Below are 687,015 nucleotides of genomic sequence, written 5' to 3' on the forward strand. Positions count from 1 at the left end.
TTTATGGATTAATCTCATTACTGATTCGTTCCCTGCTATTGCGCTGGGCGTCGATACGCCTGATAAAGAAGTGATGAATGACAAACCGCGTGATCCTAGTGAGAGCTTCTTTGCAGGCGGCGTGGCGTTTAGAGCGATTATAGGCGGGGTGCTGATTGGGGCGTTATCATTACTGGCTTTTTATATTGGACTGAGCGAAGAGGGTTATCATCTGGGGCAACGAGATATCCCTGAAAGTGTATTGGCTCATGCTAGAACCATGACCTTTGTGGTGCTGGCAGGCTCGCAGTTGTTTTACTCGTTGGCGCTGCGTCATGAATCCAAGTCTATTTTTCAATTGGGACTGTTCTCCAATCCTTATTTGGTCGCTGCGGTGGTATTTGGTTTTGCACTGCAAGTTGTGGTTATTAGCGTGCCATTTTTGGCCGATGCTTTTAAGCTGCAAGCGCTAGAGATGCAAGACTGGCTCATTGTGCTGGGGCTATCACTTATTCCGTTTGTGCTCAAAGAGTTGTCTAAGTTGTTTATCAAGTATGAGAAGATGTAGGATAGTTAATATTAAATAAAAACCATCCCTAAGGAGCAGCCCATGGCATACAATTTTGATGAGATAATCGACAGAAGCAATACAGGGTCAATTAAATGGCACTATAGCGATGACACGATTCCGCTATGGGTGGCGGATATGGATTTTAAGGCGGCTCAGCCTATCTTGGATAGCCTGCAGCGTGTGGTGAATCACGGTATTTTAGGTTATACCAAGCCTACCAAGGCTTTGTTTGAGGCGATTATTAATTGGCATAGCAGTCGTTATGATTTGCAGCTTATTGAAGAGAATATTTTATTCTCGCCGGGCGTGGTGCCAAGCCTAGCGCTGATGATGCACATATTTACCGAGGCAGGCGAGGCGGTACTGGTCAATGATCCTATTTATACGCCGTTTATGACCAAGGTTGAGCAAAATAATCGCACGCTGGTGACATCGCCCCTAAAGGAAGTTGACGGTAAATATCAGCTAGATTTGGACGACATCGAAGCCAAGATAGTTGAGCATAAGGTAAAACTGTATTTATTATGCAATCCGCACAATCCGGGCGGGCGTGTGTGGACGGTAGGCGAGCTTGAAGCGCTGCTTTTGCTTTGCAAAAAGCATGAGGTAGCGATTGTCAGTGATGAGATTCATCAAGACTTAACTTTGAGTGGTCATAAATTTGTGCCCTTTTTAAAGCTAGCAGCAGCAGAAAATTACGCACATAAAGTGGTCAGCCTGACCTCCATGACCAAAACCTTTAACGTAGCCGGTATTAAAGGCTCGATGATCTTTGCTAAAGATCAGGCGTTACTCAAAAAAATCAGCCAACAGCAGCAGTTAAATGATGAGTATGAGCTGAATTTATTTGCTTATATGGTGATGCAAAGCGCTTATGAAGAGGGCGAAGAGTGGCTCACACAGGCGCTGGCTTATATTGAAAAAAATATCGAGTTGACGCTAGATTTTTTGGCAGGGCATCTGCCTGATATTAAGGTGATGCGCCCAGAGGCGTCGTATTTGATTTGGCTGGATTGTTCTGCCTATGGCGATGATGATCAGGCGCTCTATGACAAACTGCGAGAGGCGAAAGTTGAGCTCAATGCAGGGATTAAATACGGTAACGAGGGACATCTAAAAATGCGCCTGAACGTGGCTTGTCCTGAGGCGCTATTGCGAGAGGGATTAAATCGGGTTTATGCGGCTTTTGGTGATTAATAAGGCTTTATAAAGCGAGACAAGATTTACTGCTCTCAAGGCTTTATTTGACCTAAATCCTCTAAATCTACAAACTCCTTTTTGCCATGGATAGTATACATTTTGCGTTTGATGTCTGGATAATTACAGATATCAAACGCTGGTCTGCTGCCACCCATTAAATAGGTAGCATCCATATCGCTATTATTACGCATAGAATGCGCCGCCCCCTGTGCGGGAAAACCGACAAAATCTCCTGCATTTAGCTGATAAGTTTCATCACCATAACGCAGCGACAGCTCACCAGATAGCATATAAATGAACTCGTCTGACTCTTCATGATAGTGATGCTGCGTGGTTTCATCACCCGACTCAACGCGCACAAGATGCAAACCGAATTTGGTAAGGCCAACGATATCACTCAATGAAACCGTATGACGAATAGCATTTTCGTTAAACTGATGGATGTGCTTGGTTTCAGGGGTGTTTTCAATATTGGACTTAGTTAGGACGTAATGCTGAGTGTTTTTGAGTGTGGACTTTGGTGTAGTCATAGCTTAGTCTCCGTTATTATTATCTTAAACTTGAGTCTATAGAGGCAATAAAGGTTTAACTCAGAAGTGTAATTCACTTAGTAGGATAACCGGTGATGTCTTGAATGCTCCGATATAAAGGCTTTAAGCGCTCGTACATCTTAAGATAGACTTGGTTATAAAGACGCTTATAGAGTTGCACATTGGCTTCAATAGGTAAGAACTCATCGCCTAAATGGGTCATGGCTGCGCTAGCCGTAGCGTGGTCGGGATAGACGCCGAGCCCCACCGCGCAGTTGATAGCAGCGCCTAGCCCTGCGGCTTCATAAGTGTGCGGGCGGTAAGCGGGCATGGCAAAGATATCGGCGGTGAGCTGCATGGCGGCGTCGCTTTGGGAGCCGCCGCCTGAGACCCGCAGGTGTTTGATGGGCTTTCCGGTACGCTTCTCGATAGTATCAAAGCCGAGTTTGAGCTCGTAAGCCAGCCCCTCCAAGATCGCACGGTACACGTGCGCCCGTGTGTGTACATCGCCAAAGCCAATAAGTGCACCTTTGCCCTCAAGCCCCGGATGACGGACGCCGGGCGACCAATAGGGCTGCATTATAAGTCCCATAGAGCCCGCCGGAATGTCTTTGACGGCCTTATCGAGGAGCTTTTCGGTGTCGATGCCTTGGGTCTTTGCCAGCTGCTGCTCATAATGGGCGAATTGTTCTTTGAACCAGCTGACCATCCAAAAGCCGCGATAGATCATATATTCGTGATTGTAGTAATTAGGCGCAGCGGCGGTGTAGGCGGGCATGTGCTTGAGGATCTCGATGTAATCGGGGGAGATGGTATTGATAGTGGCGGTAGTGCCAAAGCTTAAGCAGGCGGTATCGGCTGCCAGACCGGCTGCACCCAGCGCTTCGCAGGCCTTATCACTGGCGGCGGCAATCATCGGTGTGCCTTGAGGGATACCTGTGGCCTCGGCGGCTTTGACGGTTATCTCACCAAGCCTTTGCCCCGGTGGGACGATTTTGGGCATTTGCTCAGGCGTACAGCTGAACAGTCGCCATTTAAGATCTTTGGGCTTTAGCCATGTTTGTGCCTTGTAGTCGTAAGGTAGATAGCCTACCGAATGACCGTTAGAGTCGATAAGCTCGCCAGTAAGCTGATAGGTCAGGTAAGCGGAGAGGTTGACATAGTGGGCGGTCTTGTCCCAAATCTCTGGCTCATGATGCGCCAGCCAATTACAGCGCGCTTTTTGCTGCGCCTCTTGCACCAATTCGCCCATGCCGATGATTTTAGTGAGCGGGCTTAAAAAACCAATGTCATTAGTCTTACCGCGGCGCAAATCCATCCAAACGATAGCGGGACGTAGCGGCTGTTTGTCTTTATCAAGGCAGATCATGGTATAGCGCTGGGTGGCGAGACTGACGCCAGCGATTTGTTCAGGTTGAATCTCACAGCATTGCCAGAGTTGCTGACAAGCCTCAGTTAGCTTTTGCCAATAGTAGTCGGCGTGCTGCTCGGCAAAGCTTGGCTGCTCGGAGAAATACGGCTCAATAGGGATGCGGGCTTTGGCGATCTCGGTACCAAATTGATCAAAGATAAGCGCTCTGACGCTTTGGGTACCATTGTCGATAGCAAGGAGGTAAATAGGGTCATTGGTATTATTAGTCATAGTCGTCCTTAACTATGTAGAAATAAAGGTTGAAACTAACTTAGAAAACCTTAAGCCGCAGGCAAATGATAATAGCGCTGCCATAAGTCTTGATAGCGAGCGACTTCCTGTTGCCATTTTTGTTCATCCCAGCCCAGCTCCTCTTGAAAGATTTTCTGGATTCTAGCGCTGATAAGCGGCGTCAAAGCGCCATTAGGCAGTATTAACCCCAAGCGCGTACGCCGTAGCAATAAATCATCTAAATGCATGACCTGCTCGCAACGTACAGCAAAGCGAATTTCCGCCCAAATGGTGTTGCTATCGGTCACATAAGCCAAATCGTCGTCATGCGCCAGCTCAAGTAAGGTATCAAGCTGGAGACCATAGAATCCTTGCAAGCGTTGTTGTAAGTCAATTGGCAAAGTCGTAAATTTGGGATGAGTTGGTGCTGTATTGCTAAAGACTTGGTCGTTAAATGGGGCACTTTGCTCAGTAGCCGATTCATCAAACGCCAGCACCTTTTGGCAAATCTTTAATACATCAAGGGCTATCAAGCGAAAGGTAGTGAGCTTGCCGCCGCTGACAGTCACTAAATTATTATCTAACCAAACGCTATGATCGCGCTTCTCTTTACTCGGGCTAACCCGTTTACCATCACCGCTCTCTGAGATTAGCGGACGTACGCCTGCCCAAGTGCTAATCACATCCTCTCGGCTCAGGTTGATGTTATTAAAAAGACCGTTAGTCGCAGCCAATAAATAATCCACCTCTTCGCTAGTAATGCCGACCTCTTCATCATTTAAAGGGGGATGGTCCAAGTCGGTAGTACCAAGAACAGTACGGTTCTCCCAAGGAAAGACAAATACCGCTCTTTTATCAACAGGATGCAAAAAAGTATAGGCTTGCTTAATCGGTAAACGCTGCTGACTAACAACTAGATGACTGCCGCGCGACGGACGAATTTGCTTATGAAAACTTTGCTCGGTCTGAGCGCGGGCTTGCATACGTAGGGTATCTGCCCAAGCGCCGGTGGCACTGACCACCACTTTGGCATAAACTTCATAGGTTTGACCGTTATTAGCAGCTATAGAATCTGCGTCAGACGTATCTTTGAGCGTTGCACCCACGACTAAACCCTGCTCATTAGTGAGTAACGACTCGGCTTTAAGATAGTTAATCGCCTGCGCACCGTCATGAATGGCTTCATCAAGTACGCGCATCACTAGCCGGGAATCATCGGTCACCGCATCACTAAATTGACTGGCACCCAAGAATTTATCTTGCTTGATATACGGATTAACACCAAGAAAGGCGTCTTTTTTAAAGTATTTAAAATAGCGCCTGCCCGCCAGTTTATCGTAGACTCGCAGCAAAGTATTAAAGATCCAAGGCGGTGGAAACTTGCCTTTATAGTGCGGCATGACGAAATGCATCTCGTTGACCAGACCGCCCGCTTCATTGAGCATACGTTCACGCTCACGCACGCTAAGCAGTGTGGTTTTGTAATCGCCGGAAGCAATGTAGCGTAGTCCGCCATGCACCATCTTGCTAGAGCGGCTTGAGGTGCCCCAAGCGAAGTCTTTTTGCTCAATGAGTAACACTTTTAGACCGCGCCTTGCCGCTTCACGAGCAATACCCGCACCAGTAATACCACCACCGATAATGAGCATATCCCAAGGTTTAGATTGAGATAAGGGTTGAGATAGGGGCGCTAGGGCTTGCTGGCGCTGCGTACTTTCAGTCATAAATTACTCTTGTTAATTTGTTTTTTAATCTTCAAGCAATACACCCGGATTCATACGCTGCTCAGGATCTAAGCTCTTGAACATAGCACTGGTGACTTGTAGCCCAAGCTCGCCTTTTTCTGCCGCAAGGTAAGGGGCATGATCGCGTCCAACGCCGTGCTGATGCGATATCGTCGCTTTGCCATTAGCCACGCTTAGACTGGCGGCATGTTTGATTTTTTGCCAACGCTTCAACGTAGTAGTATGGTCTTTAGCGGCTCTGAAGAAATAAGTCGTATAAAGGCTAGCACCTTGCTTATAGACATGTGAGATATGAGTAAAAGCCATGACGTTTTCATCTTCGTCAGCTAAAGCGTTTTGCGCCGCATTTTGCATCTGCGCCATTTGCTCGTCGATATTATTCCAGTTGGTCGCCGTCTCAAAGGTATCGACCATGATGCCTTTATCCCATAAGGTGCCACGTAGATAAGGGAATTTAAAGCGTCCATGCGCCCATACGCTACCCATAATATCGGTAATTTTGCCGGTGACACTACCGTGCTGTTTTAATAGTTTATTGAACTGGGTCAGTGCCAGTTTATTTTGCGCTTGGTCCCCTGATACCCCATAAGTGAGCATGACTTTATTTGAGCTCAGTCCGCGCGCTTTAAGATAGGTACTAATGGCTAAAAACTGACTGGGCGTAGTACCCAAATGCAAATGCGCATCGGTCTCAACCGCATTACTTAGACGCAGCATAGAAAGACCAACATTATTTTGCACTGCTTGCTTGAGCACCGCTTTACCCGCTTCCCAATGAGGGAGAAAAGCCACTTTGAATAGCTCTTCCTCAGGCTGTGGTTGCACACGCATTTTTACTTCGGTAAAGATACCGGCGCGGCCCTCAGAGCCCATCATCATCTCACGCAGATCAGGCCCTGCCGAAGAGGCGGGAATATCGGCAATATTTAATACTCCTTGCGGAGTGACTAAGGTACCGCCGGCGAACATCTGCTCGATACGACCATAACCCAACGACTGCTGACCGCTAGAACGCGCCGCAATCCAGCCGCCAAGCGTTGATAGCTCCCACGACTGCGGATAATGTCCCAAACGGTAACCGTGCTCGCCCAATTGCGCTTCGACCGCAGGCCCTTGCGTACCCGCACCAAAAGTAGCAATCTGGCTCTCGGTATCTAAATCTATAAGTTGATCCATCTTACTCATAGCAATGGTCAATACCGGACGTGAGCCCTTTTGCGGATTGATGTGACCGACTACAGAAGTGCCACCGCCAAACGGAATGACGATGAGATCATGCTCTTGGGCGCGCTTGAGTAGTTCTTCAACATCATTGGTCGTTTCAGGAAAAGCCACGCCATCAGGGAAGGTCTCAAAATCGCCGCTATGCATCGCTATCCAATCAGGGAAGCTTTGTCCGCGGGCGTGTCTAAGCCGAATTTCTTGATCGATAGATACTATATCAAGACTGCTGATAGCCGTAGGCAAACGTGTTTTAGGGACGGTTTTAAGGACTTGTTGTAAGTTGACAGACGGTAGGTTTTTGGTTTTGCCAATGTGCGATTTGATCAGTTTGGCACCGTGCGGTGAGACTTTTTTATTGATGTCAACATTGCCCCAACCATTCCAACGTGTCTGCTCGATTGGAGTGTTGAGAGCTGGATTGCTTTTTGAAGCTGTATCTAAGCTAGTATTATTGATTTTTTCGCTGTAAGCCTTTACCGCAGTAGGACTGGACTTAGGGCATTTACGGATAAGAGAGTTGATTTTGCTCATAGGGACATACCTGTCGATTGATGATAACCCTATTTAAATAAGCGACTAAATTAGTGTTTAGATAGGGTTTGAATAATGTAGGACCATCCAATGGTTGACCATTAACAATAAAAGCAATGTCTAATTTTTATTAGAGAGACCCCTTCTTTAATCAACTCTAAATAAACCCCACACGTGTTCTACCACCTGCTCTGTACTGACTTTAAATTGACTTAATAATATCTCAAAATATCTCAAAGCTTTAGATTTATGCGGGGTGATAAGGGGTTGATTATAAAGTTAATATACTGATTGTTTGTGAATAACACCTTAAAAGCAACTATCTTTTATAGACTTGCTATTCATAAGGTAAAACTTATCCCAGTTTTGAGTCATAAGATAAGGTATTTATGTTACTTAATACCCTATATTATTTAGTATAAAGGTGGTTTACATATCGTTGATATAAAAGGCTGAACTACCTGAGTAGCTCAGCCTTTTGTGAGTTTTTTAGATCAAATATGCTTGAGTTAATCTTTGTTCTCACTATCCTCGCGCATTTGCTCCCATTCGTCTTGTTGCTGCAATACCGAACCTTCAGGCGCTTCTGATGTCATCCCTTCTTCCCATGGAGAGTTGTCAGGCAACTCTTCAATGTGAATGGTTTTGACATAGTAATCAGGCTGATAAGCTAAGTCATAACGAGCTGCTTTAATGACCGATACCATCATCATCGATAAGATAATAATTAGTGGGGCACCGGCGATAATAGAAGCGGTTTGCAGCGTTTGCAAATCCCCTAAGAACATTAGAATTGCGGGTAATAAGCATAAGGTAAAGGCCCAAAATAGACGGTTCCAACGATGCGGCTCATCATCGACCTCTTTTTGTACCACCGAGGCTAATATATAAGAGATGGAGTCAAAGGTAGTAGCGGTAAAAATAGTCGCCAAAAAGGTAAATACGGCAACGACCAAATAAGACATCGGTAAGCTATTTAGAATAGAGAAGATAGCGGCAGTAGGCGACTCGTTATTCAAAATACTAATGACATCAACGGTGCCAGTCATCTGTAGATATAACCCGTAATTACCCAAGATAATCATAAACATCGCACAACCAAGCGATCCGTAGAACATCGAGCCTACTACCATATTGCGAATAGTGCGTCCTCTGGAGATTTTGGCGATAAACAGTCCGATAGTCGGCGCAAATACCAGCCACCATGCCCAATAGAATACTGTCCAGTCCTGCGAGAATGTCGTGTGCTCAAAGCCGAATTGTTGAAAGTCTTTGAAAGGCTCAACATAGGTCATCATCCGCGGCATCTCAGTAATAGAGCGCCCTATAGCCTCCAGACCGGTGTTTAAGATAAATACCGTAGGCCCGACAATTAATACAAATAGTAGGAAAACCACTGCTAAATAAAAGTTAATGTTGGAGAGCTTTTGAATACCGCCTTTGAGACCCTGATAGGCACTATAAGCAAAAATCATGGTGGTAATTAACAGCACCACAATTTGCATCGTAATGTTACGCGGTAGACCAAATAGGTTATATAAACCCTCATTAATAAGTGGGGAGGCCAGACCTAAAGTCGTCGCACCACCGCCAACCATACCAAAGACAAATAGCACATCGAGCATTTTCGCCCAGTTACTGCCTGCTAATTTTTCACCTAATAATGGCATCAAAGTTTGACTAACTTTAAGTACTGGTGTTTGACGCACATAATAAAAATAAGCAATGGGAATGGCCGGTACTAAATAGATCGCCCACGCCACCGGCCCCCAATGGAACATACCGTAAGTGGTTGCCCAGCGAATAGCATCCGGCGTTCCGCCTGCTATTCCAAATGGTGGACTTTGATAATAATAAGCCCATTCAATGAGGCCCCAATAGAGAATGCTGGCCCCAATACCACCGCAAAACAACATCGCCGCCCATGAACCATTAGCGAACTCTGCTGTCTCCTCGGGTCGGCCCAGTTTTATTTTACCAATGTCAGAAAACACAATATAAATCACAAACAGCATAGCAAGCACGCCAAAAGCTAAGTAGGCAAAACCAAAGTTATCCCCTACGAAGTTTCGAGCTATCCCCACCCACTCTTTGCCTTGCTCAGGAAAAAGTATCAAAGGTATGGCGATACCCAAAAGGATGATTAGCACCATACCAAAGGTAAACTTGTCAATGCGCGTATCAGGTACGTGGTCAGGGCGCCACTGTGGAATGGACATACCCACGTCAAATGTACCTAGATGGGGCGGCTTATAATACTTTGATCGAGCTTTTACATAATCCGGAAGATATTGTTTTGACACTCCAGTCTGGTCTTGATTGGGTTTTTTACTGTTTTTTTGATCTTTGGAGTTACCCATTTAGTTCTCCTTTTCAAAGTTAAAATGACAAAAATAGCAGTGTCACCGATTAAAAGATAAGTGTTTACTTGAGTTATAGTTATCCTTTTAATAATTTAGTTGATGACGCGCTTTAAGTTATATATACCTCTCATTTATTTGCTTTGTTTTAAAAGACGTCTAATATCGCCGATAGATACTGTCTTTAAACGATATCGTTAAACCCTACTTTCAACATAGCTTATTAATTAATGAGTTAATGAGAGTAGCATAAACTTGGAAGTCATTTATGCTATATACCTTAAAGACGTTTCAGCGATGCTGTACAAAGCTTATTCTCTTAGCATTATCTATTTTTCGATGTCCCTCAACTATAGTAGCTGAATAATCATGAGTTTTATTTGTTTAATTGAGCATCTAATAACCAATCCTTTGCTTAAACTTGTTAAAATAGGCCACCAATTTATCTATCGATGGATATCTATTTATGAGCACTGCCACCACGCCAACCGCTACTAATTCTAAAATTCCGACTATTAAAGAAGATCGCATCCTCATTCTCGATTTCGGCTCGCAGTACAGCCAGCTGATCGCCCGCCGTGTACGTGATTCGGGGGTTTTTTGTGAGATGTTCCCTTATGATATTGACACTCAGCGCATTAAAGATTTTGGTGCTAAAGGGGTTATCTTATCGGGCGGCCCCGAAAGCGTGCATGCAGATGATAGTCCACGCATTAATGAGGCGGTGTTTGACTTGGGTGTGCCTGTACTTGGTATCTGCTACGGTATGCAAGCGATGGCGGATCGTTTTGGCGGCAAGGTACATGCCAGCGACGTACACGAGTTTGGTGCGGCAACAATCAATGTTAACGGGCATTCAAAGCTTACTGATGGCATAGAAGACAGCACTACGGAAAACAGCACTGCCAAACTAAATGTCTGGATGAGTCATGGCGATAAAGTCATCGAAGCGCCAAAAGGTTTTGAGGTGATTGCTAGCACGCCCAGCTGCCCGATTGCGATTATGGCTGATGATAATAAGCAGTATTATGGTCTGCAGTTTCATCCCGAAGTCACTCATACCTTGCAAGGTCAAGCGCTGCTCGGTCGTTTTGTGCATCAAATCTGCGACTGCGCAGGCGAGTGGACGCCAGATAATATCGTCGATATGCGGGTGGCCCAATTAAAAGAGCAAATCGGTGATAAGCAAGTGCTGCTTGGGCTGTCAGGCGGGGTTGATAGCTCAGTCGTCGCGGCATTACTGCATAAAGCGATTGGCGATCAGCTGACTTGTGTGTTTGTCGATAATGGGCTGTTGCGTTTGCATGAAGGCGATCAAGTCATGCAAGTATTTGCCGAAAACATGGGCGTAAAAGTCATCCGTGTTGATGCTGAAGATTTATTCTTAAATGCCCTAGCAGGCGAGTCTGATCCCGAAGCCAAACGTAAAATCATCGGCAAAACCTTTATTGATGTGTTTGCCGATAGTGCCCGTAAAGTCAGCGAGCAAAGTGACGGTAAAGAAGTTGAGTTCTTGGCACAAGGGACGATTTATCCCGATGTGATTGAATCAGCGAAGTCGCATCAAGGCAAAGCGCATGTGATCAAGAGCCATCATAACGTCGGCGGTCTGCCCGATGATTTAGCCTTTAAACTTATCGAGCCCTTACGAGATCTGTTTAAAGATGAAGTACGTAAGCTCGGTATTACTTTAGGTCTGCCTGAGAAAATGATCTATCGTCATCCGTTCCCAGGGCCGGGGTTAGGTGTGCGTATCTTAGGCGAAGTCAAAAAAGAATACGCCGATATCCTGCGTCAAGCCGATGCCATCTTTATGCAAGAGCTGGAGCGTTCAGGTTGGTACGATAAAACCGCGCAGGCCTTTGCGGTATTCCAGCCGATTAAATCGGTGGGCGTGGTCGGTGACGGTCGCCGCTATGCGTGGGTGATTGCGCTACGTGCTGTCGAAACTGTGGACTTTATGACCGCGCGCTTTGCCCATCTGCCTTATGATTTGATTGAGACGGTGAGTAATCGCATCATGAATGAGATAAAAGACGTGTCGAGAGTGACGTATGATGTGTCGAGTAAGCCACCGGCTACTATTGAGTGGGAGTAATCTCTACTTAATCTTTAGCTAAAATAAAAAAACACTCAAATTGTTGGGTGTTTTTTTTGGTTTAAATTTCTGTGTCAGGTGGTAACGGGTTATTTTCTTCGTATGAAAGATAGTCAAAATTAATACGTTGATACTGACGTAGGGTACCTACAGAAACTTGAAATTCAGTAGCTATTTTAGGAGTAGAGACGTTCATTCCAGCATCTGTCAATATATCAGCATAGCTATTAAGTGCATCAGTAGCGGGAGTAATAGACTGTTCGTCAGAAGCTATACCTAACAAATTCACTGAATAAGTCTCATCATCGTCAATATCCCGATTTGGGTAAATCTCAACATATATGCCAGCTAAATAATCATTAGCTCGCTTAGCAATCTTTTTTCTTTTATCTTTCTTATCAGAAATCGCTATAAGTTGATCAAATTTAGTAGGTAATGCAGGTCTTTTATAACGACCTGCTAACCAATCAATATACTGATTTAAGTTTTCTTCTAAAAATTTGATTGAAGTATCAGGCTTAAATTCTTCGAGAAGTGACTTCTTTATTTGAATTTTTTCATGGGCTCTTAGTTCTAAAATAATCTTCTCATCAGAGCTGTTTGAGTTTGCTTCTATATGCAGCACTCTAGGGTGACGGTTATGGCTATACTGTTTCTTAAACTCTTCAGCTGATAAAAGCCGAACAATAGAGAGCTCGATATATTCTTCTTGCGAGGATGCAACGTCGCATGATTGTGAGGCAACAATCAACAAGTCGTTAGCAGATATAGTGAACGTACTATCTATATCACCTATGAGCTTTGCCACTGATTCAGGTTTAACAAAACTGCCTTGTCGCCATCCTAATGCTTCGAGTATACGTTGCATTTATACCTCTAAATCAAACCTACTTCAGGCGTCAATGATTGATGAGCAAGACGTCGACCTGCAAAAATTATTTTTTCTCTATCAAGCTCTTTATTTGTCAACATTTGCATAACGCTAGTGGAACCTAGGACAGGGGTAAACAGCTTTTCTTTATCAGTTGGAAGCTTGTTATAATTCCAGTCTTCTGCGATAACACTTAATTCAAACACTCTTTGTCTATCTTTTTGCTTACTAATACCTTGCTTTTCCCAGTTATAGAGAGTCTTTCTTGAAACGCCAACAAGGTTCGCAAGCTTTTCATCACTCAAATCAAAATACTTTTTTATTGTCGAAAGTTGAGACTGGCGAGTGTTGTACTTAACATTAATACTTGATCCACTTGCTTGGCTCATTTTATCAATTATGTAACGAGTATTATCGTAACTGGTTGATTTTTTAGAAGCATAAGTTGGAGTAGTTATAAGGAAAGAAGCGCCTATAATAGCTGGAGTTATACTTTTATTTAACCAGCTGTTAGATTTATAATTGTTTTGTTTCATTTCCATGCCTCCTTGGCTTGTTCTGTTGTTACATTCCAAAACGCTTTTCGACTAATTTTATGCATGCTTGAGAGCTTACTAAGTATTAATCCTTTATCAAAATCTAGTGGCTCAGACTCTTCTTCTTGTGCATTCCATACATGGTCAATGTCCAATAGTAGTCTTTTAACAGGCTTATCAGAAATTTTTTCTATTGCAATAGGCAGGTTCTCTGCATCAGGCCAAACTAAAACTTTATCCTCACCATATATCGAACGGATAAAAATAGCCCCTTCTGTCGTTCTCCATAAGGTTTCATTAGTCTGTCTTAGTAAGCTTCCTGATAGTTTTAAATCATCGTTGTTGTATAGTCTAGGCTGAACAAAGTCTTCTATTGAGCCTTTGCCTTCAATGATAAAAATGGTATCGCTATAACGTAACCCAAGACCTAAACAAAGACTTGGGCTAATAATATCTATAATAGTTTGTAGTAGAAAATCGCAGTTCTCTTCGAACCCATTAAAGCGTTCATATTCACTGGTCATAAACAACAAACGATTCTGATTAATAGAAGCTGCTGTATGACTGTTTTTAGAGATAAAATCCCAGTTAGCTTGAGCCTCTAGGCTTATACCGTTAGGTGACACTGTAATTTCCTGGGTCTCAGTGTTTCTTAGAATTGGTAGCTTATTTCTTAAAGCATCTTGAATCTTAGGTATATATTCCTTTATATCGAGTATAGGAGAAAATCTAAACTCTGCTAATACAAAGACTAAAGGTTGATTCGATAGCTTTCTATATTTACACATAACGAACTCTCAGTAAGCTGATAAGTCTATTTAAAGTCATTATATAATACACACTATGTGTAATTAGTTGTGTAATTTTTGGAAAATAATCGGAAATTCAAAAAAAAGCAGCACCCCAAAAGAGCACTGCCATTATCTACAAAACTTGAATGCCTAAACCAAAACCAAAACCTAACCCCGCACATTGACCACATAACGCCCCGTCACCTTATTCGCCATAAAGCGATCTAAATACTCAGGCGTTTGCTCAAGGGTAATCTCTTCACAGTACTGCTCAAGATTAGGTAGTTTCATGTCGGTAGCGACACGCTTCCAAATCGCAAACTTAATGAATGGCGCGAGGAGTGTTAGGTTTGCCTAGAGCACATTCCAGCGCCTCCCGATCCCAATCACCGAGATTGGCAGCAGCCTCATAAGTTGATTGTAAAAACGCTATAAGCGTGGCATCTGGATCGTCGCTCGTTCTCACAGCATCATAAGGTAGCAAAAACTCTCCAAGGTCTTTATCAAACCTTGCCTCTACGGGTTCTACTTTTTGATCAGCAAAACCGTCTAGTCCTGGATAGGCGTAAGAATAGAACATCGCCTCATCCACACCGCTACCACCTGGCCAGAATCCTGCAGACGATACCTCATGGCTATAAGCCTCTTGCGCAACTTCATCTGGCAAATTCGGAATACCTGCCGGATGCAGAGGTGCAAGACGACCCGAAAACCGTGTGACAGCCAGATCGAACGAGCCCCAGAACAGATGCGATGGTGACACCTTTCCGATAAATCCAGAGCGAAAATGAGTAAATACTCGGTCAATCTGCAGTAAGGCAGTGTGGAAGTCGGCAACGGCATTAGATTTATAAGGTCGAGTCTTAGTATCTTGAGCAAAAGGCGTCGCATCTTCCAGCTCGTTCGGCTGTTCATGAATATTAAAAGTCCCACCTACAGCTTCGACAATCGTTTTGGTTTGGGCATAGAAGTCGGCAACGCTCATGTCTTTGAGAGCAAATGCCTCTGAGCGTCCATCATCAGATATAGCCTGCAATGTATGATCACAAAAGTCGAGTGTCAGAGTGACATAGCGATCACCATCTGGAACGGTTCCTGTCGATAAACCTCGCGGTGTGACATACAAGGTCGTATGCCAGGCATGATTAATCCACGGGGTATGCGATAATCGGTATTTACCAACGATTTGGCAGCATAGATGCAATAGTGTACAGGTCTCTTTCCAATCTTGATAAGGAATATCAGGCCAACTATCAGCTGTCTGTTTCATAAAGTGCTCCATCATTTAATATAGGACGTAACATTAAGCTTAATGTATACCGTAAAATGATCTTTAACTGGCTTTATTCCAAAGTAGGATTAAATTTAGCTGATTAATCCTTACCTATCTTCTAAACCAAAAACCTAACCCCGCACATTCACCACATAACGCCCCGTCACCTTATTCGCCATAAAGCGATCTAGGTACTCTGGCGTTTGCTCGAGGGTAATCTCTTCACAGTACTGCTCAAGATTTGGCAGTTTCATGTCGGTAGCGACACGCTCCCAAATAGCTTTTTTATCTGCTAATGGAATGAATACCGAATCGATACCCAGTAGCGACACCGCACGGGTGATAAAGGGCAATACCGTCATCGAAAACTCAGTTGAGGCTGCCAGACCACAGTTGGTCACTGCGCCGCCCGGCTGGGTTTGTTTAAGCAAATTAGCCAAGAAGTCGCCGCCCAAAGTGTCAATAGCATGTGCCCACTGCGGACGACCGACGGGTCTATCACCGACTTCATTGATAGTATCAGGGTTGCGCACTTCTTTAGCACCTAACGATTTTAGATGATCAGCTTGCTCGCTCTTGCCGGAGAAGGCGATAACCTCAAAGCCTAAGTGATCTAAAATAGCGATGCTCATACTACCCACCCCGCCCGATGCACCGGTCACAGCTACTGGGCCATCTTCAGGTTTTGCGCCCATTTTCTCAAGCTTTTGCACGCTTAAAGCTGCAGTTAGCCCGCCTGTACCATAAATCATCGCCTCTTTTAGGCTTAAAGCCTCAGGACGAGCTACTGCCCAGTCGGCTGGGATTGAGATCATTTGACCCAAACCACCATCGGTATCCATACCCAAATCATAGCCAAAGATCACCACTTCTTGGCCTGCTTTAAAAGTACCAGACTTATCACTTACCACTACGCCTGCAGCATCGATACCGGGGGTGTGTGGGAAATTTTTGCTAATCATTTTATTACCTGATGCCGACATCGCATCTTTGTAATTCAGCGAAGAGTAATGCACTTCAACCAGCAGATCGTTATCAGGTAAATCGCTGACACGGCGCTCCTGAATGCTTTTTTTAAACTCGCCCTCGCTAGTCTCTTCAACGACTAGCGCTTTAAAAGTTTTATCCTTATTATTTTCTGGACTGGACATTGTATTATTCCTTTTTTATTGCTGCTTTAATAAATTGGTTTTACATAAATAGTTTAAGGTTTAAGCAATATCTTACCTTTTTTGTCGGACTGTACATCGTCAGAGACCGCTTTTTGGATATCGTCTAAATTATAAACGTCGCCAGTAGGCAGTTTTAGAGTGCCATTAGCTGCATTTTTAATCAGCTCTTTGGTTAAGCGCTGCATATCATCGCCGCTGATCTGTTGCATCATATCGCTGGCCCAAAAGCCCTTTACTTTGGTCAGATTAAAAATCAGGTGACTGGGATTTAACATAAGCGGCTGACCTGACACCGCACCCAACGAGGCCATCGAGCCGTATTTACCCAATAGCGACACCAGCTCGCCACCAGATTTACCGCCTACCGCATCGACTGCGCCGCTGATTTCAGCGTCACCAACGATTTTCTTCACTTGCTCTTTCCAATCGTCATTATCGGTGACCACATTATTTTCAGTAATACCTAAATCGATCAGCTCTTGTTCCGACTCTTTACTGCGCACTAAATTAATGGTGTTAATATTACGAGTGGGAGCGAGCATTGCCATAGATTCACCAACCGCACCGTTGGCAGCGTTTTGAATGATCCATTGACCGGGTTCAATGTTTAAAAACTCCATCAGCAGCAGAGCACTCATGGGCATAGCGATCAATTGGGCCGCCATTTCATCATCGATAGTATCTGGTATTGGAATAAGTTTTGAAGCGGGTGCAATAAAATAATCCGCCCACGTGCCTTGTACGCCTGAGACTACGACACGCTGACCTTTTTCAAAACCTTCTACGTCTTTTCCAAGCGTATCAATCACACCTACCGCTTCAGAGCCGCCAGTAGCGGGCAAGTCAGGTTTATTGCCGTATTCACCTTTGATGGTCACCAGGTCGTGGTTATGAATAGAAGATAGAATGGTTTTGATACGGACTTCATGATCTTTAGGTTCTGGAGTCGCGCTGTCGCTGATGCTTAAGACTTCTGAGGGGGTGCCAAAAGTGTTATAAGTTGCAGTACGCATGAGAATTTCCTTTATTTATTTTTTAGGTGGATAGATAAAAGTGAGAGATTATGTCTGATGGTTAGGGTTATTCTGATAGTTATTGTTATTTTGCTATCATTATTATTGTTATTAAATGAATAAACTCATCAATCAATAGCCTTTCACCATAACAAGCCAACCTTAGCCACTGCAAGATTACTTTGGTTACCTAAAGTTGTTGCTTACTTAGAATTGTAAAGGGATTATGATTTACTTACACATGCTTAGCGGTTTTATCTTTGAGGTTAAGAGGGTTGTTTTGGGCCATAAAAAAGCAATGATAGCGTGCCTTTATGGAGGGCTATCACTGCTTAGTAAGCTAAACTAGAATTAGGCTACCACATCAAGTCATCAGGGATCACGTAAGCGGCGTAAGGATCGTCTTCTGCCAGCTCGGTCTCTGACTTGTTCTTCGATTCGACGATAAAACCTTCTTGCTTTTCATTAATACGATCCGCCAAAGGGTAAGGGAGTAGAGCATAACCGTCTTCTAAACGGGCAATAACCACATGACCGGCGACGATTTGATCGTAGAGCTTTTGGGTGATATAAATTTTCTTGATTTTGGAGTCATCAACAAACTGGTAGGTGATATCACCTGCGGTATCAGTAATCTGATGCTGCTTAATCATTTGAATGATATTGGCTTTTAAAGTCTTTTCTTCCAGCAGTCGCTGCTTTTCTTGATTAAGCTGTTGATCTTTTTCTACTCTTTTTGCTTGCGCTTCTGCCAAGGCTTTTTTGGCTTCTATATCTTCAGAGTCGCCAACACGCTTGGCATGCTTCGCTTGCTTGTTTATTTTTTTAGCTTTTTTACTGTCCACCAGTCCTGCTTTTAGCAGCTGCGCTTGTAGGGCGTTTTTGGCCATAATGAAATCACCTATATTGATAACATCTATATTAATATTAAACTAAGGCTTTAATAATACCTTGCCTCTCTTACCTGCTTGTAGTTTACCATCGACCGCTTCAACAATATCAGCCAAATCAAAAACCCCTTCCACAGGTAGTTTAAGCTTGCCGCTAGTGGCGCAGTCAACCAGCTCATCAATCAGACGCTGCTTATTCTCCACGCTCATCTCTTGGCTAAGCTTACTGCCCCAAAAGCCTTTCATCACCGCTTGCTTAAAGATCATGTGGGTGGGGTTGACCACCATCGGCTTGCCTGACATTGCGCCAAAGACTGCAAGCATGCCGCCATGGCCAAGCAGTGATAGCAGATCACCGCCATTCTCGCCGCCTACTGAATCAACGGCGGCGCTGATTTTATCCTCACCTAAGATCGCTTTAACCTGATCTTTCCAGTCCTCATCCGAGCTATCGACATTGTTTTTAATGCCCAAATCTTCTAGCTCTTTTAGAGCGTCCTGACTGCGTACTACATTGATGGTATTAACGCCACGCGCTGCTGCCAGCATAGCCAGCGACTTACCAACTGCGCCGTTAGCAGCGTTATGAATAATCCATTGACCGCTCTCGACTTCTAAGAATTCAAGCAGCATTAGAGCGCTGAGCGGCATAGCGATAAGCTGGGCTGCCAATTCATCATCTAAACTCTCTGGAATCGGAAAAATCATGTGAGCAGGAGCAGTAAAATACTCCGCCCATGTCGCCTGTACGCTAGCGGCTGCCACTCGTTGACCAACTTTTAGGTCTTTGACCTCACTACCGACCGCATCGACAACGCCGAACGCCTCACTACCGGCTATCGCTGGCAGTTCAGGCTTAAAGCCGTATTTGCCGCGAATGGTTAATAGGTCATGGTTATGAATAGAAGCGAGTACGGTTTTGACTCGGACTTCATCAGCCTGGGGTTCGGGGATAGGACGATCGCCTAAGCTTAACACTTCTGTGGGTCGACCAAAATGATCATAAGTGGCGCTGCGCATAATGTATTCCTTTATCTATTGTTCGAAATAACTTTGATTGTTATTGAATATCGGCATCTAAAGTAGCATTGTCGATGCATCATTGACAATGCTACTTTGGCTAAACAGTTTTGACTAAGCCCTGTTACACAATTCTTAAGCTAGGATTTTATAATCGTAGCTTTTTATAGTTCAAGACTAATAACCATGTTTTAACTACACTTTAACTATAGCTTTACCCACTGTCCGATTGGACTCAACTTGACGATGAGCGTCTGCTAAGTTTGCAAAAACAAAGGTTTTGGAAACGTGTGGTTTTAGCGTACCATTCTCTAACATTTTCTTTAGAGTCTGCATATCATCGCCGCTTGAGGTCACATTAAAAAATGAGACAGCGATATCATGTTGCTTGGCATAGTCTTTAGCTTTGTCAGAGAATTCAGGGGTAGGCAAAGAGATGATGGATTTGCCATCTTTAGTCACTCGCAATGATTTCTCCAGCACTTCGCCGCCAATGGCATCCAACACGAAGTCAAGATTGGAGACCATCTCCTCAAAGTCTTGGGTTTTATAGTCAATGTGTTCATCTGCGCCCAAGGACAGCACAAAGTCTCTATTATCAGCAGAGGAAGTGGAGATCACATAAGCGCCAAGCTCTTTGGCAATCTGTACAGCGAAATGACCAACCCCGCCCGAGCCTGCATGTATCAGTACTTTGTCGCCCGCTTTGATTCTAGGCTCTAGCACTTGTAGAGCAGTCAATGCGGCAAGCGTCGTCGCGCCCGCTTCTTCAAAAGAGATATTAGCAGGAATCTTGGCCAGCTGCGCCGCTGGGGCGGTTAAATACTCAGCGTAAGCATTACCATGGCCTGGGAAGTTAATCAGTCCGAATACTTTATCACCTTCTGCAAAGTCAGTGACCTCTTGACCAACCTTAGTAACCACGCCGGCAATATCCCAGCCTAAGATCAGCGGCCTGTCGGTACCATAAACTTGATCTAGCAGTTTGGGGAGCTCACGTATCTTGACGTCGACAGGGTTGATGCTAATGGCTTTGGTTTCAATGAGCACTTCATCGGCTTTGGGCGTAGGTTTATCAATCTCCGTTAAAATAAGATGATCAACGCCACCTGCTTTATGGAGTAAATAGGCTTGCATAAAGGTCTCCTTTATTCTTAATTATAAAATAACTAAGGATTACTTTACCAAGTCGCTTTGAGTGCTCGCAAGGCGACTTTAGTTACCTCATGTTGTTAATTGCTTTGGTTGTTAATTACTTTTGCTAAGGCAATGGTTAATATTGAACGCTTTTTCTTTTAAGGTTAATTATTTAGCTTCAATCATTATAAAATTACCATCAACCATAGCAGTCAATAACGGCTCACCTTTATCATTAACCCGAAACCGTCCATATTCTGCTGCTTCGAAAGCCTCGGCTTGTCCTTCTTGAAAGAAAAAAGCATTGGTGGCCAGCCTCATCGAGCCATTACGAATACGGTAATAGAGTGCCATTTGGTTAATGGCTAAGGTATCCGGTTTGTCATCGGCCAAAGCTACAAATTGTCCGATACTATTATCGTCTAAAACGATGATGATGTAACCTTCGCTATTGATGGGATAGCTGCCAGGATCTTTATTTAAAGCGGCAAACACCTCATCTTCTAGCGCATAGCGTAGCGCCATATAATCACCTTGTATAAATCCACGTGGATCCACCGGAGCAAGCGCTAATAATACTGTCTCACCGGTCGCTAAATGGGTTTCGTATTTTGCGACATTGACGGTCATTACTGCTATTACCAATAGTAATCCTAGTAAGGCAATGCTGATGTTGACCGTACGCTTTTGCCACCACCGTAAGGACTTATCGGATGGTTTTTGTACGTTTGGTCTATAATTTTTATTATTCATAGCACTCATAATAGGCGCTCCTGAATATCGCTAGTCGCTTTGTCAAAATAGGATTTAATCACTAACCAGCGTATCAATAGCAGGCAGCTACCAATGATCATCATAGAAGCGGATTTAACCAGCAACGAAGTATCGAGCTGATAGTAATACCAAAAGATGTAGCTGACCAAAGCAAAAATACCGAGACCTAGCAACACCCGCTGACTGTTGGCCGTTGCAATAATAATCACGAGGCTGGTGGCCAATAATCCCGAGACATACACTGACATAAATCCCAGTAGGGTTATGGCGCAGACGATGATAATACCGACCTGCGATAGTAATTTGACCGAGTAGCGTTGCATAATAATCGACATAGCAAAGAGGCTGGCGAGAGTGAGCAGTCCTTGGGCTAGATAGTAATTATAATCAAAATTTTGCTCATAGCCATCAAAGCTGCGCCCGTATTCGGCGGCTATGAAATAGACCGAAACGCCCAGCAACACAATGGCACTAGCATAAGCTACAGCCTTAGTAATATCGCTCGCCTGTGGCAACCAACGAGCAGGCAAGCGCTGCAATAACTGATAACGTCGCAAGTTGGCGACGATAGTGATCAGTGCTAGCAGTCCCAAACTAACCTCGGACAGCTGATAATAACTGAGCAAATAAACGACAGCGCTCAGCACTATTACGCCGTTTAATAGTCGATACATAAAGTTGGGTACGATGAGTAGCATATAGCTTTGAATCAGCAAAAACACCCAAACCCCTAAAGGCGGCTCAATCTCACTACTAAGCAAAGCAAACATGATATATAGCTGGCCGGTAACACTTATAGTAAAAGCTAAGCTGCTTAAAAATATCCTGCGCTGAGTATGGAGGTTGTAAAATAGCCAAAAGCCACTAGCGCTTAATAATAATCCAATGCTAAATAGTGCCGTAGCACTATCTAGAGCGCCTGTTTGCTCTAATACTAAGGTTAGAAACCCAACAAACAATAGGCTGGCAAGTAAGCCACTAAAGCCAAAAAATAAAGTGATAAACCAAGGGCTATCTTCATCGAAATTATTATCTATAGTGCTGGCATCTATAGTGCTGTTATCTATAAAACCTAGACGTTGAAGGGTAGCAAATGTGTGCTTACGATCATGATTAGTCGTTATATCATTCATAATCAGCACCTCGATGGCTAGGGCAATCAGCGCTTATCCGATCTGAATTTGCCACTTTACGCAACCAAACGACAGCTACCGAACTCATCGCCAACAATAATAAGGTAAGCGCTAAAAACCCACCTGCTTGCCAATCTTCTAGCAGCAGCCTACTGGCCCAAAACATCACCACCGTGATGATAGAAAAACATAAATAGGTCAGCATCAGCACATCAACTTGCTGTAAATAAAAGCACCAATATATAAATCCGCACCAACTCGCCCATAATGCAAGGGAGAGCAGGGTGGTTAATAAATAACCGTTGTCAAAGACAGTAACGATCGCTAAATGGGTAGCAAAATAAGTGCTTAGCAGGCCAACAATATAGGTGCTCCAGTGCAAGCTGGTTTTTGTATCAATGAGGGGTTTTTTATGAGGCTTCTCTAGGGTAATGAGCCATAAATTAAGCGCCGCAAAATTTGCTAAGGCGAGGATGGCTACCCGAAAGAGGTCTTGATAAGGATAGCTGATAAAGGAGAGGTCAGCGACAGCTAAGTACAGTAGCAAGCTGGCGTTAACAAGTCCCAGCCACAGTAGCCACAGTGCGGAAAAGCGGGCAATCAATACCCAAGGAATAATCAATAACGCCCAGCTAAAGAATAGCTGCCAAGTATCTGCACCAGTCTGATAGACTTGCCCGAATAGTGCCAGCAAGCTACCGGTAATCACACTGGAAATCAGTAGTAATAACTGTCTGATAAACTTAAAACGTCGCCGAAAAGACAGCGCTACATAGAGCGCAAGAGTCAAAACTAACGCCACTTCGACCAAGGCAAACTTACCCATTTTACCTAGATATTGCCAGTTATAAGCGACAAAGAAAACCAGGGACAATAACAGCGTTACCGTACCAATAATCAGCAGTAATCGGTCAAAAAATATCAGCCAAGTCTGCTTGGTAGGATAAACCTCTAGATGAGTCGCTGCCGCCTCTGCGTGCTCAAGGGGAAGGCTGCCTTGATCGAGTAATTGCTCGATAGTACGCCGTGCTTGGGTCATTTTGACCTCTACATAAAAACAGTCTGTAGCTTATCTTAGCGGTTTTTAGGTAGAGACGATACTAAAGTTTGTAGGACTAGGATTGCTCACATTGGTTGTTTATCAGTAAAATTCAATCCGGCTAAGGACATGCTCTTGTATCAGGTAGGCGCAAATAAAAGCACTGGGCCAAGCAAAGATAAATGCTAAGCCCCATGAGCTTAGTAAATCTACAAAAAAATGATCGCTGTATCCTGCTTTAACCAATATCAGAGCCGCCGAGATAATAAATGACATCAGTAGTGCCATCAAAAAGGTAAAAACCAGCCGGTAGTACTTACGCCGCAAGCGTATTCTAAGTTTAGGTAGAGCCATAATATGATTTAGTCCTGCAAAATTACTTTTATAGATGATTATCAGTTTTTATTAAGGGTTTTTGTTAAAATTATCTTAGCGTATAAAAACAAATTGGAAAATTAGTTATTATTGGTTTGATATTATCTATAAACCACACCACTACAGATTATCCTGGTTCCTGTACTTGCTTCCATGAAGTCGTCGGTGCCATATCACGACAAGATGAGCAGGTACCTCCATGGGCACGGTAACCCTCGGCTGTTTGCGCAGCTTCCTCTGAGGGCAAAATTTTGCCTTTACGCCATCCACCGTACATATATAGTCCTGCTCCCATCACCGCGGTGGCTACCATGCCCGCTGGAAAAGATAGCCAAAGCGCATCAGCGCCAAGCGTGGGATAAAGGCCGAAAGCAAAGCCTAGCCGCACCGGATACATAGAGATAACCATGACGATTAGCGGCCAAACCACATAACCGTTGGCACGCATGGCACCGAACAGCACTTGCGCTACCCCAAAAAACAGATAGCCCCAGGTCGCCATCAACTGAATATGGCGCCCAATCGGCACCGCTGGACTGTCACTACCCAGAAAGAGAGCCAAAACGCTTTCATCAAAAATAGTCAGCACGCTGATCATAGTTCCAGTCAATATTAGGTTAAAAATAAGTCCCCAACGCGTGATCCCTGACACCCGATTCCATTGATTGGCACCGATATTTTGTGCAACCATAGCACTGGCCGCAGCACTTAGCGCCATTGCCGGCATCTGCACGTAAGTCCAAAGCTGCTGGGTCGCACTATAAGCGGCGGTCGTCTGTACCCCCTCACGGTTGATCAAGGAAAGCATAGTGAGTGCTGCCGTAGAGATAACGATCATCTGTAGACCCATCGGTAGCCCCTTTGAAAACATCGATTTTAGTATGCTTAAGTCGGCACGCAAAAAGCGCAGCTCTGGCATACTTAGGGTTAACACAGAGCCTCGCCAGTACAGAGTGACGATCATACCAATGAGCGCTAGCGTATTGGCGACGGCGGTTGCAAAGGCTGAACCAAATATACCCCATTCAGGAAAGGGCCCTAGACCCAAAATAAGTATCGGCGTCAAAATCAGGTCTATAACCACCGACATAGCGATAAACCAAAGCGGCGTCGTAGAATCGCCCGTCCCGCGCAGTGCCATCATCATTAGGGTAAAGGTTAGGGTAACGGGCATTGCAATAAAAATCATCCGCAGATAAGTCAAAGCAAGCTCAAAAGCACTTGGGGGCGTACCCAGCAGCTCAAGTAGCGCCGGCGCAAATATCCACCCGCCTGTCGCCAGCAATACACTTATTGGAATAATACTACCTAGCGCCGTTCCCATGGTTTTTTTGACCATAGTATCGTTGCGGCGACCCATTGCTTGGCCAATCAAAATAGTAGCCGCCATACCGAAACCGAAAACAAAGGAGATCATGATAAACATCAAGATGTTACCGTTCGTCGTTGCGGCAAGCGCTTCTTCGCCTAAAAACCGGCCTACCCAAACCGCATTGATTGAGCCATTCAATGACTGTAGTACCGATGACCCAAGGGTTGGTAAGGCAAACAGCAGCATGGTTTTGGCAATGGACCCTTCGGTGAGGTCACGGCCTTTATTCGCAGGAGTACTGGTATCGCTCAATGTCTTTCCTTCCTCGTCATCCAAATGGGCTTCGGCTAATTAAATAAAAATACTTATTATAAATGACAATGCTGATGCCATCTTGATGAAAATGGTAATCAAATCAGTACTAACCAAACTCTAGCACTTATTATCTTTGCACTTACTACCTTTACACTTATTAATAATCAACGACATTACTTTCTCAGTCGCACTCTTTTGAGCTTATTTCAGATAGATGTTATATTAGAATAGAAAAACATAACATGGAGACGATTATATGTTTGATTTAACAGGGAATATAGCTTTAGTCACTGGCGGTTCCAACGGCATTGGTAAAGGTATTGTAAAAAGCCTATCAGACGCCGGCGCCAAAGTCATCATTGCTGATATTGACGTGAAAGCAGGAAAAGCAGTTGCCAAAGAATTCAATGGTGAGTTTTATGAATTAGATGTCGCAGATGTCAAAAGAGCAGATGAAGTCGTCACTGAGATATTAAATAAGCATGAGCGCATTGATATCTTAGCGGCAAATACCGGTATCTATCCTGAAGTCACTATTGAAGATATGACCGAAGAAGACTGGGATCATATTCAGAGTATTAACCTAAAAGGCATGTTCTTTGTCGCAAAGCCCGTAATAAAAGCCATGAAAGAACAAGAGTATGGCAGAGTTATTTTAACCTCATCGATTACAGGCGATATTACAGGTTATCCGGGTGGTGGATTGTACGGTGCCACCAAAGCTGCTAATTTAGGTTTTATGAGAAACGTCGCCGTTGAATATGCCCAATATGGAATCACTGTGAACTCCGTCCAACCCGGAATGATTGGGACAGAAAGTCTGAAGAGAGAATTGGGCGTACTGGCTGAAACAGGGGCAAAATCTATTCCGATGAAGAGATTAGGAGAGCCTGAAGATATTGGCGCAGCGGTGGTCTTTTTTGCATCAAAAGAAGCCAATTACATCACAGGACAAGGTTTAGTCATTGATGGCGGCGCTATCTTACCGGAAACGCCAGATGTCATTTAAATAATGAATTTTATGTTCACAACCTTTACGAAGAGTAGGTAGGGTGCGCCCAGCGCACCAAAAACTTAGCTTTAACACACATCAAGCACTATCGAAACAAGCAATTGGTGCGCAAGGCGGCACCCTACCTAAAATCTTAAGCTGTTCAAAAAATATTGGCTTTAAACTAAAAAAGAAACATCAGATAGTCTGGTGTTTCTTTTTTTTGACTACAAGTTTGTAGTTAAGATAGTTGGCTATAAAACTGTAGTTAAGTCATAAGTCAAAACCTGTCATTATAAATTGGTTTGTTCGAGCATTTATAATGTAATATAAGAATATCAACTGCTAGTGACAACCTATTCAATGAGTTATAAGATGAATTCAATATTGAAAGAATATGACAAAAAGAGAGAGATACTAGAGAATCTGGATAAATCTCTCGAGACGCTTATAAATTCTTTGCTTAAACAAAAAGGTATTAAGGCTCATCAAATACAAACCAGAGTCAAGGATAGGGATAGTTTAGAAAAGAAAATTTTAGCAAAACAGAAATACGAGTCTTTAGACGATATTACAGATATAGTCGGTATCCGTATAATCACATACTTTGAAGATGAGGTAGATAAAGTAGCTAATGTAGTCGAAGATGAGTTTGATATAGATCGAGAGAGTTCAGTCGATAAACGTGAGATAGATACTGATAGATTTGGCTATAGGAGTCTACATTATGTAGCTAGTTTGAAGAAAAATAGGACTATCCTTTCAGAATACTCAGATTTTGAAACTTTCAAGTTTGAGTTTCAAATCAGAAGTATCTTACAACATTCATGGGCAGAGATTGAACATGATTTGGGCTATAAAGGTGCTTCGGAAATTCCATCTTCTGCAAAACGTACTTTTTATAGAGTTGCAGCGCTTTTGGAGCAGGCAGATATTGAGTTTGTAAAATTAAAGTCTACTATAATGGAGTTTGAATATAGTATGCATGAAAAAATTAAAACTAAACCGGATGAAGTTAAAATCAATAAAGCTTCGCTCTTATCTTTTATGACTACAAACGAAAACTTAACTAGAATTGAAAATGAAATAGCTAGTTGTAACTGTAGTGTATCAGTAGTGGAAAATAATACGCAAAGTCTCATTAGTAATTCATTGATTGATAGGATAAAAGCTTTGGGCATAGAAAACATAAAAGATCTTGAAGAAACGTATCTAATTCATGAAAAAAGATTTATACCAGATGCACAAATAGATTTCAAAAGTACTATTAATACTACTTTTGAAAGAGGTACTTCAGTTCTTTGGCTATTAGTTTTTTTAGAGAACATGCACAATAATAATCAACCTTGGTCATTCAATGAATAGCTGTAGGGTGCGCCCAGCGCACCAAAAACTTAGCCTTAAGCCACATCAAGCACTATCGAACAAGCAATCGGTGCGCAAGGCGGTACCCTACCCAAAACTTTAGCCTATCTAAAAACACCCCAAAACCAAACTTTCAACACAAAAAAATAGGTCAGCTCCCAAATCATCAAAACGATGACCAGAAAGCTAACCCATTTATATTACTTTATTAGGGTCTGTTGAACATTCAAATATTAGGTCAGCTGCAACGAACCCTTCGCATTCATTACCAGCTCGACCACATCATCAGCACTAATCATCTCAAAGCGCGAGTCGATTTTTGATTCATCGATATTATTGTGTTTAACACAAGCGCCGCAGACCAAGATTTGTCCGTCTTTCTCCAAAAACGCTTTCAATAATTTAGCAGCAGGCTCAAACGGTGCGCCAATATCGATACTATCAAAAGCGTCAGATACCCCTAAATGCACCGCATCTACCATCAAGATAATCGAGGCAGAATGCCCTTTTTCAAGTGCTTTTACCGCCATCGTAAGCGCAACGGTAACCTTGTTTGGATCGGTATCATTATCGAATAAAGTACCTACATAATCTGTTGTTTTAACCATGTCGTTCTCCTTGTACATTCTAGTTAAGTATATGTGACATACCTTGTTATCCTAACACTTAATATATTTATCTGTATAATGTATTGTTATGAAAGAGTAGTACTAAGGTTAATAGGGGTTAATCGGCTGTGACAGCCCACCCATATATACGGCACAAAGCTAACTATTCGGTGGCCACGGACGATCATCATCACTCTCAATCCATTCTGCCACGTACCCTGTCGGTGGCAACTCCCAATCTGCTTGCCCCAAAGCTTCTAGCACCCGCGCGGTTTCTATAACTTTGCCGCCTTCGGTAACGCCAGTGCGCAGTAGCGCAGAGGAGCAAGGCTTACCTTTAACCCACATCGACTGCTCAATATATATCCAGCGTGCGTCAAATCCTGCAATATGGGTTTTCATAGTCACCTTGTCAAAGGCGCGAATACGTTTACGATACTGTACGGTGCTACCGGCAACGACCAAGCCCCAGCGTTGTTTAAGCAATTGCATGCCCAGTCCCGTACGTACGGCAAAGTCGGTGCGCCCCATATCATAAAGGGTCAACACCCGACCATTATTCATCTCAAGGAAGTTATCGATGTCGGATAAACGGCAGTAAAAGCTAATCTCGCCAGTATCTCTAAAGGTGAGGGTGTTGCCTTTTTTAGCTTGCACAGCAGCTTTGACGATGGTGGCGGTATAACGAATGAAGGGATACATAAAAGGCTCTCAAAAATAGGGCTCTCAAAAATAGGGCTCATAAAAGTAAGTGGGACTAAAATGGGCTTAGTTATTTATTATTATTGGCAGTCACACCAATAGATTGAAAAAATGCGCTAGCAGTTTCAGGTATCCAATTGATATCGAATTTTGAAGACTTGGTGTTGTTATCTTTAGGGACAGCTTGATTATTAGAGCCGTAGCGGATATAACCTACATGCCCGCCATGATCAGTCTCCAAAATAGTGACGCTGCTCGAGACATCGTTTGGGGTGGCAGTAAAGCCAAGGAACGGGTCATCTTTGGCGCTAATCAATAACAGCGGATGGGTTACATTTATTAGGTAAGGTAGGGCAGAGGAGGAGTGATAGTAGTCATTTTTGGAGCGATAACCGTGACGCGGCGCGGTAAAGATATTGTCAAAATCACTGATACGATTGACGGATTTAATAGAATCAATCTCCTCTGCGCTGATGTCATTTGCAAGTGCCTTTTTGATGATAGGATTAAGCAGATAGGGGGTATAAATGCGATGGCTTAAAAAGCTATGCATACTAATCGCTGCTGACGACATATCGACAGGAGCAGAGATTACTACCGCCGCTTTACATAATGCCTGATCGCCATATTCGCCCATATATTTGGCGAGCGCATTACCGCCAAGAGAAACCCCAACCGCATAAATATTGGCAAATTTTTGACTTAAGTTTTGCAGCATGTGCTGTACTTCTTCGGTGTCACCAGCATTATAAAAGACGCGACCATTAGCCGGAATACCGCCGCAGCTACGAAAGTGCGCCACCACGAAGTGCCAGCCTTGCGCGTGCATTTGATAAGCTAAAGCGCGTGCATAGTGGCTATCACTACTGCCTTCCATGCCATGAAACAGCACTACTAATGGGGTCTGCTCAAGCGTCGCATCCGCCGTACTTTCTATAGGATGCGCATCATAAAAATCGTAAGCAATATCGGTCTCATCCAAGGAGTCTTTTATCACTTCTCGGCGATAAGTAGGGGTCTCTGGCGCAAAAAACTTGGGCAAGATACTTTGCAAGTGCGGATTGCTAAGCCAAAAAGGCGGTTTAAAAGGAGCAGGGGAAAATGATTTTGGTGGATTTGAGAGTAGCATATAATTATCTTATTAGTCAGTCACTTAGTAGTGATTGTAAACGAATTAAAAAACAGTGCCTTATCATACTCATAGCTATTGCCAAAACCAATAACTTTCAGTGAACGGATGGTTACTAAATAGCAAAGGGGTTGCCGCAAAGGGAGTTATTTACGCAGACGCTGCAGTGTTAAAAAACTGTAGCGCTGTTTCAGGTACCCAATTGGTATCTAATCCTTTGTCTTTCCAACGTACAAAGCCAATGTGACCGCCATGCACCGGCTCGTACAATATTACGCTGCTTGAGACATCGCCTGCTGTAGCGCTAATACCCAAAAAAGGGTCGTCTTTAGCGGTGATAATCAGAGTTGGTTTGCTGATTTTATGCAAATGCGGCATCGCCGAGGCTTGGCGATAGTAATCATAAGGCGAGCGGTAACCCAAGCGCGGCGCGGTAAAGGCTTCGTCAAACTCTTGAATACGCTCGCTGGCGGTAATTTTACTCAGCTCTGTAACATCTAACTGCTGATTCAAAACCTTGGTCAGCATGGGGTTTAATAAATAGGGTGTATATAGCCTGCGACCTATCAGGTTTTCCATCGCCGTTGTTGCTGATGCCAAATCCAGCGGCGCTGATAGCACCGTCGCAGCGGCACAAATGGCATTATCACCATAATCTGCCATATAACGCGCCAATAAGTTGCCTCCCAGCGACACTCCCACCGCATAAATGGTTTCGTAGCGCTCAGCCAGTACTGCCAGCGTATGATGGGTCTCTGCACTATCACCAGCATGATAGACCACCTCATTGGACATTGGAACACCGCCGCAGCCACGAAAATGTCCCACCACAAAGTGCCAGCCTTGCTGCTCGACATAAGTGGCTAACGTCCGAGCATAATGGCTGGCACTACTGCCCTCCATCCCATGAAATAAGACTACCAATGGCGTTTTGTAACGTTGATGGTGCTGCGGTTGTGGCTCACTATTATCGATGAAGTCATAAGCCACCTCGCTAATTTGATGAGAGTCTAGTATCAGCTCGCGGCGATAACTAGGATCCTGTTTGACAAGCACAGTAGGCAGGATGGTTTGTAAATGGGCATTGCTGAGCCAAAAAGGCGGCTCAAAGGGCTCAAAGTTAAAGGTATTACCATTGATAATAGGCGGGGTTTTCAGTTCTGCTAGGTTAAGTACTGGCATGGCAACTCTCTTGGTTTGATTTATTATTTTATTGCTATTTATTCTGAAAAGTAGCGGTGATTATTCATTCTCTAACACCTGCCCATCCATCGCCAAACGTTCTTTTAAAGCCTCAATATCTTGCTCAGCAATGGTTACGGTTAGCGTAACTTGTTTGCTATACTCAACATCATCAATATGGCCGTTTAAGTCCTCGACCACGTAGCGACATTGGGCTTCGGTCGCAAAATCCGCCAGTATCTTTATCTGTTCCATGGGTACAAAGGGCTGCAATGTCATTTTATCAACGGCTGCTTGTGCAGAACCGGCGTAGGCACGGGTCAGGCCGCCAGCACCCAATTTAATACCGCCAAAATAACGCACCACAATGATAATTATATTGCCAATAGACTTATGTTGCAGCACATTTAATATCGGTCGTCCAGCAGTACCGTTCGGCTCACCATCGTCATCGAAGCCCGCACTGGTGGTATTCTCGGGATCACCAATGATATACGCCCAACACCAATGACGCGCATCAGGGTACTTTTTACGCAATTGTTCCACGTGAAACATGGCTTGTTCCCGTGAAGTAACGGGATAAGCGTAAGCGATAAATTCAGACTTTCTAATCTCCAGCCTGGCAGTGACAGCTTTTTGCAAGGTTTGATAACTCATGTAATTAATCCAATCTGAAAAATATCCCAATAGCACGTTTGACCTATATCCTAGTTTTGTTTGGGGCTAACTATATTGTTTTGATGATACACCTAGGTTTAGATGGGATATGTTAAACTTGCCTCATAAATAATATAGTCGTTATTCGACCTGGTTTTCATTTATTCCACTATAACAAAACTGATGGTAGCAAATAGTATGCGTTTAGATAAATTTATTAGTAAAGCCACTGAGCTGTCGCGTAAAGAGTCCAAAAAAATCCTCCATGCCGGAGAAATAACTGTCAATGATGAGGTCATAAAAGACCCAGGACTACACGTCGATATCGTTGATGATGAGGTCATGTGGGCAGGCGAGCCGTTATCGGTGGCAACCGGCAATCGTTATATCTTATTGCATAAGCCTGAAGGTTTCGAGTGTACCCTCAAGGCTAAAGAGTATCCTATCGTCACCGAGCTTATCGCCGTGCCCGAGCTGGACAGCTTACGCATTGCTGGGCGTTTGGACGTCGATACCACAGGTGCGCTGCTGCTTAGTGATGATGGCAAATGGCTACACCGAGTCACCAGTCCCAAGCATGCTAATGCCAAAGTCTATGAGCTGACTTTGGCGGATCCCATGGATGAGGATGCACAGGCGCACGCTGTGAAAAAGGTGAGCGAGGGTATATTGCTAGAAGGCGATTATGAACCTACCAAACCAGCTAACCTTGAGTTTATCGATGAAACTCATGCCCGTTTGACCTTAGAGCAAGGCAAATACCATCAAGTCAAACGCATGATGGGTTACTTTGGCAATAAAGTTGTTGAGCTGCACCGTGCTAGCATTGGTCATATTACTTTGGAAGGGCTGGATAAAGGGGATAGCCGTTTCTTGACCAGCGATGAAGTAGAGAGGTTTTAAATCCGTTTAGCGTTTATTGATAATTTTATCTTCATCTACTCTAAAACTATTGGTGTAGGCTGGGTTTTTAACCCAGCTTTTTACTTCCGAAAAGCTTCATAGAGGTTTTATTTAAAAAAATTCTATCGCAGTGCCGTTTTCTATCGCTTCTTTTGTTTGAGTGATCTGTGCTCATTTATTGCTTGTCTCTTAAAGCTGGGTAGCAGTTTTGCAAAATCAGTTATCGATTACTTATCAAAATAGCCTAATGTGCTAAAGTCTCCAAATGCTTTTAATCTACTTTTTTACATAATGTAATCAGTCGTTATTAGAATTTGAGAGGATGCTGTTTGTGAAACTACTTCTACCTAAATCTGTCGGTATTGTCAGCGCTATTTTATTAGCGACCACGGCTTGTGCCCAACCTACCGCCAATAATCCAGCCAGCCCAACGGCCAACCAAGAAGCTCAAAATATATCAGCTGCTGGCAAGGTAGATAGCGCTATCGACAGCCATCTACGCCAAGTATTGAGTCAGGCGGGTATCAAAACCCAAATCACCTCCATTGTGCCCTCTAATTTACCCAATATGTATCAAGTTGACCTTGTCGGTCAGCCCCCGCTACACATGACTGCTGACGGTAAGTATGTCATTCAAGGTGAGCTACAAAAGAATCCTAGTAAACGGGTGGTCAATACCACACCTACACGTAGCAATAGTGCTCAGATAGGTATGCCAGTCCATGCTGATGTCAAATCATCTATGCTGGCGAATATGGATGCGCTTAAAAATATGAGCAGCAAAACGCCGTTTTTTTATACAGCGGTACCGGGGGTGGTTTGGGGAGCCACACTTGAGGGCGTACCATTCTTAATATCTGACAATGCTCAGTACGTTACTGATGGCGAGATCTCAGTCATTGAAAATGGTCAATTTACGGGATTGGATGAAGACTTTGAGGCTAAAAAAAACCAATCGGTATTTAAAGGCTTGGATGAGTCGCAGCTGATTACTTATCCGGCGACCACTACCGAGAGAGCGGTTATCTACGTAGCGACGGATGTCAATTGTCCCTATTGCCGCCAGTTACACAAGCAGATGGATAGCCTGAATCAAAAAGGCGTGACGGTGAAGACCATCGGTTATCCCATTTATCCAAAGTCTCCTGAGCAGATGCACGGTATTTGGTGTCAAACGCAAGATAGCGGTCGCCGTAAAGCTTTAGATAAAGCGATGTTGAAGGGAGAGATGACGCCCGCACCCGCTGGATGCAGCTCCGATTATGTTACCCCTAATCGTGAAAAAGCAGCTGGGCTTGCCGTAATCGCTACGCCTGCCATTTATCGTGAGGACGGGGTGCTCTATCAAGCCAGCTTTGAGAGTCCTGAATTTTTAGAATTTTTGGGAGTACAGTAGTGCTTAGTAGTTAGTAATAACAAAATATAATGAGCGAAAGTGCCGCATAAATTACCCATTTATGCGGCACTTTTCTACATTTTAGGGACATATCAGTTTAGATGATTTTTTAAAGGCCTTATTTTAAGCTATAAATATTAAAACTTTATTTATGGCAAGGTCACATCAACAATTTTCCAATTAACCAAACCTTCACGCTGCATCTCAACTATCAGCGGATAACCTTTAACTTGACCACTAATGGTAAAGCAATCGATTCCGCAGTAGCTAAGAGTAGGTTTATTGCTGTCTATGCCTTGCGCCGCTTGTTGTTCGAGCTCGACAGCTTGTTTTTCCATAACTTGCTGTATCTGGTTCTTTATAACCGCATTGATATCGCCGCGCTGAGCAATCATATCTTGAATCAAAAGGCGCAAATCCACTTGATTGCTAGCAATAGCCCAAGCAGCAGCCAACTCTTTGGTCGCCGTGTTAGCCTGACCTTGAGTATTAATCAGCCGCTCTATATTTTGCGACGTGATTGCTTCATCTACCGCTCCTGTAATAAACTCATTAGCCGCTTGCTGTAGTGGTTCACCTCCAAGCTCTGCTACTAATGGATACCTGGTCATAGTATTAGCGAATTTACCTGTTAATTGGCTCTGAACACTAGGGCGAACCTGCTCAAAATCAATGGCCGCTGCGATAGTAGCTCCATCATTAGCATCGTAAGCATTCTTAAGCTGATAGGCCGTGTAATAAGGTGAGCCGCCATATACCGCTACAGCAATGACGACCAGTAACATAACTAATGCAAGCAGCTTTTTCATAGAGATTTATACCTTATACAGAGTTTACGAGCTTCTTTCTGATGAAAGTTACAATAATAAATGCGGCGATAAATACTAGCACGACTTACCTTGGTAAAGGTATAGAAAAAGTTTATCCTTCTATCTCTACTTTTCATTTATAAATATTAATCAATAAATAATAAATATCTTACGCAATAATTTGCCCGTTCAAAAGCTTGATAAATTGAACGAGCATCTCCATAAATAGCGCAAACTTTTATTAATTGATGTGGTTAAACAGTATTTCGCTTTTTAGCCTATATTTCTAATCTTATGGTCTTTATATAGTCGTTACTATATAGTCACTGCGCTCTTACGATTTCGCTTTCGATGTTTCATGTGAAACATTGAGATGGGTTTAGTTGCGAAAATTAGTAGGTAGCTATTAATAAGTCAGTCGTCAAGATTAAAAGATTTTAGGCCAGCGTCACTGTGATAACGATAGGAGAACCCATGAGCAAGCGCGATTTTTATGAAGTATTAGGGGTTAGCAAGACTGCAGATACTAAAGAGATTAAACGAGCCTACCGTAAGCTCGCTATGAAATACCATCCAGACCGTAACTCTGATGACCCTGATGCTGAGGAAAAATTTAAAGAAGCGTCAATGGCCTATGAAGTGCTTAGCAATGAAGAAAAACGCTCAGCCTATGATCGTATGGGTCACTCTGCCTTTGAAAGTGGTATGGGCGGTGGCGGTTTTGGCGGCGCAGGGGGAGGTAACTTCCAAGATATCTTTGGTGATATCTTCGGTAACTTCGGTGATATCTTTGGTCAAGCCCGTGGCGGTGGTGGACGCGCCCGCCGTGGCTCAGACTTGCGTTATGTGATTGAATTAACCCTTGAAGAGGCGGTACGGGGCTGCAAAAAAGAAATTAGTTTTACCGCTCCTGCTCCTTGTGACACTTGTGATGGTAAAGGCGCCAAAGATGCCTCGGATATAGTTACTTGTCAGACTTGTCATGGTCAAGGTCAAATCCGTATGCAGCAAGGATTTTTTGCGGTACAACAGACCTGCCCACAGTGCGGCGGTAATGGTAAACAAATCAAAAATCCGTGCCCTACTTGTCATGGTAGCGGCGTAAAAGACAAATCACGCACACTTGAGGTTTCTATTCCTGCAGGCGTTGATGATGGTGACCGAGTACGTTTAGCGGGCGAAGGTGAAGCTGGCGGGGCAGGCGTGCAAAATGGTGATTTGTATGTCGAAGTTCGGGTCAAACCGCACGATGTCTTTACCCGCCAAGGCGCCGATCTTTATATGGATGTACCAGTCAGTATTACCGATGCTGCGCTTGGTAAAGAAGTGGAGATTCCTACTTTAGACGGCAAAGTAAATATCAAAATTGCTGAAGGGACCCAAAGCGGTAAGCTCCTGCGCGTACGTGGTAAAGGCGTGACGCCCGTACGGACTACTATGAAAGGTGATTTGATCTGCCGTGTGGTTATCGAAACGCCGGTAAACCTAACCCGTGAGCAAAAAGACTTACTGCGTCAGTTCCAAGATACCCTTGATGGTGACAGTAACCACAAGCAGTCACCGCATAAAAAATCTTTCTTTAAAAAGATTGGTGAGCTGTTTGATTAAGGTTAAGTTTATTTAGAGCAATTATCATCTCAAAGCTCAATAGTTTCACGTGAAACTATTGAGCTTTTTATTGCCTCTTTATTAATAGCGGCAAAAATAATTCATGGTATGATATTCCTATCATTAAATAATCATGACCACTTTGCAAAAGTAGATTTTAGGAAAAAATATGAGCAAACAAACAGATAATAAAACTATAAATGTTGGCGTGATTGGCGCTGGCGGGCGTATGGGGCGGATGCTGATTGAAGCGGTACAGGACAATCCAAACACCACTTTGAGCGCAGCGATTGAGCGCCAGGGCTCAAGCCTTGTCGGTGCTGATGCTGGAGAAGTCGCTGCCATAGGGATTCTAGAGGTAAAAGTGGTCGATGATTTGGTCGCTGTCATTGATAATATTGACGTATTGATTGATTTTAGCCTACCCGATGCCACTGAACAAAACATGCAAACCTGTGCCGAGCATAAAGTCGCAATGGTTATTGGCACTACCGGTTTTAATGAGCAGCAAGAGCAAGTGCTGTTTGAAGCGAGCAAGCACATTCCTATCGTTTACGCTGGCAATTATTCTACTGGGGTAAATTTATCCCTAAAGCTATTAGCTATGGCCGCCAAAGCTTTTGGCAACGAAGCTGATGTCGAAATCATTGAAGCGCATCATAAGCATAAAATTGATGCCCCTTCAGGTACCGCTTATATGATGGCTGAAGCGGTTGCCGAAGCTCGCGGACAAAACCTAAAAGAGGTGGCGATATATGGCCGCGAAGGACAAACGGGCGAGCGCAAAAAAGGTACTATCGGTATCCATGCGGTACGTGGCGGTGAGATCGTCGGTGATCACACAGTGATGTTTATCGCTGACGGTGAAGTGGTCGAAATTACCCACAGAGCACGAGCACGCATGACGTTTGCCGCTGGAGCGGTACGGGCAGCAACATGGATTATTCAGCAAGATAAAGGGCAGTATAATATGCAGGATGTATTGGGTTTGAGTGAGTAGGACTATAAATAATAGGGGTGCTAAAAAGATGAGTATAAACCATGCTGTTATACGCTCATTAATTTTGACTATAAGTCTAAGCTCATCTTTTGCAGTCCAAGCCGCTACTTATCAAACCTACGTCATCGATACCTATGGCGGCGACTCGCTGCTGCCAGCCGTACGTCAGCAGTTGAATACTAGCCCGAATGGCGGAACTGTGACCCCTTATCAAGGAAAGTTGATACTACAAACGACCGCAGCTAACTACCAAGCGGTGCAGAAATTATTAACCCAGATTGATACGCAGCCGCAAGCGCTAACTATAGCGGTACGTGTAGGCAATGTAAGTCAGACTCAAAGCAATATCCAACAAGGTCGAGTGGTTATTAGCAATCATGGTATTCGAGGTGCAGGGGTAATCAATCAAAGCCATAATCAGCAGCACAGCAACAACTTATACCAAGTGCAAACCTTGTCCGGTAGCGCTGCTAGTATTAGTACGGGGACACTTTATGCGCTCAGGCAAAGCTATCAAGCTAATATTTATCCTAACTATAACCGCCCTACAGGACAGATAATTATTCAGCAGCAACGGTTACTACCCACCACTCAAGGTATCAAAGTGACTCCTAGATTGTTGCCTAATGGACAAGTAGAGGTCCAACTAAACCAAGTTGAAGAAGCGCTAGTAAATGCTAATTCTTCCTACCAGCAGAAACCTACTGTCCAAGCTCAACGACTTAACAGCACTATTACTGTGCCACGTGGGCAGTGGATCACTATCGGAGAAATAGCACAAAGTAGCCAAAATCAAAGCTCAAATTATGGCAGTAATCGAAGCGGTGTAAGTAGTAATAGGGCACCAATCTCACTGTTGGTTAAATAGCTTTTATCAGACAAAAAAACGCGGCATAGTTACTAACGATGCCGCATTTTTCGATTTTATTATGTTGCAGTGAAACTCTAATCTATATAGACCACTTCAAGCGGTGGAAAACCGTTAAACTCAACAGACGAGTAGGAGTTGGTATAAGCGCCTGTAGTTAGCCAGTAAATTTTGTCGCCAATCTCAAGCTCATTGGGCAACTGATAACCGGCTTCTTCATACATAATATCAGTCGAATCACAGGTTGGCCCCGCCAATACTACCGTGCCCTCGCTGGTTGAGGTCTCCATCTTTGGGGTATAAACCGGATATTTAATAGCCTCGCCCAAAGTTTCGATTAAGCCTTGGAACAAGCCCACATCGGTATAAACCCAGCGAGTCAAATCAGTATCTGATTTACGTGATATCAGTACCACATCACTGACTAAGACGCCAGAGCCGCCTACTAATGAGCGCCCAGGCTCTAAGATAATCTCTGGCATATCCTCATCGCTATAATCATCGCTCAGATAGCTGTTAATCTCAGAAGCATAGACCGATAGCGGATTGACTTCACTGATATAGTTGGTTGGGAAGCCGCCACCTAAGTTGATCATTTGCAGCTTAATATCTTCTTCATTTTGCATCCAGTCAAACATATATTTAACTTTAGCGAGCGCATCATCCCATGCCGCCACATCTTTTTGTTGGCTACCCACATGAAAAGAGATGCCATAAGGTACTAAACCCAAATCGCGCGCTTGTACCAATAGATCAATCGCCATATTGGGATGACAACCAAACTTACGTGATAGTGGCCATTCAGCGGTTTCAGAGCCTTGGACTAGAATACGCACAAATACGTTGGAACCGGGTGCATGCTCGGCAATGTTCTTTAGATCTGCCTCTGAATCAGTAGCATATAACCTAACGCCTTTATCATAAGCGTACTTAACGTGTTGCGCCTTTTTGATGGTATTACCATAGGAGATACGCTCAGCATCAACACCGCAATCCAGTACCCGATCCAATTCATAAATAGAGGCACAGTCAAAGTTAGAGCCTAAGTCTGCCAATAGCTCAATAACTTCAACGGCTGGGCTGGCTTTCATTGCATAATGAATTTTAGCTTTAGGAAAGTGTCCAATCATTTCGTGATATTTGGTTTTGATACGACTTAGATCAACGATCAAAAAAGGGGTCTCACGACCCTCAGCAACTTTAGTAAATTTTTGCCAGTCAGCAGGGTTAAAATATTGATCAATTTTGATCATAGTCATAATGGTAAACCTTTAATAGATATGATGATAAGCCCGATAATTGGATGATTAAACACTGAGCCATCAAGCCTCTAAGTATTGCTAGGTTGGGCTTGTTTTTCAGCCTGCTTTTCGCGTATTTTAAGCACTTTTTTGACTTTATCGCGAGCACGGGTTTGTTTAAGCCGTGATAGATAGTCCACAAAGATAACGCCGTTTAGGTGATCCATTTCATGCTGAATACAGACGGCAAGTAGCCCTTCTACTTCTTTATCAATGGTTTCTCCGTTCTCATCCAAAGCTTCAATACGTACTCTAGTAGGACGTTCGACCTTATCATAGACGTCAGGTACAGATAAACAGCCTTCTTCATACGGCTGTTTTTCTTCAACCAAAGGGGTAACTTTGGGGTTAATAAATACCATTGGCGTGTCTTTGTTTTCAGACAAATCCATAACAATAAGCTGAATATGACGATCTACTTGTGTAGCAGCAAGACCAATACCGTCTGCGGCATACATAGTTTCAATCATATCAGCGATTAAGGTTTTGATTTCATCATTGACCTCTTTTACTGGCGCTGCAACGGTACGCAAGCGCGGGTCGGGATAGCTCAAGATTGGGAGTAATGCCATAATGCGCACCTCGTAATAGCGAAAAAATTGACAGTATTATAAGTTAAATGAGGGCAAAAGAAACATTTATCAATAGTATTTAAGATTGTTCACTCAACATGTCTGATATAAAGCAATAGCCATGAAAAAAGACCTTATATACATAAGGTCTTTTATGGAGCGAAATTTAATAGGTCAGTTATACGCGGCGCTTGTTCATGATCATCTCATAGAGGAACAGTAAGATGATGGCACCGATTACTGAGAAGATAAGACCAACGAAGCCGCCGTCAGCACTAATACCTATCAAGCTGGCAATAAATCCACCTAGCATCGCACCAACGATACCCAAAATAATGGTCATAATCCAACCCATAGGATCGCTACCAGGCTTGATGGCACGGGCCAATAAACCAGCCACTAAACCTACGATAATCATCCAAATAAAACCCATTTTTATTCTCCTAAATCCATGAATATTAATTTTTAGTATTTATTTAATAACTTGTTTGTACAGCAATCTTTTGCTGCAAATTGCTTCAAATATTACGTCTATATTAAAGATAACCTAGCGGCCTCTTTGATATTGATGAACCCATTGTAAACACTCAAGGATATGAAGAATAAGCAAAAAATGTTACCAGTGTATGGGCTATGTGAGAAATAAAGTTGATTTGCTATATTGCAGGGCGGTTAGGTAAATAAAGAGTTACAAAGATGCAGAACCATTAATAAATGGATAGTTATTCATAAAAGTAAAAGAAAGTATTGGAGCAGCTTTAATAGAGGCGAACTAAAAATCGAATTAAAAGGACCACCATAAGCTCTAACGCTAACGGCCTGCGAAAGCAGGCCGTTATTTGAATACCGTCTTCCTTCCTAAGACAGTATTCAGTTACTATGAATTAGTTTCAGTAGGCAGATGATTCAAGGCGGTCAGTAAGCGCTGATGAATGCCTTCGAAACTACCGTTAGACATAATAATAATGGCATCTCCTGATGAGGCATTGACGCTGATATAGTCAATGATGGCCTCAATACTGCTCAATACTTGCTGTTTATTCTTCTCAATATTAGCGTTACCTTCGATAGCTTCTCTTAACCCCCATTCAAGACCAGCGGGCTCGTACCATAAGGTATGGTCAGCAAGCGCTGCTGACTGCGCAAGACTGTCTTGATGCACACCCATTTTCATGGTGTTGCTGCGTGGTTCAATAATCGCCCAAACTCTTCTATCGGTCAGCTTCTTTTTAGCGCCATCTAAAGTGGTAGTAATGGCGGTAGGATGGTGCGCAAAATCATCAAAGATTAAAATATCATTAACATTACCTATCAGCTCCATACGGCGTTTGATACCAGCAAAGTCTGATAGTGCCTCACAAGCCGTAACGATATCAACGCCGACATTATAGGCAGCAGCCACTGCTACCAAAGCATTATTGACGTTATGAATGCCGCTCATTGCCCAATCAACCACCGCACTAGCGGCTACATCCTCATTGAAGCTTACTTTGAACTGGCTGCCATCTTCATTAATCAGCTCAGCTTGCCAGTCACTATTTATATTCTGATCGCTATCTTCAACGGAAGGCGACGGTTGATGGGTGACAGCTGTGCGCCAGATAGGCGTCCATACCCCTTTGGCAAGGGTATCTTCCAAGCTGATGGTAGCGGCTGGCATGATGATTTTACCTGTACTGGGGATCATACGTACCATGTGGTGAAATTGAGTCTGAATGGCATTTAGGTCAGTGAAAATATCTGCATGATCAAATTCAAGGTTATTCAAGATAGCTGTACGAGGACGATAATGGACAAACTTCGAACGCTTATCAAAAAATGCAGAATCATATTCGTCAGCTTCAATCACAAAATAGCCCATGGATTCTGAATCTGATTCAGCGCCGAGATAGCTACTGTGAGCAAAGACCTTTTGCAAATGCTCATCAGTGGTATCAACTAAGGGTACACCGCCGATCAAAAACCCAGCATCCATACCGGCGCGGTGTAATATCCATGCCAGCATCGTCGTCGTCGTGGTTTTGCCATGAGTCCCTGCTACCGCAATAACGTGACGAGATTGCAGGATTTGCTCGGACAGGAACTGCGGCCCTGAGGTATAACGCAAACCTTGATCCAGCATATATTCGACAACGTCCATGCCACGTTTCATGGCATTACCGACTACTACTAAGTCCGGAGCAGGCTGCAAATGCTCTATCAAGTAGCCATCGCCAATGGTCACACCTGCCTGCTCAAGCTGAGTAGACATAGGCGGATAAATATTGGCATCAGAGCCAGTAACGGTATGACCAAGGGCTCGAGCAAGTAAAGCAAGCGACCCCATAAAAGTGCCACAAATGCCAAGAATATGAATATGCATAGACGTTCCGAACTAAAAGTTATAATAAAAATGGGAAAAAAAACTTATTTGTGAGCAGCGCTTATTGTAACTCATTAACAGCAGAGCTAATAGATTACCCATAAAAAACGCCTAATGAATAGGCGTTAAAATAAAAGTCGAGCATAACAAGCTATTTGAGCGCTAACATATAATCATCATCAGGCTGGTTGTTTTTATCCATCATTAACAAATGATTATTTTGGATACGATAGCTCTCAATATTTTGTTTGTCATAAACAATGGTAATCATATCGCTGTCTTGCCGATATACGCCCGGCTCAACTAAAGGAACTTTTGGGGTTTCTGAGTTGCGGTAAATACTGGTCTTTAATACAGTGCCATCAGCGAATAAGTTCAAGGTTACGTCAATACTATCGCAGAATACGCAAGGAAACATACCAAAATAATCACCGATGAGGGTCGCTTGTAAGGCATTGCTATGATCAATATTAGCATCGGTTAATGAATGGCTTTGTTCTTTAGGTTGGGCGGCGGCTATCAAAGACTCTGATTGAGATGCAGTGCTAGTAGCCATTTCGTTGGAGCCTGTAGTGCTATAATTATCCAGTAACGCTTGTTTTTTCCCCCTATCTGCCTGTAGTTGGGACTGAGCAGAAGTAGTGGGGTTTATGAGGGATTTTTCTGTGGTTGACGTTGAAGAGGGTTGCTCATTACAGCCCATTAATAATAGACAGCATGGCAGGGACCACAGCAGTGGCGTCAATAGACGACGTGATTTTTTACAGAAATTACTAATAATAAAATGTTTAATGGATAAGTACATATAATTATACCAACAGCAGACGAATGCCGCCTGAGTAGCAGCTTTATTGCCTATTTACTATACACTTATTATGCAGTATAGGTTAACAGTTTTTAAAAAATATTAGGGTGGTATAAGATAACAAACCATAAATACCGCACGGCCACTGTTATGTGCCTTTTTTGTTATATCAATATGAGAAGATGTTAAAAAATTACGATTAGTAATTTTGATAGCCGCTAACTCATCAAAGTTATAGCTGGAAAGCACAAGTCAAAGGCAGTTCAATGCCTTAATTGGACTTGCCTTCTATCTCTATGGCCGCAGAATACGCCAAAGGATTAATAGATGCACTACTATCAATGCACTAAAGAAAATTAAAGATTGCTCAGGAATGCTCAGCCCCCAGAATTGCCAATCAATGGTGGCGCACTCTCCAGAGCCGGATAACACTTCACTTAGCACTTGCTTCATGGGTAAGGTGTCGACCCAATAATCCAAACCTGGGCCACACGATGGCACCTGATCAGGTGGCAAGCCTTGTAGCCAAACATGACGTCCGGCTACCCCAGTCGCCCAGCCAATACCTATCAAACTACCCAGCCACAAGACTAGCTTCACAGCCTTTGATTTAGGGTTAGTCAATGCCGCAATCAGAGCAAAACCGCCCATAATCATCAGGCCTATACGCTGGAAAACACATAAAGGACAAGGTGATAGACCCAGGTAGCGTTGCAAAAAGAACAGCGCATACCCCATGCCAAGCACAGTCATAAGGACTAAAAAAACTTGTAGGCTACGATAAGTAGTCAGTCGTTGCATCTAGTAGATACTCTTTATTAAGTAGTCTTATTAGCAGCTACACTTATGCCATCATTTATCAGTAGCACGGTATCTGTTTTTGAATCAGTCAACTATAAACGTAATTTTAGCGGTACTGCTGTACAAAGTCTATAAACTCTTCGGTCTCCGTTTCTTCCAGCTCTGTCTGTTGCAATATAGATTTTTCGGCTAGCACTTCATATTTAGCTTGAGTATTAGGGCTTAAGGTCTGCTGCAATAGGGTATCACGATGCTGCTGTGCTAGGGTGTAGCCAAGTTGCCACATACCGCCCAAGCGCTCACTATCGGCATTAACTTGCGCTGAAATCGTTGATTCGGACTGAATGGCTTTACCATGCATGAGAGCCAAGGCTGCACGGTAGTCATTACCGCCATAATGCGCATCAAGTAAGGCCGCTAACGGTAGCATATTGCTCAAATGACTAACCATCCAGCTCTCTAACGGTATCTCTTTACCTTTATCGACGATGTGTAAATTATCACGGCGGCCTTCGTTAACCACGCGCTCAATATTAATAGCCAGCTCTTCATCCTCTTCAGGGAGTAGATCAGGAGAGGAATTTAGTAAACAATATAAAGCTAGAATCTCTAAGAAACAGGCGCTTGATAACCGAATACCAATATCGCTATAAGGGTCAAGGTCAATGGCGCGAAACTCAACATAGGCAATACCGCGGCGCTCTAGAGCTTCGGTTGGGGTTTCGCCGCGTTCGGCGATTTGCTTAGGACGAATAGGACTGTAGTATTCATTTTCTATTTGCAAAATGTGATTGTTTATTTGTATCGGATTGCCATCAGCATCATCCACCCCTAAGCTTTTAAAGCCTTCGTGCGGGGTTTGAATAGCACGGCGTAGACCAGCGATATATTCAGGTAAATTATTATAGCGGATATCAAGATTCTCTTGCACGCTATTGGTATAACCCAGTCTACCCATCCGTAAGCTAGTAGCCGTAGGCTTATAATAAGTTGAGTCATTTTGCAGGATTAAGTCATGCTCACGCCCTGCCAAAAAGCAGGGAGAAACGTTAGGACTGGCGCCTAGTAAATAGAGCACTAGCCCGGTCATACGCTTAAAGTTACGAATTAGGCCCAGATACTTGTCATTTCTAAACTCAGTTAGGGTTTGACCTTGGGCTTCTGGCAGCTGTGCTTGCCATGATTTGAACAGCTCATCACCAAAGGATAAGTTATAGTGCAAACCGGCGATGGCCTGCATTCTGCGACCATAGCGCACGCCAAGTCCACTACGATAAAGGGTCTTAAGCCTACCCGTATTAGAGCTACCAAAGTCCGCTAAAGGGATGTCTTCATCTTCTGCTGAGCGCATATAAGGCATAGACAATGGCCACATGAGCTCCTCTTCAGGTAAGGCTTGATACACCAGCACATGAAGTTGACGTAGTATGACTAGAGTGTCTTTAGGAGTGGTTCTGGGGTCAGTGACCAGCTCTAATAGATTCTCTGAGTAATCAGTAGTAATGAAAGGATGGGTTAGTTTAGAGCCTAACTTTTTGGGATGAGGTGCTCGGCTTAGATAGCCATCAGGTTTAACACGTAAGCCTTCTTTTTCGATACCACGTAGCATTCCGGTTAAATGCTGGCTACTCATCCAGCTTGGGATTTCAAAATCGGCAAAATTACTCATAATAGTCATCTATTGTTATTCGTTATGGCAGAGCAATGGTCAGCTAAGCATTGCTCAAAGTTAGGATTCAAAGTTAAGATAAAAAAGTTAGGATAAATTTGAGGTCAATAATTAAGTCAGTTTAGCCCAAAGCTTTATTAAAAACTACGTACGATTACAAATTCAGTAACCTTTGCATGCGTTTCTATGACTAATGATTTGAGGTTGAATACTCAAAAAACTTATAGAAGTAAATTAAAAACCAGCTTAATATAAACTTATTATATAGTGCTTATAGTTAAGCAAAAAAGCATCTAACGCTAAGCTAGATGCTTTTTTCGCTATTTGGATTATTGCTTAATATCCGCTGATCACTCGCATTCTAAGGTATTTGCGCCTAGGTTATTTACTAGCGCTACATGGATACCGCCAAAAGGCTGTCAGAACATTTATAGTTTTAAATCGAAAACGACGAGCCACAGCCACAAGAGGTTTTAGCGTTAGGGTTTTGTACCACAAAACGCGCACCTTCTAGCCCTTCGGTATAGTCAACGGTAGAGCCTTGTAGATACTGATAGCTCAAAGAGTCAATAACCAAGGTCACATCTCCATTATCGAAGTTAGCATCATCCTCATTCAGATCACTATCAAATCTAAAACCGTAAGAAAAACCTGAGCAGCCGCCGCCAGTAACATAGACGCGTAGCATAAGCTCGGCGTCACCCTCTTCTTCACGTAGTCGACGTACTTTTTGCGCAGCATTGTCGGTCAAACTTAAGACTGTAGGATCTACCGGCTGGCTTGCGCTTGGATTATATTGATTGGCTTGTTCGTTCATATCTACCTCAGTTACTAAAACAGTTACTAAAATCAAATAGCGTGGTTTATCAATTTACGCTTAATCAGGCTAAACATCAATGAGTTTTAAAAGGTGCTTTAACGTTTAACTGCCTGATGTCAATAGTATTTTGTCAGTATATCATAATTGGGGTGACGATGAATTTGTCAAGGGTGAGTGTTTGTCAAAATAACATTTATCAAAACAAAATAAAGTCGGCCTGCAGGCACTCTAAAACTTCTCTTGCGGTTGTATTAGCTGTCCTGCGACTCAATTATATAAGAAATTGAAATTAAATTAGTTGTTTAATCGTTTGCCTATCGAGTAGGCGTTTGAAATAATAGTCGGCAAATTAGCGCCTCATTTAACCTGTTAATCTATACCAATCCCTGTAGTTATATTTTGAGATAAAAAAACCTATGATCGAATTTAAAGACGTTAGTGTCCGCCGCGATGGCCGTATATTATTTAGCGGCGCAAGCTTCCAGTTGCATCCAGGCCATAAAGTGGGTCTGACGGGCAATAACGGCACCGGCAAATCTACCTTGTTTGCGCTATTACTGACTCAAATGGGAACCGGTGATACTGAAGTGACGCTTGATAAAGGTGAGATCAGTATTCCAGATAGCTGGCAAGTGGCGCATATGGCGCAGGAAGTAGAGGCAAGTAGTCAAACGGCGATCGATTATGTGCTAAGCGGTGATGAACAGTGGTATGAGATTAATGCAGCGCTGAATGACTTGAGTAGCGTTAGCGATGAGCAAATTGGAGTGCTGCATCAGCAGTTTGATGAAATTGATGGTTATCGTACGCCGACTAAAGCGGCGCAAATTATGGCCGGTCTTGGTTTCAATACTAATCAACATGAATTGCCTGTAGAAGGTTTCTCTGGCGGCTGGCGTATGCGCCTGAATCTTGCTAAAACCTTGATGAGCCGAGCTGATTTGATGCTGCTTGATGAGCCTACCAACCATTTGGATTTAGATGCCATTTTATGGCTTGAGACTTGGATCAATCAATTTGCAGGTCTCGTGATTGTGATCTCGCATGACCAAGCATTTTTGGATGCGACGGTTGGGCATATCTTGCACGTCGAACAGCAAAAAATCACCCTTTATACTGGTAACTACCAGCAGTTTATTCGCACTCGCCATGAACGTATGGCGCAGCAGCAGCAAGCGTATGAGAAACAGCAAGAAACTCGTGCGCATTTGGACGACTTTATTCGCCGTTTTCGTGCCAAAGCCAGTAAAGCTAAGCAGGCACAAAGCCGAATCAAGCAGCTTGAACGCATGGCTGATTTATCACCTATGATGGCTGATAATCCGTTTTCGTTTAAGTTCTATGAGCCTGCGCACATGAGCTCCCCGCTTATTGAGATGACCAAAGCTAATATTGGTTATAGCGATACGCCTCTATTATATAATGCCAATGTGCAAGTCACGCCTGATACACGGCTGGGTCTGCTCGGTATGAATGGTGCCGGTAAATCAACTCTGATTAAGGCCTTGGTTGGCGAGCTCAAAGTCCTATCGGGGACCTATACGGTGTCAGATACGCTCAAGCTTGGCTACTTTAACCAGCATCAAATGGATGCGCTAGACGCCGAAGCGACCCCAATGGAGATGCTACGCCGCTTAGCAGACAAAACCTCAGATGCGCTATTACGCTCATTTCTAGGTAGTTTTGACTTTCGTGGTGAGCGCATTGATACCCCAAGCGCGCTATTCTCAGGTGGAGAGCGCGCCCGTTTGACCCTAGCTTTAATTGTCTGGCAGCGCCCAAATGTCTTGGTGCTTGATGAGCCGACCAACCATTTGGATTTGCAAATGCGCCAAGCGCTGACCTTAGCTTTGCAAGGGTTTGAAGGCGCAGTGGTGTTGGTTTCACATGATCGAGAGCTGATTGCTAACGTTTGTGATGAGCTATATCTGGTCCATGATGGGCAGATCGATGAGTTTGACGGCGATATCCATGACTATGGTAAATGGTTGAGCGATAAACGCAAACAAGAGAATAGCCAAGACAAAAGTACAGATAAGAAAGTTAAGAATAAAAAGGCTAATAAGCAGTTCGTTTCACGTGAAACAAAAGTTCCTGACTCCCAGGCTACTAACGCCAAGGATATCAGTAAAGAAGAGCTGCGCAAGCGAGCTGCTGAACAGCGTAAGTTGACCGCACCTATTCGCCGTGAGATTGAAAATACCGAGAAAGCTTTGGCGAAGATTGAAAGCCAATTGGCTGCTGTTGAAGAAAAGCTGGCTGATACTGACCTTTATGAAGAAAGTCGCAAGTCTGATCTGCTTAAACTGCTTGAAGAGCAAGCGTCATTACAACAGCAGCATAGTGATCACGAAGAAGGTCTATTGACGGCGATGACTAGCCTAGAAGAGATGGAAGCAGATGTGAGTTAAAGTCTTAATTCATTACAGTTAAATCATAAAAAAGGGAGAACGCCTTTAACGTTCTCCCTTTTTATTACATTATTCTTTACGATATTTGCCGTCACCGTACGATAGTATTTCCATAGTGGTCGTACAAAGTTGACAGTTAATCTTACCAGCAGCCGCTTTAGAGAGGTCGAGAATACGTCCCGGTGTGAAAGGCCCTCTATCAGTAATTTTTACGATTACACTCTGCTTGGTTTTTCTATTAGTCACCTGTACCTCGGTACCAAACGGCAGCGTTTTATGCGCAGCGGTTAGGGCGTTCATATTGAAGATACTACCACTTGCAGTACGCTTACCATGGAATTTATTACCATAATAACTGGTATTAGCCGCAAAGGTTGCGGTGCTTAACAGGAGTGATAAAGTAATGACTAAAGATTTGATTAAATAAGACATTCAATACCTATTAACAATGGATGAAATAGACAGATACTCTTGCCTATGCTATCTATACTGCTTATTAGTACAAATAATGAAAGGTATTTTACAAGAAAAAGCTTGTTATATTCTTACAGTCGTGTAAAGAATGTTCAAGTTCAAACCTACTTGCGCTAGTTTTACGAGTCAATATGGTATGGCTTTGTCAAATAATATGAAGTATGTAGGTAAAATTGTTCCTATGAACCCATTATATTATCGATAATATAGAAAATGCTTAACGCAAGATAAAAGCTAAGCTAATAAGAATATAAGGAAAACAACATGGCAGAAAAAAATTACTATGACATTTTAGGGGTTAAAAAAGACGCTTCAGATGCCGATATCAAAAAAAGATATCGTAAGTTAGTACGTCAGTATCATCCTGATGTTAGCGATGATCCAGACGCTGACAATAAAATTGCGGAGATTAATAATGCTTACGAGACCCTAAGAGATAAGGATAAACGTAGTGAGTACGACGCCATGCTCGATAATCCATTTGCTGGTGGGACTGGCAGGGCAGGGTTTGGTTCGCAAGCAGGTGCTGGTCAGCAGGGCGGTTTTCGCTGGGAGGATATCAAAGATCAATTCGGCGACGGTGAAGCTTTTGGCGGTGGTGGTTTTCGCTTCGATGATATTTTCTCCGCTTTCGGCCGCGGCGCGCGCGGCGCTAATGGACGGGCAGGCAGTCAAAGCCAGCAGGGCGGCTTTGATCAATTTGGAGCTGGTTTTGGTGCGCAAGATGCTAAAGGTCAAGACCAGCATGCGGAGATTAGCGTTGATTTGGCATCGGTCTATAGCGGCGATGATTATAATATCAAGCTCAATGTTCCCGTCCGTCAGGCTGATGGCAGCGTCAGCTACGATAATAAAACCCTCAAGATTAAGATTCCAAAAGGGATTACCGACGGTAAGCAAATTCGGTTAGCGGCGCAAGGGGCAGCTGGTATTGGTAGCGGTAAGAATGGAGATTTATTTTTAAAAGTTAAAATTACCCATCCCAATAATATCCGCCTAGAAGGCTCTGACGTTTATCAAACGGTAAATATCACCCCGTGGGAGGCGGCACTGGGCGAAAAGATTAACGTCAGTACCCCAGCGGGAACCTTAGGTGTGACTATTCCCAATAACAGCAAGTCGGGTAGTAATCTGCGTCTAAGAGGTAAAGGTATCCCTGACAAACAGGCTGGCGATTTATATTTAACCTTAAATATCGTCAATCCAGAGGTCACTACTGATACCGAAAAACAAGCTTACGAGAATCTAAAACAAGTTTTTGCTGATACCACTATTAACCGTTAAAACTAGCACGAGAATAGTGATATAAAGTGTAAATGAGGATGATAACGATGAAACATTCACCGGAAGTAAATGATCTGATTATGAGTTTTGATGAGCTAGTATCTGCTTGTGGACAAGAGCGTCAGTGGGTAATAGCGTTAATTGAAGAAAATATTATTGAGTATGATGTCCCCGAAAGCCAGCATTTCTCTGGCTATCAGCTGACTACCGTGCGCCGGGCCTCACGCCTTAGCCGTGACTTTGATGCCAGTGTGCCAGCTATTGGTTTGATACTGGAATTATTAGATGAAGTGGAGCAGCTGCGCCAATTCAAGCGTCAGTGGGAGAGTGATACCTCAATGATAGAAGTAGAAGTAAACAGTATAAAGAACCAGTAGGTTTAATTAGCAAAAAGGGCACTCATTCATTTGAACTGGGTGCCCTTTTTTATGGCTATCTTTTATAGATACTAATGATTTACTAACGCTTGCAATGATTTACTGATGCTTATCTATTACTAGCGTGCGTACTTTTAGCGGGCATACTTGGGATCAGCTGCGGCGGTAAACAGCACGTCCGTTGAGGAGTTCAAAGCCGTTTCAGCGGAGTCTTGCACCACGCCGATAATAAAGCCAATAGCCACCACTTGCATAGCGATATCGTTTGGAATACTAAACAGACTAGCGGCAAGCGGAATAAGTAGTAACGAACCGCCAGCTACCCCTGAAGCACCGCAGGCACTGATGGTCGCTACTAGACTTAATAATAATGCTGAAGCAAAGCTGACTTCAATACCCAAAGTATGGGCAGCAGCAAGGGTTAAAACGTTGATGGTAATAGCAGCGCCAGCCATATTAATGGTGGCGCCAAGCGGAATAGTGACAGAGTAGGTATCTTCATGCAGACCCAGTTTTCGGGCAAGGTTCATATTCACCGGAATATTGGCCGCAGAGCTACGCGTAAAGAAAGCGGTAATCCCTGACTCACGCAGGCAGGTAAATACTAGCGGATAAGGGTTTTTACCGGTTTTCACAAACACAATTAAGGGGTTGGCGATTAGAGCGATAAATAGCATACATCCAACCAATACTATCAAGATACGTGCATAACCCGCTAATACTGAGAAGCCAGTTTCAGCAACGGTATTGGCAACCAAGCCTAAGATACCAAAGGGCGCGAGCGCAATAACCCATTTAACGACCTGTGAGACTGCATCGGCAAAAGCGCTCACTACCGTACGCGCCGTGTCATTGGTTCGGCGTAGAGCAAAACCGAGAATAATGGCCCATGCCAAAATACCGATATAATTAGCATTAGCAATAGCATTGACAGGGTTAGCGACTAGGCTCAATAGTAGATTGGTCAACACCTCTTTTAAATTGGCGGGCGGTACTTGCTCGATAACGTCGCTGACCAATACCAGCTCAGTAGGAAATAAGAAGCTTGCCACTACCGCAGTTAGGGCGGCCAAAAAAGTGCCAAAAATATACATAATCAGCACGGGCTTGACATAGACCTCGTTATTACTGCTATGCTGGCTAATCGCTGCCATCACTAGAGTGAATACCAGTACGGGTGCCACCGCTTTTAAGGCGCCAACAAACAAGGTACCAAGCAGCCCGAGAGCAATACCAGCGCTGGGTGCCAGCCAGCCAATTAATACTCCCAATACCAGCCCTATAATGATTAGTGGTACTAGCCCTATACGTTGGTACGTCGCTATCAGTGAGCGCATTGTTGTCCCCTTAAAATAATTAATATTGAATGCGGTCAATAAAAATGAGCCCATCCTAGATTGAATGTTTATCTAAGATAGCCTTATAAAAATTTATTTATTGCTCCACTCTCAACCTAGCCTATACCTATAATCTTAGGTGGTTAAGTGCGGAGTATTCATTATAGAATTTCTAGATACTACAGCTGATTCACTTTAAAAGTGTTACAACTCAGTGCTACTGGTATTCATTTTACTTGCGTGCTGTGTCTACGCTGACAGAGGCTGCGCAAAATTAATACCAGTAGCACGTGGCTAAATATGTCAGTTTTATTCAGGATTGACTATAGCGTGCATACTTTTAGCGCGCATATTTGGGATCAGCAGCGGCGGTAAATAGCACGTCCGTTGAGGAGTTCAGCGCTGTTTCAGCAGAGTCCTGCACCACGCTAATAATAAAGCCGATAGCCACTATTTGCATAGCTATTTCGTTTGGAATATTGAACAAGCTGGCAGCCAAAGGAATAAGGAGTAGTGAACCACCCGCTACTCCAGAGGTACCACCGGCACTGATAGTAGCGACTAGACTTAACACCAAAGCAGAGCCAAAACTAACCTCGATCCCTAAAGTATGAGCAGCGGCCAGAGTCAGGACATTAATAGTGATAGCCGCCCCAGCCATATTGATAGTAGCGCCAAGCGGAATAGTTACCGAGTAGGTATCTTCATGCAGACCCAGTTTACGGGCAAGGTTCATATTCACCGGAATATTAGCCGCAGAGCTGCGCGTAAAAAAGGCGGTGATACCGGATTCACGCAGGCAAGTAAATACTAGCGGATAAGGGTTTTTGCCGGTTTTAAAAAATACTAGCAGAGGGTTGGTAATTAAGGCAATAAAAAGCATACAGCCGACTAGCACCAGAAGAATACGGGCGTAACCTGCTAAGGCACTAAAGCCGGTATCAGCGACGGTATTCGCCACCAAGCCTAAGATACCAAAGGGCGCTAAAGCTATCACCCATTTTACTACTTCTGAGATGGCGTCGGAGAGATCAGAGATCATGGTGCGTGTGGTGGCGCTAGCTTGGCGCAGAGCAAAGCCGATGATGATAGCCCAAGCTAATATACCGATATAGTTGGCATTGGCTATAGCTTCAATAGGATTATCGACTAGATTAAGAAGAAGAGTATTCAAAACTTCTTTTAAATCAGCTGGCGGCGCTTGCTCAATAGTTGCATTTATTAAAGTGAGCTCCGTGGGGAATAAGAAGCTAGCGCCTACAGCAACTAAAGCGGCTATAAAGGTGCCGAATAGATAAAGAATGAGTACTGGTTTGACATAAACTTTACCGCCGCTACGATGCTGGCAAATGGCTGACATCACTAGGATAAATACCAATATAGGTGCTACGGCCTTGAGCGCCCCGACAAACAATGTACCCAATATACCTAGAGCAATACCGGCGCTGGGTGCCAGCCAGCCTATCAACACGCCCAGTACTAAACCTATAACTATCAGCGGCACTAGCCCTATACGTTGGTACATCGCTATTAGTGAGCGCATCACTACCCCCTCAATCTAAACAATAAAAGTAAACTAAAATCAATATGATAATCGCCGAATAGTAGCATCTTTTTAGGCAATCACCTACTGCTCTATAGTCTAGTGGCCTTGAGATAATTTTAAGAGGGAGAAAAAATGACGATCAATGTAGGTGCTTTAAATGAAGTTAACCTAAGGAAAAGTGAGAGTTTCTGGGAGTAATTGAGGAATATAAAAAGAAGGAATAAACAAAAATAGCAGGTTTTATAGAAGGAGGGTTAAAAAATAACTATTATAAAAAGTAACTCTTATAAAAAAATAAAGACGATAAAAATGAGCTAGACTTTAAAGTGAGTCAGCTCATAATCTAGATTTTTATAATATTTATATTTATCGCGGCCCTGCTGCACACTGGTGTTATCGGGCTTGATAATCTCAAGAATACGGGTAAGTTGTATATTGCTAGTCGGCTTTATAAACTCATTGACGATGTGCTTGGTAGTATTAATAACCATACCGTTGAAATCTGCTGGCAAATAAGTACTTAATAATACTGGCGCGCTCATAGCACTAGGATCAATATCATTGTCGTTCTCAGCACTGTCATCCACGTCTAAATGGTCTAAACGCTGATGCGGAATAAAGCTAGTAGCATCGTGTGACCACAGCCCTTTATCAAGCTCGTCAAGCAAAGCTTGATCTTCAGTGAGGATCAGTAGCGAGTGAGTGCTCTTATTGAGCGCCGTTTGGGTCAACTGACAAATAAAGCCCAAGAAATCTTGGGCCTTATTCTCGCTTAATATATAAAAGCTAACGTTTAGTTTTTGCATAATAGAGGTCAGTATTTATGCCATATCTACGTGATTTTTTAGGTATTGCATAAATAAGGGTACTGGACGACCAGTAGCTGCCTTATCTTTTCCTGAGCTCCAAGCGGTACCAGCGATGTCTAGATGTGCCCATGCTTGACCTTCCTCAACGAAGCGCGATAAGAAACAAGCAGCAGTTACTGCGCCTGCACCTTTACCACCTATATTCTGCATATCAGCGATAGGGGAGTCGAGCTGCGACTGGTAAGCATCATCCATCGGCATATGCCAGATGAGATCGCCTGATTGATTACTGGCATTTTCTAAACCGAATAACAGATCTTCATCGTTACTAAATACGGCTGAGCGCACATGACCTAGAGCCACCACGCAAGCACCCGTTAAGGTGGCGACATCAATGATCGCTTTGGGCTCATAGCGCTGCACGTAGCACAAGGTATCAGCTAATACTAAGCGGCCTTCAGCATCGGTGTTCAAAATCTCCACTGATTTGCCATTCATCGCTTTGATGATATCGCCAGGACGGGTTGCTTCGCCTGATGGCATATTCTCTGCACAAGCTAAAGCACCTACGACGTTGATTGGCAGACGTGCTTCACACAGGGCCTTAATTGTACCGAGTACAGAAGCTGAACCACCCATATCAAACTTCATCTCATCCATGGCTGCACCGGGCTTAATAGAGATACCGCCTGAATCAAAAGTGATACCTTTACCGACTAATACGATAGGCGCATCGTCGTTGCTCTGATCTTGCTGCTTAGCAGACTTTTTACCCGCTAGTTTGTTAGTAGGCAATTTATCTGCTAAAGCTTTTAGACCACCGCTAACTTTGGCGCTGCTAGTTTCTTTATCGGTTGATACAGCTTTGGCGCTAAATTTAGACTTGCCTTGATATTCCATAATAACCAGTTTGCCCTCGCGAGCTGAGCCTTTAGCCACCGCTAAGAAGCACTCCATACCCAGCGCTGCCATCTCTTTTTCATCAAGGACAGTGACTTTTAATAAATCAGGATAAGTCTTTGCCAGCTCCTGAGCTTGTTCTGCCATATAGGCTGGAAAACAGATATTACCCGGCTCATTGGCCACGTCACGGGTCAAGCTTTGACCGCTAAAGACCGACTGAGTAAACGCTAAAGCCGCTTGTAAGGAGTCATCAGCAAGTAAATAGATATCGGTCAATACTGGCGTCTGCTGTTCAGATTTATACTTATCAAAACGATAGCTTGAGGCCAACAGATTAAGTGCGAACTGGCTAAACTGGGTTTCTTCTAAAGCGTCGCCTAAAGCCACGGTGATAGAAGCTACCCGCTTTTGGGTATTATCATAAATAGTTTTGGCGATCTTTTTTAGGACAGTTTCATTGAGCTTGTCGCAATCACCGACACCTACTAATAATAGCTGTACAGGATTTTGCTTAGTGGTTTTTTTGTCCCCTGCCAATGCATAATCAGCTACGGTTTCGCAAGCCTTGCCATTGAAGTGCGAGACTTCGATTAATTGTTCAATGCGTGAGTGGTATTCGGTTAATTCCGATTCAGCCAAAATGTTTTTATTATCATCGACCAAGACTACTAAACAGGCCGCGTCTTTATCTTTGGCTTCTTTTTTTAGAATTTTTTGGGTATGAGTTTTCGGTAATTGCTGAGTTAACTTAATATTCATATATTATCCTTATTAGAGTGAAAGCTTAGAATGTTATAAGCAGTATAAAGGTTATGAGGGCAAAAATAGCCCATCAGAAGGTTAAGATAGGGTTTGCTAATATAGTATAGTTATAATCATCTTGCTTCGTTAGATCCTGAGGCATAGTGTAGCATATTAGCCGCTAAGGCTAAGTACACAGTCCGTAAAGGTTAGGTAATACTCTTAATAGAGTTTATTAGGCAACCTTACAGATTTTATCGAATGTGTTTATTCAGTGAAGAGTAAAAACTATTTATCTTCTAACTATATCAGCTATTAAATGACTTATCAGCGGAGATTAGAAGAGGTGTTGATAATGTTTGCAAACACATTTCGCAGCCATTTTCTATCAAATTATGCTAGGATTAGCGCTTATCTAACTTGCCTATATTGATATCGTTATTGATGTCGTTTAGCTTATAAGTTGTTCATCTATATTTATGGCTACTTAAGTATAAGTTAAATGAAACGCTATTGATGAAGATTGGTTTATATTAGCCGATTATCGGTTGCAAAACTGTCAACAATCTATGCTCACTGCTAAGAGTGCCTACTGTGATATTACGCCGCTACATGACCCGTCAGGTTGCCTCAACTACTGCTTTGGTGTTGGGGTTTTTGGTAGTGATGATGCTTGGTGGGCGTCTGATTCGCTATTTTGGTATTGCAGCTGAAGGGCGTCTAGATATTAGCCTGCTGTTCACTATTATTGGTTATAACTTACCGTATTTTTTAGAGCTGATCTTACCTTTGGCATTTTTTATCGCCCTAATGTTGGTATTTGGACGCTTATACGTCGATCAAGAAATGGCGGTTATTAATGCTAGCGGAGTTTCTCGTGGTAAGCTGGCGCGGTTAATGACCCCGTTGATTCTAGCTTTGTTCGTTGGAGAGGCAGCGTTATCCATAGTTGGTAAACCTTGGGGCGTACGCTCATCAGAGACTATCTGGCAACAGCAAGCTCTAACCAGCGCCTTTGATTTGATTCGGCCTAATGAATTCATTAATAGTGGCAATTATCATTTATATGTGGGCAGTTTAAGCGATGATAATAAACAGCTGCAAGACGTGGTTTTGATTCAGACCGAACCTCAGAATAAGCCCGCAGCAGTGAATCAAGCTCCGCCTGAGCTAGAAGCACAGCTACCCATCGCTGATTTACCCAAAGACATAGTAGCGCCTACTACTCGTAATAACTCCTCGATTAGTACCGACACTATTACTCTCGCCAAACGCGCTGAGCAAGTAGAGACCGGTGATAGCGGCATAACCCAATTAGATCTGTTTCAAGGGCGGCGTTACGAGGTAGGCGCTGGCAGTCTGGTATATAACCAAGTGAGTTTTGAGCGTTATCGCATTACTTTAACTGAAGCGCCTCAAGAGGTGGTGACCGAGGATAATATCGAGACTCAGGCTGTCGGGCCGCTATGGCAGGTAGCAACGGGCAATACTCAAGCGGGTAGCGTTGATGCGCTGCGGGCTGCACAAGGTGAGCTGGGCTATCGCTTTGCCTTGCCATGGCTGATGATTATTGCGCCTATGCTCGCTGTCCCATTGGCTCAAGTTCGTCCTCGTCAAGGGCGCTGGCTACGATTGTTTCCAGCGATACTGTTATTCGTTAGCTGCGCTTTAGGGATTATTTCACTCAAAAACGCCGTCAGCAAAGGCAACGTTAGCGTATGGTCTTATGTGTGGTTAATCTTAGGGTTTATGGTGTTGGCATTGTATCTAAACTGGGGTACGCGTATTCAACATCGACTGCGAGTACGCGCAAAAAGCAAAGCGCTGGCGGATAATAGTTCCACAGGAGGGCAACTCTAATGCGTATTTCTCCTGCAGAACGGCTCGCCAATCATAAATCAACCAAGCTGCCCGTGCTGGGTCGTTACGTTAAAGTCAATGCGCTACTAGCGATTATCGCAGCTGTATTAGGCTTATGGGCGCTGCAGATTATATTTTCTTATTTGTCAGAGCTGGATTCACTAAGCGATAGTTATACTTTCTCTGAGGCTTTAAAGTACATTTTTTATCGCTCGCCTTACTTTTTAGAACAGTTCATTCCCACAGGGGCACTGCTGGGTGCAGTCGTTGGCTTAGGTCTACTGGCTAATAAAAGCGAGCTGGTAGTTATGCGTGCCTCAGGCGTGAGCATTTATCGCATCGTAGGCTGGGTATTGCAGCCCGCTTTTGCTCTAGTCATACTGGCGCTCGTTATCAATCAATTTGTACTACCGCATAGTAACCAGTTGGCCAAGAATATCAATAACGATGACAGCAGCGCTCTGATTACTTCGGTACGGGGCTACTGGATGGTACAGCCACGTTTTGAGAACACAGCCGACGGTGATACCAAGCCTGATGGTAGTGATGTCCTCTACATTGACTATGCCGATGTGCAAGGTAATATCGGTGAGGTAAAACGTTGGCATTTGGATAACAATGGCAACCTGCAAACTGCTATTCATGCTGAAGGCGGACAATATACAGGGCGTACGCTGATTGATACGACCGATAGGAGCTTACGCGAGCAGTATCGTTATGAGTGGCAGCTTAATAATATGACTAAGCTCACCATCAATCAAGGTCTTGATAGCAGTCAAGCCAAAGCGCCATCTGATACCCTAACGCTGCCTTTTGCACCCGAATCGGTTTATCTGTTAACCCGTGATGCCGAGGATTTATCACTGACCCAGCTATACGACCATCGCCAGTTTATGCGTCAGCAGAGTAATCGCTCGCTGGAGCATGAATTAGCTTTTTGGCAAAAGCTATTGTCGCCTTTGTCTATCTTATCGCTGGTTATTGTCGCCTGCTCCTTTGTCTTTGGCTCTTTACGTACTCATAGTTTAGGGCTACGTATCGTAGTGGCACTATTATTTGGTCTCCTATTTAGCTATGTTCAGGATTTGGTTGGATTCGTCTCGCTCGCTACCGGATTCTCGCCGCTACTGATGGTGTTATTGCCGATTATCGCCAGTGCGCTATTAGGGCTTTATTTACTTAAACGCCAGATGTAGACAAATACAGTCAGTTCTAAAAAGCCCGCCAAAACATTATAGTTTTGACGGGCTTTTTGCTTGTTTGGCAATGAAACCTGGACTTTTAAAACCTAATCTTTTAAAAGCTAGTCTTTAACCGCCATGGTAATGGTATAAGTTTTGCCTTGCTTCACCTTTTCACTATTGCCAAATACTTCGGTAAAGGAGCGTTTCATAAACTGGCGTAAACCATTGATGGTGACCACATAAAAACGTCCACCTTGACGCATCCGTGCATAAGCATCGAGGAAATATAGATAATGCTGCTCTTTGCCTACTTTGGCGGGCAGGTTCGACATTACTAAGCTAAAGTCTTTGTCTTTATCCACGTGATTAAAGCCGTTTGATAAATGCACATCGACATTTTTTAGACCGTTTTTTTCACAATTTAGGCGTGCATATTCTACTGCCATAAAGTCTTTATCGATTAATGTATGTAGACCATTCGGACACTCTCGCGCCGCTGTCATACCCAGCACGCCGTAGCCACAGCCTAGATCTATTGAATCGTCATCCGCTTGAAAGTCCACATAATCGAGTAGCATGAGGCTACCATCATCCAGCTTTTGCGGAGAAAAAATCCCCCAAGTGGTGGTGAAGTCAAAAGGCTTGCCTAATACGTCTTGGCGAAAGGTAATATCCTTGCGCCATTGTTCGGCACTTTTTAACAGGTCAGCAGGCGGTCTATGGCTCATAGGATTCTCGGGGTTTTATAAGTAAATGGTTAATAAGTTATGGCAGGTATTGTAGCGACAAAAGAGCAGGTTTGCAGCATCCTATTAATAGAAATGTATGGTGTGGAGTTGTATTATCACCATTGTAATGGGAACCAATCTTGCTTTCTGCTTGTATCTGCCTTGCCATTGGACAAAGCCATGCTTCGTTATTTCCTCGCTCACTACTAAAGTGTATCTCAAGCCGACTATTATATGATGGTGAGGTTTTAGAAGTGAGGTAGAGTGCACTCTATCCTAGAGCTTAATAAAACCAACCTCACTTATACTCTCAAACTCTTCTTTAATAAATGATCAAATACAAACGGACCAAATGGCAAAAACGAGCCAATGACACCTGCGGGTATGGCCCACAGCGGCATCTTTATTTTGCTAGCTGCGAATAATAAAGTCAGAATATAGACTATAAAAAGTGCTCCATGCGCCATACCGATATATTTCACCACTTCTGGAATGCCCATCATATATTTTAGCGGCATAGCGATACCTAGCAGTAGTAAAAAAGAAGTCCCTTCTAAGTAACCCATGATAGTCAGAGTATTGAGTACAGAGTTTTGTCTATATGTTAGATTAGACAGGGTAGATGAATGGGATTGTGACAATTTATATTCCTCTTACGATCTTCTAAATTCAAAAACAACTTTGTCAAAAAGTGTGTTTTATGTCTTAACGGCTCTCACCCTCTAGGATGATGCTCAGCATGCAACTTTTGCAATCTCGCCGTCGCCACATGAGTATAAATTTGCGTGGTAGACAAATCACTATGCCCTAGCAATAACTGTACGCTACGCAAATCTGCGCCATGATTGAGCAGATGGGTAGCAAAGGCGTGGCGCAAAGTGTGCGGAGAGAGTTCTTTATCGATACTGGCGACTTTGGCGTACTTTTTAAGTAAGTACCAAAAGTTCTGCCGAGTCATATAGCCGCCTTGTGCGGTCAGAAACACCGCTTGGCAATTGCCAGATTTCAGATGTGCAATCAAATCGCCGCGCCCATGAGTTAGGTAATCTTCTAGTGCATCTGCCGCGTATTCTCCTAGTGGCACTAGCCTCGTTTTATTGCCTTTACCGGTGATTTGTAGCCAGCCTGCATTGAGATTGACTTGTTCTAATGACAAATTAATCAGCTCACTGACCCGCAAACCGCAAGCGTAAAGCACCTCGAGCATGGCTTTATCACGTAATCCAAGTGCGGTGCTGGTATCGGGCGCAGCGAGGAGGTTATCGATGTCCGACTCGCTTAAGTCTTTTGGCAAAGGACGACCCAGCTTGGGAGTTTTGACACGCTCACAAGGATTGTCTTCACGCAGGTTGCTGGCAATCATCCACAAGTAGAACTGCCGCAAGCTTGAGAGCATGCGTGCTTGAGTACGTGGGGTTTTGTGTTGTTGGGCGAGAGTAGAGAGGCAGTGCAGCACGTCATCCGCTTGCCATTTGGTCAGCGCCGTAGGACTGGTGAGTTCACAAAAGCGCAAATCACGCACGTAAGCGTTACGCGTCCGAGTTGCTAGCCCTCGCGCTAGCATCGCTTGACGGAACTCAGTGATATAGCTTGGTTCATCGTCAACGGCTAGCGCTTTGGGTTGGCGTTGTTGTACGGCGCGGTCACGGCTCATAGGATGTACTCACTAAACACCATAAAGAAGTGACCTCGCTACTCCTCGCTGCAAATAATGGGTCATTTTCATCTTGGCTGCGACCATGTTTTGGCTTGGTATCAAGACGGTATTTTACGGTTAGCCCGGCATCTACAAACCAGCCCAATAATTCTTCACGAGTGCGCAGCTGTAAATGCTCAGCCAAATCCGACAGAATCAACCAGACTTCGCCTTTCTCGCTTAAATGCTGTCTTGCGCCTTGCAAAAATCCACGCAGCATAGTGCTATTAGCATCATAAACAGCGTATTCGAGCGGGGAGCTGGGCTTAGCGGGTAACCAAGGCGGGTTACAGATAATGAGATTCGCAGGCGGCGCATCAGTCGGAAACAAATCGGTTTGCTGCAACTGAATATTAGATAGCTCTTGGCGCTCAAAGTTGTCACGAGCGCAGGCGATAGCACGTGGATTTAAGTCCGTGGCAATCACTTGCCCTACGCCACGCTGCGCTAAGATTATTGCCAGCAGGCCTGTGCCCGTACCGATATCATAAGCGACATCGCAAGCTTTAGGCAAAGGCGCATCAAGTAGTAGCTGCACATACTCATTACGAGTAGGGGCAAAAACCCCGTAATGCGGGTAAATGGATAGCCCTAAATTCTCAATCGTTACGCCTTTTTTGCGCCACTGTGCTGCGCCAAGTGCTCCTTGCAGGTCACGCAGCGATAGCAAGCACGGTTCATCATTTAGTTCACCGAAAGCTGCCATGCAAGCTGCGTTGACATCAGGCGCACGGCGCAGCTTACTCACATAATCAGCATCGAGCTCTAATAATAAACGGCTCAATAGACGCGAGCGTTGGGCTTGCATTTGCCGCTGCTGATGAAATAAGTTAGGTAGCTGATTATGGTCAGATTCAGACTTATTTTTATTGGCCGCTTTTTTCCTTTTGCGCTGCTCGGAGCGCTCATTGGTACGCTCAATGCGCCGATTAATAGCTTGGAGCAATTGTCGCCCATTATGAAAATCACCACGCCACAGCATCGAGGTACCAGCGCAAGCTAAGCGGTAAGCCTCATCTGCCGTGGTCGTATCATCGACCACCACAATACGCTCAGGCGGCTGATGATTGTTTGCCGACAACCAGCGAGCATGGCGCAAGGTCTCTTTGCCGTTTTCCTTTTCGAGCCACTGCACATACTGCTTTTCGGTTACTAACACGCGGTCTACCTTTTATAAATAATAAGCTTCTTAAAAAACGCTTAAGCGTTTTTCTTTTTCACCAAGTAACGATAAAGCGTGGCGTTTGCTGGCGTTTCATTATCGCTATCTATAGTTATTTCATCAGGGTCAATAGCTACGCTTACTTGCTCAGCCAGCGTTTCTTGATGGATAAGCTCGTGACCTAGATGGCGACAAAAATTAGGAATATCGCGGGTGGTCGCCGGATCAGTAGCTAGAATTTCGATAGTTTCACCGCTATCGGCTTTACGAATGGCTTTATGCAACATCATCACCGGCTCAGGACAAATCAAACCTTTAGTATCCAAATGATGATGAACAGCGGTATCAGTTATTGAAGTGGTCATAGTCGTCATATTATAAAATGAGTAAATGGGTTAAGAGTGGCTATCAGTTGGCGAGTTTATAGTATTCTCTGATGCATCTTGAGCAGGGACAGACTTATCCGCTGCCTCTAAACTTTCTGCCTCTAGATTTTCTGCCTCTAAAAAGGTAAAGAAGCGTTTAAAGTTTGACTTAAATAAAAACGCCACCCCCAGCCATGAGGCTAAGCCTAACCAAGCGGTATCAGCAAATAGTAAGCCGCCAATAAGTACGATAGTTGAAATCCCAATACTTAGCGCAATCATCGAGGGTTGGCTCAAACGATAGCGATAGATGACTAGCGCATCATAAATAGTAATGGGAATGGTTAGTGTAATCAGCGTATAAGGGAGATTAAAATATAACCAATAAAGCAGCTGATTATCATGAAATGTTTTTATACTGGCGATGGTACCAAAGACCATAAACGCAATAATCGCCGCATAAATGAGATAAATAGCGACTTTATTGGCATTCTGCGCCCCTTTAATTCGGGCAATAGCCAGCGGTGCAAAACCGTGTCGGCTGGTTTGGTCTGAAGCAGAGGTCATAGTAATCAGTCATTTATTGGTAAAGGGTTATCATGCTTTAATTAAGCTCTTTATATTGGCGCAATCATATTGATTTTAAATTATCATTATCATTGTTATTATTTTCAAGCGTGCCTTAATCCTTTTTAATAGTATCAATGGCCATGGCGCTACTAGGGTCTGAGAAGTAAGTTGACAGCAAAATACAAGCAGAGATATCGTCAATCGGATCACGGGGATTATCAATCCAGCCCTGCTCCCAAGCAATCTCTCTAGCTGCCACCGAAGTCAGGCGCTCATCACACAGTTGCACAGTGGCTGGTATATGTTGCTCCATTAAGCGGTGCGCCAAACGACGCGCGAATTTATGCGCGCGTTTTGAGAGCATAGAGCTGCTGCCATCCATATTAAGCGGCAGTCCGACGATAACTTGAGTCACGCCCCACACCTTTATAATACCTAACAGGTTATCCCAATCGGGTTGACCATTATTCATCGCTAGGATATCAAAGGCGCGTGCGGTTTCAGTGATGCTGTTGCCCAGCGCCATGCCCATTTTTTTGACCCCATAATCCAATGCTAGGATAAGGTGGTCCTTTGGGGTAGGAGCCAAGCCAGCATAGTCGTTATATAAGTCATCATCCGTATTTTCAGTGGTGTCAACGTTCACTGTAAGCGTGCTGTCTACCATAGTAGCTAATTTTCCTATCTTACTTATCTTATGGAGGTCTATAGTATTTTAGATTTATCTAATGGGATGATTAAGCATGACCAATATCACTACTTAAATAATCAAAATTGACCCCGATCTTTTCAGCAGCCGATTGCCAACGCTCCTCAAAAGGCGTATCAAACAATAAAGTCAGGTCAGCTGGACAGACTAACCAGTCGCCGCTGCCAAGTTCATCTTCCAGCTGTTTTTTACCCCAGCTGGCATGACCTAAGCATAGGTGGTAGTGCCCAACCCCTTGACCGGCAGCAATACGCTTTAAGACATCCTGACTGGTGGTAACGCAGACGTTCTCTGAGATAGCAAATGAAGAAGCCCATTGTGGCTGCCCAGTATGCAGAACAAACCCTACTTCAGGATACATCGGTCCGCCTTCTAGCGCCAAATCCTCCATAACCTGCGGGTCAGTGACTTCAATATCTAAATCTTCTAATAGCTTGCCCACTCGTGCCTGTTCTATCGGTCGGTTAACCATTAAACCTAACGCCCCTTGTTTATCATGGCGACAAATATAGATCAGCGCCCGCTCAAAGCGTGGGTCTGCTAGATCAGGTGCTGCAATCAAGAAATGATGAGTCAAATTAGCTTTAGGCATAGAGGCAAATATTACATAAAATAAGAGGGAAGACTACTATATGGCGTTATTTACCCAAAAATCAACACAGGGCAGGCGCCAAGGGCTATGAAAAGGTATTCTAAGGCTTACCTTGTATCCGTTTTTACAGCGGTTAGTAAACTGCGCGCATGATCACGAGTAACCTCAGTTATCGTTACCCCGCCTGACATCCGTGCCAGCTCATCGATTTGGTCATCTTGAGTTAAAATAACTAGCTCACTTTGAGTCTGTTCATGATGGTACTTTTGAACCAAAATATGCTGATGAGCCTGCGCCGCTACTTGTGCTTGATGGGTAATTGCTAATAACTGCTGGGTGTGACCAAGTGTGCGCAGTAGCTCACCAACCACTTGCGCCGTACCGCCACTAATACCCACATCGACTTCATCAAAGACCAGCAGAGGCTTGGCGGCGTTATTATCAGCATTGGTCGCTTGCAGTACTTGCATAACTAAAGCCATACGGGAGAGCTCGCCGCCCGAAGCTATCTTATGCAAAGGCTGCATGGGCATGCCTACGTTGGCGCTAAATAACAGATCGATATCAAAGCAGCCTTGGGCGTTATAAAGGCTAAGGTCGCTCTTTTTGGTAAAGACAAACTCACAACGGGCGTTAGGCAAGGCTAGAGGTTGCAGCTGCGCAATTAGTTGTTCGCTAATAATAGGCGCCGCCTGCATACGTTTATCATTAAGCTCATTAGCCAACTGTAGATAATCCTGCCATGCTTGCTCAATTTGAGCCGCCAATACATCGCTACTCGGCTGGTTTTGTAATTGTTCTAATTGTTGTTGCCAAGCCTGCGCTTCAACAATTAGATCACCTGCCGGCAGGCTGTGCTTACGTGATAAGCGGTGACCCAAACTAATCAGGCTATCAAGCTCTTGTAGACGCTGAGGGTCAGGCAGTTGTTGTTCAGCGTAATCGGAGAGTAGAGCCGTCGCCTCAGTAATTTGCTGCTGTGCTAGATGCAGTTGCTCAGAAGCTTGCCCAAAGGTTTGACTAACACTCACTTGTTGATCACACAGCTTAATCGCTTGACCGAGTAAGCTCATTACATCAGGCTCATCAGTATCGTTATCGAGCAAATGCAAACTATGGCTGGCCTCTTGCATCAAGGCTTCAATATTGGACAGCTCCTGGTGTTCAGCTTCAATATCGTGATAATCCACTTCTAATAAAGGTGCAATATCGGCCAGCTGGCTTTGTAACAGCTCAATCCGATCTTGGCGTTGGGCTTCACGGCTCGCCATTTCATCTGCTTGACGTCTGAGCTGCTGATACTGCTGATAATGGCTGGCTGTTTGGGTCGCTAGTGACGTTATCTGCGCCATTTCATCTAACCATTGCACCACGAACTGCGGTTTTAATAGCGCTTGCTGAGCATGCTGGCTATGAATATTAACCAGTAGGCTACCTAAACTTTTGAGCTCGGCTAAGCTGACGGGGGTGCCATTGAGCCACGCTTTTGAGCGGCCGCTACTACTTAGCTGACGGCGGATGAGGACTTCGGGCTCTTCCAAATCGCGCTCATGCTCAGCAAACCAATCTTGCACTACTATATTATCGGTGACATCAAACTGCGCATAGATATCCGCATGATCAGAGCCGTGTCTGACCATAGCGCTGTCAGCTCGTTCTCCTGCGCACAGGGATAGCGCATCAAGGAGTAGCGATTTGCCCGCACCGGTCTCGCCAGTAATAACGTTAAAGCCTTCAGCAAAGCTCAGCTCATGCTGATCAATAAGGGCAAATTGGTATAAGGTTAATGATAACAGCATCAAAGCCTCTCATGGCATATAGTTTATGTCAGACAGATATTATCTATATAATGGTTCATAATAGACTAGGTTAGATTGCAAATGAAATAAAGATATGTTGTAGACTACATTTTTTTTGGCGGTAACGGTTTAATATGATTTTCAGTGTCGCTGTAACAAACTTTATAGATATAATGTGGTAGCATAATCTTACCTAATTCTAATAACCTGCCATGATAACTACACATTTTAGCTTATAATTTGATGAACAAATGTTATCATAGACTAAGGTTTCTTAGTGAAATAGGTCGTTAATTCAAGCATTTAAATGCAGTCGTTAAGATGACAGATGTTTCAAAAAAACCTAATAAAATAGGTCAAACATCACATAAAATAGAAGAGTCTCTTATTTTTTAGTTTAGCAGTAATTATTTGATAAGGAAGCCACTATGCCAGCGGCACAATTTAACAATGTAACCGTTAATGCTCAAGCGACAATATCTTATGATGGACGCTGTTCAAGTCATACCATCATGTTCGAAGATGGTCGTCATAAAACTTTGGGCATTATCTTACCGTGTGATAGTACTATCGAGCAATATCATTTTAGTACTAATACCTCTGAGCGTATTGAGATTATCAGCGGCGATTGTGAGGTCAAAATAAACGGTGACGAAGAGTTTAGCTATTACCGTACGGGTCAGTCGTTTGTAGTCGAGGGCAATAGTAGCTTCAATCTGCGTACTGAAGAGATTGTGCAATATATCTGCCATTTGGAAGGCTAATATCTTCCATGCTTATGTTAAAGTCATCAACATACATAGCATTAAGTATTCAGATCATTAAGAAACAAATAATATCGTACTGATTTTATTTGTTTCTTTTTTTATTTAGATATCCTTTGAGAAATACTATTCCATACTCTTCATCTTAGATAGGCAGTACTATTATGGCAAAGCCCAGCTACTTTTATGGCATTCATGCCATCGACGCATTACTAAAGTATCGTCCCCTTGATGCTCTGAGCTTATTTGTACAGCAGGGCCGTGAAGGCGATAGTCACGTAAAAGATATTATCGATCAAGCTCAGCAAAACGGGATAAGTATCCAGCCTACCCAAAAAGATAAGCTGACCCAACTGTGTGGCAGTCCGCAGCATCAAGGAGTAGTGGTACACGGCAGACCTTTAAGCTTCGCTGATGAAGCTCTATTAGATACTTTAAGTGCGCAAGATCACTGTTTATTATTAGTTTTAGACCAAATCACCGATGCCCATAACTTTGGCGCTTGTTTACGCACGGCAGTAGCTATGGGGGTAGATGCCGTCATTTGCCCTAAACACCACGCTGCCAGCCTGACTCCAACCGTCGCTAAGGTCTCAGTAGGTGCCGCTGAGATGATGCCTATTATTAGCGTGACTAATTTAGCGCGCACTTTAGCGCAGATCAAAAGTGCAGGAGTGTTTGTGTTTGGCACGGCATTGGACGCGACGGCAAAGCCGATACATGCCGCTGACTTGACTGGCAAAACAGCCATTATCATGGGCTCTGAGGGTGAAGGTATGCGCCGCTTGACGCTTGAGAGCTGTGATGAGCTGGTTTATATTCCCATGTCTGGTAATGAACATGGGAACTTACAGAGCTTAAATGTCAGTGTTGCTACCGGTATGGCACTATATGAAGTTAATCGGCAGCGTACTTTAGCTGCTGGGCAAGTGTAAGGTAGTTTTGATGCAGTGGCTCTAACTGTTTATGTAGAGCCGCCAAATCATCCTCATTGACTACCACATCATCAGCATGACGATTACGCTCAGCGCGAGCAAGCTGGTTGACCATAATAGCCTTAATCTTTGTCACACTTTGATCATCTCGGCGGCTGGCGCGCTCAAGTTGGGTTTTTTCACTGGCGTCAATGACTAAGATGCGCTGACACAGATTAGCCAAACCCGCTTCGGCAGCTTCAATCAATAAAGGCGCTGATAAGACAGCATAGGAGGATGTGCTTGCGGCCAATTGATTCTTTGCCGCTTCACGAATAGCAGGATGGGTAATCGCTTCAAGCTCGATAAGAGCTTCTGGATGGGTAAAGACATGCTGCCTTACCGCCGCACGGTCCATATTGCCTGCCGAGTTAACCGCCCAATCACCAAATTTCTTTTGAATCTTACGTAGAGTGGCACTACCTTTTGCTACCACCTCATGAGCAATTACATCGGCATCTATAATATCTATCCCTTGTTCAGCGAACCATTCAGTAGCAGCAGACTTACCGCTACCGATTCCGCCTGTCAGTCCTACTACCAGCCGTTTGCTTTTACGAATGTTTATTTTTTGCGGCGGCTGCATGTGGTCATATCCTGGCTGAGAATTAGACTGGGGATTAGACTGAATAACTGATTGATCTTTTTTTGATGAATGATTTATAGACATAAGAGCGACTTATTTAGCTGATAAAGTAACAAGGATATAAAGAGTATAAAGGTTAATAGCTGATTCAATAATTAGTAAACCACAAACTAGCTAATCAGTAACTAGCTTAGACCACTACTTAGTAGGAATGGCGAATAAAGAAATACCTTTTTATAGGAAGAAGCAGCATAAAAGGCAGTATCTTAAACGCAGTATTTCGAAATCAGCCCTCTACGGCCACTAATTTTAACATTTAATAGTAGACTTTAGGCTGATTGTTTAGCTTAATACTTGGGATAGATATTATTGTGGTCATTGCTTTACTAGATTGTAAATTAACCTTGGCGGGATTAAGTTGAGAGCTGGCTGTTAATTTTTACACGTTTATTTTAATATTACTGAGATTGATTTGATCCAGTAGCTCAGCAGCAATATTAGTCTATACATACATTCCTAAATACCAATCGATAATAGAAGGACCATATAGCAAAGCAATGATACCCGCTATAGCGATATAAGGGCCAAAGGCAAAAGGTTTGCTCTCGCCTTGTCTTTTCAACAAAAAAATACCGACTATAGAACCAAGTAAAGAAGATAGTAAAATAATTAAAGGTAGCATCATAGGGCCAAGCCAAGCGCCTAGCACCGCTAACAGCTTAAAGTCGCCTTGTCCCATACCGTGCTTTTTGGTGATGAGATAAAAAATTTTCACCACTACCCATAGCGATAAAAATCCGAGTAATAATCCCCAAATGGACTGGGTTGGCGATACAAACCAGCCTTGTGAGTTCACTGCTAACCCTAAACCTGCTAGTGGAAAAGTGAGTTTATCAGGTAGCAGCTGGGTATCAAAATCGATGCCAGTCAGCGCAATCAATGTCCATACTAGTACTAGCGCAGATAATCCAGCAGCGCTCACCCCAAAGTGATAAATGACCAGCGCCGAGAGCAGCGCCGTTACCAATTCAACCATAGGGTAGCGCATACTAATAGCCGCTTTACAATCTGAGCAGCGGCCACGCAAAATAAACCAGCTGAGCAAGGGAATATTCTCGTACCAGTTAATTTTATGAGCGCAGTGCGGACAGCGTGAGGCCGGCTTACTTAAAGTAATAGGTCTATCTTTGGCAACACTAGCCGTCAAGATCTTAGTATGCTCGCCAGCTATATCTGGCTGTGCTGCTAAAAACTGACTACACTCTTGCCGCCAAGCATAGTGCATCATCAGCGGCAGACGGTGAATGACAACGTTCAAAAAACTACCTATACACAGCCCCAATAACGCAAATACCACTAGCGCTACTGTCAGGTTGCTTTGTAATAACTCTATAAATTGCATCAAGTGACTGCCCTAAATTGCTTATCTCTAAAGACTTGTTTCTAAAGTGCTTATTTAAGATGATTGCTCTAAAACTTTTGGATTAAACAGCTTACCCTACAACAGAGCCCATTTGGAAAATAGGTAGATACATGGCGATTACTAAGCCACCAACGAGTACCCCGAGTACGGCCATAATCAACGGTTCCATCAAGCTCGTCAAGCCATCGACCGCATTATCAACCTCGTTCTCATAATAGACCGCTACCTTATCTAGCATCTCCTCCAAGCTTCCTGATTCTTCGCCGATACCCACCATTTGAATAGCCATGCTTGGGAACAGATTGGTTGAGCGCATCGAAAACTGTAATTGTTGACCGGTTGATACATCGTTTTTAATTTGCTGGGTAGCATTATAGAACACTACGTTGTTGGTCGCACCGGCAGTAGAGTCTAGTGCGTCAATCAGCGGTACACCGGCGGCAAAGGTAGTAGACAGCGTACGCGAGAAGCGTGCAACTACTGCCTGATAAGCTATCTTGCCGAATATCGGAGTTTTTAACACCGCACGATCTAAAAAGTCCCGAAACTTTTTGGAGCGCTTTTTTGCTTCAGAGAAGCCAATAACCGCCGCTCCAATCGCAATAATTAAAATAAACCACCAAGACTGCATCCACTCGGACATTCCTACGACCATTTGAGTAAAGGCGGGCAGCTCGGCACCAAATGACTCAAACAAGTCAGAGAATACAGGCACGACCTTAATTAACAGAATAATAGTCACGATAATTGCCACAACGATAACTGCTATCGGATATTTCATTGCTTTTTTAATTTTAGCTTTGAGTAACTCGCTTTTCTCTTTATAAGTCGCTACCCGCTCAAGCATGACTTCAAGCGCTCCTGATTGCTCACCAGAGTCGACTAGCGAGCAGAATAAATCATCAAAATAACGCGGATGTTTACGCAGGGCAGAGGCAAAGGTGCCGCCCGCTTCGATGTCGGCTTTGATCTGTAGCACCAGCTCTTTCATACTTGGATTGTCTAAAGAGTCAGCGACAATCTCAAAGGACTGGGTAAGAGGGACGCCAGCCTTCATCATGGTTGCCAATTGACGAGAAAAAATAGCAATATCTATAGGTTTAATAGGTTTTTTAAAGGTAAATAACGGTTTGGGCTTTTTCTTAATGCTTTTGACCGTAATACCTTGTTTGCGCAAAGTTGCTTTTGCTAGCTCTAAACTGCGGCTAGTGGTTTCGCCCTTAATCTTCTGTCCACGTCGATTGACCCCGTCGTAAACAAAGTCTAGTAGCATATCAGTCTTGGTTTTAGCTCTTGCCATTTTTTTACCCTCAAAGTAGGTGTTACAAACCTAGTAAAACTCATTAGGATGGATATAAAGTTAAGTGATTAATTACCGTGTTTTCTTAGATAGATTATCAGTCGTTATAGTTAACATCCTTTAAAATTGGTATAGTGCTGCTGGTATCAATTTTGCGTAGCCTCTGTCGGCGTAGGCACAGCACGCAAGTAAAATTAATACCAGTAGCACAGATCACAAAGTGTGCCGACTTTATTTAGGATTGACTATATATGCATACTTTTGAAGCTATTCTGAGGTGACGCGCATCATCTCCTGAATGCTGGTAACGCCTTGTAATACTTTTATAATTCCCGAGCGCCGCAAATCTCGAAAACCGTTTTTCACAGCGGCATCTTTAATATCCATAGCATTACCATCTTCCATAATGATCCGTGAGATATCTTGATTAACTTTCATGACTTCATAGACCCCAACTCGACCTTTGTAGCCTTCACGGCATTCATTACAACCTACGGGCTCATAGATCGTACTCTCTGGATGGTCCAAATCTTCATCGGTAAAACCCAGCTCAATGAGGCTTTGACGCGGCACATCAATAGTTTTTTTGCAGTTTTTGCACAGGCGTCTAGCCAAGCGTTGAGCGATAACCAGATTTACAGAAGTGGCAATATTAAAAGAGGCGACCCCCATATTACGCAGACGAGTTAGGGTCTCAGGAGCAGAGTTGGTGTGCAAGGTTGAGAGTACCATGTGACCGGTTTGCGCCGCCTTGATGGCGATCTCTGCGGTTTCAAGATCACGAATCTCACCGACCATCACAATATCAGGGTCTTGGCGCAGGAACGATTTCAGCGCATTGGCAAAGGTGAGACCGACCTTTTGATTGACATTAACTTGATTGATACCTTCAAGGTTAATCTCGACCGGGTCTTCAGCAGTCGAGATATTGGTCTGCCCGGTGTTAAGAATATTAACCCCAGTATAGAGTGACACGGTTTTACCTGAGCCCGTAGGGCCGGTGATCAGCAGCATACCTTGCGGCTTGTGCAGCGCCTCTAAGAACATCTCGCGTTGATCAGGCTCATACCCAAGCGCGTCAATCCCTAGCATGGCTGAAGAGGGGTCTAAAATACGCAGTACAATCTTTTCGCCAAATAATGTCGGCAGCGAGTTGACTCGAAAGTCGATGGCTTTATTTTTAGAGAGCTTGAGTTTGATGCGACCATCTTGCGGGACACGGCGCTCAGATATATCCATTTGGGACATGACTTTAAGGCGGGCTGCTATTTTGCTGGCAAGCTGCACAGGCGGGCTAGCCATTTTTTCCATGACCCCATCCACCCGAAAGCGTACTCGATAAGACTTTTCATAAGGCTCAAAATGCAGATCTGAGGCGCCCATACGAATGGCGTCAACCAGCATTTTATTGACAAACTTGACCACGGGCGCCTCATCCACACTAGTGGTCAGAGTAGTTTCGCCATCTTCTTCATCACTGTCTTCAAATTCAATATTTAAATCATTGTCAGCGAAACCACCGAAGCTTTGCATGGTATCGGCATATACACTATCAATGCGTCTTTTAAGTTTGCTTTCTTCTACCACTACTGTTTCGACAGAGAGCCTAGAATTAAAAGCTATAGCATCAATAGCATCGATACGGGTAGGATCACTCAGCGCCACAAATAGGCGCTGACCACGCTTAAAGATGGGTAGGGCATTAAACTTACGTACGATTTTTTCGTCAACCAATTCTTTAGGAATAACCTCACTATTAAGAACATCAAGATCAAAGAAGGGATCACCAAAGGATTGCGATAGTAGTTTTGCTAATGCATAGGCATCGGCCATTTTATTACTGATTAAATAACTCACCAGTCCTATTTGTTGCTGCTGCGATTCCGCTTGCGCCGTTTGCATATTTGCTTCACTAACGATACCTGCAGTAATCAGCTGCTGCGCTAGACTACCAAACTTATTGACTGCGGTAGGCATAAACCCTTCTCCTTGCTGCTCGCTATGCTAGTAGATAGTTGATATATAAAGGATTTTTGCAAAATTTTTAGGCAAAAACTTTGATTTATCTACCAAAAATATACCTGTCTAGAGTAATTAAAATCTTAAAATTATGCTAAAAACATGCAAGAATCATGACAGTTTGAGGGAGTGAGAGGGTGATATAGAGGTATTAAGTTTATTAAAGTAAACTTATTGGGCTTTTTTTGCGTCAAATAGATTTGGATAATGATTTAGCTCTGAATTAGCATTATTTATAATGAAGGGTTGCGTATTATCCCTACTATAGCAGTGGCTAAATATTTGCTATACTTGCGCCGATATTAGCCAAAATGGCACTGATCAAAGACAAAAGGTAGATGAGAATGCAAGCTTGGGTAATTGGAAATTGGAAACAGAATCCAGCCACTACTAATGAAGTTAATGAGTTGATAGACTCGTTATTGTCCGCAATAGATGAGCGTAGTAATGATCTTAATCCTGATATCTGCCAATTAATGGTAGCGCCAACCGCTATTCATTTAGCAGCAGTCAGTGCGCGCTTGCAGCAGACCCCGCTACTTTGTGCAGCGCAAGATATCAGCGCTCATAGTGGGACTACGGGTGCTTATACTGGTGATTGTTCAGCTCAGCAAATGGCTGATGCGGGCGCCTCTTGGACGCTGCTTGGTCACTCAGAGCGCCGGCAGTATCATCAAGAGTCAGCTGATGAGTTACTACAAAAGCTCACTCATGCGCAGGCGCAACAACTGGGCGTGATATTTTGTATCGGCGAAACCCAAGCTCAATACGATGCCAAGCAAACTCTTGAGGTGTTGAACGAACAATTAGCAGTGATAAAAGAGCTATTAACTCAACAACCAAAGCTTGTAAAGACTATAGCTGAGCGCCTTATTATTGCTTATGAACCCGTTTGGGCAATCGGCACCGGTAAAGTTCCTACGGTTAGCGAGGTAAGCGCCACTCACGAGCATATCAAGCAAACTGTTGCAAGTTTTGCTGATGAATTGCCCGAGATTACCGTATTATATGGCGGTAGCGTCAATACTGATAATGCCGATAGCTTTGCAGCAAGCCCTATGATCGACGGCGCATTGGTAGGCGGCGCTTCTCTAAAAGCAGAGAGTTTTTTGACTATTGCTTCAGCTTTTAGCCGCGCTAAAGCTTAAAACCTAACGATAGCTGTGCTATAACAAGCACTTAGATCTATCGTCAGTAGATTTAACACTGCACTTGTAATCGTGTACAATGCGCCTTATTTAATAGCATTGTTTTATATAATCGATCAGCCGTTGTTCATTGGCGACTACATTTATATTCTATCAGTAAGACCTATCTTCAGATTATGTTAGTCGTATTATGCGGCAAAAGAGGACACCATGTTTACCTTTGTATTAGCCTTACACATTATCGTGGCGATTGCCATGATTGGCCTGATTTTGATTCAGCATGGTAAAGGGGCAGACGCCGGAGCATCATTTGGCGCAGGCTCTTCTGGCACTGTATTTGGCGCTGCAGGCACCGCTAACTTTTTGACCCGTGCGACGGCGGTACTAACAGTGATATTTTTTATCACCAGTATGACCTTGGCTGTAAACGCTCGTGAGCAAGCAGAAAGCCAGTTTCGCTTAGACGCACCCGTATCAGCACCTCAAAACCCACGCCCACTGACGGATAATCCGCAGCAATAGTTTTTGGTAGCAGTTTTTAGTATCCGGGTCTTGCTATTTTGATGGGTTAGTTTTACAATGCTTGCCTGTTTTCGCTGGTCATTATCCATGGGCAATTACCTCAAAAGCCCTACATATAAAATAATGTAGTGATAAAGGTCGAACAAACAGAGTGCAAAAGTCGCATTTTATAATGCTGACAAGCGATTGTGGTGGAATTGGTAGACACGCCATCTTGAGGGGGTGGTGGCGCAAGCTGTGGGGGTTCAAGTCCCCCCAATCGCACCAAATTTTATAAAGTATCTTTTATAAATGAAGCACTACTGCAGTTATAGCAATTTTGATTTAAAGTTTATTTTAAAGAAAGGTTGACAGGTCGATAAAACCTCCCTATAATGTGCATTCTAAATTGATGCGGGGTGGAGCAGTCTGGTAGCTCGTCGGGCTCATAACCCGAAGGTCGTTGGTTCAAATCCAGCCCCCGCTACCACTTTTTAATACTGATTTTTGTACACTAAATTTTCAGTGTAAATTAGCCCACCATTATGTTTGTGGGTTTTTTTGTATCTGATAGTCAGTGTCACCGCGGTATCTATCCTACTTATGCTAAGCTCTATGATCATAGAGTACGATAATATCAGCCACTTGCGTGATGAATTCGTAAGCGACATTGTCCTTAATATTACCCTACGTTTTAAAACATTTTTTAGAACCTTATACCGGCTTTGATTCCAATTTTAGCTATAGCTATCATTTATTATTGATAGATCATTACAAATTTGGACTAATTGAGGTGTTGTTAAAGGTGCTATTCATAAGATGTGAATGTGTGAAATATTGTATGGTTATTATAAAATATGACCTAGAGTGCTGGTTTTCAGCGAATACAATAGAGTAGTATTAAGCCGTATAAATAGTATTTAATAGTATAAATAACGATTAAAAAGTTAAGCGAACAGGAAATAATAACTGGCTTATGAAACTTTCGAACAAAGTTGAAGAATTGACTAATATCATTGCTCCAGCAGTTGCTGCTTGCGATGTGTCCCTGTGGGGCGTTGAATTTGTTCCCCAAGGTCGCCGCTCTTTATTACGTATTTATATTGAGTCTTTGCCAGAAGAGCAAGCGCAAGATAAACACGTAACGATTGAAGACTGCGCAGCGGTTAATCATCAAGTGAGTGGTGTACTTGAGGTGCATGATCCTATTGCAGGTGAATATATTTTAGAAGTATCATCACCGGGTTTTGATCGCTCATTTTTCTCAGACACCCAGATGCTTGATTATGTGGGTCAAACTGTGAGTTTGCGCCTAATTCAAGCTATCGGTCAAGGGGATAAAAAGCGCCGCAAAGTTACCGGTACGTTAGATAGTATGGATAATACTTCATTACAGCTGACGGCGACTGATGGCGAAGCGTTTGAAATTGCTTTGAGTAATATTGACAAAGCCAATTTAATTTATGAGGATGTTTAAGCCCATTATATTTGCAATGATTAGCAGAGCGATCAGAGTAAGCAAGGGTTTTCACCGTTTTTTATTAACCATGCGTGGTTGATAGGGGCAATATAAAGTCAAAAACCAATTATGAAATTTAAGCCAATTATAAAATGATAGGACAGGTATAGCATGAGTCGTGAAATTTTAACGGTCGTTGAAACCGTAAGTAATGAAAAGGGCTTAAATCCTGAAGATATTTTTGAAGCCATAGAAGATGCCTTAGTGGTATCGACTAAGAAAAAAGTATATACCGACCAACCAGAGGTAGCGGTACGTGTGGCTATCGATCGTGATACTGGCGACTACGACACTTATCGTTACTGGACAGTAGTAGCCGATGAAGATCATGAGATGCCAGCTTGTCAGCTAGCTATTACCGACTTGGACCAAGATGAATGGTCAATTGGTGATATCAAAGAAGAGCAGATCGAATCGATTGAATTTGGTCGTATTGCTGCTACTCAGGCCAAACAAGTTATTATCCAAAAAATCCGTGAAGCTGAACGTGCGCTAGTCGCTGATGCTTTTGAATCGCGTATTGGCGAGATGATGTACGGTGAAGTCAAAAAGCAAACTCGTGATGGCTATATTATTGATCTTGGCGATAATGCCGAAGGCTATCTATCGCGCGATCAGATGCTGCCCCGTGAACAGCTGCGAGTAAAATCACGTATCAATGCGATTTTATACCATGTAAACCGTGAAAACCGCGGTGCACAGTTGTTGTTGTCACGTACACATCCTGAAATGCTTAGCGCATTGATGCAAAAAGAAGTGCCTGAAATTGCCGAGCAAATCATTGAGATTCGTAATGTCGCTCGTCTGCCAGGTACCCGTGCTAAAATAGCCGTCAAGACTAATGATCATCGTATCGACCCAGTCGGTGCTTGTATCGGTATGCGCGGTACTAGAATTCAAGCAGTACAGCAAGAGCTAGATGGCGAACGTATTGACGTAGTGGTATGGTCGGATGATCCGGCGCAGTTCATTATCAGCTCGCTTGAGCCTGCAGATGTCAGCAGTATTATTCTTGATGAAGATACCAAGACAGCAGATATTGTTTTTAGTACCAACGATCAGTTGGCGCGTGCGATTGGCTCACAAGGTCAAAACGTACGTTTGGCTTCAGAGCTGACCGGTTATAAGCTTAATATGATGCTAGAAGAAGAGTATCAACAGCGTCAAGAAAATGAATCAAAAGCTTTTATCGAGCTATTTTATGAGCGCTTAGAAGTGGATCAAGATTTAGCGGAAGCTTTAGTTGATATCGGTTTTACTAGTATCGAAGAAGTGGCTTATGTACCGGTGGAAACTTTTTATGATATCGAAGGTTTGGATGATGAAGCCATCGATATGATTCAAGAACGTGCTAAAGAAGTCGTCATCGCCGATGAGCTGATGAAGCAACAAAACATGAAGCAGCCTAGCCAAGAATTACAAGATCTTGAAGGTATGACGGTAAGCTGGGCCTATAAAATGGCACAAAAAGACATCATTACCGTTGATGATTTAGCAGAGCAGGCGGTGTTTGACCTAGAAGATATTGAAGGGTTGGATAGTGAAACTGCAGGGAAACTTATCATGAAAGCTCGGGAATCTTGGTTCGATGAATAGGCGTTAACGGCATATCGCTGTCTTTTAGTGGTATGCTATCGACAATTAAAGGCTAATTAAACTTATATAGAACGGCCGGTATTTATACAGAACGGATAACATATAAAATTAATATTAGCTCAACGCAATCATTTGTAGCCAACAATTGAATTGAACATATAGCAAATAATAGACAGTAGGTGATAATCAATGGCAGATAAGACCGTCAAAGAACTGGCAGAAATGGTAGGCAAAACCGCAAGTGCTGTAACTCAGCAACTGCAGGATGCTGGACTGCCTGCTCGCGGGGAGGATGACTTAGTCACCGAACTTGAGCAAGAGAAGTTAGTGGCGTATTTAAAACAAACTCATGGCCAGCAAGAAAAGCGCCGTATTAGCCTAAAATCTAAGACGACTAGTACTGCTCGCGTGACCGGCTCTTCAGGAAAGTCTAAGAGTGTTAACGTTGAAGTACGCAAAAAGAAAGTTTTCGATAAGCCAGATCCAGAGAAAATGGCTAAAGAATTAGCAGAGCGTGAACAAGCGATGATTGAAGCACAAGCTCGTGCTGCAAAAGAAGCTGAAGAGCGCCAAGCGGCTAAGAAAGAAGCTGAAGAGCGCCAAGCGGCGACTTTAGCGGCTATGCGTGCAAGTCTCGGCTCTAAGAAAAGTTCTGATGGCAAAAACGAAGACGTCGCAGCCTCAGTGGTAGTCAAAAAAGGTGGTAAAAACAAAACTACCACAGAAGTTAAGCCTCAAGAGAAGAAAAAAGTAGAAGCGACCAAACCGAAAACTGAAACGGCAGCTGAACGTAAAGCACGCGTGGCACGTGAAGAAGAAGAAAATCGTTTACGTGAAATCGAAGCTGAAACTCGTCGTCAGCAAGCAGAAGAAGCGCAGAAACGTACGCTTGAGCAAATGCGTAAAATGGCTGGTAAATATACTGACCGTGAACCAGTTGCTGAAGTCCGTAAAGATGAACCTTTAGCCGAAGGCTTAGTAGGTGACGCTTTAGAAGAATCGTTTGAAAAAGAGCGCCGTGAGATTAAGCGTGGTTCTGGTAGCACGGGCGCACGTGGCCGTCGCCGCAAAAATCAAGATGAGCGTGAGATTAAAAACCGCAAGAATGGTTTACGCTCAACTCAGTCGTCACAGCATAAGTTTGAAAAACCAGTCGAAAAGATTGTTTATGATGTGGAGATCAGCGAGCAAATAACCGTATCAGATTTGGCTCAGCGTATGGCGGTTAAAGCTCGCGAAGTGACCAAACTATTGATGAAAATGGGTGAAATGGCTCGTGAATCAGACACTATTGATCAAGCAACTGCCAGTTTAGTCGTTGAAGAGATGGGTCATAATCCCGTACCTATTAGCGATACCAAGGTCGAAGATGATCTTCATGAAGCGGTTGATGAGCGTAGTAGTAACGTTCAAGCACGTCCACCAGTAGTTACTATCATGGGTCACGTTGATCATGGTAAGACCTCATTGCTTGATAAGATCCGCGAAACAAAAGTAGCCACTGGCGAAGCTGGTGGTATTACTCAGCATATCGGTGCTTACCATGTAAAAACCGATCGTGGAGTCATTACTTTCCTTGATACCCCAGGTCACGCTGCCTTTAGTGCTATGCGTTCACGTGGTGCTCAAGCGACAGATATTGTAATTTTGGTGGTTGCAGCCGATGATGGCATGATGCCGCAAACTGAAGAAGCGATAGATCATGCTCGTGCTGCGGGTACGCCACTTATCGTTGCTATCAATAAAATGGATAAGCCTAGTGCAGATCCAGATCGCGTCTTAAACGAATTGACTGCTAAAGAAGTGGTCTCTGAAGAGTGGGGCGGCGATACGCCAATGGCTCGTATTTCAGCCAAGACCGGCGAAGGTATCGATGATCTGTTAGAGCTTATTAGCTTACAAGCTGAGCTCATGGAGCTAGAAGCACCGTTAGATGGTGCTGCTCAAGGTGTGGTTATTGAATCGAAGCTTGAAAAGGGCCGTGGTCCTGTAGTGAGCTTACTGGTCAAAAAAGGTACCTTGAAACAAGGCGATTTAGTATTAGCGGGTGAGCACTATGGTAAAGTTCGTGCGATGACTGATGAAACGGGTCAGCGAGTTAAATCCGCAGGTCCTTCTATTCCGGTTGAGATCTTAGGTTTACCTGAGACTCCAGCGGCGGGTAGTACATTCTTAGTCGTTACTGATGAGAAAAAAGCTCGCGAAGTAGCAGACTTTAGAACCAACCGTGAGCGTGAGCAACAGCTTGAGCGTCAAAATAAAATGCGCTTAGAGAGCATGTTCGAGCAAATGGAACAAGGCGATGTGTCATTCTTGAATATTGTCCTGAAAACTGACGTTCGTGGTTCATTAGAAGCGCTATTATCAGCATTGAATGAATTATCGACTGACGAAGTTAAAGTCAGAGTGATTAGCTCAGGCGTGGGTCCTATCTCTGAGTCTGATGTTACTTTGGCAGAGTCTAGCGAAGCAGTACTACTAGGTTTCAACGTTCGTGCTGATAGCACAGCGCGCCGCAAAGCGGATGCCGCCAATATGGACATTCGTTACTATAGTGTCATTTATGGTCTAATTGATGATGTTAAAGCGGCGATGAGCGGTATGCTAGCTCCAGAGCATCGTGAGAAAATCTTAGGTGTTGCAGATGTTCGTGAAGTCTTCCGTTCTAGTAAGTTCGGTGCTGCTGCTGGTTGTATGGTGGTTGAAGGAACTATCTATCGTAACAAACCTATCCGGGTCTTACGTGATGATCAAGTTATCTTTACCGGTCAACTACAGTCGCTACGTCGTTATAAAGAAGACGTCAACGAAGTACGTACCGGCATGGAGTGTGGTTTAGCAGTCCGTGGTTATGATGTTGAAGTGGGCGACAAAATCGAAGTCTTTGAAATCCAAGAGTTCGAACGTACTATCTAAATAAAAGGCTTTAGATAGATAACTATCAATAAGCCTTTAGCCTAATCAAATGAGCAGTAATTCATGAACAACAATTACTGTTCAATAACCTTAGATGGTATTAAATCAAAATTAGGCCTAACAGGTTTACCCTGCTAGGCCTTTTTTATTGTATATTTGGGTCATTAATTATGGCTCGTAACTCATTTTAATTATAGGATAATAATATGAACCAGCGTCTACAACGTCTAGGAGATCAGATTCAGCGCGAGCTTGCTGTTCTCATTAGAGATGAAGTTAATGATCCACGCCTAACCGGTTTTGTGACTATCTCAAGTGTCAAGGTGAGCTCGGACTTGGGCTATGCCGATATCTATGTCACCATTATGGAGCCTGAGCTCAATGATGCGATGACAAAGTCTAGCCATGAACAAAGTATTGGCGTCCTCAATAAAGCGGCTGGATTTTTGCGTACTCAGCTCAGTCATATATTGAATACTCGTACCACTCCGCGTCTACGCTTTCATTACGATGAAGTCACGGCTCGCGGTAATTATATGATGGATCTTATCAATCAAGCTGTGACCAAAACTGAGCAAAATGACGATGATGAGAATGACAATAATGAAGGTGCGATCTAAGCTGAAGAGTAAGTAATTATTATGTCCATAGCGTCTAAATCATCTCGTAATAAAGCAGATAAAACTAGAGTCTCAGGGGTCATATTGATTGATAAACCTATGGGTATGACCTCACAGCAGGTGGTATCGAAGGTAAAATATCTATTCAAGTCGCCCCTACACGATAGCAAAAAGGCAGGGCACACCGGGACGCTAGATCCTATGGCTACTGGTCTATTGCCGATATGTTTGGGTGAAGCTACCAAGTTTAGTCACTATCAGCTGGATGCCGACAAGTCCTATCAGACGACCATTCTACTAGGACAGCAGACCGATACTGGCGATGCGGATGGACAAGTTATTGACCAAACTGCAATACCTAGTCTCAATAAAACCCTTTTAGATGAAGTTACAAAGCAGTTTTTAGGGGCTCAGCAGCAAATTCCGCCGATGTACTCTGCTCTAAAAAAGGAGGGTAAAAAGCTCTATGAGTATGCGCGAGCGGGCATAGAGATTGAGCGTGAGCCTAGGTTTATTAACATCAAATTTCTTGAGCTGACTTTGATAAATGCTCAACAACTACAATTGACCGTCACTTGTACCAAAGGGACTTATGTCCGGGTTTTGGCAGAAGATATTGCTAAGGCACTAGGGACACTGGGTCATTTGATATCTTTGCGCCGTATAAAAGTGGGTGATTTTATAGTCGATAATGCGCTCACTTTAGAGCAATTAGAATCTTTAGAGCATGAGCAGAGGCTTGCTCAGTTGATGCCGGTAGATGCTTGTATCGATATAGAAGCTGAGTTGGTGTTGTCGGCTGAACAGGGTATTCGAGTACGTCAAGGTCAACGCTTGAATGTTTTTGAGCAGATTACTGAACCCTTGAAAGATTATATGGTGCAAACTTTAATAGTAGAGGATGCAAAAAGTAAAGCCGCTGAGGATGATAGCTCGGTTGATACTAATAATCTGCTTGATAGCCGTAAAGAAAACACTGATTCAAATAGACCTGAGTATGAAAGAACCGTTGATATTCGTTTAGTAGATGAGTGCGGAGCGTTTATTGGTCTTGGGGCAATAAGCCTCAACGGGCGCTTACAACCCAAAAAGCTAGTACACTTATAGACTATTGATTATAGGATTACGTCAGCATAGCTAATAGGGTAATAAAACTGATGAAAACTAGACTTAACCGCTCAAGCGATTGGATAACGCTAATAAGACTTACTAGCCTCTTACATTAATCACATATCGTCACATTTAATTGCAGGTTTCGCCTATGGTGAAACCTGCTTTTTTTGTACACTGATTAAGTCAGCTAGGGAAAGCACTATTAATCAACTGCTATCAACAATCACACTAATTATTAAAATGAAATAGCCAGTATTAATAATAAAATAACTATTTATAAAGTAACGGACATAATAATAACAACATTAATAATTAAAACTAATAAAGTTAAAAACAATAATTATAAATGGCAAGGTTAAGCCGATATATTAATAATAAAATATGACTTTGTTTTTAAGTTAAAAAGTAAATTGAAGGATAAATTCATTTAGCTAATAATATATAACAATTAAAGAGGTAATACTATGAAGACTATCGCTTTTTTATTACACAATTATTTTGAACAAGTAGAATATGAAGAGGTCAATAACCTTCTCAAAGATAAAGGTTATAAAACAGTCCTGATAACTACTAATAAGAACAAAGAAGTTCAAGGTATGAATCAAGACGTCAATAAAGGGGACACCTTCACGGCAGACTTATTTGCAAAAGACGTTGATATTGCCGATTATGATGCTCTAGTGTTGCCAGGTGGTACTGTTAATGCAGACAATATACGTGGTAACGAACAAGCTCATAAACTTATCAATGCTGTAGATAAAGCTGGTAAGCCCTTGGCGCTAATTTGTCATGCCCCTTGGATATTGGCTGATACTGAAATAGCAAAAGGCAAAACTCTTACTGCTTATCATACCTTGCAAACCGATCTTGAAAATGCTGGTGCGACTTTTGTCGATGAGACCGTGCAAACTGATGGTCATTTAATTACCTCACGTAATCCTGATGACATCGAGAATTTCGTTAATGCTATCGATAAAGCACTATCAGCATAAACTTATTAGATGCTAAAGAGGTTTAGAATATACTTAGATTCTGAACAATGACGCTATAAGCTATAAAGTTATAAATAAGTACAATTATCACCCCTAACATTTTATAATAACAAGGAAATTACCATGACACAGCCTAATCCAAATGATACTAAGCTTGAGCAACAGAAATCTGAATCAGAAGTTTCTTCTTTGAAGAATCAAACTGAAAACAATTATGAAAATGATACGGAAGCAGCGGCGGATCGTATTGCTGATAATTTAGAAGAAGCTAAGAAAGATAAGTAATAAGCTTCAGAGTTTTTCAGTATAAAAATATAGGAAGGAAACTATGAATAAATCAGAAAAAGATATGGATAAGCAAGAAAAAAAGATAAATAAGCTAGCGGAAGATATCAATCCTAGTGAAGACGTCACTCCAGATAGCTTAGCAGAAGCAACGACAGTACCCTTAGAAGATGGTGCTCTTGGTGGTAATGCTACACAAAAGGACGCTAAAGATAACAAATAAAGTATTATCTAATCTTATTCTTCGAACTTAAAAGACTATTTTCTAGACTTGTCGTTTAAATAGTTCTGTAATAAAACTGCCTGAATTAGCGCAAAAAACTGCTGCTAGTTCGGCAGTTTTTTGTTATACTTGCGGCCACCAATCGCGTTTATTCTTCAATAGGTCAACTCTAGTAATGCAGGGTTGTCCTGAATGTCGAGTAAGCTATCTTTTATATTTTAAGCTCTTATTCTTTTAATAGTTTTAGAGCTGCTAGCATTGCTGGAGAAAATTATGCTAACTAACATCGATCGTCAAAATATCATCGCCCAATATCAACGCGGCGAAAATGACACAGGCTCACCTGAAGTACAGGTTGCGTTACTAAGCGCCCGTATTAACGATCTGCAAGACCATTTTAAACTACATAAAGCGGATCATCATAGCCGTCGTGGTCTTATTCGTATGGTTAACCAGCGTCGTAAACTACTTGATTACCTAAAAGGTAAGGATCTTGGTCGTTATTCAACTTTGATCACCCAATTAGGCCTACGTCGTTAATTTTAGGTTATTAAAAGCTGCTGAGTAAAAATGTATTATAGAGCTATATAATGGGCTCGAAGTATAAAGGCTTACGGCTTATTATGAATATAAGAATGATGAAAACGGTGTGGAATAGCTTCACGCCGTTTTTTTATGGGTCTCGAATAATCTATAAATGTCTGTCAACAGCGAGTTATAAAGCCTTACAAGTGGCACTGTCCATTTTAAAAAGTAGGCGTTCTTTTAAGCTTTGCAATTAATTGGTCAATAGCTATAAATCCCTGTAAAATGGTGCACGGCAATTTTTTATAGCGCTTTATGATAAGCCGCCTAATAATTGGAAGTATTGGCTGAGACAGCCTTATAATCAAGGCTGGCACTAAATAACGGAGCTAGAGCCATAGGCTTCTATCATTTATATACAAACGTAATTATTAATGATTACCAAAGAATTTAGAGTTTTATAAAGACAAGAGTAGTAACAGTGATAACTGAGCAAGAGACTAAAATGCTGTCATGCAATACTAGTAGGTTTAGTCAGATACACCACAGAAATTTTAACGACCGATATCAGGCTCCATAGAGCTGATATTATTTTCGTCATTTAACATTAGGGAAACTATATGACAATGTTCAACACTATTAAGCGCGAATTTCAGTATGGCGACCAGCAAGTCGTCTTAGAGACCGGCCGTATTGCCCGTCAAGCTAATTCTATTATGGTACACATGGGCGGCGTTTCGGTACTAGTCGCAGCCGTAGTCAAATCTGAAGCCAAAGAAGGCCAAAACTTTTTTCCATTGACCGTAAACTATCAAGAAAAAATGTACGCTTCTGGTAAGATTCCAGGCGCTTATGGCAAACGTGAAGGCCGTGCTAGTGAGTTTGAAACTTTAACTTCGCGTCTTATTGACCGTCCCATCCGTCCACTATTTCCTGAAGGCTATGTTAACGAGATTCAAGTCACAGCGACAGTAGTCTCATCTGACAAAACTCGTCATGCTGATATCGCCGCTATGATCGGTGCTTCAGCGGCATTGGCTATCTCTGATGCACCATTTAACGGTCCTGTTGCTGGTGCGCGTGTTGGTTTTATCGACGGCGAATATGTGCTAAACCCAACGCTTGAGCAGTTAGAAAGCAGTGATCTTGATTTGGTAGTGGCAGGGACTAAGTCTGCAGTATTGATGGTTGAGTCAGAAGCCAAAGAGCTATCAGAAGATCAGATGTTAGGCGCGGTACTATATGGTCATGAGCAGCAGCAAATCGTGATTGATAATATTATCTCATTAGCCGAAGAAGTGGGCACCGCCAAGCAGCAGTTTGAAGCGCCAAAGCATGATGAAACCCTAGAGAGTAGCATGAAAGAGCAGTTCGGCTCTCAGGTTGCAGATGCTTATACTATCACCGACAAGCAAGAACGTTACGCTAAGCTTGACGAAATTAAAGACGCCGCTATCGAAGCTCTCGCAGGTGATAACGAAGCAGAAGGTTATGACGCTAAAGTTTCTGAGCTCAAAGATATTTATAATGATCTGAAATATCGTACCGTACGCGACAATATCTTATCTGGTAAGCCGCGTATCGATGGTCGTGACCTTGAGACCGTGCGTGCGCTAGATATCCAAGTGGGCGTACTCCCTTATACCCATGGTTCAGCGCTATTTACTCGCGGTGAAACTCAAGCCTTGGTAACCACTACGCTAGGCAACAGCCGTGATGTCAATATGATCGACTCGCTAGCGGGTACGATTCGTGACCATTTCATGCTGCATTATAACTTCCCGCACTTCTCAGTGGGTGAGACTGGCCGCGAAGGTATTCCAAAGCGTCGTGAAATCGGTCATGGCCGCTTAGCACGCCGCGGTGTAGAAGCTATGCTGCCAGATAGCGAACGCTTCCCGTATGTCATTCGTGTGGTATCAGAGATTACTGAGTCAAACGGTTCATCTTCGATGGCCTCTGTTTGTGGTGCCAGCTTGGCATTGATGGATGCAGGCGTACCAATGAAAGCACCGGTAGCTGGTATTGCTATGGGTCTGGTAAAAGAAGGCGAGCGCTTTGCGGTTTTATCAGATATCTTGGGTGATGAAGATCATCTAGGCGATATGGACTTTAAAGTAGCGGGCTCTAAAGACGGTATTACTGCCTTGCAGATGGATATCAAAATCGAAGGTATTACGCCTGACATCATGGAGCAAGCACTGAAGCAAGCCCATGCCGGTCGTATTCACATTTTGGATGCGATGAACAAAGTATTACCTGAGAGCCGCACTGAAATTAATGCTCATGCGCCAAATTACGCGGTTATCGAAATTAACTCTGATAAAATCCGTGACGTTATCGGTAAAGGCGGCGCTATGATCCGTCAATTGACTGAAGAGACGGGTGCGGTTATCGATATTGATGATAACGGTACGATTCGTATCTTTGGTGAAAATAAAGCAGCGACTAAATCTGCTATCAGCAAGATCGAAGCTTTGACTGCTGAAGTTGAAGTGGGTAAAACCTACGAAGGTACGGTTGCTCGTATCGTTGACTTTGGTGCCTTTGTAAACGTCCTACCAAATACTGACGGTTTAGTACATATCTCCCAAATCGCAGAAGAGCGCGTCGAGAATGTATCTGATTATCTAAAAGAAGGTCAGACGGTTAATGTATTTGTTCAAGACGTTGATAATCGTGGTCGTATCAAATTGACTATGAAAGGTATTGAGCAAGGTTCAACTGCTGAATAAATCATTTGGCTTGATATGAAAAACCGCTCTGATTTCGGTCAGGGCGGTTTTTTTATTGTCTGCTATTTAATTAATGGTTTATGACAATGAAATATGTGTGGCAAAATGGATTACAAATGCTACATTAGATAGGTATAGTTATAAGATAAAGATTAATGACAAAACCTTTAGTTTTTATACAGAGGAGTTTAAGTACCTATGAGTAAATCTAAGCAGGCGTCTATTCATATCCGTTGCGACGCAAAATTAGCAAACGAATTCAAGCAAGCCGTTGAAAACAACGGATATACAAAATCACTAGTCATCCGTGAATTGATGCAAGAGTATATCGATAACTCTAATAAGCTCAATTTGCCTACTGAACAGGACACGGTGAAACAGGCCATAAGAAAAAATGATATAGATAAATCATTAGAAGAGATGGCATCTGACGATTTATTGAGGTTAGCTATAAGAATGGCACAGAAACATATATAACTTAGATTTTGGAATAGAAAGTAGGTTTGCTTAAACCTACTACACGTCAATCTATGATTTTGAGGAGCGCTTGGCACCTCGACCTTTTGAAGGGCGCTTGCCATTTGCAGCAGGTTTACCTTTGCCTCCAGACTTGTTGCTATCACCAAAAGGACGCCGATTTTTGCCTTTAGAACTCGCTGGGTTTCTAGCATTATCTTTGGAGCGTTTATTACTTCCCTTTGCTGCACCCGCTGATTTTGAAGACGTTTTTGTTTTTGACGAAGTATTATTACTAGATTTCTTCCGTGGCGCATTACGAGATTTCTTGGCAGGAGTGCTGTCTTGTGAAGAAGAGCCCTCTATAGATTTAAGTAAAACGGACAACTCTTTTGGGGTTAAATCTCGCCAATCTCCAACGGGAATACCTTTAAGATTGACATTCATAATCCGCGTACGCTCAAGCTTTACCACTTCATAGCCAAAATACTCACACATACGGCGGATTTGACGGTTCAGCCCTTGCACTAGGGTGATGTTAAACACGGTAGGCGCTACCTTTGTCACCGGGCATTTTTTGGTCATCCTTCCCAAAATAGGCACGCCGCCCGCTAAACCCTCCATAAAACTATCGGTTATCGGCTTATTGACTGTTACCAAATACTCTTTTTCATGGTTATTGCCCGCCCGCAATACTTTATTGACCAGATCGCCATTGCTGGTCAAAAAGATTAAACCTTGAGAGTCTTTATCCAAACGGCCAATCGGGAAAATACGCACACTATGCCGAACAAAATCAACGATATTGTTTTTCTCGGAGCTCTCGGTGGTGCTCACAATGCCCACTGGTTTATTCAATACAATAAATACAAAGTCATCAGGCTCTCGCGGCTCAATAAGTTGTCCGTTAACTTTTACTCTATCTCCAGCGACTACTTGCTGACCCACCGAGGCACGCTTGTCATTGATGAATACATTACCTTGTTCGATAAAGCGGTCAGCGTCCCTGCGAGAACACATACCGCTTTCGCTAATGTATTTATTTAAACGAGTTGTGGAAGCGTTAAACATAAAGCACCGTTTTACCTAAGAAAAAAGCATAAATTGAAGGAGTTATCGTAAACGAGATGCTTTACATTATATAGGAAATACAGTGCGCATTTTGGAGAGATGGTCAAAACCTAGAAACACATCCTCAATCTATACATCAGGATGATGTCAAAAGAGCTTCTTTATGATGTCAAAAGCTCAAGACTGACCAATCAAAATATAATTCTCTCTAATTTATCATCTGTTATTCAGTTAAAATCTCTATCACTATATAATGCAGTAAAAATACGGTTACCCCATTATGATGCAACAGATTGTAGATGATATTGCCGCCCAGATGTCTATTGAGACCGAGCGTGGAAGAGTAGCAGATTATATCCCGCAATTGGCCCATGTCGATCCATACCAGTTTGGCATTGCTATTGCAACACCTGATGGGCAACTGTATTCAGCAGGTGACGCGGTAATCCCCCCAATAAATAAGAACACTTACAAATAGAGATTAACTGCTAAAATACACCAGCAGGAGAATCCTATGAAAAAGACACGCTTTAGCGACAACCAAATCGTCAACATCCTAAAACAAGCCGAACAAGGCGTCCCTATTACCGAGCTATGCCGTGAGCATAACATCAGCCAAAGCACCTTCTACAACTGGCGATCTAAATATGGTGGTATGGACGCCACACTTATCAGCCGTCTTAAAGAGCTTGAAGTTGAAAATGCCCGCTTAAAGAAGATGTACGCTGATGAATGTCTTAAATCCGACATCCTACAGGATGCTATGTCAAAAAAGTGGTAGCGCCCCAAGGGCGCAAAGCGTTGGTTTGTCACTACATTGAAGATCGTAGCATTAGCATACGCCGTGCTTGCCGTATCTTTAACATCAGCGTCACCTGTTATTATCACAAGTCGGTGGTAACAGATGAGAACCAGCAAATAGCGGACTTACTTATCAAACTGACTGATGAGAACAAGAACTGGGGCTTTGGCTTGTGCTTTTTAACCTTGCGTAATGTGCTAGGACTGCCGTACAACCATAAGCGGGTATATCGCATCTACTGCGAGCTTGAACTCAACCTTAGAATCAAGCCTAAGCGTCGCATTAAACGTGCTAAACCAATACCATTAGCAGTACCTGATAGGATTAACCAAAGCTGGAGCATGGACTTTATGCACGACAGCTTAACTGATGGCCGCGGCTTTAGACTGTTCAATGTCATTGATGATTACAACCGTGAGGCACTCACCGTTGAAGTTGACTTCTCGCTACCGGCCGGGAGGGTCATACGCAGTCTTAATCAGCTTATTGAGTACCGAGGCAAACCTGTGCAGATAAGATGCGATAACGGCCCTGAATACATCAGCAATGCGCTCAAAGACTGGGCTGAGCAGCAAGGCATCATCTTAAGCTATATTGAACCTGGCAATCCACAGCAAAATGCGTATGTAGAGCGCTTTAACAGAACCATGAGATATGATTGGTTAAATCAGGAGCTGTTTGATAATCTAGAGCAGGTACGCGCACAAGCAGAAAACTGGTTATACCATTATAATCATAAGCGCCCAAACATGGGCAATGGCGGTTTTACACCGATACAGAAACTCAATCAGGCAGCTTAATTCTATTTATTAGGTGTCTTAAGTTTGGGAGGGTTACCACGCCGGCACACTGTTTTCCATCCAAAGTATCTCTAAGGTATTTACTTTGACGCTTGGTCTTAGCAAATTAGGAAGTGCGCTATGGAATCATGTGGGTCGTGAGCCTTCTGGTGATCCCTTTAACTCTATTACCATACTGGAATATGAGTCAGGTCGGCCACGTAATCCTTTTATTAATGCAGGCGCAATTGCGGTGGTAGATGCTATAACGATGGGCCGTGAGCCCACAGAAATATTAGATGAGATTTTACAGTTTGTTCACTTTGTCGCGGATGATGATTCAATTGGTTTTGACTATAAAGTGGCAAAGTCTGAGATTGACCACGAAGATCGCAACGCCGCACTAGCTCATTTTATGAAGTCCTTTGGCCATCTAAAGCATGATGTGGATAAAATACTCAATACTTACTTTCATCAATGCTCGATTGCGATGAGTTGCGAGCAATTAGCCCGTGCCGGTTTGTTTTTAGTTTCTAATGGTGTTAACCAACCCACAGGGATAGATGTCATTAATCCGCAGCAGTCTCGGCGGATCAATTCCTTGATGATGATGTGCGGTCACTACGATGGCTCAGGTGAATTTGCTTATCGCGTGGGCTTACCAGGTAAGAGCGGTGTTGGTGGCGGTATTTTGACCATAGCACCCGGTAAAGGCTCGATTGCGGTTTGGTCACCAGGCCTTAATCCTGTAGGAAACTCTAAACTAGGATCGAAGGCATTAGAGATACTAGTAGAGAAAACAGGTTGGTCAGTTTTTTCAAAATAGAACCCACCATAAAAAATCCAATGTTAAACGCTTACTTTAAACGTTTAACATTGGATTAATAAAGCTCTAAAATCACTGATCAGCGCATTTATTCCTGATCTAGCTTATCTATCATACCTTGATACTTCTCTTTTCTGCTTTCAATCTTTTTACGTTCTTCTTCGGCATTTTTTATGAGCTTTTTGGCAGTTTCAACACTCTTATCAAAAGCGGTAAGCTCTAGGTCTACACCATCTTTTAACTTATTCAACACTGCCGCAGCCGCTTTTTCAGTAACTCCATGAGTGATATCGACGGCCTCAGAGGTAAACTCATCTTTTAATTTTGATGCCCATTGATAGATACCCGCCATAGTTATACCGCTTTTATCATCTTGCTCGGACTTATCTTTTTTACCAGACTGGTCTTTTTTATCCGACTTACTGGCTTTATCCTTTTCATCGGCCTGGTCACTTTTTTCAGATGATTTATCTTTGTCATTATTTTTATCGTTATCCCCGGACTTATCATCTTTAGCTGTCTTATCCGACTTAGCAGAATCATCGTCTGTATCAACTTCATAATCATTTTCAGCGTTATAGTCTTCAAAGTCGCCGTCTTCATAAACTACGGTATCGTCTTTTACTACTTCTACGCCCGTCAAAGCTTTATTATCGGCAGATTTTTTATCATCTTTGACATTACTATTGTTCGAGTTATTATTTGACATGATTTATAGTCCTTGTATAGTTTTGAATAAAATATTAGTTTGAAATATTACTTATAATTCATACTAGGCCAAGGCATTCTTTTAAGCAATGGATAGATATAAATCTACCCTGTAAGCTCTACAGAATAAAACATTGTAGTAATTAGATTTTCTCAAATGTTATTTAAGATAAAACTAGTTTCATCTATTATTCTATTGAGCCAAGTGCGCTGCTTCTAATTGAGCAACCTGTTGTTCAAGCAGTTGAATTTGTTCTGCCTTCATCTCAGTTAATTGTTTATTCATCTGTATTCGCTCAGTGACCAACATCTCTTGTTCGCTTAAACGCAGCGACTCATCTTTTAGACGATCAATTTCTTCTTTCGCCAAGCTATCTGTTAGGGGTAAAGGGGAGTTGATGATTGCAGTAGGGTCGAGAGCGTTATCACCTATGCTAGCGATATTAGGGCTAATTTCGTCAGCCCTTTGTGTTTGGTCTGCTGGTGTAGGCGCTGTTTGTGTAGAAGTTGTCTGAGTCGTTATTGACGGAGAAGAAGGAGGAGTTTGGGATAATGGACGCAGCCAAATCCAATAACTGATAATGATTAAAACTAATAATAGTACTAATAGAATCAAAGTTTTTTGCCCTTTATTGCTGTTAGGGACGGGATTCGAGGCTCTGGTCATATCAGAGCTAGGGTTGGCTTTAGTATTTTTCATGCAGGGTCAGTTTATATTAGAATAAAGTCTTTCTACTATAGCAAACCCAAAAACAAAAGCCTATCTTAAAGATAGGCTTTTGATTAATAAAATTAAAGATTATTTCAAGCTAAGATTGGTTGCTTTTAATGCTTAAACTTGACCGTGCCACTAGTACCGGTAGTCATGGCATCACGAGCTAATTGATCCTCGAGATGATTTTTTGCACTAATAGCGTCAGGATCGGGGCGATGCTCATAATGTCCGCACTGAGTACATTCGATATATTCATCAGGCTCAGGCTTCACAATATTGACTTGTACTACAGCATCTATAGCCTGACATTTAGGACAGCTTACCCCCGCAAGGAACCGTCTTTTTGGTCGCTCAGATTGATAACGCATTAGCCAACCTCTTGTGTGTTTTGATCATTAGCGGCCCTATGGTCTGCAGCGTTGTCAAAGCCGCTATGACGTAGTAGTGCATCGATGCTGGCACTGCGACCACGGAATCTCTCAAAGTTAGTCTTAGCAGGCAGGCTACCACCAACTGATAAGATAGTCTCTCGAAACGCTTTACCTGTTACTGGGTTAAAGATACCTTCTTCCTCAAATTTACTAAAGGCATCGGCGGATAATAACTCCGCCCATTTATATGAATAATATCCTGCAGCATAACCGCCGGCAAAGATATGACTAAAGCCATTAGCAAAGCGATTATAGTCGGGCGTTGGCATCAGGGCGACATCTTGGCGGACTTCATCCAAAGTAGCTAGGATGCCCTGATAGTCAAGCGCTGGGGTATGCGCATGAATAAGCAGATCAAATAAAGCAAACTCGATTTGACGTAAAGTCTGCATACCGCTTTGGAAGTTTTTGGCGGCAAGTAAAGCATCAAGCTTGTCTTTAGGTAAAGGCTCACCGGTTTCGACATGGCTACTTATAAGCGCAATGCCTTCAGCATCCCACGCCCAGTTTTCCATAAATTGGCTGGGCAGCTCAACGGCGTCCCATTCAACGCCATTAACGCCAGCGACGTCACCAACGCTCACTTGGGTTAGCAGATGATGCAGACCGTGCCCAAACTCATGAAACAAGGTTAATACTTCGTTATGAGTGAGTAAGCTGGGTTTACCGTCTAAGGCTGGGGTGAAGTTGCCCACCATAAAGCAGACGGGTAACTGCTCATAGCCTTCTGTATCATGGCGATAGCGTGCCTGAAAGCCGCTCATCCAAGCGCCGCCGCGTTTACCACTGCGCGCAAATAAGTCAAAGTAAAAACCACCGATTAGACTGTCATCGCTATCAAATAATTGATAAAAGCGTACGTCGTCATGCCAGCTTGAAACTGAATTATCATTAGCCTCTTTACTAGAAGTCTTTTGCTCTTTGACCTTGATATCGTATAAACGCTCAACAATGGCAAATAGCCCATCGATAACTTTTGGCAATGGAAAATAAGGACGGATTTCTTCTTGTGATAAGCTGAATTTGCTTTGTTTTATTTTTTCAGCAAGATAAGCATTATCCCAAGGTTGCAGCTCAGCTATATCATAGTCTTTTGCGCATTGTTGCAGCTGCGCTAAGTCTTCTTTCGCTGTTGGCGTAGCTTGTTCAGCCAGATTACGTAAAAAGCTTTCAACCTCCGAGACACTGTCCGCCATCTTGGTAGATAACGATACCTCAGCATAATTCTCAAAACCTAATAGCTGGGCTTTTTGTTCACGCAGCTCTAAGATAGCGCTCATGATTTCAGCGTTGTTCAACGGCTCACCTTTACTATTGGTATGAGCATCAAACTCTGATGCTCGAGTGACAAAAGCGCGGTATAAGGTTTCTCGTAGCTCACGATTATCAGCGTAAGTCATCACGGCTAGATAGACTGGAATATTTAAGGTTGCGACGTAATAAGGCGTAGGCAAGGCATCAACCTGGTCTTGGGTAAGCTTAGCGTCTTTAAGCTGACACTCTTTATATTGCTCACCGGCGTCTGCTAGTAATGCTAAGCCACTTTCAGTCAAACCAGCCAACTGTTCTGGCTTTAGAGGTAAGTTAAAAGCTTGAGTGGCATCCAATATATTGTCTGAAAAAGTCGCTGACAAGGTCGATAGTTGACTCTGAATAGCAGCAAACTTATCTTGTTCAGATTTTGGCAAGGCGACGCCAGAGAGCTCAAAGCTCTGTATAGCCAGCTCAATCGCTCGCGCTCGTGCAGGCTCAAGCTGAGCAAAAAAGTCCTCATTATTCACAATCGCTTGATAACGACTAAAGAGCGGCTGATGTTGACCGACACGAGTGCTATAGGCAGACAATGTAGGCAATAGCTCGTGATGAACATGGCGAATATCATCATTGTTCATTACACTATTGAGGTGTGAAATAATGCCCCAACTGCGATCAAGCGCTAAATTAATATGATCAAATGCCATTATATCTGCCAGCGCTTGCTCAGCATCTATAGAGCCATCATTAGTATCTGTAGATGAAGACATTTTATCTAAAAAGGTGCTGGCTTGCTCGATAGCCGTAAGCACTTGAGTTTGTAAGTCACTAGGATTTGCAGCTGCAAAATCAACCAGATGTAGATTTGATTCAAGAGTAGTCATAAAGATATCCATAGTCGTGAATGGCAAATTATTATGTATTAAATTATTGTCCAAGAATAAAGGCAGACAAAGTCTCAATGTTAAGCACAAGGTTAGGCACAATGAAAAACTCAAGCTTAACGAATTTGCTGCAAGTTCTATAAAAGATGGGTCTGCTTTGATACAAATACAAGCCAAGTTCCGTTAGTAATACTCAATAATAGAGATTAGTAATTATATTCTGTAGACTATCAGCAGCGGGTTATTATTATAGATAGAATCAAAAATCCCACTCACTATCTTCTTTTGCTACGCTTACAAAGCGCTATCATTTGCTTGCAAAGCAACCATACAGCTTTTGGAGTATAACTGTTATTATAATAATAATAAGAACAGTCATGCAGGTCTTAATAAGCATGGCGATTAATAAAGGCTTTTTTTATTATATTATTTTTGTATTATATTAAAAGTCAGTTAGAGTAAAACAAATTAAGGAGAATTATATGAAAGCAACGCTTAAGAGTTTACGTGAGACCAAAGCTAATCCAGCGGTAAGTATCTTTGTTAAAACTCATCGTGAGCATCCTGCCAACGATCAAGATCCAATCGCTTTAAAAAACCAATTAAAAGTAGCTGAAGAGCGTATAACCAACGAGTATGATAAGCGTACCGCTACTACTATTTTAGAAAGTATCCATGAAAAAACTAAAGATTTAGATCATAACTATAATCTGGATACATTGGCTATTTTTGCTAGTACTGATGATGTAAAAGTCGTGCGTATGCCAATTGATACTACTGAGCGCGTAGTCATTTCAGATCGTTTTGCTACTCGTGACTTGGTACGTGATATGGCAAGTGCTGTCCACTACTATACCGTAGTGCTAACTCGCGATATGGCTCGCCTGATTGAAGCTTCTAATGATCGCGTTATTAAAGAGTATGATCAGCACGATGATGCGCAGAATAATATGGAAAATATCGCTTTTCCTATTGAAAATAATAGCTTATATACTACCGGTGATGCAGGTTCTGACCGCTCAGCCAATAAAGAGGACAGTTACTTAAATGAATTCTTTAACCAAGTAGATAAAAGCGTTCAAGAGTTGTGGGGTGAGCATAGATTGCCGCTGGTTGTCGTTGGTGATGCTCGTAATATCAGTTATTACCAAGCCGTTTGTGACCGTCCAGACAATATCATAGCTACCGTTTCAAACTTAACTTATTTAGAAGATGGTAGTGCCCAGCATATCATTGATGGGGTGCAAGAAGCGGTAGAAGGTTATCGTACTTCACTACATGAGTCTGCACTTAGTGAAATCGAAAAAGCACGTGGTACAGATATGTTACGTACTGACTTGCAAGAAGTATATCGTGCTGCTTTCCAAGGTGCCGGTGAAACACTCTATGTTCGCCGTGGTTATATGCAGCCTGCTAAGATCGATGAAAAAGCGCAAACGTTGGCTTTTGCTGATGATCCAGCCGCTGACGGTGTAACCGATGATGCGATTGGCGAGATCATTGAGCATGTCATGCACAATGGTGGTGAAGTTGTCTTTATGCCACAAGAGATTATGAGTGAAGATCAACCAATTGCTCTAGTTACTCGCTATTAATTATTAGCATAACCACAGTGACACATGAGTAGACAATAAGAGCATTGGTTCGTCATGAGCCAATGCTTTTTTTATCAGCCAAACCCTATTATAGTTGCCAATCATACATCAAGATCATTACGATACTGGCTATCAATAGCGACTATCATGTGTTTAGATAGCTTTTATATTGACTCTTTCTAACCCTCAGTGAATTACTAAATTTATGACTAATACCACCTCTTTTGTTTTAACCAGCTATAACATTCATAAGGGCATGTCGCCTATGAATCGCCGAGTAAAGATGCAAGGTATTGCAGAAGCGCTTGAAACTGTTGGCTCGGATGTGTTGTGTCTACAAGAAGTGCAAGGGCAACACCTAAGGCGCAATGTGCAATATAACGAGTATCCCGACCAATCGCAGCATGAGTGGTTTGGAGAATATTTGCAGCTCCAAGACAGTTATGGCAAAAATTCAGAATATGAGAATGGTCATCATGGTAATGCTGTTTTGAGTCGTTTTCCACTAGATCCCAAGCACAATGTAAATATCACCGTGAATAGGCTGGAGCAGCGGGGGGTTTTACATTGTGAAGTGCAGCCCATTGGCTGGGATGTGCCGGTGGTGATTCTATGTGCACATTTAAATCTGTTTGAACGCGATCGTATTAAACAGTATCAGGCGATTACTGATTATGTAGAGAATGAAATTACACCTGATCAGCCACTAATACTCGCGGGTGATTTTAATGATTGGAAAAAGATGTCTTGTGACAAACTAGCAGACAATTTAGATATGATAGAAGCTTTTAAACACTGTCACGGTAAGCTGTTACCCACTTTTCCAGCTAAACTGCCGGTATTGAGCTTAGATCGAATTTATGTGCGTAATTTAGTGGTCGAAGACGCTTGGGTGCATAACGGCAAGCCCTGGTCAACACTCTCAGATCATCTGCCTCTCAGTGCGAAGCTGGCTTTGGCTTAATATCTAAAGTGAAGGAAAGGTGCGCAAAAATATAATAATGCAGCTACTGGATAGGCTGCAAGATAATTCTATAAAGCAGAACTATAAAAAATCCATAGAAGTAGTAAGTAAAAAAGTATAAGGAGATCAAACCATGACTAATAATACTAATGAACAACTACCAACCACTCAGCACGCTGTAGTCATCCGTGAATTCGGCGGGCCGGAGGTTATGAGTTATGAAGGCGAGGTCGAAATGCCAACGCTTGATCAGGATCAAGTATTGGTAAAAGTAGCTTATGCTGGCATCAATCCTGTCGAATATAAAACCCGCCAAGGAAAAGGCTGGGGCGCTGATTTGATCCAGAAAAACAACTTTGATCAAAATAAACCCGCTATTTTAGGCTTTGATGTGGCAGGCACGGTGGTCAAAAGTAATAGTAATAAGTTTAAAACTGATGACCAAGTGGCAGCGCTTAGCTTTGATGGTGGCAGTTATGCTGAGTATGTGGCGGTCGATGCCAAGCTATTAGCAAAAGTACCCGAAAATCTCACGTTAGAACAAGCAGGTGCCCTTCCTTGTGTGGGTCAAACGGCACTCCAGTTTGTAGATTTTGCAGCTATTGAAAAAGGCGATCACGTAGTTATGAACGCTCCAGCAGGCGGTGTTGGTCAATTGGTGATTCAATTGCTGATGGAAAAAGTAGCCATAGACGATATCAAAGTCAGCGTTATTTGCTCGCCTGATAAGTACGATAAGCTAGACAAATTTATAGATAAAAGTAAGTTATCAGGTTGGATTGATTATACTAAAGATGAAGAATTCCCTGATTTGCAAGCGGATGTGCTACTGGATTTGGTCGGCGACGATGCCGGTGTACGTGCGCTTAGCCTGTTAAAGTCAAATGGTCGTGTATTGGTGCTACCCTCAATTTGGGTGGATAAGCTCAAAGAGGCGGGCGCTAATAAGGATCTTAAAGTAGAAGGCTTTAGGGTTGAGCGTAGTGGTCAATCTATGGCAGAGGTTTTACGGAAAGTCGCTGATGGCAAACTTAAATTGCATATCCAGCAAACCTTTCCTTTAGCCGAAGCCGCTGCTGCCCATACCGAACTGCAAAAAGGCAGCACGTTTGGCAAGATAGTTTTAAAAGTTAGCTAAGGTAAATGGGATTAGACAGTTAGCATCTGCCGAAAGGTAAGGCTGATTCGGCCTTGGTTGACTTTAGCGGTCTTGGTGATGGTGTGTTTCCAAAAACTTTGGGTCACGCCATGCATGACGATAAGTTGACCTGACTCAAGATAAAGCTCGACTTTATCTTGAGTTTTTTTATGCTTAAAGACAAATTTACGGGTAGCACCCAGAGATAAAGAGGCGATAATCGGCTGTTCGCCTAATTCCTTTTCATCATCGGCATGATAGCCCATGCCTTCGCTTCCTGAAGGATAATAATTCAATAAACAGGAATTAAAATCAGCAGTAATACCGATATTTGAGAGTTTTTGCTCGACAACCTGTTTCACGTGAAACACAGTATCTGACCATGGAATGGCTTGGCGTGAATGACCCGAGTAATAATAGCTAAGGTCATCAGCACCCATCCATACGATTTGACGTTTGGTCACATGAGTTTTGCCAAATAAGGTGACGATATCAGGCTGCCAAGGAAGCTGACATAGCAAAGCTTGATAAAGGTTTGTAGAGTCATCGATGATAACTCCTAAATCATTTACTTCGCCGTCATAGGGCATTAAATTGTCAGTCGGCTTAGGAGCAAAAAGGTCAGTCATAATAAAGTTCACAGGCTGTGGTGATACAGCTTATGAATAATATTAGCGCATTGTTTGGGTGCTTCCATCGGTAGTAAATGACCATAGTCGGACAAGGTTATGAGACGATTACTCGGTACAACCCCTTGCCAGCTACGGCGTACTTTAACGCTATTGAACACCGAGGGCTTACCCAGTACTAGCGTATAAGGCAGGTTAGTTTTATTAAGCTGTTTTAGAGCATTAGTGATATAAGGGGTGCCAAAATAGCTGGCTAACTCAAATTCAGGTTCAAATAACAGGGAGTAGCGACCCTCATCTTTTTTAACTAAGCTGTTGTTTGCAAAGGTATATAAATGCTCATCACTGATACGCCTAAAAGCACGCAGTTTGCGCAAATACTTATAATAATCGTCAACACTATCCCAATTGATTTGTTTGTTGCGTGTACTTTTAAAAGGTTCTTGGGTCATCAACAGGCTCCGCGGTGTATTACCATATACAAATGCTTGGGCTTTGGTAAAGGTGACAGGATCAATTAGATACAGCTGCGAAAACAAATCAGGACGTTTAGCCGCTGCTATAGCTGTAGCACTTGCGCCTTGAGAATGACCAATACCAATGACGGGTTTGTCTTGCGTCTGCTCTAAAAATTCAATCAGCGTATCTGCATCTTGCTTGCGGGTCATGATTTTATCGGTTGGCTTGTCATACCAGTAGCCGCGCATAGCTAGAGAGCTAAGCTGCATCTCCGCTGCCAACTCCTTTAATAAAGGCTCGTAAGTACCGACGGTAAAACCGTTACCGCCATAAAAATGTGCAGGCGGATTTTTGCTCTCGCTACCAGTATCAGTATCTTCAATTAAGCTTGATAAGTCATAATAACGGGCTTGTTTGTCATTAATAATGATACTTTTTGCCAAGTCTTCCATGATAATAGAACCTTCCTTTTCTAATGTTATAGAACTATTCAGAATCCCCTAAGAATCCACCACTTTGACGCCGCCACAAGCCAGCATAAACCCCTTTTAGTGCTAGCAGCTCTTCATGACTGCCTTGCTCAATAATTCGACCTTGATCCATAACTACCAGTCTATCAAGGGCGGCAATGGTTGAGAGCCGGTGAGCGATAGCAATGACCGTTTTGCCAGTCATAATATCATTTAGGCTCTCGGTAATAGCGTATTCAATTTCAGAGTCCAGCGCACTGGTGGCTTCGTCCAATAGTAGAATAGGGGCGTTTTTTAGCATAACTCTTGAGATGGCTATACGTTGACGTTGACCACCAGATAGCTTGACTCCGCGCTCACCCACTTGGGTATCAAGCCCAGTATTACCCTTATCGTCATATAAATCTTTGATAAAGTCCCAAGCCTGCGCTTGCTTGGTGGCATGGATAATCTCCTCATCAGTGGCATCAGGACGACCATAAGCAATATTTTCACGCACGGTGCGATGTAGCAGTGAAGTGTCTTGGGTCACCATACCAATTTGCTGACGTAGAGAGTCTTGAGTGACCTCGTCAATGGCTTGACCATCGATATATATTTTACCTTTATCGACATCAAAGAAACGCAGCAATAGATTTACCAAAGTTGATTTGCCAGCGCCTGAGCGTCCAACTAAACCAATCTTTTCACCCGGTTTGATATCTAGATAAAAGTTATCTAATAGCTTGACGGATAAAGGATTAAGCGCCGTTTGATCAATATTAACCTCATCGATTTTCTCGCCCTCTAAACTATCCGCATCCTGTTCGTTCTCGTAGCTAAAATCAACGTGGTCAAAGACGATATGCCCATCGGTAACTTCTAACGCAGACGCATTGGGCTTATCAACGATAGTTTGCGGTGCCGATAGTGTACGCATACCATCTTGAACGGTCCCGATGCTCTCGAATAGGCTAGCGGTTTGCCACATAATCCAGCGAGTCAGACCATTTAAACGCAGCGCCATAGCAGTGGCAGCAGCAATAGCACCCACGCCTACAGCGCCTTGTTGCCATAGATACAGACCAATACCCGCTGTACCACTGACTAAGATAACGCTAATCATATGCGTACAAATCTCAAGGCGGCTGACCCAGCGCATTTGCGCATGCACGGTTCCCAAAAACTGTCCCATGGCATTTTTGGCATAACCGAGCTCGCGGCGTGAATGACTAAATAATTTAACCGTCATAATATTGGCGTAGGCATCCGTGATACGCCCGACCATTAGCGCACGAGCATCGGCTTGTACAATAGCGGTACGTTTTAATTTAGGGATAAAAAACCATATTGCAAAAGCGACCAACACAAACCAAACCACAAAGGGAATGAGCAATAAGCTGTCTAAATTAAATAAAATAATACCAGTGGTTAAAAAGTAAACCGTCACATACATGAACATATCAGTGACGGTCATTACGGTATCTCGTACCGCTAAGGCGGTTTGCATGACCTTGGCGGATACCCGCCCGGAGAATTCATCTTGGTAAAACTGCATGGATTGTCCTAGCATGCGTTGATGAAAACGCCAGCGCATCTGCATAGGAAACACCCCTTGCAGGGTTTGGAAATGAATAAACGAAGATAAAGCAATCCAAAATGGACTCAAGATCATTACCGCTAGCATCAGTAGCAGCATATCGCCTTTTTCGGCCCAAAGGGTTTCGGGAGTATAAATGCCCAGCCAGTCGACTATATTACCAATCCAAGCAAACAGCATGGCCTCATAAATGCCTATACCGGCTGACAAAATCATGAACAACAGTAACCAGCCACGTAAGCCCTTAGTACATGCCCACAAAAACCTTAGCAAGCCATCACGAGGTGAGGGTAGCGGCATAGGGGTGCTGGGAAAAGCGGGCAGGCGGTTTTCAAAAAAACGAAATAGAGCATTCATAGGCAAAGATAAAATATAATAGTAGTACGTTCTGATAATCGAAACCAATCGTTATCTTGGACTTTTACTTTTGTTATTAGGATGGCTGACTATTTTAACAAACTTCCTAATTATGGCTGCAGGCTAATTGTAATTTAACTATAGCCTAATCTTACTCCTAGCAGTGAGTAATCTAAATAATGCTCACGATACGCTTTAGTCGAAAGATATAGATTGCTGCTAACGAAATACTTTGTTACATTCCATAGTTTGTTTCATTTAATGATTGGATCTTGCTGGCTGTACTGCACTTATATTCAAGGATAGAAAACCATGCTGTATTTAACATTAGCTGTATTATGTAGTGTCGCTGTTTCTGTATTACTCAAAGTATTACGGCAAAAAAATATCGATATTCGTCAGACTATTGTCGCCGGTTATCCAGTCGCCTTTTTGCTCACTTGGATTTTGTTACAGCCTGATATAAGTGGGATAAGCACTCTTGGCAATGTTTGGGTTATCATCATTGCGCTTGGGCTATTACTGCCTGCCGTGTTTGTTGTGCTTGGACGAGCGATTGCTGCCGTAGGTATGGTCGCAACCGATGCCGCTCAGCGTTTATCATTGATTATACCTATCATCGCCGCATTTTTACTATTTGGCGAGGTGCTGACAGCTACGCGTACGTTTGGCTTATTATTAGGGTTTTTAGCTTTAGGCGCACTGGTTTATCGCCCGCAGTCAAATATTACCAACCATAGCAGTAAAAAAACCTTGCAAACTCCGCTTTGGCTGTTTGGAGTCTGGGTAGGATATGGCATTATCGATATTTTATTTAAACAAGTGGCCAAACAAGGTGCCACTTTTCCGCTTACGCTATTTGTCAGTTTCGGGCTAGCGGGTTTATTGTTGTTTATCTACTTGCTCATTACCGGTGTACGCTGGCAGAGTAAGGCGTTGGTAGCAGGCTTGTTACTAGGTGCACTTAATATGGGCAATATTTATGCTTATGTGCGTGCTCATCAAGTGCTTTCTGAATCGCCAAGTATTGTATTTACGGGGATGAACGTGGGGGTTATTACCGTAGCGACTTTGATTGGGGTTGGAGTGTTTAAAGAATCGCTTAATCGGATTAATCTGTTAGGGATAATATTGGCAATTAGCTGTGTGGCAGTATTGTTTTTAGCATAAAGTTCTTGTTACAGTTAACCTGTTATAAAAATAAATAACAATATAACTCTTTTTAACTCGCCTGCCTAGTTTGTTAACTGACTAAGTACAGGTAAACTCGGTATCTTATGCTAGAGTAAACAACAACTAACTTAGCGTATTATTTTAACAGCATATTTTGTATAGGACTACTGTCAGCTACTCTTTTATGAAGAGAGCATGTTATTAAGAAAAGCATAAATTTTATTTACCAATAGAGGATATTTCGATGTCATACGAACAACAACTACAACAAATAAAAAAGGGTTCAGGATTCATTGCTGCGCTTGATCAAAGTGGCGGCAGTACGCCAAAAGCACTAGAGAATTACGGTGTAATGAGCGATGAGTATGATAATGATGAAGCTATGTTTGATTTAGTGCATGAAATGCGCGCCCGTATTATGACTTGTGATGCCTTTGATAACGAGCGTGTTCTGGGCGCTATTTTATTCGAAGATACTATGGATCGTGAAGTTAATGGTAAACCAACCGCCAATTATCTCTGGGAAGATAAGCATATTGTGCCTTTTTTAAAGGTAGATAAAGGCTTAGCTGAGCAAATGAGCGGTGTACAAGTTATGCGTCCTATGCCAGATTTAGATGCATTATTGGATAAAGCTAAAAAGTATCCGGTGTTTGGTACTAAGATGCGCTCAGTTATCTATGAGCCTAGTGTTGATGGTATTGAGCTAGTTGTCCAGCAGCAATTCGATGTGGCAAAACAAATTATCTCCAAAGGTTTTATGCCAATCGTAGAGCCTGAAGTCAATATTGATAGCGCTAAAAAACATGATTGTGAGCTGCTATTAAAAGCAGATATTTTACGTAACTTAGATCGTCTAAATGAGGGTCATCAAGTTATGCTAAAGCTGACTTTGCCAGAGGAAGGCGGCTTTTACCAAGAGCTGATTGATCACCCTAAAGTGCTTAAAGTAGTCGCATTATCAGGCGGCTATAGCCGTCAGGATGCTTGTGCGAAGCTTGAAGAAAACCCAGGTATGATTGCCAGCTTCTCACGCGCCTTTACCGAAGGTTTGAGTAAAAAACAAAGTGATAAAGAGTTTGCTGATACTATCGATACCTCAATTAACGAGATTTATCAGGCTTCTAAGGTTTAAGTTCATCGTTTAAATCATAAATTGATCTATATAATGGTTACTCAATTAAATAGATACACTAGATTATAATGCGAGACTGGAGACAAATTTTACTTGCGTGCTGTGTCTACGCTGACAGAGGCTGCGCAAAAAATGTCCCCAGCCTCGCTGTAGCCTTTTTATATTGACCTGACTCTATTGAACTCATAAAAAAAGCTTTGCCACCATCCAATGGTGGCAAAGCTTTTTAAGTATTTAAATAATAGACTAAAACTTAGCTTTTAGCTAAACGTCTAACCTGTTACTTCTCAGGCGTCCAACCTTGCGCGCGCTCATAGTCTTCGTTGTCCAAAAACTTCTCACGCTGTTCAGTCAAGAACTTCTTGGCTTCAGGATCCATCATGCTTAGATGGTTCTCATTGATCAGCATAGTTTGCTGCTCGAGCCATTCTTGCCATGCTTTATCAGACACCGTATCTTGGATTTCTTTTCCTTTTTTATTGGGGAAAGGTGGGTTGGCCATCTTAGGCAGGTTTTGCTGATATTTACGGCAAAATACGGTATTAGCTTGCGGATTAAAAGTCTCAGTCATGACGTGCTCCTTATTAATAAGGTTAAGTAAATTACAAAGTTAGATAGTAGTATCACTCTATGATAACGGTCTTTGTCCATTTAGCAAAGCTTATCAAGTGTATCAAAAGTAACCACTAACTTAGCGAATAAAATTAAAAACACCCGCAGCAATGGCGGGTGTTCTAAGAGGCTGTATAATACAATTTAACACCAAACTTATCGTTAAAAGCGTAAAGAAGGTAATAGCCTTTAAGCGAACGCTTTCAAACGCGCACGACCATTTACAACCGCTTGTTTAACTTGGTTAGGCGCCGTACCACCTAGATGATCACGGGCTGCTAACGAGCCTTCTAAAGTTAAGAAATCAAAGACGTCATCACCAATAACACTGCTAAATTGCTGCAATTGTGCCAAAGTTAAGTCACTAAGATCTACGCCTTCTTTGATACCCAAAGCAACCGCATTACCGACCACCTCGTGAGCATCACGGAAAGCGACGCCTTTACGCACCAAATAATCCGCTAAATCAGTCGCTGTTGCATAGCCTTTCATGGTGGCAGCACGCATAGCCTCGATATTCGGAGTGATATTAGGCAGCATATCAGCAAAGGCTAATAGCGAGCCGGTTAAAGTATCGACGCAATCAAACAGTGGTTCTTTATCTTCTTGGTTGTCTTTATTGTAGGCAAGGGGCTGACTTTTCATCAGGCTAAGTAGGGTCATCAATTGTCCAAACACCCGCGCTGCTTTGCCGCGTACCAGTTCTGGCACATCGGGGTTTTTCTTTTGCGGCATAATCGATGAGCCAGTACAAAAGCGATCGGGTATCTGCACAAAGTTAAACTGCGCTGACATCCACAGGATAATCTCTTCGCTCATACGTGACAGATGCATCATTAAAATAGAAGCGTTTGAGGTAAATTCAATAGCAAAGTCACGATCTGACACCGCATCGAGTGAGTTCTGACAAATCCCTTCAAAGCCAAGTAGTTCAGCGGTAATGGTTCGATCTATCGGGAAGGTAGTACCCGCCAGTGCAGCGCTACCGAGTGGCATCTGATTGATACGGCGACGTGTATCGACCAGACGTTCAGTATCACGATAGAGCATCTCAAACCAGGCCAGTACATGATGACCGAAGCTGACGGGCTGTGCGGTTTGCAGATGGGTAAAGCCGGGCATGATGGTAGCGGTATGCTGTTCAGCCAAATCAAGCAAGCCGCTTTGTAGGCGTACTAAAAGGGCGATGATATTGTCGGTCTCCTCACGTAGCCACAGACGAATATCGGTGGCGACCTGATCGTTACGACTGCGACCTGTGTGTAGTTTTTTACCCACAGCGCCAATGATATCGGTTAGGCGCGACTCGACGTTCATGTGCACATCTTCGAGGGTGATCGACCAGTTAAAGTCTCCGGCCTCAATCTCGCTTAAAACTTGCTTGAGACCGTCGATAATAGTCGCCACTTCCTCAGCGCTTAGAATGTCGCACTGGCCCAGCATCGTCGCATGGGCAATTGAACCTTCGATATCATGACGAGCAAAGCGCTGATCAAAACCAACGGAGGCGGTAAAGGCGGCGACAAAGCTATCGGTCGCTTCACTAAAGCGTCCACCCCACATCTGCTGCCCTTGAGCACTATCAGTGAGGTTGTCGGTGGTGGCTGCATTTGTGCTAGAATCATAGTCATTTGCAGTGTTATTTTGGTCGGGAATACTAGAGTTTGAAGAATTGGCGTTCATATTGGTCTAAGACAAGTCAAAAGAATAAGAGCTCAAGTATAGCAAATGATAAGGTTGCCTTACTAGCTGAGCGCTTAGACTTTTTTATTCCAAGGCTCATGAAGATGATGCCACCTTGGCAATGGCTGGTATATATCGTTTTTTGGTCATTATTCGTTACTATTATAGACCGTCATGACTTAGCGACATGGATTGATTTTTTAATTAAGTTTTTGGGGAGGGTTACTCAAAACGTTTTAACTATTATTCCAGCGCTATATTTAATTGATTACTTACGGCCCATACTTAAACGTCTCACTATTATGAGTGCCAGTTTCTATATTTTGCTACTGTTTGTTTTTACTTCTGTAGTCTCAGCCATGTTGGTATCTCTGGTACTGATTAATTTAGGTTGGCAAACCTATAATCCTCAAACGTTCAGCCTAAATATAATCTTTAACACCGTATTAGCGAGTGGCTTTACCATAGTATTTTTATTATATTTCTTGCAGCGTTATCGGGAGTTGATAGCACTTAATCAATCCTTTGAGCATAAACTTACCGTGCAGAATGATCTGATAAAAGCTCGTTTGGCTCCGCATTTCTTTTTTAATACCATCAATACTTTGCTCTCACTTATAGAGTCGGACCCTCCACGTGCTGCTCAATTATTACAACATGCCTCAGCTTTGTATCGAGCCAGTTTTAGCGGGACCCGTGAAATTAGCTTTGAGGAAGAAGTGGCTTTGTGTGAGCATTACTTAGCGATTGAGTCGAGCCGATTAGCGGATAAGTTGGTGGTTAATTGGCACCTTCCTGATGAAGACATTATGTATGATATGGTAATCACGGCATTGACTTTGCAAAGTGTCATCGAGAAGATGCTGTTGAATGTAGTTGAGATGACTACTGAGACTATTTATATTGATGTTGATGTCAAATGGGAAGATCATATAGTTATCATCACGGTTACCGTACAGTTGCCGAGCAAGACTTTGATGGTACTCTACGATTTACGCCAACAAGTCGATTTTTATATGCAAGCCAATCGGCTGAAGATCTATTTTGGCGACAGCGCTGATATTCAAAGCACGGTAAATACAACCCAAATTGAAACTGTAATTACTTATCCGTTACAAGATGTAGGCATTTAATAATCGCAGCATAACCTTATCGCTATAAAACACCTACATCGCCTCTACTAGCCACCGTGGTAAGATATTACTATTAGTTTAACAGCCTACCTGAATAAACAAACCTTTATAAACATAACAAATAATGGGTGAAAATTTGACTCGGAATTCTGCTGGCATGAATTTTGCTCAATTAAATTTGCTTAACTAAATATATATCTGAGCTAGCGTAAATAAGTAATTACTTAGCTTATGAAATATTTTTACCTTTGACTTATGTTTAATATGGATAAGTGAATATTTATAAGATATAGTGAACTAATGTTGCAAATTATTGTTTGTTTTCAAGAAAATAATACAATGTGGCTGGGCATAAAGAGTCTGTAATAGTTGAAGATATTGAAAATTATGCTCTCACTATGGAGCGATAATGGAGTTTACATGCGGATTGTAGTTTGTGATGATGAGCCGCTTGCTCGCGAGCGTTTGGCTAGAATTGTACAAGAGTCGGGTCATGAGGTGGTAGCGCAAGCGACAACCGGAGATGAAGCCATTGCAGCGGTAACAGCGAAACAACCTGACGTTATCTTGCTTGATATCCGTATGCCTGAGATGGATGGGGTACGCTGTGCGCAAGCTCTTAATGAACTTGAGCACCCGCCAGCAATTATTTTTGTGACTGCCTACGATAATTACGCTATTGCTGCTTTTAAAGCCAATGCCATCGGTTATTTGTTGAAACCGGCTAATAAAGATGAGTTGCTAGAGGCTTTAAATAAAGCTAAGAGTTTAAACGCCGCTCAGCTGAATGAGATTCGCAAACTTGAAGATCCCACTGCTCGTCCGGTACGTGAGCATATTACAGCCCGCACCCATCGTGGGGTTGAGCTAGTAAAGCTCAAAGATATTTATTATTTTACCGCTGATCAAAAGTACGTAAAGGTACGCCACAAAGACGGTATTGTACTGATCGACGATACTCTAAAAGAGCTAGAGCAGGAATTTGGTGAGCGCTTGTTCCGTGTTCATCGCAATGCTATGATTAACCTCAGTTTTTTAGATTATTTAGAAACGGTTGATTCTGGGCAGTATCTAGTACGTTTTAAAGGTATCGATGAGGCTTTAGCGGTTAGTCGCCGTCACTTACCTGCTCTACGTGATAAAATTCAAAGTATGTAAACCAGCCGTCAAAGCACTTACGAATAAATACCCCATATCATCATCCCCTTATTTATGCTTAAATAGGGGTATTTTTTTGCGTCGTATGCAGGCTATTACTGCTGCTGCGCCCTTATTTAATAACGAGCTCTCAAAAATTAGAGGCACTGTTAAAACACCTATTATATTTAATATAAATTACCAATAACACTATAATCCTAATCGAGGCCATTTATGAGCAACACTAACTCTCTTGCTGTAGATACGCTTAATATTGCTACTCGCCAAAGTCCATTAGCACTATGGCAAGCTGAGCATATTCGTGATCGTCTAAAAGCACTGTATCCAGAATTAACTGTAAATTTACTAAAAATTGTCACTAAGGGTGACAAAATTTTGGATACACCACTAGCAAAAATTGGCGGTAAAGGTTTATTTGTCAAAGAGCTTGAACAAGCTTTGTATGATAGGCAAGCTGATATTGCAGTCCATTCGCTAAAAGACGTGCCGATGCAGCTGCCTGAGGGTCTGACACTGGGGGTTTACTGTAAACGCGCCGCGCCAACTGATGCTTTTGTTTCAAACACCTATAATAGTATTGATGAATTGCCGCAAGGAGCGGTAGTCGGTACGGCCAGTTTGCGCCGTCAATGTCAAATCAAAGCTTATCGCCCTGACTTACAAATCAAAACCCTGCGCGGTAATGTCGGAACTCGTTTGAGTAAGCTTGATGCAGGTGATTATGATGCCATTATTTTGGCAACCAGTGGTCTACAGCGTATTGAACTGGATGAGCGTATCCGTAGTGAGCTTGATATCGATATTTGTCTGCCAGCAGTAGGACAGGGCGCTTTAGCTATCGAATGCCGTGAGGGTGACGAAGATATATTGGCACTATTAGCGCCGCTTAATCATGACAAGGCTCGTATTCGTTTGATCGCTGAACGTGCGCTCAATCGTCATTTAGAGGGCGGTTGTCAAGTACCTATTGCTGCTTATGCGGTCTTGCAACTGGATGATGATAGCGCGGCAAATAATAATGACGCTAATAATGATAATGGCAACAATGATCAAGGCAACGTCTTATGGCTACGTGGGCGCGTGGGCGAAGAGGATGGTAGTAAGCTGCTCAAAGCAGACAAGCGTATCACTTTAACCGGTACCCAACAGCAGCAAGAAGCGCAAGCGAACCAATTAGGTATTGATGTTGCAAAGCTATTGTTAGAGAAGGGTGCGGGCGCTATTCTAGCAGCGATTTATAACCCTAAAGCCTAAGCTGATAGCTCAATGTCGATAACAATTATTTAAAGTTAATTGTTTTTATATAAATGGCTTAGGATTGGCTGTTATTGGCCTGACTTACCTGAGCCTTATGTAGTGGTATCTCTATGACTAGTTCCTCTTATTTATCATCGGCACTACCTACTGTGATTAATACGCGGCCTACCGAGCGTGCTGAGCCTTTAACGAACCATTTGCAAGCAGCGGGCTTTCCAGTGGTTGAAATTCCTATGTTGAGCTTGCAGTTACTGCCGACTACCACAAGTGATGTCGATATTATGCGCCAATGGCTGGCTGGTGATTATCAGGCGCTAGTCATCGTTAGCCCTACGGCTGCCGCTTCAGGATTAGCGGTTTGGCAAAAGCTAGAAAAAGAGAGGCGAAATGACAGTCAAATAACGACTGCTCATAATGAAAATAAATCAGCAGCCGTAAAAACAATGGAACCCAATAGTCATGTAAATGAGCAAGCGCCGAGCCATATCATTGCTGTTGGTGCAGCGACCGCTGCGGTCTTACAAGATCCTAACTTACAGCTGGACTGCCAAGTATTAAAGCCTGTTTTGGCTAATAATGAAGGCATGCTGGCTATGCCAGAGATTGAAAGTTTACAAGCGGGTGATAAATTATTGGTATGGCGTGGTCTTGGCGGTCGGAGACTGTTGGTCGATACTTTACAAGCGCGTGGTGTGCATATTGATAGTATTGCTTGGTATGAGCGTACCATGCCAGATACAGCACACACTGAGTATCAGCAGTGGTTAAGCGGTTTTATTCAGCAAAAAATATCTACAGATTTGATAAAACCTGTGGTTATTATTAGCAGTGGTACTGCCTTTGAGCATTGGCTATCGGTAGTCGAGAACGCTCAAAAAAGAGGCTCAAACCCTAGTGTTTCTATTACTAATGATAGGAGTCATAAAAACTCTGTGCAGTTGGCAGACTTTAGCTATGTAGTATTAGGAGAGCGTTTGGCTAATATAGTAGCCGAGCGGCAGTTAAGTCATTGCCAAGTAGAAGATTTAGATCCTGAAACTATCCTAACGGCTATCAAATCTAACTTTATTAATAGGTAGCCACTCTAAACATCTAAGTGGTTGCTTTTTTAAGTGATTAGTTTAAGTTAAGTAGTTTTTCAAGTTAAGTGGTTATTTCGATTTATTACTTATCTTAATTGCAGTTATATTCAATCATTACGGTACTGCTTTATGTCAACCAAGCCTAAGTCCTCATCTAAAAACCCTTCTGTAGGGCAGCAGCGCCGGAAAGCCAGTATTCTATTGTTAAGATTACAATGGTTGTTTTTTCTGCTATTTATCATCGCATTAGTTGGGCTGTACGTCAGTCAACAACGCTTTCAAAATCAAGTTAAGTTACGTCTGCAGAATAATGAGCAAGTTATCAGCCGTCTAAATGAGATGGATGATCGGCTATTTGCTATCAGTCAACAAGCGCCAGCTGCAACAGATATAGTGGTGGGTAGTCAGGCACAAAATCAACTAGACTTGCTACGTATTCAGATGCAAGCTGTAAATAGCTTGCTCATGGATGACAATTATAAAGCCGCAATTGATTTGTTACGCGGATTACAATGGCAACTGTCGCAAAGTAGCAACGAGATTGCGCCTGCCCTAACGATTATTATCAAACAAAGCTTGGAGCAAGATATCGAGCGGCTGCAAGCGCAAAGTGCACAACCAAGCTCGTGGCAATTGCAAAATCTGGCTATCCAAAACATCCAAACGTTTTTGCACAGCCATAAGATTATTAGCAGCCCTAAGCTTAGTAACAGCCCTGAGCTTAATAACAGTTCTGAGCGTAACAACAGTTATAAAACTGGTAATAGCACTCAACAGCTTCCTCCAAAAAGTACAAATGGAGTTCTGACTCACCAGCAGCTTACGGTTCATGAAGTCATCATGACTTTGAATCTAGCTATGCAAGCCAGTAATATGCGTGAGCAAGACCAGCTCAGCGCTTATCTACGCCAAGCCCGAAAACAATTGCAAACCTTGAACAATAACAATTCGAGCGCCAGCGATACCAATACTACAACTTCACAGCAGCGTAGTTCGGACAATACTATAACTGCTGAAACCAAGCGAGAGCTCAGTACTAGGCTCAGTAATCAGCAACAACTGCCAAACGATATCCCAGAGGTCATTACTTGGCTGGATGAGTTGATTGCTTATGCGCCAACCCCAACTTCATTATTAACTACGCAGGTTTTAGAGCAGCCTCAACCTGAATAGGACGCATTGCGGTGATCTTGATGATCCCAAAGATAACTGGTAACAATCTTCTAGTACCGCAAAATATACTAATTATAATATAGAGGACATTTATGAATGATAATATTATAAATAACACTGATACTGACGATAGTAACCAACAATTAACCTCAGAAGTGCTTAGATTAAATAATGGTTGTCATGAGATACCTGCAGCGTTGGCTCACTATCCTGTGATCCACGAGCAACCCATTCAATGGGGGGAGATGGACGCATTTAACCATCTGAATAATGTAGTGTATTATCGCTATGCTGAGTCGGCTCGTATTGGCTATTTGCAAGCTTTGGGTATGTTCGACGGTAGTATGGTAATGATGCTGGCACATTCAAGCTGCCAGTATTTACTACCAGTTGCTTATCCAGATACCTTGTTATTAGGGGTGCGCTGTCAGCGTTTGGGGACGACCAGTATGGTCATTGAATATAGTTATTATAGCTGCGACCAGCAAACCGTGGTAGCGACTGCCGAGGCAGTGATAGTACGTTTAGATAGCGCAGGTAAAGAGAAGCTACCTTGGAGCACAGAAGAGCGTATGCGCTTATTTGAATTAGAGAAAAAGGTAGGTCATACGCCTGAGAGCTGATTTTTATTAACATTATTTGATATAAAAATTTTCTTATATAAAAGCAGCATAAGTGTCAACAATAGAAAAGCCGGCTAAAATAGCCGGCTTTTTTACTGCTTACTTTATTAAAAAATCAATATATCCTAGTCTTGAATAGGCGAATGAATAAATTCTACGACGTTCAGATCAAAGCCCGATAAGGCATAGAATTTCATTGGTGAAGATAATAAACGCATATCACGCACGCCTAAATGACGCAAAATCTGGGCGCCAACCCCAATGCTACGATACGGCTGTTGAGTGATAGTAGAGACCGATTGATTGGCTGATGCTTTATCTAGTGCATCACCTAAATCAATCGGCTGATGGTTGCCAATCCAGACCAATACCCCGCGCTCAGAAGTACTAATTTCTTTTAACGCTGAACGCACGCTCCAGCCACTGCGTCCTGTCATATCGCTTTTGGCAGCAAACAAATCCCGTAAGGGATGGAAACCATGTACTCGAACCGTACTAACCCCAGCAGCAACATCACCTTTAACTAACGCTATATGGGTTTCATCTGCCCCAAATTCACGGAAACGGTATAGGGTAAAAGTACCGTACTCAGTCTCAAACGGACGTGATTCGATTTCTTCAACAGTTTGCTCGTTAGCAATCCGGTAGTTAATAAGATCAGCGATGGTACCGATTTTAATACCGTGCTCTTGCGCAAAAACCTCTAGATCATCACGGCGAGCCATAGTGCCATCATCATTGATAATCTCAACGATCACGGCGGCGGGCTCAAGTCCTGCTAGACGAGCTAAATCACAACCGGCTTCAGTATGACCAGCACGATGCAGGACTCCGCCATTTTGAGCCATAATTGGGAAAATGTGCCCAGGCTGAACAATGTCTTCAGGTTTAGCTGCAGGAGCGACGGCGGCTTGTACGGTACGAGCACGGTCAGCAGCAGAGATGCCTGTAGTTACCCCTTCAGCGGCTTCGATGGATACAGTAAAGTTGGTACTGAATTTTGCTTCGTTACGATCTGACATCAAAGGTAACGCCAGTTGTTGACAACGGGCTTGAGAAAGGGTCAAGCACACCAATCCGCGTGCATGGGTAATCATAAAGTTGATATCTTCAGGACGCACATGAGTGGCGGCCATGATTAGATCGCCTTCGTTTTCGCGGTCTTCGTCATCCATCAAGATGACCATTTTACCTGCACGAATGTCTTCAATAATTTCAGGGATTGTATTTAAATTCATAAAAGTCTCTTATATTATTATCTATAACAGTGGGAAGTATAAAAATGAATGACATAGGTCACATTTATCATGAATTGAGCCGTAAGCGCTAAGTCAGTCATTACTAGCGGCCTGATTCTTTAGCCAATCCATAAACTGTTTACTATGCTGTTCGCGTTGATTATCAGCAAACTCATAAAAGCGCGTACCGATAAGGTTATCAGGTAAATAGGTTTGCGCATAATAATGATTGGGATAATTGTGTGGATAAGTATATCCGGCTCCATAACCCTGATCTCGCATCAGTTTAGTCACCCCATTACGCAAATGTAGAGGGACTGGTGAAGCATCTTTTTCTGCTAAGCTCATTGCTGCATTAATGGCTTTGTAGGTACTATTACTTTTGGCGCTGGTAGCGAGATAAACCACCACTTGACCTAAGATAATACGCGCCTCGGGCATGCCAATAGATTGTACACTACGCAGGGCTGCATCGGCGAGTAGTAGTGCATTAGGGTTGGCATTACCAATGTCTTCACTGGCCAAAATAACCAGTCGACGGGCGATAAAGTCAGCGGGCTCACCGCCAACTAGCATCCTTGCCATCCAGTATAAAGCAGCATCAGGATCCGAGCCGCGAACCGATTTAATCAACGCTGAGACTATATCATAATGCTGCTCGCCGTCTTTGTCATAACGAACCAGCGCTGTTTGTGCCACCCGGGCTACCAGCTCATCATCTATAATAATCGGAGACTGTTTCGGGTTAGCCGTTTGCACGGCAAGCTCTAATAAGTTAAGCGCTTTACGAGCATCACCATGTGCCAATTGATTGATGAAGTTTTGAGCCTGTAGATCGATAGCAAGGGTTTTAAGTAGAGTATCCTCAGTAATGGCGCGCTGCAGTACCGCATTTATTTGCTCGCTACTAAGTGGCTCTAATCGATAGACTTGACAGCGCGATAATAAAGCATTATTAACACTAAAAGAAGGGTTTTCGGTAGTAGCGCCTATCAAAGTAATATCGCCGGCCTCTACGGCACCCAATAAGGCATCTTGCTGCGCTTTATTAAAACGGTGAATCTCATCGATAAACACCACTGGCGACTCAAAGCTTAACGAGTCTTTACTGTCTAATACTTCGCGCAATTGTTTCACACCAGTATTCAGTGCTGATAACGCATGAAAAGGACGCCCAACCGCATCGGCTAGCAGCATCGCAATGGTGGTTTTACCAATACCAGCCTCCCCATGCAATATAATGGAGGGCAGATGATTCTGTTCAACCAAACGACGCAGAGGAGCGCCTTCGCCTAACAGATGCGCTTGACCTATAATGTCATCAAGTAACAGCGGGCGCATACGCTGGGCCAGCGGTGTATCTGCATGAAAAGTAGGGGGCATATAATACTCTCAACTTAAAATAAAAAATAAGCTAATAATTTGCTTATATATAATTTACTTTGGTAAACCAATCATTTATAAAACAGCTAGTATTAGCCCAGTAAGCTAATGGCGCTCTGCCTTGAAAAACTCAGCTAAATGTAGCATTTATGTCTTAGGCGCTTTTATTTGGCAACAATAAGCCTTATTAATGAATAACTTAGCCTAAATAAACCATTTAAGATACAGCGGAGATAGCAAGGTCATGATAAAGCAAAGCATACAGCAGTTATTGAGCTACCCGCGGCATTTATCAAGTCGCCATCAACAACAATCTCGTCCACTAAGCAGCGGCGAGGTCGCTCTAGCACGTTCAATATTTGGAGACAGCTTAGATATTAGTAACATACGGCTAAAAACCGCTTGGTGGGTGCTCAAAAACTATGCTGTCAGCCCTAATGGTCATATTTATTTTCATCCGGCTGATTGGATTGCTGATTTTAGTCAGGCAACAATGGGTAAGCAAAGCTGGCTTATTCATGAGTTGACCCATGTCTGGCAATTACAACAAGGTCTAAAAGTTGTGCGTGGCGCCCTTATCAATCGTCGCTATCGTTATGAGCTCGAAGTAGGGAAGTCGTTCTTCAAATATGGGATTGAGCAGCAAGCCAGTATGGTACAGGACTACTTTTTGCATCGCCAAGCCGGTTACGACTGCCAAGCTTTTGAGACATGTATTCCGTTTTTAGCGCTACAGCATAATGATAAAGTAGAACCTATCGACAGCTCGTTCACAGTTTAATCTTCGGATTATGGCAAATAAACGCTATGATAAAAAATGAGGATAAAAGTTCGTCTCCAAATAACGCTCTAAAATAATATAGCTGAGCTTAATCTAATTAAGCCGATAGAATCAAAGTTAAAATAAAACGAGAACCAAAATAAGTTTAAACACCTACTTTAGTTTTAAAAGGATTTTTACTGTGATATTTGACATTTTGCGTGCAGCGCTTGTTTCAATGCTAAGTGCTAGTTTGCTCCTAGCTGGTTGTCAGCCAGCGCCTACTCCCTCTGAGGATTCTACTGATCAGCAAGCTGAATCAATCGACGATAAGGTCGCAAAATCGCTCTCTATCAGTGATTCAGCTTTGGCGCACATAGAGCAGTTCCAGCCATTATATGTTGAACAAGTACAAAACCTACAAAGACGTTTACAAGCAGAGTATGAGTCCCTAAAAGCCGCTGACGCCGCCGATAATGATAGCTTATCTGATAGCGCTATTGAAAACGTTCCGACAACTGATACTGATAATGCTGTAAGTCCGCCTGGAATTAGTAATACCACCACTTTAGCTGATGAGCAGACCAAGACTGATGTAGGCTCGAATACTAGCAGTGAGGCGACCGCAGTAGATACCAATGAATCTAAAGATACAGAAATAAATACCAGTACCGAGATAGGTGAACGTGATTTAGAAGTATTAAAGCGCATTAGCTTTGAGCCAAAAGAGCCTGAGATACTAGATGGAAAACAAATTATCGACTCTTATCAAAAGGCTACTCGGGCTTTATATCAAACGGGATTACCCAGTGCCGAGGAAACGGATACCCTGCTCAATATCGCCACTTTGATACCGCAGTTTTTTGAGCATCCTGAGATCGCTGAACGGCTAGACAGTAAAAGTCCTACGTTGGCACGTTTGATTGTTCAGCAGCAAATTTGGGAGCAGATAGAGGCGCAGCAAGTGGCCGATATACAACAGATGAAGCAGTCGCAACAGGCGGAGTTTGAAACCTTGATGGCAAAATTTGATGAAACTATTAAAGGTTATGATGAGCAAATCGCTAAATATGAACAGCAGCTAGAGAGCTTTCAATAAGGCTTGGATAAGAGTATAAAGTTTAGTTGAAGATCTGAGATCTAGAGTAAACCTCATAAACGATTACATAAAAAAATCCCGCACATTGGCGGGATTTTTTCTGATCTATAAACTACTTGAGGGTTTAGGCGCTTAACCTAGACTCTTATTTACGGTCTTCAACTTTTACGAAATCACGCTTAGTCTCACCCGTGTATAATTGACGTGGGCGACCAATTTTGAACGGGGCGCTATGCATCTCTAACCAATGGCTGATCCAGCCTGAGGTACGAGCTAGAGAGAAAATAACGGTGAACATTGAAGTTGGAATGCCGATGGCTTTTAAGATAATGCCAGAATAAAAGTCAACGTTAGGATATAAGTTACGATCAATAAAGAACGGGTCTTCTAACGCAATTCTTTCAAGCTCCATCGCCAATTCAAGCTTAGGATCGTTGATACCTAGCGCTTCCAATACTTCATCACAAGTCTCTTTCATGACTTTTGCGCGAGGATCGAAGTTTTTGTAAACACGGTGACCAAAGCCCATTAGCTTAACTTCACGGCTTTTCACTTTTTCCATGAACTCAGGTACATTTTCAACAGAACCAATTTCATCTAGCATTTCAAGCACAGCTTCGTTGGCGCCACCATGTGATGGACCCCAAAGTGCGACGATACCCGCAGCGATACAAGCGTAAGGGTTAGCGCCAGTAGAGCCAGCTAAACGAACGGTAGAGGTCGAAGCGTTTTGCTCATGGTCAGCGTGCAAGGTAAAGATTTTGTCCATTGCTCTAGTAATGACGTCATTTGGCTGGTAATCCACATCAGCCGGTGTAGCAAACATCATGTATAAGAAGTTTTCAGCATAGCTAAAGTCATTACGAGGATACATAAACGGTTCGCCCTGTGAGTATTTATAACTCATAGCGGCAAGGGTTGGCATTTTAGCAATCAGGCGAATGGCTGTAATTTCACGATGGTACTCATCACTAATATCTAAGTCTTCATGATAAAAAGCTGATAATGCACCAACAACACCGACCATAATAGCCATTGGGTGGGCGTCGCGACGGAAGCCTTCAAAGAACTTGCGCAGTTGATCATGAACCCCAGAGTGCTTACGGATTTTTTCAAAGAAGTCTTCTTTTTGCTCGCTATTAGGTAGATCACCGTGAATAAGAGCGTAGGCTACTTCTAAATATTCTGCATGGTTGGCCAATTGATCGATAGGGTAACCGCGATGTAGCAGCTCACCCTTGCCACCATTGATGAAAGTGATTTTTGATTCAACTGGGGCCGTTACTTTAAAACCTGGGTCATAAGCCCAAAAGCCTGAATCTTGTAAAGCAGCAACATCAATAACTGGGCGTCCTAGAGTACCCTTGATAATAGGTAGTTGGTATTCCTTACCTTCTGCTGTTAGTGTGGCATTTTGATCAGCCATGGTTTCTTCTCCATTTCCATTGATTTTAACTTGTTAGCATAAATAAAAGTGCTACCGGCGCTTACTTGTGCGCCGTTTTCGCGATTTTAGTGGTCAAACATACATACAAACACGAATTCAGTTCATTTAGTAATCCAGCTATGTTACCAGCAATTCAATACAATTTGAAAAGACTTTTAGCAGTATTTGCTCCAATTAGTATAGTTTTAGGGTGTTTCTCTATCGTAAATTTTGTATCAAAATATGTCTAATAACTTATTTCTAGATAAAATAGCTGTTTTACCGCAAGGGGGTAGTTTGCGCCAGTCGGCAGTAAAATAGCGCTGCTTAATATTATAATAACAATAGTCATTAGTATTTTTTATCAATAAAAGTCGGCAGAAACTGATAGAGTATGACTAACAGATAATTAAGATAATGATAATCAAATTAAAACACTAAGAAAGGTCGCAGTAGCAATATCACAAAAGTCTATATTTCTGCAAAAATAAGAGTCATAGTTATTATTTAGGGGATAAATTTGTAATTAACGTTCAGTCATTTTATAATTAGCACAATTTAACTGATACAAGCTTTGTTTAGGTCGAGGCATGTGAGCAGAGAACCCCTCCTTTAACATGCTGCTGATTTATATTTTGTTACGATTGAAGAGCTGTTTTAAAAGCTTAACAATACTTTGTGGCTTGAATGTTTTTGTTATTTGTTCTATTTTTAAATTGGTTCTTATGAAGTCAGACTTAATAAAGATAACGCTGTGGTAGTTTTGATACGTTATCTTTTTTGCGTTAAGGCTACAATTAAAATAGACCAGTTAACATGGATAGCTTGATAGCGTTTGACAACATGGTGCCGTACAAAATTAGCAAGGTCAGCTAGCTCTTCCTTACTATTTTATTCGTCTCGTGTGTGGCTATTGGCTTAGTAGGAGCAGATTCTATTTAGCTTTGATAGCAAATACAGGAGTATAACCGCAAAAGGATGCCCGCTGTGAAAAGCAACAGACCCATTAACTTGCCTTTGAGCCAAGTGATTAGCGTTAATAGCTCACCGATAGCTAGAGCCTCGATTTTACATCGTATCTCAGGAATTATCTTATTCTTACTTATCCCTATCATGCTTTGGTTATTACAGAATTCTTTGGCGTCGCCTGAGAGTTTTGAAACTGTGTTTGATAACGTTTTGGTACGCTTCGTAGCATGGATATTCGTCGCTGCGACTGCTTATCATTTCGTGATGGGGATAAAGCATTTATTTGCTGATATGGGCATGCACGAAGAGCTAAAAACAGGTCGGACTGCGGCCGTGGTAAGCTTTGTAATTGCAGCCATTCTAATTGTCGCGTCGTTTGTATGGGTGATGTTCTAATGATTAAAAATAATTCAGGAATCAAAAGTGCTACCGGCTTAACCGGATCAGGCTCACGTGATTGGGTGGTGCAGCGTTTTAGTGCAGTGATCCTAGCTATTTATAGTGTGGTGCTGGTTGGCTTCTTTTTAACCCATGGCAACATGGATTTCTATGAGTGGTCAGCATTTATGAATAGCCTACCTATGCGTTTATTTAGCTTGCTTGCTATTATCGCTTTGGCTGGACACGCTTGGGTTGGTATCTGGACCGTTTTGACTGACTATATCAAGTCAGGTGGTCTTCGTTTAATCCTGCAAGCCCTAATGATCGCTGCTATTTTGGTCTATTTGTTCTGGGGTATTATGATTTTTTGGGGTAATGGCTTTGGTGTCGTTGCCGTTTAACTTTTAAGCATTTAGATGGAACGTTATGGCTAATGAAGGACTATAAGCTTAATTTTTAGTACTCATTGTTAGTATTGACCAGTCCCTAAAGGCAGTCCTCAAATTAGCCATGAAATAATTTATGTTATTATGTCACGCAGGCTCACCATCTAAGAGCTTTGCCCTATATAACATAATGACAAGTATGCAAATTTTAGTAAGTGCTAAAAGATTGTTTGCATCATTCTAGGTAATTCGCTTTTTTATTTAACAAGATTTGACAATTACTCAGATCAAGATTTATCAGCCTTCTATCTATAGTTAGTTCTAGATGATTAGCTGATAATTTATTGTTCAAACAGTCTTTTAATTTACTCCGCAAGCATCATCAGGCATTAGGAAAACCGTAATGGCAACTAGACAAGACAACACCATTAGTAATATTAAGACCCTAAATTATGACGCGGTCATCGTTGGTGGCGGTGGGTCAGGTATGCGTGCTTCGCTACAACTGGCTGAATCCGGCATGAACGTCGCAGTCCTCACCAAAGTATTCCCAACACGCTCGCACACTGTAGCCGCTCAAGGCGGTATTGGTGCAAGTTTAGGTAATATGAGTAATGATAACTGGCATTTTCACTTCTATGATACGGTAAAGGGCTCAGACTGGTTAGGCGATCAGGACGCCATTGAGTTTATGTGCCGAGAAGCACCAAAAGTAGTCTATGAGCTTGAGCACATGGGCATGCCTTTTGACCGTAACGAAGATGGCACTATTTATCAGCGTCCTTTTGGTGGTCATACTTCAAACTATGGCGAAAAAGCAGTCCAGCGTGCTTGTGCTGCGGCTGACCGTACGGGCCATGCATTATTACATACGCTATATCAAAAAAACCTTGAGCAAGGTACCGAGTTCTTTATCGAATGGATTGCTCTTGACTTAATTAAAGATGAAGCTGGTAATATCAATGGCGTTATTGCTATTGAGCAAGAAACTGGAACGGTTGCAGTATTCCAGTCGCCGGTCACTGTACTAGCTACTGGCGGTGCAGGCCGTATCTTTGCTGCTTCAACTAACGCATACATCAACACTGGTGATGGTATTGGAATGGCGGTGCGTGCCGGTGTACCACTACAAGACATGGAATTCTGGCAATTCCACCCCACGGGTGTACATGGTGCTGGGGTACTATTAACCGAAGGGTGCCGCGGTGAAGGCGCAATCTTACGTAATAAAGATGGCGAAGCTTTCATGGAGCGTTATGCACCAACCGTAAAAGACTTAGCCCCACGTGATTTGGTTTCACGGTCAATGGACCAAGAGATCAAAGAAGGCCGTGGTTGTGGCCCCAATGCGGATCATATCGTCATGGACATGACCCATTTAGGGGTAGACACCATTATGAAGCGTTTACCATCGGTATTTGAGATTGGTAAAAACTTTGCTAACGTTGATATTACTAAAGAGCCTATTCCTGTTATTCCAACCATCCATTATATGATGGGTGGTATTCCAACGACTATTAATGGTCAAGTTATCGTACCTGACTTAGAAGCGGGTACTGATGAGGAAGGTCTATATACTGAAGGTAAAGTAGTTAAAGGCCTTTATGCTATCGGTGAGTGTGCTTGTGTAAGTGTTCATGGTGCTAACCGTTTAGGGACCAACTCACTGCTTGATTTAGTGGTCTTTGGCCGTGCGGCCGGTAAACATATCGTTGATGAATATCATCATAACGATCATAATTACAAGCCATTAGATACCCATGTACTTGACTTTACGATTGGCCGTTTAAACAAACTACAACAGTCAACTGAAGGTTACAATGCTCAAGATGTGGCTGATGAGATACGTGCTACTATGCAGAAGCATGCTAGTGTATTCCGCACTCAAGCCCTTATGGACGAAGGTGTTGAACAGATATTAGCATTAGGTGAAAAAGTTGAGAACATCCATCTAGCGGATAAATCTCAAGTATTCAATACCGCACGTATCGAAGCTTTTGAAGTCATTAACCTGTACGAAGTAGCAAAAGCAACCATGATTTCAGCAGCTAATCGTCACGAGAGCCGTGGTGCCCATAGTGTTTCAGACTATGATCGTCCAGAAGATGATGATTATGCACCAAATGGCCGTAATGATAATGATTGGATGAAACATACTTTGTGGTATTCTGAAGGTAATCGTATTATCTATAAGCCCGTTCGTAAAATCCCGCTGACTGTAGATTATATTGAGCCAAAAGTTCGAGTTTATTAATCTTAAAAGTTTTATCCTTTATTAATTTATTAAAAAGGTGACCGCCAGCTACATGCATATATCAATGTTATGATAAATAACCAGTAACACCTCAATAGCATTGATATACTGCAGCCTTTGTACGCCCGCCATCACCTATGTGTGGAGTTTAGCATTATGAGCCGAGGTACTCGCACCATCGAAATTTACCGCTACGATCCTGATAAGGACGCAGCACCACGTATGGAGAGTTATACGATTGAGCTTCTAGAGTCAGATCGTATGCTACTCGACGTACTTTTACGTTTAAAGAAGCAAGACGAAACCATTACGTTCCGTCGTTCATGCCGTGAAGGTATTTGCGGATCTGACGGCGTGAATATCAATGGTAAAAATGGTTTGGCATGTCTAATCAACATGAACACCTTACCTGAGAAGATTACTGTTCGTCCGCTACCAGGTTTGCCAGTAGTTCGTGATCTGGTCGTTGATATGAACCAGTTCTACGAGCAATACGAAAAAGTACATCCTTACTTGATCAACGATCAGCCAGCACCGCCAACGGAGCGTTTACAATCGCCTGAACAGCGTGAGCAGCTAAACGGTTTGTATGAGTGTATTTTGTGCGCTTGCTGCTCAACCAGTTGCCCATCATTTTGGTGGAATCCTGATAAGTTCTTAGGTCCATCAGCTTTATTACATGCGTATCGTTTTGTTGCTGACAGCCGTGACAGTGATACTCAAGCTCGTTTGGCTCGTTTGGATGATCCATTTAGTTTATTCCGCTGCCGTGGTATCATGAACTGTGTATCGGTCTGTCCTAAAGGCTTAAATCCAACCAAAGCTATCGGTCATTTACGTAACATGCTTATCGATCAGGCCGGTTAAGTTTAAAGTAAACTTGTTATTGTAGCCTTATATTTATTATGTAAAGAACACCGCTTATTAATAGGCGGTGTTCTTTTGTTAAATGCTTTTGCTCTGCATTTAGAAGTAGCTTGTAACCAAAAGTTGGCTTGATGTAATTCTATGATAATGAGACGTTGATAAGCTGTAAAAAAATGCGGTTTGTTACTTATTATTGTGGCTAGTGCAGTATAGTAGGATTTAGTATAAGCCTATAAACCAGTTTTGTTGTTTAATAAAATCCCTATAAAGGGTTATAATACTAGTGGAATGATTCCTTAGCTTATAATGGTTATTCATTAGGTAAATACCTAGTATTAAACAAACAAACTATGTCAGGTAATTTTGACATGTTACGCTAGATGGCAATGTATGTCTGGTACTGAGCGTTAGGATTAGTACTCAAAGATAAACCAAGGAAGTGTTGCTACAACTGAGATAACCGCACGATTAGTTAATTAAATTGAGCAGCTGGGTATTGATATTTTTAGTAAAAGCTCCATGCTAATTGATAATAGTTCATATTATTAATCTAAATTAGCTTTTTTATGAGAGTATAAATGGTATTAGCCATTTGCCAAGATTATGCAGAAGCAAGATTAAGCAAAAGTAGAATTACGCAAAAGATAGTAGCTAAATAGCTATTTTTTACAACTTATTATCAACTAGATGCTTAGTAGAGGTTTTTCTATTGTAGGCCAGTTTTTGTCGGTCTAGCTTAAGAAATCCTATACATCAATAAGCACAATTCCATTCATTTATCTATCAAATAGACGATTATTATGAATAGTACAATTAAAAAAACAGCTGACGTAGGACACACTGAACTCGCTGCTGACAACGCCCATTATATAGAGTCTCTTTACGAGCAGTATTTAGACGATCCTAGTAGCGTCGATAAAGATTGGCAAGATTACTTTAAACAGTACCAGTCTCCTAATGACGTTAAGCACAATGATATTAAAGATCAGTTTTTGCTGCTTGCTCGTAATCAAACTGCGAACAGAGGCAGTGCTCCTGCTGCTACTTCAGGCGGGACTACAGAAGCCAATGCAGCAAACTGCGTAGACCCTAAGCAGATGAGCGTGCAACAGCTTATCTCCGCTTATCGTCGTCGTGGTCATCGCCGTGCTCAACTCGACCCATTAGACTTGCATCCTCGTGCTGAAGTCGAAGATTTGACTCTAGCTTACCACGGCCTTTCAGAGGCTGATTTGGATACAGTATATCCGACCAATGACCTTAATATCGGTAAGTCAGAAGCGCCGCTGCGTGAGATTATTGAAATCATGGAGCGAGTCTATTGTCGTTATATTGGCGTAGAATATATGCATGTCACCACCAGTACTGAAAAGCGCTGGATGGAAAAATATCTTGAAAGCAATTTAGGCCATATTGAGTTTGACAAAGAAAAGCGTTTGTCTATTCTTGAGCGCCTAACCGCTGCTGAAGGTTTAGAAAAATATTTAGCTCGTAAATATACGGGTGTAAAACGTTTTGGTCTAGAAGGCGGTGAGAGCTTTATCCCAGCCGTCAATGAGATTATTCAGCGTGCTGGTGGCTATGGAACCAAAGAGATGGTTATTGGTATGGCTCACCGTGGACGTTTGAACTTATTGGTAAACATACTAGGCAAAAATCCATCTGATTTATTTGATGAGTTCGATGGTAAAATCCAGCCAGAAAAAGGTTCGGGCGACGTAAAATACCATAATGGTTATTCTTCAAACGTTATGACACCAGGTGGTGAGGCACATTTAGCATTAGCCTTTAACCCCTCACATCTTGAGATTGTTGCTCCTGTACTTCAAGGCTCAGTACGTGCGCGCCAAGTTCGTCGTAATGATCAGCCGGGTCACAGCGATAAAGATGGTAATACCGTATTACCTATTGTTGTCCACGGTGATGCCGCATTTTCAGGACAAGGTGTAGTACAAGAAACCTTCCAGATGTCACAAACTCGTGCTTACACGACAGGTGGCACGCTACATATCGTTATTAATAACCAGGTAGGTTTCACCACTAGTCGTCAAGAAGATTTGCGTTCAACTGAATACTGTACTGATGTAGCAAAAATGGTCCATGCGCCTATTTTGCATGTGAACGGTGACGATCCTGAATCGGTAATATTTGCTGCGCAACTGGCGCTTGATTACCGTCATGAGTTTGATAAAGATATCGTTATTGATCTATTTTGCTATCGCCGTAACGGTCATAATGAGGCGGATGAGCCTTCAGCTACCCAGCCACTAATGTACTCAGTTATCAAAAAGCTGCCAACCACTCGTACGATTTATGCCCAGCAATTAGTTGATGCAGGTGTGATTAGTGATGAAGAAGCTAAAAACTATGAAGATGATTATCGTGAATCCTTAGATCGTGGTGATTACGTAGTGAACTCATTAGTACGTGAGCCTGATGAGGACCTGTTTGTGGATTGGACCCCTTATCTAGGTCATGACTTAGTAGATGACTGGGATACCAGCGTCGATATAGAAAAGCTAAAAAAGTATGGTCGCAAAATGGCAGAGATGCCAGAAGGCTATAAGCTACAGCGTCAAGTCCAAAAAGTCGTCGAGCAGCGTTTAGCTATGCAGACGGGTGAAGAGCCGCTGAACTGGGGTGCCGCTGAAACCCTAGCTTATGCAAGTCTAGTTGACAATGATGAAGTCTTGGTTCGCATCACAGGTGAAGATGTCGGCCGTGGTACCTTCTCCCATCGTCATAGCGAAATATACAACGTTAACGACGGTAGCATGTATGTACCGCTCGCTCATATTAGCGAGAAACAAGCCCGCTTTGCTACTTACAACTCACTATTGTCAGAAGAAGCGGTTTTAGCCTTTGAATACGGTTATGCGACTACGGTGCCTAATGCATTAATCGTTTGGGAAGCCCAGTTTGGTGACTTTGTAAACGGTGCGCAAGTGGTTATTGACCAGTTTATATCAAGTGGTGAGACCAAATGGCAGCGTGTCTGTGGTTTGACTATGCTGTTGCCACACGGCTATGAAGGTCAAGGTCCTGAGCATTCATCAGCCCGCCTTGAGCGCTTCTTACAACTGTGTGCTGAAGACAATATGCAAGTGATTACCCCAACGACACCAGCACAGATATTCCATGCGCTCCGTCGTCAAGCGATACGCCCTATACGTAAACCATTGGTAGTAATGTCACCAAAGAGTTTACTGCGTCATAAGCTTGCGACCTCTACGCTAGAAGAGCTGGCCAACGGTAAGTTTGAAACCGTATTACCAGAGGTTGATGAGCGTAACAATGACAAAGTAACTCGTCTGCTTTTATGTGGTGGTAAAGTTTACTATGATTTACTTGAACAGCGTCGTGAGCTAGGTTTAGAACATATAGCCATTGTCCGTATAGAGCAGCTCTATCCTTTACCCGAAGAGCGTTTGATTGCAGAAATTGAGAAATATAGCAATCTAAAAGAGATTGTCTGGACACAAGAAGAACCACTAAACCAAGGTGCTTGGTATTATTTAGCGCCGCATATGTTCCGTATTGTGGTACCACATCCAACCAAAGCAAAAGTAATGGAACCCGTAGCTCGTCCTGCTAGTGCAGCACCAGCAACAGGCTCACCTAAATTACATGCTCAGCAGCAGCAAGCTTTAGTTGCAGAGGCTCTTGGTGTCAGTGTTGATGAGCTGGCTAAATAAGTAAATTAAAAATCGTTTAAGTTAATGAATCAGTGATAGCAGTCAATACTTATTGCCCAAGTTGATTGCTTGTCGCTTTATAATAAATAGTAAAATCTAAATCTAAGGAGTATTTCGATGGCTGATATTAATGCCCCCGCGTTTCCAGAGTCGGTTGCCGACGGTACAATCGTTGAATGGCATGTTTCTGAAGGTCAGCAAGTTAGTCGTGATGATCTATTGGCTGAAATTGAAACCGATAAAGTAGTACTAGAAGTAGTTGCACCTGATGACGGTGTAGTGACCAAGATTGTTAAGCAAGTTGATGATACCGTCGAATCAAATGATTTGATTGCAGAGTTTGAAGCAGGTGCAAGCGGTACTACAGGTGACAGTGAAGACTCAGCACCAGCCGTAGATCCAGATCAGCCAGCCGCTCCTGTACAGAAAAAACAGGCTGCAGATGGCGGTGAGCCAGTACAAGCGACTGACAAAAAGGGTGATGCCGATCATAAAGATCAAAGCCCAGCGGTACGTAAAGCGGCCAAAGAGAGCGGTGTCGATCCTAAAGAAGTTGAAGGTAGCGGCCGCGGCGGACGAGTAACTAAGTCTGATATGGCTAATCCTACTCTAAAAGCTGATAGCTCTATTAAGTCTGATAGTGGTCGTCCAGTTGCTGAGTCAACGGGTGAGCGTACTGAAAAGCGTGTAGCAATGACACGTTTGCGTAAAACAGTAGCTAATCGTCTATTGGCAGCGACTCAAGAAACAGCGATGCTGACTACCTTTAATGAAGTCAACATGAAGCCGCTTATGGATATGCGTACTAAGTACAAAGAGCAGTTTGAAAAGCGTCATGGTGTACGCCTAGGCTTTATGTCACTGTTCGTAAAAGCAGCTACTGAGGCTCTAAAGCGCTTCCCATCAGTTAATGCGTCATTAGATGGTGATGACATTGTTTATCATGGCTTTTATGATATCGGGGTTGCTGTATCATCAGACCGCGGTCTAGTAGTGCCTGTATTACGTGATACTGATCAGATGAGCATGGCGGATGTTGAGAGTAAAATTCGTGAGCTTGGCGGTAAAGCGCAAGACGGTAAATTGGGTCTAGACGAAATAACAGGCGGTACCTTTACGATCTCTAATGGTGGTGTATTTGGTTCGCTAATGTCTACGCCGATTTTGAACCCACCACAAACCGCTATTTTAGGTATGCATGCGATTAATGAGCGTCCTATGGCTGTCGATGGTAAAGTAGAGATTTTACCAATGATGTACCTCGCTCTTTCTTATGACCACCGTATGATTGATGGTAAAGAAGCCGTATTATTCTTATCAACTATCAAAGAGTTGGTTGAAGACCCAGCGATGCTACTACTAGATCTATAAGCTTCTAAGCTTGTATTGGCAACCGCTGATACAAGCTTTTTACCTTTTAGACTGAACCAATATTCTGCAATTCCTATAAGAAACTTATAAAGCATCTGTATAAAGTAGCGTATTGGCTACAGAGTCAGCAGCTGATTTTCAGTTTTTTACTTATCAATAAACAATTTAATGTTTTAAATCCTAATTAAAACTAAAAAATAGAAAAGGAACGTACTATGAAAGACAATTATGATCTAGTCGTCATTGGCGGCGGTCCTGGTGGTTATGAAGCCGCTATTCGCGCAGGCCAGCTTGGTATGAGCGTTGCTTGTATCGAAAAACGTACTTATAAAGGTGAGCCTGCACTTGGCGGTACTTGCTTGAACGTCGGCTGTATTCCATCAAAAGCTTTGCTAGATAGCTCGCATCGTTTCGAGGCCACCAAGCATGAGCTTGAGGAGCACGGCATCAGTACTGGCGACGTCTCTATCGATGTAGAAAAAATGATCGAGCGTAAAGAAGGTATTGTTAAGCAGTTGACCGGCGGTGTTGCTGCCCTATTGAAAGGCAATGGCGTTGATTGGTTGCAAGGCTGGGGTACCTTGGTAGATGGTAAGGGCGACGATAAAAAAGTCAAATTTACCGCTCTTGAAGATGAAGCCGAAAGCACTATCACCGCTAAAAATGTCATCCTAGCGGCGGGTTCAGTGCCTATTGATATTCCAGTTGCCAAAACTGATGGTGAGCGTATTGTTGATTCAACAGGCGCACTTGATTTCACCGAAGTACCAAAGCGTCTAGGTGTCATTGGTGCCGGCGTTATTGGACTTGAGCTGGGTTCAGTATGGCGTCGTCTCGGTAGCGAAGTGGTCATTTATGAAGCATTACCTGAGTTTTTAGCGGCCGCTGATAAAGACATGGCTAAAGAAGCCGGTAAGTTGCTCAAAAAGCAAGGCCTTGATATCCGCGTTGATACCAAAGTAACCAACGCTGAAGTTAAGGGTGATGAAGTTGTAGTCACTAGCGAGAAAAAAGGCGAGTCAGCAGAAGAAACTTTTGACAAGCTCATTGTTTGTGTAGGACGTCGTGCTTATTCTGAGAAGCTCTTGGGTGAGGACAGTGGTCTACAGCTTACTGAGCGTGGTCTAATTGAAGTTAATGATCAGTGCAAAACCAATCTAGACGGCGTTTATGCTATCGGTGACTTAGTACGTGGTCCAATGTTAGCGCATAAAGCGATGGAAGAAGGCATGATGGCCGTAGAGCGTATTCACGGTGAAAAAGCTCAGGTCAATTATGACACTATCATCAACGTTATCTATACTCATCCAGAGATTGCTTGGGTCGGCTTAAACGAACAAGAAGCGAAGGAAGCGGGTTATGAAGTCAAAACCGGCTCATTTAACCTAGCTGCTAATGGTCGTGCTTTGGCACAAAGTGAAGCGCAAGGCTCTATAAAAGTCGTTGCCGATGCCAAAACTGACCGCTTACTGGGTATGCATGCTATCAGCGCTGGCGCCGGCGACATTGTCCATCAGGGTATGATTGCGATGGAGTTTGTCTCTAGCATCGAAGACTTGCAACTAATGACCTTTGCTCATCCCACCATCTCAGAAGCGGTGCATGAAGCGGCTTTATCTGCAGATGGCCGTGCTATTCACGCTATTCAGCGTAAAAAACGCAAATAACAATAGTTATTGAACCCGTTATTGCACTTACTGCTAGCCTAATTAATGGTCTAATAAGTTAGTAAGTGCAATAGTAAGGATCTCTAAGGTGCTAAACATATATTGTCAGGCACCTGTTTTTACTTTTATTAATGATAAAAAATAAAGGATACAATCAATGAATTTACATGAGTATCAAGCAAAAGAGCTATTAAAAAGCTACGGGCTGCCCATTCAAGAAGGCATTACCGCTTATAGTGGTGAAGAAGCCGCTGCTGCTTTTGATAAAACGCCTACAGATATGGCAGTAATTAAAGCCCAGGTTCATGCTGGTGGCCGTGGTAAAGCAGGTGGGGTAAAAGTCGTTAAAACTCGTGAAGAAGCTAAGCAAGTGGCTGACGAGCTTATCGGTACCAATCTAGTAACTTTCCAAACCGATGCTGACGGCCAGCCTGTCAACTTCGTATTGGTCGCAGAAGATATGTATCCAGTGCAAACTGAGTTATATCTTGGTGCGGTTGTTGATCGCTCTACACGCCGAGTTACCTTTATGGCGTCAACCGAAGGTGGTGTTGATATTGAAGAAGTGGCTAGCTCAACGCCAGAAAAAATCTTTAAAGTAACCGTTGATCCATTAGTTGGTCTTATGCCTTATCAAGCGCGCGAAGTAGCGTTTAAATTGGGTTTAGAAGGCAAGCAGATCAATCAGTTTGTAAAAATAATGTCAGGTGCTTATCAAGCATTTATTGAAAATGATTTTGCTTTACTTGAAGTGAATCCACTTGCCGTACGTGAGAATGGCGAGATCGTTTGTGTGGATGGCAAAATTGGTATCGATTCAAACGCCTTATATCGTCTACCTAAAATTGCAGCGCTGCAAGATAAAACCCAAGAAAACGAGCGTGAGCTAAAAGCAGCTGAGTTTGACCTAAACTATGTGGCTTTAGAAGGTAATATTGGCTGTATGGTAAACGGTGCAGGCCTTGCTATGGCTACTATGGACATCATCAAGCTGTATGGCGGCAAACCAGCTAACTTCCTAGACGTTGGCGGCGGCGCTACTAAAGACCGCGTAGTTGAAGCGTTCAAAATTATCCTAGAAGATAGTAGTGTTGAAGGCGTCCTAATCAATATCTTTGGTGGTATCGTACGCTGTGACATGATTGCAGAAGCTATCATTGCCGCAGTTAAAGAAGTTGACGTACAAGTACCGGTTGTGGTGCGTTTAGAAGGTAATAACGCTGAAAAAGGTATTGAGCTCCTAGAGCAGTCTGATGTAAAAATTATCTCGGCCCAAGGCCTAGCAGGCGCGGCTCAAAAAATCGTCGATGCTGTAAAAGCTTAATCTTTTAACGTCAAGTTTTAAGTAGATAAGTGCAGCAGTCAAAGCGTAATAGTGTCTCTTTTAGCCTAAAAATAACTTGGTTATGATTTAATAAACTATAAGCTGACGAGCGCTATTACAAGACAACCGAATACAAGGAAAAAATAATGAGTGTATTAATTGATAAAAATACCAAAGTCTTGGTACAAGGTTTTACCGGTAAAAACGGTACATTCCACTCTGAGCAAGCTATCGAATATGGCACCAAAATTGTCGGCGGTGTTACCCCTGGTAAAGGCGGTCAGACGCATTTAGGTCTGCCGGTATTTAATACGATGGCAGAAGCGATGAATGAGACTCAAGCCGATGCTTCAGTCATTTATGTTCCTGCCCCATTCGTTTTAGATTCAATTGTTGAAGCTATCGATGCTGGCGTTAAGCTGATTGTAGTGATCACTGAAGGCGTACCAACTATCGATATGCTAAAAGCCAAACGCTACTTAGAAGAAGCAGGTGATGTACGTTTGGTAGGTCCAAACTGCCCAGGCGTTATTACTCCAGGCGAATGTAAAATTGGTATTATGCCAGGCCATATTCACTTGCCGGGCAAAGTAGGTATCATCTCACGCTCGGGTACGTTAACTTATGAAGCAGTAGCCCAAACGACTAAGCTGGGCTTTGGTCAGTCAACCTGTATCGGTATCGGTGGTGACCCTATTCCTGGTATGAACCAAATCGATGCGCTAAAACTGTTCCAGGATGATCCACAAACCGAAGCGATCGTGCTTATTGGCGAGATTGGTGGTACCGCTGAAGAAGAAGCAGCAGCTTATATCAAAGAAAACGTTACCAAGCCTGTAGTCGGCTATATCGCTGGGGTTACCGCTCCTGCTGGTAAGCGTATGGGTCACGCTGGTGCCATTATCTCTGGCGGCCAGGGTACGGCTGAAGAGAAGTTTAAAGCCTTTGAAGATGCTGGTATCGCTTATACTCGCGATCCATCAAAAATCGGTGATAAATTGAAAGAAGTTACTGGTTGGTAAGCTATTCAATCCTTTGACTATATATAAGTTTGGTAAGAAACTAGCCAAGCCGTATTGATATACTTTAAAGACACTCCTACAATGGGGTGTCTTTTTTTTGTTTAGTATTAACTTGGATGATTGTATGAAGCACAAAATATTAGTGACTGGCGGTGCCGGTTATATTGGCTCGCATACCTGTATTGCTCTACATGAAGCAGGTTATGATATCGTTATTTATGATAATTTGTCTAATAGTAGTCCTGAAGCTATCAATAGAGTCGCTCATATTATCGGCAAGCCTGTTGAGTTTATTAAAGGTGATATCCTTGATAGTGAGCTATTGCGCCAAGTATTTGACGCTCATCAATTCTTTGGGGTGATTCACTTTGCAGGGCTAAAAGCAGTAGGCGAGTCGGTCGCCAAGCCGCTACTGTATTATAATAATAATGTCAGCGGCACTATCAATCTACTCCAAGTCATGAGCGCTCATAACGTCAAGAACTTCGTATTCTCCTCCTCAGCAACCGTCTATGGTGATCCTGAAACCCTTCCCATTGACGAAAGCTCTCCGCGTTCTGCCACCAATCCTTATGGCCAAAGTAAACTCATGGTTGAGCACATTTTCGAGGATTTAGTGGTAGCGGATAAAGATTGGAGTCTAGTCACCCTGAGATATTTCAACCCAGTAGGCGCTCATGCTTCAGGTCAGATTGGTGAAGATCCCAATGATATTCCGAATAATTTAATGCCTTATATCTCCCAAGTAGCGGTGGGCAAGCTGGCTAAGCTTAGTGTTTTTGGTAATGATTATCCTACGGTCGATGGCACCGGTGTGCGCGACTTTATTCATGTGACGGATTTGGCTCAAGGTCACGTTGCCGCTTTGGATTATTTGCAGAGTCAGGATAATCCAGTGCGCTTTTTGCCCATTAATTTGGGAACAGGAAAAGGCAGCTCAGTATTAGAGCTGGTGGATGCGTTTAGCCAAGTGAGTGGGCAAGATATTCCTTATCAGTTTGCGCCGCGCCGGGCTGGGGATATAGCCAGCTGTTACGCCAGTGCCGACAGAGCTAAGGCGCTTTTGGGCTGGGAAGCTAAGCACTCTATTAGGGACATGTGCGCCGATACGTGGCGCTGGCAGAGCAATAACCCTAATGGCTATAGCACGTCATAGATTGATAGTCTCTTTAATAATAGACTGCTATCTAACATTGAAATTACTAAACATTTTAAATTAATCCATCTTAAATATGTGACTTAAATCTATGAAAAAAATTACTCATGCGGTTATTCCGGTGGCAGGCTTTGGTACTCGTATGCTGCCCTTATCGAAATCGGTGCCCAAAGAGCTGTTACCGCTGGGCAATCGTCCAGCGATTCATTATGTGGTCGAAGAAGCAATTGCTGCGGGTATCAAACATATCGTTTTGGTCGGACATGCACAAAAAAGCGCTATTGAAAACTATTTCGATATCAATGCTGAATTAGATGACCAACTGCGCCGTAAAGGTAAAGAAGCGCTGGCGGATAGCTTAAACTGGCTACCCGATGACGTCACTGTATCGATGATACGTCAGGGCAGGGCGTTAGGGTTGGGTCATGCGGTATTGGCCGCGCGTCCGATTATTGGTGAGCATGATTTTGCGGTGCTGCTACCGGATGTGGTACTTGATCCCTTTACTACCGACAGCCAAACTGATAATTTGGCTTTTATGATTAAGCGCTTTGAAGCAGATCGACACTCACAGATATTAGTAGATCAAGTTGCCGATGAAGACGTGCATAAATACGGTATTGCAAAGCTTAGCGCCGATAATGGGCAAATTAATAGCGATGATACCCCGATCAACGCCAGCTTTAAGGTCGCAGGTTTTGTGGAAAAACCTAACTTAGCAGAAGCGCCCTCTAATTTAGCCGTCGTTGGGCGTTATGTATTTAGCAATCAAATTTTTGACTATTTAGCTGACACTACAGCGTCAGTTGGCGGTGAGATTCAACTGACCGATGCTATCGATGCCTTGATTAGCGAACATGGCGTCAATGTCACTACCATGTGCGGCGCCAGCTATGATGCTGGTGATATGAAATCCTATATGCAAGCATTTATTTATTTTGCAAAGCAGCAACTGGCTAACGATGACTAATAAATGAGTATGATAATGGACGCTAAAGCTTTTAATAATGCACGTGATTCTAGCCACTGGGCGGATCTACAGGCGCTTGCCAAGCAGTCGTGGTCACTGACCGAACTGTTCTCTCAAGATGATGAGCGTACCACACGTTTTAGTACGCAGTTTGGTGCGCTATATATGGACTATAGCAAACAATGTATCGACGATAAGGTGTTAGCAAGTTTATTAAACCTTGCTGATAGCTGTGACTTGCAAGGTCGTATTAAGGCGTTATTAAAAGGCGCAATGGTCAATAGCAGTGAGCAGCGAGCGGCGCTGCATACCGCGCTGCGTTTGCCCGAAAATGCCGAGCTACAGTTAGCAGAACAGAATGTCGTTGCTGATGTGCACCACAGTTTGATGCAAGTAGAGCGTTTATCAGCACGTATCAGGAATGGTACTTGGCGTGGGTTTTCGGGTAAGGCTATTACCGATGTGGTCAATATTGGGGTCGGTGGTTCTGACTTAGGACCGTTGATGGCTACTACTGCCCTGGATGAATGGGCTGATACTGACATTATGGTGCACTTTGTCTCAAACATGGATGGATCGCAGCTTGATAATCTGCTTAAACGCTTAAATGCTGAGACTACGCTTTTTATCATTTCTTCTAAATCTTTTGGTACCGTTGATACCTTATCTAATGCTAAGACCGCGCTGTCATGGCTGCTGGCTACGGCAAAACTGCGAGCAGGTACTGAAGACAGCGTGCTACGTCGGCATTTTATTGGCATATCAGCCAATAGCGAAAAAATGAGTGCATGGGGAATTCACTCTGAGCATCAACTGCAGCTGTGGGAATGGGTTGGTGGTCGCTTTTCTTTATGGTCGGCAATTGGGCTAGCTATTGCTGTGCGTATTGGGATGAGCCAATTTCGGGAACTGCTGGCAGGCGCGCATAGTATGGACGAGCATTTTGCTCATGCTGAATTTGCGCATAATCTACCGGTATTATTAGGGCTGCTTGCCGTTTGGAACAGTACCTTTTTGCACATTCATGGACATACGGTGTTGCCTTACGATGGCAGACTCAAATATCTGCCTAGTTATTTGACTCAGTTGGAGATGGAGAGTAATGGTAAGTCAGTGACGCATGAAGGCACTCGTATCGATTATGATACCTGTCCTATTCTGTGGGGCGAGATTGGCTCCGATGCCCAGCATGCATTTTATCAGCTCTTGCATCAAGGAACCCAGCACGTCTCTTGCGATTTTATTGCCTGCGTGCGCCATTATAATGATGACTCACAAAATGCATCGCTACAACAACAGCATCAATTATCACTGGCAAATTGCTTGGCTCAAAGTCGAGTTTTAGCTTTTGGTAATGCTGCTATCGTCGATGATGCTACTACAGCGTGCGCAGCCGACAAGTATAAGCGTTACCGGGGTAATCAGCCGTCAACCACGGTCTTACTTGATAAGTTGACGCCGCATAGTTTGGGGTCGCTCATTGCGCTATATGAGCATAAAGTCTATGTGATGGCCAGTATTTGGAACATCAACCCCTTTGATCAATGGGGCGTTGAGATGGGTAAGCAGATGGCAGAGACGGTTTATAATGCTTTGCAGCAAGAAAGTAGCGGTCAATTTGATAGCTCAACCAATCAGCTGCTCGCGCATATCAATCAGCTGTCTTAGAGGCTCTAGAGTGCATAGTCAGCTGCAAGTAAAACGGCTACATAGATTTGAGTGCGCACTGGTATAAATTTTACCCAGCTTCTGTCAGTGTAGATACAGCACGCCAGTAAAATTTATACCAGTTTGAGCGCTATGTTATTTTAAAATGTATCGACTATATGCTAATAGCATTATCTCTTATAAAAAAACAAAAGGTAAAGGTATGAGCTCTGATTTCGTCACTGGTTCTAACACATCTAAAATTTGTGTCCTTATTGGCCATGGTATTGAAGCCATTACCAGCGCCGTAGTGTTGGCAAGTTTGGGACAAAAAGTTCATATTTACGCTGATGAAGATAAGCTTGCAAAACGTTTGCAGCAGTATAGTTTTGAGCATCACTTGCAAGCATTATGGCAGCTCTATATTCAGCAGCAACAAATTACTAGTCAACCCTTACCCGTTAGCGCTGAAGCTTTAATAACCACCTATGAGACGGCTAATGAGCATGACAACTCACAAATTGCCCTTTATTGGTTGTTTTTGGATGATATAAAGTCGCAGTGGCAAAATGCTAGCTGGATTAATGCCTTTAACCAAAGCCAACAGCAGAGCCAGCCGATTATCATGAGCGGTATTGAGCCTCTAGGTAAGCTTGCAGCGCTGGCCGAGCGTTTGAAACGGGCGTGGGTATACTATATTCCTTTTGTTTTTTTACAAGACGGTGAAGCTTATAGCTCAATGCTAGCGCCCTCAATATGGTTACTAGGTGAGAAAACCCCCGATAGTAGCCAACATCTAACGGCACTCCAGCCTTTAATGCAGCAGGCTCGTGCTTATCATAACGCTGATATTGCGACGATAGAGTTTGCGCGTAGTAGTATCATGGCGATGCTAGCTACTCGCGTAAGCTTTATGAATGAGATGTCGCGCTTAGCGGATAGCCAAAATATTGATATCCAGCGAGTCAGCCAAATTATGGGACTTGATGCGCGTGTTGGCGGCAGTTATTTACAAGCAGGTTGGGGCTTTGGAGGTAATACATTACCGACTGAGCTGACTAAGCTCAAGCAATCTGCGCAAGATAAACGTGTGGGCATGCCGTTGTTAGAGTCAGTTATGCATATCAACGAAGATCAAAAAGAGCTGATATTCCGTAAGTTTTGGCAGTATTTTGATGGCTTTATCGATAATAAAACCGTGATGATTTGGGGTGGCAGCTATAAGCCAGGATCAGGACGTACTGCAGGATCCGCTATTCATCCTTTGCTTGAATTATTGTGGTCGTATAATATTCATACGCTGGTTTATAGCGATAAAGCCAAGCCTGAATTGGCTGAACGTTATGGACAGCAGCCGCTGTTGCAACTGATTGAAAGCCCTTATCAAGCGCTTGATAAGGCACAGGCTATTTTCATCATTAGTTGGTCTGCGAAAGATAGGTTAGATATTGCCAGACTTAACCAGCAAGCAATACCTATATTTGATGCCCAAAATGCACTAACTCGCTCGCAAATAGGCGACTTGGTAGGAGATTATAGAGGTATTGGTCGTACTAAATAAGCACTGTACCTATTTTAAAACGTGTTAACTATATAATTAATTTAAAAGTACCTAAATAAAAAGAGTGTTGATTTAATAACCAACACTCTTTTTATTTAGGTTAGGCTTAATTTAAGCGGCTACCGCTCCTTGAGACTCAAGCCATTGCTCAATCTCTTCAATCTTAGTCGCCAGCAGCTGTTCATCGCCACGGGCTTCAATGTTTAGGCGAATCAGTGGCTCAGTATTAGAGGCTCGTAAATTAAAGCGCCATTCGCCAAAGTTTAGACTTAAACCATCCAAAGTTGATTTTTCAGGGTTTTGGGCGCTGTATTTATCTTCAATGCTGGCGATGATGGTGTTAGCATCATGGTCAGTTAGACGGAAATTAAGCTCACCTGAGCTCGGATAATCGCTGATATAACCGGTAACCAATTCTGACAAGGTTTTGCCGGTAATGGATAACAGCTCAATGGTTAATAACCACGGAATCATGCCGCTATCGCAATAAAAGAAGTCACGGAAATAATGATGAGCGGACATCTCGCCGCCATAGATAGCGCCAGATTCACGCATTACTTGCTTGATAAAGGAGTGTCCAGATTTACTAATCACACCTTTGCCATGGTGCGCGGCAATCACGGCTTCGGTGTTGTAGATGACACGAGGGTCATAGACGATAGATTCGCCCGGATACTTATTCAAAAACGCTTGCGCCAGCATGCCCACTACGTAACTGCCATCGATAAATTCGCCCTTTTCATCGAATAAAAAACAGCGATCAAAGTCGCCATCAAAGGCAATGCCTAAGTCCGCTTGATGTTGGGTAACCGTTTGCTGGGTAGCGGTTCTATTGGCTAGAATCATGGGATTGGGGATGCCATTGGGGAAGCTACCATCAGGCTCATGATACAGTTTAATGACCTCAATCGGTGACTCTGCCTGCTCAAGTTTATCAATCAATAAATCGACCACAGGGCCTGCGCTACCATTGCCTGAGTTGATAACCAATTTTAATGGTTTTAGTTTAGCGGTATCGATAAAGCTCATGATATGGTCAACGTAAGCGCTTTTATCGGTCAATAGCTTTAACTCGCCTGCTTTATTATTAGTAGTAAATTGTCCTGACTCGGCTAGAGCCTGAATCTCAGCCAAACCATCATCGCCGCTAATGGGTTTTGAGTGTTCTTTGACCAGCTTTAGCCCGTTGTAGTTAATAGGATTATGGCTTGCCGTGACTTCGATACCGCCAAGTGCTTGATAATGACTGGTGGCAAAATAAACCTCTTCAGTACCGGTCATACCCAAATCAATCGCATCGACGCCAGCATCGATAATGCCTTTGATGGTTGCTTGTTTGAGAGCTTCGCTTGAGTGGCGAATATCGCTACCGATAATGATGGCAGGCTGTAAATCTGCCGTATCATCAGCTTGCTCATTTTTATAACGCTGATATAGTATTTGCGCAAAGGCACGCCCAATACGATAAGCAATCGCTTCATCGAGATCAGTCCCAAGCTCACCACGAATATCATAAGCTTTAAAGGAGTCTATAGTAATAGGCGTAAATTCAGCCGCGGGCTCATAGCTTGTAGTTGTAGGGCTTGTGATTGAAGGGCTTTTCGCTGCAGAAATAGACATCAGCTTAATATTCCTTATACTTGATTATAATTAACAATGGGTTAGAAATAGTTTGACGATAAGGACAATGATACACTAACCGCTAATTGGATTCATTGCCGTCATGTGTTTTTGCTGCGAGCTGATCAGAATAAATAAAAAAATATAAGAGTATCTATAATGATGAAAGACAAACAAATTTTACCGCCTCAGCCCGTAAAAGGCACGCCTGCTGCTACCGGAGAGCTTGATGACCTTTTAGCATTAATGGCGCGCTTGCGAGTAGACTGTCCGTGGGATAAAAAACAGACCAATCATAGTTTAATTCCTTATGCTATCGAAGAAGCTTATGAGCTCGGCGAGGCGGTACAAACAGACGATGATGAGGATATCAAAGGCGAGCTTGGCGATGTGTTGTTACAAGTCATTTTTCATTGCCAGCTTTATGCTGAGCAGGGCCGCTTTGATCTCAGCGATGTCATCACCACCTTGCAACAAAAGCTGATTCGCCGGCATCCCCATGTGTTTGAACGTGAAACTCTAAAAGATGAAATGGCGGTAAAAGCCCGTTGGGACGAGATTAAAGCGGAAGAAAATGAAGCACGAGCAGCTCGCGGCAAGCCCCGTCGGCGTTTAGATGCAACCAAAGCGGGGAGCGCTTTAATGCAAGCGCAGTCCTTACAAAAACAAGCTTCAAAACTGGGCTTTGACTGGCAAAATGTCAGCGGCGCATTTGCTAAGCTTGATGAAGAAATAAGTGAATTAAAGAGCGAACTATTGGATAAATCCCAAGCTGAGATAGAAGCTAATATCGCTGATATCGAAAAAGAATTAGGCGATTGTATGTTTGCCTTAGTCAATGTGGCACGTAAACTGGATCTAGATGCGGAAGCGGCATTGCTTACTTGTGTTCATAAATTCAAATCACGTTTTGGCTACATTGAAACGCAACTAGAGACTAGAGGTAAACGCCTTGAAGATAGTCATTTAAGCGAGATGGATGCGTTATGGGAGTCAGCCAAACAGCATGAACGCTAAAAATAAGCGTAAGCGCACGGATTTTTATCTTTACCTTATCATTGGCGCATTTATGTCAATAGCTTATAGTCATAATGCTCAAGCAGAGCCATGTTTTGATAATGTACAAAGTGCCTATAACTATCTATTGCAACAAGAAAAACTAGAGCTGCAAGCTCGTACCCAAATGGGGGTAAATATAAATCGGGCTAATGAGGGCGAGCTGACCTCTTTAAATGGAATTGGCAGCAGTAAGGCTCAGGCTATTATCTTATATCGTGAGATGTTTGGGCCGTTTAAGACGATTGATGAATTAGCAAAGGTCAAAGGTATCGGCGCTAAAACTATAGAAAAAAATAGAGCACGCTTACAAGTGCAAGACTAACTAGCCTATGTTTGCTTATTAATGGTTGATTATTTTTTTTTAAATAGCATATAGTCATTATCATAACCCACCTAGCAAGCCCAAAATTTGTTAGACTATCCTATACATCCGCCTGTTGAACGCTGGGTTCATCAAGGGTGGTTAAGAATACCGGCGAGGAGTAGATGCATGGCCGAGCGTGCCGCCAAGCAGTTAGAACTGAATAAATCTGAATTACCCAATTCTATTACCGAAGTGATTGCCACTTTATCCCGTGCAGGCTTTGAGGCCTATATCGTAGGCGGCGGTGTGCGTGACACTTTGTTAGGCCTGCAGCCCAAAGACTTCGATGCCGTTACTGATGCCAAGCCGCATGAAATCAAAGACGTCTTTGGTAAACGTTGCCGCATCATTGGTCGGCGCTTCCAGTTGGCACATGTATACTCAGGCCGTGAATTGATTGAGGTGGCGACTTTTCGTGGTCCGCCCAATAATAATGCCAATACCAATCAAGATGGCATGATTCTGCGTGACAATGTTTGGGGCGATATCAAGCAAGATTTTGCTCGTCGTGATTTTTCTATCAATGCGCTTTATTATCAGCCATTAAAAGGCGTGGTGCATGATTTTTGTGGCGCGCTGAAAGATATTAAAAATAAGACCATTCGCCTGTTAGGTCATGCGCCAGTCCGTATCGAAGAAGATCCGGTACGCTTATTACGCGCGCTACGTTTCAAGGCGAAATTGGGTTTTGAGTTTGATAAAGAGCTCTCCGAGCAGTTCCACGATGATAATTGGGCGCTGCTCGAACAAATATCGCCGCATCGTCTCTATGATGAGACCCAAAAGATGTTTACTGGCGGTTATTTAGTGCCTTTACTGCCCCTGTTATTTGAATCGGGTGCGATTGATAGTTTGATTATTTACCCGCCCTCTGAGCCGAGCGCTTTGGTTCAACAAGTAGCTATCAATACCGATAAACGTATTGCTGCTGGCAAGAGTATCAACCCTGCTTTCTTTTATGCTGCACTACTGTGGGAGAATTACCTGCACCAATTAGAAAAGGCCAAGAAGCGCAATATGCCCTTTGCCGAAGCACAACTGCATGCTGCTCATAAAGTGGTTGATCGCCAGCGTATTAAGACCGCTATTCCTAAATTTGCCGAGCAGTTTATCCGTGATATCTGGATTTTACAGCCTAAGCTATCTGCTCCGCGTAGTAAACAGATTGAACAGCTCGCCGAGCATCCGCGCTTTCGAGCTGGTTTTGACTTTTTATTACTGCGCGAGCAATGCGGTGATGCCGAGCATCCTTTGTCTGAATCGACTAATGGGATGGGCGAGTGGTGGCAGACTTATCAAACCTTGTCTGAAAAAGAGCAGCAACAAGCTATTGAAGATTTTGATGAGAATATTCGCCGCGGTGCTTATAAACAAGGGAAGCGTGGTCGCGGACGTAACCGTCAACAGCAACCTGATCATCAGGCTATGGACAGTCATGCAAAGCAAGATGACGCCAAAACTTATCAGGATTCCAAACAAAGCCGTGCTAAATCAACTATTGAGCAAGCGATGAATGATACTGCAAGCATCCCATCAAAGCGCCGTCGCCGTCCTGAAGATAGTGCGGTGCCAACAGAATCGCCAGTCAAATCCAAGCAAGCTACTAGCAAAAAATCTGCTAATAATCAGTACCCTAGTAATGAACAGGTTAAGCAGGATAATGCTGAGCTTGCGCAGCTGCAAGCGCTATCGCTGGTTAATAGCCAGCATCAAAGCTCAGACCAGCAGCGCACCTCGAAGCCCGAGCCTTTGTTTGTCATTGAGCAAGAACGGGTAGTGCCGCCGCTAAATAAGCAGTCATCTAGTGAGAACAAGACTCATACTAAGGGCGACCGCAAAGCCGTTAGTAATGTAAAGACGGCAGATACCCAGTCTGAGACTAGAGCCGCTCAAGTAGTTCAAGACCAACAAAGTAGCGATAAGCCAGTTCAGTCGCAACCGTCTGATAAACAACAAGCTGCTGACAAAGCTGCTGATAGAATTACCAAAGTGGCGCAAACACCGCAATTGGTGAGCTTGAGTAATGAGCCGATACCTCATAAGCGTCGTCGTCGCCAACCTAGTGCTACGCCGGACAGTAATAGCCATAACTCAGTTAAAGCCAAAACTAAGTATCAAAAAAAAGCCCCAAAAGTTGTAGAGCCGCCTAAAACTAGTGCTAATAAGACTGATAATAGCAAGGCAACCTCGCAGCCGGTTAGTCAGACACTATCTGTCAATAAAAAGGGGCCTGTACCAGCGAAGCGCCGCCGCCGTCAGCCCAGTAGCAATGCTTAGTGACAGTGCTTAGTAACAGTATTTAATACGCATCACCACAAATTGAATAGAATAAAGCTATAACTATGAATAATTCCAGCGATAATAGAGATCGCTCTAGCGATAGTGTGGATTCTAACGATTGTGCTGTCGTTGCTGAAAAGGGTAATAATCAGCACCAGCCTAAGTGGGTCGTTGGTTATGTAGGGTTAGGTAGCAACTTAGCCAATGAGCTGGGCTCACCTGTAGAGCATTTGCAACAAGCACTCGCAGGTTTGGCTGCTCATGAGCAAGTGCGCGAGGTGAGGGTCTCTTCTTTTTATGCCTCAGCCCCCATGGGCCCGCAAGATCAGCCTGACTTTGTCAATGCAGTAGCAGGATTTGAGACCACTTTAACGCCATTTGAGCTTTTGGCTTTTTGTCAGCAGTTAGAGCAGCAAGCCAAGCGTGCCCGTCTGCGCCGTTGGGGGGAACGCAGTCTCGATGTTGATATTTTGCTTTATGGTGATAAGCAGATTGCTACGCCGCAACTGACGGTTCCTCATGCTGGCTTGCCCGAACGCAATTTTGTATTGGTACCATTACGAGAGCTGGCGCCAGCGCTGACTATCGCTGGTAAACCAATAAATGACTATGCAGCAAGTGCAGACTGGACAGGGCTAAAGCTACTAACAGAGTGCTGATTAAGTTGCTAGTGAGCATAGACTAGCTGATATAGAGATATTGAGGGTTATATGACAACGCTATCTACTTTAAATAAGTTCAAAAAAGAAGGGGTCAAATTTACTTGTTTGACCTGCTATGACGCTATGTTTGCTCGCTTGATGGATAAAGCGCAGATTGATACTATCTTGATCGGTGATAGTCTGGGCATGGTAGTACAAGGGCACAGCTCAACCTTGCCCGTAACTATCGAGGATATGGTTTATCATACGGCGAATATCGCTCGTAGCAATGAGCATGCGCTAATTTTAGCTGACCTGCCTTTTATGAGTTATGTCACCCTCCCAGAAGCCATAACTAATAGCCGAAAACTAATGCAAGCGGGCGCCCAAGTTATCAAGATTGAGGGTGGTAGCGAGCTTTGTGATCTGGTGACAACTTTAGCGCAGGCAGGTACGCCAACTTGTGTGCATTTAGGACTGACTCCGCAGCTGGTCAATGTGTTCGGTGGTTATAAAATCCAAGGCCGTAGTGATGAAGCTGCCGATAAACTCCTCAATGATGCTCAAGCGGTAGTAGGTGCGGGCGCAGCATTGTTGGTATTAGAATGTGTACCAGCTGAACTGGCTAAAAAGGTCACCGAGTCTGTTGAGGTGCCAGTCATTGGTATTGGTGCCGGCGCAGATACTGATGGTCAAGTATTAGTCATGCATGACATGCTGGGAATGGTACATGGCCGCGTACCGCGTTTTGTTCATGACTTCTTAACTGATGAGCGCAACACCGAACATAGTATCGAAGGGGCGTTCGCACTTTATAAACAAGCGGTGCAAGAAGGCAGCTTTCCCACCAAACAGCATCAGTTTGACTAACATGCCCCAATAAACCCTAAATTTTTACCTAAGATAAGACCTTTTTGAGATAAAAAGAGTGATTAATGCCTATTATTTATCATGATATTTTAGCCCTGCAAGCGGCTTTACGCCCTTATCGTAGTGAACAACAAATCGCTTTAGTGCCGACGATGGGCAATCTACATGAAGGCCATCTTGAGCTGGTCAAAATAGCGAAACAGCATGCCGATATTGTAGTGGTTAGTATTTTCGTCAATCCCACTCAATTTGGGGCTGGCGAAGACTTTGATAGTTATCCACGTACGCTTGATGCCGATGTGGCAAAGTTGGCTAGCGTTGATACCGATTATGTGTTTGCGCCGAGCGTTGCTGAGATGTACGAGTTATTACCGCCGCCGACTATTATCAGTGCAGGCGCTATTACCACCGAGTTATGCGGAAAATCACGTCCGACGCACTTTGATGGTGTCGGCATTGTAGTCTCCAAACTATTCAATATTGTCCAGCCTGATGCGGCCATATTTGGTCAAAAAGACTATCAGCAACTGGCTATTATTAAACAGTTGGTTCGTGATCTAAGTTATCCGATTGACATTATTGCTGCGCCTATTGTGCGTGCGCCTGATGGTTTGGCTTTATCTTCGCGTAATCAGTATTTAAGCCCCTCAGAGCGAGAGATAGCCCCGATTTTGCATCAAGAATTACAATCTTTAGCTCAACAGATAATAGCTGAAAGTTATAGCGAAAAAGGCTTGAGCGTCCTTGTTGCGCAATCTCGTGAACGTCTTAGCAAGGCTGGTTTTATCATTGATTATTTGGAAGTAAAGACCACTCAGTTAGATAAGGTATCTGCTAATAACAAACAAGATTTAATTATTTTGGCAGCAGCATGGTTGGGCCGAGCACGCTTATTAGATAATCAGCTGGTAGTAGCCGGTTAATGATGTTTTGAGTAGTTATTTGTCGTCGATAATAAATTAGGATAATGGGACATGGAAGCAAAAGATACTAACCAAGAGCTTATAGCAGCGCCGCCAAGCGACAACGATGAAGTGAGTATTTTAGTCATATCAGGACGCTCAGGATCTGGAAAAACTTCAGTATTAAATATCTTAGAAGACTTAGGATATTATTCTATTGATAATCTACCTTTATCATTAGTCCCTGAAGCGGCTAACAAGCTGGTCAATGAGAGTGCTATAAGGCGTATTGCGTTGGGAGTGGATATAAGAACACCGCGCGCCGATTTATCCAAATTTGGAGCAACCTATAATGCTTTAAAACAAGCTTACGGCTCCAAAAATGTAAAGGTACTCTACGTAACTGCGCAGGATAGTATTTTGGTCGCCCGCTTTCATGCCACTAGACGTGTTCATCCACTAATGGCACAAGACAAGCAGGAAGCCACTGGTGAGAAATATGTGGCGCACAATTTACCTGCTGCGATCAAAAGAGAAGTGGCTCTGTTAGAGCCAATAGTCAGTTGTGCCGATATTATTATTGACACCAGCGAGCTTAACATTCATCAGCTAAAAGAGCGTCTACGTGATCATATTGGGGCAGATAATAAAATTGTAATTAACTTGCTATCTTTTGGCTTTAAATATGGCAGCCCCATTGATGCTGATTTTTTGTTTGATGTGAGAATTTTACCTAACCCTCACTGGAATCCTAAACTACGTAGCTCAACCGGTCTTGATGAAGAGGTTGGCGAATTCTTTGCTGACTATCCAGAAGTGGCTGAGATGACCGATGATATCTCTACCTTTCTAAGTCGTTGGTTGCCTAATTTTCTACATAACAATCGTCATACGGTAACGGTTGGTATTGGCTGTACAGGCGGCAAACATCGCTCAGTATTCATAGCTGATAAGCTACAAAGTGTTTTGACTAATAGCCTGCCAGAGGCGCTAATAGTGACTGCGAAACACCGTGAAAAGAATCGTTGGTCAGTGTAATAATGTTTGTTAAAAATAAAAGTAGCTGGTCACTACTAAAATGAAAATCTACTTAATTTTTATCTATAACTTTGGAAACTTGTATGATTGATTGGTCGGAACAGGATATGCGCGTCTCGCGCACAGAGCTCAAGAAAGCCCATGAGCGCTTGCAGGATTTATCGATACCGCTTGCTAGCTTATCAAAAAAGCAGCTAAAGAATCTGCCCGCCAGTGATTATTTTATGGCGGAATTAATGGCACTTGCTGATATTACTAGCGCCAACGCTCGCAACCGACAAACCAAGCGGGTAGGTAAGCTAATTAGTGAAGAAAATCGCCACGAATTGGTCCAAGCTTTATTCGAAGCTTACTTTCCCAATGAGCAAGTTGCCAAAATAGAAAGCTGGCAAGATAGATTAAATATCAACGATGAAGGGACGATCAAACAATTCGTAAAACAATATAAAGCATCGGAGCGCAATAGTTTGTATCAACTGCTACTTTGGATTGAGTATGCCAAGCATATGCAAGACGATGAGTTAATGGCGGAGTCTAAAGAGGATTTGGCCAGCTATATCCGTGAAGTCTCGATATTGTCGCATTTAAAATAGCTATTTAACTATATTGCTTAACGATCTTTATTGCTTAACGATCTTTGCTTAACTACAGTTGCCTAAATGCAGGGGCTGAACTGCATATTTAGTTAACGATTGAATGGTTGTTAGCATCTATTTAGAACCAAAAAAAGCCAATCACTATTGATTGGCTTTTTGGTATCTGTTAGTTCAAGTTCATGATAATTTAAACTGGCTTTTTGATGAGATAAAATAGCTGTACTATTTTTTGCTTTACTACTTTTGTTCAGTACGGACTTTATCAACTAAAAAGTCGACTACTTTGGGTACTTGAGCATCTTCACCTGTTACCACGTATTTGCCATGTACTACTACTGCAGGTACACCTGAAAGCTGATAACGTTTAGCACCTGCCTGCGAGCGTCCTACTTTAGTACCTACTGCAAATGAGTTATAAAGGCTATTAAATTTCTTTTGGTCAACACCTTTTGAGCCATACCATTTAGCAAGTGAGGCTTGATCAAACAACTTTTTGCCTTCTTTATGGACAGCATCAAAAAGGGCATCATGAGTCTTATCTTCATAACCAAGTAACTGCGCCGCATAGAATCCGCGAGCACTAGCTTCCCAAACTGGGTTAAGCGCCGCTGGAGTTTTAAAGAAGGCCACATCTTTATCTTTATTTTTGGCCCATTTTTCCATATGCGGGTTTAGAGTGTAGCAATGCGGGCAACCATACCAAAAGAACTCACGAACGATAATAGCATCACCGCTGATGTTTTCTGGATTATCTAATACACGATAGTCCTTTCCTGCGACATAGTCGGCTGCTTGTGCGCTCATATTTGCAAGCCCAATAGCGCAAGCGAGACCGGTCAGTGCGATAACACGTTTCATACTTTTTCCTTGAGATAAGAAGACTGAAGTTTTTAGTTTGTCTACAATAACAAACCATAGCGCACAGAATGCATTTATGTGCCTATGATAACGTAAAAACACTAAAGTTGTGAACCGTATTCTTAATTAACCGTTGTAAAGCTGTGAGCTATTATTAATCTTAGTTTACAAAGTTGGTTATAAAGATATTGAGAAGATAAATAGACGATAAATAGATCGAGATTACATCCATTAATAAGTGGCTAAGCTGAATAGCTAAGGGCAGCCACAATCAACCACATATGCGCTCACGACAAAGTATAGGCGGTCATGCTAACATTAGTCTTATATAACCCCATCAATTACTGTATAAATATTATAGTATCATACAGGTAAGCGAATACTGGCTTTAGCATGCCCTTATAGATACTAAATAGAGATTAATATCGATAATGACAATAAAGGATAAATATTATGAGTTTAGAGGATTCTGCTTCACAAAACACCAATCCAAAAACCCCTGATAATAAGGCAGATGTTATGAATAATGAGATGACTATTGCTACCAATGTTGATCCTAGTGAAGTCGACAAGTTCAATAAACTGGCTAGCGAATGGTGGGATAACTCTGGTGCCTTTGCTACCTTGCACGAGATCAATCCATTACGTTTGAACTGGATAGAAGAAAACGTCAAACGTGGCTATCAAAGTAATACTACTGAAAATACTAATACTGAAAGCCTTGATGCTGAGAACAGCACAGGATCCGAACTTGCCGGCAAAAAGATAGTTGATATAGGCTGCGGCGGTGGCATCTTAGCAGAATCAATGGCGCGCCGCGGTGCTGATGTAACCGGTATCGATCTAGGCACAGAAAACCTAAAAGCGGCCACGGTTCATGCCCAGCAAAGTGGATTAGAGCACACTTTACGTTACCAACATATTGCAGTCGAAGCGCTAGCAAAAACTCACGCCGGTCAATTCGACGTAGTGACTTGTATGGAGATGCTTGAGCATGTGCCTGATCCTAGTGCGATTGTGCAAGCGTGTTTTGATTTGCTCGCACCGGGCGGTGTCTGTGTCCTGTCTACCATCAACCGTAACCCCAAGTCTTATTTATTTGCGATCATTGGAGCAGAATACGTGCTACGTTTGCTAGATCGCGGAACGCATGATTACGCTAAGTTTATCACTCCAGCTGAGCTCGATAAAATGGCGATTAATGCTGGTTTTACTCGCCAAGACATCATTGGACTGCATTATAATCCAGTCACTAAACGCTACTGGTTAGCGCAAAATGTCGATGTCAATTATATGATGGCAGTGCAAAAACCGCTGGTTTAAATTCACCCTTTTTAATATGAGAGAAGAGTCTCTACTATGACCCAATTTGTAAAAGCAGTTCTGTTTGACCTTGATGGTACTCTCGTAGATACTGCCGCTGATTTTGTACGCATTATTGGCAAGATGAGTAGTGAGAATAACTGGCAAGCGCCTAGCGCTGCTGATATTCGTGAGCAGGTCTCAGCTGGAGCATCAGCGATGGTCAAAATGATGCTCCAGCAAAATGGACAATCGGAGATAAGCGAAGAACAACTTCTTGATTTTCGTCAACAGTTTTTGGACGATTATGAAACTGATATTTGTGTCGATAGCTGTTTGTTCGATGGGCTCGATGAGTTACTCACTGTGCTCGAAGAAAAGGGAGTACCTTGGGGTATTGTCACCAATAAACCACGTTATCTAACCGAGCAGTTATTAGAGATAATGGCATTAGATGAGCGCTGCTCAGTATTAGTCTGTCCTGATGATGTTTCACGAACCAAGCCTGACCCTGAACCCATGTATATGGCGTTAGAAAAGCTCAGTATACCGCGCGGTGCGGCCGGCTGCGTGCTCTATGTTGGCGATCATAGACGTGATATTGATGCTGGTAATGCAGCAGGTATGCAAACGGTGCTGGCAGCTTATGGTTATATTCCGCCAGAGGATCAACGCAATCTCAAAAAGTGGGGTGCTGATTATATCGTTGATGAGCCACAACAGTTAGGAAAGCTGCTGTTATCCTCCGGTAATTTTGAATATATATAGATAATAAAATCTGTAAAACGAAGCATTTAAATAGTCCTAAAACACATTTTTATTAAAAAGTAGTGAGTAATACTATGCATAATAATACTGAACACCTCGCTAGCTCAGCGGCCAATCAGCCTTTAACCCATGATGATATTCGTAACTTCACAATGCCGGATAATAGCCTAGAAGATAAAATAATATTAATTACTGGTGCAGGGGCGGGGATTGGGCGAGTAGCGGCCTTGACCTATGCACGTTATGGCGCCACAGTCCTATTATTAGGGCGCACCAGTAGCAAGCTTGAAGCAGTGTATGATGAGATTGAAGGCTTAGGTGGTAAGCAGCCAGCTATTCTACCCATGGATTTAGAACATGCCAATTATAGCGAGATGCAACAATTAGAAGGCTTGATTAGAAAAGAATTTGGTCGCTTAGACGGTATACTACATAACGCTGGTATCTTAGGTGAGCTGACTCCACTTGAGATGTACGATGTTGATCTTTTCGCCAAGGTTATGAAAATCAATACTACCGCTACCTTTATGCTAACCCAAGCATTGTTGCCGCTAGTAAAAGAGGCGCCAAATGGCTCTATTGTCTTTACTTCCAGCTCTGTTGGTACACATCCTCGTGCATTTTGGGGAGCGTACGCGCTGTCCAAACAAGCGGTTGAGGGCATGAGTGATATCTTTACCCAAGAGACTGAAAAAACCACCAATTTGCGCTTTAACTGTATCAATCCAGGGGGTACACGTACTAATATGCGCGCCCATGCTTTTCCAGGCGAAGATCCTAAAAGTTTGAAAACACCTGAAGATATTATGCCAGGTTACGTCTGTTTAATGAGCGATGATAGTATCGGCGTACGTGGGCAAGTAGTAGCGTTACAACCCAAGGTTTAACCTAAGTTTTTAACTATTGAAGTTATGATCCACTAGCCCCATCTATTTGTTATTAAAGACTTTTATAGTATTGAAGATAAGTAATAATAAATAAACAGAAGGATAAGATTATGGCAGGTGGATGGTCAAGAGATGGCGCTGAACATGAGCAAATGGATGCCACTGTAAATGATGCTTTAGACCGCGTGCGCAGCGCGATACCCAAAGGTGAGAGTAGTGAGTATTGTGATGAGTGCGGTGAGCGTATTCCAGAAGCTCGCCGAATAGCGCTACCAGGGGTGCAGCACTGCGTTGGCTGTCAGACTGAGCTTGAGCAAACGGCAAAGGCAACCGAGCTTTTTAATCGCCGTGGTAGTAAAGACAGCCAGTTACGCTAGTTAGGTTAACTAGCGAGTAGCTAACCTATAAAGAAAAGCCCTGTACGATATCGTACAGGGCTTTTCTTTATAGGTTAGTTGTAATTAATAAAAAGATTGTAAGTTAAACACCAATCGGACCAAGTGGCATCGTAGCATTTTATGGCTATTTATCACTAGTCTCGTTAGTATCAGCTTCTGGCTCAGCTTCGTCGGGAACGAAAACATAACCCACACCCCACACGGTCTGAATATAACGTGCTTGTGAAGGATTGTCTTCAATTAAACGGCGTAAACGTGATACTTGAACATCAATTGAGCGCTCCATAGCTCCCCATTCACGGCCACGGGCTAGATTCATCAATTTGTCACGGGTTAAAGGCTCGCGTGGGTGCTGTACCAATGCTTTTAATACTGAAAATTCACCAGTAGTCAAAGTCACCACATTACCATCACGTTTGAGGGTGCGGGTAGATAAATCAAGGGTCCAAGGTCCAAACTCAACCACTTCTAACTGATAGCTTGGCGCCCCAGGAAGCTCACGGTTTTGGCGACGCAAGACCGCTTTAATACGTGCCAGTAGCTCTTTTGGATTAAAGGGCTTAGGTAGATAATCATCGGCACCTGCCTCAAGACCAGCGATACGATCAGCATCTCCCCCTTTCGCAGTTAGCATAATAATAGGAATATCAGCATTATCCTCACGTAAGCGCTTACAAATGCTGATACCATCCTCGCCCGGAAGCATTAAGTCTAACACTACTAAAGAAAAGAGCTCTCGCTGCATCAATTTGTCCATCTGACTGCCATCGTGAGCAGTACGCACTACAAAACCATCGTCTTCTAGAAAACGTTGTAGCAAAGAGCGCAAGCGCGCGTCGTCGTCAACGACTAAAATACGCTGAGTCATCGTATCGGGGCTTTTATTATCAGTCATATCGATCTCCTTAATAAGCATTATTATTGTAAAAAGCGTTGTAATTATTAGTACATCTATTTAATAAAGTATCCATTAATAATAATTTGATTACAGAAGTTAAGCACAACTTTTGTGCATTAACTAATTATTAATTGATTTTTTTAATATTATTGCTTTAGTGTATAAGATTGCACTACTAATTGCATCATTTGTCGGCATAAATGCTGTATGCGTTTGTTTAACAGGGGCTTACTATAGCTGCTCTGAGCTGATTTGCCTGATAAAAACCTTTATTTTGTTAATAAATAGTAGGTTTTAAGCCATAAAAAAGAGAATGAATAATGAAAGTATAAAAAGGATTTTTATTCATGCAGCTTTTGCTATAATGCCAAACTACATTTCTCAATGATTGATACGGATATGAGTAGCACTGATACCTTAACGTCATCACAGAGCCAAACGAAAGTTCAGGCTTTAGATGCAACCACACACGCGAATATTCACGATAAACTTGCTCGCGCGCTTGGCATTAAGACTGCTCAAGTTAACGCGTTTGTCAAACTGTACGATGAAGGAGCAACGGTTCCGTTTATTGCCCGTTATCGTAAAGAAAAGACCCAAAGTCTTGATGACGCCCAGTTGCGTGCGCTAGAAAAGTCGCTCAACTATGAGCGCGATATGGCTGCACGCCGACTCAAGATTACTGAGCTGCTAAGTACGCAAGGCAATCTAACTGACGAGCTTCAGACCCGTATCAATAATGCGACGTCTAAGCTTGAGCTTGAAGACATCTATTTGCCTTATCGCCCGCGCCGCCGTTCACCGGCAGCTAAAGCCCGTGCTGCAGGTTTGGATAGCGCTGCGCAGGCAGTATTGACGCAGGAGATTACGCCGACAGCGGCGCTAGCAGATTATCAAGCGCCTACAAGTATTACTGATGATAGCGGCAATGAAATCGAAGTCGACTTTAGCGATATTGAGAAGCAGCTGGCAGGTGTACAAGCTATTATCGTCGATGAGTGGACACAAGCACTAGGTCTGCTCGATAGTGTGCGTAATGGTTTTGCCAAGACTGCCAGTATCGTATCCACTGTCGCTAGTGACGAAAAACGTGAGGTCGGTGAGAAATTTAAAGATTATTTTGAGCATAGCGAGAGCTTAGCCCGTCTGCCCAATCATCGCCTGTTAGCTATGCTGCGTGGCCGCCAAGAAAATGTTCTGGGCCTAAAAATTGAAGGCGAAGATACGCCTTTTATCGAAAAAATTATTAATCAGTTTGATATTGATGCCAAAGCGCCTAGTGAGCGTCGTGAGTTCTTAACCGAAGCGGCGACTAGTCTATGGAAAGATAAATGGCGTCCTCATATTGAACACCGTTTATTAACTGAAAAACGTTTGGCTGCCGAAGCGGATGCCATTGAGGTGTTTGCTAATAACTTGCAGCATCTATTGATGGCGGCTCCCGCTGGGCGCAAAGTTATCTTAGGCGTTGATCCTGGCATTCGTCATGGAGTCAAAATGGCGATTATTGATGGCCAAGGTCATGTCATGCTGGATAAGGATGAGCAACCGGTCATCGCTACGGTCTACCCCTTTGCGCCTGACAATAAAATGGATGAGGCCAAAAGCATTATTGATGGCTTACTAAGCACTTATGACGTAGATTTGGTAGCGATCGGTAATGGTACCGCCAGCCGCGAAACTGATGCGATGATAAAAGAGATCTTAGCTGCTAATGACCTCTTAAAAGCCAAAGCAGTTATCGTTAATGAATCTGGCGCTTCGGTTTATTCAGCCAGCGAGCTTGCTAGTGAAGAGCTTGCTAATTTAGATGTATCTGTACGCGGTGCCGTTTCTATTGCTCGCCGTTTACAAGATCCGCTATCAGAGCTGGTTAAGGTCGATCCCAAAGCTATTGGTGTTGGTCAGTATCAACATGATGTCAACCAAAATCAGTTGGCTGATAGCCTTGACAAAGTCACCCAAGACAGCGTAAATGCCGTAGGTGTCGATGTGAATACGGCTAGCCCCGCTATCTTGGCACATATCGCTGGTCTGAATCGTAACGTTGCCCAGCAAATCGTGACTTATCGTAAAGAGCATGGAGCGTTTGATAGCCGTGAAGCGCTAAAGAATGTACCACGCTTAGGCGCAAAAACTTTTGAGCAAGCCGCAGGGTTTTTACGTATTCATGACGGTAGCAACCCGCTTGATGCTACGGGCGTACATCCAGAGAGCTATGCGCTAGTTGATAATATACTTACGCAAACCGGTAAAGACTTAGCCGAATTGTTAGGTAATGACAGTGTCTTGAATACTATTGATACCGATGCGGTAGCGGCTAACGATGATAATATCAGTGTCAAAGCTATTATCGACGAGCTGGCAAAACCTGCTCGTGATCCCCGTCCTGAGTTTAAAACGGCAAATTTCCGTGAAGATGTTAATAGCATCAAAGACTTAGAAGAGGGCATGCAGCTTGAAGGTGTCGTTACTAATGTGACTGCTTTTGGCTGCTTTGTAGATGTCGGCGTGCATCAGGATGGTTTAGTGCACATCTCCCAAATGGCTAATGATTTTGTCGCTGATCCTATGAATCGGGTAAAACCGGGCGATATCATCTCTGTACGGGTTATCTCTATTGATGAGCAGCGTGGACGTATTGGCTTTAGTATGAAGCCTGAAGGGGAGAAGCCAGCACGTAGTAAGCCCGCTGTAGATAATGCTAACAGCGACAAGTCTACTGCTACGCGGGGTAATCAGCGTCCAGTAGCAGATAATAAGCGACAATCAAAGCCTCGTGGTAAGCGTCCTGACAGCGATAAAGCTGGCAAAAATACTACTAACAATCGTAGTAAAGCTTCAAAGTCTAACCAATCAGAGTCTCCAAGCAAGATGGGTACGCTGGGTGCGCTATTGCAAGAAGCTGGAGTGACCAAATCTAAAAAATGATGGTCTAAAAATGGGCACTCTAAAAAATCATGATTTTACAAACATTAAAAAGGCAGCCTAATTAGGCTGCCTTTTTAATAGCTTAGACTGTGCTATCTCTCTGTTTAGAATAGGTTCAGACTATAATACTCTTAGCGTGCAACCACACGGCGACTTTCATTCGCTTCAATTTCAGCTGGTTGAGTCGCTAGTAGTTCACCACGATTGTCTTTCTTTTTCTCTTGTAGGGTAATAGGAGCCGCACTAGTACGCTCATCAGCAGGAGTGACACTGCCACTAGTAGCTTCACCGAGCAACATTGGCTGATAGTTTGCACTACTGTGCTGCTGGTTCAGCGTGATTGGAGCAGCAGTATTATCAATAGCCACATTTTCTTCTTCAGTTTCAGTCAGTTCAACCTCACCGGGCTGGGTCGCTAACAGCTCACCATCAGGACCCTCTACTTCAGCTTGTAGGGTGTTATCTACAGCAGCGCCGTTCATATCTGCTGGGGTGATATCGTCAGAGTTCGCTGGAGCAGCAACGACTAGGGTTGGGATAGCTAGAGCAGCGCCCATTAGCAGCGACAAAGAAACATTCTTTTTCATTAATTGACTCCTTAAAAGTTAATATTAATATTTTTCTATAATGATTAACGAAGCATGTTAAGAGTTAATAAAAACCTCGTAACATCTTAAGGTAAGAAAATACCAGCTATGAAGCTGGTATTTCAGTAGTAAACTAATTAACAATCTAACAGCTTGATGTTTTTACGTAGAGTTATGCAACTGTAAAACGCAGGATTTTACGCCCTACGATTTGAGCTATCCATTTGTATTTCATTACATAATCGTACTGATTAGACTTATTATCTATACTTATATCTATACTTATCAGATTACTCAACGATTACATATCTACCTGTGTTTGGATCAACTAGACGCTGCTGAGGTTGAGTATTGTCAGGAACACGAATAACAGGAATCGTTTCATCAAACTGGGTATTATCTATAATTTCAGCATCAGCTTCTTGGCCAACAACTACTGCTCGATTACGACCTTCGATAGCAATGGCATCATTACCACCTGCAGTATCGACACGACGCACTTGGTCTTGCGGCGCTACAATAACTTCTTTCACCCGATATTTAGCAGGACGGATGACTCGAGTAGTTTGCACTACTACTGGCTCTACCACGCGCTCTTCAGCAATAGCGACCTCAGCTTCAGGCGCTTTGGCTTCACTAATCACCGGCGTCGGGAAGCTATCACCAAAATGGTTATCACACTGCTGCATAGTTAGGCGTACCGGATTGCCATTACCGTCCATATAGACGTTTACTGGCATATCTGCTGCAAAGGGTACATATTTGCCTACTAAAGCTCCAGAAACACCATAACGCCCATCTGATTGGCCAACTCCTAGATCACACGCACCAGCTTCATAATCTGAGGTGCGTAGATTCTGGCTATTCACTACACTTTGAGGAATCATAACTTCAGAAAGGCGCATTTTTTTTACGCTTGCTTCACCAGCACGGCGCTTTGGATTCTGATAGGTATAAGGAGTATAAAACTTGGCTGAGCCATCTTTTACGGCTGCTACACATTCATCATAACTGTCATAGCCTACGTTACCATGGCTATCAGTGATTACAGCTGCGTTAGCAGAGGTTGCAAACATAGCTATACCTGAAGTTAGCATAGCGGCGGTCAATACATTGAATTTCATAATTTATTCCTCTCAATAGTTATAGTTAGTCTTAAATATTCAACTAGAACACCATCAATTTGAGAATATCAAGTGTGCTTCTTCGGGTAGTCGTTAACTTTCCATCTGTAGTTTCATCTTATTAAAGCCAAGTTTTTATTAACTTTGATTCAGCTGTTATTGAACTCAACTAGCACTTATCGAGCTCAATTAACCATGAAATTATCAATGCGACCACTCAAATGATGTCAATATTAATGTTACGCATTCAATGTTACGACAGTCACTTTATGATGGCTGTTTCATTGCGCTAATAATGTGTAGCGTAATGTGTTGAAAAGCAGAAAAGGGGCAACATCGTTCACTAAAGCCGTACGTTGTTAGCATCCGTTAACATTATTTCAGAATGAAAAGTAGCAGCGGATAATGAGATTATGGAAAGTAGAGTGCCCATAGCTATTGTTCATAAAGCTATTAAAAGATATAAGGCAGGACAAAAAAACCGCACTCTATTCAATAGAGTGCGGTCATTATTATAATGAATCCTTAGATGGATTTACTCACCGATTTTTAATAACGCTGTTATAAAACCTTGAGCGCTGCTACTTATCTAACGTTGTAAATTCAATACCAGAATGCGCTTCGAGGCGAGTTATCAAGCTGTCACCCATAGCAGAGGCTGGGGTCCAAAATCCGCCTGCAACATCATCCTTACTGATATCTTGTGCTAGACACAAGGCTGATTGCGCTAACATACGAGAGGTGCTGCCATAACCGGGGTCTTTATCGCCTGTAACTTTGGTGCTAATGCTATTACCGTCAGCCGTTTCACCAAAGAAGCGGATATCAAAGAAGCCATTCTCTTGCTCGGATTTAGAAGGGCCATCACCCGCTTTCGTTAAGACGTGTTTGGATAAAAACTCACGACTGGTCTTAAAGGTCATGGCAGTAGCAAAGCCTAATAGACCGACGCTCATGCCATAACTCATCAGTTGGCCTTTAACACCATCTTTCATCCACATCGCTTCATCATATTTAAAGTCGCGACCATAATCATAATCCAGTAGCTGGTTAGTGCGATGAACGATACGAGTGTTGATACTAGCCATTACAAAGGGAGCCAGCCAGCGATCATGCTTATCGTCATATATAGGCTTACTGACATTGTCTTGGCGCACGTTTGGAGAGTTACTATCATCATTTAGCAAATAAGGGTTCGCTACTTGCTTGCGACGAGACTTGTCTTTGCCGACTTCTTCAAATATAGTCGCCATCGAGGCGATAGTACCGCCTGACAACCCGCCTTTTGCTGCCTTTACGCGCATGTGGATGACTTCGCAGGCTTCATCGAATTGGGACTCGGCTTGTTGCTGAGTAAAGTACACTCCCAAATCTGAAGGAATAGAGTCAAAACCACAAGAATTGACGATACGTGCACCAGTTTTCTGTGCATTATCTTGATATTTATCCATCATATCTTTGATAAATATAGCTTCACCAGTCAAATCGACGTAATCAGTACCATGGTCAGTACAGGACTTGATAAGCGGTTCGCCATACTTAAGATAAGGGCCTACAGTTGAGATAATAACTTGAGTTTGCTGGGTCATCTCATCAAGACTGGCAGGATCATTACTGTTAGCAATAATGATATCTACCTTTTCATCATTAGTCTCGCCAAGCTCGGATTGTAGTTTTTTGAGCTTGTCTTCATCACGACCTGCTATCGCCCAATGAGTATCTTGGGTATCTTCTTCGGCTAAAAATTTGTTTAAATAATGAGCGGTAATTTGCCCAACAAAACTGGTAGCGCCGTAGAGGACGACAGCGTAAGGACGTTTTTTATTGTCATTATCGTCAACCTGTTTAGACAGATTAGTCTCACTTGTCGATGTGGTGTTATCCGTATTATTCATATAAATTTTCCTTAGTGTTTTTCTTTAGTATTGAGGGCTTGAGTAGTTAGAGCTGCGCCCAGTTTATAATGCTTACAATGGATAAAGGGTATAAAGAGGTGAATAGTTATGACTGCAGAACGGTAAAGAACGACCATGACCTATCAGTATAATCATTTGTACTTAAATAGCGTATTAAAATTCGTTACTTAAAAGTCTTATTCAAAAGAGCAGTTGTAAATGGATAGTGGTACTTCAGTGGTATAAAGCCAATAGTAAAGGTTTTAGCGGAAAGCGGATAAATATCTGAGCACAACTAGCTAAAAAAGCCAAGTCTAAATTATATTAATCATCAAATACGTTACAAATCAGTCGATAATATGACATATGTTACAAAATGTGGGATGAAGATTACCAAAGTGAACGTTATTTACCTAAATTTTATTGTTAATCTAAGGCCATAAGCTTGAGTAGTAATGCTTAAGTGGTATTATTTTTAAGTAATACTTTCTATCAGCATTAAATATCAAGGTTTATAAAAAAGAAAATAAACGAGTAGGCAGTTGATTGAGATACTACAGCTTTTTGCTAAAAAAGCTTCGTAGAAATTAATGAACTCAATAAGGCCAATGAGTGTTTTAATACTTTAAGGAGAATAATTATGTTTCGCTGGGCTATTATTTTTGCAGTTATCGCACTGTTAGCAAGTTTACTGGGTTTTGGCGGTGTTGCAGGTTTATCCTCTAACCTAGCCTATATCTTCCTAGTAGTTGCTGTTATTTTATTCATTGTGGCTTTTGTTGGCCGCAAGATGTAATTAAAGCAGATAAATTAGTTATCTGAATAGTTATTCAAAAAAACGTCCTCAATGAGGACGTTTTTTACTATAGTCTAATTCAACACAGAATAAGTCTAATTCAATCCAGAGTAAGTTTGATTCAATATAGATAATCTATCATAGGCGTTTAGGCTGGATAATATGTTCCATACGTTTAGCGAGACGAATATCTAAGCTACTAATGCCGCCAGTATCTTCGTTGGTTAAGCGCACCTCTACCACATTATAAAAGTTACGCCACTCGGGATGATGCTCAAGTGCTTCAGCGTAAAAAGCAGCCTGATTCATAAAGCTCATGGCTTCAATAAAATCACTAAAATGATAGGTTTTAACGATACTATTACCATCACGATGCCAGCCAGCTAAATCCTGTAGTTGTAAATCAATTTGTTTGTCAGATAAACTACTCATAAAAATATCCTCAATTATGATAGAAAAGTCAGTTGACGCTTCAAGTAATACTTGCGACTAGACTAAATCCTTATATTCAGGATTTTTGTCAATATAAGTGGCTACAAATGAGCACTGCGGCACTACCTTTTTATCGTTTTCGCGCGCATAGTCCAAAGCATGTTTGACCAGTGCTGAGCCGATACCCCGACCTCCTAGCTCTTGAGGAACGATAGTGTGATCATAAACCAGAGTATCGCCGCGCTGTTGGTAACTGATAAAACCAGTATGATCATTAACAGTGGTTTCGAAACGTTGAGCTTGGGTATTATGAGTAATATTTATATCTTGTTTTGAGTTCTGATTCATGGAGAGCTCCTTTTATTAATAATAATTATTATATAGGGTGTACTACTAATACTATATTACCTGAAAGTAAAATTATATCTATTGTTTATAAAGAGCGCAGACTATTGCTGTAAGAAAATCTGTTTAAAATTAAGATTATGACAAAAATGCGCTTACTTTGTGCCTAAAGGTGTAAAACCAGTCTGAAAGCGCCTTGCTAGCTTGCAGGGTCTGCCCCACAATGCGATAATAGTGAACAATTTATACCCTTATTTTGGGCAGGGTGAGGAGGTTGCTGAACTACTTTTAAAGTAGCGTAGTTGTACGCACATTCTCTATCACTGACCCTTTTATGTAGTCCATCGGAGTGTTAATGGCTCAATATATTTACACGATGAACAACGTGTCAAAACTTGTTCCCCCCAAGCGCGAAATTTTGAAAAACATTAGTCTATCCTTTTTCCCAGGTGCCAAAATTGGTGTTTTAGGTATCAACGGCTCGGGCAAATCAACCTTGCTACGCATTATGGCTGGGGTCGATACTGAGTTCAGTGGTGAAGCACGTGCGCAGCCCGGTACTAAAATTGGTTATCTACCGCAGGAGCCCCAATTAGATGATAGTAAGGATGTGCGTGGTAACGTCGAAGATGGTATGCGTGAAGCTTTGGACGCTCTTGCTCGTCTAGATCAAATTTATGCCGAATACGCTGAGCCTGATGCTGACTTTGATAAGCTAGCTGAAGAGCAAGGCAAAATGGAAGACATCATCCAAACGTGGGATGCGCACAACCTAGAGCCGCAATTAGAAAAGGCAGCTGATGCGCTACGCCTGCCGCCATGGGATGCTGATGTTAGCAAACTATCAGGCGGTGAAAAACGCCGGGTAGCCTTATGCCGGTTGTTACTATCACGTCCTGATATGTTATTACTCGATGAGCCTACTAACCATTTGGATGCTGAATCAGTAGCTTGGCTTGAGCAGTTCTTGCAGAACTATAGCGGTACTATTGTGGCGATTACCCATGACCGTTATTTCTTGGATAACGTAGCTCAGTGGATATTGGAGCTTGACCGTGGTTATGGTTATCCTTATGAGGGCAACTATACTGAATGGCTCGAACAAAAGAATAAACGTTTAGAAGAACAGCAAAAGCAAGAAGAGGGCTTTGCTAAAGCACTTAAAAAAGAGCTTGAGTGGATTCGTAAAAATCAAAAAGGCCAGCAGGCCAAGTCTAAATCTCGTGTACAACGTTTTGAAGAGCTGAACTCAAAAGAATTCCAGCAGCGTAATGAAACCTCTGAGATTTATATCCCGCCCGGCCCACGGCTAGGCAATAAGGTTATTGAGGTCAACGATATCTCTAAATCTTTTGGTGACCGCTTACTATATAAAGATCTTAGCTTCAATGTACCACCGGGTGCTATCGTCGGTATCATTGGGCCAAACGGAGCTGGTAAAACCACCCTGTTTAATATGATTACTGGCCGTGATGAACCTGATACGGGTTCAGTTGAGCTGGGTGAAAGTGTCAAAGTGGCCTATGTAGGTCAGGTCCGTGATAATCTTGATGATAAAAAAACCGTTTGGGAAGAAGTTTCAGATGGTTTAGACGTGATTAAAGTTGGCGACTATGAAACGCCTAGCCGAGCCTATATTGGACGTTTTAACTTCAAAGGTTCAGATCAACAAAAGCATGTTGGTCAATTATCGGGTGGTGAGCGTAACCGTTTACAACTGGCAAAAACCTTGAAACAAGGAGCGAACGTCCTATTATTGGATGAGCCCTCTAACGATTTGGATATCGAAACTTTACGTGCGCTAGAAGATGCGATTCAGGTCTTCCCGGGTACGGTAATGGTAGTCTCGCATGACCGTTGGTTCCTTGACCGTATTGCGACCCATATCTTAGCATTCGAAGAAGAAGGTCCGATCTGGTACGACGGTAACTATTCTGAGTTTGAAGCTTATCGTAAAAAGACTATGGGTGACGATGCAGGTCCTAAGCGCATGAAGTATAAGAAAATCACTAGTTAGTCTAAAAATCGTAAGCATAAAAAAAGACCTCTAACCAATTAGAGGTCTTTTTTTATGCGGCTAATAAGAGGTGTTGAATAAGCTAATTTAATTAACGCTTAATGCTAAATTTACGCTGTTTTTTATTACTAATCTCAGTAATAGCATGGGCGATCTCTTCTTCACTCAAACTTGCCACTTGCTGCAAAATCTGCATGATATCAGGGTTAAGAATATATTTAGCATGTTGCGCAATATCATTGATGCGATGATCAAAGGTTAGTATCCCTGTTTCATCGTCTTTTTGCACATAATCAAGACGGATAAGCGCAGCGACAAAACTAGTAAAGAGCGCCCGATCAAAGAAGTCAGGAATATCATCTGCATAAAGAACCGACAAGCGCTGGCCCAGCAAATGGCATAGATCAACCACTTCATCTTCAGTTAGGTTGCCTGAGCCCTGCTGGGCGAGTAAGGCAAGGGTCATAAAATAACGCTCAAGGCTCTGCTCAACAGGGGCCGCCAATACTTCTAGTTGCTGATATTTGTTACTGTTAGCCTCAGGTACACTAAGAATATCATTCCCTAACTCAACAATAAGACCATGAGTAATCATATTTTCAATTTTATGATTGAGGGTATCGGCTAAACCATGAGCAGGATAATATAAGAACAGCTCACTTTGTAGGAAAGGGTAGAGCTGCGCCACAATGCCATCTAAACGGCTGCGCTCGATACGCCCATTGCGTGCGACCAAAGCAGCTAAGAATGACAATAAAATAAACACATGCAGGATGTTATTACGGAAGTAACTGAGTAGAGCCGCCTGTTTGCCAGCGACTTGGATAATGTCGCCTAAGATATGGGGAATGCGCTCAATCAATTTAAGCTTGATACCATAATCGATAATTTGCTGCGGACTCATATCCGTGACCACAGTGTCATCAGAGTAGGGCAGTTGCCGAGCAATGTTTTGATAAAGGGCGATTTGCTCACGGCAAATCTCTTCATCAAGCGCAGCTTTTGGTGCTGATAATAATACTAAAGATAATAAGGATACCGGATTGACTACAGCTGCTTTATTAATATGCTGCATGATTTTTACGCCCAGATTATCCACCATAGCACTGGCGTTATCACTGAGTGGGGTGTCGGTGCGGTTGGCTGGTAAACTGTCAGCAGGGACATCGAACTTTTGCATAAAGTCATTGAAGTGTAAAGGCGTACCAAAGCTCAGATGGACTGTACCGAAGATTCGCTCAATTTTACGACCTACTTTGAGTAGTCCAATTATTGATTCTGATTCTTTTGGCTTTCCTTTAAGCTCACCCACATAGGTACCCCCTTCCATAATACGCTCATAGCCGATATAAGTGGGTATAAAGACCACCGGCTTATTAGTGTGACGCAATTGGCTATGTGCTGTCATAGCAAGCATACCCATCTTCGGTGGTAATAGGCGTCCTGAGCGTGAGCGACCGCCTTCGATAAAGTATTCAATGGGGGTGTTGCGGGTGATGAGCGTATGCATATATTCGCGTAATACGGCGGTATAAAGCGCATTACCACGGAAGCTACGACGGATATAGAACGCCACCGCACCACGTAATAATGGGCCTAATATCGGCACATCTAAATTATCACCTGCTGCAACATAAGGAATGCTTAAGCCGCGCTTATAAATAACATAGGACAACAGCAGGTAATCGACATGGCTACGATGACAAGGAACATAAATAATCTCATGATCAGCGGCCAGCGCCCGTACCCGCTCAAAGTGGTGCACTTCTACACCATCGTAAAGCTGCGTCCATAACCAAGTCAAAAACCGATCAAAGACTCGAATGATAGGGTGCGAGTAGTCATTGACCATCTCATTAGCGTAGCCTCTAGCAAGACTGCGCGCTTCTCTTACCGTTATGCCTTCAGCTTCGGCTTCCTTTTCTATCGCATGCTTAATCGCTGGCGAGTAGATAAGCTTATCTACCAAGTTGCGCCGATCTGATAAATCAGGCCCCAGCATACTGGAGCGCTGTTTATCTAAATAAATATTTAGCTGCTGTTGTAAACTTTTTACTAGCTCACGGTTGGCATCAGTAGTAGGAACTAAAGCCTTAGATACGTTTTTAGTAGAAGCGTCCTGCACCTTGTTATCATTATTATCATTATTTACTACATAATTAGGAGCTAAGGTCTCATCTAAGTTATCTTGGAGAGTGCTATCAATGAGTGCTCGTAGTTGCTGCGGCGGATGAAACTGGACAAAGGTATCACGTCCCATTACGCCAATATTAAATAGCTGCTTGGTAATACCGGGGTCTTCCCAGTTATCGGTCATCAATAGTTTGAATAAAGAATCCTCTTTTTCAGGCGCTCGGCCCCATAAGATTGATACCGGTATTAAGCGAATCTGCAGCTCTGGGTGTTGCAAAGTGGCCGCAATCAGCCGTGACAAACGTGGGGATAGCTGATGATCCTTAGCTCGGGGATGACGTAAAAAGATAATAGCAGCGCTTTCATCAATATCATGAATACTATCTTTGACCCCAACCAATGCCGGAGGAAGGTTATACTCTTTGGTTTGGAGGTCAATCAGAATGCTATTAGAACGAGAGTAGTCTTGCAGCACATAAAAAGTCAAAGTCTGCTGGTCCCCAGCAAGCTCTGGTATCTCGCCTAACAGTTTAGGTTTGACGGCGACATCCAGCGCTTGTCCTGACACCTTCCGGTATAGCTGGCTAATAGGTGCTTTTGGCGACAGCGCTACTACTTTTTTATTGGCTGTATCCTCAGTTAGAGGTGCTTTAAACAGACGTTTTTTTAAAAACTTCGGTATCATAATAGAAAACCAAACAGGTAGAATATAGTATGCTTATGATGCCATAAAAGCAGCTAAAACGATATATCGAGTCCGTATTCATAATTATTATCTTATAATTAGTACGGTCTCTTTACCTACTATGAGCCTATTATAGAGACTTATCTATACTGCTTTTTATACTCTACTATTGCTACGGCTCGACATACCCTAATCTAATAAGTATCAAATTTTAAGGTGAGCACTTATGACTCCAGCTGTTAATATTGCCCAACAACACAACCTTGATTATCAATTGCACGAATATACTCATGATAGTAGCGCCGCTTCTTTTGGTTTAGAGGCGGTTGAAAAGCTCGGAGTTGCTGCCGCCCAGGTTTTTAAAACTTTAGTAGTAGAAACCGATACCGGAGGACTAGCAGTAGCTGTTTTACCGGTAGATACTAGTCTTAATCTCAAAAAAACGGCCAAAGCTTTAGGTTGCAAAAAGGTAAAAATGGCGGAACCTAAACAGGTTGAGCGCAGTACGGGCTACGTCCTTGGCGGAGTCAGTCCGCTGGGACAAAAAAAGTCATTACCGACGTTAATAGATGACTCTGCAAAGAAACAGTTAACGATATATGTCAGTGCAGGCAGGCGTGGGTTAGAAATTGAGCTACCCCCCAACGCCTTGGCTACAATCCTCAATGCTACTTTTAAGAGTATTGTGGACAATAGATAGTGTACAAAAAACAGTGATAAGATTGATTTGAATGTTCAACAGACCCTAATTAGCTAGTACTTCATCAGCATATACAGCTTTTATAAAAGGATATATTCTATGCCGCACCTCACCATCCAAGCATCCCCTAATGTGAACATCACTCACGAAGAATCATTGCTTAAGGCTTTGAATCAAGCATTATGGCAGAGTGGGCACTTTGGTAAACCTACGGATATCAAAGCGCGAATATTACCTATTAATACCTTTTTAGTTGGGATTGAAGATGATCAGCAACAACGGGGCTTTATTTACGCCCATCTCAAATTGATGGCAGGGCGTGAAGTTGAAGTACGTAATCAATTAGCTAAATTACTAGTTACTACCATAGAAAACCAGCTAGGTGCCCAGCAGACGGGACGTACAGTATTACAAATAGCAGTTGAGGTAGAGGAAATTAGCGATATCTATCACAAAAAGATTTTGGGCAGCTGATATTTGCTAGAGGCGGCTGAGAATAGTATTTACTAATCTCTGTTCTATTACGCTCTAGCTTACTAATTTTTAGTTCACTGATATTTAGGTTGTTGTTAGTTATTTTATTGGCATAATGCTTGACTAGCGTACTGTGGCAAAATGATAATCTCAGCAATATATCCGGCCGTTTTTCCTTGGGTTGCCATCAGATTGCGCGCAATGCGTAATCGATACTTACCAGATTCAGGCAAACAGTCTTGGTAGATAATACCGCCTTTAGTGCCATCTTGTTGCCCATTTGGCATATGTAACACTCCAACATTGGCGGTTTCTGTGGTATCAGCGCGTGGTGCAATGTTAATAATCGCGTATTGTCCACTTGCCGCTTTAAACTGATACCAGCGTTCGCTCTGTTTAGGACTTAGCTTGCCGGTGATAGTAGTGCTCAGTTGCTTATTGGCGAAGCGGATAGGGGTGTCGTTAGTTTTAGCTGCAGCGCTGTTTACACTTAAGCCTACCAGTAGCGTAGCGAATAAAGTGCAAGGTAGGCCATAGCGTAAAGACCGATGGCTCATAGTAGGCAGTGCCTTTATAAATAAATGATTCAGTAACTTAAAGGACGACATAGATTACTCCGTTAATGAGCAAAAGTAGTGGTGAGCGCTATACTAAGAATATAGATCAACGGCAAGTAAAGAGCGATGACCTACCTTATCAATATCAATTCTATAATTATCAGCCCTATTATTTTAAATAAAAAAAGCGCCCAATTAATAGGCGCTTTTGTAACGAAAATGGTAATAGGTCTAGACTAAATTAATCTAGGAAAGCAAAGTTCTCGATATCCATTGAAGTCATACTCTCGCTTGGCGCAACCATACCTTCAGCATGACCTGAGGTACGTGGCAAGATTTTATCAAAGTAAAACTCTGCTGTTTGAATTTTTGCGGTGTAGAACTCTGGTGCTTCAGCGCCACCGTTTTCAAGCTTATCATAAGCGACTGCCGCCATACGAGCCCAATGATAACCCATCATCACATAGCCTGAATACATCAAGAAGTCCTCAGAAGCGGCTGAGATGATTTCACGATCTTTACGTGCCATCAGCATCAAGCGTACAGTTAAAGTATTCCATTCAGCACACAGCTTGGTTAGCGCCCAAACGAATTTGCGCATGTCTTTATCAAGAGCATACTCGCCGCACCACTTCATGATACTTGAAGTATAATCACGGATGATTTTACCTTTAGATTGCAGAATAACTTTACGACCTAATAAATCAAGCGCTTGTACGCCAGTAGTACCTTCGTACATAGTGGCAATGCGAGCATCACGAGCGATCAGCTCCATACCCCACTCTTTGATATAACCGTGACCACCATAAACTTGCTGACCGTGTTTGGCCGCTTCGATGCCAAGCTCAGTTAAGAAGCCTTTGAGAATAGGAGTGTAAAAGCCAAGTTTGTCATCCCATTTTTCAAACTCTTCATCATTACCGTTAGCGATACCCTGAGCCATCTTGTCAGCATAACGTGCTGAGTGGTAAATCATTGAGCGACCGCCTTCAGCAAATGCTTTTTGGGTCAACAGCATACGGCGAACATCGGCGTGATGAATGATCGCATCGGCTACTTTTTCAGGATCTTTAGTCCCTGATAGGGCGCGCATAGAGCGGCGGTCTTTGGCATAAGGAAGGGCGTTTTGGAAGGATAGCTCCGTATGGGCTAAGCCTTGAATACCAGTACCAATACGGGCGGTGTTCATAAAAGTGAACATCGCTTTTAGGCCTTTATTCGGTTCACCAATCAGATAACCAACCGCATCATCAAAGTTCAATACACAAGTTGAGGAAGAGCTAATACCCATCTTGTGCTCGATAGAACCACAAGTGACGCCATTACGCTCACCTGATTCACCTTCTTCACTTGGTAAGAATTTTGGTACGATAAATAAAGAGATACCGCGGGTGCCTTCAGGGGCATCTGGCAGGCGTGCCAGTACGATATGAATAATATTATCGGTTAAGTCGTGCTCACCGCTTGAGATAAAGATTTTAGTACCACTTAGCTTATAAGTACCATCTTCTTGCGGAATAGCTTTTGACTTGACTTGTCCTAAGTCGGTACCACACTGAGGTTCGGTTAGACACATAGTGCCTGACCATGAGCCTTCAACCAGTTTAGGCAGATAAACCTCTTTTTGCTCATCAGTACCATACTGCAATAAAGTATTGATACAACCCGTAGATAGACCAGGGTACATCGCCCAAGGCCAGTTAGCGGTACCGATCATCTCAGATTTAATCAGGTTAATCGACATCGGCAAGTTCATACCGCCGTATTCTTCAGGATAAGAGATACCTTGCCAGCCACCTTCTACGAACTGGTTATAAGCTTCTTTAAAACCTTTTGGCGTAGTGACAACGCCATCTTTAAAGTGACAACCTTCTTCATCCGCAGGCTGATAGATAGGCGCAAGAACATTTTCGGCAAAGTCAGCCATACCTTGCAAGATCATATCGATGGTTTCTGGATCAGCGTTTTCGCCATTATCCAAGTCTTTGTAATGCGTTTGATAATCAAAAACGTCGTTAATCAGAAATTTGATATCACGTAAAGGGGCTTTATAAGTTAACATAGTTGCTCTCTTTAATGGGCTGTAGTGGATTCGCCTACTTTATATTATATATAGAAAGATAAGGTCAGTGATTTATAAGACTATAGCAAAACGTTATTAATAATCGTAGCTAGTAATCATATACGATCAGTAAGTAGCAAGGTTTTCACAAACCAATAGATAACAAATCCTCTTAATATAAAAGCTAAGCTCTACTGGTCTATAGTATTAACTAGCAGTATAAGTCTTCTGCAATAACAAATATAGTATTAATAATTAAAATTCATGTCTTTTGAGTTCATATATTACTTTAATTTATGTATATTAATCCCTTTTAATGATTAAGACAAATTATGACATCGAAGGCTGTTCATAAGCGTATTATCTGAAGACTGCTTTAAGCTTGCTTCTACCTATGGTTATATGGCGCTTAGATATGCTCGTTAAACGTAGCTTTAAGAGACAGCTGTTATTTCTTCTAAATTTAAAAATCAATGGTTATTTATGACTATAAAACAATTAGTCAGTGGCGAGGTTGCGCATTTACTAACTATCAACAAAAGCCGCCGACCGTGGCACATGCCAATTATTGCGGCTATCGCTATCAGCTTTCCGGTCTTTGTTGGGGCCCACTTTGATGCTTTATCTTCAGGTATCAAAGCGTCTTTGGGAGCGATGATTATTTTGAACCTGCCCCTTGCAGGCTCTCTGCCTTATCGTTTAGTAACGGTAATGGCATGGGGGTTCGCAATGTCGCTGTGCTTCTCGCTTGGGCTTATTGCCCAGCAGGTTCCGCTGCTTATCATTCCTGTATTTGCGTTCATGGCTTTCGGTATCGTTATCTTTGGGCGTTATTATCGCCAGCCACCACCAGCAGGATTGTTTGTGATGATGGCAGGAGCCATTGCCTTATTCATTCCTGTGTCGCCTGATGAACTGCTATCGGCAACCGGGCTGGTACTGTTAGGAAGTAGCTTTTCTATGATTATGGCGCTGCTTTATACGCTGTTTCTGCTGCTAACCCGTCCTTCTGCCCCGACGCCTACTTACCATTATGAACCAGATACTATTAGCGAAAGTATTATAGTAGCGGTTTTTGTCAGTCTATCGCTATTGATAGCTTTAATGCTAAAGGTACCAAATCCTTACTGGGCAGCGGTGAGTTGTTTTCTTATTATCCAAGGAATCCACTTGCGAACTATGTGGATTAAGCAGTTTCATCGTTTATTAGGGACGCTGTTAGGGATTGGTCTAGCCAGTTGGCTGCTGTCTTGGGAGTTGTCAATGTGGGGCGTTGCTACTGCTATACTCATCATGATGATTTCCATCGAGTCGCTGGTAGATCGTCATTATGGGCTGGCGGTGATATTTATTACTCCGCTTACTATATTTATCGCTGAATATGGTAGCAATTTGCCCCTATCGCCGCAGTACTATCAGCAAGTGGTGAATGCGCGCTTATTAGATACTACTATCGGTTGTGTGGTGGGCTTTGGTGGCGGTGTGGTTATGCATATCGACCGTTTACGCTTACCCCTACGCCGCTTTGAGCAAGGGATATTAGCAAAAATAGGCCAAAAGTCAGATTAAGGTGTAGAGTGGAGCTTTAACCCCACCTCTTAACTATTTATTTGTTGTGAGATTCGCTTGTTGCAAAGCTTGAGTAGCCTGAGTGACATCAATAGCTTGACCTGTCCAGCGCTTAAAACTTAAAGCTGCTTGGCCAATGAGCATCCCATAACCATCCGAAGCCTGAGCACCGCGCTCCTTAAAGTGTTGTAAAAACGGTAGAGGGCGGCCATACATCATATCGTAAGCATGCTGAGCTTGTAGATTATCAGCAAGTGGTAAGGTTGCGTCGGTCAGTCCAATAGAAGTAGCATTTATAATCAAATCAAAGTCGCCCGTCAGATCAGCAGTGGCACAAGTTGTGATAGAGTGCTGATTTATCTCATTGCTAGCAGCGCTGAGCTCGGCGACCAAGGTATCGGCTTTGCTCAAAGTACGATTGGCTATAGTTAGCGCTCCGATACCCGCTTGAATAAGTGGTAACACTACGCCGCGCGCAGCTCCGCCGGCACCGATAAGCGCTACCCGAGCGTTTTTTAAAGGCCAGCCCAAGCTGACGATATGATTGACCAAACCTTGACCATCAGTGTTATCTCCATATAAGACCCCATCTTTTACTAGTAAAGTGTTGACGGCTCCAGCCACGCTGGCATGTTCGGATAGCGCGCCGCGCTCTTGACACAAGTCATAAGCTACTTGCTTAAAGGGTACGGTCACATTAGCACCTATGCCGCCGCCACCGAAGAAAGCTTCAACCACAGCAGTAAAGCTAGCCGCATCATTAGGGCAGTACTGGCGCTGATAACGAATATCTAGCCCGATCTGATCAGCGAAAACTTGATGAATTTGGGGCGATTTACTATGAGCAATAGGGTTGCCAATTACGATGAAATGCTGAGTCATAGACGATCCGGTTGCTAGAAGATTAGAGAAAAAGTAAGGGGTAAGGATAGAAAAAATAATCAAAACTTACTCATCATAGGGGATAACAATATTTTTAACAAATTTGTACTGTCGGTGATTGTTATCCGTAACGTAAAGGGTGGTCAATTGCTAGGCAGTTGGGTAAACTGTTAAGCTAATTATTTGATAAAACTTTTGGTGCAAAAGGAGTTAATAATGGGTTTACCAAGCCTGTTTAACTTTATATTGTTCAATCCTATATTGCATTTAATATCAATTGACTAGTCGCTCAAAGTTGCGCCCGTTTTCGTAATTATTTTAATGACTATTTTCGTATCTTTTTTCATAACTATAATGACTACAAAATTACGGAACAGTTATTGCAGGTACGGGGCATATTGTAAACACTAAGTATAAAGTCCCAAATACGAAAAATGTGCATCAAGCGATGGATTAGAGCTTAGAAGCCTGCTTGCTAATAACCAAGTGTGGACACGCAGAGAGGCTCAGTAATCCTGACAGTACCAGTATTAAACACAGAGTGGTAAAAGCCATCTGTTATAGTTATTCACCTTATCGATAAATGCTGTATTAATGATGCAGCGTTTTCAAGCCCTATTATTTATAGCCCATTTCTTATAAGCGGTCTATGAGTAAATAGCTGATTAATATAATTCTAAGACCTTAAGAGTGTGAGTAAATTGCCCATGTTGAATGATAATCTACAGACCTTCGTAGTCGGTATAATAATGGCAGCTGGTGTATCGTTAAGTGCCTGTAACGGTTCAGAGTCGGAGGTAGTAAAAGATACTGCTGTTGAGACGGTTACCGAACAAACCTCTACCGCAGAAGTGCAGGCTAAGTCTGATTCGGACATGGATGGCGCTACGGTTGAAGGGGTGCCAGTCAAGTATGATTTGGCTTCATGGCCTAATGATGCGGTTGAAGCAGTCGATATCAATGAGCTCGACGGTATTGTTTCAACCTTTGGCAAGGTTGTTAGTAAGGACGAAAGCAGTCTGGACTATGCCAGTAATCCTGCGACCAAATATCGTTTTATGCAAAATGATAAGCCTTATTTGGATGTCATTGATTCGCAAAAGTATCTAGAGTTCGGTTGGTATTATGCCAATCCTACCGATTCTGATAGCGAAAAAGAGCTGAGCCAAAAGCACGCCAAAAAAGTCTATCAGATGTCGCGCCAGCTTATGGGCGATGAAGGCGGCAAAGTGCTCAACCGGATGCTCAATGGACAGATTATCAAGAATGAAACGGTCGGTGGTCAAAAAATCGAACTGGCAAAGTGCGAGTTTTATAGCTGTATGCTGGTGTTAAATAAGTCTGCCGCCTCGCCCGCAGGAACAGATATCAGCTAACGAGGTGCCAAAATGCTCGATAACTGGCATCGTTTGCATCCAGTGCCTGATATTATAAATATGAGCGCTATAGATACATGCGCTGCAAATAAAGGCACTGTAGAGCCAAAGCTGACACTAACACCAGATAATCGCGGCGTGAGCTATGGTGATGGTTTCTTTAGCACCATGGGGGTTATAAACGGCGAGATACTGTGGCAAAGCTATCATGCGCAGCGTCTTAACTCCCACGCTCAAGCCCTACAATTAAATATCGATAACCAAAAGCTGCTCGCAATGTTAGCCAGTCATGCTAAGCAACTAGAGCAAGGGGTAATGAAGGTTGTCATTACTCGTGCTCAGCAAGCAGTGCGCGGTTATGGATTTACCGCCAATAAACTAGGTAGCGATTGCGAGATTTGGCTCAAGTCAACGGCTATGTCTATCGAGACTACTGCGTGTACATCTCTATCCCATGGGTGCTCCGTCTTACTCCAGCCTTCCATCTCTGCTATCTGTCTGTCTGCAAAATTGGCTTGTCTACCGCCGCCATTAGCGGGTCTCAAAAGTCTAAATCGGCTGGATAGTGTACTAGCCAGTGGCGAGCTCCAAAGAGTTAAAGGAGCTAATCCCAATATCGGTGAAGGCTTGGTACGTGATATGACTGGCTGCTGGGTCGAGGGCACGATGAGTAATGTCTTTTACCAATTATCTAGCGCCCAATCGACTGAGGCTAGCTATAAAGCCAATCACCATCTATCAGACCACTATCTATTATCAGGTCAGTGGTTTACGCCGCCTATAGTGGAGTCGGGTGTCGCTGGCGTGATGCGCCAAGTCATCATAGATAACCTCATTAATACGGATAAACCTGTTATTGAACGAGCTTTATTAGATAAAGATTTGGCTCATATCAGTAAACTATTCTTTTGCAATGCCCTACGCGGAGTAATGCCAGTAAGCTCGCTGACTTTGTTAAATGGAGAGCTACTGGAGTTTGGTTAGTGCTTACTCTACGCCAAATATAATAAATTTAGTATCAATAAAGTTATCAGCTTCTAACACAATATCCTCATTTCTATATCTCTCTTGCGCTTCTAACATCGCGGTTCCTGCATCTTTAGCGACCACCTCAATGAGGGCACTCATGGTTTCGATTATTTCTATTTGATAGGTTTTTAAGCCTGTTTTTTCTGTCATAACGGTTCTCACTTTTGCTACGGCGGGTTTCATTGATCGTAGCGAAAAGATTCTAGAGAAGTGATCGTCTTTTGTTAACAATGCTTGTGTCATGCATTAGATTGATCAATGATCCTTTTAAATCAATATTATTAAAGTTTAAAAGGAAAAATTATGCGTCCAATCTATGAAGAAAGTAGAATCCCGCTACAAATACGGCGATTGATGATTTTTGACGAAATCTGTCAATTAGCACAAAAAAAGCCTGACGAAATTGTCCATTTATCTCGCTATACACAACTGGCATTAGGCGTCATGTATCTGCGAGACTTCAATAAATATATTGCCTTTGGTGGAGTATTTGAATATGCGCATACACGTGAGGAGGTTATTGAACAAGGTATCAATGTCTTTCCTAATGATGAGCTAGTGAGGTGTGCGATAACAGTGAATCTCAAACCGTTTACTAAACCTGCTCGAACACCTATTCAGTTGCTTTGGCACTGGAATAGTTATGTGAAGAATAGGCAGCATGCGTATATAGATTATTGTGAAGAGAGCTTTTTTCGAATCAATGATGAAATTGATTGGGAATATCCACCGCATAAATTTCATGACCGTTTAGTTGCAACAGCACGATTACCATTATGGGATGATAGGGATGAATTGATTGCAGATGTTTATCGGGATAAGAAAGGACAACCAAGACCTAAGCGCTACAATGAAAAGCGTTTAGGATAATTTCCGATAACGACCACGGCCTAAAAACTCAATAATACCTTTATCACGTAATACTTGTAACTGCTGGCGAATTTTATCTTTAACATGGTTGTTTTCAGGATACTTAAGCTGTAATTCATCCGCAAAAGCATAGACTTGTTGCAAAGTAAATTTGTCATCAAGTCTATCAATACATTGCCAAACATCTAACGTCCAGCCTCGTGCTTGCGGCGTTTGCTCTCGTAAAAATAACGTTTTTTGAAATTGCTGAGTGACTTTCTCACGTGCTATGACCTGCTGATTTTTAACCAAAAACACCTTTCCTGAATCTGGAACTTGGCGCAAATCAATATTACAGCCCACCCAACCTGCACGCCTTGCTGTAGGAGGTAAAGGCTTGCGTTTAATAATCATTGCTGATTTAAAAAAATGCTTGGGAATAATAAGAAAATTATTAACTCTAAGCTTAGGCGAGTAAGTCAAAAAGAAAAAACTGGGATTATTCTCACTATTGATACGTTCAATCATAGTGTCATAGGCACCATCGTTAACAATGTTACTTAATTTTGCCTTTTTACTTTTGAGCTCGTATTGTTCTTTACAGGTGGCACAATAAAAGTCAGCGACAGGTTGGTTATTGACAAATTCAGCTAAAGGCTGGGTACTACAGTTGGGACAATAAGCATTATCTTTGACCCAAGCTTCACTGAGGACCCGAATGATTTGGGGCGTTGAGTTATAATTGGCAGCTAAGCTTTGATTGAAGTCTAAAAACATAATTGTGAATCTATAAAATGGATGGTTGAGTAAGACATAGGATATCTTATAAGTTATAGCACGATAAACCTTGATTTGATGAGCAATTTGTTGAAAGCTAAGTAAATCTCATTGAAATGCGTTCCGTTCAGTGCTAAATTCTAGCAAACCTCTGCCCTGTGAGTTGCCATGAGCAAGCTAACCCCTGAAAACCCTGATGATAAACCTAATAACAGCTTGCCTACCGAAGAGTCTAATCAGACCGAGGATGAGGCAATTGTTACGGACATCTCGCTTATTAGTAGAGAGGGTAAACCACGGCGTTATAAAAAGGACAACCAGTCTTTTTTTATGCAGCGTGGCTATCAGATTTTATTAGTACTGGGACTGATTGCCGCTTTTTTATTAGTAATGGTTTATCAAACGTTATTTGGGCGGATAGAGCAGCCTGAGCAAAAAGTAACTATTGAAAAGGGCGATACTTATTACGGGTTGTTACCACAGTGGCAACAAGAAATCCCGCTGTTTTCTGCCAGTATTGCTAAGATGTATATTAAATCACAGGTTGATGCGCCCTTGCATGCTGGTATTTATCAATTACCTGCCAATCCGACCATTGCCGAAGCACTACAAATATTGGGGCAAGGCGCAAAAGTGGCTATGGTAAAAGTACAGATTATCGAAGGCAAAACGGCCAATGACTTGTATCAGAATTTGCTTGAAAATGAAGGCATTAAAAAAGAAGCATTAACTGCCAATGCGGATAATGCTAGCATTGCTCAAGCACTCGACTTGGTAGGCGTACTACCCGACTCGGTAATCAATAGCGATGATCCTATTGTCAGCTATAACCTTGAGGGCTGGTTTGCGCCTGATACTTATTATTATGGAGAAGGTGCTACCGATACCACGGTGTTGACCGACCTGTATAAGCGTCAGCAGCAAGCCTTGACCAGTGCATGGGAGAGTCGAGCGCCAGACTTGCCTTATGAGACTCCTTATGAAGCGCTGATTATGGCTTCTATTATCGAAAAAGAAACCAGTGTGCCAGAAGAGCGTCCGCTAGTAGCTGCAGTATTTACCAATCGTATGAAAAAAGGCATGCGCATGCAGACCGATCCGACCATTATTTATGGCATGGGTAGCCGCTACGATGGTAATATTCGCCGAGCAGATATCGATGAAAAAACGGCCTATAACACTTATCAAATCGACGGCTTACCGCCAACCCCTATTGCTTTGCCTTCTGCCAGCTCGATAGAAGCCACTTTGCATCCGGCTGATAGTGAAGCATTATATTTTGTCGCTACTGGTAATGGCGGTCATAAATTTACCAATAATTTAGCAGACCATAATCAAGCGGTAAAAGAATATCTAAAGGTAATGCGTGAAAAAAAGTCACAAACGCCGCCACCATAACTCATAACTAGCTACACTCAATCCAACCTAGTGTTGGCGATATAAGGTTTCATTATGCCCTCTGCTTTAAGTGCTCAGTCTAATAACGTTCAAACTCCTCATGTAAAGCCTGATAGTATAGATTCTAGTTCAGAAAAACTTGACAAGGCACGTGGGCATTTTATTAGCTTTGAGGGTACAGAAGGCGTAGGTAAGACCACGGCTATCGACCAGCTCTGTAGCCATCTACAAACGGTTGGTATCGATTATCTACGCACACGCGAGCCGGGTGGTAGCCCTTTTGCTGAGCGGCTGCGGGCTATTCTTTTAGATCCTGCCACTGATATCAATGATGATACCGAGCTGTTACTGCTGTTTGCAGCACGCTGTGACCATTTACAACAAGTTATCTTACCTGCTTTGAACAGCGGTACTTGGGTGATTTGCGACCGTTTTACTGATTCGACCATCGCCTATCAAGGTTTTGGACGGGCATATGGGGATAGTGAAGTGGTGGCAAAGATTGAATTACTGATTGCGCAGTTTGTGCCACTATTACCTGATATGACCTTATGGCTGGATTTACCGGTCACTGAAGGTATGAATCGAGCTGGTAAGCGCAGTGCGGCTGACCGTTTTGAACAACAAGCTACCGAGTTTTTTACCCGAGTATATGAAGGTTTTAGCGCTCTTGCTACCCTACATCCTGAGCGTATTCAGCGTATTGATGCCTCGGGAAGTAGCGACGAAGTTAGCGAGCGTATTTGGCAGCTAATACAAACTCAGTTTGGTATCGATAGATTTGGTATGGATAGTTGATAAAAGTGGCACTGATTAACTAATAGAAAAATCCCCAGCTATGAGCTGGGGATTTTTTGTTTAAAGGCTTACTTATAAAGCCAGCGATTATTTATCAGCGCTGGTTGAGTCGTTATCGGTAGTACCTTTTTTGCCGTCGTCAGCCTTTTTTAATTCAGGACTCTTGGTATCAGGAAGACGGTTGGGATCAAGCGATCCTTTTTTGGTCTTAGGCGCACTGCCACTACCTTTAGCGTTAGCTTTTAAGGTCGCTACCGAATAACCCGCTTCAGTATTTTCTTGCTTTGCTACTGCTGGCTTGGCGGGCTCCTGCTGGGCGGGCTTTTGCTTTGCAGGTTTGGCGGCTGTACTTTTGGCGTCAGTACCAGTGCTATTGTCCTTAGAAATAGATGATGAGGGCTCATTATCCTTATCAGCATCTGCGGCTGGCGCTGTATTTTGCTCGAGCTCATTTTTCGCCGTCTCGCTCAGCTCCTTTTCTTTACGCTTATCAGGCGCTTTAGACTTGGCTTCAAAGCTGGCATCGGCAATGGCACGAGCTTGTTCTTGCTTAGCAGTGACATCTACTGGCTTGGGTTGAACTTCATCCTCAACGACGAGAGCGACCAGCTTACGATCACGAGGCACCACGCCATCGAACTTATCAGTGATGACTTTTAGATTGCCTTCTTGATCCAAAGTATAAAGTGGAACAAATTGTTTATTGTCAGCCTTATACTGCTCAAAGCTATAGCTGTCCGTGATATTGGTAATCTTAATTTTAGCCTTTTTGGAGAGCATACTAGCCAGCTTGGTATACGTGACATCTTTACCGAATAACCACTGCGAATGGAAGTTTGCTTGCTTGTCATCGCGCTCACTTTTGACTTTTTCATCACTGAACTTTAGGCGAAATAGCTTTTGCTCACCGAACTCATGACGGTAATGAATCTCGGATAAAGTGTTCAACTCCTTGTCCGTACTCATAGCAAATAAGTGACCAATACCGATAAGATCAAGATGATGATCAGCATGATCAGAGACCGGATTACCAAAGTAGGTACGCAGCCCACTCATGCGGGCACGGGCGATATTGGTATAGTTATTATGAGCGACAATCACATCAAAGCCTTGCTCTTTTAGCGAAGTCGCTACCATCAAGGCTACGGGGTTAGAGCCAACAACCAGGATTCCGTTGGTCTCAGGCTCACGAACCCCTAGCAGATTCCCCACCATTTTTGCGCCCAAGCCTTGAATCATTACCGTACCGATAATGACCATAAAGACTAGAGGTACTAGCAGTTCGACCCCTTGAATATCATACTCTTGCAAGCGAATAGCAAATAAAGAGGAGATAGCGGCGGCGACGATACCACGAGGGCCAATCCAGCTAATCATCATCTTTTCATTGGTTTTTAGATTAGAGCCAATAGAGGATACCCAAACCGATAGTGGACGCGCAACGAACATCACAATTGCCAGCAAGACAATACCGGCAAAGCCAACGCTCATCAAGTTGGCAAGCTCCACCCGTGCGGCCAGAATGATAAACAGTACTGAGATCAGTAATATCGTTAAGGATTCATTGAATTCAAGAATAGTATCGCGTGGGAATTTAGGCCAGTTAGCTAGTGCAACCCCCATTACCGTCACGGTCAGTAGACCAGACTCATGCTCCAAATGATTCGATATCGAAAATAGCACGAGTACAAAAGCAAGCGTAAAGACATTACGCAAAAACTCTGGAATCATATGCCGGCGTATCAAAAATGCCAACGCCCATGCGCCAGCCATGCCAATGGCTGTTGCCAACACTACAATTTTGGCAAATAGAAAGATACTACTGGCCTCACCGCCCGAGATGATATATTCATAGATCAGAACCACCGCAATAGCGCCGATAGGATCGATGATGATACCTTCCCATTTTAGAATATTGGCAATGGTTTTATTAGGCCGGACACTGCGCAGTAGCGGCATAATTACCGTCGGACCTGTTACACAGACCAGCGCACCGAACAACAAGGCAATCAGCGGATCAACATCGAAGAGTAAGTAGGTGGACAAGGCCACGATAACGATGGTGATGACCACCCCAACCGAGACTAGCATCTGTACCACGCTACCATGCTGCTTGATCTCGTCGAACTCTAGGGTTAAAGAGCCCTCGAATAAAATAATCGCTACACCCAAAGAGATAAAGGGAAACATTAGCTCCCCCAAGATCAAGTCAGGATCGAAAATACCCAAGACTGGGCCAATAATGATGCCAATCAATAATAAAAACAAAATGGACGGTTGCTTTAAATACCAAGCCAACCATTGGGCGGCGATGCCGATCCCAACCACGCCGGATAACAATAGGGCGGTATCCATAAATTAATCCTTTTATAAGCTTTATAGACGTCTTCTATATTAAGTTTTGCCTAGAGTTTTATAGACAATTTTGATTATAAGTAAATAATCACTAATCGTTTGACGATAGCTGTTAATTTGAAATCGTCAGTCATAACAAAATAAATAGCTGTTTATAGAGCAGTGATTTCTTATGATAAGTTAAGGTTAATAGAGCGGTTTGAAGATAATAGTTAAGTAATAGACAATCAAGCTTCTAACGCTTTTCTATTTCATTTAACTTGCATTGATAGACTTTTGTTTGCTATATAAGGTGTTGAGTTTGTCATCATAGCATGATTTTATTTTACCTGTATTCGCACCCTTTAAACAGAACATAGCCATAATGGGCGTTATCCTGCATAATATATAGCTATATAATTAGCTTCAGCATTATATTAGAAGCGATACCGGGTTATATGCCTTGTTATATATAATAACCATTAATATTATAAAGAATAGCATAAGAGGATAATATGCAGAATCATTCGACCATCTATAAGTTTCAGCGCCGCTCGAAACGCTGGTTAAAACACAGTGCGCTCAACAGTGCCTTGGCTATCGCCTTAGGCAGTGTAGCGATAACCGGTGCTAGCGTCGTCTTAAGTCCAAGCGCACAGGCGGCAGTGTCTACTACAGATTTTTCTAATCTGGTGCAGCAAGTCACTCCAGGGGTTGCCAGAGTTAACGTTACCAAAACCGTCAGTCAGGCCGAGCTGGCGCAAGCGCAAACCGCAGAACTGCTGCGTCAGTTCTTTGGTGATCGCTTACGCATTCCTAACCAGCCAGCGGTTCCAGCGATTGAGCACGCTTACGGTACTGCTTTTTTTATAACCAGTAATGGTTATATGCTAACCAATCATCACGTGGTTGAAGGCGCTGATAAAATCACAGTGACGCTGAATGATAGAACGGAGCTTGATGCGACCTTAGTGGGCAGTGACGAGCGCTCAGATGTGGCAGTATTAAAGGTAGTGGGTAGCCAGTTTCCTGCTCTGCCTATCGGTGACTCTAACAATATAAAGGTCGGTGAGCCGGTATTGGCTATTGGCTCGCCTTTTGGTTTTGATTACTCTGCCTCAGCGGGTATCGTCAGTGCCAAATCGCGTAGTTTCTCCCGTGAGACCAGTGTGCCTTTTATTCAAACCGATGTGGCATTGAACCCCGGTAATTCTGGCGGTCCATTATTTAATCAGCGCGGAGAAGTGGTGGGGATTAACTCGCGTATCTTTAGTGGTACGGGGGGCTATATGGGCTTGTCGTTCTCTATTCCTATTGATGCGGCGATGGATATTTATGAGCAGCTCAAAAACAATGGCGAGGTCATGCGTGCTTATTTAGGCATTTATCCACAAGATATAGATCGCAACTTGGCAGAAGCTTATAATTTATCGCGGCCACAAGGTGCGCTGCTCACCCGAGTATCACCCGATTCGCCAGCACAAAAAGCCGGTCTTAGAGCTGGTGATATTATTTTAAAATACAATGAGACGCAAATTGTACGCGCCTCCGATCTATTGAACCTAATTAACCGTGCGCGGCCCAATGATACGTTTCAGGCGCAAGTACAGCGTAGTGGTAAACCGCTTATCGTAACCGGTAAACTGACTCGTGCGCCGAGCGATGTCCAATCAGAGGGGCGCAATCAGCAAGACAATGACGTGCGCTTGGGCTTGCGTTTACGTAACCTAACCCCTGATGAGCAAGCGGAGCTATCAGTAGATAAAAAGTCAGGTATCTTGGTCACCGCTGTTGATCCGACTGGACTTGCGGCACGCTCAGGACTGATGGCTGGCGACATTATTACTAATTTGCATCAAAAATCGATTGGTGATGTGACTGACTTTACCAGTGCGTTATCTTCATTGCCTAAGAGTGGGGTGGTGACTATCGAAGTGATACGCCAAGGTATACCCGCTATTATTGGGCTGAGAATAGAGTAATTTCTATCAGTGCGTATCAGCGGACTATCACACTGTTGATAATTCGTTACTTTCTTTTAAAAGGTTTTAGCAGCGCTGTTCTATTAAGTTAGACTGGTATTACACCAAAATAGTAGGTTAATAAGCGCTGCTTTAAGTTGAGGGCGTGTTTGATGATTTGGCCGCCAATCAACAACTGGTAGCACCATAAAAATATGCTACACTAGCAGGCATTTATTGCGCTAAAGTAAGACCATAACGCAAAACAAACCCAGTAAAACCTGCGTTTATTTGTAACATTATACAGTGAGCAAGGTTTTATCTTTGCTCTCGACTATCATGACAGCTTTGAGAAAAGCTAGGATAATACAGTAAGGCACAGTTATGAGCACAGCATACGACGATATTAAGACCCGATTACAAGGCTCGATGGTAGCCTTGGTAACGCCCATGCACCCTGACGGTCAAGTTGATTATAAGCGTCTGGCAGACCTCATAGACTGGCAAATTGAGCAAGGTACTCATTGCTTAGTAGCGGTGGGGACGACTGGCGAGTCGGCAACCCTATCTATGCAAGAGCATAGCGAGGTGATTCGCTATTTTGTCCATCATGTCAAAGGCCGTATACCTGTTATTGCCGGTACGGGCGCTAACAATACTATGGAAGCGATTAAGCTGACCCAAGATGCCAAAGATGCAGGTGCGGACTGCGCTTTATTGGTAGCCCCTTATTATAATAAGCCGCCGCAAGAAGGTTTATATCAGCACTATAAAGCCATTGCTGAAGCGGTTGATATGCCGCAAATGCTCTATAACGTCCCAGGCCGTACAGTGGTCGATATCGCCCAAGAAACCGTCGAGCGTTTAGCTGATATCGATAATATCGTAGCCATTAAAGACGCTACTGGTTCAGTGGGCCGTGGAGAGCAGCTCATTAAAGCGCTAGGGTCACGTTTAGTCGTATTATCAGGGGATGATGGTACAGCGCTGGATCTAATGAAAGTGGGCGCAAAAGGTAATATCTCCGTAACCGCAAACGTCGCCCCAAAAGCGATGAGTGCCACCTTTACCGCTGCTCTTAATAACGATTTTGAGATCGCTAATGCCGCACATGATGTCATCAAGCACTTACACCGTGATTTATTCATCGAATCAAGTCCTATTCCCGCTAAGTATGCTCTTTATAAAATGGGCATGATAGATAAAGGGATTCGTCTGCCTTTAGTTTGGTTGGCTGATCAGCATCATGCCACGATTGATGAAGCTTTAGTACGAGCAGACTTAATACGAGCAAATAGCGTCTAAAACTGGCTTTTATTTTGCTAGCGCATTCAACAACTATTGTAAAATAACGGGCAAGCCTAGCATTATCCTTTAGGAAATACCGGTTGCCCATTTTGCGAGATAATACAGAGATACTATGATGAAGCAATCCTTCACCACTTCAAAACCATTTGCTGCTCTACTTACCATCGTATTAGGCAGCACAGTCGTATTAAGCGGTTGCCAAACCGTCAAAGGTTGGATGGGTCAGCGTGATAATGGCAGCCTAGATTATCAAAACAGTGGAAAGTTGGCGCCATTGGAGTTGCCAGCAGCTCAACAAGCAGCTCCGTTTGTGCCGTTATATCCAACGCCTAGTTTGGGTGCTAATACGCTAACGTTAGAAAATGAGTCTGGTAAGCAGTATCAGCTACCAAAACCTGAGCGTACCATAGCCATAACCTCTGCTCCTACAGAATAAACTTTCTAAATCCTACTTATGCCGTCATATTTTTATTGTTATTAAAATAAACGGCAGCGTTATCAGTGAATTACGCTGTCATCAAAATGGCAATCTAAATCTTAGCGGTAGTGCTATATTTTTCCCCTAAGCTTGAACGAACAGGAATCCCTGCAATGCAAAAACAACAATTGCTTTATAAAGGTAAAGCCAAATCCGTTTATGAAACCGATGATAACGATTATTTGATTCTGCACTTTCGTGACGATACTTCAGCTCTTGATGGCGCGCGTATTGAACAATTGGCACGAAAAGGGCAGGTGAATAACCGCTTTAATAGCTTTATTATGCAAAAACTAGCAGATGCAGGTATCGAAACCCATTTTGTCGAGCAACTGTCACATGACGAAGTGCTGGTTAAGCGTTTGCATATGATTCCAGTTGAGTGTGTAGTCCGTAACTTTGCTGCTGGTAGCCTGGTGCGTCGTTTGGGATTAGAGGAAGGTCAGGCGCTGACACCACCGACTTTTGAGCTATTCTATAAAGATGATGCACTTGGCGACCCTATGGTTAACGAGTCGATTTCTGTAGCTCTTGACTGGGCAACCGAAGCGCAATTAGCACAAATGAAAAAGCTAACTTATCAAGTCAATGAGGTCCTCAAAGCGCTGTTTGATGCCGGTGATTTGATGTTAGTAGATTTCAAGTTAGAGTTTGGCGTGTTTCATGATCGGATCATTTTGGGTGATGAATTCTCACCTGATGGTTGCCGTATTTGGGATAAAGCTACTAAGAAAAAATTGGATAAAGACCGCTTCCGTCAGTCATTAGGTGATGTCATCGAAGGTTATGAAGAGGTTGCTAAACGTATTGGCGTACCTTTAGATTAGATGCTTACGCAGGTGCTTAATAATCAATAGAAAAAACTGAGCTTGATGCTCAGTTTTTTTATGCCATATGCAAAAGGCTTAACCCGCTCTAATATTAATACTCGGTTCATTATCATTTAAACTTGAAAAGGCTTAATCAATGTCAGCCGTTATAACTACTCCTTCTAAACCTCAACTATTAAAACCGATATGGTTTACTCGGCCAACCTGTGTGGTCGCCGCTGACCTGATAGGTAAAGTATTATGTCGGCAGCTGGTTGATAGCGACGGCGTTACTAAGATATTACGGATGCGTATCTCCGAGACTGAGGCTTATATTGGTGAACAAGATGCCGCTTGTCATACTCATGCTGGCTCACGCACGCAAAGAACGCAGATTATGTACCATGAAGGCGGGGTCTTTTATGTTTATCTTACCTACGGCGTCCATCATATGCTCAATCTAGTGAGCGGCTTAGCTGAATCGCCTGAATCAGTATTGATTCGTGCCGGATTTTTGAGTGAGAGCAGCGATAGATTGGTCACTGAACAGTCTTTAAAGCCTGATCAGCAGTTAACTCATCCCAAGCAATTCGCAGGCCCTGGTAAGCTGACTCAACGCTTGCAGATAGATCGCAAGTTATATGGTAAGCCCATTGAGCCGGCAGCAGGGGTTTGGATTGAAGATGATGGCTGCAAGCCGCCTATCTCATTGCGACCCAGAATTGGTATTGATTATGCGGGCGAGGCTAAAGACTGGTTACTACGCTACATTTGGACAGATCATCCCTCACTCTCTAAAAGATAGTAAGCAAAAATATAGTAAGCAAAAAGAATATGCGAGGATGGTAAGCGCTTATAAGGACTGTTATTGTTTGAGAGATATCCGTTTTCTGTTAAGTTATAAATATCAAACTTATGGATAGTGATTTTATAAGGTGAAATTATGTATAAGTTAACCGTGTTCATTCCTGAAACGGCACTAGAATCTGTCAAAACCGCATTATTTGCGGCAGGCGCTGGTAGCATCGGTAATTACCAACAGTGCTGCTGGCAGGTCAAAGGAGAAGGGCAGTTCACCCCGGTAGCTGGTAGCACGCCCCATATTGGTGAGCAGGATAAGCCTGAAAAGGTTGACGAGTGGCGAGTAGAAATGGTGGTTGATGAGCATGTTATCAACGAGGTAATTAGCGCATTAAAGCAGGCGCACCCTTATGAGACCCCTGCTTATGATGTGCTTCAAGTCTTAGACTTTTAAAGGTTTCAGATTGAGGACACGGCCTAATCAATACTGCTGTTAGCTGAGCCCGCACGTTTTAATCTTCTTTGATTTTAATCACATTATAGCCCGGGTAGCCAAGCTCGATCTTGTAATCTTTGTTGCCACGAATGGCTTTGACTTTGATAGTACTACTGCCTTTCTTATATTTGACATCTCGAACGCGGTATCCCATACCGGCCACTTTATTAGCCGCTTGCTGCTCAATCGCTGGCAGGTAAATATCCTTTTCGAGTGTCTTGATGGTCTTTTTATGCTTTTTATAGACAGATGAATCTTTATAAATGTCTTCATAGACATCGCCATAGGCGTTATAGCCCGGGGTAGCGCAGCCGGTAGTCACGGCTAGAAGGGCGGCGACTATGCTGGTAGCAGTGAGGGTTTTTAATGCAGATAAGGTGCTCATAATCCATTCTCATTGTGGTTAAGGGTGGTTAAAATCAAAATAACTTTTGATCATTATAGTCAAAAATAGAATAAAAAACGGTCAAACAAGACCAGAGCGGCTTGTTTGACCGGCGGTACCAAAGGTGGGGTACCAAAACTAAAATTATGCTATAAGAAATCACTTCATCCTATCCTCAACTATTTAGCTTTACAGAAGTAGGTTAATGCTATTAGCTATGTGGGCTAATGCTAATGTCACTTAACACATCACATCAATAGGTCCGATATTCTTTAGTCACGCTCAAGTTTAATAACCCTTAAATCAGGATAGCTCAGTTCAATCTCATACTCTTGTCCGCCTCGTTTGGCTTCAATCTCAAAAATACCGCGATTATTTTTTTCATCCAGCTCGATATCAGTAACTTGATAGCCCATCCCATTAACTTTTCTAATAGCACGCTGTCTGATCGCCGGATAACGTGCTTCTTGTTTTATTCTATCTTCAATATCGTCATCTTTGTGGCGCTGGTATTGACCTTTGTTTTTATAGCTTTTGTTTTTATAAATGTTACCTGTATCATGATAAATAGGTCTATCGTCGTATCTTGGGCTGACAGTAGTCGTACAGCCAATAGTAGCCGCTAGCAAGGGAATAGTTACACCAGCGGTCAACACTGTTTTTATCTTTGAATGAGATAAGAATGCCATGATATTTTATTCCTACAATGGGTGAGTGGCAAAAATGCTTATAATAGTATTGAATAGTCTCTTGAAATAATTTATTACATTTGCATCATAGGGGCAATAGCTTGGAGATAGATGTCGTTTACGTTTATAAAATGTAAAAACTAATAAGCTTAGGTAAATATCAAATATTATAAATAATAATAGGTTCTATAAATAATAGTGGTCAGACCTTCAAAAATAAGCGTTCTAGACTGGATGTAAGCATATGCTTACAAGCAATGACGCTCACGCTACTTAACAGAAGCCTAACATTTTGGCATTATAGTCACACGGTACAGGGGATTGTAGCTCAAGGATTGAGTTGACCGCATTAGGGATAATGATTCATAAGCTGGCATCAGGATGATAAAAGCTTATGGAGTAAGGATACAGCCTGTACGGACCGATAGTCGTAAGACTATTATGATGTAAAGTAAGTCACGGGCAGGATGCCTGACTATCACCCCATACTAACTATAGTTCAAGGATGGATTATAATAGTCGTGATAGCTAACATGGATAGTTAACAATAAAACCGCATAATCATTAATGGCTATGCGGTTTTATCGTGTCTAGAGTTTGTCTATAATTCATTTGGCTATGTTAGCTAAAAGGGGTAGCTAAAATCTAGACCCTTAAATACCTACTTACGCTCAAATAGAAATAGCACTGATTGATCAGTGCTATTTCTATTTGTAAAGCTATTTAGGAAAGAAAATTATAGCTATAAATTGTATTCTAATCAGAATTAGTAATTATGTTCACGGCGCCAGTCATCTACTTGACGCTCAGCTTCATCTTTACTATGGCCATAACGCTCTTGCACGCGGCCAACCAACTTGTCACGGCTGCCTTCAACGTGTAGTAAATCGTCATCCGTTAAATCTGCCCATTTTTGTTTTGCTGAGCCTTTGAGTTGATTCCAATCACCTTTAAAAGTATGTTTATTCATAAAGCTTCTCCTTGTTATGATTATTAATTTATTAATTACTGCTGTATTCAGCTAACAGGTTATCCAGCTGATAAATTTTAGTATAGGTGCTCACAGTTTTACCGTCTATATAATCATTGTTTATAGTGTTGCTTAATAATAGCAGAATAAGCTTTTATGTTATGAGCACACCGGTTATGTAGAGAGCTATGTAAATTACATATCCAGTATGTAATAGCAGAATTAAATAATGGGTTTGTTTTATGAGATTACACTGATGCAGCTAGTAGATTTTGCAATTTGTTAAGTCTCAGAACCTACAAAATCAAAGTCGACTTTTGGTGTTTCGCCTTGCATCATCAAGCTAATAGCTTTAGCTGAACCGCAAGCAAAAGTCCAGCCAAGAGTGCCATGTCCAGTATTAAGCCAGAGATTATCGAAGGTCGCTTCGGTATTGTGACTGCCGTGATAGTTTCTACCTTTATGTGCCCGCCCAATTAGAGGCACGCTTGAGGGGGTCATCGGATGCAAGCTTGCCCAAAACTGCGCTGAATTAGCAACAATGCCTTTGGGGAAAAGCTGCCGTATGCGTTCAGTGATTTCATCGCAGCGAGCTTGATTCAAATCTAGACTGTAACCATTAAATTCAATGGCGCTTGCCACTCGTAGAGTATCACCAAGGCGCGATATAACCAGTTTATACTCGTCATCAATTAGGCTAATAAAGGGCGCTAGGTGCGGCGCACGTGGATTGACTTTATAAGTGGCAGTATAGCTTTTTGCCGCAAAGATAGGCAGCTCAACCTCCAAAGGCTTTAATAGTGGCATGCTATCATGACCTAGTGCTAGTACATGGCTATCAGCGCTAAAGGTTTGGGCGTTTTCATCAATAGGTTGAATGGTAATACTATGGATATGCGGCTGTTCGGAGTGTGCATCAACATTGAGGGCTAAAACCTCAGTATCGTACATAAAGCGTACGCCTGCCTGCTGACAACGTTCAGCCAAACGTTTGGTAAATAAGTAAGGGTTGCCTGACTCATCAAGACTGGTATAGGTGGCACCAATAAGCTTATGAGCAATAGGATAAAGGGCTGGCTCTAGACTAGCTGTGTTATTAATATCAATAAACTGTCGATTGCAGCCCAGCTCTTGTATGCGTTTAGTAGCAGCGTTTGCAGCTTCAAAATCCACTTTATTAGTATAAAAATGCATAACCCCACGAGTTTTATGCTCGTACTTTATGTTCATGTCAGCACGTAAGTATTTTAGCGCTTGTTGTGAATACAGCCCTAAACGTACCATCTGTACCAGATTGGCATCAGACTTTTCAGCTCGGCATTCGCGCAAGAATTGCATGGCCCATTGACGCTGTGATTTATCAGCACGCAGGCGATAGAGTAGCGGTGCATCCTCGCTAAAAAATCCTTTGAGCGCCTCAAACGGGGTTTTGGGATCTGCCCAAGGTTTGGCATTGGCCACTGATAAGCTGCCACTGGCGAATAAAGTCTGTATCCCTGCCGCTGACTCGCGCTCAATGACAGTAACGTCAAAACCAGCTTGGCGCAAATACCATGCGGTAGTTATGCCCACCACACCGGCCCCAAGTACTGCAATATGTGCCATAGATAACAATCTCGAGAGTAGGGTTATGGTTGAATGCGAGCAGCTGGCTAGTTCAGAATAAGATAGTAGGCCATGGGAGATCGCTCAACCTGGCCTACGCTTGCTGTATTTATTGCGGACGCGCAATATCTGCTTGCAGCGCTGGTGGTAAGTCAAGAATAGTTAAATCACTGTCTTCTAGCTGCTGCGGGCGGGCTACGACCAACGCTTCAAAGCCTGTTTCAGCCGCAATCGCATTGACCACTTGGATTTTACCTAGCTTCTCGCCTGCTGCAGGAGTGTCCCCTGACCCTTCTACCAAATGCAAAAACGCTTTTGGCGCCGCTTTAAAATAGATACGGGCGATAACTTCTTGGCCTAAATAGCAGCCTTTATCATAGTCCATACCACCACGTTGATGCAGACGCAGCTCTTGCGGTTGAAACTGTCCTTGGGTGTCTGCGACTATCCAATAGTTACCGGTTGCAATACTGCGCTGCATCCATGCTTGAATATCCTCTGGGGTATTATGCTCTTCTTTATGGCTAAAAGTAGGCTCATCATCTAACACACAAGGATGAATGGGAGTAGGCGGGCTGGTTTCGAACTTTGAAAAAGCGCCATACTTCTTCAAATGAGCTTGGAATGATTCGACACAGTCGGCGCTGATAACCACATCGTATTGCTTCTCATCCTGCTTTTTTATCCAAAGGCCGAAATCAATACGCCCTTTTAAGTTACTAAGTGCCGTAGGCTGATAGCTGAGTCCGATTTTAGTTACGTCGGTAGTAATTTGACCTTGTAAAAACTTTTCAGCCTCCTCACCTTCGATAGTCAGTTGTACGAACTGGGGTAGGCTTGAGGCGTTTAGAGAATCACTCATTGTTATTATTCCTCTATAAATGGGCGCAATAGTGCACAATGTTCTATATTCATTTAACAGTCATTAATAAATGCTTTATAGCAAATATCATAAACTCGTCAAAAGCAAAATGGATGTCAATAAGAGTAGCATAAAAAAAAGATGAGAAAAATGCTCAGCTTAAAGAATAGATTGGGCGCAAAGCTTGGTTTTCAACCGTGCTGATTGGTCAAAGGGTACGACTTGGGCTACAATGCTGAGACGAGAACTAACCTAGTAACTTTATTAAAAGCTATAGGATCAAAAGCTATAGGCTAACGAGGATATTATGAGCTTACCCAATTGCCCAAAATGTGATGCTGAATACACTTATGAAGATGGTGCATTGTTAGTCTGCCCGATGTGTGCCCATGAATGGACGGCCGCTGAAGCTGATGCTGCAGAGGCTCAGGCTGAAGAAGAGGGTATCGTTCGCGATGCTGTCGGTAACGAGCTGCAAGACGGCGATGCGGTAACGGTCATTCGCGACTTAAAAGTAAAAGGGTCTTCAACTTCCATCAAAGTTGGTACCAAAGTTAGAAGTATCCGCCTGCTCGATGATCCGGTAGACGGACACGATATCGACTGTAAGGTAGATGGCTTTGGACAAATGAAGCTTAAGTCTTCGGTAGTAAAAAAGGCTTAATCAACCATTTTACCGAACTTTAGCAGCCGTGAAGAGATTGAGCCTTTAGTACGTTGATGAGCTTCGACCAAAGCAGCAATAGAGCTGCCTTCATCAAAAGCGGCCAGCAGCTGTTGATCTTCCTCATCATTCCAAGGTTTGCCAGCGTTGGCAGGGAGCTTGGATCTGCGAAGATCATATCTGATTCTGCTTTCAAGCGCTGGAATAGCGGTTTGCAACGCCCTTTGAATATCGCTATTAAGACATAAGCTATTCTCGGCTAAAGGTTCGTCCGATAATGGATTGAAACCATCGCTAAGGGTCTGAATAATATTGAGAGCTTCTTGATTGTTCATGGTGACATTTATAGCACTATTAATAGTGCTATTTATAGGGTCAGTGGCTGCGGTATTTGTGCTTTGATCGAGAGCCTGACTATTATCGTCCATGATAATTTGATCCTTTTTGATTGGGCTTGATTGGTTTTATAGTTAACACACTTTAAAATAGGTACTGTGCTACTGGTACTAATTTCCCTTGCGTGCTGTGTCTACGCTGACAGAGGCTGCGCGAAATTAATACCAGTAGCACGTGGCATAGTATGTGCCAGTTTTATTTAGGATTGACTATAATTATGCCACTTCACTATATTCTAATTTAAGTAAAGTTAATAGCTAAAACTTATTTACTAAATACAAGCTTTTAAGCTTTATTGGTAAATATATTTTCCTCAAGCGTGAGCGTTTGACAGTGCCCCATGTCCCATTGGTGGTGACTGACGATAATCAATAAGTCGTCTTTTTGCTGTTCGCGTACATTTTGCCAAACCTGCGCACGTGTCGCACTATCCAAACCAGCGAATGGCTCATCGAGCAATAACACCCGCCGAGGTTTGAGCAGGAGCCTTGCCAGCGCAACCCGCCTTGCTTGCCCACCAGAAACAGCAGCGCCGTATTCACCAAGAGGAGTAGCAAGCCCTTCAGGCTGCGCTTGCAGCCAAGGTGATAAACCGACTTTGTCCAAAGCGCTGAGCAGTTCAGCATCACTGGCATCTGCTTTACCTAAACGCAGATTGGCAGCCAAGCTTTGGTCAAAGATATCAAGCTGTTGACCTAAATAGCCCAGCTGATCGCGCCAGTCGTAATCATGCCAAGGCGCACCATTTAGCGTCACATCTCCTTTTAATAGCGGCAGCTCGCCAGCCAGCATCTGCAATAAGGTTGATTTACCACAGCCTGATGGCCCTCGGATAATAAGCGGCGTACCTGATTCTATGGTGACGCTTACATCTTGAGCGCCTACTAGTGCCTTGGGTATTTTGGCATAAACGTTATTAAGTTCTGCAGTTAGAGCCTCTGTTGGTAGCACCAAATGAGATTTGGGCTTATTTAGTTCTTTAGCCATTGTCGATGATTGAGCGGGTTGAGACGTTTTGGACGGCGTTGCCAATAGCGCATTGAGACGATGCTTTGCCGCCACGCTACTGCCAAGCGAGAGATAATGCTGACCCAAAGGCACCACAATCTCTTGAATACCTAGCAAACCTAAAACCACCGCCAACACTAAAGGCACGCTTATAGCTGTACTGTCTGCTATTGGGTTTTGTGATAACTGCGATATTGCCACTAATACCACTAGGATACTGGCATAAAACAACCACTGCATAACGAGCATATAAGCTGAACGGCGCTTTTGTGCTTGCCACTCCAAATCCTGTAGAGCGTTATCTTGGGCGATGTAGTCTGTGGTTTGCGTGCGCCATTGCTGCCACAATAACAGCTGGGTGATAATCGCTAGCGGCGCTAATAGTTTATGTCGGCGTGCCTCAGCGCTCTCAGCCAGTTGTCTCGCTTGATTAATACCCAAATAAGTACCCAAAAACGGCACTAGCAAGGCCAAAGCAAGCAGAGCATAAATGATAAGCTTGAGCACAGGGTCAATAGGCAATACCAAGCCTATAAACACCGCTAAGAGCATGATGACTATGGTGCTGATCAACCAAGGAGAGACCACGCGCAAGATGAACTCATCGAGCTTATCAATATCACTGACCAGCCTATGCATATATTGTGAGGCGTGCAAGGCACTGCGCTGCTGCACTAAAGGCAGAGCTGCCAGACGATTAAAGAACCGCAGTCTCAAGGTTTTTAGTAAGTCAAAGACCGCATGGTGTGAGACCATAAGCTCGCCATAGCGACTGGCGGTGCGCGCTATTGCCAGCATCCGGATAATACCTGCTGGCATCATATAGTTAAAGGCGTGCGATCCAACAGCCAGCATGCCAGCCAGCGCCGCACTGGTAATAAACCAACCCGATATCATTAGTAGCGCAATGATAGAGATGGCAAATATCAGTCCTAGTAGCCAAGAGATCACCCATAAGTCAAACGAGGGTTTGAACATATCACGCAGAAGAAAGGCAGGAGCGTGCTCATTATTATGATTACTGTAGTCATTGCTTGATGGGGGCGAGTTAGGCGATAAGTTTTTATTCATTTTATCCCTCCTAACGGCTCTATTTTACGATTATTAATATCGCTATCTATTGATTGATTAACGGACTGGTTATCTGGTTGATTAATAGATTGATTGTTTATAGCACTGGTTTTATGAGTAGTAGGCGGTAAAGATAATCGTATCACGCCATCTAACCACTCTAATTGCTCATGAGCATGGGTTATCCAGATTACAGTTTTGTGGCGGCTCACTTGTTCAAGCAGCTCATGAATACGCTGAGCGGTATCGGGGTCTAAATGTTCGGTGGGTTCATCGAGCAGCCACAGACTATCATCACGCAGTAGCAACTGCGCAATACCCAAACGCTGCTGTTGACCGCCCGATAGGCCTTGACCACGATCACCAAGCTGCGTATGCAGACCATCCGGCAAGCGATTAATCAGATCCCATAGCGCTACTACCTCAAGCACCTCTATCAGCTCCTTTTCGCTCGCTTTAGGGTTGGCAAGACGTAAGTTTTGTGCAATGGTCAGAGGCATTAAGGCGACTTGCTGCGCTAAATAGCCGATATTTTGTCGCAAGTTTTCAAGATTAGCATCAGTAAGTTCGACTTGCTGTTGAGCATTTTTACTAACCAGCTTGATACTACCTTCATAACTTACAAAACCCATCAGTGCTTGCAGTAGACTGGATTTGCCACTGCCGCTATCACCAATCAAGGCAATGCGCGCCCCCGCTGGTACTTCAAAGCTCACTGATGCTAAGCGTGTGCGATAAATAGGCTGTTCGGCTGTCGTTACTGAATTTGTACTTAAAGCGTTGGTTGGCTGTTGTGTCGCTAATGCTGTTGAAGTTGCTATCGGGCTACGAATACTTAGATTCGATAATTGCAGACCAAAGGCTTGCGAGACGTCCACTTGCTCGGTGTTAGCTTTTGCAGCAGGAATGTGGGTTAAATCGGTATCGATATGAGAGTCAGAAACGGTATCCTCAAGGTGCTCAGTGGCGTTATCAGCGATATCGTCAGCAGCATTGATAATAGGTAGCAAGCTTTGTACGGCGCCCTCAGCTTCTGCTTTGGCATGATAATCAGCGCCCAGTTGGCGCAGAGGTACATAAAATTCTGGCGCTAATAGTAAGATAAATAAAGCACCAAAATAAGCCACCGGCACCTCGCCTTTAGCCCATGGCAAGATACCCATTAAGCCAAAACCCAGATAGACCGCTACTAGAGCGATACTTAGAGCAGCCAGTAGCTCTAGGACAGCACCATTTAAAAAGGCGATTTTAAGCACATCCATAGTACGGCGGCGATAGTCTTCACTACTAATAGCCAAGTCGCGCGCCGCCATATCAGTCGCTTGCAAACGCTTCAATGTAGGCATACCGCGTACCCAGTCCAAAAACCGTCCACTTAGCTGAGCGAGCGCGCTGAATTGCTCGGCGCTTTTACGTGCGGTTAAATGTCCAATTAGGATCATAAATATAGGCACTAAAGGCGCAGTCAGCAGCAGCAGTGCCGCTGCAACCCAGCTTTGCCAAGCAACAGCGATCAGCAGGATAATAGGGGTACTGGCAGCGACTTTTTGCTGCACGCTAAAGCTACTGATATAGCCATCTAGCGCATCGGTTTGGTCAATAATTTGACTTGATAAACTGCCATCGCTACCGAAATAACGCAGATTGGGCCCAAGCGTTGCCATGGTAGTGAGCAGCGACTCACGCAGCTCGCTACGCACTTGTAGACTGGCACGCTGACTTATGAGCTCACGGCCACTATTAAGGAGTGGCCGTAGTAAAAAACAGACCACTAATCCGATGAACCAAGAGCTTGCGACCCCAGTGGCTAATGGCAACTCATTAAAGTAATTGCTCAGCCAAGCGCTAAACAGGCTGGCAAGCAGCCAGGCCTGCCAGACAAATAGCAGCGCACTAATAACGGTGAGCGTCCAAGCCAAATTCAGCGGCCGCTTTACCGATGCAATAAGTTGCTCTAGAAAACGCTTTTCAGCATTCGAGAGGGTTGCCATGGTGAGATTGGTCACAGAAATTTAAGGGTTAATAGGTAACAGTCAATAAACTTTTAAATACAAGCTTATCCATTACATTTGTGGGCATGTTCAGGCTGTTTCAATAAGAGGATTGTAAGCGCTAAATAGGTTAAAAGCCAATTAACTAGCTTGTGGATGGTTGATCTATCAAGACAAACTTAGGTTTGATAGAGAGAATATAGGTAAGTGACTGATTAGTATTTATATTAAATAAAGAATGGGAAAATTAAAATTTGTTGAGTAAATCAAGCCATGTAAGTTAGTAGCTAAAACATTTGGAGTGAGTTTTAGGCTGCTATTTGATAGTTCGATAGGCAACAATTTATCGCTAATCCCTTATAGTTTATAAGGATTTAATCCTTGAGTTGAGTTAGCGTAAACACTATACTGATAGTAATATTATTACTAAAGAAAATTGTTATTTTTAAACATCTCATTAATATAGATGAGGTGTCATGGTTTACTTACGAGCTTCTTTGATGCCGATATGGTTGTGTTCAATGCGCAAATCGGATGCAGTTATTTATATAAACGGACGTATATCAATAAAGAGGCAAAATCCTGTGAGTTATAAGAAATAGAAAGGGAGCAGCTGGTTTTATCGAAGAATGGCAGAAAGAACCATTACCAATAAAGGAAAGTAATGGTTTTTTAAGTGCGTCGATCTATGGACTGTCATTGTGAAATAATCCAGCTACGTAGCCCTTATTGTTAGGAGTTTAGTATGATTACTGAACATCTAGTAGATATGTCGCGCTTACAATTTGCGGTAGTAGCACTTTACCACTTTTTGTTTGTACCGCTGACACTAGGATTAGTTTGGTTTTTGGTCATCATGGAAGCTGTCTATGTGACCACTGGAAAACAAATTTGGAAAGATATGACCCGTTATTGGGGCAAACTATTTGGTATTAACTTTGCTCTCGGGGTGACGACTGGTATCACTATGGAGTTCCAGTTTGGTACCAACTGGTCTTATTATTCACAATATGTGGGTGATATTTTTGGGGCTCCGCTAGCCATTGAAGGGCTAATGGCCTTTTTCTTAGAGTCGACTATGGTGGGCTTATTCTTCTTTGGGTGGAATAGACTGTCCCGAGTGCAGCATTTAGTGGTTACTTTTTTGATGGCGGTAGCGACTAACTTTTCCGCATTGTGGATTTTGATTGCCAACGGCTGGATGCAAAATCCTGTCGGTGCAGAGTTTAATTATCAAACCATGCGGATGGAGATGACTGACTTTGCCGCTGTACTTTTGAACCCGGATGCCCAAAATAAGTTCGTGCATACGGTCTCGGCAGGTTATGTGGTCGGTTCGGTATTTGTGCTCGCTATCTCTGCCTTATATTTGCTGCGTAAGCGTGATGTTGAATTTGCCAAGCGCAGCTTTCAGGTCGCCGCAGCTTTTGGTTTTGCGTCGATTTGCAGCGTTATTGTACTAGGTGATGAGTCAGGTTACTCGATAGGTAAAGCTCAGCAAACCAAAATGGCTACTATAGAGGCAATGTGGCATACCGAACCAGCTCCAGCCTCTTTTAATTTGATTGCCAGTATCAATGAAGAAGAAGAGAAAAATAACTGGGAGCTACAAATACCTTATGCCATGGGTATCATCGGTACCCGCTCTTTTGATGAAGAAATACCAGGCATTCACGAAATCAAAGAGACCAACCGTGAGCGTATTATTACAGGTATAACGGCGGTGACGCTATTAGAGCAGCTACGTCAAACTCCTGACGATATGGCACTTAGGAATCAGTTTGATGAGGTTAAAGACGATTTAGGTTTTGGTCTATTACTCAGAAAATATACCACTGACGTCTCGCAAGCGACGCCTGAGATGGTACAAAAGGCAGTAGATGATACTATTCCTAAAGTAACACCGATGTTTTGGTCATTCCGTATTATGGTCGGTTTGGGCTTCTTGATGTTAGCGTTATTTGCCATCAGCTTATGGTATAGCCTTAAGGGAACTTTCCCCGAAAAGAAATGGTTGCTCAAATGGGCGGTCATTATGTTGCCAGCGCCTTGGATAGCCGCTGAGCTTGGTTGGATTGTATCTGAGTATGGTCGTCAGCCGTGGAGTATTTATGGCGTCCTACCCACGCATATCTCAACGTCAAATATTGGCGTAGCGAATGTGTATTGGTCGCTTGCTGGGTTTGTTGGGTTTTATACCGTGCTGTTGATTATTGAAGTCTATCTGATGGTCAAGTATGTCAAGTTAGGGCCAGGTAGTCTGGGCACTGGACGTTACTACGGTGAAGAGGGTAACGATAAGATGCGTAATGTGACCCCAGCTTCAGATCAGGAGGTGAATCATGTTGTTTGATTATGAAACCCTAAAAATCATCTGGTGGTTGTTGGTCGGCGTGCTGCTTATTGGCTTCGCTATTATGGATGGTCACGATATAGGCGTTTGTACGTTATTACCGTTTGTCGGTAAAAATGATGAAGAGCGCCGAATTATTGTCACGACCGTCGGCGCGCACTGGGAAGGCAACCAGGTTTGGTTTATCACCGCAGGCGGGGCATTATTTGCCGCTTGGCCTATGGTTTATGCTACTGCCTTTAGTGGATTTTATTGGGCCATGATGGCGGTATTGTGGGCGATGTTCTTTCGTCCAGTTGGTTTTAAATACCGCAATATGATCAAAGACCAACGCTGGCGCAACTCTTGGGATTGGGGGCTGTTTATCGGCTCATTTGTCCCTGCAGTGGTCTTCGGTGTGGCCTTTGGTAATCTATTTTTAGGCGTACCTTTCAATTTCGATAGTAATCTACTGTCCACTTATACTGGTACTTTTTGGCAACTGCTGAATCCATTTGCTCTGCTTTGTGGTTTGGTTAGCGCTGCGCTGCTTACTATGCAAGGGGGGACATTTTTAGCCCACCGTACTGTAGGTGTGATCCAAGAGCGTACTATTCGCTATACCATGTTTGCTGCAGTAGCGCTGGTGGTATTGTTTGTTGCTGCTGGTCTTTGGATACAGAATATCGACGGCTACGTTATTACTTCAGTGGTTGATACTGGCGGTTTGCCCAATGTGCTCGGTAAAGAAGTCGCCACGCAAACTGGGGGCTGGATGACTAACTTTGCCACCTATCCATGGGCATGGGCTTTTCCAGTATTAGGAGTGTTGATGCCTTTAGTAACAGTAGCTTTATTAAAGATGGGTAAGACGTTAACGTCATTTGTCACCTCAAGTATTACGGTCTTAAGTGTGATTATGACTGCAGGGGTGGCGTTATTCCCCTTTGTCATACCGTCATCAACCTATCCAAATGCAAGTCTAACTGCTTGGGATAGTGTCTCAAGTCATCTAACGCTTATGGTTATGCTCTACGCGGTGATTATCTTTATACCGCTCATTGTGATGTATACCAGCTGGGCTTATAGCATTATGCGTGGCAAAGTGACAGCGGCCTATATGCGTGAAAATAGCTAGACAAATTACTGAAATATACAATAATTTGGAGAGAGAAATATGTGGTATTTTGCTTGGGTATTAGGACTAGGGTTTGCTGTATTACTGTCCATTGTCAATGCGGTTTGGTTAGAGAACGAACAAGGTCGTATCGATGCCTTTTCATCTGACAATAAAAAACCGAAAACATCTGACGATGAGTAACTGCTTACACAAACCTAAGTAAGCCTAAAATAGTTTGCTAATATAGTTATTAGCACAAGCCTTATCAGCATTATTTATAACATAGATACAAAGTGAGCTCATAGGAGCTCACTTTTTTTTGATAAGATAGACGGACTAAATATAACCTTTTAGATAGACCCTTCCCATTACTAACTATTGTCGTGATAAAGAGTGATTATTATGAGTACTAAGAACGAACAGCTTTTTGCCCAAGCCCGTAAACATATTCCGGGCGGGGTGAACTCCCCAGTACGTGCTTTTGCTGGAGTTGGTGGCACACCAGTCTTTATGCATCGTGCTGAAGGTAGCAAGATTTATGACACCGAAGATAATGCTTATATTGACTATATCGGTTCTTGGGGACCGATGATTTTGGGTCATGCGCATCCAAAAGTGATTGATGCGGTCAAAAAGGCGGCGGACGATGGCTTAAGCTTTGGTACGCCAACACCTTTTGAAACCACGGTTGCGGACAAAATATGTGAGATCGTTCCTAGCGTTGAGATGATCCGTATGACCAGTTCCGGTACTGAGGCGACCATGAGTGCCATTCGTTTGGCGCGCGGCTACACTCAGCGCGATAAAATCGTTAAGTTTGAAGGCTGTTATCACGGTCATTCAGATAGCTTATTGGTAAAGGCCGGCTCGGGCATGCTCGATATCGGTGAACCGACCTCAAAAGGGGTACCAGCAGATTTTGCCAAGCACACCATTACCATTCCTTTTAACGATCCACAAGCGATAAAGGATTGCTTTGAAAAATGGGGAGAGCAGATCGCTTGCGTTATCGTTGAGCCTATTGCCGGTAATATGAATATGATCATCCCTGAGCAGGCTTTTCATGACACTTTACGTGAGCAGTGTACCAAGCATGGTGCGGTACTGATCTTTGATGAAGTGATGACCGGTTTTCGCATAGGCTTAGATGGCGCTCAAGGTCACTTTGGCATTGAGCCTGATCTAACTTGTTTTGGTAAGATCATCGGCGCAGGTCTGCCAGTGGGCGCTTTTGGTGGCAAGCAGGCTATTATGGAACATATCGCCCCGATGGGCGGCGTTTATCAAGCGGGTACACTGTCAGGTAATCCGCTAGCAATGCGTGCTGGTATTGCGATGTTTGAAGACTTAACCGTCGATGGCTTTTATGATGAGCTATCTGCTAAAGTAGACAAGCTGGTAGATGGGTTTCAAGCGGCAGCTGACAAACACGGTATCAATCTGCGCACCAATAAACTGGGCGGCATGTTTGGTTTGTTCTTTGTCAAAGACAGCGAGACCAAGACGCCACGTAACTTTGATGACGTAACGGCCTGCGATATGGATGCGTTTAACACCTTTTTCCACGGTATGCTAGAGCGTGGCATTCATCTGGCACCTTCTGCTTACGAGGCAGGCTTTATGTCGATTAAGCACAGTGATGAAGATCTAGAGGCTTCTATTAAAGCTGCTGATGAGATTTTTGCCCAAATGGCCAAGGCTTAGTTGGTGTAGGCTGGATTTTTAATCTAGCTTACAATCGTTTGTACTAAGTTAAGAGCTAGGTATAAATAAAAACAGCATCATATATATGATGCTGTTTTTTTATGAGTAAATAATAGGGCTGACGGCTATTACTTCTGTCTTACTTTATCGAGCTTAGCGTCTTTTAGGCTGACCTTGCCACGCCATATATCACCGTACATCCGTATATCGCTGGCAAAGCTCTGTAGCGGATATTTAAAAGTGGCAGGTTTATTTTTTTCAAAGAAAAAGTGACCCACCCAAGCGCAAGCATAACCGGCGGCAATCCCTTTAATTAGTGGTTTGGGTGAGCGATCTTTGATTGATTTGGTCAGTCCCAATAGTCCAAAAGTGCTACCAGCGAAATGCAGACGACGGCAGGCAATATTTTGATGCTCTTCTAAATAGAAGTCGTAAAACTTTTGCTTGGCAGGCTTATCTGTTTTGGCAACATTATTAGTAGTGCTGGCATTGATAGGGCTATCAGTAGCAGTGTTGGTGTCAGTGTTTGTCTTAGACGTATCTTGTGTTTGGGTATCTGAGCTTTTCATACTTGCTTCCTTGCTAGTGAGTGGATTGTCTTTTATTTACTATATTTCAAGCATACATTAAAGAAGATCAGCTAAACAATGATTGTTTATGAACTACTGAGTTAAAAACATTAAGCGTTATCGTAGCTTTAACTCTCAAGTAATGACTTAAAAGTTCTCGTAAAATTCCCTTATTAGTCCTACTATTGAATGCAATATCATCCTTGTCAGGGTTTGGCATAAATGCTTTAATGACGCTGATTATTGGGGTTATAAGCGACCTAACAAGCAAGGCGTATCTCCTTGTAGTCAAACCCCTTATCTTTTTATTTATCCCTATATAGTGGTTGTCTTTTTATGCTCAATAAATACCTTGAAAACCCACCGCTCGCTGATGACGAACTTATGGCTGCAATCGATATTGGCTCTAATAGCTTTCATCTAGCCATTGCTCGTCTCGATCATGGAGAAGTGCGAAAAGTCGTATCGATGTCTGAAAAGGTACAACTAGCGGCAGGCTTAGATGAGCATAATGTATTAAGCGCGGCGGCTGAAAAGCGTGGTCTGGATTGCTTAAGCCGTTTCGTTGCTCGTCTTGACTCAGTATCGCCTGAGCGCATACGGGTGGTGGCTACCAATGCTTTACGTCAAGCCAAAAATGCTGATGATTTTATTGAACGAGCTAATGAAATATTGCCAAAGCCTATCGAGATTATCGCTGGACGAGAAGAGGCTCGGCTCATCTATTTAGGGGTTTCTCATACTAATGGTAGTAGTGATAAGCGCCTGGTTCTTGATATTGGCGGCGGTTCAACAGAGTTCATCATCGGCGAAGGGTTTGAACCTTTATTGACTGAAAGTTTGCAGATGGGCTGTGTGGCTTATACCAAAAAGTTTTTTGCCGATGGACAGATTACCAAAGAAGCCTTCAATAAAGCCATGACGTCTGCACGAAAAGAGATACTCGCTATTAATGGTCAGTATCAAAAGGTAGGTTGGAGTAGCGTTATTGGCTCTAGCGGAACCATTAAAGCGGTGCGTAATGTGCTGGTCTCCAAAGGCTGGTCTGATGATCAAGAGCGCGTGACTTATCAAGGTGTCAAAAAACTAGAAAAGTTATTGATCAAAATTGGTAATGTTGAGGGTATTGAATTAGAAGGGGTCAAAGAACACCGTAAGGCTGTTTTTCCAGCAGGAGTGGCGGTACTGCGGGCAGCGATGAAAGTGCTCGGTATTGATACCATTACCTACTCAGATGGTGCCCTACGTGAAGGGGTTTTGTATGACATGCTGGGACGTTTAGCTAGTGAAGATGTCCGTGATCGTAGTGTATTGGCATTAATAAAACGTTATTCAGTGGATAAAAAACAAGCCAGACAAGTGGTCAGAACCAGCAAGCATCTGTTTAAACAAGTTAAAGGCGAATTGCAATTGAGCAGTGATGATGCTGATGTATTGAGACGGGCAGCTTATTTGCACGAGATTGGTTTGGCGATTAGTCACAGTAGCTATCATAAGCACAGCGCCTATTTGCTTGAGCACTCAGACATTCCAGGGTTTTCGCAGGTTGATCAAAAACGCCTGGCGCAGTTGATGCTCAGTCATAGACGTAAGCTAAAAACTGAAGTGCTTGAGCAAGTATGTCATATCGGCGGTAATCAATTAGTCTATCTATGTTTGCTGCTACGCTTGGCGGTGCTTGCTCATCATAGCCGCAGTGAGTATGAATTACCTTTATTACAGCTAGAAATTACCGATAGCCATTGCTGGCAGATTACGGCGGCGACGGATAAAGAGCATTATGCGTTTTTGTTAACAGACTTACAGGCTGAGATAGAGCAATTTGCGAAATGGAACATTAAACTTAGTGTGGTTGAAAAAGTGTGATAAAAGTGGATGCTTCACCTATAAGTATTACAAAATGTACAGAGAGCAGTAATGCTATAAGCCTATAATTTGTGCTACTATAAGTTTTATTGAGTTTACAGGTGTACTTATTTATACTTGTTTGCTACTTAAATTTATCATTATAGCTAATAGCACACCACCATATAAAACGACCAAAAGGATCTGTCTATGAGTACTGTTTGGGACAGCGTACAGCTTGCACGGCATGCCAAACGTCCATTATTTATGGACTATGTTAATCAGATGTTTACTGAATTTGATGAGCTGCACGGCGACCGAGCTTATGCTGATGATAAAGCCATTATTGGCGGTCTGGCACGTTTTGCAGGTAAGCCTGTGATGGTTATCGGTCAACACCGTGGCCGGAGTACTCGTGAGCGAATTGCCCATAACTTTGGCATGGCGAACCCTGAAGGTTACCGTAAAGTTATCCGCTTAGTAAAAATGGCTGAGCGTTTTAATATTCCAGTTATGACCTTTGTCGATACCCAAGGTGCTTATCCGGGAATTGGCGCTGAGGAGCGTGGACAGGCGCAAGCCATTGCTGAAAGTATTGCGGTGTTCTCCAGCCTTAAAACACCTATTATCGTCACTATTATTGGCGAGGGTGGTTCAGGCGGGGCACTTGCTATTGGCGTTGGTGACAAAGTTAATATGCTGCAAAACAGCATTTATTCAGTGATTTCTCCTGAAGGCTGTGCTTCTATCTTATGGAAAACCGCTGAAAAAGCCCAAGACGCCAGTGAGGCTTTAAAATTAAATGCGTTTAACTTGTATCAAATGGGCCTCATTGATGCGGTTATCGAAGAGGGTGAAGGTGCTCATCTGCAGCCGCAGCCGGTGATGAATTCATTAAAGGCGCTACTGACTGAGCAATTGAATGAAATCGTAGATATGGATGCTCACGAGCGCTGTGAGAAGCGTTATGAAAGGCTTAAGAGCTTTAATTCAGAAGTTATGCTCCCAGCCTAACGTTCAATTGGTTTTTAATGCTAAGATAAAAGCGTGCTATTTTGTAGCACGCTTTTTTATACCTTTTTTATCTCACAAAGCCAATAGGAATAAATAAGATTGACCTATGACTAGCCTCTCTATTAAACCGTACCCAATCGAGCCTATAGCAGAGCATTTACTGCCAGATCAAGGGCTTGCTGATGCTTTATTAGCCAGTATAGATGAATATCGGGATCAGTTACGGGGTCGCCGTATTTGGCTGGCTTGTAGTGGTGGTCGAGACTCTCTCGCCTTAGCGGCGCTGTGTTCACAGCTTTATCGTCAAGGGAGTTTGCCATTTTTGCCGCAGCTCTTGCATGTCGATCACGGCTGGCAAGCAGATAGCAAGTATTGGGCCGCGCATGTTGCCAAGTGGGCACAAACTCAGCAGCTACCTTGTCAGGTGTTGCAGGTAACGGTGCAAGGAACGGATGAGCAAGCTGCAAGGCAGGCACGCTATCAAGCTATGCTTTCTCATATCAATCAACAGGATGTTTTGCTGTTAGCTCATCATGCCGACGACCAAGCGGAGACGGTACTTATGCGCCTTATTCAAGGTGCAGGGGTCAAAGGTCTCTCCGGTATGCAGCCGTGGCGGGTACAAGTGCGAGGGGCGCAGCACCATATATTATGGCGACCTTGGTTGTCCGTGCGCCGCACAAAGATTACTGCTTATGCTGAGCGCCTACAGCTGCCTTATATTGATGATCCTACCAATGACAGCGGCGATAATGTACGTAGCGGTTTACGGATTGCAGTGCTGCCGGTATTAGGTGGTTATAACTCCAATGCTATTGAAAATATCGCCCGTAGTGCGCAGCTATTAAGCGAGGCACAAGCTATTGTGAGCGAACAAGCGGCGCAAGATTTACAGCAAAGCGCTATCGATCAGCTTAGATTTGGATCGGCGCAGCAAGTGTTAGATATTGATGCTTTGAGTAATCTACCGATTTATCGCCAGCGCCAGCTACTGCATTTTTGGTTGTCGCAGGATGAGCCGCTGCCGCCCTCAAAGCAGCTGGTGGATGAGGTGTTGACTCTCACCCAGCGTGATGACCACGATCATCAAACTCAGCTTGATTGGCATGCTAGAAAACAGTCTTACAGCATCTTTCGTTACCGCCAGCAGCTTTATCGGCTCAGTCATGGTTTACTCAATTGGCTAACATTGCCGATTGATGAACAAACGCAGCTATTGGCTGACTTTACCTTATCCGCTGATAAAGAGTTAATCATTAATGTACGTAAAAGTGTAGATTATCATTGGCAATTCACCTTAGCGCTAGATGATGTATTGCCCTTTATTGATAGTAATGAGCACAATAGCGACAACCAAAAGTTAACCTTAAACGTAGCAGCACTGAGTCGGCGACAACGTATTCATACTAAGCTGGCGAATCGTCCACAAGCAGGCAAAAAACTCTATCAAACCTTAGGCATCCCGGTATGGCTACGTGACAGCCTAGTGGTCATTAGCCTCAAACTTGCCGACAGTAATTATGAATATCCGCTATTATTGCTTTCTCCTTTTGAGAGTTGGGTCTTGGTTAATGATAGCTCAAAGGAAAATACAGCGATGATTAGAGGCGATAATTGGTTTAATAATAAGCTGAGAGTTCATGAATAAAGTCTATAAAAAGACTTTTTAATAAATGAACTTCAATCATTTTAGTGCTGATTTTAAGCTTTTTAATTTAATAAACGAGAGCAATAGCAGTATGTTAAACTAAGCATCATTTTAGCAAGTGTCGTTTTAGATAGCTTTCAGCTTGAATATCTTAGAATGTTGCCAGTATGGGACGGTAGTTAGGAGATTAGCATGTCAGTATTAGATAATAAGAAGATAAGTTTTATCGGTGGCGGAAATATGGCGCAAGCTTTAATCAGTGGGCTGATTGGTTGCGGGGTCAAACCTGAGCAGATTACCGTTGCCGATCCTAGTGCCGATATACGTCAGCAGTTATCTACTCAAGGGTTGAATGCCGTTGATCCGAGCACTGATGCAAAAGCAGCTATTACTGATGCGGATGTGGTGGTGCTGGCGGTAAAGCCGCAAGTGATGAAAGCAGTGGTCAGCGCCTTTGCTGATGGGTTGGACAATCAGCTGGTTATCTCAGTAGCAGCGGGTTTATCGACAGATCTTCTATCTAATATGCTTGGCGGCTATCGTAATATAGTACGCGCTATGCCGAACACACCAGCGATGATTCAACAGGGTGCCACCGGTCTTTATGGCACTGACGATATCACTCAGGAGCAAAAGCTGCTGGCAAGCGCTGTGATGGAAGCCTCAGGTATTATTATGTGGGTCGAGGATGAAGAGCAGATGCATGCGGTTACCGCAGTTTCAGGCTCAGCGCCTGCTTATGTATTTTATTTTATTGAGTCGATGATTGACGGCGGCGTAGCATTAGGTCTCGATAAAGAACAAGCTTCAGCATTAGCTATGCAAACGGTATTGGGCGCGGCAAAAATGGCTATCGATAGCGATGACAGCCCAAGCGATCTGCGCCGCAAAGTCACCTCTCCTAATGGTACGACTCAAGCAGCCATCGAATCTATGCAAGCTGACGAGGTAGGTCGCCAAATCAGCGACGCCATGCAGGCCTGCTTTGATCGAAGCCAAGCGCTTAGTGAAGAGATGAGATAAATGTATAATGTAGCTCGCTGTTATGATCGTCACGATCCCCTCAGAGTCTCGGTACGGACTCTTATTCATCTAAGCTCTTACCAATCTAGTACATCGAGTAGCGTTTCATGAACAATATGTTATTACAAATTTTTGATCTGGTCACCACTTTTGCCATGCTGCTGGTCTTCATCCGCTTCATGCTGCAATTTGCGGGTATGGATGCACGTGACCCTATGATTGCGCCGGCTTACAAAGCGACTCATATCGTGGATGTATTTGGGCGTATTTTTCCAACGGTTGCTCAAGGCCGAATCAGTATCGCTGCCATTGTGTTGATGCTGCTCATTCGTCTGATTGATATCTCTGGTAAAGCGGCATTAACCCACCAAGGGATTGCTCCGGTTCCGCTGTTTTTCACCGGAACCATTAGTTTGGTGTTAGACTTTTTGCGGATGTGCCGTTACTTAGTAATTGGCTCTATCATTGTCAGCTGGATTGTGGTGTTTACTAACTCCATGCATCCTATTATCGGTATTATCATGCGCTTAGCAGAACCGATTTTGGCACCATTTCGCCGCATCACCCCGAATTTAGGGATGCTAGATCTGTCACCGATGGTTGCTTTTTTTGCTTTTTATCTGATAGAGATGATTATCGGGGCGGTAGCTCAAAGCTTTATGCCTATGCTAGGCTAAGAAAAGATTAGGGTAAGAATAGGACAAGTCAGCATTGGTTTAAGCTAGGCGAGGCGTTAATAGGAGCTAATCGCTATAAATGTGTAAAATTATTGCAAAAGCCCGATGAAAAACGTTTACAACGCTTGCAATTCGGTTTGGCTTTGTTATAATACTCGCCCACGACATAAGGCGTATCGTTAGCATCGATACTTTCTTTTATTGTTATTATACTAAATGATATAAAAGGTCTTAATTCGTTCGGTGAAGTGGGTGAGTGGCTGAAACCAGTTCCCTGCTAAGGAACCATACGTGTAAGCGTATCGAGGGTTCGAATCCCTCCTTCACCGCCATTTATTCGGTTAATATTAGATATAATCTTCTGTCTAAGCATTAAAGTAACAGTTTTTCGAATTAAAAATATTTTAATTAAGAAAGATGTTGACAGTTGCTAAATTATCTATATAATAGCCAACCTAATTTGCTGTAATTGTTATCATCAATACAGTAGATGATGTGTAAAATGCAATACGCGCCTGTAGCTCAGTTGGATAGAGCACTTGGCTACGAACTAAGGGGTCGGGAGTTCGAATCTCTCCAGGCGCACCATTTGCATAACACCGCTTTAAGTTTAATGAAATTCTAAATCAATCGCCTGTCTTCTGACATTTTGGCGATTTTTTTATGTCTGCTTTTTTGTATTCCACATAATCCTATACTGTTACTGCTGCACAAGTTTTCCGCCTTACTCTAATTTACGGTACAATAGAGCCACTATTCACTGCTTGCTATGAGCCTGCATCATGTCAAAGAGTATGTCTAAAAGTAAATCCAAAGCTAGCGTCAAACCCAAGCGCCAACGAGAAGTTTCGCCTAACCGCGTCCCTGAAGTCGAAGAACCAACGATTGCTAAGCCTGGCACTCGGCTGGTTGCTATTGTCTACGATGGCATGCTGATATTAGCCCTGCTGTTCTTAGTAGGTACAGTACTGACCGTCATTGGTACCTTGCTTACCATGCAGACGGGTACCGATTCTGCGCAGGCACAATCATTGCCGACGTGGTATCAAAACTTTATTATGACGCCGTCTTTTATTCTGACCTTAGTAGGGTTCTACGGTTTATTTTGGCGGCGGGGCGGACAGACTTTAGGTATGCAAACTTGGCGGTTAAAGACGGTTAATGATACCGGTCATCTATTGACCTGGGGACAGTCTTTTAAACGTATTTTAGCGGCTTGTTTAATGCCGCTTATTTTTGGGATTATTGGGAGTTTAGTCGGCGGTTCACGCGCTATTGTTCTGACTAGCGCATTTTTAGGCTTGATGTTTAACTATATTTTTTGCGTGTTTAACCCTCGCGGTTTAGCAGTGCAAGATATGCTATCGAATACCATCACCTTAAAGATGCCCAAACAAGAGCATGAAGGCTTGTGGCGCGGCTTTAAAAATCGTAAAAACAACAAGTAGCAAGTAAGTACGCTATACATTGGCGGTTTGTATGAGCCATATCGTATAACCAGTAAAGCCTGCCAGCAAGGTAAAGCCAGAAGCGCGGCCAAATTTGCGATTGGAGACAAAAGCGAATAGACACATCACAAAAAGAGCGAGAGTAATCAGCCCCATTACCAAAACGTCACGGGACAAAATGATAGGATTGGCAGTAATAGGAGTGATAATAGCTGCCAATCCGACCACTGCTAAAGTGTTAAATAGGTTAGAGCCAATGATATTGCCCAGTGCCATATCGTGTTCGCCCTTACGTGCAGCGGATAGGCTAGAAACCAGCTCTGGTAGGGAAGTGCCAATAGCGACGACGGTTAAACCAATAACCAGCTCACTGACGCCCCATAGAGTTGCCAACTCGATTGCGCCCCAAACGATAGCTCGTGAGCTAATGACTAGCATCAGCATACCGATGAATAAGCTACTCAGGCCGCGCACTAAGCTTGGCTCTACATAGCCTGTATCCTTGTTGTCCACACTACCTATACTAAAACTGGGCTCAGATGGGTTCTCAGGGCTGATCTTAAGGCTATTTTGATCCTTAACCGCTAGTTTATTCTTTGAGCGGCTTTCACCTAGGCTCTGTACAATTTGAATGGTTAACACGATTACCAGCGCTACTAATAGTATCAGGCCATCAGCCAAGCTCAAGACTCCGTCGCGTAGTTGCCAAGCTGCTAAAGCCGTTATTAGTAATAACAGCGGCAAGTCGCGCTTGACGATGTCTTTACGAATGACAATAGGGCTTATTAGTACAGTGGCACCAAGTACTAACGCAATATTGATAATGTTAGAGCCATAAGCGTTACCCAGTGCCAAATCAGGGCTGCCTTCTAACGCCGCCAATACCGATACCACCATTTCTGGTGCTGAGGTACCTATACCCAAGATTAGAACGCCAATCAAAAACCCAGGAACGTTAAACTTGGTGGCTAATGCGGTAGCACCATCAATGAAAACATCGGCACTCCAAACCAAGATTGCCAATCCAATTAATACTGCAATGACTGCCAACCACATCAGGGTGATTTCCTATAAATAAGTAAAATTAGCGACCATCGCAACATTATGGGTGAGCATTGTTAGTGGACATAAAAAAAGCTGAAGCGTGTCCCAAATTCAGCAATTATATTAACATAGGTTTTCTATCTCAATGGAAAAGGTATAACCAAACAAGATATTTACTTTATCTTATTAAACAACAGATGGGCTTGCTTTATTGACAAGCTACATATTGATAGTTTTGAGTAGCCAAATTGTATAGGCAATGAAGCTCAAAACTAAGGTAGCGCCTGAGAAACGGCCAAGTTTCCTATTGGTAATAAAGGCAGCGGTTGATAGCGTGAATAACAACAAGGTCAATATACCTACCATCACTATATCGCGCGATAAAATGACCGGATTGGCAGCAATAGGAGTGATAAAAGCAGCTAAGCCTACGACTCCTAAAGTGTTAAATATATTGGAGCCAATGATACTGCCTAGTGCCATATCGTGCTCGCCTTTACCAGCCGCTGATAAGCTTGCTACTAGCTCAGGTAATGAGGTGCCGATAGCGACTACGGTCAAGCCGATGACTAGCTCGCTAAGTCCCCAAAATGTTGCTAATTCAACCGCACCCCAAACTACAGCACGTGAGCTCAAAACTAACAATAGCATACCTATAAATAAGCTACTCATACCACGAGCTATACTGGGGGGAGGGGAGCTGTTTTTTGAAGTACTATTAGCATCTTTACTACTGATTATCTGCACACTATCTTTATGCTTGTTTTTTGGATTTCCCTCACGAATACTAAGAAAGATTTGAAAACCCAGAACAGCCGCTAGCGATATCAGTAATAGGGCGCCATCAGCACGACTCAGTTGGCCATCACGCAATTGCCAAGCCGCTAAAGCTGTCATAACGAGTAACAGCGGTAAATCTTGCGTAACTACGCTTCTACGAATGACAATAGGGCTAATGGTTGCGGTGATCCCCAAAACCAGTGCAATATTCATGATATTGGAGCCGTAAGCATTACCCAAAGCCAGCTCGGGGTTTCCTTGCAGGGCAGATAATGCCGACACAACCATTTCTGGAGCTGACGTTCCAAATCCTAAGATTACCACCCCAATCAAAAATCCGGGAACCCTTAGTTTTTCCGCTAATAAAGTCGCTCCATCAATGAAGACATCGGCGCTCCAAGTCAGAACTATCAAACCAATGAGCACGGCAACGATGGCTAATCCCATTAGTGTTATTCCTTATTAGAATTGAATAATTTAGTGCCCGAATGGTCATCATTTTCGCTTAAATGATCAGAGTTTTTGCCTAAACTGCCATAAAAAAAGCTGAATCGCAACTGGGATTCAGCTTTTATTAGAGATGAGCAAGGTCAATAATGACCATGAGCGTTAAGCCACTTGTACTGGGATAATATTAGCCGTATCTTTGACGCTATTGTCTTCATTACAATAGACCAGCTTGGGCTGATAGGTTGAGGCTTCGACTTCATCAAAATGTGCGTAAGCACAGATGATAACGATATCCCCTAGATCGGCCATGTGAGCAGCAGCCCCATTGAGCGAGATGATGCCAGAACCGGCTTCAGCACGGATAGCGTAAGTGCGAAAGCGTTTGCCGTTGGTGACATTGTAAATGTCGATAGATTCGTTTTCACGAATACCAGCAAGATCCAACAAATCACCATCGATACCGCATGAGCCTTCATAATGAAGCTCAGCATGAGTAACTCGAGCACGATGTAATTTGCATTTAAGCATATTAAGTAGCATGAATTGCTTCCTTAGTAACTGATATAAAGTACTGATATAAAATAACTAAAATAGAATACTGATAATAACGACCTGAATCAATTAATGAGGGCAAAAAGTCTCAATTAAAAGGGCAGGTTGCCTAAACCCAAAATATCATACCTGTCAGTCAGGCAATTTAAAACTATTAATTTGCGAACGCGCCCGTTCAATATCACCACTCAATAATAGCGGTAAGGCCTCAAAAGCCACTGTCAGTGCACTATCAATAGCGATTTGTTCATCAGGGGCGGCCTTGGAAAGGACATGACCGGTGACTTTAGACTTATGACCAGGATGACCAATACCTACTCGCAGACGATGAAAGTCGTTGCCAATATGCGGGGTAATATCACGCAGGCCGTTATGCCCACCATGACCACCGCCAGTTTTGAGCTTGATACTACCAGCAGGAATATCGAGCTCATCATGAGCGATGAGCAGCTCGTCATTATCGATATTATAATAATTAACCATCGGCACTACAGACTGCCCCGACTTATTCATAAAGGTTAAAGGCAACAATAGGCGCACATCAGAACCGTGAATTTGTCCACGTCCGGTAACCCCGTGAAACTTTTTATCAGGACTCAGCTCAATATTGAATTGATGCGCTATATGCTGCACGAACCAAAATCCTGCATTATGACGGGTATACATATACTGCTGACCCGGATTACCAAGACCGACGATAAGCTTGATGGGCATGAGAATACTCTATATATATTTGAAAATTTGTATTTAAAAGAAAAATAATAATAAAATGAGCTTTGAAAAGCTAAGATTAAAATACAGGCTTACTTTTTCAAAACTAACTTACAAAAACAGCAGGAGACATCCATCCCCTGCTGTAATTTTAATCTAAAGTTTTACTTAAAGCGCTAGGCGTTTATAAAGTAAAGTATGGTGTATTATTCACCATCTTTATCTTCGTTATCCGCTTGGTCTTCACCTGCTTTATCGCTTTGCTCAGTAGCAGGAACTTCATCAGCATCAACTTCGTCGTCTTCATCAACTTCTTCAAGCGTTGGTGGCAACAAGTTAACGATGGTGCGGTCAACCGCATCTTCCATATCAAGATCAAAGAGGATAACGCCTTCAGGCAATTCGATATCTGATAAACGGAACAGATCACCGATTTCCATACCAGAAACGTCTACTTCTAGATACTCAGGTAACTGTGAAGGTAGAGCAACGATTTCAACATCAGAAACTAGTGTTGATAAAATACCACCTGCTTTAATACCAGGCGCTTCTTCACGACCTGAGAAATGTACTGGGATATTCATGTTGATCTTCTGACCTTTTACAATGCGCTGAAAATCAGCATGCATTGGGAAGCCTTTAGCAGGATGGCGCTGCAAGTCTTTAATAACGACTTGATGCTCATCACCTTTGTCGGTAGTAATGGTCAGAATCTGAGAGAAGAAAGCTTCATACTCAAGTGATTTTACCATCTCATTAAGTTTAATTGAGATAGCGGTAGGCTCTTCGTTACCACCATAAATAATAGCAGGAACTAAGTTCTGCTTACGTAGGCGGCGGCTCGCACCTTTACCTTGTTCGTCTACAGAGCGCTCAACTGCGTTTATTGCAAAATGATCAATACTCATGGATATAATCCTATAAAAAAATAAATGAAGTGGTGGGTCTAAAAGCGGATTTGCGACCAATCCACTAATGGATTCAACACTTTTCGTAGTGCTCAACCTATCTACTAAGTCTAAATACAAAATATTAATATAAAGACAATAAGTAAACAGTCAACACAGGCGCGCATTATACGTGGTTTTATAACAATAATAAAGACTTATACACAATAACAAGCGCCAAGCAGCATTTCTTAAAACCCTGTTGACGCTTTGTAGAAACTAGAAAGTCTATCGAATTTGCAATTTATGCATCAAACATGGCGCTGATAGATTCTTCGTTATTAATACGGCGTAAGCTCTCAGCAAGCATAGGAGCAATAGAAACTTGGCGAATTTTGCTACAAGCTTTTGCTGCTTCAGATAAAGGAATGGTATCGGTCACTACGATCTCATCCAACTCTGAGCCACTGATGTTTTTCAGGGCGTTACCAGATAAAACCGGGTGCGTGATATAAGCCACTACTCGGCGTGCGCCGTTTTCTTTTAAGGCTGCTGCGGCTTGACATAGTGTACCTGCGGTATCAACCATATCATCAACGATAACGCAATCACGATCGCTTACATCACCGATAATATTCATCACTTGTGATTCATTGGCACGCGCGCGGCGTTTATCGATAATGGCTAGGTCGGCGTCGCCTAATTGCTTGGCCATCGCTCGTGCACGCACAACGCCGCCAACATCAGGTGAGACTACCATGATATTATCGTAATCTTGCTTGATCAAATCATTGAATAAAACGGGGGTACCATAGATATTATCTACTGGAATAGCAAAGAAGCCCTGAATCTGATCCGAGTGTAAGTCAACGGTCATAACCCGATCAATACTAACGATATTGAGCATATCCGCCACCACTTTAGCAGAGATAGGCACCCGCGCTGAGCGTGGACGACGATCCTGACGAGCATAGCCAAAGTAGGGTATTACAGCGGTGATACGGCCTGCGCTTGAACGACGTAGAGCGTCGGCCATCATCATGATTTCCATCAAGTTCTTATCAGTCGGTGCACAGGTAGGCTGCATGATAAAGACGTCTTTACCGCGCACGTGCTCTTTAATTTCAACAGCGATTTCGCCATCAGAGAAACGGGTGATATCGGCTTTACCAAGAGGGATATGAAGATGGTCGGCTACAGTTTTCGCTAATTCAGGGTGGGCATTACCCGTAAAAATTGCCAAATAAGGCATGACTAAGTCCTATTGATTGACTCAAGCAGCGACCGCTAAGCAGTGGCTAACTGCTCAAATTAAGAAGAAAAGTATAAAGAACGTTGATGATATTGTTGCAGTAGAAAATGGCAGGGGTAGCTGGACTCGAACCAACGGATGTCAGGATCAAAACCTGATGCCTTACCAACTTGGCTATACCCCTGTAATATTTAGCTTATGTCAGTGTCAAACTTGATAGTTAAGATAAATCATAACCATCAATATGAAGCTAGAACTTCTAACAAAACCTAAAAAACAGTAAGACTGTCTAAAAGTGATTTCCCCAGCAGCGTTCGTTGCGAACTATACCGAAATTGGGAAGGTGTTGTCAATTGCTAAACTATAAATGACTGATTAGCAATGGCAACTAGAAAATGGCAGGGGTAGCTGGACTCGAACCAACGGATGTCAGGATCAAAACCTGATGCCTTACCAACTTGGCTATACCCCTATTGTGGCGACCTATTATAAATAAATATTTAGATTTTGCAAGGCATTTAGCCCTTTTTCTTATTTTTATTGATAATGAATCGATACTGGCGCTATTTTAGCAAATTAATAACATTAAGCCTACTACTGTTATTTTATTTAAGCTTGTGGAGGCCAAAGACAGGTCATACTATAATGCGCTGGATGCCCTATCGCTCTTTTCAACTCACAAACTCTCCACCACATAAGCTGGACAGGGCGCCTCGTCAATCCATTTACTCATAAGATTCTTATCGTTAACGATACTCGCATCCAGTGGCAAAAATACTGCGCTACCAGAGCCAGTCATCCGTGCAGTGCCCAACGCTTTTATCTCTAATCCTTGCAAATAATTTAGCGCTTGATCAACGGCAGGAGCAAGCTGAGTGACTACTGGGGTAAATACATTATGATAAGGCGGCCTCAAGTTCTGCCCATAACTATCGGACTGGTTTCGAATAGTTTGAACGCTTAAAGCTGCAATATCTCGGCGCAGCTTGGGATGCGCAAACAGCTTGGCGGTATTGACATGAGCATCTGGGGTCAACACTAGATAGTGTTGGTCAGGCAACTCAATAGCGGTAAGCTGCTCACCGATTCCCATGGCGATAGCGTCCCTACCAAAGATAAAAATCGGCACATCAGCACCAATGGCTGCGCCTATAGTTATCAGTTTATTTTGCTCAAAATTAAATTGCCAAAGCTCATTTAATGCTAACAAGGTAGTAGCGGCATTAGAAGAGCCGCCGCCTAAGCCTGCGCCCATAGGTATATTTTTGTCTAAAATAATGCTGACCTTTGGTAACGATTCGGGCAAACTTCCTATTGAAATAGCATAATATAGAAGGGTTTTAGCCGCTTTAAAAATAAGGTTTTCTGCTACATTTTCAGTAATGCCATTAGCACCATCAAGAGTAATTAGGCTCTTGCAAATAGTATTCGCTTGTTGATCTATATCAGCTGTGCTAAATACGTTAAAGGCTATGGATTCAGTCAGCGAAAAATGCAAGTAATCACCCCAATCGAGTAGGCGAAATACCGTTTGCAGATCATGATACCCATCATCCCGTTTACCGGTGATATGCAAGAATAGATTGATTTTTGCCGGCGATAAACGAGTAATAGCTGCACTAGTGAGGCTTTGGCTCATAAATTTGGGCCTATAAATAACAAATGGCTAATTATTAATGATAGTTTATCGCTTATTGATGATTAATAGTCATGATGACTTTTTGGCCTGTCGGCTGGGAGGCGCTGATTTTATTCGGCAGTTTGTCTGTGCCTTTATAGCTAAAGCTGGCAGACCAACTGCCGTTGACTGAACTGATTAACCGTCCTTGAGCATCCGTTTGTGGAGCGCTGTCTGAGGGAGCGGCACGCCCTGATATCCAATAAGGCATTTGTGAAATAGGCGCTTGCCAGCCGGTAGCCTTTTGTAGCAAGGTTTCAGGATTATCTGCGGTCAAAGTGCCGGTTTTTTCACTGACTAAGGTGGCGGTTTGCCCATCATATTCGATATTGGTTTTGCCGATACCCAAAGCGCCAATGAGCTCAATAGCGAAGCGCTCGTTTTGCTGACCCCAAGCATAAAACGCACTACCGCCTTCTGCATTAGGATTGGAGGTATTACTATTAGGCGCACTCACGCCTATTTTACCATTGATATTGAAGCTATTAAGTTTTTGTGCTTCAAGGGTAGGGGAAGTAGTAGGCGTGGCTTTCGCACTGGGTAGTGACTGGCAACCAGAAGTGATTAGCACGGCAGCAGCAACAGCACCAATAGTGAGCAAAGGCGTAGGACTTTGTTTTTTTACCAAAACAGTCGACATTCTTATTCCTCAAAATTAAAAAACTGACTTATTATATTTTATATAGCTTAACGTTATTTTGTTACCCAGTTATTAGCCTTCTTTCAATAGCCTGTAGTCATATAGCTTCAGTAAGCTACAGCAATTAATAAAGCTGTACACGATCATTGACATTGCGCTGGCCGAAGGAGAAACGTTGCTGCAAATCAGCTAACAAGGACTCAACCTTTTGGTCTTCACCCAAACCTTGGTAAGCACGTAGTAGAAGCACACCAGAGCGTAGAGTAGGTAGGACGTCATAAGGCGTTTGTAAATAATTGACTACCTGAGTATAGTCCTTATTCGCTAAAGCATTGCTGGCCAGGACGTTCAATGCTTGCAGATGTAGCTCATTATCATAACGCGGGTCATCGTAACGAATCTGGATAACAGCTCTAGCAAGCGCCAAACCTTGCTCAGAATTTTGATCATTAGCAAGTAGCAGTTGAGCATAGCTAAGCTGATACGATATATTGCTCGGATCTAAGCTTTGTAAATGATTGAGAAGGGTACGCTTGACCACGTAATCGTTACGATCATCAAGCAGTTGTACCCGCGCAAAAAGTATGGTTTCGCTATTGGGATATTGACGACTGGCGCTGGTCAATAAACCTAGCGCCGCATCAAACTCGCCGTACTGGCGTAAAATATCGGCTTGGAGTACGTAGCTGTCGGGGGCAAAGACCTCAAACTGGCTACGAAGCTTTTCTAATACCGATATCGCCACAGCAGCGTTGTCTTCAAGAAGCTCCAGATCGACTACCTTTTTACGTGCCGCCAAAACCAAATCTTCTTGCATAACCCGATTTAGATAAGACTTTGCTTGCTCAAAGCGTTGCTGACGCTCAGCACTGATCCCTAAATAGTAATAGGCTTGATCGAGATAAGATGGGTCTCTTGCTAATATATTCAACAGCCTATCAGCGCTTGGGTAGGCTTCGATGTCTAAGCTCACCAACGCCGCTAATAGGGTAATTTCAGCATCTTCATTGAAACGTTCATGAGCTTCGAGTAGTAACTCCCAGGCTGCCTGACTTTGTTTGAGATCAAGTAAATAACGAATCTCATACAGGTATAAGCTTTTGCTATTAGGATTACGTAGACGTGCTTGGTTGATGTAATCAAGCGGAGCCACGGTTGGGGGTGTTATTACCGCTGTTGAATCGGTCGCCGCTCGCAATTCAAGCTTACGTAAGATATCCGTTTTTAGGGTAATAAAGGGTACGTAATTAGGCTGATTGGCTAAAGCGCGATTGATATGGACAAGGGCAGCTTGCGGCTCATCGAACTGATAGAGTAAGCCCGCTTTAAGCACTGACAATGAGGCGTTTTGTTCGCTATCAATAGGCTGTAAGGCAGATAAAAGCTCACGCTGGTCGCTGTCAGTATTGGGATAAATACCAATCAGTATCTCGCTCAGGTCTGCACGAGGATCATAACGTAAGATACGATCTAGGGTCTCACCTGCCAAGCTGTAGTTATGCGCTTTTAACGCCAAATGGGCCATGTAGAACCAAGCTGGTACGTGATCCGGATTTCTATTCTGCCAAGCTTTGGCAAACTCTAACGACGATTCAACGTTCTCATTACGCAAGGATAAGCTCAATGCACGCTCGAAGACCGCAGTCGCATCCTCTTTAAAGGCTTGCTGCTTATATATAGTCAATGCTCGTTCAATATCCCCACGGTCGGCAGCAAATTCTGCATCAAGTAGAGCGTATAGGTTAGGTTCAAGCAATTGATTCTGGAGCACGCGAGCTGGCGGTAGCTCGGCAATCGAGCGCTTATTACTATCTTCAGCTATAGTCACTTCCGACTGAGCAAAATTAGCACTAATAGTGGTATCGATATTTGAAGGATTAGGATTGGTGCTGGACGACCAAGAAGTGGCCCTAGTGCCACTATCAGCATAAGCAGGCGTATAAGTATTCAGATACAGACAAGCGGCCAACATCAAAGTCAGCTTCGGCGGTGGGCACAGACGAGCAATAATGGCATTTAGTATAGCGCGAAGGCTAATCTGGCTACCATGCCGACTACTATAATGTCCCATCAAAGAGGTTGGCGCTTGAAAAAAAGACCCGAAAAAAATCATAAATAGCGATATTCACTAATAAAGTCAATTCATTATAAAAGTGGCGGGCCATATTAAACAATAGCACTCATGTTACCAGCAGCAAACGATTGTTTTTGTTTGCTTAAACCTGCCTACTTCATTTAATATGGGGTTACGCTTAACAATTTAAAAGCCATCTTAACAGTTGATTTGTCATCGGCTTGCCCAGATAGAGTTTATAAACAACCTTTAATTGCCGTGGTGCTTAGCAGCACTCAAACAGTAGCTATTAAATAAAATCATTAATAATGATATAATAAGCGGTTTTATATATGCTGAATCTGTTTACGCGGCTTTTTTCACCTATTCAAATGAATAACGTACCATCATTGATGCGCAGTCTGATGCACAACTTGAGACCGCCTGGTTCTATCGCAGCATTGCTTTAGAGCGGTTTTTTTGTCGCAATTAGGCTGCCTTTCATCAATGAACGTTATGCTTATGGTATATCAATAATGAGATTAGTGGTCATTGGGGTCAATCATAAAACCGCACCAGTCGCTTTACGTGAGCGCTTGGCGTTTGGTAATGACGACTTGACGGCTGCGCATTCGCAATTGAAGCGCTTTACCGATGGCAGCGTGATTGTCTCCACTTGTAATCGTACCGAAATATATGCTTTAGTGCCACAAAGTTATAGCACGCCAGCGTCTGTTAATCATTTAGCTACGGCTGCCAATGAGCAGCGTTATCGTAAAGTCAATGATAGCAATACGGCTAGAGTTGGCATTACGCCAGCAGTCATGAATGAGCATATTAATAAAATCAAATCATGGTTAGCTGCCTTCAAACAATTGCCGCTGGCGGAGATTGAGTCTTATCTATATATCCACCGTGATACGCAAGCGATTACCCACTGGCTGCGAGTCGCTGCTGGCCTTGATTCGATGATATTAGGCGAGCCCCAAATCCTCGGTCAAATCAAAAGATCGGTACATCTGGCGCAAGATGAGCATGCTCTTAGTAGTCAGCTAAGCTGGGTCGTTGATCAAGTGTTTGCCGCAGCCAAACGAGTACGCAATGAAACTCAAGTTGGTGCCCAAGCGGTATCACTTGGCTTTGCTGCGGCTAAACTTGCCACCCAAATTTTTGATGATCTAGCCAATCGTACCTTGTTAATAGTTGCAGCGGGCGAGATGAATCGTTTGGTTGCTACTCATATTGCCGGGCTTGGCGTTGGACGCATCATTATCTGTAATAGAAGTCCTGAGCGCGCTGAGAGTTTGGCTGCTGAACTACGTCAACCGGGACGGAGTGTTGAGATTAGGTCTTTGCAAGCATTGCCAGAAGTACTGGGCGAGGCCGATATTGTCAGTAGTTGTAGTGGCAGCATGGATATATTAATCGATAAAACCATGACCGTACAAGCGCTGAAACGTCGCCGTTACCAGCCTATACTATTGATAGATTTAGCAGTGCCACGTGATATTGATGCCAACATCAGCCGTATGGATGATGTGTACCTGTATTCAGTGGATGACTTGCAGCACGTTATCGCTGGCAACCTTGAGCAGCGCCGGCAAGCAGCCGTTGATGCTGAGCTTTTGGTGAGCCAGCTGGTGGTTGAGATGGAACGCAACTTCCAAGTGCGCCAAGTTGGCCGTGATATCGAGCAGTATCGTACCCGCACCCATGACCAAGTCGATAAACTCTTACATGAATCTATTGCAAGACTCCAGCATGATGATGCGGACCCTGAAGACATTATCATTGAGCTCTCGAGGCGTTTGACCCAGACCTTAACCCATGCACCATCGAAACTTATGCGTAAGGCCGCTCGGGAGGGTGATAGTGAGTTGCTAGATTTTGTGGTATCAGGGTTACATGATGCCTATCGTAGACGCTGACAAATTAGTGACATAATGAACAGAATAGACAGAGGTCTAAGCTAGATCTTATAAAATCAATCTTATTTGAATCATTTAATAGTAAACAAGGAGTGTCCCATGACCGCATTACGTCAAGATGTTGATCCCAATGGCTTATTAGAGTATTCAGTGGTCTATACTGACCGCGCGCTTAACCATATGTCAAAAGTCTTCCAGCAAGTGATGAATGACTTATCTAGCGATTTAAAATCAGTTTACAACGCTGAAGCTGTAGTCATCGTTCCAGGCTCTGGTACTTATGGTATGGAAGCGGTTGCTCGTCAGTTGGCCCGTGATCAAGATTGCCTGATTATCCGTAATGGTTGGTTTAGTTATCGCTGGACACAGATTTTAGAAAAAGGCAATATCGCCAAATCCTCTACCGTTTTGACTGCCAATCGTGAAGATAGCGCAGCGCCAAAGCCTTTTGCTCCAGTAGATATCGATGAAGCAGTAGCTAAGATAAAAGAGCAAAAACCTGCCGTTGTATTTGCGCCGCATGTCGAAACCTCAGCCGGTATTATTCTACCTGATGATTATATCAAAGCGCTGAGCGATGCCACCCATAGCGTTGGAGGTTTATTGGTTATCGACTGTATCGCCTCAGGCTGCGTTTGGCTTGATATGAAAGACTTAGGCATTGACGTCCTTATCAGCGCTCCACAAAAAGGCTGGAGCAGTACGCCATGTGCAGGTTTGGTTATGTTAAGCGAAGCGGCGGTCAATAAGGTTGAAAACACTGAATCTGACAGCTTCAGTCTTGATTTAAAACAGTGGTTGACCATTATGCGGGCCTATGAAAATGGTGGTCATGCTTATCACGCAACCATGCCTACAGATGGCCTACGTCAATTCCGTGATACTATTAATGAGGCCAAAAAAGTTGGCTTTGATAAGTTATGTGAAGCACAGTGGGAATTGGGGCAGCGTATCCGTAAAGTACTTGACGATAAAGGTATTGAGAGTGTGGCTGCCGAAGGATTCAAAGCCCCAGGCGTGGTAGTCGCTTATACCGATCGTGATGATATGCATAAAGGCAGTGCCTTCGCTGAAGCTGGTATGCAAATAGCCTCTGGCGTACCTTTAAAAGTAGGTGAGCCTGAGAGTTTTAAGACTTTCCGTTTAGGGCTATTCGGTCTGGATAAACTAACTGATATTGATGGTGCGGTACAGCGTTTCGAAGATACTCTTGAAAAGGTATTGGCTAAATAGTTGATACTTTTGTCAGTTAAATAGAAATACTGGGTCATTGTTATAATGGGCTCAGTATTTTTTTGGCTATTTATTATGTTTTATTATATAATGTGTTTTTATAAATAGAATATAAGTAAATACTTAGCAAAAATTAATGGGTAATCGGTTATGAGTATACAAATAGACTGGCAAGCATTCACGCCCATCTCTTTAGTCGGTGGGCTGATGATAGGGGTGGCGACCATGGTTTTGCTACTCGGTATTGGGCGTATCGCTGGTATTAGTGGTATTGCCTCAAGTCTGCTAAAGCCCAAACGCGTTGAGATGTGGCAAGTGTTATTTATACTGGGTTTGGTGGTGTCGCCATTACTATATCGGTTAGTAGCGCCACTGCCTGTAATGCAAATTACAGCGTCATTACCATTATTAATCGTCGCCGGATTGTTGGTTGGTTTTGGTACGCGCTTAGGTTCTGGCTGTACTAGTGGACACGGAATCTGCGGTAATGCGCGACTGTCTCCGCGCTCCATGGCGGCTACAGTGACTTTTATGGTGTTCGGAGTAGCTACCGTCTATATTGGCCGGCAGGTCTTGGGTTTGATTTAGACGAGACCAGTTAAAACTGACAATCAATAGAAAAAAAGATGCAATAAAAGATAACGATAGCGAGAATGAACATGCTAAAAAATATAATTGGATTACTGGCAGGGCTAATATTCGGCTTCGGGCTGCTGATATCAGGTATGACCGATCCGGTCAAAGTACAAGGGTTCTTGGACGTGTTTGGGGCGTGGGATATTTCTTTAGCGCTGGTGATGGGTGGCGGTTTAGCAGTGGCACTGGTGGGCGTGCAATTGATAGCTAAACGTCAAAAAACCAGCTGGATTGGTACCGAGATTGAGATGCCTACCAAAACCGTTATTACTAAACCACTGATTATCGGGGCGATGCTGTTTGGTATTGGTTGGGGCTTGGTTGGTATCTGCCCAGGACCGGGGGTGGTGCTACTTGGCACCGGACAATGGCAAGCTTATGTTTTTGTCCCCGCAATGATAGTAGGCATGCTGCTATATCAATGGTTTGAGCCCAAGCTCGGTTAGTATAAGCAGCCCTGAGCTCATATATAAGCAGCCCTGAGCTCATATAAAAGAGGGTCCAGCTACACTAACGTAGCTGGACTCTCTTTTTAACGCCTATTTTTTAACGCTCAGTTTTTATTTACTTTGCACTGGGCAAAACTTTTGGGGTTTCATGCGCTAGTGATTTGGCCGCCTGACGCAGCTCAAATTTTTGTATCTTCCCCGTGCTGGTCTTTGGTACTTCAGCAAATAAAATATATTTGGGCACTTTAAAACCGGCCAAGTGCTGCTTGCAGTGCTCAATCACCGTATCGCGTTGTAAAGTACTGCCTTCATGAATTTCAATAAAGGCCACAGGTACCTCACCCCATTTATCATGGGGAGCAGCGACTACCGCACAGCTTTGAATAGCGGGGATTTTATATAGGACGTTTTCAATCTCGATACTGGAGATATTCTCGCCACCTGAGATGATAATGTCTTTGAGCCTATCCATGATCTTGATATAACCATCAGGATATTTCACTCCCAAATCACCGGTTCTAAACCAACCATCAGCAAAGGCGGCTTCGGTCGATTTACGGCTTTTGAGATAACCTTTCATGATCATATTGCCACGTAGTGCCAGCTCGCCCATCTCCTCGCCGTTGGCTTCCACAGACTCCGTAGTTCCTTGTCGCAAGACATCAAAACCATTCATCAGATGCGATCTGACTCCTTGACGAGATTTCTTTTGGGCGCGTCCAGCAACATCCAGCTCATCCCATTCAGCTTGCTCAGCACAAACCGTTACCGGCCCATAAACTTCGGTAAGCCCATAAACGTGGGAGATATCAAAGCCCATATCTTCCATCTGCGCCAGCATAGTCTCTGACGGCGGCGCACCAGCTACCCAACCTTTAACCTTGTGAGCGATCGCTTTTTTGTATTCGGTTTTGCCACCAGCAATCATATTATGTACCACCGGCGCCGCACAATAATGAGTCACTTGATGCTTAGCAATTAGTTGTAAAATCAGATTGCCATCAATCTTACGCAGGCAAATATTAGCCCCAGCCCGCTCAGCAATCGTCCATGGAAAGCACCAGCCATTACAATGGAACATAGGTAGCGTCCAAAGGTACTGCGGATGTTTGGGCATATCCCAATCTAGAATGTTGGAGACCGCATTCAGTGCGGCGCCGCGGTGGTGATAGACCACGCCTTTGGGCGTACCCGTGGTACCCGAAGTATAGTTTAGTGAAATGGCATCCCACTCATCTAAAGGTTTTTCCCAATTATCTAGACTATTTGAGCTGGCAATTAAATCTTCATAAGTCATCTTGCCAAAAAGTTCCACATCAATAGCAGCATCGGTAGCATGAATGACGATTAAATTAGGAAAAGTCTCATCGATAATTTCAGCAAGATCGGCAAACTCACTGTCCATGATTAATACTTTGGCTTCAGAGTGCTGGATACAAAAGGTCAGGGCATTGATATCGAGCCGTGTATTTAGGGTACAAAGTACACCACCTGACATCGGTATACCAAAAGCGGCTTCTACCATCGCTGGGGTATTGGGCAACATAACGGCGACGGTATCGTTCTTATCAATACCAAGCTTACGTAAACCATCAGATAATTGACGACAACGGGTATAAGTCTGTTGCCAAGTTTGGCTTAGATTGTTGTGTGTAAGATCGTCATAGATGATAGCGGTTTGGTTCGGATAAACTTGAGCACTGCGAATAATAAAGTCAATAGGGGTCAGCGGTTGATAATTGGCAGGAGTTTTGCCAAGACCTGTGTGGAAATCGGTCATAAAGATAGTCCTTTATCATGTTTTAATACTGTTCTTTAAGTTATTAGATTATAAAGTAATCAATAGCTTATTCATTATAGACAAAGACATGGCAAAAGTAAGCTTAATTTATATCGTAGGCGTAATTGAACCGCAAGCTCTGCTCAATTCAACAGCAACAATACTAAATGAGTATGAGATAGTGTTCACTCGTCAGTCGTTTGTCTGCATAGCTGATAATAATGAGCTTGTGTTAGGATAGAACGAATATTGAGCTTCAAATAGCTTTATTCTAATCTATCGATTCATTCATAAGGACAATGATATGAGCGCCAGCACCACTGACACTAGCAATGCCAGCAACGATAACAGCATCGACGTTGCCAATACTACCGATCACTATCCGCATTTGTTTGAGCCATTAGATTTGGGCTTTACTACGCTCAAAAATCGCTTGGTTATGGGCTCCATGCATACCGGGCTTGAGGACCGTTTTTATAACTACGGCAAGCTTGCTGCTTATTTTGCTGAGCGCGCCAAAGGCGGCGTAGCGATGATGATTACCGGCGGTATCTCACCCAACCGTGAAGGCTGGCTGTTACCTGCTGGCGGTACCATGAATACCAGAATGGACGTCATCAACCATCAGCGTGTCACTCGTGCTGCGCATAAATATGACAGCAAAATCATTATGCAAATTTTGCACAGTGGTCGTTATGGTTATCATCCGTTTATCGTTTCCTCAAGTCCGATTAAGTCGCCTATTACACCGTTTAAACCCCGTAAAATGAGCATCAAAAACATTGAGCAAACGGTCGAAGATTACGCGCGCTCAGCCAAACTTGCTAAGCAAGCCGGTTATGACGGCGTGGAGATCATGGGCTCAGAAGGCTATCTGCTCAATCAGTTTTTGTCCAACCACGTTAACAAGCGCAGTGATCAGTACGGCGGCGATATCCATGCGCGTATGAAGTTCGCCGTCGATGTGGTCAAAGCGGTGCGTAAGGCAGTTGGTGAGGATTTTATTATTGTATTCCGCTTATCTGTGATTGATCTGGTCAAAGACGGCAATACGATGGAGGAAGTTATCATCGTCGCCAAAGCTTTAGAAGAGGCAGGCGTTACCATCATGAATACCGGTATTGGCTGGCATGAAGCGCGGGTACCGACCATCGTTACTAGCGTTCCCCGTGCCGCCTTTGTTGATTATACAAGCGAGGTCAAAAAGCACATCAACATCCCGATGATGGCCGCCAACCGTATCAATATGCCCGATACCGCAGAGGATATCGTCGCCAGTGGTCAGGCCGATATGATTCAGATGGCGCGTCCCTTCCTTGCCGATCCTAACTGGGTTAATAAAGCCAAAAAAGGTCAAGCGGATCGTATCAACACCTGTATCGCCTGTAACCAAGCTTGTCTGGATCACACCTTTGAGAATAAACGCTCAACTTGTCTGGTCAATCCACAAGCCTGCTATGAGACTGAGCTGGTTTATAAGAAAACCAAAAACCCGAAAAAAGTTGCAGTAGTCGGCGGCGGCGTGGCTGGTATGTCAGCGGCGCATGTCGCTGCGCTGCGTGGTCATGAGGTAACGTTATTTGAAGCCAAAGATATCTTGGGCGGGCAGTTTAACTACGCCAAAGTTATCCCGGGCAAAGAAGAGTTCTTTGAAACTATTCGCTACTATATCAACGAGCTGAATCACTTAGGTGTCACCATCAAACGTAATACTAAAGTCGATAAAGCCATGTTAGAGAAAGCTAAATTCCAGCATGTTATTGTTGCCACTGGCGTGGTGCCGAGAAGTTTAGAAGGCAAGTTGGAAGGAGCTGAGCTACCACAAGTGATCAGCTATGCTGAACTGCTCTCTGGCGAGAAGTCTGTAGGCGATACCGTCGCCATCATTGGCGCAGGCGGTATTGGCTTTGACGTTAGCGAATACCTCACCGCCCGTCATGGACAGCCTCTTGATGAGCTTGGCCCTGAGACTCTAAAAGATCCCACTTACCGCCCAGAGCCACAGTCTGTTGACGAATGGCGTGAAGAGTGGGGTGTCAGTAATGATCCTGATTACCAAACTGAGGGTGGTCTTATCAAACCCGATGACATCACTCCAGTGCGCCAAGTTTATCTCATGCAGCGTACTAAAGGCCGCTTAGGCCGTGGACTTAACAAAACCACTGGCTGGGTACACCGTGCGCATGTTAGGTCACACGGCGTTATCCAAGTATCGGGAGCACAGTACGAAAAAATCACGAATGAAGGTGTTTGGATAACCAACAATCAAGGTCAAAGCCAGCTATTACGTGTCGATAGCGTGGTGGTCTGCGCCGGTCAAGAGTCGGTGAGTGATCTGATGCCAAACGTTGGCGATGCGCCAGATGCCCAGTATCATCTGATCGGTGGTGCAAAATTAGCGGCAGAGCTGGATGCTAAACGTGCCATTCGTGAAGGGGCAGAGGTCGCGGTTGGGATTTAGGTTTTAATTTTAAATCTTAGTTTGAATTTCTTAGACGGTAGGGGAGCAATTCCCTGCCGTTTTTTTATATTTACGCCTACTTCCCCTTTAACATATCCTTAATTGATAATTTAAATATGTGAGCTATGATAATACTAGTACCTGTAAATATCTACAGCCCTTATCTTTAATTAATTATCATTAATGAAGGAGAATTATCATGGGTAAAGAAACCAGATTATTTAAAAGTAAAGAAAGAAAATCTAGAGAAGAGGTGGTTACCTTTTTACATGAATTGGCGGACAAAATCTCAACCGGAGCAGTGACCCTAAGCCAAGGCACAGAAGAGCTGCAGTTAGAGTTGCCAGAGAATCTTGTCTTGGAAGTTCAGGTCGAGGACGAAGAGAAAAAAACCAAGGGTACTGAGCACAGCCTTGAGGTTGAGCTAAAATGGTATGACAACGACCAATCAGCAGCTGCTTTAAAACTTAAGTAATTTCAATAGCTTAAGCAGCCCAACTGGTTAGTTATTTAAGAGTAGTAATAGACTCAAATGAAATAGGATGGCCGTCATGAACAACACGCTTTTACTTTATTCCACCACCGATGGTCATACCATCAAGATTATCGAGCGGATGGCGGCCAGATTAAAACAGCAAGCATTTGATGTGCAAATGATGCCTATTGCGCAGGCTACCCAAGCGCAAATCGCGCGCGCGGACAAAATTGTGGTGGGCGCCAGCGTGCGCTATGGGAAGCATAAAAAAGAGGTAAATCAATTTATTGATACGTATATTGCGTCATTAAATAGCAAGCCGAGTGCGTTTTTTAGCGTCAATGTAGTAGCCCGTAAAGCCGAAAAAAACACCTCCGAGACCAATCCGTATCTACAAAAGTTCTTGAGTAAAATTGAATGGCAACCAGCGCTGCTTGGGGTGTTTGGAGGGATGCTGGCTTATCCAGAATATGGGTTGGTGGATAAAACCATGATTCGCCTGATTATGAAAATGACCGACGGCCCAACTGATCCCGATACTGTCATTGACTATACCGATTGGGAAAAAGTCGATAAGTTCGCGGATAAGGTCGCAGCTTTATCTTTATAGTTCAGTAGTTCAGTTTTGTATTGGATGAGCTAGAGTCGATTAACGGCTCTAGCTCAAACTTTGCTTTATAAATATTAATCTAAGTTTCCATCTCGCCAAGTAGCCAGTTAGAGACCTCATCAACCGGCGCCGCCAAATCAGGATGTGCTTTGCTTAATTCAGCAAGCTTGGCTTTTACCTCATTACGATTATATTTAATCCCCGTCAAAGTTTCTTTTAACAAGTCAATCAACTCGACGTTTAGTGCGTCAGAGAAGATAACAACTTCCTGAATGACGGCTTGCTTGACATCCATATGTAAATCAATAATGCCCCAATCAAAGCGGGTCTCGACGTGATGCGAGAAGTCAGGGGTTTTACCAAAGCGCCAATTCCAATCGGCCATTTGCTCATAGTACGCCTTTAAACTGGGCTGTTTGGCAAGGCTGGCTTCGTCCAACTCTTGTACCGGCGCGGTGTCGCCATAATATTCGCAAAATGCTTCGATAATCGCATCGGACAAGACTTCGTGATTGATGTCCTCATTAAACTCAACTAAGTTAGCAACGCGAGAACGTACGGATTTGATACCTTTGGCTTGCAGCTTGAGCGGATGCGGATTGAGATAATCACCCAGCTTTTGCATATTGGCATTGACCAACAATGTCCCGTGATGAAAGCTGCGGTCGGTCGCATGTTTAAAAGCACTGCCTGATATTTTCTTATCGCCAACTTGCATATCGTTACGTCCGGACTGTTCAGCGTCTATACCGAGCTTCTTTAGGGCATTAACGATAATAGTAAAGTTCGCTTCTTGGTCGTAGTCGTCTTTGGGCGATAAAAAGGTAAAGTTGGTATTGCCCAAGTCATGAAACACTGCGCCGCCGCCGCTCTGCCGCCGCGCCAAAAACACCTCGTCTTCTTCCATCTTATCGATTTTGCATTCCACCCACGGGTTTTGCGAGCGGCCAATAACCACGGTCTCAGAATTGCGCCATAAAAAAAGTGTGTGCGAATCCGGGTCGAGGGTATTAAATATCCAGTCCTCGGTTGCAAGGTTAAACCACGGGTTGGTCACAGCAGATTTTAGGATGCGTAGTTTCATTTTTTGTCCTTTTTAATATAAGTTATAGGCTTCATATATAATATTCTACATAACCTTTCTTATCTACAAGAAGTCTAACATGAGCGACTTAGATAAATTAGTAAGATTAGCCAACCTTTTTAATCAAATACGAGATATTTTAATTCAAGAGAATGAAGACAATTGGATAAGAGGTATTAGTTCAATTTTGAATCGAATAAACTATTCACTAGAGAACAATGAAAATGCAAAAGATACGATTAAAAGTATAGGGAACACCTACAGCTTTATGAATAACGGTAATGGTAGTTTTTCGGACTTTTATATTTGGAGAGAAGATTTTGATGAAAGAGTTCTAGAGAATAAAAATTTTATGAAGATAAAAAATGAAATAAGTAGAATAATAGCTAATCAATGAGTTTGAAGTGTAGCGCGTAGGGTGGGTTAGCGAATGCGTAACCCACCGAATTATTGCCTAATTTTAACGGTGGGTTACGCTTTGACCTCATTCTCTACGAGAAATCGACAAGTCTAACGCCACCCTACGGCGAACATTTTATGTGATTCGAGATTTCATTAGCGCTCGCCAAAACGACTGTCCTCATAATCGATACCTGCCCAATTAAAGTCATAGCGACCCCTTTTGACTTCACGCATAAACGTTGAATGCTTCCAATCAGCAGGATTTTCAGCGTAGCCGTGTTTGACAGCGTTATAATGAATGTAATCCATATGGCAATTGTAGTCTATCTCATTTTGAATGGTGTGTTCCCAATAACGTCTTTGCCAAATGCCAGTTTCATTCTTTCTCTGACGGCTTTGATGGTTGGTTTGCTTGACGTGTGCTGGTAATTGCCTACTAAAATGGCTTTTAAATAGTCTGATACGGGTAGGGTAGTCATTGTCGTTTTCAGGAAGCGTCCACATGGTATGGATATGGTCTGGCAAGATTATGATAGCATCAGTAGTGAATGGCATTTTCTTTTGTGTTTTTTGATAGGATAGACGTAGTTCATTGATATACGTTGTGAGCAATTGGCTTTGACGATCGCATAAATTGATAGTGAAAAAGTAAGTCGCCCCTGCTTGATAGTTTCTCACGTAGTTTGGCATAGTTTTAGGGCTTATATTATTCGGTGGGTTACGCCTTGTTTTCATTCTCTGCGAGAACTCGACAAGTCTAACCCAACCTACGCCAAAATACATAAGCTAAGTAAACTTTGCGAAAAAATTTTTAAGTATGCGTGGGGTGGGCGAATGCGTAACCCACCTTCTAACTAATTTTTAAGAACGTTTTCCATCTAACCAAACCCTAAACCCCAACTTCTTAACCAAAATCTTCCCTCAAAATCGTCGCCATATTACGCTCAGCAAGTCCAGTAATAAACACGTACGGATTGACGCCAGCACTGCCGGGTATTAACGCGCCATCTTGCACGTAGATATTGCTATGCCCCTTGACGCGACCAACTTCATCAGTCGCTAAGCCTAAGACGCAGCCACCAAGCGGATGATAACAAAAGTCATCGCCAAAACCATTATTGAATAACAGGCGCGCCTTAGTGCCACCGCTGGCTTCGCTAAGCTTGTCTAGTAACTCTTGGGCGGCGTTTACCGAATACTGATTTTGCTCACGTTTCCAGTTGAGTTTGACCGTTTGCGAGTCCTTATCGTAGTAATAGTTGCCACGCTCGGGGTTATCCGTGATGGCAAGATACAGTGTTGTCCACGTTTCAAGACCGAGCGGCAAAGGTGCAAGTTCGGCAAAGATTTTATACTTGGAGCCATCTCTATCACCGTCCCACATATTGATGCCTTTGACTGGAATGGTAGATTGGGTGGTGCCAGCGGCGTGGACAAAATTACGACCCGTCATGATATTGCCGTTCGGCCCCCAATATTGGCCGATATGCTCGTTTAGATTATTCAGCTTGCCTTCGGCTTGGCTTTTGAGTAGTAGCTCTGAGGTGCCCGTGCTGCCAGCATTAAGGAATAATTTATCGCAGGTGTAATGCTCAATTTTATCGACACCGCCTGTAGTGTTTAAAACGTGGACTTCTAATCTGAGTTGGTCGTTATCGAGCGCTTGGATACTGTTAACTTTGCGTAGCGTTCTGACCGAGACGTTGCCCGTGGCTTCGGCATCTTTTAGGTAAGTTAAATCGAGTGAGAATTTGCCAGCGTTATTACCGTAGATGACTTCACCGCCCAATCCCGATTGATAGACCTCACCGCGTGCTTCCTTTTGCATATAATCAAAGTCGTAGCTGTTGCCAAAGAATTCTGTTTTTAGTCCGGCTCTTTCGGCTTGGCGTTCAGCAGCACGGGTGAATTCGTAATGCTCGGATTGGTTGAAAAACGACTCAGGAATTTGGCTGACTTTTAGCTCTTTCATCGCACGGGGAAAGTAAGTGTCGTACATCTCGCCAGAATTAATCCACGGAAAGACGGCTTCGAAATGCGAGCGTCTGGGCTGAATGGCAATCGCGCCATTGACGATAGAGCCGCCGCCATAAGCACGTCCGGCGAAGACTTTCATCTCGTCGTATTCAATTAAATCTAACACGCCGGGGTATTTTCTAATAGGGATGGGAATGGGGATAGGGGCGTTGGGCCTATTGCTAAACCAGCTGGAGCGTTTATCGGCGCTAATCATTTTGCAAAAGGTGTCGTGCTCAGGCGTTCTATCCCAGCGCATACCCATCTCAAGGATGAGTACTTTATGACCCTGTTCGCTCAAGCGTAGTGCGGATACCGCGCCGCCGTAGCCGCTACCGACGATGATATTATCAAAGTGTCCCGCTTGAGTGACAGTGCTGGGAAGTTTTTGTTGTTTGGCGAGAGTTTGGCAGCCGCTCATTGCAGCCGTAGCGCTGACCGTGGCGACCCCTAAGCCCATAGATTTTATAAATTTGCGTCTTTGCATGCTCGCCCCTTTAATTATGACAAATTTTGATAGGCAAGAGTCTAGCAAACAAAAATCTCTTTATTATTACGTTAATAGTATTTCACGATACTTATTAGTCATTTTTCAAACACTTAAACCTTAATCTTCTTGCCAATATCAGGTAATAATTCATCAATCTGATGCTGATTAAAGACTTTAGCACCACGTGAGACAGTAGCAATACCGACACCAAGCTGGGCGCTGATTTCTCTTTGAGTAACGCCTTGTTGGAGTAGCGCAAAGATGGTTAAACGATTGGCAAGCTCCACCTGCTCTTTGTCGGTAAGTAGGGCATCGAATAGTGCGGCTAGGTGCGCTTGATCATCGGTTTTACTTAATAAATTTATTAAGTAAGCGTAAGCGTTGTAGGTATTGTTGTCCTGTTTTTCTTCTGGCATCTTGCTGACCTTTTAATTAAAAAGTGAATCGACTATATAAACCAATCCTAATACTTGACCTAAAATAGGACTTAGCTTAAAATCTGTTTCAACGTACTAGAACATGATAATAATAGTGTTATTATAACGTACATAAAATTTATTTGAACATTCTAAAGGGCTAAATATGATAACGGATAGTAGCAGCGCAAATAACAGTACAGAAACCTATGAGCTGCATCACTCGATACTGCCTAATAATGATGGTTTATATGGGGAGTTTGGCGGTAAAATCGCCCATCCTGAGCTGGCCAAAGCCATGGATGAGATAGAAAAAGGCTTTCGAGAAATTATCAAAGATGCTGATTTTATCGAAGAAATGACTCGCCTGCGTAAGACCTATATCGGCAGACCTAGCCCGATATTTCATGCCAGACGCTTAAGCGAACATTGCGGCGGGGCGCAGATTTACTTTAAGCGTGAGGATTTAAACCACACGGGTGCTCACAAAATCAATCACTGCTTGGGCGAAGTATTACTAGCAAAAAAGCTGGGTAAAACCAAAGTCATCGCCGAGACTGGAGCCGGGCAACACGGCGTAGCATTAGCCACCGCCGCCGCCTTAATGGGCGTTGAGTGTGAGATACACATGGGCGTGGTCGATATCGAAAAAGAGCATCCTAATGTCAGCCGCATGAAAATATTAGGCGCCAATATCGTACCGGTATCGCGCGGTGCTGGGACGTTAAAAGAAGCGGTCGATAGTGCCTTTGAGGCTTATCTTGATGATTTGGATAATTGCATGTTTGCGATTGGCTCAGCACTTGGGCCAGCCCCTTATCCTGAGATTGTCAGCTATTTTCAATCGGTGGTAGGACGCGAAGCAAGAGCGCAGTTTTTAGAAACCACGGGCAAACTGCCCAATAAAGTGGTTGCTTGTGTCGGCGGCGGCTCTAATGCTATTGGTATTTTTAGTGGCTTTTTAGGGGATGCGGAAGTTGAAAAAGTAGGGGTAGAACCTGCGGGTGAAGGTCTGGATACGCCTAAGCATGCGGCGACGATGTCGCTAGGGGTTAAAGGAGAGATTCATGGCTTCAAGTGCTATGTCCTACTTGATGAAAATGGCGAGCCCGCTCCTGTGCATTCGATTGCCTCTGGTCTTGATTATCCCGGTATTGGTCCGCAGCATTCATTGCTAAGGGATCAAAAGTTAGCCACCTATGACTCAGCAACCGATAGTGAATGTCTGGACGCCTTTATGGCACTATCACGGCTAGAAGGAATTATCCCGGCGTTAGAATCCGCCCATGCCATTGCTTATGCGATGAGAGTCGCCAAAGATATGTCATCTGATGAGACTATTTTGGTTAATTTATCAGGGCGTGGTGATAAGGATATCGACTTTATTTTGGATAAAGTGGATTTGTAATCATTAGCAGCTATTAATGAAAAAAGAGTGGATTAGTAACAGCTAAGTCAATCTTAAGCCACTCTTTTTCCGCTTTACTACTTGGGTTTTTAGTTAACATCATAATCTATGCAAGTAATGCTACTCAAGCAGTCTTTATTATTATGGGAGTCCCAAGGTGACGGTATTGTCAGCGCCTCTTTTAGCTGATAATAAGCGATATCTGATTGCTCTATTGCGTTTTCTTTCTTACTGTCATCGGCATTCACATTACCACTAATACTGCCATCTTCGTCGGCTAATGGATACTTTTCTAGACGTTCTTTATCAGACAACTCCATAAATGCTAAAAAGGCTTGGGCGGTCTTAGCCAGACTACTGTTTTGGCGCTTGGACAACTGCACTAGTAGAAATTTATATTCAGGCCCGAGAAATTCACGGATAGCATCGTCCGTCCACCGAGTATTGTCTGAACCAAAAAATAGCGTATAACGATAGATATTAAATAAATTTTCAGCGTCTTTAATAAAATAGCTATCTGGATACTGCTTGATGTAATCCTCCCAAAATATAGCCCGTTTAATCAACTGATAATATGAAATAGTAATCGCAGCGTCGTTCCAAAAAATATCTTGATTGTCTTTTGCCATCCGCTCAATGAATACCGCTTGATCTTCGGGCAGGTAAGGAGCGAATAGATCTGCCATTGCTTGTAGGTCATGATGAAAAGCATATACCCCTTCACCTAAGTACTGTACACTCACGTCCGCATTACTTCTTACCAAACTAACCAGGTAACGAATACGAGGATTTACCAGCCTCAGCTGTGCCACCGTTATCGTTTTACCTTGATCGAGAGTGCTCATAACGTCGTAAAATGCCCCATTGTCCCAATCTCTATCAGCTCCTAAGAAGCGTCTATACATTGCTTGATAGTCTGCTAACCATTGTAATGTCTGAGCATTATCCGCTGTTGGCAAGCAAGCTCTTAGCTGATGCTGAAGCGCTTGAACATCATTAATTTCACTTTTACTACCTACCGCCCTTATAGTCGTCGTCAATTTAGAGCATATCAGCTGGTCTTTTAGCTTTTTTTCAGAAATATCGACTAAGGCGCTAGTGAGTTGCCTAGGAGTTTTTGCGTCTCTGAGGGACTGAGTACTGGATGGTTCTTCGACTTGTTCAGGTTGCTCAGGCTTAGGCTCAGGCGCTGAGGAAACAGATTTTTCTGGTGGTGGCTGGCAAGAACTTAGCACCAACAATACGCTGGTCATCATAAGTGCTAAGGTAGTTTTTTGCATGAATTCTATCCTCTATGCTGGTGTTTTCGTTTGTAATGAGCGCTTGAATAATGCCCGACATCCCCTATAAAGAGAAACACTTATTTAATTATAAATAGATTTTATAATAATAAATTGGTAGCAATAAAACATACTAATCACCTTAATAATTAACTTAACAACTAAACTATAAGGCACATCATGGCATACGACAACTTATTTGAACCCATTAAAATGGGCAACCAGACTCTAAAAAACCGCATTATTATGGCACCGCTTACTCGCCTGCGGGCTGTTGAGCCGGGTGACGTCCCAACTGCATTAGCAGGAGAATACTACTCACAGCGTGCGGCTGGAGCAGGACTGGTCATCGCTGAGGCCACCCAAGTTTCGTTTCAGGCCAAAGGTTATGCTGGCGCGCCCGGTATCCATACGCAAGACCAAACTACGGCGTGGAAAGCGATTGTCGATAACGTTCATGCCAAAGGCGGTAAGATCGTTGTACAATTATGGCACACTGGCTTGGTGGCGCACGAAAGTGTCCAGCCTGATGGCAAAGCACCTATTTCAGCCTCCGATGTCAAAGTAGGGGCTCGCACTTCTCTTCGTGATAGCAATAATCAAGCCATTCGGGTTGAAGCAACACCGCCGCGTGCAGCAACTATAGATGAGATTCAGCAAGTGATCGCAGACTTTGCTCATGCGACCAAATGCGCCAAAGAAGCTGGTTTTGATGGCGTTGAGATTCATGGTGCGCATGGCTATCTATTGCATCAGTTTTGGGTTGAACAAACCAACAAACGTGATGATGAGTATGGCGGTAGCCGTGAAAACCGTGCACGCTTGACGCTGGATGTTATTGATGCTTGCGTTGATGCTTGGGATAACGATCATGTCGGTATTCGCATTTCTCCTCAAGGCACGTTTAATGCGGTGGAAGCGGGCTACGATGAAGACGACAACATTTGGCTTATCGAGCAAATTAATAAACGCGATTTGATGTATCTGCATTTATCTGAACCTGATTGGGCAGGCGGCACGCCCTATAACGATGGTTTCCGTCAGCGTATCCGTGACGCTTTTGATAATACAATTATCTCAGCTGGCGGCTATACGGCCGAAAAAGCAGAGAGAAATATCAAAGCCGGCTATATCGATGCCGTCGCTTTTGGTCGTGACTTTATTGCCAATCCTGATTTAGCAGAACGTATCCGTCAAGATGCGCCGCTTAATGAGCAGCATCCACAAACCTTTTATGGTGGCGGTGCAGAAGGTTATACCGACTATCCTTATTTAGAGCAAAAACAGGCTTAGTCTGTAACCTTCAACCTAGCCTACGCAAAAACTCTAGCTAGTATCATTTTGAAGATTCAAAAGCCCCGATAGTGTAATGCTATTGGGGCTTTTTACTTTCCATTAGTTCTAGTCGGCAAAAAATAAAATTGATATGTTGATATCGACGTGCTGCTGGGATGAGTTTTACTGGCGTGCTGTGTCTACGCTGACAGAGGCTGCGCAAAATTCATCCCAGCAGCACTACACTGTACCGATTTTAAAAGGTCTTAACTATATAAAATGCTCTTCTATACCACCTCTCCGCAAACAAAGCCGCTCGCCCACGCCCACTGAAAATTATAACCGCCAAGCCAGCCCGTTACATCGAGCACTTCGCCGATAAAGTACAGCCCCTCCTGTAATTTACTTTGCATGTTTTTCGAGGACACTTCATCGGTTTTAATACCGCCGCGGGTGACCTCAGCAGTACGATAACCTTCGGTGCCAGAGGGTTTGAGCTGCCAGCCGTTAATGGTTTGTCCAATCTCGGTTAAGCGCTCATCTTTAATATTCGACAGCTCCGTATCTTTAATATCCGCCCAAAGCATGGTTTGCAGAGTGGCAAGAAGTTTTTTAGGTAAAGCGTTACTGGTATTTTCGCTCAACACCGTGCGAATCAGCTGCTTTGGATGCGCCTTTTTATGGGTTAGTAATAGCTCAGTGATATCAGTTTCGGGCAATAGATTAATCTCAATGGTTTCGCCTGCATACCAATAATTTGACAGCTGCAGCATGGCAGGACCAGACAGACCGCGATGGGTAAAGAGCAGGGGCAACTTAAATGCAGTACGGCTATTACTGGCAACGACTGGTAAGCTAATACCCGCTAGCGCTTTTAGCAGCTCACCGGTTTTATCGGTAAAGGTAAAGGGCACAAGACTGGCATCAATAGGCGTAAGCGTATGTCCAAATTGCTGCGCGAGCTCATAACCAAAGCCGCTTGCGCCTAAAGTAGGGATAGATAAGCCGCCGGTGGCAACTACTAAGGACTCGCAGCTATAAAGGGTTTGTGTAGGTTTTAGATCATTGAGCTGCTCTTTTTGTTCTCTCTTACCTAGCTTTTTAGTCGTCACTATTTTAAAGCGTTTATTTTCCTTACCTTCATTGTTAGCTTTATTGTTAGTTTCATTAACTGTCACTTGATCAATTTGGGTGTTAATACGTACTTGCACACCGACAGCAGCACATTCAGCGAGTAGCATAGTAACGATGTCTTTAGCCGAATCATCACAAAATAGCTGACCGTGTTCACGCTCATGATAGGCAATATGGTGTGCCTCAACCATGGCGATAAATTCCCAGCTGGAATAACGGCTCAGCGCTGATTTACAAAAGTGAGGATTGTCACCAATAAAATGCTCAGCCTCAACGAAGTAATTGGTAAAGTTGCAGCGACCACCACCTGACATCAGGATTTTTTTGCCAACTTTATTGGCATGATCGAGTACCAGCACCCGGCGACCACGGCGACCGGCGGTAAGCGCGCAATATAAACCTGACGCGCCAGCACCGATGATGATGACGTCATAATGAGTAGTATTGTTATCCATAAAGCATCCGATTGTAAAATTCAGTCATTATAAAAGATATTAGGGCGGCTTACCTGCTCACAAGACAAAAGAGATTTAAAGATAGTTTGCAAGTCATGGCAAAGCAGATAAAAAATCAAAATAAATGAGCGCTCTAACCCATAAGTGCACAGCTGTGCAGCCAAATTGTTGTCATTGATGGTTGATGTCTTGCATCAGTGAGGCTTATTTGTCAAACTATAGTCAAGTGTCATGCATTAAGGAAGATGACCTTTATTACCAGTATTAAGACTATCGGCAATGATAGTTGGTACCGGTCATAATAACTAAAAAGGATACTATCATGACTCAGAAATCATTTCCCCTTACGGCTGAATTTATCGCCGCCGCCAATACTACTGCCGAGCAATACGCTAATAATTATCAGCAGTCTATTGCTTCATCTAAAGCCAGTGATAACTTTTGGGCTGAGCGTGCTGAATGGATCGATTGGTTTAAAAAACCAACCAAAATCAGCGATGTTAGCTATGACTTAGACGACTTTCGGATTAAATGGTTTGAGGATGGTGAGCTCAATATCTCTGTCAATTGTTTGGATCGCCATCTAAGAAACAACCCCTATAAACCGGCCATTATTTGGGAGGGGGACCACCCTTCACAGCACAAGATTGTCTCCTTTAAAGAGCTACATGCCGAAGTTTGCCGCCTAGGTAACGCTATGCGCAAGTTGGGTATCAAAAAGGGTGACCGTGTGACTCTTTATATGCCTATGATACCTGAAGCGATGGTTGCTATGCTTGCCTGTGCGCGTATTGGAGCCGTACATTCGGTGGTGTTTGGTGGCTTTTCAGCAGACAGCTTGGGCAACCGTATTATTGATAGCCAATCGAAGCTAGTCATTACCGCTGATGAAGGCTTGCGTGGTAATAAGCATACGCCGCTCAAGGTTAATGTTGATCGGGCGCTGGATATGGATGGGACTCAAAGTGTAGACAAAGTCATCGTCGTGCATCGGACGGGTAACTCAATCCCGATGAGTGGCCGCCGCGATGTTTGGTATCATACCCTAATTGGCGGTGAGAGTGAGCACTGTGAGCCTGAAGTTATGAATGCCGAAGATCCGTTATTTTTGCTTTATACTTCCGGCTCAACCGGTAAACCTAAAGGTGTGCTCCATACTACTGGCGGCTATATCACTTATGCGCTCTCAACTTTTCGGGATGTGTTTGATATAAAAGACGATGACGTCTACTGGTGTACCGCTGATGTGGGCTGGATTACCGGTCATACTTATTCCACCTATGGACCACTTGCTAATGGCACCACGACGGTAATGTTCGAAGGCGTGCCCGAATATCCTACGTGGGCACGGGTGGGGCATATTATTGATAAGCATAAAATCAGTGTGCTATATACCGCACCTACCGCTATTCGTTCTATGATGAAAGAGGGCGATACCTTTGTCCGCGAGTCGGATCGCTCGAGTTTACGCCTGCTCGGCACGGTTGGCGAGCCCATTAATCCAGAAGCGTGGGATTGGTATTATCATGTGGTGGGCGGCGGCCGATGTCCGATTGTTGATACGTGGTGGCAGACCGAAACCGGTGGTATTTTGCTGGCACCTATTCCAGGTACGGTAGCGCTTAAACCAGGGGCAGCGATGAATCCTCTGTATGGTATCAAGCCTGAAGTAGTGGATAGTGACGGCGAAGTGCTTGAAGGTCCGGCCGAAGGTAATTTAGCCATCAGTAATAGCTGGCCTGGGCAGATGCGTACTATCTATAATGATCATCAGCGTTTTTTGCAGACCTATTTTACTGAATATCCAGGTTACTATTTTACTGGGGATGGTGCCCACCGTGATGAAGATGGACATTACTGGATCACTGGCCGAGTTGACGATGTATTAAATGTCTCGGGGCATCGTTTAGGCACAGCAGAGGTTGAAAGCGCAGTAGACGCTCATCCGGCTACCGTTGAAGCTGCGGTAGTGGGTATGCCGCACGATATTCGGGGTGTAGGTATAGCTGCTTTTATTATACTAAGATCAGGTGAGGTCGCAAACGAATATCTAAAGTCTGAAATCAATCGTCATGTCCGTAATGAGATTGGTCCGATTGCTAATTTAAACGCCATTTATATCGTTGACGCTTTACCTAAAACCCGCTCGGGCAAAATCATGCGCCGCATATTACGTAACCTTGCGGCTGGGCAGTATGTCGGGCTTGGCGATTTATCTACGCTTGCAGATAGCTCAGTGATTAACCAAATTATTGAGGTAGTTAAAGTTGAGCGTGAGCAAAACCGAAATCAATGTTAATGCTCAAGATATACTAATGCTAAGCGTTTAAAACTAAATATCTAAAACTAAGCAATTAGAACCATCATAAAATAACTATTAAAAGGTCATGTTGTCATAAGCAACGTGGCTTTTTGTTTATGTATCTCGTTTATGATATTTACGGACGCCAATCTGTTATAAACTGTACCTCACTATTTAATCGACACTTTAAAAGGCTCCTCATAATCATGACTGATCTATCTTCTCCTGCCACTGATATTATTGACTTTAATAATAAAGCCACGCCTAAGATTGCTATTATTGGTGGCGGTCTTACCGGTTTGTTTACCGCTACTTTATTGGAGCGCAGTTTTAGTCAACGAGGAGGTCGTTCGTCATCAGATTCTAAGTCGATTTTGAGCTTGCCAGAGATTCATATTTTTGAAAAATCTCGTAGTGTTGGCCGTCTAGCCACACGCTATCGCACGGATAATAAGACGAATAGAAATTGGCAATGGGCCTTCGGAGCCCAGTTTTTCACTGCCAAATCAACGCCTTTTTCACAATTTATTAAGCCGTGGTTAGAGACGGGTTTATTGCAACCTTGGTGGGCAAAAGTAGTTGATTTAACACCTATTGATGAGCTTACTGAGCATAGCAATCAAACACCTGTTATAGATTATAAAGAGCAGTGGGACGCCATTCACGCCCGTTATATTAGCACCCCAAAGATGACCAGTTGGGGGCGGGAGCTGGCAGGTCAGTTGCAGCATACCATTATTAATTATAAAACTCGGGTAGCACCATTAAGCCAACACTCTTTTATAGAAAGTAGCGCCAAAAAGACCGAACTTTTTGATGAGAAAGGCGCTAGTTTAGGCCAATTTGATTGGGTGATTTGTACTGCGCCTAATATTCAGGCCATGGAATTGATGGTGGATAGCGGTTTTAATGAACAAGCTAAAATAACGCAACCAAAAATGCTCGCCTGCTACACGCTGATGCTGGGTTGGGAAGATTTGCAAACGCTACCGAATACTTTACAAAGTACAAGCCAGCAGCTATGGGATGTGGCTTATGTGCAAGATTCAATACTGGGTAGAGTATTTGTTGAGCATCAAAAGCCTGCTCATGATAATCTGCTGCCAAGCGTTACGATTCATGCGCGTAATGATTGGTCAGAGCAACATGTTGATGAAGATATCGAATCTATACAAGCGCAGTTGCTAGCAGCTGCCAAGCAAGCATTGAACTGGAATGACAATACCGCGCCGAGCCAAGTGGATTGTCACCGCTGGCGTTATGCTGCAACCGCCGCTGATGCTAAAAACGATGCACTCGGAATACTAGTCGATAATGAACATCAGTGGATCGTCAGTGGCGACTGGTGCGGGCAGGGGAATATCGAAAGTTGCTATCAAATGGCGGAGGAAACCGTTCAAACTATGACAGCTACTATTAACTATATGGCCACTAACCACCAGGACATATAGATTCGCAAGGTACGCCGTCTTTATCACGATCCAATTTAGTGTTGCCGCATTTCAATGCTTGTTTGGCTTGCTCACAACTTACCATCTCTTTACAAGTGCGCGGGAGGTTTTTGCACTGTGCGCCGCCTTTACCTTTGACAAATAAAGGATGGTCGATTTCGACATCATTGTAAAATGGGCTTTGCGTCCCATTGTTGACATTGACAGCAGCATTTGAAGTGCCGGAAAGGATAGACAATGCAGCGGCAAGAATGAGTTTCTTCATAATAGAAGTCCTGTGCTAAGGTTCAACTAGAGCTAAAAAGGCAGAGATTAGAGTCGACTACACCTTTGTTTAATTAAATAAAAGGTTACTATAGCCAAAAGGTGTTATTTGGGCAATAGTGACTCCTCATTAACCTTCAATATGCTTCTTCTAAGGGTTTAAACAAAAAAAGACCCACAGAGGAGAACCTGTGGGCTGAGGAAAACGAGATAAATCAAAAAGTATAATGACAATTACTTAAATTACTGTTTTCATTAAAACTAAAAGCTTAAAAGCAGTCATAAAATTAAATAATCCGTAGGCTCATTTAATATTAAACTAGTGATATCAAACTAGATCGAGTATACATATGTTTCCTACTATGTTCATCATAACGGATATAGTAGGAGTTATACCAGCTTTATTACATGAGATTACGTTTAAAAAAAATAACATACATTGTCATAATTTGAAACATATCTTTATATTCGTAAGGATATGCTACAGGCATTGGTACATATGGCTTTAAGTCTCGTTGATGAAGAAATATCAGTACTATAAGTATGGTTTTGAGGTCTGAAACCGTCTAATCTGCCATTATATTAATATCGATGCGCCCACACAGACGGCATGACGGCTGCCACGAAAAATGCTAAGCTAGCGTTCATCATTATGTCGATATCAAATTGGTTTTGTCATGACCGAAAGTACACGTCTAAATACGCAGCAAGCGCCAAGCGAAAAGAGCATTTTCAACTTACCGAACAATCTTACGATTGCCCGTATTTTGATGATTCCGTTGTTTGTGGCGATCGCTTATTGGCCCCCAGCTATGGGCATTGGTATGCCTGCCATTTCTGACAACGTCATCGCTCGAGTGGGTATGAGTGAGTTTAGTGATAGCTTACTGCGTCATTTATTGCTGACAGGGGTGTTTATTATCGCAGCGATTACCGATTGGCTTGACGGCTACTTTGCGCGTAAGCTCAATGTGATGTCGGCTTTTGGACGCTTTTTGGATCCAGTCGCGGACAAATTGATGGTAGCAGCGGCACTTATTATTCTGGTGCAATGGCACCCTAATATTATTATGGCGATTGCGGCGATTGTGATTATCTCCCGTGAGATTGCGGTATCGGCATTAAGGGAATGGATGGCAGAGCTGGGCAATCGAACCAGTGTTGCGGTTTCTTATGTCGGTAAGCTCAAAACGACTTTTCAGATGATTGCTATTACGGTGTTGTTATTGAACTGGGAGTCGCTTGAATTAATAGGCTATGGTTTAATGGTCGCTGCAGTGATTTTGACCTTGTGGTCGATGATGATCTACCTAAAAGCCGCTTGGCCTTATCTCAAACAAAGTGGTTAGGATGAAAAGTGGGTAGGATAAAAAGTAGTTAAGTCTATAAGATTAAACCTCCAGTATTTGAACAAAGAAACGCCAGTGGCATTAAGCCACTGGCGTTTTTTATCAGATGAGACAAAGGATCAATATTTATAGACTTTTATAGCTCTACTGAAAAGGTTTCGCCCATATCTTTAGCCGTTTCGCCTTCTTGTACTGCTGCTGCAGCCATCTTAAACATATTTACTGTAGAGCTACCACTAATCCAGCACTCTGCGCCTTTTGGTACGATTTTAATGAGTTGTACGTTTGGATCTTCTTTACCTTTAGCAAAAAAGGCATTGTAAACGGGTGACCAGAGCTCTTCTAACTTGTCCTTATCATCCGATAATTCGGCGTCACCAGTGATGGATACAAAGTCTTTATCATCTTGGCTGGCATAAGTTAAACCAATGTTGGAGTTATCCTCAATGTCTTTTACCACGTCTGAGGTTTTATCACCAATAAACCAAATCTCACGTCCAGCGATGCTAGCTTCGTTGGTGGTCATCGGCCAAGCATGAAGATCACCTTTTTTATTGACCGTGCTCATCATAGCGAATTTTATATCTTTAATAATCTCTTGAATTTTATCGATATGGTCTTGTTTACTCATGGTATATCCCTTTATTTTATTAAGTTTAATTTAACGTTTATTTGATATTTTAAAATTAAAAGTTTGAAAATTAATATATTAGAACCAGCGATAGGCATTTATTATTATTTTTATAGTGAGGTTTTTAGTTATTATTTTGCCTATTTGCTAAGTAAAGAATAACGATATCAATGCTGTTAAAGTATAGGCTGCCCGTAATGCGATGTGAGAGTTTGTAAAAAGCACAAGGATTAAGTAAAAAAAACGATGGTTTTGTGCCTTTTTAAAAGACCAGGTTTCGTGACTTTGACTAATGAGCGGTTTCTTCTATCCTAAATGCAGAGCCACCAACACTGCAATGATAAATTTATCACGCTTTATACCTGCTTATTATGGGGCTTCTTGTTATAATGCGCAGACCATTTATTTTGCATGGCAGTGATGCCTATCTTTGCCACTCCTTGCTTATATCCTAGGGAATATGTCTTTATGATGACTATCGCCGGACAGCCGTTTTTGACCGATTTTCAGACCCAGCAGCTTATCAATCAATTTGCGCAGAAGACTGAGCTCAACGTGACTCAGATCAGTACCCAACAGGTCTATGTCTTATCACGTGAGCTTGTCGGTGATGAGCATAAAAAGGCGCTGGATTTATTTGGCATTGATAATAATATTGAGTTGGTAACGCCCAAAGACGATCAAATTCAAATGATTGTTAGCCCGCGCTTTGGCACTATCTCACCTTGGGCGAGTAAAGCGACGGATATCTTTAATAATTGCGAGATTCAGATTCATCGCGTTGAGCGTGTCATTGTTTATACATTGACGATAGAGGGTGCGGTTCAGGAGACACTGCCAACAGCGGCGGAGCGTTTATTGTTTGATCGTATGACCCAAAGCTTGGTTTATGATTTAGCAAAGGTTAGTAAATTGTTCGATGATGAACCGCCAGCAGGGCTCAATCATATCGATGTAATGGGTGCAGGAAGAGAAGCGTTAGAATCTGCCAATATCGAATTTGGTTTTGCCTTATCGAGCGAAGATATCGACTATCTGATAAATGCTTACGTCAATGATTTGCAGCGCAATCCAACCGACGTTGAGCTGATGATGTTTGCGCAGGCCAACTCTGAGCATTGCCGTCATAAAATCTTTAATGCTCAGTGGACGGTCGATGGCAAAGTGCAGCCCAAGTCTCTGTTTCAGATGATTAAGAATACTTATCAAGCCAATCCGCAAGGCATCTTATCCGCTTATAAAGATAATGCGGCGGTCAGAACGGGCTCAGAAGGTCAGCGTTATTATCCGATTCCTGTTGCTAATGGTGAGGACCCTCAAGATGCCAATTCAGCTCATATTTATGACTTTCATCAACAAGCTATCGACATTTTAATGAAAGTCGAAACCCATAACCATCCCACGGCGATTGCCCCTTATGCGGGCGCGGCAACGGGGGCGGGCGGTGAGATTCGTGACGAAGGCGCAACCGGTCGTGGCGGTAAGCCAAAAGCAGGTTTGACTGGCTTTCATGTCTCGCACTTACATATTCCTGAAATGCCGGAGAAATGGGAGCAGTCAGGACAAGTCAGCACCCAAGATTACGGTACGCCGGAGCGTATGGCGACCAGCTTGGAGATTATGACCGAAGCCCCATTAGGTTCAGCTAATTTCTCTAACGAGTTTGGTCGTCCAAACTTGTGTGGTTATTTCCGTAGTTTTCAATTAGACACCTCAGCCGCCAAAGACGGTAGCGAGATGCGTGGCTATCATAAGCCCATCATGCTGGCGGGTGGTTACGGTAATATCAAACGCAACCTCATTGAGAAAAACCCGATTCGTGAAGGTGATTTACTTATCGTCCTTGGCGGCCCTGCGATGCAAATCGGTCTGGGCGGCGGCGCGGCGTCTTCGGTCGATAGCGGTTCGCTGGATGAAGGTTTAGACTTTGCTTCGGTACAGCGTGATAACGCCGAAATGGAGCGCCGCTGTCAAGAAGTCATTGACCGCTGCTGGGCGCTTGCCGGTAACGATATCGAAGTCAGCAACAACAGTAAAGACGGTAACCCTATCGTCTCTATCCACGATGTCGGTGCAGGCGGTCTGTCCAATGCGATGCCAGAATTGGTTGACGACCATGATATGGGCGCGCACTTAAATCTGCGTAAAATCCCATCATTAGAGGCGGGCATGTCACCAATGGCGATTTGGTCAAATGAGGCGCAGGAGCGTTATGTCCTCGCAATTCGCCCTGAAAGTAAAGATCAGTTCGATGCCATCTGTGCACGCGAGCGTTGTCCGTATGCCATTTTGGGCAGCGCCACGGAAGTCCGTCAGCTGGTGGTCGATGATGATTTATTAGACGCGCAGCCTGTCGATATGCCGATGCAAGTATTATTGGGTGGGACGCCGCAAATGCAGCGTAGTTTTGAGCGTCAAGCAAACGAGCTGGCTCCCTTAGTGTTGAATGACTTTGATTTAACCGAGTCAGTTAAAGACGTGCTGCGTCATCCTACCGTTGCCAGCAAATCATTCCTGATTAGTATTGGTGACCGCTCTATCACCGGTATGGTGGTGCGCGATCAGTATGTCGGGCGTTATCAAGTGCCGGTCGCTGACTGCGCCATTACCGCATCCGGCTTGCTCAATCTTGACGGTCAACCGATGACGGGTGAGGCGATGAGCATTGGCGAGCGTACGCCGGTGGCCTTGATTGATCCCAAAGCCTCAGCACGTTTGGCGGTCGGCGAAGCGATTACTAATATCGCTGGTGCGCGCATTGCCCAGTTATCAGACATCACCATGTCGGCGAACTGGATGGCAGCGTGCGGCAATGACATGGAAGATGCGGCGCTATTTGACGCCGTACACGCTATCGGTGAAGAGTTATGTCCAGCACTTGGCATCGCTATTCCTGTTGGTAAAGACTCGCTATCGATGCGTGCTAATTGGACAGACGACAATGCTGAGCAGGACAACCAAGATAAATCCGTGGTCTCACCCATGAGTCTGGTAATCACTGCTTTTGCACCGGTTGTCAATGTCGCCAAAACCTTAACACCAGAATTAATCAACGGTGATAGCGCTTTTTACCGGATTGACTTATCCAAAGGTAAACTGCGCCTTGGTGGCTCAATCCTTGCGCAAACGGCAAGCCAACTCGGTAACCAATGCCCCGACCTTGATAAACCTAGCGATCTAGTCGACTTCTTTAACTTTATCCAAGCCGGTAACGAACAAGGCGTTGTCGCTGCCTATCACGATATCGGTGATGGCGGGCTGCTAGCGACTATCGCTGAGATGCAATTCACCAGCCGTCAAGGTATCAAGCTGTCACTGGCTGATGACAACTTGCTTGGTCAGCTGTTCAGCGAAGAGCTGGGCGCAGTCATCCAAGTCTTGCCCGAAAACGTCGCTAAGTTAATCGAGCTGGCAGACGAATATAACGTCAGCGATATGCTGAGTCTCGTCGGTCAAAGCACGGAAGAGGACAGTCTTATCATCCAAACGCCTTTGCATCAAGGCGAGGATACTCTGCGCTTTAGCCGTAGCGAGCTGCAACAAGAGTGGAGTCAGGTCAGCTATCAAATCGCCCGCCGCCGTGACAATCCGGCCTGCGTGCAGCAAGAGTATGATTTAATCAGCGATAGCACTCATAAAGGCCTCATCGCTGCGCCAAACTTTGACCTCAATCAAAAGGTTGAAGCGCCGTACTTAAACAGCCGCGACACAAAGCCTAAAGTTGCTATACTCCGTGAGCAAGGGGTCAACGGTCAGACCGAGATGGCAGCTGGCTTTACTCAAGCGGGTTTTGAGGCACTTGATGTACATATGAGTGATTTGCTTGAGGGTCGTATTGATTTGCGCGACTTTGAAGGCCTTGTTGCTTGTGGCGGCTTTAGCTACGGCGACGTACTCGGCGCAGGATCGGGCTGGGCAAATTCCATCTTGTTCCATGACGAGCTGCGCATGCAGTTTGTACGCTTCTTTGCCCGTCCCAATACGTTTTCCTTGGGTGTCTGTAACGGCTGTCAGATGATGGCGCAATTGAAAGACCTCATCCCCGGTGCAGAAAACTTCCCTCGCTTCATCGCCAATCAGTCGGCACGCTTTGAAGCCCGTACCGTCAACGTCAAGGTCGAGCGTACCAAATCCATCCTGTTTAAAGGCATGCAAGACAGCATCCTACCCATTGCCGTTGCCCACGGTGAAGGTTATGCCACGCTCAACGCGATAGAAATAGACGGTATGGAAAAACACGGTCAGCTCGCCATGCGCTACGTCGATAGCCAAGGTCATCCGACCGAGACTTATCCATTGAATCCTAACGGTTCGGTAGGTGGCGTCACCGGACTGTGTAGCACCGACGGCCGCGTCACTATCATGATGCCGCACCCTGAGCGTAACCTGCGTGCATACAATCACAGCTGGAAACCCGAGCAGTGGGATGAGGACGGCGCGTGGATGCGGATGTTCCGTAATGCAAGGGCTTGGCTAAGATAGGCTAAGCTAAGCTTGTTTAAATCATTATTTTGGACATAAAAAAAGGTGGGCTTCGGCTCACCTTTTTTTGTTTGGGGTTTTCAAGATAGCGAGAATATTGACTTAACTTTGACATCAAGTGATGTGGCGTAGGTTGGCGTGGAGCTTGCGACACCCAACGTTTTATTAAAGATACTATTAGCCATATACTTCAATGGAGTATATAATAAGAAATACCTAAAAAGGATTTTAGATGCTACATTTCATAGAAACCCCGTTATTTACCAAGCAAGTGCTTAAATTGTTAGACGATGATAGCTATAAAGAGCTACAAGTAAATTTAATTAATAATCCAGACCAAGGGGATTTAATTCAGGGTACGGGCGGTGTTAGAAAAACCAGATGGGCGCTGAATCAAGGTAAAAGCGGTGGCGTACGTATCATCTATTATTTTGTTGATAGTCACGGCGTATTTTTTATGTTGCTTGCCTATCCAAAAAACAAAAAAGTTAGCTTATCAAATCAAGAAAAGTCTAGCTTGTATAAGCTAACCCAACAAATCAAAGAGGTCTATAACCATGAATAATGAATTTTACGATGACCTATCTATGTCACTAAATCAAGCATTAGCAATAGCCAAAGGAGAGACTGAGCCCAGCCGCAAGTTTAGTCATGAGATGCCTGATATCAAATCAATTCGAGCCAAAACTGGACTGTCACAACAGCAGTTTGCTGATAAGCTTAATATTAGCCCGCGTACCTTACAAAACTGGGAACAAGGTACTAGAAATCCAACAGGAGCGGCGATTACGCTTATGCGATTGTTAGATAAGCAGCCTGACTTGATTGCTGAAGCTTGATGTTTTATGGGAGCTAATCCTGAGAAGCGTTAAAAAATTGCACTGCAATTTTAGCTTCGCAAGTGAAAGTTCCTTGAATGGAATTTTCTGTTCCGCTTGTATCTACCAGTCTGGGCAAGGCGCTGGCTAAGGGAGAGGCGTTCCAACATTCGAGCGATCACCTCTAGCCAAGCCCCCGCAGCCCAATTACCAACCAAGGATATCCGCTGCAATCAGGGCTAGCGGTGATATCGTGTTCTTGCTACCATCAACTATAATGTTAACTTAAGATGAAAAAATCCTTTCTCTCATACGAAAGTATAAACTTCTAATCTAAATCGTAGTGATTATAAGAATGTCGAAACAGAAAAATACGGCTGGCGGTAGTGCCACTGAAAGAGGAATTGATTTTCAGGCTCGCGTAAGTGCTATCGTACTTACTTGCCTGATTACTGAGCAACCTCTGAGTTGGATTGAAGATAATTCCACTATTATACCTATTAATTGCCAAGCGGAGACTGGTGGTTCTGGCGATGATATCGCCTTTACAAGTTCCAATGGAAAATGCTTTGAAATTCAAGTTAAAAGAGGATTTAGAAAGGGAGATGACTTATGGGATGCTTTAATAAAACTTGCCAAAGCAATTGTTTCAAATGACATTGATTATGGGGTTTTAGTTGTCTGTCCTGATTCATCTGGAACGATAAGGAAAGACTTAGCTCAAGATATTATTAGGATGGGTCAGGGTAGATTTGACGGAATTAAAGATATATCAGTTGAGTTTAAGGGTAAACTGGAAGATCAAGGACTTAATGTTTTGAGAGTCTGTTCTTCACTATATATACAAACTGTAAATGCGGTTGAAGGAAACAATGACGCTGAATCTCTTGCAAAGAATATGTTAGAGCGTGTGTCAGATGATACTGAAAAGGCGTGGAAAATTCTAGTCGAGAACTCTAGAAGAATAATAAAAATTAAAGGAAACCTAACACTTCAAAGTTGTAATGAGCTTTTTAAAAATAATGGTATAACTGTAAAATCAGGAAATAAAACAAATATTCAGCTATTTAATAAAGCTTACCAATACAATAAAAATGCTTATTCTGCAATATCAATTCTGAGTGTACCAAAACCTATCGACCTACAAAGTATATGGATTCCTTTAGAAGCAGCTATTGTTAGTGATGAAGAGAATGAAGATTTAAACTTAGACTCAACTGTCGAACGGTATCAAAACTGGTATAAAGAAAAACGTCATTATGACACTATCATTGACTCCTTCACCTTTGGAAGATTTATAAAAAAGTGTGTTGTCATAGGTGGCGCTGGTATAGGAAAAACAACGCTACTCCGTAAACTAGCTTTAGATTATAGTGACAAAGGATATTTTGTTCTATTCGTTAAATTGTCAAAACTAACGGATATTCTATCAGATAGTAGCAAAGGTTTCGAAGAATGCTTGCTAGATTGTGCGTTCGATAGAACGATTCAAACTAATAATACTAGTTCCTTATTAAAAAATGCAGTGATATTAGCTGATGGCTTAGATGAATGTTTTCAAAACCAACCAAAGATAATTGAATACTTTGCAAAATTGGCGAAAGACTATCCTGAATCACGAATCTTGATATCAACTCGTCCAATAGGCTATAAGCTAGGTTTAATAAGTGATTGGCGACGTTACGAACTCAATCCCATTGACGATGACGAATTTAAAAATGCAGTAAAGCAACTCACTTCGGTTATTTCTCCAGAGGTACAAATCGACGAAGCTGTTTTAGAGCAAATAGAAACCGCCAAAATCAGTGATCTAGTTAAGAGAAACCCACTAATTTTGAGTCTGGTTGTTGTTCTCGTAAAAAAAGGAGTAGAGGCAAATACTAACTATGCATCATTGTATAGGCAATTATTTTCTTTAATTGAAAGAGAGAGTTCTAGTAGAGAGGTATCAATAGAGCTATCGAAAATTCAATTACAAGAATTTTTGTATTTGTTAGGATGGATAATATTAAGAAACGGATATAAGCCCCTAAAGGAATTAGTGATTCTATGTTACGAAGAGTGGAAGGAAGAGCTACAACTTTCAAGATTTCAAGCAATCGAACTAATAGAAGATTGTATTAAATATTGGGTAGCTAAAGGAATTATTGAGAAGGTTAATGACCTAACAGATGAGACTGTCTTATTTATACACAAGACTCTAGGAGAATATGCGGCAGCTGAATTTCTAAAGAATCAAAATATTAGTATTAAACAACAGTTTATTTTAGAAGCTTTTTCGAACTCACAATATAGTGAAACTTTAACTTTTCTTAGCCACTTAGGCCTAAGCTCTAAGATTTTAGCATTATGGAATGAGAAATACTCTGCTGATAATAAGCCAAAAAATATCAATATATACGATTTTATACTGCACGCAGGTATTGACTATAATTCAGGTGAAATAGAAAGCTTTATAAGTTTATGTTGGGAAATAACAGAGGATTCCTTTTCTACAAATCGTTATGTAAGCGGAGCAATTTTATGTCATATTGCTAAAAATACATGGAGTAGAATTAAACCTAGTGTTGAAGAAAGGCTTAATTCTATTGACGACTGGGTTTCATTTACTGCACTAAATTGTGAACTGATTAATAAAAGAGAGATAACTTCGAATTATATTGATATCTGCATTAGAAGAATAGAAAATAATTTTAATCCTATTAAGGTTGATAGGCTGCTTAAAAGTGGAAACAATATAAAGATAGAAATAAAGAATAACTTTATAAAATTGTTGCTGACTAAGTCGTTGCAAGGAAAAAATAAAAAAGTTTTAGAAACTATTGAAAATTATATTAGAAACGAGAGTAGTAGTTTTAGTATAGGTCTAATATCAGACATTATAAAGGAATACTCTAAACACGAAAAGTCAATACCCAGCTATAGTTTTCTAGAAAGTAGCTTGTTTTCTAAAATGATGAAAAAAGAAATAGCTCCAGTTGTTCATGTTTTTAATAGTGAAGATTTTGAAAAGAATGAAAAAATTAAAATTAAAAACTTCTTTAAAGCTTTCATTGGTACAAAGAGTAGACTCGATAATGAAATTTTAGAGTTTAAAGATATGATAGAGTTAAGTGCTTTGATTAGGTTGTCTAGCATAATGGAGATGTATGTACAGGACTTTAAAGTATTTTACTCTAACGTTGTAGAAAATGATGATAGAACATTCATTTTTTTATCAATAGCTAGACTGAATGACTTAAATTATGAAAGTGTACTGAACCAAGCAAGTTCAGTAGTTAATGAGATTGAAAAAATACCAGATGATGAATCTTTCATGTACCCAATAAATAATTTACCTCGGGTAGATATTGAGTTCGAAGTAATAAATCCATTAAATGTACAGTTATTGACTCGTATTAAACAACTTATTTTAACTAATGAAAGGTTCTTTATAGCGAATGCTTGCCGTCTGTTCTTATCATATCCTAAATCAGAAAGCTTTGAGACATACTCAGAACTCATAAAATATGGAGAAGGTCTATCGCTTTTATATGTAGGCGCTATGAATGAGCATTATCAGGGTTTAGATAATGATGACACGATTCAAAAAGTAGTTGTAGAAAAGTTGTTGAGCAATAATTTAGTAAGTGGCTGTGAGCATTTATACCAATATGTTAGAGAACCATATAACGAGCGCCACATTCAAATAATTGAAAAAGGTCTTAATTCAATAAGTCCTATTGTCGCAATTGAAGCAACAAAACTACTTGATAGAATGTCACCTAATTTAATAAGCCTAGATAAGGTGAAAGATTTTTATTTATTATGGCAAGATAAAGAGGAGCCATATCCAGTCAAAGGTGGAACTGTTCCACATACGCCAAGAGAAAGTTTAGCGAAAATACTAATTGAACATCATTATCATGATGAAAGTTTTATACAACAAATGATTTTAGATACTAGACCCAATATTAGGAAGCAAGCGACACAACCTTTCGTTGATTATTGTAAGGATTCAAGCCAGTTAAGACACTGGCTTATAGATAAAATTAAAAGCGAAGAGGTAGAAGCAGATTTATTAAAGAAATGTATTGCTGAAGACGTTTTTTTGAAGGATAGCTATCTTGTCTTAGAGCTATTAAACAGTGAAAGTATTGATATTAGGGAAAGTGCTTTAAAAATATTAGACGCAAAATATTTTCCTGAAATAGAGATAAAAGCTCATGCAAAAAAGCTATTAAATGATGAAGTGATAGAAATTAGACAATCTGCTAAAAAAATATTAGACACATAGTTATATTATTATTTGTGAAAAGGTACGTTTCACATAACTACTCATCGTCTGAACCATCTCGAGCCTTTTTTTGAGCCTCATCAATCAACTCCTTCACCCTAGCACTCTCTCTCAACACACAAGCCTCATATTCAGAAAGCGACTCAGCCTCCTGTTGCTGCTGACTTTCCTGCTCCTCTTTAGCCTTTTTTCTTAAATACTCTTCAAGTCTTTGTTGCTCATCTGATTGTGAATGACTCATGATTGACTCCTTATATTATTTATTTCCCGATGCTGCTATCCGACTGAGCATAGCGGCTAATCGTTCATTATTTTCTTCAATATATTTATCACCCAACGCTAATATTTCATCCGGCGATTGTACCGTTTCAGGATACTCTTTAAGACCATTTTGAATAGTGGCATTACCATTGGAGACCATTTTGGACAGGCTTTCTTTAGTCACTTCAAAGTGACATTGCCAAGCCAATACCCAAGTGCCACGCCGTTTATGTTTTGCCGTCTGATAAATAAAGCCTTGATTTGCCCAAGCTTCCGTCTCTGCAATAATACTCGCGCCTTTTGGACAGTCAAAACCATCACCATGGAAGTGAAATACCATAAACGGCTGTTTGGGTAAGTCCTGTAATAAAGGATGCGCTTGTCCTGCTTGCGTCAGCCACATCGGCAACCAACCAATTTCTCTTACTCCAGAGGGCTTAACCTCAGCACCCAAACAATGGGCGACAAGCTGCGCACCTAAGCAAACTCCGATAACAGTTTTGCCTGCATCGATACTTTGTTTAATGAGACGTTTTTCAGCGATTAACCACGTATGCTGGTCTTCATCATGGACGCTCATTGGCCCGCCCATGACGATCAGCCAATCAAAGCTATCAAGCGCTGGCAATGAGTGGTTATCGTAAGAACGACTGACCGTAATAGGGTGGTTATGAGCGTTTGCCCACTGTTTGATAAAGCTTAAATCCGCATAATCTGTGTGAAATAAAGCGTGAATACGTAGGGTCATGGGACACCTCATGAGCAAATATCGATTAGTAAATTAAATATAGTTTTGCGAAGGTTCTGAAAACTAAAGTCTAATATCAATAAAAGTTATCTTGACCCGCATACTTTTTATTCAATGCCTTTAGGATAGCATAGGTTTCCAAATCCATCTCACCCGTGGGCTGCTGCGGATGAAAATGCAGTTGAAACGCATAGACTACATCGCGACTGGCTTTGTCCCACTCGTCACTATCATTGATATGATAGCCGTACTCTCTTAATTCCTTTTTAATCTCGGGTATGGTTACCGTTGCAAACTTATTGATATTCATAAAAAACTGTTTATCGGCTTCATCGTACCAAGCGCCGATACCATACTCTTTATATAAGCGTTGCCAAGGGAACTTGGCACCCGGATCGATTTTACGTGACGGGGCAAGATCAGAATGGCCGATGATATATTTAGGTGAGATGTCATAACGCTTAGCGATATCTTGCACCAGCTCAGCGACTTTTTTAATCTGTAATTCATCAAATGCCACATAGTGCTCATACGGACGATATTCCAAATTATCGTCTTTGAGTGCGCCTCGAAACTGCGGCTGAATCCCAGCATTGACGATCTCGATACCGATAGAAGTGTCGTTGAGAATTTTTCTACCTGCAAATCCGCCATCGCCAGCGTGCCAAGCACGTTCATTTTCTGATACCAAATTATAGATTTTATTATCCTCTTTATCTAAAACCAGATAGTGCGAGCTGACTTTGCCTTGGGTCAGTAGTTTTATTGATCTGTCATTATCACTGACCGTATAGTGTAGGACGATGAATTTGACTCGCTCACTTTTGCCTTGGGATTGGTAGGTTTCGCTATCGACAATGTAACTTTCGGTGGTGGCAACTGGAGAAGTGGTCGTCACGCAGCCGATTAAGGGTAATGTCAGTAAGGATGTTAATGCTAAAGCAGTGATGTTTTTTGCCATGAAATGCTAATCTCTCTTAATCTTCTTTGCCAATACAGTCTTCCAACTGTCCTCCAAACACTCAATCGCCAGCCACGGCTCAATCACGTCTGCCGCAAACTTCTCTTTGGCATTAGACAACTGCCATAATTTTTCAAGAGTAGCAAACGGATAGGGGCGCTTAATTAAATATACCGGTAAACCGGCGTCAATCATCCCGTCGCGCACGACTTCGAAATACCAGCCAGCGATGCCTTGTTTACTGACCCATGAGGCGATATTGGGGAGCTGGCTGACTTTGAACTGACCGATTTGGTCATTGATTTTGTAGCACGGGCGGCGCGGTTGCACGATGCGTAGTTGTACGTTATTGCTCTGACCATGATTGGTATTGTCAATATTGCCATATTGCTGCCCGTATTCAAAGACGTCACCAATACACACTGTAGATTCATCCATCTCTGGCATGCCATTTACTGCTTCGGTGGTGAGGTTCTCGCCCAAAGTACCGATACGCACTTTTAGATTAAACTCCTCATTTATCTTTTTATAAGTCGCTGTTGGTAATTGATGTACCGCTTTTAGCGGGCCGCCATGATGACGGCGATCGGCTTGCTCGTCGGTGGTTAAGCCCATAAAGTTGACCGTGACCGGCGCTTTGATTGGTGCTTTATCAATAGCGCTCATCTGCTCACGGGCAAAAGGCATAGCTTTGCCAGCACGTACACAAGTTAAGTTGGCGATATGCAAAGGTAGGGAATGGTTAAAGTCAGGTTGCGATTGCTGAGGTGATTGCGTTGGAGAATTGCTTGATTCTGCGCTCATAACATGTCCTGATAAGAAGCTTGTTAATAAAAGTCGCTTGGATAATTAAAACGATATAGGATGTTTATAGTAGCGCAAACCTTGTCTGCTTTCAGCTTATTTGAGCTTTTAATTCTGAGGTATCACCTAAATCCCAAGCATAAAAAAAGACCAGATAAGTTATCCAGCCTCTTTAGTTTCAAGCTTTAATTTTAATAAAGTGTTAAACACAATCAGTTACGACGACCGGCTTTCTTTTCACGTGGGGTCGCCACTAGCTCGGCTAGGCTTTCAGGCGATGACCATAGACCTTCTAAGTCGTAGAACTCGCGTGCTGCTGGCATCATCATGTGCACCACTACTGCACCTAAATCAATGAGTGTCCAGTCAGAATCCGTACCGCCTTCACGTCCTAATGGTGTAAAGCCGGCTGCTTTTGCATCTGCGCCTAGACTGTCGGCCATGGCACGGACGTGACGCTTGGAAGTACCGTCAGCGATGACCATGCGCTCCATCACGTCGGTTAAATCTTCTACATTTAACACGGTTATATTTTTGGCTTTTAGGCCTTCTAAAGACGTTTTAACTAAATCTAAGCATTCTTCTAAACGTTCGTTAGTCATGGTTTTAATCATAAATTTTAATCTCTTCAATCATCATTAAATATAAAGGTATAAGGAGTCATTAGCTTTATTAAAAGCAAAATGACATTAATAAGGTGATTTTAACGGAATTGAGCCGCAGAATATAGCTCATGCTCGATAATATATTGATAAACCGCAGGATTTAGGCATTTAGCCTGATAATGGTGCTCGGCAGTATCACTTTGGTTAAGTGAGAGGGATACAGATAACTGTTTACGGATCTCGGTACTGGATACAGATATTATAGGATGCTGATCTATGTAAATGTGTCCTTGAGTGCTGGTTTTCAAGGGCGAGTTAGTTTGAATAACTGAGTCTGATAAAGGCGCTGATATTGGTAAAAGCGTTAAGTCTGATAAATTCTCGGTCACTTTTGCGGCTAAGGCGTTAGGTAATTCATCCCGTAAAGTGGCTATATTTTTCTCTGCTAAAATGCTATCGATATGAGGGTTTTGATTGTCCTTATGAGGACGGCTAAATATCCATAAATGCACATAATCAGTCAACTGCAAACCGTCTTTCCATTTATCCAAACTACGAGCGCTGTCCATCCCCATGATAAAGATGAGACTATCATTGGGATAGCACAGTCTTAAGGTACGTACCGTATCGATGCTATAAACTGGTGGTTGTTGCCACAGCTCAAGCTCGCAGATCTGTAATGGTGTAGCTTGTATCGCTAGCTTGAGCATCGCTAATCTATGCTCAGGAGCGATGGTTTTTTGCTTAAAGGGCGAGCGTGCATTGGGCAACAAGCATACTTGTAGCGAGCATTGTTGCTGCTCAGCGAGAGGTAGAAGCTGGTTATAAACCTGCATCGCCATCTGTATATGAGCGTTATGCACAGGATTAAACGAGCCACCAAGATAAGCACGGATAGCAGGAGCTGATTTTATATTGGCGTGAGTGCGCGTATCTGTCATAAGTCAGGTTAAATAATAACAAGTACGCGCTATTGTAGAGGGTGAAGCGAGGATTGTCATCAATTGTATTATCGCACAACTATCAACTTAATATGGCTGCTGTAGGCTGCGGCTTTAGCCCTGAGAAACGTTAAAAAGTTGCACTGCAATTTTAGTTTCGCAACAGAAATTCTTTAAATAGAATTTCTGTAGAGTAATTTGCAAAATATAGCGCATTGCTTCGCTAAAGCCACAGCCTACATCAAAAAAGCCGATTATCATTGTGATAATCGGCTCAATAGAGTGATAGGCTTAAACTAAATATTTAAACCTTAAACTATTAAATCGCATCGCTATAAGCCTGAATAGCGGTCAAAGCGATGGTATAAACAATATCATCGACCAGTGCGCCACGTGATAAATCATTAACTGGCTTATTCAAACCTTGCAGCATCGGACCGACGCTAATGACGTTAGCGCTACGCTGCACCGCTTTATAAGTGGTATTACCGGTGTTTAGATCGGGGAAGATAAACACGTTAGCTTGACCAGCAACCTTTGAATCTGGCGCTTTTTGCTTACCGACACTCATCACTGATGCCGCATCATATTGTAGCGGGCCATCGACGGCAAGGGTAGGCTCACGCTCACGCACAATCTCGGTCGCACGAATGACTTTTTCGACATCAGCGCCCGTACCTGAAGCGCCTGTTGAATAGCTGATCATCGCTACTTTTGGATCGATATCAAAAGCCGCTGCTGACTGCGCTGACTGAATGGCAATCTCCGCCAACTCTTCAGCGGTGGGGTCAGGGTTGATCGCACAGTCGCCATAGACCACCACTTGCTCAGGTAATAGCATAAAGAAGATCGATGAGACTAGAGAGTACTGCGGAGCAGTCTTAATCAGCTGAAAGGCGGGACGTACGGTATTGGCCGTAGTATGGATAGCGCCAGATACCAAGCCATCTACCTCGTCCATTTGTAGCATGATGGTGCCCAAAAAGACGGTGTCTTCTAACTGCTCAGCTGCGACCTCTGCGCTTGTTTTGCCTTGGCGGCGCTCAACCACAGCGTCAATATACTTACTCATATCGAGGCTAGCAGGGTCGATAATCTCCAGCCCTTCTGGCAAGATAAGATCGCGGTTTTTGGCGACTTGTTCAACGTCGCTACGTTTAGCGAGTAGCACACAATTAGCGATGCCGCGGCTTTGACATATACAAGCCGCCTCGACGGTACGTGGCTCAGAGCCTTCTGGTAGAACGATGCGTTTTTGGGCTTGTTGCGCTTTTTTGACCACTTGATGACGGAACGCTGCTGGTGACAAACGGGGTTTATAATCGCCGCTGAACTGCTCTTTAATCCAGCCTAGATCTAAATGTGCTGCCACATAACGGGTAACGTCTTTGGCACGCTCAACGTCATCACTTGGAATCTCAGCACTCATATGCAGTAGATTCTGTACGGTCTCAAAGCTATCAGTTTCAACGCTCATGACCGGAATGCCGGTTTTGAGCGCTGATTGCCACAATTCTGCAACGGTTTCGTTAGGCTTGACGCCTCCGGTCAATACCAGCCCTGCTAATGGTACCCCATTAATACAAGCTAAAGCAGCTGCTAAAAGTAGGTCATCACGATCGCCGGGCACTACGATAAGCGTACCACGTTTAAGGACTTCATCAACTCGGGCAATAGAGCGTGCGGTCAAGCTAATATCGGTGATACGGCGAGTTTTGGCATCCCCAACATTGAGCCAAGTGGCGTCCAATTCAGCGGCGATATCCCAAGTACGGGGTACCGATAAAGTGTCGCTAAAGGGTACTACACCGATCAGGCGAAACTGCTCAGAATCAAAATGGGGTGATAGACGTTGTACTTCTTGAATGAAGCTATCATCGAGCTTAAATACCGCTTCACCCGGTGCTACGGGTTGGTTGTCAAAGGTATTGGGTACATTGACTCGCATCAAAATGCAGCCTAGAGTACGGTCGCTGGCGATACCGCCAAACTCACGTGCATGCATGTCAAGCTTGTCAGCAAGATGGGCTGGGTTATTGGTATCAGCGGTACTGACAAAAATAATTTTGGCATCGAGAGCATGAGCAATAGCCCGGTTAATTTGCGCCGCATAAGAAGCTTCTGTGGTTGAGACTAGACCTTCACAAATGACGACGTCATAGTCGTCACCGATGCTTTGATGATTGACAACCACTTCATCCATCAAGTCATCAAAATTGTCATCGCCAAGCATGCGCTCCACCCGTTGACGATTGATAGATTGGGGCGGCTTTAGACCAAAAGCATGCATAGTAAGAGCACTTGAGCTGTCTAAGCTGTTTTGCTTATCTAAAGTATCATCTTGCAAGAACGGCTTCATAAAGCCTGCTTTGATACCGTTATAATCCAGCGCACGAATCAGACCCAGTGCCGCTGAAGTGACACCGATTCCACGGCTAATAGGGACGAGTAAAATGGTTTGCATAGCGTATCCTACGGTTGGTTATATCCTTGAAACAGGTCTGGTCTTGATAAAATGAAGCCTTCATAAAGCCCTCTCTTGTTTTATCAAGACCGATAAGCTGATATTAAATATAGCTTATCATTGCAGTTGCTAGACCCCGTTATTTATAAACCTTATCGCTTATAAACCTTTTCATTTATAAACCCAAAGTTTGGCGTGTTTCTTTAGCAATCTGACACTCTTCATCAGTTGGAATGACCCACAGCTCAATGCTGCTATCATCGCTGTGGAAACTGCCTTCAGCGCCGCCAGCGAGTGATTTGTTTTTATCGGCGTCAAACTTGATGCCAAAATGACGCATCACATCTAAAATACGTGCCCGCGTGGTTGCAGAGTTTTCACCGATACCGCCAGTAAAGACGATACCAGTAAATTCAGGCAGCGCACAGCTTAGGCTGGCTAAGTACTTACCGACGCGGTAACAGAACATCTCAATAGCCAGCATAGCGTCTTTATGGCCATCGTTAGCGGCTTGCTCAACGGTACGCAAATCATTTGATAGCCCTGAAATACCCAGTAAGCCGCTTTCACTATTAAGGATTTTGTCAATTTCTTCTAGACTCAAACCGAGCAAGCGTTTTAAATGAATATGTAGACCAGGGTCGATATCACCACTACGGGTGCCCATCATTAGACCCTCAAGCGGCGTGAGCCCCATACTAGTGTCTAAGCTCTTGCCATCATAAACGGCAGTGGCCGAGCAGCCGTTACCCAAATGCGCGGTCAGCCAGCCATGAGGACCTTTAGCTTTAGTTACTTGGCCGGCACGTTCTGATACATAGGCATGAGAAGTACCGTGGAAGCCATAGCGACGGATTTTCTCTTCTTCGTATAAGGCCTTTGGAATCGGATAACGATAAGCTACTGGTGGCATAGTTTGGTGAAAAGCGGTATCAAAAACCACCACTTGCGGAATCTCAGGATAGATAGCTTGTACCGCTTCGATGCCCAAAGCGTTGGCAGGGTTATGTAGCGGGGCAAGAATCTTTAGGCGTTTGACTTCTGATAACACGTGCTCATCGACACGGACGGCTTCAGAGTATTCACGGCCACCATGAACACCGCGGTGACCAACAGCTATGAAATGATACTGTTCAAGTAGTCCAAGGATTTTCTGCAGCGCCAATTCATGACGACCACCAGCAATACTGATTTCTAACTTCTCACCGTTCAAAGCGGTATGCTTAATGCGCGCCGTATCAAGACCTAAGTTCTCAGCCAGTCCTGTGATACGGGTAGATTCATCTTCACTGATTAAGGCGTATTTGATGGAAGAGGATCCGCAGTTTAAAACTAAAGTAGGGTTGGTTAAGTTTGAATCGCCAGTATTCTGATCGCTAAAGGTGGGGGTGGTTATGCTGTCGCTCATGCTCTATCCTTAGATGTTTTTGACAAGTAGTTAATCATAGCGGATTAACAGTGATTGAACAAACAAAAATCAATACTATCGCTGCCAGTCTTACAAAGATAGGCGCAAAGAAAATATCGCTAAATGTCTGTTTCACTATAGCCTCAGCAATTGGTTTTGCAAAGGCTGCTAGCTTACACCGCCGCTATTAAATGGTTTTAGGTGTAGATATTCAGTCTAATTGTAATGTAACATATTTTGCTAGTTATACCATGATAACTATAAGGTTTAATATCCGTATTCGTCAAGCGGTAGTTACAACTGTTCTCTGAGTAGCTCAGTAAAGATCAAGTGTATTGCCAAATAAAGTCGGCACTGCTAAAAGCAAAAGCTAAGCTGCCAAAGCCAGAAGAAAATTTATTAAAATGACGTCTAAATCAAGCTGCGGTACGCACAGCTTTACTGAATAATGCTATGATTGATTGCTGTACCCTATTCAAGCTTTTTCAGCTAAGTTTCTAGAGTGATCTAACTTAGAGGGTGTTTCAATTTAGATTGTTTTACTTACAGCAATTTATTGTGGTCGTTTTTAAATTTTGTCATCTTTACCTTAATAAGGTTGTTCCTTCTATGTTCATTTTACGTCGTCCTTTAAACACCGAGTTTACTCATAAGCTAACGGTTAATCGTAGCAGTCATAGGGCTGGTAGCTTAATTATAATGGGTGTAATTATGTTGGGATTGACAGGCTGTGGTCAAAAAGGCGACTTATATTTAACAGAAAAACCTGGCCAAAATAGCAGCCAGACCATAGTTACCGAAACCGCTTCAGAGGCGTTAGATAGCACCAGCCATCCACAAGATGCTGCTTTTGCATCGATTGATGATGCCGACTATCAAAAACAGCGCTATCTAGAACAAAAGCAAGTCCTGCCCGCGGTAAGTGACGATCCTAACGATTATTAGACTGTATTGAACCTTTATTAGATAGTATTAATATTAGATGGTATTGAGTCATTCTCAACCTTTCTCAACCTTGATAAGCGGATTAAATTAGAGATTTATTTATGAGTAATTCTGAGTCGCAAGCTAGTATAAATGACACCGTCACGGTGCAAACAGAACAAGGGCTATATATTGATCCTGCTGCCTTAACTGCCCATTTCTCCGCCTTAGAGTACCATGATGAGGCTTTATATATAGAAGGAGCCAGCGTCGATGAGCTAGCACAGCACTACGATACCCCGTGCTATGTCTATTCAAAGCAGGCGATACTTGACGTTTATCAGGCATATAGTGATAGCTTTGCAGCCCTTGAGCATCAGATTTGTTATGCCGTAAAAGCCAACTCTAATCTGGCAGTGCTAGGCGTACTTGCCAAAGCGGGAGCAGGCTTTGATATTGTTTCACGTGGCGAGCTTATGCGGGTATTGGCGGCAGGTGGCGAGGCTAGCAAGGTAGTGTTTTCAGGGGTTGGCAAAACTCGCGGTGATATTGAGTTTGCTTTGAATCAAGGTATTGCTTGCTTCAATGTTGAATCTGTTGCTGAGCTGACTTTAATCAATGAAGTGGCGCAGCAGCTTGATAAATTGGCACCGATTTCGCTACGGGTCAATCCAGATGTTGACGCCAAGACTCATCCTTACATATCGACCGGTCTAAAAGACAATAAATTTGGCATCGCTCATGAGCTGGCGCTAGAGGTTTATACCCAAGCGGCCAGCTTAGCCCATATCGATATCATCGGCATTGACTGTCATATTGGCTCGCAATTGACCGAGGTTGAGCCCTTTGTTGCCGCATTGGATAAAGTGATAGAGCTTATTCAGGGACTGTCTGCAAAAGGTATTGAGCTCCAGCATGTTGACTTGGGCGGCGGTTTAGGCGTGCGCTATATTGATGAGTCGCCGGTGTCGATTGAGGAGTTTGCACAAGCTTTATTGCCAAAACTGACTGAGCTTGGCTTAACGGTATTCTTTGAGCCCGGTCGTAGTGTGGTTGCCAATGCCGGGGTGTTGCTAACGGGCGTTAAGGTACTAAAACCGACACAGCATAAGAACTTTGCTATTGTAGATGCGGCGATGAATGACTTGATTCGTCCTGCGCTGTATCAAGCTGAGATGGCAGTCATTCCTAGTAAATTGCCCAGTCGCGGCATCGATACTGAAGGCACGCAGCCATGGGATATCGTTGGCGCTATCTGTGAAACCGGTGACTTTTTGGCCAAAGATCGTCTATTAACGCTGGCCACAGACGATATCTTGGCGATAACGGGCGCAGGTGCTTATGGCTTTGTAATGAGCAGCAATTATAATTCACGCCCACGTGCTGCCGAGGTTATGGTGGCCGGAGAGCAGCATCAACTGATACGTAAGCGTGAAACGATCGAAGACTTATATGCCAATGAGACCTTATGGCAAAATGAAGATTAAGGTTAAATTTATAAGCTTATAAAGGCTTGAGAATTATTGCTGTATAGAGACCCCATTGTTTTTAGGACAATGGGTTTTTTCTCGCCAGCTTTTATTAGCCACAACGGTCAGCTTTTATTAGCCATAAACGGGCGCTGGTAGTAGTGATAATTATCATTGTGACAGACAGCATGCTAATATAACAGGTACATAAAAATAGAATAGGACACAAGGATATGTTGATAGAATTTACAAAAATGCATGGCTTGGGCAATGATTTCATGGTCATCGATTTGGTAACTCAGCGCTTAGATCTAACCAAAGAATTAATACAATTATTAGGCGATCGGCACTTAGGCATCGGCTTCGATCAGCTGTTGGTCGTTGAGCCGCCGATGCGTCCTGATGTTGATTTTAGTTATCGCATTTTTAATACCGATGGCAATGAAGTTGAGCAATGCGGCAATGGGGCGCGCTGTTTTGCTCGTTTTGTGCAAGCGCGGAAGCTGTCATTTAAGCAGCGCCTGCGGGTAGAGACCGCTGGTGGCATTATCTCTTTGACCACCGATCGTTATGGCTGGGTCGAGGTTAATATGGGCAAACCTAAATTCGAGCCGGATGAGATTCCATTTACTCCCAAAGCTACGACCAAAATACAGAATGCTTATCATCTGAGCGTCGATGGCACGCCAGTACAATTATACGTTGCCAATATGGGCAATCCTCATGCAGTTATTAGAGTTGACGATGTACTGGATGCGGATGTCGAAAACTTAGGCAAAGCGCTGGAGTCGCATCCTGCATTTCCTGAGCGCGTCAACGTTGGCTTTATGCAGGTCATTAACCAGCGTCATATTCGCTTACGAGTCTATGAGCGCGGGGTTGGTGAAACCCAAGCTTGCGGTACAGGTGCCTGCGCTGCGGTTGCTATTGGCATCCGTGAAGGCTGGCTCGATGAAGGTGAAGATATTCGCGCTCAGCTTTATGGCGGCAGCATGATTGTAAGCTGGCAGCCGGGGTATGCGGTGATGATGACTGGGCCTACCGCCTTTGTTTATGAAGGGGTGTTTAGTCCCGATGGGTTGATGGCGCAGGCGGGTATCAAGCCTAAGCCGACTGCTTAATGCCGCAGTGTGTTAACTAAGCAGTTTGTTAACTAACAAGGCGTCTTTCATTTTCATGGCGCAGGTTTTTAGGGTTAAAGGTTATCTATGTCTATTGCAAAGTACCACCGCCGACTGGCACACTCGATCGAATTAGATGAGCCATTGCTCGAGCTGCTGGTGCCTGTAGAACGCTGGCTCGATACTTTGGCAGTGCGTAACCACTCCGAGCATACCCTAAGTGCTTATTTTGCTGGAGTAAGTCAGTTAGCGCTATATTTACGTGGCAAAAAACTGACATGGACACGCTGTGATAAGCGTCAATTGGCACAGCATATTAGTCAGCGTTTAGATGAAGATAAGCTGGCGCTGGCAAGCGTACAACAAGAGTTGTCGGCCATTCGTCATTTTTATGGTTGGCTGATTGAAGAGGGGTTGGCACGTATCAATCCAGCGACTGGTTATCAGCTCAAACGTAGCCCTAGACCGCTGCCTTCTATTGCTGATATAGATTTGCTAACGCAATTGTTAGATCAGCCTATACCTGATACCCCAGAACAAGCACGGTTGTGGCTGCGTGATAAAGCGATGTTTGAGCTGCTCTATAGCAGCGGCTTACGGGTAGGCGAGCTGGTAGCGCTCGATATGATGGATATAGATTTAACCGACTTACGAGTGCGCGTTACTGGCAAGGGTAACAAAACTCGCCTAGTGCCTATCGGTGAAAAGGCAGCGACTGCTATCAAACGTTATTTGCCGCATCGTCATTTATGGGTAGAGCAGCAGGATAATGCGTTATTTATTAGTGAAAAGCTCGGGACCCGGCTGTCGACACGAGCGGTACAGCAGCGCCTAAAAGTAGCCGCAGCCCGTGCCGGCATTGCCCAAAATATGTATCCGCATCTACTGCGCCACTGCTTTGCCTCGCATCTCTTATCAGGCAGTGGTGATCTGCGTGCCGTACAGGAAATGCTAGGGCACAGTGATATTGGCACCACCCAGATCTATACTCATGTCGATTTTGCTAAGCTAACCCAAGTCTATGACCGTGCTCACCCTCGAGCTATTCACATTCAAAATGAAGCAGAATGAGCAGGAGGTGTTTTATGCTAAACGATGGCATTGAAAAATAGGCATTTTCTCTCTACCTTGCTGCTGGGCTTGTCTATCTAAAGTACCCCATACCAAAGCATAATTATCAGTGTTATTGCCAGCCGCTAGCGGTTCATGTCCAAGACTACTATGCCCATAGCGGTCTATAAGGTTGCCACTAAAATCAGTAATCGCCGTATGCCCCCAAGTTTGACGCACCTTACCGCCTTTATAATGATGATTCCCGCCTTGTGCAGCACCAATCACCATGCATTGACTATCTAAAGCGCGTGCTTGCAGCAATAGCGACCAGTGGGCTTGACCGGTCATATAAGTAAAAGCCGAGGGCGCACTAAGCATATCAGCGCCTGCTTGCCGCAAACGCTGGGCCAATGCTGGAAAACGTAAATCAAAGCAAACCATCATGCCCAATTGATAAATCACGTCCTTGGCTTCAATAGCAGCCACTACCGTTTGCGTCCCCGGCTCAAAAGTCGCCGCCTCATTATAGCTGCCTTGCTTATCAGCAACGGTCGCAGTAAATAGGTGAATCTTGTCATAACGGGCTACTTGAGTAGCATCTGGTGCAAACAATTGACTGACTTGACGTAAACGCCCATCAGGAACAATGACGCCATCAGGACGATAGGGACAAGGTAATGAGCCTGCTAACAGGTAGACGCCATATGTTTTTGCATAATCAGCCAGTACGGCTGACAATGCCTCAAAACGCTCGGCAGTTTCAGTTTGCCGGCCCATACTACAGCAGTTCTCAGGCAGCACGATCAGTTGTGCGCCTTTAGAGCTTGCGTCATCGATAGCGGCCTTAATAGTTACTAGGTTAGCTTCAATATCTTGTTGGCTATTCATTTGTACCGCAGCTATTTTTAGTGAATGGCTGTCATTATGCATCGTGAGGTCTCAGTTATTTAGCAATATTTATTTTTGATAGTTGGGGTTTATATCAAACAGGGCGGGAAATTATTAACACTAAGATGTAAATTATCATGGTAACCAGGGTACAAAAAATGCTATCGTCACGACTTAACAAAATTAACACAATAAATAATAATTTAACTACCTTTGGTTTTGGAGTGTAAAAGCTACTCATGAGTATGTCGTTCGGACTGGCGACCACGCTAACTACTTCGCAAAAACTTACCCCGCAAATGCAGCAGGCGATTAAGCTGTTGCAACTCTCTAGCCTTGAGCTGGCACAAGAGGTGCAAGCAAAGCTGGATAGTAATCCGCTGCTTGAAAGAGTAGAGGAGGATGAAGTAGAGATGAGCAATGATGAGCAATTAGGACTAGATACTGCTGAAGCATTAACGCTTGAGATGTGGAATAGCGGCACTGCGCATGAGACCTCTGAAACAGAATCGGATGATTACCATGATTATGATACTACGGTTAGCGATAGCTTGGATAAATTGACTCAAGCGGGTATTGATGACAGCGCTATCGATAATCATGCGCTAGAAGATAGCGTTAACCTTGACGATAGCTTCGGTATCAGCAATTTTGATAACAGCCACTTTGATACCGGCAACTATACCTCCAAAACTAGCAGCAAGGCTACTAGCACAGACTATGAGGAGTTTGACAGCTATCAAGGTACTACGCACAGCTCTATTCAGGATTATGTACGTTGGCAGATGAATTTTAAACATTTATCTGATACCGATATGCTGATTGCTGATTATCTTATCGAGTCGATGGATGATAGAGGCTTTATTCAGCTCGATATTAATGAGCTATTACAAAGCTTCAATACGATGGCGAGCTTTTATCAATGGGATAATCAGATTGAGCGCAATGAGATAAAAGCGGTACTGCGCATTATCCAGTCCTGTGATCCGTTAGGGGTAGGGGCAGCTAATCTTAGTGAGTGTTTGGCGCTACAACTGGCTAAGCTTGATTCGACTATCGAATACTTCCAGCAGGCAAAAAAACTACTCTCCGCTAGTGAGTATTTGGTCAGCAATAATATTAAAAAGCTAACAGACGTCACCGGTCTGTCGGCGGCAGATATCGCTCCAGCCCTGCAGCTATTACGAACTTTAGATCCCGCACCTGGGCAATCATTCCAGAGTAAGCAACCTAATCATAATCAACTGCCAGAGAGTTATGATATTCCAGATGTCTTAGTCAGCCCTGCACCACATGATGAAGAGAGCTGGCAGGTTCGCCTTAACCCTGAAACCTTGCCAAAATTACGAGTCAATCAAGAGTACGCCAATCTGGTCAAACGCGGTGATGACAGCCCTGATAATCAATATCTACGTGAAAACCTGACCGATGCCAGACTGTTTATTCGTAGTATAGAAGAGCGTAACTATAACTTGTTAAAAGTCGCCACCAGTATTATACGTCGTCAGCAGGACTTTTTGCTGCATGGTGCAACTGCTATGCAGCCACTTATCTTAAAAGATATCGCTGAGGAAGTAGGTCTGCATGAATCCACGGTTTCTCGATTAACGACTAGTAAGACGATTCTAACTCCGCAAGGACTATTCTCACTCAAACACTTTTTCTCATCGCATGTCAGTAGTAATGAGGGCGATATATCGTCAACCGCCATTAGCGCCATGATAAAACAGCTCATCGTTAATGAAGATCCCAAGAAGCCACTATCCGATAGCCGAATACAAGCGTACTTGGGAGAAGAGGGAATTGATATTGCAAGGCGTACCGTTGCCAAGTATCGAGAAGCGATGAATATCGTCTCATCTACTCAGCGCAAACAAAAATACTAGCAATAGCTTTGGAAATAAAAATAAAAAGTCTCGATTATATATAATTCTGTAAACAACAACAGTGCTATTTACATTTAATTACAATATGCTGTCTTGCTACTATCCGGTTTTCATGACAAATTAGAAGCATATCAATAGCGAAGATTATAAGCTTATTTATATCAGCAAAAGGTAATGATCAGGGATGCGCAGCCAATGTTGATCAATCAGTATCTGCCTGAAATGGGTAATACGGTAAGCTAATAATAAATATTGATAAGGTAAGATGAGAATAGCAAGGCTGCTAGATCATCTGTAGTTATAAGTGATAAATATAAGGACAATAATATGAATGTTTCGATTAGTGGTCACCATATCAGCGTTACTGAAGCCATGGATAAAGCAGTTCGCGACAAACTTAGCAAAATTGAACGTCATTTTGATCAAATTCAGAGTATCCAAGTGATTTTGTCGCAGCAACATAGTCCTACAAGAGGTGATGGCAGTCAAAAGAATAATAAAGCTGAAGCTATTATGCGAGTTTCAGGTCAAGAAATGTTCGTCCAAGCGCATGAAGATGATATGTATAAAGCTATTAACGAAATGGCAGATAAACTTGATAGACAAGTTCGCAAATATAAAACTCGTCAAGAGCGCAGGAAAACTCAAAGTACTGGGCTTGGTGAGCTTTATGTAGATAATGAGATTGATGAGAGCTTACCAACCACCTAATAAAGTTGGTAGATCAATAGTAGTATAGACTCGTTTAACAGTAGCTATAACTTCTCAAATCTAGTTCAATAAGAACCAGTAGCAGTCTAAATCACAAGTGTTAAGCTTTGACTGGTTTGGTAGTGGTGGTGATTAATAACAATTATGATAATAAAATTAATTTTCACTATACTGAACCAGTCAAACTATCTCGATTTTACTTGAGGGGTCATTAACTGCAGAATCTAGCTTCAACAATGGAAAAAAGCCCTTAACGTAGCTAACGTTAAGGGCTTTTTAGTAAGTAAGTGTTTAAAATACTCACTCATTTATCAATCAACAAGCCTATCTTTGGTGTCCTGTACCACTTCTATTCTCATGCCCTCAACGATCTGTAATTGGCGCAGATCATCTTTAGCAATAACCTTACCATCAACCTCAACAGCATAGCGGCCTTGACTTAAGCCCAACTCATTAACGACTAATTGCACGGTTTGATGAGTGGTTTGCATGTGCTTGCCGTTGACACTAATCATACTCATAAAACGACTCCTTGTTAGTTATGATACTTCTGTCCATCCTCTAATCTATCTCTACATTAATCAGTGGGAGCCTAGCCGAAAAGCGGTTATAGCTAGCCACAACCAACCTGCTATCATTAGCACGCCACCGATAGGAGTTATCGCCCCAAACCAGCGCGGTGCGCCTAAGGTCATTGCGTATAAGCTGCCTGCAAAGATAAGTATTCCTATTTGCAATAACCAAGCACTGGTCTGAGCTATAAGATTGAAACGAATTAATAATCCAACCAATAATAACCCAAGGCCATGCACAAACAGATATAGGGTTGCTGTCTGCCACCATTCAAGCTGTTGGGCGCTAGCGACATTTTTGAGGCCGTGAGCTCCAAAAGCCCCTAATGCAACGGCTATAGCCATATTAATAGCGGCAATACCTATCCAGTTCACCATCATTTTATAACCTTGGTTAATGACTTTTAATAAAATAGCAGCAAATGAGATCTATTTTCTAAAGCGCTCCTTTAAATGGAGCTATGTTTTTTAAATCAAGCTACATCCTAAAGTGTGCTCTTTAGCAACTATTGAATATCATCCGGTAACACCACACTGTCAATAGTCATGGCATCACGGATTTTATCCATAGCGTTTTTCTCGATTTGACGTACCCGCTCTGCAGAAATAGAATAAACCGCTGCCAACTCATGTAAGGTAGATTTTTGCTCAGTTAACCAGCGCTGCTCAACGATATCACGCGAACGATCATCCAAGGTATCCATTGCTGCTATTAGGGCAGAGGAATTGCTCTCCTCCCAGTCAGACTCTTCTACCATCTCAGCAGGATCGATACCGTCTTCTAAGAATAACTGCGGCGCATAACGGCCATCATCATCATCGCTTGATTGTGCTTCAAAAGAGGCATCATAAGAGGTCAAACGTGATTCCATCTCAAGCACTTGCTTACGAGTGACATTGAGGTCTTTAGCAATAGCATCAGCCTCTTCTAAAGTCAGCTGGTTATTGGTCTTTTTTAGGCTGCGTAAATTAAAGAATAGTTTACGGTGCGCTTTAGTGGTGGCGACCTTAACAATGCGCCAGTTACGAATAACAAACTCATGAATTTCAGCTTTAATCCAATGTACCGCAAACGATACTAAACGTACGCCTTTATTAGGATCAAAGCGTTTGACCGCTTTCATTAGTCCCAAATTACCTTCTTGGATAAGATCGGCTTGCGGCAATCCATAACCTGAATAGCTACGGGCAATATGAATCACAAAGCGCAGATGCGACATAACCAGCAAGCGTGCAGCCTCTACATCGCCTTCATCATAGTATCGATGCGCTAATTCCTGCTCTTGAGTCGGAGTCAAAATCGGAATCTGATGCACCGTATTGATATAAGCACCAACGTTAACCCCAGGCGCAGACAAATGCGTAGGCATTGCGGGTACTAAATCACGCGTACTGGTCTCTTCAAGTAAACTGGCATCATAAGGCGGGCGCTTAGATGCAGCTTCAAGTGCTGCTTCGCGAGCGGCGTTCTTTTCAGTATTAGCGCTATTTTTCGGTGTTTTTCTCGCTTTCGGCGAGTCACTAGAAGTAGCCATATCCTTGACCTTAATCAAATAATTAAACAAATTTTAAGTTAACAAATAGGAAATCAAATATTTTCATTACTCTAATTGTAAAGGATAGCAGCGTTTAGTTGCTATCAGTTTTAGTAATGATGAAGTGAAATATTGTATCAGTAGCGCTTTGGCTATTATCACTTATAGAAGTGCTATCGGTTGCTTGATTGACTAATAATAGCAGGGTTTCAGCATTAGGATTTTGCCTAGTTTGGGCACAAAATGCAGTGATATCCGCTTGCGAGTTAGGATCAGTTGCCACTACGTATAAAGCTTCATTTGCATTTACCTCTCGCAAGGCTACCTTAGTCTTTAATAATGGCATCGGACAGGCCAAGCCTCGTCCATCCACAATCTTTTTAATCATTACCTGAGCTTTATAGTCAGCTTTGGTGCTGCTGATCTGCGCTGCACTTACTTGTAAATTATCAATAGCGTGCACTGGCAACAAATTTAATAAAGTAGAAATGGTTTGTTGTTCAGTATTCGATAAAGCTGGTGATAAATAAAAGGGATAAGGCATATCTGTACTAGCCGTTAAATGGTTATCATTAGACATAAATAACACCTTAATATATGGACTCTTAACCTTTAATAGCATCATAAATAGTAGACAGATGAGTATTTAGGATAGAAGCGTTACTGACCTGATATTATAACAAATCAATGCTTAGCAATTGCAGCTGTTTGTGAGGAGCGTTAAGAAGACTGTCTTTAGTTTAATTAATGGTAAAAACATGTGTTGCACAAAAGTGACGCCAGTCTAGATATTAGTAGCCTATACGACACTAGAATTGACCTTAAGTAGACAAGCTCGTATAGTCGATATGACGTTATGATTAATCATATAGGATATGCTCTTGCATCAGTCTAATAGAAAATCAGTAGCCAAATACTTAGTCAATAATCAGCTTAATTATGAGCTAAGCAAGCCCAAATCGTATCTATGCTATCAGCAAAACAGGCCGCTAGCTAGGCGGCTGGGCGCTGGATTTATGATAGCTATAATGATGAGTAGCAGCTATGCAGAAACTGCAGCCAACTTGTCAAAAACAAACTTATCACAGCCGGCAGCGCTGATGTCAAACCCAACCTCTACTAATTATAGTTCATGGGGTGGATCAAGTTTACAGGGCTCATGGCAGCCGTCAACAGACTTAAATGAGCTGGATCTTCCTAATCTACGAGGACAAGGACTGAGCTTTGATGAGCAATATCAAAATAAGTTACTGGGGGCCTGGTCTTTACAAAATATAAATAAGAGCGCCAAGATGGAGCATGACCCTTGGATTCAAGAAACCCTGAAAAATATGACTTGGCGATTGAATGCCCAAGCACGGCAACAGGCTCCTTTGGCGCTGGTTATTATTGACAATCCTAGTATTAACGCTTTTGCGGCACCGGGCGGAGTAATTGGCTTGAACACCGGTACGATATTGGCTGCTAATAGTATGGATGAGCTGGCAAGCGTAGTAGCTCACGAAGTGGCGCATATCAGTCAGCGTCATTATGAAAGCGGTGCTGATGAGCGTAAAAAAGCCTTACTAATGCAAATAGGCGGGATGCTAGCTGCTATCGCCGCTTCTGCTGTCGATGGTGACGCCGCCGCTGCAGTGATGGCAGGTAGCCAAACGGCAACCATGAATAGCAGTATGGCTTTTAGTCGGAGTAACGAGCGTGAAGCTGATCGGGTAGGGATGCAAATTATGAATCAAGCGGGCTATAATCCGCGCGCTATGCCCAGCTTCTTTGCGACCATGGATCAAAAAACTCAGCTTAACCAAGTTGAAAATCGGTTTCTACCTAGTTTTGTGCGCTCGCATCCGCTTAGTAATGAGCGTTTGAGTGAATCTCAAAGCCGCGCCCAGCGTTATCCAGCGCTCTCACTTGCACAGCAGCAGCGTCATCAAGCATTGTTCGATTTACTGTATTGGCGAGTACAGAGCACCGGTAAACATGCCTCGCAGACCGCATTAACTAGCGCTGCTAAGCGAAGCTTGGGCGCAAAAATTGCACTCATGCATTGGTACGGCGAACAGCAACGCTTCGATGAGGCGAATGCGCTCATGTCTGAGCTGTCGGCGTTAGCGCCGGCACAGGTACAAGCGTTAGAACCTTTATTGTCTATTACTTATAGTCAGATACTTAGTGAGCAAAACAAATGGCAACAGGCCGCTGAAATACTAGCTCGTCAGCAGCGCTTATACCCCGAGCGCCGTGACTTGCGTCTTTATCTTGCCGAAGCATTAACCAATAACAATCAGCCCACTCAAGCACAAGCACTGCTAAAACCTTTGACCGAGCAGCAGCCTAGCGATCGCTATGCATGGCAAAGTTTGCAACTGGCGAATGAGAAAATAGCTAAGACTACCACTTCAGCTACGCTGGCAAATATCGCTACTATCAATGCGCTGCGTTACCGTAGTCATGACCAGTTATGGAGTGGACGTTACGATAGTGCGCTGACTTCATTAGCCCAGGCTAAGCAGCTTATTAACAACCTGCCAGCGTCACAGGGCAGTAGTACTACGCCACTATTGGCGAGTGTAAACCAAGAAATCAACGCTGTAAAAACCGCCAAAGACTTCAAGCCCTAGGCGGTGGTTTTATAGGTTAATAAATGAGATCCATTAACTGCTATTTAACCTTGTAAAGCCTCTTTTACCAGCTTGGAGATTACCGCAGGATCAGCACGTCCCGCTGTTTTGCTCTTAAGCGCGCCCATCACACTACCCATATCACGCATGGAGGTTGCTCCTTGTTCAGCAACCTCAGCATTGACCAAAGCTGCCAGCTCATCATCATCCATCTGCTTGGGCATGAATTCATTGATGATATCAATCTCGAACTGCTCTTTGGTTGCTAAATCTTCACGGCCATTTTCGGTAAAGATAGCCAAAGACTCTTGACGCTGTTTGAGCTGCTTTTGTAATACGTCTAATACACCAGCATCATCTAGCTCAACTTTACGATCAAGCTCAATTTGTTTGATAACGGATTGCACGTTGCGCAGGACTTTCACACGCTCAAGCTCACGTGCTTTCATAGATGTTTTGATACTATCGGCTAGATTTTGTTTGAGGTTACTCATAGCTTTTATTATTCCTTATAAAATTAGAGGGTTGTGGCAAAGTTGATATAGTAAATAATATTGAAAAGTGTAGCATAAAAAACGCCACTGATATCATTAGATAGCAGTGGCGCTGGTATATCAGGCGTAGAATAGTTTTACAGTAATTCTAAATAACGACTTTCAGCAGTAACGTTTAAAAGTAGTAACCTTAAATACTTAAATTATGAATGGATACAGTAATCATTCATTCAAGGCCAGTCATTTATTTATCTGTGTATCACAGCTACTAAAGCACATATAACAAAATTAGATTATATGCTGAAGCTTACTGAGAAATATATTAGTACTTACGCGTAGTACGGATAGTATCGCGTTGTAGTTTTTTCTTATAACGCTTAACGGCAGCTGCTTTTTTGCGCTTACGCTCTTGCGTTGGCTTTTCATAAAATTCACGCTTACGCACGTCTGATAGGACGCCGGCTTTTTCACAAGCACGCTTAAAACGGCGGATAGCAATATCAACTGGTTCGTTCTCTTTAACCTTAACTGAAGGCATGAAGACTCCTTAATGAGGATGAGATTAAAAGACATTAGTTTGGCTGTATAGTAGTATTTAGCCGTAATATCTCAAGATTACAGGCATCAGCTCAAACTAGGATAAGCTTGCGCTATAGCACAAGGGCGAGTATTCTACTAAAAAATGTGAGTAAAGTCAAGGTCTTTAGCTGAGTGGCTTTACATTATTCGTGCTATACATTTATAGCTCTTATACTAAAATTTGTACTAAGATAGTCACTATTACCGTCAATAAAAATGTAATAACAGGGTACAAAAAAGCCATACGGCTTGTACGTATTAATATGGGTTTATGCTATTATAATTTCAATACGGCCCTACTCTATAACCATAAGTTTTCGATGTTTTTATACCGACTTTACTAAGCAAGAAATAAGGATGAAATATGAAAAAAGCGATAGCAACAACTTCATACCGTACTGCATTAGGACTAGCAATAGCTGTTAGTTTAAGTATGGGAATCAGTGGTTGTAGTAGTGATGAGAGTAAGTCAGACGAAGTGAAGGCAGTAGATCGGGTTGACGATGCTAGTGAGCAAGCACGGGCGAATGCTCCTGAGCCTGAAGACCAAGGGTTTGCAGAAACCACACCGGTACCAACCGCTGAAACCGCCAATATGGATGAAGCCGTTAATGTAACGGACAATAGCGTAGAAGCAGAAAGTGCAGCGGTTGATACGGCTGAAACTGAAGCTATTAGTGCCAATACAGGCGTACAAATCTATGAGCAAAAATGTAAAATGTGTCATGATAGCGGTTTATTAAATGCGCCAATATACGGTGATAAAGCCTCTTGGGAACCACGTCTTGGTAAAGGTTTAGACACTTTGACTATGCATTCAGCTGAAGGCTTTAATCAAATGCCAGCCCAAGCGTTTGGTGGCACCACCGAAGCAGAAGTCCGCGCAGCAGTCGAATATATGGTTGATGCCGTTAGTTAATGATAGTGATTGAAATTTGTTAGACTAACCGCCATTGTAATGAGCAGTGGCGGTTTTTTTTGCTTGAAAATTTTCAAAAATTATCAACTAACGCCAATTAGTGTTTATAACTTATTCTAAAGAGCATCGTACGACTGACGATGTAAAGGCGAATGCATGAAAGTATTGGGTTTAGAAACGTCTTGTGATGAAACAGGACTGGCAATTTTTGATAGCGAGCTGATAGATAGCGAGCATAATGGCTTGCTGGGGCAAGTACTGTATTCGCAAATAGAGCTGCATGCGCTGTATGGCGGTGTGGTGCCTGAGCTTGCCAGCCGTGACCATATTCGTAAATTAGTGCCATTGTTAAATGAGCTACTAGAGCAGTGCGATATCTCAAAGGATGAAATTGATGCCATTGCTTATACCAAGGGCCCAGGGCTTATTGGCGCTTTGATGACAGGTGCGCTGTTCGGGCGTAGTTTGGCTTATGGTTTGGATATTCCAGCGATTGGCATTCACCATATGGAAGGGCATCTGCTGGCACCTTTAATGGGTGCCAATCCGCCGGCTTTTCCTTTTGTCTCTCTCCTCGTATCAGGTGGTCATACGCAATTGATTGCCGCGCAAGGTGTCGGTCAGTATGAGATATTGGGCGAATCGATAGATGATGCTGCTGGCGAGTGCTTTGATAAAGCGGCAAAGATGCTCAATTTGCCCTATCCGGGTGGGCCTAATATTGCAAAATTGGCGGAATCGGGTAATCCAAACGCTTATGAGCTGCCTCGTCCGATGCTGCATCGAGGGCTAGATTTTTCTTTTAGCGGTATGAAAACGGCAGTACATAACCTGATTAAAGATACGCCTGATTCTGATAGCGACCCACAAGTACGCGCCGATATTGCAGCGAGTTTCCAACATGCGATGGTCGATACTTTGGTAAAAAAATGCGTCAAAGCATTAAAGCAAACAGGCATGAGCCGTTTGGTTATCGCCGGCGGCGTCAGTGCTAATACGCATCTACGTGAGACTTTGGAGACTGAGCTGGCGAAAATAAATGCCACGGTTCATTATGCACCGCCTGAATTGTGTACTGATAATGGGGCGATGATTGCTTACGCAGGCTTTGAGCGTCTGCAAGCTGGGCAGTCCGATGATTTGGCGGTCAGCTGCGTACCACGTTGGCCGATGACGGAATTGCCGGCGCTGTAAGTTTGACCAAAAAGCTGATTCTTAACGGTTATTACGGATAGCCTTAATCTCTTTGTAGCTTTGATTAAAAAAGGATAACCCTATGCAGTGGTTGGCTATCGGTTTGGGTGCGGCAATCGGCGCATGCTTGCGAGCGTGGCTGACACGCTTTAATCCGCTGCACAGTTGGATACCGCTTGGCACGCTTGGCGCTAATATTTTAGGCGGATTATTAATTGGTTTGGCGCTGGTGTGGTTTGAACGTACGGGTAGTGGATTATCCGATAACGTCCGTGTGTTTGTGATTACTGGATTTTGCGGCGGGCTGACCACTTTTAGTACCTTTAGTGCTGAGGTATTTGGTTTTATGCATGACGGGCGCGTGCTGGCGGGTTTAATTCTTGTGGGTTTGCATGTGGGGCTGACTTTATTGGCTACCGCTGCTGGGTTTTATTTGTTTAAGCTGGTTTTATAAACTGCGATTGATATTACTCACTCGATAGTCTGCTTTATATTAGACTATTCTGAATAGGCTGTTTATTGCTTATCATGTCAGTTTTGGTGGTTCTAGTGGGGTTGTATTCAATATGCTGTTAAGTGATTACTTAACAGTTCTTAATATAAACCGTCTTTCTGAGCTTTTGAGAGGTAGGCTAGCTTTAGGTTTTTATCTGCTGGTCTAAATGTCTGAGTTGAATTACTACTTACTTTTATAGTGGCAGACACAATACTACCAAGTGTTCCTGCAGGTATTATAGAGCTACCTGTTAAAGCAGCTAGAGTTATATCCATAATTATACCTTCACCTATCTTTTCTTTATAAAGATTGAATATTGTTGATAAATTATGTTTTATATATTCTTTGAAGCCTTCTTTGGTTACTTTATCTAAATCCGCTATAGATTTTGTAAGGTTGGAAATAGCTTTTTTTGACGCTAAAGTTTGGTCAGGAGACAATAGTGCTTGTTCGTAAACTTCATCTAAATATTCATGAAGAGATATAAACTCATTTTTTCTCAGTTCTTTAAACTCTAAAATATCGTGAATATTAACTTCGCCTGTAGGAACAGGAAGACAAGAAGCAAGATCAATACGTAAAGTGTTTCTTTCTTCAATATAATCGTCGAACATGGTAAGTTCATCACTAAACTGTTGAATAACCCAATCTGTTTCTTTATCCTTTACTAACTCCTTAGCAACTAGACCTTGGCATGAAAGCATAGCATTTGTAACTTGATCTCCTTCGTAAGACCCATGGAAAGCAATTCTGGGACGTTCTATAGCTCCAGCTGATATGAAAGCTTCTTCTTGAGGCACACCAATATGTACTAAGTTATTGGTTGGAATAACTACTTTATCCCAGTAAAGAGCATAGTAACGCATCTCGTCTAAAGAAATACTCCCATTCATTTGAAAGCCTTTCGGTAATCTATTTATAATACCTGGTGTAGCTATTATCCCTCTGTTCAAGAGTCCCTCCTTTTAATTTTTTATCTAAACTGTGCTTATTGATTCGTGAAACTTACATTTAAAGCCCATAATATAGAATTATGGTTTTAGTTTGGAGTAGTTAGCACGTAGGTTGGGTAAAGCTTGCGACACCCAACACGATAGATTAAGATTAACTAAACCCTATTACTCGTAGAATACCATGCAATATCGCAGACACTACGTTCAAGGCGCTAGCTATTTTTTAACCGCTAACCTTACTAATAGATCAAGTGATTTGCTAATTAAATAGATTGAGACACTACGCTACGCTTTCAAAGTCGTAAAACAAAAACATCCTTTTTATATCGATGCTATCGTTATTCTACACGATCACTTGCACATGCTATGCACGATGCCAAGCGATGATACTAATTATTCTGAGCGTATTAAGCTGATTAAATACTATTTCTCTTATCGTATTGCCAAAACCGAGCATATCTCAAAGAGCCGTCGCACAAAAGGCGAGCGTGGTATTTGGCAAAGACGATTTTGGGAGCATTGCATTCGTAATGAAGCGGATTATCGTATGCACATAGATTATATCCATCTGAATCCAGTCAAACATGGGTATGTTAAACGGGTTCAAGATTGGCAATATTCATCGTTCCATCGTTCCATCGATTCGTAGCGGATGGTTTATTACCTATAGACTGGGGTGGTTGAATAACTCTCCAATATATAAATGTTGGGTGTCGTAAACTCCACCCAACCTACGTACTACAAATAATCAAATGTAACTCATTGAACAGTTTATCAATGTCCTCGTCATATATACCTATTTCCTGTACTCGTCTGAATGCAAAGCCAAAAATTCTTTCAATATTGGAGTTTTCATAATTCTTGTTTTTTGTGATATTTTCTAGTTTATCTAACTCTGGAATTATTACATTATGATTAAGTTTGAAAAGAAATTTGAGTTCGCCTAATATTTTAATTACTTCTAATTCATTAAGTTCTGCCTTACTCATAACTATCTCCAGCTTATTAAAAGTATATCTCATCTACTTATCATATAAAAAATTGTTCCCATAACGGACGTTATGACAAATAGCACCTACAACGGCTTAACTATCCCCGCCAAAAGACCAGCAAACCCCTGCATATAAGCCATGTTTTCGCTTGCAGTGCGCGTTGCTGCATAAAGCTGGCAATGCACCCCATCCCCCAAAGGTCTTGAGACCACCCAACCTTTTTTCTCATATTCTGCCACCACCCAATCGGGGAGGGCAGCGACTCCGCGCTCGCTTGCGACCAATTGAATCAGCATAGCGGTCAGCTCGGTGCTGCGTATCTTATTAAAGCTAACCTCGCTTGGCGTCATAAAATTGGCGATAATATCAAGGCGCTTAGCCTCGACCGGATAAGCAATCAAGGTCTCATTCGTTAAGTCATCAGGACAGATAAAATCTTGCTCAGCGAGCGTATGAGTTGGTGACAGTACCAAGCGGCTCTCGTACTCAAATAACGGCTGGTAGCTGATACCTTCTAACGGCAAATTGCTGGTAGTAATGAGCAGGTCAATATCACCTTCCATCAGTAAATGATGGGGCTCCGGCTCAAAGCCAGTTGCAAAGTCGAGCTCCACATCCGACCATTCGCGGCGATATTGATTGAGTATCGGCATCAGCCAATCAAAGCAGCTATGACACTCAGACGCTAAGCGCAGTCTGCCCGCTTGACCATGAGCTAAGCGTTTAAGATTGGTCTTGGTTCGGGTGACTTGCGGCAGAATACTATCCGCCAGCGCCAGTAATGTCTTGCCAGCAGGGGTAAAGGTTAGTGGGCGAGTACGGCGATTGACGAGGCTGATATCGTAGTAGTTTTCCAGCTCTTTTAACTGGTGCGAGACCGCAGAGGCGGTAACGTGCAGCTCATCAGCAGCGGCAGCGAGTGAACCATGTGCCCGTAGCGCGGTTAAGGTATTTAGATGACGAAGCTCTAGCATAAGACAATCGGATAATTATAATGAGGGAAATTCATTATACTTAATAGAGCAATTAATTTCACTCATAAATTATTATTGATATTTACGATTTAACGCTTACGTAATAATAACTGCGAGATAATGACCAATATTAAGGATGCAGCGAGCAGTAAAGTACCAATTGCATTTACCTCAGGCTTAAGACCGACACGCACCATCGAATAAATACGTAACGGCAAAATCTCATAACTGGGTCCGGTCACAAAGGTTGAAACCACCACATCATCAAGAGATAAAGTAAAGGCGAGCAGCCAGCCTGCCATCACTGCGGGGAAAATAACGGGAATCAAAACCGTGCGCACCATGGTTGACTCAGACGCGCCCAAATCCCTTGCCGCCTCCATCAAGCGCTCATCCAAGCTGCTCAACCGTGCAAAGACAGTAATTACTACAAACGGCAGGCAAAAAGTAATGTGCGCCAGTAATAAAGAGACAAAACCTAACTGCAAACCAATTAATAAAAATAGCGCGAGCAAAGATATCGCCAAGACAATCTCAGGTGACATCATCAGCACAAATAATAAGCCATTAAGTAAGCCTTTACCGCGAAAATCGTAGCGATGTAGGGCGAGGGCAGTCAAAGTGCCAATCAAGGTAGACACAGTAGCTGCCACTAATCCTAAAACGATAGAATGCCAAAAGGCATCAAGCATGGCTTGGTTATTAAACAGGGACTTATACCATTTAAGACTAAAACCACCCCAATTGTAGCCAATTTTTGACTCGTTAAAGGACATCACCACGAGTACGATAATAGGCAAATAAAGCAGCGCGTATATCAGTCCCAAGTAGCCTTTTGCGGCGATACTGCCGATGCGTTTGGTTTTGATAGGGTTTGAGTTGGACATCAGGCCACCTCATTAAAGTCAGTCTTGCCAATGCGGCGGCTACTGGCACGATAAGCCAGCAATAATACTGCCATTGCTAAGGTTAATAACACGCTAGCAGCAGCGCCAAATGGCCAGTCTCTAGCATCTAAGAACTGGTTTTTAATAATATTACCCACCAGCAGATTACGTGAGCCGCCTAAAATATCAGCCACATAGAACATCCCCATAGCGGGTAGCAATACTAATAACACCCCGGAGATGATCCCTGGTGTGGTGAGCGGCAGTACCACATGCCAAAAGGTTTGTGGTTTTGAAGCGCCTAAGTCCTGTGAGGCCAGTAGCATATCATCACGCAAGTCAGTAAAGACGGCATAAAGTGGCAGTACCATAAAAGGAAATAACAAATAAGTTAGACCAGCGATTACCGCGCCTTGGGTGTATAAGATATCGATAGGTTTATCAATGATACCTATGGCTAGCAGCGCTTTATTAATCAGACCGTTATTAGCAAACAGCAACTTTAGCGCATAAGTGCGCACTAGTGAGTTGGTCCAAAAGGGTAGGATAAGCAACATCATCAGTAGCGGCTGCCAACGTCTTTGAGCTTTGGACACCAGCCAAGCAAAAGGGTAGCCTAGTAGTAAGCAAATAACTGTGGTGATACCCGCCATCCATAATGAGTGCATAAACACCTCAAAATAAAGCGGGTCGACCAAACGGATATAGCTATCAAGATTGACAGGCAGACTGATAAAGTCGCTAGTGTCACGTGACAAAAAGCTGACCGCTATGACTAATATATTCGGCAATAACGCAAATATAAGCAGCCAGCCCCAGATCAACCAAAGCGTTGCAGTGCGAAACGGACTCTTATTGCTAAGCTTGCTCATCAGTTTATGACTGTTACGGGTACGCGCCATTAATTGTCATCCTTTTGAACAGCCTCTTGGATAATAGCGGCTTGAGTATCGATAGCTGAGTCAAAATCAGCGGCCTTCTCATCAGGCAGTACCCATTCCCAACCATCGACCCACGAGACTTTGACCGCTTCACCCAGCTTGTAATCAAAGCTTGGGTCATCTTCATCAAAGAACTCTGAGGCTTTAATAATATGACCATTATCTAATTTGATAATAGAATCCAGCGTACTACCTTTATAATTACTCTCAATCACTTGTCCAAGTAAACCACTATGTTCACTGTCGTTGGGGGCATAAATGCGCAAGTCCTCAGGACGCAGCAATAAGCTGACCATGTCACCGACTTTGACGTCGCTGGCAAAGTCAGGGCGGCGTAGATTACGCAGCGGCGTCACGCCGTCTTGTACTTGCGCCTCGCACACCTCAACCTCAATGCGTCCATTGGTGACTTGACCATCACGGTCAGGCTGCTCAGGATAGACGCCTTTGACTTCAGCTTTGAATAGATTGGTCTCACCGATAAACTTGGCGGTGAACAGGTTAGCCGGGGTTTCATAAATCTCAATAGGGGTGCCAATTTGCTGAAACCGGCCATCTTTCATCACCGCAATCCGATCCGACATCGATAGCGCCTCTTCTTGGTCATGAGTGACGAAGACAAAGGTAATGCCAAGCTCGCGCTGCAAGCGTTTTAGCTCCGATTGCATCTGTAAACGCAGCTTATGATCGAGAGCCGATAACGGCTCATCGAGTAGTAATAGCTTAGGGCGGTTAATGACCGCACGCGCAATAGCGACTCGTTGCTGCTGTCCGCCAGACAAGTCTTGGGGTCGGCGATTGGCCAAGTGCCCCAATTGCACCATATCTAGTGCCTCTTGTACCCGCTTTTGAATCTCGTTTTTGGGAACTTTTTTGAGCTTGAGCCCATAAGCGACATTTTGTGCGACACTCATGTGCGGAAATAGAGCATATTGTTGAAAAACGGTATTGACCGGGCGTTTATCGGCTGGCAGTCCCGCCATCTGCACGCCGTCTAAATAGATAGCCCCAGCGCTGGGCTGCTCAAAACCAGCAATAAGGCGTAGCAAAGTAGTCTTACCACAGCCCGAAGGACCAAGCAAAGTAATAAACTCGCCGTGCTTGATATCAAGATTAATATCGGTCAAGACCTCGGTTTGGTCGTAAGACTTTTTAATACCGGTAAGCTGCAAGAGCGTATCAGTAGGCGTAGCTTGTTTGGCAAGCAGATCGGTCATGATATTGTCCATAAAACAACAGATTCCTAAAATACCAAAAGCTCAATATAGTAGCTTGAGTCAATGATTTTGATGGGAAAGGATAGATATGAGTTTGGATAAAAGTAAAGCGCGGGCTATGACTATAATCTGTTTTAAATACAAAAGTTGACCATTATAACCTGCTACTGATATTTATTTTATAGTGGATCGACTACACGTATTATAACAAACCAAAGGTTTAAATTAAGGCAATCTCTTTATCAATTGTGTGAGTGCCTCTTCTGCTTGTATAAAACAGATAAAATAGGTAAAACAGCTTTAATTAACCGAAGAAATTTTTATTATTTATGCTTATATTGCTATACAATTATTAAAATTGCTCATTTAGCTGACGCTGATTACTGTGCGGATTACGGACAATCTAGCTTTTTTTATTACTTACCCTGAAGTCATTACTTTTAAAATCAAGGATATCTTATGATTAGCCCCACTCGTCCAAAAACAGGTGCCGAAGCGCTTGCTCTCCTAAAAGAAGGCAATATCCGTTATATGGATAGCTTGACTAACCCCGATCCTATGACTCGCAAGCGTCCAGCACTAGTAAAAGATCAAAACCCTTTAGCTATTATTTTGGGCTGCTCGGACGCTCGTGTACCCGTAGAGATTGTCTTTGATCAAGGTTTGGGCGAGTTATTTGTCATTCGTGTAGCAGGCAATGTGGTAGCCCCTTCACAAATCGGCTCTATAGAGTTTGCTGCCGAAAAGTTCGATACTCAATTGGTGGTGGTACTTGGACATTCGCACTGCGGGGCGGTAACCGCTTGTGTGGAGGCGATGATAGATCCCGATAAATATTATTCGCCTAACCTGCAATCTATCGTCGACCGCATTCGTCCCAGTGTTTATAACTTACATGAGCTTGCTACTGCCAATGGGCACGATGTTGATGCCGATGAGCTAATTAACCGCTCTATACGAGCCAATGTACGGATGTCAGTGAGTCAGCTTAAGCATGGCTCGCGTGCGCTTGAGGATTTGACCAGTAGTGGTCAGTTGCTCATTGTCGGCGCTGAATACGATTTAGAGACCGGTAAAGTCAGCTTTTTAGACACTTGATAGTCAGTACCTTATATTTGAATAGGTTAATTTTAAATGTTTCAATTAGAGCGACTAATATTGGTGTGCCTTGATTTTTAGGCGCTACGCTCCTATAACTACTAGAGCCGTAGCTTTTGAGAAACTACTCTAAATTTAACTTAAATATAAGGATAAACCATGTCTAATTCGGATAACGCTAAACATAAGCATGCAACGATTGATCAGCCTAGTAATAGCGTCAAGGCGGATGGTGTTCAGCCTATCGCCATGACCACTGAAGGTTTTACTTTTAACCATACAATGCTACGGGTTAAAGATCCTGCTAAGTCGTTGGCTTTTTATACTGGCGTGCTCGGTATGACCTTGCTGGCTATCAAAAAATTCCCTGAAATGGAGTTTGATCTGTATTTCTTAGCCAAGCTCACTGAGGATGAACGTAACAATCTACCGGCAGGCGAGGATTTGGCGATTTACACCTTCCGTCAGCGCGGTATTTTGGAGCTAACCCACAATTACGGTACCGAAGACCAAGCTGACTTTAGCTACCATGATGGTAATGAGCAACCGCAAGGTTTTGGGCATATTTGCTTTACGGTGCCCAATTTAGATGAGGCTATTGCTTGGTTCGATGACAATAACGTGGAATTTAAAAAACGTCCAGAAGAGGGCAGTATGAAAGATATCGCCTTTATCAAAGACGTTGATGGCTACTGGATTGAGATTGTCCAAGCGGACTTGATGGGTTGATGGCTGATTAACCCATCTTGTAAATAAAAACTTTTTAATAAAAAGTAAAGGAGAAATGGGTATATGCCTACCCCTGAGGCACAGGCCGCTAGTGCCACGACAGACTCAGTAGCTAGCCAATCAACTCATTCAGTAACTGAGATAACGGGTGATGCCCTAACTTATCGAAATATAGCTGATACGGCCAATGATTTAGTCATGAGCTTCGTCGAGCGTATCCCTTACTTGCTAGCTGCGATAGTGGTGCTGATTATTTTTTGGCTGCTATCGATAGTCTTCAAAAAAGTGGTATACAAGCTACTAGGTAGTCGCATTCATCATCAAAACCTAGTCAAAGTCTTTCAGCGGGTAGGCGGGGCATTGATTGTTTTTATTGGTTTTATGATTGCCATGGTCATTGCTCTGCCCGGTTTTACGCCTGCCAAACTCATTGGTGCGCTGGGTATTGGCTCGGTAGCGATTGGCTTTGCATTTAAAGATATTTTTCAGAATTTATTATCTGGGATTTTATTACTAATCTCAGAGCCGTTTCGTATCGGCGACCAGATTATTTCGGGTGATTACGAAGGTACGGTTGAGGATATCAAGATTCGGGCGACTACCATCAGAACTTATGATGGTCGGCAAGTGGTTATTCCTAATTCCGACTTGTATACCTCAGTGCTGACAGTCAATACCGCTTACAAACAGCGCCGCTTGCAAGTAGCAGTCGGCATAGGTTACGAAGACGACATCGAGGCGGCAAAGGCGGAGATTCTGCAAGCGTTAAATCAAGCCGATACGGTATCGACTAAAGCGGACCCTAGCGTGATTGCGACTGGATTTGGTGATTCAACTATTGATTTGATGGTACGTTGGTTCATCGAAGATGGCACGCAGGCCAACAAGGTAGCGTCGATTCATCAAGTAATCGTTGAGATTAAAAAAGCGCTAGATAATGCCGGAGTCAATATTCCTTTCCCTATACGTACCTTAGATCTAAGCGATCCTTCGGTTAAAGCTATAGTACAAAAGGCTAAAGATCAGAATAATGGTGCTAATGATAGCAATCTAAATCAGACAAGCTTAAATAAATAAACCCTAGTATTTATACAAAAAAACCGTCATTTAAATGACGGTTTTTTAATAGTTTTAAAAAATAAAACTAGTCTTTTTTCACTTTAAAATCAGTATGGCAGGATTTACAGCTTTCACCCACTTGACCGAACGCTGGCATAACCTCATCAATACTGGTCGCGTTCTGGGCGACGGTATTTAATTCAGCAGTAGCTTGCTGGAAGTTATCCGCTTCTGCACGGAAACCGTCAACGTCAACCCAGACTGCTTCAGTAGCATTACCCACAGCTTCTTGATTGGTAAAATGACTCCATGGCGTGGCAGAATCCTCTGCTAAAAATGCGGCTTGCTCTTTGAATACCGCTGCATCAAAGGTTTCTGGCGCTTCGGCCATATCACCCATGATACCCATTGCATCACCCCAGCTTTTCATGCTGTCTTGGCGAGCTTTGACATCGGGATCGACAGCACCGCTACAGGCACTTAGGCCTAATGCGGCTGCGACGAGTGTTATACCAAATACGGATTTTAAAGTGTTATTGCTGTGAGTTTTTACCATTTGTGTGACTCCTCTAAGTATGGCTACCAAAACGTCTGGCTATCAAAAAGGTACAATTACAATCCTTGTCCCTTATTAAGTGGCTAATAAAGCACTTAATCTAAAAATAAACAAAATTTCACTATAACGTGGATATAGTGTTTTGAATATACTCAAATGAGCTTTACTAAGATAGGCCGTTTATAGGGACTTTTGTAAGAAAAAATTAATATGCTTGGTTATCAATAGGTTATTAGATATAAAAAAACCAACTATAAAAGCTGGTTTGTTTAATAAAATCTATTTATTTATAAATGAGCGTCAAAAATACATTGGCGCTATAGGCTCAACCAATCACGTGGTTGGAGATAGTAATCGGTCAATTCAAATTCTGGAGTGCCAGGCTCAGGCTCAAAGCGGTAATGCCAGCTGGCAAGCGGCGGCATACTAACTAGGATAGATTCGATACGCCCATTACTTTGAAGTCCAAATAAGGTGCCACGATCATAGACCAAGTTAAATTCGACATAACGACCCCGGCGATACAACTGAAACTGGCGCTGCTTATCGGTATAAGGGGTTTCTCTACGCTGCTCAAAGATAGGAATAATGCCTTCTAAATAGCCGTTGCCTACTGCTTTCATAAAATCAAAGCAGGTTTCAAAGTCCCAGCCGCGGCTCTCGGTATTGACATCATCATAGAATAGACCGCCTATGCCCCGCTGCTCATCACGGTGACGCAGATGGAAGTACTCATCACACCACTGCTTAAAATCCGGATAAACGCTATCACCAAACGGCGCACACAGATCATGGCAAACTTGGTGCCAATGCACACAATCAGCCAATACTGGATAAAAAGGCGTCAAATCAAAACCACCACCGAACCACCAAATAGGGGCTTCACCCTCAGCTTCGGCTACAAATAAGCGCACGTTGGCGTGACTGGTAGGGACGTTTGGGTTTTTGGGGTGTACGACTAACGACACCCCCATGGCTTGCGCTTTGCGACCAGCGATATTGGGATGACGAGCGGTCGCTGAGGCGGGTAAGTTATGCACATGGATATGACTGAACATAACGCCAGCCTTTTCGATAACCTCACCATCAGCTAGGATACATGAACGACCACCGCCGCCTTCAGGGCGCTCCCAATCATCAGGGACAAAGGTAGCACTCCCGCCGCCTGCGCGCTCTTGTGCTTCCAATGCTCGACAGATACGGTCTTGTAAATCGACTAAAAACTCGCGTACACGTCCGATATCATTTTCGGTTGGCACGGTAGGGGCTAGTGTATTACTGTCTGAAACAGAAGGGTTAAGGTCGTTTTTATTAGAAATACTCATAAAAATATCTATTATAATAATGGGCTTTAATAAACAATCATGAAGGATGTATCATGATAGTTATTTATTCAAATGGGCCGCTGTATAAATCTCTTTATCGAGTAGATGGCCCATACGGTCACGTTTAGTTGCCAAATAATCGGCATTCATATCATTGACTCCTACCACTAGAGGCACCCGCTCAACGACATTGATGCCATGATCCATCAGATAAGCGACCTTATCAGGATTATTGGTAATGAGCCGCACTTCTTTAACCCCAACATGGGCAAGCATTGGCCCGCACATATCATAAATACGTGCATCAGCAGGCAGGCCCAGCATGAGGTTGGCATCGAGGGTATCGTGCCCTTGATCTTGTAGCGCATAAGCACGAATCTTATTGGTCAGACCGATACCTCGGCCTTCTTGGCGCAGATATAAAATAGCGCCGCAGCCATTATCTTGTATCGCTTGCATGGCGGCATTGAGCTGCGGACCGCAGTCGCATTTGAGCGAGCCAAAAGCATCACCGGTCAGGCATTCAGAATGGATACGTACCAAAGGAATAGCACACTGGGATGAGGCTTGCTTCCCATCTTCGGTAGATATAACATCACTATCGACCACGGGTAAGCCAAGGGTTAGCATCACATGCTCTTGACCGTCTTTGTTTTCGAACACATGAATATCAAACTCGCCGTGACGGGTAGGTAAAGTTGCATTAGTGATAAATTGATATGACATTAGTGTCCTGCATAAGCCGATTATGGTGGCAGTAGAGGGAGTGAATAAGAGGTTAAGGCTATAAGCTTGAGCTTATAAATAGTAATAGTATTGCGCTGTACTTACCGAATATTCGGTTTAGTACTTGAATAGGATATAGGGACTATTAACTATAAAACAACTATATGCCCGGTTTATAAGTAGGATTATGCCAAAGCGTGTTTTTATAAACTGCAAGATTTATATATCTGCAAGAATACACACAAAGTTCACATACTGCCTACGATGATTAAAGCGATGAGTCAAAAAAAATGCTATTATGCCATACTATTTTAACCGATACAGTGACAAGTTTTAACCCTAGCATTACTACATCGTCACCAATGAACAACCACTAGCCTATGGCTTTAATTTATAGTGGCAGCATAACAAACATATTGTTATCTATTATTGGTAGATTATCATTGTATAATTGGCGCGATTTTATATAAAGTAGCGCGTAGCGGTGTAACCGTTAATATTTTGATTATTATTCTGATAATAATAGAGCAGCGCTATTAATAATGCATTTAGCACGCTTGGCGCATTGTGATGTGGTAAATAAGATATGGTAATTACGATTGATTCAGTAGTGACAATATCTTAAAGGAGCCACTTGTCTTGTCAGCAGATTGGTAGGTACAGTACGATTTATGCAGCAATCATCTCATTCCTCACAGTCTTGTTCATTAGCGGTGGCGACATCTTCGTCGTCATCTACACTATCGTCTGCTGATTCTGTAGCGTCTTCATCGAGCTTGCAGCAGATATATACCCAGATACCGCGCGTACGTCCAAATACGCCGCTGCTTGATGCTATCGATACGCCAGCAGATCTTAAAACTCTAACCACCAAACAGCTTATTACTTTAGCTGATGAGCTGCGCCTGTTCCTATTATATTCCGCTGGTCAAAGTGGTGGTCATTTTGGCGCAAACCTTGGTGTCATTGAGTTGACCATTATATTGCATCACTTATTAGATGCGCCTAATGATCAGATCGTTTGGGACGTGGGTCATCAAGCCTATGCCCATAAGGTATTGACAGGGCGGCGTGAACGCTTGAGTAGTATTCGGGCCAAAGATGGTCTGACTGCTTTTCCTGAGCGTGCAGAATCCGTATATGACACCTTTGGGGTCGGGCACTCTTCCACCTCAATCTCAGCTGGCCTCGGAATGAGTTTAGCCTTACGTTATCAAGGACGTCCGCAAACCGTTGCCTGCATTATTGGTGATGGAGCAATGACTGGTGGTATGGCGTTTGAGGCGATGAATGATGCCGTACAACAAGATGCTGATTTGCTAGTCATTTTAAATGATAACGATATGTCGATATCGTGTTCTATTGGCGGGTTTTCGCGCCATTTAGCGATGCTGTGGGAGTCCGGTTATCAGGTCGATATTAGTGATACTGGTGAACCTATACTGTGCCATCGTCCTGATATGCAAGCCTTTAGTCGTCGTAAACGCCATAAACAGCAGCGTGATGTTCCAAAGATAGAAGATAATTTATTTAAAGCTATTGGTTTTACTTATTTTGGTCCGTTCGATGGACATAATATCCCTGAGCTTTTGCGCGTATTGACGCTAGCCAAACAGGTTCGTGGTCCCGTGCTGGTACATATCTATACCACTAAAGGTAAAGGTTTTGCGCCTGCAGAAGCTGATCCTGTTGGTTACCATGCTATAAGTAAATTAGCTGACGAAGATAGTGATTCAGCTAATAGTTTAGAGAGTAATAAAGTCTCACAGAATCTGCCGTTACCTTTAAAATACTCACAGGTATTTGGCCAGTTCTTGTGTGATAAAGCGGCACAGGATGACAAGTTGCTAGCGATTACCCCGGCTATGGAAGCGGGTTCTGGGATGGTTGACTTTGCTCGACATTTTCCAGAGCGTTTCTTTGATGTGGCAATTGCCGAGCAGCATGCGGTTACCTTAGCGGGCGGCATGGCTACCCAAGGCGTTAAGCCCATTGTCGCCATTTACTCTACGTTTTTGCAGCGCGGTTATGATCAGCTGATTCATGATATCGCCTTACAAAATCTCGACGTCACCTTTGCTATAGATCGAGCGGGTTTCGTTGGTGAAGATGGCGCTACCCATGCTGGCGTGTTTGATTTTGCCTTTTTGCGCTGCGTCCCTAATATGGTTGTCGCTGCGCCAAAAGATGAGAATGAATGCTACCAGCTGCTCAATACTTGCTATGAATATCAGGGCAGTACTGCCGTGCGCTATCCGCGAGGCATGGGTACTGGGGCTGTGATTCAGCAACCACCGCAATGTTACAGTGTCGGTAAGGCCGTGGTAGAAACCGTATTAGGTGACGATAATGCAGTTATTAAATTAGCTTTATTAGCCTTCGGTACTATGGTGGCAACCGCCGAGCAGGCCGCTGAAAACATACTGTCTGAGCACCCTAATTGTCAGATTCAGGTGGTCAATATGCGCTGGGTCAAGCCTTTAGACGCGGATTTAATCGAAGATTTATTAATTCAAGGCGTTACTCATATTGCCACTTTAGAAGAGCATATGATTATGGGCGGTGCGGGTAGTGCGGTAAATGAGCATCTGCTAAATTCGTCAGCCGCTTATAAAAATAATCGCCCCGCTATTCGTAATATCGGTATTCCTGATCATTTTGCGCCTCATGGCTCGCAAGCTGAACAATTGGCTGATAGTGGTTTGGATGTCAATGGGGTAGTTGGTCAACTTAAGCAACTGCTGTCATAAGACAAATTAGTTATTTATCGCCAAAAATTTTATCTAGAATTAGGATAAAATAGCGCCTACTTTGCCGTAGGCGTTTACTGTTTTACAACTTGCGCATTAGCTGATGGTGGTCCGGTTTCGGTCTGCCCGATGATAATTGTGGTGTCTTTTAGAAAGCAGTCATCATGGATAGCAAGTTCTTTAGTTATTAGTTGTTACTCACATATAAATTTTCACTTACTATTCATTAATTTTATTCACAAGTTTTACTCACCAATAAGATAGGTTATTTATGGAACCCATGGTCGTCATCGCAGCGCGTGCTGCTGAAAAAGTTGGTGCGGAGATTTTAAATGCGCATCAAAATCGTCATAAAATTGAGCTAGATATTGAATCTAAAGGGCTAGACGGTCTAGTTACCCGTATAGATCGCTTTAGTGAAGAGCTTACTATCGCTACTCTAAAAAGCAGCTATCCAAACCACTCGTTTTTAGGGGAAGAGTTTGGTATGCAAGAAGGCCGCGGTGAAGATGCGGACTGGTGCTGGATTATTGATCCACTTGATGGTACCAAAAACTTTGTGCATGGTGTACCGCAGTTCTGCGTATCTATTGCTGTGCAGCATAAAGGCGTCACCCAGCACGGAGTAATTTACGATCCGGTACGTGACGAGATGTTTTCAGCCAGCCGCGGTAAGGGTGCGCGTCTAAATCAGCGCCGTATCAGTGTTAGTGAGCGTAAAACCATTGATGGTGGCTTATTTACCACTGGTCATCCGCTTGAGCGTAAGCGTAATGGCGAAGTTATTTCTTATGCCAAAGAGCATTTTGAAAGCTTACAAAAGGTTAGTGAAGCCGGTGGCCAAATCCGCCGTCTAGGTTCTGCTGCGCTAGATTTATGCTATGTAGCGGCTGGTCGTTTTGATGGTTATTTCGAGATGTCTATCAAGCCTTGGGATATCGCCGCAGGTGAATTAATCGTTACTGAGGCACGCGGAGTAGTGGTTGATCATAAAGGCGCGCATGATTCCATGACCACCGGCTCTATTTTTGCTTGTAATGTAAAGCTGTTAAAACCTTTAATGCAAATAGTAGTCCCAACATGGCGGGATGTTATTTAGTAGGTTATTGTAGTAGATTACATTAATATAAAAAATATTTTTAGCCACAAAAAAAGCTGATTTCTTAAAGAAATCAGCTTTTTATTTTGCTTATCTTTTAGGTTACTCACGCAAGCCTAGAGTTTTTTCTTCACTGATATTCTCTAATACGCCAATCTCTGCCTCGATCAGCTCCAACATATCTTGCACGTGAGGCAGCGCCTTACTACAAGCGGTAATGCAGAATTCTATTTTATCTAAATAAGTAGCAAGGGTAATATTCATCGCTTGCCCATCTACTAGTATAGAAGCTGGATATAAAGCTTTGAGAGGTGCGCCATTCCAATATAAAGGTTTTTTAGCGCCAGGAACATTAGAGATAATGAGGTTAAAGGCTTGTTTTTTAGGAAATAAACCGGTCAAAACATTAATACCTTCCCAAGCATAAGCGATGGCGCTGTAATTGATGACTTGCGCTTGATTCATACGCCGAAAACGGCGTTTACCGCTGCTCATAGTGCTATGAATAATATTTACTCGATGCATAGGATCATTCAAATGGGTGCCTAGATTGGCTAGCAAAAATGAGAGTTGATTGCCGGTTGCACTGTTATCGTTACGTAGCGATATCGGCACAAAGGCAATCAAGGGTTTGCTAGGTAGAGCATCAAGGGTTAGTAGGTAATTACGCATCGCCCCTGAACAGACCGCCAATACCACATCATTCATACTAACATTGAGATTATCAGCAATACTGCGAAAGCGTGACAAATCATAAGACTGGGCTGCAATCCGGCGCGAAGCAGAAATACGCCGATTTAGAATACTCATGGGCGCATCAAAAGTGCCGACATAATCCTCATCGCCATGATGTTTAATATTGTCTATTAGCTCAGTAAATACCGGTTTGATAGTAGAGAGCTGCTCTTTAATGATACGCCTGATAGAACGATCAGCGGGAATTATAGCGTCAATTCGAGTACGATGACGAGCCATTAGCGACCATACTGGCAGGGTCATAGGCTCATTAGCTGACTGCGATAGCGACTTCTGCACTAAACGCATAGCAGCGATACCATCAACCAAGGAATGATGGATTTTAAAATATAAAGCAAAGCGCTCCGGGCTGCTTTCAGTCTCAGGAGCTATGCCTTCGATAACGTGACACTCCCATAAGGGCATCGCACGATCAAGCAAGCGCCCATGTTCTTTTGAGACATACATCAATAGCTCACGGACCCGTGCTGGTCTGGGTAACGCCACATGACGAAAATGATGCTCGATATCGAAATCTTCGTCTTGCTTCCAAAATAGCAGATGTTCAAGTACTTGGTTAAAAGGAAAGCTCGGAGGTACTTTAGACGTTTGCATTTGCTGTACTAGCTGATAGACAAAATCACTATCTTCACCTTGAGCATCTGCAGGTAACTCAAATAAGAATAAGCCGCCAACATGCATGGGCTGTTTACGGGATTCAAGAAGTAGAAATAATTGATCGACTGCCGTCAACAAGCGCATGGTCTGTCCTTTTAAGATAGGCTTTCATTGCTTCTAACACTGAGGATCATGACCTTTATTGTCATTAATAACCTGCGAATATTAATAAATAAGCGTTATGAAAGGCTTGTTAATCATATGAAACAAAATGTTATTATAACAAACTCATAAGCGTATAATTATAATCTTTACCCAGTTTAACCATTTAGTCATTAGCGACTTAACGCCCTATAAGTGATACTAAATGAAATAGGTTATAACGCCAGACTGGAAAAACTTTACTTGGTGCTGTGTCGTTGCAGCCAAAGACTGCGCAAAATTGGTCCCAGTCTGACTGTACCTTTTTTATATTGACCAAACCATACTAAAGCTGCACTAGATTTTTATAATTCTAACTACCTACGATTTAATTCAACTCCAATCAGGTGCCCATTATGATGCCATTGCCATACAGTTTTGCAAAACGCCATCAGGTTTTGGTCATTATGGCTATCGATCCTGGACTGCCACCGACGCTGGTATTGACCAAAGCTACCCCATTGTCTGCTATCAATGAGGCGGTACGGTTTTTACAGCAGCAAGGGGTGCACAGCGTACCGCATTATGAAAGTGTCAGTAGCGATGACTTTGAGAAGCGTTTGAACGCCGCTTATGCCGGTAATACTGGCGAATCCCAACATATCGCAGCGGGCCTTGAGGATCATCCTGATTTGGATAGTTTGGCCGATAGCGTGCCCAAGACCGAGGATTTGATGGACAGCCAAGACGATGCGCCTATTATCCGGCTGATAAACGCATTATTGTCCGAAGCCATTCGCCTGAACGCCTCAGACATCCATATTGAAACCTTTGAGAAGCGCTTAGTTGTGCGCTTTCGGGTAGATGGTGAGCTTAAAGAAATCATTACTCCCAAGCGTCAATTAGCGCCTTTATTAGTCTCCCGTATCAAGGTTATGGCCAAGCTCGATATCGCTGAAAAACGGGTACCGCAAGATGGGCGGATTAGTCTGCGTTTGGCTGGTCGTGAGGTGGATGTGCGGGTATCTACCTTGCCATCAAGCTTTGGTGAGAGGGTAGTAATGCGCCTGCTGGATAAGCAAGCGGGGCGTTTAAACATGACCTATTTAGGATTAGCAGATAAAGATTATAATGGGCTTAAGCGTTTGATTCATCAACCGCATGGGATTATTTTGGTGACGGGCCCGACCGGCTCTGGTAAAACCACCACTCTTTATGCTGCTTTAACCGATCTAAATGATCAGACCCGTAATATCTTAACCGCTGAGGATCCTATTGAGTTTCAGCTGGATGGTATCGGGCAAACTCAAGTTAATAATAAGGTTGATATGACCTTTGCCAAAAGCCTGCGTGCCATGCTGCGTCAAGACCCAGATGTGGTGATGGTTGGTGAGATTCGAGATATTGAAACCGCTGAGATTGCCGTTCAAGCATCGTTGACTGGGCATTTGGTATTATCAACACTACATACCAATACTGCTATTGGGGCGGTGACGCGCTTACAAGATATGGGCGTTGAGCCGTTTTTATTATCCTCCTCACTTATTGGGGTTGTGGCGCAGCGCTTGGTACGTACGTTATGTATTCATTGCCATAGCTGGCAAGTAGCGGATAGTGAACAAGCTAAGTTGTTTGCTGAGATTGGTATGGATAGCCATACTGCGATTAATTTACCGCAAGCGGCCGGCTGTGATAAATGCAATCAGTCTGGTTTTATAGGGCGGACGGCTATATATGAGGTGGTACCTATTGATGATACTTTGCGGCGGATGATTCATAGCAATGCGGCAGAGTATGAGTTGGAGGCTTATGCACGGCAACAAACGTCTTCTATTCGTGCAGATGGTTTGCATAAAGTTATCGCCGGACAGACGACTTTAGAAGAAGTGCTAAGAGTAACCAAACAAAGCGCCCTAACTGAGGACGCTTTGATTGTCTAAAGGTTCATTTAAATGGACATTTAGGCTTAGACATTTAAATTTAGATATTAACTATTTTGCTGCCATACATTCGATCTCTACGCTAGAGTTAATGGCTAAATCCGCCACGCCAAAAGCTGAGCGTACCGGATAAGGCTTAGCAAGCTCGGTTTTATAAACTTCATTAAAGTCGCCAAAATCATCCATGTCCTTGAGCATAGCCATACATTTGACGATATCAGACTTTTGATAGCCATATTGCAGTAATACGCTATTGATATTGTCCAGTGCTTGCTTGGTTTCAGCTTTGACACCGCCTCTAACTAATTTACCGTCTTTAGTGCCGATTTGTCCTGACATATATAGTGTATCACCAACGCGTACCGCACTAGAAAAAGGATATTCGCCGCCATCACCATAAAAGATAGGCGCTGATTTACTGACGTTAGCTTTAGCAGGAGCTGCGTTAGCCGTGGTAGCCAGCCCTAATGAGCAAGCAGCCATTAATACTGCTGATGATAAGGTAGTGATAACTTTATTATTGTAAAAAGCCATGTTAGTTTCCTTTTTTATCTTGTTTATAATACTGAATTTATTTCTCTTAAAAACTTTGCTTTTAAATGTTTAGGCATCAAAACCTAATCCTAACTAGCTGATTCTAAATAAGCTTTGCTAAACATTTATCAACAAGTCTTCTATTTTGCCTACATTCAGACTTAATTTCAGTATCAATATCTTTACCGGTTTCATTGTCAGTATTAGTAATAGGAGCTTATTCGCCAGTGCCTTCTTCTTTTTCAAAGCTCTGTTCTTCAGATTTATTGTCATTTGCAGAGTCCGTTGTTTCGAGGGTCTCATCAGTATCGCTATGGTTCTTACCTTGGCGACGTGCTTCTAACTCAGACTTAGGAATCCATGCCCAGGTCATCTCAACCGTGATAGGGTCGCGTACGCTATCTGACTGGCGATCATGAATGACACAAGGAATGACCATCTCACCTTTAGGGGTGTTTAAAATATCTAAGCGCTGCTCATCAGATAAGGTAGCGACTGCGGCTACTTGTCCCTTTCTAAGGGGGCGATAAAAGTTAACCGAGTAAGATTTGATCAGTAATATACGATCAGAAGGCAAGTTTAAACCTAATATAAATCCTGTAGCTGTTTCTGCTAGTAAAGTAACAGCGACCGCGTGGATGGAGCCGATATGATTCTGTACCGGCTTGTCGTTGTTCAAGCTGACCACTACTTGATTGGGCTCTACGGTCTCATAGCAAATGCCGGTAGTGCCTACGTAAGGAACTACTTTGCCAAATGCTTTGGACAAAACCTTTGTACGCGCTCCGGCTGGCAGGTATTTGGTGATAGATAGCAGTTTGGTAAATTGGTTATTAACCGGTTTTAGCTTACTAGTAGGCTGCTCTGTTTTTACGCTCGACGGTGTGCTGAGGGCGTCAGATATTTTGGTGGGTAATTTGGTCGGTAATTTATTTAAAAATCCTGACATGATCTATTCCTCAAATTGAGCGATTAATATAGAGTTTTTGTATTACGTTTTAAGAGCAAAGATTAGGCTGAAAAATTAAGGCAAAACGATTAAATATACATAAGGCAGCTGACCTATTAGCATGACTTATTATTTACAAGTTTAGCTATTTACTATTCTGATTGTAGCTATGATAACATCAACGCAGCTATAGATTATCACAGTTATAAAATGGCCGTAAAGCAATGCTTATGTTGTTGACTCTGTTGGGTCATGTAAATCCAAGCTATTGTTTATTATTATATTTATTTACTTATACCGCTGTTATATTTGCCCCTAAAGTCGCTAAATGCTGAGTCGAATTATGAATAATAATCCAAAAAATATTATCTATACTGGGGTGGCAGGAACGGGCAAGACCTATCAATTATTACAAATCGCCAAGCGATATACAGACTATTTACCTCCAGTAGATAATAGCGAGTTACTAAAGCAGCTGCTGGAGCAATTAGGCTGGCGGGACGTCATTTGTCTAATCTTTCTAGACTTAAAACAACAGCAGCAGGAGTTGATAAAAGTACCGGAGATTTTAGCGCATGAGTTTTTTGTCGAAAAGGCGGCGCAAAACGCTCGCGATAAGAACCTAAGCAATACCGCCTGGTCAGTGCTACAAATGCATAGCCCAGCAAATTCGCAGACCGTTACCTACAAGAATCGTGCCAGCCAAGCTTATTTTGACAAAGATTATAGTGGAGCGTGGTATCTACTGCCTGAGAGTCTGCCATTATTGACTGAGCTCTCAGAGCAGCTGGCTGAGTTCCGTCAGGCGCAACTAACTAATCAAGCTAAAACTACCCAGCGTTTTAGTATGGTGAGCTTTCATCAAGCCTATGGGTACGAGGAGTTTGTCGAAGGGATTCGTCCGGTGATAGCTAGCAACCGTCAAAGCAATCATCATGAACAAAGCAATCATCACGAAGCAGCCAATCAGATGCATTACGCTATTCAAGACGGTGCTTTTTTGCAGCTATGCCAGCGAGCCGCTAACGATCCTGAACAGCGTTACGCCATACTTATCGATGAGATTAACCGGGGTAATGTCGCTCGGGTATTCGGCGAGCTCTTGAGTTTGATAGAGCCGGATAAGCGTGTAGGTCAGAGTAATGCTATGCAGGTGAGTTTAGCTTATTCAGGACGAGCTTTTGGCGTGCCTGCCAACGTCGATATTTATGCCACTATGAATACTCAGGATCACTCTTTGGCGCCGCTCGATGTGGCATTACGACGGCGCTTTCGCTTTATCGATTGCCAGCCAAGGCCTGAGTTATTACCTACTATCGAGGTGTCTACTATCAATAGCGATAGCGCCGCTTCTGCTTACGATGCTACCGAGAACCTTAATACTAAAAACACTATTGATTTAGGCAAAATTTTGGCAGGATTGAATCAGCGTATTACTCAAACTTTAGGTCAAGAAGCTCAGCTTGGTCATGCCTTTTTATTTAATATAAAAAATTTGGTACAGCTACAAACGGTATTAGTCGAACAAATTATTCCGCAATTGGTACAAGTGACTGGCGGACAGTTGCCGCTATTGCAGTATCTGTTTAATGATGAGCAGCAACCTATTAATGCGCAGTTTATCCAAAACCCTCAAGCATTTATAAACAATACCTTAAACAATCCGTCCGATAGTCAAAGGTTTGGGGGACAAAATGACTTTGTAGGTCAAGCACTATTAGGTCAAACATTAGCGAATGCAGGTTTTATTATTAATCCGGAGCTTGTTGCCCACACTGGTGAGTTTGCTAAACCCTATGTTTATCAGCGTTTGTATTGATATTAATGATTAATAATAGAGACAGTGCTACGGACAAAGTTACTTTGAGTATATCTTCCCAATCCGTGATGAGCGTATTTGAACATCAGCGCTTAGTAGTGCAGGATTTTGCTTATGCTACAGATTTCGACTGGTTATTAACCCAAGAGTTTGCCGTATTTTCGATTAAGCGTCAGCAGGGACACTGGCAGCTTAAAGTGGGGCATTATATTGGGATTGTTATGCTACCTAGCGGTATTACCCTTGAGATATTACCCAAACCTATTGCCGCAGAGCCTAATGAGCCTGTCTTACGAGGTGCTAAAGACGCTGCCAGCTTCACAAATCGTTTATCACCATCAAATATCAGCAAAAGCAACGATGATATTGCGCTGACTCGGCAATGGGTGCAGCAAATGTTAAGTGATCTACTATTTATTAATAATGGTAAACCGCCCTCCGGCAAGCACTTAGAGCAGCTGAGTAATCAGCTCTTAGCGCTATCTAATCAGGCGCCACTGCCTTTATCAGAGTGGCTGGTTGCGCAGTTTTTGCAGCTATTAGCTGGTTATCAGCCCCTACGGCACTACCAAGTAGAGATGCGTAATCAGCCTATGCTTCAGGGCAAGTTAGTCATTAAAGAACAATTGCGCCGTAACCCCCATCAGCCGCATAAGTTTGTAAGTGAGGTTAGTCATTTAAGTAAAGATATGCTGGCTAATCGACTGATCAAAACGGCGCTGCACTGGCTGCAACCGTGGCGCACTAGCTTAGAATTATCGGCATGGCGATCGATAACTGCTCTGAATCAACATGAGTTACGCCAGCTTGAGAAGATCTACCTACAAGCTAAGCGAGAGCTGACAGTACAGCCGATAACTCAGCAGTTATTGCGAGCTGCGCAAAAGATATTAGATTTGGCTTACTGGTTATTACGACAAGCAAATATCAATACCGGTAGCAGCCTGAACCCAGCAAGGATGCACTCACAAGTGCCGTCCCAGCCGCGTCTGTGTCTACTGATCAATATGAATCAAGCCTTTGAGCAGTGGGCGAGTCAGCGTGTAGCTAGTACGCTTAATCAGCAGAATAATAACTACCAACCGCTATACCAGTCGCAGCATAGTTGGCTACAAGACAAATCAGGACAGACTCGCTTGTCTATCCGGCCTGATTTACTAATTTACCATACGATTGACCCGTCCTTGAACAAAGAGGGCGCTATTGATAGTCGTACTGATAATGCTTATTCTAAGCGGGTCTATAGCCATGTTATCGATATAAAATGGAAATATTTAGCGCCATCATCGATAAGTACCAGTGACGCTTACCAGCTGAGTAGTTATGCGCAGGCTTATCAAGCAGAGCAAGTCTGGTTGATATATCCGGTCATAGGTAATACAATACAGCCGGTAGCATTGCAACAGACGCTGCATGATAAAACCATAACCAATGAGCTATGGTTGATGCCTTTTAATGTTTTAACCGCTGAGTTGAATAATTAAAAAGGTAGAAAATAAGCTATTAAAGAAGTATTTTAGATAAAAACGTGTTTTTATAAAAATATTTAGAAATAGCAGTTGACATAACAGGCTTTACCCCTTAATATATGCACCTCGATAGCGATGATAGTTAAGCAGTTAACGACGTAGTCAGCAATTGATTAACGATTATCCTAGAGTAGCAAAGATAGAATATATCGGAGTGTGGCGCAGTTTGGTAGCGCATCTGGTTTGGGACCAGAGGGTCGTAGGTTCGAATCCTATCACTCCGACCATCTATTTTAAGAGCCTTACAGGCTTTTTTTTATGTATAATAGTTTTGTTCTAGATATTTTACATGATATCCTTAACAAGCTTGATATATAAAAGGCCCTTAAGAGCGCCTGTAGCTCAGCTGGATAGAGCATCTCCCTTCTAAGGAGGTGGCCGCAGGTTCGAATCCTGCCAGGCGCACCATTTAGCCTGCAAATCTTGCTTATTGTTGGCAACAGTTATGGCGGTTGTAGCTCAGTTGGTAGAGCCCCGGGTTGTGATCTCGGTTGTCGTGGGTTCGAGTCCCATCAGTCGCCCCATTATTTATTCTATACTCCCTTCTAGTTTGTCTTACTATAAAACCTTCATTTAACATAAAATTAACGCTTGCCTCTTTTGGCAAATTTTTGTGTTTGTACTGCTGTGTTTGACTGCTTATAAGTATTCGACTTATAAAAGCCGATCTCTTATCTACACCTCTTACTTACTCTCCTCCAAACCTCTTTTTTACTCTTCTTCCTGCTTTTAAACTTGCTTAGAGCGTATCGAAATAACTATCAAAAATATAATTATTTCAAAGACTTAAATGTTTCAGTCTTTATCGTCCTTTTTTTATCATATATCGTATTTATTCTAGATTATTTAAGCTTTTAAAGGCTTTAAAACTTATTTAACCGTATAAGTGTAAGTTTTTAAGTGTACACTAGTAATTGTTAAATAATTTTAACTTAAAGTTTAGATTGTTTAATTAATATAGTTAGTCACTAGCGTTTAGCAGCCATAAAATAAGTTCAATTATAGTTTATTTTAAGCCTATAACCGCTCTATATATGGCTAATTATGGATATATTTGCGGTTGACAAGACTGCGTTGATTTTACTAATCTTAGAGTAGGATGTGTTTAGCGTACGTATATTCTTATCCATAGTCCACGATGAAATATTTAGCTTGTTAAATATCTGTCAGGTGGTTACTTTGCTAAGTTTGGTTGATTGCCAATAACTTTTTCAAAGCGGTTGATTGCCAATAAGTTAAGGATGTGAGGGATGGACGCACTCAGCATGTTATTAGAGAACGTGCATTTATGCGAAACAAAATACTATAGTCTAAAAGGTTCGGGTAATTGGTCATACTCCATTACTCGAAAAGATACTATTTTATTTTACTTAGTCATGTCAGGTAGTTTTTGTATTGACGTAGGTGATAACTCACGTAAAGCTCATACTGGCGATATGATTATGATTCCGAATGCATATCAGCATGTCTGTTATGCTCTTGATTATGATGGCAGTAATGCTAAGCCGCTTGATGATATGCTGCTAAAATGCGAAGAGCATATGATTGAGTTGAACGCTGATAACTATAATTCTGCTGAAAAACCTGATTCTTCTTTGATCCTAATTCAATGTCAGTATGATAAAGAGATGATTAGACCCTTGTTATCAGTATTACCGCAAATACTTCCAGATCATGAAGATCAGCCTGAGAGTCGCTTTGAGATACTTGATGTGGGTATTAAGCTTCTGTCTTTAGAGTCTGAACATGAACGTATGGGTAAGACTGCGGTGATCAATCATTGGGCGAGCATAATGATGATTGAGTGTTTGCGCACTCATATTGAGAGCTTACCCGAGGCTACTGATTGCTGGCTACAAGCGATGAAAGATCCTTATTTAACCAAAGCACTGGCAGTGATGCATAATGCGCCCAATCAAAACTGGACGATTCATAAGCTCGCTGAGGTCGCTGGTATGTCGCGCTCAAGCTTTGCCCAGCGCTTTAAAGATGTGGTTGGGATGCCGCCTCTGACTTATTTGATCGACTATCGCTTACGTTTAGCCGCTCGTTATTTGCGCTTACAGCAAAATAGTATCAGCCGTATCAGCGAGATGGTTGGTTACGCTTCAGACTCAACCTTTAGTCAAGCCTTTAAACGGGTCCACGGAATATCACCCAAAGCCTATCGCCAGATGCATCAAAAAAAAATAACGACTTAACTGGTTTTCAAAGTAAGAAATATTTAGATGAAGCGCTAAGGTAAAGTATTCACCTTAGCGCTTTTTTTTAGCCAGTTTTTGGACTGGCTTTTGGTATAAATAGCTATGATGCTGTAAGCTAGAGCTTAGAGGAAGGTAAGATATAATACAAAATGTATTAATTAAAATGTAACGAAAAATATTAAACCCTTCCTATGACCATGCTAGTCAAATGATCAGAATTATTTCACTATCATCAAGGCTGACAATCAGCTTGGCTTCAGGTACTATGGTTTTTATAGATATTTATTTTTACTGGTAATGAGATATTATGACTCAACCGATCTTTGAGCAAAACATGGCCATTAAAGCTACAGACGATAGTATCAACAGTAATAATGCCGATAAAAATAGCAGTAATAGCACGGTAAACCATAATGCTGAGGATAAGGAGCTACCCTTTACTAAGCATCAGGTCTCTGCATTTACTAAGGCAGATTTATTGGCATTATTTACCTTGCCAGCATCTTTATCTGCTGAAAATCCTTGTGCTCAAAGCACCTCTCCTGCGCATACAGATGCGAGTCTCACGGCAGATGTGGCTGCACAGCGCTTGCTGCTCTACCGCCGTCAGCATCAACGGACTCGATTACTCTATCAGGCACCCGCCAGTATAAAACCTACCTATTTGGTACAGTCATTAAAGTTTCAATTTGCTGAATATCAGCATTATATCCTAGCGCAGCAGCTCGATAAGCGTGGCCTTATGGATACCGATAGTCTTGAGCGTCTATGGCAACAGCTGCATGTGGTCGATGATATTATCGCCGATATTGTTCGTCATATGCCAGCACAGCAACCAGCCGGTTGGCAGCTTACCGCACAAGATGGCCACAATCCATTACGTTTACCTACTATTGGCAAATTAAAACATCCTAAACCTATCGCTGATCAAGCGAGTCTTAACAGCTACGTTTTGAGTCATTTTGGGGTCAGCAGTTTCACCTATGATCGTGGTTATTATATCGGTCACGTGATTGGCTATCTATTCAGTTGCTATTATTTCGCTCATCTTTCTATCAGTTACGGGGTTACCGCTCTTGGTGAGCAGGTGGTGGACGGCTATGATTATGCCAGTTTGGAAACCCCGTATATGGTGCGCTTGTTGCAAGGATTAGATGGATATTGTAAAAAGCGTGTGTATCAATTGGCGGTTATCTGTGCACGCTTGAGTGTCTATGCTAGTGACAAGCGCATTGAGAAAATGCTGATAGCCGAGGTCAATGACTTTGATAAAAAACTGCAACAACAGCACCTAGATGTTCTATTACTACAAGGTATGATGCCTGATAGTAGTGACTCTACGCCATTATTTTAGACTCTTCCTATAAATAGCGCTTACCATAGCTTATATATTTACCTTTAGGATATTGCGGTTATGCCTGCTTATCATTATAAAGCGCTTGATGACCAAGGCAGTATCCAAAAAGGACTGTTAGAGGGCGACTCTGCTCGCCAAGTGCGTCAGCAGCTACGAGATAAAGACTGGACACCAGTAGAGATCAGCGCCGTCAGTGATAGGCAAAGCCAGCCTAAAAGCCGTTATAAAAACCCATCTGCCTATGAGCTGGCACTGCTCACCCGGCAGCTATCGGTACTGCTCGCTGCGGGTATTCCACTTGAGGAAACGCTTGCTGCGGTTGCTAAACAATCTCCCAAAACTCATATCAAATCCTTGATGCTAGGTGTACGCTCGCACGTATTAGAGGGCCTCAGTCTAGCCCGTGCTTTGCAGCAAGCCGCCAGCTTTCCGCCTCTATACATCGCTACCATTGCCGCAGGGGAGAAGTCTGGTCATTTGGACTTGATCTTAAGCCAGTTGGCCGACTACACCGAAAACCGCTATGCCCTACAAAAGAAAATACAGGGAGCCATGGTCTATCCGATGGTACTGATGGTGATGGCGATTGGGGTAGTAATGGGGCTAATGAGCTTTGTGGTGCCCAAGATCGTCAAGGTGTTTGAGCAATCCGAGCAGGCGCTACCGCTGATTACGCAAGTGGTGCTTGCTTTATCTAATGTCATCACGCAGTGGTGGTGGCTGATGCTGTTAGTAATCAGCGCTACGGTTTGGTTATTATACCGCTTTGCCAAGACCCAAGCGGGCAAACTGACCATCGATAGCATAGTACTTAGATTACCTATATTGGCACGCTTGTCCAAAGGTCTCAATGCCGCTCGCTTTGCTAGTACGCTGGCGATACTGGTGCGCTCTGGTGTGCCGCTGATTGAGGCACTGCATATTGGCGCTGCGGTAACCACCAATCTACATATTCAGCAAACTATTATCAGCGCCGCTGATCGGGTCACCGAGGGGGCAAGTCTATCAAGCCAGCTGGAAAAATCGAGCTATTTTCCGCCGATGATGGTGCAAATGATCAAAAGCGGCGAGAACTCAGGCGGGCTTGAGAATATGCTTAGCCGTGCCGCTACTATGCAAGAGGCTGAGGCTACTAACTTTATTAGCACTTTATTATCGTTACTAGAGCCGCTTATGCTGGTATTGATGGGGGTAGTCGTGATGATCATTGTCATGGCGGTCATGTTACCTATCGTAAATATGAATGATTTGGCAGGCTAGTCTTAGCTCTATATATAGCCAATTCTTTATAAAAAGATAGTTAAGACCCTAGCTTCATAAGACCCTTTTAATCACTGGTATATCTCCTTATTTCACCACTAATATTACACTTATCTTGCTTAATTTCACTTTAGTTTTCTTAAGCTTTACTTACGTGTTGCATATTATTAATGAAGCCATGCTTTTACTAGGGCTGGGTGCATAATTGGGCTATAGTGACAGCTATGGTTTATCGATAAAATCTTCATTATCATGATGGCCTAATTATTAGTTATCAGCGCACAATAAGGCAAGGCTAGTGCTAGATAAATATGAAATCATAGTCTATAGTAATAATATCTGTGTATAACTGTGATGATAAACTTGATGACTATGAATGACCGCACAACGGGTAAAGAAACTAACCACTCAGTAATTGAGAAAAAGCTGGCGACAGTAGGTTATAGAAGCATAAGTTATAGAAGCCATAGCCAGTCAGGATTTACCCTGATTGAAATTATGGTAGTGATTGTCATTTTGGCGATTTTAGCAGGTTTAGTGGTGCCAAGGGTGGTGGGTCAAAGTGATAAAGCACGGGTCAAGACGACGGAAACTGCATTGGCGACTGTCTCTAATACGCTTGATATGTATAAGATAGATAATGCGCGTTATCCGACCACCGCACAAGGTTTGGATGCGCTGTCCACCCCGCCAGCAGATGCAAAGAACTACCCTGAAGGGGGTTATATCAAAGGCGGCTATCCAACTGATGGCTGGGAAAATGAGCTGCAATATGTTGTTCCCGGCAGTGACAATCGTCCTTATGATTTGTTCTCTTTAGGTGCTGATGGTGAGCAGGGCGGTGAAGGGCTAGACAGTGATATTTATGCTCAACTCTAGAATGCTTAGATTGAGGTCAAGATTATAGTCAATCCCAAATAAATGACATACTTAGCCATACACTGAACGCTAATATTTTTAAAGTGAATCAACTGTCTAGTAAAGTATTCACTGCTAACGATCAATCAATAAAGGGTTATTGGTTGATTTTTTATTGCTAAGTTATTTAGGGCAAGCCCTATAAATAATCACGATATGTAAACTAGTCAATTTTATAAAACAGTACCTAATTATTAACTCACGATTTTCATTTTATATGGGCTCTATCAGCCTGAGCTCTTCAAGAAAGTTCAATACGCTTTAACACTCAAAGGTAGCCCGTTATGTCCATCAAGACTTTAATAACTATGCCCATCTCCACCATAAAACCTACTGCCAAAAGCGCTTTATTCGCTCTGTTGGTAGCCAGTGCTGGTTTGAGCGCTATTCCTAGCCATGCCGCTGGATTAAGCGACTTGTTTGGTAGTAGCGCTAATAAATCGAAGTTTTTGCCAGTAGATGAAGCCTTTAACGTCAATACTAGTACCAAAGCTGGGGCTAAAGGAACGCGCTTAACCATCAAGTTCGATATTACCCCTGAGCACTATGTTTATAAAGACCAGCTGACTGTCACCTTTCCTAAAGGGGTGAGCGCTACACCTTTTACCTTTAGCCAGTCGCCGGTTTCCATTGATGATCCTACCTTTGGACGGGTACCTGTATTTACGCAAAAAACCGTGGTAGCGACCACCACTTTAACTACTAATAATGGTAAGGGTGCCAAGAATGCACCCATCGTTATCGGTTGGCAAGGCTGTGCCAAAGCAGGGTTATGCTATCCGCCTGAGAAAATCAAAACGAAAGTCAACATTGCTACGCCGCGTTAATAATTGCGGAGTAAGTAGTAATAAGTGATAAAGCGCCGCTCGTAAGTCCGCCCAAACTTTAGTAATAAATTAGTAATAAAAAGGTAGCTCTTCATGTCTAGCATGGTGTCAAAAAAAGCCGCTAAAAAGCAGCCTTTCAAAAAAAGGTCGTCTATGTGGGCATTAGCTTTGGTCAGTACCTCATTAATGATAGGACTGCCAACCACTGCTACGACCACCCAAGCTGCAAGCTTAGGGGATCTATTTAGTAGTAAAGGTAGCGCCCAACCTAAATTTCTACCCGTCGATGAAGCTTTTCAGGTCAGTCACAGCGCTCAGCCTACTGCTAAAGGGACGCGCTTAGCGATTAACTTTGACATCACCCCTGAACATTACGTTTATAAAGATCAAATCAAGCTCACCTTGCCAGAAGGCATGAGCGCTAGCCCTTTTACTTTTAATCAGACAGCGGTAACTATCGATGACCCCACCTTTGGGCGGGTGCCGGTATTTGATCAGGCTAATATGGTGGCGACCACCACTTTGACCAATAATAGTGGCAAAAGGGTGGATAATGCCGCGCTTACTATTGGTTGGCAAGGCTGCGCCAAGGCAGGACTGTGCTATCCGCCTGAAAAAATTAAAACCAATATTAGTATTGCAGCGACGCCTCAAGCAGCAGCGGCAACCGCCACCAATGCTAACGCTCAGTCTCAGAACAGTACTTCTACGAGTGCTGCAACTTCACCTGCAGCTGCCGATGCTGCAACCTCTACATCACAACAAGCACTATTAGAAGACGATGCAAATGATGTCATAAATTACGATGCGCTGGAGAGCGACTCTGAAAATAGTGAGGCGGACGATGAAGTTATAGATTATGATGCGCTGGAGGGTAGTGCGGCTACTAATAGCATCTCTGGGGCAGATACCAATACTATCGGCGGGGCGACTGAGAACGCTACGGTCAGCAATAATAATGCAGACGCTAATGGGTTAGAGAATAGTGATCCCTTTGGTTTAGCCCAGCATCCTTGGTTGGCGCTAGGGCTATTGTTCTTAGCTGGCTTGGGTTTGGCATTAACTCCCTGCGTGTTACCGATGCTGCCTATTGTAGCTAACATTGTCGCTCGTCAGGAGAATCCAACGGTTAAAAAGGGCGTGATACTGACTACCAGTTATGCCGTTGGGGTGGCTACAGCCTACGGCATCTTAGGGGCGCTGATTGCCGTATTTGGCGAGTCGTTAGGCATTATCGGTTGGCTGCAAAATCCGATTATCCTGATTAGCTTTGCGATAGTTTTTGTTTTGTTGGCGCTATATATGCTGGGCGTGTTCAGCATTCGTTTGCCTTATGCCATCAGCAGCAAAATGCAAGGGCTAAGCCAAGCGGGCGATAGCAAGCTTGGTAGTGCCGGTGGCAGTTTGGTAGCAGGATTTTTGTCAGCTCTAGTCGTATCGCCCTGTGTTTCAGCGCCATTATTTGGTGCGCTGCTGGCGGTCTCAACCATTGGAAGTCCGCTGCTGGGCTTTGCCGCTTTATTTATGCTCGGTTTTGGGCTATCGGTGCCGCTTATCTTAATTGGCGCCACCCAAGGCAAGATCATGCCCAAGGCCGGCGAGTGGATGAACTGGGTTAAGCAAGGCTTTGCATTATTACTGTTCGCAGTAGCTTTATTGCTGATTGAGCGAGTCTTTATCTCTCCAGTGATGCTGATCGTATGGGCGCTATGGTTCATGGTAGTAGCGACTTGGGCATGGAGCTGGCTGGGTAAAGGGCGTTTATTTACTCAAGCTGTTGGTTTGGTTGCCGGTATTTGGGCGGCGATGCTCATTATTGGGGCAGCGTTAGGTAACGATGACAGTTTGCATCCGCTAGCCTCCTTGAGTGCGCCCGCCGCTATGATGCAGACTACGGGTCAAGTGTCAGCCAATGCCAGTACTTCGGATGAGCACATTACTACCTTAGCAGAGCTGGATGCTATTACGGCCTCTAATCCTAAAGTATTGGTTGATCTGACCGCTGATTGGTGTGTTGAGTGCCGTATTATGGATAAAAACTTATTTCATAATCGTCCTGCGCAAATGCAAGACTGGCAATTGGTTAGACTAGATATCACTGACACTACCGAGGATTCAAAAGCCATCTTAGCCCGTTATCAGCTCTTTGGGCCGCCAACACTACTCTATTATAAGGATGGTGAGTTAGTCCAAAAACAAGTAGGCGAGATTGGTCGACCGGAGTTTGAAAAGACTTTGACTGCATTGAACCAATAACCTAAATCAGCTGTTTTACGCTTAAAGTCATAAACGAGTCAGTAGAAAGTTATTATAACGTTATTGGCTCGTTTTCTTGAATTCAGTTAAGTTGAATTAAATAATGGCTTGCTTGAAGAGAATTCGACGGGTCTTGTATTTGCTAGCGAAAATGCTAGTATAACTCGAAAAATTTCATTACAATAATGTAACAATATCTAACTAACGCCTTAGTGACATTGAAAGTAATGCAAAAATTATCTTTTAATACACTAAGCCTATATGAGTTTCATCCTCACCACTTCTGTTTTTTTATATCTCAGCCAATCCTTTGACACCTTGGTACTATACCAACATAGGGTTATAGCATGCTAATGAGATCAAGGACACTTATGTTTGCCCCCATCAATTCCCAGTACCAGGTACAGCATAATCACGCTTCTAGTCAGCCTAAAAAATTGAGCCGTAAAAAACTGCAGACTCATTTAAGCCTAGCGGTTGGCATTATCTTAGGCGGCATGACTGTGCAAGTAAATGCTGCTAATAATTCTCAAATAGTTTATAAAGAGCTACCAGTAACGGATGCCGCAGTTAATGCTGAGATGGAAGACACCTCGCAGATGGTTTATGAGCGTTTAAAATCGTCCAATGTACCGGTAAAAGATAAAGAGTATGTCGCTAAGCAGACCGAGCTGTTTTTTGAATGTAGAGAAGTTCAGACCAGTGCCGCACGCTTAGCTTGTTATGACAAGGTGGTTGAGCAGGGTAAAACCCCAGGCTTTACGATGAGTAAAAAACCACTAGATTTGGCAAAAACCTTTAGAACAACGATAAATGGTAACCCACAAGTCATACTGGCAGAAGAAGATGCCGCTATCGATGATAGCAATGCTCAAATCGTCCAGAATGAACCTGCTGAAGAGGCTGCTAACGAGCGCCTAGATACCCTTTGGCTAACGGAGCGTGAAGCACAAGTTTTAGAGGATGCGGGCGTTTCGCAAACAGATATTGAAAAATATACCGCACTAAGCTTAGCTTACGACCTTGACCAAAATAGCGAGCGCGGCACTTGGACTTTAAGACCGCATAATCCCAACTATATATTGCCACTATTTTATAGCTTTGATCCCAACCTCACTCCCTCGTCCAGTCGTGTAGGGGAAGCAGGCCGAGAATACACTTCTAATGAGATGCGTAATACTGAGCTGAAGTTTCAGATATCTCTTAAAGCTAAAGTTGCTGAGGATTTGTTTGATACCCGATCTGACTTATGGTTTGGTTACACTCAGCAGTCGCATTGGCAGGTTTATAACGAAGACAACTCCAGACCGTTCCGTGCAACCGACTATCAGCCCGAGATTTTCTTAACTCAGCCAGTGACGGCAAATTTACCCTTTGGTGGTCGCCTGCGGATGTTAGGAGTGGGAGCGGTGCACCATTCAAATGGTCAGTCTGATCCTATATCACGTTCATGGAACCGAGCTTATTTAATCGGCGGTGCAGAATGGGGTAAGCTCACAGTGATACCGCGTATTTGGACTCGTATAAATAATGAGAGCAAAAACACCGATGATAACCCAGATATCACCGATTACATGGGTCATGGTGATTTAACCTTATTGTATGATTTGCCCAATCAGCAAAGCATCAGTAGCACCTTACGTTACAACACCAAAACCAATAAAGGCGCGGCGCAGATTGACTACGTTTATCCCTTAACTAAGAACGTCAATGGTTTTGTGCAGCTATTCCAAGGTTATGGTGAATCTATCATTGATTATAATCACGAAAATACCGCTATCGGTGTCGGCATCGTCCTCAACGATTGGAAAGGGTTCTAAATATAATCAACAAAGGATAAGCGAATAATGCACGATGATCGATGCAGCGTTTAGCCCCTTATCAAATCGGCTTATGGCTGGCAGAGTATCTTAACCTACGCTGTCAGCTTTGCCGTATTTACAAGTCTGAGCCTCAAATTAAACTAGATAGCCTCGCTATTTTTAACTCTTCACGGTTTGCCCATCAGTTTTTTCGGAAAGGCGCTACCGGCTTACTGTGCTCGCACTGTCATAATAGTATCCCTTGGCTTCCGCCTACCTTTCATGTGGATATTGCTGCAGCATCTGCCCTATCTATTCAAGCATCGACTTATTATGATTATCCCATTCGCCAAGCTTTTCGTGCTTTTAAGCATCATGAGGATATGACTAAGCTGCCGCTGTTAGTACATATCTTACGTCAACTACCTAGACCCTATGGCTGTCATGGCGGTAATAGTGTTATTGTTTCTATGCCCACCACCGCTGATCGTTTACTTAAACGTGGGTTTGATCCTGTTACTATACTATCCGCTTATTTATCCAAGCATTGGCAAATACCGTTATGGCACGGGGTTCAGCGTATCGATAGCACCATCAGCCAACAAGGCTTAACCCGTGCTGAAAGGCTGGCGAATCTTGACGTCGCCTTTATAGTGACTGAATCTCCACCGGTCAAACGCTTATTGTTATTCGATGATATAGCGACGACTGGAGCAAGTTTGCAAGCATTGGCTCAAGCCTTATACTCTTCTTCTGCACCAAGCCCAAATCTATCATCAATGCCAGCCTCCTCAAACCTATCCCATCCTCAATTGCAAAAAACTACCGCTGATAGCTATTTTATCTCTGCTTATGCGCTCGCTCACGGTAGTGATAAGTCTAAGTAATAGCTTACAGAGCACGTACGTTGCCACCCTTTATCATCCACATATTTATAACCTCGTCTCTATACTCAGTTTTATCTGTAAGCACTTATCGGTCTGTCCTATCTATCTATTTTACTCATAGCCTGCCAACCGCTCATATCTTAAAGCCGCTGTTATAAACATCATGCCAACCTCTAAATTCGTGGAATGATTATTGCAGCGAATAAAGTATTAATTTTCACAGCTTTAGTGAATTAGCTAAGCTGCGATATACCCAGCATTGACTAGGATTTAGATGTGAGCGTGTTTAACCCCGATAATTCAGCCAAGCGCTATAGTAGTGCAGGATTCACTCTGATTGAGCTGATGGTAACCATCGCTGTGTTGGCTATTATTGTGAGTATAGCCACCCCTAATATCAGTACTCAGTTGGCTAATCAAAGGTTGAGGTCTACCACTGCTACGCTGGCTAATGCGCTAAAAGAGGCGAAAGCGGAGAGTATTATTCGCCGGCAAACGATGACAGTAGGCTATAACAATAATGGTACTGCCTCAGGGACTATCAATATTACAGATCCAAGCTCAAATGTAGTAGCTGCTTATCAGTACGATGCCAGTAGTACCATAAAAATAGGTAGCAGCAGTATTGATTTTAAACCTAGTAAAACCGCCGATGCAACGATTTATACCATTTGCGACAGTAATTTAGCTGCTAGCCCAAGGCAGATTGAGGTCACTAAAATTGCCAGTATCACTAATCAGATGGGAGGAACCTGTCCATGAAAAAATTGAGCTCCCAAAGTGGCGTTGGTCTAATAGAGGTATTGGTTGCGGTCTTATTATTATCTGTTGCTGTATTGGGATTTAGTGCGCTACAGATGCGTGCTATTAGTGCGACTGATGAAAGCTTAGTTCGTACCAAGTCATTAACCATAGTCCGTAATCTTGCTGAGGTTATGCGCGCTTATCCAGAGGCCTATGTAAAAGACGGTAGCGCCCCTCCTTTTGAAAGCATACTCTCTACAGAGTTTATTAATTTAACCCCAGCTGAGCGTGCCAAAGTAATGCCAACTATTCAGGCCGTAATGAATAGTTCGGCTACCAATACCGTAACTATCTCGCACGTCAAAACTGATAATTATGGTACTGAAACCACTGTCAATAAGACGGTAAGTATTCTATCAACGGGTGAGAACTGTTTATCTACCACGACCGACACTGTAAATAGCAAAGTTGTACCTAAGCAGTCTTGTACTATTAACGAGCTGGCTGCCCGTGATGCGCTTATGATCAAAAAAATGGCTACCAATGAAGCTATAACTGTCGGTATCGCCACCTGTCCAGGTAGTGCTGCCAATGCTATCCAGCAACAGATGTGTGTCATTACCGCATGGGATAACACTAAAGCGATATTAAATGACACTGATAATGAAGCTTGTGCAAAAGTCGATGGCACTTATAAGACCGGTAGTCACTGTCTAATCTCGGAGACATACTGATGAATAATGACCGAGTGAATCCTTATGGCGCTGAATCTTCAGGTTTTACCCTTATTGAGCTAATGATTGCTTTGGTATTAGGTTTATTGATATCAGCAGCTGTGATACAGGTTTATATCATTAGTGCTCGTACAAGTACGGTGCAGCAGAGCGCCTCTGAAGTACAAGATACTACAATATTTGCGCTACAAGTGCTGGAAGATCACATTCGTTTAGCGAACCTAGGAAATCCTATAAGCAACATCAACGATACGACTCCTCACGGTGGTATTGTGCTGACTGCGAATAATCTAGGCAATAGCAATGCTACCGATGCCAAGTACTTAACAGTAAGTGCTGATAGTAGTAGCTGGACAGGATTATCCAACATTGACGGGGTCGAAAGCGACCAATTGACCCTTCAATATAAGAATATAACCTCAGCACCGTTATATGACTGCGAAGGAGAGGAGATAGCTTCAGGGAGTACGGACTGGGTAGTTGAGCGCTACTTTGTGCGTTTAGCCACAGCGGGATCTGCTACTGATTTAGTGTTGGCTTGTGCTGCTGGTCGGGTTAATGAAGAGGGACAAATAGTCACGGCATTTACTGGCAACGGCGAAGTTATCATACCTGCGGTAGATCAATTCAAAGTATTGTTGGGAACGATCACGGATGTGACGCAGTTGAGCTACTTGCCTGCGAGTACCTACTTAGAGCTCACAGATAAACCAGCAATTACCACAGTTAAGCTTGGCGTTATTGTTCGTAGTACTACCCCGTTGCTAGAAGATCCTGAAAGTGGCTTGGCAGCAGCAGATAAGGGTAAATTCTTGGTGTTAGGGGCTGAACAAAAGTTAAATACCAGTAGCTTGAGCAAAAAACACTATCGACGCAGTTATGAGTCCACTATCGTACTACGAAGTGCCCGTGTCATGTCTGTGACTGGTCTAAAATCTAATGTCACATCACAATAAGAGAGGCGATATGTCAAATTATCAGCGACATCAGCATTCCCCAGTGCCGCCATCTAATCAACAAGGTGCCGTGCTGATAGTAGTGCTGTTATTCTTGATTTTGATCATATTAGGGGGCGTCATTGCAGTCAAGCAAAGTACCACTGATCTGAAACTAGCCACTAGTGATCAAATCAATGCGCTACTCTTACAGTCAGCAGATAATGCCAACCAAAATATAGAACAAAGTATCAATGGAAGTAGTGATGCAGACGCTTATGACGCCATGATATCTCGCGGTGGACCTTTTGGTCATTTCATTTTGACTGACTTTAGTATTGAAAATGAATATGTCTTTTGCTTCCGTCCGCGTGACCAGTTATTTAATATCAACAAAACCTCAATCATAACGCCCGACGGTTCACTGACGAGCTCCGGATACTGTAGCCCGAGCAAATCAGATGATTATGTCAGTAGTCGAAATACTAGTATGACTCAGGTCAATGTAGCGCTAACACCCCCAAATGCTGAGAATGAAGCATTCGGTAGCTATACCATAGGACAAGGAAGTGACTTGATATCAAGTAAAGCATTTATGTTCGATATCAATAGTACGGCCGTACTTCCAGCTTATGGAGATACTGAAGTAGGGGGGCAGGATTGTTTTGAGCAGACCAGTAGGTTACACACGGCTACTACGGCTGACTACACCGATACCATTGGGGGATGCATGGCAAAAGCGGGTGCGCCTAGTAAGGTTGTTTATGAAATGGCTGATGTTCAAAACCAGTCACTACGCACTAAGTGTGTCGATTTTGGTAAAGGCGCAGGCTTACTTTGTACCTTGCCAGCAAGCTAATAAGTATTATTTTGCTTTTATTAAATGAAATAGCGTTATTGCTACTTTGCGAGTGTCCATATAAGGAATAGGTCATGAAACAGCTAACAAATAACAGGTCTGACGCACCATCATGGCCTGTCAAAGCACTAACAGCAGCAGTGGCAATAGGGATCATGGGTACTTTGATACCGGCAAATAGTGCTACTAGCAATTCAGTTAGAAAGCCGATCGGTGATCTTGAGATTTATAAAGCGGCCAAACCTGGCTCAGCCTCTATTTTTATGATGCTAGATACTTCAGGTAGTATGGATAAACGCAGTATCAGAAACGATTATGGCAATAGCTACAGTTCTGATTGTAATGAAAACTCAGTAAATTCAGCCAAGATAAAGGCAGTCGTATATGAGCGCAAGAATAAACTCACCGCATCAGGCGACCTATTTAAAGATAGTGATGGCAATCTGGTCAAAATTATAGACTTTGATAATCCTGAAGAAACTATTACATTTACCCCCGAAGGATGCACTGCTAATAATAAAACTCGCTACTCACGATTGACCCGATTAAAGGTAGCGCTTATAGAGCTATTGGCAGACCGAGTGTATGATAAAGATAATAATCCCAAAGATATTGGCTCGCTACCAGATGATTATGCCATAGGCTTAGGTAACTACAGCTATAAAGGAGATGGTAAAGCTGGAGTAGTATTGGAGACTACCGGAGAGTTGACGGCTGAAAAGCGGATAAACCTGATTAAAAAGATTGAATCTCTAGAGGCCAATGGCGGCACGCCAACAGCGCAAGCCTTAGCAGAGTCCGGCGCCTATATGATGGGTACCACGACACTTTCTGATGTGACCGTGGTGGCGGAGCGCGAAAGAAGAGGTGGAGATCTTGAGTGGCGTAGGTGTTATGGCAATGAAAGTTCGTTGTCATACGATGATGAATTAGGTATCGCCGTCTATGATTGTAATAATTGGGGTGGATGGTCAGATGAGTCTGACGTATTACCTAATTATGATTCAGACTCTAATATTGACCATAAAGATGATGATGGTCGCACTTACTTTCGTACGGATAACTCACGCAGTGGTTTCATAAATTCAGTAGACTCCTCAAAAGCAAGTGGTGATGTAAACAAATATATCTCTCCTTTAAGCGACAAAGAGTGTAGCGGCAACGGTATCTATCTACTGACAGATGGTCAGCCTAATGGGAGTAGTTACTCTACATCTAAAGCACTTATGAACACTTCTTTGTCAGGCTCTAATCCAGCGTTGTCAATCAACAGCTGTACTAGCTTGACAGGAGACAGTAGTGGTAGGTCATGGGGCTGTATGGCAAGCTATGCGGCTTTGCTGCGTAATTCTGCTAACAACCCTCTTGGGCTACCTATCAAGACCGCAACGGTAGGCTTTGGTAAATCTTTTGCTGGATTAACGGGCAAAAAAACAATCATAGTGAATGGCGAAACAAAAGAGATCGTAGACTGCGATACAGGTTCAGCTGACGATGATACTCGTAACCTATGTAAGCTAGGTGAGCGTAAAGGCGATAGTGAAACCAAGACTTTTGGTGATGGTGGTTTCTATTACACTGAAGAGTCAGAAGATATCGCCAAAAGCATCGTTGACTTCTCAGCTAGCCTGGTACAGATTATTAACACAGCACCCTCAGGTACGATCACTGTCCCAGAAGATCCTTATCGCGCCGCCAATCAGCTCCCCTACGCTTATCTACCGATGCTAGATCCTGACATTGTTTCTGCAGCAAGTATATGGAGAGGCAATCTTAAAAAATACAATTTAGATCAAGGTACGCTGTTTGGAAAAGGTAACAGTAAACTCTATAGAGATATCGCTGGCAATCTAGAAGAAAACACTCAGGATGAGTGGCAAGATGGTAATTTTGAGGTAGACGGTTCTATAGCCAATAACGACATTGCCGCGGGCGGTGTGTATGCTCAACTGCAAGCGCCTAGTTCAGGTTTGGGCAGTGTGCGCACCTTGTATGTTGAAGACTACACCTCTGCTAGCAATAAAACTCCAGTTCTACGCAAGATTGGGGTCAATGGTAGCGGTAAGCCGGTAGGGTTTGATGCCCTTAAAGATACCGTAGCTTATAGCCAGTTAAACCAACGTCGGCTGTTGAGTTTCTTAGGTTTTGGGAGCGTGCTAACCAATGATGGACAACCGACCACACCTCTTACCACTGCTACTAAAGACTTAACTCTAGCTCAACCAACCAAAGAGATAAAACTTCTAGGTGGGGTGGTGCATTCTAAGCCTGAAGCGCTATCTTATGGCTCCGTATTAGATGATAACGGTAATATCATCGGCCCTCGAGAAGACTATCTGCTCTTTGGCTCTATGGACGGTGCTTTGCATTTGGTAGATGCAGAAGAGGGTCAAGAAGAAGTCGCTATTATCCCTAGACAAATGCTAATCAATCAACCAGAAGCTTTAGTGGAAGGTTCAAAAAAAGCCGTTATAGGTGAGCCTTATTTTGGTGTTGACGCTCCATGGTTAGTCAAGACTGATTATGCTTACGACTTAATAGGGAAAAAGGTTACTGTTGATACAACCTCAGGCAAAGGTATGTTTGCTTACGGGGGCCTGCGCATGGGTGGTGAAGCCTTCTATGGGATGGATATCACCAAAAAGTCAGTCCCTAAAATATTATTTACGATTACGCCGCAAGGCATAAGCTCTACTACTTCTGGAGTCTCTTCGACTGCAGGTTTTGGACGTTTAGGTCAGATCTGGAGCAAGCCAGTTGCTGCAAAAATTCGCCTGACGAGAGGTACTGACCCTACAAAGAATAATGCTCCTACCGATGTCCTTATATTCGGTGGAGGTTACGATTTGAAGTATGAAGCAGATGACTATGTACCTACGACAAGCGCACCTGCCAAAGGTAATGCTATCTACATGATTAACGCAAAAACAGGCAAGCTGATATGGTCAACCAGTAGTGAAGGGACTACAGGTGCTAATCTCAATACAACGACGATGATCAATAGTATTACCGGTGGAATTACTGTACTAGATAGAGATAACGATGGTCTGATGGATCACCTCTATGCTGCCGATTTGGGCGGGCAAGTATTTCGGGCTGATTTTGAAAATGCACGCATTGCTCAGTTTGGCTTTACAGCGGTAGATAGCTTTTCGAATAAAGGTGTGACCCGCATACTAGATGCCGCTCCTACAGATAAGAAACTGGCTTATCGATTCTATCAAAGTCCTATCGTGAGCTTTTATCGTAGAGACAGTGGGCCGGATAACGGTAAGCTCTTTGCCATGGTTAATATTATCTCAGGTAACCGCAGCGCTCCTTTATCAACACTGCGTAATAACAACGATTATGCCAACCGTGTTTATGGCATCATTGATGATGATATAACTAATAAAAATCTATATGACACTGGCTTTACGAAGACCATTAAAGATCTAAAAGAGAATAAATTGGTTAATTTGGGTGCTGCGATACCTACCATATCGGCTTCAGGCACCCCTGCTATCCGTGAGACCAATAAAGAAGACGCTATAAAATTAATGATAGGGACGGCAAAGAAGGGTACAACTCCAGCAGTTCAGGCAACCAAGCATGGCTGGTATTATCCACTAACTCGCTTTGATGGCTACAGTAACGTCAGATATAACAAGGGTGTTGGCGAAAGTACGGTCATTAATAATCTACTCTATACCACGGTATATAACCCGGATAAAATCTATGGCAACGCTGCAAGCTGTGCCGCAAAGATAACCGGTGGTTCTGAGCGTCAAGTGTATTGTCTGCCTTATGGGGTATGTATGGATAAAGCTTCAATAAGTGGTACTGGCGGCTTTACACCTGCAGGTCAAGGCATTCAAGAGTTGGCTATTGGTGCTTTTAATAAAGACTTCACTGATATAAAAGTGTTGATTGGTACGACAACGCTCACCGATAGAATCGATGCGGCTAAACGTGCAAAGTATGGCACAGATGGATTCAAGGATGGCAGTAATATCAAAGATCTGTACCCTGGTGAGAATAACGGCACCTCACAAGTCAATAGTGATGGCTCTGCGGTTGAGTACTTATTCAATGAGCGCTATACCTTGCAGCCAAAGGCATGGTATGAGCAAAAGCTTATGAAGCCTACACCCACGCCTACGCCGTAGCCAATCCTTAGTTACCCCTTATAATGCAGTTCTATTATGAGGGGTTAATTATTCACAATTTTATAATAGGATGCCGTAAATGAAGACGATAATAAATACGCCCATGCGTAACGGCATCCGAGGCTTTACGCTTTTAGAGCTGATGATCATCGTTATGATCATAGGCATCCTCGCCGCCATTGCTATACCGAGTTATCGACGCTATGCAGTCATGAATGCTGAGCGTGAAGCACAGGCAAAGATGCTGCAATTGCAGCTTCAACTGGAGCGCTGGCGTGCAAAGTCTTTGAGTTACCAAGGGTTTGAACCACAAAAGATTAGTGGCTCTAATGTGGTTACTTATGGTTATGAGGATACGGATAATACCGTTATTTACGTCCCTGATAACGCTACTGCTAGCAACTATCGTTACAAGGTTACGCTCGTTGATAGTGGTTTTACCACGGATCCAAATGACGGCTCCCTTAGCACTAACTCCTTAGTCACTTCTGGAACAACTGTCAATACGGTTACTGGTAGAGCATGGAAGATGCTAGCTGAACCGAATAATACTGGCATCACCAAACACGCCCATTATATGGTGTTAACTAGCGCCGGTTTGCGCTGCCAAAATGGTAGTAGCATTAATATAACCAAAGCGGATTGCGGCATCGGGCAGGAGGATTGGTGATGACTTTCAATACAAATACTAGCACCCTGCCAGCTGGTTTCACCCTCATTGAGCTGATGATTGTGGTTGCCATCATCGCTATCTTGGCTGCCATTGCCTACCCTAACTATCAGCAATACGTTATTAAGACTAAACGTTTAGACATGATGAACGAGATGCAAAATATTGCTTCGCAGATTCAAAGCCGCAAACTGGCGCAAGGTAGCTATAGTAACGCTCTGACCACAGGGCTAGGTGGCAATCATCCAACCCAAGGTAATGCGCTCTATACGGTTAGCTTTACACCTAATCCACTGACATCTGAATGGACGATTATCGCCACCCCAATTACGGCCACACAAATGGCAAGTGACGGCACCCTGACTCTCAACTATCAAGATATCAAATGCCGAGGCAGTGTCTGTAGTACGGACGATGACTGGAATAAGTAGTCTAAACTGATGTTTATAAATTTATATCATTCGGTTTTACTATAATTTGGCTTCGTAGGGTTATAAGTAAAACCACTCCTCTGATTATAAAATCTACCAAAACAAAAATTGTCAGTCGGTGACAATAAATTACCAAAAACCTCTTATTATCAACTCAAAAAAGTTCATTAACTAAATAAATTAAGCGTATTTGACAAAAAATGTCAGATATAGTTACATTCTACGCCTTATAATTACATAAACTGACAATTATTGGCAATATAGCAGTAACATTAATTCAAGAGAGAATGCTAGTTGATGATAATGATTCATTACTACTATCTCCAAATAATTGTTAAGCCATGTCACATAATTACTTCAACATAACGATATAAATTCAGCAAAATAATCTACGTTATTTATAACCTGCCAAAGCATTCCTTACTAAATTTAAAAATAATAATCCCACAAAAAGTTGGCACGCTACCTGCAACATTCCTATCAAGACCATTAAGTGAATGACGTTATAAGTCTTTTTAAAAAGTTTTATCAAAAGTACTTATAAATAAATGAGCTTAATCAACACCCATAATATTAATAGTTGATGACCGCTACTAACGCTAACAGCCGTTACTACTTTCATTAGCTCATCTAAAGGAATGTTTATGAACACTCAAAAAGGTTTTACCTTAATCGAACTAATGATCGTTATTGCTATTATCGGTATTTTAGCGGCGGTAGCTCTACCTGCTTATCAAGATTATACGACTAAAGCACGTGTATCAGAAGGTTTTAACCTAGCTGATTCTGCTAAAACTACGCTTGCTACAGATGGCACCACTGTAGCTGATATCACTGCACTCAAAGATACTTGGAACGCTCAAGTAAGTGGTGCTGGCGCAGTATCTAAATATGTAAACTCTGTTTTATTTGCTGACGTGGATGGTAATGCTGCTACTGCTGGTGAGATTACTATTACCTATAATCCAGCTTCGGTTGGTGTTGCTGCTGGTGAAGATACATTAGTATTAACGCCTTGGATAAAAACTGCTGCTGGGAATACTGCTGCTAGTTCAACCGCCTTAGGTACAGCAAGAGCTGCGGGCACTCCTGGTACTTTGGATTGGACTTGTCAGTCAGCAACCAATGCAACTGCCACTGCACAAATGGGTAATGCAGGTACACAGGGTTCGTTACTAGCTCGCTTTGCACCTGCACAGTGTCGTTAATGGATAAATACTAGTTGATTTTTTACTTTAAAAAAGCAGCCAATTGGCTGCTTTTTTGTAATTATAAGTATCTTGAAGGCTGTCTATCAACTCCTCAAAGTAGTCACGATATGATAGTCGAAAAATTTATATTTTAACTATTACTAGAGTATTTACTTGATGTTTAAATACAGATTTAAAGCTTCCAGCGTACATTTTTTAGCAAGCTTACCTATTGCTCTAATAAGCTTAATTATTGTTTTTTTTGTTTGGTATCCCCAGCCTTTATATGCAGCTACTGGTGTTACTAAGATATTTCTGATGGTATTAGGAATTGATATTGTATTAGGACCTTTATTAACATTTATTATTTACAAACCTAAGAAGAAGACTCTAAAGTTTGATTTGTTAGTTATTGTTTTATTACAACTATCAGCATTTATCTATGGCTTTTATCATGTCTATGATGGTCGCCCAACTTGGATTGCTTATAATATAGACCGCTTTGAATTAATTAAAAATAACGAGATTGACACTCGTAAATTACTAGAGGCTCTTCCACAGTATCAAAAAGTAAGTAACTCAGGAGTGCAATATGTAGCCGCTATTATCCCTACGGATGATAGAGAAATCAGCCAACAAATATTATTCGATGAGATTAGCTATGGGATTGCGCCATCGCAGCGTCCAGAGTTATATCAACCGCTTAACGTAGCTGATACAGAGATTATAAGTCGAGCAAAGGATTTTGAGGATTTATATGAATATAATAATAAAGCAGAGGTAGATAACATATTTTCTAAATATCCTCACGCTGACAGCTTTTTACCCTTAAAAGCCAATGCTATCGATATGACAGTACTTATTGACAAAGAGAGTGGAGAAGTGATTGAGATCGTAGATTTGCGCCCTTGGTAATAAAACCATATTTTACTTCCCAACTCCTAGTAGTAAGCCATCTATCTTAAAAATATTTGGCTATAACTGTTTCTAAATCCTCAAAACTCTCAAAAGCTACCAACCATCCCACCCAACCAAGAATAGTGTAAAATCATTTTATTAATACCAATAACGTGATGAGTGCTTATGCAAAAAAAGGTCTTAGGGATATGTTTGGTCATTGCGCTACTTGAAGGCTTTGCTGGTCTCGGTATCGAGATTTATGCCATTCGGATATCGGCGACTTATATCGGTGCATCGATCTCCATTACTGGGGTAATATTAGCGATGGTACTTATCGCTATTGCGGTGGGCTACTGGTATGGCGGGCGCTTATCTCAAAGTATCAACACCCCAAGGGAGGCGTTATTAAAAGCAGGGCACGTCTTATCCTTATCTGCCATCTCCCATGCGATTGCCTGTATTATTCAATTGCCGCTATTGGCATTTATGACATCAACTACCGATAGTTTGATCTTAGCGGCTATGGGGGTGGGACTGCTGTTCGGGGTGGGCTTGGCATTTGGCTCGACCGCTATTCCGCTAATTACTCAATTTTTATCCCTTAAATATAAGAATGCTGATGGCGTGGATGCGGGCAAGAACGCCGGAATGATGGTAGCGATTACCACTGTCGGTAGTGTGCTGGGCTCGACCATAACGCCGATATTGTTATTACCTTATATAGGTCTTATGAGCAGCTTGGCATTATTTATCGTCTCCTTGGCGATCAGTAGCTATTTATGCACCAAGCTTGCCGTACAGCTATATAGTGATGATTATGTCAGTCAGCTGTCACCCAAACAAAACAATATGTTAGCGGTATCAGCTGTTATCATAACCGCCGCCTTTATATACTTAAGTAAAGTCGATACCGGCTATCAGACCGCAACCGGCGCTTGGTTTATTGATTACGTCCTCTATGATGGGCAGATGGCAGTGACTATCACTGACAAACCGGGCAAATCAACCAGTAGCTGCTGGATATATGTGGCTCAAAAGAATTGCCATTGGTATGGGGAGATCACCGTAGACGCGATTGACCAGCTCCAGCCTGAGAGTCTGGTGTTCCTCGGCGGCGCGGGTATGGGCACCCCTAGTGAAGTGGCGCATCATAATCCTGATATGAGCTTGACGGTGATTGATATTGATAAAGACTTACCGAAAATTGTAGAGCGCTATTTTTTACAAGCACCCATAGCGCCCAACATTGAGTTTATCGGCGATGATGCTAGAGGCTATTTGACTCGTAACAGCGCTGCTCGTTATGACTTTATGCTGATTGATGCCTTTCAGGGACGATATGTGGCGAGCAACTTATATACCCTTGAGGCGCTTAGCCAGTTTAAGACTAACAGCAAATATATTATGGCGAACATCATCGGCATACCTATAAAGGAGCATGGCTATACTCAAATGCTGTTCAAAAACTGGCATGAAGTGTTTGGCGATTCAGCCTATGTGCGCACTAGGACTGACAGTCCCAATTTGCAAAATATCATGTTATGTAATTTTGCTTGTCCCGGCAGTCAAAAGCTGAGCCAAACGGGTTTTATGTATGATAATCAAAAAGTGCATACCGATGACGTGCCACGATTGGATAGATATCTGTATCGCTCGATTGAGAGTTTGTGAAGGTTGAGAGCAATGACTAACTGGAGAAAAGGGTGGGCTAAGTTCGTGTAGGGTGCGCCCCGCGCACCTGAAAATTGTTAAATGGTGCGCTGGGCGCACGCTACCAATCTACCAATACTTTAAAAGCCCTTATTTATGACTTACTTTTCTAAATACTGAATCTTGCCCTCAACACCGTCCCACTTTTCGGCATCGGGCAGGGGTTCTTTCTTCTCAGTAATGTTTGGCCATTTTTGTGCCAGCTCTTCGTTAAGCTGGGTAAAGTGCTCTTGTCCTTTGGGCACTTCGTCATCTGCATATATCGCATTGGCAGGACATTCAGGCACGCATAAGGCGCAGTCGATACATTCATCGGGATCGATGGCTAAGAAGTTAGGCCCTTCATAGAAGCAGTCCACCGGGCAGACTTCCACACAGTCGGTGTATTTACAAAGAATACAGTTCTCAGTCACGACAAAGGTCATAGCGAGGCCTACATTTTAAAAGCTAACTAATAAAAAACCATCTAACCGCATAACGCTATTAGATGGTTTTCATGTTTAACAGCATTTATTTATGCTCTACTTTTCAAGATACTGAATCTTGCCCTCGACGCCGTCCCATTTTTCAGCGTCGGGTAGGGGTGGTTTCATCTCCGTGATGTTCGGCCACACCTGCGAAAGCTCGGCGTTCAGCTCGATGAAGATCTCTTGTCCCTTTGGCACTTCGTCTTCGGAAAATATCGCATTGGCTGGACATTCAGGTTCGCATAAGGCGCAGTCGATGCACTCGTCAGGGTCGATGACTAGGAAGTTTGGGCCTTCATAGAAGCAGTCCACTGGGCAGACTTCCACACAGTCAGTATGTTTACACAGGATGCAGTTATCTGCAACGATAAAGGTCATATTGAGGTCTACCTATTATTGGTTTAGCTAAATAAATAAAATAAGGCATATTTTAGCGCTTTTATGCCAGTTTCACAAACCCCTTTAACGACTAATAAGTTGTTTTAGCTTATAAAGCATATCATGCGCTTGCTTGGGCGTTAGACTATCAGGATCTATCGTGTCGAGCTGCCGCTGCAAGCTAAGTAATTGGTTTTGTTGCCTATTGTCTACGGATATCAGTGCTTGCGAGTGGGTTGCTTGCTGCTTTTCTGTGCCTTGATGATCGTAGCTTTGCTGGCCTTTATCCTTTACTGACTTAGCTAATTCGGTTTTGTTATCAGTTGTTTTTATCGATTCAGTAGCGAGATTATCGATTAAGTAACGCTTCGCATCTTCTAATACCTTAGTGGGAATACCTGCCATCTTGGCGACATGTAGCCCAAAGCTGGAGCTGGCAGCACCTTCTTTTATTTGATGCAATAGTAATAGTTGCCCATCAATTTCGCTTGCCGCCACGTGGACGTTACGAATGCCTTTATGCTGCTCGGCCAATTGAGTTAACTCAAAATAGTGGGTGGCAAATAAAGTCAGGCAGCCAATCTCCAGCAATCGATTGACGCAAGCATGAGCGATAGCCAGCCCATCGGTGGTGGCGGTGCCACGGCCAACCTCATCCATTAATACCAATGATCTATCAGTAGCCTGATTGAGAATATTGGCGGTTTCTATCATCTCCACCATAAAGGTCGATTTGCCGCCAGCCAAGTCATCGGCTGAGCCAATACGAGTAAAAATGCGGTCGATATCGCCAATATAAGCGTGCTCTGCTGGGACGAAACTACCGCAATGCGCCAGCAAAATGATGAGCGCAGTTTGGCGCATATAGGTTGATTTGCCGCCCATATTGGGGCCGGTGATCATTAATAAGCGTTCAGGATGATCGACACTACCGAGGGCGCAGTCATTGGCAACGAAGTGGCGATGGTGTTCAATATTGTTATTATCCGCACGGTTTAGAGCGGCTTCTACCACCACATGACGTCCTTGTTTGATATCGATACAGGTTTGGTTTTGCGATTTTAAATCATAATCTGGCAAGTTAAGCTGATGTTGCTGTAAATTCTGTTGCTGATTTTGTGGCTGATTTGGTGATGAGCTTTTTTGAAAGTTTTGTCGATTGTCATTTTCCAGCTCAACATGGTTTAGCTTACCCGTCATAACTGGACGTTGCCAATGATAACTGACCGCCAGCTGCGCCCAATTGCTAAGCACATCTATCTGAGCAACTGCGGCACTTAGTTGCTGAAGCTCGCTTAAATGCTCACCAAGTGTCATTAGTAGCTGCTGATAAAGCTGCTTTTCACGGGCTAACGCTAAGGTTTGCGCACTTAGATAGTCAGTTTCGAGCGTTTTTAATTCATCAGTGATAAAACGCTCGCTGTTTTTAAGAGTTTGCCGGCGGATAAAGTGAGCAGGAGCGTTTTTAGCTTGCATTTTAGGTAGCTCAAAATAAAAGCCACTGACCTTATTAAAGCCAACCTTTAGGCTGGGTAATTGATTATCTTGGCGGGCGCGTTCTACCATCTCATCGAGGGTGACTTGGATATTATCATGCAGGTGGGTGAGGCGATCAAACTCGGCATCAAACCCTGCCGCTAGCATGCCGCCATCACGGATATGAGCGGGCGGCTCCGAGATAATAGCATTCTCAATCAAGTCGGCGACAGCTTGTACGCTGGGCAACTGCGCAGGCAGTGACTGCATCAGCATCGGCAATAGACCGCTTTGATCCGGATTAATCCCAGCTTCTATTAATAAGTCGTTGAGCTGCTTACTACTGACAATACCCTCAGCCAATTTGCGTAGGTCGCGTGGCTTGGCGCTCATCAGACCGATACGGCTACTAATACGTTCGATATCGCCAATAGCATTGAGCGTCTCACGCAACTGCTCGATTACAGCGTTATGTGAGAGCGCTTGATTAAAAGAGTGATTAAGGGAATGATTAAGCTGATTTACCTTTAATAAATTACTAATCGCTGCTAAACGCTGATTGATGCGGCTGTGTTGACGTAAGGGACGCTTCATTTGTTGAATTAATAAACGTCTACCCATGGGCGTTTTACAATGATTGAGTACTGATATCAGCGCCGTACCGTTACTACTGACGGGGGTAAAGAGCTCAAGGTTTTGTTGACTGCCCGCATCGATAATCAGATAGTCGTCACTATGCTCTTTGATGAGCCGATTGACCTGGGGCACGTGACGCTGCTGGGTTTGTCTGGCGTAATGGATTAATGCCGCACAGCTCGATTGAGCCAGCGGCGCTTCACTAATACCCAAACCATCAAGGCGCTGTACTTCAAACTGTTTACAAAGTGTCGATGCAGCATGATCGGGATGGAAGTCGTTAGCTGCCACCTCGATGATAGGACAGTCGAGATGACGGCGTAGCCATATCAGCCAGTCCTCGCCGATGTCGTCACTGAGGCCTTCGCTAACGATACATTCGCTAGGGGCAAAGCGCGCCAATACTGTCAGCATTTGCGCTTGCAGGCTTTCGGTAGCGTCATTATCATTATGCTTATCGGTAGCAGCCATCAGGGTTTGGGTGGTTAAAGTCCCTGCTGCCAAGTCCAGTTGGCTAATAGCTGCTTGTAGCGGCTGCTTGCTAAAAGCTTTAGGAATATGAATATCGATAGCAACGACGGTCGGAGTTTGGTTTGGCGCAATTAATGCATCATCAGTGATGGTGCCAGCGGTCAAAGTTTTGACCACTTCACGGCGCATGATACCGCTTTTATTACTGTCCTTTTTTTGCTTATCGGCCATCAGTGGCAAGTTAGCCGTTTGTTTAGTGGTGTCAGCTGATTCATCGATTTGCTCACAGACGACTACGGTTTCGCCCGCCGCAATCAGCCGTGCCATATAACTGTCAGCGGCATGAAAAGGCACCCCAGCCATAGCGATGGTATTGCCCGCTTTATCGGTGCCACGGCGGGTGAGAGTAATATCTAATATTTGCGCGGCGCGTTTGGCATCATCAAAGAACAGCTCATAAAAGTCGCCCATCCGGTATAACAACAAAGCGTTCGGATAGTTGGCTTTCATAGTTAGGTATTGCACCATCATCGGCGTATGGTGCGCCAAGTCATAAACGCTATTACCTACCTTTAAAGGTTCGGTCGCTGTATTAGTGGATAAATCAGGGTTTTCAGTAACTTGCTTAACAGTCATGCAGGCTCTCATAGGATACAGAATAGGGGATAGCTAATAGCAGTATAAGCCCTATTTTAACAGACACACCCTTATATTACGTCGCCAAATATCTGACTATTACCCTTGTATCCATCGGCGCCATAACCATATATAATAACGGCACACTTAATTGGGTGATAATAAAACGTCAGGTTAAATGTTGGCTTACACGCTTTAATTATCGAATATTTCCATAGGTTAAAAAATTATGTTATCAAAGATTGTAGGCAGTGTGGTTGGCACCAAAAATGACCGTGAACTCAAACGTATGCGCAGAGTGGTCACCAAGATCAATGCCCAAGAGGCTGGTATACAAGCGCTGTCTGACGAACAATTACAACAAAAAACTCCAGAGTTTAAAGAGCGTTTCCAAAAGGGCGAGAGCTTAGATGCCTTGTTGCCCGAAGCTTTTGCGGTCTGTCGTGAGGCGTCATTACGGATTACTGGTATGCGTCATTATGACGTGCAGCTGATCGGTGGTATCACCTTGCACGAAGGCAAAATCGCCGAGATGAAAACCGGTGAGGGTAAAACCTTGATGGCGACTTTGGCGATTTACCTTAACGCCATTAGCGCCAAGGGTGTGCACGTCGTTACCGTCAACGACTATCTAGCTGCCCGTGATGCCGATTTAAACCGTCCGCTGTTTAACTTCTTGGGCTTGACGGTTGGGGTGATCTACTCACAGCAGCCGCCGCAAGAAAAGGTCGATGCTTATCAAGCGGACATCACTTACGGTACCAACAACGAATACGGCTTTGATTATCTACGCGATAATATGGTGTTTAGCCTGAGCGAAAAAAAGCAGCGTCCGCTGAACTTTTGTATTATTGATGAGATTGACTCTATTCTTATCGATGAGGCGCGGACACCGCTTATTATCTCAGGTCAAGCTGAAGACTCGTCGCGGATGTATGCGCTGATTAATACTATTATTCCGCTGCTCAAACGCTCAAAAGACGAAGAAGCCAATAAAGAAAACGAAGATGAAGACTTTTGGATCGATGAGAAGAACCGTCAAATTGAGATTAGCGAAAAGGGCTATGAGAAGATTGAACGCTTCTTAATTAAAGTCGGTGAATTGGGTGAAAACGAGAGTTTATATAGTCCTACCCGCCTGCCACTATTAGCCCACGTCCAAGCGGCTATTCGAGCGCATCATATTTTTGTCAAAAACGTCCACTATATCGTCGATGACGGTGAAGTGGTTATCGTTGATGAAAACACCGGCCGTACCATGCCGGGTCGTCGTTGGTCTGAAGGTCTACATCAGGCAGTAGAGGCCAAAGAGGGTGTTGAGATTCAAGCAGAGAACCAGACGCTAGCGACTACCACTTTCCAGAACTTTTTCCGCCTTTATGACAAGCTTTCAGGTATGACTGGTACTGCCGATACCGAAGCGGCAGAATTTAAGTCAACCTATGATTTGGACGTGATTGTCATTCCTACTCATATGCCGATTGCTCGGGTTGACTTGGATGATCAGATTTTCTTAACTAAACTGGGCAAATACAAAGGTATTATCCGCGAGATTAAAGAGATTCAGGCCAAAGGAGCGCCGGTACTGGTAGGTACAGCGACGATTGAAGCCAGTGAAGAGTTGTCGTATTTGCTTGATCAAGAAGGCATTAAGCACAATGTGTTAAACGCCAAACAGCATGAGCGTGAAGCGGAGATTATCGCTCAAGCGGGTAGTCCAAAAGCGGTTACCATCGCTACCAACATGGCGGGCCGTGGTACCGATATTATCTTGGGCGGTAACTGGCAGTCGTTTATCGAGGACATCGACAATGTCAGCCCTGAGGAGATGCAGCGCTTAAAAGCTGAATGGCAAATTAAGCATGATCAAGTGGTTGATGCTGGTGGCCTGCATATTATTGGTTCTGAGCGCCATGAATCACGCCGTATCGATAATCAGCTGCGCGGCCGTGCCGGTCGTCAAGGTGACCCCGGAATGTCACGCTTCTTTTTATCTCTCGAAGATGATTTGATGCGTATCTTCGCCGGCGACCGTGTGGTCAATATGATGCGCGCTATGGGTCTCAAAGAAGATGAAGCTATTGAGCATAAAATGGTCTCAAAATCGATTGAAAACGCTCAAGGTAAAGTTGAGAGCCGCGATTTTGATGCTCGTAAGAATCTATTGAAATATGATGACGTGGCGAACGAGCAGCGTAAAGTTATCTATAGCCAACGTGATGATTTGCTTGCCGAGACCGATCTGCTAGAGGCGATCGAGGTTATGCATGGTGAGGTCTATAACGCCATGATCGATCAGTTCATTCCACCAGGCTCTATCGATGACCAATGGAATATCGATGGACTAGAGGATGAGCTTGAGGAAGAGTTTAAGCTTTATATGCCGATTAATGATTGGCTTGATGAAGACCGTCGTCTCGACGAAGAAGGTTTGCGTGCAAAAATTATTGATACGGCTTTAGCTCGTTATCATGAACGCCGTGAACAAATGGGCGAGCAAGATGGAGCTCAGCTTGAGCGTCACTTTATGCTGCAAAGTTTGGATAAGCACTGGAAAGAGCATTTAACCCAGATGGATCAGCTGCGTAAAGGTATTCATCTACGTGGTTACGCCCAAAAGAACCCTGAGCAAGAGTATAAACGTGAATCGTTTGAGCTGTTTCAGATGATGCTGGGCGCCATTAAGTCAGAAACCGTGCAGGATCTATCACGTGTGCATATTCCAACCAAAGAAGAGCTGGAAGCCTTAGAGGCGCAGCAGCGGGCAGATCGTGAGCGCATGCAAATGCAGTTTGAGCACAATGAAGTGGCTAATTTGGCTGGCGAGACCCAGCCAACACCGCGCAATCAAAACCCGGGCACACGTACCAATGGGCAGATGCAAGTCAATCTCGCCGGCGGAGTAGCAGCAGCGGGAGCGGGCGGTGCTCAAGAAGGCGAGCCTGATCCTTATGCGGGCATGAATATTAGCCGTAATGCTCCTTGTCCCTGTGGCTCAGGCCTTAAATATAAACAGTGCCACGGTAAAATATAGCTATAAGGTATCAATTACTAATACATAATGCCTATAATTGCTTGCAGTTATGGGCATTATGGTGTTTAGTATATGAGTTAGCGGTTATTATCATTATTTACAAATTCAGCATAGGCGTAAATAAATGCACCAGCTATAGTATTTTATTCTGAATAAAGCAGTTAATATTTGAATTTAGGAGAGTAGCATGAGCTTAGGGTCACTAAAAAAATTACAAAAATCGATGGTTATTACTAGCCTATTAGCGGGTGCTATGACAATCAGCGCCTGTCAGCAACAAGAGCCAGAGGCTAGCGTAGACGATAGTATCAATAGCGAGGAATCAGTACCGATGTCAGCAGAGCCGGCAGAGCCTACTGATACAGCTATAGCGGTTGATGATACAACATTCAATGAAGTAGGAGAGGATACCGTAGCTTCGGTGAATACAAGCATCAATCAAGTAACTTATCTATGTTCACCTGAATTTAAAGTTGAAGCGACCTATAACGACGATAGTAATGAAGTTATTTTGGGCACCACAGATGGTACAGTTACCTTGGTCCAGACCAACGACGGTACTAACCCTGAAGTGTTTGAGGTTCAAACCGCTCTTGATGGCGGCGAGGGCTTTACCCAGTGGCGAGTTGCCCATGAACGGCGTGAAACTGGAGTAATGCGTACGGCCGGCGCAGGTGCTGCTGATCCCGATGTCTATGAGTGTAAGAAGACTCAATAGATTTTATGAAAAATAAAAAAGCAACGTAATGTTGCTTTTTTTATGGCTAATTTTTATGATTTAAGCATTATAAAAAATTCTTATTTCTGTTGAACGCGCGTTGCTTCATGCTCCAAAAAGCCTTCTTCTTTTACATCTAACTCTTCGTGCTTGAGCTCAACCTGAATGGTATCCGTGTGAGTATGGGTGGTTTTATTGATCTCGACTTCTTGAATAGCATAAGTATCTTTAGTGACGGTTGCTACTTGTCTTGAAATGACGATTTCAACCGGCTCATCACTAATCTCTACTTGCTGACCGTTGATGGTTACTACTGCTTTGCTATCTAATGAGGGTTCAACGTGACGTAATATATCTTTATCATCATAGTTACCTGACAGCAAATCTTGACTTTCAGCATCATTATAAGCGGTAGCTATTGTGACATATTCTTCAACCAGCTCAATGGGAACATCAATGGTTTTGGTACGTGTATGCTTAGTAACAGTCACTTTTCCTATATCTAAGCGCTCTTTATTGATTACTGGGCGCTCTTCTAATAGCTCTAAATAGCCGCCGTCTTTACGTTTAGAGGCTGTTTGATTTCCAGTTTTATTTTGCTCAGTTCGGAGGGTGTCTTTTTGATCATGAGTGTTACCGGTGGTCAAGCTATCAGGCGCTGGCAATTTGTTATCAGCAGTGTGGTCAGCGATTTTTTTAGCACTATCACCATTATTATTTAGAGGATTATTATTCATTGGATTTTTGGAGTTATCGATACTCATAATTAAATTCCTTATTATATGCATGGGTATAAGACAGGTAAAAGAAGTTACACCTATCAAAATCAATAGGTTATATTCTTCTGACAAAAAAAGACCAGAGACGAGCTCTGGCCTTAATTTGCTGAGTAATATCACTCAACTGCTTATTACTATTATCTTAATATCTATTAACTATAGCTAGTTATAAAAGATATTAGTCAATAATAAACGGGCTTCTTACATACCACGAGCGCGGCGTACATCTTCTGCAGTGATACCATCACGGTCAACAATATTACCTTCACGGTCAACTACATTACCGTCGCGGTCCACGTCCAATTCTTCACGCTGAATAGTTTCAACAATAGTTTCAGTATGACGTTCGGTAGTTTTACCTACGTTAACTTCTTCAGTAACATAAGTTTCTTTGCCGACACGAGCGCGTTCTGCTTCAAGCTCAACTTCAACCGTTTCAGTAGCATCAACATCACCAATACGACGATCTGTCGGACGGTCTACGTTAGTACGTTCGATATGAGCATGTTCTTCTTCAAGCTCAACATCTACGTTACGCTCTTCGGTCACCACATGCTTACCTACTTTTACTAGACCAGCTACAATGCGGTCTTTATTCACAGTTAGACGCTCTTCTAGTAACTCAAGAGTATTTGGCGCATCATAAGCGGTGTCAGTGATTTCCATACGCTCTTCTGTAGGAACGGTATCAGCAACAAAGGCTTGGCGATCTTTTTCATACTGCTCTTTATAGCTGTACTGATAGTCGTGGTCATACTCTTCCATAGCTTCTACTTGTGACTTAGTTAAGCTATCAAAGAACACATCATCACCAACGATACGAGCTAGACCTGCTGGAACTAGAACTTCTTTTGAGCTGAACCAACCACCTGCATCTACAATCAGATAGCGAATACGACCTGTAGTATCTTCTACTAAAGCTCCTTCGATCTTACCGATTTTTTCTTCATTAACACCGTAAGCAACCTTGTCTGTTGGATCATAGTAATCATCACCAATTAGGTCACGGTGGGTAGCTTGAATATCTCTTAAACGGATTAGTTGGCTCATTATTGTCTTCCTTTTATATGAGTAAGTGAATGTTATTAATTAGAATTTAAACTCAAAACAATAGCATCAAATAAGAATGCTAATTATAAATATGTCGTCAAATGTAACTCGATGCCAATATTAACTAATATGAAATAGTATATTAATATTGGTTGTCCTTTAGTTAGTCTAACTAGCCAAAGGTTCAAATGATTTAGCAAAATATTATTCGTTGGACTGCATTTGATTCATCTGCTATTACATTAACTTGTATTTATAGTAGCATCCGTTTTTTGACTAGGATATATAAACGAGGTAGCAAAGTGTTCGGCTGAGGTAAATCCGTGTAATGGGCTGTAAGTGCTATAACATCGCATGCGCATAAGTTAACGCTTTTTTACACAGGTAAAGGTATTGTTAGTTTTCCTAGAGCACAAAATGAAAAACCGCATTATCCAAAGATAATGCGGTTTATTGGTTTATTAACAATCTACAGTATTAAAGGTTTAGCTAAGCAAGTTCAATAGCTACTGCCACTGCTTCGCCGCCGCCAATACATAAGGTAGCGATACCTTTTTTGCCGCCAGTACGTTTTAGCGAATTAATCAAAGTCACCAAGATACGGGCGCCAGAGCAACCAACGGGATGACCAAGCGCACAAGCGCCGCCTTCGATGTTGACCTTAGCATGATCCAACTTGAATTCATCCATTGCAGCCATGGTAACCATTGCAAAAGCTTCGTTAATCTCCCAAAGATCTACATCTTCGACTGACCAACCGGCATTAGCCAGCACCTTTTCGATAGCACCAATAGGAGCAATAGTGAACTCACTGGGGTGACGCGAATTAGAAGCCGTTGCTACTATACGTGCTTGGTAATCAAGACCTTCAGATTTAGCTTGTGACTCTTTCATCACGACTACAGCGGCAGCGCCGTCGGAGATGGAGCTGGCATTAGCGGCAGTGATAGTACCGTCTTTTGCAAAGGCTGGACGTAAAGTAGGAATACGCTCAGCATTAGCTAGTCCTGGCTGCTCATCAGTATCAACAGTCTTCTCACCCTTACGAGTTTCAAAAGTAACCGGGGTGATCTCATCTTTAAAGTGATCGTCTTTGATAGCGGTAAGCGCACGGTTGAGGGATTCAATTGCAAATTCATCCATCTGCTCACGAGTATAGCCTTTCTCATCGGCCATTTCTTGAGCGAACTGACCCATTAGCTTACCCGTTTCGGCATCTTCCAGACCATCTAAGAACATATGATCTTTGACTTCTTTATGGCCCATACGGTAACCACCGCGTGCACCGGGCAAGATGTAGGGGGCATTGGTCATAGATTCCATACCGCCTGCTACGGCAACATCAAAGCTACCTGCTTTGATACCGTCGTGGGCTTGCATGACCGCTTTTAGACCAGAGCCGCATAGCTTATTAATAGTGACAGCACCGGTTGCATCAGGCAAACCTGCTTTACGCATAGCTTGACGAGCAGGGCCTTGACCTAAGCCTGCAGATAAAATACAGCCCATGATGACTTCGTCGACTTTCTCAGCATTAATACCTGAGCGCTCAACAGCCGCTTTGATAGCTGCTGCGCCTAAATCAGCGGCATTAACGTCTTTTAAAACACCTTGGAAGCCGCCCATCGGAGTACGAGCACCATTAAGTATTACAATTGCATCTTTTGACATCGTTATTTTTCCTTATTCATCTGTTTTGATTAAAAGCTTAGCACTTAATAAATTGAATCTTGAACACATAAGGAACTAAGTTAAGTATAGGTACGAGTATATGATTAGCAAAGTATTATTATAATGCGCACCCATTAGCCAAAAATCAAGTGACTACTCGGTGGTGATGGCTGTTACAAAGCACAGGCTGAACTAAGCTAGCTCATCTAAACGAATACGCACTACTTTATCGGTAATGGTTTTAAGTTGCTCAATTTTCTCAATCGCTAAATTCATCTGACTCTCCACCACTGGTAAAGTCAAGATAATCACTGGCACTTGCCCCACTTTATGGGCAGGTTTTTGCAAAATAGCATCAATATTGATACCTGCATCACTCAGAATTCGAGTGATATCCGCTAATACGCCAGGATTGTCATAAGCATGAACGCGCAGATAGTAACCAGTAATCATTTGTTCGGCACGTAATATTGGAGTATTGGAGAGCTGCTCAGGAACGAAAGCTAAATGTGGCACATGATGACCATGATAATCATGATCGTTACTACCCAAAACGCGAACTAGGTCCATTACATCAGCCATTACCGCAGAGGCAGTAGCACCAGCGCCGGCACCATCACCATAATATAGGGTTTGTCCCAGCGGATGAGAGTTGACCAATACAGCGTTTTTGACGCCATTAACATTAGCCAATAGCGTATCTTGTGGAATCAAGGTGGGATGGACACGTAGCTCGATACCAGTGCTAGCGTCTTGCTCATTACTACCTTCACGGCGGACAGCAAAGCCTACGTGTTTGATGCGATAGCCAAGCTCTTCGGCATAATTGACATCTTGCAAAGTAATACCCGTAATGCCTTCGCAGTAGACCTTGTCAAACTGTAACGGAATACCAAAGGCGATAGAGGCGAGCAGCGCTAATTTATGAGCCGCATCAATACCTTCGACATCAAAGGTGGGATCAGCTTCTGCATAACCCAGCTCTTGCGCCTCGCTTAGTACATCCGCAAAAGGACGACCTTTGTCACGCATCTCAGTCATGATGAAGTTGCCCGTACCGTTGATGATACCCGCCAACCAATCGATCTTATTAGCCGCCAAGGCTTCACGCATAACTTTGATAATAGGAATACCGCCAGCTACTGCCGCTTCATAAGCTACGTGAACATTATTAGCTTCAGCGGCCGCAAAAATCTCATTACCATGTTCAGCTAGCAAGGCTTTGTTAGCGGTCACCACGTGTTTGCCATTTTTAATAGCGTGCATAATGACATCTTTAGCGAGGGTAGTGCCACCGATGACTTCGATGACAATATCGACATTATCGCTGGCAGCAGTGGCCATCAAGTCATGGTTTTGGATAATAGCAGGATCGATATCATCGCGCTGACGGCGGGTACCCACCTCAGTAATCACAATGTCACGTCCGCTTCGACGCTTAAGTTCATCTAGATTGTCGTTGATTAAGTTGACGACGCCAGTACCGACAGTACCTAGGCCAAGTATCGCTAGTTTGATGGTTTTACTCACAGTATCCTCAGGAGGTTAAATAGTTGAATAAAAGTAAACAGATATAAAAAATGGCTATGCTGCTGATCGCCTATAACGCTCTATCGTATCATACCGACAAGCGTTAGTGCCGTCTACTCAATATGGCAACGGATCAGTATTTATAGTTATTGAATAATACCCACGGCTTGAGCCAATTGTTCTGCAGGAAGATAACCACCCACTTGTTGCCCTGATTCGGTAAAGATAGCTGGGGTGCCACGTACGCCTAGTCTGGCGCCCAAGGCCATTTGTTCTATAACTGGATCGTTACAGCTCGGCGCTTGAACATTAGCGCCGCCTTTGGCTTGATCCATGGCAGCGCTACGGTCTTCACTACACCAGATCGCTTGCATTTTTGGCACACTGGCTTCGCTACGAGGCCAAGCCAAATAACGCACTTCAATGCCTAAAGCGTTGATTTCATCCATCTCTTTATGAAGCTGGGTACAATACGGGCAATCTGCATCCGTAAAAGAATAGATGACTGATTTTGTCTCACCCTTGGCGGGGTAGATAATCATATCTTTTTTATCCACTGCTTTTAAAGCATCTTTCGCCTTACGCGCTACCAGTTGAGCACTGATATCGACAGGTTCATCTGATCCAATAGCTACTATTTGTCCTTGAATAATGTGCTTACCAGACTTGTCCGTAAAGAACGAAGGCAGGCCTTCAGCTGTCACCCAGTAGATATCTTCCATCTCAGTAGGTACTGCAGAGACAATGTTTTCCTCAATACCAGAAGCACTTAAGTTTGCTTGCAAAGCTTGGACCACCGCTTGATCGCTGTCAGCAGTAGTGACGCTTGGTGCGCTGGCTTTCTGTGAATCACTCACAATATCAGTACTACTATTAATAGCGTCAGCATCATTATTTGAACACCCTGCGGCTACTATAACCAACAGCGCACTCATTAGCCCTCGAGTTAGCTTTTTATGAGAAGCATTCGAGCTTATAAGTTGGGTTGCAGGAGTTTTGGGTTTAAACAAATGCGATAAGGACATATGACTTTTCCTATGGGTAAGCGCGTCTATAATAGTATATCTGCTAGATAATGCTAGAGAGTTACGCATGCGATAATATAACTATTATTGCAATAAAGGTTTGGATAATGAGGGTAATAAATCACTATCTTATGAGTAACTGTTTGATAAGTAATTATTTGATGAATAACTATCTATTAACTTACTATCTATAATGAGAGCGCTATAAAAAGAGCTAATGAATAAAAATAAATCCTCCTATATTAGCATGTTTTATAAATCACGGGTAAAACCTAGATTATAATAAACCACCCTAAGCTGCACATTAAGATGATGATTGAGCAATACTTAGTGTTCAAAGTTTATAGTAAAGGCCTATAGTAAATCAGATACATTTATACTATGTCATATCATCATTTGTCTAGGTACGCTAAGGCTAATAAGCGAATAAAACACATAGTAATATAGCCGTTATAATAAGGTTATCTACCTAAATCCATGCTAAGGAGCGAAAATGGCAAGTGGCAGTTTATTACTATTGCTCGATGACATAAGCCTATTAATGGATGATGTCTCGGTCATGACCAAAGTAGCAGCAAAAAAAACAGCAGGACTAGTAGGCGATGACTTAGCATTGAATGCTGAGCAAGTGACAGGGGTTAAACCAAGCCGAGAGCTGCCAGTCATCTGGGCGGTTACCAAAGGCTCATTTGTAAATAAGCTCATCTTGGTGCCAGCTGCGTTATTAATCAGCTATTTTATACCTTGGCTTATCACCCCTTTACTCATGATCGGTGGTCTGTTTTTAAGTTATGAAGGTGCTGAAAAGGTAGTCCACAAGTTTTGGCCAACTTTACTTCCAGATGACGAGGAGCATGAAGCACGGCGTACCGCCAATGCTGAAGATGAAGATAGGGTAGCGTTTGAAAAGAGTAAGATTAAAGGCGCTATTCGTACGGACTTTATCTTATCCGCTGAAATTTTAGTTATCTCTTTAGGAGCAGTAACGGCAACCGGCGGAACAGTATTAGAAAAAGGGATTGTGCTATCTATTATTGCTTTAGTTGTGACAGTCGGTATTTATGGTCTAGTGGCGGGTATTGTAAAAATCGATGATGCAGGGCTGCATTTGATTAAAGAATCAGAAGCAGGAGAGAGTAAGCGTAAGCTTGGCGAGTTTATGCTCGCTGCTGCTCCAAAACTCATGAAGTTCTTATCCATCGCTGGTACCATCGCTATGTTTTTAGTGGGCGGCGGTATTATTGCTCACGGTATTGGTTATTTGGATAATATTGTAAAAAGCATTGCCAATCAGATTGGATTGCTAGAAGGGTTAGTAACGATGTTATTACAGGGTATCGTTGGTCTAATCGTTGGGGTGATTGTTTTGTCTATTATTAACCTCATTAGTAAAGTCCGCAGCGGTGATGAATCCGTAGCTCATTAGTAGCTTACTAGTTACTCATTATTTTCCATAACAATGCCTTATATCCAATTAAAAGCCCCGCATATCAACTGATATGCGGGGCTTTCTTTAGTTTGAAGCATAAGAGTAGCGTTACTAATCAGCTCCGCTATCACTGTCTGAGCTATCTACCTCGGCTTGTTCAGCTTGCGTTGGTTTTTTATGCTCAGCTTTAGGCTTGCGGCTCCGCGCCTTTGGTACCTTTGACTGTACTTTCGGTGTAGTTAGATTAAACATACTGGTCTGTGGTAGCAATTGCTCAGCCACATTTTCGATCATGTTTTTATAACTAGCGATAGTGGTTTTCGATTTCGCTGATTGACTATCATCCTTTGTAGGCTCGTCATCTTGCGCACTTTGGTCATCGCTGGTATTGGCTTGATCAGCCTCTAGCAGCTCCTCACTTTCAGTACTGATATCACTCGCCTGTTCTGCACTAGTCAGAGCGTCAGCTTGGGTTTCATCAGCATCAATCTCGCTAGCGTTCTGCTTGCCGTCATTTTGCTGCTCATACCCTTGATCTTCGGTGCTCACCTCGGCGGTTTCGGCTACAGTAGTAGTCTCTTCTACCTCTTGCTGAGCATCCTTTAGACCGGGCTGCACCTCAGGAAGGGTCAACGTGGCTTGCTGCTGCGGCTCATCCGTATCATAATCAGGATGCTGACCACGTGGATCATTGCTAGCACGTTTGCCTATAGCTGTTGGTGTCACCTCAGTTTTGCCCTGCGGCGCCGCATATTGGCTGACCGCTTGAGTCATTGCGCTAAAGCGTGCTAGATAATCAGCGCTAAGGGGCTGATAACCATAGTTGCTAAAATCAAAGACATCAGCGTCGGCCTGCTTAGGCGCTTCTACTGGCTGAGAATAGCTCGTCATTGCGGCAATAAAGCTACCAATGACGCCATTATCTGCTAATTGGTTTTCCGCATCCTGAAGCGTAGCACGAATAAACTCGCCGACCGTACCACGGAGAGTAGAAATACCGGCCGTAGCTGGTACTACATCAGCTTTATTGGCATCGTTCGTTTGAACGCCCTGCTGTTGCTGATGACGTACTACGCGTGGGTCATTACTGGCTTGCCCATATTTATCGGCAGTAATATAGCGTGCCGCAAATAATGCCTCATGAGTAAGCTCAACTGCAGGCTTGCCACTTTCGCTGCTCCCTTTATCTTCTTTATCATCGCTATCTTTACTGGCGTTTTCCTTAGAAGTAACGTCAGTAACAGTCGGACTAGTAACAGTCGTTTCCTGCTTTTGCTCCTCGCTGACCTGCTGGGTTTCAGACGATGTTGTAGACATAGGTGCTGACTTAGCAGTTGCTGAAGCATCCTCCTTTTGGTCCTTAGTAGCCGTTGTAGAGACAGGCTGCTCAGCACTAGACGTTTTATCATCTGTAGGTGAACGAGCGCCGCTGTTATCATCTTGAGTATCAGACGGTGTTTTATTGGCAGCTTCATCTGTACTCACCTCTGCCTGCTTTGCAGTAGTAGGCTGGTTCTCAGACTTGCTATCATCCAAAGACAAATGGACCACTTCTGGAGATTTGAGCTTAACGGGAGACTCATTAACTTGCAGCGTTACCTCATTAGGGTCTTGCTGACTACGCGTGCTGGCTTTAGCTTTGCTACTATCAGCAGTAGTCTGGGTTTCACCTTGTTTAGCAGTGCTGTCTAAAGTTTCGCCGCGCTCCAGAGTACCACGTGAAGGACGCTTGCTGTGCGGCTTACGTTTGTTACGAGTATGCTCATCAGCGTCGCTACTATCTTGACCATTGGTATCAGTGGCGCCAGAGTCCTGACGCTTATTGTCATAACGGTTGTTACGCTGGCGATCATTACTGCGTTTATTATCGTCGCGTTTGTGCTGACTATCGTCTTGGCTATCAGTTTTACCCGTATTTTTGGAGTCATTAGTGCCATTGGTTCCATTATCAGCACTGCTGCTATCAGCTACTCGATGACTGTCATCACGCTGATCTTTTCTTTGACGTGGTTTTGATGATCTGGTTTTACGGGGTTTACGCTTTCTCTTATCGTCATTTTTATCTTCGTCTTTGTCTTCACTAGTGCCTTGAGTCGTATGTTGGCGTGCTTGTTGAGCATCATCTTGCTGCGCCGCTGTGCTATGGCTACTAGTTAAAGGGCTACTAGTTAAAGCACTATTATCGACTTGGCCAAATGAGCCTAGACTTTGAGCGCCAGTGTTTACAATAGCCTCGATAGCTTCAGCAGCTTCACGGCTACTTACGCTGTGAGCGGTCTGCGCTTGTGGGGCTTGAGCAAATAAATTAGACAACCAAGCTACGGCTTGTGGCTGGGCTGCAGCCGGAGCAGCTGCGCTCACAGCTTGAGCGTTTTGTTGCACTTTTGGTGATGGCGTCTGAGCGCTATGCTGCTGTTGATTTTGAGTGGCTTGCACGGTCGCACGCACTGAAGTTACGGCGCTACTATTTTCAAGACGCTGGTTTTGTTGTCCCCCGCTAGGCTCGTGGTTTGAGTGGCTATTTGACTGACTGTCCTGCTTCGTAGAGGATGCTCGTGGTTGGCGGGTAGGCTGCTGCTCTGGACGCTCTTTTTCAGCGGTTTGCCAGTCAACATCATAACCCAAATCGCTATACTCTTGCTGCTGGGTATCGGTAATACGCTCATAGCTTGAGGGCGCAAAACCATCACGATTAAAGTGCAATTTAAAATTAGGCGACTCAAGATGAGCGTGTGGCAAAATAGTAATACGGGTGCCACTATCTTGCTCTAGATAAACCAGGCTATCACGCTTCTCGTTCAGCAAAAAGGCAGCAATATCGGTCGGTACTTCGGCTTGAACCTCACCCTGACGCTCTTTTAGGGCGATCTGCTCGATTTGGCGCATAATCGACAACGATAATGAGCGCAAATCACGAATCATACCGTTACCATGACAGCGTGGGCAGATATAGCCTGTTGATTCCTCTAATGAGGGGCGTAGACGCTGACGACTCATTTCCATCAACCCAAACTTGGAGATATCGCCAAACTGGACGCGGGCACGGTCGTATTTAGTGGCATCAATCAGACGTTTTTCGACTTCTTTTTGATTCTTATTGTCATTCATATCAATGAAGTCGATGACAATTAGGCCGCCCATATCACGCAGGCGTAGCTGGCGTGCAATCTCGTCAGCCGCCTCTAAGTTGGTATGATAAGCGGTTTCAGCAACATCTGAGCCTTTGGTCGACTTAGCTGAGTTGATGTCGATAGAGACCAAAGCTTCGGTTTGGTCAATCACAATAGAGCCGCCTGAAGGCAAACGGACTTCACGCTGATAAGCGGTCTCGATTTGCTTCTCGATATTAAAGCGAGAAAACATCGGCTCATAATCGGTATATTTACGCAGCTTTTCAGCCTGGGTCGGCATTACCGCATCAATAAAACCTGCCGCTTCAATATAAGCGTTTTCGTTATCGATCCAAATCTCACTGATATCATCACGCAGATAATCACGTACCGCACGCGTAACCACGCCCGCTTCTTGGTGCACCAAGCGCGGTGAAGGATATTTTTTATTTTGTTCTTGAATGGCTTGCCAGATATTGAGCAGGTGATTTAGATCATGCTGTAAGTCTTCTTGAGTCTTACCAATACCAGCGGTACGAATGATGACGCTCATGCCTTTAGGCAAATCAAGGTTACTGAGCATGCGCTTCATATCTTCACGCAGCTTGCCTGATATCTGACGTGAGATACCGCCGCCACGCGGATTGTTGGGCATCAGTACAAGGTAGCGACCAGCGAGCGACACATAAGTAGATAGCGCTGCACCTTTATTACCACGCTCTTCTTTTTCGACCTGCACGATAAGCTCGTCGCCTTCTTTAATGAGCTTTTTGATGTTTTCATCACGTGGATTACCGCTCAAGTATTCGGTTGAAATCTCACGGATAGGCAAAAAACCCTGACGCTGTGAGCCATATTCAACGAATACTGCTTCAAGCGAGGGTTCGACACGGGTCACGTGACCTTTATAAATGTTGGATTTTTTTTGTTCACGGGTACGATTTTCAAGATCGAAATCATACAGATGGTTGCCTTTACATAAGGCGACACGAATTTCTTCGTTTTGAGTAGCGTTGATTAAAATGCGCTTCATATTTGTATCCTATGAGTACGCATAATCACGACAAAATGGGTGCTATGACACAGTGGCAAGTAAGGCTAATATGAGTATTAGCACTGAAATGTTATTACATAGAGGATAATAAAGCGCTCAAGCCATTATAAATTGTGCTTGAGGACCTGCATTTTTATAACATCTAGCGCATGGCTACTCTTAAATTTTAATCCTAAATATCAGTATTTATAGTTGCTGTTTATGGCGGTTATCTTTGATAGTTCAGCTCTCGTCGTTATACGTGGTAAGCGTGGCGATAGAGTCATACTATTTGAAGATACTGATGCTCGGTACTGATTGTCAGTACTGGTTGGTACTAAAATTTCCTAAAAGTGGGTCATGCTGTCACAGCTAAATTATAAAAATCTATCAACAACGTTACTATAATCGTAAGTCTAACTATAATGGTTGTAAGACATTATTAGGTTATGCAAATTACTTGTAGCATTTATAGATAGAGTATTATTTATTATTCCAAAAGGTACAACATTCATTATAGGGTTAGTCGTTTCGGTTTTTATCACTACACTGTTCATTAGCGGGGCGTACTTGGCAAACAGAATAAAAGGCCGGCTCATTAGCACGGTATTATGCTCTCATTGTTCACATCAACTGTATTAGAAGATAGGTAAGCTTCACTATCCTCTGTCAAATCTGTTTGACCGCCAATACTTATATAGCACATAGGCTGTATTTAGGCAGCTATTAAAGTGACCCTAAACGACTCCTACTTGCTCAACTGCACTGACCTAAATGACGATTAACCAAATAGTTATACAAACCAAAGGGTTAAACAAATCAAGTCGTTATTATGCGTATGCTGAGTAAATGGGTCTGGTTATTAGCAAATATCTTGCTTTATAGTCGGATGAGACGCGTAACATTATCGTCATCGGCGCTCAACATGCTAAACTATAACAAATCTTTGACTAAATACCTAACTAAAAATGACGAATTCAACAACCAACGATAAACCTATTCATGAAGCTCCGGCTATCTTCAATAGTAAAACCCGCCCTCAAAGCGCTGATGACGAGATTAGTAACTTTGAAAAAGTTAATTATTTAGAAGTGACTCGCCATCAACATGATCAGCGTTTGGATAACTTTTTACTTAATCGCCTCAAAGGCTTGCCAAAAGCGCATGTCTATAAAATGATTCGCTCGGATGAAATTCGAGTCAATAATAAACGCTGTAAAGCCCACGATAGAGTGCAGCGTGAGGATGTGGTACGCATTGCACCAGTACAGCTAGCGACTCGCGATAAGCCTATTATTAGTAACGACTTTGCTAAGAGTTTGCTGGCGCGCGTGGTTTATGAAGATGATGGTTTAATAGTGCTCAATAAACCTTCAGGTATAGCCGTCCATGGCGGCAGTGGGCTTGATTTTGGGGTGATAGAAGCCATGCGCGAGGTTACTGGCAAAAAGTATCTTGAGCTTATTCACCGTATCGACAAAGATACCTCTGGGCTACTGATGATCTCCAAAAAACGCTCGGCACTAAAAGACTTGCAGCAACATCTGGTTGATAAGACCATTCAAAAGCATTACTTATGTATAGCAAAAGGTCAGCCTGCGATGGGTGAGCAGCGTATCGATGCGCCGTTGCTGCGCTTCACCCTAGCGAGCGGCGAGCGCCGGGTTAAGGTAGATGCGCAAGACCCGCAAAGTAAAGACAGCCAAACCGACATTGTGGTACACAGCCGCTTTACCGTTGGTAATCAGCCGGTAAGCTTAATAGAAGCCAAACCCTTGACCGGACGCACGCATCAGATTCGGGTGCATCTGGCGCATATCGGTCATCCGATATTAGGCGATGATAAATATAATCCGCAAGATAAATCGGGCGCGCACCGCTTGTGCTTGCATGCTTGGCGCTTAGATATCCCTGGTTATGAAGTGATTACTGCGCCATTACCTGAGGATATAGCGGCAATGCTACCTGAAAACACTGAACTGCCAGAGGTTACCAAAAGTAATAATGACTAAAAGCAATATCACTCAGCCCCAATCGTCGATTATCCCTACCAATTATCCAAAGACTCATAGCTCGGATTCTCATAGCTTAAGCTCTCATTGTTTGGCTGACAAAAAGCTGATTATCTTTGATTGGGATGGTACCTTAATGGATTCTATAGGCTTGATTGTTGAGTCTATGCACATTGCTGGCGAGCAGCATGGCTTCCAGACCACCGACGAGGCAGTAAAAGGTATTATCGGGTTAAGCTTAATCAAAGGGATTAAAATCCTTTATCCTGTAGCAACTCCTGAGCAAGAACAGAAAATCCAACAAAGTTATGCCGATTATTATATTGCCAATAGTCATCGAACTCCATTTTTTGCACCTATAGATACTATGCTGAAAACGCTAAAAAATGAGGATAAACTATTGGCAGTGGCTACCGGCAAAAAGCGTATGGGACTGGATCGAGTCATAGAAGCTTCCAATAGTCAGCACTACTTTGCCATAACCCGCTGTGCTGATGAATCGGGCTCCAAGCCTGATCCGCAGATGCTACTCGATATCTTAGACTATACTCAGCAGTCTATTGCTGATGCGGTCTTTATTGGTGATAGTATTTATGATATTCAAATGGCGACAGCGCTCGGTATGACCAGTATTGCCGTGAACTACGGCACCGCTAGTAGCACCGAGCTGGGTGCCCAGCAGCCGACTTATCAAGTCGATACGCCAGCTGAGCTAGCTGACTTATTAACTGCCTAGAGTAGTACCTATAGTTGAGTCACTTTAAAAATGTTACAACTCAGTGCTACTGGTGTTAATTTTGCGCAGCCTCTGGCTGCAACGACACAGCACGCAAGTAAAATGAATACCAGTGGCACGTGGCTGAATATGTCATTTTTATTTGGCATTGACTATATATTAAAGTGTGTTAACTATAATAATATAGCGTTAAAAAAGGGTTTATCACGATTAGCGATAAACCCTGTTTGCTTCAATGCACTCTAATATTACAGTTAGTCTTTCAGCTCAGTATTTTCTAGTTTAGTACTTTCTAGCTTAGTATCGGCGTCGTCAGGCGCTTGTTCACCAAGTTTATAATCATACCAGCGGCCCATAACTCCGGCCAGCTCGTCAATACCTTCTTTTCTAAGCGCTGAGAACAGCTGGATAGTGCAAGGTAGATCTAGCTTTTTGAGCTGTTGACGGGTGTTGAGTAGCGCATTTTTAGCCGCACCATATTTAAACTTATCTGCTTTGGTAAGTAGGATATGTACCGGTAGCTCACCGTCTTTTGCCCAATGCAGCATCTGCTCATCAAAGAATTTTAGCGGATGGCGGATGTCAGTAAGGAGTACTAGGCCCGCTAAGCTTGAGCGTGATACCAAATATTCTTCTAACTCAACCTGCCACTCCTTTTTCATCTCCAGCGGTACCGCTGCGTAGCCGTAACCGGGTAAATCAACCAAACGGGTATCAGTATCGCCAATGCTAAAAAAGTTAATCATCTGAGTGCGCCCCGGTGTTTTGGAGGAGCGTGCCAGTTGACGCTGGTTGGTTAGCGCATTAATAGCAGAGGACTTACCTGCATTTGAGCGGCCAGCAAAAGCCACTTCTAAGCCCTCATCAGGAGGACAGAGACGAAAAGTGGGTGCTGAGGTCATAAATTCGGTTTGTTGAATGCGCTGACGGGCTTTGGTGTTGAATTCGGCCTGTTCAGCGCTGGTGTTTTTAGGTGGGGTACTCATAAATAACTCATTAACATTCAAATATAGGGAGAGATGGGTTGAGATTTAGGCAGTATTTATAACTACAAAAGCTTTGAGAGCAAATGTCGATATTTATATGGACTATTGAAAAAACCGTCCTTAACATCATATAGATAACAGCATAACATTAAAACGAGTGTCCGCTTAGTGAAAGTTATTAGTGAAGGTAAGATGGTCAATTATTGATCGATATCAACTATTTTTAATCTATAAGCTGCAATAGATGACATAAATTGTTACAATAATACTTTGAAGAGCTCGCTATGCTAATAATAGCTAACTATTGATCACTTAGTAGATCTTAAGTTGATTAATAAAGCGACTAATTGATGGTAAAACTGAAATAACTTTATAACAAGCTGACCAAAGGAGGTACATTATGCGCTCTGTAAAGAATTTTTTAGCTAAAACTAGCCGCGCTTTGGTTAGCACTACTGCCGCGCTTGTATTTAGCACCGCTATGGTTAATAGTGCCCTAGCAGCTGATATTGCAATTACTTACGATAATTCCTGCGCTGCTTGTCATGATAGTGGCGCCTTGAACGCCATTAAAAAAGGCGATAGCGCTAAATGGCAACAACTGATACAGCAAAAAGGTATGCCAGCGCTGGTTGAGTCTGTTAAAGGCGGTATGATTCAAATGCCAGCAGGCGGGCTGTGTGATAACTGTAGCGATGAAGACTATCGTAAATTGATTGAATATATGAGCAAATAGTAAGTAAAATAAGTGGCAACAGTCTGTTTAAATTTACCAAAGCGCAAGTTTAATCAACTTTATGCGCTTTTTGCTTTTTTTTACATCCGCCTAAAAGCAATGTAAATAGCCCTATTTAGATATAAAAACCGTTAGATGCTACGATTAAGTAGGCAAATTCTATAAAGTCTTGCTATAATAATTGCAAATAAACCCTGATGTCAGTAAGTGCTTTTGGACTCTACGAGATTGAGACCTTTAAATACATTAATCACCTTGCTAAATAGTAGGCTGACGTAGCGCATGCTGTGGGTACTCATTAGTACTATTACTCTAAGTCAATATCACTTTAAACAATACTTACGTCGAGTTAGTAGGATTCATATCAATGAAAAAGTTAATCGCTGCCGCCAGCTTATGTGTTGCAAGTTTTAGCACGCATGCTGTTATTACTGTTCCTGAATATGATGTCAATGCTGGTAAACAGATCGTTGAAACCGTCTGTGCCGCCTGTCATGGTGTAGATGGAGTGAGTGCTATTCCCGCTCAAGCCAACTTGGGTGGACAGAACGTTAGATATCTCTATAAGCAATTGGTAAACTTTAAAACTGGACTGCGCAAAAACGGTATTATGCAGTCACAAGTTGCTAACTTGTCCCAGCAAGATATGGCCAATGTGGCAGGATACTATTCTGAGCAGCCCATTTGGAGTGTAGGTCTAGGTAATCCTGCTACTGCTGAAGCGGCAACTAAACTGTATTTGGGTGGTGATAAATCTCGTGGTGTGATCGGTTGTGCTGGTTGCCATGGTCCAGATGCTGCTGGTAATGAGTGGGCGGCTTTTCCACGTCTAGGTGGGCAACATGCTGAATATGTTGCTAATCAGTTGAAACTATTCCGTGCTGCTGGCCGTGAAGACGATATTGCTAGTGATGACCAAAAGCGGGTTAATGACACGGATAGTGAAGGCGAAAAAGGCATGATGCAGACCGTAGCGGCAAGACTGTCAGATCGTGATATTCGTATTTTATCAGACTATATAAGCGCCCTTCATTAAGCCGATTGACCGGCTTTATTACGTCGCTGGCTTTCTGATGTCATTTACTAGATATTAGCTACTACAGCCAATTAATAAACTCTAGTCATTAAACCCCGTTATCGGGGTTTTTTTATAGCTGTATATCCTCTAGGAATGGTTTTGTTGTACCATAATACGGTAACACTATAAGAAATTATGATAACCTGCGCTCAATCTATTTGCTTTTTATTGTTTTGACTAAACAGCCCCTATTATAAACTTTAGACCGTTTGGATTAAGATTATGATGATCCGCTATGCTTCTTATTTTATGGCGGCTTTATTGCCGCTATTACTATTTCGCTGGTTTGCACCGGCTTCTATTGGTGAGATTGATTTTTGGTTACTCTGGCTTTTAGCGATGGTGTTGGTTTCATTGCCAGTCGTCTATGCCGAGATTGCCCTTGCTTATCGTAGTGTCGATGAGCCGCTAGCAGGTATGCAAAAGCTGACTCGAGAGGCTGATACCAGTCCCTTATGGCGTAGCTTTGGTTGGCTGGCAGCGCTGGTCTCTATTATCATCGCAGCGCTAGTTATATCGGGTGCAGGCGTTGGTATATTGTCAGCATTGAACGAGCTTAATAGTGCTCCTGCGGTGCCAAGCTTTGCGATAGCAGGTGGTTTGATGGTCATTGCTGTGTTACTCAGCTTATTGGGTGTAACACCACTTCCTATCGGCCTTGGCTTGATGGTTATTGGTCTATTAGTAGGACTGCTAGGCGGTTTACCGCAGATTAGCTTCGCTATGACCGCCATTAGCTTGAGTGAATGGGCACGGGCCGTAGCTCTAGCACTAGTTAGCGTTGGCGCTGGTACAGGGCTATATTGGTTCAGTCAGCATCTGGTAACCAAGCAAACCGTTACGGCCGTAGAAGGTGAGCGTTATAATGCTACGTCTAGATTGCCAGCTTCTGCTAAGTCTAGGACGTATCGTGCGTCCAAGCTGGTGCTTCCTATTTGGATATTACAGTTGGTAGTGGGTGTTATAGCGCTACTTATTAGTGGTTTAACTTTGACGCCTATTAGCCAGTTATTGTACTGGGTAGGCGTGGTATTCGTCGCTAGCTATTTGCTCCATTATAGCGTCCAGCAGTTATCACATAAGTTCGGGCTACTGGTCAGCTTAATCATAACTTTTATATTAGCTATTATATTAGTCATCGCTATACCCACTAACTGGCTGGTTGGGTTATTGGTTGTCATTAGCACTATAGCGGTATTACTACTATCGGTATTTGCTGGTTGGAAAATGAAGATTAGCCATTTACGTAAGTCTTTGAACTTTGGCAATGAAGCATTTTACAATCTATGGCGCATAGCTATTCGTCTGATCGTGCCGTTAGCATTGATATTAGCGTTGATAGGTTGGGTGATGCAGTGGTTAGCTTAGCAGCAGAATTAACGCAAACAGATCATTCAGCTAATGAGCATGAGCGCTCATCAACCTCTATCACGGTATATCTTGCTTATGCTGAAACTGCAACTAAGCAGCATTATAAGTCGCTACAAGTTAGTAAGGGAGCTACCTTGTACCAAGCGCTTGCCCAAGCAGGCTGGCTAATACGGTTTCCAGATCTGGCATCGTGGTGTGAGCAAGTAGCAAGCATCGAGACGCCAGCAGCGAAACGCTGGCATGTGGGTATCTATGCCAAAAAGCAACCGCTCAGTTATCAGCTGCAGGCACAAGATCGTATTGAAGTCTATCGCAGTTTAAGCGCTGATCCAATGGCTCAGCGCTTAACTAAAAGTAAGGCCAAATAACCTATTCGCTAAAAGCATTTCTTTATTATTAGCCAATAGAAGATGCTAACTTAAGAAACCGGTAGAGTTTCAATACCTTCAATACGGTTGACCAAGCCATTATTATCAAAATAAATAACTAAATGTTGGCTGGCATTTTTGACATCAGCGATACCCTTACGCTCGCCTTCTGTTCCTGCTTTATAATCATAAATATAGTCCCAGCGGTTAGGCGCGAGGGTATCTCTAATAGCAGGGCTGCCTAGTAGGTACAACACTTGGTTTTGATTCATGCCCACTTGTAATTTTTGGGCTTGAGTTTGGGTTATAGGAGTTCCTTGTGGCAGATCTATCTTATAGACACTCAATAAAGAGCAGCCAGATAGTCCAAGGGTAGCGCCTAAAGCAGTGGTGAGCAAAAGCTTACGCATGGAAGAGAGTGATAATAGGCTTGAGGTACGAGATGTTGACGGCTTTATCATGATAAAGTGACTCATAAATAATGGGTTAAGCACAGCGAGTAGCAATTAGTGCCAGCCTCACCGGCAATCTTGAACAAATGATACGTCATTTACTTGCAATTGCCTACCACTTACGACATTATTTATAAAACGCTATTCGAGGGTATGGTTAGCAGCTCAGATAAATATTATGTTTCAAATTCATAGACTTGCACTATCTTTATCAGATAATGTTAAGCTATAGTCTATAGAAAGTAACATCAATCTAACACTAAGGTTTAATGAGCTAAGGTTGCTTTCCTATAATAATTATACTTTTATCTATTTTATTTATTTGCTAAGACTTTATAGTCAGAAGGGATATTATGGCTTCTATTACCAATCAAGACTTACGTAAAGCGGGATTAAAAGTCACCTTACCGCGAATCAAAATTTTAGAACTGCTCGAAAGTGCTGAGCGTCATCATATGAGTGCTGAAGAGGTCTATAAAGCGCTGATTGAACAAGGTGAAGATGTGGGATTGGCTACTGTATATCGAGTGCTTACTCAGTTTGAACAAGCAGGTATCGTTGAGCGTCACAACTTTGAGAACAATCTATCGGTGTTCGAGATTACCCAGGAGGAGCATCATGATCATCTGGTATGCGATATCTGTGGCAAAATTATTGAATTTCATAATGAAATCATTGAAGCTGAACAACTTAAAGTGGCTGATGAGCATGGTTTTAAGTTGTCAGGTCATTCATTAGTGCTCTACGGTATCTGTAACAATCAGGCTTGTCAGGATAGTGCAAAATAGCCTTAAGCTTCTCAAAATAAAACACTATAAAAAACAGCGCTCATATTGAGGGCTGTTTTTTATGCCGATGGTTTTATACTAATAGATCGGGGTCGCTATTCAATGAGCTGCTCTTAGTTTAGGTTCAAAGATAAACTATCTGCGCCTTCATCAAGGTTATTATCTGCATTTTTACTACTGAGTTTGATTTTTAGACGTAAATCATTAGGGGAGTCAGCATGCTTAATGGCATCGCTATAGGTAATCTCTCCATTTTCATAAAGGTCGAACAATGCCTGATCAAAGGTTTGCATACCGCTATCTCGTGAGCGCGTCATAACTTCCTTGAGCTCATGCACTTCACCTTTACGAATATAATCACTTATTAGTTGTGAATTAAGCAAGATCTCGATAGCTACTCTACGTCCTTTGCCATCAGGAGTTGGAATCAATTGCTGAGCGATAATAGCTCTTAGATTCAATGATAAATCCATAAATAACTGACTATGACGCTCGCTTTCAAAGAAGTGAATAATACGGTCAATAGCTTGGTTGGCATTGTTGGCGTGCAAGGTTGCAAATACTAAGTGTCCGGTCTCCGCATATTGAATAGCATAGCTCATGACTTCACGGTTACGAATCTCGCCGATCAAAATAACGTCGGGCGCTTGACGTAAGGTGTTCTTGAGACCCGCTTCAAACGAATGCGTATCGATACCCACTTCGCGCTGGGTAATGATACAGCCCTGATGCTGATGGACAAATTCGATGGGGTCCTCAATAGTAATGATATGACCATGCGAATGCTGGTTACGGTGCCCTACCATAGCAGCGAGCGTTGTCGATTTACCAGTACCAGTAGCACCTACTAATAGAATAATGCCACGTTTTTGCATAGCAAGCTCGGTCAACGAAGCAGGCAGTCTGAGCTCTTCAACCGTCGGAATTTTATTTTCAATCTTCCGTAATACCATGCCGGCCATATCGCGCTGCATAAAAGCACTGACTCGAAACCGTGCTTGTTGCGCCTTATCGGTAATAGCAAACTGACATTCGTTAGTTTTATCAAACTCCTCTTGTTGGCTGATGGTCATGATGCTCTTAACCAGCGCCATAGTCTGTTCAGCAGTCAAAGGCAGCTTACCAATCGGACGGATAGCACCATTGATTTTCATTGATGGAGCAACATTGGCAGTAATAAAGAGATCGGAGCCGTTATTTTTGACCATTAAATGTAGTAGCTTATCAAATTCCATAGCACGTACCTGTTATCCTTAAAAATGCATTTAAATAAATGCTTCTGGCTGTTTAGCATAGGGACGAGCAACGTCTTTGGTGATGACCCCTTTTGACACTAAGTTCTTTAGGGTTTGATCAAGGGTAATCATACCGTCACCAGCGCCGGTTTGGATAGAAGAGTACATTTGCGCAATTTTATTTTCACGGATGAGATTACGGATGGCGGGGGTGCCAAGCATAATCTCATGGGCAGCCACTCGGCCACCGGCGCTACGTCTTAATAAGGTTTGGGAAATTACCGCTTGTAAAGATTCAGATATCATTGCTCGAATCATGTCTTTTTCAGCAGCAGGGAAGACGTCAATTACTCGGTCAATGGTTTTAGCAGCTGAACTGGTATGCAAGGTGCCAAAGACCAGATGGCCAGTTTCAGCAGCGGTCAAGGCTAAACGAATAGTTTCCAGATCACGAAGCTCACCAACTAGGATAACATCCGGATCTTCCCGCAAAGCTGAGCGTAATGCAGGCTCAAAGCCTAAGGTGTCACGGTGAACTTCACGCTGATTGATCAGGCTTTTTTTGGATTCATGGACAAATTCTATAGGATCCTCGATGGTCAAGATATGCTCTTTTCGAGTCTCATTGATATAATCAATCATGGCGGCAAGGGTGGTTGACTTACCAGAGCCGGTAGGGCCTGTAACCAATACTATGCCGCGTTTGAAGTCTGAGACACGCTTGAAGACATCGCCCATTCCTAAGTCATCTAAGGTAAGTACTTTTGATGGAATGGTACGAAATACGGCACCTGCGCCCCGATTTTGATTGAAAGCGTTAACCCGGAATCGTGCAAGCTTTGGAATCTCAAAAGAAAAATCTGTTTCAAAAAACTCCTCGAAATCTGCACGCTGTTTGTCATTCATGATGTCATAAATGAGCTGATGCACGACTTGATGGGTCATCGGCGGCATATTAATACGGGTCATTTCACCATCGACACGTATCATAGCCGGCATTCCAGCGGAGATATGCAAATCTGATGCTTGATGCTTAACCGTAAAGCGCAGCAGATCTTCGATACTTAAGTTACTTTTTTCAGTCATAACCGCACAATCCCATTAATTTATAAGCGTCAAACAAAGAAAACGTAGCAACAAATAAAACGGTAGCCTTAATTACAATTTCTTCTATTTACAGCATTATTAGTTAGATAATGTAACAATATGATAACAAAATCAAGTTACATTAACCATCTACTACCATAAATAAATGCAAAAATATTGAAGTTTTAGACGATACTCAATTTTGTTAGCTATTATTTGTTATGCTCTCCTATGTATGATTAACCTATAAATATTAGAAGGTAAGCATCTTTATGAATACCCAACCAAGCCTAAACCAAAAGTTTGATCCGCATGCTGATTTTGACAAAAATAATTCTAATAGTATTGATAAGCCGCTGCTGATCGATAATTGGCAACAAGTGCGAGGGCAGCTTGAGCAAGCTTGCAGTCAAGCACATATTAGCGACATGGATAAGGTAAAGCTCCTTGCGGTGTCAAAAACTAAACCTGCTGAGATGATTGCCTCTTTGGCTCAAGAAGGACAACGTGATTTTGGTGAGAACTATCTACAAGAAGCTATCGAAAAGATAAAAGCACTGCAAGGCCATCAGGAGAGTGAGAATGTAGTATGGCACTACATCGGTCATATTCAGCGTAATAAAACTCGTGATATCGCCGAGCATTTTGATTGGGTACAGACCATTGAGCGAGACATTATTGCTAAACGCCTAAACGAGCAGCGTCCGCAGGATATGTCGCCTCTTAAGGTATTGATTCAAGTTAATATTGATGATGAAGAAAGTAAATCAGGCTGTCGTCCTGAAGAGCTCCAGAAATTGATTGAGACTATCAAGGATTATGAACGCCTGCAGCTACGGGGGTTAATGATTATCCCAGCTGTCGATGATACCGATGCGTTTATGCGCACTAAACAGTTGTTCGATGAGGTCAAACAGACTCATCCAGAGCTGGATAATTGGGATACTTTGAGCATGGGAATGAGTGGTGATATGACCGAAGCTATTGCCCAGGGTTCTACTATGGTACGAGTGGGCACCGCCATATTTGGTGCACGCGACTAAATTATTTTTGCACTATAACCATGCGCATTCAACATGCTCATTTAAGCAATTGCTTAATTAAATGTTAAGGTAGGTCATCAAGTTTGGTCACCAATAACTGATTAATTTTCAGGTTATTGGTCGCCAATACTTCAAAGCGATAGTTGCCATATTCAAGACTATCGGTCTTTTTGGGGATTTTACGCAGCATATAAGTCATAAAGCCGCTAATGGTTTCGTAGTTTTCACTATAAGGCAGGCTGATGATACCGAGCGCACGCACCACATCCTCAATAGGGGTCATACCATCGATGAGCCAAGAGTCATCAGCGCGCTGCACAATAGGCTGCTCCTCCACAGTCACCAGTTCGCCCATAACGATACTCATCACATCTCTTAAGGTGATAACACCAACTACTAAAGCGTACTCATTAATGATAACAGCGAAATCTGCGCCAGTAGACTTAAAAGTCTCTAACACTTCAAATAAAGATAAGTTATTGGGAATAAATAGTGCGGGTTTTAACAGCGCTTTATCGTTGAGGCTGACCTCTTGCTGCTCCAGCACTAACGCTAAGAATTGTCTAGATTCTACGTAACCTATGATATGTTCTAGATCATCATCATTGCAAACTAAAAATTTATTGTGGGGTTGGCGAATCATAGTCTCGACCACCTCCTCAGAGGAAGCGTTGCTATCAAAATAGACGATATGTTCGCGTGGATTCATAACTGATGTGACAGTACGTGCTTGCATCTCAAAGATATTTTCGATCAGATGGTGTTCTTGTTGTTTGATGACTCCAGCTTCAGCACCAGCATCCATCACCGCATAAATATCCTCTGAGGTCATATCATCTTGACGAACTGTTGACACCCCAAAGGCTTTGAATAGCAAGTTAGCTGCGCCATCGAAAACCCAAATAATAGGCTTAAAGATAAAGATTAAAACCATCATCGGTCTGACTAACTTTACCGCAATATTGTCAGCGTTCGACATCGCCAGGCGTCTAGGCATCAAATCAGCAAGTAGAGAAAACACACTAGTGATTATGACGAAAGAGATAACCGAAGCTAATGCTTCATGGTCGAATATGCTTAGTAAATACGGACTGATTGCAGACTCGCCAATCGCCCCAGCGGAGATGGCGACCGCATTGAGCACCACTTGAACTACAGTAATGAAGCTACCAGAATGCTCTTGCATGTAGAGGACGTGAAGCGCACGCTTATCCCCCTCTTTTGCCATAACTTGAAGTTTAATTTTGCGACTGGCGGCGATAGCAATTTCGGCACCAGAGACAAAGGCACTGAGCGCCAGTAATAAAAGAAGAAACACACTAGCAGTTAGCAAGCTCATGAAATACTCGGATAAAAATAAATGGGGTCGTTGATAACAAAAAAAAGCTGGGCAAAAACCCAGCTAATTATAAAGTAAAGCAATAAGATAGAGTTAAGTTTAAAACACTTAATAAAGCTTAGCCATTTATGGACCACTTATTAACCAGTGGATAACGACGCTCGCGCCCAAAGGCTTTATGGCTAATTTTAGTACCAATAGGGGCTTGACGGCGTTTATACTCACTATTATCTACCATTTTGATGATTTTAGCGACTATATTAGCATCAAAGCCTTTGTCGATAATATCTTGATAGCCCATATCTTCATCGATATATAAGGTTAAAATACCATCTAATACGTCATAGTCAGGCAGACTATCTTGGTCTTTTTGATCTGGTCGCAGCTCAGCTGACGGCGGGCGAGTAATCACTCTTTCCGGGATAACCGGTGTATCTTCAAGACGGTTACGATAGTTGGCAAGGTCATAAACTTTTGACTTATAAACATCTTTTAAGACATCAAATCCGCCCGCCATATCCCCATATAGAGTCGAGTAGCCCACCGCCAATTCGGATTTGTTACCGGTGGTCAGCACTAAGTGTCCAAACTTATTCGACAGCGCCATTAAGACAACTCCGCGTGCGCGGGCTTGAATATTCTCTTCGGTAGTGTCTGCTGGCGACTGGTTGAATAAGGGGGCAAGGGTATGGCGGATACCTTCGACCGCATCGAAGATAGGGCAGACGGTATAAGAGACATTCAATCGACGCGCTTGAGCCTGTGCGTCCTCCAAACTGATCTTGGAAGTATATTCATAAGGCATCATAACCGCATAAACTTTATCCGCACCCAAAGCGTCAACGGCGATACATAAGGTTAACGCCGAATCTATGCCACCTGATAGACCAATCAAGACGCCAGAAAACCCAGAATGATAGACGTAATCACGCAAGCCTACCACTAACGCCTGATAAATCTCTGACTCACGGCTGAGGGTCAACGGAGCTTTGGCTTGGGCATCAAACTTAGAGCTACCGACCTCTAAAGTAGTTAATAGCAACTGCTCGACAAAACGTGAGGCCTCGTGGGCGACCGTGCCATCGGCTTGTACCGCCATCGAACCACCGTCGAATACTAAGTCATCTTGACCACCCACTGCATTAATATAAACAATAGGCAAGTTATGTTCACGACTACGTTTGGTTAGCATGGCCTTGCGATTGTCTTGTTTCTCCATCTCAAAAGGTGAAGCGTTTAGACTGACGACAATATCAGCGCCTTGCTTTTTTAGCTCAGCAATGGGCCCTTTTTCCCATAGGTCTTCACAAATGAGCAAGCCAATGGTGATACCTTTATAGTCGAATAGTACTTGATTACGGCCTCTATCGAAATAACGACGTTCATCGAATACTCCATAATTAGGCAAGAATTGCTTATGGTAAAACCCTTTTTGATGACCGTTATGTAGAATAGCAGCGGAGTTAAAAGTACCATGGTGGTCTACATGCGGGTAGCCCACGATCATGACAATATCTTCGATATCACTCAGTGCTGACAAGGCGCTTTTGACCCGTCCGGAGAGACTAGGACGTAATAGTAAGTCCTGCGGTGGATAACCTATCAAAGCCAGCTCGGGGAAAACGATGACATCAGCGCCTTGATCTCGTGCTTGCAATGCTAAAGTACGCATTTTTTCAGCGTTAGCGGTAATATCGCCGACTAAAAAATGTGACTGCGCTAAAGCAAAAGTGACCGTATTTGGAGGCGGTGTCAGGTTGGGATTATCAGTGTCTTTTGACATTGTTATTGTTCCTATCTATATATTATTTAGAATTTAAGGGGTGTTAAAAGATTTAAATATTGCACTCAAGTTATAAATATTAAAAATTAACTAAAAAAATTATGCCGTCAGCAATGCGCTGTCTGCATAGATAACGCTTAGCTATAAGCGCTGCTAAAGCCAGTTATCAACTGTAGTATTTTAAAGGTGTTGATAGAATAGACTAAGTGCTAGAATGACATTTAAATGCTGTTAAATAGTTAAAACAACATTAATTAATCACTTTAGTATAACATCAATTGTTAATGCTACGAAAACGTAGCAGTATTTTGTCCGCTTTAATCGATAACTTTTTGTATAAAAAAATGATAAATAAAACAGATTAAATAATAGCCATTTAGTTATTATCTTATTGATAATCCTACTGTTGACTAGCTATTTACTATGGATGAAATTGTAAGTAAAAATTACAACTCAACATTATTTATTTATAATATCTTATTGCATAATGAACTTTAACAGCTAAGTTTATTCGTTTATAACTATCAATCGCTATCAAATTTATATTATTTTGCCAATTGCCAATAGATATCGTTTATAAAAATACTTTGTAAACTAATGTCTGGGTGTTTATATGTTTTTCAGTGGAATCATATTAGATTTTACTGTCAATTTTTGGTTTATTTTCTATGATTGAAAACTGGACAAAAGAGGTGGTGATTCAGCGTTTACTAGCAATAACTTTGCTGGTAGCGCTGTTTATTTTATGCTTTCAGGTGGTACAGTTTTTTATTGTGCCGGCATTGTGGGCGGCGATTTTGGCCTACGTAACTTTTCCTATTTATAAGTTCTTTCACAAAAAGGCAAAGTTTGGTCCCAGTTTTAGCGCTGGCATCATGACCGTTAGCATCTCCTTAATTATCGGGGTGCCTCTGGTTATAGGGGTATTCATCTTACAGCAGGAGGCGCTTAGCCTTTATAGCAACTTTATCTACCGAATTAAAGCGGGCTATCTTGACGTCCCTGAATCTATCAAAGATTTACCAGTGATTGGTCAACAAATTAAAGATACCTTATGGCGCATCAATCAAAACCCTGAAGGGACATTGGAAGCCTTTAGAAACTGGATCCAGTCGCATCTCTATTATGGCAAGGTGGCGCTTGATGTGGTTCTAAGTAGCCTGACCAAGCTTGGCATGGCATTGATGACCCTATTCTTTTTTTATCGTGATGGTATTAGTCTGGTGCGGCAAATTCGTCAAGCGCTACGCAACATCATTGGCAATCGTATCGATGGTTATATCGACTCGGTTGGTATGACTACGCGGGCGGTGGTGTATGGCATCGGTCTGACGGCGCTAGCTCAGGCTTTACTCGCTGGTGTGGGCTACTACTTTGCTGATGCTCCGAGTCCTATTTTATTAACTATTCTTACTTTTGTGATTGCTTTAATCCCATTTGGTACGCCATTCGTTTGGGGCGCAGTGTCAGTTTGGTTACTGAGTCAAGGGCAGACTTTAGAAGGTATTGGGCTGGGCTTATGGGGTATGTTAGTAGTCAGCTGGGTGGATAATTTGATTCGGCCTATTGTCATCAGCGGCGCTACCAAGATTCCATTTATCATTATCTTTATTGGGGTCTTAGGGGGACTGACCGCTTTTGGTTTTGTCGGTCTATTTATTGGCCCAGTCGTATTGGCTATTGGACTTGCCGTCTGGCGTGAATGGATATCTCAACATGAAAATGAGATATTTGCACCAAAAGAGCGCACCCTTACTAATAATCAAATGTTATTAAAATTTGATGAGTACGACCAAGACAATAAAAATGATAAGCCTAATAAATCATAATGATTTAAAGCTGAAAGTTAAGACCTTATAAACAAACAATTATAAAGGAGCTTATTTATGACTAATAAGCTTACTATCCTCGCTGATAGTAATATTGCCAGTCTTGATGATTTTTTTAATACTGAGGCGCTGGCAGCAACCCATCTTCAAGAAGTGGACGTCATCAAAGTAGCTGGGCGTGATATCAATGCGGCACTACTCGCGCAGATAGAACCTGAGGTACTACTGGTGCGCTCGGTAACGCCGGTAAATGAGGCTTTGTTAGCAAACAATCAAAGCGTTCACTTTGTGGGCTCTGCCACCTTAGGCACTGATCATGTCGATCAGCCGTATTTAGCGGCGCGTAATATCACCTTTGCCAATGCCGCTGGCAGTAGTAAGCATTCGGTCGCCCAGTATGTGCTGAGCGCTATAATGACCCTGCATCCCGAGTATTGGCAGCAGTCCATGACACTAGGTATTATCGGCTTAGGTAACATCGGTAGCACTCTTGCGCAGTACGCTGACGATTTAGGCTGGCAAGTATTAGGCTATGATCCTTTATTGCCGGTGTCAAACCTGAATAACGCCAGCTTTGAGCAGGTCATTAACCAAAGTGATGTCATCAGTTTACATGTACCGCTCACCGATAAAAAACATAATGATAATCAAGATAATCAAATCAGTAGTGATTACCCCACGCGCCATTTAATAGATCAAAGCGCATTAAATATGATGCCAGCTCAAACGCTGTTGATTAATAGCGCCCGTGGACCAGTCATTGATAACGCTGCGCTTGTAGCGGATATCCAAAAAAGTAATAGGCAAGTCGTACTCGACGTATTTGAAGATGAACCACAAATAGCCGAACAGCTACTTTCTAAGCTAGCTCTTGCTACTCCGCATATTGCTGGCTATAGCTTGGAGGGTAAGCTGCGCGGCACTCAAATGATTTATGAGGCTTTCTGCGCACATATGGATATACTGCCCAAGCAGTCTATGCATCATCTGCTCCCTGTTAATATGTACCTTTGGTCGGAGTTAAAATCGCATCCAGATAAATTGCCCAAGTTCTATGACATCAGGCAAGATGATCAGCAGCTACGTGCCCAGTGTAAGGAAGGTCAGGTAAATGGGCAGGACTTTGATAATCTGCGCCGTGACTATCATTTGCGCCGTGAATGGCAGTTTGGTAATTGAGCACAAATAGGACAGGAATAAATGAGCAATGAGCGTAAATCCCTTTAACGTAGACGCTGTTGAAAACAATATTAATCATAAGCCTAATAACAATATTAATAGTAATGAGGCTAAAAGTTATGCTCCGACTATGACTTTAGCCATGGCAAAAAAACGCGCGCAGCTGTTAGCGGATATTCGTAAGTTCTTCGCGCAGCGGCAAGTATTAGAGGTGCAAACGCCGATGCTTTCGCAAGCGGGCAATACCGATACCTTTTTGCAATCCGTAGCGGCTAATGTCACTTATCAAGATAAGGCGCAGATGTTTTATTTGCATACCTCGCCTGAATTTGCCATGAAGCGTTTGCTGGCCAGCTGGCAAGTGGCTATTTATCAGATTTGCCCCGTGTTTCGTGATAACGAGATAGGAACACAGCATAATATTGAATTTACTATGCTGGAGTGGTATCAACCGGGTTATAGTTTGACGGATTTAGCGGAGGAGTTGGGTCAACTGCTAGAAGTGTTATATGGTTATCCTATCGTTATGAGTCATTATCGCTATGTCGATGCTTTTATGGACTATGTAGGTATCCATCCGCTGACCGCTAGTATTGAAGCACTACAAGCTGTTGCCGAAGATAAAGGCTTAGCAGGTTTAAATTTTGAGATAACGCCCATTAATAATGAGACGAATGAGCAAGAAGACTTGATAGATATCCGCCAAAGCTGGCTGGATCTGTTATTTAGTCATATTGTTGAGCCTAATTTAGGCCATAATCTGCCCACTTTGATTATTGATTATCCGCCAGCTACTGCAGCTTTGGCAAAGACTGCTATAGATAAAGAGGGTAATCTAGTCGCCAAGCGTTTTGAGCTGTATATCAAAGGCATTGAGATTGCCAACGCTTATGATGAATTAGCTGATGGGCAAGCTTTGCGTCAGCGTTTTGAGCAGGATAATATCTTACGCCGCCATCACGGTTTGCCGTCGATGCCTATAGATGAGCATTTATTGAAGGCAAGTGATGATTTGCCTGCTTGTAGCGGCATAGCGGTTGGTTTAGATCGATTGCTGATGGTGATTAGTTCGGCTGATAGTCTACAAGAGGTCATTCCTTTCCCTAGTGGTTTGGCTTAGGTTGATGGTATTAGGTTTATTACTCAGTAAATCCTACTTTAATCCCAGCACAAGTAAAAGCGGGCAAACCAAAAGGTTCGCCCGCTTTATTACTATTTATTACCATGCTATTTTTGACTTACTAAGCTAAGCGCTTATAGGTTTGCAATAGCTTGTTTAATCTCAGTATCGCCATTTTGCATGTGGAATACTTTTTTGCTGGCATTATCGGCATTAAGTACGGCAGCTAGAGTCGCAGCTACGTCTTCAATCGAGTTTTCGCCAGCCTCATTCGTGTTTATAGCAATTTTACCAGTACCAGCACGTTCTTTTAGGGCACCGGGTTGGACGATGGTGTAATCCAAAGTGCTGTCGTTAACCAACCAGTTATCGGCATAGTGCTTACCGATGTAATATTCTTTTAATTCAGCAATGGCAGGATTATCCCATTTGCTGGTATCCATTGAGTATACTGAGCTCAGCATAATATAACGCTGAATGCCTTTATCCTGAGCAGCTTGCATGGTTTTGACGGCACCATGCAGATCGACTTCTAGTATATCTTTGCCACCAGAGCCGGCTACAAAATAAACGGCTTCGATATCATCGTCCATTTGTTTTTGAATCTCATCTTTATTAGCGGTAAGATCCAAGTCTAATTGGCTGTAGTTGCTGTTATCGAATAGTTGTTTATCTTGGCGAGTCGTACCGATGACTTGGTGGTTATCGTCTAATAATTGCTCGACTAATTTACCGCCAACACGGCCACTAGCACCTATAACTAAAATTTTCATATTATTTCCTATTATTGTTAATGTATTTTAAGAAGTTAGCAAAAGTTATTCATTTTTAATTTTGATTTATTGCTAATAACTAGGTATACAATAACAAAAAAAGTTGACGCACTCAGTTATGATAAGTGGCTATTAAATTATGTTTGGTTGCAGAATGTAAGGGTTTGCAAGATATAAAAGAGGATAAGCTATAAAAGAAAATAGTGAGCCTTAAATGTTGGCAGATTAACGAATTAACAGATATTAACGAACCAAACGATTAAGGCCATCAGCAAAGGCTTTTTTATCACGATCGCCATAAGGCTTTTGCCCGCTCATCTCTTGGAGTTCTAACACCCCAGTACCGCGCATGGTGTCCATAAAGTCGCGCATGTTGAGCTTTTGCTTGATGTTATTCTTATCGTAAACCACCCCGCGCGCCGTGAGTACTTTACCGCCTTTATCGAGAATGTCATTAGCTAAAGGAATGTCGCTAGTAATCGCCAAATCGCCGGCTTGAATATTTTCGGCGATATAATCATCGGCTTTATCAAACCCTTGCGGCACCACGGTCATCACTAATAATGGCGATTTACGTAGTTTAATCGGCTGATTGGCGACGAATATCGCCACCGTCTTGGTACGCTCAGCAGTTTTTATAATCAAGTCTTTGGCGATCAGAGGTACTGAGTCCGCATCTACCCAAATTTGCATTATTTTTTAGCCTCTTTACGCTCATTATCCGTTTGCTTTTTAGTATTAGCTTTTTGATTATCCATATCTCTGTCTTTTTGAAGTTGCTCAGCTTCAGCGTCGCTAACAGTGGTATCACTAACAATAGCGTCGGTATCAGCAACTTCAACTTTATCATCAGCTTCACTTTGAGCATTGCTATTGGTATTGAGATTCTTTTCCAGACCCACTTTATTGGGTAATACCGCAATCAGCTGATCTAATGCCGTGTCTAAGTCCGCAACGTCATTAGGCATTAAGGTAATATGGGCGATTTTACGCTCTTCACGTTCCTGTTTATGATAGCTGTGATAATGAGCGCCATCGATAGCGGCGACAGCACTGATATCAGGATATTGTCCCAATACGTTGACCATAATGGCGGGATGAATATTATCCGTATCCCCCAAAGGCAGGCCTACAACGGCACGGATATGGTTCTCAAATTGACTGGTAATGGCGCCCTCAATACTCCAGTGTCCAGAATTATGTACCCGCGGGGCAATCTCATTAGCCAGCAAATAGTCATGTCCACGCTCATCTTTACTGACGAATAATTCAAGTGCCATTACGCCGACATAATTTAAATGATTCATCAGGGTAGTCATAGAAGCTTTTGCTTGTGCAAATAAATGACTGGTACCTACGGCTGGTGCTTGTGTCTTGGCTAAAATCCCGTGATGATGATGGTTTTCTACCAGATCGTAACAGCGTACGCTGCCATCTTGTCCACGGGCGGCTATAATAGAAACTTCACGGCTAAAATGAATAAAGCCTTCTGCAATTAAAGGAGCAGGCGTTGGGGTTAAGCTGCCTTTACCACTAACCGCATCTTTTAACGCATGCCACGCCTCATTAATATCTTCTTGCTGTTTTATGACGTACTGACCTTTGCCATCATAACCGCCACGACTGGTCTTGAGCACAATAGGTAGACCCAATTGCTCACAGGCTTGCTTAAGCTCCTTTAGTGAGCTGACCGCCATAAAAGGCACGGTAGCGATATCTAAATCGTTAAATAGCTGTTTTTCTTTTAAACGGTCTTGAGCGATATCAAGGGCAATGGGGGGCGGAAACATACCTTGCTTGTGCTTATCAGCGGACAGTTTTGCGAGCTTTTCAACCGTTGCAGTCGGCGTATTTTCAAACTCTAAAGTAAAAACATCCGCCGCCGTAATAAAATCTTCTAATTGCTCGCTACTATAAACTTGTCCATATAGGCTAGCGGGGCAATCTGCATTGTTTTCTAGAAACACGCAGCGATAACCAAGGGGTAGCGCTGCCTGTGCCAGCATCATGCCGAGCTGACCACCACCTAAAATACCGATGGTATGAATGGTTTGAGTAACGGGATAAGCAGATGCTGTAATCATGATGGGCTCTTTGAATCAAAAATGGGTGATTATTAATTTTGGATACTTGTTAATCATTAAATAATAGACGATTATCAAAATAATAAATGGTGATCAGTAAATAGAAATAGGAAAAGGTGCACTTTATGCACCTTATCTCTAGTAAAACCTATTTGAAAATAAATATCAAGTCAAGGAAAACGCTATTCATTTTGTGATCAGTTATAAGCGTTAAGTATTTATAATACCGGGTGTAGGACTGTTTAAGATAGTCTCAGTTTGTGCCTGACGAAGGCTATGGAGCTTGGCGGCGATACTTTCGTCATGTAATGCTAGAATTTGAATAGTGAGTAGGGCTGCATTATAAGCACCCGCTGTACCGATAGCTAAAGTACCTACCGCCACGCCTTTTGGCATCTGGACGATAGATAATAAACTATCCCAGCCGCTCAGCATAGAGGATTTCACAGGGACTCCTAATACCGGTAAAGGAGTTTGGCTGGCACACATACCGGGCAGATGAGCTGCGCCGCCGGCACCAGCGATAATAACCTGCAAGCCTTTATCTTTTGCGCCTTTAGCATAATCAAATAGACGATCAGGCGTCCGGTGAGCTGAAACTACTTCACACTCAAAAGCGATATCAAAGTCGGCTAATAACTGCGCCGCACTATGCATGGTCGCCCAATCAGATTGTGAGCCCATAATGATACCGACTTTGGCTTGACCAGCAGGCGAGTCGATAGGGGCAAGTTGCTCAGCAGCGGAGCTAGTATTCGATGTGGCGCTCATAGTGCACTATCCTCAAAAGGACCATCATACAAAAATTTGGGGTCAACCGTAAAGCCCCGTTTAACTTTTGTTCTAAAATGCAGTCTCATTACTTTGACTAAGCCGTCTGATCGTGACGATATTGGACAAAATTATCAGCCAATAAAGGCAGCGGATTATCAGTATCTAATTGATAGCAAGTCAGATAGCCACTATCTATGGCGGCCGAATAGTCGGTACAAACCACTTGCAGGCTTAGCGGTTCAGGCTTGCCCGTTAACCAGTAATGACCGACAAACACCGGCTTATCAGTCTTGATGGCAAAGTTGATATTTTCGGCTAAAGCATCTATCGGGATTTGCGCCAAAGCTGACATCGGCGCGCGCGCAATCTCATGGATAGTACGTGAGTTTAGGTTATCAAGCCACCAGCGCACCCGCACCCGCGTGCGTTTGGTTCCTTCTTTATCGACCATCACTATGCCGTCTGGTAGTGGCGTTTCTACGCCTTTGAGCACTCGCTCCAAAGCATCAAAAGGCACGCTATGCTCTTTTGAGGTCACGACCAGTCCTTGCGGCGTCAAGCGGTTATCATCGGTAAGCAGTGGTTGCAGAATAGCCATGCTATCCACATCCCAGCAAGCATGGACAAAGCAGGCATAATCAGTTTCAAGCCATAATGGAATCTCATAAAGCCGTTTGAGCCAGTATTGATGCAGCTCTGAGCCAAAAGGCACTTCTGCCAAAAACGCTTGATGTTGGCGTGTATGAATCTCACTATGTGAGCGCAGATAGCGTTTTTTGCTCTTGGAGCTATCAGGATCCAGAGTAGCAAAGGCTAGTGCATTGTACTCATGATTGCCCATCACTACATCAGCAACACCGGCGTCAATCATCGCAAACACAATCTCAAGGGTCGCCAACTGCTGAGGGCCACGATCAATCAAGTCACCAATGAACAAAGCTCGATGATTCGCTGGCGGGACAAAATATTGTCCATTATGGACATAACCCAACTGCTCAAGCAGGCCGATAAGCTTGTCAGCATAACCGTGAATATCACCAATAACATCTATAATCATAAAATCTATCTAATCTCAAATAATCAAAGCTAAAGTTTTTAGGCTAAAAGCTGGTAGCTCAAAAGCTTGGCGATAATAGCGCATTAATAAAGTGAGGTAAGACCCGAGGCTCCAAGGCAATAGTTGCTACTACACCGAACGCACCGCCCCACAGGTGGGCCATATGGTTGATATTAGAGCCGCCCCGTTTATTCGCATTGATACTATAAACCACATAAGCCACGGCAAATAAAATGGCAGGAATCGGAATAACTGCAAACAAATAAATCATATCCCACGGCGCTAGTAAGATAAAGGCGAACAATACCGCCGACACCCCACCGGATGCGCCCAAACTTAGGTAGCTGGCATTGCCTTTATTTTTCAAATAACTGGGTATCATCGCTACAATAATAGCCAATAAATAAAAGACGATAAAACCATAACCGCCTAAGAAAGGCTCGTATAATCCTTCAATAGCTCGCCCAAAGAAGTATAAGGTAAACATGTTGAATAGCAAATGCATACTATCGGCGTGAATAAAACCATGAGTGATAAAACGATACCATTGGCCATCTTCGATAGCTGGTGGGTAGAATATCAACCGATTAAGTACCGCTTTATTTTGCCAAGCTATCAAGCTGACAATAACAGTAACTATAATTATAAGCGTAGTATGATTGAACAAAAAAAATATCCTTAGGTTAGGCTTCATTAGAACGTATTTTTAAATATTCGATATGCCCTAGTGGAACCTAAGCATGATAATAGCTACAGTAATTGAGGTCGTTTGTCTGAAAATATCTTCAAAAAAATAAGCAGTTTTGGTACATAGATTGCATAGAATACATTATGAATGGCGGCTATTGATAAAAGTAAGCTGGCAGCATCTATAGTTTTAGCCGCTAGCTAAGCTTATTCATAAAGTACCAAACACGCATTATATAGAATTTATAATCTTACTGAGACTATATATTAAGCTTAAAGGGTAAGTGTCGGTCAACCCCTTTTACATAGCTATACAAATAAGTCCGAATTTGTCATGAACATAACATCGATACTCTATAACTTGTACTTTAAAGTGTTGTTTATACTAATTGAGGCTATGTTTTATGCGCTCAGATAACTGTTTAGATAATCGCTTATATAGTTCGTTTTACGATTTAGCCACTTCTATAATTTAGCAAAAATTACCACCCAACTGACGATTCATAGCATCTATTTACGATCTATAGTATTTATCCTATGGTATTTATCGTTATTTAAAAGTAACGCCAAAAGGCAGCATTCATGACTATCCTTGCTCAACTTGAAGATACAGTTACTACTGCCTTACTAGCTCGAATCAATCAAGAAAATAGTATCGCCTATATCAGTTTATTGGAGATATTTTATGCTTTGCTGATAGTGCGTCTGCTGTCCTCGGACATTGATATAAAAGCACTACCTGCTGAAAAGCTAATGGCAGAAGTGCAGATAGGCCAACTAAATAGCGCCCATCCGTTATTTGAGTGTTTATGGCCACTTTCAAGTCAGCGTAGGTTGATGGTTGCAGAGTTAGCCGCCACTTATCATATAGATGAGAGACAAGTCACTGACTTATTGATTTGGGCTGCACCACTGGCTTATCGTGAGCTTAGAGTATTGTCTGAGGGTAAGTTTTTGCCTGTATTCTTGCAGCAGCAGCAAGCAGTAGTGCGCCCGTATTTACCAGTTTGGGCGGAGTCAGTAGTTGCTACTGAATCAGCAGCGCTAATGAGCAGTCAAGACGATAAGCTTAACCCTGACCAATTAATTGAGCAAACTCAAGATACAGCGGTTATAAACCGATTAGAAAATGAGCAAGTATCGACAAATAAAGATTCGTCAACTTATGAGTCAATAACTAAACCAGAATTATCTGCAGTAGAATTGGATCCAGCATCGATGGCTAATGATGCCTTCTATGACAACCCATCAAATAGACAATACTCTAAGCACACTCCTTTAACCCATAAAAATAGACGACTAGGCATAAAAGCACTAGTAGTTTTTAGTACTTTAATGGCCATTGCAGGGTTGTGGGTATTGTTCATACAACCCAATAGCATAATAGTTAATGAAGCAGTAGTAGCAGAGTCAACCACTACGTCAGCTGCTGATGTGTTAACTCCTATCCAGCTCCTGGTTGGGGTAGACGATAGTGGGAGCCTTTACACTTGTAGCGCAAGTGTGGGAGGTGCTCATTTGCAGAGTGAACTGATGCAAGCGCTTACTACTAGCTTTGGCGCTCAAGCTAGTATTTGTGAGCTAACGATAAAATCAGGTGTGGCTGAGCATTTAGATGACCTTCGTATTGATATAAATACTTTATCAAAAATATTTGATTTGCTTAAATCCGTCCCTTTTTCCCGCTTACAGCTGCATGACAATAGCCTTGAATTGCAAGCTCCTGACGAGGCCATGCTAACGAATTTATTGATGGAGATGCGAGCAGTGTCTCCAACATTAACCATTACTGTAGAATCCTCTTCATTATCATCAACGAATAAGACTGGCGATAATTATGAAAACGATACTATAGATAATAGTACTGAAGATAATAGTACTGAAGATAATAATACTGAGGATAATAGCTCTGACAATGAGCTTGGTGGTAGCGAGGGCAGTAGCTTCAGAGCTAATACCGATATCAGTCCCAATTTAGATTATCAACCCGCAGATGAAGATGACCTCACAGGCAATAATATAGAGCCTGCTCCTTTTACCAGTGGTAATAGTCAGCGCAGTAGAAACTTAAATAATCAGCCAACGAACGCTATCTCAAGGTCAGAGGTTGAGGACTTAGCGGGGACCATTATTGTGGCAGAGCAGTTATCTAATGAAAGTCGAGTTGAGTAAAATAGTAAATTTTAAGGCTCTAATTGCTCATAGAGCTTCATCTACTTATAGGATTTTTAAGGTATAAGGAGATTCTAGCTACTGTATGCTCACTATAGTTACGTGTCCTCACTGAAAAATTACCTATTGTATCATTTGTACAACAGCCCATTTATTGTGAACAAGGGGTTATCATCCTATCATTATATTTATAGTGAGATTGAGATTTACTTAATTGGAAATTAATAAAAACTTTGCTATAGCTGCTATGAACTAGTTAAAGCTACATACTTTAGAGGCATGCAAGGTAAAACTCTCAAAAGATATAAAACAATGATAATTGGAGGATGAAATATTATGGATATTATTAGTCATTTAACCCGAACCGTCACCCCAGCAGTACTCGGTGACGATAACAACCCAGCGAAAAAGAGCTTGCTTGAGCAGTTCTATGCCATTTTTGCTGCACGTTTAGCGGACCAAGAAACTTATAATCGTTTTGCTAACGAGAATGTTGCTCGTGATGATCAAGGTTTTTATGATCGTGTGTGGACTGACGGTGCGCATCGTGACCAGATTTCGCGTGAGCTTGCAGGGGCACATAATGTTGATGCAACAGCCTCTCGTGGCTTGGTTGCTATGGCAGCACCACTTGCCTATCATGAAATCAAAAATCTAGCCGGAACTACTCCTGTACCACAGTTTTTAAATGACAATTTATCCAGCTATCAAAAGCATATTCCTGCATGGGCGGGTGCGGTTGTTCCTGCTGGTATGGTAGCAGCGGCTCCAGCGGGTGCACGTATTTCTGATACTACTAGTACAGCGCCTTTACAGCGTCAAGAAGAACCAAAAGATGGCAGCTTTATGAAAGCTTTATTGCCAATTATTGGTTTGATTATTCTAGGTGCTCTAGCCTGGGCGTTACTACGTGGTTGCCAAGATAATCCAGAGCCGGTAGCAACACCAGTAGTCACTGAAGAGCAGCCTGTAGAGCAAGAGCAAGTAGTGGTAGTAGCTGATGTTGAGCCTGCTTCGATTCGTCTTGCGACTGGTGAAGCGAACACTTTATATGCTTGCCGCATGAACGTTGGTGATGAAGCTTTGCAAAATACAGTTATGGGCGCTCTATCTAATACCTTTGGCGGTGAAGCTGATAAATGCCGAGCTGATGTAGATGATAATTTCGCTACTGATATGCCTGCTGCGGATCAGCTTGCTACCATCTTACCCATATTCAGCAATGTTCCTAATGCGAGCATGGTTATAAAAGGTGACGAGATTACAGTTAACGCGCCAGATGAAGGAGTGCTAAATAAGCTAGTTAGTGACTTACAAGCTGCTGTTCCGGCAATGACAGTAGTTGCTGAAGGTCCACTAGATATTCAGAATGAAATTGAACAGAGTGTGACCGCTGCACAAACTGCTGTGGACAATCTAGGTGAAAATCCAGATCCACGTGATGTAGCTCGTGCACTAAGCCTGCAAGTGATTAACTTTGAGCTAGATAAAGCGTTTATCCCAGAAGTTAATAAACCTCTGCTTGATCGTGCTGCTCAACTTATGAAAGAAGTTCCTGATATGGAGCTAATGATTATTGGTCATACGGATAATCAAGCTTCTAATGCCTATAATATGGATTTATCACGTGATCGTGCTGAGTCTGTAAAAGAATATCTTATCGCTCAAGGCGTTGATGCGAATAAATTAACTACTAAAGGCATGGGCGAGACCGATCCAATTGCAGATAACTCAACAGAACAAGGCCGCTTCCGTAACCGCCGTATTGAATTTACCGTATATGATGAAGCGACTATGAGTGGCGATGGTATCTCAGTACGTGATATGGATACTGACCCCGACTTAAATCCGCTAGATAGTAACAATGATGATATGATGCCTGATGCGGATGATCGTACTAGAACTACTGGCACAGCTAATGTAAATATGCCAGACCCTGACTTGAATCCACTAGATGATAATAATGACGACGTATTGCCAGATAGTGATGATCCAAGCCGTGGTACAGCGCTAGATCCAAATGCTCAGTAAGTCAGTAATAAAGAAAGGTATTTAAATTTTAGTTAATAAAACCGCATCTTTTAAAGATGCGGTTTTTTAATGGGAGTAAAGGTTAAGTCAATTATAAAAGTTACTTGTAAACAGTAGGATCATTGGTTCTATGACTATTTTTTTCTACTGTCTGGTTAGCATTATCAGAGTCTGAGACAAAAAACGTCTGCATAACGGCTTGCCGAGCCTGCGACCAATAGCTAAATTGCTGACAGGTAGCCTCAAGACTGCCTTGCCACTGCGGTATCTGTCCACGCATAGTTTTAATGCGCTCTTGGTCGGGATAAGGGAGTTCTTGAGCGGCTTCAGCGGCTTCATGGGCAGCTACTCTATCGTTGCAAACCAAAGCGATATCACAGCCTGCCTCAATAGCGGCTTTTACCCGAGCGCTGACATCGCCTGCAGCTTGTGCGCCAGCCATAGATAGATCATCAGAGAATAATACCCCATCAAACTTCAGCTGCTTACGAATAATATCTTTCAGCCAAACCTTAGAAAAACCGGCAGGCTTATTATCGACTTGCGAAAAGATTACGTGGGCCGGCATCAAAGCATCTAGCCAAGGCAGAGTTTGAGCAAAGGGCTGCATATCGCTTGCCATAATCTCATCCAAGCTACGATCATCAATCGCTTCTGCCACATGCGAATCGGGCGCAACCGCTCCGTGCCCCGGGAAATGCTTACCGGTGGTTGCCATACCCGCCTCTTTCATACCGCGCATAAACTGGGTAGCAAGTGCTGTAATGATATTGGGATCTTGATGAAAGCTACGGTCACCAATGACCTGACTGACGCCGTCTCGATCCAGCACTGGCGCAAAGCTTATATCGATACCTACAGCCAGTACTTCAGTAGCCATCAAATAACCACAGTCGTAGGCTCTATTTAGGGCGAGGGTAGGGTTTTGATCAAATAGCTGACCCAACTTGCCCATCGCCGGCAGCGGTGTAAAACCATCACGCAATCTAGCTACGCGCCCTCCTTCTTGATCCACTCCTATTAATATATCAGGATTATGGTAGCGGATATCATCACATAATTGCCTTACCTGTACGGCATCCACCACATTACGTGCGAATAAAATAATGCCGCCAACTTGTGCTTGTTTGATTAAACTCACATCTTCTGCGGTCAAAGAAATATTGTCAATATCGATCATTAGTACGCCATACATGGTGCGCTCTCCAAAGTGCTATACAGAATTATTTACCGCGTTAAAAAATTTCTATTACCAGTTAGCTAATTATGCCAGTTATTATCTTCTAGTCCCATGTCGCTACTTTATAGTCTTTATATTATGATGGGTTCAACAATTGCTATTATTAATTGAAAATAACCATTTTATCTTTAACTAAAGTATTTGAAATGGAAAACTAAGATAAAAGATTAAAATAAAAGATGACAACTTTAAATAAAGAAAGTAGCGAAGCGTTCGTGCATAAGCATTAGGTGTAAGATTGTTTATACAGTTTGAGACAGTGCTTTATATATAATTGTGATAATATTAGTCGATTTTTGATAAAAATAAATAATGAATTAGTGGTAAGGTAAGCTTAATAATTAGGGTTGATAATAGATGGGTACTAGGGGATGTGTTGGTTGCTAGTCTATAGCATATCTCGATGTTTCATTGTTCAGATTAACAACATGCCTTAGTATAGTTAGAGCTATTTATTATCCAAATATAAACAATATCGACAGCACAAAAAACTCAATGCTCTAATGTCCGAGGGCGCTACTAAAAGCAACTACGACTTATCACTTTCAAACATTTTAATTGCAGAACAACTAGGTAGATATGATGAAAAAACAACCCGCTCAGTGGTTACTCAGTATGGCATCAATTGGCGTGGTTGGCGCTATTTTGACCCAAAGTTATGGCACAGCAGTAGCAGAAACCAATACTGATGGCTTTGTACAAACGCCAGAACAACAAGTGACTACTCGACAAGTTGCTGCGTTATTAGATCGCAGTCACTATCTTAATCAGCCACTTGATAGTGAAATGGGCAAAGAGATCTTGTCTATGTATATCGATAATCTTGATCCTAATCATAGTCTGTTTTTACAGTCTGATGTTGATGAGTTTACAGAAAAATATGCTAGCGAATTTGCCAACCGCCTTAAGCGTGGAGATCTTTCGGCGGGAGTGGATATCTTTGAGCGTTACCGTAAACGCTCTAAAGAGTACTTTGAGCTGGCCAAAAAAATGCTTAAAACGGATATTGATCTAACCACAGATCGGACTATCGTTCTCGACCGTGAAAAACTACCCCATTTCAAAACCAAAAAAGAGCAACGTAACTATTGGGAAAACCAGATAAAGTTTCAGCTGCTGAGTATTACTTTAGGTCAAGAGGATGAAAAAGCCAAAGAAGAAGTTTTCTTAGCTAACCCCGATATTACCGGTGGTCGAGATTTGGTACGCAATGATCAGCGTACGCCTAGTGAGATATTGCTTAACCGCTTAGAAAGACAAAAAGGGCAGATCGAACGCATTAAAGATAACGAGATCATGGAAACCATCTTAAATACGGCCATGCTCACTTACGACCCTCACAGTAATTACTATGCTCCTATCCAGGCGAATGAATTACAGATTCAATCAAGCCTTCAGCTTGAGGGTATTGGGGTTTCTATCCGCCCTGATCGCAAAAATCCTAATTACACACGTATTGTGACTTTAGTTGATGGCGGACCGGCGGCTAAGACCGGACAAATCAAACCTAATGATTTGATTATTGGTATCGCTGAAGATGGCAAAACTATGACTGACGTAGTGGGTTGGTCCACACGTGAGATTGTAGGTCTAATTCGTGGTAAGCGCGGTACTTCGGTGACCCTGAAATTGCGTCAACCTAATACACCTGATGCTAGTGCCCGAACGGTATCGGTGGTGCGCGATATTATCGAGCAAGAAGAGTCTGGCGTTACCCATAGAATAGTAGATATACAGCGTCCCAATATAGACGATACGCCAAAACGCATTGGGGTACTTGAGATTCCAAGTTTTTATCTTAACTATCAAGCACGCCGTAAAGGAGAGGAATATCGTAGTGTCAGTATTGATACTGAACGTGCATTAAAAGAATTAAATAAAGAGAATATTGATGGATTAGTGGTGGACCTACGCAACAATCCAGGGGGCTCATTAGATGAAGTAGCTAAAATGTTAGGGTTATTCATTAAGAGTGGCCCACTAGTTCAGATTCGTGATAATCGTGGAAATGTTCAAGTGTACCGTGATAATGACGGTGGCAAGCAATTATACGATGGCAAAATGGTGGTATTAATCAACCTAGCCTCAGCCTCGGCGAGCGAGATATTTGCAGCTGCTATTCAGGATTATGGACGCGGACTGGTTGTCGGCAATACCACTACCGGTAAAGGTTCTGCCCAGATTCAATTGGATAATTTGGCATTAGGATCTGCTACTTTAACCCAGCGTAAGTTCTATCGTATTACCGGTGGTAGTACACAGAACAAAGGCGTGGTACCAGATGTGGAGCTGGTCAACATTTATGATGACGCTACCTTTGGTGAGCGAGCACAGAAAAAGGCGCTTCCTTGGGATACTATCAAAACCGCTGCTTATAAGCCGGAAGGTAGGTTTACTGCTGATACGCTAACGACTTTGAATCAGCAATCAAAAATTCGCCAAGAGCAAAATCCACAGTTTGTATACCTATCAACGCTCAATGATATTCGTGATATGGACGATGAGAAGAAACCTATTAGTCTGAATATTAATAAGCGCCGCGCCAAGATGCAGCTCATTGAAGAGCGTTCATTGGCCGCTGAAAATAAGCGTCTGATAGCTACAGGAGAAAAGCCTTATGCTAATTGGAATACCTATCAAGCGGCGATGGATGCCAAGTTTGAGGAGCGTAGTGAGATGAAGGCTAATGAGCGTCCTGACTTGCCAGAGAATGAAGCTTATATCAATGAAGCCGCTTATTTAATGCTTAGTGCGGATCCTCACATACCCGTTAGCCCTGAAGAAGAGTTACAAGCGGTTATAGTCAATCCTAAATAAAATCGCTACACTTTGCGATCTGTGCTACTGGTATTAATTTTACTTGCGTGCTGTGCCTACGCCGACAGAGGCTGCGCAAAATTGATACCAGCAGCACTGCACATATTTTAAAGTGTATTAGCTATATAGAATAGATTGGGTTTTCCTCAAAAGTGAATGTAAGCATATGCTTACATTCAATGACGCTTAAACGTCTTACTATCAATAGGTCAATCTGCGATTATAACTACACAGCGCAATTGAACGATACTGTTGTTAATACTAGGGATTGGTATTCATAGTTTGTTTATAGATTGAGTCAAGGATGGCTTGCTGATTATGGATGATAAGGCTGGATGCCTGTCAGTTACTAAGTATCTCGGGATTAGGTATGAAGTGACGTTAACAAGGATGGTTGGTAATGGAAACCGTGTAATCTAATGATTATGCGGTTTTATTACGTTTGGCAGAGTAGGCTTTTCACCTTTACGCTATGCTTTTACCTTCGGAGATAGCAAGCCCTACAATATAAACAGCATAATTCTTATCAATAATTTAATCTTAAACAATACCCATAAAAAAGCCAGTAGTTATTGATAACTACTGGCTTTTTCTATTTTAGCTTATAAGGCTATATTAATGAAATTAACAGCATTAATAATTAATAAGCCCTATATCTTCGGCAGAAAGCTCTTAGCTTAGTGCTCAACGCCGCCTGCACCATGCACATGACCATGGTTTAATTCATCTTCAGTTGCTGCACGTACTTCTTGAATTTCAACCTCAAAAGTCAGACGTTTGCCTGCTAAAGGATGGTTAGCATCAACGGTAACTTCGTCGTCATTAACATCAGTTACAGTTACCAGCATCACTTGATCGCCAGCTTGTGACTGAAACTGCATACCTGGCTGGATATCTTCAACACCTTGGAAGTTATCGCGAGGTACTTTTTGTACGGCTTGGTCTTGATATTCGCCATAACCATCCGCAGGTTCAACAACTGCATTAACGTTTTCGCCTGCAGATTTACCTTCTAGTTGCTGCTCTAGGCCTGGAATAATATTCTGGTGGCCATGCAGATAAGCAAGGGGTTGACCCTCTGGTGATTGATCAAGAATGTTGCCTTCATCATCTTTTAGGGTGTAGTTAAATTTGACGGCGGTGTCTTTTGCAATAGTAGTCATAAATTATCCTAAATATATAGATATAAATTTAAATTCGGTTGTAATAAACCTAAAAAAGCCAATTTGCTGGCCAAAAGCCATATTATTAGTTAATTATCATCAGTTTATTAGGGTAACTGTAGCAGTTAGCCTCTTTAATTGAGATGGATATAATAACTTTCAAGGTAAAAAACACAAAAAATAGCAATTAATAGATGGATATGCTTTTTATAGCCCTTATTTAACTAGGATATATAGCGGATTGACGGTTTAGCCGTTGCGTTTTTCACTTAGGGCTTCTACCATAAGGACAAACTCCACAATAAGAATAGATTATGACTACCGTTTTTAGTACTTCTAGCATTGATTACAAATTCGATTTTAAACGTTTTAACGAACATTTAGTTGATGCAAGCTTGAGCTTCATTGCAACTAATGACGCACCGAGCTTATGGTTGCCTGCTTGGATTCCGGGCAGTTACTTGATGCGCGAGTTTGCCCGTCATATTACTGCGGTTCACTATCAGATTATAGAAAATGATAATAATAAGCCTGTTGAGTCCTACCGTGCTATTAAGCTTGATAAAAATACTTGGCAACTGCCTTATGCAACAGCGGGACAAACACTTAGGGTTGAATATGAAGTGTACTGCTATGATTTATCAGTACGCACCGCTTATGTCGATCAGCAGCGCCTTTATGGTAACTTTACTTCATTAGCTTTGGCCGTCGAAGGAGAAGAAACGCTACCTGTGCAAGTCAGCTTAATTGTTCCTGCTGAATTCTTAGCAGATAAAGATAGTGAACAGGTGAAACTGGCTTGTGGTCTTCAATCGACCCATCTTAGCGATGTACAGCAAGGTAATAGCAAGCACTTGTATGGATTGCAGGCGCAGAGCTATTATGAGCTGATCGATCATCCGTTCGAGATTGCGGTACAAGATAAATTTGATTTCATTATTCAAGACAAGCAGCGTCAAGCTTTAAGTCATCATTTTTATCTCTCAGGCAAACATAATGCAAACTTAGGCCGTCTCCAGCAGGATATTACTCAGATTTGTCAGACTTATTTGGACTGGCTAGGCGATGCCCCATTTAGCGACTATACTTTTATGACCTATGCTAGTGGTCAGGATTATGGCGGGCTTGAGCATATTAATTCGACCAGCTTGATTACGCCGCGTAGCGACTTGCCTGCTATTGATGAGCCTAAAATACCTAGCGCTGCTTATCAGCGGTTCTTAGGCTTATGTAGCCATGAATATTTTCATGCGTGGTGGGTCAAAACCGTACGCCCTGATGTCATGCTCGATGTAGATCTGCGTAAAGAAGCTTTTACACCACTACTTTGGGTGTTCGAAGGCTTTACCTCTTACATTGATGACTTTATGCTGCAAGCTGCAGGGGTAATTGATAAAAACAGCTATCTAACCCTATTAGCAACACAAATTAATCGCTATTATCAAACGCACGGACGTGCTACCCAAAGTGTGGCTGAGTCAAGCTTTGATGCGTGGATTAAGCTGTATCGTAGTGACGAAAATACCGGCAATGCTGGCATTAGTTATTATAACAAAGGGGCGTTGGTGGCTTTGTGTCTGGATTTAACTTTACAACAAAAGAGCGCCGGTCGTTATCGTTTATTCGATGTGATTAAGGCGTTTTATGAGCGTGCAAAACAGTTGGACAATAAGCGTATCGGTATCAGTAGCGCTGATATGAGCGCTGTGATTAGTGAATTTATGCCCAAGGCAGATTGGGAAGATTTTGAGCGCCGTTACGTTGATGGAGTAGAGGAGTTGCCTATTGAGCAGTTACTAAGCGCCAATGGGATCAAGAGCTATGAAGATATCAAAGAAACGGCAAACAAAAATACGCCTTGGGGTATGAGCTGTACAGAAACTGTGGCTGGTTTAAAAGTCAACCGAGTACAGCGCGAAAGCCCTGCCGCCCTTGCTGGCATCTCGGCTCATGATGTTATCGTCGCTATCGATGGTATCAAGGCAGATAGTAAGCAGCTAGCAACTTTGAGCACGGCTGAGCATAAAGTGGACTGTCATTTATTCCGCCGCGATGAGCTAATGATCGTAACGGTAGTGCCTAAAGTGCAAGATAGTAAAGAACAGGGTTTTCCGTACAAAGTAAACTTAAAGCTGGCAACGGCCGCTAGTTCATCAGAGCCTAGTAATGGTGATAAACAAACTCCACCAGCTTGGCAAGACTGGCTGGAGATTATGGAGCGTTATCAGTAATAAATCAGTACTAGGATAAATGGTCAACATTTAAAAGCCATGATCCATAATGGCATAAATATAGCCTAAAATAATAAAACCCTTGCTGAGCACAGTGCGCAGCAAGGGTGGGGTGGGATTTATATTGTCACTATCGATTATAACGACTGGCTTTCAATTCATTCATATAAACGATCCAGCTATTAGAGCGCTGGCTCTTCTACTGATTCTTCAGCTGTAACTGTCTCTTCTGTACTTTCAGTCATATTGTTATTCGCTTCGTGCATTGCGATCCATTGCTGTAGCCAATTGGTTTTTGGCTGCTGATCATCGATAATTCTTTGTGCCAGCTTAACTACTGCTTGATCTTCACCATGTTTCAGCTCAATTTTTGCTAAATCTACTACACCTGAATGATGGGCCAGTATGGCACGAGCAAAGGCCACATCTACGTTAGGGTCTGCGATGCCTATCATCATGTCGTCGTACATTGCTTCTATAGTTCTGGCATACGCTTGCTGCATAGTTTGAGTATGGTGGGTAGGATTGACGGTATCAGGATAGTTTGCGAGCCGTTTATTCAAAGTGTCGCTCTTGATTTGCTGCGAATCAATCAGATCTTGGGCGAACTTACGCATATCTACATCAGTTCCATATTTCAGCTCAATTTTTGCCATTTCTAATGAGCCCCGATGTTGACCCAGCATAATTTTAGTAAAGGCAGTATCAGGGTCGTTATAATTCATACCAATCATCATCTCATCAACCATCCTGCTGATGGCTCTGGTATATTCTCTGAGCATGTCACTGTTTATCACTTCAGCATCGCTTAAGACTTTGTCTTCCATAATATTGTCACTAGCCCTGACCTCAGGCTCAATAATCGTTTCAGATGCCTCTATAGGTGGTGGCATAGCATTATCTGCTGCGGAAGTCTCTTCAGTAGAAGGCTGACAAGCGCTAAGCATCAGCGCAGTGGTTATCCCAACAGTGATAATAGTAGAACGATAACAAAAAGCCATGAGATATCCTTAATTAAACCATTGAAACTGGCCAACATACTGGCAGACGAAGCCTAGTAATTATAAAAAGTAAGTATCAAGACCGTACTAATAAATGATATGCCTTCGTCATGCTTCTACGCACATAATATAACTGCTTAAAGATACTAGCAGATAAGTCTTACTCATTCGAGACACTATGTTTAATTTATGGTAATAATAACTGCTAAAATCCTTAGAATTAACAACTCTCAATAATAGGATTAATCAGTAATTCCCAACTGCTGACAACGCTCGCTATTCAAATGTATGCGTACAAATTCGCCAACACCAAGCGATCCCAGCTCAAAGCCAGCCACTGACCAGCGGATAAGTCGCAGGCAAGGCAGGCCAACGTGAGCCGTCATGCGCCGAACTTGACGGTTTTTGCCCTCATAAATGGTCAGTATCAGCCATGAAGTAGGGACATTTTTGCGCTCGCGAATAGGCGGATTACGTGGCCATAGCTCAATAGGCAAATCGATTTCTGCCACTTGCTTGACCTTAGCAGGTAAGGTTTTACCGTCTTTGAGCACCACTCCTTTTTCGAGCTGAATAAGCTGCTCAGGGGTAGCGATGCCTTCAACTTGCACTAAATAAGTCTTACCTTGCTTTTGTCCATGATTGGCTTTTGGCGGGTGGGTAATGGCCTTGTTTACTCGTCCATCGCTGGTCAAGATTAGTAACCCTTCAGAGGTGGCATCCAGTCTGCCAGCAACCCGTAGAGATTTATCAGTGAAATACTGCGATAGGGTAGTATGGTCGTTGTTACTATCATCACGAAACTGACTTTGTACGCCATAAGGCTTATTAAATAAAATGAGACTAGAGGTTGCCATAAAATAGAGGTTCCTAAAGCGATATAAATGATAGGTATTGTGCTGGTAGATTGCGATTTTAAAGTTTGAACATTGATAGTTGATGATATTAAACGAGTCGTATCATACTGATGCTGTCAAATATATGCTGATATTAGTTTACTTGTTTTATAAAAATTAGCTTAGTATAAGGAGTTTTTATACCTAAAATAAAACCATAATTTAATAATGGTATTTATATTTTTGATACTTAAATACGAGTTATATATAAGAAAAATTAACAGCTAAACCTTTATTTTAGTAGTATAAACAGCATGCTATGTCATATTTGCTATATTTAATACACCTTTAATTAACCAACTATTGTAATTTTTATAATTATAAGTTCTATAAATAATAGCAGCTGGGTTTATCGCTATTTTACTTTAGTAGGTGCTATTAAGGTGTGCATATTCTAATAACTATAACCATGCTGTCGAGCAAACTATTTAATATTTTTTTTAATAGTGCTTTTAATTATATAAAGGCATACAGTCCTTTCAAAATAATAGCGTAACTAGCATAACAAAGGATAACGTATGCTGGCGACAGTTAACAGACAACCAAGGAGTTCTAATCATGTCCTATGATAAGGTTATCGTCCCAAGAGACGGCGAAAAAATTACTGTAAATGCTGATTTGTCTTTAAATGTACCCAATCATCCTATCATTCCATTCATCGAAGGCGATGGCATTGGAGTGGATATCACCCCTGTAATGATGAAAGTAGTCGATGCGGCGATAGAAAAAGCTTATAAAGGCAAAAAATCAATCGTTTGGATGGAAGCTTACTTAGGTGAAAAAGCGTCTAAGATTTACGAGGGTGACTATCTACCAGAAGAGACCCTAGAGATTCTGAGAGATTATGTTATCAGCATAAAAGGCCCATTAACTACGCCAGTGGGTGGCGGCTTTCGCTCATTAAATGTGGCGGTACGTCAAGAGCTTGATCTTTATGTTTGTCAGCGTCCGGTGCGCTGGTTTGAGGGAGTGCCAAGCCCTGTTCAGCATCCAGAGCTTACCGATATGGTCATTTTCCGTGAAAACTCAGAAGATATCTATGCAGGTATCGAGTGGAAAGCCGGTAGCGATGACGCCAAAAAAGTTATCGACTTCCTACAAAATGAGATGGGCGTTGATAAAATTCGCTTCCCTGAAGAGTGCGGAATCGGTATCAAACCAGTATCAAAAGAGGGCTCACAACGTTTGGTGCGTAAAGCTATCCAGCACGCTATCGATAATGATCTGCCCAGTGTCACCTTAGTGCACAAAGGTAATATCATGAAGTTTACCGAAGGCGCGTTTAAAGACTGGGGTTATGAGCTCGCTGCTGAACGTTTTGGTGCAGAGCCATTGGACGGTGGCCCTTGGATGACTATCAAGAATCCAAAAACAGGCAATGAGATTATTATCAAAGACGTGATTGCTGATGCGTTCTTACAGCAAATATTGATGCGTCCAGCTGATTACTCAGTGGTTGCCACACTTAATCTAAATGGTGATTATATCTCTGACGCTCTAGCGGCTGAAGTTGGCGGTATTGGTATTGCCCCGGGTGCTAATAAAGGCGGCGCCGTATCTGTCTATGAGGCAACGCATGGTACCGCTCCTAAGTATGCCGGTCAAAATAAAGTCAATCCAGGCTCACTAATTCTATCTGCTGAGATGATGCTACGTGACATGGGCTGGACTGAGGCCGCCGACCTTATTATAGAGGGTATTCAAGGCGCTATCGCTAACAAGACCGTTACTTATGATTTTGAGCGTTTAATGCCCGATGCTATTCTTTTGAGCACCTCTGAATTTGGTAAAGCCGTGATTAAGCACATGAACGCTTAATGGCTTGGGTAGGATTAGCTAAGAAGTTTAGATAATAACGCTTATAGCTTTTCGTAAAAACCATCTGCCCTTTAGTGTAGATGGTTTTTTTTGTGGCGGTTTAACGCCCATTTTTATATATTTTGAACATAAAAAAACACCCCAATGATTTTAATCATTGGAGTGCCTTAAGCTCAAAAGTTCAATTAATCAAGCTGCATAATTACAATGAAGCTATAGTATCATTAAAGGTTTTGCTTGGACGCATGACTTGCTCAGCTAGTGATTCATCAGCTAAATAGTAGCCTTTGATATCTACTGATTTGCCTTGAACCTCATTTAACTCTTTAATAATAGTGTCTTCATTATCTTTAAGCTCTTGCGCCAGTGGTGCAAATTGCGCTTTTAGATCGGCATCTTTATCTTGCTGTGCTAGCTCTTCTGCCCAGTACATGGCTAGATAGAAGTGACTACCACGGTTATCTAACTCGCCAGTCTTGCGTGAGGGTGATTTATCATTTAACAACAGCTTTTCAGTGGCTTCATCAAGCGTATCTGCCAATACCTGAGCTTTAGCATTATCTTTATTCTTGGCCAAGTGCTCTAAAGATTCGGTCAAGGCTAAGAACTCACCTAACGAATCCCAACGTAAATGGTTTTCTTCTAATAGCTGCTGCACATGTTTTGGCGCTGAACCACCAGCGCCAGTTTCAAACAAACCACCACCTTTCATTAGCGGCACTACTGATAGCATTTTAGCACTGGTACCTAATTCTAGAATAGGGAACAAGTCCGTTAGGTAGTCTCTTAGAATGTTACCGGTAGCAGAGATAGTATCAAGACCACGGGCGACACGCTCCAAGGTATAACGCATGGCGCGAACCTGTGACATGATTTCGATATGTAGACCTTCGGTATCATGATCTTTTAGGTACATCTCAACCTTTTTGATCAGCTCGTTTTCATGCGGTCTGTAAGGGTCTAACCAAAAGATAACTGGCGTATCCGATTCGCGAGCACGGCGTACGGCAAGCTTGACCCAGTCTTGAATCGGCTCATCTTTAACCTGACACATGCGCCAGATGTCGCCTTTCTCAACCCGCTGCTCCATCAACACCTCATCAGTGTCAACGTCAACGATACGAGCTATACCAGCTTCGCTTGACTCAAAAGTTTTGTCATGCGAGCCATATTCTTCAGCTTTTTTGGCCATAAGACCCACGTTCGGGACAGTACCCATAGTGGTTGGGTCAAAGTTACCGTGCCATTTACAGAAGTTGATCATCTCTTGATAGATACGCGCAAAGGTAGACTCAGGCATCACCGCTTTACAGTCATATAGTTTGCCATCAGCGCCCCACATTTTACCACCTGAGCGAATCATAGCCGGCATAGAAGCATCAACAATTACGTCGCTTGGCGAATGGAAGTTAGTAATTCCTTTTGCAGAGTCCACCATAGCTAAGCGAGGGCGGTGTTCTTGGCAGGCATGCAGGTCTTGCTCAATCTCTTCGCGCTCGCTCGCCGGCAGCTCAGCAATTTTATCGTATAAGCTGGCCATACCGTTATTAACGTTGACCCCTAATTTATCAAAGAGCTCGCCATGCTTCTCAAAAGCATCTTTATAGTAGATTCTAACCGCATGTCCGAACACGATAGGATGCGATACTTTCATCATAGTGGCTTTTACGTGCAAGGAGAATAGAATACCGGCTTCGCGGCAATCTTCCATCTCTTGCTCATAGAACTCAAGGAGCGCCTTTTTGCTCATGAACATAAGATCGATAACTTCTTTGTCCAGTAGAGCGATTTCAGGCTTTAAAACCTCAGTCTTACCATTATCAGCTAACAGCTCCATACGCACGGTACGCGCTTTGTCTAGAGTCATAGACTGCTCGCCATCATAGAAGTCGCCAGTGTGCATATGTGATACGTGCGTACTTGACCACTGCTTCCACTCACCCATAGAGTGAGGATGCTTACGAGCATAGTTTTTAACCGCTTTTGGTGCACGGCGATCTGAGTTACCTTCACGCAGTACTGGGTTAACTGAGCTGCCTAATGCTTTGCCGTAACGCTGACGGATCTCTTTTTCTTCGTCCGTTTTTGGCTCATCTGGAAAATCAGGTAGAGCGTAGCCTTTGCTTTTCAGCTCTTTAATAGCAGCTTTAAGCTGCTGTACAGAGGCACTGATATTAGGTAGTTTAATAATATTAGCATCTGGGTCTTGGGTAAGACGGCCAAGGGCAGCTAGATTATTAGGTACTTGCTGCTCTTCAGTTAAATAATCAGAGAATTCAGCTAATACTCGGGCAGCCACCGAGATATCGCTAGTTTCAACATCGATTCCTGCAGTTTGAGTAAAAGCTTTGACAATAGGCAAGAATGATAAGGTGGCAAGCGCTGGGGCTTCGTCAGTTTTTGTATAAATAATTTTTGACATTGTAGTAGACTATTCCTTTTGGTTGTCGTTAATACTAAGGCTCAAATGTAGTCTAATGATTCTTTACAGCCTCTGTAAATGTTTCGAGACTCATTAGAATTTTCTTTCGTTAGTTTTTATTAAAATGGCAATTTGACTATAGCATCTTAATTACATAAAAGTGAACTATTGAGGGCCTATTATAACTGACTCAATATAAATTCGATACGATGTCAATCCCGTATAATGAACTAAGTGAACTATTTTCGCTCATATCTTAGATCACTGAATTATATTAAGCTAATAGAACCCTTATTCTACCAGTGATGAGCACTAATAGCATCTTTGTGATTGAAACACGGTTTTTCAATAGCTATTGTCATTTTAGCAACAGATTTTTTATCTAAAGTTCTTTACCTAAAGACAGCACAGTCCGTTAAGCCACCTGTATCTTGCAGGTGGCTTTTTCTATAATGAATCCATCACGGTTTATAACTATCTATAGTCTATCTACCTTCTATGTTATTAGTTAATCTATAAATTTTGCAAATTGTGACAGCAACTTATTAAAAATTTGCTAGGCTAACTAAGGTGTATCGTAAAAGTTAAAATATATAGTGATAATGAATAATATGAGTATAAATCTGCAGTATGCGCTAGTAAGTGATATGAACTGGCAAACCCAGGTGCCGTGGCAGACGCCCAATACCCCTTTTATGTCTTTTGACTTTTGGCAGGCGCTGACTAGCACTGGCGCTATTGGTGAGGATGCGGGTTGGCTGCCTATTTTTATTTTAGTGCACCGAGTAGAGACGCCTGTAGATGGCGAGTTAGTAACCGATATTACCCAGCCTGTGGCGGTGATGCCAGTGTTTATTAAAGGTCATCACCAAGGCGAGTTTGTATTTGATTATGCGTGGGCTCAAGCTTATGCCAACTATGGTCTTGATTATTATCCGCGGTTAGTGACCAGCGTGCCTTATACCCCAATCACTGGCGAGCGTTTTTGGTTGGCGGTAGGCGAAAGTCTGAATAGCGATATAGTAACAACGGCCATAGCAGGGATTGATGATATCGCGACACAAGTGGGAGCATCGAGCTGGCATGGACTGTTTGTAAGTCCAGAGCTGGCAACGCTTGCAACCACTGTCATGCCAGCTGATACAGCCGTGGCTATGATAGAGGACCGAGCGGTTGACCTAGAGGATATCAACGCCAATTTGCCGGTGTTTGAGCGTCAAGGCTGTCAGTTCTTGTGGCAAAATAATAACTTGGCTAACGATAACTCGTTATTCACAGATTTTGATGATTTTTTGGCAACGCTAAGAGCAAAAAAGCGCAAAACGATTCGTGCTGAGCGCCGTAAGGTCAATGAGCAAAATATCAAATGCTACCGTAAATGTGGTGATGAGATTACCGATGAAGACTGGAAAGCGTTTTATCATTGCTACGTAATGACTTATGCCATCCGCGGGCAGCAGCCTTATTTGAGTATCGATTTTTTTATGGCGTTAGCGCAAAGCATGCCAGAGCATCTAATGCTAGCGCAAGCGCTCGATAGTAATGATGAGATTATTGCTAGTAGTTTGTTTTTGTACGATAAGCCTGAAAGTGAAAACGCCACTTTATACGGCCGTTACTGGGGCGCATTAGGCGATTACGATAGCTTGCATTTTGAGCTGTGTTATTATCAAGGGATTGAATTTGCTATTGAGCAAGGGCTGATATACTTTGACCCCGGTACGCAAGGGGAGCATAAGCTGATTCGAGGCTTTATTCCGACCACCACTCACTCTTTGCACCGAATTTATGATCCACGTTTTGTACCAGCGATTAGTAATTTTTGTACGCAAGATCGGCTACGTATGGCACAATATCGTCAGCAAGCTCATGAGGCATTGCCATTTAATGCGGACAATATGCCGGAGTTTGATGCGGATAAATAATCCTAAATCTTTGCTTAATTTCATGCGGTTACAGACTTATTGTGTGGCCGCTATCTTTATATGATTAGTTATTAATTATGCCCAGTTCTTATGTTCATACTGCCCATTCTAAGATACGTCCACCAATAGCACTTATACCTTGGCTAAACGCTGAGGGGTCACTAACAGCAGTGTTAGAGAAAAAGGCCGGACAACCATTACGGGTAGAGCGTAGCTTTGAAGGTTATCGTTTACTAACTTTAGCTCAAAAGCAGCAGTTAGATATTAAAGGGGCACAGCTCAATCGCCCAATGTTAGCTTGGGTGCGGGAGTCCTTACTATACGGTAACGATGAGCAGGCTTGGGTACAGGCCCAAAGCATCTTTCCGCTCCCTAGTCTGCAAGGGCAGGCGCGTCGTCTGCAACATCTAAAAGCCACGCCTATCGGTTATGTACTCTTTAAGCGCAGGCGCACGTTGCCAAGTCAGCGTTTTATCGCTCATACTGATAGCGGCTGGCAGCGACAAACTCGCTATAACTGGTATGGGCGAAAAATATTAATTAGTGAAGCGTTTTTGCCAGCGTTTTTGTTAAGGCTATAAATTGAGGCTTTAAAGGAACATTTATTATAGAATAATGAAGGCTTAAACCCGTTAGAGTATATTGAACTCGGCCTGAGATAAGTAATTTTGCATTGGTTAAATAAAGTTTCAAATTTTCATGGTACACTTGATTTACAGCAAGCTTAGGTGGTGATACGGCATCTGAGATTGCGCTGCTCAACCCGCTGAGTAACAATCAGTAACCGCTAAATCAATTTCACGCTATTTTAAATAGCTTATAGATCAATCTCCTCTCATAACCCCTTATATATATAGGACACTTTTATGTTTAAAGATATCTCTATTAAAGATTTCGATCCAGCACTTGCCGAAGCAATGGCTGCTGAAAGCAAACGTCAAGAAAATCATATTGAGCTTATCGCTTCTGAAAACTACTGCTCACAGGCGGTTATGGAAGCGCAAGGGTCAGATTTGACCAATAAGTACGCTGAAGGCTATCCGGGTAAGCGTTATTATGGGGGTTGTGAGCATGTAGACGTGGTTGAGCAGTTGGCTATCGACCGCGCCAAAGAGCTGTTCGGTGCAGAGTACGTCAACGTCCAGCCGCATTCAGGCTCTCAAGCGAACTCAGCGGTATTTTTAGCGCTGCTTGAAGCCAACGACACCGTTCTTGGTATGAGTCTTGATGCAGGTGGTCACTTGACGCATGGCGCTCACGTGAACTTTTCAGGTATCAATTATAATGCGGTTCAGTATGGCCTAAATGAGGCGGGCGAGATTGATTATGATGAAGTTGATCGTCTGGCCCGTGAGCACAAACCTAAGATGATTATCGCTGGATTCTCAGCCTACTCACAAGTGATTGATTGGCAGCGTTTCCGTGATATCTCCGACGAAGTAGGCGCTTATTTGTTGGTCGATATGGCACACGTAGCTGGTTTGGCGGCAGCCGGGGTTTATCCCAACCCAGTACCGTTTGCTGACGTGGTGACTAGTACCACGCATAAGACCCTACGGGGCCCGCGCTCAGGTATTATCCTTGCTCGTGATGAGAAGCTGGCCAAAAAGCTTAATTCTGCGGTATTCCCGGGCAACCAAGGTGGCCCATTGATGCATGTTATTGCGGCAAAAGCGGTAGCCTTTAAAGAAGCGTTAGAAGACGATTTTAAAACCTATCAGCAGCAAGTAGTGAAAAACGCCAAGGCGATGGCAAAAGTAATCATGGAGCGCGGCTACGACATTATCTCGGGCGGCACTGAAAACCATTTGATGCTTATTAGTCTCGTTAAGCAAGAAATGACCGGTAAAGAGGCGGATAAATGGTTAGGTGATGCTCATATCACCGTCAATAAAAACGCTGTGCCTAACGATCCAAAATCGCCATTTGTAACCTCCGGTGTCCGTATTGGTACGCCAGCGATTACTACGCGCGGCTTCAATGAAGAGCAAGCGGCCGAGCTAGCAGGTTGGATCTGTGATGTACTAGATAGCCGCGGCGATGAAAAAGTGCTGGCTGAAGTACGCAGTAAAGTAGAGGCTATCTGTAAAGAGCTACCCGTTTATGCAAAAAACCAGTAATTTTGGATAAATGCTAAAACTGGATAAAATAAAAACCGCTTGGCTTTTGCCAGGCGGTTTTTGCATTAATTTATGCCAATTTCGCTACCCAAATCACATAAACGGTAGGTTAACGAATATCTGCAAGATAGTAGCGTTAACGATATCGACAAAGAAAGCGCCTACCATAGGGACGATCAAAAAGGCCTTTGGCGAAGGTAAGTAGCGATCCGTTACCGCCTGCATATTCGCAATAGCAGTCGGCGTTGCTCCCATACCGAAGCCGCAATGTCCTCCTGACAACACCGCTGCATCGTAGTCCTTGCCCATTATTCTAAAGGTTATAAGGTAGACGTAGCCAATCATAAGAACGGTCTGGACTAGCAAGATAATTATTACAGGGCCCGCTAGGTCAGTCAGCTGCCACAGCTTCAATGATAATAATGCCATCGCTAAGAACAGGCTTAAAGAAGCGTTACCGAATACATCAATAGAGCGATCGAACATATCAAAGTTAAAGACGATCGTTAACACATTACGGATAATAACTCCGCCTCCCAGTGCCCAAACGAAGGTAGGCAGCTCAAACCAAGTGTCCGCTGCTACTAAGGTCATGGTCTCTGCAAAAGCTAAAGCACCCGCAAACAACGCCAAGGTCTCAATAGTAGAGGAGGCGGTAATAAAGCGCATACTATCGGGTCTCTCAAAGATCTCTTTATTGCTATGAGCTTTATCCTCATCATGCTTGGTGCTATATAATGACTGTTTTCCCGCTAGCTTTTCAATATCACTCGGATTAGGGTTGGCAGGCGTAGGCTGCAAACCAAGTCTGTTAATCAAACGACGAGCTACTGGGCCACCAATAAGGCCACCAGCTACTAGTCCATAGGTGGCAACTGCGATACCTAAGGTCGTCGCCCCGATTACTCCGTAGTCCTCTTCTAAGGTAATGCCCCAAGCCCCTGCTGTGCCGTGTCCACCAGTTAGCGCAATAGAGCCAGTTACCAGCCCAAGCAAAGGGTCAAGTCCAAGGGCGCTTGCCATGGCGACCCCAACAATATCTTGTAAAACGATAAAGACGGAAACCACAACTGTGAAAATTAATAAAGGTGAACCCCCTGCTTTAAGTCGTCCAAAGTCGGCACTGAGGCCAATGGAGGCGAAGAACATCAACATAGTAGCGGTCTGTAACCCTTGATGAAAGTTAAAACTATACCCCCAAAATATATTGAGCAAATAAACAATAATCGCAGCAACCAAACCACCTGCAACAGGTTCTGGAATATTAAAGTCTTCTAAGAACTTAATCTTCTTCACCAAAAAACGGCCAAGCAAAAGCACTAGGGTGGCTAATATCAGCGTGTAATAGCCATTTAAAGTAACTTCCATAAATTTTTCCTTCTTTTATACATAAATTAATCTGAGCTCAGAATTAGACTCGCTAATTCTAATCTCAGATCTTCGTAGTAAGAAGCTGAAATTATTCGCCCTTACCTGACACCACAATCCATAACTGCGGCTTGCCAAAATCTCTTTTTTTATTGAGTACATTACCAATAGGAATATTAACAGCCTGTTGAGAATTATGGTCATTAAGTTCAGTGCTATTTTGGTTAAGATAATAGACGGCTGCGCTTATACACCTCCAAAAAAGTTTATAGTCAAAACCATCAGCAAACTTATAACAATAAACACGCTGCTTTTTTATGGCTCTAAGCGTGCTCGCTATGACTGCATAACGGCAGCTACCTTGAAGCTCAAATATAAAAAACGCCAGCTCAGCGCTGACGTTGTTATAAATTATACTTTAAAATAAAATGCTTATGAATTCATTTTAAGCTCGGGTTTCGCCCTGTCCATAAACGATCCATTTTTGTGAAGTCAGACCCTCTAGCCCAACTGGACCACGAGCATGAATTTTGTCCGTTGAGATACCAATCTCTGCGCCCAGTCCATACTCAAAACCATCAGCAAATCGGCTAGAGGCATTAATCATCACACTGGCGGAATCGACTTCGCGGATAAAGCGCTGCGATTTGCTATAGTTGTCAGTGATAATAACATCGGTATGGTGACTACCGTGAGTATTGATATGTTCGATGGCTTCGTCGAGGCCATCAACTATTTTGACGGCTAGTATCGGCGCTAGGTATTCAGTATCCCAATCCTCTTCAGTAGCGGCTGATAAGTGACCTTCAAGTTTACTGTTGTCATTCAATATTGCTTGCGATTGCTCATCGAGGCGCAATTGCATAGCATTATCAGCCTCTATAATAGCTTCAGCGATTGGTGGCAGCATTTTATCAGCAATAGCCTTATCCACCAATAGGGTTTCCATGGTATTGCACGTGCCGTAACGATGGGTTTTGGCGTTAACGCTCACTTTTACTGCAGTCTCAAGCTCAGCGTCGCTATCAATATAGGTATGACAATTGCCATCTAAATGCTTGATAACGGGTACTTTGGCATCATTGCTAATGCGTGCAATCAGCCCTTTTCCGCCGCGAGGGACGATGACATCGACATACTCTGTCATAGTGATGAGCTCGCCAACTGCCGCTCGGTCGGTAGTTTGCAGAACTTGTACGCTATGCTCAGATAGCCCGACCTTTTTAAGTCCTTTGTGGACACACTTAGCGATTGCTTGATTGGATTCAAAAGCTTCAGAGCCCCCGCGCAGTATAATGGCATTGCCAGACTTCAACGCCAATGAGGCCGCCTCTAAAGTCACGTTGGGACGCGACTCATAAATCATACCCACCACGCCGAGTGGCACGCGCATTTTACCTAAATGAATGCCTGAGGGCTGATAAGTCATATCGGTAACTTCGCCGATGGGATCCGGTAGTGCTGCCACGTCTTTGAGGCCTTGTAACATACCATCAAAGCGGGAGTCGTTGAGCTCTAGGCGATCTAATAGGGCGGCGTCAAGGTCGTTTTTTTGACCGTTATCCATATCTATTTTGTTAGCTGATAAAATGTCTGATTTGGCATTAACCAATTCATCGTGAATGGCTAATAGCGCTGCATTTTTCTCTCCCGTATTAGCAGCCGCAAGAGCGCGTGAAGCAGCACGGGCTTGTTTGCCAACTTGTTGCATATAGTCAGTAATATCGGTGGTGTTCGATGGACTCATAGATTTATTTCCTTATATCTGTGAATAGAGTGTTTATAAATAAATTCATATAGGTAAGCAGGTGGTTTTATTAAATCAATTTGAAAGTAGTTTAAATAACAAAAGTTAATTCAAATATCACTAATAACCTGTAATAAAGTTCTATCTTATCGTCTTTGCGACATATGCCATTTAACATAGAGCAGATTAAGCCGATAGTAAAGACCAATTTGTGAACAAACCTTATTTTTAGGGCGTTCTCAAAGTAGATTATGGTTTGAAAGTTACTCTTAAATATATCAAACACATCTCGTATTAGCCCAATAGTTGCTCCAATAGAAAGTTACGTACTTTGAACATAACTCTGCCGTAACTACTAAGGTAGTCAAGATACGTTATTGTTATAGTAGCAACGTTACTGAAGCCTTAATTATCGATACGAGGAAGGGTTGAGACAATTATGAATACTATAGAAAATGCCATAACTGCTGATAGCTTGAACCATGAGGTTATAGCGACCGCTCATAAGAAAGCAGCGCCTAATAACCATAAAAAATGGTTAATGGTTACACTAACGGCTGCGGCATTGACCTTAAGTGCTTGTAGCAAACAAGAAGAAGAAAAACCAATGGAGAGCTCAGTGCATGAGTTTGATGCTCAAACCTCAGAAGAGGAGGCTGCTGCCGAGATAGCCGAATCAAATGCTCCAATGATTAGCGATCGTGAAGACAGTCCAGTACTACCAAGTAGCGACGAACCTGCGGGAACAGGAGCTATAACTGGAGCGGGAGCTGAGCCTGATAAGGATATAACGGGTGGTGTAGGTAGTACCGTAAATTCAGAAGTATTAAATGATGAAAGTGCTGTCGATCCAAATCGTTCTGAGGTTTCGAATGATAATCAACTGGAGTCGAACGAGACTGCTTATTAGAAGGATGCTATTTATTAAAATGCTACTTATTGTGTCGGCTATTAAATAATCTATTAAGCAAATAGGTTGCTAAACAGATATCAAAATCAAGGACTATAATTATGCAAAACTACAATCACAAAAAATGGCTGTTTGGCATCTTTGCCGCCGCCGCACTAACTCTTAGCGCCTGTGCTGACAAAGAGCCTGTTACTCCTGAGCCAGACCCTAGTATTGATGCTCAAACCGAAGTTGAGCAGCAAGCTACAGGTGTGGCCACTGCTGACACAGCTAATGCTTCAGTAGCAAACGACGATGTTGCCGTTGCTACTGCCACAGATGATGTAACCAATGACGATATAGGCATCGCTACTGCGGATGACTCTGAAGTGCTAGATGGTACTGAGTCGCAAGAGCATGTATCGACGTATTAAGATGAATAGCTATTATCTATCTAAGACTAAAAGCTTATTAACTATATCGGTCTGATAAAAATATTAGACTAATGAACAAAAGGCGCTCAAACTTGCTACAGCAGTTTGGGCGCCTTTTTATATGAGCCTTTTACATAAGACCAGTGTACAACCAGTCACTAGAAAAAGTCTGGAAAATTTGCCTTTTTGCCCCTTTCTAAGAGACAATGGCGAGCTATTTATTTATCGACCGTATTGTAACGGCAAATAAGTATTTGATTACAAAACCTCATTTAAAATTAGTGAATAAACTTTATATTCATAACCACTTTATTTATAAATACCTTGATAGCCAACTATAAGATTGCTATAGGTAGTCTTAATATCATTTATAATATTCTTTTTTATTCATATTCATTGGAAATCTGCCAAGCCATGCTAGATACTGCTAAAGATTCGACACGTCCTATCGCCTTAGAACTACAAGACATCTATAAAAGTTACGGCTCCTTAGAAGTATTGAAAGGGGTCTCGCTTACTGCTTATGATGGTGATGTTATCTCTATATTAGGATCTTCAGGCTCAGGCAAGTCCACTTTGCTACGCTGTATCAACTTGCTCGAAAAGCCTAATAAAGGTCGTATTATCATTGGTAATGATGAGCTGATGCTAAAGCCAGCTAAATCTGGTGAGCTACAAGCGGCTGATATCAAACAACTTGAAGATCTGCGGGCACGTGTGGGCTTTGTATTTCAGAACTTTAATCTGTGGCCGCATAAGACCATTCTGCAAAATATTATTGAGGGGCCAACCCAAGTATTAAAAATCAAAAAAGATCAGGCTATTAGTGATGCTGAAAGGCTGCTTAATAAAGTAGGGTTACTTGATAAAAAAGACGCTTATCCTGCTAATTTATCTGGTGGACAACGGCAGCGTGTGGCGATTGCACGGGCGCTTGCTATGCAGCCACGGGTGCTATTATTTGACGAGCCTACTTCAGCGCTTGATCCGGAGCTGGTCAATGAAGTGCTTGCGGTAATGCGAGAGCTGGCAGAAGAGGGGCGCACGATGTTGATTGTTACTCATGAGATGCGCTTTGCTCGTGATGTTTCTAGTCAAGTAGTGTTCTTGCATCAAGGGGTAGTTGAGGAGATGGGTACGCCTGAGCAAGTATTCGATAATCCGACTTCAGAGCGGGTCAAGGACTTTATGGCTTCTCATCGTCAAGTCTAAGCGCTGGTTACCTAATAATGTCAGTCAATACCTAAAATGTTTGTTTTTGATATTTTACTAAGGTATTATCAGTGGGTTTATAACCCTTACATTTATCACTGTTTTAAGATCTGATTTTGTTATCTGGCAAGGACGTCAGAGGGTGAATTATTAGACCCATTTATTAACATCCCTAGCAAAAATAAGGAACGTATGATGTCGACTTCTCGTTTATTGTGGTCATCGATGACCATTACCGCAGCGCTAGCATTGAGTGCCTGTAGTCCCTCTGCTGAAGACAACACCGCAGCCAATGCTGATGCGCCTGCTGCAGATGTCGCGGGTAAAACCATCCGTATCGCTACTGAAGGTGCGTATCCTCCATTTAACTATACCAATGCTGATGGTAGCTTGGCAGGTTATGATGTCGATGTCGCCAATGCTTTATGCGAGCAGATGCAAGTGCAATGCGAGATTGTCGCTCAAGATTGGGATGGTATTATTCCTGGATTATTAACTCAAAAATATGATGCCGTTATTGCAGGCATGTCAATCACTCCTGAGCGTCAAGAAAAAGTAGACTTTACTGAGCCTTACTTCGCTAACACTATGGTTTGGTTAACAGACACCAATAGCGACTTTGATCCTTTAGCTATTGAAGGCTTGACGCTAGGCGGACAGCGCTCAACCACACCAGGCGTTTATCTACAAGATAACTACGAAGGCAAAAACGGTAATACCATCCAGTTATATGATAACTACGATAATGCCTATTTAGACCTAAAGTCAGGTCGTAGTGATGCGGTATTGGCTGAAAAAGTCTCTGCTATTTCTTGGTTAAAAGACAATCCAGAAGGCTTTGGTATCGTTGGTAATGAGATTGATAATGATGACAATATTGCCATTGCGGTTCGTAAGGGCGATGCATTAAGAGATGATTTGAATACTGCTCTCAATGAGATCCGAAATAACGGTGAGCTGGCTCGTCTTGAACAAGCGAACTTTGGTCAATAAATTGTGAGTCACCCTCTATTAAGGAATAGCAACTATGACAACTTTAAAGACAACTAAAGCGCTGTGGTTGGCACCGCTTAGTGCGGCTATATTAATGCTAGCCGGCTGTAATAATAGCTCTACGCCAGCCGAAGGTACGGCGGTAGATCCAGCAGCCAATGATAATACTCCTGTTAGCGTAAAGATTGCGACTGAGTCAAGCTATAAACCCTTTAGTTATACTGATGCTGATGGTAAGTTAATTGGTTATGAAATTGAGTTGGTTGACGCTTTGTGCGCCCAAATGAAGGCGGATTGCGAAATCATCTCGCAGGATTGGGATGGTCTCATTCCGGGTCTAAATGCCCAAAAATTCGACGCCATTATTGCAGGTATGTCCATTACCCCTGAGCGTCAAGAAGTGGTTGAATTTACTGATCCGTATTTCCATACTGGTATTATCCTTATCGGTAAAAAAGGCGATAACATTAGTGTCAATGAATTAGCTACTCAGCCTATCGCTTCACAGCGCTCAACCGTTGCCGCACAGTATCTACAAGATGAGCATCCTGATGCTGATATCAAGCTTTATGATACTCAGGACAACGCTTACCTTGATTTGACCTCAGGCCGTGTCCGCGCCATGATGTCAGATAAAGTGACAGGTATCGACTGGCTACAAACAGAAGCAGGTCAAGGCTATGAAGTTAAAGGGGCTGAGATTAGCACGGATGAAGATGCTATGGGTATCGCTTTTCGTAAAGGCGATCCTTTAGTCGCAAAATTCAATGCTGCGCTAGCTGAACTAAAAGCTAATGGTACTTATGATCAGATTACCGGTAGCTATTTTGGCACCAGCTCGACCGCTGCAGCCCAAAAAGCTGGAACAACAGGCGGTGTGGATAAGGTATTAGTTATTGAAGGCGAAGATGCGAATCTCGATGCCAATGCTATTATCGCCACAGAAGAGCAGGCCGAAGCCGCAACCAACTAATTGATAGCTTAGGACGTATTTAATAATATGTCCTAATATGATCGCTATGATTAATAAGTTTTTATTAACAGGCATTGACTAAAGAGGGAAATCAAGGATGAGCATCAGTAGCAACTCCACTCAAGCACATACAGTAGTTCAGACCACGCTTAATATATTTAATAAGCCTGGTCTAGCGAAAATGCTATGTGCAGTTACAGCTATAGCGGCGCTTACAGGCTGTAGTAACGGACAGGATGAAACCCTTACCGACAATCCTGAAGCGACAAATGTGGCAAATGGCGAAGTGCTGCGTATTGGTACTGAAGGAGCCTATGCGCCTTTTAATTATACCAGTGCTGATGGAACGCTTAGCGGCTTTGATGTGGATTTAGCCAATGCTATTTGTGCAGATATGAAGGTCACTTGTGAGATTACAGCGCAAGATTGGGACGGTATCATTCCTGGTCTTAAAGCTGGGAAATACGATGCCATTGTGGCGGCTATGTCAATAACGCCAGAACGTGCGCAGCAGGTCAGCTTTACCGATCCTTACTTTAGCAATGCTTTGGTGTTTTTAGCCAAAAAAGATAGCAGTTTTAATCCCAATAATAGCGACGATATCGATACCCATTCTATTGCAGCGCAGCGCTCGACCATATCTTCACAGTGGCTAGAAGGTGAGTATCCGCAAGCTGATATGAAGTTATATGATACTTTGAGTAATGCGTTTTTAGATCTAGAGTCTGAGCGTGTTGATGCTATGATCTCTGATAAGCTGCCAGCCATCCAGTGGCTCAGCTCGCCTACGGGTAGTGATTACGTTATTAAAGGCGATGAGATTGACATCAATGATAACTTTGCTATTGCGGTACGTCCCGGTGATGAGCTGCAAGCGAAAATCAATCAATCATTAGCCAATTTGCGTGCTAATGGTACTTATGATGAGATCAGTCAAAAGTATTTTGCCGTACCTGCTGCCAGTAACTAGTTGTCAGTAACCAATCAGCCAGTCAGGGCGCATAATAACGCGCCCTAATCAAATTATCCTAGCTCTAACCTAAATAACTTCTATTTAGGTAGCGCTTTTGCGTGTCAGTAGTAACATAAAAAGCCATGAATATGATAAAATCAGCGCTCATTTCTATCGGATCAATTACCCAGTCAATGAAAATGCCTGAATGTGGGTTATAAATATGGGTTTCGTGACCTTCATGAGTCCATCGCTATAATAGGTAGTACAAGGCTATGGATAATGATACTTGTAACTATATTTCGTCAATATGAAGAGACTAGATAAATAGATTAGGTGAGCTACTGTGTTTGATTTGCAAGGATTTGGCGCGCTATTATTGAGCGGCGCTACCGTCACTATAAAGCTTGCCGTGACCAGCCTAATTATAGGTATGATCTTAGGGCTGATGGGTGCTACGGCCAAACTATCTAATGTTTGGCTGCTACGCAAAATAGCGACCTTATATACGGCGACGATGCGCGGTATTCCTGAGTTACTATTGGTCCTATTCATCTATTATGGTGGCTCAATCTTACTGATGAGTCTCCTCAAAAAATTCGGCTATAACGAATACGTCGAAATCAGTGCGTTTTGGGGCGGGGTGATGGCATTGTCTATTGCTTTTGGGGCTTATGCTACTGAGATTCTACGGATGTCTATTCAAGAGATACCAGTAGGGCAAAAGGAAGCCGCCGAAGCTATTGGTATGCGTCCCTTGCAGATTTTTTATCGTATCACTTTACCTCAAGTATGGCAGATAGCTTTGCCAGGGCTTGGCAATCTATTTTTAGTACTGCTCAAAGATACCGCCTTGGTCTCCGTTGTTGGTCTCAAAGATATCATGTATCAATCTTCGCGTGCAGCGCAGTCAACCCAGCAGCCCTTTACCTTTTATATGGCAGCAGCGATTATCTATCTAGGTCTGACGATGCTGATTACTGGCTTTATGATGTGGCTTGAATGGCGAGCCAATCCAGCGGCTCGTTATGCCAAAAAGCTTAACCGTCAATCAATTCCCGAACAATCGGTCACCAGGTAGAGGAGAGCACAGTCATGGATTGGAATTGGCAAGTTATCTTCGATCATATCCCAGACCTACTGGGCGGTGCAGTGTTGACCGTACAATTGGTAGTTATCTCAGGTATTATCGGCTTATTCTTTGGTTTAATCTTAGCTCTGTTACGATTGTCCAAAAGCTGGGCCGTACAGATTCTCCCGTTTCTATATATATTCTTCTTTCGCGGTACCCCGCTATTGGTACAGATATTCTTAATCTACTATGGTTTGGGTCAGTTCGAATGGGTGCGTGATTCTTTTCTTTGGGATCCGGTACTAAGCCAAGCTTATTGGTGCGCCATCATCGCTTTTACCCTAAATACCAGTGCTTATTTGGCGGAGATTATTCGCGGCGCTATCCAAACTATACCTGTTGGCGAGCTCGAAGCTGCTGATGCTATTGGAATGTCAAAATGGCAGAAGCTTACGCGAATTACTTTACCGCGCGCCTTTGGTATCGTCATTCCTGCCTACAGTAATGAAGTTATCTTTATGCTTAAAGGTAGTGCTCTCGCATCGACTATTGCCCTGATGGATATTACTGGGGTGGCTCGTACTATTAGCGCCCGAACTTATACTTTGATGGAGCTGTTCTTTGCCGCCGGTATTATCTATCTGTTATTGTCATGGGTAGTGTTATATAGCTTTGGGCTTTTTGAAAAACGAATGAACCGTCATATGAGTTATGTTCCACCTGACGTGACTACCAATACCATTCCTTAATTATAGTTAAGACACTTTACAAACCAAACGGGAAGGTGTCGAATGTTTTGTCCCTTCGCTGTTTTGGCAAAGCTGCAACTGCGCGAGTTTTATCGAACCAGATATACTCATCAAACTGAGCGGGCAAAGAGGCATAGAAATAATGACTTTGTAGCTCAGTCTCAGGTCTATAAATGACGCCTATTGCGCGCTCTAAACGCTCTGGGAGCAATTCTTTCCGGATGTCTTCATGCAGTGGATAACGCAGTGGTAAAAGAAAGTTATCAGTAGCTACCTCATGAAAAATACGCTCATAACTGTCAACGTGTGAGGGCTGTACTGGTTTTATCTCCATTGGCCCTCCCCATTCAGAAGCTGCAGCAACGGTACCATGATCAGTGCCAAAACCTATATTATAGGCTTTGTCGCCATATTCTTGCCGTGCTAATTGACCTATATTTAATTCGCCACGTTTGCTCATTTGCGTTGCTCGAGCATCACCAATGTGGGAGTTATGTGCCCAAACGACCGCCTTTGATTCAGAGCCTCTAAACTCAAGCACCGCTTGCAGTGCTGCAAACATGTGTTGGTCACGCTGATTCCATGAGTTGTACTCAGCAGAAGACCCTTCAGTATAATATAAGGTACGATAATAACGTTCGGCATTGACGATCAGCTTGGCATTTTGTTTGGCGTCAAAAAATTGCTCTTCATTGGCTACAGAATACTCTAAACGTTTTTTGAGTAAATCTTGTAGATTTTTCAGTACTTCTGTCTCACAGCTATTATGTTGCTGAGCTGCAACAGCACGACCGTACAAAACAGGGTCATCTGCCCAAGGCATCAGACAGCCATAACGGTCGCGAGCAACTTCTGCAGCCTTAGGATCCACTTGCTGTAAATAGTCCAATACGGCTTCAATAGAGCTATATAAGCTGTATAAATCCAGACCATAAAATCCTATCTTTTGCTGTGAAGATTCAGCTTTAGCGTTGTCAATTTTAGCATTATAAGCACGAAGCCAATAGGTAAATTCAAGCATGGATTGATTGGCCCACATCCAAGTAGGGAATCTGGAAAAAGGGGCGTTTTGCAGCAAAGCATCCTGTTCTCGTCCATGAATATAATGGTGGATATGAGCGGCATCCGGCCAGTCCGCTTCAGCCGCAATAATGGTAAAACCCTTCTTTTCTATCAGCTCTTTAGTGATACGTGCCCGCATCTCATAAAATTCAGCCGTTCCATGTGATGCCTCGCCAAGCAATACGACCCGGCTGTCTCCGATACGCTCCATGAGATCATCTAAATTAACGTCATCGATATTTGCAAAATGCTCACTTGATTGAGCGATTAATTCAGGCAAATTTCTGTAAGCTTGCATTATTTTACTCCTTCCAACCTGCTGCGCCCACCAAAGGTACAAAACGAACGCTTCCTAAATCTTCGGTCTCATATTCATTTTCACTGAGGCGGCGCACCCGTACCAGTTTTTGTAAACTTAGTGAGCTACCAACGGGAATGACCATACGCCCGCCAATCGCTAATTGTTCTTTAAGTGTTTGCGGTACTTCAGGTCCTCCTGCTGCCACTATGATGGCATCAAAAGGTGCCTGATCTACCCAGCCAAGGGTACCATCGCCATGCTTGACCTGAACATTGGTATAGCCCGTCTCATTAAGCCTAGCCTGAGCGGTATCTGCCAAAGTTTTATAGCGCTCAATGGTATAGACATGCTCACAGATCTCGCCAAGTACGGCGGCAGCATAGCCGGACCCTGTACCGACTTCGAGTACGCGGTCATCTGCTTTTAATTCAAGTGCTGCCGTCATCAATGCCACAATATAAGGCTGCGAGATAGTCTGATTTTCTTCAATAGGTAAGGGCGAGTCTCTATAAGCCGATTCGATAAGATCTGTAGGCGTAAAGGCTTCACGCGGTACTGAATTTAGGGCATCAAGTACCGTTTGATCCTGCAAGCCCCGAGCTACGAGTTGGTCATCTATCATTTGCTGTCTTAATTTTTTAAAATGACTCATTATGATGTCCTTAATTTTCATTTTGGAAAATACAATTCGTTAGCCTGTACTTTTCAGAGTTAACCGATTATATTTATTATTTTAGCTTACGAAAAATATATAGCTTAGTATCATAACCATGATGCTAAAGATGATATAGTTCTAGGTTATGGCTAATACTTCTTGAATTCAAGGTGTTTTCGTCTGACATTTGTCATATTAATATAATAATATCAACAGTTTATAGTGAGAAACCAGCATGGCTCAATCGCCACATCTGTCTTTAGTTCAGACCATCACTGCTAATACCGATACTAGTGCTGCTAAAAATCAGCTCAACGAGACTTTGCAAGCGACTATCGGCAAAGTAGTTTGCGTAGGTCGTAACTATGCGGCGCATGCGCAGGAGTTGGGTAATGAAGTCCCAAGCTCGCCTCTATTATTTATGAAACCGGCTTCCTCAGTAGTGGCGGTTCGTAATGATATTATACGCTTAGACCCTACTCGCTATGGTGACACCCATTATGAAGCAGAGTTATGTATTCAACTGTCGGCTGACTTGAGTAGGGCAAGTGTAGAGCAAGCACAGCAGGCGATTGGCGGTGTTACTCTAGGTCTAGATTTGACCTTGCGTGAGCTGCAAAGTGAGCTTAAGGAAAAAGGTCATCCTTGGGAGCGTGCTAAGTGTTTTGATGGCGCTTGTGTGCTCACTGATTGGCTTGATCCGCAAGCGTTTGGCGACTTTACGCAAGTAAAATATCAGCTGTATATTAATAATGAGCTTAAGCAAGATGGTGATACGGGACTCATGTTATTTCCGGTTTATGAGCTGTTAGCTGAGATTAGTCATGCCTTTAGTCTACAAGCTGGCGATGTAATCATGACCGGTACGCCAAGCGGTGTTGGGGTACTACAAGCCGGTGATAAGTTGACCTTAAAGCTTGGTGCTCATGAGTGGCAAACGCAGGTTCGTTAAATTAATGAGGCTTTTCAAGGGAGGCTGGTCATAACAATCTGTCATAAGGACTTGTCATAAAAGCCTGGCGTTTATCAGTATTTCTGAAATAAATCCCATAGTCATTTATTCGCTATCAAAAACACTTATCAACCAAATTCCTATATCGTTTAGCGTATTTAGAGGATAGTATATAGCTGTCCTTTCGCTAAATCTGTCAATATTATGCCCAGTCCTAAGCCCAAACCCTTTGATGTGATTCATGATCTTTTTGCCAATACTCGGCTTGAATCCTTATCTCCTGCTCACTCTGACTCCCAAGCCCCCTTTCAAGGTGATGTCTATGAACAACTGGCGCAGCTTGAGTATATCTATGTCGATGATTTGGCTGAATTCGTCACCGATAATGCCGATGACATTGTGACTAATCCTGAGCCTATCTCTTTGAGTGACTTTTTCGAAGGTTTGGCGCAACTGGCAACCATGGGGGTGGTTGAGGTTACTGATATCGTAGAAGCTATCCACCGTGAAATTATCTTGCGACCTTTAGGGCGTTTTAATAAAGGCAATCTAACGAAGTGGCCACGGGGTATTACCGGACGCATCTATAGGACAGTGCGCTACATCACCTTGCTAGTGGGTAATAATCTGGCATCTGCATTAAGGCTGTATAAAAAAACGCTCAATCATAATGATCGCCCGTTACCCAAAGCTATCAAGCAGCTCATTAATATCTTGAATGGAGTGATGGGCGATCATTTGGTCAATCATGATAATCCCATCGCTATTCAGACGGTTTTATACGATAAGTATGGACGACCACAGAGTAATATTGATAAGTTATCAGGGCGGGTCATTATCTTGTGTCACGGTCTTTGTATGAGTCATCTTAGCTGGCAACCGGGTAACGCCGATAGTTTGGGTACGCACATTAATCGCAGTCTGCCTGACTCTACGGTCCTGTATCTCAATTATAATACTGGACAGCGCATCTCCAGTAATGGTCGCCGTTTTGCTAAGGTGCTGCAGAGCTTGGTGGATAATCATCCGAACATTACTCAGATAGATTTGATTGGGCATAGTATGGGCGGACTGGTCGCTCGTAGCGCTTTATTTTATGGTAAACAAGCTGGGATGGACTGGATGATGCGGGTTGGTAATTTGATGACTTTGGGCTCGCCGCATCATGGAGCGAGCTTGGAGCGTATTGGTTATTTTATCCAAGATATGATTGGTAAACTGCCTTTTGCAGGTTCACTTGCCAAGCTGGGCGATTTAAGAAGCGCCGGTATCATCGATCTGCGTTATGGCAGTATTCGTGATGCGGACTGGAAGTCATTGGAAGGTCGTAATGTACTGCCACAAGAGTTTCGTCATCCTACGCGTTTGCCTCGTTATGTCCACAGCTATTTTATAGCGGCGACCTTAGCCGAAGCGCATTATGACTCAAAGGCGACCAAGCTGCTGGGCGATGGTTTGGTTACCATAGAGTCTGCATTAGGGGAGGATGCTGGCGAGCATACCTTGCAGGTGCCAGAGGCTCATAAAGCGGTATTTTATGGGGTGAGTCACATGAACTTAATTAATAGTAGAAGGGTGCGTAAGCAAGTGATTAAGTGGCTACTCGATAATGGACGAAGTGATTATTCCCTTAGTACTCGCATTTATTCTTATCCTGAGAAGGTAGAAGTGGTAATTTAGCGCTTGAGAATACAGTTTAGTAGGGTGGATTGTCACTCTACAAGACCATACTTTTAAAAGTTAAATAATAAAACCCCTACAAATCTAAAGATTTAAAGGGGTTCTAGTAAGTAAAATCAAACTATAAGCTACTCAGCAAATATCGCCTGCACATCGTCTTTATCAAATTTATACACTTCAGCGCAAAAGCCGCAATCCATCTCAAAGATACCGCCTTGCTCTTCAACGATGTCTAATGCTTCCTCTTCACCAATTTGTTCGATAGCCATTTCGCACTTCTCGCGTGAGCAGGTGCAACCAAAGGTTAGCTCAACTGGGTCAGGAGCGACTACGTTTTCCTCATTGTATAAACGATAAATAATTTCGTTAGCATCAAGGGTTGTCAGCTCACTTGCTTTAACCGTACGGGTTAAAATTGTCAGGCGCGTCCACAAATCATCATCGATACCCGCGTCTTGATTTTGCTCAGCTTCCATAGTCTCCTCAAAGGTACGTGGTAGCATTTGCACCAATATACCGCCTGCTTGCAGACCATCGGAGGCCAAATTAATCAGCGTTGGAATTTGCGCCGATTGTTTTTGGTAGTGAGCGAGACAATCCGCCAAGTTATCGTGGCTGCGCTCAACAATCCCTTGGTACGGCTCGCCGCCATCGGGCTGAATATTGATAAACAATACGCCTTGTCCTTGGGCGCCAAGCTCAGCGAAAGCTTCATTAGCTTGGGTCATGTTATCCCACGCCTCTATTTGCTCATCATTATCGGCCTTCCAGCTGGCAAGGGCACGGATAATACCGTCTTGATCACACTCTGCCATTGCCCAATTCAGTAGACTATCGCTATCTGCCGATTGCAGCTGAATAGATAGACGACCATCAATTTTAACCGTACCAATAATCAAGCTGGCAGCGGTCAACATCTCACCCAATAAGCGTTTAATCGCTTCAGGATAAGGTTTTTGCGCAATAGTCTTAGCATAGCTGCGTGATAAGCGTACCACGTCACCACGTACGGGCGAATCTTGAATAAAGAAACGCTGACGCACATCGCAATCTGCAGTGTTATGCAGCTGAGTATTATCGGTATTTTTGTTGTGAGTATCTTGAGTCATAAGTCATTAATTCTATTAAAAAGGTGTTAGCTTTATGGGGATTATTGCTGATTTATCAATCATCTTGATGTAATGCTATGCTTTCATGGAACGATTATTTATAGCCTTGAAGCCCTATCGACGGCTAAATACGGACAAAAATTGATTAATTAAGCTAATAATAATAAAAGTGTTGTAAAGTAACACAAAGTTGCACTATTATGAATGTAAGTAACTGCATGGATGCAAGGCGCTAGTTTAAGTAACGCCGAAGTGTCCTCTCAAACTTATAACGATGTGATAAAAGGATGTATCTCATGGCTTATGCACTTTCAAAACCTTTAACATTCGCCGCTCTCATGGCATTAGGATTATCTGGTTGTAACAACAGTAGCCAAACCGCGACTGATGATATGCCAGCAGACGATGCAACGACGACGGAAGCCGCAGCAAATGCTAATGGCACCCTACAAAAAATAAAAGACTCCGGCACTATCGTGGTCGGTTATCGTGACTCCTCTATTCCATTCTCCTACATTGCCGATGACCCCAATCAGCCGATGGGTTATGCACACGATTTAGAGATGAAAGTGGTTGAAGCCGTCAAGCAAAAGCTCAATATGCCTGATCTAAACGTGCGTTATAATCTTATTACTTCACAAACCCGAATTCCTTTAGTGCAAAACGGTACCGTTGATTTTGAGTGCGGCTCCACCACCAACAATGAAGAGCGCCAAAAGCAAGTGGCTTTTTCAAACGGTTTCTTTGAGATTGGCACCCGCTTACTAACAGCTACAGACTCTGGTATTAATGACTTTGAAGACTTAAAAGGTCAGACTTTGGTCACCACTGCAGGCACGACGTCAGAGCGTTATATCCGTCAATATGTTGATGAAAACCAGATGGATACTGACATCATCTCTGCCAAAGATCACGGTGAGGGGTTTTTGATGCTAGAAAATGGTCGTGCTGACGCCTTTATGATGGACGATGTATTGCTTGCTGGTGAGCAAGCCAAAGCCAAAAATCCTAGTGATTGGGTTATTGTCGGCGAGCCGCAGTCGTTTGAAATCTATGGCTGTATGATGCGTAAAGACGATCCTGAGTTCAAAGCGGTGGTCGATGAAGCACTTGCTAATGTCTTTAGTTCAGGCGAGATTAATGCGATTTATGATAAATGGTTCCTAAATCCAATTCCACCAAAGAACGTCAATCTCAACTTTGAGATGTCAGATAACCTCAAAGCGCTAATCGCCAATCCACATGATAGTGCTCAACCAAAAGTAGCTACTGCGCAGTAACGGCTTTTGTCCCTCAATCTCGTTTACTTCTGCCTTTAGATTAGATGAATCAAAGTTTTAATCTAAAGGGTAGGGGTTTATCAATCGCAGTTCGGAGAGACAATATGAACTATAGCTGGAACTGGGATGTGCTGTTTGAGCAGACGGGCATCGGCAATGAATTATATATTCATTGGATGATTACCGGTCTGGGCTGGCTACTGTTGATTGGTAGTATCGCTTGGGCAATCGCAATGGTGATTGGTACTATTCTTGGTATCATGCGCACTTTGCCAAGCAAAACAGCCCGCAGCATCGGCACCGCTTACGTGACTTTTTTTCGTAATATTCCTTTGTTAGTGCAGCTGTTTTTTTGGTTTTATGTCGCTCCGGGCTGGTTGACACCGACGTTACAAGAGTGGTGGTATAAAGACTTATCCCCCAATACTTCAGCGATGCTCTCAGCGAGTATCGGTTTGGGTTTGTTTACCGCCGCCCGTATTATCGAACAAGTACGTACCGGTATTGAGTCTTTGCCAAAAGGTCAAGTCAATGCCGCCTACGCACTGGGCTTTACTATTCCGCAAGCTTATAAAGAAGTACTACTGCCGCAAGCCTTTCGTATTATTTTGCCGCCGCTGAGCTCCGAGCTGACCAACTGTTTCAAGAACGCTTCAGTCGCCTCTTTAGTAGGCGTCATGGAGCTTATCAGTCAAACCAAAACCATCAGCGAATATACTCAAAACAGTATCGAGATATATACTTACGCCACGGTTATTTATTTAGTATTTAACTTATCCTTGATCACTATTATGGGGCTGATTGAACGTAAACTGCGAGTACCTGGCCTTATTGCAGGAGGTCAAAAATGAATATGACCGAACTTGTAACGGCTTATCCAGGTTTAATGGGCGGGATGCTGACCACCCTCAAGGTACTGTTTTTAGCTATTCTTGGTGGTATCAGTCTAGGAACTATATTGGCGTTGATGCGCCTATCTGGGATAAAGGTTTTAGAGATTCCCGCTAAGCTATATGTCAATTATTTTCGTTCTGTGCCTTTGCTGCTGGTGCTGCTGTGGTTCTATTTTGCGGTACCGATGATCTACTTTTGGGTAGCCGGCAAGTATCTGCAACTTGATGCTGCTTTTGCCTCCTGTGTGGTGGCCTTTATGATGTTTGAGGCTGCTTATTTTTCAGAAGTCGTGCGTGCCGGTATTCAATCTATCGGTAGCGGGCAGGTCAATGCCGCCAAAGCTCTAGGGATGACCTATGGACAGAGCATGCGTTTGGTTATTTTGCCGCAAGCCTTTCGCAAAATGCTGCCACTTATTTTGCAGCAGTGTATTATCTTATTCCAAGATACCACGTTAGTATTTGCTATCGGTCTAACCGACTTCTTCCGCGCCGCTTATGTGCGTGGCGAGCTAATGGGATTGTTGACGCCTTATATATTAGGCGCTGGTGCGGTTTACTTTATCATCAGTGTAAGCGCTTCAATTGGAGTACAGCAGGTACAAAAACGGCTAAGATTTTAATATAACTATTTAACAACCGTTTTTCGTAATAATTAACCAAGTAAAACGGCTAGGAGCCAGTAATGAGCAAAGCTGATACTTATATAAACGACTTTGGCGGACTGGTCACAGACAATGGCCATGCCAGTAATGAGATGGTCATTGAGATAGATAGCGTTAACAAATGGTATGGCGACTTTCAGGTGCTCACCGACTGTACTGCTCATGTCCATAGAGGCGATGTGGTGGTGGTTTGTGGCCCATCAGGTAGTGGTAAATCGACTTTAATCAAAACCGTTAACGGTCTAGAGCCTTTTCAAAAAGGTCAGATTATCGTCAATGGTATCTCCGTTGGTGCCCCAAAAACCAATTTGCCCAAACTGCGTAGTAGTGTCGGTATGGTATTTCAGCATTTTGAGCTGTTTCCGCATTTAACCATTATTGATAATCTAACCGTCGCCCAAATCAAAGTATTAGGCCGTAAAGAAGATGAAGCTAAACGCAAGGCGATGATTTATTTAGACCGAGTGGGACTCACAGTGCAAGCGGCAAAGTATCCGGCTGAGTTATCTGGTGGTCAACAGCAGCGGGTAGCGATTGCTCGGGCTTTGGCAATGGATCCGGTAGCGATGCTGTTTGATGAGCCCACTTCTGCGCTTGATCCTGAGATGATTCAAGAAGTGCTCGATGTCATGGTGGAGCTCACACGTGACGGCATGACAATGATGTGCGTAACCCATGAGATGGGCTTTGCCAGTCAAGTTGCCAACCGTATTATCTTTATGGATGAAGGTTTTATCGTGGAGAATTGTAGTAAAGAGGAGTTCTTTGAAGGGGCGAAAAGTGAGCGCGCGCAGCTGTTCTTATCGAAGATTTTGAATCATTAATTATAATCAGCTTGTAACTTGAAATATGAGCAATCGATATCAAGCGTCTTTATTAGGCGCTTTTTTGTGGCACTTAGCCTGTATATTTTTAGCTCAGTTTCTTCTTATAAAACCCTATTGTAACGACTATAAAAGCGCTTGAGTTTTCAGCTTACAAGTGTTCCTTATTTACTGCTACAATAGCTTGGATAATTCCTTAAAAGTAAAATACCGGATTGACCTTGGAGCTAATATGAGCGAAGAAAATCTCTCAGCGCAAGCAGGCGTTGTTATTATCGGTGCAGGCCTCGCAGGCTGGCATGTCATCGATGCCATTCGTAGTAAAGACAAAGATATTCCTATCACTTTAGTGACCGCCGACGATGGTGATCGTTATCATAAGCCGATGCTAACTATGGCGATTAGTCAGAATAAACGTCCTGAGGATTTAGTACGTGCGACTGGAGTTGATGCTGCAAAAGCGGCTAATATTACGCTGCTTGCCAATACGCAGGTTAGTGATATTGATGCAACCAACCAGCAATTACATTTGATCTCCGCTCTACGCTCAGACCCAGTTTATACCAATTACGCCACTATCGGCTATGATAAGCTAGTATTAGCGATGGGCGCGCATCCCATTTTCCCCAAAAGCTTACCGCAAGATTTGGTTTGGGATGTTAATCATATTGAGCGCTTTGGACAGCTGCAAGAACAGCTGGCAGCGGGCAGTCAAAGTGTTGCTATCGTCGGTGCAGGTATGGTGGGGACTGAGATTGCAGAAGATTTACTCAAAGCAGGTCATAAAGTTACCTTGATTGATTTAAATGAAGCACCGTTATCACAAATGCTACCGGCAAAAGCCACTGCCCGTATCGCTAAAGCTATTGAGTCTCAAGGTATTCAGTTTTTAGGGGGCTATCAGGTGACTGGCGTTACTCGTGATGATGACCACAAATTGCAAGTCAGCTATGCGCCATTAGACTCAGATAACGAAAGTGATGAACCCTCTGAAACTATTACCGTTGATCACGTGATTGCCAGTGCTGGATTATTGGTCGATGCGAAGTTACCTACAGCGGCTGGTATTGATTTTGATCGCCGTACTGGTATTGTGGTGGACGCTGCAACCTTACGTACGCAGTCTGAGCATTCAAAGTCGGCTTATATTTATGCTATCGGTGATTGTATGTCGATAGATGGTGTAGCTTGTCGTTATGTAGCGCCACTGCGAGCACAAGCAGCAACTATTGCTGATGATATCTTAGGTCACGAGCATGAGGGTTATGAGCACAAACCGCCTATGATTCGTCTCAAGAATAAAGCGATATCGGTAATGGTTACTGGCGTGCCGCAAGCACAGGGCAACTGGCAGGTAAAAACTGAAAGCGCAGATGAGCTCATTATGGATTTGCTTAATGAGAGTAATAAAGTGCAAGCAACGCTGACTATCAAAGCGCCTGCAACCCCTAGCGCCTAATTAAGGTGATTTATTGAGGGGCTTTGGTTTATTCAACTAGGACATCGATGAAGCCTATTCGTAAATACTGAATGCGAGTTATAGAAAAGTTAAGTTTTTAAGAGTTAAATCAGCCATAATTAAAGGTATGGCTGATTTTTTTATGCTAGTTTATATTATTAATACTGTATTCCTTAATGTTATGATTTATTATTCTCTTATAAATGATACATATTGTATCGCTATTATTGACAGCGCTTCGTTTGAGGCGGTATAGTAGTTATTATTCAAGGAAGAATAACGGCTAAAAGACTATTAAAACGAAAAGTAAAACGAAAGACGAAAGACGAAAGGACTCGTTATGACTCAATCTATTGATTACGATATCATTTATAATGATATTCTAGATGAAGTACCAACTATCAACATGGGCGCCAAATCTGCTAATGCGCCGCTCACGCAAAGCTATGACAAAGGGCCTGACGTGCCGCTTATTGAAGCGACTATCGGTGATTTCTTTGATGCTATTGTGCATAAGTATCCAGAGCGCATGGCACTCATCTCTCGCCATCAGAGTATTCGCTGGACTTATAAACAACTACAGCAAAAGGTCAATCAGCTGGCCAGCGCTATCATTGAGATGGGGCTGGAGATTGGCGATCGTATCGGTATTTGGTCGCATAACAACACTGAGTGGTTGCTCATGCAATTGGCGACCGCCAAAGTCGGTATTATCTTAGTCAATATCAATCCCGCTTACCGCACCTTTGAGCTGCAATATTCTCTTAATAAGCTCGGCTGCTCAGCGCTGGTTCTAATGCGTCATTTTAAGACCAGCGACTATACGCAAATGGTGCGCGAGCTCTGTCCGGAGATTTATCATAAAACTTATAATCAGCTCGATTTGGTTGAGATACCGACCATTGAGCGTATTATTTGGATTGATGAGCCGGGTAATGATGAAACCTTTGACTATATGCAAAAGTTCTCTGAGTGGATGAGCGAAGGTGATACCAATGATCCAAGGGTTGCTGAACGTCAAGCACAGCTCAAAAACACCGACCCTATCAATGTGCAATTTACCAGCGGTACGACCGGTACCCCCAAAGGTGCGACCTTAACCCATCGCAATATTTTAAATAACGGCTACTTTATCGGGGAGGCGATGAACCTCACCGAGGAAGATATCTTGTGCATTCCGGTCCCGCTTTACCACTGCTTTGGTATGGTGCTGGGTAATCTAGCTATCTTAACCCACGGCGGTTGTATCGTTTATCCCAACGATGGTTTTGAGCCCCTTAGCGTTTTGCAAGCGGTCGAAGAGGAAAAATGTACCGGTCTGCACGGCGTACCGACGATGTTTATCGCGATGCTCGACCATCCAGACTTTGACCAGTACGACTTATCGAGCCTGCGTACCGGCATTATGGCAGGCTCCAGCTGCCCGATTGAAGTCATGCGCCGCGTCATTGACAAGATGCACATGCAGGAAGTCACTATTGCTTATGGCATGACCGAGACCAGTCCGGTGTCTTGCCAGACCAATAAGCACACACCGCTTGACAAGCAAGTCTCTACCGTAGGACTGGTACAGCCGGCGCTGGAAGTCAAAATCGTCGATACCGAAACCGGCGAGATTGTACCGATCGGTGAGACCGGCGAGCTCCTTACCCGTGGTTATTCAGTGATGAAAGGTTATTGGGGCGATCGCTTTAAAACCCGCGAAGCCATTCAGGATAATTGGATGCATACTGGCGACTTGGCAACCATGGACGAGAACGGCTATGTCAAAGTGGTCGGTCGTAGCAAAGATATGGTCATTCGCGGCGGCGAAAATGTCTATCCAGTGGAGATTGAAAACTATCTGTATCGCCACCCCAAAATTCGTGATGTACAAATCGTCGGTATACCTGATGACAAGTACGGTGAAGTATTGGCAGCGTGGATTATTCCCAAAGAGCCTGATTGCTTAACTGAAGATGAGGTTAAAGAGTTCTGCCGCAATAATATTGCCCACTATAAAATACCGACTTACTATCGTTTCGTTGAAGAATATCCAATGACTATTACTGGCAAGATTCAAAAGTATAAAATTGTCGAAATGATGGTAACTGAGCTGGGCTTAGAATAATGGGTAATGAATGTTCAATGTCGGTACTAAGTCGGTATTAAGAGAGTATTAAAAAAGCGACTCTCAACTTAGTACAAGTGGTTGTAGGCTGTGGCTTTAGCCCAGCATTTTGATTTTAAAAAGTTAAGAGCTGGGCTAAAGTCATAGTCTACGCTAACCTATTCAAATAGTCATAAAATTGAAGTAAAAGGGATATCATGAGCGCCATAATAAAAAGTAAACTCAGTCCAAATTCCGCTGATTTTCAGCAAAATAGTGCGGCTATGCAACAAATCGTCGATGATCTGTATAAGCATTTGCATAAGGTTGCCCAAGGGGGTTCGGAGCGGGCGCGAGCTAGGCATCTAGCCCGTGGCAAATTATTGCCGCGCGAGCGCGTCGAGCGTTTGCTTGATGTCGGCACGCCGTTCTTAGAAGTAGCTCCAATGGCGGCGCACGATATGTATGGCGAGGATGATATTCCAGCGGCTGGCATGATTGCGGGTATTGGGCGTATCAACGGCGTTGACTGCATGATTGTCTGTAATGATGCGACGGTAAAGGGCGGTACTTACTACCCAATAACGGTCAAAAAGCATCTACGCGCACAAGAAATCGCCCAGCAAAACCACCTGCCTTGCGTTTATTTGGTCGATTCAGGCGGCGCTAATTTGCCCAATCAAGATGAAGTATTCCCTGATAAAGACGACTTTGGACGTATCTTTTTTAACCAAGCCAATTTAAGTGCGGCAGGTATTCCGCAAATCGCGGTGGTTATGGGTAGCTGCACGGCAGGCGGTGCTTATGTGCCCGCCATGAGTGATGAATCCATCATTGTCAAAGAGCAGGGGACGATATTTTTGGGCGGGCCGCCACTGGTGAAAGCGGCGACTGGTGAAGAGGTTACGGCCGAAGACTTAGGCGGCGGTGATGTCCATACCCGTTTGTCAGGGGTAGTTGATTATTTGGCCGACAACGATACCCACGCGCTATCTATCGCCCGCGATATTGTCTCTCATTTAAATCGTCGTCCTAAATTTATTCCCAATCAAATCACGCCGCGTCCACCACGCTATGATGTCAAAGAGCTGTACGGCGTAATTCCAACCGATAAGCGTCAACCGTTTGATATTAGAGAAATTATTACTCGTATTGTCGATGACAGTGCTTTTGATGAATTCAAGGCGCGTTTTGGCACTACCTTGGTTTGCGGTTTTGCCCATATCGAAGGTATGCCGGTCGGTATTATCGCCAATAATGGGATTCTTTTTAGTGAGTCAGCACAAAAAGGCACCCATTTTATTGAGCTGTGCTGTAAGCGCAAAATCCCATTGGTATTTTTGCAAAATATTACTGGCTTTATGGTCGGGCGCAAGTACGAGAACGAAGGGATTGCGCGTCACGGTGCCAAAATGGTGATGGCGGTTGCCAACGCCAAAGTGCCCAAATTTACCGTTATCGTCGGTGGTTCGTTCGGTGCGGGTAACTACGGCATGTGTGGTCGCGCTTATGACCCACGCTTTTTATGGATGTGGCCGAACGCGCGTATCTCGGTAATGGGCGGTGAGCAAGCCGCGTCAGTGTTAGCAACGGTGAAGCGCGATAACTTTGACCGCAAAGGAGAGGCGTGGAGTGAGGAAGACGAAGCCGAGTTTAAAGCGCCAATTTTAGAAATGTATGAGGAGCAAGGTCATCCCTATTACTCAACCGCGCGGCTGTGGGATGATGGCGTCATCGACCCTGCTGACACCCGCAATGTGTTAGCACTAGGGCTTAGCGCCGCCCATAATGCGCCGATTGAAGAGACCACGTTTGGGGTGTTTAGGATGTAGGTTGGTAGCAAAACGGCGGGTTACGTTTTATCGGCACTCTTTGCAAGAGTTTGAAAAACTAACCCACGCTACAATTTTTCCAAAATATAATGAAGACCTTAAAAGATAAACCATGCAAAAGTTACCGCCAACACAAAGACAGCATAGAGATAACCGGATATGAATAATTATAAAAGCCTACTAGTCGATATCGAACAGCACGTAGCGACAGTGACCCTAAACCGTCCCGAAATACGCAACGCCTTTAATGATGAAACCATCAGCGAGCTTACCAGCGTATTTAGCGATTTAGGTAAAGATGATAAGGTACGGGTTATCGTGTTAGCGGCTGCAGGCAAAGCTTTTTGCGCAGGCGCAGATTTAAATTGGATGCGCGCGATGGCGGATTTCAGCTATGAGGAAAATCTAGCCGATGCTGATAAACTCGCGCAAATGCTCAAAACCATATATGAATGTCCCAAGCCTACCATCGCTGCCATTCAAGGCGATGTCTATGCTGGTGGCATGGGTTTGGTCGCGGTATGTGATATCGCCATTGCCGTGAAATTGGCTAATTTTTGCTTAAGTGAGGTGCGTTTAGGGTTGGCGCCAGCTACTATCAGCCCTTACGTTATCCGTGCATTAGGTGCGCGCGCAGCGCAGCGTTATTTTTTGAGCGCGGAGGTGTTCGATGCCAAAAAAGCCCGTCAGCTAGGCTTTATTCATGAGCGCGTGAGTGAAGATGTGCTTGAGGATACGGTTGCCGCATTATGTGCCAAAATAGTCAATAATAGCCCCAATGCGGTCAAAACCTGCAAACATTTACTACATGAAGTCGCAGGCGCAGCGATTACCGATGAGCTGATTGCCGATACCGTGAAGGGTATCGCTGATATTCGCGCCTCCGAGCAAGGCCGCGAGGGCGTACAAGCGTTTTTACAAAAGCGTAAACCTGATTGGTTAACAACAAATTAGTCATAAAAAATACCAGATACAACACAAGGATAGTCATGTTTTCTAAAATACTAATTGCCAACCGTGGCGAGATTGCTTGCCGAGTTGCCGCTACTGCCAAGCGTATGGGTGTTCGTACCGTCGCCGTTTATTCTGATGCTGACCGTGAAGCGAAGCATGTCGCTGTCTGTGATGAAGCGGTTTATTTGGGCGGTTCTGCACCCAAAGACAGCTACCTTAAAGGTGATGCCATTATTGCGATTGCCCTCGATGTCGGCGCTGAGGCGATTCACCCCGGCTACGGATTCTTAAGTGAAAATGCCGATTTTGCGCAGGCCTGTCAAGATGCTGGTTTAGCTTTTATTGGCCCATCAGCAGATGCCATCCGTGCGATGGGTGGTAAGTCTGAATCCAAGCGTTTGATGGAAGCCGCTGGCGTACCGTTAATCCCCGGTTATCATGGCGATAATCAAGATGGCGAGTTTTTAAAAGCGCAAGCGGACGATATCGGCTATCCAGTACTAATTAAAGCCAGTGCCGGCGGCGGTGGTAAGGGTATGCGTATTGTCGAAAAAAGCGACGATTTTATCAATCTACTAGATTCCTGCCGCCGTGAAGCGATTACTAGCTTTGGCAATGACCAAGTACTCATCGAAAAATACGCGCTAAAACCGCGCCATATCGAAATTCAAGTTTTCGGTGATAGCCATGGCAATTATGTGCATCTGTTTGAGCGTGATTGCTCGGTGCAGCGTCGCCACCAAAAGGTGTTAGAAGAATCACCAGCGCCCGGCGTCGATGAGGCGATGCGTGAGGCAATGGGCACGGCGGCCATAGAAGCGGCGCGTGCGGTCAATTACGTTAATGCAGGCACGGTTGAGTTCATCGTTGAGCAGCGCGAAGGCAAAATGAGCTTCTACTTTATGGAGATGAACACCCGTCTGCAAGTTGAGCATCCGGTTACCGAGGCCATTACTGGCTTGGACTTGGTTGAGTGGCAACTTTTGGTGGCGGCAGGTAAGTCATTACCAAAATCTCAAGATGAGCTTAAGATAAACGGTCATGCGATTGAGGCGCGTATTTGTGCTGAAAACCCTGACAATGACTTTTTGCCTGCGACGGGGACATTATTTACTTATCAAAAACCTAAGCACAGCACCTTTGTCATTGAAGACGTGCGTATCGATGATGGCATACGTGAAGGTGATACCATCAGTCCGTTTTACGACTCTATGATTGCCAAGCTCATCGTCCATGCGCCCACTCGCGAGCAAGCGTTGGCGAAGATGGATAGAAGTTTGGCATTAACTCGTATCGTTGGGCTGCCTACTAACGTCGCATTTCTACGTCATATTATCAATACGGATGCTTTTAGTCAGGCCAATCTTGATACCGCCCTCATTGAGCGTGAAGCAGACAACCTTTTTAATCAGCATCCGCTTGAGCTATCAACGCTAGTGACTACCGCGATTGTACAGCAGCTGGCGAGTGAGTCTATAGCGTCTAATGCCAATAGTCATTATAAATATGACCCCTTTAACCAGCCTTCAGGGTTTCGCGCTTATACCGATTATACGCGACCTTTTAGCTTGATTTATAACGAGCAGCCTTACGTGGCGCATATTAGCGAATGGCACAATGCAGCAGCTGCGGATAAAAAAGCAGCGGATGGCTTGAGCCGTTTTTTTCTTACGATTAGACCAGACGCAAGCGATAATGAGCAAACCGAGACCCCAGCCATGGTCTTTGAAGGTCAAATCAGCTATAGCAGTGATGATGCGCACAATCATACGTTATGGCTCGATGGCGCGCGTATTAATGCGCAAAGCTGGGAGCACAAAGAGAGCGTTTATGTATTCACCGATAAGGGTCGTGACGAGATTAAGCTCATCGATTTGATGCTGCATGTGGGTGAAGATAGCGCCGCGGTTGGCAGCTTAAAGTCGCCCATGCCCGGACAAGTGGTTGCCTTTAAAGTCGCCGTCGGGGATAGCGTCAAACAAGGCGACCCACTGGCGGTTATCGAAGCAATGAAAATTGAGCATACCATTACAGCGCCTGCCGATGGGGTGGTGGCTGAGCTACTATTTGCCGCTGGTGATTTGGTCGCCGATGGCGATGAATTGCTGCGTATTGACACAGAAGCTAGTGAAGCTTAATGTTAGAAAGAGCTTCGTATAAATTACTTCAATTCTAACTTAGCATGAACTATTGTAGGCTGGGTTTTTAACCCAGCATTTTAATTTTATAAAGTTTCAAAGCTGTGTTAAAAACCTAGTCTACGGCAACTAAAGAGAGTTTTGTATAATTTCTACAAAAGTAAAAAGGACGGTAACTATGAGCCATTCGTATCCAGAACACGTCACCATCGTCGATGTCAGTCCGCGTGATGGCTTGCAAAATGAGTCCATGACCGTACCGACAGCAATCAAGCAAGCTTTGATTGAAGACTTAATCGCCGCCGGTATCAAAAAGTTAGAGGCGACCAGTTTTGTCTCGCCCAAATGGGTGCCGCAAATGGGCGATAACAGTGAGCTGATGACCGCGCTTGCAGATACGCGGCGTGATGACGTCATTTATTCGGTGCTAGTGCCTAATATGCGCGGTTTTGATAATGCTATTGTGCATAATCCTGACGAGATTGTAATATTTGGCTCAGCGAGTGAAACTTTTAGTCAAAAAAATATCAATTGCAGCATTGATGAAAGCATTGAGCGTTTTGCACCCGTTGCCGCTGCTGCTCTTGATGCTGGCATAAAAGTGCGCGGCGTTATCTCTTGCACGGTCGGCTGTCCTTATGAAGGCGAGATTGACCCCAGCCAAGTGGCTTATGTCACCAAACGCATGGTCGAGATTGGCGCAGAGCAAATCGGCATTGCTGACACTATTGGCGTGGGTACGCCCATTAAGGTTCAACGTGCGCTACAAGCGGCGCTAGAACATATCGCTATAGAATCGATAACAGGTCACTTTCACGATACTTATGGGCAGGCGTTAAGCAATACCTTAGCCGCATTGCAACTAGGCGTGAGCGAGTTTGACACATCGGTCGCTGGCCTCGGTGGTTGTCCGTATGCCAAAGGCGCAACGGGTAACGTCGCGACCGAAGACGTGGTCTATATGCTGCATGGCATGGGTATTAGCACTGGCATTGATTTGGATAAATTGGTCGTTGCTGGTGAGCGTATTAGTGAATTTTTAGGACGGCGTAATGACTCTAATGTCGCGCGAGCCATCATTAATAAGCGCCAGTCTTGAGCTTTTTTTATCAAAAAAATATGAATATCATCTAAAAATATCAAAAATTTAAACACAGTATTTAAACACAAGGAATAGCTATGAATTTACCCGGATTAGATTTTCAGCTTGGCGAAGATATCGATGCATTGCGTGATGTTATCCAGCAGTTTGCGGCCAATGAGATTGCTCCGCGTGCTGGCGAGATTGACAGTAGCGATGAATTCCCAATGGACTTATGGGAAAAGATGGGCGATTTAGGCCTACATGGCATTACCGTACCCGAAGAATACGGCGGCTCGGATATGGGCTATGTCGCGCACATGGTGGCGCTTGAAGAGATTAGCCGCGCCTCGGCATCTGTTGGGCTAAGCTATGGTGCTCACTCTAACTTATGTATTAATCAGATTAAACGTAACGGGAATGATGAGCAAAAGCAAAAGTTCTTACCCAAACTTATCAGCGGTGAGTTTATCGGCGCTTTGGCAATGAGTGAAACGGGCGCGGGTTCTGATGTCGTTAGTATGAAGCTTAAAGCCGAAGAAAAAGACGGTCATTATATTTTAAATGGCAGTAAAATGTGGATTACCAACGGTCCTGATGCCGATGTGATGGTAGTTTATGCCAAGACCAATCCTGAGCTGGGCGCCAAAGGGATGACTGCCTTCATCGTTGAAAAGGGCATGGAAGGCTTTGGCACGGCGCAAAAGCTCGATAAACTCGGCATGCGTGGTAGCCATACGGGTGAGATGACTTTTAACAACGTTGCTGTACCAAAAGAAAATATCTTAGGCGGATTAAACCAAGGCGTCAAAGTGCTCATGAGTGGACTTGATTATGAGCGTGCGGTATTGGCCGCTGGGCCTACTGGTATCATGCAAGCAGTGATGGATAACGTTGTGCCTTATATCCATGATCGTAAACAATTCGGGCAAGCTATTGGTGAGTTTCAGCTGATTCAAGGTAAAGTTGCTGATATGTATACCATTTTGCAAGCAGGGCGTAGCTTCTTATATACCGTTGGCAAAAATCTCGATATGCTTGATCAACGGGGTGAAGGTCACAGCCGGCAAGTACGTAAAGATTGTGCCAGTGTCATTTTATGGTGCGCTGAAAAAGCCACTTGGATGGCAGGCGAAGGTATTCAAATCTTTGGCGGTAATGGCTATACCAATGAGTATCCGCTAGGACGTTTATGGCGTGACGCCAAATTGTATGAAATTGGCGCAGGCACCAGTGAAATTCGCCGGATGCTGATTGGACGTGAGTTGTTTAATGAGACTAAGTAAGTCTGTGTTTTAAACTTACAAAAATGGTGTAGGGTGTGGTTAGTGCAGCATAACCCACCATTTAAAGTAAGTTAATATTAAAAATGGTGGGTTACGTTTTATTGGCATTCTCTACGAGAATTTAATAAAACTAACCACACCCTACAATACTACCATTCTGACTTTATTTAACCTTTAACCCACCAGCTTGTTTTGACTATTATCAAAATAACGCGCCAAACCATTGAGCATCAAATCATCACGCAATCTGACTGGGCGGTTGACATGTTGGGCGATGATTTCGGCATCGCCACCTGTCATAATCAGCTCAAAGTTGGGATGGCGATGGGTGATCTCATTTATCGCCCCAACGATAGATAATAAGATTCCGTGATGTACCGCATCCTGTGTCGTTGTGCCCTGAGTAATGCTATCAAAAGCGCCGTTCGAGATGGTGATTTGCTTGGTGCCTGAAAATAGCGACTCGCGCTGCAAATAAATGCTAGGAAATATATAGCCGCCCAAATGCTGAGCATGGTCAATCAAGTCAATGGTCACCGCGGTCCCGCAGCCGACTACACACTGGCGCTTCTTCTTATCGACCGCGCCAAGCATCTGTAACCAGCGGTCACAGCCCAACTGATTGGCATCATAATTACTGTGCATCAAAGGGTGTGCGGCATCCACATGGACGAAGTCAAAAGGGATGTTTAAGCGTCCCAAGGTTTCTGCTACTTTTAGATTTAGCTCTTCACCGAGTACCGATGAGATACCGATAAAGTCAGGAGCATAGCGCTCAAAACGATCCGTTAAACCCATAAGCAGTTCAGCTGGCGCTTGCAAATGTTGCTTGGCATGGTGGGCGACTATTTGTCCCACATCGTCAGTAAGCCAGTATTTAAGGCGTGTATTTCCAAGGTCTAACCAGAGCATAAAAATCCCTTTAAATAGTGCTAGTGGTATAGGTTGTTTGAGCCTTATCAATCACATCAATGCGGCCGGTAAAAAGTGCAGAAATCTTACCGTTATCTTGGCGTAATTGCAAACATCCGTTTGTATCAATACCACAAGCCTCTCCTTTAACGACAAGTGTTTTTTCACCATGATTTTGGGTCACTTGTAGTGTTAACTCAGATAACGCATCCAATCTGTCAAACTGGTGTAAAAATTTATCAGTAGCATCGTTTTGTTCGGTTGTTCTTTGAGCGTGTTGTTTTTCTAGCATTATTTTTTCAAAACAATCCATAGCAGCTATCAAAGCCTGACTGACTTGTTGATAGAGATTGTCCAGACTTGGCAGTTCAAGACCTTGTTGGTCTAAATTAAGGGGCTCATAAATATCTTGCAAACTAATGGCTTGATAGCTCATTCCTTCCAAGGTTTGTGCGGTAAGCTTTGGCGTGGCTTTTACGTTAAGACCGACGCCCATAACCACCCCTAGCAGTTTTCCTGCTTGCCAAACCGGCTCAATTAAAATACCCGCTAGCTTATTAAAGGGAATAATCTTATTTTCTTCAGCCAAGTCGTTAGAGATTTTTTGCACTTGATAAAAACCCAAATCATTGGCCCATTTGACCCCGATTGGTGCTAGTTGTTGTGCGCTTAGTTGCTTATTTAGAGTTTCGATAATTGGCATTTTTGCCAGTTCCACCCCGATAATTAACGATAATAAACCGCTAACTGGCATCTGTATTGGATGATAAAGAGATAAATAAACATTACCAAGTGGCGATTGCCATGAGCGCTGCCGTTGGCCGCGTCCCGCTGTTTGGGTATCAGCGGTCAATAAATGGCGTTGATTGCGGTCAAGCTCGCCAGTGTTTAGTTGTTCTAGCAGTTCACTATTGGTCGATACGCTGCTGGTAACGTGTCGATGGTTAAGCTTAAATAAAGAGCTGGATAATGGGCCAGACAAACTGGTAAATGAAGACATGTGCTTCTCATTTTAAATAATAGGACTTAAGTAACGTTTGATGAAGTCTTTGCTATAATGTTTCGATTGGTCGCAGGACGTCTGCCATTATGATATAAAAGCAAGCTTGATAAAAGTTAAGTAAAATAAAAAGGATTCGATAATGCTCTATGTGTGGTTTGTGATAGCTGGTGCGTTTGCTGGAGTCAGTGCAGGTTTGTTCGGCGTTGGTGGCGGCATGATTATCGTCCCGGCTTTGGTATGGATTTTTACCGCCTACGATTTTTCCCCTGAAGTCGTCACACATATGGCCATTGGCACGTCCTTAGCAACTATCGTGGTAACTTCTATCAGCTCATTAACGGCACATAATAAACGCGGCGGTGTACGCTGGGAAGTGTGGCGCAAGATGTCTATTGGCCTCGTTATCGGTAGCTTGGTTGGTGCAGGGGTGGCCGATATGATCGATGGTAAAGCTTTGCAAGCTATCATCGGTATCGGTGCACTATTGGTGGCGCTCAAGATGCTGTTTTTCTCTAACAAAGAGCAAGTCGGTAAGCCTTTACCGTCAACTGGCGTACAGTTTGGGGCAGGGACGGGCATTGGGATGGCGTCATCGATCTTTGGTATTGGCGGCGGCAGCTTAACCGTACCGTTTTTAAACTGGGCAGGGCTGCCGATGAAGCAATCGGTAGGTACTTCAGCGGCTTGCGGCTTGCCCATTGCTTTAGCTGGCGCAGCAGGGTTTGCTTGGTTTGGACAAAATGTAGAAAACCTACCTACCGGCACGCTAGGGTTTGTCCATGTGACAGGGTTTTTATGTATCTCGGTTGCCAGCTTTATGATGGCAAAAGTTGGCGCAAGGCTTGCGCATCAATTGCCCGCGCTGATGCTCAAACGTGCTTTTGGTGTGCTACTGATATTTGCAGGTGGCCAGTTGTTTTTAAGCGGGATTGGAGTGATTTAGTTCACTCCTCATCAATAGCATCTAGCCCCAAACGTATCCATTTGCGTGCCAGCTCGCTGCGATCTGTGAGCGAGTTCCACAGCCCATCTTCACTAAAGATGGAATACGCTTCACCTGAGTGCTCAATCGGTAGATCTGCCTCACGATCTGTCATCCATTGTGGGCTAAAGTAATAATCTTTAAGCTCACGCAGTAGCGCTTCAGCTTGCACAAACTGCTGTTGCGCCTCCAATTGCTGGCGATACAATTTGCACCATTCTTCATATTTTTTTTGTAGTTCTTGTGGGTTATGTTGGCTCATAGGGTTGCTCGCAATTTTTAATTATTTAGATTCTCAGTCATATTATACTATTATCAACAAATTCCAAAATTCAGCACAATTTCAGGTAAAATAGCTCCCTGTTTTTATTAACCTAAAAGTTAGTCATGCGCTTAAAATCTCTAAAACTGGCGGGCTTTAAATCCTTTGCCAACTCAACCACTTTTACCTTTCCTCACGGCATTACTGCTATTGTCGGGCCAAATGGTTGTGGCAAATCAAACGTCATTGATGCCATTCGCTGGGTGCTGGGCGAGACCTCCGCCAAGCAGCTACGTGGCGGGGCGATGAGTGATGTTATCTTTGCTGGCACCCAAGATAAAGCGGCCAAAAGTGTCGCCAGTGTCGAGCTGACTTTTGAACATACCCAAGATGAGCAAACCGGCATTCGCCATGAGTTTAATCTGTATCATGAGCTGTCTGTACGCCGCCAAGTCAATATGGAGGGGCGCTCGGATTATTTTATCAATGGCACGCGGGCGCGTCGCCGTGATGTGGTTGATGTGTTCTTGGGAACGGGACTTGGGGCACGCAGTTATGCGGTGATTGAGCAGGGCATGATTGGGCGGATTGTCGATTCAAGTCCCTTGCAGCTACGGGAGTTTATCGAAGAAGCTGCGGGGGTGTCGCGCTACCAAGCCCGCCGGGACGAGACCCAAAAAAAGCTTGAGATGACTCGTGATAATTTGGTGCGGCTGCAAGATATGCAAAGCGAACTGACACGCCAACAAAAGAGCCTATCAAAGCAAGCGGCTAGCGCTGAGCGTTATCAAGCGCTGAACGAAAGCCATGCTGATATCAACCAACAACTGGCAATCCAGCAGCTTTATCAAGCCAAAGAGACGCAGCTGCAACTGAAAAAGGCGCATGAGAACAGCAGTGCTGAGGTGGCAGTGCTCCAAACCGATTATGATGCGCTCAAAACCAAGCAAGACCAGCTTACTGATCATATCAATCAAGAGCAATGGCTCAAAGATGACGCCCAAAGTGCTTATCATAAACAGCAGCTGAGCTACCAGCAAGCGGAGCATCAAGTCAACGATGTGCAAGCTAAAGTGGCGCAGACAAAGCAGCAGCTTGCAGATTTGGCCCAGCAAAAAACTCAGGTGCGTGCCCAAATTGAGCAATTAAAAAAGGAGCAGGACGAGCAGCAGACGGAGCTGGCTAGCATGCAGCCACAGCTGATTGAGCTGACCGCAAAACGTGAATCGTATAAACACAATGAGCAGCCCCTACAACACGCTTGGGCTAAAGCGCAAACTGAGCTGACAACACTAGAGGACAGCCAACGCACGCTTGAACAGCAGCAGGCGCTGAATAATCAATCCAAACAACGTCAGCAGCAAAGCTATAATAAATGGCAAAAACGTCAGCAAAATTGGCAAATATTGTGGGAGCAGTTGCAGCAGCCAGACATTGTCCAGAAAAATAAAGCTGAATCAATAGCCGAGCCAGCAGGGACACAGATTGCAGCGTTAAAGCACAAGTTACAACAAATCGAACGCCAGCAGGATAGTGTTGATGAGCGCCTGTCCGAGTTGCAACCACAAGCGCATATATTTCAGCAGCGTTTGACAGATGAGCAGCGTAACTTAGCAGAGCTTGAAAAGCGGCACGCGCTATTGGCGGGTGAATTCGATACACTTCATAATGTGCTGCATCCAAAACCTATAAATAAAGCGAGTGGCAAAACCAGTGCCAGCGCAGCTATTAAAAAGGCAAATAACGACGCAGACAATAGAGCGGCTAATCATAATGCTCAGTCGTTGCCGATTAGCACTTTACGGGAGCAAGTTGAGCTAAGCCCTCAAGGCCAGAAGTATGCCAATGAGCTCGATAAATTATTGTCGCTATGGCTCGATAGCCATGTGTTGATAAGCGATAAATTAACCCAAGATGCCTTAAGAAATGACCGACAATCAGCTGATAATTTAGGGCAAGCACTGAAAGGTTTTTTACCTGATTTGCTGACTTATCAAAGCAGTCAAACTGAGCCAGGCGCTCAAAATGCCCAAAATAACTCTGAAGCTCATCATAGTTTATGGTTGCCAGCTTTTACCAATAGTAACCAGCGACATAAAGTTTTAGAGGAGTTGCCAAACGAGCTTGTCGATAAAGTGTTACCTTTATCACAGATGATCACCCAGCCCGCTTTAGCGCTTTGGCAACGGTGCTATTTGTATATCGAAGAGGACGATAATTATGTGGATAAAGCTCAGCCCTTAGTACAGATTTTAAAAGTATTGCCAGCATCCGCTTTGTTATTAACCACTGACGGCTGGATTATGAGTGGTCAAGGCAGCTTGAATCTAAATAAGCTTTTAGGAGCAAAAGATAGCACTAATAATCAATTTTTGACCCAGCGCTTGCAGCAGCGCACCCGGCTTGAGCAATTAGAGGATTTGCTCAATGATAGTGACGATGCGATACAAATGCAGCAAAAGGCAATTAAAAAAAGCCAATATGAATACGATGCGCTACGTATTAGCCTAGAAGAAACCCGTGCCCAAAGTGAGCGATTGACCCGTGAAAAGTATCAATATACGCAGCAATTGAGTACCGAGCAAGCAGAGTACGCGCGCTTGCATGCCGATATCAAGCGCCTAAATAGTGATAAAGCCGCCCTTGAGCAAGAACAGCAGGAGCTAGTCAGCGAGCAGCAAGCCATAGAGGATGAACAGCAGCGTATTCAGGTGGCGATAGACGAGCTGATACCTAAACTTGTAGCCGCCAAAGAAAATCGCCAGCGGCTACAAGAAGAGCGCCGTAAGCTCAGCTACAATCGCCAAGCCGATGATGATAAGTGGCAAGCGCTACAATTAAGTCTGCAAAAAGCTCAAATGGGTCTTGAGCATCACACTCATAATCTAGAGCGTGCGACCAGTGCATACGATAAGGCGCTACAAAATGAACAAACGCTAACTACCGAGCTTAAACGTATTGAGCAGCAACTGCCAGACTTGCAAGCAGCATTGCAAAGCGCCCAATTGGCAAGGGACGAACAGCAGGCGCTATTAAATGAGCGTGAAAGCACACTAAATAATCTAAAGCACGATTATACTCAGCAGCAAAGCGAGCTTAATAATCTAGAAAATGAGCGCCAACAGCAGCAAAGCCGGCTTGCCCATCAAGCTACCGAGCTTGCGCTTAGCGAAGCAAAGTTGACTGATGCCAGCATCAAGACGCAGGAGGCTTTGGATAACTATTATCAAATGATGAATAAAGATGGAGCGCATTTAGCAACCCAAACAACGCAAAAAATGAGCGTCTCAAGTTTACTAACCGATTTTATTGTGCACGAGCGCCGTGTGCGCCCCGATAAAATCGCTGAACTCCAGACCGAGCTTCGCCAGCTTGAGCAGCAAATAAGTAAAATAGGCGCGGTCAATTTAGCTGCCATCAAAGAGCTTGATGAGGTTAATGAGCGTTTGGAGCCCTTAACACAGCAGATTGATGATATCAGCGCCAGTATGCAAACCTTACTTGATGCAATTGCGGCGATTGATGAGACCACCAAGACCCTATTTATGGAAACGCTGGACGCAGTCAATGATGAGCTTGCCAAATTGTTTGCCAAGGTGTTCGGCGGCGGTAAGGCCAGCTTGACCCTTAATACAGACGCTATGCCAGACGACATACCTGAAAATCGTTACCAATTAGATTCTAAGTCAGAGCCTAAATCAGAGCAATGGCGAGCCGGGCTAACGCTAATGGCGCAGCCCAAAGGCAAGCGCAATAGTCGTCTTGCGGTGTTGTCAGGCGGAGAGAAAACTCTGACGGCACTTAGCCTCATTTTTGCCATATTTAAGCAGCATCCCGCGCCTTTTTGTGTACTCGATGAGGTCGATGCCCCGCTTGATGATGCTAACGTAGCGCGCTTTACCAGTCTTATTCATGAGTTAGCGGATGATTTACAATTCATTTTTATCAGTCACAATAAACTGTCGATGCAGATTGCTGATGAGCTAAAAGGGATTACTATGCCAACCGCCGGCATCTCAACCTTAGTGAGCGTATCACTTGACGAGGCGGCACACTATATTGAAAGTTAGGATTGGGTTACAAGGTACAACTAGATTTATCAATTTGAGGTATAGAGCGTGTTGGTTAAAAATTAACCACCGTTTATAACTAAAAGCCAGTGATTAAGATTATAGCGCTAAAACTTACTCAGCTTTAACTTTATAAAGACAAATTTAGCTACCACTGACCAGCCGTCAAACTATACAATATGGTGACGACATCGTTTAGCCATGCTAGACTATTGCCATTTATGCCTTCTTGTGTATTCCCACTTGTCATATAGATTAGGATGTATTTCTCATGACTGTTATTCAGTTTATTTTGGTCGCTATTGCTGCATTTATCGTATTTGCAGGGCTATTTATAGTCATTCGGAGTGTCAAGCGTCGTCAAAATGCTGAAACACCCCTAGTGAGATATGACAAAAATGGTATTCCAATTATCCCACGTCATGAGCGTAATATTGTCGATCAACCTGATCTTGACGATACCGTCGCTGGCGAGACTACTATAGGTCCGAATCGTGATTATCTTAATGCAATCATTGAGGATGAGCCTTCAGCTGAAGTGCCAGCCAGTAATAATGAGACGCTAGCGCCTTCTCATCCTAAAAATGCTAATGATGAAAGCGGTGCTGACTACGCCCGCTGGCAAACTGAGCAACGTCGTGCTGATGATACGGAGTTTGCTTCTTTAGCAGATGAGATGCGTGGCGATGAACAGGTTAATGATGAGCAAGAATTGGATGCTTTTTCAAGTTTGGTATCGGCTACTGACAGTCTGATGCCAGTGATTGATACCGCTGAAGAGCCAAGCTTCGATGATAATAGCCCTATCCTCGACCAGCATTTATTAGAGCCAGTCGATGAAGCGCAAAATGCTCCTCTGCTCAATGCGAAGGATAATATTAATATCACCATTTTACCGAATCAGTACCGTGATCGACCCTATAATATCATTCGGGGGCGCGACTTATTAGCATTGATTGATAAGTACGGACTACGTTTTGGGGCGATGAATATGTTCCATCGTTATGAGCAAAAAGACGGCACCGGCATGCTATGGTTTAGCATGATGGGGATTACTGATAGCGGTATCGCTCCTTTTGATCCGCATAGCGTGGCGACCAATACTTATAACGGTATTGTCGTGTTTTTATCGCTGCCGCATCCGCAAGCGCTACGTAGCTTCGATAGTATGATGAGCATAGCTTATATGATGGCGAATGATCTAGATGCCGTGATGCTCGATGAAAATAACGAACCGATTACCCCTGAATATAAACAGCAACTGCGTAACCAAGTGCGTGATTATGACCTTTAACTAGCACGCTTAAATCTATAACCGTTTTACTTTCAACTGACTATACAAACGGGCAATTTTTGAAGGGCAAATAAGCTAAGTCATATATAGCTAAGTCACTTTAAAAGTGTTACAACTCAGTAGCACGTAGCTAAATATGTCAGTTTTATTTGGGATTGACTATAGCTTATTTGCCCTTACTGATTTTTAAACTGCTATCCTAATATCCTGCAAACTTGTTATCATATCGGCATCTTGAACTGTAAAGACGCCGATTATGACTGACTCACTATTACCGACCCCTTCTTCAAAATCCACTCTGATTGATGACACCATTATTACGCAAATGCGTACGCTTATTGGTGCTATCAAAAAACACAACTATGCTTACTATGTACTGGATAATCCAATCTTAGAGGATAGTGAATACGATCAGCTGCGTCTGTCTTTAGTGGAGCTTGAAGAGCAATATCCCGATCTGGTTCAGCCCGATAGTCCGATCAATCAAGTGGGCGATACGCCGCTATCGGCATTTAATCAAGTCACTCACGATGTGCCGATGTTATCTTTGGGCAATGTGTTTGATTATGACGATTTGCATAACTTTATGCGCCGTGTCAACGATCGTTTAAGTGACGCGCAGCAAAACCCAGAGTACGAGATTGAGCTCAAGCTTGATGGCCTGGCGGTATCGCTGAAATACGAGTACGGCCAATTTGTGCAAGCGGTCACCCGTGGCGATGGCAGAGTCGGCGAGGACATTACCCAAAATACCAAAACCATTCGCAATTTGCCCTTATGGCTTAGCGATGCCAAAGATATTGAATTATTAGAAGTGCGCGGCGAAGTATTGATGCCCAAAGCAGGATTCGAGCGTTTGAACCGCCTAGCTGAAGAGAACGAAGACAAGACCTTTGCCAATCCACGTAACGCTGCTGCTGGGAGCTTACGTCAATTAGACCCTGCCGTTGCTGCCAGTCGCCCATTGGCGTTCTATGCTTATTCAGTCAATCAAGGCTTGCCCGACATTATTGAAACCCAATCGGCGGCGCTGGCATGGCTCAAAGATATCGGTTTTACCGTCAGCGCCGTTGAAGTGGTGTCAAACCCACGTGCGGCGCAAGTCTATTACGAATCGGTGATTGAAACCCGTGATGACTTGCCTTTTGAGATTGATGGCACGGTGATTAAAGTCAATAGCTTGGCGTTGCAACAACAGCTTGGCTACCTATCACGCGAGCCGCGCTGGGCGACCGCTTATAAGTTCCCCGCCGAAACCGTGATAACTCGTCTAAATAATATCGAATGGCAAGTGGGGCGCACGGGACAATTAACACCTGTGGGTAAACTTGAGCCGGTCAAAGTCGGCGGCGTCACCGTAAGTAATGTCACCTTGCATAACTTTGGTGAGATTCAGCGGCTGGATGTTAGAGCTGGCGACATGGTCAGCGTGCACCGCGCTGGTGATGTGATTCCTAAAGTCACCCGCGTTTGGCACGAGCAACGTCCAGATAACTCCGAGCCCGTCACTTTACCCTCTAACTGTCCGGTGTGCGACTCGCCAGTGATATTACCGGAAGGTGAAGCGCTAGCAAGATGTACTGGTGGTCTGTTTTGTCCAGCGCAGCAGCAAGAGGCGCTCATTCACTTTGTCTCACGCCGAGCGATGGATATCGATGGTCTGGGCGAGCGCTGGCTGATTAGCTTCTTTGAGCATGGTTTGGTCAAAACCGTCGCTGATATCTATCAATTGCATAACCATCAAGACGATCTCATCACTTATGAAAAATTGGGCGAAAAGTCGGTCAACAATATAATAAGCGCTATTGAAGATAGCAAGCATACGACTTTAGCGCGCTTTATTTATGCCCTTGGTATCCGCGGTGTCGGTGAGACTACGGCGCAGAACCTTGCACAGCAATTTGGCGAGCTTGATAGTTTGATGGCCGCTGATATAGACACCCTACTGCAAACCCCTGATGTCGGCGCTATCACTGCCGAGCTGATCTATGAGTTCTTCCGTGCGCCGCATAATATCGAAGTCATTGATGAATTAATAAAGGCTGGCGTCCATTGGGACGCCGTCGAGCAAACCGTCGCTGAAGGGCTACCGCTTGACGGTCAAACTTGGGTTATTACCGGCGCCCTTGATAGCATGGCACGCGACGAAGCCAAAGCCAAGTTGCAAGCCTTAGGTGCAAAGGTGGTTGGTAGTGTTTCGGCGAAAACTACGGCGTTATTGGCAGGAGAGAAAGCAGGCTCGAAGCTGACCAAAGCAGAGAAATTGGGCGTTAAGGTTGTCGGCGAGGATGAGTTTTTGGCATTGGTTGGGGATTGAATGTTGGCGGTAGGGTGCGCCCAGCGCATCATTTGAAAGCTGATTTTGATGAAAAGCAAAAGATAAAAAAGCATGGCCTCAACATCGCTTGCTTTAAGAGTGGGTAAATATGCAGGTCATGAGCCGTCTTTCTTTAAGGGTTTATTCGGCGCTCGTCCCTCGCGCAAGAGCCAAGAGTAGTCATTGTATACTCGGTAAAATAGTGATCTAAGTAGGGTGCGCCCAGCGCACCATTAAGAAATGGATTCTTGAATTTATACATATTATTTTATAAATAATTCGACGTGGAATATTTTTTATAGATAGGTGTTTTTAATCTATTATTTCGTGTGAATGCGTTGGTGCGCTGGGCGCACCCTACTGCTACTACGCGCTAGACTAAACCACAACTTTGATTAATTGGTAGCTATCAGCAGTGCTAATTTGTGAATGTTCAACACGCCTTAATGTCTAATAGATTATAAGCTATAATATTTTCGGCCTAATTTTTCGAACTCATACATTTTTTCCAGAAAAGGTTTACTCCAATCACTATCTACTTCCAGATAAGCTCTCGATAAAGACTCAATTCTAGTAAACTTTTGCTTAGAATATATTGCGTTATTATTTTCTAATGAATTAATAAAATTTAAATATAGTACTGCGTAATCTTTAAGAACATCCGAATTTTGATAGTCTTTATCAGATTTCATTGATTCAATAACTATAAATGCATAATCTTTTAACATTTCTAAAGTAACGTGATTATAATTCAAGGTTTCACCTTTCTAGTCGATTTAATCCATGATGAAGGCCAGTCCTTAGGCATGAGGATCTGATCAACATCTCCTTTTAAAACAGTGCCAAATTCTCTAATAATTTGCTCTTCCACTCTTCCAACATTAATGGTTGTACCCTTAGGAATAATAATGTCTGCTTCAAATTGTCTTGTATTTTTCCATTCTGGCAATAAAGCCGCATCGATTTTTGCTTGAATCTTATTCTTTGCTGGTGAAGTAGTCACGAAACCGCCTTCAGCTTTAGCACTTCCACCATATACTCGATAAACCACAATATCTTCATCCGTGACTACAGTTCTATAATTACCATCTTTAAAACTATCTTTTACGAATGAAGGTAAACTCTCATCTTTTTGAACTATTTTAACTTTATTATCAATTTTAGTTCTATATTCTTGAGGAATGATATCTCTGCTTGCTTTAGCAGCTCCTTTAGCAGCACGGCTCTTAGCAATATTGCCAACTGTTTTAGCAGCTCCATATCCTAAGAGTGCATAGTCCTCAGGATGTACTGGTGTTATAGCACCAGAACCTACATTAGCCACCTGACTAGCAGCAGGCGAGTAGGGTGCGCCCAGCGCACCAGATAAAATAAACTACTCTAATATATCCGAAAAACTCTCTGAAAAACCCATCAAACTACTACCCCAATCTTCCGCATAAAAACCTTGTCTCACACAGCGATGAAAGCTTGAGTACGGCCAATCTAAAACCCTTGTAACCAAACCGTGTTTAACCGGATTATAATGCAGATAATCCATGTGCTTTATAAAGTCTGCTTCATCTTTTATTTGATGCTCAAAAAATCGACGTTGCCAGACACCACGTTCATGTCTTTTTGCCTTTGAATGGCTTAACTCATTTAGTGATAACTGATATTGCGGACAGGTTTGGGTAGTTAAGCGTTTTATCTGCGACCAGCGCATACTGTAATTAGCATCGTTTTCAGGCATTTTCCAAATGCAGTGCAAATGGTCGGGTAGTTGTACCCATGCGATAATCTCAAAATGATATTGCTGCTGGATTTGTTTTATACTGTTTTTAAAAGCCTGTAAAAAGTCTTCATTACAAAATATGTCTCTTCGATCATACGAAACTAATGTAAAGAAGTAAGTAGCACCTTGCGTATAGGATCGAATGTACTCTGACATTTTTGATTATCCGTATGGAGTTTTTATGACCTTATTTGGTGCGCTATGCGGCACCCTACAGCAACATTTCGTTTTAGTTTAAACTCTCAATCCCTACATACCCTCATGCGGATTAGCATCAACTTCACCCTTCACTCCATCAGGCATAATTACAATCGGTAAGGTTAACCCTTTAGCAAAGTCCTCTGCAAACACGTAATCATAGCTACTGGCAGCAATATCAGGAGTCGTATGAATGATAAGCTGCATAGCTTCGCCATCGGTCAGCTCATGTGAGGTATAGCTGGTACCCAGCTGTTCTAATACCTTTGATAACGGCTCGTTACTCGCCATACCTACCGTTAGATTATGTTGGGCAGTAGCGTTATCAATACTGAAATAGTCAGCATAATCGCGGACATTTTGGCTGTCTATAGCAAATGGATAATCAAAGTCAGCTCGAGCCACCGGTGTTTGCTCTGTTGCTACCGCATTCCAATCGATATTAGTAATTGATTCACTACCAACCCCAGTCGCAGTACCTTGCTCAGTAGCCATAGCGGTATCTGAGGTATTGTCACAACCCGTTAATGCCAGCATAGCCGCTGTAGAGATGATAATCGTACTTATAAGACGCTTTGCCATGAGTATTTCTCTTTTGAGGTTTACAATGAGTAGGGGTTCATTTAATCAGGAATATAAACTTAATCAGGAATATAAACTTATACTGCAATATTATAGCGGCTGGCCATAAAAAAACAGCCATCATTTGATGACTGTTTACAATGAAAAAAGAAGTTTAGAAAAAGCTATTATTATAGTTTTTTACAAGCTACTTGATACTCTTCGCCATTTGCCCATTTCATAGCTAGCAAACCGGTATCGTTGTCCTGCATGTACCATGCATAGATAATCTCTGGGTTAGAGTCATTGACGTAGCTTGCGGTACTACCTTTTACGCCACCAGCTAAAGTAATGGGCTGCTGTGACCAATTGAGCTTAGGTAGAGTCACAGTAAGCTGAGCTTGCTGCTTATTGATAGACTGCTTGGCCATAATTTGACCATCGTCAGCACAAGTATAGCGCTCTGGCATCATGCGGTCATAGGCGGCATCAGGCATTTGATTGCCAGAAGCGCTAGGTGGCGGCGTAGTTGGAGCAGTAGTAGCACAAGCAGTGATTAGAGCGATAGCTGGGGCAGCAGCGGCTAGTTTAATTAAATTATTCATAATATATTCTCCAAAAGTCAGGGGGTAATCTTTTATGATTTATTTCATTATATTGAGAATGCAATAAGTGCATGAGGTTCATGGTAACCAAAACTTAATATTTATAATGTTAGAAATTGTTCCTTACCTGTTAGCGACGTTACTTAACAACTTACTAATGTAATCATGTAGTTTAGCTAATAAAAACGCACATCAACCTTTAGATTGATGTGCGTTTTTTTGGATGAATTTAATTTATAAACCCTTTTTTATCAGAGTTATTTAGTTTTACGCGGCGGTAGCCCAGTATGTTGGGTTTGGAAGTTGCCTTTGCTAACTCTCTTTTTGGTGTTTTTACTCGCTTTACTATTGGTCGCAGTGTTGTTGCTATTGTTGTTACCTTGACGTTTAACAGAGTCGTTACCAACACGGCTGTTCTTTTTACGAGCGGACTGATAGCTGTCCTTATTGGCATCGCGCCCTTCTAGATGGGCATTAAATGGCGGTATGAGGCAACCACGGTTTTTACCGATTAAGTCGCTACGCCCCATACTTTTTAGAGCGTCCCGTAATAGAGCCCAGTTTTTGGGGTCATGGTAACGCAGAAATGCTTTGTGCAATTTACGCTGCTTCCCTGACTTGACGATATCCATATCGCCATTATGACGATTGACCTTATGTAGCGGGTCTTTATGGGTGTGATACATGGTGGTCGCGGTTGCCATGGGACTGGGGTAAAACGCTTGCACTTGATCGGCGCGGTAGTCATTACGCTTGAGCCACAGGGCGAGGTTCATCATATCTTCATCTTTGGTACCCGGATGGGCAGCGATAAAATAAGGAATTAGGTACTGCTCTTTACCTGCCTCTTGACTGAATTGCTCGAACATCGCTTTGAACTGATCGTAAGAACCCATACCCGGCTTCATCATCTTTGACAATACGCCTTCTTCTGAGTGCTCAGGGGCGATTTTTAGATAGCCGCCAACGTGATGGCTGACCAACTCTTTGACGTATTCAGGGTCTTTTACTGCTAAATCATAACGTAGACCAGAGGCGATCAGGATTTTCTTCACACCTTTGATATCACGGGCTTTACGGTATAATTTGGTTAAATTACTGTGATCAGTAATTAGGTTCTCGCAGACATCAGGGTACACGCAAGAGGGCTTGCGGCAATGCTTTTCGATGGTTTCATCTTTACAGTTCAAGCGATACATATTCGCTGTCGGCCCGCCCAAATCTGATATCACGCCGGTAAAGGCAGGCGCGGTATCACGTATCGCTTCGACTTCGCGTAGGATAGACTCCTCCGAGCGATTTTGGATGATACGCCCTTCGTGCTCAGTGATGGAGCAAAAGGTACAACCGCCAAAACAGCCGCGCATAATATTGACCGAGAATTTAATCATATCAAAGGCAGGAATGCGCGCGTCGCCATAGCTTGGATGCGGCAAACGGGCGTAAGGCAGATCAAACACGTAATCCATCTCTTCAGTAGATAGCGGAATCGGCGGCGGATTGAGCCAAACATCGATAGCGGTGTGCGAGTTACCCGCGCCGCTACCGTGACGTTGCACTAGGGCACGAGCATTGCCCGGATTGGTCTCGAGATGCAGGATACGACTGGCATGAGCGTAAAGTACGGGGTCAGATTTAACTTGCTCATAGTCGGGTAGACGGATGACCGTTTGCTCGCGCGCTGGCATTTTTAACTTGTGTTTGCGTGCGGTTTTGGGTTTGTCTACCTGACTGTCTTTGTCTAGATGGTCAAAGCCGCGCATTTGTACGACTTGGGTTTCGGTATCGACCTGATCGGCATTTAGGACTTTATTGGTAACTGGTTCAGCAACAAAACCCGCATATTGCGCGGACATTCCCGTCATCGCTTGTCCCACTGGCGAATCGCTAGGTTTTTCTTGCTCAATCTTGCAGCTATCAACGTCTTCGGTCATGACGTACGGATTGATAATAGGATCTACCCGGCCTATCGTATCGACGTCATTACTGACAATCTCGGTCATATCCGCTTGCCAGTGGCGACGGCTTGGCGTTAATAAGTAAGCGGTGCCGCGCAGTTTACTCATCTGCTCAAAGGTGTAGCCTTTAGATAATCCATGCACCACATCGACGATGGCTCGCTCGGCATTACCGTACAATAAAACGTCAGCGCGCGAGTCCAGCAAAATACTACGGCGTACCTTATCTGACCAATAATCATAATGCGCGATACGGCGTAGACTACCTTCAATACCGCCTAAGATAATCGGCACGTCAGGATAGGCTTCACGGCAGCGCTGGCTATAAACGATGGCCGCACGGTCGGGGCGTTTGTCCGCGACATTACCCGGTGAGTACGCATCATCGCTACGAATTTTACGATCCGCGGTATAGCGATTGATCATGCTATCCATGTTGCCGGCGGTCACGCCATAAGCGTAGACTGGTTTACCAAGCTCCATAAAGGCGTCTTTACTCTTCCAGTCCGGCTGCGCGATGATACCGACACGAAAGCCTTGCGCTTCAAGCAAACGTCCGATAATCGCCATGCCAAAGCTGGGATGATCCACATAAGCATCGCCAGATATAATAATGACATCGCAGGCATCCCAGCCCAAATCGTCCATCTCTTTACGGCTCATTGGCAAGTAAGGGGCAGGCTCGTAGCAGCTTGCCCAATGTTTATCGTAGTCATAGAGTGGTTTGGTGCCTTGTTTAAAGGCAGTGCGGGCGATGGTATCGGCAGACATGGGCAGACCTATTAATTAGAAAAAGAGCACTTAAAGTAGAGCCGTTATCAGCAATCAGTACTGAGGACTAAATTAAGGGCGCTCATTTTAGCATGAATTACATTCATGATGTGAAAAAGCAGCTTAGCTACTGCCTATTAAGTTATTGATAGTGTAAGGAAAGTACTGGTATAGGATGAATGGGGAAAGCTATTGTTTTAATAATTTAAGAGTGCCTTGGACAACTGGCTTTTAATTTAATTCTAGCCACATTACGCTAATAGTTCTTTGAATTATTGCCAGCTAGTATTTTCCTGAGGTATGTTTTCTGACTGCTGTTGCCAATAACCTGCTTTTCGTTCATAACGCTTATCAAATAAGGATAACTCAGTATAAATCTTCTCTAATCCTTCTATTGCTTTATAGCTACCTTGCTCAGCATAGCTTACTAATGCTGGCAAAATGGGCTGTAAATACTGTTCAAGTTCTGTTTGGCTTGGAGGAGTAGGTACAGAACGCCAATAATCAAATGTTTCAAGTAATAGCCCAGCTTTACTATCTAAATGTCCAGCTTTAGATAACAGTGCAGTACTTACAATACCTAACCCAGTCTCAGTTTTATGTTGCAAGGTAATGGGATTGTTTCGACTCAAGCGCCTGTTTTTTCGCACCAGTCCTGTACTCACCATATAGTCTAGCCAAATTATAGATTCCGCTTTATTTTGTTGAAAGTAGTCTACTACTTTGCTCATATACTGTATGGTTTTCTCATCGTTTTTGGGAACAAATTCACCTAGATAGTAATTTAGAGCCATTTGAAAATAAAGCTCGACTACTTGCTCTTGATAATAAATACCATCAGATTTAAATTGTTTTATTTGCTCGCGGCTTAAGCTGTCTTTGTTAGGAAAGTCGATAATAGCCCTGTCTGCAAGCCTAGATAAGGTTTGCTCATATTTAGCATATTGGCTAATGGCATCTTCATTGTTACTAAAGGGGTGAGTTGCTTGGCACAGCTGAAAGTTTGCTACTTGCAAGGTAAGATTATCTGAATAGACATTGATACCGTTTGGCGTTTGCTTAAATTCGCTCAATTCTAGAGGCTTCTCTGCTTGTTCGATAATCTTATAAATATCACAACTATTTACAGCAGTCTGACTTCCTTGGGCATAAAGTGGTAAAGCGGTTAATGTAAGTAAACTTGCGATGCATAGCTGATTTAATGATAATTTTGCAAGAACTGAGGTCTTGAGTTTCGAGGTTAAAAGCGTATTCAGCGTTTGCATAGGTAGCACCCTTAAAATGATTATTGGTTGCCAGATAAATAACACAACGTGGTCAAGTTATTTTATAGTACCTTTACAGGATGTGATTAGACAGCCCCTAACTAAATAAATTAGGAATACAAATGCCAAACCAAGTGCTAGCTTTAGTGTTGAGTGCGTCGAATCCTACTCTTGCGCATACGGCTGGCACAGCGGGGCAGCTCACCTTTTATTATGTGTTTTATGTGATACCTATCGTCCTTTTGCTGCATCTTATAGCTATGATTTACTTTCAAAAAAGAGAGCGCTATCGCTCCAAGCGTTTTATGAACAAGCACCTAAGTATGGTCATGCTGTTTTTATTGTTAGGTGTCGCGCTAACAACTTTTGAGTATTTAATGAACCTAAGTAAAAGCGGTATGCATATAGGCACTTTTTTATCTATTTTATTTGTCTATGGTTTTGTGTCGTTCATTTTTGCTATTCCTTATGTGCTCCATCTGACCACATCATCCAAAACTCCTTAGTCTAGTAAAATTTTTGTCCCACTTTTAGTAAAGTTCATCACAAACTGACTTTTAAAGCTGCGTACATTATTCTCATAAGTGAGCAGGCTACGGGTAAATTCGTGATAATCATGCATGTTTTTGGCATTGACCATCAGCATAAAATCGGCGTCCCCCGACACCTCATAACAACTCATCACTCTAGGCTGGTTATGCATCAAGCGCTCAAAACGGTGCTGCATAGAAGTGTTGGAGCGTGACATCTCTATCATGACTACCGCAGTCAGACCATAACCGACTTTATCAGGATCAACGATCGCCACTTGCTTGGTAATCACGCCATTATCTATCAAGGCTTGCACCCGGCGCTGAGCGGTTGCAGTAGAGACATGGACGTGTTCAGCAACTTTTTTTAGTGGTAGCGTTGCATCATCTTGGAGTAGATTTAAGATGGCTTTATCAGTCTTATCTAAGATTTGATTCATGACTTAACGCTCCTTTTTGGGAAGATAAATCTTCTTTATTTGAATAAAAACAACATACTTAAAAATAATTAATCTCACTATAAATCAATTAAGTAATAAATAATTGAATTTCAGTCGTTAATTAAGATAAATATAATCAGTAATAGATTTATATAGAGATAATTTATTATAGCGCTTCATTAAAATAGTAGCTATCAACCTTAAGCTTCAAAAAAATAGCTGATAGCCACGCCAAGGAGCCTTTAATGTCCACCTCTATACGCTCGAATACTCTAACTACAACCTTAGATCGCTTACCTTTGCCAGCGCTGTGGACAGCAGGTAGCGCTCAGCAGCGTACCTTGATAGTAGGCGTGATGCTGGCGGTGTTGTCTAACATTTTGTTTGGGGTGCTTTATGCGTACAGCAGCTTTTTGGCACCTTTATCAGGCACGCAAGTCTTTATTTGGCGTATGCTAGCGATGTGGGCAGCGTTGGTAGGGTATTTGCTAGTCAGTGGACGTTTGGGGGTCCATATTAATAAGATAACCGCGCTACGCTCAATAAAGCAGTGGGCGTGGCTACTATTACCGACACCGATATTTTTAAGTCAGTTTTGGCTATTTATGTGGGCACCCGTTAATGGGCAGGGTGTGCAAACTGCCATGGGTTATTTTTTATTCCCCCTAATGATGGTGGTATTTGGCTGTGTGTTATTCGGTGAGAAACTCAGCCGTTTACAATGGTTGGCGGTAGGCTTTGCAGCACTAGGAGTAGGAAGCGAGATTATTCGCACCCAAAGCGTGTCATGGGCCACTGTTTGGGTGTGCGGCACCTATCCACTGTATTACATTTTACGCCGTAAGCAAGGAGTCAGCGCCATCACAGGATTACTAGTGGACTTGACGGTCTTTGTCCCTTTTGCGCTGGCTTATTTATTTTTGTTAGCACCCAGCAGTTTAGGGTTAGTTAGCGGCTCTTCTTTTTTTATCCTAATGCTTGCAGGGCTGGGCGTGCTTAGCGTACTGGCTATGAAAACTAACGTCGATGCCAGTCAGATGCTACCGGTAAATGTATATGGCATGATGAGCTATCTGGAGCCAGCACTATTGTTCATCTTAGCTATAACTATACTTGGCAATCCCTTTGAATCAGCGATGGTCTATAGTTATGGATTGATTTGGCTAGGAATTGCTTGTTTGATTGCTCATGGTATTCGCCAACTGCGCCGAGCTGGTAAAAATATGCCACCTGCGATAACAGAACAAGCAGTATAAAAAGTAATCAAAAAAGTTTGTAAAGCACAGTAGAAATAAAAAAGGAGGACTCAGCTCTAAGCTGAATCCTCCTTTGGTCATAGATTGAATGAGCTTATTTAAATGATTTAATTTATTCCATATGCTGCTTAAAACCACGCTGCTTATCACGCTCCCAATCACGCTCTTTTATGGTTTTGCGTTTATCATGTTGCTTTTTACCGACCGCAAGGGCAATCTGACATTTTACCATTGAGCGTTTCCAATAGCAGGATAATGGCACGCAAGCATAGCCTTTTTGATTGACAGCGCCGTAGAGCTTGTCGATTTCACGGCGATTGAGCAGCAATTTACGAGTACGGGTACTATCAGGGCTGATATGGGTTGAGCTCGATATCAGTGGCTGAATATGGGCACCAAATAAAAACGCCTCACCGTTACGGAAGATAATGTAAGCTTCGGTAATCGACATTTTGCCGGCGCGAATGGATTTGACCTCCCAGCCTTGTAATGACAGTCCGGCCTCAAAGGTTTCCTCGATAAAATACTCATGACGTGCCTTTTTATTACTGGCAATTTGATTGTCTGGCTTTCTCGATTTTTTTGACATAATACTCTCCTAAGGACTTTTTAATTATAATTGTCCTTGCCTTACTAATTCCTCATCCCAGCTTGCTAATATCAAGGTTTCAATACCAAGATCAAGCCTTACTGTTATTACGGATGAGTCGAACCAACTATTATATCAAAGGATTGGGTTTAAATGTAAATCGGCGTTTATGACAAATGTAGCAGATAAGTATTAAATCCAGTCAAAATTTGCTAGCATACGCAGTATTATTAACGACTAAATTAGCCTTGTTATGAACTCAGTGACTTCTCCTAAATCTTCAAAGCTACACACCAAGATATTGTATCCAGGAACTTTTGATCCCATTACCAATGGTCATGTGGATTTGGTTAAACGTGCGACCAAATTATTTGATGAAGTAGTCATTGCGGTGGCCTCAGGTCATCACAAAACGCCTTTATTTAACTTCGAGGAACGCGTAGCTTTAGTAGAGACGGTGTTTGAGGATTTACCGCAAGTATCGGTAGTCGGCTTTGAAGGGTTGCTGGTTGACTTTATGCGTGAAAAGAACGCTACGGCGGTGTTGCGTGGTTTACGAGCGATGTCAGATTTTGAGTATGAGTTTCAGCTAGCCAATATGAACCGCGAGCTTGATGAAAGGTTCGAAGCGGTGTTTCTGACCCCGTCACAACACTACTCTTTTATCTCATCGACTATGATTCGTGAAATTGCTAAACTCAATGGCGATGTTAGTAAATTTGTGCCTAATGTAGTCTCTCAGGCTTTTGCAAAAAAATTAGGCACCTCTAAATTAGACACCTCTAATAGTTAAAAGCTCGACAGCTATTTAAAATAAATCAGATTTATAAGGAGCAGGTCATGGCATTATTAATCACTGATGAATGTATCAATTGTGATGTTTGCGAGCCTGCTTGCCCAAACGAAGCAATCTCAGAGGGCGAGGATATTTATGTTATCGATCCTGATTTATGTACCGAATGTGTCGGACATTTTGATGAACCGCAGTGTGTAGTTATCTGTCCCGTTGATTGCATTCCTCATGATCCTGACCATGTCGAGAGTGACAGCGACTTATTAGCGAAATACAAGCGTCTTACGGGTAAATGAATAGCTTTTTGGTAGAAATAATCTAAAAACCCAGTCTATAGTCAATCTCAAATAAAACTGATATATTTAGCCACGTGCTGCTGGTATTCATTTTACTTGCGTGCTGTGTCTACGCTGACAAAGGCTGCGCAAAACAAATACTAGCAGCACTGAGTTGTAACATTTTTAAAGTGACTCAGCTATACGCCAATGAATTTAGATGTTGAAAGGGCATAATATTGGCACACTAAATAAGATGAAAATAGATAACTAATTTGGCACAAAATTTGCTATAATACGGCGCTTGGTAGACTAGGCAATCGCCGCTGCCTCTGGTAACAGAGCGCAGGGGAGGAAAGTCCGGGCTACATAGGGCAGCGTGCCAGCTAACGGCTGGGCAGGGTAACCTGACGACCAGTGCAGCAGAGAGTAGACCGCCTTTAATGCCGTAAGGCACTATCGGTAAGGGTGAAAGGGTGCGGTAAGAGCGCACCGCGTGGATGGCAACATCTCACGGCACGGTAAACTCCACGCGTAGCAAGACCAAATAGGCATCGGCATGGCGCGGCCCGCGTTCGATGCGGGTAGGTTGCTTGAGCGTATTAGCGATGATACGCCTAGAGGAATGATTGTCCACGACAGAACCCGGCTTATCGGTCTACCAAACCTTTTAATTTAGTTTTTTAAGTGAAAAAATTATGCTTTAGGGGTTGACGACCGACCTCCTCTTGGGCATAATACCGAGCCTTAAATGGCGATGTAGCTCAGCTGGTTAGAGCGCACGACTCATAATCGTGAGGTCAAGAGTTCAAGTCTCTTCATCGCCACCATATATAACTGAGCAATCAGTTTAAAATGCCAATCCTCTGCGATTGGTTTTTTTTTGCCCAAAGCCTGCCTAGATTCTATAAGGCGCTTTGGCGCTGATTGACTTTAAGTACGGGTTATAAGCTTCTATCAAACCAACTGGTTCACCTATCTTTTGTAAGCGCTCTTATCTTCATTATAAAATCAAGCGCTTGCTGACAAAATCGCCTTACTTTAGCGCAGAAAACTGCTAGAATACGTGCATATGCCTGTGCGTAACAACAGTGTTACCAGTATCTGATTTTATTCTACCAAGCTTAAGCTCTACTTTAAGTTTAGGCTTAGAATTAAAATAAGGGCGACTGACCTGTAGATGTAAGTTTGGCATATTCAAATTTTTTCGATTATTATTCAATCATCCATTATTTAGTAGGCGCTTTGTGACTGCATTAGCCAATATTCGTAACTTTTCTATTATTGCCCATATTGATCATGGCAAATCGACCCTTGCTGATCGTTTTATTCAGATGTGCGGGGCGCTACAAGACCGTGAGATGCAGGCACAAGTCCTCGATTCCATGGATATTGAGCGTGAACGCGGTATCACTATTAAAGCGCAATCGGTGACGCTTTATTATGACCATCCTAATGGTGAGCGCTATCAGCTGAATTTTATTGATACCCCCGGCCACGTTGATTTTTCTTATGAAGTATCACGCTCATTAGCCGCTTGTGAAGGTGCGCTGTTAGTTGTGGATGCGGCGCAAGGTGTCGAAGCACAGTCGGTGGCTAACTGTTATACCGCCGTCGATCAGGGTCTAGAAGTCATGGCTGTGCTCAATAAAATAGATTTGCCACAAGTCGAGCCTGAGCGGGTTATTCAAGAGATTGAAGATATTATCGGTATTGATGCTGTCGATGCGCCAAGAGTCTCTGCCAAATCAGGTTTGGGCGTGGATAAGCTCCTAGAAGCCTTAGTTGAGTTTATTCCAGCGCCGACCGGCGATCGTGAGGCCCCATTACAGGCGCTTATTATTGATTCATGGTTTGATAGCTATTTGGGCGTAGTCTCTTTAGTCCGTGTGCGTCAAGGCACGGTTAAAAAAGGCGATAAAATCTATATAAAATCAACCCAAGAGGCGCATCCGGTCAGCTCAATTGGTATTTTTACTCCCAAGCCGGTAGATACCGGGATTTTGGAAGCGGGCGAAGTGGGCTTTATCATCGCCGGTATCAAAGATATTGCTGGCGCGCCGGTTGGTGATACTATTACCCATGCTAAAACTCCTGATGTTGAGCGTATCCCCGGTTTTAAACAGATTACACCGCAGGTTTATGCGGGTCTATTTCCGGTAGATGCTAATGATTTTGAAAAGTTTCGTGAAGCGCTACAAAAGCTGCAAATTAACGATGCTTCATTGTTTTTTGAGCCTGATACTTCTGATGCCTTAGGTTTTGGTTTTCGCTGCGGCTTTTTAGGTATGCTGCACATGGAGATTATCCAAGAGCGCCTAGAGCGTGAGTACGACTTGGATTTGATTACCACTGCGCCTTCAGTGATTTACGAGATTGAAAAAAAGGATGGCGAAGTTATTCATGTTGATAACCCCTCAAAGCTGCCTGAGCCGAATAATATTGAAGAGTTCCGTGAGCCTATTGCTCGCTGTCAGATTTTAGTGCCGCAAGACTATGTAGGTAACGTGATGACCCTATGTATGGAGCGCCGCGGTGTGCAAGTTGACATGCGCTTTATGGGCAAACAAGTGCAGATGGTATTTGATATTCCGATGGGCGAGGTGGTCATGGACTTCTTCGATCGTCTAAAATCAGTATCACGTGGATTTGCTTCATTAGATTATAATTTTGAGCGTTATCAAGCGGACAAACTGGTCAGAGTAGATGTTCTTATTAATGGCGATAGAGTCGATGCACTAGCGATGATTTGTCACCAAGATCAAGCGCGTTATCGTGGTAATCAGCTAGTAACTAAGATGAAAGAGCTGATTCCGCGGCAGATGTTTGATGTGGCGATTCAAGCGGCTATTGGCGCCCAAATTATTGGTCGTAGTACGGTTAAGGCCATGCGTAAAGACGTTCTTGCCAAGTGTTATGGTGGTGACGTATCACGTAAGAAAAAGCTGCTGTCTAAGCAAAAAGAAGGTAAAAAACGCATGAAGCAAGTGGGTAACGTTGAGATTCCACAAGAAGCTTTCTTAGCGGTATTACAAGTTGATAATCAGTAACACCTCAATTATAAATAACGACTGATGTACTGATGTATAGCTATTTATTAGTTGTTATTTAAATAACATTGAAAATAATACCAGTACTGCCATTATTAAAAAGCAATACTAAGCAAAACGGTCAAATACGCGTAAGTTAATAGGCAATTAAGTATGGATTTTGATTTTAATTTGATTTTGGTGCCATTAACCTTAGGCTTAGGGCTGGTTTGGTTAATAGACAAATTTGCATTAAAGCAAAGTAAAACGCAAGGTCGTGGCAAAGAAAGTTTATTGGTACGCTGGGCTTATGACTTTTTCCCAGTATTGGCGGTGGTACTTATCGTACGCTCCTTCCTGATTGAACCTTTTAACATACCTTCATCCTCTATGGTGCCGACCTTATATACTGGCGATTTTATTGCCGTAAATAAATACGCTTATGGGGTAAGACTGCCGCTGACCTACAATAAAGTATTAGATACCGGCAGTCCAGAACATGGCGATGTAGCTGTATTTCGCTATCCTGAAAATCCTAGTATTTATTATATCAAGCGGGTTATTGGTCTCCCAGGCGATACGGTAAGTTACAGTCAAGGTCAGCTGGCTATTAATGACGTGCCTGTCAAAACTGAATCAATAAACTTTGATGCCAATCCTGAGCTTACAGCGCAGTTGTATGCAGCAGGTCAAATCGCGCCTGGACAAGTTATTACTGAATCTGAAGCGGAACAGATAGGGCAACAAGAAGAAAACGAAGCACAGTATTTCCGAGAAACTCAGGGTGATAATCAACATCTAGTACGCTATGTAGGGGAGACTAATAGCTCACAATATGCGCCATTTTTGCAGCAACAATCCCCCGAAGTTGTCACCTCGGCTGGGACTGAGTGGCGTATCAAAGTTCCTGAGGAGCAGTATTTTGTAATGGGCGACAACCGTGACCGTAGTGCGGATGGACGCTTCTGGGGGTTTGTACCTGATGGCAATCTAGCAGGTAAAGCGGTTTATATATGGATGCATAAGCCGCCCGGCTTAAACCTACCCAACTTTGCCCGTAATGGCTCTATTGAGTAGTCGTCGTTTTAGACTTAAATATTGTGCTACTATCAATAAAGAAAATGACTAAAGTAAGCTAAGCGTTATAGGATCAAGCTCTAATAAGTTTAATAAGTAAAGCGAATAAGTAACTATTATTTCACTGAAGGATCAGAATAAATGATGTCACCTCAGCTTACGAGTTTATCCTCGCAGCGCGGCGCTAGCGTGACCAGTGTGGTTTTACTGCTCATCATAATTGTAGTTGCAGGCAAGCTGCTGGTCGCCATCGTACCAGCACAGATTAACGACTATCAGCTGACAAAAATGCTTAGTGATAAGCTAAAAGCAGCTAATAATGAAGGTGATAGCGCAAAACAGTTTATAGAAAGTGTGAATCAGCAGTTATCTATCAACGCTTACTATGACACTACGGCTGAGGATTTGTTTGTTTTTACCGATAAAAAAGCTGGCCAGCTCGCCATTCGTAAGGATTATAATAAGACCAATAACTTATTTGGGAATGTTGACATCGTCAATCGCTTTGAAGGTGATATAAATAGCACTTCAGCAGAGTAGGGCCTCAACATTCGCTAATATAATTGTATTAATAGGATAATAAAAACCCGCGCATGAAATCAAACCCGCAACAACACTTAGCGACAAAAGAGACCAAAAAACGCAGTACCGCTGCAGAGGCTGCATCATCTAGCTCGGCTTTTCTTCAACGCTTAGAGGTCTTGACCCGTAAACTAGGTTACGAATTTAACGATTTAAGTTACCCAAAGCTGGCATTAACCCATCGCTCTTTTGATAGCAAAAAGAACTATGAGCGTCTGGAGTTTTTGGGTGACGCTTTGTTAGGGATGATAGTCGGGGAGGCATTATACCACCGTTATCCTACTCAAAACGAAGGGCGGTTGACGCGTATGCGTGCCACTTTGGTGCGTCAAGAATCGCTGGTTATTATTGCGCAAAATTTAGAGTTATCCAATCATTTAATACTAGGTATTGGTGAGCGTAAAGGTGGTGGGCGTAATCGTGCTTCAATTTTAGCAGATGCGGTCGAATCGCTGATAGGGGCCATTTATTTAGACAGCCAAGATATAAATATCACTCGCAAATGTGTATTGGCTTGGTACGGCGATTTGATTGATAATGTGAGCGAACAAAAGCTGCTAAAAGATGCCAAGAGCCGTCTACAAGAATGGCTGCAATCTAAGCAGTTTGATTTGCCGCATTACGAGTTGGTAGAAACTCAGGGTAACGCTCCTCATCAGATTTTTGTGGTGCGCTGTCATGTTAATATTAAAAACTGTCCCGATATTATAGAATCGGGTGAAAGCCGCCGAATTGCAGAGCAAAAAGCCGCTGAGCTCATGATCAACCAATTATCCAAATTGCCGAGCCTACATAAAAAACACGTTTGAGTTTTGTTCTAATACTTAAAAAGTTTTGAAATTTCAAGGTGCGCCATAGGACTTCAAGTGGTACTTCAAAAATAAAACAACGATTTCATATTTTAAAACTATTACATTTATAAAAGCATACTTATCCTGGATAAAGTTCTGTTAAAGCTATGACCAATAAATGCAATAGTTATAGGATTATTCTATGAGCAATCAACAAGATTCGCCAACTAACTATACCAATGATGCAGATAATATGACCGATAATACCCAAATAGATAATGACAACCTTAAAGATAATATCCCAGCTGAGCAGCAAACCACTGTGCCGCCTACTGATGAGCATAATGATACTGCCATTACCGATTTTTTTGCGTCGAGTACTGAGTCAGGAGTTGCAGAAGACTTTAAAGCCGGCTATGTAGCCATCATTGGTCGGCCAAATGTGGGTAAATCGACTTTGATGAACCATTTGCTAGGTCAAAAGCTGTCCATCACTTCACGCAAACCGCAAACCACGCGTCATCGTATTCACGGTATTTTGAGTAATGATGAGATGCAAGCGGTGTTTGTTGATACCCCAGGTATTCACCGTAATGAAGTTCGTGCTATTAATGAGCGTATGAATAAAGCGGCGCTATCAGCCCTAGTTGATGTTGATCTAGTTTTGTTTGTGGTGGACTCAGACCAGTGGCGTGACGATGATTTGTTGACGCTACAAAAGCTTGGCGAAACTGATTTAACCGTAGTATTGGTGATTAATAAAGCGGATACCTTAAAGGATAAGGGTAGTATTTTGCCGCTTATAGAAACCTTTAATGAAAGCTTTGACTTTGCTGATATTGTGCCAGTCTCGGCTTTAAAGAGTCAGAACTTAGATCGCTTACAACAAGTGATTGCTTCGCATTTACCGCAAGCGGCACCGATATACGATACCGAGCAAATCACTGATCGCTCTGAGCGTTTTTTAGCTAGCGAAATTATCCGCGAAAAAATAATGCGTAGCGCTGGTGACGAAGTTCCTTACGACTTAACTGTACAGATTGATGAGTTTAAAGATGAAGCGGCGCATACCGATCCCAAGACCGGTCGTCCGCGCAAAGCCTGTACCTTCATTGATGCGACTATTTATGTTGAACGTAGTGGCCAAAAAGCCATTGTTATTGGTGAAAAAGGTCAGCGTATCAAACAAGTGGGCATTGATGCTCGTAAAGACATGGAACAACTGTTTGACAAAAAAGTCATGTTAACTTTATGGGTAAAAGTTAAGCGTGGTTGGTCGGATGACGAGCGAGCTTTGACTAGTTTGGGTTATTAACCTAATCTAAGGTTAGACTTGAGGTAATAAAATGCGTAATGAGGCATTAACGGGTTACTTATTGCATCAGCGACCTTATCAAGAAAAGCGGGCTTTATATTATCTATTCTCTCAGCAGCACGGAGTGATTCACGGTATCGGTAAAAAAGGCGCGCCATTGTTCGAACCTTTGCAATTATTTGCTACAGGTAAGCGTGAATTAAAGACTTTTACTCAGATAAATCTAGCCCCGCTAGCATTTAATACTAATAATACTAACAATGAAAATGCTACAGAAGTTGATAAGGATAGTATCCAGCCGCAGCGTTATGAGCAGATTACTGGTCAACAGCAGTATGCCGCGCTTTATCTAAATGAGATATTGTGGAAGCTACTGCCAACCGAAGACCCAATGCCGGCATTATGGCAACATTACCAAAATAGTTTGCTCATCCTTAAACAGCCTTTAACAGCAATTGATCTACGCTTATGCTTGCGTCAGTTTGAGCATCAATTATTCCAAGAGTTAGGATTTGAGTTAATCTTAACGCATGATAATAGCCGTGATGCTATTGACGCCAACTGCGATTATCGCTTTTTAGCCGATGTGGGTTTGGTACCGGTTTTCCATCGAGATAATGGTAACGCCGTTGATAATAATAGCAATGAGCGCTCTATTACTCAGGCTTTGTTTAGCGGCAGCGAAATATTGACCATGGTCGAGTCTGCTATTAGCGCAGATACCCTGAACTTGTGGTCGCGGTTACATCGTCATCTCATAGATAATTTATTGGACTATCAGCCGCTGCAGAGCCGACTATTATGGCAACAGCAGCAGCGCTATCAGTGATAAGGATTTTTTATGAACCATTCTACTCAAAAACCATTACTTGGGGTCAACATTGACCACGTAGCTACTTTGCGTCAAGCGCGCGGCGTTGATTATCCCAGCCCAGTAGCGGCAGCGCTGCTTTGTGAGCAGGCAGGCGCTGACGGCATCACGATTCATTTACGTGAAGATCGTCGTCATATTCAAGATGCAGATGTGTATGAGATTGCCAAGCAGCTGACTACGAGGCTGAATTTAGAAATAGCCGCTACTACTGAAATGTTAGAAATTGCTCGGAAGGTCAAACCATTTTGGGTATGTTTAGTACCTGAAAAGCGTGCCGAGCTAACAACCGAAGGTGGCCTTGATGTGGCCAATCAAATAGACTATTTGAGCGACTATATCAGTCAGCTACAAAAAGTAGGCATTAAAGTCTCCCTATTCATTGACCCTGATGAGACTCAGGTTAAGGCCGCTATTACTTGTGGAGCTGATGCTATTGAGCTCCATACTGGGTCTTATGCAGAGCAAGGATTAGCGGGCAATGTTGAGAGTCAAAATGCTGAGCTTGAGCGAATCAAAGCAGCCGTTGCCATTGCTCAACAAACGGACAGCGAATTATTAATCAACGCTGGTCACGGTCTAACTCGAGATAATGTGAATGCTATTGCCCAGATTGAAGGTATCTATGAGCTTAATATCGGACACGCCTTGATAGCTGATGCTGTATTTTCAGGTTTAGCGCAAGCTGTAGCAATGATGAAAGCAGCTATGTACCATCAAGGTTAGGAGTCAACACCCTGTATCGTGAGCACTATTGGGTTTGTACTTAACGATCCCGCCTTGGTTAAATGAGATCTGATACATATTATGATTATAGGTGGAGGTTGGACAATACTTGATGTGGCCAAAATGACCGCGAGGTTTGCCACTATCACCCCAGAATTTAGTATAATGGCGGTTACCTGCTCGTAGACTAAGCGTACTATATTTGGGATTTAATGACTGCTCACTTAACAATTGATCAGTGTTACTATCAAAGTGTTGATTGTCATTACTATCTATAAATAATAGTAGCTTTTTTTCACTATCTCTATGGCAGCGTCCGCCAGTATTCGATAAACAAACCAGCAAGTTTTGTCGCCGAATATAACTTTCAGCTTTTGCAGTAGCAAGGGTGGTGGTTAATTGACTTCTTATACGCTTAGCTTCCATATGAGCCAATTGGGTTAAAATTGAAGGTGTGGCAATAGTCGCTATGATAGCTAGAACCGCTATAGTAACTATTAGCTCTACTAGTGTAAAACCGTTTTTAGACTTTATAGATGAAGGATAAAAGTAAATAGAAGATTTGGCTTTAATACAGCGCTCAAGTTTTGCTAAGCCTTTTATATTATAAGTCTTTCTCTTATAAAATCTGATAGTGAGTTTGCTCAAAAAGAGAAGATTAAAGTATTTAAAGCGGCAATTTTTAGGCTGAACCCCTAGACTGAATAGATACAAAGTATGAATTTGTTTTAGGATAACACTAGTCACTCTGGGCTTGGTCATGTTTAGTTGACACCTATATTGAGTAACAGTTAGACACATAAATGATGGTCTATTGTTTTTCAGATTCTTTACGGTGAGGTATAAGCAACTTAATCTATTTAAAAGCTTTGCAGATGGATTAGGTATTAACATTGCCAATGAAATTAAGTAAGCTATTACAATATATACTAAATATAAAGGCTATGTCAGAAAATGTTTCAATTAGTGAACATACGATTTTAACAATAGAGAAAATAATTTATTTGTATTAAACTATTAATAGAAGACAGAAAAAGCGCTTACAGTTAGCTGATATCTGTGTTTGTTTATGAGATAATAAACAATACAAGTGTAAATAGCTCGTAAACTAAACCTGTTATTGTGTTTGTGTTACAACATTATCGTGTAATAATGTGTAGCTGGTTAACAAAAAAAGTTGTAAACTCAATCGATAGTCGATAAGCTACTCCCTAATTGGTTTTGTTGCAAAATGACACATTTATAAAAATGTCAGTCTTTAGCAGATCTTAGGAAGTGATATTGCTTAACGCATCACTCAAATCATCCTTTGGAGGAAGTCCATGAAATTGAATAAAATTGCTTTAGCTTTAGTTGCCGTGACTGCTGCCCCACTAGCAGCAAACGCTGGCGTAACTATTAGCCCATTATTACTTGGTTATCATTTCAGTGAAACTGCTGATGACGATCAAAGTGATCTAATGAAAACTGGTCAAGGTGCTGATGGCGTTTATAAAGAAGACGGTCTTTACACTGGTGCAGCGCTAGGTATCGAGCTAACTCCTTCTACTCAGTTCCAAGTAGAGTATGGTGTATCGAATACTGATGGTAAGGTTGAAGGCATTAACCGTAATCGTGGTCTTGATGTTGAACAAGAAATGATCACTGGTAACTTCTTAATCGGTACCGAAGAGTTCACTGGCTACACTAACAACCCATTGAAGCCATACGTACTAATTGGTGCGGGTCGCTCTAAAATCGAAGTAGAAGCACAAGAAGCTTATATTAATAATACTGGAACTAATGCTAACCCGATAGCACCTGGTGTTGTACCAGCAGGCGCTAAAGTATCAGGTACTAAAGATACTATCGGTAACCTAGGTTTAGGTGCTATGTATCGTATCAATGATGCGTTGAGCCTACGTGGTGAAGCCCGTGCTATCCACAACTTTGATAACAACTGGTGGGAAGCGATGGCTCTAGCTGGTTTGGAAGTAGTACTGGGTGGTCATTTAACACCTACAGTAGCTGTTCCACCACAAGCTCAGCCTTATGCTCCAGAAGTGGTTGAAACTCCTGTAATCGTAGTAGACGAAGTTGAAGTTGATTCTGACGGTGATGGTGTACCTGACAGTATCGATGAGTGCCCAGGTACTCCAATGAACGTCGTAGTAGACGAGCGCGGTTGCCCAGTAGAAGTAGACATCACTGATGAGCTAAAAATGGAGCTACGTGTATTCTTTGATAATGACAAATCAAATATCAAAAACCAATACATGAGCGAAATTGCTAAAGTAGCAGAGAAGATGCGCGAGTATCCTAACTCTACAGCCCGTGTTGAAGGTCATGCTTCTAAGACTGGCCCATCAGCAGCTTATAACCAACGTCTATCTGAAGCTCGTGCTGTAGCGGTTAAATCAGCATTGACTAACGAATTCGGTATTGCACCAAATCGTCTATCAACTGTTGGTTACGGTTATGACCGTCCAATCGCTCCAAACGACACTGAAGAAGGTCGCGCTATGAACCGTCGTGTTTATGCCATCATCACTGGTGACAAAACAATGACTGTTGAACAAACTAAAGATATGGTTGTTCAATAAGTAATAGCTAATAGTTATATTGCATATAATTACAAAAAAAGCTGCCCAATGGGTGGCTTTTTTTATTTATGGCCTTATATAACAGAAGTTATTTGGTAAATTCATACTACAATAATGTTATACTAGCCGCCCAAACACTTTGTAAATTGAAAAAGTGTCAATTAGCATGGCTATCTGAACGATGGATTTGTCAGTATAGGTACCTTTGGCTGCTACCTTTTCTATCTCACTGAGTTTATCTTTTAGTGAATATCTATATTTAAAAGCCTAAATATCTATCTAATTAACTATTAAGGCTTATCCAGCGGCGCTTACTGCTACTGCATTTTATTAAGACGAAACGAGCATTTTATATGGCGAACGACATCAAACACCTGCGTAACATTGCAATTATTGCCCACGTTGATCACGGTAAAACAACTTTGGTTGATAAACTACTCCATCAATCTGGTACTTTTGACGACCGTGCAAACATTGCCGAACGTGCAATGGATTCAGGTGCTATTGAGCAAGAACGTGGTATTACGATTCTTGCCAAAAACACTGCTATCAAATGGCAGCATCCTAAAAAAGATATTGAATATCGTATTAACATCGTAGATACCCCAGGTCACGCAGACTTTGGTGGTGAAGTTGAGCGTGTTATGTCAATGGTAGACTGCGTATTGCTAGTGGTTGATGCCGTTGATGGACCAATGCCACAAACACGCTTTGTAACTCAAAAGGCATTTGAGCAAGGCTTGAAGCCCATTGTTGTTATCAACAAAATTGACCGTCCTGGCGCCCGTCCTGATTGGGTAATGGATCAGATTTTTGATTTGTTCGATAATCTAGGTGCCTCTGATGAACAGTTGGATTTTCCAGTAGTTTATGCTTCTGCACTAAATGGTATTGCTGGCATGGAAGCAGATAATCTTGCTGATGATATGACTCCTTTGTTCGAAACTATTGTAGACGTTGTACAACCTCCACAGGTTGATGCCGATGCGCCTTTCCGTATGCAAATATCAAGCCTTGACTACAATAGCTTTGTAGGGGTTATCGGTATTGGTCGTATTCAACGTGGTAAAATCAAAACCAATACCCCAGTTACGGTTATTGATAAAAATGGTAAAACCCGTAATGGTCGTATTTTAAAGATTATGGGCTATCATGGTCTTGATCGTATTGAGGTAGATGATGCACAAGCGGGTGATATTATTTGTATTACCGGTATTGATGCTTTAAATATCTCTGATACTATTTGTGACCCTAATCATGTTGAAGCTCTGCCAGCGTTAACGGTTGATGAGCCCACAGTATCTATGAACTTTCAAGTGAACAACTCACCGTTCGCCGGTCGCGATGGTAAGTTCGTAACCTCACGTAATATTCGTGAGCGTTTAGAGCGTGAGCTTATTCATAACGTAGCTTTACGAGTAGAAGATACAGAGTCTCCTGATAAATTCAAAGTTTCAGGCCGCGGCGAGCTACATCTTTCGGTACTGATTGAAAATATGCGCCGTGAAGGTTTTGAGCTGGGCGTTTCAGGTCCAGAAGTTATTGTTAAAGAAGTCGACGGTAAGCTACAAGAACCGTATGAAAACGTCATCTTTGATATCGAAGAAGAGCATCAAGGTCCTATCATGGAGCAAATTGGTCTTCGTAAAGGCGAGATGACTAATATGCAGCTTGATGGTAAGGGTCGTATGCGTATCGAGGCTACTATGCCCGCTCGTGGCCTTATTGGTTTCCGTTCGGAATTTCTGACTTTGACTTCAGGTACTGGTATCTTAACTTCTAGCTTCTCGCATTATGGTCCACAAAAAGTGGGTGATGTAGGGGGACGTAGCAACGGTGTGCTGGTTTCTATGGCCAATGGCACTTGCTTAGGTTTTGCTTTGTTTAACCTACAAAAGCGTGGTAAGTTATTTGCTGAGCCACAACTTGAAGTATATGAAGGTATGATCGTTGGTCTGAACTCACGTAATGACGATATGGCGGTTAACCCTACTACGGCTAAGCAGTTAACTAACGTTCGTGCTAGTGGTACTGACGAAGCATTGACGCTAACCCCAGCTGTGAAGTTTACGTTAGAGCAAGCGCTTGAATTTATTGAAGATGATGAATTGGTCGAAGTAACGCCAAAAGCTATCCGTCTGCGTAAGCGTTATTTGACTGAAAGTGAGCGTAAACGTCATGGCCGTAAGAAAGGTGCTTAATACCTCTCTTTAACTATGAGAAATCAATTATATTAAACAAATAAAAAGGCTAACTTTACGTTAGCCTTTTTTGTGCCTGCAATTTTTAAGCTAAGCTTTTTGTTCGACTAGTTTATTTGATGAAGCGGTGGAATAGTGAAGTTAAATAGTACCTGCTCAAAATTAAGGAGTTACGACCACATAATCGTTCGTATTAATGAGGATCTCTGAAGGCTGGTCAACCACAATGCGAATAACATGATTATTAACCGCTTGCGACTTATAATAATTATCTTCAGCTACTGTGCAGCCCAAACAGCGTCCCATAGCATCCCAAGGTTCAACAAATAGTTTTTGCTGCGCCTGATCAGCGTTGCCACCTATCAATGAAAAAGGCAGACTAACCAGATAAGCGGCGGTACCAGCGACAGCCGTAACCAACTGCAATGGTTTACCAACGATAGTATCTACTGCCATAGTTTCGTAAGAGGGACCGAAATCGTCTTCGTCGATCTCTATAGCTGCTACCGCTGGCTGTATAATAGCCAAACAAAGCCCAATGCTGACAGCAGTGGTGGCAAGCTTACGCTTTAAATAACGCTGAGTCTTAGTATTAATAGCCATGAAAATATCCTAAAGAGAATCGGTATAACGATAACTTTGTATTGACTAGTGTTACTATTATGTTGCTACAAAGTATCTATGAGTATTATTACTATTAAAGCAAGATGTGCAGTAATAAGCAACATAAATACTTATCTAGGACTCAATATATTATTAAGCAAGTGACCATCACACAACTTGCAACTAAGTAATCGATAACTACAGCGTTTGGCAGTTAGGACAATAAATACTAGCACGGCCATTTAGTTTAATATTGTCTAACGGCGTCGCACAATGAGGGCAAGGCTCATCTTTTTTACCGTAAACATTTAAGGTTTGTTGAAAGTAACCTGTTTGGCCGCTCGCTACCGTGAAGTCCCGTAAAGTAGAACCACCCAGTTCAATAGCTTTCTTTAAAATAGTTTTGATATGCTTAACCAAAGTTATCAGTTGTTCGTAAGTAAGCTCATTCGCTGGAGTTGCAGGATGAATGCCTGCTAAATAAAGACTTTCAGTAGCGTAAATATTACCAACGCCAACCACCACTTTTTGCTCCATAATCACGGATTTAATAGCTCGGGTTATGGGACGTTGCTTATTTGGCTTAGTACTAGACTCTTGCTCATTATCAGCGCTGGTACGCTGAATCAAGTGGTATAAGTAATCGGTAGTAAATGCTGTCGATAAGGGCTCAGGGCCTAGATGATCAAACAGTTTGGCACTGTAATCCTCATACCATAACACCGCACCAAAACGCCTAGGGTCATGATAATGTAGTTGGGTGCGTGTACCTTTATCATTGATAAAGGTAATGATCAAATGATCGTGTTTGCGCTTATCAGCACTGATAGGATGTTGTTGCAAACTCCCAGACATGCCTAAATGGATAATGAGTTGACACTGGGCGGGTAGTGTCTGATGGTTATCATCGTTTTGATTATTAACCTTAAGCGTGCTTTTAGAAGATAACAGAAAGTTCAATATTAGGTATTTGGCACGGCGCTCGATACCTGCTAAATCATAACCGATAAGCTCAGTTAGATTATCAGGCATCGGCCAACGTAGTTTGGGCTGAAATACCTTTACATCGGCTACCTGCTGTCCCATTAATGGTTTTAGACTGGTTTTCGTGGTTTCAACTTCAGGTAATTCAGGCATAACAACTCTTTTGTAATTTTTGATATATAGTTTGGTGTTTTGTTAGGCCGCTATTAGGCAATGGCACGCCGAGCATGCAAGATACCAGGCTGCTGCTCAAGCTTGGCCAATAGTTTAGATAAATGAGCCAACCCTGAAACCTCAACATGAAACTTCAGAAAAGCAATATTATCATCGGTGCTTAAGGTTTCAACTTTACGAATATTGACATTTTCTTTATCAATAATCTGGGTTAAATCACGTAATAAACCCCGGCGATCATAAGCTTCGATATGGATATCAACCGGCTGATAGCGCCCACTCTTAGATTTCCAAGAGGCGTTAATCTGGCGCTCAGGCTCACGTTCAATCAGACGTATATACTCAGGGCAACCGCGATTATGAATGCTAACCCCGCGCGATAAAGTAATATATCCAGCAATAGGCTCACCATGTACCGGGTGGCAACAGCCCGCTAAGTTGATCTCGATGTTATCGAGACCATCAATGCTAATCTTGAAAGCATCCAGTTTGTCAGCGTTTTTGCTATCTACATTGGGAACAAACTCTTCTTCTTGCTTTTCAGGTTCTAAATGCAGCTCGCGGGAGATACGACCTGTCAGCTGATGCAAGCTAATATCACCGGTCACCAAGCCCACTACAATATCATCGGCGTTATTGACATGGAAAAACTGGGTGTAATCATTCAGATCAATGCTGTTAGGATGCACAGATAAGCGCTCAAGCTCTTTGGTGAGCATCTGGCGACCAATTTGGATATTCTTATCACGGTCTTGCTTATTGAACCATTGACGCAGCTTTGAGCGCGCTCGATTGGTATGAATATAACCCAGTGATGGAACTAGCCAATCACGGTTGGGTTCTCGCGAGGCTTTGGTGATGATTTCAACTTGCTCGCCAGTTTTTAGCTGATAAGTCAGCGGCACATAGCGCTGGTTTACTCGCGCCGCTTGAGCACTATTACCGACTTGCGTATGTACGTAATAAGCAAAATCGAGCACGGTGGCGCCTTTTGGCAGCTCAGTAATATCACCATCACGGCTAAAGATATAAATACGTTCAAGCTCATCAAAGTCTGCAATTTGTTCTTCGTCTTCAAAATCGGCTTCGTCTAACTCTTCACCATCAGCTAGGGCTGAGCTTAGCTGGTTACGAGCTTCATTATTAACTGATAATAAATGACGTAACGAGCTTATTCTTTGATTGAGGTAATTATCTTTTTTCTTTTTTAGACCTTCTTTATAATTAACATGAGCACACATACCAAGCTCAGCTTCAAAGTGCATATCATGGGTGCGAATCTGCACCTCAAGCGACTTATTTTCAGCGATAACGGCAGTATGTAAAGAGCGATAACCATTCGATTTGGGGTTGGTGATATAGTCATCAAACTGTTCAGGAATATAGCGCCATAGGCCGTGTACCAAGCCTAGAGCGTGATAGCAATCGGAAGGATTATCAACCAGCACTCGCAGAGCACGAATATCGTATAACTGATCAAAGGATAATCCTTTGAGTTTCATTTTACGATAAATAGAATAGATATGTTTGACCCGGCCAGAGACCTCTCCTGCGATACCTGCATCAGTCAGCGCTTTACTGAGCTTGTCTTGTACCCGCTGAATATACTCTTCGCGCTCACTGCGCTTCTCTGATAACAGCTTGGCAATCTCTTTATAACGATCAGGAGCCAGATAACGGAAAGCTAAATCCTCAAGCTCCCATTTGAGTTGCGCGATACCTAAACGGTGCGCTAAAGGGGCGTAGATAGTCATGACTTCACGAGCAACCCGCTGCTGACGCTCTGCACTAGAAAAGGAGAGCTCACGCATAGCAAAGGTACGCTCCGCAAGCTTTATGAGCACGACACGCACATCATTAGTGACCGAAATCAGCATACTATAGATATTAGAAAGCTGATCACGTTGATTATTAACAAAGTGGTCTTCTAAGCGCTTATTACTTTCAATAATCTCTGATAGCTTACCCATAGCCAAAGTGTCTTTGACCAAAATACTAATATCAGTGCCAAAGTTTTTTTCTATATCTGCCAAGCTCACTAAAGACATACGCGCGCTGCGATAGAGCATGGCGGCGACTAGAGCATCTTCATCTTGATAAAGGTAGGTCAAAATATCAGCCATACCAATACCAGTGACGTAAGCGCCAGAACGCTCAGACTCACTGGTATTCATACGACTGCGGATGAATTCACAAGCGGCTGCAAGATGAGGTACCGACTCTTGACCAATGCGTTTTGCGACATTAGTAAGCCAAGCAGGGACATCAATATTGGCATGATCCAACTCACTGCTCTCAAGTGTTCGTGATAAGCTTTGATTGCTGTCTAACGCAGTATTATCAACCTCTTTTTTATTTGGGTTTTCGAGTTGATAATAACTATCTTGAGTGGAGCGATCAAAAGTAGTATGCAGCTTGTGGGTAGACAGCTGCTGTTTGATTTCTAGTGGGATTTGGGCATAGCTATTTGCTGACTGATGAGAGCGCTGACTGGCTACCAGTTGTGCAGCCGATGTGGCGCTATCGGTTTGCGTGGTCTGTCCATCTACCAGCGGCAACCCTTCTCGAATCTTTACCATAGCCGACTCCTCTTAGCTATTTTCAAATTAATTACAACCTCCTAAGTTATGTGAAGCCTTTAATGTAACCGTTAAAAGGTAGTGTAAAGCTAACCATTTTAAATCAGTAAAGCTGCCAAAAAGTCCATTTTAGCAGCTATCATCACGGTCAAAAAAAGTTAAAATCTGATATCTAATGATATATAATCTCATATAAAGTATATTATACAGGTAAACTTAATATACGGGTCAAACACACATAACTGGTATGGGTATTATTATCCCATTTTTATAAAGCAATTCAAGCTGGCCTCTGTAATAATCATCATCACAAGCGTAACATAGTTTGATAAGCTGCTTGTGATTAATAAGAAGCCACCTTCATAGCCTAGATGAGCTAGTCTATTATAAAGTGGGAAAATTAAGCCGATACTTTCTCAAAACGAGCAATCGATTCGACATGTCCGGTATGACAGAACATATCCATGACTCCAGCGTGTGTCAAGCGATAACCTTGCTCTAACAGGGCTTTGGTATCGCGGGCGAGAGTAGCGGGGTTGCATGAAACGTAGACAATACGCTCGGCATTAAATTTTGGCAAATATTGCATAATCTCCCAAGCTCCAGAGCGCGGCGGATCAATTAATAACGCATCAAAACCTTGGTTTGCCCAAGGCTCATTAGTGCAGTCCTGCGTTAAATCTTGGCTATAAAATTCAGTATTATTGATACCATTACGCCGTGCATTGTCAGCCGCGCGCAGGGTCATTGCCTCACTACCTTCAACGCCAATAACAGCACCGGTTTCACCGACTAATCTAGCAAGTGGTAAACTAAAATTACCCAAACCGCTGAATAGATCAAGGACGCGCTCACCAGCTTTGAGATCCAATAAGTCACAAGCTAATTGAGTCATTTGACGATTAACGGACAAATTAACTTGGGTAAAGTCAGTCGGGATAAACTCGTAAGTGAGATCGTATTCTGGCAATTGATAATAAAGGCGACCAAATTGTGCGCTTATATCATCATTAGGATGAAGCGCAATGCGCTTGATAGTATCGACCCCTTTTGATTGCAAGTACAGTTGCCAGTTACGGGCGGCAAAAAAGTCTTTTAGCTTATCTAAATCAGCATCAGATAAGGGCGATAGGTGACGGACAATTAGCGCTACTGGCTGGTCGCCATCAGGCAATTCTGGTAAGTGCTCGCCCATGGCCAGCTCAAGCTGAGCGATTTGATCGCGGGCTTCAAGGGTACTAATCAGCGTCTTTAAGTTTTCAATCTCAAAGCCAATACGCGGGTCTAAAATATGACACTCATTCAATTCGGCTAAGAAATTGCTGGAGCGCTCCCGAAAGCCCACCAGTGCCGTTTCTTTTTTAGCCACATAACGTACACCCAATCGCGCTTTGGTGCGGTAACCCAAGCGATCACCGACTACCGGAGCCAGCCATGTATCTGGCTCTACGTTCGCTTGATGGATTAACATCTCAGCCAGTACCGATTGCTTAAAGCGAATCTGCCCATCGGGTTGCCAGTGTTGTAAGCTGCAGCCACCACAAACCCCAAAATGCGGGCAGGGCGGGACGGCACGTTCAGGATTGGGATTAGCGGTGATGCTAATGGCGTCGCCTTCTTCAAAACTATTGCGGCTATTGGTGAGCTTTACTAAAGCGCTCTCACCCGGCAAGGCAAAGCTGACAAAAACTTTTTTGCCATGCTTGTCCTCAATATGACCGTCCTCTGCACCAAATTTATTACCGTATACTGCAACCCCACGGCCATCGTGCGATAAGCCATCGATAGCAAAAGGCAAAGGTTCAGCATCCTTGAGACGGCGACGGGTCTTTGATGAGGGTTTAGATTTCTTTTTATTTGGGGGGATAGAGATTTGAGTATTACCAGATTTGGGGGTAGTACTCGGCACCGCATCAGGTACGGTAGTGCTTTTAGGATCGGTGGGCTGCATAAACCTGCCTTAACAATAAATGAAAATAAATAAAAAAGTGTCAAATATTAATAGCTGACTCTACATCTGATTCTGAAATGATGACCAATCAGCGAGGAATTCTCGATGACGTACCTGACCATCAGGCTCGGTGAGCTGTGCTAGATATTGGTGAGTTTGTTGTTGCCAATAATGAAAGCCGTCTGAGGTTAATTTACCCGTCAAGCGTAACCAGCGCAGGTAGATAAGCCAAGTATTCATTACGTCAGATTCACAATAATTGGTGAGCGTTTGCCAATCCTCGTTGATGACTAAGTCGCCCACCATACTGCCATCGACATCGGTTTTACCCGGTAGACCATACAAGCTTGCGACCACATCCATGGCTTCGCGGCGACTGGCGCCATATTGGCTAAATCTGTCCATCAAATCAAGGTGGCGGCTATGAAAGCGATTGACGTAATTATCAAAGCGCATATTTTTAATACGCTCGCCTTCTTCAAACAGCCAAGGCGCGGATAAATCGTACTGCATAGCGCGATAAATTAGCACTGGAATATCGAAACCTGAACCGTTCCAACTGATAAGTTGCGGCAAGCTTTCGACATCGCTAAAGGCTCTAAAAAACTTACGTAGAATTTCTTGTTCAGGCAAATTCTCAGCGCTGAGTGAAAACAAAGTGGTGCTCTCACCTTGCACATAGAATGCAGAGATACAGACGATACGCTGTAACGGCAAACGCATAAAATCGTGACCAGCCTCTTGTAGGCGAATGGCGGTTAATGCGCTCAAGGTATCCGCCTGATTTAGTTGCGCCAACTGCGGATAAATTCGCCGAGCGGCTGCGGTATCAGCAACGGTTTCGATATCAAAAACCAACAGCGGATTTGAGGGTAGGGCGTAAGTCATCATGTATCCTGCATCCTAATGTTTTTATAACGAGTTGCTATCATCAACTTCGCTTTCATCAACGTTACTATCGTCAACATTGTATAAACCTGTCGATAAATAACGATCACCGCGATCACAGACAATAAAGGCAATAACGGCATTAGGATTGGCTTTGGCAACTTGCAGGGCGGCCCAAGCGGCGGCTCCTGAGGAAACTCCGGCAAAAATACCTTCGGACTTGGCAAGCTTACGCATATATACTTCAGCTAAGTTTTGATCAATGTCCATCACTTCATCGACCACATCTTTATTATAGATACCGGGCATATAAGCGGCAGGCCAGCGGCGAATACCGGCGATAGAAGCTTCTTCGTCCGGCTGTAAGCCAATAATTTGCACGTCTGGGTTTTGCTCTTTTAGATATTGCGCTACACCAGTAATAGTACCAGTAGTGCCCATCGAGCTGATGAAGTGGGTAATCTTGCCATCTGTCTGCGCCCATAGCTCAGGACCAGTAGTCAGATAGTGCGCTTGGCTATTATCGGGGTTATTAAACTGATCAAGGACAATACCTTTACCCTCTGCTTGCATTTGTAGCGCCATATCACGCGCGGCTTCCATGCCTTCGTCGACTTCGATCAAGGTAGCGCCATAAGCCGCCATAGCGTCCTTGCGCTCTTGGGTTGAGTTGGTCGGCATCAGCAGAATAATAGGATAACCACGCATGGCGGCAACCATCGCTAAAGCAATCCCGGTATTACCGCTGGTCGCTTCAATTAAGGTATCACCGGGCTTGATATCACCGCGCTGCTCGGCTTGATAAATCATATTAAAGGCAGGACGGTCTTTGACTGAGCCGGCTGGATTGTTGCCTTCAAGCTTAGCTAAAAGCTGCGCCCCGTTAGTGATGTTTTCTTGCTCTGGCAAACGCTTTAATCGGACTAATGGCGTCTGACCGACACAATCGGCAAGCTCAGTGATTTGAGTGATAAAGTTATTATTCGATAGGCTGGTAGACGACATAAGGCATCCTTTACTGAAGTTTGTTTTTAATTCTTGAATAATCGGGTGTAAAAATTGCCTTCATTATATCATCTTGTTTTTGGCTGCGCTTAGCGCATAGAAGGTTATTCGTAAATGCTTTGTAGCTAGCTTATTTGACTTTGTTCATTTAGTAGGACAAATTAGGCAACAGCGATATAAGGGCATGTTAAAATGTTTAAGTGAGCAATATATGATGGTTATAAAGGTACAGGCAAAGCATGGCATATAAAAAACGCTTTAATACCAGTAGCGCCTATGGTCAGCTGATCATATTGGTGTTTTTACCCATCTCTATATTGGCTATTGTAGGCGGTATTTTGGTGTTTTATGAGACCATGCGCGCCAGTAATTCAGAGCAAGAAGCATTGGCAGAAGCGGTACTGATACGCTATGCCCCTATGGTGACTGAGCTGGTGCCAGACTTACTTGAACAACAGCGTGCAAAGCTAGAAGCTAACGAGCAACGTGCTGAGCAAGTTAATAGCTCATCTACTAACCCAGCCGCTACAGAAACAGGCACACAACCAACCCGCTTGCCATTGTCTCAAGTGCATTCAGACCATTATATCGGCGCCCAAAGAGGCAGTCGAGATAGCGCATTATCAGAACAAGCGCTTGGTAATGAGAGTGACGCCTCTAATGCAGCCATTATTGATGAAAGCCACATTAGTAGTAACGTTGCACCGCAAGGCGCCATGGCAACTTTGGTAAACATTCGTGATAAGCTCAGTCGCATGCAGTCTGACCAGCATGTCCAGCGTATTGCTATTATCAATGACAGCAATCAAGTACTGGCTACTGTTGGTTACGGGGTCAATGAGAGCTGGCCGCTTATAGACAGCTCTCAACCCTTTTTGACCCAGCAGCCGACACCTATTGGCACCGCTTATGGTAGCGTACTGGGAGATTTTGACGGTCAGCAATTGTGGCTGTTGGTCGATATGGACAATGAGCCCCTGCATATAGCTCGTTACCGGGTTGCCATGGCTTTAGCGATTACCGGCTTATTTACTATTCTAATTTTGCTACTCAGTCTAAATATCTATGCCAAACGCTGGATTGCGCCCATTTATGAGCTGCGTTTAAAGCTACAGCGTACTAACGCTGAGAACTTATATCAGCCTATCCTCGTTGAGTCTGATGGCGAGCTCAATTTATTGCAACAAGATTTGGTCAAAACTTTACGCCGTCTACACTCAAGCTTTCAAGAGCTCAAAGATCATGCCGAGCAAACCGAAGATGATCTGCGTTTAGCTTTTGATGAGATGGAGATGCAAAATATTTCTATTCGTAATGCTCGTGATGCGGCGATCTCAACCAGCCAAGCCAAATCCGCCTTTTTGGCTAACATCAGTCATGAGCTGCGCACCCCGCTAAATAGTATTGATGGTTTTATCAACCTGCTAGCGCGTCATGGTGAGCTCAACGCCGAGCAAGATTTGTATGTACAAACCATTCGTAAATCTTCAGCGCACCTGCTGGCTTTAGTTAATGACGTGCTGGATTTCTCCAAAATAGAAGCGGGAAAATTGGTTCTAGATCGTCATGAGTTTGATCTTTATGAAACCATTTATGATGTGGTTGACATGCTCTCGCCGGTTGCGGCGGAAAAAGGTCTGCGCATGGCGGTGCTGTTTTATAACGATGTACCGATGCGTATCAATGGTGATGCACTGCGCCTCAAGCAAATATTGACCAATATCGTTGGCAACGCTATCAAGTTCACCGATAGCGGCGATGTGGTAGTTCGAGTCAGTTTGGATGACCACAGAGATAACTATCTTATGATCAGCGTCCAAGATAGTGGTAAGGGCATCTCAATGACTGATCAAAAAATGCTATTTCAAAGCTTCAGTCAGGGCGATCCTTCAGTGACTCGTCAATATGGAGGTACCGGTTTGGGTCTGGTCATCTCCAAGCAGCTGGTACGCTTAATGGGCGGTGATATTGGCTTTTATGATAATGTACAAGAGAATATTGCCAATCAAGGCGCCACTTTTTGGTTTCGGATGCCGGCGCATGTTGATGTGTTAGAGGTAGCAACGGGTCAGACTATTGAGCCGCCAGTTCTAGCGCCGTTAACCAGTGCCAATGATGAATTTAATGTACTGGTCTGGATAAACCATGTCGCCTCAAGACAAGTACTTAAAGCGAGCCTGCAAAATCTACCCATTAAACTGACTGAAGCCAACTCTTTACCTGGAGTGCTTGAGTCGCTAAAAGAGCAGGGTAATTATTGGGACTGGGTCATCGTTGATGATGATACCAAAGACGATATGATGGCACTACTCAAACAGATTCGTCTGCATTATCAAGGCAAGCTGGCCGTATTTGGCTATCAAGTCGCTGCCGATCAAGCGCTACTCAATCGTTATCATGCTAGTATTTTATACGAACCTCTAGATAAGCGTCAGCTCTACGCTATGCTCGATACTCGTCAGAAAAACACCCCTATAAAGTCACAAACGCCCATATGGCAGGGCATAACGGTACTGGCGGTTGATGATCACTTGCCGAACTTATTGGTGTTGGATGCGCTACTTAGCGAGCTTGGTATTCATGTTATTACGGCCAGTAGCGGCTTTGATGCCATCGAGCTTATCAGTAAGCAGCAAGCTAAAAATATAAAACCTCCTAAATCTGCTCAGCAAAGCTTGTCAAATAAGACCCAAGTTTCTAAAGCTGAAACTAGGACCTCCGATAGCCCTATAGCCAGTGCGGTTTCGAATATCAATACCGATGAAAAAGCGCAGAATAGTATAGATGAAAGCAGTATAGACCTGATTTTTATGGATATTCAGATGCCACGCATGTCTGGACGAGAAGCTGCTGCCCAAATTCGTAAAATAGAAGCGCCAGAGCATCGTATCCCCATTATTGCCTTGACGGCTCATGGATTATTCGATGAACGGGATAAACTTATCGCTAGCGGTATTGATGATTATGTCGGTAAGCCTATTAGTCAGCCGCAGCTATTACAAGTGCTACAAAAATGGTTGGGCCGTAGCGGTAGTGTATCTACACAAAGTCACGATTTAACCGATTCTTCGCACTTACCTTTTAGTAATCTCCAAGACTTGTCTACTCAAGTGTATGAGTCACAAACTACCCTTAGTGAGTCTGCAGAAGCTCAGCGCCAGGACGCTGATAATACCTCTAGTCTCACGGCTCAAGCAGCAAGACAAGGTATAAAACGGCCTAGCAAAAAGCTCCCTCGACCTTTGTCACTTAAGAAAATTCGTGATGACTATCTGCGTGATAGCCAACCACGTGATGAGTACTTACGTGAGCCGCAGCGACCCACTCGGCCACGCTATTCAGAACCATCATTAGTATCGGCAACCCCTTTATTAGAAATGAAAGAAGACCATCAGACAGTTAATACTCTAGCGGCTTATGACCAAGATTCTGTTAACAAAGATGATTTAGACATTCTAAACTGGGAAGATGCCCTGACACGTTCAGCCAACAAGCCAGAATTGGCTGCCAAGCTCATTATTATGATGCTAGATACTATTGCTGATGAAAAGCAAGCCTTGGCTCAGGCTTGGCAAGCCCGCGATCGAAGCGAGCTTGCGCAAATTGCTCACCGGATATTGGGTGCCAGTCGCTATACTGGCGTACCGCAGCTACGCCGAGCCAGTCAAGACTTTGAGGATAAATGTTTGCTGAACGTTCAGCATACCACTCCTGCTCAAATTGCGATGTTAAAACCTTATTACGAAAACTTGATGTTAGCGTTAGATAATCTGCAAAATCTTGATTTGTCCTCCTATTCGCAGCTCAATTATTATCGTTTACAAGAAGATGATATGACTTGGAAAATGATATAAATTTTTATAAGCTATCAGCAGTGCCTGCTTGTGAATGTTCAACACGCCCTAATGAGCTTGCCAGTTATAACAACGTGACGGTCAGTTATTAATGCGGTGCAATGGCTATTAGCCTGCTACTATTATTGTCCGCTTTATTTATCATTTTTCATTATAAAGGATTTATAACTATGCACGCTATCGCCGCCTATCAATATAAGACGTTGCAAGTCAGTATTACCGAAGGAGTTTTAACGCTTACTTTAAATCGTCCCCAGAAAAAGAATGCTTTGAGTTTTGAGCTGGTAAATGAGCTTATAAAAGCGGCAGCGCTCATTAGTAAAGATAAGGCACTACGAGCGGTTATTATCAATGGGGCAGAAGGGACTTTTTGTGCCGGTATTGATTTGGGCGACTTAAATAACCCGAAGAATCAAGCTTATGCCTTTTGGGAGCTGATTAAACCTTGGCAAAGCCAGTTTCAGCAGGTTTGTTTGGTTTGGCGAGAGCTACCGATTCCAGTAATTGCCGTATTAGAAGGCCATTGTATCGGTGCAGGTTTGCAGTTGGCATTGGCTTGTGATGTACGTATCAGTCGCCCTGATTGTAAGCTGTCGGTGATGGAGGCGAAGTGGGGGCTAGTACCTGATATGGGCTTGACTCAATCAGCGTTAGGCGTAGTACGAGCCGATGTATTGAAGGAGCTGGCAATGACTGCACGGATTGTTGATGGCGAAGAAGGCAAGCGATTAGGACTGGTGAGCCATTGCAGCGATTCACCATTACAGGATGCCCAAACGCTTGCTACTGAATTTGCCCAGCACTCTCCTGATGCAGTACTTGCTAGTAAGCGGGTGATTAACGCCATGTATCAGCAATCGACTCTGACTTTATATAAAGAAAAAATGTGGCAATTGAAAATGATGCTGGGCCGCAATCGTAAGCTTGCTCTAAAGAAAGCAAAAGACGCCAGTGTTGAGTTTGCTAAGCGTCAGTTTAGTTGAAATAGATTAAGTATATCTTAATTATATAATTTATATAGTTAAGGTTTTTTTATTAGTTTTTGTTTTATTTATGTCAGCTAACTATTGAAATTCGAGCAAGTAGTACGATATAACGACTGTTGGCTGGCTTCTATCAGCTCATTTAAGCGTCTATATGGCGCTACTTTTTTGTCTATAGAAAGTTATCTATAGAAACCTGATTCTCGACTTAACGTGAACGTTTGTAGGCTGGGTTTCTAACCCAGCATTTTGCTTTTTAAGGTTCTAAAGCTGAAATAAAACTCAGCCTACGCCAAAAAAGCTAGACAGTTGTAAATGGGTTCTATAGCAATATTAATAAATAAAATCAATATCACCTTTGATGAAATGGTCTAAGCTATGTCTGCTCCAAAACCTACCCCAAATAATCGACCTATTGCGAGTGATAGAGTGCGCTCAGCAGAGCTACCCGTGGCATGGATTTTGATGCTGGGACTCATTGTAGCAATAGGACCATTATCTATTGATATGTATCTGCCCGCATTGCCTGAGATGGGTGATGATTTTGGGGTATCGACGGCATTTATGGCCAACTCAGTACCAGCTTATTTTGTCGGTTTGGTATTTGGTCAGCTGTTCTACGGGCCATTTAGTGACCGCGTCGGTCGGGTCAAGCCTTTATATATAGGTATGAGCTTGTATGTGGTTGCTTCTATAATCTGTGCGACTACCAGTAACGAATATGTGTTATTTGCAGGGCGTGTACTGCAAGCACTTGGCGCTTGTGTAGGGGCGGTAGTGACTCGCGCTGCGATTCGAGATCGCCTGACAGCGAGACAGACCGCCAAAGCATTCTCTATCATGATTTTGGTCATGGGCTTAGCGCCAATATTAGCGCCATCACTTGGTGCGCTGTTCTTGCAATTCTTTGACTGGCGCTCTATCTTTTGGTTTTTGACCGCCTTTGGGGTGCTCAATTTATTATTAACCAAATTCTTCTTCTTTGAAACCTTGACTGAAGAAAATCGTAATTTACGCCCAGCGAAAGAAGTATTAAGCCAGTATTGGGACTTATTAAAAGACCCTACTTTTAATTATCCAGCGATTGGTGGTGGCCTACTTATGGGGGCGATGTTTGTCTACATCAGCTCGGCCTCTGAGCTGATCATGGATACCTATGGGGTTTCAGCGACCCATTTTGGTTGGCTTTTTGGGATGAATGCTGCAGGTTTTGTGGGCTTAACTCAGCTCAATCAATGGCTCACCAACCGTTTTCGGATTCTTAGTATATTGCGTTTTGGGGCGATGATGCAGGTAATCTCTGCTGCCGCGCTGTTTATTACTGGTCTGATTTTGGGAACAGACGCTTGGTTACCATTAGTACTGGCTTGTATTTTCTTCTGTATTGCAGGCTTGGGGTTAACTCAGCCAAACGCTTCTGCTATTGCGCTGGCTTTTCAAAAGCGTCGTGCGGGTATGGCTAGTGCGCTACAAGGCTCATTGATGTTTTCAGTTGGTATTTTTGGTGGACTATTATTGAACTTATTCCCGGTTAACCCCGTACTGAAGATTGGTATTGCTATGTTTGCATTGATGAGTCTTGGTTGCTATCTCATTTGGCAGATTGACCGTAATCTAAGTCTGGATGACGTCTAACAAATAACCGTAGACCACTTAATTTTAGACTACTAAGTATTTAGCTATTAAATAAAAAAGCACTCAATATCTTCAATAGATATTGAGTGCTTTTTTATGCTTATTTTTTAGTTATAGCTTAGTAAGTGGCTAAAAATGGAAGATTAATTTATCTAAACGGCAATGACTAAAATTTATAGGCCGCTAAAAGTGGCATGGATATTGCTTAACTTAGTTTATATTTATTCTTTTGCCATAAATTTTAAGACACTCAGAGTCTGCTGATTATCTATTAGCGGCACTATGAGGTTTGCAGATCCTAGTTTGTAGGCGAGGGGTCTGATAATTAAATAAAAGGAATAGCTAATGTAGTGATGTTTATTGATTGGCTCTGATATCACTATCTAATGAATACTAACTTTTAAATATCAAGGATTGATTATGAAACTACTATATAGAATGCTGCCTATCCTAGTGAGTGTCGGTTTATTCGGCTGTGGTAATACTACCACTTCTGCTACTCAAGAAGTGGCGGCTGGGAGCAATGAAACCATTACTGAAAAAGAAGAGGCTTTTGTGAGTAAGTTGCCTGACAATGCCCCGGTAGTCAAAGTGGCCTCTGACTCAGACTTTGCTCCTTATGAGTTTAAGGATGAGTATGGCAATCTGACTGGATTTGACATAGAGCTTATGCGTTATATCGGTGAGGATCAAGGCTTTAAGGTTGAGAATTATACCGATCGTTGGGAGGATATGTTTAATAATTTAGATGATAAAAATCGCGATATGCTCGCTGCTGCCATTCCGTATAGTGCTGAGCGTAATAAAAAATATCTGCTTTCAGATCCTTATGCACCCCTTCCTTCTACGCTTCTATATCTAGATAGTAACCTAAATATCAACTCACTTGCTGATCTGAGTAATGTGAGTATTGGGGTTTTGGGTGAGACGGTACAACATGAATATTTCTCTAGTGACCAAGTACAGGTCAAGTCTGTAGAGCCTTATCTAACTACATTTGCTGCGGTCCAAGCGATGGTTCAGGGCAAAGTTGATGCGGTCGCCGAAGACTCTGGAGCCCTTCGATATATCATGAACGATATACCCAACTTACAACCGAAGTATTTTGAATATGAAGATATTAATGCAGAGGCTGCTCGTAAAGTTTTAGTGATTGATAAAGACCAACCTGAACTACTCGAAAAAGTAAACGCCGGTTTAAAGAACCTAAAAGAAGATGGCACTTATGCAAAATTAACCGAAAAATGGTTTGGTACAGACTTGACCAAAGCTGTGCTCGAACAAGAAAAAGCGTTGGCCAAACGATAGTTCCTTTAAAAAATAAATAGTACTTTTAAGTCATCAGCTCACGCAATAAAAATATTCGTACCATAACTGAGTATGAATGCTTTTGGCTGCCTGCTTCAAAACCCTCTTGGTTTATTAAGTTTAATTTATTTATTGCTATTTAAAAAACAACTGATTAATATGTAATCAAATGTTAATTATATTACTGAAAAGTTTCTATAATGTTATATATATTAAAATGAATATATCTAGATTTGAGGAAAGTTATGAAATACCTGTATAGAGTATTACCGTTAGCCCTAAGCGTAGGATTGTTTGGTTGTGGTAGTCCTTCTACTCAAGATAACGCTACAGGTTCAGCTACTACAGCCCCTACTGAAAACAAGGAGGATTTTGTTAGTCAGCTACCAGCTAGTGCACCAGTAGTGAAACTGTCCGCTGATGCTAACTATGCACCTTATGGTTTTAAAGATGAGTATGGAAACGTTACTGGTTTTGACATAGAGCTCATGCGCCATTTAGGCGAAGATCAAGGCTTTAGAGTGGAAGTTTATAGCGATCTTTGGAAGGATGCATTCGACAATATAGATAATAAAAGTCGAGATCTAATTGCAGCAGGGGCTTCTTATAGTGATGCACGTGCTAGTAAATATCTAACCTCTGACTCTTACTTACCGCTACCTACCAGTATTGTCTATCTAGATGAAGCACTGAATATTGGCTCACTGAGCGACCTAAGTAATGTGAGCGTAGGGGTATTAGGAGAGTCGGTGCAGTACAACTATTTTACTCAAGGTGATTTCAATGTGCAGTCGGTGGAGCCCTATCCAACGATTTTTCTGGCAGTACAAGCAATGGCACAAGGAAAAATCGATGCAGTCGCAGGTGATTTGGGAGTAATGCGCTATATTATGAATGACTTACCGACTCTAGAGCCAAAGTTTTTCGATTATGAAAGCCTGGATGCAGATAATGCACGTAAGGTCATCTATATTGATAAAGACCAGCCAGAGCTCCTTGAAAAAGTTAATTCAGGACTAAAAAGTCTAAAAGAAAACGGAACCTATGCCACCTTAACTACGAAATGGTTCGGCGAAGACTTGACCCAGAAATCTTTAGAGCAACAGGAAATGCTAAAGAGTGCGTCAGGGTTATAAGCCACTCTTTTAATTAAGTCAGCATAAAGATAGTCAGTCTGGATTTATATAAATACTAAAAGGAATTAGCTATGGCTATTTCAACGAGAAATGATAACTCGCGTTACCGTGGTTTGATCTTATCAATTGCAGCTTTTTTAGCACTGATTGGGGCGCTACTTGCTTTTACCTTCTATACCTCAAGCCTTATTGAGCGTAATACTGCCTTGGTAGATATATCGAACAAAACAGCTAACCATGCACAATCCGTTATTAAAGATCTGTTTGATTTACAAAGTAGCGTTGGTGAACATATTAACTCGCCGCACCAACGGGAGGTAAGAGAAAGGCTACAAACTGAAACTCAAGATATCGAACAGCTATTGAATGGTATGCGCAGTGGTTCAAGCTATGTTGATGCTGCTGGCAACAATATCAAGATCCCTCAGCTGACTACAGCTAGTGAAGAAAACGCACTTAATGCAGCTCAACAAGAGTGGAACAAACTCAAGCCACTAATTGAAAACTATTTGGATGGCGCTGATGATATTTTAATCGATTCTTCAAACGAGCTGGCTTTGGCTTATGAGCAAGCAAAAACCTCTAGTCTTAGAATGAATGATTCTCTTAATGATCTTACTAATGAGGTCTTTGAAGAATCTGAGAGTCAAGCCAGTGCTATCCGTTTAGTTCAGTTGCTCGGTGTTGTGGCGATTTTTGCCTACTTCCTAATCTTCGTCTTCTTCTTTGTACGTCGCCTGCGTGAGACTGATGCAGAAGCATTGGCTGCTCGCCGAGAGACCCAAGAGATTATGGCAACCGTGAATACCGGTCTATTCTTATTAGATAAAGACTTGAAGATTGGTCAACAACACTCACGAGCACTTACTGATATTATCGGTGCTGAGAGCTTAGCAGGTGAGAACTTTACCAATATCTTACGCGGCCGTATCTCTGATAAAGATCTGAATACTACTAAGCAATTTATTGAGCAGCTCTATAATCCAAGGGTTAAAGAAAAGCTAGTCGACTCTCTTAATCCGCTACATAAAGTAATGCTACACAATACTTCAGGTGATCAGAGCTCAGATAGACGGTTTTTAGACTTTAAGTTTTCACGAGTTTACGAAGATAAGGATATTGCACGAATTTTGGTCAACGTTGATGATGTCTCAGATGCGGTTTATTTAGAGCAACGCTTAGAAAAAGAGCGGGCTCAAAATGATATGCAGATTGAGATGCTGACTACTATTTTGAATGTTAATCCTAAGATTGTTCATGAGTTTATCAGCAACACTAAAAACCATATCGAAAAAATGAATAATATTCTAAAAAATCCTGGCAGCTCACAACATGAGCTGGAGCGTAAACTAAATGCTATTTATCGCGATATGCACAGCTTAAAAGGCGAAGCTTCGGCCTTAAAGCTGCATAGCTTTACCAAAATTGCTTCGGATGCAGAGGATAAGCTAAGCGCCATGCAAAACCAAGGCAAATTATCTGGTAACGACTTTTTGCAATTGGCTGTGCATCTGGATGATCTACTGAGTCTGTCTAATACTATTGAGATATTAGGTGAGCGTATCAATCAAGCTGCACCCGTCAATGCTGCTAACCCCGCGCCTTCGATAGCGTCCAATAAGGCCGCCAGTATAGATAAAGTTGATTCTGACACTGTAACGATAGCAGATAGTAATAGTCATATTGATCTAGGTGATGATATTGATGTAGATGATGCATCAGACAGTCATTTATTGCCCTACTATCAGGATTTTGTGGCCCACATTGCTGCTAGACAAGATAAACAAGTACAGTTGCATAGCGATAGTGTGCCCACTGTTGATATACCGAAGCGTCTGGATAAGGTAGTTAAAGAGATTAGTATTCAGCTATTACGTAATGCGGTTGTTCACGGCATCGAATCTGCTGCTGTACGTCAGTCTAGAGGAAAGCCAGCAATAGGCTTTATTGATTTAACTATGCAAAATAATGATTCCACCTTTACCATTAAGATAGAAGATGATGGTCAAGGTATTAACTATGACAATATCCGTGAAAAGCTAGTATCAATGGGCCGTTTCAGCATCGCTGAAGTGCAGCGGCTGCAGCCTAAAGATCTGCTAAAGCATCTGTTCTCCTCAGGCTTTTCTACTAAAGAAGATGCTGATGAAGATGGCGGCCGTGGAGTGGGTCTAGATATTGTCAAAGCTCAGGTCAAAGAATATAACGGCAAAATCAATGTTCATAGTGAGCTTGGCAAAATGACCTGTTTTGTTATCACCTTACCGAACGCTTAATAAAGGATAATAAATAAGTTATGTATAAGTTAATGATCGTTGATGACTCCAATATTATTCGAAACCGTATTCAAAGAGCTTATGATTCAGGGCAGTTCATGTTGGTTGCTACGGCAACCAGCGGCGTCGGCGCTATTGAAAAGTTTAATATTCATCGTCCTAATGTCATCACTATGGATTTGACCATGCCGCAAATGGACGGACTTGAGTGTATCGAAAAGATTATCGCTATTGATCCAGAGGTTCGTATTCTGGTAGTTTCGGCGTTATCTGACAAAGCTACAGGCATTGAAGCATTATCATTAGGTGCCAATGGTTTTTTGTGCAAGCCATTTTCTGAAGAAGAACTGGTCGAGTCTTTATTCGAATTGATGCAAGACTAACTACAAGCAATAAGCTGAGTAAATAACCTTATGAAAGAACAAAAGCTACAAGTCTTTTTGGATATTATTAGTCATTATTTTCAACAGTTTGCTAACGATGAGCTTATCATTGATACGCCATATCTTTTAGAAAATAAACAGCCCAAACTAGATGATTATACTGGCATCATTGGTATATCAGGTATCAAAAAAGGAGTGGTGTGCTTCACTGCCACCCATGAGTTATTGTCATGCATGCTGGATGGCATGGAAGAAAAAGATAAAAGTGATGATAATCTAGTAGATTTAGTGGGTGAGGTTGCTAATACAGTCGCTGGTAATGCTCGTAATGAGTTTGGTACAAAATTCCATATTTCTGTACCGCTAGTATTCAAGGGAGCACCGCAAAGTATGGTATTACCTAAAGATGAACGTTCTTTTATCATTCCTATTATGTGGCGAGCAAAAACAGGTCAAGTTATAATCTGTTTGCAAGATTAGCAAATAAGCTGCATAGAATAAATATGGACATAAATATATTATGGTTAAAATAGAGAAGTTAGGAGTATTTTTAAGCTCAATCGAAGCTTTTTTTAGGCAAATTGATGATACTTTGGTTGAGGTTGATACCCCTTACTTGAATAATAATAAAAGCGCAGTCGGCTATGACTATAGCGGTATCATCAATATCTCAGGACCGCTTGAAGGCTGCGTCTATGTTAGTGCGCCTAGTACTATGCTGCGTGAGATTATTAAAATTATGCAAGAGCCCGATTCGTCACTGGCTATGATGAAGGACTTATTGGGCGAAATGGCCAATACTATTTCAGGTAACGCTCGGACTGAGTTTGGTTCAGAGTTTATTATTTCGCCGCCAAAGATCGTAGAAGGGGTGCCAAGTGTTTCCTATTTAGCAAAAGATCGTAATACTTACGTCACTCCTTTTAGCTGGAGAGGCTATACAGCGGTAATAGGTATTTGTATTGCTTAGTTGAATTCATCTTACGCCTTGAATGGCAGCATAAGAAGACGACCTATACGGGTCGTCTTTTTTATGGAGTAGATCTAATGGTTTTTTAAACGAGAGTTTATGCTGGAAGCCGTATTTTTAATTGAATTGAGCCAATAACCATAGTTTGTAATAGTAAAGACATAAATAGATAAATTGCTAGAGGTTGTCAGCCATTATATGTTAAAATACAGCGCAGCTATTTCTATAGCTCAACTCTATATTGAAGCTAAGTATTTAAGTTTAAATCAAAATAATAGCTCAATTTTTCAAACCAACCAATGACACACACATCATGGTAAAGAATTACTGGGTGTTTGGCGACTTGATTAATTTGCAATAGTGGTTTTTTTCATAACGGTTTTTATAATTATGAATGATCAGCAAATGCGTGTCGCCAGATAGGTAGTTTTTGTGATGTGGAGGCATAACCCAACCAACAGGACATTTAACATGGCTACAGAAAATACCAATCCAACAGAAATCGCAATGCGCGACTTATTACAAGCCGGCGCTCACTTTGGTCACCAAACTCGTTTTTGGAATCCAAAAATGGGTCCATATATCTTTGGTGCGCGTAACAAAATTCATATTATTAACCTAGAGCACACGGTTAAGTCTTTTAACGAAGCACTAAACTACGTTAATAACCTAGCCAGCAAAAAGAATAAAGTTCTTTTTGTAGGTACTAAGCGTGCCGCTAGCGACGTCATCCGTGAGCAAGCGACTCGTGCTGGCATGCCGTATGTCGACCATCGCTGGTTAGGCGGTATGTTGACCAACTGGAAAACGCTACGTCAGTCAATCAATCGTCTAAAAGAGCTTGAAAAACAAAGCGAAGACGGTACATTTGCTAAATTGACTAAGCGTGAAGCGCTAGAGCGTACTCGCGATATGGAAAAACTAGAGCGCTCACTAGGTGGTATTAAAGACATGGGCGGCCTGCCTGATGCTATTTTCGTGGTAGACGTTGATCACGAAGCAATCGCTATTAAAGAAGCTAAAAACCTAGGCATCCCAGTAATCGGTATCGTTGATACTAACTCTAACCCAGATAACGTTGATTATGTTATTCCAGCTAATGACGATGCTATCCGTGCTGTGACCTTATACGTTACTGCTATTGCTGATGCTATCATCGCTGGTAAAGAATATGCTCAGACTCAAGCTAGTGGTCAAGCTGACCAAGAGCAAAATGCAGAGCCAGCAGCTACTGCTAATAATGCAGACGCTACTGCTCAACCAGCAGAAGCGCCAGCGGTAGAAAACCCAGCAGAAGCTCAAACTGATTTGTAAGATTCAATAGGTGAGAATAAATAGGTAATCTATTTACTAGCCTATTTATACTCTTAGCAAATTCATAACAGGCATGATGTAGTGTTACTCGTCATGCCTTGTTATTGTTACGCTAGTTATTGAAACTTTGAAAGGTTATTTATTCTTACTTTAAAATTGATTCTTTAAAGATTAATACCCTAAAAAGGATCAATTAAGTATATTTATACCGTAAATACAGTCGCAACTATAAATTAAAGTATAGAGCCGCTAAGCGTAAAGGGTTTAAAAACGACCTTGCTGCTGCCATCTACTTTTATAAGTTCAGCTGTACTCCCTAATATTTAATAATATCGAGGTAATTCCTATGGCACAGATATCCGCCAAAATGGTAAAAGAATTGCGCGACCGTACTGGTCTTGGCATGATGGAATGTAAAAAAGCACTAGAAGCCGCAAATGGTGATGTGGAAGTAGCTATCGACAATCTACGTAAGTCAGGTCAAGCAAAAGCGGCTAAGAAAGCTGGTAATATCGCTGCTGACGGCGCTATCGTTATCGCTCAAAAAGACAATAAAGCATTCTTGTTAGAAGTAAACTGCCAGACTGACTTTGTTGCTAAAGATGATAACTTTACTGCTTTTGCAGAAAAAGTAGCTAATATCGCTCTAGAAAACAACGCTACTGATGTAGCCGCTATCGCTGAACTTCCTTATGGTGATGGTCAAACGGTTGAAGAAGCTCGTGTATCTTTGGTACAAAAGATCGGCGAAAACATCCAAGTACGCCGTGTTGAAACGATCGAAGGTGATAACCTTGCATCATATCGTCACGGTCTACGTATCGGTGTAGTGGTATCTTTTGAAGGCGGCACTGCAGAAACAGGTAAAAACCTAGCTATGCACATTGCTGCATTCAACCCAGTAGCGGTTGATGATGAAGACGTAGCTGCTGATGTATTAGCACGCGAAAAAGATATCATCGAAGCCAAAGCTAAAGAATCTGGCAAGCCTGATAACATCGTTGAAAAAATGATTGAAGGTGGTCTACGTAAATACCTAGACGAAGTGACTTTACTACGTCAGCCTTATGTTATGGACAACGATAAAAAAGTTGGTGACGTTCTAAAAAGCGAGGGCGTGAAAGTTCTTGGTTTCAAACGTTTAGAAGTAGGCGAAGGCATCGAGAAGAAGCAAGAAGACTTTGCTGCTGAAGTTGCTGCTGCTCAAGCATCAGCCAATCAGTAAATAAAACCTAGCACTTATAGTAAACCTAAAAAAGCCCGTTATTATTAACGGGCTTTTTTAGGTTTATCGAAACTTAGATCTATCGAAACTATAATGCTTACTAAATAAAAGGGATACGCTAGATTATAACGCAAGACTGGGACAAGTTTTTCTTGCGTGCTGTGTCTACGCTGACAGAGGCTGCGCAAAACCTATCCCAGTCTTGCTATATCCTTTTTACATCGACCTGATTGTATTATCAATTATAGTATTAACTTAGCGTAAGGCGGCAAAAGCTGAATTGGCGTAGCTAGCGTTATTATTGCTGGTACCATAGCTGACGGTCTGCATGCCATTATCGAGCGGGCTACCGGCATTATTCACATTTATGCCACCACTCGTTAACCCAGCATCGTTTTTGTATAAGCTATGATAGCGGCTCATTACTTTTTTGACATAATTACGGGTTTCTTTAAAGGGTGGGATACCATTATATTTATCAACGTTACCTTCGCCAGCGTTGTAGCCAGCGATGGCAAACTCAATATTGTTATTGAATCGGCGCATGAGCCAAGCAATATATTTGGCTGAGCCTTCTATATTTTCGGCAGGGCTCCATGGATTATTGACCTTAAAGCGGCGGGCAGTAGCAGGCATTAACTGCATCAAGCCTTGAGCACCAACTGGTGAGCGAGCGTTAGGGTTGAAGGCTGATTCAGTATGCATCATTGCTTTCATTAAAGCAGGATCAACACCGTGACGTAATGCTGAAGCGCTAATATAGGTATCGTAAGCATTACGGCTAGCGCTTCTACTAGCGCTACTATTACCATAATTGCTGTTATTAGAGTCATTAGCACTATTGTAGTTACTAGAATCTTTATAATAGGTAGATTTTACTTTTTTGGTAAATTTATCAAAATTGCCGGTTGGATTAATATTAGTAAGGAGTACTTGGCCCGTTTGATCTTTATAAATATACATGTTGCCTGCTTGAGCACTTACCGCCAAGCTAGAGAGAACAAGAGTACTTAAGAGCATAGAAGGGATAAAGCGGCTAAATAGAGGGTTAATATTTATCATAAAGAAATCACTTATCATCAAATAATAGCAATTTAATTTGCTAGTAGGCGGCTTACAGTCGTCACGGTCTATCGATATGAATAAAATATTTAACAATGGCTATTTTTCCTCCTTTTTTCACTAAGGAGGTGGTCATTTTAGCCATTATTCAGGGATACAAAAGATAACAGTTACTTACTATAGCATAAAATAAGTGCTTTACTTCAAGTCATTTAAATCAATCGGCAGGTGGGTTTTTTGATCATAACTTCTATCTTGCAGTAGATTTTGTGTGATATGAGTAAGCAGCTATGGGGTTTTGTCTAACGATTAACTCATCAAAGCACTAATAAAGATAGGCACCCAAACAGCGGTAATGAGTCCATTGACTGCTAGACCAAAGGCAGCATAGCGACCTGCTGTGGGACTTATTTGCCAAGCTTCAACAGTACCAAAAGCATGAGCCGCCAGTCCCAAAGCCAAGCCTTTAGCACGGTCATCATTAATACCACGAAATAAAAACCGCCCCATAGCGCCGCCTATCAAGCCCGATACGATAATAATCAAATTGGCCATAGCGAGCGGCGCTTGAATCAGGTCAGCGACACTAAGACCAATAGGGGTGGTGACAGAGCGAGTAGCAAAGGCAAGGATAGTGTCTTGGCTCAAGGAGAATAAATAGGCCAGTGACATGGGCAACAGCGCTCCAACCACGCTAGCTATCAGTACAATGATAGATAAGCGTTTAACGGGTAAGCCTTTAAAGTTCATAGCCGCCAAAGGAATAGCTAATAAGACGGTGACATAGCCCAGTAAACGATCAAACACTGGCTTAGCAACACTATAATAGTGCTCATAATCCCACTGTAGAATAAATAAAAATACGATGACCAACACTAGAGCAGTGATAACCATCGGCAATCCCACTAGCTTCTTTGCTAATATTCTGGCAATGACGTGGGCGGCTAGGGTCAATAAAATGGCGGCAAAAGTAGCCATTATTACACTATCAAAATGCATGGCTATCCCTTCTGCTCAGTGATGTTGTTGGTATTTTGAGTTTTATCTTTATCATCGGTATCGTTTAACCAACGATTAGCAAGTATGGCTAGCCCCCACAGCGGTATCAAGGTACTAATGAGCATAGTTATCATGATGCCCCAGAACTCATCACCTAACGCAAATAACAATAATCCTGCGCCCGCAGAGACTGGTAAAAATGCAAAACCACTATCTACGAGCAAAGTGTTACTGGCTCTAGTTAGCCAAGCTGGTAACCCTATAAGCATTCGCCATGCCATTAAAATAAAGAACATCGCTACTAAGCCCACGATATTAGCTGCCTTTTCAATACCTGCCCATTGACAGATAATGAGTGCTGATTCGCGCACCACAACGATCATTATGAGTGTCAAGACTAGCGCCACCCAAAGAGGCAAGTCAGAGTGAGAGGTGGATTTCATAAGCGATCCCTGCCGGATAGTAATCAGTAAACTTAATCAATAAAGCGTAACGGAAAGTAATGTATTTTATATAGTCAACTCAAATAAAACTGACATATTTAGCCACGTGCTACTGGTATTGATTTTACTTGCGTGCTGTGTTGTTGCAGCCAGAGGCTGCGCAAAATTAATACCAGTAGCACTGAGTTGTAACACTTTTAAAGTGAATCAGCTATAGAGACCCATAGCAAATAGGGTTTGATTATATACATAATAAACAAACTTCGATACCCTGCTCGATAGTCAGAGCTGACCGCAGGGTAACGAAGTTTGCGATTAGGCAGGGGAGTATTACTATCGAGGCTTAATAGAATGATAAAGAAAATGGCTTATACCAGCTAGGAGCAGCGTGTATAAACCATATTCAATTTAACTTATTCGATTTGACTTATTGGCGGTAAATTGACAACCACTATAGTGCGATTGATTAGATATAAGCAGATAAGTAATTAATCATATGATTCGATATCAGAATCGAGTTCTTGGTGCTGATCATCGAAGATTTCTGTACTCTCAGTGTCAACAGCATCATCACTATCTAGCATATTATCCTGAACTTGACCCTCTTCGCTAGACTCTTCAAAAGGCTCTAATACTGGCATTAAAAGGGTCGCTTGCGCCAAAGGTAATACCTCCATCGGTGATAAGTTGGCTTGACCCAATAACTGCTTTAACCGATCACTTGGCAAACGAATCGTTAGAATTTCATGACCGGTATCATCATAGCTCTCCTCGAGTATAACCTCCAGCTCATATAAAGTGTTTTTGAGTTGACCCGCATCATAGGGCAGGGTTAGATCAAAAGTCGTTAAAGTACCAGTAAGCAGCTGCTGGACGGCGAGTGATAACTCTTCCATACCTAGATTGTCTCTAGAGGAAACATAGACCCGATTGGGCTCGCTTTCACTAGCATAACCGATATGCGGAGGTTCACCGGTAAGATCTATCTTGTTATAGACGTTGAGCACTGGTACATCATTATCAATCTCTGCCAGTACGTCTTTTACCGCTTGGATTTGCTCATGCATATCTTCACTTGAGGAATCAATGACATGTAATAGCAAGTCCGCCTCCAAGGTCTCTTCTAAAGTCGCATGGAAAGACTCAACTAATTCGTGCGGCAAATGACGGACAAAACCTACGGTATCAACCAGTACTACCCGCCCAACACCTTGCCAGTCTAAGCGGCGTAATGTCGGATCTAGGGTCGCAAATAGCTTATCAGCGGCATAGATATTTTCATCGACTAAGCGATTGAACAAGGTGGACTTGCCAGCGTTGGTATACCCTACTAAAGAAACAGTAGGAACATCGGATTTGCGCCGGCGGGCTCGACCTTGTGCTCGAGTTTGTTTGACCTTATCCAGTCGAGTTTTGAGTTGGGTAACTCTCGTTTGTAATAAACGGCGATCTGTTTCAAGCTGGGTCTCACCAGGACCACGCAGACCGATACCACCTTTTTGACGTTCCAAATGCGTCCAACCTCTTACCAGTCGGGTCGATAAGTGATTCAACTGGGCCAGCTCAACTTGTAGCTTACCTTCATAAGTACGTGCACGCTGGGCAAAGATATCTAAAATCAAACCAGTACGATCAAGGACACGGCACTGCACCAATCTCTCAAGGTTACGCTCTTGTGAGGGCGATAAGCTGTGATTGAACAGCACGATATCAGCGTCGTGCATCCGTACTAATTCTGCGATTTCTTCTGCTTTACCGCTACCGACAAAGTATTTGGCATCAGGTTTTAAACGTGAGCCACTAACTAGTGCCAATTGATTGGCACCTGCTGATGCTGCTAACAATTCAAATTCGCCTAAATCATCAGGATCTTGGATTTGGCGGATGTCTAAATGGACTAAAATGGCGCGCTCGCCACCTTCGTGTCTTTCAAAATATTCCAAAGATTATCACCTATAAATAATGTAAATAAATCGCTACTATTTATGTCATGTTATGTCATGAGATATTAAAATTATCATCAGGGTAGCGTTAAGATGTCTATCTATATGCAGGCTTATGACTTGATATTAAAGCGTATAAAGCCAATTAACGCTAGTTTTATGTTACAGAGAGGTCTGTTTGACCTATAAAAGCCATTGAGTGAACAAATCGTCACTGAATTGCAGAATTTTGCTATACTTATTTCATTTTTATAGCTATATCATTAATAGCTGTCTCAACCAATAATGCATCTAATTAAAAACATCTAAGGTCAAAAAAGGAGTACTAATGCGCCAAATTAAGTCACGCTTTTCACTTAAACGTCAGTTAGGTCGTGGTAAGCAAATTGCTGGTATGACCACTACTATCGCTGGGGGTCTACGTACTGCTCAGCGTATAGGCGCTTTTCAAGAGCCTCCGCGCGAGACGTTGCCACGTTATATTCAGACCTTTTGCCGTAAAATGACAGGCTCTTTTGGTATTAAAGTTATACCAGTAGAGCCTGTACCGCAGCATCATGGTTTGTGGGTATCCAATCATGTGTCATGGATGGATATTCCAGTAGTCGGCAGCGTGAGTCCGGCGTTCTTTTTGTCTAAAGCAGAAATTGGCGATTGGCCTATATTTGGTAAGCTTGCTCATGCTGCAGGTACGGTGTTTATCCAGCGGGGGTCGGGTGATGCAGGGTCAGTAGCTTCACAGATTGCTAACTTTTTAACGGAAGGGTTTTCAGTAGTATTCTTTCCTGAAGCAACCACTACAGATGGTAAAAAGATGAAGCGCATTCACGGTACTTTATTGCAAGCAGCTATAGATGCTGACGTACCTATTCAGCCTATGGTATTGGCTTATGTGAATAAAGACGGCACGCTAAGTGACAAGTTACCGTACTATGGCAAATTGACGATGAAAGAGAGCCTGAAAAAGGTGCTCGATAGCAAGGATGTCACCGCTTATGTGCTACCTCTTGAGCCGATAGATCCAAAGGATCGTAGCAAGAGCGAGCTGACTGATTTACTACAAAAGCGTATGCAAGAAGGTCTAGCAGAGCTACATGCGCGAGTATTAACGCCATCATCCTAAGTTAGAAAAACAAGTTACCTTTATCAATAGGTATGAAATCAAATAAAAATAAAGGGGCGCAAATTTTTAATTTGCGCCCCTTTCATATCAGTTAAGTTACTTATATAAATGAGCTAACCTTAAGGAGACGGATTGGGCTGGCAGGTATGCACAGCTTCTATAGCGTCAAGGACGTCGGTGCTCAGGGTTAAGTTGATGCTGTCTATATTGGACTTGAGCTGCTCGGTATTGGTAGCACCAATGATATTGCTGGTGACAAATGAGCGTGAATTCACAAAGGCTAAGGCCATCTGCGCCATATCCAGTCCGGCATTAGCGGCAATCTTGGCGTACTCAGCAGTCGCTGCTTTGGCTTGCTCATTAACATAACGCTGGAAACGATCATACATGGTCAAACGCGCACCAGCCGGACGTTTTCCATCGAGATATTTACCCGATAATACTCCAAAGCCGAGCGGTGAGTAGGCGAGTAGACCGACGTTTTCACGATGGGCAATCTCCGCCATGCCCACTTCATATAAACGATTAAGCAGGCTATAAGGATTTTGCACCGTGATGGGCGCTAGCAGACCATTTTTGTCCGCCTCCCAAAGATAACGCATCAGTCCCCAAGCGGTATCGTTTGAGAGCCCATAAGCACGTATGCGCCCTTTTTTAATCTCATCATTGAGCGCTTGGATGGTTTCTAAAAAGGGCGTTAAATCGTCCAACGACTGCGCTGCCATCTCTTCATTATAACCCCGCTGACTAAAAAAGTTTGCTTGGCGCTCAGGCCAATGTAATTGATAAACATCAATATAATCGGTTTGCAGACGCTCGAGGTTACCATCGATAGCGCTACTTATCTGCTCAGCGCTATAGCGACTTTGTCCATCACGCAAAAAGCTCATCGGCGACATTTTACTGGCAAGAATGACTTTGTCACGCTGCTTGGTCTTGGCAAACCACGTACCGATATGACGCTCGGTATCGCCTTGTTTATCTGCCGCTGGCGGTGAGGGGTACATCTCCGCAGTATCCCAAAAGTTAACCCCTTCCGCTAACGCCATATCCATCTGGGCGTGGGCTTCGCTCTCGTCATTCTGCTGTCCCCAAGTCATCGTTCCTAAGCAAATTTTGGAAACCTTTTCATTAATTTGTGGCAAAGTTGCATATTGCATGTCTTTATCCTTTTATTTTTGGTTTTATTCTAATCGAGCCACTATCTACATGAGCTGCACGCCAGTAACGCCGGGCGGGGTCACTTTAAAGATTTTTACTTTAAATAATACCGCTTGACCGGCTAAAGGATGGTTAAAATCCACTTCAATTTCGTCATCATCAATGGCGCTGATGGTGCCCGGTAGCGTGTTTTTACCTTTATCTTCAAATTCAACCAACATGCCCACCTCAGGATTGTCAGCGACGAGCGCAAATTGAGGGCGGCTAAAATGCTGCACATTTTCAGGATTCCACTCACCAAAAGCTTGTTCAGGATCAAGGTGCGCCGTACGAGTGTCGCCTGCCCGCAAATTCATTAAAACTTGTTCAAAACCGGGCAACAAGCTTTCATCACCGATGGTTAAAGTCACAGGATTATCACGGCTAAAGGTTGAATCAATCACCGTACCATTTTCTAGTGACACTTCAAAATGTAGTTTTACCAGACTGCCATAAGCGATACGTGTATCTTCATTGGGATTGATAAATTCGGGTGAGTTTTTAGATGAAGTCATAGTTAACAGCCATTCGTTGATAGAGGAAGAAGATGTTATTAAATTTATATCAGCTAAGAAATGATAAGCCAAATAATCAGTGCTGTAAGCGTCAATAATGTAACCTAAATAGTGTACTATATTTAGTGAATCTAGATAAGGTAAGCGTAGTATGGCTACTAAACACCAAGCAACGGCTCAACCCGCCTTGCAACAAGGGACAATTGAAAAATGGCGAGATGATAAAGGCTTTGGCTTTATTGAAACTCAAAGCGGCGAGTCAGTTTTTTTTCATATCAGCGAATTTAAAGCGCGGCGGCGTCCAGAGGTAGGTGAGCCCGTGGTTTTCTCATTTGGGCAAGACAATCAAGGCCGGATGCAAGCTCAAAGGGTACAAGAGCTGAGTTTTGTACAACAGCAGATGGCCCAAAAGAACCAACAAATTCGCCAGCGTAATAAAAAAAGAAACGCTCAAGCGGACTTTGAATCCGGTCAAAAGAAACGATTGTTTCTCGGCGCAGGCTTTTACGCGGTATTAGCACTACTGGCGTTTATGGGTGATATTAGCTGGCTGGTGGTCGCTTGGTATGCAGCGTTAGGACTTATCACTTATGCCATGTATGCCAAAGATAAGGCTGCTGCACAAAATAACGATTGGCGCACTCCTGAATCGACATTGCATCTATTAAGTGCGCTTGGCGGTTGGGTGGGGGCGCTGACCGCTCAGACCTATCTGCGTCATAAATCGCAAAAGCCTGAGTTTCGGATGGCTTATTATTTGACCGTTATTATTAATTTAGCAGGATTGCTATTTATAATAGCGGGCGGCGGCTTAGATGTTTTGGAGAGTTTATTGTAGGTGGTCATTTATTCAATGGGTCTCTAAAATCTGCTTATAAATCGCAGCATCATCAGCCGAAAAACAGCAAAAGACAACTTCACGAATTGAGAAGTCGGCTGTTTTTTCTAAACTCTTTTGGATGTATTCTTGAACCGTATCGATAGCAACTTTAGTAGCTTTATCCATTGGATAACCATAGACGCCGGTGCTAATAGCTGGGAAAGCAATGCTGGAGATGGCATTTTCCACGGCTAAATCTAACGAGCTTCGATAACAGCTAGCCAGCAATGCTTGTTCATTATCATTGCCACCATGCCAAACCGGACCTACGGTATGAATCACATATTTTGAGGGTAGGTTGAACGCTGGACTTATCTTGGCATCGCCAGTCGCGCAGCCGTTTAAGCCACGGCAGTATTCAAGCAATTCAGGACCTGCTGCCCGATGAATTGCGCCATCGACACCGCCGCCGCCAAGCAGGCTTGAATTGGCAGCATTGACAATCGCATCGACTTCTAAGGTGGTAATATCCTCCTGTAATACTGATAAGGTAACTTCTGCTTTACTCTGATTGCTAGAAGCTGAAATTTGCTTTTGAGCAATGGGTTTTTTTTGAAGTGATGGCATAGAGATGTTCTCCTTATTATTCAACCGTATTTTTCTTAATAACATTCTTTCATTACTTATTTTAGATTATTTTCTCTCTGTGCTTGTATGTTGTATGGTGATAATAAGTTTCACTTTATAAATGCCATTACTAACACCTTTATTCAATTCGTAAACGCTTCTTTTAAAATAATATATTATTACATATAATATTATTGTATATCCTATAATATAGGTATAGATAGTTTAAAGGTAGACAGGGCTAATAGTTCTACTATTGACGCTAAAAGCAGTTAAGTAAAGAGTTGGAGGTAACTATGACCAAGCGAATTGAAGTTGATGTAGCGATTATTGGGGCTGGTACAGGGGGTATGTATGCTTTAAGAGAAGTACGCCGAGCTAATAAAAGTTTTGTATTAATTGATAAAGGACCACTTGGAACGACTTGTGCACGTGTGGGCTGCATGCCCTCAAAAGTGGCATTACATATTGCTGAATACTGGAGCTCAAAAAAAGAGTTCCCACGTTATGGAATAAGCGGTGCAGAGCATTTACGGTTAGATAGTGCTAAGGCTTGGCAGGCATTACGCGAGCAGCGGGATCAGTTTGCAGATAGTGCCGCTGGGAATGCCAAGAAAGGCGCAGGCAAGCATTTAATAATGGGAGAGGCACGCTTTTTAGAGCCAACTTTGCTAGAAGTTGAACAGGCCTCAGGTACTCAGCAAGTCAAAGCTAAGTCAGTGATTATTGCCAACGGTTCGCGTCCTGTGATGCCTAGGTTCTTAGAGCCATTTAGCGAGCATTGTATTACCACGGATGAGTTTTTTGAGATGGAGAAGCTACCTAAATCTATTGGCATTTTAGGGTTAGGGGCGATTGGTTTAGAGATGGGTTTAGCGCTGGCGCGTTTAGGGGTAGAAGTGCACGGTGCTGATATGGCGCAGACCGTTGCTGGCATTAGTGACCCTGAGGTAAGCGATATAGCTTTGGCAGAGTTTGCCAAAGAAATACACTTGTATTTGGGAGCGCCAGCAGAATTGGTCGAAGCTGAACAAGGGGTTGTACTCAAAGCAGGAGATAAGCAGGTTCAAGTAGACAAAGTGCTGGTAGCTCTAGGGCGTCGTCCTAATACTGATCAGCTCAACTTAGCTGAAGCAGGTTTTGAGCTGGATGCGCTTGGTCAACCGCTATTCAATGTAAACACCTTACAACTAGGTACACATCCAGTATTTATAGTAGGAGATGTGAATGGCTATCGTCCTTTAATGCATGAGGCTGCTGATGAAGGCGCTATGGCGGGTTACAATGCGGTACAAAATGAACCCATTGCCTTCAAGCGTAAAACGCCATTTGCTATAGCTTTTACTAATCCAGATGTGATTAGCGTTGGTACACGTTTTGATGAGTTGAATAAGGATGAGGTTTTAATTGGTACAGCCTTAAGTCAAGCTAACGGTCGCAGCCGAGTGCTAACTGATCGCGAGGGTATCCTACGTCTCTATGCTGACAAAAGCAGTGGCAAACTATTAGGTGCAAGTATGATCGGTGTGCGTGGCGAACATGTGGCGCAGCTATTAGTTTTGGCAATTGAACGCGGAGAAACAGCACATTCTTTATTACAAATGCCGTTTTATCATCCAGTAGTAGAAGAGATTATTCAAAGTGCTTTACAGGATATCGTCCGTAAAATCCCTGATGCAGCGGGCTTGCCCTTTGGTTTGGCTTTGGCTGAATAATGAATGTTTAATCAACAGCTTTAACGAAACAGTAGCCCGTTGTTAACTGATAGTTGACAATGGGCTTTTTTAATCCTGCTATCATAGTAGGGTATTTGATAGAACTATTTAAATAACTAAAGTGAATTTATAAAACAGGAGAAGATTATGAGTAATGAAACTGACGTTAATCTAAAACAAGATATCTTTACCGCGTTAATTGAAAAACATGAAATTCAGCGTGACTTGTGCGATAAGCTCGAAAAAGCAGAGAGCGATGCACAGCGTAAAGCGGTTTATGAAGATCTAAAACTAGAGCTGCAAGCACATGCCGCCGCTGAAGAGCGTCATCTCTATATTCCGGTCATGCAGCACGATGATGGGCTTGATTTATCTCGTCATGCTATCACTGAGCATCACGAAATGGATGAGATGATGGAGACTCTAGATGATGGTCGTATTGGCAAAGAGAAGTGGGATCAAACTTGCGCCGATCTGATTCATAAAGTACGTCACCATCTAAAAGAAGAGGAAAATGAGTTCTTCAAGCAGGCTAGAAAGATTTTAGACGAAGATCTACAGCAGCGTCTTGGTGCTCTTTATCAAGTTGAACATGCTGAGTTTGAGCAGACCCATGCAGATAAATAATTATTGAATCAAAAGGTTTACCCATAAAAATAGCCACTACGAATAGTGGCTATTTTTATGGGTAATGCTCAGTAACTCATTGGCTAAAAATGCTGGGCTTTGAATTGCCTGAGCAGGTTAAAAGTTATTTGAAAAGATTAATGTTTATCTTAATTTAATATCTCCGCCATCTGCCATAAGCGTTTGTCCGGTCATATACTGACTGTCTTCACTCAAAAGAAAGGCCACGACTGGTGCGACATCTGTTTGAGGATCGCCAAAACGGTGCATCGGATGCTTATCAGCAATTTCTTGGTACTGCTCTGGATAGGCCTCTTTCCATTTTTCAACGCCTTCGGTTAACGCAAGTGGACAAAGAATGTTGACCCGAATACCATCTTCCGCCCATTCATTGGCGGCCACTCGCGATAGGCCGCGAATCGCTTCCTTGGCAGCGGCATAACTCGCTTGGTTTTTTTGACCCGTTAAGGCGGCACCAGAACCAAAATTAACGATAGCCCCTTTTGTTTTCTTAAGCTCCGGATAGGCCGCTTTCATAAAGTTTAAAGTTCCGTTAAAGCCGGTACCCATAGATAAAGACCAATCGTCTTCGGTAAGCTCCATTAAGGGCTTTTGTTTGGAGGCGTGGGCATTATTGACGACGCCAGTCAGTTTGCCAAATTTTGAGACAGCCATTTTGACCGCTTCTTCAGCGACTTCAGGTTTGGAGATATCGCCTTTCAGAAATGCAATTTGCTCAGGATTGCTATCCACTTTCTCTTTACCAGCAGCCTCGTCAATATCTACTGCTACTACCGATGCGCCCCTTTCGGTTAACACCGTGGTTATCGCGCCGCCAATGCCTGCAGCGCCGCCCGTGACGATGATGACTTGATCTTGTAAATTTTTCATAATAATCCTTTTTTTTAATTTTAAATCACTAATTTTAAATCACTAATTCTAAATAACGAATTTTAAATGACATGTGCCATGCTCATTATTATTTTATGATAGCCTAGTTATCGCTATGACTTAGTATAGGTTTTGAGTGGCAATGTTGCGCATAAATACGCTTTTAGTGAATGGTAACCCCGTAAATCTAACCTGTTTAATAAATAAAACAGCTAACAAAAAAGGGTCATGCTTATGCAGACCCTTGTTTGTTTTTATGCGAGATACTAGCTGCTACCCATTACGCTTACCTTCCAAAAATATCATATCGATCACGATTAGCGCAACGCCAATGCTAATACCCATGTCGGCCACGTTAAAGATAGGATAATGCCAGACATCAGCGTTATGCACATGGATGAAGTCGATGACATGACCATGTAATAACCGATCGATTAAGTTACCAACGGCACCGCCAAGCACCAGAGCTAGACCAAAGGAGAGCAATTTGGCAGGGCGTGGCGCCTTAACCAAATAAACAATCAAAAATAGCGACATCACCAGCGCCAGTCCTGCAAAAAACCACTTTTGCCAACCGCCAGCATCGGCCAAAAAGCTAAACGCTGCGCCATAGTTATAAGCGAGTGTCCAGTTAAGAAAAGGCTCAATCACAGGAACGGGCTCATGAAAAGTCAGCTTAGTTTCGGCCAGCCATTTGGTCCACTGGTCTATAACCAATACCACTAGCGATAGCAGATACCACATAAAAGCACGGCTGCCATTGGCAAGCATCTTGGGCTTCTTATGCAAGCGACTTCTAGGCGTGTCTGAACTGCCGGTAGTCACATGCGCAGGTTTGGGGTTAGTGTCAACCCCAACAGTGGGCTGCTCATGCTGGGATGAGTCAGGTGGGTTAGGCATAGTGGCGTACCTCGCCCAAGCCTGCGACGTTGGTTACGCAGCGTGCGCACAATTCTGGATGCGCCGGATCGACTCCGATATCATCACGGATATGCCAGCAGCGTACGCACTTGGTGCCGGTTGCTGCCTTCACATCAACTTTTAGGTCGGCTTCTTCTTCTGTGCCATTTCCACTAGTTGAGTTCTCAAAATCCTCATTGATATCGGCAGGTGCTTCACTTAGCGCTGCAAGCGTGGCATTACTGGTGATAAGCACAAATCGTAGCTCCTCGCCAAGCTTAGCCAAACTATCATGCATCGCACCATCTGCATAAAGGGTAACGTCAGCGGATAAGTTAGCGTTAATAATCTTATTACCACGGGCTGTCTCGATATGCTTATTAACCCTATCTTTAGCACGCATGATGTTATGCCAGTCATCAGTGCTGATTGCGCTGAGTTCAAAGTCCGGGAACTGATACCAAGTTTGAGTAAAGACGTAGCTATCTGTAACTTCACTATCGGCACTTTGTAATACTTCCCACGCCTCTTGAGCAGTAAAGGATAATATTGGTGCGATCCAGCGGATCAGCGCATGAGCGATATGATAGATAGCCGTTTGTGCTGAGCGGCGTGGTTTACCGTCGGTTTGCGTAGTATATTGACGGTCTTTAATAATATCTAAATAAAAGCTGCCTAAATCTTGCGAGCAAAACGCTGTAACATGCTGGGTGACTTGGTGAAAGTCCATTGCATCGTACGCACTCAAAATTTGTGCTTGCACGCTTTGCGCACGCTCAATAATAAACTTATCAAGGCTCACCAGCTCATTGATATCGACACTATCGGCTGCAGGGTCAAAATCATCAGTATTGGCGAGTAAGAAACGCAAGGTGTTACGGATACGGCGATACATATCAATCGCCCCTTTAAATACTGTTTTACCGGCACTCATCTCATAACGATAGTCGCTGGAGGCAATCCACAAGCGCAGCATATCGGCACCAGTTTTATTGATCTCATCTTGCGGCGTGATGATGTTGCCGAGTGATTTGCTCATCTTACGGCCATTTTCATCGACTACGAAACCATGAGTCAATACTTGCTTAAAGGGTGGGCGCTGATACATCGCTTCTGAGGTCAGTAAGGACGTTTGGAACCAGCCACGATGTTGGTCCGAGCCCTCCAAGTACATATCAGCGGGATTAGTCAGTTCCGCACGCTGCTCAAGGACGGCAAAATGAGTGGTTCCTGAATCAAACCAAACGTCTAAGGTATCGGTTGCTTTATCATAGTCAGCCGCTTCCTCGCCTAGATAGTCTTCACAGCTGGCATCAAACCAAGCTTCTACGCCGCCTTCATTGATCTTTTGCGCCGCTGTTTCCATCAGCTCTAAAGTATTGGGATGGAGCTCGCCGGTTTCTTTATGCATGAAGAAAGGAATAGGCACGCCCCAAGTGCGCTGACGTGAGATACACCAGTCAGGGCGACCGTTCATCATAGCCTCAATTCGGTTTTGTCCCCAAGCTGGCGTCCAATTGACCGATGGAATATCAGCCAAAGCACGCTCGCGTAACCCTTCTTTTTCCATATTAATGAACCACTGCGGGGTGGCACGAAAAATAATAGGCGACTTATGACGCCAGCAGTGCGGATAGCTGTGTTCAATCTTGGTATGGCTGATTAGGTGTCCATTATCATGCAAGGTCTCTATAATCTTGGGATTGGCTTTATAGATATGCTCACCGGCGAATACCGCGGCACTATCCAAATAAACGCCCGTAGCGCCAACTGGATTTTCTACTGGCAGATCATATTTTAAGGCGACAATATAATCGTCGAGACCGTGTCCGGGTGCTGTGTGTACCAGACCCGTACCACTATCGGTAGTCACGTGCTCGCCTAAAATCAGCGGCACTTGACGATCTTCGATTAAAGGATGCTGGGCTTGCAGACCTTCAAGCTCCCGGCCCGATACCGTCGCCAAGATACCTTTATTGCTTAAATTCGTTGATTCCAAAACCGTATCGACCAGCTCTGCTGCCAGCAGTAAGTTACCCCTTTCAGTGGCAACCACACTATAGTCATGCTCAGGGTGTACTGAAATTGCTTGGTTAGCAGGCAAGGTCCAAGGTGTTGTCGTCCAAATGACGGCAGCGATTGTCTCTTTGATATCCGTAAATGCGCTAAGCTTATCGGTATCTAAAACATCAAAGCTAACATAAATAGCATCAGACACTTTGTCTTGGTATTCCACTTCGGCTTCTGCTAGTGCTGAGGTACAGTCCAAGCACCAATTAACCGGCTTCATACCACGGGTGACATGACCATTTTCATAAATTTTCGCCAGTGCGCGCACGATATTGGCTTCTTGATGAAAATTCATGGTCAAATAGGGATTGTCCCAGTCACCGAAGATGCCTAGGCGTTTAAAGTCCGCTTTTTGTAGCTCAATCTGGGTGCTGGCATACTCGCGGCACAGACCACGAAACTCAGTGGCCGATACTTTTTGGCCAACTTTACCCACTTTAGCTTCGACTTTTTGCTCAATCGGCAGACCGTGACAGTCCCAGCCCGGCACATAAGGCGCATCAAATCCTGACAAGGTTTTGGACTTGACGATAATATCTTTTAAGACCTTATTTACCGCATGACCTAAGTGAATCTGACCGTTGGCGTAAGGAGGGCCATCGTGCAAAATATATTTAGGTGCACCAACCCGAGCTTCACGAATCTGGTCATAAATACCATCTGCCTCCCATGCCGCCAGCCAATCCGGCTCACGTTTGGCAAGGTTTGCACGCATCGGAAAAGGGGTGTCAGCAAGGTTCAGGGTGTCTTTATAATCTTGGCTTGGGGTGTAAGTAGCTTTGTCAGTCATAAAAGTTGTCTTATATTAGAGGGCGTTTTAGAGAGCTTTTTAAAGTACGTTTTAAGAAGTTATTTAGTAGCAACTATTAGTACAAATGAATGAGTTGTCGGTCAAATTATAAGCGAATGGCAGCTATTATATGTCAAAATGGATAGGGTAAAAAGGGCTAGCAAGTTTAGGGCCTACTTTGGCAAAAAATAATAACCAATCTGCATCAACTATTGATTGCGAGTTATTCTATTTCTGCTAGGCTAAAGATATAAGGGTATAGTTAATCCTAACCAAATCGTCAGATCCACTAAATTTGATACTAATAAATAACCATCATAGCATTGTCGTCAAATAATCCATACTTTAAGCCATTTATCAAGGCCGCTATAAATTTTTCAGTCTATAGATATTGGGTTTATATAACATTATACAAGGAATAATTATGAAAATAGGTATCCCTAAAGAGATTAAAAATAATGAAAATCGAGTGGGACTAACTCCCAATGGTGTGCGTGTCCTAGTCGAGGAAGGCCATGATGTTATTGTTGAAGAGGGTGCAGGCACAGGCTCACAATTTACCGATGATGATTATCAGGAAGCGGGCGCTACTGTCGTTGACAATGCTTCAGAAGCGTGGAATGTAGAGTTGGTTATCAAAGTCAAAGAACCGCAACAAGATGAACATCAATATTTGACTGAAGATTTAATCTTATTTACCTACCTACATCTGGCCAACGAGCCTGAGCTGGCTAAAGTGCTCATCGATAATAAAGTTATCGCTATTGGTTATGAGACCGTTCAGCTTGATGATGATTCTCTACCATTACTGACCCCCATGAGTGAAATTGCTGGGCGCATGAGTACCCAAATTGGGGCGCAGTTTTTGCAGACCTTTTATGGCGGTAAGGGGATTCTACTCGGCGGGGTTCCCGGGGTGCAAAAGGGTAGAGTAACTATCATTGGCGGCGGAACCTCGGGTACTGAAGCGGCGAAAATCGCCGTAGGTCTACGAGCTGATGTGACTATCTTGGACTTAGATCCTCAGCGTCTAAAAGAGTTGTCCGAGATGTTCGGTAATAACGTCCAAACCTTAATATCTAACAAAGTTAATATTGCTAAGAGCGTGAAAGATAGTGACTTGGTGATTGGAGCCGTATTAATTCCGGGCGCCTCAACGCCAAAGCTAGTCACCGAAGAGATGGTTGAGTCGATGGACGATGGCGGCGTTATTATCGATATCGCCATTGACCAAGGCGGCGCTTTTGAAACTACCGATCACGTTACTACCCACGATGATCCGACTTATACCAAACATGGTATTATTCATTATGCAGTGGCCAACATTCCAGGTGCAGTACCACGCACGGCAACGATGGCACTCTCTAATGTAACCTTGCCTTATATACAAGAATTAGCTAAAAAAGGTTTTAAAAAGGCCTGTGATGATAACCCAGCCTTGGCAAAAGGTGTTAATACTGCCCAAGGTCATATGACTTATGAAGCGGTTGCAGAGGCACTAAATTATGAGTATAAAGATTTGGGTGAGCTAGTTAATTGATTTTTACTGTTATACCCGCTAAAAAACGAAAGTCTGCTAAATATTTATTAAATTAACGACTATTTAGCAGGCTTTTTATCGTTTACCCTAACGAGCTCAACCACAACCTAAGCTTAAGCGACCAAAGCGGCTGAATACCGGTTAATCCTTGGGTCATCTCCCCATCTTTTAACACCACATAAGAAGGGGTAACTTGTCCCTGCCAATCGGCGAAGATTTCTCCTTGTTGATCATTAATAGTAGTAAAGCTAAAGTTATTCTCAGTCAGGTAATTATCCAACTCTTGATTGCTACCCGATTGAATAGCGATGGTGACTACTGGATAATTGCTGGTGTTGCTAAGCTTATCTATAGTCGGAGAAGTGACACTACATATTGGACACCAAGTCCCCCAAAAATAAACCAGCGTGGGCTGATCAGCGCTCATAGCTGCCAAATCAACCGCTTGTCCTTTATAATCGGTCAATTGCAACTGTGGATTGGCTGGCATCACTGGCTGTCGCCACCAATTAACAGCGCTATAAATCGCTATAAAAACCAAACCATAAATTACAACAGTTTTGAGGATGGAAAGTAGTTTTTGCTGCGGTGTTTTTTTGGTTTTAATCTTTTCTTTATTTCGTTTTGCATCAGTGGCCATAGCATCTACCTTTTTGGGGTTAAGGGGATAGCACTTGCTTTTAGCTTATAAAAATAAACGGCTGAAGTATCAGCCGTTTATCAAAATATTTTATGAAATGTTACCCAAAAGCTTAAGACTTTTGGGCGCGGTTTTGTAAGGGGTCGCCATGTAGAACGCTGCCGGTATTTTCACGGCGTTCCTCGTCAGTTAACTTACTAGCTGAGACTTTGGCTTTCTTTTTCCATTTTAGACTAAATAAGTCGTCACGGCGATCTAGTAGATTGTGTACCGAGCCTTCGTTACGCACATGAATTAGCTTATCCAAGTTAACGTCGGAGAAAAACACCATTTCCGTATTAGGCGTAGTCTCTGCCATGATAGCATCATGCGGAAAAGCAAAGTCGGATGGCGAAAATATGGTTGACTGAGCGTACTGAATGTCGAGACTTTCAACTTGAGGTAAGTTACCAACCGAGCCGCAAATCATCACATAACACTCGTTTTCAATTGCCCGTGCCTGTGCACAATGACGGACACGTAGATAACCGTTTTGGGTATCTGTCCAGAAGGGCACGAACAAAATATCCATATCCTCAAGTGCCATCAAGCGTGCCAACTCAGGAAACTCAACGTCATAACAAATCAAAATACCGACCCGGCCTGCATCAGTGTCGAATACTTTGACCTCATCACCACCTTCGATAACCCAAGCGCTGCGCTCATGGGGCGTGATATGGATTTTTCGCTGCTCTTCAACCGTACCGTCGCGGCGACATAAATAGCTGACATTATATAAAGTATCATTTTCATCGATCAGAGGCATGGAGCCAGTAATGACGTTGACGTTATAGGTGACGGCTAAATGTGAAATCTCATTTTTGAACCATTCGGTATAGTCCGCCAAAAAACGTATGGCAATATTCTGATCGGTTGATTCGCATAAGCCCATCAACGGAGCGTTAAAGAACTCCGGCAAGCAAGCAAAGTCAGAGTTGTAATCAGCCATGATATCGACGAAGAATTCGACTTGTTGGAGTAGCTCTTCAGGTGATTCCACTTCACGCATCTGCCACTGAATACCGCCAATACGCACTTCAGATTTACGCGTATTGGGCTTATAATCTTTGGGCTCATAATAGATATTCGCCCACTCAAGTAAAGTAGCAAAGCCTTTAGACTGCTTATCATCAGGCAAATAACCGGTCAAAATACGTTTAACGATAAAACCATTCGATAACTGGAATGATAACGCTGGATCATGAATCTCACGGGATTCAACCGCATCGATATATTCGCCGGGGGTGAGGTCTTGATGATCCTGATATTTAGGAATACGACCGCCAGCTAAAATAGCGCGGAAGTTCAATTGACGGCACAGCTCTTTACGGGCGTCATAAAGTCTACGACCGAGGCGATAACCACGATATTCAGGATCTATTAAAGCGTCAAGGCCGTAGATAGTATCGCCTTCAGGGTTATCTATAATAATCTCTCTATGACCAATCAAGTCGTCATAAGTGTGCGGATTGGAGAATTTAGTGTAATCAACCCGCACCGATAGCACCATGCCGATCAATTGGTCATGGTCAAATAAGGCGATTTGACCTTCCGGAAAGGTATCGATCAGGTTGTTGATAGTGGCTTTTGACCAAGAACCACCTAAGTTGACATAGACTTTATCCATTAATGCTTTTAGCTGAGGGTAATCTTTTTTCTTAATCTCAGCAATAGTGAGATGAAAGTCATCTAATTTTTCTATTTTACTCATAACAATCCTATACTAACGGTTGGCTGCAATTAGCCATTAAATTTAATATTACTTTTGGTCGAAAAATAGTTAGCCGATCATAGCGCAGCAAAACTTTAGACCATCTAAAAAATGATATTAATAAAGCAACAATAGTGTTACAATAATCAACGATAACAATAACTTGCTACATAATGGCGTTGCATTTTTATCTTTATTGCAAATTTATCGGTGTGGATATTTATGTTCGCCATCATACCATCCCAACAGCCCATTACTAGTTAATTGGCATAGTCTTGATGGTCATTTACTGTTTTTTTGCAAGATCTCTAGCTCCTACCTTATGCACCTGAATCGCTTTTAGGGTTTTTCTAGCATAAATGCCTGCAAATATATTGTGAGCTTCTAAACATTACTTTTGAAAATCACTGGGCTTTTAGTCCCTCATCTTTATTTATGATATACGCGATTACTTAGGATAGTTTTGTCATGACCTCACCTTTAGACCATATTGACAAGGTCAAAATGCTGGATAAAATACCAGAAAACGCTTTAATCCAAATGGTCTATGTCAGTAGTCTTACCATGACCGCGCGCCTGAACACCTCAATGTTCGATGAGGTCAAAGTCAGCGCTCGTGAGTACAATCAGCAGCATAATATTACTGGGGTTTTATGTTATGGCAATGGGCGTTTTTTACAATGTATTGAAGGTGAAAAAGCACAAGTACTAACATTACAACAACGTATTTTCGCTGATAAGCGTCATAAAGATATAAAGATATTATTACTACAAGCTATTGATCAACGTGATTTTATAGATTGGCGCATGCGTTTATTGTTTCTTGAGCGCTGGTTGTGGTCACCGACTACTAAGAAACAAGTGACTCAACTCTCACCTTTTTTGCCTTTTGCCCCGCATAGCTGGGATTCTGAGCGGGCAGAACGGTTTTTGCAAGTAATCAGAACCTTTGATACCCCGCCGCATATTAAGAGTGCTGGCATTACTTATAATGCCGTGGGTAACATGTTTCGTCATATTATTGCCCCGCACCAAGCATTTTTGGTGGTTCAAGGCGTTTTAGCGCTGCTATTATTCATTGCCTTGATATTGCTCTATTACCAATTCTAAAGTTTAATCCTTTATAAAAAATGACGGTAATCTCTCAATAAAAACCACAATAAAAATGACGCTAACCTATCGGGTATAGCGTCATTTTTTATGCTATCTATTTTTATGTTATCAAGCTCTTTTATCATCAAGCTTAAGTAGGTTCTATAAGCGCTGATAACTTTTAAAATTACATATCAAAGATTTTGCCCCGGTTCATAATATTATTCGGGTCAAAGACCTTTTTGATCTCGCGCAAGTAATCAATCTCAGTTTCGCTACGACTATATTGCAAATAAGGCTTTTTAGTCATGCCAACACCATGTTCAGCAGAGACTGAGCCGCCATATTTTTGTACGGTTTCAAACACGTGTTTATTAACTATCTGACACTCGTGAAAGAAATCATCCTTGCTCATATCCTCAGGTTTTAGAATATTTAAATGCAAGTTGCCATCGCCAATATGTCCAAACCAGCAAACCTCAAAGTCAGGATAGTTGCTACTAACGATATGGTCAATCTCACTGATAAATTCAGGCACGTAACTGATGAGTACTGACACATCGTTTTTATAAGGGGTGAATACTGAGATGGTCTCAGAGATATATTCGCGCAGCTTCCACAACTCTTCAGCCTGAGCAAGACTTTGACTCATAACGCCATCAACGACCCAGCCTTGCTCCATACAATGCTCAAATATCGCCATGGCTTTATCCATGATCGGCTCATAGGGCGCTTCAAACTCTAGTAGGGTATAGAACTTGGTACGCGATTCAAACGGCTCTTGCACTTGTCCATGCGCCATGAGTTTATCAATCGCCACCTCATCAAAGAACTCAAAAGCAGTCAGATCTATCTTTGCCTGAAAGGCCGATAGGACATTCATGACATCATTAAAGCTCTCCATACCCAGCACCATGACGTTCAAGTCTTGCGGACGACGCTCGAGCTTGATTTGCGCATGAGTAACCAAACCCAGGGTGCCTTCGCTACCGATAAATAGTTGACGCAAATCATAGCCGGTAGCGTTTTTAATCATCCCGCGGTTAAGCTGTAAGATATCGCCTTTCCCGGTTACCACGGTCAGTCCCATGATCCATTGACGAGTCATACCATAACGAATGACCTTAATGCCGCCAGCATTAGTACCGATATTACCGCCGATTTGGCTTGAGCCTGCGGAGGCAAAATCAACCGGATAATATAAGTCTTGAGACTCAGCGAATTGCTGTAACTGCTCGGTGACTACGCCAGCTTCAATCTCGACCATGCGATCGGCGGGATAGAACTGACCTATCTTGTTCATTTTATCCATGCTCACTACAATCTCGCCATTAGCAGCGACTGCGCCTGCCGATAGACCTGTACGACCACCGCTTGGCGTTAGTACGACCTTATACTCATTGGCAAGTAGTACAATAGCTTGCACTTGCTCAGTCGATTTTGGAAACACCACCGCAGCTGGTGCAGGTGCAAAGTGCTTGGTCCAGTCTTTGCCCCAATGCTCTAAGCTCTCGTTATCAGTTTTGATTTGAGTACTATCAAAATTATAGGTGCTAATAAGAGCCGCTAGGATGGTCTGTACAGCATCAGCAGCTGCCACAGGTTTGAGTGCTGGCTCATTAATATTGGCTTGGTCTGCAGCATGAGTACGCTCATGAGCAAGTTGGTCTTTAATTTGTGATGCGGTCATAGTGGTCTCGGTAGTTTGAAAAGCACAATATCTAAAAATAATGATATTCAACATAGATTAGGTCAATATTATCACATTGCTAGCCCATAGCTAAAGCTATGCAAACAACCGCCAGCTTACTACAAATCAAAATAGCTACTATTTATTCATACAATCCTCTAACATCATGCCGTGATTTTGTGTAAGATAAGCAAATTGTTTTTTATTCATCATAAACTACTTATCAGACCGCTAAATGTGCTACTGGCTATGGTTGTCAGATAAATAGAATATTAAAGTTATGGGGCAGGTTGTATATGACGCTATCACTACAAAAAGATAAAATCCGCTTTTTATTACTAGAAGGTGTGCACGATAACGCTCTAAAGGTACTAAAAAGTGCAGGCTATAACAATATTGAATACCTTAGTCAGGCATTAGATCAAGATGAGCTGATCGAAAAAATTAAAGACGCTCATTTTGTGGGTATTCGCTCACGTACTCAATTGACACGCGAAGTATTGTCAGAGGCCAAAAAACTTATCGGTATCGGCTGCTTCTGCATTGGCACCAACCAAGTAGATTTGGATGCGGCGCGTGAGATGGGTATTCCAGTTTTTAATGCCCCTTACTCAAATACCCGCTCAGTAGCTGAATTGGTACTGGCGGAAGCGATTATGCTCTATCGTGGTATTCCAGAAAAGAATGCTACTGTACATCGCGGCGGCTGGGGTAAGTCGGCTAAAAACTCCCATGAAGTACGTGGTAAAACCATCGGTATCGTTGGTTATGGCTCTATCGGCTCCCAGTTGTCAGTGTTGGCTGAAAGCTTTGGTATGAAAGTTATTTATCATGATGTGGTTACCAAGTTACCGCTGGGTAATGCAGTGCAAGTAGGTAGCCTAAAAGAGTTGCTGTCTACTGCTGATATCGTGACTTTACATGTTCCTGACGTCCCAAGTACGCGCTATATGATGAAAGCTGAGCAGTTTGAGCAGATGAAAGAGGGCAGCTACTTTATCAATGCGGCGCGCGGTACTTGCGTTGAGATTGATGATTTAGCAGCGGTACTGGAGTCTGGTAAGCTGTTGGGCGCTGCTATTGATGTGTTCCCCAAAGAGCCAAAATCAGCTGACGAAGAGTTTGAATCGCCACTGCGTAAGTTTGATAATGTTATCTTGACCCCGCATATCGGCGGCTCTACTCAAGAAGCGCAAGAAAATATTGGGCTTGAAGTCGCTGAAAAATTTGTTAAGTATTCAGACCAAGGTGATACGGCGACAGCGGTGAACTTCCCTGAAGTTTCTATTCCGTTCAAGGAAGGCTCGCATCGTTTGCTGCATATTCATAGAAACGTGCCGGGTGTACTCTCGCAAATTAACCGTCTGTTTGCTGAAGCGCATATCAATATCTTAGCGCAGAGCTTGATGACCGAAGGCGATGTAGGGTATTTGGTAATGGATGTGGACTACCATGACTCAACAGCCGCTTTGGATCAACTAAAAGACGTTGAAGAAACTATTCGAGTGCGTATCTTGTTCTAAAATTGATGTTTATATTTTAATTTTACTGGTATAAAAAAAGAGAGGCTCAATTAAATTGGGCCTCTCTTTTTTATGGTTAATTTTACTAGTAATAAATCTAGCCTACTTAAGCCTTGTTAGCCACGTCTGCTTGACGTCGTGCTTCCATTTTAGCGGCTTTACGTTTTTCTATAACCTCATTAACTTCACTACCGATATGCGCTTCACCGCGTTTTTTTGCTAATTGCATTTGATGCTCACGTTCACGAAAGCGTGCTTTTTGCTCCTCGGTAGCATTGTCTATGCAGTGCGGGCAAGATTCACCTTTGATGTAAGCACTACTTTGCATGTCCTCTTGAGTGATAGGCATCCGGCAGGCAAAACACTGGTCATACTCGCCTTTCTCTAAATCGTGATTGACCGATACTCGATTATCAAAAACAAAGCATTCGCCTTGCCACATAGATTCGCTGGCAGGCACTTCTTCTAAATACTTGAGAATACCGCCTTCTAAATGATAAACCTCTTCAAAACCTTGCTCACGCATAAAGGCGGTTGATTTCTCACAGCGAATACCGCCAGTGCAGAACATCGCTACTTTTTTATGCTTATTAGGATCAAGCTCATTGGCCACATATTCTGGAAACTCGCGGAAAGTTTCTGTATTGGGATTAACTGCATTTTGAAAAGTGCCGATCTGTACTTCATAATCATTACGCGTATCAATCAATAACACTTCAGGATCAGAGATCAGCGCATTCCAATCCGTTGGTTTTACATAGCGGCCAACCGATTGCAGCGGGTCGATATCTTCCACGCCCATAGTAACGATCTCTTTTTTGAGTTTCACTTTGGTGCGATAGAAGGGCTGCTCATCGGTATAAGACTCTTTGAATTCAAAACTACCAATAGCTTCGATGCTCCTCAGGTAATCAAGGACATTATCTATGCCTTCGCGGCTACCAGAGATAGTACCGTTGATACCTTCTGAAGCTAATAAAAGCGTGCCTTTAACTTCATTGTCTAACATAGTATTCAAGATAGGCTCACGGTACTGCTCAAAATCGCTAAAGCGGGTAAATTTATAAAGGGCAGCGACGACGATGTTATTAGTTACGCTGTCGTATTCGGTGGATTTTTTGGTAGAGCTTATATTATCTAGGGTGTTACTCATGGGATTCTCCTGCGGGCTAGGTCGCAAACCTAGTGCAATGATTAAGAAATTATTTTGATAAAACTATCACCAGGGCAAAAACATGTGTTTAAGCCGACGCAGGCGCAGTGTAACAAATTTTACTTGGTTTTTGAATGAGTTGCGTTATTAAAGGATTTGGCGTGGGTTATTTTTAGAGCTGTTTTATCTTTATACTTTAACTATCTTTCAGCTATAGTTGAGTCACTTTTAAAGTGTTATCGTTTAGTGCTGCTGGTATTTATTTTACGCAGCCTCTGTCAGCGTAGACACAGCACGCAAGTAAAATAAATACCAGCAGCACGTTATGAATCTACATACACGTTATGAATCTACATACACGTTATGAATCTACATACACGTTATGAATCTACATACACGTTATGAATCTACATACACGTTATGAATCTACATAACAGCTTTAATTTTTCGATTTATGAGCGCTTATAAAGATGTAAAAAGTGATAAATATTATCTTTCAACTAACTATTAGTCGGCTATAAAGGTAAACTAAGCGTATATCACAAAGTCAATGGAGATGACACATGAGTAACCCCGCAATTAATTCCTCTACCAAGCCGACCATTAGCCAATATCCGGTACCTGCTTTAGATAGCTTACCTGCAGATATTCTTGAACGCATTCTCGCAGTACAAGAAAAAGCTAAATTTATACCGAATGTATTTTTAGCATTAGCGTATCGTCCAGCGGAGTTTCGAGCTTTTTTTGCCTACTATGATGCTGTTATGGAGCGAGAGGGCAGTACACTTAGCCCAGCTGAAAAGGAGATGATCATCGTCGCCACTAGCGCCGCCAATGGTTGTCAATATTGTGTCATTGCTCATGGGGCGCTGCTACGTGTATTCTCTAAAGAGCCGCTGCTCGCGGATCAAATAGCGATCAATTATCTACATGCGCCTCTTAGTGCTAAGCAAAAAGAGATGCTAGCGCGTTTTCTGTAAAGCTGTGCCGAACACCGGAGGCTATCGAAGAGGCAGATTATGCAGCACTTAGAGAGCACGGTTATGATGAAGAGGATATTTTAGATATTGCTGGTATCACGGCGTTCTTTGGATTGTCTAATAGAATGGCAATCGTGATGGGTATGCAATCGAATGTAGAGTTCTATACCATGGCACGTGCGCCGAGGGAGTAAGGGCTTTGAGTAACTTGCCATTGCATTGAAGCATTGAGGAATGGGTACATTGAAAAGATAAGTTACCGCTCAGTTTTGTTTTTCATAAAAAAATCCAGCTCAAAGGCTGGATTTTTTATAAGCTTAACATCAAAACTCATTTATTCTGGAACCAGCTATCCGCTTGGCTGCGAGCGCTAGCAATATCTGTGCTAGATAAGTTCAAAGCCAATTGACCAATTTTGCCGCGGGCTTTATTGCGTACTTTTTCATCAAGCATGCCATCACGGGCAGCAAGGTCATACCATTTGTACGCATCTACTAGATTCTTTTGTTTTTCATCTAGCAAAGCAAGTGTGTAGCTGGCACGGTTATCACCACGCATCGCCGCTTTTTCTAACCATTTACGAGCTTGGTTAATATTTGGCTGCACGCCTTCGCCGCGTAAATACATAATAGCCAAATTAAGCTGAGCAGGAGCAACCCCTTGTTCTGCTGCACGGGTATACCACTGAATCGCTTGCTGAGTATTTTGAGCAATACCTTGACCTTTTTGCAAACGCTTAGCTAAATAGAACTGCGCATGATCGTTACCTTGAGAGGCGCGTGAAGACAATTCATTCACTGGCATCAGCTCAAAGCGTGAGACATCAAGTGGCACATTCGATATCAATTCAGCGTTGGCTAGGCCGGCACAAGAGAATAGGGCAGTAAACAACGCGGCTTTTAATAATTTCATAGCAGCTCCAAAATGAGATAATCAATAAAGGTATGGCTGAGAGCCAAATCTCAAGCAACATCCATATTTAAAAATAGAATGCACCGTTATGCTATTTCACCTACCTGTATTAGCTAAAAAATTAGCTGTAAAAACAAAAAATAGGTTTAGTTAACAGATAAACGGTTGAAATAGGGGTGTCATTGACACTATTTTGTTAGCTTACCACTCAAAGTTACGAAACTCAAATACTAATTACTTAATTTAACCCCGATCTCTTTACTATTGAATGTAACAAAATCATACAGTTACTGTTCTGTAAGACTGCTTAGACCTAATTTACCTTTCTGTATAATGATCGTCAAATGTTTATTGGTAATAATATTAGTATGGATCTCCTCAAACCATCTTATGTTAAACCGTAGCTAGTTTTAACCTTTAGTCACACGATAGATAGCAACATCAGCCAAAAGGTTGGGAGCTTGGCGAATCAAAGTAGTCATCAGAGGATTATGACCTTTGTCAGAATCGCTAACCGCAAAGCGATTAATAATATGAATATTATGATCGCGACATAACGCTTCAAAGTCTTTAAAGGTACATAGATGGATATTGGGGGTGTTGTACCACTCATAAGGCAGCGCCTCTGAAACTGGCATCAAACCTTTAAATCCTAAGTGAATACGGTTTTGCCAATGGGCGAAATTGGGGAAGGTAATAACCGCTTCGCGTGCGACTCGTAGCATATCAAGCAGCAAGATATCAGGCGCTTTGACGGCTTGTAACGCCCGTGCCATGACCACGGTATCAAAACTATTATCTGCAAATCGAGCTAAACCGTCATTGAGGTCTTGCTCAATAATAGATAAGCCTTTGCCAATGGCATCATTGATTTTATCCTCGTCAATCTCGAGTCCATAACCGGTTACGCCAAGCTGGGTTTGTAGGTGCGCCAGTAGTTCACCATTGCCACAACCTAAGTCTAATATGTGGGACTGTGGAGCAATCCAGCGCTCGGCCAATTGATGATCCATTCTCATGAGCGTGCTCCTTTAGTTGTCAGACTATTAGTGATAAAGGGGGCAGTTAAGAAGCCTTTGACGGCGCCGATATAGCGTGGGATTTTAAATAAAAATGAATCATGGCCATGCGGAGCATCGACATTGATATAGCTGACCGGTTTGCCGGTTGCCATTAGGGCATCGACAATCTCTTGTGAGCGCTCTGGTGCAAAACGCCAATCAGTGGTGAAAGATACTACTAAATATTGGCATTGAGTATGGGCAAAGGCGACTTTTAAATCGGATAATTCATGCTGATGATGGTCGCTATCATCGTCATTATTATAGTCGTCAGTATCATCCTTTGCAGCAGTAGGGCTGTCATCTTTATTTATACTGTTCTCTTCGTCTTCATTATTATCTTCGTCTATATAACCACGTGTTGGATCAAAATAATCTAAGGCTTTGGTCATCAAAAGATAAGTATTCGCATCGAAGTTTTCACTAAAGCGCTCGCCTTGATAACGTAAGTAGCTCTCGACCTGAAACTCCACATCGTAGCCGTACATAAATTTGCCAGATTTTAGATCTCGCCCAAACTTGGCCTTCATCGCATCATCGGTTAGATAGGTAATATGCCCAACCATTCTTGCTAGAATTAGACCACGGCGCGGATAAGTACCGGCTTGTATATAACGGCCATCTTTGAAGTCAGGATCAGATAAAATAGACTGCCGAGCGACTTCATTAAAGCCAATATTTTGCGCCGAGAGCTTAGGCGTACTGGCAATTACTACGCAGCGTTTTAGCCTGTCAGGGTAATCAACCGACCACTGTAGCGCCTGCATCCCGCCCATCGAACCGCCAACGATGGCGTGCCACACATCAATACCGAGACGGTCTGAAAATAAAGCTTGGGTTTTTACCCAGTCTTTAATGGTAATTAACGGGAAATCAGGCCCATAAACTTGCGGTTCACCATCATTATCGATGCTATCTGGATTGATAGAGGTTGGGCCGGTTGAACCAAAACAACTGCCAATATTATTGACGCAAACCACAAAGAACTCATTGGTATCGATCGCCTTATTAGGGCCAATCATATTGTCCCACCAACCCGGCTTTTTATCCTCGCTACTGTGATAACCTGCGGCATGATGACTGCCGGACAGGGCATGACAAATTAATATAGCGTTTGACTTATCCTCATTGAGGGTGCCATAAGTTTCAAAAACCAAGTCAAATGAGGGGAGAATGCGATTGCATTCAAGGGTTAGCGGCTCGTCGAAATGAAAGATCTGTGGTGTGATAATGCCCACTGAGCCATTTAAGCCAGCCGAGTCAATTGAGCTCATGGATTCAGAGCGGTCGCTATTAGAATTATGGTTGGTAATATCGGGACGTGTGCTCAAGGCTACCTCGCAGGACAACAGTCAATGAAATAAGAGCGATAAAATAGGCGATGTTATCGATATAACTGTCTATTGTATGGTGATGTGCGAATGAGTACAACCTTCATCCTGAGTGTTTGTTTGCTTTAAGTACAGATTAATAATGATAAGTTAATAATTACAGATAAATGCATAGTCGTTGCCTTTGTGATGCGTTTTTGAGCTATAAAATGCTACACTAAGCACCCAAACGAATTTACCCTAAACCTTTAATAGATGTGCCGCCATGAAACCTGAATTGCCTCCCCGTATTGCTGTCTTGCTAGTTAATCTTGGTACGCCAGACGAGCCGACTGCGCCAGCGGTACGCCGTTATTTGCGTCAGTTTTTATCAGACCCACGTGTGATTGAGATTCCACAGTTTTTGTGGGCTATTATCCTTAATTTATTTGTATTGCCCAACCGTCCCAAGCGAGTGGCCAAGGCTTATGCCAGTATTTGGGAAGGCGATTCACCTATTCGCAAAATACTCAAAAGTCAGGTGGAGATGCTAGAGCCACGCTTGGCTAATAGCGCTGGCCCGTTTCGGGTTTCTGTGCATCCAGCGATGAGCTATGGTAATCCTGGCCTGCCAGATGTGATGGATACGCTACGTAATGAGGGCGTGGATCATTTTGTCATTTTGCCATTATTTCCGCAGTATTCTGCAACTTCAGGCGGTGCGGTATATGACGCGCTGACTAAGTGGACGCTCAAGCAACGCAACTTGCCCAACTATACCATCGTCAAAGACTACTTTGCCCATCCGCTATATATCAAAGCGCTAGCCGATTCGATCCGCCGCTTTCAAGCCGTCCATGGCAAGCCTGAGAAACTAATGTTTAGCTTCCACGGTATTCCGCAGCCTTATGCTGATAAAGGCGATCCGTACCCTAAGCGCTGCAAATGTACCGCGGCTCAGGTTGCGCACGAGCTTGGACTGGGCGAGGATGAATGGATTATCAGTTTTCAGTCACGCTTTGGGAAGCAAGAATGGGTCAAGCCTTATACCGATGTGGTATTAGAGGACTGGGGCAAGTCAGGCGTACGCTCGGTACAAATCATCAGCCCAGCATTTTCTGCCGATTGTTTAGAAACCTTGGAAGAATTAGCGATAGAAAACCGTGACAACTTCCTTGAGGCAGGCGGGCAAGAATATCACTATATCCCTGCGCTCAACCTTGATGAAGCGCATATTGATTTATTAGAAGCGTTAAGCGCGCCGCTGGTTAAAGGCTGGGCGGGTACGCTTGATGGTTGGGCATAATAAAGGTTGCTATTAGCCCGTTACTAACATTAGCTAGCTGTTAAAGCTCATAAAAAGCACCTTTGTCTATTAATGACAAAGGTGCTTTTTTATACGCTTAGATATAAATGAGTCTGAGGCGGTAATTTTACAGTAAAAAGCTGGCAATAAAGCGATTAGAGACTAAAAGTCATCGTCATTAGTACGCTCAGCTGCCTTTCTATCGGCGATATCGACAATGTTAGGATAGTTGTCATCATCAAGATTGCCTTCTACCAATAACTCATTCACTTGGGCTTCATCAACATTTTGGCGATGCATAGGTGTAAGACCTTGAGTGGCGCCAGTACCCGCTTCTGTATTATCAAATCCTGCGGTATTATCAATGACGTCATCATTATCAAAAGTATGTAGCATCGGGTTGTCTAAATCGACCCTTTGACTGCCTTGATCTTCGTCATCAGTCAGGCGGTTATCACCTTCGATATGATCCATCTCTTCAGGAAGGGGTGTTTTTGGATTGTCCATAATAATTCCTTAGTTATAGGTTTATAATAATTGTCTGTAATAGCTATTTGTTATTAATAAATGCTAGTTTGCAATTTTGTGGCGCTTAACGCTAGTATCAAGGTGTCACAGGTTGTTCAAAAAGTGTAATAGTTGAATCACTTTAAAAGTGTTACCAGCAGCACATTTGCATCTACATAACAGTTTTACTTTTAACTGACTATAGTTGAGATATTAAAAAGGAACCATCACAAAAAAGGCTACTCACATTGGGTAGCCTTTTTTGTATGTAGCTCATTTACTTTAACCAATTATTATATATAAACAATCCAGCCGCTACTTTGAGCCAATTTTACTGTTTACCAAGCGGATAATAGGATCGGGCGTAACCTGTGAAAGCTTATGGAATACTTTGGCAGGCAAGCCAATAGGATAATGAGTACGTGATAATTTGCGATTAGCGCTAGTACTTAATTTGCATAAGCTTTTGGCAACATCGTTGACGGTTAAGTTAATACCCAAGCGATCAATACTAGTGACTTCAAGGTCTTTAGTCATATCTGATTTGACCCATAGCGGCATCACATCGATGACTTTGATACCCAAACTAGCATATTCAATGTTTAAGCCTTCGGTTAGACCACGCACGAAGAACTTACTGGCAGAGTAGTTAGCAACCTCAGGCTGACCATAAATGGCGGAGGCAGAGGAGACGTTGATTATTTTACCATTTTTGCTATCGGCCAAATAAGGCGCGAGCTTATGACAGCCAATCAGTACGCCTTTACAGTTAACGTCAATCAAAGCCAGCTGCTCATCTAAATTGGTAGTTGGCAAAGTGCCGCTGACCAGTACGCCAGCGTTATTGATGAGCACATCAATCCCACCAAAATTATCGATCATCTCTTCAATAGCATCATCCCACGAGTCCGGCTGGGTTACATCAAGCTGACCAGTGATAATGCGGTTTTTCTTATTGGGCTTCTTAAAGGTTTTATCTTTTATAGCTTGCTCAAGGGTGTCGGTATTGGTCGCAAATAGGCCGACGCTATGCCCTTTTGCCGCTAACTGTTTGGCAGTGGCTAAACCAATACCACGCGATGCACCAGTGATTAAAATATTCATAATGATTCACTTTATAGTTGTTGGTAAGAGGTAATATAGTTTTGATACTTTTTAGTATAGCAAGTTAGCAAGCTTTTACTATAAGCTCTCGGTAATTACTATAGGGAGGGGTTGAAAATATCATATTGAGTAAAGCTATGAAAAAATGTGGTAAAAGCGCTTAGCTGTTATGAGCTTCTAATTCAAAGCCCTGTCTATTTGACAGTCGACCTTCAAAGTCAGATAGATCAAAACTTAATAAGTAAAGTAAGGCAATAGTGTAAATGATATTTTCACTCAACTCTTCTACGGCTACACCTATTTCTGGAGAAAATCCAATAGCATTTTCTCCCATGTATTGTAAAAGCGCTAAGGCTGCGACAATGATATACAATGCGATAGCGGTATCTTTTAATAAAACCCAAAAATAACGCCATGAATAAATTAACAAACCTGCAGTGATAATATAAATGAGCAAAAGGACACTGTCCTCCCACCAGTCATAAGAGTGACTCCAGATTGAAAAGCCACTAGGTATAAATACATCTGCTAGATAGTTGAGCTCTCTACGAATCACAATAAAGAAGACTAAAATCGCTGCTATCCAAAAATAATGCCCCTGTTTAATGTGACTCTTTAGGGAATACTGGAGGCATCGTAGCAAGCACAGAACTAGGATAATATTACCGACGATCTCAATGACGCCATTCTCGTTAAAAATGGTAAGCTCCAGTATTATCAGGTTAAAAACAAAAAAGTGAGCCGATAGGCTCACCTTGAGTACTAAATTAGTGCACTATAAACAAAAAATTCTGATGCAATGCTATTATAACGCCAACTTTGATAACTTTCCATTGTTGAGCTTAATTAAATAAAACCTTGATTAAGTTAAGGTTTTATTTGTTTTACGAAATACTCTTCTTAATTTTATGCTACTTCTTGCCTAACCACGGATAGACTAGACTGTGCTAAAGCGATCTAAAAAAAGGCTTCCATCCGTAATAAGGCAGAAGGGAAGTGATCTTTATCTTCTGTTTTGTCATTATAGTAGCCAAGCTCAGTTTGTACATAAAGCCACTCGCGCCAAATGGGTTGACGGTAGCTGATAGCAGGGCCGTAACTGTTTAGGGTGGATTTATCATGATCAAAGTAACCACTAGTTGAGATACCGTAGGCCAGCTGTTTTTCATTACCAAAATAATGCACCTGCCGTAGATCGTTACTCCAGTCTGTGCTTTCTTTATGATCTCGGTTACGATAGCGAATAGTGGTGCGATTGTGGATAAACTTATCATCTCGTATGCCGTACTGCATACTCAACCCGCCTCTGACATAGTGCTCACTATCAAGACCATAACGATAAAAGTTATCATTGCTTATTTTGAGTCTCTCATCTTGATACCAATCTTTATCTATGCTGACTTTGAGATATAGATCATCCACCGAGCGCACACCGAGATCCACATCGGTTTTTAGACCCAATTGATCTTCAATCTGCTCATTAAAACGAGACCAACGTAAGGCAATGGAAGCGTTTTGCTCTCGAGTTCGTTTGCCATCTATCAGTCCGTCTCGATCATCAGCAGTGTCTTTATCGGTCTCTCTAGTAGTCCCTTGCTTCAAAAAGGTATCATCATCTAACTCTTCATCACCTATTATTAAGCTTAGTCTTCTTTCTAACACCGGTAAGCGCAAACGACCACGAATTCTAGGTTTGACCGTAACATCACTACCAGTGATTGGATCATTGGCCCAGCGTGTATCCATGACTATTCGTAAGCTGGCTCTAGCCGGCTCTTTTGGATCAGGCTCACCGAACCAATCATCCATCTCATTGGCCCATTCGTTCAGTTTTTCTTTGACTTCCTGACGGGTCTCGTCCGTCCAGCCCCATTCTTCACTATCGGGCTCAGGAGACAGATCAGCAGTTTTATAATCGAAATCACTAGGTGCTACAGAGGTCTCTGTTTTTGCTGTCGCTTCTTCAGATAGAGTATTGGAGGCTGCTTGTATTGATGGCTTGGTTTTGGCTTCAGCTTCTACTGCTGCATCAGTATTGACAGCAGTATCAGCGATTGCAGGTGTCAGTAGACCAATGCTTAAAAAGCACAGAATACTGATATGGAGTGGTTTGGTCATAGTGCGGTTCGTTTACTTTTTTTATGTCGGTTTCTTGCAGACTGGTATGGATAAATAAGACGGGATTATGGCATATATTGACGGGGATTTGAGGGTGGTGATGATATTTTGATGGGTGATTAAAGCAAAATTTGAGAGATGTTTATCTTATTGGTGCGCTGGGAGCACCCTACAAAATTTTAGAAGTCTACCCTAACAGCTCTTAAGTCTATCACCCGATGACAAAGCCGCTTAACCAAAGCGGCGTCATGACTCACGACCAGTATGCCGACGTCACTATGCTCAAACTTTTGCAGCACCGCCTGCCAAATCTGCGCTTGTGTAATCGCATCAAGCATAGTAGTCATCTCATCAGCAATAAGAAACTTGGTCTTTGGCCCAAGCGCCCTTGCCACGCAAAACCGTTGCAGCTCTCCTCCTGATACCTCACTGGGAAAGCGGGTGAACCACTGTTTTTCAATCCCTAATAAATCTAACAACTGCTGATCAGGCTCCCAGCCCTCATTCAGCACTTTTTGCATTTTCCAGCGCGGGTTCACCGCTTTTTCAGGATGTTGAAAAACCAATTGTACCGGATGATAGGTTTGTTTAGAGATAGCTGATCCATTTAGCGTAATGCTTCCCTCTACAGGCTTTTGATAACCGGATAAAATACGACAAAGGGTGGTCTTGCCTGAGCCACTAGGCCCTACGAGCCCAACGATTTCGCCTGACTCTATCGTTATATCGACCCCGCGAAATAACCAAGGGCCGTTCCCGTAGCGAAAGCCAATATTTTTAGCTTCAAGTCGCATGAAGACAACTCACTTTTCCTGTACGAAGCTCGCGCATATCTGGTTGTGCTTCATTGCAAGCAGGCAGCATAAGCGCACAGCGAGGCGCAAATAAACAACCGGGTGGCAGGTCAGCTGCCTTCGGCTGCGAGCCCGGAATAGGAATAAAATCGTTCTGTGGCAAGGCACGCCATAGAGCTCGGCTATAAGGGTGGCGCAGCCTGCCGCCGTCTCCGCTAAAATCTTCTACTGAGGCGACTTCAAGCGTCGTCCCTGCGTAAAAGACCGCGATTCGATCGGCGATTTGTAAAGCCGCTTCAATATCGTGGGTAATGAACATAATGGTGCGCCCCTCATTAGCCAGATCTCGAAAGCTTTGCAGCGCCTCCTTGATGACCACAGGATCAAGTCCGGGCGTCGGTTCATCGGCTATAATAAGCTTGGCATCTCTGACAATAGCAGTCGAGAGCAAGGTTCTGCGTGCCATACCGCCAGAAAGCTCAAAAGGATACATGTTTTCAACCTCTGGGCCTAAATGCAGGCGCTCGAACGCTGCTCTTTGCGCCTTGATAGTTGCTTTATCGTTTGCAGGCGATCGGACTTGCTTAGCTATGCGCATAAGCGGGTTAAGAAAATTAACGGACTGCGGAATCAAGGCAATCTCGCTGGCGCGTAATAATGCTTGACGCTCAGCCGTTAATGTCTGCCCTTTATATTTAATACTGCCACTTACATTGGCATTCTCTGGCAAAATACCTAGAATAGAGTGGGCGAGCAAACTCTTTCCTGAGCCACTCGCTCCCACAATGGCTAGTATCTCACCTTTTTTTAGGCTTAGATCTAGACCTGAGACCACATTTAATTCTCTTTGTTTTAACCCACCTGTATATTGGTTAAACGATATCGATAAATCGCTTACTTCTAAAATCGACATCTATTTTCTCCCTTTTTTAGTGGTTTTACTGGTTTGCTTGTGTAGGATCGATAAGCTTTCTTATATTTTCGCCAATGGTTTCAAACGTGCGCACCACGATAAGTAAAGCCACCCCAGGGAAAAAGGCCAACCACCAAAGACCGGAGGATAAATATCTCATCGATTCTGACAAAATAATACCGATCGCCGGTTCATGAGGCGATAACCCTAATCCCAAAAACGTCACCGCCGCTTCGTGTAAGATAACGTGCGGGAACATCAGCATAAATCCCACTAACAGCTGCGGAATAAGATGCGGGAAGATATGATTACTCGCAATCCACCACCGCGATTTGCCCATTTGCTGCGAAACTTGCACATAATCTGCAGAGCGTATTTGCATCACCTCCGCTCTAATCACTCGTGCTAAGCTTGGCCAGTGGGTCAGCATTAGTCCAACTACAATGCCTTTAAAACCGCCGCCTAGCATAAAGGAGATGAGAATCAGCGTCACCAGATGCGGCACACTCAAAAACAGATCGATAATCCAAGTAATAACGCGATCACCCATCTTACCCATAGTCGCGGCCGCCATACCTAACACCAGAGCTATAAAAGCGCTGCCGACCGCGCCCAGTAATCCTACCCCGATACTTAGCCTTAGACCCTTAATCGTGCGCGCAAACATATCGCGGCCTAGCCAATCGGTGCCAAACAGATGCTCGAATGAAGGGGACAGGTTACGAGCCGTTAAATTGGTGGCAATTTTGCCTTCATCTATAAAGATGCCGCCAAGTATGACACTGGCTAGGAATATACTGGCAACTATAATAGTCAGCAACGTGCGCTGTCTGAGATTGAGTCCAAAGCGTTTAAAGCCCTTAGTGTTTTTATTGGCTATGTTGCTTGATTTACTTTGGCTATTGGGGCTACTTGGCATCATAGCATTCTACTTTCCCTCGTCCTCGGGTCGACGATATAGTAAATCAGATCAGCCATTAAATTACCCGCAAAGACAAAGATCGTACTAAATAACACGATGCCCAATAACAACGGCACATCTCCCCGCAGGCCAGCGTCTATGGTTGCTTTACCCAGTCCCGGATAAGAAAAAACTTGCTCAGCAAGAATAGCGCCGCCAAACAATTCACTAAACGCCGCAAACTGCAAGGTGACTGCGGGTAGCGCAATATTGCGCAGGCCATGCCGCCAAAACAAAGAAAACCCTTTCTCACCGCGCGCCCTTGCAAATAAGACATAGTCGCTTGATAACACCTCAATAAGCTTTTGACGGGTATGCAGTGCCACATTGGCAACCCCTAAAATACTGAGGGTTAATGCTGGCAATACCAGGTGTTTCGCTCGATCTAAAAACACCACATCCTCCGCTAAAACCCCTGCTGGCACTCCTAAACCGATCGGGAACCAGCCAAGCCATACCGCAAAGATAATAAGCACGAGCAGCCCCATCCAAAAAGTAGGGGTGGAGGCAAGGGTATAGCAGTACCACTGAATCATGCGATCAATCCACGTGCCATTTTTCATAGCGGCAACGACACCAAGCACAAAGCCCATTATCCCCGATAATGTCCACGCCACTAACATGAGGGCTAAGGAGCTCATAAAGCGTTCACCGATAATCTCACTAACAGGACGACGATAAATCATTGAAGTGCCTAAATCGCCTTGTAGGACAGCCGCCGCCCAATTCGCATACTGAACTAAAACCGGTTCATTAAGTCCCCAATATTCTGCTATCTGTTCACGCTGCTCGGGCCCGACATTTAACATATCGGCGCCGATGTAAGCTTGCACGGGATCAATAGGCGAGTTCTTCATTAAAATAAAGGAAATAAAGCTAATGGCAACTAACAACGACGCCATTCTTAGCCCTTTAAATATAAAAAAGCGTGAGATGCTGCCCCTGTTTTTTTGCACGTTGCTTATTTTCATGTTGCTTGCTTTCACGTCGCTGGTTTGCACCTTGCTAGTCTGCACTTACTCAGTCCATTTCCAGTCTGCAATATTGTCGGTCGCAGGCCAGCCGTGTCCATGGACATGGATTCTTTGGGTGCCCATATCGAGATTGTCTTTCATCAGATATAAGTGATCAATATTAACCAGCCAAACCCAAGCTGCGTCACCTTTGCCGCTTAAACCAGTCGTGCCGTCCCACTGCGCTTTTTTCCAGTACTCAAGCGCCTCTTCTTCACTATTGGCTTGCAGCGCTTGTGTAAAATATTTATCTACCGTTTTATTGCTGTAATAGCCGGTATTATTGTAATCAATGCCCGCGTTTTCACTGCCATAAATATTGACCATCTCATAAGGATTATGGCTACCCCAACCCATTAAGACAGCGTCAGAATGCATTTTTTTGCCGATACTATCCCAGCTGCCGCCTTCAATATTAACTTTAATGCCTAAGGGTTTCACCATGTCAGCAACGGCAATGGCAAGAGATTGTCTAATCACGTCATTGGCTAAATAATGCAGGGTAAATTCGGCTTTTAGTCCGTCTTTTTCCAGCACGCCGTCGCCATTGGTATCCTTCCAGCCCGCATCGGCTAATATTTTACGAGCGCCGTCCATATCGGCATCATCAATCACCGTTTCTGGATTCCACCATGGCAGACCATCGACTGAGGTATAGGCGGGGGAGCCATAGCCTTCTAACACGCCGTCGATTAATGCTTTACGGTCTACCGCAACGTCAATGGCATGACGAATCGCCGGGTCTGCGGTGACGTCGTTGCCAATGGGCAAACCGGCTTCTGTCACCTCACCTGACTTAACATAAGGAAAAGCGATACCGCGGTTATCTACCGTTTGCACTGATTCAAGTTTCATACCAGCCACTTTTTGGTTACTAAAAGCGGCGGGGAGATAAGTGATATCAACGCTTCCTGCTTGCGCTGCGGCAAAGGCGGCGTCTTCGCTTAAGAACACAAACGTTAACTTTTTAAAATACGGGTGCTGGTCATAGTATTCAGGATTGGCCTCTACAATAAGTTGTTGCCCTTTATCCCACTGCACTAATTTAAAAGGCCCTGAACCTAAAGGGTTCTCAGCGTAATTCTCATCATAGGCATGCTCAGGCACAATCCCGATAGCCACTAAATCATTAACAAAGGTTGATTGCGGGTTTTTTAAGGTGAACTCAACCGTAGTCTCATCAAGCGCTTCCACTTTTTCTAGGATATTTAAATCAACTACTGAAGCACTTTGTGATGCTTTTTCAAAGGTAAATCTAACATCTTCAGCTGTTAATGGTTCACCGTCAGCAAATCTCACGTCATCACGTAAATTCACCGTCCAAAATTTGCCGTCATCACTCACTGCATAATCTGTTGCTAAGTCATTGACAATATTAAGGTCATCATCTCTTTTAAGTAAGGTGCTTTGAAATAATGGCGAACCATAACGTCCCCAACCTGTGATGGGGTCAAACCCTGCTTCTGGCTCTGATGCAAACGCTAAGATCAACTCGTCTTTTGTCTCTTCAGCGGCATTACTATTTCCAGCGTTATTATCAGCTGTGTTATTCGTCGGTGATGAACAGCCTATTATCAACACCAGTAATAACGATAATAGCCCAAACATGCCAATAGACTTTTTATTCATGTGAGTACGCCTTTACTTAAAAAATGGTATTTGAGAAATGCTTATTATCCTAAAAACAATTAAAAATTATTCAGCAGGGGCGATTGAAAAATCGCCATGACTCACACCTTTTAGCGTGGTTAATTCATGGCTCAGCTTCTGCACCGCTTTAACTTTCCCTTTAACGACGATAAGCTCAAGGCAATTTTCTGCACTAATATGAAAATGAGTGGTCGCTAGAATCAAATCATGGTGTTCATGTTGAATTCTAGTCATCTCCTCGACCAATTTTCGCTGATCGTGATTGTAAAACAACAAAATACTGCCAGCGATGACTTGTTCGCCATCTTCATAAATGTGCTGCATGATTGACTTGCGTACTAAATCACGGAAGGCTTCAGAGCGGTTGCTATAGCCCTTTAGGGCAACTAACTTATCAAAATTCTTGAGTAAGCCTTCCTCCATAGAGACGCCGAATCTTTTTAAATTTGAATCCTGCATAAACACGCTTCCTATTTGACTAGTACTTGCTGGATGGTACTTTCTATCTATTATTTATTATCTTTTGTCTAGTACTTAGATAGTAACACGTTATGTAAAAAACGTGTCACGAGGTAGTTTAAAAAAAGCGCCACACACAAAATATGACGCTACGAACCTTTAAGTTTATTATAAAAAGTAAATTCCCTACAAAAAATAGGTATTTTGATTATACATTTTCCTCGAGCTTTTCCCAACTTTATTTTAGAACGAGATGGACTAAAGAAACAATACACCTAAACTTGGTGGGCTAAGCATAATAACAGAAGGTGGGTAGGGTGCGCCCAGTGCACCAGATTTGATAGATATTTATTTTATCGGTGCGCTGGGCGCACCCTACGCCAAAATCCAAAATTTAACTCAAATCAGCATCTAATGCGCTTCATCCCAATTCTCGCCACTATCGGTTTCAACCAATAACGGCACGGCAAAATCTACATGCCAGCCTTTATCAACTGCTGTAGCCGTCAATACATCTTGCATGGCATCAGTGATGAGCTTAGCAATCTCATCCACCTTGTCGCTGTCTACTTCAAACACCAGCTCATCATGGACTTGCAGCAGCATTTTAGCTTGATCTTTGGGCAATACTTTATCGACAGCAATCATCGCCAGCTTAATTAGATCAGCGGCTGAGCCTTGTAGTGGCGCGTTAATGGCGGCGCGTTCAGCGCCTTGTTTGACCATGCGGTTGCTATGATTAATATCAGGAGTGTAAAGCTTACGACCTAAGATGGTCTCGACGTAGCCCTTTTCATGGGCGCTGGCACGGGTATCGATCATATATTGTTTGACCCCAGGATAGCGCTCAAAATACATGTCGATATAGTCTTGCGCCTCGCCACGGCTCATTTGTAGCTGCTTAGCCAGCCCAAAAGCACTCATGCCATAAAGCAGCCCAAAGTTAATAGCTTTGGCATTACGGCGCTCGGTCGGTGTGACATCATCAACATCTTTACCTAACACTTCAGCGGCAGTAGCGGCATGAATATCCAGTCCTTCTTTAAAAGCACGAGTTAGGTTAGCGTCCCCTGAAAAATGCGCCATTAACCGTAGCTCAATTTGTGAGTAATCCGCTGCCAAAATAATTCGGCCTTCAGGGGCGATGAAAGCTTGACGAATCAGACGACCGGTTACCGTGCGAATCGGAATGTTCTGCAAGTTAGGATCAGTCGATGATAAGCGTCCGGTGCTAGTCAGCGCTTGATGATAGCTGGTATGCACGCGGTCAGTATCGACGTCAGCCACGGCATCGAGAGAGTCGGTATAAGTGTTTTTTAGCTTCGCAAGGCTGCGGTATTCCAGAACAATATCAGCTAAAGGATGATCAATTTTTGATAATATTGCCTCGCCTGTAGAGTATTGACCGGACTTGGTTTTTTTACCACCGATGACGCCAAGTTTATCAAAAAGCATCTCACCGAGCTGCTTGGGTGAACCTAAATTAAATTCTTCACCAGCGATGTCATAAGCCTGTTTTTCAAGCGCAATGATCTCTTCATCAAAGCGTTTGGATAATTCATTTAGGAACGAGCGTTTGATTAAAATACCACTAGCTTCCATTTGGCAAAGAATTTGGGCCGTTGGAATCTCAAGCTCAGTAAGCAATTTGATATTATTTTCATCATCGGCAAGGGTCTTACTAAAGACTTCAAACAACTGATAAGTAATGTCCGCATCTTCACAAGCGTAATCACTAGCGATATCAATAGCCACTTGATCGAAGCTCACTTGTTTAGCGCCTTTACCAGCAATATCTTCGAAACTGATGGTTTGGGTTTGCAGATAATGACGTGCTAGATCGTCCATGCCATGACGGGTAATCGCCGCATTGATCACGTAGCTGGCGAGCATAGTATCCATCGCCCAATTATTAGGGGTTTCATGGATAGCGCCAATTAAATCAATATCGTAACGACTGAGAATATGGGCATCATATTTTAAATGCTGACCGATTTTACCAATTTTGGGATTTTCTAAAATAGGTTTTAGTTTGGCAAGGACCGTATCACGATCCAGTTGCTTGGCGATTAGCTCATCGTCCTCTAGCTTATGAGTGAGTGGTACATAATAAGCTTCATGCGCTCGCACGGCAAAAGACAGCCCAACCAGCTCTGCCTCACGCCAATACATACTGGTGGTTTCGGTGTCGATAACGAAATGCGGCGCTGATTCCAACTGCGCTATTAAACTATCAAAAGCGGGCATATCGAGGATGGTATGCCACGCTTTATCGTGATTTTTGCTGTCTTTGATGTTTTCAATTTTAGTTGATTGTAATGATTTAGCAATCTGCGCTTGCGATTCGCTATCGGCTTTGGCATCGGCGACACTTTGGCTGCCATTAGCCGGATGATTGGGATGGTCAAGAGATGCCAGTTCGTTCTTAAATTCAAGCTCAGTGTAAAGCGTGCGCAGTTTATCTATATGAGCGCAAGGATCGGTATTTATTTTGAGGTCGTCCCAGTCTTGTCCAATCTCTAAGTCGGTAACGATGGTGGCTAACTTGGCATTGAACGGGATATCATCGGCGTATTCAACCAAGTTTTTGCCAGCCCGTCCTTTGATTTCAGCGACGTTTTCAAGCATGGTTTCAATATTGCCGTATTTATTGAGCAAGTCTTTAGCGGTCTTTTTTCCAATACCGGGCACGCCTTTGATACCGTCAGATGAATCACCCATCAGGGTTAAGAAGTCGATCATCTGACTGGGCTCAATACCGAACTTATCTACCACCGCTTGGCTATCGGTAACTTTTCCAGTGAAGCTGTCTTCTAATATTACGCTGTCATTGACCAGCTGCATCATGTCCTTGTCGCCAGTTGAGATCACCACATGATGACCTTTTTCAACCGCACGATAGGCGAGGGTGCCAATGATATCATCCGCTTCTGCGCCTTCGATACGCAATAATGGAATACCTAAAGCCGCCACCAGATGATGAATATAAGGGATCTGTTCTATTAGCTCAGGATCAATAGGTGGGCGTGCTGCTTTATAATCAGCCGACATTGCATGACGAAAAGTAGGGGATTTGGTATCGAAGCACACCGCCATATGTGTTGGATGATAACGGCGCATCACTTTTAGCAGCGCATTTAGGGTGCCACGTATCGCATTGGTGGTCAGCCCTTGAGTGTTTTGCATGGTTTTAGGCAACGCATGATAAGTGCGAAACAGATAATAGGAACCATCAACTAGGATAAACGGCGGCTGGTCTTTATCCACATGACTGGTGTCCATGGTCGCCACATTGGGCATGGTGTCAAAGTTTGGCAGGGTTTCAGGATTAATCGGTGAGTGCGAGTTGTGATCGTTATCGGTCATAGAGGTCTCTTGTTATATTTTGAATAAAAAAGATAACCCATTATAACGTTAAAAGTGACTCGTGCCGAATGGCTAAAAATATTTGAGTTAAAACATAACCCATAAAAAAAGAACCTAGCAACGGCTAGGCTCTTTGCTTTGTTTTATTTGACTTTTAAAAGCTTACTTAACCTCAGAGGTCAGTTCAACATCAATGTTGCCACGGGTAGCTTTAGAATAAGGACAGACCTGATGCGCCTTTTCAACCAGTTTTTGAAACTCATCAGCTGATAAATCAGTATTTTCACCAATCACATGAATTTTTGCCGCCAGCTTATAATCATGACCTTCACCTTGCAGCAAATCCACTTCTATTTCAGTTGTCGAATCAAATTTTACTTTTTCCATTTGTTGGACAGCGCCGAGTGCCCCACCGAAGCAAGCACCATAGCCCATAGCAAAAAGCTGTTCTGGATTATTGCCTTCTTTTCCTGAACCTGGTGGTACCATATTGATGCTAAGATCATTATCGCTCAAGCTAGCTGAACCTGCACGGCCACCGGTTACCGTTGCTTTGGTTGAATATAATGTCTTCATAAAAGATCCTTTTATCATTAATTGTTGGAGTTAAATATCTAGTACGTCATTTAGCATAACAAACTCTCTTTCTCACTCTATAGGACGGTAGTAAATCTGTACTACTAATTTGTAAGTCAATCTTATCTATGGTTTATAAAAAAGCTACCCGTTTTAGATGGCCAAATGACTTTTATAGTGGGTTAACCAGAGTTATGAGTTTCAGGCTGTTTATGCTTTGCTTAAATTTGCTGTGGTCATATTAACGCTATGATGCTTAACATCATCCAAAGTGGTTGCGCCTGCCCGTAGGCGAGCTGCATTAGTGATAACCATTAGCGAGCTTGCTGCCATTGCCGCCGCCGCCGCTAACGGTGGCACCGTACCAAAAACTGCTAAACCAAGGGCTAAAACATTATAAGTTACCGAAAATACTAGATTTTGGCGTAGGACACGGCGAGCCTTTTGTGAGATAGCTATCGCTTCACCTACCGCCGTCATGCCTCCTTTGGCGATGACCACATCTGCCAAGGCAATGGTTGCTGGCGAGGCATTGGTAGCCGCTATACCGACATCAGCACGTACAATAGCCAGGGTATCGTTGACGCCATCTCCGACAAAAGCGGTAGGCCCAGGCCCTTTGTCGACTAATTCAGCCTTTTCTTCTGGGGTGCAGGCAGAGCGAATCTCATCTGGCTTTAATCCTGCAATAGCACCGACATGATTACAAGGGGCGGGCGCATCACCACTTGCCATACCAAGGATAAGACCTGAACCTCTAAGCTGCGAGATCGTAGCTGCGGCATCAGAACGTAGGGTGTCTCCTAGTAAAAAGGTAGCCGCCCATACGTCATCTGTTGCCATATGAACCGCAGTCAAACCTGAATTCTGCTGTCCTTCATCAGGCAGTGACACGTTATGACGCAATAGAAAACCGCGGCTACCAACCAAGACTTCTGTAGCCTCTATAGTAGCTTTGACCCCATCGTCAAAGCGCTCGGTCTTTGTCGCCTTTAATGGTTTGCTGTCTTTCGCCGCTTGCCGTAGCGCTTTGGCCACTGGATGTACCACTTCGTTCTCAGCGGCTGCTACCAGCGCTAATATCTGCGTCCGCTCTAAATCTTGACGTACTTGTAGCTCTTGAAGTACTGGTCGCCCTTCAGTTAAGGTGCCTGTCTTATCAAAAAGCACCCGTCGTACAGCACCAAGAGTTTCAGAGGCGGCATGGGTGCGAAAGTGAATCCCTGAAGCAGCTGCCGCTCCGGTTGCCGCCAAATGTGAAACCGGTGCAGCGATAGCTACTGCACAAGGGCAGGCGATAATGAGTACAGATAACGCACGCAGGCTAGCATCTTCTCCAGACAAACCCATAAATAGCCCAATAAATAGAGTCAGCGTAGCTAGGGTAATGGCCAGCGGCACTATCACTCGTGCCAGTTTATCCGCTAACCGATGAATCTCTGGACGGGCGTGCAGAGCATTTGCAATATCAACGCCCATAATATCGATACGGCGTTTGCCCACCTCGGCACTAACATCGATCTCAATCATGCGTGAAAGATTAATAAAGCCCGCTTCAACGCTGTCACCTTGGGCAATAGTACGCGGTACAGATTCACCGGTCATGATGCTGGTATCAAAGCTGCTATCATTATTAGTCAATTGACCATCAAGGGGCACGCGCTCGCCTGCTGCAACACGAATACGCTCACCTGTGTGGATATCTGAGGCCAATACTTCATGCGCGTCTCCATTATCATCAATGCGGCGAGCCGTTTCAGGCAAGGCAGTGCGTAGTGCAGCGATAGCACGGCTAGACTGCCGCAGTGTGCTCATCTCGACCAAACGAGCTAAGGTCAAAAGTATCACCAGCATCACGGCGGTATCAAACCAGACCTCTGAGTGACCCAAAGCAAGCGACCAAATTGATGCTACCAAGGCACCGGTAACGCCCAAGCCGACTAGGCTGTCCATTCCTGGTACGCCTACGCGCGCCGTCCGCCAGCCCGCTAGTATAATGGGAGCACCGGCCCAAATGACAACCGGTAAAGCTGTCGCACCAGCCGCTATCGCCAGCGCACGCCCCGTTGCCCCAGCGGCTATATTATCAGGGTTTAAGTAGAGGAGGATGGATAGCACCATCGTCCACATACCAAAAACTATGGCTACCATCAAACGGATGGAGACTCGGCGCATTTCTGCGACGATTCGCTCTTCCATACCATCGCCCATATCTGGCGTGGTCAAGCGGTAACCCATAGCTGAGACCTTGCGTGCTACCGCGCTCAGATCGGCACCTTGCTCCCATGCAAGCGCCACAGAAGCACCCGCATAAGAAACTTCGGCACTGGTTACCCCAGGCACCTTGGTCATTGCACGGCTTGCCGCAGCGGCGCAACTTGGGCACCAAAGTCCATCTATACCGACTATGCCGCGCTCAAGGCCATCGAGGGTAGCTGGATCAAACTCTGGCGCAGCATTTGACGCAGCATTCATAGTTATTGCTCCGGTACTATAGTGCCAGTGGAAGATGGGGCGTTAGTTTGATTGGCATCTACGCCTGCACCAATGACTTGACCTCGTACCTTGTGACCATAATAACCTTTATGATCGTGATATTTTTCTGCGGCTTCGGCGATGCTTAATCCTTCATCAGGTTGACGGGGGTCAGCTGGACGTTCGTGACTATTAATATAAGCGGCGACGTCCCAAGCTTGTTGCTCACTCAGCGAGTAGGGTAATCCCAACGGCATGTTGGCATAAATAAACCCTGCAGCGGTATTTACCCGGTGCATCCCAGCACCCCAATTATAAGAGTTTGGTCCCCAAAGCGGCGGGAAAACATAACGATTATTCATATCCTTTCGTCCTTCACCCTCATCACCGTGACAAACAGCACAGCGGGCTTCGAACACCTTTGCGCCGCGTACTGGGTCATAACCGGCTTCGGGTTCATCCAGTGCTGGATAACCAGAGCCCGGTAAATCTACTCGGTTGGGTGCACCAGTCGCTAACCAATGAAAGTAACTTTCCAAATCCTTATAGACTTGATGGCCTTTTGGTGGTGGGCCGCCAGAGGGGCTATTAGGCGCATTCATCGAATAGGTAAAGCAGCCATTTACCCGATCCTCCATGGTATTAATCATCTTGTTCTTACCACGATAAGTCGGGTACATACCCGCTGCTGCCCACATCGGCGCCGAATTAGCTTGTTGTCCTGCATTTAGATGGCAATTGGCGCATGCCAGTGAGTTACCTACAAACTCAGTTGCATTTGCCCCAGGATTAAGGAATATCTCACGCCCGCGTATAATCGACTCGCCAAACTCGTTATCTGGAATCTCACTGTCGCTAGGCGGAGCAAAGAAGCCATCTGAATCGGTAGGAATGTTTAAACCAGAGACGCTATGGTCCGCACTCAGCTTCTCACTGGTGTTGATAAAGTTCTCGCGCGCCTCTTGCCTCTCTTCGCTAGCTTGTTGAGCTTCACCTACTTCATCGGCAGTACCTAAAAACCTTGCTACCGCATCCATTCGAGCCAGATAAGTACCTATCAGAATAAGCACTAAGGCACCGAGGCCGGCGTAGAGCCAGCGCTTGACAGAGTTACCGCTTCGTGTTTCTTGGTTATACTGTTTATTAGACATCTTTGATCCTCCTAATCAGCACTGGGATTGCTGGACTGAGGTGGGGGCAGCGTCGCAAGATAATCAGATACCGCACGCATATCTTCTTTTGAGAGCGACCCAGCTACAGAATGCATAAGACCCAGCGGCGAGTTGGCTCGGCGTCCATCTTTCCAAGCGGCAAGTTGAGTATGGGTATAAGCAGGATGCTGACCGGCGATAGCAGGGAAGGTGTCTCCAACACCCCATCCAAGCGGGCCATGACATGAAAAGCAAGAGGGCAGATCAACCGTCCAGTCGCCCGCTAGTGCCAACTGTCGTCCACGCTCTAGATCGCCACCAAAAGAAGGCTTGGCCGAAGGAGCAGTTTCTATGGAAGCATAATAAGCACCGAGCGCTGCCATTTCATCATCAGTTAGCATGGAGACCACATATTGCATATTATCGTTAATACGAGCACCGCTTCGGTAATCATGTAGCTGTTTTACTAAATAGCCTGCTGATACCCCCGCTAAGCGCGGAATATCCTGAGTACCTTGACCTTTATCGCCATGACAAGAAGCACAAGCCCAAGGGTCATCAGTAGACTCTTCGCGTCCTGCAATTAAAGGCATGACACTCTGTGGATCAGCTTTGGTAGCAACAGCGGCATAATTCTCCGCTGCCCGCCAGTCAGTCTCTGCGCCATCTACGCTTTTGGAAGCCTCGCTGCAAGCCGTTAAAAGCGCTAACGACAGCGCAATTGGGACTATTGATATCATCACTTTCATTGGCTGTCCTCCTGATATTCTCCTTGCTGAGTAGACACCGCTACTTGAGTTTGTACCTGCTCGTTGAGGCTCGGTGTATAATCAATGCCAAAGGCGCTTTGCAGCTCAAATCCACCTTGCCACGGGCGATCAAGCTTACTATCTAGAGTCTCACGAATAGCAGCAACTTGCTCTGCTGTCACTGCACCTGCTGTATTTGACCAGCTGCTACGTACATGCGTTAAAATTAAAGCAATCTCATGATTCTCAAGAGTGGCATGAAAAGTAGGCATCCTGCCGTTATAGATATTACCCTTAACTTCAATAGGGCCGGCGATACCGCGTAGCAAGATGGCAATCGGAACCTGAGCGTCAGCCATGATATAACGGGAGCCATCAAGCGGCGGTATTGAGCCACGTACGCCAGCGCCGTTGGTTTGATGGCAAGTGGCGCAGTTGGTGGCAAAGAGGGCAGCGCCCTGTGCCGCTAAAAGATCACCTTCAGCTTCATCTATATCAGCAGCACTCACATCAGCGGGTGCCACACCTTTGTCTTCTGCAGTTCGCGCTAACTGTGCATCCTCGCCGTCTTCAGTCGCCTGTGCATCAAAATAAAGGGTCAATCCGCCGTATATAGCAAGCGCTATGGCTATCGCAATAAACGGCCAAGGTACTGGGTTTTGCAGCTCGGAGGGCTCAAAATTATCATCAATATTACGTACCGCTGAGCTAAAGTCTTTCGTAAATTTATGCTTACGTCGTTTCATTGGTCGGTCCCCCTATCTGGAGAATATCCACTGTCACGCAGTTCCGGATTGGCAGCAGGATAGGTTCGATCAAGGCTAATTAAGTAGTCTACGAGATCAAGAGCTTCAGCGCTTGCCACTACTACTTTACCTGAGGGTTGGTATTCAGTAGGAAGTCGCACTACTACATCGTCCGGAGCTGCCTCAGCTTTGGTTTCAAATAAGAAAGGATAGCTTGGCATAATCGACGTTGAATGGATGGCACGCGGCTGATAAAGGTGGGTTAAGTGCCAAGCACGACTGGGCATCCGAGCGCCAATGTTAAGAAGATCAGGTCCAGTGCGCATAGTACCTAACAGATGAGGCTCATCATAAGCGTAGTCGGGCGCTGTAGAAGGGCGACCCCAGCCGCGCTGGACATCAGGTGCCTGCTCAGGCGCACGCGGCTGCTGGCTGTGACAATAAACACAGCCAAGATCTACATATTTGGCACGTCCGCGCAGCTCACTGGCAGTATAGGGCTCCAGCCCCGGCGCCGCAGCAGCGGTACGGATCTCATCACCGGGTAAAATAACCAAAAATACCGTTGCAAATGCCAAAATAGCAGCTGAAAGTAACATTAATGGGATAAAGCGATTCATCTTAGTCTCCTTACTTTTCTGGCTGCGTTGTAGATTGGGTGTCAAGTAGGCCCGGTCCCGCTGCACGTTTCTTGCCTCGACCTGCCAGCATAGCAACCATGTTGGCCGCAAACACAAAATGACCTAACACCATCAAAGATCCGCCAACTGAGCGGCCAGTAAGATAAGGCACCGTCAACTCCATACTCTCCATAAATTCGCGGGCAGGATCAAGCATCGCTTTACCTTGTAGCCAGCCGCCAAGAGTGAGCGCAACGAAATAAATAGTGAAGCCTATAGCGACCAGCCACCAATGGACTGCAATGAGCTTTGGGTAGGGCCAAATTCGTCCCATCAGCCGCGGTACGACATAATAAATAGCGCCAAACAATACAAAGGTGACAAAGGCATAAGTACCCAAATGCGCATGTCCAACCGTATAATGGGTGAAATGGGTCACCGAGTTGACCGAGCGCAGGGCTTCAAGCGAACCTTGGAATGAGGCCGCGGTATACATAAGCGCCCCAATCGCTACGAATCTTAAAGGAATACTGGCACGGAACACATCAAGATTACCAAGCCACAAAGGATGCTGGTTAATGGCAACTGCAATGACGGGAACGAACATCATTAGAGATTGGACGATAGAAAGCGTTACCACCCAAGTCGGCACTGGACCACCAATTAGGTGATGAATACCGACTTGGCTATAAAATAGCGCTAGTGCCCAAAAGCCCACTAAGGAAAGGCTATAAGAATAAATGGGTTTACCGATAATACGCGGTAGTAAATAATAAGCAGCGCCTACGCCAATGGGTGTCAACCACAGCCCTAAAACGTTATGGGCAAACCACCAGTTTACAGTTGCTTGCTGAGCGCCAACATGAATGCCAGGGAAGTTGGCCACAATGAATAAAATGGGGAACCAAACCATCGCCCCCAGGTAATACCAGCCGGTGACGTAGATATGGCGTACTTCTCGATGCCATGCGGTCACTAAGAGAGGGATGACAAATAAAAATACCGCAAGCGCAATAAATATATCGATTTGCCATGGAATCTCTAACCACTCAAGCCCATCGGTCCAACCCGTTCCTATCGCCCATGCGCCTGCACCGACCGCTAAGTTCATTAGCACCGCCCCAGCAAATGCTAGTGTTGGCAAGCGTAGGTGGGTGGAAAAAATAGTTGGGATGAGCCATAGCGATAGACCAAGTCCACCAAGGGACAGCCAGCCATAGATGACCAGGTTAAGGTGCATCGGTCTGATGCGACCAAAAGTTAACATCTCCATACCATTTAGCCAATCAGGCAGATGCATCTTAAGCGAAGCAATCAGACCAAAAGAGCTACCAAGGACCAACCAAAAAGTAGCTGTAGCAAAAATAAATAGGATAATTCGTCTACTGTTGAGGGGCACGAGGCTTTCGCCGTCACGGCCTCTAGGGGAGTCCGTTTGTTCCGGTCGTGTGCTGGGGTCGTCGGGCTCCTCGCCACGCTCTTCAGCATCGAAAATAGTACGAGCATCCGCTTGAGTAAAACGCAGCTCGCTGCGTGATATCACCCAAATAAGGACGACGAGTGCTACGAGTGACACTGCAAAACTGACTAGGACCAAGGTTCCAATCGTAAATACCAAGATAAACTCCCTTTTATTAAATGGTTACTAGCATTAAATAGTTACTAGGGCGAAGTGTCTTCGCAGCACTAACAGCTTTGTAATAGTTGTTATGACTTTATAGTAAATGCTTTATTGAGAAGTCTTTACGTTTAGCTTTTGGCCTGTTGCCAAGCACTTATACCACCAAGATAAACGTCGAGCTTATCAAAGCCTTGGCTTGCTAGCCACCCAGCGGCTATCGTAGAGCGCTCGCCGCTGGCACACATTAGAGTGTAATGGCGGTTTTTATCCAGCTTACGCCACTGCTCATTTAGGTGACCGACGTAGATATGCTTTGACTGCTCGATCGCATTTTCAGCTCTCTCATCAGCGTCACGGACATCAAGTAGCGTCCAATGCTCAGTTTTGTTATCAAGGCGATCTGCAACTTCAGCGGTTTCAATCATCGGAATTTTTGCCATTTTCTCGCCTTGCTTAGCAGCAGCTATTACGCCAACATAACCGCCCACGATATTATCAAGGGCGATGCGGACCAAGTGCTGCATAGCTGTATTAAGCTCTTGCTCATCGGCGGCGATAAGCGCTAAACTTTCTCCTTCAGAGATAAACCAACCTGCAAAGGCGGAGATCATATCGACCGGCAAGCTCATTGAGCCCGGCAAATGACCCGAAGCGTAAGCCATGGGGTCACGAATATCAATTAGATGATCGGCATCACTGTTTTTGAGCTGCTCAAGCGATAAGTTGCGTGGACGCATAATACGCGGCGCCGCAGCGCCACCTTCCATATTAAGTCGTTCCATCAAGCGAAAATAAGGCGGCTGATAGTGAGTCTCGTTCACTTTAGCCCGAATAAAAGCATCACGATCTTCAATTTGTAGGCGTGGGTTGTTCAAGCGCTCGTGACCGACGGTTGAGAACTCACGCTCCGCCATCCCTGAGCCGCAGACTGATCCGGCACCGTGCGCTGGATAAACAATGGCTTGGTCACCCAAAGCTAGGATTTTTTGTAGGGAGTCGTAAAGCAGACCGGCCACTTCTTCAAGCCGATCAGGATAAAAGTCAGTGCGACCCACATCGCCGATAAAGAGCGCATCTCCAGTAAAAACCCCAACAGCCTTATCGGGATAAGCGGTGTCGTATAAAGCAAAGGCAAGATGGTCATCGGTATGGCCAGGCGTTTCTAGTACACGGATATCAAGCTGACCGATAGCGAAGCAGTCACCTTCACGTGCTGTTTGCGCATAGACAATAGGTTTTTCTGGATTGGGACCATGCAGTACTTTGGCGCCAGTCATCTCTGCCAAGATTGGCGCACCAGAAACCAAGTCTTCATTGCGATGGGTTTCAAAAATATGAGTGATCTGAAGTCCTGCTGCACGTGCTTTTTCGACATAAACATCGCAGTCGCGGCGCGGATCAATCACCGCTGCTTGACCACCCGATCCCACCAGATAAGAGAGGTGCGAGAGTCCGGGAGTCTTAATCTTTTCGAGTAACATAACTACTTCCTTACCATATAATTATCAACAGTACCTGTTTTTAATATCAAATATTAATATTAGAAAAGGGTATCAACTAAGTATTGTTATTACTGTACTGTCTTATATATTATAAGTATGCATATTGTTTCAAGGTACTAGTAAGCGCTAGTAAAAATAGCATCTTGACTATAAATCCGCTACAATACGCCCACCAAATTATCACCTCTATTTCTATTAGTGTTTATCATCTGCTACCTAAAGTCGATGCACTATTAAATGCATATAACCGTTTTTACTTTCGGCTGACTATGCTACCTGCTACTTTTTTCTTCCAAAACTTAACGATAAGTTATTCATTATGAGCGCAGATACTAAAACATCCGCAACCAAACTCTCAGCAACTAAGCTTGCTCGTGAGGTTGCTAAACGTCGCACCTTTGCCATCATCTCGCATCCCGATGCCGGTAAAACCACAATGACCGAAAAGCTACTCTTATGGGGTCAAGCTATCCAAGTCGTTGGTGAAGTTAAAGGGCGTAAAACCGATCGCCATGCCACTTCAGATTGGATGAGCATGGAGCAAGAGCGCGGTATTTCTATTACCACCTCAGTCATGCAGTTTCCTTATAAAAATCATGTGGTCAATCTGCTCGATACTCCCGGTCATGCCGACTTCTCAGAAGATACTTATCGCACCTTAACCGCCGTTGATAGTGCGCTGATGATGGTCGATGGTGCCAAAGGCGTCGAGGAGCGTACTATCAAGTTGATGGAAGTTTGCCGGATGCGGGATACACCGATTATCTCCTTTATCAATAAGCTTGATCGTCAAATTCGCGAGCCGCTTGACTTGCTAAGCGAAATCGAAGACGTACTGAAAATTAAGTGTATTCCAGTGACTTGGCCTATCGGCATGGGGCAGGATTTCGTTGGAGTCTATCACCTTGCTGAAAACAAGACTTACCTTTATGAAAAGGGTCATGGCGGTGATATGAGCGTCTCTGAAACCCGTGAAGGATATGATTATCCTGATATTCGCGAGCGTCTGGGCAAGTTGATGTTTGATGCTTTTGAGGAGTCGCTTGAGCTGGTACAAATGGCGCTTGAAGATTTCGATGTCGATGAGTTTTTGGCTGGAGAGATGACCCCGGTACTGTTCGGTACGGCTTTGGGTAATTTTGGGGTTAATATGGTGCTTGATACGCTAGTTAAGTATGCGCCACCGCCAAAATCCCACCCTGCCCAAGAGCGTGAAGTGGCGGCGACCGAGACTGACTTTAGCGGTTTCGTCTTTAAGATTCAGGCCAATATGGACCCACGTCACCGTGACCGTATCGCCTTTTTGCGGGTGTGCTCAGGTAAGTACGAGAAAGGCATGAAAATGAAGCACGTCAGTCTAGGTAAAGATGTACGTATTGCTGATGCGCTGACTTTCTTAGCAGGAGATCGTGAAGCCTTAGAGGAAGCTTATCCGGGTGATATTATTGGTTTACATAACCACGGTACCATCTCTATCGGCGATAGCTTTACCGAAGGCGAGGAGCTCAACTTTACCGGTATTCCGCATTTTGCACCAGAGCTATTCCGCCGAGTGGTACTCAAAGATCCGCTCAAGTCCAAAGCGCTGCAAAAAGGTTTGCAGCAGCTAAGCGAAGAGGGTGCTACCCAAGTCTTTATGCCGCAGATTAATAATGATCTAATTCTAGGCGCGGTTGGGGTCTTGCAGTTCGAAGTGGTCGCGCATCGCCTCAAAGAAGAGTACAAAGTACAATGTGTTTTCGAGCCGGTATCGATTGCCACGGTACGCTGGATACATTGCGATGATGAAGTGGCCTTAGCTAAGTTCAAACGTAAAGCTCACGACCAACTATCCTTAGATGGCGGCGGATATTTGACTTACTTAGCACCTTCCCGAGTGAATTTACAGCTGATGCAAGAGCGCTATCCAGAGGTTACTTTTAGCAATACTCGTGAGCATTAGAGCGTGTGATAAAGAGCCGCTAAGCCCTAGTTATTATGATAGAAGACACGCCAGCCGTGTCTTTTTATTGTTTAAAAATAGCCGTTTTTTATAACTTATCCCTTCTGTTTAGGGTATAAATAGTTAAGGTCGAAGATAAAAAGCTGACCAACGCTGCATCAGTAATAATCCTACCAAAACATAAACAGTGTTTAAACAATAACTCCCAAGTCTTCGGGTAAACTATTTGTAGAAGCTGTTTTTTAAAAAAGACTGCAAAGGTAGAAGAAGTCATATGTCAATATTAGTGGAGTTTACGGGTTCTCAAGCCAATAAGTGCTACACAGCTAAAAATAGGTCGCTGCTATGGAGGCGTATCTTTAAGATAATAAGTGCGGTCAGCTTATCAGGCTTACTGTGGTCCAGTGCTAACGCTAATATGAACTATCATCTGGTTAGTACGACTGAATATCTAGATTATGAACTGCCTAAAAGTATTCAGGAGCATTGTCTCGAGCGCGGAAAGTGTCCCGAAATTGAAGTTAAAAGGCTCAACACTAATCATGACTGGATCAATCAGATGGTCAATAAGCGTGCTGGTGAACTGGCAATTAATATTACGGCTAGTGATGTCGCCTCCAAGTCTACTAATGCCAAAGTGAATTTGAAAGAGGCGCTGGATAACTTTGCTGCTGAGTCTCTTGAATTACCAAAGGATGTTCCGTGGGCTTATCAGCTAATGATAACCCCTGAATATCTAGGGCATGTGAGCAGTTTTGAATTGTTTGAAATCGACAGTTATGTTTTTACTGGCGGGGCGCATGGTATGCCATACAGTGAATATCTAATATTTGACCATACGACTAAAGCCCAAATAGGGCTGGATGGGATGTTACAACCTGGTCAAGCATCAAGCTTTGAAACGCTGGCTTATAAGGCCTATAAAGAGTGGGTTAAAACTGTAGATAACGATGTTGAGAGCTATGAAAAGCAGTGGCCGTTTGTAATGAGTAAGAACATTACTTTGACAGATAAAGGGGTCGATATCCGTTATCAGCATTATGAAATTGGCCCATATGCCTATGGTATGCCGGTGCTAAGCATTCCCTATGATAAACTAAAGAGTATTATTAAGCCGCATTTTATTCCTAAGCAATTGACCTCTAAAGTAGGTAGCTAAATAAGTAAATAAAAGGTTAGATTTTTAAGTTATTAATTCAAAGTTTAAGTTTTAAAGTTTATAACGATAATACAAGTGAATGTTGAAAACGATCTAAACTACCAATAATAAATATTGAACCATCATTTGAACCATAAGGAGTGATAGCATAATGAACAATACCGATAAGCAAAATACAGAAGCAACTGATACAGGGTTGCATAATTGGCAGCTGAACGCTTTGACAGCAGCGCTTAACGACTTGAGCTTGACCGTTAGTGACAGCTTATCTGTTGGCCGAGGTAGTGATAACGATGTGGTACTAGGTAGCAAAGAAGTCTCACGCAATCATGCATTACTTAGTGTCCTTAATGGCGAATTATACGTTAAAGACTTAAACTCATCGAACGGTACTTTTATTAATGATGAACGTATCGAAAGCAATGAATCTAAGCGACTTAAGGCTAATGATAGCGTTGGATTTGCAAGCTTTGTCTTTCAAGTTACTGCACCAGCCGCAGCTACAACTGACTCCGCGCAATCTGTAGTAGAGGATATTCCAGCCACAGAGCCTAAAACTACTGAAACCGCAGCGATGACAGATAGTCCTGCCGTCGATACGACAACAGCAAACGCCGCTGTAGCCCAAAAAGAGGTAGAGGAGTCGGTGGTAAAAGAGACCATAATTGACGATGTACTACCAACAGATGAGGCTCTTCGTCAAGAGCCTACATCTGGACAAACCGCCCCGGTTGTCGAACCTACTGTCCCGACCCCAAGTGAAACTGCCCAGCCGGAGAGCCTAATGTCTAGTAATAAAACCGATAAATCTCCAGCCACAGAGCCGTTAAAAGCAGCTTCTACTCCTACAACGACGGACGAGCCTCTAATGAAAGAAACGGCGGCTCATAAAGAGCCAGTGGTAGCACCAGAGCAGGATAAAACCACTACTACGCCGCTCCAAGAGGAAGCCGATCCGGAGGTGTTACGCGCTAAACAAGCGGCTACTGCGCAGTTTTCGGGCACCGCTAATCTAGGCCGCCCTCGTGATGTAGGGACTCAAGGCAATAATGCTATGGACCAAGCCCTTAATAACCCTGCTAATCCTGATAGTGGAGAAAGAAAACCAAGTGGCGGCTGGTTTATATGGGTATTTGTCGCTATTGTTATTATTGGATTGGCGCTATGGTTGTTCAATATGGGCAGTAATTAACTATAGGTTTTGGTATAAACTGCCTTTATTATCAACCCTATAATCAATCTACCTGTTTAAGTGACTGGTTGAATTACTGATTAAGTTACTGGTAGGTTGATTATCTCTCATGTATAACCCATATTCTTTATGGCATTCTTGTTGTATTTATAACCCTTATCTTTTGCCAGTATAGTGCTAAGAGACTGCTTACTATGATTAATTATGAAGAATATAAAGCCCTGAAAGCCCAAGGCTTTACGCATGTTCCTTTGGTTAAAAAACGACTTATGGACGCACAAACACCGGTGTCTGTATTTTCAAAGGTACGTGATCTCAGTGGCTCAGCTTATCTATTTGAGTCGGTAGTAGGCGGGGAGCGCTGGGCGCGTTACTCGATGATTGGTTTGGGTAGTGATCTAATTTTGCAGTATGCAGATGGCATCATGACTACAAAAAGAGATGATCATATTGATACTAAAGCAGTTGACGATCCTTTTGATTATCTTCGTAAGTTAATGGCCAGCTATAATATGCCTACAGAGGCTGAGGTCAAGTCTCTACCGAGCTTTAGTGGCGGCTTAGTAGGCTACTTTGGTTATGATCTGGTACGGGTTATCGAGCCCAGTGTGGGGTTATCCGATGCGCCAAATCCGATGACCTTACCAGATATGTGGCTCATGCTATCGACCAGCGTCATTGTGTTTGATAGTTTAGAGAATACTTTGTCAATCATTGTTTATGCTGATTGTGATAGTGAAGACGGCTATGGCTCCGCTATTCGCGAGCTCGAAAGGATAGAGGATAAGTTGGCCGAAATGCCAGACCTAAGCGCGCCTATTATGCCGACTCCAAAATTCGTATCGCAAACTGGAGCCGAAAAGTACTGCAGCGACGTCAATAAAATAAAGGATTATATCTTGGCAGGAGATGTAATGCAGGTGGTTCCGGCACAGCGCTTAACCGCTGATTATAAAGGCGATTCATTAGCGGTATATCGTGCTCTACGCTTTTTAAACCCGTCTCCTTATCTATTTTTAGTTCATGGATACACTCTGGATGACCATAAGCGCTTTGATATCATTGGCGCCTCGCCTGAGATTCTATCGCGCATTGAAAATGGTAAAGTAACGGTACGTCCATTGGCTGGTACCCGCATGCGTGGACAAGATGAGGCGGAGGACTTGGCACTGGAGCAAGAGCTGCTTGCGGATAAAAAAGAAATCGCTGAGCATTTGATGCTGATAGATTTAGGGCGTAATGATATTGGCCGAGTGTGTGAATATGGCAGCGTTAAAGTTACCGAAAAGATGTTTATCGAGCGCTACTCCCAAGTAATGCATATCGCCTCCAATGTTGAAGGAGTGGTGGCTGCAGATAAAGATGCCCTCGATGTTTTTTGTGCTACTTTTCCAGCCGGAACGCTTTCAGGGGCACCCAAAATTCGTGCGATGCAAATTATTGATGAAGTCGAGCCAGTGCGCCGCACAGTGTTTGGTGGCTCAGTAGGCTATTTGGGCTGGCATGGTAATATGGATACTGCTATCGCTATTCGTACTGCGGTAATGCGCCGTGGTAAGATTCATATTCAGGCAGGAGCAGGAGTAGTCGCTGATTCAGTACCAGAGGCGGAATGGGATGAGACCAATAAAAAAGCGCTGGCACTGGTCAAAGCAGTAAAAATGGCGTGTGATGGATTACGAATTCGTTAAACGCCTACCATTTCTCAAATTGAGGGTGATGCGGTATATTAATTGCCGCATTAAATCCAAATAAAAATCACAATATAATCAATTGTTTAAAAGGTTTTATAAAAAAAATCGTAAAAAAGTAGAAATAGGGCTTGTATTCTAGAATATATTTGATAGAATACTCCCCACTTTGAAGGAACAAGCCGACTTAGCTCAGTTGGTAGAGCAACTGACTTGTAATCAGTAGGTCGCCAGTTCGATTCCGGCAGTCGGCACCATTTCTTCAAAGTAGCTTTTTAATAGTATTAGCTTGATACTTTATTAAACTAAATCTATTAAAAGCAACCTAAGGTGGGGTTGGGGAGCGGTCAAACCCAACAGACTGTAAATCTGTCGCGAAAGCTTCGAAGGTTCGAATCCTTCCCCCACCACCATATTTTTTTAAAGTTTGTATAGCGCTAAGCATACTCTGCATACGTAAGTATACATGTACACATGTACAATATCACTTACACCTAAGCGTTATTGCGGGTGTGGTATAATGGTAACACCTTAGCCTTCCAAGCTAATGACGCGGGTTCGATTCCCGCCACCCGCTCCATATTTTATATCAAACGCAAGTATCTAAATATTGATAATAAGTATTAACGAATAATTCATCACGACAATTAGTTAATAGCTGTTTCGTGATATTTTTTTTAGTAAAGCTACGGTTTATCTACTGTAGGTATTAAAAATATGCTCATATAGCTCAGCGGTAGAGCACTCCCTTGGTAAGGGAGAGGTCTTGAGTTCAATTCTCAATATGAGCTCCATTTATTATTTGTTTTAATCGATTGAAGTCTAAGATAGTTTATTGACGACTATCGTACTTATACCGAACTGAATAAAACTAGAAAGTTCTACGCTGATATTGAATAATATAAATCTAGCTTGGTAAGTCATATAGCAAAGGTAACACCAAGGTGTTGCCTTTTAGTGCTGTCAGCTCATTAATTGAGCAGGGCGACTTCATCGAATTGCTTAGCCATGTTAAATTTTATCAAGTGTAGTTATAAAGTGTCATTATAAACAGCTCTCAACGTATAGAAACTGCGCTTTAGAACATTTTAGAAAATCTGTGTAAAGCATAAATAATACATTGAAAAAAACAATATAGCGCCCATGTAATACAGTTAAGCTTATTAGGTTTATCCTAGCGTCAACGGTTTGATAGTTTTAAGCTGTCATGAGCTATCAGACAACTATTTATTAATGTTTAATCAATAAAGAGGAAATACCCATGGCAAAGGCCAAGTTTGAACGCAACAAGCCCCACGTCAACGTCGGCACCATCGGACACGTTGACCACGGTAAAACCACACTAACCGCTGCTATCGCCACCGTAGCTGCTAAAACCTCTGGCGGCGAAGCCAAAGACTATGCAGCCATTGATAGCGCTCCTGAAGAAAAAGCCCGTGGCATCACCATTAACACCAGCCACATTGAATATGACACCGAGACTCGTCACTACGCTCACGTAGACTGCCCAGGTCACGCTGACTATGTTAAAAACATGATCACCGGTGCCGCTCAAATGGACGGCGCAATCCTAGTCGTATCAGCTACAGATGGCCCAATGCCACAAACCCGTGAGCACATCCTGCTATCACGTCAGGTTGGCGTACCGTACATCATCGTCTTCATGAACAAGTGCGACCTAGTTGATGACGAAGAATTGCTTGAGCTCGTAGAAATGGAAGTTCGTGAACTTCTTAACGACTACGACTTCCCAGGCGACGACACCCCAATCATGAAAGGCAGTGCCACCCAAGCCCTAAAAGGCGACGACGGCAAATACGGCGAACCTGCAGTTGTAGAACTACTACAAACTCTAGACACCTACATCCCAGAGCCTGAGCGTGACGTTGACAAAGCATTCCTAATGCCTATTGAAGACGTATTCTCAATCTCAGGTCGTGGTACCGTAGTTACTGGTCGTGTTGAATCAGGTATCGTTCGCGTTGGCGACGAAATCGAAATCGTTGGTATCAAAGACACTCAAAAAACCACCTGTACCGGTGTAGAGATGTTCCGCAAACTACTAGACGAAGGTCGTGCTGGTGAGAACTGTGGCGTACTACTACGTGGTACCAAGCGTGAAGACGTCCAACGTGGCCAAGTACTAGCTAAGCCAGGTTCAATCACCCCGCACACCAAGTTTGACGCTGAAGTATACGTGTTAAGCAAAGAAGAAGGTGGTCGTCATACTCCGTTCTTGAACGGTTATCGTCCACAGTTCTACTTCCGTACTACCGACGTAACTGGCGCAATCCAATTACAAGACGGTACAGAAATGGTAATGCCTGGTGATAACGTTGAGATGGGCGTAGAGCTTATCCACCCAATCGCTATGGACAAAGGCCTACGTTTCGCTATTCGCGAAGGCGGCCGTACCGTAGGTGCTGGTGTTGTTGCAAACGTTAGAGACTAAGACTTAATCATCACTGATGATTGAGCAGATTAGTCTAAAGCCGCTCTCTTTGTTGAGGGCGGCTTTTTTGTGGGTGTGTACATTAGATAGCTAAAAGCTATGATAGGATTGCTAATTAAAGCAAATATTAAAAAAGGATAGGCTTTGTTTACCATACAATCTCTACCCACTACGCCAACAGAGCGTCAATGGGCTCTTGAAGCGGTTGCTAGCATCGAAGCGGTCATTCAGCCAGAAGATGCCTGGGGTCTGTCAGTGATTAACGATCTTCTTGAGCAACAAAGCATTCATCTAATGCTAGCTGTTAGTTGTGCTGCTGCTAATATTGTTGGTTATTGCCTATATCAAGTGGTGTTTGAGCAGGCAGAAATATTGCGCATAGGTACCCATCCTAACTATCAGCGTCAAGGCATTGCTTCCCAATTATTTGTTCAATTAAACGATATTTTAACTGTTCAAGCGGTTGAAAGCTTGCTATTAGAAGTGCGAGCGGATAATTTAGCGGCTATAGCCTTGTATAAACAGCAAGGGTTCAAGGTTATTCATCGACGTTCAGGCTATTATCAATCCGCACACAAAACGGCTGTCGATGCCTTGATTATGCAACGTACTTATATAGAGTAGCTTCAGTATGAACCTCAGTACAAAATTCAGTACGACGATTTTATTAAAGGGCAACCTAATTTTTTGCAGATGATTCAAGGAGTGGAAGAGGTATATAAGTGGATTTAATGATAAATGATAAATGATAAACAAGACATGCTTACCTTGCTGTTTGAATGGAATACAGGTTTAAAGATTCAATAATCCAGTTTTAACACCGGGGTAAGATCGTTATTATTTTTTTTCATGCGCTCAAGCGTTTCAAGGCGTTGATTTAACATCTCGACCATCAGATTAATATTGGTTTGCTGTTCGCGGATTTGAGTCAGCTTTTGCCTTACTGCATTGATTTGCCAATCTAAATCTAGTTGCCCATCGTAATAATCATTGAGGCTGTTTTTGATTTCGGTTAAGGTAAAGCCTACCGCTTGCGCTCCTTTTATCAGCTCAATACGCTCGATACAATCAGGATGAAACTCCGTATAAAACCGAGAGCCCGCTTGGCGCTTACGAGATTTTAGCAGTCCCAATTGATCGTAATGGCGCACCGTATCTTTGGTAGTATTGGCCTGTGATGCTAAAGCACCAATGAGCAAGTACGAGGTCTCTGTTACCATAAGGTACACCCTTATTTTGGTTAAAATATATAACAGTTTTACTTTCAACTGACTCTATATAAATGCTAAAAATAGTAGTTTCAGCGCTTTGTTAATCTTGCCATTGCCAAGGAGCGGTAGCGTCCAATTGAGCAACGGCTAATGGTTGGTATGAATCGGGCTGCCAAATAGCTGCAGGTGTTGCAATAAGCTTATCAAGCTTAATCAGGAAGTCATCACGTGCCATAATGCTTGCTCCCAAGCTTAATAAATGGTCGTTAGGTAATTGGCAATCTACTAAGCCGATATCGCTTTGTTCGCATAATCTCATCAATCCCCAAAAGGCTATTTTGGAGGCATTAGAGGTGCGGTGGAACATGGATTCGCCAAAGTAGATACGGCCTATTTTGAGCCCATATAAACCGCCAATTAATTGCTGGTTTTCATCCCAAACCTCAATGCTATGAGCAAAACCATAAGCATGTAGCTCCGCATAAGCACTAATCATCTCATCATGAATCCAAGTATGCTCGCCTGCAGATAGCTCATCATTGAAACCGTCATAGCGCGGTAGACTACAGGCATGGATCACCTGTTCAAAAGCTTGATTGAGAGTGATCTGCCAGCGCTCACGGCGTGCTTGTTTACGTAAAGACTTACTAGGGACGTATTGATTTGGTACCATCACACAGCGCGGCTCAGGGCTCCACCAAGCAATAGGCTCATCTTCATTAAACCAAGGGAACAGCCCTTGAGCATAAGCTGATATCAAAGTTTCCGGTGCCAAATCGCCGCCTACAGCTACGATGCCAATACCGTCAGGATCAACGTCTGCAGGTGCGGGGAAATCATAACGCCCAAGACCTTTTAGGGTCTCAGGCGTAAGGTTCGCTGCATGCAGATGTGACTTATTAGCAGTGCTATTATTTGGATTACTGTCATAGGCAGTGCTATTACTGTCAGAGGTGCTCACTTAAGCCTCTTTATCTGCGGTCAAAGTTGAAGCATAAGTATGATCTTTAGCTATAGTTTCGCCGATAGCATCCAAATATTTTTCGGCATCAAGTGCAGCCATACAGCCGGTACCAGCAGAGGTAATCGCTTGACGATAAACGTGATCGGCTACATCCCCTGCGGCAAATACCCCTTCAATACTGGTTTGGGTGGCATTACCATTAAGGCCGCTATTGACTATAAGGTAGCCATCTTGCATATCCAGCTGACCTTTGAAGAGATCGGTATTGGGCTTATGACCAATGGCGACGAACATGCCCATGCTATCTAATTGCTTGGTGCTGCCGTCTTCGGTCGATTCGATAATGATACCGTTTACGCCCATATCATCACCCACTACTTCTTTTACCTTATGGTTCCATTCGATTTTGACGTTACCGTTTTTGGCCTTTTCAAATAACTTATCTTGCAAGATTTTCTCTGAGCGTAGGCTATCACGGCGATGTACTAAGGTAACTTCAGAGGCAATATTAGATAAATAAAGCGCTTCCTCAACTGCAGTATTACCGCCACCGATAACTGCTACTTTTTGATCTCTATAAAAGAAACCATCACAAGTAGCACAAGCTGATACGCCTAATCCGCGGAATTTTTGTTCTGATTCTAGACCTAGGTATTGGGCAGAGGCTCCGGTTGAAATGATTAAAGCATCACAAGTATATTTACCATTATTGCCAGTCAGTTGAAAAGGGCGTACGTTCAAGTTTACGGCGTCAATATGATCATAAACCAGCTCGGTACCGAAACGCTCCGCATGGGTTTTCATACGCTCCATAAGTACAGGGCCTTGCAAATCATGGGCATCGCCGGGCCAGTTATCGACGTCAGTGGTGGTTGTCAGCTGTCCACCAACTTCTAAACCGGTAATCATAACCGGTTTTAAGTTAGCACGTGCCGCATAAACGGCAGCAGCATAGCCAGCAGGGCCTGAACCTAAAATAATGAGCTTTTCGTGGCGGGGTTGTTGATCGAGTGGGGTATTGTCAGTGGCCATAGAATTTCCTTTATATTATAAAATGAGAAAGCGAATAAAATAACGAATCAAAGTTAAATATATTTTATTATTATTGACGAATGATACTAACATAAGGGCTAACAGTTGAAAGTACAAGTTTGCTAAAACAAACATCGATATTATTACAATCAAAGCATCCTTTTATCTCAGTTGGCTGTCAAATTACTTTAGCTAGAAAAACGCTTTAGCTTTTTACTTTCATTGCTGTATTGTTGAGCAAATCTTTAGTTATTGTTGGTTATCATCAATTAAAACCTCTTACTACCGGCTTTCTTGATATCTGTGTCGCCATTGGCCCTATGTATTTGTTATTATAACAAGTTATGCCAGCCGCTATAGAGGTCAGCTATGATAAAATCGAGCGCTTCGCCGTAGATTGACTAAAAAAGACATTTGTAAATAGCAACAGCGCAGCATTATTTAAGGCCAGTATGATTAAGCCAATTATCATCTGGTAACTATTTAGTATTAATCATATTGATCATATTAATAAAGGCAGATCCTACGTGATATCAGCACCACTTATTGAGTATTTAAAAAAAGGGATATTTACCATCCTCGGGTTAATATTGGCCGTTTATTTGTTTGTCATTTTGTTGACTTATACTGGCAATGACCCTAGCTGGTCGCATATCAGTAGTGATATGACTACCATCAATAATATGGGCGGGGCGATGGGTGCATGGTTATCTGATTTGCTCTATAGCTTCTTTGGTTTTGGCGCTTGGTGGTTGTTGGTTTTTATAGTTTATGAGTCTATTTTAATTTGGTGGGAAAACAAACCCACTTTTTGGCCACTACGGCTGATCTCTTATGTATTTTTACTATTAAGTGCTAGCGCCCTATTTGCGCAGGCTATAGCATTGATTCAGCATGTCGCTGATCCAGTAACGACAGGGTTAAAAGGGGTAGCTGGCGGTATAGTCGGGCTGGAGTTACAAGCGCGTTTAGCTCAACTATTAACCTCGTGGGGCAATCTGGTATTTTTGACTTTATTTGTCATTATTACCGCCACTTTTGCTTTTAATATCCATTGGCAGACGCTTTATTATAAGTTAACCAATTTAGGATGGCTGGGCTCTGGGATCAAAGATGAGAGTGCGGTCTCGTCTACGCCAGCGCAAAGTGAGACTAGTCTGGCGGACAATCAGCCTTTAGTTGCTGATAGCGAGTCTACTACAAGCAGAGCTCGAGCTAAAAAAGACAAGCCAGATTATGGGCAACTCCCGTTAGAGCTCCAGCCCGCTTATTCTAATAACGTTAGTCATGCTGAGGATAATAGTGGGCGTTTTGGTAATGTGCTCAATGATTTTTTGGCAAAGTCAGGTTTAGGCGCGAGCATCAAAGCTTCTATGGCTGAAGCAGAAAAGACGACAGAGGCTCATAATATAAATGATGGAGAGGAAAGCTCTTTAAGCACTTCATCTGCTGCTGTATCCGCTGATAATCAGCCTAGCAGTGTCACCATTCTAAAACCTAATCCTGAGGCTGCTGCACGAAAAGTTGAGCCGAGCTTTGCTTGGAATGACGCAGAGACGGTGGATGATTTGCTGGCGACCGAAGGCTTTACTGAGGGCTTTGATGCGCCTGAACCTCCCAGAGAGACGGCTTTATCAGTACCGACGGCAGCACCAATATCAGCATCAGTATCAACGTCTCCAATCCATACCGACGCAGCAGCAACCGACGTAGATGAACTTGCCGATGCTTGGTTGGCGGAGCATGAGCCTACTGCTGTTATTGAGTCTGAGGCTGAGCTTAAGACTGAAGCTGATTATACGGTTAATGAGCAGCAATCAGCGCTAGTTAACGATAAACCAGCGCCTGCAACTAATGCTGAACCAGTGGTGGAGCCGTCTACACCAGCAGTATCAGAGCATCAACAGTCACCACCGGCACTTGATACTAATCAGATTCATAAAGTTAATGACATTAATGAAAAACAGGTTGCTGATACTCCATCAGTAGCGCCAGCGGATATGACCCCAACCAATACACCGCCTGCAAATCCAAAAGCGGCGCCAACGGTTGAGAGCGCTCAAGCAGCTTCCGAGACTCAACCAACAGCAACCAAACCAACCATGAGTTTTGCAGTTCCTGATGGGGATGCGAGTAATCATATTACCGATATGATGCCGGATGACAGTAGCCCTGATGAAGCGCCTACTATGCCGGATATTCATGACGATGCTGCCTTTGCTAAACGTTCGCGGGCGATGCAAACGGCTGAATACCGTGGCGCTTTGACGCCTATTCCAGAGATATCTATCCTTGATAAGCCCGATCCTGACCGTAAGCCCAGCTATACTATAGCTGAGCTTGAGCAGCTATCAGAGCTGCTGGAGATTAAGCTGCAAGAATTTAATGTAAAAGCAGAAGTGGTTAATGCTATTCCAGGTCCAGTAGTGACTCGCTTCGAGGTTGATCTCGCTGCTGGAGTCAAGGCCAGCAAGGTGACAGGCATCTCGCGCGACTTAGCCCGTTCATTATCTATGGCGTCTTTGCGGGTGGTTGAGGTCATACCGGGCAAGCCTTATATCGGTATCGAAGTACCGAATAAAAAACGCGAAATGGTGCGCCTGATTGAGCTATTAAATACCGACAAGTATAAAGACCCTAAAGCACAAATCAGTATGGCGATGGGTAAAGATATCGGTGGCAATCCCATTATCACTGACCTTGCTCGGGCGCCGCATATGCTGGTGGCGGGTACTACAGGTTCAGGTAAGTCAGTACTGGTCAACTCCATGCTGCTATCGATGCTACTGAAATATACACCTAACGAGCTAAGGCTTATCCTGATTGACCCCAAACAGCTTGAGCTTGCCAACTATAATGATATTCCGCATCTACTTACGCCAGTGGTGACGGATATGACCGAGGCTGCGAGTAGTCTGTCATGGTGTGTGGCTGAGATGGAGCGCCGTTATCAGCTGATGAGTCTACTTAAAGTACGTAAGCTTAATGAGTTCAATAAAAAGGTTCGGGCGGCTGAAAAAGCAGGTAAGCCTATGCTTGATCCGCTCTGGCGTCCTAATGATAATGTCAGTATCGATCAGGCGCCCAAGCTTAAAACCCTGCCGATGATTGTCATCGTCGCCGATGAGTTTGCCGATATGATTATGCAGGTGGGTAAGCAAGCTGAAGAGCTAATTACTCGACTGGCACAAAAGTCGCGAGCCGCAGGCATTCATTTAATGCTCGCGACTCAGCGTCCATCCGTCGATGTCATTACTGGTTTGATTAAGGCTAACATTCCGGTACGGGCAGCGCTACGCGTCAACTCAAAAGTCGATTCACGGACGATTTTGGACAGTGGCGGCGCTGAAGACATGCTCGGTAACGGTGATATGCTGTTCTTGGGGCCGGGGCAGATTGAGCCGGATCGTGTTCATGGTGCCTATGTCAGCGATGAGGAAGTCAACCGCGTCTGTGATGCGTGGCGTGAGCGCGGCGCTCCTGATTATATCGATAATATGGCGGGTAACTTTGAATTATCGAGTCCGAGCGGCGGCAGTACGGGCAGTCCATCTGGTGAAGATGATGACTTATATAATGATGCAGTAGCCTTTATTATGGAAACCCGTAAAGTATCCGCCTCCAGCATCCAGCGTAAATTTAGCATCGGTTATAACCGTGCCGCCCGTATCGTTGATTCTATGGAGGAGGCCGGACTGGTCAGCTCCATGGGTAAAAGCGGTAAGCGTGAGCTGCTGATGTAATCTTTATAAATTGGTTTAGTTAAAGAAGAGCGGGTTACGAGAGTAGCTCGTTTTTTATATCGAAACAAAAATTTTACAGATTGATAGACTTATGCGAGTAAAGTACCAATAGGGATTAATAAAATATTTATAAAACAGATTCCATCAGAGTGATATCTATCTATGTTTAAGTCCAAAGAAATTCTGTTTGCGTTATTCACAATCCTTTTTTGCCAAAACGCTCAAGCAGCAGAGGAGTGTTTCAAGCCTAGTATCGAGGGTATTGTTGAAACGGATGTTTTCTGTGCTATAGATACGATTAACTTATATCGTTCTGACTCTGAAAAATCTCCTTCAGAGAAGTACGTTACTTTTCGAAAAGATAAGTTATATGGTATAGCAGATATAAAGGGAAAAGTTATTGTGCCCCCTATTTATCAAGAAGTTGGTGAACAAGGGTTTGTCGATGAAGTTATACCAGTTAAACGACAAAATAAATGGGGCTATGTAAATATATTAGGAAGTGAGTTTATTCCTACAAGATATGACTATGTTAGTTATTTCTTTAATGACTATGGTTTGGCGGTAGCAGATGATGAGGGCAAAACGGGTTGTATTGATATCAATGGCATAGCTGTTATTCCAATAATATATGATGCAAACTCATCATGTGAATTTGATGAAGGCTACGATGTTGGAGTTGACAAAAAATGGCTGGAAGTTGGTATTGAGCATGACGATAAGAACAACTACCATTTCGGCTGCGTAGACAGAGAAAACAACATTATAGTTCCATTAAGGTATTTAGCTAGTATCTGTAATTTTGGCAAAGAGCTTCGTCAAGATAGTCCTGATTTTCAAGGTAAATATAGTATGGCTATCGATATGAAAACTCAAAAGCGCGGCCTGATTGATAAAACAGGTAAGTTTGTTTTTCCCGTCATCTATGATTCGATAACTGAGATTGATCCGGATTGGTATCTTGTTAGTGTAAATGATAAATACGGATATATTGATGAGCAGCGTAAAGTCCTCATTCCCTTCAAATTCGATAATGCTTTCGGGTTTTATGATAATTTAGCCAGAGTTTTTGTGGAAGAAGGCATCGGCTATATTGATAGGCAAGGGGACTATGTTATTGAGCCAAAACCTTATACAGCAGCTTCAGATTTTGAGTATGGACTAGCTATTGTAAGCAATGGTGAATGGCTAACCTCTAGCTGGAAGAGTGGTCTAATTGACAAGCAAGGCCGTCTATTATTGCCAATTATTTACGACTATATTAGGATATTAGGAGCTAATGAAGTAGAGGTAAAAAAGGATGGTGTAATCTCTATTATTAATAATCTTTGAATAATACTTCATCGAAACCACGAAAACTATAAGCAAGGAAGCCATTATGTTTAAAGAATATACCCAATATGACGCATTAGGACTAGCGGCACTAGTCAATTCAGGACAGATCAGTGCCAAAGAATTACTAGATGCTGCTACCGACCAAGCCAATAAGCTCAATCCTAAGTTGAATGCTATTATTCATCGCTTTGATGAGCGCGCTTATAATGCCGCGCAGGCAGGATTACCGAAAGGGGCATTTAATGGCGTCCCCTATTTGCTAAAGGATCTGTCTTTTTATTTTGAAGGCGAGCCTTTAACCATGGGCAGCCGCAGCGTCAATATCATACCTGATTATGACAGCGAAATTGTCAAACGTATGAAAGCTACCGGTGTTAATACCTTTGGTAAGACCAATACTCCTGAGTTTGGTTTAATCATTACTACCGAGCCCAAAGCCCACGGTGCTACCCATAATCCGTTCAAAAAAGGCTATAGCTCTGGCGGCTCATCGGGCGGCAGTGCAGCAGCGGTGAGCAGCGGTATCGTACCAATGGCAGGGGCGGGCGATGGCGGCGGCTCGATACGTTTCCCAGCGGCATGGTGCGGAGTGATCGGGCTTAAACCTAGCCGTGGCCGTAACCCATTAGGTCCAGCACTGGGCGAAGGTTGGGATGGTGCAGTTGCCGATCATGTGATCACACGCAGTGTGCGCGATAGTGCAGCGATGCTTGATGCGACCAGCGGTAGTGAGATTGGTGCGCCTTATGTTATTGCACCGCCGACAGGCTCGTTTTTACAGGCAGCAATGCGGGCGCCAAAACCTTTAAAGATTGCCCTGCATCAGCAGCCACTTATCGCTAATACGGTGGTTGATAAAGAGGTATTGGCGGTACTTGAAGAGACGGCCAAACAACTAGAAGCCATGGGACATACCGTCGTTGCTGCTGAGCCTAATATCAATATTGAAAAGTTTTGGCATAACTTTATGGTAGTAGTCTGCGCTCATACCGCTTTTACTATCGATAATATTGAGAGTTGCTACGGAGCAGAGCATATTAAAAACCTCGAACCGCAAACTTATAATATGGCGATGCTCGGGCGCTCCTTATCTGCAGTAGATTTAGTTCACGCCAAACAAGGCTGGCATGAGACCCAGTATCAGACCGGTTTACTACTTGAGCAATATGACATGATCCTTTGTCCGACCATACCGACCACGGCGGTTAAGCACGGAGTATTGCCGCCAAGCCGAGTGGATGAGATGCTGATGAATACCTCGGGTTTACTCAGTAAAGGCATTAATATGGGTAAATATACTTTTAGCTCAGGTATGATCGAGAAGCTTAGCCATCCAGTACTTAGCAAGATGGCCTTTACTTTGCTAGGTAATGTTACGGGGTTGCCGGCGATATCGCTACCTATGGGTATGAGTAAGAAGGGCTTACCTATCGGCATGCAGCTGATTGGGCGTATGAATGATGAGACCACTTTATTTAGTGTAGCAGGGGAGCTAGAAAGGGCAGGATTATTTACCAAGCTTGCGTTTGAAAAGTAGTGTTATTAAATTTATCCTAATCAAAACGATAGATATCCATCCCCAAGCTATGATGCGCCATACTTTGATGAACGACTGAAACCCGCTGTCCTGCGCCTAATGCAAAGAATAGCGGTAGCAAGTGCTCAGCGCTGGGATGGATATTTTTATGATCAGGATATTGCTGCCAATCTAAAGCGCTAGGGATGTCGGTTTTGAGCTGCTGTAATAACCACAGCTTAAAGTCTTTGGCACGCTCATCGATACTATCAGCCTGCCACCTCATCGCTTGCATATTATGGGTAATATTACCTGAGCCTATGATAAGGATTTGCTGCTCTCTGAGTTTGGCAAGCTGTGCCCCCAACTGGTAGCAAGCGACACTGTCATAATGCTGCGGCAATGATATCTGCACGATAGGCACATCGGCTTGCGGGTATAAATGCCTAAGCGGTGCCCAAACCCCATGATCCCAAACTCGCATTGGATTGAGGCTACAGGCGATGCCATGCGCTGTTAATTGCTGCGCTAGCGACTCTGCCAGTAGCGCATGACCGACTGCAGGATATTGCAGCTCATAAAGCTCAGGATCAAATCCTGAGAAATCATGCCAAGTCTTTGGCTGTGGGTTACTGCTAATCTCAAGCTTGGCGGATTGCCAATGAGCGGACATAATAATAATTGCCCGGGGCTTGGGCAAGTTATAGCCAATACGGGCTAAGGCGCTAGTGGTCGCTGATTGCTCGATAGCTAGCGTAGGTGCACCATGGGAGATGAATAACGAGGGCAGACGCGCGGCATTGGCTAAGCTTGCAGGCGCATCTTCCCAAGCGACTACCCCGGTGATAGGGATGGTAGCTGCAGTATGGTTATGATAATTATCAGGATAACGGCGGCTAGGATAGGCAGGTTTTGAATTAGTCATGGTGCATTTATTAGGGCGTACGTAGGTTTTTCAATCCATTGAGCCGATCATATTTTGTAGCGCAAGCTTCTAATTACCGCGGTGATAAGGATGATTGTTATTAATGCTCATCGCCCGATAGAGCTGCTCCATTAATACTACCCGTACTAGCGGATGCGGCAAAGTCAGCGCGGATAACGACCATTTACTATCTGCTGTTGCCAACACTTCTGGGGAAACCCCGTCAGCACCGCCAATAACCAAGGCAATATCGTCACCTTGTTGCATAGCGGCTGCTAACTTATTTGCCAAGTCCTCTGTTGAGAGCATTTTGCCTTTGACATCCAGTACCCACAGCTGCTCGCGGCTGGCATTGGCATGAGTCGCTAATATGGCTTGTCCTTCTTGTTCACGGTACTGAGCCAAATTAGTATCAGAAGGGTTCTTGGCACGTTTAGCGGCCGCCAGCTCAACAATCTCTGTCGTTAGCATAGGCTGAATACGTTTATAGTATTCATCAAACCCTGTTTGAACCCATTTGGGCATTTTTTGTCCGACGGTTAAAATCCGTACTTTCATGATAAGTTACCGGTTATCCAGTTATAAATATGAAGGGAGGTATTCAATAATTTGATCAGCAGCTAGCTGTGCTGATTAAGACCTTAACGAACCACTGGTTTTAGGGTTTCAGAGACACCGGTACTCTTACTATCTTTAGGGATGATAGCTAGTGTGGCATCAGACTCAAATATAATGGCTTCTACTTCATCAAAACTACCGATACCTTCTGAGCGCATGGCACTTTCAAGCTCCTGTTGAGTTAGACGCTCAGCACGCATAGCTTCGGGTAGGAACTGCCCTTGATAAAAAACCACACGGGGTTCAGATAGAATCAGCTGGCTGAAGCTTGGTGAGATGGAGGAGTACTTAGTCACTATAAACTGTAATAAATATAAGGTCACAATAGAGGCACCGCCTTCGATAAAAGGAATGTCTTTTAATAAGATAGTGCTGGCACCAAGCGAGCCAATCATCACCGTGACAATCCAGTCAAAGTTATTAAGCTGTGAAGTAGAGCGCTTGCCAGAGGCTTTGGTGGTTATCACGATCAAAACATAAACCATAGCCGCTGTTATGACAATACGTCCAAGCTTATCGATATGGTCGAAAAGTAGCATGTCCATGATGGGTATTCCTATAAAAATAAAAGAGTTCGATAGTGATTAAAAAGTCGACAGCTTAGTGAAGTTTATAACTATTTAAACTGTTTTATTAAGCCTTTTTTCGTTTGGGATCTAATAAACGATTGACGATCAAGATACTGATGCGAGCGCTGACTAAGGTAACCACTAATATTAGCACCAGTGCCGCAAACAAAGGCCAGGGCTGCTGCCTACTCATCTCTATAAACACCGCGCGATTGGCCTCATCGAATAACCATAACCATAAAGATATAAAGTAAAGCGCGGTTAGCAGCCAAATCACCACCGTACTACCGACCGTCAAACGATTCATCTCGCTGACGCTAAGGGCACGCTGTTGATGCTTGATAAATTTGTGCACAGCAATATAGGCACCAAAGAACACAGAAATAACGGTAACCAAGTGCGGGTTAAGAGCAAACTGTAACTGTACAATCATAAATATAACGCTGGTTAAAAGGTAGCCAATAGCAAAAAAGCCTACATATTGAGATAAGCCTGAATTTGCAGGCTGCCCCGCGCGTTTTGCTGATGCTTTATGCTTATCAAGGTTAGGAGCAAGGTTTGATTTACGAGAGCTGGGTAACATAAGGGTGCCTATATGAGCTAAATTTATGGGCGTTAATTTGGGCATTAATTGGGTGTTATTATCAGTTCAATAGTCGTTGTTTTCAGGGGCGATGGTTACTGCTGCGCCGTCCAGTCGAGCATCGCATCCAATACCGGCCTTGCTATATAAGGGTTCAATGCTCGTTCAGTATTGATCAATCCTACCACAGTATAGTCCTGTCCTGATTGTCCTTTAACGTAACCTGCCATCGCTGTGACATTATTTAGGGTGCCCGTTTTTATCCACGAACGGCCAATAGCAGCCGAATCTGGTAAACGCTCACTGTGATAAACAATGGTGCCACTGACCCCAGTAATCCCTAAAGAATTGACATAAGCATCAAAGCTTGGATGCTCATAAGCGTAGGATAACAGCTCATTTAAATTGGCGGCGCTAATCGTACAGTCGCGGCATAACCCTGAACCATTGGTTAAATGCGGCGGCGGCGTGGTGAGATGGGTTTGCCACCACTGCTCGATAGTTTGTAAGGCTTGCGAGTAATCTGTAGCTCTAGGTCTCCCGAACTGATATAAGCTGGTCGCTGATAACTTTTGCGACGGGTTTATAGTCGCCCTTTCATCAGAACTCGCTTTGCCATAAGCCCCTATCGAGAGGGCGACTTGCTCGGTCATGACGTTATTTGAGAAGTGATTAATATCATAAATCTGTTGCTGCAAATTTAGTGAAGGATAGCTGACCAGCGGTAATGGGCTAATGGCTAAAGCTGTTAAACCATAAGTTGGTTTGCTAAGTGGACTGTTTTTAACCACACTGTTATTAACGACACTGGGTTTATAGCGCATAGCATAAGGCATTTCTTGATTAACTACCTTACCCGTTAAAGTATTACCCAGTTGTTGCCATTTGGCGGTAATGACGCGCGCGGCAAAGTCTTTGCTATCGGGATAAGCAATATAGAATATATGCTCTTTGCAGCTTTGCGGTAACTTAGCATTAAGTAGCAGCTTATCCTGCTGCCACTGCGGAGCTAAGCTGTAGCGGGCTTGTGAGCAAGCAGCAGCGCGAGTACCAATAGTATTAGGGAGCTGATAATTGGTCAGCTGCGGCGTATAACTGAGCTGTGCTCGTCCATTGGGTAAAGGCGTGCTTTTGAGAGCAACGGTATTAAAGTTAACTAAAAACCCATCGGGGCTAGCATTATAAGGACGTAGCGGTGAGCGATCAAAAGCGGCGGGGTCTTTAGCAACCTTAGCAAAGATAGAGCTATCAATAACAATATCACCATCAATATGATCAATACCTGCTTGCTGTACTTGATAAAGCAGCTGCTCTAAGCGCTCGTGAGTCATCTTAGGATCGCCGCTACCTTCAATAATCAAATCACCGTATAGCCGGTTATTAATGATAATGCCGCTATAATAAACCCTCGTATACCAAGTAAAGTCGGCGCCCAAAGTATCTAATGCTATCAAGCTCGGCACCAGCTTCATAGTGCTAGCAGGGGTGCGTGCGCTAGCCGCCTGATGACTAACTAAAGGTTTTGAAAAACGGTTAGTAGAGCTGGTTTTACCGTGAGTGTCAGTAATATTTGCGAGGCGACTCGGCAGCACAGATGGTACGCTTTTCAGGCTTAGATGAGTATAAGGGTCGTCAGTATAAGCATCCAGCATACGCTGCTGTTGCTGGATGAGCTGTTTATCAACCACGATTTTTGCTTGGTCAGTTTTTGTCTTAGTAGGGGTTTTTGCAGCTGGCGTAACAGTAGAGCTAGCATTATGATCGGCGTTTATAGGTTGATTGTTCTTATGGTCGAGCACTTGTATTGTAGGCGGCAGGCGACTGGCGTTTTGCTCTCCGATAGCAGTAACGCTAATACTGATATCAGCAGGGGTTAAATCAGCTTTTGCTAATGCCGCTTCAATAGCGCTTGGCAGAGCAGCTTGAGCGTCTAGGGTAGCTAATATAGCCATTATAAAGATAGCTCGGCGAGAGTATTTAGTCGCTGTTAGGCGCTGAGAAAATGAACCGAGCTTTGAGATATAATTAGCGTACAGAGAAGGTTTTAGAGTAGGGCGCATGAGTAGTCTATGATCAGAGGGTAAAAACCGCCTATAGTAACATGAGTTACTCATTTTTGATGGCGACTTTAGCGCTTTAACGCACGTGCAAAAAAGCCATAGCGGTCATCACCGCATCGTTATAAGCGTCATGATTGCCAAGCTCTGGAATGTTATAGTGCGCTAAAATACTGCTAAGCTGCTGCGACTGCGTAGGGATATCTTGGGCGTGACCACCCATACGCCGGCTATATAATTGGCGGATATCTATAACTTGATTAGGCAGCGGCGTACCCATGTACTCCTTAACTAGTGGATTCAAAAATGCTGTATCTATTTGGGTACAAAACCCCACCAGCGGGCGATTACCGATAAAGGGCAGTAGCAACGCTAACATCTCATCATAGCTCATCCCATGCTCAACATCAGCAGTACGTAGACCGTGGATGACAATAGTGTCACGATCAGGCATGGACGGCGGCCGACAGACTAGATGTAGACCATTACCGGTATCAATAGTATTGCCATTGATATGAATAGCCGCTACGGATAGCAGATGGTGCTTTTTTGGATTCAGCCCAGTCATTTCGCAGTCAATCGCTACCCATTGCTCAGCAAGCGGCGGCTCAAACATAATGGCCAGCTCTGGACGTTGTAGTTGCTTTTTTTGCCAGGACTGGGTTAACTGTTTAAACCAGCTCATACTCTATCAGCCATTTAAGCTACCTCCAGTTGGTAGTGTCGGCTTAGCTGTGCTTTGAAGCTTTTGACCACTGCTAAGCACTCCTTTAATACGTCACGCTCAAGCGCCGATAGGGTGGTAGGATCCACTTGCCGAGCATGCTTATCTTCGGTAGAAAGTGCTACTGCCAAGCGCTGCGCCATAAAGAACTCTAACGCTTCATTCAAAGTATCTGCGCGTGATTCGGTGAGCATTCCCACCTCTACTAAGGCTTTAAGCCGATCTTTAGTGCTAGGGACATGCAAGATATCATGTTCAAGCGCCAGAGTGCGAATGCCATGTACTAAAGGGAAAATCCCTGCCTTTTTGAGATCAATATCTTGCGAGCTTGGTTTACCTAATAACGGTACAAACTTTTGCCACCACTGATTAACATCACCGAATTGTAAGGCCGCTCGCGCAAACTGGCGTACAAACATGGGATCCGATTGGCGATGGGCGACCTTTAGGTGCTCGCGTATTTCGGTTAATAGAGATTCATCACCACAGACGTATTCGCCATCCAATATCGATGATATCCAAATACTGTGCATCGGATCAGTATTACGGAACCATAGATTAATTTGCTTTTCGAACTGTTTGATAGGTTGGCGCCACATGGGGTTGGTCATCATGATATTGCCATCACATAGTGGATAACCGAGGGCTGCCAATTGCTGATTAAAGGTATCGGCAAACTGCGCCAAGTCGGGATGGGAGAAGCCATCACGGATGATCAGCGCATTATCTTGATCGGTACGCATGATTTGCTCGCCACGGCCTTCTGAGCCCATGACAATGACACAGGTGTTTTTTAGCACTTCTTTAGGCACGATCAGTTGCCAAAGCTTGGTAAAAACCTGCGCATTCAGGGTCTGTACGATACGGCTAACGATGCCGATTTTGACCCCATTTTGATGCTGAGCACGGATATATCGACCGATCAGCTCTACTGCAGTATCTAAGCTAGATAAATCTTTGGCTTGCTCAATTTGCACACTAATTAGCTGGGAGTGATGACCGAGGTACGCCAGCACGTCGCTTTGGCCTAAAATGCCCACTACTTGGCCATCGTCGTCAATAACGGGCAAGCGGTGAATCCGGTAGCGGGTCATGGTCAATAATGCGTCTCCAATCTCATCATCAGCCCCAATAGTGCGTAGGTTAAAATTGGCAAATTGATGACAGGGTGTCGTAGCAGGGTCTTGCTGCTCACTGACTGCACGGCAAATATCAGCGTCAGTCAAAATGCCTAAATTTGGGCCTAAATGGCGCTGTAATCTAGAGTCAGAGTTGGCATTGGGGCTGCCGCTAGGGTTAGTTTTCGATGGATGTAATAAAACGTGTTTTAGCCCCGCTTTAGTCATAGTGCGTGCGGCTTGCTGTAAGCTGCTATCGGCATCAATAATATGTACCGCCAATAGCGTAACATCAGTAACAGGCTGCAGCATTATCTGCTGAACTTCTTGTTGCGGCGTATAGCTATTGTCGTTGCTTAAGGCGGGTGAATGGCGTCGTCGCTGTAAAGCTTTTAGGCGCTCTGGTAAATCATCTGACAGCAGCTGGCGGATAAGATGGTTTTGGGCGCTAATTTTATCAATAGCGATTCCATCAACTTGTAGCAATAACGTATCTTCATGCGCACGATATTGATAAGAAGGTATGTTTTGTGAGTCTTCAAAGCTTTTAGGCGTATCAACATTACTAGCTAACGCTTCAGGACTACGGCGACTATCGAACCAGTCGTTGCTATTGACGTGATCAGAGTGGTTACTACCCAAGTAGGAAGCGACAAACTCACCTTCTAAGGTTTGTTCAATCTGACCTTTGAGCACCACAAAAAAGTAGCGCTGCTCATCGGCTGGCAAGTATTCATCAGCAGCCAAGTAACGTACTTGAGTATGTTTTTTTAGGCTTTGGCGCTCAGCCATACTGAGCACATCAAAAGGAGGTTGGGCAAAATCAAGTTGGGGCATAACATCATCCTTGATGGTAAATATAACTATATAATAGCCATGTACTTTTACTATAGCATTTTATCATTTTTATCCATAATTAATTTGTGGTTATTAACCCCTTAATAAAATTAACCAATAAGTAGCTTTTTAATCCGTTCAATAGCGTCACGACTTTCATCTACGCCAGCTACCAGCGCTATACGGACATAGCCCTTACCTGGGTTTTCACCTTCAACCTCACGTGATAAATAACGTCCAGCCAGCGCATAAATGTTAGCTTGCTCATACAGAGCTTTTACGAATAGCTCATCATCGCCATTGAACTGCTCGGGGACTTTTATCCAAAAGTAAAACCCAGCTTCTGGCATCCGTAAATCTAATAGCTCGCCCAACTCGTCCATCCATAGCGCAAATTTTTCTTGATACAGTTTGCGGTTATCTGCCACATGCCTCTCATCTTGCCAAGCGGCAATAGAAGCAAGCTGGTGCGGTATCGGCATCGCACAGCCTTGATAGGTGCGATACTGTAAGTACGGTTGTAGAATAGCTGCATCACCAGCGATAAATCCTGAGCGTAGGCCGGGTAGGTTTGAGCGTTTCGATAATGAATGAAAGACCACGCAGTTTTTAAAATCATCACGGCCTAGATTGGCGCACGCCTGCAATAAGCCTATAGGCGGCTCGTTGAAGTAAAGCTCGCTATAGCACTCATCACTAGCGATGATAAAGTTATAGGTGTCCGATAAGCGGATAAGCCATTCCCAATCATCCATCGTCATGATTGAACCGGTAGGGTTGTTTGGACTACAGATAAATAGTAGCTGGGTTTGTTCCCACACCTGTTTGGGTACAGAGCGGTAATTACCTTTAAAGTCATTATCGGGCGTGCAAGCAACAAAATAAGGCGTCGCCTGCGCCAATATAGCTGCGCCTTCATAAATCTGATAAAAAGGGTTGGGCATAACCACAGTGGGACAATTTTTATCTGTACTAATCACCGCTTGAACGAAGCTGAAAATTGCCTCACGAGTGCCCATGACCGGTAAGACTTGGTGATGAGCATCTACATGCTGTAGAAAGAACCGTTTCTCAAGCCAATGCGCAATAGCTTGGCGCAGCTCAAAAGCCCCATTAGTAGTGGGGTAACGAGCTAATTGATCTAAATTTTCTTGTAATATTTCCAACACAAAAGCAGGTGGCTTATGTTTTGGTTCGCCAATACCTAGCTTAATTTCAGGGTAGGCAGAGGCCGCTTTACTATAGGCAAGTAGCTCTGTCATTTTGGCAAAAGGATAAGAATGCAAATGCTCGAGGTTGTGATTCATAAATAGGGCCACTATAATAAGTAGTAACTAAAAGGTAAGCATAATAAACACAATATAATAAAGTTATAACGAAAAACTACTGTTTGGCAGTGTAGCACTTCTCATATTTATTGTCTTTTTCTAATATTTCTTCCTCTTCTCTGACTGTATTTATAGGTGCTACCAGTATCTCTAATACTGGTCTTCAAGGTGTATAAAGTTTTTTTAGGGCAATAAGCTATTTTTGAGAGAAGTTAATGAGAGGGCGCTATTAGAATGATAATAATTAATAATAACTACTGTCCTAGTTTAAGGATAGAAATTATCAAGGTGATTGACTGATATGATTCATCGTCTTCAAGACTTCAACCAAACGGGTCAAGTCTCAGATATCTATGAGCAGCTCAAGCAGGCTGAACAGCAGTGGTGGCAGGCACGACAGCGAATGGTGGCCCTCAAAGAGAGAGAGTTATTATGGTTCGGAAATAATGCGTTGATGATGTGGTTATTGTGGCAGATGGTCAGCTATGTGATCATGGCTATTGGGCTAATGGTGTTTGAGAGGTTGTTAGGTATTTCGTTGTCACTAGAGCATTTTTTGACTATATTTGCGCTACAAACCCTGATCTTCATACTAGCCTTTGTATTCAGAGGAAGGCTGGTCAATCGTTTGCGTAAAAAGGTCTACAAAGCGGACATGACCCGCGAGCAGGCGCTAAATGAAATGATTATTCTGGCCACCGATAGTATTTTCCCTGATATACATGCCAATAGCCCGATTTCTTTACAACAGATTTATGAGCGCTACGATAAGGAACTGCGGCTTGCTAGCATCCAGCGCTTACTACAATCAGAGATTGAGGCGAATCGTCTGCTACTAGATAGTCATCAGATAGAGGCGCAAATACTACCACCGGAGCTTGCTGATGATGAGCTGGCACCATTTGCTGACGAGATGATATATAAAAGCTTAGCAACACTTAATTGAAATCTCTTAACTAGTACCTTTTAACTAGCCTATTTTAACTAATCTCTTTTGATTAACAGTATTTAAGCATGGTTATGCTCATTAAGTAAGTCATTACGGACACTTAAACTGGCAATCAATGCTTGTTTGAGAGCCTCTAATCGGTCGATAGATAGGGGCTCATCGTTTTGGTCGCTGATATAGAACATATCTTCTGCACGTTCACCTAGAGTAGTAATCCGTGCGGCATGCACCTCAATCTTTTGTTGTAAAAACACTTGTCCCACACGAGCAAGTAGGCCAGGCTGATCCAGCGTCTGCAAACTCATGATGTGCTGATCGGAAGCTTCATTAAACTCAAAATTGATCGTAGTTTCCACCTCAAAGTTTTTAAGCTGCCGCGGTAGTCGCTTGTAGGTAATCTTTGGAATAGTGGGGTTCTTGAAGGCGTTAATGAGACGTTGCTTAAGCTCTTGTTGACTGTCTTCATCCACCAGTAAAGTGCCACTACGATCAAGCAGCACATAAGAATCTAATGCAAAATTGCGAGTTGCGGTAATAATACGCGCATCCAAAACGTCTAGATTCATCTGATCGAATACGGCCATGGTTACCGCAAACAAATTAGTCTGATTTTGAGTATAAATGAATACTTGTACTGCATCCAAGGCCAACTCTCGATGCTCACGTAGTACCACTAATGGCGCGCTATCTGCGTTGGATGCGCCTCCAATAGGTGGATGATTGAGAATCGCTTCGGTATGCCATAAGATGTCTTCTGGGATTTCCCGCAAAAAGTATTCATCGCCCAAATCATCCCACAGTCTGAGGACCTCATCACGGTTCATATGCTGATTATCAACGTTATCTAGCATCGCAACTGCCTGTTGGCGAGTGGCTGCAATCATATCTTGGCGGTTAGTAGGCGCATCGATATCAGCACGCAAGATACGGCGCGTCTGTGAATACAACTGCTTCATGAGCGTAGCTCGCCAACTGTTCCATAGCTGTGGGTTGGTGGCGTTCATATCGGCGACGGTTAGCACATACAGATGATTAAGATGAGTAACATTACCCACTAGATTGGCGAAATGAGTCACCACTTCTGGGTCGGCAATATCCTTTTTTTGTGCCGTCATCGACATCAGTAAATGATAGCGAGTTAGCCAGCCTACTAGGTGAGCGTCGGCTTTACTCATACCATGAGTCAAACAAAACTCAATCGCTTCGGTCTCACCCAGCTCGCTATGATTGCCGCCGCGCCCTTTAGCAATATCATGGAACATAGCAGCCAATACGATAATCTCTTTACGCTCAATACGTTGAAAAATAGCACTAACCAAGGGGAAGTCTTGACGATACTCGGGATCGGTAAAGCGATGTAAAATGCGAATCAAAAACAAAGTATGCGCATCAACCGTATAACGATGGAATAAATCGTACTGCATCATGCCGGTCACTTGCGCAAAAGCCGGAATATAATTACCCAAGACCCCGTAACGGTTCATAGTACGCAAGCGATGAAATAGATAGTTCTGTTCTTTTAGATTAGCCAAAAACAACGCTTGATGCTCAGGGTTATCACGATAGGCCTGATCGATACCGCGAGCTGCAATCTTTAGCGCACGTAGGGTCCGAGTACGCACTTGTTTGATGCCGTATTGCCCCATCAATAAGAACATCTCCAAGATGGCCTCAGGGTTTTGGGCAAAAACTCGGTGGTGAGCCATGGCTATTTGCTCACCAATTTGATTAAAGTGGGCATTAATAGGGCGCTTTTTGGGGAGCTCGCTCTCTGGTAGCTCAGGCTCGATAATGGTCTCATAATAATGGTTGGTCAGCATCTCAGACAGGGTCGATATCTGCATAGCACAGCGATAATAGTCACGCATAAAGCGCTCAACCGCAGCAGTAGGCGCATCATCAGGCTGCGACTCATAGCCCATACGCTGGGCAATCTCACGCTGATAATCAAATAATAACCGATTCTCATTGCGACCGGTCAGCTCATGCAAATGATGACGAATCTGCCATAGATAGCCTTCAGCAAAACTTAATTCATCAAACTCTTTTTCAGTCACAAAGTTCTGCTGTACCAAGTCATAGAGCTTACTGACTCGAAAGTAGCGTTTGGTCACCCAGCCAACGATATGAATATCACGTAGCCCGCCAGGTGAGGTCTTGATATTAGGCTCAAGGTTATACTCAGTAGCATTATGACGTAGGTAACGGGCTTTAGCTTCGCTTATCTTGATCTCATAAAAGTCTTTTGGCGACCATTGTTTATTGACGATCTTTTGCGGGATTGCTTGTAGAGCTTCGTTGCCCGTCAGTAGTCGGGCTTCGAGTAGAGCGGTAGCAACCGTATGGTCACGTGCCGCCTCTAGGCTCTCAGCAGTCGTACGTACAGACAATGCCGGCTCTAGACCTATATCCCACAACAGCGCTACCAAACTATCAAGCTTGGCGCTAACCGCAGTATCGATAGCATTAGTACTCAGCAGCAATATATCGACATCGGAAAATAATGACAGCTCACCACGGCCGTAGCCACCGGTAGCAAATAGAGCGAGCTTGGTTTTATCTAACTCAAACCACTTAAACAGCGCTATTAATAATTCATCAATAGCGTCGGCACGAGCAGCGACCAGCTGGCGAATGTTTACGCCCCGATCAAGCGCTCGGCTAATGTCATCATTGACTTGCAACAGCCATTTGGAGATATCTAGCATGGACGGTTCGGTAGTAGCTCCTGACGAGACAGCTATCGGTGCTGTGGGTAATAACGGCAGCGGAGTAATATAGATGGAGTCGACATCGCAAGTGAACATGAACGTTATCCAATAAAAATTTAGAATAAAAACGTTAAAAAGTATATAGCCAAGCAGTTAGTAAACGCAATATAACGCTTGTATAGATGAGTCAGTAATAAGGTAGCAAAACCTTTAGTCAAATCGACAATTAATCACCAAAAAAAAGACCGCCTAAGCGATCTTCGATAATGTTACTGAGTTAAAAAGCTTAAATCTTCTTCGGGGCGCGTGGTAAATACTTCACAGCCATTATCAGTCACCACCATCGTATGCTCCCACTGGGCAGATAGCTTACGATCTTTGGTAATAGCCGTCCATTCATCGGGTAGAATCTTGGTCTGCCATACCCCTTGATTGATCATCGGCTCAATGGTGAAAGTCATACCGGTTTTGAGCTCCATTCCCGTGCCTTTTTTGCCATAATGCATAACTTGAGGCTCGTGATGGAAAGTGTTACTAATACCGTGGCCACAGAACTCGCGCACGATACTAAAGCGCTCAGGCTCGACTACTTCTTGAATAGCTGCTCCGATATCACCCAAGCGTGCGCCATCTTTGACCACGCTCATCCCAGCGTAAAGTGCTTTTTGTGCCACATCGCAGATGCGCTTGGCCATAATGGAGCCTTCACCGACGATCCACATCTTGGAGGTATCGCCGTAATAACCATCCTTAATGACCGTCACATCGATATTGATAATGTCGCCATCTTTGAGGAGTTTATTTTCAGTAGGAATACCATGGCAAACCACATGGTTAACCGAGGTACAGATTGATTTTGGGAAGCCATTATAATTGAGCGGCGCAGGGATAGCTTGTTGCTCATTGACAATATAGTCATGCGCAATTTGATTCAATGCTTCAGTGCTCACGCCAACTTTGACATGCTCATCGAGCATGACTAGGACATCACTGGCAAGCTTGCCAGCTACGCGCATTTTTTCTATGGCTTCAGGGGATTGGATAAGGGATTTTTTAGTCATCATCATTGTACTTATAGTTTGTTATAAAATAAATGTGAGGTAGATTATATCATAAATGAAGCGCTCTCAGTTTTGCTATAACCAATAGCAGGCATCGGTTTTTGTGGTCATTGACATTTTCAGCCTTACCTTTAACCAAATAGAGGTTAATACTGCTTAATTATCAATAAAAACCAGTTCAGTAATTAATTAGCAAGGGCTGATAGCAAAATACCTATACAGAAAAACAAACTCTGACCTAAGGTTATACATAACCGAGGATGACAATTGAGTGATATGGTCTTATGATGTATCTTACATAGAACTGTAGTTTAAATTAATAGTAAAAAGTTTAGACCAGTAAGTGTATTAGTAAAAGTAAATGTAATATGCAGAAGTATAATAACCAATAAATCTCAACAAGCATCAATAATACTTTCTAGTTCTATTTGATCATTAGTTTACTCTTTAAACTAATGATTCATTTTTCCAATAATTTTAGGAGCTCTTATGAAAAACATGACTAAACTTATGATGGCCGGTACTTTAGCAGTAGGTGCGTTAGCTGCTGGTTGCCAAACTACGCCAAACGTCAACCCTCCAGCGGCGGTTACCCAGCCTCTAACTACCACTGCATTACAGGCTTATAATTGGCAGCTAGTGGATGCTAAGCTTACTAACGGGCAAAAGATTACTCAACTATTCTATGATCCGGCTAAACCTTTAACGCTTAAGTTCTTTGAAGATAATGGCTCACAGCGTGTATCATTTATGAATACCTGTAACAATATTGGCGCTGAATACAATATCGTCAACGGTGATGTGGTGCTCAACAATGTGATGAGTACTATGAAGCAATGCCCTGAGCCGGAGGCCAGCTTTGACACCGCTACTGTAGCAACCATCCAAGGCAAATATAGCTTGGGTCAGAATGCCAATAATACGCCTATCTTAACTATTAAAAATGACAACCAAGTGGCTCATTTCAAAGGCGTCGCTAAATAAAGTAAAGGTCTATAGATTCAAAGCGTTTATAGATTCAAGGTCTATAGTGGCTGATGTTTAATGAATTGACTTATACCTAAATATACTTAGCAACTGATACCTCACTATAAAGTGGGGTATTTTTTTGTCTAAAGTTTTATCTTGGTTTAGGCTACACTAGAGAGTATTTAGCACAGGGTATGCCACAAAATTTCGCTCAGTTATATCTATAATCTACCTCTATAACATTTCATGAGAGTCTACTTTATGTCAAAACCTACCATAACTATGCGCGCGATTAGGCATACCCTGATACTAACCGCTGGCTTAGTGCTAGCCGGTTGTCAGAGCTTGCCTAGTTCGACTACACCTATGTCAGCTCCTATGATTAGCAATCCACTGACTGCTACTATGCCGATGATAGATCGACAAGGACGCATCGCTTACGTGGAGGAGCAAGGCGCTGGTAGCGCAAAGATATCCACGCTCTATAGTATCCGTCCCGATGGTAGCGATAGACAAATGATAGATCAGCTGAACGGTTATATCTACGCGCCAGCATGGTCAGCTGATGGCAAGCTCTTGGCTTATAGTAAGCAAGCGCCCAGACAGCATCCGAAGATTTATATTTATGATAGCAAAAGCGCAGCTCGTAATTTAATCGTCAATGTTAATGGCGGGAATTTGTCCGCCTCATTCTCACCCGACGGGCAAAAGCTACTCTACAGCTCGACCGTCAGCGGCAATGCTGATATTTATGAGATGCGCTTGGATAATGGCAGTACCCGTCAGCTAACCACCTTGCCCAGTACTGAAGTGCAACCAAGCTATGCTAGCGACGGCCAAAGCTTTGTCTATGTCAGTGATAAAACACGAGCAAACAATCCACGGCTTTATCGTTATAATTTTGCCACTGGTCAGGCGACGCGTATCGCCACTTCCGGTTATGCTGCCAGCCCGCAGCTTAGTATTGATGGTCAGCGTTTGGGCTATCTAAACGGTCGACAAGCGGCAGTCATGACCCTTGCTACGGGGCAAGTGGTCAATCTCGCCGAAACGGGACTTGATGAACCCGCTAGATTTTCACCTTCTGGGCGGTACGCCATCTATCCTATGCAAAATAGTAAAATCAACGGTCAAGTGGGCAGCAGTTTAGTTATCCGTTCATTAGCTAATGGCAGTAGTTATACCATTAGTAGTAAGGCTGGCGGGATAGTACGCTCGCCAGTGTGGGGGCGATAAATAGTTGTTTTTCAATTTTAAGGATATTTATCATGGCACACAAAAAACAAAACCTACCACAGAAAACCTGCCCCGTCTGCGAGCGACCTTTCACATGGCGCAAAAAGTGGGAGAAAGATTGGGAGCAAGTGATTTATTGTTCGGAGCGCTGTCGACGGACGAAAAAGAAGTAGGGTGGTGTTAGACTTGTGAAATTCTCGTAGAGAATGCATACAAGGCGTAACCCACCATTTAGATATATACTAAATTTAAATACTGGGTTTGGGTTACTAATCCACCCAACACTACAACCAACCCCACCGAGACCGCCATGACCTCAAAGCCGACCTCAAAAACGTTCTTCAAATTACCAACTCTCAAAAGCCTCTACAATAATAAAGTCCTGCCTGTCTTAATCGACAAAGCCTGCGCATTAGACGTTGTGAGCGAGCAAAGAGCGCTGGTCGTCCCAAAAGCTCGCGGCATAGTGTTAGAGGTCGGTGTTGGCAGCGGGCTTAATGCTGGATTTTATAACCCACAAACCGTCAAACAAGTGATAGGCGTCGATCCCCACCTGCATCCATCGGCAGCCCAGCGTTTTGCCACCGCAGGCATCGACTTTATCTCGCAGCCGCTGTCCGCCGAGACGCTACCCCTTGAGGACAATAGCGTTGACAGTGTCGTCATGACCTTTACCCTATGCTCTATCCCTAATCCTATTCAAGCGCTACATGAGATGAGACGCGTGCTCAAACCTACTGGCACCCTATATTATGCCGAGCACGGCTTAGCGCCGCAGCCCAAATGGGCGCGCAAAATCCAACAGCTCATCACCCCAGCATGGAAGCCGATAGCGGGCGGCTGTCATCTGGATAGAAATATCGAAAAGCTGATAGCGCAGGCGGGGTTTGAGGTAGCGGGTCAGCAAGGATTCACTCACAGCGTCAATATCGTGGGTTATCACTATTGGGGCGAGGCGACGCCTGCTATCTTGGATTAACAACTTGAGGTAGGGTGCGCCCAGCGCACCAATTTATAAATTGTCACTTTTAAAGGTGCATGAAGCACACCCTATAACATTTAATATGTGAGGTAGGCTCTAGCTTTAGCCTAGTTCTATATCCGACACAAGGAAAGCCATGACGCACAAATAAGCAAACCTACCGTAAAAAACGGTCTAGTCTGTCAGCGTTCATTAATATGGCGTAGTAAATCGGAAAAAGATTGGGAGTAGATGATTTATTGTTCGTAGCATCGAAAATATATGATTTAAAATAGAGGTATAGAACGTTAATGTTTAGTTTAAGTAAACAGATATCTTCTTTTTATTGCTATAGTTTTCATGTAATATAAAAATATCGTACATGGATAATTGTATGAATTATTTTTATAGGTTCTTTTTCTATATCTGATATAACTTACTGTATTACGAGGAACTTATAATTTATGTCAGTAAAATAAATACAAGGATGTTTATTATGAAATACATATTTTCTTGTTTTTGCTGCTTATTTCTAAGTTCTTGTGCGACTATACCTGATCAGGCCTATCGTAAAATTGACTGTGCTAACAAAAATACTTGTTCCGTAGCGGAATTAGATTCATATATCAAACCTATTACTAATATGGTGATTAAAAATGGATGGTCGGCCTTTAAAAGTAGTGAAGTGAATAAAAATGATAGAGATAAAATTGATAAAACGTCTTTTAGCTTATCTTATTTGGAATATAGAGAAAGTGGTCAGAAATTCGAAGGCAATAGACAGTTAGATATCATCAAGCGTGCTATAGATGCTTCTGATAAGCCAGTTTACTTGGTCGTTTATGTTCATGGCTGGCATAATAATGCAAACACCATTGGAACGAAAACAAGTTTTGATACAGCCGCCTTTCCTTATCTACTCGCTCGTCGCAGTTTTCAGAAGCCTGATATGAATGTCATTGGAGTCTATGTTGGTTGGCGTGGCGCTAAATATAAACATCTTCCATTAACCGTTTTAACCCCCCTGAACAGAGCTCGTGCCGCGGATGTCATTGGCAACTATGGAGAGGTACGTGATGATCTTGTATCTCTAACTAATCACGTTCAAAAAAGTACTCATTCCGGTTATTCACTTATTATGGGACACTCTTTCGGGGGTAGGTTATTGTCTCGAGCGTTCATGGAGGACCTAGCCAATATCAAATCTATTGATGACTGGCCTTTAGGAAGACGATCATTATTGGTTAATTTGAATCCAGCAATAGGTGCAGATGCATTTGATGAGATATATAAAGATATGCCTGGACTTGGGTCAGATCTACAACGTCCTCTCTGGATAAATTTAACTTCTGAAGATGATGTTAGTACCTCAAAGACTTTTGTAAGAGCTCCAATTCTCTTGCAAGACCTTACTGATAAGCCTCATGCAGGAATAAGTGAAACTATAGGACATCATATACCTTACCTTTCTCATTGGGTTACTTCTAATGAAGGTATAACAGGCCCCAAGTCCGAAGACGATGATAATATAGACTTGAGTGAGTGTAAATTCGAAGATCCAGAACAAATATTAAAAGACAATAAACCTTGGTTTAAGATACCTTTACGAGTTGATGAAAATGTTGTATGTGGCACACGTCATTTATATGTGAATGAACTATACACAAACGAGAAGTATCGTTACTACACAACAACTTTAAGACCTTTGTACCACAACTCAAAGAAGATTACAGAAAGGAATTTAGGATATATGTGGAATTTTCAGGTAGATAATAGCTTAATTGATCATAGTGAAGCTGAGAAAAATCGTAGTATAAATGGGACACATAATGCTTTCGTACAGACGATTCTTGGCCGTATGCTTGATGACATGCTATTCACACCTCCTGAAAAGTAATTATATTGACTGTTTCTGATAGCTTGATATGGTTAAATTTAATAATCGACATATTTTTTAATGAGACGCTTCTCAAGATGTGAAGCGTTTTTTTGAACCAGTAGTTAAATCGCGTTAAAGTAATTTGAATTTCAAACTGTAGAGCCGCTATTATTAAGGCTAAAGGTGACATCATATAACATCAAAATTTTGACGTAGGGTATGGCTTTAGCCCAGCTCTATATACTAAACAAAAAAAATTATGGCACACAAAAAACAAAATCTACCTGAGAAAACATGCCCCGTCTGCCAGCGACTCTTTACCTGGCGCAAAAAGTGGGAAAAGGATTGGGAGCAAGTGATTTATTGTTCGGAGCGCTGTCGACGGACGAAAAAGAAGTAGGGTGGTGTTAGCCTAGTCAAATCCTCGCAGAGAATGCAGATAAGGCGTAACCCGCCTTACGCAACTTTGATTTTATCAAAAACCCTTGGGAAGGTGAGTTTTTAGTAGCATAATAAAATTGGACAGCATATAAGAGGTTATACTAACTCAAAGAGGGATGACTAGTATGACTACTAAACGAAGAGAATACACCCGAGAATTCAAATTAGAAGTTGTCAGTTTGGTGATTGATCACAAGCGCAAGATTGCAGAAGTAGCCGAGTCGCTAGGGATCGATGCTTCCACTTTAGACAACTGGTACGTAAGTATCGACTAGAGTAGAAAGGCGTTGCACCAACTCAAGGTTTAGCACTCAAAAAAATCTCAGATTTTTTCTTGCATAGGGGTGAAGCAATGCTTTACTCAATCCCTCCTCATATGTGAGCCAAGATAGAAGCGGATAGCGGGAATGGCTACCTAAGCAACCAATCCCGCATCAAATATTTCTCTAGAAAGCTCTAACCAAAAACCAAACCTACAAATTCGGATCCAATCACTTCTCAGCCGTCTTTATATCCCAGCCCTACAACCCATCCCGCTTAGCAAAGAGATTAGCAACCAATGCACCACTAAAGTTATGCCAGACGCTAAATATTGCACTTGGCAGGGCGGCGACAGGATTAAAATAAGTCGCGGCAAGAGCAGCACCAAGACCAGAGTTTTGCATGCCCACTTCAATCATAATGGCGCGTCTTTGCATTTCAGTAAAACCTAAGAAGCGAGCAATGAAATACCCTAAGCTATAACCAATCATATTATGCAACGCCACGACGATAAAGACGATGACGCCACTATCTAAAATAGTAGCCTTAGAAACAGCGACGACAGCAGCTATAATAATTGAGATACCTAATACTGAAATCATAGGTAGCACACTGATGGCAAATTCTATTTTCTTACCAAGAAGTTTATGAACAACGATACCTAGTAATATGGGTAAGATAACTATTTTAGTAATTGTTATCATCATGCTGACTAAATCAATATCGATCAGCTGACCAGCAAATAGATTTAATAATATAGGGGTTAAGAAGGGCGCAAGCAGCGTGGATATGGAAGTAATCGAAACACTTAGCGCCACATCGCCTTTAGCCAAAAAGGTAATCACATTACTAGAGGTACCCCCAGGACAACAACCCACCAAAATAACCCCAACAGCTATTAAAGGGTCGAGATTAAATACTACCGTTAGTAAGTAGGCTATTAGCGGCATAAGAGTGAATTGTGCTAATAGCCCTACAAGTACAGGTTTTGGTCGCTTTATAATTTCTAAAAAGTCTTCAGTTTTAAGGGTCATGCCCATACCAAACATAATGATGCCAAGTATCGGCACAATTAAAAAAGCCAATGAAGCGAAGAATTCAGGAAATATAAAGCCTAAAACCGCGCTGACCAATGCCCAAACCGCAAAAGTTTTACCAACCCAGCTTGAAAGTAAAGCAAGTTGATTCATAACATTTCTTCTCTATAATTATAGTAGGCAGTAATCTAGCACGTATTTTAATAAGGAATGATAAAATTGTTTTGTGGGCAAGATTGCAATAAGTTTGTTTGTTTAAAATAGTTGATGATTCTATAAAAAAATAGCGCACTGATATCAAATTAGTACGCTAAAAATATTGACCAGTTGAGTAAAAATCATAACCTAACCCAAATTCGGATTCAACCACTTCTCAGCCGTCTTGATATCCCAATCCTTACGTTTGGCATAATCCTCCAACTGGTCGCGGTCGATTTTACCGACGTTGAAATACTCACTGTCTGGATGCGAGTAATAAAATCCACTGACTGAGGAGGCCGGCCACATCGCAAAGCTCTCGGTGAGCGTGGTGCCAATAGCGTCAACCGTACCGAGCCAATCGAACAGTTTGCCTTTTTCAGTATGTTCAGGACAGGCAGGGTAGCCTGGAGCCGGGCGGATGCCGACGTATTTTTCTTTGATTAGCTCGTCATTAGTGAGGGTTTCATCAGCCTGATAGCCCCAGTAGTCTTTACGAATCAGCTCATGCAAATGCTCGGCAAAGGCTTCGGCTAAGCGGTCGCATAGCGCTTGTACCATGATGGCATTATAGTCGTCGCCGGCTTCTTTATACTTATCCGACAATTCTTGCGCACCTTCCATAGAGACGGTAAAGCCGCCCAAATAATCGGTGTGCTGCTCTGATGGTGAGATGAAATCGGCCAAGCTAAAGTTAGGCTTGCCACTAGCTTTGTCTGACTGTTGGCGCAGATGTTCAAAGGTATGAGTGGGCTGTCCGCCATCCTCAGGCGCTTTATCGTAGACGGTGATGGTATCGCTATCGGTGCGGCGAGCCGGCATGATTTTAAACACCCCTTTTGCCGTTACTAGTTTTTCATCGATAAGCTTACGCATGAGCTCTTGCGCATTGCCAAATAAGTCTTTGGCCTCTTCGCCAACTACTTTATCATCGAATATTTTGGGATATTTGCCGACCAGTCCCCACGAGATAAAGAACGGCGTCCAATCTATATAGGGTATTAAATTATCAATGGCATAGTCTTCAAACACTACTTGCCCGAGTTGATTAGGCGTAGGCGGTACATAGTTGTCCCAATCAAACTGAAAGCCAAGCTCGATGGATTGGGCGTAAGAAAGCTTAGGTGCTTTAGGTTTGCGATTAGCAAGGCGCTCACGTACCTTTATGTACTCACTACGGGTTTCGTCGATAAGTGCTTGACGGTTTTCTTTGGATAGTAGCTTAGTGACTACACCCACCGAGCGTGACGCATCGGTGACATAAATGACCCCATCGTTTTGATAGTTGGGTTCGATTTTGACCGCAGTATGGGCTTTTGAAGTAGTGGCACCGCCAATCATTAGAGGTAAGGTCATACCGCGCTCTTGCATTTGCTTGGCGACATAGACCATCTCATCAAGGCTTGGGGTAATCAGTCCTGACAACCCGATGATATCGACTTTTTCCTCAATAGCAGTATCGAGGATTTTCTCACAGGGTACCATCACCCCCAAGTCGAGGATATCGTAGCCGTTACAGCCGAGTACCACGCCGACGATATTTTTGCCGATATCGTGGACGTCGCCTTTGACCGTTGCCAATAGGATCTTACCTTTAGCTTCGCCCTCAACTTTTTCCGCTTCAATGTACGGATTGAGCCACGCAACCGACTGCTTCATTACGCGAGCGGATTTGACCACTTGCGGTAAGAACATTTTGCCTGCGCCAAATAGGTCGCCGACCACGTTCATCCCATCCATTAGTGGCCCTTCGATGACGTCCAGCGGTTTAGGATATTTCTCCCAAGCTTCCTTGGTGTCGGCATCGATATAGGTGGTTATACCTTTCACTAGGGCGTGCTCGATGCGCTTCTCGACCGATTCCTCGCGCCATGCTAGATCAGCTCCACTATCTTTTTTCTTACCATCAGATTGGAAGTTTTCAGCGATAGTCATCAAGCGTTCGGTAGCGTCTTGACCGCTCTCGCCTTGATTGCGATTGAGCATGACGTCTTCGATGGCGTCGCGCGCTTCCCTGGGAATATCGTCGTATATCTCCAGCATAGAAGGGTTGACGATACCCATGGTCAAGCCGTTCTTAATGGCGTGGTATAAAAATACCGAGTTAATGGCTTCCCGAATGGGGTTGCCCCGGAAGCTAAAGGAGACGTTAGAGACCCCGCCTGAGACCATAGCATTGGGCAGGTTTTCGGTTATCCAGCGCGTGGCATTGATAAAGTCCGCACCATAATTATTATGCTCGGTGATACCGGTGGCGACGGCGAAGATATTGGGGTCAAAGATAATGTCTTCACTAGGGAAGCCAACTTCATCGACCAAAATGTCATAACTGCGCTGGCAAATCTCAATTTTGCGCTCATAAGTGTCGGCCTGACCGTCTTCATCAAAAGCCATTACCATAATCGCTGCACCGTAACGTCTACAAAGCTTGGCACGCTCGACAAACTCATCATAACCTTCTTTTAAGGAGATAGAGTTGACTACGCATTTACCTTGTGTGCGCTTAAGACCTGCTTGGATAATCTCCCACTTGGAGGAGTCAATCATCAGTGGTACTCGGCTGATATCTGGCTCACCCGAGACCAGATTGACGAAATGAATCATCGCCTGCTCAGAGTCGAGCATGCCCTCATCCATGTTGATATCGACGATTTGCGCGCCGCCTTCGACTTGGTCACGGGCGACGTCTAGCGCCTCGGTATAGGCTTCGGTTTTGATTAAGCGTAAGAACTTTTTAGAGCCAGTAACGTTAGTACGCTCGCCGACGTTGACGAATAAACTATCAACGGTGATGTTAAAGGGTTCAAGCCCGGATAAACGGCAGGCAGTCGCAATCTCTGGAATCTGGCGCGGCGCATAGTTGGCGACCATATTGGCAATTTGGCGAATATGTTCAGGGGTGGTGCCGCAGCAGCCGCCAACGATGTTTAATATTCCTGCTTTAGCAAAACCCTCTAGCAGCGCCGTGGTTTCCTCAGCCGTTTCATCGTATTCACCAAACTCATTGGGCAGACCGGCGTTTGGATGGGCAGAGACAAAGGTATTAGCAATATTAGACAGCGTTTGGATATGTGGACGTAGCGCATCAGCGCCAAGTGCACAGTTAAAACCCACCGACAGCGGTTCGGCATGGCGAATCGAGTTATAAAAGGCTTCAGCAGTTTGCCCTGATAGCGTACGTCCTGAGGCATCAGTAATGGTGCCTGATATCATAATAGGCAGCTCAAAACCAATATCTTCGAATACCCCAGTGATGGCAAATATCGCCGCTTTGGCGTTTAGAGTATCAAAAATGGTCTCAATCAAGATGATATCGACGCCGCCTTCAATCAGCGCTAGTGTAGCTTCACGATAGTTAAGCACCAGCTCATCAAAGGTAATATTACGAAAAGCAGGGTCGTTGACATCAGGTGACAGCGAGCAGGTACGTGAGGTTGGTCCGATAACGCCAGCGACAAAGCGTGGTTTGTTTGGATTTTGCGCGGTAAACTCATCAGCCGCTTCACGGGCAATCTTAGCCGCGGTCTTGTTCAGCTCCGGCACCAAATACTGCATATTATAGTCAGACATCGACAGCCGTGTACCGTTAAAGGTATTAGTCTCAATGATATCTGCGCCAGCCTCAAGGTGCGCCAAATGAATATCCTTAATCATTTGCGGCTGAGTAAGGACTAGCAAGTCATTATTACCACGCACATCCTGTTCGATATCAGCAAAGCGCTCACCGCGATAATCGGCTTCTTCCAGCTTATAATTTTGGATGTGGGTACCCATCGCTCCATCAAGCATCAGAATTCGTGCCTTCATCTGCTCAACAATACGTGCACGTGCTGTTAATTGATTTTCCTTAAAAGGAAAGATAGCGGGTGGGCTTAGGATAAAGTCATTATCAGCGTGAGAGTTAGACGCTGAATTCGTCGTTGAGGTGGTCTGTGAAGTCATGGAAGTACTACTTATATTGTTTATAGGGTAAAGGAATATATAAGGTCGAAACAACAGGCGTCAATTTGTCACATTTTAACATGGAATGCACACGGTCCATGCAGTAGTCTAGGTAATGGTCTTGAATGGTCAGCTGTGTATTAAAACTAACCTATACTAAAATTATAGATAGAGATTTTATTTTCTAATAAATTATCAGGACTTACAATGTTATTACAAAAAGTAGCGCAAAAGCAAAGTGGAAGTTTAAGTTTATATGTTAATTTAATTTCATAAGGCATGCATTTTAATAAGTATTACTTATTTATTAGTAAGGGTTTTATTAGTAAGGGTATTTACTAGGCTGAGTATAGAAATTATAGATATAAAAGCTTTAAGTTTATATTGATTTTTAGCTCATAGTTGGTCTTAGATGTGGTCTTTAGCATAGTTCTAATAGCCTAAATACCATATCGTCTTAGTTATAAACGCCAGTATTATGAAATGGATTTTTATAATTTATCTTTCATCATAACTATTTCATCAAAAAGGATGTGAACATGAAAATTACCAAAATGGCGACAATCGGTATTCTTGCTATTTCATTAGTGGGCTTAAGTGCCTGTAATAATATGATGCCAGCCAAAAGCCCAATGGCAAAAGCACCTGTAACTAGCCAATCTATGGCAAAAATGAACGTGGTGCAAGTGGCACAGAGCGATGCTAGTTTCTCAGTGTTGGTCGAAGCGGTACAGGCTGCAAGATTAGTAGGCACACTGTCCAACCCCAATGCGAACTACACTATACTGGCACCTACCAATGCCGCCTTTGCTCAAGCACTGCAAGAAACAGGCATGACCAAAGCGCAGTTGTTTGCTAATAAGACCTTATTGACTAAAATTTTAAGCTACCATGTCATTAATGCTAATGCCCCCATTTATGCTAAAGACGTTAGACCCGGTAAGATAGCTATGCTAAGCAAAGATGTCTTGACAGTTACGCCGCAAAAAACGCTAATGGATGAAAGTGGTCGTACAGCTAATATTATCAAAACCGATATAGCCGCTAGTAATGGTGTAGTGCACGTCATTGATAAAGTGCTCTTACCACAATAAGCACCTATTGATCTCGGAGGTTATGGGTAGCAGTTACCATAAAAAAACGCTTATTACGAATCAACACTATAAGAATGGATCATATTAGCTGATAATTAAGGTGAACGGGATCTATTAGGGTAAAGTAAGACAATAAGCTAGGTCTATTTGCCTACTGTTGAGTCACCATTAAACTCTAAGCGTTCAATTAATTTTTCACAACAGCTCAATTAACGACAGTTATCTTTTGTTTTTTGTTAAACACTTCTAGTTTTAAACTATCTTATTCGTCAAGTAGAAAGTTCTACTGATATTTATCTCCAAGGATGTAACCATGTTAAAAAAGACTTTATTATCTCTAGCAATTGCAACCAGTGCTATTACTTTAGTAGCCTGTAATGATACAGAAACAGTCGTTGATCCGGTTGAGACTGAAACCACTCCTGATGTTGTTGTTGATGAAACTGCAGTTGAAGCAGAGCCAATGGTCGAAACTGATCCTATGGTTGATACTGAAGTAGTTGCTACGCAAAATATCACTGAAATGGCTGCTAGCAACCCTGATTTATCAACTCTAGTTGCAGCTCTACAGGCGGCTGGATTGGATCAAACACTAGCAACAGATGGCCAATTCACAGTATTTGCGCCAAATAATGCCGCTTTTGAAGACTTGCTAGCTACGCTTGGCGTGACTCAAGAAGAGCTACTAGCCGATAAAGATTTACTAACCAGTGTTCTTACTTACCATGTGGTACCTGATACTACAGTAATGGCTGCTGATATCCCTTATGGTAATGATATTACTACCGTTAACGGTGCAGCATTTAACATTAGTGATGCAAACGTTATCACTGGCGCTAATGGTGGTACGGCTAATATTACTGCTCCAGATATGGTAGCAACCAATGGCGTTGTTCACGTTATCGATACCGTATTATTGCCACAGTAAACGTATTTTGATCCAATCATTGATATTCTTATAGTCAAACAAAAGGCCTAGCTATTAATGCTAGGCCTTTTTATATCTAAAATACTATCTAAGGTACAGGCGTCGTAAAGGTTGATTAACGATAGCTTTCTAGTATTAGCTTAAATAACTTAGGAGCAAAAAACTGTAAAGCCTTAATCGTAAAAACCCCCAAGATATAAAATTTCGGGGGTTTTCATTACAAGTATTAATTAATTATAAGTATTAAACAACCTATCACTTACAGCAATAAATTATCAAGGCTCTTTACGCAGGGCTTCTTGCTTAAGCAATTCTTGCTCTTGCAAATGACGCTCTTCCCAGTAAGTGGCATTTTTAACACCAAACTTCTTAGGATCGAAAGTAAATCTCTTGTAACTGGTGCCGCCACCCGCTTTGAGCTGTGCCTCATAATCGCGCAAGATATCGATAGCTGGACGTGCTACAAAGAAGATGATGATAATACCGACAATATTAAGCCATGCCATCAGACCAACGCCAACATCGCCAAGGCCCCAGATATAACCTGAGCTATTAAGTGCGCCATAAGCCACCATAAACATAATAATTAACTTGACAATGAACTGACCCGCTTTACTAGCGCCTTTACCCATAGAGCGGGTTAGGTAGGAGATATTAACCTCAGCGATATAGTAGTAGGCCAAGATAGTCGTAAAGGCGAAGAAGAATACCGCTACGGCAATAAAGGTATTACCAAAAGTACCATAAACTGATTCCATCGCCATCTGAGTAAAGGAGGGCGAGTTGATCTCAATATCTGCCGCTACGTTTTGAACAAGGAACTGACCGTCTGCTAGCTCACCTTGGATGTTGTACATACCGGTAGATAAAATCATAAAGGCAGTAGCAGTACAAACTAATAGCGTATCAACGTATACTGAGAACGCCTGTACCAAACCCTGCTGAGCAGGATGATCTACCGCGGCAGCAGCCGCAGCATGAGGGCCTGTACCTTGACCGGCTTCATTGGAGTAGATACCACGCTTCACCCCCCAACCGATAGCGGCACCAAAACCAGCTTGCGCAGTAAAAATGTCACTAATGATCATTCCAAACACTTCTGGAATCTTACTAAAGTTAGTAAACATGATAAGTAAAGCCAGTAAAATATAGCCTAATGCCATAAAGGGAACGGCGTATTCTGTAAAGGTTGCAATACGCTTGATGCCGCCAAAAATGATAAATCCTAAGACTGCTAGGATAATACCTAGAGCGATAAGGCGAGTTGAACCGGTCTCCATACCTGCAAAGCTCATGGCTGAGCCTTCGCCTGCTACCTGAGCGACGGCGTTGATGACCCCGTTTGCTTGTACGCCGGGCAAGAACACCCCGCAAGCAATGATAGAAGCAATGGCAAACAAAATACCGTACCACTTTTGACCGAGCGCGCGCTCAAAGTAATAAGCTGGACCACCACGGTATTCGCCGGTGACGACATCGCGCTCTTTATAAATCTGACCTAAGGTGGACTCCACATAAGCAGTAGATGCACCTAAGAAAGCTACTACCCACATCCAAAATACCGCACTTGGACCACCGAAACCAATAGCAGCAGCGACCCCAGCGATGTTACCCATACCCACGCGCCCAGCGAGGGAAACGGCTAGTGCCTGAAAGGATGAAATGCCATCGTTATCAGGTTTGCCTCTAAATAATAGTCTAAGCATCTCTTTAAACAGCCGCACTTGTACGAAGCGCGTCATAACAGAATAAAAAAATCCTGCTAATAAACATAATCCTACTAACCAATTGCTCCAAATAAGTCCGTTTGCTACATCGACAAACTTTACTAAGTACTCTTCCATATTAATATTCCTAGTACTGTCTCAAAGTAGTTAGGGCTTATATGAGTACGGTTATTGCAATCAGTATTCATATCTATCTAACTACCGAGGATGGATTATAGTTGTCTGTATTTATCCGCTTGGCTTATTATTAGTAAGGCGCCATACTCGTTGAATATAAAGCCCACTATTAACATAGATATCAGCTGCGGTCACAATTCCTTTTGCTGTTTTTTGCTGCGATATGATGACATCATCTAGTAAATGATGAGTAAAATAACGAATAAACCAGCGGATAAAACAAGTTTTTATCATTGAATACTTACTTAACCGCTTAGAAACATACAACTTTTAATGAACAGTAATCGATGCTTGGAGTGGATTGTTTAGTTAAGCTCATGCTATAGGTTTAAAGTGAGTTTTTAGCTATAGTTTGGTCTTAATAAACAGCTAATAGGCAGATTGTCTAGTATCTAAGCTGCTAATAGGCTAGAGTAAGCTGATAATTAGCGATACCTAGCTAGCAGATGCCTAATAATTAATAAATCAACTACCAATTGTATGCAAACCATACGGTTACGTAACTGCAATTTGCCACAGTTTGGTAGTAATTACTAGATTTTTCTTTAATTTAAGTAGGTTTATTTTAATTAAATTCAGTTTTAGATCGGGCATATAAAGCCATATCGTATCCTTTATTGTTCTACTTATTGTCCACAAGACCTAAGCAAACAGGGCATGACTACTGTGAGAATTTGCGGTTGTTTTTTGGTAACGATGAATTGTAAAACGCTAAAGTTATCGCCATTATTAGCACAGAGCCAGACACCTAAATCTAGATACCAGAATCTATGTAATACTTATAAACAGGTTCTGTAGAATTTTACCTTTTGGAGAGATGAGCATGAAACGGCAGTCTATTATAAAACCTATATTGTTATCAGCAGTACTAGCTACTTCAACTGTTGGCTTAAGCGGTTGTGGTTATAACAGTTTACAGGCACAAGATGAGCAGGTTACCGCCTCGTGGTCAGAGGTTGTCAACCAATATCAGCGCCGTACAGACTTAGTACCGAATTTGGTAGAAGTGGTCAAACAGTATGCTGAACAAGAACAAGAAGTATTCACCCAAGTGGCGGCAGCCCGCTCGCAAGCAGGCGGCATTACCGTGACTCCTGAGTTGTTGAATGACCCAGAAGCTATGGAGCGTTATGCTGAAGCGCAAGCGCAAATGACAGGAGCGTTATCTCGCCTAATGGCAGTTTCTGAGCGTTATCCTGAACTAAAATCTGATGCGCTCTTCCAAGACTTGCAGGCGCAGTTAGAAGGCACTGAAAACCGTATTGCGGTCGCCCGTAACCGTTATATCCAAGAAGTTCAAGGCTATAATACAACCGTGCGTCAGTTCCCAACCAACATTACTGCTAAAGTATTCGGTATGGATGCCAAGCCCAACTTTACGGTTGCCGATGAAGAAGCCATCTCAACCGCACCGACTGTTAACTTTGGCGATAACTAATTTTATTGATAAATAAGTCAGTCACAATAAATAAAGCGGCTCAGTTGGATAGGTATTCATGCGCCGCTTTATTAATCTTTGCTAGCTCTCAATAGCTATAAGCAATGGCAACAGTAGCTATAATTAATAGCGATAAAGTTATTAAGCTTGCGATTATTCCTTGCTTAATAATATTGGTAAAACCCGTACAAGTGTCACTTAAGGTGGTAGAGATCAGATGAATAACGCTAAAGCAATCATGTCCGTATTACTATTCACTCTAAGTGCCAGTAGTGCAACGGCGCTATATGCCGCCCAAAATGATGAAGTGGCTATCGCTACTGATAACTCGGCTGCAACTACGCAGAGCCGTAGTGTTGAGGACCTAGTTGCTATCGCTAAAGCGGCTGAGTCTAACGAAGCTATCAATGATGCTGTACTCGGAAATGAAGCTATTAACGAGGCTATATTAGGCAACGATGCCATCAACCCTAATGCAGCTAACAACAGTGCGGATACAACCAATAGAGAAACGACTACCACCCCGATCCAATCAACGGCGACAGGCGTCGATGCTGATAAACTGATTTTGAACAATCCAGTAGTTGATCAAGCTAATATCCTAAATCCTCAAGAAAAGCTACGTTTGGAGTCTCAGCTTCAAGGTATCTATCGGCAAGGCTTAGCGCAAGCGGCAGTAGTCATCGTACCCACAACCAATGGTGTCCCTATTTTTGATTACTCGTTACAGGTCGCTGAGGAATGGGGTTTAGGCGAAGCCGATACTGATGATGGCTTGCTGATATTAGTCGCTGTTAATGATAGAAATATGTACATCCAGTCCGGCTATGGGCTAGAAGGCGTCCTACCTGATGCAGCGCTCAACCGTATTATTCGTGAAGATATCACTCCTTATTTTAAGCAAAATGACTATGCATCGGGCATCTTGGCTGGGGTTAATAGTATTGAAACCCGTCTGACCGCTGACCCTGAGGTGTTGGCGCGCGCTGATGAGCAAGCTGCGGCACGAGAGGCACAGCAGGGGGCAGATGAGCTGCCTTCACCGATTTTCTTATTTATTATGGCGATGATATTTGGTAGCTTTATTACCAGTATCTTTGGTCGTGTCCTTGGTTCTATCTTGACCGCTGGCGGCTTTTTTGCAGGTTCGCTTGCTTTAGGCGGCGGCTTCTTTATGACTCTGATAATGGCCATATTTTTGTGGATGTTCTTAATCTCACGGGGCTCAGGTGGTGGTCGTGGAGGACGCGGCGGCGGTGGTGGCGGTGGAATGATATTCCTGCCAGGTATGGGCGGCGGTAGTAGCGGCGGCGGCTTCGGTGGTGGTGGCTTTGGCGGCGGTGGTGGCGGCTTCGGTGGCGGCGGCGCTGGTGGTTCGTGGTAATTTAGACTTAAAAACTATCTTGGCCTTGGTGTCATAGCCTCTAAGTAATAAACTTAGCATTATAGCGCAGCAAATGTATAGCATAAAAGCGATTTGGCTTTATACTTACCTGCTGACAGTGAGCAATAGCGTAATAAGGATTTAATATAATGACACAAAACAACCTACCTGCATCAAAGGCAAGCCTTGCTCGTTGGTGGCGTCAAGTCCTGTATGTACCTATGCTACACAGCAGGTGGCTCACCCCAGAGAGCAAAGCGCGCCTGACGGCAAAAGTGACTGAGGCAGAAAAAGGTCATCGCGGTGAGGTGTTTTTAGTGATAGAAAATCATCTGCCGATTCAAGCGGCGTATCATATAGATTGTCATGAACGTGCTATTGATTTATTTAGTGAATATAGGGTGTGGGATACTGAAGAGAACACTGGAGTCTTAGTTTATGTCAATCTTTGCGAGCATGGTTTAGAGATTGTCGCTGATCGAGGGATTAGCACCCATGTCAGTCCTACGGTATGGCGAGCGATGTGCGATAAAGCGCTGGCGGGTATTGCCAATAATAAAATAGAAGAGAGCTTAAGTGATCTGCTAAATGAAGTGGGCCAGCTCCTGCGTCAATACTATCATTTAGAGCACGACCCATCGGGTAATGAGCTGTCTGATACCGTGGTGTTCTTAAAGTAATACTATTATCATAGATAGTATTATCATCTCAAAGCTAAACATCAAGCTCGTATATAAAGGACGGTCTAAGATTCCTATTATGATTAATCTAATAAAAAAACTACCCAAAGCTGAACTACATTTACATATTGAAGGCTCACTAGAGCCCGAGCTGATGTTTAAGTTGGCCCAAAAGAACCAAATAGATATCCCTTATAAAACCATAGAGGATGTGCGCCAAGCTTATAACTTTACTAATCTGCAAAGCTTTTTAGACATCTATTATGCCGGTGCCAACGTCCTTGTGACCCAAGACGACTTTTATGATTTGACGTGGGAATATATCCAAAAATGCGTTGAAGATAACGTGGTGCATACCGAGATATTCTTTGATCCGCAAACCCATACCGCTAGAGGTATCGCTTTTGAGACCGTGATAAATGGCATAAAGTCAGCGCTAGATGACGCCCAAGCGCGTTATGGCATCACGTCCGGTATTATCATGTGTTTCTTAAGACACCTATCGCAGCAAGATGCTTTTGACACCTTAACCCAAGCTTTGGCATATAAAGACGATATTACGGGCATTGGACTTGATTCAGCAGAATTAGGCAATCCGCCGTCAAAGTTCAAAGAGGTCTTTCAACAGGCGAAAGAAGAAGGCTTTAAATTGGTCGCTCATGCGGGTGAAGAAGCTGACTTTTCCTACATTTATGAAGCGATAGATTTATTAGCTATCGATAGAATTGACCATGGGGTGCAATCCATCGGCAGTAATGAGCTGATGCAAAGGCTAAAAGCGGAGCAGATACCGCTTACCGTTTGCCCAAACTCAAATATTGAGCTCAAGGTCTTTGACAGTTATGAGCAGCATAATATAAAGCAGCTATTGGATTACGGCCTGAATGTCTGCGTCAATTCAGACGATCCTGCTTATTTTAAAGGTTATATCAATCAGAACTTTATCAATTTATATGAGCACTTATCATTAACAGAAGATGATATTGTGACTTTAGTAAAAAACTCTTTTAGATCCTCATTTATAGATGACGACCTAAAAGAGCATTATTTAAATAAAGTGGATCAAGCTTTGCGCTAAATACTGATTTTAGCTCTAGATTACTGATTTCATTCTTCATTGAGCTTGTGGACTAAATGCGGCATAACCATGCCCGCTTTTTCAGCCAAAGTAATATCCACCAAAGTATTGGGCGTAGGATTCGGATTAATCTCGATGACCTTAGCGCCATTACTTTTGGCAAGCTGCGCTAAACCTGCGGCTGGATATACCAAACTTGAAGTACCAATACTGATAAACACCTCACAGTGCGCTGCGCTATCCTCTGCAGTCTGCCATGCCCCTGTAGGTAGCATCTCGCCGAACCAAACGATATCGGGGCGGATATAACCGTCACAATGCGGGCAATTTATCAGCTCACTATCAAAACTCAAAGTGCTCTTATCCACGGTCTCTGATTGGTCGCCATAAGGTCTATCACACTGACTACAGCGGTTGCGCCATAGATGACCATGCAGATGGGTAGTGGTACTACCAGCCTGCTCATGTAAGTCATCGACGTTTTGGGTAATTAGGGTCACTTGTTGCCCCTGACTTTCAGCACGCTGCTGCCATTTGGCAATAGCATGATGGGCCGGGTTTGGCGCTTTATCGTGTACCAACTGCCGCCGCCATTGATACCACGACCAAACCAATTCAGGATCACGCATAAAGGCATCTATACTGGCCAAATCCTCGGCACGGTACTGCTCCCATAATCCGGTTTGCTTATCACGAAAGGTAGGAATACCGCTTTCGGCTGAAACACCCGCGCCCGTCAAGATACAGATACGCTTTGCCGACTGCAATAAAGTTGCCGCACGCGTGACTTCTGATGTTAATTGTGGGGATAATTCTGCTAACATAACCAAAACCTCGCTAATAATGGATATCTCCTATGATAGACGGAATATGGTGGCTTGTCATATTACTGGTAATCGTTGCTGCTTTGTGGTTGATCGCGCACCTACGTGGCAGTAAAGTGGGTAAAAATGGAAAAACGGTTAACAATAGCCATAAAAGCCCAAAACCACTGACTAACGACAGCCTACACAAGCTTAATGAGCTTATCCGCCGTCATTTTCCTGAGTATCAAGTGAGCCGCCGTGCCAATCATCTATTGATTACCAAACAGGGGATAAAAGTGGCGATGCTAACGATAGACAAAAGCGTAGCGATGGGGCAGCGCCGTTTAGGAGAGGTGCCGGTTATCAATTATCACCGTGTCCCCAGCCGTGCTCAGCTCAGTGCTCATTTGCAGGATAGCTAGTTTTAAGCGTAGATAGCTTTTAGGCTAATCAATAAAGCTTGAAAGTGGTTGAGTGTTTTTATAGATTTTAGGGGAAGTGCCAAAGAAAGGCAAAATACAATAAATGGTGCGCTCGGCGGGAATCGAACCCACGACCCTCGGCTTCGGAGACCGATACTCTATCCAACTGAGCTACGAGCGCATAATAACAGTCAACTTTATAAGGATAATAATTTTGACTATAAATAACAGCCTAGATTAAGCTGTTTGAAAAATAAAGACCGCCTAGTCTAACAAATAAAAGCTAGAATGCCAACGCTCAAAGCTCGCTTGTAAGGTTTTTTAAGAAAAAACAAGATAGTCTACAAACAAGCATGGCAATTTACCACGCTTTTCCCTTATAATGTCAGGGAGAATATATTCATAATCACCGATTACAAATAGGTTCGCAGTTTAAATCAAGGTCTGCTACTGTTAATTACAGATTATCAGTAGACGCTAGACCAGCTATTTAATCCCTGCTGGCCATTTGTATATGTAATAAGAGAACGTGACGAATGAGAAAAGTAGTTATGTTATCGGCAGCTGCCATTCTAGGAATCGCTAGTATCGCGGTGAGCCAGGCTGAAGATATTGTAGATACCCCTGTAACTATCTCTGAGGTAGAAGAGGCGCAGGAAGTCGTTGAGGATGCGCCAGAAGTATTGGGCGATGAGACTCAAGCGGCCGCTGATACTGGAGAAGGCGATGCGGTAGCAGATGCTGCCGCTGAAGAAACCGTACAAGCTGCAGCTCCTGCCGTTGAAGAAGAGCCGATTCCTGAAGATACCCCCCAAGTGCAAAAGCTCATCGCTTTGTATCCGAATCTAATTGCTCGTATCCAACCAGTCGGCAATATCTGCTATGAAGGCGAAACGTGTAATGTGACCACACGTGCAGCGAGTGCCTCAGCTGATGGTGGCCCTCGTGATGGCGCTACGGTCTACAATGCTGTATGTCAGACTTGCCACGCTGCGGGCTTGCTAGGCTCACCAATTTTAGGTGATGCTGGAGCTTGGGGACCTCGTATTGCCAAAGGCGAAGAGACTTTATACACCCATGCGATTCAAGGTTTCAACGCTATGCCTGCTAAGGGTGGCGCGGATATCCCTGATGAAGAAGTTCAAAACGCTGTAGATTATATGATTAGCGAAGCCAGCTAGTTTTTCTAGCAGAACTTTTAAGTTATGGATTGGACTTAGCTATTTATAAACGATGCTGACTCATGCGCTGTATTATGAGCAGCAATGATTTATGTTTAATCCAGCTATGTTGTTTTATTTATAAAAAAGCGCCTATTTTATTTGGTAAGATAGGCGCTTTTTTGTGGCTGATGATTAATATTATCAATAACATTGTTATAGCTAAAGACAGTTGAAATTAGACATCAGAAGCCTCATTTCAACCCATTAAGTTATCTACTTTATAGATTGTTATTTTTAATCAATGCTACTAAATCAATTATTAAATAAATATAGAGGTCTTCATGTCAGAGGTACCAGCGCTTGCTGTCAAAAACTTGTCCAAAACCTATGACAATGGGTTTACAGCATTAAAAGACGTCACTTTAACCGTGCCACAGGGTGGTTTTTTTGCCCTATTAGGGCCAAATGGTGCTGGCAAATCGACGATGATTGGCATTATTAGCTCATTATTCAAGCCAACAACCGGTAGCGTGCATATCTTTGGTACTGATCTGCTAGAGAATCCGTCGATTGCCAAACAGTATCTGGGAGTCGTTCCACAAGAGTTTAATTTCAATCAGTTTGAAAAGGTTGAGGATATTCTGATTACTCAAGCCGGCTACTTTGGAATACCTGCCAAAGAAGCTAAGCCTCGAGCGAAAAAACTGTTAACCGCCCTAGGATTGTGGGACAAACGTGATAATAAAGCACGCGAGTTATCAGGTGGTATGAAAAGACGCTTGATGATTGCTCGAGCTTTGATACATAAGCCCAAGTTATTAATTCTTGATGAGCCCACTGCTGGGGTGGATATTGAGTTACGCCGCTCTATGTGGGAGTTTATGCAACAAATTAATGTGGAAGAAAACACCACTATTATTTTAACCACGCATTATTTGGAAGAGGCTGAACAGCTTTGTAAGCGCATCGCTATCTTAGATCATGGTGAGATTCGAATTAATACGGATATGAAAGATTTGCTCGCCCAGTTATCGGTTGAAACCTTTGTACTAGACGTGAGTAAACCGCTCGAGCATCCCATAAAACTAACGGGGGTGACTGAAGTAGTACAGCCGGATGAACTCACTCTTGAGGTCACTTTGACTGCTGGAGAGTCACTAAATGGCGTGTTTACGCAGTTGTCTGAGCAGGATGTTAGCATCGCTAGTATGCGTAACAAATCCAATCGTTTAGAAGAGCTATTTATGCGTTTAGTAGAGAAAAACGTTCAAAATGAAGACAGTATGAAGGAGTCAGGTCTATGAATCAGAAAATAGTGGTAGACCCTAATGAAACCATGTCATGGTCTAAAAAGTGGATTGCTTTTCGTACAATATTACTAAAAGAAGTTCGCCGAATTCTAAGAATTTGGCCACAGACCTTATTGCCACCGGTTATTACTATGACCCTTTATTTTGTTATTTTTGGCAGAATGATAGGGGATAGAGTGGGCGAGATGGGCGGCGTGCCCTATATGCAGTTTATTGTGCCCGGGCTTATCATGATGGCAGTCATTACCAATAGTTACTCCAACGTGGTTTCGAGCTTTTTTAGTGCCAAATTTACCGCTAGTATTGAGGAGTTGCTGGTTTCTCCAGTCTCCAAACACGCTATATTAATGGGCTACATCGGGGGTGGTATCTTTCGCGGATTGACCATCGCTATTATTGTCTCTATCGTCGCTTTGTTCTTTACCGATCTTGGTATTGAGCATTTATTTGTGACCATATTTACTGTACTGGGCACCTCCATTTTGTTTTCTTTAGGCGGCTTCATTAATGCGGTGTTTGCGCGCTCGTTTGATGACATCTCTATTATTCCAAGCTTTGTCTTAACACCATTAACTTTCCTCGGTGGGGTATTCTATTCGATGGAAGACCTATCCGAGTTTTGGCAAAACGTTTCGTTATTGAATCCCATTGTCTATATGGTGAACTCGTTCCGTTATGGTATTTTGGGCTATTCTGATGTGAACGTATTCTATTCGATGGCAGCTATTTTTGCTTTTTGTGTGGTGTTTTATGTCATCTCTTATCGTCTGCTCAGTGATGGGTCGCGGATCCGCTTATAAATTGAGTTTTCAAAATAGCTATATTTTTAATTTTAGGAAGTAACCATGAGTATCCACGGTATCTTAGGTGAGCAAACTACTGATTACCCAACTGAGTACAGCCCTGAAACCTTATACCCTATTGCTCGCAGCATGGGGCGTGATGTTATTGGTTGGCAAACTGATAAGCTAAGAGTTGGTATCGACTGGTGGCACGCTTTTGAGGTGTCATGGCTGAACTTGCAAGGTATCTCGCAAGTAGAGATAGCTCGTTTTAGTGTGCCTGCGAGCTCGCCTTATATTGTCGAGTCCAAATCGCTCAAGCTATACTTAAACAGTATTAATTTTACTGAGTTTGCTCAATGGCAAGACGTCCAAGCGTTGTTAGCGAAGGATTTATCTGCGTGCGTGCAAAGCGAGGTGCAAGTTGAATTGTTTGCTTTAAACGATGATAAGTCAGAGTTTAGCATCCGCCAACCTAGTGGCGTTTGTATCGATGAAGCCTTAGCTGACAGCCAGCACAAGGTGCCTTTGACCGCTCATCCCGATGCTACATTACTGCGCAAAAGTGATGCAGCCACCAGTGAAGCTGAGCGCGATACTAGCGAGCCTTATGAGTTTTATTCTAATCTACTGCGTAGTAACTGCCCGGTAACCAATCAGCCTGATTGGGGAACTTTAGCGGTTTCTATCAATAGTAAAGATAAGGTCGATAATGCCAGTATGCTACGTTATATCTTAAGTTTTCGCCAACATAACGGCTTTCATGAGCAGTGTGTGGAGCAGATATTTGCTGATTTAAGTCAATACTATCAGCCTAGCGAATTAATAGTCCGTGCTTGGTATACCCGCCGCGGCGGTATCGACATCAACCCTTGCCGAGTTAGTGATGAGTCGTTGTTGCCAGCGCCCAGTCGTTTAATTCGTCAATAGTTGCTTAGTTTTATGTCCACTATCAATCCATAATCATAAAAGCACACATCCCATATAAGCTATAAACTACCGAGCAAAAAAAAGCGCCTATCTTATTGAATAAGATAGGCGCTTTTAAGTTTCTGCTATTGATAAACGTTATGGCTAAAAATTACTTAGCACTCACTTTTGCCAGCACTTCTTCACGGCTAAGCATGAGCTTTTCATTCTCACGGCGATTGACATATTCGTACTTATCTTCAGCCAAGTTACGGTCAGAGACTACGATACGATGCGGAATACCAATCAGTTCAAGATCAGCAAACTTAACGCCTGGACGTTCATTACGGTCGTCAAGTAGCACATTGACCCCTTGCGACTTGAGCTGTTCGTATAGAGCGGTAGCGGTCTCCATGACGGTATCTTCTTTTGATTTCATTGGTATGATAGCGACTTCAAACGGCGCAATCGAGTCATCGACCGATGGTGTCTGTGGCCACATAATACCGTTTTCGTCATTATTCTGTTCGATGGCAGCAGCGATGATACGACTAACGCCAATACCATAGCAGCCCATCATAAGGGTAACGGGCTTGCCATCTTCACCAGATACGGTAGCATTCATCGCTTGCGAGTATTTATCACCCAGCTGGAAGATATGACCGACTTCGATACCACGTTTGATTTTCAAAGTGCCTTTACCATCTGGAGACGGGTCGCCTTCTTGTACATTGCGCACATCAACGATACGAGTAATACGTGCATCACGTGCCCAGTTCATACCGATAGTATGTTTGTTCACCACATTAGCGCCAGAAACAAAATCTGATAAAGTAGCCGCCGAGCGATCGACAAACACTGGCATATCCAAATCAACGCCGATATAACCTTTGTGCAGACCAGCTGCTGCTAACTCTTCGTCTGACGCCATAGTTAATGGGACGTTGGCTTCTTCAATTTTCTCGGCTTTGATGGTATTTAGCTGATGATCACCGCGTAATACAACGGCAATAAGCTGCGGGGTGTCGTCTTCTTTATGACCATGTACAATCAAGGTTTTGACCGTATTGGCAAGCGGGATATCTAAGTGTTCAGCGACCATCTTACAAGTGGTCATGCCTTCGGTGAGTACATCTTCGCGCTCTTGCTTTGGCGGTTGGCGCTCAGCCATATTGAATGATATAGATTCGGCAAGCTCAACGTTGGCGGCATAGTCTGAGGAATCAGAAAAAGCGATATCATCTTCACCACTGTCCGCTAATACATGAAACTCATGCGAGGCAAAGCCGCCGATAGAGCCAGTATCTGCTTGTACCGCACGGAAGTTTAAGCCTAAGCGGGTAAAGATACGCGTATAAGCTTCATACATGTCATGATAAGTCTTCGCGAGCGAAACTTGATCGACATGGAACGAGTAGGCATCTTTCATAGTGAATTCACGCGCGCGCATAACACCAAAACGCGGGCGAATCTCATCGCGGAATTTACCTTGAATCTGGAAAAAGGTAATCGGCAGCTGCTTATAACTACGTAACTCACTTTGAGCCAAAGTAGTAATAACTTCTTCATGAGTAGGGCCAAGCACAAAATCGCGGTCATGACGGTCTTTGAAACGCAGGAGCTCAGGACCATAGTCCTCAAAACGTCCGGTAGTCTGCCAAAGCTCAGCGGGCTGAGTCATGGGCATCAGCACTTCTTGCGCACCGATGTTTTGCATCTCTTCACGCACGATACGCTCGACTTTTTGCAAGACGCGTAGCCCCATGGGTAACCAAATATATAATCCAGAAGCGATTTTACGAATAAGACCGGCTCTCACCATCAATTGGCTTGAAGCGATATCGGCATCACTTGGGGTCTCTTTTAGAGTAGCAAACAAAAATTGACTGGCTTTCATAAGTAAAGCGAAACCTTATCTTTAATAAAGAATAAATAAGGCGCTTAGCACTCGGCTGATATATTGATCTGCCGCCGCCAGCTTGCCTTTATAGATAGTAGAATGTTTTTAGTAGCTATTAAATTCCGGTAGCTACTAGTAGCTAAGTGTCATTAGCTCTGTTATCACATTAGCTCTTTTATCAATAATAACAACTGATTCATCTAAACGGATATTTTATCGACACAATCAGACTATGTTAGGTAAACTTAGCCTAAGACGCAATGACTTTTTTTCTTTATAGAGCTGAACGATGATAAAGCTTTGAAATAGTATTAAGAAAAAGTGGTCAGTAATTGTAAGGGATTGGTAGCTAAGACTTGAAGTACTCCTACAATAACGTCATTAATAACAAAATATCGGTTTATTGCTTATAATAGCTTTGTAACTAGCAGTAACATAATTGGTGCTAAAAACGATAAGGTAGCAAATATGAAAACGCCTAATAACCTACAGTCTACAAAAGCTAAGAGTAATCTAAGCAAATATCCCAAACCTAAACAGCCGTTTGCCCTAGTGTCGTGGCTGCTATTAATTATTGGTCTAGCGGCGTTGATATTTGCGGTGGTGACTGCCAAAGATAGTCCGGATGAGCCGGCGATAGAAACCGTCACTCGTGATGGCGTCGTGACTCAAATTCAGCAGCTGAATCGCCTAGAAACGGTGGCATTTAGCGTCGATACGGTCATTACTAGTCAGCGCCCGGGTAGTTGGATGAAGCTGTGGCAGGATGAACAAAAGGGCTTGTTTATTGCCCGTGGTAGAGTGGATGCTGGCGTCGATCTGAGCGACCTTACCCCCGAGATGGTACAGGTAGTACAGCCTTCGGAGCAACCAAACAACAATGAAAATGAGGCGCAAACGCTCGATGCTAATAACTCAGTCTCTATCATGCCGCACATTAATATCACTTTGCCGCAGTCAGAAATATTTTCAGTTTACTTAGATGATATCGAGATTTATGACTGGCAAACGGGTGCTTTTGGTCTTATGCAGGTCGATCCGAAAATCTTGCAACAAGCGCAAAGCATGGCCAAAAAAGAAGTGTTGGAACGGGCTTGCCGTGGTGATGTAATGAACATGGCTCTACAAAATGCCCAGTCGCAGATTCAGCATTTATTTGCTATGACAGGAGCGGTGGTAACGGTTACCACTCAAGGTGCTGGTGCTTGTCAGATGCCTGCAAATACGCCTTAGTATAGGATACAGCCTATGCCAATAAAGCTGAATCATTGAAATTAGGGTATACTAGTCCTTATTTAGCACTCATAAGCTGATTATGAGTGCTTTTAAAGTTATGGTAAAGGTAAAAGGTGGCCTATATGACAACTCCTAATAATAAACCGTCTGCTGATTCTAAGCGCAAAGTGACTAAGCGACCCAAATCTAAAGATGCTTTACCCTTGTCCACTTGGATACTATTAATCATCAGTTTTAGCTTGTTGGGCTATGCTATTTACAGTATTCAGACCCGTATAATAGAGGCACCTGTCAACAATAGTGAAGATAAAGCTAAGGTTACTCAAGCGCAGTAGCCAAAATTAATGTAGCTGAAGTGGCTTTAATTAACACAGCCATAATAAGAACAGCTATTCATTAAAATGTATCACACTCTATTATTCTTTTTTAAACTCAGCAATAGCCAATTGCCGAGCTGCTTTATGTTCTACCATGGGCGCTGGATAGTTAATACGGGCAAACTGACCGCCTTTTTTCAATGCCTTACGCAGCTTATCTTCACTATGTAAAATGCTGGCAGGAATGTCTTTGAGCTCAGGCAGCCAAGTCTTGATAAAGATCGCTTTTGGGTCATGAGAACTAGCTTGGCTAAAAGGATTCATAATACGAAAGTAGGGCGCAGAATCGGTGCCTGTTGAAGCGCTCCATTGCCAGCCGCCATTATTGGAGGCAAAGTCGCCATCGATGAGCTGCTGCATAAAGTAACGCTCGCCCCAGCGCCAGTCAATCAATAGATCTTTGGTCAAAAACATCGCCGTAACCATCCGTAGCCGATTGTGCATAAAACCTGTGGCATTCAAACAGCGCATAGCCGCATCAACTAAAGGCACACCTGTCTTGCCTGTACACCAGGTGGCAATATCATCTTGGTCATACGACCAGTTAATTTTTTTATCGATCTCATCTTTATAAGCTTGATGGCGAATTAATGCGGGTTTGTCTACCAGTACATGGCGGTAGAAATCACGCCAAGCCAGCTCGCTAATCCAGCGATTGATATCGTCATTGTCGCTATCATTACCATGAAGCTTGTTTTGTGCTTTTGCTGCTTGTAAATAGCAGCGTCTAGGGCTAAGCGCGCCGATAGTCAGATAAGCGGATAATTGACTAGTGGCATTTAGGCTGGGTACGTCGCGGCTTACATCGTAGTTACAAATGTCATCAGCGATAAACTGTGCTAAGCGTTGGCACGCTGCTTTTTCACCAGCGGGATAATCTTCACACGCCTTGGTAAGTTGCGCTTTGTAGTCAAGATGAGCGGTGACAGTGTTGGTTTTGGCGTTTTTTGTGCTATCTATATAATCGCTACTGACTTGTTTGCTTAACTTCTCAATCGTATCTACCGTATGGGCTGATATGGCGTTATCTAGCGTCATGGACTGATAAGACATTGCGCTTGGATTGTTGGCTGAAACTGCCTTTGCCTCGTGCAGTTCCATATTGCCAACTTCTAAAGTATGTCGCCATTTTTTATAAAAAGGGGTAAACACTTTATACATGCTGTCGCCATCATTGGTAGTGATGGTTTTTGGCGGTAGGATACATTGGTCATGCCAGCGGATAAACTCGATGTCTTTTTTGGTTAGCTGTGCAGATAGCTCTTCATCGCGTGCGATCTCATTACCTTCGTATTCATGATTGGCCATCACTAGGCTGATATTTTGTATAGTGCAAAGCTCATTAATCGCCTCGATACAGTCATCAAACTGCGCACAAACATAAACGCTGAGCCTAATATTCAATTGAGATTGTAAGTCCTCGGCCAAAATAGGCAAAGTGCGTCCGATATGATTTACTTGAGCTGGCGAGGTATCATGAGCTTGCCACTGCTCAGGAGTCAAAAAGAAGACGGCGCTGACAAAGGCATTGTCTTGCCTAGCACGGGTACATAGCGCTGCCAGTGCAGTATTATCATGGAGACGTAAGTCGCGGCGAAACCACATCAAATAATGCGGCGAGCTGCTGTTAGGATTATTGCCATTAGTACTTTCCTTATTACTACTCTTATTACTGCTCTTAATATTATTATTAGCGTTATTATTAGGTGTAGACCCGTTCTTTGGCATTCAATTATCCTTTTCTCAATCATAAACAAAACTATCAATAAAAGTATGCTAGGATAAGTTTTTGGATGCAATGCATTTGCGGCTGAAATAACAATTTATTATCATTAACCTCGTTAATATTATCGTCAACAAGATATAGTCAGCGGTTACTAGGCGTTTGGCTCTTTGAACCAACTCGTGTCGTATCTAAAAAACCATATTTAAAGCACTGTGTTTAGAGCCGTGTGTTCAGAGTGCCAGAGTGCTAAAGCACCGTAATTAAGGTTAAGTCATGCAGGTTAAGTTTTGCGGTTTTACCCAGCTTACTGATATTCATGCTGCCACCCAGTTGGGTGTGGATGCCGTTGGTTTGGTGTTTTATCCGCCAAGCCCACGAGCGGTGACCCAAGCGCAAGCGCAAGCGCTAACTGCTGCTGTACCGGCTTTTGTCAGCGTAGTAGCGCTGGTGGTCAATATGCCCGCAGCGGAGCTCACCCAGCTTGCCAATAACGTGAGCTTTGATATTATTCAATTCCACGGTGATGAGTCTCCTGATGAGTGCCAGCAGCTGGCAAGCGCGGTCAATAAGCGCTGGATTAAAGCGTTACGTATCAATGCTGAGCAAGATACTGTAGATAGCGTCAAAGCAAAGATTGAAGCGTTTGCCAAAGCAGGCGCCAGCAGTATTTTACTGGATGCTTATCATCAGCATAAATATGGCGGCACCGGTGCTAGCTTCGATTGGGATTTGATTCCAAAGGATAGTCCATTACCCATCATATTAGCAGGCGGGCTTGATAGCGATAAGGTTACTGACACGCTTGATCTGCCTATTTATGCTGTCGATGTTAGCGGCGGTATTGAGTCTGCCAAAGGCAAAAAAGATTCGGCCAAAATGCGTGCCTTTATGAAAGCGGTCAAGCGCGATCGATGGCAAAACGCCACGCTAAATGTAGCGAGCCTTTCAATATAAGTAGTGATATAAGTAGCGATATAGATCGCAATGTAAATCGCTAACTGGGTGGCTAACTCCACAGCTCACCCTACAGCCAATAAAACAGTTAAAAATTACCCCAATATTTATCCTAAAAAATACCACTTATCGTAGGAATTATCATGAGTCATGTCTCCAATACTGCCCCTTCTGCTGGCGCACGAGCCATCAATACTTTTACCAATCCAGAAGGCGTGCAAGATTTTAATCAATACCCTGATGCCAGCGGCCACTTCGGCGTGCACGGCGGGCGCTTCGTTTCAGAAACCTTGATGGCAGCGCTTGAAGAGCTTGAAACCTTATACACCAAAGTGAAGGCTGATCCTGCATTTTGGGAAGAGTATCACAATGATTTGGTCAATTACGTCGGTCGTCCCACCCCGCTCTATCATGCCAAGCGCCTCAGCGATGAGATTGGAGGTGCGCAGATTTACTTTAAACGTGAAGACTTAAACCATACCGGCGCCCACAAGGTTAATAACACTATCGGTCAGGCATTACTGGCGAAGATGAGTGGTAAAAAGCGCATTATCGCTGAAACCGGTGCCGGACAGCACGGCGTAGCTACGGCAACCATAGCGGCGCGTTTAGGTCTAGAGTGTATCGTCTATATGGGCGCTGATGATGTCGAACGTCAAAAGATGAACGTTTATCGCATGCGTCTATTAGGGACTAAAGTGGTGCCGGTTACTTCTGGCTCACGTACGCTCAAAGACGCGATGAATGAAGCCATGCGTGATTGGGTTACTAATGTCGATACCACTTATTATATCATTGGTACGGTGGCAGGTCCGCATCCTTATCCGCTACTGGTACGCGACTTTCAAGCAATTATCGGCAAAGAAGCTCGCATTCAGCATTTAGAGAAAACCGGTAAATTGCCCGATGCACTGGTTGCTTGTGTCGGCGGGGGCTCCAACGCTATCGGACTGTTTTTTGACTTCTTAAATGATGAAGGCGTCAAGATGTACGGTGTCGAAGCGACAGGCGACGGGGTTGAGACCGGTCGGCACTCAGCGCCATTAGCCGCTGGTCGTATCGGCGTCTTGCACGGTAACCGTACTTATTTGATGGCGGATGACGATGGACAGATTCAAGAAACTCATTCCATCTCTGCAGGTCTCGACTACCCAGGCGTTGGTCCTGAGCATAGCTTCTTAAAGGATATGAAGCGAGTAGAGTACGTCGGCTGTACCGATTTGGAAGCGTTAGAGGGCTTCCATGAAGTCACTCGTAAAGAAGGTATTATTCCTGCGCTTGAAACCGCTCATGCCTGTGCTTATGCGCTAAAACTAGCTAAGACTATGACACCGGAGCAAACTATCATTGTTAATATGTCAGGCCGCGGTGATAAAGATCTGCACTCGGTGATGAAGGCGGAAGGGATTGAGCTTTAAGGTATAAATGAAGCTATATAAATGAGACTATAAATACAAACTATAGTCTCTAACTTTTAATGGTATTGATAAGCATAAGAGAACCCTATGACCCGAATTGAAAGCACCTTTGACACCCTAAAAGCCCAAAACAAAAAAGCGCTAATCCCTTATGTGATGGCAGGCGATCCTAATCCTAGTAACTTCGTAGGCTTGCTACATGATTTAGTTAAGCACGGCGCCGATATGATCGAAGTTGGTTTGCCTTTTTCTGACCCAATGGCAGATGGACCAACCGTTGCATTGGCTGGCGAGCGCGCTTTAGCAGCGGGCACCAGTACCCGCGGCGCCCTAAACATGGTCGCTGAGTTCCGTAAGACTGACACCCAAACGCCGATTATTTTGATGGGCTATCTAAATCCAGTCGAGATTATTGGCTATGATAAGTTTGTGCAATTATGCGAGCAGGCCGGAGTCGATGGCATTTTGATGGTAGATCTGCCGCCCGCTGAGGCAGGTAGTTTTACCCAGCATTTAACTGAGCATGCGATGAATGAGATTTTCTTATTATCGCCGACCACGCTGCCTGAGCGCCGTGAGCAAGTGCTGACCCATTGCGGCGGCTATATTTATTATGTGTCCCTAAAAGGGGTGACCGGTTCGGCAACGCTTGATACCGATGATGTGGCAACCCAAGTGCAAGCTATCAAAGCCGAGACTGATTTGCCCGTTTGTGTTGGTTTTGGTATTCGTGATGGCGCCTCAGCTAAAGCTATTGGTCAGCATGCCGATGGTATTATCGTGGGTAGTGCGCTGGTGCAAAACTTTGCTGATATTGATGCTAATGATGCCTCAGCGGTCGCAGATGCGCAGCAAAAAATCATGGCAAAAATGGATGAATTACGGACAGCCTTAGATAGTCTAAAAGCATAAGTTACTGATAGGTGACCATTATCCGAATAAATATCTAATAATAAGATTGAATGACTTTGCTAAATTTAGTTTACGTGTGTAAACTAAGAAAATATAAATGGTTACACTTGCTATTGAGTGTGCCTCATAACGGCTCAGGTTATGACTTTATTTAATCCTAAATGACAGGTAAATGAGCAAACTTGTCGAAAAGCCTTGGATAAGGGCGATGAATATGACTGATACGATAACAAAGATGGACAACAAAAACGCTAAGGATAAGCAAGACGATACCGTTGATCCGACGCGGCACTCTTGGTTTAAGCGCCCAATACCGGGGGTTAAACAGCAACTAACGCCAGCGCTGACTGCTGTAGAAACGGAGCCGTCAACCGAGTGTAGCAGCTGTCATTCGATGATTACCAATACGGCGCTGATCTTTAACTGCTATGTCTGTCCGCACTGTGATCATCATTTACCGATGACGGCGCGTGAGCGTCTAAAATGGTTCTTGGATCAAGTGGATGGCGAGCTTGGACAAGAATTTACGGCAAAAGACCCGCTTAGATTCGTCGATAGCAAACCCTATCCGCAGCGTATGAGTGAGGCGCAGACCAAGACTGGCGAGAGTGAAGCTTTGGTGGTTATGTACGGAAAACTGCGTAACCTTGATGTGGTCGCCTGTGCTTTTGACTTCCGCTTTATGGGAGGTTCTATGGGTTCGGTGGTCGGCGACCGTTTTGTACAGGCTGCCGAAAAGGCACTGATGGAAGAGAAACCTTTAGTATGCTTTGCCGCTTCTGGCGGCGCGCGTATGCAAGAAGGGTTATTATCTTTGATGCAAATGGCAAGAACCGCAGCGGCTGTTGAGCGCATGCGTTTGGCCGGTATTCCTTATATCGTAGTATTAACCAACCCTGTATATGGCGGCGTTACCGCCTCCTTGGCGATGTTAGGTGATATTCATCTGGCGGAGCCTAAAGCCATGATTGGTTTTGCGGGTAAGCGGGTCATTGAGCAGACGGTACGGGAGACTTTAGAGGAGCCATTCCAGCGTGCAGAGTTCTTGTTAGAGCATGGGGTGATTGATGAAGTAGTTCATCGGCATCAGCTTATAGACACCACTTATCGACTGCTCGCAAAATTGTGTAATAAGCCCAACGTTGATGCTTAGAGTCAGCGTTACTGCTTAAAGCTAATTCTAACCTAAGCCCTGTTTAGCTTGTTATTGTTAACCTAGCTTTTAACACCTTTAAATAGCATTTATCGTCATGAGCGATAAATGCTATTTTTAGTTTGGCGGTAATAATTTAATTTTGGTTTTAAGTCCGGTTGTTATACACTGCCTTTGAGTTTGGTTTGAATATTGATTTTGGTTGATAACTTGTGCTCAATCTTAGTTTCTCGCTTTAAGGCTTTTCACTTATAGGTTCTTTTATGCCCGCATCTTCTACTTCTAATAATATTGATTCTAATAGTCCCACCAGTGCTTCTACGCTTAGCGAATGGCTGGATTATATGCAGCAAATCCATGTCTCAGCGATAGATATGGGGCTGTCACGAGTGCTGCCAGTTGCTGAGCAATTGGGCGTGGTGCAGTCAGCAAAAGATGATGCTTATGTGTTCACAGTCGCAGGCACCAATGGTAAAGGCTCGACGACGGCGGTAATCAGTGCGATGTGCCAGAGTGCAGGCTATAAAACGGCCTTATATCAATCGCCGCATTTAAGTGTCTTTAATGAGCGTGTGCGTATTAATGGCGAGATGGTTAGTGATCAAACTTTGATTGCAGCCTTTAATAAAGTAGAAAGAGCTAGGCTTGATTGCGGCTTGACCTTATCATTTTTTGAGATGACTACTTTAGCGGCATTATTGATATTTGCTGAGGCTGACTGCGATGTTTGGGTTTTAGAGGTAGGCTTGGGTGGGCGCTTGGATGTGGTCAATATCATAGATCCAGATATGGCGGTAATAACCAATATTGGCATCGACCACGTTGATTGGTTAGGGGATAATCTTGAGGACATTGGACGCGAGAAAGCGGGCATCTTGCGTAAAGATATTACGCTGATTTATGGCGCCGCCGCTATGCCTAATAGTATCCAACAAACCATTAGCAGCAATAACGTAACTGCTTATCAAGTAGAACAAGACTTTAGTTATGATGTCCTCGATGAGCAAACTTGGCAGTATAGTAACGCTGCTGTGACTATGCAGCTGCCGCGTCCAGCATTGTCGCTTATGAACACCGCTAATGCGCTATCAGCAGTGCTAGCAAGCCCACTGAATGTAAGCGTTACAGCTATTGAGCAAGCACTGAAAAAGGTAAAGCTAGCCGGGCGTTTTGATTATCGTAGGCTCAAAGACCGCCATTGGTTGTTTGATGTGGCGCATAATGAGCAAGGGGTTGAGTTCTTATTGGCTCAATTGTTACCTTTGTGGCAACAGCATTTATCTAAGCAGCAGGCTGAGCGATCAAATAATAAAAACCCAGTCATTAAGTTATTATTCTCAATGCTGGGTGATAAAGATATCGATCAAGTGGTTCAGCGTTTAACCCAAGCTGATTTGCCTATTACCGATTGGTTCATTGCCGAGATTGACTATCCACGAGCAGCCAGCACAGCACAATTACACAGCGTATTATCGACCTATATTGAGGCTGCTGATAGGCATGAATATGCTAATTTAGCTGCAGCGACTCAGGCCGTTATTGAGGCTAGTGAACCGCAGGATTTAATTGTAGTTTGTGGCTCATTTCATACCATAGGAGAAGCGCTTGCTGCTCTGGAAAAATGCTAGACTTATCTTTGAATTGAGCGGTTTTAATGTTAATGTTAAGTACAGACTGATAGCAGACAGTACGAAAAATATACTTTATAATCAAGGTGCTTCTGTAGATTTAGGATAACCTTTAACAAGTAACGGTAAGCGCTGATGGCTCTATCATGAGCATTAATTATAGCTGCGCCGACCAATCAACCTTATTACCAACTAAGAGACGTAAACGGATGAACTTTTCGAGACAAGCCTTATTGGGCATCGGGATGATTATAGGCGGTAGCGTGATGCTATACGCCATGGTACAGCAAATTGGTTCAAGCGATGAGCAGGCTCAAGTACCGCTTATCGTCAATGAATCCACCAATGAGCAAGCATCAACGACACCATTAACTACCGATATTGATACCGAAAAAAGGATTTTGGCTCAAAAACAAAAAGAGCGTGCAGCACGAGTGGCTGAACAAGAAAAGCGGGCGGAACAATTCTTAGCTGAACAAGAGAGCGCTGAGGCGCAAGCTTTGGCAAAAGCACGTGCTGAAAATGAACAATACAGAGAAAATACGACCACCACTGGCGGTGACGCAGACAGCCCAGAAGCGGCGCAGGAAACCCCAGCTACTGATTCGCAGCCTATTGCTAATAAGGTTACAAGCACAACAAACAGTGTCACAACCAAAGAAATCGCAGAGACCAAAAAGCTAGTAGAAGCTGCTGATGCTGCACTAAAAGAAGCACAAATAAAAAAGCAAGCTGAAGCGAAAAAGCAAGCAGAAGAACGAGCGGCGGCTGAGCGTAAAAAACAGGCCGAAGAAAAAGCGGCTGCCGAAGCCGCTAAAAACGAGCCCCCCAAAGCACCAACCGATTATACAGTTAAACGTGGTGACGGCTTATTAAAGCTGGCCCGTCAATATAATGTGCCAGTTGAGGCTTTAGCACAGGCTAATGATATATCGCCGTCGGCAAGCTTGCAGGTTGGTCAGGATTTAACCATTCCTTCTCGTAAGCAAATCCAGCGTTTAGAGCGTGAAGCTGCTGCTGCCGAAAAGGCACGTGAAGAAAAGCGTAAAAAAGAGCAAGCGCTGGCTAAAAAGTCAGCTGATGCCAAACGAGACGCCCAGCAAAAGTTACGAGAAGCGCGTCAGGAAGCTAAAGCAACCGATGCGAAAGGTGATTTTGGTGTCCAAGTGGCTTTAGCCAGCAACCAAGCAGCCGCTGATGAAGTCGCCAAAAAATTTAAAGCAGCGGGCTATGAGGTTAAAACCAGTGCCACCAGTCGCGGTGTAAGAGTTATCGTTGGCCCTGAGCGTGGTAAAGTGGCGGCGCTGGCATTAAAAGATAAAGTAAATAGCGATCCTAATGTCGATACCACCAGTGCTTGGGTGTTGTACTGGCGTTAATTTTTTATCTGCCAGTCATACAACTAATAACAAAGCTTTCAGAACACGACATATATTGTCGTGTTTTGTGGTTTAAGGATTGTAGATAAGGGTCTGCTAAGGTAGTATGCCCTCATTTATAGTTTATTACTCTTTTCTGTAACCCGTGTTGACCTCCAATGGTCATCACGCTGTGATTGGCTGCTCTATTTAAGCTTATCTTAAAACCTTAAAACCAGTCATCCTAAACATTTTATAAGGCAATATTATGTCATTTGGCATGATTTTTTTGGTATTGGCGCTAGGTTTTTTGGGACTGATTACGTTACCAAAGCTACTATCAAGATATCGCTCAACTTCCAAAAGTATAGAACCTACTCCACAGCCTGTACGCGGTGATGACTTAGCCATTTGGCCATTTGCACCGATGCCCATTATGACCGATACCGAAGTTATTTTTTTTCATAAGCTTAAAAATGCGTTGCCGGAATATCATATTTTTGTCCAAGTGCAGCTCTCACGTATTATTGAAGCCAATAGTGAGGAAACGAGCGAGCGTAGCTTTTGGTTCAATCGTATCTGTCGCCAAAGTGTTGATTATGTGGTGACCGATGTTGATGGGCAGACGACCTTGGTTGCCATTGAGCTTGATGACTGGACGCACAGTAGTAAATCAAGACAAAAAGCCGATGATAAAAAGGATAAAGCCCTTGCCAGTGCGGGTATTGCCATTGTACGCTTTCATGCCGAGCGCATGCCCAGCGCTGATATGCTCAGATATGAGCTGATGCAAGTCATTGAGAATTACTAGTTCTTAACTTAGTATGAGTTGAAAAGTAGTATTAATTTAAAAGCTGCACAAACTATTTAATGCTAATTATCTGCTGCATTTTGATGTTGAGGATAGATAACTACGGGCTTATCACCTTCAAAATATAAACCTGTTCTCGGTAGCCAATCATCTTCCCTTTGATTTAACTCTACTGCTTTAGTTTGAGGTCCATCATAAAAACTGCGTTTGGTAAACCATTCGATATAATGTGCTAAGCGCAGTTGACTGCTCTCTAGCCGTGTAAGATTAGCTTTATCCCGTCTATCGCACCATTTATGCATGGGAAAGCTTGGTGACAACCAATCAGGCCAGTTAAATTGACTTAAATCAGTTAGATTCATGGGCAAAAAGAATCTGCCCTTTATCAGCGCATAACGCTTATCAATTTTGACTTGTCCCTGACTCTCGGTCTCTACCCACACCGCACGAAACTGCTTGGTTTGCATATAAGTCATTTTACGTTCTAAGTTGTCATTGGAGTTGATACCGACCCAGTTTTCAGGGGCAAACGGGGGCGAACCCATAAAGAACTTAATCGCCAGCTCCCAATGTTCTACTTGCGCCTCTTTATGATTGTACAAGATCAAATCCAGCTCGCCCGTAGTTTGCTTGCCACTATAAAGCTGTATATTGTTAGCGAGGGTCTCATAAGGATGCAGCCTGCGTGCATAGCCATCTTCTAACCAAAATGCTAACAAACCCTCAAAATGGAAGCCCAAACGATTAGGGCTGGGACGGGCTAGCAAATAACGAGTCAGTTCTTGATAAGCACTAGTATTATCCAGCTCATGTAAGCGCAGCTGATAAGCGTTAAATTGGGCTAACCAAAAATCAGCAGGGTGTACAGAAATGCTATGAGTGTTTTGATGCGGCGCAAAATCTAACCATTGGGTCAGGACGTTTGGGCAGGCCAATACATAAGCCAAATCACGCACGTAAGGTCGCCGAAAAGCTTCCCATGGCGCATTATCTATAAGGGCAAAAGAGGGCTGAGCAGCCTGCTTGGACATAACATAGACCAACTTAAACAATAAGCATTTACCCTAACGTCTTACTGGATAAAAGTCTATAGGTCGTTATCAGATGTTAAACTGGCGCACAGTTGACAATATATCGTTATGACCTATAATCAATAGACAATATATAAGATTAAATAATATTTAGGAGCAAAATATGAATTATCTTTTACAAGTTGATTTCCCTTATAGTGGTCCTTTTGGTGATGAATTTTTCACTGAAATGGAAGGACTTGCTCAAGACATTGCTACCGAAAACGGTCTGGTCTATAAGTTATGGACAGAAAACGAAGAGACTCAAGAAGCGGGCGGGATTTATGTCTTTGATAATTTAGACGATGCTAACAGATACCTAGCCAAGCATACCGAACGTTTGACATCATTTGGCTTTAGCGATATAAAATCAAAAGTATTTAAAATCAACGAAGAGTTGAGTAAGATTACTAAAGCGTCTGTTTAAGCTCATTATTGGTATAAATAAAAGCTAGCGCTATCAACCCAAAAAAAAGCCAACCATTGAAAACAATGATTGGCTTTTCTATTTAACTAAGTATTTGGTCGGAACGGCAGGATTTGAACCTGCGACCCCTACACCCCCAGTGTAGTGCGCTACCAGACTGCGCTACGCCCCGAATGACTGACTATTCTACCCAAAATCTTCTAGATTGCAAGGGCTAATTATTGTAGTTAACCGTTGCAAGCTGATTTTAGCCATAATAGTCGTCTTTACTTAATAAAATACTAACCGAGCAGCTCTTTTAAGATCTGATTGACCTGTTGTGGATTGGCGCTACCACGGCTGGCTTTCATTACTTGGCCGACTAGACCGTTAAAGGCTTTTTGTTTGCCGCCTTTATACTCATCGACCATGGTTTGATTATTAGCAATGACTTCCTCGACCATCGCTTTAATCGCACCAGTATCGGTTTCTTGCTTAAGGCCTTTTTCTTCAATAATTATATCAGCTGCGTGGTCAGCATCACCGCCCGCGCGTTCGTATAGAGCACTGAAGACTTTTTTGGCCAGTTTGCCAGATAGGGTGTCATCATCGATACGTTTAAGCATACCAGCTAATTGCTTGGCACTGATAGGGGAGTCAATAATATTTTTATCGTCTTTGTTGAGTGCACCAAGCAAGTCACCCATGACCCAGTTGGCGGCCATCTTGGCGTTTTTTTGCCCGACCTCAGTGACTACGTCTTCAAAATAATCAGCAAGCTGACGGCTACCGGTTAAGGTGCGGGCATCGTACTCAGATAGTTCAAGTGCTTCTTCAAAGCGAGCACGGCGTGCTACTGGTAGCTCAGGCATTGCTGCTTTAATAGCGTCAATGGTATGCTGCTCAATACGTACGGGTAGCAAGTCAGGATCAGGGAAGTAGCGATAATCATCAGCGTTCTCTTTGGTGCGCATGATACGGGTTTGATCTTTGTCCGCATCATAGAGCATCGTTGCCTGTACTACTTTACCGCCATCTTCGATAATATCGATTTGACGCTCAATTTCACGATTGATAGCACGCTCGATGAAACGAAATGAGTTTAAGTTTTTCAGCTCAGTACGTGTACCTAGTTGCTCGCCGGGCTTGCGCACAGAGACGTTACAGTCGCAGCGAAACGAGCCCTCTGCCATCACCGCATCAGAGATACCGAGCCACGTTACCAATTGGTGAATCGCTCTAATGTAAGCCAAAGCTTCATCAGCTGAGCGCATATCAGGCTCGGAGACGATTTCGATGAGCGGCGTGCCAGCACGGTTCAAATCCACCCCCGTCATGCCATCGACGGCATCGTGTACCGACTTGCCCGCATCTTCTTCCAAGTGCGCGCGGGTGATACCCATGCGTTTGGGATATTCGTTTTTCTCGCCCTCATTAACCACCACATCGATATAGCCTTTACCAACGATAGGATTAGCCATTTGGGTGATTTGGTAGCCTTTGGGCAAGTCGGGATAAAAGTAATTTTTGCGATCAAAAGTGTTGAACAGTCCTAGCTCCGCATTGACGCCGATACCGAATTTTAAAGCACGATCAACCACACCTGTGTTTAATACCGGTAGTACCCCGGGCAAGCCTAAATCAATGATACTCGCTTGAGTGTTAGGCTCATGTCCAAAGTCAGTAGGCGCACTTGAAAATATCTTACTCTCAGTATTGAGCTGACAGTGAATTTCGATTCCAATGACCACTTCATAACCGTCTACCAGCAATTCTTTACGGACGGCTGGATCATTTGTAGTTGCTGTATTCATTATACCGTCTCCTTGGCGATAGGTGAGTGCTGCAGATGATGATCAGTATGCTGCTGGAACAGATGGGCGGTGGCCAGTAGTTTACTTTCTTGCCAATACTGCCCAATGAGTTGCAAGCCTACAGGCAATCCTGCCGACGTTAAGCCCACGGGCTGACTGAGCGCTGGCAGACCTGCGAGGTTGACACCGATGGTATAAACGTCGCCCAAATACATAGAAGCAGGGTCGAGATTTTCACTGAGCTTATAAGCTGCTGTAGGCGCGGTTGGACTGGCAATAACATCACAACTGGCAAAGGCTTTATTAAAGTCCTCCACGATCATTCGGCGCACTTTTTGTGCTTTGGTATAATAAGCGTCGAAATAACCAGCCGATAGCGCATAAGTACCCGTCAAGATACGGCGCTGCACTTCAGGACCAAAGCCTTCAGAGCGTGAGCGGGTATATAGATCAAGCAAGTCTTTAGGATCTTCACAGCGATAACCAAAACGTACCCCATCGAAGCGTGATAAGTTTGAAGAGGCTTCAGCAGGTGCCAGCATGTAATAGGTAGCAAGGGTAATATCAGGATCAGTAATATTCACTTCAACAATCGTTGCGCCTAAATCTTCGTACTGTTTTAGCGCCGTGCGTACCGTTTGTTCGACTTCGGCGTTTAAACCTTTGGTAAAGTACTCTTTGGCAACGCCAATACGTAAGCCTTCTAGTGGTTTAGGATTGTCAGCAGCGGCATTCTCAGCGTCATTGATATCCTGTACATAGTCAGGAACCTCACGTTCAATAGAGGTAGCATCACGGGGATCGTAGCCAGTCATCGGTTGGAGTAAGTAGGCACAGTCTTTAGCGCTACGCCCCATGCTACCGGCTTGATCAAGGCTTGAGGCGTAAGCGATCATGCCAAAGCGTGAGACCCGTCCATAAGTGGGTTTGATGCCGGTTAAACCGCAAAATGAAGCGGGCTGACGAATAGAGCCGCCCGTATCACTGGCCGTAGCTACAGGTACGAAACCTGCTGCAACCGCAGAGGCACTACCACCAGAGGAGCCGCCAGGCACGTGATCTAAATTCCAAGGATTATGAACTGCGCCGTAATAAGAGCTAACATTATCAGAACCCATCGCAAACTCATCCATATTGAGTTTACCGAGACTAATCATGCCAACTTTATCGATATTTGAGACAATAGTCGCATTATAAGGCGAGATAAAATTGTGTAGCATTTTAGAGCCACAAGTGGTTAGCACCCCTTGGGTACAAAAGATATCTTTGTGCGCCATAGGTATGCCAAGCAAAGGGCGTTTGTCGCCTTGCGCGCGCATCTCATCCGCCGCTTTTGCTTGCGCGCGTGCGGTATCAGAGGTGCTGGTGATAAAACTATTGATTTTATTATCTAACGCTTCAATACGTTTAATATAATGTTCGGTCAGCTCAAGACTGCTAAACTGCTTATCTTGCAAGCCAGCAATCAGCTGTTCGGTACTTAAGAGATGCATCTCAGACATAAGAGGTCGTCCGTCAAAAGGGTAACTGGTTAAAATGAAGAGAGTAGAAAGGCGTTGATGGCATGCTACTCAATAACTTGTGGCACTAGGTACAAGCCGTTTTCAACAGCAGGAGCCACCGATTGATTGCGTTCGCGATTGATATCATGGTGAGCCACGTCCGCACGCAGTTCTTGACATACTTCATGAATGTTTGAAAGTGGCACTATATCGGTAGTATCGACGCTACTTAGGGTCTGCATAAGGGACAATACTTTGCTGATGTCGTCAGCGTAGCTATTGGCAGTATCTTCATCGATACCTAAACGGGCAAGGTTAGCCACTTCTAAAATCTCTTGGCGACTGACATTACTGTTATCAGTCTCGGGCGTTTGCTGTGACATGGTCTCTCCAATTAAAGACTGTTTTTGTTAGACTAAAGCTTAGGGCTGGCATGCTATTTATATTCAGCTTAAATCTTACTGATCAGCAGTGTAATCTTAACAGCTCAACCCATACGACAATAATCGATAGCGTATTATAAAGCATCTGCAGTAAGTTTACAGAGTAGGGTACAAGCTTGTCGCATAATTACTATATTACTTGCCCTAATCTGGGCGTTATAGAGGCCATCGAAAGGTTATTGATTTATTATCAAGCGCTTACCTATGAATCAGACGACAAATAAGTTACAGTAAGCACACATTAAGTTATTTGCACAGTCAATGAAGTAGAATTAATGCACTAATGTAAAGTCTTAAACTGGCTTAACTATCATAGCCATTACTGTCATTGTGAATCTTTTATAAATTCTAGCATTTAACACTAGAATGAAGGCTACTTGATGTAAATATCTGTGTTTTTTTTGGGTTAAATCGGTATAATTTAGCTCAATTTTATCATTGTTGTTTCAGTTCGACTGGATGCGTGGGCAGACTTTACTGTTAACTATCTTACAACGAGCTACGCACCGTGGACGAGTAACGCCTCTGTCATCTCATTCGCCTCATTTGCCTTATTTTAAAGCGCTGGATAAATTAGTCATGAACCCGTTTGGATTTTTATCAAATAATATCGCAATCGACCTTGGTACTGCGAATACCCTCATCTTTGTTCCTAACAAAGGAGTGGTACTCGATGAGCCTACCGTCGTTGCTCTACGTAGTAATCGTACTCAAAACCCTACTGTCGCTGCTGTTGGAATCGATGCCAAGCAAATGCTAGGGCGTACCCCTGCTAATATTACTGCTATCCGTCCCTTAAAGGATGGAGTGATTGCTGATTTTGAAGTTACTCAAAAGATGCTTAAACACTTTATCAGTAAAGTTAAAGCCAAGCGCTTTATGGCTCAGCCTAATGTAGTGGTCTGTGTTCCTTGCAAGTCTACTTTGGTTGAACGCAAAGCCATTCGTGAAGCAGTCTCATCAGCGGGCGCTAATAAAGTCTTATTGTTAGAAGAGCCTATGGCGGCAGCTATTGGTGCCGGTATGCCGGTTCATGAAGCCAGCGGTTCGATGGTGGTAGATATCGGCGGCGGCACTACTGAGATTGCCGTTATCGCCTTATCTGGCTGTGTCTATTCTGAATCCATACGCATTGGCGGGGATATGTTTGATGAGGCCATCATTACCCACGTACGTCGTACTCATGGTTGTGTGATTGGTGAAACCACTGCTGAGCGGATCAAGCAAGAAGTGGGCTCGGCGCTGAACGAAGAGCAAATGCTAGAAGTGGAGGTTCGTGGGCGTAGTATGGCGGAGGGTGTGCCTAAAACTTTTACTGTGAACTCAGAAGAGATTCAAAAAGCTTTGAGTGATCCATTAGGTGGCATTGTCAGTGCGGTCAAAGCTGCCCTTGAGCAAACGCCTCCTGAACTATCATCAGATATCGCTGAGCGTGGTATTGTCTTAACTGGTGGTGGGGCTTTGCTACGTGACTTAGATAAGCTTATCTCAAAAGAGACAGGATTACCGGTAACAGTAGCCGAGGATCCTTTAACCTGCGTGAGCCGCGGCGGTGGTAAAGCGCTTGACTTTATTAATAACAAAAGCTTAAACATGATCTTTGTCTAAATAACAATTTATACCATAAGTTTATTATCAAACAAAATCGCCCTAATAGCGTTTGGGGCGATTTTAAAGCTATATTTTTAAAGCCATAGTTGTTATTGCCCAGCAATGATTAGTACGACTAACGCAGTTTACGCTATCGCTATGACTGCCACCTCCTAATATTTAATACCCTACGCTGGGTATCGATCAGATTAAATCCTTATGGTCCCAAGTATCTTTGCTCGCCAACCTTTATCATTACGTATCACTGCTATTGTCTTAATAGTAGCGCTACTATTGATGTGGTTTGATAGCAAAAACCCAGAATGGTTTGATCCGCTGCGTAATACCAGCCATGCCGCCATGCAGCCCATTTATCAGTTTTCATTATTGCCCAGTTACGCCGAGCATTGGGCGAGTACTGGGGTGCGCTCAAAAGAAGCGCTGCGCCGTGAAAACATAAAGCTTAAGTCGCAACTGATTCACGCTCAAGCTAAGCTGCAACAGCAAGACTATATTTTGGCGCAAAATGCTCGGCTACAAGGCATTTTATCGACTACCAAGCCTGAGCAGTTTGATCTAAATTTAGCCCAAGTCATTGGGACAGATACCAACCCACTCAAGCAAATTGTAGTCATTAATAAAGGCGAACGCGATGGGGTGCAGGTTGGACAAACCGTTATTGATGAAAAAGGTATTTTGGGACAAATTATTAATGTTTATCCCAATACCAGCCGCTTATTATTGATTACTGATGAGCAGCAATCGGTTGCAGTAACCGTAAAGCGTACCGGTCAGCGTGCTATTGTTAATGGTGAGGGTATACCCACTTCGCTACGCCTAAATTACGTGTTCAAAACTTCAGATGTGCGCGTTGGTGATGAGCTGGTTTCATCGGGGCTCGGTGGTCGTATTCCAGCAGGTTATCGAGTTGGCAAGATTGCTCATATTCAAGACACACCAACGGATAACTTTAGAGATATTGAAGTGACACCCGCCGCTAACTTTATTGATAATGCTTATGTGCTAGTTTTGCAGGATAAGATGACCGCGAGCACAGTTGAACGACCAGCTATTAATACTACTCCCACTGCTGATCCAACAAATAATATGGCAATAGATGCCGACAGGTGAGCTCAGTCTCAGATATAATAAACGCTATATTCATAGTTGACGCATAAGCGCTTTTTCATCACCATGAATAGTTGATAAGCATCTTTAAGGCAAGCATTCATGGCGTATCCCGAATCTGAACACGCAACTGGCACATTGCTAATAGCAATTGCCCTAAGCTTTATTATAGCCTCCTCATTAAATGTTTATCCTTTAAGCTCAAGCATGGCAAATTTGCGCCCCATGATTATGATCATGGTGCTTATCTTTTGGTTATTGTTCCAGCCGCGTCACGTAGGCATTTTTACCGCTTTTGCTGTTGGACTAATTGCTGATTTGTTACTCGATACACTACTAGGTCAACAAGCGTTTTCTGCGGTGATGGTAGCATTTTTTATCAAGCTGATGAGTATTTACGTGAAACAGTTGAATACTAGCATTGCTTGGTTGATAGCAGGATTAGCGCTGATCGTATTCCAGCTATGCTTATGGGCGCTACAAGCGATTACCCAAAGTGTCTTTACGATGCAAGCCAGCTTATCTTTATTGATGAGTATTTTAAGTTGGCCGCTAATATTATTAGTTTTACGCCGCTTCACTCGCTAATCCAACACTACCTACAATACTCTGCTAAAAAGCCCTACAGAGCTGGTTTCTCTAGCTTAGTTTTTCCTAAACGGTTTATACTGCGCAGGTTGTGATTGGCACCAGCAAATTATTAGCATGATCCAAATAAGAGAATAACCATGGATATTATTTTAGCCTCCGGCTCACCACGTCGCCGTGAGCTTCTGCATAGTGCCCAGCTAGACTTTACGGTTATGAGCGTTGATATCGACGAAACGCCGTGTACCAATGAGTCTCCTTTAGACTACATTCAACGCATGGTTTCCCAAAAAGCCATTGCTGCTATAAACCAGTTAGATCAACAGCATAAAGCTGAGTCCGCTGTATTATTCAAACCCTTTATTATTTTAACCGCCGACACTATCGGGGTATTACCCGATGGCAAGACGGTGTTGGTCAAACCCACCAATCGTGAGCATGCCTATGCGATGTGGCAGCAGATGTCCGATAATACTCATCAAGTATGGACGGCGGTACAAGCGACCAAAGTAGCATTAAGGTCAGATCAGCTGGATAAAATTGATAATAAAGCAGCATTAACCGTATCATGGCAACAACAGATTATTGAGCGTACAGAAGTAAACTTTGTCCCATTGACCGCAGAGATGATGAAAAGTTATTGGGAAAGTGGGGAGCCTGCAGATAAAGCAGGGGGTTACGCTATTCAAGGCTTGGCTGCTGGATGGGTGAGCCGTATCAATGGTAGTTATACTAATGTAGTTGGATTACCGCTGGCACAAACCTTAGCTTTAATTAATGAGGCCATCAAAAGGTAGGAGAGCTATATGCTATAAGCCCTACATTATAAGTATAGAAAAGATGTCTAGGTATCGAGACACATAATGACACGGCAAGCCGATGGGCAGGGTCTGCGCAGATTTGCTACACTATTATGCAGCAAACGCTCTGATAGTTAGTCATTATTAGAGATTGTATTCCGTTCATAATAATTAACTATTTTTATTTGCGCCAACGAATTGGTATTAAATACTTATTAGTAATAGCCATTTATCATACCTATCAGGTCATACTTAATAAGAAAAATGAGTAATAAGAGAAGAAACCCTATGTCTGAAGAGCTGCTAATTAATATTAGTCCAATGGAGTCCCGCGTGGCAGTTTTGGATAATGGGGTGCTGGGCGAGATTTATATCGAGCGCCACCACAAGCTAGGGTTAGTAGGGAATATCTATTTGGGAACGGTCGTGCGCGTATTGCCCGGTATGCAAGCGGCCTTTGTCGATATTGGTCAGTCGCGTACCGCATTTCTGCATGTCAATGATATGCAGCGTGCGCCTGCTATCAAGCCCAAAGAAACTGTGATTGATATCCACCCCAAAACCACTACTCAAGCTACTGATTTGGCAGAGACCCCGCCGGTGGTTAGTGCAAAGAGTACCGAAGTGGTTACTGTCGCTAGTAAGAACCTTATCCAGCATCGCTTGCACGAAGGTCAGCGTATTTTGGTCCAAGTAACCAAAGATCAGCTGGGTAGTAAAGGTGCACGCTTGACTACCAATATCTCCTTGCCGTCGCGGTATTTGGTTTATCTGCCCTCCAGTGATCATATCGGCATCTCTCAACGTATTGATGGCGAAGAGGAGCGCAATCGGCTAAAGTCTGAGCTGGTGAGCCTGATGCAAACGGTAAACTTACAAGGTGGTCTGATTGCGCGTACTGCTGCTGAACATGTCCCGGTCAACAAGCTTGAAGAGGATATTTACTACCTATTGCAGTTGTGGCGTACTATTTGTGCACGCAAGCAAGAACAGAATCATCATCAAAGCTCAGAGCTTATTTATCAAGAGTTATCACTACCGCTGCGCTCTATCCGCGACTTGGTTCATGCCGATACCGAAAAGATTATCGTTGATAATGCCCAAATCTATGAGCAAGTTCGTTATTTTGCTAAAGAGTTTGTGCCTTTTATTTACGACCGTATCGTGCACTATACTGCGGAGCAGTCGCTGTTTGATGTACACCGAGTAGAGGATGACCTGCGTGATGCGCTCAAGCGCCGGGTAGATTTAAAGTCGGGCGGTTACCTGATTATCGACCAAACCGAAGCAATGACCACTATTGATGTTAATACTGGCTCTTTTGTAGGTGGTCGTTCATTAGAAGATACGGTTTATAAAACCAATCTTGAGGCCACCCATGCTATTGCTCGCCAACTACGACTGCGTAATTTGGGCGGGATTATTATTCTAGATTTTATCGATATGTTAGAGCAGGAGCATAAAGATGATGTGCTGGAGAGTCTGCAAACCCAGCTAGCACAGGATTATGCCAAAACCAATATTACCCAAGTTAGTGAGCTTGGGTTGGTGGAGATGACCCGTAAGCGCACCCGTGAGTCTCTTGGGCAACAACTGTGTGAGCCATGTGCGACTTGTCAGGGAAGGGGGTTTGTAAAAACCGCTGAAACCGTTTGCTTTGAGATATTTCGTGAGATTATGCGCTGCGCTCGTACTTATAATTCTCCAAAGAAGTTTACGGTCGTCGCCCATGCAGCGGTCATTGATTTATTATTAACCTCAGAAGCCGATACAGTAGCCGACTTAGAATATCTGTTAGGGCGGGTCATTACTTTTGAGGTGGAGAACCTTTATACTCAAGAGCAGTATGATATTGTTTTGGACTAATATAAAGATAAATATTGACTTCAATAGCTTGGCTTTGACTATTATTAACTTGTCAATTAGCGCATTTTATGCAATAAAATCATCGTTTATCCCTTATATTGCCCTTGCAATGGGCTTAATACTCTGTATAATACACACCACTGAATTATATATGCACAGCCAATTAAACAGCTGGTGCTATGACAGCTAGAGCATCGTTTCTAGCACTATTTCATTATGCCTTTGCTGACATCCATATAACTAGGAGGGTTGGCGGGGCTTTAAACTATTTCGCTTTTAGCACGCTGCTGGTTCTGATAAAGACCACGTTCTGATAAGAACAGAAGGCCGCTTGAAGTAGATTTTTAACCAAACGGCTTTTGGTCATTACCTTGCAGTGCAAGCATGACGAAAGCACATATTAGGAGCTTGCTGGCATGGCTAACCAGAGAATCCGTATCCGACTCAAATCTTTTGATCACAGATTGATTGATCAGTCGGCGCAAGAGATTGTCGATACTGCAAAGCGCACTGGTGCGCAAGTTTGTGGTCCTGTACCGTTGCCGACTCGCATTGAGCGCTTCGACGTCCTAACCTCACCACACGTCAATAAAGACGCTCGTGACCAGTACGAAATCCGTACTCACAAGCGTATGGTTGATATCGTTCAGCCTACTGACAAAACTGTGGATGCGCTAATGAAGTTAGATTTAGCGGCGGGTGTCGACGTTCAAATTGCTTTGGGTTAATGCACATTAACTACCCAACCCATTAATAGAAGATATAAAGAGGTTCAAAATGGCGATCGGTTTAGTCGGTAAAAAATGCGGCATGACCCGAATCTTCACTGAAACAGGCGCATCTATCCCTGTAACAGTAGTTGAGGTCAATGCAAACCGCATTACTCAAGTAAAAAATAACGATGTTGATGGCTATCAAGCTATTCAAGTCACCACAGGAACTCGTCGTGACAGCCGCGTAACTGCTGCTCAAAAAGGTCACTTCGCAAAGGCTGGCGTTAAAGCTGGTCGTGGTGTTTGGGAGTTTCGTGCCAACGATTCTGACCTAGAAGGTTATGAAATTGGTGGCGAAATTCTAGCTGATCTGTTCGAACAAGGACAGATAGTTGATGTCACTGGACAGAGTAAAGGTAAAGGCTTTCAAGGCGGCGTAAAACGTCATAACTTTAGCATGCAAGATGCTACCCATGGTAACTCAGTATCTCACCGTGTTCTTGGTTCAACTGGTCAAAACCAGTCGCCAGGTAAAGTATTCAAAGGTAAGAAGATGCCAGGTCAGATGGGTAACAAGCGTGTCACCGTTCAAGGCCTAGAAGTGGTTTCGGTTGATGCCGAAAAAGGGTTACTTGTCATCAAGGGTGCTATCCCAGGTGCCACCGGTGGCGATGTTATCATACGTCCGTCAGTCAAAGCCTAAGCAAGGGGATTAACGTGGATTTAAAAACAGTTACAGGTGCGGCGGTTGAGCTTTCTGATACGGCATTTGGTCGTGAATTCAACGAAGCACTAGTGCATCAAGTTGTCACGGCCTACCTAGCCGGTGCTCGCCAAGGTACACGTGCACAAAAAACCCGTGCCGAAGTTTCTGGCGGTGGCATTAAGCCATGGCGCCAAAAAGGTACTGGTCGCGCTCGTGCAGGCTCTATTCGTAGCCCAATCTGGCGTTCAGGTGGTCGTGCTTTTGCAGCAAAACCACAGGACTGGTCGCAAAAAGTTAACCGCAAAATGTATCGCGGTGCTATGCAGTGCATTCTAGCTGAATTGGTACGTCAAGAGCGTCTAATTCTAGTTGAAGATATGAGTGTTTCTGCACCTAAGACCAAAGAGTTGATCGCAAAGTTAAATGAATTGAATGCACCACGTGCACTCATCATCACTAAAGAAGTTGATGAGAATTTATACTTAGCGGCTCGCAATATTCCACATGTCAATGTACTTGGTACAAGCGAAGTGGATCCAGTGAGCTTGATCGCCTTTGATAAAGTGATCATGTCAGTTGAAGCTGCGAAACAATTTGAGGAAGCACTAGCATGAATAACGCAAGACTTTATCAGGTCTTAAGAGGGCCTGTATTCTCAGAAAAATCTCAAATGCTCGGCGACTCATTTGGCGTGCAAGTATTCAAAGTTGATTCTAATGCTACCAAGCTAGAAGTCAAAAAAGCAGTTGAGTTAATGTTTGAAGGTGTTGAAGTCACTAAGGTGAACACCTTGAATGTTAAAGGTAAGACAAAGCGTTTTGGTAAAAGCATCGGCCGTCGTAATGACTATAAAAAAGCCTATGTAACCTTAAAAGCTGGTCAAGATGTACAAATGGCTGATGCTGGTGAGGACGTAGCTGAAACTACTACCTCTACTAGTGAAACAGCGAACAACGAATAAGGATAACACTCATGCCTATCGTAAAAGCAAAGCCAACATCACCAGGTCGCCGTTTTGTTGAAAAAGTGGTGCATCCACACCTTTACAAAGGTCGTCCCTATGCACCACTTGTTGAATCAAAAGGCAAGTCAGGTGGTCGTAACAATAATGGTCGCATTACTACTCGTCATATCGGCGGTGGTCATAAGCATCATTATCGTATTGTTGACTTCAAACGAACCAAAGATAATATTCCAGCAGTCGTAGAACGTATTGAATACGATCCCAACCGTACTGCACACATTGCTCTGCTTAAGTATGCTGATGGTGAGCGTCGTTACATCATCGCTCCTAGAAAGTTAGCAGTAGGTGACAATGTACAGTCTGGTGAAAATTCACCAATCCGTCCAGGTAACTGTTTACCGCTTAAAAACATCCCATTGGGTACTGTGATCCATAATATCGAACTTAAAATCGGTAAAGGTGCACAGATGGCTCGTTCAGCGGGTGCAGGCGTACAGCTACTAGGCCGTGATGGTATTTATGCGATTCTTCGTCTACGTTCGGGTGAGACTCGTCGTGTACACGTTAACTGCCGTGCAGTTATCGGTGAAGTTTCTAACAACGAAAATAACTTGAAATCACTTGGTAAAGCCGGTGCTTCACGTTGGCGCGGTATTCGTCCTTCCGTTCGCGGTGTGGCAATGAACCCGGTTGATCACCCACACGGTGGTGGTGAAGGTCGTGTTAAAGGTCGCCATCCAACTAGCCCTTGGGGTCAGAAGTCCAAAGGACTTAAAACGCGTCATAATAAGCGTACTGACAGTATGATCATCCGTCGCCGTCGCGCCAAGAAGAAATAAAGGAAGAATTTCATGCCTCGTTCATTGAAAAAAGGTCCATTCATAGATGCGCATTTGTTTGCTAAAGTTGAGACTGCTATTGAAGCTAACTCACGCAAACCCATCAAAACTTGGTCGCGCCGCTCGATGATTCTACCACAAATGGTTGGCCTAACCATATCTGTTCATAATGGCCGTACTCATGTACCTGTCATTGTGAGTGAGCAAATGGTTGGTCATAAACTAGGTGAATTTGCCCCGACTCGTACGTATCGTGGTCATGGCATTGACAGAAAAGCTAAGAGATAAGGTGCTTACCATGGAAGTAACTGCAAAATTACGCGGTGCCGCCATATCGGCACAGAAAGTTAGACTCGTCGCTGATGAGGTTCGTGGCAAATCTATTGAGCGTGCTTTGGATATCCTAACGTATAGCAATAAAAAAGGCGCTGTATTTGTTAAGAAATGCCTTAACTCAGCCATCGCCAATGCCGAACATAATCACGGCTTAGATATTGACGACCTTAAAGTCGCTACTATTTATGTTGATGAAGGCATTACGCTAAAACGTATCCTACCACGTGCGAAAGGTCGCGCTGACCGTATCAGTAAGCGTACCTGTCATATCACTATAAAGGTAGGAGAATAAGTTATGGGTCAAAAAGTACATCCAATCGGAATCCGTCTTGGTATTGTAAAAAAGCATAATGCAAACTGGTATGCTAACCCAAAACAATACTCAGAATACCTAATCAACGATATTCAAGTTCGCGAATATCTACGCAAAAAACTAGATAACGCTATGGTCAGCAACATCACGATCGAGCGTCCTACTGGTGCTGCTAAGATTACTATCGCCACTGCGCGCCCTGGTATCGTTATCGGTAAAAAAGGCGAAGATATTGAAAGACTTCAAAAAGAATTGACCAAAATGATGGGCGTACCTGCTCAGGTTAATATTGAAGAAATCACTTCACCTGACCTAGACGCACGCTTGGTAGCGGACGGTATTGCTAGCCAGCTTGAGCGTCGTGTTATGTTCCGTCGTGCGATGAAACGCGCCGTACAGAACAGCATGCGTTCTGGTGCTAAAGGTATTAAAGTTGAGTTGTCTGGCCGTCTTGGCGGTGCTGAGATTGCTCGTACTGAATGGTACCGTGAAGGTCGTGTGCCATTGCATACTTTCCGCGCTGATATTGACTATGCGTCAGTACGTGCAGAAACTACTTACGGCACCATCGGTGTAAAAGTTTGGATTTTCCGTGGTGAAATCCTTGACGGTATGAACAGTGTTTATAATCCCGTCAACGAAGAGAAGCCTCGTGCGCCAAAACGCCGTGGTCGTGGAAACCGTCGAAACTCAGACAGAGGTTAAACTATGTTACAGCCAAAACGTACCAAGTTTCGTAAAATGCATAAAGGTCGTAACACTGGGCTAGCTCATCGTGGAAGCACCATTGCATTCGGACAAATTGGTCTAAAATCATTGACTCGTGGTCGTATGACTGCCCGTCAAATTGAAGCGGCACGTCGTACCATCACCCGTAAAATTAAGCGTGGTGGTAAAATTTGGATTCGTGTATTCCCAGATAAACCTATTACTAATAAACCTCTAGAAGTACGTATGGGTAAAGGTAAAGGTCCTGTTGAATATTGGGTATGCGAAGTCAAACCCGGTAAAGTGCTATATGAAATCGAAGGGGTTTCAGAAGAGCTTGCTCGCGAAGCCTTAACGCTTGCTGCAGCCAAACTGCCCTTTAAAACTACCATTGTTAAGCGGACGATAATGTAATGAAGATCAGTGAATTACGTGATAAATCATTAGAAGAACTGACTCAGTTACTTGATGAAAAGCAACTTGATGCTTTCCGTATTCGTATGGCTAAAGCAACGGGTCAGTTGGGAAATACCCATGAAGTTAAAGCCAATCGTCGTACGATTGCTCAGCTTCAGACTTTGATTAACGAGAAACAACGAGGCGACTCATGAGCGATAACAATCAAGCAACTACCAATGCTAGCGTCTTAACAGGACGTGTTGTCAGCAACAAGATGGATAAATCCATCACGGTTTTGATTGAGCGTCTGGTTCGTCATCCTTTGTATGGCAAGCAGCTTCGTCGTTCTACTAAAATCAAAGCCCATGATGAGAACAACGTTTGCCAACAGGGCGACCTTGTCCGCATCAAAGAAACGCGTCCAATCTCAAAAACTAAGTCTTGGACTTTAGTTGATGTGGTTGAAAAAGTAGAAAAAATCTAAGTAAATTGCATTAGAAGCCAGAAGCTGTTAAAATAGCCGCCTTTTTAAGGATGCTGATTGCGCCGAGCGTATATCACTCACACTAAGAGTATGGTGCGGTTATTATTATTGAAATGCCGACTACTCATACTGTGCTAGCGGCAGCAACTGGTTTTTATTGCTCATACGTGTGGAGTAACGCTATGATTCAGGTCGAGTCAATGCTGGAAGTTGCAGACAATAGCGGTGCAAGGCGAGTTCAGTGCATTAAAGTACTGGGTGGTTCTCATCGTCGTTATGCATCAGTTGGCGACATTATTAAAGTAACGGTTAAAGAAGCCATTCCTCGTGGTCGTGTTAAAAAAGGCGACGTGATGAATGCAGTAGTTGTACGTACCAAGAAAGGCGTTCGTCGCCCTGATGGTTCAGTCCTGCGTTTTGACGACAATGCTGCGGTATTGTTGAACCAAAATAAAGCACCGATTGCAACTCGTATTTTTGGACCGGTAACTCGTGAACTACGTGGTGATCAGTTTATGAAAATTGTATCACTAGCACCAGAAGTATTGTGAGGTAATCCATGTCAAAATTACGTAAAGGCGATACAGTTATCGTGATTGCTGGGAAAGATAAAGGCAAACAAGGTACTGTACAAGCTGTAAAAAATGATCGTATTAAGGTGGAAGGCATTAACATCGTCACCAAACATCAGAAGCCAAATCAGGCGACTGGTACTGAAGGCGGTATTGTTAAGCAAGAAGCTTTTTTGCATATTTCAAATGTCGCAATTTATAATGCGCAAACCCAAAAAGCAGACCGTATTACTTACCAAACGAATGACGACGGCAAAAAACAGCGCGTTTACCGTTCAAATGGTGAAGTAGTGGCGACTGCGTAAGACACTAAGGGTGTAATGGTAATGGCAAGATTAAAATCTTTATATAACGATGAACTAAAGCAGCAAATCAAACAAGAGCTTGGTTTAGATAATGTGATGCAAGTGCCTAAAATCACTAAAATCACACTTAATATGGGTGTAGGTGGCGCATCTCAAGATAAGAAATTACTTGAAGGTGCAGTAGCAGACATGACCGCAATTTCTGGTCAAAAACCTGTAGTAACTAAAGCTCGTAAATCCGTTGCTGGTTTCAAAATTCGTGAAGAATGGCCAATTGGCTGTAAAGTAACGCTGCGCGGTGAGCAAATGTACGAATTTTTAGATCGTCTCATTGCCATTGCGATTCCTCGTATTCGTGACTTCCGTGGTTTTTCACCTAAAGCCTTTGACGGACGTGGTAACTACTCACTGGGTATTAAAGAGCAAATCGTATTTCCAGAAGTAGACTTTGACAAGATAGATCGTCTCCGCGGTATGGATGTGACTATCACCACGTCAGCTGGTAATGATGAAGAAGGTCGTGCGTTACTCAAAGCATTCGGCTTCCCATTTAAATAAGGTAAAGACGTTATGGCAAAGAAGAGCATGATTAACCGCGAATTAAAGCGCGAAAAAATGGTAGCTAAGTACGCTGAGAAGCGTCTTAAGCTAAAAGAAACTATCAGTGATATGAATGCCTCTGACGAAGAGCGTATGGATGCGATGTTAGAGCTACAAGCTCTACCACGTAACTCATCGCCAGTACGTCTACGCAATCGCTGTGGTCTCACTGGTCGTCCTCATGGTTACTACCGTAAGTTTGGCTTATCACGCAATATGCTGCGTGAGCGAGTCATGCAAGGTGATGTACCTGGTGTTCGTAAAGCAAGCTGGTAAGGAGTAACTACATGAGTATGCAAGATACCGTTGGGGATATGCTAACCCGTATTCGTAACGCACAAATGGCTAATAAAGTATCCGTAGCTATGCCAAGCTCGAAGCTACGTAAATCAATCGCTGATCTATTAGTTAGCGAAGGTTATGTGGCGAGCGCTGTTGTTACTGAAGAAGCTAACAATAAAGCGACACTATCTATTGAATTAAAATACTTCGAAGGCAAACCTGTCATCGAAACTATCCAACGCTTTAGCCGTCCTGGCCTACGTCAGCATCGCGGCAAAGATAATATCCCTACTGTTAAGCAAGGTATGGGTGTAGCTATCGTATCTACCAGTCAAGGCATCATGAGTGATCGTGCTGCTCGCGCTGCTGGTATCGGTGGTGAAATCGTTGCATTCGTTGCTTAAGCTATAAAGCTAGCAATAGTATAACGATAAAGTCTATTTGAGCTCTGCTAAATCCTGTTTAATATAGTTGATATATTAATACTTGATTTAAGTTAAATGAACAGCTAACAATTTTATAAAATTGACGGGTGTTTAACGAGTTTAATTATGATAAACTAGCAGGCTTTTTAGCCTGTTAGTTTTTTCGCTAATAGAAGTTTTAATTTTTTAAGGAATATTCCTATGTCTCGTGTGGCTAAAGCCCCAGTAACGTTGCCTAGCGGCGTAAGCGTTACTTTGAACGATCGGCAGGTAGAAGTTAAAGGCAAGAACGGTAATATGTCTTTACACCTGCATGAATTGGTCGAGCTGAAACAAGAAGATGATACTATCGTTCTCTCACCTACAGCTGATTCAAAAGAAGCCATGATGCACACTGGCACCATGCGTGCTCTGCTTAACAATTATGTTACAGGCGTTAATGAAGGCTTTGAAAAACGTCTTCAATTAATCGGTGTTGGTTATCGTGCGCAAGTAGCGGGTAATAAAGTAACTTTGAACGTTGGTTACTCACACCCAGTAGAATATACGCTACCTGAAGGCGTTACGGCTGAAACTCCAACTCAAACTGAAATCGTTTTAAAGTCAAACGATAAACAGCAGTTGGGTCAAGCAGCGGCTAATATTCGTGACTTCCGTCGACCAGAGCCTTATAAAGGTAAAGGTATTCGTTATAGTGACGAATACGTGATTCGCAAAGAAGCTAAGAAAAAATAAGGTGAGTTGAAATGTTTGATAAAAAAGCAGCTCGTCTGCGTCGAGCTAAGAAAACCCGCGCGCATATCCGTCATTTAGGTGTTCATCGTTTAACGGTTAATCGTACGCCAAAGCATATCTATGCCCAGATTATCTCTCCTAGCGGTGGTGAAGTGATCGCTCAGGCATCTACCTTAGACAACAGCCTGCGCTCAGGTGCGACTGGTAACGCTGATGCAGCGACTTCGGTAGGCCAAATGATCGCAGAACGTGCAAAAGCAGCTGGTATCAGCAAAGTTGCCTTTGACCGTAGTGGTTTTAAATATCATGGTCGAGTAAAAGCTTTAGCTGAAGCTGCTCGCGAAAATGGATTGGAGTTTTAATCATGGCGAAAAATGAACAGACAGACGGTTTAGTAGAACGCTTGGTTACTGTTGATCGCGTTGCAAAAGTGGTCAAAGGTGGTCGTATTTTCTCTTTTACAGCTCTGACAGTAGTTGGCGACGGTAATGGTCGTGTTGGTTTCGGTCGCGGTAAAGCCCGTGAAGTACCAGCCGCTATTCAAAAAGCGCTAGAAGCTGCTAAACGTAATATGATTACGGTTGAGCTTAATGATGCTACTTTGCATCATCCTATTGTAGCACGTCATGGTGCTAGTAAAGTCTATATGCAGCCTGCATCTGAAGGTACTGGCGTAATCGCTGGTGGCGCAATGCGTGCGGTATTAGAAGTTGCTGGTGTCAAAGATGTTTTAACTAAATGTCATGGTTCTACCAACACGGCTAACGTTGTACGCGCAACATTCAACGGTTTACGTGATATGTCAACTCCAGAAAAGATGGCAGCCAAACGTGGTAAATCTGTAGACGAAATTTTGGGCTAATTTAGACTAGGTGAGTTACGATGAAAAAAATGAAAGTCACTCAAATAAAATCCGGTGCCCATCGCCTTAAGAGCCACAAAGCGAGCTTGAAAGGATTGGGTTTACGCCGAATTAATCATACTGTTGAAGTAGAAGATACTCCTTCTACTCGTGGTATGGTAAATCGCGTCAACTACATGGTAAAAGTGGAGGAAGCGTAATGGGACTTAGATTAAATGAATTATCACCAGGTGTTGGCGCTAAGAAAACAGCCCAACGTCGTGGTCGTGGTATCGGTTCAGGCCTTGGCAAAACCGGTGGTCGTGGTGTAAAAGGTCAGAAATCACGCTCAGGTTCTAGCATTCGTGCAGGATTCGAAGGTGGTCAAATGCCTATTTACCGTCGTCTACCAAAATTTGGTTTTACCAGTAAAATGGCAATGACAACGGCTGAAGTTCGTCTTTCTGAATTGAACAAAGTCGAAGGTGATGTGGTTAGCGTTGAAACTTTAAAAGCAGCTAACATTATCCGTCATGATATGAAGCGTGCTCGTATTATCTTGTCAGGCGATGTCGCTAAAGCTTATACCTTTAAAGGTGTAAAAGTGACTAAAGGCGCCAAGCAAGCAATCGAAGCTGCTGGTGGTAGCATCGAGGAGTAGTAACGTGTCAAAACAATCAATGTCATCGGCTGGTATTCCGCTTAACCCTTTTGCCTTTATACGTAAGTATGATGAGCTCTGGACGCGTTTACTATTTCTAATCGGCGCATTGATTGTTTATCGTTTAGGGTCACATATTCCTGTTCCTGGCATCAATCCAGTCAATTTGGCAGATTTATTCTCGCGTAATGAAAACACTATCTTGAGTATGTTTAACATGTTCTCAGGGGGTGCGCTTGAGAGAATGTCGATAATGGCGCTAGGCATTATGCCCTATATTTCAGCGTCCATTATTGTACAGATGATGTCAGCAGTAGTACCGTCGCTTGAAGCACTCAAAAAAGAGGGTGAAGCAGGGCGACGCAAACTTAACAAGTATACCCGTCAAGGGACACTTGCTTTAGCACTAGTACAATCACTTGGAATGTGTGCCGGTCTGATCAGTCAGAACTTGACATTATCTAGCGGTCTTACCTTTTATATCCCTGCAGTTACTTCATTGGTGGCTGGCGCTATGTTCCTAATGTGGCTCGGTGAGCAAATTACGGAACGTGGCGTGGGCAATGGTATTTCAATGCTGATTTTTGCCAGTATTGTTGCTGGTATGCCAGGTATGATTTCGCAATCTATCGAACAGGTCAATCAAGGGCAGATGAACTTGATTGTACTTTTTATCTTTATCGTATTAGGTGTCGCAGTGACTGCTGGTATCGTTTATATCGAACGTGCCCAGCGCCGAGTCCCTGTTAACTATGCACAAAAGCAACAACAAGGCCGCAAAATATATGCTCAGCAGCAATCACATTTGCCGCTGAAAATAAACATGGCAGGGGTTATTCCTGCTATTTTTGCCAGCTCGTTGTTGCTCTTTCCAGCAAGTTTAGGACAGTGGGTCGGTCATTCGGCAGATCCTACCTTTACCCAAAAGATATTACAGAATATGGCACTAGTGCTGTCTCCGGGACAGCCACTGTATCTGGTTCTGTTCGGTGCGATGATTATTTTCTTCTGCTATTTTTATACCGCATTAGTTTTTAGTCCCCGTGAAGTTGCCGAAAACCTTAAACGTAGTGGCGCTTATATTCCAGGTATCCGCCCCGGACAACAAACTCAGCGTTATCTTGATCATGTATTGAACCGTTTAACCTTCATTGGTGCCATCTATATGACGGTTATCTGTTTAATGCCGATGGTCATCCAGTCAGGATTTGGGGTACCGTTTAACCTCGGTGGTACTTCGTTACTGATTATGGTGGTTGTGGTAATGGACTTCATCTCGCAAATTCAAGCGCATTTGATGACCCATCAATATCATGATCAGACGTTAATTCAGTCGCCCACTCAACCTTAAAATGAGTGGTGTGATATCTCAAGGAGCATGCGATGAAAGTTCAAGCATCAGTTAAAAAGATTTGTGGTAGCTGCAAAATTGTACGCCGTAAAGGTCGTGTACATGTTATCTGCACCGCAGAGCCGCGTCACAAACAGCGTCAAGGTTAATTAGAATATAAGCAGTAGTAATAAGTCTGCTCTTTAGGTTAAATTAACACTTGAAAAATAACGGCGGATGCGATATCATCCGCCACTTGCCGTAGTTTATACTATTATTTTTATAGCTTAGTATTGTCTTTAGCTTTTTTATCCAGTTAACATGATAATAAGTACTATAGAAATAACAGTGTCGACAGCAATAAATCTGAAAAATATTGCATTATTTATAATAAATAAAGTCTATTTTTCTATAATGGAGAGAAATCAATGGCTCGTATTGCCGGTGTTAACATTCCGGATAATAAGCATGCTGTTATTTCACTAACTTACATCTTTGGTGTAGGTCGCACCACTGCTCAGAAAATCTTAGAAGCAGTTGGCATCGAACCTACTACTAAAATCAGTCAGTTAGATGATACACAGTTAGATGCTATCCGTGCACAGATTGCAAACTACTCGACTGAAGGTGATCTTCGTCGTGAAGTGTCAATGAATATTAAGCGTTTGGTCGATTTGGGCAGTTACCGTGGCATTCGCCATCGTCGTAACTTACCTGTACGTGGCCAAAACACTAAAAACAATGCGCGTACTCGTAAGGGTCCACGTAGAGCAATCAAAAGATAATTAACTTAGGAAGCTAAAAGATGGCTAAAGACACTCGTAGTCGCAAAAAGGTGACTCGTCGTTCAGTATCGGAGGGCGTAGCCCATATCCATGCGTCTTTTAATAACACCATTGTTACGATTACCGACCGTCAAGGTAATGCATTGGCTTGGGCCACTTCAGGTGGACAAGGCTTCCGTGGTTCACGTAAATCTACACCATTTGCAGCGCAGGTTGCAGCTGAGGTCGCTGGTAAAGCGGCTCAAGAATATGGTGTTAAGAATATCGATGTTTTGGTCAAAGGACCAGGACCGGGTCGTGAGTCTGCGGTAAGAGCACTAGGTGCATTGGGTTATAAAGTAAACAGCATCTCTGATGTAACCCCAATCCCACACAATGGTTGCCGTGCGCCGAAAAAGCGCCGCGTCTAATATTAAAGACGAAGCTTTTTATTATAAGAGCTTATAGGAGACATAAAGATGGCCCGTTATATTGGACCAAAATTAAAATTATCACGTCGTGAAGGCACTGACTTAGGTCTTAAGTCTGGTGTAAAACCTTATGACGTAAAAACTAAGAAAGCAGCTCGTCCACCAGGTCAACATGGTGTGAGCCGTAATAAGAGCTCAGAATATTCTTTACAGCTACGCGAGAAGCAGAAAGTTAAGCGTATCTATGGTGTGCTTGAGCGTCAATTTGCCAACTACTATAAAGAAGCCGCTCGTAAGCGTGGTGCTACTGGTGAGAACTTACTAGCTATGCTAGAAAGCCGTTTAGATAACGTTGTATATCGTATGGGCTTTGGTTCAACTCGTGCTGAAGCACGTCAGCTAGTTAGCCACCGTGCGGTTATGGTAAAAAGAGCTGGCCGTGATGACTATGTTCGTGTAAACATTCCTTCAATTCAGTTGAATGATGGTGATGTCATTGCTATCCAAGAGAAAGCTCGCGAGCAATTGCGTATTAAAAACGCTATTGAATTGGCTACCCAACGTGGTATTCCAGAATGGCTAGATGTTGATCACAGCAAACTGCAAGGTACTTTTAAACAAGCGCCTGATCGTATTGATCTACCTGCTGAAATCAACGAAAGCTTAATTGTTGAGCTATACTCTAAGTAACTGACAAAATTGCTTATCTCCAACTTATACGGGATAAGCAATGTCAATTAAACCCGTTAAACAAATCGAGGTGACATCATGATGCTAAATGCAACTGAGTTTCTAACGCCGAACGCCATTAACGTGGATACGGTTAATGAAACGATTGCGAAAGTCACGCTCGAACCGTTAGAACGCGGCTTTGGACATACCTTAGGGAATGCCCTGCGTCGTATTTTATTATCTTCATTACCTGGTGCTGCAGTTATCGAAGCTGAGATTGATGGTGTTGACCATGAATACTCAACGCTTGAAGGCTTGCAGGAAGACGTACTTGACTTACTCTTAAATCTTAAGGGTTTGGCAATTACACTTCATGATCAAAATGAAGTATTTTTGACCTTGGATAAACAAGGTCCAGGCACTATTACTGCTGCAGATATCTCATTGCCGCATAATGTCGATATTATCAATCCAGATTTGGTATTGGGGACATTAAGCGACCGTGGTCATCTTAAGATGCGTCTGCGCGTAGTAATGGGTCGTGGATATGAGCCAGCAAACCAACGCCGTGAAGATGGTGACACTAAAGCGATTGGCCGCTTAAAGCTTGATGCAAGCTTTAGCCCAGTGCTACGTGTTGCTTATCAGGTTGAGAACGCTCGCGTAGAGCAGCGTACCGACCTTGATCGTCTCATCGTTGAGCTTGAAACTAATGGCACAATTGATCCAGAAGAAGCAATTCGTAAAGCAGCCACTATTTTGCAACAACAGATTTCTATCTTTGTTGACCTAGAAGCTGAAGAAGCGCCTGAGCCTGTGAAAGAAAAAGAAGAGGTTGATCCAGTGCTATTACGCCCTGTCGATGACCTTGAACTAACGGTTCGCTCAGCCAACTGCTTAAAAGCTGAAAACATTTACTATATCGGTGATTTGGTCCAACGTTCAGAAACTGAACTACTTAAAACCCCAAATCTTGGTAAGAAATCATTAACCGAAATCAAAGACGTGTTAGCGTCTAAAGATTTAGAGCTCGGTATGCGCCTAGATAACTGGCCACCTGCTGATCTACGTGTTGATGATCGCTTTTCTTATCGTACCCGTTAAACTTTAAGGATATTTGACTATGCGCCATCGTAAGAGTGGAGTCAAGCTGGGTCGTACCGGCAGTCATCGTAAGGCAATGTTCCAGAACATGACCAACTCATTATTTGAGCATGAACTGATCAAAACTACTTTGCCAAAAGCTAAAGAATTACGCCGCGTCGCTGAGCCATTGATTACTATGGCTAAAGAAGATAGTGTGGCTAATCGTCGTCTAGCATTTAGCCGCATGCGTAGTAAGCCTATGGTGGGTAAACTATTTGGTACTTTAGGCCCTCGTTATCAGGACCGTCCAGGTGGCTATTTACGTATCGTAAAATGTGGTCATCGTGATGGTGATAACGCACCTATGGCTTATGTAGAACTGGTTGATCGTGACTAGTACTATAAACTCATTATGTTTATAGATAGAAATTAAAGTTATAAAAAAGCTCCAATTAATTGGAGCTTTTTTTATATTCAGATTTTATGTATACGTTACTGCTAATAGTTATAACAATAATGCGTCAACATCAGCCGCACCTTGCCTTATAATTTCTGGCTGACTATTGGTCATATCTACTATAGTCGTTAGTTTAGTAGTTTTAATACCTGCATTAATTAAGCCATCTATTTGGTTACTTAACAACTCTTCGATATCCATAGGATCATCGAGGATGTCATCATGACCAGGCAGTATTAATGAACTGGTTAATATCGGCTCGTCCATAGCTTCTAGTAATGCTTGAGCAATTGGATTACTTGGTACCCGGATACCAATGGTTTTTTTCTTAGGGTGAGCTAACTTTTTTGGAACATCCTTGGTGGCGTTCAATATAAAAGTGATAGGAGCAGGGGTATGCGCTTTGAGCTGCTTAAATTGAGTGTTATCGACGGTGGCATAAGTGGCAATTTCACTTAAATCACGACATAATAGCGTAAATTGATGTTTATCATCGAGTTCACGAATTTGTTTAAGTTTTTCAAGAGCATCTTTTGCACCAAGGCGACAGCCAAAGGCATAGCTGGTATCAGTGGGATAGATCAGTAATTTATCATCACGCAGTAGAGCAGCAGCTTGGTCTATGAGACGAGGCTGTGGATTGTCGGGATGAATATAAAAAGTTTGCATAATTACTCCTATTTTTATAATCCTATTTGCTTAGTTTTTGTTGCTCAGAGTCATGGTATTAGACTAGTATAGCGTCAATGTAGCTATGAGTTGTAGAGGCATGCCGTTAAAAATAGTATGCAAACGTTAAAAACACTGAAAGCCTATTACTGGATTTTAGCTAAATATATAGCAGCTATAAGCATTAGGCTATAAGCATTAGATTGAAGAGATAGATAAATAGCATTATTTATCTAGTGAAACCAATAGTCAGCAATGCCCATAGTAAGAGTTGAGCATCACGTGGCAACTTGTTAGGGTGGTTTATATAATGCGAAGCCTGTTGATAGACATCAGTGGGGAAAGTGCTGTTGCTAGTGTCAAAGTCAGCAAATAAGTTGTCTTGAGAGACTTGGAACGGTCGCTGACAAGCGAGGGAGAACAAACATTCTAAGGCTTGCGGTTTGATCTCTAAACGTTCAAACGCTTGTTGCTGAGCTGCTGAACGGCCATCTGCTGCATACCAGTAGCCAAAATCTGCTAGTTTCCGGCGTGCTTCACCCGCAATACACCAATGGCTGATTTCGTGTAAAGCGCTAGCAAAGAAACCGTGGGCAAACTCAATACGTGCAGGTTGATCATTATTAGCAGGAAAATATTCGGGCTCACCACTACCGCGTATTAGCTCTACATTCTGTTCAGCAAACAATAAATCAAATAAAGAGATCAGCACATCGGTAGCCTGTCGTTCACTACTCTTTGATTGTTGAGTACTTAAATGGGCGGCTTTTAGAGGGCGATATAAAGAGTTATTAGTTATTAAATACTGTAAGTTTTTATGCTTTGGACTTATTCTTGCATCAAGATGACTTATTCTTGCATCAAGATGAGCTGATAAATCTAAAGCAACGTCTTCATTTAACAAACTAGAAAAGTCTACAGTAGAAGAAACAAAGTCACCGTCAGTTTTTAGGTGGGTATTATTAGAACTATCAAAAATCATAAACATACAAATTAAAAGCTTGCAGTGGATAAGAAAACTACCATAAGTGATTAATTTTATTCATAAATGGTAGCAAAAATCGTAACATACTAGCGCTAGAGTCCAATCGAACTTTCGGTTAGTATGACAGCCAATATTATACACCGTTTTGAACAGCGAGGCCGCTTATGTCAAACTCTACAATCAATACAACCACAACCTCTGAATCTATTGATAATAAAAATATGGGCACTCAAACAAACAAGCCGGCAACCATGCCTGAGCATATTGTCTTAGATAAGTGGGCAGATTCTGGATTCGAGTGGGCAGGAGTAATGTCGCCTGTAAACTTTGAGCGCTTAGCTGCATTATTAGCTGATGAACATGAACAGCCAAAAATGCAAATCACTGCCAATTTGTATCGTCGCAATAACTTACTACATTTAGCCTTTAATGTGGCGGGCGAAGTATGGTTGACTTGTCAACGTTGCCTACAACCAGTCGCTATCGATTTGACTGACAATTATGATATGGCGCTACTCGAAGATGAGAGCCAGATGAATCTTCTTGATGAAGAGCAAGATTATTTACTATTAGATGAAATTCTTATTGAGCAGTTACCTGAACGTCTATTGCCCTTCAAAAAATTGATCGAAGATGAGATATTATTAAAGACCCCAATGGCACCAAAACATGATGATTGTGAGCTAGAGATTGATCAAGTGGGGGATATACCAGAAGAGGAAGTAGAAAACCCTTTTGCTGCTTTAGCCGCTCTAAAAGGCAAGCTATAATACGCTAAAGATTTACCCATTCAAGGCTATCTTTTAGCTTACTGCTAATTATTATGTAGAAGAGTGCACAGCAGGGCTTTATTAATTGTTCAAACATGCGTATAATGTCCGGTCTATTGCATACTGGCAACTTACTGCTAGCTTACAACCACTGATTGAGCGAAATATCCATAAATTTAGACTTAATCTAGGTGTTTGAGCAAGTAGCTAACCCATTTTTAACGATGTATAAACTTTAGGTGTTATGATTATTAATAACCATAATCTCAAGTTAACATCGCTCTAAGCTAAAATACAAGCTTACCCCTTTTTAAGTATAGGAGCTATATCATGGCCGTTCAAAAAAGTCGTAAAAGCCGTTCTCGTCGTGACATGCGCCGTTCACACCATCATATGACTGTGGCTGAGCTTAGCGTAGATGCTACCACTGGTGAAAAGCATCGTCGTCATCACATGACGAAAGACGGTTTCTATCGTGGTCGTCAGATGTTTAAAGTAAGTCAAGATGCTTAAATCATTGAACCTTTGCTAGGCTATTCTGTATGTATTCTGATATTGGACATTTAATATCAATGCTTGTTCAATTATCTTGAGCAGATAAAGCCTTTTAATTGGTAGATATGTATTAAGTAAAAAAAGCCAAGTTATTTCACTATCATAAAACAGATAGTTGAATAGCTTGGTTTTTTGTTGTTGGCTATCGGTTAGAGTAAGATCAATTATCATGAATAATTTAGAGCTACTCCCTAATAGAGAGGCGACTATGATAAATACTGATAGCGGTGTATAGTTTACTTATGATTATTTATCGTTGATGATAATTTAGGTCTCATTATAATAAAATTATACATCAGCACTCATTCTTAAAATAATACCTAATTTATTATAGGGATATTTCCACTTACGGAAGGAATATTGGCTATGGCATCACAACCTGATACAAAAATAGCAGATCCTCGTATTGCTATTATTTTTCCTGGTCAAGGCGCACAAGCAGTGGGTATGACAGCAGAGCTTAGTGAGCATTATCCACAAATCAAAGCAACTTTCGATGAAGCCAGTGAGGTACTTGGTGAAGATTTGTGGGCAATCTGCCAAGATGAAGAACGTCTTAACCAAACTCACTATACTCAGCCAGCATTATTAGCTGCTAGTATAGCTATTTGGAGGATTTTGCAGGAAAAGCTGCGTCATAAACCATGTTATATGGCAGGACACTCGTTAGGCGAGTATAGTGCGCTTTGCGCTGCGGGAGTGCTTTCATTTGCAGATGCTGTAAAACTGGTGCATAAACGCGGTCAGCTGATGCAAGAGGCTGTCGAAGGTATTGATACCGCTATGGCCGCCGTTTTAGGATTAGAAGACCATAGGGTTGAGACTTTATGTGAGCAAGCAACCGAGCACGTTGATGATGCGATTGTAGGCGCTGCTAACTTTAATAGTCCGGGTCAGGTTGTGGTCTCAGGTAATGCTGTAGGAGTGAGCGCGGTTATTGATAAAGTCCAAAACACCGGTAAAAAAGCCATCCCATTAAAGGTAAGTGTACCTTCACATTGTGCGCTTATGCAGCCTGCGAGCAGCGCACTTGCTGAGATATTAGCTTCTATAGACTTTGAGCAAGCAGATATTCCAGTCATTCAGAACCGCCATGCCCGAGTCGAAACCAGTACTCAGGGTATTAAGCAAGCACTGACTGAACAGTTAAGTGAGCCGGTATTATGGTCACAGACCATGCAAGAGTTGGCTGATAAGCAAATTGATATTTTAATTGAGTGTGGTAGTGGTAATGTACTGAGTAATTTAGCCAAACGTCAGGCCCAGCCCATTGTGAGTTATCCTACCGATAAGCCAGCTCGACTCGATAAATTGATGGAGGTGTTATCATGAGCCGTACGATTACGTTAGTTAGTGGCGCTAGCCGAGGAATTGGTAAAGCAGTCGCCAAACGGTTTGCAAAGGAAGGCCATTTTGTTATTGGTACTGCCACCACTGAAAAAGGTGCCAATTTAATCAATGACTATCTGCATGATAGTGGTGGTATCGGTCGGGTACTAGATGTCCGTGATATGGCACAAATTGATAAGCTCTTCGAAGAAATTGAAAGCGTTTATGGTGCAGTACAAGTGTTAGTTAATAATGCCGGTATTACCCAAGATGGTTTGCTGATGCGTATGAAAGATGAAGATTGGGAAAGCGTTATTGACACCAATTTATCGTCAGTCTATCGTATGAGTAAGCGTGCTGTACGCGGTATGATGAAAGCACGCCGTGGGCGCATCATTAATATAAGCTCAGTAGTGGCACAAATGGGTAATGCAGGCCAATCGAACTATGCGGCGACCAAGGCGGGCGTTGAAGGCTTTAGCCGTACTCTTGCACGCGAGATTGGTTCACGTCAAGTAACTATCAACTGTGTAGCGCCGGGGCTTATTGAAACGGATATGACTGACGAGCTAGATGAGCGTTTGCTCAACTCTATGCTGGATGCCGTACCCATCGGTCGACTAGGCCAGCCTGAAGATATTGCAGCCGCGGTACTGTTTTTAGCTAGTGATGAAGCCAGTTACATTACAGGAGCGGTCATTCCAGTTAATGGCGGCATGTATATGTAGGCTTGACAGCTATAGTGAGCTTGATACTAACCGCATAAAGTTAATAAAAAAGCCTTGGCAACGAATTATTAATTGAGAATAAAATTTTGTGTGAACGAGTGTAAACTCTAATAAATGGTGTTATAATAGCGAATACTTTTATGTCAAAGACCTGTATCATAGCTAGGTCTTATAAGACATCAAATAAAGATGCAACACTCATTATGAAGTGTTAGAGCTGACATGAAATGTTAGAGATAACATATATATTGCATTCTCCATAATGCCATCAGCTAATAAAAAACGGCTGTTTGGTGACTCAAAAACTTATAGATTAAAAGGGATATCTACATGAGTAATGATACTGAATTAAGAGTAAAGTCTGCAGTAGCAGAGCAATTGGGTATGAACGTAGAGGACATCAACAACGAAGCTTCTTTTATGGAAGACTTAGGTGCTGATTCACTCGACTTGGTTGAATTAGTTATGTCATTTGAAAGTGATTTTGGTATTACTATTCCTGATGAAGATTCAGCAGAATTGACTACAGTTCAAAAAGCGATTGATTACGTACAAGCTCAACTATAAACGCTTGCTATCAGACTGGCTTATAATTAACCGTTTATCTTCACGATAAGCGGTTTTTTTATCGCTTTAGTTTTGCAGCTTACCCATAAAGATTGCACTTACAGCCTTTAATCTGTTTATTAACACAACCTATGTCAATTTAACATTATTCAACATACTCTCACTACGTAAGCTTGGCTCCTTTGTTATACTCTTTATCAGTGCTAAGGCGTTATAGAATATAAATAGCAGATAATGCTATCTATGATAAGTAAACTATAATAAGCGAAGCGCCATAACAGTAGTATAAAGTAATAATAATCCTAAAGCGCTCAATTAGAGTGTTTTTAGAACCATTAATAATATTAAAGGAGTATTTATATGGGGATGTTTAGTTTTGCAAAAGACATTGGGGATAAAATCTTTAATCGTGATGATAAAAAACATGATGCTAAAGTAGAAACCAAAGCAGATGCTAATACACCAGTAAAAGATAATGAACCTTCTGCTCAGTCGGTAGCTAATATTCTATTGCGCCGTATCCAACAACAAAACCTAAATATTAGCAATTTGAAAGTTAAATATAACGGTTCGACTGATACAGCAGAGATTAGTGGTAACGCTAAAACTCAGGCAGATCGTGAAAAAGCGATTATTGCCATTGGTAATGTGCAAAATGTTGCAAAAGTCATTGATAATATAGATATTGAAGAAGATGCGCCAGAATCAACCATGTATACGGTAAAATCTGGTGATAGCTTATCTAAAATTGCTGAAGAAGTTTATGGGTCAGCCAATGACTACATGACTATATTTGAAGCCAATAAGCCTATGCTGTCAGACCCAAATAAGATTTATCCTGGCCAAGTATTACGTATTCCTAAGCCTTAGTCTTTATAAGTAAGTTTTAGTGAAAATTTACAAGACGCCTTTTATAATATAAGAGGCGTTTTTTATGGTGTTAACTTATAGTTTTAAATAGAATTGATAACTCATATTATAACTTGTTCAACTTACCCTGCTGCTCTTCTATTGCCCACTGGATGTGCTCATCAAGCATTTGACTATGAACGCCTAATTTAGTTTGTAGCTGAATGATAGTAGATTCACTGGCCTCAGCATTTCCTAAACCAATAGCTATATTACGTAAAAAATTAACATAGCCGGTACGTCTAAGTGGGCTGCCCTGAGTGTTTTGTAAAAAGCGCTCTTCTGTCCATTGCCACAACTCAAGCAAGCTACTGTTATCAAGATCATGCCTAGGCTCAAAATCAGGGACGCTGGTGAGCTTAGCGTATCGATTCCAAGGACAGATCAACTGGCAGTCATCACAACCAAAGACCCGATTACCAATAGCACGGCGGTATTTAATATCAATTGTCCCCTGATGTTCAATAGTCAGGTAGGAAATGCAGGCTCTCGCATCTAGCTCATAAGGAGCGACAATGGCTTGCGTTGGGCAGATGTCTATACAAGCGCGGCAGCTCCCACAATGAGGGCTAACAGGCTTATCATCGGGCAACACTAAGCTGGTAAATAACTCGCCTAATACAAAGAACGAGCCGGCGTGCCTATTTAGGAGCAAGGTATGCTTGCCCGTCCAGCCCAACCCTGCGGCATCGGCAATAGCACGCTCAAAGATAGGGGCGGAGTCGCTAAAAGGTCTAAAAATAAACCCGGTAGGGTCATCATGACTGTCAATATTGCCATCAATATTTAAGTGCTGCCACTCTGGAAGCTTAGCTTCTATTATTAAAGCCAATTGCTTTAGGCGACTGCGCATAGTTTTATGATAATCACGGCCTCGAGCATAACGAGCAATAATTCCCTTATTAGGATAGTCATTATCCATGACGGCTCGCGGTGTAGGCGCCTGGGTTAAGTAGTCCATTCTGACACTGATAATGGTTTTGGCACCGCTAACCATTTTCTCTGGGTGCGCGCGCAAGTCATGATTGTTATGCATGAATTGTAACTGACCTTCATAACCTTTCTCTAGCCACTGCTCAAGCCTTTTGAGCTGCTGGGCGAATAAAGGATGTTGGACAGAGATAAACCCACAATCAGCAAATCCTAACGCTTGCGCTTGGGTTTTAATCCAGTGCTTAACCGCATCTGCTGTTGCGAAATCATCAGTATTGACTATGTTAATAGACTCTCTTTGTGTATCTGACGAAGCAGGAAAGTGTTGGTTTGCAGGTAGTTCTGATTTCATAAAAGTTTATATTAATAATGGAGTTGAAAGAGGAATAGAAGGCGAAGGCTTTTATCGCTAAGCTCATGATAGGCTAGATTGCTTAGTATGTAACCTTTAGTCATGTAACTTTTATGCGGATAACTATATACGGATAATTATAAGATAGCTTTAAAAAGGATAAGTATAAAAAATACAGTAACCACTGACAGCCTTTGTTATTAATATCAATACACAATGCACACCTTGCTTTTGTTAGGCTTATCTCATAGTTTACGCTCAATTATTCAGCTTAATAATAAAAATAAGGAAGATTTATGACTTTAAAATTGACCTCGGCATTTCATTCGAACTTGCTAATGACCAACACTTCACCCACTTATCTATATAGTAGCCAGCAAGTCTATGCGATGGAGCAAGACTGGTTTAATGAAGGTTATAGTAGTTTTGCGCTTATGCAACAGGCGGCTTGGCAAATAGCCCAGCATATTATTGAGCTCAATGAAAAGCGGCAGTCTTCACTAGAAAGCGGTTACCAACGTAAAACCCAATCCCCACGCGCTTGCGTTTGGGTAGGGCACGGTAATAATGGCGGCGATGGTTGGTTGGTTGCTTATTATCTACAACAGGCAGGCTGGCAAGTACAGATTATAACCGTAGGCATAGACCATATTGACAATGCTGGAAGCACTGAAAATCATGCTGTTAGCTCTTCTATGTCTGATGCTAAAAAAGCACAGCAAATAGCTTTAAAGGCCAATTGTCATTATCAGCGCTTTGAAGATATAAAGAATAGAGATCTTGAATGCGATAATTGCTTACAGGCTGATGTCTATGTTGATGCACTGTTTGGTATTGGGCTCGATAGAGCACCAGCCGGTGTCTATGAACAAGCTATTCATTTATTTACTCAAACGGCTCAGCAGGTCGCTGCATTAGTAGCTGCTATCGATATTCCAAGTGGGTTGGTGGCTTCTACAGGGCAAGTGTTTGAGGGCGTAGCGATACAAGCAGACGTAACATTATGCTTAGTTGCTCGTAAGTTTGGACTGCATACTAAAGATGGGATGGACTACGCTGGGGAGTTGATTGATATTCCTTTGATCCCTTATAAACCCACAAAACCAGCTGCTAAGCTGCTAAAAAGTGCTTATAGGTTATCCGCACGTCAGCAAAATAGTTACAAAGGCAGCTACGGACATGTATTGGTCATTGGCGGTAATCGTGTCGATGGCTCGCAAGGCATGGGCGGCGCTGCAATATTATCCTCTGCCAGTGCTATGGCAACCGGTACCGGTAAGATAACCGTCGCTTGCCATGAGGCTTTTCACGGAGCGCTACTGACGTCGTTACCGGATGCTATGACCATAGATTTACATGATCAACAGGGCGTTAAGAGTCTTATTAAAGAGGCTAGCGTTATAGCGATAGGCATGGGACTGGGCCGTGATGAAAAAGCCAAAAATGTCTTTACCAGTTATCTTCAAGCAGCTATGGTACAAAACTGTGCAATAGTTATCGATGCTGATGGTCTTTATCATTTAGCTTCCTTGTACACAGATAATAACAAGCTAGTAAACGAGCTTTTAGACTATAGCCAAAGCCATCAAGTTTGTTTGACCCCGCATAGTGGTGAAGCCGCAAGATTGTTGAATAAAAAAGTTTCTGCTATTGAGTCCGATCGTCTGGCGGCTATCAAAAAAGGCGCTGAGACTTATGGCGGGAACTGGGTGCTAAAAGGTGCAGGGTCGCTAGTGTTGGAGAATGATCAGCTCTATGTGTGCGGTACAGGTAATGCCGGTATGGCAAGTGCTGGCATGGGTGACGTATTATCGGGAGTCATTGCAGGGTTGCTCGCCCAGCAAGATTTAACAGAGCAACAGCGCAGTTTGCATCAAGCCGTGCTGATCCATGGGTTAGCAGGAGATATATTAATAGAGTTGCCCGCCTATAAAGCTGAAAGCAAAACCTTTTCACATCTACCATTACTGATCGGGCAACGAGGTTTGCAAGCCCAAGATATGCCAGCCGCTATTCGTCACGTGATGCAAAGTCTTATGTATTGAGATAATCTAAAGTACTAATAATGCGCAATTAGATAGTAGCGCCGTTACAGTACTGACCAAGCGCTTGCTGGACACGTTCACGTTTAAGCTCAATCTCACGGCTGTCTAAGTATTTACGCTTACCATCAGCACCCATTTCATAGATACGCCCGCCCACATTTAGGTTGGTCAAATTATTACGCAGCGATTGACAACGTTGAGCAATTGCTTGGGCTTCTTGCTCTGCAATCCGTGCTTCTAACTGAGCAACGCGCTGATCTTCTGAGCTCTGAGTAGAGTTTGCTTGATTAGCGTCAGTCTTGCCCGCCATTTGACCAGCATTGTTTTGGCGACCATCGTTACGAAACTCGATAACTTCGATATTCCTGGCATCTTGAGGCGGGTGTTGACTATATTTAGTCTCACCATGAGAGCCGATCGACTTGTAGACCTGAACCGCATGGCTGCTACTCATAAATAAAACCAAAATACAAACTGTTATTAAACTAGCATAAACTTTGGTAGAGAGGTTTAGCATAGATAAATAGGCCATGATAGCAATCCTTTTAATCAATAAAACAGACAGGTAATCGTACTTATCGATAAGCACAACTCAATAAGTATAGGGTTATGTCACTATTACTGATAATGTCGATACTCGAACCAGCAATCAGATGGCAAGACTAGATTCTAACAAAAAACATACGCTAATGTATACTATTTGTATATCAAGTTCTATTGAACATTCAAATATCAGTAGCCCTAATATTCAAATCATCAGTAGCCCTTAATCTAATAACCAATAGTTGAGTAGGGGCTTCATAAGTTTTGCTTGACAATAAGAGTTAAACCGCCGAATATAATAGAAGTTGATTGGTCAGTGAGCGGCTCTTATATTATTGCCGTGGCACTTGAGAATAACAACTAACGCCTGCTTATCGGTAGCGCTTCAGTGTTATTTTCTTTGTGGTAACAATACGGCTAGCGCTTGCGGTTATGATAACGCTTGTTATTAGCAGTATTAATTATCTCCGGACTTATCGGTCTACAATGACTAAGATAAACTTATTATTTTGCTATGTTAGATGAGTTGATTATGACCATGTTAAACATAAAGTAAGGGATGACTATAGAGGTGGTACGCCGCTACTAGTTATGCCATTATTTATGTTCGCATTATTATAAACTGCCATTTAAACTCATTGCGAGTCTAAGGACTGTAATAGGGTTAGTGCGTAATAAGAACTTCTTTATAGCTGCGTTCGCAGCCAGTTACTGTATATCGATAACCTCCTATCATAAATCTGACTATATAAACTGCTGTTTTAGGTCGTTGAGTTTTGAATAAAAGTCAATCTCATCTGTATATTCCTAAATATAGTAAGCACATACCTACTTGATATGGACAATGGGCAATGACTCGCCAGTTATTTTGTAATAATGGACAATAACGCTAATGATTCACGATGGTGATTGTCGACATTAAAAAAATAACAACAGTCTGCGCCGCAAAAAAAGGTGATGACAGTGACGCAAACCACACAAAGTCCGAACATGACTGGACACCCCCAAAGGGGCAATGCCGCCAAAAATTTTGATGAAAAGCAAAAGCAGATCGCTGAAAATAGTAATCAGCCGGTAATGTTATCTGGTGCCGAGATGCTAGTGCAATCGTTAACCGATCAGGGCGTCAAGTATATTTTTGGTTATCCAGGCGGTGCCGTTCTGCACATATACGACGCTCTATTCCAGCAAGATAATATTGAGCATATTCTCGTTCGTCACGAACAAGCTGCCGGTCATATGGCAGATGCTTACTCTCGAGTAACTGGAAACACAGGCGTAGTCCTAGCAACTTCTGGACCAGGCGCAACCAATACCGTTACTGCTATTGCTACCGCTTTTATGGACTCAGTGCCAATGGTAGTAATCTCCGGTCAGGTCCCTAGCAGCCTAATTGGCGAAGATGCTTTCCAAGAAACAGATATGGTTGGCGTTTCACGTCCCATCGTTAAGCATAGCTTTCAGGTTCGTCACGCCAGCGAAATCCCAATGATTGTCAAAAAAGCCTTTCATATCGCTCAGTCTGGTCGTCCAGGTCCAGTAGTTATTGACGTGCCAAAAAACACTACCGCTCCTAATGAAAAGTTCGCTTACCAATACCCTGAAGAGGTGTTTATGCGCTCTTACCAACCTTCTATTAAGGGGCATAGTGGTCAGATTAAAAAGGCAGTTGAGACTTTACTTGCCGCTAAACGCCCAGTCGTTTACGCTGGTGGTGGTGTGATTTGGGGTGCTGCTCATAAAGAATTGACAGATCTTGCTCATCGCTTGAACCTGCCTGTGACTAATACTTTAATGGGTTTGGGTACTTTTCCCGGTTCGGATCGTCAGTTCTTAGGAATGCTGGGCATGCATGGCACTTATGAAGCCAATATGAGTATGCATCATGCTGACGTCATTTTGGCGGTAGGGGCGCGCTTTGATGATCGGGTGACCAATAATGTCAAAAAATTCTGTCCTAATGCGACTATTATTCATATTGATATAGATCCTACGTCAATCTCAAAGACGATCTTTGCCCATATTCCTATCGTTGGCGATGTCAAATCAGTATTGACCGAGATGATTGAGACTATTGGTAATGACAAAGAGCTTGAGCAATCAGCATTATTAGATTGGTGGTCACAAATTAATGAGTGGCGTAAGCGTCATGGCCTACGTTACGACACCTGTACTGACAACGGCATGAAGCCTCAAGCGGTAATAGAAAAGTTGTATGAGCTGACAGACGGCAAAGCCATTATTACCAGTGATGTAGGTCAGCATCAAATGTTTGCAGCGCTGTACTATAAGTATGATGAGCCGGGTCAGTGGCTTAACTCTGGAGGTCTAGGCACCATGGGTGTTGGTCTCCCTTATGCTATGGCAGCTAAACTAGTCAAGCCTGAACGTGATGTGGTTTGTATCACCGGTGAAGGTTCGATTCAGATGAATATTCAAGAGCTATCTACCTGTTTCCAATATAATTTGCCGGTGAAAATTTTAAATTTAAATAATGCGCAGCTTGGCATGGTAAGCCAGTGGCAGGATATGTTATATGAAGGTCGGCATGCGCATTCTTATATGGAATCCTTACCGGACTTTGTCAAGCTGGCAGAGAGCTATGGTCATGTTGGGGTAAAAATTACTGACCCTGATAAATTAGAAGAGCAGTTGACACAAGCATTAGCTATAAAAGATAAGCTTGTATTTATTGACGTTATCATCGACCCTGATGAGCACGTCTATCCCATGCAGGTTGCGGGTCAAACGATGCGTGATATGTGGTTAGCTAAGGGGGAGCGTACCTAATGCAACAACAAAAACATTTGATTTCAGTATTAATGGAAAACGAAGCCGGATCGTTATCACGGTTAGTGGGTTTATTCTCCCAGCGTGGATACAATATTGAAACCTTGAACGTCGCCCCAACAGACGATCCTACGATTTCGCGCTTAACTTTGACCACCATTACGTCACCTGAAAAAATTGAGCAAATTACCAAACAATTGCATAAACTTATTGAAGTGGTTAAAGTACTTAATCTATCGGATTCCGTTCACGTAGAGCGTGAGTTGATGTTGATTAAGGTTCGGGCGACTGGAAGTGTACGTGAAGAGATTAAGCGTAGTGCTGATATCTTCCGTGCACAAATCGTTGATGTCACCGCCAGTTTATATACCATTCAAATCATTGGTGATACTGCCAAATTGGACGGTTTTATCGATACTATCGGGCGTGAACGTATCTTAGAAGTGGTACGTTCAGGGGTAATTGGTATTGCTCGTGGCGAAAAAACCTTAAGTGTATAATTAAGCGTTTAAGATGAAGTTTAAGATTAAACCTAATGGTTTTATATTTATTATCAAGCTTATGTATCAAATGATCTAAGCATTTACTGGCCCATGGCTACCCATGATTGAGGAAAAGGACTCTACTTATGAATGTTTATTACGATAAAGACTGTGATCTATCTATCATCCAAGGCAAAAAAGTTGCCATTATCGGTTATGGCTCACAAGGTCATGCCCATGCGCTAAACCTACAGGACTCTGGTGTTGATGTAACCGTCGGTCTACGTAAAGGCTCGAGCTCATGGAAAAAAGCTGAAAATGCTGACCTAAAAGTTGCAGAGGTAGCTGATGCTGTAAGCGCAGCTGACGTGGTTATGATTTTGACTCCTGACGAGTTCCAAAAGCAGCTATATAGTGAAGTGATCGAACCCAACATTAAAGAAGGTGCTACGCTAGCATTTGCTCATGGTTTCGCTATTCACTATAACCAAGTTGAGCCACGTAGCGATCTTGACGTGATTATGATTGCACCAAAAGCACCTGGTCATACGGTTCGTTCTGAGTTTGTTAAAGGCGGCGGTATCCCAGATCTTATCGCTATTTATCAAGACGCTTCAGGTCAAGCCAAACAAGTAGCACTTTCTTATGCTGCTGGCGTTGGTGGTGGTCGTTCAGGTATCATCGAAACTACCTTTAAAGATGAGACTGAAACCGACTTATTCGGTGAGCAAGCAGTACTTTGCGGCGGCGCAGTTGAGCTAGTCAAAATGGGCTTTGAAACCCTAACAGAAGCAGGCTATGCTCCAGAGATGGCTTACTTTGAGTGTTTGCACGAGCTTAAGCTTATCGTAGACCTCATGTATGAAGGCGGCATCGCTGATATGAACTACTCCATCAGTAATAACGCTGAATATGGCGAATATGTGACCGGTACAGAAGTCATCAACGAGCAATCACGTGAAGCCATGCGTAATGCACTAAAACGCATTCAATCTGGTGAGTACGCCAAAATGTTCATCTCTGAAGGGGCAACCAACTATCCTTCTATGACTGCTCGTCGTCGTAATAATGCTGAGCATGAGATTGAGATTACGGGTGCCAAGCTACGCGCTATGATGCCTTGGATTGGTGGTAACAAAATCATCGATAAAGATAAAAACTAAGTCGATAAGCATTGTTGTTAGTAGTTTATTGAGGCTACAGATTTTCGATTTATAAATAAACCTATTTAGGCCCTATGTTATCTATAAGATAGCATAGGGTTTTTTATAACCTTTGAATTATCTTTAAGCTCTTTAACAGCTATCGGCGCTCTAACTTGAGTTTTGAGTAGCAGATTAAATAATATGGCTTGAAAAGTTATTTAAAGTACTCAATATAAACAGCCTTCATGGGTATTAATTCAGTCCGCATTTTTGGATTACGAACGCTCTTTAGCAAAGAATAGTTATATCTGAATATATATTATAGTATCCATCATAATAGAGCAGGGATAAAAATATTACCTTGCTTGCTGCTCCTTTAAATCTCTTAGACTATAGGTTGTGTTGTGCAAATATCAAATCTAGACTGGCTAACGCCGCAGTTCATCTATGTTGCTCTTAGTGCCGTGGTTGCCATTCTTATTTGGATAGAAGGCGAGATGCTCAAACGCACCGCTGGCAAGTTACCACAATCACCGTTATTTAAATTCAGCTCACTAATGGATACGGCATGGTTCTTTATCTCCGTTCTCATGCTTTATGTTATTGATTTGACTCCATTGGCGGTTGCGGTTCCCGCAGCCTACGGTATTTACACCGTTTACGGTTGGGTTTACGGCTCACGTTTATTAAAACGTAAAGGTATTCCCGATTCGCCAAAAGACTTGGTCGTACCGCCTAAATACATCGCTTATAGTCAATCCTTTGCGCTTATTTTCTTTGGTTTGTGCTTACTAGTTTTGGCTTCCCCTTGGTTGCCGCTGCCTAATCAAGCCTAGTATCAGCATACAAATGCTCTTGCAAGTCCAAAATTGTCTTATATTTGACAGAGATAGGCTTATAAATAGTTAGCTGCATTATTTACAAAAATCTATAATTTAGGCTTTTATCAGTAATAAAAGCTGCTATACTGATTTGTACTCATAGGATTTGAGGCGCAAATAGAATATTAGATAGGTTAACCTATTTATTTATCCTACTGCGTTTGAACACTCTGTTCACAAGTTTGATGAGTATTTGTCAATTAATAGGTGAAGGCACACGTCTCACCAATAGTTAAAGAGTTAGGAAAATTTATGTCTGATAAAGTTGAAGGCACTGTAAAGTGGTTTAATGAAGCTAAAGGTTTTGGTTTTATCGCTCAAGATAATGGCGGACAAGATGTATTCGCTCATTACAGCGCTATCCAAGGTAGTGGCTTCAAAACTTTAGCTGAAGGTCAAAAAGTGTCTTTCGTTCTAGGCGAAGGCAAAAAAGGCCCACAAGCTGAGCAAATCGAAGCTATCTAATCTTACTTCCCACTAAGCTTGGCCGGAACATCAGTCAGTCTTATGGCTAGAAGATAAAATATAAGCATAGATTACTATGTTGTATAACAACAAAAATACTGTCTAAATTGTATACCAAAAGCAACCTCTTATCAGGTTGCTTTTTTTATGGTCAATTTTTGCGAAAAGCAGTTATATTCACAACATAAAATATATATCAGTCAGATAACGATTTAAGGTAACGTGGTTATATAGATAAGTGTAATGGATAGAAGGTAAGATTATGGATTGGCAAGCATGGTTTTCGATCGAATGGCAACAAGTATTAGGTATATTTCTATCGGTAATCGGATTTTACTTTTGTTTGATATTATTTACTCGTATTAGTGGTCTTCGCAGTTTCTCTAAACTTTCTAGTTATGATCTCGCTATGACCGTTGGTATTGGTAGTATTTTAGCCTCTACCGTGTTATCAAAATCCACTTCATTGTTGCAAGGCATACTTGCTATTGGTATGTTGTTTTTACTACAATCAATAGTCTCTATCATTAGACGTAAGGCCAAGCCTATAAAGGCGTTGATAGATAATCAGCCAATTATCTTAATGGCACACGGTGAGTATTTTTGGGATAATTTGAAAGAAGCCAAACTCAGTACCAATGATATTAAGCAAGTGCTCCGCCAAAATGGCATTAAGTCAAAGTCCGAGGTGTTTGCAGTAGTGATGGAAACTACGGCGGATATGAGTGTGATCAAAAATAGTGATGTGCCGCCGGATTGGTCGTTGTTTGACGATATTCGTGATAATGAATTGCTGCTACAATCGCAACCTAGTACTATTAGTCCTAATAGGCCTATTGATTAGGCAGAATAATTACAAACTGTTAAGCACATCTTATTGTAGTAATGCTATAAAGGTAATAGTAATGATAAGATTTATAAAATAAAAATATGAAGTAATCAAATTTCAAGCACCTTACTTGAGAAATAGCGACAAATTTATGACGCATTATTCACGGCGTCATCTTGACCTTGCAGGCTGGCTGACGCAAGATAGTTAAGTCTTATAGGCTAAGTTCAATATAGGTTTAAAAAAATATAGGTTTAATAAATAAGGACTGATAGATTTAATCAGGGAATTTAATAAACTATTTTATTTAGTAAGTCTTTTTCAACAACCATAAAAATTTGGTTTTTATTAGCAACATTCAAATAACATTCAAAAAAAGAGGAACGTATGAAAGCATTAGTCGCGGTCAAGCGTGTAATTGATTATAACGTAAAGGTTCGTGTAAAAGCTGACAACAGTGGTGTGGATTTATCCAATACCAAAATGTCTATCAACCCTTTTGACGAAATTGCAGTTGAAGAGGCAGTGCGTCTAAAAGAAGCCGGTGTTATTGATGAAATCATCATCGCTTCTATTGGTCCAAAAGAAGCACAAGAACAAATTCGTGCCGCTTTAGCGCTGGGTGCTGATCGTGGTATCTTGGTGAAAACAGATGAGAAGCCTTATCCTTTACAAGTGGCTAAAATTCTGAAGAGCATTGCTGAAGAAGAAAGCACTGATATCATCTTATTAGGTAAGCAAGCTATTGATGATGATAACAACCAAACGGGTCAGATGCTTGCAGCATTAATGGGCATCGGTCAAGGCACGTTTGCCTCAGAAGTGAAAGTTGAAGGCGATAAAGTAAATGTCACTCGTGAAGTAGATGGTGGACTGCAAACCGTCGCTCTTGAACTACCAGCGGTGATTACCACTGACCTGCGTTTGAATGAGCCCCGTTATGCAAAACTGCCTAACATCATGAAAGCCAAGAAAAAACCACTTGATGAAAAGTCGCCTGCCGATTTCAATGTAGATATGACTTCTAAGCAAGAAATCACTAAAGTTGAGCCGCCTGCTGAGCGTAAAGCTGGTATTACAGTTGCTTCAGTAGATGAGTTGGTTGATAAGCTAAAAAATGAAGCAAAGGTAATCTAATACTTTGCTGAGGTATAAAGACTGGGTTGTCTTTATGCCGTATTTATAAGCTATGTTCCAGCATGAAAATAGACATAACATGCGTTAACAGTATCGACACGAACAAATTAATAAAGGATAAAAACAATGGCAATTTTGGTATATGCAGAACACGACAATGCCAGTCTAAAAAAGGCAACTTTAAATACAATTGCTGCCGCGAAGCAAATGGGTGATGATGTCCATGTATTGGTAGCGGGTAGCGGTAACCAGGCTGCTGCTGATGAAGCCGCTAAAGCAGAGGGCGTGAGCAAAGTATTGCTTGCAGACAATCCTGCTTATGAGCACCAAATGGCAGAGAATATTGCGCTATTGGTCGCTGATATTGCAGGTGATTATAGCCATATTGTGGCAGCTGCCACCACGACTGGTAAAAACTTTATGCCACGTGTTGCAGCTTTGCTTGACGTTAGCATGCTGTCAGAGATTTCAGCGGTAGTAGATCCGCAGACTTTTGAGCGTCCTATCTATGCAGGTAACGCAACTGCCACGGTTAAAACTACAGAAGATAAAGTAGTAGTAACTGTGCGTGCCACAGCGTTTGATCCTGTCGCTGCCGAAGGTGGCTCAGCATCAGTTGAGACTATCGACAACGTTCAAGATTCTGGCAAATCAAGCTTCGTTAATGAAGAGATGGCAGCTTCAGATCGTCCAGAACTAACTTCAGCAGGTATCGTAGTATCTGGTGGTCGTGCATTGGCGAATGGTGAAAACTTCACTAAATATATAGAGCCTTTGGCTGATAAACTAGGTGCTGCTATCGGTGCGTCACGCGCCGCTGTCGATGCCGGTTACGTCCCTAATGATATGCAGGTTGGTCAAACGGGTAAAATCGTTGCTCCTCAGTTATATATCGCTGCAGGTATCTCTGGTGCTATTCAGCATTTAGCGGGTATGAAAGACTCTAAAGTCATTGTTGCTATTAATAATGACCCAGAGTCGCCAATCGCAAGCGTTGCTGATTACTTCTTAGAAGCAGATCTATTTGAAGCGCTACCTGAGCTAACCAGCAAACTATAAGCTCTTAACGGCCAATCAAATAGGCAATGATTAATAAAAAATCCCGCTATTGATATAGCGGGATTTTTTTGACATTTTAATATAGCTATAGACTTTTTAGCTGTAGTAGCGCTGACGTAGGGTCTCGTATAAGCAAAGAGATCCTGCTATAGCTACGTTTAAGCTTTCTTGACCGTTCGGCTGTGGTAAGGCAATCGGGATAGCGGACTGCATTAGCTCGGCGCATACTCCTTGACCTTCATGGCCCATCACCCAAGCGACAGGCGCGCGCAAATCATGCGAGTAGATCAGGGTGTCCGTATGTGAACTGGTCGCTAATAAAGGTGTTTTTACCCCTTCTAAGATATCTTGAGGATTTAGATCCTCAAATATTTCTAGCGCAAACTGTGCTCCCATACCTGCACGCAAGGTTTTGGGTGACCAAGCTTGAGCGGTGGCGCTAGTGCACAGAACAGTTTTTATACCTACTGCCGCAGCAGTACGTAGCAAGGTACCGACATTACCGCTGTCCTGCACATCATTTAGAATCAGACAATCATCGGTAATTACTGGCAGTTCTGATAATTCTAGCATGGGTATAGCTATAATCGCCATAATATCGATGCCTGTACCTAGGCTACGAATGCTTTGATATAGGGCGTCGGATAGAGGCAGTACATGAGTTTGGCTAGGCAGGCGTCTTAGTAGTTGCCGAACCTCAGTATGGTCATATGCTGACTGGGCTAATAACACTTGATGGAGCGGGTAGTCGCTACGCAAAGCGGCATCAAGCAGATGTGCCCCTTCAATTACCGTTTGTCCTTGTTTTTTACGCTGACGAGCTTGAGTTAGTAATGCCTTGACCAGCTTTACCGTTTGGTTTTTATCAGAAGTGATGAGCTCGGTAGGGTTTAACATCATAAATAGCCGCTTAAAATAACAAGAATATTGGGTAAATTAGATTATTAACTTTATTTATTTTCATGCTGCAAATGTAGATCTTTAATATAGTCGACTTCATTTTTACTTCCCAATACTACGGGAATGCGTTGATGAATGTCAGTGGGCTCAATATCCAAGATGCGATTAATGGCATCAGTAGCGCCGCCGCCAGCACGCTCAATGAGTAAACTCATAGGGTTAGCCTCATACATTAGACGCAGCTTGCCCGCTTTATTAGCATATTTGGTGTCAAAAGGGTAGGTAAATAGACCGCCGCGGCATAAGATACGATGCACATCACCGACCATAGCTGCCACCCAGCGAGTATTAAAGTCACGCGCACGTACGCCTGCTTCGCCAGCGATTAGCTCGTCAATATACTGCTGCATAGGCGCTCGCCAGTAGCGATAATTTGAGCTGTTGATAGCGTATTCACTCGTATCGGCATCAATGGTGACTTTATCTTGTACCAGTATATAATCACCACTATCTGGATCTAAGCTAAACATAACCACATCGTCAGCTACCGTTAACGCCAGCATAGTTGAGGTGCCGTATAATAAATAACCCGCCGCCAACTGTTTATTACCCGCTTGTAGAAAGTCACCATTCTTACTCGGCTGACCTTGGCGCTGATACGGTAAAATAGAGAAGATAGTCCCCACTGCCATATTAATATCGATATTTGAAGAGCCATCCAAGGGGTCGAATAAAACCAATAAGCTGCCATCAGCATTAGCAGGAGTGGCATCATCTAACTCTTCTGACGCTACGCCAGCGCAGTGTGAGTTTTTTGTCAAAGCTTCTAGCAGTAAGTCATTAGCTAGAACATCAAGCTTTTTTTGTTCTTCCCCTTGAACGTTCTGATTGCCAGCTTCCCCCAAAATATCTGCCAATGCCCCTTTTTTTAGTAGCTGGGAGATGGTTTTACCTACTTCAGTAATGGTGGTAATGACATCATTAACGGCAGGGTTAGAGGCGTGGTCTTTTAAGTATTGTGCTAAAGTTGTCATGGCGCTTCCTAGTCAATAGGGTGAAGAGTAAAATAAATAAAAATAAGCAGTTAAGGGGGAATGGTTCAAATAGCTTATACGCTACCCTTGTACTGGTTATAAAATCAGCTACACTAGCTTTATTATTAGCTATGCTTTGATAAACTTGTCATGGTTAATACCGATTTATGACTAGCATCTAGTAGTACGGTTGTAGCAATTGAACCACTGCGGCAAAGTGTAGCAAATAAGCAGCAAAATGTCCCTGTATCTGTGTTTGTAATTGCCACCCAGCTGCGATAATTTTTAAGATTTGTATTTGTGCATGAATTAACACGTCCTTACCAACTATAAAGACTCGCCATTATGACAAACTCTATCCAAAGACCTCTACAGAATGAAATAGCGCCTTCTGGCTATGGAAATCATACCAAATTTGATCCTAACACCATTCATGAAAAATTAGATACTTCGCTTAGCCGGCCGCAATTGAATGAGGATGGCACCTTACGCCATTTTTTGGGTGTCGAAGGCCTAAATAAAGCTCAATTACAAGCCATCATTGCGAAAGCAGAAACTTTTTTTGATGAAAATGGACTATTGATTAATCGTCCCGAGCTTGAAGGCTGCACGGTGATGAATCTGTTTTTTGAGCCCTCAACTCGTACCCGTACCACTTTTGAGGTGGCAGAAAAGCGTTTAAGCGCCAATGTGCTTAATATCGATATCGGTAGATCTAGCACCAAAAAAGGTGAGAGTTTACGGGACACCTTGTGGAACTTGGAGGCTATGACCGCCGATATATTCGTGGTACGCCATTCGGCATCAGGTGCGGCGCATTTTATGGCCACCGAGGTCACCCCAAATATTGCTATTATCAATGGCGGTGATGGCTGGCACGCCCATCCCACGCAGGGTATGCTGGATATGTTGACTATACACCGTGAAGCCCCGCGACCCTTTGAGGAGCTTTCGGTAGCTATCATTGGTGATATCAAGCATTCACGAGTGGCACGCTCTGATATAAGTGCGCTGCAGACTTTAGGAGTCAAAGATATTCGAGTAATTGCCCCACGTACTTTGTTACCGAAAGGTATTGAGCGTTTTGGGGTAAACGTTTATGAAAATATGGATGAGTGTGTGACAGATTGTGATGTCATCATGGGGTTAAGGATACAGAATGAGCGCATTGGCTCACCGCTACTGGCTTCATCGAGTGAATATTATAAGCATTATGGTATTACCCCCAAACGAGTGGCACTGGCTAAGCCTGATGCGTTGATTATGCATCCCGGTCCTATGAACCGCGGGGTTGAAATTGCATCTAGCGTGGCGGATGGCAATCAATCGGTTATCCTAAAACAAGTCAGTAATGGCGTTGCTATTCGTATGGCAGTACTGGCGCTTACGATGGAAGGACAACGTGCTCATCAAGCAGCAATGCTGGGTTAAAAGGTTTTAAGCTGCAAACTCGGTTCGTCTTCATCGCAGATAGCCTTCTATAGACAACCCTATAATTGATAATTTTATTAACTTCTTTTCATTTAATTGATATGGTATAACGCTCATGACCACTTCCGCCGCTGCTAATACGCAAATGATTGACTTACTCCCTTCCGCCTTCAAATCTTCATTATCCCATACGGCGCTTGATCGACTAAAAAAAATAAACAACCAGCATGAAACTTGGTTGCTGCCGCCATTAGTAGACTTGTGCGCACGCTTACGTGAGCCTGGACAACAGCAGCATGGCACCCTTATATCTGAAGGACAAGCGGCGCGTGCTAATGGTTTTTTGCACGTAGTGATTCCACCAGATACCAATCCTATTTTGGAAAATGGCTCATTATTAAAAGGCTTGCGTGAACGGGCTTTGGAAGATGGTGGTATCTTTCTACATATTCTTGGTGCCTTAACCGCAGGGCTTGCCGGCGAGCAACCCTCTAATATTGCTGGTCTAAAAAAGGGCGGCTGTATAGCAGTCTCTAATGCCCGCCGACCTTTTACCAATGATTTGGTGCTACTGCGTACATTGGAGTATGCAGCGACTTTTGGCCTAAAAGTGTTCTTTTATCCTGATGAGCCCAGCTTATCTAATAATGGGGTAGCGCACGAAGGTTATATTGCTTCTTATCATGGCTTGCCAGGCATTCCTTGGATAGCAGAAACGGTGGCATTATCAACTCAATTGTTGATGGTAGAGGAAACGGGTATTGCTGCGCATTTTAGCCAGTTGTCTTGCAAGTCTTCAGTGGAGCTGATGCGCTGGGCCAAGGATAAAGGCTTGCCTGTCACTTGTGATGTAGCGATGCATCAGCTTTATCTAACTGATGATAATCTAGAGGGCTTCAATGCGCAGGCTTATGTGCTACCGCCGCTGCGCAGTAACACTGATCAGCAAGCGTTAAGGCGAGGGCTTAAAGATGGCACCATTGATGCAATATGTAGTCATCATGAACCCTTAAATGCGACTGCTAAAAAGGCACCCTTTGCAGAAAGTACGCCGGGTATTTCAAATTTTGATACTTTTATGGCGCTGGCTTGTCAACTGGTTCGAGATGAGATCTTAACTTTAGAACAATTAGTAGATAAGATTTGCCTCAATCCAGCAGAAATCGCTGGTATAAAGACACAATACGAAAGTACTGGCGGCGCTATAATAGTGGATCCTAATCTTGCATGGCAGGTAACCTCAGAGACGATGTACTCTAATGGCAAAAACACGCCTTTTTATGGACAACAGCTAAAAGGACGCGTTGTGGAGACTTTTTTTGGTTAATATACCTTTTAAGGATGACAAGTTACCGCATGACATTATCAAGACTAATGAATCTACTGGATCTATTAAGGCGGTAGCGATTTATGAGATTGTCAAAGGTGGCGGCGCACTATTAGGAGCTGTGGCGTTATGGCTGTGGCATGAGGACTTGCAGCGCTGGCTGGCAACCGCTACAGAGGCTTGGGATCAGCAATTTGGAAAACTGTTAGCGCCGCAAGTTGCAAGCACCGTTCAGCTGGCGCAAAAAGCCAGTAAGAATTGGACGTTATTTTTACTGTTGATCTTTGCTTATGCCAGCCTACGTTTTATTGAGGCTTACGGCCTGTGGCAGGATAAAACTTGGGCGTATTGGTTTAGCGTTATCGGCTACGGAATATTCATTCCTATTGAGCTATATTATTTAATCGTTAGTCCATTTGACTGGTTTAAGCTGGCTATTTTGATATCGAATATCGTCATCGTGGTAGTGGTTTATCGTAGTATGAAACAAAAGGGTCTGATATAAATAACTAGGTTAAGCAGTCGATTAAAAGTAACAACATCCCAGTAAAGGTTTTTAAAACCTACCTTTTACTGAGATATTATTATTTATAGTTTAAGCTAGAACTACAAAGATTTAGGCGCTACAGGCTGTTTTTCAGTAATAGTTTTGGCTACTTTACCAACGCTTAATCCTTGTACTAGAATTGAAAATATAACGACAGCATAGGTCAATGAAAGTAGAATATCTCGCTCGGGGCCTGAAGGCAGTTGTAGTACCAATGCCACCGAAATACCACCCCGCAAGCCGCCCCATGTCAACACCTTCCAAGCGCCTTCTGGCAAATCAAGCTGATGACTAAAGGTTTTGGTAGTCATGCCGACCACAATAAACCGAGCCAGCAGTACGATAATAATAGTCAGGCCTGCCGCTATAAATAAGTTACCCGAATAGGCAATCATAACCACTTCAAGGCCGATTAAAACAAACAGTATGGCGTTCAAAATCTCATCAATTAATTCCCAAAACAGATCTATGTAATGACGAGTCTGATCGCTCATAGCTCGTGCACGTCCACGATTACCGACCATAAGTCCCATCATCACCATAGCGAGCGGCCCTGATAAATGCCAAGAGCTCGCCAGCGCATAACCGCCTATTACTCCCGCAAGGGTGAGTAATACCTCTTCTTGATAACTATCAATACTCTTGATCATATAATATAGAATGCTACCCAGCACTAAGCCAAAAACAATACCACCACCGGCCTCAACGGCTAAAGTATGAGCGACATAGTTGACGGTAGGGATATCGCCGCTAGCCAAAATACCCAGTAGTAACACAAAGATAACTACGCCAATACCGTCATTAAATAATGATTCGCCAGCGATAACCGTTTCTAAGCTTTTGGGAGCGCCGGCTGAGGCCAAAATGCCCATGACTGCAATCGGATCGGTAGGGGATATTAAGGCACCAAATAGTAGACACCATATAAATGGTAAACCGAAACCTAGTAATGGCAAAAGGAAGTAAATTGCTGCTGCAATAAGCAGGGCTGAGATGATGGTGCCAAAACCCGCTAAAATACCAATGGGTAGCTTATAGCGTTTTAAGTCGCCGATATTGACGTGTAAAGCTGCGGCGAATAGCAACATCGACAGCATTCCATCGAGTAAGACCTCAGTAAAATCCAGCTGCTCTAATAAACTGACCTCATAATCGATAAGCTCATCAAAGCCTAAAAAACCCAAAAATATTGCCCCAATGGACAATAATATAGAGATAACCATTACCCCGATGGTAGTGGGTAAGCCAACAAAACGTTGATTAACGTAGGCCAATATAGCGGTAATAGTCAAAAAAACAGCGCTAATTTCAAGGATGCTTAGACTGGTTGCAGATACCATGGGAAGCTCGCAAATTATGATAAAAATTAAAAAAATATAAATTGAGTAAGCTAACTAGACTGAGTTTCTAGCGCTTCATGGATATGAGTAGAAAACTCACTAACGTACTCGAAGTGTCGATGTTTAGCATTATTGTCGCTAATAAACTGCCGAGCTTGCTGACACATAGTGATTAAGTCCTCTATCATCTCCCTATAAGCTAAGTTTTCTTGTCCAGCACGTTCAATTAAATCAAGCTCATGTAGCAAGGTCTGGCGCTGGGCATCATTGACACAAGAATAGTTAAGATCAGTCATCGCCTGACACAAGACTTTTAGCACCATCAGGTCAGTGGTCGCATAACGCCGAATTTCACCCAGTGAGGTGTCTATAAAGTCAGATATCTTTGGTGTTTTGGTAATGACCGCCAATATGGCTACACGGGGCTGATTAGAGGTAATGTCTGATCTATCATTATCGTGTGGCGGCGTATAAAAATGATAAGGACTGGGCGGCTGGCGACGCATCATCACGCTCAAACAAATGGTTAGGGATTGAACACAGTTGACCGCCGTTTTGGGATCATTAGTTCCTGGCGAGAGCGCCCGTACCGCAATTTCGGTCACTTGACCTAAGCTATAGGCAATATCATTAGAGTGCGTAGGCCGCTGTGTAATATTAACGCAAGCAGCGAAGCTCTGCCAAAACGCTCCATCAGGATTGCGTGACAGGATAGCTAGGTTTGAGGTTTTAGTCTTTTTTAGATGACTGGCTTTATTAGCGGGGCGCTGATAAAAATGACCTATAACGTTTCTATCAGTAATAAAGTTGCCAAGATTAGAATACAGCTGGATGACACCCCCATAATCTCTAGCTAGTGTGATTAGGGATTTTGTATAAATTTGCTGCAGGTAACCTGAACTAGGGGCGTAAATCGGTGTCGCTGGCCAAGTCTTATATTGCTCAACATCTATTGCTGCTACATCACGCTGATGCTGTATATCGCAATGATCATCATACCAGTAGCCAATATTATATAGTGCATCGTCACTGGCATGCTGAATAACATGGGAGGCTTGAATGGCATGGACCATATGCTGAATAAAGTATACCAACAGCAGGGCGCAGCTAATAGCCATGATAATAGCGAAAGTTACCGCCAGTTGGGGCACTCCAAAAGCCACGTCGTGCTTATGAATAGCCTTTAGGACTAATAGGCTATAGCTGAAGGTGCCAATAAAAGCACCAAGAACCAGCTGGTTTGAGGTATCGGTCAAAAAGTTACGCAGCAGTCTAGGACCAAACTGCGATGAAGCCATTGATAGTACGGCAATAGTAATTGAAAAGGTGGTTCCCGCCACCCCCAATACTGCACCGGCGATAGTAGTCATAATAGCGCGGGCAGCTGCATCATCGCCGGTAAAGGCAAAGCCAATCTCTTTGACCGCCTCACGGTCAAAATACTCATCAATAGTAACTAACACCGGTGCCAAAATTATACCGAGCATCACGCAAACGGTTGGAATAAACCAATAAGAGCCTAACAGCTGTTGCCATAAAGTTCTTAGCCGTTCAGGCAGACTGGTTAAGGTTTGCAGCGACCATAGCTGTGCGAACTGTTTGAGCCATTGTAAGCTGGTTACAATGATGCTTTTAGGTAGCGTTTTTTTAGCATAATCAGACAAAGCTATAAGCTCCAAAATATTAAGTTCAACAGGATATTGCCAGCTAACCATCCTATTTTAACGTAAAGCGTCTAACGTAAAACGCTATTTTGATTAATCAGTATGGTGAGCTTTTATTTCATTTATAGCGCTGAGGGTTGTCTGCTTCGGTAATAATCGGACTTCTGTTGTCGTTCCTATGATGATTAGCGGAATTATTGATGTTATCGACAGAATCGTTTGGAATTAAGATCTCATTGTTATGATTATCTGTGATCTGGTCACTATCATCGTCATAGGGTTGGGCTTCAAGATGAGGACTAGAAGAGTGAGTAGTAATCTGTTGCTTATCTGTACTTTGGCTATCATCTTTAGCTGATTTTTCTCGCGGCTCACTATGCGCAAAGATAGCAGCTAAGGGTAAGTCAAGTTGATGCTTAGCATAAATTTCAGTGTTTACAAACCTATTGACCAATAAACCCAACCATGGTTTTTGGTTTTTAGCTTTTATATCTTCAAGCTCATCTTTAATGGGCAGCGGATAAGGTAGAGTACGATAAAAATCCCACAGGGTCATTTGCCCTAAATCTCTTTTAAGTACGTATTCATCATTATCGGTGGTCGCAATCAGATTGCTGTCTTTGAGGTAATTAATATAGGTGTACCATTTAGGCAACTCCTTTCTACCCAGTACATCACGAAGCTGTTGTTCATTAACCGCTTCCCCTTTTAAGTAATGGCTGTGTATGAGGTTGAGCATATCCAGCAAGCTAAGCAGCGGATGGCGCGGATGAACTTCTCGAGTTTCAAAGATAGTTAAAGTATAACTAATTTCAACACCTAATAAAATTAAGTTCCAAGATAAAAAGATCCACAATAAGAATATCGGCAAGGCAGCAAATGCCCCGTAAATAGCCTCGTAACTGGTAAAGTTGGTCATTACCGTACCAAAGACATGTTTGAGTAATTCAAAAACAATAGCCACAATAATCCCAGCAATCGCGGCGTTTTTGAACGGTACTCGGGCTTTGGGAATGAACCAATACATCCCAATAAATCCAGCTACGGTAATACCTATCGAGATCACTTGTACCCAAAAAGACCAATCAATGCCATAGCCGGCGATCTGTCTATTCAAAAAGCTGAGGCTTTGCACCGTGCTCGAAACAATAAAAGCCGTACCTAGCACCAAAGGGCCCAGTGTCACGATAGTCCAATAACGCACCATGCTTTTCATACCGCCAGAGCGATCTTCTACGCGCCAAATTTGGTTAAAAGCTCGTTCGATAGTCGTTAGCGTCAGGATGGTGGTCACGAATAGCACCATTGCCCCTATAGCGGTTAAGTTGGTTGATTTTTCTGCAAAGTTATTAATGTATTTACTGACCTGTAAACCTGATTGCGGCAGTAAGTTACTATAGATAACTTCATAAATCTGCGCTCTAACCATTGCCAAAGCTGGAACCGAGGATAGGATCATCAACAATACGGTCAATATAGGCACGATTGATAGCATAGTGGTATAAGTCAGAGAGGCGGCTTTTTGTTGGCAGTTATCTTCTATAAAATGCCGAGTCAAAAAGCGCAGGAACTGAAACCAGCGCTGTTGTAAAAAAGGAATTTTTTTTGTTAGCTTATCCATAAGAACCATATAAAAGGTAAAAAGGTGACAGTAGTGTAACAAAAATGCAAGGTCAGCATCTGCCACTTATTTGTGTCAAAATGCTCAACGGTAGTGTTTGGCCAATAACAATGGTTTTAAACCATAAAGTTAGCAGTAGCTGGTTTGCATGTGAGCTTAGGAGTCGGGCATAATGTCATTTATTAAACCACTTACCCTTTAAAACTATAATCGTTATAGGAAGCGTTATTCATGAGTCAAACTGCCCCGTATGTTTTGGTGCTCTATTATTCTAGCCATGGTACTACCAAAACTTTGGCTTATGCCATCGCTCAAGGTATTGAAGATGCGGGTATGACGGCTCGTATTCGGACAGTACCGACAGTGGCACCTGAGACTACAGCCAGTAAGCCTGCTATTCCTGATGACGGTGATCTTTATTGTACTATGGATGATCTGAAGGACTGCATGGGGCTGGCGCTGGGTAGCCCAACCCACTTTGGTAATATGGCGGCGCCTATGAAGTACTTTTGGGACAATACTGTCACCCTTTGGCTGGCAGGCAATCTGCAAAATAAGCCAGCTTCAGTATTTACCGCTACAGGAACTATGCATGGCGGGCAAGAAACCACGCTATTGACTATGATGTTACCACTCATGCATCACGGTATGATGATTGTGGGCATACCTTACGGCGAGGCGGCGCTTAATCGTACTAGCCGAGGGGGTACGCCTTATGGCGCCAGTCACGTCAGTGGGCCGCTGCACGATCAAGCGGTATCTGATGATGAGCGTGAGCTAGCCATTGCTCAAGGTCGCCGCTTAGCGATCAGTGCTAAAGCATTAGCGCAAGCCAACTGGGGCCGCTGAGCAAGTTTTGTTACTTGCTCAGAACCTAAAATATGAGTTTAATCTAGGATAATACTGCCACGATGCCAAATCGTTCTGATTCACCCCATGAGTCTACTGCTGCCACTACTCACGCCGCTAAGCCTGAACCAGTAGCGGCAAACACTAGGTCTGCTGATCCCAGCAAACCTATAGCACCTATGCGTCAGCGTTTGCAGGTTACTTGGGGGATGTGGCTGCTCTACCGTTTGCTAGCGTTGCCTATTCTTATCAATATTATCAATCCTAGTAGTCCTGATATAATAGGGGGAATCGCTTGGTATGGCTTATGGTTGCTTCCCGCCTTTATATTTACGCCAGTGATGTTACGTGGACGCTCGCCTTATATGCTCCTGATAGGGAGTATGCTGACTTTGGTTTATTTGGGCGCTAGTGGGGTGGTATTGTTCACTCGAGTTTATGGTAGTAGCTTTGCTGAAATCTTAGTTTATACTATCGATTTTGGCTTACTACTATTGATTAATACTTGGCTGTTTTTATTACTCAAGCGCTTACCTTCGATGAATAATGTGGTTAAGCAGCCACGCTCGCGCTAGATAATTCCGTTATATAAAAAATCAAAAAGGCGGCGCTCTATAGTTACTATAGAGCGCCGCCTTTTTTATAGAGTGCTAATGATTAAAAATCACTAATAGTTAGGGTCTTACTTAGTTTACTTTAGTTAATTCCAAGTCCATCTTTTTACCATCGTTATTTTGGGTCACTTTCACTGGTAGATAGTCTAAGCTTGGCGCCAGCCAAAAGCTGGTTGAGCGACTATTATCATCGTGAATACGGTCAACACGGACGGTATCAAAAGTACCAGCAGGCACTGTTATCTTAGTATTACCTGACTTCTTAAATGGCGTTTTTTCAATTTTGTCTTTTTTGGCCATATAGTAATTGCCAGAAAATTTGCCATTTAATAGATCTTGGCGAATTTGTACTTCAAGACTTAAGTCGTCAAAGGCTTGCTGCGCCATATTCATATTGACGGTTTTACCTCTATAGGTACTGGCCACTTGCTTGCCCGCAGGGTTGTAATTAAGGTTGTGGGTGCGACCAATACCAAACAGTTTATAAGTAGTACTGGCTTTGCTAGGAGTTACATTATTACCAGAAAGCGAAAACACACTACTTTGCGAAGCAGTAGCAACACCAGCTACGCGCGCATTGACATCATATTTCCAAGTGTTTCCGGATTTACTTAAAGTGCGTGTAGCCGTACCTTTATATTTGTCTTCAACGGTAAAGTTATAACTGGCGCTAGAGGGCTGGACAGCCTTTGCACTAGCAAGAGTAGGGGCGGTCATACTTAAAGCTCCAATAGCGGCGATGCTGACGCCAGTAGTTAAGGCAGATAAAACTTTAGATTTCCTAGATTTTATCATAGATAAGTTATTCATAAATATTCCTTGAGATCATTAATTTTAGAGTAATAGGTATAATTATTTGCTAAATGTTTTAAATTTTTATAGCGATTACATATATTCTTTAGAAGCTATTTAAATAGAAGCTATAAAACCCAAAGCGTATTAAGTACGCATTAGAGTGTTAACTATTATAATGGTTATATCCTGTTACAACTTCAAGGGAAGCTTACCGTTTAGACGTTCCCCTCTTGTAGCAGATGTTACGGTAAAGCGCCAAGCGCTGATGATAGGTAAAATCTTGTGAGTAAGGTTGCTGATTGACGGTTATTAGTAAGTCATCCTGCGCAGTCTTCTTGTAAATTTTTTGTCTTTACACTTGAAGCGCGCACGTCTTGCCCCCACTTTTGGAAGCAAGCTCAATGCTTATATTCAGAGTATTATCTTTTAAGGAATTTTAACTACTGCCTTATTATCGGGCTTTTTATTATGCTTTAAAATAATTTCTCTGAAACACTGGAATTGGGATCAAAACCAAATACACCTTTTATTTAACAACCAACTTTTTGGAGTCATTTCGATGAATATTCGTCCTTTACATGACCGTATTGTCGTCCGCCGCATAGAAGAAGAAACCAAGACGGCTGGTGGCATTTTGCTACCGGGTTCAGCCCAAGAAAAACCTTCACAAGGCGAGATATTAGCGACTGGTAACGGCCAGATTCGTGATAACGGTGAAGTTCGTACTTTGGATGTCAAAGTCGGCGACAAAGTATTATTTGGCCAATATGCCGGTCAAACCGTTAAAGTTGACGGTGAAGAGCTACTAATCATGAAAGAATCTGATGTATTGGGTGTATTAGAAGGCTAGATTTAGCGTTCTCACTTCTTATTTATCAAAATAAAACAATTACTTATTGGAGCAATTTAACATGGCAAAAGACGTAAAGTTTGGCATTGATGCCCGTAAACAAATGATGGACGGCGTAAACGTTTTAGCAAATGCGGTACGTGTAACATTAGGGCCTAAAGGTCGTAACGTGGTCATCGATAAATCATTTGGCGCCCCAACCATCACCAAAGATGGGGTTTCGGTCGCTAAAGAGATCGAGCTGGAAAATAAATTTGAAAACATGGGCGCACAATTGGTACGTGAAGTTGCTAGCCGCACCAATGATGTTGCTGGTGACGGTACCACTACCGCTACTGTATTGGCGCAGTCTATCTTGCAAGAAGGCATGAAGTCAGTAGCCGCTGGCATGAACCCAATGGATCTTAAGCGTGGTATCGATAAAGCGGTACGTGAAGCGGTTAAGAAAATTCATGAGCTCTCAACTCCAGCGGACGATCACAAAGCGATTGCCCAAGTTGGTTCAATCTCTGCCAACTCTGATCCTAAGATTGGCGAACTAATCTCACAAGCGATGCAAAAAGTCGGTAAGCAAGGCGTTATCACCGTTGAAGAAGGTTCAAGCTTTGAAGATACCTTGGAAGTGGTTGAAGGTATGCAGTTTGACCGTGGTTATATCAGCCCGTACTTTGCTAATAAGCAAGACAGCTTGACTGCTGAATTTGAAAACCCATACATCCTATTGGTTGACAAAAAAATCAGCAATATCCGCGAAATCGTACCTCTGCTTGAGCAAGTCATGCAGCAAAGCAAGCCTTTGCTAATCATTGCTGAAGACGTAGAAAACGAAGCATTAGCGACATTAGTTGTCAACAACATGCGCGGTGGTCTAAAGACTTGTGCCGTTAAAGCACCAGGATTTGGCGATCGTCGTAAAGCCATGCTACAAGATATCGCCGTATTGACAGGCGGTACAGTAATCTCAGAAGAGATTGGTCTAAGTCTAGAAGAAGCGACTCTTGAGCAGCTTGGTACCGCTAAGAAAGTCACTGTTGGTAAAGAGAACACCGTAATCGTTGATGGCGCTGGTCAAAAAGCGGACATCGAATCACGTGTCGAATCTATCAACCGTCAAATCGAAGAGTCAACTTCTGACTACGACAAAGAAAAGCTGCAAGAGCGTGTAGCTAAACTTGCTGGCGGTGTTGCAGTGATCAAAGTAGGCGCAGCAACTGAAACTGAAATGAAAGAGAAAAAAGATCGCGTTGATGATGCGCTACATGCGACTCGTGCAGCGGTTGAAGAAGGCGTTGTTCCTGGCGGCGGTGTCGCACTCGTTCGTGCTATGAATGCGCTAGCAGAGCTCAAAGGCGATAACGACGACCAAGACGCAGGTATCAATATCCTACGCCGCGCAATGGAAGCCCCACTACGTCAAATCGTAACTAACTCAGGCGAAGAAGCTTCAGTGGTGGTTAACGAAGTCAAGAGCGGTAGCGGTAACTACGGTTACAATGCGGCTTCTGGCGAATACGGCGATATGCTGGAGATGGGTATCCTAGATCCTGCCAAAGTTGCACGTTCAGCACTAGAGAACGCCGCTTCTGTAGCGGGTCTCATGCTGACTACCGAAGCGATGATTACTGACCTACCAGAGAAAGATGATGGTATGGCTGGTATGGGCGCTGGCGGTGGAATGGGCGGTATGGGTGGCATGGGCGGCATGATGTAATCAGCCCCTTAACCTATAATGCCTAATACTATAATTTAGAATTTATAGTAACTAGTAAAATAAAACCCCGATGAGCTTTGGCTTGTCGGGGTTTTTTATGTCAATTAATTAAGCTATAAATCTTACTGATCCGCCTCATCCCTTCTAAAAGTCCAAGTCTTATCGTCAGATAACTCATCAACATAATAATAACCCGCTAGATCAAACTGCTTTAGCTGTTCAGTGTTAGTCAACTTATTATCAGCGGCGTACTTGACCATCAAGCCCCGGGCTTTTTTGGCATAAAAAGCAATCACTTTATACTGACCATTTTTTTCATCTTCAAATCTAGGGCTGATTATTTTGGCGTCTAATCCTTTTTTCTTCACCGCTTTAAAGTATTCGTTAGACGCTAAATTGATTAGCACTTTATCTTCATTATCTGCCATCTGCTGATTGATCGTATCGGTAATGTGCTCGCCCCAAAACTCATACAGATTATCACCGCGCTCGTTTTTGAGCTTGGTGCCCATCTCAAGGCGATATGGCTGAATCAAATCAAGCGGTTTTAGGATGCCATAGAGACCGGACAAAATGCCCAAATGCTCATTGACATAGATAGCGGTGTCTTTATCCATGTCATACATATCAAGACCAGTGTAAACATCGCCATCGAACAGGTAACCTGCTGGTTTGGCGTTGTCCGTGGTAAAAGGTTGGTCATTATCCCATTGCCACTGCTGATTACGCTCGGCATTCAACTGCGCTAGATCATCAGAGATACTCATCAGCTCTTGCAGATCAATAGGTTCTTTTGATTTTAAAATTTTCATCAGTGCTTGCGAATGCTCGATAAGCGCCGGCTGGCTGTAATAGTTACCAAGGTTTAGCGGAACCTCGTCTTGTTCATTGAGAGATTTAGCAGGAGAAAGTACAAAATACATCGTTCTTCCTTATTATTTATAGGATTGTTTTTAATAGTTATTCGCATTGAGCTTAGGGATATTAGCGATAACTTAACATAAGCTGCGGTTGAACTTAAGCTCTACGTCTCTGCCTTATATTAGCATGCTTATTTACCTTGGGGGTTTAAACAAAAATTTCGAATATAACAATAAAAGTTATGGTAGTGTTACGACATCCTAACTTTTTGTTTACTTACGAGTCATCATTAAGCAATGAAAGCTAGGCAAAACTATCTCTATAATAAAAGGAGATGATGGAAAAGGTATTATCATTCATTTAATTGATAATCTTTGATTCAACTCTTTATTTAAAGACTAAGAGCTGATCAAAGATTTTTTGCGCCCTGCTTTTAAATCCTGCTTTTAAATAAAGCAACAGACGCAGTTAGCAATGTATTCATAGGTAAGGAGACAGTATGAGAATTGGTGTTGTCAGTGCAGATGCCTCGCAAGAGAGCCGTGTAGCGCTAACTCCAGACGCAGTCAAAAAGCTGCGTAAACTTGGATTTGAGGTGGTCGTACAGTCCGGTGCCGGTCTTGGAGCCTATTATGCCGATGCTATGTATCAGGCTGCTGGAGCCGAGATTGCCGATAGTAGCACTGGCGTAATTGCGCAAGCTCAAATAATTACTACCGTTAATGATTTACCTAGTACTCTTATTGATAACTTAACGTCGGGTCAAATGATTATCGGTATGCTAGACCCGTACCGTAATACTCAGCTTGACACTTACGCAGCCAAAGGCGTAACCGCTTTTGCGATGGAGTTATTGCCGCGCACTTTGTCGCGTGCGCAAAATATGGATGTGCTGTCATCACAGGCCAACCTTGCCGGTTATAAGGCAGTATTGATGGCGGCTAACGAATACTCACGTCCTTTTCCGATGTTTATGACTTCAGCAGGTACGGTTAAGCCAGCTAAAGTGGTCATCTTAGGAGTGGGAGTGGCAGGCTTGCAAGCCATTGCGACCGCCAAGCGTTTGGGCGCCGTGGTTGAAGCCAGTGATTTGCGTCCTACCGCTAAAGAGCAAGTCGAATCATTGGGCGGCAAATGGCTCGATGTGCCGATGAGTGAAGAGGAGGCGCAAAAAGCCAAAGCGACCGGCGGTTATGCGTGGACACCATCAGAGCAGTATATGAAAGATCAGGCGGTGGTGGTCGACAAAGCATTGAGTAATGCTGACATTGTGATTACTACTGCGCAAATTCCGGGTCGTCAAGCGCCGCGCTTGGTACACAAGGCGACATTAGATAAGATGAAAGCAGGCTCCGTACTTATCGATATGGCAGCCGCTACCGGCGGTAACGTTGAGGGCAGCGTAGCCGATCAAACCATCATCACTGACAACAGCGTACGTATCGTAGGTGCGGCTAACATCCCATCGCAGCTAGCGGCGCAGTCCTCAGATTTATATGCTAATAATTTGGTTAATTTTATCACTACCTTAATTGCTTCGAGTGATGATAACGAGGCTGCATCGGGCAAACTGGCGCTGCACTTAGATATGGAAGATGAGATTCAAAGCGCATTGGCAGTCACCCATGAGGGTCAATCTCGTCTCGCTAAGCGTTAAATCTGATACGTTTTTATATTTAATTTTGCAGTAATGAATAAATTTTAGGAGGATGAAATGATTGCCACTATATTAGCTGCAGCGCCAGCCGGTGCGGCCATGAGCAGCACCCCATTTGTAGCGATTTTTACCGTGTTTGTGCTCGCCATTTTTGTCGGATATTACGTGGTTTGGGGCGTAACGCCCGCTCTACATACGCCGCTAATGGCGGTGACCAATGCGCTATCGAGTATTGTGATTGTCGGTGCGATGCTGCAAACCGTCACTATCGATGGTTCGGTATTTACCCCAACCAGCCTACTTGGTGCCTTTGCGGTATTTTTAGCCAGTGTTAACATTTTCGGTGGTTTTGCGGTGACTGAGCGTATGCTGGCGATGTTTAAACCCAAACCTAAAAAAGTTGCTCCGGTAACAGATAGCACTACGGATAGTTTAAATAATCAGGGGGGCAATGTATGAGTAATTTCTCCACGATGATTGCCGCTAATGCCGACTGGTTCTACTTAATCGGTGCAATACTATTTATTTTAACCCTACGCGGGTTATCCAGCCCCAAGACTGCCATTCGGGGTAACCGTTTCGGTATGGTAGCCATGGCGATTGCGGTGGCGACTACGTTTTTCTTAGCCGAAGGCCCGGTATTATGGATGATTATCGGCGCTATGATTTTGGGCGCAATCGTTGGTCTTTGGAAGGCTAGAACGGTAGCGATGACCCAAATGCCAGAAACCGTGGCTTTGATGCACTCCTTTGTCGGTCTAGCGGCAGTAGCTATTGCACTCGCAACCGTACTGCATACTGAGCAAGCGCATGGCACCGTGGCACGCTTAGAGCTGTTCATCGGTTGTTTCATTGGTGCCATTACCTTTTCGGCATCGGTTTTTGCCTTTGGTAAATTAGCAGCAAAAGATTGGGCAAAAACCGTTACCGGTAGCTGGGTAAAACCTGTACAAGCTATTTTATTCATTGCAATGATAGGGTTTGGTATTGTTTACTTTACCACCAACTCCTTACCGGCGTTTTATGCGATGACCGTATTGGCAGTAGTATTCGGTTGGATGTGGATTGCGCCAATCGGTGGCGGTGATATGCCAGTGGTGGTATCGTTACTGAACTCGTTTTCAGGTTGGGCGGCCGCTGGGATTGGTTTTACCCTTGGCAACTCTATGCTGATTATCGCAGGCTCGCTAGTGGGTTCATCAGGTGCTATCCTGTCTTATATCATGTGTAAAGCCATGAATCGCTCGTTACTCAACGTCTTATTTGGCGGTATGGGCAGCGCAGCAGTCGCGGCTGGCGATGATGATGGCGCACCCAAGAACTATAAGTCAGGCTCAGCAGAAGATGCTGGTTTCCTGATGTCCAATGCCAATGATGTGATCATTGTACCGGGTTACGGCATGGCGCAAGGACGGGCGCAGAATGCAGTCAAAGAGCTGTATGAATTGCTCAAAGAGGAAGGCGTGAATGTACGTTTTGCCATCCATCCAGTCGCAGGTCGTATGCCGGGTCACATGAACGTCTTGCTTGCTGAAGCGGATGTACCTTATGATGACATCTTGGAGATGGACGAAATTAATTCAGATTTCTCCAGTACGGATGTAGTATTAGTTATTGGTGCTAACGACGTAGTTAACCCTTCTGCTAAAGATGATCCGACCTCGCCAATCTTTGGTATGCCCATCTTGGAGGTGACCAAAGCGCAAACGGTGATGGTCATCAAGCGTTCAATGAGCACTGGTTATGCAGGACTCGATAACAGCCTATTTTATATGGACAAAACCATGATGATCTTTGGCGATGCGAAGAAAATGGTCGAGGAAATGGTACGCAGTATTAATGGCGGTCATTAATAGTTAGTTGCTTTTGACTCATTGATATTAAGATTTTTAGGAAAAGTCACTTAGGTGGCTTTTTTTGCGTTAATAAGTTTTACCCTGATCTCATATATAGTTTAATTATAAATAATACCAATAAGAGAGTTCGCTATGAATATGCTGTTGCGTTTTTTCATTATGACCCATTTGCTCAAGCAGCAACTCAAGTCGCAGGCTGTGCGCAAAACCCTTAGCCAAGAGATGCTGACCGCACCTATTATTCGTCGCTATCGAGTGCTGCCACATGATATGGGTTTTCGCGATCATCTGCCCAATTATCGCTATCTGTCTTTTATTGAGCTTAATATTACCCGCTGGCTAATGGCTTGCTGTCATCAAAAGGGGATTAAAAACCTGCAATGGGTCATCGCTATGCAAGAGATGGTTTATCTAAAAGAGATTAAGTTTTTGGATAAAATGAGCGTAGATAGTCAACTTGCTGGTTGGGATAAAAAGTATGTTTATTTTGAAACCCGCTTCTTTGTCAAGGATCAACTAATGGGCGTCGGGATGACCAAGTTTGTCTTGATGGATAAAAAAGATAAATGTGCACCAAGTGTTCTTGATATGGTAGACGAGCAGTTAACGGATGTTATTAATACGTGGAATAAGCATCAAGTCGCTATAAAAGCCTTACCTAAAAGCCGTTAAAAAAACAAGCTTAACTATATTCAATTCATAAAGTTTGCTAGGATAAGAGAATTATAAATGACCACTATTAATAAGGAGCAATTATGAGCCCGCAAAAATTAAAATGGACTGACAGCTTGGATATCGCTATTGAACTTGCCGAAAAGTTTCCTGAAACGGATCCACAGTATATCCGCTTTACTGACTTGCATCGCTGGGTGACCGAGCTTGAAGGCTTCGATGATGATCCACAAAGATCTAACGAAGGCATTTTAGAAGCGATTCAGATGAATTGGATTGATGAGGCGGATTAGGGTTAGTAGAGTTAGGGCGTAGTTATAAATAAAATACTCAACACGCCCTAAGCATTTAGTTGATGCCTTCATCCAATAACAAATTCTCCAAAATCCCTTCATAAATCTGCGCCAATTTACCTAAATCATCAACCTCGACCTTTTCATCAACTTGATGAATAGTGGCATTGCGTACGCCGAGCTCAACCACTTGGGCGCCAGTCGGGGCAATAAAGCGTCCATCGGAGGTGCCGCCAGAAGTCGATAAAGTCGCATCAGTATCAGTCACCGCTTTAATGGCTTGCTGGCAGGCTGAGACTAATTTGCCTTCTGGGGTTAAAAACGGCTCACCTGATAATTTCCAATCAATATCATAACTGGCTTTGCTGTCTTTAAAATGGCTGTCAAACATGGCATGAGTCTTGGCTTTTAGCTCATTCTCAGTGGTTTCAGTGGAGAAACGAAAATTAAACACCGCTTCCAACGTCTCAGGGATGACGTTAGTTGCGCCCGTGCCACTATTGATATTAGAGATTTGCAAGGACGTCGCGGGGAAATAGTCATTACCTTTATCCCAAGTTGCGGCTGTCAATTCTGCTAGTGCTGCTAGCGCCGCATGAATAGGATTGCTTGCCAGATGCGGATAAGCAACATGACCTTGTTTGCCGGTCACGGTGAGCACTGCACCCAATGAACCTCGGCGACCATTTTTAATGATATCGCCGAGGGTATCGGTACTTGACGGCTCACCGACGAGGCAATAAGTAATTTTTTCATTGCGGGCTTCTAAAGTCTCAATGACTTTGACCGTCCCATTAATAGAAGGGCCTTCTTCGTCAGAAGTAATAAGCATAGCGATAGAGCCATTATGCTCAGGATGGTTGGCAACAAAGCGTTCAGCGGCAATGGTAAAAGCGGCAATGCCGGTTTTCATATCGGCGGCACCGCGCGCCCATAAATAGCCGTCAGCAATGGTGGGCGTAAAAGGCGGATACGTCCAATTATTTTCGTCGCCAGTTGGCACAACATCGGTATGACCGGCAAAGCAAATGACCGGATCAGACGTTCCGCGACGAGCCCATAAATTCTTGACCTCAGCGTGCTCACCACTTTTTTGCTTCTCACTCCCAAAGAACATAAATTCGCAATCAAAACCGGCCTGCTCTAAGCGTTTTGATAATATATCTTGGCAGCCGTCATCATCTGGAGTTACTGAAGGACGTTCAAGTAGAGCGATGCTTAGGTCTAATGTTGCCTGCTGGTGGGTAAAGAGGTTGTTGGAATCGGACATGAACGAACCTTTTGTATTATAAATTTAGTTGAGAGTCAGGCGTTAATTTATATATTAATTATCATTTTCAACAAACGGTACTAAACCATCACGACGCATCCATGTGGCTATCGAATAACGTTGACGATGGGCGATTTGTACCTGATGTTGCAAGTCGCTATCAAAGATAATTAAACGATTGGCAACCGGCATCACCGTATGATGCACGCCATGACTATCGATGATTTCAACTGCGCCACCGTCCTCAGTTGTCCAGTCATCATTTAAGTAAAAAACAGCGGATATTACCCGTTCATCACGTCCCGCAGGATTGTCGCTGTGCCATTGATAACCGAAGCCTGGCGGATAACAGGCATAATGCGCCTCACTATGGCGAATACCAGCGAATAAATAACGGTTCAATAGAGACGCCAGCTCATTAATACTTTGCAAGTAATAAAAACCAGCAAAAAAGTCTTTGGTAATCCAGCGAATTTTGTCCCCGCGAATATCACTGATACGAATACCAGCGGTAAGCTCAGCGTCACGGTATTTAATAAAACCGCTCTCCGCTTGTAAGGCTAGTAGGGCTTTATCTGCAAACACCTTATCAATAATAATCCAGCCGTCATTCGCCAGCTTATCAAGCTGCTTATCGTCAAGCTTATGCTCCCAATCTACTTTATAGTCAGATAATTGCAGCTCTTTTTGCGTCAGAACATTATCTTTATCGGCATCAATATCAACATTATTAATATTGATTTCAGGAACAAGCAGTGGCGGATTATCCACACCTATAGGATTATCAACCGGTAAGTCTGTTAGGTTAAGATTACTTATAATTGCAGTCATTTTTTATTGCCTTTATTAGTAGCTATCATGGTTAGAGTAGACTTAAGTGTCTTTGTTAGCTTAGAGGTCAAAACGATTTGTTGAAGCCGCTTACCAAAACCATGTTACCTTTTACTCTGCCTATGCTACCATAGATGCAATTTTTCTTATTTAAACTTTTCAAATTATGAATAACTATGAACTATAAACACGCCTACCACGCCGGTAACTTTGCTGATGTGGTCAAACACATTTTACTCGTACAACTGCTCAATCAACTGAGCCAAAAAGAAAAGCCCTTTTATGTGCTTGATGCTTATGGCGGTCGCGGTCTATATTCACTGGGTAGTGAAGAGGCTCGTAAGACCGGAGAAGCTGAAAAAGGTATTAAAGCCTTATTAAAAATTGAAGATGCTGACATGGAGCAAGCGCCAGCGGCTATCAAAGACTATATGGAAGGGATGAAGCAAGCTCGATTTACTTACGATAATAAAGTGTATCCAGGCTCACCTTGGTGGATTGCTCATCATGTGGAAAAGCATCCTGATTTAGGCGTGCGCGGCGAAGCGTTTGAAGCCAAAGCTAGCGAGTACGATGCCCTTAATTATCAGCTACACAAATTAGAGATTGGTATTCATCACCGTGATGCTTTTGAAGGGGTTACAGCGGTGATTCCACCCGCTGAGCGCCGTGGACTGATTTTCCTTGATCCGCCTTATGAGCAAGAACATAAAGATTTTACTCGTCTGATCAATCTACTAGTAGCTGCCTATAATAAGTGGCCACAAGGGACTTATGCGCTATGGTTTCCCATTAAGAATATTGAGGCGGTTGAGCTGTTTTATAAGAAGCTTAAGCGTACCGATATCAGACGCCAATTGGTTTGTGAGCTAAATATTTATCCAAACGATGTGGCAGTAGGTCTCAACGGTACTGGTATGCTGATTATCAATCCGCCTTGGCAGTTTGATAATCATGCCCGTGAAATATTGCGCTTTTTACAGCCGATATTAAAGGTTGAAGACGCGCCAAATCTGACCCCGGATAGTGCAACTAATGTACGCTGGCTGGTTGGCGAATAAGGATAACGTTATGACCAATAAGCCACCAGTTAATGAGACTTTGAACCCTTCATCAGACCGTATAAGTGATAGTGCGGCAACTCAGCCACCTTATGCAGATGAGAATGAATTCAATATTCGTTTGGCCGATAATGATAACTACGATGGGTTGACCTTTGAGGTCATCGAAACCGAAGTTGCTGAAGGTAAGCAAGTGGTGAGCCGTGGGGTCTATCTAGCGCCCAACCTCATTACAACTTTATCACTGTTATCAGGGTTCTACTCTATCCTAGCCAGTACTCAAGGTGAGTTTTATAAAGCGTCATTGGCGATTTTTTTATCAGCGATCCTTGATGGAGCCGATGGCAGGGTGGCACGGATGCTCAATGCGCAAAGCCCCTTTGGTGAGCAATATGACTCGCTTGCAGATATGCTCGCTTTTGGTATTGCGCCGGCTATATTGGTCTATAGCTTTGCGCTTGAGCCACTCGGACGTATTGGACTGGGTTGTGCTTTTGTCTTTACCGCTTGCGGGGCGTTCCGTTTAGCTCGTTTTAACGTACAAATTGGTGAGGTCGATAAGTCTTACTTCGTTGGTTTAGCAAGCCCCCTTGCTGCTATTTTGGTCACTTCAGCAGTAATGGTGGCGGTGGATCATAACGAGTGGGTAGGGCAATATGATTCGGCAATCATGATGTTGTTTGCCGCTTGGGTGGTTATCTGCGGTCTATTAATGGTTAGTAATGTCAAATACTATAGCTTTAAAGAGTTCGATAAAAAGAAAGTACCATTTGTGGTGCTTATTATCGGAGTATTAGTGATGAGTATAGTGATATACGATATACCTGTTGGTATTTTAGCTATTGGTATTATCTATGCGCTATCAGGTATAGTAACCACTATTAAAGCTAAGGTTTAAATCACTAACTTTAAATGCTATTTCTAAATGCTATATTTTAAATACCATTTTTTAAGACTAAAAAAACACCTACTGTTTAGTAGGTGTTTTTTTTCAGTTAGTAACTATGCTTATATTCTATAAACGTCTTAGATTTATATTATCTCGCTGCGACCTGCTGTAAGTTATGACGTAAAGTCATTGGGTCTATCGGTTTATGCAATATTATCGGGTTAACGGCTCTAGTCGTTATAAATAATTCAGGCGAAGTATTGGCCGTAAGAATAATAAATGATTTTGAAACCAAAATAGAGGGTTTATTGGTATTTTGAATAGCAATAATGACATCTTCGCCGGTTTCTGTACCAGCCAAGCGAAAGTCAGTAATGACGATATCTGGTTGGTGAGTTTTAAAAGCAGTCACTGCATCTTCCAATGTCTGTACTACTATAGTCTGACAGCCCCACATCTCTAGCAACAACTGCATCGACTTAAGCACCATATTATCGTCATCTACTACTAATATTGTTTTGCCTGCTAAATAGTCAGTCTCTGTATGTTCAAAGGACATGGCATTATTACTTTCACCACAGATAGGTAAGACTAGGGAGAACTGTGAGCCTTGATTCAATTTTGATTCTACACTGAGATCCGCTTTTAATAGTTTAGTCATACCTTTCACAATAGCGAGTCCCAACCCCAGCCCTTGATTGGTCGTATTATTACGCTCCAATTGATAAAACGAATCAAATACTCGCTCCAGCTCTCCTGCGGTCATACCGCTACCTGTATCCCATACACTTATCCGGCAGTAGTTGAGTAGTATTGATGGGCTCTGGGTAGAGAGCTTGCGTACTCCAATTAATATACCGCCCTTTTGAGTATAACGTATGGCATTACTAATCAGGTTTCTTAAAATAAGTGACAGCATTGTAGGGTCGGTCATTACCCATATGTTGGTAGGACGGAAGCGTAATGATAGCTGTTTATTGTGAGCTTGGATGCTAAATTCATTCACCAGACTTTGCATAATGTCATTAAGGTTAGTAGGTGCAAAGTGCGGCGTCATTTGTCCTGACTCTAGATGCGCATAGTCTAATATTGAGTTGAGCATCTCGCTGCTAGACTGACTGGCAGAATTAGCATAATTTAAAATTTGTGCCTGCTGACTATCGAGATTAGTATCCTTAAGCGCTTCGATAAATAAGCTTAGAGCTTGGACAGGCTGACGCAAGTCATGGCTTGCTGCTGCCAGGAATTGAATTCTAGCCAAGCTAGCTTTTTCTACTTGTTGAGTTTTAACCTGTAACTGTGATACTAAGTTAGTGTTCTCTAAATAAATAGAGATAGCTCTTAGGTTATTAAGCCATGCATGTTTAGCGAAAAACATATTGAAGAATAAGAGTACGAGAACGGCAACGGCTAGGATAATCAAACGAGTGTCATCAACGTAAAAGATGATCAGCCCCCACATAAATACACTGGGTAGTATAAGAGCAATATAAACTCGCCAAAATACCGCTAAGCTCGAGATAGCGCCGCCAAACAGTCCGAATTGCAGCCCCATTAATACGATAACCTGCGTGGTATTATGAAGATTAGTAGTAAAAGCTTTACCAATAGCCATAGCCCATAAGCAGCCTATCGCTAATGTACAAATTAGTAGAATATTATAGGCACTATAATGGGTTAAGTAGTCTGAAAGACGATTATTAGGCAAATGGGTTGATAATGAGGAAGGCAAAGAGCTTTCGGTTGCCGACTTATCATTAGATATAGCAACAAATATATTAGAGGATGATACAGGGTTAAGGGGAATAGAGTTGGCTAAGGTTTTGATTTTTCTCCAGCTAAACCAGCACACGCCAATGATAGTAATGTGAAAAAATATCCAAGCCATTATCAGCATTTTTGCGGCACGCAGCTCAGCTACAGGTACGTTAGGCAGTAGCCTTATAAAGACTATTGTCCCCAAGCAACTGATTATAATAAAAAAGATTAAAAGAGTAGCGAATCGTCTTTTTAAAAACTGGGTATCAAGCGCGTCTGATTTTTTGAAGATATGCTGCCAAAATGCCCAGCATATGGCGATGATAGTTGTATGGTAGGCCAACCAAATAATATTTAGTATTTTTTGATTGGTCTCTAGATCCAGCGTTATGAACATCGTGACAAAAAAGCACAGGCTAGAAAATATAGTACCGGCTAGCGAAAGCGGGAGGTGTTGGCGAATTAGACTGGTTTTCTCGGCCAATATTCTTTCGGCTTCGAGAGCATTTTGCGCATATTGTCGTAAGGCTTCAATATCGTCTATTAGCTTCATAAGCGCTTCTACCTTACCAGTAACTTATCAAGAGCTTTGAGTTTATTCTTGGCGAGCAAGGTAGCCCGCTTGCTGGGCTACAAGGATAATTTTGGTACGGTTATGAACATCGAAATGCTCCATTAAGGCAGCGATATGATTACGGACTGTGTTTTCGCTCAATGATAGTTTGTCGGCAATATATTTATTACTGTGTCCCTCCGCCATGAGCGCTAACACTTCTAGCAAGCGTGTGCTTAGCATAGTTTTTGCTTCAGTAACGACGCGAGAAGGTTGGGTCTGCAGAGGTCTATTATTGTGTAAGCGGCTAAGAAGTAGCGATTGTACGGTTTTACAAATAACCGCAGAATCCGTGTTTTTATTCAAAAAACAACTGGCGCCTAACTCTAGGGCTCTATTGATATCTTCATGGTTACTAAGAGCAGATAGCAGCATGATACGGGCTTCAGGCCAGCGCTGCTGCAGAATAGTCATGCCATCAATACCATTAAGACCAGGCAGACAGATATCTAGCAAGATGACATCAATGGGCACTTCAATATCAGTCACATCGCTGATTTTTTCAATTTCAGTAATAACGGCTTTTATCTTGTTTTGTAAGATGAGCCTTAGGCCTGTTCGAAACAGAGCATGATCATCAATGAGTAATATGTTTTTTTGTATCTGATTATGAGTCATCGCACAATTCCATTTGTAGCGTTATTATTTTTATTTCATCCTTGAACCGATGTCATTATTGCTAGCTTCCGACTGTAATTAACTTCTACAATTTATAGGTTGCGCCTATGAGTAACAGCGAGAGTTATTTGCAGTATCTAACGAGATAGAGATTACAAATTAATGGTATTGAGTAGTACGTTTATACTATAACAAATATTGAATATATATATAATATACTACGAATATAGCATTATATGCATAGGTTTATGTAATATTCTCAACAATCGTTGTAGATTATGTTGATTAAAGAATATTGTTACCAGTTTATAAGCGAATGTTAAAAGGCCTTAGAGGCAAGTGAGGCTGAGAGGATGATTTCGATGGTCTTGGAGGCGTTGGATTTTATAGAGAAACAGCATCTATTTTGCAACGGTTATAGGTTCGATAGCTGCTTTATCATACTCAGCTTGCGCCGATGCCTGATTATTGGGAATAGGGGTAGTAGAGGATAGCGGCGGGCGAGTCTGAATAGATAAGGTATTATTTGCAGGGATAGAGCTTTGAGTATTAGCTTGGAGGTTTGGTTCAAAGGTTTGGTGCTGTTGAATCTGGCTTTGGTTACGTTTTTTGACTTCAGCGATAAGCTGTGAGAGCTGTTCGCTATCTTTCTCAATCTCAGCTTCTAAAGCATGGTATTCCTTAGTTTTATTAAGTTTATATTCAGTATTATTGCTCTGATCGGGTCCTATTGTTTGCTGTTCAGTGTTCGAACCTACTAAGTCTTCGGTTAAATACTTATTTTCTATTGGGATGTTTGCAGCTGTAGTAAGAGTTGATGATTGAGCAGCTCTTTTGGTACTTCTTTGCTCAGAATTAACTTGGATATTAGTAGCAGCCGTTCTGTTAGTCATCGTTGTTTCAGGATTAATACGGCTGATGTTGTCTTTGTTTTTTACTTTAAAGGTAGAAGGTTGAGAGATTGCAGGTAGTGGTTGTTCTGTTGCTAAAAATCTCGACCCCTTTTGCTCTATAGCTGAGGTGGTTACTGAGCTCTCATTAGGAGTTGCTAGAGGGGTTACTGCTGAAGGGTTCTTATTAAAAATAGTAAAATATACGATAGCTGCAATTAATAAGTGCAGTAATACTGCCAAGACAATAGCTATTGTAGCTCGGTCTTTTGTTTTTTTAGCTGAATGGATCGGAGCTAAAGGTTGTTTCATAAATCACTAATCCATTAGTTGATTTTATTTTTGAATATTTAAACTTATAACATATATCTTTTCATATATTTATTTATTTTTATATACAAGACTATTTTCATAGTATATTGTTAAAAGAATATTTAAAAGTAATTAATCAAATTTAAATGCTTTTTTTTATTAAATATAAGGCTTTACCAAAGCTAATGATGGTCTATTAGCAGGATCTGTCGATAAGGATATTGACTAAGATGCGGTACCATATAAAAAAAATAGCCCACCACCTATCTCTGAGTCTATTAACGATAGCAGTATCTAGCGCTGCTCTCGCCAATCCTGATATACCTGTCAATGCTCTAATCTATCAAGCCATTCAAACCCATCCATTAGTAGGTGCTGCCCGAGCAGAGCAACAAGCGACTACTGAAAGCATTCGTGCGGCTAAGCTTAGTCTTTTGCCTGCGCCCAGTTTGTCGTCAGGTTATGACCGTGATGACGGTATGATCTCCCAATTTCAGCTACGCCAATCATTATGGACCGGTGGCAAGCTAACCGCTAATGTCAACCAAGCTATATTTGATGATAGAGCCGCCACAGAATATATCTACGAACAACAAAACCAAGTCGCCAAAACTACTATAGAAGCGTGGCAAAGCTACGTCACTGCGGTGTCCAAACAGCGCGTCTATTATGAAAACCTGCAACTGCTCTCAGAGTTTGAAGCTATGATGCAGCGCCGAGTGAGTCAAGGGGTGTCTGCCCGTATCGAGATGGACTTGGTGACCAACCGTATTTTGCAAGAACAAAACTCTTACCAAGCGGCAGTCGAGCAGCAGCGTATTGCTATGGCACGGTTAGAGCAAATCACTGGTCGTAGATTAACGCCCACTGATATTCCAGCGCCCAACCTGAGCGAGCTGGTTAACCGAGCCAAAGGCTATTCGCAAGCTTTTGAAAAGATGGCGTTTGATCAGGCCAGTTTTTATAACCCGACGGTGGTAAAAGAGGAGTATCAAATCGAAGCCGCTAAGCAAGGGGTCAAGTCGTTGCAAGCCGCGCGTTATCCTACACTTTATGCGCAGTATGAGTACGACTATTATCATGAAGCTGATAACAAAGACAGTGAGGGCGAGTTCTCAGTAGGCTTGAGTTATGACCCGGGCGCCGGCTTCTCTAATCTAGCTTTGGCCAAAGCTTCAGCAGCTAGAGTGGATAGTTTGGGACAATCAAAAGAAGCCTCAAGGCGCTTGGTGTTAGAGAATATTCAAACCCAATATCAGCAGTTTGCCAGCTCAAAAGACCAAGAGCGCTCCTTGATAGCAGCAGTAGCCGGCGCGCAGATTGTCGTCAGCTCTTATAGACGTCAGTTCATCGCTGGGCGCAAATCTTGGCTTGAGGTGTTGAATGCGGTACGCGAGCATTCTCAGTATCAGGCGCAGCTGGTTGATACTCGCTCCTCTATTATTGCTGCTTACTATAAGCTCCAAGTTGAATTCGGCATGATGTCATGGCAACAGTTCGACCAAAACCGCCAACCCAAACCTTTATTTAGTCCCCTAGATCCTGTGCAAAACTGGCTTAAACGTCAAGATACCGTGGAGCAAACGGCGGACACTGTAGTCGTTCAGCCTGTGGTCATGCAACAGCCAGCCTTAGTCACTTATCCATATCCGGTTAATAATAGCAGCGTGGCTATTTACGATACGGATTATGACACCGATGCCAGCCAAACCTATGGGTTACCAATAGCTAACCCGTAGTTTGTGATGAAATATTTGCGTCTCACAAACGACGCTTGATTACTTGTTGATTTATTAGCCGTCGATTTATTAACCGCCAATGAATGGGATACCTTTATTATGAGTACACCTATGCCAGCTTCGAGAGAACCTACGCCTGATGGCGGGCTGATAGCAAGCTCAAACTTGCCATTATCCCTCTCTACGCTCGATGAGCAAAGAGATAAACAAGCCAAGCAGCTGACGGCAGCGTTGCATACTTTACTTAGCCAGCAAGGCTATCCTGTTGATAATGTACGTTTGCAAGGCGTGATTGAGCAGCAGCCTGAAATCATGACGCTATCGGCGGTTATTAATGTGCTGAGCGAACTAGGGATTGATCAATTACCAGAGTCACTACTGCAGCCTGATGCTGCCTTTTTGCCGTTGTTGGCTTTGCATCCCACCCAAGGCTGGGGTGTTATTGCGCAACAAAACCCGCAAGGTATGTGGCTATTACGCCAATCCGAACGTATTAGCGCTTATCCCAGTGATGTCTTTACAGCGTTGATGCGGGTGCGCTTAGAGCGTGAGCCCAGCAAGCGTAAGCAGTTATCCTTTGATCAAATCCTCAAAAAAGATCTCAAGAACTATCGCGGTATTATCGTCGAGGCCGTAGTAGCGTCCTTCTTAATCAACGTACTAGCGTTAGCGGTCTCATTGTTCTCTATGCAAGTCTATGATCGTGTTATTCCAACCCGCAGTGAATATACGCTAATTATTTTGGCCAGTGGGGTCGGTTTAGTGATCTTGTTCGAAACTTTTATGAAGTTTGCCCGCTCCAAGATCATGGATAAAGTCATGGTCAATCTGGATCAATACCTATCTCGTGAGGTGTTCCAGCGACTATTAAATGTGCGTATTGATCAGATGCCGGGGTCGGTAGGTTCTATGGCAGCGCAGCTGCGTGGTTATGAGCAGGTGCGTAGTTTTTATACTGCTAGTACCTTGTTTGGCTTAGTCGATATTCCGATGGCGATTGTTTTTGTCGCTTTGATTGTGGTTATAGGCAATCCTTTAGTGGCACTAGTGCCTATTGTTGCAGCAGTGCTAGCGATTATATTAGGGCTTAGCGCCAGTAAGAAAATTGATAGGATTGCCGCAGTTGGTGCTTCAGCCTCTTATCGTAAGACTGGCATCTTGGTCGAAACCGTAGAAGGCGTGGAGACTATCAAAGCTGGAGCGGGCAATTGGAAGTTTTTGTCACGCTGGCTTGATGTGATGAATATCACTACCAAGAATGATTTGGACATGAAACACGCCAATGACAACTTAAGCTATTTTTCGCAGATGATACAGCAGACCAGTTATGTCGGCATTGTCATTGTCGGCTCGTTCGTAGTGATGTCGGGTGATATGACTATGGGCGGCTTGATTGCCTGTTCTATTTTGGGTGGTCGTATTTTGGCGCCAGTGATGGGTATTCCCAATCTATTGGTACAGCACTCACATGCCAAAGCAGCCAAGCTCAATATCGAGCAGTTATTTGCGCTGCAACAAGATAATCACAACGTCAGTCATCCTTTATCGCCCAGTTATATTAAAGGTAGCTTTGACTTGGAAAAGGTTACTTTCAACTATCAAAACAATGACCAACCCGCATTAGATATAGAGAAACTGCACATTGACGCAGGCGAGCGCATCGCCGTTCTAGGGCCAATCGGTTCAGGCAAATCGACCTTATTAAAAGTATTATCAGGATTATATGCGCCAACTCAAGGTCGAATCCTCTTGGATGGTTTAGATATTCAACAAATCAGCCGTGAGTCTATGAGCGAGCAAGTGGGGTATCTACAGCAGGATCACCGACTGTTTGAGGGCACCTTAAGAGAGAATTTATTGATTGGCCTACCAGCGCCCAGTGATGATGTGATGCGAGACGCGCTAGTAAAAACAGGCTTGATAAAACTGGTCGCCAGTCATTCTAGCGGGCTGGATCTGCCCATTAGTGAAGGCGGTAAAGGACTCTCAGGAGGACAAAAGCAATTGGTTGCTTTTACCCGTTTATTGTTAACTCGGCCATCCATACTACTGATGGATGAACCCACAGCTTCTATGGACAATCGCCAAGAGCTAACTTGTATTGATGCTATCAACAAAGAGTTTGGACAAGGGCATACCTTGATTGTAGCTACCCATAAAATGCCGCTGTTACAACTGGTCGATCGGCTAATCATTATGGATAATCAAAAGATTGTTATGGATGGGCCTAAAGAGCAGGTTTTAGCAAAGCTACGCAGCAATGATAGTACTGCTGATAGCGCTACCCAGAATGATAATAATGATAAAAACCCTAACAAAACTTCAATCAAAGTCAGTAAGCCAAAGATAAAGGCCATAGCTAAGCAAAGCCTTAATTACTCCTCAACTAGCGACGACTAAATTTATCAACTAGGGCAAGATAATGGATAACTATCAATATAAATCTCATGACCCTAAAATCGGTCGTACTCGGGCTATTATTTGGGGCGCACTGATTGGCATCATCGTATTAGTGGTTTGGGCGTATTTCGCTCAAATTGATCAAGTGACACGGGCTACGGCAACGGTTATTGCTAGTGCTCGTACCCAAGATATTCAAGCGGTAGAGGGCGGGGTATTAACTGAGATAATGGTTAAAGAAGGCGATGAAGTCGCTAAAGGGCAACTACTGGTGACGCTTGAAGAAGAGCGTGCCCAAGCAGCAGTGTCCAATTCTGATTCTAAGATAGCAGCGCTAAAAGCTAGGCTGGCGCGTCTAGAGGCTGAAATATTTGAGCGCCCCTTACGGTTTCCAGATGAAATAAGAGGCTACAGTGAATATGTAGAAAACCAAACCCAACTATACAATAGACGCCGCCAAGCGATTGATCAAGATGTCAACTCTCTACAAAAAATGATGGTATTAGCCAATCAAGAATTGAGTATGAATGAGCCTTTATTAGCTTATGGCGATGTCAGTCAGGCGGATGTCATCAAACTGCGCCGGCAAGTGGCGGAGATTCAAGCGCAAATTACCAATAAGCGTAATAAATACTTTGAAGACGCCCAGACAGAAATGACCAAAGCCCAAGAGGAGTTAGATGTCGAGCTTGAGCAGCTGCGTGACTATTCACAAGTCTTGGAAGAAAAGAATCTGTTTGCACCCACAGAGGGCAAAGTTAACAATATTTTGATTACTACTATCGGCGGGGTGGTCAAACCGGGCGAGATCATCATGAAAATATTGCCTACCAGTAGTGATCTGATCGTCGAAGCTAAAGTCAGTCCAGTAGATATCGCTTATGTCAAAGAAGGGCAGGCGGCCACGGTCAAACTCGATGCTTATGACTACTCTATATTCGGCGCTATGAATGGGACAGTGGTGTACATAAGTCCGGATACTCTATTAGAGGACACGCCCAATGGTGAGGAGTCTTACTACCGCGTCCAAATTAAGATTACTGGCGCTGAATTTGCTGAACGTCGTGACGAGATTGTGATCAAACCGGGTATGACCGCTTCGGTCGATATAAAAGCGCAAGAGCGCTCGGTACTCTCTTATCTCACAAAACCTATTACCAAAACCTTTTCTGAAGGCCTAGGAGAGCGGTAGTCTATCTAGTAATTTTAAATTGATGCAGCAAAGTGGAATGAATAATTTAATCTTGTAGCTAACCTCTTAAGCATTTAAAAACGTCCCTAATTAGGGGCGTTTTTTTATGGAAAATAGCTTTATGACATTAGGGTCGGTTATTTATAAAAACTACCCCTAAACCCCCTTCCTGTTTCATCTCCAAACTGAGTATTTAGCCTCAGAATTTCACACATATTATTTCGTCCATTAGTACGTTTGTACTATTACAAAGATTATACCCACTCTCTACACTAAATAAATAGTTAAGTTTTTTAGAGATAAAAACATCCTAAAAAATGCATTGACTTCGACGATATGAACAATTTATAGAATTTTAAGAATATTTAGATAAGCCTGTAGCACTAAAACATCTAATAAATTTTTATTAATTCGTCTTCAAAACCCCATTAGGAGCCTACTATGAAACAGCTATTTAAGAACACCATGATCATTGCTTTATTACCGACGGCAGTTCTGAGCTTTACCGCTTGTACGGCCACCAACAGCGGGGTTTATAACGAAGGCGATAATCGACGAGTAGATCGTGTGACTTGGACCAATCAAGCCGACATGGATATCAATGCTATGTTGGCAACAGCGGTGGATAGTGATAAAACTCGTTTAGTCTTCATTCGCAAAAGCGATGATGATGCTGAGCAAACCAGCGCCAATATTGCCGTCAATAATAGATTTCAAGTGAGCTTGCATCCGGGTAGTTATAGCGTTGTTGAGTCTTGTGTCGGTACTAATAATCTAAGTGCTCAAGCGACTGGCTTCAAAAACAACAACCTCTCAGCAAACTCAGAAACCTATCAGCTCCAAGGCGGGCAAACCTACTTTATATACGTCGATATGGATGAGCAAGGCAATAGCTCACTAACCCAAGTAACCGATAATAGTGCGCTACAACTATTAGAGAATAAACGCTATCAAACGCATCAAGTCAGCCGAGTGGTACCAAATTGCCCACCACCTGTAGTCGTACGTGCCCCTATCGTAGTTCCACCACCCGTAGTTATCGAGCGAGAAGTTCCTGTATTAGCTGAGCCGGCCACTATTGATCTAGAGGTACTGTTCGATACAGATAAGTCGGTGGTTAAACCAGAATATTTTTCAGAAGTCGCTGAGGTTGCAGATTTTATGAACGAATATTCAAACACTACCACGGTCCTAGAAGGTCATACCGATAGCCGCGCTAGTGATAGTTACAACCAAGCCTTATCACAGCGCCGAGTAGATGCAGTGAGTAATGTGCTAACAAATCAATTTGGAATCATGCCTAATCGTGTAACCGCCATTGGTTATGGAGAGTCGCGTCCAAGAGCAAGCAATGATACTGCAGAAGGTAGACAGCTCAATCGCCGCGTTGTTGCCGTCGTTGAAGAACGTCCAAGCAACTAATCGTAATGAGCTTTACCTTTTATAGCTTATATCACTTATATAACTAATACATTCAAAGAATAAGAGAGAATATTATGAATACTATCATCGTAAAAACCAACGACGCGACTCAAACTATAAACCAAGTGCAAGTAGTCACTCAAGATGGCATGCCAACGGTTATTACAGCAATGGATCAAGTAAATTATGAGTTCTATGATACGGCTATTGCTCGTGCACCCAATCATATCATCACTAAGCGTGTTGATAGTGACTTACATGTTTCTTTTGAAGAAAACGGTCAGGATAGTGATCTGATTATAGAAGGGTTTTATGACCGTGAAGATAGTGCGCTATTAGGTATGGCTGAGGATGGGCAATATTATTACTATGTTCCAGATACTGGCGAAACCTATGATTATGTAACCCAATTAGAAGCTGGTGATGTAGAAGGTCAAGCTTTAGGGGGTCAAGATTATACCGCAGTCGCAGCCATACCTTGGTGGATACCAGTTGCAGCAGGCCTAGGATTAATAGGTATAATTGCTGCGACTAGAGATGATGATGATGATAATACTCCGCCACCACCGCCACCGCTAGTACCTACCATTAGCATCTCAGGGACAACAGCCCTTAATGAGACTGAAAGTGATGGCACGGCAAGTGAAGCTGTGTACACGGTTAGCTTGAGTAGTCCTAGTACAGTCGATACTGCGGTTACAGTAACTATTTCTCCAGGGTCGGCTGATGGGAGTGAC

597 protein-coding genes, 16 tRNA genes and 1 other RNA gene (1 of these 614 running past the window's edge) are annotated in these 687,015 nt (G+C 43.2%); 351 read left to right on the plus strand and 263 right to left on the minus strand.

Features of this window, described 5'->3' with window-relative positions:
* Together JMX18_RS09955 and JMX18_RS09960 are read left to right on the plus strand one after the other, a co-directional pair.
* Positions 1 to 547, plus strand: partial view of a cation-translocating P-type ATPase gene (locus JMX18_RS09955; RefSeq protein ID WP_201587407.1) — the final stretch only. It extends 2,132 nt beyond the left edge of the window; 547 of the gene's 2,679 nt are visible here — the last part of the coding sequence; the start codon falls outside the window, past its left edge; the stop codon is at positions 545 to 547.
* Between the two features lie 42 nt (positions 548 to 589).
* On the plus strand, positions 590 to 1,747 hold the full coding sequence (locus JMX18_RS09960; protein ID WP_201587409.1) for a MalY/PatB family protein: 1,158 nt from the start codon (positions 590 to 592) through the stop codon (positions 1,745 to 1,747).
* Positions 1,748 to 1,782: 35 nt separating this feature from the next.
* On the opposite strand, the gene JMX18_RS09965 is transcribed toward JMX18_RS09960, so the two are convergent.
* The 5 genes from JMX18_RS09965 to JMX18_RS09985 form a co-directional block, all read right to left on the minus strand.
* Positions 1,783 to 2,280, minus strand: a complete 498-nt coding sequence (locus JMX18_RS09965; RefSeq protein WP_201587411.1) for a cupin domain-containing protein — start codon at positions 2,278 to 2,280, stop codon at positions 1,783 to 1,785.
* A 73-nt stretch (positions 2,281 to 2,353) separates the two neighbouring features.
* Positions 2,354 to 3,922, minus strand: coding sequence for an FGGY-family carbohydrate kinase (locus JMX18_RS09970; protein WP_201587413.1), 1,569 nt, complete (start codon positions 3,920 to 3,922; stop codon positions 2,354 to 2,356).
* Positions 3,923 to 3,972: 50 nt separating this feature from the next.
* Positions 3,973 to 5,646 (minus strand): glycerol-3-phosphate dehydrogenase/oxidase, encoded by a 1,674-nt coding sequence (locus tag JMX18_RS09975; protein WP_201587415.1) that lies wholly within the window; start codon positions 5,644 to 5,646, stop codon positions 3,973 to 3,975.
* Between the two features lie 24 nt (positions 5,647 to 5,670).
* On the minus strand, positions 5,671 to 7,422 hold the full coding sequence (locus tag JMX18_RS09980) for an FAD-binding oxidoreductase (RefSeq protein WP_201587417.1): 1,752 nt from the start codon (positions 7,420 to 7,422) through the stop codon (positions 5,671 to 5,673).
* Positions 7,423 to 7,931: 509 nt separating this feature from the next.
* On the minus strand, positions 7,932 to 9,782 hold the full coding sequence (locus JMX18_RS09985) for a BCCT family transporter (protein WP_265088825.1): 1,851 nt from the start codon (positions 9,780 to 9,782) through the stop codon (positions 7,932 to 7,934).
* Positions 9,783 to 10,248: 466 nt separating this feature from the next.
* Between JMX18_RS09985 and guaA the strand changes: the two genes are divergently transcribed.
* Entirely contained in the window at positions 10,249 to 11,880 is a 1,632-nt protein-coding gene (gene guaA, locus JMX18_RS09990) for a glutamine-hydrolyzing GMP synthase (RefSeq protein WP_201587422.1), read from the plus strand.
* 61 nt (positions 11,881 to 11,941) lie between these two features.
* Here the strand turns inward: guaA and JMX18_RS09995 are convergent, their stop codons facing one another.
* The 15 genes from JMX18_RS09995 to JMX18_RS10065 form a co-directional block, all read right to left on the minus strand.
* The gene (locus JMX18_RS09995; RefSeq protein ID WP_201587423.1) at positions 11,942 to 12,748 is read right to left on the minus strand and encodes a hypothetical protein; all 807 of its coding nucleotides are present in this window, start codon (positions 12,746 to 12,748) and stop codon (positions 11,942 to 11,944) included.
* Positions 12,749 to 12,756: 8 nt separating this feature from the next.
* Positions 12,757 to 13,287 (minus strand): hypothetical protein, encoded by a 531-nt coding sequence (locus JMX18_RS10000; protein ID WP_201587424.1) that lies wholly within the window; start codon positions 13,285 to 13,287, stop codon positions 12,757 to 12,759.
* Positions 13,284 to 14,075: a TIGR04255 family protein gene (locus JMX18_RS10005; protein WP_201587425.1), complete on the minus strand. Its 792-nt coding sequence runs from the start codon at positions 14,073 to 14,075 to the stop codon at positions 13,284 to 13,286. The genes JMX18_RS10000 and JMX18_RS10005 overlap by 4 nt, the downstream gene beginning before the upstream one ends.
* Positions 14,076 to 14,246: 171 nt before the next feature.
* Positions 14,247 to 14,369 (minus strand): hypothetical protein, encoded by a 123-nt coding sequence (locus JMX18_RS10010; protein WP_265088826.1) that lies wholly within the window; start codon positions 14,367 to 14,369, stop codon positions 14,247 to 14,249.
* 31 nt (positions 14,370 to 14,400) lie between these two features.
* Positions 14,401 to 15,348: a DUF5996 family protein gene (locus JMX18_RS10015; protein WP_201587426.1), complete on the minus strand. Its 948-nt coding sequence runs from the start codon at positions 15,346 to 15,348 to the stop codon at positions 14,401 to 14,403.
* 134 nt (positions 15,349 to 15,482) lie between these two features.
* On the minus strand, positions 15,483 to 16,502 hold the full coding sequence (locus tag JMX18_RS10020) for an oxidoreductase (protein ID WP_201587428.1): 1,020 nt from the start codon (positions 16,500 to 16,502) through the stop codon (positions 15,483 to 15,485).
* A gap of 53 nt (positions 16,503 to 16,555) precedes the next feature.
* The gene (locus tag JMX18_RS10025) at positions 16,556 to 17,536 is read right to left on the minus strand and encodes a zinc-binding dehydrogenase (protein ID WP_201587430.1); all 981 of its coding nucleotides are present in this window, start codon (positions 17,534 to 17,536) and stop codon (positions 16,556 to 16,558) included.
* 356 nt (positions 17,537 to 17,892) lie between these two features.
* Entirely contained in the window at positions 17,893 to 18,426 is a 534-nt protein-coding gene (locus JMX18_RS10030) for a DUF2058 domain-containing protein (RefSeq protein WP_201587431.1), read from the minus strand.
* 42 nt (positions 18,427 to 18,468) lie between these two features.
* Positions 18,469 to 19,446, minus strand: a complete 978-nt coding sequence (locus JMX18_RS10035; RefSeq protein WP_201587432.1) for a zinc-binding dehydrogenase — start codon at positions 19,444 to 19,446, stop codon at positions 18,469 to 18,471.
* A gap of 195 nt (positions 19,447 to 19,641) precedes the next feature.
* Positions 19,642 to 20,583 (minus strand): NADP-dependent oxidoreductase, encoded by a 942-nt coding sequence (locus JMX18_RS10040; RefSeq protein ID WP_201587435.1) that lies wholly within the window; start codon positions 20,581 to 20,583, stop codon positions 19,642 to 19,644.
* Between the two features lie 168 nt (positions 20,584 to 20,751).
* Positions 20,752 to 21,345 carry a GDYXXLXY domain-containing protein gene (locus tag JMX18_RS10045; protein ID WP_201587438.1) on the minus strand — a complete coding sequence of 198 codons (594 nt, stop codon included), beginning with the start codon at positions 21,343 to 21,345 and terminating at the stop codon, positions 20,752 to 20,754.
* Positions 21,342 to 22,490, minus strand: coding sequence for a DUF4401 domain-containing protein (locus JMX18_RS10050; RefSeq protein ID WP_201587441.1), 1,149 nt, complete (start codon positions 22,488 to 22,490; stop codon positions 21,342 to 21,344). Before JMX18_RS10050 ends, JMX18_RS10045 begins: the two co-directional genes overlap by 4 nt.
* Positions 22,483 to 23,529: a DUF2157 domain-containing protein gene (locus JMX18_RS10055; RefSeq protein WP_201587444.1), complete on the minus strand. Its 1,047-nt coding sequence runs from the start codon at positions 23,527 to 23,529 to the stop codon at positions 22,483 to 22,485. The genes JMX18_RS10050 and JMX18_RS10055 overlap by 8 nt, the downstream gene beginning before the upstream one ends.
* Before the next feature lie 102 nt (positions 23,530 to 23,631).
* Positions 23,632 to 23,883 (minus strand): DUF2798 domain-containing protein, encoded by a 252-nt coding sequence (locus tag JMX18_RS10060; RefSeq protein ID WP_227674628.1) that lies wholly within the window; start codon positions 23,881 to 23,883, stop codon positions 23,632 to 23,634.
* A 148-nt stretch (positions 23,884 to 24,031) separates the two neighbouring features.
* The gene (locus JMX18_RS10065; RefSeq protein ID WP_201587452.1) at positions 24,032 to 25,528 is read right to left on the minus strand and encodes an MATE family efflux transporter; all 1,497 of its coding nucleotides are present in this window, start codon (positions 25,526 to 25,528) and stop codon (positions 24,032 to 24,034) included.
* Between the two features lie 259 nt (positions 25,529 to 25,787).
* Here JMX18_RS10065 and JMX18_RS10070 point away from each other — a divergent pair, with 259 nt between their 5' ends.
* The gene (locus JMX18_RS10070; RefSeq protein ID WP_201587457.1) at positions 25,788 to 26,540 is read left to right on the plus strand and encodes an SDR family oxidoreductase; all 753 of its coding nucleotides are present in this window, start codon (positions 25,788 to 25,790) and stop codon (positions 26,538 to 26,540) included.
* Between the two features lie 357 nt (positions 26,541 to 26,897).
* Positions 26,898 to 27,887, plus strand: a complete 990-nt coding sequence (locus tag JMX18_RS10075; protein ID WP_201587466.1) for a GTP pyrophosphokinase — start codon at positions 26,898 to 26,900, stop codon at positions 27,885 to 27,887.
* Positions 27,888 to 28,120: 233 nt separating this feature from the next.
* Here JMX18_RS10075 and JMX18_RS10080 read toward each other — a convergent pair whose 3' ends face one another.
* The 5 genes from JMX18_RS10080 to JMX18_RS10100 all read right to left on the minus strand — a co-directional run bounded on the left by JMX18_RS10080 (position 28,121) and on the right by JMX18_RS10100 (position 32,165).
* On the minus strand, positions 28,121 to 28,495 hold the full coding sequence (locus JMX18_RS10080) for a DsrE family protein (protein WP_201587467.1): 375 nt from the start codon (positions 28,493 to 28,495) through the stop codon (positions 28,121 to 28,123).
* 159 nt (positions 28,496 to 28,654) lie between these two features.
* Positions 28,655 to 29,197, minus strand: a complete 543-nt coding sequence (locus JMX18_RS10085; protein ID WP_201587468.1) for an acyl-CoA thioesterase — start codon at positions 29,195 to 29,197, stop codon at positions 28,655 to 28,657.
* A gap of 70 nt (positions 29,198 to 29,267) precedes the next feature.
* Complete coding sequence (locus JMX18_RS10090; RefSeq protein ID WP_201587469.1) at positions 29,268 to 30,326, minus strand: YheT family hydrolase; 1,059 nt, start codon at positions 30,324 to 30,326, stop codon at positions 29,268 to 29,270.
* 150 nt (positions 30,327 to 30,476) lie between these two features.
* Positions 30,477 to 31,508: a YheT family hydrolase gene (locus JMX18_RS10095; protein WP_201587470.1), complete on the minus strand. Its 1,032-nt coding sequence runs from the start codon at positions 31,506 to 31,508 to the stop codon at positions 30,477 to 30,479.
* Positions 31,509 to 31,568: 60 nt separating this feature from the next.
* Entirely contained in the window at positions 31,569 to 32,165 is a 597-nt protein-coding gene (locus JMX18_RS10100; RefSeq protein ID WP_201587471.1) for a YigZ family protein, read from the minus strand.
* A gap of 198 nt (positions 32,166 to 32,363) precedes the next feature.
* Between JMX18_RS10100 and JMX18_RS10105 the strand changes: the two genes are divergently transcribed.
* Together JMX18_RS10105 and JMX18_RS10110 are read left to right on the plus strand one after the other, a co-directional pair.
* On the plus strand, positions 32,364 to 33,068 hold the full coding sequence (locus JMX18_RS10105; RefSeq protein WP_201587472.1) for a pseudouridine synthase: 705 nt from the start codon (positions 32,364 to 32,366) through the stop codon (positions 33,066 to 33,068).
* A 322-nt stretch (positions 33,069 to 33,390) separates the two neighbouring features.
* Positions 33,391 to 34,464, plus strand: a complete 1,074-nt coding sequence (locus JMX18_RS10110; RefSeq protein ID WP_227674629.1) for a thioredoxin fold domain-containing protein — start codon at positions 33,391 to 33,393, stop codon at positions 34,462 to 34,464.
* Between the two features lie 149 nt (positions 34,465 to 34,613).
* Here JMX18_RS10110 and JMX18_RS10115 read toward each other — a convergent pair whose 3' ends face one another.
* The gene (locus JMX18_RS10115; protein WP_201587474.1) at positions 34,614 to 35,273 is read right to left on the minus strand and encodes a DUF2939 domain-containing protein; all 660 of its coding nucleotides are present in this window, start codon (positions 35,271 to 35,273) and stop codon (positions 34,614 to 34,616) included.
* 474 nt (positions 35,274 to 35,747) lie between these two features.
* Between JMX18_RS10115 and dnaJ the strand changes: the two genes are divergently transcribed.
* From dnaJ to JMX18_RS10130, 3 genes are all read left to right on the plus strand, one after another.
* The gene (dnaJ, locus tag JMX18_RS10120) at positions 35,748 to 36,881 is read left to right on the plus strand and encodes a molecular chaperone DnaJ (RefSeq protein WP_201587475.1); all 1,134 of its coding nucleotides are present in this window, start codon (positions 35,748 to 35,750) and stop codon (positions 36,879 to 36,881) included.
* A gap of 169 nt (positions 36,882 to 37,050) precedes the next feature.
* Positions 37,051 to 37,881, plus strand: a complete 831-nt coding sequence (dapB, locus tag JMX18_RS10125; protein WP_201587476.1) for a 4-hydroxy-tetrahydrodipicolinate reductase — start codon at positions 37,051 to 37,053, stop codon at positions 37,879 to 37,881.
* Between the two features lie 28 nt (positions 37,882 to 37,909).
* Positions 37,910 to 38,749: a hypothetical protein gene (locus JMX18_RS10130; RefSeq protein WP_201587477.1), complete on the plus strand. Its 840-nt coding sequence runs from the start codon at positions 37,910 to 37,912 to the stop codon at positions 38,747 to 38,749.
* A 77-nt stretch (positions 38,750 to 38,826) separates the two neighbouring features.
* Here JMX18_RS10130 and JMX18_RS10135 read toward each other — a convergent pair whose 3' ends face one another.
* From JMX18_RS10135 to erpA, 8 genes are all read right to left on the minus strand, one after another.
* Entirely contained in the window at positions 38,827 to 40,002 is a 1,176-nt protein-coding gene (locus JMX18_RS10135; protein WP_201588317.1) for a type III PLP-dependent enzyme, read from the minus strand.
* 77 nt (positions 40,003 to 40,079) lie between these two features.
* The gene (def, locus tag JMX18_RS10140; protein WP_201587479.1) at positions 40,080 to 40,622 is read right to left on the minus strand and encodes a peptide deformylase; all 543 of its coding nucleotides are present in this window, start codon (positions 40,620 to 40,622) and stop codon (positions 40,080 to 40,082) included.
* Between the two features lie 178 nt (positions 40,623 to 40,800).
* Positions 40,801 to 41,055, minus strand: a complete 255-nt coding sequence (locus tag JMX18_RS10145) for a GlsB/YeaQ/YmgE family stress response membrane protein (RefSeq protein ID WP_201587481.1) — start codon at positions 41,053 to 41,055, stop codon at positions 40,801 to 40,803.
* A 444-nt stretch (positions 41,056 to 41,499) separates the two neighbouring features.
* On the minus strand, positions 41,500 to 42,984 hold the full coding sequence (gene mpl, locus JMX18_RS10150) for a UDP-N-acetylmuramate:L-alanyl-gamma-D-glutamyl-meso-diaminopimelate ligase (RefSeq protein ID WP_201587483.1): 1,485 nt from the start codon (positions 42,982 to 42,984) through the stop codon (positions 41,500 to 41,502).
* A gap of 151 nt (positions 42,985 to 43,135) precedes the next feature.
* Positions 43,136 to 43,789 (minus strand): copper resistance protein NlpE N-terminal domain-containing protein, encoded by a 654-nt coding sequence (locus tag JMX18_RS13220; protein ID WP_227674630.1) that lies wholly within the window; start codon positions 43,787 to 43,789, stop codon positions 43,136 to 43,138.
* A gap of 294 nt (positions 43,790 to 44,083) precedes the next feature.
* Positions 44,084 to 44,590: a disulfide bond formation protein B gene (locus JMX18_RS10160; RefSeq protein WP_201587485.1), complete on the minus strand. Its 507-nt coding sequence runs from the start codon at positions 44,588 to 44,590 to the stop codon at positions 44,084 to 44,086.
* Positions 44,591 to 44,696: 106 nt separating this feature from the next.
* The gene (gshA, locus tag JMX18_RS10165) at positions 44,697 to 46,268 is read right to left on the minus strand and encodes a glutamate--cysteine ligase (protein WP_201587486.1); all 1,572 of its coding nucleotides are present in this window, start codon (positions 46,266 to 46,268) and stop codon (positions 44,697 to 44,699) included.
* Positions 46,269 to 46,695: 427 nt separating this feature from the next.
* Positions 46,696 to 47,076, minus strand: a complete 381-nt coding sequence (erpA, locus tag JMX18_RS10170; RefSeq protein ID WP_201587487.1) for an iron-sulfur cluster insertion protein ErpA — start codon at positions 47,074 to 47,076, stop codon at positions 46,696 to 46,698.
* A gap of 419 nt (positions 47,077 to 47,495) precedes the next feature.
* Here erpA and JMX18_RS10175 point away from each other — a divergent pair, with 419 nt between their 5' ends.
* Entirely contained in the window at positions 47,496 to 49,490 is a 1,995-nt protein-coding gene (locus JMX18_RS10175; protein ID WP_201587488.1) for an ATP-binding cassette domain-containing protein, read from the plus strand.
* A gap of 69 nt (positions 49,491 to 49,559) precedes the next feature.
* Here the strand turns inward: JMX18_RS10175 and JMX18_RS10180 are convergent, their stop codons facing one another.
* On the minus strand, positions 49,560 to 49,922 hold the full coding sequence (locus JMX18_RS10180; protein ID WP_201587489.1) for a septal ring lytic transglycosylase RlpA family protein: 363 nt from the start codon (positions 49,920 to 49,922) through the stop codon (positions 49,560 to 49,562).
* 306 nt (positions 49,923 to 50,228) lie between these two features.
* Here JMX18_RS10180 and JMX18_RS10185 point away from each other — a divergent pair, with 306 nt between their 5' ends.
* Entirely contained in the window at positions 50,229 to 51,248 is a 1,020-nt protein-coding gene (locus JMX18_RS10185) for a DnaJ C-terminal domain-containing protein (protein ID WP_201587490.1), read from the plus strand.
* Between the two features lie 47 nt (positions 51,249 to 51,295).
* On the plus strand, positions 51,296 to 51,625 hold the full coding sequence (locus tag JMX18_RS10190) for a chaperone modulator CbpM (protein WP_201587491.1): 330 nt from the start codon (positions 51,296 to 51,298) through the stop codon (positions 51,623 to 51,625).
* 134 nt (positions 51,626 to 51,759) lie between these two features.
* Here JMX18_RS10190 and sstT (JMX18_RS10195) read toward each other — a convergent pair whose 3' ends face one another.
* The 4 genes from sstT (JMX18_RS10195) to JMX18_RS10210 all read right to left on the minus strand — a co-directional run bounded on the left by sstT (JMX18_RS10195) (position 51,760) and on the right by JMX18_RS10210 (position 56,979).
* Positions 51,760 to 52,962 (minus strand): serine/threonine transporter SstT, encoded by a 1,203-nt coding sequence (gene sstT, locus JMX18_RS10195; protein ID WP_201587492.1) that lies wholly within the window; start codon positions 52,960 to 52,962, stop codon positions 51,760 to 51,762.
* A 340-nt stretch (positions 52,963 to 53,302) separates the two neighbouring features.
* The gene (gene sstT / locus JMX18_RS10200; RefSeq protein ID WP_201587494.1) at positions 53,303 to 54,505 is read right to left on the minus strand and encodes a serine/threonine transporter SstT; all 1,203 of its coding nucleotides are present in this window, start codon (positions 54,503 to 54,505) and stop codon (positions 53,303 to 53,305) included.
* A gap of 317 nt (positions 54,506 to 54,822) precedes the next feature.
* A complete protein-coding gene (locus JMX18_RS10205; protein ID WP_201587495.1) occupies positions 54,823 to 55,314 on the minus strand; it encodes a DNA polymerase III subunit chi in 492 nt (163 codons plus the stop codon).
* Positions 55,315 to 55,329: 15 nt separating this feature from the next.
* Entirely contained in the window at positions 55,330 to 56,979 is a 1,650-nt protein-coding gene (locus JMX18_RS10210) for a leucyl aminopeptidase (protein WP_201587496.1), read from the minus strand.
* A gap of 594 nt (positions 56,980 to 57,573) precedes the next feature.
* Between JMX18_RS10210 and JMX18_RS10215 the strand changes: the two genes are divergently transcribed.
* Together JMX18_RS10215 and lptG are read left to right on the plus strand one after the other, a co-directional pair.
* Complete coding sequence (locus JMX18_RS10215) at positions 57,574 to 58,821, plus strand: LPS export ABC transporter permease LptF (protein WP_201588319.1); 1,248 nt, start codon at positions 57,574 to 57,576, stop codon at positions 58,819 to 58,821.
* Entirely contained in the window at positions 58,821 to 60,017 is a 1,197-nt protein-coding gene (gene lptG / locus JMX18_RS10220) for an LPS export ABC transporter permease LptG (protein ID WP_201587497.1), read from the plus strand. The genes JMX18_RS10215 and lptG overlap by 1 nt, the downstream gene beginning before the upstream one ends.
* Positions 60,018 to 60,124: 107 nt before the next feature.
* On the opposite strand, the gene JMX18_RS10225 is transcribed toward lptG, so the two are convergent.
* The 9 genes from JMX18_RS10225 to recN all read right to left on the minus strand — a co-directional run bounded on the left by JMX18_RS10225 (position 60,125) and on the right by recN (position 67,626).
* The gene (locus JMX18_RS10225) at positions 60,125 to 60,733 is read right to left on the minus strand and encodes a class I SAM-dependent methyltransferase (protein ID WP_201587498.1); all 609 of its coding nucleotides are present in this window, start codon (positions 60,731 to 60,733) and stop codon (positions 60,125 to 60,127) included.
* Positions 60,734 to 61,035: 302 nt separating this feature from the next.
* Positions 61,036 to 61,299: a DUF3817 domain-containing protein gene (locus tag JMX18_RS10230; protein WP_201588320.1), complete on the minus strand. Its 264-nt coding sequence runs from the start codon at positions 61,297 to 61,299 to the stop codon at positions 61,036 to 61,038.
* Positions 61,300 to 61,448: 149 nt separating this feature from the next.
* The gene (gene xerD / locus JMX18_RS10235) at positions 61,449 to 62,387 is read right to left on the minus strand and encodes a site-specific tyrosine recombinase XerD (protein ID WP_201587499.1); all 939 of its coding nucleotides are present in this window, start codon (positions 62,385 to 62,387) and stop codon (positions 61,449 to 61,451) included.
* Positions 62,377 to 63,588 carry a methyltransferase gene (locus tag JMX18_RS10240; RefSeq protein WP_201587501.1) on the minus strand — a complete coding sequence of 404 codons (1,212 nt, stop codon included), beginning with the start codon at positions 63,586 to 63,588 and terminating at the stop codon, positions 62,377 to 62,379. The genes xerD and JMX18_RS10240 overlap by 11 nt, the downstream gene beginning before the upstream one ends.
* A 41-nt stretch (positions 63,589 to 63,629) precedes the next feature.
* Positions 63,630 to 63,956 carry a sulfurtransferase TusA gene (gene tusA, locus JMX18_RS10245; protein WP_201587502.1) on the minus strand — a complete coding sequence of 109 codons (327 nt, stop codon included), beginning with the start codon at positions 63,954 to 63,956 and terminating at the stop codon, positions 63,630 to 63,632.
* A gap of 30 nt (positions 63,957 to 63,986) precedes the next feature.
* Positions 63,987 to 64,523: a hypothetical protein gene (locus tag JMX18_RS10250; protein ID WP_201587503.1), complete on the minus strand. Its 537-nt coding sequence runs from the start codon at positions 64,521 to 64,523 to the stop codon at positions 63,987 to 63,989.
* Between the two features lie 115 nt (positions 64,524 to 64,638).
* Positions 64,639 to 65,193 (minus strand): Holliday junction resolvase RuvX, encoded by a 555-nt coding sequence (ruvX, locus tag JMX18_RS10255; RefSeq protein WP_201587504.1) that lies wholly within the window; start codon positions 65,191 to 65,193, stop codon positions 64,639 to 64,641.
* A 70-nt stretch (positions 65,194 to 65,263) separates the two neighbouring features.
* The gene (locus JMX18_RS10260) at positions 65,264 to 65,827 is read right to left on the minus strand and encodes a YqgE/AlgH family protein (RefSeq protein WP_201587505.1); all 564 of its coding nucleotides are present in this window, start codon (positions 65,825 to 65,827) and stop codon (positions 65,264 to 65,266) included.
* Between the two features lie 107 nt (positions 65,828 to 65,934).
* The gene (gene recN / locus JMX18_RS10265; protein WP_201587506.1) at positions 65,935 to 67,626 is read right to left on the minus strand and encodes a DNA repair protein RecN; all 1,692 of its coding nucleotides are present in this window, start codon (positions 67,624 to 67,626) and stop codon (positions 65,935 to 65,937) included.
* Between the two features lie 428 nt (positions 67,627 to 68,054).
* On the opposite strand from recN, the gene ppnP reads away from it, so the two are divergent.
* Positions 68,055 to 68,390: a pyrimidine/purine nucleoside phosphorylase gene (ppnP, locus tag JMX18_RS10270; RefSeq protein ID WP_201587507.1), complete on the plus strand. Its 336-nt coding sequence runs from the start codon at positions 68,055 to 68,057 to the stop codon at positions 68,388 to 68,390.
* Between the two features lie 164 nt (positions 68,391 to 68,554).
* Positions 68,555 to 69,325 (plus strand): 23S rRNA (guanosine(2251)-2'-O)-methyltransferase RlmB, encoded by a 771-nt coding sequence (gene rlmB, locus JMX18_RS10275; protein ID WP_201587508.1) that lies wholly within the window; start codon positions 68,555 to 68,557, stop codon positions 69,323 to 69,325.
* Here rlmB and coaE read toward each other — a convergent pair.
* From coaE to pilB, 4 genes are all read right to left on the minus strand, one after another.
* Complete coding sequence (gene coaE / locus JMX18_RS10280) at positions 69,288 to 69,950, minus strand: dephospho-CoA kinase (protein WP_201588321.1); 663 nt, start codon at positions 69,948 to 69,950, stop codon at positions 69,288 to 69,290. The genes rlmB and coaE overlap by 38 nt on opposite strands.
* Positions 69,951 to 70,452: 502 nt before the next feature.
* On the minus strand, positions 70,453 to 71,352 hold the full coding sequence (locus JMX18_RS10285; protein WP_201587510.1) for a prepilin peptidase: 900 nt from the start codon (positions 71,350 to 71,352) through the stop codon (positions 70,453 to 70,455).
* Between the two features lie 91 nt (positions 71,353 to 71,443).
* The gene (locus JMX18_RS10290; RefSeq protein ID WP_201587511.1) at positions 71,444 to 72,673 is read right to left on the minus strand and encodes a type II secretion system F family protein; all 1,230 of its coding nucleotides are present in this window, start codon (positions 72,671 to 72,673) and stop codon (positions 71,444 to 71,446) included.
* 267 nt (positions 72,674 to 72,940) lie between these two features.
* Positions 72,941 to 74,650 (minus strand): type IV-A pilus assembly ATPase PilB, encoded by a 1,710-nt coding sequence (gene pilB / locus JMX18_RS10295; protein WP_201587512.1) that lies wholly within the window; start codon positions 74,648 to 74,650, stop codon positions 72,941 to 72,943.
* Between the two features lie 386 nt (positions 74,651 to 75,036).
* Here pilB and tpiA point away from each other — a divergent pair, with 386 nt between their 5' ends.
* From tpiA to JMX18_RS10370, 15 genes are all read left to right on the plus strand, one after another.
* Entirely contained in the window at positions 75,037 to 75,840 is an 804-nt protein-coding gene (tpiA, locus tag JMX18_RS10300; RefSeq protein WP_201587514.1) for a triose-phosphate isomerase, read from the plus strand.
* A gap of 210 nt (positions 75,841 to 76,050) precedes the next feature.
* The gene (gene secG / locus JMX18_RS10305; protein ID WP_201587516.1) at positions 76,051 to 76,362 is read left to right on the plus strand and encodes a preprotein translocase subunit SecG; all 312 of its coding nucleotides are present in this window, start codon (positions 76,051 to 76,053) and stop codon (positions 76,360 to 76,362) included.
* 182 nt (positions 76,363 to 76,544) lie between these two features.
* Positions 76,545 to 76,629, plus strand: a tRNA-Leu gene (locus tag JMX18_RS10310).
* A gap of 125 nt (positions 76,630 to 76,754) precedes the next feature.
* Positions 76,755 to 76,831, plus strand: a tRNA-Met gene (locus JMX18_RS10315).
* Positions 76,832 to 77,317: 486 nt separating this feature from the next.
* The gene (gene rimP, locus JMX18_RS10320; protein ID WP_201587517.1) at positions 77,318 to 77,818 is read left to right on the plus strand and encodes a ribosome maturation factor RimP; all 501 of its coding nucleotides are present in this window, start codon (positions 77,318 to 77,320) and stop codon (positions 77,816 to 77,818) included.
* A gap of 153 nt (positions 77,819 to 77,971) precedes the next feature.
* Positions 77,972 to 79,456, plus strand: a complete 1,485-nt coding sequence (nusA, locus tag JMX18_RS10325; RefSeq protein ID WP_201587518.1) for a transcription termination factor NusA — start codon at positions 77,972 to 77,974, stop codon at positions 79,454 to 79,456.
* A 189-nt stretch (positions 79,457 to 79,645) separates the two neighbouring features.
* Entirely contained in the window at positions 79,646 to 82,372 is a 2,727-nt protein-coding gene (infB, locus tag JMX18_RS10330) for a translation initiation factor IF-2 (protein WP_201587519.1), read from the plus strand.
* Positions 82,373 to 82,578: 206 nt separating this feature from the next.
* Positions 82,579 to 82,992 carry a ribosome-binding factor A gene (locus tag JMX18_RS10335; protein WP_201587520.1) on the plus strand — a complete coding sequence of 138 codons (414 nt, stop codon included), beginning with the start codon at positions 82,579 to 82,581 and terminating at the stop codon, positions 82,990 to 82,992.
* A gap of 21 nt (positions 82,993 to 83,013) precedes the next feature.
* Positions 83,014 to 84,099, plus strand: a complete 1,086-nt coding sequence (gene truB / locus JMX18_RS10340; protein WP_201587521.1) for a tRNA pseudouridine(55) synthase TruB — start codon at positions 83,014 to 83,016, stop codon at positions 84,097 to 84,099.
* Between the two features lie 470 nt (positions 84,100 to 84,569).
* Positions 84,570 to 85,097 (plus strand): type 1 glutamine amidotransferase domain-containing protein, encoded by a 528-nt coding sequence (locus JMX18_RS10345; RefSeq protein WP_201587522.1) that lies wholly within the window; start codon positions 84,570 to 84,572, stop codon positions 85,095 to 85,097.
* A gap of 123 nt (positions 85,098 to 85,220) precedes the next feature.
* Positions 85,221 to 85,382 carry a hypothetical protein gene (locus tag JMX18_RS10350; protein ID WP_201587524.1) on the plus strand — a complete coding sequence of 54 codons (162 nt, stop codon included), beginning with the start codon at positions 85,221 to 85,223 and terminating at the stop codon, positions 85,380 to 85,382.
* 43 nt (positions 85,383 to 85,425) lie between these two features.
* Positions 85,426 to 85,605: a hypothetical protein gene (locus JMX18_RS10355; protein ID WP_201587525.1), complete on the plus strand. Its 180-nt coding sequence runs from the start codon at positions 85,426 to 85,428 to the stop codon at positions 85,603 to 85,605.
* Between the two features lie 270 nt (positions 85,606 to 85,875).
* Positions 85,876 to 86,145 (plus strand): 30S ribosomal protein S15, encoded by a 270-nt coding sequence (gene rpsO, locus JMX18_RS10360; RefSeq protein ID WP_455237866.1) that lies wholly within the window; start codon positions 85,876 to 85,878, stop codon positions 86,143 to 86,145.
* Positions 86,146 to 86,750: 605 nt separating this feature from the next.
* Positions 86,751 to 88,865, plus strand: coding sequence for a polyribonucleotide nucleotidyltransferase (gene pnp / locus JMX18_RS10365; protein WP_201587527.1), 2,115 nt, complete (start codon positions 86,751 to 86,753; stop codon positions 88,863 to 88,865).
* 198 nt (positions 88,866 to 89,063) lie between these two features.
* Entirely contained in the window at positions 89,064 to 89,342 is a 279-nt protein-coding gene (locus JMX18_RS10370) for a type II toxin-antitoxin system RelB/DinJ family antitoxin (RefSeq protein WP_201587528.1), read from the plus strand.
* A gap of 51 nt (positions 89,343 to 89,393) precedes the next feature.
* Here the strand turns inward: JMX18_RS10370 and rluF are convergent, their stop codons facing one another.
* Entirely contained in the window at positions 89,394 to 90,392 is a 999-nt protein-coding gene (gene rluF / locus JMX18_RS10375; RefSeq protein ID WP_201587529.1) for a 23S rRNA pseudouridine(2604) synthase RluF, read from the minus strand.
* Between the two features lie 280 nt (positions 90,393 to 90,672).
* On the opposite strand from rluF, the gene JMX18_RS10380 reads away from it, so the two are divergent.
* The 3 genes from JMX18_RS10380 (at position 90,673) to JMX18_RS10390 (ending at position 92,799) form a co-directional block, all read left to right on the plus strand.
* The gene (locus JMX18_RS10380; protein ID WP_265088827.1) at positions 90,673 to 90,870 is read left to right on the plus strand and encodes a glutaminase; all 198 of its coding nucleotides are present in this window, start codon (positions 90,673 to 90,675) and stop codon (positions 90,868 to 90,870) included.
* A gap of 36 nt (positions 90,871 to 90,906) precedes the next feature.
* A protein-coding gene (locus tag JMX18_RS10385; protein ID WP_201583165.1) for an IS3 family transposase occupies positions 90,907 to 91,994 on the plus strand; the annotation gives its coding sequence in 2 pieces (ribosomal slippage) (positions 90,907 to 91,159 and positions 91,159 to 91,994; 1,089 coding nt in all).
* A 49-nt stretch (positions 91,995 to 92,043) separates the two neighbouring features.
* Positions 92,044 to 92,799, plus strand: a complete 756-nt coding sequence (locus JMX18_RS10390) for a glutaminase (RefSeq protein ID WP_201588323.1) — start codon at positions 92,044 to 92,046, stop codon at positions 92,797 to 92,799.
* A gap of 88 nt (positions 92,800 to 92,887) precedes the next feature.
* On the opposite strand, the gene JMX18_RS10395 is transcribed toward JMX18_RS10390, so the two are convergent.
* From JMX18_RS10395 to JMX18_RS10410, 4 genes are all read right to left on the minus strand, one after another.
* The gene (locus JMX18_RS10395; RefSeq protein ID WP_201587530.1) at positions 92,888 to 93,508 is read right to left on the minus strand and encodes a hypothetical protein; all 621 of its coding nucleotides are present in this window, start codon (positions 93,506 to 93,508) and stop codon (positions 92,888 to 92,890) included.
* Positions 93,509 to 93,700: 192 nt separating this feature from the next.
* Positions 93,701 to 94,207 carry a hypothetical protein gene (locus JMX18_RS10400; RefSeq protein ID WP_201587531.1) on the minus strand — a complete coding sequence of 169 codons (507 nt, stop codon included), beginning with the start codon at positions 94,205 to 94,207 and terminating at the stop codon, positions 93,701 to 93,703.
* A 125-nt stretch (positions 94,208 to 94,332) separates the two neighbouring features.
* Positions 94,333 to 94,590, minus strand: coding sequence for a YheV family putative metal-binding protein (locus tag JMX18_RS10405; RefSeq protein ID WP_201587533.1), 258 nt, complete (start codon positions 94,588 to 94,590; stop codon positions 94,333 to 94,335).
* Positions 94,590 to 96,791: a M3 family metallopeptidase gene (locus JMX18_RS10410; RefSeq protein WP_201587535.1), complete on the minus strand. Its 2,202-nt coding sequence runs from the start codon at positions 96,789 to 96,791 to the stop codon at positions 94,590 to 94,592. Before JMX18_RS10410 ends, JMX18_RS10405 begins: the two co-directional genes overlap by 1 nt.
* Before the next feature lie 482 nt (positions 96,792 to 97,273).
* On the opposite strand from JMX18_RS10410, the gene JMX18_RS10415 reads away from it, so the two are divergent.
* The 3 genes from JMX18_RS10415 (at position 97,274) to JMX18_RS10425 (ending at position 100,488) form a co-directional block, all read left to right on the plus strand.
* A complete protein-coding gene (locus JMX18_RS10415) occupies positions 97,274 to 98,386 on the plus strand; it encodes an AOC03_06830 family ribosome hibernation factor (RefSeq protein WP_201587537.1) in 1,113 nt (370 codons plus the stop codon).
* Between the two features lie 205 nt (positions 98,387 to 98,591).
* Complete coding sequence (locus tag JMX18_RS10420) at positions 98,592 to 99,350, plus strand: endonuclease/exonuclease/phosphatase family protein (protein WP_201587539.1); 759 nt, start codon at positions 98,592 to 98,594, stop codon at positions 99,348 to 99,350.
* A gap of 133 nt (positions 99,351 to 99,483) precedes the next feature.
* Positions 99,484 to 100,488, plus strand: a complete 1,005-nt coding sequence (locus JMX18_RS10425) for an NADP-dependent oxidoreductase (protein WP_201587541.1) — start codon at positions 99,484 to 99,486, stop codon at positions 100,486 to 100,488.
* An 11-nt stretch (positions 100,489 to 100,499) separates the two neighbouring features.
* On the opposite strand, the gene JMX18_RS10430 is transcribed toward JMX18_RS10425, so the two are convergent.
* The 3 genes from JMX18_RS10430 to JMX18_RS10440 are packed head-to-tail and all read right to left on the minus strand — an operon-like array spanning position 100,500 to position 103,982.
* Entirely contained in the window at positions 100,500 to 101,117 is a 618-nt protein-coding gene (locus JMX18_RS10430; RefSeq protein ID WP_201587542.1) for an alpha-ketoglutarate-dependent dioxygenase AlkB family protein, read from the minus strand.
* A gap of 8 nt (positions 101,118 to 101,125) precedes the next feature.
* Positions 101,126 to 102,028, minus strand: coding sequence for an alpha/beta fold hydrolase (locus JMX18_RS10435; RefSeq protein WP_201587543.1), 903 nt, complete (start codon positions 102,026 to 102,028; stop codon positions 101,126 to 101,128).
* Positions 102,029 to 102,062: 34 nt separating this feature from the next.
* Positions 102,063 to 103,982 carry an ABC transporter ATP-binding protein gene (locus tag JMX18_RS10440; RefSeq protein ID WP_201587544.1) on the minus strand — a complete coding sequence of 640 codons (1,920 nt, stop codon included), beginning with the start codon at positions 103,980 to 103,982 and terminating at the stop codon, positions 102,063 to 102,065.
* A gap of 312 nt (positions 103,983 to 104,294) precedes the next feature.
* On the opposite strand from JMX18_RS10440, the gene JMX18_RS10445 reads away from it, so the two are divergent.
* Positions 104,295 to 105,152, plus strand: coding sequence for an EamA/RhaT family transporter (locus tag JMX18_RS10445; RefSeq protein ID WP_201587545.1), 858 nt, complete (start codon positions 104,295 to 104,297; stop codon positions 105,150 to 105,152).
* A gap of 247 nt (positions 105,153 to 105,399) precedes the next feature.
* The gene (locus tag JMX18_RS10450) at positions 105,400 to 106,290 is read left to right on the plus strand and encodes a fructose bisphosphate aldolase (RefSeq protein WP_201587546.1); all 891 of its coding nucleotides are present in this window, start codon (positions 105,400 to 105,402) and stop codon (positions 106,288 to 106,290) included.
* 280 nt (positions 106,291 to 106,570) lie between these two features.
* Here the strand turns inward: JMX18_RS10450 and JMX18_RS10455 are convergent, their stop codons facing one another.
* The gene (locus tag JMX18_RS10455) at positions 106,571 to 106,861 is read right to left on the minus strand and encodes an oxidative damage protection protein (protein ID WP_201587548.1); all 291 of its coding nucleotides are present in this window, start codon (positions 106,859 to 106,861) and stop codon (positions 106,571 to 106,573) included.
* A gap of 230 nt (positions 106,862 to 107,091) precedes the next feature.
* Positions 107,092 to 108,465 (minus strand): argininosuccinate lyase, encoded by a 1,374-nt coding sequence (gene argH, locus JMX18_RS10460; RefSeq protein WP_201588324.1) that lies wholly within the window; start codon positions 108,463 to 108,465, stop codon positions 107,092 to 107,094.
* Positions 108,466 to 108,689: 224 nt separating this feature from the next.
* Here argH and JMX18_RS10465 point away from each other — a divergent pair, with 224 nt between their 5' ends.
* From JMX18_RS10465 to JMX18_RS10490, 6 genes are all read left to right on the plus strand, one after another.
* Positions 108,690 to 109,718, plus strand: a complete 1,029-nt coding sequence (locus JMX18_RS10465) for a histidine kinase (protein ID WP_227674633.1) — start codon at positions 108,690 to 108,692, stop codon at positions 109,716 to 109,718.
* Between the two features lie 420 nt (positions 109,719 to 110,138).
* Positions 110,139 to 110,876 carry a LytR/AlgR family response regulator transcription factor gene (locus tag JMX18_RS10470; RefSeq protein ID WP_201587552.1) on the plus strand — a complete coding sequence of 246 codons (738 nt, stop codon included), beginning with the start codon at positions 110,139 to 110,141 and terminating at the stop codon, positions 110,874 to 110,876.
* Positions 110,877 to 111,089: 213 nt separating this feature from the next.
* Positions 111,090 to 112,130 (plus strand): hydroxymethylbilane synthase, encoded by a 1,041-nt coding sequence (hemC, locus tag JMX18_RS10475; protein WP_201587554.1) that lies wholly within the window; start codon positions 111,090 to 111,092, stop codon positions 112,128 to 112,130.
* A gap of 113 nt (positions 112,131 to 112,243) precedes the next feature.
* On the plus strand, positions 112,244 to 113,212 hold the full coding sequence (locus JMX18_RS10480) for a uroporphyrinogen-III synthase (protein ID WP_201587556.1): 969 nt from the start codon (positions 112,244 to 112,246) through the stop codon (positions 113,210 to 113,212).
* 132 nt (positions 113,213 to 113,344) lie between these two features.
* Complete coding sequence (locus JMX18_RS10485) at positions 113,345 to 114,388, plus strand: hypothetical protein (protein ID WP_201587557.1); 1,044 nt, start codon at positions 113,345 to 113,347, stop codon at positions 114,386 to 114,388.
* A 92-nt stretch (positions 114,389 to 114,480) separates the two neighbouring features.
* The gene (locus tag JMX18_RS10490) at positions 114,481 to 115,011 is read left to right on the plus strand and encodes an acyl-CoA thioesterase (protein WP_201587559.1); all 531 of its coding nucleotides are present in this window, start codon (positions 114,481 to 114,483) and stop codon (positions 115,009 to 115,011) included.
* A gap of 125 nt (positions 115,012 to 115,136) precedes the next feature.
* Here the strand turns inward: JMX18_RS10490 and ribBA are convergent, their stop codons facing one another.
* Positions 115,137 to 116,249, minus strand: a complete 1,113-nt coding sequence (gene ribBA, locus JMX18_RS10495; RefSeq protein WP_201587561.1) for a bifunctional 3,4-dihydroxy-2-butanone-4-phosphate synthase/GTP cyclohydrolase II — start codon at positions 116,247 to 116,249, stop codon at positions 115,137 to 115,139.
* 93 nt (positions 116,250 to 116,342) lie between these two features.
* Positions 116,343 to 117,632, minus strand: coding sequence for a replication-associated recombination protein A (locus JMX18_RS10500; protein WP_201587562.1), 1,290 nt, complete (start codon positions 117,630 to 117,632; stop codon positions 116,343 to 116,345).
* A gap of 244 nt (positions 117,633 to 117,876) precedes the next feature.
* On the opposite strand from JMX18_RS10500, the gene JMX18_RS10505 reads away from it, so the two are divergent.
* Complete coding sequence (locus tag JMX18_RS10505; protein WP_201587564.1) at positions 117,877 to 118,413, plus strand: type IV secretion protein Rhs; 537 nt, start codon at positions 117,877 to 117,879, stop codon at positions 118,411 to 118,413.
* A gap of 181 nt (positions 118,414 to 118,594) precedes the next feature.
* Positions 118,595 to 119,491 (plus strand): putative periplasmic lipoprotein, encoded by an 897-nt coding sequence (locus tag JMX18_RS10510; RefSeq protein WP_201587566.1) that lies wholly within the window; start codon positions 118,595 to 118,597, stop codon positions 119,489 to 119,491.
* 145 nt (positions 119,492 to 119,636) lie between these two features.
* Here the strand turns inward: JMX18_RS10510 and gltA are convergent, their stop codons facing one another.
* Positions 119,637 to 120,917 (minus strand): citrate synthase, encoded by a 1,281-nt coding sequence (gene gltA / locus JMX18_RS10515; RefSeq protein WP_201587568.1) that lies wholly within the window; start codon positions 120,915 to 120,917, stop codon positions 119,637 to 119,639.
* Between the two features lie 978 nt (positions 120,918 to 121,895).
* Between gltA and sdhC the strand changes: the two genes are divergently transcribed.
* The 13 genes from sdhC (at position 121,896) to JMX18_RS10580 (ending at position 140,187) form a co-directional block, all read left to right on the plus strand.
* A complete protein-coding gene (gene sdhC, locus JMX18_RS10520; RefSeq protein WP_201587570.1) occupies positions 121,896 to 122,282 on the plus strand; it encodes a succinate dehydrogenase, cytochrome b556 subunit in 387 nt (128 codons plus the stop codon).
* 20 nt (positions 122,283 to 122,302) lie between these two features.
* Positions 122,303 to 122,668, plus strand: coding sequence for a succinate dehydrogenase, hydrophobic membrane anchor protein (gene sdhD, locus JMX18_RS10525; protein ID WP_227674708.1), 366 nt, complete (start codon positions 122,303 to 122,305; stop codon positions 122,666 to 122,668).
* Between the two features lie 388 nt (positions 122,669 to 123,056).
* The gene (gene sdhA, locus JMX18_RS10530; protein ID WP_201587574.1) at positions 123,057 to 124,907 is read left to right on the plus strand and encodes a succinate dehydrogenase flavoprotein subunit; all 1,851 of its coding nucleotides are present in this window, start codon (positions 123,057 to 123,059) and stop codon (positions 124,905 to 124,907) included.
* A gap of 156 nt (positions 124,908 to 125,063) precedes the next feature.
* Positions 125,064 to 125,774, plus strand: coding sequence for a succinate dehydrogenase iron-sulfur subunit (locus tag JMX18_RS10535; protein ID WP_201587576.1), 711 nt, complete (start codon positions 125,064 to 125,066; stop codon positions 125,772 to 125,774).
* Between the two features lie 800 nt (positions 125,775 to 126,574).
* Entirely contained in the window at positions 126,575 to 129,469 is a 2,895-nt protein-coding gene (locus JMX18_RS10540; protein WP_201587578.1) for a 2-oxoglutarate dehydrogenase E1 component, read from the plus strand.
* A gap of 117 nt (positions 129,470 to 129,586) precedes the next feature.
* Complete coding sequence (odhB, locus tag JMX18_RS10545) at positions 129,587 to 130,840, plus strand: 2-oxoglutarate dehydrogenase complex dihydrolipoyllysine-residue succinyltransferase (RefSeq protein ID WP_201587580.1); 1,254 nt, start codon at positions 129,587 to 129,589, stop codon at positions 130,838 to 130,840.
* A gap of 215 nt (positions 130,841 to 131,055) precedes the next feature.
* Positions 131,056 to 132,507, plus strand: coding sequence for a dihydrolipoyl dehydrogenase (gene lpdA / locus JMX18_RS10550; RefSeq protein WP_201587582.1), 1,452 nt, complete (start codon positions 131,056 to 131,058; stop codon positions 132,505 to 132,507).
* A 157-nt stretch (positions 132,508 to 132,664) separates the two neighbouring features.
* On the plus strand, positions 132,665 to 133,831 hold the full coding sequence (sucC, locus tag JMX18_RS10555) for an ADP-forming succinate--CoA ligase subunit beta (RefSeq protein WP_201587584.1): 1,167 nt from the start codon (positions 132,665 to 132,667) through the stop codon (positions 133,829 to 133,831).
* Positions 133,832 to 133,977: 146 nt separating this feature from the next.
* Entirely contained in the window at positions 133,978 to 134,853 is an 876-nt protein-coding gene (gene sucD, locus JMX18_RS10560; protein WP_201587586.1) for a succinate--CoA ligase subunit alpha, read from the plus strand.
* Positions 134,854 to 134,977: 124 nt separating this feature from the next.
* A complete protein-coding gene (gene galE, locus JMX18_RS10565; RefSeq protein WP_201587588.1) occupies positions 134,978 to 136,009 on the plus strand; it encodes a UDP-glucose 4-epimerase GalE in 1,032 nt (343 codons plus the stop codon).
* Positions 136,010 to 136,100: 91 nt separating this feature from the next.
* Positions 136,101 to 136,979 carry a UTP--glucose-1-phosphate uridylyltransferase gene (locus tag JMX18_RS10570; protein WP_201587589.1) on the plus strand — a complete coding sequence of 293 codons (879 nt, stop codon included), beginning with the start codon at positions 136,101 to 136,103 and terminating at the stop codon, positions 136,977 to 136,979.
* A gap of 3 nt (positions 136,980 to 136,982) precedes the next feature.
* Complete coding sequence (gene pgi / locus JMX18_RS10575; RefSeq protein ID WP_201587590.1) at positions 136,983 to 138,647, plus strand: glucose-6-phosphate isomerase; 1,665 nt, start codon at positions 136,983 to 136,985, stop codon at positions 138,645 to 138,647.
* 202 nt (positions 138,648 to 138,849) lie between these two features.
* Positions 138,850 to 140,187, plus strand: coding sequence for a UDP-glucose/GDP-mannose dehydrogenase family protein (locus JMX18_RS10580; RefSeq protein ID WP_201587591.1), 1,338 nt, complete (start codon positions 138,850 to 138,852; stop codon positions 140,185 to 140,187).
* 111 nt (positions 140,188 to 140,298) lie between these two features.
* Here JMX18_RS10580 and JMX18_RS10585 read toward each other — a convergent pair whose 3' ends face one another.
* Positions 140,299 to 141,807 (minus strand): phosphohexomutase domain-containing protein, encoded by a 1,509-nt coding sequence (locus JMX18_RS10585; protein ID WP_201587592.1) that lies wholly within the window; start codon positions 141,805 to 141,807, stop codon positions 140,299 to 140,301.
* Positions 141,808 to 141,969: 162 nt separating this feature from the next.
* Here JMX18_RS10585 and mazG point away from each other — a divergent pair, with 162 nt between their 5' ends.
* The 8 genes from mazG to yjgA all read left to right on the plus strand — a co-directional run bounded on the left by mazG (position 141,970) and on the right by yjgA (position 149,554).
* On the plus strand, positions 141,970 to 142,824 hold the full coding sequence (gene mazG / locus JMX18_RS10590) for a nucleoside triphosphate pyrophosphohydrolase (protein ID WP_406947371.1): 855 nt from the start codon (positions 141,970 to 141,972) through the stop codon (positions 142,822 to 142,824).
* Positions 142,825 to 142,876: 52 nt separating this feature from the next.
* Positions 142,877 to 143,188 carry a ComEA family DNA-binding protein gene (locus JMX18_RS10595; RefSeq protein WP_227674634.1) on the plus strand — a complete coding sequence of 104 codons (312 nt, stop codon included), beginning with the start codon at positions 142,877 to 142,879 and terminating at the stop codon, positions 143,186 to 143,188.
* A gap of 168 nt (positions 143,189 to 143,356) precedes the next feature.
* Positions 143,357 to 145,507 carry a polynucleotide adenylyltransferase PcnB gene (gene pcnB, locus JMX18_RS10600; protein ID WP_201587596.1) on the plus strand — a complete coding sequence of 717 codons (2,151 nt, stop codon included), beginning with the start codon at positions 143,357 to 143,359 and terminating at the stop codon, positions 145,505 to 145,507.
* A gap of 65 nt (positions 145,508 to 145,572) precedes the next feature.
* The gene (gene folK / locus JMX18_RS10605; RefSeq protein ID WP_201587598.1) at positions 145,573 to 146,169 is read left to right on the plus strand and encodes a 2-amino-4-hydroxy-6-hydroxymethyldihydropteridine diphosphokinase; all 597 of its coding nucleotides are present in this window, start codon (positions 145,573 to 145,575) and stop codon (positions 146,167 to 146,169) included.
* Between the two features lie 51 nt (positions 146,170 to 146,220).
* A complete protein-coding gene (panB, locus tag JMX18_RS10610; RefSeq protein WP_201587600.1) occupies positions 146,221 to 147,021 on the plus strand; it encodes a 3-methyl-2-oxobutanoate hydroxymethyltransferase in 801 nt (266 codons plus the stop codon).
* Positions 147,022 to 147,086: 65 nt separating this feature from the next.
* Positions 147,087 to 147,944: a pantoate--beta-alanine ligase gene (panC, locus tag JMX18_RS10615; protein WP_201587602.1), complete on the plus strand. Its 858-nt coding sequence runs from the start codon at positions 147,087 to 147,089 to the stop codon at positions 147,942 to 147,944.
* A gap of 51 nt (positions 147,945 to 147,995) precedes the next feature.
* Positions 147,996 to 148,961, plus strand: coding sequence for an RNase adapter RapZ (rapZ, locus tag JMX18_RS10620; RefSeq protein WP_201587604.1), 966 nt, complete (start codon positions 147,996 to 147,998; stop codon positions 148,959 to 148,961).
* Positions 148,962 to 149,044: 83 nt separating this feature from the next.
* Entirely contained in the window at positions 149,045 to 149,554 is a 510-nt protein-coding gene (yjgA, locus tag JMX18_RS10625; protein ID WP_201587606.1) for a ribosome biogenesis factor YjgA, read from the plus strand.
* A gap of 240 nt (positions 149,555 to 149,794) precedes the next feature.
* Here the strand turns inward: yjgA and JMX18_RS10630 are convergent, their stop codons facing one another.
* On the minus strand, positions 149,795 to 150,415 hold the full coding sequence (locus JMX18_RS10630; RefSeq protein WP_201587608.1) for a thiol:disulfide interchange protein DsbA/DsbL: 621 nt from the start codon (positions 150,413 to 150,415) through the stop codon (positions 149,795 to 149,797).
* A gap of 519 nt (positions 150,416 to 150,934) precedes the next feature.
* On the opposite strand from JMX18_RS10630, the gene ubiG reads away from it, so the two are divergent.
* From ubiG to JMX18_RS10650, 4 genes are all read left to right on the plus strand, one after another.
* On the plus strand, positions 150,935 to 151,738 hold the full coding sequence (gene ubiG, locus JMX18_RS10635) for a bifunctional 2-polyprenyl-6-hydroxyphenol methylase/3-demethylubiquinol 3-O-methyltransferase UbiG (RefSeq protein ID WP_406947372.1): 804 nt from the start codon (positions 150,935 to 150,937) through the stop codon (positions 151,736 to 151,738).
* Between the two features lie 36 nt (positions 151,739 to 151,774).
* Positions 151,775 to 152,485: an HAD family hydrolase gene (locus tag JMX18_RS10640; protein ID WP_201587612.1), complete on the plus strand. Its 711-nt coding sequence runs from the start codon at positions 151,775 to 151,777 to the stop codon at positions 152,483 to 152,485.
* A gap of 74 nt (positions 152,486 to 152,559) precedes the next feature.
* Positions 152,560 to 153,372, plus strand: a complete 813-nt coding sequence (locus JMX18_RS10645; RefSeq protein ID WP_201587614.1) for a YciK family oxidoreductase — start codon at positions 152,560 to 152,562, stop codon at positions 153,370 to 153,372.
* A 110-nt stretch (positions 153,373 to 153,482) separates the two neighbouring features.
* A complete protein-coding gene (locus JMX18_RS10650) occupies positions 153,483 to 153,749 on the plus strand; it encodes a DksA/TraR family C4-type zinc finger protein (protein ID WP_201587616.1) in 267 nt (88 codons plus the stop codon).
* A 145-nt stretch (positions 153,750 to 153,894) separates the two neighbouring features.
* Here JMX18_RS10650 and ompR read toward each other — a convergent pair whose 3' ends face one another.
* Positions 153,895 to 154,665 (minus strand): osmolarity response regulator transcription factor OmpR, encoded by a 771-nt coding sequence (gene ompR / locus JMX18_RS10655; RefSeq protein ID WP_227674635.1) that lies wholly within the window; start codon positions 154,663 to 154,665, stop codon positions 153,895 to 153,897.
* 402 nt (positions 154,666 to 155,067) lie between these two features.
* On the opposite strand from ompR, the gene JMX18_RS10660 reads away from it, so the two are divergent.
* Entirely contained in the window at positions 155,068 to 157,599 is a 2,532-nt protein-coding gene (locus JMX18_RS10660) for a Tex family protein (RefSeq protein WP_201587617.1), read from the plus strand.
* A 131-nt stretch (positions 157,600 to 157,730) separates the two neighbouring features.
* Here the strand turns inward: JMX18_RS10660 and JMX18_RS10665 are convergent, their stop codons facing one another.
* The 3 genes from JMX18_RS10665 to JMX18_RS10675 all read right to left on the minus strand — a co-directional run bounded on the left by JMX18_RS10665 (position 157,731) and on the right by JMX18_RS10675 (position 161,205).
* Positions 157,731 to 158,186, minus strand: a complete 456-nt coding sequence (locus JMX18_RS10665) for a hypothetical protein (RefSeq protein WP_201587618.1) — start codon at positions 158,184 to 158,186, stop codon at positions 157,731 to 157,733.
* Positions 158,187 to 158,476: 290 nt separating this feature from the next.
* On the minus strand, positions 158,477 to 159,310 hold the full coding sequence (locus tag JMX18_RS10670) for a hypothetical protein (RefSeq protein ID WP_201587619.1): 834 nt from the start codon (positions 159,308 to 159,310) through the stop codon (positions 158,477 to 158,479).
* A gap of 581 nt (positions 159,311 to 159,891) precedes the next feature.
* On the minus strand, positions 159,892 to 161,205 hold the full coding sequence (locus JMX18_RS10675) for a saccharopine dehydrogenase family protein (RefSeq protein ID WP_201587620.1): 1,314 nt from the start codon (positions 161,203 to 161,205) through the stop codon (positions 159,892 to 159,894).
* A gap of 640 nt (positions 161,206 to 161,845) precedes the next feature.
* On the opposite strand from JMX18_RS10675, the gene JMX18_RS10680 reads away from it, so the two are divergent.
* The gene (locus tag JMX18_RS10680; protein ID WP_201526219.1) at positions 161,846 to 162,001 is read left to right on the plus strand and encodes a DUF1328 domain-containing protein; all 156 of its coding nucleotides are present in this window, start codon (positions 161,846 to 161,848) and stop codon (positions 161,999 to 162,001) included.
* Between the two features lie 138 nt (positions 162,002 to 162,139).
* Here the strand turns inward: JMX18_RS10680 and JMX18_RS10685 are convergent, their stop codons facing one another.
* Together JMX18_RS10685 and JMX18_RS10690 are read right to left on the minus strand one after the other, a co-directional pair.
* The gene (locus JMX18_RS10685) at positions 162,140 to 162,433 is read right to left on the minus strand and encodes a 4a-hydroxytetrahydrobiopterin dehydratase (RefSeq protein ID WP_201587621.1); all 294 of its coding nucleotides are present in this window, start codon (positions 162,431 to 162,433) and stop codon (positions 162,140 to 162,142) included.
* 57 nt (positions 162,434 to 162,490) lie between these two features.
* Entirely contained in the window at positions 162,491 to 162,781 is a 291-nt protein-coding gene (locus tag JMX18_RS10690) for a GNAT family N-acetyltransferase (protein ID WP_201587622.1), read from the minus strand.
* Between the two features lie 352 nt (positions 162,782 to 163,133).
* Between JMX18_RS10690 and ettA the strand changes: the two genes are divergently transcribed.
* The gene (gene ettA, locus JMX18_RS10695; protein ID WP_201587623.1) at positions 163,134 to 164,795 is read left to right on the plus strand and encodes an energy-dependent translational throttle protein EttA; all 1,662 of its coding nucleotides are present in this window, start codon (positions 163,134 to 163,136) and stop codon (positions 164,793 to 164,795) included.
* A gap of 91 nt (positions 164,796 to 164,886) precedes the next feature.
* Here ettA and plsB read toward each other — a convergent pair whose 3' ends face one another.
* Positions 164,887 to 167,613: a glycerol-3-phosphate 1-O-acyltransferase PlsB gene (plsB, locus tag JMX18_RS10700; RefSeq protein WP_201587624.1), complete on the minus strand. Its 2,727-nt coding sequence runs from the start codon at positions 167,611 to 167,613 to the stop codon at positions 164,887 to 164,889.
* 226 nt (positions 167,614 to 167,839) lie between these two features.
* Here plsB and ybaK point away from each other — a divergent pair, with 226 nt between their 5' ends.
* Positions 167,840 to 168,313, plus strand: a complete 474-nt coding sequence (gene ybaK, locus JMX18_RS10705; protein WP_201587625.1) for a Cys-tRNA(Pro) deacylase — start codon at positions 167,840 to 167,842, stop codon at positions 168,311 to 168,313.
* 99 nt (positions 168,314 to 168,412) lie between these two features.
* The gene (locus tag JMX18_RS10710; RefSeq protein ID WP_201587626.1) at positions 168,413 to 168,787 is read left to right on the plus strand and encodes a 5-carboxymethyl-2-hydroxymuconate Delta-isomerase; all 375 of its coding nucleotides are present in this window, start codon (positions 168,413 to 168,415) and stop codon (positions 168,785 to 168,787) included.
* Positions 168,788 to 168,891: 104 nt separating this feature from the next.
* Here JMX18_RS10710 and JMX18_RS10715 read toward each other — a convergent pair whose 3' ends face one another.
* Positions 168,892 to 169,344, minus strand: coding sequence for a DUF3037 domain-containing protein (locus JMX18_RS10715; protein ID WP_227674636.1), 453 nt, complete (start codon positions 169,342 to 169,344; stop codon positions 168,892 to 168,894).
* A 241-nt stretch (positions 169,345 to 169,585) separates the two neighbouring features.
* Positions 169,586 to 171,406, minus strand: coding sequence for an acyl-CoA dehydrogenase C-terminal domain-containing protein (locus JMX18_RS10720; protein ID WP_201587628.1), 1,821 nt, complete (start codon positions 171,404 to 171,406; stop codon positions 169,586 to 169,588).
* Between the two features lie 483 nt (positions 171,407 to 171,889).
* Here JMX18_RS10720 and JMX18_RS10725 point away from each other — a divergent pair, with 483 nt between their 5' ends.
* A complete protein-coding gene (locus JMX18_RS10725; protein ID WP_201587629.1) occupies positions 171,890 to 172,975 on the plus strand; it encodes an FUSC family protein in 1,086 nt (361 codons plus the stop codon).
* Positions 172,976 to 173,008: 33 nt separating this feature from the next.
* On the opposite strand, the gene aroE is transcribed toward JMX18_RS10725, so the two are convergent.
* Positions 173,009 to 173,857 (minus strand): shikimate dehydrogenase, encoded by an 849-nt coding sequence (gene aroE, locus JMX18_RS10730; protein ID WP_201587631.1) that lies wholly within the window; start codon positions 173,855 to 173,857, stop codon positions 173,009 to 173,011.
* Between the two features lie 692 nt (positions 173,858 to 174,549).
* On the opposite strand from aroE, the gene JMX18_RS10735 reads away from it, so the two are divergent.
* The gene (locus tag JMX18_RS10735; RefSeq protein ID WP_227674637.1) at positions 174,550 to 175,233 is read left to right on the plus strand and encodes a hypothetical protein; all 684 of its coding nucleotides are present in this window, start codon (positions 174,550 to 174,552) and stop codon (positions 175,231 to 175,233) included.
* Between the two features lie 12 nt (positions 175,234 to 175,245).
* Positions 175,246 to 176,217 (plus strand): aminotransferase class IV, encoded by a 972-nt coding sequence (locus JMX18_RS10740; protein WP_227674638.1) that lies wholly within the window; start codon positions 175,246 to 175,248, stop codon positions 176,215 to 176,217.
* A 3-nt stretch (positions 176,218 to 176,220) separates the two neighbouring features.
* Here JMX18_RS10740 and JMX18_RS10745 read toward each other — a convergent pair whose 3' ends face one another.
* Positions 176,221 to 176,412: a DpnD/PcfM family protein gene (locus tag JMX18_RS10745; protein ID WP_201587633.1), complete on the minus strand. Its 192-nt coding sequence runs from the start codon at positions 176,410 to 176,412 to the stop codon at positions 176,221 to 176,223.
* A gap of 153 nt (positions 176,413 to 176,565) precedes the next feature.
* On the opposite strand from JMX18_RS10745, the gene JMX18_RS10750 reads away from it, so the two are divergent.
* Positions 176,566 to 177,132, plus strand: coding sequence for a hypothetical protein (locus JMX18_RS10750; RefSeq protein ID WP_201587635.1), 567 nt, complete (start codon positions 176,566 to 176,568; stop codon positions 177,130 to 177,132).
* Here JMX18_RS10750 and JMX18_RS10755 read toward each other — a convergent pair.
* Entirely contained in the window at positions 177,124 to 177,888 is a 765-nt protein-coding gene (locus tag JMX18_RS10755; protein WP_201587637.1) for a DpnI domain-containing protein, read from the minus strand. The two genes, JMX18_RS10750 and JMX18_RS10755, sit on opposite strands and share 9 nt — an antisense overlap.
* Positions 177,889 to 178,056: 168 nt before the next feature.
* On the opposite strand from JMX18_RS10755, the gene mltG reads away from it, so the two are divergent.
* Together mltG and tmk are read left to right on the plus strand one after the other, a co-directional pair.
* On the plus strand, positions 178,057 to 179,286 hold the full coding sequence (mltG, locus tag JMX18_RS10760) for an endolytic transglycosylase MltG (RefSeq protein ID WP_201587639.1): 1,230 nt from the start codon (positions 178,057 to 178,059) through the stop codon (positions 179,284 to 179,286).
* 54 nt (positions 179,287 to 179,340) lie between these two features.
* Positions 179,341 to 180,084, plus strand: a complete 744-nt coding sequence (tmk, locus tag JMX18_RS10765) for a dTMP kinase (RefSeq protein WP_201587641.1) — start codon at positions 179,341 to 179,343, stop codon at positions 180,082 to 180,084.
* Between the two features lie 87 nt (positions 180,085 to 180,171).
* On the opposite strand, the gene JMX18_RS10770 is transcribed toward tmk, so the two are convergent.
* Positions 180,172 to 182,439, minus strand: coding sequence for a cation:proton antiporter domain-containing protein (locus JMX18_RS10770; protein WP_201587643.1), 2,268 nt, complete (start codon positions 182,437 to 182,439; stop codon positions 180,172 to 180,174).
* 494 nt (positions 182,440 to 182,933) lie between these two features.
* Here JMX18_RS10770 and JMX18_RS10775 point away from each other — a divergent pair, with 494 nt between their 5' ends.
* From JMX18_RS10775 to JMX18_RS10800, 6 genes are all read left to right on the plus strand, one after another.
* A complete protein-coding gene (locus JMX18_RS10775; RefSeq protein WP_201587645.1) occupies positions 182,934 to 184,400 on the plus strand; it encodes a Do family serine endopeptidase in 1,467 nt (488 codons plus the stop codon).
* Between the two features lie 363 nt (positions 184,401 to 184,763).
* Entirely contained in the window at positions 184,764 to 185,684 is a 921-nt protein-coding gene (gene dapA / locus JMX18_RS10780; RefSeq protein WP_201587647.1) for a 4-hydroxy-tetrahydrodipicolinate synthase, read from the plus strand.
* 115 nt (positions 185,685 to 185,799) lie between these two features.
* A complete protein-coding gene (locus tag JMX18_RS10785; RefSeq protein ID WP_227674639.1) occupies positions 185,800 to 186,123 on the plus strand; it encodes a hypothetical protein in 324 nt (107 codons plus the stop codon).
* 155 nt (positions 186,124 to 186,278) lie between these two features.
* Positions 186,279 to 186,992, plus strand: a complete 714-nt coding sequence (purC, locus tag JMX18_RS10790; RefSeq protein ID WP_201587649.1) for a phosphoribosylaminoimidazolesuccinocarboxamide synthase — start codon at positions 186,279 to 186,281, stop codon at positions 186,990 to 186,992.
* A gap of 139 nt (positions 186,993 to 187,131) precedes the next feature.
* Positions 187,132 to 187,779 (plus strand): DNA-3-methyladenine glycosylase, encoded by a 648-nt coding sequence (locus JMX18_RS10795; RefSeq protein WP_201587651.1) that lies wholly within the window; start codon positions 187,132 to 187,134, stop codon positions 187,777 to 187,779.
* A 138-nt stretch (positions 187,780 to 187,917) separates the two neighbouring features.
* Positions 187,918 to 188,229: an NGG1p interacting factor NIF3 gene (locus tag JMX18_RS10800; protein ID WP_201587653.1), complete on the plus strand. Its 312-nt coding sequence runs from the start codon at positions 187,918 to 187,920 to the stop codon at positions 188,227 to 188,229.
* A 58-nt stretch (positions 188,230 to 188,287) separates the two neighbouring features.
* Here JMX18_RS10800 and JMX18_RS10805 read toward each other — a convergent pair whose 3' ends face one another.
* The 5 genes from JMX18_RS10805 to ygfZ form a co-directional block, all read right to left on the minus strand.
* On the minus strand, positions 188,288 to 188,656 hold the full coding sequence (locus JMX18_RS10805; RefSeq protein WP_201587654.1) for a hypothetical protein: 369 nt from the start codon (positions 188,654 to 188,656) through the stop codon (positions 188,288 to 188,290).
* A gap of 272 nt (positions 188,657 to 188,928) precedes the next feature.
* The gene (locus tag JMX18_RS10810; protein ID WP_201587655.1) at positions 188,929 to 189,345 is read right to left on the minus strand and encodes a PepSY domain-containing protein; all 417 of its coding nucleotides are present in this window, start codon (positions 189,343 to 189,345) and stop codon (positions 188,929 to 188,931) included.
* 766 nt (positions 189,346 to 190,111) lie between these two features.
* Positions 190,112 to 190,315: a CsbD family protein gene (locus JMX18_RS10815; RefSeq protein ID WP_201587656.1), complete on the minus strand. Its 204-nt coding sequence runs from the start codon at positions 190,313 to 190,315 to the stop codon at positions 190,112 to 190,114.
* 282 nt (positions 190,316 to 190,597) lie between these two features.
* Positions 190,598 to 191,920, minus strand: coding sequence for an FAD-dependent oxidoreductase (locus tag JMX18_RS10820; RefSeq protein ID WP_201587657.1), 1,323 nt, complete (start codon positions 191,918 to 191,920; stop codon positions 190,598 to 190,600).
* Positions 191,921 to 192,029: 109 nt separating this feature from the next.
* Entirely contained in the window at positions 192,030 to 192,782 is a 753-nt protein-coding gene (gene ygfZ, locus JMX18_RS10825; protein ID WP_201587658.1) for a CAF17-like 4Fe-4S cluster assembly/insertion protein YgfZ, read from the minus strand.
* Between the two features lie 307 nt (positions 192,783 to 193,089).
* On the opposite strand from ygfZ, the gene JMX18_RS10830 reads away from it, so the two are divergent.
* Complete coding sequence (locus JMX18_RS10830) at positions 193,090 to 193,446, plus strand: zinc ribbon domain-containing protein YjdM (protein ID WP_320158324.1); 357 nt, start codon at positions 193,090 to 193,092, stop codon at positions 193,444 to 193,446.
* On the opposite strand, the gene JMX18_RS10835 is transcribed toward JMX18_RS10830, so the two are convergent.
* The 3 genes from JMX18_RS10835 to cydD form a co-directional block, all read right to left on the minus strand.
* Complete coding sequence (locus tag JMX18_RS10835; protein ID WP_201587659.1) at positions 193,443 to 193,874, minus strand: hypothetical protein; 432 nt, start codon at positions 193,872 to 193,874, stop codon at positions 193,443 to 193,445. The genes JMX18_RS10830 and JMX18_RS10835 overlap by 4 nt on opposite strands.
* A gap of 253 nt (positions 193,875 to 194,127) precedes the next feature.
* Entirely contained in the window at positions 194,128 to 195,921 is a 1,794-nt protein-coding gene (locus JMX18_RS10840; protein ID WP_201587661.1) for an amino acid ABC transporter ATP-binding/permease protein, read from the minus strand.
* Positions 195,918 to 197,912, minus strand: a complete 1,995-nt coding sequence (cydD, locus tag JMX18_RS10845) for a thiol reductant ABC exporter subunit CydD (RefSeq protein ID WP_201587663.1) — start codon at positions 197,910 to 197,912, stop codon at positions 195,918 to 195,920. The genes JMX18_RS10840 and cydD overlap by 4 nt, the downstream gene beginning before the upstream one ends.
* Before the next feature lie 745 nt (positions 197,913 to 198,657).
* On the opposite strand from cydD, the gene JMX18_RS10850 reads away from it, so the two are divergent.
* The 4 genes from JMX18_RS10850 (at position 198,658) to hemL (ending at position 203,068) form a co-directional block, all read left to right on the plus strand.
* On the plus strand, positions 198,658 to 200,265 hold the full coding sequence (locus tag JMX18_RS10850) for a cytochrome ubiquinol oxidase subunit I (RefSeq protein ID WP_201587664.1): 1,608 nt from the start codon (positions 198,658 to 198,660) through the stop codon (positions 200,263 to 200,265).
* Positions 200,258 to 201,382 carry a cytochrome d ubiquinol oxidase subunit II gene (gene cydB / locus JMX18_RS10855; RefSeq protein WP_201588330.1) on the plus strand — a complete coding sequence of 375 codons (1,125 nt, stop codon included), beginning with the start codon at positions 200,258 to 200,260 and terminating at the stop codon, positions 201,380 to 201,382. Before JMX18_RS10850 ends, cydB begins: the two co-directional genes overlap by 8 nt.
* A gap of 39 nt (positions 201,383 to 201,421) precedes the next feature.
* A complete protein-coding gene (cydX, locus tag JMX18_RS10860) occupies positions 201,422 to 201,565 on the plus strand; it encodes a cytochrome bd-I oxidase subunit CydX (protein ID WP_201587665.1) in 144 nt (47 codons plus the stop codon).
* 201 nt (positions 201,566 to 201,766) lie between these two features.
* Entirely contained in the window at positions 201,767 to 203,068 is a 1,302-nt protein-coding gene (hemL, locus tag JMX18_RS10865; protein WP_201587666.1) for a glutamate-1-semialdehyde 2,1-aminomutase, read from the plus strand.
* Positions 203,069 to 203,196: 128 nt separating this feature from the next.
* On the opposite strand, the gene JMX18_RS10870 is transcribed toward hemL, so the two are convergent.
* Positions 203,197 to 203,637 (minus strand): DUF962 domain-containing protein, encoded by a 441-nt coding sequence (locus tag JMX18_RS10870; RefSeq protein WP_201587667.1) that lies wholly within the window; start codon positions 203,635 to 203,637, stop codon positions 203,197 to 203,199.
* A 336-nt stretch (positions 203,638 to 203,973) separates the two neighbouring features.
* Between JMX18_RS10870 and ppx the strand changes: the two genes are divergently transcribed.
* The 8 genes from ppx (at position 203,974) to JMX18_RS10910 (ending at position 211,292) form a co-directional block, all read left to right on the plus strand.
* Positions 203,974 to 205,503 (plus strand): exopolyphosphatase, encoded by a 1,530-nt coding sequence (gene ppx, locus JMX18_RS10875; RefSeq protein WP_201587668.1) that lies wholly within the window; start codon positions 203,974 to 203,976, stop codon positions 205,501 to 205,503.
* A gap of 189 nt (positions 205,504 to 205,692) precedes the next feature.
* Positions 205,693 to 206,496, plus strand: coding sequence for an acetyl-CoA carboxylase carboxyltransferase subunit alpha (locus tag JMX18_RS10880; protein WP_201587669.1), 804 nt, complete (start codon positions 205,693 to 205,695; stop codon positions 206,494 to 206,496).
* Between the two features lie 106 nt (positions 206,497 to 206,602).
* Positions 206,603 to 208,144 carry a tRNA lysidine(34) synthetase TilS gene (tilS, locus tag JMX18_RS10885; RefSeq protein ID WP_201587671.1) on the plus strand — a complete coding sequence of 514 codons (1,542 nt, stop codon included), beginning with the start codon at positions 206,603 to 206,605 and terminating at the stop codon, positions 208,142 to 208,144.
* A 192-nt stretch (positions 208,145 to 208,336) separates the two neighbouring features.
* Positions 208,337 to 209,167 (plus strand): pyrroline-5-carboxylate reductase, encoded by an 831-nt coding sequence (proC, locus tag JMX18_RS10890; RefSeq protein ID WP_201587672.1) that lies wholly within the window; start codon positions 208,337 to 208,339, stop codon positions 209,165 to 209,167.
* A gap of 107 nt (positions 209,168 to 209,274) precedes the next feature.
* Complete coding sequence (locus JMX18_RS10895) at positions 209,275 to 209,844, plus strand: YggT family protein (RefSeq protein ID WP_201587673.1); 570 nt, start codon at positions 209,275 to 209,277, stop codon at positions 209,842 to 209,844.
* A 242-nt stretch (positions 209,845 to 210,086) separates the two neighbouring features.
* Positions 210,087 to 210,176, plus strand: a tRNA-Ser gene (locus JMX18_RS10900).
* 179 nt (positions 210,177 to 210,355) lie between these two features.
* Positions 210,356 to 210,432: transfer RNA gene (locus tag JMX18_RS10905), tRNA-Arg, on the plus strand.
* Between the two features lie 194 nt (positions 210,433 to 210,626).
* Positions 210,627 to 211,292, plus strand: coding sequence for an RDD family protein (locus JMX18_RS10910; protein WP_201587674.1), 666 nt, complete (start codon positions 210,627 to 210,629; stop codon positions 211,290 to 211,292).
* A gap of 12 nt (positions 211,293 to 211,304) precedes the next feature.
* Here the strand turns inward: JMX18_RS10910 and JMX18_RS10915 are convergent, their stop codons facing one another.
* From JMX18_RS10915 to JMX18_RS10965, 11 genes are all read right to left on the minus strand, one after another.
* Complete coding sequence (locus tag JMX18_RS10915; protein WP_201587675.1) at positions 211,305 to 212,348, minus strand: calcium/sodium antiporter; 1,044 nt, start codon at positions 212,346 to 212,348, stop codon at positions 211,305 to 211,307.
* 207 nt (positions 212,349 to 212,555) lie between these two features.
* Entirely contained in the window at positions 212,556 to 213,563 is a 1,008-nt protein-coding gene (locus JMX18_RS10920; RefSeq protein WP_201587676.1) for a calcium/sodium antiporter, read from the minus strand.
* A 162-nt stretch (positions 213,564 to 213,725) separates the two neighbouring features.
* Positions 213,726 to 214,106: an aspartate 1-decarboxylase gene (panD, locus tag JMX18_RS10925; RefSeq protein ID WP_201587678.1), complete on the minus strand. Its 381-nt coding sequence runs from the start codon at positions 214,104 to 214,106 to the stop codon at positions 213,726 to 213,728.
* Between the two features lie 144 nt (positions 214,107 to 214,250).
* A complete protein-coding gene (gene pth / locus JMX18_RS10930) occupies positions 214,251 to 214,832 on the minus strand; it encodes an aminoacyl-tRNA hydrolase (protein WP_201587680.1) in 582 nt (193 codons plus the stop codon).
* Positions 214,833 to 215,035: 203 nt separating this feature from the next.
* Entirely contained in the window at positions 215,036 to 215,737 is a 702-nt protein-coding gene (locus JMX18_RS10935) for a 50S ribosomal protein L25/general stress protein Ctc (RefSeq protein WP_201587681.1), read from the minus strand.
* Between the two features lie 283 nt (positions 215,738 to 216,020).
* Complete coding sequence (locus JMX18_RS10940; RefSeq protein WP_201587682.1) at positions 216,021 to 216,968, minus strand: ribose-phosphate pyrophosphokinase; 948 nt, start codon at positions 216,966 to 216,968, stop codon at positions 216,021 to 216,023.
* Between the two features lie 108 nt (positions 216,969 to 217,076).
* Positions 217,077 to 217,152: transfer RNA gene (locus JMX18_RS10945), tRNA-Gln, on the minus strand.
* A 212-nt stretch (positions 217,153 to 217,364) separates the two neighbouring features.
* Positions 217,365 to 217,440, minus strand: a tRNA-Gln gene (locus tag JMX18_RS10950).
* A gap of 204 nt (positions 217,441 to 217,644) precedes the next feature.
* Positions 217,645 to 218,607 carry a 4-(cytidine 5'-diphospho)-2-C-methyl-D-erythritol kinase gene (ispE, locus tag JMX18_RS10955; RefSeq protein ID WP_201587683.1) on the minus strand — a complete coding sequence of 321 codons (963 nt, stop codon included), beginning with the start codon at positions 218,605 to 218,607 and terminating at the stop codon, positions 217,645 to 217,647.
* A 52-nt stretch (positions 218,608 to 218,659) separates the two neighbouring features.
* On the minus strand, positions 218,660 to 219,286 hold the full coding sequence (lolB, locus tag JMX18_RS10960) for a lipoprotein insertase outer membrane protein LolB (protein ID WP_201587684.1): 627 nt from the start codon (positions 219,284 to 219,286) through the stop codon (positions 218,660 to 218,662).
* Between the two features lie 124 nt (positions 219,287 to 219,410).
* On the minus strand, positions 219,411 to 221,399 hold the full coding sequence (locus tag JMX18_RS10965; RefSeq protein ID WP_227674641.1) for a tetratricopeptide repeat protein: 1,989 nt from the start codon (positions 221,397 to 221,399) through the stop codon (positions 219,411 to 219,413).
* A 476-nt stretch (positions 221,400 to 221,875) separates the two neighbouring features.
* Here JMX18_RS10965 and hemA point away from each other — a divergent pair, with 476 nt between their 5' ends.
* The 4 genes from hemA to JMX18_RS10985 all read left to right on the plus strand — a co-directional run bounded on the left by hemA (position 221,876) and on the right by JMX18_RS10985 (position 225,582).
* Positions 221,876 to 223,267 carry a glutamyl-tRNA reductase gene (gene hemA / locus JMX18_RS10970; protein ID WP_201587685.1) on the plus strand — a complete coding sequence of 464 codons (1,392 nt, stop codon included), beginning with the start codon at positions 221,876 to 221,878 and terminating at the stop codon, positions 223,265 to 223,267.
* A gap of 99 nt (positions 223,268 to 223,366) precedes the next feature.
* On the plus strand, positions 223,367 to 224,500 hold the full coding sequence (locus tag JMX18_RS10975; RefSeq protein WP_201587686.1) for an aminotransferase class V-fold PLP-dependent enzyme: 1,134 nt from the start codon (positions 223,367 to 223,369) through the stop codon (positions 224,498 to 224,500).
* Between the two features lie 150 nt (positions 224,501 to 224,650).
* Entirely contained in the window at positions 224,651 to 225,088 is a 438-nt protein-coding gene (locus JMX18_RS10980) for a YeeE/YedE family protein (protein WP_201587687.1), read from the plus strand.
* Positions 225,089 to 225,159: 71 nt separating this feature from the next.
* A complete protein-coding gene (locus tag JMX18_RS10985; RefSeq protein WP_201587689.1) occupies positions 225,160 to 225,582 on the plus strand; it encodes a DUF6691 family protein in 423 nt (140 codons plus the stop codon).
* A gap of 118 nt (positions 225,583 to 225,700) precedes the next feature.
* On the opposite strand, the gene JMX18_RS10990 is transcribed toward JMX18_RS10985, so the two are convergent.
* Entirely contained in the window at positions 225,701 to 227,365 is a 1,665-nt protein-coding gene (locus JMX18_RS10990) for an AMP-binding protein (RefSeq protein ID WP_201587691.1), read from the minus strand.
* A 304-nt stretch (positions 227,366 to 227,669) separates the two neighbouring features.
* On the opposite strand from JMX18_RS10990, the gene JMX18_RS10995 reads away from it, so the two are divergent.
* The 3 genes from JMX18_RS10995 to hemG all read left to right on the plus strand — a co-directional run bounded on the left by JMX18_RS10995 (position 227,670) and on the right by hemG (position 230,911).
* The gene (locus JMX18_RS10995) at positions 227,670 to 229,826 is read left to right on the plus strand and encodes an NADPH-dependent 2,4-dienoyl-CoA reductase (RefSeq protein ID WP_201587693.1); all 2,157 of its coding nucleotides are present in this window, start codon (positions 227,670 to 227,672) and stop codon (positions 229,824 to 229,826) included.
* A 199-nt stretch (positions 229,827 to 230,025) separates the two neighbouring features.
* On the plus strand, positions 230,026 to 230,301 hold the full coding sequence (locus JMX18_RS11000) for an amphi-Trp domain-containing protein (RefSeq protein ID WP_201587694.1): 276 nt from the start codon (positions 230,026 to 230,028) through the stop codon (positions 230,299 to 230,301).
* Positions 230,302 to 230,377: 76 nt separating this feature from the next.
* Positions 230,378 to 230,911, plus strand: a complete 534-nt coding sequence (gene hemG, locus JMX18_RS11005) for a menaquinone-dependent protoporphyrinogen IX dehydrogenase (protein ID WP_201587696.1) — start codon at positions 230,378 to 230,380, stop codon at positions 230,909 to 230,911.
* Between the two features lie 79 nt (positions 230,912 to 230,990).
* Here hemG and JMX18_RS11010 read toward each other — a convergent pair whose 3' ends face one another.
* Entirely contained in the window at positions 230,991 to 231,995 is a 1,005-nt protein-coding gene (locus tag JMX18_RS11010) for a lipoate--protein ligase (protein WP_201587698.1), read from the minus strand.
* 79 nt (positions 231,996 to 232,074) lie between these two features.
* Here JMX18_RS11010 and JMX18_RS11015 point away from each other — a divergent pair, with 79 nt between their 5' ends.
* Positions 232,075 to 232,392, plus strand: a complete 318-nt coding sequence (locus JMX18_RS11015; RefSeq protein ID WP_201587700.1) for a hypothetical protein — start codon at positions 232,075 to 232,077, stop codon at positions 232,390 to 232,392.
* A 158-nt stretch (positions 232,393 to 232,550) separates the two neighbouring features.
* Here JMX18_RS11015 and JMX18_RS11020 read toward each other — a convergent pair whose 3' ends face one another.
* From JMX18_RS11020 to JMX18_RS11030, 3 genes are all read right to left on the minus strand, one after another.
* Positions 232,551 to 233,087: an REP-associated tyrosine transposase gene (locus tag JMX18_RS11020; RefSeq protein WP_201587702.1), complete on the minus strand. Its 537-nt coding sequence runs from the start codon at positions 233,085 to 233,087 to the stop codon at positions 232,551 to 232,553.
* 214 nt (positions 233,088 to 233,301) lie between these two features.
* Positions 233,302 to 234,900, minus strand: coding sequence for a GMC oxidoreductase (locus JMX18_RS11025; RefSeq protein ID WP_201587704.1), 1,599 nt, complete (start codon positions 234,898 to 234,900; stop codon positions 233,302 to 233,304).
* A gap of 113 nt (positions 234,901 to 235,013) precedes the next feature.
* On the minus strand, positions 235,014 to 235,319 hold the full coding sequence (locus tag JMX18_RS11030) for a Trp family transcriptional regulator (RefSeq protein WP_201587705.1): 306 nt from the start codon (positions 235,317 to 235,319) through the stop codon (positions 235,014 to 235,016).
* A 166-nt stretch (positions 235,320 to 235,485) separates the two neighbouring features.
* Here JMX18_RS11030 and trpB (JMX18_RS11035) point away from each other — a divergent pair, with 166 nt between their 5' ends.
* Positions 235,486 to 236,727 (plus strand): tryptophan synthase subunit beta, encoded by a 1,242-nt coding sequence (gene trpB, locus JMX18_RS11035; RefSeq protein ID WP_201587706.1) that lies wholly within the window; start codon positions 235,486 to 235,488, stop codon positions 236,725 to 236,727.
* An 89-nt stretch (positions 236,728 to 236,816) separates the two neighbouring features.
* On the opposite strand, the gene JMX18_RS11040 is transcribed toward trpB (JMX18_RS11035), so the two are convergent.
* Positions 236,817 to 238,007 (minus strand): hypothetical protein, encoded by a 1,191-nt coding sequence (locus JMX18_RS11040; protein WP_201587707.1) that lies wholly within the window; start codon positions 238,005 to 238,007, stop codon positions 236,817 to 236,819.
* Positions 238,008 to 238,187: 180 nt separating this feature from the next.
* On the opposite strand from JMX18_RS11040, the gene nemA reads away from it, so the two are divergent.
* Entirely contained in the window at positions 238,188 to 239,300 is a 1,113-nt protein-coding gene (gene nemA, locus JMX18_RS11045) for an alkene reductase (protein ID WP_201587708.1), read from the plus strand.
* A 269-nt stretch (positions 239,301 to 239,569) separates the two neighbouring features.
* Here nemA and JMX18_RS11050 read toward each other — a convergent pair whose 3' ends face one another.
* Complete coding sequence (locus JMX18_RS11050) at positions 239,570 to 240,871, minus strand: BaiN/RdsA family NAD(P)/FAD-dependent oxidoreductase (RefSeq protein WP_201587709.1); 1,302 nt, start codon at positions 240,869 to 240,871, stop codon at positions 239,570 to 239,572.
* 322 nt (positions 240,872 to 241,193) lie between these two features.
* Here JMX18_RS11050 and acs point away from each other — a divergent pair, with 322 nt between their 5' ends.
* Both acs and JMX18_RS11060 read left to right on the plus strand, forming a co-directional pair.
* Entirely contained in the window at positions 241,194 to 243,170 is a 1,977-nt protein-coding gene (gene acs, locus JMX18_RS11055; protein ID WP_201587710.1) for an acetate--CoA ligase, read from the plus strand.
* A gap of 209 nt (positions 243,171 to 243,379) precedes the next feature.
* A complete protein-coding gene (locus tag JMX18_RS11060) occupies positions 243,380 to 244,624 on the plus strand; it encodes an NAD(P)/FAD-dependent oxidoreductase (protein ID WP_201587711.1) in 1,245 nt (414 codons plus the stop codon).
* Here JMX18_RS11060 and JMX18_RS11065 read toward each other — a convergent pair.
* Entirely contained in the window at positions 244,605 to 244,889 is a 285-nt protein-coding gene (locus JMX18_RS11065) for an excalibur calcium-binding domain-containing protein (protein WP_201587713.1), read from the minus strand. The genes JMX18_RS11060 and JMX18_RS11065 overlap by 20 nt on opposite strands.
* Before the next feature lie 676 nt (positions 244,890 to 245,565).
* Here JMX18_RS11065 and pgsA point away from each other — a divergent pair.
* Positions 245,566 to 246,237: a CDP-diacylglycerol--glycerol-3-phosphate 3-phosphatidyltransferase gene (pgsA, locus tag JMX18_RS11070; RefSeq protein ID WP_201587715.1), complete on the plus strand. Its 672-nt coding sequence runs from the start codon at positions 245,566 to 245,568 to the stop codon at positions 246,235 to 246,237.
* 136 nt (positions 246,238 to 246,373) lie between these two features.
* Here pgsA and JMX18_RS11075 read toward each other — a convergent pair whose 3' ends face one another.
* A complete protein-coding gene (locus tag JMX18_RS11075) occupies positions 246,374 to 246,868 on the minus strand; it encodes a pyridoxamine 5'-phosphate oxidase family protein (protein ID WP_201587717.1) in 495 nt (164 codons plus the stop codon).
* Between the two features lie 468 nt (positions 246,869 to 247,336).
* On the opposite strand from JMX18_RS11075, the gene purL reads away from it, so the two are divergent.
* The 4 genes from purL to JMX18_RS11095 all read left to right on the plus strand — a co-directional run bounded on the left by purL (position 247,337) and on the right by JMX18_RS11095 (position 256,444).
* Positions 247,337 to 251,350 (plus strand): phosphoribosylformylglycinamidine synthase, encoded by a 4,014-nt coding sequence (gene purL / locus JMX18_RS11080; protein ID WP_201587719.1) that lies wholly within the window; start codon positions 247,337 to 247,339, stop codon positions 251,348 to 251,350.
* Positions 251,351 to 251,582: 232 nt separating this feature from the next.
* Positions 251,583 to 251,915, plus strand: a complete 333-nt coding sequence (locus JMX18_RS11085; RefSeq protein ID WP_201587721.1) for a type II toxin-antitoxin system RelE/ParE family toxin — start codon at positions 251,583 to 251,585, stop codon at positions 251,913 to 251,915.
* Complete coding sequence (gene nadS / locus JMX18_RS11090) at positions 251,908 to 252,189, plus strand: NadS family protein (protein WP_201587723.1); 282 nt, start codon at positions 251,908 to 251,910, stop codon at positions 252,187 to 252,189. Before JMX18_RS11085 ends, nadS begins: the two co-directional genes overlap by 8 nt.
* A 334-nt stretch (positions 252,190 to 252,523) precedes the next feature.
* Positions 252,524 to 256,444 carry an NACHT domain-containing protein gene (locus JMX18_RS11095; RefSeq protein ID WP_201587725.1) on the plus strand — a complete coding sequence of 1,307 codons (3,921 nt, stop codon included), beginning with the start codon at positions 252,524 to 252,526 and terminating at the stop codon, positions 256,442 to 256,444.
* Between the two features lie 37 nt (positions 256,445 to 256,481).
* On the opposite strand, the gene JMX18_RS11100 is transcribed toward JMX18_RS11095, so the two are convergent.
* The 8 genes from JMX18_RS11100 to JMX18_RS11135 form a co-directional block, all read right to left on the minus strand.
* Positions 256,482 to 256,685, minus strand: coding sequence for a hypothetical protein (locus tag JMX18_RS11100; protein WP_201587726.1), 204 nt, complete (start codon positions 256,683 to 256,685; stop codon positions 256,482 to 256,484).
* Positions 256,686 to 256,700: 15 nt separating this feature from the next.
* The gene (locus tag JMX18_RS11105; RefSeq protein ID WP_201587729.1) at positions 256,701 to 257,453 is read right to left on the minus strand and encodes a type 1 glutamine amidotransferase; all 753 of its coding nucleotides are present in this window, start codon (positions 257,451 to 257,453) and stop codon (positions 256,701 to 256,703) included.
* A 76-nt stretch (positions 257,454 to 257,529) separates the two neighbouring features.
* Complete coding sequence (locus JMX18_RS11110; protein WP_201587731.1) at positions 257,530 to 258,414, minus strand: N-acetylmuramoyl-L-alanine amidase; 885 nt, start codon at positions 258,412 to 258,414, stop codon at positions 257,530 to 257,532.
* A gap of 6 nt (positions 258,415 to 258,420) precedes the next feature.
* On the minus strand, positions 258,421 to 259,218 hold the full coding sequence (locus tag JMX18_RS11115; RefSeq protein WP_201587732.1) for an MOSC domain-containing protein: 798 nt from the start codon (positions 259,216 to 259,218) through the stop codon (positions 258,421 to 258,423).
* Positions 259,219 to 259,430: 212 nt separating this feature from the next.
* Positions 259,431 to 259,832 (minus strand): ribosome silencing factor, encoded by a 402-nt coding sequence (rsfS, locus tag JMX18_RS11120; protein WP_201587734.1) that lies wholly within the window; start codon positions 259,830 to 259,832, stop codon positions 259,431 to 259,433.
* A gap of 89 nt (positions 259,833 to 259,921) precedes the next feature.
* Positions 259,922 to 260,764, minus strand: a complete 843-nt coding sequence (gene nadD, locus JMX18_RS11125; protein WP_201587736.1) for a nicotinate (nicotinamide) nucleotide adenylyltransferase — start codon at positions 260,762 to 260,764, stop codon at positions 259,922 to 259,924.
* 319 nt (positions 260,765 to 261,083) lie between these two features.
* Positions 261,084 to 263,228, minus strand: coding sequence for a phosphate acetyltransferase (pta, locus tag JMX18_RS11130; protein ID WP_201587738.1), 2,145 nt, complete (start codon positions 263,226 to 263,228; stop codon positions 261,084 to 261,086).
* Between the two features lie 175 nt (positions 263,229 to 263,403).
* Positions 263,404 to 264,636 (minus strand): acetate/propionate family kinase, encoded by a 1,233-nt coding sequence (locus tag JMX18_RS11135; protein WP_201587740.1) that lies wholly within the window; start codon positions 264,634 to 264,636, stop codon positions 263,404 to 263,406.
* A 609-nt stretch (positions 264,637 to 265,245) separates the two neighbouring features.
* On the opposite strand from JMX18_RS11135, the gene lptM reads away from it, so the two are divergent.
* From lptM to JMX18_RS11155, 4 genes are all read left to right on the plus strand, one after another.
* Positions 265,246 to 265,581: an LPS translocon maturation chaperone LptM gene (gene lptM / locus JMX18_RS11140; RefSeq protein ID WP_201587742.1), complete on the plus strand. Its 336-nt coding sequence runs from the start codon at positions 265,246 to 265,248 to the stop codon at positions 265,579 to 265,581.
* Positions 265,582 to 265,682: 101 nt separating this feature from the next.
* Positions 265,683 to 267,047, plus strand: a complete 1,365-nt coding sequence (gene lysA, locus JMX18_RS11145; RefSeq protein WP_201587744.1) for a diaminopimelate decarboxylase — start codon at positions 265,683 to 265,685, stop codon at positions 267,045 to 267,047.
* Positions 267,048 to 267,262: 215 nt separating this feature from the next.
* Complete coding sequence (gene dapF, locus JMX18_RS11150) at positions 267,263 to 268,150, plus strand: diaminopimelate epimerase (RefSeq protein ID WP_201587745.1); 888 nt, start codon at positions 267,263 to 267,265, stop codon at positions 268,148 to 268,150.
* An 87-nt stretch (positions 268,151 to 268,237) separates the two neighbouring features.
* Entirely contained in the window at positions 268,238 to 269,221 is a 984-nt protein-coding gene (locus JMX18_RS11155; protein WP_201587746.1) for a tyrosine recombinase XerC, read from the plus strand.
* A 12-nt stretch (positions 269,222 to 269,233) separates the two neighbouring features.
* Here the strand turns inward: JMX18_RS11155 and JMX18_RS11160 are convergent, their stop codons facing one another.
* Positions 269,234 to 270,133 (minus strand): nitrilase-related carbon-nitrogen hydrolase, encoded by a 900-nt coding sequence (locus JMX18_RS11160; protein ID WP_201587747.1) that lies wholly within the window; start codon positions 270,131 to 270,133, stop codon positions 269,234 to 269,236.
* A gap of 197 nt (positions 270,134 to 270,330) precedes the next feature.
* Here JMX18_RS11160 and rpoN point away from each other — a divergent pair, with 197 nt between their 5' ends.
* Together rpoN and hpf are read left to right on the plus strand one after the other, a co-directional pair.
* The gene (gene rpoN / locus JMX18_RS11165) at positions 270,331 to 271,977 is read left to right on the plus strand and encodes an RNA polymerase factor sigma-54 (RefSeq protein WP_201587748.1); all 1,647 of its coding nucleotides are present in this window, start codon (positions 270,331 to 270,333) and stop codon (positions 271,975 to 271,977) included.
* 327 nt (positions 271,978 to 272,304) lie between these two features.
* Complete coding sequence (gene hpf, locus JMX18_RS11170) at positions 272,305 to 272,688, plus strand: ribosome hibernation-promoting factor, HPF/YfiA family (RefSeq protein WP_201587749.1); 384 nt, start codon at positions 272,305 to 272,307, stop codon at positions 272,686 to 272,688.
* A 311-nt stretch (positions 272,689 to 272,999) separates the two neighbouring features.
* Here the strand turns inward: hpf and thiS are convergent, their stop codons facing one another.
* From thiS to JMX18_RS11190, 4 genes are all read right to left on the minus strand, one after another.
* Complete coding sequence (thiS, locus tag JMX18_RS11175) at positions 273,000 to 273,209, minus strand: sulfur carrier protein ThiS (RefSeq protein WP_201587750.1); 210 nt, start codon at positions 273,207 to 273,209, stop codon at positions 273,000 to 273,002.
* Between the two features lie 60 nt (positions 273,210 to 273,269).
* Entirely contained in the window at positions 273,270 to 273,638 is a 369-nt protein-coding gene (locus JMX18_RS11180; protein WP_201588332.1) for a DUF423 domain-containing protein, read from the minus strand.
* 128 nt (positions 273,639 to 273,766) lie between these two features.
* On the minus strand, positions 273,767 to 274,630 hold the full coding sequence (gene rpoH / locus JMX18_RS11185) for an RNA polymerase sigma factor RpoH (RefSeq protein ID WP_201588333.1): 864 nt from the start codon (positions 274,628 to 274,630) through the stop codon (positions 273,767 to 273,769).
* Positions 274,631 to 274,889: 259 nt separating this feature from the next.
* Positions 274,890 to 275,375 carry a sulfurtransferase TusA family protein gene (locus tag JMX18_RS11190; RefSeq protein WP_227674643.1) on the minus strand — a complete coding sequence of 162 codons (486 nt, stop codon included), beginning with the start codon at positions 275,373 to 275,375 and terminating at the stop codon, positions 274,890 to 274,892.
* A gap of 436 nt (positions 275,376 to 275,811) precedes the next feature.
* Here JMX18_RS11190 and JMX18_RS11195 point away from each other — a divergent pair, with 436 nt between their 5' ends.
* Positions 275,812 to 277,413: a M48 family metalloprotease gene (locus JMX18_RS11195; protein ID WP_201587752.1), complete on the plus strand. Its 1,602-nt coding sequence runs from the start codon at positions 275,812 to 275,814 to the stop codon at positions 277,411 to 277,413.
* 44 nt (positions 277,414 to 277,457) lie between these two features.
* Here the strand turns inward: JMX18_RS11195 and JMX18_RS11200 are convergent, their stop codons facing one another.
* Positions 277,458 to 277,907: a GatB/YqeY domain-containing protein gene (locus tag JMX18_RS11200; protein WP_201587754.1), complete on the minus strand. Its 450-nt coding sequence runs from the start codon at positions 277,905 to 277,907 to the stop codon at positions 277,458 to 277,460.
* A 322-nt stretch (positions 277,908 to 278,229) separates the two neighbouring features.
* The gene (rpsU, locus tag JMX18_RS11205) at positions 278,230 to 278,445 is read right to left on the minus strand and encodes a 30S ribosomal protein S21 (protein WP_201587756.1); all 216 of its coding nucleotides are present in this window, start codon (positions 278,443 to 278,445) and stop codon (positions 278,230 to 278,232) included.
* A gap of 405 nt (positions 278,446 to 278,850) precedes the next feature.
* On the opposite strand from rpsU, the gene JMX18_RS11210 reads away from it, so the two are divergent.
* From JMX18_RS11210 to crcB, 3 genes are all read left to right on the plus strand, one after another.
* Entirely contained in the window at positions 278,851 to 279,405 is a 555-nt protein-coding gene (locus JMX18_RS11210; RefSeq protein WP_201587758.1) for a c-type cytochrome, read from the plus strand.
* Between the two features lie 156 nt (positions 279,406 to 279,561).
* Positions 279,562 to 280,599, plus strand: a complete 1,038-nt coding sequence (gene tsaD / locus JMX18_RS11215) for a tRNA (adenosine(37)-N6)-threonylcarbamoyltransferase complex transferase subunit TsaD (protein WP_201587760.1) — start codon at positions 279,562 to 279,564, stop codon at positions 280,597 to 280,599.
* 82 nt (positions 280,600 to 280,681) lie between these two features.
* Complete coding sequence (gene crcB / locus JMX18_RS11220) at positions 280,682 to 281,053, plus strand: fluoride efflux transporter CrcB (protein ID WP_201587762.1); 372 nt, start codon at positions 280,682 to 280,684, stop codon at positions 281,051 to 281,053.
* 140 nt (positions 281,054 to 281,193) lie between these two features.
* On the opposite strand, the gene JMX18_RS11225 is transcribed toward crcB, so the two are convergent.
* Positions 281,194 to 282,048 (minus strand): DUF6236 family protein, encoded by an 855-nt coding sequence (locus JMX18_RS11225; RefSeq protein WP_201587764.1) that lies wholly within the window; start codon positions 282,046 to 282,048, stop codon positions 281,194 to 281,196.
* Positions 282,049 to 282,382: 334 nt separating this feature from the next.
* On the opposite strand from JMX18_RS11225, the gene JMX18_RS13265 reads away from it, so the two are divergent.
* The gene (locus JMX18_RS13265) at positions 282,383 to 282,697 is read left to right on the plus strand and encodes an REP-associated tyrosine transposase (protein ID WP_265088836.1); all 315 of its coding nucleotides are present in this window, start codon (positions 282,383 to 282,385) and stop codon (positions 282,695 to 282,697) included.
* An 82-nt stretch (positions 282,698 to 282,779) separates the two neighbouring features.
* Here the strand turns inward: JMX18_RS13265 and JMX18_RS11235 are convergent, their stop codons facing one another.
* The 5 genes from JMX18_RS11235 to potA form a co-directional block, all read right to left on the minus strand.
* The gene (locus JMX18_RS11235) at positions 282,780 to 283,037 is read right to left on the minus strand and encodes a hypothetical protein (protein WP_201587766.1); all 258 of its coding nucleotides are present in this window, start codon (positions 283,035 to 283,037) and stop codon (positions 282,780 to 282,782) included.
* Positions 283,038 to 283,123: 86 nt separating this feature from the next.
* Positions 283,124 to 284,014: a LysR family transcriptional regulator gene (locus tag JMX18_RS11240; RefSeq protein ID WP_201587768.1), complete on the minus strand. Its 891-nt coding sequence runs from the start codon at positions 284,012 to 284,014 to the stop codon at positions 283,124 to 283,126.
* Positions 284,015 to 284,103: 89 nt separating this feature from the next.
* Positions 284,104 to 284,901, minus strand: a complete 798-nt coding sequence (potC, locus tag JMX18_RS11245; protein ID WP_201587770.1) for a spermidine/putrescine ABC transporter permease PotC — start codon at positions 284,899 to 284,901, stop codon at positions 284,104 to 284,106.
* Positions 284,901 to 285,803: a spermidine/putrescine ABC transporter permease PotB gene (gene potB, locus JMX18_RS11250; RefSeq protein WP_227674644.1), complete on the minus strand. Its 903-nt coding sequence runs from the start codon at positions 285,801 to 285,803 to the stop codon at positions 284,901 to 284,903. Before potB ends, potC begins: the two co-directional genes overlap by 1 nt.
* Positions 285,803 to 287,071, minus strand: coding sequence for a spermidine/putrescine ABC transporter ATP-binding protein PotA (gene potA / locus JMX18_RS11255; protein WP_406947355.1), 1,269 nt, complete (start codon positions 287,069 to 287,071; stop codon positions 285,803 to 285,805). The genes potB and potA overlap by 1 nt, the downstream gene beginning before the upstream one ends.
* A 447-nt stretch (positions 287,072 to 287,518) precedes the next feature.
* Here potA and JMX18_RS11260 point away from each other — a divergent pair, with 447 nt between their 5' ends.
* The 3 genes from JMX18_RS11260 to JMX18_RS11270 all read left to right on the plus strand — a co-directional run bounded on the left by JMX18_RS11260 (position 287,519) and on the right by JMX18_RS11270 (position 289,963).
* The gene (locus JMX18_RS11260) at positions 287,519 to 288,157 is read left to right on the plus strand and encodes a carbonic anhydrase (protein WP_201587772.1); all 639 of its coding nucleotides are present in this window, start codon (positions 287,519 to 287,521) and stop codon (positions 288,155 to 288,157) included.
* Between the two features lie 159 nt (positions 288,158 to 288,316).
* On the plus strand, positions 288,317 to 288,886 hold the full coding sequence (gene gloA, locus JMX18_RS11265) for a lactoylglutathione lyase (RefSeq protein ID WP_201587774.1): 570 nt from the start codon (positions 288,317 to 288,319) through the stop codon (positions 288,884 to 288,886).
* A 63-nt stretch (positions 288,887 to 288,949) separates the two neighbouring features.
* Positions 288,950 to 289,963: a mechanosensitive ion channel family protein gene (locus JMX18_RS11270; RefSeq protein WP_201587776.1), complete on the plus strand. Its 1,014-nt coding sequence runs from the start codon at positions 288,950 to 288,952 to the stop codon at positions 289,961 to 289,963.
* Between the two features lie 67 nt (positions 289,964 to 290,030).
* Here JMX18_RS11270 and JMX18_RS11275 read toward each other — a convergent pair whose 3' ends face one another.
* The 3 genes from JMX18_RS11275 to ribA all read right to left on the minus strand — a co-directional run bounded on the left by JMX18_RS11275 (position 290,031) and on the right by ribA (position 292,552).
* Complete coding sequence (locus tag JMX18_RS11275) at positions 290,031 to 290,501, minus strand: c-type cytochrome (protein WP_201587778.1); 471 nt, start codon at positions 290,499 to 290,501, stop codon at positions 290,031 to 290,033.
* A gap of 317 nt (positions 290,502 to 290,818) precedes the next feature.
* Entirely contained in the window at positions 290,819 to 291,826 is a 1,008-nt protein-coding gene (gene hemF, locus JMX18_RS11280) for an oxygen-dependent coproporphyrinogen oxidase (RefSeq protein ID WP_201587780.1), read from the minus strand.
* Positions 291,827 to 291,886: 60 nt separating this feature from the next.
* A complete protein-coding gene (gene ribA / locus JMX18_RS11285) occupies positions 291,887 to 292,552 on the minus strand; it encodes a GTP cyclohydrolase II (protein WP_201587782.1) in 666 nt (221 codons plus the stop codon).
* Between the two features lie 671 nt (positions 292,553 to 293,223).
* Between ribA and dxs the strand changes: the two genes are divergently transcribed.
* Both dxs and JMX18_RS11295 read left to right on the plus strand, forming a co-directional pair.
* Positions 293,224 to 295,302: a 1-deoxy-D-xylulose-5-phosphate synthase gene (gene dxs / locus JMX18_RS11290; protein WP_201587784.1), complete on the plus strand. Its 2,079-nt coding sequence runs from the start codon at positions 293,224 to 293,226 to the stop codon at positions 295,300 to 295,302.
* A 271-nt stretch (positions 295,303 to 295,573) separates the two neighbouring features.
* Positions 295,574 to 296,401, plus strand: coding sequence for an inositol monophosphatase family protein (locus JMX18_RS11295; protein ID WP_201587786.1), 828 nt, complete (start codon positions 295,574 to 295,576; stop codon positions 296,399 to 296,401).
* 102 nt (positions 296,402 to 296,503) lie between these two features.
* On the opposite strand, the gene JMX18_RS11300 is transcribed toward JMX18_RS11295, so the two are convergent.
* The gene (locus JMX18_RS11300) at positions 296,504 to 297,898 is read right to left on the minus strand and encodes a WS/DGAT/MGAT family O-acyltransferase (protein WP_201587787.1); all 1,395 of its coding nucleotides are present in this window, start codon (positions 297,896 to 297,898) and stop codon (positions 296,504 to 296,506) included.
* A gap of 413 nt (positions 297,899 to 298,311) precedes the next feature.
* Here JMX18_RS11300 and gspE point away from each other — a divergent pair, with 413 nt between their 5' ends.
* Positions 298,312 to 299,835, plus strand: coding sequence for a type II secretion system ATPase GspE (gene gspE / locus JMX18_RS11305; RefSeq protein ID WP_201587788.1), 1,524 nt, complete (start codon positions 298,312 to 298,314; stop codon positions 299,833 to 299,835).
* A 51-nt stretch (positions 299,836 to 299,886) separates the two neighbouring features.
* On the opposite strand, the gene JMX18_RS11310 is transcribed toward gspE, so the two are convergent.
* Both JMX18_RS11310 and JMX18_RS11315 read right to left on the minus strand, forming a co-directional pair.
* Positions 299,887 to 300,369 carry a RidA family protein gene (locus JMX18_RS11310; protein WP_201587789.1) on the minus strand — a complete coding sequence of 161 codons (483 nt, stop codon included), beginning with the start codon at positions 300,367 to 300,369 and terminating at the stop codon, positions 299,887 to 299,889.
* Positions 300,370 to 300,586: 217 nt separating this feature from the next.
* Complete coding sequence (locus JMX18_RS11315) at positions 300,587 to 301,318, minus strand: DUF4442 domain-containing protein (RefSeq protein ID WP_201587790.1); 732 nt, start codon at positions 301,316 to 301,318, stop codon at positions 300,587 to 300,589.
* 343 nt (positions 301,319 to 301,661) lie between these two features.
* Between JMX18_RS11315 and JMX18_RS11320 the strand changes: the two genes are divergently transcribed.
* The 23 genes from JMX18_RS11320 (at position 301,662) to JMX18_RS11430 (ending at position 328,459) form a co-directional block, all read left to right on the plus strand.
* Positions 301,662 to 303,137, plus strand: coding sequence for an McrB family protein (locus JMX18_RS11320; protein WP_227674645.1), 1,476 nt, complete (start codon positions 301,662 to 301,664; stop codon positions 303,135 to 303,137).
* A gap of 44 nt (positions 303,138 to 303,181) precedes the next feature.
* Complete coding sequence (locus JMX18_RS11325) at positions 303,182 to 304,621, plus strand: McrC family protein (RefSeq protein WP_227674646.1); 1,440 nt, start codon at positions 303,182 to 303,184, stop codon at positions 304,619 to 304,621.
* Between the two features lie 195 nt (positions 304,622 to 304,816).
* Positions 304,817 to 304,893: transfer RNA gene (locus JMX18_RS11330), tRNA-Pro, on the plus strand.
* A 104-nt stretch (positions 304,894 to 304,997) separates the two neighbouring features.
* Positions 304,998 to 305,074 (plus strand) — tRNA-Arg (locus tag JMX18_RS11335).
* 40 nt (positions 305,075 to 305,114) lie between these two features.
* Positions 305,115 to 305,190: transfer RNA gene (locus JMX18_RS11340), tRNA-His, on the plus strand.
* A 726-nt stretch (positions 305,191 to 305,916) separates the two neighbouring features.
* Positions 305,917 to 306,867, plus strand: a complete 951-nt coding sequence (locus JMX18_RS11345) for an AraC family transcriptional regulator (RefSeq protein ID WP_201587793.1) — start codon at positions 305,917 to 305,919, stop codon at positions 306,865 to 306,867.
* A gap of 310 nt (positions 306,868 to 307,177) precedes the next feature.
* Positions 307,178 to 308,224: a hypothetical protein gene (locus JMX18_RS11350; protein ID WP_201587794.1), complete on the plus strand. Its 1,047-nt coding sequence runs from the start codon at positions 307,178 to 307,180 to the stop codon at positions 308,222 to 308,224.
* A gap of 60 nt (positions 308,225 to 308,284) precedes the next feature.
* Positions 308,285 to 309,487 (plus strand): type II secretion system inner membrane protein GspF, encoded by a 1,203-nt coding sequence (gene gspF, locus JMX18_RS11355; RefSeq protein ID WP_201587795.1) that lies wholly within the window; start codon positions 308,285 to 308,287, stop codon positions 309,485 to 309,487.
* A 372-nt stretch (positions 309,488 to 309,859) separates the two neighbouring features.
* On the plus strand, positions 309,860 to 310,366 hold the full coding sequence (gene gspG / locus JMX18_RS11360) for a type II secretion system major pseudopilin GspG (protein WP_201588336.1): 507 nt from the start codon (positions 309,860 to 309,862) through the stop codon (positions 310,364 to 310,366).
* A gap of 323 nt (positions 310,367 to 310,689) precedes the next feature.
* A complete protein-coding gene (locus tag JMX18_RS11365; protein ID WP_201587796.1) occupies positions 310,690 to 311,232 on the plus strand; it encodes a protein-disulfide reductase DsbD domain-containing protein in 543 nt (180 codons plus the stop codon).
* Between the two features lie 102 nt (positions 311,233 to 311,334).
* A complete protein-coding gene (dsbD, locus tag JMX18_RS11370) occupies positions 311,335 to 313,488 on the plus strand; it encodes a protein-disulfide reductase DsbD (protein WP_406947373.1) in 2,154 nt (717 codons plus the stop codon).
* Positions 313,489 to 313,859: 371 nt separating this feature from the next.
* Positions 313,860 to 315,308 (plus strand): phospholipase A, encoded by a 1,449-nt coding sequence (locus JMX18_RS11375; protein WP_201587798.1) that lies wholly within the window; start codon positions 313,860 to 313,862, stop codon positions 315,306 to 315,308.
* Between the two features lie 41 nt (positions 315,309 to 315,349).
* Positions 315,350 to 316,177 carry a ComF family protein gene (locus JMX18_RS11380; protein ID WP_201587800.1) on the plus strand — a complete coding sequence of 276 codons (828 nt, stop codon included), beginning with the start codon at positions 315,350 to 315,352 and terminating at the stop codon, positions 316,175 to 316,177.
* 276 nt (positions 316,178 to 316,453) lie between these two features.
* Positions 316,454 to 316,939 carry a GspH/FimT family pseudopilin gene (locus tag JMX18_RS11385; RefSeq protein ID WP_227674648.1) on the plus strand — a complete coding sequence of 162 codons (486 nt, stop codon included), beginning with the start codon at positions 316,454 to 316,456 and terminating at the stop codon, positions 316,937 to 316,939.
* Positions 316,936 to 317,655, plus strand: coding sequence for a type IV pilus modification protein PilV (gene pilV, locus JMX18_RS11390; RefSeq protein WP_201587801.1), 720 nt, complete (start codon positions 316,936 to 316,938; stop codon positions 317,653 to 317,655). The genes JMX18_RS11385 and pilV overlap by 4 nt, the downstream gene beginning before the upstream one ends.
* Positions 317,655 to 318,611, plus strand: a complete 957-nt coding sequence (locus JMX18_RS11395) for a PilW family protein (protein ID WP_201587803.1) — start codon at positions 317,655 to 317,657, stop codon at positions 318,609 to 318,611. Before pilV ends, JMX18_RS11395 begins: the two co-directional genes overlap by 1 nt.
* Positions 318,612 to 318,621: 10 nt before the next feature.
* Positions 318,622 to 319,449 carry a PilX N-terminal domain-containing pilus assembly protein gene (locus tag JMX18_RS11400; protein WP_201587805.1) on the plus strand — a complete coding sequence of 276 codons (828 nt, stop codon included), beginning with the start codon at positions 318,622 to 318,624 and terminating at the stop codon, positions 319,447 to 319,449.
* A gap of 74 nt (positions 319,450 to 319,523) precedes the next feature.
* Positions 319,524 to 323,597: a pilus assembly protein gene (locus JMX18_RS11405; protein ID WP_201587807.1), complete on the plus strand. Its 4,074-nt coding sequence runs from the start codon at positions 319,524 to 319,526 to the stop codon at positions 323,595 to 323,597.
* Between the two features lie 79 nt (positions 323,598 to 323,676).
* A complete protein-coding gene (locus JMX18_RS13295; RefSeq protein ID WP_320158325.1) occupies positions 323,677 to 324,267 on the plus strand; it encodes a type IV pilin protein in 591 nt (196 codons plus the stop codon).
* A complete protein-coding gene (locus tag JMX18_RS11415; protein ID WP_201587808.1) occupies positions 324,267 to 324,698 on the plus strand; it encodes a type IV pilin protein in 432 nt (143 codons plus the stop codon). Before JMX18_RS13295 ends, JMX18_RS11415 begins: the two co-directional genes overlap by 1 nt.
* Before the next feature lie 644 nt (positions 324,699 to 325,342).
* The gene (locus JMX18_RS11420) at positions 325,343 to 325,906 is read left to right on the plus strand and encodes a pilin (protein ID WP_201587809.1); all 564 of its coding nucleotides are present in this window, start codon (positions 325,343 to 325,345) and stop codon (positions 325,904 to 325,906) included.
* A gap of 159 nt (positions 325,907 to 326,065) precedes the next feature.
* Positions 326,066 to 326,803 carry a TfpX/TfpZ family type IV pilin accessory protein gene (gene tfpZ / locus JMX18_RS11425; RefSeq protein ID WP_201587810.1) on the plus strand — a complete coding sequence of 246 codons (738 nt, stop codon included), beginning with the start codon at positions 326,066 to 326,068 and terminating at the stop codon, positions 326,801 to 326,803.
* A gap of 168 nt (positions 326,804 to 326,971) precedes the next feature.
* Positions 326,972 to 328,459, plus strand: a complete 1,488-nt coding sequence (locus tag JMX18_RS11430; RefSeq protein ID WP_201587811.1) for a fused MFS/spermidine synthase — start codon at positions 326,972 to 326,974, stop codon at positions 328,457 to 328,459.
* Positions 328,460 to 328,599: 140 nt separating this feature from the next.
* On the opposite strand, the gene fdxA (JMX18_RS11435) is transcribed toward JMX18_RS11430, so the two are convergent.
* The 3 genes from fdxA (JMX18_RS11435) to mutS all read right to left on the minus strand — a co-directional run bounded on the left by fdxA (JMX18_RS11435) (position 328,600) and on the right by mutS (position 332,562).
* The gene (gene fdxA / locus JMX18_RS11435) at positions 328,600 to 328,923 is read right to left on the minus strand and encodes a ferredoxin FdxA (RefSeq protein WP_201587812.1); all 324 of its coding nucleotides are present in this window, start codon (positions 328,921 to 328,923) and stop codon (positions 328,600 to 328,602) included.
* A 96-nt stretch (positions 328,924 to 329,019) separates the two neighbouring features.
* Complete coding sequence (fdxA, locus tag JMX18_RS11440) at positions 329,020 to 329,343, minus strand: ferredoxin FdxA (protein WP_201587813.1); 324 nt, start codon at positions 329,341 to 329,343, stop codon at positions 329,020 to 329,022.
* A gap of 84 nt (positions 329,344 to 329,427) precedes the next feature.
* Entirely contained in the window at positions 329,428 to 332,562 is a 3,135-nt protein-coding gene (mutS, locus tag JMX18_RS11445; RefSeq protein WP_201587815.1) for a DNA mismatch repair protein MutS, read from the minus strand.
* A gap of 229 nt (positions 332,563 to 332,791) precedes the next feature.
* Between mutS and secA the strand changes: the two genes are divergently transcribed.
* Together secA and JMX18_RS11455 are read left to right on the plus strand one after the other, a co-directional pair.
* Positions 332,792 to 335,596 (plus strand): preprotein translocase subunit SecA, encoded by a 2,805-nt coding sequence (secA, locus tag JMX18_RS11450; RefSeq protein WP_201587817.1) that lies wholly within the window; start codon positions 332,792 to 332,794, stop codon positions 335,594 to 335,596.
* Between the two features lie 187 nt (positions 335,597 to 335,783).
* Positions 335,784 to 336,314, plus strand: a complete 531-nt coding sequence (locus JMX18_RS11455) for a hypothetical protein (protein WP_201587819.1) — start codon at positions 335,784 to 335,786, stop codon at positions 336,312 to 336,314.
* An 80-nt stretch (positions 336,315 to 336,394) separates the two neighbouring features.
* Here the strand turns inward: JMX18_RS11455 and JMX18_RS11460 are convergent, their stop codons facing one another.
* The 5 genes from JMX18_RS11460 to JMX18_RS11480 form a co-directional block, all read right to left on the minus strand.
* Positions 336,395 to 337,078: a YsnF/AvaK domain-containing protein gene (locus JMX18_RS11460; RefSeq protein WP_227674649.1), complete on the minus strand. Its 684-nt coding sequence runs from the start codon at positions 337,076 to 337,078 to the stop codon at positions 336,395 to 336,397.
* Between the two features lie 216 nt (positions 337,079 to 337,294).
* On the minus strand, positions 337,295 to 338,143 hold the full coding sequence (locus JMX18_RS11465; RefSeq protein ID WP_201587820.1) for a DUF2382 domain-containing protein: 849 nt from the start codon (positions 338,141 to 338,143) through the stop codon (positions 337,295 to 337,297).
* A 489-nt stretch (positions 338,144 to 338,632) separates the two neighbouring features.
* Positions 338,633 to 339,814: a thiolase family protein gene (locus tag JMX18_RS11470; RefSeq protein ID WP_201587822.1), complete on the minus strand. Its 1,182-nt coding sequence runs from the start codon at positions 339,812 to 339,814 to the stop codon at positions 338,633 to 338,635.
* 192 nt (positions 339,815 to 340,006) lie between these two features.
* On the minus strand, positions 340,007 to 341,344 hold the full coding sequence (locus JMX18_RS11475; protein ID WP_201587824.1) for a homoserine dehydrogenase: 1,338 nt from the start codon (positions 341,342 to 341,344) through the stop codon (positions 340,007 to 340,009).
* Positions 341,345 to 341,490: 146 nt separating this feature from the next.
* Positions 341,491 to 342,369 (minus strand): DsbC family protein, encoded by an 879-nt coding sequence (locus JMX18_RS11480; protein ID WP_201587826.1) that lies wholly within the window; start codon positions 342,367 to 342,369, stop codon positions 341,491 to 341,493.
* 493 nt (positions 342,370 to 342,862) lie between these two features.
* On the opposite strand from JMX18_RS11480, the gene JMX18_RS11485 reads away from it, so the two are divergent.
* Positions 342,863 to 343,795 carry a DUF808 domain-containing protein gene (locus tag JMX18_RS11485; protein WP_201587828.1) on the plus strand — a complete coding sequence of 311 codons (933 nt, stop codon included), beginning with the start codon at positions 342,863 to 342,865 and terminating at the stop codon, positions 343,793 to 343,795.
* Positions 343,796 to 343,909: 114 nt separating this feature from the next.
* Here the strand turns inward: JMX18_RS11485 and JMX18_RS11490 are convergent, their stop codons facing one another.
* Positions 343,910 to 347,941, minus strand: a complete 4,032-nt coding sequence (locus JMX18_RS11490) for an Rne/Rng family ribonuclease (protein WP_201587830.1) — start codon at positions 347,939 to 347,941, stop codon at positions 343,910 to 343,912.
* 968 nt (positions 347,942 to 348,909) lie between these two features.
* Here JMX18_RS11490 and JMX18_RS11495 point away from each other — a divergent pair.
* Positions 348,910 to 349,953, plus strand: coding sequence for an RluA family pseudouridine synthase (locus JMX18_RS11495; RefSeq protein ID WP_201587831.1), 1,044 nt, complete (start codon positions 348,910 to 348,912; stop codon positions 349,951 to 349,953).
* Entirely contained in the window at positions 349,946 to 350,689 is a 744-nt protein-coding gene (locus JMX18_RS11500; RefSeq protein ID WP_201587832.1) for an HAD-IA family hydrolase, read from the plus strand. The genes JMX18_RS11495 and JMX18_RS11500 overlap by 8 nt, the downstream gene beginning before the upstream one ends.
* Before the next feature lie 254 nt (positions 350,690 to 350,943).
* Here JMX18_RS11500 and yihA read toward each other — a convergent pair whose 3' ends face one another.
* Positions 350,944 to 351,675, minus strand: a complete 732-nt coding sequence (gene yihA / locus JMX18_RS11505) for a ribosome biogenesis GTP-binding protein YihA/YsxC (protein ID WP_201587833.1) — start codon at positions 351,673 to 351,675, stop codon at positions 350,944 to 350,946.
* Between the two features lie 400 nt (positions 351,676 to 352,075).
* On the opposite strand from yihA, the gene JMX18_RS11510 reads away from it, so the two are divergent.
* From JMX18_RS11510 to JMX18_RS11525, 4 genes are all read left to right on the plus strand, one after another.
* Positions 352,076 to 352,411, plus strand: coding sequence for a c-type cytochrome (locus JMX18_RS11510; RefSeq protein WP_201587834.1), 336 nt, complete (start codon positions 352,076 to 352,078; stop codon positions 352,409 to 352,411).
* Between the two features lie 367 nt (positions 352,412 to 352,778).
* Entirely contained in the window at positions 352,779 to 353,447 is a 669-nt protein-coding gene (locus JMX18_RS11515; protein ID WP_201587835.1) for a c-type cytochrome, read from the plus strand.
* A 264-nt stretch (positions 353,448 to 353,711) separates the two neighbouring features.
* The gene (locus JMX18_RS11520) at positions 353,712 to 354,857 is read left to right on the plus strand and encodes a hypothetical protein (protein ID WP_201587836.1); all 1,146 of its coding nucleotides are present in this window, start codon (positions 353,712 to 353,714) and stop codon (positions 354,855 to 354,857) included.
* A complete protein-coding gene (locus JMX18_RS11525; RefSeq protein ID WP_227674650.1) occupies positions 354,845 to 355,228 on the plus strand; it encodes an RnfH family protein in 384 nt (127 codons plus the stop codon). The genes JMX18_RS11520 and JMX18_RS11525 overlap by 13 nt, the downstream gene beginning before the upstream one ends.
* A 50-nt stretch (positions 355,229 to 355,278) precedes the next feature.
* On the opposite strand, the gene JMX18_RS11530 is transcribed toward JMX18_RS11525, so the two are convergent.
* Positions 355,279 to 355,638, minus strand: a complete 360-nt coding sequence (locus tag JMX18_RS11530; RefSeq protein ID WP_201588340.1) for an outer membrane protein assembly factor BamE — start codon at positions 355,636 to 355,638, stop codon at positions 355,279 to 355,281.
* Between the two features lie 395 nt (positions 355,639 to 356,033).
* Here JMX18_RS11530 and fur point away from each other — a divergent pair, with 395 nt between their 5' ends.
* A complete protein-coding gene (gene fur / locus JMX18_RS11535) occupies positions 356,034 to 356,468 on the plus strand; it encodes a ferric iron uptake transcriptional regulator (RefSeq protein ID WP_201587840.1) in 435 nt (144 codons plus the stop codon).
* Positions 356,469 to 356,581: 113 nt separating this feature from the next.
* On the opposite strand, the gene JMX18_RS11540 is transcribed toward fur, so the two are convergent.
* Together JMX18_RS11540 and JMX18_RS11545 are read right to left on the minus strand one after the other, a co-directional pair.
* Complete coding sequence (locus JMX18_RS11540) at positions 356,582 to 357,703, minus strand: PilT/PilU family type 4a pilus ATPase (RefSeq protein WP_201587842.1); 1,122 nt, start codon at positions 357,701 to 357,703, stop codon at positions 356,582 to 356,584.
* Positions 357,704 to 357,733: 30 nt separating this feature from the next.
* Entirely contained in the window at positions 357,734 to 358,789 is a 1,056-nt protein-coding gene (locus JMX18_RS11545; RefSeq protein ID WP_201587844.1) for a type IV pilus twitching motility protein PilT, read from the minus strand.
* A gap of 272 nt (positions 358,790 to 359,061) precedes the next feature.
* Here JMX18_RS11545 and JMX18_RS11550 point away from each other — a divergent pair, with 272 nt between their 5' ends.
* Positions 359,062 to 359,832, plus strand: coding sequence for a YggS family pyridoxal phosphate-dependent enzyme (locus JMX18_RS11550; protein WP_201587846.1), 771 nt, complete (start codon positions 359,062 to 359,064; stop codon positions 359,830 to 359,832).
* A gap of 64 nt (positions 359,833 to 359,896) precedes the next feature.
* Here JMX18_RS11550 and JMX18_RS11555 read toward each other — a convergent pair whose 3' ends face one another.
* Positions 359,897 to 361,171, minus strand: coding sequence for a hemolysin family protein (locus JMX18_RS11555; protein ID WP_201587848.1), 1,275 nt, complete (start codon positions 361,169 to 361,171; stop codon positions 359,897 to 359,899).
* 118 nt (positions 361,172 to 361,289) lie between these two features.
* Positions 361,290 to 362,954, minus strand: a complete 1,665-nt coding sequence (locus JMX18_RS11560; RefSeq protein WP_201587849.1) for an NAD+ synthase — start codon at positions 362,952 to 362,954, stop codon at positions 361,290 to 361,292.
* 668 nt (positions 362,955 to 363,622) lie between these two features.
* Between JMX18_RS11560 and JMX18_RS11565 the strand changes: the two genes are divergently transcribed.
* From JMX18_RS11565 to epmA, 3 genes are read left to right on the plus strand one after another with little or no spacing between them, the layout of a single operon-like run.
* Complete coding sequence (locus JMX18_RS11565) at positions 363,623 to 364,783, plus strand: AI-2E family transporter (RefSeq protein ID WP_201587850.1); 1,161 nt, start codon at positions 363,623 to 363,625, stop codon at positions 364,781 to 364,783.
* A 57-nt stretch (positions 364,784 to 364,840) separates the two neighbouring features.
* Entirely contained in the window at positions 364,841 to 365,962 is a 1,122-nt protein-coding gene (locus JMX18_RS11570; protein WP_201587851.1) for a 4-phosphoerythronate dehydrogenase, read from the plus strand.
* Between the two features lie 28 nt (positions 365,963 to 365,990).
* Positions 365,991 to 367,082: an EF-P lysine aminoacylase EpmA gene (epmA, locus tag JMX18_RS11575; protein WP_201587852.1), complete on the plus strand. Its 1,092-nt coding sequence runs from the start codon at positions 365,991 to 365,993 to the stop codon at positions 367,080 to 367,082.
* 134 nt (positions 367,083 to 367,216) lie between these two features.
* Here the strand turns inward: epmA and JMX18_RS11580 are convergent, their stop codons facing one another.
* The 6 genes from JMX18_RS11580 to JMX18_RS11605 all read right to left on the minus strand — a co-directional run bounded on the left by JMX18_RS11580 (position 367,217) and on the right by JMX18_RS11605 (position 372,437).
* On the minus strand, positions 367,217 to 367,855 hold the full coding sequence (locus JMX18_RS11580) for an NAD(P)H-binding protein (protein WP_201587853.1): 639 nt from the start codon (positions 367,853 to 367,855) through the stop codon (positions 367,217 to 367,219).
* 243 nt (positions 367,856 to 368,098) lie between these two features.
* Positions 368,099 to 368,548, minus strand: a complete 450-nt coding sequence (locus JMX18_RS11585; protein WP_201587854.1) for a YaiI/YqxD family protein — start codon at positions 368,546 to 368,548, stop codon at positions 368,099 to 368,101.
* Positions 368,548 to 369,939, minus strand: a complete 1,392-nt coding sequence (locus JMX18_RS11590) for a 5-(carboxyamino)imidazole ribonucleotide synthase (protein WP_201587856.1) — start codon at positions 369,937 to 369,939, stop codon at positions 368,548 to 368,550. Before JMX18_RS11590 ends, JMX18_RS11585 begins: the two co-directional genes overlap by 1 nt.
* Positions 369,940 to 370,149: 210 nt before the next feature.
* The gene (purE, locus tag JMX18_RS11595; RefSeq protein WP_201587858.1) at positions 370,150 to 370,710 is read right to left on the minus strand and encodes a 5-(carboxyamino)imidazole ribonucleotide mutase; all 561 of its coding nucleotides are present in this window, start codon (positions 370,708 to 370,710) and stop codon (positions 370,150 to 370,152) included.
* Between the two features lie 97 nt (positions 370,711 to 370,807).
* Positions 370,808 to 371,770, minus strand: coding sequence for a metallophosphoesterase (locus tag JMX18_RS11600; protein WP_201587859.1), 963 nt, complete (start codon positions 371,768 to 371,770; stop codon positions 370,808 to 370,810).
* Positions 371,771 to 371,828: 58 nt separating this feature from the next.
* Positions 371,829 to 372,437 (minus strand): rhomboid family intramembrane serine protease, encoded by a 609-nt coding sequence (locus JMX18_RS11605; protein WP_227674651.1) that lies wholly within the window; start codon positions 372,435 to 372,437, stop codon positions 371,829 to 371,831.
* Positions 372,438 to 373,039: 602 nt separating this feature from the next.
* Between JMX18_RS11605 and JMX18_RS11610 the strand changes: the two genes are divergently transcribed.
* Both JMX18_RS11610 and JMX18_RS11615 read left to right on the plus strand, forming a co-directional pair.
* Positions 373,040 to 374,629: a hypothetical protein gene (locus JMX18_RS11610; RefSeq protein ID WP_201587861.1), complete on the plus strand. Its 1,590-nt coding sequence runs from the start codon at positions 373,040 to 373,042 to the stop codon at positions 374,627 to 374,629.
* Between the two features lie 336 nt (positions 374,630 to 374,965).
* Complete coding sequence (locus JMX18_RS11615) at positions 374,966 to 376,660, plus strand: OmpA family protein (protein ID WP_201587862.1); 1,695 nt, start codon at positions 374,966 to 374,968, stop codon at positions 376,658 to 376,660.
* 100 nt (positions 376,661 to 376,760) lie between these two features.
* On the opposite strand, the gene nagZ is transcribed toward JMX18_RS11615, so the two are convergent.
* Complete coding sequence (gene nagZ, locus JMX18_RS11620) at positions 376,761 to 377,855, minus strand: beta-N-acetylhexosaminidase (protein WP_201587863.1); 1,095 nt, start codon at positions 377,853 to 377,855, stop codon at positions 376,761 to 376,763.
* Positions 377,856 to 378,482: 627 nt separating this feature from the next.
* On the opposite strand from nagZ, the gene JMX18_RS11625 reads away from it, so the two are divergent.
* A complete protein-coding gene (locus JMX18_RS11625) occupies positions 378,483 to 380,717 on the plus strand; it encodes a carboxy terminal-processing peptidase (RefSeq protein WP_201587864.1) in 2,235 nt (744 codons plus the stop codon).
* A 677-nt stretch (positions 380,718 to 381,394) separates the two neighbouring features.
* On the opposite strand, the gene JMX18_RS11630 is transcribed toward JMX18_RS11625, so the two are convergent.
* On the minus strand, positions 381,395 to 381,880 hold the full coding sequence (locus tag JMX18_RS11630; RefSeq protein WP_201587865.1) for an FKBP-type peptidyl-prolyl cis-trans isomerase: 486 nt from the start codon (positions 381,878 to 381,880) through the stop codon (positions 381,395 to 381,397).
* Between the two features lie 314 nt (positions 381,881 to 382,194).
* Between JMX18_RS11630 and JMX18_RS11635 the strand changes: the two genes are divergently transcribed.
* Complete coding sequence (locus tag JMX18_RS11635; RefSeq protein ID WP_201587867.1) at positions 382,195 to 384,111, plus strand: M61 family metallopeptidase; 1,917 nt, start codon at positions 382,195 to 382,197, stop codon at positions 384,109 to 384,111.
* A gap of 182 nt (positions 384,112 to 384,293) precedes the next feature.
* Here JMX18_RS11635 and JMX18_RS11640 read toward each other — a convergent pair whose 3' ends face one another.
* A complete protein-coding gene (locus JMX18_RS11640) occupies positions 384,294 to 385,112 on the minus strand; it encodes a DUF305 domain-containing protein (protein ID WP_201587869.1) in 819 nt (272 codons plus the stop codon).
* A 242-nt stretch (positions 385,113 to 385,354) separates the two neighbouring features.
* The gene (locus tag JMX18_RS11645; RefSeq protein ID WP_201587871.1) at positions 385,355 to 385,969 is read right to left on the minus strand and encodes a pseudouridine synthase; all 615 of its coding nucleotides are present in this window, start codon (positions 385,967 to 385,969) and stop codon (positions 385,355 to 385,357) included.
* A gap of 597 nt (positions 385,970 to 386,566) precedes the next feature.
* On the opposite strand from JMX18_RS11645, the gene icd reads away from it, so the two are divergent.
* The gene (gene icd, locus JMX18_RS11650) at positions 386,567 to 387,826 is read left to right on the plus strand and encodes an NADP-dependent isocitrate dehydrogenase (RefSeq protein ID WP_201587873.1); all 1,260 of its coding nucleotides are present in this window, start codon (positions 386,567 to 386,569) and stop codon (positions 387,824 to 387,826) included.
* A 202-nt stretch (positions 387,827 to 388,028) separates the two neighbouring features.
* Here the strand turns inward: icd and JMX18_RS11655 are convergent, their stop codons facing one another.
* Positions 388,029 to 390,248: an NADP-dependent isocitrate dehydrogenase gene (locus tag JMX18_RS11655; RefSeq protein WP_201587875.1), complete on the minus strand. Its 2,220-nt coding sequence runs from the start codon at positions 390,246 to 390,248 to the stop codon at positions 388,029 to 388,031.
* Positions 390,249 to 390,865: 617 nt separating this feature from the next.
* On the opposite strand from JMX18_RS11655, the gene JMX18_RS11660 reads away from it, so the two are divergent.
* The 3 genes from JMX18_RS11660 (at position 390,866) to glyA (ending at position 394,293) form a co-directional block, all read left to right on the plus strand.
* Positions 390,866 to 392,173, plus strand: coding sequence for a GNAT family N-acetyltransferase (locus JMX18_RS11660; protein ID WP_201588341.1), 1,308 nt, complete (start codon positions 390,866 to 390,868; stop codon positions 392,171 to 392,173).
* A 77-nt stretch (positions 392,174 to 392,250) separates the two neighbouring features.
* Positions 392,251 to 392,754 carry a chorismate--pyruvate lyase family protein gene (locus tag JMX18_RS11665; protein ID WP_201587877.1) on the plus strand — a complete coding sequence of 168 codons (504 nt, stop codon included), beginning with the start codon at positions 392,251 to 392,253 and terminating at the stop codon, positions 392,752 to 392,754.
* A 285-nt stretch (positions 392,755 to 393,039) separates the two neighbouring features.
* Entirely contained in the window at positions 393,040 to 394,293 is a 1,254-nt protein-coding gene (gene glyA, locus JMX18_RS11670; protein WP_201587879.1) for a serine hydroxymethyltransferase, read from the plus strand.
* Between the two features lie 93 nt (positions 394,294 to 394,386).
* On the opposite strand, the gene gltS is transcribed toward glyA, so the two are convergent.
* A complete protein-coding gene (gene gltS / locus JMX18_RS11675) occupies positions 394,387 to 395,661 on the minus strand; it encodes a sodium/glutamate symporter (protein WP_201587881.1) in 1,275 nt (424 codons plus the stop codon).
* A 445-nt stretch (positions 395,662 to 396,106) separates the two neighbouring features.
* On the minus strand, positions 396,107 to 397,408 hold the full coding sequence (locus JMX18_RS11680; RefSeq protein ID WP_201587883.1) for a glutamate-5-semialdehyde dehydrogenase: 1,302 nt from the start codon (positions 397,406 to 397,408) through the stop codon (positions 396,107 to 396,109).
* 439 nt (positions 397,409 to 397,847) lie between these two features.
* Here JMX18_RS11680 and JMX18_RS11685 point away from each other — a divergent pair, with 439 nt between their 5' ends.
* From JMX18_RS11685 to JMX18_RS11720, 8 genes are all read left to right on the plus strand, one after another.
* The gene (locus tag JMX18_RS11685) at positions 397,848 to 398,318 is read left to right on the plus strand and encodes a hypothetical protein (protein ID WP_201587885.1); all 471 of its coding nucleotides are present in this window, start codon (positions 397,848 to 397,850) and stop codon (positions 398,316 to 398,318) included.
* A 101-nt stretch (positions 398,319 to 398,419) separates the two neighbouring features.
* Entirely contained in the window at positions 398,420 to 398,731 is a 312-nt protein-coding gene (locus JMX18_RS11690; RefSeq protein ID WP_201587886.1) for a hypothetical protein, read from the plus strand.
* A 414-nt stretch (positions 398,732 to 399,145) separates the two neighbouring features.
* Positions 399,146 to 399,943, plus strand: a complete 798-nt coding sequence (locus tag JMX18_RS11695) for an ABC transporter ATP-binding protein (RefSeq protein WP_201587887.1) — start codon at positions 399,146 to 399,148, stop codon at positions 399,941 to 399,943.
* Positions 399,944 to 400,135: 192 nt separating this feature from the next.
* Positions 400,136 to 400,936, plus strand: coding sequence for a transporter substrate-binding domain-containing protein (locus tag JMX18_RS11700; RefSeq protein WP_201587888.1), 801 nt, complete (start codon positions 400,136 to 400,138; stop codon positions 400,934 to 400,936).
* A gap of 34 nt (positions 400,937 to 400,970) precedes the next feature.
* Positions 400,971 to 401,909: a transporter substrate-binding domain-containing protein gene (locus JMX18_RS11705; RefSeq protein WP_201587889.1), complete on the plus strand. Its 939-nt coding sequence runs from the start codon at positions 400,971 to 400,973 to the stop codon at positions 401,907 to 401,909.
* Between the two features lie 181 nt (positions 401,910 to 402,090).
* A complete protein-coding gene (locus JMX18_RS11710) occupies positions 402,091 to 402,879 on the plus strand; it encodes an ABC transporter substrate-binding protein (RefSeq protein WP_201588342.1) in 789 nt (262 codons plus the stop codon).
* 328 nt (positions 402,880 to 403,207) lie between these two features.
* Entirely contained in the window at positions 403,208 to 403,942 is a 735-nt protein-coding gene (locus JMX18_RS11715) for an ABC transporter permease (RefSeq protein ID WP_201587890.1), read from the plus strand.
* Positions 403,943 to 403,956: 14 nt separating this feature from the next.
* Positions 403,957 to 404,682 (plus strand): ABC transporter permease, encoded by a 726-nt coding sequence (locus JMX18_RS11720; RefSeq protein ID WP_201587891.1) that lies wholly within the window; start codon positions 403,957 to 403,959, stop codon positions 404,680 to 404,682.
* Positions 404,683 to 404,698: 16 nt separating this feature from the next.
* Here JMX18_RS11720 and JMX18_RS11725 read toward each other — a convergent pair whose 3' ends face one another.
* A complete protein-coding gene (locus JMX18_RS11725; RefSeq protein ID WP_201587893.1) occupies positions 404,699 to 406,042 on the minus strand; it encodes an erythromycin esterase family protein in 1,344 nt (447 codons plus the stop codon).
* Positions 406,043 to 406,046: 4 nt separating this feature from the next.
* A complete protein-coding gene (locus tag JMX18_RS13270; protein ID WP_201587895.1) occupies positions 406,047 to 406,697 on the minus strand; it encodes a protein-L-isoaspartate(D-aspartate) O-methyltransferase in 651 nt (216 codons plus the stop codon).
* Between the two features lie 325 nt (positions 406,698 to 407,022).
* On the opposite strand from JMX18_RS13270, the gene JMX18_RS11735 reads away from it, so the two are divergent.
* Positions 407,023 to 407,652, plus strand: coding sequence for a fumarylacetoacetate hydrolase family protein (locus JMX18_RS11735; RefSeq protein ID WP_406947374.1), 630 nt, complete (start codon positions 407,023 to 407,025; stop codon positions 407,650 to 407,652).
* 204 nt (positions 407,653 to 407,856) lie between these two features.
* Positions 407,857 to 409,332: an alpha/beta fold hydrolase gene (locus JMX18_RS11740; RefSeq protein ID WP_201587897.1), complete on the plus strand. Its 1,476-nt coding sequence runs from the start codon at positions 407,857 to 407,859 to the stop codon at positions 409,330 to 409,332.
* Positions 409,333 to 409,460: 128 nt separating this feature from the next.
* Here the strand turns inward: JMX18_RS11740 and hslO are convergent, their stop codons facing one another.
* A complete protein-coding gene (hslO, locus tag JMX18_RS11745; RefSeq protein ID WP_201587898.1) occupies positions 409,461 to 410,441 on the minus strand; it encodes an Hsp33 family molecular chaperone HslO in 981 nt (326 codons plus the stop codon).
* Positions 410,442 to 410,737: 296 nt separating this feature from the next.
* Between hslO and JMX18_RS11750 the strand changes: the two genes are divergently transcribed.
* From JMX18_RS11750 to JMX18_RS11800, 11 genes are all read left to right on the plus strand, one after another.
* Complete coding sequence (locus JMX18_RS11750) at positions 410,738 to 411,721, plus strand: glutamate/aspartate ABC transporter substrate-binding protein (protein ID WP_201587899.1); 984 nt, start codon at positions 410,738 to 410,740, stop codon at positions 411,719 to 411,721.
* 104 nt (positions 411,722 to 411,825) lie between these two features.
* Positions 411,826 to 412,572, plus strand: coding sequence for an amino acid ABC transporter permease (locus JMX18_RS11755; protein WP_201587900.1), 747 nt, complete (start codon positions 411,826 to 411,828; stop codon positions 412,570 to 412,572).
* Positions 412,569 to 413,237, plus strand: coding sequence for an ABC transporter permease subunit (locus tag JMX18_RS11760; protein WP_201587901.1), 669 nt, complete (start codon positions 412,569 to 412,571; stop codon positions 413,235 to 413,237). The genes JMX18_RS11755 and JMX18_RS11760 overlap by 4 nt, the downstream gene beginning before the upstream one ends.
* A gap of 134 nt (positions 413,238 to 413,371) precedes the next feature.
* On the plus strand, positions 413,372 to 414,103 hold the full coding sequence (locus JMX18_RS11765) for an amino acid ABC transporter ATP-binding protein (RefSeq protein WP_201588343.1): 732 nt from the start codon (positions 413,372 to 413,374) through the stop codon (positions 414,101 to 414,103).
* A gap of 232 nt (positions 414,104 to 414,335) precedes the next feature.
* A complete protein-coding gene (locus JMX18_RS11770; RefSeq protein ID WP_201587902.1) occupies positions 414,336 to 415,562 on the plus strand; it encodes an FAD-dependent oxidoreductase in 1,227 nt (408 codons plus the stop codon).
* Positions 415,563 to 415,902: 340 nt separating this feature from the next.
* A complete protein-coding gene (locus JMX18_RS11775; RefSeq protein ID WP_201587904.1) occupies positions 415,903 to 417,672 on the plus strand; it encodes an AMP-binding protein in 1,770 nt (589 codons plus the stop codon).
* Positions 417,673 to 417,869: 197 nt separating this feature from the next.
* Positions 417,870 to 419,483: a carboxyl transferase domain-containing protein gene (locus JMX18_RS11780; protein ID WP_201587906.1), complete on the plus strand. Its 1,614-nt coding sequence runs from the start codon at positions 417,870 to 417,872 to the stop codon at positions 419,481 to 419,483.
* A gap of 159 nt (positions 419,484 to 419,642) precedes the next feature.
* The gene (locus JMX18_RS11785; protein WP_201587907.1) at positions 419,643 to 420,437 is read left to right on the plus strand and encodes an enoyl-CoA hydratase/isomerase family protein; all 795 of its coding nucleotides are present in this window, start codon (positions 419,643 to 419,645) and stop codon (positions 420,435 to 420,437) included.
* A gap of 35 nt (positions 420,438 to 420,472) precedes the next feature.
* Positions 420,473 to 422,575: an acetyl/propionyl/methylcrotonyl-CoA carboxylase subunit alpha gene (locus JMX18_RS11790; protein WP_201587908.1), complete on the plus strand. Its 2,103-nt coding sequence runs from the start codon at positions 420,473 to 420,475 to the stop codon at positions 422,573 to 422,575.
* Between the two features lie 178 nt (positions 422,576 to 422,753).
* Entirely contained in the window at positions 422,754 to 423,674 is a 921-nt protein-coding gene (locus tag JMX18_RS11795) for a hydroxymethylglutaryl-CoA lyase (RefSeq protein WP_201587909.1), read from the plus strand.
* A gap of 80 nt (positions 423,675 to 423,754) precedes the next feature.
* Positions 423,755 to 424,942, plus strand: coding sequence for an isovaleryl-CoA dehydrogenase (locus JMX18_RS11800; RefSeq protein WP_201587910.1), 1,188 nt, complete (start codon positions 423,755 to 423,757; stop codon positions 424,940 to 424,942).
* A 174-nt stretch (positions 424,943 to 425,116) separates the two neighbouring features.
* On the opposite strand, the gene JMX18_RS11805 is transcribed toward JMX18_RS11800, so the two are convergent.
* Positions 425,117 to 425,854 (minus strand): pantothenate kinase, encoded by a 738-nt coding sequence (locus tag JMX18_RS11805; RefSeq protein WP_201587911.1) that lies wholly within the window; start codon positions 425,852 to 425,854, stop codon positions 425,117 to 425,119.
* 10 nt (positions 425,855 to 425,864) lie between these two features.
* Complete coding sequence (locus JMX18_RS11810; RefSeq protein ID WP_201587912.1) at positions 425,865 to 426,854, minus strand: biotin--[acetyl-CoA-carboxylase] ligase; 990 nt, start codon at positions 426,852 to 426,854, stop codon at positions 425,865 to 425,867.
* A 142-nt stretch (positions 426,855 to 426,996) separates the two neighbouring features.
* Here JMX18_RS11810 and JMX18_RS11815 point away from each other — a divergent pair, with 142 nt between their 5' ends.
* Positions 426,997 to 427,800 carry a sulfite exporter TauE/SafE family protein gene (locus tag JMX18_RS11815; protein WP_201587914.1) on the plus strand — a complete coding sequence of 268 codons (804 nt, stop codon included), beginning with the start codon at positions 426,997 to 426,999 and terminating at the stop codon, positions 427,798 to 427,800.
* A gap of 1 nt (position 427,801) precedes the next feature.
* On the opposite strand, the gene JMX18_RS11820 is transcribed toward JMX18_RS11815, so the two are convergent.
* Positions 427,802 to 428,101, minus strand: coding sequence for a DUF4298 domain-containing protein (locus JMX18_RS11820; protein ID WP_201587915.1), 300 nt, complete (start codon positions 428,099 to 428,101; stop codon positions 427,802 to 427,804).
* Between the two features lie 125 nt (positions 428,102 to 428,226).
* Here JMX18_RS11820 and JMX18_RS11825 point away from each other — a divergent pair, with 125 nt between their 5' ends.
* From JMX18_RS11825 to ligA, 3 genes are all read left to right on the plus strand, one after another.
* Entirely contained in the window at positions 428,227 to 432,171 is a 3,945-nt protein-coding gene (locus tag JMX18_RS11825; protein WP_201587916.1) for an AAA family ATPase, read from the plus strand.
* A gap of 271 nt (positions 432,172 to 432,442) precedes the next feature.
* On the plus strand, positions 432,443 to 433,465 hold the full coding sequence (locus JMX18_RS11830; protein ID WP_201587917.1) for a cell division protein ZipA: 1,023 nt from the start codon (positions 432,443 to 432,445) through the stop codon (positions 433,463 to 433,465).
* 256 nt (positions 433,466 to 433,721) lie between these two features.
* Positions 433,722 to 435,782 (plus strand): NAD-dependent DNA ligase LigA, encoded by a 2,061-nt coding sequence (ligA, locus tag JMX18_RS11835; protein ID WP_201587918.1) that lies wholly within the window; start codon positions 433,722 to 433,724, stop codon positions 435,780 to 435,782.
* Positions 435,783 to 436,240: 458 nt separating this feature from the next.
* On the opposite strand, the gene JMX18_RS11840 is transcribed toward ligA, so the two are convergent.
* The 7 genes from JMX18_RS11840 to JMX18_RS11870 all read right to left on the minus strand — a co-directional run bounded on the left by JMX18_RS11840 (position 436,241) and on the right by JMX18_RS11870 (position 442,914).
* Positions 436,241 to 436,537, minus strand: coding sequence for a hypothetical protein (locus JMX18_RS11840; protein WP_201587919.1), 297 nt, complete (start codon positions 436,535 to 436,537; stop codon positions 436,241 to 436,243).
* Positions 436,534 to 437,106, minus strand: a complete 573-nt coding sequence (locus tag JMX18_RS13230) for a hypothetical protein (protein ID WP_227674652.1) — start codon at positions 437,104 to 437,106, stop codon at positions 436,534 to 436,536. Before JMX18_RS13230 ends, JMX18_RS11840 begins: the two co-directional genes overlap by 4 nt.
* A gap of 51 nt (positions 437,107 to 437,157) precedes the next feature.
* Positions 437,158 to 437,712, minus strand: coding sequence for an REP-associated tyrosine transposase (locus JMX18_RS11850; protein WP_201587920.1), 555 nt, complete (start codon positions 437,710 to 437,712; stop codon positions 437,158 to 437,160).
* 93 nt (positions 437,713 to 437,805) lie between these two features.
* Positions 437,806 to 438,336 (minus strand): hypothetical protein, encoded by a 531-nt coding sequence (locus JMX18_RS11855; protein ID WP_201587922.1) that lies wholly within the window; start codon positions 438,334 to 438,336, stop codon positions 437,806 to 437,808.
* A gap of 170 nt (positions 438,337 to 438,506) precedes the next feature.
* A complete protein-coding gene (locus tag JMX18_RS11860) occupies positions 438,507 to 438,920 on the minus strand; it encodes a hypothetical protein (protein WP_201587924.1) in 414 nt (137 codons plus the stop codon).
* Between the two features lie 257 nt (positions 438,921 to 439,177).
* Positions 439,178 to 441,649 (minus strand): YgiQ family radical SAM protein, encoded by a 2,472-nt coding sequence (locus JMX18_RS11865; protein WP_201587926.1) that lies wholly within the window; start codon positions 441,647 to 441,649, stop codon positions 439,178 to 439,180.
* A 272-nt stretch (positions 441,650 to 441,921) separates the two neighbouring features.
* Positions 441,922 to 442,914, minus strand: a complete 993-nt coding sequence (locus tag JMX18_RS11870; protein ID WP_201587927.1) for a hypothetical protein — start codon at positions 442,912 to 442,914, stop codon at positions 441,922 to 441,924.
* A gap of 122 nt (positions 442,915 to 443,036) precedes the next feature.
* Here JMX18_RS11870 and JMX18_RS11875 point away from each other — a divergent pair, with 122 nt between their 5' ends.
* Positions 443,037 to 443,420: a hypothetical protein gene (locus tag JMX18_RS11875; RefSeq protein ID WP_201587928.1), complete on the plus strand. Its 384-nt coding sequence runs from the start codon at positions 443,037 to 443,039 to the stop codon at positions 443,418 to 443,420.
* On the opposite strand, the gene JMX18_RS11880 is transcribed toward JMX18_RS11875, so the two are convergent.
* Complete coding sequence (locus JMX18_RS11880; RefSeq protein WP_201587929.1) at positions 443,417 to 443,884, minus strand: Lrp/AsnC family transcriptional regulator; 468 nt, start codon at positions 443,882 to 443,884, stop codon at positions 443,417 to 443,419. The genes JMX18_RS11875 and JMX18_RS11880 overlap by 4 nt on opposite strands.
* Positions 443,885 to 444,129: 245 nt before the next feature.
* On the opposite strand from JMX18_RS11880, the gene rarD reads away from it, so the two are divergent.
* Positions 444,130 to 445,140, plus strand: coding sequence for an EamA family transporter RarD (rarD, locus tag JMX18_RS11885; RefSeq protein WP_201587930.1), 1,011 nt, complete (start codon positions 444,130 to 444,132; stop codon positions 445,138 to 445,140).
* A gap of 112 nt (positions 445,141 to 445,252) precedes the next feature.
* On the opposite strand, the gene smpB is transcribed toward rarD, so the two are convergent.
* A complete protein-coding gene (gene smpB / locus JMX18_RS11890) occupies positions 445,253 to 445,729 on the minus strand; it encodes an SsrA-binding protein SmpB (protein ID WP_201587931.1) in 477 nt (158 codons plus the stop codon).
* 253 nt (positions 445,730 to 445,982) lie between these two features.
* On the opposite strand from smpB, the gene coaD reads away from it, so the two are divergent.
* The 11 genes from coaD (at position 445,983) to JMX18_RS11945 (ending at position 455,188) form a co-directional block, all read left to right on the plus strand.
* Positions 445,983 to 446,522 (plus strand): pantetheine-phosphate adenylyltransferase, encoded by a 540-nt coding sequence (gene coaD / locus JMX18_RS11895; RefSeq protein WP_201587932.1) that lies wholly within the window; start codon positions 445,983 to 445,985, stop codon positions 446,520 to 446,522.
* Positions 446,523 to 446,569: 47 nt separating this feature from the next.
* Positions 446,570 to 446,818, plus strand: a complete 249-nt coding sequence (locus JMX18_RS11900) for a YfhL family 4Fe-4S dicluster ferredoxin (protein WP_201587934.1) — start codon at positions 446,570 to 446,572, stop codon at positions 446,816 to 446,818.
* Positions 446,819 to 447,101: 283 nt separating this feature from the next.
* Positions 447,102 to 447,466: RNase P RNA component class A (gene rnpB, locus JMX18_RS11905), an RNA gene on the plus strand.
* A gap of 84 nt (positions 447,467 to 447,550) precedes the next feature.
* Positions 447,551 to 447,627 (plus strand) — tRNA-Met (locus tag JMX18_RS11910).
* A 417-nt stretch (positions 447,628 to 448,044) separates the two neighbouring features.
* Positions 448,045 to 449,847, plus strand: a complete 1,803-nt coding sequence (lepA, locus tag JMX18_RS11915) for a translation elongation factor 4 (protein ID WP_201587936.1) — start codon at positions 448,045 to 448,047, stop codon at positions 449,845 to 449,847.
* Positions 449,848 to 450,000: 153 nt separating this feature from the next.
* A complete protein-coding gene (gene lepB / locus JMX18_RS11920) occupies positions 450,001 to 450,903 on the plus strand; it encodes a signal peptidase I (RefSeq protein ID WP_201587938.1) in 903 nt (300 codons plus the stop codon).
* A 141-nt stretch (positions 450,904 to 451,044) separates the two neighbouring features.
* Entirely contained in the window at positions 451,045 to 451,443 is a 399-nt protein-coding gene (locus tag JMX18_RS11925) for a DUF4845 domain-containing protein (protein WP_227674653.1), read from the plus strand.
* 53 nt (positions 451,444 to 451,496) lie between these two features.
* A complete protein-coding gene (gene rnc, locus JMX18_RS11930) occupies positions 451,497 to 452,294 on the plus strand; it encodes a ribonuclease III (protein ID WP_201587940.1) in 798 nt (265 codons plus the stop codon).
* Positions 452,295 to 452,529: 235 nt separating this feature from the next.
* Entirely contained in the window at positions 452,530 to 453,591 is a 1,062-nt protein-coding gene (gene era, locus JMX18_RS11935; RefSeq protein WP_406947375.1) for a GTPase Era, read from the plus strand.
* A gap of 31 nt (positions 453,592 to 453,622) precedes the next feature.
* Entirely contained in the window at positions 453,623 to 454,420 is a 798-nt protein-coding gene (recO, locus tag JMX18_RS11940; RefSeq protein ID WP_201587942.1) for a DNA repair protein RecO, read from the plus strand.
* 12 nt (positions 454,421 to 454,432) lie between these two features.
* Entirely contained in the window at positions 454,433 to 455,188 is a 756-nt protein-coding gene (locus JMX18_RS11945; RefSeq protein WP_201587943.1) for a pyridoxine 5'-phosphate synthase, read from the plus strand.
* Positions 455,189 to 455,191: 3 nt separating this feature from the next.
* Here JMX18_RS11945 and JMX18_RS11950 read toward each other — a convergent pair whose 3' ends face one another.
* On the minus strand, positions 455,192 to 455,950 hold the full coding sequence (locus JMX18_RS11950; protein ID WP_201587944.1) for a GspH/FimT family pseudopilin: 759 nt from the start codon (positions 455,948 to 455,950) through the stop codon (positions 455,192 to 455,194).
* 560 nt (positions 455,951 to 456,510) lie between these two features.
* On the opposite strand from JMX18_RS11950, the gene JMX18_RS11955 reads away from it, so the two are divergent.
* Together JMX18_RS11955 and typA are read left to right on the plus strand one after the other, a co-directional pair.
* Positions 456,511 to 457,770, plus strand: coding sequence for an OmpA family protein (locus tag JMX18_RS11955; protein WP_201587945.1), 1,260 nt, complete (start codon positions 456,511 to 456,513; stop codon positions 457,768 to 457,770).
* 353 nt (positions 457,771 to 458,123) lie between these two features.
* Positions 458,124 to 459,971, plus strand: a complete 1,848-nt coding sequence (gene typA / locus JMX18_RS11960; protein WP_201587946.1) for a translational GTPase TypA — start codon at positions 458,124 to 458,126, stop codon at positions 459,969 to 459,971.
* A gap of 162 nt (positions 459,972 to 460,133) precedes the next feature.
* Here typA and JMX18_RS11965 read toward each other — a convergent pair whose 3' ends face one another.
* The 6 genes from JMX18_RS11965 to cysM all read right to left on the minus strand — a co-directional run bounded on the left by JMX18_RS11965 (position 460,134) and on the right by cysM (position 468,155).
* Positions 460,134 to 460,574 carry a hypothetical protein gene (locus JMX18_RS11965; RefSeq protein WP_201587947.1) on the minus strand — a complete coding sequence of 147 codons (441 nt, stop codon included), beginning with the start codon at positions 460,572 to 460,574 and terminating at the stop codon, positions 460,134 to 460,136.
* A gap of 198 nt (positions 460,575 to 460,772) precedes the next feature.
* Entirely contained in the window at positions 460,773 to 461,711 is a 939-nt protein-coding gene (gene mutM / locus JMX18_RS11970) for a bifunctional DNA-formamidopyrimidine glycosylase/DNA-(apurinic or apyrimidinic site) lyase (protein ID WP_201587949.1), read from the minus strand.
* A 53-nt stretch (positions 461,712 to 461,764) separates the two neighbouring features.
* The gene (locus JMX18_RS11975) at positions 461,765 to 464,311 is read right to left on the minus strand and encodes a RelA/SpoT family protein (RefSeq protein WP_201587951.1); all 2,547 of its coding nucleotides are present in this window, start codon (positions 464,309 to 464,311) and stop codon (positions 461,765 to 461,767) included.
* Between the two features lie 400 nt (positions 464,312 to 464,711).
* Complete coding sequence (gene rlmD, locus JMX18_RS11980; protein WP_201587952.1) at positions 464,712 to 466,262, minus strand: 23S rRNA (uracil(1939)-C(5))-methyltransferase RlmD; 1,551 nt, start codon at positions 466,260 to 466,262, stop codon at positions 464,712 to 464,714.
* Positions 466,263 to 466,322: 60 nt separating this feature from the next.
* Entirely contained in the window at positions 466,323 to 467,153 is an 831-nt protein-coding gene (locus JMX18_RS11985; RefSeq protein ID WP_227674654.1) for a 3'-5' exonuclease, read from the minus strand.
* A 21-nt stretch (positions 467,154 to 467,174) separates the two neighbouring features.
* A complete protein-coding gene (gene cysM / locus JMX18_RS11990; protein ID WP_201587953.1) occupies positions 467,175 to 468,155 on the minus strand; it encodes a cysteine synthase CysM in 981 nt (326 codons plus the stop codon).
* Positions 468,156 to 468,394: 239 nt separating this feature from the next.
* On the opposite strand from cysM, the gene JMX18_RS11995 reads away from it, so the two are divergent.
* The 11 genes from JMX18_RS11995 to tsf all read left to right on the plus strand — a co-directional run bounded on the left by JMX18_RS11995 (position 468,395) and on the right by tsf (position 483,239).
* Complete coding sequence (locus JMX18_RS11995; protein WP_201587954.1) at positions 468,395 to 472,009, plus strand: ATP-binding protein; 3,615 nt, start codon at positions 468,395 to 468,397, stop codon at positions 472,007 to 472,009.
* Positions 472,010 to 472,179: 170 nt separating this feature from the next.
* Positions 472,180 to 472,992 carry a crotonase/enoyl-CoA hydratase family protein gene (locus JMX18_RS12000; RefSeq protein ID WP_201587955.1) on the plus strand — a complete coding sequence of 271 codons (813 nt, stop codon included), beginning with the start codon at positions 472,180 to 472,182 and terminating at the stop codon, positions 472,990 to 472,992.
* 378 nt (positions 472,993 to 473,370) lie between these two features.
* Complete coding sequence (locus JMX18_RS12005; RefSeq protein WP_201587956.1) at positions 473,371 to 474,627, plus strand: multidrug effflux MFS transporter; 1,257 nt, start codon at positions 473,371 to 473,373, stop codon at positions 474,625 to 474,627.
* 420 nt (positions 474,628 to 475,047) lie between these two features.
* The gene (locus tag JMX18_RS12010; RefSeq protein WP_201587957.1) at positions 475,048 to 475,935 is read left to right on the plus strand and encodes a substrate-binding periplasmic protein; all 888 of its coding nucleotides are present in this window, start codon (positions 475,048 to 475,050) and stop codon (positions 475,933 to 475,935) included.
* 245 nt (positions 475,936 to 476,180) lie between these two features.
* Positions 476,181 to 477,071, plus strand: a complete 891-nt coding sequence (locus JMX18_RS12015) for a substrate-binding periplasmic protein (RefSeq protein ID WP_201587959.1) — start codon at positions 476,181 to 476,183, stop codon at positions 477,069 to 477,071.
* Between the two features lie 71 nt (positions 477,072 to 477,142).
* Positions 477,143 to 479,347: an ATP-binding protein gene (locus JMX18_RS12020; protein ID WP_201587960.1), complete on the plus strand. Its 2,205-nt coding sequence runs from the start codon at positions 477,143 to 477,145 to the stop codon at positions 479,345 to 479,347.
* A 20-nt stretch (positions 479,348 to 479,367) separates the two neighbouring features.
* Positions 479,368 to 479,730, plus strand: coding sequence for a response regulator (locus JMX18_RS12025; protein WP_201587961.1), 363 nt, complete (start codon positions 479,368 to 479,370; stop codon positions 479,728 to 479,730).
* Positions 479,731 to 479,760: 30 nt separating this feature from the next.
* On the plus strand, positions 479,761 to 480,210 hold the full coding sequence (locus JMX18_RS12030) for a chemotaxis protein CheX (protein ID WP_201587962.1): 450 nt from the start codon (positions 479,761 to 479,763) through the stop codon (positions 480,208 to 480,210).
* Positions 480,211 to 480,250: 40 nt separating this feature from the next.
* Positions 480,251 to 480,700 carry a chemotaxis protein CheX gene (locus tag JMX18_RS12035; protein WP_201587963.1) on the plus strand — a complete coding sequence of 150 codons (450 nt, stop codon included), beginning with the start codon at positions 480,251 to 480,253 and terminating at the stop codon, positions 480,698 to 480,700.
* A gap of 471 nt (positions 480,701 to 481,171) precedes the next feature.
* Positions 481,172 to 482,014, plus strand: coding sequence for a 30S ribosomal protein S2 (gene rpsB, locus JMX18_RS12040; RefSeq protein WP_227674655.1), 843 nt, complete (start codon positions 481,172 to 481,174; stop codon positions 482,012 to 482,014).
* Between the two features lie 346 nt (positions 482,015 to 482,360).
* Positions 482,361 to 483,239, plus strand: a complete 879-nt coding sequence (gene tsf, locus JMX18_RS12045) for a translation elongation factor Ts (protein ID WP_201587964.1) — start codon at positions 482,361 to 482,363, stop codon at positions 483,237 to 483,239.
* A gap of 255 nt (positions 483,240 to 483,494) precedes the next feature.
* Here tsf and JMX18_RS12050 read toward each other — a convergent pair whose 3' ends face one another.
* The 4 genes from JMX18_RS12050 to hflX all read right to left on the minus strand — a co-directional run bounded on the left by JMX18_RS12050 (position 483,495) and on the right by hflX (position 487,686).
* On the minus strand, positions 483,495 to 484,301 hold the full coding sequence (locus JMX18_RS12050) for a lytic transglycosylase domain-containing protein (RefSeq protein WP_201587965.1): 807 nt from the start codon (positions 484,299 to 484,301) through the stop codon (positions 483,495 to 483,497).
* 309 nt (positions 484,302 to 484,610) lie between these two features.
* Positions 484,611 to 485,300: an LrgB family protein gene (locus JMX18_RS12055; protein WP_201587967.1), complete on the minus strand. Its 690-nt coding sequence runs from the start codon at positions 485,298 to 485,300 to the stop codon at positions 484,611 to 484,613.
* A 2-nt stretch (positions 485,301 to 485,302) separates the two neighbouring features.
* Positions 485,303 to 485,743, minus strand: a complete 441-nt coding sequence (locus JMX18_RS12060; RefSeq protein ID WP_201587969.1) for a CidA/LrgA family protein — start codon at positions 485,741 to 485,743, stop codon at positions 485,303 to 485,305.
* A 488-nt stretch (positions 485,744 to 486,231) separates the two neighbouring features.
* The gene (hflX, locus tag JMX18_RS12065; protein WP_201587971.1) at positions 486,232 to 487,686 is read right to left on the minus strand and encodes a ribosome rescue GTPase HflX; all 1,455 of its coding nucleotides are present in this window, start codon (positions 487,684 to 487,686) and stop codon (positions 486,232 to 486,234) included.
* A gap of 328 nt (positions 487,687 to 488,014) precedes the next feature.
* On the opposite strand from hflX, the gene JMX18_RS12070 reads away from it, so the two are divergent.
* On the plus strand, positions 488,015 to 488,809 hold the full coding sequence (locus tag JMX18_RS12070; RefSeq protein ID WP_201587973.1) for a lysophospholipid acyltransferase family protein: 795 nt from the start codon (positions 488,015 to 488,017) through the stop codon (positions 488,807 to 488,809).
* A 119-nt stretch (positions 488,810 to 488,928) separates the two neighbouring features.
* On the opposite strand, the gene JMX18_RS12075 is transcribed toward JMX18_RS12070, so the two are convergent.
* Positions 488,929 to 489,969: an aldo/keto reductase gene (locus JMX18_RS12075; RefSeq protein WP_201587975.1), complete on the minus strand. Its 1,041-nt coding sequence runs from the start codon at positions 489,967 to 489,969 to the stop codon at positions 488,929 to 488,931.
* Between the two features lie 45 nt (positions 489,970 to 490,014).
* Positions 490,015 to 490,524 carry an FKBP-type peptidyl-prolyl cis-trans isomerase gene (locus JMX18_RS12080; protein WP_201587977.1) on the minus strand — a complete coding sequence of 170 codons (510 nt, stop codon included), beginning with the start codon at positions 490,522 to 490,524 and terminating at the stop codon, positions 490,015 to 490,017.
* 151 nt (positions 490,525 to 490,675) lie between these two features.
* Here JMX18_RS12080 and JMX18_RS12085 point away from each other — a divergent pair, with 151 nt between their 5' ends.
* Positions 490,676 to 491,362, plus strand: coding sequence for a DUF1294 domain-containing protein (locus JMX18_RS12085; RefSeq protein ID WP_201587979.1), 687 nt, complete (start codon positions 490,676 to 490,678; stop codon positions 491,360 to 491,362).
* 12 nt (positions 491,363 to 491,374) lie between these two features.
* On the opposite strand, the gene JMX18_RS12090 is transcribed toward JMX18_RS12085, so the two are convergent.
* Positions 491,375 to 491,971, minus strand: a complete 597-nt coding sequence (locus JMX18_RS12090; RefSeq protein WP_201587982.1) for an O-acetyl-ADP-ribose deacetylase — start codon at positions 491,969 to 491,971, stop codon at positions 491,375 to 491,377.
* A gap of 296 nt (positions 491,972 to 492,267) precedes the next feature.
* On the opposite strand from JMX18_RS12090, the gene JMX18_RS12095 reads away from it, so the two are divergent.
* Together JMX18_RS12095 and JMX18_RS12100 are read left to right on the plus strand one after the other, a co-directional pair.
* Positions 492,268 to 493,686, plus strand: coding sequence for a dihydrolipoyl dehydrogenase (locus JMX18_RS12095; RefSeq protein WP_201587983.1), 1,419 nt, complete (start codon positions 492,268 to 492,270; stop codon positions 493,684 to 493,686).
* A gap of 147 nt (positions 493,687 to 493,833) precedes the next feature.
* Entirely contained in the window at positions 493,834 to 494,313 is a 480-nt protein-coding gene (locus JMX18_RS12100; protein ID WP_201587984.1) for a hemerythrin domain-containing protein, read from the plus strand.
* A 144-nt stretch (positions 494,314 to 494,457) separates the two neighbouring features.
* Here the strand turns inward: JMX18_RS12100 and JMX18_RS12105 are convergent, their stop codons facing one another.
* From JMX18_RS12105 to ileS, 3 genes are all read right to left on the minus strand, one after another.
* The gene (locus tag JMX18_RS12105; protein ID WP_201587985.1) at positions 494,458 to 495,204 is read right to left on the minus strand and encodes an SDR family NAD(P)-dependent oxidoreductase; all 747 of its coding nucleotides are present in this window, start codon (positions 495,202 to 495,204) and stop codon (positions 494,458 to 494,460) included.
* 273 nt (positions 495,205 to 495,477) lie between these two features.
* Entirely contained in the window at positions 495,478 to 496,104 is a 627-nt protein-coding gene (gene lspA, locus JMX18_RS12110) for a signal peptidase II (RefSeq protein WP_201587986.1), read from the minus strand.
* A complete protein-coding gene (gene ileS, locus JMX18_RS12115; protein ID WP_201587987.1) occupies positions 496,097 to 498,964 on the minus strand; it encodes an isoleucine--tRNA ligase in 2,868 nt (955 codons plus the stop codon). The genes lspA and ileS overlap by 8 nt, the downstream gene beginning before the upstream one ends.
* A gap of 424 nt (positions 498,965 to 499,388) precedes the next feature.
* Here ileS and ald point away from each other — a divergent pair, with 424 nt between their 5' ends.
* Entirely contained in the window at positions 499,389 to 500,504 is a 1,116-nt protein-coding gene (ald, locus tag JMX18_RS12120; RefSeq protein WP_201587988.1) for an alanine dehydrogenase, read from the plus strand.
* A gap of 82 nt (positions 500,505 to 500,586) precedes the next feature.
* Here ald and JMX18_RS12125 read toward each other — a convergent pair whose 3' ends face one another.
* Entirely contained in the window at positions 500,587 to 501,144 is a 558-nt protein-coding gene (locus JMX18_RS12125; protein ID WP_201587989.1) for a protein disulfide oxidoreductase, read from the minus strand.
* Positions 501,145 to 501,256: 112 nt separating this feature from the next.
* Positions 501,257 to 502,894, minus strand: coding sequence for a carbon-nitrogen hydrolase family protein (locus JMX18_RS12130; RefSeq protein WP_201587990.1), 1,638 nt, complete (start codon positions 502,892 to 502,894; stop codon positions 501,257 to 501,259).
* Between the two features lie 468 nt (positions 502,895 to 503,362).
* On the opposite strand from JMX18_RS12130, the gene JMX18_RS12135 reads away from it, so the two are divergent.
* On the plus strand, positions 503,363 to 504,004 hold the full coding sequence (locus tag JMX18_RS12135) for a BLUF domain-containing protein (RefSeq protein WP_201587991.1): 642 nt from the start codon (positions 503,363 to 503,365) through the stop codon (positions 504,002 to 504,004).
* 169 nt (positions 504,005 to 504,173) lie between these two features.
* Here JMX18_RS12135 and JMX18_RS12140 read toward each other — a convergent pair whose 3' ends face one another.
* Positions 504,174 to 505,676 carry an FAD-binding oxidoreductase gene (locus JMX18_RS12140; protein WP_227674656.1) on the minus strand — a complete coding sequence of 501 codons (1,503 nt, stop codon included), beginning with the start codon at positions 505,674 to 505,676 and terminating at the stop codon, positions 504,174 to 504,176.
* A gap of 290 nt (positions 505,677 to 505,966) precedes the next feature.
* On the opposite strand from JMX18_RS12140, the gene serA reads away from it, so the two are divergent.
* Positions 505,967 to 507,199: a phosphoglycerate dehydrogenase gene (serA, locus tag JMX18_RS12145; RefSeq protein ID WP_265088828.1), complete on the plus strand. Its 1,233-nt coding sequence runs from the start codon at positions 505,967 to 505,969 to the stop codon at positions 507,197 to 507,199.
* Between the two features lie 106 nt (positions 507,200 to 507,305).
* Here serA and trhO read toward each other — a convergent pair whose 3' ends face one another.
* Positions 507,306 to 508,352, minus strand: a complete 1,047-nt coding sequence (gene trhO / locus JMX18_RS12150; protein ID WP_201587993.1) for an oxygen-dependent tRNA uridine(34) hydroxylase TrhO — start codon at positions 508,350 to 508,352, stop codon at positions 507,306 to 507,308.
* Between the two features lie 563 nt (positions 508,353 to 508,915).
* On the opposite strand from trhO, the gene JMX18_RS12155 reads away from it, so the two are divergent.
* Entirely contained in the window at positions 508,916 to 509,332 is a 417-nt protein-coding gene (locus JMX18_RS12155; RefSeq protein WP_201587995.1) for a peroxidase-related enzyme, read from the plus strand.
* A 330-nt stretch (positions 509,333 to 509,662) separates the two neighbouring features.
* On the opposite strand, the gene JMX18_RS12160 is transcribed toward JMX18_RS12155, so the two are convergent.
* The 3 genes from JMX18_RS12160 to metX form a co-directional block, all read right to left on the minus strand.
* Positions 509,663 to 510,244, minus strand: coding sequence for a tetratricopeptide repeat protein (locus tag JMX18_RS12160; protein WP_201587996.1), 582 nt, complete (start codon positions 510,242 to 510,244; stop codon positions 509,663 to 509,665).
* A gap of 410 nt (positions 510,245 to 510,654) precedes the next feature.
* On the minus strand, positions 510,655 to 511,263 hold the full coding sequence (gene metW, locus JMX18_RS12165) for a methionine biosynthesis protein MetW (RefSeq protein WP_201587998.1): 609 nt from the start codon (positions 511,261 to 511,263) through the stop codon (positions 510,655 to 510,657).
* Positions 511,260 to 512,579, minus strand: a complete 1,320-nt coding sequence (gene metX, locus JMX18_RS12170; RefSeq protein WP_201588348.1) for a homoserine O-acetyltransferase MetX — start codon at positions 512,577 to 512,579, stop codon at positions 511,260 to 511,262. The genes metW and metX overlap by 4 nt, the downstream gene beginning before the upstream one ends.
* A 322-nt stretch (positions 512,580 to 512,901) precedes the next feature.
* Between metX and hemH the strand changes: the two genes are divergently transcribed.
* Entirely contained in the window at positions 512,902 to 513,921 is a 1,020-nt protein-coding gene (gene hemH, locus JMX18_RS12175; RefSeq protein ID WP_201587999.1) for a ferrochelatase, read from the plus strand.
* 162 nt (positions 513,922 to 514,083) lie between these two features.
* On the opposite strand, the gene JMX18_RS12180 is transcribed toward hemH, so the two are convergent.
* The 19 genes from JMX18_RS12180 to JMX18_RS12270 form a co-directional block, all read right to left on the minus strand.
* On the minus strand, positions 514,084 to 514,428 hold the full coding sequence (locus JMX18_RS12180; RefSeq protein ID WP_201588000.1) for a hypothetical protein: 345 nt from the start codon (positions 514,426 to 514,428) through the stop codon (positions 514,084 to 514,086).
* 315 nt (positions 514,429 to 514,743) lie between these two features.
* On the minus strand, positions 514,744 to 515,532 hold the full coding sequence (locus tag JMX18_RS12185) for an SDR family NAD(P)-dependent oxidoreductase (RefSeq protein WP_201588001.1): 789 nt from the start codon (positions 515,530 to 515,532) through the stop codon (positions 514,744 to 514,746).
* 160 nt (positions 515,533 to 515,692) lie between these two features.
* On the minus strand, positions 515,693 to 516,286 hold the full coding sequence (locus JMX18_RS12190; protein WP_227674657.1) for a hypothetical protein: 594 nt from the start codon (positions 516,284 to 516,286) through the stop codon (positions 515,693 to 515,695).
* Between the two features lie 203 nt (positions 516,287 to 516,489).
* Positions 516,490 to 517,650, minus strand: coding sequence for a hypothetical protein (locus JMX18_RS12195; protein WP_201588002.1), 1,161 nt, complete (start codon positions 517,648 to 517,650; stop codon positions 516,490 to 516,492).
* 179 nt (positions 517,651 to 517,829) lie between these two features.
* A complete protein-coding gene (locus JMX18_RS12200; RefSeq protein WP_201588003.1) occupies positions 517,830 to 518,444 on the minus strand; it encodes an ABC transporter ATP-binding protein in 615 nt (204 codons plus the stop codon).
* Positions 518,434 to 519,357 (minus strand): ABC transporter ATP-binding protein, encoded by a 924-nt coding sequence (locus JMX18_RS12205; RefSeq protein WP_201588004.1) that lies wholly within the window; start codon positions 519,355 to 519,357, stop codon positions 518,434 to 518,436. The genes JMX18_RS12200 and JMX18_RS12205 overlap by 11 nt, the downstream gene beginning before the upstream one ends.
* Before the next feature lie 25 nt (positions 519,358 to 519,382).
* Positions 519,383 to 520,279: an ABC transporter permease gene (locus JMX18_RS12210; protein WP_201588006.1), complete on the minus strand. Its 897-nt coding sequence runs from the start codon at positions 520,277 to 520,279 to the stop codon at positions 519,383 to 519,385.
* Entirely contained in the window at positions 520,276 to 521,289 is a 1,014-nt protein-coding gene (locus JMX18_RS12215) for an ABC transporter permease (RefSeq protein WP_227674658.1), read from the minus strand. Before JMX18_RS12215 ends, JMX18_RS12210 begins: the two co-directional genes overlap by 4 nt.
* Positions 521,290 to 521,334: 45 nt before the next feature.
* Complete coding sequence (locus tag JMX18_RS12220; protein ID WP_201588010.1) at positions 521,335 to 522,960, minus strand: ABC transporter substrate-binding protein; 1,626 nt, start codon at positions 522,958 to 522,960, stop codon at positions 521,335 to 521,337.
* Positions 522,961 to 523,026: 66 nt separating this feature from the next.
* The gene (gene nikR, locus JMX18_RS12225) at positions 523,027 to 523,440 is read right to left on the minus strand and encodes a nickel-responsive transcriptional regulator NikR (RefSeq protein WP_201588011.1); all 414 of its coding nucleotides are present in this window, start codon (positions 523,438 to 523,440) and stop codon (positions 523,027 to 523,029) included.
* 411 nt (positions 523,441 to 523,851) lie between these two features.
* Complete coding sequence (gene polA, locus JMX18_RS12230; RefSeq protein WP_201588012.1) at positions 523,852 to 526,806, minus strand: DNA polymerase I; 2,955 nt, start codon at positions 526,804 to 526,806, stop codon at positions 523,852 to 523,854.
* 162 nt (positions 526,807 to 526,968) lie between these two features.
* Positions 526,969 to 527,382: an organic hydroperoxide resistance protein gene (locus JMX18_RS12235; RefSeq protein WP_201588013.1), complete on the minus strand. Its 414-nt coding sequence runs from the start codon at positions 527,380 to 527,382 to the stop codon at positions 526,969 to 526,971.
* A 210-nt stretch (positions 527,383 to 527,592) separates the two neighbouring features.
* The gene (locus tag JMX18_RS12240) at positions 527,593 to 529,857 is read right to left on the minus strand and encodes a heavy metal translocating P-type ATPase (RefSeq protein WP_201588014.1); all 2,265 of its coding nucleotides are present in this window, start codon (positions 529,855 to 529,857) and stop codon (positions 527,593 to 527,595) included.
* Positions 529,858 to 529,859: 2 nt separating this feature from the next.
* Positions 529,860 to 531,008, minus strand: a complete 1,149-nt coding sequence (locus tag JMX18_RS12245; protein ID WP_201588015.1) for a c-type cytochrome — start codon at positions 531,006 to 531,008, stop codon at positions 529,860 to 529,862.
* Between the two features lie 11 nt (positions 531,009 to 531,019).
* Entirely contained in the window at positions 531,020 to 531,757 is a 738-nt protein-coding gene (locus tag JMX18_RS12250; protein WP_201588017.1) for a c-type cytochrome, read from the minus strand.
* The gene (locus JMX18_RS12255) at positions 531,754 to 532,503 is read right to left on the minus strand and encodes a c-type cytochrome (protein WP_201588018.1); all 750 of its coding nucleotides are present in this window, start codon (positions 532,501 to 532,503) and stop codon (positions 531,754 to 531,756) included. The genes JMX18_RS12250 and JMX18_RS12255 overlap by 4 nt, the downstream gene beginning before the upstream one ends.
* The gene (locus tag JMX18_RS12260) at positions 532,500 to 533,123 is read right to left on the minus strand and encodes a cbb3-type cytochrome c oxidase subunit II (protein WP_201588021.1); all 624 of its coding nucleotides are present in this window, start codon (positions 533,121 to 533,123) and stop codon (positions 532,500 to 532,502) included. Before JMX18_RS12260 ends, JMX18_RS12255 begins: the two co-directional genes overlap by 4 nt.
* A gap of 10 nt (positions 533,124 to 533,133) precedes the next feature.
* Positions 533,134 to 534,741, minus strand: a complete 1,608-nt coding sequence (locus JMX18_RS12265) for a cbb3-type cytochrome c oxidase subunit I (RefSeq protein ID WP_201588022.1) — start codon at positions 534,739 to 534,741, stop codon at positions 533,134 to 533,136.
* 131 nt (positions 534,742 to 534,872) lie between these two features.
* Positions 534,873 to 536,225, minus strand: coding sequence for an MBL fold metallo-hydrolase (locus JMX18_RS12270; RefSeq protein WP_201588023.1), 1,353 nt, complete (start codon positions 536,223 to 536,225; stop codon positions 534,873 to 534,875).
* Between the two features lie 340 nt (positions 536,226 to 536,565).
* On the opposite strand from JMX18_RS12270, the gene JMX18_RS12275 reads away from it, so the two are divergent.
* The 10 genes from JMX18_RS12275 to rimI all read left to right on the plus strand — a co-directional run bounded on the left by JMX18_RS12275 (position 536,566) and on the right by rimI (position 545,306).
* Positions 536,566 to 538,188 (plus strand): peptide chain release factor 3, encoded by a 1,623-nt coding sequence (locus JMX18_RS12275; RefSeq protein WP_201588024.1) that lies wholly within the window; start codon positions 536,566 to 536,568, stop codon positions 538,186 to 538,188.
* A gap of 274 nt (positions 538,189 to 538,462) precedes the next feature.
* Positions 538,463 to 539,347, plus strand: coding sequence for an RsiV family protein (locus tag JMX18_RS12280; protein ID WP_201588025.1), 885 nt, complete (start codon positions 538,463 to 538,465; stop codon positions 539,345 to 539,347).
* Positions 539,348 to 539,498: 151 nt separating this feature from the next.
* Positions 539,499 to 540,539 (plus strand): FHA domain-containing protein, encoded by a 1,041-nt coding sequence (locus tag JMX18_RS12285; RefSeq protein ID WP_201588026.1) that lies wholly within the window; start codon positions 539,499 to 539,501, stop codon positions 540,537 to 540,539.
* Positions 540,540 to 540,733: 194 nt separating this feature from the next.
* Entirely contained in the window at positions 540,734 to 542,230 is a 1,497-nt protein-coding gene (locus JMX18_RS12290) for an anthranilate synthase component I family protein (RefSeq protein WP_201588028.1), read from the plus strand.
* Between the two features lie 181 nt (positions 542,231 to 542,411).
* Positions 542,412 to 542,487 (plus strand) — tRNA-Thr (locus JMX18_RS12295).
* Positions 542,488 to 542,559: 72 nt separating this feature from the next.
* Positions 542,560 to 542,643: transfer RNA gene (locus tag JMX18_RS12300), tRNA-Tyr, on the plus strand.
* A gap of 93 nt (positions 542,644 to 542,736) precedes the next feature.
* Positions 542,737 to 542,810, plus strand: a tRNA-Gly gene (locus JMX18_RS12305).
* Positions 542,811 to 542,949: 139 nt separating this feature from the next.
* Positions 542,950 to 543,024 (plus strand) — tRNA-Thr (locus JMX18_RS12310).
* Between the two features lie 467 nt (positions 543,025 to 543,491).
* Positions 543,492 to 544,682, plus strand: a complete 1,191-nt coding sequence (gene tuf, locus JMX18_RS12315; RefSeq protein ID WP_201586661.1) for an elongation factor Tu — start codon at positions 543,492 to 543,494, stop codon at positions 544,680 to 544,682.
* A gap of 144 nt (positions 544,683 to 544,826) precedes the next feature.
* Positions 544,827 to 545,306, plus strand: coding sequence for a ribosomal protein S18-alanine N-acetyltransferase (gene rimI, locus JMX18_RS12320; protein ID WP_201588030.1), 480 nt, complete (start codon positions 544,827 to 544,829; stop codon positions 545,304 to 545,306).
* Positions 545,307 to 545,482: 176 nt separating this feature from the next.
* Here rimI and JMX18_RS12325 read toward each other — a convergent pair whose 3' ends face one another.
* The 3 genes from JMX18_RS12325 to trxB form a co-directional block, all read right to left on the minus strand.
* Positions 545,483 to 545,902, minus strand: a complete 420-nt coding sequence (locus tag JMX18_RS12325; RefSeq protein WP_201588032.1) for a MerR family transcriptional regulator — start codon at positions 545,900 to 545,902, stop codon at positions 545,483 to 545,485.
* Positions 545,903 to 545,993: 91 nt separating this feature from the next.
* Positions 545,994 to 546,854 carry a leucyl/phenylalanyl-tRNA--protein transferase gene (aat, locus tag JMX18_RS12330; RefSeq protein WP_455237796.1) on the minus strand — a complete coding sequence of 287 codons (861 nt, stop codon included), beginning with the start codon at positions 546,852 to 546,854 and terminating at the stop codon, positions 545,994 to 545,996.
* Entirely contained in the window at positions 546,855 to 547,889 is a 1,035-nt protein-coding gene (trxB, locus tag JMX18_RS12335) for a thioredoxin-disulfide reductase (protein ID WP_201588035.1), read from the minus strand.
* A 527-nt stretch (positions 547,890 to 548,416) separates the two neighbouring features.
* On the opposite strand from trxB, the gene JMX18_RS12340 reads away from it, so the two are divergent.
* The 3 genes from JMX18_RS12340 (at position 548,417) to JMX18_RS12350 (ending at position 554,504) form a co-directional block, all read left to right on the plus strand.
* Positions 548,417 to 551,632 carry a DNA translocase FtsK 4TM domain-containing protein gene (locus JMX18_RS12340; RefSeq protein WP_201588037.1) on the plus strand — a complete coding sequence of 1,072 codons (3,216 nt, stop codon included), beginning with the start codon at positions 548,417 to 548,419 and terminating at the stop codon, positions 551,630 to 551,632.
* 162 nt (positions 551,633 to 551,794) lie between these two features.
* The gene (locus tag JMX18_RS12345; protein ID WP_201588038.1) at positions 551,795 to 552,964 is read left to right on the plus strand and encodes a WG repeat-containing protein; all 1,170 of its coding nucleotides are present in this window, start codon (positions 551,795 to 551,797) and stop codon (positions 552,962 to 552,964) included.
* A gap of 46 nt (positions 552,965 to 553,010) precedes the next feature.
* Complete coding sequence (locus JMX18_RS12350) at positions 553,011 to 554,504, plus strand: amidase (protein WP_201588039.1); 1,494 nt, start codon at positions 553,011 to 553,013, stop codon at positions 554,502 to 554,504.
* Positions 554,505 to 554,520: 16 nt separating this feature from the next.
* Here the strand turns inward: JMX18_RS12350 and JMX18_RS12355 are convergent, their stop codons facing one another.
* The 8 genes from JMX18_RS12355 to dapC all read right to left on the minus strand — a co-directional run bounded on the left by JMX18_RS12355 (position 554,521) and on the right by dapC (position 563,221).
* Entirely contained in the window at positions 554,521 to 555,408 is an 888-nt protein-coding gene (locus JMX18_RS12355) for a DODA-type extradiol aromatic ring-opening family dioxygenase (RefSeq protein ID WP_201588040.1), read from the minus strand.
* A 69-nt stretch (positions 555,409 to 555,477) separates the two neighbouring features.
* Positions 555,478 to 555,966 (minus strand): 23S rRNA (pseudouridine(1915)-N(3))-methyltransferase RlmH, encoded by a 489-nt coding sequence (rlmH, locus tag JMX18_RS12360; RefSeq protein WP_201588041.1) that lies wholly within the window; start codon positions 555,964 to 555,966, stop codon positions 555,478 to 555,480.
* 83 nt (positions 555,967 to 556,049) lie between these two features.
* Positions 556,050 to 556,571 carry a DUF421 domain-containing protein gene (locus JMX18_RS12365; protein WP_201588042.1) on the minus strand — a complete coding sequence of 174 codons (522 nt, stop codon included), beginning with the start codon at positions 556,569 to 556,571 and terminating at the stop codon, positions 556,050 to 556,052.
* Between the two features lie 88 nt (positions 556,572 to 556,659).
* Positions 556,660 to 557,178, minus strand: coding sequence for an ABZJ_00895 family protein (locus tag JMX18_RS12370; RefSeq protein ID WP_201588043.1), 519 nt, complete (start codon positions 557,176 to 557,178; stop codon positions 556,660 to 556,662).
* A 95-nt stretch (positions 557,179 to 557,273) separates the two neighbouring features.
* On the minus strand, positions 557,274 to 559,238 hold the full coding sequence (locus tag JMX18_RS12375; RefSeq protein WP_227674659.1) for a D-alanyl-D-alanine carboxypeptidase/D-alanyl-D-alanine-endopeptidase: 1,965 nt from the start codon (positions 559,236 to 559,238) through the stop codon (positions 557,274 to 557,276).
* Positions 559,239 to 559,314: 76 nt separating this feature from the next.
* The gene (locus JMX18_RS12380) at positions 559,315 to 559,920 is read right to left on the minus strand and encodes a 3'-5' exonuclease (RefSeq protein ID WP_201588045.1); all 606 of its coding nucleotides are present in this window, start codon (positions 559,918 to 559,920) and stop codon (positions 559,315 to 559,317) included.
* Positions 559,921 to 559,934: 14 nt separating this feature from the next.
* Complete coding sequence (locus tag JMX18_RS12385; protein WP_201588046.1) at positions 559,935 to 561,914, minus strand: DUF294 nucleotidyltransferase-like domain-containing protein; 1,980 nt, start codon at positions 561,912 to 561,914, stop codon at positions 559,935 to 559,937.
* Positions 561,915 to 562,024: 110 nt separating this feature from the next.
* A complete protein-coding gene (dapC, locus tag JMX18_RS12390; protein WP_201588047.1) occupies positions 562,025 to 563,221 on the minus strand; it encodes a succinyldiaminopimelate transaminase in 1,197 nt (398 codons plus the stop codon).
* A 322-nt stretch (positions 563,222 to 563,543) separates the two neighbouring features.
* Between dapC and JMX18_RS12395 the strand changes: the two genes are divergently transcribed.
* Positions 563,544 to 564,188: a hypothetical protein gene (locus JMX18_RS12395; RefSeq protein WP_201588048.1), complete on the plus strand. Its 645-nt coding sequence runs from the start codon at positions 563,544 to 563,546 to the stop codon at positions 564,186 to 564,188.
* Positions 564,189 to 564,250: 62 nt separating this feature from the next.
* On the opposite strand, the gene glnD is transcribed toward JMX18_RS12395, so the two are convergent.
* Both glnD and map read right to left on the minus strand, forming a co-directional pair.
* Entirely contained in the window at positions 564,251 to 566,998 is a 2,748-nt protein-coding gene (gene glnD / locus JMX18_RS12400; protein ID WP_201588049.1) for a [protein-PII] uridylyltransferase, read from the minus strand.
* A 173-nt stretch (positions 566,999 to 567,171) separates the two neighbouring features.
* A complete protein-coding gene (map, locus tag JMX18_RS12405; protein ID WP_406947356.1) occupies positions 567,172 to 567,963 on the minus strand; it encodes a type I methionyl aminopeptidase in 792 nt (263 codons plus the stop codon).
* A gap of 489 nt (positions 567,964 to 568,452) precedes the next feature.
* On the opposite strand from map, the gene JMX18_RS12410 reads away from it, so the two are divergent.
* From JMX18_RS12410 to JMX18_RS12440, 7 genes are all read left to right on the plus strand, one after another.
* Positions 568,453 to 568,947: an META domain-containing protein gene (locus JMX18_RS12410; protein WP_201588050.1), complete on the plus strand. Its 495-nt coding sequence runs from the start codon at positions 568,453 to 568,455 to the stop codon at positions 568,945 to 568,947.
* A 246-nt stretch (positions 568,948 to 569,193) separates the two neighbouring features.
* Positions 569,194 to 570,168: a DUF5050 domain-containing protein gene (locus JMX18_RS12415; RefSeq protein ID WP_201588051.1), complete on the plus strand. Its 975-nt coding sequence runs from the start codon at positions 569,194 to 569,196 to the stop codon at positions 570,166 to 570,168.
* Between the two features lie 32 nt (positions 570,169 to 570,200).
* Positions 570,201 to 570,341, plus strand: coding sequence for a DUF2256 domain-containing protein (locus tag JMX18_RS12420; RefSeq protein ID WP_201588052.1), 141 nt, complete (start codon positions 570,201 to 570,203; stop codon positions 570,339 to 570,341).
* Between the two features lie 137 nt (positions 570,342 to 570,478).
* Positions 570,479 to 571,147, plus strand: coding sequence for a class I SAM-dependent methyltransferase (locus JMX18_RS12425; RefSeq protein WP_201588053.1), 669 nt, complete (start codon positions 570,479 to 570,481; stop codon positions 571,145 to 571,147).
* 478 nt (positions 571,148 to 571,625) lie between these two features.
* Positions 571,626 to 573,026: a hypothetical protein gene (locus JMX18_RS12430; RefSeq protein WP_201588054.1), complete on the plus strand. Its 1,401-nt coding sequence runs from the start codon at positions 571,626 to 571,628 to the stop codon at positions 573,024 to 573,026.
* A 241-nt stretch (positions 573,027 to 573,267) separates the two neighbouring features.
* Positions 573,268 to 573,408, plus strand: a complete 141-nt coding sequence (locus JMX18_RS12435; RefSeq protein ID WP_201588055.1) for a DUF2256 domain-containing protein — start codon at positions 573,268 to 573,270, stop codon at positions 573,406 to 573,408.
* Positions 573,409 to 573,574: 166 nt separating this feature from the next.
* Complete coding sequence (locus JMX18_RS12440; RefSeq protein ID WP_201588056.1) at positions 573,575 to 573,724, plus strand: transposase; 150 nt, start codon at positions 573,575 to 573,577, stop codon at positions 573,722 to 573,724.
* A gap of 246 nt (positions 573,725 to 573,970) precedes the next feature.
* Here the strand turns inward: JMX18_RS12440 and JMX18_RS12445 are convergent, their stop codons facing one another.
* Both JMX18_RS12445 and metH read right to left on the minus strand, forming a co-directional pair.
* Positions 573,971 to 574,900 (minus strand): bile acid:sodium symporter family protein, encoded by a 930-nt coding sequence (locus JMX18_RS12445; RefSeq protein WP_201588057.1) that lies wholly within the window; start codon positions 574,898 to 574,900, stop codon positions 573,971 to 573,973.
* Positions 574,901 to 575,092: 192 nt separating this feature from the next.
* Entirely contained in the window at positions 575,093 to 578,887 is a 3,795-nt protein-coding gene (metH, locus tag JMX18_RS12450) for a methionine synthase (protein ID WP_201588058.1), read from the minus strand.
* Positions 578,888 to 579,426: 539 nt separating this feature from the next.
* On the opposite strand from metH, the gene JMX18_RS12455 reads away from it, so the two are divergent.
* The gene (locus JMX18_RS12455; RefSeq protein WP_201588059.1) at positions 579,427 to 579,981 is read left to right on the plus strand and encodes a fasciclin domain-containing protein; all 555 of its coding nucleotides are present in this window, start codon (positions 579,427 to 579,429) and stop codon (positions 579,979 to 579,981) included.
* A gap of 313 nt (positions 579,982 to 580,294) precedes the next feature.
* Positions 580,295 to 580,909: a fasciclin domain-containing protein gene (locus tag JMX18_RS12460; protein WP_201588060.1), complete on the plus strand. Its 615-nt coding sequence runs from the start codon at positions 580,295 to 580,297 to the stop codon at positions 580,907 to 580,909.
* 275 nt (positions 580,910 to 581,184) lie between these two features.
* Here JMX18_RS12460 and JMX18_RS12465 read toward each other — a convergent pair whose 3' ends face one another.
* Positions 581,185 to 582,753: an alanine/glycine:cation symporter family protein gene (locus JMX18_RS12465; protein ID WP_201588061.1), complete on the minus strand. Its 1,569-nt coding sequence runs from the start codon at positions 582,751 to 582,753 to the stop codon at positions 581,185 to 581,187.
* Between the two features lie 883 nt (positions 582,754 to 583,636).
* Here JMX18_RS12465 and JMX18_RS12470 point away from each other — a divergent pair.
* The 4 genes from JMX18_RS12470 (at position 583,637) to JMX18_RS12485 (ending at position 587,393) form a co-directional block, all read left to right on the plus strand.
* On the plus strand, positions 583,637 to 584,251 hold the full coding sequence (locus tag JMX18_RS12470) for a LemA family protein (protein ID WP_201588062.1): 615 nt from the start codon (positions 583,637 to 583,639) through the stop codon (positions 584,249 to 584,251).
* Positions 584,252 to 584,468: 217 nt separating this feature from the next.
* On the plus strand, positions 584,469 to 585,635 hold the full coding sequence (locus JMX18_RS12475; protein WP_201588063.1) for a TPM domain-containing protein: 1,167 nt from the start codon (positions 584,469 to 584,471) through the stop codon (positions 585,633 to 585,635).
* A gap of 149 nt (positions 585,636 to 585,784) precedes the next feature.
* Entirely contained in the window at positions 585,785 to 586,315 is a 531-nt protein-coding gene (locus tag JMX18_RS12480) for a TPM domain-containing protein (RefSeq protein ID WP_201588064.1), read from the plus strand.
* Positions 586,316 to 586,394: 79 nt separating this feature from the next.
* The gene (locus JMX18_RS12485; protein WP_201588065.1) at positions 586,395 to 587,393 is read left to right on the plus strand and encodes an adenosine deaminase; all 999 of its coding nucleotides are present in this window, start codon (positions 586,395 to 586,397) and stop codon (positions 587,391 to 587,393) included.
* Positions 587,394 to 587,422: 29 nt separating this feature from the next.
* On the opposite strand, the gene JMX18_RS12490 is transcribed toward JMX18_RS12485, so the two are convergent.
* Positions 587,423 to 588,217 carry an SIR2 family NAD-dependent protein deacylase gene (locus tag JMX18_RS12490; RefSeq protein WP_201588066.1) on the minus strand — a complete coding sequence of 265 codons (795 nt, stop codon included), beginning with the start codon at positions 588,215 to 588,217 and terminating at the stop codon, positions 587,423 to 587,425.
* 32 nt (positions 588,218 to 588,249) lie between these two features.
* Between JMX18_RS12490 and JMX18_RS12495 the strand changes: the two genes are divergently transcribed.
* Positions 588,250 to 588,621 (plus strand): hypothetical protein, encoded by a 372-nt coding sequence (locus JMX18_RS12495; RefSeq protein WP_201588067.1) that lies wholly within the window; start codon positions 588,250 to 588,252, stop codon positions 588,619 to 588,621.
* A gap of 104 nt (positions 588,622 to 588,725) precedes the next feature.
* On the opposite strand, the gene JMX18_RS12500 is transcribed toward JMX18_RS12495, so the two are convergent.
* A tRNA-Arg gene (locus JMX18_RS12500) sits at positions 588,726 to 588,802 on the minus strand.
* Positions 588,803 to 589,172: 370 nt separating this feature from the next.
* On the opposite strand from JMX18_RS12500, the gene JMX18_RS12505 reads away from it, so the two are divergent.
* From JMX18_RS12505 to queF, 4 genes are all read left to right on the plus strand, one after another.
* Complete coding sequence (locus JMX18_RS12505; protein ID WP_227674660.1) at positions 589,173 to 589,802, plus strand: c-type cytochrome; 630 nt, start codon at positions 589,173 to 589,175, stop codon at positions 589,800 to 589,802.
* A 323-nt stretch (positions 589,803 to 590,125) separates the two neighbouring features.
* Entirely contained in the window at positions 590,126 to 591,088 is a 963-nt protein-coding gene (locus JMX18_RS12510; protein WP_201588069.1) for an ABC transporter ATP-binding protein, read from the plus strand.
* A gap of 32 nt (positions 591,089 to 591,120) precedes the next feature.
* Complete coding sequence (locus JMX18_RS12515; RefSeq protein ID WP_201588352.1) at positions 591,121 to 591,894, plus strand: ABC transporter permease; 774 nt, start codon at positions 591,121 to 591,123, stop codon at positions 591,892 to 591,894.
* A 45-nt stretch (positions 591,895 to 591,939) separates the two neighbouring features.
* The gene (queF, locus tag JMX18_RS12520) at positions 591,940 to 592,806 is read left to right on the plus strand and encodes an NADPH-dependent 7-cyano-7-deazaguanine reductase QueF (protein WP_201588070.1); all 867 of its coding nucleotides are present in this window, start codon (positions 591,940 to 591,942) and stop codon (positions 592,804 to 592,806) included.
* 151 nt (positions 592,807 to 592,957) lie between these two features.
* On the opposite strand, the gene JMX18_RS12525 is transcribed toward queF, so the two are convergent.
* Positions 592,958 to 594,682 carry a proline--tRNA ligase gene (locus JMX18_RS12525; protein ID WP_201588071.1) on the minus strand — a complete coding sequence of 575 codons (1,725 nt, stop codon included), beginning with the start codon at positions 594,680 to 594,682 and terminating at the stop codon, positions 592,958 to 592,960.
* A 471-nt stretch (positions 594,683 to 595,153) separates the two neighbouring features.
* On the opposite strand from JMX18_RS12525, the gene JMX18_RS12530 reads away from it, so the two are divergent.
* Both JMX18_RS12530 and JMX18_RS12535 read left to right on the plus strand, forming a co-directional pair.
* Positions 595,154 to 595,918, plus strand: coding sequence for a DUF4230 domain-containing protein (locus JMX18_RS12530; RefSeq protein ID WP_201588072.1), 765 nt, complete (start codon positions 595,154 to 595,156; stop codon positions 595,916 to 595,918).
* A 125-nt stretch (positions 595,919 to 596,043) separates the two neighbouring features.
* Positions 596,044 to 596,256 carry a hypothetical protein gene (locus JMX18_RS12535; RefSeq protein ID WP_201588073.1) on the plus strand — a complete coding sequence of 71 codons (213 nt, stop codon included), beginning with the start codon at positions 596,044 to 596,046 and terminating at the stop codon, positions 596,254 to 596,256.
* 81 nt (positions 596,257 to 596,337) lie between these two features.
* Here JMX18_RS12535 and JMX18_RS12540 read toward each other — a convergent pair whose 3' ends face one another.
* Positions 596,338 to 597,903, minus strand: a complete 1,566-nt coding sequence (locus tag JMX18_RS12540; protein ID WP_406947376.1) for a cryptochrome/photolyase family protein — start codon at positions 597,901 to 597,903, stop codon at positions 596,338 to 596,340.
* A gap of 394 nt (positions 597,904 to 598,297) precedes the next feature.
* Here JMX18_RS12540 and JMX18_RS12545 point away from each other — a divergent pair, with 394 nt between their 5' ends.
* From JMX18_RS12545 to JMX18_RS12575, 7 genes are all read left to right on the plus strand, one after another.
* On the plus strand, positions 598,298 to 598,978 hold the full coding sequence (locus tag JMX18_RS12545) for a phosphoribosylanthranilate isomerase (RefSeq protein ID WP_201588075.1): 681 nt from the start codon (positions 598,298 to 598,300) through the stop codon (positions 598,976 to 598,978).
* A 143-nt stretch (positions 598,979 to 599,121) separates the two neighbouring features.
* Positions 599,122 to 600,396 carry a tryptophan synthase subunit beta gene (gene trpB / locus JMX18_RS12550; RefSeq protein ID WP_227674661.1) on the plus strand — a complete coding sequence of 425 codons (1,275 nt, stop codon included), beginning with the start codon at positions 599,122 to 599,124 and terminating at the stop codon, positions 600,394 to 600,396.
* Positions 600,397 to 600,483: 87 nt separating this feature from the next.
* A complete protein-coding gene (gene trpA / locus JMX18_RS12555; RefSeq protein ID WP_201588076.1) occupies positions 600,484 to 601,308 on the plus strand; it encodes a tryptophan synthase subunit alpha in 825 nt (274 codons plus the stop codon).
* Positions 601,309 to 601,543: 235 nt separating this feature from the next.
* Complete coding sequence (gene accD, locus JMX18_RS12560) at positions 601,544 to 602,461, plus strand: acetyl-CoA carboxylase, carboxyltransferase subunit beta (RefSeq protein WP_227674712.1); 918 nt, start codon at positions 601,544 to 601,546, stop codon at positions 602,459 to 602,461.
* 263 nt (positions 602,462 to 602,724) lie between these two features.
* Positions 602,725 to 604,089: a bifunctional tetrahydrofolate synthase/dihydrofolate synthase gene (gene folC, locus JMX18_RS12565; protein WP_201588078.1), complete on the plus strand. Its 1,365-nt coding sequence runs from the start codon at positions 602,725 to 602,727 to the stop codon at positions 604,087 to 604,089.
* 209 nt (positions 604,090 to 604,298) lie between these two features.
* Complete coding sequence (locus JMX18_RS12570) at positions 604,299 to 605,468, plus strand: SPOR and LysM peptidoglycan-binding domain-containing protein (protein WP_201588354.1); 1,170 nt, start codon at positions 604,299 to 604,301, stop codon at positions 605,466 to 605,468.
* Between the two features lie 247 nt (positions 605,469 to 605,715).
* Positions 605,716 to 606,258, plus strand: coding sequence for a DUF2726 domain-containing protein (locus JMX18_RS12575; RefSeq protein ID WP_201588079.1), 543 nt, complete (start codon positions 605,716 to 605,718; stop codon positions 606,256 to 606,258).
* Positions 606,259 to 606,320: 62 nt separating this feature from the next.
* Here the strand turns inward: JMX18_RS12575 and JMX18_RS12580 are convergent, their stop codons facing one another.
* On the minus strand, positions 606,321 to 607,289 hold the full coding sequence (locus JMX18_RS12580) for a DUF1853 family protein (RefSeq protein ID WP_201588080.1): 969 nt from the start codon (positions 607,287 to 607,289) through the stop codon (positions 606,321 to 606,323).
* Positions 607,290 to 607,452: 163 nt separating this feature from the next.
* Between JMX18_RS12580 and JMX18_RS12585 the strand changes: the two genes are divergently transcribed.
* The gene (locus JMX18_RS12585) at positions 607,453 to 607,755 is read left to right on the plus strand and encodes a monooxygenase (RefSeq protein ID WP_201588081.1); all 303 of its coding nucleotides are present in this window, start codon (positions 607,453 to 607,455) and stop codon (positions 607,753 to 607,755) included.
* 95 nt (positions 607,756 to 607,850) lie between these two features.
* On the opposite strand, the gene JMX18_RS12590 is transcribed toward JMX18_RS12585, so the two are convergent.
* From JMX18_RS12590 to gatC, 4 genes are all read right to left on the minus strand, one after another.
* A tRNA-Pro gene (locus tag JMX18_RS12590) sits at positions 607,851 to 607,927 on the minus strand.
* A gap of 109 nt (positions 607,928 to 608,036) precedes the next feature.
* Positions 608,037 to 609,548 (minus strand): Asp-tRNA(Asn)/Glu-tRNA(Gln) amidotransferase subunit GatB, encoded by a 1,512-nt coding sequence (gatB, locus tag JMX18_RS12595; protein ID WP_201588082.1) that lies wholly within the window; start codon positions 609,546 to 609,548, stop codon positions 608,037 to 608,039.
* Positions 609,548 to 611,050 (minus strand): Asp-tRNA(Asn)/Glu-tRNA(Gln) amidotransferase subunit GatA, encoded by a 1,503-nt coding sequence (gene gatA / locus JMX18_RS12600; protein ID WP_201588083.1) that lies wholly within the window; start codon positions 611,048 to 611,050, stop codon positions 609,548 to 609,550. The genes gatB and gatA overlap by 1 nt, the downstream gene beginning before the upstream one ends.
* 65 nt (positions 611,051 to 611,115) lie before the next feature.
* On the minus strand, positions 611,116 to 611,433 hold the full coding sequence (gatC, locus tag JMX18_RS12605) for an Asp-tRNA(Asn)/Glu-tRNA(Gln) amidotransferase subunit GatC (RefSeq protein ID WP_201588084.1): 318 nt from the start codon (positions 611,431 to 611,433) through the stop codon (positions 611,116 to 611,118).
* A gap of 639 nt (positions 611,434 to 612,072) precedes the next feature.
* Between gatC and JMX18_RS12610 the strand changes: the two genes are divergently transcribed.
* The 33 genes from JMX18_RS12610 to rplQ all read left to right on the plus strand — a co-directional run bounded on the left by JMX18_RS12610 (position 612,073) and on the right by rplQ (position 632,028).
* Positions 612,073 to 613,101, plus strand: coding sequence for a rod shape-determining protein (locus JMX18_RS12610; RefSeq protein WP_201588355.1), 1,029 nt, complete (start codon positions 612,073 to 612,075; stop codon positions 613,099 to 613,101).
* 201 nt (positions 613,102 to 613,302) lie between these two features.
* The gene (gene mreC / locus JMX18_RS12615; protein WP_201588085.1) at positions 613,303 to 614,214 is read left to right on the plus strand and encodes a rod shape-determining protein MreC; all 912 of its coding nucleotides are present in this window, start codon (positions 613,303 to 613,305) and stop codon (positions 614,212 to 614,214) included.
* 99 nt (positions 614,215 to 614,313) lie between these two features.
* On the plus strand, positions 614,314 to 614,799 hold the full coding sequence (mreD, locus tag JMX18_RS12620; RefSeq protein WP_201588086.1) for a rod shape-determining protein MreD: 486 nt from the start codon (positions 614,314 to 614,316) through the stop codon (positions 614,797 to 614,799).
* 140 nt (positions 614,800 to 614,939) lie between these two features.
* Positions 614,940 to 615,596 (plus strand): Maf family protein, encoded by a 657-nt coding sequence (locus JMX18_RS12625; protein WP_201588087.1) that lies wholly within the window; start codon positions 614,940 to 614,942, stop codon positions 615,594 to 615,596.
* Between the two features lie 291 nt (positions 615,597 to 615,887).
* Complete coding sequence (locus tag JMX18_RS12630; protein WP_201588088.1) at positions 615,888 to 617,465, plus strand: Rne/Rng family ribonuclease; 1,578 nt, start codon at positions 615,888 to 615,890, stop codon at positions 617,463 to 617,465.
* A 416-nt stretch (positions 617,466 to 617,881) separates the two neighbouring features.
* Complete coding sequence (rpsJ, locus tag JMX18_RS12635) at positions 617,882 to 618,193, plus strand: 30S ribosomal protein S10 (protein ID WP_025644420.1); 312 nt, start codon at positions 617,882 to 617,884, stop codon at positions 618,191 to 618,193.
* A 49-nt stretch (positions 618,194 to 618,242) separates the two neighbouring features.
* Entirely contained in the window at positions 618,243 to 618,881 is a 639-nt protein-coding gene (rplC, locus tag JMX18_RS12640) for a 50S ribosomal protein L3 (RefSeq protein ID WP_201588089.1), read from the plus strand.
* A gap of 14 nt (positions 618,882 to 618,895) precedes the next feature.
* Positions 618,896 to 619,498, plus strand: coding sequence for a 50S ribosomal protein L4 (rplD, locus tag JMX18_RS12645; RefSeq protein ID WP_201588090.1), 603 nt, complete (start codon positions 618,896 to 618,898; stop codon positions 619,496 to 619,498).
* On the plus strand, positions 619,495 to 619,845 hold the full coding sequence (gene rplW, locus JMX18_RS12650) for a 50S ribosomal protein L23 (protein ID WP_201588091.1): 351 nt from the start codon (positions 619,495 to 619,497) through the stop codon (positions 619,843 to 619,845). Before rplD ends, rplW begins: the two co-directional genes overlap by 4 nt.
* Before the next feature lie 11 nt (positions 619,846 to 619,856).
* A complete protein-coding gene (gene rplB / locus JMX18_RS12655; protein WP_201588092.1) occupies positions 619,857 to 620,687 on the plus strand; it encodes a 50S ribosomal protein L2 in 831 nt (276 codons plus the stop codon).
* A 12-nt stretch (positions 620,688 to 620,699) separates the two neighbouring features.
* Positions 620,700 to 620,975, plus strand: a complete 276-nt coding sequence (gene rpsS, locus JMX18_RS12660; protein WP_201588093.1) for a 30S ribosomal protein S19 — start codon at positions 620,700 to 620,702, stop codon at positions 620,973 to 620,975.
* 10 nt (positions 620,976 to 620,985) lie between these two features.
* Positions 620,986 to 621,315, plus strand: coding sequence for a 50S ribosomal protein L22 (rplV, locus tag JMX18_RS12665; RefSeq protein WP_021813373.1), 330 nt, complete (start codon positions 620,986 to 620,988; stop codon positions 621,313 to 621,315).
* Positions 621,316 to 621,318: 3 nt separating this feature from the next.
* Positions 621,319 to 622,041 carry a 30S ribosomal protein S3 gene (gene rpsC, locus JMX18_RS12670; RefSeq protein ID WP_201588094.1) on the plus strand — a complete coding sequence of 241 codons (723 nt, stop codon included), beginning with the start codon at positions 621,319 to 621,321 and terminating at the stop codon, positions 622,039 to 622,041.
* Positions 622,042 to 622,044: 3 nt separating this feature from the next.
* Positions 622,045 to 622,458 carry a 50S ribosomal protein L16 gene (gene rplP, locus JMX18_RS12675; protein WP_201588095.1) on the plus strand — a complete coding sequence of 138 codons (414 nt, stop codon included), beginning with the start codon at positions 622,045 to 622,047 and terminating at the stop codon, positions 622,456 to 622,458.
* Positions 622,458 to 622,655: a 50S ribosomal protein L29 gene (gene rpmC / locus JMX18_RS12680; protein ID WP_201588096.1), complete on the plus strand. Its 198-nt coding sequence runs from the start codon at positions 622,458 to 622,460 to the stop codon at positions 622,653 to 622,655. The genes rplP and rpmC overlap by 1 nt, the downstream gene beginning before the upstream one ends.
* The gene (gene rpsQ, locus JMX18_RS12685) at positions 622,652 to 622,927 is read left to right on the plus strand and encodes a 30S ribosomal protein S17 (protein WP_201588097.1); all 276 of its coding nucleotides are present in this window, start codon (positions 622,652 to 622,654) and stop codon (positions 622,925 to 622,927) included. Before rpmC ends, rpsQ begins: the two co-directional genes overlap by 4 nt.
* Positions 622,928 to 623,109: 182 nt before the next feature.
* Entirely contained in the window at positions 623,110 to 623,478 is a 369-nt protein-coding gene (rplN, locus tag JMX18_RS12690) for a 50S ribosomal protein L14 (RefSeq protein WP_010196702.1), read from the plus strand.
* Between the two features lie 8 nt (positions 623,479 to 623,486).
* Positions 623,487 to 623,804 (plus strand): 50S ribosomal protein L24, encoded by a 318-nt coding sequence (gene rplX, locus JMX18_RS12695; RefSeq protein WP_201588098.1) that lies wholly within the window; start codon positions 623,487 to 623,489, stop codon positions 623,802 to 623,804.
* A gap of 21 nt (positions 623,805 to 623,825) precedes the next feature.
* Complete coding sequence (gene rplE, locus JMX18_RS12700; protein WP_201588099.1) at positions 623,826 to 624,362, plus strand: 50S ribosomal protein L5; 537 nt, start codon at positions 623,826 to 623,828, stop codon at positions 624,360 to 624,362.
* A 12-nt stretch (positions 624,363 to 624,374) separates the two neighbouring features.
* Positions 624,375 to 624,680, plus strand: a complete 306-nt coding sequence (rpsN, locus tag JMX18_RS12705) for a 30S ribosomal protein S14 (protein WP_201588100.1) — start codon at positions 624,375 to 624,377, stop codon at positions 624,678 to 624,680.
* Positions 624,681 to 624,691: 11 nt separating this feature from the next.
* Positions 624,692 to 625,090: a 30S ribosomal protein S8 gene (rpsH, locus tag JMX18_RS12710; protein WP_201588101.1), complete on the plus strand. Its 399-nt coding sequence runs from the start codon at positions 624,692 to 624,694 to the stop codon at positions 625,088 to 625,090.
* A 222-nt stretch (positions 625,091 to 625,312) separates the two neighbouring features.
* The gene (gene rplF / locus JMX18_RS12715; RefSeq protein WP_201588102.1) at positions 625,313 to 625,846 is read left to right on the plus strand and encodes a 50S ribosomal protein L6; all 534 of its coding nucleotides are present in this window, start codon (positions 625,313 to 625,315) and stop codon (positions 625,844 to 625,846) included.
* An 11-nt stretch (positions 625,847 to 625,857) separates the two neighbouring features.
* Entirely contained in the window at positions 625,858 to 626,208 is a 351-nt protein-coding gene (gene rplR, locus JMX18_RS12720; protein ID WP_201588103.1) for a 50S ribosomal protein L18, read from the plus strand.
* Positions 626,209 to 626,210: 2 nt separating this feature from the next.
* Entirely contained in the window at positions 626,211 to 626,708 is a 498-nt protein-coding gene (rpsE, locus tag JMX18_RS12725; protein WP_201588104.1) for a 30S ribosomal protein S5, read from the plus strand.
* 20 nt (positions 626,709 to 626,728) lie between these two features.
* Positions 626,729 to 626,908 carry a 50S ribosomal protein L30 gene (rpmD, locus tag JMX18_RS12730; RefSeq protein ID WP_201588105.1) on the plus strand — a complete coding sequence of 60 codons (180 nt, stop codon included), beginning with the start codon at positions 626,729 to 626,731 and terminating at the stop codon, positions 626,906 to 626,908.
* Positions 626,908 to 627,348: a 50S ribosomal protein L15 gene (rplO, locus tag JMX18_RS12735; protein WP_201588106.1), complete on the plus strand. Its 441-nt coding sequence runs from the start codon at positions 626,908 to 626,910 to the stop codon at positions 627,346 to 627,348. The genes rpmD and rplO overlap by 1 nt, the downstream gene beginning before the upstream one ends.
* 19 nt (positions 627,349 to 627,367) lie before the next feature.
* Positions 627,368 to 628,699: a preprotein translocase subunit SecY gene (gene secY, locus JMX18_RS12740; RefSeq protein WP_201588356.1), complete on the plus strand. Its 1,332-nt coding sequence runs from the start codon at positions 627,368 to 627,370 to the stop codon at positions 628,697 to 628,699.
* A 32-nt stretch (positions 628,700 to 628,731) separates the two neighbouring features.
* Positions 628,732 to 628,848 (plus strand): 50S ribosomal protein L36, encoded by a 117-nt coding sequence (rpmJ, locus tag JMX18_RS12745; RefSeq protein ID WP_025644371.1) that lies wholly within the window; start codon positions 628,732 to 628,734, stop codon positions 628,846 to 628,848.
* A 258-nt stretch (positions 628,849 to 629,106) separates the two neighbouring features.
* Positions 629,107 to 629,463 carry a 30S ribosomal protein S13 gene (gene rpsM, locus JMX18_RS12750; RefSeq protein WP_201588107.1) on the plus strand — a complete coding sequence of 119 codons (357 nt, stop codon included), beginning with the start codon at positions 629,107 to 629,109 and terminating at the stop codon, positions 629,461 to 629,463.
* Between the two features lie 20 nt (positions 629,464 to 629,483).
* Positions 629,484 to 629,873 (plus strand): 30S ribosomal protein S11, encoded by a 390-nt coding sequence (rpsK, locus tag JMX18_RS12755; protein WP_058368279.1) that lies wholly within the window; start codon positions 629,484 to 629,486, stop codon positions 629,871 to 629,873.
* Positions 629,874 to 629,921: 48 nt separating this feature from the next.
* The gene (gene rpsD / locus JMX18_RS12760) at positions 629,922 to 630,563 is read left to right on the plus strand and encodes a 30S ribosomal protein S4 (protein ID WP_201588108.1); all 642 of its coding nucleotides are present in this window, start codon (positions 629,922 to 629,924) and stop codon (positions 630,561 to 630,563) included.
* Positions 630,564 to 630,641: 78 nt separating this feature from the next.
* Positions 630,642 to 631,649, plus strand: a complete 1,008-nt coding sequence (locus tag JMX18_RS12765) for a DNA-directed RNA polymerase subunit alpha (protein ID WP_201588109.1) — start codon at positions 630,642 to 630,644, stop codon at positions 631,647 to 631,649.
* Between the two features lie 19 nt (positions 631,650 to 631,668).
* Positions 631,669 to 632,028, plus strand: a complete 360-nt coding sequence (rplQ, locus tag JMX18_RS12770; protein ID WP_201588110.1) for a 50S ribosomal protein L17 — start codon at positions 631,669 to 631,671, stop codon at positions 632,026 to 632,028.
* 108 nt (positions 632,029 to 632,136) lie between these two features.
* On the opposite strand, the gene JMX18_RS12775 is transcribed toward rplQ, so the two are convergent.
* Positions 632,137 to 632,757 (minus strand): L-threonylcarbamoyladenylate synthase, encoded by a 621-nt coding sequence (locus JMX18_RS12775; protein ID WP_201588111.1) that lies wholly within the window; start codon positions 632,755 to 632,757, stop codon positions 632,137 to 632,139.
* Between the two features lie 229 nt (positions 632,758 to 632,986).
* Positions 632,987 to 633,745 carry an elongation factor P hydroxylase gene (locus tag JMX18_RS12780; RefSeq protein WP_227674663.1) on the minus strand — a complete coding sequence of 253 codons (759 nt, stop codon included), beginning with the start codon at positions 633,743 to 633,745 and terminating at the stop codon, positions 632,987 to 632,989.
* Between the two features lie 161 nt (positions 633,746 to 633,906).
* On the opposite strand from JMX18_RS12780, the gene JMX18_RS12785 reads away from it, so the two are divergent.
* The 6 genes from JMX18_RS12785 to lysM all read left to right on the plus strand — a co-directional run bounded on the left by JMX18_RS12785 (position 633,907) and on the right by lysM (position 638,561).
* Positions 633,907 to 634,512 (plus strand): YceD family protein, encoded by a 606-nt coding sequence (locus JMX18_RS12785; protein WP_201588112.1) that lies wholly within the window; start codon positions 633,907 to 633,909, stop codon positions 634,510 to 634,512.
* A gap of 330 nt (positions 634,513 to 634,842) precedes the next feature.
* Positions 634,843 to 635,025, plus strand: a complete 183-nt coding sequence (rpmF, locus tag JMX18_RS12790; RefSeq protein ID WP_201529707.1) for a 50S ribosomal protein L32 — start codon at positions 634,843 to 634,845, stop codon at positions 635,023 to 635,025.
* Between the two features lie 408 nt (positions 635,026 to 635,433).
* Entirely contained in the window at positions 635,434 to 636,399 is a 966-nt protein-coding gene (gene fabD / locus JMX18_RS12795; RefSeq protein WP_201588113.1) for an ACP S-malonyltransferase, read from the plus strand.
* A complete protein-coding gene (fabG, locus tag JMX18_RS12800) occupies positions 636,396 to 637,124 on the plus strand; it encodes a 3-oxoacyl-ACP reductase FabG (RefSeq protein WP_201588114.1) in 729 nt (242 codons plus the stop codon). Before fabD ends, fabG begins: the two co-directional genes overlap by 4 nt.
* 330 nt (positions 637,125 to 637,454) lie before the next feature.
* The gene (acpP, locus tag JMX18_RS12805) at positions 637,455 to 637,691 is read left to right on the plus strand and encodes an acyl carrier protein (protein ID WP_201556541.1); all 237 of its coding nucleotides are present in this window, start codon (positions 637,455 to 637,457) and stop codon (positions 637,689 to 637,691) included.
* Between the two features lie 360 nt (positions 637,692 to 638,051).
* A complete protein-coding gene (gene lysM, locus JMX18_RS12810) occupies positions 638,052 to 638,561 on the plus strand; it encodes a peptidoglycan-binding protein LysM (RefSeq protein WP_201588115.1) in 510 nt (169 codons plus the stop codon).
* 106 nt (positions 638,562 to 638,667) lie between these two features.
* On the opposite strand, the gene queG is transcribed toward lysM, so the two are convergent.
* A complete protein-coding gene (gene queG / locus JMX18_RS12815) occupies positions 638,668 to 639,885 on the minus strand; it encodes a tRNA epoxyqueuosine(34) reductase QueG (protein ID WP_201588116.1) in 1,218 nt (405 codons plus the stop codon).
* A gap of 296 nt (positions 639,886 to 640,181) precedes the next feature.
* Here queG and JMX18_RS12820 point away from each other — a divergent pair, with 296 nt between their 5' ends.
* A complete protein-coding gene (locus JMX18_RS12820) occupies positions 640,182 to 641,930 on the plus strand; it encodes an NAD(P)H-hydrate dehydratase (RefSeq protein WP_201588117.1) in 1,749 nt (582 codons plus the stop codon).
* A 28-nt stretch (positions 641,931 to 641,958) separates the two neighbouring features.
* Here the strand turns inward: JMX18_RS12820 and JMX18_RS12825 are convergent, their stop codons facing one another.
* The gene (locus JMX18_RS12825; RefSeq protein ID WP_201588118.1) at positions 641,959 to 642,462 is read right to left on the minus strand and encodes a DUF4124 domain-containing protein; all 504 of its coding nucleotides are present in this window, start codon (positions 642,460 to 642,462) and stop codon (positions 641,959 to 641,961) included.
* A gap of 1,088 nt (positions 642,463 to 643,550) precedes the next feature.
* On the opposite strand from JMX18_RS12825, the gene JMX18_RS12830 reads away from it, so the two are divergent.
* From JMX18_RS12830 to JMX18_RS12865, 8 genes are all read left to right on the plus strand, one after another.
* Entirely contained in the window at positions 643,551 to 645,263 is a 1,713-nt protein-coding gene (locus JMX18_RS12830; protein WP_265088838.1) for an acetolactate synthase 3 large subunit, read from the plus strand.
* On the plus strand, positions 645,263 to 645,763 hold the full coding sequence (gene ilvN, locus JMX18_RS12835; RefSeq protein WP_201588119.1) for an acetolactate synthase small subunit: 501 nt from the start codon (positions 645,263 to 645,265) through the stop codon (positions 645,761 to 645,763). The genes JMX18_RS12830 and ilvN overlap by 1 nt, the downstream gene beginning before the upstream one ends.
* A 128-nt stretch (positions 645,764 to 645,891) precedes the next feature.
* Entirely contained in the window at positions 645,892 to 646,908 is a 1,017-nt protein-coding gene (gene ilvC / locus JMX18_RS12840; RefSeq protein WP_201588120.1) for a ketol-acid reductoisomerase, read from the plus strand.
* A gap of 386 nt (positions 646,909 to 647,294) precedes the next feature.
* Entirely contained in the window at positions 647,295 to 647,726 is a 432-nt protein-coding gene (locus tag JMX18_RS12845; RefSeq protein ID WP_201588121.1) for a hypothetical protein, read from the plus strand.
* Positions 647,727 to 648,023: 297 nt separating this feature from the next.
* The gene (locus JMX18_RS12850; RefSeq protein ID WP_201588122.1) at positions 648,024 to 648,236 is read left to right on the plus strand and encodes a cold-shock protein; all 213 of its coding nucleotides are present in this window, start codon (positions 648,024 to 648,026) and stop codon (positions 648,234 to 648,236) included.
* A 262-nt stretch (positions 648,237 to 648,498) separates the two neighbouring features.
* Positions 648,499 to 649,080, plus strand: coding sequence for a DUF421 domain-containing protein (locus tag JMX18_RS12855; RefSeq protein ID WP_201588123.1), 582 nt, complete (start codon positions 648,499 to 648,501; stop codon positions 649,078 to 649,080).
* Positions 649,081 to 649,452: 372 nt separating this feature from the next.
* Positions 649,453 to 650,202, plus strand: coding sequence for an electron transfer flavoprotein subunit beta/FixA family protein (locus tag JMX18_RS12860; protein ID WP_201588124.1), 750 nt, complete (start codon positions 649,453 to 649,455; stop codon positions 650,200 to 650,202).
* Positions 650,203 to 650,328: 126 nt separating this feature from the next.
* Positions 650,329 to 651,261 (plus strand): electron transfer flavoprotein subunit alpha/FixB family protein, encoded by a 933-nt coding sequence (locus JMX18_RS12865; protein ID WP_201588125.1) that lies wholly within the window; start codon positions 650,329 to 650,331, stop codon positions 651,259 to 651,261.
* A 96-nt stretch (positions 651,262 to 651,357) separates the two neighbouring features.
* Here the strand turns inward: JMX18_RS12865 and JMX18_RS12870 are convergent, their stop codons facing one another.
* Entirely contained in the window at positions 651,358 to 652,161 is an 804-nt protein-coding gene (locus tag JMX18_RS12870) for a TrmH family RNA methyltransferase (protein ID WP_201588126.1), read from the minus strand.
* A gap of 50 nt (positions 652,162 to 652,211) precedes the next feature.
* Positions 652,212 to 653,195 (minus strand): class 1 fructose-bisphosphatase, encoded by a 984-nt coding sequence (locus JMX18_RS12875; RefSeq protein WP_201588127.1) that lies wholly within the window; start codon positions 653,193 to 653,195, stop codon positions 652,212 to 652,214.
* A gap of 345 nt (positions 653,196 to 653,540) precedes the next feature.
* On the opposite strand from JMX18_RS12875, the gene JMX18_RS12880 reads away from it, so the two are divergent.
* From JMX18_RS12880 to JMX18_RS12890, 3 genes are all read left to right on the plus strand, one after another.
* Entirely contained in the window at positions 653,541 to 654,626 is a 1,086-nt protein-coding gene (locus JMX18_RS12880; RefSeq protein WP_201588128.1) for an aspartate carbamoyltransferase catalytic subunit, read from the plus strand.
* Positions 654,627 to 654,771: 145 nt separating this feature from the next.
* Positions 654,772 to 655,953: a dihydroorotase gene (locus JMX18_RS12885; RefSeq protein ID WP_201588360.1), complete on the plus strand. Its 1,182-nt coding sequence runs from the start codon at positions 654,772 to 654,774 to the stop codon at positions 655,951 to 655,953.
* Positions 655,946 to 656,458, plus strand: coding sequence for a DUF2127 domain-containing protein (locus JMX18_RS12890; RefSeq protein WP_227674665.1), 513 nt, complete (start codon positions 655,946 to 655,948; stop codon positions 656,456 to 656,458). The genes JMX18_RS12885 and JMX18_RS12890 overlap by 8 nt, the downstream gene beginning before the upstream one ends.
* Before the next feature lie 101 nt (positions 656,459 to 656,559).
* On the opposite strand, the gene JMX18_RS12895 is transcribed toward JMX18_RS12890, so the two are convergent.
* The 3 genes from JMX18_RS12895 to JMX18_RS12905 all read right to left on the minus strand — a co-directional run bounded on the left by JMX18_RS12895 (position 656,560) and on the right by JMX18_RS12905 (position 661,125).
* Complete coding sequence (locus JMX18_RS12895) at positions 656,560 to 657,840, minus strand: cation:proton antiporter (RefSeq protein ID WP_201588129.1); 1,281 nt, start codon at positions 657,838 to 657,840, stop codon at positions 656,560 to 656,562.
* 50 nt (positions 657,841 to 657,890) lie between these two features.
* On the minus strand, positions 657,891 to 659,504 hold the full coding sequence (locus tag JMX18_RS12900) for a DUF2254 domain-containing protein (protein ID WP_227674666.1): 1,614 nt from the start codon (positions 659,502 to 659,504) through the stop codon (positions 657,891 to 657,893).
* A 118-nt stretch (positions 659,505 to 659,622) separates the two neighbouring features.
* A complete protein-coding gene (locus tag JMX18_RS12905) occupies positions 659,623 to 661,125 on the minus strand; it encodes a YihY family inner membrane protein (RefSeq protein ID WP_201588131.1) in 1,503 nt (500 codons plus the stop codon).
* Positions 661,126 to 661,356: 231 nt separating this feature from the next.
* On the opposite strand from JMX18_RS12905, the gene wrbA reads away from it, so the two are divergent.
* The gene (wrbA, locus tag JMX18_RS12910) at positions 661,357 to 661,974 is read left to right on the plus strand and encodes an NAD(P)H:quinone oxidoreductase (RefSeq protein WP_201588132.1); all 618 of its coding nucleotides are present in this window, start codon (positions 661,357 to 661,359) and stop codon (positions 661,972 to 661,974) included.
* A 179-nt stretch (positions 661,975 to 662,153) separates the two neighbouring features.
* Complete coding sequence (locus tag JMX18_RS12915) at positions 662,154 to 662,549, plus strand: hypothetical protein (RefSeq protein ID WP_227674713.1); 396 nt, start codon at positions 662,154 to 662,156, stop codon at positions 662,547 to 662,549.
* A 111-nt stretch (positions 662,550 to 662,660) separates the two neighbouring features.
* Here JMX18_RS12915 and JMX18_RS12920 read toward each other — a convergent pair whose 3' ends face one another.
* Entirely contained in the window at positions 662,661 to 663,398 is a 738-nt protein-coding gene (locus JMX18_RS12920; RefSeq protein WP_201588134.1) for a DUF3108 domain-containing protein, read from the minus strand.
* 544 nt (positions 663,399 to 663,942) lie between these two features.
* Here JMX18_RS12920 and JMX18_RS12925 point away from each other — a divergent pair.
* Together JMX18_RS12925 and groL are read left to right on the plus strand one after the other, a co-directional pair.
* Positions 663,943 to 664,233 (plus strand): co-chaperone GroES, encoded by a 291-nt coding sequence (locus JMX18_RS12925; protein WP_201588135.1) that lies wholly within the window; start codon positions 663,943 to 663,945, stop codon positions 664,231 to 664,233.
* Between the two features lie 61 nt (positions 664,234 to 664,294).
* A complete protein-coding gene (groL, locus tag JMX18_RS12930; RefSeq protein WP_201588136.1) occupies positions 664,295 to 665,944 on the plus strand; it encodes a chaperonin GroEL in 1,650 nt (549 codons plus the stop codon).
* Positions 665,945 to 666,066: 122 nt separating this feature from the next.
* Here groL and yaaA read toward each other — a convergent pair whose 3' ends face one another.
* Positions 666,067 to 666,867, minus strand: a complete 801-nt coding sequence (gene yaaA, locus JMX18_RS12935; RefSeq protein ID WP_201588137.1) for a peroxide stress protein YaaA — start codon at positions 666,865 to 666,867, stop codon at positions 666,067 to 666,069.
* 437 nt (positions 666,868 to 667,304) lie between these two features.
* Here yaaA and JMX18_RS12940 point away from each other — a divergent pair, with 437 nt between their 5' ends.
* The 5 genes from JMX18_RS12940 (at position 667,305) to iscX (ending at position 671,283) form a co-directional block, all read left to right on the plus strand.
* Entirely contained in the window at positions 667,305 to 668,462 is a 1,158-nt protein-coding gene (locus JMX18_RS12940; RefSeq protein WP_201588138.1) for a Re/Si-specific NAD(P)(+) transhydrogenase subunit alpha, read from the plus strand.
* 99 nt (positions 668,463 to 668,561) lie between these two features.
* Positions 668,562 to 668,921 (plus strand): proton-translocating transhydrogenase family protein, encoded by a 360-nt coding sequence (locus JMX18_RS12945; RefSeq protein ID WP_201588361.1) that lies wholly within the window; start codon positions 668,562 to 668,564, stop codon positions 668,919 to 668,921.
* 14 nt (positions 668,922 to 668,935) lie between these two features.
* Complete coding sequence (locus JMX18_RS12950) at positions 668,936 to 670,315, plus strand: NAD(P)(+) transhydrogenase (Re/Si-specific) subunit beta (RefSeq protein WP_201588362.1); 1,380 nt, start codon at positions 668,936 to 668,938, stop codon at positions 670,313 to 670,315.
* A gap of 135 nt (positions 670,316 to 670,450) precedes the next feature.
* Positions 670,451 to 670,990: an acyl-CoA thioesterase gene (locus tag JMX18_RS12955; protein ID WP_201588139.1), complete on the plus strand. Its 540-nt coding sequence runs from the start codon at positions 670,451 to 670,453 to the stop codon at positions 670,988 to 670,990.
* A gap of 83 nt (positions 670,991 to 671,073) precedes the next feature.
* Positions 671,074 to 671,283 (plus strand): Fe-S cluster assembly protein IscX, encoded by a 210-nt coding sequence (gene iscX, locus JMX18_RS12960; RefSeq protein ID WP_201588140.1) that lies wholly within the window; start codon positions 671,074 to 671,076, stop codon positions 671,281 to 671,283.
* A gap of 55 nt (positions 671,284 to 671,338) precedes the next feature.
* Here iscX and dapE read toward each other — a convergent pair whose 3' ends face one another.
* Positions 671,339 to 672,553: a succinyl-diaminopimelate desuccinylase gene (gene dapE, locus JMX18_RS12965; protein WP_201588141.1), complete on the minus strand. Its 1,215-nt coding sequence runs from the start codon at positions 672,551 to 672,553 to the stop codon at positions 671,339 to 671,341.
* Between the two features lie 54 nt (positions 672,554 to 672,607).
* On the minus strand, positions 672,608 to 673,384 hold the full coding sequence (locus tag JMX18_RS12970; protein ID WP_201588142.1) for a 2OG-Fe(II) oxygenase: 777 nt from the start codon (positions 673,382 to 673,384) through the stop codon (positions 672,608 to 672,610).
* Between the two features lie 176 nt (positions 673,385 to 673,560).
* Between JMX18_RS12970 and JMX18_RS12975 the strand changes: the two genes are divergently transcribed.
* Both JMX18_RS12975 and pssA read left to right on the plus strand, forming a co-directional pair.
* Positions 673,561 to 674,445: a 23S rRNA (adenine(2030)-N(6))-methyltransferase RlmJ gene (locus JMX18_RS12975; RefSeq protein WP_201588143.1), complete on the plus strand. Its 885-nt coding sequence runs from the start codon at positions 673,561 to 673,563 to the stop codon at positions 674,443 to 674,445.
* Positions 674,446 to 674,455: 10 nt separating this feature from the next.
* Positions 674,456 to 675,343 (plus strand): CDP-diacylglycerol--serine O-phosphatidyltransferase, encoded by an 888-nt coding sequence (gene pssA, locus JMX18_RS12980; protein ID WP_227674668.1) that lies wholly within the window; start codon positions 674,456 to 674,458, stop codon positions 675,341 to 675,343.
* Positions 675,344 to 675,482: 139 nt separating this feature from the next.
* Here pssA and JMX18_RS12985 read toward each other — a convergent pair whose 3' ends face one another.
* The 3 genes from JMX18_RS12985 to JMX18_RS12995 form a co-directional block, all read right to left on the minus strand.
* Positions 675,483 to 677,645 carry an ATP-binding protein gene (locus JMX18_RS12985; protein WP_201588144.1) on the minus strand — a complete coding sequence of 721 codons (2,163 nt, stop codon included), beginning with the start codon at positions 677,643 to 677,645 and terminating at the stop codon, positions 675,483 to 675,485.
* A 42-nt stretch (positions 677,646 to 677,687) separates the two neighbouring features.
* Positions 677,688 to 678,323: a response regulator gene (locus JMX18_RS12990; RefSeq protein ID WP_201588145.1), complete on the minus strand. Its 636-nt coding sequence runs from the start codon at positions 678,321 to 678,323 to the stop codon at positions 677,688 to 677,690.
* A gap of 401 nt (positions 678,324 to 678,724) precedes the next feature.
* Positions 678,725 to 679,525 (minus strand): hypothetical protein, encoded by an 801-nt coding sequence (locus JMX18_RS12995; protein ID WP_201588146.1) that lies wholly within the window; start codon positions 679,523 to 679,525, stop codon positions 678,725 to 678,727.
* A gap of 230 nt (positions 679,526 to 679,755) precedes the next feature.
* On the opposite strand from JMX18_RS12995, the gene JMX18_RS13000 reads away from it, so the two are divergent.
* The 5 genes from JMX18_RS13000 to JMX18_RS13020 all read left to right on the plus strand — a co-directional run.
* Entirely contained in the window at positions 679,756 to 681,264 is a 1,509-nt protein-coding gene (locus tag JMX18_RS13000) for a TolC family protein (RefSeq protein ID WP_201588147.1), read from the plus strand.
* 99 nt (positions 681,265 to 681,363) lie between these two features.
* Complete coding sequence (locus JMX18_RS13005; protein ID WP_227674669.1) at positions 681,364 to 683,664, plus strand: type I secretion system permease/ATPase; 2,301 nt, start codon at positions 681,364 to 681,366, stop codon at positions 683,662 to 683,664.
* A 22-nt stretch (positions 683,665 to 683,686) separates the two neighbouring features.
* Positions 683,687 to 684,856 (plus strand): HlyD family efflux transporter periplasmic adaptor subunit, encoded by a 1,170-nt coding sequence (locus tag JMX18_RS13010; RefSeq protein ID WP_201588148.1) that lies wholly within the window; start codon positions 683,687 to 683,689, stop codon positions 684,854 to 684,856.
* 441 nt (positions 684,857 to 685,297) lie between these two features.
* Positions 685,298 to 686,278 carry an OmpA family protein gene (locus JMX18_RS13015; RefSeq protein WP_201588149.1) on the plus strand — a complete coding sequence of 327 codons (981 nt, stop codon included), beginning with the start codon at positions 685,298 to 685,300 and terminating at the stop codon, positions 686,276 to 686,278.
* A 74-nt stretch (positions 686,279 to 686,352) separates the two neighbouring features.
* Positions 686,353 to 687,015, plus strand: a 663-nt coding sequence (locus JMX18_RS13020; protein ID WP_201588150.1) for a hypothetical protein, incomplete at its 3' end; no start/stop codon positions are given.

The sequence above is a fragment of the Psychrobacter jeotgali genome (assembly GCF_904846315.1).
GTDB classification, from domain to species: Bacteria; Pseudomonadota; Gammaproteobacteria; order Pseudomonadales; family Moraxellaceae; genus Psychrobacter; species Psychrobacter jeotgali.

Bases quoted from the DNA above. Each gene is read 5' to 3' on its own strand.
- map (WP_406947356.1), bottom strand. From the start codon at position 567,963: ATGACTAAAAAATCCCTTATCCAATCCCCTGAAGCCATAGAAAAAATG.
- folC (WP_201588078.1), top strand. From the start codon at position 602,725: ATGCCCGCATCTTCTACTTCTAATAATATTGATTCTAATAGTCCCACC.
- rpmF (WP_201529707.1), top strand. From the start codon at position 634,843: ATGGCCGTTCAAAAAAGTCGTAAAAGCCGTTCTCGTCGTGACATGCGC.
- JMX18_RS10910 (WP_201587674.1), top strand. From the start codon at position 210,627: ATGTCAAAGAGTATGTCTAAAAGTAAATCCAAAGCTAGCGTCAAACCC.
- JMX18_RS12925 (WP_201588135.1), top strand. From the start codon at position 663,943: ATGAATATTCGTCCTTTACATGACCGTATTGTCGTCCGCCGCATAGAA.
- coaE (WP_201588321.1), bottom strand. From the start codon at position 69,950: ATGCAGCCGCCGCAAAAAATAAACATTCGTAAAAGCAAACGGCTGGTA.
- JMX18_RS10055 (WP_201587444.1), bottom strand. From the start codon at position 23,529: ATGACCCAAGCACGGCGTACTATCGAGCAATTACTCGATCAAGGCAGC.
- JMX18_RS11060 (WP_201587711.1), top strand. From the start codon at position 243,380: ATGACTGATCTATCTTCTCCTGCCACTGATATTATTGACTTTAATAAT.
- JMX18_RS12035 (WP_201587963.1), top strand. From the start codon at position 480,251: ATGGTTAAAATAGAGAAGTTAGGAGTATTTTTAAGCTCAATCGAAGCT.
- sucD (WP_201587586.1), top strand. From the start codon at position 133,978: ATGAGTGTATTAATTGATAAAAATACCAAAGTCTTGGTACAAGGTTTT.
- JMX18_RS12780 (WP_227674663.1), bottom strand. From the start codon at position 633,745: ATGTTTATGATTTTTGATAGTTCTAATAATACCCACCTAAAAACTGAC.
- JMX18_RS10050 (WP_201587441.1), bottom strand. From the start codon at position 22,490: ATGAATGATATAACGACTAATCATGATCGTAAGCACACATTTGCTACC.
- JMX18_RS12775 (WP_201588111.1), bottom strand. From the start codon at position 632,757: ATGCAAACTTTTTATATTCATCCCGACAATCCACAGCCTCGTCTCATA.
- JMX18_RS10415 (WP_201587537.1), top strand. From the start codon at position 97,274: ATGAAAGCAACGCTTAAGAGTTTACGTGAGACCAAAGCTAATCCAGCG.
- JMX18_RS11310 (WP_201587789.1), bottom strand. From the start codon at position 300,369: ATGGCTTTTTACAATAATAAAGTTATCACTACCTTATCATCAGCAGTA.
- dxs (WP_201587784.1), top strand. From the start codon at position 293,224: ATGCAGCAATCATCTCATTCCTCACAGTCTTGTTCATTAGCGGTGGCG.
- rpsE (WP_201588104.1), top strand. From the start codon at position 626,211: ATGGCGAAAAATGAACAGACAGACGGTTTAGTAGAACGCTTGGTTACT.
- rpmD (WP_201588105.1), top strand. From the start codon at position 626,729: ATGAAAAAAATGAAAGTCACTCAAATAAAATCCGGTGCCCATCGCCTT.
- JMX18_RS09985 (WP_265088825.1), bottom strand. From the start codon at position 9,782: ATGGGTAACTCCAAAGATCAAAAAAACAGTAAAAAACCCAATCAAGAC.
- JMX18_RS12440 (WP_201588056.1), top strand. From the start codon at position 573,575: ATGACTACTAAACGAAGAGAATACACCCGAGAATTCAAATTAGAAGTT.
- JMX18_RS11400 (WP_201587805.1), top strand. From the start codon at position 318,622: ATGTCAAATTATCAGCGACATCAGCATTCCCCAGTGCCGCCATCTAAT.
- trxB (WP_201588035.1), bottom strand. From the start codon at position 547,889: ATGGCCACTGACAATACCCCACTCGATCAACAACCCCGCCACGAAAAG.
- JMX18_RS11320 (WP_227674645.1), top strand. From the start codon at position 301,662: ATGAATAATAATCCAAAAAATATTATCTATACTGGGGTGGCAGGAACG.
- purC (WP_201587649.1), top strand. From the start codon at position 186,279: ATGCAAAAACAACAATTGCTTTATAAAGGTAAAGCCAAATCCGTTTAT.
- JMX18_RS12285 (WP_201588026.1), top strand. From the start codon at position 539,499: ATGAACAATACCGATAAGCAAAATACAGAAGCAACTGATACAGGGTTG.
- JMX18_RS11975 (WP_201587951.1), bottom strand. From the start codon at position 464,311: ATGGTAAAGATTCGAGAAGGGTTGCCGCTGGTAGATGGACAGACCACG.
- JMX18_RS10500 (WP_201587562.1), bottom strand. From the start codon at position 117,632: ATGCCCCCTACTTTTCATGCAGATACACCGCTGGCCCAGCGTATGCGC.
- pnp (WP_201587527.1), top strand. From the start codon at position 86,751: ATGACAATGTTCAACACTATTAAGCGCGAATTTCAGTATGGCGACCAG.
- JMX18_RS12570 (WP_201588354.1), top strand. From the start codon at position 604,299: ATGAACTTTTCGAGACAAGCCTTATTGGGCATCGGGATGATTATAGGC.
- JMX18_RS10990 (WP_201587691.1), bottom strand. From the start codon at position 227,365: ATGACCGATTTCCACACAGGTCTTGGCAAAACTCCTGCCAATTATCAA.
- JMX18_RS13270 (WP_201587895.1), bottom strand. From the start codon at position 406,697: ATGAGTCATTTTAAAAAATTAAGACAGCAAATGATAGATGACCAACTC.
- JMX18_RS10870 (WP_201587667.1), bottom strand. From the start codon at position 203,637: ATGAAAAGCTCAGATACCCAAACACAAGATACGTCTAAGACAAACACT.
- lspA (WP_201587986.1), bottom strand. From the start codon at position 496,104: ATGCCTAACCCACCTGACTCATCCCAGCATGAGCAGCCCACTGTTGGG.
- rpoN (WP_201587748.1), top strand. From the start codon at position 270,331: ATGAGTATGTCGTTCGGACTGGCGACCACGCTAACTACTTCGCAAAAA.
- JMX18_RS10135 (WP_201588317.1), bottom strand. From the start codon at position 40,002: ATGATCAAAATTGATCAATATTTTAACCCTGCTGACTGGCAAAAATTT.
- mazG (WP_406947371.1), top strand. From the start codon at position 141,970: ATGAAAGACAAACAAATTTTACCGCCTCAGCCCGTAAAAGGCACGCCT.
- JMX18_RS10715 (WP_227674636.1), bottom strand. From the start codon at position 169,344: ATGAGCCATCGGTCTTTACGCTATGGCCTACCTTGCACTTTATTCGCT.
- cydX (WP_201587665.1), top strand. From the start codon at position 201,422: ATGTGGTATTTTGCTTGGGTATTAGGACTAGGGTTTGCTGTATTACTG.
- nadS (WP_201587723.1), top strand. From the start codon at position 251,908: ATGAATAATGAATTTTACGATGACCTATCTATGTCACTAAATCAAGCA.
- lptM (WP_201587742.1), top strand. From the start codon at position 265,246: ATGTTCATTTTACGTCGTCCTTTAAACACCGAGTTTACTCATAAGCTA.
- rarD (WP_201587930.1), top strand. From the start codon at position 444,130: ATGTCCACCTCTATACGCTCGAATACTCTAACTACAACCTTAGATCGC.
- JMX18_RS10350 (WP_201587524.1), top strand. From the start codon at position 85,221: ATGACACAGCCTAATCCAAATGATACTAAGCTTGAGCAACAGAAATCT.
- JMX18_RS11590 (WP_201587856.1), bottom strand. From the start codon at position 369,939: ATGATTACAGCATCTGCTTATCCCGTTACTCAAACCATTCATACCATC.
- JMX18_RS12220 (WP_201588010.1), bottom strand. From the start codon at position 522,960: ATGAATAAAAAGTCTATTGGCATGTTTGGGCTATTATCGTTATTACTG.
- JMX18_RS10010 (WP_265088826.1), bottom strand. From the start codon at position 14,369: ATGAAACTACCTAATCTTGAGCAGTACTGTGAAGAGATTACCCTTGAG.
- JMX18_RS12975 (WP_201588143.1), top strand. From the start codon at position 673,561: ATGAACTATAAACACGCCTACCACGCCGGTAACTTTGCTGATGTGGTC.
- JMX18_RS12100 (WP_201587984.1), top strand. From the start codon at position 493,834: ATGAGTAATGAAACTGACGTTAATCTAAAACAAGATATCTTTACCGCG.
- yjgA (WP_201587606.1), top strand. From the start codon at position 149,045: ATGATTGATTGGTCGGAACAGGATATGCGCGTCTCGCGCACAGAGCTC.
- JMX18_RS11640 (WP_201587869.1), bottom strand. From the start codon at position 385,112: ATGGCTTTTTGTTATCGTTCTACTATTATCACTGTTGGGATAACCACT.
- JMX18_RS11860 (WP_201587924.1), bottom strand. From the start codon at position 438,920: ATGAATAATTTAATTAAACTAGCCGCTGCTGCCCCAGCTATCGCTCTA.
- pgsA (WP_201587715.1), top strand. From the start codon at position 245,566: ATGACCGAAAGTACACGTCTAAATACGCAGCAAGCGCCAAGCGAAAAG.
- JMX18_RS12785 (WP_201588112.1), top strand. From the start codon at position 633,907: ATGTCAAACTCTACAATCAATACAACCACAACCTCTGAATCTATTGAT.
- JMX18_RS10380 (WP_265088827.1), top strand. From the start codon at position 90,673: ATGATGCAACAGATTGTAGATGATATTGCCGCCCAGATGTCTATTGAG.
- hemC (WP_201587554.1), top strand. From the start codon at position 111,090: ATGAGCAACACTAACTCTCTTGCTGTAGATACGCTTAATATTGCTACT.
- JMX18_RS11415 (WP_201587808.1), top strand. From the start codon at position 324,267: ATGACTTTCAATACAAATACTAGCACCCTGCCAGCTGGTTTCACCCTC.
- JMX18_RS12070 (WP_201587973.1), top strand. From the start codon at position 488,015: ATGCGCCAAATTAAGTCACGCTTTTCACTTAAACGTCAGTTAGGTCGT.
- JMX18_RS10190 (WP_201587491.1), top strand. From the start codon at position 51,296: ATGAAACATTCACCGGAAGTAAATGATCTGATTATGAGTTTTGATGAG.
- JMX18_RS12025 (WP_201587961.1), top strand. From the start codon at position 479,368: ATGTATAAGTTAATGATCGTTGATGACTCCAATATTATTCGAAACCGT.
- JMX18_RS11490 (WP_201587830.1), bottom strand. From the start codon at position 347,941: ATGAAGCGCATTTTAATCAACGCTACTCAAAACGAAGAAATTCGTGTC.
- purL (WP_201587719.1), top strand. From the start codon at position 247,337: ATGATGACTATCGCCGGACAGCCGTTTTTGACCGATTTTCAGACCCAG.
- JMX18_RS11995 (WP_201587954.1), top strand. From the start codon at position 468,395: ATGGCATATAAAAAACGCTTTAATACCAGTAGCGCCTATGGTCAGCTG.
- JMX18_RS11160 (WP_201587747.1), bottom strand. From the start codon at position 270,133: ATGCATAATGACAGCCATTCACTAAAAATAGCTGCGGTACAAATGAAT.
- JMX18_RS11565 (WP_201587850.1), top strand. From the start codon at position 363,623: ATGATTGAAAACTGGACAAAAGAGGTGGTGATTCAGCGTTTACTAGCA.
- rplP (WP_201588095.1), top strand. From the start codon at position 622,045: ATGTTACAGCCAAAACGTACCAAGTTTCGTAAAATGCATAAAGGTCGT.
- panD (WP_201587678.1), bottom strand. From the start codon at position 214,106: ATGCTACTTAATATGCTTAAATGCAAATTACATCGTGCTCGAGTTACT.
- rplO (WP_201588106.1), top strand. From the start codon at position 626,908: ATGGGACTTAGATTAAATGAATTATCACCAGGTGTTGGCGCTAAGAAA.
- JMX18_RS11135 (WP_201587740.1), bottom strand. From the start codon at position 264,636: ATGAGCGACAGCATAACCACCCCCACCTTTAGCGATCAGAATACTGGC.
- JMX18_RS11880 (WP_201587929.1), bottom strand. From the start codon at position 443,884: ATGAATCAAATCTTAGATAAGACTGATAAAGCCATCTTAAATCTACTC.
- JMX18_RS11025 (WP_201587704.1), bottom strand. From the start codon at position 234,900: ATGCAAAGACGCAAATTTATAAAATCTATGGGCTTAGGGGTCGCCACG.
- dapC (WP_201588047.1), bottom strand. From the start codon at position 563,221: ATGAATCACAACCTCGAGCATTTGCATTCTTATCCTTTTGCCAAAATG.
- potA (WP_406947355.1), bottom strand. From the start codon at position 287,071: ATGGACAATATCATGACCGATCTGCTTGCCAAACAAGCTACGCCTACT.
- gltA (WP_201587568.1), bottom strand. From the start codon at position 120,917: ATGGCTGATCAAAATGCCACACTAACAGCAGAAGGTAAGGAATACCAA.
- JMX18_RS12765 (WP_201588109.1), top strand. From the start codon at position 630,642: ATGATGCTAAATGCAACTGAGTTTCTAACGCCGAACGCCATTAACGTG.
- JMX18_RS12235 (WP_201588013.1), bottom strand. From the start codon at position 527,382: ATGAAGACATTATATTCAACCAAAGCAACGGTAACCGGTGGCCGTGCA.
- rlmD (WP_201587952.1), bottom strand. From the start codon at position 466,262: ATGCAGCCCACCGATCCTAAAAGCACTACCGTACCTGATGCGGTGCCG.
- JMX18_RS10935 (WP_201587681.1), bottom strand. From the start codon at position 215,737: ATGAGTATTGATCATTTTGCAATAAACGCAGTTGAGCGCTCTGTAGAC.
- JMX18_RS10210 (WP_201587496.1), bottom strand. From the start codon at position 56,979: ATGAATATTAAGTTAACTCAGCAATTACCGAAAACTCATACCCAAAAA.
- JMX18_RS11455 (WP_201587819.1), top strand. From the start codon at position 335,784: ATGAGCTTAGGGTCACTAAAAAAATTACAAAAATCGATGGTTATTACT.
- JMX18_RS12125 (WP_201587989.1), bottom strand. From the start codon at position 501,144: ATGGCCACTGATGCAAAACGAAATAAAGAAAAGATTAAAACCAAAAAA.
- JMX18_RS12940 (WP_201588138.1), top strand. From the start codon at position 667,305: ATGAGAATTGGTGTTGTCAGTGCAGATGCCTCGCAAGAGAGCCGTGTA.
- JMX18_RS10425 (WP_201587541.1), top strand. From the start codon at position 99,484: ATGACTAATAATACTAATGAACAACTACCAACCACTCAGCACGCTGTA.
- guaA (WP_201587422.1), top strand. From the start codon at position 10,249: ATGAGCACTGCCACCACGCCAACCGCTACTAATTCTAAAATTCCGACT.
- JMX18_RS10075 (WP_201587466.1), top strand. From the start codon at position 26,898: ATGAATTCAATATTGAAAGAATATGACAAAAAGAGAGAGATACTAGAG.
- JMX18_RS10090 (WP_201587469.1), bottom strand. From the start codon at position 30,326: ATGCTACTCTCAAATCCACCAAAATCATTTTCCCCTGCTCCTTTTAAA.
- JMX18_RS11315 (WP_201587790.1), bottom strand. From the start codon at position 301,318: ATGTCAGGATTTTTAAATAAATTACCGACCAAATTACCCACCAAAATA.
- JMX18_RS09970 (WP_201587413.1), bottom strand. From the start codon at position 3,922: ATGACTAATAATACCAATGACCCTATTTACCTCCTTGCTATCGACAAT.
- sdhC (WP_201587570.1), top strand. From the start codon at position 121,896: ATGCCCGCTGTGAAAAGCAACAGACCCATTAACTTGCCTTTGAGCCAA.
- JMX18_RS11955 (WP_201587945.1), top strand. From the start codon at position 456,511: ATGAAATTGAATAAAATTGCTTTAGCTTTAGTTGCCGTGACTGCTGCC.
- JMX18_RS10345 (WP_201587522.1), top strand. From the start codon at position 84,570: ATGAAGACTATCGCTTTTTTATTACACAATTATTTTGAACAAGTAGAA.
- JMX18_RS10480 (WP_201587556.1), top strand. From the start codon at position 112,244: ATGACTAGTTCCTCTTATTTATCATCGGCACTACCTACTGTGATTAAT.
- rimP (WP_201587517.1), top strand. From the start codon at position 77,318: ATGAAACTTTCGAACAAAGTTGAAGAATTGACTAATATCATTGCTCCA.
- trpA (WP_201588076.1), top strand. From the start codon at position 600,484: ATGACCCGAATTGAAAGCACCTTTGACACCCTAAAAGCCCAAAACAAA.
- JMX18_RS10250 (WP_201587503.1), bottom strand. From the start codon at position 64,523: ATGACCTCTGCTTCAGACCAAACCAGCCGACACGGTTTTGCACCGCTG.
- JMX18_RS12325 (WP_201588032.1), bottom strand. From the start codon at position 545,902: ATGGTAACAGAGACCTCGTACTTGCTCATTGGTGCTTTAGCATCACAG.
- JMX18_RS12130 (WP_201587990.1), bottom strand. From the start codon at position 502,894: ATGAGTAAAATAGAAAAATTAGATGACTTTCATCTCACTATTGCTGAG.
- JMX18_RS12420 (WP_201588052.1), top strand. From the start codon at position 570,201: ATGGCACACAAAAAACAAAACCTACCACAGAAAACCTGCCCCGTCTGC.
- queG (WP_201588116.1), bottom strand. From the start codon at position 639,885: ATGAAATCAGAACTACCTGCAAACCAACACTTTCCTGCTTCGTCAGAT.
- rluF (WP_201587529.1), bottom strand. From the start codon at position 90,392: ATGTTTAACGCTTCCACAACTCGTTTAAATAAATACATTAGCGAAAGC.
- JMX18_RS12375 (WP_227674659.1), bottom strand. From the start codon at position 559,238: ATGCGCCCTACTCTAAAACCTTCTCTGTACGCTAATTATATCTCAAAG.
- JMX18_RS11015 (WP_201587700.1), top strand. From the start codon at position 232,075: ATGAGCGACTTAGATAAATTAGTAAGATTAGCCAACCTTTTTAATCAA.
- JMX18_RS10030 (WP_201587431.1), bottom strand. From the start codon at position 18,426: ATGGCCAAAAACGCCCTACAAGCGCAGCTGCTAAAAGCAGGACTGGTG.
- JMX18_RS11275 (WP_201587778.1), bottom strand. From the start codon at position 290,501: ATGGTAAAAACTCACAGCAATAACACTTTAAAATCCGTATTTGGTATA.
- JMX18_RS12585 (WP_201588081.1), top strand. From the start codon at position 607,453: ATGAATTATCTTTTACAAGTTGATTTCCCTTATAGTGGTCCTTTTGGT.
- JMX18_RS10420 (WP_201587539.1), top strand. From the start codon at position 98,592: ATGACTAATACCACCTCTTTTGTTTTAACCAGCTATAACATTCATAAG.
- metW (WP_201587998.1), bottom strand. From the start codon at position 511,263: ATGAGAATGGATCATCAATTGGCCGAGCGCTGGATTGCTCCACAGTCC.
- JMX18_RS12540 (WP_406947376.1), bottom strand. From the start codon at position 597,903: ATGTGGTTTCGCCGCGACTTACGTCTCCATGATAATACTGCACTGGCA.
- lptG (WP_201587497.1), top strand. From the start codon at position 58,821: ATGCGTATTTCTCCTGCAGAACGGCTCGCCAATCATAAATCAACCAAG.
- lolB (WP_201587684.1), bottom strand. From the start codon at position 219,286: ATGTCGACTGTTTTGGTAAAAAAACAAAGTCCTACGCCTTTGCTCACT.
- JMX18_RS11695 (WP_201587887.1), top strand. From the start codon at position 399,146: ATGCTAGATACTGCTAAAGATTCGACACGTCCTATCGCCTTAGAACTA.
- JMX18_RS10690 (WP_201587622.1), bottom strand. From the start codon at position 162,781: ATGAATCAGAACTCAAAACAAGATATAAATATTACTCATAATACCCAA.
- lepB (WP_201587938.1), top strand. From the start codon at position 450,001: ATGGATTTTGATTTTAATTTGATTTTGGTGCCATTAACCTTAGGCTTA.
- rplR (WP_201588103.1), top strand. From the start codon at position 625,858: ATGTTTGATAAAAAAGCAGCTCGTCTGCGTCGAGCTAAGAAAACCCGC.
- JMX18_RS12945 (WP_201588361.1), top strand. From the start codon at position 668,562: ATGAGCAGCACCCCATTTGTAGCGATTTTTACCGTGTTTGTGCTCGCC.
- trhO (WP_201587993.1), bottom strand. From the start codon at position 508,352: ATGAGTAACACCCTAGATAATATAAGCTCTACCAAAAAATCCACCGAA.
- JMX18_RS11020 (WP_201587702.1), bottom strand. From the start codon at position 233,087: ATGCCAAACTACGTGAGAAACTATCAAGCAGGGGCGACTTACTTTTTC.
- JMX18_RS10660 (WP_201587617.1), top strand. From the start codon at position 155,068: ATGAGTAGCACTGATACCTTAACGTCATCACAGAGCCAAACGAAAGTT.
- infB (WP_201587519.1), top strand. From the start codon at position 79,646: ATGGCAGATAAGACCGTCAAAGAACTGGCAGAAATGGTAGGCAAAACC.
- rpmC (WP_201588096.1), top strand. From the start codon at position 622,458: ATGAAGATCAGTGAATTACGTGATAAATCATTAGAAGAACTGACTCAG.
- proC (WP_201587672.1), top strand. From the start codon at position 208,337: ATGTCAGTATTAGATAATAAGAAGATAAGTTTTATCGGTGGCGGAAAT.
- rpsU (WP_201587756.1), bottom strand. From the start codon at position 278,445: ATGCCTTCAGTTAAGGTTAAAGAGAACGAACCAGTTGATATTGCTATC.
- JMX18_RS12345 (WP_201588038.1), top strand. From the start codon at position 551,795: ATGTTTAAGTCCAAAGAAATTCTGTTTGCGTTATTCACAATCCTTTTT.
- JMX18_RS10785 (WP_227674639.1), top strand. From the start codon at position 185,800: ATGATGAAGCAATCCTTCACCACTTCAAAACCATTTGCTGCTCTACTT.
- JMX18_RS11075 (WP_201587717.1), bottom strand. From the start codon at position 246,868: ATGAGTAAACAAGACCATATCGATAAAATTCAAGAGATTATTAAAGAT.
- JMX18_RS12460 (WP_201588060.1), top strand. From the start codon at position 580,295: ATGTTAAAAAAGACTTTATTATCTCTAGCAATTGCAACCAGTGCTATT.
- galE (WP_201587588.1), top strand. From the start codon at position 134,978: ATGAAGCACAAAATATTAGTGACTGGCGGTGCCGGTTATATTGGCTCG.
- JMX18_RS11815 (WP_201587914.1), top strand. From the start codon at position 426,997: ATGCTCTATGTGTGGTTTGTGATAGCTGGTGCGTTTGCTGGAGTCAGT.
- JMX18_RS10455 (WP_201587548.1), bottom strand. From the start codon at position 106,861: ATGACTGAGACTTTTAATCCGCAAGCTAATACCGTATTTTGCCGTAAA.
- JMX18_RS11485 (WP_201587828.1), top strand. From the start codon at position 342,863: ATGGCAAGTGGCAGTTTATTACTATTGCTCGATGACATAAGCCTATTA.
- JMX18_RS11500 (WP_201587832.1), top strand. From the start codon at position 349,946: ATGACTAAAAGCAATATCACTCAGCCCCAATCGTCGATTATCCCTACC.
- JMX18_RS11770 (WP_201587902.1), top strand. From the start codon at position 414,336: ATGAGCGAAGAAAATCTCTCAGCGCAAGCAGGCGTTGTTATTATCGGT.
- JMX18_RS13000 (WP_201588147.1), top strand. From the start codon at position 679,756: ATGCGGTACCATATAAAAAAAATAGCCCACCACCTATCTCTGAGTCTA.
- JMX18_RS10260 (WP_201587505.1), bottom strand. From the start codon at position 65,827: ATGCCTAAAGCTAATTTGACTCATCATTTCTTGATTGCAGCACCTGAT.
- JMX18_RS10505 (WP_201587564.1), top strand. From the start codon at position 117,877: ATGATAAAGCAAAGCATACAGCAGTTATTGAGCTACCCGCGGCATTTA.
- JMX18_RS10060 (WP_227674628.1), bottom strand. From the start codon at position 23,883: ATGGCTCTACCTAAACTTAGAATACGCTTGCGGCGTAAGTACTACCGG.
- JMX18_RS10045 (WP_201587438.1), bottom strand. From the start codon at position 21,345: ATGAGTGCTATGAATAATAAAAATTATAGACCAAACGTACAAAAACCA.
- ribBA (WP_201587561.1), bottom strand. From the start codon at position 116,249: ATGAATTTAAATACAATCCCTGAAATTATTGAAGACATTCGTGCAGGT.
- JMX18_RS12485 (WP_201588065.1), top strand. From the start codon at position 586,395: ATGATTAATCTAATAAAAAAACTACCCAAAGCTGAACTACATTTACAT.
- mutS (WP_201587815.1), bottom strand. From the start codon at position 332,562: ATGACTGTTAAGCAAGTTACTGAAAACCCTGATTTATCCACTAATACA.
- JMX18_RS10805 (WP_201587654.1), bottom strand. From the start codon at position 188,656: ATGAGCACCTTATCTGCATTAAAAACCCTCACTGCTACCAGCATAGTC.
- JMX18_RS12885 (WP_201588360.1), top strand. From the start codon at position 654,772: ATGATTGACTTACTCCCTTCCGCCTTCAAATCTTCATTATCCCATACG.
- panB (WP_201587600.1), top strand. From the start codon at position 146,221: ATGACAACGCTATCTACTTTAAATAAGTTCAAAAAAGAAGGGGTCAAA.
- JMX18_RS11635 (WP_201587867.1), top strand. From the start codon at position 382,195: ATGACTACCGTTTTTAGTACTTCTAGCATTGATTACAAATTCGATTTT.
- ppx (WP_201587668.1), top strand. From the start codon at position 203,974: ATGCTCAATAAATACCTTGAAAACCCACCGCTCGCTGATGACGAACTT.
- ppnP (WP_201587507.1), top strand. From the start codon at position 68,055: ATGCCAGCGGCACAATTTAACAATGTAACCGTTAATGCTCAAGCGACA.
- JMX18_RS11945 (WP_201587943.1), top strand. From the start codon at position 454,433: ATGAACCATTCTACTCAAAAACCATTACTTGGGGTCAACATTGACCAC.
- JMX18_RS10810 (WP_201587655.1), bottom strand. From the start codon at position 189,345: ATGGCATTCTTATCTCATTCAAAGATAAAAACAGTGTTGACCGCTGGT.
- JMX18_RS12155 (WP_201587995.1), top strand. From the start codon at position 508,916: ATGAGTAACCCCGCAATTAATTCCTCTACCAAGCCGACCATTAGCCAA.
- JMX18_RS10755 (WP_201587637.1), bottom strand. From the start codon at position 177,888: ATGTTTTTAGACTTCAATCAAAGCTTAGCTGCCAATTATAACTCAACG.
- JMX18_RS12850 (WP_201588122.1), top strand. From the start codon at position 648,024: ATGTCTGATAAAGTTGAAGGCACTGTAAAGTGGTTTAATGAAGCTAAA.
- tuf (WP_201586661.1), top strand. From the start codon at position 543,492: ATGGCAAAGGCCAAGTTTGAACGCAACAAGCCCCACGTCAACGTCGGC.
- JMX18_RS12160 (WP_201587996.1), bottom strand. From the start codon at position 510,244: ATGAAATTATTAAAAGCCGCGTTGTTTACTGCCCTATTCTCTTGTGCC.
- JMX18_RS12380 (WP_201588045.1), bottom strand. From the start codon at position 559,920: ATGAGCTGGTTTAAACAGTTAACCCAGTCCTGGCAAAAAAAGCAACTA.
- rpsH (WP_201588101.1), top strand. From the start codon at position 624,692: ATGAGTATGCAAGATACCGTTGGGGATATGCTAACCCGTATTCGTAAC.
- tfpZ (WP_201587810.1), top strand. From the start codon at position 326,066: ATGTTTAAATACAGATTTAAAGCTTCCAGCGTACATTTTTTAGCAAGC.
- fur (WP_201587840.1), top strand. From the start codon at position 356,034: ATGGCTTCTATTACCAATCAAGACTTACGTAAAGCGGGATTAAAAGTC.
- rpsM (WP_201588107.1), top strand. From the start codon at position 629,107: ATGGCTCGTATTGCCGGTGTTAACATTCCGGATAATAAGCATGCTGTT.
- fabG (WP_201588114.1), top strand. From the start codon at position 636,396: ATGAGCCGTACGATTACGTTAGTTAGTGGCGCTAGCCGAGGAATTGGT.
- JMX18_RS11700 (WP_201587888.1), top strand. From the start codon at position 400,136: ATGATGTCGACTTCTCGTTTATTGTGGTCATCGATGACCATTACCGCA.
- pilV (WP_201587801.1), top strand. From the start codon at position 316,936: ATGAAAAAATTGAGCTCCCAAAGTGGCGTTGGTCTAATAGAGGTATTG.
- JMX18_RS10850 (WP_201587664.1), top strand. From the start codon at position 198,658: ATGATTACTGAACATCTAGTAGATATGTCGCGCTTACAATTTGCGGTA.
- JMX18_RS10630 (WP_201587608.1), bottom strand. From the start codon at position 150,415: ATGAAACGTGTTATCGCACTGACCGGTCTCGCTTGCGCTATTGGGCTT.
- tmk (WP_201587641.1), top strand. From the start codon at position 179,341: ATGCCCTCTGCTTTAAGTGCTCAGTCTAATAACGTTCAAACTCCTCAT.
- def (WP_201587479.1), bottom strand. From the start codon at position 40,622: ATGGCATTACTCCCAATCTTGAGCTATCCCGACCCGCGCTTGCGTACC.
- panC (WP_201587602.1), top strand. From the start codon at position 147,087: ATGCCTATTATTTATCATGATATTTTAGCCCTGCAAGCGGCTTTACGC.
- JMX18_RS11985 (WP_227674654.1), bottom strand. From the start codon at position 467,153: ATGATGACTTACGCCCTACCCTCAAATCCGCTGTTGGTTTTTGATATC.
- pilB (WP_201587512.1), bottom strand. From the start codon at position 74,650: ATGCCTACCGCAGTCAATAAGTTTGGTAGTCTAGCGCAGCAGCTGATT.
- JMX18_RS12415 (WP_201588051.1), top strand. From the start codon at position 569,194: ATGTCAAAACCTACCATAACTATGCGCGCGATTAGGCATACCCTGATA.
- gspF (WP_201587795.1), top strand. From the start codon at position 308,285: ATGCCTGCTTATCATTATAAAGCGCTTGATGACCAAGGCAGTATCCAA.
- truB (WP_201587521.1), top strand. From the start codon at position 83,014: ATGTCCATAGCGTCTAAATCATCTCGTAATAAAGCAGATAAAACTAGA.
- JMX18_RS12470 (WP_201588062.1), top strand. From the start codon at position 583,637: ATGAAACGGCAGTCTATTATAAAACCTATATTGTTATCAGCAGTACTA.
- JMX18_RS12515 (WP_201588352.1), top strand. From the start codon at position 591,121: ATGTCATGGTCTAAAAAGTGGATTGCTTTTCGTACAATATTACTAAAA.
- rpsB (WP_227674655.1), top strand. From the start codon at position 481,172: ATGGCTACAGAAAATACCAATCCAACAGAAATCGCAATGCGCGACTTA.
- JMX18_RS12200 (WP_201588003.1), bottom strand. From the start codon at position 518,444: ATGCGACTTGAAGCTAAAAATATTGGCTTTCGCTACGGGAACGGCCCT.
- JMX18_RS12140 (WP_227674656.1), bottom strand. From the start codon at position 505,676: ATGACCGCATCACAAATTAAAGACCAACTTGCTCATGAGCGTACTCAT.
- JMX18_RS10465 (WP_227674633.1), top strand. From the start codon at position 108,690: ATGATGCCACCTTGGCAATGGCTGGTATATATCGTTTTTTGGTCATTA.
- pth (WP_201587680.1), bottom strand. From the start codon at position 214,832: ATGCCCATCAAGCTTATCGTCGGTCTTGGTAATCCGGGTCAGCAGTAT.
- rpsK (WP_058368279.1), top strand. From the start codon at position 629,484: ATGGCTAAAGACACTCGTAGTCGCAAAAAGGTGACTCGTCGTTCAGTA.
- JMX18_RS12955 (WP_201588139.1), top strand. From the start codon at position 670,451: ATGAATATGCTGTTGCGTTTTTTCATTATGACCCATTTGCTCAAGCAG.
- JMX18_RS10180 (WP_201587489.1), bottom strand. From the start codon at position 49,922: ATGTCTTATTTAATCAAATCTTTAGTCATTACTTTATCACTCCTGTTA.
- sstT (WP_201587494.1), bottom strand. From the start codon at position 54,505: ATGCGCTCACTAATAGCGATGTACCAACGTATAGGGCTAGTGCCGCTG.
- gltS (WP_201587881.1), bottom strand. From the start codon at position 395,661: ATGGAAGTTACTTTAAATGGCTATTACACGCTGATATTAGCCACCCTA.
- JMX18_RS12085 (WP_201587979.1), top strand. From the start codon at position 490,676: ATGGCTACTAAACACCAAGCAACGGCTCAACCCGCCTTGCAACAAGGG.
- xerD (WP_201587499.1), bottom strand. From the start codon at position 62,387: ATGAGCCGTGACCGCGCCGTACAACAACGCCAACCCAAAGCGCTAGCC.
- gloA (WP_201587774.1), top strand. From the start codon at position 288,317: ATGTCTAATTCGGATAACGCTAAACATAAGCATGCAACGATTGATCAG.
- hemH (WP_201587999.1), top strand. From the start codon at position 512,902: ATGAAACCTGAATTGCCTCCCCGTATTGCTGTCTTGCTAGTTAATCTT.
- dapE (WP_201588141.1), bottom strand. From the start codon at position 672,553: ATGTCCGATTCCAACAACCTCTTTACCCACCAGCAGGCAACATTAGAC.
- JMX18_RS12625 (WP_201588087.1), top strand. From the start codon at position 614,940: ATGGATATTATTTTAGCCTCCGGCTCACCACGTCGCCGTGAGCTTCTG.
- JMX18_RS10965 (WP_227674641.1), bottom strand. From the start codon at position 221,399: ATGATTTTTTTCGGGTCTTTTTTTCAAGCGCCAACCTCTTTGATGGGA.
- JMX18_RS11350 (WP_201587794.1), top strand. From the start codon at position 307,178: ATGACTCAACCGATCTTTGAGCAAAACATGGCCATTAAAGCTACAGAC.
- JMX18_RS11790 (WP_201587908.1), top strand. From the start codon at position 420,473: ATGTTTTCTAAAATACTAATTGCCAACCGTGGCGAGATTGCTTGCCGA.
- JMX18_RS10775 (WP_201587645.1), top strand. From the start codon at position 182,934: ATGCAGAATCATTCGACCATCTATAAGTTTCAGCGCCGCTCGAAACGC.
- JMX18_RS10185 (WP_201587490.1), top strand. From the start codon at position 50,229: ATGGCAGAAAAAAATTACTATGACATTTTAGGGGTTAAAAAAGACGCT.
- JMX18_RS10145 (WP_201587481.1), bottom strand. From the start codon at position 41,055: ATGGGTTTTATTTGGATGATTATCGTAGGTTTAGTGGCTGGTTTATTG.
- JMX18_RS10740 (WP_227674638.1), top strand. From the start codon at position 175,246: ATGCTCGATAACTGGCATCGTTTGCATCCAGTGCCTGATATTATAAAT.
- JMX18_RS10665 (WP_201587618.1), bottom strand. From the start codon at position 158,186: ATGAAAAAGAATGTTTCTTTGTCGCTGCTAATGGGCGCTGCTCTAGCT.
- JMX18_RS11495 (WP_201587831.1), top strand. From the start codon at position 348,910: ATGACGAATTCAACAACCAACGATAAACCTATTCATGAAGCTCCGGCT.
- coaD (WP_201587932.1), top strand. From the start codon at position 445,983: ATGAACTCAGTGACTTCTCCTAAATCTTCAAAGCTACACACCAAGATA.
- ybaK (WP_201587625.1), top strand. From the start codon at position 167,840: ATGACTCCAGCTGTTAATATTGCCCAACAACACAACCTTGATTATCAA.
- JMX18_RS12545 (WP_201588075.1), top strand. From the start codon at position 598,298: ATGCAGGTTAAGTTTTGCGGTTTTACCCAGCTTACTGATATTCATGCT.
- JMX18_RS11530 (WP_201588340.1), bottom strand. From the start codon at position 355,638: ATGCGTAAGCTTTTGCTCACCACTGCTTTAGGCGCTACCCTTGGACTA.
- JMX18_RS12495 (WP_201588067.1), top strand. From the start codon at position 588,250: ATGATAGACGGAATATGGTGGCTTGTCATATTACTGGTAATCGTTGCT.
- rpsS (WP_201588093.1), top strand. From the start codon at position 620,700: ATGCCTCGTTCATTGAAAAAAGGTCCATTCATAGATGCGCATTTGTTT.
- JMX18_RS12525 (WP_201588071.1), bottom strand. From the start codon at position 594,682: ATGAAAGCCAGTCAATTTTTGTTTGCTACTCTAAAAGAGACCCCAAGT.
- hpf (WP_201587749.1), top strand. From the start codon at position 272,305: ATGAATGTTTCGATTAGTGGTCACCATATCAGCGTTACTGAAGCCATG.
- JMX18_RS12275 (WP_201588024.1), top strand. From the start codon at position 536,566: ATGAGCGCAGATACTAAAACATCCGCAACCAAACTCTCAGCAACTAAG.
- JMX18_RS12830 (WP_265088838.1), top strand. From the start codon at position 643,551: ATGTTATCTGGTGCCGAGATGCTAGTGCAATCGTTAACCGATCAGGGC.
- JMX18_RS13295 (WP_320158325.1), top strand. From the start codon at position 323,677: ATGAAGACGATAATAAATACGCCCATGCGTAACGGCATCCGAGGCTTT.
- JMX18_RS11040 (WP_201587707.1), bottom strand. From the start codon at position 238,007: ATGCAAAAAACTACCTTAGCACTTATGATGACCAGCGTATTGTTGGTG.
- JMX18_RS11865 (WP_201587926.1), bottom strand. From the start codon at position 441,649: ATGTCTGCCGATACCATCGCCCGCACTGCCTTTAAACAAGGCACCAAA.
- JMX18_RS11600 (WP_201587859.1), bottom strand. From the start codon at position 371,770: ATGATTATAGATGTTATTGGTGATATTCACGGTTATGCTGACAAGCTT.
- JMX18_RS10085 (WP_201587468.1), bottom strand. From the start codon at position 29,197: ATGTATCCCTTCATTCGTTATACCGCCACCATCGTCAAAGCTGCTGTG.
- gatB (WP_201588082.1), bottom strand. From the start codon at position 609,548: ATGAATACAGCAACTACAAATGATCCAGCCGTCCGTAAAGAATTGCTG.
- JMX18_RS11585 (WP_201587854.1), bottom strand. From the start codon at position 368,548: ATGCAAATTTGGGTAGATGCGGACTCAGTACCTCTGATCGCCAAAGAC.
- JMX18_RS10490 (WP_201587559.1), top strand. From the start codon at position 114,481: ATGAATGATAATATTATAAATAACACTGATACTGACGATAGTAACCAA.
- rplX (WP_201588098.1), top strand. From the start codon at position 623,487: ATGTCAAAATTACGTAAAGGCGATACAGTTATCGTGATTGCTGGGAAA.
- JMX18_RS11510 (WP_201587834.1), top strand. From the start codon at position 352,076: ATGCGCTCTGTAAAGAATTTTTTAGCTAAAACTAGCCGCGCTTTGGTT.
- JMX18_RS12490 (WP_201588066.1), bottom strand. From the start codon at position 588,217: ATGTTAGCAGAATTATCCCCACAATTAACATCAGAAGTCACGCGTGCG.
- JMX18_RS12010 (WP_201587957.1), top strand. From the start codon at position 475,048: ATGAAACTACTATATAGAATGCTGCCTATCCTAGTGAGTGTCGGTTTA.
- JMX18_RS12870 (WP_201588126.1), bottom strand. From the start codon at position 652,161: ATGATGTTAAACCCTACCGAGCTCATCACTTCTGATAAAAACCAAACG.
- thiS (WP_201587750.1), bottom strand. From the start codon at position 273,209: ATGAGTATGATTAGTGTCAACGGCAAGCACATGCAAACCACTCATCAA.
- JMX18_RS10650 (WP_201587616.1), top strand. From the start codon at position 153,483: ATGGCAGGTGGATGGTCAAGAGATGGCGCTGAACATGAGCAAATGGAT.
- nikR (WP_201588011.1), bottom strand. From the start codon at position 523,440: ATGCAGGATTCAAATTTAAAAAGATTCGGCGTCTCTATGGAGGAAGGC.
- JMX18_RS11050 (WP_201587709.1), bottom strand. From the start codon at position 240,871: ATGGATAACAATACTACTCATTATGACGTCATCATCATCGGTGCTGGC.
- JMX18_RS11655 (WP_201587875.1), bottom strand. From the start codon at position 390,248: ATGTCAAAAATTATTTATACAAAAACTGACGAAGCCCCAGCGCTTGCC.
- JMX18_RS10880 (WP_201587669.1), top strand. From the start codon at position 205,693: ATGAGTACTGTTTGGGACAGCGTACAGCTTGCACGGCATGCCAAACGT.
- JMX18_RS10100 (WP_201587471.1), bottom strand. From the start codon at position 32,165: ATGAGTTATCAAACCTTGCAAAAAGCTGTCACTGCCAGGCTGGAGATT.
- rpoH (WP_201588333.1), bottom strand. From the start codon at position 274,630: ATGCCTACGCATTTGTCTGCGCCTGGGGTTAACGTTGGTGCTTATATC.
- JMX18_RS11685 (WP_201587885.1), top strand. From the start codon at position 397,848: ATGAATACTATAGAAAATGCCATAACTGCTGATAGCTTGAACCATGAG.
- JMX18_RS12395 (WP_201588048.1), top strand. From the start codon at position 563,544: ATGATTCATCGTCTTCAAGACTTCAACCAAACGGGTCAAGTCTCAGAT.
- JMX18_RS11180 (WP_201588332.1), bottom strand. From the start codon at position 273,638: ATGGTGAACTGGATAGGTATTGCCGCTATTAATATGGCTATAGCCGTT.
- JMX18_RS10445 (WP_201587545.1), top strand. From the start codon at position 104,295: ATGCTGTATTTAACATTAGCTGTATTATGTAGTGTCGCTGTTTCTGTA.
- JMX18_RS10435 (WP_201587543.1), bottom strand. From the start codon at position 102,028: ATGGAAGACTTGGCAAAAAGTATCATTATTAATGACAAACAAGCCCGT.
- mreD (WP_201588086.1), top strand. From the start codon at position 614,314: ATGGCGTATCCCGAATCTGAACACGCAACTGGCACATTGCTAATAGCA.
- JMX18_RS11965 (WP_201587947.1), bottom strand. From the start codon at position 460,574: ATGGCTATTAATACTAAGACTCAGCGTTATTTAAAGCGTAAGCTTGCC.
- JMX18_RS12825 (WP_201588118.1), bottom strand. From the start codon at position 642,462: ATGGCCTATTTATCTATGCTAAACCTCTCTACCAAAGTTTATGCTAGT.
- smpB (WP_201587931.1), bottom strand. From the start codon at position 445,729: ATGTCAAAAAAATCGAGAAAGCCAGACAATCAAATTGCCAGTAATAAA.
- JMX18_RS12855 (WP_201588123.1), top strand. From the start codon at position 648,499: ATGGATTGGCAAGCATGGTTTTCGATCGAATGGCAACAAGTATTAGGT.
- JMX18_RS12985 (WP_201588144.1), bottom strand. From the start codon at position 677,645: ATGAAGCTAATAGACGATATTGAAGCCTTACGACAATATGCGCAAAAT.
- JMX18_RS11820 (WP_201587915.1), bottom strand. From the start codon at position 428,101: ATGAGCCAACATAACCCACAAGAACTACAAAAAAAATATGAAGAATGG.
- JMX18_RS10685 (WP_201587621.1), bottom strand. From the start codon at position 162,433: ATGAGTAGTTTATCTGACAAACAAATTGATTTACAACTACAGGATTTA.
- rplN (WP_010196702.1), top strand. From the start codon at position 623,110: ATGATTCAGGTCGAGTCAATGCTGGAAGTTGCAGACAATAGCGGTGCA.
- JMX18_RS10335 (WP_201587520.1), top strand. From the start codon at position 82,579: ATGAACCAGCGTCTACAACGTCTAGGAGATCAGATTCAGCGCGAGCTT.
- JMX18_RS11200 (WP_201587754.1), bottom strand. From the start codon at position 277,907: ATGAGTAACCTCAAACAAAATCTAGCCGATAGTATCAAAACATCTATG.
- JMX18_RS10110 (WP_227674629.1), top strand. From the start codon at position 33,391: ATGCTGTTTGTGAAACTACTTCTACCTAAATCTGTCGGTATTGTCAGC.
- JMX18_RS11830 (WP_201587917.1), top strand. From the start codon at position 432,443: ATGACTGTTATTCAGTTTATTTTGGTCGCTATTGCTGCATTTATCGTA.
- JMX18_RS11645 (WP_201587871.1), bottom strand. From the start codon at position 385,969: ATGGCAACCTCTAGTCTCATTTTATTTAATAAGCCTTATGGCGTACAA.
- plsB (WP_201587624.1), bottom strand. From the start codon at position 167,613: ATGATACCGAAGTTTTTAAAAAAACGTCTGTTTAAAGCACCTCTAACT.
- glnD (WP_201588049.1), bottom strand. From the start codon at position 566,998: ATGTTCACTTGCGATGTCGACTCCATCTATATTACTCCGCTGCCGTTA.
- JMX18_RS12055 (WP_201587967.1), bottom strand. From the start codon at position 485,300: ATGCATTTTGATAGTGTAATAATGGCTACTTTTGCCGCCATTTTATTG.
- JMX18_RS12385 (WP_201588046.1), bottom strand. From the start codon at position 561,914: ATGCCCCAACTTGATTTTGCCCAACCTCCTTTTGATGTGCTCAGTATG.
- secA (WP_201587817.1), top strand. From the start codon at position 332,792: ATGTTATCAAAGATTGTAGGCAGTGTGGTTGGCACCAAAAATGACCGT.
- JMX18_RS10095 (WP_201587470.1), bottom strand. From the start codon at position 31,508: ATGCCAGTACTTAACCTAGCAGAACTGAAAACCCCGCCTATTATCAAT.
- typA (WP_201587946.1), top strand. From the start codon at position 458,124: ATGGCGAACGACATCAAACACCTGCGTAACATTGCAATTATTGCCCAC.
- JMX18_RS10035 (WP_201587432.1), bottom strand. From the start codon at position 19,446: ATGCGCAGCGCCACTTATGATCATTTTGGTCGACCCACAGAAGTGTTA.
- JMX18_RS11680 (WP_201587883.1), bottom strand. From the start codon at position 397,408: ATGAGTCCATCGAACACCACCGATATTACTGACTATATGCAACAAGTT.
- pta (WP_201587738.1), bottom strand. From the start codon at position 263,228: ATGCAAACCATTTTACTCGTCCCTATTAGCCGTGGAATCGGTGTCACT.
- dapA (WP_201587647.1), top strand. From the start codon at position 184,764: ATGAGCACAGCATACGACGATATTAAGACCCGATTACAAGGCTCGATG.
- JMX18_RS11805 (WP_201587911.1), bottom strand. From the start codon at position 425,854: ATGCTCTGGTTAGACCTTGGAAATACACGCCTTAAATACTGGCTTACT.
- sucC (WP_201587584.1), top strand. From the start codon at position 132,665: ATGAATTTACATGAGTATCAAGCAAAAGAGCTATTAAAAAGCTACGGG.
- folK (WP_201587598.1), top strand. From the start codon at position 145,573: ATGAATAATTCCAGCGATAATAGAGATCGCTCTAGCGATAGTGTGGAT.
- JMX18_RS11560 (WP_201587849.1), bottom strand. From the start codon at position 362,954: ATGTCAAAAGACACTGATAATCCCAACCTGACACCGCCTCCAAATACG.
- epmA (WP_201587852.1), top strand. From the start codon at position 365,991: ATGAGCGTAAATCCCTTTAACGTAGACGCTGTTGAAAACAATATTAAT.
- mpl (WP_201587483.1), bottom strand. From the start codon at position 42,984: ATGCATATTCATATTCTTGGCATTTGTGGCACTTTTATGGGGTCGCTT.
- JMX18_RS11900 (WP_201587934.1), top strand. From the start codon at position 446,570: ATGGCATTATTAATCACTGATGAATGTATCAATTGTGATGTTTGCGAG.
- JMX18_RS11345 (WP_201587793.1), top strand. From the start codon at position 305,917: ATGGACGCACTCAGCATGTTATTAGAGAACGTGCATTTATGCGAAACA.
- JMX18_RS10840 (WP_201587661.1), bottom strand. From the start codon at position 195,921: ATGAATAAAAACTTATCGCCTAACTCGCCCCCATCAAGCAATGACTAC.
- JMX18_RS12255 (WP_201588018.1), bottom strand. From the start codon at position 532,503: ATGAAACGACGTAAGCATAAATTTACGAAAGACTTTAGCTCAGCGGTA.
- JMX18_RS11705 (WP_201587889.1), top strand. From the start codon at position 400,971: ATGACAACTTTAAAGACAACTAAAGCGCTGTGGTTGGCACCGCTTAGT.
- JMX18_RS12510 (WP_201588069.1), top strand. From the start codon at position 590,126: ATGTCAGAGGTACCAGCGCTTGCTGTCAAAAACTTGTCCAAAACCTAT.
- JMX18_RS10080 (WP_201587467.1), bottom strand. From the start codon at position 28,495: ATGGTTAAAACAACAGATTATGTAGGTACTTTATTCGATAATGATACC.
- pgi (WP_201587590.1), top strand. From the start codon at position 136,983: ATGAGTATGATAATGGACGCTAAAGCTTTTAATAATGCACGTGATTCT.
- aroE (WP_201587631.1), bottom strand. From the start codon at position 173,857: ATGACTCAGCATTTCATCGTAATTGGCAACCCTATTGCTCATAGTAAA.
- JMX18_RS11710 (WP_201588342.1), top strand. From the start codon at position 402,091: ATGCTATGTGCAGTTACAGCTATAGCGGCGCTTACAGGCTGTAGTAAC.
- JMX18_RS10485 (WP_201587557.1), top strand. From the start codon at position 113,345: ATGTCAACCAAGCCTAAGTCCTCATCTAAAAACCCTTCTGTAGGGCAG.
- rplQ (WP_201588110.1), top strand. From the start codon at position 631,669: ATGCGCCATCGTAAGAGTGGAGTCAAGCTGGGTCGTACCGGCAGTCAT.
- JMX18_RS11155 (WP_201587746.1), top strand. From the start codon at position 268,238: ATGTCTATTGCAAAGTACCACCGCCGACTGGCACACTCGATCGAATTA.
- ettA (WP_201587623.1), top strand. From the start codon at position 163,134: ATGGCTCAATATATTTACACGATGAACAACGTGTCAAAACTTGTTCCC.
- JMX18_RS12970 (WP_201588142.1), bottom strand. From the start codon at position 673,384: ATGACTGCAATTATAAGTAATCTTAACCTAACAGACTTACCGGTTGAT.
- JMX18_RS11555 (WP_201587848.1), bottom strand. From the start codon at position 361,171: ATGAGCTTGCTAACTGCTAGTGTGTTTCTTCTTTTATTACTGGCGCTC.
- pcnB (WP_201587596.1), top strand. From the start codon at position 143,357: ATGGCCGAGCGTGCCGCCAAGCAGTTAGAACTGAATAAATCTGAATTA.
- JMX18_RS11030 (WP_201587705.1), bottom strand. From the start codon at position 235,319: ATGCCAGAAGAAAAACAGGACAACAATACCTACAACGCTTACGCTTAC.
- rplW (WP_201588091.1), top strand. From the start codon at position 619,495: ATGAATAACGCAAGACTTTATCAGGTCTTAAGAGGGCCTGTATTCTCA.
- crcB (WP_201587762.1), top strand. From the start codon at position 280,682: ATGCAGTGGTTGGCTATCGGTTTGGGTGCGGCAATCGGCGCATGCTTG.
- JMX18_RS12410 (WP_201588050.1), top strand. From the start codon at position 568,453: ATGAAAAACATGACTAAACTTATGATGGCCGGTACTTTAGCAGTAGGT.
- JMX18_RS12530 (WP_201588072.1), top strand. From the start codon at position 595,154: ATGAAAACGCCTAATAACCTACAGTCTACAAAAGCTAAGAGTAATCTA.
- rapZ (WP_201587604.1), top strand. From the start codon at position 147,996: ATGGAAGCAAAAGATACTAACCAAGAGCTTATAGCAGCGCCGCCAAGC.
- rpsQ (WP_201588097.1), top strand. From the start codon at position 622,652: ATGAGCGATAACAATCAAGCAACTACCAATGCTAGCGTCTTAACAGGA.
- JMX18_RS10795 (WP_201587651.1), top strand. From the start codon at position 187,132: ATGTCAGCCGTTATAACTACTCCTTCTAAACCTCAACTATTAAAACCG.
- JMX18_RS11260 (WP_201587772.1), top strand. From the start codon at position 287,519: ATGATTAGCCCCACTCGTCCAAAAACAGGTGCCGAAGCGCTTGCTCTC.
- JMX18_RS10645 (WP_201587614.1), top strand. From the start codon at position 152,560: ATGCATAATAATACTGAACACCTCGCTAGCTCAGCGGCCAATCAGCCT.
- JMX18_RS11925 (WP_227674653.1), top strand. From the start codon at position 451,045: ATGATGTCACCTCAGCTTACGAGTTTATCCTCGCAGCGCGGCGCTAGC.
- nagZ (WP_201587863.1), bottom strand. From the start codon at position 377,855: ATGTATGGCGTACTAATGATCGATATTGACAATATTTCTTTGACCGCA.
- JMX18_RS10580 (WP_201587591.1), top strand. From the start codon at position 138,850: ATGAGCTCTGATTTCGTCACTGGTTCTAACACATCTAAAATTTGTGTC.
- JMX18_RS10215 (WP_201588319.1), top strand. From the start codon at position 57,574: ATGACCCGTCAGGTTGCCTCAACTACTGCTTTGGTGTTGGGGTTTTTG.
- icd (WP_201587873.1), top strand. From the start codon at position 386,567: ATGTCCTATGATAAGGTTATCGTCCCAAGAGACGGCGAAAAAATTACT.
- JMX18_RS11610 (WP_201587861.1), top strand. From the start codon at position 373,040: ATGACTATCCTTGCTCAACTTGAAGATACAGTTACTACTGCCTTACTA.
- JMX18_RS12075 (WP_201587975.1), bottom strand. From the start codon at position 489,969: ATGCAATATGCAACTTTGCCACAAATTAATGAAAAGGTTTCCAAAATT.
- JMX18_RS11380 (WP_201587800.1), top strand. From the start codon at position 315,350: ATGCAGCGTTTAGCCCCTTATCAAATCGGCTTATGGCTGGCAGAGTAT.
- JMX18_RS10835 (WP_201587659.1), bottom strand. From the start codon at position 193,874: ATGGACGATAATAGTCAGGCTCTCGATCAAAGCACAAATACCGCAGCC.
- ruvX (WP_201587504.1), bottom strand. From the start codon at position 65,193: ATGGTAGACAGCACGCTTACAGTGAACGTTGACACCACTGAAAATACG.
- fabD (WP_201588113.1), top strand. From the start codon at position 635,434: ATGGCATCACAACCTGATACAAAAATAGCAGATCCTCGTATTGCTATT.
- JMX18_RS11615 (WP_201587862.1), top strand. From the start codon at position 374,966: ATGGATATTATTAGTCATTTAACCCGAACCGTCACCCCAGCAGTACTC.
- JMX18_RS12630 (WP_201588088.1), top strand. From the start codon at position 615,888: ATGTCTGAAGAGCTGCTAATTAATATTAGTCCAATGGAGTCCCGCGTG.
- JMX18_RS11190 (WP_227674643.1), bottom strand. From the start codon at position 275,375: ATGTCTAATGATAACCATTTAACGGCTAGTACAGATATGCCTTATCCC.
- JMX18_RS11430 (WP_201587811.1), top strand. From the start codon at position 326,972: ATGCAAAAAAAGGTCTTAGGGATATGTTTGGTCATTGCGCTACTTGAA.
- JMX18_RS12270 (WP_201588023.1), bottom strand. From the start codon at position 536,225: ATGTTACTCGAAAAGATTAAGACTCCCGGACTCTCGCACCTCTCTTAT.
- JMX18_RS10470 (WP_201587552.1), top strand. From the start codon at position 110,139: ATGCGGATTGTAGTTTGTGATGATGAGCCGCTTGCTCGCGAGCGTTTG.
- JMX18_RS11545 (WP_201587844.1), bottom strand. From the start codon at position 358,789: ATGACTGAAAAAAGTAACTTAAGTATCGAAGATCTGCTGCGCTTTACG.
- JMX18_RS12260 (WP_201588021.1), bottom strand. From the start codon at position 533,123: ATGAATCGCTTTATCCCATTAATGTTACTTTCAGCTGCTATTTTGGCA.
- JMX18_RS11520 (WP_201587836.1), top strand. From the start codon at position 353,712: ATGATGATCCGCTATGCTTCTTATTTTATGGCGGCTTTATTGCCGCTA.
- rsfS (WP_201587734.1), bottom strand. From the start codon at position 259,832: ATGATTAAAACCATGACTAACGAACGTTTAGAAGAATGCTTAGATTTA.
- JMX18_RS12195 (WP_201588002.1), bottom strand. From the start codon at position 517,650: ATGACCAAACCACTCCATATCAGTATTCTGTGCTTTTTAAGCATTGGT.
- JMX18_RS11095 (WP_201587725.1), top strand. From the start codon at position 252,524: ATGTCGAAACAGAAAAATACGGCTGGCGGTAGTGCCACTGAAAGAGGA.
- hemG (WP_201587696.1), top strand. From the start codon at position 230,378: ATGAACAACACGCTTTTACTTTATTCCACCACCGATGGTCATACCATC.
- JMX18_RS10710 (WP_201587626.1), top strand. From the start codon at position 168,413: ATGCCGCACCTCACCATCCAAGCATCCCCTAATGTGAACATCACTCAC.
- trpB (WP_201587706.1), top strand. From the start codon at position 235,486: ATGATAACGGATAGTAGCAGCGCAAATAACAGTACAGAAACCTATGAG.
- rpsD (WP_201588108.1), top strand. From the start codon at position 629,922: ATGGCCCGTTATATTGGACCAAAATTAAAATTATCACGTCGTGAAGGC.
- dapB (WP_201587476.1), top strand. From the start codon at position 37,051: ATGAGCAAACAAACAGATAATAAAACTATAAATGTTGGCGTGATTGGC.
- nusA (WP_201587518.1), top strand. From the start codon at position 77,972: ATGAGTCGTGAAATTTTAACGGTCGTTGAAACCGTAAGTAATGAAAAG.
- recN (WP_201587506.1), bottom strand. From the start codon at position 67,626: ATGCTGTTATCATTAACCTTATACCAATTTGCCCTTATTGATCAGCAT.
- JMX18_RS12610 (WP_201588355.1), top strand. From the start codon at position 612,073: ATGAACCCGTTTGGATTTTTATCAAATAATATCGCAATCGACCTTGGT.
- JMX18_RS11420 (WP_201587809.1), top strand. From the start codon at position 325,343: ATGAACACTCAAAAAGGTTTTACCTTAATCGAACTAATGATCGTTATT.
- JMX18_RS10025 (WP_201587430.1), bottom strand. From the start codon at position 17,536: ATGCGTACTGCAACTTATAACACTTTTGGCACCCCCTCAGAAGTCTTA.
- hemL (WP_201587666.1), top strand. From the start codon at position 201,767: ATGAGTACTAAGAACGAACAGCTTTTTGCCCAAGCCCGTAAACATATT.
- JMX18_RS12480 (WP_201588064.1), top strand. From the start codon at position 585,785: ATGACACAAAACAACCTACCTGCATCAAAGGCAAGCCTTGCTCGTTGG.
- JMX18_RS10640 (WP_201587612.1), top strand. From the start codon at position 151,775: ATGACCCAATTTGTAAAAGCAGTTCTGTTTGACCTTGATGGTACTCTC.
- JMX18_RS11690 (WP_201587886.1), top strand. From the start codon at position 398,420: ATGCAAAACTACAATCACAAAAAATGGCTGTTTGGCATCTTTGCCGCC.
- queF (WP_201588070.1), top strand. From the start codon at position 591,940: ATGAGTATCCACGGTATCTTAGGTGAGCAAACTACTGATTACCCAACT.
- JMX18_RS12475 (WP_201588063.1), top strand. From the start codon at position 584,469: ATGAATAACGCTAAAGCAATCATGTCCGTATTACTATTCACTCTAAGT.
- secG (WP_201587516.1), top strand. From the start codon at position 76,051: ATGTTTACCTTTGTATTAGCCTTACACATTATCGTGGCGATTGCCATG.
- erpA (WP_201587487.1), bottom strand. From the start codon at position 47,076: ATGAACGAACAAGCCAATCAATATAATCCAAGCGCAAGCCAGCCGGTA.
- nemA (WP_201587708.1), top strand. From the start codon at position 238,188: ATGGCATACGACAACTTATTTGAACCCATTAAAATGGGCAACCAGACT.
- JMX18_RS10680 (WP_201526219.1), top strand. From the start codon at position 161,846: ATGTTTCGCTGGGCTATTATTTTTGCAGTTATCGCACTGTTAGCAAGT.
- era (WP_406947375.1), top strand. From the start codon at position 452,530: ATGACCGATAATACCCAAATAGATAATGACAACCTTAAAGATAATATC.
- JMX18_RS11110 (WP_201587731.1), bottom strand. From the start codon at position 258,414: ATGGCAAAAAACATCACTGCTTTAGCATTAACATCCTTACTGACATTA.
- JMX18_RS11760 (WP_201587901.1), top strand. From the start codon at position 412,569: ATGAATATGACCGAACTTGTAACGGCTTATCCAGGTTTAATGGGCGGG.
- JMX18_RS12920 (WP_201588134.1), bottom strand. From the start codon at position 663,398: ATGAATAACTTATCTATGATAAAATCTAGGAAATCTAAAGTTTTATCT.
- ilvC (WP_201588120.1), top strand. From the start codon at position 645,892: ATGAATGTTTATTACGATAAAGACTGTGATCTATCTATCATCCAAGGC.
- tsaD (WP_201587760.1), top strand. From the start codon at position 279,562: ATGAAAGTATTGGGTTTAGAAACGTCTTGTGATGAAACAGGACTGGCA.
- JMX18_RS11740 (WP_201587897.1), top strand. From the start codon at position 407,857: ATGCCCAGTCCTAAGCCCAAACCCTTTGATGTGATTCATGATCTTTTT.
- JMX18_RS11105 (WP_201587729.1), bottom strand. From the start codon at position 257,453: ATGACCCTACGTATTCACGCTTTATTTCACACAGATTATGCGGATTTA.
- JMX18_RS11300 (WP_201587787.1), bottom strand. From the start codon at position 297,898: ATGCGCTTGTTGACGGCAGTCGATCAATTATTTCTACTTCTTGAATCC.
- purE (WP_201587858.1), bottom strand. From the start codon at position 370,710: ATGAGCGCCACATCGAATACTAGCTCCGCTGCTGAGCAACTTGCCCCT.
- ygfZ (WP_201587658.1), bottom strand. From the start codon at position 192,782: ATGAGTGATTCTCTAAACGCCTCAAGCCTACCCCAGTTCGTACAACTG.
- JMX18_RS12240 (WP_201588014.1), bottom strand. From the start codon at position 529,857: ATGAATGCTGCGTCAAATGCTGCGCCAGAGTTTGATCCAGCTACCCTC.
- ilvN (WP_201588119.1), top strand. From the start codon at position 645,263: ATGCAACAACAAAAACATTTGATTTCAGTATTAATGGAAAACGAAGCC.
- JMX18_RS12365 (WP_201588042.1), bottom strand. From the start codon at position 556,571: ATGGACATGCTACTTTTCGACCATATCGATAAGCTTGGACGTATTGTC.
- JMX18_RS13015 (WP_201588149.1), top strand. From the start codon at position 685,298: ATGAAACAGCTATTTAAGAACACCATGATCATTGCTTTATTACCGACG.
- JMX18_RS12015 (WP_201587959.1), top strand. From the start codon at position 476,181: ATGAAATACCTGTATAGAGTATTACCGTTAGCCCTAAGCGTAGGATTG.
- tsf (WP_201587964.1), top strand. From the start codon at position 482,361: ATGGCACAGATATCCGCCAAAATGGTAAAAGAATTGCGCGACCGTACT.
- JMX18_RS12895 (WP_201588129.1), bottom strand. From the start codon at position 657,840: ATGGTATCTGCAACCAGTCTAAGCATCCTTGAAATTAGCGCTGTTTTT.
- rpsJ (WP_025644420.1), top strand. From the start codon at position 617,882: ATGGCTAACCAGAGAATCCGTATCCGACTCAAATCTTTTGATCACAGA.
- JMX18_RS11550 (WP_201587846.1), top strand. From the start codon at position 359,062: ATGAATACCCAACCAAGCCTAAACCAAAAGTTTGATCCGCATGCTGAT.
- nadD (WP_201587736.1), bottom strand. From the start codon at position 260,764: ATGACAGATACGCGCACTCACGCCAATATAAAATCAGCTCCTGCTATC.
- rplV (WP_021813373.1), top strand. From the start codon at position 620,986: ATGGAAGTAACTGCAAAATTACGCGGTGCCGCCATATCGGCACAGAAA.
- JMX18_RS10995 (WP_201587693.1), top strand. From the start codon at position 227,670: ATGAGCGCCAGCACCACTGACACTAGCAATGCCAGCAACGATAACAGC.
- JMX18_RS12915 (WP_227674713.1), top strand. From the start codon at position 662,154: ATGCGTCAGCGTTTGCAGGTTACTTGGGGGATGTGGCTGCTCTACCGT.
- pssA (WP_227674668.1), top strand. From the start codon at position 674,456: ATGACCAATAAGCCACCAGTTAATGAGACTTTGAACCCTTCATCAGAC.
- fdxA (WP_201587813.1), bottom strand. From the start codon at position 329,343: ATGACCTTTATCGTTGCAGATAACTGCATCCTGTGTAAACATACTGAC.
- wrbA (WP_201588132.1), top strand. From the start codon at position 661,357: ATGAGTCAAACTGCCCCGTATGTTTTGGTGCTCTATTATTCTAGCCAT.
- JMX18_RS10830 (WP_320158324.1), top strand. From the start codon at position 193,090: ATGAGCTTACCCAATTGCCCAAAATGTGATGCTGAATACACTTATGAA.
- JMX18_RS11750 (WP_201587899.1), top strand. From the start codon at position 410,738: ATGGCTTATGCACTTTCAAAACCTTTAACATTCGCCGCTCTCATGGCA.
- JMX18_RS12355 (WP_201588040.1), bottom strand. From the start codon at position 555,408: ATGACTAATTCAAAACCTGCCTATCCTAGCCGCCGTTATCCTGATAAT.
- groL (WP_201588136.1), top strand. From the start codon at position 664,295: ATGGCAAAAGACGTAAAGTTTGGCATTGATGCCCGTAAACAAATGATG.
- polA (WP_201588012.1), bottom strand. From the start codon at position 526,806: ATGACCGATAACGATCACAACTCGCACTCACCGATTAATCCTGAAACC.
- gatC (WP_201588084.1), bottom strand. From the start codon at position 611,433: ATGTCACAGCAAACGCCCGAGACTGATAACAGTAATGTCAGTCGCCAA.
- JMX18_RS10410 (WP_201587535.1), bottom strand. From the start codon at position 96,791: ATGACTACTCTTGAATCAAATCTACATCTGGTTGATTTTGCAGCTGCA.
- JMX18_RS11810 (WP_201587912.1), bottom strand. From the start codon at position 426,854: ATGTCTTCATTTACCAGTTTGTCTGGCCCATTATCCAGCTCTTTATTT.
- JMX18_RS11540 (WP_201587842.1), bottom strand. From the start codon at position 357,703: ATGGAATTTGATAAGCTACTACATTTAATGGTCAAAAATAACGGCTCC.
- accD (WP_227674712.1), top strand. From the start codon at position 601,544: ATGGACAACAAAAACGCTAAGGATAAGCAAGACGATACCGTTGATCCG.
- JMX18_RS10820 (WP_201587657.1), bottom strand. From the start codon at position 191,920: ATGGCACATATTGCAGTACTTGGGGCCGGTGTGGTGGGCATAACTACC.
- JMX18_RS10285 (WP_201587510.1), bottom strand. From the start codon at position 71,352: ATGCAATTTATAGAGTTATTACAAAGCAACCTGACAGTAGCGCTAGTG.
- JMX18_RS12135 (WP_201587991.1), top strand. From the start codon at position 503,363: ATGACCTCACCTTTAGACCATATTGACAAGGTCAAAATGCTGGATAAA.
- JMX18_RS13220 (WP_227674630.1), bottom strand. From the start codon at position 43,789: ATGTACTTATCCATTAAACATTTTATTATTAGTAATTTCTGTAAAAAA.
- JMX18_RS12060 (WP_201587969.1), bottom strand. From the start codon at position 485,743: ATGAAATCCACCTCTCACTCTGACTTGCCTCTTTGGGTGGCGCTAGTC.
- JMX18_RS11630 (WP_201587865.1), bottom strand. From the start codon at position 381,880: ATGACTACTATTGCAAAAGACACCGCCGTCAAATTTAACTACACCCTA.
- rplE (WP_201588099.1), top strand. From the start codon at position 623,826: ATGGCAAGATTAAAATCTTTATATAACGATGAACTAAAGCAGCAAATC.
- secY (WP_201588356.1), top strand. From the start codon at position 627,368: ATGTCATCGGCTGGTATTCCGCTTAACCCTTTTGCCTTTATACGTAAG.
- JMX18_RS10540 (WP_201587578.1), top strand. From the start codon at position 126,575: ATGAATAGTACAATTAAAAAAACAGCTGACGTAGGACACACTGAACTC.
- JMX18_RS12245 (WP_201588015.1), bottom strand. From the start codon at position 531,008: ATGTCTAATAAACAGTATAACCAAGAAACACGAAGCGGTAACTCTGTC.
- JMX18_RS11235 (WP_201587766.1), bottom strand. From the start codon at position 283,037: ATGAGTAAGGCAGAACTTAATGAATTAGAAGTAATTAAAATATTAGGC.
- JMX18_RS12280 (WP_201588025.1), top strand. From the start codon at position 538,463: ATGTCAATATTAGTGGAGTTTACGGGTTCTCAAGCCAATAAGTGCTAC.
- JMX18_RS11795 (WP_201587909.1), top strand. From the start codon at position 422,754: ATGAGCCATTCGTATCCAGAACACGTCACCATCGTCGATGTCAGTCCG.
- JMX18_RS10430 (WP_201587542.1), bottom strand. From the start codon at position 101,117: ATGACTGACCTTTTTGCTCCTAAGCCGACTGACAATTTAATGCCCTAT.
- JMX18_RS11855 (WP_201587922.1), bottom strand. From the start codon at position 438,336: ATGGCAAAGCGTCTTATAAGTACGATTATCATCTCTACAGCGGCTATG.
- JMX18_RS10975 (WP_201587686.1), top strand. From the start codon at position 223,367: ATGACCGCATTACGTCAAGATGTTGATCCCAATGGCTTATTAGAGTAT.
- JMX18_RS12995 (WP_201588146.1), bottom strand. From the start codon at position 679,525: ATGAAACAACCTTTAGCTCCGATCCATTCAGCTAAAAAAACAAAAGAC.
- tilS (WP_201587671.1), top strand. From the start codon at position 206,603: ATGACTAGCCTCTCTATTAAACCGTACCCAATCGAGCCTATAGCAGAG.
- JMX18_RS11725 (WP_201587893.1), bottom strand. From the start codon at position 406,042: ATGCAAGCTTACAGAAATTTGCCTGAATTAATCGCTCAATCAAGTGAG.
- JMX18_RS10770 (WP_201587643.1), bottom strand. From the start codon at position 182,439: ATGGATACCGCCCTATTGTTATCCGGCGTGGTTGGGATCGGCATCGCC.
- JMX18_RS11460 (WP_227674649.1), bottom strand. From the start codon at position 337,078: ATGAGTATCGATAACTCCAAAAATCCAATGAATAATAATCCTCTAAAT.
- JMX18_RS12575 (WP_201588079.1), top strand. From the start codon at position 605,716: ATGTCATTTGGCATGATTTTTTTGGTATTGGCGCTAGGTTTTTTGGGA.
- JMX18_RS12425 (WP_201588053.1), top strand. From the start codon at position 570,479: ATGACCTCAAAGCCGACCTCAAAAACGTTCTTCAAATTACCAACTCTC.
- JMX18_RS12000 (WP_201587955.1), top strand. From the start codon at position 472,180: ATGCACGCTATCGCCGCCTATCAATATAAGACGTTGCAAGTCAGTATT.
- JMX18_RS10675 (WP_201587620.1), bottom strand. From the start codon at position 161,205: ATGAATAATACGGATAACACCACATCGACAAGTGAGACTAATCTGTCT.
- odhB (WP_201587580.1), top strand. From the start codon at position 129,587: ATGGCTGATATTAATGCCCCCGCGTTTCCAGAGTCGGTTGCCGACGGT.
- iscX (WP_201588140.1), top strand. From the start codon at position 671,074: ATGAGCCCGCAAAAATTAAAATGGACTGACAGCTTGGATATCGCTATT.
- JMX18_RS10535 (WP_201587576.1), top strand. From the start codon at position 125,064: ATGAGCCGAGGTACTCGCACCATCGAAATTTACCGCTACGATCCTGAT.
- mltG (WP_201587639.1), top strand. From the start codon at position 178,057: ATGAGCAAGCTAACCCCTGAAAACCCTGATGATAAACCTAATAACAGC.
- JMX18_RS11010 (WP_201587698.1), bottom strand. From the start codon at position 231,995: ATGAAACTACGCATCCTAAAATCTGCTGTGACCAACCCGTGGTTTAAC.
- JMX18_RS12860 (WP_201588124.1), top strand. From the start codon at position 649,453: ATGAAAGCATTAGTCGCGGTCAAGCGTGTAATTGATTATAACGTAAAG.
- JMX18_RS12005 (WP_201587956.1), top strand. From the start codon at position 473,371: ATGTCTGCTCCAAAACCTACCCCAAATAATCGACCTATTGCGAGTGAT.
- rlmB (WP_201587508.1), top strand. From the start codon at position 68,555: ATGGCAAAGCCCAGCTACTTTTATGGCATTCATGCCATCGACGCATTA.
- JMX18_RS10745 (WP_201587633.1), bottom strand. From the start codon at position 176,412: ATGACAGAAAAAACAGGCTTAAAAACCTATCAAATAGAAATAATCGAA.
- tusA (WP_201587502.1), bottom strand. From the start codon at position 63,956: ATGACCACTTCAATAACTGATACCGCTGTTCATCATCATTTGGATACT.
- JMX18_RS12820 (WP_201588117.1), top strand. From the start codon at position 640,182: ATGACTTTAAAATTGACCTCGGCATTTCATTCGAACTTGCTAATGACC.
- JMX18_RS12875 (WP_201588127.1), bottom strand. From the start codon at position 653,195: ATGACAACTTTAGCACAATACTTAAAAGACCACGCCTCTAACCCTGCC.
- JMX18_RS09980 (WP_201587417.1), bottom strand. From the start codon at position 7,422: ATGAGCAAAATCAACTCTCTTATCCGTAAATGCCCTAAGTCCAGTCCT.
- recO (WP_201587942.1), top strand. From the start codon at position 453,623: ATGCGTAATGAGGCATTAACGGGTTACTTATTGCATCAGCGACCTTAT.
- JMX18_RS10105 (WP_201587472.1), top strand. From the start codon at position 32,364: ATGCGTTTAGATAAATTTATTAGTAAAGCCACTGAGCTGTCGCGTAAA.
- JMX18_RS09965 (WP_201587411.1), bottom strand. From the start codon at position 2,280: ATGACTACACCAAAGTCCACACTCAAAAACACTCAGCATTACGTCCTA.
- ileS (WP_201587987.1), bottom strand. From the start codon at position 498,964: ATGACTGACAAAGCTACTTACACCCCAAGCCAAGATTATAAAGACACC.
- JMX18_RS11375 (WP_201587798.1), top strand. From the start codon at position 313,860: ATGTTTGCCCCCATCAATTCCCAGTACCAGGTACAGCATAATCACGCT.
- JMX18_RS11195 (WP_201587752.1), top strand. From the start codon at position 275,812: ATGATAGCTATAATGATGAGTAGCAGCTATGCAGAAACTGCAGCCAAC.
- JMX18_RS11240 (WP_201587768.1), bottom strand. From the start codon at position 284,014: ATGCTAGAGCTTCGTCATCTAAATACCTTAACCGCGCTACGGGCACAT.
- ompR (WP_227674635.1), bottom strand. From the start codon at position 154,665: ATGACTGATAATAAAAGCCCCGATACGATGACTCAGCGTATTTTAGTC.
- ribA (WP_201587782.1), bottom strand. From the start codon at position 292,552: ATGTCATATCAATTTATCACTAATGCAACTTTACCTACCCGTCACGGC.
- JMX18_RS10940 (WP_201587682.1), bottom strand. From the start codon at position 216,968: ATGCCTTATTTGGCAATTTTTACGGGTAATGCCCACCCTGAATTAGCG.
- acpP (WP_201556541.1), top strand. From the start codon at position 637,455: ATGAGTAATGATACTGAATTAAGAGTAAAGTCTGCAGTAGCAGAGCAA.
- JMX18_RS10985 (WP_201587689.1), top strand. From the start codon at position 225,160: ATGCTAAAAAATATAATTGGATTACTGGCAGGGCTAATATTCGGCTTC.
- JMX18_RS12350 (WP_201588039.1), top strand. From the start codon at position 553,011: ATGTTTAAAGAATATACCCAATATGACGCATTAGGACTAGCGGCACTA.
- metX (WP_201588348.1), bottom strand. From the start codon at position 512,579: ATGAGCTCAATTGACTCGGCTGGCTTAAATGGCTCAGTGGGCATTATC.
- lpdA (WP_201587582.1), top strand. From the start codon at position 131,056: ATGAAAGACAATTATGATCTAGTCGTCATTGGCGGCGGTCCTGGTGGT.
- JMX18_RS11395 (WP_201587803.1), top strand. From the start codon at position 317,655: ATGAATAATGACCGAGTGAATCCTTATGGCGCTGAATCTTCAGGTTTT.
- JMX18_RS10130 (WP_201587477.1), top strand. From the start codon at position 37,910: ATGAGTATAAACCATGCTGTTATACGCTCATTAATTTTGACTATAAGT.
- sdhA (WP_201587574.1), top strand. From the start codon at position 123,057: ATGGCAACTAGACAAGACAACACCATTAGTAATATTAAGACCCTAAAT.
- mutM (WP_201587949.1), bottom strand. From the start codon at position 461,711: ATGCCTGAATTACCTGAAGTTGAAACCACGAAAACCAGTCTAAAACCA.
- JMX18_RS12205 (WP_201588004.1), bottom strand. From the start codon at position 519,357: ATGTCGATTTTAGAAGTAAGCGATTTATCGATATCGTTTAACCAATAT.
- yihA (WP_201587833.1), bottom strand. From the start codon at position 351,675: ATGAGTACCCCACCTAAAAACACCAGCGCTGAACAGGCCGAATTCAAC.
- JMX18_RS11580 (WP_201587853.1), bottom strand. From the start codon at position 367,855: ATGAAAATTTTAGTTATAGGTGCTAGTGGCCGTGTTGGCGGTAAATTA.
- JMX18_RS11515 (WP_201587835.1), top strand. From the start codon at position 352,779: ATGAAAAAGTTAATCGCTGCCGCCAGCTTATGTGTTGCAAGTTTTAGC.
- argH (WP_201588324.1), bottom strand. From the start codon at position 108,465: ATGTGGGGTGGACGCTTTAGTGAAGCGACCGATAGCTTTGTCGCCGCC.
- JMX18_RS12210 (WP_201588006.1), bottom strand. From the start codon at position 520,279: ATGATGCCAAGTAGCCCCAATAGCCAAAGTAAATCAAGCAACATAGCC.
- metH (WP_201588058.1), bottom strand. From the start codon at position 578,887: ATGACTTCACAGACCACCTCAACGACGAATTCAGCGTCTAACTCTCAC.
- JMX18_RS10160 (WP_201587485.1), bottom strand. From the start codon at position 44,590: ATGCAACGACTGACTACTTATCGTAGCCTACAAGTTTTTTTAGTCCTT.
- JMX18_RS11465 (WP_201587820.1), bottom strand. From the start codon at position 338,143: ATGAGCCAACTAATCCGTTTAAGAGATATTCAAGCTACCCACCGTGAC.
- ligA (WP_201587918.1), top strand. From the start codon at position 433,722: ATGACTGACTCACTATTACCGACCCCTTCTTCAAAATCCACTCTGATT.
- JMX18_RS11875 (WP_201587928.1), top strand. From the start codon at position 443,037: ATGCCAAACCAAGTGCTAGCTTTAGTGTTGAGTGCGTCGAATCCTACT.
- JMX18_RS11785 (WP_201587907.1), top strand. From the start codon at position 419,643: ATGAATAATTATAAAAGCCTACTAGTCGATATCGAACAGCACGTAGCG.
- JMX18_RS10595 (WP_227674634.1), top strand. From the start codon at position 142,877: ATGTCAATAGCTTATAGTCATAATGCTCAAGCAGAGCCATGTTTTGAT.
- rpsN (WP_201588100.1), top strand. From the start codon at position 624,375: ATGGCAAAGAAGAGCATGATTAACCGCGAATTAAAGCGCGAAAAAATG.
- JMX18_RS10040 (WP_201587435.1), bottom strand. From the start codon at position 20,583: ATGCAAGCCTATTTACTCCATAAAGCAGGTGGCGTTGATCATCTTATT.
- JMX18_RS12905 (WP_201588131.1), bottom strand. From the start codon at position 661,125: ATGGATAAGCTAACAAAAAAAATTCCTTTTTTACAACAGCGCTGGTTT.
- gshA (WP_201587486.1), bottom strand. From the start codon at position 46,268: ATGACTATTATGAGTAATTTTGCCGATTTTGAAATCCCAAGCTGGATG.
- JMX18_RS12030 (WP_201587962.1), top strand. From the start codon at position 479,761: ATGAAAGAACAAAAGCTACAAGTCTTTTTGGATATTATTAGTCATTAT.
- JMX18_RS10115 (WP_201587474.1), bottom strand. From the start codon at position 35,273: ATGAAAAAGCTGCTTGCATTAGTTATGTTACTGGTCGTCATTGCTGTA.
- JMX18_RS11085 (WP_201587721.1), top strand. From the start codon at position 251,583: ATGCTACATTTCATAGAAACCCCGTTATTTACCAAGCAAGTGCTTAAA.
- JMX18_RS10815 (WP_201587656.1), bottom strand. From the start codon at position 190,315: ATGAATAAACATACTTTTAAAGGTGATTGGAATCAACTCAAAGGCTCA.
- rplF (WP_201588102.1), top strand. From the start codon at position 625,313: ATGTCTCGTGTGGCTAAAGCCCCAGTAACGTTGCCTAGCGGCGTAAGC.
- JMX18_RS12250 (WP_201588017.1), bottom strand. From the start codon at position 531,757: ATGAAAGTGATGATATCAATAGTCCCAATTGCGCTGTCGTTAGCGCTT.
- JMX18_RS12465 (WP_201588061.1), bottom strand. From the start codon at position 582,753: ATGGAAGAGTACTTAGTAAAGTTTGTCGATGTAGCAAACGGACTTATT.
- ubiG (WP_406947372.1), top strand. From the start codon at position 150,935: ATGAATAATGAGATGACTATTGCTACCAATGTTGATCCTAGTGAAGTC.
- JMX18_RS12185 (WP_201588001.1), bottom strand. From the start codon at position 515,532: ATGAATATTTTAATCACTGGTGCATCGCGTGGTATTGGTTTAGCCACT.
- gspG (WP_201588336.1), top strand. From the start codon at position 309,860: ATGAATGACCGCACAACGGGTAAAGAAACTAACCACTCAGTAATTGAG.
- JMX18_RS12105 (WP_201587985.1), bottom strand. From the start codon at position 495,204: ATGAAAAATTTACAAGATCAAGTCATCATCGTCACGGGCGGCGCTGCA.
- JMX18_RS10205 (WP_201587495.1), bottom strand. From the start codon at position 55,314: ATGCAAAAACTAAACGTTAGCTTTTATATATTAAGCGAGAATAAGGCC.
- tpiA (WP_201587514.1), top strand. From the start codon at position 75,037: ATGCAAGCTTGGGTAATTGGAAATTGGAAACAGAATCCAGCCACTACT.
- JMX18_RS12580 (WP_201588080.1), bottom strand. From the start codon at position 607,289: ATGTCCAAGCAGGCTGCTCAGCCCTCTTTTGCCCTTATAGATAATGCG.
- JMX18_RS10000 (WP_201587424.1), bottom strand. From the start codon at position 13,287: ATGAAACAAAACAATTATAAATCTAACAGCTGGTTAAATAAAAGTATA.
- JMX18_RS12180 (WP_201588000.1), bottom strand. From the start codon at position 514,428: ATGGACAATCCAAAAACACCCCTTCCTGAAGAGATGGATCATATCGAA.
- JMX18_RS11665 (WP_201587877.1), top strand. From the start codon at position 392,251: ATGCCCAGTTCTTATGTTCATACTGCCCATTCTAAGATACGTCCACCA.
- rplC (WP_201588089.1), top strand. From the start codon at position 618,243: ATGGCGATCGGTTTAGTCGGTAAAAAATGCGGCATGACCCGAATCTTC.
- JMX18_RS10290 (WP_201587511.1), bottom strand. From the start codon at position 72,673: ATGGCAAGAGCTAAAACCAAGACTGATATGCTACTAGACTTTGTTTAC.
- JMX18_RS10395 (WP_201587530.1), bottom strand. From the start codon at position 93,508: ATGTCAAATAATAACTCGAACAATAGTAATGTCAAAGATGATAAAAAA.
- JMX18_RS12435 (WP_201588055.1), top strand. From the start codon at position 573,268: ATGGCACACAAAAAACAAAATCTACCTGAGAAAACATGCCCCGTCTGC.
- fdxA (WP_201587812.1), bottom strand. From the start codon at position 328,923: ATGACCTTTGTCGTGACTGAGAACTGTATTCTTTGTAAATACACCGAC.
- JMX18_RS10070 (WP_201587457.1), top strand. From the start codon at position 25,788: ATGTTTGATTTAACAGGGAATATAGCTTTAGTCACTGGCGGTTCCAAC.
- JMX18_RS09960 (WP_201587409.1), top strand. From the start codon at position 590: ATGGCATACAATTTTGATGAGATAATCGACAGAAGCAATACAGGGTCA.
- JMX18_RS11870 (WP_201587927.1), bottom strand. From the start codon at position 442,914: ATGCAAACGCTGAATACGCTTTTAACCTCGAAACTCAAGACCTCAGTT.
- yaaA (WP_201588137.1), bottom strand. From the start codon at position 666,867: ATGTATTTTGTACTTTCTCCTGCTAAATCTCTCAATGAACAAGACGAG.
- JMX18_RS10725 (WP_201587629.1), top strand. From the start codon at position 171,890: ATGACTATAAAACAATTAGTCAGTGGCGAGGTTGCGCATTTACTAACT.
- JMX18_RS12050 (WP_201587965.1), bottom strand. From the start codon at position 484,301: ATGATAAATATTAACCCTCTATTTAGCCGCTTTATCCCTTCTATGCTC.
- potC (WP_201587770.1), bottom strand. From the start codon at position 284,901: ATGTCCAACTCAAACCCTATCAAAACCAAACGCATCGGCAGTATCGCC.
- JMX18_RS11755 (WP_201587900.1), top strand. From the start codon at position 411,826: ATGAACTATAGCTGGAACTGGGATGTGCTGTTTGAGCAGACGGGCATC.
- JMX18_RS11775 (WP_201587904.1), top strand. From the start codon at position 415,903: ATGACTCAATCTATTGATTACGATATCATTTATAATGATATTCTAGAT.
- cysM (WP_201587953.1), bottom strand. From the start codon at position 468,155: ATGTCGTCTACCAGCCTATCGAATAATAACTTTATCACTCAAATCACT.
- JMX18_RS11115 (WP_201587732.1), bottom strand. From the start codon at position 259,218: ATGAGCGCAGAATCAAGCAATTCTCCAACGCAATCACCTCAGCAATCG.
- JMX18_RS10895 (WP_201587673.1), top strand. From the start codon at position 209,275: ATGAACAATATGTTATTACAAATTTTTGATCTGGTCACCACTTTTGCC.
- JMX18_RS10015 (WP_201587426.1), bottom strand. From the start codon at position 15,348: ATGAAACAGACAGCTGATAGTTGGCCTGATATTCCTTATCAAGATTGG.
- JMX18_RS10370 (WP_201587528.1), top strand. From the start codon at position 89,064: ATGAGTAAATCTAAGCAGGCGTCTATTCATATCCGTTGCGACGCAAAA.
- JMX18_RS11765 (WP_201588343.1), top strand. From the start codon at position 413,372: ATGGTCATTGAGATAGATAGCGTTAACAAATGGTATGGCGACTTTCAG.
- JMX18_RS12950 (WP_201588362.1), top strand. From the start codon at position 668,936: ATGATTGCCGCTAATGCCGACTGGTTCTACTTAATCGGTGCAATACTA.
- sstT (WP_201587492.1), bottom strand. From the start codon at position 52,962: ATGCGCTCACTGATAGCGACGTACCAACGTATAGGGCTAGTACCACTA.
- ald (WP_201587988.1), top strand. From the start codon at position 499,389: ATGAAAATAGGTATCCCTAAAGAGATTAAAAATAATGAAAATCGAGTG.
- JMX18_RS12505 (WP_227674660.1), top strand. From the start codon at position 589,173: ATGTTATCGGCAGCTGCCATTCTAGGAATCGCTAGTATCGCGGTGAGC.
- JMX18_RS12370 (WP_201588043.1), bottom strand. From the start codon at position 557,178: ATGTTACCCAGCTCTCGTAAATCAAACCTTGCTCCTAACCTTGATAAG.
- JMX18_RS11625 (WP_201587864.1), top strand. From the start codon at position 378,483: ATGAAAAAACAACCCGCTCAGTGGTTACTCAGTATGGCATCAATTGGC.
- JMX18_RS11000 (WP_201587694.1), top strand. From the start codon at position 230,026: ATGGGTAAAGAAACCAGATTATTTAAAAGTAAAGAAAGAAAATCTAGA.
- JMX18_RS10450 (WP_201587546.1), top strand. From the start codon at position 105,400: ATGTCATACGAACAACAACTACAACAAATAAAAAAGGGTTCAGGATTC.
- JMX18_RS11470 (WP_201587822.1), bottom strand. From the start codon at position 339,814: ATGTCAAAAGATGCAATTGTAATACTTAATGGTGCTCGTACTCCGATG.
- JMX18_RS10225 (WP_201587498.1), bottom strand. From the start codon at position 60,733: ATGAGCCATAGACCGCCTGCTGACCTGTTAAAAAGTGCCGAACAATGG.
- JMX18_RS12080 (WP_201587977.1), bottom strand. From the start codon at position 490,524: ATGACTTCATCTAAAAACTCACCCGAATTTATCAATCCCAATGAAGAT.
- JMX18_RS12990 (WP_201588145.1), bottom strand. From the start codon at position 678,323: ATGACTCATAATCAGATACAAAAAAACATATTACTCATTGATGATCAT.
- JMX18_RS11270 (WP_201587776.1), top strand. From the start codon at position 288,950: ATGCCTACCCCTGAGGCACAGGCCGCTAGTGCCACGACAGACTCAGTA.
- JMX18_RS11405 (WP_201587807.1), top strand. From the start codon at position 319,524: ATGAAACAGCTAACAAATAACAGGTCTGACGCACCATCATGGCCTGTC.
- ispE (WP_201587683.1), bottom strand. From the start codon at position 218,607: ATGAGCCAAAGCCTCACTAGTGCAGCTATTACTCGTTTATCGCCGGCA.
- JMX18_RS12455 (WP_201588059.1), top strand. From the start codon at position 579,427: ATGAAAATTACCAAAATGGCGACAATCGGTATTCTTGCTATTTCATTA.
- glyA (WP_201587879.1), top strand. From the start codon at position 393,040: ATGTTTAAAGATATCTCTATTAAAGATTTCGATCCAGCACTTGCCGAA.
- rlmH (WP_201588041.1), bottom strand. From the start codon at position 555,966: ATGAAAGTACGGATTTTAACCGTCGGACAAAAAATGCCCAAATGGGTT.
- JMX18_RS10405 (WP_201587533.1), bottom strand. From the start codon at position 94,590: ATGCGTTATCAATCTGAGCGACCAAAAAGACGGTTCCTTGCGGGGGTA.
- lysM (WP_201588115.1), top strand. From the start codon at position 638,052: ATGGGGATGTTTAGTTTTGCAAAAGACATTGGGGATAAAATCTTTAAT.
- JMX18_RS11950 (WP_201587944.1), bottom strand. From the start codon at position 455,950: ATGACCAAGCCCAGAGTGACTAGTGTTATCCTAAAACAAATTCATACT.
- JMX18_RS11100 (WP_201587726.1), bottom strand. From the start codon at position 256,685: ATGAGTCATTCACAATCAGATGAGCAACAAAGACTTGAAGAGTATTTA.
- JMX18_RS12290 (WP_201588028.1), top strand. From the start codon at position 540,734: ATGATTAATTATGAAGAATATAAAGCCCTGAAAGCCCAAGGCTTTACG.
- potB (WP_227674644.1), bottom strand. From the start codon at position 285,803: ATGGCGCGTACCCGTAACAGTCATAAACTGATGAGCAAGCTTAGCAAT.
- JMX18_RS10440 (WP_201587544.1), bottom strand. From the start codon at position 103,982: ATGAATGCTCTATTTCGTTTTTTTGAAAACCGCCTGCCCGCTTTTCCC.
- JMX18_RS11480 (WP_201587826.1), bottom strand. From the start codon at position 342,369: ATGTCCTTATCGCATTTGTTTAAACCCAAAACTCCTGCAACCCAACTT.
- JMX18_RS11720 (WP_201587891.1), top strand. From the start codon at position 403,957: ATGGATTGGAATTGGCAAGTTATCTTCGATCATATCCCAGACCTACTG.
- JMX18_RS12880 (WP_201588128.1), top strand. From the start codon at position 653,541: ATGACAAACTCTATCCAAAGACCTCTACAGAATGAAATAGCGCCTTCT.
- lysA (WP_201587744.1), top strand. From the start codon at position 265,683: ATGAGTAATTCTGAGTCGCAAGCTAGTATAAATGACACCGTCACGGTG.
- dnaJ (WP_201587475.1), top strand. From the start codon at position 35,748: ATGAGCAAGCGCGATTTTTATGAAGTATTAGGGGTTAGCAAGACTGCA.
- rpsC (WP_201588094.1), top strand. From the start codon at position 621,319: ATGGGTCAAAAAGTACATCCAATCGGAATCCGTCTTGGTATTGTAAAA.
- rplB (WP_201588092.1), top strand. From the start codon at position 619,857: ATGCCTATCGTAAAAGCAAAGCCAACATCACCAGGTCGCCGTTTTGTT.
- hemA (WP_201587685.1), top strand. From the start codon at position 221,876: ATGAGATTAGTGGTCATTGGGGTCAATCATAAAACCGCACCAGTCGCT.
- JMX18_RS10355 (WP_201587525.1), top strand. From the start codon at position 85,426: ATGAATAAATCAGAAAAAGATATGGATAAGCAAGAAAAAAAGATAAAT.
- hslO (WP_201587898.1), bottom strand. From the start codon at position 410,441: ATGACTCAAGATACTCACAACAAAAATACCGATAATACTCAGCTGCAT.
- cydD (WP_201587663.1), bottom strand. From the start codon at position 197,912: ATGGCAACCCTCTCGAATGCTGAAAAGCGTTTTCTAGAGCAACTTATT.
- JMX18_RS12535 (WP_201588073.1), top strand. From the start codon at position 596,044: ATGACAACTCCTAATAATAAACCGTCTGCTGATTCTAAGCGCAAAGTG.
- JMX18_RS11800 (WP_201587910.1), top strand. From the start codon at position 423,755: ATGAATTTACCCGGATTAGATTTTCAGCTTGGCGAAGATATCGATGCA.
- JMX18_RS10800 (WP_201587653.1), top strand. From the start codon at position 187,918: ATGTATAAGTTAACCGTGTTCATTCCTGAAACGGCACTAGAATCTGTC.
- JMX18_RS11850 (WP_201587920.1), bottom strand. From the start codon at position 437,712: ATGTCAGAGTACATTCGATCCTATACGCAAGGTGCTACTTACTTCTTT.
- gatA (WP_201588083.1), bottom strand. From the start codon at position 611,050: ATGTCTGAGATGCATCTCTTAAGTACCGAACAGCTGATTGCTGGCTTG.
- JMX18_RS10980 (WP_201587687.1), top strand. From the start codon at position 224,651: ATGAGTATACAAATAGACTGGCAAGCATTCACGCCCATCTCTTTAGTC.
- JMX18_RS10670 (WP_201587619.1), bottom strand. From the start codon at position 159,310: ATGAAATTCAATGTATTGACCGCCGCTATGCTAACTTCAGGTATAGCT.
- JMX18_RS11065 (WP_201587713.1), bottom strand. From the start codon at position 244,889: ATGAAGAAACTCATTCTTGCCGCTGCATTGTCTATCCTTTCCGGCACT.
- JMX18_RS10175 (WP_201587488.1), top strand. From the start codon at position 47,496: ATGATCGAATTTAAAGACGTTAGTGTCCGCCGCGATGGCCGTATATTA.
- JMX18_RS11295 (WP_201587786.1), top strand. From the start codon at position 295,574: ATGGAACCCATGGTCGTCATCGCAGCGCGTGCTGCTGAAAAAGTTGGT.
- JMX18_RS11210 (WP_201587758.1), top strand. From the start codon at position 278,851: ATGAAAAAAGCGATAGCAACAACTTCATACCGTACTGCATTAGGACTA.
- JMX18_RS11825 (WP_201587916.1), top strand. From the start codon at position 428,227: ATGCGCTTAAAATCTCTAAAACTGGCGGGCTTTAAATCCTTTGCCAAC.
- trpB (WP_227674661.1), top strand. From the start codon at position 599,122: ATGAGTCATGTCTCCAATACTGCCCCTTCTGCTGGCGCACGAGCCATC.
- JMX18_RS12445 (WP_201588057.1), bottom strand. From the start codon at position 574,900: ATGAATCAACTTGCTTTACTTTCAAGCTGGGTTGGTAAAACTTTTGCG.
- JMX18_RS09975 (WP_201587415.1), bottom strand. From the start codon at position 5,646: ATGACTGAAAGTACGCAGCGCCAGCAAGCCCTAGCGCCCCTATCTCAA.
- rpmJ (WP_025644371.1), top strand. From the start codon at position 628,732: ATGAAAGTTCAAGCATCAGTTAAAAAGATTTGTGGTAGCTGCAAAATT.
- JMX18_RS10005 (WP_201587425.1), bottom strand. From the start codon at position 14,075: ATGTGTAAATATAGAAAGCTATCGAATCAACCTTTAGTCTTTGTATTA.
- acs (WP_201587710.1), top strand. From the start codon at position 241,194: ATGACTCAGAAATCATTTCCCCTTACGGCTGAATTTATCGCCGCCGCC.
- JMX18_RS10400 (WP_201587531.1), bottom strand. From the start codon at position 94,207: ATGAAAAATACTAAAGCCAACCCTAGCTCTGATATGACCAGAGCCTCG.
- JMX18_RS13005 (WP_227674669.1), top strand. From the start codon at position 681,364: ATGAGTACACCTATGCCAGCTTCGAGAGAACCTACGCCTGATGGCGGG.
- JMX18_RS10720 (WP_201587628.1), bottom strand. From the start codon at position 171,406: ATGTTAACTTATAAAGCCCCTTTACGTGATATCAAATTTCTGATTAAC.
- JMX18_RS12095 (WP_201587983.1), top strand. From the start codon at position 492,268: ATGACCAAGCGAATTGAAGTTGATGTAGCGATTATTGGGGCTGGTACA.
- JMX18_RS10230 (WP_201588320.1), bottom strand. From the start codon at position 61,299: ATGGGTTACTTAGAAGGGACTTCTTTTTTACTACTGCTAGGTATCGCT.
- JMX18_RS11365 (WP_201587796.1), top strand. From the start codon at position 310,690: ATGTCCATCAAGACTTTAATAACTATGCCCATCTCCACCATAAAACCT.
- JMX18_RS13010 (WP_201588148.1), top strand. From the start codon at position 683,687: ATGGATAACTATCAATATAAATCTCATGACCCTAAAATCGGTCGTACT.
- JMX18_RS10920 (WP_201587676.1), bottom strand. From the start codon at position 213,563: ATGGGATTAGCCATCGTTGCCGTGCTCATTGGTTTGATAGTTCTGACT.
- JMX18_RS12215 (WP_227674658.1), bottom strand. From the start codon at position 521,289: ATGAAAATAAGCAACGTGCAAAAAAACAGGGGCAGCATCTCACGCTTT.
- JMX18_RS10750 (WP_201587635.1), top strand. From the start codon at position 176,566: ATGCGTCCAATCTATGAAGAAAGTAGAATCCCGCTACAAATACGGCGA.
- JMX18_RS12090 (WP_201587982.1), bottom strand. From the start codon at position 491,971: ATGCCATCACTTCAAAAAAAACCCATTGCTCAAAAGCAAATTTCAGCT.
- JMX18_RS11570 (WP_201587851.1), top strand. From the start codon at position 364,841: ATGACTAATAAGCTTACTATCCTCGCTGATAGTAATATTGCCAGTCTT.
- JMX18_RS12865 (WP_201588125.1), top strand. From the start codon at position 650,329: ATGGCAATTTTGGTATATGCAGAACACGACAATGCCAGTCTAAAAAAG.
- rnc (WP_201587940.1), top strand. From the start codon at position 451,497: ATGAAATCAAACCCGCAACAACACTTAGCGACAAAAGAGACCAAAAAA.
- JMX18_RS12020 (WP_201587960.1), top strand. From the start codon at position 477,143: ATGGCTATTTCAACGAGAAATGATAACTCGCGTTACCGTGGTTTGATC.
- JMX18_RS10915 (WP_201587675.1), bottom strand. From the start codon at position 212,348: ATGTGGTTGGCAGTCATTGCAGTATTAATTGGATTGGCAATCTTGGTT.
- dsbD (WP_406947373.1), top strand. From the start codon at position 311,335: ATGGTGTCAAAAAAAGCCGCTAAAAAGCAGCCTTTCAAAAAAAGGTCG.
- dapF (WP_201587745.1), top strand. From the start codon at position 267,263: ATGTTGATAGAATTTACAAAAATGCATGGCTTGGGCAATGATTTCATG.
- gspE (WP_201587788.1), top strand. From the start codon at position 298,312: ATGATGCCATTGCCATACAGTTTTGCAAAACGCCATCAGGTTTTGGTC.
- JMX18_RS10570 (WP_201587589.1), top strand. From the start codon at position 136,101: ATGAAAAAAATTACTCATGCGGTTATTCCGGTGGCAGGCTTTGGTACT.
- JMX18_RS10585 (WP_201587592.1), bottom strand. From the start codon at position 141,807: ATGTCTATTTCTGCAGCGAAAAGCCCTTCAATCACAAGCCCTACAACT.
- hemF (WP_201587780.1), bottom strand. From the start codon at position 291,826: ATGAGTATTTCTAATAAAAACGACCTTAACCCTTCTGTTTCAGACAGT.
- JMX18_RS10020 (WP_201587428.1), bottom strand. From the start codon at position 16,502: ATGTCCAGTCCAGAAAATAATAAGGATAAAACTTTTAAAGCGCTAGTC.
- JMX18_RS11780 (WP_201587906.1), top strand. From the start codon at position 417,870: ATGAGCGCCATAATAAAAAGTAAACTCAGTCCAAATTCCGCTGATTTT.
- mreC (WP_201588085.1), top strand. From the start codon at position 613,303: ATGGTCCCAAGTATCTTTGCTCGCCAACCTTTATCATTACGTATCACT.
- JMX18_RS12430 (WP_201588054.1), top strand. From the start codon at position 571,626: ATGAAATACATATTTTCTTGTTTTTGCTGCTTATTTCTAAGTTCTTGT.
- JMX18_RS09995 (WP_201587423.1), bottom strand. From the start codon at position 12,748: ATGCAACGTATACTCGAAGCATTAGGATGGCGACAAGGCAGTTTTGTT.